The sequence below is a fragment of the Microbacterium sp. SORGH_AS_0505 genome, assembly GCF_030818715.1.
Classification (GTDB): domain Bacteria; phylum Actinomycetota; class Actinomycetes; order Actinomycetales; family Microbacteriaceae; genus Microbacterium.
This window is the reverse complement of sequence record NZ_JAUTAT010000001.1, coordinates 903714-1806764: the sequence shown is the minus strand read 5'-3', so window position 1 is coordinate 1806764 and position 903051 is coordinate 903714. Positions and strand designations below refer to the sequence as shown.

Below are 903051 nucleotides of genomic sequence, written 5' to 3'. Positions count from 1 at the left end.
ACGAGCCCGGAGGCCAGAGCTCGCTCGGTCTCGACGTCGACGAGCTGGTACTTGAACGACGACGAGCCGCTGTTGATGACGAGGACGGGGGTCATGCGCGGGTCTCCGGGGCTGCGGCATCCGCCGCGTTCTGGGCTTGGATCGCGGTGATCGCGATCGTGTTCACGATGTCCTCGACGAGCGCTCCGCGGGAGAGGTCGTTGATGGGCTTGTTGAGACCCTGCAGGACCGGCCCCATCGCGACGGCGCCCGCCGAGCGCTGCACGGCCTTGTACGTGTTGTTGCCGGTGTTCAGGTCGGGGAACACGAAGACCGTGGCACGGCCCGCGACGTCCGACCCCGGCATCTTCGTCGCGGCGACGGCGGCATCGGTCGCGGCGTCGTATTGGATGGGACCTTCGACGAGAAGCTTCGGGGCGCGCTCGCGCACGAGCGCGGTGGCCTCGCGGACCTTCTCGACGTCGGCGCCGGAGCCGGACTCCCCGGTCGAGTACGACAGCATCGCGACCCGCGGCGAGATCCCGAACTGGTCCGCCGTCGCGGCTGACGACACGGCGATGTCGGCGAGCTGCGGTGCGGTCGGGTCGGGGATCACGGCGCAGTCGCCGTAGACGAGCACACGGTCGGCGAGCGCCATCAGGAACACGCTCGAGACCACGTCCACACCCGGCTTCGTCTTGATGATCTCGAACGCGGGACGGATCGTGTGCGCCGTCGTGTGCGCCGCACCCGAGACCATGCCGTCGGCGAGCCCCAGGTGCACCATGAGCGTGCCGAAGTAGGAGACGTCCGTGACGGTGTCGGCGGCCTGGCGGAACGTTAGGCCCTTGTGAGCGCGCAGCCGCTCGTACTCCCGGGCGAACTTGTCGACGTGGACGGCGTCGAACGGGCTGAGGACCTCGGCGGCCTGGATGTCGAGACCCAGTTCGAGCGCGCGGGAGCGCACCTCGATGGGCTCACCGAGGATCGTGATGTCGGCGATCCCGCGTGCGAGGGCCGTCGCGGCGGCGCGGAGGATGCGGTCGTCGCTCCCCTCGGGCAGCACGATGCGGCGCCGCTCGCTGCGCGCCCGCTCGATGAGGCCGTACTGGAACATGAGCGGCGTGACGACACTCGAGCTCGCGAGGCCGATGCGTCGCAGCAGGTCGTCGGTGTCGACGTGCTGGTCGAACAGCGACAGGGCGGTGTCGTAGCGGCGCTGCGAGTGGGCGGCGAGGCGACCGCGTGCGCTCATGATTCCGCGGACGGTCTCATAGGTGCCCTGATCGGTCGCGAGGATCGGGAGGTTCGAGTCGAGACCGTCGATCAACCGCTCGACGTGCTCGGGCAGCTCGAAGGGTCCGTAGAGGACGATGCCCGACAGCGACGGGAAGGTGCCGGACGCGTTGGCCAGCAGCGCTGCGAGCAGCACCTCGGTGCGGTCGGCCGCCACGGCGAGGATGGCCGCCTCTTCGAGACGCGGCAGGACGTTGTTGAGCGACATCCCCGCGACGACGACGTGGAGCACCTCCCGCTCGAGCAGGGCCTCGTCACCCTTCATGAGCGTCGCGTCCAGCGATCGGGCGACGTCACGAACCGAGGGCGCCACGAGGTAGGCGTCCTCGGGGATCGCCCAGACGCCGATGTCGCCCTCGGCGGCGGGCACACGCCGCACGGCGGAGACGATGTCGTCGAGTCGGTCGGGGTCGGCGCGGTTGACGACGACCGCGAAGATGCCCGCACGCTCGTGCTTGAGCTCGGCCAGGGCGAGCGTGGCGAGGTTCCCCACCTGCTCGGGAGACAGGCCCGCGGCATCCGTCGACCGCTCACCGTCGGCGGGCTGCCCCGACAACACGACGAGGACCGGAGCCCCGAGGTTCGCGGCGATCCGCGCGTTGTAGCCGAGCTCGGCGGGGCTCCCCACGTCGGTGTAGTCGCTGCCGATGATGACGACGGCGTCGCATTGGGCTTCGACGGCCTTGTACCGCTCGACGATGCGACCGAGGGCGGCATCGGGGTCGGCGCGGACCTCGTCGTAGGTGGCGCCGATGCACTCGTCGTAGCCGAGGTCAACGCCGTCGTGGTCGAGGAGCATCTCGAGCACGTAGTCGCGCTCCTCGGTGGACCGGGCGATCGCTCGGAACACCCCGACGCGCGGCGACCGACGGCTCAGGGTGTCGAGGACACCCAGGGCGATCGTCGACTTGCCGGAGTGACCTTCGGCGGAGGTGATGTAGATGCTCTGAGCCACGCTCCCAGCCTAGGCTCGCGGCCCATGCACCGGCTGGGTGCCGCCCCATCTCGCCGAACGGCATCAGGGCAAAAGAAAGACTCTCCGCGAACCCGGCAGAGCCCGGTTACCCTTGCTACGTTTCCGTCCTGGGGGAGTTGGCCTGGGTGCCGTCTCGCGGAGAGCTGCTGCAAGTCTACCCGACGTCGGCCGCCGCCCAGCGACGCCGGGTTAGCATCGGTCCTGGCGCGCTGCTGCGCCCACCGCGTGAGGGGGACGGATGACCGACGACCAGACGACCATGACGGCGCCGGAAGGCCAGGCCCCGATGCGGGCGACGACCCGAGTCGACGCGACCGCTTTCGCGGAGACGACCGCCGCGCTCGTCGATTCGGTGTCGAAGGTCATCGACGGCAAGCCGCACGCCGTGCGCGCCGCGCTCGTCTGCCTCCTGGCCGAGGGTCATCTGCTCATCGAAGACGTTCCGGGAGTCGGCAAGACGATGCTCGCGCGGGCACTGGGCAGCTCGATCCAGGCGACCGTGCGCCGCATCCAGTTCACGCCCGACCTGCTGCCCAGCGACGTGACCGGCGTGAGCGTCTACGACCAGTCCGAGGGCCGGTTCGATTTCAAACCGGGCGCGATCTTCGCCCACATCGTCATCGCCGACGAGATCAACCGGTCATCGCCCAAGACGCAGTCCGCTCTGCTCGAGGCGATGGAGGAGCGGCAGGTCACCGTCGACGGCACGAGCCGGGGCCTGCCCGAGCCCTTCCTCGTCGTCGCGACGCAGAATCCGCTCGAGATGGAGGGCACCTACGCCCTCCCCGAAGCCCAGCGGGATCGGTTCATGATGCGCATCTCGATGGGGTATCCGGATGCTGAGAACGAAGCGCTCATGCTGCGTCAGCGCGACACCGGAAACCCGCTCGACGCCATCCGCGCCGTGACCACCGCGGACCGCGTGTCCGCGCTCATCGCGTGGGCTCGGACCGTGCACGTCTCGCCCGCCGTCGAGGAATACGCCGTCGCACTGTCGCGCGCGACGCGCGAGCACGGCGATCTGCGCCTCGGCGCCAGCCCTCGCGCGACGCTGCAGCTCGTCCGGGCGGCGAAGGTCTGGGCGGCGCTCGAAGGCCGCGAATACGTCATCCCCGACGACCTCGTGTCGCTGCTCGAGCCCGTCTTCGCCCACCGTCTGATCGCCGCGCGCGGCGCCGCGGTCTCGCGCGGACGAGGCGGAGTCGACCTGGTCGCGGCGGCTCTCGAGCAGATCGTCAGGTCGGTGCGCGTGCCGGTCGCCGCGCGCTGAGCGAACGTCCCCATGACACGGTGGCCGCTCACCCCCCGAGGCACGGGCGCGATCGTGCTCGCCTTCGCGGCGTTCATCCTCGCTCCCGCGTTCGGCGTTCCGGCGCTCCTCTTCTTCGGCGTCCTGCTGGTGGCCGCGGTCGGCCTCTCCTTCGCCTCACTGTGGCTCGGTCACCGCGCCGACGGCGTCCGCCGCTCGTTCGCGCCGCCCGTCGCCTCGGTCGGGGCCGACGTCGATGTGCGCGTGCGCATCGAGTCGCGCTCGGTCCTGCCGACGATCGTCGGCACCTGGCACGATCGACTGCCTCGCGGCGTCGAGGGCGAACCGACCGGTGTCTACCCGGCGCTGCGATCCGGTCTCGTCTCGGGCAGCCACCGTGTCGACATCTCCTACCGCGTGCGCGCCCGGCGGCGCGGTGTCCGCCCGATCGGGCCGCTCGTGGTCGAGACCACGGATCCCTTCGGCCTGTCTCGCCGCCGGCAGGAGCTCGGCGGAGCCGTTCCCCTCACGATCGCCCCGGCCGTGGTGGCGCTGGAGATGTTCGACGACTTCCCCGGAGCAGCGGGCGGAACCATGCAGTCGGTCACCGACAAGCTCGGCCAGGGCGCCGACAACCTCATTCCCCGCACCTACGCCCCCGGCGACTCGATGCGCCGCATCCACTGGCGGGCCAGCGCTCACCGCGGCGAACTCATGGTGCGGCAGGAGGAACGCGAGTCGAACCCCGAGGCGGTCATCGTCTTCGACCGAGCGGTCGCGAGATGGAGCGCAGACGCGCTGCGCTCCCCCGGCGAGGACCTCGACTTCGAGGCAGCCGTCTCGACGGTCGTCTCGGCCGCCGCGCGCTTCATCCGTGAGGGGTACAGCGTCGCGGTCATCGACGTCGACGGGACGGAGCTCTTCGACCCGATCGAGGGTGGCGACACCGCTGCGCTCGAGGCGATGACGACAGCGTTCGCCACACTCACGGCGAGCCGCGCCGGCGCCCTGACGGACCTCGCCCCGCTGTTCGCCGGGGCGACTCTGGGACCCGTCGTCGTCATCACCGGGGAGATCTATCCGGCGGATGCCGCGTCCCTGGCTCCGATCGTGGGCCACAGCAGCATGCCGGTGCTGTTCGCCCTCGCCGGGGCGGGCGACGCGCTCCGCGTGGCGCGCGAGACGGGATGGCGCGTGCACAGCCTCGAGCCCGAGGACGAACTCGAATCGCTCTGGTCCGGCGTCCCCGGGATGGAAGGGTTACGCGGCCATGTCGGATGAGCTCAGCGAGGCGACGCGCCCTCGGCACGACGGCCTGTCGACGACGGCGCTGCTGCTGGCCCTGGTGGCATCCCTCGTCCCGCTGTTCACCGTGGTCTCCGGAGGTGCGTGGGCGGCGCTCGCGTTCGTGCTCGCGGCGGTGCTCCTGGGAGCGGGTTACCTGCTGCGTCGTCTGCGGGTGAGCGCCGTGCTCGTCACCCTCATCCTCGCGGCGGTGTGGACCGCGATCATGACAGCCGTCTTCTTCTCCGACGTGGCGTGGCTGTTCGTCGTCCCGTCGGGCGAGGCGTTCGCCCGGGTGCCGCGACTGATCGAGATCGCGAGCAACGACATCGCGGTGGGGGTCGCCCCCATCGACGCGTCCGCGTCGCTGACCTTCCTCATCGTGGGCGCCGTCGGGCTGCTCGCCATCGCGCTCGATCACGTCGTCCTGACGGCACGGATGCCGCTGCTCGCCGGTGTCGCACTGATCGCCGTCTGGCTGATCCCGACGCTCGCCGTCCCCCGCCCGATCGATCTCTGGGCGTTCACCCTTCTTGCGCTCGCGCTCCTGTGGCTGCTGCGCACCGAAACGCGCGGACGCGACCGGACCCGGTCGACGGCCGCGCCGCGCGGCGGTGTCGGCGCGGTCGCGGCCGTGATCGCGGCATCCGCCGTCGTCATCGCCGTCATCGCCGCACCGGCTCTCCCCTCACCCGCCGCGCCCAGCGGCGGGCTGGGCGGCGGCACGCGAATCGACGCGTCGCTGAACCTCGGCGACGATCTCCGTCGGCCCGCCGAGGTGCCGGTGGTCACGCAGTGGAGCGCGGCGTCCGCCCCGGCCTACCTCCGCGTGGCCACGCTGACCGAGCTCGAGGGCGACTCCTGGCAGCCCGATCGGAGCCGCTCGGTGCCGCTCGACGAGTGGTCGCCCGAGGACGCCGCCGGCGACGGGATCGAGATCGCCGAGGAGCGACGCACAGTCGAGGTGCTCGACCTGTCGTCGGCCCAGTTGCCGGTGCCCGCCGACGCCGTCTCGGTCGACGGGGTGACGGGGCTCTGGCGGATCGCCCCCGCCAACGGGACGGTCGTCTCCCCTTCGACGGCCGCGCGCGGGCAGCAGTTCGAGGTCGTCAGCCGCACACCCCGGCCCACCCTCGAGCAGGCACGGGCCGCCGAGGCGAGCGGCGGACCGCAGCAGGCCCGCGACCTGCCCGCCGACACCTCACCCGAGATCGCGGAACTGGCCGCCGAGGTTACCGCCGACGCGTCGAACGACTACGACCGTCTGCTCGCGCTGCAGTCGTGGTTCCGAGGTCCCGAGTTCGACTACTCCCTCGACGCACCCGTCGAGGACGGCTTCGACGGATCGGGGATCGAAGCCGTCTCGACCTTCCTCCAGGTCCGGTCCGGGTACTGCGTGCACTTCGCGTCGGCGTTCGCGATCATGGCGCGGACCCTCGACATGCCCTCGCGGGTCGTCGTCGGCTTTTTGCCCGGTCTGCCCACCGGCGACGTCGTCGACGACCAACGCGTGTATCAGGCCACCACGGCCCAGCTGCACGCCTGGCCCGAGATCTTCTTCGACGGCATCGGCTGGGTCCCCTTCGAACCGACGAAGAGCCTCGGCGTGGCCCAGCGGTTCACCTCCGAGCAGGACACGTCGAACGAGCCCGAGCCGACGCCGACGCCGACGGCCGCCGCGGAGCCGACCCCCACCGCATCCTCGGCGCCCCGCCCCGAAGAGGACCCCACGGCGGGCACCCCGCAGGCGACGACGTTCTCGATCCTGCGGGTCCTGCCGGCTATCGGCATCCTGCTCGGCGCTCTGCTCGTGCTCGCCCTGCCCGCCCTCGTCCGCGCGGCGCTGTTCCGGAGGCGCGTGACGCAGGCCCGCCGGGGCAGCGCCGGGGCGGCGTGGCGTCTCGTCCAGGATGCGGCGATCGACCTCGGCATCCCGGTCCCCGATTCCGAATCCCCTCGGGCGTTCGGCGACCGGCTCCGGCGCGACCACGGCGCCCCGGAGGCGGCGGTGGAGCGTCTGGTGAGCGCGGTCGAACGGTCGAGCTATGCCCTGCCCGGATCGTTCGCCGACACCGACGGGACGGAGCTGACGACGGATGCCGCCGCTGTCCGCTCCGGACTGTTCGCCTCCGTGTCGGCGTCCCGACGCCTCGTCGGGCGACTGCTCCCCCGGTCCCTCGTCATCCGTCCCGGCTCGACCTTCGCCGAGGCGACGCCGCTCGGGCGCTGACATCCGGGACGCCGGGAACGACGAAGCCCCGCACCTCGAGGTGCGGGGCTTCGCTCTGGCGGAAGCGACAGGATTTGAACCTGCGAGACGAGTTACCCCGCCTACATGGATTCCAGCCATGCTCCTTCGGCCGCTCGGACACGCTTCCAACGGGAGAGCCTACCACGCAGGCTCCGCGCGCCTCGCGCACCGGTCGGGCCGGCGGCATCCATCACACGGGGCTCAGTTGAGGGCTCGCGTGCTGTCGGGGATCACACCGTCCCGGTACAGATCGGCGGCGAGGTCCTGGTAGGCGGTCAGGGCGACGCGCTGCGTGAGCGGGCCGTACGAGATCCGGGCGACGCCGAGCTTCTCGTACTCCGCCGCGCGGAGGGCACCGGGAAGGCCGATCACGCTCACGCGGCCAATGCCCTCGACGAGCCGCGCCGTCGTCTCGGCGTCGAGCTGGCCGGGCACGAAGACGACATCGGCACCCGCGTCGATGAAAGCGCGGCCGCGGGCGACGGCATCCGCGATCGATTCCTCGAGCGGGCGGTCGCCGCCGCGGACGAACGCGTCGGTCCGGGCGTTGAGGGCGAACGGGACCCCCTCCGCCTCAGCGGCCCGGACGGCGGCGGCCACCCGGGCGACGGACTCGTCGAAGGGACGGAGCCGGTCTTCCATGTTCGCCCCGGCGATGCCGACACCGATCGCGCGCCGAACGGTGTCGCCGGTGTCGGCGTACCCGTCGTCGAGGTCGGCCGACACCGGCACGTCGCCGGCGGCGGCGACGATGCGCCCGACCATGTCGAGGGTCGTCTCGAGCGGGATGCTGCCGTCGTCGTATCCGAAGGATGCGGCGATGGAGTGGCCCGCCGTGGCGATGGCGCGCGTCTCCGGCAGGGCGAGGACGGCTTTCGCGGAGATCACGTCCCACACGTTGACGACGCGGAGGATCTCGGGGGCGGCGTGGAGGTCGCGGAGGCGGCGAGCGCGGCCGTCGACGGAGAGAGTGCTCATGCCTCCACCGTGCCACGACGGCCCGGTGGAATGCACCACCGGGCCGTCGAGGAGCGATCGGACGGGCCGTCCGCTCAGCCCACGTCGCCTCTCCAGGCACCGGTCTCAGCGCCGCGGGATTCGATGAATTCCTTGAACTTCTGCAGGTCCTTCTTCACCGCATGGTCGTCGATGCCGATCGCGGCGCCGACGGTCTCGACGAAGCCCTCGGGCTTCCAGTCGAGCTGCACGGTCACTCGCGTCTCGGTGTCGCTCAAGCGGTGGAAGGTGACGACGCCGGCGTGATCTTCGTCGACGCTCTTCCACGCGACGCGTTCGTCGGGGTGCTGCTCGGTGATGTGCGCGGTGAACTCCCGCTCCGCTCCGCCGATCTTCACGTTCCATCGCGTCGTCGTCTCGTCGATCTGGGTGATCGACTGCACGTAGCTGAGGAAGTGGGGGAAGGACTCGAACTGGGTCCACTGGTTGTACGCGGTCGACACGGGCACGGTGACGTCGACGGTTTCGATGATGCTGGCCACGGTTCTCCTCTCGTCGGAATGTGCGACCCATCATCGAGCGAGCCGGCCGATCGGCAGCAGGGGCTTGCGTCTCCTGCGTCGGACCGATAGGCGGCGGGTAGGCTCGTCGGCGACTCCGCCACTCCGACGCAAGGAGCCGCACCGTGCGCACCTCTGTCCTGCCGCTGCCCGTCGCCGCGGTCGCCCTCACCCTCGCCCTCGCCGGGTGCACGGGTCAGACCACGCCCGCTCCTCCCGCGTCGTCGGCGAGCGGCGCGCCCGCCCCCTCTCCGACCGCGACGGAACCGGCCCCCTCTCCCACGACAGCGGCTCCGGCCGTGGACACCCCGCCGGAGTGCGAGACCCTGGATCTCAGCGCCGGAACGGTCGCCGGCGCCGATCTCGGACCGTGCATCCAGGCGACGCTCGTCCGCTACGACTCAGGCACCCTGACCATCGACGGCGACGAACTGGCGGGCACGGTCGTCTATCACTACGACCCCGCGTTCGAGTTCCGCGGCGATCTCGAGACCGGGGCGGGCCCTGCCGCCATCAGCTTCGTCGACGGTGTCATGCTGCTCGACGAAGGAGACGGGCCGGTCGTCGCCGATGTGGGCGCCTCCGACGCCGGATCCCAGGCCGCCGGCTCCACCGCCGAGGTGTACCGGGTCTTCTCGGACCCTGGTTTCATGGGAGACCTCATCGGGGCGGGCGAGAGCTGGTCGGTGTCCGATGCTCCGGAGAAGGTCGAGACCCCGGATGGCGGATCGGTCGACGCTTACCGTCTCGAGAGCGGCGCGGCGTACTCGTGGTACGACATCCCGATCGATTCCTACACGCTGTGGCTGACCGCCGACGGTCGCCCCGTCGCCGCCGAATCCACGACCGGCTTCCTGGGTCGCACCGCGACGGTGACGCAGCACCTCACGGGTCTCGGCGAGCCCGTCACGATCACGCCCCTGTCCTGAGACGCGTCAGCGGGCGGCGAGGGCGGTGAGCGCCTCGCCGGTCATGCGCTGCGTCGTCCACTCGTCCATCGCCTCGGCGCGGATCGAACGGTAGAACCCGACGGCCGGCGCGTTCCAGTCCAGGACCGTCCATTCGAGGCGCGGATATCCGCGCTCGAGCGCGACCGTGGCGAGCGAGGCGAGGAGTGCGGTCCCGTAACCGCGGCCGCGATCGGCCTCGTCGACGAAGAGGTCCTCCAGCCAGATCCCGTGGCGTCCGGTCCAGGTCGAGAAGGTCAGGAACCACACGGCGATGGCGCGGATCTCACCGCCCCGTTCGATCACGTGCGCGAAAGCTTTCGGGTCGTCGCCGAACAGAGACGACGTCAGGTCGGTAGTCGTCGTGCGCACGGCATCCGGTTCCCGCTCGTACGCGGCGAGCGCATGGATGGCAGCGAGGATGCCGGCCTCGTCGCCGGGCGCGGCGACGCGCAGCGCGGCACCGTCGTCGAGCGTGCGAGAGGGGAACGCAGATGCAGCGGGCATGCCACGAATGTAGTGGGGATGCCGCGGGATCGCCGCCGATCAGAGCGGCACGCTAGTCTCGATCAACCGCCCTTTGGAGCAAAGCAGGTTCACTCATGGCCAGACGCGGAGCCAACCAACCGAGCGTCGGCGGATACAACGAGGCCGTCGTGCTGGACCAGATCCGTCGATCGCACGGCTACAGCCGTGTCGAGTTGGCCGATGCGACCGGGTTGTCGGCGCAGACGGTCTCGAACATCGTGCAGCGGCTGCTGGACGCGGGCATCGTCGAAGAGGCGGGCCGCACGAGTTCTGGACGCGGCAAGCCCCGCACGACCCTGCGCCTGGTCGGCAGCAGCCGGTACGCCGTGGGGGTGCACCTCGATCCGGGGCTCATCACCGTCGTCCTGTTGTCGATCGACGGCGAGGTCATCGCACGGCACGCCCGCGCCACTCCCCTCGCTCAGGACCCGTCCGACACGGTCGAGGTCCTGACGCAGGACATCGAGATGACCCTCACCGGCTCGGGAATCGACCGGAGCCGCATCGTCGGCCTCGGCATCGCGGCCCCGGGGCCGATCGACGTCGAGCGCGGCATCGTCCTCGACCCGCCCAACCTCGCCGGGTGGGACCGCGTGCCGCTGCGCGACGCGGTGGCGGGTGCCACCGGCCTCACCGTCCTCCTCGAGAAGGATGTGACGGCTGCGGCGGTGGCGGAGAAGTGGATCGCTGCTCCGGGCGGCGCGCAGAACTTCGCATTCCTGTACGTCGGCACGGGCCTCGGCGTCGGGCTCGTCATCGGCGACGAGGTCGTCCGAGGCGGATCGGGCAACGCCGGCGAGATCGGACACATCGTCGTCGACCCCGACGGCCTGCCCTGCGCATGCGGAATGCGCGGCTGCATCGCGGTGAGCTGTGCGCCCCTCCCCCTCATCGAGGAGGCCGAGCGGCGGGGCATCATCGACGCTCAGCGCACGGGGGACGATCCGACCGAGTTGGATGCCGCGCTCACCCGACTCGTGGCACGCGCCGATGGCGGCGACGCGGTCGCACAGACTCTCCTCGCCCGCTGCAGCGAACACATGGCGCGGGCGTTGGCCGTCGTCTCGAATCTTCTCGACGTCGACCGGATCGTCCTCGGTGGGCCCTTCTGGGGACGCCTCGAGCACGTGCTCGCAGAGACGGTGCCACCTCGTCTCGACGAGCTCCGTGCGGCGAGGGGCGTCCACCCGGTCGTCGTGTCGGGGACCGCGCTCGGATCCGACGTCGGAGCGATCGGTGCGGCCTGCCTCATCCTCGACGAGGCACTCACCCCCCGGCCGACGTCGCTGCTCGTGCCGACCGCGTGATGTCATTCACGTCACAGTCGCCGCGGCGCCTTGACTCGGCTATGTCCACTGGATTGACTTACCGTGTCCGGACACGGAGTGCGGGCATCATCGTTCGGAGCGAGGGGGCCCCGTGAGAGTTCGCAACGCCGTCACATCCATCGCAGCCGCATCGGCCGCCGTCCTCCTTCTCGGCGGATGCACCGCGGACGGCGGCGACGACGCCGGTGACACCGTCACGGTCGTCTACTCCAAGACCGATTCCTTCACCGTCCTCGACGAGCTGATGCAGACGGCGAAGAAGGAGTTCGAGGCATCCCACGAAGGGATCACCGTCGAACTGCAGCCGATCACCGCGACGGACGACGACTACAAGACCCGGCTCCAGCTCTCGCTAGCCTCGCCCGACACCGCACCGGATGTCTTCTACGAGGACACGTTCGCCGTCCGCAGCGACATCGAGGCCGGGTACCTCCTGAAGCTCGACGACAAGCTCGACTCATGGGATGACTGGGAGATGTTCGACGACGCGGGTCGCACCGCGGGACAGGGCGAGGACGGCAGCACCTACGCACTGCCGCTGGGTACGGACACCCGCGTCATCTGGTACAACAAGGACGTCCTCGAGAAGGCGGGCGTCAGCACACCCTGGCAGCCCGAGAGCTGGGACGACATCCTGGCGACCGCCGCGCAGATCACGCAGAGCGACCCGGATGTCGTGCCGTTCAACATGTACGCCGGCACCGGCACCGGCGAGGGCACCGTGATGCAGAGCTTCTACGAGCTGCTCTACGGTACGGGCGACGGGACGGGCCTGTTCGACGACGACTCCGGCAAATGGGTTGTCGGCTCGCAGGGCTTCGTCGACTCGCTGACCTTCCTCCAGACGCTGTACGACGAGGGATACGCGGTCAGCCCCGACAAGGCTCTCGACCCCAACGTGTGGCAGGCGGTCTTCGGAGACTGGTTCCCCCAGGGCACCCTCGGCGCGACGGTCGAAGGCTCGTACACGCCGTCGTTCTGGGCGGAGGGCGGCGACTTCGCGTGGCCCGAGTACGCCGACACCATGGGCGTGGCGCTGTTCCCGACGCAGGACGGCCAGGAGCCCGGCGGTGTCAGCATGTCCGGCGGCTGGACGCTCGCCGCCTCCGCGCAGACCGATGTGCCCGACCTCGCGTTCGAGTTCATGACGACGGTCGTCAACAAGGAGAACGCGCTCTGGTACGCGATCAACAACGCGCAGATCGCGGTCCGGACGGACGTGGCGCAGGAGCCGACCTACCTCGAGTCGAACCCGTTCGTGAAGGCGGTGACGGATGCCGTCTCGGTCACCCATTTCCGCCCGGCCAACAGCGACTACCCGCAGGTCTCGGTCGCCGCGCAGGAGGCGACGGAGGCCGTGATCACGGGGCAGAAGTCGCCCGCCGAAGCCGCCGCCGCCTACGACGACGCCGTGCGGAAGATCGCCGGTGACGACGGAGTCGTCACCGAGTGACCGCATGACAACGACCCTCACGCGTCATCCCCATCCGGCGGCGCCCGCGCCGCGGCGCGCCCGGACGCGGGTGGGCGCTCGCGTCACGCCGACCCGGGCGCTGCCGATGCTGCCGGCCGTCGGGCTCCTCGTCGTCTTCCTCGCCGGTCCCATCGCGTGGGCGGTCGGCGGGTCACTCACCGACCGGGCCCTTACCGGCGTGAGTGCGGCGAAGCCGGAGTTCGTCGGCCTCGACAACTTCGCGAGGCTCTTCGCCGACCCGGTCCTCCCCCTCTCGGTGCTGTTGACCGTGGTCTTCGTCGTAGGGTCGGCGGTCATCGGCCAGAACGTGCTCGGACTCCTGCTGGCGGTCCTCTTCCGGGCCGGGAGCCCTGCCGTCGCGGGCACCGTCGGGGTGATCGTCGTGACCGCCTGGGTGCTCCCCGAGATCGTGGCAGCCTTCGTCGGGTACGCCTTCCTGTCGGACGACGGCACGCTCAACGGGGCGCTGTCGCTCATCGGGGTGGCCGGACCGAACTGGCTGTACGCGCTGCCGATGCTCGCGATCATCCTCGCGAACACGTGGCGAGGGACGGCGTTCTCGATGCTGATCTACCGAGCCGCCCTCGATGACGTCCCGCCCGAGGTCACCGAGTCGGCGATGATCGACGGCGCGGGGGCGTGGCAGCGGCTGCGGTTCATCACGCTCCCCATGATCACGGGCACCATCTTCACCAACCTGCTCCTGACGACGCTCCAGACGCTGTCGGTGTTCACGCTCATCTGGGTCATGACGAAGGGCGGGCCGGGCGACCTGTCCGCCACGCTCCCGGTGTTCGCCTATTCGCAGGCGTTCTCGTTCGGGGACATCGGTTACGGGAACGCCATCGCGATCGTCATGCTGGCTCTGGGCGCGGTGTTCTCGCTCGCCTACGTCCTGTCGCTGCGCCGCCGAGGGAGCGTCTCGTGAGCGTGGCGACGCCACCTCGTCGGTCCCCGCTCGCAGCCAGCATCGCGTCGCCGCGGCGCGGAGCGACGCGGTTCTGGGCGAACCTCGTCCTCGTGGTGATCGGCGTGATCTTCGCCGCGCCGCTCGCCTGGGTCGTCCTGGCCTCGATCGATTCCGCCGCGACCTACCAGGTCGCGTGGCCCGCGGAACCCACCCTCGACAACTTCACGGACGTCCTGACCCCCGAATTGACGCTGCGCCCGCTCCTGAACAGCCTGTTGCTGTCGACCGGCGCGGCAGCGGTGACGGTCGTGGCATCCGTCCTCGCCGCCTATCCGCTCTCGCGCTACCGGTCCCGCTTCAATGCTCCGTTCCTCTACTCGGTGCTGTTCGCGAGCTGCCTGCCGATCACGGCGATCATGGTCCCCGTCTACAGCCTGTTCGTGCAGATGCGGCTCATCAATCAGCCGTGGGCGGTCGCCCTGTTCCTCGCCGCGAGCGCACTGCCGATGGCACTGTGGATGACGAAGAACTTCATGGACTCGCGTCCCGGTGAGCCTCGAAGAAGCCGCGTGGGTCGATGGGGCGAGCGCCATGCGCGCGCTCCTCACTGTCGTCGTCCCGCTCATGCGCCCGGCGCTCAGCGTCGTCTTCGTCTTCGTGTTCCTGCAGGCATGGGGCAACTTCTTCGTCCCGTTCGTTCTCCTGCTGACCCCCGACTGGCAGCCCGCGGCTGTCTCCATCTACTCGTTCTTCGGCCAGTACGGCACGGTCGCCTATGGACGTCTGGCCGCGTATTCGCTGCTGTACTCGATCCCCGTACTCGGCCTCTACCTCATCGTCACCCGCGGCCTCGGGGGCTCCTTCGCCCTCTCCGGTGCCGTCAAAGGCTGACCCGAACAGCCCCTCTCCCGCCGAACCTCTCCCGAAAGACGTCCTCCATGCATCGCAACGACCGACTCGCACTGCAACGGGTCGACCGGCTCGCCGGCGACCGACTGATCCCCGCGCTCTACCGCGACACGGCTCCGCTGGACATCACGGCGGTGGGAGGTCCCGGGCGAGCCCGTGCCGTTCGCCGAGGCGGTCGCGCAGGACTATGCCCCCGTCCCGGTGGGCACCGCGTGGGGGCGGCCGTGGGGCACGGTCTGGTTCCACGTCACCGGCAGCGTTCCGGCATCCTGGCGCGACACTCCGGGAACGCGTCCCGAGATCGTCGTCGACCTCGGGTTCGACTCTTCCGGTCCCGGCTTCCAAGCCGAAGCTCTCGTCTTCCGCCCCGACGGGTCGATCGTCAAGGCCATCGAACCCCGGAACGCCGCCGTGCCGATCGACGGCGACGTGATCGACCTGTGGATCGAAGCCGCCGGCAACCCCAGCGTCGCCGGGACCTTCACCTTCGCCGCGACCCCCCTCGGCGACCGTGCCACCGCCGGCGACGAGCCGATCTACCGGCTGCGACGGCTCGATCTCGGCCTGCTCGATCAGACCGTGTGGGAGCTGCAGCAGGACATCTGGACGCTCCGCGGCCTCGTCGACGAGCTCGAGCCGGACCGCACCCGTCACGCCCGCGTGCTCGCGGCGCTCGGACGCGCCGTCGACGCGGTCGACCCCGACGACGTCGCCGGCACCGCCGCGGCGGGTCGGGCCGCGCTCCGCGCCGTGCTCGCAGCCCCGGCATCCCCGTCTTCGCATCAGCTGACCGCCGTCGGTCACGCCCACATCGACTCCGCCTGGCTCTGGCCGATCCGCGAGACGGTGCGCAAGGTGGCGCGCACCTTCTCCAACGTCCTGGACCTCATGCGCACCGAGGACGACTTCGTCTTCGCCGCGTCGTCGGCGCAGCAGTACGCCTGGATGAAGGAGCACTACCCCGAGCTGTTCGGACGGATGAAGGATGCCGTCGCCGCCGGACGCTTCGCCCCGGTCGGGGGCATGTGGGTCGAATCGGACACGAACATGCCCGGCTCCGAAGCCCTCGCGCGTCAATTCGTCGAGGGCAAGCGGTTCTTCCTCGAGGAGTTCGGCGTCGAGCCACTCGAGGTCTGGCTGCCGGACTCGTTCGGATACTCCGCCGCGCTCCCCCAGATCATCACCGCCGCCGGGTCGCGATGGTTCCTCACGCAGAAGATCTCGTGGAACGAGACGAACCGGATGCCGCACCACACCTTCCTGTGGGAGGGCATCGACGGAACCCGCGTGTTCACGCACTTCCCCCCGGTCGACACGTACAACTCCGAACTGTCGGCGGCCGAGCTCGCCCTCGCCGAACGCCAGTTCGCCGAGAAGGCGGACGCCTCGCACTCCCTCGTCCCGTTCGGGTGGGGGGACGGGGGCGGCGGTCCGACCCGCGAGATGATCGCGGCGGCGCGGCGCACCGCAGACCTCGAGGGGTCGCCGCGCGTCCGCCTCGGATCACCCTCGCAGTTCTTCAGCGACGCCGAGGCGGAGTACACGGAACCGCCGGTCTGGTCGGGTGAGCTCTACCTCGAATACCACCGGGGCACCTACAGCGCGCAGGCGCGCACGAAGCGCGGCAACCGCCGCAGCGAGCATCTCCTCCGCGCGGCCGAGCTGTGGGCGACCGTCGACACGGTCCGCACGGGTGCGCCGTACCCTGCTGGACAGCTGCGATCGCTCTGGCAGACGGTGCTGCTCCACCAGTTCCACGACATCCTGCCCGGCACCTCGATCGCCTGGGTGCACCAGGAGGCCGAGGCGACCTATGCGCGCGTCGCCGCCGAGCTGCAGGAGATCATCGACACCGCGGTGCGTTCGCTCACCGGCGAGGGCGACCGCGCACTCACGGTGAACGCCGCGCCGATGCCGCTGGCCGGAGCCCCGGCGCTGGGCGTCGCGGAGGCGGCATCCGTCCTCCCCGTCGTTCCCGAACGGGACGGCGACGGGTGGTCGTTCCGGCACGAACGGTTCCACTGGGCGATCGACGGTCGCGGGCTCGTCGTGGGCGCCGTCGACCTCACCACCGGCCAGGAGCTCATCGACCCGGCGTTCCCCGCCGGCGTGCTGCAGCTGTTCCGCGACACGCCCCGCGAGTGGGACGCCTGGAACATCGACGCCGAGGACGGCACCCTCGGGACGACCCTCGCCGATGTCGTCGAGATCGTCGCGGACGGTGCAGACCTCGTCGTGCACCGGCGGTTCGGCTCCTCGGAGCTGGAGCAGCGCTACAGCGTCGACCCGTTCTCCGGCGCACTCGAGATCGCCCTGCGGCTCGACTGGCACGAACGTCAGAAGATGCTGAAGATCGCCTTCCCCCTCCGTGTGCGCGCCGAACGGGCCGAGTCCGAGATCCAGTTCGGTCACGTCTCCCGCCCGGTGCACGCGAACACGACATGGGATGCCGCCAAGTTCGAGACCGTCGCGCACCGCTGGATCCGCGTCGTCGAGGGCGGGTACGGGGTCGCCGTCGCCAACGACTCGTCCTACGGTCACGACGTGCAGCGCGCGCCGGGCGCCGACGGTGGCGCACGGACGGTCGCCCGCGTGACGCTCGTTCGGGCTCCGCTGTTCCCCGACCCGGAGGCCGACCAGGGGGCGCACGAGTTCCGGGTCTCGCTCCTCCCGTCCGCGACGGTCGCCGACGCGATCGGCGAGGGGCTCCGCCTCAATCTGCCCCCTGTCGCCGTGCGCGGCGCGGATGAGGTCGCGCCCCTGCTGACGCTGGACGACCCGGGCGTGGTCGTCGAGGCGGTCAAGCTGGCCGACGATGGTTCCGGCGACGTGATCGTGCGACTCTACGAGGGGCTCGGGTCGTCCCGCACGGCGCGGGTGACGGCAGGGTTCGCGGTGACGGCGGTCACGCAGACCGATCTGCTCGAGCGGGAGATCGAGTCGACGGCGCTCCGCGAGACGACCGGGACGGTCCGCCTCGACCTGTCGCCGTTCCAGCTGGTCACCCTGCGCCTGGCGCGCTGACCCGTCTCACTCCAGTCCGCGGACCGGGACCCCGAGCCATTCGCCGAGGTCCCGGATCTCGGCGTGCACCATCTCGCGTTCGTCCTCGTCGAGCGGGGCGAGCTCGTGGACCGCGGCGACCACGAGCGTCTCCTTCTTCTTGTCGAGCGCTGCGTCGAGGAGCGCGACGAAACGGTCGCCGACGAGGATCGGATGCGCGAAGTAGCCGTAGACCCGCTGATGCTTGGGCTTGAACTGCTCGAGGACGAAGGTGAAGTCGAACAGCTCGGTCAGGCGCGGCCGGTCGAAGAGCATCCGGTCGTACGGGTTGAGGATCGCCGCGCGCCCGCCCGGGTCGTCGTCCAGGGCCGCGATCGCCTCGGGGTCGACGCGCCAGCGCAACGAGCTCCCCTCCACCTCGGCTTCCTCGCCGGCCGTGCCGACGCCGGACCACGGCGACTTCTGCCGCGCGATGCCGAGGGCCTGCAGGCGCCGGCCCGCGAGTGCCTCCTCGGCGTCGGACGGGCTCATCGCGGCATCCGTCGCCCCGTAGACGCGCTCGGGCAGGTCCCACACCCGCTGCCGCCCGAGGCGACCACTGATCGCGACGTCGCCGAGGTACGACATGAGTTCCAGCATCCGCGGCACCTGGTTGGCGCCGTACCAGCCGCTCTCGTTCTTCGCCTGGACCGCGCTCGTGTCGGGGATCTCCGATGCCGGCAGGGGACCGTCGCGGTCGAGGCGGCGCAGGATCTCGGCGCGGAAGGCGGCATTCGCCTCGAGATAGGCCGCCGTCGCGGCGCTCAGGCGGCGGCTCGGCATGATCGCGCGCAGAGCGGGGAGGAGGGATGCCGGGCGGAAGTGCCCGTCGTACTCGAACAGCAGCCGATCGCCCTCGACGGCCTTCGACAGCTGGCCGGGCTCGTACGCCCACCCGATCCGCGACCAGCAGATCGACTGCTCGCTGGGGGCGATGACGGCGGTCGGGTCGATCTTGATCGCGGCGATCTGCTCCGCCACCTCGACGACGTCGCCGGGACGATCCGCGTCGAGCAGCTGCGCGCGCACCGCGATGCGGCGCGCCTCGTCCCTCGTGAGCCGGTGCATGGCACGAGGCTAGCGCCGACGTCCGACGCGGGTCAGCCCGTGGGCTGCAGCGACGCGTCGACGGTGCGACGCTCGTCGAAGACGAAGCAGTCGCCCTCGAATCCGTCGGCGCCGACGTGCTCGAAGTAGCCGAGGATGCCGCCCTCGAGCTGACGCGCGTCGATTCCGTCCTCGCGGAGGACGAGCGCGGCCTTCTCGCACCGGATGCCGCCGGTGCAGAAGCTGACGACGGTCTTGCCGACGAGCTCGTCCCGGTGCGCGGCGGCGGCCTCGGGGAACTCGGTGAACTTATCGATCCGCCAGTCGAGGGCGCCCGAGAATGTGCCGTGGTCGACTTCGAACGCGTTGCGGGTGTCCAGCAGCACGACCTCGCGCCCGTCGTCGTCGACGCCGGCCTCGAGCCAGCGGTGGAGCGTCGTCGGGTCGACGGCCGGAGCCCGGCCGGCGTCAGGACGGATCGTGGGGCGATCCATCCGGATGATCTCGCGCTTGTGTTTGACGAGCATCTTGCGGAACGGCTGCTCGTCCGACCAGCTCTCCTTCGTCGTGAGCGACGCGAAGCGCCCGTCTGTGCGCAGCTCGTCCACGAACCCGCGCACATCCTCGGCAGGTCCCGCCAGGAAAAGGTTGATGCCCTCCTCCGCGAGGAGGATCGTGCCGCGGAGTCCGCGCGCCTCCGCCCGCTCGTACAACACAGGACGCAGCGACGCGGGGTCCGCGATGTGCGTGAAGAGGTAGGCGGAGATGTTCAGGACGGATGCCACCCCACCAGCGTAGAGGCGGGGCGGCATCCGCTCGGATCATTGCGCCGACCACCCGCCGTCACTGGCCAGCACCACGCCGTTGATGTTGACGCCGTCGTCCGAGAGCAGGAACGTGATCGATGCGGCGAGCTGCTCCGGGGTGGCGACGCCGGGCATCGTGCCGTGGAACGCACCGAGGCGCTGCTGGCCGTACTCCGAGACGTTCGGGGGGAAGGGGATGCCGGTGGCCACCCCGCCGGGGGCGACGGCGTTGACGCGCAGACCCTTCGGCCCGTACATGACGGCCGCGCTCTTGGTGAGCCCGACGACGGCGTGCTTGCTGGTCGTGTAGGCGTTGCCCGAGGCGCTGCCGCGGAGGGCGGCCTCGCTGGCGACATTGACGATCGAGCCGGCGCCGGCCTTCAGCATCGCGGGGAGAACCGCGCGGGTCAGCTTGAACGGGCCGGTGACGTTGACGGCGATGACGCGGTCCCACATGGCATCGGATGTCTCCCCGAGCGGCGAGAAGTCGTCGTTGATGCCGGCGACGTTGGCGAGCGCGTCGATCCGCTCTCCGGCCGCGGCGACGATGGCGTCGATGGATTCCTGGGTCGTGACGTCGCCGGCCACGGTGACGATGTCGGCATCCGGCATCGATGCGGCGAACTCGGCGAGGCGGTCTGCGGAGATGTCGGTGGCGATCACCCGGGCGCCTTCTCGGGCGAGACGGCCGGCGGTGGCCCGACCGATGCCGGATGCCGCGCCGGTCACGATCACGGTCCTACCGGCGAAACGGCCGGCCGAGGTCGGCTCGGCCCCAACGATCGATTCGCTCTGGGGGATGACACCGCCGTTCGCCTGTCGCACGAGGTCGTCGACGGCTGCCTGGGGCATGGCGCCCTGACTGAGGACGACGAGCTGTTGCAGCGGGAGTCCCCGCACGGGCGCGAGGGACTCCGCGGTTCCGCCCCCGGCGGCGATCAGCCCGCGCAGGAGCGGACCGCCTACGTCGCTGTCGAGCCAGTCGCCGATGCTCGTGGCGGCAGTGAGAACCTCGTCGGTCATGGTCGTCCCTTCGTCTGAGCGGGTTATTCCCGCCCGGGAAATGATACTCTCGGCGGCGCCACCGCAAAAGGGAGTCTCATGACCGGAACGACCCGTCGCGGTCGCGGCACGCGAGCAGGGCTCGACCGAGAGCGCATCCTGAACGCGGCACGGGACCTCGACCCGGCGACCCTCACGATGCAGCAGGTCGCCGACGCCCTCGGCGTCGACCGGAAGGCACTCAACCATCACGTGACGGACCGCGAGAGCCTCCTCGAGATGCTCGCGGTGGATGCCTTCCGTCGCCGGTTCTCGTCGTCGGAGCTCGATCTCGGCTCGACCTGGCAGGATGCGTGCCGCGGCTACGCGGGAGCACTGTCCTCGAGCCTGATGGACATCGGCGCCTGGGTCGACCATCTTCCGTTCACGACGCCGGACGACCTCGCCATCATCGACCCCGCCGAGGAGCTGGCTGCCCGGCTGCGCGCGGCGGGCTTCGGCCTCGAGACGACGAGCCGCGGCATGCACCTGCTGATGAGCATCTGCCAGGGCTTCGCGCGCGAGGTCGTGACCGCCGGCTACTCCGCGCAGGATCCGCAGGTCGCGCATCTCCGAGACGCGCTCGACGCGTCGACCGGGGGCTACCCCGTTCTGCGCGAACTCATCGACGCCGCTGTCGACAACCACGGCGAAGCGCAGTTCCGGTTCGACGTGGACGCGTTCATCGCCGGCATGGAACGCCTGCTCTGACCGCGCCCACGTGCGTCGGAGTCAGCCGACGAACGGAGCGGACGCCGCATCGAGGGCGGAGACCTCGTCGGCGGCGAGGTCGATCGTCGCGCCGGCGATGAGCGCGTCCACCTGGTCGACGCGCGACGCCGACGCGATGGGGACGGTGCCCTTCGCGCGCAGCCAGGCGAGGGCGACGGATGCCGGGGCCACGTCGTGCGCCGCGGCGACGTCATCGAGCACCGAGAGCACCGCGAGTCCTTCCGGGGTCGCGTAGGCCGCCGCCGATCCGGCACGGGGAGAGGTCTGACCCGACGCGTCGGTGGAGCGGTACTTGCCGGTGAGGAACCCGCTGGCCAGGGCCGAGTACGGGACGACCGTGAGGCCGAGCTCCTCCGCAGCGGGCTTGACGGCCCGCTCGATGGCGCGGTCGACGAGGTTGTACCGGGGCTGGGTGACGATCGGCTCCGCGACACCCTGCTCGCGGGCCAGGCGCACCCACTCCCGGGTGTTCTCGGCGGAGAAGTTCGAGATCGCCGGGTAGCGGATGAGGCCGTCGGAGACGAGCGCGCCGAACGCGGCGACGGTCTCTGCCAGCGGAGTCGCGTCGTCTTCGGCGTGCGCGTAGTAGACGTCGATCGTGTCGACGCCGAGGCGCTTCAGCGAGGCCTCGGCACCGGCCCGCACGGTGCCGGCCGACAGACCGGGGAACTCGGGGTGCTTCGACACCTTCGTCGCCACGACGACGTCCGACGGCCGCCGCGAAGCGAGCCACTCGCCGAGGATCGTCTCGCTCTCGCCGCCGGAGTTGCCCGGCGCCCATGCGCTGTAGACGTCCGCCGAGTCGATGAAGTCGCCGCCGGCGGCGGTGAACGCATCGAGGACGGCGAAGGAGGTGTCGCGGTCCGCGGTCCAGCCGAAGACGTTGCCGCCGAAAGACAGGGGGAACACGGTCAGGTCACTCGTACCGAGAGCAGTCATGGTCTCGATCCTGACACGGACACGGATGCTGCGGGCCGGGGGGAGCGGGTCAGCGCGCGACGATCTCTTCGGCGTTCGCCTGGATCCAGCTCATCAGCGGCATGACCCGTTCCATCAGTTCGACACCGCGCGGCGTGAGGGAGTATTCGACCCGCGGCGGAACCTCGGGGTACGACGTCCGTTCGACGATGCCGTCGGCGGCGAGGGTGCGGAGAGTGGTGGCGAGCATCTTCTCGCTGATGCCGTCGACGCTGCGTCGCAACTCACCCCAACGGCGGGTGCCGTCCGTCAGCGCCAGCAGCACGAGGACGCCCCACTTGCTCATGACGTGGTCGAGGACAGTTCGCGATGGACACGCCTCGCTGAAGATTCCCGGCGACTCGCGTTGCATCTGCTCGAAACTGACCGACATGACAGCAACTTACCTGAAAGTGGGTACCCCCGGCGAGGAATGCATAGACGGGTCGGCGTGGTTCGGTCCGGTGTCGCGCACTTCGCTCGATCACCCGAAAGGACTCGCCATGACCATTCTCGTCACCGCCGCCAGCGGACAGCTCGGCCACCTCGTCGTCGACGCGCTCCTCGCCCGCGGCGCCTCGCCCGACAGCATCGTCGCCGGTGCACGCACCGTGGCGAAGGCCGCAGATCTGGCCGACAAGGGCGTGCGTGTCGTGCCGCTCGACTACACCGCACCGGAATCGATCGCCGCCGCCCTCGACGGCGTCGACAGCGTTCTGCTGATCTCGGGATCTGAGCCGGGCAGCCGCGTGGCGGGGCACGTCAACGTGATCGACGCGGCCGTCCGCGCCGGAGTGACGAAGCTCGTCTACACGAGCGTTTCGCACGCCGACACCGCCGACCTCGTCCTCGCCCCCGACCACAAGGCGACCGAAGAGGCCATCGCGGCCAGCGGCATCCCCGCCGTCCTGCTCCGCAACAACTGGTACATCGAGAACTACGCCGGCGACCTCGCCGGCGCCGCTCAGACCGGCGTGTTCTCGGCGGCCGTCGGCGACGCCGCCGTGGCTGCCGCCGCGCGCGTCGACTACGCCGAGGCGGCCGCGGTCGTCCTGCTCGAGGACGGCCACATCGGCCGGACCTACGAGCTCGCAGGCCCTCGCGCGACGTACGCCGACATCGCCGCGGCGATGGGCGAGGTCCTCGGGCGCGAGGTCGTCTACGCTCCCGCGACACCCGAAGAGCTGGCGGCCCGCCTGGCATCGTTCGGCCTCGACGAGGGCACGGTCGGGTTCGTCGTGGCCCTCGACGCCGGCATCGCGAGCGGCGCGCTCGACGCCACCGAGACCGATCTGACCGACCTCATCGGCCGTCCCACCACGTCGTGGGTCGACGCCCTGCGCGTGCTCGTCCCCGCGAACTGACGGCCCCCGCAGCGTCTCCGGCCGCGGCATCCATATTCAACGGAATGGATGCCGCGGCCGCTGCGTTGTTCCGGGTATGCAGAGCTTCGGAACGCTGTCCTTCGGCCACTACGGCCCCCTCGGCGGGGGTCGCGAACTCACCGCCGGCGAGTCGCTGACGCAGGCAATCGACCTCGCTCAGGGCATGGACGAGCTCGGGGTGAACGGCGCCTACTTCCGCGTGCACCACTTCGCCCGGCAGCAGGCCTCCCCCATGCCGCTGCTCGCCGCGATCGCCGCGCGGACCTCGCACATCGAGGTCGGGACCGGCGTCATCGACATGCGCTACGAGAACCCGCTGTACCTCGCCGAAGAGGCGGCGGCGCTGGACCTCATCAGCGACGGGCGGCTCGCCCTGGGCGTGAGCCGTGGCTCACCCGAGAGCGTCGTCCGCGGCTACGAGACGTTCGGCTACACCGGGTCCCAGGACCCCCGCGGCGCCGACCTCGCCCGCGAGCACTTCGACCTGTTCCTGCGCGCGATCGACGGCGAGGGTCTCGCCGAGAGCGACCCGCACAGCCCGTTCGGCGGCGGACAGGGGCTGCAGCGCATCGAGCCGCACTCCCCCGGGCTGCGCTCGCGGGTGTGGTGGGGCGCGGGCAACCGCGACTCGGCCGAGTGGGCGGGCCGGATGGGGGTCAACCTCATGTCCTCGACACTCCTCACGTCCGCGGACGGGCGTCCGTTCGACATCCTGCAGGCAGAGCAGATCGACGCCTTCCGCACCTCGTGGCGCGAGGCCGGTCACGCCGGTACGCCGCGGGTCTCGGTGAGCCGCAGCATCTTCCCGATCACCACGGCGGAAGATGCCATGTACTTCGGCGGACGCTCCGACGGCGACCAGATCGGCATAATCGACGGGATGCGCTCGACGTTCGGCAAGACCTACGCGGGCACGCCCGATGAACTCGTCGAGCAGCTGCAGCACGACGCCGCGGTGCGGGAAGCCGACACCCTCATGCTGACCATCCCGAGCCAGCTGGGCGTCGCGTTCAACCTGCGCCTCGTGGAGTCGTTCGCACGCTACGTCGCCCCGTCGCTGGGCTGGGTGCCGACCAACGCGGTCGCCACCGCCTGAGGCCGAACCCCGGGCGGGACCGCGTCGGCTAGCGTGACCCCGTGACGATCACCCGGCGACGCATCACCCGCGGCGACGTCGACCTGTCCGTCCTCGACGCGGGCGGAGCCGGGCCCCTCCTCGTCCTTCTTCACGGCCTGGCCGGAAGCGCGGCCGAAATGGTCGCGACGGCCGAGGCGCTCACGGACTCCTTCCGTATCGTCGCCCTGGACCAGCGCGGGCACGGACGGAGCACCCGGCGACCGGGGGATCTCTCGCGCCGCGCCTTCGTCGAGGATGTCGTCGCGGTGATCGACCTGTTCTCACCACGGGACCCGGCGACGCTCGTCGGCCAGTCGATGGGCGCGCACACCGCGTTCCTGACCGCTGCGACCCACCCCGATCTCGTCGCGGACATCGTCATGCTCGAAGGTCACGCGGAAGGAGGACGCCCGGGCGAGGCCGCGGCACTCGGCAGCTTCTTCGCGTCGTGGCCGACGCCGTTCGCGGACCCCGCCGCGGCGCTCGCGTTCCTCGGCGACTCGCCCCTCTCCCGCGCCTGGATCGCCGACTTCGAGGAAACGCCCGCAGGCCTGTCGCCGCGATTCGACGCGGATGTCATGGCGGCCGTCCTGGAAGACGTGCATCGACCTCAGTGGACGGCGTGGGAGAGCCTCACCGTGCCGACGCTCGTCGTCTTCGGGAAGGACGGCATGTTCACCGCGGCGCAGCGCGACGAGTTGATCGCCCGCCGTCCGCAGACGCGTCGCGCCGACCTCTCACAGGGGAGCCACGACGCTCACCTCGACGCGACCGGCGAGTGGGTCGCGACCCTTCGCCGCCACCTCACCGGCGAGCGCTCCGGAGCGGTTCAGCCGATGAGCGGACCGCCCTCGCGCCAGTAGCCGAGAAACGACACCCGATCCTTCGGCACGTCGAGTCGCCCGGTGAGCAGGCGCCGGAGCGAGGTGACCGTGCCGGACTCCCCCGCCAGCCAGACGTAGACCTCGTCCCGCGGCAGACCCGCCGTGGCACTCGCCCACGCCGCGACAGCGCGCTCGAGTCCGCCTGCATCCTCCCGATCGATGCGTCGCACGCGGTGCGGCGCGACGACGTGCGGTGACAGCAGGTCGTCGCCGGGGGCCGCGGCATCCACCAGCACATCGGCGACGACGCCGTCGGGCAGCGCCGACAGGATGTTGCGCGCCGCGGGGTACGCGGTCTCGTCGGCGACCAGCAGCACACGACGCGCGGAACCGGGATGCCAGTGCACGCCGTACCCCGTCCAGCCCACGCGGCGGTCGGGTCCGGTCACGACGAGGCGGTCACCGGGACGAGCCGACGCCGCCCAGGCGGAGGCCGGACCCGCGGGGGTGTGCAGGTACACGTCGACGTCGATCTCGGCGACGTCCGCCCGGATGGCTGCCGGCGTGTAGGTGCGGAGGACGTTCCGATCTGACTCGTCGAGCTCCTTCCACCGGGTGTACCAGTCCGAGGGATGCGGCGTCGGCTCCTCGAGCAGGCCGAAGTCCGCGAGCCCTCCGCCCGGGAGCGGCAGCACGAGCTTGATCCGCTGGTCGAGACCCCACTCCGCGAAGTTCCGCAGCGCGTCGCCTCGCAGCGTGATCCGGATGAACCGCATGCTCAGCCTCACGGTCGCGGCGACCTCCACCTCGAAGGCGCTGTACGCCCAGGGGCGTTCGAGGACTGCGGTCATGGTCGGACCTCCGTGGTGTGGGGCGCCCGGAGCGGGACGACGAGCGGCCCTCCCGTGACGGGATCGGGGATGACGGTGTTGGCGAGGCCGAAGACGGCCGACACGTTCTCGCTCGTCACCACCTCGGCCGGTGGACCCTCCGCTATGACCCGTCCGTCGCGCATGGCGACGACGGTCGTCGCATAACGGGCCGCCTGATTGAGATCGTGCAGCACAGCGACGATCGTCCGTCCCAGCTCGTGGAGCGCCGCGAGGAGCTCGAGCAGCTCGACCTGATGAGCGACATCGAGATACGTGGTCGGTTCGTCGAGGAGGAGCACCTCGGTCTGCTGGGCGAGGACCATTGCGATCCATACCCGCTGGCGCTGGCCGCCCGACAAGGCGTCGACGGGGCGGTCCGCCAGCTGGGTCGTCCCCGTCGCGACGAGGGCGTCGACGACGGCCGCCTCGTCCGCCGGCGACCAGGGTCGCAGCATCCCCCGATGCGGGTATCGGCCCCGCGAGACGAGGTCGCGCACCGTGATCCCCTCGGGAGCGACGGCGGTCTGCGGCAGCAACCCCACCCGTCGCGCGAGTGTCTTGGCGGGAATCCGGGCGATCGACCGACCGTCGAGGACGACCTGCCCCTCCTCTGGTGCGAGCAGGCGCGCGAGGCCCCGCAGGAGCGTCGACTTGCCGCACGCGTTCGGGCCGATGATGACGGTGAACGAGCCGGGTTCGATCTGCAGGGAGAGCTGCTCGACGACAGGGGTGTCGGCGTAGGCGAACGAGGCCCGGTCGACGGCGAGGGAGGCGGGAAGGCGATCAGGCACGACGACGGATCTCCAGGACGATGACGGACAGAAGGTAGAGGCCGCCGACCGAGACGGTGACGACGCCGACCGGGAGGGGCATCGGCAACGCATGCTGCGCGACGAGGTCGGAGGCGAGGAGCACGACTGCTCCGAGGAGCGCGGACAGCCCCAGCGGCAGCGACGGTGTGCGCGCGAGGCGGCGGGCGATCTGCGGGGCCGCGAGCGCGACGAAGGCGACGGGACCGGCGACGGTCGTGGCAGCCGAGACGAGGCCCACACCCAGCAGCAGAGCCACGGCCCGCACGACGTGTGGACGGGCGCCCGTAGCGGACGCGAGGTCGTCGCCGAGCTCGAGCTGCCGCATCCGCGGAACGAGGCAGAACGCCCCCACCACGATCGGAAGGGCGGCCACGAGCGCCCCCGCGACGGGACCCGCTGCGACCCCGTTGAGCGACCCCGCGCCCCAGGCCGACGCGAACATCGCGGTCTCGAGCTCGACCTGCAGCAGCAACCACGTGTTCATCGATGCGAGCATCGCCGAGACCCCGATACCGACCACGATGATGCGGAAGCCCTGCAGACCTTCTCGCGAGGCCAGCACCTGGATCGCGATGGCCGTCAGGAGTCCGCCGACGAGCGAGCCGGCGACGAGGGCCTGCCAGCTCGCCGAGACGAGCACGAGGGTGAGCAGCATGCCGCTGAACGCGCCGCTCGAGAGCCCCAGGATGTCGGGGCTCGCGAGCGGGTTGCGGGTGACGGTCTGGAAGAGCGCGCCTGCGATACCCAGGAGCGCCCCCACCCCGACCGCCGCGATCACGCGCGTCAGCCGCCAATCGACGACCACGGTGTGTTCGATCCCTTCGCCTCCGCCCGCCAGGATCGTCGGGATCCGCTCGAGCGGCACGGGGAAGTCCCCGAGGATCAGCCCGAGCGTCGTCAGCGCGACGAGCACGACGGATGCCGCGGCTCCCACCGCGAGCACGCGGCGCCGCCCTGCGGCGGTGGGCCGAACCGGTCGCATCACCCGGCCTGAGCGGTCCATGGTGGTCGCCACCATCACAGGGCCCTCGCCGTCCGTCGACGCGCGAGCGCGATGAGGAGCGGCGCGCCGACGAAGGCGACGACGATCCCGACCGGAACCTCGGCAGGGGCGATGACGACGCGGCCGAGGACATCGGCACCGAGCACGAGGATGGGCCCGGCGAGAAGCGACATCGGCAGAACCGCCCGCTGGTCGGGCCCCACGATCCACCGCACGGCGTGCGGGATCATGAGGCCGACGAACGAGATCGGCCCGGCGATCGCCGTGGCAGCTCCCGCGAGCAGGGTGACGGCCACGATCACCCCGACCCGGATGCGGCCGACGTCCACTCCCTGGGCGCGCGCGACGTCGTCACCGAGCGCCATCGCGTTGAGTCCGGGGGCGAGGACGAGCGCGAGGAGCGCCCCCGCGGCGGCGAAAGGCGCGATGGCTGCGAGGTCCTCCAGGCCCGCACCGAGCAGGGAGCCTGCGTTCCACCCGCGCATCCGGTCGAAGGCATCGGGGTCGGTCAACGTGATCGCCGTCGTAATCCCCGAGAGGACGGCGCCGAGCGCGACGCCCGCGAGGACCAGGCGCACGGCCCCGCCCGTGCCGCTCGCACCGATCACGTAGACCGCCATCGTCACCAGCAGCGCGCCGGCGAACGCCGGCCAGACGATCTCCCCCGCACCGGACAGACCGAACAGCGATACGCCGAGAGCGACGGCGAACGCCGCCCCCGCGCCGACCCCGAGGAGCCCCGGGTCGGCGAGGGGGTTGCGCGTGAACGCCTGCATCAGCGCTCCGGCCGCCCCGAGCGCCGCGCCGGCCACGAGCCCGACGACGGTGCGCGGCACCCGCAGGTCCCAGACGACGAACGCCGTCTCGCTCGTGCCCCGGCCGGCGAGCGCATCGATCACCGCCGACGGAGCGAGCGGGTTGGCGCCGAGCGCGAGCGAGGCGATGACGGCCACGGCGAGGATCAGCGCGACGGCACCGACTCCGAGGATGCTGCGCCCCGGACGTGCGGCAGCGGTCACCGGTTCGCGGAGAGGTACCGCTCGATGTCGCCGAGGACGGCGGCAGCACCCTTCGGGCCGACTCCGGACACCCAGGTGCTCGTGTCGACCAGCGTGGCGTCGGGGAATGCGGTCGCGACGGCGGTGGGGATCGCGGAACGGTCGGCGACGTCGGCCGCCGTGACGAACACGTGGTCGGCCTTCGCGGATGCGATGTTCTCGGGCGACAGGTCCGCCTGCAGGCCGTCCTCCCACTCCTGGTCGGGGATGCTGAAGCCCACGCACTGGAGCAGGCTGCCGGCGAACGACACCGGGCCGTACAGGCTCAGCGTGGTCTCGTCGCGGGGCCGGATGAGCTGCACCGTCTGACCGGCGACGTCGTACTCGTCGCGGATGCGGGCGCACTCGTCGTCGACGCCGGTGAGGAGCTCGGCGACCTCGTCCTCGCGCCCCAGCGCCTCGCCGATGAGCGACGCGTTCTCGCGCCAGGGATCGGCCTGCGAGGCGATGAAGACGGTCGGCGCGATGGCGGTCAGCTGCTCGAAGAGCTCCGAGTGCCGGGACTCGGTGCCGAGGATCAGATCGGGCTTCAGCGCCGCGATCGCCTCGAGATCCGGCTCGGGGACGGTTCCGACGGGGGCGACGTCCTCCGCACCGAGGTACGCGGGGATCGAGGTCACATTGCCTGCGACGGCGGCACCGACCGGGGTGATGCCGACCGCCACCGCGGTGTCGAGCTCCAGGGGCTCGAGCGTCACGACACGGGCGGGCTCCTCGGGTACGTCCGTCGCGCCGCGGGCGTGCTCGACGGACCGCGTTCCAGAGGCCGCCGAGGCCCCGGCGGGCTCGGGCGCGGTGGCGGCGGTGCAGCCCGCCAGGGCGAGCGCGATCATGCCGGCGGCGGAGGCGAGGACCAGTCGTGAACGAGGGGACATGTCGGGATGAGCCTTTCCTTGGAGCTAAGTAAGGTTAGCCTAACCACAAGAGCGTCGCGGGTTGGACCACCCGGCCCGCCGCGCGAGTCAGGGTCGCGGGCGTAGTGTGGACGCATGCGGACCCGCGCGGACATCGAGTGCTGGCTCACCGACATGGACGGTGTCCTCGTCCACGAGAACACGCCGATCCCCGGCGCTGCGGAGCTCCTCGAGCAATGGCGCGACGACGGCACCCCGTTCCTCGTCCTCACCAACAACTCGATCTTCACGCCGCGCGACCTCAGCGCGAGGCTCCGCGCGTCGGGGCTCGTGGTGCCCGAGGAGTCGATCTGGACGTCGGCGATGGCCACCGCGGACTTCCTCGCCTCGCAGAAGCCGGGCGGCACGGCCTTCGTCATCGGCGAAGCCGGCCTCACGACCGCACTGCACGAGGCCGGTTTCATCATGACCGAGACGAGCCCCGACTACGTCGTCGTCGGCGAGACGCGGAACTACTCGTTCGAGGCCATCACCAAGGCGATCAGGTTCATCGGCGCCGGGTCGCGCTTCATCGCCACGAACCCCGACGCCACCGGTCCCTCCATGCAGGGCGTCCTGCCCGCGACCGGAGCGATCTCCGCGCTCATCACGAAGGCGACGGGCAAGGAGCCCTATGTCGTCGGCAAGCCCAACCCCATGATGTTCCGATCGGCGCTCAACCGCATCGGCGCCCATTCCGAGAACACCGGGATGATCGGCGACCGCATGGACACCGACGTCGTCGCGGGCATCGAGGCAGGGCTCCACACCGTGCTGGTGCTCACCGGCATCAGCGACGCCGCGGAGATCGAGCGCTACCCGTTCCGACCCGACGAGATCCTGAGCTCCGTCGCCGACCTCGTCCGCGAGGATCCCCTCGAGAGCGACTCGCCGGACGTGCAGCCCTCGCTCGGGCTCTGATCACCACCCCATCGAACCCGGAGCACCCTTGAACGGCCCGGCCACCTGAGATGTGATCCACCCGCCGTAGAACCGACCCGGTTGCGGGGTGACGACCTCGCCCGCGACCGTGCACTCGTCCATCTCCTGCGCGTAGACCGCCACGCGGTCGGCGAGCTCCTCGTAACCCGGCTCGGGGCTCGGGTAGTTCCACGCCGCGCCGGGCACAAGGCGTCCGCCGCCGTGGACGTCGAGGTACCGCGCGGCGCCCTTGAACTCGCAGAACGATGCTCCCTGCGCCCGAGTCAGTGCGCCGGGCACGAAGTCCGCGATGGGCAGGTAGTAGACCGGTGGGTGGCTCGTCTCGAGGACCCGCAGGGCCCCGGTCGTCGAGGCGATGCGCTCTCCGCCGAGGGTGATCGTCACGGTGCCCGGGACGGGTTCGACGCGAGGGGGCCGGGGATAGTCCCAGACGCTCTCCTGCCCCGGTCCGACCGGGTCGGGTGTGGGATGCCGCATGTCCTCCAGATTAAGGGCGGAATCCCACTCAGGGGGCGCCCCCGCAGGCCGAGCATCCCGCGATAATGGATCCATGACGGCCCGGCGCCCGACGGCCTACAACGCCATCTCCACGTCCTCGCGAGTGGAGATCCTCCACTTGCTGCAGACGACCCCGCAGCAGACCGTCGGCGAGCTCGTGAAGGCGACGAAGCTCCACCCCAATACGGTTCGCGAACACCTGCAGCGCCTCATCGAACGCGGATTCGTCGCGACCGAGATCGAGAAGCGGACCGTCCGGGGCCGTCCGCGCGTCCTTTACCGCGCGGTCGACGGGGTGCGCGTGTCGAGTCCCGAGCATCGGCGCAAGGTGCAGGCCGCCGTCGAACGGGGCGACCTCATGCGTCGCGTCATGCCGGATACGGCCGGATCGCTCACCGGAGAAGAGCAGCACCAACTCGACGCCCTCGTCGAACAGCTCCTGGACGGCGGGTTCGACCCGGAGATCGACGAGGACGGCCTCACGATCGACCTCACGCCCTGCGTGCACGCCGCCGACCAGGCCGACAACCGCGAGACGCTCTGCGATGTGCACCTGGGGCTGATGCAGGGTGCTCTCAGCGAGGCAGGCGGGCCGCTCGCCGTCGACGGGATGCGCTCGTCGTGCGATCCGCAGCAGTGCGTCATCCAGCTGCTCCGTCGTCGCCCCGAGGCCTGATGCCGACGCCCGGCTGACGCCGCAGCCCGCGGGAGTCAGTAACGCAGGTTGGTGCGGACGTGGTGGTAGTACAGCCACGCGTAACCGCCCCGCCAGTGCACCTTGTACCAGTGGCGTCGGGAGTCCGACACCTGCAGAGGCGTTCCCGACGGGATGGTGCCGGCGATGGCGCCCCCGGCGGAGCTGCGGTACCACGGGGTGTTCCGCACGGTGCGCACGTGAAGGTCGGAGTGGGTCACGGCCGCTCCGAACGACCCGTTGAAGTGCGAGTACACGGTTCGCGCGATGTCCCGGATGCCGGCCTTCGACGCTCCGGGGGCGCCGATGACGGTGACCACGAACCGACTCGACGAGCTGCGGACCACGGCCGAGTCCGCCTGCAGCAACCCACCCGACACCCACAACGATCCGGGCTTGGACGCCTGGTACGCAGAGGCCGGCAGCCCGTTCGGCAGTCGCGAGCGGAAGAGCTGAGTGTGCATCAGGTTGAGCATGTGCCGGGTGTGCGTGGCATTCAGCAGACGCCCCTCCTCCAGCCGCTTGAGCAGATTCGTGAGGTCGTCGGAGGTCGTGCGGTTTCCGGCGTACAGCACGTCCTGCCCGCGCAGGACCTGCCCGTATGCGGTCCGGGAGTACCCTGCGGCCGCGATCTCCCTGTTCAACTGCGACAGGCCGATCCAGTGAACGAGGTCGGTGTGGCAGGAGTTGTCGGACATCCAGATCATCTCGCGCAGGCACTCACCCACTGTGAGACCCGACCCGAGCCGCGTGGACAGCGAACCCGCACCCCGCTCGATCCGCTTGTACGTTCCCCACGCGGCGAAGAGCTTCATCATGCTGGCGGGCTCGCGGCGCGTCGCGCCGCCCATGCTCACGGTCTCGCCGAGACCGCCGACCTCGCGAACGGTCGCCGTGTACGACGAGGAGGAGTTCCGGTTCAGCGCGGACTGCAGCGAGGAGCGCAGCTTGTCCTGCCGGGTGGTGCGCACGGCGGTGCACCCCTTGCCCGTTTCGACCTCGGCGCGCAGTTGCGCCGTCGGACCGACGACGAGGACTTTGTCGCCCCGTCGCTGGAGCACCGCGGCGGAGGCATCCGACAAGCAGCGCTCGCCGCTGAAGTAAAGCGGCTGCCCCGTCGTGGCCGCGAGTGCGGTCGCGGCGGGTGAGCCGAACCCGGTCGCCTCGGCAGAGGCGGTGACCACCCCGCGGGTCGTCGTCGAGGGGTATTCGGCGGTCGCGGAGTCGGCGATGCCGGCGCGGTCGGCGCCGGCGAGCCTCGCAACGGTGAACCCCTCGCTGCGCAACGCGTTGCCGTAGGACGTGGGGAGCCCCGACGTCCCGTTCATGAAGACGATCTGCCGTGCACCGACGGCGCGCAGCGTGGCGAGTGCGCCGGGCGACGGCGGCCGCGCACCTTCGACCACGAGGAATCCGCTACCGGTGGCCGCGGCAGTCGCGGCCGCCACCGGTGCCGCAGCGAGCTGGCGCACGTCGACGAGGTAGACGGTCTCCGCGGTGGGGGTGGCCGCGACGAGTGCCTTCTGCGACAGCGACATGGTCGTCCCCGCGTCGACGCGCACCGAGGTGCGCCCGGCCGAGAGCCGGGTCACGACGGCATCCGAGACGGCAGCGCGCGAGCCCATCACGACGATCCGATCCGGCGCGAGACGAGTGATCTCCGACGCCGTCGCGGCGGGGACCGACCCGGTGTCCACGAGCAGCATCGGTCCACCGACCGAGCCCGCGACGTAGGCCGCGAGCTGCTGATCGGCAGCGCGCTGGGACGAGACGATGACGACCGTGCGCGCACCCCGGGGGTAGACCGCTTTGCTGATCCCGGCGGCGAGCGTGTACCGGGTGCTGCCGGTGAGCCGTACCGACGACGGGAGGACAGGGGTCGTCGCTTCTCCCAGTGCGGCGGCTGCTGCGGCCGAGGAATCGCGGGCGGCCGGAGGGGCGGGAGCCGGGCTGGGCGACGGCGACGGGCTCGGCGACGGCGAGGGCGAGGGTTCCGGCGTGGGCGCCGGCGTGGGCGTGGGCGTGGGCGTGGGCGTCGGGGTCGGCGACGGCTCGGTCGTCGCCGTCGACGAAGGGGATGCCGTCGGGGTCGGCGAAGGCTCGGGCACCGCACCTGCCACGGCAGGACCGGCCGTCAAGACGAGCACCGCGGTCACCCAGACCGCAGTGAAGGCTGTCGTCCGCCGCAGCATCGCGGGAACACGGGAACTGTCACCGCGAGTCATGTGGTCCACCGTAGGCGGAGGGGGCGGTGTTTTGCACGGCCCGATCCGATTCGGCGGTGAACCGTGCGTCGTACGGTCGGACCATACCCGTGGAAGGACCAAGCCCGTGGACTTTCTGGACCCGCTCATCCTGGCTCGCCTGCAGTTCGGACTGACGACGCTCTACCACTACCTGTTCGTGCCGTTGACGCTCGGCATGGCACTCACCGTCGCGATCTTCCAGACGATCTGGCACCGCACCGGCGACGTGAAGTGGCTGCACCTCACCCGCCTGTTCGGCAAGATCTTCCTCATCAACTTCGCGATGGGCGTGGTCACCGGCATCGTGCAGGAGTTCCAGTTCGGCATGAACTGGTCGGACTACTCCCGCTTCGTCGGCGACGTATTCGGCGCTCCGCTCGCCTTCGAAGGGCTCATGGCCTTCTTCTTCGAGGCGACCTTCATCGGACTGTGGATCTTCGGGTGGGACAAGCTGCCCCGCCGCATCCACCTGCTCACCATCTGGGCCACCGCGTTCGGGTCGATCCTGTCGGCCTACTTCATCCTCACCGCCAACGCGTTCATGCAGAACCCGATCGGCTACCAGCTGAATCCCGAGACCGGCCGGGCGGAACTGAAGAACTTCTTCGAGCTCCTCACCAATCCGGTGGCGCTCGCCGCCTTCCCGCACACGATCTTCTCGGCGTTCATGTTCGCCGCCGCCGTCATCATCGCCGTCGCCGCGTGGCACCTCCGCCGCGGCCAGCACGTCGAGACGATGCGGCCTGCACTCCGCTACGGCATGTGGTTCATGATCATCTCCTTCGCCGGCACCGCGGTCAGCGGCGACCAGCTGGGACTCGTCATGGTCGAGACCCAGCCCATGAAGATGGCCGCCGCCGAGGCGCTGTGGAACACCGCCTGCGGCGCCGACGCATCCTTCTCGATCTTCTCCATCGGCACCCCGGACGGCACCGCCGAGGTCTGGTCGCTCCGCGTCCCGTACCTGCTCTCGTTCCTCTCCACGCACACGCTCGACGGCTGCGTCGAGGGCCTCAACAACCTGCAGTCCGAGTACACCGCGCAGTACGGCGCCGGCATCGACTACATGCCCGAGATCTGGGTCACCTACTGGTCGTTCCGCTGGATGATGGGCTTCGGCGGCATCGCCACCCTCATCTCGGTCGCCGGCCTCTGGGTCACCCGCAGGAAGGCGACGCGTCCCGTCGCCGGGTGGATGTGGCGCGTCGCCATCTGGTCCGCACCGCTCCCGCTGTTCGGCAGCCTCGTCGGCTGGATCTTCACCGAGATGGGCCGGCAGCCCTGGATCGTCTTCGGCCTCATGCACACCTCCGACGGCGTCTCACCCAACGTCCCCGCCTGGACCGTGCTCATCTCCCTGATCGCCTTCACCGCGATCTACGCGACGCTCGCCGTCGTCGAGTTCCGCCTCATCCTGAAAGCCGCGCAGAAGGGCCCGGATCCCCTGCCCGGTCCCGATGACCCCGACCCTCGGGACCTGCCGGTCGATCAGACCCCCTCGACGGTCTACTAGGAGCACGCCATGGATCTCGCCTACCTCTGGTTCTTCATCGTCGGGGTGTTCTTCGTCGGCTACTTCGTGCTCGACGGCTTCGACTTCGGCGTCGGGATGAGCCTGCCGTTCCTCGGTCGCGACGAGGTGTCGCGCCGCCAGGTCATCAACACGATCGGTCCCGTGTGGGACCTCAACGAGACCTGGGTCATCGTCGCCGGCGCCTGCCTGTTCGCCGCCTTCCCGGAGTGGTACGCCACGCTCTTCAGCGGGTTCTATCTGCCGCTGCTGCTCATCCTGCTCGCCCTCATCCTGCGCGGGGTCTCGTTCGAGTACCGCCACCAGCGCGACGGACACGCCTGGAAACGCGGCTTCGACCGGATGATCGTGATCGGTTCTGTGGTTCCCGCCCTCCTGTGGGGCGTCGCGTTCGGCAACATCGTGCGGGGCGTCCCGATCGACGCCGACAAGAACGTCACCGGCACCCTCCTCGATCTGCTGAACCCGTACGCGCTCTGCGTCGGGATCACGACGCTCCTCCTGTTCTTCCTCCACGGCGTGTACTTCGTCGGGCTGAAGGCCGACGGTCAGGTGAAAGAAGACGCCCACCGTCTCGCCCGCCGTGCCGCCCTGCCGACGATCGTCTTCGCGGCGGCGACCGTCGTCTGGACGACGCTCATCTCGATGGAGCGCGACGCTCCCCTGGTGTCTGCGGTCATCGCGTGCGGCGTCATCGCCGCGCTCGCTCTGCTCGCCTCGGCCGTCGCGAACGTCCGCCACCGCGACGGGTGGGCCTTCGCCCTGGGAGCGGCGACCATCGTCACCGCGGTCCTGATGCTCTGGTTCGCCCTCTTCCCCTACGTCATGCCCTCCTCGACCGACCCGGCGAACTCGCTGACGATCGAGAACGCGTCGAGCACCGACTACACGCTGACGGTCATGACCTGGGCGGCGGTCATCTTCCTGCCCGGAATCCTCGCCTACCAGGCCTGGACCTACTGGGTGTTCCGCAAGCGCATCACGCGGGTGCAGATCGAGAAAGCGGATGCCGCGGCCGCTCACTGAGCACGCGGGAGGAACGCGCCATGCCAGATGAGGCCACGCCGAGGCAGCCACCGGTCGACCCGCGGCTGTGGCGGTACGCGACGGCATCCCGCTCGTTCTTCGTCGCCATCGCGCTGCTGTCACTCCTGCAGACGGCGGCGATCATCGGCTTCGCCTTCTTCACGACCCGCGCGATCGTGGATGCGATCGCCGGGGCCGATATCGCGGGGACCCTCGTCGCCCTGGCCGGTGTGGTGCTCGCCCGGTCCGTCCTGTCGCTCCTGCGCGAGCGGGTCGCGGCCCGGGCGTCCGCCCGGGTCGAGTCACAACTGAGGGAGGCGGTGCTCGACGGCGTCGCCCGGCTGGGCCCGGGTTGGACCGCGACGCGCAGCACGTCGCACCTCGCGCTCGTCGCGGGTCGGGGACTCGACGCGCTCGAACCGTACGTCGGCCGGTACCTGCCGCAGCTCGTGCAGACCGTGATCGCGACGCCGATCATCGTCGCGGTGATGTGGTCCGCCGATGCGATCTCGGGGCTCACGGTGCTCCTCACCCTCCCCCTCATCCCGATCTTCATGATCCTCATCGGCCTCGCGACGCGCTCCGTGCAGCGACGGCAGTGGGACACCCTCACCCGGCTCGCGACACGGTTCTCCGACACCGTCCAGGGGCTGTCGACGCTCACGGTGTTCGGCCGTCAGCGTCGCGCTGCCGACGCGATCGAGCGGGTCACCGACGACTACCGCCGCGAGACGATGACGGTGCTGCGCGTGTCGTTCCTCTCGGGTTTCGCGCTGGAGTTCCTCGCCTCGATCTCGGTCGCGATCGTCGCAGTTGCCATCGGGTTCCGTCTGATCGACGGCTCGCTGACGTTGAGCGTGGGCCTGTTCGTCCTCCTCCTCGCGCCCGACGCCTTCCTGCCCCTGCGGCAGGTCGGCGTGCAGTTCCACGCCTCGAGCGAGGGTGTCGCGGCGACGCGGGACGTCTTCGCCGTGCTCGACGAGGCGGCCGCGGCATCCGCTGCTCCTGCGCCGGGAGCCGCGCCGACCAGGCCGGATCACACGCTGCGAGTGCTGGACGTGCGCGTACGCGACCTGCCGCCCGTGACCCTGGACGCGCGCTCGGGAGAGATCGTGCTGATCGAGGGGCCGAGTGGGGCCGGCAAATCGAGTCTCGTGCAGGCACTCCTCGGGTTCGCGCCCACGACGGGTCGCATCGAGTTCGACGACGCCCCGGTCGCCTCCCTGGCACCGTCGTCGTGGCTCGGGTGGGCGGGCCAGCGCGCGGGTCTGGCCGCCGGCACCATCGCGCAGAACATCCGCCTCGGCGACGACGACATGCCCGCCGAAACGGTTCGCGAGGCCCTCGGGCTCGTGGGTCTCGGCGACCTCGATCCCGACCGGATGCTCGGGGTCGAGGGGGCGGGACTGTCAGGAGGTCAGGCCCAGCGCGTCGCCGTCGCCCGAGCGCTCGCCCGCCACCTGCGCGGCCACGCTCCCGTGCTCGCGCTCGACGAGCCGTCTGCCGCTCTCGACGCCGCCGCCGAGAGCCATCTGTGGCGCTCGCTGCGTCAGGTGGCGGATGCCGGGGCGCTGATCCTCCTGGTCTCGCACCGCGAGAGCGCCCGGGCCATCGCCGACCGCGTCGTGCGCCTGAGCGCGGCGGAGGTGGCCGCGTGACGACCACGAGCGAGGTGCTGCGCGACGCGATTCCGACACCGCGGCGGTTCTGGCGGGCGCTCGCGTCGGGGTTCCTGTCCGAAGCATCGGCCGTGGCGCTCCTCGCGGTGAGCGCGTGGCTGATCGTCCGCGCCTCGGAACAGCCGCTCGTCATGCACGTCACGCTGGCGGTCGTGGGCGTTCGCGCCTTCGCCCTCTCGCGGGCCTTCTTCCGCTACACCGAGCGCCTGTCGAGTCACGACGCCGTCCTCCGACAGCTCGCCCGAACGCGTACCGGCCTCGTGCGACGGCTGCTCCCGCACGCCCCCGCCGGTCTCACCTCGTCCTCCCGCGGTGACGCCTCCGCCGCGCTCGTCGACGACGTCGACGACCTGCAGGATCTGCCTCTCCGCGTGATCCTGCCGCTCGTGTCGTCCGCCACCGTGGCGGCGGGATCGGTCATCCTCGTCGCCCTCGTATGGTGGCCGGCCGCCCTCACGCTGCTGGGGTGCCTCGTCGGCGCCGCGTTCGCGGCGCTGGCGTGGGGCTGGGCGGCGGGCGCCCGTGCCGAGCGGTCGATCGCCCCTCTGCGCGCCCGGCTCCGCGACGTCGTCCTCGACCACCTCTCCCGCCTCGACGTGCTCGTCGCCTTCGGCGCGGAAGACGCCTCGCGCGCCGCGGTCCGGAAGGCGGATGCCGCCCTCCGCCGCGCCGTCCTGCGCCGGGCGGGCGCCCAGGCGGGCACGGCGGCGCTCGTCTCGCTCGCCGCGGGCGGCGCGACGGTCGCCGCCCTCCTCGTCGCCGCTCCCGCCGCGGGGGGCGGCGGCCTCTCCGGCCCGGCGCTCGGCGTGGCGGTTCTCGTCCCGATGGCGGTGTTCGAGGTGTTCACGGCCGTTCCGCTCGCCGCATCCGCATGGCGGCGCGTGCGGGCCGCGGCATCCCGTGTCGCGAAGGTCGTCCCGGCGACGGTGCCCGCCGAGATCCCGGCACAGGGAACGTCGACGGGCGAGGCCCCGTCGCTGGGCGACGGGCTCCGGCTGCGCGGCGTCGACGTCCGCTGGCCGGGCGCGACCGAGGTCGCGCTCACGGGCGTCGACCTCGACGTCCGCCCCGGCGAGCGCCTCCACATCGTCGGCGCGAGCGGCGCCGGCAAGTCGACGCTCGCCCACGCCCTCGTGAGATTCCTGGCCGTCAGCGGCGAGTACTCGATCGGCGGAAGGCCGGTGGACGAGATCGCGCCCGACGACCTGCGCCTGACCGTGGGACTGTGCGAGCAGCATCCGATGCTCTTCGACGAGGACATCCGGCAGAACCTCCTCTTCGCGCGCGACACCGCGACCGACGCGGAGCTCGAGGCCGCGCTGGGGCGAGTCGGGCTCGGCGACTGGCTCCGCGCGCGTGGCGGACTCGATGCCCGGGTCGGCGAGCGCGGCGCCCTCGTGTCGGGCGGTCAAGCCCAGCGCATCTCGCTCGCGCGGGCGCTTCTGCGCGGGTTCCCCGTCCTGATCCTGGACGAGCCGACCGCGGGGGTGGACCCTGAGGCGGCCGATGCGCTCCTCACCGATCTGCTGGAAGCCGTCGACGGGTCGCACGCGGTCGTGCTCATCTCGCACGCCGCGGTCCCGGCATCCCTCGTCGACCGCACGGTGCGGGTCGCCGGCGGACGGCTGACGAACCCCTGAGCCTCAGCCTGTCGGGGCCTCGCGCTCCGCCGCCGCGGCGATGCGGTTCGCCATGCCCGCGAAGATGAACCCGTGGAAGGGGAGGACGGCGAACCAGTAGAGCCGGCCGGCGAGCCCGGTCGGGAAGAAAACGGCCCGCTGGTCGTATCGCGAGCCCGAGCCGTCGGGCGTCGCCCGCAGCTCGAGCCAGGCGAGTCCCGGCACCTTCATCTCGGCGCGGAGCCTGAGCAGATGCCCCTCCTCGACGGCTTCGACCCGCCAGAAGTCGATCGCGTCCCCCGCAGCGACCTTGCCGCGGCTGCGACGGCCGCGCTGCAGGCCGACACCGCCCACGAGGCGATCCATCCAGCCGCGAACGGCCCAGAGGAACGGTGACGAGTACCAGCCGTTCTCCCCGCCGATCCCGACGATGACGCGCCACAGCTGCTCGGGGCTGGCCGACGTCGTCGCGGACTGCTCGTCCGTGAAGACGAGCCGGCCCGCCCACTCGGGATCGCTCGGCAGCGGGTCGCTGGGAACCGACGAGACCTCCGCGTCCTGCCAGCTGGTCTCCACGGCGTCCGCTTCGACCTTGCGAAGAGCCAGCCGCACCGACTCGCGATACGGCGTGAGTCCGCCCTCGGGGCGCGGCAGCAGGTCGTCGACGTCGTGGTCGTCCATGATGCACTCGTTCTGCAGCGATGCGATGAGCGGACGGGCGATCGAGCGCGGCACCGGCGTCACGAGGTTCACCCAGTGCGAGGCGAGACCGGGGGTCAGCACGGGCAGGGCCGCGATCGCCCGCTGGCGGAGCCCGGCCTCGACGGCGTACCCGTTCATCATCTGCCCGTAGCGCAGCACGTCCGGACCGCCGATGTCGACCGCCCGGTTGACCTCCGGATCCACGTGGGCCGCGGCGAGCAGATAGTGCAGCACGTCGCGGACGGCGATCGGCTGGATGCGGTTGCGCACCCACTTCGGCGCCGGCATGTACGGCAGCACGTCGGTCAGGTGACGGACCATCTCGAACGAGGCCGAACCCGACCCGATGACGACACCGGCCTGCAGGACGAGGGTCGGCGCACCGCTGTGTAGCAGCGTCTCGCCCACCTCGACCCGCGAGCGCAGGTGGGGGCTCAGCTCGACGCCGTCCGGGTGCAGACCCCCGAGGTACACGATCCGTCGAACGGATGCCTCTGCCGCCGCATCGGCGACGGTCTCGGCCGCGCGCAGATCCTTCGTCTCGAAGTCGTCGCCGCCACCCATCGAATGGACGAGGTAGTACAGCACGTCGGCATCGTCGACCGCCCGGGTCACGGCATCCGCGTCTTCGGCAGCGCCCTCGACGACCTCGACATCACCGCCCCACACGAAAGCCGCGAGTCGCGCCGGCGTGCGGACGAGGACCCGCACGCGGTATCCCGCCGACAGCAGCCGCGGGACGAGCCGCCCGCCGAGGTATCCGGTAGCACCGAGGACGAGTGCACGAGGCGCGGACCCGTCCGGTCGGGGCTGCGCGACGAGGGCCGGTTCACGGCCGGTGGGGGCGGAGAGCTCGCTCATGTCGCCACGATAGACCGGTCTGGTGAGGGGCCGGCCCCCGCTCAGCGGGCTGCGTTTGTCAAGAGACACGCAGCCGGATGCACGGGGACGATCCGATACGTACCGTGGAGAGATGGCCAGGTCATCCCGCCCCTCGGTACCCCCGTCCTCCGAAGCACTGACCCGCTCGGCGCCGCCTCCCCGGCTGGCGGTGGACGACGTTGTCGTCGTGGATACCAAGCGCGTTCGTACCGCGATCGGCGGAACGGTCGTCGGCAACTTCATGGAGTGGTTCGACTTCGGGATCTACGGCTACCTCGCTGTGACGATCACCGCGGTGTTCACGGCCGATCTTCCGGAGCCCTGGGGTCTGCTGGCGACTCTGTTCGGGTTCGCGATCTCCTTCCTGGTCCGACCCATCGGCGGGCTCGTCCTCGGTCCGCTCGGCGACCGCATCGGGCGCCAGAAAGTGCTGTTCTTCACGATGGCGATGATGGCACTCGCCACAGCGCTCATCGGTGTCCTCCCCACCAGCGCGCAGATCGGCTTGTGGGCCATCATCCCCCTCTACGTCCTGAAGATGATCCAGGGCTTCTCGACGGGCGGGGAGTATGCGGGAGCGACCACCTACGTGGCGGAGTTCTCCCCCGACAAGCGGCGCGGCTTCTGGTCGTCATGGCTGGACCTCGGCTCGTACGTCGGCTTCGCCGCCGGCGCGTCCGTCGTCGCCCTCACGACGATCATCACCCAGTCGATCTGGGGCGAGACCGCCATGACCGACTTCGGCTGGCGCATCCCGTTCCTCGTCGCGATCCCCCTCGGGATCGTGGCGATCTGGTTCCGCCTCAAGATCCCCGAGACCCCCGCCTACGAGAACACCGCCGGGACCGACGAGCAACCCGACCGCGACGATCCTCTCGCGCGTCACGGCATCATCGGCATCCTCCGTCACCACTGGCGCGAGGTCCTCATCGGCATCGCGATCGTGGCGGCGACCAACACCGCCGGTTACGCGCTCACGAGCTACATGCCGACGTACCTCGAGAAGGAGGTCGGTGTCTCGAATCTCGGCGCCGCGGTCGCCACCGTTCCCGTTCTCCTCGTCATGTCGGCATGTCTGCCGTTCATCGGCCGGTTGAGCGATCGAATCGGGCGCCGCCCGGTGTACATGATCGCCGCCGGGTCGACGATCATCCTCATGATCCCGGCCTTCGCGATCATGCAGATCGGCCAGGAGTGGGCTGTCTTCGTCGCCCTCGGCATGGTCGCGATCCCCGTGGCCTTCTACGTCGCCGTGTCAGCCTCGACATTGCCGGCACTGTTCCCGACGGCTTCCCGCTTCGGTGCCATGGCGATCGCGTACAACGTCTCGGTGTCGCTGTTCGGCGGCACAACGCCGCTGTTCAGCCAGGCGCTCATCGACCTGACCGGGAACACGTTCATGCCGGCGTTCTACATCATGTTCTTCGCGCTCCTCGGGGGCATCGCACTGCTGTCGATGAAGGAGACCGCGAAGCGCCCCCTGCTCGGGTCGGTACCGACGGTCGAGACACACGAAGAGGCGGTCGAGGTCGTCGCACGCCAGGACGAGGACCCGCTCATCGACACGTCGACGATGCCGATCCCCGTCCACCGATCAGAGGTGGACTCCGTACGCCCGTGAGCCGGGCGATGAGGGCAGCGGCGTGAACCCCAGTCGGGTGTAGAACGCCATCGCTCCGGTGTTCTCGGCCGAGGCGACGAGGTGGAGTCCTGTGATGCCCCGCTCTGTGAGCGCGGCGAAGAGCGTCTCGATCAGTCGTCGGCCCGCACCCCTGCCCTGCGCCTGCGGCAGCAGGTCGATGTGCAGATGGGCGGGGAAGTCGGCCGCGTACCGCTCGGGCTTCTCGCCGCGCCCGTAGGCGTAGAGCAACGTGCCGTCCTGTCGCGTCACCTCGGTCTCGGGCTTCGGCCAGCGATGCGCGAACCGAGGCCACCACTGCGTCCGGAACCACTCCTCGAATGCATCGGTGTCGGCGGTGGCCACGACGTAGCCCACCGCCGTACCGTTCTCGTCCTCGACCACGAAGGCGAGATCGGGGTGGCGTTCAGCGTAGGGCAGCGCCCAGATGTGCCCCCAGATCGCGTCGTCCTCGAAGATGCCCGTCGCGTCGCCCCCGGCATCCGCGGTCCGCAGACAGATCTCCGCGAGCGCCGACTCGTCGCCGGGACGGAACGGACGGATGCCGCCGCCCCCGCTCATCGGCGACGCCCGTTCCCGAACACCCCGCGGATGACGCTGCCGATGATCGACTGGGTCGTCTTCGACCCGAGGATCTCCTCGAGGGGGGAAGGCTCTCGCTTGCGGCTCGTGCGGGTGCTCCCGCCCGTCGTCCGGAGGATCCGCTCGTACTCCCGCTGGGCGTCGCGCTCCGCCTTCTGCTGCGCTTTGTCCGCAGCGGCCTTCTGCTTCGCGTACTCCGCGTCGGCCTTGGCCTTCTCGGTCGCCGCCTTCGCCGCATCCGCCGCGGCATCCGCGGCGGCCATCTTGGCGCCGAGGATCTCTCGCGCGGACTCCCGGTCGACGGGGGTTCCGTAGGTCGCGAGGAGAGGCGAGGCGGCGACGACGGCCTGCACGGCCGCCGCGGGCGTCGGAGACATCAGACCCTGCGGTGCACGCAGCCGGGTCCACGCGACCGGGGTGGGGGCGCCCTTCTCGTTCATGACCGTGACGATCGCTTCGCCCGTTCCGAGCTCCTGGAGGACGCGTTCGAGGTCGTATCCCGAGGTCGGGTACGTGCTCACCGTCGCGCGGAGGGCCTTCGCATCATCGGGCGTGAAGGCACGGAGCGCGTGCTGGATGCGCGAGCCGAGCTGACCGAGCACGTCCGCCGGCACATCCTTGGGGGTCTGCGTCACGAAGAAGACGCCGACGCCCTTCGAACGGATGAGCCGCACGGTCTGCACGATGGCGGCGGTGAACGCCTTCGAGGCGTCGCGGAAGAGCAGGTGCGCCTCGTCGAAGAAGAACACCAGCTTGGGCTTGTCGGCATCCCCCACCTCGGGGAGGATCTCGAAGAGCTCTGCCAGCAGGTACATGAGGAAGGTCGAGAACAGTTCGGGCTTGTCGGCGATCCCCGGCACCTCGAGGAGAGAGATGACACCCCGCCCGTCGGGTGTCGTCCGCAGGAAGTCGTGGACATCGAATTCCGGTTCACCGAAGAAGACGTCCGCGCCGCCGTCGGCGAAGGTGATGAGCTCGCGCAGGATCACGCCCGCTGTCGCGGACGACAGGCCGCCGAGGTCCTTCAGCTCGGGCTTGCCCTCATCGCTCGTCAGGTACGAGAGCACCGCCCGGAGGTCCGAGAGGTCGACGAGCGGGAGTCCGTGGGCGTCGGCGTAGTGGAAGACGAGGCCGAGACTCGACTCCTGCGTCTCGTTGAGCCCCAGGACGCGGCTGAGCAGCAGCGGACCGAACCCGGTGACGGTCGCGCGCACGGGAACCCCGGTGCCGATGCCGCCGAGGGCGAAGTACTCCGTGACGGATGCCGCCGGTTCCCACGCCTGCCCGATCGCCTCGGTGCGGGCGAGGAGCTTGGGGTTCGACTCGCCCGGCGTCGCGACGCCCGTGAGGTCGCCCTTGATGTCGGCGGCGAAGACGGGCACGCCCTTCGCCGCGAGCTGCTCGGCGAGTCCCTGCAGCGTGCGGGTCTTGCCGGTGCCGGTCGCCCCCGCGACGAGGCCGTGCCGGTTGGTCATCGCGAGCGGGATGCGAATCTGCGCTTCCCGGACGGGTTCGCCGTTGACGAGGGCGCCGAGGTCGAGGGTCGTCTCGTCGAAGGTGTAGCCCTGGACGATCCGCGCGACCTCGGAGTCGTCGAGCGGACCCGCCGCGACCGGGGACGCGGCGGCATCCGGCGCCGCGGCGTGCTCGGCGTCCGTGATCTCGGTGGGCGGCGTCTCTGCAGGCGGCGCCCCTTCGGGCGGCGTCTCTGCAGGCGGCGCCCCTCCGGGCGGCGTCTCTGCGGCCGCTGTCTCGGTGGGCGAGGCGTCCGTCTTCGATGCCTGGGCGCGGGCGGCCGCGAGGGCGGCCTGCGCACGGGCGAGTTTCAGCTCCGCCGCGGCGGCAGCGGCCTCCGCTTCGAGACGGGCGAGTTCGGCAGCGGCTTCGTCGGCGCTCATGCCGTCAGCCTAGCGAGAGGCGCCGCTCGCGTTCCCGGACGACGGGGATCGTGAGTGCCGCCGCGACGAGCAGGGTCGTGGCGACCCCGAGAACCATCGCGCCCAGGGTGTCGGTGAGCCAGTGCGCGTGCACCTGCGTGCGACTGAAAGCCATGAGCAGGGTCCAGGCGATCCCCACCACGGCCACCCACACCCGCGGGAAGAGGATGACCGCGACGGTCGCGATGACGGCGGCGTTGGCGGTGTGACCCGAGGGGAAGGACCCGTGGTCCGAGATGACGAGCATCTCCTCCGGTCGCACCCGCCCGAACAGGCCCTTGAGCAGCTGGACGAGGAGAGCACCGACGATGGATGCCGCGAGGAAGAACACCGCACCCCACGGCCGACGGGCGAGCGCGAGCAGCGCGGCGCCGACGAGCGGGATGACGTAGGTGCCGACGACCCCCGCGCCCAGGATGTTCATGAGGAACGACACGGGACGGATGCCTGGCAGGAACGTCGTCACATAGGTGTTCCACCACGCATCGAGATCGATGAGCTCGGAGTCGGTGGATTCGACGGCGATACCCGTCGCGACGGCGACCACGAGGAGGATCGCGCCGATGACCGCCAGGCGCAGGCCGATGCCGATCTCGTGTTCGTGTGTGGGCACTGTCGTCATGGGCTCATCCTGTCCGACGGCGCATCGGCGAAACTGCCCCTTGCGCGCGGGCGTCACGGTCCCCCCACGTCACGAGACGCTATGAAGGAAGCCCGACCAGGGATCCAGCAGATGCAGGCGAATAAACTCGAACCGGCGCGCCCGCGCCTCCCCACCCCGACCGACGAGGCCACCCCATGACCCCGAACGATCCTGCCGGAAAGCGGACGAGCGGTAACCCCGCGACGCAGGCACAGCTCAACCTGACCGTCAAACAGCAGCGTGAGCAGCAGAAACAGCAGAAGCTCGCCGAGTATCAGCGTCAGCTCGCCAAGCGCCGCCGCACCAAGGCCACGTGGTGGATCGTCGGCACGACCGCGGCCATCGTCGTCATCGGGCTCGTCGCAGCCTCCTACTTCCTCACCCCGCGCCCCGTCTCGATCGCCCGCGGCGACGGCGACGGTGCCGGCATCAGCGGCGTGCAGACCTTCGAACACACCGCGAACCACGTCGAGGGTGTCGTCGACTACGAGCAGACGCCGCCGGCCGGAGGCGACCACAACGCCATCTGGCTCAACTGCGGCGTGTACACGCAGCCCGTCCCGAACGAGAACGCCGTCCACGCGCTGGAACACGGCGCCATCTGGATCACCTACGACCCCGCGCAGGTCGACGCGGCCGGCATCGACGCGCTCAAGGCGGAACTCCCCCGCGATTACACCGTCCTCTCCCCCTACGAGGACATGGACACCCCCATCGCCGTCAGCGCCTGGAACGCTCAGCTGAAGGTCGACTCCCCCGACGACGAGCGCATCGGCGAGTTCATCAAGGCGTACTGGCGCAACACGAACGGCCCCGAGCCGGGTGCGGCCTGCACCGGCGCGCTGGACGCCCCCGGCAAGCAGTGATGACCGAGACCGTCGGCGACGAGCCGGGCACCGAGCGCACCCTCCCGCCGTGGTGGGTGGTGCTGCTCGTCGGCCTGGCCGTCGCCGCGGTCGCGTTCGCTATCGGACGCTTCTCGACGTTCGGGATCGCCGGCTCCACGCCCGCTGAGGGGTCCGCCGACGCCGGGTTCGCCCGCGACATGCAGGTCCACCACGCTCAGGCGGTCGACATGGCGATGACGATCTACGCCGAGACCGACGACGCGGAGCTGCGCGCTCTGTCCTACGACATCGCGACGGGCCAGTCGTCCCAGCGCGGCGAAATGCTCGACTGGCTCGTGAAGTGGGGCCTGCCGGCGTACGGCGATGAGCCGATGGCGTGGATGGCGGCATCCGGAACATCGGGCCACTCGCACGGCGGCGCGTCCGGCGCGCCGCAGACCGACGAAGAGATCCGCGATGCGATGGGCATGGCCTCCGACGAGGAGCTGAGCGACCTGCGCGCCGCGACCGGCACCGACGCGGACTGCATGTTCCTGACGCTCATGATCCGCCACCATGAGGGCGCGATCCCCATGGCCGACGCCGTTCTCGAGCTCGGCTCCGACGAGCGCGTTCAGGTCGTGGCCGAGAACATGAAGAAGGGTCAGACCTTCGAGATCGAGGCGATGACCTCGATGCAGCAGCGCCTCGGCTGCAGCTGACACGCACGAACCAGAAGAGGGGGATGCCGGTGGCCACCGGCATCCCCCTCTTCGTCCGTTCGGGTGATCAGCCCTTCGTCGCGCCGGCCAGCAGGCCGCGGACGAAGAACCGCTGCAGCGCGAAGAACACGATGAGCGGGATGAGGATCGAGATGAACGTTCCCGCCGACTGCAGGAACCACTTGTTGCCCCAGGTCCCCGACAAGGAGTTGAGGGCCTGCGTGATCGGCAGCGCGCCGGGCGACGCGAAGATCGTCGCGACGAGCAGGTCGTTCCAGACCCAGAGGAACTGGAAGATGCCGAACGAGGCGATCGCGGGAGCGGCCAGCGGCAGGATGATCCGGAAGAACACCTGACCGTGTCCGGCGCCGTCGACGCGGGCGGCCTCGATGATCTCGCCGGGGATCTCGGCGATGAAGTTGTGCAGCATGAACGTCGCCAGCGGCAGCGCGAAGATCGCGTGCGCGATCCACACGCGGGCGAAGCTGTAGTCGACCTCGTTCAGTCCGAAGCCCGGGAAGATGGGCACGTCGTTGATGCTCAGGCCGTCCGAGAACAGGCTGAGCAGCGGGACGAGCGCCATCTGCAGCGGCACGATCTGCAGGGCGAAGACGAACACGAACAGTGCGCTGCGTCCCTTGAAGTCGATCCACGCGAACGCGTACGCCGCGAGGGCCGCCATGACGATCGGGAAGACGGTCGCGGGGATCGTGATCGCGAGCGAGTTCACGAAGGCGGAGGCGAGAGTCGTCGACGTCCCGCCCGAGTTCAGCGCCTGCAGGTAGTTGTCGAGCGTGAACTCCGGGTCGGTGAACGCCGTCCACCATCCGCTGGTCTGCGTGTCGCTGCCGGGGCGGAACGAGGTCACGAACAGACCGAACGTCGGGATCGTCCAGAAGATCGCGATGATGGCGGCCGCGATCGTGGCGCCCTTCGACGTGAGCTTCTTGTGGGCGATCGCTTCGTTCTTGCGGGTGTCGCGCGCAACCTGGCGCGCGGTGCGGTTGTCGACCGGTGTGGTCGGGGCTGCGACGGTCATCAGCGGATTTCCTTCTGCTTGGCCATCGATCGGGCGTTGTAGATGATCAGCGGCAGGACGAACAGGAACAGCACGACGGCCAGCGCGGACGAGTGTCCGAAGCTCTGGAACCGCTGCTGCTGGTTGACCATCTCGAATCCGAGGACGGTCGTGTCGTCGCGGCCGCCGGTCATGACGGCGACGATGTCGTAGACCTTCAGCGACGCGATGGTCACCGTGGTGAGCACGACGATCAGCGACGAACGGATGCCGGGCACCGTGACGTTGCGGAATCGCTGCCACGCGTTGGTGCCGTCGAGCTCCGCCGCTTCCATCTGCTCGACCGGGACCGCCTTGATCGCCGCCGACAGGATGACCATCGCGAAGCCGGTCTGGGTCCAGATGAAGACCACGAGCAGCATGAGCGTGTTGATGATCGGCTTGATGGCGAGCCACTGCACGGGATCGCCGCCGAAGGCGGTCACGATCGCGTTGAGGAGACCGATCTGGTCGCCCTGGCGGGCGTCGTACATGAACTTCCAGATGATGCCCGCGCCGACGAACGAGATGGCGACGGGCATGAAGACCAGGACCTTGAGGAGCTTCTCGCCGCGTGCGCGATCGATGAAGACGGCGTAGGCCAGACCGATGGCGACCGAGATGGTGGGCGCCAGGAGAGCCCACAGCAGGGTGTTCACGATCGACGCCGTGCCGGTGGGGTTCGTGAAGACCCAGATGTAGTTCTCCAGGCCGACGAACTCGTCACCGGTCTTGTTGAAGAACGACTTGAAGATCGTGGCGATCGCCGGGTAGACGAGCCCGAGGATGAGCATGATGCTCGCGGGGGCCATGAAGAGGACGAGCTGGAACAGGTAACCGGCGCCCTGACGGGAACGGAAGTCCGCGAAGAACAGGAGCGCTCCGACGAGCAGCGCGATGGCCACGACGTAGACGACGGCGTTGGCGTACGGACGCAGCAGCAGGAAGGCGAGCACCGGGATCACCAGGCAGGCGACGAGCCGCATGATGAAGTACCCGCGACCGGGCCGGGGGGCGAACTCGATGAGGACGAGGATGATGCCCACCACGATCCCGAACACCACGAGGATGACGGGGATCTGGATGAGGGGGTTCAGCGCGCCCAGCCACAGGAAGAAGCTGTTGAGCGAGAAGCCGATGGTGATGCGCGACGACTCTTCGCTGGATGCGGTGAAGGCGAGCAGGAACGCGACGAGCGCGATGAGGACGAAGCCCGCGGCGACGACGATCTTCGTGATCGAGCGCCCCTTCGGGTCTTGAGCGTGCGTGGTGACGGCAGGTTCGGTGTCGACAGGCCTGTCGACGGTCGTCTGCGACATGCGGGTTCCCTTCTGGGTACGGCGGCGTACCCGTGCGGTGCGGACGGGAGAAGCGGGGCCGGGCTTGTGCAGCCCGACCCCGCTCGGCTCAGCCGATCGTCAGGCGACGATCAGTTCTCGTAACCGGCCTGGATGTCGGAGAGCACCGAGTCGGTGTCCTTGCCGTCGATCCAGTCGACCATGCCCTTCCAGAAGGAGCCCTGACCCACGGTGGCGGGCATCAGGTCGGAGGCGTCGAAGCGGAGGACCGTGGAGTCGTCCTGCAGCGTCGTCATCGCTTCCTTCAGGAACTCGCTCGAGGCGAGGTTGGGGTCGGCCTTCTTGTTGGCCGAGATGACGCCGCCGAGCTCGACGCGAGCGTCAGCGAACTCGGGCGATGCCATGAACTCCAGCACCTTCTGCGTCGACTCGTCGTCCGAGAAGCCCGCGACGAACTCGCCGCCGCCCTCGATCTGGAGCTCACCCTCGGTGTAGCCGGGCATGATGAACGCGTAGACGTCACCCTCGGGAGCGACCTCGGGGGTGTTGCCGTCCGCGGTCTTCACGTCGAGGAAGTTCGCCGACAGGAACGAGGCCTGGTGGGTGAGGGCGCAGTCGCCGCTCGCCACGGCCGCCGCCACGTCGCCGAACGCCGTCGCGTTGATGCTCTTCACGTCGCCGTAGCCGGCGTTGACGTAGTCCGGGTTGAGGAGGATCTCGCCGACCGCGTCGAACGCCTTCTTGATCTCGGGGTCGGTGAACTTCACGTCGCCGGCGACCCACTGGTCGTAGACGTCGGCGCCGGACTGGCGCAGGACGAGGTCCTCGACCCAGTCGGTGCCCGGCCAGCCGGACGCCGCCTCGGACGCGAAACCGGCGCACCACGCGGGCTTGCCCGTGGTCTCGACGATCTTGTCGGTGAGGGCGATCATGTCGTCCCACGTCTTCGGGACCTCGACGCCCCACTCCGCGAACTGCTTCGGCGAGTACCAGACATACCCCTTCAGGTTCGCGAGCATCGGTGCCGCGTAGAAGGTGTCGTCGAAGGTGCCGTACTTCTTCCAGTCGGGCGACCAGTTCGCGTCGACGGCCGTCTCGACCGCCTCGGGGGCCTTCAGCACCTTGCCGGTGTCGACGAGGGTCTTCAGCAGACCCGGCTGCGGGACGACCGCGATGTCGGGGGCGTCGCCACCGGTCACCTTCGTGACGATGTTGCCCTCGAACGACTTGTCGCCGACGTACTCGACGGTGATGCCGGTGTCCTTCGTGAACTGATCGAACGACTTGTTCAGGGCGTCTGCCTCGCCGCCCGTGATGCCGCCGGAGATCCGGACGGTCTTCTTGGCGTCTCCGCCGCCGTCTCCGCTGCCACCTTCCGCGCACCCTGCCAGCATCAAGGCGGCCGCGCCGAGAACGGCGACGGGGGCAAGAAGACGGTATCGCTGTGACAATGCCATGTACTTCTCCTCTTTCGGGATCATCGTCCACCCAGAGGAGCCTTGGCCGCATCCTTGGGGAACCGATTCCAGGACAACCTACTGGGGCGGGTGCCCTCCGCACAACAGCGAAATATCAAGGTTCTGCAACTGTCGTTCCGTGCGCTACGATTCGCATGGGAGCGGTACCACTGCAAAACCATGGAACCGGTTCCTTTTTCGGCATCCCACCGGCTACGCTGAGTCCTCGTTCCGCAGTGGCGTCGAGAACCTGGTCGAGGAGGACCGATGAGCACCATCGCCGACGTGGCGCGCGAAGCCGGCGTCTCGAAGGCGACGGCGAGCCGCGCGCTGACCGGCAGCGCTCAGGTCTCCGCCGCAACCCGGCAGCGTGTCCTCGACGTCGCGATGCGCCTCGGTTACGTGCCCTCCACGAGCGCCGTCAGCCTCGCCACAGGCCGCACCCGCAACGTCGGGGTGATCCTCCCCCACGTCAACCGATGGTTCTTCGCCGAAGTGCTCGAGGGCATCCAGTCGGCCCTCCTCGACCGGGGCTTCGATCTCACCCTGTACGACGCCACGCCGGGCAGCGCCGGCCGCGAGCGCGTCTTCACCGACTTCCTCGCTCGCAAGAGGTTCGACGGTCTGATCGCGGTCGGGCTCGAACCGGCGGTGAGCGAGCTCCAGGCTCTGCTGTCGCTCGGTCGCCCGGTCGTCAGCGTTATCGGCACCGAGGAGAGCACGAGCCTCGTCACCCTCGACGACGGCCACGCGGCGGCGCTGGCCACATCGCACCTCGTCGATCTCGGACACCGCCGGATCGCCTTCCTTGGAGGCACGTCCGCCTCCCACTGGCCGCACGTCGAGTCGGCGCGGTACGAGGGCTACGAACGGGTGATGCGCGAGTCCGGTCTCGGCGAGTACGTCACGAGGACGCCTGCGGAATTGTCGATGCCCGCCGGGTACGAAGCGGCGGTCGACCTCCTGAGCGACTCGTCGCAGCGGCCGACGGCGGTCGTGGGAGCGTGCGACGAGGTGGCGATCGGCGCCGTCATCGCCGCCCGACGTCTCGGCATCCTCGTCCCCTCGGATCTCAGCGTCGTCGGCATCGACGATCACGTCAACGCCGAGATGTTCGCCCTCACCACACTGCGGCAGATCCCTCGAGAGCAGGGTGAGACCGCGGTAGACCTGCTCATGCGCCACCTCGACGATCCCGCCCTCAAGCCGGTCACGGTGGCCATCCGTCCGCGTCTCGTGGTGCGCAACTCGACCGCGGCGCCGTCGGGGTCGACGCCCGCGGCCGTCCGCGACTTCTCGCGCGCCTGAGCAGGGCTCGCCCCGACGCCGTTAACGCCGGAAGGCTCCGGATGCCGCGGCATCCGGAGCCTTCCGGTGAAGGGAATCGCCTTACTTGACGGAGACCGTCGCGCCGGCGGCCTCGAGGGCCTCCTTGGCCTTGTCGGCAGCTTCCTTGTTCGCGCCCTCGAGCACGGCCTTGGGAGCACCGTCGACGACGGCCTTGGCCTCGCCGAGGCCGAGCGAGGTGAGCTCGCGGACGACCTTGATGACCTGGATCTTCTTGTCGCCGGCAGCCTCGAGGATGACGTCGAAGGAGTCCTTCTCCTCAACCTCTTCAGCAGCAGCGCCACCGCCGGCACCGGCAACGGCGACGGGGGCAGCAGCGGTGACGTCGAACTTCTCCTCGAACGCCTTCACGAACTCGCTGAGCTCGACGAGGGTGAGGCCGGCGAACTGCTCGAGCAGCTCCTCGGTGGAAAGCTTCGCCATGATGTATCTCCTAGATAGATGGGGTTTGTGTAAAAGAGCTCGCTCGTCGCTTACGCGGCGTCAGCGGTCTCCAGCTTTTCGCGAAGCGCGTCGATGGTGGCGGCAGCCTTGCCCATCGTCGCCTTCATCATGCCCGCAGCCTTCGCCAGCAGAACCTCGCGGCTCTCGAGCGAGGCGTACTTGTTGACCTCGTCGGCAGTGAGGGCGTTGCCCTCGAAGATGCCGCCCTTGATCACCAGAAGCGGGTTGGCCTTGGCGAAGTCACGCAGAGCCTTGGCAGTGGCGACGAAGTCACCGTGCACGAAAGCAACGGCCGAGGGACCCTTGAGGTCCTCGTCCAGCGCCGTGATCCCCGCGTTGTTCGCGGCGATCTTGGTCAGCGTGTTCTTCACCACGGCGTACTGCGCGTCCTGACGGATGTTGTTGCGCAGCTGCTTGAGCTGGGCAACCGTCAGACCGCGGTACTCGGTCAGCAAGACGGCGTTCGAGTCCTCGAAGTTCTTCGTGAGCTCGGCGACCGATGCATCCTTCTGCGCCATGGTCACTCCTTGATGTGTACGAGACGCCCCGCAGTGGCGGGGCATCGACCTCGACGGTCGGGCTGCATGAGAAAAGCTCCGGCGCAAGCGCACGGAGCTTTGGGCCCGGTTTCCCGGAAGTCTGTCGTACACCTGCGTGGGCCCCTGCGATGCAGAGCTTCGATCGTGTGCGCGGACGCACAGCGATGACCGACGGTCTTTGGCTTGTGCACCACTGTACGCGCCGCCTCCCCGCCCGCCAAATCGCGACAGGCACGTACGCGCGTGACGCGCGAGCGCACGCCCTCGCGAACGCGCGCGGGTCAGCGCGCGGAGAACGCGGCGTCGAAGGCTGCGGCGGACGGCTCGTACGTCGAGAGGCGGCGGACGAAAGCGAGCGCTTCGGGGGCCCCGACGAGGCGGTCCATGCCGGCGTCCTCCCATTCGACGGAGAGCGGCCCGGTGTAGCCGATGGCGTTGAGCATGCGGAATGCGTCCTCCCACGGCACGTCGCCGTGACCGGTGGAGATGAAGTCCCAGCCGCGGCGCGGGTCGGCCCAGGCGAGGTGCGATGAGAGCAGCCCGTTACGACCGTTGTCGAGGCGCTTCTTCGTGTCCTTGCAATGGACGTGGATGACGCGGTCGCGGAAGTCCCAGAGGAACGACACCGGATCGAGGTCCTGCCAAACCATGTGGCTCGGATCCCAATTCAGACCGAAGGCCTCGCGGTGACCGATGGCCTCGAGGGCGCGGTGGGTGGTCCAGTAGTCGTACGCGATCTCGGACGGGTGGACCTCGTGCGCGAATCGCACGCCGACCTCGTCGAACACGTCGAGGATGGGATTCCAGCGGGCGGCGAAGTCCTCGTACCCGGCGTCGACCATGTCCTGGGATGCCGGTGGGAACATCGCGAGGTACTTCCAGATCGAGGAACCCGTGAAGCCGGTGACGATCTTCACGCCGAGCTTCGCCGCCATCCGCGCCGTGTCCTTCATGCCCTCGGCCGCTCGCCGGCGCACACCCTCGGCGTCGCCGTCGCCCCACACTCGGTCGGAGAGGATGTCGCGGTGTCGCTGATCGATCGGGTCGTCGCACACCGCCTGCCCACCCAGGTGGTTCGCGATCGCGTGCACCTGCAGCCCGTTGCGCTCCAGGATCTCGCGCCGGCTGCGGACGTACGCGGCGTCGTTCCACCGGGACACGTCGAGGTGGTCGCCCCAGCACGCGATCTCGAGTCCGTCGTAGCCCCACTCCCCCGCGAGGCGCGCGACCTCCTCGAAGGGCAGGTCGGCCCACTGGCCGGTGAACAGGGTGATCGGTCGCACCATTGCGGATCCTTTCTCGGATGCGGGGGTCCCGCGGTCAATCGTTCGTCTGCACCCAGCGGCTCTGGTCGGCGGAACTGCGCTCCACCGCGTCGAGGACGCGCTGCACGTGCAGACCGTCGGCGAAGGACGGCCGCGGCGCGGTCCCCTCGGCGATGGCCGTCGTGAAGTCGACCACCTGGTGCGAGAACCCGTGCTCGTAGCCGAGCATGTGGCCGGTGGGCCACCACGGCGACAGGTAGGGGTGGTCGTGCTCCGTGACGAGGATGCGGCGGAATCCGAGTTCGGTCTCGGCCGCGGTCGCGTCGAAGAAGTCCAGTTCGTTGAGCCGCTCGAGGTCGAAGGACAGGGCTCCGCGGGTCCCCGACACCTCCACGCGCAGCGCGTTCTTGCGACCCGTGCGGTAGCGCGTCGCCTCGAAGGAGGCGAGGGCGCCGGAGCTCAGCCGCCCCCGTGAACAGCGCGACGTCGTCGACGGAGACGCGCCCGCGCTCGGTGCTCCTGGTGCCCGAGAGTCCGATGCCCTCCCCGAGGAGCGGACGCTCCTCGACGAGGGTCTCGACGATGCCCGAGACGCTGTCGACAGTCTGCCCCGTGATGTACTCGGCGAGATCCACCGCGTGCGCACCGATGTCGCCGAGCGACCCCGAGCCGGCCTTCGCGCGGTCGAGGCGCCAGGTCATCGGTGCCTCCGGATCCATGAGCCAGTCCTGCAGGTACTCCGCCCGCACCTGACGGACCTCGCCGATCCGACCGGCGGCGACCAGGTCGCGGGCGAACGTCGCAGCGGGCACCCGGCGGTAGGTGAAGCCCACCATGGCGCGGATGCCGCGCGCTTCGGCGCGGGCCGCGGCATCCGTCATCGCCTCGGCCTCGGCCACAGAGTTGGCCAGCGGCTTCTCGCAGAGGACGTGCTTGCCGGCGTCGAGCGCGGCGATCGCGATCTCGGCGTGGGTGTCGCCGGGGGTGACGATGTCGACGACGTCCACGTCATCGCGGGCGATCGTCGTGCGCCAGTCGGTGGACGACTCGGACCACCCCCACTTCGCCGCCGCAGCGGCGGTCGAGGCCGCGTCGCGCCCGGTCACGACGTGCATGACGGGGTCGAGAGGGAGGTCGAAGAACCTCGGCGCGACCCTCCAGCCCTGCGAGTGGGCGGCGCCCATGAAGCCGTGGCCGATCATCGCGATCCGCAGCGTGTCCGTCATGTCGGTGTCCTCTCGGAGATGGTGGGGCGCCCACGCACCGGGCGCCCCCGTCGATGATCACTCGAACGAGAGGTCGATGTACTGGTCGACGTTGTCCTTCGTGACGACCGGCGCGTCGAGGACGATCCGGTTCGGGATGCCGGGGGTGATGATGTCCCCGAGCGTCTTGTTCTGGGCGATCAGGCGTGCGAGGGCGACGCCGTCGGCCGCCTGGGTCGACGGGTAGATCACGGTCGCCTTCAGGACGGTGTCGTCAGCCTCGATGGCTTCCATCGCGGCCTTGCTGCCGGCTCCGCCCATCATGAAGAACTCGTCGCGGCCGGCCGAGTCGATGGCGGCCATGACGCCGATGCCCTGGTCGTCGTCGTGGTTCCAGATCGCGTCGATCTTCGGGTTGGCCGACAGCAGCTGGGATGCCGCCGACTCGCCGCCGGCGACCGTGAAGTCCGCGGCGACACGGGCGGAGACCTCGAGCCCGCAGTCCTCGAGCGCGTCCTTGAAGCCCTGGGAGCGATCCTGAGTGAGCGGGAGCGAGTCGATCCCGGCGATCTCGGCGACGACGGCGTCCGACTGCCCTTCGAGCTGCCCGCAGATGTAGGTGCCCGCCGAGACCCCCATGCCGTAGTTGTCTCCCAAGATCGTCGCGCGAGCGGCGAACGGGCTCGAGAACTCGCGGTCGACGTTGATGACGGGGATGCCCGCCTCCATCGCGGCGATGGCAGCCTCGGTGAGCGCGGCGCCGTCGGTCGGCAGCAGGACGATCGCGTCGACGCCGTCGTTGACGAACGTTTCGACGGCGGCGATCTGCGCGATGGGGTCGTTGGTACCCTCCGCGGTCTTCAGCTCGACGTCGTCGAAGCTGGCGGCGGCGTCGGCTGCGCCGGAGTTGATGGCGCCGAGCCATCCGTGGTCGGCGGCGGGGCCCGAGAATCCGATCGTGACCGTGTCTCCGGTCTCGGCGTTCTCCTCGGCCGAAGTCCCCTGGTCGACGACGCTGTCCTCATCGGCGCCGGTCCCCGTACAACCCGCCAGCAGGCCGATCGCGGCGGCGGCGGCGACGCCGGTCAGGACGAGGCGCGTCCGGGCGGTCATGCGTGAGCGCATGTCTTCCTCCTTGAATGTGATGCAGCTCTGGTGTGAAGCGGCCAGCGCGCCTCTCGCTTTCGAGTCCACCTTCGAGGAGGGTCAGCGCTGACGGGATGAACATAACAGAACGAATGTCGGCTTCGTCAACTTTTGTTTCCTCCTCGACAGAAGCCGCACGAGCGCATTCCCGCTTCAAGAGCGGCGTACACGTCCGAGATGCTGAGGGTCCGGTCCTGCTGACGCGCGAATCTGAGTCTCGCGCCGCTCGAAGTCGGCATGTTATGTTCACCGCGTGATCAAAGTCGACCATGCATCGTCATTACTCGCCGTCCGGGGGGTGACGAAGGCCTTCTCCGGCGTTCGTGCGCTCCGCGGCGTCGACCTCGAGGTCCGCGCCGGCGAGGTCCACTGCATCCTCGGCCAGAATGGGGCGGGCAAGTCGACGCTCATCAAGACCCTCGCGGGCGTCCATCGGCCGGACGAAGGCGAGATCCGGTGGGCAGGCGAGGTCGTCGAGATCCCGGACCCGGATGCCGGGCTCGCCCTGGGCATCGCGACGATGTATCAGGAGCTCGACGTCGTCGACGGCCTGACCATCGCGGAGAACATCTTCCTCGGTCACGAGCTGTCGCGCGCCGGGTTCACCCGACGCGGTGAAGCCGCCGCGAGGACCCGCGAGCTCCTCCGCCGGCTGGGACACGGGGGTCTCTCCCCCCACGTCGAAGTGAGCCAGCTGAGCGCCGCCAACAAACAGATCGTCGCGATGGCCCGCGCACTCTCCCACGACGTGAAGCTCATCATCATGGACGAGCCGTCGGCCGTCCTCGACACGCACGAGGTACAGAACCTGTTCGGCGTCGTCCGGGAGCTGACCGCCGCCGGGATCGCCGTCGTCTACATCACCCACCGACTCGAGGAGATCCGCCAGATCGGCGACCGCATCACCGTCCTCAAGGACGGCAGGACCACCGCGACGGGCCTACCCGTGGCCGACACCCCGACGCCCGAGCTCATTCGCTTGATGACCGGACGCGAGGTCGCGAACGTGTTTCCTGCGCACGCCCCCCTCCCCACCGACGCCCCCGTCGTCCTCGATGTGGCCGACCTCTCGTTGCGCGGCGTATTCGAGGACGTGTCCTTCCAGGTGCGCGCCGGTGAGGTGGTGGGCCTCGCGGGGCTCGTCGGGTCGGGACGCTCCGAGATCCTCGAAACCGTCTACGGCGCTCGTCGCGCGACAACCGGCACCGTGTCGGTGGCCGGCCGCCGACTGCGGCGGGGCTCGGTCGTGGACGCGGTCGCCGCGGGCGTCGGGCTCTCACCCGAGGAACGCAAGAGCCAGGGGCTCGTCCTCGACGAGCCGATCGCGATGAACGTGAGCCTCCCCTCCATCCCACGATTCGCCCGCGCAGGGTTCTTGGACTTCCGCGCGGAGCGGACCGCTGCCCGGCAGCAGATCGACGCCTTGGAGCTGCGACCGGCAGACCCCGATCGCCCGGCGCGGACGCTGTCCGGCGGCAACCAGCAGAAGATCCTGCTCGCCCGATGGCTCGTGCACGGGACCCGGGTCCTCTTGCTCGACGAACCCACACGCGGGGTCGACGTCGGTGCCCGCGCGGAGATCTATGCGCTCATTCGACGGGTCGCCGCCGAGGGCAACGCCGTCGTGATCGTCTCGAGCGAGATCGAGGAGGTGATCGGTCTGTCCGACACCGTGCTGGTCGTCGCGGAGGGCCGCATCCTCTCCACCATCCCGTCCACCCAGATCGACGAGCACGGTGTGCTCGACCTCGTCATGAAAGGAACCGCCGCGTGAGCGAGCAGACCACCGCGGGGGCGGACACTCCCCTCACCCCGACAGAGCGCACGACGACGTCCGCCGTCACCACATCGGACGCCCCGATGTGGCGCCGCATCCTCTCCGGCTCCGTCGGGCGGAACCTCGGACTGGTCCTGGCCCTGCTCGTCCTCGTGATCGTGGGGGCGGCGACGGCGCCGGACACCTTCCTCGGCCTGTCGAACGTCATGGTGATCCTCCGTCAGGCGTCGATCGTCGGGGTGATCAGCATCGGGATGACGCTCGTCATCATCGCGGGCGGGATCGACCTGTCGGTCGGCTCGGTCCTCGGCCTCGCCTCGGTGGTGGGGGCACTCGCCGCGGGTGCAGGACCTCGCCGATCAGACGCACTGGATCGTGATGGTCGTCGTCGCCCTGGCGGTCGGCATGTTCGCGGGACTGCTCAACGGCATCGTCATCGCCTACGGCAACGTGGTCGCCTTCATGGCGACCCTCGCCATGCTGGTCGGTGCTCGCGGCCTCGCCGAGATTCTCGCCGACCGCCGCACGCTGCAAGTCGGCGGGCAGCGGGAGTTCATCACCTTCATGAACCTGGACATCCTCGGCGTCGACATGCTGATCTGGATCTTCCTCGTGGTCGCCGTCCTCGGCTGGGTCCTGTTGAACCGGACGACGTTCGGGCGGCGCACGGTCGCGATCGGCGGCAATCGCGAGGCGGCGCGCCTGGCCGGCATCAACGTCAAGCGCCACGTCCTGTACCTCTACGCGCTCTCCGGCCTCTGCGCCGGCATCGCCGGTGTGATGATCCTCGGCCGCACGACGGCGGGCACGTCGGTCAACGGTCAGCTCTACGAACTGGACGCCATCGCCGCAGTCGTCGTCGGCGGAACCCTTCTGATCGGCGGCCGCGGCACGATCACGGGCACCGTGCTGGGTGTCCTGATCTTCCAGACCCTGACCAACGTCTTCATCCAGAACAACCTCACGTCGTCGGTCCAGGCCGTCGCCAAGGGCGTCATCATCGTCGTGGCGGTGCTCCTGCAGCAGCGCTTCGCACGCCCCGCCGGGCGCTCGTCCTGAGCCGTCGACCCTGGGCGTCACATGCACGGCGCCCAGGATCACCGGGGAGACAATTGACGACAGCCGGAGCCCGCCGGCAGCAGGACCTGGAAGAAGTGACCCGATGACAGACTCCCCCTCCCTCGCCAGCGGCGTCAGCGAGCTCTTCCAGCTGCTGCGCGACGGAGTGCCACGCACCCGCGCCGAGCTCGCCAAGTCGACGGGGCTCGCGCGCTCGACGATCGCTGCGCGGGTCGACGAATTGATGCGGATGGGGCTGGTCACCGCAGTCGCCGACAAGGTGTCGACCGGCGGACGTCCACCGTCCCAGTTCGCGCTCAATCCCGGCGCAAAGGTCGTCGTCGCTGCCGACCTCGGCGCCTCGCACGCGACGGTGGCGATCGCCGACCTGGCCGGGACGATCCTCGCGGAGTTCTCGGAGCGGATCGACATCGCCGACGGACCGGACACCGTCCTCTCCTGGCTCCTCGACGCGGCGCACAGGCTGCTCGCCCAGGTCGATCGAGACGGCACCGCCGTCGCCGCGATCGGCATCGGCGTCCCGGGACCCGTCGAGCACTCCAGCGGCAAGCCGTCGACCCCGCCGATCATGCCGGGGTGGGACGGGTTCGACATCCCCGGCTGGCTGCAGGCGCACATCGCTGTACCGGTCCTGGTCGACAACGACGTGAACACGATGGCCCTCGGCGAGCGCGCGACGGCCTGGCCGTCGGTCGACAACCTCCTCTTCGTCAAGATCGCGACCGGCATCGGAGCGGGTCTCATCTCTGACGGACACCTGCAGCGCGGCGCGCAGGGCGTCGCCGGCGACATCGGACACGTTCACATCGCGCGCGGCGGGGATGTGCCGTGCACGTGCGGCAATCGCGGCTGCCTCGAGGCGCTCGCCTCGGGTCCCGCGATTGCTCGAAGTCTCCGCGCGATCGGGGTCGAGGCCCACACCGTGGGCGACGTGGTCGACCTCGTCAAGCACGGCAACGTCGACGCCATCCAGGCCGTGCGCCAGGCCGGGCGCGACATCGGCGAGGTGCTCACGACGTGCGTCAGCCTCGTGAATCCGTCGGTCATCGCCATCGGCGGATCGATGGCCCGTGTCGGCGAGCACCTGATCGCCGGTGTCCGCGAGGTGGTCTACGCCCGCTCCGCCCCGCTGGCCACGGCGCATCTGTCCATCGTGCAGTCGGCGACGGGCGCCGAGGCCGGCGTGCTGGGCGCCAGCATCCTCGCCGTCGAACATGCGCTCTCGCGCGACGTGCTCGCCGCCGGTGTCGCGACCGTCTGACGGGGCGACGGCCGCGCGGCGGGTCGGGTCCGTCGTGCGGGAGGGGCGACTTAGGATCGACGGGTGACTCCCGAACTCGCTGCCCGGATCGTCGCGGACTCCCGCGACCGGGTCGCCTGGATGCGGGCTCGCTCCCGCGGGATCACCGCCACCGACGTCGCCGCCCTCACCAGCGAGCGCGCGATCGCCCGCGCGGCCGAGGCCAAGCTCAACGGTTCCGGCTTCAGCGGCAACGCGTACACGGACCACGGTCGACGCCGCGAGCCCGAGATCGCCGCCTGGGTCGCGGCGACCCACGGCATCCTCCCCTCGTCGGCCCTGTTCCACGCCGAGGTCGAGAAGCGTCACCTCGCGACCCCCGACGGGATCATGGCGGATGCCGCGGGCCGCGTCGTCCTGGCCGAGATCAAGACGACCAACAAGACCTGGAAGTCCATCCCCCGCACCTACCTCCGCCAGGTGTGGTGGCAGCAGCACGTCCTCGGCGCCGAGCGCACGCTGGTCGTGTGGGAGGAGCACCAGGACTTCGTCCCGCTGCGGGACGAGCCGCGGTGCGCGTGGATCGACCGTGACGAAGCCGAGATCGGGTCGCTCGTGCGACTCGCGACTGCTCTCATCGACGAGCTCTACCACCGCACGACGGGCAACACGCCGCCGCGCCGCGAGCAGGCCGCGCCGGTCAGCCGTCGCGAGCAGCTCCGAGAGCGCGACATCTTCCGCGCCCTCGCCCTCGCGGACTGATCAGCCCCGTGCCTGACCGGGTCCCCGGTCCCGGCGCTCACGCACACCCCGATAGTTGACAGAGATCAATCAACGACATATAGTTGACTTCTCTCAAACTTTGACCTGTGTCAACCATCTGGAGCTGTACATGACCACCACCACACCGACCCGGCGTCGGGTGCTCGCCCCGCTGTCGGGCCTCCTCCTCGGCATGTTCGTCTCGATGATCGCCTCGACCGTCGTGTCGACCTCGCTGCCCGTGATCATCCACGACCTGAACGGCGACCAGAGCGCCTACACCTGGGTCGTCACCGCCACCCTGCTCACCACGGCCATCTCGACACCGGTCTGGGGCAAGCTCGCCGACCTCATGGGCCGCAAGACGCTCTACCAGATCGCCCTCGTGATCTTCGTCCTCGCGACCGCCGCCGCCGGCTTCGCGCAGGATCCGGGCACGCTCATCGCTTTCCGCGCGGCGCAGGGCATCGGCGCCGGTGGCCTCGCCGCCCTCAGCCAGGTCCTGATGGCCGACATCATCAGCCCGCGCGAGCGCGGTCGCTACATGGGCCTGTTCGGTGCCGTCATGGCCGTCGCCACCGTCGGCGGACCCCTTCTCGGCGGTGTCATCACCGACGGCTTCGGCTGGCGCTGGAACTTCTTCGTCTCGCTTCCTATCGCCGTCGCGGCCCTCATCATGGTGCAGCGCACCATCCCCGCATCCGCTCCCTCCACCCGCCGGGCGAAGATCGACTACATCGGCATCGTCCTGCTGTCGACGGCCGTCTCGCTCCTGCTCATCTGGGTCACCAGCGCCGGTCGCGACTACGACTGGTGGAGCACGGAGACGATCCTCATGGTCGGCGGCGCAGTCCTTTCGGCGATCCTGTTCGTCATCGTCGAGCTCCGCACCTCCGAGCCGCTGGTCCCGCTGACGCTGTTCCGCGACCGCACCTTCACCCTGTCGGTCGTCGCCTCGATAGCGACCGGCATCGCGATGTTCGGCGCATCGGTCTTCCTCGGCCAGTACATGCAGATGGCGCGCGGCGCGACGCCGACCGAAGCCGGCCTCATGACGATCCCGATGATCGCGGGGCTCCTGCTGTCCTCCGTCGGCGTCGGTGCGCTCATCACCCGCTACGGGCACTGGAAGCCGTACCTCGTCGTCGGCAGCATCCTGCTGACCGCGGGCGCGGCCCTCCTGTCGACGATCCACTACGACACCGACTTCTTCCTCGTGTCGGTCTACATGTTCCTGCTCGGCGCCGGTGTCGGTATGACGATGCAGAACCTCGTCCTGGCCGTCCAGAACAGCGCCAAGCCGAGCGAGATCGGTGTCGCCAGTTCGGGCGTCACGTTCTTCCGCAGCCTGGGCGGCACGATCGGCGTCTCCCTCATGGGCGCCGCCCTCGCCTCCCGTGTCGCAGACCTGTTCACCGGCGCGCACGACCGCCTCATCGAGACCCTCACCGCGCTCGGCCCGTCCGGCGCCGCGTGGGGTGAGCAGCTCAGCTCGGGCACGCTCCCCCGCGTCTCGGAGATGCCGGAGCAGCTGCGGGTCATCGTCGAGGACATCTACGCGCAGGGCATCTCCTCCGCATTCCTCATCGCCGTGCCCTTCGGCATCCTGAGCATCCTCGCGGTGGTCTTCCTGCCGAACCGGTCGCTCAGCACGATGACCACCTCCGAGCGCCGCAACGCCTCGGAAGCGGACCTCGCGACCGTGTCGGTCCCCGCCGGCATGGACAGCATCACGGCAACCGGCACCGTGCCCGTCCCGGACGTCGACTCCGATGCCGAGGCCGAGGCCACGACCCGCCGATAACATGGAAACGATGTCCACGCAGTCGGATCGAGAGGCGCGCACCCTGGCGGTGCGCGCCCTCGAGGGCGAGTTCAGCGATCTGATCGCGCTGTTCCGCCGACGGATCATGGAGAACGCCAACAGCGTCAGTCCCGGCATGCTGCCCGGCGCCTACAAGGTCTTCACGACGATCGCCCGCCATGAGCCGATCACGCAGTCGGCCCTCGCCGAGATGCTCATCCTCGACAAGGGCCAGCTGAGCCGCACCGTGCGCGAGCTCACAGATCTGGAGCTCATCGAACGCACCCCCGACCCGACCGACGGCCGGTCGAGCCTGCTGACCGCGACCGATCACGGCCGAGCCCGGCTCGCGGCTGCTCGCGGGCCGCAGGAGGGCGCCCTGCTCCAAGCCCTCAGCGACTGGCGCGTCGAGGACATCGAGAACCTCGCGCACCTGCTGCATGCCCTCGTCGCCGGATCGCGGCCCGACGGCGGCCCCACCACGTAGGCCGCCGCTCCCCCGCTCCGGCGGCTTCTCGACCCGGTGATGCCGATGTAACACCGCCGAGACAATCTCGCGGTTGACTGGTCATCCACCGAGCACCTCCAGCGCCCGCCGTCGAGCACTGGTGAGAAGGAGCAGCCGATGCGATTCCGGCCGCTGCGATCCGCAGCCCCCACCACGAGCGAGGTGGTCGAGGTGACCGCCCCTCCCCCGGCCATGCGTGCCGTCGTCTACGACGCACCCGGCGACGCCGACGTCCTGCGCGAGGCTCAGGTCCCGGTGCCCGAGCCCGCGATGAGCGAACTCCTGGTGCGCGTCGTGGCCGCCGGGGCGAACCCCATCGACGCGAAGACCCGATCCGGCCGCGGTGTGACGGGGCAGATCCCCGAGTACCCCTCCACGCTCGGGTTCGATTTCAGCGGCGTGGTGGTCAAGAGCCCGTACGAGGCGCACCCGCTGCAGCCGGGCGAGCAGGTCTTCGGCATGGTGCCGTTCCCCCGCTCAGGTGGCACGTACGCCGAGTACGTCGTCGTCCCCAGCCTCTCCGTCGCACGCAAGCCCGCGGCGCTGTCGCACGTCGAAGCCGCCGGGGTGCCTCTCGCTGCGCTCACCGCGTGGGGTCTCGTCGTCGAGACGGCTCACGCTCATGAGGGTCAGCGCGTGCTCATCCATGCCGGATCCGGCGGCGTCGGACACTTCGCCGTGCAGCTCGCCGCCTACTTCGGCGCGCACGTCACGGCGACCGGCTCGGCGGCCAACCTCGGCTGGCTCCGGGAGCTGGGGGCATCCGTCGTCGTGGACTACTCGACCACGCGCTTCGAGGACGTCGTCGGAGAGGTGGACGTCGTGATCGACCTCGTCGGCAACGTCCACGACGACACCGGCACGCGCTCTCTCGGAGTCCTGCGGCCCGGTGGCCTCTACGTCATGGTCCCCACGGGCGCCTGGCCCGGATACGCGGATGCCGCGGCTGCCGCGGGCGTGCGCGCGACCACCTACAAGGTGGTCCCCGACGGGGCGGTGCTGGCGACGCTCGGGCGCCTGCTGGACTCACGGTCGATCCAGGTGTTCGTCGACCGCGTCTTCGACCTCGCCGACGCCGCTGCCGCGCACCGCGAGGTCGAACGCGGCCACGTGCGCGGCAAAGTCGTCCTCACGGTGGCGGACGCGTGATGCGCCGCATCCGGTTGGTCGTCCGCGGCGTCGTCCAGGGTGTCGGGTTCCGCTACTCGATGCAGCACGTCGCGCGCGGCGCCGGCGCGACGGGGTGGGTCCGGAACCTCGCGGGCGGCTCCGTCGAGGCTGAAGTGCAGGGGGATGCCGCCGCGGTCGAGTCCGTGACGGACTGGGCTGCGATCGGACCGCGCGGCGGGGTCGTCGACGATGTCGCGATGACCGAGTTGACGCCGGTGACGGACGAGGACGGGTTCGAGATCCGCCGGGACGCCTGAGAGTCAGTCCTCGAGAGGCCGCAGGATCCGGTCGAGGAACCGGCGGGTCCGCTCGTTCTTCGGGGCGGTGAAGATGTCACGAGGGTGCCCGCGTTCGACGATGACACCCTCGTCGAAGAAGACGACCTCGTCCGCGACCTGACGCGCGAACTGAAGCTCGTGCGTCACGATGACCATCGTCCACCCCTCGTCGGCGAGTTCCTTGAGGACGAGGAGCACCTCGCCGACCAGCTCGGGATCGAGCGCGCTCGTCGGCTCGTCGAAGAGCAGAAGATCGGGGGTGAGGGCGAGCGCGCGGACGATGCCGACGCGCTGCTGCTGACCGCCCGAGAGCTCGTGGGGGTACGCGTCGCGCTTCTCGGCGAGGCCGACGCGCTGCAGCAGCCGCTCCGCCCCGGCGATCGCGGCATCCTTGGCCACGCCATGGGCGTGCACCGGTCCCTCGATCACGTTCTCGAGCACCGTGAGGTGCGGGAAGAGGTTGTTCTGCTGGAACACCATCGCCGACCGGTCGCGCAGCGCCGCCCGCTGCGCTTTGGCCGCCTTGCCCTTGACCGGCTCGGCGAAGTCGTGGCGCTGTCCGTCCGAGAAGACGACGACGCCGGCGTCGGGTGCCTCGAGTCCGTTGAGGCAGCGGAGGACCGTCGTCTTGCCGGACCCGCTGGGTCCGATGAGGCAGACGACCTGCCCCGGCGAGACGGCGAAGTCGACGCCGTCGAGGACGACGTTGTCACCGAACGACTTCCGGAGCCCGGTGACGGCGAGAAGGGGTGCGTCAGTGTGCGACACGGCGGTCGAGCCTCCGTTCGATGCGGTCCTGCCCGAACGACAGGACGAGGCAGAAGAGCCAGTAGATGAACGCCGCCTCGATGTAGATGACGAGGAAGTCGAGGCTGAACGCCGCGATGTTCTGCGCGACGCGGAACATCTCGGCGACGGTGATCGAGGCGACCAGCGACGTGTCCTTCACGAGCGAGATGAACGTGTTCGACAGGGGCGGCACCGACACGCGAGCCGCCTGAGGGAGGATGATGCGCCGCAGCGCCGTCGCCCGCGAGAGCCCGACCGTGAACCCCGCCTCCCACTGGCCCTTGGGGACCGAGAGGATCGCGGCGCGGATGACCTCGGCGGCGTATCCGCCCACGTTCAATGACAGGGCGATGACCGCCGCGAGGTACGCGTCGATCAGCACCCCGATCTGGGGCAGGCCGTAGAAGATGACGAAGATCTGCACGAGGAGCGGCGTGCCCCGGATCGCCGAGATGTAGAAGCGGGCGATGCCCGAGAGCACCCGGTTGCCGGAGATCCGCATCAGCGCCGCCGCGATGGCTAGCACGAGTCCGATTGCGAACGAGATCAGCGCGAGCGGGATCGTTACGGTGATCCCGGCGCTGAACATCGGCCAGAACGAGGTCAGGATCAACTGCCATGTATCGGCGTCCACCGGCATCCTTTCGCAGAATGGGGAACGGGCTCGGCGGTCGCGTCACCGCGCCGCGCCGAGCCCGTTGGGGCTGATGTCACTCGGTGACGTCGGCTCCGAAGTACTTCTCGCTGATCTCGGCGAGGGTTCCATCTTCGCGCAGGTCGGCCAGCGCGCCGTCGATCTTCTCGATGAGCGCCTTCTTGTTCTTCGTCGTGACGACCGCGCTCTTGGCGGGGTCGGTCTCGGCCGCGATCTTCAGACCCGTCGGTCCGTCGGTCTTCTCGTAGTCGAGGAACGTCAGCTTGTCGTTGACGGTTGCCTCGACGCGGTCCTGACGCAGCAGCTCGACCGCCTGCGCCCAGCCCTCGATCGGGGTGACGTCGGCGCCGGCCTCCTCGGCGAGCTTGTAGAAGTTGCTCGTGAGCGACTGCGCGGTCTTTTTGCCCTTGAGGTCGGCGAAGCTCGAGATCGAGTCATCGCTGTCTTTGACCACGACGACGCTCGGCGAGACCGTGTAGGGCTCGCTGAAGAGGTACTTCTCCTCGCGCTCGGGGTTGATCGAGACCTGGTTCGCGATGACGTCGACGCGCCCCGCGCGTCGAGGCCGGCGAAGATGCCGTCCCACTGCGTCTCCTGGAACTCGATGTTCAGGTCGAGCTTCTTCGCGACGGCCTCGATGATCTCGACGTCGTAGCCGACGAGCTTGCCGCTTTCGTCGTGGTACGTGAAGGGCCGGTAGGTCCCCTCCGTCGCGACCGTGAGCGTGCCGCCCTTCGCGAGACCGAGGTCGTCGCCGGCGGCCTCCGTCCCGTTCGAGCTCGAGGAGCAGGCGGTCAGCGCCAAAACGGCACTGAGGGCGAGGGCTCCGAGTGCGGCGATACGACGACGGGACATGGGTCTCCTTGGTGAGGGGGAAAGGGAGGCGCGCGAAGGCTGTGGCCCGCGCGGACCTCTCAATACAACACGCATCCGTGTGGATGATTCCCGCAGGTGACAGTCTGTGTCAGCGGGATGCCGGGGGAAGGCCCGCGGCGAGCTCCGCGAAGACCTCGTCCGCGTCGTCCGAGCGCGACAGCCCTGCCGCCTGTCCCGCCCAGAGCGAGATCAACTCCGCGTCGTCCCGCGCCGCCGCGCGGAACACCCCGGTGAGCCAGTTCTGCGCGGGGAACGGGGCGATGGCATCCGCGTCCTCGATGGCACGGACCGCCCGATTCGGGATGCCGCGGGCCAGCCGCCCGCTCATCGCGCGGGTCAGGACCGTGTCGGTGTCCGCCGCAGCTCGGAGCGCGTCGCGGTGCGCGTCGGAGGCGGCCGAGGCCCGGGTGCGGAGGAACGCGCTCCCGACTTGCACTCCCGCCGCGCCGAGCGCGAACGCGGCGGCGACACCCCGGCGGTCGGCGATCCCGCCCGCGGCGAGGACCGGGACGTCCACGGCGTCGACCACCTGCGGGACGAGGGCGAAGGTGCCGACGAGCGAATCCTCTGCACGCCGCAGGAAGCTGACCCGATGCCCGGCGGCCTCCGCGCCGCTCGCGACGATCGCGTCCACTCCCCCGTCCGCCAATACGACGGCCTCGGCGACGGAGGTGGCGGTCCCCACGACACGGATGCCGCGGCGATGAGCCTCGGCGACGGTCTCGGCCGCCGGCACGCCGAACACGACGCTGAGGACGGCGGGCGCGGCATCCCACACCGCGTCGAGCTGCTCGTCGAGGGAAGGGAGGAACGCGGACGGCAGAGGCGGGTCTGCGACACCGGCCGCGGCCAGGAGCGGAGCGACCGCCGCGCGGGCCGCGGCGAGGTCGGCCTCGGCGGGGAGGATCTCGTCGCCCGTGGGGAGCCAGAGGTTCAGTGCGAACGGGCGGCACGTCGCGGCGCGCAGCGCGGTCGCCGTCTCGCGGATGCGGTCGCCCGAGTACCCGTAGAGGCCGAACGAGCCGAGACCGCCCGCGTCGCTGACGGCCGCGGTGAGCGCCACGGATGACAGGCCGCCGAACGGCCCGAGCACGATGGGCGCCTCGATGTCGAACAGCGTCTGGATGTCGCGGGCCACGCGATGACGCTACCAAGGACGGAACGACGAAGGGGCCCCACCCGGAGGTGGAGCCCCTTGCTGTCTGGACGACTCAGACGAGAGCGTTGACGTCCAGCGGGATGCCGGGACCGAACGTGGTCGAGATGGCGCCCTTCTGGATGTAACGGCCCTTCGAGCTCGACGGCTTCAGACGCACGATCTCTTCGAGTGCAGCGTTGAAGTTCTCGTTCAGCTGGTCCTCCGAGAAGGACGCCTTGCCGACGACGAAGTGCACGTTGGCGTGCTTGTCGACGCGGAACTCGATCTTTCCGCCCTTGATCTCCTCGACGGCCTTGGCCGGGTTGGGGGTCACGGTGCCGGTCTTCGGGTTCGGCATGAGGCCGCGGGGTCCGAGGACCTTTCCGAGGCGACCGACCTGGCCCATGAGCTCGGGGGTCGAGACAGCCGAGTCGAACGCGGTGTAGCCACCGGCGACCTTCTCGATGAGCTCGGCGCCACCGACCTCGTCCGCACCGGCGGCGAGAGCGGCTTCAGCGGCGGGACCGGTCGCGAACACGATGACGCGGGCGGTCTTGCCGGTGCCGTGGGGCAGGATGACCGTGCCACGGACCATCTGGTCCGCCTTGCGCGGGTCGACGGCGAGCTTCAGAGCGACCTCGACGGTCGAGTCGAACTTGGCCGAACCGGTCTCCTTGGCGAGGGCGACAGCCTGCTCGGAGGAGTAGAACGTGGAGCGGTCGATCTTGGCCGCTGCTGCTTCGTAAGCCTTGGACTTAGCCATTGTTCTGTTCCCCTCAGCTCTCGACCGTGATGCCCATGGAACGGGCGGTGCCGGCGATGATCAGCGAGGCGGCCTCGATGTCGTTGGCGTTCAGGTCGGGCATCTTCGTCTCGGCGATCTGGCGAACCTGATCCTTGGTGAGCTTCGCGACCTTGGTGGTGTGCGGGGTCGCAGAACCCTTCGCCACACCGGCGGCCTTCTTGATGAGCTCCGCGGCGGGCGGGGTCTTCAGGATGAACGTGAAGCTGCGGTCCTCGTAGACGGTGATCTCGACGGGGATGACGTTGCCGCGCTGCGACTCGGTCGCGGCGTTGTACGCCTTGCAGAACTCCATGATGTTGACGCCATGCTGACCGAGCGCGGGGCCGATCGGCGGCGCCGGGTTGGCTGCACCGGCGTTGATCTGAAGCTTGATCAGGCCGGTCACCTTCTTCTTCGGTGCCATTTCCTCTTCCTTTCACGAGCGAGGCGGATGCCTCGTTCTCCCACGGTCCCGGCGGATCCGGGTCGTGGTGATGTCTGCGCGCACGACGAAGCGGCGCACAAACCACATGAGTCTACCGCATCCGGCATCCCCCGGCATGACGAAGGCCCCGCCGGAGCGGGGCCTTCGCGTCGCGCGATGCTGCGCTTACTGCTTGGTGACCTGATCGAACGACAGCTCGACCGGCGTCTCGCGCTCGAAGAGCGAGACGAGGACGGTGAGCTTGCCGCTCTCGGGCTTGATCTCGGAGATCGATCCGGGAAGACCCGCGAACGAGCCCTCCTTGATCGTGATCGTCTCGCCGATCTCGAAGTCGACCTCGGTGATGACCGAGCGGGCCTGCGTCGCAGAGCCCTTCGTGGCGGTGGCACCCTTGGCCGGCGCGACCTCCTTGGCCTCGACGAGCGGCTTCAGCATGGTGAAGGCCTCTTCGAAACGCAGCGGGGTCGGGTTGTGGGCGTTGCCCACGAAGCCGGTGACGCCGGGCGTGTGGCGCACGACCGACCAGGTGTCCTCGTTGAGCTCCATGCGCACGAGTACGTATCCGGGGATCCGGACACGGTTGACCATCTTGCGCTGGCCGTTCTTGATCTCGACGACGTCCTCCATCGGGACCTCGACCTGGTAGATGTCGTCCTCGACCTCGAGCGTGGACTTCCGCTGCTCGATGTTGGCCTTCACCTTGCGCTCGAAACCGGCGTAGGAGTGGATGACGTACCACTTGCCCTCGAGCGAGCGGAGCTCCTGACGGAAGGCCTCGTACGGGTCGTCCGAGGTCTCGTCCTCGTCATCGCCGAGCTCGGGACCGTCGTAGGGGGCGACCTCGTCGGCCGCAGCTGCGGCGCGCTCTTCCTCTTCGTCGGCGAGCGACTCGGTGAGAACCTCGGCGGCAGCCTCGGCTTCGTCCGCCTGGTCGATCTCGAGCGCGTCGTTGACGATGCGGTCGGCTTCGGGGTCCTCGATCACGACGGCGTCCTCTCCGGTGGGCTCGTCCTCGACGGGCTCCTCGTCCTCGATGTGCAGGGCGGCGTGCTCAGCGGACTCGGCGGAACGCTCCTGACCGGCCAGGACGTTGCCCTCCTGCGCTTCGTCGTCCTCGCTGGACTGCTCCGCGGCGGTCGACCAGTCGGCGTCGTCGACATATCGTTCGGTCACGTCATTCACTTCCCTGCAGGTTCGGCTTCGATGTTCAGCGGCAACGCGGCGGGCGGTTCAGATGATCCGGGATGCCGTCCGTCACCGCGACGGATGATCGTCCGGACGTCACCTGGGGACGTCGAAGACGATGTTCGTGATCCAGGTGAAGAACAGGTCGAGCCCGTACACGATGGCCATCACGACAACGACGAATCCCAGGACCACGAGGGTGAACTTCACCAGCTCCTGCCGGGTCGGTGTCACGACCTTGCGGAGCTCGGCGATCACCTGGCGGATGAAAAGGGCGATCCGCTGGAAGAAGTTGAGCTTCTTCTCACGGGTGGCGCCGCTGCTGGCAGCGACGACCTCGCCGTTCGGCTCATCCTGGACCATTCAACCCACCTGTTGCTCGGTTCGAGTCAGCTGACGCTGACGCGCAGGGCGGACAGGAATCGAACCTGCAACCTGCGGTTTTGGAGACCGCTGCTCTGCCAATTGAGCTACCGCCCTAAGGTCTTGCGACCCGGGAATCCACATCCTGTCGGGCCCATGGGCACGGCAAAAGAATGCAGACAACTGCGTGGACCAGCATACGGCATGGCCCGGAGGGTGGCGAACGCGCGGCATCCCTCGCCGTCCGAGGGCCGCCTCGTTAGGCTTGATCGGCCGTCACCGGCATGGGGAGCACGGCATCGGATGAACGACGACTACCGAGGAGCGCGGTGACGGACAGTACTGCCGCCCAACAGTTCCAGGTCGACCTCCGCGGGGTCATCGACCTGTTGAGCCGCCACATCTATTCGAGTCCTCGGGTGTTCCTGCGCGAGCTGCTGCAGAACGCCGTCGACGCGATCGCCGCGCGCCGGGCCGTCGACGGGGGCGGCGGCCGCATCCGCATCACGCCCGTCAGCGACGGCTCGGCCGAGTTCGTGATGCGCGACGACGGGGTGGGGCTCACCGAGACCGAGGTCGCCGACCTCCTGGCCACGGTGGGACGCAGCTCCAAGCGCGACATCTTCGACCTGCCGCGCGGCGACTTCCTCGGTCAGTTCGGCATCGGGATGCTCTCGTGCTTCATGGTGTGCGACACGATCGTCATCCGCTCGCGGAGCGCGTCAGGGTCCGCTCCCGTCGAGTGGACGGGACATTCGGACGGCACCTTCACGGTCGCCTCCCGCCCCGAGGACATCCCGGTCGGCACGAGCGTGCACCTCACGCCGCGCTCGGACACGCGGGCGCTGCTCGGGACGAGCACGGTCACGGAGCTCGCCGAGACCTTCGGACGCTATCTGCCGCACACGGTCGTCGTAGACCTCCCCGGCGGCGGCGAGACGACCGTCACCGAACCCGCCCCCTTCCTCGACGGCGATCTCGAGCGACAGCTCGGCTACGGGCGTGAGCTCATCGGCGCGGAACCGCTCGATGTCATCCCGCTGCACGTCCCGGGCACGCAGACGCGCGGGGTGGCCTTCGTGCTGCCGTTCGCGCCTCCCCCGACGGCACGCCAGAGCACCCGCGTGTACCTCCGGCGGATGCTGCTGACCGAGCGCGCCGACGAGCTGCTCCCCGCCTGGGCCTTCTTCGCCCGCGCCGTCGTCGACTCCGGCTCACTGCACCCGACCGCCAGTCGCGAATCGCTCGTCGACGACGACGCGCTCGAACAGACACGCCAGGAGATCGGCGAGGCGATCCGCCGCTGGATCCTGGAGGTCGCACTGCAGGACCCCGTCCGGCTCGCGCAGTTCGTGTCCATCCACGAGGTCGCACTCAAGTCGCTCGTCCGCCACGACGACGAACTCGCCCGGTTCATCGTCCGGTGGCTCTCGGTCGAGACGACCGCGGGTCGTCTGCGCGTCGAAGAGCTCGCCCGCAGGTTCCCGACCGTGCGCTACGCCGAGACCGTCGACGAGTTCCGCCAGGTCGCCAGCATGGCCTCCGCCGGCGGTGTCCTCGTCAACGGCGGCTACCTCTACGACGCGGACCTCGTCCGCCGGATCCCCGAGCTGTTCCCCGGCGTCGAGGTCGAGCGCGTCGACGTCGTCGGCGAGATCGACCGGCTGGACCTCGCCCCTCTCGACGACCGCGCCGCGGCGACAGCCCTCGAGCAGCGAGCGAAGGCTGCGCTCGAGGACGTCGACGTCGCGGTCCGCACGTTCGACCGTTCCGACCTGCCGGGGCTGTTCGTGGCCGATCCCGAGGTGCTGCGCGCCCTCGACCGCGGCCGTGCGCGCAGCGCCGGGGGCGCGTTGTGGGGCGGCGTCCTCGACCGCGCGGCGAGCATCGTCTCGAGCGGCCGGGCCGCGGACGAGCTCGCGGCTCGGCTGTGCCTCAACTGGACGAGTCCCATGATCCGCAAGCTCGCCGCGACGCCGCCCGGCCGGGTGTTCGACCTGAGCGTGCAGCTCCTCTACGTGCAGTCGCTTCTCGCGGGGCACCACCCCCTCGACCCCTCCGATCGCACGATGATGTCGAACGCCCTTTCGGAGCTGGTCGACCGCGCCATCGACGCCGACACCCCACCCTCGACAGAAGGAGCCTCATGACCGGTTACGCGACCCGCATCCGATCCCTCTTCGACGAGATCGACAACACCCCGTGGGGTCCGCAGGAGCAGTCCCTCGTCGCGCAGGCCGTCGCGCTCGCGCAGGAGAGCGGCGACGAACGACTCGAGTACGAAGCCCGCCTGCGGCAGACCTCGAGCGCGAACATGGGCGGCGACACGGATCTCATGCTCACCTCGTTCGCGTGGTGCCTGGCGCACCACGACGCCGATCCGGAACGGTTCCCCGCCGAGGTCGAGGGCGCCGGCGACGTGCTCTGGCAGTACAAGTGGATGGCGAGCGCCCTCGGCAGCTCGCCCGAGTTCCCCACGGAGCAGATCGCCGCCGTGCTCGACGATATGGAAGCGCACTACCGGCGGGCCGGCGTCGGTCCCAGCGGGGTCCTCATGGCCCGCTTCGAGGATGCCTGGGCGGCGGGCCGCTTGGACGAAGCCGCCGACCTGCAGCGCACGCTCGAGGCGACGCCCCGCGACGACTACAGCCATTGCGACGCGTGCGTCCGCAGCCAGTTCGCCGGATTCTTCATCGAGACCGGTCGCGAGGAAGAGGCCATCCGACTCGTCGGCGAGATGATCGAGAACGGGTTCTCGTGCGGCGAGGAGCCCGAGCACGCGCTGGCTCGCATCCTCCTCCCCTACCTGCGCGCGGGGATGCTCGACGACGCACGCACCGCTCACCTGCGCAGCTACCGCCTCGCGAAGGAGAACCCGGACAACCTCGCGATCGTCGCGAAGAACGTCGTGTTCTGCGCCGTCACCGGCAACGAGGCGCGTGCCCTCGCCCTCGTCGAGCGCCACCTGTCGTGGCTCGTGCACGACGGCCTCGACGCCGACGCGCACGCCACGGCTCTCGGCGCCTTCGCGCTCGCCCTCGACGCCGTCGCCGCGGCGGGCCACCCCGGCCTCACCGTCCGCGGCTCGGACGCGGAGGCCCTCGTGCCCGTCTTCGGCGCGCATAACGGCCCGTGGCGCGTCGACGAGCTCGCCGCCGCGGCGTGGAGTGCCGCCGGCGACATCGCCGCGGCATTCGACCGCCGGAACGGCACGGACGCCCACACGCGGAACCTCGCGCGCCTGCGCGAGGTCGGCACGGAGCACTACGACGTCCCCATACGCTCGCACGACTTCTCGACGGTGGTCGCACCCGCTCCCGTCCTCACGCGGGAGGACCGCGTCGCCCGTGCCGTCGCCCTGGCGCACGCCGCGTCATCCGCCGCGATCGACCCGCTCCGCGGGCTGCTGACGGATGCCGACCCCGCCGAGGGCGTGGTCCTGTCGTCGCACCTGCTGGGCGGCCTCGTCGCCACCGACCGGATTGTCGAGGCCGAGGCGTTCCTGCCCGAGCGTCTGACGATCCTGCGCGCCGCGGGGCACGCGGCGCAGGCCGACCTCGAAGAGCGCCTCGGCCTCGTCCTGTTCGGGCACGACCTGGCAGCGGCCGGCGACACGCTCGGCGCCGAGCTGGCAGCCGCGGTGGGCGCGCCCGCGGCAGTCCAGGCGGACCTGGTCTCGACGCGCGGCGTCGCGAAGATGTACGAGGGATCGTTCGCGGAAGCCCGTGACGACGCCCGCGCAGGGGTGCGCCTGTTCCTCGAGGCAGGCGACGCGGTGCGCGCACAGGGTGCGCGACTGCTCGCGGTCGACGCCGCGGCATCCGCTTCGCTCTTCGACGAGGCCCGCGCCGACCTGGACGACCTTCTCGCGGGGTCGCTCAGCGACGGTCGTCGCGCGCGGGCTCTCGCGTCGAAGGCCCGACTGCACGGCGTGGCCGAGGAGTTCGCCGAGGGCGCCGCCGCTGCGGACGAGGCGGCACGACTCCTCCTCTCGCTCGGTGCGGACGATGTCCGCATCGCGGAATCGTTCGTGCTGGCCGGAGCGCTCCATGAGGATGCCGGGGCCGCGTCGCTCGCCGCCGGCCGCTACCGCACCGCGGTCGAGCGGTACGAGTCGGCGGGCGCTCCGACGGCCGACCCGCGTTACCGGCTGGGCCGAGCGATGATCTCCGCCGGGATGCCGGAAGAAGCCGTCGACGCGCTCCACCAGGTTCTCTCGGATGAGACCGCCGCCGAGGTGCCCGCCGGGTCGCGCGCCATCACCGTGGGGCTCCTCGCCCGGGCCTACGAGGGTGCTCGCGACTTCGGCAACGCCGTCGGCGCGTGGGGTTTCGCCGCCGACCTGCACGAGGAGGCAGGCGAAGCCGAGGGGCAGGCCTTCGCGCTCGTCGCGCAGGGCCGACATCTCGGCAACTTCGGCGAGTACGACGATTCCGTGATCGCCCTCGAGACCGCCCTCGGCCTGACCGCCGGCACCGAGGAGCAGGTCGGTCTGCACGCCGAGGCGCTCCACCTGCTCGCGCAGGCGAAGATGCAGCGCGGCGACGAGGACGCGTACGAGGTCATCGACCAAGCGCTCGCCCTCGGCCGCGCGAACGAGGCCCATTGGTACGTCGCCGACGTGCTCGACACGCGCGCCCGTCTGCTCGCGGCGCACCAGCGCACCGACGAAGCGGTGGCGACCGCGCTCCAGGCCGCGGACGGGTTCGCCCAGGCCGGCGACCCGGGCTCGGGGGCCGGGTCCGAGCTGCTGGCCGCCCGGCTTCTCGTCGGCGCCGAGCGACCGGGCGATGCCCTCCCGCTCTACCGCGCCGCCATCGAGCACGCGACGGAGAGCGAGAACGAGCCGCTCCGCCAGCAGGCGGCGCTCGAGCTCGGCGACGTCTACGAGGGTCTCGGCCGCCACGGCGAGGCTGCCGACGTCCGCGCGACGACCTCGGCCTGACGCGAAAGCGGTGAGGGGCGGCATCCGATCGGATGCCGCCCCTCGTCGCTCGTTCAGCCGATGCGGACGAGCTTCTTGTTGACGAACTCGTCGGCGGCAAGCAGCCCCAGCTCGCGACCCGTGCCGCTGCGCTTGATGCCGCCGAACGGCAGCCCGGGCTCGTCGGCGAGGACGAGGTTGACGTAGACCATGCCCGCCTCGATCCGGTCGGCGACGCGGGTCGCCTGCTCGGGGTCGGTCGTGTAGACGTAGGACCCCAGGCCGAAGGGGGTGTCGTTGGCCACGCGGATCGCCTCGTCCTCGTCGGCGACGCGGTAGACGACACCGGCGGGGCCGAACAGCTCCTCGCGGTAGACGTCCATCTCGGGGGTGACGTCCGTCAGGACCGTCGGCGCGAAGAACGCGCCGTCGCGGGTGCCACCGGTGACGATCGTCGCGCCCTGGGCCGCGGCATCCTGGATCTGCTTCTCGAGACGCTCGGCCGCGGTGACCGAGGAGAGCGGCCCGAGGACGGTGTCGGAGCTCCACGGGTCGCCGACCGAAGCGGCCGCCATCTTGGCCGTGAACGCCTCGACGAACGCGTCGTAGAGACCGTCGACGACGATGAACCGCTTCGCGCCGTTGCAGGACTGGCCGGTGTTGTCGAGGCGCGCGTCGACGGCGGCCTGCGCGACCGCGTCGAGGTCATCGGCCGACAGGACGATGAACGGGTCCGAGCCGCCGAGCTCGAGGGCGACCTTCTTGAGATTGCGTCCGGCGACCTCGGCGACAGCGGCCCCGGCGCGCTCCGAGCCGGTCACCGATGCGCCGTGCACGCGCGGGTCGGCGATCACGTCGGCGGCCTGCTCGTTCGTGAGGTACACGTTCGTGTAGACGCCGGCGGGGAAGCCCGCGTCGCGGTAGATCTCTTCGATGGCGGCAGCCGACTCGGGGCACTGCGGCGCGTGCTTGAGCAGGATCGTGTTGCCGACCGCGACGTTGGGGGCGGCGAAGCGGGCCACCTGGTAGTACGGGAAGTTCCACGGCATGACACCGAGGAGCACACCCAGCGGCGCCTTGCGGATGACGGCGGTCCCCTCCCCCTCGATCGGGATCGGCGTGTCGGCGGTGATCTCGTCGATGTGGTCGGCGTAGTACTCCGTGATGTCGGCAGCGAAGTCGACCTCGCCGAGGGCGCCGTCGATCTGCTTGCCCATCTCGCGGACGATGATCTTCGCCAGGTCTTCGCGACGCTCGCGATGCAGCTGCGCCACGCGACGCAGCAGATCGGCCCGCTCGGCGGGAGTCGAGGTCCGACCCCAGCCTCGCGCGGCCTCGTCGGCGGCCCGGAGGGCGCGCTCGACGTCGTCGGCGGATGCCGTCGGGTACGTCGCGTGGGTCTCGCCGGTGGCGGGGTCGATGACGGCGTAGTCGCTCATGATGCTCCTCAGTACTTCCGGTCAAGCCGGGATCAGGGTGTACTTCACGTTCAGGTACTCGTGGATGCCTTCGAGGCCGCCCTCGCGGCCCATGCCGGACTGCTTCACACCGCCGAAGGGCGCGGCTGCGTTCGAGACGACACCGACGTTCAGCCCCATCATCCCCGTCTCGAGGCGGTCGATCATCCGGTGGCCGCGCGCGAGGTCCTGCGTGAACACGTACGAGACGAGGCCGTACTCGGTGTCGTTCGCGAGGCGCACGGCCTCGTCCTCGTCCGAGAACGTGCTGATGGCGAGCACGGGTCCGAAGATCTCCTCGCGGAGGATCGCACTGCCGGGGACGACGCCGTCGACGACGGTCGGCTCGTAAAACGTGCCGGGTCCCTCCAGGGCGTTGCCGCCCACGAGGACGCGCGCGCCGCGCTCGACGGCGTCGCCGACGAGCTCCGCCGCCTTCGCCACCGCGCGGTCGTCGATGAGCGGACCGATCTGCACTCCGTCCTCGGTGCCGCGGCCGATGGTCATCTCGCGCACGCGGTCCGCGACCCGGCGCGAGAACTCGGCCGCCACCGACTCGTGGACGATGAAGCGGTTCGCCGCGGTGCATGCCTGGCCGATGTTGCGGAACTTCGCGAGCATCGCGCCGTCGACGGCCTTGTCGAGATCGGCATCCTCGAACACGACGAAGGGGGCGTTGCCGCCGAGCTCCATCGAGACGCGCAGGACCCCCTCGGCGGCCTGTGCGATGAGCTTCTGCCCGACCGGAGTGGATCCCGTGAACGAGAGCTTCCGCAGTCGCGGGTCGGCGATGATCGGCGCCGAGACCGCGCCCGACGATGCGGTCGTGATGACGTTGACGACACCGGCGGGGACGCCGGCCTCGGCGAGCAGCTGCACGAAGAACACAGCGTCGTCAGCGGCGTCAGTTCCGCGGGCTTCACGACGACCGTGCAGCCGGCGGCGAGCGCCGGCGCGATCTTGCGGGTCGCCATCGCGAGCGGGAAGTTCCACGGGGTGATGAAGAACGAGGGTCCGACGGGACGCTGCGAGACGACGATGCGTCCGGTCCCCTCGGGGTTCAGCCCGTACCGGCCCGAGATGCGGACGGCCTCTTCGCTGAACCAGCGGAGAAACTCACCGCCGTAGGCGACCTCGCCGCGGGACTCGGCGAGGGGCTTGCCCATCTCGAGCGTCATGAGGAGCGCGAGGTCCTCCTTGCGCTCCTGCACGAGGTCGTATGCCCGACGGAGGATCTCGCTCCGCTCGCGGGGCGCGGTCGCCGCCCACGACTCCTGCGCGGCGACGGCTGCGTCGAGGGCGCGGATGCCGTCGGCCGGGGACGCGTCCGCGATGCGGCGGATGACCGCGCCCGTCGAGGGGTCGAAAACGTCGAGGGTCTTGCCCCCCTCGGCATCCACCCACTCCCCGCCGATGAAGAGCTGGTTCGGGATGCCGGAGAGGAGGTCTGACTCGCGGGAGGTCATCGGAGGGTCTCACTTTCTGCGCGCAGCTTTCGCGCGCTGGGGGGTGCGTCGAGGGACAGGGTCTGTCCGCGGAAGTAGGCGGGAGCGACGATACGCATCACGATCATCACCACGATGCCGAGCACGATGATGCCGAGGCCGAGGAAGAACACGATGCCGATGCCGAAGATGTCCTTCCCGCTCTCTGAGTAGGCCGGGTCGGCCGAGTCGATGAGCGTCGTGACGAACAGCACGGCCAGGATGATGCCGCCCACCAGCGGGAAGAGCAACGTGAAGAACACGTTCCTCACCGAGTCGAACCACTGGTGGCGGAAGTACCAGACGCACGCGAACGCCGTGATGCCGTAGTAGAAGCAGATCATGAGGCCGAGGGTGAGGATCGTGTCCCAGAGGGCGTTCTCGCTCACCGCGCGCATCACCGCGTAGAAGACCGCCGCCACGATCGCCGACACGACCGTCGCGAACCCGGGGGTGAAGAATCGCGGGCTCACCCGGGCGAACTGTCTCGGGAGGGCGCCGTAGTGCCCCATGGCGAGGAGTGTGCGGGCCGGGCTCACGAAGGTCGACTGCAGCGACGACGCCGAGCTCGTCAGGACGGCGAGCGATACGAGGAACGCCAGCGGACCCAGGATCGGACCGGAGAGGAAGAAGAACACGTTGTCCTGGATGTCGGCGTTGCCGAGCCCCAGCTCGCCGTCACCGGTCCCGGAGTACATGAGCATCGCGACGGCCAGGAGGAGGTAGATGGTCACGATCGTGATCACGGTGATCGTCGCCGACCGCCCGGGGGTGCGCTCCGGGTCCTTCGTCTCCTCGTTCATCGTGAGGGTGACGTCCCATCCCCAGAAGATGAAGATCGACAGTGACAGGCCCGCCGCGAGCGCGCTGAACGACGACACCGCGAACGGGTTGAACCATTCCAGATCGAACGGCTGGAAATCGAACCCGCCGCCGCTCACGGCGTTCCAGATGGCGGCGACGGCGAAGAACACCAGCACGACCACTTGGAAGCCGACGAGCACGTACTGCAGCTTCTGCGTCGTCTGCATATCTCGGTAGGAGATGAAGGTCGCCCCGGCGATGAACAGCAGGCAGCCCACGATGTTCAGCCACGGGATGCCGGCGAGGTCGGCGATCGACGGGTCGCCCGTGATCTGCGACACGAGGAGGAAGAGGAAGTCGACGGCGACCCCGGCGAGGTTCGACAGGACGAGCACCGTCGCGACGATGAGCCCCCACCCCGCCATCCACCCGATCCACGGCCCGAAGGCGCGCGTCGCCCACGTGAAGGAGGTGCCCGCGTCCGGCATCCGGTTGTTCAGTTCGCGGTAGCCGAAGGCCACCAGCAGCATCGGGATGAACCCCACGAGGATGACGGCGGGGATCTGGGCTCCCACCGCCGAGGCCGTCGGGCCGATCGCGGCCGTGAACGTGTACGCCGGCGCGATGCACGAGATGCCGATGACGACGGCACCGAGCAGGCCGATGGTCCCGGGGCTGAGGCCCTTCTTCGAGAGGCCGCCGTCGGCGACGGGGGCCTTCTCTGCGGCGTGGTGGCTCATCGTCGAGCTCCTTCGGGTCAGCGGGACGAGTCGGTGGTGCGGGTACGGGGGACGACGACCATCGGCACCGGGATCTCGCTCAGGAGCTTCGCGGCGACGGATCCGAGGAAGAGACGGCGCGGCTGGGCCAGGCGGCTCGAGCCGACGAGGATCATCTCGCCCGGCAGCCAGTCGAGGTGCGCGACGGCGTCCTCGATGCTGTCGCCCTTCGCGGTCACGATGTCGGCGCGGACACCCTCGGGGATCGCGGCGAGCACGTCGGCGAGCACCTTCTCGGCGTGGGCGGCTCCGGCGAGGCGGATGACGCCCGTGTCGACGGATGCCGGCAGGTCGACCGTCACGAGCGAGACGAGTCGCAGCGAGGCTCCGGTCGCCGAGGCGAGGGCGACGGCCTCCTCGAGGAGGACGTCCGCCCCGGCGCGCGTGCCGACGGCGACGGTGAGGCGCGGGACCCCGGCATCCGTCACCCGCTTGCGGGCACCCCGCGGCACGAGGACCACCGGGACGTCGGAGGAGTGCAGGAGCTGACTCGTCGTCGAGCCGAGCCGGTGACGGCCCCGGGCTCCGCCGTCGGCGGCGCCGACGACGAGGTGCGTCGCGCCGAACTCGTCGGCGGCCTCGACGAGCCCTTCGGCGAAGGACTCCGCGTAGCGCGCGTGCTCGCGGTGCACGACGCCCGCCTGCACCGACGCGGACGCCTCGGCGAGCCACGACTCGGCCTGGCCGAGCAGGTACCGGTCGTACGAGGCGTCCGGCGGAGTGATGACGCTCCGACCCTCGCCGGGCAGGACGAGGACGATGTCGAGTTCGGATCCGGATGCCGCCGCGAGCCCGCCCGCGACGGCCACCGCATCGCGGCCCGCCTTCGTGGCGGTGTAGCCGACGACGATGCGGCTCGTCATGCCCGGCCGTCCTCGAGGATGTTCCTTGCGGCGAGGCGTCCCATGCGGATCGCGCCGTCGACGTGCTGGTAACCCGCGCCTGCGATGTCGCTGCACGCGAACTGGATCGGACCGACCGGCGTGCGGACGTCGGCGCCGTAGCGGTGCAGGCCGCCGAGGTCGAAGCTCGCCGCGTACGCGCCGCGGGTCCACTCCTCGGTGCCCCAGTCGCTCTCGTAGTAGACGACGGGGTCCTTCGCCTCGGGACCGTAGTAGTGCGCGAGCGACTCGAGGATCCGTTCCTTGCGCTCCTCGGCGCTGAGGCGGAACATGTCGTCGGCGTTCCGGTCCGACACGAAGCCGACGAGCGTGCCCCGCGGGTCGTCGTGGTTCGTGTTGTCGTAGGCCTCGTGGCAGATCTCGTACGGGCTGAACGCGGTACCCGAGAGCCCCTTCTCGCGCCAGAACGGCGTCTCGTAGACGGCGTGGACCTTGATCACGAAGCCCATCGAGATGTGCTGGTGCATCTGGTGCTGCAGGCGCGGCATCGGCGGGACGAACGAGATGCGGTTGTAGAGCACGGGCGCGACGGCGAGGACGGCACTCCGGGCGCGGACCGTCAGTCCGTCCGCGTGCGCCGTGACCCCGGCATCCGACCACTCGATGGTGCGGACGGGACGGTTCAGGAAGACGTCGTCGCCGAGACGCTCGGCGAGGAGGACGGGGACCTGCTGGAGTCCGCCGACCACGCGCTTGTCGAGGATGAAGTCTGCGTCGACGAGGTGCGAGTAGCTGCCGGCGCTCGCGGCCATGAGGAGCGACTGCAACAGCGAGAACGCGTGGGTCGGCTTCGTGAGCATGGCGGAGCCGGTCGCGAAGGCGAGGTTGCGGACCGCCTCGTCGTCGTCGGTCTGCTGGCGCAGCCACGCGTCCCACGTGATCGTGTCCCACTCGGCGGCCTTCGGGTGCGCGAACGGACGGTCGGGGTCGATCTCGGCGACCATCGCGTCGAGGCGCTGGGTGATCTCGTCGATCGTCCGCTCGGTCTCGGGGCTCACGGGGAACATCTCCCCCGTGAAGCGCGAGACGGCGCCGTCGGGGCCGACGTAGACGCTGTCGCCCTCGCGGTATCGGCTGAAGGTGTCGAGTCCGAGCTCGGCCACCGTGTCGATGAGCGCGTCCTGGTCGGGCGAGACCCACTGACCGCCGAGCTCGAGCATGGCGCCGTCGATGACGTCGGTCCAGAGCCGCCCGCCGACGCGCTCGCGAGCCTCGAGGACCGCGACCGAGAGCCCTGCCTTGCGCAGTTCGTTCGCTGCGGTGAGGCCGGCGGCACCGGCGCCCACGATGACGACGTCACGGGTTATCTCAGTCATTCACGACTCCTTCGTTGGAGGGGATGCGCTCGTTCGACGCGTGGTCGGGACGGCGACGGAGGTTGCGACGGACGAGCGGCCAGAACACGAGCAGCACGCCGGTGGCGATGAGACTCGTCCACACCTGCGCACGGCCGGACTCGGAGGTGAGCATGACCACCACGACGGCGGCGATGGCCGCGATGAGGAGGATGTTCAGCCACGGGTGCAGCCACACCTTGAGCTTCAGCTTCGCGACCTCATCGGGGGTCATCTTCTGGCGCAGCCGCATCTGCGTGAGGGCGATGAAGACGTAGACGAACAGGGCGACGAGTCCGGCCGAGTTCATGATGAAGTCGAAGATGCCCGAGCTCGGCGCGACGAAGTTGACGAGCGTCGCGATCAGGCCGCCGATGGTGGAGGCGAGCAGCGCGATGACGGGGACGCCGGTCCGCGAGCGGGTGGCGACGACCTTCGGGGCGAACCCCTTGTCGGCGAGCGCGGCGAACATGCGCGACGCCGAGTACAGGCCGGAGTTGAGTACCGAGATGACCGCCGTGAAGATGACGAGCTGCATGATGACGTCGGCGAAGGGGATGCCGAACTTCGACAACGCGATCGTGAACGGGGCGTTGGCGACGTCGGTCGGCACGGGGAGTTCGTCCCACGGGACGACCGTCACGATGACGAGGACCGATCCGACGAAGAAGAGCAGGATGCGCCAGATGATCGTGCTCGTCGCCTGCCGGATGCCCTTGGCGGGGTCGACCGATTCGGCCGAGGCCATGACGGCGATCTCGGTGCCGAAGTAGGAGAAGATCACGAGGGCTACGCCGGTGAAGGCGACGCCGATGCCGTTGGGGGCGAAGCCGCCGTGCTCCCACAAGTTGGGGACGGCGACCGTCGCGTTCGGCCAGAGCCCGAGGGCGAAGAGGATGCCGGCGCCGAGGAAGACGACGATGGCGACCACCTTGATACTGGCCAGCCAGAACTCGACCTCGCCGAAGGTGCGCACCGAGATGACGTTCGTCCCGACGAAGATCGCGATGAGGATGAGCGACCAGGCCCAGGACGGCAGCGCCGGGATCCAGGTGTGCATCGTCTCGCCGCCGAGAACGGCTTCATAGGCGAGGACGCCGACCCAGAAGTACCAGTACAGCCAGCCCACGAGGTACGCGGCCCAATCGCCGAGACCGACGCGGGCGTACTCCATGAACGAGCCGATGGCGGGACGGGATGCCGCCATCTCGCCCAGCATCCGCATCGCGAAGAAGACGAGCAGACCGCCGATGAGGTACGAGACGATCGCGGCCGGTCCGACCTCGCGGATGACGTTGCCGGACCCGACGAACAGACTGGCCCCGATGATCCCGCCGAGGGTGATCATCGTCACGTGTCGCGAGCGCAGCTTGTTCGAGCGTGCCTTCGTGACCGCCCCGAGACCCGCCGACGTCTCGGGCGAGACGGGGTTCGACCAGTTGTCCGCACCCGCCATACTCAGGCCTTCCCCAGCGCCTCGGCGACGACGTCGAGGCCCTCCGTCAGCAGCTCGTCCGAGATCGACAGGGGCGGCAGGAACCGGATGACGTTGCCGTAGGTGCCGCAGGTGAGGACGATGACGCCCGCGGCGATGCACGCCTTCGCGATCGCACCCGTGAGCGCGGCATCGGGGGCACCCGTGGTCGGGTCGACGAACTCGGCGGCGATCATGGCTCCGAGTCCGCGCACCTCGCCGATGCGGGGGTCGGATGCCGCGAGATCCCGCAGCCGCGAGGTGAGGAGCTTCTCGATCTCCTGCGCCCGCTCGATGAGGCCGTCGTTCTCGAACGCGTCCATCGCGGCGAGGGCTGCGGCACAGGCGACGGGGTTCCCGCCGTAGGTGCCGCCGAGGCCACCGGTGTGCGTGGCATCCATGATGTCGGCGCGTCCGGTGACCGCGGCCAAGGGCATTCCCCCAGCGATGCCCTTGGCCGTGGTGATCAGGTCCGGAACGATGCCGAAGTGCTCGCTCGCGAACATGGCGCCGGTCCGGGCGAAACCGGACTGCACCTCGTCGGCGATGAAGACGACGCCGTTCTCGCGGCACCACTCGACGACGGCGGAGAGGAAGCCGTCGGCCGGGACGACGAAGCCGCCCTCGCCCTGGATGGGCTCGATGATGACGGCGGCCAGGTTGTCGGCACCGACCTGCTTCTCGATCATCGAGATCGCGCGGACCGCGGCATCCGCTCCGGAGAGTCCGTCGCGGAGCGGGTACGAACCCGGCACGCGGTAGATCTCGGAGGCGAACGGACCGAAGCCGCTCTTGTAGGGCATCGACTTGGCCGTCAGCGCCATCGTGAGGTTCGTGCGGCCGTGGTAGGCGTGGTCGAAGGCGACGACGGCCTGCTTGCCGGTGAACTTGCGGGCGATCTTGACCGCGTTCTCGACGGCCTCGGCGCCGGAGTTGAAGAGGGCGCTCTTCTTGGCGTGGTCGCCGGGGGTCAGGCGGTTGAGGGTCTCGGCGACCTCGATGTAGGACTCGTAGGGCGAGATCATGAAGCAGGTGTGGGTGAGCTGCGCGGCCTGCGCGGCGATCGCCTCGACGACCTTGGGGTGGGCGTTCCCCACCGTCGTGACGGCGATGCCCGAGCCGAGGTCGATGAGCGAGTTCCCGTCGGCGTCGAGCACGACGCCTCCACCGGCGGCGACGGCCGCGATCGGAACGGTGTGACCGACACCCGCAGCGACGGCGTCCGCCTTGCGCGAGAGCAGCTCCTGCGAGCGGGGGCCGGGGATCGCGGTCTCGAGGCGGCGTTCCTGCGGAAGGGACGGTCCACCGAGGGGCGTGCTGACGGAGGCGATCGAGGTGCTCATGCGGCGAGCGTAGAGGGGTGCGTGCGTGCGGTCACTCGCCGTTGCGTCTATTCTCGCGTCAGGACTGTACGACGCGTACAGAAGGGAGGCCGCATGGTTGCTCGGGATGCCGACCCCACCCTGCGCGCCCTCCTCGGCCGCAGGGAGCTCCGGCTGCGCCTCGCGGGCGAGGAGGACGAGCTGCCGCCGGGCGCCCTCGACCGCGCGACGCGGTGGGTGCACAGCTCCGACCTCGACGACCCGACCCCGTTCCTCGCCGACGATCTCGTCCTCCTGACCACCGGCACGCAGTTCCCCGCCGGCATCCGCTACCCCTTCGACACCTATGTGCGGCGACTCGTGGATCGCGGCGTGGCCGCATTGGGATTCGGGACCGAGGTGGCTCGCGACGGCATCCCGCCGGGACTCGCCGCCGCGTGCCGACGCGCGAACCTGCCGCTGTTCGAGGTGCCGTACGACACACCCTTCATCGCCGTCGCGCGCGCCAACGCTGAGGCCGTCGCGGCGCAGGCGTACGCCCGGCGCAGTTGGGCGCTGTCCGCGCAGCGCGCGATCGCGCTCGCGGCGCTGCGGCCCGACGGGCTCGACGCGACCATCGCCGAGCTGGCGCGTCAGCTCGACACGTGGGTGGGGATGTACGACGCGGCCGGCGAGCTCGTCCGCGAGCACCCGGCGGGTAGCCTCACGGCCGACGCATCAGCTGTGCTGAGGACGGAGGTCGACGCGGTCCTGCGTCGCGGCGCCCGCGCGGGCTCGTCGCTGCGCTCCGACACCGACGCGTTCACGCTGCAGACCCTGGGGCGGGGCGGGAGCCTGCGCGGCGTCCTCGCCATCGCGGCGAGCGAGCTCGACCAGGCCGGCCGCGACGTCGTGACCGCCGTGATCGCGATGGCAGGCCTCGCGCTCGAGCAGCACCAGCGCCTCTCGCGCGCCCGCACCGCACTCCGCTCCGGGATGGTCCGGTCGCTCCTCACCGGCGACGCCGCCCTCGCCCGGCAGATCTCACGCGACGTCTGGGGGCCGTTGCCCGCCGCTCCGGTCGTGGTGGCGGTGGCGGATGCCGCGGGTCCCCGCACGCACGCTCTCATCGACGTCCTCGAGCTCCGCGCCGACGAGCGGCACGGGGCACTGCTGTACGGCACCCTCGACGACGACGTCGTGATCGTGGTCCCCGCCTCGGCCGCCGCGACGCTCGAGGAGATTCCGGCGCGCTTCGCGCTCCGACTCGGAGTCTCGGAACCGGCGGGATACGCCGACGTCGCCCGCGCGCTCGACCAGGCACGCGCCGCCCGGGGCCGCGCCGCCGCCCCCGGGATCGTGCGCTTCGAAGAGGTGCAGGCCCGCGGCATCCTCTCGGCCCTGTCGGCGGGGCAGGCGTCGACGGTCGCCGCGGCCTACCTCGACCCGCTGCGCGAGCACGATCGCGCGCACGGCGCCCGGCTCGAGGAGACCCTCCGGGCCTGGGTCGTCGCCGACGGCTCGAACGACGCCGCCGCGACCGCGCTCGGGGTCCACCGGCACACCGTCCGCACGCGCCTCGCCGCCGCAGAGCGCATCCTCGGCGTGGACCTGTCTTCGTTCGCCGCCCGCGCCGAGCTGTGGGCGGCCCTGCACCTCGGGGGGTGAGGCGGGGCGAGGGGCTGACGAACGGCGGAGATCTCCCCGGCGCGCCGGGCTCGCCGGGGTGTTCCACGGCGTGTCGCGGTGGATCTCCGCCGCTGACGCGGCCGTGCGCATCGCCGCCGAGGACTCCTCCACCCGCACGTCGATGGGTGCGTGATCCACGACCTCGGCGGGCGGACGGCATCTGCGGGCGGCTCCGCGAGAGGGTGCGGTCGTGTGCGAGGACGGCGCAGGGCTGACGACGACGGCGGAACTCCGGAGATCGGGCCTGAGTCCCTCAGCCATCGCCGCCGCGGCACGGGCGGGCGCGATCTCTCGGGTCCGCCGCGGCACCTACGCCACCCGCGGGGCGTGCGCGCCCGTGCGGGATGCCGCGCGGCACGGCGGCGTCCTCGGCTGCGTGAGTGCGGCTCGCCACCTCGGCCTGTGGACGCTCGATGGCGGCGCCGACATCCATGTGTGGATGCGGGCCGACGGTCACCGCCTTCCCCATGACGGATGCCGGCGCCTCGACCACTGGGACGCTGCACCGGCGCCCGGGCGCCTCGCACCGGCATCCGTTCCTCGCGTGCTGCGGCAGATCTGGCTGTGCCGCGGCGTCGAGGAGTTCTTCGTGGCAGTCGAGTCGGCGCTGCACCTCGGCATGCTCACGCCTGCGGGCCGCGCGTGGCTGCGCCGGACGTGCGGAGACGCGGCCCGCGCGGCCCTGGACTTCGCCGGGCCGCACTCCGAGAGCGGCCTCGAATCGCTCCTGCGCTGGCGACTGCGGGGCACCGGCGTCTCGATGCGCGCCCAGGTCGAGATCACCTCCGTCGGACGGGTCGACTTCCTCATCGGCGACCGGATCATCCTCGAGGCCGACGGCGCGGAGCACCACGCATCACCCGCGGCGCGCCACCGCGACCTGGTGCGCGACGCGAACGCGGCGGCATGGGGCTACGTCACGCTGCGGGTCGACTACGCAATGATCGTCCACGACTGGGACACCGTCGTCGCCGCCCTGCACGGGCTTCTGGACGCCGACATCCACTGCGATCGCGCCTGAGGCGAGCCGTACGGCGGAGATCCGAGCCGACACTCCGACGGACGGATGCCGTACGGCGGCGCGTCTCGAGGATCTCCGCGGCTCGACCCGAGTCTCACCGCGGCGCGCACACCGCCCCGAGGTCGGGCATGCTGGTGCGCATGAGCGACGACGATGTCACCTTCCGCGCGAGCACGCAGGACGGCACCTACCCGAGGCCCCAGCTCGTCCGAGGCGCGTGGGCCGACCTCACCGGGACCTGGGGCTTCGCCTTCGACGACGAGGATGCCGGGGCCCGGCTCGGCTGGGAGGGCACCGGCATCCGTTCGGGTCGGATCATCGTCCCCTTCCCGCCCGAATCGACCGCCTCGGGAGTCGGGGACACCGGGCCGCACCGCGTGCTCTGGTACTCCCGCGACCTCACCGACGCGGATCTGGATGCCGCCGGGCACGGTGACGGGCGCCGCCTGCTGCTGCATTTCGGCGCCGTCGACTACCGCTGCGAGGTCTGGATCGGCGGACGCTCCGTCGGGCGGCACGAGGGCGGTCACACGCCGTTCTCCTTCGACATCACCACCGCCGTCGCCGCGGGAGAGCGGACGGTCGTCGTGCGGGTCGAGGACGATCCCACCGACATCGCGCAGCCCCGCGGCAAGCAGGACTGGCTCGAGCAGCCGCATTCGATCTGGTACCACCGGACGTCCGGGATCTGGCAGCCGGTCTGGCTCGAGAGCGTGCCCGAGGTGCACGTCGCAGCCGTCCGCTGGACGACCGATCCGCGCGGGGGCACGATCACCCTCGACCTCGAGCTGTCCGCTCCGTCGGAAACCGGGATCGAGGTCGATCTGTCGTTCGAGGGGCGCACGCTCGCCAGAGGCGCGGTCACGTCCGGAGCGCGCGAGGTGACCGTGATCCTGCACGTCGCGGACCTCGCGCACGGTCAGGCGTACGAGGAACTGCTGTGGTCGCCCGAGCACCCCCGCCTCGTGGACGCGAGGATCACGGTCGGCGACGACGTCGTGGACTCGTACCTCGGCATCCGGACCGCCCACGTCGCCCGGGGCCGGTTCTGGCTGAACGACCGCCCGTACTTCGTGCGGTCGGTCCTCAATCAGGGCTACTGGCCCGACACGCATCTCGCTGCGCCGTCGGCGGAGGCGTTGCGCGACGAGGTCGAGCTGATCCGCTCGCTCGGCTTCACGGCGACACGCGTGCATCAGAAGTTCGAGGACCCCCGGTTCCTGCTCGCGGCCGACCAGCTGGGCCTGCTCGTGTGGGGCGAGGCGCCCGGCACCTACACATTCACGCAGACCGCGATCGAGCGGACGACGCGCGAGTGGCTCGAGGTCGTGCGGCGCGACGCATCCCACCCCTCGATCGTCACGTGGGTGCCGCTCAACGAGAGCTGGGGCGTGCAGCACATCGCGAGCGACCCGCGTATGCAGCACTTCGCCCGAGCGCTCGTGTCGCTGACGAAGGCGCTGGACCCGACCCGCCCCGTCGTCTCGAACGACGGCTGGGAGCAGGTCGACACCGACATCGTCGCGATCCACGACTACGAGTGGCGGCCCGAGGTGGTTCGGGAGCGTTATCGGACGGATGCCGGCATCCGGCACCTTCTCGACACCACGGGCCCCGCGGGTCGCGACCTGATCCTCAGCGGCGACGTCGCCGATGCGCCCGTGATGCTCACCGAGTTCGGCGGCATCTCGTTCGACACCGCGGCGGCCGAGGGGGCGTGGGGATACTCGTCCGCGACCTCAGCGGACGACTTCGCGGAGCGCTTCGAGGGCCTCATGGCAGCCGTCCACGCGAGCGAGGTGCTCGCCGGGTTCTGCTACACCCAGCTCACCGACACGCTGCAGGAGACGAACGGGCTGGTGACCGCCGACCGCACACCGAAGATCGCGGTCGACCGCATCCGCGCCGCCATCACCGGGGGTGCGGACGGCTGAGCGGTAGGGCGGGGCGGCCGTCAGCGGATGCAAGAGTTTCGGCGCGACACGCCGCGAGTCTGACCCTTCACCCGGCGCGTCGCGCGCGATCCATTGCATCCGCGAACGGCGGCGGCCCTAGCCCGACACGGCGGCCGGACATCTCCGACCGAGCGGATGCTGCGGCACGCCGCTCGCTCAGCGGATGCGGTCAGTCGCGGCCGTGGCGCGGCTTGCGCTCCGGGCGGTCGTCGTACGAGCGCTTCGGGCGGTCGTCGAAGGAGCGCTTGGGACGCTCGCCGCCGGGGCGGCCTCGGTCGGGGCGGATCTCGATGAGCTGGCCCGAGATGCGGGTGCCGCTCAGGCGGTCGAGCACCGACGAGTCCATCGACGTCGGGAGCTCGACGAGCGAGAAGTCGGGACGGATCGTGATCGCACCGAAGTCGTCACGGCCGAGGCCGCCCTCGTTCGCGAGCGCTCCGACGATCTGGCGCGGCTCGACGCGGTGACGACGCCCGACCGCGATGCGGTACGTCGTGAAGTCACCCTTGCCGCGGCGCTCGCGGGGGCCGTCGGCGCGTGCCGGCCGGTCCTTGCGCGTGCCGCGCTCGGCGTCGGCGGCCAGCGTCTTGGCGAGCTGATCGGCTGCCGGGTCGAGCAGCAGCGGCGTCTCACCCTGCGCCACGACGGCGAGGGCGGCGGCGACGTCCTGCTCGGGCACGTCGTGGTTGCGGACGTAGTGCGCGATGACGTCGCGGAACCCGGTGATGCGGTCCGTCTCGGCGAGCGCGGCGGTGATCGCGTCGTCGAAGCGGGCGAGACGGGTCGAGTTGATGTCTTCGGTCGTCGGCAGCTGCATCTGCGTCGGCGCCTGACGCGTCGCGCGCTCGATGTGCGCGAGCAGGTAGCGCTCGCGCGGGGTCACGAAGCTGATCGCGTCGCCCTTGCGCCCGGCGCGGCCGGTGCGGCCGATGCGGTGCACGTACGACTCGGTGTCGGTCGGGATGTCGAAGTTCACGACGTGGCTGATGCGCTCCACGTCGAGACCGCGCGCGGCGACGTCGGTTGCGACGAGGATGTCGAGCTTGCCGTCCTTGAGCTGCTGGATGCTGCGCTCGCGCTGCGGCTGCGGAATGTCGCCGTTGATCGGCGCCGCGCTGAAGCCGCGGGCGCGCAGCTTCTCGGCGAGGGTCTCGGTCTCGTTCTTCGTGCGGACGAAGATGATCATCCCGTCGAAGTCCTCGACCTCGAGGATGCGCGTGAGGGCGTCGACCTTCTGCTGGTACGACACGATCAGGTAGCGCTGCGTGATGTTCGTGTTCGTGGAGGTCTTGGTCTTGACCGTGATCTCCTCCGGGTCGCGCAGGTACTGCTGCGCGAGACGACGGATGGATGCCGGCATGGTCGCCGAGAACAGGGCGACCTGCTTCTCGGCGGGCGTCTTGGCGAGGATCTGCTCGACGTCCTCGGCGAAGCCCATCTTCAGCATCTCGTCGGCCTCGTCGAGGACGAGGTTCTTCAGCTGCGAGAGGTCGAGCGTGCCCTTCTCGAGGTGGTCCATGATGCGGCCGGGGGTGCCGACGACGATGTGCACACCGCGGCGAAGGGCCGACAGCTGCACGCCGTAGCCCTGGCCGCCGTAGACGGGGAGGACGTGAACGCCCTTCATGCGGGCGGCGTAGGACTCGAACGCCTCGCAGACCTGGAGCGCGAGCTCACGGGTCGGGGCCAGGACGAGCGCCTGCGGCGTCTTCTGCGTCAGGTCGAGGTTCTCCATGATCGGCAGCGCGAATGCGGCCGTCTTGCCGGTACCGGTCTGCGCCATGCCGACGACGTCGCGGCCGCCGAGGAGGACGGGGATGGTCGCGGCCTGGATCGCGGAGGGCGTCTCGTAACCGAGGTCCTTGATGGCGGCGAGGACGGGACCGGTCAGACCCAGCTCGTCGAAGCCGGGGAGGGCGGGGGTGTCTGCGGGTTCGGTCGGGGTCTGGGGGTCACTCACCTATCCACCGTAGTGGAGCGGGCTGTGAAGCGCCCGGGCCGGTCAGCCGGCGGCGCTGCGGTACGCTCCCGACCAGCCTTCACGGTGCGGACGTATGATTGTCCGTTGCGCCTGCCGACCGAACGGACTGCCTCGTGATCGAGATCCTCACCCCTGACCAGATCGACCGTGCCCGCACGACGGGTGGACTCGTCGGCGACATCCTGCACGGGATCAAGGAGCGCGTGAAGCCGGGGACGAACCTCCTCGAGATCGACGCGTGGGCGAAGGACATGATCCTCGGCGCGGGCGCCGAGTCCTGCTACGTCGACTACGCGCCGTCGTTCGGTCGCGGCCCGTTCGGCCACTACATCTGCACGGCCGTGAACGACGCCGTCCTCCACGGCCGGCCCCGCGACCAGCGTGTCGTCGCGGGTGATCTGCTGACCCTCGACCTCGCGATCAAGACGAGCGGCGTCGCCGCGGACGCCGCGATCAGCTTCACCGTCGGCGGCGGCGCCCACGCCGAGAACGACCCGCTCATCACCGCGACCCAGGAGGCCCTGGCCGCCGGCATCGAGGCGGCGCAGCCCGGCGCCCGGATCGGCGACATCTCGGCCGCGATCGGCGACGTCCTCACCGCGGCGGGCTACCCCGTCAACACCGAGTTCGGCGGTCACGGCATCGGCACGACGATGCACCAGGACCCGCACGTGTCGAACATCGGCCGCGCGGGCCGCGGTTACCGTCTGCGCCCGGGCCTTATGCTGGCGATCGAGCCGTGGGTCATGGTCGACACCGACGAGCTGAAGGTCGACGACGACGGCTGGACGCTCCGGAGCGCGACGGGATGCCGCACCGCGCACACCGAGCACACGGTGGCCATCCTCGAATCGGGCAACGAGATCCTCACGCGCCCCACGCGCTGACCCGCGTCGCACCTCTCGTCCGAGCGATGCCCGACGGTACGCTCGGAGGGTGACCGAACGCGCCCCCGTCTCCCGCAAACTTTCCGCCATCGCCGAGTCCGCGACCCTCAAGGTCGACGCCAAGGCCAAGGCCCTGCAGGCCGCCGGTCGCCCGGTGATCTCATACGCGGCCGGAGAGCCCGACTTCGCGACGCCGCAGTTCGTCGTGGATGCCGCGGCCGAGGCCCTGCGCGACCCCGCCAACTTCCGCTACACGCCCGCCGCCGGCCTCCCGGTCCTGCGCGAGGCGATCGCCGCGAAGACGCTCCGCGACTCGGGTCTCGAGGTCGCGCCGTCGCAGGTCATCGTCACCAACGGCGGCAAGCAGTCGGTGTACCAGGCCTTCCAGGCCGTCGTGAACCCCGGCGACGAGGTCCTCCTCCCGGCCCCCTACTGGACGACGTACCCCGAGGCGATCGCCCTCGCCGACGGCGTGCCCGTCGAGGTGTTCGCGGGCGCCGACCAGGAGTACAAGGTCACGGTCGACCAGCTCGAGGCCGCCCGCACCGACAAGACCACGGTGCTCGTGTTCGTGTCGCCGTCGAACCCGACCGGCGCCGTCTACACGCCCGACGAGACGAAGGCCATCGGCGAGTGGGCCCTCGCCCACCGCATCTGGGTGATCAGCGACGAGATCTACCAGAACCTCGTCTACGAGGGCGCGCGGGCCCAGTCCATCGTCGAGGCCGTGCCGGAGCTCGCCGGTCAGACGATTCTCGTTAACGGCGTCGCGAAGACGTACGCCATGACCGGCTGGCGCGTGGGCTGGATGGTCGGCCCCGCCGACGCCATCAAGGTCGCCGGCAACCTGCAGTCGCACCTGTCCTCCAACGTCAACAACATCGCCCAGCGCGCCGCCCTCGCCGCCCTCACCGGGCCGCAGGACGAGGCCGAGAAGATGCGGCAGGCGTTCGACCGTCGTCGCGGGCTCATCGTCTCCGAACTCGCGAAGATCCCGGGCGTCACCGTCCCGAACCCGCTCGGTGCCTTCTACGTCTACCCCGACGTGACGGGCCTGCTCGGGCGCGAATGGGACGGCGTCCGCATCGAGACCTCCCTCGAGCTGGCGGACTTCATCCTCGAGCGCGCCGAGGTCGCCGTCGTCCCGGGCGAGGCCTTCGGCCCTTCGGGCTACCTGCGCTTGTCGTACGCGCTCGGCGAGGACCAGCTGCTCGAAGGCGTCCAGCGCCTGCAGCGCCTCTTCGCCTGACGTCGAGCTCCGTCGACGTCCCACTCCGGGCCGGGAACGGGCGCGCTGTTTCCGGCCGGATCGGGACCTCGGCGCCGAGTCAGAGCTCGACGTCGAAGAACACCGGCTCGGGCTGCAGGAGCACACCGAACTCGGACTGCACGCGCTGCTGGATGAGCCGCGCGAGGGCGGCGACCTCTTCGGCCGTCGCACGTCCCCGGTTCGTGAGCGCGAGGGCGTGCTTGGTCGACAGCGATGCCTGCGACCCGGGCAGACGGAAGCCCTTGCGCATCCCCGCGTGCTCGATCAGCCAGGCGGCGCTGATCTTGACGGGAGCGGGTCCTCCGGTGCGTGGCGGGATGAACCCCTCGAACCGGTCGAGCGGGATGACGCGATCCGCCTCGAGGGCGGGGGCCATCGACCAGCGCGGCGCCTCTGCGGGGAGGGTCGCGGCGAACTGCGCCGACACGACGGGGTTCTGGAAGAACGACCCGGCACTCCACGTGTCGTGGTCGTCCTCGTCGAGCACCATGCCCTTGCGGGCGCGGATCTCGAGGACGGTCTCGCGGATCCACGCGAGCGGGACCGCGGCATCCGCGTCGAGTCCCAGCGCCGACCGCAGCTGCGCCCCGCGGACGGGAACAGCGCCGTGGCCGACCTGCGCGAGTTCGAGGGTCACCGACAGGATCACGGCGGAACGCTCGGGAACCGAGCCGTAGTGCTTCTTCAGGACCGAGGTGCGAAGGCCGAGTCCCAGATCGGATGCCGGGACCACCGACACCTCGCCGGTCGACTCGTCGATCAGCTCCACCTCGACGAGCGTCTCGACGATCTCCTGGCCGTACGCACCGATGTTCTGGATGGGAGCGGCGCCGGTCGTGCCGGGGATTCCCGCCATGGCCTCGATCCCGCTCAGTCCTGCCGCGACCGTCTGCGCCACGAGGTCGTCCCACGAGTGGCCCGCCTGCACCGTGAGGCGCACGTGACCCGGGTTCGGCGAGGGCAGCCGTTCGATCCCGGTGGATCGGACGAGGATCACCGTGCCCTCGAACTCGTCGTCGGCGAACAGCAGGTTCGAGCCGCCGCCGAGGACCAGCCACGGGTCCCCCGCCGCCCAGACATCGCGGAGCGCGTCGGCGAGTTCATCGGCCGTCGTCGCCTCGACCATCCGCTGCGGCGACCCGCCGACGCGGAGCGTCGTGAGCTGGGAGAGCGGGACGGGCGTGATCTCGGGCATCAGGATGCCGCGCGGACGCGCACCTGCGCCTTGCCGAGGACCGTGGTGCCGTCGTGGCTGACCGTCAGGTCGATCCGAACGGCGTCGCCGTCGAGCGCGCCGACCTTCGCGACGACCGTGACGTCGGCTCCGGTCTCGGCGTCGACGACGACAGGGCGCGTGAAGCGCACACCGTATTCGAGGATGCGCCCGGAGTCGCCGAGCCACTCCACGATCGTCTCGACGGCCAGACCCATCGTCAGCATGCCGTGGGCGAGGACGCCGGGCAGGCCGACGCGCTCGGCGACGGCGTCGTTGTAGTGAATGGGGTTGAAGTCGCCCGACGCTCCCGCGTACCGGACGAGCGACGCGCGCGTCAGGTGGACGGTGCGCTCGGCCACGACGGTGCCGATCTCAAGAGAGGTCATTCGTCTCCTCCGACCAGCAGGACGGACGTCGCCGTGACGACGTGGTCGCCACCGGCATCCGTGATCTCGGCCTCACTCGTCACCATCGCACCCTTGCCGAACGCACGGATGCCGGTGACCGTCAGACGCCCGGTCAGCTCGTCGCCGGCGACGATGGGCCGCGTGTAGCGGAAGCGCTGCTCGGCGTGCACGACGCGCTCGAGCACGATGCCCGAGTCCGGTTCGCTCAGCAGCTGCTGCAGGGTGATGTCCTGGATCACCATCGCGAAAGTGGGCGGCGCGACGACGTCGGCGTAGCCGAGGGCCTGGGCGGCGGCGGGGTCGTCGTGCTGCGGGTCGGTCGCGAAGACGGCGCGGGCGAACTCGCGCACCTTCTCGCGGCCGACGAGGTACGGGGCGGTCGGCGGGAAGGCTCGACCGAGCAACTCGGGATTCACAGGCACCGCACGATCCTACCGTCCGGGCCTCCTGCGGGCCCGGTCAGCGGGCGCGATGGGCGCGGACCGCTTTGACCCCGAGCTGCACCGCGATGAAGGTGAGGTAGACCGCGAAGAGGACGTTCGCCGTGAAGGGATCGACGAGGGTCGCAAGCCAGGCGCCGAGGGCCGTGGTCGTGCACGCCGCGACGCCGATGACCGCCGCCGCGACGAGGTCGACGTTGTGGCGCCGGAGGTTGCCGATCGTCCCCGAGATCGCGGTCGGGATCATCATCAGCAGCGAGGTTCCTTTGGCGACGAGGTCGCTCGTGCCGAAGAGGAACATGAGCGCCGGCACGACGATGACGCCGCCGCCGACACCGAGGAGGCCCGCCATGATCCCGGTGAAGACACCGAGCACCGCGAACCCGATGCCGGTGCCCCACGTCAAGGGGACCTCCGCCTCACGGGAGGGCACCACGATGAACAGCATCACGATCACGACGACGAGGAAGGCGATGAAGCCCCAGCGGATCGCGTTCTGGGGCAGCCGCGCCAGCAGCCAGGTGCCGATCTGAGCGCCGACGACGGCGGCCGCCGCGAGGATGATCGCGGGGATCCAGGCGACGGCGTCGACGGCGGCGTAGGAGATGACGCCCACGGCGGCGGTCGGCACGATGGCGGCGAGCGAGGTCCCCGCTGCCCGCCGCTGATCGAAGACGAGCAGCGTCAGCAGGAGCGGGACGATGACCGTGCCGCCGCCGACGCCGAACATCCCCGACATGAGCCCGGCGAGCAGGCCGATCGCGAGGGCGCTCAGGTAGTAGCGCGGCGTACGGTCGGTGGTCGGGAGCGCGGTCACGAGGGCAGATCCGACACGAAACGCATGCGACGACCCTACTCCCGCGCCGACGCGGCACCGCTCGCAGGGAGCGGCATACGATCGATTCATGTCCTCTTCACTCGTCCTCGTGGCCAACGCCGGTGACTCCTCGATCAGCACCTTCCGCGTGACGGATGCCGGGCTCGAACGCCTCGCCGTGACGCCCGGAACCACCGGGTGCTCGAACTTCGCCGTCGACGGCGACCGCGGCCTCGTGTACGCGTCGGTGAAGGCGGACGACGACAACGCGGAGGCCGGCATCCTCACCCTGGCCCTCGACCGCGAGACCGGCGCGCTGACCCCGCTCTCGCGCGTCGCGCTGCCCGGCGGCGCGATGAACTACCTCGCCCTCACCCGCGGCGGGTCGGCCCTCCTCGGTGCCGCCTACTCGGGCGGCTACGGCATCGTCTGCGCCGTCGGCGAGGGCGGTGTCGTCTCGGCGCCGACCGCCGAGGTTCGCTTCCCCCGTCTGCACTCGGTGCTCGCGAGCGGGGACGGGCGCCACGCCTACTTCGTCTCGCTCGAGACCGACCTCATCGCCCAGTACGCCCTGGGCGAAGACCTCTCCCTGTCGCCCCTCGAGCCGGCGACCGCCGAAGCCCCCACCGGGAGCGGGCCGCGGCACCTCGCGTTCAGCGACGACGAGGCGACCGTCTACGTCCTCACCGAGTTCACCGGCGAGGTGCTCCGCTACCGCCGCGACTCCGCGACCGGAACGCTCGACCTGATCGACGCGACCCCCGCTCACGATCCGTCCGAGAAGCTCCGCCACAGCGTCATCGACGAGGACCCGCGCGAGAACCACTACGTCTGGGGTGCGGACATCCACCTCACCGACGGCGTGGTGTGGGCGTCCGAGCGCACGGCGAGCACCCTTGCCGCGCTGCGCATCGACGGCGACGGCTCTCTCTCGGAGCCCGCGGGGTTCGTCTCGACCGAGACGCAGCCGCGCGGCTTCGCCGTCAGCCCGGACCGCACGCTCCTCGTCGCTGCCGGCGAGGGCTCGACGACGGTGTCCCTCTACCGCGTCGACGACGCCGACCTGCACCTGCAGGGCCGGTACGAGACCGGTCGCGGCGCGAACTGGGTGCGCTTCGCCTGACCCCGCTCAGCGCAGGAACTGCTCCGGGTCGAACTCGTCGATGGGGATGATCCGCACGCGCGGCAGCTGCGCGTCGAACGCTCCCGCGTCGTATTCGAGGTCGAAGAAGCGGATGCCGGGGATCTGAGCGAAGCCGGCGTTGCGGAACTCCTCGAAGGCCAGCACACCCACCCGGCGCGAGCCGTCGGCGAGGACGCCGAGGTCGTCGACGAAGTCGCCGTCGTGGCTGACGAGCACGACGTCGTCGCCGTGCTCCTGCAGGGCGCGGAGCGTCCGCTGGATGGCGAGGTCGACGACCTTCTCGTCGGGGTCGCCTGACAGCGGCACGGGCTGGTAGCCGAGCGCGAGGAGGGCCTGCACGAACGACATCGGCAGGTTCGTCGAGGCGTTCAGGAAGAAGAGCCCGCGCGCGTCCTGATTCCACTGGTCGGCGACGAAGGAGAGGATCCGGTCCCATCGGGGCCGCTCATCGGGCTGCGGACGCCGCCCCAGGATCGAGCCGCCGAGCGTCGCGTCGATGTTCTCACCGTCGACGAGGATCCAGGTCCTGCGATTGCCGGCCATGCCGCCTCCTCCGCGCGCGCCGTTCGAGCCGTGCCGGCGCGCCCGACTCATCCTAGGCGGCGCCCCGCCTCACCAGCGGCGGCCGAACACCCCGGCGAGAAGGGCATGACCCAGCGGCAGCAGGGAGCCGGTCATCAGCACGCCGCCGAGCACGGGATCGTCCGGGCGAAGGGTGGCACCGCCCACGAGGAGTGCGGCGAACAGCAGCCCCGACAGGGTCCGCCGTCCCAGCTGCTCCAACCGGGCGACGCGACGTTCGAGTGCCGGGTCGGGGAACGAGACGCGTCGGTCCTCGATCCGCGTGAGGAAGCCGTCGACCCGGCCGGGAAGCCGCGCGGCCGTGGTCACACCGGTGACGGCGCGCCGCAGCACGTCGGTGACGGCGTTGCGTCCCTCCTCGCGCACGAGACGCGAGGCGTACGGCTCGACGGCGTCCCAGAGGTTGAAGGCCGGGTCCAGCGCACTGCAGACACCCGAGGTGAGCGACATCGCGCGCACGATGAGGAGGAAGTTCTCCGGCAGTTGGAACGGCAGAGACCGCACGACGTCCTGGAACTCGATCGCGAACGCGCGGAACTCCCGCGGGTCCACCTCTCGAAGTTCGGCGAAGCCCATCCCGCCGAACCGCGCGAACAGCTGCGTCATCGCGCGCTCGAGCTCGGTCGTATCGGCGCTGGGCAGCAGCACTCCCACGTCGCGGATGCTCTGGACGAGCGCGACGCCGTCCCGCGCCGCGACGGCGATCATGAGACGCCGCAGTCCGTTCCGCAGGCTCGGCGGGACCTCGCCCATCATGCCGAAGTCGATGAACGTGAGCCGCCACCGCGGAGCGTCGGCACCGGCGGCATCCGTCCCCGTCAGCGGCGTCACGAAGATGTTCCCCGGATGGGGATCGGCGTGGAAGAACCCGTGCGTGAACACCTGGTCGAACATGACCGAGGCGAACACCTGGGCGACCTCTGCCGGGTCGATGCCCGCCGCAAGGAGCGCCTCGTGATCGGTGATCTTGATCGCCGTGACGTCTTCGAGGGTGAGGGTCCGGCGCGAGGTCCGCTCCCAGACGACGGCGGGGACCCCGACGCGCGGGTCGCCGGCGAAGTCCGCCGCGAAGCGCTCACCGTTGGCGGCCTCGTGCAGGTAGTCGATCTCCTCGAGGCTCGTCTCGGCGAACTCCTCGACGAGCTGGGGCGCGTCGACGCGGTCCGACACGATGCGGACGTGGCTGAGCCAGCGTCCGACTCGGCGGAGCGCGGCGAGGTCGGTGTCGACGATCCGCTGGATGCCGGGCCGCTGCACCTTGACCACGACGGCGTCGAGTCCGGTGAGCGCGGCATCCTCCTCCGCCAGGCGGGCCCGATGGGCCTGACCGAGGGATGCCGCGGCCACCGGCACCGTCTCGACGCCCGCGAACGCGCGACCGAGCGGAACCCCCAGCTGCCCTTCGGCTTCGGCGCGGATCTCGGGGAACGGAACGGCGGGGACCTCGTCCTGCAGACCTTCGAGTTCCTTCGTGATCTCGGGAGGCAGGACGTCCAGTCGCGACGACATGAACTGACCGACCTTGATCATCAGTCCACCGAGATCGATCGCGAGTGCATGGAACCGGCGTGCGATGCGCTGCATGCGCGCCGACCGTCCGCGCACGCCGATCCAACCGAGGCCGATCCGCGGCAGGAAGAGCTCGAACCACCACGTGACGACGAGCGCCCTCGCCGCGAACCGGAGGATGCGTCGATAGCGCGCCCGCGCGTCGCGGTCGTCGGGAAGGTCCTCGCCTTCCCGACGCCGTGCTGCCACGCGGATCAGCCCTGCGCGAGCAGAGCGTAGAGCCGGCGGCGAGCCTCGTCGAGGATCTCCACGGCCTCCGCCACCTGCTCCGGTGACCCGGTGCGGGCGACCTGCGCCGCTGCCTGAGCCAGCTCGACGCCGGCCTTGGGGAGAGCGGATGCGCGGTGGTGGTGCTCCTTCGTCGGCGCGGCGCTCTCCCACGGAGCGGACCCGGCCGCTTCCTCGGCGACCATGCGGCCCGCGTCGGTGAGCGAGTAGGTCTTGCGACCGCCCGCCTCCTCGGCGACGATGAGGCCCTCGTCCGCCAGCAGCTGCAGGGTGGGGTAGACCGAGCCCGCGCTGGGCTTCCACGATCCGCCGCTGCGCGAGTCGATCTCCTGGATGATCTGGTACCCGTGCATCGGCTTCTCCACGAGAAGCGCGAGGACGGCGGTGCGCACGTCTCCCCGGCTCATGCGAGAGGGCGCCGGGCGCTGATCGAAGGACGTTCGGAACTGCTCGAAGGCCTCCATGAGACCGGCGCCGAGGTTGCCGAGATCGAAGCCCTGCGGCCCCGATCCGAACCCGCGGCCGGCGCCGCCGAAGCCGCTCGAGCCGAAGCCCTGCGAACCGAATGAGCTGTTCATGATGTCTCCTTCAGGTGGTGACCGATACCCAACGATATATCGTTCACAGGCATCCGCGGCTGGGGTCAGGAAGTTCCCAGGCTCCGTGATCAGGACTTTTCACACCGGGTGACCAATCGGGGACGTCCAGGTAACGTTCGGGTAACGCTCAGGTCCGTGAACCAGGGTGGGGGACTCGTGCCCGCCCGAACGGTCACGCACGCCCTTCGAGGCGTGTCCCCGCTACACGGAACCATTACTTTCTGCATGCCTACTGACTCGACGTACACGCCCACCCGCCGCTCCATCCGCTCCACCCGAACCGAAGAACGCAGACTCCGGCGCCGCCCGGTCCTCGTCCTCTCGACGATGACCACCGCCTTCGTGATCGCCGCCAGTGCGACGGCCATGGCACCCGCCCCTCAGGCCGCACAGGCCGAGACTCCGACACCCGCGATCGCCCTCGCCTCGTTCTCGCGGACTCTCCCCGAGTCCCTGACCGACGGCGTCGCAACCTCCGCACCGGAGTCGCGAATCCAGGCGGCGCTCGAGAAGGCCCAGACGTCCGTCGCCGCGTCGAAGGACGTCACCGCCGACATCAAGGCCTCCAAGCTCGACGTCGGAACCAAGGACACGACGGTCCCCACGGACGACCTGTCGAACGCGGTCGACGAGCTCGAGACGGTCGCCGGACTTCCGCTCCTGCTCGACACCCGCGACGCGACCGAGGCCGTCGAGGCCGAGATCGCCTCGGTCGACGAGCAGACGAGCGCTCTGCGCGGTCGCCTCGACGCCGCCGTGGCCAAGGAGAAGGAGCGCCAGGCCGAGGAGAAGCGCAAGGCCGAGGCCGCCGCGAAGGCCAAGGCTGAGGCCGAGGCCGAGAAGAAGGCCGCCGAGGAGGCTGCCGCCGCCGAGGCGAACTCTTCGAGCTCCAGCTCGAGCTCGAACGCCTCTGCCCCCGTGGCGCGGGCAGCCAGCGGCACGTCCGCGGCAGCTGCGCAGGAGACGGCGCGAGGCATGCTCGGAAGCTACGGCTGGGGCGACGACCAGTTCGGATGCCTCGTCTCGCTGTGGAACAAGGAGTCCGGCTGGAACTACCAGGCGTCCAACCCCTCGAGCGGCGCCTACGGCATCCCCCAGGCCCTCCCGGGCAGCAAGATGGGCTCCGCCGGATCCGACTGGCAGACGAACCCGGCGACGCAGATCGCATGGGGCCTCGGCTACATCGACGGTCGCTACGGCAGCCCCTGCGGCGCCTGGGGCCACTCGCAGTCGGTCGGCTGGTACTGATCGCCGCCTGACGCATCGCCCCTGACACCGCGGATGCCGCGGGTCCCCGACATCACGTCGGCGGGCCCGCGGCATCCGTCGTTCCCCCTGCGATCAGGCGGTGAAGAACGCCTCGGCCACGCGGGACAGGTCGTGGAGATCGCTGACCCCGGCGAGCTCGCGCGCGGAGTGCATCGACAGGATCGGGATGCCGACGTCCACCGTCGCGATCCCCAGCCGGGTCGCCGTGATCGGACCGATGGTGGATCCGCACGGCACCGCGTTGTTCGAGACGAACTCCTGCGAGCCGACACCGGCGACGTCGCACCAGCCGTGCCAGGCCGCGGCACCCGCGCCATCGGTGGCGTAGCGCTGGTTCGCGTTGATCTTGAGGATCGGTCCCGAGCCGAGCCGGGGCTGGACCACGGGGTCGTGCTTCTCGGCGTAGTTCGGGTGCACCGCGTGACCCACGTCGCTCGAGACGCACCATGACGACGCGAGCGAGCGCAGCTGCTGTTCACGGTCGGCGCCGAGCGAGAGCTGGATCCGCTCGAGCACATCCGCGAGGAACGGCCCGGCCGCCCCGGAGCGGGTCGCGGAGCCGACCTCCTCGTGGTCGAACACCGCGAGCATGGCGATGCGGGACGCATCGAACCCGTCGGCGGCGCGTTCGAGCGCGACGACGCCGGCGTGGACGGACGCCAGGTCGTCGAGACGGCCCGAGGCGAAGAACACGTCACCCTTGCCGAACACGGCGCCGCGGGCGGCGTCCGCCGTCACGACGTCGTACCCGCGGATGCGCGACGCGTCGACACCGGCTTCGGCGGCGAGCTCGCCGAGCAGGTCGGCGGAGTCGGCGTCGCCGAGACCCCACACCGGCTGGGTCTGGCGCTGCTTGTCGAGGGCGAGGCCGTCGTTGACCTCACGGTCGAGGTGGATCGCGAGCTGCGGCAGCCGCAGGAGGGCACCGGTCGCGGCGAGGACACTCGTCCCGTCATCGAGCACGAGACGGCCGGCGAGGCGCAGCTCGCGGTCGAGCCACGAGTTCAGCAACGGACCGCCGTAGACCTCGACGCCCGCCTGCAACCAGCCGAGGCTCCCCGTCGTCGGGCGGGGCTTGAGCTTCAGGGCCGGGGAGTCGCTGTGCGCACCGAAGACGTGGACGCCGGTCGCGGCATCCGCTCCGTTCGGGACGACCCAGGCGAGGACCGCACCGTCGCGGACTACGAAGAACCGGCCGCCGGGCTGCGCGGGCCAGGCCTCGCGCTCGTCGAGCTCCTGGAAGCCCGCCTCGCGCACTCTGCGGGCGACCTCCGTCGCGGCGTGGTAGCTGGAGGGCGACGCGGCGACGAATTCGGCGAGGTCGGCGGCGTGGTCGAGCGCTGCAGAGCCGGTCACGGGCGTGGACATGGGTGTACCTCCAGAGAAGGATGCCGGGCGGGACCCTCCGATCGTAGTTCGACCGGGTCCGCGCAACCCCGTGGCTCACGGGCCCGCGCCGCGGTAGACCGGGCGCATGGCGAAGAAGGACGATGCGGTCACGCTCGAGGTCGACGGGCACGAGGTGCGGCTCTCGAGCCCCGACAAGGTCGTGTTCCCGGAGCCCGGGATCACGAAGCGCGAGCTCGCGGAGTACTACCTCGCGGTGGCCGACGGAGCGCTCCGCGGCGTCGCGGACCGACCCATGGTGCTGAAGCGCTTCGTGAAGGGGATCGACCACGAAGCCTTCTTCCAGAAGCGCGTCCCGGAGAACCGACCGGATTTCGTCTCGTCCGCGACGCTCCGCTACGCCTCGGGGACGAGCGCCGAGGAGGCCGTGATCCGGGATGCCGCGGGCCTGGTCTGGGCGGTGGGGCTCGGATGCCTCGACCTGAATCCCCACCCCGTCCGCGCCGACGACCTCGACCACCCCGATGAGCTCCGCATCGACCTCGACCCCATGCCCGGGGTGGAGTGGTCGCAGATCGTCGACGTCGCGTTCGTCGCGCGCGACCTGCTGGCCGATGTCGGACTCGTGGGGTGGCCGAAGACGTCGGGCTCGCGCGGCATCCACATCCTCGTCCGTACCGATCGGCAGCACGACTACGCGCAGGTGCGGCTGGCGGCCCAGGCGTTCGCGCGCGAGATCGAGAACCGCGCGCCGGGGCTGGCGACCGCGCACTGGTGGAAGGAGGAGCGCGGCGAGAGCGTCTTCGTCGACTTCAACCAGAATGCGAAGGACCGGACGGTCGCGTCGGCGTACTCCGTGCGGCCTCTCGCCGACGCACGCGTCTCGATGCCGGTGGAATGGGACGCGCTGCGGACGATCCGTCCGGAGGAGTTCACCGTCCGGACGGTGCCCGCCCTCTTCGCGGAGCGAGGGGACGCCCACGCCGGCATCGATGACGCTCCCGGATCACTCGCGCAGCTGCTGGCGCTCGCGGAGGAGCTCGGACCCGCCGAACGCGCACCACGCGGCGGGGACGGCTCGGGGCGGCGGCAGTCGACGATGCCGCTCATCGAGATCTCCCGCGCCGCAACGAAAGACGAGGCGCTCGGCGGGCTCGACCGGTGGCGCGAACGCCACCCCGACGTCGCTGCGCACCTCTCCCCCGCCGATGTGATGGTCGACGGCATGCGCGGGTCGAGCTCGCTCTGGTACCGCGTGCGCGTCAACCTGCAACACGTCCCCGCAGCCGAACGCCCGGCCCAGGAGCCGCTCGAGGTCGACTACGACCCGTGGACGCGCTCCGCCGGTCGGGACTTCTGAGCCTCGTCGTCGCGGCGGCGGCCGGAGCCGAGGGCGAACGTCGCTCCGAGACCGATGACGAGGAAGCCCGCGGCCGTCAGGGCCGACGCGCGGGTGCCGTCCGAGAAGGCGGTGCGCGCGGCATCCGCGATCTGCGCCTGCGACGGGTCCGCCTCGAGCCCGGCGATGGCTGCTCCGGCCGAGTCGACGACGGCCGTCACGACTTTGTCGGCGGCGGCGGACGGGACACCGGCATCGTCGAGGGATGCCGCGAGCACACCGCCGGTCGTCGTGAACAGCACCGTCCCAAGGATCGCGACGCCGAGTGCCGATCCGACCTGGCGGGCGGTGGACTGCATGCCCGAACCCTGGCCGGACTTCTCGACGGGGACGTCCTGCAGGATCACACCCGTCAGCTGGGCGGTCGCGAGTCCGACGCCGAACCCGTAGACGGCGAGGGCGGGGATGAGCCAGCCCCAGGCGGCATCCGGTCCGATGATGAACCCTGCCCACGCGATGCCGACGATCTCCGCCAGGATGCCGAGGCGCACCACGACGACGGCCGGGACCTTTCCGCTGAACGCGCCCGCGGCGCCGCTGGCGATGAACGATCCGCCGGCGAGGGCGAGGAGCAGCAGGCCGACCTGGAGCGCATCGAAGCCGAGGACGAACTGCAGCCACAGCGGCAGCGCGAGGATGAGCCCGAACTCGCCGAGCGAGACGACGAGGGCCGCGATGTTGCCGTTCCGGAACGACGAGATGCTCAGCAGCGAGAAGTCGATGAGCGGGTCCTGGCCGCGGCGGCCGCGGCGGAGCCCCCACCAGACGAACAGGACCAGCGCGATGAGCGTGATGGCGAACGCGAAGGGGATCGGCGAGACGGCCAGGGGCCAGGTCCAGCCGCCGATCGTGAGCCCGTCCTCGGCGAGCCACCAGCCGAAGGTCCGGCCCTCGATGAGGCCGAACACGAGCGAGCCGAAGAGGATCACCGACAGCAGTGCGCCGACGCCGTCGATCGAGCGCCTACGGGTCTCGCGCGACTCCGCGACGGTCAGCAGAACACCGATCACGATGATGATGCCGAGGGGGATGTTGATGCCGAAGGCCCACCGCCACGAGAACGCGGTGGTCAGCCAGCCGCCCAGGAGCGGACCGACCGCCGCCATGCCACCGATCGTCGACCCCCAGACGGCGAAGGCGATGCCGCGCTCACGGCCGCGGAACGTGGAGTTGATGAGGGACAGGGTGGTCGGGAGGATCATCGCTCCGCCGACGCCCTGCACGAAGCGCGCGAGGATCAGCAGCTCACCCGTCGGTGCGACGCTCGCGAGCACCGACGACGCGGCGAAGACCGAGACGCCGATCAGCATCACCCGCCGCCTGCCGAAACGGTCGGCGAAGGCGCCGAACAGCAGCAGGAACGAGGCGAACACGAGGGTGTAGACCTCCTGCACCCACTGGACCTCGGTCGAGCTGATCTTCAGCTCTTCGACGATCGACGGCACGGCGACGTTGACGATCGTCGAGTCGACGATGATGAGTGACACCGCGACACTGATGAAGACCAGTCCGAGCCACCGGCGGGAGTCCTTCGCCATGAGATTTACCTCGCTTTTCTAGCAATCCGACAGCGATAGTACTCCTCCGACGACGGGGTGCAACCCGTCAGATGCTCCGGAGTTCGACGGAGCGGATGCCGCCGTCCGCCACCTCGACCACCATCAGCGTGTGGTCGGGTTGCCGCCGCCGGTCGGTCGGCGAGCCGGGGTTGAGGAGGCGCATGCCACTCGGCGCCGTCGTGTCCCACGGGATGTGACTGTGGCCGAACACGAGCAGGTCGGTGCCCGGGAAGGCGGCATCCATCCGCTCCTCGCGGCGCTGCTTCTGCCCCGTTTCGTGCACGACGGCGACGCGGACGCCCTCGATCTCGCGGCGCGCGACCTCGGGCAGGACGGCGCGCAGATCGTCGCCGTCGTTGTTGCCGTACACCCCGAGGACGTCGCCGTGCTGGCGCAGGTCGTCGAGGACGGATGCCGCAACCCAGTCGCCGGCGTGGATCGTGAGATCGGCGGCATCCGCTTCGCGTCTGACCGCGTCGGGCAGGGTGCGGGCGCGGCCGGGGATATGGGTGTCGGAGATCAACAGCAGTCGCGTGGTCACCGCGGCAGGGTAGCCCAGCCCGGCGCGAGGCGACAGCCTCTGCGCGAGCAAGGTGGAGTGGGTGAGGGTGGGGGTTCTCGAAGGAAGGAACACCATGAGCACTCCCGAGCAGACCGGCGACGACGGCATCCGCCTCGACCCGAACGACGCACCCACCGAGGACACCACGGTCGGAGACACCGAGGCCGCCGACGCCGAGTTCGAGGGACGCCCCCTCGACATCCCCGCGGACGAGCCCGAGGAGACATATGCCGGCACCGACATCCAGCCCGAGTCGCAGGGCGAGGATCCGGTCGTCGTCGAGCTCGGCGAGGAGGGCGAGGGCGACCTCTCCCCCATCGACATTTGACCTCTCGAACAACGCATCGCATTCACCGATGCAACAGATCGTGCTCGACACGCCGCCCACCGACCCGGTGAGGCGGCGTGTCGCGTCGAATCCCTTGCATCCGTCGACAGGTGAGGATGCCGCGGTTCGACCTGCGTCTTCATCTCCCCGAAGATCTGTGTCAGATTCAGGTCATGGATACCGCTGCCGATGCACAGGTGCCGTTCACGTTGGCCGACGCCACGGTGCATACGCTCACGACGTGGGCGCTCGGATCGGTCATGGTCGGTGCGTACTGGGTGGCAGAGGCGTCCTCGCCAGGCGGAGGGTTCGACTATCTCGGTTGGTTCCTCGCCTTCAGCACCGTCGCCGTGTTCATCCTCTGCTGCCTCGGCTCGCCGCTGGCATGGTTGACGGCGCGAGCGTTGCGGACCGTCACCTCGACGTGGGTGCACATCGTCGCGTTCGGGGCGTTGGGCGCTGTGGCCTCGGTGCCCGTCTTTTGGGCGATGCTCCCGTGGACGTCACTGGAGGGCGAACCCGTCCTGAGTCCGCGGATGCTGGGCTTCGCCGCACTCTGCGGCATCTGCGCAGCAGCGGCGCGAGCAGTGGCGTTCCTGTCGCGTGCACGCCGTGAGCGGCGGCCACCCTGTCCGGTCGATCCGGAGGATGCGTTGCTGGACGCTCTGGATCCGGCGCGCTGACCCCCGCCCGGACATGACAAAACCCCCGGGGTGGAGCCCAGGGGTTTTGCGTAGCGGGAGCGGGGCTTGAACCCGCGACCTCACGATTATGAGTCGTGCGCTCTGACCAGCTGAGCTACCCCGCCGTGGCGCATCTGAAGGATGCTGCGAGCCCCGAGTCAGGATTGAACTGACGACCCCTTCCTTACCATGGAAGTGCTCTGCCACTGAGCTATCGGGGCGTGCTGCCCGCAAGCGGGCAACTAGAAGAGGATACCAGAGTCGCGGCACCCGTCTGTAACCGGGTCAGCCTTGCGTGTGCTCCTTCAGCCACGGCAGCGGATCGATGCGCGTGGTCCCGCCGAGCAGCACCTCGAGGTGCAGGTGGGGGCCGGTGGACTTGCCCGTGCTGCCGACCTGGCCGATGACCTGACCGGCCTCGACGGTCTCTCCGGGCGAGACGCGCAGCGAGCCGTACTCCATGTGCCCGTAGCGGGTCGAGACGAGCTGACCGTCGATGATGTGGTCGATGACGACCGTCACTCCGTAGTCGCCGCCGGCCTCGGTAGCGATGCGGACGGTTCCCGCAGCCACCGCGTGGATCTCGGCTCCCCGGCCGGGGGTGAAATCCGTGCCGTGGTGAGCACGCGAGAACTTCGAGAGGTAGGACGTCGAGCCGAACTGCGCCGAGATCGGCACGCCCACGGGGAAGGGCCACTGCACGGCGGCCGTGGCGTCGTTCACCCAGGTGCCGGCGAACGCGGTGACACCGGACTCGGCGGCGACGTCGGCCATGGATTCGATGTCGTATTCGTCGGAACGGGCGAGATCCTTCGCCGCCGTGGCGGAGCCGGCGACGTACGCCTGGATCTCAGGGGCGTCGACGTCTGTCGCGTCGCTGGCGAGCGTCATGTCGCCCCGCACTTCCTGGCCGAACGCGCCGACGGCGGCGACGGGAGTCGTGATGCCGATGGCGAGCAGTCCGACGACCCCGACGACGCTGACGGAGAAGGATGCCGCGGCGACCCGCTTGAATATGATCCGGCCACGACGGGGGCGAGCGGGCTGATCCGCCATGCGCACCCGAGTTGTCGTGGGCTGCGCCTGCTCGTCAGCCTCGGCTGCCGCACGGGCGACCTGGATCGGCGTCTCGCCCGTGAAGGAGAAGACCTTCGCGGCGAGCTCGAACTCGTCGATGCTGGGCGCCGCGTCATGCGCGGAGGAGTGAACGGAGTCCGCGGCCGGGAGGACGATGGTCTCGTCGAGGAATTCGTGAACGGGGACCTCGGGGACCGGGACGGCGGGAGCGGCCGGCCGTGACCGGCGACGCCGCGGCAGAGTGGCCGCGGCGGCCTCGGCGATCACGGTCTCCGCGATCGACGCCGGTGCCGCCTGGGCGAGCTCCGGCTCGGGCGCGACGAACGCCACGACGGGTGCCTCCGCAACCGGCTCGGCAGCGACCGCGGTGACCGCTTCGACGGCTGCGGACGCCTCGCGCGCGCGCCGCCGGCGCAGAGCGGGCGCCTCCACCGTCTGAGCGATGGCGGGGACCTCGTTCGAGACGACAGCTCCGTCAGCCTGCCGACGGTACTCCGCACGGGTCAACGGCGCGGGGCCGGACACAGCGGGTCGCCGGCTACGACGCGCTGCGGGCGCGTCGGTAGAGGAGGCATCGAAAGTCAAACGTGCGGGCTCTCGTGTCGAGCGGCCGGGGCCGCGGGCTTCAGGGGTCGATCTTCTCCGCTCGGGCAGCGAAGGTAACGATCAGATAAACACGCTACACGACGGAGGCTGGGAATGGGATGCCGGTTCACACACCGATCGTCGCCGCCAACCGTTCGAAGAGCTCGGGGCCCGCAGCGATGGTCATCTCCCGCCCGGGAGCGCCGCCGGGCGCCCCGGTGACCCGTCCGCCGGCCTCTGTGACCAGCAGCGCACCCGCGGCGTGGTCCCACGGGTGCAGTCCCCGCTCGAAGTACCCGTCCAGCCGGCCGGCTGCGACGTACGCCAGGTCGAGGGATGCGGCGCCTGCGCGGCGCAGGTCGCGCAGGAGCGGCATGACGGCGGCGACCCTCGCGAGGTCCTCCGCATGGTGCTTCGGGTCGTATCCGAAGCCTGTGGCGACGAGCCCGCCGGCTTCACCGACGCTCGACACCGTCAACCGGTGCTCTCCTCGCCATGCGCCCTCGCCTCGGATCGCGTGGAAGGTCTCGTCGATGGCGGGGTTGTGCACGACCCCGGCGAGCGCGGTCCAGGTCGGCGGCGTGGGCTCTCCCGAGACCGCTGCGATGCTGACGGCGTAGTGCGGCATCCCGTAGGCGTAGTTCACGGTGCCGTCGATGGGGTCCACGACCCACGTGATATCGGAGGTCCCCCGCTCGGCGCCGGACTCCTCGCCGAGGAACCCGTCATCGGGCCTCTCGGTCGCGAGACGGGCACGGATGAGCGCCTCGACCTCGCGGTCCGCCTCCGTCACGATGTCGGCGAGCGCCGACTTGGTCGCGGCGATCGCGACACCTTCTTCACGGCGCGTGCGGGCGAGCTCACCCGCTTCGCGAGCGATGTCGAGGGCGAGGTCGGCGAGCGCGGCGGGATTCATCCCTCCACGGTACGCCGCCCGGCGGCCGTCGCCCGCGGAACGACGAACCGCCCGCGACGCCCTCGCGGAGGGCGAGGCGTCCCGGGCGGTTCGAGGAACAGGATTCAGTAGCGCGGCGGCGGCGGAACGTCGGGCGTCCCCGGAGCCGGCGGCATGGGAGGAACCGGCTGATCGGGCTGGGCCGGCGGTGCAGGCTGCGCCGGTGGTGCAGGCTGCGCCGGTGATGCGGGCTGCGCCGGCTCGCCGGGGATCGGCGCGGGCGGCGCGGGGGGCACCTCGGCGCCCGCGCCGTAGGGCTGCTGAGCGTAGGTCGGCTGACCCGTGTAGTACGCGTTCCAATCGGGGCTGCCGTCGGGCATCACCGGGAGCGGGGTGCGACCGTCCGCGTACGTCGGCCACGCCTGGACCGGCGCTGCTGGCGCGGCATCGTGCGGGGCGTACGCCGTCTGCGGCGCATAGGCGGGTGCGCCGTAGCCCTGCGCCGCATAACCGACCGCCTGGGGACGCTCCTTCTTCGGCGCGAAGAGGGCGTTCACGAGAGGAACGAGAGCCGTGCCGACGGCAGCGAGGATCGCGACCGAGACGAGCACACGCCAGTAGATGTCGCGGAAGTCGACGAACTCGCCCAGCATCAGCGGGATCACGAGCATGAACGCGAGGATGACGATGAGGCCCATCGTGACGTAGGCCACGATGCTGGTGAACGTCGTCTGGTGACGCGTGAACGACTTCACGTAGAGACGGATGTGGAGAAGGGCCCCCTGCAGGACCAGCAGGATGACGATGTACTTGAAGAAGCGTTCGACGCCGACACCGTAGTTGTCGCCCGCATCCGGCATCCAGATCAGGAAAGCCCCGATGATGAGCGCGACGACCCACGACACGATGCTCGCGAGAGCGAACCACGCCGGTCGACGGCTGGCGAGGGATGCCTCGAGGATCGACAGCCCGGCGAAAGCGGCCAGCAGCAGGATCGTGAGGAACGCCCGTCCGACGATGCCGGCGGAGTCGCCGACGATGACCCACACGACGCACACGATCGCAGCTGCGATGAGCGCGCCGATGGCGACCCAGATCGCGGCTCTGAAGATCTTGCTCGAACTGGGGGCGGTGATCGGTTCGCTCATCCTCGACATCCCTTCGGCGGAGGCCTCCCCCCGCCCTCGCCCCCATCCTGTCAGACCGCGCGGTGCGGCAACGCGATCTCCACAGGGCTTGCCCTGGCCACCGGGGGAATGAGAAAGAGCCGCGGAATGCTCCGCGGCTCTTCGTGTGGTGGCGAGTGAGGGATTCGAACCCCCGAATGCAATGCAGTCTGATTTACAGTCAGATCCCTTTGGCCGCTTGGGTAACTCGCCAGGTGCGCACCCGCCCGGCTTTCGCAGTCGACCGGAGGCGCGATCACCGATACTACCCTCCCTGAGGGCGTGACGAAAACCGAGGCGTCAGGCGGCCGCGGCGACGCGCTCGACGAAGGATTCGAGGCGGTGTCGGGTGCCGTCGATCCGCCGATCGACGCTCGCGCGGATCTCGCTCGGCGCCAGCGGCGCGGCGATCCGCACGTTGTCATGGCAGGTCAGATCGGCGCACACGTAGGTGCCGACGCTGTCGCCGCGGTCGCCGGCATCCCCCGCCCGTCGCGCAGTGAACATCGTCACCTGGTTGCCGGGCTGCATCGTGTGGCAGATGTTGCACATCGCCGATCGGGCGTGGGCGGCGCCGTTCGCGGCCCGCAGGACGATGCCCGTGGGCTCGCCGCCGATCTCGGCGACGACGTAGCCGCGGCTGCGCGTCGTGGGGTCGCGCCAGGCGAGGAAGTCGAGGTGATCCCATTCGAGGATTGGAAAGTCGTGGGGCAGTTCGAGACGGGTGCGTTCGTCCTTCGTCGCGTTGACGAGCACGTCGCGCAACTGGTCCTCTGTCAGCGGCCGCATCAGTCCAGTCTACGAAGGAGGGGATGCCGCGGCTCCGTCGTCAGCTTCCGATCGCGAGGATGATCGACGCAGCGCCGACGAGTCCGATCCCCAGGACCGTTCCGATCGCCGGCCAGACGAACCCGCTCCGGCGGATGCCGGCGAAGACGAGACCGACGATGCCGGCGAGCATCGCGGCCGACCCACCCGCGACGAGCAAGGCGAAGGTGACGATGAGGAGCCAGCCGTACTGCTCGTCGACCGTCGCAACCAGAAGGAGGACGAGGAACGTCGGCAGGACCGACAGGACCACGATGACGACGGCGGCGATGCCCCAGGCACGCTGCGCGAGCTGAGGGGGTGCGGGCGTGCTCACGTGGTCAGAGTAGGGGCGCCGAGCCTGCGGTCATGGTCGGCGCGCGGTGATCAGCCCTGAGATTCGATCGACCGGCTCGTCGGGCGCAGCTGCACGCGGTCTCCGGGCTGGAGGACATGCTCCGGGCCCCCGGCCTGGTTGAACTGCTGCACGGTGATCGCGTCGACGCAGAACCGGTCGCCGATCCCGCGGTACGTATCGCCCGGCTGCACCGTGTAGAAGGTGGGCGTGCCGTCGACGTTCTCGACCGGCCCCTCGGCGTATTCGCCCGTGCCGGTGTCGACGATCGTCCCCCTCATTGTCACCGCGATGCGACCAGAGGAGTCGGGCGTCGACAATTCGATGCGGGCGATCCCGTCGCAGTCCTGGTGGGTGCGATACCCGCCCTTGTTCGCCTCGTTGAGCGCGGCGGCCGTCGCGGTGCCCTCGGAGAGGATGGCGAGATAGTCACCCTCGTAGATCTCGCCCGCCCCGTCGAACGCGTTCGCGGCGTCGAAGTCGCCGCTGTCGAGGCAGAACCGCTCGACGATCGCCCAGTACGAATCGTTGGACACGACGCGGTAGACCGTCGCGAGTCCCTCCGCGTTCGAGCGCTCGACGGCCCCCGTCGCACCGGGAGAGATCGACCCCCGATCCTTGCCCGGCGGAACGCCGAGGCATTTGCTCTCGGGCGGCGCCGGAGTGGTCTCGACCGGTGCGGGCTGCGTCGGCTCCGGCGTCGGCGTCGGCGTCGGCGTCGGCGTCGGCGTCGGGGACGCGATCCGTATCGGCGTGGCCGACGGGGACGGTGCTTCCGCGACCACCTCGTCGGTCGGGATCATGCCGATGACGGCCGGCGCCGCGAGCGCAAGCAACCCCACCACGGCCCCCACGGCGATTCCGACCATGATCTTCCCCCGACGATCCATGCCTCGACGCTAGCGGCCGCGCATCACGGGCGCGCAACGATGTGGATGCCGGGACCCGCGGCATCCGCTCGGTACAGCGGTACCCTCGAACGCATGGCATCAGACTCTTCGTTCGACGTGGTCAGCAAGGTGGATCGTCAGGAGGCGGACAACGCCCTCAACCAGGCGCGCAAGGAGGTCGAGCAGCGCTACGACTTCAAGGGCACCGGCGCCTCGATCGAGTGGAGCGGCGAGTCGATCCTCATCAAGGCGAACAGCGACGAGCGGGCGAAGGCCGTGCTCGATGTCTTCCAGTCGAAGCTGATCAAGCGCGGCATCTCGCTGAAGAGCCTCGAGTCCGAGGACCCGCAGCCCTCGGGCAAGGAGTTCCGGCTCGTGTCCACCCTCAAGGAGGGCATCTCCTCCGAGGACGCGAAGAAGATCACCAAGCTGATCCGCGACGAGGGCCCCAAGTCGGTCAAGGCGCAGATCCAGGGCGACGAGCTGCGCGTGCAGTCGAAGTCCCGTGACGACCTGCAGGAAGTCCAGCGGATGCTGAAGGCCGCCGACCTCGACGTCGACCTGCAGTTCATCAACTACCGGTGACGCGCGGGTGAGTACCCCCGGGGGTTGTCAAGCCCGGGCGGGCTTCGAGCCCCTCACCTAGCGTGGCAAGTCAGCACCACGAGCAAGTGAGGTCCCCGTGCCCGAGCACTACTCATCCCCCGGCACGGTCTGGGCGCGCGTCGAAGACGGCTTCCACGTCGGCAGCCGCGACGGCAACTTCCTCGGTTACATCGAGCGGCGCACCGACGGACGGTTCGCGGCCTTCGACATGCGGTCCGCCCTGATCGGCACGTTCGCAGACCTGGTGTCCGCGATGCGCACGCTCTCGTCGGCTCCGACGCCCGCTCCGGGCGCGGACGGCATCCTCACGATCCGGGAGACCCGATGACCACCGCCGACGACACCGTGTTCTCCGTCGTGTACTCCAGCACCGCCACCGCGCCGTTCAGCCACGAGGCGCTCGGTGAGCTGCTCCAGCAGTGCCGGGCGGCGAACTCGGAGCGGGGCATCACGGGCATGCTGCTCTATCGGAACGGCCGCTTCATCCAGATCCTCGAAGGTCCCGAGCAGGCCGTCCGCGAGACCATGGGCAAAATCGAGCGCGACCCGCGCCACGACCACCTGCGGGTCTTGATCGACGAGTTCATCGAGGAACGCAACTTCGCCGAGTGGACGATGGGCTTCGAGCCCATCACGATGCCCCAGGGCGACGCACCCGAGGGCTTCCGCGACACCTTCGACGACCTCGAATCGCATGGCGATCCGTCGGCCACTCTGCGCGCTGCGCGCGAGTTGAGCCTGTGGTTCCGCGTGCGCGCGAACCAGCCGAACTGACCGCACGAACGGCGGCCCGGACCCCGCCAGGGATCCGGGCCGTCGCAGTGTCAGCCGATCAGAGCGTGCTGGCGAAGGGGTCGAAGTCGACCGGCACGGCGGGCACCGGCGCGACCGTGCTGTCGATCTCGAGGTACTGGCCGGTCTCCGCCGAGTCCTGAGCCGACAGCAGCACGTCGAGGACGTGGAAGCCGAGCTCGCCGGTGGCGACGTGCGTCCGGCTCTCCGCGATCGCGCGGACCATGTCGAGGACACCGAGACCGCGGCCGACGACCGTGCCCTGCTGCTCGACGTCGATCCACTCCTGCTCGGTCTTCATCCCGTCGCGGAAGACGCCGAGCGGCTTCACGTAGCGGGTCGGACCGTCGAAGCGGTTGGGGTCGGGCAGCACGATCGAGCCCTCGGTGCCGTGGATCTCGACGACACCGTGACGCTCGAGCGCCGAGTCGAAGCTCAGCAGGTGCGTGCCGTGCTGGCCGCCCTCGAACGTCGAGAGCACCTGCACCGACGAGGGGACCTCGACGGGGAAGGTCTCACCGGCGCGGGGACCGGTGTGGATGTGACGCTCCGTGCGGAAGCGCGATCCGCGCGCCGCGACACCGGCGATGGGCCCCAGCAGGCTGACGAGAGCCGAGAAGTAGTACGGCCCCATGTCGAGGAGGGGTCCGGCACCCTTCGCGAACAGGAACGCGGGCTCCGGATGCCAGAGGTCGGGCCCCTGCGTCTGGAACGCCGTCTGCACGAACAGGGGCGTACCGATGACGCCCTCGGCGATGGCGCGCTTCGCGGACTGGAAGCCCGGGCCGAGGATCGTGTCGGGCGCCGAGCCGACGCGGACGCCGGCGGCGTCGGCATCCTTCAGCAGCTGACGGGCACCCTCGCGGTCGAGGCCCAGCGGCTTCTCGGTCCACACATGCTTGCCGGCGGCGACCGCCTGCGACGAGACCGCGATGTGCGACTCGGGGATCGTGAGGTTCACGACGAGTTCGACGTCGGGGTTGGCGAGGACGTCCTCGAGCGTGCCCCACGAGGGGACGCCGTGCTCCTCTGCCTTGGCCTTGGCGCGCTCGGGGATGATGTCGCCGATCGCGACGACCTTCACGTCGGGGAACGACGTCAGGTTCTCGAGGTAGGTCTGGCTGATGACACCGGCACCGACGATGCCGACTCCGACGGGGCCGGTCATGCGATGAACCCGCCGTCCTTCAGGAAGGCGTACGACGCGGCGATGTCCTCGAACACGTCACCGGGAGCCTTGTCGTACTCGATGACGGCGTACTGGATGTTCGTCCCGGCGTGCAGCGATGCGGCGAGCGGAACGTCACCGGTGCCGGCACGCAGCTGCTCGAGCGAGTCGGAACCGAACTCGTCGGCGCCGGGTGCCCAGGGGTTGGATGCCGGGGCGATGCCGTCCTTCACGTGCACGGCGACGAGGCGGTCGCCCAACCTCTCGACGAGGGCCGGCACGTCCTGGCCACCGGTCAGGGCCCAGAACAGGTCGAGCTCGATCTGGACGCGGTCGTCGGTCAGCTCCAGGAAGCGCTCGTAGGCGGTCTGTCCGTCGAAGGACTTCACGAACTCCTGCGCGTGGTTGTGGTAGCCGACGGACATGCCGAAGCCGGCCGCGGTCTCGACGAGACGGTTGAGGCGCTCGGCGATGTCGGCGACGCCCTCTTCGGTGAACCAGCGCTCGGCGGGGACGAACGGGTCGATGACCGTGGTCATGCCGATCTTCGCGGCAGCCTCGAAGACGACCTCGGGAGCGGGAGTGGGGATCGAGCCGTCCGGCGTCCACAGCTCGTCCGACAGCAGCGGCGCGTGACCCGTGGGAGAGGCGAGGCCGCTGGCGTCGAGGGCCGCGCGGATCTCGTCGGGGCGGCGGACGAAGTCGAACGCCTCGACGTTGCGCAGGCCGAGAGCGGCCAGCTTGTCGAGCGATCCGGACATGTCCTCGCTGAACTCTTTGGCGAGCGTGTAGAGCTGGACTGAGGCGAGCGGCAGAGCCATGGGCCTTCCTTCGTAACGTCGTTGTCGGATGCCGCGAGGCGGCGTGGCCACGACGATATCAGAATTAACCTCCAAGTGGAGGTTTTCGTTCCGCCGTCCTACTCTGTCCCCATGAGCCAGGACGAGGACGATGTGATCGGCCGCCGCGGATCGCGGCCGAAGGGCGTCGCCAGGCGTCAGGAGATCCTCGACCGTGCCATCGAGGTGTTCCGCGAGCGCGGCGCCAGCGGCACGTCGCTCCGCAAGATCGCGGAGGCCATCGGCGTGTCCCACGCGGCGCTGCTCCATTACTTCGACTCCCGCGAGCAGCTCCTGGTCGCGGTCTACGCGCACGCCGAGCAGTCCCACGACGATCCGCCCGAACTCCGGCCCGGTATCGACACGATGATCCACGCCGCCCGGAGGAACGTCGGTATACCGGGGCTCGTGACGCTCTACTCCACCCTCCTCGCCGCGTCGCTCGAGACCGAGGACGGCGTCGGCCGAGACTTCTTCACCCTGCGATTCGAGGGCCTTCGCAGATCGATCACCGAGAGCCTTCGACTGCAGCAGCAGGAGGGCCTCGTGCGCGACGACGTGCCGGCCGAGCACCTGGCGGCGCTCCTCATCGCGGCATCCGACGGTCTGCAGATCCAGTGGCTCCTCGACCCCGGCGTCGGACTCGAGTCCACGCTCCGCACGCTCGGCGCGCTGCTGCGCCCCCGGGCATGACCGCGCCGCACCTCACCCGCCGGCTCGTCGTCGTCCTCGGGTTCCTCTCGGCCGTCGGGCCGTTCGCGATCGACATGTACCTCGCGTCGCTCCCCCAGATCGCCGACCAGCTCGAGGCCGCGCCCGCCACGGTCCAACTGACCCTCACCGCGTTCCTCCTCGGGCTGGGCGTCGGGCAGCTGCTGCTCGGCCCGCTCTCGGACATGTGGGGGCGCCGCCGCGTTCTCCTCCTCGCTACGGCGGCCTTCACCCTGACGAGCGTCGCCCTGATCGCATCCCCGAACATCGAGGTGTTCATCGGCCTGCGCCTGTTGCAGGGACTGTCGGGTGCGGCTGGCGTCGTGGTCGCGCGGGCCATCGCGGTCGATCTCAGCACGGGGCGCACCGCGGTGCGCGCGCTCAGCCTCATCGCGACCGTCGGCGGACTCGGCCCCCTCATCGCTCCCCCGATCGGCGGCCTCGTCGCCTCGTTCTCGGGGTGGCGGGGCGTACTCACGGCTCTCGCCGTCATCGCCGTCCTCATGCTCGTCCTCGCCTGGCTCGTCGTCCCGGAGTCTCTCCCCCGCGAACTCCGGCACACCGGCGGCCTGCGGACCATGCGCGCCTCATTCGCCCATTTCATGAGGGACCGGGTCTACCTGGGGTACACGGGCGCCTACGTCTCCGGCTTCGCGGGCCTGTTCGCCTACGTCGCGGCATCCCCCTTCGTCGGGCAGATCATCCTGGGGATGCCGCCCCTGCTCTACGGTCTCGGATTCGCCGGCGGCGGCGCCGCACTGCTGGTCGCGAACCTGATCAACGCGACGTACGCGCCGCGGATCGGGCCGGAGCGGATGCTGGTGGTCGGCGCCTCGCTCGGCGTCGCCTCAGGGGTGGTCATGACGGTCTCGGCGGCCACCGGCATCCTGTCCGTCCCGCTCTTCCTCGCCTGCGCGTTCACGACGATGGGCGGCGCGGGGCTGACCTTCGGAAACGCGAACGCGCTGGGCCTCGCCCGCGCGACGGCGAGCAACCGCGGGGCCGGAGCAGCGCTCATGGGCGCCTGCCAGTTCGCGGTCGGTGCGCTCGTGACCCCGATCGTGGGGTTGTGGGGAGAGGAGACGGCGGTGCCGATGGCGGGCGTCATGCTGCTGGGAGCAGCGGTCAGCCTGACTCTCGGGCTCGCCTCGAACCGCGCGAGCGGCCGAGCACACCCCGCATGAGCCACCGTTCGAGGGCCAGGTAGGCCTGCTCGCGCGGGGTGGGGCGGGACAGGAAGATGTCGTGGATGCCGCCCTCGATCCGTGCGAGCGTCACCTCCCGCCCGATCCGCGTCGCGGCGCGGGCGATGTCGTCGACGACGAGGACGGAGTCGCTGCCGGTCATCTCCGCGTTCCACGCGAAGGGGTTCGTCGACTTCGTCGACAGGAGCACGATCGTCGGGCACCCGACATCCACTCCCGCCGACACCCGCCGGTGGCCTTCGACGATCGCCGCCAACCACCCGGGATGCGTCGGGAACCCGCGCTCGGGCCGCCACTCGCGTCGGTACCCGCGCACCGGGAGGGCCCCGACCTCGGTCTGGGCCCGGGTGTAGAAGCCGAGGTCGACGACCGGGTGCGCACCCATCGGGTCGACTCTCGCGCGCATCTGGACGAGCGGCGACAGCGCCTGCCGCCCCAGTGTGCCGAGCTGCAGTTCGAGCCACGGGCTGTTGAGGACGAGCGCATCGAGCCGGCCGTGATGACGGGATGCCCACAGCGCGGCGGTGAGACCTCCGGTCGAGTGCCCCATCATCACGAGGCGGCGACGCGACCGCGGACGGTCGAGCGGATGCCCCATGGCGCCCAGCGCCGCGGCGATGTCGGCGTCGTACACGTCGAGCGAGGTGACGAAGCCGGGCGTGTTCCCCGGCCGCAGACTGCGACCGTACTTGCGAAGGTCGAGGGCGTGGAACCGCGCGCCGAGGGACGCCCAGAAGCGCGCGAGCTCGACCTGGAAGAAGTAGTCCGACCAGCCGTGCAGGTAGAGGACGTCGACGTCGCGCAGCGGCCCGGTGAGGCCCGCGAGCTTCGGCGGATCGAGCCGGACGAGCGTCGCGACGACCTCGCCCTCCGAGTCGCTGCCCAGGGGCAGCGTGAGCCGCTCGAACGGACGTCCCAGGACGTCCTGCTCCCAGCCGCCGGTCATGACGCGATCACTCGCCGCGCGAGACCCGCACCATCTCATCGCGGTCGACGACCTTGATGCGCTCGCGCTCGTGCGGAGCGCCGAGGGCGACCTCGTGCTCGTCGAGTCGGTGCCACCCGTCGAGGTCGGTCCAGGCGACCTGACGCTCGGCGAGCAGCGAGATGATTGCTTCGTCGGACGCGTCCTCGGGAGTCCACCACGATGCCTGGTCGTTGATCAGGTGGCGGATGGTCTCCATCGCGTCGGACTTGGTGTGGCCGATGAGGCCGACGGGTCCGCGCTTGATCCACCCGGTCGCGTAGACGCCGGGAACGCGCTCGTTCGAGCCCTTCTTCACGACCTGACCCTCATGGTTCGGGATCACGCCGTGGCGCTTGTCGAACGGCACGTCCGGCAGCGGCGAGCCGAAGTAGCCGACGGCGCGGTAGACCTGGCCGACGGGGATCTCGCGCATCTCGCCGGTTCCCTCGACCCCGCCGGAGCCGTCGGGTCGGGTGCGCTCGGTGACGATCGACGCGACGCGACCGTCGGCATCCTTGGTGATCTCGACGGGCCGCGCCCAGAAGTGCAGGTGCAGCCGTCGGCTCGCCTCGCCGCCGGCGTTGTTGACGCTCGGCCGCTGGCGCCATGACTGCAGCACGCGGTCGATCACCATGACCTGCTTGTTCGAGGCGATCGCGGCCTTCGAGGCCTCGTCGTAATCGAAGTCCTCGTCGTAGACGACCATGTCGACGTCGTTCAGCTCGCCGAGCTCGCGGAGCTCGAGCGGCGTGAACTTCACCTGCGCCGGGCCGCGGCGGCCGAAGACGTGCACGTCCGTGACGGGCGAGCCCTTGAGTCCCTCGTACACGTTCGCCGGGATCTCGGTGGGCAGCAGGTCGTCGGCGTGCTTGGCGAGCACGCGCGCGACGTCGAGGGCGACGTTGCCGTTGCCGAGGACCGCGACGGATGCCGCATCGAGCGGCCATTCGCGCGGGAAGTCGGGGTGGCCGTCGTACCAGCTCACGAAGTCGGCGGCACCGTACGAGCCTTCTGCGTCGATGCCGGGGATGTCGAGGTCGGCGTCCTTGATCGCACCGGTCGCGAAGATGACCGCGTTGTAGTGCTTCTTGAGGTCGGCGAGGGTGATGTCGGTGCCGAAGCGGACGTTGCCGAAGATGCGGATGTCACCGCGGTCGAGGACGTCGCGAAGCGCGTTGATGATGCCCTTGATGCGCGGGTGGTCGGGGGCGACGCCGTATCGGACGAGTCCGTAGGGCGCGGGCAGGTGGTCGAACAGGTCGATCGAGACGTCGAACTTGCGCTCAGCCTTGAGGAGGATGTCCGCCGCGTAGATGCCGGCGGGTCCTGCGCCGACGATGGCCAGCCGAAGCTTGGTCATGGGTGTCCTTTCCGAGAGCCCGCGTGCGGGCGTGACGAAGAAGCGGCGAATCCGCCGGGTGATCAGCTGGAGCGGTCGACGACGACCTGGGCGAAACGGGTCAGCGCCTCGCGGACCTGCCCGTCGGGCAGAGGGGCCAGAGCAGCGACGGCGCGATCGGACCACTCGTGCGCGAGCCGACGGGTCGCCTCGGTCGCGGGGTGTTCGCGGAGCTGCGTGAGCGGGTGGTCGAGGATCGCCGGGTCCGCGCCGTCGGAGATGCGGGCGACGCCCTCGTCGATCGTGACCTTCAGCGACTGCGACGCCGGGTCGCTCGCGCGGCCGAGCAGCAGGTAGGGCATCGTCGGCACGCCTGCGCGCAGGTCGGTGCCGGGCACCTTCCCGGTCTCGGCGGCGTCCGCCGACAGGTCGATGACGTCATCGAGCAGCTGGAAGGCGACCCCGACCCGCTCACCGAACTCGCGGACGGGAGCCGCGTATTCGTCCGAGGCATCCGAGAAGATGACGCCCGTCTCGGCCGCGGCGGCGATGAGCGAACCGGTCTTGTCGCTGAGGACCTGCAGGTAGAACTCCACCGGGTCATCGCCCGGCTGCGCACCGACGGTCTCGTGCATCTGGCCGAGGACGAGGCGCTCGAACGTGTCGGCCTGCAGACGGATCGCCCGCTCCCCCACCTTCGCCATCAGCTGGCTGGCGCGCGAGAACAGCAGGTCGCCCGTGAGGATCGCGACGCTGTTGCCCCACACGGCGTGAGCGCTGGGAACGCCGCGACGACGGTCCGCCTCGTCCATGACGTCGTCGTGGTACAGCGATCCGAGGTGGGTCATCTCGAGCGCGGTGGCACCGGCGAGGACGTCGTCGGTCACCCCCGAGCCGAGCTGCGCCGTGAGGATCGCCAGCATCGGCCGCATCCGCTTCCCGCCGGCCTCGTAGAGGTAGCGGGACGTGACGTCGGCGAGCGAATCGCCGACCTTCAACTCACCGGCGAGGCGGGCTTCGACGAGGTCGAGCCCTTCTTCGACCGTGGTGAGGAGCTTCCGCATCCGCGGTCCCACGAAAATGCGTTCGGTGACGCCGAGTCGGCTCGCGATCTGCGAGCCCGGAGTACCGGGGCGGGGGGTCATACCTCCAGCGTACCCGTCGCGCTCTAGGCCCGGTCCGGGGTTGCGGGCTTGTGCGCGCGGTGCAGGGCGACGATCCCGAAGCTGAGGTCGCGCCACGCCACCTGCTCCCAGCCTGCGCCGCGCATGCGCCCGGCGAGGGCGCGCTGGTCGGGCCAGTCGCGGATCGACTCGTTGAGGTAGTCGTAGGCTGCCGCGTTCGAGCTGAAGGCGCGGGCGACGACGGGCAGGATGCGGTCGTTGTAGAAGCGGTAGAGGCCGCGCATGAGCGCTGCCGGCGGGTGCGAGAACTCGCAGATCACGAGCGTTCCGCCCGGCTTGGTGACCCGCAGCATCTCCCGCAGAGCCTTGTCGGGGTCGTTGACGTTGCGAAGGCCGAACGAGATCGTGACGGTGTCGAACTCCTCGTCGGCGAAGGGCAGCGCCGTCGCGTCCGCCTCGACGAAGGACAGATTCGGGATGCCGCCGTGCCGCCGCGTGCCTTCGGCGATCATCCCCGCCGAGAAATCACCCGCGACGACGTCGGCACCCGAGCCGGCGAGCGAGACCGAGCTCGCGCCGGTGCCGGCGGCGAGGTCGAGGATGCGCTGACCACGGCGCGGCGCCACGGCGCGCGTCGTCGCGATGCGCCACAGCTTGTCGTTCCCGAGACTCAGCACCGCGTTGGTGCGGTCGTAGGCCGGCGCGACCTCGTCGAACATGCCGCTGACGCGGGCGGGATCCTTGCCGAGGTCCGCGCGGGTGGACGGGGTGCGGGAGGGCTGGTCGGTCACGTGTCGAGCCTAATCGGGGCGGGGCGCCGCCGGGCTGAGAGGGCGGGGCCGCCGCACCGGCGCCGGATTAGGCTGGCCGGGTGACCTCGTCTGCACTCGGCATCCCGCGGCTGCGTGCCGTCACCCGCCGGATCGAACCGGTCGATGAGCCGCTCGTCTACGCCTCGCCCGACGACCCGACCGTGTGGTCTCGCCGCGGCGACCTGCTCGTCGGCGTGGGTCGTGCGGCGGAGCTCCCCGCCGGCGCGCCGGCCGCGCAGTGGTGGCGCGATGTCGCCGCCGCAGCGGAGATCGACGACAAGGTGCGGATGCCGGGGTCCGGCCTCGTCGCCTTCGGCACCCTCCCCTTCGACCCGGCGAACACCTCGGCGAGCGCTGCGCTGGCCGTGCCGCGCATGATCATCGGTCGCCGCGGCGACACGAGCTGGGTGACCCATGTCTTCGTCGAGGGCGAGCCCGAGCGCGAGGAACCCCAGGCGGTCACCCTCGGCCCGCACTGGTCGGCCACCGTCGGCCCCGGTGCGTGCACGCCCGACGGCTATCAGGGCGAGGTGCGCGCCGGTCTCGAGGCGATCGCGTCCGGCGAGGTCGCCAAGGTCGTCCTGGCCCGCGATCTGGTGGGCACCGTTCCGGCCGGGTCGGACCTGCGACGTCTGGTCCGCGCGCTCGCCTCGGCGTACCCCGACACCTGGACCTTCGCGGTGGACGGCACGATCGGGGCGAGCCCCGAGACGCTCGTGACCGTCTCGGGCGGCACCGTCACTGCTCGCGTGCTGGCCGGGACCGCCGCGCGCGGTGCCGACGCCGACGCCGACACCGCGGCATCCGTCGCCCTCGCGACGAGCCCCAAGGATCTCGACGAACACCGGTACGCCGTGCAGAGCGTGCTGACGTCGCTTCGCGAGCACACGACCGCACTGGTCGCCGAGCCCGAGCCGTTCATGCTGAAGCTCCCCAATGTCTGGCATCTGGCGACCGATGTCGAAGGCTCGCTGTCGGGGCACGCGTCCTCTCTCGACCTGGTCGAGGTGCTGCACCCGACCGCCGCTGTCGCCGGGACTCCGACACAGGCGGCGCTCGAGGTCATCCGCCGCGTCGAGCCCTTCGACCGCGGCCGTTACGCCGGACCCGTCGGGTGGATCGACGCCGCGGGCGACGGTGAATGGGCCATCGCCCTGCGCTGCGCCCAGTTCGACGTGCACACAAATGCCGGGGCTGACATCCCGCTCATCGCTCACGCCGGCGCGGGCATCGTCGCCGGAAGCGACCCCGAGACGGAGATGCTCGAGACGCGGGTGAAGTTCCGCCCGATCGTGGACGCGCTCGCCTGAGGGGCGCGGCGATCACCCCTCGCCGGCCAGCTTCGACAGCAGGCCGGCGAGCGTCCTGCGCTCAGCGGCCGTGAGTGGTGCGAGGATCTCTCGTTCGGTCGTCAGATGATCGGGCAGCACCGCGTCGAGCAGCGCGCGCCCGGCGTCGGTGAGCCGCACGAACTTGCCACGGCCGTCGTCGGGATTCGGCTCGCGGATCACGAGACCCAGCCGATCCAGGCGGTTGAGGCGCTGGGCAACCGCACTCGAGGTGATCATCGCGTCGGCGGCGAGTTCGGCGGGAGTGATCCGGAAGGGCTCCCCCTGACGAGCGAGGGTTGCGAGCACGTCGAACGTTCCGGCGTCGATGCCGTGCGAGGCGAAGGTCTCAGCGAGCCTCCCGTCGACGACGGCTGCGGCGCGGCTCAGCCGACCGATCACCGCCATCGGACTCACATCCAGACCGGGCCGGGCGGTGCGCCACTGGGCGAGGATGCGATCGACGTGGTCCATTCCTCGACCATATCGCTAAGCAGTGAGCTATATTGACTAAGTGCTTAGCAAAACCACGTCGGCCGTCGCGATAACGGCAGTCGCTCCGATCCTCTGGGGCACGACGTACCTCACGGCGACGACGCTGCTCATCGCGGACCATCCGGTCCTCACCGCGACGGTGCGCGCGCTGCCCGCCGGCATCCTGCTCCTCACCATCGGACGGCGGCTCCCTCGAGGCTCGTGGTGGTGGAAGTCGGTCGTGCTCGGCGCGCTCAACATCGGCGGCTTCTTCGCCTTCCTCTTCATCGCCGCCGACCGGTTGCCCGGAGGAGTCGCGGCGGTGGTCGGGGGCATCCAGCCCCTGCTGGTCGCGGTGCTCGCCTCTCGCCTGCTCGCCGAGAAGCTGACGGGGCGGGTCGTCGCCGCGGGGATCGCCGGGGTGACCGGCGTCGCGCTCATCGTCCTGCGGGCCGCGGGCGGGCTCGATGCGATCGGCGTCGCGGCCGCCCTGCTGGGTGCGGTGTCGATGGCGCTCGGAGTGGTGTTGACGAAAGCCTGGTCGAGCGAGCACCCGCCTCTCGTGGTCACCGCATGGCAGCTCGTCGCCGGCGGTCTCATCCTCGCCGCGCTCGTCGCAGTCTTCGAGCCTCTCCCCGAGCAGCCGCCCACGCTCACCAACATCGCCGGTTACGTCTACCTCACCCTCATCGGCACCGCGCTCGCCTACGCCCTCTGGTTCCGCGGAATCGCCGCACTGCCAGCACGGGTTCCAGCCTTCCTCGGACTCCTGAGCCCGGTCGTGGCGCTCTCGATCGGCGGCCTCATCGCGGGAGAGACCCTCACTCTGACGCAGGGCTGCGGCGTCGTGCTGGTGTTCGCCTCCGTCGCTGCCGTGATCGGCGGAGTGTCAGGACGGGGCCGGCGTCTCACGGGCATTCCCACCAACCCAGATGCTGGATCGGCTGACCTTCCCAAGTGATCACCGTGCGGCTTGCGGTTCCTCGGACAGATTGATCAGTTCCGCGATGACGCGGGGATGCGCCAGCACGCGGAAGTGCCCTCCCGTATCCAGCCGGACGTTCTTCGCGGCGCCCGGGAGCTCGCTTCCCTCGGGGATGTGCGGATCGAACTGCCCGTAGACCGACACGATGCGGCCGTTCACCTCGTGCTCCTTCGACAGGGCGACGATCGTCGCGCTCCGCGGCGAGAAGATGCGCAACGAGGGGAGGACCATCACACGGCCGTAGCGCGATCCCCCGAAGGGTGTCGCCACCGCGAGCATGCTGTCTATCCGTCGCTCGTCCGTGTCCCGGACCATGGCGCGTTTGCCGACGAGGCCGCCCTTGCTGTGCGCCAGCAGGACGCATCCGTGCAGGTCGTGCTGGGCGAGGTACTCGACCACGCTGGCCGAAGCTTCGTCGACGGGACGTCGGTTGCGCCGCAGGACGGGCAGGACGTGCACGGGATGCCCCCGCTCATGCATCGCCGTGATGAGCGGGAGCATGAACCGCCAGGTCTCGTACACGCCGGGGAGGATCACCACGGGAGTCAGGTCCCCGGTCGTGAACTCCCGCGGATCGGTGCGGCCGAGCGCGGCGTTCACCTGCCACCGGAGTGCGTAGAGGTAGTCGCGCACCCACCATGCGGCGTTGCGGAGGAGTCGCATCATCGCCGGACCCCGGGCACCGGCGGTGTCCGTGCCGCAACGAAGGCGGTGATCGCGTCGGCGGCATCCCGCGGCGCCCTGTCCTGGACGACGTGGAACCCTCCCGGGATCTCCGCGACGGCCGCATCCGGAGCGGCGGCAGCCAGCCTGCGGCACCACGCCCCTCCCGCGACGGGATCGCGCGCGCCACGGAGCACGAGCAGGGGCAGCGAGAGCAAACGCACGCGATCTTCCAGGGGGTAGGCGAGCATGTGCCGGAGCTGTCGCGTGTACCAGGGGATGCCGCAGCGGACGTAGTCGCTGAGCACGAGCCAGTTCGCCCTCGGCGTCTCACCGAAGGTGTCCAGAGCGAGCGCGCGGGCCTGCGCGAAGGCCGTCCGGTGGCGATCGTCGACGACCGGGCCCATCGCGACCACATGAGTAATGAGATCGGGACGTTGGATCGCCAGCTCGACGACCCACTGACTGCCCATCGAGTGCCCCACGGCTACGACGTCCTGGAGACCCAGACGGTCGAGCAGTCCCGCGATCGCCGCCGCCATCGCGGGGACGTCGAGGTTTTCGCCCGGCTTGGGGGTTCCTCCGAATCCGGGCAGGTCGATCGACACGACCGACTCGGTACGCGCGAGTTCGGCGTGAAGCCGACGCAGGTAGCGATGCGACATCCCGATGCCGTGCACCAGCAGGATGGTCCGCGTCGTAGCGGGGCCTCGCGAGCGCACGATGCGAAATCGCCGTCCGTCGACCGTCGCATCCTCCGCGGTCGCAGCGTCTCGACGTCTCATGCGCCCTCTTCTCCCCCGTCCTGCCGACCGGGATGCATCACGCTATCCGCGCGAGGAGGGCTGACGCCGGGGGTTGACCTATGTGAGGCGACGGGTCAGACGAACGGTGACCGTGTCGCCGATCCCCTTCCCGAGTTTCTTGCGGACCGCCGCGTTCAGGGACAGCATGTGGCCACCGGTGCCTGTCACCATCAGCCCGACATTCGGCATCTCGACGGCGTCGACGGTCAGGTCCACCCGGACAGAGCGGCCGGTGCCGAAGAACTCGGCCGAGCCCGGCATCTCGACGCAGGCCCAGGTTTCGCCCTTCACCTCCACACCGATCGGTGCGGTGAAGGTGTGGTCGAGCGCGATGGGTTCGATCATGCCCCTCAATCTACGGGGATGTCATCCCGTGCCGTTGTCGCGTCGCTAGCCTCGACCCATGACCGTCGTCCTCCTGCACGGCTGGCCCGGACTCCCCTCGGACTACGACCAGGTCGTGGCCCACCTGAGCGGGGAACAAGTCATCGTCCCCGACCTCGCGGGGTTCGGCGCGGGATTCACCGGCACGTCGCCCGCATTCGATGCGACCGCGGCGGCGCACGCCGGTCGGCTCCTCTCCCAGCTCGACGAGACCGGTGTCACCGGGGGCGTCGTCATCGGCGGATACGACATCGGCAGCCGCATCGCTCAAGCAGCCCTCCGCGCCGACCCCGACCGGTTCGACGGCGCGGTGCTGACGCCTGCCTATCCGGGGATCGGCGACCGTGCGGCATCCCCCGCCCTCGCCTCGACCTTCTGGTATCAGCACTTCCACCGCGAACCCGTGGCCGCGGCCCTGATCGACGGCGACGAGCGCGCCGTCCGGACATACCTCACCCACATCTGGGAGACGTGGCGAGCGGATGCCGCTCCTCCCCCGCACCTCGACGAGATCGTCGCGGCCTACGCGCGGCCGGGGGCGTTCGCCGCGAGCCTCGAGTGGTACACCGCCAACCGGGGATACTCAGCGGACGAGGGCCCGATCACGGTCCCGACGACGATGCTCTGGGCCGAGCACGACCCGCTCTTCCCGGTGGAATGGGCGGACAACTTGCCCCAGCACTTCTCGGACGTCCACCTCGAGGTCGTGCCGGATTCCGGCCACTTCGTACCGGTGGAACGACCGGATGCCGTCGCGAAGGCCATCCGCTCCCACCTGCGATGAACGGCTCGAGTCGATGTCGGAGGTTGGTGCGAGGGTGGAGGCATGACGGAAGCGATGGAAACCCCCGATGGTGAGGCGTATACCGCCGCCGTCGCGGGCATCGTTGCGGACGTCGCGGACGTGGGCCGCCGGATCGCTGCGGGGCAGATCGCGGAGCTTCGCGTGCTGGCCGCTGCGGGGCGGCTGGCGGACGAGCAGGGCGCACCCCGCAACGCGAGAGTCCAGGTGCACGACATGGTGCTCCGGTCGATCTCTGCGGAGGTCGCGGGGGTGATGCGGCTCACCGACCGGGCGGTTCAGCGTCGGATCGGGGAGGCGCGGACGATCATCGAGGGATTCCCCGCGTCGGTCGCCGCGTGGGAAGCCGGGCGGATCGTCCGGGGGCACGTGAAGGCGATCGTCGACGCCGGGCTGAACCTGCCCGCGAAGTTGTGGGCCGAGTTCGAAGCCATCGCCATCGAACGGTGCGAAGGCGAGACCCCGAACCGAGTCCGGGGTGAGCTCGAGATCCTTGCGCACCGGATGCACCCGCGGACGTTCGCGGAACGCCACGAGGAAGCCGCGGCGGGTCGGTGTGTGCGGCTCATGCCCGGGCGGGATGGGATGAGCGAGCTGATCGCGACCCTCCCGACGGTGATCGCGGAGGGGATTCACGACCGCCTCACCCAGCAGGCGCGGGCGATCATCGACACGCGGGACGAGCGCTCGGCTGGTTCCGATGTCGTCACGACCGACGCACGCTCGACCGACCAGGTTCGCGCCGACGTGTTCGCCGATCTGCTGCTCGCGGGCACCCCGGCACTCGATGACACGCGTGACACGACCGCCGGGCCCCTCGGCGCGATCCGCGCGCGAGTACAGGTCTTGGTGCCCGCCGCGACGTTGACCGGGGCGGATGATGGGCCGTGCGATCTCACCGGTCGGTCCCCGATCGACCCCGCGACCGCGCGAGTGCTCGCCGGGGCGACGCACGTCTGGGAGCGCCTGTTCCACGACCCCACCACCGGGGTCACCGTCGCGACCGACTCGTACCGGGTTCCGTCCGCGATGCGACGGTTCCTGCAAGCCCGGGACCAGCACTGCCGGTTCCCCGGATGCCGGGTCGCGGCCATCCGCTGCGAGGTCGACCACACCCACGACCACGCCCTCGGCGGACGAACCGAATTGTCGAACCTCGCCCACCTCTGCCAACGGCATCATTCGATGAAGCAATTCACCGCCTGGAAAGTCCGACAACTGTCGGGTGGAGTCCTGGAATGGACCTCACCCCTCGGCAGGACCTACAGAGAAGACGCACCCACACCGGCCGTCGCCTTCACCCCTGCCACCGTTACTCCCGGAGACCCGGCACCCTTCTGACGACACACCCGCAGAGCGCCATCGTGTACCAATGCGGGCGAGGCGAGATCGTCCGACCCGCCGCTCTCCCAGAGACCGCCGTGGTGCGCGATGTCGGCGCTCACGTCGCAGCGAGCCGCGCCTTCTCGGCCGCCACGTCGAAGTCCGCCGCGGGCCACTGCGGATCGATACGCTCCAGGACGTCGATCAGCAGCGCCTGCACCGCGAGCCGGGCGTACCACTTGGCGTTCGCGGGAACGACGAACCAGGGCGCCCGGTCCGCCGACGTCCGCTCGAAGAGCGTCTGGTACGCGTCCATGTACGCCGGCCACAGCTCGCGCTCGTCGACATCGCCGGGGTTGTACTTCCAGTGCTTGTCGGGGCGCTCGAGCCGCTCCGCCAGCCGCGACTTCTGCTCGTCGCCGGAGATGTGCAGCATCACTTTCACGATGTGCACACCACGATCCACGAGTCGCTTCTCGAAGTCGACGATCGCTCCATAGCGTCGCTCGATCTCGTCCGCCGGGGCGAGCTGCCGGACACGTCCGATCAGGACATCCTCGTAGTGTGATCGGTCGAAGACGCCGATGTACCCCGGCTCCGGCACCTCCTTCTCGATCCGCCACAGAAAATCGTGCGCCAGTTCCTCCGGCGTCGGCTTCTTGAACGCCTTCAGGTGCACGCCCTGCGGGTCGGTGGCGCCGATGACGTGCCGGACGATACCCCCTTTGCCTGCCGAGTCCATCGCCTGAAGGACGAGCAGAACCGACGGGGAGTCCGGCTGCGTCCGGCTCTGGGCGTACAGCCGCTCCTGCAGCTGATCGAACTGCGCCGCCGCGGCGGCCAGGTCGGCCTGGCCCGCCTTCTTGCCCTTGCCGTACCCGGGCGTCGAATCGGGATCGACGTCCGCCAATCGGAAGCCCGAGCCGACCCGCAGCAGCGTGGTCGGCGAGGTGGTCCAGTGGCCGCCGGAAGGGTGAGGCGTCGCAGTCATGCCGCTCATCCTGCCGTGCGGCGACGCGCGACGCGACGGTCTTGCGGATGCCGGCGCTATCGCTCCAGCGGGACTTCGATGATCTGCCGCCCGCCGACCGGCGACGTCAGCGCCTGATCGAGAGCACCGCGCGTGGTGACCCGCCGGTACTCCCACCCGTACGCTCTCGCGAGTTCTTCGATGCGCGCGGTCTGCGGCGTGTACTGGACCCGGTCGAACGCCGCGGACCCTGCGACTCCCGCGACCTCGAGACCGTCGAAGATGGTGCCGCCGCCGTCGTTCCCGACGACGACCTGGATGCGCGGCTCCGCTTCGGCCGACGGATGCAGGAGCGCCCCGACGTCGTGCAGGAACGCGAGGTCGCCGAGCAGGACCCGGGTGACCCCGGGCGTCGCGCCCCGCTGGGACGCCGCCGCGATGCCGAGACCCGTCGCGATGGTCCCGTCGATCCCGGCGAGACCGCGGTTCGCGTGAACGGGCACCTTCTTCCCGCCCAGGATCGCGTCGGCCACCCGCACGAGACGGGACGAGCCGAACAGCAACCGGTCATGCGGCCAGGTCGCGCGCCAGAGTGCGTCGACGAGGCCTGCCCGGTCGAGCGGTGCACGGATCGCCCCGAGTTCGGCGGAGATCGCCCCCAGCCGCTCGGCGGGGACGGCCGACGCCAGGGCATCGGCGTCAGGAGCGGCGGGACTGAGATCGACGATCTGATCGCGTGACGCACGCATCCAGGCGCCCAGCCAGTCCCGATCGCCCCTCTCTGCGGCCACGGCATCGACCGGCAGCGTCGCCCCGTTGAGGTTCAGGTTCTCCCCCGGTCCGCGCACGGCGAGGACCTCGACGTCGTCGCGGCTGAGCAGGCGGGCGACCTCGCGGCTCAGGGTGGGGTGCCCGAAGACGACGACGCGTTCGATGCGCCCGCCGAGATCGGGATCGGACAGCAGACGGCGGTAGCCGTGCACGAGGTGTCGTCCGTAGCGTGCGCCGCTGACGATCTCGGCGATGAGGGGGAACCGGCCGTCATGCGCGAGCTGTTCGGCATCCGCTCCCGCATCGGCACCTGCAACAATGACCGTCCGCGGGCCCGCCTCGAGCACGACCGGCTCGGACTCGGCGGGCTCGACTGCGGCACCCACGCCGCCGCCGCCCTGGTAGTGCGCGCCCCATTCCGCTTCGACGGTCTCCTCCGTGACGGATGTCTCGGATGCCGGAGCATCGACCGGCGCCGACGGGAGCCACGCGGGCACCTCACCGGCGAGCGGCTCGCGGAAGGGGACGTTGAGGTGCACGGGGCCGGCGACGCGGGATCCGGCGCCGACAGCGGCATCCCACCCTTCGTCGGCCGCGGCTCGGAACGCGGCGACCTCGTCGGCGTCGAAGGAATCGGCCCGTAGCTCGGCCACCGGGAGATCGGCCTCGAGCCGCACGAACCCGGAGAACATCCCGGGCTGCCGCGTGGCCTGATTCGCGCCGATACCGCGGAGCTCCGGCGGACGGTCGGCGGTGAGCAGCAGCAGTGGCACACCGGAATGGTGTGCTTCCAGGACGGCGGGGAGGAGGTTCGCGACCGCTGTACCCGACGTGCAGACGACGACGGCCGGCAACCGGTCCTCGCGACCGATCCCGAGGGCGGTGAAGCCCGCGACGCGCTCGTCGATACGGACGTGGAGGCGGACGAGCCCGCGCGCTTCGAGCTCGGCGGCGACGAGCGCGAGCGCCTGCGACCGCGACCCGGGTGAGAGGACGATGTGGCGCAACCCGCGCTCCACGAGTCGAGTGAGCAGCGCCGCCGCGGCATCGGTCGCCGGCGCGCGCCCGGGTCCGGCAGTCGTCATGTCAGGAACGCGAGCCGCGCGACTGTTCGTCCGTGTCGTCGTCCGACTGCGGATCGACGGGTCGATCGCGCGGGTCGGGAGACTCGGAGTCGAGGGCGGCCAGTTCCTCCTCGAGGCGGCGGATGCGCTCGTCCTGATCGCTCGAGGTCCCGATACGACCGAGGAAGTCGGGATCGTCGTCGGGCGCCCGGAAGGCCACGCGCTGCGACGACGCGCGAGCGCGACCGATCACGAACCAGAGGATGCCGCCGACGACGGGAAGGAGGATGACGATGAGCAGCCAGATCGGCTTGCTGACCCCGCGATGACGGGTGGGCGGCTGCAGCGCGCAGTCGACGATGCTGTAGACCCAGAAAGCGGCGAACAGCAGCGCCAGAATCAGATACACGCGCGCCATTCCTCCATCCTAGGCGCGCCGTCGCGCCCTGAGGCGGCGCGGCTGCCGCTCAGACTGGCGGCCGTAGAATGGGCGCATGCGTGCTCGGTCCGCCTTCGTCTACGCGCTGCTGCGGCTGCTCGCCTTCTTCGTCCCGTTCGGGATCATGATGCTGTTCCCCGTGCTCCGCGAGCAGTACTGGCTCGCCGCGATCTTCTCGGCGCTCATCGGCCTCAGCCTCTCGATGCTGTTCCTCCGCCGCCCGCTCGACGACGTCTCGATGGGGATCGCCGAGCACCGCGAAGCGCGCCGTCGCGCGAACAGCGATGAGGCGGTCGAAGATGCGTTCCGCGATGAGGATGCCGCGTCCGACGGCACCGTCCGCTGACCGTCAGACTGCGACGTACGCCCAGAGGATGAACCCGCTCCATGCGAGCGACGCGATCGAGCTGAGCTGGAGCGCGACGATCAGTTCGCGCGGTGTCCGGTACGTCCAGACGATGAGGGTGGCCGACAGTGTCACCAGCAGCACGAGCAGCGACAGCCACGCGACCGGGTAGACGAGGCCGAGGACCGGCACCACGGCGAACGGCACCAGCATGAACACCGTGTAGAGCACCTGCGACGCGCGCTTGCCGATGAGGACCGTCAGGGTGCGCTTGCCCGCGACGCGATCCTGGGCGATGTCGCGCAGATTGTTGGTGATCAGCACGCCGCACGCGAGGGCGCCGACGGCGATCGAGGGGACCCACGACTCCTGGGGGACCGAACCCGCCTGCACGTAGGTGGTCCCGATGGTGGCGACCGGGCCGAAGAAGACGAAGACGAACAGCTCGCCCAGGCCGAAGTACCCGTAGGGCCGTTTGCCGCCGGTGTAGAACCAGGCGGCGACGATGCAGACGACGCCGACCGCCAGCATCCACCACAACTGCGTGCGGATGACCACCGCAATGCCCACCAATGCCGCGATCGCGAAGAAGATCAGCGCGGCCGTCAGGACGGCGCGGGGCGCCACCCGACCCGACGCGGTTAGGCGCGTGGGGCCGACACGGTGGTCGTCGGTGCCGCGGATGCCGTCGCTGTAGTCGTTCGCAAAGTTCACCGCGATCTGCAGCGACACTGCGACAGCGAGGCAGCACAGCGCGAGAACCCAGTGGAACCCGGCACCGACGGCGACCGCCGCGCCCGTGCCCACCAGGATCGGACTGATCGCGAGCGGCAGGGTCCGAAGGCGCGCCGCACCGATCCAGTCGCGGGCGGTGACCGGGGCGGGCTTCGGCGGCGCGGACGACATGCGCGCCTTCGCCGGGTTGCCACGCGGCGCGGTGCGCTTGGCGGCAGGCTTGCGGGAGGTCTTTCGGGATGCGGCCACGAGCAAGGATCCTATTCCCCGCGCGACGCCGGCTCCTCGTCGTCCGCGAGCAGACGGCCCAGGAGCGCGCGATCCGGCTTTCCGGTCGAGGTCATCGGCACCTCATCGAGCACGAGCAGCTCACGCGGTCGCGCGGGTGCACCGATCGCGGCTTCCACCGCGCTCCGCAGCTCCGCGAGAAGGTCGGGTTCCGTGTGCCCCGCGAGTGCGCGGCGCGCCAGGACGACGACGGATGCCTCGCCCCACCGCTCGTCGCGCGTCGGCACGACGACCGCTCCCTCGAGCCCTCCGATCGCACGAACGGCCTGCTCGACGCGATCGAGCGAGACGTTCACGCCCCCCGACACGATGACGTTGTCGCGACGACCCGTGATGCGCAGGACCCCGTCGTCGAACGACCCGGAATCGCCGGTGCGGTACCAGCGCGCGCCGTCGGCGCCGCGGACGAACGTCTTTGCCGTCCGCTCGGGATCGCCGAGGTAGCCGTCGGCGAGGGTCGGGCCGCCGAGCTGGACCTCGCCGTCCTCGATGCGCGCCCGCACGCCCTCCAGCGGCCGCCCGTCGTAGACGCACCCTCCGCTCGTCTCGGTCGACCCGTAGGTGCGGACGATGCGCGCGCCGAGCGCGGCGGCGCGATCGGCGAGCGCGGGCGGGAGCGCCTGCCCGCCGACGAGCACCGCGTCGAACGAGGCGAAGGCGCGGGCGACTGCGGCATCCGTCTCCCCCGCCTCGACCAGGGTCTGCACCTGAGCGGGAACGAGGGACGTGTACGTCGGCACCCGGTGCCCGCCCTCACTCGCGGCCATCGCCGATGCGGCCGCCGTGAAGGTCTGCGCCGTGAACGAACCGGCCAGGATCGCCGGGTCGCGACCGGCGACGAGCGCCCGCACCATGACCTGGACGCCGGCGACGTAGGTCGCGGGGAGGGCGAGCAGCCACGACCCGCTGCCGATCCGTTCCGCCGTCGCGAGCGCCGACGAGGTCAGCGCCGACCGGCTGAGGGCAACGGACTTCGGGTACCCGGTCGATCCGCTCGTCGTGACGATGACGGCCGTGCCTGCGGGGACGTCGGTCGGGAGATCGGATGCCGCGCCGAGGGCGACCGCCGGTCCTGCGCCGAGCACCGCGGCACGGAGCGCGCGGAGCACGTCACGCGGATCCGCGGAATGGAGGCGGCTCAGCTGCATGGTGCGGACTCAGTAGTGGTACGGGTACGGCGACCAGTCCGGATCGCGCTTCTCGAGGAAGGCGTCACGCCCTTCGACGGCCTCGTCGGTCGCGTAGGCGAGACGCGTCGCCTCGCCTGCGAACACCTGCTGGCCGACCATGCCGTCGTCGATCGCGTTGAACGCGAACTTCAGCATGCGGATCGCGGTCGGGGACTTGCCGAGGATCGTCCGCGCCATCGAGATGGCCTCGCGCTCGAGCTCGGCGTGCGGGACGACGCGACTCACCGCGCCCATCTCGTAGGCGCGCTGCGCGGAGTACTCCTCGGCGAGGAAGAACACCTCGCGGGCGACCTTCTGGCCGACCTGGCGAGCCATGTACGCCGAGCCGTAGCCGGCGTCGAACGAGCCGACATCGGCGTCGGTCTGCTTGAACCTGCCGTGCTCGGCGCTCGCGATCGACAGGTCGCAGACGATGTGCAGCGAGTGCCCTCCGCCCGCAGCCCACCCCGGGATGACGGCGATGACGACCTTCGGCATGAAGCGGATGAGGCGCTGCACCTCGAGGATGTGGAGCCTGCCCGCGCGCGCCGGGTCGGGGGTCGTCGCGTCGTCGGCGGCGTACGTGTAGCCGTCGCGGCCCCGGATGCGCTGGTCGCCGCCGGAGCAGAACGCCCAGCCGCCGTCCTTCGCGCTCGGGCCGTTGCCGGTGAGCAGCACGACGCCGACCTTCGGGTCCTGCCGGGCGATGTCGAGCGCGCGGTAGAGCTCGTCGACGGTGTGCGGCCGGAAGGCGTTCCGGACCTCGGGACGATCGAACGCGATGCGGGCGATCCGTCCGTCGGTCGAGACGTGCGCGGTGATGTCGGTGTAGCCCTGGGCGCCGGGCGCCTCGGTCCACTCCGACGGGTCGAAGAGCTCGGAGACGGTCACCCGGCCAGCCTACGCGCGGGGCCCACGCGGGCTCCGATCGTGCGAAGCTTGTAGGGCGGCTCTCACCCCCGACGAGGGCTGCAGAGAGACCCCCGCATGAAGATCACGAGATCATCCGACTGGCGGGACGCTCTTCCGTTCGAGGTCCCCGTCCTCGCCGCCGACGCCGTGCCCGGCGAGCCGACGCGCTGCGTGAGCTGCCCCGCAGGCAGCGAGCCGCGGGAGCGGACCGAACTGTGGGCCGTCAAGCACCGGCATCCCAACAATCACGCGGGATTCGTGCGCTACTACTGCGCCGAGCACTCCCCCAAGACTCCGCCGCCGCCCCCGCCGTCGGTCGCCCGCCCGGGCAAGGCCCGCGGCACCGCACCGAAGCCGCGTCCCGAGCGGACCGTCGCGCCGAAGCGCCCCGCGGCGTCGCTGGACGTCGTCCGCGCCATGTGCCCGAACTGCTTCGTCGAGGTCTCCGCGACCGGCGAGTGCGGCATGTGCGGCCAGCAGGTGGCCTGAGCCCGCATCAGGGCTCGGACGGGTCGGCGTCCGTACCGTGGAGACGCCACCACTGTTCGATGTGATCCACCGCGATCGCCGGGAGCAAGCCAGACGACGTCGTGCGCAGCCCAGGTGCGTCCGACAGCCGCAGACTCTGGAACGCGAAGATCCGATCCCCTTCCACATCCAGCCGGAGGTACGGCTCGTCGCCGTCGCGCAGCTCGAGCCGCTGTCCTTCGTCGCTGGGGGTGGAGACGACGCCGTCGCACGCGGCGACGGCATCGATGAGCGGGGCCTTCTGCGCCGCGGCGGATGAGTCGAAGCGCCAGGCCGACATGCGGTAGACGAATTGATCACCCTTCGTGCTGCGTCCCGATACCGAGGCCTGGATCTGGGAAGCCGCACCCGCCGCGAACATGTGATCGGTGGGTGCGAGGTACGCGGAGACGCCGTCCCGCGCCACCTGCGGAGCGCACAGCGCGTTGACGGCCTCCGTTCCGGCGGGCGCGCAGGCGCCGTCGCCGCGTTCGAAGAGAGCGACGCCGGCGGTGTACTCGGGACCGCGTTCCACCCCCGGCATCCCGTCGAGCGATTCTTCGACCGGCAGGGCCGCATCGCCCCCGCGGGTGCAGGACGAAGCGTCCGCCTCGCCATCGACGACGACGCGCGTCGGCGCCGGCCTCGGTGACTCTTCCGACTCGAGGCTCGCCGTGGAGACGCAGCCGGTGAGGACGATGACCAGGGCGAGGACGACGGGGAGGCCACGAAGTGCACGCATCTCCGCAGTATGCCGTGTCCGAGCCCTCGCCTACCGTCGGCACCGTGACGGAACCGGTGCGGTGGTGGTGGGAGCGTCGTCAGTTCTCGCGCGGCACCGATGTCCCTTACGCCGTCGGGACGTACCGGTCCACGTGGGCCGCGTATCCGGAGCTCGTCCGGCAGTACCACCCGGACCTCAACGGCGGCATCGTCCTGTCGCAGATCCCGCCCGCCGCAGACGTACTCCTGTGCTGGGAATGCTCCGCAGGCCATCGGTTCGCTGCGACGCCGACCGAGCAACGCGAACGCCCGGGACGCGTGCGACGTCGGTCGGCCTGGTGCCCGGAGTGCTCTGCGCTCGCGGCGCCTCGCCCCGTGAGGGTCGTCGAACGCATCGACGCGGGCGCGGCTCTCGCCGCCGTGCAGCGGGCGAAGGCGGTGCGGATGCCGGTGGCCCCCGCTCCGACTCCGGTGCGCAAGCGTTCTGCTCCAGGCCTCTGCGAGAAGACCCCGGACCTCCCGGCAGGCGAGCCGTTCGTCAGCGCGTGCGCTCCCCCACCGGCATCCGCCGCCGAAGCGCGGCTACGGGCGGACCTGAGCGCCGCGATCCTGTTCAGCGAAGGGATGACGGCGGTCCGGGTTGCGCGGCCGTTCTTCCGCCACCGGGAGGTGTGGCCCGACATCCTGCTCCCCGAGCTGCGGGTCGCGGTCGAGTACGACACCCCCGGACGTCACGGCCTCGAGCACGTCGGCACACGGGAGACATCCGACCGGCGCAAGGATGCGCTGCTGCGCGCGGCAGGCTGGGAGGTCGTGCGGGTGCGCACGGGCGGACTCGAACCGCTCGGGCCGCACGACGTCGTCCTCCGGACCGCGGGGACGCGAACGGTCGGCGCGATCGTCGACGCGCTCCGCGAGATCCGGGGCGCGTTGTTGGTCGATGCCTATCTGCGGTGATGTGCGGTCGACGCCGGATCAGACCGGCTCTTCCCAACCGATCACGCGGGCGCCGCGTACCGGCACGGCGCCGGGAGCGAGGACGTGCGGGATGCCGTGGAACCACGCTCCGCTGACGCCGCGGCGGACCATCTCCTCCAGCCACGCCCGGTTCGCGGCCGGTACTTCGGTGGCCGTCGTGAACGACGCCGGATCGAACGGTGCGACCTCTGCCGGGTCGAGGGGGTCGCCCACCGCCGAGACGGTCCGGTCGAGGACCACCGTCCCGTGCGGCAGGTCGTCCGCCGGGATCGCCCAGAACTCCGCCCGCGGCAGCTCTCTGCCGCGGATCTCGCGCCACGCCCGCCAGATCGCGTGCGGGTGGACCGGGCTCAGGAACACGACCTCGGTCCACGTCCGCGCGAGCCCGGGGATCTCCGTCACCTTCAGGCGCTGCCTCTCGGGAGTGTCGTCGTACTTCGACATCGCCCGCGCGTAGCCCGCGGGGTCGATGTCCGCCAGATCGGATGCCGGGACGAGCACGTCGCCGACGAGATCGACCCGCTGGTGGAAGGCGACCCTCATGAGGCTGGCCGCACCCCGTCGAAGGGGGTCAGGGTGCGCAGCCCGCTCTCGCCCCGTTGAAGGAACAGTCGCAGCGGCCCCTCCTGCAGGAGCGGGTCTCGCGACCCATAGGGCGCGTCCGAGCAGTTGTCGGCGGTCGATCCGACGCGAACCACCTCACCCATCACGACGTCACCCTTTTCCGCCTCGGCGACGGTGACCCGGTACGCGTTCGCGTCGAATCCCAGGATGTTCATCGTTCCGTCCGATTCGACGGCATCGGTGACGATGACCACATCTGCATCACGAGCGCGCTCCTCATCGGAGGAGTACGACACCCACGAGGCACACGACTGCGAGCTGCATCCCGTGAGCGACGCCGCGGCCAGCACGAGGACGACCACCACCACCGCATGCTTCATCTCGACCCCCTCGCCCGAGAGTGTCGCACAGGCGGCATCCGTCTCACTGCGGGGAACGGATGCCGCCTGGAACCGGCTCAGCCGAGCGCGACCGCCGTCCACGACACCGGCGGCAGCGTGATCGTGAGAATGCCGTCCTCGACGCGGACCGATTCGTTCGGCCGCGGGGCGACGCGCTCGCGGTCGGCGAGGGTGTTCTTCGCGTTGATGTCGTCGTCGGTGAGCGTGTGCGTCTCGAGGACCGAGAGGTCGCCGAGCGCCGCGACGTCGACCGAGACCTCGATCGACTCGGTCGTGCTCCGGTTCACGAGGAACAGGGCGCTGCGACCGGCCTCGGCGTCGTGCGTCGCGACGGCGTCGACGAGCGGCACCTCGCCGTACACCGCCGTCGTGTGGGTCGGCGACTCGAGCTTGACGCGGAGCGCGGCGCCCTTCGCCAGACGCGAGGTGATCGAGAACGGGAAGAACGTCGTCTGACGCCATGCCGGCCCGCCCGGCTCGGTCATGATCGGCGCGATCACGTTGACGAGCTGCGCGAGCGAGGCGCTCGCCACGCGGTCAGCGTGCTTGAGGAGCGAGATCATCAGGTTGCCGAAGACGACGGCGTCGAGCACCGAGTAGGAGTCCTCGAGCAGGCGCGGCGCCACCGGCCAGTTGTCGATGCCCTGGATCTTGTCGACGCCGTGGAAACGGTCGATGTACCAGACGTTCCACTCGTCGAACGAGATGTCGATCTTCTTCGACGATCCCCGCACCGCGCCGACGTGGTCGGCGGTCGCGACGACCTTCTCGATGAAGCCGTCCATGTCGACGGCCGAGGCGAGGAAGCTGTCGACGTCGCCGTTTCTCTCCTCGTAGTACGCGTGGCACGAGATCAGGTCGACGTCGTCGTAGGTGTGCGTCAGCACGACCCGCTCCCATTCGCCGAACGTCGGCATGTGGGCGCTCGAGGACCCGCACACGACGAGCTGGATGTCGGGGTCGAGCTGCCGCATCCCCTTCGCCGCCTGCGACGCGATCTTGCCGTAGTCGTCGGCGGAGCGGTGCCCCAGCTGCCAGGGACCGTCCATCTCGTTGCCGAGGCACCACATGCGAACGCCGAACGGCTCCGTGCGACCGTTGGCGATGCGCCGGTCGCTGAGCGCGGTCCCCGAGCGGATGTTGGAGTACTCGAGCAGGTCGATCGCCTCGAGCGTCCCGCGGGTGCCGAGGTTTACCGCCATCATGAGGTCACTGCCGACCTTCTCGAGCCACGACGAGAACTCGTGCAGGCCGACCTCGTTCGTTTCCGTCGAGTGCCAGGCCAGGTCGAGCCGACGCGGACGCTCGGAGACCGGTCCGACCGAATCCTCCCAGCGGAAGCCCGACACGAAGTTGCCGCCGGGATAGCGGATCGTGTCGACCCCGAGCTCCTTGACGAGGTCGATGACGTCGGTGCGGAAGCCCTCGGCATCCGCACTCTCGTGACCGGGCTCGTAGATGCCGTCGTAGACGTGGCGGCCGAGGTGCTCGACGAAGCCACCGAAGAGCTTTCGACGGACATCGCCGATCGCGAAGGCGGGATCGACGGTGAGACGTGCGCTGGGCATAGAGATGCTTTCTGTTTCGAGGGAGGACGAGGGATACGGGGCGGTCACTTGACCGAACCGAGGGCGAGACCGCCCTGCCAGTACCGCTGCAGGAACAGGAACGACAGCAGGAGCGGGAGGACCGAGATGAAGGCGCCCGAGGTGATCAGGTTCCAGACCTGCTCGCCGCCGGCGCCCGCGTTCGACAGCGCCAACCACCGGTTGAGGCCGACCGTGACGGGCAGCAGCTGCGGGTCGGTGAGGACAGCCAGCGGCAGGAAGAAGTTGTTCCAGGTGCCGACGACCGACAGCAGCAGGACCGTGACGATCGCCGGGCGGCAGCAGCGGCACGACGATCGTGCGGAACGTGCGCCACTCCCCGGCCCCGTCGATGCGCGCCGCCTCGAGCAGTTCGTCGGGGACGGCATCCTGCGTGTAGACGCGCATGAGGTAGACGCCGAACGGGTTCAGCAGCGACGGCAGGATGACCGCCCACGGGGTGTTGATCAGGCCGTACTGGCTGAGCAGCATGAAGGTCGGGATGACGAGCGCGGTGAGCGGCACCATCACCGAGCCGAGGATCATCCCGAAGACGACCCCGCGGCCCCGGAACTGGTACTTCGCGAACCCGTATCCGGCGAGGACGGCGACGACGGTCGCACCGAGCCCGGAGACGAACGCGTACAGGAACGAGTTGCCGAGCCAGCGCCAGTAGATGCCGCCCTGGTGGGTGAACAGACCCTGGATGTTGGTGAAGAAGTCGCCCGGCTGATCGAACCAGAACGCGGAGCTCGAGAAGAGCCCGCCGGTGTCCTTCGTGGCGGCGACGAAGAGCCACCAGATCGGGATGACGAAGTAGATCGCGAGGATGATCAGCAGCACGTGCGAGCCGATGCGGCGCCGGCCGCGAGGGCGGCCCGCCGAGCGGTTCTTGCGCGAGGGGATGCCGGTGACGGTCGTGTGGGCCTCGTCCGAGACCGACGCCGTGGTGGGGAGGGCGGACATCACTTCAGTCCGTTCTGCTTGCGGGTGAGGAAGAGGAAGCCGAACGAGCCGATGAACACGAGCACGCCCAGCGAGAAGGCGATCGTCGACGCGTAGTTGAACTGGCTGTAGCTGAAGGCCAGCGCGTAGGCGTACATGTTCGGGGTGTAGTCGGCGGGCAGGGCGCCCGAAGCGATCGAGCGGAGCACCGTCGGCTCGGTGAAGAACTGCAGCGTGCCGATCAGCGCGAAGGTGATCACCATGACCATCGAGGACGAGATCATCGGCACCTTGATGCGGGTGGCGATCTGGAACCCGTTGGCGCCGTCGATGCGGGCCGCCTCGTAGACCGCGGGGTCGATCGCGCGCAGCGCCGCGTAGACCACGATCATGTAGTACCCGGCCCACTGCCACGTGACGACGTTGACGAGGCTGAAGAAGATCGAATCGCTGGAGAGGAAGTTCGGCGCCTCAAGTCCGAAGATCCCGAAGATCGTGGCGCCCGGGCCGAAGCGGGGGCTGTAGAGGAAGCTCCACATGAGTGCGCCGATGACGACCGGGATCGCGTAGGGCGCGAAGATCAGCAGACGCGACAGCTTCGACACCCACGTGGTGAGGGAGTCGAGGACGAGCGCCGCGACGATCGCGACGAGCAGCTGCGCCGGGATCATGACGAGCGCGAAGAGGATCACGCGTCCGAGTCCGCCGAGGAACAGCGGGTCGGTGAACGCCTTCACATAGTTGTCGATGCCGACGAACTTCGTCCCCGTGGCCAGCGTCGAGCTGAACAGACTCATCCCGAATGCGTAGATGAGGGGGAAGACGAGGAACGCGGCGAAGACGACGAGGAACGGCGTGATGAACAGCCAACCGACCTGCTGACGTCGCTGGATGCCGCTGCGGCGGCGCGGCGGCGCGGGCCGCTCGAGTACCTGAGTGGTCATGGTGTCGCTTCCGGGGAGGGGCGGGGGCCGGCCGAACCGGCCCCCACCGCGCGTCAATCAGTGAGCGTGAAGCCCTGTTCGGTGGCGTACTTCTCGAGCGTGGCCTGCAGGTCGTCGAGGGCGGGCGCGGCATCCTTGTTCTTGTCGACGACGACCGCGGTCACCTCCTCCTGCAACTGGTCGTAGGCGTAGTTCTGGAACGGGCTGAACGTGAAGCCCGAGTACCCGGATGCCGCCGGCAGGAAGACGTCCTTGTTGATCTGCTGCCCGCCGAAGAACGGGTACTCCAGGTCGCGGAAGTAGTCCGACTCGAGGATGGGCTTCCAGAGCGGGAAGAGCGCGGCCTTCTCGATGCCGATCTTCCACGCCTCTTCGGTGCCGAAGATCTCCTTGGCGACGGTGGCCGCCGCCTCCTTGTCATCGGCCTGGGAGGTCACGGCGAACGTCGAGCCGCCCCAGTTGATCTGCACCGGGTTCGCGGCATCCCACTGCGGCACGGGTGCTGCGCGCCATACAGCGCCCTCGTCGGACCCTTCGAGCCCCTGCAGGTAGCCGGGACCCCAGGCCGCCGCGACGTAGATCGCGTACGAGCCGTCGACGAGCTTCGTGTTGTAGTCGGCCGTGAACGCCTCGTCGACGGCGACGAGGCCCTTGTCGGCGAGGTCCTGCCAGAAGGCGAGCACGTCCTTCGAGCCCTGGTCGGCGACGTCGATGCCGATCTCCTGCGGGGAGGCGCTGTCGTAGGTGAACGGCACGGAGCCGGCCTGGGCGAAGAGCGCCTGGGTGAACGCGCGGCCGTTGGGCGGGAAGTTGGCGAGCACACCCGGCGCACCCTCGTCCTTGAGCTTCTGCGCCGCCGCGGCGAACTCGTCCCACGTGGTGGGAGCCTTGATGCCGTACTCGTCGAGGATGTCCTGGCGATAGAGCATGCCCATGGGGCCGCCGTCGACGGGGATCGCGTAGACGGCGTCGCCGCTGGAGACGTCCTTCCAGGCGCCCTCGGTGTAGTCGTCCTTCACGTCTCCCGCGCCGTACTCCGAGAGGTCGACCAGCGAGTCGCGGATGGCGAAGCTCGAGAGGACCTCGGATTCGAGCATGATGACGTCGGGCGCCCCGCTGCCGGATTCGATCGCCGTGGAGAACTTCGTGTACTCGTCGTTGCCCTGGCCCGCGTTGGTCCAGCAGATCTGAACGTCGTCGTGCTTCTCGTTGAAGAGGTCGACGACCTCCTCGAAGGAGGGGTACCAGGCCCAGACCGACACCTGGGTCGCATCCGGGTTGACGATCTTGTTGGTGCACGACTCTGCCGTGGCGCCACCACCGGAGCATCCGGTGAGGGCGGCTGCGGCGACGACGGCGACGCCGGCGCCGGCGATGACCTTGGACTTCATGAGCTGTGAGCTTCCTCTCGCGGTGTGGACACCGGTGTCGAACGGAGACGGATGCAGGTGCGTCGATGCACGGGGGTGCCGCGTTGCACTCGCTTTTACAACGTTAGAAGTAAACGTTGTAAAAGTGATGATGCCGTCGGCGACCCCGACTGTCAAGCGACGTCACGGTAACGGCGCGGACTCTCGCACGGCGAGGTGGAAGTCGGCGAGCAGGAGCTTCGGCGAGGCGTCGGGAGCCGGTGCCGCGATGCGTGCGAGGAGCGTCTCGACCGCGGTCCGCGCGATCCATTGCTGACCGGGATCGATCGTCGTGAGCGAGGGAATCGAGTACTGCGCTTCGTCCAGATCGTCGAAGCCGACCACGGTGACGTCGTCCGGCACGCGGCGGCCGCTCTCCTGCAGCACACGCATCGCGCCGAGGGCGAGCGTGTCGTTGAGCCCGAACACCGCGTCGAACTCGACCCCCCGATCGATGAGTTCGTGCATCGTCCGCGCCCCGTTCGAGCGATGCCACATGGTGGTCGAGCCGATCAGCTGCGGGTCGAAGGGGATGCCGGCGGCATCCAGCGCCTCCCGGTAGCCCTTCAGCCGGAGTCCTGCCGAACCGATCACCTCGCCGTCGTGTGCGCCCACGACGGCGATCCGTCGGCGCCCGCCCGCGATGAGGTGCTGGGTCGCCGCCCGCGCGGCTTCGACGTTCTGCATCGTGACGTGATCGACGGGGCCGTCGAACACGCGCTCGCCCAGGAGGACCATCGGGTAGGGCACCCGCAGCCTGTCCCCGTCGTCCTGGCCCATGCCCAGCGGACTGAAGATGAGACCGTCCGTGAGCTTGAGGCGAGGGCTGCGCAGCAGGTCGAACTCGCGGTCACGGTCGCCGCCGGTCTGCTCGACGAGCACCACGACGCCGCGGCGCTCGGCCTCGGCGATGACGAGACCGGCGAGCTCGGCGAAGTAGCTGAGCGCCAGGTCGGGGACGGCGAGGGCGATCGCCCCTGTGCGGCCGCTGCGAAGGTTGCGCGCGGTGAGGTTCGGGGTGTAGCCGAGCTCAGCGATCGCACGCTCGACGCGCTCGCGTGTCGCCGGGCGGACGTGCGGATGGTCGTTGATGACATTCGACACCGTCTTGATGGACACCCCGGCGATCCGTGCGACGTCGTGCAGTGTCGGCGACATGGACCCTCCCCGCGTCACTGTACAACGTTGCAAGGAAGAGGGCCGCCGCGCGGCCCGTCGCTAGGCTGGCGCGATGAGTTCATCGGCGAAGAATGCGGCGCACGGGGCGAAGAACAGTCGGACCCTGCGCACGCTCGCGCGCGTCGGCTTCGCCGCCAGCGGTGTCGTGCACATCGTCATCGGCGTCATCGCGATCTCCCTCGCCACCGGCCGAGGAGGCGGAGAGCAGGCCGACCAGTCGGGCGCCCTGCAGCAGCTGGCGTCCGCACCCGGCGGCGTCCTCCTCCTTTGGGCGGCTGCCGTGGGCCTCGTCGTGCTCGGCCTCTGGCACCTCCTCAGCGCGTTCCTCGACCGCTCCAGCGACTCCCGGCGCGATCGCGCCGTGCACATCGCGAAGAACGGCGTCAAAGGTGTCGTCTACGTCGTTCTCGGCGTCACCGCCGTCACGGTCGCCGCGGGTGGTTCGGCCGACTCGTCCGACTCGACGCGGTCGCTCACGGCAGACCTGCTCGCCACCCCCGGTGGCGTCTTCCTCGTCGTCGCGATCGGGCTGGTCCTGATCGGCGTCGCGGGCTACCTCGTGTTCAAGGGCGTCACGCGACGCTTCGAGCGCGACCTCTCGATGCCCGGTGGCACTGCCGGGCGCGCGGTCCGCATCCTCGGCACCGTCGGGTACGTGGCCCGGGGCATCGCCTTCGCGGGCGTCGGCGTCCTGTTCCTCGTCGGTGCGGTCACGAACGATCCCGAGAAGTCGAGCGGACTCGACGGTGCCCTCCGCTCGTTCGCGGAACTCCCCGCCGGCGTCATCGTGCTGAGCGTGATCGGTGCGGGCTGGATCGCCTACGGCGTCTACGCGTTCTTCCGCGCCCGCTACACCCGGCTGTGACAGCCGACCCACCCGCGGACAAGACGCGCGCCGGCGCCTGAGCAGGCCAGGATGGGGGCATGTCCCTGCCCTCGCTCGCCGACCTCCGCGCGACGGCGCGCGTGGTGTCGCTGCCTCTCCACACCCGCTTCCGCGGGATCGACGTCCGTGAGGCCCTGCTGCTCGAGGGCCCGGAGGGATGGACCGAGTTCTCGCCGTTCGCGGAGTACGACGACGCTGAGTCCGCGGCCTGGCTCGCGGCGGCGATCGAGTACGGCTGGCAGCCCACGCCTGCGGCCGTCCGCGACACGATCCCGGTGAACGCGACGGTGCCGGCCGTGCCCGCGGCATCCGTTCCGGGGGTCCTCGCCCGCTTCGACGGATGCCGCACCGCCAAGGTGAAGGTCGCCGAACCCGGTCAGGTGCTCGCCGACGACGTGGCGCGCGTGCGAACGGTCCGGGAGGCGATGGGCCCCGAGGGCCGCATCCGCGTCGACGCGAACGGCGGCTGGAACCTCGACGAGGCCGAGCACGCCGTGCACGCTCTCGCCGAGTTCGACCTCGAGTACGTCGAACAGCCGTGCGCGACGGTGGCGGAGCTCGCCGAACTGCGCGGCCGCATCCGGTACATGGACATCCCGATCGCCGCCGACGAGAGCGTCCGCAAGGCCGACGACCCGGTCGCCGTCGCACGGGCCGGCGCGGCCGACCTGCTCGTGATCAAAGCCCAGCCGCTCGGCGGGCTGCGGCGCGCGCTCTCGGTCGTCGCCGAGGCCGGACTCCCTGCCGTCGTCTCGAGCGCCCTCGACACCTCGGTCGGCCTCGCGATGGGCGTCGCCCTGGCGGCATCCCTCCCCGACCTCGACTTCGACTGCGGACTGGGGACGGCGTCGCTGCTCGCCGCCGACGTCACCGACGAGCCGCTGCGGCCGCGGGGCGGATCGCTGCCGCTGCGCCGGGTCGTCCCGGACGCGTCCCTCCTCGACGCGCACGCCGCGACGCCGGAGCGCCGGGACTGGTGGCTCGCGCGGCTCGAGCGCTGCCACGCCGTCCTCGCCGAGTCGTCGTAGCGACCGGCAGGCGAGGATCAGCCGACCAGCAGCGGAACGAGCTGCTCGAGTCGCGACTGCATGGCCCGATTGGCCTGCCGCTCGGACAGGCGCTCGAGCGCGGCCTGCACGCTGCACTGCTCCGAGACGTCCAGGAGCAGTTGCGCGGCGTCGGCGACGGGCATCCGCAGCGGGAGCGCGTGGCGTTCGCTCACTTCGCGAACGATGGTCTCGATCCGCCCGAGCATCTGCGCCCGCCAGGCCAGGAACGCCTGCGCCAGCCGAGGATCGCGAAGCGCCTGGGTGCGGACCTCGCTGAGCAGCTGGGGCTCCATCCGCTCGGCGAGCGACATCGTCGCGATCTGGCGGACGAGATCGAGCGGATCGTCGGTGCCCGAGAGCCGCTTGACGCGCACCGAGACCTCGTCGAGCTTGTCTTCGGAGAGCTGAGTGATGAGGGCGAGGAAGAGCTCGTCCTTCGACTCGAAATTGGAGTAGAACGCGCCCCGGGTGAATCCTGCACGTTCGCAGATGGTCTCGACGGATGCCGCGTCGAGGCCGACCTCGGCGAACACCTCGTGTGCGGCGTCGAGCAGGCGAGCTCGCGTGTTCTCGCGGCTTCGCGCCATCTCACACCCACCCTTCAGGATTGCGACCTGTGTGCGGGTCTACGATACACATGTGTATTGGATACAGCGCTGTATCGAAACCGTCCGACTCTGATCCAGGAGCGCCTGTGTCCACCATCCTCTTCACCCTCGGCCGATGGGCCTACCGGCACTCGTGGCGCGTGCTCATCGCCTGGATCCTGCTGCTCGGGATGATCGGCGGGGGCGTCGCTCTCTTCATGAAGGGCACCGACAACTCCTTCACGATCCCCGGCACGGAGGCTCAGCAGGGCCTCGAGCTGCTGAACCGAACCTTCCCGCAGGCCAGCGGCGCGAGCGCGCAGCTCATTGTCGTCGCCCCCGAGGGCGAGACTGTCGAGGACCAGCCGCTCCGCGGGGAGATCGACGATCTCGTGACGCGCCTGGGCGACATCGACGGCGTGACCTCCGCGACCTCGCCGTTCGACGAGATGGTCACCGGACTCGTCTCGGACGACGACCGGGCGGCGCTCGTGCAGATGCAGTTCGACGGCCAGTCCACCGAGGTGAGCGACGCCACTGTCGAGGCCGTCGAGAAGACCGCGGCCGAGTTCCACGACGCGCTCCCCCAGGGCGCGCAGTCCGCACTCGGCGGCGATCTGTTCGCCGCATCGATCCCGGCGCTGTCGATCGTCGAGGTCATCGGCGTGCTCGTCGCCCTCTTCGTCCTCATCGTGACGTTCCGCTCGTTCGCCGTCGCCTGGTTCCCGCTCGTCAGCGCGCTCATCGGCGTCGCGCTCGCGATCGCGCTCATCTTCCTCGCGACGGCCGTGACGACCATCTCGTCGACGACGCCCATGCTCGCCGTCATGCTGGGGCTTGCCGTCGGCATCGACTACGCCCTGTTCATCGTGTCGAGACACCAGGATCAGGTCCGCGGCGGCATGGACCCCGAGGAGTCCGCCGCCCGCGCGGTCGGCACGGCAGGGTCCGCCGTGGTCTTCGCCGGCGTGACGGTCATGATCGCCCTCGTCGGACTCAGCATCGCCGGCATCCCGTTCCTCTCGACGATGGGCATCGCCGCCGCCGTCGCCGTGGCGGTCGCCGTGGCGGTCGCCGTCACCCTCACCCCCGCGCTCCTCGGCTTCGCGAAGGGTCGCGTCGTCGGCTGGGGAGGCAAGACGCTGCAGCGCGGCATCCCGACCCGTCGCCGCCGCCGCGGTTCCGACGCCGACGCGGCCGACGACACCGAAGAGACGTCCGAGCCGGAGCCCGCACCCGCCGCCGGCCCCGTCGCCCCCGCACGACCCAACCGCTGGGTGATGCTGGTGACGCGGCATCCGATCATCGCCACCGTCGCCGTCGTCGTCGGACTGGGCGTCATGGCGATCCCGTCGGCCAATCTGCACCTCGCCCTGCCCAATGCCGGTGTCCAGCCGACGTCGAGCCAGGCCCGCCAGGCCTACGACCTCAACGCGGAGTACTTCGGCGCGGGGTCGAACGGTCCGCTCGTGATGACCGGCACGATCGTGACCTCGACCGACCCGCTCGGCCTCATGGACGACCTGAAGAAGGAGGTCGAGGCGATCCCCGGCGTCGAGCGCGTCGCCCTCGCCACCCCCAATGAGACAGCCGACACCGGCCTCATCCAGATCGTCCCGACCACGGCCCCCGACGACCCCGCGACCGCCGACCTCGTCCGCGAGCTGCGCTCGCACCACGACGAGTGGCAGGAGAAGTACGGCGTCGACCTCAAGGTGACGGGCTTCACCGCCGTCGGCATCGATGTGTCCGACCGTCTCGGCGCCGCACTGCTGCCCTTCGGCATCTTCGTCGTCGGCCTGTCGTTCATCCTTCTGATGATCGTGTTCCGCTCGATCTGGGTGCCGCTCAAGGCGACCCTCGGGTACCTGCTGTCGATCCTCGCCGCCTTCGGCGCGGTCGCCGCGGTGTTCGAGTGGGGCTGGCTCGCCGACCTCCTGCACGTGACGCGCACGGGTCCCGTGATCAGCTTCATGCCGATCATCCTCATGGGCGTCCTGTTCGGCCTCGCGATGGATTACGAGGTCTTCCTGGTCTCGCGCATGCGAGAGGACTTCGTGCACGCCGTCCGCGCCCGCCGGGGCCGCGCGAACCGAGAGACCGCCATCGCCGCCGTCCGCTCCGGATTCACCGCCTCGGCGCGCGTCGTGGTCGCTGCGGCCGTCATCATGTTCGCCGTCTTCGCCGCGTTCGTCCCCGAGGGTGACAGTTCGATCAAACCGATCGCCCTGGGCCTCGCCGTGGGCATCGCCGTCGACGCCTTCCTCGTCCGCATGACTCTGACCCCCGCGGTCATGGCGCTGCTGGGCGACAAGGCGTGGTGGATGCCGCGCTGGCTGGAGCGCCTGCTCCCCAAGGTCGACATCGAAGGCGAGGCGGTCGAGCACGAACGCGCCCACGCGAAGTGGCCGGAACCCCACTGGACCGGTGCGCTCGCTGCCGACGACCTCGAGGTGCGGGCCGAATCGACCGGCACGGACGTGGTCCTGTTCTCCGGCGCGAACGCCCGGGTCGCCGACGGCGGCACGCTCCTCGTCACCGCCGCCGACCCGCACGCGGCACGAGCGTTCCTGCTGACCGTCGCCGGCCGCATCGCTCCGACCTCCGGCCTGCTGCGCGTGTCGGGGCACCTGCTGCCCGGCCGCGCGGCGTGGGTGCGTGCCCACGTCTCCGTCGCCGACCTCACCGGGGCGGACGCACCGCTCGCCGACCTCCGCCGCGCTCTGGCCGGCCGCACGCGGTTCGTCGTGATCGTCGGCCTCGACACCCTCACCGGCGCTGCCCGCGATCAGGCCGCCGCACTCCTGCGCGACGCGACCAACGCGGTCTCGGCCAAGGCCGGAGCCCTGACCGTCGTCGCCTCGGCCCGAGACGCGGAATCGGCCCGCGGCATCCTCGCCGACGCCTACCGGCCGGACCCCGATCTCCTGCGGCTCGCCGTCTCCACACCCCTCACCGTCGACACCCCCACCCAGGTGACCCCCTCATGACTCTCTCCATCGAACGCGCGCAGACCCGGCGCCCCATCTCGTGGCTCACGCTCCTCGGCGTGCTCCTGCTGCCCGCCGTCATCGGCGGCCTCCTCGTGGCGGCTCTCTACAACCCCACCGAGCGGCTCGACGCACTGAACACCGCGGTCGTGAACAACGACGAGCCGGTCGAGGTGAACGGACAGACCACTCCCCTCGGGCGCCTCCTGACCGCGGGACTCGTCGAAGGCTCGGATGAGCTCGACAGCAACCTCACCTGGACGATCTCCAACACGGAGGACGCCAAGGAGGGCCTCGAAGACGGCACCTACGACGCGATCGTCACCATCCCGAAGAACTTCTCCGCAGCGGCGACCTCGACCGCTCCCGGCAAGACCCCGGAACGCGCGACGATCGAGCTGACCTCCTCGCCCGATGCCCGCATCGTCGACGACGCCATCACGAACCAGGTGACCTCGACCGCGGCATCCGTCCTCGGCCAGCAACTCACGACGGGCTACCTCGAGAACGTGTTCCTCGGCTTCACGACGCTGAATGAGCAGCTGGGCACCGCGGCCGACGGCGCCGCGCAGCTCGCCGACGGCGCGAAGGCAGCCGCCGACGGCGCCTCGAAGCTCGCCGACGGCGCCTCCAGCGCGGCCGACGGCGGGTACTCGCTCGCCGACGGCCTGCGCAAGCTGCAGAGCGGTGCGAACCAGCTGGCCGGCGGCGCCGCGGCCACCTCGCAGGGCCTCTCCGAGTGGTCGGCCGGTGCCCGACCGATCGCCGAGGGCACCCAGCAGCTCGCGGACGGCCTGACGCGGGCCGCCGACCAGACGTCGGCGATCCCGGCGATCCCCTCCGATGTCGTCGACGGCATCAAGGCCCTCACCGCGGACGGCGAGCAGAACCGCGAGGCCGTGACCGGCATCGTCGACGCCCTGTCGGCTGCGGCGTCGTCGTGCGTGCCCGCGCAGGCCGGCGCGGAGCTCTGCGACCAGCTGACGGATGCCGCGGCTGACGCGACGTCCGCTCTCCCGGCTCTGCAGGCCACGGTCGGCGACTCTAAGAAGCTCGCCGAGAACATCGACGCGCTCGCGAACTTCGGTCCGAGCCTGACCGAGGGCCTCCGCACCTCGGCCGCCGCAGCGGAGCAGCTCGCCGGTGGGATGGGCCAGCTGGCCGACGGCGCGGAGCAGCTCTCCGCGGGGGCCGGTCAGCTGTCCACGGGTGCCCGCGACCTCGCGACCGGCGCCGGTACCGCGGCGGACGGCGGCGACCAGCTCGCGGCCGGTGTGGACGCGCTCGCCAGCGGCGCCGGAGACCTCTCGACCGGCGTCGGCAAGCTCGCGACCGGTACCGACGACCTCGCCGGCGGACTGGACAAGGCCGTCGACGGCGTGCCGTCCTACACGAAGAACGAAGCCGCAGACCTCGCCTCGATCGTCGCCGATCCGGTGGTGGCCGACGGCACCGGCACCTCGCTGTTCGGCGCATCCGCCGTGCCGCTGCTCGCCACCCTCGCGCTGTGGTTCGGCGGTCTCGCGTCGTTCGTCGTCCTGCGCGCCGTGCCGCGGACCGCGCTGTCGTCGCGACGATCCTCGGCTGCCCTCGCGCTGCGCGCACTCGCACCGGGCGCCGTGATCGGCGCCCTGCAGGGCGCTCTCGTCGCCACCGTCGTCCAGCTCGCGGCCGGGTACGACGCCGAGCAGTGGTGGCCCTTCGCGGCCATGTGCGTGCTCGCCGGTGTCGCCTTCGCCGCGATCAACCACGCGCTCGTGGCCCTGTTCGGCGGCATCGGCCGCTGGGTGTCGGTCCTCGTGGGCGTCATGGCGCTGGCGACCGGGATCGTGTCCACGGTGCCGGGCACCCTGCTCGACATCGCGGGCCTCCTGCCCACGGCGCCGGCATACACGTCGATGCTGGCGGCGCTGACGGATGCCGGAGGCGGCGCGACCGCAGCCGTCGGACTCGTGCTCTGGACGCTCGTCGCGATCGCCGCCGGCATCCTCGCCGTCGCGCGTCACCGTTCCACCTCGGCCCGGGCCGTACTCACGCAGCCCGCCTGATCCCGTCCGGAGCAGGCGCGCGCACGCGCCTGCTCCTAGGTCCGGTCCTGGCCCGGTCCTGGCCCGGTCCCCCTCTCGCCGAGTCACCACTCCACTGCCGAATCACCACCCGAATGCACGCCACAGGGTGGTGATTCGGCACGTGGATGGTGATTCGGCGACGTAGCTGGACGTGGGGCGCGGGGCGCGGCCCGGGGAGCGGCGCGCGGCCGCGGGCTCAGCCGGCGAGTGTGATCGACGTCGTCATGGTGAGCTGGATGCCGCCGGGCACCTCGTTCGCGTCGAGCGCGACCGTCAGCGCGCCGATCTGTGCGAGGGACGTCAGATGCGTCCCGCCGCACGGGATCTCGACGAGACCGTCGGGCAGGTCGCAGCGCCACGAGCGGCGCCCGGCGAGCGTGTGGTCGTCGCGATGGATGGAGATGGCCCCCGCCGAGTTGGCCCAGCCCGCCAGCGTCGCCTCGATTCGCGCCTCGAGCTCCGGGAGGTCGCCGAGCGCGCTCGTGTCGAAGCCCTTCTTCCGCAGAGACTTGCCGATGCGGTAGACGTCGACCGAGCCGTACGGCGCGATGCGGGAGGTCTGGATCGCGAGCATGTCGAACGCGGGGTGACCGGCGGCATCCGTCGGAACCTCCTTCGTCCACGCATCCGCGAGGGCGGCGTCGAGGGCGAGGGATGCCAGGTGGCAGGCGGTGTGCCCGGCGGACAGCGCAGCGCGCAGCTCGGGATCGACGTACGCCTCGACGCTCTCGCCGACGGCGGGGGCAGGCCCGTCGACGACGTGCACGACGACGAACGCCCACCCCTCGGTGCCGATGCGCACCGGGAGGTCCGGCCCGATGACGAGGTCGCCCTCGTGGACTCCCCCGGTCACGGTGGTGACGACGGGGAACTCGCCGGCTGACGTTCGCAGCACGCCGACGTCGGCGGGCTGGTCGGGCCAGGCGGTGTCGACGGGGTGGAACGGGGTGCGATCGAAGACGATGCCCGTCCGCCCGTCGGCGAGTGGCACGGCATGCACGACGGTGGCCGTTCCGGTGACCTCCCCGTCGGGGTAGGTCACGACGGTGGCGGGGATCTGCGTCACGAGGCTCAGCTGGACAGGCCGCTGTAGGAATGCAGGCCCTGGAAGAACTGATTCACGATCGTGAAGTTGAAGAGCACCGCGGTGAAGCCGACGATCGACAGCCAGGCCGAGCGCGTGCCGCGCCAGCCGCGCGTCGCACGCGCGTGGATGTAGCCGGCGTAGACCACCCAGATCACGAAGGTCCACACTTCCTTCGTGTCGAAGCCCCAGTAGCGACCCCACGCGTCGTTGGCCCAGATCGCGCCGGCGATGAGGGTGAAGGTCCACAGGACGAAGCCGATGATCGCGAAGCGGTAGGCCAGGGACTCGAGCACCTCGGCGCTGGGCAGCGTGCGCAGGAACGGCAGCCGCGTGCGGGGGGCGGCATCCGTCCCCACCGCGGCCAGCGCGACGCGCTCCCGTCGGGACTGCAGCAGCTGCACGACCGACAGCGCGAACGCGAGCGCGTAGAACGCCGAGGCGAGCGAGGCGACGAACACGTGGATGACGAGCCAGACGCTCTTCAGCGGGTCGGACAGCGGCACGACCTCGACGTAGTACGCCAGCGCGGCGCCACCGAGCAGGACCACGATGAGACCGTTGATGAACGCGCCGAGGAAGCGCAGGTCGTACTTGACCAGCACGGTCAGGAACACCATCACGACGAGCATCGTGCCGGTGAGGGCGAACTCGTAGTTGTTCGACCACGGCACGCGACCGGCCGCGATACCGCGGGTGACGTCCGCTCCGACGTGGAAGAGGAACGCGATCGTCGTCAGGACGACGCCGAGCCGTGCGAAGAGGTACCGACCGCGCTGCGACGGCGCCGCCTCGAGGGCGACCTTCGCGGCAGCTTCTTCGGCGCGGATGTCCTCGATGGTCTGCCCCCCGCCGGCGGCGACAAGGGTGCGCGCCTGCGTCCGCGCGTCCTGGGCCTTGATCGCGAGCTCGGAGCGCCGAGCGAGGTCGACCGTGAAGGCGAGGAAGCCGAGCGTGTAGATCGCGATGGCGGTCCACAGCAGAAGCACGGAGATGTCATCGAACGACATTGGGGGTCCTCCGGAGGGAATGGGTGAGTTCAGTTTACGTTCGCGGCGGGCGCGGGGGCGGATGCCGGTTCGTCGCCCAGCGCGCTCTCGTGCCGCTTCGCGAGGTCGGCGACGGCGACCCCGATGGCGGGATCCTCGCCGCGTGCGAGACCCGCGTACTCGATGTGCACCTGATCGCCGGCCGGTGTCGCCTTCACCCACATGCGTCGCCGCGGGACGAACAGCGCGGTGAAGAGGCCGATCATCGCGAGGACCGCGAACACGAGCACCCACGTGGCACTCGAGTCGTTGTGGATCGACAGTGAGACGTAACGCTTCACCGACTCCGGCGCGCCCGTGCGCGTCTCGTCCTCGAACGTCACGGTGCCGCGCCCGCCCGGCAGGTCGACGGTCTGCCCCGGCGAGAGTTCCAGCGACGGCGAGTCCGCATTCCGACCGGCGATCTCGGTCATCCCGTCGGTATCGAGCGCGTAGACCGACCGCGGCGTGCCGTCGTCGATCCCGAGATCGCCCTCGTAGACGAAGAATGTCAAGCGAGGATCGAGCAGGTCGCCGTAGCGCGAGGTGAGCGCGCCGCTCGAGAGCTGCGCGACCGTGGGGTAGAAGAACCCGACGAGTCCGAGCTGCTCGCCACCGGTGTCGGGGATCTTCACGACGCCCTGCGAGGTCATCGTCGCGCTCTGCGGCAGGAAGGGAACCGACTCGCTGAAGACGACGTCGCCCTCGCCGTTTCGGACCGTGATGGTCGGTGCGTAGCCGTTGCCCATGAGGTACACGCGGTCGCCCGCCATCGTGATCGGGTGGTTCACCTCGATCACCTGGTCCTCGGCCTCCTGACCGGGGAACCGGGTGGTGACGTGGGCTTCGAAGCCGCCCGCCTGCCCCGACGGCGGCGCATAGGTCACATCGAAACGGTCGAGGGTGATGGAGTACGGCGTGAGCGCCTCGGTGTCGACGAAGCGACCCGGGTTGAAGGACGTGTATCCGAGCCCGAGCGAGTTCACGAAGCCATCGCCCTCGGTGATGACGGTCTGGCCCGTGTACGTGAAGCCGCCCCCGATGCCGACCGAGATGAGCACGCCGACGAGCGCGCCGTGGAAGAGCAGGTTGCCCGTCTCGCGCAGGTAGCCGCGCTCGGCGGACACCGAGGCCACGCCGTTCCGGTCGTACCGCTCGACGCGGTAGCGGGCGGAGCGCAGCTGCGCCTCGGCGAGATCGACGACGTGGGCTGCGTGACCCGCGGCATCCTCTCCGTCGGGGACCGCGACGGTCCGCTCCGCGTGATCGGACAGCCGCGACAGCCGTGCCGGGGTCCTCGGCGGACGCGCCCGGAGCGCCTTCCAGTGGTGCTTCGTCCGCGGCAGGACGCAGCCGATCAGCGAGATGAACAGCAGGATGTAGATCGCCGAGAACCACGCCGACGTGTAGACGTCGAAGAGCTGGAACGCGTCGAAGGTCGGGTACAGATCGGGGTTCGTGGCCCGCCACTGCGTGACGCCGTTGGGGTCGGCGCTGCGCTGCGGCATGAGCGAACCGGGGATCGCCGCGATCGCGAGGAGCAGGAGCAGCACGAGGGCCGTCCGCATGCTCGTGAGCTGACGCCATCCCCAGCGGAGCCATCCGACGACGCCCAGCGCGGGCTGGCCGCCCGAGAAGGTGGGCTCGTCATCACCGGTCTTGTCGAGGTGGTCGCTCGGCCGAAGCGGTCCGTCGACCGTCTCAGAGCCGTCAGAGGAACGTCGGGACACCGGCAACCACCCCCTGGAACGCGGACATGAGAGACGTCCAGACACCGGTGACCATCAGCACGCCGAGCGCGATCAGAAGAGCACCGCCGATGATGTTGACGACGCGGATGTGGCGGCGGACGAACGCCACCGAGCGGGTCGCCCAGCCTGCGCCGAGGGCGAGGAGGACGAACGGGATGCCGAGGCCCAGCGAGTACGCCGCGGCGAGGGCGCCCGCCCGCGCGGGGTCGGCCTGACTGTACGCCATGCTCATGATCGCGGCGAGGGTCGGACCGATGCAGGGCGCCCAGCCGACGCCCATCGCGATGCCGAGAAGCGGAGCCCCGACGAGGCCGAGGTTCTGCTTCAGCTGCGGCCGGTAGATCTTCTGCGCGAACCCGAAGACGCCGATGAACACCAGGCCGAGCGCGACGACCACGGCGCCGAGGACGCGGGTGATGAGGTCCTGGTACTCGATGAAGACGCGACCGAGGGTCCCGGCGAAGATCCCGAACATGATGAACACGACGCTGAAGCCGGCGATGAACAGCGCGACGCCGAGCAGCAGGCGCCCGCGGGGCGGAGCCTCGGTGCGTGTGAGCGTGGTCGTGCCGGTGGCCCCGGCATCCTTCGACCTCTTCGGCTCACGCGGCGCGACGGCCCCGCCGAGGAAGCCGAGGTACCCGGGGACCAGCGGCAGGACGCAGGGCGAGAGGAACGAGGCGAGACCCGCGAGCGCCGCGATCGGGATCGCGATCCAGAGCGACTCGCCCATCACGATCGACCCGGGGTTCATCCCTTCTCCGCGAGAGTGTCGTCGACGAGGTCGCGGAGGGTCGTGGCATCCGGCAGCTGGCCGAACAGGCGTGCGGCGACGCGGCCCTCGCGATCGACGACGAGCGTCGTCGGGGCGGCCTGGAGCGAGGTCCAGTCGGCGAACGCGAGCTTCAGATCGACGTCGCCGCGGGCGAGGATCGACGGGTAGGTGATCTTGTACGTCTCGTCGAACGAGGTCGCCTGCTCGGGACCGTCGTAGATGTTGACGCCGAGGAAGTGCGCACCCTCCGCCTTCGTGTCCTGGTACGTCTGCTCGAGGACGGGAGCCTCGGCCCGGCACGGACCGCACGCGGCGTACCAGAAGTTGAGGACCAGCACGTCGCCGGTGAAGTCGGTGCTCGACACCGTCTTGCCGTCGACATCGGTACCCGTGAACGAGAGGGCCTCGCCGCGCTGCGCGGCGGGGATCGTCTCGACCCGACCGTCGCTGGAGATGAAGCCCTGCGTGTTGCCTTCGCGGTACAGGTTCGCCAGGTTGTCGTTCTCACTCGAGCACGCGGCGAGCCCCGCGACGAGGGTCACGGCCGCGAGGGCGGCCAGGATGCGGCGTCTCATACGGCTCCCACGTCGACGGCGCCGGCTGTCGCGGCCGGCTCGGCGTACTCGACCTCGCGCCAGACATCGCCGTCGAGCTCGAAGCTGGTGATGCTCGACAGGTCGCACCGGCGCCGCCGCGGGTCGTGGCGGAGCGGGAGACCCGCGACCGACAGGTGCGTGATCCAGATGGGGAGCTGGTGCGAGACGATGACCGCGTCACCCGACGGCGTGCGGTTCCAGGCGTCGAGCATCGCGGCCTCCATGCGCTCGACGACCTCGAGGTAGGCCTCACCCCAGCTCGGCAGAGCGGGCGTGCGCAGGTGCCACCAGTTGAGCGGGTTGCGCAGGGCACTCCGCATCCGCTTGCCCTCGAAGACGTTGGTCGGCTCGAGGACGCGGGCGTCGATGACGGGCGTCAGTCCGAACAGCTCCGCGATGGGGGCGGCGGACTCCCGCGCCCGCTCCAAAGGCGACGACACCAGCGAGCGGACCGGACGCCCCTGCGCCTTCAGGTGCTCGGCGGCCGCACGGGCCATGCCGTGACCGTCGTCGCTCAGGTGGAAGCCCGGGAGTCGCCCGTAGAGCACGCGTCCGGGGTTGTGGACCTCCCCATGGCGCACGAGATGGAGACGGGCGGCAGGCACCCCTTCAGTCTACGTGAGGGGGTCCTATGCAGGGCCTGAGCGCAGCCTGCGAGCGGGCCTCAGCCCGCGGCATCCCCCGGCGATTCCCGACGGCTGCGGACGGCGGCGCGCACGCGGACGACGACGAACCACACCACGAGGGCCACGACCACCACGATCACGATGTTCTGGAACACGCCGGCGTACTCCTCGACGATGTGCCAGTTCTCGCCGAGGAAGAACCCCGCGAGCACGAAGATCGAGTTCCAGATGAGACTGCCCGCCGTCGTGAGCAGGCCGAACTTCCACCAGTGCATCTTCGAGACCCCCGCCGGGATCGAGATGAGGCTCCGGAACAGCGGCACCATCCGACCGAAGAAGACCGCGGCGCCCCCGTGACGCTCGAACCAGTGCACGGTCTTGGTGACGTCCTCGCCTTTCATGAGCGGCAGCTTGTCGGCGATGCGCGTCAGTCGGTCTGCTCCGAGGACCCGGCCGAGCACGTAGAGGATGTAGGCGCCGAAGACCGACCCGAAGGTGGTCCAGCCGATCGCCTCCGCGAGGGTGAACGACCCGCGCGATGCCGCGAGACCGGCCAGCGGCAGGACGACCTCGCTCGGGATCGGCGGGAACAGGTTGTCGAGGCCGACGGCGACGGCCGCTCCCGCCGGGCCGATGGTGTCCATCAGCGAGACGACCCAGTCGGCCAGCGCCGAGAGCCAGGACCCGTCTCCGGAGGAGGTGGCGGCAGTGTTCATGACGGTCATCGGGTGCTCTCTCGCGCTCGGTGATCGGATGCCCGGCCGGGCCCCCCGTCCGGCCAGCCTACGGGGCGGCAATCCGCGCAACCTGGGTGCCGCGTAGACTCTCCCCTCGTGAGTGAACGCACCCTCGTCCAGCAGCTGCAGTCCCGTGAAGACGGACCCGTCTCGGTCTCCGGATGGGTCGAGACCGTCCGCGACCAGAAGAAGGTGCAGTTCGTCATCCTGCGCGATGAGACGGGCGCTGTGCAGCTCGTCAATCCCGCGACGCGCCCCGCCGAGGACGGCAGTGAGCAGGATGCCGCGGCCCTGGCGCTCACGGACCTCATCTCGAACCTGTCGACGGGCACCTTCCTGACTGCGACCGGCGAGCTCAAGCACGACGAGCGCGTCAAGCTCGGCGGTGTCGAGATCAAGATCAGCGGCCTCGAGATCGCGGCCGCCGCCCTGCCCGAGACGCCGATCGCGGCGGACTCCGGTCTCGACAAGCGCATGGACTGGCGTTTCATCGACCTGCGCCAGCGTCGCAACAACCTGGTGTTCCGCATCCAGACGACGCTCGAGCACGCCATGCGCACCTACTGGGTCGAGCGCGACTACATCGAGGTCCACTCCCCCAAGCTCATGGCCTCCCCGTCGGAGTCCAACGCCGAGCTGTTCGAGGTCCCCTACTTCGAGGACAAGACGGCCTACCTGGCGCAGAGCCCGCAGTTCTTCAAGCAGATGGCCCAGGTCGCCGGCTTCGGCAAGATCTTCGAGATCGCCCCCGCCTTCCGCGCCGACCCGTCGTTCACCTCGCGCCACGCCACCGAATTCACCTCGATCGACGCCGAGATCAGCTGGATCGACTCGCACGAGGACGTCGCGCGCATGCAGGAGGAGCTCCTCCAGACCGCGATCCGCGCCGTCGCCGACAAGCACGGCGACGAGATCAAGGCCCTCTTCGACATCGACGTGGTCGTCCCCGAGCTCCCGTTCCCGCGCATCCCGCTCGCCGAGGCACGCGAGATCGTCGCGGCCCGCGGCTACGAGATCCCCCGCACCGACGGCGACCTCGACCCCGAGGGCGAGCGCCAGATCGCGGCGCACGTGCAGGAGACCTACGGCCATCAGTTCGTGTTCATCACCGACTACCACCCCGAGATCCGCGCGTTCTACCACATGCGCGACGAGGAGACCGGACTGACAAAGTCGTACGACCTGCTCTTCAACGGTGTCGAGATCACGACGGGCGCTCAGCGCGAGCACCGCGTCGACGTCCTCATCGAGCAGGCGAAGGAGAAGGGCCTCGACCCCGAGCACCTCGACTTCTACCTCGACTTCTTCCGCTTCGGTGCCCCGCCCCACGGCGGCTTCGGCATGGGCCTCGCGCGCGTGCTGATGCTGCTGCTCGGTCAGGACTCGATCCGCGAGGTCACCTACCTCTTCCGCGGACCGACGCGCTTGGCCCCGTAACACGGCACCCCGCACTCTCGACAACCGCTCGGCTCCGGCCGGGCGGTTGTCGTATGGTGGCTGATTCCCCGACGGAAGGAACAGCTGCATGTGGGATGGATGGGTCGACTTCGGCATCGCCGCAGTGATCGGGATCGGCGTCGCGATCCTCATCGCCGTCGTCGCGATGATCGCCCTGGCGGTCATCGCGCGCCGACGCCGGTGGGCGGGGGGTCCTCAGCCGCCAATCCCGCGCGCCGTTCCGGATGCTGCTGCTCGTGGTCGCGCTCTGGGTCGCCGTCCGGGTAGCGTTCCCCGATGACACGTGGCGCGGCATCCTCGGCCAGATCCTGACCATCCTCATCATCGCGGCGAGCGCGTGGCTCCTCGCCTCGCTCGTCGTCGTCGCGACCGACGTGGCCCTCGGGCGCTACCGGATCGACGTTCCCGACAACCGGGTGGCCCGCCGCATCCGGACCCAGACGCTGGTCGTGAGGCGCCTCGCGATCGCGATCATCGTCATCATCGGGATCGGAGCCGTCCTCCTGACGTTCGACTCCGTGCGGGCCATCGGTGCGAGCGTGCTCGCCTCGGCGGGCATCGCGTCGATCGTCGCGGGCCTGGCCGCGCAGTCGGTGCTCGCCAACGTGTTCGCGGGCCTCCAGATCGTCTTCAGCGACGCCCTGCGCGTCGATGACGTCGTGGTGGCCGACGGCGAATGGGGGCGGGTGGGAGAGATCACCCTGAGCTACGTCGTGCTCGACCTCTGGGACGACCGCCGCCTCGTCCTGCCGTGCACGTACTTCACGACGACGCCGTTCGAGAACTGGACCCGCAAAGGGTCGGAGCTGCTCGGTGCCGTCGAGATGGACCTCGACTGGAACGTGTCGCCCGTCCTCATGCGCTCGCACCTGCAGCGCGTGCTCGGGCGGACCGACCTGTGGGACGGCCGCACGGCGGTCCTGCAGGTCACGGATGCGGTCGCCGGCTACGTCCGCGTCCGCATCCTCGTCACCGCGAAGGACGCGCCGACCCTGTTCGACCTCCGCTGCCTCGTCCGCGAGGCCATGGTGACCTGGGTGCAGGAGTCGATGCCGCAGGCCGTGCCGGTCCAGCGCGTCTTGATGACGGATGCCGCGACCCCCGCCACGCGCAGTCCCGCCGACGCGGCGATTGCAGATCCCACCCCGACGGGCGACGGCCTCTTCACGGGCAGCGCCGATGCCGAGCGTCGCGCCAGCACCTTCACGAACGCGATCCCGATCCTCCGGGAGGACGATCCGCAGCCGTCGTCGTAGCGTCACCGTCCGTTCAGATCGCAGGGGCCCCTGGGTCACCGAGCGGACGTAGCGTCCCCTCGTCCCCCCGGCGTCGCGAGCCCGCGCACGCCGGAACACCCGAGAGGAACCGCATGTTTCGTCCGTCCCGGCGGCGCGCCGCCGCACTGGCTGTCGCCACGATCGCCGCTCTGTCCCTCGCCGGCTGCGCCGGCGCGACCGATGCCCAGAACGCCTCCGGCGAGGGGCCCGCTGCCGCCACCGCGAAGAGCGTGAGCGACCTCGGCGGGTTCGCGAAGTTGGAGGAGGCCGCCAAGGCCGAAGGCGCCCTCAACGTCATCGCCCTGCCGCGCGATTGGGCCAACTACGGCGAGATCATCGACCTGTTCGCGAAGCGCTACCCCGAGATCGCCATCAACGAGCAGTCGCCGGACTTCTCGAGCGCCGAGGAGATCACCGCGGCCGAGACGAACGAGGGCCTCGACACCGCCCCCGACGTGTTCGACCTCGGTCTGACGGTCGCGCTCCAGAACACCGACCGGTTCGCGCCCTACAAGGTGCAGACCTGGGACGACATCCCCGCAGAGCTCAAGGAACCGTCCGGCCTGTTCGTGGGCGACTACGGCGGGTACATGTCGGTCGGCTACGACTCGGCGAAGTTCTCCGCCCCGACGCAGCTCAGCGATCTGCTCGACGGGTCCTACCGCGGGTCGGTCGCGATCAACGGCGACCCCACGCAGGCGGGCGCCGCTTTCGCGGCCGTCGGTCTCGCCACGGTGCAGTCGGGCGGGACCCTCGACGACTTCCAGCCGGGCATCGACTTCTTCTCGAAGCTCGACAAGGCGGGCAACATGCTGAAGCTCGACGTCACGAGCGCGACGGTCGCCAGCGGAGAGACGCCGGTCGTCTTCGACTGGGACTACCTGAACGCGGCGCACACCGCTGACGTCCCTACGTGGAAGACCGTCGTCTTCGATGGCGTCGGCTACGCGGGCTACTACAACCAGGCCGTGAACGCCGATGCTCCGCACCCGGCCGCCGCACGCCTGTGGCAGGAGTTCCTCTACAGCGACGAGGTCCAGAACCTGTGGCTGAAGGGGGGCGCCCGCCCCGTCCGCATGGAGGCCATGACGAAGGCCGGCACGATCGACGCCGCGCTCGCGGCGAAGCTCCCGAAGGCCCCCGCCGACACCGTCGTCCCCACCGAGGACCAGTCGACGACGGCCGGCACGCTGCTCGGCAAGGAATGGGCGGCCGCGGTCCAGTGACCGCGCTCGCCCCGGCGGGGAGCCCGGTCACGGGCTCCCCGCTCCCCCGCTCCCGCCGCATCGGGTGGGCGTGGCTCGGCCTCGTGCCGTTCCTTGCCTACCTCGCGCTGTTCCTCCTGCTACCGACGATCCTCGCGGTCGTCACCGGCTTCCAGGACGACCGCGGCGCTTTCACGTGGGACAACGTGACGGCGCTCGTCGATCCGGTGATCACCGCGACGTTCTGGAACTCGACCTGGGTCTCCCTGCTCACCGCGGTCATCGGCGCCGTCATCGGCGCCCTCGTCTGCTTCGCGATGCTGGGGCTACCCGAGACGGGCGCCGTGCGCGCGTCGGTGGATGCCGCATCCGGCGTCCTCGCGCAGTTCGGCGGCGTCATGCTCGCCTTCGTCATGGTCGCGACCCTCGGCACCCAGGGCGTCGTCACGCGGTTCCTCGCGGAGGCGTTCGGCATCGACATCTTCGCTCAGGGTGCGTGGATCTACTCGCTGCCCGGACTCATCCCCGCCTACATCGTCTTCCAGGTGCCGCTCATGGTCATCACCTTCATGCCGGCCCTCGGCGCCCTCCGCCCGCAGTGGGCCGAGGCGCACCTGACCCTGGGCGGCACGCGAGCCGGATTCTGGCTCCACGTGGGGCTGCCGGTCCTCGCGCCGTCCTTCCTCGCGAGCTTCCTCCTGCTGTTCACGAACGCGTTCTCGTCGTACGCGACGGCGGCGGCACTCGCCAGCCAGGGGTCGTCCATCGTCCCGCTGCAGATCCGCACGGCGCTCACGAGCGAGACCGTGCTCGGGCGCGAGAACCTCGCGGGCTCGCTCGCGCTCGGGATGATCGTCGTCGTCGCGGCGGCCATGGTCGTCTACAACCTCGTGCAGCGGCGGGCGTCGAGGTGGCACGCATGAGCCGCTCCCCGCTCGCCCCCTCCCGCACGTCGCGGTGGGCCATCGGCATCCTCGTCGGCCTGGTGTTCACCGTCCCATTCGCCGCGACCCTGCTGTTCACCCTGACCGCCGCGGACGGAAGCCTCACCCTCGACCGCTGGGCGGCGCTGTTCGATCCCGCGCGCGCGGCGGCCTACCGCCCGGTCTGGGCGGGCCTGATCAACTCCCTGATCCTCGCGGTCGTGACCGTCGCGATCGTCCTCGTCGTGCTCGCCCCGACGATGGTCCTGGTCGCGCTGCGCTACCCGCGGCTGCGACGAGTGTTCGAGTTCTTCGCGCTCCTGCCGATCACGATCCCGGCGATCGTGCTGGTCGTCGGCCTCGCCCCGATCTACCTGACGATCGGCCGGTCGCTCGGCACGGGGGCGTGGACCCTCGCCTTCGCGTACGGGGTGGTCGTCCTGCCCTTCGCCTACCGCTCCATCCAGGCATCCATCGACGCCGTCGACCTGCAGACGCTCACCGAGGCGGCCCGCACACTCGGCGCCGGGTGGCCGACGGTGCTGCTGCGCGTCATCGCGCCGAACCTGCGACAGGGGCTGCTCGCGGCATCCCTCATCACCGTGGCCGTCGTCCTCGGGGAGTTCACGATCGCGTCGCTCCTGAACCGTCAGGTGCTGCAGACGGGACTCGTCCTCATCAACAAGCAGGATGCCTGGGCCTCGGCGATCTTCACGTTGCTCGCCCTCGCCTTCGCGTTCGCGCTCCTGCTCATCATCGGCCGCGCGGGACGCGTCGGCGCCGGAAGGAAGACCCCATGACCATCGACGCCACCGCTGCCGCACGGGCGCTCCCGCGGACCGCGGACAACCACCTGCTGGCCGCCGCCGGCGACGGCACCCGCGTGGAGCTCCGCGGCATCGTGAAGGACTTCGGTGCGACGCGGGTGCTCCACGGGGTCGACCTCGACATCGCCCCGGGAGAGTTCGTGTCGCTGCTGGGTCCGTCCGGATGCGGCAAGACGACGGCGCTCCGAGTGATCTCGGGCCTCGAGGACGCAACGGCCGGCGTCGTGGCGTTCGGCGGCACGGATGTCTCGCGCACGCCCACGAACAAGCGCGACATCGGCATGGTGTTCCAGGCGTACTCGCTCTTCCCGCACCTGCGCGTCGTCGACAACGTCGCGTTCGGACTCCGCCGCCGCAAGGTGGATGCCCGGACCTCGCGTCGTCGGGCCGGCGAAGCCCTCGAGCTCGTCGGTCTGGACCACCTCGCTGACCGCTACCCGCACCAGCTCTCCGGGGGTCAGCAGCAGCGGGTCGCGTTGGCCCGTGCGCTCGTGACCGAGCCCCGGGTCCTGCTCCTGGACGAGCCGCTGTCGGCCCTCGACGCCAAGGTCCGCGTGCAACTGCGCGACGAGATCCGCCGCATCCAGCTGCGCCTGGGGACGACCACCGTCTTCGTCACCCACGACCAGGAGGAGGCCCTCGCGGTCTCGGACCGGATCGCGGTGATGGATGCCGGTCGCATCGAGCAGATCGGCTCGCCCGAGGAGCTCTACCGCCGTCCCGCAACACCCCGCGTCGCCGCGTTCATCGGGCTGTCGAGCTCCGTGCCGGGGGTCGCCCGCGGCGGCACCGTCACGCTCTGGGGCACCGAGGTCCCGGCGCAGTCCGCGGTTGAGGACGGCGACGTCGACGTGCTTCTGCGCCCCGAGCACGTGCTCCTGGTGGGTGCGGGGTCCGGGGTCGGTGCAGTCGTCGAAGAGAGCACGTTCCTCGGCAGCTTCCGCCGCTCCCTCGTGCGCACCGATGACGGAACCCTGGTGCGCCTGCAGCATGCCGCCGAGGACCGTCTCGAGTTCGGGGAGCGGGTCCACATCGCCGTCGCGCCCGTGCCCGTCGTCACGACGGAGCGCGCAAGGCCGCGGTGAGGCCTCAGACCTCGACGTCGACGGCCATCCGGCCGCCGGTCACGCTGCGGATGTACCCGGCGACCTCCTGGTGCGCGGGGTGCGCCTGGTAGGCGTCGAGGGCATCGAGGTCGTCGAGGTCGATCACGAGAGCGACGTCGGCATTGCTCTCGGGCACGGCGACGTTGACGCCCACGCTGAGGGAGCGGATGACGGGCACGACGCCGACCAGCCCCTCGAGCAGACGCGCGACCTCGGCTGCGTGCGCAGCGCGCGTCTCGGCGTCGTCGGCGGCCATCTTCCACATCACGATGTGGCGGATCATGCTCGGGCGCTCTCGGTCAGGGCCGTGCGCAGGCGGTCGGCCGACACGCGCCAGTGCGCGTGCAGGTCCCCGTCGATCAAGACGACGGGGATCTTCTCCCACCACGTCGCGTAGAGCTCCGCGTCGTCGGCGATCGACAGCTCCTCGACGTCGACCTGACCCTCGGGGAGGTCCGCGACGACGGTGTCGACGATCTCGCGGGCGACGTCGCAGAGGTGGCAGTCGGGTTTGGAGATGAGGGTGAGTGCGGTCACGGCATCCATTCTCACCCGGGAATGGAGGCCGCGGACGCAACACGAAGCGCCCCGACGACCGGCGAACCGGTCGGGGGCGCTTGGTGTGCGATGCCGCTTACTTCTTGTTGCGGCGCTGGTGGCGAGTCTTGCGAAGCAGCTTGCGGTGCTTCTTCTTCGCCATGCGCTTGCGGCGCTTCTTGATGACTGAACCCACGGTAAACCTCACTAAGTCGGGGTCTGGACGCGCAGTGTGGGCGTCCGGGAACGGCAAGACGGAAAAATGCCTCGGATCAGTCTAGCCGACGTCAGCGATAGGACGTTGCAAAGCTGCTGTGACGGCGGTTTCGGGAACGCGGTAGCTGCGACCGAAGCGGACGGCGGGAAGCTCGCCGGAGTGCACCAGGCGATAGACGGTCATCTTCGACACGCGCATGAGGTCAGCGACCTCAGCGACAGTGAGAAAGCGCACATCCGAGATGTCCGACATGTCCGTCCCCTTATGAATATGCGATCCCCCGCAGATTCCTCCACATTAGGGGTTCAGCGGGACGCGTGTAAACCTGTGTGACTCGTGGGGCGGGCGAGGCTCAGCGACCGGGGAGCTTGTTGAAGACGCTCGTCACCGCGTGCTTCGCCGACGCGGCTGCTCGACCCACAACCTCGGCGGCATGAGCGGCGCTCTCGGTGAGGGCGTGCGGCGTCGCCGCATCCTCGTCGTCGACGGCGAAGAAGGGGAACAGCCAGTCGTCGACGGCGTCGAGGGGTGCCGGAGACAGGCTGTAGTACCGGTGCTGCCCGTCCTCGCGGACGGAGACGAGGGATGCCTCCCGAAGCACCTTGAGGTGTTTGGAGACCGTCGGCTGGCTCACGCCGAGCGCCGACACGATCTGGGAGACGCTCGTCCCCTTCTCCCCCGACGCCCCGCGTTCGCGGAGGAGCTGGAGGATGTCCCGACGGGTCCCGTCGGCGATCACGTCGAAGATGTCCGCCATGGCATTAGGTTAGCCCGCCCGCGCGCGGGAGTACCATGACAACGATCCGAACGAGGAAGGGGCGCTGATGACGGGCCTGGCCGTCGACGAGCGCGCCCCCCGGCGCGGACCGGCGTGGCACCGCCGCGCATTCTCCGCGATGCGCGACCTCGCCACGGCGTCGCCGTCCCGCTTCGCCGTCCTCATCTTCTCGGCGCTCATCCTGCTGTTCACGGCGATCTTCTCCTTGCCCGTGATGGCGTCGGACGGGCAGGTCACCCCGCTCCCCGACGCGCTGTTCACCGCGGTGTCGACGATCTGCGTCACGGGACTCGCGACGGTCGACATGGCGACTCACTGGTCTCCGCTCGGCCACGTCGTGGTCTTCATCGGCGTCAACGTGGGCGCCCTCGGGGTGCTCACCCTCGCCTCGATCCTCGGCCTCGTCATCTCGAAGCGATTGGGCCTGCGAGCCAAGCTCCTCGCCGCCGGCGACAGCAACCCGATGCGCGCCCACGGCGGCCCGGTCAACGAGGGCCAAGCCGTCCGGCTGGGCGAGGTCGGCCAGCTGCTGGCGACCGTCGCCCTGTCGACGCTCGTGATCGAGGCCGCCCTCGCGGTCCTCCTCTACCCGATGCTGCTCGCCAGCGGGGTCGACGCACTGACCGCCCTGTGGGAGGCCCCGTACTACGCCGCGATGGCGTTCACGAACACGGGGTTCTCACCGAACGCCGAGGGGCTCGCACCCTTCGCCCAGAACTACCTCCTGCTGAGCGTCCTCATGGTGGGCGTCTTCCTCGGCTCGATCGGGTTCCCCGTCATCTACGCCCTGTGGAAGCACCACTGGCACGTGCGCAAGTGGTCGATCCACGTGAAGCTCACGCTCATCACGACCGTCGTCCTGTTCATCGCGGGAGCGATCGCCTTCGTCATCCTCGAGTACGGGAACCCGAAGACCTTCGGCACGATGGATGCCTGGGACACCACCTTCCAGGCTCTGTTCCTCTCCGCGATGACCCGCTCGGGCGGATTCTCGATCATCGACATCGGAGAGCTGCACGAGTCGTCGATCGTCGTCGGATCCATGCTCATGTTCGTCGGCGGCGGCTCCGCCTCGACCGCCGGCGGCATCAAGGTCACGACGCTCGCGGTCCTCGCCCTCGCGGTGTGGTCCGAGGCGAAGGGACGTCCGAGCGTCTCGGCGTTCGGCCGCCGCATCCCGAGCGACGTCCAGCGCGTCGCGCTGTCCGTCGTCGCGTGGGGCGCGACGATCGTCGCCCTGTCGACCATCACCATCGCCCACCTGACCAAAGCACCCCTCGACGAGGTGCTCTTCGACGTCGTGTCGGGCTTCGCGACGGTCGGCCTGTCGACGGGGCTGACGCAGGAGCTGCCCGACCCCGCCGTCTTCGTCATGGCGCTGACGATGTTCATGGGACGCGTTGGTACAGTCACACTCGCGGCCGCCGTGGCCGCGACCAGCCGAACGCAGCACTACGCGCTGCCCGTGGAAAGGCCCATCGTTGGTTGAGCAGTTGCGCAGCGATTCGCCCGTCCTCGTCATCGGACTCGGTCGCTTCGGCGCCGCGTGCGCGGGCGAGCTCGACCGGCTCGACCGAGATGTCCTCGCGATCGACGACAGCCTCGACCTCGTGCAGAAGTGGTCGGAGCGCGTCACGCACGCCGTCCAGGCCGACGCGCGCAACATCGAGGCGCTGAAGCAGATCGGCGCGCAGGACTTCCAGGTCGCCGTCGTCGCCGTCGGCTCCTCGATCGAGGCATCCGTCCTCATCACCGCCAACCTCGTCGACCTCAAGGTCCCGCAGATCTGGGCCAAGGCGGTCTCGCAATCGCACGGCAAGATCCTCGCCCGCGTCGGAGCGAACCACGTCATCTACCCCGAGCGCGAGGCCGGCGAGCGCGTCGCGCACCTCGTGAGCGGCCGGATGCTCGACTTCATCCGGTTCGACGACGACTTCGTGCTGGCCAAGATGTACCCTCCGCGCTTCATCCGCGGCGTCGGCCTGAACGAATCCGGAGTCCGCTCGAAGTACAACGTCACCGTGGTCGGGGTGAAGAGCCCCGGCAAGCCGTTCCGGTACGCAGAAGCGACGACCGTCGTCACCAATCACGACCTCATCATCGTTTCCGGGACGAACTCCGACATCGAGCGGTTCGCCTCGCTCGACCGCTGAGCCCCGCGCCGGGGTTCGTCGTCAGATCTCCCGCTGCGCGTTCGCGAGAAGGCGCGCGAGGAGGTCGGCGAGCTCGGCCCGCTCACTCTCGCTGAACCCGCCCAGCAGCCGCTCGTCGTGGGCGAGCGCGCGGGGCATCTCCCGCTCGACGACGGCGCGCCCGGCATCCGTCAACGACAGCTGCACCGCCCGACCGTCGCGGTCGGAACGCTCGCGACGGAGGAGGCCGACCGACTCGAGCCGCGTCGTGAGCTTCGTCGTCGCCGCCCCGCTGAGCATCGTCTCGGCGGTCACCTCGCTCGCGCGGAGCGGGCGATCCATTCGGGCAAGGACGCAGAGGACGTCGAACTCGGATCGCGAGACACCGCTGTCGGCGAGCAGACGCTCGATCTGGGCCGTGGCGAGTGCGCTCGTCCGGTTGAGTCTGCCCCAGACATCGATGGGCGCGGTGTCCATCGCGGGCATCGACGCCGCCCAGGCAGCACGGATGCGGTCGATCAGGTCGGCGCGCTCGGTCACGAATCCACTGTAGCCGCGCCCGTCTAAATAGTTCACTAGTAAATCATCGGTGTACAATCGGAGGAATGACCGCCCTCGACACCGGAACCACCTCGACCACCCCCGCTCCCGAGACCACCGCTCCGCGCCTGCTCTCGCAGCCGCCCCGCCGTCTGGGCCATCGCCTTCGCCGCGATGATCGCGTTCATGGGGATCGGGCTCGTCGGCCCCATCCTCCCCACGGTCGCCGCCACGCTGCACGCCGCCCCGGTCGAGACGTCGTTCCTGTTCACGAGCTACCTCGCGGTGACCGCGTCGGCGATGTTCTTCACCAGTTGGCTGTCGACCCGCATCGGGACGCGCGCGGTGATGATCCTGGGACTCTCCGTCATCGCCCTCGCCGCCGTCGGGTGCGCTCTGTCGCCGACGATCGGCGCCCTGATCGCGTGCCGCGCCGTGTGGGGACTCGGCAATGCGCTGTTCCTCTCGACCGCGCTCGCATCGATCGTCTCGGCATCCGGTGGGCGCAGCGAGCACGCCGTCATCTTCTACGAGGCGGCGCTCGGCATCGGACTGGCCGTCGGGCCGCTCGTGGGCGGCCTGCTCGGCGAGATCGGCTGGTTCGCGGCGTTCTGGGGAACGGCATCCCTCCTCGCCGTCGGCGTCGTCGCCCTGCTCACCCTCGTCCGCGATCCGGGGCATGCCGCGCAGCGCAGCTCGGTCGGTGCGCCCTTCCGCGCCTTCGCCGACAAGGGACTGCTCGCGATCAGCGTCGTCGCCTTCCTCTACAACGCCGGCTTCTTCGTCACCCTGTCGTATACGCCGTACGCCCTCGAGCTGCCGGCGGTCGGCATCGGCCTGGTCATGATGGGCTTCGGCATCGGCCTCGCGATCGCCGGCGTGCTCATCGCTCCGCGCCTCACGAAGCGGTACTCGGTCGTCCAGGTGCTGTTCTGGTTCCTCGTCGCGTTCGCCGCGACTCACGTTGCCGCCTCGCTCAGCGCGGGCTCGCGCCCCCTGCTCGTCCTCTGCGTCGTGCTCCTGGGCGTCGAGATCGGCGCCGTCAACACGATCCTCACCGAAGCGGCGATGGAGGCGACGACCCTGCCGCGCGCCGTCGCGAGCTCGGCCTACTCCGGGTTCCGCTTCTTCGGCGGCGCCATCGGCGCACCCGTCGGCACCGCCCTCGCGGTGTACGGCGTCGGTGCCCCCTATGCGGCCGCTGCGGTGTCTGCCGCGGTCGGCGCGGCGATCCTCTTCGCCGTGCGCCGCGTCGTGGGCCGAGCCGACCACACGGCGGTGCTCACCGAGCGCACGACGGCCGAGGATCTCACGCTCGGCGACGCCTGAGCGCCGGCGTCAGACGCCGGTCGCGAGCTCCCGCGCGCGGGCCAGCGCGGCATCCGTCGCCTGCGAGAAGAGACCGTCGAGGTTCCCCGTCTGCAGGACGCCGATAGCCCGCTCGGTCGTACCCTTCGGGCTCGTGACCCGGCGGCGGAGCTCGGCGGGATCCTCACCGGATGCCGCGAGCAGCGCGGTCGCGCCGATGAAGGTCTGCTCCGCCATGAGGCGCGCATCGGCCTCGTCGAAGCCCTTGCCCCGTGCGGCCTCGGTGAGGGCCTCGACCAGCAGGAAGACATATGCAGGGCCTGACCCCGAGATGGTCGAGAGCGCATCGATCTGCGTCTCGGGCACCTCGATGACCACACCGCACGTCTCGAACAGCCGTCGCACGAGTGCGACGTGCTCCGGCGTCGCGGTCGATCCGGCAGCGAGGCCGGTGACCGCCTTGCCGACGACCGCCGGCGTGTTCGGCATCGAGCGGATGACGGGGATCCCGGGACCGACGATGGCTTCGAAGGTCTCGATCGTGACACCCGCGGCCAGGCTGACCACGATCGTCCCCGGCCGCAGCGCTCCCGCGATCTCGCGCAGCACGTCGGGGACCAGGGCGGGCTTCACGCCGATCAGGAGGATGTCGGCGGATGCCGCGGCATCCGTGTTCGCGCTCGGTTCGTCCGCCAGCGCGATGCTCGTCACCGCGTCGAGACCGTCGAGCTCGCGAGCCTTGGCGGCGGTGCGGTTGGTCACGACGACCGACGTCGCCTCTCCGGAGCGCGCGATGCCCTGGGCGATCGCACCTCCCATGGTACCTGCTCCGAGAATGGCGACGGGAGGAAGGTGGTGCGTCATGCCCCCATCCTGTCACCGACCTCACTGCACGCGCCGGACGCAAGAGGCTGGGACCCTCGGAGGGGCCCGGCCTATCATCGGGTCATGACCCTCCTCGACGGAATCTCGTCCCGCATCATCGACACGGACCGCCTGGGCGTCAACATTCTCGAGCGCGCCGGCGACGACCCCGCGACCAGCCCCGACCGGACCGTCGTCCTCCTCCACGGTGGGCTCTCGTCGGCTCTCGTGTGGCAGGAGCTCATGCAGGACCTGCCTGCGGAGTTCCGCATCGTCGCGATCGATCTTCGCGGGTTCGGCGGAACGGAGCACATGCCCGTCGACGCGAGCCGCGGCATCCGCGACCTCAGCGACGATGTCGCCGCCGTGCTGTCGCAGCTCGACATCGACACCCCGCACCTCGTCGGCTGGGACCTCGGCGGAGCGGTCGCGCTGCAGTACGCGCTCGACCACCCGGTGAGGACGATCCTGCTCGAATCGCCCGTCTCTCCCTACGGGCTCGGCGGCACGCGCCTGGACGGCACGCGGCTGACGGACGACGATGCCGGATGCGGCGCGGGCATGGCGAACGCGGAGTTCGTCCGCCGCCTCACCGCGCGGGAGTCCGGCGACGAGGCTCCCACCTCCCCCCCGCAGTGTCTTCCGCGCGTCGTTCGTGGCGGAGGATTTCACCACCGAGCACGAGGACCTCTGGATCGAGGCGATGCTGTCGACCTCGACCGCGACCGGCAACTACCCGGGCGAGGCTGTCCCCAGTCCGCACTGGCCGGGCTACGCGCCGGGCCGGTTCGGCGTGCTGAACGCCCTCGCACCGTCGCACTTCGACGTGTCCGCCATCGTCGATCTGCCGGTCAAACCCACCATCCTGTGGGTGCGCGGCGTCCTCGATCCGATCATCTCGGACACGTCCTTCTCCGACCCGAACCACCTCGGCGCGCTCGGGATCCTGCCGGACTGGCCGGGCGCCGACGTCGCTCCCGCCCAGCCGATGGTGTCGCAGACCCGCGAGGTCCTGCGCCGCTACACGGATGCCGGGGGCACCGCGACCGAGCTCGCGCTCCCCGGCGTCGGCCACACACCCCACCTGGAACGTCCTGCCGTCTTCCGTCGCGCGCTGCTGGAGCTGACGGGGTACATCGGGTCTCCGGCATCCCCCGCCCCGCCGACCGAGGCGATCATCCTCAGCTCGTCCGACTGACCGGGGCGCTCAGCGCTTCGCGTCGAAGAAGGCGCGCAGCAGGTCGGCCGACTCCCCCGCGCGCACCCCGCCGAGGACTTCGGCGCGGTGTGGCATCCGCCTGTCGCGCAGCAGGTCGTGGACCGACCCGGCCGCACCCGCCTTCTCATCCCACGCGCCGAAGACGACCCGACCGACGCGCGTCTGCAGGATCGCCCCCGCGCACATGACGCACGGCTCGAGGGTGACGACGAGGGTGCACTCCTCGAGGTTCCACGACCCGAGAGCGGATGCCGCCGCCCGCAGCGCGACGATCTCGGCGTGCGCGAGCGGATCCCCGTCGCGCTCGCGCAGATTCCGGCCTTCGCCGATGATGCGGCCCGCGCGCATGACGGCGGCGCCGACGGGCACATCGCCGTGCGCGGGGGCGGATGCCGCCAGTTCCAGCGCCCGGACCATCGCCGCATCGTCGGCGGCGGGGACGGGCAGACTCACGAGGTCAGCGTAGCCCCGGTACCCTTGGGCTCATGCGTGTGCACGTCGCCGACCACCCCCTCATCACCCACAAGCTCACGGTGCTGCGCGACAAGCGCACCACCTCGCCGGTCTTCCGCCAGTTGACGGAGGAGCTCATCACGCTCCTCGCCTACGAGGCGACCCGCGGCGTCCGCGTCGAGGAGATCGAGATCGACACCCCGGTCACCCGGACGACGGGCCTGAAGATCAGCGAGCCCCGCCCGCTGGTCGTGCCGATCCTCCGCGCCGGCCTCGGCATGCTCGAGGGCATGACGAAGCTGCTGCCGACGGCCGAGGTCGGCTTCCTCGGGATGGCCCGCAACGAGGAGACCTTCGAGCCGTACACGTACGCCGAACGCCTCCCCGACGACCTGAGCGACCGTCAGTGCTTCGTCCTCGACCCGATGCTCGCCACGGGCGGCTCGCTCGGCGCCGCGATCGACTTCCTTTTCGCCCGCGGTGCGCAGGACGTCACCGCGGTCTGCATCCTCGCGGCTCCCGAAGGACTCGCCGCGATCGAGAAGCAGGTCGGCGACCGCGACGTGACCCTCGTCCTGGGCGCTCTGGACGAACGGCTCAACGAGAAGGGCTACATCGTGCCCGGCCTCGGCGACGCGGGCGACCGTCTCTACGGCACGGTTTGAGTCGGCACGGTCCAAGGCGGCACGGTCTGAACCTCCTGCCGCACGGACGCTGACGGGCTTCCGACCAGCCGCGCGAAGGCGCTGAGCCGGGCCACTCCGTCAGGCGTCCGCGGGAGGTCGTCGAGCAGCCCGGTGCTGTAGACGACGTACGCCGTGTGCATCGCTCTCGACACGGCCACGTTGATGCGGTTCTGCAACAGCAGGAACTCGAGTCCGCGCGGTGCATCCCGTCCTGACGACGCTGCGAGTGAGACGATGACGACGGCCGCTTCCTGACCCTGGAAGCGGTCCACCGTTCCGACACGGACGCCGGGGAACCCGGCGGCGACGAGCGCTTCTTCGACCAGGACCTGCTGCGCGTTGTACGGCGTCACGACGATGACATCCTCGGGCGCGAGCGGGCGGGGCCCGCCGCCGTCGGTCCACGGGATGCCGCTCAGCTCCCGGACGATCCGCACGACCTCGTCCGCCTCCTCGGGCGACTGCGTCGCGTTGCGGGTGTGGGCGATGGGCACGGGGATCACCCCGGCCGGCACACCCTCGAGACGTCGCAGGGCGGTGTCGGGGTGCGCCTCGAGCTGCCCTTCATAGGCGAGCTGCGACACGGGCTCGGCCACCTCGGGGCGCATCCGCCGCGTGCGGGCGAGGAAATACCCACGATCGGCGGGGATCACGGCGTGGCCGTCCATGACCCATCCGAGCGCGGAGGTGTCGACCGGCTCGGGATGGGTCCCCTGGCTCACCTGCGGCAGTTGCTGCGGGTCGCCGAGGAGGAGCAGCCTTTTCGCGGCGGCCGAGACCGCGATGGTCGAGGCGAGCGAGAACTGGCCCGCCTCGTCGATCACGAGAAGATCGAGCGAGCGGCGCGCGACGCGTCCGGAATGGGTGAGGTCCCAGGCCGTGCCGCCGACCACGAAGCCGGCAGGCTGCGCATCGATGTAGGCGGCCAGCTGATTCTTCGCGATGACGGTGAAACGCTCCCGGCCCGTCGCGGGCCCCTTCGGCGCCTTGGCGACCTGTGCGGCGTCCAACCCGGCCTCGACGATCCGGTCGAGCATGTGCTCGACGACGTTGTGCGACTGGGCGACGACCCCGACACGGAATCCGCGCTCACGGACGAGCCGCGCGACGACATGGGACCCGACGTAGGTCTTGCCGGTCCCCGGGGGACCCTGCACGGCGAGGTATCCGTCGGACAGCCCGGCGAGGGCTGCGGCGATGTCGGCGACGTCGTCACCGGTGCGCGGCAACGGTGCAGGCAGACGCGGCGGACGGCGCAGCAGCAGGTCGGTCGCGGGATCCGTCGGCAGGGCCGGGGCGGAGGCCAGGACCGCGTCGGCCCACTCGTCGATGGCGGCCTGCTGGCTTCCCGCGCGCGGCGGGGCGGGCGGGGTGAGCGCGACGGGGAGTTCCTGCCACGTGAATCCCTGGTAGGCGTTCTCCGCGATCACGACGCCGTCCTCGAGAACGTCGACGACCGAGACGGACCGCGCCGCGTGGATCCAGCGCGGACTGGTCTCGATGGGGAACGGTGCCGGCAGCTCGTACAGGGCGTACGGGTTCTGACCGACCGTGATGCGCGTCCCGGGGGCGAACTCGCCGCGGATCTCGATGACGCGTCTGACCGCGGTGAGACCCTCCGGGCGGTGCCAGTCGGTGAGCACACGGCACCGATCACGATCGATCACGACCACGTCGCGCGTGTCCTCCCACACCGACACCGGTTCACGGAGGCGCAGGAAATGCGTCGCCCAGAACGTCTTCGCCTCGCGCGGGTAGTAGTCGATGGCCGCCGCCCCGAGCCGGAGTGCCTGCGCGACCGATTCGTCCTCGGCATCGTCGGCGAACCGCGAGAGCGCCTCGGCCCGCGGGGAGGGCTCGTACACGGCCTCGCCGGCATCGGGCTCCCGAGAAGGCGTCAGCTTCGCCTCGCGCGCGCGGTCGACGAGCCAGTCCCGCAGGCGCCGCGTCGACACGCAGTCGTAGCGGTTGTAGTCGGCGAGGTCGTCGAGGATGACTTGTGCAGCCGCGACATCGCCGGCATCCTGCAGGGCGCGCGCCTCGACGTAGCGGACGATCGAGTCGTCGCCGCGCTGCACGTCGCTCGAGCGGACTTCGTCGCCCATGTAGAGCGGCTCGAGCTTCTTGATGGAGTACGAGCGCGACCCCACCCGCAGCGCCCGGCGGACGATCGGATAGAGATCGACGAACACGCCGTCGCGCAGCAGACGGTCGACAGCCGCCTCGCCCACCCCGTGACGTGCCGCCATGGCGAGCAGGTGCGTGGGCTCGTACGGCGCGTAGTGGTAGATGTGCATCCCGGGATGTGCGCGCCGCCGGACGGCGACGAACTCGAGGAAGTCCTCGAGGGCGCGCTTCTCGTCGGCGAACGAATGCGCCCAGAGCGCCGAATACTGCTCCGTCTCATCGACCCAGCCGAACAGGTAGTCGATCCCCCACTGCACGGCCGCGCCCTCGGTGTAGAGCGGATCGCCTTCGAAGTCGAAGAACAGGTCGCCGTGATCCGGTCGAGGCAGTGCTCCCAGGGCTTTGGGGAAGACGACGTCGAAGGTCGGGACCGCTGGGCTCGTCTGCGCGGGGGCGTCGTCGACTCCCCCGGCGGGGCTCTCGAGCTGCAGTCGCGCCTGGGTGCGTAGTCCCGAGAAGGTGTCCCACGACATCCGCGGCGGTGCCTCGCGGGATGCCGCGAGGTCGTCGATCGTGGCGACGCCCGCCGCGCGGAGGCGGTCGCGCTGGACGGGCCGCATCCCCGCGACGAGGAGGAGGTCCCGGTGCGCGACGACCTCAAGGTCGCACGTGGCGCATCGTCCGCAGGCGATCACGCGGAGCTCGCCGCGGTCATCGCCCCAGGGGATGGGCTCTCCGGCGGCGCCGGCGGCGAGGCTCCGGTCGGCGATGAGGGCGCGGAGCCGGTCGCGGCGCAGCGAGAAGACGGGCATCAGGTCGCGGACGGCGTGGGTCGAGACCGACCCGTCGCCCAGCAGCAGTTGGACCTCGGCGGCGCGCGGCACCCCGAGTCGGTCGAGCTGGTCCACGTATGCCGCGAGCTGCATGAGGGCCGTGACGCGCGCGTGACGCGCCAGCTTGGTGTCCTGCACGACCCAGCGCGCATCGACGCCGCGCACGAGGAAGTCCGCGAAGCCGACGAACTCCTCGGTCGAGAAGGCCGCTTGATAGATCACATGGACGGCGGGGTCGGCGAGCGCCGCATCGGTCGCGGCGACGGCGGCCGCGAGGGCCGCGGCATCCGACGACCTCGTCTCGGGGATCTCGACGACCGCACCCGGATGCGCGTCTCGGTACGCCTCGTAGACCCGCCGTTCGTGCTGCGTCCCGAGCCGGCCCGCCCGCTCCAGAGTGAGGTCCTCGGGGTCCTCGACCGCCGCGATCCGGCCGAGCTTCGCGTCGATCGCCCGCAGCCAGGCGAATTCGCACTCGGCCGCGGCCTTCAGATCGCTCGCGCTCCAGACGATCCGGCCGTCGTCTTCGATGTATCGCATGATCCCCTTTCGGGAATCGACACTATCCGCGGTCTCCGACACTCTCGCCGAGCATGCCCCGACGCCACGAATCCATGCGCTGTTGGGCGAACGTCGTCCCGAGCTCGTGGCGCATCTCGGGATGCTCCGCCCAGAATCGGATGGAGGCGTAGATGAGCCACGCGTGGGCGCGGAATCCGCTGATGTTGAGATCGAGCAGGATCTCGTCGTCGGCGGCTCGGAGCTCCACGGAAGGAGTGAAGTCGCCCGTCTTCTCGTCGACGGCGGACACCGTGGGAGTGACGTGAGCGATCCGGGACCACTCGATGTCGTCGGTGTCGTCGAGGTAGTAGCGGGTCACGCCCGCCGGTCCCATCCCCACCCCGATCGGCAGCCGACCGAACGAGGCCGCCCGCCAGGTCGTGACGACCGCGAGAGTACCGGCCAGCAGCAGCACGAGAGCGAGGAGGAGCAGCGGGATCAGCCAGATGAGCGCGAAGGCGGCATCCGTGACGACGGAACGGAAGATCGCCCATCCGAAGACGACGGCGCCGAACGCACCGGCCGCCGTGAAGCAACCGCTGAGCCACGCACCCGCACCGCGCTCGCGGAAGAAATGCACCCACGAATCGCGCGGGCCGTTCCTTCGCCCGAGTGAGTGCCACCGCGTTGAGGAGTTCGGGCAGGTCGCGTTCCGCACCCGCGCGTTCGAAGTGGACGCCGAAACCGGCGGTCGCGGCCAGGAAGACGAACGTCCGCCAGGTCGCCGCGCCGATGTCGTCGGCCAGGACGGCGAAGACCGCGGCCGCCCCGCTGAGGACCACGACGAGCGAGTAGGCCACGACGGTCCAGGGACGGATGCGGGTGGGGGTGCCGACCCGCCAGTCTTCGGGCAACGGATAGGGCGGCGGGAGAACGGGAGGTCCGGCGGCGCGGGAGGGCACCAGACGATGAAAGCACAGGCTGCCGCAGGCCGACGGCCACCTGACAGACTGGAGCCGTGACCCAGGACCTTCCGTTCGAGAACCCGTACCGGCACGGCTATGCGCGCGTGGCAGCGTGCACGGTCCCGGTCGCGATCGCCGATCCGGCGACCAACGCCGAGGCGGTCCTGGAGAGCGCACGCGCCTGTCACGACGAGGGCGTCGCGGTCGCCGTGTTCCCCGAACTCTGCCTCTCGGGGTATGCCATCGAGGACCTCGTCATGCAGGACGTCGTCCTCGACGCCGTCGTCACCGCGATCGAGCGGCTGGTCGTGGCATCCATCGATCTCTCCCCCCTCCTCGTCGTCGGCGCGCCGCTGCGGATGCAGAACCGGCTCTACAACTGCGCCGTCGTGATCCACCGCGGGCGTGTGCTCGGTGTCGCACCCAAGTCGCACCTGCCCACCTACCGCGAGTTCTACGAGTCCCGTTGGTACGCACGCGGCGACGGGGCCCCCGACACCGTGACCCTCGCCGGTGAGGAGGTGCCGGTCGGCACCGACCTGCTGTTCGAGGCGACCGACGTGCCGGGACTCGTCGTCCATGCCGAGATCTGCGAGGACTTCTGGGTGCCGGTGCCGCCGTCCTCGCACGCGGCCCTCGCCGGCGCGACGGTCCTCCTCAACCTTTCGGGCAGCCCCATCACGATCGCGCGCGCCGAGGACCGCCGCATCCTCGTGCAGTCGCAGTCCTTCCGCTGCCTCGCCGCCTACGTGTACGCCGCTGCGGGTCAGGGAGAGTCGACCAACGACGTCTCATGGGACGGGCAGACGATCATCTACGAGAACGGCACACTCCTCGCCGAGACCGAGCGCTTCCCCGACGGCCCGCGGCACGCGATCGCCGACATCGACCTCGACCGGCTCCGTCAGGACCGCCTGCGGCAGGGCACGTTCGAGGACAACGCCCGCAGCGAATCCGCGTGGCCGACTCGCATCCCGTTCACGGTGGAGCCGGCGGCATCCCTCACCGGCCTCCGCCGCCCGCTCGACCGCTTCCCCTTCGTGCCGGACGACCCTGCCCGCCTCGACCTCGACTGCTACGAAGCCTTCAACATCCAGGTGTCGGGTCTCGAGCAGCGCCTGCGCGCGATCGGGCAGCCGAAACCCGTCATCGGTGTCTCGGGTGGCCTCGACTCGACGCACGCCCTGCTCGTCGTCGCCCGGGCCATGGACCGGATGGGACGGCCGAGGAGCGACATCCTCGCCTTCACGATGCCCGGCTTCGCGACCGGAGAGCACACGAAGTCGAACGCGATCGCCCTCGCCGAGGCGATCGGCGCCACGATCGAGACGATCGACATCCGCCCGATGGCGACGGAGCTGTTGACCGGGCTCGGGCATCCGTTCGCGAAGGGCGAGCCCGTCTACGACGTGACGTTCGAGAACGTGCAGGCCGGCGCCCGCACCGACTTCCTGTTCCGCCTCGCGAACCAGCGGGGCGGGATCGTCATCGGCACGTCCGACCTGTCCGAGCTCGCCCTCGGCTGGGCGACCTACGGCGTCGGCGATCACATGGCCCACTACGGCGTGAACGCGGGGGTCCCGAAGACCCTTATCCAGCACCTCATCCGCTGGGTCATCGCGCACAGCGACGAGTCGGGCGCGACCCTCACCGACCGCGCCAAGGAGGTCCTGCAGGCTGTCCTCGACACCGAGATCAGCCCCGAGCTCGTGCCGGCCGGCCAGGACGGCAAGGTCCAGTCGACCGAGAGCACGATCGGCCCCTACGCCCTGCACGACTTCACGCTCTTCCACGTCCTCCGCTACGGCTTCCGCCCGTCGAAGATCGTCTTCCTCGCCGAGCACGCCTGGGCCGAGGCGGATGCCGGGGCGTGGCCTCCCGGCTTCCCCGCCGACGAGCGGTTCGCGTACGACCGAGCGACGATCGTGCGGTGGATGCGGGTGTTCCTGAAGCGCTACTTCGGGTTCGCGCAGTTCAAGCGCAGCGCCGTCCCGAACGCGCCGAAGGTCTCGCCTGCGGGCTCGCTCTCGCCGCGCGGCGACTGGCGCGCGCCGTCCGACGGCAACGCGACGGCGTGGCTGGCGGAGCTCGACGCGGCCTTCCCCGGCGAGGAGGGCTGACTTCCGGGTGGGATGATGGTTCGGTGAAGCTCCTCGTCGCCGCTCTGGATTCCGAACTCGTCGCCTTCCCCGAGGAGCTCCCCGGTTTCGACCGGCTCGTCACCGGGCCCGGCAAGCTGCAGGCCACGTATGCCCTGACGCGCGCGCTCGACCGCGCGAGCTACGACGAGATCGTCGTCGTCGGGACCGCCGGATCGGTGGATGCCGGCACGGTGGGTGTGCACGAGGTGACCACCGCACTGCAGCACGATGTGTCGGACGTCGACGGCGTCGCAGGTCAGCACGTCTCGCTGCCGCCGACGGTGTCGATCGCAGGCCGCGAGGGCACGACCATCGCGACGGGCGACCACTTCGTCGACGACGCGCAGACCGTGGAGGCGATCCGCGCTCTCGGCGGCACGCTCGTCGACATGGAGGCCTACGCCTACATCTGGGTGGCGCAGCAGTTCGGGGTGCCGATCCGCATCCTGAAGGCGGTCTCCGACAGTGCGCAGGATGACGCGATCACCGACTGGCGTGACGCCGTCGCGATCTGCAGCGGTCAGCTGCGCGAGCGGATCACCGAGCTCTACGGCGTCTGACGCTCACGGGATCGATCAGGCGTCGCGGCGGCTGAATAGCGAACGCAGCACGAAGAACACGATCAGCGCCACGACGGCGACGATGAGGATCTTCCCGAAGAAGAAGACCACCTTGAGCGCGATGTCGACGACGATCCACGCGATGATCACGGCGGCGATGACGCCGAGGATGGTCCAGATCGTGCCCTTTTTCATGTCTTCAGCCTAAGGGCTGGGTCATGACGTCCTGCCGGACGATGCTCGGCCCTTCCGGTGTCGCCTCGACGACGAGCTGAGCGGGGATCTGCTCCTTCATCGCCTCGACGTGACTGATGACGCCCACGATCCGACCGCCGGCGCGCAATTCGTCGAGGGTGCGCATGGCGAGTTCCAGTGTCTCGGGATCGAGGGAACCGAACCCCTCGTCGATGAACAGCGTGTCGAGACGGATGCCGCCGGCCCGAGACGTGACGACTTCGGCGAGCCCGAGGGCGAGCGCGAGCGAGGCCAGGAAGGACTCGCCGCCCGAGAGCGACTGCGGTGAGCGGAGCCGCCCCGTGTGCGCGTCGAGGACCTCGATCGACAGGCCGGATGCCGCGCCCCGAGCCTGCTTCGCATCGGAGTGGCGCAGGGTGTAGCGACCCGACGACATCTCTGCCAGCCGCAGGTTCGCGGCGGCGACGATCTCTTCGAGCTCCGCGGCGAGGACGAAGGTCTCGAGGTCCATCTTCATCGTGTTGGGAGCCCTGCCCGCGACGGTGTCGGCGAGACGCGTGATCGCGGCGGCGTCCTCGGCCTGCGTCGCGACGGCACCCGCGGCAGCGTCGATGCGCGTGACGAGGTCGCGCAGGCCCGTCGCAAGGTTCACGGCGTCGGCCTCGGCGGCGATCGCTGCGGACCGGGCGTCGTCGGCCTCGGCTGCCTCGCCTGCAGCGGCCGAGACGGTCTCGGGCTCGGCCGTCTGATCGACGGTCTCGAGTTCGAGTTCGAGCGCGCGCGCTCGGGCGGCGGTGAGCGCGGCGGCGTGCTCCTCGACGCGACGCACGAGTCGATCCGTCTCGTCGGCCGGCAGGAGCGCGGCGAGGACGTCGGTCGGCGACGCGAACATGGTGCCCGCGATGCGTGCGTCCTGGTCGCCCTCCGCCGCGTCCGCCGCCTCTCGACGGGTCTGCTCGCTCCGGCGAGCGTCGAGCAACGCCGCGGCGAGCCGGCGGAGCTTCTCGTCGGCGGCGATGCGCGCGGCGACGCTCTCGTGCTCACCACGCGCCGCCTCGACGGCTCGGCCGGCTGTCTGCAGCGCCCCGTCGACCGTCGCGAGCTCCTCACGGACGGCACCTGCGCGCTCGCGCGCTGCCGCGGCCTCGCGGAGCGCGTCGGCTTCGAGCTCGTCGATCTGCTCGGCATCGCGACTCAGCTCGTCGACGCGGGAGCGCGCGGCGGCGGCGGCCGTGATCCTATCGTCGAGGTCGGCCACGGCGTCAGCCAGTTCGTCGGCATCCCGACCGCCCGCCGCGGCTGCGGCCGCCGTGACGGCTTCCCGCGCGGCGGCCGCTGCCTGGGCGGCATCCTTCTCAGCCATGGCAGCATCGTCACGCGCATTCTCCGCGGCGGCGAGGTCGTCGTCCGTCACGGGGTCGCCGTCGTGGACCGCCGGACGAGGGTGGGCCGTGGATCCGCAGACAGCGCACGGTTCGCCGTCGACGAGGGATGCCGCGAGTTCACCCGCATAGCCGCGCAGTCTCCGGCGGAGCACCTCGCCGACGTGCGCGGATGCCGCCGCGGAGAGTGCATTGGCGTCCGCATACGCCGCTTCGGCCTCGGCAGCGCGGGGGCTCAGCCGTTCGAGCGACCGTGCGGCGTCGAGTCGAGCGGCGAGATCGGTGCGCGAGGCGGCGAGATCGTCGTGTCGCCCGGCCACGGTGCGGGCTTCTGCCAGCTGGAGCGCCGCGAGCCGGCGCCGCTCGGGCACGGCCCCGAGGACGGCATCGAGGTCGCGGAGCGCCTCGTCGAGGCGGGCCAGCTCGTCGCGGCGCAGCTGCTGAGCGTCGCCCAGCGCGGCGGCATCCCGTTCCGCCTCGGCGGCGGCCTGGGCGCGTGCGATACGGGTCGTGAGTCCCTCGATCGTCGCGGGAATGTCGTCGTCGGGCGACCCCCCCGCGGCGGTCCAGGCCTCCTCCGCGTCTCGATGATCCGCCTGTGCCGCGGCCAGGGCATCAGCGGCTCGCGCGGCGTTCTCGACGGGAGCACGCAGCGCCTCGGCGGCCCGTGCCCGGTAGAGGCGCTCTCGGAGAGCGTCGATCTCGGATCTCTCGGACTCACGCGCGGCGAGGTCGGCGCGGGCTCGCTGGAGGTCGGCGAGACGCTCCGCGATCTGAACGAGCCGCCGGTGCTCCGCCGTCGCTGCCTCGGCCCGAGCCGTCGCGACTGCTCGCTCGTTGCCGCGCGCATCGACGCGGTACTCTGCTCGCGCGAGGGCTCGCTCGACGGCTTCCTTCCGTCCGAGGACGTCCGCGTCGAGAGCAGCCTCGCCGGTATCCGCTCCGTGGAGGTCGTGCGTCGAGATCTCGCGCTCGGCGACCTCGAGCAGCGCGCGTACCCGTGCGCCGTTCTCGTCGAGCCGTTTCTGCGCGTCGCGCCGGCGTTCGTCGAGAGCGTCTTTGTAGCCCTCGAAGCGCTTGGTCCCGAAGAGGGTGCGGAGCAGCTGCTGACGTTCCGCGTTGGCCGCGAGCAGGAAGCGCGAGAACTTGTTCTGTGCGAGCAGGATGACCTGCTGGAACTGCTGCGCGCTGAGCCCGAGCACCTCGTCGAGGGCGATCCCGACCTCGCGCTGCTTGGCGGCACGGCCGACCCATCGGTCGTCGATCCACTCCTCGAGCTCGGCGCGCGCCGGTTCGAGGGTCAGACCGCCGCCGCGTTTGGCGGGCCGCTCGTACTCGGGCGCGCGGGTCACCCGCCAGCGGGTGCCCCCGACGGTGAACTCGAGGCGCACCTCGGTCGGGTCGGTGAGGAAACTGTGGTCGCTGCGCAGCCGCCGGTCGCCGCCCTCGTAGCGCGGCACCGAGCCGTACAGGGCGAAGCTGACGCCGTCCAGGATGCTCGACTTGCCCGCACCCGTACGACCCGAGATCAGGAAGAGACCGTCGTCGTCGAAGGCGTCGAAGTCGACGATCTGCCGCTCGCGGAACGGACCGAACCCCGTCACCTCGAGCCGGTGGAGCTTCACGCGAGGGCCTCCTGGCGCACCCGGTCGTCGAGTACGTCGTCGATGAGATCCGCCTCGCGCTCCGTCGCCCCCTGCCCCTCGCGCACGTGGACGAGGAAGGCATCGACGAGCTCGCGGTCGGAGCGCGCGGCGCGAACGCGCTCGACATAGGTCGCCGTGTCGCCGGCGCGGACGGTCGCCGGGGCGTGCACGACCTTCGCGCAGAAGGGGAACCGCTGCTGCAGCCGACGGAGAGGATCAGCCTCGGGAAGGTCATCGGTGTACTCGACGCACACCCAGGCCTCCGCATGGTCGGCGAGCGCCTCGTCGGACAGGATCTCGGCGAACGGACCACGGAGCGTCACGAGGCGACGGGGCACCGGCAGGTCGAGCCACTCGACGGCGGCGAGGCCGTCGGCATCCAGCTCGATGAGCCACGATCCGCGCGGCTTGTCACCCTCGCCGAAGCTGTAGTGCAGGGGCGCGCCGGCGTAACGGACGCTCTCGGACAGACGCTGCCGTCCGTGGATGTGCCCGAGCGCCATGTAGTCGACACCGTCGAAGGTCGACAGCGGCACGACGTCGAGGCCGCCCTGCTGGATGTCGCGCTCGAGGTGCGGTGTCGGCTCGACGCCCGCGGCGAAGCAGTGCGCGATCGCCACCGAGCGGCCGCCCCGCTCGGCGAGATCGGCGCGGACGAGATCCATGGCACGCCCGAGGACGGCCGCCTGGGTGCGCACTCCCTCCCACCGGTGCCGCAGGAGCGCCGGCTCGAGGTAGGGGATGCCGTAGAAGTGGACGGGCCCATGGGCGTCGTCGATCGTGAGCGGAGTACCCACGGCATCCGGATCGGTCAGGACGTGGATGCCGTCGCGCAGCAGCCCTGCCTGGAACCCGAGCCGCGCCGCGGAGTCGTGGTTGCCACTCGTGACCACGACGCGCGCGCCCGCGTCTGCGATGCCGCGGAGCGCGTCGGACAGGAGCGTGTAGCAGGCGGCGGCCGGGGTTGCGGAGTCGAACACGTCACCCGCCACGATCACGAGGTCGACGCGGTGCTCACGGACCTGCGCGATCAGTCCATCCAGCACACCGCGGAGCGCATCGAGCGTGGAGTGACCGTGGAAGGTCCGCCCGATGTGCCAGTCGGAGGTGTGCAGGATACGCATGCTCACACGGTAGATCGAGGCTCCGACATCGCCGTCGAGGCGTGCCGCGCGGGCGTCACTCGGCGGTCGGTGCCATTGCTCCGCGACGGCGCAGATTGATCAGATCCATGACCGAGATGAACGTCGCGATCGCCAGGAAGAGCCCGACCGCGGCCATGCCGTAAGCGTATGCGTCGTGGAAGATCGCGAGGGATTCCAGTCCGGCATCCGATTCGCGGTAGATCGTCGCGTAGAACAGGGACAGCCCGATGGCGGTACCGACGGCGGTCCCCACGCGCTGGCCGAGCTGGCCGACCGACCCCGCGAGTCCGCCCTCACGGACCGGGATCTCGGACAGGGTGAGGGTCTGATTCGGCGAGACGACGAGACCGCCGCCGGCTCCTGCGACCAGGAGAGCGGCAGCCATGCCGTAGGCGACCGTCTCGGGCGGCATCGTGTACGCGACGATCGTGAGCGCCACGACGCTGACGAGGACGGTCAGCAGCCCGATGGTCACCAGCTGGCGACCGAACCGATTGACGAGCAATCCGCCGTAGTACGACGAGAAAGCGCTGGCGACGGCGAAGCCGATCGAGACCATGCCCGCGAAGACCGGCTCGAGGCCCACACCGATCTGGAGGAACAGGGTCCCCAGCAGGAACATCGGCGGGATCGCGGTGAAGTAGGCCACCACGACGAATGTGCCGTTGCGATACGAGGGAATGCGGAACATCCGGAACGGGATGAGGGGCTGCCGGCCGGATGCCGCGTACCGCCGCTCCCACCAGAAGAACAGCGTCGCGAACAGGACGAACGCGGTCAGCAGCCACCAGCGGTTGGGGTCGTCATCGGGTGAGCCGGTCGTGAACAGGAACGGCCACATCAACGAGATGACCGTGAACGCGAACAGGACGATGCCGACGGGATCGAGCTGCAGTCGCTTGCCGCTCGCGGCGCGGGTCTGCGGCAGCAGCCAGATGACCCCGGCGAGGACGAGGAGGCACAGCGGCACGTTGAACCAGAAGATGCCGCGCCACCCGTCGGTCTCCCCGCCGATCGCGATCATGAGACCGCCGAGGGTGGGTCCGAACGCCGTGGCGATGCCGATCGTCGCGCCGAACAGGCCGAACGCGCGGCCGCGCTCCTTGCCCGTGAACAGCTGCTGGATCGTGCCCATGACCTGCGGCATCTGGATGCCGGCCGCGATGCCCTGCACGAGTCGGGCCGCCATGAGCACTTCGATGCTCGGCGCGAGGGCGCACGCGGCGCTCGTGAGGGTGAAGAGGCTGAGGCCGACGATGAAGAGGGCCTTGCGCGACCGCTGATCGCCGAGGCGGCCGAACGGGACGAGCGCGAGACCGAAGGTGAGGATGTACCCCGAGACCACGAGCTGCAGCTGGGTCGAGGTCGCACCGAGCGACGTCTCGATCGCCGGGAGCCCGACGTTGACCTTGCTGAGGTCGAGGATCGTGAACGCCGCGACCGACACGCAGACCCAGAACGCCCGCCAGCGCTGCGAGGAGGACAGGGGGATGCTGGCTGTTACAGGCGATGTCATGACCGTCCCACGCTACCGGCAGCCCGGCGGACGAGGGCGATGTCAGGATGCCGCGGCGCGCTCCGCCTTCTTCCGATCCTGAAACTCCCGGAGGGCCTCGTAGCGGTCCGCGGACCGGGCGCGACGCTTCTCCGCCTCCTCATCGCGATCCTTCGGGGGAATCGTCGACACGAGGTCGTCGAGCAGTCGTCGCGTCGCGGCGGCGATCTCCTCGACGGCGCGCTCGAACGCCTCGGTGTTGGCCTGCGACGGTTTGTTCATCCCGCTGATCTTGCGGACGAACTGCAGGGCGGCGTCGTGGCATTCGGCATCCGTCGCCGCCGGCTCGAAGTTGTGGAGCGGAACGATGTTGCGGCACATGGCCGTCACGGTACGCCCGCGCGTCCGCGTCCACCAGGGGACTCACTCGGCGCGGCGATCCGCCTGCTCGTCCGTGAGCACATCGGGGTCGAGGCCCTGCTGGATCTCGGCGCTCTCGACGAACGGGTCGGGCGCGGCATCCGGCATCGGAGCGCCCTCACCGCGTCCGCGGTCAGCGTCGTCCTCGGCTTCCTTCTGCTCGTTCGTCACGGCACCGGAAGCGGCGACGGGAGCATCCTGCTCCGACCATCCACCCGCGGGTGCGGCATCGCTCATCCGGTCGTCGGCGTCGTGATCCATGGTCGTCTCCTCATCGTGGTCGTCTCCTCATGGTGTCCCGCGGGCGACGGCCGACCTACGGGCTTGACCGCATCGGTCCGGCACGACTACGAACGAGGAGGACGGACGAAGGGAACGGGATGTCGGGACACGATCGGGACACGGCGAGCGGACCGTTCGTGGTGACCCTCGTCGTAGATCTGCCGATCACCAAACCCGACGCGCTGGAGACGATCGCGTTCGCGTGCGACGGCGTCGTCGAGCATGCGCGCACCGCGTACCCGCGCGTCAGCCTGTCTCCCGGCGCGTGGGCGGAAGTCCAGATCCCGAAGTTCGCCGACCCCCCGCCGCTGGCGATCGACGTCTGCTCCGACGAGTCCACGGCGGTCGCTCGAGCTGCCGCCGACCGCTTGCGCGGCGCGCTCGAGAATCTAGGGTGGCGGATCCGCGATCCGAGACCCGGCGAGGCCTAGGCCGTCCGACGCTCCTTCAGCAGGGACTCGTGGCCGGGGTTCGCGTCGAACCAGTCGGCGACGTACCAGCAGACGGGGATCACGCGCCGGTCACCGCGGCGCTCGAGGTCCGACACCACACGCCGCACCAGCTCTCCCGCGTAGCCCGAGCCGCGGAACGTGGGGATCGTGTACGCACGGGTCAGCGCGATCGTCGTGCCGTCGTCGTTGTAATCGAGGATGCTGACGAGATCCTTGCCGCGGTGCAGGCTGTACCGGGCGGCATCCTTCTCGTCGGTGAAGATCAGCTCACTCATGCGTTCACGGTACGCCGGTCGCCGGGTGTCGCACGCGATCTGCGTCGGATTGAGCAATCTGTCACATTCCGTCATCCGGAGCGCGCCGGGCACGGGCGGTTTGACACATCCCGACGCGGTTCGTCATAATCGGCCACATGACTGACTTCGCACGCACTCTGTCCGCCCGGGAGGCGAACGGAACTGCCGGCATCATGATGCCGCAGCGTGCTGTCATGTGTTGCCGAATGTGTCGCTGACACGGTGATCCCCGCCGGGTCGCTCCACCGCTTCTGAACGCGGCGATCGACCCCCGAGACTCCAGCCCCCCGCCCACAACGCGGATGCCGGTTTCTCGCACATCGGCCCCTGTGAGGCCACCCGCGCAACACTCTCGAACCCGCGTCCCGCTCCGGGTTCCCCCTTCGAAGGACATCGCCATGTCGACCTCCGCTCTCCTCTCCGCCCCCGCCGCCCCCCGTCACCTCCGCGCCGTTGAGGACATCGCCACCCCGCCGGTGACGGAGCGCCCCGCTCCCAAGGGACTCCCCGCCGGCACCGCCCCCCGCGGATTCGCCCTCTACGTCGGTCTCGACGAGCTGAAGGCAGCCGCTGACGGTGTCAGCCTCTCGGTCATCGTCGACGCGCTCCGCCGCACGATCGCCGAGCTCGCCCCGTCCGCCGAGACCCACGCCACCGTCGCGCTCGCCCCCGTCGGCGCCGGCGGCCGCGACGTCGACGTCGTCCGACTCGCCCTCCACGAGCCCGCCGCGGTGGCGCGCACCAAGCCCGAGGAACCGCTCGACGAGCACGTGCCCGGTGGTGTCACGATCGACATCTCCCGTCGCCGTGTGCACATCGACGGCGAGACGGCGTCGCTCACCTTCAAGGAGTTCGAACTGCTGCAGTACCTCGTGCTGCGCGAGGGCAGCACGATCGAGCGCACCGAGCTCGTCTCCTCCCTGTGGAGCCACGCCGACGGTGACGACGCTCCCGGCGAGCGCACGATCGACGTCCACGTCCGACGCCTGCGCTCCAAGCTCGGCCGCTACGAGGACATCGTCCGCACGGTCCGCGGCATCGGCTACCGCTTCGACCGGCACGCCGACGTCGTCATCCGCTACGGCCACGGCACCCCCTCGCCCGACCGCTTCTGATCAGCCGCCTGTCGGCACCCGGACGTAGGGTGTCGGCATGAGATCGGGACTGCGTGAACGGATGCCGCATCCGTCGCCGTCCCGGCACCTGAAGCCCCTCGAGGCGGAGTACCGCCCGAAGGTCCCGACCGATGTCGCGGGCGCGATCCGGTATCAGCAGCGCGGCGCGCACGATCCCTCGCAAACGACGGCGGACGGCGTCATCTGGCGGGCGACCCGCACTCCCGAGGGCGTCGCGACGATCGCGATCCGGCCGGGACTGCGGACGGTCCGGGCCGCCGCCTGGGGACCGGGTGCGGCATGGACGTTGGACCAGCTGCCGCGCCTCTGCGGCGCGGACGACGACCCAGGCGAATTCGACGCGTCTCGGCATCCGCTCATCGCGGCGACCCACCACCGCCGGCCCGACCTGCGGATCGGGGCGACCGACCTCGTGTTCGACGCGCTCGTCAGCAGCGTCTTCGAGCAGAAGGTGACCGGGCTCCAGGCCTTCGGCGCGTGGCGCTGGATCCTGACCCACTGCGGCGACGCCGCGCCCGGCCCGACACCGCGGCCGATGTACGCGCCGCCAGCGGACTGGCGGATGATCCCGAGCTGGTCGTGGCACCGCGCCGGCCTCGAACCGCCGCAGTCGCGCACGATCGTCGACGCCGCGCGTCGCCGTGCCTCGATCGAGCGGGCGGCCGTGGCCGCGACGACCGGTGATGACCGTGATCGGGTCTTCACGAGCCTGCCGGGCGTGGGGGTCTGGACGAGCGCCGAGACGCGCATCCGCGCGTTCGGCGACCCCGACGCGGTCAGCTTCGGCGACTATCACGTCGCCCATCAGGTCGGCTACGCACTGACGGGCTCACGCGTCGACGACGACGGGATGCGGGAGCTCCTCGAGCCGTGGAAGGGACAGCGGCAGCGGGTCATCCGCCTCATCTGGGCGAGCGGCGTCGTCGAACCGCGACGCGGTCCCCGCCTCGCCCCGGAGGACCACCGGGGCCGCTGACCGTCAGATCCGCTGGAGCGCAGCGAGTGCGGCGGGCAAATGGTCGAGGACCGCGATGTGTCCGACGTCAGGGATCCGCAGCAGCGTCGCCTGAGGGATGCCGCCGGCGATCGCGGTCGCATGCGACGGCGGGATGACGCGATCGAGCTCGCCCTGCAGGACCACCACCGGGGCGACGACGTCGGCGAGCGCGAACCCCCACGGCCGGGTGAAGGCGACGTCGTCGTCGACCAATCCGTCCGACCCCCACTGTGCGGATGCCGCGACGTCCTCGCCCAGCGACGCCCATGTCTCCTCGAGCGCGCGGTAGTCCGCCTCGACGAAGCTGGTCGGATCGAACTCCTCGACGTCGAGGTGAGCCGTGCGCGACGCGATCCCCGCGGTGGCGGATCGAAGACCCGACGGATCGGCCATGCCCGAGAACCACGACGCGTCGCCGGGACGGAACGGGGCGATCGACGCAAGGGTGACGACGCCGGCGACGCGCCCGGGTGAGAGCGCGGCGACGCCGAGCGCATGGGGTCCGCCCCCGGAGGCTCCCACCGACACGACGTCCCGAAGGTCGAGGATGTCCAACACGTCGGCGACCCGTGCAGCAGCGTCACGGACGCTTCGCCCGGGCAGGCGGGGCGCTCCCCCGTACGCCGGGCGGGCGATGGAGACGACGTCGAAACCTGCGGCATCCGCCATCGCGGCCACGGGCGGCAGGACGGCACCGGTCTGCGGGGAGCCGTGATGCCACAGGAGCACCGGGCGCTCCGCACCCGGCCGGTCGACGCCGGCGTGGACGACATGGTCGGCCAGCTCCGGACGAATGAGCCTCATGCGCGTCACGGTAACCGTCTGCGGTCCGATGCGCGAGCGCCGGGCGACGGGAACCGTAGGCTGGCCGCATGGTGCAGCGACAGCGGGGACGCGGGTTCTGGATCCTCGGCACGGTTCTGCTGTTCGCCGGCGGCATCGTGTTCGGGTTGATCCTACAGAACGTATGGGTCGGCCTCGTCCTGGCGGCGGCGATCTCGATCGGGTGGCTCATCGCCTACGAGTCGCGCCGCGGGCGGAATCAGGGCATCTACGACCGCGACGACGACGGCGCCCAGCTCTGACCCGGGCGCGGGGAAGGATCCTCCCGTGAACATCGGACCACTGCGTGAGAGCGATCTGACATCAACTCCCGCCTGGACGGCCGGACACGAGCTCCGACCGGATCTGTGGCGAGGCGAGCACACCCGGGCCGTGGTCGCGGAAACCGATGGGATCGTCGCGGTCGGGTTGATGTGGACGAGCCGCGTGCACGGTGACCGCTACTGGGTGAACGTGGTGGTCGACCCCGCGCATCGCCGCCGTGGGATCGGGACGGCGATGGTGCAGCACCTCACGTCGCTCCGCGCAGCGCCGCTCGCCCTCATGACACGCGGGTATGTGGACGATCCGGGGCTCGCCTTCGCCGACGCGCTCGGCGCACGGACGATCCAGGTCGTTCCGCCTGCACAGACGACGACGGCGGCGCGGACCGCGCTGCGCGCAGGCCCGGCCGCAATCGCCGTCGGTGCCGTCGACCGCGCGGTGATCGAGGCCACCAACGCCCGGATCTACGAGTGGACGCATGCGTCGTGGAGCCCGGTCGGCCCCGCCTTCGCCGATGCGCTCAACGAGGACCTGTGGGACGAGATCGACACCGAGGCATCCTCCGTCGTGGTGGATGCGACCGGTCGGGTCCTCGCGCTCGCCCTCGTCTACCTCGACGGCGAGACCCCGTTGCTGACGGCGGAGACGACGGATGCCGCGGCCCCCGACGGCGAGCGCCTCGTCGAAGCCTGCATCCTCCGCTCGCTCGATGTCCTGTCGAGCCGTGGCGTTGTCGGCGTCGAGTTCGACGGTCACGTCAGCGACCCGCACTTCCTTCCGGTTCTCGCCCGGCTGCAGCCGACCGGCCGCTGGTTCCGCCTCGTCGAGATCCCGGTGTGATCGCCGGGCGATCCGCTCCGGTTCAGAGGGTCACGACGATCTTCCGAGCAGAGACCCCCGCGCGCTGACGATCCAGCGCCTCCTGTATCGCACCCACCCCGTCGCCGGCCACGACCGCCTCGGGCAGCGGACGGACGGTGCCGTCCGCCAGCCACTCCGGCAGCAGCCGCCCCCACAGCCGTCGTCCGACCTCGTCGTCGCGCAGGCTCGTCCCCCAGATGAAGGCGGCTCGGATGCCGGCGCGACGCGCGCGAGCGTTCAGCAGAAGCGTCCTCAGCCCCAGGCGCGAGAACACGGGCAGCATCGCCGGGAAGAGCCGGCGGCGCCCGGCGAGCTCAGCGAGCGAGACCGGCATGCTCGCCATCGCGAGCACCGAACCGCCTGTCCGGCGCAGCACCTCGAGGCATCCGGCGGTCGATGTCTCGCCGAGGGCCACGGCACCGACGACGGTGCGACCGCTGATCCCCGCCACGAGATCATCGACGGCGCCGGGGGAACCGTGGTCGACGACGACGTCGGCACCCAGCGACCGAACGAGGTCGGCGTTGCGCGGCGACGCCGTACTGACCACGTCGTATCCGGCCGCGCGGGCGAGCTGGATCGCGTTCATGCCGACGCTCGTCGACCCGCCCCACACGACGACGACCCCGCGGTCGCGAGGACGCGCGTCGGCGGGGTCGTGGATCGCCAGTCCGAGGTGGCGCGGCTGGAACAGCGCGCACGCGGCGGTGGAGACGCCGAGGGGGAGGACGGATGCCTCCACGTGCGAGATGCCGTCCGGGATCGGGGCGGTGAGATGTTCCAGGAGCGTGGTGTACTCCTGGAACGCGCCCTCGCGCCGGGAGTCGCGACCGCGGTCCGTCCCCGTCGCCAGCCCGAAGACGCGATCGCCGATGCGGAACCGCGTGACCTCGGAGCCGATGGCGACCACCTCGCCGGCGACGTCGGAGCCGAGTACCGCCGGCATACGCAGCCACCGGTAGGTGACCGATCCCGTGCCCTGTATGACCCAGTCGATCGGGTTGATCGCGACGGCGCGGACGCGCACGACGACCTCGCGTGGCGCCGGGTCGGGCGTCGGCATCCGCTCGACGGAAAGACGCGCGCGGGGCGTTGCGAGGACGGCGGCGGCGTGGTGTCGGGGCATGTCGGTTCCTCCGGTCGTGATGTCACGTGGTGTCATCACTGTACCTCGCATGACACAGGGTGTCGTCACTATGCTGTCCGGATGGCCAGATGGGCACCGGACACCCGGGAACGACTGAGAGCGGCGGCGCTCTCGCTCTTCGAGGAGCGCGGTTACGCGGCGACCACCGTGCCCGACATCGTCGACCGGGCCGGTGTGACGCGTCGCACGTTCTTCCGCCACTTCAGCGACAAGCGCGAGGTCTTCTTCGACGACGACGAGATCCCGCAGCGCGCGACCCGCATGATCGCCGAGGCGACGCGGGACGCGCAGCCGATGCAGGTAGTGATCGACGGTCTCCGGGTGCTGGCGCGCGAGCGTTTCGAGCCCCGGCGTGCCGAGATGCGCTTCGCCCGTCGGGTGATCGCGTCCGAGCCGGCGCTGCGCGAACGGGACCTGCGCAAGCAGGCGGATCTGCGGGACGCCATCCGGGAGGGCTTCCGCCGTCGCGGCGAGGACGAGGCGACGGCGGCGGCGATCGCCGGAGTCACCGTCGAAGCCCTGCAGGCAGCACTGGAGGCATGGGCATCCGAGCCCGCGGGCGCCTCTCTGACCGATCACCTCGACGAGGTGCTCCGCCGGATGCGGGCGCTGCTGCAGTCGCTCTGAGCGGTCATTAAGGTGATGCCGTGAGCACCGTCATCCCGCTCGACCTCGATGCCGATCCGGACCTGCCCGACGCGATCGCGGTGCGGGTGGTGGCCGAGATCGACGGCACGATCCACAGCCTCATCGTCGACACCGGCGGCGCGCGCAGCGGCCTCGTCGACGGTCCGCTCACGGCCGGGCTCGAGCGGCTGACACCGCAGGACCCGGGCGGCGGCGGGGTCTTCTCCCGGGCCGGGTCGACAGAGCGCGTCACCGCGCGTGAGCTGCGCATCGGCGACCTCGTGATCGAGCGGCCGGTGCTCGACCTCGAACCGAATCCCGCCGCACCCTCGCTGCTCGGGCTCGATGTGCTGCGTCGGCTGGTGGGGCTACCTCGCCTGAGCTCTACCCCACGCGGGAGCGACGGTCGGCGGCATCCTCGCTTCCGTGGCGCGCGGCCAGCCGCACGACCCAGTAGATCCCCCAGACGATCAACGCGATCATCAGGACCACTCCGAGGATGATCAGGAGATGCCAGCCGACGAGTCCACCCATGCGGCCACCCTGCCACACGACGCAGGCATGCGCACGATCGACCTTTGACGCGACACGCCCGGGCCGCTAACGTAGCAAGGCTGTGCCGACCGGCACGGCGAGAACCCGGAGGACGCCATGACCACGCAGCAGCGTGATCTGCTCCAGCGGAACGAGACCAAGGTCCCGTTCCGCTACGAGCCGTACCCTCCGGCGCGCGCCGTCTGACGCCATCACCGTCCGACGCCCCGCACCGCACAGGTCCGGGGCGTCGTCTCGTGTGGTCCTCTCCGCACGAAGGCTCCCGGGCCCTCCACGAAGGAAAGGAACCATGGAGAAGCTCTCGAACAGGCTGCTGTCGTGGGCGAGCATCATCGACGAGAAGACCGTCGAACAGGCTCGCACCTCGTCCCGCATGCCGTTCATCCACCCCCATCTGGCGCTCATGCCGGATGCGCACCTCGGCAAGGGGGCGACCGTCGGCTCGGTCATCCCGACGCTGGGGGCCATCATGCCGGCGGCCGTCGGCGTCGACATCGGATGCGGCATGATCGCCGTCCGCACGCAGTTCACCAAGGCGCAGCTCGTCTCTCGTGACCTGACGACGCTCCGGCAGCAGATCGAGCGGGCGGTCCCGCTGTCGGCGGGCCATGACAACCGGACCATCGTCCTGACCGCTGAGCCGCGCATCGCCGAGCTGGAGGAGCTCGCGGCCAAGAACGACTTCGACCCGGCGTCATACGCGGGTCACTGGCGGAACCAGCTCGGCTCGCTCGGGTCGGGCAACCACTTCATCGAGATCTCGGTTGACGAGGCCGACGCGGTCTGGATGTTCCTCCACTCCGGTTCGCGGGGCGTGGGCAACAAGATCGCCATCCACCACATCGGCGTGGCGCAGCGGCTCGCGACGCAGTGGTGGATCGACCTGCCCGATCGGGACCTCGCCTACCTGGCGGAGGGCACGGACGAGTTCTGGTCGTACATCCGGCAGCTGAGGTGGGCGCAGCACTTCGCGCTGCTGAACCGTGAGGAGATGATGGACCGGGTCGCCCGGCAGCTGTCCGAGACGATGGGCGAGGACGTGATCGAGCAGGAGCGGATCAACTGTCACCACAACTTCACCGAGCGCGAGAAGCACTTCGGCAAGGAGGTGTGGGTGTCGAGGAAGGGCGCCATCCAGGCGGACAAGGGTCGGCCCGGTCTCATCCCGGGATCGATGGGCACGGCGTCGTACGTCGTCTCGGGACTCGGCAACCCGCTCTCGCTCAACTCCTCCCCGCACGGCGCTGGTCGCGAGTACTCGCGGTCGGCGGCGCGGCGCACCTTCACGCACGAGCAGCTGCGGGAGGCCATGACGGGCATCGAGTTCCGGGACACGGACGCGTTCATCGACGAGATCCCGCAGGCCTACAAGCCGATCGACCGGGTGATGTCCGACGCCGGTGATCTCGTCGAGATCCGCCACACGCTGCGCCAGCTCGTCAACGTGAAGGGCGACTAGACCCAGGCGGCTGCGGCATCCGAAAGATGGATGCCGCAGCCGCCTCCTACTGGTCAGCCGAGCGCGTGCGCCTCCGCCCGCGACAGCGACAGACCGCCGTCGCCGAGCGACCTGTACGTGTCGCCGTCGAGCTCGAAGGCCCCCTGATCCTCGCCGACGATGAAGGCAGGCGCGTCGGGAGGGGTCTCGAGGAAGAGCAGGGTCGGTACTCCCGCGGTCAGAGAGGCGACGTTCGCAAAGACGTAGTGGACACCGTCGAGGGTCCCACCCATCTGCGCGACGTCGATGGAGTCCCCCACCTCTGCGTCACCGTCGTGGACGGCGATCACCGATGCTTCGTACACCGTGATCGCAAGGGCCCCGTCCCCGGGAACCGGCGTCTCGTCCGTGCCGGCGAAGGGGTTCAGCCTGGGGTCAACGCCGCTGTACTCCGGCATGAGGACGTCGTTGCGCGGTCCGCTGAGCTCGACCTCGACGATCAGATCGGCCTCGGACCGCAGCGCCTCCACCGACTCCTACCTCTCGTAATCGACCCCCGACGTCGCACTTTCCACGGGTGCCGCGGAGCACCCCGCAAAGAGGGTGGCGCTGGCCACGACGACCAATCCGGCCAGCGCGCGGATCGGTGGTCGCGGACGCCGGGGCCGCGGCATCCGTACAGCGAAGCCGATGGCGAGCGCCGTCGACACCGCGGCGAGTACGTACCCGAGGACGACGGGTGCCGCCACGATCGCGGCGGCACCGCCCGGCAGCCCTACTGACTGTTCCCGCATGCTCATCCCCCGATGCCGTCCGCGATGCATCGAACGTTAGCGCCGTCGGTCACCGCTGCCAACGACCCCTGATTGCTCAGCGCTCGAAGGGGTGCCCCATGAACGAGAAGGACGAGGAGTGCTAAGGCCGTCCGCAGGGTTCGGTCTCCGTTCCGCACATCAACGCATTCAGAGGCACCACGAGCTCGTGCGGCGCACCACCCACGGAGTAGCGAACAGAGATCCCCTTCCACCCACCGCCCTCAGGCCCGGTGGCCTCGAGTCCGATGACGATCTGTTGCACCCCTCCCCGTGAGCCGCACGCATAGGTGAACTGTGCCCCCTTGGCAGCGACGAAGGTCACGTCGTCTGACATCGGGGGCGGATATCCCGTTGCAGATATCACGCCGCCCGCTGGTGATGGGGCGGATAGCACGAGCGGCGTCAAATCGATGACGCTTCCCACCTTCTCAACGGGCTCGACGGCGATGATCTTCGCCTCGGCACCGTCCACCATGCACACATCAACCCCGAAGACGGTCCTCGGCTCACTCTTCGTCCACCACGAGACGCCCGTCACCCAATTCGGTTCTGGAGAGCCGGACGTGTCCTCGAGGCCGACCCTCATCGGCTGAGATTCGCTCGGGCGCACCTCGGCCGCCGTGCACCCCATGAGGGCCGCCAGCATCACGGTGCCCATCACGATGACGCCCCGCCTCATACGGCCACGACCAGCCCTCGCCACCACCGCGGCCACGGCCCCATGACGAACCGTGTGCTTGTCACCATCCTCATTTCCCCCAGACATACCGAGTGATCAGTCGGAGCGCCACGCCGCACGCGAACGCTAACGCGGGGCGCGAGGTGGCGTCTGTAGGCCGTTCGGCGGACAGAGCGGAGGTTGCGCCGCTTCCGGCGGGGCGACGCCCTTTACATCTCCTCGTGGGTTTCGGGGTCGCCGTCCCACAGCCGGCCGCGCTCGAGGGCGGAAATCGCCGCGATCTCGTCGTCGGTTAGCGAGAAGCCGAACACGTCGGCGTTCTCGGCCTGGCGGGTGGGGTCGGCGGACTTCGGGATCGGGGTGGTCCCCAGCTGCACGTGCCAGCGGAGCACGACCTGGGTGGGCGTGACGCCGTGGGCGGCGGCGGCATCCGTTACGACCTGCTCGCTCAGGAGCTCGGACCGCCGCGCGAGGGGGCTCCAGCTCTCGGTGCGGATGCCCTGCGAGGCGTGGAACGCGCGCAGGTGCGCCTGGGGGAAGTAGGGGTGCAGCTCGACCTGGTTCACCGCGGGAACGACGCCGGTCGCCTCGATGATCCGGGCGAGCATCGGCTCGGTGAAGTTCGAGACGCCGACCGATCCGACGCGTCCCTCCTTCCGCAGGTCGACCATCGCGCGGTAGGTGTCGACGTACTTGTCGACGCTCGGGTTGGGCCAGTGGATGAGGTACAGGTCGAGGCGCTCGAGCCCGAGGCGCTCGAGCGAACCCTCGGCGCTGCGACGCGTCTCGTCGTAGCCGTGGTCGCGGCCGGGGACCTTCGTCGTCACGATCAGGTCGTCGCGGATGCCGCTTCGCCGGACGGCCTCGCCGACCTCGCGCTCGTTCTCGTAGTTGACCGCCGAGTCGAGCAGCCGGTAGCCGCCCTCGATCGCCGCGACGATCGACTGCGTGCCCTCCTCACCGCGCAGGTTGTAGGTGCCGAGACCGAGCTGGGGGAACGCGGTGCCGTCGTTCAGCGAGACGGTGGGGATGGTGACCATCCCCTCACGTTACGCCCCGGTGCGCCACGGCGAGTCGCGCAGCCCTTCACGAATACGAGCGATTTCCTGAAGCGGCCCGCTGACGTTCTCGCCGATGTTTCCGGCCACCCACTTGAAGTACCGTTCAGCTTCGTTGAGCACGCCGGGAAAGAAGGTTGCCGGATCGACGACCGATGTTTCCGTGTTGATCGTGAGCAGTGTGGACCCACGAACCCGTCGGAGCAGGATGGGCGCGGGTTGCCCGGGGAAGCTCGTTTCCGCTGAACCGTCCTCGAGGAAGCTTCCGATCGCGGCGACCAAGTTCGACCAGACGCCCCCGACGCGATCCCACAGGTCCCCGGCGATCAGATCGCGGCCGTAGTGCTCCAGAGCAACGTAACCTTCGTCACCGTAGGGGTTCCGCCGGAGACGCTCCCGCCACAACGACGCCGCTCTTTCGGGCTCCTCATACACGCTCACTAGATAGGTCGGGTGGTTCTCTGTGAAGTCCTGAAGGTCCGTCACCGTGTGAGGGATGAGGATGAACGAGTTGCTCGCAACTGCCGAAGCCGACGAGTCAGAACTGATGGAGCTCATTGATCGATCCTCAACATGGGTAGAACTGGACAACACGGCCGTTCTGAATCGTCATCGTGTATTTCACTCCCTCGGCACTTCCGCTCAAGGTGAACGTCGAACCAGTTCCCTTGGACTTGCGCGTATTGGGCCACTGCTTCATAGCCACATGAACGAGTGCCTTGACATCCGCAACGCTCATGTTCGGGTTGAAGAACGTTTGCGTTGCCTTGGTAGAGCCGTCCCAATACTTGGGGTGGTGGCGCGTCAGAATGTGTCGGATTCCAGCTTTATCCAACTTGAACGTGTGCGCACCCGCTCGGAGCTGGAGCGTTGTGAAATTCTTCAGAGCATTCGTCACCGTGGACGCAGCAGCGGGTACGTACCGGACTGTCCGGCTGCCTACCTTCACCGTCACGTGAGCTGCAGCCTTGAGCGCGACGATGATGATCGGAATCCAGAACGGGTCCGCGACCACGGGATATGCGACGTCCGCACTTCGGTGATCTACGATCTGCACCAATGCGCTTCCGCGGAGTTCGTACCGCGTAGCGACCTCGGTTCCTGTCGCATCAACGGCCCACGGCGCCTCAAAGCCGCCCACGACGAAAGGCTCCGACCCGCCCTCGATGGCCTGTGTTATGTCGACGCTGCCATCCGCATTGAGTATCGCCTCCGCGCCATCCACAAGATCCAGCTCGTAGACAAACTCCTCTGGCGCGTCCGGTCCTTTGATCACCGTCAGTGCAGGCACGGAGGAGTCATCGGCGTTCACCTGCAACGCGAGATCGACTTCGTCGCCGGTCCGCACGTATGTCCCGTCGTCGAGGACCACGCCGCCGTCCGCGGACACTGGCAGCTGAAGTCCTTCCAGGGCTCCGTCGTCCACGCCCAAAACCTGTCCCAGAACGATGACCTTCGCAGAATCATCGCCAAAGACAACACCCCCGCCTCCGGTGGACTCAGCGATATCGGCGGTAATGGGTTGCTGCTCGGCTTCGAAGAGCGCGGCGTCAAGAACCTCTCGAAGCTCGTGTTCGTCATCGGGCGAAGTCGTAGACCCTGCGGCCGACACACTTGTGGACAGAACGAGGGCAGCCGCAACTGCAACCGCCGTAGCTGTGCGAGGCAGGAAAGCTCTGATCATGAGTAGAAGTCATCAGTCCCGATCCGGCTGCCTACCCGCCCGACGGGCTCCGAGCGCGACCTGTTCGGCGAGGGACGCGCGAGGCCTACGCGCGCGGCGTCTCCGACGGCGTCGCTCAGGCTGGGGGATAACCCGAAACGAGGTCTCCGGTCGGCCCCGATGTGAGGGGCGGACCCCGCCCCTAGCGTGGGTGACATGACTTCCGACACCTCCTCGCCGCCCCGACGGCTGCGGCCGCTGCGGCGCCTCGGCGCGCTCGCGCAGCTCGCCGCCGTCGCCCTGGTGGGCATCGGCATCCTGACCACCGTCCTCACCCTCTTCGGCACCGGTGTCGGACTCGCGCTCGTGTTCGGCATCGGCATCCCCCTGATGATCGCCGCCGTCTACCTCGCGTGGGCCGGCGCCTGGCTCGAGCACGAGCGCGCCGAGGGGCTGTACGGTCACGGCATCCCCTCGCTGGCGATCCGCACGAGCGGCCAGCCGGGCTTCCGCGGATTCCTCCGCACACTGTGGCTCCAGTTCATCGACGGGGCGATGTGGCGCGGCATCGGCAGCTTCGCGATCGCCGCCGTGCTCGGCTGGATCGTCATCGGCGCCACGTCCGCCGTCGTCACCGGGATCGGCCTCGCCGTCTCGCCTCTCGGCGGCGCCGCAGGCGGGCGGGTACCGGTTCTCGGCATCCCGGTCACGGGCGGCTGGGCGGTTGCCGGCGGCATCCTCGCGGTCCTCGTGAGCCTCGGCATCCTGTTCGGCATCTCGCTCCTCGACGACCTGCTCACCCGGTCGATCCTCGTCCCGTCGCGCGAGGCCGTCCTCGCCGAGCAGGCGCGGACCGCCGGGGCGCAGCGGGCCGGTGCGGTGCGGGCCAGCGAGGTCGAGCGCACCCGCATCGAACGCGACCTGCACGACGGCGTCCAGCCGCGGCTCGTCTCGGTCGGGATGACCTTGGGGCTCGCGCAGCAGAAGATCGACTCCGACCCGGTCGCGGCGAAGGCGCTGATCGATGAGGCGCACACCTCGACGAAGGCGGCCATCACCGAGCTCCGCCAGCTTGCCCGCGGCATCCACGCGTCGGTCCTCGACGACCGGGGACTGGATGCCGCCCTCTCGGCCCTCGCGGCACGGTCCCACGTCCCCGTCGCCCTCGACGTCCGTCTCGACGAACGCTGCAGCGCGACGTCGGAGGCGGCCGTCTACTTCGTCATCGCCGAGTCGCTCACGAACGCCGCCAAGCACGCCCGCGCCACCGAGGTGCGCGTCGTGGTCCGAAGCCGCGGTGACGCCGCTACCGGCCGCCTCATCTGGGCGCGCGTCGAGGACAACGGCATCGGCGGCGCACGCGTGCTGCCCGGCGGCGGTCTCGACGGGATCATGAACCGGGTACTCGCCGCCGGCGGCACCGCGACGCTCGACAGCCCGACCGGCGGGCCGACCGCTCTGGAGGTGACGGTCCCGTGCGCATCCTGATCTGCGAGGACTCGACGCTCCTTCGCGAAGGCCTGGTCCGCGTGCTCGAGGACGCCGGTCACACCGTGGTCGCCGCCCTCCCCCACGCCGACGGCATCGTCGACACGGTCATCGAGACCGCGCCGGAGCTCTGCATCCTCGACGTCCGACTGCCGCCGACGTTCACCGACGAAGGCATCCAGGCGGCGCTGACGCTGCGGGCGCAGCATCCCACCCTCCCCGTGCTGGTGCTCAGTCAGTACGTCGAGGAGCGCTACGCGAGCGACCTCATCACCGGCCAGAACGCCGCCCTCGGATACCTGCTGAAGGACCGCGTGGCCGACGTGAAGGATTTCCTCGACTCAATCGACCGGATCGCCGCGGGCGCCACGGTCCTCGACCCCGAGGTCGTCGCTCAGCTGCTGACGCGCCGGGCACGGGACGAGCGGATGTCGCGCCTCACCGACCGGGAGCGCTCCGTCCTCGCGCTCATCGCCGAGGGGAAGAGCAACGCAGCGATCGCCGCCGCCCTCTTCGTCTCGGAGGCGAGCGTCGAGAAGTACATCACCTCGCTCTTCCAGAAGCTCGGCCTCGAACAGGACGAGCACGGCAACCGACGGGTGCTCGCGGCACTCGTCCACCTCGAACACGGCACACCGCCCGCCACCGGGCATCCCGATCAGAACGGAACACTCCGATGAGCATCGACCTCACTCCCCCGCCGACGGCTCCCGCCTCGCCGGAGCAGCAACCGCCGCGACAGCCCACCCGCTCGTCCGCCCAGATCGTGTCGATCATCGCGATGAGCGTCGGCGGCCTGCTTCTCCTCGGCACGCTCGTCTCGGGCGTCGGCTCGATCGCCTGGGCGGCCACCGATCGCGGCGAGGGCGGCCGCACGGCCGACGCGGCGGGGGTCACGGGCCTGTCGCTCGACGTCTCGGCCGGCCACCTCGTGGTCGAGTACGCCGACGTCGACGAGGCGATCCTCACCGTCGACGGGAACCGCGACTGGACGCTCGAACGACGCGGCGAGACCCTCTCGCTCTCGAACTCGCGCCCGTGGTGGGCACTGCAGGTGGGCTTCGATCCGACGGAGAACCGGGCCACGCTGACCCTCCCCGCGGCGATGGCGGACGAGAAGCTGGCTGCCGACTTCGACGTCGCCGCGGGATCGATCACGGCCGACGGGACGTACGGCCGCCTCGACGTCTCGGTCGGTGCGGGTGACGCCACCGTGACGGGCACCGCCGACGATGTGTCGGTCGATGTCAGCGCGGGCGATGCCGACGTCACGATCGACGGCGCGCAGCGCGCGAACCTGACGATCGGCGCGGGTCAGATCACTGCCGACCTCCGCGGCGACTCCCTCGACGCCGTCCGTGTGGACGTCAGCGCGGGCACCCTCCTGGCATCGCTCCCCGACGAGGCCTACCGCGTGACGTCCGACGTCTCCGTCGGGACGTTCGACAACCGCCTGCAGACCTCGACGAGCGCCAGCCGCACCATCGACGCCCAGGTCTCCGCCGGCACGGCCACCCTCCGCCCCGGCGAGTAGCCGTCACGCACCGCGAGCCGACGCGAAGTGCGCTCCCGAAAGCAGGGAGCAGCACTTCGCGTCGGCTCGACGACGTGCGGGGGCGTCAGCCGACGACGGCGATCTCGTTCGGGACGTGGTCGAGCTTCACGGTCTTCGCGATCTCGTCGGTCGTCAGGTCGACGACGACGATCTCGCTGTCGGCGGGGTCGGTGACGTACGCGAAGTTACCCGCGACCTTGACCGACGGGTGAGGGTCCTGCCACTCGGCCGGGCCCTCCCACGGGTCGACGACGGACAGTGACGAGACGACCTCACCCGTGGCCGGGTCGATCGTGTGCAGCTTGCCGTCGGTACCGATCAGGACGGCCTCGTCGTCCGGGCCGCGGCCGACGCCGCGGTAGGTGTACTCGACACCCTCGGGGAGCGCGACCTTCTCGAGCGTGTTCTCGTCCGTGTCGATCAGGGTGATGTTGCGGAGGAGGTACCCCTCGGCATCCGGGTCGTCCTTGTAGTCCATGACGACGAGCGGGCTGTCCTCGGAGACGTACGCGTTGCCCATACGGCCGTACTCGTCGGGCGACGTGAGCTTCGAGATCTTTCCGTCCTTCACGACGAGGGCGCCGTTCTCGCAGCCGAACACGAGGGTCTCCTCCTTCGCAGTCCCCTCGCCGTGGACGCCGGGGCACTCGTCGTTGGCCGCGATCTCGTTGCGGTCCTCGTCGAGGACGCGGATGCCGGTGCGCCCCGACTCGTCGCCGACGGTCGTCAACAGGGTGCCGTCCTCCAGCTCGACCGAGACGCCGTGGTGCGCCGTGACGCCGGGGATGACCTCGGCCTTCGGGAGCGCATCGCTCGTCTTCGCCAGTTCGGCGGAGTCGAAGATCGTCGTGTCGCTCGTCGCGTCGTCGTACAGAACGGTCCTGCCCGCGTGCGACACGACGTGACCCGCGGCAGCGGCAGGAACGACGAGGTCGGTCAGCTCGGGCTGCTGAACGTCCAGCAGCTGGAACCCCTTCGACGTGGTCACCATCACGTGGCGGCCGTCGCCGGCCGAGTTCAGCCGGATGAAGTCCTCGGAGTCGAACTCGCCGAGGTTCCCGTAGTCGTCACCGCCGAGGACGAGCACGCCGCCCTCGTAGGCGACCGCGACGCGCGGTCCGGCCGGTGCGGTCTGCGCGGCGCTGCCGGCGGGGTCGGATGCCGGCTGCTCGGCGGACGCGCAGCCCGCGAGTATCAGGGCAGCGCCGCCCGCCAGGGCGGCGAACTGCAGGGTCTTCTTCATGGGTTTCCTTTCCAGGGAATGCCTCATGGGGTGAGGCCGTCGGCGATGCTCTGCAGGTTGCGTCGCATCATGTCGAGGTAGGTGCCGCCCGGCGAGCCCTCCGGGGCGAGCGATTCGGTGAACAGCGAGACGACGTCGACGTCGCGGCCGGCTTCGTCGGCGAGAACCCGCATGAGCCGGTCGGGCTGCGAGGAGTCGGCGAAGATCGTCGTCACGCCGGCCTCGTCGATCGCGTCGACGAGGCCCTGCAGGTCGGCGGCGCTGGGAGCGGCGAGGGTCGTGCCCCCGGGGATCGCGGCGCCGAGGATCCGCACGTCGTAGCGCCGCGCGAGGTAGCCGAAGACGTGATGGTTCGTGACGAGCGCGCGGTGCTCGGCGGGGATCGCGCCGAGGGTGTCCGCCATGTCGGCATCCAACGCGTCGAGCTCGTCGAGGTACGTCGCGGCCGCGTCGTCGACGACGGATGCCTCGACCCCGTCGATGCGCGCGAGTTCGGGCGCGAGCGCCTCGACGACCCGGGCCGTCTGCGTGGGGTCCGTCCAGAAGTGCGGGTCGACGGCATCCGTGTCGACGTAGTCGAGCGGGTCGATGTGGTCTCCCGCGACGAACGAGGCGACCCCGTCCGCGACCGCGGCGTCGACGTGGTGCTGCACGCCCTCTTCGAGCCCGAGCCCGTTGGAGACGAGGAGGTCGGCGGTGCGGATGGTCGCCGCCTCGCGGGCCGACAGCTCGAACGAGTGCGGGTCGCTGCCGCGGGGCATGAGCGTGACGACATCGACCTGGTCGCCGACGAGGTTCGCCGTGATGTCGCCGAGCAGGTCCGTCGTGACGACGACGGTCGGTCGGTCGGGACCTGCGGCGGCGCAGCCGGTCAGGGCGGCGACGGCCGCGAGCACGACCGCGGCGAGCGCCCGCCTCATCGGCCGGTCTCCGCGACGAAGGCGGGCGCGTCGGCCTCGAACGTGCGCGCGATGCGCGCGGAATCGGCGTGGTCGATCTCGAACATCACGTTCTCGGCGGGTCCGTTCAGGTAGGTGCGGTTCGCGTCGATCTGCAGGGTCACGCCCGCCGCGAGGACGGGATCTGCGAGGGATGCCGCCACGAGCGGCTCCGTGCGGGCGAGAGCCTTGCCGCTCTCGCCGTCGATCACGAGGACCTCGCCCTTCTCCGTGAGAGCGACCACGTGCTGGTCGGCATCGTCGACCGCCGCGACACGGGCGAGAGGTTCGCCGGCGTCGATCCGGGTCCACGTGCGTTCGCGGGTGTCGAGCAGCCAGAACGCGTCGCCGTCCGTGGCGCCGGCGACGGTGGGACGGCTCTCGCGTGCCGCGAACGACAGCGCGCGGGCCTGGGCGCCGTCGGGGTACGGGATCCGCTCGAAGGCGGTGCCGTCGGCATCCGTCACCGCCAGGATCGCGCCGTCGGCGCACCCGACGACCACGCCGACGTTCGTGACGATCGAGCCCGCGGGGTCGGTGCAGGGCACGGTCTCGATCTCGGCGCCCGCCGCATCGACGTGCCGGAGACGGTCGGCATCCGTCACGAGGGCGCCCGTCGGGAGGGGGACGACCATGCCGGGGCCTGCGGGAACGTCGAGGCGGAAGCGCTCTTCGATGCGTCCCTTCTTGAGCGCGTCGAGGTCGAGGAGCACGGCCTCTCCCCCGTCGAACCGGACGCCGGCGCCGAGGTCGCTCGCGACGACGGTCGGCTCGCCGTCACCGGCGAGGTCGCCGAGCACGGCCGCGGGAGCCTCGTAGTAGTGGAAGTGGTCGACGTGGTTCCACGTCCAGACGCCGCTGTCGACGACTCCGACGCCGCCGTCGCGCCCCGCATAGAGGAAGCGGCCGTCGGTCTCGAGCGAGGTCGGCGGGGTGATCTCACCGAGGGTCTCGCTCGTCTCGTCGAGGAGGTCGAGGTGGTGGATCTCACCGGCCGGGGTGACGCTCGTGAGGTGCAGCGCGGGTTCGGCGAGCTCGGCCGCGCCCGCGATGGCGCCATGGCCGTCGCCTGTCGGTTCCGGGGCGGTGGCAGGGGCCGGGGCCGACTGGCAGCCGGCGAGGGAGAGCGCGAGTACGGGCACGAGGGCGATCGGGACGCGGCGGTTCATGCGGTCCTTTCGTCGAGGGCGGGGCGGGTGGGACGGACGAGGGCGCGGATGCCGGTGGACACCGCGCCGGAGCAGATCGCCGTGAAGGCGACGGTGGCTCCCGCGGCGGTGCCGAGGTGCCACGAGAGGACGAGCCCGACGGCGACGGCAGCGGTGCCGATGAGCGCTGCGAGCGCCATGGTCGGCACGATGCGTCGTGTCCAGGCGCCGGCAGCGACCGCGGGACCGAGGAGCATGCCGACCACGAGGAGCGATCCGACCGCCTGATAGGCCGAGACGACCGCGAGGGTGACGAGCCCGACGAGCAGGATGTGCGCGAGGCGGGGCCGGAGGCCGAGCAGCTGCGCCTGTCGAGGGTCGACGGCGAGGGCGACGAAGGAGCGGTGGCCCGCGGCGGCGACCAGCAGGGTCACGACTGCCGCGAGGGCGAGGAGCACGAGGTCGCCCCGCTCGATCGCCAGGATGTCGCCGAAGAGGATGGCCGAGGCATCCGTCGCGAAGCTGCGCGAGGCCGAGATGACGATGACGCCGAGCGAGAGGCTCGCGACGAAGAGGAGGCCGATACTCGTGTCGGCCGAGAGCCGTCCGCGACGCTGGAGGGCACCGACGCCGACCGACATCGCGGCGGCGCTGACAGCGGCGCCGGCGACGGGCGGGAAGCCGGTGAGGGTGGCGATCGCGATTCCGGGGAGCATGCCGTGAGCCATCGCCTCGCCGAGGAAGGCCATTCCTCGGAGGACGACCCAGGTGCCGACGACGGCGCAGACGACGGCGACGAGGGCGCCGCCGATGAGGGCGCGCTGGACGAAGGCGACGGCGAACGGATCGAGGAGGACGGACACGGTGCCCGACTGTACACGTAATTGAGAACGGTTTTCATTTGCAATAATGGCCGGATGCCGCACCCCGAAGAGCCCGTCGTCCGCCTGCGCGGCGTCCGCGTCGACCTCGAGGGCCACCGCGCGCTCGACGGGGTCGACCTCGACGTGCACGCCCGACGACTCACCGCCGTCGTCGGCGCGAACGGGTCGGGGAAGTCGACGCTCGTCTCGGTGCTCGCCGGACTCCGCGCACCCACGTCGGGGTCGGTGCAGCGGCGCCCCGGCACCACCGTCGCCCTCGTCGCGCAGCACACCGACGGCAGCGCGCGCCTGCCGCTCACCGTGACCGACCTCGTGACGATGGGCCGGTGGCGTGAGCGCGGCGCGTTCCGCCCGCTGCGGCGCAGCGACCGGGACCGCGTCGCCGAGGCGATCGACGCGGTCGGGCTGGCGCGGCTCGCCAGGCGTCCGCTCGGCGCCCTCTCCGGCGGTCAGCGGCAGCGGGCGTTCGTCGCGCAGGCCCTCGCGCAGGACGCGGATCTGCTGCTGCTCGACGAGCCGACGAGCGGTCTCGACGACGCGTCGCGGCGGGCCGCGGCATCCGCTCTGCGCGTCGCGACGGGCAGGGGCGCGGCGGTCGTCGTCGTGACGCACGACCTCGGCGAACTCGGGGAGGTCGATGAGGTGGTGACACTGGCGGAGGGCCGGGTCGGCGCGTCTGTCATGCGTGGACGGAGCCTCGAGAACGTGAGTAGCGTTGAGGGGTGACCAACGCTCCGATCGATGCCACCACCACGTCCGCCTGGGCTGAACTCGAGTCGCTGAAAGCCGGCTTCACCCCTGATCTGCGCGGCTGGTTCGCGGCAGACCCGGAGCGCGTTGCGAAGCTGACGCACGACGTCGCCGACCTGCACGTCGACCTGTCGAAGAACCTCGTGACCGACGAGATCGTCGCCGCCCTCGTGCGCCTCGCCGAGCAGACCGGCGTCGCCGAGCGGTACGCCGCGATGCTCGCGGGCGAGCACATCAACACGACCGAGGACCGTGCGGTCCTGCACACCGCCCTCCGCCGTCCCGCCGACGCGACGCCGTCGCTGACGGTCGACGGCCAAGACATCGACACCGATGTGCAGGGGGTGCTCGACGCGATGGCGGAGTTCGCCGGGCGGGTGCGCTCGGGCGAGTTCACCGGCATCACCGGCAAGAAGGTCGAGACGGTGGTCAACATCGGCATCGGCGGGTCGGACCTCGGTCCTGTGATGATCTCGGCGGCACTCGAGCCGTATGCGGATGCCGGCATCTCAGCGCGCTTCGTCTCCAACATCGACCCGTTCGACATCGCGTCGAAGACGAAGGACCTCGACCCCGAGACGACGCTGTTCATCGTCGCCTCGAAGACCTTCACGACGCTCGAAACCCTGACGAACGCTCGTCTCGCCCGTGACTGGCTGTGGGAGGGCCTCGCGTCGGCGGGGGCGATCGACGGCAGCGACGAGCAGAAGAAGGATGCCGTCGCCCACCACTTCGTGGCCGTCTCGACCGCGCTCGACAGGGTCGCGGACTTCGGCATCGACACCGCGAACGCGTTCGGCTTCTGGGATTGGGTGGGCGGCCGGTACTCGGTCGACTCGGCGATCGGTCTGTCGCTCGTGATCGAGTTCGGACCCGACACGTTCCGCGAGCTGCTCGCCGGCTTCCACGCGGTGGACGAGCACGTGCGGACGACGCCGCTGGCCGAGAACGTGCCGGTCCTGATGGGCCTGCTGAACGTCTGGTACACGAACTTCCTCGGCGCGCAGTCGCACGCGGTGCTGCCGTATGCGCAGCAGCTGAGCCGGTTCGCCGCCTACCTGCAGCAGCTGACGATGGAGTCGAACGGCAAGTCGGTGCGGTGGGACGGCTCGCCCGTCACGACCGACACCGGCGAGGTGTTCTGGGGCGAGCCCGGCACGAACGGGCAGCACGCGTTCTACCAGCTGATCCACCAGGGCACGCGGCTGATCCCCGCGGACTTCATCGCCTTCGCGAACCCCGCCTACGCACTGACGGACGGCGACCGGGACGTGCACGGGCTGTTCCTTGCGAACTTCCTCGCGCAGACGAAGGCGCTGGCGTTCGGCAAGACGGCCGAGGAGGTCGAGGCCGAGGGCACGACCGGTGCGCTGGTCGCGGCCCGCACGTTCCCCGGCAACCGTCCGACGACGTCGATCTTCGCGCCGTCGTTGACGCCGCGGGTGCTGGGCGAGCTCGTCGCGCTGTACGAGCACATCACCTTCACGCAGGGCGTGATCTGGGGCATCAACTCGTTCGACCAGTGGGGTGTGGAGCTCGGCAAGCAGCTCGCCATGCAGATCGCGCCGGCGATCGAGGGCGACAGCGACGCGTTCGAGTCGCAGGATGCCTCGACCAAGGCGCTCCTGGAGTACTACCGCGACCACCGGGCCTGAGGCTCGTGACGCGTCTCGAGGTCGAAGTCGGTGGGTGGGAGCGCGATTGCTGCGGCCCCGAACTCGTCCGGTTCACGCCTGTGGAATGGACTGTCATCCCCGCGGCTGACGGTCCCTTCGTCGAGACGCATCACGGCCTGGAGGAGTCGGAGGGCCTGAAGGTCATCGAGGTCGCCGGCACGATCGTGGAGTTGGAGGCCAGCGATCGTGATGGTTCCCGCATACCGATCACGCGTATCCCCAGCGGACGCGCCTTGCTCGGGATGGACGAAGAAGACGCAGGCGACGTGATCGAGATGTACACCGACCGCATCGTCGACGTGTCGGACGACGATTTCATCGTGACCGTTGACGTGCAGGACTGACCGTCGGTCCTAGAACGGTGGTGGGTCGGTGGTGAACTGCGGGATGCGTCGTTCGGGCTTTACGAGGTAGATCCGGCCGGCGGGTGAGGTCCATTCGAGTGCGCCGCCGGGTTGGGCTGTGAGCTGCCAGTCGGTGTGGTGTTTGAGGGTGTGATGCCCGCGGCAGAGGGGCGCGAGGTTGGTGGCGTCGGTGTGTCCGCCGTGGTGCCAGTCGACGGTGTGGTCGATGTCGCACCGATCCGCCGGGATCCCGCAGCCGGGTGCCATGCACCGGGCGGCCCGCCACGCGACGAGCCGGCGGAGGTCCGCGGGCGGTCGGTACTGCTCGCGTCCGACGGAGAGGACGACCCCGGTTTCGGGGTGGGTGAGGACCCGCATCCACCCGGATGCCGCCCCGCACAACTCCCGGGCACGGTCCAGGGGGATGGGTCCGACGCCGTCGACCTGCGCGGCAGGGCCATCGCCGGTGAGGAGGGTCAGGGCGGGCACGGTGATCGCGACCGTCGGACGGATCCCTCGTGCGGCGTCGGGGAGGGACGATGTCTCGCCGTCGATGAGGAGGTCGCCGAACACGTCGGCACGCTTCTGGTCGATCGTGCGCTCATCGTCGAGAGTTTTCGCAATAGCGGTCAGCCGCCCGTGGATCGCGTGGGCCTCCACGGCCGGGAGGTGGGCGGTCAGCCACGCCATCCCATCCACGCCGGGCTCCACACGCACATGCCGGTGGGTGACGGCATCCGCGTGCCGTTCCGCGATGGTCACCTCACGTTCCCGGTCGACAAGACGTCGCACCGCCCGCCGGAACGGCCCCGTCGGCATCTCCTCAGCCAGAGTGAGCACCTCCGACGTCAGCTCATCCCGGACGGTCTCGAGTTGGTCGAGGCCGTCGACGATGATCGTCGCGTGCGTGTCGGTGATCGCGGCGCGGCTCATCGCCTCCCACACGGCCGGGTACCGCTTCACCAACGCGCGTCCGAGGCCCATCAACCGGCCGGCGGCGTGGTCGGTGACCCGGAGCGCCGCCGCGACCTCCAGGCGCACCGACCGTTCCACGAGCAACGACGCACCCTCATCCCGGTTCGCGGCGCGGATCGCGTCATCCCACAACTCGACGATGCACCGGTAGCGCTGCGCCGCGTGGATGGTGGCCATGTCCGCGCTCATCACGACCCAGTCCAGGGTCGTCGGGATCCCCTCGGGAACCTCGTCGATGAAGGGAGCTGAACTGGACATAGTCCCAGACTAGAGGGGGGTTCCGACATCGCTTTTCGACGCCCGGCGACCACCGGCATCCACTCTCCTCGCCTGACACGAAGGACCGAAGTCCACATATTCTCCGACCGGCGAGCGCCCCGTCGCTGACCAGGCGACCCGGTAGCGTGCAAGCATGCGCGGACGCAGACTGACCTGGACCATAGGCGGCACCGGACTGATCGCATGCGGCGTGGCGGGCATCCTGCTGAGCGCGACCCTGGGCACATCGCTGACTGACGTGCTGGCGTTCTCGGTCGACCTGCTCTGGGCGGCAGCGGTCCTCGTCTTCGCGATCGGCACCTCCTCGCACGACAGCGTCGTCGCTCGTCGTCCGCTCGGGATGATCACGCTCGCGCTCGTCGCCGTCTGCCCCCTCCTGGTGCGGGGCGTCGGCCTCTTCCAGAACCCGGACGACCCCGCGCCCCTGATCCCGTGGGAGGTCACGACGTTCGTCCCGCTCGCACTCAGCCTCATCGCCGTCGTGCAGATCGGCCGCGCGGACGTGGCGCCGAAACGCTGGCGCTGGGCTCCCGCCGTAGCCCTCGCCGTCTCGCTCGCATGCGACGCGCTGAGCATGATCATCGTCGCGGGTGCGGACCAAGCCACGGCGGTCCAGTTCGTCGGACTCTCATCCGCACTCGGCGTGATTGGATTCCTCGTCCGCACTCTCGGGCTCGGGGTCGTCGCCCTCCTCGCCGTCGCGTCGGAGCGACCGGCATCCGTTCCCGTCTTCTCGTCGCCCTCGGACCCCGCGCCGGGCGCCTGACCCTTCGCCTGCCGTCACGCGGAGATCCGCGTTCGCGAGGACGGCGAGACTGCACGTGGGGCTCGAGACCGCGGCCCCGCATCGCGGTCTCGCCGCATACGTGCAGTCTCGCCGCCCGATGGGCTCGCCCACCCGGACCGCCCGCCGCCGAGCGGAGATCCGCGTTCCCGAGGACGTTCGGAGCGCACAACCTCCGCTCGAACGCAGATCTCCGCGCGAGCGCAGCCCCGTGCGAGAACAGCATGGCCCGGCACCGTCCCCCTGGACAACCGCCGCCGAGAGCGCGACCCTGGTCGCATCCCCGGACGAAGGAGACGGCCATGTTCCAGAACGACGGCGCGTACAGCGGCTTCGCGGTCGACGACCTCGATGCGGCGCGAGCGTTCTACGCCGACACTCTCGGCCTCGAGGTGTCGACACTCGACAGCGGCTTTCTGCAGCTGCACCTCGCCTCAGGCGCGACAGTGCTCGTTTACGGCAAGCCGCACCATGAACCCGCGAGCTTCACGATCCTGAACTTCCCGGTCGACGACGTCGATGCCGCGGTCGACGACCTGAACGCGAAGGGCGTCGAGACCGCGATCTACGACGACATGCCCACCGACTCGAAGGGCGTCATGCGGGGCCACGGCCCGACCATCGCGTGGTTCCGCGACCCCGCTGGCAACGTCCTCGCCGTGCACGAGCGCTGAGAATCAGGGCTCCCAGAACCCGACCGCGCAGAGCAGCCGCGTCTCGTCGTCGGCACCCGCCGGCGGATCGATGGCGGGGGGGAACACGCCCCACTGGCGCCACTCGTCGGCGTGCGGCACGACGTTCTCGTTCAGCCCCGCGATGAGCTCGGGAGACAGGTGGAACGGGATGCCGAGATGCTTGGCGATCAGCCACGCCTGGAACGCGCGATACGTCGCCAGGTGCGCGAACCCCTCCTCGGCGGAGTAGTCGCCGTACTGGAACCGGAACACGGTCCCCGGCTCGACGCCGTCGCGCACCGCAGCCGCCGCGGTGTCATTCAGACGGCCGTAAGACGCGATCGGATCCTCGCCGAGAAGGTCGGCGTTCCGGAACTCGTCGCCGTCGGCGGGCGACTTCCCGGCGAGCACATCGGGGATCCACGCCTCGTCGTACGCGTGGGCGAAGACGATGTCGAGGAACGTGGGATCGGGAGTGGACGTCCACTCCTTCGGGGCCGGCTTCGACAGGTCGGCCGGGTCGATGCGATCGATGACGGAGCGCAGCGCGGCATCCGCTTCGAGAAACAGTTCATCGGTTCTCATGCCGACACCGTACGACCGCCCGCCGACACTGTCACGAGCCGTGCACGTGGATGCGCTCGCCCGATGCGCTGAAGATGCTCACCACCTCGGCCGGACCGTCGTCGGTGGCGCTGATGCTGTGCGGCAAGCCCGTGTCGAACTCCGCCGCCTCCCCCGCGCCGATCCGGTGCTCCTCGCCGTCGAGCATCAGCCGGATCGTGCCGCTCAGCACGTAGAACCACTCGACCCCGTCGTGCACCTTCGGCGCCGGAGCGGCGGATGCCGCGGCGTAGCGGATCTTGTAGGTCTGCACCGGCGAGTGCTCGAGGGTCAGCGGCGCGACGACCATGCCGTGCCGACGCTCGGTCGCACGGCGCACCCGCGGGTCGACGGGCTCGCCGCGCACGAGGTCATCGAGACGCAGATCGAGGACCGACACGAGCGGCAGGAGCAGTTCGAGGGATGCCTGTCGTCGCCCCGCCTCGAGACGGGACAGCGTGCTGATCGACATCCCCGCCTTCTGCGCGAGGTCGGCCAGCGTCCAGCCGCGCTGCTGGCGCGCCGCGCGCAACCGCGGCCCCACTCGGGTCAGATCCGTCGTCATGACCTCGAGTTTGCCATTTCCGCAAAGACATTTGCCGTGACGACGACCGGCGAGGCACCGTGGAGCCATGACAGACACCCTTTACGACGCCGTCATCGTGGGCAGCGGCACCGCCGGACTCAGCGCCGCGCTGATGCTCGGGCGCGCACGCCGCCGCGTGCTCGTGATCGATGCCGGCGCTCCCCGTAATCGCTTCGCCGCGCACATGCACGGCGTGCTCGGCCACGACGGGCGCTCCCCCGCCGAGCTCCTGCGCATCGGCAGGACCGAGGCGGAGGCGTACGACGTCGAGTTCCTCGACACGACCGTCACCTCGATCGACGATGCCGGCGACCACCTCGCCGTCACCTACGACGGCGGCACGCTCGCCGCACGCGGCGCTGTCCTCACGACCGGCGTCGTCGACGACCTCCCCGACGTCCCGGGCCTGCGCGAGCAGTGGGGCCGCGGCGTGATCCACTGTCCGTACTGTCACGGTTACGAGGTCGCCGGGCGCCGTCTCGGCGTGCTCGCCACCTCACCCGCGAGCCTGCATCAGATCGAGCTCGTTCGACAGTGGAGCGACGACGTCACAGCCTTCACCGCAGGTCTCGGCGAGATCGACGACACGGTCACCGCACGCCTGGCGAGCCGCGGCATCCGCCTCGTCGACAGGCCGGTCACAGAGCTTCGCGCCGAGGACGACGTGGTGTCCGCAGCGATCACGGCGGACGGCACCGCGCACCCGATCGACGCGCTGTTCACCGCGCCGACGCCGCGCCTGCACCTGGACTACGCGGCGAACCTCGACCTCGCCGTGTCGACCGAGCCCGGCGAAGGCCTCCGCGTCGACATGCGCGGCGCAACGAGCCATCCGCGCGTCTTCGCCGCCGGCAACGTCGTGACCCCGTTCGGCAACGTCCCGCTCTCGATGGGCCAGGGCTCGATGGCCGGCGCCGGCCTCAACGCGGCGCTCGTGATGGAGGACGCCGCGTCAGCCCTGCGCAGCTGAGGCGGCCGCCGCGGCGCGGGCGAGCCACGCCGGCGGTTCGCCGTACCGCTGGAACGGCACGAGCCTGCCCGCCGCGCAGTCCTCGACCAGCGTCGCGAGCCGGTCGATGCGGGTCTGCTCGCGCTTGGCGCTCTGCAGCCAGTTCGCCACGGCACGGCGGTACGACGGGGTCGCTTCGTCCCAGAACGCCCGAGCGGCCGGGTTCGCGGCGAGGGATGCCGCCTGCTCGGGCGTGAGCTCGTTCCGCTGCTCGTGCGAATAAACGCCTGTCAGATCGGGGGTCCGCCGCTCGAAGGCGGCTAGCCCGGCGGGATGCATCCGCCCCTCGGTCTGCAGCCGCTCGATGTGCGCGATGTTGACGGCGCTCCAGATCGACCGGGACTTCCGCGGCGTCCAGCGCTGGATGCGGGCGCCGTCGCCGATGCCGCGGCTGACGGAGTCGATCCAGCCGAACCGCAGCGCCTCGGGAACCGCGTCGGCCCACGTCAGACCCAGCCGCGGATCGCCCTTCCGGTAGAAGACCGTCCACACCTCGACAGCCGTCTCGTGGTGGGCTTCGAGCCAGTCGCCGAACTCCGCCGCCGAGGCGAAGAAGATCGGGTCGGATGCCGGTTCCACCATGGTCGCGACGGTACCACCGGCATCCGACGCGGTCAGCGCAGCTGCAGGCTGTTCCACGCCCCGGGCTCGTCGAACTCGCCGTAGACGACCTCGGCTCCGCTCGCGGAGACCGATCCCGCGCAGACGAGGAGTGACAGCGTCGGGTAGCCGTGGGGGCGGTTGTCGCGGATGATGGCGCGGTCGTCGGTCGGTTCCAGCGCCGTGGTGCGTTCGAGCGCGCCGAGCCATTCCGCGATCCAGTCGTCTCCCGACGGCGCCGCGAACGCGTCGTGCCAGGCGACGATGCGCGCCGTCTTCGGGTCGTCGACGTCGTCGTGCGCGATCATGTGGACGCCCGGGGCGAGATCGACTGCGCGTACCGACTCGCCGTCCCACATCGAGACGCGGGCGCGACCCGGCGTGACCGTCAGCAGGTTGAAGCCGTGCGTCGGCGGCGCGTCGGACAGCCCGCGTCCGGCCGCCGCGTCGAGCACGATGTGCCCGCGGGAGCCGGTCGCGAGCGAGTCGTCGATGAGGTCGGCCCGGTTGAGCACGACGGCGAGGCGGGATGCCGACGGGTCCGCCGCCAGCCACGCGCCGCCCGCGCGGGTGTCGCGCACGCCGATCACCCCGGGAAGGTCGGGCCACCACGGCCCGAGCGGATCCCACGCACGGGCGGGATCCTCGTCGCGGACGGCCAGGACGCGGATCGCCGCCGTGGCGTCCTCGGGAACGTGGACGATGACGGTGCACATCGTTCCGGCCTTTCGCGTCCGACCCCGTGGGAGGATCGGACCATGTTCGTCGTCGTGGGCGTCTCGGGCGGCATCGCCGCGTACAAAACGGTGCAGGTGGTCCGCGCACTGGTGACGAACGGGCACGAGGTGCACGTTGTTCCCACGGAGGACTCGCTGCGCTTCGTCGGGACCGCCACATGGGAGGCGATCAGCCGCCATCCTGTCACGACGAGCGTGCACGACGACGTCGCCGAAGTCCGCCACGTCGCCCTCGGCACGCAGGCCGATCTCGTGATCGTCGCGCCGGCGACCGCGAACACGCTCGCCAAGATGGCCGCCGGCATCTCCGACAACCTCCTCGGCGTGACCCTCCTCGCCACGACCGCGCCCGTCGTCGTCGCACCCGCCATGCATACCGCCATGTGGGACCACGCCGCGACGCAGGCCAACATCTCGACGCTCCGCTCGCGCGGCGTGCACATCGTCGGCCCTGCGGACGGCCCGCTGACCGGCGGCGACAGCGGACCCGGGCGCATGGTCGAGCCCGACGAGATCGTCGCGGCCGCCCTCGATGTCGCCGGCGCCCCGGCATCCGATCTCGCCGCCCTCCGCGTCGCGGTGTCGACCGGCGGCACGCGCGAACCCATCGACCCCGTCCGCTTCCTCGGCAACCGGTCCAGCGGAAAGCAGGGGGCGGCCGTCGCCCTCGCCGCCGCCGACCGCGGCGCGTTCGTCCACCTCGTCGCGGCTCACGTCGACGAGGGTGTGCTCGACAAGGCCCTCCACCACCCGCGGATCGCCGTCGAACGTGCGTCGACCGCCGTCGAGATGGATGCCGCGATGCGCGCCGCGAGCACCGAGGCCGACGTCGTCGTGATGGCCGCCGCGGTCGCCGACTTCTCGGTCCCCGAGGTCTCGGACGTCAAGATCCGCAAGGAGGACGGCACCGTCACCCTCGATCTCGTCGAGAACCCCGACGTGCTCATCGGGCTCGTCCAGGCGCGCCGTCCGGGTCAGACGATCGTCGGTTTCGCGGCCGAGACGGCCGCCGACGACGCGGAGCTGCGCGAACGCGGCATCCGCAAACGCGCGCGCAAAGGCGTCGATCTGCTCGCCGTGAACCGCGTCGGCTGGCAGGAGGGCTTCGAGACGGCCGAGAACCGCGTGCTCTTCGTCGACGCCACCGACGAGGTCGCATCTCAGGCTGCTGGGACCAAGCGCGTCGTCGCCGACGCCCTGTGGGACGCGGTCCTGCGCCTGCGCTGACCCTCTCGCGCTCGCGCGGAAGATAGCGGCATCCGATCCGGTTCGGGCTCCGAATCATCTGTGTGCCGCAGATACACACTCCTCTTCTCGCGCCCGTGGACGGGCATCGCAACGTCACGGACCTCCTCGTCCAGCGTGCCGAGAAGGCTCCCCACCACGCCGCGTTCGACGTCGCCATCGGCGACGGTTCGTGGAGGCAGATATCCACCGTCCGATTCCTCGGCGAGGTCCGCCGGCTCGCGAAGGGCTTCATCGCCGCGGGTGTCGCCCCCGGCGACGCTCTCGCGATCATGGCTTCGACCCGCTACGAGTGGGCCGTCACCGACCTCGCCGCCTGGTTCGCCGGTGCCGTCGTCGTGCCGGTCTACGAGACGTCGTCGCCCGTCCAGATCGCCGGTATCGTCAGTGACGCCGGCGTCGTGCTCGGCGTCGGGGGCGCCGAGGCCCAGACCCGCCGTCTCGCCGACGCCTTCGCCGAGACCGGGGCCGGACGCCTCGGCGCCTACGCGATGGACCCGGCCGACCGGGTGGCCGGCGGCATCCGGACCCTCGACGACCTGCGCTCGCGGGACGACGAGGTGACGGATGCCGACCTCGAGCGCCACCGCACGGCGGCCGACCTCGACGCACCCGCGACCATCGTCTACACCTCCGGCACGACCGGGGAGCCCAAGGGAGCCGTGCTCACGCACCGGAACTTCCTCGGCCAGGTGCTCAACATCGCCGCGGCCTACGGCGAGGTCGTCCACGAGCAGGGCAACACGATCATCTTCCTTCCGCTCGCGCACGTCCTCGCACGCGGACTGCAGCTCATCTGCCTCGCGAACGGCATGCGCATCGCGCACCTCAGCGACCCGAGCACGGTCGTCGAGACGCTGTCGGTCCTCCGGCCGACGTTCCTCGTCGTCGTCCCCCGCGTTCTGGAGCGCATCCAGGCAGCCGCCGCGCAGAAGGCCGAGGCCGCGCACCTGACCCGGCTGTGGCGCACCGCCGTGGCGACCGCCGTCTCGGGTGGACGCGCGGCCGAGCAGAGCACGGACGGGCGGGCACCGGCATCCGTTCGTCAGCGCCTGTTCGAGGCGCTGTTCTTCCGCAGGCTGCGCGCGGTCATGGGCGGACGCGTCGACTACATCCTGTCGGGCGGCGCCCGGCTCGACCCCGAGGTCTCCCTGTTCTTCCGCGGCATCGGGGTGCCCGTCATCGAGGGGTACGGCCTCACCGAGACGACCGCGCCGCTCACCGGCAACCTGCCCGGCGACATCCGTGCAGGCACGGTCGGTCGACCCCTCCCCGGCTCGACCGTCCGGATCGGCGACGACGGCGAGATCCTCGCGAAGGGGATCGGCGTCTTCTGCGGCTATCGCGACCCCGCGCACGACGCCGACGCCTTCGTCGACGGGTTCTTCCGCACCGGCGACCTCGGCCGCTTCGACGCCGAAGGGCGGCTCATCATCGACGGCCGGGTCAAGGACGTCATCGTCACCTCGACCGGCAAGACCGTCGTCCCCGCCCCGTGGGAGTTCGCCGTCGAAGCGGACCCGCTCGTCTCGCACGCCGTCATGGTCGGCGAGGGACGGTCGTACCTCACCGCGCTCATCGTCCTCGATCCCGACGAGGCCGCCCGCCAGGGCGATGCGCCCGCCGCCGGCCAACTGCGCGAGATCCCCGACGAAAGCCTGCGGGCACGGATCCAGCGGAGCATCGACGCGGCCAACGCGCTCGTCTCGCGCAGCGAGCAGGTGCGCCGCTTCACGCTCATCGCCGCCGATCTCGCCGACACGACCATCATCACGCCGACGCTCAAGATCAAGCGCCGCGTGCTCCTCGAGCGCGGCTCCGACGTCGTCGCCGCCCTCTACCGCTGACTCCCCGCCTCGAAAGGCCCCCATGTCTTCGCAGAACCGTTCCGCCCTCATCACCGTCGTCGTCGGGCTCATCGTCGGGGCGCTCGTCGCGCTCGCGGGCAGCCAGGGAGGCGCGACCGTCGGCGGCTTCCCCGTGTTCGCCCTCGCCGTCGCCGCCGCGTTCGCCGTGCAGGTGCTGGTCTACATCCCGTCGGCGATCGCCCGCACCGAGCGCTTCTTCGACGCCACCGGCAGCGCGACCTTCATCCTCGTCACACTCGGCGTGGTGCTGCTCTCCCCGTCGCCCGACGCCCGCTCACTCGCTCTGGCGGCGATGGTGATCATCTGGGCCGTCCGCCTCGGCTCGTTCCTCTTCATCCGCATCCACCGCTCCGGCAGCGACGACCGCTTCGACGACATCAAGGTCAACCCGCTGTCGTTCCTGCGCGTCTGGATCATGCAGGGTCTCTGGGTCAGCATCACCGCGGCCGCGGCATGGATCGCGATCGCGACCGAACCCGCCGACCGCGTCTCGTTCGACGTGTTCGCCGGCGTCGGCATCGCGCTCTGGATCATCGGCATGCTCTTCGAGGTCGTCGCCGACCTGCAGAAGAACGCCTTCAAGGCCGACCCCGCCAACAAGGGCCGCTTCATCCGCACGGGCTTGTGGTCCCGCTCGCGCCACCCCAACTACTTCGGCGAGATCCTCGCCTGGGTCGGCGTCGCGATCGTCGCCGCTCCCGTCTTCGACGGCTGGCAGTGGATCGGTCTGCTCTCGCCCGTGTTCGTGCTCCTGCTGCTGACCCGGGTCAGCGGCATCCCGCTCCTCGAGAAGAAGGCCGACAAGCGCTGGGGAGGCGACGCCGACTACGAGGCGTACAAGACCGCGACGCCCGTGCTCGTGCCGACGCTCGGGCGGGTCAGGGTCACCGCGCGCTGAGGCGGCTTCCGGGGACGCGGGATGCCGCGGCGCGGCATCCGTCGCGACGCATCGCGTCCCCGGAACGGGACCTCAGCCGAGCCCTGTGACCTTCGGCGCGGGCTCACCGTGCACGTGCTCGCCGAGGAAGCCGAACACCGTCTCGTACCAGACGACGGCGTGCTGGGGCTTCAGCACCCAGTGGTTCTCGTCGGGGAAGTACAGGAACCGGTGCACGGTCGACCCGTCGTCCTCGCCGAAGTGCTCGTTGAGCTCCGACCACAGCCGCAGGCTCTCGCCGATCGGCACGCGGTAATCGCGGTCGCCGTGGATGACGAGCAGCGGTGTGGAGATGTTCTCGACGTAGCGGTGCGGTGAGTTCTCCACCATCGCCTCGGGCGTGAAGATCTCCTGCCAATAGGACGACGCGTCCGTGGTCCCGGCGAACTGGTCGAGCGCCCACAGGCTCGCGTGGGTCACGATCGCGCGGAACCGGTCGGTGTGCCCGGCGACCCAGTTCGCCATGTAGCCGCCGAACGAGCCGCCCATCGCGGCTGTCTTGGTCTCGTCGATGTCCGCGCGCGCGACGACCTCGTCGGTGATCGACATGAGGTCGGTGTAGGGCTTCTCGCCCCAGCTGTTCCACCCGCGGGCGATGAACTCGAGCCCATAGCCGGTCGACAGCGCCGGGTCGGGCAGCAGCACGGCGTAGCCGCGGGCGAGCGCGAGCTGCGGACTCCAGCGCCAGCTCCAGGCGTTCCAGCTGTTCAGGGGCCCGCCGTGGATCCAGAGCAGCAGGGGAGCGGGGGATGCCGCGTCCGCGCCTTCCGGCAGCAGCAGCCAGCCGCGCACCCGCGCACCGTCCTCGGCCGTCGTCTCGACCTCGGCCATCGTGCCGGCCGGTGTCGGCAGCGGAGCCGGCGTCGCGAGAGCGGTCACGGTGCCGTCGGGGTCGATGCGGACCGGGTGCGGGGGCACCATCCACGACGAGCGAAGCGCGACGAGCGCGCCCGTCGCGCGGTCGACCGATACGTTCGAGTACGCGTGGTCGTCGGTCGTCAGCTGCACGGGCGCGCCGCCGTCGAGAGGCACGCGGAACACCGGACCGCGCCCGTCCTGGTCGGCGGTCACGATGAGCGCGGTGTCGTCGTGCGCGAAAGCGATGCTCGTCGGCCAGCGGTCCCAGCCCTTCGCGAGCCGGCGCGGCTCGGAGCCGTCGATCCCGGCGATCCAGAGCTCCTGACCAGCGGGACCGGTGGGGTCCGAAAATGCCGCCCGGCCGTACGCGATCGACCGGCCGTCGTGGCTGATCGCGGGCGACTCGAAGTACGTCGACCGCTCCTCGAACAGGGTCGTGTGCGCGCCCGAGGCGACGTCGATCGAGACGATCGCGAACCGCTCCGCGCGGCCCTGCGGCAAGCGCATCGCGGCGATGAGGGTGCGTCCGTCAGGGGTGAGCGCCGCGCCGGCGGTGTCGGCCGTCCGGCCGGGCGCGGGTGTCAGGTCGCGCGGGCGCGGAAGCGACGCGGGGTAGGGGGTCGTGGCATCCGGTTCGTCCTCCGCCGTGTCCGAGGCGGCGAGCGACCCGATCGTGTCGGCGAGCGCGTCGAGGTCGAGCGAGAGCAGGTGCGGCTCGGCGGGTCCGAGATCGTGGTCCCAGTAGCGGACCGGGTAGGTCGTGTGCAGGATCGCGGACAGCTTGCGCTTCTTCCGCTCGGCGCGCAGCTTCGCGTCGGCCTCGAACGAGTCCGCGGACGGCAGCAGATCGGCGGCGAGGACGGCGACGGATGCCGCGTCCGCGACTGCGGCGATGCCCGACACTCCCCCGGCCAGGCGCGTGATGGCGCGCGCGTCGCCGCCGTTCGCGGGTAACAGCCAGAGCTGCGCCGACTCGTCCTCGCCGTCGCCCTCCGCGTCGGGACGGGCGCTGACGAACAGCAGGTCGCCGTCCGCCGTGAACGCGGCGCCCTGCTCGCCCTTCGCCGAGCGGGTCAGACGACGGGGCGTGCCGCCGCCGGTCGCCGGGACCTCCCAGAGCGCCCGGTCGTACCCGGTCTTATCCTTATTCAGCGTCGCGACCGTGAGGACGGCTCGCGTGCCGTCGGGCGAGAGTGCGACGGCGTCGATGCGGGGCAGGGCGATGTAGTCCTCGAGCGAGGCGAAGGGGTTCTGCGGCATCCCTCCACGCTAACCGCGGACCCCGCCGCGGCGACAGGGCGCGTTCAGCGGAGGATGTCGGCCGTCGAGCAGACGGTGGCGAACTCGCCGTCGAGGTTCGTCGCCGTGATCGCTGCAAGGGTCGCCGCGGGGATGACGGTGCCGTCGGGCGCCATCCGGTCGAACGAGTGGGTCGCGTCGAGGGCGAAGTACACGTCGTAGCCGAGGTTGCCGCCCACCCGGGCGGTCGTCTCGCAGCAGTGGTTCGTCGAGATTCCGGTGACGACGATCCGCCTTATGTCATTCGCGCGCAACCACGCGTCGAGGTCAGGCGAGCCGTGGAACGACGAGTTCACGCTCTTCGTGACGAGAAGGTCCGGGATGCCGGTGACCTCGGGTTTGAGGTCGTTGCCCGCCTGGCCGGGACGCAGCGGTGAGGCATCCGAGGTCGAATCGTGCCGGACGAACACGACCGGCCACCCGCGCTCGCGCCAGCGGTCGAGGAGTGCGGCGATGTTCGCCTCGCAGTCGGGGTTGTCGCGCTCGCCCCAGTGCGCGGTGTCGTCGAACCCGCGCTGCACGTCGATCACGACGAGCGCAGCGCGGCCGAGGGCGAGGTCTCGCGGCGGGATCTGCACGCATCGAGCCTGGCACGCGGCACTCCCCCGCGACGGTCAGGGAGCGGCGGGATCCTGCCAGGTGGCGTCAGAGGTCGGACGGATGCGGCGCCAGCAGGTCGCGATGGGCGTTCACGAACTCGTCGCGCTCCTGCGACGACGGGAAGATGATGTCGACTCCGGCCCAGTACGGGACGAACGCCCAGGTCACCTCCTTGTCCGTGAGGACGGCGTACCCCTCCTCCGCCACGATCTTCAGGAAGGCCTGGTTGACGGCTTGCGGGGACGGCCACTCACTGGCCCAGTAGTAGGCGACGGCGATCCCGTCCTCGTCGACGGGCAACTTCCGCCAAGCGAAGCTGTCAACCGGTACCGACTTCGACCATCCACCGGCCATGTCCAGGACGCCGTAGTCTTCCACGATCATCCGCAGATCCGAGTGGCCTTCCCAGGGCAGATCATCGAGCAACCCGCGCAACGTCTTGGCTGCGTCGATGTCGAACGCGGCGTCCGCGGGACCGCGCGTGTGGAATCGAGCCCAACGGTCCGGGAAGAGGTCTCGAAGCAGACCGGTGGGCGGCGCGTCTCCGAAAGCGCGCGTCCAGAGCTCGTCCAGCTCCCTGCGACGAGGGCTCGATTCAGGTACTCGGAACGTGCGGTGGCGGCCTCGTGCGGATCGAACGGCGAGACGCGTGAGATGCAGAGGATTCGGGATGTACACGGTGCAGGTCCTATGACCATGATGCCTTATCGACGCACGCGGGCGGTGGCCGCGCTGGACCGCGAATGCGTGGCGTACCCGCTCTTGCTGCCCGTCACCTTCACCGAGATCTTGTCCCCGACGAGGCCGGAGGTGAGCGTCAGCGACGAGCGAGTCGCTCCCTCGATCCGAACTCCGTCGGCATACCACTGGTACGTGAGCGACGTCCCACGCGTCCAGGCGCCGGGCTGGACGGTCAACGTCTTGCCGCGAGCGGTCGCCCCGGTGATCCGCGGGGTCGACGAGGTCAGGGTGCCGTAACCGACCGCCTTCGCCGCGCTCGTGCGGGACGCAGTGGCGTAGCCCGCCTTCTTCCCTGTCACCGTGACGGTCAGCTTCGCACCACGGTCGGCTGCGACCGGCGTGTAGGACGACTTCGTGGCCGAGGCGATCGGCTTCCCGTTCCGGCGCCATTGATACGTGACGGTTGTCCCGGACGTCCAGCCGGTGGTCCTCGCGGTCACGGAGCGTCCGACGGTCGGCGCCGCGGAAAGGGTCGGTGTCGGCGTCGCGAGCACCCGCGTGAGGGCTACGTCCAGCGTCGAGATCCGGCGGTTCACACCGGTCACTTGCGTCGAGTACTTCACCGTCGTGGTTCGGGCGGCGACCTCGACCGTCGTCTTGTGCCCGCCTTCGAGCCACGCCTCGAACCGTCCGGATGAATCCGTGCGCACCGTCACGGTCTCGGTGCGACCCCTCACAGTCACGACGGCCCCCGGAACGGGAGCACCGCTCTCCCGGACCATCCCGCGCAGGGTCGCGTGGTTCGGCTGATCCGTCTCGTCCGGCATCTTCTCGTCGACCCGGACGGTCTGCCCCTCGGCGAGGGTGAACACGCGCGAGGTCCTCCAGTCACCCTCCGAAGCCAGCCACACGGGGGCCACACCGTCCGTCCAGCGGGGATGATCGTCCATCTGCAGGTGGTACCGGCCGGGGAGCAGGCCGACTATCTGGAAACGTCCCTTGGCATCGACGATGCCGGTGCCGGCCCGTGCGACGGAGTTCCTGGTCTCCGCCCACGCGATGACTCGCGCGCCCTCGAACAGTTCGGGCAGCTTCGACGAAAGGGTACCGACGATGGTCGCCGATTCGGGCGGAAGCGTGCGCGCGAGCGTCGGCCTGACACTCGTCGTCTTGCCGGCGTCGACGCGGATTCGGGTGGCGTCCGCGAGGTCGCTGCCGCCCAACCATGTCGTCGTGTAGCGGTAACGATGTTCCGACGTGCTGTCCGCGAAGCGCAGGCGGTAGTCGCCGGGCGGGAGGGCGGGGAACGTGACCGAGTCGACCTGCAGAAGATCGCGCCCACGAACCACACCGTCCGCGTCGTACAGCCAGACAGCCGAATCGGTCACGGGTTCGCCCCGCGGTCCGACCGCGGCGACGGAGATGCTTCCGCTGTTCGCCGCCGTCGCCACACTGAGCCGGTAGTCGACCGGCGTGACCTCTCCGGGCACAACGGTCACGGTCCGCGCTCCCGCGCTGGTCGATGCGCCGTCGTACCAGCCGCCCAGGATGTCGCTGCTTCCGTCCGCGCCCAAGAAGTACTCGCCGGCGTCGAGGTCGTCGAACGTCACTGTCTCAGACAGGCCACGCTCACTGAGCTGCCGCTTCGCGATGAGTTTCAGGTCGCCGTCGTAGAGCGACACGGTCCGGCCGACGATCATCTCGTCAGCGCTAACGGTCACGGACAGAGCACCCCGCGGCGAGAGGGCGATGTCGAGGGGCGTCGTCTCGCCGAGCTGAACCCGCGCGGTCGTCGACAGACGTGAGTGGCCATTGCCCGACGACGTGATCCGGTACTCACCCGACCGCAGAGCGAGGATCCGATACCGGCCGTCACCGTCCGCCTGCGCCCATCCCGCTTCGACACCCGCGCTCGTGTATGCCGTGACGTAGGCTCCCGCAACCGGTGCGCTCGTTCCTGCGGATACGACCCTGCCCTCCACGACGCCACCCCGAACGAGGTCGGCCGTGATCTCGGTCGTCTGCCGAGAACGGATCGTGATGATCCCGGCATCAGCCCGCGTTTCGCCGGCGGGCCACCAGGTCTCGACGAAATCGTGCACGCCGCGCTCGGGGCTGATGCGCAGGTGATAGTCGCCTGGCGGGAGGTCCTCGGCGTTGACGACGTTGCTGCCGGTAGGTGCGTGGATCTCCCGCTCCTCGCCCACGGGGATCAGATCGGCCCGTACCGAGGAGTATCGCCCCGTGGTCACACGCAAGGTGCCCGTGGGCTCGGCGGAGACGGACCACGTCGTGAAACCTTCCGACACGGTGAGCGACGTGGTCGCGACGACGTAATCGCCGTCAGAGGGAGAGTCGACCCTGACGTCGTACTCTCCGGGCGGCAGCATCGAGAACCGGTAGCGGCCGTCACGGTTCGTGGTCTCCCATGTACGAAGAGGCCCGTCCAGCGAGACGCTCGCCCCCGCGACCGGCTGTCCCGTCAGCGCATCGGTCACGATTCCTGTGACCCCCGGGCCGACGGCTCCGAGCTGCCACGACGTATCGATCGTGCGGCCCTCCGTGAGGGAGACGATCTGAGCCTCTCCCGCGGTCCCCACGCCCGGGTACCACCGGGCGCCGTACGCCTCGCGCGCCGGATCGTGATGCGAGGACGCGGACACCCGATAATCGCCCGCGGGCAGAGTGCTGCGGAACCTCCCGTCAACGTCAGGGGACGTGTCCGACACGCGCCCGGTGTCGACGTTCTCGAACCGGACGGTCACGTTCCGGACCGCGTCGCCGTCGACGTTGGTGAGCACCCCGGTGATACGCGTCGGCGCAATCTCGGCGGCCTGTGCGGGGAGACCGGTGAAAACGAGCGCCACGACGGCGATCAGCGCGCCGACGAACCGAAACTGAAACCGCATGCGTCCCCCAGGATGACGTGCCGAACCCCTCGACCGGCATCTGAATACTACGGGCGTGTCAAGGGTGTCCGCGGATGCCGTTTCCTCGACCACCGTGGAGGGATGCCACGCCGCTCCACCCCTGCATCGTCCGCCCCCGATCGCGCCGAGGTCGAGCGCGTCGCCGCCGAGCGATTCGGCCTGACGCACCTACGACCGGCGCAGCTCGACGCGATCGAAGCGGCAGCCGGTGGGCGCGATGTGCTCGTCGTCTGGGCGACGGGATCGGGCAAGTCCGCCGTGTATCAGGTGACCGCGGCCCTGCGGCCGGGCGTCACCATCGTGGTCTCTCCGCTGATCGCGCTGCAAGAGGACCAGCTCGCCGGTCTCGAGCACGCCCCCGATGCGCCGAAGGCCGTGGCCCTCAACTCCGGGCGGGGCGAGAAGGCCCGCGCCGAGGCGTGGCGCCGCCTGCGCGAGGGCGAGGCGACCTACGTGCTCCTCGCACCCGAGCAACTGGCAGGCGACGAGGTCGTCGCCGACCTCGCCACCCTCGACATCGCGCTCCTCGCCGTCGACGAGGCGCACTGCATCGCCTCGTGGGGGCACGACTTCCGTCCCGATTACCTCGGTCTCGGCGAGGTCGCCGAGCGCCTCGGGCGACCACCGATCCTCGCGCTGACCGCGACGGCATCCACCCCCGTCCGCGAGGAGATCGCGGCCCGCCTCGGACTCGACGACCCCTCCATCCACATCGGCGACGTCGACCGACCGTCGATCCGCCTCGGCGTCCGACGGCACGGCGACGACCGCGAGAAGCGCGCCGCCGTGGTCGACGAGGTCGCCTCGCTTCCCGTCCCGGGGCTCCTCTACACATCGACGCGGCGCTCGGCGGAGCAGTACGCCGACGACCTGACCGAGCGCGGCAAGCGGGCGCGGGCGTACCACGCCGGTCTCCCGTCGAAGGAGCGGGCGGAGGTGCACCGGCAGTTCCTCTGCGACGAGCTCGACGTCGTCGTCGCGACGAGCGCGTTCGGCATGGGCATCGACAAGGAGAACGTGCGATTCGTCATCCACGCCGACGTCCCCGAGTCGATCGACGCCTACTTCCAGGAGCTCGGCCGCGCCGGCCGCGACGGCGAGGAGGCCCACGGCACCCTGCACTACCGCGCGGAGGATCTCGCCCTGCGGCGCTACTTCGCGACGAAGAATCCGGATGCCGCCGAGCTTCGCGCCCTCATGCGGGCGATGTCGACGCGGGCGCGCCTGAAGTCCGCTCTCGCGAAGGAATCCGGGCTGTCACCGCGCCGCGTGACGGGACTTCTCACGCTGCTGATCGACACCGGCTCGGCGCGCGCGTCGAAGTCCGGGGTGTCGCTGCGGCGGAACCTCGACGAGCGTGCCGCCGTGAAGGCGGCACTCGAGCGAGTCGAGGAGCGCGAGCGGATCGAGCGCTCCCGCATCGAGACGATGCGCGAGTACGCCGAGACGCGGCGCTGCCGGCGCCAGGTGCTGCTCGGCTATTTCGGGCAAGACCTCGACGAGCCGTGCGGCAACTGCGACACCTGCGCGGCGGGAGCAGCCGACGTCGTTCGGGAGCCGGCATCCGCTTCAGACGCGGGGTTCGAGATCGACGAGAAGGTGTCGCACCGCGAATGGGGCGCCGGCACCGTCGTCTCGATCGACGACGACCGCATGCGGGTGTTCTTCGACAGCGAGGGCTACAAAGTGCTCTCGCTCGAGATCGTCGAGCGAGAGCACCTGCTCAAGGCCGGCTGACGTGCCGAGTGCAGGTTAACCCGCAGCTTCGGGCCGCTACGGCTACCGCTGGGCGCGCTGAACCTGCATTCGGCGCAGCAACCAGGCGCCAAGGTCGAGCGGACCCGAGGCCTCGGCGCCGATGGCGCAACAGCCGGCGACGAAGCCTGAACGTGCCGAGTGCAGGTCAGAACGCCGCATCAGACCCGTATGGGCCGCTCGGTGCGCACCGAACCTGCACTCGGCACAGCGGCCGACCCTCAGACCTCGATGCCGACGGCGGCCGAGCAGCGAGCGAGCTCGTCGGCCGAGAGCTCGAGGTTCCGGGCCTGGAACGAGTCGGTGATGGATGCCGGGCGGCTCGCCCCGGGGATGGGGATGACGGTCTCGCCGAGCGACAGCTCCCACGCGAGGACGACCTGCTGCGGGCTGACGCCGTGCGCCTGGCCGATCTCGGCGAACGCACTGAACCGCTCGCCGATCGAGCCGGCGCCGCCGATGCCGCCGAGCGGGCTCCACGGCAGGAAGGCGATGCCGTTCTCAGCGCAGTAGGTCAGTTCGCCGTAACTGCCGGGATGCCGCGGCGAGAACTCGTTCTGCACGCTCGTGAGGTTCCCATCGCCCAGGACCTCCTGGGCGATCTGGATCTCTTCGACGCTGGCGTTCGAGATGCCGACCGTGCGGACGAGTCCTTCGTCCTGCAGGGTCTTGAGGTTCTGCATGACCTCGCCGTAGACCATCCAGCGGTCGGGGCGGTGGTACTGATACAGGTCGATGACGTCGACCTGCAGGTTCTTCAGCGACTTCTGAACCGCGCTGCGCAGGTACTCGAGCGACCCGTCGCGGCCGAAGTCCTTCTCGGCCGTCCGGGTGATTCCGCCCTTCGTGGTGACGACGATCGACGACCGGTCGCCGTCCCAGCCGGCGAGCGCGTCGGCGACGATCCGCTCGTTGTGGCCCATCTCGTCCCAGCTGGGGGCGTAGATGTCGGCGGTGTCGATGAGCGTCACGCCCGCGTCGAGCGCCGCGCGCACCGTCGCGACGGCGTCGTCGTGCGAGGGCAGACCGTTGCCGTTCATCGAAACCGGCATCGCGCCGAGTCCGATGGCCGAGACGGTGAACGGTCCGAGTGTGCGCTGCGACATGAGTCTCCTTCGACGGGGTGGGGTGCGGCATCCACCCTGCCAGTCGACACCGCCCGGCGCGACGACCCTTGACAGATCAGCGCGCGGTCAGCTGCTCCCGCACCTGTCGGCGCAGCACCTTGCCGATCTGCGAGCGCGGCAGATCGTCGAGTTGCACGACCTTGCGGGGCACCTTGTAGGCGGCGAGGTGCGAGCGGGCGAAGTCCTTGAGGGCGGATGCCTCGAACGCCGTCCCCGGCTTCATGACGACAGCCGCGACCACGTCCTCGCCGCCGGTGGCCCGTGGGACGCCCACGACCGCGGCGGACTCGACGTCGGGGTGCAGCGTCAGGACCTGCTCGACCTCGCTCGGGCTGACGTTGAACCCGCCCGTGATGATGAGCTCCTTGACGCGGTCGACGACCGTGACGAAGCCGTCCTCCGAGACGGTGACGATGTCGCCGGTGCGCAGCCATCCGCCGTCGAGGAGGACCGCGGCGGTCTCCTCGGGGCGGCGCCAGTACCCCTGGAACACCTGCGGGCCGCGGATGAGCAGCTCGCCCGCCTCGCCGACCGGGCGATCGACGGTCGGGTCGTCGGGGTCGACGACGCGGATGAAGGTGCTCGGGAACGGCACGCCGACGGTGCCGGGGCGCCGCGTCGGGCCGATCGGGTTGCCGAGCGCGACGGGCGAGGTCTCGGTCATGCCGTAGCCCTCGACGAGCAGACCGCCCGTGACCTCCTCCCACCGCGTCACGGTGGGGACCGGCAGGCTCATGGCGCCCGAGATCGCGAAGCGGATGCTGGAGAGGTCGACGCCCTTGCGGGTGCTCGCGCGCGACAGCGCGTCGTAGATCGGCGGGACGCCCGGCAGGAATGTGGGCGGCGACTTCTTCAGCGCCCCGACGACGAGGTCGACGTCGAACTTGGGGAACAGCACGATCCGCGCGCCGATCGACACCGCGAAGGTCAGGCAGAGGGTCAGCCCGTAGGCGTGGAACATCGGCAGGACGGCGTAGAACGTCTCAGCGCCTTCCGTGAGCCCCGGCACCCACGCGCGCCCCTGCTCGGCGTTCGAGCGGAGGTTCCGGTGCGAGAGGACGGCGGCCTTCGGCATCCCGGTCGTCCCGCTCGTGAGCTGCAGGAGCGCGGTGTCGTCGAGGACGGGCCGCGCGTACTTGCGGGGCAGCCGGCGGGCGTTCGTGAACTGCGACCACCGAATGATCCCCCGCGCGGTCGGCTTCGAGGTCAGCGCCTCGCGTCGCTCGCGGAGGGCGGGGACGGGCAGGCGCAGGGCGGTGCGCGATGCCCAGGGCAGGGCGTCGGTCATGTCGACGGCGACGATCGCGGCGGGCGCGATGTCGCTCGGGAACTCGGCGACCATGTCGGCGATCTTGTCCCAGACGATCGCGACGACGGCCTCGTGCACCTCGAACTGGTGCCGCAGCTCACGGGCCGTATAGGTCGGGTTGTGCTCGACGACGATCGCGCCGATGCGCAGCGCGGCGTAGAACGCGACGATGTGCTGCGGGCAGTTCGGGAGGACGAGCGCGACGCGGTCGCCGGCGCTGACGCCGAGCTTGCGCAGGGCGTTCGCCGCGCGCGAGACCTGCTCGCCGAGTTCGGCGTAGGTGGTTTCGGCGCCGAAGAACTCGGTCGCGACCTTTGACCCGTAGCGCGCGACCGAGTGGTCGAGCAGGTCGACGAGCGTCTCGTCGACGGGGTCGATGTCTGCGGGGACGCCGGGCGCGTAAGCGGCCAGCCAGGGGCGTTCCTGCAGATCGGATGCCGGCGGTGTCGAAGTCATCGTCGTGTGTCCTCCTCGGTGTCCCGCCAGCGTAGGGCGGTTTCTCGATGGGTCTGCTGTGCGTCCGCTACGCGCGTTCGAATGCGGCGAGCCCCGCGGCGAACACCCGGATGACATCGTCGACGTGGTCGTCGTCTCCGGTCGCGAGCCACCACGCGGCGAGTCCCTCGGCCGCCGCATGCACGACGGCCACGAGCGTCGCCGTCGGCGCGGTCAGCACACCGTCGCGGGACGCGATCCACGCCTCGACGAGCCGCTCGATCTCCCCGCGGACTGCCTCGGTCTCGGCCCGTGCGGCACCGGCGAGCGCCTCGGATGAGCGGGCCATCGCGGTGAGCTCGGCGAGGCGTTCGTGACGTACGCGCTCGCGCCGCAGCTCGGCGACGAAGGTGTGGAGCGCCGCAGCGACGGCATCGCCGAGGGGGAGCGGTGCGAGCGGCTCGGCCCACAGCCGGCGCGTCAGCAGCCCGGACTCCCGCTCGAGCAGGGCGGTCACGAGATCGGCCTTCGACCCGAAGGCGTAGCTCACGACGCGGTGGGCTACGCCCGCTCGCTGCGCGACGCTGCGGAGCGACAGCGCGGCGACCCCGTCGTGCACCATCACCTCGACCGCGGCGTCTAGCAGCTGGCGTCGGCGATCGTCGACGTCGAGATAGGTCCGGCGAGGTGACGGGTCGTTCACAGTGATCTCCGAGCGTGCGGCGCGTGGTGGCATCCATACTAGTTTTATCCACCCGGACCAATTGAGGAGATCTCATGATCAGCGTGACCCCCGCCCGCTCCACCGACCTCGCTCCCGCCGCCACGATCCTCGCCGAAGCATTCGCGCAGGACCCCGTCATGGCGGCTGTCGTGCCGGGCACGCGGCGTCGGCACGAACGGCTCACCGATCTGTTCCACGGCCTGCTCGCCAGTGGGCCGTACGCGACGGGCACGGTCGATCTCGCGCGCGATGCGGACGGCACGATCCTCGGCGTCGCCGCGTGGGAGGGGCCGCACGCCGAGCGGGGGGCGCTCGCACGCCAGGCGTCGGAGCTCCCCCGCTTCGCGCGGGCGCTCGGCTGGCTCGGGATGCCGCGGGCCCTGTCCCTGCTCTCGCGCCTCGCGCGCCACCGTCCGCGCGCCCCGCACTGGTACCTCGCCGAGATCGGGGTGAGCGCCGCGGCGCGGGGCAGAGGTGTAGGCAGGGCGCTGCTGTCGGCGCAGCTCGACACCCTCGACACCACCCGACAGACCGCGTACCTCGAATCCTCCACTCCCGACAACCGTCGCCTCTACCGACGCCTCGGGTTCGAGGAGCTCAGCCCGATCGAGGGCGTGCCGGGGGCGCGGCCGGTCGCGATGCTGAGGCTGCCCGCCGCGCGATAGCGTGCTGGCATGGACCGATCGGGCGATGACCAGTGGCGTCCGCTCGTGGCCGCGCTCGCGAACGACCGCGTCCGCGAAGCGTTCGCCCGGCTGACGCTCGGCGCCAGTGCCGACGACGCTCTCGGCGGCCTGTCGCCGTCGCGGCGGCGCCACGTGGTCGAGACGATGCGGCGCGCCGGACTGGTCACGGACGACCTGCGGGCGGACGGCGGTGTGTTCGCCCGCGTCCTCGCGTCCGCACCCGCCGCGGTGAGGCCGACGGGTGTCGCCCGCTACCTCTCGCGCGAGGGACGTGTGATCGGGTACCCGTCGAATCCGGACGAACGCCGCGAACTGCTGACGCTCCTCGCCGCCCGCATCCTCGTCCCCGGCGAGGTCCTGGACGAACGCGGGATCAACGAGCGGCTCGAAGCCCTCACCGACGACGTCGCCGCCCTCCGGCGGCACCTCGTCGACCACGACCTCGTCGAACGCACGCGGTCGGGTACCGAGTACGCGCTGGTCGTCGACCCGTCCTCGTAGGAGACGCTCTGCCGGCGCCGTCAACCGCTAGGCAGACGGCCGCCTCCGGGTGTGCAGTGGTGCGGTGAACTCGCTCCCGTTCTGGCTGGTCGTCGTCGTCTTCGTCGCAGCCGCCGCCGTCGTCTGGGTCGCCGGCATCCAACTCTCGAAGACCACCGACGTGCTCGACGCGCGCTGGCACATCGGCAGCGCCTTCGGCGGGCTGATCATCCTCGCCGTCGCGACGAACCTGCCCGAGATCGCCATCACGGTCAGCGCCGCTGCGGCGGGCAACCTCGGGGTGGCGGTCGGCAACATCCTCGGTGGCATCGCACTGCAGACCGTCGTCCTCGTCGTGCTCGACGCGTTCGGCCGCCGGGGCCGCGGGGTGAAGCCGTTGACCTACCGCGCGGCATCCCTCGTGCTGGTCCTCGAAGGGCTCGTGGTGGTGGCCGTGCTCGCGGCCGTCGTGGCCGGCAGCCAGCTGCCGGAAGGACTCGTCGCCCTGCGCCTCACGCCGGACGTCGTCCTCATCACCGCGCTCTGGATCGCGGGCCTGCTGCTCGTGCAGCGCGCCGGTCGCCACCTGCCCTGGAGCGGCAGCGGAACCGTCGACAACGCGTCGCCGCACACCCCCGGACACCGCCGCTCGAAGCCGCAGCACCCCCACAAGAGCCGGCCGACATGGCTGGTCGTCACAGTCTTCCTGGTCGCCGCCGCGGCGACGCTCGGCGCCGGTGTCGTCCTCGAGCGCGCCGGCGACGCCATCGCAGAGGACATCGGGCTCTCGGGCGTCCTGTTCGGCGCCACGTTCCTCGCCCTCGCGACCTCGCTCCCCGAGATCTCCACGGGCCTGCAGGCGATCCGGCAGGGCGACGACAACCTCGCGATGAGCGACATCTTCGGCGGCAACGCGTTCCTCCCGGTGCTCTTCCTCGGCGCGACCGTCATCTCTGGGCAGGCCGTCCTGCCGCGCGCGGGCGCGACGGACATCTACCTCACCGCCCTCGCCGCCCTGCTGACCCTGGTCTACGTGGTCGGGCTCATCTTCCGTCCTCCGCGGCGGGTACTGGGGATGGGCGTCGATTCGCTGACGGTCCTCGTGCTCTACGCGGTGGGGGTCGCGGGCCTGTTCGCGGTCGCCTCGGGCTGATCCCGCCCGTTCCGTCGTGGCATCCGGGGACCGTCACGCGCTGTTCACCGGCGATTCACCCCGACGCAGGAACGCCGACGGATCCTGGAACGGATCTGCACGAGAGGACCCCCTGTGACCACTGTGGAACCCCCCACCACCCGCACGACACTCCCCCTCGCGGCGCACGCCGTCGGCAAGCGCTCCGCGGTGACCTGCCAGTTAAAGTGCGCCAACGCCTGCCTCGGCCCCGAGTGCAACGGGTCGGACAACCCGACCTTCCGCAGCATCGCCGAGATCGCGCTCTCGCGCCGCATGCTGATCGGCGCAGCCGCCGCGAGCGCGGTCGTCGTCGCCACCGACGCCTTCGGCCTCTCGAACCCAACGACCGCCTCGGCTCTGCCCGGGGGACCCGTCGAGTCGACTTGGGGCTGGGGCCACAACAGCCTGCCGTTCCAGCCGATCGCTCCCGTCCCGGCATCCGTCGACGCGCTCACGGTTCCCAAGGGCTACACGTGGTCCCCGATCATCCGCTGGGGCGACCCGCTGTTCTCGGACGCGCCGAGGTTTTCGCTCGAGGCGCAGAGCCGTGCCGCGCAGGAGCGGCAGTTCGGGTACAACTGCGACTACCTCGACATCCTCGCCGACCGCAGCGGCAAGACGGGCGTGCTCGTCAACAACCACGAGTACGTGAACCCGAACATCATGTTCCCGCCGTCGACGGATGCCGCCGAGCTCCGCCGCCGCGGCGAGGTCTACAAGGCCGCCCAGGGCATGTCGGTCGTCGAGATCAAGCGACGCCGGCGCGGCGCTCCGTGGCGCTACGTGGTCGACGGGCGACGCAACCGACGGATCACCGTCGAGACGGTGTTCGAGCTGACCGGACCCGCCGCAGGATCGGACCTCGTGAAGACGGCCGCAGACCCCGAGGGCCGATGGGTCAAGGGAACGCTGGGCAACTGCGCGGGCGGCACCACGCCGTGGGGCACGATCCTCTCGGGTGAGGAGAACTTCAACGGCTACTTCGCGTGGGCCGCCGACACCGCCGGGCAGAAGCGCTACCAGGCGAGCGCCTCGCGGACGACCTCGACCGGGTGGGAGGCGTACGACCCCCGGTTCAACTCCTTCGACCCGGGATACGTCAACGAGCCCAACCGCTTCGGCTACATCGTCGAGATCGACCCCGAGGACCCCACCTCGACGCCGAAGAAGCACACCGCGATGGGCCGCTTCAAGCACGAGGGTGCGAACGTCATCGTCGCCGAGGACCGTCGCGTCGTCGCCTACATGGGTGACGACGAGCGCAACGACTACCTCTACAAGTTCGTCTCGAAGAACCGCATCAGCTCGTCTCGCAAGAAGAACATGACGCTGCTCTCGGAGGGCGACCTGTACGTCGCACGCTTCCGCGGCGACTCCCCCGCCTCGCAGATCGACGGCTCGGGGAAGCTGCCCGCCGACGGCGCCTTCGACGGATCCGGCGAGTGGATCGCGCTCACCCGCCACGGCCGGAGCGTCGTCCCGGGCATGACGACCGAAGAGGTCCTCGTCTACACGCGCCTCGCCGCCGACAAGATGGGTGCGACGAAGATGGACCGCCCCGAGGACGTGCAGCCGAGCCTGCGCACCGGCAAGATCTACGTCGCCCTCACCAACAACTCCGACCGTGGCAAGACCTCGATGGTGGATGAGGCTAACCCACGCACGGGCAACCGGTTCGGCCACGTGCTCGAGATGACCGAGCGCCGCGGGCAGGCGGGAACCTCCTTCGGCTGGAGCATCCTGCTGCAGTGCGGCAACCCGTCCGACCCGAGCACCTACTTCGCGGGTTATCCCAAGGACAAGGTGTCGCCGATCTCGTGCCCCGACAACCTCGCGTTCGACGAGGACGGCAACCTCTGGATCTCGACCGATGGCGCCCCCAGCACCATCGGGTTCAACGACGGCCTGTTCCGGGTCCCGCTCACCGGTCGGGAGCGCGGACGCGTGCAGCAGTTCCTCGCCGTCCCCCGCGAGGCTGAGACGTGCGGGCCCGTGATCCACGCGCGCGAGAAGCTCGTGTTCGTCGCGGTGCAGCATCCCGGCGAGAACGGCACCGTCGCGGCGCCGACGTCGCTGTTCCCCGACTACGGTTCGACGCGACGCGGCGACATCCCGAACGCGCCGCGGCCGTCCGTCGTGCAGGTGTACCGGAGCTGATCGAATGCCCGCGTCAGCCCGCCGGCGGGCTGACGCGGGAGCGATCGTCCGCCGCCAACGACCCGAGCAGCCCCAACCGCTCCGCCGAGGGTGAACCGGGCTCGGCGCTGTAGATCAACAGGACACGACCGGGCTCGGCGGTGACGGCGAGCTCCTCGTACACGAGGGTGAGTTCGCCGACCGCGGGATGCCGGAAGCGCTTCTTCCCGGAACCGTGGGCCCGGACGTTGTGGGCGGCCCACAGCTTCCGGAACTCGTCGCTGCGGGTCGACAGTTCGCCGACGAGATCCTGGATGCCCTTGTCGTGCGGGTCGCGGCCGGCCTCCGCGCGGATGACGGCGACGCACATGTCCGCGAACAGATCCCAGTCCGGATAGAAGTCCCGCGCGACGGGATCGAGGAACTGGAAGCGTGCGAAGTTCGGGACGCGTCCGCCGTCACCGATGAGAGGCGAGTAGAAGGCTCGGCCGAGATCGTTGAACGCGATCAGGTCCTGACGCTGGTCGCGCACGACGGCCACCGCATCCGTGATCGACGACAGCGCCCACTCGAGGCTCGGACGGACCGGCCCCGACTTCGAGGCGCGACGACGGTGGCGCCCCGAGGCGGGAATCCCGTCGGCGTTGCGTGCGAGGTCGAGAAGGTGCGCGTGCTCGGCGTCGGAGAGTTGCAAGGCGCGGGACAGGGACTCCAGCACCGCACCGGACGCGCCCGCGATCGCTCCCCGTTCGAGCTTGGCGTAGTACTCCACGCTCACGCCGGCGAGGGCAGCGACCTCGCTACGCCGGAGCCCCTCGACCCTTCGGCCCGGTCCCGCGGAGATCCCCGCCGCATCCGGCGTCACGCGTGCCCGACGCGTCATGAGGAACTCACGGACCTCAGCTCGATTGTCCATGCCCACAGGCTAGATCGGCCGAGCCGGATCAGGGATGCCCTCTCGGTACACCTTCCGGCAGGGACTCCCGCCCGCGCCCGAGCGCGACGACGCTGAAGGACATGACCGCATCCGCTCTCACGCAACGCACCGGCTCCCGGAGGGCGCTGCCGACCCTGCTCCTGCTGCTGACCGTGTTCGGCCCGATCTCGATGGACCTCTACCTCCCGGCCCTCCCCGCGCTGACGGCGGAGCTCGACGCCGTCACCTCCGTGGCTCAGCTCACCGTCACCGCCTGCCTGATCGGGCTCGCCGCCGGCCAGCTGATCGCGGGCCCCCTCTCGGACCGGTTCGGACGCCGCGGCATCCTGCTCGTCGGCATCGCCGCGTACATCCTGATGTCGGCGGTGTGCGCGCTGAGCCCAACGGTCGAACTGCTGATCGCGGCCCGGTTCGTGCAGGGGCTGGCCGGCGGGGTCGGCATCGTCATCTCGCAGGCCGCGGGCCGCGATGTGTACACGGGCGGCGCGTTGATCCGGTTCTACGGGCGCCTGACGGTCGTCGGCGGCCTCGCCGCGATCATCGGGCCCCTCCTCGGCGGACTCCTCGACGCGGTCACGGACTGGCGCGGCCTGTTCGTCTTCCTCGCCGCGATCGGGGCGGCCATCCTGGTCGTCACGCTAAGGATGTTCCCCGAGACGCTGGCACCCGAGGAGCGGACCGCCGGCGGCTTCGCGCACACCGTCGCCGACTTCCGGACGCTCCTGCGGGACCGGGCATTCGTCGGGGCCGTCCTGAACCAGGGGTTCCTCTACGCCGCCCTGTTCGCCTACCTCGCCGGATCGACCTTCGTCCTGCAGGACGTCTACGGGCTGTCCCCGCTCGGCTACGCGCTCGCTTTCGGGCTGAACTCGGCGGGCTTCATGACCCTGGGACACCTCGCCGGGCGCTCCGCCGAGCGGTGGAGCATTCCCGGCACCCTGACCGCCGGCGTCCTGACGTCAGGTGTCGGCGCGATCGGACTCCTCGTCGCCGGCCTCACCGCCCTTCCCCTGTGGGTCGTCATCGTGTCGCTGTTCCTCCTGGCGGGCGGGGTCGCGATCTCGTCTCCCCCGGCGACGACCCTCGCCCTCGCCGACTATCCGCGGATGGCGGGCACGGCCTCATCCCTCCTCGGGATGGTGAGGTTCGGGTTCGGGGGGATCGCGGCTCCGCTGGTCGGGGTCGCCGGTGCCCTCAGCATCCTGCCGCTCGGCATCGTCACAACGGTCTCCGTCCTCCTCGCGGGCGCCTCCTTCCTGTTCCTCGCCCGCGGACGCACCGCATCGGCGGTCCGCTCCCCGCAGGTCGGGAGCGCCTCGTGATCGGCGACCCCCGCGGACGGATGCCGCGCCGCAGGGCAGCTGTCGGCTTCGGGCTGCTCGGCGTGGCCCTGCTGGGCGGCTGCGCCGCCGAACCCACTCCGCAGCCCGCGGCGACCCGACCGGACGCGCCCTCGGCCTCGGCATCCGTTCCGGCGGAGGTCGTGGGGACGCGCATCCGGTTCTCGTCCGACCGCACCACGATCGACGTCACGATCGGCGAGGACAGCCCGGCGGTGCGCGATCTTCTATCCCTCCTCCCGGCCGAGCTGTCGTTCGAGGACCTGAACAGCCGGGAGAAGATCGCCTCCCTGCCCCGCGAACTCGCCTGGCAGGGATCACCGGGCTCCGACCCGGAGGACGGCGACCTCATCTACTACTCGCCCTGGGGGAACCTCGGGTTCTACTACGACGCCTCCGGGATCGAGTACTCCGACGACACGCTCCACATCGGCACCTACGACGCCACCGAAGAACAACTGGCGCTCCTCGTGGGCGGACCCGTCACCGTCGAGATCATCGACTGACCACTGAGACAAGGAACAGAAGTCATGCGCGCAACCCTCATGTACTCCGCGGGCGACGTCCGCGTCATCGACGTACCCGAGCCCACCCTCGAAGCGCCCACGGACGCGATCATCCGCGTCACCTACGCGTGCGTCTGCGGCTCCGACCTGCACCCGTATCACGACCTCGAGGACACCCCCGAGGGACGCCGCATGGGGCACGAGGCCGTCGGCGTGGTGGAGCGGATCGGCGAGGACGTGACGACCCTCCGGGTCGGCGACACCGTCATCGTCCCCTTCGCCTGGTCCGACGGCACCTGCACGTTCTGCCACGACGGGATCACGACCTCCTGCATCCATGGGGGCTTCTTCGACGGCGCCGCATCCGCCACCCAAGCCGAGAAGCTGCGGGTGCCGTACGCCGACGGCACCGCCGTCGCCATCCCGGCCGGCACCGACGAGGCGCTCATGCCGTCGCTGCTGACGCTGTCCGACGTCTACCTCACCGGCTACCACGCGGCTATCCGCGGCGGCGTCGAGGCGGGCAAGACCGTCGCGGTGATCGGCGACGGAGCGGTGGGCCTCTCCGCCGTGCTGGCTGCGCGGCAGCTCGGCGCCGAGACCATCATCCTGATGGGCCGGCACACCGCCCGCACCGACCTCGGCCGCGAGTTCGGGGCGACACACGTCGTCGCCGAGCGCGGCGAGGACGGCGTCGCGAAGGTGCTCGAGATCACCGGCGGCGAGGGCGCCCATGTCGTCCTCGAGGCGGTCGGCCACATGCCGGCATACGAGCAGGCTTACGGCATCGTCCGCCCCGGCGGCGTCATCTCGCGCGTCGGCGTCCCCCAGTACGAGGATGCCGCGGTCGGGTTCACCTCGCTGTTCGGCAAGAACGCGACCCTCACCGGCGGGCCGGCCACCGTCCGCGCCTACCTCGAGGGCGCCATCCCCCAGGTGCTCGACGGCACCATCGAGCCGGGCAAGGTCTTCGACCGCGAGCTCCCCCTCGACGACATCGCCGAGGGCTACCGCCTGATGGATTCGAGGGAAGCGCTGAAGGTCCTCATCCGCCCCTGATCAGCGGGCGACGCCGATCGGGTCGCCGGTGCGGGCGAGGTCGGCCTCCAGCTCGCGAACGATCGGGATGACCTTCTCGCCGAACGCCTCGAGCTCCTCCTGGAAGTGCAGGAAGCCGAGCAGGAACAGGTCCACCCCGCGCTTCTTGTAGGCGATGATGCGCTCGGCGACCTGCTCGGGCGGACCGAACAGCTGGGTGCGGAAGCCGTCGTTGTACTGCACGAGGTCCTCGAACGAGGAGTCGGCCCACATCCCCTTGCGGTCCGCAGTGGATGCCCCGGCCTGCTGCACCGACTTGCGGAAGCCTTCGACGGACGCCGGATCGGCCTGCGCGATGATCTCGCGCAGTTGCTCACGTGCTTCCGCCTCAGTGTCGCGGACGATCGCGAACCCGTTCAGACCGAACCGCACGGTGCGCCCGTGCTCAGCGGCGACCCGGGTGACGTCGTCGTACTGCTCGGTGAACCCGTCGAAGTCCTTGCCGTTCGAGAAGTACCAGTCGGCATGAGCGCCGCCATTGAAGCGCGCGGCCGTCGAGTTGCCGCCCTGGAAGATGTCCGGATGCGGGCGGCCGGGCACCGGGTAGGGGCCGGGGCGCAGCGTGAAGTCGTTCACGCGATAGAAGTCGCCGTGGAACTGCACGTTCTCCTCAGTCCAGAGCTTTCGCAGCACCTCGATGAACTCGGCGGACCGGCGGTAGCGCTCGTCGTGCTCGAGCCACGGGAGGCCGAGCTTCGTGTACTCGTCCTTGAACCAGCCCGAGACGACGTTGACCGCCGCACGCCCCTTCGAGAACTGGTCGGCGGTGAGGATGAACTTCGCGAGCACCGCCGGCTCCCAGAGCCCCGGGTGGACGGCGGCGATGACCTTCAGCTTCTCGGTCGCGAGCAGCAGAGCCAGGCTGATCGACGTCGACTCGTGCTGCTGAGCAGCGCCGTAGCTCGACAGGTAGCGCACCTGGCTCAGGGCGTACTCGAACCCGACGCGCTCGGCCGTCTGAGCGAGCTTCACGTTGTAGTCGTAGTCCCAGGACGTCCGCTGCTCGATGTTCGAGACCACGAGGCCGCCGCTGACGTTGGGCACCCAGTACGCGAACTTCAGCGGCTCGTGGGACGAGGCCTGGTCGAACGAGGATGTCTGCTCGGTCATGGTGTTCTCCGTGGGCTGGCGACGCGGTCGGGCGACGCGATCGGATGGGTTCCCCGGAACCTTCCGCCCGGGCGCCGGGCAGTGTCAATCGATGTGAACGCGTGTGTCGGGGCGTGACGGTGTGTGTCGGCCCGTGACGACGGGATGCCGCGATTCGCGTCACAAGCGCGCCCCGCGCGGATTCGGCGAGTAGCAAGGGTGCGACGACCACGACCCACAGCTGAGAGGCGACGACATGACCCGGCATCCCGACCCCGCACTCCACGACGGGCTCTCGCTCGGCACCGACTACGAGACGCTCGCGGCGCGGTTCCGGCCGTTGTTCGCGCAGATCGCCGACAGCGCGGTGGACCGCGAGAACGACCGTCGACTGCCGCACGAGGAGATCCGGCTGCTCACCGATGCCGGGTTCGGCGCCGTACGTGTGCCGCGTGCGTACGGCGGGTCAGGGGCATCCCTCCCCCAGCTGATCGAGCTGCTCACCGAGCTCGCTGCCGCCGACTCCAACATCCCGCAGGCGCTGCGGGGCCACTTCGCCTACGTCGAGGACCGCCTCAACCAGCACGCGACCGTCGACCAGTCGGCCTGGCTCACGCGCTTCGTCTCGGGCGAGATCGCCGGGAACGCCTGGACCGAGATCGGCGAGGTGAAGGTCGGCGACGTCAACACGAAGGTCACCCGTCGCGGCGACGACCTCGTCGTCAACGGCACGAAGTTCTACAGCACCGGCAGCATCTTCGCCGACTGGCTCGACGTGTACGCCGAGTACGAGGGCGTCCCCGTGATCGCGATCGTGCGCGCCGATCAACCCGGCGTGACCGTCCACGACGACTGGGACGGCTTCGGGCAGCGCACGACCGGCAGCGGCACGACGATCCTCGAGGACGCCCGCGTCGATCCCGACAACATCACCGTCTTCGCCGATCGCTTCCGCTACCAGACGGCCTTCTACCAGCTCGTCCACCTCGCCACGCAGGCCGGCCTCGTCGCGGGCGCGGCGCGGGAGGTCGCGGCACACGCCCGCGCCCGCACGCGTGTCTTCAGCCATGGCTCCGCCGGAACGTGGTCGGAGGATCCGCTCGTGCAGCAGACCGTCGGGGTCGCGACCGCGCAGGGGTTCGCGGCCCGGGCAGTCGCGGTGCGGGCAGCCGAATCCGCGCAGGCCGCCTACCTCGCACGCTTCGCGGGCGACGCCGAGGCCGAGGAACGCGCCAATCAGCGCGCCGAGCTCGAGTCGGCCCAGGGACAGATCGTCCTCACGCCCCTTTCCCTCGAGGCGACGAGCACGGTCCTCAATGCGCTGAGCGCGTCCGCCGTCTCCGAGACGAAGCGCCTCGATCGGTTCTGGCGGAACGCTCGGGCCGTGTCGTCCCACAACCCGGTCATCTTCAAACAGCGCATCGTCGGGGACTGGGCGATCAACGGCACCCCGGTGCCGTACGCGTGGGCCATCGGGCAGCAGCGCACACCAAGCTCGCTCATCACAGATTGATAACAGGAATCCCTTGCCACCGTTATCTCGTCGTTATACAGTCATTGCCAGGTAGTTGTTTTGCTGTGGCAGCTACCGACATGTGATTGCAGGACACTCTTGGTGCAAAGGGACAAGGGCCGGCTGGATGCCTCTCCAGCCGGCCCTTACTGCGTGACGAGTCAGACGATGCCGCTCCGGCGACGTCGCATCGTCAGGACGATGCCAAGGGCGAGCAGAGCCGTCCCGGCGCTTCCCGCAATCCACAGCGGCGCACTCTGACCGCCGGCCGCGGCCAATTCCTCATCGCCGATCGCGGCGGCCTGGCCGCGGCCGATTGTGACCGCAGCCCAGCCGATGAGGTCTCCGGCTGCATCGACCACGGCGACGCGATGCGTCCCCGCCTCGAGGCCGCTCGGCAGGGCAAAGGTGGCGGAACCCGCGGCATCCGCCGTCGACTGTCCGAGGGACGTCGGAGTCGAGTAAATGAAGCCGTAGTACGTCTGCCCTGCCGTGAGTCCGGAGACGACGATCCGGTCACCACGGACGGATGCCTGGATCGTCCCCTCCGCCGCGGCAGGCAGGTCGTCACCGTTCGCGGCGGGCGCGCTCGGTGCGCCGCCGGTTGCGGGCGGAGTGGGCTGCGGAGCGGGGGTCGGCTGCGGGGCCGGCGTCGGCTCGGGGTCGGGCGTGGGCTCGGGGTCCGGGGTCGGCTCGGGGTCGGGCGTCGGCTCCGGATCCGGAGTGGGCTCGCTACCGCCGTTGCCGATCACAACGGAGCCGTCGGAGCGCACGGTCACCTCGGCCGCCATCGCGGCGGCGAGGTTCATCCGCTGCCAGCTCTCCTGCTCACCGACGTCGAGCGGGTTGCCCGAGTCGACCGCGGTCAGCGCGAGCACCTGACGGCGCTGTTCCGGCGTCAATCCCGGGTGAGCCGAGACGAGCAGCTCCTCCGCGCCGTCGGGCACCACGACGGGAACCCCCTTCGGGCCGGTGGCCGGGAATCCGTAGCCCAGGTGCTCCTGGTAATAGGCGAGCGCCTTGTCGGTCGTCAGGTACGGGACGTCCTTCTCGATGCAGTTCGCGAGTGTGTCACCACAGCCGCGCTCGAGGACGCCGCGCAACTCCTCGGCGGCTTCGCCCACCAACGACCGCATCGCGGGATCGGCGAGACGGAGCGCGATGATCTTCTGGCCCATCATCCGGCCGCTGATGACGTCGAGCGGGTAGTGCGCCCCCATCACGATGCGGTTGTTCCCGGCCTCGGCGGTGCGGGCCAGGATCTGCGGTGCGAGCTCGGGCAGCATCTCGGCGAGCGCCGTTCCCTGCCAGTACGCCTGCGACGTGTGGCCGGAGGGGAAGGAGCCGCTCGTGGAACCCCACGCGTCGCCGCCTTCTTTGTCTCGGTAGACGAGGTCCTTCGTCGTGTCGAGGCGGAGGTACGGCCGGTCGTAGTCGAAGAAGTTCTTCGGCGGATTGCTCGATGACGTCGAGCCGAGCTTGCCGCCTGCCTTGCTGAGGAGCCACGTGAGCTTGGGCAGCTCGCCCGCGGCCACCGCGTCGGCGTAGATCGCCCCGAGGTTCTCACCGAAGGCATCGCCCATGCTGACGGACATGTCGTCGTACTGGTCGACGATGGCCCGCTGAACCTGGGCATCGGATGCGGTCCGGTTGATCTCGCTCGTCAGCGCGTCGTTGTAGTCCATGACGGCCGCGTTGCCCGCCGGGCCGCGATCGATGCGGAGGCCGTCGAAGACGTCCATCATGCGGACCGACCAGTTGTCGGCACTGGGCGCCTTCGCGTCACCGGTCGACGCGGCGGCGTCCGACGCGTAGGTCGCCGTCTTCTGCTCCTCGGTGAAGCCGGCGGCCGCGAACGCGGGTCCGGCGGTCAGGGTGCAGGCGACGAGGACGCCGAGTCCGCCCATCGCCATCCCGGCACGAGTGCCTCGTCGTCTTGTCTGTCTCATCACGCTCACGGGCGCGCCTCGCTTCCATCGGGTGAGCCAGAATGCTTTCCTGAACGCGGGAACGGCGCGTGACGTCCGGGTGACCACGAAGCGACGAACCGCGCTCGTCGTGCGGGCACGCGACGATACAGTGGACGCCATGACCGATCGACGCCTCGCCATCGCGGCATGGGAGAGCCTCTTCCGCGCGCAGCACGAGGTTTTGGCCGAGATCTCACAGGACTTCGACGACGACGACCTCTCCAGCGCGGAGTACGACGTCCTCCTCACCGTGACCCGATGCGACGAGCACACGGCGCGACTTCGCGACGTCACCGCGAACATGCTGATCAGCCAGCCCAGCGTGTCCCGCCTCGTGGATCGGATGGTAGCTCGGGGTCTCGTCGCCAAATGCCCGGACCCCCAAGACGGTCGCGGCGCGATCCTGCGCGCCACGGAGAAGGGCGCGGCGACGTTCCGCCGCATGGCCACTGCTCATGGCCGAACGATCGCCGAGCGGATGTCGGTGCTCACCGACGACGAACTCGCCCAGCTCGAGAAGCTGACGGCGCGTCTGCGCGGAGTGTGACCGCAGACGAATCGCCCCGCATCCGACACGGGATGCGGGGCGATTCGTCAGAGCGGGAGCGCTCCGCCGATCACTGGTCGATCGGCTGCGGCTCGCTCTCGTGGGTCGCGATGGTCGGGGCCGACCCCTCAGCGACGACCTCGACCTTGCGCGGCTTGGCCTTCTCGCTCACCGGGATCGTGACGGTCAGCACGCCGTTGTTGTAGGTCGCGGTGATGGCGTCGGTGTCGATGCCCTGGCCGAGGTTCAACTGGCGCAGGAAGCTCGCGGTCTCGCGCTCGCGCGTGATCCACTTCACCCCGTCGGCAGCGCCCACCGTGCGCTCGGCGCGGATGGTAAGCAGCTGGCCGTCGACGTCGATGTCGACCGAGCCCGGGTCGATGCCCGGCAGGTCGGCATTCAGGACGTAGTGGTCGCCGTCGCGGTACAGGTCCATCGGCATCCGTCGCGGGCCGCGGCGCGTGTCGAAGAGGGTCGACGCGATGCGGTCGAGGTCACGGAACGGGTCGTAGGTTGCCATGATTCTCCCTTGGTGATGTGGTCTCAAAGTTGAGCCCTTGTGGCTCAAGTACGTTCAGATTAGCACTCTGACCCCTCGAGTGCCAACGGTTCTCGCACGGCGAACGTCTGCGCCGAGGACGGCCTTAGGCTGGCGACATGAGCGCCTCCGAGACCGCCCCCGAGCCCGCCGACCCGTTCCTCTGGCTGGAGGAGATCGACGGACCCGAGGCCCGCGCCTGGGCAGCCGAACGGACCGCCGAGACCGAGGCGGCCTTCTCGGGCGACACCCGCACCGCGCTCGAGCGCCGCCTGACCGGCATCCTTCAGGACCCCGATCGACTCGTCGTCCCGAGCCGCCACGGCGATCTCATGTACGACCTGTGGCGGGATGCCGCGAACCCCCGCGGCCTGTGGCGACGGACATCCCGCGCCGCCTTCGCAGCGGGCGAACCGACCTGGGAGGTGCTGCTCGACGTCGACGCGCTCGGCCGCGAGGAAGGCGTGGCGTGGGCGTTCGCGGGCGCGGCTCACGGACCTGCGGGCAGCGGGCGGGCGCTCGTGCGGCTGAGCCCCGACGGCGGCGACGCCACCGTCGTGCGCGAGTTCGACCTCGACGCACGTCGTTTCGTCGACGACACCCCGTTCGCCCTCGACGCCGAGAAGACGATGATCGCGTGGGTCGACCGCGACACCCTGCTCGTCGCCACCGCACTGCACGGCGGCGGCGTGACCGACTCGGGGTATCCGATCAGCGCCCGCGCCTGGCGACGGGGCGAGTCGCTCGCGGACGCGCCGCCCATCGTGACGGGTGTCGCCTCGGACGTCGGCGTGTTCGCGCACGTCGACCGCACCGGCGGTACGGCGACGCCGATCGTGGTCATCGCGCACGACTTCTTCCACTCCGAATCGTGGGTCTGGGACAGCGGCGAGCCGCGTCTGATCGCCGTGCCGCAGGACGCGAACGTCGATGTTCACGGCGACCTCGTCACCGTGCGGACCACGACCCCGTGGCGCATCGGCGAGACGACGCATCCGTCGGGCACCCTCCTCATCGGTCCACTCGAGACCGTCACGGAGGGCGACGGGTCGAACCTGCGCGTCGCCTTCGCCCCGAGCGACACGGCGGTGCTCGAAACGTGGACATGGACCCGCACGCGCCTGGTCCTGACGATCCTCGACCGCGTGCAGAGCCGGCTCGTGTCGCTCGATCCCGAGACGCTGACCGGAGTCGACATCGACCTGGGCCTCGGCGACGCCGACCTCTTCAGCGCGAGCGTCGCCACCGCCGACGACGACGAGGACGACGAGCTGTGGGTGGTCGCTCGCGGCTTCCTCACTCCCCCGACGCTCCTGGTGATCGCCCCCGGCGCCGAGCCCCGCGTCGTCGACCGCAGCCGCCCCACCTTCGACGCGTCCGGACTCGTCGCGGAGCAGCACTGGGCGACGTCGGCCGACGGCACGCGCGTGCCCTACTTCGAGGTCGGTCCGCGGGAGCGCTCCGGCACTCTCCCCGTCCTCATGAACGGCTACGGCGGGTTTGAGCACGCGCTCACCCCGGAGTATCCGACGATCGTCGGCCCCGCCTGGCTCGAGGAGGGACGCGTGTACGTCGTCGCGAACATCCGCGGCGGCGGGGAGTTCGGACCCGAGTGGCACCTGGCCGCCCTGCGCGAGAACCGCCACCGCGCATACGAGGACTTCGCCGCCGTCTCGCGCGACCTCGTCGCACGCGGCGTCTCGACCCCCGACCGCATCGCCTGCCACGGCCGCAGCAACGGCGGCCTGCTCGTCGGCAACATGCTGACCCAGTACCCCGACGACTTCGGGGCGATCGTCTGCGGCGTGCCCCTCCTCGACATGAGGCGGTACACGCGACTGTCGGCCGGTGCCAGTTGGATCGCGGAATACGGCGACCCCGACGACCCGGCCGAGTGGGAGTTCGTGAAGACCTTCTCGCCGTATCACCTCATCGAGCCCGGGCGGCGGTACCCGGCATCCCTCATCTACGCGGCCGCGAGCGACGACCGGGTCGGCCCCGTGCAGGCGCGCAAGATGGCGGCGCGGCTGGCGGACGAGACGGATGCCGAGGTGCACTACCTCGAGCCCATCGAGGGCGGTCACTCCGGGGCCATCGACGCGGCGTCGACCGCGGCGTTGCACGCGACGATCCACGCGTTCCTCGACCGCACGGTGGCGCGCGCCGACTGAGCGGCGGGGGCCCGCCCTCTACGCTGGGGGCGGGAGGTCCACCGCATGAGCACCATCGGGGCCGTCGAGGATGACCTCGCGGCGACGCTGTCCGCTGTCGCGGAGCGCGTCCGCATCGACGACGCCGCGGCCGAGCGGGTCCGCCAGCACGTCCCCGGGCTGCGCGCGGCGCTGGCCCGACGCGGATCGTCTGCCGATCTCGTCGACCTCGTGACGGCGGCGGTCGTCGCCGCGAACGGTCGCTCCCTCGACCTCAAGGTGCACGGCGAGCAGCGCGCCGCGAACCCCGTGCGCACGAGTTCGCGGTTCGCCCTCGGCGCCGCCTGCTACGCCGACAGGTACGCCGGCAACCTCGCCGGGCTCCGAGACGAGATCCCCGCGCTCCGCGACCTCGGCGTGAGCGTGCTGCACGTCCAGTCACCGTTCGCCCGCCGGGAGGACGGCACGATCGACCTCCGTCGCGGCGACCCCGGCCTCGGATCGATCGACCGCCTCTCCGACCTGGCGGGCCGGCTTCGGCTGTCGGGGATCTCGCTCGCGGTAGACGTCCCCGTTCGCGATGATCTCGCCGGGCTCGTCGACGACCTTCTCTTCCTCGCCGGGCGCGGTGTCGAGTTCTTCCTGATCCCGGATCGCGACACGGTGGACGTCATCGCCCCCGTGCTGGCGATCGGTGCACCGGGGGTCGATGTGCTCCCGGCATCCCCCGGTTCAGCTCCGCTCTGGCACGCACTCGCCACAGGCGACGCCACGCCCCTGCAACGCGCGCTCGAGGCACGTGACGGCAGTATCGACGTCGCCGCCGTGCGGGATGCGGACGCCGTGGTGTGGCGGACGGATGCCGCCGAGCTCACCGCTCGCTACACGGACGGCTCGTCGTTCGGCCGCGGCCTGCCGACGGCGGACGGCGTGGCCGGGACGACCGCGTCGCTCGCCGGGGTCGAGGCCGGCGACCCGCTCGGCGAAGCTCGCGTGGCCCTCGCGCACGCGTTCGTGCTGAGCGTGCCGGGCCTGCCCATGCTGTGGCTGGGCGACGAGGTCGGGCAGCTGAACGACCCGACGTTCCGCGACGATCCGGAGCGTCGTGACGACCCGCGATGGACGCACCGAGGTCAGAAGCCGCGCGATCGCTACGCGCAGCGGACGGATGCCGCCACCTCGGCCGGCCGCATCCACCGCGACCTCACGAAGCTCATCGCCGTCCGGCACACGACCCCGGAGTTCGACGGGTCGCGCCTGGTCGGTTTCGGGGTACCCGCGGCATCCGTCGTCGGGTACCAGCGCCCAGGGAACGGCACCGTCGTGCTGGTGCTCGCGAACGTCGGCGCAGAGCCGGCGCACGTCCCCGCGGTGACACTGTCGGGCTTCGCCCATATGGCTCTCGACCTGGTCGAGGGTGTCGAGGTCGGAATCGACGAAGGGCTCACGCTGCCCGCCTGCGGTTTCCGCTGGCTGCGCGTGAGCCCTGTCGTCTGAGTCAGGCGGAGGTCAGTCCTCGACGACCGTGACGGTGACCTCGATGTTGCCGCGCGTGGCGTTCGAGTAGGGGCACACCTGGTGTGCGGCGTCGGCGAGCGCCTGCGCCTGGTCGTGCGGGAGGTTCGGGATGACGACCTCGAGCTGGACGGCGAGACCGAAGCCACCCTCGCCGTTGGAGCCGATGCTGACGCGCGAGCCGACGCTGGTGTCCTCGAGGGTCACCTTCTGGGCGCGGGCGACGGACTGCAGGGCGCTGTGGAAGCACGCGGCGTAGCCCGCGGCGAAGAACACCTCGGGGTTCGGAGCGCCACCGGCGCCGCCCATCTCCTTGGGGACGCGCACGTCGGTGTCGACGAGGCCGTCGACGGTGCGGACGTGACCGTTACGGCCGCCTCCGGTAGCGAGTGCTTCTGCGGTGTAGAGAGCTTCCATGATGTCCTTCGGGTCAGGAGGCGATTGCCTCGTCGGTGGTACGCATGACGCGGTTCAGGTCGTGGACCACGTCGAGCAGCATCCGCGCCTTCTCCTCGTCGAGTCCGGTGCAGCGCGCGATCTCCGCGCCGACGACGGACAGCTCCGAGCGGAGCGCACGGCCGTCGTCCGTCAGCGAGACCTCCACGACGCGGTCGTCGTGAGGGCTGCGCGAACGGGAGACGATGCCGCGCGCCTCGAGGCGGCGGATGAGCGGCGAGAGGGTGCCCGAGTCGAGGAAGAGCTCTGCGCCCAACTCCTTGACCGACCGGGGCTCCTGATCGCCGAGAGCGACGATGACGAGGTACTGCGGGTACGTCAGCTTCCACGGCGCGAGCACGCGCCGATACGCCTGGCCGAAGGCGTGGCTCGCGGAGTAGACCCCGAAGCACACCATCTGCTCGATCGCTCTCATATCGATATGGTTGCACGCAATTGAGTTGTGCACAACTTAATCAAGGATGAACGATCGGCAGGATCGTTCGTAGAGTGAGCGCATGCGTCGTGTACTCGTCTTCTCGGGCGGTGCGGATTACGCCGACCCGTGGCATCCGTTCGCCGAAACCAGTGCGATCGTGGCCGAGGTGCTTCGCGAGGACGGCAGTGACGTCACGGTCGTCGACACGCTGGACGACCTCGCCGCGCGGATCGACGCTGCGGACCTGGTCGTGATCAACGCCGGCGGCGGCACCGCGCCGCATCCGCTCGACGCACGCCTCGCTGAGATCATCGCGGGGTACCGCGGACCGCTGCTCGTCCTGCACGTCGCGGCGACGTTGCTGCCGGAGCACGCGGCGTGGGAGGCGCGTCTCGGCGGACGCTGGGTGCGCGACGTGACCTTCCACCCCGAGCGCGGCCCTCTGCGCGTGCGTGCCCTCTCGGCATCCGTTGCGGATCTGGCCGACCTCGACACCGTGGACGAGGCGTACTCGGCGCTGCGGGTCTCTCCCGAAGCCGACGTTCTGCTCGTGCACGACGACGCCGACGGCGTCGCGCACCCGATCGCTTGGACGCACGAGAGCGACGGATGCCGCGCCGCCTACAGCGCGCTCGGCCACGACGCCGAGGCTTACGCGTCGCCGCTCGCTCCGGAGGTCGTCCGGCGGCTCAGTCGCTGGCTGCTCGCCTGACGGGCGGAGAATAAGAAGAGCCCCGACGAAGCGGAGCGTTTCTCAGACTGTTTCAACACAGCGTTCACCCGAAGGGACTCGAACCCCTGACCTTCTGATCTGTAGGGACGGCCCACCCGACAAGAATCGCGCGGTCCTGCATATCGTCGACGCCGATCACAATTGTGTGCGCACATTCGCGCATGGGGCCTGAACTGCGTTGCGGGCTCTGCGCAAGATGAGGCTCCCTAAACGGGCACTGCCAGTTGAGGGGCTCCGCCCGGTCGAACCCGCCGTTCTCCCCGACTGGAGAGTGAGCGGCTTCAGCCCCGGGACTGTCGTCCTGAGCAACCCTCCGCTAGGCCGAGCGTGACCCCTGAGCGGGCGACGAACGAAGATCAGCGCGCAACGAGCCTCCGAAGCGCTGTCCGGAGGCAACCCCGTCGCAGAGTTGCCCGTGGTTGGGCGGCTGGGTGCGTTTCCCAAGGGTTGACTCGGTCGCGGTTCCGAGTCGTCAGAGGTGTGGCCTATCGTTGTGAGCCACCGAACGGAGGACGCGTGGTAACAGCAAGTGATCTCGATCGTTTGCGTCGAGATGCCGCCCGGCTTCAGTCGGACATCGCCGGCAAGTCTTCAACCGTAGCGACCAAGCGCAAGAAGGCCGCGGACGCACGAAGCTCCGCATCCCGGAGCAGGTCCCAGGCGACCACCTCATCGAAACTGCGGGAGGCCGAGTCCGCCGATCGAGACGCCAATGCTGCTGAAAAGCGGAGGAGCGAACTCGAGCGCAAACTGGCGGACAAGCAGCGGAGCATCGCGACTGCTGAGGCGAAGCTTCTCAAGGCGCAGCAAGCCGATCAGAAGCGTGCCTTCGACGCACTCCGGAGTCAGAATGACGCGTCCATGCGCCAGTTCCAGCCCGCTATCCGAGCAGTGAGTGACACGACCGCCCGGCCATCCGCGCCGAAGGGTTCGATGCCAGAGGTTGACGTGTTTCTGTCTCACGCGAGCGAGGATAAGGACGACATCGCACGCCCGCTGAAGGAGGCGCTGGAAGCTCGCGGGCTGACTGTGTGGTTCGACGAGATCGAAATCAAGATCGGGCAAAGTATCCGCCAGGAGATCGAGTCGGGAATCGCCCGGGCGCGGTTCGGCGTCGTCATCCTTTCACCTGACTTCTTCAACAAGCAGTGGACACGGGCGGAGTTGGACGCGCTGTTCTCGATGAAGATGTCGACCGGCGAGAATCTGATCCTGCCTGTGTGGCATCGAGTCACGAAGGAAGAAGTGCTAGCTCACTCGCCGCTTCTGGCAGGGCTGCTTGCCGCGAACACGACCCTCCACACCGTGGACGAAATCGCGGAGCAAATCGTGGCCGTCGTCCAGTCTTAGGCGCCCGTTGGCGATCCCCACAAGGGCGATGCCCGTGGGCTGAGCCGAACCGGGCGCTGGAGACGCGAGCAAGTAGTGCGGCGAACAGCGTGGATCGCGGGATGAAGTGCACGCGCGAATGCCCGCGAGTGGTTCGTTGGTGCTCACAGCTGCACAACGACTACTCCCTCGACGAGATCCGCCACCGACGGCGGCACAGATTGATCGGCTAGGACGTCGAGGACGTACGCCGGAGCCGCGGTCCTCAACCCACGCAGGATGTGCTCAAAGTACGCGACGCCCAAGTGCCCTCGATCGGATGGATATCGATCGAAAAGCTGTTCCGAGTCGCCCTCAATCATCAGCTCCGATGCAGCAGAGAACTGCATGGCGCGCACGCTCGAGACTCGCTCGAACAGTGCCTTTGCCACATGTCGGGCACCATGCTGATTGGCTAGCAGAAGGTCCCGAAGCTCACCATCGACGAGCGCAAGATTGCGATCGTAGGCACAATCGGGCTGTTCAGCCGGATCCACTAGCGTCTCGAATGGGATGGCGTGCTCCACAGCCCATATGGCGTCGTTGTCGCTGTTCATGCCGCCGCCGACGGTGGCGAGAATGGCTGGAAGGAGCGAGACGGTGGCCATTCGACACGCTAGGCAGTCGCTATCGTCATGATCCGCTCGACCACATGTCACGGGTGCTCGGTACGCCTGGGTTCCGAGGTAAAGACCATAAACAGGTGGAACCCCGAGCTCCCGCGCTGATGCGAAGAGTTTGTCGCGTTGCGCGCTTGTGCCGTCCGGGTATGAAAAATCGATGGTCCATCGAGAGCCGACTTTCAGCCTCTTTGCCTGGACGAGCATCCCAAACGCTTCGCCGGACTCATCGACCCACCACCAAAGCCAGTCCGCGCCTGTAGTCCCTTCCTGGCGCTGGCTAAAGTCGACGAACTTCACAGTCGGATGCGCATGTTGAAGCACGATGCCGGTGATCGTGGTCTCGTGCCAAGTGCTGCCCGCATCGTCCATTGCGATCATGTGCTCTTCGGCTGCCAGCCGAGCAGCCCGGAACGCCGCAACAACATCCTCGCCCGATTCAATCTCGTCCACGTGTCGATTCTCGCGGAGCCGACCTGCCAACTGCAGCGAGACACCCGGAAAGGTCGAGGTCGGAGCGACCCGCCGGATCCCTCTACGAACATCGCGCGTTGGCGGCGCGTAGCGTGCATTGGACGATCCCGAACCTTTCGGCTGGGTATGCGACCCAATCATCTCCGCAGGCGCTGGCGGTTTCGCAAGGAGCGGAGCCACCCAGAGATCGGAGAGCAATAATCGAAACTAAGAGGCGCTCCAGCAGTCGAATTGTTCTCGATACGCTCGCGGGGTGGATGGGAACGCACTACTCGACGCTCTGCGCAATCGCGGATGGGTTTCTGCTAAAGGTAACCTTCCGGCACTTAAGATGGCACTCGCCCTCGCTGGCGTTCAGCCCGCTCCCACACAACGAGGGCAATCGCACGGCGTCTTGCGCCCGTACACGGTTGACGAAGCGCCCCCCAGCTCGATGAGTTCCGTTTACGGGCTCGACGAGCAACCGCTCCACACAGATGGAGCCCATCTCCTCAACCCGCCAGACGTGATCGCCCTATGGAGCGCGGAACCGAATACAACGCCTACATACGTTTGGGCATCATCGTCCGCCTACGTGACGACACCTGGGCACATGCGCACTGGAATCTTCACAGTGCGCTCGAAGAGCGGGAGCTTTCTCGCGTCAGCTCTCACGGGAAATCGCCTGCGCTTCGATCCTGTGTGCATGAGCCCAGCCGACGGCCTCGCGCGCCGCAGCGCGGAGTTCATCGCTTCGCTTCGCGGCGAGGCGGTCGCTCACCATTGGTCTGAACCTGACACCGTGCTGCTAATTGACAACCGTCGGTGTTTCCACGCGCGGGGCGCGGTGCAGGCGCAGGACACGGATAGACGTCTTGAGCGCGTGAGCTTTCGAGAGGGGGCAGAAGCGTGAGCGCAGTCGCACCATGGGACGCAGACGGCCTGTGGATGAAAGCTCGACTCTTTATCAACCGCGCCCTAGACCCTGAACGCGAGTTTGAGGAGTCAGCGTTCTGGGCGAGTTCAGCGCTGGAGATGCTTGGGAAGTCAGCGCTCGCGCGAGTGAGCCCTGCGCTCATCGCGAACGCGGTGGATGACGAGGGTACGAGTCTCTTGATGGCCAGCGGTCTGCTAGATGTGTCCAAGCGTTTCGTCTCGGTGCAGGCTAAGACCGTCTGGTCGAGATGCGCTCGAGCTTTCAGGCCCTTCAACTCAAAAGAGGCGGGCCTCATTGCCGAAGGCCGCAACGAGTACATACACGGAGCGCGCATCGGATACGACGCCATCCCCGAGTCCGCCTGGTGGCCACGTTACTGGGCGCAAGCGGTCATCCTATTGAGCCATGTCGAGCGGACAGTAGGCGAGTTCGTCGGCTCAGAGCGTGAGCAGGCTGTCGAGGTATATCTCACGGTCAATCGCGAACACCAGCAGCGCCGCTTGGAGGCTGCGCTTGAATCGGCGCGCGTCAGTCTCCGACTTCATACGGCGAATGCCATGACCGGTCGGCGCCTGGCCGAGTGGAATCTCTTCACACTGTCACGCTGGGGGTACAGCCAACCGACCGAATGCCCTGCTTGCGCAAGCGGCCTCGGAGAGTACGGCGGCGAGGAGATTCTGGATACCGACGTTTCCCATCACGGCGACGTGGACGACTACTGGTCGAGCGTCAGCGTCACTCATACGGTCGCGACAGAGGGCTTTCAGTGCGCGACTTGCCATCTTTCCATCGACGACTATGAGCTTCTCCAACTCATCAACGGTGTTCCACTCGATTTCGAGGCAGAAGGCGACCCTGCTGACATCGCTGACTATGAGTACGAGGAGTACAACAACGAGTAACGTGGTCGCCCGCGATCGACGTACATCCCTATGCGGGCATTGCGCAGAAGCGGAGTCACACGTGCAGCATCTCGGCTTGAACGATCAGCGATCTATCTGCCTCTGTAGCGATCGGTGAGCGCACACTGTCGATCGTGCTGTGTTCCTCGGACGCCCTGGTGAGACCGGTGCGCACAGAAGTGGGCGACCCGCTGGCACCGTGACCGGAGGGCGTCCAGCAACACCCTGCCTGTCCCTTCCGAGCAAGCCATACGTTTCCGCTAACTTGGGCACATGGAAGAGGGGGATGAGGTCAGCGTGCATGACCTTCAACCCCCAGCTCTAACCTCATCGCTAACCGCCGCTCAGGCCGAGCACGGACTTCGTCTAGCTCCTCGGAAGGTCATTCAGACCTACGACCCGGACGAATGGGAGGTCTTCATTGAAGAGTGGGCGACGGGATTGTCGCTCAATTACGTTCGAGTTCAGCGTTTCGGTGGATCAGGCGACCGCGGCGTCGATGTCGCCGGTTTTAAGACTGATCGCGGCTTCGAGGGGGAGTGGGACTGCTTCCAGGGCAAGCACTACGACAAGAGTTTGACGCCTTCGATCGCATGGCCAGAGGTGCTCAAGGTCTTCCTGCTTCCAGTGCGCACGCCTCTTTACAAGCTGCCGTCCAGCTACAGCTTCATCGCGCCTCGCGGCTTGGGGACTAGCCTGGCGCACTTGATCTCGACGCCGACGGAACTGCGCGGGAAGTTTCTCGAACAGGTCGAGTCCGGCACGGCGAAGCCTTTTAGAGAACTCGATGTCGACACTCGAAGCGCCGTATACGAGCTCGCCAGCGCGACCGACTTCTCGATGTTCGGATCGGTTGAGGTTCTTGCCCTGATAGATCAACATAGGGCGACTCCGTACTACGCAGCTCGATTCGGAGGCGGACTGCCCGCTCGCCCCGCGTCCGAAGACCCGCCGCAGGCGGTTGGCCCCGACGAGCTCGTCTACCTGACCAAGCTTGTCGACGCCTATCGGGAGCGCTACGTGACGGTCGACACCATCGCGTCTGCCGAGCTGCACGACAAGGCGCGGGCGCATCTCCGGCGACAACGGGAAAGCTTCTTCCGCGCGGAGGCGCTCCGCACGTTCGCTCGCGATCAGGTGCTACCCAACACGTTCGAAGGACTCCAGAACGAGCTGTTGGACGCCGTCATCGAGACCGCTGAGGCAGATCACTCCGACGGGCTGGAGCGTCTTCGCCACACCCTCGAGCAAGCGGTGAACGCACAGTTGAGCGCCAATGCGCTCATTCAAGTCACCGAGCCGGCTGATAGACGGGGCATCTGCCACCAGCTGGCTAACGACGACCGACTCACCTGGGTCGTCGACAAGTGACTCAACTGCTGAACAGCCCGCTTGAGATCGGTATTCGTGTCGTCGCACTGCTCACCGCGCTGTATCCCGCGCGAGCCGACCTCGCCCGAGTCGTACTCCTCGACTACGTCGTGCTTCATAGCGGTGACTTCGCGGGTGCGAGCAGCCTCCACCCGGAGATCCCGGGTCGTGCCGGCGAACTTGGGGTAAAGCGAGAGCTCATCCGTGAGGGAATAACCCTGATGGGCGCGCGGGGACTTATCGTCCGCGACCTGACGACGGCGGGAATCTACTACAGCGCCGGTGAAGATGCGCGTCCGTTCCTCGACTCGATGGATGCGGTCTACCTCACTCACCTTCGGGCGCGGTGCGCGTGGGCGGCCTCCAAGTTTGGGGCTCTCGATGACGACGAGATCAGGGCAAGGCTTGGTGCCGTGTTTGGAAGCTGGGCTGAGGAATTCGAATCGTTGAACGGACAGGATCGCCATGGTTAGTCGACTCCACCTCGTTCACCTCACTGCTGTCGGCAAGAACGTCGCTCCGGCCTCTATCGAGTTCGGCGATCGCCTCACCGTGATCCACGGCGCATCGGACACCGGGAAATCACACGTTTTTGACCTTCTGAACTATTCGTTCGGACTCGCTCAGACGATTGAGGTCCCGGACGAGGCGAAGGGCTACCAATACGTGCATCTCGGCGTTCGGACCGAGGAGGGCGAAGTCGTCACGCTGATCCGTGACCTGACTGGAGGCAAGATCGGGCTGGTCGAAGAAGATCTTCGCGAGCTTATGACCGAACCGGCCCCCGAGTACCTGGCACCGAAACACATCTCGAACGATCCGCGTAGCGTCTCACGAGTTCTTCTCTCACTTACGGATCTCGACGAAGCGGTGGTCCGAAGGAATCAAAACAACGAGACGCGCCCGCTGCAGTGGCGGGACGTCATCCGCCTCATCGCAGTCGACGAGGAGACGATTCTCACCAAGCGATCGCCCATTGAGTTCGGCCAGTACTCTGATCGCCCTGTCGAGGCCGCGATCTTCCGCATGTTCATCGAAGGCAAGGATGATTCCGGACTGACACCGATCCCCAAGGCTGCCGAGTTGAAGAAGATCTCAGCGAACAAGCTCGAGGTCCTCGATCAGGTCATCACGGAGCTTGAGCAAGAGCTGGCTGCGTCTCCGCCGGTAGATCAACTCCGCGATCAGCTTGCGCGCCTCAATGATTCGCTGATGGCCGCCAGTAGAGCACTCAACGACGTCAGTTCTGATCGCGACGAGCTCGTGCTGCGTCGCGCGGCAAACACCAAGAAGCTGGCCGGCTTCGTCGGACGCCAGGACGAACTCGGCAGCCTCGAAAGGCGATTCGGCCTGCTCCGTAGCCAGTACGAGTCAGACCTTTCTCGCCTTGACATGCTTGCTCAGGCTTCCGACGTGCTTGCGGTTGAAGACGGCGGAACCTGTCCCTTCTGTGGCGCGGAGCCCGCGCATCAGCACTGGCCGGATGCCCCGCTTGACGCGGACGAGCCGGCGACATTCGCAGCCGCCATCGCATCCGAGCAAGCCAAAGTTCTAGCGCTGCGCGCCAACCTCGACGAGACGATCAGCACTATCCAGGTCGAACGACAAGACATCGCCTCCCGTGCCGCTGCGCTCTCGGACGACAGCCTGCGGCTCACCCGCGAAATTCAACGCCTCGACAGCGAGATAAAGACGCCGGGTGGTGAGCTATCACCGCTTCTCGAGACCCGGTCTCGCGTGGAGCGAGAGATCGACAATCACGGTCGCCTCTTGAACCTCCTCGCGCTGCGGAACGCGACCGCCCAAGTCGAGAAACCGAAGACATCGACCGAAGTCCCGATCGTTGCGGCCGACCTACATCAGTTCGATGCGGTCGCACAGGAGATACTTCGGCTGTGGTCCTTCTCGGCGGACAGCTCGGTCCACTACTCCACCAGCGAGCGCGACCTGGTCGTCGACCAACACGTTCGCCGAGTGCGAGGCAAAGGAGTCCGCTCGATCCTCCGTGCTCTATTCAACGTGGCGCTCGCGGAGTATTGCCTCCGCCGTGACTACCGACACCCGGGGTTCGTCATCCTCGATTCGCCGATTGTCACGTACCGGCAGCCTGGGGATCCGGAGCTCAGCGGGGAAGACGAAACAATCAGCACCAACGTTGTCGACGCGTTCTACGCCTATCTTCAGAATCAGTTCCCTGGCCAATCGCTCATCCTCGAGAACAAGTCGCCGGTTTCGCCGCTGCCAGTCGGAAGCCGTGAGTACTTCTTCGGTGGCACAGCGACGACCAGCCAGCGGGCGGGATTCTACCCACCTCAGGTCTGATTGGCGCCAAACGCCAACTGCTTCCCCTGGGTGGGCGTGAGGGCAGATTGGTGACAGTTCGACACCGATTCGTTCATCACGCCCACAGTCGCATTGCGCAAGGGCGGTTCGTCGGACGAGCAGTAGTTCCGGTGCCCGCGGTCCGCTTGTCGGGCGGTGACTCCGCCAGGGGGAGCTGAGCACGCGGCCAGACTACTGAACCGCCAAGCGACTGAGACACTCTATGAGTGAGTCAACTTACGGTCGGCGATAGAACATTCCTCGAAGCTGCGCTGCAACTCGGCGGCGGATACGTCCTCGACTTCAGCAACTCCTCCTTCGCGCAGTTCTTCGACGCGCTCGGGATCGACATCTTCGAAGAACGCTACGCGGAGTACGGCACCTCGAAGGCGAATAGGCTTCGGGCCTTCTGGAAGCTCGGGACCGAGTTGGAAGTCTCTGCAAGCCTGACCGCTCTCGCTGACTATGTGCAAGCGAAGAGGATCGCCGAGGCCTACGACGCGGTGACGGACGACCATGAGGCGAAGATTCGCGAGATCGCGTCGAGTTTGGCTGGCACGTCGCCGCTGAGATCAACGCTCTCCGGCGCGACCACCACGGAAGCCACGGTGACTAAGAACCTCATTTCGATCGAGATTCATGAGGACATCTACGGCCACATCCAGCGGTACCTCGCCACAGACGACTATTTTCACGCCGTAGAAGAGTCGTACAAGGTCGTCCGAGAGAAGCTCCGAGAGTTGACCGGCAGTGAGCGGTCGACCGACGTGTTCAACGAGAATGCACAAAGCAACAAGCACTATTCGGCGCTGCTCGGCAAGTCAGCGCCAGCCGGCATGGCCGAGGCTGACTTCTTCCGCGGGATCGGATACCTGCACCTCGGCGTGCAGTTCCTCCGCAATGAGAAGGCGCACAGCCTCGCCACGTTCGTCGAACCCAACCTCGCGATCCACTACATCTCGCTCGCGAGCCTTGCGTACGATCTGATCACGCGGTTTCTGAGCGAGGAGACAGTCGCGGAGATCGAAGAACTTGTCAGAGCCAAGCGCAAGTCCTATAGGTCCGTTCGGGCGTTCTACGCCGACTTCGAGGATGGCAAGTGGCTTCAGGGGATCTCTCTGCCTGGGTCCGTGCAAAGCGCCTCGGCTCGCAGACTGCTGAAGGCCAGGTGGCTGGAAGAAGCTGACCTCACTAAAAGCTACGACCACAGCAACATGGTCTTTATGCGCCTCGAGTTGGTCGTCGACGAACTCACTGAGGCGGACCTCGACCTGCTCATTGATCTGCCGACGGAGGACTCCTACGGCAACGATCAGGAGGCGGGAATGTGGCCTTTCCTCGAGTTCGTTCAGCGGCGTGACCCCGGCAAGCTCTCCGAGCGGGCGAAGAAGCGACTCGCGGAATTCGCAGCACGCTGAGGGGTCGTCTCTCGTCGAGGCAAGTCAATGTCTCTGAAGCCGTCGCACCGGCCCAGCTTTCGACTCGAATAGCCCGCCCAGGCGAACGCGCGATCACGGAACGACCAACGCGCGTCAACCGGCGTCGCCCGAGCGCATATTTACGTGCTCAGATTCCCGAGCTCGCGTCCTTGCTGCTCAGTCCGTGACAGACGGACACTGGCAACGAAAGCCGCGTGTCAACAGCCAAGGCCGAACAAGCGACGGGAGTAGCCCGGAGAACAAGAAAGGCCCCGCCTAAGCGGGGCCTTTCTCAGACTGTCTCAACACAGTGTGCGCCCGAAGGGACTCGAACCCCTAACCTTCTGATCCGTAGTCAGATGCTCTATCCATTGAGCTACGGGCGCATGGCCTGTTTCCGGGCCGAGGAACAGCATACGTCACGTCGGGCCCCAATCCGAAATCGGGCCGCTACTCCAGCTCCCCCGGGTCGATCCCGGCGGGATCGGACTCGAGGATCGGCTCGGGTTCGACGCCGCCGTCGCGGAGCGCCTGCTGCTTCGCGACGCTCCGGCGGTGCGCGCGGAGCTTCGGCAGGTCGACCAGGCGCAGCGCCTGCATGCGGGCCACCCGCATCCGCTCGTAGTCGGCGTCCAGGTCGGGACGCGCCGCGGCGATCCGCAGCGACCGGTCGATGTTCTTCGACACCTCGGCCCAGGCGGCGTCGCGCGCATCGGCGATGAGCTTGCGCAGCTCTTCCTGATCTTCCGACCGGGCGCGCAGCTCCTTCGCGACGTGCAGGGACTGCTTGCGGCGGCGGCGCAGGTTGCGGACGTCGCGACTGCGGTAGTCGTGCGTGCCGCTCGAGTCGGAGTAGCGGTTGCGGGCGGCCTTGCGCTCGCGCTCGGTGCGGGCGGCATCCGCTTCGGCCTCGTCGGCGAGCGAGATCAGGATGTCGCGGGCATCCCCCAGGAAGCGATCGGAGTCGAAGTCATCGCCCTCGACGAGGATGTCGACCAGGATGCGGTTCTTCAACGCCAAACGTGTCGCCGCGGACGCGATGTAGAGCCCCTCGGCGACGACCTCTCGGGTCTTGACCCGCTCATTGTCCGTCACGCTCACCCCTCGCCTCCCAGTCTACCGAGCAAGGGGTGTCGGATGCCGGTCAGTCGAGCGACCGCAGCGCGTGCCCTGCGGGCCCGTCGCCGCGCAGCGGAGGGAACCGCCAGGCGAGCGATGCCATCCCCGTCGGGGCGATGTCGACGTGGAGCGTGTGCGGCGTCTGGATCATGCGCAGCCGCGCGTGCCACGCGCCGTCCGCATCCACGCCGGCGACGGAACGGAACGGCACCGCATCAAGGCCCCCGGCCGGAGCCGGCCACTCCCCTGCGGCCCAGTCGCCGCGACCGACGGGCAGCTCGACGTCGACGCCGTCACCGACGAAGCGGATGGTCCAGCCGTCACCGGTCTCGACGACCTCGACCCGCTCTGCACCCGGTACGGGGCCGCCGCTCGTGAAGGGTCCGGGCGGGTAGGAGGTCGCATCGACGTCGAAGGTGCCCGCGAACCCGGCACCGCTGTCGTCGGGCACGGGGAGCGCCAGCGACGACAGCCGCTCGGCGAGCGCGGCATCCGCGTCCGCGGACCCGGCACCGGCCATCGCAGGACGCAGGTGCTCGGTGATGAGGCTCAGGAGGGTCTGCATGTCGATGGTCTCGGCCGTCGTGATGATGACGGCATCCTCTTCGGGCCACACGATGATGAACTGCCCGTATGCGCCGTCGCCGCGGAACCCGTGCCTGTTCATCCAGTACTGGAAGCCGTACCCCTGCTGCCAGTCGATCGGGTCGGGGGCTCCCGGCCCGCGGTGACCCGTGTCGTTCTGCATCTGCGTCGACGTGGCGGTCGCGACCCAGTCGGGGTCGAGGATCTGCTCGCCCAGCCAGCGCCCCTTGTCGAGCATGAGCTGACCGGTCTTGGCGAGGGATTCCGTGAAGACGTGGATGCCGCTGAATCCCATCTCGACGTCGCCCAGCATCATCCACTGCGCCTCATGGATGCCGAGGGGCTCGAGCAGACGCGGGCGCAGGTAGTCGAGGATCGTGCCGCCGGTCGTCTTCGCGACGAGACGCCCGACGCCGTAGATCGTGGGCTGGTTGTAGGCGAACACGGTGCCCGGTTCGCGGTCCGGCGCGACGCGGAAGAAACCGCCCAGCAGGTCGCCGCCCACCTCGCGCGAGGCGGCCGCCGCACGGTCGAGGGTCTCGCCCTCATGGCCGCTCGACATCGAGAGGGCGTGCCGCACCAGGTAGCGGCGGTACTTGTCGTCGAGGTCGTCGGGGACGAGCTCGCCGAAGTGATCGACCATCACGTCGTCGAGCCCGAAACGCCCCTCCGCGATCGCGAGGCCCGCCGCGGCCGAGGTGAACGTCTTCGACAGCGAGTAGACGAGATGCTTCAGGTGTGGCGCGAACGGCGCCCACCACCCCTCGGCGATGACGTGTCCGTGGCGCACGACCATGAGGCTGTGCATCTCGGTGTCGGTCTGCCCGATCGCATCGAGCAGGCGGTCGACACCGGCGGCATCCACCCCCTGCTCTGACGGAGTGGACCGGGGCAGGGAGGAGGACGTCGACGTCATGCCGCCATCCTAGGGACGGCCGCTATCAGAGGGCCGAGATGCGCCAGGATGCCGCGAACGTCGCGCCGGGCGCCAGCACGAGCAGTCCCGCGTCGTAGTCGTAGGCGCTCGCGTTGAAGGCGTCGGGCGCGCACGTCATCGGCTCGACGGCGAGGCCCTTCCGGTGGCCCGGGTGGGCTGCTCCGGCCGGCTTGTCGGCGGTGTGCACCTGCACCCACGAGCACTCGGGACCCCAGGTGACCGCGACGCCGACACCCGACGGGTCGGTGACGCGGACCGTGACGGTGCCGTCGGCATCCGTCTCGATCCCGGTGAACGCGTGGTCGAGCTCGACGTCGCCGAGGACGCGCGGCGCACGACGGTCGAAGCGGTCCGGCTCGTAGTCGGTGACGGGGTGCACGGCGACGGGGCTGAGCCGGTCGGGTGTCACCTCGAGGACGGATGCCGCGGGCAGCGCGAGCGTCCACTCGTCGAGCGGCGCGGGGCCGGCCATCACGTAGGGGTGCGGGCCGGTGCCGAAGGGCGCGGGCTTCGTGCCGAGGTTGCGCGCGCGGACCGTCTGGGTGAGGCCGTCGGCGGCGAGCGCGAACGTCGTCTCGACGCGCACCCGCCACGGATAGCCGGTCTGGGGCTCGATGACGGCCGCGAGGGTCACGCTGTCATCGGAGCGCTCGACCTCGGCGAACTCGAGCCAGGCGACGAGCCCGTGGAGGGCGTGCGAGCGATTCGGCTCGGTCAGGGCGGTGACGAGTTCCTCGCCGTCGAACGTGTACGTCCCGTCGACGATGCGGTTCGGCCAGGGCGCGAGGGTGGCACCTCGGAAGTCGGGCCGCACCTGGTCGGCCTCGAACGGGACCACGAGGTCGCGACCGTCGTGGCGCAGCTCGCGGAGCGTCGCACCGACCGAGGCGATGACGGCGTCGTAGGCGCCGGAGCGCAGCGAGAACTGGACGCCCGAGAGCGGGGCGGGGGCTGAGGTCACGGGCGGAGCATCACTTTCAGGGCGGCGCGGTCATCCATCAGGCGGTAGCCGTCGGCGGCCTCGCCGAGGCCCAGCTCGCGATCGAAGACGGCCCCGGGGTCGACTGTACCGTCGAGCACGCCCGGCAGGAGACGGTCGATGTACGCGCGGACGGGAGCCACGCCGCCCGTGACGGTGACGTTCTTCTCGAACTGCTTCCGCTGGAGCGGAGCGTCGGTGTACTGCGGAGCGCCGACGCGCGACATCGTGCCGCCCGGGCGGACCGCACCGAGGGCCTGCTCGTAGGCCGGGAGGTGGCCGACTGCGTCGATGACGACGTGCGCGCCGAACCCGCCGGTGAGGTCGCGGACGGCGGCGACGCCCTCGTCGCCCCGCTCCGCGATGACGTCCGTCGCGCCGTATCGGCGGCCGAGGTCGGTGCGCGCCTCGTGGCGCCCCATCAGGATGATGCGCTCCGCGCCGAGCTGTCGCGCCGACAGGACGGCGAGCAGGCCCACCGCGCCGTCACCGATGACCACCACGTCCTTGCCGGCCGCAGCGCCGCCGGTCACGGCGGCGTGCCAGCCCGTGCCGTACACGTCGCTCAGGGTGAGGAGCCCCGGCATCCGCTCATCGTCTTCGGCGACATCCACGCGGTACAGCGTGCCGTCGGCGAAGGGGGCGCGGCGCCGTTCGGCCTGCGCGCCGCCGGCGCCCGTGGGCTTCGTGGTCCCCGCGTTCACGCACGAGGTCTGCAGACCCGCGCGGCAGAACTCGCACTCGCCGCACGAGAAGACGAACGGCACGATGACGACATCGCCCGGCTTCACGGTGCGGACGTCCGCGCCGACGTCTTCGACGACGCCGATCATCTCGTGCCCCATCGACCGGCCCGCGTCGCTCGGCTGCATGGAGTGGTACGGATGCAGGTCGCTGCCGCACACGCACGCCACGACGGTGCGGAGCACGGCGTCGGTGGGCTGTTCGATCCGGGGTTCGGGGGCGTCGACCACGCGAACGTCGCCGGGGCCGTACATGTAAGCAGCTCGCATCCTCCGATTCAACTACGGATGCCGCGCCCGCGCGCCGTGCCAGGCTGTGGGCATGAGCGCGGTCCATGATGTGGCGGTCGTCGGCGCGGGTCTCGCGGGGCTCCGCGCCGCCACCCTGCTCGCCCGCGCCGGGCGGGACGTCGTCGTGGTCGAGGCGCAGGACGAGGTGGGCGGCCGGCAGCGCACCGATCGCGTCGACGGGTTCCTGCTCGACCACGGGTTCCAGGTGATCAATCCTCGTTACGACGCGCTGGCCCGCGCGGTCGACCCCGCCGACCTCGATCTGCGCTCCTTCCCCGTCGGCGTCCGCGTCGTGCGCGGCGCCCGGTCGAACGTCCTCGCTCACCCCGTGCGCCACCCCGGGATGCTGCCCGCGACGATCGCGGGCGCGCTGTCGGGACTCGTGGCGCCGGCGGACGTCGTGGGCGCCGTGCGGTGGCTGCTGCCGGCACTCGTGCGACCGGCATCCGTCGCCCACGGCCCGGATGAGACGCTGCACGAGGCGTGGGATCGCGCCGGCCTCACGGGGCCGCTGCGGCGGTCGGTGCTCGAGCCATTCCTGACCGGGGTGCTCGCCGACGACGGCGGCGAGACCTCGGCGGCTTACGCGACGCTGATCGCGCGGTTGTTCGCGGTCGGGCGTCCCGGCGTTCCGGCGGCGGGCGTCGCCGTGCTGCCGCGACGGCTCGCCGAGCTCGCCCGCGCAGCCGGGGCGGAGATCCGACTGTCGCATCCGGTCGACGGCGTGACGGTGCGCATCGACCGGGTCGAGCTCGGCGGGGCGGAGCCCGTGGCAGCACGCGAGGTGATCGTCGCGGTCAGCGGCGAGGCCGTGTCACGGCTGACGGGCGAGCCGTCGCCGCCGATGCGCGGGCTGCAGACGTGGTGGTTCGGGACGGGAGCGGAGGCACCGGCATCCGCTCTGCTCACGGTCGACGGCGAGCGCTCCGGGCCGATCGTGAACAGCGTCGTGATGTCGCGCACCGCTCCCGAGTACGCGCCCGAGGGACGGCACCTCGTGGCCGCGAGCTGCCTGTTGCAGGATGCCGCCGACGAGGCGGCCGTGCGCGCGCAGCTCGCGCGGATGTGGGGCGGCGAGGCCGCGTCGTGGGAGCTGCTGCGGCGCGACGACATCCCGCACGCGCTCCCGGCGCTCGCGCCGCCCATGCGACATGCGTCACGGGTGCGACTGTCGGAGCGCGTGGTCGTCGCGGGCGATCACCGCGAGACGCCGTCGATCGCGGGCGCGCTCGTGTCAGGCGAGCGCGCGGCTGCGTCGGTGCTCGGTCAGGGCTGATCGCCGGTCGCGACGGGGCGGTCGGGGTGGTTCGACCACTGGCTCCACGATCCGCCGTACAGCGCGGCGTCGATGCCGGCGAGGCTGAGCGCGAACGCCGCCTGCGCGGCCGACACCCCCGAGCCGCAGCTGACGCCGACGGTCGTGTCGCCCGTGACGCCGAGCGCCTCGTAGCGTGCGCGGAGTTCCTCCGGCGAACGGAACCGGCCGTGCTCGTCGACGTTCCCGCCGGTGGGCGCGTTCACGGCGCCCGGGATGTGACCGGCGCGCGGGTCGATCGGTTCGACGTCGCCCCGGTAGCGCTCGGGCGCACGGACGTCGAACAGGATGCCGGTGGTCGGCAACGCGGCGGCCTCGTCGATGTCGAGGCGGGTCAGGTGCCCCGGGGTGAGGGCGACGTCGCCACGGGCGGCGTGCACGGGTCCGGACTCGATCGGCAGTCCGGCGTCGCGCCAGGCCTGCAGGCCGCCGTCGAGGACGCGGACGTCGGAGACACCGGCATCCGCCAGAACCCACCAGGCACGAGCGGCACCGAACGTCTGCCAGTCGTCGTAGATGACAACGGTGTCGCCCCGGTCGACGCCCCAGCGCCGCGCCGCCGTCTGCAGGTCGGCGATCTCGGGCAGCGGATGCCGGCCGTCCTCCGGCGCGCCATGGGCGGCCAGTTCGTCGTCGAGGCTCACGTAGACCGCCGTCGGGACGTGACCCGCCTCGTAGTCGCTGCGGCCGTCGGGTCGGTCGAGACGCCACCGGACGTCGAGGACCGTCAGTGGAGCGGCATCCCGGATCAGGTCGTCGAGCTCTGCGGGGGTGATCAGTCGCGCACGCGTCATGCCCCCGACTGTACGACGGACGGGCTGCGGCGGGGGGCGCTGCGGCCAGGGCACGGCCTCCCACCGTCCCCCGCCTCGAGGGGTCGCAGATGGTCGCTCTGCGCCAGGTGGGGTGACCATCCGCGACCTCTCGACGGCACCGAACACGACGATGCCGGGACCCCGATGAGGGGCCCCGGCATGTGTCAGGGGTGCGGGATCACCGCATGCGGGCGATCAGTTGCCCAGAACGCCGTCGACGAGGTCGTTCACGCTCGAGGACACGTCGCCGACCGAGTTGTCGACGTCGCTCGTGATGTCCTTCACCAGGTCACCGGTCTTCGACGAGACGTCGGTCTGGGGCGCGACGTCCGTGTCCGGCGAGACGTTCGTGTCGTTGCCCGAGCCGACGTCGTTGCCGTTGCCGACCTCGTTGCCCGAGCCGACGGGAGCGTCGACCGAGGTGTCGTTGCCCGAGCCGATGGGGGCGTCGACGCTGTTGCCCGAACCGATGGGGGCGTCGTTGCCGGAGCCGATGTCGCCGACGAAGAGGTCACCGGTGGAGACGTCGCCCAGCAGCTGGCTGTCGAGCAGCGACGAGACCGACGCCGCGAGGTCGTTGTTGGCGTTGAGGAAGTCGGTGAAGCCCTCTGCCGCCGTGGTGGTCGTGGTGGTGTCCTCGCTCTGCGCGGCGTTCGCCGGAAGAGCGAATCCCGCGGTGAGGGCGACGGCCGCGAGGCCGGTCGAGCCGAGGACGATGGTCCGCTTCAGGTTGGTACGCATGGGGTGTTTTCCTTCCTTCAGTGCGGCTTTCGCACGATGGGTTGTCCGGACACCCCCCCGAGATCGGATTGGAACGGATGCCGCCGGAGCCGCCGGCCCGAGGGCGATCAACTCGCTCCTCCCGCGTGTTTCCGGGCGACGATCGGCATCCTGAACGTTTCTTATGAGGTGCCCCGCGACCCGACGCAAACGGCATCCATGTCTCTCGAATGGCCGCCGTTCCCGTCGGGTCGAGGCGTCTCAGATGGTCGTCTCGCGAGAGGTGGGACGACCAGGTGCGACGGCTCGGCGTCGGGTCAGGAGCGCAGCGCCTCGGGCGCGACGCCGAGCAGCGCGGCGAGCGCGCGGCGGGTGAGGTCGGTGCGCGCGGGGTCGGCGCGCCAGCGCACGAGACCCTGAGCGCCGAGGCCGTCGATGATCGCGAGCAGGTGCCATGCGATCGCGTCGGCGTCGATCGCACCGAACTCGCCGCGCTCGCGGCCGCGGTCGATCTCGGCGGCGAGCGCACGCTGCCACGCGCCCATCTCGGCGCGCACCCGCACGGCGAGCTCCTCGTTGCGCGTGCCGAGCGCCCACCCCTGCACCCACACGAGGGTGACGTCGTTCGGTTCCTCACCGAAGACGGTGTCGAGCAGGATGCCGAGGCGCGTCGTCGCGGCATCCGTCACCCGCATCGCGGCGACGACGGCGGCGAGCTCCTCGGCGACGACAGCGCCGAAAGCCTCAGCCACCAGCGCGTCCATCCCGTCGGCGTGGTGCGCGACGAGGCCGGGCGCGACGCCGACCCGGGCGGCGACCGCGCGCAGGGTGACGGCGTCCAGGCCGTCGGCGAGCGCGATCTCTCGAGCGGCGAGGGCGATCTCCTCGCGACGCTCGGCGGGGCTCTTGCGGGCCCGGCGGGCAGTTGACGCCTGAGACATCGACTCGGTAGCCTCCCCTTGTTGATCAATCGATCAATAAGCTACCCGACACCCGAGGGAGACGCCATGGCCTGGCGCATGCCGAGCGAGACCGCCGCGCACGAGCGCACCTGGATGGCCTTCCCCTGTGAGGGCTTCACCCTCGGCGACACCGATTCCGGGCGCGAAGAGGGCTACGCGACCTGGACGGCCGTCGCCGCCGCGGTGGCGCGCTTCGAGCCGGTGACGATGGTCGTCGACCCGACGGAACTCGCCCGCGCGCGGCGCATGCTGCCGGGCGACGTGACCATCGTCGAGGCCCCCGTCGACGAGTTCTGGATGCGGGACCACGGCCCCACCTTCGTCGTCGACGACGAGCGGCCCGGCGTCCTCGGCGCCGTCGACTGGATCTTCAACGGCTGGGGCGCCCCCGACTGGGCGGAGTGGCAGAAGTCGGCGGCCCACGCCCGGAGGATCGCCGGCGAGGTCGGCGCCGAGCTGATCCCCTCCGACATCGTCAACGAGGGTGGCGGCATCCACGTCGACGGCGAGGGCACCGTCCTGCTTACGCAGACCGTACAGCTCGACCCGCGACGCAACCCCACCGCCGACCGTGCCCGCATCGAAGCCGAGATGGCCCGCACCCTCGGCGCGACCCACGCCGTGTGGTTGAGTCAGGGGCTCACCCGCGACTACGACGACCTCGGCACCAACGGTCACGTCGACATCGTCGCGACGATCCCCTCGCCGGGCCGCATCCTGCTCCACGATCAGCGCGATCCCGCGCACCCCGATCACGCCGTGACCGCAACGCTGCGCCGAGAGCTGGAGGCGCAGACGGATGCCGCCGGCCGCCGCTTCGACATCGTCTCCCTCCCCGCACCCGAGACCCTCACCGACGCGCACGGCCCGGTCGACTGGAGCTACGTCAACCACCTCGTCGTGAACGGCGGTGTCATCGCGTGCGGCTTCGGCGAGGAGCGCGCCGACGCGAACGCGCGGGCGATCCTCGCGGAGGCCTACCCGGGCCGCGAGGTCGTCACGGTCGATGCCCGTGGCCTGTTCGCCCGAGGGGGCGGCATCCACTGCATCACGCAGCAGCAGCCGGCGGTGACCCGATGATCGACGTCGTCGAAGCCTCGATCGCCGACCTGCGCGCGGCGCTGGAATCCGGCGAGACCACAGCGGTCGGGCTCGTCGACGCCTACCTCGCACGGATCGACGCCTACGACGGACCCGACACCGCGACCGCGCTGAACGCCGTCGTGGTGCACAACCCCGACGCGCGCGCCGAGGCCGCGGCATCCGACGCCCGTCGCGCCCGTGGCGAGACGCTCGGTCCGCTCGACGGCATCCCGTACACCGCGAAGGACAGCTACCTCGTGCGGGGGCTCACCGCCGCGGCCGGCTCCCCCGCCTTCGCCGAGCTCGTCGCCCAGCGCGACGCGTTCACGATCGAGCGACTGCGCGCCGGCGGGGCGATCTGCCTCGGCCTCACCAACATGCCGCCGATGGCCAACGGCGGGATGCAGCGCGGCGTCTACGGCCGCGCCGAGAGCCCCTACAACGCGGACTGGCTCACCGCGCCGTTCGCCAGCGGCTCGTCGAACGGGTCGGGCACGGCCACCGCCGCGAGCTTCGCCGCGTTCGGCCTGGGCGAGGAGACCTGGTCGTCGGGACGCGGTCCCGCCTCGAACAACGCGCTCTGCGCCTACACGCCCTCGCGCGGCGTCATCTCGGTGCGCGGCAACTGGCCGCTCGTCCCGACGATGGACGTCGTCGTGCCGCACACCCGCACGATGGCCGACCTGCTCGAGGTGCTCGACGTCATCGTCGCCGACGACCCCGAGACACGCGGCGACTTCTGGCGCGTGCAGCCGTGGGTCGACCTCCCCGCCGCCTCGACCGTGCGGCCTCCGTCGTACGCGGCGCTCGCGGGGGGCGCCTCGCTCGACGGGGTGCGCCTCGGCATCCCCCGCATGTACGTGAACGCCGATCCGGATGCCGGGACCGGGACGGGCATCGGCGGCCCGACCGGTCAGCGCATCGAGACCCGGGAATCGGTCCTCGAGCTCTGGCGCGCGGCGCGCGAAGACCTCGAGGCCGCCGGAGCCACCGTCGTCGAGGTCGACTTCCCCGTCGTGAGCGACTACGAGGGCGACCGGGCGGGCGCGTCGACCATCGCCGATCGCCTGCCCGAGGGATACCTGCACCGCGAGATCGTCGACCTGTCGGCGTGGGCGTGGGACGACTTCCTCGAGGCGAACGGCGATCCGGCGCTCAGCACCCTTGCGGATGTCGACGGCGCGACGATCTTCCCCCACCCGCCCGGCGCCCTGCCCGACCGCTACACCGGGTTCGACGACGACATCGCCGAGTACCCCGAGTGGGTGCGCACGCACCCCGGCGCCGGGCTCGACGACATGCCCGAGCTCGGGGCGGGCCTGCGCGCTCTCGAACGCATCCGTCGCACCGATCTCGAGGAGTGGATGGATGCCGCCGGCCTGGACGCCGTCGTGTTCCCCGCCGCCGCCGACGTGGGCGCCGCCGACATGGACGTGAACCCGGCCTCGGCAGACCTCGGGTGGCGCAACGGGGTGTGGATCGCCAACGGCAACCTCGCGATCCGGCACCTCGGCATCCCCACCGTCACCGTCCCGATGGGGACGATGACCGACACCCGGATGCCGGTGGGCCTCACCATCGCCGGCCGCGCCTACGACGATTCCGCCCTGCTGCGCCTCGGCGTAGCCTTCGAACGTCTGGGCACCCGCCGGACCGCACCCCCGCGCACACCCGCGCTCCCCCGCACCACCCCGGAGACCCGATGACCCAGCCCGCCCGCATGCACGACGTGACCGACGAGACCCGCCAGATCGTCGATCTCGTCCTCGATTACTCCCGGCAGCGCCTCCTCACCGACGACAATCCGCTCGACAAGCCGCTGCCCCCGGCAGAGCTAGCGCGCCTGGCGGGCGTGACCATCAGCGAACAGGGCATCGGCGCGCGCAAGGCGCTGGGGATCTTCGAGCACGTGCTGGCGCCGGCCTGCATCACGACCGATGACCCGCGATACCTGTCGTTCATCCCGAGCGCGCCGTCGAAGGCCGCTGCCGCGTTCGATCTCGTCGTCTCTGCGAGCGCGCTCTACGGCGGATCCTGGCTCGAAGGCGCGGGCGCCGTCCACGCCGAGAACGAGGTGCTCCGCTGGCTGGCGAACGAGTTCGGCCTGCCCGCGACCGCCGGTGGCGTGTTCGTGCAGGGCGGGACGCTCGGCAACCTGTCGGCGCTCGTCGCCGCGCGGGAGACCGCCCGGGAGCGCGGCATCCATCCCGACCGCTGGCGCGTCGTCTGCTCGGCGGAGGCCCACTCGTCGATCGCGTCGGCCGCGCGTGTCATGGACGTCGAGGTCGTCCCGGTCGCCCCGGATGCCCGGGGTGTGCTGCGCGGAGATGCGGTGCGCGCCGCGCTCGAGGAGCACGGCGACAGCGTGTTCGCCGTGGTCGCGACCGCCGGGTCGACGAACTTCGGGATCGTCGACGACATCGCGTCGGTCGCCGATGCGACCCGGGAGTTCGGCGTGTGGCTGCACGTCGACGGCGCCTACGGGCTCGCGGCCGCCCTCTCGACCGAGGCGCGGCACTACTTCTCCGGGTTGGAGCACGCCGACTCGCTCATCGTGGACCCGCACAAGTGGCTGTTCGCACCGTTCGACGCGTGCGCACTGCTCTACCGCGATCCCGAGCTCGGCCGCCGCGCGCACACGCAGCACGCCGAGTACCTCGACACCCTCACCGAGACGAGCGACTGGAGCCCGTCGGACTTCGCCGCGCACCTCACGCGCCGGGCCCGTGGCCTGCCGCTGTGGTTCTCGCTCGCGACCTACGGCGCCGAGGTCTACCGCGAGGCGATCACGTCGTCCATCACGCTCGCCGAGCGCATCGCCGCCGAGATCGAGTCGCGCGACGAGTTCGAGCTCGTGCGCCGCCCGCAGCTGAGCGTCGTCGTCTTCGAACGGCGCGGGTGGACGAAGGACGACTACACCGTTTGGTCGAATCGCCTGCTCGACGACCAGCACGCCTTCGTCACGCCGTCGAGCCACGCGGGGCGCACCAACGCCCGATTCGCGATCCTCAACCCCCGCACGACGTTCGAGGACCTCGTCGGCATTTTGGACACGATGCGCTGAGCCGGGCTTCCGGGCTCAGGCGATGACGTTGCGTCGCGTGAGCTCGGGCTCCCGCGGCGGCACCAGCCAGTTGACGGCCGCGATCCCCAGCGGCAGCGCGACAGCGAGTACGCCGAGCAGCCACCACGGGATATCGGCCAGGCTGAGCGGCTCGTACCCGGTCTGCGACTGCAGCCAGAACCCGATGGGCGGAAGGATGCCGGCGGTCGCCCCCGCGAAGGTGCCGAACCCCGCGATCACGAGGCCCTGCCACAGACCGATGCGGCGCCGGAGGCCAGGCGTGCCGCCGACCGCGGCGAGCGTCGCGTCGTCAGGGCGCCGCTCGAAGCGAGCGAGCCCGAGGGCGACGGCGCTCGCGCCGAGGACGAGGACGGTGACGGCCGCGAGCAGGGGCACGAGCCAGACGGCAGGGCTGGCAGGACCGCTTTCGCGGTAGAGGGAGATCTGGTAGTCGTCGGTCGTGAGAGCCTCTGCCAGTTCGGAGAGGTGGTCCTGCGAATTCATCTGCGACCCCTCGGGGAATGTCGCCAGGACATGGCGCGGAACCACACCCATGCCCCAGGCGCGAGCCGTCGAAGGAGCGACTGCGCTGATGATCCTCTGATGCGGCGCCGCGACCGGGATCGCCGGCGCACTGCGCTCCCATCGCGGGTCGGCCATACCGACCTCGTCGTGCCAGACGTTGCTGGGGACGCTGCGCTCGAAGTAGTCCCGGGCACTCCATGCAGCCACCTCGACGCGGCCGTCAGTGATGTACGTGTCATCGGCGACGATCACGGCCCCATCGTTGTACGCCTCGCGCTGCGCTGGAGTCAGCGCGATGCCCATGGCGGTCTCGAGGCCGTCCACGTCCACCACCGCGATGTTGTCGGTGGGATCACCGGAGTAGGAGACTCCCCGCCCGCCGTCCTCCTCGGGCGAGAGCAACGACCTGGCCGGCTTGACGAGCATCGCGTGATCCAGATCGGCCGGCAGGTCCGCGGAGGTCTCGACGTAGAACACGTCCGGCTGGGAGCTCACGACGCGCAGCTCGAGCGCTCCTGATGACGTGAACAACCGCTCAGCCTCCTTCGCGGCCTTCTCGGCGACCTGCGCGCTGAGAAGCGGGTCGTCCATGGGGCCGATGTCCGCGACGACCGTTCCCACCGGCGCGCTGTAGCCGTAGTTCCGTGCGGACTGCTCAGCACTCATCATTCCCATCGCGACGGCGAAGACGCCGACGAACACGGTGGCACCGATCGCGGCGAACGCGGGGACCGTGCGCGCGCCGTTGGCGACCGCATCCCGCGATGCCAGCCGTGCAGCGAGCCCGACGCGGGAGAGCAGGCGCGAGGCGAGCCAGAGGAGCCACCGTCCCGACACGAGGATGCCGACCTGCGCCAGAATCGGGCCGCCCACGATTCCCACGATCGGAAGCCACCGCAGCGGCGAATCCCACGGAATCGTGGTGCTGATCGCGACGGCGCCCGCAGCGATGCCCGAGACGATGGTGACCGCGATGCCGACGATGATCAGGAGGGATCCCCACAGCGGTCGCGCGGCCGTCACCTTCATCGGGCGACGCGCCCCACGCAGCGCGGAGATCGTGTCGGACCTGCCCACCGTCCGCGCCGGCATCCACGCCGATGCCGAACCGACGAGGACCGCGAAAATCAGCACCCCTACGAGCAGCAGCCAGGGCACGTGGAACCCCCAGAACGCCGTCGCGGATCCATTGGCCAGGAGCGGCATGAGGATCGCCGCGCCGGCCACGCCCACCGCGAGACCGACACCACCGGCGATGAGACCGAGGACGGCCCCCTGGAAGAGCACGATGCGGCGCAGGTCCCGGGGCTCGGCACCGACGCTGGCGGCGATCGCGAGGGCGCGCTGCTGTCGGCGCGCACTCACGGCGAAGGCCGCACCGGCGAGCATGACGACCATGTACCCCGCCGCGAGTCCGCCACCCCCGATACCCGCCGCGAGGCCGAGCTCGCGCTGCTGATCGAGCTCGGCGGTTGTCGGAATGGAGTAGTCGTCGAACGGCTGATCGAACGGAGGCGGATCCACGACGAACTCTCTCGCATAGACACCGAAACCCGCCGCGTTCAGCGCGCTCAGCAGGTCCGTGTCGATGTCGATATCCGGCAGGAACGATCGGACCGGGCTGTACCTGTCCGCGTCGAAGAACGCGAGCACGGGGTCGGCGTCGGCGGCGGTGGCGTCGTCGAAGGTTCCCGTGATGGTGAACTGCTCGCCATTGGTGAGTGTCAAGGTCCGGCCGATGGTGAGCCCCGCGCGCTCGAGCACGGCGGGGGACACCAAGACCTCACCGTCGCTCGACGGCGCCCGGCCGTCGATCAGCGCATATGCGCCCGCGAAGCGCTCGTCCGCCACGTCGCCCGCTATGGCGCGGGCACCGGCGTTTCCGGCGACCGTCTCGATACGCTCGTCGCCGAACGACAGCGGCACGATCTCCGTGCCCGGATCGAGCACACGCGCCGGGTCGGCAGTCGGATCCGGTTCCGTCGATCCGTCGGACCCGCCCCACTGCGACTCGTCGCCGTACTCGTAAGGGTCCTCCGGGTCCTGCCAGAAGCCGGCGTCGGCCGCCCAGACAGGCTCCACCCACGCCGACATCCTCCCCAGCTGCACGGTGACCCGCTCCGCGGGCGTGGCGAATGTGCTGGAGACCATCACCGCGACCCCCGCCATCCCGGCGATCGGCAACGCGATGAGCGACATGATCAGCAGCGACGACACCCACGCGCGGCGCACCTGACGCCGCGCGATGCGCGCAGACACCCGCAGACGCGCCGTGCGCGACGGCTTCGGTCGTTCGGCGCGACGCCGCGCCCCGGCATCCACTCGGGGCCGGTCCTGCACCGCGGTCATCGCGCGTCCGACAAGAGCGCGTCGGCACCGCGGCGGGCGGACTCGTCGACGATGCGGCCGTCGCGGAGGAACACGATGCGGTCCGCCCACGCCGCGTGGCGCGGCTCATGCGTGACGAGGATGCCGGCGGCCCCCTGGTCGACGCGGTGCCGGATCATCTTCATGACCGCCTCCCCCGTCACCGAGTCGAGTGCGCCGGTCGGCTCGTCGGCGAGGATCAGCCGGCGCCCGCCGACCACGGCGCGGGCGATCGCGACGCGCTGCTGCTGACCGCCCGACAGATCGTCGGGGTAGGCGTCGAGTTTGTCCTCGAGGCCGACCGAGGCGAGGGCATCCCGGCCCGCACGGCGCGCCACCCGGGCTCGGAAGCCGTCGAGCTCGAGCGGCAGCGTCACGTTCTCGACGGCCGTGAGGGTCGGGATGAGATTGAAGTCCTGGAAGACGAACCCCAGGGAGCGCCGCCGGAGCTGCGCGAGATCGCGACGTGTCGCCGTCGAGAGGTAGGTCCCCTCGACGACGACTTCGCCGCTGGTGGGCTTCTGCAACCCGCCCGCGATCGACAGGAGCGTGGATTTGCCCGAACCGGACGCTCCCATGATCGCGACGAGCTCACCCTTGTCGACCGTCAGATCGACGCCCGACAGTGCTGAGACGCTCGTCTCGCCCTCGCCGTACTGCTGCGTGACCCCCACCAGCTGCAGAACGGCGGCGCTCATCCGACGACCGCCTCGGTGTTGCTCGCCTCGGATTTGGCGGGCCTCCCCCGTTTGGGAGTCTCTGTGGACAGCTCGAGCCCCATCGTACGATGCGGATGCCGCGCGAGCCGCTGCTCGGTGTGGTCGAGCCATCGCGCCTCGGCCTCGGCGGCGAAGATCATCGAGTCCACGACGAGAGACCACGCGAGTTCTTCGGGACCGTCCGGGTTCGAACCGGCGTACTTCGCACGGTTGAGCTCCTGGAGCTGGCGCAGCGACGCGGAACGCTGTCGCTGGATGACGGCGCCGAGGTCGACGCCCGGCAGGGTCGCCGCGACGGCGAGCTTGATGGCGAGCTCGTCGCGCGTCCCCTGCGCGCGCTCGACGGGTGCGTCGAGCCAGGCCTGCACCTCGGCGGATCCGGCATCCGTGATCTGCCAGTACACGTGACCCTGCTCGTCGACGTCGCCCTTTTCGACGAGGCCGTCGCGTTCGAGCCGGTCGAGCGTGTTGTAGATCTGCCCCACGTTGAGGGGCCAGGTGGACCCGGTGCGGCGGTCGAACTCCGCGCGCAGCTGATAGCCGTAGCAGGGACCCTGATCCAGGATCGCCAGCAGGCTCTGTCGTACCGACATCGGGACTCCTCGCTGCATACCGGGTATGTGTTTTCTGAGTATATGCATACCGGGCAACATCCACACAACGCCCGCCCGTCCTACGCTGGAGGAATGGCCGACGACCGAGCCGCGAACGACGACCCCCGCCTCATTGCGGCGCGCTATCGCGTCGAAAAGGCGGCGCAGGAGAACGGCGAGGAGCCGCCGGCCGAACCGGAGCGTCACGCCGGGACGCCCACCGGCACGGAGCGCGCGATGTACGTCGAGACCGCGATCCAGCAGGCCATCCGGCGCGGCGACTTCGACGACCTCCCCGGCGCCGGCAAGCCCCTCGAAGGCCTGGGTGGCTCGCACGACCCGGACTGGTGGATCAAGCGCAAGATCCAGACCGAGCAGCTCAGCGGACTCGGTCCGCCCGCTCTGCGGCTGCGGATCGAGCACGCCGAGTTCGAGGACCGCGTCGACGCCCTCCACCGCGAGGAGGACGTCCGCGAGTACACCGCCGACTTCTCGCGCCGCGTCGTCGAGGCGCGTCGGCAGCTGCAGGGCGGGCCTCCCGTCGTCACCCCGACGCGCGACCCCGACGCCGAGGTCGCGGCGTGGCGGGAACGGCGCGCGGCGCGGGCCGCGGCATCCGATCCTCCCGCCCCACCCGAGATCAAGCGTCGGCGCTGGCGGCGGCGGTAGGGCTCAGCCGATCGCTGCGCGCCACTCGGCGAGCAGGCGCGCGATCGTGCGGGTCTCGTCCCACGGGACCTCCGGCGCCTCGGTGCGCCCCTCGCGGAGCGCACGGATCGTCGCATCCGCCTCGGCCGCCATCGGCTGCACCGTCGGCACCTCGATCTCGTCGCGCGTGCCGTCGGTCCGGATGAGGGTCGCCGCCTCCGTGCTGTCGGTGCGGCTCCCCCACGCGTTCGGGACCTCGAGCGTCGCGTCCCGCCCGACGATGCGCGTCAGACGCGGCAGGTCGTGCACGATCGCCGTGCGGATGTTCGCCGTCGCACCGCCCAGATCGATGGATGCCGCCGCGCCCACGTCGACGCCCGTCTCGCCGATCGTGCCCGCCGCCGCCTGCACGGCCAGTCCCGAGAGGTCGCGTCCCGTCCAGGCCGCGACGCCGACGACGAGCGACAGCGGGTAGCAGCCGACGTCGAGGATCGCCCCGCCCGCCGTCGCGGGGTCGAACAGCCTGCCCGTCTGGGAGCCGGCGGCGAAGCCGAGCGACGACTCGATCTCGACGAGGTCGCCGAGCGCGCCGCCGCCGACGAGCTCCCGCAGGCGGTCGGCGAACGGGCCGAAGCGGTACTTGAACGCCTCGACGAGCGGCAGTCCCGCCTCGCGGGCGGCGCGGACCGCGGCATCCGTCTCCTCCGGCGAGACGCCGAGCGGCTTCTCGCAGAGGACGGCCTTGCCTGCAGCGAGCGCCCGGTGGACGAGCTCGGTGTGCGTCGTGTGGACCGTGCCGATGTAAACCGCGTCGATGTCGTCGCGGTCGAGGATCTCGTCGTACGTGCCGACGACGGCTGCGCCGTGGGCCGCGGCGAACTCCTCCGCACGCGACACGTCGCGCGCGCCGACCGCGTGGAGGCGTCCGAACTCCGAGTCGGGGAGCGCGTGGGCGAAGTCGCCGCTGATCGCTCCGGCACCGATGATGGCCCAACGTGCGTGTGTCATCCGGCCACGCTATCGCCCGCGCCGCGGACCGAACTCAGGTTCAGCAGCGCTTCGGATGCCGGATGGGACCCGATGGCACCGTTCTCCCTGCACTCGGCACGCGCAGCGCCGTGGCGCCGCCGCCGTCAGGCCTCGAGCGCCTGCGCGATGTCGGCGAGCAGGTCGTCGATGTCCTCGATGCCGACCGACAACCGGACGACCTCGACCGGCACGGCCGCCTCGGTGCCGCGCACCGAGGCGTGCGTCATCGCGTCGGGGTAGTTCACGAGCGACTCGACGCCGCCGAGCGACTCGGCCAGCGTGAACAGCCGCAGCGACTCGGCGAAGCGGCGCGCCGCCTCGCCCGATTCGAGCGCGAGCGACACGATTCCGCCGAAGCCCGACATCTGGCGTGCGGCGAGCTCGTGCCCGGGGTGCGAGGCGAGGCCCGGGTAGTAGACCTGCGCGACCCGGTCGTGTCCCTCGAGGAAGGATGCCACGGCCAGGCCGTTCTCGCTGTGGCGCTGCATGCGCACCGCGAGCGTCTTGATGCCGCGCGTCGTGAGCCACGCGTCGAGGGGGCCGGACACGGCGCCGACCGCGAACTGGAGGAAGCCGATCTTCTCGGCGAGCGCGTCGTCGTTCAGCACGAGCGCGCCACCGACGACGTCGGAGTGGCCGCCGAGGTACTTCGTGGTCGAGTGCACGACGACGTCGGCCCCGAACGAGAGGGGGCGCTGCAGCGCGGGCGTGGCGAAGGTGTTGTCGACGACGACGAGCGCGCCGGCGGAGTGGCCGACCTCGGCGAGGCCGGCGATGTCGGTGATGCGCAGCAGCGGGTTGGACGGCGTCTCGACCCAGAGGATGCGCGGCGCCTTCTCGGCGACCGCGGAGCGGACGGCGTCGAGGTCGCTCATGTCGACGACGCGGAGCGTCACGCCCCAGTCGCCGAGCACGCGGGAGATGAGACGGAACGTTCCGCCGTAGACGTCGTTGCCGAGGAGGACCTCGTCGCCGGGGCGCAGCACGGCGCGCAGCAGCGCGTCCTCGGCGGCGAGGCCCGAGGCGAACGATAGGGCGTGCGCACCGCCCTCGATCGCGGCGAGCTGAGTCTGCAGCGCCGTTCGGGTCGGGTTGCCGCTGCGGCCGTACTCGTACCCGCCGCGAAGGCCGCCGATGCCGTCCTGGGCGTAGGTGGTCGAGAAGTGGACCGGGGGGATGACGGCGCCGGTCGCCTCGTCGGGCTCTTGACCTGCGTGGACGGCGAGGCTCGCGAAGCCGCGAGCGGAGGACTGTGCACTCATGCGAGGCTCCCGGTGGTCTCGGATTCGGTGACGATGGAGAAGCCGTGGTCGGTCATCCAGTCGTCGTCGTAGATCTTGCTGAGGTAGCCGCGGCCGTGGTCGGGCAGGATCACGACGAGGACGGCATCCGCGGGCAGGTCGCGGGCGACGCGCAGGGCCGCCACGACCGCCATGCCCGAGGATCCGCCGACGAGCAGTCCCTCCTCGCGCGCCAGGCGACGCGTCATCGCGAACGCCTCGGCGTCCCCTACCCGCTCGTACGCGTCGACGACCGTCGGGTCGAAGGTCGCGGGCATGAAGTCCTCGCCGACGCCCTCGACGAGGTAGCCGTGGATGTCCCCACCCGAGTAGATCGACCCTTCCGGGTCGGCTCCCACGACGGTGACCTGCCCGGAGGACGCCTCCTTGAGGAACCGTCCCGTGCCGCTGATCGTGCCGCCCGTGCCGACGCCGGCGACGAAGTGGGTCACCGTACCGTCGGTGTCGCGCCAGATCTCGGGGCCGGTCGTCTCGTAGTGCCCGCGCGGCCCGTTGTGGTTGGCGAACTGATTGGGCTTGAACGCGCCGGGGATGGATGCCGCGAGGCGATCCGACACGCTGTAGTAGGAGTCGGGGTGCTCGGGCGGGACACTCGTGGCCGTCATGACGACCTCGGCGCCGTACGCCTTGAGGACGGCGACCTTCTCGCCGGCGAACTTGTCGGGGACGACGAAGATCATCCGGTAGCCGCGCTGCTGCGCGATGAGAGCGAGACCGACGCCGGTGTTGCCGCTCGTCGGCTCGACGATCGTGCCACCGGGCTTCAGGTGGCCGTCGCGCTCCGCGGCATCGATGATGTTCCGCGCGATGCGGTCCTTCGCGGAGCTGCCGGGGTTGAAGTACTCGACCTTCGCGAGCACCGTGGCGGCGATGCCTTCGGTGACCGCGTTCAAGCGGACAAGCGGGGTGTTGCCGACGAGATCGGCGATGGAGCTGGCGTAACGCACGTGATTCTTCCTGACGGGATGCCGCACTCGCAGAGGTGCGGTCGCTGTGTGGGGTCGCGGAGGTCGCCGGGGAACCGGCGGTCAGCGACGACAACAGCGAAGAGTCAGCACCCGATCAGAATAGCGGACGCCCGGCATCCGCGGCGGTCGTCATCTGCCGCAACAGAAGGAAAGGTTCGGACACATGGCCCTCGCTGCCGCTGCGCGAACGTAGGTTCGTCGTATGACTTCCCCCGCACACGCCGCACCGGACGACCGGGCCGCCTCCGGGTTCTCGGAGTCGCTGTCCCCCGACGAGTTCAAAGCCGTGTTCCGCGGTCACCCGGGCGGCGTCGCCGTCATCACCGCCGACGCCGGGGACGGCCCCGTCGCACTCACGGCGACGTCGGTGTCGTCGGTCAGCGCCGACCCGCCCCTGCTCATCTTCTCGGTGTCCGCTCAGTCGTCGGCCGCGCCCGTCCTGGCCGCGGCGGAGACCGTCGTCGTCCACCTCCTCGATTCGGACGACCTCCGGGTCGCCGAGGTGGGCGCCACGAGCGGGATCGACCGCTTCGCCGAGCTCCCCTGGTCGCGCCTCGTGACGGGCGAGCCGGTGTACAACGGGGTGCGCGCATGGGTGCGGTGCGCCGTCATCGATCGGATGGATGCCGGTGGCTCCACCGTCATCGCCGCGCACGCCGTCCAGGCGAACATCGCACGCGAGTCGACCGCGCCGCTTGTTTACCACAACCGGACGTGGCACCGGCTGGGACCTGACACCGCCCTCTGATCAGGCGTCACCGCCCGGCCTCAGGCCCGGCGGGCGAGCTCCTCGAGAGCTGAGGCGATTCGCCGGATGGTCTCCGCGGTGGTCGCCGCGTCCTTCTCGTCGAGGCTGTCGATCACGGAAACGACTGCGGCGTGGTGAGCCCCGTACACCTCGTCCACGAGGTGGTTCGCGGATTCCGTCGGCAGCAGGTAGTGCGCGCGCCGGTCGGTGGGGTGCTGCTCGCGAAGGACGTAGCCCTTGCCGACGAGGCGCTCGATCACATTGGTCACCGTCGCGCTCGAGGTACCGAGCATCACGATGAGGTCTTTCGGGCTGATCTCGCGCTCTTCGCGGCGGGCCTGCACGAGATAGCGGAGCGCCGTCAGGTCGATGCCGCCGAGACCGGAGATGCGCTGCGAACGGTCGGCTTGCACCTGCTCGGCGTGACGGAGCTCCAAGATCGCACTGCTCAGCCGCCGGCCTGCCTCGGACTGGGGCTCAGCGGCGTAGAGGTGGGTGTGCTCGTGCCGGACGATGGACTGAGGCATGTCAACTCCTCGGCTCGTGAAGATTCATCGACATCATCCGACTGCCGCCCGAGCCTCGGCTGCATCCGGATACGTTCCCACGAGACGCCTGGCGTGATCTCGGGCGATCCAACCGGAGCGGCTCTTCTCGACGGTTCCTACGAACCGTCCATGGGTGTTGCCGACCCAGAAGCCCTTCTCCACTTCGTGCCACGTCGCGGTCTCCTCACTGACGTCCACGGAGCTGAACAAGTCGAGCACCTCCATCGGCTTCACCACCTTACATGTCTAAGTCTGTGACAGTTCGTGTCCTTGTCGAAATCAATGATAGACATGACTTGTGAAATCTACTAGATGTATTGTTTAGCTAGTAATTCAGGAACGGATCGATGACACCTACACCCGCACACCCCATCCCGGCGCCTTTCGCGGCGATCGGCGTCGCGCTCATCCCCGAGCCGCGCACGGGTCTGCGGGCGCGCATCCTCGATGCGCTCACGCGACAGCGCCCGCACCGCACAACGGCACGGGCCGTCGGCCACTGACCCCCACTCACCCGCACCCACACCAGGAGAACGTCATGGGAAGCCTCTACTACGGGAACGTCGAATCCCCCATCGTCATGCCCGACCGCATCCTCGCCCACCTCGCTGCCATCGCGACGACCAAGCTGCGCCGGAGCGAGAGCTTCGTCGTCTCCTGGAAGGGAACCGGCGAGGACGGCGAGGGCCGCACCACGCTGTGGTTCCAGCCCGCGATCCCGCTGCGCTTCGTCTACGAGCAGTCGGCAGCGATCGCTCTGAACCCGGCAACGCTGCGCGAGATGGCCGACCAGGCCACCTCCAACGGCGGACTCGTCCTCGACGCTGACCTCGACATCCCCGAGATCTCCGCCGCACGACCCGAGTCCCGCCGTTCGGTCGCAGCCGCATGAGCCACCCCGACCTCATCGACGAGGCGGACGCTTACGAGGACGCTCTCGCCGCGGACTTCACAGAACGATTCGGTACTCCGCCGTTGCTGGTCTGAACACCGCTTCGGCGCAAGACTCGTGCCGCCCCATCCACCGCCCCCCACGGTGTCGATGGGGCGGCATGTTTTTTTGCGAGCGGATGCCGCGCCTCAGGCGCCGGCGTCTGCCTCTCCCGCGTCCGCGGGCTCGGGGACCAAGTGGAGGCCCGCCGGCGAGTTCGCGGCGTACATGAGGGCCTCCGACCACGCGCGGTTGATGCGCGACTGACGGCTGCCGTAGTACTTGAAGACGAGCGACGCGTGCGGGTGCAGCCACACCGATGTGCGGCCCTCGCCGATGCTCTTGTCATCGCGCCAGGTGAAGTGGAACGACTCGCCACGGCGGAGCTTGTTGCCGATCACCTGCTGCAGATGCGCGAGCGTGCGGTCTTCGAAGTCCACCTTGATGGAATCCTCATAGATGAACTTGCCCACAGCGGCTCCTCGTCTCGTCATCTCGGTTTCGAGACGGCGCCCTCCCATTATGGTGTCCCCATGGGCTTGATCTACTACGGCGGCTCGGCGATGCCCATCCGCATCGACGACCGAGCGCTCGCTCATCTGAAGGTCGTGGTCGCGACCAAGCTTCGCCGTGCGGAGAGTTTCACGGTCTCCTGGTCGCACCCGGACGACTCACCGGCCGGGCGCACCACCATCTGGCTGCACCCCGCGATCCCGCTCCGGTTCGTCTTCGACGCGGCAGAACCCCCGACGCTCGACCGCGAGTGGATCGAGGAACTCGCGGCATCCGCCAGCTCCTCCGGGGGCATCCAGCTCACCGCACGCATGTTCGAGGACGACGCGAAGCGCACGACAGCGGAATGACGACGGCGGTGACGGCCTCAGCCGTCACCGCCGTTCAGCCGCTGGCACGCTGCCCCGGGGTCACCGAGGGGTGCGGTTCTCCGCGCTGATCATCCAAGCGAACTGCTCGAGGCTTTCGAGGATGCTGTGCAGGATGTCCGCGCTCGTGGGGTCCTCGTCGTCGACCTCATCGTGGACCTCGCGGCACGTGCCGATGACGGCCTCGAGACGTTCGGTGACCAGATCGATGACGTCGGCGGTCAGGACCTCGCCGTGGGGGAACTCGGGGAGGGTGGTCGTCTCGGCGACCGTGTCACTGCGGCCGTCGGGGACGGCGTGGAGCGCCCGCATCCGCTCGGCGACCGTGTCGCTGAACTCGCGCGCCGCGTCGATGATCTCGTCGAGCTGGAGGTGCGTGTCGCGGAAGTTCTTGCCGACGACGTTCCAGTGAGCCTGCTTGCCCTGGATCGCCAGTTCGAGGAGGTCGACGAGGACTGCCTGCAGGTTGTCGCTCAGCTTCTTCGAGGCGGTGAAGCCGCGCTCGGCGTTCTGCTCGTCGGTCAGCTGCGCACCCGACTTTGCGGGGCGGCGCTTGTTGCGGGTGGCGGGCTTCGTCTGCGTGGTCGTCATGGGACACACCCTTCTGTAGCGGAACGTGGTGGTTCCACGCTAGATCGGAGGCACGGGGGTCGTCAGCGGGTTGCGCGACCCCGGTACCGGTGATAATTCGGAGTCTGGATCAGGCCTGGACGCGGGCGACGGCGGCGGCCATTTCGTCGTCGGTGAGGTCGATGCCCGCATCCCGCAGTCGCTGGGCGAGCACGCTCGCGCCATCGAGCCCGTCCTGGCCGGCGAGGTCCGCGCGCGTCTGCACCACGATGCCGTCGAGCTTCTGCGTGGCATCGGCGGGATTCTGCGACATGGCGGGCTCGGACTGGATCGCTTCGCCGGGACGACCGGCATCCTGTGGATCACTCATGACGCCAGTGTGCGCGCAGGCATGCGCGGCGGTCATCCCCTTGACCGGTGCCGGAGGGGTGGATATATCTCAGTGGAGGCGAGGCCGGTCGGGGTGGATGGTCGGGCCGTTCCACAGCGGCGCGACGCCCTCGTGCTCGGTGTCCTCGAACGCGGCGACGTGTCCCTCGGCGGGCGTCTCGCGGGGTTCCGGCACGGGGATGACGGCGATGGGCACGCCGGGGGTGATGAACAGATACGCCGGGCTGGCGCTCCCTTCGCCGTCGTTGACGGCGAGCCAGTGCTGGCCATCGCGAGCACCCTCTTGGATCTCGCGGTGCACGTCCTCGAGGGTCCGGTCGCCGACGCTGTACCACTGGCCGCCGTAGGAGATGTCGATGCGGGTCATCGCGTCCTTTCGACTTCCGTCGGATTTCCGGCATCCAGCTTCCGGCCTCTCCGGCCGCGTGTCACCTTCTTGACAGGTCGCGGGGCTCGGGCTTAGGGCTGCCTCACAGAGCCGCGAGGGGCGGCCGATGAGCGATCGGCTTCGGCTTCCGGCGCCGCGAGGCACACGCGGCGAGGTGTTGGACTGCGCCGACCAGCAGCTCGTCCATCCCGCGGAACCACGCGGTTCCCGCACCGCCGTGGACCCATGTGACGTCATAGCCGCCGCGATCCGACTCTTCGACGTAGGCGAGAACGCTCGCGGCGTCCGATCGGGCGACACGCGTGTCGCAGAGTCGCCACGTCGTGGGAGACAGCGGCTCCAACGACAGGTGTGGGACGGGGTCCGCACTCATGATGCACCTCCGAGGTGACGCGAGCAGCGATCGACGATGACCGCTGCAGGGCGAGGCTTGTATGACCCTCACCATCGCTCCGCCGAGCTCGGGATCTGAGGGGCTTGACACCGCGCGGGAGCAGAGTTACCCGCGGCGAATCAAGTAGCAGACGGCGACTCTCGCAGTCAATGCCCCCATGGCGATTCCTTCGCGCACGTACGGTGATAACCGCAAGGTAAATAGGCGAACGGTCGAGACGTGAGGTGTTCGGGTCACCGATCCTCTCCCACGCTTATGACAGGCCCCGGCGATCGGGCTTATCGCCGGGGCCTCACCTTTGCAAGGGGCTCGGACCGGTCCGGTCGGCGACGTAGGTTCGCGGGAACGAGAGGAGCACTCATGACCGATGACCAGGCCGTTCCCGACTCGGAGGCCCCCGTCCCCGGTGGCGACCTGCCCGATGAAGACCCCATCGAGGCGGTGTCGCAGGCTGCGGCAGACGATGAGGCCGTCCCGATCGAGCGGGTGGAGCCAGGCGTCGACCCCGACTCCGCGGACTCGAGCAGATCACTGAACCGCACGGACGACTGACCCCGACCGCGACTCCGAAGGCCGCACCTCACAGGTGCGGCCTTCGTCGTGTCAGCTGACGGCGACGCTCTGCGCGTACTGGTTGGCGCGGGTCGCGACGTCGTCGATATAGCGGGTCAGCGGGTTGTACGTGAACACGGCATCCCGCCAAGCGGTCTCGGTCGCCAGCGGCCCCCGGCGGCAGAGGTAGCGAGCCGCCGCGAGCGCCGCGTCGTCGATCTGGTTCGGATCCCGGGTGCCGTCGGCGTTACCGTCCGCGCCCCATCGCCGCCAGGTCTCGGGAATGAACTGCAGCGGACCGACGGCACGATCCCACCGGTCGTCGCCGTCGAGGTCACCACCGTCGGTGTCTTCGATGGCCGCGACCCCCTCACCGGTCAAGCGGGGTCCGAGGATGCGGGGCGACACGAGACCGTCGTCGCCCAGCCGCGCGCCGCCGTAGGAGCCGTGCCGGGACTCCACCCACCCGATCCCGGCGAGGGTGTTCCAGGCGATCGCGCACGAGGGTTGCTCGTGCGCGACGGTGAGATCGGCTGCCGCGTAGGCGATGACGGCGCGACGCGGGATGCCGGTGGCATCCGAAACCCGCGACGCCCAAGCGCCGTCGACGAGGTCGACCGCAGGCGCGCGCGACGGGTCTGCTCCCGCGACGGCGACCGCCGGCGGCGGCGGGCTATCGGCCCACCTCGAAGACACCGGCGGTAGCGGGGTCCCCCGCGGCTCGGACGACGTGGTGGCTGGGGGCAGACAGGCAGCGAGGAGGATGACGACCGTGGCCGGTGCGACGCCGATCCCGACGGCGAGCGCCGCCGTCCGTCGCCTTGCGGCGCGCGTCGCGGAACGCGTGCGGCGTGCCGCCATGTGCGCCTCCCCGATTCGATGCCGGATCAACGCTAACCCGCCTCCGTCGGCGCGCATCGCACATGACCGCAGGCACCCTCGAGGTGACGCCTCAGATGGTCTCCACGGAACCCGTGGACACGTCGTCCGCGGGTTCGGACATGATGAACAGCCCGCCCGTCGAGTTCGCGGCGTGCGCCAGCTTCTCGAGCCACGTTCGGTTCATGGTCGGCGCGCCCGAGCCGTAGTACTTGAAGTGCAGGTCCGCGGACGGGTGGATCCAGACGGATCGCCGTCCGTCGCCGACGCTCACGTCATCACGCCACGTGAAGAAGAAGGATTCACCCCGGCGGAGCTTGTTGCCGATGACGACCTGCAAATGCGCGAGCGCCCTGTCCTCGACCTCGGTCTTCACCTGACTGCTGTAGTTGAATCGGCCCATGAGGCGGCCCTCCGGTCGAGGAGCCCTCCACCGACTGCGAACACATCGCGTGGGCGGTGCTGCGGATCCGCGGGGCGGCGCTCCTCCGTTGAAGAGCCACGTTCCTCGCTTGCACCGCCGGGCACAACCTCGGACCCGTACGCACGGCGGTCCCGATGTCGCCCCGGGCGTGTCGGGTGCGGCGCCGTCAGCGGCGGGATGCCGGGACGAGCGCCGCGCGTGCGATCCGGAACACGACGACGGCGGCCACGACCCACGGACCCAGGACGAGGAGGGGATCCAGCCAGGCGTGCTTCATGTCGACGCGGCCGCGACCGAACCGCGACGCGAGCGGGCGCCGCCCGCGTTCGCCGAACACCCCGGACTGGGTGACCGGGTCGTCAGGATGCCGCGAGAACAGGGACCTCACGTGCGCGCCGGCCGACTCGACGCGATCGCCGAAGATCAGCAGCATCCAGTGCGGGGTCTGCCCCTCGCTGTAACGCGCGTAGGCGATGCGCCGGATGACGCCCGAGAGACCGTGGAGCGGCTGCGCGGTGCCGAAGACCGGCGTGAGGCGCTGGTGCTCGATCGAGCGCTCGCGCCCGGCGCCCTCCGGCTGCTGCTCGGGGATGTCCCAGTGCGCGCCCGTCTCGATCCCCGGCTGCTCGCGCGGGAAGGCGGGGCGGTCCGCCGGATCGAGGTCCGCACCCCACCCGGGGATGCGGCGACGGAGCTCGTCAGGATCGGGGGTCTGGCCGGGCTTGTCTGCGGTGTACGGCATGGTTCCTCCTCGGGTGCCGGTCAGGCGCCGAATGTGACGACGGGCTTGACGATGCCGTCGAGTTTCGACGAGAACACGTGGTACCCCTCGGCGATGTCGTCGAGGTCGAAGCGATGGGTGATGAGGTCGCGCGGGGCGATGTGTCCCGCACGGATGTGGTCGAGCAGCCGCGGCCACTGCCGCTTCACCGGCGCCTGGTTGGCGCGGATCGTGAGTCCCTTGTTCATCGCGTCGCCGAACTTGATCGCGCTGAACAGCGGACCGTAGGCGCCCATGACCGAGACGGTGCCGCCCTTCCGGACCGCGTCGATGGCCCAGTTGAGCGCCACGGGGGAACCGCCCTGAAGCTTGAGCTTCGCGGCGGTGACGTGCTGAAGGACGTGCCCGTCAGCCTCAGCGCCGACGGCCTCGATGACCGCGTCGGCGCCGAGCCCGTCGGTCATCTTCTTCAGCGTCAGCACGATGTCGTCGACCTCGCCGAAGTGCACCGTCTCGGCGAACGCGAATTCGCGCGCCTTCTGAAGGCGGTAGTCGAGGTGGTCGACGACGATGACGCGCCCGGCACCCATCAGCCAGCTCGAGCGAGCGGCAGAGAGACCGACGGGGCCTGCACCCAGCACGACGACGGTGTCCCCCTCGACGATGTCGGCGAGCTGCGACCCGAAATAGCCCGTCGAGAACGCGTCGGTGAGCAGCAGTGCGTCCTCCGAGGCGATGTCGCCCGGGATCACCTGCGGGCCCACGTCGGCGAACGGCACGCGCACGAGCTCGGCCTGGCCGCCGTCGAACCCGCCGGTCGAGTGGGAGTACCCGTAGATCCCGCCGATCGCGGTCGCGTTGGCATTGACGTTGTGGCAGTTCGAGTACAGCCCTCGGGCGCAGAAGAAGCAGGAGCCGCAGTAGATGTTGAAGGGGACCATGACGCGGTCACCGGGCTTGAGGTTCCGCACAGACGGCCCGACCTCCTCGACCCAGCCGATGAACTCGTGCCCGAAGGTGTGCCCGACACGCGTGTCGGGCATCATGCCGTGGTACAGGTGCAGGTCGGAACCGCAGATCGACGCCAGCTCGACGCGCACGATGGCATCGTTCGGATGCGCGATCACGGGGTCGGGCTTGCGGTCGACGCGGATCTTGTACGGTCCGCGATAGGTCATCGCCTTCATCGATCCTCCTCAGGTTCCGGGCGAGCCTGCTCGGAGGAGTCCGGAGGAGGGAGGGGGTTGCGCGTGCGGAGAGGACGTGTCAGTCCCGGATGGGAGCCCCCAGCTCGAAGCGATAACCCATGCCCGCCTCGGTGAGGATGTGCCGTGGGTGCGTCGGATCCTCCTCGAGCTTGCGGCGCAGCTGCGACACGTACAGCCGGAGGTATCCGGTGTCGCTCACGTGCTCGCTCCCCCAGATGGACGTGAGGATCGTCTGCCGGGTGACGAGCTTGCCGGGGTTGCGCAGCAGGATCTCGAGCAGCTGCCATTCCGTCGGGGTCAATCGGACGCGCTCGGTGTGATCGCCCGTCGTCTTCGTGACGCTGCGGGCGGCGAGGTCGACCGAGATGGCACCGAACTCGGTGACGGGGTCGGGCTCCTGCTGCGGGGCCCGACGCGTGAGCGCGCGGATGCGCGCCAGGAGCTCATCGATCGAGAAGGGCTTCGTGACGTAGTCGTCGGCGCCGGCGTCGAGCGCGTCAACCTTGTCGGCTGCTCCGGTACGCCCCGACACGACGAGGATCGGCGCTTCGGACCAGCCGCGGATCGCGTGGATCACCTCGATGCCGTCGAGCTGCGGCATTCCGAGATCGAGGAGGAAGATGTCGGGGTGGTGATCCACCGCGGCGGAGATCGCCTGCGCGCCGTCGGCTGCCGTGAACACCTCGTAGCCACGCGCGGCGAGGGTGATGCGCAGTGCCCGGACGATCTGCGGGTCATCGTCTGCGATGAGGATCCTCACGCGTGCTCCTCCTCTTCGGCGACCGGCAACGAGACCACCATCGTCAGTCCCCCACCCGGGGTGTCCTCGGGGGTGAGCGTACCGCCCATCCCTTCGACGAATCCCTTCGAGAGAGCGAGCCCGAGCCCGAGCCCGGTGCTGTTGTCGGTGTCGCCGAGGCGCTGGAAGGGAACGAAGACGTCATCGCGCCGCTCGGCGGGAATGCCCGGACCGTGGTCGATGATCCGGATCTCGACGACCCGACCGAAGCTGCTCGTGGCAACGCGGACCTTGCGCCCCTCCGGCGAGTGCCGCAGGGCGTTCGCGAGGAGGTTCACCACGACACGCTGCAAGAGGACGGGGTCGGCGAGGACGGCGGCATCCGGTTCGAGATGGATGTCGACGGACGCGGGTCCCGCATCCAACTCCTCGAGCGCGGGGAGGATCGCGTCGGCCGGATCGATCGCGAACAGCGAGACGGCGAGCGCGCCCGCCTGCAGTCGGCTGACGTCGAGGAGGTCCGTGACGAGCGACGCGAGCATGCCGAGGGATTCGTCGGCGGTCTGCAGGAGCTCGTCGCGGTCTCGATCGCTGTAGGTCCCGCTGCGGAGGCCGCCGACGGCGGCGGTCGCGGCGGCGAGGGGGCGGCGCAGGTCGTGGCTGAGAGCGGACAGCAGCGCACTTCGCACCCGGTCGGACGCCTCGAGGGGCGCGAGCCCGCTCGCGACCTCGGCGAGGTCCTGCCGTTGCAGCGCGGCGTCGAGCTGAGAGACGATCGCGGCCAGGATGCGGCGCTCGGACGCCGGCAGGTCGTGCCCGTGCAGCTCGAGCACCGCTCGGTCACCGACCGGCATCGCGGTGTGCCGCCCGTCGCGCAACGGCTCTCCGCTCGAGGCGAGCGTCGTCTCGCCCGAGACCAGACGGACACCGGCCAGCCGGAACGCCTCTCGGGTCCACTCGACGAGCGCCTCGATCGCGCCCCCGCCGCGGAGGACGCTGCCGGCGACGGTCTGCAGGAGTTCCGCCTCGGCCGCCGCGCGTCGCGCGACCCGCGTCGTCCGGGCGGCGCGATCGACGACGACGCTCACGAGGATGCCGGTGATCACGTAGAGCGCGAGGGCGAGCACTTCGCGCGGGGATTTGACCTGCACCGTGTAGAGGGGCTCGACGAAGAAGAAGTTGAGGGTCACACCGCTCAGGACCGCAGCCCACAGCGCCGGCCACAGCCCGCCGATGAGGGCGACGACGACGACGAGCAGCTGATAGCTGAGGACGTCGCTCGTGATCGACTCGGTCGACCGGAAGGCGACGAGGAGCCACGTCAGCAGCGGGCCACCGAGGAAGGCGAGCGCGAAGCCCGCGATCCGTCGGCGCATCGACAGGGCGCCACCGAGCCGCGGCAGCGCGAACCGGCCGCCCGCGGCGGAGTGGGTGACGATGTGGACGTCGATGTCGCCGGATTCGCGGATGACGGTCGCGCCGATGCCCGGGCCGGTGACGAGGGCCGCGAGACGGCTGCGGCGGCTGACTCCGAGGACGAGCTGCGTCGCGTTGACCGACCGCGCGAACTCGACGAGGGCGGTGGGCACGTCGTCCCCGACGACCTGATGGAAGGTGCCGCCCAGCTTCTCGACGAGAGCGCGCTGCTCGGCGAGGGCGCCCGGGTCGGCGCTGCGCAGACCGTCGTTGCTCGTGACGTGCACGGCGAGCAGCTGGCCCCCCGCCGATCTCGCCGCGATGCGGGCGCCGCGGCGCAGCAGCGTCTCACCTTCGGGGCCACCCGTGAGGGTGACGACCACCCGCTCGCGCGCCTCCCACCGGCTGTCGATGCCGTGCTCGGCGCGGTAGGACGTGAGCGCCTGATCCACCTCGTCGGCGAGCCACAGGAGCGCGAGTTCGCGCAAGGCCGTGAGGTTGCCGAGGCGGAAGTAGTTCGAGAGGGCGGCATCCACCCGCTCCGCCGGGTAGACGAGCCCTCCCGCCAGCCGATCGCGGAGGGCCTGCGGGGCGAGGTCCACGACCTCCACCTGATCGGCGGTGCGGAGGACCTCGTCGGGGACCGTCTCGCGCTGCGGGGCGCCGGTGATCTGCTCGACGACGTCGTTGAGGGATTCGATGTGCTGGATGTTGACGGTCGAGATGACCGAGATACCGGCATCCAGCAGCTGCCGCACGTCCTCCCAGCGCTTCTCGTTCGTCGAACCCGGGGCATTGGTGTGGGCGAGTTCGTCGACGAGGGCGACGCCCGGGTGCCGCGCGATCACCGCGGCGAGGTCCATCTCGGTCAGCGTGACGCCGCGATGGGTGACCTCGCGACGGGGGACCTGCTCGACCCCGTCGGTCATGCGCGCCGTGGCCGCGCGACCATGGGTCTCGACGACCGCGATGACGACGTCGGTCCCCTCCCCCGCCAGGCGCCTGCCCTCTTCGAGCATCGCGTAGGTCTTGCCGACACCGGGGGCCGCGCCGAGCAGCACGCGCAAGCGCCCCCGTCCACCCACTGTCAGCCTCCTAGCCGGTCGAGGGCGAGATTGAGCTCCACGACGTTCACGGTCGGGTCGCCGAGGTACCCGAGATCGGGTCCCCGAGTGTGCTCCGCGACGAGTCCGCGGACCTCCGACGCCGGGAGCTTCCGGGCCGCGGCGACGCGCTCGACCTGGATCGAAGCGTACGCGGGGCTGATGTCGGGGTCGAGTCCGGATGCCGAGGCGGTCACCGCGTCGGCGGGAACGTCGGACTCCGCGACGCCCTCGCGCGCGGCGACGGCCTCCCTGCGCTCCCGGATGGCGGCGACGAGGTCTGCGTTCTCGGGGCCCAGGTTCGAGCCCGATGACGCTCCGGCGTCGTAGCCGTCACCGGCCGCTGAGGGCCGGGACTGGAAGTACTGCGGGAGCGCGGCACCGTCGGCATCCGTGAAGGACTGACCGATCAGCGACGAGCCGACGACCTCGCCCGAGGCGCTTCGCAGGAGGGAGCCGTTCGCCTGTGCGGGCAGGGCGACCTGTCCGACGAGGGTGATGAGCGCCGTGTAGCCGAGGCCGAGGATCACGGTCAGGACGGCCATGGCGCGGACGGCGACGAGGACGGTGCGCCCAGTGGCGCGGGAGGAACTGTTCATGACGGGGAGTCCTTGAGTCAGAAGCCGGGGATGAGGCGGACGAGGAGGTCGATCAGCCAGATGCCGAGGAAGGGGGCGACGACGCCGCCGAGACCGTAGACGGCGAGGTTGCGGCCGAGGATCGACGAAGCACCGCCCGCCCGGTAGCGCACGCCACGGAGGGCGAGCGGGATGAGGACGACGATGATGAGCGCGTTGAAGACGATCGCGGAGAGCACAGCGGATGCCGGTGAGTGCAGGCCCATGATGTTGAGCGCCCCGAGCTGTGGGAAGACACCCATGAACATCGCCGGGATGATGGCGAAGTACTTGGCGATGTCGTTCGCGATCGAGAACGTCGTGAGCGCGCCGCGCGTGATGAGCAGCTGCTTGCCGATGCGGACGATGTCGATGAGCTTGGTCGGGTCGGAGTCGAGGTCGACCATGTTGCCGGCCTCCTTCGCGGCTGATGTGCCCGAGTTCATCGCGACGCCTACGTCCGCCTGTGCGAGCGCGGGCGCGTCGTTCGTGCCGTCGCCGGTCATAGCGACGAGGTTGCCGCCCTCCTGCTCGGTGCGGATGTAGGCGAGCTTGTCCTCGGGGGTCGCCTCGGCGAGGAAGTCGTCGACACCGGCCTCCTTCGCGATCGCCGCGGCGGTCAACGGGTTGTCGCCCGTGATCATGACCGTCCGGATGCCCATGGAACGCAGCTCGGCGAAGCGCTCGCTGAGCCCGTCCTTGACGACGTCCTTCAGGTGCACGACGCCGAGCACGCGCCCGGCACCGACGGCATCCTTCGTCGCCACCACCAGCGGGGTGCCGCCCGACTGCGAGATCTGTTCGGTGCGTGCGGTCAGATCTGCCCGGATGCCGTCGGGCAAAGGCGTGACGCCCTGCTCGAGCCAGCCGATGATCGCGGAGCCGGCGCCCTTGCGGATCGATGAGCCGTCCGGCAGGTCGAGACCGCTCATGCGGGTCTGCGCGGTGAACGGGACGATGACGCCCTGGGTGTCGCCGGTCACGTCGATGCCGCGGCGGGTGGCCAGGTCGACGATCGAGCTGCCCTCGGGAGTCGGGTCGGCGAGCGACGACAGCGCCGCCGCACGGGTGAGCTCGACCTGCGCCATCCCCTCGAGCGGGACGAACTCGGACGCCTGGCGGTTGCCGTAGGTGATCGTGCCCGTCTTGTCGAGGAGCAGCGTGGTCACATCACCGGCGGCCTCGACCGCTCGGCCCGACATGGCGAGGACGTTCCGCTGCACGAGCCGGTCCATGCCGGCGATGCCGATCGCCGACAGGAGGGCGCCGATCGTCGTCGGGATGAGGCACACGAGGAGCGCGACCAGCACGGGGATGCTGACCGGTGCCGCGGCGTAGGACGCGACCGGGTTCAAGATGAGCGCCACGACCACGAAGATGATCGACAGGCTCGCCAGCAGGATGTTCAGCGCGATCTCGTTCGGTGTCTTCTGCCGTGCGGCGCCCTCGACGAGGGCGATCATCCGGTCGACGAAGGTCTCGCCGGGCTTCGACGTGATGCGCACGACGATGCGGTCCGAGAGCACCCGGGTGCCGCCCGTGACGGCGCTGCGGTCGCCGCCGGATTCGCGGATGACGGGGGCCGACTCTCCCGTGATCGCGGACTCGTCCACCGAGGCGATGCCGTGGACGACGTCACCGTCACCCGGGATGAGGTCGCCGGCCGCGACGACGACCACGTCGCCGAGGGTGAGGTCCGCCGACGAGACGTCGTCGATCGCAACGCGGTCGGCCGCGGCATCCGTCCGCTCGTCGTACCCGGTCACCCGGTGGGCCACCGTGCTCGTGCGGGTCTTGCGCAGCGTCTCGGCCTGCGCCTTGCCGCGACCCTCTGCGACGGACTCGGCGACGCCTGCGAAGAGGACCGTGAGCCACAGCCAGGCGGCGATGACCCCGGTGAACGAGACGGGGACGGGCGTGCCGCCCGAGTCGGACGGTCCGCCCGTGAAGGGCTCGACGATCGCGAGGACGGTCGTGAGGGCGGCGCCGAGCCAGACGATGAACATGACGGGGTTCCGCCACTGCGCGCGGGGGTCGAGCTTCCGGAACGCCCCCGGCAGGGCCGCGGCGATCGCGGCGCCGTCGATGCCGCGACGGGGCGCGGACGCCGTGGCGGGTTCGGGAGTGGTGAGTGTGGACATGGTCAGATCAGTCCTTCTGCCAGGGGGCCCAGCGCGAGTACGGGGAAGTAGGTGAGAGCGGTGACGATGACGATCACGCCGACGAGCAGCCCCACGAAGAGGGGGCGATGGGTCGGGAGCGTGCCCGCCGTCGCGGGTACCCGGTCCTGCGCGGCGAACGAGCCGGCGAGAGCCAGCACGAGCACGATCGGCACGAAGCGGCCGAGCAGCATCGCGACCCCGAGGGCCGTGTTGAGCCACGGTGTGTTCGCCGTGAGCCCCGCGAAGGCGGACCCGTTGTTGTTCGCCGCCGAGGTGAAGGCGTACAGAACCTCGCTGAAGCCGTGGATGCCGGGGTTCCAGATCGAGGTCGTCGTGACGTCCTCACGCACGCCGGGGATGGCGAAGCTGAGGGCCGTGCCGCCCAGGACGAGGATCGGCGTCACGAGGATGTAGATGCTCGCGAGGGTGATCTCGCGGGGGCCGATCTTCTTGCCCAGGTACTCCGGGGTGCGCCCGACGAGGAGCCCCGCGATGAAGACGGCGATGACCGCCATCACGAGGATGCCGTAGAGCCCCGACCCGACACCGCCGGGAGCGAGCTCGCCGAGCATCATGTTGAGCATCGGCATCATGCCGCCGAATGCCGTGTACGAGTCGTGCATCGAGTTGACGGCGCCGGTCGAGGTGAGCGTGCTCGTGGATCCGAAGAGGGTCGAGCCGACGATGCCGAACCGGATGTCCTTGCCTTCCATCGCCGCGCCCGCGAGCTCGGGAGCCGTGCCGCGGCCGGCGAGTTCGACCGCAGTGAGGATCACCGACGAGGCGACGAAGAGGACGCCCATCGCGCCGAGGATCGCGTAGCCCTGACGCCTGTCGCCGAGCATCGTGCCGAAGGTCCGCGGCAGCGAGAACGGGATGATCAGCATGAGGACGATCTCGAACAGGTTCGTCCAGCCCGTCGGGTTCTCGAACGGGTGCGCCGAGTTCGCGTTGAAGAAGCCGCCGCCGTTGGTGCCGAGGAGCTTGATCGCCTCCTGCGATGCGACAGGGCCGCCGGGGATGCTCTGGGTCGCACCGGCGACGGTCGTCGCGTCGCTGAAGCCGGCGACGTTCTGGATGACGCCGCCCGCGAGCAGGACGACCGCCGCGATCACCGAGAGAGGCAGGAGCAGACGGAAGGTGCCACGGGTCAGATCGACCCAGAAGTTGCCGATCGTGCCGGTGCGGCGGAAGACGAGACCGCGGACGAGGGCGACGGCGACGGCGAGACCGACGGCGGCCGACACGAAGTTCTGCACCGAGAGCGCCGCGAACTGCACCGTGTAGCCGAGGGTCAGCTCGGGCGAGTAGGACTGCCAGTTCGTGTTCGTCACGAACGAGACGGCCGTGTTGAACGACAGGGCTTCGCTCGGGGCGGGGAGCCCGAGCGACCAGGGCAGCCACTGCTGGATGCGCTGCAGGCCGTAGACGAGGAGGACACCGATCGCGGAGAACGCGAGGACGCTGCGGGCGTATGCCTGCCAGGTCTGGCCGGATGCCGGGTCGACGCCGATCACGCGGTAGAGGCCGCGCTCAGCCCGGGCATCTTTCGGCGCACCGTAGACCCAGGCCATGTAGTCGCCCAGCGGACGGTAGGCCACAGCCAGGATCAGGGCGAGAGTGGCGAGGGTGAGGACCGCGGCGAGCCACGCCATCAGAACTTCTCCGGCTTCACGAGAGCGACGAAGAGGTAGACGAGGACGGCGACGCCGAGGACGGCGGCGACGATGTCGAAGACGCTCACAGCCGATCCACCGCCTTGGCGAACAGACCGATGATCACGAACAGGGCGAGGACGCCCAGGACGTAGACGATGTCGAGCACGAGGGAGGCTCCGATTTCGAGGGACGCGGGCCCTGATCGGACCGGCACGCCGGTGGGGCGCATCCCTGATGGAACACCCCGGCGAAGACCCTTCCCGCTGTGCTCACGGAATCCATACGCCCGCGTGAGCACTCCTCACGGGATCCTCACACCGGCGGCGCCGGGCGCAGCGCGCGAATCAGCCACGCCGGCCGCGCGTACAGCCCCGGAACGGCCCGGGTCAGGCGGTGCACGAGAAGGCATCCGGCGATCGTGAGGGCCGTCATCACCGGAGCGAGCACGTCGGTGAAGACACCGGCGCCGCGAGGGAACACCGTGTTGACGACGGCGTAGACGAGCAGCAGGACGTACCAGTGCAGCAGGTAGACGGGCAGGGTGTTGCGCCCGAGCGCGGACACCCACGCGAAGCCTCGGAGCGCGGAGATCTGACGCGCGACCAGGCACCCGGCCGCGACCGCCAGCAGCCCCAGGACGAGCCGCACACCGACGATGTCGAGCAGGGAGAACTTCGCCACGACAGCCGCCCCGGCGCCGAAGCCGACGACGGCCGCGACCGCCCACCAGATCCCGGTGGAGGCCACGGCCGGCCGGACCCAGGCCGAGATCTGCACAGCCAGCACGAAGAAGACGAGGTGGTACAGCGTCTTGTCGATCTCCAGCGTCCCCGTGGTCAGCAGGCCCGAGGCGAAGACGAGACTGACGACCGTCGCGACGCCCAGCCCGATCGCCGGCGGAACGCGGACGGCGAACCACGCCAGGACGAAATGCACGATCAGCGCCCAGATGAACCATGTGGCAGGGGTGGGCAGGACGGGGATCAGGAGCAGGGCGAGCGCCGGCGGCCGGTCGGTCGCGCCGGTGAGCGGCAGATACAGGACGGCGATGACCGCGACGATCGACCAGATGACGTAGATCCAGGTCAGGTGCGAGATGCGCTCACGCAACAGCACCGCGAGCGGTCGGCGGAGGACCTTGCCTGCGAACAGACCCGCCGTGAAGAAGAACAGCGGCAAGCGGAAGGCGTCGAGCAGGCCGACGAACGGTCCCCAATGACCGGTAGCGCCGCTGCCGGCATGGTTGAAGACGGTGTGCAGGAACACCACCATGATGATGGCGATCGCCTTGGCGGCATCCACCCATTCGACTCGTGCGACGCGCGTCGCGTCCGCCTCGTCGGCCGGCGCGTGCGCCACCGTGCGTCCCCAAGATCTGTGCATTGTCCGGCTCCCCAGCCCGAAGTCAGCCGAGGAGATCGACTGCGACAGTTGTCCGCCAGCGTAGCGAGGATCGTGCCGTCGCGCTCGCGAAGCTCAGCCGAGGCGGATGCCGGCCGAATCGAGCGCGCGGACGGCGACGTCGAGCACGGCGGCACTGTGATCCAGGCGACGGTCCCGCTCGGCGATGTCGTGGTCGGCGATCATCCGGACGAACGACCGGAACTCCGCCACCATCCGGTGCGGATCCTCGTCGAGCGCGATGCGCTCGTGCGTTCCGTCCCGCAGCTGCAGCTCGACGGCCGGCACCTCGTTGGGCGGCCCGTCGAAGACCATGGTGCCGTCGGTGCCCTGGATCTTGGTCCGCGAGGGTCCGGGTGAATCCTTGGCGGCCACGCACACGGCGGTCAGATCGCCGTAGCCGAGGACCGTCACGCCCGAGGTGTCGACGCCGCGTTCCATCCGCGGCGTGTACGCCACCGTCGCGGGGGTGCCGAGGAGTCCGACCACGAGGTGCAGCGTGTAGATGCCGAGGTCCATCAGTGCACCGCCTCCCGCCGCCGGATCGAAGGCCGGTGCGATCGTCCCGGTGCGGAACGCGTCGTAGCGCGAGGAGTACTGCGAGTACTCGCACTGCACGAGCCGCAGCTCACCGAGGCGGGACAGGTTCTCGCGCATCCACTCGACGTTCGCGAGGTACTGGTTGCTGATCGCTTCGACGAGGATGAGGTCGCGCTCCGCGGCGAGAGCGCGGAGTTCCGCGAGCTCCTCGAGCCGGAGCACGAACGGCTTCTCGCAGATGACGTTCTTGCCTGCGAGCAGGGCACGACGGGCGACGTCCGCGTGCAGGGCGTTCGGCAGTGCGACCCACACCGTGTCGACACGGGCGTCGGCGAGGCATTCGTCGAGATCGGTGAAGACGAGGGGGATGCCGTGGGTCGACGCCACGTCGTCGAGGTTGGCACGGCTGGACTCGCGACCGACGATCGCCGCCACGGTCAGCCCGGGGACGCCGGAGGCGTGCGGGAGGAACTCGGCGACGATCTTTCCCGCGCCGACGACAGCGAGGTTCACGTCAGACGGCCAGCCCGATGGCGAGCAGCACCACTCCGACCAGGGGCGCACTCAGCTGGATGAGCGCCGCGCGCGCCTTCGAGCGATCCGACAGGAGCAGCACGAGGCCCGCCGCGACCATCGAGCCCGCCCCGACGAACACGAGGGTCGCGCCGACTGCCGTCGACCCGGTGGCGACGAACACGATGCCGAGGAAGACCGCGATCGCGAGGAACAGGTTGTAGAAGCCCTGATTGAAGGCGAACGGCTTCGTGACGTCGACCGTCGCGTCCGTCGTCCCGAAGGTGCGCCGCGCCGCGGGCCCGGTCCAGGCGATCGACTCGAGGAAGAAGATGTAGACGTGGATGGCGGCGCCGAGCGCCGCGAACACCAACCCGGCGATGATCATGGCGCCATCCTCTCAGACCACGCGCGAAGCGCGAGGGCGGACGTGCCGGAGCGCGATCGAACGACGCGGGGCCCGCTCCCGGCCCTTCAGCCGAACAGGGGTGCCACCGGGGTGTCGAGGTTCGCTCCACCTCGGTAGCGCGTGGCGATGTGGTTCTCGGGCAGCAGCGGTCCGCGCTCGAACAGACGCTCCCGCAGCGTCGGACCGCCTTCCAGCAACCGTCCGCGTCGCCGCAGCTCGGGCACGACGAGTTCCGCGAAGTCTCGAGCGGTGTCGAAGGAGTGGTACTGCCGGAGGTTGATGCCGTCGATGCCGTCCTCGTCGAGCCACCGCTCGATCTCGTCGGCGACGACCGTCGGTGTGCCCGCGACGAAGAAGCGGCCCTCGCGTCCCGTGGCGATCCCGTCCAGAAGCTGTCCAATCGTCGTGTCGGGTCCGGCGGTCGGCACGGAGCCTGCGGCGACGCCCACCTGCGCCAGGGCGTCGGTGACGAGTGTCTCGCGGGAGAACGCGGTCGGGTCGAACGGGAACCCGGCGTGGGCGAGGATGCCGTCGACGCTCGTGTTCTCGCGGTACGTCCGCCACTTGTCGGCCGCTTCGTTCTCGGTGCGACCGACGACGACGCCCGCCTGCACGATGAAGCGGAGGTCGTCTGCGCCGCGCCCCTGGCGGGCGGCCGCCGCCCGCATCTGCTCGACGTTGCGGATGAAGTCCGCCGTCGAGCGCCCTCCCGTGAAGACGAGCTCCGCGTGGCGTCCGGCGAACTCGATGCCGGCGGGCGATCCGGTCGCCTGGTAGAGGACGGGCGTGCGCTGCGGCGAGGGCTGGCTCAGGTGGGGACCCGCGACGCGGAAGTTCTCCCCCACGTGATCGACGTAGCGGACCTTGGACGGGTCCGTGTAGGTCCGGGTCGCGGCATCCGCGATGACCGCATCGTCGTCCCACGAGCCCTCCCACAGCTTGTAGACGACGTCGAGGAACTCGTCCGCGATCGCGTAGCGGCGATCATGCGGGATCTCATCGGCCAGCCCGAAGTTCCGGGCCGCGTTCGGCAGGTACGAGGTGACGATGTTCCACCCCACCCGTCCCCGGGTGAGGTGATCGAGAGTCGACATGCGGCGGGCGAACGAGAACGGCGGCTCGTAGCTGGTCGAGAACGTGACGCCGAAGCCCAGGCGCTCAGTCACGGCCGCCATGGCGGGGATGACGAGCAGCGGATCGTTCGAGGGGATCTGCAGCCCCTCGCGGATAGCGGTCTCGGGGCCGCCCCGGAACACGTCGTACGCACCGACGACGTCAGCGAGGAAGACCCCGTCGAATCCGCCGTGCTCGAGGATCTGCGCGAGCTCGATCCAGTACGAGATGTCGTTGATCCGGTGCCGGTTGTTCCCCGGCAACGACCACAGCCCGTGGGTGATGTGACTGACCGTGTTCATCTCGAAGAGATTGAGGATGAGCTTCTTGCGCTCCGCCATGCGGGTCCTTTCTGGAGACGTCGGGGTCTCTGCGGCGTCAGGCTTCGCCCGTGCTCCACCACCCGGGCACGGGGGTGTCGTTGAGCAGCAGGTCGCCGAGAGCGCGCGCCTTGAAGGCGAGCGGATTGTGGGATGCCAGGGTTCGAGCGTTCCGCCAGTGCCGGTCCAGCGCGAGGTCGGTGTCGACGGCGCTCGCTCCGCCGACCTCGAAGAGCAGAGTAGCCGCCTCGAGCACGGCCGGGAGGACGACGAGTTGCGCGCGAGCGGTCGCCGCCTCGACGGGGGCGATCACCTCGCGGAGCGCCTCTCCCGCGACACCGGCCGATTGGGCCGCAACCGACTCGTCGAGTCCTACGACGGCGGCGGTGAGTGCGGCATCCGCCGTGAACGACAGCGCCGACAGCCGACCGACGATCTCCTGCACGAGCGGATCCTCGCGGGCCGACGCGGCCGAGGCATGACTGTACGTTCGGGTGCGCTTCTGAACGAACGCCACGGCGTCGTCGACGATCGCCCGCCCGATGCCCGCGGCAGCCGCCAGCAGGACCAATTGAACGAACGCCCCGCCGTGCGACGGCCCGGCGACGGCGCGGCGGGCGACGGCATCCTCGTCGATGACGACCGAGCGGAAGACGGTCGTCCCGCTCCCGGTCAGGCGCTGCCCGAAGCCGCGCCAGTCGTCGATGACGTCGACGCCCTCGGCCGTCGCCGGGACGAGCGCAGCGACGAGGGCGCCCTCGTCGTCCTGCGCGGCCACCGATACGAGGTCGGCGAAGAGCGTCCCGGTGCTGTAGTACTTCGTGCCGTCCAGACGGAGCCCGTCGCCCGAAGCGGTCACCGTCGTGGACAGCGAGCCGACCTTCGCCCCCGACCGCTCGTGGGTCGCGTTGCCGATGATGGCGCCGTCGGCGACGAGGGCGAGCCTGCGCGATCGCTCGGCGGACGGCGTCGCGAGAACCGTCCGATCGACGAACGAGAAGTGCGACCGCAGCAGCTGGGCGAGGTTCGGATCGCGACGACCGAGCTCGGCGAGGAGGGCGAACAGCACCGACGGCGGCTCACCGCCTCCGCCGAACTCCTCGGGCACCGTGACCCGTGTGAACCCCGCGCGCCGGAGCAGCGCGACCTCCTCGTGCGGCAGTCTCCGCGCGAGTTCTCGGGCGACGGCATCCCGACCTACCTCGTCGAAGACGGGCGCGAAACGCGCCACGGCGTCGGTGATGCGGCTCATGCGAGCGCAGCCTCGGCGGGCCGTGGGGCCTCAGCTCCCGGCGCCTGCCACTCCGGCAGGGTCCCGGTGAGTGCCACCTGACCGAGCGCACGCGTGCGCTGGATGACCGGATTGTGCGAGGCGATCGTGCGGACGTTGCGCCAGTGCCGGTCGAGCGCGCGGCCCGTTCCGACCGCCGACGCGCCGCCGACCTCGAACAGGCGCGTCGTCGCGTCGAGGACGAGGCGGGGCACGAGCTCCTGGAGCCGGAAGACCTCGAACTGGATCTCACGCATCTCGGCCGCGGTCGCCCGACGATCGGATGCCGCCCCCAGGTCGGCGGCGACCGACAGCACCAGCCGTCGCGTCGTCGCCGCCACGACGTCGAGCTCGCCGACGACCAGCTGCACGAGCGGGTCCTCGCGAGGAAGCGTCTCGCCCGCGAATCCGAAGGTCCGCCGCCGCGGGGTGACGAAGCCGACGGTGTCGTCGAGGGCGCGTTGCGCGATGCCGGCGATCACCGCGAGCAGGGTGAGCTGAAGGATCGCCCCCAGGTGATGCCCGCGCACGTCGGCGCCCTCGGCGGGCGACACGAGGATGCCGTCCTCCCCCACCGGCGCCCGGTCGAACACCGTGGTGCCGCTTCCCGTGAGCAGCTGGCCGAATCCGTCCCAGTCGTCCGTGGATCGGACCCCCGGGTGGTGGGCCGACACCGTGACCGCGACCCGCTCGTCGCCGTCGAGGGCGGCGAGGTGGATCCAGTCCGCGTAGATGCTGCCGGTCGTGTAGTACTTCGTCCCCGACAGCAGCGGTTCGCCGCTCGACCGGTCGAGGCGGGTCTCGAGGTGCGCCGTGTCGTGCCGTTCGGACTGCGCGTTGCCCACGAAGTCCCCCGCGAGGATCCGCTCGAACCACGGCTGGGCCTGCTCGATCGGCTGCAACCGGAGCGACTCGACGAACGCGAGATGCCCGCGCCAGACATGGCCGAGGCTGGCGTCCGCCGCCGACAGCCGGATGAGACGGGCGAACTGCTCCTGCAGCGTGATCGGCGACCCCCCGGATGCCGCCGGCACCCGCCACGTGCCGAAGCCGATATCGCGCAGCTCGGCGAGCTCCGCGGTCAGCAGGCGCCGCTCGCGCTCACGCTGCGGCGCGTCCGGTGCGATGCGGGCGAGGAACTCGTCGAAGCGCCCGGTCACCGGTGCATCACCTTCCGGGCGACGGTGTTCCCCAGCAGCTGCGCGAGCTGCACCAGGACGATGAGGGCGAGGACGACGATGCCGACCGAGATCCAGTCGAAGCGCTGGTACCCGTAGTTCATGGCCAGCGACCCGAGCCCGCCACCGCCGAGCACCCCCGCGACCGCGGTCGCGTCGACGAGTGCGACGAGGATGTAGGTGAGCCCCAGCGTGAGCGGACCGAGGGCCTCGGGCACGACGATCGTGAACAGCACCCGCGCCGGGCTCGCGCCCATCGCGGCACCCGCCTCGATCGACCCCGGGCTCACGGCGACGAGGTTGGATTCCGAGACACGGGCGATCGCGACGCACGCGACGATGATGAGCGGGATCGTCTGGGGCAGGGGGCCGAGCCCCGTGCCGAAGAGGAACCGCGTGAACGGGATCAGCGCGATCGCCACGATCAGGAACGGGATCGGACGGACCACGTTGATGATGAGGTTCAGGACCGAGAAGACCACGCGGTTCTGCAGCAGATTGCCGGGCCGGCTCGCGTAGAGCAGGAGGCCGAGGAGCACTCCGATGACGGCGGCTCCCGCGAAGGCGACGACCACCATGAGTCCGGTCTCGCCGACGGCGTTCCAGAACCGGGGGAAGAACGCATCCGGGTCGAAGTCACGCATGGACGGCCTCCTTCTCGATCGTCCGGGCGTCCGTGGCCGGCAGCTCCGAGACGGTCGTCGTCTGGCGGAGACCCTCGATGGCGGCATCCACTGCGGCATCCGTTCCGAGGAGTTCCACCGTCAGGCTGCCGAACAGACGCCCCTGCAGCTCGTCGACGCCGCCGAAGACGACGTTGACGTCGACGTCGTGCTCGCGGGCGACCTGCGAGAGGAACGGGTGATTGGTGTCGCGGTCCTCGACGTGCAGTTGGACGAGGCGGCCGCGATGGACGGCGCGGATCTTCGCTAGGGCGTCCGCCGACGGGATGTGATGAAGCACCGACGACACGAATCGCCGCGTGGTGGGATGCTGCGGCGACGAGAAGACGTCGTAGATGCTGCCGTGCTCGACGACCGCACCGTCCTCCATGACCGCGACCTTGTGAGCGAGCTCGCGGACCACGTCGATCTCGTGGGTGACGAGCAGGATGGTCACGCCGTACTCCTCGTTCACCCGCCGGAGGAGGGCCAGGACCTCGCCCGTCGTCTGCGGATCGAGCGCGCTCGTCGCCTCGTCGGAGATCAGGACGTCGGGCCGGGTGGCCAGCGCGCGGGCGATGCCCACGCGTTGCTTCTGGCCACCCGACAGCTGCGACGGATACGCGAGTGCCTTGTCGGTGAGACCGACGAACCGCAGCAGCTCCTCGACGCGATCGAGGGTCTCCGCCTCGGACAGGCCCGCGAGCCGCAGGGGGTAGGCGATGTTCTTGTAGACGTTCCGCGACTCGAGCAGATTGAACTGCTGGAACACCATGCCGATCCGCTGCCGCGCCGCGTACAGCGCACGACCCTGCAGGGCCGAGATCTCGCGACCGTCGACGACCACCCGGCCGTTCGTCGGCCGCTCCAGCGCATTCACGGTGCGCAGCAGCGTCGATTTGCCGGCGCCCGAGAAGCCGACGATTCCGAAGATCTCCCCCTTCTCGACCGTCAGGCTGACGTCGCGGAGGGCGTCGACCGTGCGGCCCTTCGACCTGAAGGACTTGGAGACGTTCTCGAAGGCGATGGCGGTGCTCATGGATTCCTCATCTCGGGCCGGGTGCAGTCGCGAGTAGCCGCGGTCAGTTCTTCGCGGCCTGCTTCTCGAGGTCGGCGAGCTTGGTCCGGAGCTGCTCCACCGGCACGTCGACGAGCACCACGGAGCCCTGGTTCTCCTTCTCGTTGGCGGCCGCGACGCGCTCATCGGCGTAGACGTCCTTAAGGATCTTCCACGCGGGGTTGTCCTTGTTGTCCTCGCGGGTCGCGATGACGTTGACGTAAGGCAGGTTCTGCTCGGAGAGCGCCTTGTCGAGGAAGAGCGCGTCGTCGGAGCCGATGTTCTGGCTCGGGTCGAAGTACGACGTGCCGACGACGACCGCAGCCAGGCTCGGGTCGGTGAACTGCTGAGCGATCGACGTCGCCGGGATCTCCGCGAACTGCAGCTTCTTCGGGTTGGCGGTGATGTCCTCGACCGCCGGGAAGTCGCCCTTGTCTGCCGAGAGGGTGATGAGACCGGCGGCTTCGAGGATGTTCAGCGCGCGGCCGCCGTTGGAGGGGTCGTCGGGGATGGCGATCTTCGCACCGTCGGCGATGTCGTCGAGGGACGTGGCCGTCGCGGAGAAGATCCCCCACTGCGTGATGAGCGTCGAGAAGACGGGGGTGAGGTCCGCGCCGTTCTCGGTGTTGAAGGCGCTGAGGTACAGGATGTGCTGGAAGGCGTTGGCGTCGACCGTGCCGGCGGCGAGCTCGGTGTTCGGCAGCACCCAGTCCTCGACGTTGACCCACTCGATGTTGAGGCCCTTCTCGGCGGCGACCTCCTTGACGGCGTCTTGGAACGGGCTGTCCTCGGACACGGCGATCTTGACGCTGATCGGCTTCGCGGGGGCGTCACCGCCGGACGCGGCGGCATCGGCGGGGCGGAGCGCGGGAATCAAGAGCGCGGCTCCGCCGACGATCGCGGCGACCGCAACGATCGCGATGGCGACGGTCAAGCCGATGCGCGTGCGCTTCTTGTCACCCGCGACGGCGGCGCGAAGGTCGCTCTGCGGGGTCTGGTTCTGGTCGGACATGGGGTGGTCTCCTCGTGGTGCGTCGGGCGTGGATGTTCGCTGTGACTGCGACATTCCTAGCCCGACGCACCCTGGACGACGAGTTGCGAGACGCTCCGTGACCGGGCGTTACCTTCCTTGACGCGCACGCACGGCAAGGGTCGAAACGTGGCCCCGGATCGTGGTAGACGCGCGTGCGCGCGCTGCGACCGCTACAGGGAGAGATCGACCTCGAGCCGGTCGAGCAGGATTTCGAGGGCGGTGTCGAACTCCTCCTTGCTGTGGTCCTCGCTCAGCAGGGGACGGAGTCGCCGCACTTCAGGGGCATCGTCCAGCGAGGACGTCTGCGCCTCCCCGGTGGGGACCGGCCCGGTCTCCCCTTGCCCCGCAATGGTTCCACCGACGTCGGCGCCGCGGACGGCCGCTTCGAGCAGCAGCTGACCGATGAGGAAGCTGCTGAACCCCCGGTAGGCGCCGACGGCCTGCTCATCGCTGAAGCCCTGCGCCAGGAGCACGCGGAGGAAGATGTCGACGGCCTCGATGCTCCGCAGCGGTGGCCGGAGCCACGGAGCGGCGGGATGCCTCGTGGCGATCAGCGGGAAGGCCCGCGGATGCTCGACGGCGATGTCTCTAACCGCATGGGCGACGTTCTGCAGGAACGTCTGCCAGTGCGCCTGGGCCTCGCGCTCCATGACGACCACGAGCTCGGCCGTCAACTCATCCACGACACCCTCGAGGAGATCCTCCTTGCCGTGCACGTGGCGGTAGAGCGACATCGCCTCGACGCCCAGCTCGTTGCCCAGGGCCCGCATGGAGAGTCCTGCGGCCCCCTTGCGGTCCACGAGGCTCAGCGCGGCGTCGATGATCGCGTCGCGACTCAACCTCGACCCGATCGATCGATCAGACTGACTGCTCATGGGAGCCTCCACTCCGATCCTCCCCCGACTCGCACTCTTTTGTCTGCTTACGCCGTAAGCTTGGTGGAATGGGACGCTTGGCCTTCGGCAGCGAAACGGTCACGCTCGATGACCGTCTCCTCGGTCATCTCGAGGTCGTGATGGTGACGAAACTGCGGCGGCGTGAGCCGTTCATCCTCACCTGGACCGTTGACCCCAGCCTCGGCAGCGGGCGGGTCTCGCGCTGGGTCGGAGTGTCGACGAGCTGGGACATCCGCTACCACTCGCGCGCGATCGGGCCGCTCAACCCGGCATGGATCGACGCGCTCATGTCGACGGCGAACTCGCCGGGCGGGCTGCGGATCGTTCCCGAGCCCGATCAGGACGACGCCGCCACCGGCTGAGGCCGACGCACCCCCGCACTCAGACGAAAAGCCCCGGATATCCGGGGCTTTTCTCGTGGCGGAGACGGAGGGATTTGAACCCTCGGTCCCCGTGAGGGGACTCCACCTTAGCAGGGTGGTGCACTAGGCCTGACTATGCGACGTCTCCAGGCATCCGACCGCGAACGGCGCGAACGCACCACGCAAGCATAACGGGTACGGGACGCTGATCCGAACCGATGTCACTGCTGCGCGACGGTGCAGGTGACCTCGTTCGCCGACTGGCCCGTGATCTGGCTCGGGAGCTCGACGGTGCCGGCCTCCTCGCCGTCGTCGGGCGCATCGGTTTTGTCGGGGGTGGCCTCGCCGGTCGGCGTGCCGGTGGCCTCCGGAGTCTCAGTCGGCTTCGCGCCGCCGGGCTCGTCGGCCTCGCCGACGACCTCGACGCCGTTCCCGCCGCTGGCGGAGCCCGTGATGCGGATCGGCTTGTTCTCGGACAGGGCCGTGAACAGGACATCCGCTGCCGATGTGACCGGCAGAACGCGCTCGCCACCGGGGGCGTAGACCGTGGGGTACTGCACGAAGACGATGTCCTTGTACGGCACGTCGGCGACGGCCATCGCGATCTGGGCCATCCGCTGCGGGTTGGCGAGCGACTCGCTGAGGACCAGCTGCTTCTCGTTCACCTGGCGGACGGCGGTGTTCGCCAGGTTGAGCAGTGCGGGGTAGTCCGAGAGGACCGCGCCCGACTGCAGCTTGCGAACGAGGGAACTCATGAACTGCTGCTGGTTGGAGATGCGTCCGAGGTCCGACCCGTCGCCGATGCCGTGACGGATGCGGAGGAACTGCAGAGCCTGGGCACCGACGAGGTTCTGCTCGCCCTTCTTCAGGTGCAGACCCGTGTGACGGTCGTTGATGTCGGCGCTGAGGCAGACATCGACGCCGCCGATCGCATCGGACATGTTGATGACTCCGGTCCAACGGATGGCACCGGCGAACTGGATGTCGACGCCCGTCAGTGCCTCGACCGTGGCGACCGTGCAGCCGAGTCCGCCGTACGCGTAGGAGTTGTTGATCATCTGCGCGCTCATGGCCGAGTACGACCCGCCCTCGGGTTTCGTGCAGGAGGGGATGGGCACGATCATGTCGCGCGGGAACGAGACCACCGTCACGCGGCGGGGCGCGTCGCTGATGTGCACGAGCATCGTGACGTCGTTGCGCTCGCCCCCTTCATCGTCCGCGCAGCGCGGGAAGAGTTTGAGGTCCTGCCCTTCGCACGAGTCGGTTCCGGCGATCAGCATGTTGACGCCGCCCTCGATCTCGCCGATGTGCGGCGGGAGGGGCTTGTCGTCGTCTCCGATCGAGACACCGTTGTCGCTGAGGCTGCGCGCGGCATCCCACACGTAGAATCCGCCGATCGCCGCGGTGCTCACGAGCACGACAGCGACGACCGCAGCCAGGATCGTGAAGACCTGACGGAGCGGATGCGGCGACCTCAGCGCTCCGTGACGGGCTACGGGTTGACGGCGGAACTTCGTCGCCTTCGCGTCGTGCCTTGCGCTCACGGATCACCTTTCGGACAGTGCGGAGGGTGTGGGATTCGAACCCACGGGACATTGCTGCCCACCGGTTTTCAAGACCGGATCCTTCGGCCGCTCGGACAACCCTCCCGACCGCACCGAGTGGCACCGGTCGAACAGGCCGAGTCTAGCCGACCCCAGAACCCATTCATTCTTGCGGGATCGCCTGGGCGAGCCCTGAACGAGCCGGTCAGAGGGCCTTCAGCACCGCCGTGACGCCACCTTCGGTGACGGATGCCGTGAGCTCCGACGCCTCCGACAGCACCTCGTCGGGGCCTTGGCCCATGGCGATCGCGCGCCCGCCGTGGGCGCGCGCCCACCGGAACATGCCGATGTCGTTGCGACCGTCGCCGATGACGACGACCCGTGCCGCGTCGATGCCGAGCCAGTCGCGGACCAGCTCGAGCCCCGTGGCCTTGTCGATGCCCTGCGGGGCGATGTCGAGCCACGCCGACCAGCCGACCGCGTACGACACCTCGTTGAGGCCGATCCGCGAGACCAGGTCGACGAAGTCCTCGTCGGTGTCGTCCTCCGAGACGACGACGACGCGGGAGACGGGTTGGGCGGAGAGCTGCTCGAAGGGCACCCGGTCGGCGCGCGAGACGTTCCACTCGTCCATGTGGTCGGTGTACAGCCGTCGCCCGTCGGGCAGCTCGACCATGTACCGGGCCGAGGGCAGGTGGTCGCGCAGCAGCTGCAGCACCTCGGTCGCGTCGAATTCCTCCGTGTGGAAGCGCTCGTAGGACGCGCCGGCGTCGGCGGCGCCGACCCGCTTGAGGATCACGGCGCCGTTGGAGCAGACGACGTACTCGGGCGTGATGGCGAGGTGCTCGAGGATGTGCCGGGTGCCCTCCCACGAGCGTCCGGTCGCGAGCATCACCTCGTGCCCGAGTCCCTGCGCCTCGGCGACCGCGTCGACGACGCCGGGGCTGTAGGTCTCGTCCTCGAGGAGGATCGTGCCGTCGATGTCGAGCGCGATCAGCAGCCGCTCACGGGGGGCGGATGCGGCATCCTCGACGATCTCCTCGACGACGTCGGCGGCCTCATCGACCGAAACCGCCTCGATGCTGCCAGTGACGGGGGCGCTCTCGGACGTCACGCGACGGGCTCCGCCACCTCGAGGCCGCCCAGGTAGGGGCGGAGGACCTCGGGGATGACGACCGAGCCGTCTTCGCGTTGGTGCGTCTCGAGCAGGGCTACGATCCAGCGGGTCGTCGCGAGCGTGCCGTTCAGCGTCGCGACGGGAGCGGTGCGGCCGCCCTCGGGGCGGTGGCGGATGTCGAGACGGCGCGCCTGGTACGTCGTGCAGTTCGACGTCGAGGTGAGCTCGCGGTACGCGCCCTGCGTCGGGACCCACGCCTCGACGTCGTACTTCCGCGCGGCCGACGACCCGAGGTCGCCCGCGGCCACGTCGATCACGCGGTACGAGAGGCCGAGGTCCTGGAGCATGCGCTCCTGCATCTCGACGAGGCGCAGGTGCTCGGCTTCGGCATCCTCGGGGGTCGTGTAGACGAACATCTCGAGCTTGTTGAACTGGTGCAGGCGGATGATGCCGCGCGTGTCCTTGCCGTACGACCCGGCCTCGCGGCGGTAGCACGTCGACCACCCGGCGTAGCGCTTCGCACCCGGCTCCAGGTCGAGGATCTCGTCCATGTGGTAGCCGGCGAGGGGCACCTCGCTCGTGCCCACGAGATACAGGTCGTCGTCATCGAGGTGGTAGACCTCGTCGGCGTGCTGACCGAGGAAGCCGGTACCGCGCATGACCTCTGCGCGCACGAGGGTCGGCGGGATCATCGGGATGAAGCCCGCCTCGAGGGCGCGCTGCATGCCGAGGTTCATGAGGGCCAGCTCGAGGCGCGCCCCGATGCCGGTGAGGAAGGTGAACCGGGCGCCCGAGACCTTCGCGCCGCGCTCGGTGTCGATCGCGCCGAGCATCTCGCCGAGGGCGAGGTGGTCGCGCGGGCTCGAAGTCGAACGAGACGGGTTCGCCGTGCGTGCGAAGGGTGACGAAATCGTCCTCGCCGCCGGCCGGGACGCCGTCGATGACGATGTTCTCGATGCGCGCGAGCGCGGCGGATGCGGCATCCTCCGCCACGGTCACGGCCTGCTGCGCGGCCTTGACGCGCTCGCTCAGGTCCTTCGCCTCGGCGACCAGCGCGGCCTTCTCGTCCTTCGGGGCCTTCGCGACGCGCTTGCCGTGCGCGTTCTGCTCGGCGCGGAGCTCTTCGAAGGCGGTGATCGCGGTGCGACGCTCGCGGTCGGCGGCCAGTGCCTCGTCGACCGTGTCGGGCGACTCGCCGCGAGCCTCCTGCGAACGCTTCACGAGGGCGGGGTCGTCACGGAGGAGGGCGAGATCGATCACCCGTCGAGTCTAGTCGCGGCCTCCCCACCCCCGCCCTGGTGCGGAAGGGACGCGAGCGCAAGGGTCTCCGAGAGGCGGATGCCGAGCCCTATCCTGTACGCATGGCGACCGATCCCGGCACGACGCACCGCTCCGACGACGCGCACGACCCGGCTACCGCAGCCGAACCCGACGGGGTGATCCGCGAGCCCGAGGACGTCTCCGCCGACACACGGGACGACGAGACCGGAGAGGCACGCCGCGTCGATCGCAGCGGGTCGCCGGAGCCGATGCCCGATGTGGAGGGCCGGCCGAGCCCCAAAGCCGCCCTCGTCTACAACCCGATCAAGGTCGACGGCGACGAGCTGCGCGAGCAGGTGGCCCGTGCGGCGAAGGATGCCGGCTGGTCCGAGCCGCTCTTCTACGAGACGACGGTCGACGACCTCGGCGACGACGTCGCACGCCAGGCGCTGGCGGAAGGTGTCAACGCCGTGCTCGTCGCCGGCGGCGACGGCACGGTCCGGGCCGTCAGCGAGGCGATGACCGGCTCGAGCGTCCCTCTCACGATCGTCCCGAGCGGCACCGGAAACCTCCTCGCCCGCAACCTGCAGCTCCCCCTCGCCGACCCGGCCGCGATGATCGCGGCGACCTTCGACGGCGACACCCTCGCGATCGACGTGGGTCTCGCGCAGCTGCGGCGGCCCGACGGCGAGACGGCGGAGCACGCATTCGTCGTCATGGGCGGTATGGGCCTCGACGCCGCGATGATCGCCAACACCAACAGCGACCTCAAGAAGAAGGTCGGCTGGGTCGCCTACGTCGACGGTGCGGCCCGCTCGATCGCGCAGGCCAAGCCGTTCCCCGTCGTCTACCAGGTGCCCGGTCATCGCATCCACCGCGCCGACGTGCAGAGCGTCCTGTTCGCCAACTGCGGCTCGCTGCAAGCGGGGCTCGAACTCATCCCCGAGGCATCCATCACCGACGGCGAACTCGACGTCGCCATCCTGCAACCGCGCTCGGCCTTCGGCTGGCTGCTGGTCTGGCGCCGCCTCGCGTGGGACAACAGCGTGCTGCGCAAGTTCCGCGCCGGCCGCAAGATCCTCGCCGTGCGCACCGCCGACAACTCCGTCCGCTACTCGCGCGGCAAGGGCATCGACCTCGCCGCCGAAGAGGCGCACCCCGTGCAGCTCGACGGCGATGAGTTCGGCGAGGCGACGCGCATCGCGGTGCGCGTCGTCGCCGGCGGCCTCACCCTCGCGATCCCCCGCGGGCACTCGGTCGAGGCCGTCTGACCCGACCCGCTGAGCGATCCGGCGTCGGATTGCAAGGGGCGGAATCGCGGAGCCGCGACGGTCAGGATGAGGGGATGCCGTCCCCTTCGATCGTCTGGTTCCGCGACGACCTCCGCCTCGCCGACCATCCCGCGCTCCGCGCCGCACTCGATCGCGGCGAGCCGGTGATCGGGGTGTACGTGCTCGATGAAGAGAGCGACGGCATCCGTCCCCTCGGCGGCGCGGCTCGCTGGTGGCTGCATCACTCGCTCGCCTCCCTCGCCGAGCGACTCGCCGACCGCGGCTCGCGGCTGATCCTGCGCCGCGGCCCCGCCCACCGCGTCATCCGCGAGGTGGCGGCGGATGCCGACGCGGGCGCGGTGTTCTGGAACCGCCGGTACGGCGGCCCCGAGCGGGAGATCGACGCGGCGCTCAAGTCCGATCTGCGGGAGGGCGACGTCGAGGTCGCGTCGTTCGCGGCATCCCTCCTCTTCGAACCGTGGACGATCGCGACCGGAGCCGGCAAGCACTTCTCCGTCTACAGCCCGTTCTGGCGCGCCTGCCTCGGGCAGCCGGCGCCGCGCGCTCCCCTGCCCGAGCCCCGCGAGGTACCGGGGCCGTCGCGGTACCCGACCTCAGACGACCTCGACGACTGGGAGCTGCTGCCGACGAAGCCGGACTGGGCGCAGGGCCTCCGCGACACGTGGGAGCCGGGCGAGCCGGCGGCGCAGCGGCGACTGAAGGAGTTCCTCGAGGAGGACCTCGGACACTACGACGACGCCCGCGACCGGCCGTCCGCCGGCGCGACCTCCCTGTTGTCGCCGCGGCTGCGCTGGGGCGAGCTCAGCCCCCACACGGTGTGGCATGCCGCCGTCGAGACGCCGGGCGCCTCCGGATTCCTCTCCGAGATCGGGTGGCGCGAATTCGCCTGGCACACGCTGCACCACTTCCCGGATCTCGCGACGAAGAACCTCCGCCCCGAGTTCGACGCGTTCCCGTGGCCGCGGCTCAAGCCGACGGCGCTGCAGGCGTGGCAGAAAGGACAGACCGGCTACGCGATGGTCGACGCCGGGATGCGGGAGCTCTGGGAGACCGGGTACATGCACAACCGGGTGCGGATGATCACGGCATCCTTCCTCATCAAGAACCTGATGATCGACTGGCGCCGCGGCGAGGAATGGTTCTGGGACTGCCTGGTCGATGCCGACGGAGCGAGCAACACCTTCAACTGGCAATGGGTGGCGGGCTCCGGCGCAGACGCGGCTCCCTACTTCCGCGTCTTCAACCCCGAGTTGCAGGCCGACAAGTTCGACAAGCGCCGCGAGTACATCGGGCAGTGGGCACCGGAGTACACGGATGCCGACGGCCAGCCGCCCATGCCGATGGTCGACCTGAAGGCGACGCGGCAGAACGCGCTCGCCGCCTACGAGAAGGTCAAGCAGGCCTCACGTCAGGCGTGACACCGCACACGCGACCGCGCCGCGGATCGGAGCCCGAAGGCCCGACCCGCGGCGCGGATGCGTGGTGTCAGTGAATCGTGGTGTCAGTGAATGACGGGTGTCAGCGAGTGGTCACTCGGCGACGGGGATGGACTGCGCCTTGAGGGCGTCGACCGTCTTGGTCTGCGCGGACTCGAGCGCCTCGAGCAGCGTTCCCTGGCCGCTGGCGGCCTTCTGGAAGCCGTCCGACACGTCGGCGTACGTCTGCGTCATGGTCGGGCCCCACACGAAGTCGGGGTTGACCTCGGAGGCAGCCTGGGCGAAGACGTCGTAGATCTTCTGTCCGCCGTAGAACTCCACACCCTCCTGCAGCGAGGGGAGCTTCAGACCCTCGGTGGTGGCGGGGTAGATGTTCGCCGACTTGTTGAGAGCCGTGAGCGCCTCTTCGGACGTGTTCAGCCACAGCGCGAACTTCGCGGCCTCGTACGGGTGCTCGGTGCCCTTGAAGACGGCGACCGACGAGCCGCCCCAGTTGCCCGAGGCCTTCTCGCCTGCAGCCCACTGCGGGGAGGGAGCGACCGACCACTTGCCGGTGGTGTCAGGAGCACCGGACGAGATGGAGTTGGCGCCCCACACGGCCGAGTTCCAGCTCCAGACCTTGCCCGAGTTGTAGGCGTTGTTCCACTCCTCGGTCCAGGCCGGGTAGGTGGAGACGAGGTCCTCGTCGATCAGGTCCTGCCAGTAGTCGGCGACCTTCTTGGACTCGTCGCCCGTCAGGTTGACCTTCCACTCCTGGCCGTCGTTGGCGAACCAGTCGCCACCGGTCTGCCAGACGAGGCCGGCGAACTGGTTGATGTCGGCGGTCGAGAAGTTGGTGATGTAGCCACCGGTCTTGCGGACCTCCTTGGCGGCTTCCTTGTACTCGTCCCACGTCGTCGGAACGGCGATGTTGTTCTGCTCGAACAGGTCGGAGCGGTAGAACAGCGCCATGGGGCCCGAGTCCTGCGGGATGCCGTAGACGCCGTCGGAGCCGAGGGTGACCTGGTTCCAGGTCCACGGGATGAACTCGTCCTTCGCGGCGACGACGTCCTCGCACGCGGACAGGTCCTCGAGACCGTCCTGGACGCGGAAGCTCGACAGCGCGTCGTACTCGATCTGGCCGAGGTCGGGGGCGTTACCCGCCTCGAGCTGGCTGAAGAAGCTCGCGTACGTGCCGGAGTTGCCGTTGGGGCCCGTCTGGACCTTGACCTGGATGTCGGGGTTCTCGTCGTTCCACATCTTCGCGGCGTCCTCGATGCCCGGGATCCACGACGTGAAGTCGAGGGTGACCTTGCCGTCGGAGGGGGCGCACGCGGCGGGGTCCGCTGCCCCGTCGCCGCTGCCGCCACCGTTGCCGCCGGCGCAGCCGGCGAGGGTGAACGCAGTGAGCAGTGCGACGCCGGCGACGACTGCCTTCTTGGTGTGCTGCATGGGATTTCCAATCTGATCGTTGATCGGGTGACAGGTACTGGTATTGCAGGGATGCCGAGGGGTCCGCCCTCGGCAGGAGCTCACTTCACGGAACCGGTGCCGAGTCCGTTGCGCCAGAAGCGCTGAAGCAAGAGGAAGGCGATGATGAGCGGCACGATCGACAGGAAGGCGCCGACCAGGACGTAGGTGCGCAGCTCGGGGATCTGGTTGAGCTGCGTGTTCCACGTGTAGAGCCCGTAGGTGACGGGGAACAGGTCCTGGCTGCGGAGCATGATCAGCGGCAGGAAGAAGTTGTTCCAGATGGACACGAACTGGAAGAGGAACACCGTCACGAGAGCCGGCGCCATGAGCCGCGTCGAGACCGTGAAGAACGTTCTGACCTCACCCGAACCGTCGAGGCGCGCGGCCTCGATGAGCTCGTCGGGCACCGACGACGACGCGTAGATGCGCGCGAGGTAGACGCCGAAGGGACTCACGATGCTCGGCAGGAGGACCGCCCAGAACGTGTTGGTCAGGTTCACCTGGCTGAACAGGAGGAACAGGGGCAGTGCGAGCGCGGTCGCCGGGACGAGCACGCCACCGAGGACGATGTTGAAGAACGCCTCACGACCACGGAACCGGTACTTGCCGAGGGCATAGCCCGCCATGCCGGCGAACACGGTCGCCAGCAGAGCGCCGAGACCCGCGTACCCCAGGCTGTTGAGCAGCCAGCGGAAGTAGATCCCGTTGTTGTAGGAGATGAGGTCGCCGATGTTGGCGAACAGGTTCCAGTCGGCGAACCACAGCGGGTTGGTCGTCAGCAGCTGACCACGGTCCTTCGAGGAGGCGATGAACAGCCACCAGATCGGCACGATGAAGTACAGCGTGAAGATCCCCATGATGAGCAGGGCTGCGCCGCGCGAGAGGATTGACTCCCGCGGACCGCGGGTCTTCGGGAGGTCGGTCGCCAGGGCGCCGTTGGTACGGGTGAGGAGGCTCATTGCTCGGCCTTCCGCTGGGTGAGCTTCAAGAACGCGAACGACAGGACGCAGGTGGCGAGCGCCAGCACGACCGAGAAGGCCGCCGCGAGGTACGGGTTCGGCACCGAGCTGGTCGCGTAGATCGTCATGTTCGGCGTGAACGTGGACGAGACCGCCGTGCTGAACGAGCGGAAGACCTGCGGCTCGGCCAGCAGCTGCAGCGTGCCGATGATCGAGAACACGGCCGTGAGGATGATGGCGGGGGCCACCATCGGGATCTTGATCGACCAGGCGATGCGGATCTGCCCGGCACCGTCGAGGCGCGCGGCCTCGTAGACCTCGGCGGGGATCGCGAGGAGGGCCGAGTAGATGATGAGCATGTTGTAGCCCACGAAGACCCACGTCACGACGTTGGCGATCGACCAGAGGACCATCTCGGGCGAGAGGAAGTCGACCGAGTTCGTCAGGCCCGTGAACGGCGACAGGTTCGGCGAGTACAGGAAGCCCCACATGATCGCCGCGATGACACCGGGAACGGCGTAGGGCGCGAAGAAGGCGAGACGGAAGAACCGCTTGCCCTTGAGGACCGGCGAGTCCAGCAGCAGCGCGAACAGCAGCGCGAGGCCCAGCATGACCGGCACCTGGACGACGCCGAACAGCAGCACCCGACCGACGGACTCCCAGAATGGCGCGTTCTGGAACACCTGGATGTACTGCGTCAGTCCGCCGAACACCTCGGTGGGCTCGCCGTAGAGACCGTCGCGCTGGACGACCAGCAGCGACTGCCAGATGGCATAGCCGATCGGCAACAGATAGAAGAGGGCGAAGAGGATGCCGAACGGTCCCAGGAAGACCGCGATCGCCCCCTTGTGCGGGGTCTTGGCCCGCGGGATCCGCTTCGCGCGCGGCGGCTTGGCCGACGAACGCGTCACGAGGACTTCCGTGGCGGTCATGCAGCCGCCTCCTCTCTGATGATGCGCACCGCGCCGGCGGGCACGGTGGCGCGACCGGCGACGGGCGTGCCGGTCACGAGGTCCACGCCGTCGGAGTCGACGTGGACATCGGTCTCGCCGTGGTTGATCACGAAGAGATAGGACGCGAGCTCCCCGCGTCGGCGGACGATCTCGAGGTCGCGCGAACGGGGCTCGACGACGGCGGCCGGAGCGACTCCGGCCTCGTCGGCGAGACGCGCGACCAGGTCACGGTAGTCGGCGTCGCTGGGAACGGTGGCGAGGTACCACGCGGCACCCTCGCCCCAGTCGTTGCGGGTGAGCGCCGGCATCCCCGCGGCGGGGCCGTCGGTGAAGGATGCCTGGGCCTCGGCCGTGGTGGTGCGGGACCGCTCGGACCACAGCCGTGCCGTCGATCCGTCGCTCAGGGTCAGCGACACCTCGGGGGCGACGGGGGCGAACTCCTCGATGTGCAGACCGAGGGCCTCGCGGAGCGGACCCGCGTACCCGCCGGTGTAGACCCGGTCGTTCTCGTCGACGATGGCGGTCGAGAAGGTGACGAGTGCGGTGCCGCCGGTGGCGATCCACGCGGTCAGGACCGCGGCATCCGCTTCGGTCATGAGGTGGACGCCCGGGACGACGACCATGCGGTAGCCGGAGAGGTCCGAGCCGGGGGCCACGACGTCGACGGTGAGGCCGTTCGCGTGCAGGGCACGGTACGAGGCGTGCACCTGCTCGAGGTAGCCGAACGCCTGGCTCGGGCGGGTCTCGCTCTGGGTCGCCCACCAGGACTCCCACGAGAAGAGGAACGCGATGTCGGACTCGACGCGGGAGCCTGCGACCTCGCCGAGGCGGTCGACGATCCCGCCGAGCTCGACGACCTCGCGCCACACGGCGGAGTCGGTGCCGGCGTGGGGAAGCATCGCGGAGTGGAACTTCTCGCTCCCCTGCACCGAGGCGCGCCACTGGAAGAAGCAGACGCCGTCGGCGCCGCGTGCGACGTGGGTCAGCGAGTTGCGGATCATCTCACCGGCAGCCTTGGGCTTGTTCAGCGGCTGCCAGTTGACGGCGCCGGTCGAGTGCTCCATGAGGATCCACGGAGACCCCTGCGCGAGACCGCGCGAGAGGTCCGCGGCGAACGCGAGTTCGGACCGCGGGTCGCCGAGTCGGTGGTCGAGGTAGTGATCGTTCGCGATGACGTCCATCTCGCCCGCCCACGACCAGTAGTCGAGGTTCTCGATGTGCGCGGTCACCATGAAGTTCGTGGTGATCGCGATCTCGCTGTGGGCGCGGATGGCCTCCGCCTCGGCACGGTAGTGCGCGAGAAGGGCGTCGCTGCTGAAGCGGTGGAAGTCGAGCATCTGCCCCGGGTTGCGGCTGGACAGGGTCGCCTTGGGAGTGAGGATCTCGTCCCACTCGTAGTAGGTCTGGCTCCAGAACGCGGTGCCCCACGCTCGGTTCACGGCCTCGACGGTGCCGTAACGGGCCTGCAGCCAGACGCGGAACGCGGCGGCGCTCTCGTCGCAGTGGCAGAGCGCGTTGTGGCAGCCGAGCTCGTTCGACACGTGCCAGAGCGCGATCGCGGGGTGCGAGCCGTAGCGGGCGGCGACGGCGTCCACGAGCGCGAGGGCGGCCTGGCGGTAGACGGGCGAACTCGGGCACCACGCCTGACGCCCACCCGGGTAGCGGCGCGTGCCGTCCTCGACCACGGGGAGGATCTCGGGGTGGGCGGTCGTCAGCCAGGCGGGGGTGGAGGCGGTACCGGTGCCGAGGTTGATGCGGATGCCGGCCGCGTGCAGCCGGCCGATGATGTCGTCGAGGCGGGCGAAGTCGTACTGACCGGCACGGGGCTCGATGTGCGCCCAGCCGAAGATGTTGATCGCGACCAGGTCGACTCCGGCTTCGCGCATGAGCGCGATGTCCTCATCCCAGACGTCGGGCGTCCACTGTTCGGGGTTGTAATCACAACCGAACGCGATGCCGTCGTGCGCGAAGGGGCGGGCGGGGACCGACATGTTCTCCTCTTGGATCCTGTGAACGTGCACAGGATCAAGCGGTGTTCCTCCGCGTTGAGGCTCTGTGAACGTGTACAGAGTAGGCAGAGCGAATCCCCGATGTCAACACGGGTGGGCGCGACACCCGTTCTCCCGCGAATCGGCGGCAGAGGCGGTATCCCTGGACCTGCGACTCGCTCACCAGCGGGCGCACGGAGCGTGTGTGCGTGCACATACGATGAGCGCGTGAGCAACGACCACACGGATGTCATCGGCCGGCGCCGTCGCGCGACCGTCAAGGATGTGGCCACCGAAGCCGGGGTCTCGCGCGGAACGGTGAGCCGCGTGCTGAACGGCCAGCCCTACGTCTCGAACGAGGCGCGTGAGGCCATCGAGGCCGCGATCGCCAAGGTGGGCTTCGTCCCCAACCGTGCCGCGCGCAGCCTCGTCATGCAGAGCTCGCAAGCCATCGGCCTGATCGTCCACGAGCCCCACTCGCTCTTCGTCGAGGATCCGAACATCGGCTCGATCCTTCTCGGCGCGAATGCGGCGCTGTCCGAGGCGGACTACCAGCTGTCGTTCATGATCGCCGACACCACCCGCGACATCGAACGCCTCGCCCGATACCTGAGTGGCGGCCTGATCGACGGCGTCATCATCGTCTCGGCACGCGTGGGCGACCCGATCACCCGTGCGGTCGCCGACCTCGGCCTGCCCGCCGCTTTCGTCGGCCACCCCCGCGACATCGGCGACGCCGCCTACGTCGCGATCGACAACCGCGGGGCCGCGCGCGAGATCACGAACCGGCTCGCGGCCACGGGACGTCGGCGCATCGGGATGATCGCCTCCGCCCTCGACCGCGACTCGGGCTCGGACCGTCTCGCCGGTTTCGTCGACGCCCTCGGCAACAGATTCGACCCGCAGCTCGTCGAGCGGGTGCCCCTGTACTCCTACTCCGACGGGCAGGAGGGCATGCGTGCACTGCTCGAGCGTGCACCCGACATCGACGGCGTCTTCGCGTCGAGCGACGCCGTCGCCGCCGGAGCGATGGACGTCCTGCAGGCAGCCGGCCGTGTCGTACCGGAGGACGTCGGCATCGTCGGATTCGACGACAGCTCCTGGGCCCTCCGGTGCGATCCGCCGCTGTCGACCGTGCACCAGCCCGCCGGCGAGCTCGGTCGGGCGGCAGCGGAGTCCGTGCTGCGCCAGCTTCGCGGTGAGGACCCCGGCACGAGCGGACGCGTGCTCGAATGTCCCGTGGTCTGGCGCGACTCCGCCTGACGCCTGATGGCCTGACGCCCGACGCGTGCACATATGCGCACGTCGTGCGCTGTGCGTTGACATCGCGGATGATGCGGTGCCACTCTGTGTGCACGTTCACAGCGGATCCATCACCACCTCCGTGAACGTGCACAGTCACACCGGGCAGCGACGCCCGGCATCCCACAAGGAAGTAGGAGTCCGTGAATTCTCACGTCCCTCGACGGCGCCGTCTGGCCGCCATCACCGCCGCGGCAGCCGTCGCGACGTCGCTCTGCATCGCCACCCCCGCGCTGGCCGCTCCCTCGGCCCAGCCGATCTCCCCCGCAGCCAGCGCCACGACATCGCCGGGTACCAGCGTGTCGCTCGACCTCGGGGGCACCTGGAAGTTCGCGAAGGGCGACGACCCGTCCTACGCCGCGCCGGACTTCGACGACTCGTCCTGGCAGGACATCACCGTCCCCGGCGACGGCACCCCCTTCGACGACTACGACGGGTTCGGCTGGTACCGCCTGACCTTCACCTTGCCTCCGGATGCCGCGGGCACGAACCTCGTCGCATCGCTCGGCTTCCTCGACGACGTCGACGAGGCCTACCTCAACGGCACGCGGATCGGCGGTTCGGGCACGATGCCGCCGGCTGCCAGCAGCCAGTGGTTCGAGAAGCGTCTCTACCCCGTTCCGGCCGACGCACCGAACTTCGGCGGCGAGAACACCCTCGCGGTGCGCCTGTACGACATGAACGGCGGCGGCGGCTGGTACGAAGGACCCGTCGGGATCTACTCGAAGGATGCCGTCCGCGCGAACGTCTACGGCATCACCGGGCCCCGCGCCTCGGCCGCGCAGTCGGCCGCCGTGGCGGATGTCCTCGAGGCGCAGAAGACCGCTCTCGCGGCCGGCGATGTCGACGCGTACCTGAAGACGCTCGACAAGAGCTACTTCCACGACGGCCGGTCGAAGGACCGGCGCGCCCGCGAGCTGCGCGACTGGATGAAGGAGTCGGGCTCCCTCACCCTCACCGACAGCGAGGTCGAGGTCGTCACCGGCGAGGACGGCGCCCTCGTCGTCGACACCAACCGGACGATCACGGGCACGCGTGACGGCGAGCCGTACACCTTCCAGCCGGCATCCCAGCAGTTCCTCCACATCGACGGGACCACGCTCCGCGAGACCGGCAACGATTCCCGGTTCTTCCGCGAGACGGTGGATTCCGACCTCGAGGGTCAGCCGCGCGAGTTCGCGACCTACCTGCCCCCGTCCTACCTGAGCGAGCCGAACCGCGAATACCCGGTCGTCTATCTGCTGCACGGCATCAACGGCGGCAGCCGCGAGTGGGAACCGCGCGACATCGACGACGTCCTCGACGGCCTCTGGAAGCAGGGCCTCGCCGAATCGATCGTCATCATGCCCGACGGCGAATCGCTCTGGTATTCCGACCAGCCGAACGGCGGCACGCCGTGGCGCAGCATGTTCCTCACCGAGATGGTGCCCCTCGTCGACAAGGAGTACCGCACCCTCGAGGGCCGCGACTTCCGCGCCCTGACGGGTGTGTCGATGGGTGGCTTCGGCGCCTGGTCGCTCGGACTCTCGAACCCCGGGATGTTCTCCTCCATCGCTTCGCACATCGGTTCGCTGAGCTACTCCGGCTCCGCCCTTCCCACGCCGCTCAAGCAGGCCGGCGACATGACCGCGAAGCAGCTGAAGAAGTTCGACCTCTACTTCGACGCGTGCGAGTTCGACGAGTACCGCTTCGATGACGCCGCACGCTCGATGAACACGATCCTCACCGACAAGGGCGTGCCCCACACGTGGGCCGTCTACCCCGAGGGCCGACACAACGACGCCTGCTGGATGCCGCACCTGAAGGACTCGTTCGGCATGCACTCGACGCACTTCCGCGAGGCGGGCCTGCGCGAGGACTTCGTGAAGCCCGAGATCAGCGTCCCGGCATCCACCACCGTCAGCTTCGGATCGACCTTCGACGCTCTCGCCGGCGTGACCGCGCGCGACGCGGTCGACGGCGACCTCACCGCCGAGCTGTCGGTCCGCGGCACGGTCGACACGAAGAAGCTCGGCACGTACACCCTCCGCTACGTCGTGAAGGATGCCGCAGGCAACCGCGCTCGCGTCGACCGCACGGTCACGGTGGCGCCCGCCGCTCTGACCGTCGGCACGCCGACGGTGTCGGGTACGGCGAAGGTCGGCGCCACGCTGACGGCGAAGCCCGGCACGTGGACGAAGGGCACGGCGTTCGCGTACCAGTGGATGCGTGACGGCTCGCCGATCCGCGGTGCGGTCACCTCGACGCACCGACTGACGGCCGCCGACGCCGGAACCCGCATCTCGGTGCGCGTGACCGGCACCCAGTCCGGGTACACGACCGCGGCGAAGACCTCGGCTGCGACGGCGAAGGTCGCGAAGGGCACCCTGCGCGCGTCGACGCCGACCGTCACCGGCTCGGCCAAGGTCGGCAAGACGCTGACCGCCCGTGCCGGCGCGTGGACCGAGGGAACGCGGCTGTCGTACCAGTGGCTGAACAACGGCAGGGCGATCGCCGGCGCGACCAAGGCGTCGTACTCGGTCGCCCGGGGCGACCGTGGTGACCGCCTGTCGGTGCGCATCACGGGCAGCCTCAGCGGCTACGACACGGTGAGCCGGACCTCCGGCGCCGTGCGCATCGCCCGCTGAATCGAAGGCGGCGCGGAATGCGCCGCCCGCGGCCGGGGTTGCAGTGTTCGTTATGAGCATCGCGACCCCGGCCCTTTCCGTTCTCGACCTCGTCCCCGTCCGCACGGGGCAGACCAGCAGCCAGGCGATCGCCGCCTCGATCGCCCTCGCACAGCGCGCAGACGACCTCGGCTACCAGCGCTACTGGTTCGCGGAACACCACAACATGCCGGCCGTCGCCTCGACGACACCCCCGGTTCTCATCGCCGCGACCGCCTCGCGGACCCGCCGCATCCGGGTCGGCTCCGGCGGCGTCATGCTCCCCAACCACTCCCCCCTCGTCGTCGCCGAGCAGTTCGCGGCGCTCGAAGCCCTCGCGCCCGGTCGCATCGACCTCGGCATCGGGCGCGCGCCCGGGTCGGACCCGGTCATCACGCAGCTGCTGCGCCAGTCGGGGACCACGAGCGACGTGGAGCGCTTCCCGAACCACGTCACCGACATCCGCTCGCTGGTGTCGGCGGAGGGCGCGACGCTGCGGTTCACCTCGGGCGGCACCTACACCGTGACCGCCACACCCGCCTCGACGAGCGCGCCCGAGGTGTGGTTGCTCGGATCGAGCGACTACTCCGCCCAGCTCGCCGCCGGCATGGGCCTGCCGTACGTCTTCGCCAACCACTTCTCGGGCGACGGCCTCGAGCGCGCGCTCGACCTGTACCGCGGGCAGTTCCAGCCGTCCGAGACCCTCGCCGCACCCCGGACCTTCGTCACGGCCAACGCGGTCGTCGCAGACACCGACGACGAGGCGCGCGCCGCGGCCCTCCCGCAGGCACGCATGATGGCGCGGCTGCGCGGCGGCAAGCCGCTGACGGCCCTCGAGACGGTCGAGCAGGCAGCAGCAGCAGAGGCATCCGATTCCCTCGCCGCCCCCGTCTTCGACGCGATGATGTCGCGCTGGTTCGTCGGGACCGGGCCGGAGGTCCGCACGCGCCTCGCCGACTTCGCTGCTCGTCACGGCGTCGACGAGGTCATGGTCTCGCCCGTCGCCGGTGCGACCGAGGCGGAGCCGATGGATGCCGCGCCCTCGCGGATCCGCACGCTGGAGCTCCTCGCCGCCTGACGCAGTCGTCGCGGGCCGCGGGCCGCCCACGACGGTAACTCCTCGAAATCGAGCCCGAAAAACGGACGCAACCGGTTCCGCGAGCAGCGGGCCGCGGGTCTTTGAGGAGTTGCGGACCGGCTCAGGCCTCGGGCTCGCCCGAGACGAGACCCCGCAGCCAGTCGCGCGCCTCGACGAACACCTCGTCGGAGTACCGCTCCGGGTAGCGGACGATCGCGCGGTCGGCGCGCGGGTACGACCCGAGGTAGAGGACGCGCGGCGAGAAACGGCGCAGGCCCAGGAGGGCGTCGGCCATGCGCTCGTCCTCGATGTGTCCATCGGCGTCGATGACGAATCGGTAGCGACCGAGCTCGTCGCCGATCGGGCGCGAGGCCAGCAGCGACAGGTTGATCCCGCGGGTGGCGAACTGCTCGAGGAGCTCGAGCAGGGCACCCGGGTGATCCTCGGGGAGCTCGACGATGAGCGAGGTCTTGTCCGCCCCGGTCGGTGCGGGCGGCGGCGCAGTACGACTCACGAGCACGAAGCGCGTCACGGCGTGCGCGTTGTCGCCGATCTTCTCGGCGAGGAGCTCGAGGTCGTGGAGGGAGAGGATGCCGGGCGGCGCGATCGCGGCATCCGCGGTGATCGTGCCATCGACGATGCCGACGGCCGCCGCGACGTTGCTGGTCGCCGGGATGTGCGAGTGCTCCGGCAGCGCGCTGGTCAGCCACGTGAGGCACTGCGCGTACGCGACGGGGTGAGCGGCGATGACCGAGACGTCCTCGAGGCGGACGCCGGGCTTCGCGACCAGCACGAACTCGACGGGGACGAGGTACTCCCCCACGATCCGCAGACCCGCAACGGTGGCGAGCGCGTCCTGCGTGGTCGAGACGCCGCCGTCGACGGAGTTCTCGATCGCGATCATCGCCGCATCCGATCGGCCCTCGATCACGTCGGCGAGAGCCTCGCCGACGTTGCGGACGGGTCGCCAGTTCTGGTCGCGCGCTTCTGGGACCTGCGCGAGGGCGGCTTCGGTGAAGGTGCCTGCGGGGCCGAGGAAGCTGTACGTGCGACGGGTGGGGGAAGCCGGGGGCTCGGATGTCACGCGGACAGCCTAGTGGGCACCCCCATGAGCTCGACCGCCGGCGACACCCGCTGACGACGGCGGATGCCGCTGACCAGCACCCCCGCGACGAGCACCGCCCCGCCGACCACCTCCCCGACGCTCGGGGCCTCGCCGCGCAGCAGTGCGGCAGAGGCCATCGCGACAACGGGTGCGAGCAGGATCCACGGCACGACCGCCGCCGACGGGTTTCGGCCGAGCAGTCCGTTGAAGACGGCGTAGGCGAACAGCGTGCAGAGCCCCGCCGTGTACAGCGTCGAGATGACGGCCTGCGGACCGATGGCGGCGAGGCCCGCGCCGATCGCGGCGGGACCGTCGATCACGAACGACAGGGCGAGCGCGGGCACGGGGACCACGAGCGACGACCACACCGTCAGCGAGAGAGTCCCGCCCGCGGCCGATGCCGGTGACGACGCCCGCGCGGCGCGAGATCACATTGCCGACCGCCCACGACAGCGCGGCGGCGAGCGCGAGGCAGACGGCCAGGACGGGGGCATCCCCGCCGCGGAAGGTCGCGACGACCGCGAGGCCGACGACCCCCAGCCCCACCCCGACGATCTGCATCGCCGAGGGCCGCTCGCGCAGTGTGATCGCCGCGATCACGATCGTGAACACCGCCTGCGCCTGCATCAGGAGCGCCGCGAGGCCCGGGCTCAGCCCCAGGGCGAGCGAGGTGTAGAGCAGGGCGAACTGCCCGAGGCTCATGAACAGGCCGACTCCGACGATCACGCGCCACCCGGTCTGGGGCCTCGGCACGACGAGGACGGCGAGCGCGACCACGGCGAACCGGATCGCCGCGAACAGCAGGGGCGGGATGCCGCTCATCCCCCAGTCGATGACGACGAAGTTCAGGCCCCACAGCGAGGCGACGAGAGCGGCGAGGAGCATGTCACGGCGGGTCACGTGATCCATTCAGCCCGCGGCATCCATGAAGGACAAGCGATCATTCTTTGGGGCAAATCGGTAGCATCGCTACATGATCGATCTCGAGGCCGTCGTCTCCCTTCGCGCCGTCGCCACGGAGGGGAGCGTCGCGGCCGCCGCGACCGCCCTCGGTTTCACGCCGTCGGCCGTGTCGCAGCAGATCAAGCGGCTCGAGCGCGACACCGGCGTGGCCCTGCTGGAACGAGTCGGCCGAGGTGTCGTGCTCACGGAGTCCGCGACGCGCCTCGTGGTATCCGCGACGCCCATCCTCGCCGACCTCGAGCGCGTCCGCGCCGATCTGCACGGGGGCGGCGAGCCCGGTCGCGTCAGCGGGGAGATCCGCATCGGCGCGTTCTCCACGGTCGTGCGCGGAGTCATGGTGCCCCTCATCGCGGACCTCGGCCGGCGGCATCCGGACCTGCGGGTACCCCTGCGCGAGAGCGAGCCCTGGGAGACGATCGCCCTCGTGGCGTCCGGTCAGCGCGACCTCGGCATCGTGCACCGCTGGGGGAACGTCGCGCTCTCGATCCCCGAGCACCTCGTCGAGACCCCGCTGTTCACCGATGTCGCCGACGTGATCCTGCACCGCGATCACCCGCTCGCGGGCCGTGCCGAACTGCGCCCCGACGAGATCGGCGGTGAGCCGTGGGTCGCGACCTTCGAGTCGACCATCTGCCGTCAGTGGCTCCGGCGGCTGTTCGACGGCGTCGGCGGCGCTCCCCGCATCGTCCACGAGTCGATGGAGTTCGAGAACCACCTCGAGATCGCCCGCGCCGGCATCGCCGTCGCCCTGGTGCCCCGGCTCGGCCGGCCTCCCCTGGGCCCGGACCTCGTCGCGATCCCCACCGTGTCGCCGGAGTCCATCCGCGAGGTGTCGGCGATCCACCGCCGCACGATGTCGGACTCCCCCGCCCTGCGGACGGTCCTCGACGCGCTCACCGCACGCACGGAGTCGATGGCGACGGATGCCGGGCGGCTGCCCGCCTGAACAAGCGATGCGGATCCGCGACACGCAGGCGCTCCCGCCCGACTTCCCTGGCAGACTGGGCGGATGAGCCGCGCAGGACAGCCCGCCGAATCCTCTGACCTGATCGATGTCGACGCGCTGATCAGCGCGTACTACGACCTCTCCCCCGATCCGGCGGTCCCCGCCCAGCGGGTCGCGTTCGGCACGAGCGGCCACCGCGGCTCCTCGCTCTCGCGGAGCTTCAACGAGGTCCACATCCTCGCCACGACGCAGGCGATCGTCGACTACCGCGCGGCGCAGGGCATCTCGGGTCCCCTCTTCCTGGGGCGCGACACGCACGGCCTCTCGCTTCCGGCGGAGCACACCGCGATCGAGGTCCTCGTGGCGAACGGCGTCGACGTCCGCGTCGACAGCCGCGACTCGTGGGTGCCGACGCCGGCGCTGAGCCACGCGATCCTCACCTACAACAAGGGACGGGACGAGGCGGATGCCGGTCGTGCCGACGGCATCGTCGTCACCCCGTCGCACAACCCGCCGCGCGACGGCGGCTTCAAGTACAACCCGCCGCACGGCGGCCCGGCCGACACCGATGCCACCGGCTGGATCGCCGACCGTGCGAACGAGCTCATCGAGGCCGGCCTCGAGGGCGTCAAACGGGTCCGCCACGCCGACATCGACGACGCGACGCTCGGCGAGTACGACTTCCGCGAGGGCTACGTCGCCGACCTCGCGTCGATCATCGACGTCGAGGCGATCGCCCGCGCGGGCGTGCGGATCGGCGCCGACCCGCTCGGCGGCGCCTCGGTCGAGTACTGGGCCCTCATCGGCGAGCGCTACGGCCTCGACCTGACGGTCGTGAACCCCGAGGTCGACCCGACGTGGCGGTTCATGACGCTCGACTGGGACGAGAAGATCCGCATGGATCCGTCGTCGCCCTCGGCGATGGCCGCGCTCGTCGCCCGGCGCGACGAGTACGACATCCTGACGGGCAACGACGCCGACGCCGACCGCCACGGCATCGTGACGCCCGATGCGGGTCTCATGAACCCGAACCACTTCCTCGCCGTCGCGATCGACTACCTGTACGCGCACCGCGAGGGGTGGCCGAAGGATGCCGCGATCGGCAAGACCCTCGTCTCGTCGATGATCATCGACCGCGTCGCCGCCTCGCTCGGCCGGACCCTCCTCGAGGTCCCCGTCGGCTTCAAGTGGTTCGTCCCGGGGCTCCTCGACGGCTCCGTCGCCTTCGGCGGCGAGGAGTCCGCCGGCGCGTCGTTCCTCCGCAAGGACGGCAGCGTGTGGACGACCGACAAGGACGGCATCCTCCTCTGCCTGCTCGCGGCCGAGATCCTCGCCGTCACGGGCAAGACCCCGTCGCAGCGGTACGCCGAGCTCGAGGCCGAGTTCGGGGCATCCGCTTATCAGCGCGTGGACGCGCCTGCCTCACCCGAGCAGAAGGCGGCTCTCTCGATGCTGTCGGGCGACGCCGTCACGGCGAGCGAGCTCGCCGGCGACCCGGTGACCGCCAAGCTGTCGCACGCCCCGGGCAACGGTGCCGCGATCGGCGGCCTCAAGGTGCAGACAGAGTTCGCCTGGTTCGCGGCGCGCCCCTCGGGCACCGAGGACGTCTACAAGCTGTACGCCGAGAGTCTCAAGGGGCCGGAGCACCTCGCGCAGGTGCAGGAGGAGGCCCGCAAGGTCGTCGCGGCAGCGCTGGGTTCCTGAGGCTCGCGGCGCTGGGCTCCTGAGGCTCGCGGCGCTGGGCTCCTAGGCTCGCAGCGCTCGGTTCCTGACGTCCGGGCCGCCGGTCCCGCGCCAGTAGGCTCGGGATCATGAGTTGGCTCGTCACCGGAGGCGCCGGGTACATCGGCGCCCACATCGTCCGCGCTCTCGCCGAGGCGGGTCTCGACCCGGTCGTCCTCGACGACCTCTCGAGCGGGGACGCCTCGTTCGTGCCCGAGGGGGTGCCCTTCGTTCAGGGCACGATCCTCGACCGGGAGCTCGTCGCGAACACCCTGCGCGAGCACGGCGCCGAAGGCGTCATCCACGTCGCCGGGTTCAAGTACGCGGGCGTCTCGGTCCAGCGGCCCCTGCACACGTACGAGCAGAACGTCGAAGGGACGCGCGTCGTCCTCGCCGCGATGGCGGATGCCGGTGTCTCGAACATCGTCTTCTCCTCCAGCGCCGCCGTCTACGGGACTCCCGACGTGCCGCTCGTGACCGAGGACCTGCCGAAGCGTCCCGCCTCGCCCTACGGCGAGTCGAAGCTCATCGGCGAGTGGCTGCTCGCTGCGCAGGGCGTCGCGACGGCGGCATCCGATGCGCCCCTGCGCCACACCTCGCTCCGATACTTCAACGTCGTCGGCTCGGGCGATGCGTCGGTATGGGACAAGAGCCCGCACAACCTGTTCCCGATCGTGTTCGAGATGCTGATCGACGGCAAGACGCCGCGCATCAACGGCGACGACTACAACACCCCCGACGGCACGAACGTCCGCGACTACGTGCACGTGTCGGACATCGCCGCCGCGCACGCCGTCGCGGCGCAGCGCCTTCGTGCGGGCGAGCCGGTCGAGCCGGCGTACAACCTGGGTTCGCAGAACGGCCTGTCGGTCCGCGAGATCATGGATGCCGTCGCCCGCGTCACCGGCATCGAGTTCACCCCCGAGGTGGGCCCGCGCCGCGCCGGCGATCCCGACCGGATCGTTGCGACCGGCGAGCTCGCCGCCCGCGACCTCGACTGGAAGATGCGGTACACCCTCGACGAGATGGTGCAGAGCGGCTGGGAGGCCCGCCGCAACGCCGGCTGACCCCATCCCGTCGTACCGACCCCACCTCCTGCGCACCGCGCGGGCAGGGTGGGGTCGGTCGTTGCAGGCGGGGTCGGCGCGTCAGCCCGACGCGCGGGCGATGAGCGTCGTCGGGACGACGGTCCGCGTCGCGGGCGCGCCGTCGAGCGTCGCCGCGAGGGCGGCGACGGCGGCCTCGCCGAGGGCGTCGAAGTCCTGTCGGACGGTGGTGAGCGGCGGGCGGTAGTCGGCGGCATCCGCGACATCGTCGAACCCGATGACGGCGACGTCGTCGCGGTCGGCCTCGGCGAGCGCACGCAGCACGCCGAGCGCCATCTGGTCGTTCGCGGCGAACACGGCGTCCACCGCGGGGTCCGCTGCGAGCGCCCGACCCGCCGCGTGACCGGATGCCGCGCCCCAGTCCCCGCGCACGGGTTCGGGCACGCGCGCCCCGTCGTGCGCGGCGCGCCAGCCGCGCTCGCGCTCGTCCGCCGCGAACGAGCCGGCGGGACCGGCGACGTGCGCGACCGTGCGACGTCCGGCATCCCGCAGCCGGCGCGTAGCCGCCTCGGCGCCGCCCGCGTGATCGGACTGGACCGTGGCGAACGCACCGCCGGGCGAGTCGACGGCCACGAGTGCGAGGCCCGCGGGCGGCGTGACGCCTTCGGCGATCGCGGTCGCCTCGTTGAGCACGACGGCGCCGTCGACGCCGAGGTCGTGCAGCCGGTCGAACGCGGCACCGACGTCGGCGCGGCCCGCAAGCGCGACGAGGGTGACGGCGAGGTCTCGTCGGGCGGCGGCGGATGCCACGGCTTCGAGCATCCGCGAGTTGCCGACCGTCGACAGGGTGGCGACGATAACGCCGATCGTGCCGGAGCGCCCGGTGCGCAGAGCCCGGGCGGCGCGGTGGGGCCGGTAACCGAGGTCGGCCATGGCGGCCTCGACACGGATCCGCGTCTCGGGGTCGACCCGCGGGCTGGCGTTGACGACCCGAGAAACGGTCTGCCCCGAGACGCCCGCGGCCGCGGCCACGTCGGCCATCGAGATGCGTCGCTGCACGGCATCCTCCCCTGCCCGGACTTCGCCTCGCGAATGCGTGCTCGACTCCGGAGACTCGCGTGATGTTGACGATAACATAGCCGTTCGGCTACCGTGTTGACGTGAACACACCGGAGAACGGCACGCACGCGCCCGCCGAGACGAGTGACCTCGGCGCCGGCGTCGTCAAGCGCAGCACCCGCCTGGCCGACGGCCGCGAGCTGATCTACTTCGACGACCCGGGCACGACGCTCGGCGTCGACCGCGCCGTCGACGCCCGCGACCTCGGCGCGCGGCCCGAGACCGCCACCATGCGGCAGGACGTCCTGACGGGCGACTGGGTCTCGATCGCCGCGAACCGCCAGAACCGCGCTTTCCTGCCCCCTGCCGAACTCGACCCGCTCGCACCGCAGACCGCGACCAACCCCTCCGAGATCCCCTCGGTGTACGACGTCGCCGTCTTCGAGAACAAGTCGCCCTCGTTCGGTCCCGCCCTCGCCGAGGCCACGGACGACGTGCCCGCCGGCATCGACCCGCCGCGCGGACTCGACGACCTCGCGCACCTCGGTCTCGGTCGCACCCGCACGAGCGTCGGCCGCACCGAGGTCGTCTGCTTCTCGCCCGAGCGCACCGGGTCGTTCGGCACGCAGACCGTGACGCGCGCCCGCACCGTCATCGAGGCGTGGGCCGACCGCACCGCAGCCCTCTCGGCGCTGCCCGGCATCGAGCAGGTCTTCCCGTTCGAGAACCGCGGCGAGGCCATCGGAGTGACGCTGCAGCACCCGCACGGGCAGATCTACGCCTACCCCTACGTCACCCCGCGGACGACCCGCCTGCTCGACTCGATCGATCGGACCGCCCCCGATCTGTTCCAGCGCATCCTCGAGTTCGAGCAGGCCGGGCCCCGCGTGCTGCTGCGCGGCGAGCACTGGACCGCGTTCGTGCCGTTCGCCGCGCGCTGGCCGATCGAGATCCACATGCTCCCGCATCGCCACGTCGCCGACTTCGCGGGCCTGACCGACGAGGAGAAGAACGAGCTCGCTCCGCTCTACCTGCGTCTGCTCCGCGGCGTCGACGCGCTCTACGAGTCCGAGACGCCGTACATCGCCGCCTGGCACCAGGCGCCGGTCCACGTCGGCCGCGAGACGGTGCGCCTGAGCCTGCAGCTCACGAGCCCGCGCCGCGCCGCCGACAAGCTCAAGTTCCTCGCCGGATCCGAGGCCGCCATGGGCGCCTGGATCGGCGACGTCCCCCCGGAGGATGCCGCCGCGCGCCTCCGCACCGCCATCGAAGGAGTCACGCTGTGACCGCTGCCGCCGAGGCCCGGAGCCTCTTCGCCACCCTCACTGGATCCGAGCCGGTCGGACTCTGGTCGGCTCCCGGCCGCGTGAACCTGATCGGCGAGCACACCGACTACAACGACGGCTTCGTCTTCCCGTTCGCGACGCCGCACCGCACGCACGTCGCGCTCGGAAGACGCGCGGACGGCCGCATCCGCGTCGTCTCGACCTTCGACGAGGCACCGGTCGAGGTCGCCCTCGCCGACCTCGACGCGCTCTTCCCCGAGCGCCGCGACGAGGTCGTCGAGTGGGCCCGCTATCCGCTCGGTGTCGCGTGGGCGCTGCTGCAGGCGACCGGGACGGATGCGGCATCCGTCACCGGTGTCGACCTCGCCTTCGCCTCGGACGTCCCCGTCGGCGCAGGGCTCTCGTCGTCGGCGGCCATCGAGGGCGCGACCGGTTCGGCCCTGAACGACGTGTGGGGCCTGGGCCTCGACCGCGTCGCGCTCGCCCAGGCCGGCCGCCGCGCCGAGAACGAGGCCGTCGGGGCCCCGACCGGGATCATGGATCAGATGGCGTCGATGCTCGGTGAGACGGATGCCGGGACCTTCCTCGACTGCCGGAGCCTCGACGCCCAGGTGGTCGAACTCGGCTTCGACGCGTCGGGCCTCGAGCTCATGGTGATCGACACCCGCGTCGCCCACGCCCACTCGACCGGCGGCTACGGCGAGCGCCGAGCGGCGTGCGAGCGCGGCGCTCAGGCGATGGACGTCCCCGCCCTCCGCGACGTGAGGGTGGATCAGCTCCCCCGCGTCGAGGAGCTCGTCGACGAGCAGACCTACCGCCGCGTGCGTCACGTCGTGACCGAGAACCAGCGCGTGCTCGACACCGTCCGCACACTCCGCGAGCAGGGCCCGCGTGCCATCGGCGACCTGCTGTACGCCTCGCACGCCTCGATGCGCGACGACTTCGAGATCTCGGTGCCCGAGCTCGACCTCGCCGTCGAGACCGCCCGTGCGAACGGCGCGATCGGCGCCCGCATGACCGGCGGCGGCTTCGGCGGCTCGGCGATCGCGCTCATCGAGCGCGACGCCGTACCCGCGGTGCGCGAGGCGGTGCTCGCGGCCTTCGCCGCCGCGGGCCACACCGAGCCGCACGTCTTCACGGTCCGGCCCTCCGAGGGCGCCCGCCGCGACGGCTGAGACACCGCGGGTCGTTACGGCTGGGTAAAGCCGGGCGATCCACCCGTGCGCAGGCGGCGGGCGGAGGGCAGGATGGGGGAATGCCCTTCGAGACCTCCCCCGCCCCCGGCGCGCCCCTCCTGCAGGTCCGCGACCTCGCCGTCGAGTTCCAGACCATCGACGGCTCCGTGCGGGCGGTCGAGGGCGTCGACCTCGACCTCGCCGCCGGCGAGACCGTCGCGATCGTCGGAGAGTCCGGCTCGGGCAAGTCGACGACGGCGATGGCCGTGATCGGCCTGCTCGCCGGCAACGGTCGCGTCGCGCAGGGCAGCATCCGCCTCGACGGCCAAGAGCTCGTCGGGGCCTCCGAGTCGACGATGCGAGGCATCCGCGGCGCACAGATCGGACTCGTCCCGCAGGACCCGATGTCGAACCTCAACCCGACATCGAAGATCGGCACTCAGGTCGCCGAGACCCTGCTCGCCCACGGACTCGCGACCAGGAAGGACGTCGACCGCAAGGTCGTCGAGACCCTCGCCGCCGCGGGCCTGCCGAACGCAGAGGACCGCGCGAAGCAGTACCCGCACGAGTTCTCGGGCGGCATGCGCCAGCGCGCGCTCATCGCGATCGGGCTCGCCTGCAACCCCCGTCTGCTCATCGCCGACGAGCCCACGAGTGCGCTCGACGTGACCGTGCAGAAGACGATCCTCGACCAGCTCGGACGCATGACCACCGAGCTCGGCACCTCGGTCCTCCTCATCACGCACGACCTGGGGCTGGCCGCCGAGCGCGCCGCCCGCGTCGTCGTCATGCACCGCGGACGCATCGTCGAGCAGGGCCCGGCCCGGCAGATCCTCGAGGACCCGCAGCATCCCTACACGCAGTCCCTCGTGCAGGCGGCGCCGTCGGTCGCCGTCGCTCGGTTGCGTCCCGAGGCGTTCACCGAGCCGACTCCGGATGCCGCACCGAAGCCGGTCGACAACATCGTCGAGGTCGAGGGACTCACCAAGCTCTACAACGTCCGCGGCCAGAAGGAGGACTTCGCTGCCGTCAAGGACGTGTCGTTCTCGATCCCGCGCGGAGAGACCGTCGCGATCGTCGGCGAGTCGGGTTCCGGCAAGACGACGACTGCGCGGATGCTGCTGAAGGTCGTGGACCCCACGGAGGGCGTCATCCGCTACGACGGCACGGACGTGGCATCCCTCAAAGGACGACAGCTCCGCGAGTTCCGTCAGAAGGTGCAGCCGATCTTCCAGGACCCGTACTCGTCGCTGAACCCCATGTTCACGATCGAGCGGATCGTGCAGGAGCCGCTCGACTTCTACAACCGCGGGTCGGCGAAGGACCGCGCCGCGCGCGTGCGGAAGCTGCTCGACGACGTCGCCCTGCCCGCGTCGATGCTGCGCCGCTACCCGTCGGAGCTCTCCGGAGGCCAGCGCCAGCGCGTCGCGATCGCGCGCGCGCTCGCTCTGTCGCCGGAGCTCATCGTGTGCGACGAGCCCGTGTCGGCGCTCGACGTGCTCGTGCAGGACCAGATCCTGACCCTGCTCCGCGACCTGCAGACCGAGTACGGCCTCAGCTACCTCTTCATCTCGCACGACCTCGCCGTCGTTCGGTTGATCAGCGACTACGTCTGCGTCATGAAGGACGGCGCGCTCGTCGAGGCGGCCTCGAGCGAGGAGATCTTCACGAACCCGCGTGACCCGTACACGCGGAACCTGCTCTCCTCGATCCCCGGCAACGAACTCGACATCGCCGTCTGACCCGGGTTCCGCGCCGATACGCCCCGACGCGCGTTCCGTATTCAGTCTCGCGACGATCGGCGAGGACGTTTTCGCACGTCATCTCGTGCCCTTCGTCCCCTCTCCGCGCCGCGGAGACTGAATACGGAACACCGGCACACCCGCCCACTCGCCATCCCCGGGCAGCGAAGCGATCCCGGTGGGCCGGACAGTCGGGGAAGGGGCCCTGTCGTCCGACCCGCCGGGATCGCGGAGCGGTACCAGCGGTGTCAGCCGCGCTCCTGCAGAAGCTCAGCGCCCGCGCGTCCGCGGGTCCATGGCCTCGCGCAGCGCCTCACCGAACAGCGTGAATCCGAGCGCCGTGATGGCGATGCAGATACCGGGGAGGAACGCGAGCCACGGCGCGATCGCGAGTTCGGCCTGCGCGTAGGTGAGCATGCGGCCCCACTCCGCCGTCTCGGGGCGCCCGCCGCCGAGGCCGAGGAACGACAGCGCCGCGGCGTCGATGACGGCCGTCGCGAGCGACAGGGTGCCCTGCACGATGACGGGGCCTACCGCGTTCGGCAGGACGTGGGTCATCGTGATGCGCCCGCGACCGAGGCCCAGGGTCTGTGCCGACAGGACGTAGTCCGCCGAGCGCTGCTGCAGCATCGAGGCGCGGAGCAGGCGCGCGAAGATCGGCACCTGCGCGACACCGATGGCGATCATGACCGAGTTCTGGTTCTGACCGAGGATCGCGGCGATCGAGACGGCGAGCAGCAGGCTCGGCACCGACAGCAGGATGTCGACGAGTCGCATGATGACGTTGTCGACCCAGCCGCCGAACGTCCCGGCGATGAGGCCCAGCAGCATCCCTCCGATGAGGCCGTAGGCCGTCGAGACGACACCGATGAGGAGGGATGCCTGTGCTCCCCAGATGAGCTTCGACACCACGTCGCCGCCGAAGCGGTCGAGGCCGAGCGGGAACGCGGCGATCTCGCCGGGCCCGGGGATGTACGTCGGGGTGATCTCGCGTGCTCCGGGCAACGCCGTCTCGGGGTACGGGGCGAGCAGCGGGGCGAGGAGGGCGACCACCACGAACAGCAGCACGATGGCGAGGCCCACCCACGCGGTGGGGCTGCGCCGGAGCCGGCGGAAGACGTCGTGCCAGAAACCGCCGCGCGGGGCGCCGCCGGTGCCCGCGGTGAGGACGGCGACGGTCGAGTCGTCGGCGGCGCTGCCGCCTGCGGCGGGGGGAAGGACGGTGCTCATGAGACCCTCACTCTCGGGTCGATCAGGCTGTACGAGACGTCGACGAGCAGGTTGATGAGCGCGTAGACGATCGCGATGAAGATGATGAAGCCCTGCAGCACGGCGAAGTCGCGGTTGAAGATCGCGCTGGAGAGGAACGACCCGATACCGGGGAACGCGAAGACCGTCTCGGTGAGGATCGCCCCCGACAGCAGCAGGCCCGCCTGCAGACCGATCGTCGTGATGACCGGGAGCATGGCGTTCCGCAGGATGAATCGGTTGCGCAGCAGCGCACCGGGAACGCCCTTGGCCTTGCCCGTGCGGACGTAGTCGGCGTTCTGCACTTCGAGGACGGATGCCCGGGTGATGCGCACGATGATCGCGAGAGGGATCGTGCCGAGGGCGATGGCCGGCAGGATCAGGTGCAGGATCGCGTCCCACGCGGCGTCGAATTCGCCCGTGATCAGCCCGTCGAGCACGTAGAAGTTCGTGTAGTGGGTGGCCTCGATGCGAGGGTCCTGACGTCCGTCCGACGGGAGCCAGCCGAGCTGGACCGCGAACACGTACTTCAGGATGAAGGCCAGGAAGAACACCGGCACGACGATCCCCAGCAGGCTGAAGACGACGGCGGTGCTGTCGGCTGCCTTGCCGTGGCGGCGCGCGGCCCAATAGCCGAGCGGCACGCCGACTCCGACGGCGATGATCAGCGCCGCGACCGAGAGCTCGATGGTCGCCGGGAACCGGCGGAGGAACTCGTCGAGCACCGGCTGGCTCGTGCGCAGCGAGGTGCCGAAGTCGCCCGACAGCAGTCGCCCGATCCAGGTGAAGTACTGCTCGATCAGAGGACGGTTGAATCCGTAGAGCTCGTTGATCCGAGCGACGGCTTCGGGGGTGGCCTTCTCGCCCAGGAGCGCCTGGGCGGGACCGCCGGGGAGGGTTCGGACCCACCAGAAGAGCAGGATGCTCAGGCCGAGGAGGGTGGGGATCAGCAGCAGGAGCCTATTGCCGATGGTTCGCAGCACGGGTGTCGCTTTCGTGGAGGTCGGTGCGGGGCGGGAGGTCATCCCGCCCCGCACCGGTCAGGCAGCAGGCGCTGCCTCGATCGGCTTACTTCGTGAGGACGATCTGGCTGAACACCTCATCGTTCACGGGGCTCGCCGGGTAGCTCTCGACGCGGGAGTCGAAGGCCAGCGTGGGAGCCGGGTGGGCCAGCGGGACGCCGGGGATGAACTTCGCGACCTCTTCGTTGATCTCCGAGTAGAGCTTCGTCTGCTCGTCGAGGTCCGCGATGCCGCGGGCGTCGGTGAGGTCCTGGAAGAGCTCGGGGTTGTCGAAGCCCCACTCCGCCGACTTCTGGCCGAAGAAGACGCCGAGGAAGTTGTCGGTGTCGTTGTAGTCACCGGTCCAGCCCAGCAGGTGGATGCCGTGGTCCGTGCCGCCCGTGATGAGGTCGAGGTACTCGCCCCACTCGTTCGACTTCGGCGTGGCCTCGACGCCGACGTCCTTCAGCTGGGACGACAGAACCGTGAAGATCTGCTCGGGGTCCGGCATGTAGGGACGCGAGACGTTGACCGGGTAGTTGAAGGTCAGCTTCAGCGGGTTGGCCTCGGTGTAGCCGGCCTCGGCGAGGAGCGACTTGGCCTTCTCAGGGTCGTAGTCGTAGGTCGTGACGTCGGCGTTCCAGCCGTTGACGCTCGGCGGCATGAACTGCGTCGCCTTCTCGGTGCCCTCGGGGAGGACCTGCGAGATCAGGGCGTCCTTGTCGACCGCGTACGAGAGCGCCTCACGGACCTTCGGGTCCTGGAGTTCCTCGACCGCCTGGTTGAAGGCGAGGTACAGGATCGTGAAGGGCGGGCGGGACACCATCGTGAAGCCGGCGTCCTCGAGCGCTCCGGTGTCGGCGGGACCCACGAGGTCGTAGCCGTCGATCGAGCCGGACTCGAGAGCCTGGCGACGCGCGGTGGGGTCGTCGATCGTGCGGAAGATGATCTTGTCGATCTGGCCCTTGTCGCCCCAGTAGTCGGCGTACGAGCTCAGGGTGACCTGCTCGCCGCGGGACCACTCGTCGAACTTGTAGGGGCCGGTGCCGGCCGGGTGGCCGGTGGCGTATTCGCTGAGGGTCGGAGCCTCGGCGGTCCCGCCCACCTCGTCGGCCTTGTACTCCTCGAGCGCCTTCGGCGACTGCATCCCGAAGGCTGGCAGCGACAGCGCGGCGACGAAGCCGGCGAAGGGCTTCTTGAGGGCGATCGTGACGGACGAGTCGCCGTCGGGCGTGCACGAGTCGTACACGGCCGCGTCGGGGCTCGACGCGTAGCCCTTGAAGAGCTTGTTGTAGTAGTACCCGAGCGCCTCGCTGGCGGCCAGGCCCTCCCAGTTGTACCAACGGTCGAAGTTGACGCAGACGGCCTCGGCGTTGAACGGGGTGCCGTCGTGGAACGTCACGTCCTTCTTGAGGGCGAACGTGTAGCTCAGCGCGTCGTCGGACGTCTCCCACGACTCGGCGAGGAGAGGGGCGGGGTCGGCCGTACCGGGCTCGGTGCCCACGAGGCCTTCGAAGATCTGGCGCGAGACGCGGAACGTCTCGCCGTCCTGGGCGAAGGCGGGGTCGAGGCTCGCGGGGTCGGACGACGCCGCGAAGACGAACGTGCCGTCGACGTCCGCGGGTCCTTCCGCGTTGTCGTCGCCGCCTCGCTGACTGGCGCACGCGCTGAGCGCGAGCGCACCGATGACGAGGGCCGCGGCGCCCGCGACCACCCGCTTCCGGGAAATGGGGAGCATTGCTGTGCACCTTCCGATGGGGCTCGTCGGCGGCGCGCCAGGAGGCGGCGCTGCCGAAGGGATGCGGCTGACGCTACCGTCCACACTGCCGGTAAGCGGTTACAGCTGTATCTCGATCGTGTTTCTTCCTGCGGGCTACCGTAGTCGGATGGCCCGCTCCCGCGCCCCCCTCGACCCGCCTGTCGCCAGACTGTCCGACGGGAGGCAGGCGCGCATCATCCCCGGCCGGTTCGCCGGCGGGTGGGAATTGGTCGTCGAGACCACCCCGCAGTCGCACGTCGATCTCGACGATCCGTCGCATCTCCACTTCGAGTACGTCGCCCGTATGGGCGCCGTCATCGATCAGATGGGGATGCCGGGAGAACCCCTCACCGCGGTGCATCTCGGCGCGGGCGCCATGACCCTCCCCCGGTACGTCGAGCACACCCGACCGGGGTCGCGGCAGCAGGTCATCGAGCTCGAGCAGGCGCTCGTCGACCTCGTCCGGGAGCACCTCCCCCTGCCGCGCACGGGTCAGCTGCGCGTGCGGATCGGCGACGCCCGCGACGTCGCGGCGCGCCTCCCTCCCGGCATCGTCGGCCAGGTGGACCTCGTCGTCTCGGACGTGTTCGCCGGCGCGCAGACGCCCGCCCACATCACGAGCGTCGAGTACTACCGGATCCTCGCGGGGCTCCTCGCGCCGACCGGCATCCTGCTCGTCAACATCGCCGACGGCAGCGGGCTCGCCTTCGCCCGCAGGCAGGTCGCGACCGTCCGCTCCGTCCTCGAGCACGTCGTCGTCCTCGCCGAGGTGCGGACGCTCAAGAGCGGGCGGTTCGGGAACATCGTCATCGCGGCCTCACCCTCCGAGCTGCCGATGGAGTGGCTGCCGCGTCTGATGGCGGCCGGACCCCATCCCGCGAAGGTCGCCCACGGCGCCGAACTCGAGGCGTTCGCGCGCGATGCGCGGATCATGACGGATGCCGATTCCACCCCGTCCCCGAAACCTGCGGCATCCGTCTTCGACCGCTGAGGCCACGACGCGCGGCGCGCCCTCAGCGCATTCCGGGCGAGCCGCGGCGACACTGGAGACACACGTTGCAGGGTCGGAAGGAACAGCTGTGGGCTTCATCAAGGGATACGACCCGGAGACTCTCCGAGAGATCGTCGACCTCGACGAATGCCAGGCACGCCTCGCCGACCTCGGCGAGCAGCGGAGCCTCGCGGCGATGCTCGAGAAGGTGTGGCTGCTGAAGGTCCTCGGACGCCTCGACGACGCTCTCGTCGTCTCGGAGGAGTCCGTGCGCGTGGCCCGCATGGCCGGCACACGCAAGGACCTGCTGCGCGCCCGGATGCTGCACGCGAGCGTGCAGCAGTTCCGCGGCGCATACGCCGCCGCGATCCACGAGCTCAACACGTGCGTCGAGGAGGCCGAAGGCCAGGGCTGGTCGGCGGTCGCTGCCTTCGGATGCCAGCACCGCGGCAAGGTCCACTTCGACGCGGGCGACGACGCCGCAGCACGCGCCGACTTCAAGAAGGCGCTGTTCCTGCGGCAGGAGGCGGGCGCTCCCGAGGATCAGCTCGAGTCGACGCTGCTCGCCATCGACGCCGTCGACCGTCGCCGCAACAGCACGACGGTCGCCGGCTGAGACCTTCGACCCGAGTGTCGTACCTGCGTCCTATCGTGCTGGCATGAGCGACCTCATCGACGTGCGCCGCGAGGCCGAGACGCTGCTGCGGCAGCTGCTCGACGACTCGTGGAGCTTCGCCTTCGACAACGCCAAACGGCGCGCCGGCGCGTGCGACTACCTGCGCAAGCGCATCACCCTCTCGCGATACCTGGCCGCGCGCTACGACGCCGAGACCAACCGTCAGACGATCCTGCACGAGATCGCCCACGCGATCGCGGGCGCAGCCGCCGGGCACGGCGCGGAATGGAAGCGCATCGCGCGCTCACTCGGATACACCGGCGGCGTCACCCATCGCGGCGAGACGGCGACGGAGCTCGCTCCCTGGGTCGGCGTGTGCCCCGCCGGACACGTCGCATACCGCCACCGCAAGGCGACGCGGGCGACGTCGTGTGCGCGCTGCGCGCCGACGTTCGACGAGCGCTACCTGATCACCTGGCGGCGCCGCGAGATCACCGCTGCGACCCGGCGCGAGGCCCTCACGCCGCGCTGACCACCTCGTAGGCCTGCCACACGCCGTCACGGAGGACGGGGACCGTCTCGTCCGCGTCGTGAACCGCGGCGGCGAGCACCTCGTCGCGGCGACCGGCGTCGAGCAGTTCCTGGCCGGAGCCACTCGCCGTGAGGAGATGGCGGACCGCCGACCGGAGACCCCGGAACGCTTCGGATGCCGCCGCGGCCTCCGGCGACGAGTGATCCAGACCGATCGTCTCGAGCGCGGCGAACACCGCGCCCGCGCCGAGCTGGTCCTCGACGGAGAAGCGCAGGACCGCGGCATCCCCCGGTCCGTGCAGTTCGCCGGCGGCGACGATGCTCACGCTCGTCCGCGCCGCGCGACGGTTCTGCTCCGCGAGGACCGCCTGTGCGACGGCGGTCGCATTGCGGAGGCTCCCGAGGAAGACGGTCGCGCCCGTCTCTGCTGCGGCAGTCGCGACTGCCGCCCCGTTGCGCGACACGGCGTGGGCGGCCTCGTCGTGCGTCACCGTCTCGCCGGCGGCGACGCGTGCCGAGACCGTCGACGAGAAACGCAGGACATCGACGACGACGACCACATCGGCGGGTGCGAGACGGGTCAGCCCGTCCCGCCCCCAGTCGAAGCGCAGCTGATAGCGGGACTGATCGAACGGGCTCGCGGTCATCCCTCCAGCGTACGAGCGTCGACGACCGGCTTCAGCGACATGACGAGCCCGAGGACGTTCCGGGCCGTCCGCTGGAGTTCACCCCGCGTGATCCCTTCCTCACGGGCGAGGGAGTCGAGGATCGTCGTGTCGGCCTGCGCTTGGGGAGCGGCATCCCGTTTCACACCTCCGGGCATGAGGACGTCGACCTGTGCGCGGACGCGGTAGGCGTTGTCCTCGAGGGCGGGGAAGTCGGGATCGACGGCGTTCTCGATCCACCAGTCGGTGATGACGACGCCCTCGTAGCGCCATTCCTCGCGGAGGATGACGGTCGCGAGGTCGTAGTGATAGTGCGCCCACACGCCGTTGATCTGGTTGTACGAGGTCATGATCGCGCGGGGCGCGGCCTCGCGGACGCAGATCTCGAACCCGCGCAGGTAGATCTCGCGGAGCGCCCGCTCCGAGACGCGCGAGTCGTTGCGGGTGCGGTTGGTCTCCTGGTTGTTCGCGGCGAAGTGCTTGGGGCACGCCGACAGGCCCGTGCGCTGCACTCCGCGCACCACGGCTGCCGCGATCCGGCCGGTCACGACCGGGTCCTCGCTGAAGTACTCGAAGTTCCGCCCGCACAGCGGGTCGCGATGGATGTTCATGCCGGGGCTCAGCAGGACGTCGGAGCCCTTCCGGCGCATCTCCTCTCCGTGAAGTGCGGCGAGCTCCTCGATGAGGGCCGTGTTCCAGGTCGAGGCGAGCGCCGTCCCCGACGGGAGCAGCGACGCGTACGCCGACAGACGGATGCCGCTCGGTCCGTCCGTCGTGGTGACGGGCGACACGCCCTTCGCGCGAAGCGACTCGGAGACCCCGCCGAGCACCCCCGCGTTGCCGGGCGCGCCCAGCGGGCTGTCCATCGTGACGTCGCCCCGCGCCAGGAGCGACAGTTCCTCGTCGGTGAGCTGGGCGACGAAGTCGTCGAGGGATGCCGCGCCGCGAGCGACGGCGGCGAGGTCGATGCCCCGGTCCCCGGTCTGCGCGAACTCCGCCGGCAGCGATCCGAGAACGCGCTCGGCACGGGAGACGGTGCGGGTGGGGACGCTCTCGTGGGCGACGACGGCCGAGCCGTCGTCCGCGCGGCCCACGGTGAGCCGCTCGAACGCGTGGACGGGCGCGGCGACCTCGGTCGCGGTGCGCACGACGCGCGTTTCGGGCACCTCGAACGCGGCGACGCGCGCCGCGGAGCGGACGTCGGTTCCGACGAACACGGGGTACGCGCCCGCTTCCAGGACCCAGGCGCTCCGCGTCCCCGTCGCGCCGCCGTCGTCGTAGGAGGCGAGGTCGTCGAGCCGGACGTCGAGGTGGACGGTCTCGCTCGCGCCGGGGGCGAGCAGGCCGGTCTTGCCGAAGGCCGCGAGGTGGCGCGCGGGCTTGCCGAGGGCGCCGTCGGGCGCGCCGGTGTAGACCTGCACGACCTCCTTGCCGGGACGTGCGCCGGTGTTGGTCACGGTGACGTCGAGTCGGACCGTCTCGGCATCCGTCGTCGCCTCGGTCGCCAGCGCGAACGTCGTGTACGAGAGTCCGTGCCCGAAGGGGAAGAGCACCCGGTCGGGGGCGAAGGTCTCGAAGTAGCGATAGCCGACGAAGACGTCCTCGGCGTAGACGTTGACGTCGAGGTGGCCGAAGTTCGGCGCACTCGGATAGTCCTCGTAGGTGAGGGCGATCGTGTCGGTGAGCTTGCCGCTCGGGGTCTGCTCGCCCGACAGCACGCCCGCGACGGCGCGCGCACCCTCCATTCCGCCCTGCCACGCGAAGAGCACCGCGCCGATCCGATCGCCGTAGTCGACGACCCACGAGAGGTCCATGACATTGCCGGCATCCACGACGACGACCGTGTGGGCGAAGTGCGAGGTGACGGAGTCGAGGAGCGTCCGCTCGTCGGCCGTCAGGTAGTAGCTGCCGGGTTCGAGGATGCTGTCGCGCGCCTCGCCCGCGGCGCGTCCGATCGCGACGACGGCGGTGTCGGCACGGGAAGCCGCAGCTGCGACATCGGCGTCGGCGACGGCCATCTCGGGGAAGTGGTGCGGCCACTCGCCCCAGGTGGCGGCGAAGGCGGGGCGGTTCGCCGCCGACCAGGTCGAGTACCGCGTCGCGAGCTCGTCGTCGACCCGGACGCCCGCGTCGCGGAGACCGGCGAGGAGGTTCCAGATGTAAGGCACCTTCACGTCGCCGCCGGAGCCGTAGCCGACCGCGAACCAGTCGATCTGCACGCGCCCGAACACGGCGACCGCACGCTCACCGAGCGGCAGGGTCCCGTCGTTGGTGAGGAGGACGACGCCCTCGGTGGCCGCGACCCGCGCCGCCTCGGCCAGAGCCGGGTCGAGGGTGGGGTCGGTGTCGAGCAGCATCGAGGAGATCTGCGCGACCGACTCGACGGGGGCGAGGGTGTGCGAGCGGTCGCCGGATTCGATGGCGGGTTCGAGGGGCATAGCGGTCTTTCCGGAGGGTCGACGATGACGTCGCGGGAGTGGGAGCGCTCCCAACGTATCGAGTGCCGAAGAGGAATGCGAGAGTGGTCCGATGCGGATCCTCCTGAAGCTCGAGCTCGACTGCACCGCGGATGCCGCTTGGCGGGCCCTCCACTCGCCTCGCGCCGTCACCGAGCTCTACGGCCCTCTGCTCGACATGGCCCCGATGGCCGGCGAGCTCCCGACCTCGTTCGAGCCGGGGACCGACGTGCCGGTCGAGATCCGCGCCCTCGGCATCATCCCCGCCGGCCAGCAGCTCATCCACGCGAGCGACCGGTACACCGAGGACACGAACGGTCCGGTGCGGATCTTCCGGGACAGCGGCATCCCGCTGACCGGTGCACTCGCCGCCCTCGACGTCTGGGACCACCAGATGGCGGTGAGCCCGCTGCCGGGGGATCCCACGCGGACGCTCTGGCGCGATCGGCTCACGATCGGCGGAGCCGCGGCCCTGCCCCTGTGGCCCGTCCTGTGGGCGGCGTGGCAGTACCGCGGCATGCGCCTGCGCGCCCTGGCGCCCACCTGGTCGTACGACCCGCCGGCTGCCGAAGCCGACTGACGGACGGATGCCGCGCCTCCCCGCGCCCGTGGCAGGGAGGCGCGGCACCGGTCACTCGGCGAGCGCCTCGACGGGAGCCGTGCGCGTCGCGATCCGGGTCGGAGCGACCGCTGCCCCGAGGGTGAGTGCCGCGGTCGCGACGATCACGATCGCGACGGGGACCAGCGGGATCGCCGGGGCGACGAACGTCGGCGACAGCCACAGCGGCGGCATGGCGACGGATCCGAGGAGCGACTGCGCCGCGACCCAGCCGTACAGGATGCCGAGCGCCAGGCCGAACAGGAGCGCCGTGACGGTGACGTGCGCCGCTTCGATGAGCACCATGCGGCGGATCTGCGCGGAGGTGAGCCCGAGAGCGCGCAGGAGACCGAGCTCCCGCTTGCGCTGCACGATGCCGATCGTGAGGAGGTTCACGAGACCGACGGCGGCGATCACGGCGCTGACGGCGACGAGGCACATCATGACCGTCGAGAAGACGTCCATCATCTCGTTGAAGCTCGCATCCGGCTCACCGCCCGCCGATGCCGCTACGAGGGACTTCGCCGACTCGGCGGCGACGGCGAACATCACGACGAGCGCGACGCCCATGACCACGCCGATCGCCATGCGGCTCGACCGCTCCGGATAGCGGACCGCGTTCTCCGCGGCCAGGCGCGCGGTCACGGACCTTCCGAACAGACGCCCGGTGGCTTTCAGGAGCGGCGGCATGACTGATACCGCGCTGATCGATACGGCGGTGAAGGAGAAGAGTCCGCCGAAGAACGCGACGAGCACGCCGGCGGGGCTCAGGAGGCCGAGGAGGAGTCCACCGACCAGGAGCACGACACCGATCGCGCCGAGGACCACCGCGCCCGTCCTGCGTCCGCGCTTCGCGGCGATCTCCTCACGCGAACGCTCGACCGAGCCGCCCAGCGCCTCGAGAGGTGTCACCGCCAGCACCCGGCGAGACCCCGACCACGCGGCGATCCAGGTCGTGAGCGCGACGGCGATCGCCGGCAGGAGCAGCACGGGCTGCAGCGGCGACCACTCCGAGGTGACCCCGAGGGCGCGGTTCAGTACGGGGACGGCCACGACCACCCCGGCCGTCGTCACCACGAGGCCGAGGACCGCACCGATGGCACCCACGACGAGTCCCTGGGTCGCGACCTCGCTGCGCTGCGAGCGCGCGGTCGCGCCGATGAGACGCATGAGCGCGATGCGGCGGGTGCGCCCGGCGATGATCGTCGAGAACGTGTTGGCGGTGACGATCGCGGCGACGTAGACCGCGACGGCGAGCAGGATGCCGCTGAGCAGCGCCAGCACGACCACCATCGTGCCGGACGAGCCGTACTCCGGGTTCGACCCGAGCACGACGGCGAGATAGCCGGTCGCCGACAGGAGCACGACGCCGAACGCCGTCGAGATGGCCGAGACGAGGACCGTCGCCCCCATGCCACGCTCTCGCAGCCAGGCGAAGCGGGACGCCCGCGGGGCTTCGGGGACGATGGTGTTCACCACCGATGGGGCGATGGCGGTCATGCGGTCACCTCCGTGCTGAGCATGTGAGCGGAGATCTGCTCGGCGGTCTGACGGGGCTTGTCGGCGACGATGCGCCCGTCTCCGAGGAACAGGACGCGGTCGGCGTACGACGCGGCTACGGGGTCGTGGGTGACCATGGCGATCGACTGACCGTGCTCGCGGCTGGCGGCGGCAAGCAGCGAGAGCACCTCGCGGCCCGACCGCGAGTCGAGGTTTCCGGTGGGCTCGTCGGCGAAGACGAGGTCGGGGGCGGTCGCGAGGGCGCGCGCGATCGCGACGCGCTGCTGCTGGCCGCCCGAGAGCTGGTGCGGACGGTGGCCGAGGCGCGGGCCGAGGCCGAGGGTCGCGACGAGTCCGTCGATGCGCGCCTTCTCCTGCGAGGTGGGCCGGCGTCCGTCGAGGTCGAACGGCAGCGTGATGTTGCTGATCGCGTCGAGGGTCGGGACGAGGTTGAAGGACTGGAAGACGAAGCCGACCCGCCGGCGGCGGAGGATCGTGAGCTCGACGTCGGAGAGCCCGGTGATCTCGGTGTCGCCGATCCAGACCGAGCCGGAGGCGGGCGCGTCGAGGCCGGCCATGATGTGCATGAGCGTCGACTTGCCCGAGCCCGACGGGCCCATGATGGCGGTGAACTCGCCACGACGGATGCCGACGGTGACGTCGTCGAGCGCGCGGACGGCGTTCTCGCCGCCGCCGTAGGTCTTCGTGAGGTTCTGGACGCGGGCGGCGAGGCCCATCTCGGTGGTCGTGATCTGCATGTCTCCGACGCTACGGAGAGGCCCCGGTGCGCCGCGTCGGTCGCTCGTCGCGACCTCCTACATCGGGAGGATGATCCCGTGTGCGCCGATCAGGCGAGTCCGTGCTCGAAGGCGAAGACGACCAGCTGCACGCGGTCGCGGAGCGATAGCTTCGCGAGGATGCGCGAGACGTGCGTCTTGACCGTCGCCTCTGAGAGGAACTCCCGTGCGGCGATCTCGGCGTTCGAGAGACCCCGTGCGGCGAGGGCGAAGATCTCGCGCTCGCGGTCCGTGAGCTCACCGAACGTCGGCGGGACGGCGCGCACGGGTTCGTTCAGCTGCGCGAAGAGTTCCCGCGTCGCGGCGGCCGCGATGACCGACGAGCCCGCGTGCACCGTGCGGATCGCGGCGAGGAGGAACTCGGGATCGGCGTCCTTCAGCAGGAACCCGCTCGCCCCGCGCTGGATGGCCCGGGCCGCGGCCTCGTCGAGGTCGAAGGTCGTCAGCATGACGACCTTCGGCGGCTCGGCGTCGGCGAGCAGTGCCTCGGTCGCGGCGAGCCCGTCCATCACCGGCATCCGGATGTCCATGAGGACGACGTCGGGGCGCGTCTGGCGGACGACCTCGATCGCCTGCGCGCCGTCGGAGGCCTCGCCGACGACCTCGAGGTCGGGTTGCGAGGCGACGACCATCCGGATGCCGGCACGGAACAGGGCCTGGTCGTCGACGAGGACGACGCGGATGACGCTCACCGAGCGCTCCTCTCGAGGGGGTCGGGGTTCTCGGACGCGGATCCGGTGGGCAGCGAGGCCTCGACGGTGAAGACGCCGTCTGCGGCCGCGGCATCCAATCGACCGCCGATCAGTTGCGCGCGCTCGCGCATGCCGATCAGACCGTGGCCGCCGGTGCGCCGCTCCGCTCCCTCGGGGACGGGGGCGACCTCGTTGCGGACGCGCAGCTCGACACGATCCGGGTGCCACGCGAGCGAGACGTCGACGCCGGTGGCGGCGCCGTGGCGGAGCGCGTTCGTGAGGGCTTCCTGCAGGATGCGGTAGACCGACAGCTGCACGGATGCCGCGACCTCGCCGCGCGGCGCCGGGTCGACGTCCACCCGCAGCTCGACGCCCGCCGCGCGCACCTGGGCGTAGAGCTGCTCGAGGTCGGCGAGCGTCGGCTGCGGCCCCTCGGCCTGCGAGTGGCGGAGCTGGGTGAGCAGCAGGCGCACGTCCGAGAGGGCGGAGCGCGCAGTGGACGAGATGGTGCCGAGCGCCGCGGCCTGGGCGTCGGGATCGGATGCCGCGGCGTACCGCGCGCCGTCCGACTGGGCGATGATGACCGCGAGCGAATGCGCGACGATGTCGTGCATGTCGCGAGCGATGCGGGTGCGTTCCTGCTCGGCGACCGTCTGCTCCTCGGCGCGCGACTGCGCGGCTCGGTTGGCGCGGGCGCGCATCGCGGTGCGGACGAGGGCGCCGGCGGTCCACGAGAGACCGAGTGCGAACAGCGCCGCCAGCAGGACGAAGATCAGCGTCGGGACGTCGGAGAGCGACCCGCTTCCGAGGAACGCCCATCGGAAGAGATAGATCGTGATCGTTCCGGAGCCGACGACGACCGAGGCGAGACCGAGCCAGAACACCAGCCTCGTACCGTAGGCGGCGGTCGCGAAGAGCACCGCGAAGATCGCGATGTCGGCGAACCCGGGACCGCGGCCGAGCCCCATCTGCACGATCGCGCCACCCCAGGCGACGGCGAGGGCGAGGCCCGGCGAGAACCGGCGGAGTCCGAGTGCGCCGGAGAGGAGCAGCACGACCGGTATCGCTCCCCATCCGCCGATGTCGTACGACGAACTGGTCGACGTGCCCAGCTCATACGGAAGCGACACCAGCGCGAACAGCACCGCGACGGACGCGTCGACGGCGACCTGGTACGGGCGGAGCGAGCGGAACACCCTTGAACGCTACGCGGTCGGGGTCGGGCGAGGCATCCGTCTGGGGATGTATCCGCCCTCAGATCTATCCGTCATTCCCGCGCGGGCAGGTAGACCCGCAGGCCCTCGGGGACCGCGCGGACCCGCAGACGGAAGCCGTCCTGCCCCACCTCTTCGAGCTCGCCGTCGTGCACCCAGATGTCGGGGGCACTGCCGGCACGGACCTCTATCTCGAAGTCCTCGTCGAGGATGCGTTCGATGTCGGATGCCGGGGGCATCACGCGGAGTGCGCGCAGGATCGTGACGGTCTTCTCCCCGAACGCGAGCGACGCGATGGCCCGCGCCCGCGTCCCGCGAGCGTGGTGCACGCGGACGTCGATGACGGGCTCGTCGAGCGTCGCACGCTGCATCGTGGCGATGCGATCGGGGTCGTTGGGTCCGACGCCGGCGAACACCGACCAGACCGAGGCGCGCTTGCCGCCGCGGGCGATGTCGACCGCGTGAGCATCGTGCATCTCTCTCCAGGCGGCAACGGCGCCGCCCCACCACTTGCCCAGGCTCGTGCGACGCTCGCGCTCGGCGAGGAACTCGGGGTACGCCCCGAGCGAGACGGCGTTCAACACCGTGATCGGGTCAGCTCCGTTCACCGAGGCCTCGGCGACCGCGACGGGCCGGATGTTCGCCGCTGCATAGGCGTCGAGTCCAGCATCGACGTCGGGGATGCCGGCCGACCGGGCGAAGTGATTGAACGTGCCGTTCGGCAGGACGAGGAGGGTCAGGTCGTGGCGGCGCGCGAGGTGCGCCGCTCGCGAGACCGACCCGTCGCCGCCGAGGATCGCGAGCACGCGGGGCGGTTCCTCCTCGGCCATGGCCTCGGCCACGACGTCATCGAGAGTCTCGTCCTCGGCGAGTTCGCGGATGGTGGCCCCCGGCATCCGGCGACGCACGTCGGGAACCCGGTCGGGCCGTCCCAGCGAGGCGCCGGATCGACTGTTCGCGACGACGAGGACCTCGCGGCCGATGGGGGTGTCGCTCATGCCTCCACGCTAGGCAGGGCGAGCCGGTCCCGCCTCCTCTTGACAGCGCGCGGGCGTCAGCCGGGCGGCACGCGCCGGGGCGCGCGTGCCGGACGGGACGCGCGCGCAGGCCGGCGTCCCCGCCGAATCACCACTGACGTGCCGAATCACCACCCCGTGGCGCGCATTCGAGTGGTGACTCGGCAGTCGAGTGGTGACTCGGCGCGGGGATGCCGGGGCGCGGGCACCGGCACCGCCCGCGGGATCGGGCGCGGCACGGGCGCATGGCGCACGGGGCGCGGCACGGGCGCATGGCGCACGGGGCGCGGCACGGGATGCCGGCGGGCGTCAGGCGGGCGAGATCGGACGGTGCTCGAAGAAGGTCTGCAGCACGACCGTCGTGCGGGTGTTCACGGACGCGGCGGAACGGATGTCGCGGATCAGCCGCTCGAGGTCGCGCGGAGTCGCGACGCGGACGAACAGCATGTAGGCCGCGTCGCCCGCGATGGAGTGGCACGCCTCGATCTCGTCGAGGTGCGCGATGAGTTCGGGGGCGTTGTCGGGCTGGCCGGGGTCGAGCGGCGTGATCTCGACGAACGCCGCGAGCGGCTTGCCCGCGATCTCGGGATCGATGACGGCGCGGTAGCCGGCGATCAGCCCCCTCGCCTCGAGCCGTCGGACGCGCGCCTGCGTCGCCGACACCGACAGCCCTGCGACCGCGGAGAGCTCCGCCAGCGTCGCCCTCGCGTTGGCCGAGAGCGCAGCGATGATCGCGGAATCGGCGGGGTCGGTCTCGTCTGCGGGCACGCTCCGACGCTACCGCAGCCAGGTTGCACACGAGATCCTTACGGCCTTACGCTGAAATCACCGGAAATCTTCCCGTTAAGCGCCGGGAAACCGTCAAGAACCGATAGGAGGTCCACCATGAGCACCGTCACTACATCGACGATCATCGGAATGCCCGAGGTCGTCGAAGACGCCCGCGTGGCCGAGACCTCCGAGGCCTGGGCGCTGCTGCGGGATGCCGCGACCGCCCTGCAGGACCTGCAGACCACCGACGGCTCGGTACCCGACCCCGCCGACCACGACGCGGCCCGCGCGCACGTCGAGGCGATCACCGCCGGCATCCGTGCCCTCTCCCCCGCCTTCCCGCACGACGCCGCCTACCTCGAGGCGAGCGTCGCCGACTTCGACCGGTGGGCGTCCGACGACTTCGCGGTGCCCGATTTCCTCGACTCGCTCATGGCCTTCCAGCCGCAGCAGAACCGCATCGACGGCCTCCGACACCTCGTCGTGTTCCCGATGTACACGCAGAACGGCACCCGCGACCGCAAGGTCGAGGCCGTCCTCGTCGAGACGATCTGGCCGGAGTTCATCGCCGAGCTCGAGCAGACCTATACGAACCGTCTGTTCGTGTCCTTCCGTCTGCTCGATTTCACCCCGGGCTACGACACGAACTCGGCCGTCCTCTTCCCCGAGACGGTCGCCATGCGCGAGGTGCCGACCTTCACGTGGGGCGCGATCTTCCAGGACCGCGAGGCCGCACGCTACCGCCGCGTCGTGCGGGCGGCATCCGAGATCACCCGCCTCGAGCTGCCCGAGGCCGCCGCCCGTCTGCTCGACGACCAGCGCTTGGCAGAGAAGACGTTCGTCATGTGGGACCTCATCCACGACCGCACCCACATGCGCGGCGACCTGCCGTTCGACCCGTTCATGATCAAGCAGCGGATGCCGTTCTTCCTGTACTCGCTCGAGGAGCTGCGCTGCGACCTGACGGCGTTCCGCGAGTGCGTCGCGATCGAGAAGGACCTGTCGGCGAAGCCGACGCGGACGGATGCCGAAGGCGAGATGCTCGAGCACGCCGGCCTCGTGCAGTACGCGGTCATCTTCGACCGCATCTTCCGTTTCGCGATCACCGGCACCCGCGTCCGAAACTACGACGGGCTCGGCGGTCAGCTGCTGTTCGCCTGGCTGCACCAGCGCGGGGTCCTGCACTGGACCGACACCTCGCTCGCGTTCGAGTGGGACCGCGTCGCCGACGCCGTCATCGCGCTGAGCGACGCGATCGACCGGCTCTACTGGGAGTCGATCGACCGCCCGAAGGTGGCGCACTGGCTCGCCGCCTACGACCTCGTGCGCACGACCGTGACGCCCCACCCCGCGTCGCAGTGGGCCCGCGGGCTGTCCGACGAGATCCTCGCCGGCCCGCCCAAGGGGTACACCGACGCGGTCCTCGACGACGAATTCCCGCTGTCGATGTTCTTCGAGGCCCTCGAGAAGAAGATGCGTCCCGTCATCGCCGGCGTCGCCGGCATCCGCGCTTCCGACGCCTAGGCGTTCGGGAGCCGCTTCGGCGTCCGAGCTCTGGGGAGACTCGGGCGCCGAAGCCGTTCCGACCCATGGCATCAGTCGGCGGCGACGCCCCCTGCCGCTTCGCGCGACGATGAAGGGATGCCGGTGGCCGGGGCCGCGGCATCCGCTTCTGCCGTCTCGGGAGCGTCGCGGTACTCGGCCGAGAGCGTCCGGTACGACCGGGTGAGGAACGCGGCGAGCGCCGCGGCCACCATGATGAGTCCGCCGACGAGGAAGATCAGCGCGATCCCCCGCATTTCGCCCTCGCCGAGCAGCCAGGACCACGTCCGCTCACCCTCGTCGGTGCGCAGGTACGGGATGATCCAGAACTCCGCGATCGGCGCGATGGCGAACGAGGTGATCGGACCGGTCGACACCTCGAGCGCGGTGGCCGCTCCGAAGACGCGGCCCTGGCGTTCGAACGGGACGACCTTCTGGATGACCGTCTGCTCGGCCGACTCGATCACCGGCACGAGGGTCATGTACGCCCAGATCCCGACCGCGTAGAGCCACCACCACTCCCGCAGCGTGAAGACCGCACCGAGCAGACCCATGACGGCGACCGCGAGCAACAGGGTGCGGATGGGGTTCTTGCCCAGCCCCTTGGCCGCGACGATGCCACCGCCGATGAGGAACCCCGTCGCCGTCACCGCGAGGACGACGCCCCACATCTTCACGTCGAACAGTTCCAGACCGTACGGGTCCATCAACGCCATGTAGAGGCCGCCGATGAGGTTGTTGAAGGTCGAGAAGAGGATGAGGGCGAACAGGCCCGGCACCGCCCGGATGGCTGCAGCCGCCCCCCGGATGTCGAGGATCTTCGAGCCCGGATCGGGCGTCGGCGCGTCTTCGGGGATGCGCACGAAGAGCAGGTGGACGAGCGGCACGGCGGTGAAGGCGATCGCGACGGCGAGGGTCCAGCCCATGCCGACGAGTCCGATCGCGAGACCCGAGAGTGCGCTCGTCACGATGAAGGCGATGCCCTGCACCGTCCCGACGAGGCCGTTGGCGTTCGCGTGGCGCTCGGTCGGCACGAGGAGGGTGACCGTCGTCGACAGGGCGATGTTGCGCAGATTCTCGACGACGGCGCCGGTCAGGATGATGCCGGAGAAGAGCCAGAACCACGGTCCGCCGAGGTCGAGGATCGCGGACTCCGGCTGGGACACGTAGATCGCACCTGCCGCGAGGAAGGCCGCGAGCGTGAAGACCCCGGAGAACACCATGACGGCGCGCTTGCGGAAGCGGTCGACGAGCGTGCCGAAGACCATGCCGAAGATCGCCAGCAGCAGCATGTAAGCGCCGCCGATGATCCCCGTGGCCAGCACGGACGTGGTCTCGAGGTACACCCAGAAGGTGAGGGCGAACCACAGGAAACTCGTCGTGACGTTCGCGACGGCCGTGTTCACGAGGACGTGCAGGAACGTGCGCATCCCGCCCGGAGGAACGGTGCGCGACGACGGTGTCGCTTCACTCATGCGGCGAGGGTATCGCCGGGCTCCGACACGGGGAAGCCCACCGGCGTGAGACCTAGGCTTAGGGGGTGACGACGCTCCACGACCCGACGATCCGTTCCTTCGCCAGCGACAACTACTCCGGGGTCCACCCCGAGGTGCTCGCGGCCATCGCCGCCGCGAACGACGGCCACCAGGTCGCGTACGGCGAGGACGTGTACACCGCACGCCTGCAGGAGGTCTTCGCGCGTCACTTCGGCGAGGACGCGCAGGCGTTCCCCGTCTTCAACGGGACCGGCGCGAACGTCACCGGCCTGCAGTCGATGCTCCCCCGCTGGGGCGCTGTGGTCGCGGCATCCACCGCTCACATCAACGTCGACGAGGGCGGAGCTCCCGAGAAGGTCGCGGGCATCAAGATCCTCAACGTGCCGACCGACGACGGCAAGCTCACTCCCGAGCTCGTCGACATGGAGGCCTGGGGCTGGGGCGACGAGCACCGCGCGCAGCCGCTCGTCGTCTCGATCACGCAGTCCACCGAGCTCGGCACCCTCTACACGCCTAACGAGATCCGCGCCCTCGCCGACCACGCGCACGCCCGCGGCATGCGCCTGCACCTCGACGGCGCACGCCTGTCGAACGCGGCCGCGGCCCTCGACCTGCCGATCCGCTCCTTCACGAAGGACGCCGGCGTCGACCTCGTCAGCGCGGGAGGCACGAAGAACGGCGCGCTCGCGGCCGAAGCGATCGTCGTGCTCGACCCGGCGGCATCCCAGGGGCTCCCCTACCTGCGCAAGCTCAACATGCAGCTCTCGTCGAAGATGCGCTTCGTCTCGGCGCAGCTGATCGCACTCTACGAGGACGACCTCTACCTGCGGAACGCCCGCCACGCGAACGCGATGGCGGCGCGACTTCGCGGGGCGATCGAGGCCGGTCTGGCGGACGGTTCGATCACCGGCGTGCGTTTCAGCCAGCCGACGCAGGCGAACGGCGTCTTCGCGACGCTGCCCGACGGCGTCGCCGACCAGCTCCGCGAGTCGTTCCGCTTCTACGACTGGGATGCCTCGAAGAACGAGGTGCGTTGGATGTGCTCCTTCGACACCACGGAGGCCGACGTCGACGCGTTCGTCGCGGCGCTGTCGCGCCTCACGCGCGGCTGACGGTCGCGCGGCGGCGCGGGTCGCGCGCGGGGCTGGGTCAGCGCAGGGCGCCGACCGAGGCGAGTGCCTGCCGGACGAGGGTCGAGCGGCCGCCCTCCATCTCGGCGGCGAGGGCGTCGGACGACGCCTCCTCGGGCGACATCCAGGTGACTTCGAGGGCGTCCTGACGCGGCTCGCACGTGCCGGTCACCGGCACGACGAACGCGAGCGAGACGGCGTGCTGCCGGTCGTCGTGGAACGCGCTCACGCCGGGGATCGGGAAGTACTCCGCGACCGTGAACGGGGCGGGCTGCGGCGGCAGCAGCGGGAAGGCCATCGGGCCGAGGTCGTTCTCGAGGTGACGGAACAGCGCGTCGCGCACGGTCTCGCCGTAGCGGACGCGCCCTGACACGATGGTGCGGGAGATCTCGCCCATCGGCGTCGCGCGCAGCAGGATGCCGACGTCGGTCACCGCGCCCATGCCGTCCAGACGCACCGGCACGGCCTCGACGTACAGCATCGGCAGGCGGCGACGCGCCTCGGCGAGCTCGACGTCGCTCAGCCACGCCGGGTTGCCGGCGGAGCCCGGACGCCCCATCGACGACCCCAGCCCGCGCAGCGGATCGCGCGAGGCGCCCTCGTCGCCCTGCTCGTTCGGGTCGGGGTCGGGAGTGCGGACGGCCATGCCTCATGTATACCCGAGCGGATGCCGCGGCGCCCCGCCCGCGGTCTCCCCGCCCGCGGTTCCCTCGCCCGCGTCCCTCGCCCGAGTCGGAGGGCTGGGGCAGGATGGACGCATGGTGGCCGCCTCCCCGCTCGATCCCGACGCCGTCCTGTGGTCCGCATCCGCCGAGGAACGCGGCGACCGTCCGCTGCTGGTGCTGCTCCACGGCTACGGGTCGAACGAAGCGGACCTGTTCAGCCTGGTGCCGCACCTGCCCGACGAGTTCGTCGTGGCCGCCGTCCGCGCGCCCCTCGCGCCGCGCTTCCCGATGCCCGGATACTCCTGGTTCACGATCGACGGCGTCGAGAGTCGCAACCACGGCGAGGTCATCGCGTCGACCTCCGCCGTCTGGGAGTGGGTCGACGAGGTGCGGAGGGATGCGGCATCCGTCGGCCTTCTCGGGTTCTCGCAGGGCGGGGTCATCGCCCTGCAGATGCTGCGGATGCGACCGCAGGCCGCCGCGTTCGCGGTCAGCCTCGCCGGGTACGCCTTCCCCGAACCTGCGGACGGGGATGCCGAGCTGGCCGAGGTGCGCCCGCCGGTGTTCTGGGGCCGCGGCGCGCGCGACGAGGTGATCCCGCCGCGCTTCGTCGATCACACGGCGCAGTGGCTGCCGAGCCACACCGACCTGAGTGGGCGCGTCTATCCGAACCTCGCGCACAGCGTCTCGGCCGAGCAGCTCGGCGACGTGCGCGTGTTCCTCGAGAAGCAGCTGACGCGTCTGCGCGGCTGACGCCCTGGCATCCGCTCGGCATCGTCGCTACCATGGTCGGCGTCCTGTCCCGAGTGTGAGGAAGAGCCGTTGAAGGCTGTCGACGCGATCGCGCTGTGATCCCGCGCTGACCCGTCGACCCTCCTCGAGGACGATGCGACGGTCCGCCCGGTGATCGATTCACCGACCGGCGCGGACCGTCCCCCTTCGACCGCAGCACACCGTGTTGCCCGGCCGCACCGAGCGCTGCGGACCGGTTCGTCGACGCCGGCGTCCGCGCACCCCGAACAGGGAGGCGCACATGCCCACCACTCCTACCTCCGCGGTCACCCTCGACCGCCTCTCCTTCGCCTGGCCCGACGGCACCGTCGCGCTGAGCGACGTCACCGGAGCCTTCAGCGGCGGTCGCACCGGCCTCGTCGGCCGGAACGGGTCCGGCAAGTCCACGCTGCTGAAGCTCATCGCCGGGACTCTCGAACCGGCATCCGGATCGATCACGACGGCGGGACGGGTCGACCTGCTGCCCCAGCAGCTCACGCTCGACGTCTCGCGGCGCATCGCAGACGTGCTCGGCATCGGGTCCGTCCTCGACGCGGTGCGCGCGATCGAGCGCGGCGACGTCGACGAGCGTCACTTCGACACGGTCGGCGACGACTGGGACGTCGAGGCTCGAGCGACGGCGGCGCTCGCCGAGGTCGGGCTGCCGGACGGAGCTCTCGATCGCCGCGTCGGCGAGCTCTCGGGCGGTGAGGCGGTGCTCGCGGCGCTCATCGGCGTCCGCCTGCGCGGCGCCGAGATCGCCCTCCTCGACGAGCCGACGAACAACCTCGACCGCGACGCGCGTCGCCGTGTGCACGAGCTCGTGCGGACGTGGCGCGGGACGCTGATCGTGGTGAGTCACGACACGGCGCTGCTCGAAGAACTCGACGACACCGCGGAGCTGTACGGCTCCGAGCTGTCGGTCTTCGGCGGCCCGTACTCGGCGTGGCGGTCCTGGCTCGAGACGGAGCAGGCCGCCGCTGCACAGGCCGAGACGGCGGCGCGGCAGGTGCTACGGCGCGAGAAGCGGGACCGCCAGCAGGTCGAATCGGCGATCGCCACGCGCGATGCGCACGGCAAGAAGCTCGCCGCACGGAAGGCGGCGCCGAAGATCGTGTTGGGCGCCATGAAGCGCTCCGCGCAGGTGACGGCGGGCAGGCTCCGCGTCGAGGCGAACGAGAAGGTGGATGCCGCGCGCGCCGCCGTCGACACCGCCGGACGGCGCGTGCGAGACGACGACACGGTCCGCATCGATCTGCCCGATCCGGACGTCGGCACCGGCCGCCGAATCGCGACGATCGGCGACGGCGAGCGCTCCTGGATCATCCAGGGACCGGAGCGGGTGGCGCTGATCGGACCCAACGGCGCCGGCAAGACGACGCTGCTCGAGCGGCTCGTCGCGTCGGCGGGGGCAGCGGATCGCGTGCCGAGTGCAGGTTCAGACGACGGTGAAGGGTCGACGCCGGGGCCGGATGCGGCATCCGCCCTGCACTGGGCGCGCGAGGATGCCCGGGCAGAGGCGCACACCGGCCGGATCGGGTACTTGTCGCAGCGGGTGGACGGGCTGGCGGAGGCAGCGTCGGTGCTCGACAACATCCGGGCGGCCGCACCCGGAGTGGGCGACGTCGAGCTGCGGAACCGGCTGGCGAGGTTCCTCATCCGCGGCGACACGGTGCACCGGCCCGTCGCGGCGCTCTCGGGCGGTGAGCGGTTCCGCGTGGCGCTCGCCCGCCTGCTTCTGGCCGACCCGCCGCCGCACCTGCTGGTGCTCGACGAGCCGACGAACAACCTCGACCTCGACACGGTCGACCAGCTCGTCGAGGCCCTCTCGGCCTACCGGGGAGCGGTGCTCGTGGTCAGCCACGACGATGCGTTCCTCGCGCGGATCGGGGCGGGGCTCACGCTCGAACTCCGGGACGGACGGATGACGAAGGTCTGACCGACGGGCCGGGGCGCAAGCCCCGGCCCGATGTCGGTGGTCCGCGCGATGATGGGAGCATGGCGGACGTCCTCGAGCGGTTCAGCCCTGCGACGCAGGACTGGTTCCGCAGCGCCTTCCACGCGCCCACGGCCGCGCAGGCCGGCGCGTGGCAGGCGATCTCGGCCGGCAAGCACGCGCTGGTGGTCGCCCCGACCGGTTCCGGCAAGACACTCTCGGCGTTCCTCTGGGCACTCGACCGCATCTTCCGGGACCGCGTCGCCGACAAGCCGGCCGCCGAGGGCGAGAAGCCCGCGCGCGGCAAGAAGAAGCGAGCGGATGCCGCGCCTCCGCGCACGCGCGTCCTCTACGTCTCGCCGCTCAAGGCCCTCGGCGTCGACGTCGAGCGCAACCTCCGCTCTCCGCTGGTGGGCATCGGGCAGTCCGCCCGCAGGCTCGGGATGCCGGCGCCAGATGTGACGGTCGGGGTCCGGTCGGGTGACACGCCCTCCGCCGACCGGCGACGCCTGCTCGCCGATCCGCCGGACATCCTCATCACGACGCCCGAGTCGCTCTATCTGATGCTGACCTCGCAGGCGGCCGAGACGCTCCGCGGCATCCACACCGTCATCGTCGACGAGGTCCACGCCGTCGCGGCGACCAAGCGCGGTGCGCACCTCGCCGTCAGCCTCGAGCGGCTCGACGCCTTGCTCGACACCCCGGCGCAGCGCATCGGCCTGTCGGCGACGGTGCGTCCGATCGACGAGGTCGCCCGCTTCCTGGGCGGCGCAGCTCCCGTCGACATCGTGGCGCCGAAGGCGACGAAGGCATTCGACCTCTCCGTCGTCGTGCCGATCGACGACCTCACCAACCCGCCCCCGCCGCCTGGCGCGCCGGAAGAGGAGGATCCGGTCGCGGTCGATGCCGACGACGACGGTGGCGATGGCGGCAACTGGTACACGCCGCCGCAGTCGTCGGAGATGACCGGATCGGTCTGGCCGCACGTCGAAGAAGCGATCGTCGACCGCATCCTCGCCCACCGGTCCACGATCGTCTTCTCGAACTCGCGGCGCCTCGCCGAGCGCCTGACGGGACGGCTGAACGAGATCTACGCCGAGCGTGTCGGCATCGACGTGCCGGATCAAACGGTGCCGGCCGCCATGAGGGTCCCGGCAGCAGAGGCTCCGGGCGGCGCGAATGCGCCGTCTGGAGGAGCGGTCAGGGCGGCGCAGGCGGGAGCGTCGGCGGGCGTCGAGGCGATCCTCGCGAAGGCCCACCACGGCTCGGTGTCGAAGGAGCAGCGTGCGCAGGTCGAGGACGAGCTGAAGTCCGGGGCGCTGCGCTGCGTCGTCGCGACGAGCAGCCTCGAGCTCGGCATCGACATGGGCGCCGTCGACCTCGTGATCCAGGTCGAGGCGCCGCCCTCGGCGGCATCCGGTCTGCAACGCGTCGGCCGCGCCGGTCACCAGGTCGGCGAGGTCAGCCGCGCGGCCCTGTTCCCCAAGCACCGGGGCGACGTCCTGCACACGGCCGTCGTGACCGAGCGGATGCTCGCGGGGCAGATCGAGGCCATCTCGGTGCCGCAGAACCCGCTCGACATCCTCGCCCAGCACACGATCGCCGCCTCCGCCGTGGCCGTGCTCGACGTCGAGGGCTGGTTCGAGACCGTCAAGCGCTCGGCCCCGTTCCGCTCGCTTCCCCGCTCGGCGTACGAGGCGACCCTCGACCTGCTCGCGGGGCGGTATCCCTCCGACGCCTTCGCCGAGCTGCGGCCGCGCGTCGTGTGGGATCGGGATGCCGGGACCATCACCGGCCGGCCCGGCGCGCAGCGCATCGCGGTCACCAGCGGCGGCACGATCCCCGACCGGGGGCTGTTCGGCGTCTTCATCTCGGGCGAGGCCCGCAACGCCCGCGTCGGCGAGCTCGACGAGGAGATGGTCTACGAGTCCCGCGTGGGCGACGTGTTCACCCTCGGCACCACCAGCTGGCGAATCGTCGAGATCACCCACGACCGCGTCAACGTCCTCCCCGCCTACGGGCAGCCGGGCAAGCTCCCGTTCTGGCACGGCGACGGACTCGGCCGTCCCGCCGAGCTCGGCGAGGCGCTCGGCAAGTTCTCGCGCGAGCTGTCGACGTCGAAGCCCGAGAAGGCCACCGAACGACTCCGCGAGTCCGGCCTCGACGACAACGCCATCGGCAACCTGCTCGCCTACATCGGCGAACAGCGCGAAGCGACCGGCAGCCTGCCGACCGACAAGACGCTCACCGTGGAGCGTTCGCGCGACGAGGTCGGCGACTGGCGGGTCATCCTGCATTCCCCGTACGGCATGCACGTACACGCACCGTGGGCGCTGGCCGTCAACGCGCGGATCCGGGAACGCCTCGGTGTCGAAGGAGCCGCCGTCGCGAGTGACGACGGGATCATCGCGCGGGTGCCGGACACGGATGCCGAGCCGCCGGGAGCCGAGCTGTTCGTCTTCGACGCCGACGAGCTCGAGCAGCTCGTCACTTCGGAGGTCGGCGGGTCTGCGCTGTTCGCCTCGCGGTTCCGCGAGTGCGCCGCACGCGCGCTGCTGCTGCCGCGACTGAACCCCAACAAGCGGTCGCCGCTGTGGCAGCAGCGGCAGCGTTCCGCGCAGTTGCTCGAGGTCGCGAAGGAACACCCGACCTTCCCGATCATCCTCGAGACGCTCCGCGAGGTGCTGCAGGACGTCTACGACCTGCCTGCCCTCCTGCGCATCGCGCGGAGCATCGCCGACCGCCGCATCCGTCTCGTCGAGACGACGACCAGCTCGCCCTCGCCATACGCGCGCGACCTGCTCTTCGGATATGTCGGCGCGTTCATGTACGAGGGCGACTCGCCCCTCGCGGAGCGGCGGGCGGCCGCGCTGTCGGTCGACCCGGCCCTGCTGAGCGAACTGCTCGGCAAGATCGAGATGCGCGAGCTGCTCGACCCGGGCGTCATCGAGCAGTACGAGCGTGAGCTCCAGCGCCTCGACCCCACAAGGCGGGTGCGCGGTGTCGAGGGCGTCGCCGACCTGCTGCGGCTGCTCGGGCCCCTGTCTGTCGCCGAGGTCGCCGAGCGGCTCGAAGGCGCCGCGGCGGACCCCGACGCGCCGGCGCCCGCTGCGACCGATACGGATGCCGCCGCGCTCCTCGACGAGCTCGTCGAGACCCGCCGCGCGATCCGCGTCACGTTCGGCGGCGCGGCCCGCATCGCCGGGATCGAGGATGCGGGTCGTCTGCGCGACGCGCTCGGGGCGGCGTTGCCCGTCGGCATCCCGACCGCCTTCCTCGAACCGGTCGCCGATCCGCTCGCCGACCTCGTCGCCCGGTACGCCCGCACACACGGTCCGTTTCGGACCGCCGACGTCGCGACGCGCCTCGGCGTGGGCGGCGCCGTCGCCCGTCAGACGCTGCAGCGGCTCGAAGCTCAGGGCCGGCTCGCGAGCGGGTTCTTCCTGCCCGCGGACTCCGCCCACCCCGACGACCTCGAGTGGTGCGACAGCGAGGTGCTGCGCCGCATCCGGATGCGCTCGCTCGCCGCGATCCGCGGAAGCGTCGAGCCCGTCGAACCGCAGGCGCTGGGACGATTCCTGCCCGTCTGGCAGCACCTGACGCGTCCGCTCGAAGGCGTCGACGGGGTGCTCGCCGTCGTCGAGCAACTGGCCGGCGTGCCGCTTCCCGCGAGCGCATGGGAGTCGCTCATCCTGCCGTCGCGGGTGCGGAACTACTCCCCCGCTCTGCTCGACGAGCTGACCGCGACGGGCGAGGTGCTGTGGTCGGGACACGGCTCGCTGCCCGGGCGCGACGGGTGGATCGCACTGCACCCCGCAGACGTCGCCACCCTCACACTCCCGACGCCCGAGGACGAGCCGACGCCGTTCGAGCAGTCGATCCTCGAGGCGCTCGGAGCCGGTGGCGCGTACTTCGCGGGACAGCTGGCCGGCATGGTCGACGCGCCGAACGAGCAATCCGTCATCGACGCGCTCTGGAACCTGACCTGGTCGGGACGCGTCACGAACGACACCTTCGCCCCCGTCCGGGGACTCCTCGCCGGCGGATCGCAGGCGCACCGTGTGACGCGGCGGACGCCCCGCACCCGGATGTTCCGCGGCACGCCGATCGCGGCCGCCGCACGGCCCGCACCGCAGCGCCCCGCGATGGTCGGCGGCCGCTGGTCGCTCCTGCCTATTCCCGACGACGACGCGACCCTCCGGGCGACCGCGACGGCGGGCATGCTCCTCGAGCGCTACGGCGTCGTGACGCGCGGTTCGGTGCAGGCCGAGGGCGTGCCCGGCGGCTTCGCGCAGGTGTACCGGATCCTGGCGGGATTCGAGGATGCCGGGCACTGCCGGCGCGGCTACTTCGTCGAGAAGCTCGGCGCCGCCCAGTTCGCCACCTCCGCGACCGTCGACAGGCTCCGCGAGTTCGCGTCGGTGCCCGAGCCCGCTCCGCTCACCGCGCGGACGCTCGCCGCCACCGATCCCGCGAACCCCTATGGCGCGGCGCTGAACTGGCCGTCGATCGAGGGCGTGAACCACCGCCCGGGCCGCAAGGCCGGCGGACTGGTCGTGCTCGTCGACGGCACGCTCGTGCTGTACCTCGAGCGGGGCGGGCGCACCGCCCTCGCGTTCACCGACGACGAGGACGTCCTGGTCGCCGCCGCGCGGAGCCTCGTCGAGACCTCGCGGGCCCGCGGACTCGACACCCTCACGATCGAGCAGGTCAGCGGCGCCTTCGTCTACACGACCGCCGCCGGCCGCGCCCTCCGAGACGCCGGCTTCGTCGAATCGCCTAAGGGCCTCACCCTGCGGCGCGGCGCACGGGAGCCGCAGCGTGCCTGAGCCGGAGGCGACCCATGCCTGAGGGTGACACCGTCTTCCGCGCCGCGCGGAAGCTGCACGAGGCGCTCGCGGGCCACGAGGTCACGCGTTTCGAGGTGCGGGTGCCGCGGAGCGCCACGGTCGACCTGCGCGGCGAGACCGTGCGCGAAGTCGTGCCGCGCGGCAAGCACCTCCTGATGCGCATCGGGGCGCAGACCCTGCACTCGCACCTCAAGATGGAAGGCCGCTGGCACGTCTACCGCCCGGGTCAGAAGTGGCGCGCCCCCGCGTTCCAGGCCCGCGCGATCGTCGGGACGAGACCCGCGGATGCCGTCGGCTTCGAACTCGCGATGGTCGAGGTCCTCCCCACCGCCGACGAGGACCGCGTCGTCGGCCACCTCGGACCCGATCCGCTCGCCGCCGACTGGGATGCGGCGAAGGCCGTGGCCAACGTCGCGGCGGACGAGCGCGCAATCCATGTCGCGCTGCTCGACCAGCGGAATGTCGCCGGGTTCGGCAACGAATACGCCAACGAGCTGCTGTTCGTGCGCGGCATCCGCCCCACCGCGCTCGCAAAGGACGTCGACATTGCGGGGCTCATCGAGACGGGCGTGCGCATGATTCGCGCCAACCGGGACCGGCAGGGACGCACGTTCACCGGCGACAACCGCCCGGGCAAGCAGACCTGGGTCTACGGGCGCGGCGGTAAGCCGTGCCGGCGCTGCGGCACGCTCATCCAAGGGTCGGAGCTCGGTGCCCGCGCGACGAGCGAGCGCGTCGTGTTCTGGTGCCCCGTCTGCCAGCCGTGAGCGGCTGACGCGTCACTCCTCAGGCGGGAGACCTTCGATGCGGTACCGGCGCTCGATGCCCGCCGTCGCGCGACCCCATTCGCTCTCGGCCGCGCGCCGCTGATGCTCCCGGAACGCGTGCGCATCGGTGAAGAGCTCCTCCACCGACCACGCGCGGCCGCCCCCGAGCGGCGTTATTTCGAAGAGCAGACAACCCGGTTCCGCGCGGGTGCGAGCGATGTGCGCGTCGAGGTGGCGACGCACGGCATCCGCTTCGTCCTTCGTGGCGCAGATCATGCGTCCCGAGAGGCGTACACCGCCGATGTCGACCATCATCAGTGGCCGATGTACCGGCCCGGCCGGTGGTTCAGAGCGAGGACGAGGTTCAGCACGACGGCCCCGGCAGCGCTGAGGAGGACGTTCGGCCACGGAACGACGAGGAGGGCGAGAAGGATGACGAGGACATCGAAGACCATCATGGTCCACCCCACGCGGATGCCGGTCGCATCCTGGATGACGAGGGCTACGACATTGATGCCGCCGAGGCTCGCGCCGTGGCGGAACACGATGAGCAGACCGATGCCGGCGAGGAGGTTGCCGGCGACGGTGCCGAAGATCGGATCGATCCGTTCGACGAGGAAGAAATGCTCGATGACGACGGAGAAGCCCGACACCGCCCCGATGCACACCATGGTGCGGAGCGCGAAGTTCCACCCGCGCTTCCAGACGGCAAGGACGCCGAACGGAAGGTTCACCACTGCGAACAGCGCCCAGAACGGCCATTCGAGGGCGTAGTTCAGCAGCAGCGACAGGCCCGCCGTGCCGCCGGTGACGGCCGTGCTGAGGTGCAGCAGGAACAGGCCGAGCGAGACGGTGAACGTTCCCGTCGCGAGTCCGACGACGTCATCCAGCCAGCTGTGCGGCGCGGCCTTCTGATCGAAGACGAGCGACGGTCCGGTCTCGGGAGCGGCGGAGTCGATCGGATCTGCGGGGGCTGTCACCGAATCAGGTTACCCAGCCGCGGTCAACCCCGTGATTTCGGGCGCCGTTCGGGAATGAAATGCCTTGTGGGACGTTGTATCCGCCAAGGAGGATTCCCGTGGGCAAGAACTACATCGACATCGAGAACGACCGAGGCGAGACGCTGCGCTACCGCAAGCACGCCAACGGGCGTGGCTTGATCGCGAACGGCGCCAAGGTGCACCCGAGCGCGATCGTCGAAGCAGGCACCTACGTCGAACCCGGGGCGCAGATCGCGGCGGGAGCCCGAATCGGCCGCGGCGTGTGGATCGAACCGGATGCCGTCATCGGCCCGAACGCAGAGATCGCCCCGCACGCGCACATCGGCCCTGGAGCGGCTATCGGTGCCGGCGCGAAGATCGGCGTCCGCTGCTTCGTCGGCGCGGGAGCGCGCGTCGCCAATGAGTCGCTGATCGGCGACGACGAGAGCATTCCCGACGGCGAACGCGTCGCCACCGACCGACGCGGACTGCGGCTGGCGGCCTGACCCGCTCCTCGCAGACTCACGAAGGCCCGATTCCCCTCAGGGAGTCGGGCCTTCGTCTGTGGTCGGGGTTAGCCTCGGCGGATGACCACGCCCAGCCGATCGACCCGTGCCGTCGTCGCGGGGTTCGTCGGTGCGCTTCTGCTCGCGGGGATCTGGGTGGCGGCATCCGCTCTGCGCGAGGAGCCCGGCGACGGGATCCCGGCGGGTGCCGTCGCCGTGTCCGTCGAGCGCGTCGTCGACGGAGACACGCTCGTGACGGCGGACGGAGCGCGGGTCCGCCTGATCGGCATCGACGCTCCTGAGGTGCGCCCCGAGCCGGAATGCGGGGCGGATGCCGCGACCGCCCGGCTACGCGAGCTCGCTCCCGAGGGAGCCCGACTCTGGATGCTCGCGGACCGGGAGGACCTCGACCGGTTCGAGCGTGAACTGCGCTACCTGTGGACCGAGGGCGGCGCGTTCGTCAACGATCTCCTCGTCGCCGAGGGGCATGCCGAGACGCTCCGCATCCCGCCCAACACCCGATACGCCGATCGCTTCGCCGAGAGCGAGGCCGCCGCCCGAGCCCGCGGTACCGGACGATGGGGTGCCTGTTGAGCCGCGGCATCCCGGGGCATCCCGCGGCGCGCGGCTACGCTGACAGGCATGGCGACACGAGGCGGACCCCAGCGCGGGGGCGGTCGTCCGTCGCCGGCGAAAGCGCGTTCCGGGGGTTCGAAGCCGCCGCAGAAGCGGAAGCCCGCACCCGCGCCGCCGACGCCCGCGCCGCCGTCCGGCCCCTTCCGCCTCGGCGCGATCCCGGGGGCGACGCCGGGCAAGTGGATCGACATCTGGAAGACGCGGATGCCGCAGAATCCGCTCGAGCTCGTAACCCTCTCGGTGGTGGACCAACGGACAGCCTTGACCGATGACGACGTGGACGCCGCGATCGTCCGGCTGCCGATCGAACGCGACGGCCTGAACGTCATCCCCCTGTACGAGGAGACGACGGTCGTGGTGTGCGCCGCGGACTCCCACCTGACCGCTGCGGACGAGTTGACTGCCGACGACCTCCGCGGCGAGGTGCGGATCGTGCCTCTCGACGACGTGCTGTCGTTCGAGGTCTCAGGGACCGACGCACCACGGTTCGCGGCGCCGGCGACCACCGGCGACGCGATCGAGACCGTCGCCGCAGGCGTCGGGATCGTGCTCGTCCCCATGTCGCTCGCGCGACTGCATCACCGCAAGGACGTGGCGTTCCGTCCACTCGCGGATGCGCCGGCCTCCGCCGTCGCGCTCGCCTGGCGCGCCCAGGGTGCGAGCGAGCTGGTCGACACGTTCGTGGGGATCGTGCGCGGTCGCACGTCGAACTCGTCGCGCTGACGCACGGCGTTCGGCCTCGGACCGGGCATTTAGACTTGTCGAATGGCTCCGCTCGTCTACCTGTGCGTTCGCCCGCAGGTGGATGCCGCGGACGGCGAGTACGCGTCGTTCCACGAAGCGATGGGGGTCGGCGAGAGCGGCCTCGAGCGGTGGAACCTCGTCGACGACGCCCTACCCGCCGACGCGTTCGAACGCTGGCGCGGCTTCGTGGTCGGCGGCAGCCCGTTCAACACGACGGATGCCGATGGCTCCAAGCCTGCGGAGCAGGTGCGGATCGAGACAGGACTCAGAGCCGTCGCGCAGGCTGCGGCAGCGGGGCGGACCACCGCGCTGTTCACGTGCTTCGGCATCGGTGTCGCCTCACGTGCCCTCGGCGGCGAGGTGACGCGGGAGTACCCGGAGGGGACGGGGCCCACCGGCATCCGTCTCACCGATGCGGGTCGGGAGGACCCGCTGTTCGGCGGGCTGACCACCGAGTTCACGGCCTTGACGGCTCACAAGGAAGCCATCGAACGCCTGCCCGAGGGAGCGGTGCTCCTGGCGACGAACGACGACTGCCCCGTGCAGGCCTACCGGTTCCGTGAGCGCCTCTATGCGACGCAGTTCCACCCCGAGCCGACCGGTATCGCCTTCACGGAGCGGATGACGATCTACCGCAACCACGGCTACTTCGACGCCGACGCGTACGACACCGTCGCTGCGCGGGTGCTGGCTGCAGACCTCGACGAACCGCAGCGGCTGCTGCGACGATTCGCCGAGATCTTCTGACCGCTCAGCTGCGCGCGAGAGCCAGTTCGCCGCGACGGCCGCGTGCCCAGAGGACGAGCGGGACGACGACGACGATCGCTGCCGCGATCCACGCCGTGATGGCGATCGGGGTGGACTCGGGCTCGGTAGCGAAGCGGCCGATGCCGATCCACAGGAGCCCCCACGCCGAGGCGAGGGCCGGGGCGAGGCGCCCGCCGGTGCGGATGGCGCTCGCGGCGGCGATCAGGACCACCGCGATGATGACGGCGATGCCCCACCCGGTGGCGGCGTCGCCCCACGACCTCGGGGCGACCTCTGCGGTGAGCCAGGCCGTCGTGTTCGCGACGGTGGCGAGGGTGACCCATCCGAGGTGGAGGCCGACGGTGACGTCGGTGAAGAACGTCTCGGCGAACGTTCGCGGCGGGTTGAGGACGAGGATGCGGATGGTCCAGCCGAGGGCGACGAGCAGCGCGACGATCGTCACGACGGTGACGAGGAGCGTCGTGTACTGAGCGGCCAGCAGCCACAGCCCGTTGAGGACGGCGGTGAGGGCGATCGGGTAGCCGACCTTGCGCTGACGATCGCTGGCGCGCTGCGAGGGGAGCGCCTGCCAGATCGTGTACGCGATCATGAAGAGGTAGATGACGCTCCAGATCGAGAACGCCTGGGCCGCGGGAGCGAGCACCGTCGAGGTGGCGGAGAGAGCGCCGCCCTGCAGGTCCTGCACGGGAGTCCCGCCGAGGACACCGGCTCCGAACAGCGCGGCGATCAGCATGAACGTCACCGCCGAGATCACGACGATCTGGCGGGTGAGGTCCGACGAACGGGATGGGGTGGAGCTCATCATGACGTCACGGTACGTTCCCGGAGCGTGAGGCAGCGACCTCTTGACAGGCCTCGAGCGGGGGCTTGAAGGGATGGGGTGGGCTCCGGGCTTCGGGTCTTCGGGCTTCGAGTCTTCGGGCCTTCAGGTCTTCGGGCCTTCAGGTCTTCGGGCCTTCAGGCCTTCAGGCTTCGGGCGCTTTGTGCAGATGAGAGGTTTCTCACATCGAGCCCGACCAGTGGGCGTTGATTCAGCGAATTTCCGGGTCTGAATGTCGGAGGTTGGTGCAAGAGTGCAGGTATGACGGATGCGGCGGAAACCGCGGGTGGCGAGTCATATCTCGCCGCCATCGCGGGTGTGGTTGCGGACGTCGAAGATGTCGAGCGGCGGATGGCCGCTGTGCAGATCGCGCAGCTTCGCACGCTTGCTGCGGCCGGCCGATTGGCGGAGGCGCAGAGCGCGGACGCGAATGTCCTCCTGCACGACATGGCGCTGCGGTCGATCGCAGCAGAAGTCGCCGGGGCGATGCGGATGACCGATCGGACGGTGCAACGCCGCATCGGGGAAGCGCGGGTGACGATCGAAGGGTTCCCCGCAGCGGTCGCTGCGTGGGAAACCGGGCGGATTGTGCGCGGGCATGTGACCGCGATCGTGGATGCCGGGGTGAGTTTGCCCGCCGAGATGTGGGCGGATTTCGAAGCCGTCGCGATCGAACGGTGCGAACGTGACACTCCGAACCGAGTACGGGGCGAGTTGGAGATACTCGCACACCGGATGAACCCGCGGAGCTTCGCCGAACGACACGAAGAGGCCGCCGCAGGAAGATGCGTCCGGTTAGTGCCCGGGCGGGAGGGGATGTCGGATCTCATCGCAACCCTCCCGACGGTGATCGCCGAGGGGATCCACGATCGCCTCACCCAGCAGGCGCGGGCGATCATCGACACCCGGGCGGAACGCAGCGTGAGCTCGGAAGCCGTCGCGAGCGACGCCCGCTCGACCGATCAGGTCCGCGCCGACGTGTTCGCCGATCTCCTCCTCGCGGGCACACCCGCGCTTGATGACACGCGGGACACGACCGCCGGGCCGCTCGGCGCGATCCGCGCCCGAATTCAGGTCCTCGTGCCCGCGGCGACACTCACCGGCGCCGACCACGGTCCGTGCGATCTCGCCGGTCGCTCCCCCATCGACCCCGCGACCGCGCGGGCGCTGGCCGGATCGACGCACATCTGGGAGCGACTGTTCCACGACCCCACCACAGGGGTCACCGTCGCAACCGACTCGTACCGCGTGCCCTCCGGGATGCGACGGTTCCTGCAAGCCCGCGACCAACACTGCAGGTTCCCCGGATGCCGCGTCGCCGCGATCCGGTGCGAAGTCGATCACACGCATGATCACGCGCTCGGCGGTCGGACCGAACTGTCGAACCTCGCTCACCTGTGCCAACGGCATCATTCGATGAAGCAATTCACTGCCTGGCGGGTGCGACAACTGTCGGGTGGTGTCCTGGAATGGACCTCACCCCTCGGCAGGGCCTACAGAGAAGACGCACCCACCCCGGCCGTCGCCTTCACCCTTGCCGCAACACCACCCGGAGACCCCGCACCCTTCTGAACCGGCACAGCTGTGACCCAGGGCTGCCGTTATTCGGCACCTCTCTGGCGCGGCACCACTGTGACCCAACGCCACCGCGACTCGGCACGCTCATGACACGGCACCCTTCTGACCCGATACCGCCTGACCCGGCACCGTCCTGACCCGGCACCGTCCTGAGCCACAGCCAGCCGCCCCACACGCGAACGAGCCCGCGGCATCCAATCCCCCCGTCGCGGATTGCGTCCGCGCACGGCGCGTCGCGACAGGGGAGGCGCGTCCAGGGGAACGCGCTTACGCCCCGACGACCACCGCGGACTCCGGCGCCACGACCACCCGGTCACCCGCCGACGTCGGCTCGACGGACGCGATCCAGATGTCGCCGCCGGCCACCTCCCACGGCTCGGACGACAGGTTCACGAGCACCCGCGCCGCGCCGCGGTGCAGCACGTACCGCGGACCCGTCGGGGTGGTCTGCACCTCGGCATCCCGCCCACCGGGACCGGGATGCGTCAGCTCGGGCCGCGAGCGACGCAGCTCCGCCAGCCGGCGATACAGATCCAGCAACCGCGCGTGATCACCCTGCGACACCTCCGACCAGTCGAGCTTCGACCGCTCGAACGTCGCGGCGTCGTTGGGGTGCGGCACGACGCTCTCGTCCCAGCCCATCTTCACGAACTCCGCGATCCGGCCCTTCGCCGTCGCCTCGGCGAGTTCCGGCTCGGGGTGCGAGGTGAAGAATTGCCACGGCGTCGACGCGCCCCACTCCTCACCCATGAACAGCATCGGCGTCCCCGGCGCGGTCAGCGTCAACACCGCCGCGACCGCCAGACGGTCGGTCGACAGCGTCGCCGTCAGCCGGTCTCCCGCGGCTCGGTTGCCGATCTGATCGTGATCCTGCGCGTAGGTCACGAGACGCCAGGATGCCGCCTCGTCGGGAACGGGCTTGCCGTGATCCCGCTCGCGGAACGACGAGTACGTGCCGTTGTGGAAGAAGCCCTCCGTCCACACCTTCGGCAGCGCCTCGGGGTCGGCGAAGTCCTCGTAGTAGCCGACAGCCTCACCGGTCAGTGCGACGTGCACCGCGTGATGCCAGTCGTCGGACCACTGCGCCGTCAGGCCGTACCCGCCCGCCTCGCGCGGCAGGAACATCACCGGGTCGTTCAGGTCGCTCTCGGCGATCAGCGTCAGCGGCCGACCGACGTGAGCGCTCAGCGCGTCGGTCCGCTCCGCGATCTCCTGCAGGATGTGCACCGGCTGCTTCCCCGACTCGTGCAGCGCGTGCACGGCATCCAGCCGCAGGCCGTCGACGTGGAAGTCCCGCATCCACATCAGCGCGTTCTCGACGATGAACGACCGCACGGCCGCCTCGTCGAGGTTGAGGCTGTCGCCCCACGTGTTCCGCGACCCGTCGCGCAGGTACGGACCGTACTCGGGCAGGTAGTTGCCACTCGGTCCGAGGTGGTTGTAGACCACGTCCTGGATCACGGCGAGGCCCGCCGCGTGCGCGGCATCCACGAAGCGCTGATACGCCGCCGGACCGCCGTACGTCTCCTGCACCGCGTACCAGAGCACACCGTCGTAGCCCCAGTTGTGCGTGCCGTTGAAGGCGTTCACCGGAAGCAGCTCGATGTGCGTCACGCCGATGTCGATGAGGTGGTCGAACCGGGCGATCGCGGCATCCAGCGTCCCCTCGGGGGTGAACGTCCCGAGGTGCAGCTCGTAGATCAGCCCGCCGGCCAGCTGTCGCCCGGTCCACGCCTCATCCGACCATGCGAAGGATGCCGGGTCGAACCACGCCGACGCCTCGTGCACCCCTCGCGGCTGCCGCCGCGACCGCGGGTCGGGACGGAGGTCATCCCCGTCACCCAGCACGAAACCGTACTCGTCGCCGTCCGCCAGCTCGACGTCGGCGCGCCACCAGCCGTCTCCGGCGGCCGTCAGCGCGACGTCGTCCGCACCCGGACGACGTAGCCGCACCCGTTCGACACGCGGAGCCCAGACCTCGATCACGATGCGTTCCCCTCGATGACATCCGCCGGCGCGAGGAGCGCGACGGGATAGGTGTCCAGCAGGTCGGCGAGCCGCAGGCGACCGCCGTCGAATCGACGCCCGGTGAGCACGTCGACCGTGGGGCCCGCGTGCGTCAGCACCTCGGTGTCACCCCAGCGGCCGTGGGCGGCGAGCCCGGCCGGCAGCCGCGTCGCCACCGCGACCGCACCGCCGCGGTCGAAGGCGACCGCGTGGTCCGCGGCCTCCCCTGTGACCGTCATCGGCGTGTACCGCGTGAACAGCTCCGGGTGGTCGCGCTTCAGGCGCAGGGCGCGCGAGACGACGAGCAGCTTCGCCGCGCCCGACGCGTCGACCGGCGGCATCCATCCCTCGTCGAGACGTGCGAGCAGGCGGCGGCGTTCCGCGAAGTCGACCTCGCGGCGGTTGTCGGGGTCGACGAGCGAGTGGTCCCACAGCTCGGTGCCCTGGTAGACGTCCGGGACGCCCGGGCCTGCGAGCTGCAGCAGCTTCAGCGACAGCGAGTTCGACCGGCCGAGCGGCGTGATCTCATCGACGAAGCCCTCGACGATCGCCCGCGCGTCGCCGAAAGCGGCATCGACGAGGTCGTGCATCTTCTCCTCGAACGCCTCATCGGGGTCCGACCACGTCGTGCTGTTCCCCGCCTCACGCGACGCCTTCTCGGCGTACGCGTGCAGACGCTCGCGCGATGCGGGCCACGCGCCGACGATCGCCTGCCAGAGCAGGTTGTCGAACGGGCCGTCACCGGTCGAGGCGACCGCGCGGAGCTCGCCGAGGACCTCGGTCCACCGCTCCGGCATCTCGGCCAGCACCGACAGGCGCGTCCGGACGTCCTCGCTGCGCTTCGTGTCGTGCGTCGACAGCGACGTCATCGCCGCCGGCCATGAGGCCTGACGATGAGCGGATGCCGCATGGAACCCGTCGACGTCGACCGCGAACTCCGTCGGGTCGCCGCCCACCTCGGTGAGCGTGCCGAGCCGGGTCCAGCGGTAGAACGTCGTGTCCTCGACGCCCTTCGCCATGACGGGACCGGTCGACTGCATGAACCGTCGGGTGAACTCGCTGTCGGGGCCCGCGACCAGCCGCGCGGCGATCGTCGCAAAGACCTCAGCCAGCTCGGGACGACGCGACGACGCCAGCGCGACCGCCTCGTCGACCTCCTCGACTCCTGCGGGAAGGTAGGCGCGGTACACCGGGAACGCCGCGAGCAGCTCGGCGAGCGCGTCGAGCCACTGCTCGTCGGACGCACCGTTCCGCTCATCGGCGGGCACGAGAGCCGCGAGCCGCAGCACCTCGGCGTGCAGACCCTCGGTCGCCCACGCGAGCTTCGCCTCGTGCATCATGTCGGCGTAGTCGGCCGCCGGACCGCCGCGCAGCTGTGTGTCGAGCGCGGTGAGCCCCTGCTCGCCGGCCGGATCGACGAGCACACGGTCGAGGACCGCCATCGCGTCGTAGCCGGTCGTGCCCTCGGTCGCCCACCACGACGGCAGCTCCTCGCCGTGCTCGAGGATCTTCTCCACCAGTACGTACGCGCCACCCGTGGCATCCGCCAACAGGTCGAGGTAGCCGCCCGGATCGGCCAGGCCGTCCGGGTGGTCGACGCGCAGCCCGTCGGCGAGGCCCTCGTCGATCCACCGGACGATCTCGACGTGGCTCGCGTCGAACACGGCCGGGTCCTCGACGCGGACGCCCGCGAGCGTCGTCACGGCGAAGAAGCGACGGTAGTTGAGCTCCGCGTCGCCGCGACGCCAGAACAGCAGCTCGTAGTGCTGCGCCGCGAGGACGTTGCGGACGTCGCCCTCGCCCGTCCCGTCCGCGAGCGGGAACTCGTGATCGAAGTACCGGACGACGCCCGCCTCGGCGTCGATCGTGATCTCGCCCGCCTCGAGGGCGGCATCGAGCTCCGACCCGAGCACGGGCAGCCGCAACCGTCCGCCGAGCGCCCAGTTCACGTCGAACGCCGCGGCGTGCGGCGAGGCCTGTCCCCGGAGCAGGACGTCCCACCACCACGGGTTCTGTCGCGGATCCGACACGCCCTGATGGTTCGGCACGATGTCGATGAGGATGCCGAGCCCCGCCGCGCGGGCCGCGGCGGCGAACCGCGACAGCCCCTCAGGGCCGCCGCGCTCCGGGTCGACGACCGTCGGATCGACGACGTCGTAACCGTGGTCCGACCCGCTCGTCGCCGCCAGGATCGGCGACAGGTAGGCCCAGTCCACGCCGAGGTCCCTCAGGTAGTCGGTGAGCTCTGCCGCGGCATCCAGGTCGAATCCGGCCCGGATTTGCAGCCGGTAGGTCGAACGCGGTGTCTTCTCGGGACCGGTCATCAGTGGGGAAGCTCGGTCTGGGGCGCCTGAGCCGGGATGATGTCGATCGTTCCCGTGAGGGCCGCAAGCGATGCCGCCACCGACGGGTCGGGTTCGATGGTCTCCCCCTCGTGGTCGCGGAGGACGACGAGCGCGCGACCGCCGACGGACACGGTGCCGCCCGGGTCGACGATCGGAGCATCCGCTGCCCCGCCTGCCGTGTCGACGATGATTTCCCACTTAGGGCTCGCCGACGCCGTCGGCACCGTGAACTCGACCGTCTCGTCGCCCGCGTTGAAGAAGACGAAGAAGTGCCGGTCGTGGATCTCCTCACCACGACGGTCGCGCTCGCGGATGCCGTCGCCGTTGAGGAACACGCCGACCGCGCGGCCGAAGCCGGAGTCCCAGTCCTCGGGCTGCATCTCCGAGCCGTCGGGACGGATCCACGCGATGTCGGGGAGCGGTGCCCCCTCTTCGCGGCGCACGGGACGCCCGTCGAAGAAGCGGCGGCGACGGAACGTGGGGTGGTCGCGACGCAGCCGCGCCAGCACCGAGGTGAACTCGATGAGCGGCTGGTCGATCGAGGTCCAGTCGATCCAGGTCAGCTCGTTGTCCTGCGCGTACCCGTTGTTATTGCCGTTCTGCGTACGGCCGAGCTCGTCGCCGTGCGAGATCATCGGCACGCCCTGGCTGAGCAGCATCGTCGCGAGGAAGTTGCGCTGCTGCCGCGCCCGCACCCGCAGGACGTCGGGGTCGTCTGTAGGGCCCTCGACGCCGTGGTTGTACGAGCGGTTGTGCGATTCGCCGTCGTTGTTGTCCTCGCCGTTGGCCTCGTTGTGCTTCTCGTTGTATGAGACGAGGTCGCGCAGGGTGAACCCGTCGTGCGCGGTGACGAAGTTGATGGATGCCACCGGCCACCGCCCGTCCTGCTCGTACAGGTCCGCCGAGCCCGTGAGGCGCAGCGCGAACTCGCCGAGTGTCGACGGCTCGCCGCGCCAGAAGTCGCGGACGGTGTCGCGGTACTTGCCGTTCCACTCGGTCCACTGGGGCGGGAAGTTGCCGACCTGGTACCCACCGGGGCCGATGTCCCACGGCTCGGCGATCAACTTCACCTGGCTGACGATCGGATCCTGCTGCACGAGCTCGAAGAACGCCGACAGCCGGTCGACGTCGTAGAACTCGCGGGCGAGGGTCGAGGCCAGGTCGAAGCGGAAGCCGTCGACGTGCATCTCGAGCACCCAGTACCGGAGCGAGTCCATGATCAGCTGCAGCGTGTGCGGGTTGCCGACGTTCAGGCTGTTGCCGGTGCCGGTGTAGTCCGTGTAGTACCGCTTGTCGTCGTCCTCGAGCCGGTAGTACGCGAGGTTGTCGATGCCGCGCATCGAGAGCGTCGGGCCCATGTGGTTGCCCTCGGCGGTGTGGTTGTAGACGACGTCGAGGATGACCTCGATGCCCGCGGCGTGGAGAGCGCGGACCATCGCCTTGAACTCCTGCACCTGCTGACCCACGCCGCCGGCGGCGGAGTACGTGTTCTGCGGCGCGAAGAAGGCGATCGTGTTGTAGCCCCAGTAGTTGGAGAGGTCCTTCTCCTGGAGCGTCGAGTCGTTCACGAACTGATGCACGGGCATGAGCTCGAGCGCCGTGACGCCGATCTTCTTCAGGTGCTCGATGACGACGGGGTGCGCGATGGCGCTGTAGGTGCCGCGGATGTCCTCGGGGATGTCGGGGTGGGTCATCGTGAGGCCCTTGACGTGGGCCTCGTAGATGACGCTCTCGGCGTAGGGCGTCTTCGGCTGGCGGTCGCCCTGCCAGTCGAAGTACGGGTTCACGACGACGCCCTTCATCATGGCGGCGGCCGAGTCGTCGTCGTTCGTCGAGTCGGGATCGCCGAAGGTGTAGCTGAAGACGGACTGGTCCCACTCGATCTGGCCGTCGACCGCCTTCGCATAGGGGTCGAGGAGCAGCTTGTTCGGGTTGAACCGCTGACCGTTCTCGGGGTCGTACGGACCGTGCACGCGGTAGCCGTAGCGCTGCCCCGGCTGCACCGACGGCAGGTAGGCGTGCCAGACGAACGCGTCGACGTCGATGAGCTCGACGCGGGTCTCCTCGCCGTTCTCGTCGAACAGGCAGAGCTCGACTTTCTCAGCGCACTCGCTGAACAGGGCGAAGTTCGTCCCATTGCCGTCGAAGGTCGCTCCCAGGGGGTAAGCGGAACCGGGCCATACCTGCATGCGTACTCCTGAGATAGGTGGAAGGCCACACTATCCACGGGGTGTTTCCGGTCCCGGGCCCTTGACAGGTCAGCGCAGGGACAGCATGTCGTCGAGGTAGTCCGCGAGGGGTCGCGGCGGGCCGGTGTGGCTCCACGCGATGTGCGGCACGCCGTTCACGAGCGAGAGGATGCCCGAGCTCTCGCCGCGGTCGACGGCGTCGGCATCCATCTCGGTCCAGCCGAGGTGCAGCACCTCGCCCTCGGCGAACCCGCCCCGGGCGGCCGCGGCAGCCCGTTCCGACCGCGCCCGCTGCGCCTCGGCGGTGTACCCGCGGATCGCGTCGTGCCGCGCGCGGAGCACCTCCCCGGTCGCGAACACACGCCCGTCGCCGAGCAGCAGCGCCCCGACATGCCACGCCTCTGTCACGGGCACGATCCGGGGCGCCCGCCCGATGCCCAGGATGCGACGGTTCGCCGCCCATTCCCCCAGCCGCTCGCGCGGCGAGCCGGCCAGGCGCTCGCGTGCCGCCTGCAGCAGGCCGGTGACGGATGCCACCGTCAGACGAGGTGCGTCGGCGACACCGCTCCGGCGCCGCGGATCTGCTGGTGCAGGCGGGTCATCCGGGCGTCGAGCTCGGCGGCGGCGTCGGCGGCGTCCTTCAGCTGTCGGAGCAGATTGTCGGGGACCTGACGCTCGTACTTGTAGTAGATCTTGTGCTCCAGGCTCGCCCAGAAGTCCATCGCGATCGTGCGGAACTGCACCTCGACCGGCACGTCCACGCGCCCGGTCGAGAGGTAGACCGGCACCTCGAGGATTGCGTGCAGACTCTTGTAGCCGTTGCCCTTGGGGGTCGCGATGTAGTCCTCGACCTCGCGCACGGTGATGTCGTCCTGCGCGCTCAGCAGGTCGAACAGGCGGTACACGTCGTTCACGAAACTGCAGGTGATGCGGATGCCGGCGATGTCGGTGATGCGCGCTCGAACGGAATCGAAATCGGGATCGATGCCGCGGCGCTGGATCTTCTCGACGAGACTGTCGGGCGACTTCACGCGGCTCGAGACGTGCTCGATCGGGTTGTAGTCGTGCATCTCGTGGAACTCCTCGCGGAGGATCGAGATCTTCGTCTCGATCTCCTGCAGCCCGAACCGGTACTCCATGAGGAAACGCTGGAACTCGTCGCGCATGCTGCGGAGGGAGGAGGCGGAGACCGTGATCTGCTGCTCTTCGAGCGGAGTGGACATGAGCCGACCGTATCGGGAACCACCCAGAGCGTGCTGGGAGAGATTCCTCAATCGGGCGGAGGCGGCGCGGTCGTCGCCCGGGGCACGAGCGCCGTGGGCAGTCGCAGGTGGGTGGCGGCGGGCGCACCCCCGCCCATGAGCTCCAGCAGCATCGTGACCGCTTCGGCGCCGAGGCGCTGCATGGGCTGACGGACGGTCGTCAGCGCGGGCACCGCCTGCGAGGCATCCGGAACGTCGTCGAAACCCACGACCGAAAGATCGTCGGGCACCGACAGTCCGTGCTCGTGCGCGACGCGGATCACCGTGAGCGCCGAGACGTCGTTGGCGGCGAACACGGCGGTGGGTCGATCGGGGCGTCGCAGCAACCGCGTCGCCGCCTCGCGTGAGATGTCCTCGACGTAGCGTCCGACACCGACGAGTCCCGGATCGAACGGGATGCGGGCGTCCTCGAGCGCCCGCCGGTAGCCGCCCTCGCGCAGCATCGACGACCGCAGATCGGGACGCCCCGCGACGAAGCCGATGCGCCGGTGCCCGAGCGAGACGAGGTAGGCGACCGCGTGCCGGGCGCCGGCGAAGCTGTCGGACTCGACGGTGGGGAGATCCGCCGGTCCCGTGTGCGGATCGATCGCGACCACGGGAACCTCAGCCGTGACGTTCACGACGGTGGGCGTCACCATGATGACCCCGTCGACGAGGGTGCCGCTGAGCCGGCTGAGCGAACGCCGCTCCCACCCGTCGCTCGAGACCGCTCGCGACCCGCTGTAGGCGAGCAGGTCGAGGCGCGAGTCTCGCAGAGCCGCGCCCACCCCTTTGAGGACCTCGGCGGAGAAGGGCTCGAAATCGGCGACGAGGACGCCGACGACACCGGTCTGACGCGCCCGCATGCTGCTCGCGACGAGGCTCGACTCGTAGCCGAGTTCCTCGACGGCGGTGAGCACGCGCTGCACCGTCGCCGGCGCGACGCCGTATCGGCCGTTCACGGCTTTCGACACGGTCGCCACCGAGACGCCCGCCGCGGCGGCGACGTCGTGGATTGTGGCGCGGCTTCGCATGCTTCGAAGCGTAGCGCCATGGAAAACATTTTCGAAAACGTTTGACGCCGGCGACAACAATTCCGACACTGGGGACCGAACCCCCGGCACGCACCGCCGGGACCACCTGCACCTCGACGACCGAGCGTGCACTCAATGAGGAGATCGGTGATCACATGAGGACCAGAAGGATCATGGCGGGGCTCGCGGCAGTAGCCGCAGCGACCCTCGCGCTCAGCGCCTGTTCGGGCGACAACGGCGGCGGCAGCGGCGACGGCACCGTCGAGATGACGCTGTGGCAGAACTCGACGACCGGCCCGGGCCAGCAGTTCTGGAAGGACGCGATCGCCGCCTTCGAGAAGGAGAACGACGGCGTCACGATCACCATGCAGTCCGTCCAGAACGAGGACATGGACGGCAAGCTGCAGACCGCCCTCAACGCAGGCGACCCGCCCGACATCTTCCTGCAGCGCGGCGGCGGCAAGATGACCGCGATGGCGAACGCGGGCCAGCTGATGGACCTGACGGACCTCATCTCCGACGACATCCGCGGTGAGATCTCCGAGGGCTCCTTCGCCGCCGAGACCTACCAGGACAAGGTCTGGGCGATGCCACTGTCGGTCCTCCCGGGCGGCTTCTTCTACAGCCAGGACGCCTTCGACGCGGCAGGCATCTCCGACACCCCCACGACGATCGACGACCTGAAGAGCTCTGTCGAAGCGCTGAAGGGCACCGGCATCGCGCCCATCGCCCTCGGCGCGAAGGATGCGTGGCCCGCCGCGCACTGGTACTACTTCTTCGCCATTCGCGAGTGCAGCCCGAAGGTGATCGAAGAGACGGGCGACTCGAAGGACTTCAGCGACGAGTGCTGGACACGCGCCGCCGAGGACCTCACGGACTTCGCCGCGATCGAGCCCTTCAACGACGGCTTCCTCACCACCGCCGCACAGCAGGGCGCCGGCAGCTCGGCAGGCCTCGTCGCCAACCGCAAGGCCGCGATGGAGCTCATGGGTGCGTGGGACCCGGGCGTGATCGCCTCGCTGACGCCCGACGAGAAGCCGCTCCCCGACCTCGCCTGGTTCCCGTTCCCCGAGATCTCGGGCGGTGACGGCGAACCCGGTTCGATGATGGGTGGCGTCGACGGCTACTCATGCGCCGCACAGGCACCCAAGGAGTGCGCCGACTTCCTGAACTTCATCGCCGGCTCCGAGCAGCAGACGAAGTACTACGAGGCGTTCCAGTCGCCGCCGGTCAACTCCGTCGCGCAGGAGGCCGTGACCGAGCCCTACCTGCAGCAGATCCTCGAGGCGTACAACAGCGCCCCGTTCGTCTCGCAGTGGCTCGACACCGTCCTCGGCCAGAACGTCGGCAACGCGCTGAACGTCGCCGTCGTCGACATGCTCGCCGGAGGCAGCGACCCGCAGAAGTTCATCGCCGCCGTCAACGCCGCCGGCGCGCAGGGCTGAAATGACCGTTCGCGAGATGTCCGTCTCGGACGCCCCTGCTCTCGCGGCGCACGCCGGGGGCGGCGACTCGTCGCCCCCGGCTCGGCCGCGGTCCCGCCGCCGGCGGGGCCTCGGCTGGTCGGGGCGGTTGGAGGTCCTCCTCCTCGCCGGACCCGCCGTCGTGTTCTTCGTCGGGTTCGTGATACTGCCGGTCCTGATGGCCGCCTACTACGGCTTTTTCCGGTGGTCGGGGTTCGGGCCTGCCACCGACTTCGTCGGGCTGAAGAACTACATCACGATCTTCAGCGACCCGAACTTCCAGAGCGCTCTGCTGCACAACGCCTTCATCGTCGTCATGTCGCTCGTCCTGCAGGGGCCGATCGCGATCCTGTTGGCGCTGCTCCTCAACCGCAAGATGCGGGGACAGTCCGTCATCCGCGTCCTCATCTTCGTGCCCTACGTCATCGCCGAGGTCGTCGTCGGCACGGGGTTCAGCCTGCTGCTGTCGACGAACGGCGCCGCGAACGGCGTGCTCGAGAAGCTCGGCCTCGGCGGGCTCACACAGGACTGGCTCGCCGACCCGTCGATCGCGATCTGGACGCTCATGGCGATCCTCACCTGGAAGTACGTCGGCTTCGCCGTCATCCTCTTCCTCGCGGGACTCCAGGGGATCCCCGAGGAGCTCTACGAGGCGGCCGCCATCGACGGCGCGTCGTACTGGCAGATCCAGCGGCAGATCGCACTCCCCCTGCTCGCACCCACCCTGCGCATCTGGGCGTTCCTGTCGATCATCGGCGCCCTGCAGCTGTTCGACCTCGTCTACATCATCTGGGGCCAGTACGTCTCGTCGGTCGCCGGCACCAACACGATGGCGATCTACATGGTCGTGACCGGCCGCAACGCCGGCAACTTCGGCTACGGCAACGCGGTCGCCGTCGTCATCTTCGTCATCTCGCTCATCGTCGCGCTGATCTACCAGCGCTCCGTGCTCCGCCGCGACACCGCGGGGGCCATCACAGAGAGGGGCGTGCAGTGAGCGCCACCATGACCCTCGTCACGGCACCGCCCGCCGACGTCCGTCCGCGCCGTGCGCCGCGGGAGAAGCTGCCGTGGGGCTCCCCCGTCGTCTACTTCGTCGCGCTCGCGGTCATCGCGCTCATGCTCGGCCCGGTGATCTACATCATCATCGGAGGGTTCCGCTCGAACTCCGCGATCACGGTCGACCCAGCAGGGTTCCCCGACCCGTGGAACGTCGAGAACTACGTCGGCGTCATCACGAGCGGCCAGTTCTGGGGACAGGTCGGCAACTCGACCTTCGTCGCCCTCGCGACCACGATCGGCGCCGTCGCCCTCGGCATCGCTGCCAGCTACGTCATCGCCCGCTACAGCTTCCGCGGGCGCGGGTTCCTCTACGCACTGTTCGCGTCGGGCCTCATGTTCCCCATCACCGTCGCGATCACGCCGCTGTACATCGTGATCCGGTCGCTCGGGCTGATGAACACCCTGCCGGGCATCATCCTTCCGCAGATCGCGTTCGCCCTGCCGACGACCATCATCATCCTGGTTCCGTTCCTGCGGGCGATCCCCGACGAGATCCAGGAGGCCGCGTCCATCGACGGCTGCAGCCGTCTCGGGTTCTTCTGGCGGATGGTGCTGCCGCTGGCCGTACCCGGTGTCATCACCGTCGGCATCCTCGCCTTCATCGGCAGCTGGAACGCGTACCTGCTGCCCTTGTTCATCCTCAACAACGAGTCGCAGTTCACCCTCCCGCTGGGCGTTCAGGCGTTCTCGTCGCAGTACTCCGTCGACACGGCGCGCGTGCTGGCGTTCACCTCGCTGTCGATGCTCCCCGCACTGCTGTTCTTCAGCCTGTTCGAGCGACGCATCGTGGGCGGCCTCACCGGAGCCGTGAAGGGCTGACATGACCGATCTCTCCTCGCGGGCCTCGGCCCGCGTGCACGATCTGCTCGCGCAGATGACCCTCGAAGAGAAGGCCGCGCAGCTCGTCGGATACTGGGTGGACCAGGGCGGCGAGGTCGTCGCTCCCCTGGCCGACGAGATGGTGACGACGATGAAATACGCGGATGCCACGGCTCACGGCCTCGGCCATCTCACCCGTGTCTACGGCACGCGTCCCGTCGACCCGGTCGAGCGGGCGGCCTGGCTCTGGGAGGAGCAGCGGCGCCTGCGCGCCGAAACCCGGCTCGGGATCCCCGCGATCGTCCACGAGGAGTGCCTCACCGGCCTCGCCGCGTGGAAGGCGGCGACGTATCCGACTCCGCTCGCGTGGGGCGCATCGTTCGATCCGGAGCTGGTCGCCGAGATGGGCGCCGCGATCGGCGATTCGATGCGCGAGCTGGGCATCCACCAGGGACTCGCCCCCGTGCTCGACGTCATCCGCGACCCCCGCTGGGGACGCGTCGACGAGTGCATCGGCGAAGACCCGTACCTCGTCGGAACGGTCGGGACGGCGTACGTGCAGGGGGTCCAGTCGGCGGGGGTCGACGCGACCCTCAAGCACTTCGTCGGGTACTCCGGGTCGCAGGCGGCGCGCAACCACGCCCCCGTGCACGCCGGCCCCCGCGAAGTCGCCGACGTGCTGCTGCCGCCGTTCGAGATGGCGATCCGCGACGGCGGCGCGGCATCCGTCATGAACTCGTACGCCGAGATCGACGGCGAACCCGTCGCGGCGAGCGCGCACTACCTCGACGAGGTGCTGCGCGACCGGCTCGGCTTCTCGGGGCCGGTCGTGTCGGACTACTTCTCGGTCGCCTTCCTGCAGACCACCCACGGGGTGGCGGCGGACCTCGGTGAGGCGGCGGAGCTGGCCCTGCGCGCCGGCATCGACGTCGAGCTGCCGACGGGTGACGCGTTCGCCGCCCCGATGCTCGAGCGCATCCGCTCGGGTGGGATGGATGCCGCGCTGCTGGATGCCGCCGTGCTCCGCGTCCTGGCGCAGAAGGAGCGACTCGGTCTGCTCGACGAGACGTTCGAGACCCCGCCGGTCGAGGTCGACCTCGACGGGCCGCGTCACCGCGACCTCGCGCGCAGGCTCGCGGCCGAGTCGGTCGTGCTCGTGAGCAACGACGGGACGCTGCCGGCGGCATCCGCTCGTCGTATCGCCCTCATCGGGCCGAACGCCGACTCGGCGGAGGCGCTCATGGGCTGCTATTCGTTCGTCAACCATGTGCTCGCGCACCACCCGGGCACACCGCACGGGATCGAACTCCCGACCGTCCGCGACGCGTTCGTCGCCGAGTATCGGGATACCGAGATCGCCTACGCACGCGGCTGCGGTGTCGAGGACGGCGACGAGTCCGGCATCGGCGACGCGGTCGACGCCGCAGCGGCGGCGGAGATCGCCGTCGTGGTCGTCGGCGACCGCGCCGGACTGTTCGGCCGCGGGACCGTCGGCGAGGGCAACGACGTCGACGACCTCGAACTGCCCGGCGTGCAACGGCAGCTCGTCGAGCGCGTCGTCGCGACCGGCACCCCCGTCGTGCTCGTGATCTTGTCGGGCCGCCCGTACGCGATCGGGTGGGCCCTCGACGGCGAGCGCCCCGTCGCCGCCGCACTGCAGTCCTTCTTCCCCGGCGAGGAGGGCGCCGACCCGATCGCGGGAATCGTCTCGGGACGGCTGTCGCCGTCGGGCCGGCTCCCCGTGACCCTGCCGCGGTCGGCGGGCGCCCAGCCCTACAGCTATCTGCACCCGCGGCTGGGGGGACCGATCGATGTGACGAGCGCCGACCCGACCCCGGTGCGTCCGTTCGGGCACGGGCTGACCTACACGACGTTCGTGCACGAGGATCTGCGGGCGGCCGCATCGGTCGCCGCCGGCGACACCCTCGAGGTCTCGGTCGTTGTCCGCAACACCGGCGAGCGTGCGGGTACCGATGTCGTCCAGCTCTACGCGCACGACCCGGTCGCGAGCCTCACGCGCCCCGTCGCGCAGCTGATGGCCTACCACCGCGTCGAGCTCGAACCGGGCGAGAGCGCGCGCGTCGTGTTCGCGCTGCCGACGGCGCGCTTCGCGTTCACGGGGCGCGACGGCCGCCGCATCGTCGAGGCGGGACGGATCGACCTCTGGATCGGCTCGTCGTGCGAGGACCGCGAGAGCGTCGCCGCCGTCGAGGTGACCGGCGAGCACGTCGTCACACCCGACGACGCCCGGATCGTCCCCGTGCGCGTCGTGGCGGACGCCGAGCTCGTCAGTCCGTGACGGTGAGGATCGTGCTCACGTCGAGGGCGTCGGCCGACGGTCCCGCCGCGAGGCGGTAGTCCCCCGGTTGCACCCGCAGCGCCTCGCCGTCCCACACGGCGAGGCGCTCGACCGTGAAGCGCACCTCCGCCGTCTGCGTCTCGCCCGGCTCGACCCGCACGCGGGTGTATCCGAGCAGCAGCCGGCGCGGCGCCGCGATCGGCAGCTCCGGAGCCACGGAGTAGACCTGCACGAGCTCCTCCACGGCACGCTCCGACCGGTTCGCGAGCCGGACGCGCGCGGTGACGACCTGCTCGTCGGCGCGAGGATCGAGGGCGGGATGCCGCAGGGTGGGTGCGGGCGCCGTGACCGTTCCGGCATCCGCCTCGACGGCCTCGTAGACGACGTCGCCGTAGCCGAGCCCGTGGCCGAACGCGAAGGCGTACGGGGCGGGCTGGTGCCGGTAGGTCGCCTGTTGGCGCTGGGTGTCGTAGTCGAAGAGGTCGCCCGCCTGGTCGGGGTGCGCCGGCCAGGATTGCGCGAGGCGTCCTGAGGGCTCGCGGTCGCCGCTCAGGACGTCGAGCAGGCCGTGGCCGAGTTCCTGCCCCGCGTGACTCGACCAGACGACGGTCGCCGCGTCGGCGGCATCCGCGAGGACGTACGGAAAGCTCGAGACGATCGTCAGCACGGACCGCGGGTTGGCGGAGCGCGCCGCCTGCCACAGGTCCGTCGCCGCGTCCGGCAGCAGCAGGTGAGGACGGTCGGCGGTCTCGCGGCCGGACAGGTGCGGGTCGTTGCCCACGGCGACGAGGACGACGTCGGCCGCCGCGGCGGCGCGCGCAACCTCGTCCAGCCCGCGGCGGACCGTCTCGACCTCGAAGCGCGTGGCGTCGTCGAGGGTGACCCCCTCGGCCACGAGTAGACCCACGTCGCGGACGACGCGCACCCACCGGCCCGAGCCGAGGTGCAGCAGCGACCACGAGCCGTCCTCGTGCACGTGCCGGCGGAAGCTCTCCTGCACGACCCAGCCGCCCACCCGCTCGGCGTCGGCCCGCATGGGCCAGGCACCACCTGTGAGCAGGCGTCCGCTCGCGTGGGAACGGAGGGTCAGGATGCCGTCGCCCCAGTCCGTGACGTGGAACAGGCTCGCGTCGGTGCGGCCGGCCGCAACGGCGTCGACGACCCCCTCGAGCGCGGCGGTGACATAGCCCGACGCGGCCCGGAGCGCGACGGTGTCGGCGCCGGTCACGACCTCGACCGCGGCTGTCGGGTAGCGCTCGCGCACACCCTGCGCGATGCCGACTGCGTAGGGCGTCGTGCCGGAGTACCAGTCGGTGAGGACGACATCCGCCATCGGTCCGACGACGGCGACCGACGCGGGCTCGGCGAACGGCAGCACCCCGGCGTCGTTCCGCAGCAGCACGACCTGACGGGCGACCGCCTCGCGGGCGAGCTCGCGCGCGGCGGGCGTGTCGATCTCGTCAGGTCCGATCGCGGCGTACGGATCGTCGTCGCCGTCGAACTCACCGGTGCGGATGCGCATCTCGAGGAGTCGCAGGACCGCGGCATCCACGTCGTCGTCCGTCAGCAGCCCCTGCGCGAGCGCGCCGCGGACCGCCTCGAGGCTCGGCGTCGGGTCGGGACCGTCGTCGGTGAAGGAGTCCATGCCGCTCCGCACGAGAGCCGCGGCGCCGCGCACTTTGTCGGGCTGCGCGCGCTGGATCGAGACGAGGAAGCTCGGTGCACCGGCATCCGACACGACCGCGATCGACTCGTCGCTCCAGCTGCGGGCTTCGGCCACCAGCTCGGGCTGCGTGTGCGCCGGCACGCCGTTCACGCGGTTGTAGGCGAGCATCATGCTGCCGGCGACCTTCTGCTCGATCGCCGGGCGGAACGCCGGCAGCTCCTCTTCGTGGAGCGTGCGCGGCGACATCTCGGACGACGTCGCGGACCGGTCGGTCTCGTTGCTGTAGGCGAGGAAGTGCTTGAGCGAGGGCACCGTCTTCCAGACGCGCGGGTGGTCGCCGCGAAGCCCGCGGCTGTAGGCCGCGCCGAGCTGACCCGTGTAGTGCGGGTCCTCGGAGTACCCCTCTTCATTGCGCCCCCAGGCGGGATGCCGGAGCGTGTTGACCACGGGCGCCCACACGTTGAGGTCGACGTCCGCCCCCGAGGCGCGCTTGGCCCGGACTTCCGTCGCGACGAGCTCGCCGACTCGGGTCACGAACTCGGGGTCCCACGTCGCCGCGAGCCCCACCGGCTGCGGGAAGACCGTCGCGACGCCCACCCACGCGAGACCGTGCAGCGCCTCGCATCCGGTGTGGAACGGGCGGATACCGAGGCGCCCCACCGCTGGCATGGCCTGGTGGAGCATCGCGATGCGTTCCTCCCGCGAGAGCCGCTCGAGCAGGTCGCGCGAGCGCTCGCTCAGCGGCAGGTCGATCCGGCGAAAGGCGTCGACCGTCATCCGGCGACCTCCAGCGAGACCGTCCCGGCGCCGACGACCGACGCCGTCCGCTCGCCGACCTGCAGGCTCCACGGCGCACGCGCATCCGACGACTCCGCGACGATCCGTCCGCCCTCGCGGCGCACGCGGAACACCGTCGCCGCCGCGCCGTCGTGACCGGGGACGACCGTCTCGCCGTCGTACCCCTCGGGCAGCTCGAAGCAGCGCAGCGTCACCCCGTCGGCCCAGTCGTAGTCGGGCCGGTCCTCGCGCGCACCCCACGGCAGCACGGAGCCGGGACGCACACGCAGGGGAACCGATTCGTAGCCGTGTCGCTCGGACTGCCACGTGCGGCCGTCGACCGCGTCACCGGTGAGGAGCGAGGTCCACCGACCTTCGGGCAGGTAGTACTCGACGCTGCCGTCCTCGGCGAACACGGGGGCGACCATGAGGGAGTCGCCCAGCATGTACTGGACGTCGGCGTCGTGCGTCGACCGGTCACCGGGGAACTCGAGCACGAGCGGGCGCATCATCGGGATGCCGGCGGTGTGCGCCTCCTCCGCGATCCGGGCGAGGTACGGCATGAGGCGCAGCTTCAGCCGCGTGAACCGGCGCGTCACCTCGACCGCCTCGTCGTCGAACGCCCACGGCACCCGCACCGTGCCCGAGCCGTGCAGGCGGGAGTGCGAGGAGAGCAGACCGAACGCGAGCCAGCGCTTGAAGACACCGGCATCCGGTGTCCCCTCGAAGCCGCCGATGTCGTGGCTCCAGTATCCGAACCCGCTCATCGCGAGCGACAGGCCGCCGCGCAGGGTCTCGGCCATCGACAGGAGCGTCGAGTCGTTGTCGCCGCCCCAGTGCACCGGGAACTGCTGGCCACCCGCGGTCGCCGAGCGGGCGTAGAGGACCGCCTCGCCGACGCCGCGCTCCTCCTCGAGCACCCGGAAGACGATCTCGTTGTAGAGCTGCGGGTAGTAGTTGTGCATCCGCTGCGGGTCGGAGCCGTCGTGCCACACGACGCCCTCGGTCGGAATGCGCTCACCGAAGTCGGTCTTGAAGCTGTCCGCCCCCTGCCGCACGAGGCGGCGCAGATGCTCGGCGTACCAGTCGGCCGCCTCGGGGTTCGTGAAGTCGACGATCGCCATGCCGGCCTGCCACATGTCCCACTGCCAGACCCCGCCGTCGGTCGTCTTCAGCAGGTAGCCGCGCTCCGCGGCCTCGGCGAAGATCGCGGAGCGCTGCGCGATGTAGGGATTGATCCACAGCGAGACGTGCAGGCCGCGCTCGCGGAGCCGCGCGAGCTGTCCGTCGGGGTCGGGGAACATGCGCGGGTCCCACGTGAAGTCGGTCCACTGGAACTCCCGCATCCAGAAGCAGTCGAAGTGGAACACCGACAGCGGCAGGTCGCGCGCGGCCATCCCGTCGACGAACTCGGTGACGCTCGCCTCGTCGTAGGCGGCCGTGAAAGATGTCGTCAGCCACAGGCCGAACGACCACGCCGGCACGCGGGCGGGACGCCCGGTGAGCGCCGTGTAGCGCCGCAGCACGTCCTTCGGCTCGGGCCCGGCGATGACGTAGTAGTCGAGGGTCTCGCCGGGAACCGAGAACTGCACGCGCGAATTGATCTCGGACCCGACCTCGAACGAGACCGCGTCGGGGCTGTCGACGAAGACGCCGTAGCCCCGGCTCGTCAGGTAGAACGGCACCGACTTGTACGCCTGCTCGCTCGAGGTGCCGCCGTCGGCGTTCCACGTGTCGATCGACTGGCCGTTCTTCGTGAACGCTCCGAAGCGCTCTCCGAACCCGTAGACGCGCTCCCCCGGTTCGATCGACAGCTGCTGGTGCACCCAGGTTCCGTCGGGTCCCATCATGTGGCCGATCGACCGCGGCAGCGACGTCGTGAGCACACGGTCGCCCTGTTCGAACGCGACCCGCCAGGCGCCGTCGCGCGACACGCGGACGCGGAGGTCACCGGCATCCAGCACACCCTCGGCGTCGTCGGCCGTCACGGTCGGCGTGTATTCCTCCTCGCCCGTCACCGCGAAGTCGGGACCGCGGTGACGCCCGCCGGCATGCCGCTGCACCCGCACCTTGATGACCCCGGGGGCCGGCGCCGAGAATGTCGTCGTGATCATCGGCCGGTTGAGCGTGTCGCCGCGGTGGCGGATGGCGGCGGTCGGCGCGAAGACGGTGAGGGTGCCCGCCCCGGTGTCGACGCGCACGTCGTCCACGGCGCTCGCATAGAGGCCGGTCACTCCCGGCCGCATGAGCCAGTAGCCGTCGGTGAACTTCATGTCCTTCGCCTTTCTGTCACGACTCGCGCGTCCCCCCGGGGGATCGTCACGTGATCGTCGATCTCGTCATCCGTCAGCAGGTCGATCCAGGCTCCAGGGAGCGGGATCGTCGCGTCGCGTGCGCCGCGGTTCAGCAGGAAGAGCGCGTCGCCTCGACGGACGGCCTCGACCCCGTCGGACGGGTCGGCGAGCGCGCCGGCGACACCTGCGGCACCCAGGGCCTCGGCGACGATCGCGTCGAGCAGATCGTCCGCCAGCACGGCGCCCACGTACCAAGCGGTCCCGTTCCGCGTGACGACCGGACGCCCCGCGAGATCCCCTGAAGCGAAACTCGCCAGAACGTCGGCACCGTCGGTGCGCAGCTTCTCGCCGAGGGTGTGAGCGAGCGATGCCGCCCACCGCCCGTCAGCAGAGGCGACGGCGACGCCGTCGTCGGGGAGCCCGGCCCACTCCTCGCCGCTGACGCCGAGCATCTCGCGCAGGAGCACGGGCGAGCGACCCGTGAGGATGTGCCCGTGCTCGTCGGCGACGCCGCTGAACGGGCCGACGACGACCTGGGCGCCGCGGGCTGCGGCCTCGGTCAGGCGGGCCGCGTCGTCGGGGCGAAGGACGTACCCGTGCGGCAGGAGCACGACGTCGTAGGCGCTGAGGTCGGCACCGAACCGGACGACGTCGACGGGGATGCCGCGCCGCCACAAGGGGCGGTACCACCGACGCATCTGCTCGAGACCGTCGAAGCGGGCCGTCGGACGCGCAGGTTCGTCCGAGGCCCACCACGACGGCCAGTCGAAGAGCACCGCAGTTCGCGCGGCGACGCGGCCGCCCACCACGGGCCGAAGTCGCTCGAGCTCGCGACCCTGGCGGCAGACACCCTCGAAGACCTCCGTGTCGGCGCCGGCGTGGGGCAGCATCGCGGAGTGGAAGCGCTCGGCCCCGGCCGAGGACTGTCGCCACTGGAAGAAGCAGATGCCGTCGGCACCGCGCGCGACCGCCTGCAGGGTGTCGAGGCGCGCCCGCGCGGGCGTCTTCGGGAGGTTGTGCGGGCGCCACTGGACGGCGCTGATCGCCTGTTCCATCAGTACCCACGGCCGGCCGTCGCCGAGACCGCGCATGAGGTCCTGCACGAAGGCCATGTCGAGCGGGCTGTCGGGGTCGGCGGGGTCGGGGTACTGGTCGTCGCTCACGACGTCGACGTCGTCCGCCCACGACCAGTAGTCGACGTGCGCGAACGCGCCCATGAAGTTGGTCGTGATCGGCTGAGTGGCCCCGGCGCCCCGGATGGTGTCGCGGAGCTCTCGGTAGCAGTCGCGGAGCTCGTCGGAGGTGAACCGGCGGAAGTCGAGCGACTGCGTCGGGTTGATGAGGTACGGCGCGCGGCGCGGCGGCAGGATCTCGGCGACGTCCGCATAGCGCTGCGCCCAGAACGCGGTGCCCCACGCGCGGTTGATCTCGTCGATCGAGCCGTACCGGCGCAGCAGCCATTCGCGGAAGGCCCGCGCCGCCTCGTCGCCGTGGTCGATCTGCCCGTACTCGTTGCCGACATGCCACATCCGGACGGCCGGGTGGTTCGCGTACCGGGACGCGAGGTCTGCCGTGATCGCGCGCGCCGCCTCGCGGTACACCCGCGAGGACGGGGAGAACTGGTTGCGCGAGCCGGCGACCAGTCGCACGCCGTCACGGTCGACGGGAAGTGTCTCGGGATGCCGGACCCCGAGCCACGGCGGCGGTGAGGCCGTCGGCGTCGCGAGGTCGACGGCGATCCCGCCGGCGTGGAGCAGGTCCAGGACCTCGTCGAGCCAGGCGAACTCCCGCGCCCCGGGGGTCGGTTCGAGCTCCGCCCAGCTGAAGACGCCGACCGTGACGAGGTTCACGCCGGCGCGCTGCATGAGGGCGACGTCCTCGCGCCAGACCTCGGGCGACCACTGCTCGGGGTTGTAGTCCCCGCCGAAGAGGATGCCGCGCTCGGCCGACAGGGATGCGAAGGCCGAGGAGGAGGCAGAGGTCATGACCGGACGGGCCTTTCAGCGAATGTGGACGACAGTGTCGAAGCGCTTCAACGATCTCAACCTATACTAGCGATCACGACCGTGTCCATCGGTCGGCAGGGCAGCGTTCGAGGCGTCAGACCAGCCGATACGCTCGATCCATCCGCGGTGTCGAGGTCGACGCCGCCGGAGAAGGAGGGTCCATGACCACGATCGCCGACGTGGCTCAGGCCGCGGGGGTCTCGATCTCGACGGTGTCCTACGTGATGAGCGGCAAACGCACCATCTCGCAGGAGACGCGCGACCGCGTCGAGCAGGCGATGGCCGACCTCTCCTACAGCCCGCAGGCCAGCGCCCGTTCGCTCGCCTCACGATCGACGAGCATCTTGGGGCTCCAAGCCCCCATCCGCGCCGGCGTCGACGTCCACGTCGTCATGCAGGTCGTCGCGGGAGCTCTCAAAGAGGCGCGTCTGCACCACCACGACATTTTGCTGCTCACGAGCGACGACGCCGCCGGAGTCGAACGCGCCGCACGGGCGGGCATGGTCGACGGTGTGCTGATCCTCGACGTCGAGACGAGCGATCCGCGCGTCGGCTCGCTCGCCGACCTGAGCATCCCGAGCGTCCTCATCGGCCTTCCCGACGCAGCCGACCAGCTCATCTGCGTCGATTTCGACTTCGAGGCCGCCGGCCGCCTCGCCGCCGAGCGTCTCGCTGAACGCGGCCACCGCACCGTCACCCTCCTCGGCGCTCCGCCGCAGGTGCAGGCGCGGCACACGTCGTACTCGGACCGCCTGACACGCGGGTTCCTCGCCCGCAGCCGGGAGGTGGGGCTCACGGCGACCGTCCACCCCTGCCCCGCGGGGCCCGGTGCGACCGAGGTCGTCGACGCCGTGCTCGCGGAGTCTCCGGAGACGACGGCGTTGTTCGTGCACAACGAGGCGGCGCTGCCGTTCGTCGCGGCACGACTCATGGGTTCCGCCTCCGCCGGACTCGTCGAGATCGTCGCCCTGAGCCCTGCCGAACTGGCGCTCCACGTGCCGGGGGTCTCGGACGTCATCGATCTCCCCGCCGAAGAGCTCGGCGCGGCCGGCGCCCGCACCCTGCTCGCCGCGATCCGCGGCGAGCGGCCGCTCGGCCCTGAGCTCCTCGCGCCTCGATTCGCGCTCGCACCGACGGAACCGGCGACGGTCTGAGACATGAAGATCGACCCCGAGAATCGCGCCGTCCAAGGTCTGTCGTCGTTCCTCGAGTTCGTCGCACTCAACATCCTGTTCCTCCTGTGCTGCGTGCCGATCGTGACGATCGGAGCATCGACGAGCGCGCTCCTGGAGGTCACGCGACGCTACGCCGATGAGGAGGGGGGCCGCCCCCTGCGCGACTTCCTGCCGGCGCTGGTGCGGAACTTCCTGCCCGCAACCGGGCTCAGCCTCATCCTGCTGACAGCGAGCGTCGCGCTCGCCTTCAGCGGCGTCTTCTGGCTGTCGGCACCCGAGCCGCTCCTCACCGGCCTCGCCGCCCTCGCGTTCGCCGGAGCGGCGTACGCCGTCGCCGCGTTCATCCACGCCATGGGGCTCGTCGCCGCCTACCGGGCGCCGTTCCGGCAGACGCTGAAGAACGCCGTGCTCCTCCCCGCTGTGGAACCACTGCGTACGCTCGCCCTCCTCGTGGTCCCCGTCACCGTCGTGTGCCTCGTCATCGTCTTCCCGCCCACCATGTTCCTGGTGGCCACGATCGGGTTCTCCGTCGGCGCCTACGGCTGCGCGTTCCTCTTCCGGAGCATCTACCGGCGCCGCTCCGGCACCGCCGCCTGAGACGCAACGGGAAGGGCCCCGCCGGATCACCGACGGGGCCCTTCCTACGTGCGGGGGTGCGGTCAGTCGCCGAACTCCGCCGCGACCGCCTTGCGGGCGGCATCCTGCGATTCGGCGTTGGCCATGTCGACCTCGAGGACCTTGTCGTAACCCAGGCCCTTCGCGGTCTCCTGCATCGAGGCCAGCAGCGAATCGAACTGCGCGTCGCTCTCGGCGAAGACCATCTGCCACGAGGTCTGGACGATGGTCGCCTTGACCTGGTTGCGGAGCGTCTCGATCTCGGAGGAGTCGGTCGGCGCGGTGAAGCTCGCGCCGGCGCCGACCATGAGCTGGTCGTTGTCCCGGAGGTAGTCCATCGTCGTCGGAGCACCCATCTTCGCGGTCCAGTCGTCGGTGAGCGGGTTGCTCGTCTCCGCCTGGTAGCTCGGCCACATCTTGTAGCTGTAGGGGAAGCCGGTGTTCGGATCGGTGTCGATCGGCAGCACGGCGCTGATGTTCAGCTGCGAGGCGCCGTCGATGTAGCTGCCGCCACCCCATTCGGCCGGAACCTCGGCGTCACCCTCGAAGAAGACCTTGTGGCCCAGGTCGGTGAGCGCGGGCTCCTTGTCGGCGTTGAGCTCCCACGTGAGACCCTCGGGGCCGGCGGCGCCCTGCGTCTGGCTGTTGTTGGCGAGCGCGCCCTCGGGCGAGAAAAGCCAGTCGACGAACGCCGCGATGCGCTCGGGGTCCTCGGCCTTGGCGCCGATCGCGAACACCTGCTTGCCGCCGTAAGCCTCGGCGCCGTACGAGAAGACCTTCATGTCGTCCATCGGGGCCATCATGAAGCCGCGACCCTCGTCGACGTTCTTGTCGGTGTTGTACGCGGCCTGTCCGAGCCACGGCCAGAACGAGAAAAGCACCTGACCGTTCTGGTACTTGTTCCACAGGGTGTCGTAGTTCTGCGTCGTCGAGTCGGGGTCGAGGATGCCGAGCTCGTTCGCCTCGTGGAAGAAGCGCAGCGCGCGGACGTACTGCCCGTCCTCGTCGAGGATGCCCTCGAACTCGGAGCCGTCACCCTTGGCGAGCGCGAAGCCGACCTCGTCGAAGCCGAAGTAGGTGGTGGGCTGCTTGGCGTTGTTCAGCATGTTGCCGTCCCAGTCCTTGAACAGCGAGACCGCGTAGGTCTTCTGCCCGTTGGGGGCGGTGGGCTCGGCATCCTGCATCTTCTTCAACACCGGGAGGAGGTCTTCGAGCGTGCCGATCTCGGGGTAGCCGGCCTCCTTGAAGAGGTCCCAGCGCAGGTACGGGCCGAACGTCGGGTCCAGGCCCTCGGAGGGCTCGGTGGGCTTCAGGGAGGAGACCTGCGACGGGAAGGCGTACGTGCCGTCGGCGCCCTCGTTGATCTTGTCGACGGCGGCGTCGAAGCGGCCGACGTTCTTCATGGCCGGGTAGAAGCTCGCCGAATCGAGGAGCAGACCGCCCTCGCGGAGCTCCTCGAGGCGCTGACCCTTGTCGGTGATGATGAGGTCGCCGAGGTCGCCCGCTGTGACGCGCGTGTTGAAGAGGGTGTCGCCGCCGCCGGCGACGTTGGGGGCGATGATGTTCAGCTTCATGTTGAACTTCTTCTCGACGAGGTCGCCGAACCACCCCTCCTGCATCCCCATGTAGTTGGCGAGGCCGTCGAAGACGTCGATCGTGATGGGCTCGTCCCACGAGGTCGGGAACGCGGTGATCTCCTCGCGTTTCTCGGTGGGAGCCGGGCCGGTGCAGGCGCTCAGCAGCCCGACCGTCGCCAGAGCGGCGACGGCGCCGATGGCCTTGCGTGATAGCTTCATTGCTTTCCTCTCGGTGGTGTGACCGTGATGGTCGGGTTCAGCCCTTGACCGCGCCGAGCATGATGCCCTTGACGAAGAAGCGCTGGAACAGCGGGTAGACGAAGATGATGGGCAGGATGACGATGACCGAGATCGTCATCCGGATCGAGGTCGGCGTCTGACTCGTGGCCGCGTCGACGATCGAGCTGATGTTGCCGCCGTTCTGCATGGCCTGAGCCAGGCTGTTGGCCTGGTTGATGAACATGTAGAGCAGGTACTGCAGGGTGTAGAGGCTCTGATCGGTGATGTAGATGAGGGTGTCCTGGAAGCTGTTCCACTGCGCGACGGCCGAGAAGATGGCCACGGTCGCGAGGATCGGCGTCATGTTGGGCAGGTACACCCGGAAGAAGATCTGCAGGATGTTCGCGCCGTCCATCTCGGCGGCCTCCTGCAGTTCGCTGGGCATCGCCTCGACGTACGTCTTCACGAGGATGATGAAGAACGGCTGCACGACGAACGGCAGCACGTAGACCCAGAAGTTGTTCGTCAATCCGAGGTTCCGGATGATGATGAACACCGGGATGAGGCCCGCGCTGAAGTACATCGTGATGATGACGAAGCGGTACCAGAACCGGCGCCCCCACATCCGACTCTGGGTGAACATGAACCCGAGGAAGGCGGACGCGAGGACGGCTGCGACCGTGCCGAGGACCGTGCGGCCGACGGAGACGATCGCGGCCTGCGTGAGCCCGCCGAGCTGGAAGACCTGCTCGTAGTTGGAGAGGTGGATGCCGGTGGGCAGCCACCGGACCTGGCCGAGCGCGGCGAGGTCGTTCGAGCTGATCGAGTTGATGATCAGGTAGTAGAACGGGTAGGCGCAGACGAAGGCGAGCGCCAGGAACACCGAGTAGTTGACGATCGCGAAGACGACGCGGCCCGACAGATCGGCGTCGCGCCGCACGGCGCGGCGGCGGGTGGGAGTCGTGGTGACCATGTGCGGGCTCCTGCCTCAGACGATGGATTCGCCGCGGACGCGCTTGGCGATGCCGTTGACGGTGAACAGGAGGATGACGGAGATGAGGCTCTTGAGCATGCCGATCGCCGTCGCCATGGACAGGTTGTTGCCCGTCATGCCGATGTTGTAGACGTACAGGTCGAGGACCTGGATGTACTCCTTGTTGAAGGCGTTCTGGAAGACGAAGTACTGCTCCATGCCGTTGTTGAGCAGGTTCGCGATCGACAGGAGCAGGAGCACGAGGTAGGTCGGCATGAGCTGCGGCACCGTGATGTACCACATCTTCTGGAAGCGCCCCGCGCCGTCGATCTCGGCCGACTCGTAGAGCGACTGGTCGATGCCGGCGATCGCAGCGAGGTAGATGATCGCGCCCCAGCCGAGCCCCTTCCAGACCGACCACAGAGTCATCGTGAGCCAGACGTTCTGATCGGTGTCGAGGAACTTCACCGGCGTCGTGATGAGACCCGCGTCGCTCAGCACGCCGTTGACGAGCCCCGAGCTCGAGAAGAGCGAGAAGGCGATCATGTAGACGAGGACCCATGAGATGAAGTTCGGGAGGGTCGTCAGCGTCTGGACGGCGTTGCGGAACCAGGGCGCCCGGATCTCGTTGAGGAAGATCGCGAACGCCAGCGGCAGGACCGAGGTGGCGATGCCGAGGAAGCTGATCGCCAGCGTGTTGGCGAGGACCTGCCCGACCTGCGCGACCTGCGTCGGCGAGCTCACGAGGAGCTGGAACCACTGCAGCCCGACGAAGTCGCTGCCGGCGAGCCCGAGCGCCGGGCGGTAGTCGTACAGCGAATAGATCCAGCCGTAGAGCGGGAAGTAGGAGAAGAGGAAGACGAGCACCAGGAAAGGGACGATGCACAGGAACATCCGGAACGAGCGGCGGTTCTTGGAGACCCGGCGTTCCGCGCGCGGAGGCGTCTTCTCTTCGATCGTGGTGGCCGCAACCTCGGTGACGATCGCTTGCTGTGTCATCGGTCGCGCCGTTCGAGGCGCTCACGCGTGTGCCGGGTCATCTCACTCCTTCGTGATCGAAGCGCTTCCGCGACGGGCGTCGAACCGCTTCGATATGAAGATAACGCGCGGGGGCGGACCCGTCAAACATCCGTTCCGGTCACACGCGAACGCCGCCCCGGCCTGTCGGCGGGGCGGCGTTCGCGAGGGCAGGGCGGATCAGTCGCCGAGGCGCGTCCAGTCCGCAGCAGCGGTGAGCGGGACCAGGGACGGCCGCTCCACCGTCGTGCCGATCTCGAGACGTCGCCCCTCGGCGGAGGAGCGCAGGAGGCTCTCCATGACGTCGAGGACGTGGAGCGCGACCGCGCCGCCGGCTCGACCGGCTCCTCCGGACGAGACCGCGTCGATCAGACCGATCCCCCGGCCGGAACTCTCGTAGCCTGCCGAGGCCGGAACCGGCCGCCAGTCGTCCTCGCCGAGCGCCGCGAGGCGGACCTCGCCGTCGAACATGTTCGGATCGGGCACCGACAGCGAGCCCCGCTCGCCGTGCACCTCGATCGGCGGGGCCGCGGTTCTCACGGCGTCGAAGCTCGTGACGACGGTAGACACCGCCCCGCCCGCGTGCTCGAGCAGCCCGCTCACATGCGTGTCGACCTCGACCTGGATCCGCTCGCCGGCGCGCGGTCCCGTCGCGATGGTGCGCTCGGCGCGGGCCCGGCGGGCGGCCCCGGTGACGGCGACGACCGGTCCCAACAGGTGGACGAGGCTCGTCAGGTAGTACGGCCCCATGTCGAACAGCGGTCCCCCGCCGGGTGCGTAGTAGAACCCGGGGGCGGGATGCCACAGCTCGTGACCCGGCGACACCCACGTCGCGCTGGCCGCGACCGGCCGCCCGATCGCCCCGTCGTCGATGAGGCGACGGGCGGTCTGGATGCCGGTGCCGAGCACCGTGTCGGGCGCGGCCGAGACGTGCACGCCGGCAGCGGTCGCGGCATCCATCACCGCCTGCCCTTCTGCGACGCTCAGCGCGAGCGGCTTCTCCCCGTGGACCGATTTTCCTGCGGCGATCGCGGCGTGCGCGACCTGCGCGTGCGCGGCGGGCACGGTCAGGTTGACGACCGTCTGCACCTCGGAGTCGGCCATGAGTTCGTCGACCGTCAGCGCTCGCGCGCCGGGGATGCCGGCGGCGACCTCCGCCGTGCGATCCGGCCGCAGGTCGGCGACCGCGGCGACCCGGATCGACGAGCTCTGCGCGAACAGGTCGAGGTACTGACTCGAGATGACGCCGAGACCGACGATCCCTACGGCGTGCGGGCTGCCCACAGCAGGCCCCTTTCGACGATGGTGCGGATGTTCGGATCGGCGAGGACCTCGGGCGTGTGGCCCGGCGTCGCGACGAAGACGCGCCCCTCGCCCCACAGCCGGGTCCAGACCGCGGGACTCACGATCGGCCGGTGCCAGGGGTGGTACTCCTGCGTGGGGTGCGTCGTGGTCGCGAGGACGTCGATGAGGTCGTCGTGGAGCACCCAGTACTGCTCGGTGTGCAGCGTGAAGTCCTCGATGCCGGCCGTGATCTCGTGGTCGCGCCCGAGACCCGTGATCTGGACCGTGTAGTCGAGGTAGTTGTCGCGCTCGTCTCCCGGTCTGTCCTCGGGGTGGCGCCCGGGATGGGTCGCGAATTGACCCCCGACGAGCTGCAGGTAGTCGGAGCTGTTCCGGTACGAATCCGCGATGCCGCCGTGCCACCCGGCCAGTCCCGCCCCCGCCTCGACCGCCGCTCGCAGACCGCGGACGGCATCGTCCGAGATCGACGACATGGTCACCGCCTGCACGATGAGGTCGACCCCCGACATCCGCTCGGCGTCGGCGTAGACGTCGTTCGACTCCTCGATGGCGACCTCGAAGCCGTTCTGCTCGAGGAACGGCACGAACATGTCCGTCGCGGCGATCGGGTGGTGTCCGTCCCACCCGCCGCGGACGATGAGCGCGCGACGGGTCATCGGGCCTCCTCCGCCCGCCTCGAGGCCACGGCGTCGTAGCGCTCGCGAACCTCCGGACGGGGGTCGGATGCCGCCTCCCGGTCCATCGCGACGGCCCAAGCCGGCCACGCACCGGCCAGCACTGCCGCCGCCTGACGCGCCGCGCCCTGCGCGACGTACTCCCCGGGAGCGGGGACCGCCACGGGCACGTCGAACACCTGCGCAGCGACGGCGGCGACCGCCGCATTCCGCGCCGCACCGCCGACGAGCAAGACGCGCTCGGCGGTGACTCCGAGGCCCCGGATCGCGTCGAGACCGGTCGCGAGTCCCGCGAGCATGCCCTCGATCGCGGCCCGGGCGAGATTCTCGCGCGTCGTGTTCACGAGCGACAGCCCGTCGATCGACGCGCGCGCGGACGGCAGGTTGGGGGTGCGCTCCCCCTCGAACCACGGCACGAGCACGACGCCGCCGGCGCCGGGGTCTGCCGCCGCGGCGAGCTCGGTGAGACCGTCGTGGTCGACGCCGAGCAGACGGGCGGTCGCATCGAGCACCCGCGCGGCGTTGAGCGTGGCGACGAGCGGCAGGAACCGGCCGGTCGCGTCGGCGAAGCCCGCCGCCGTGCCGGTCGGATCGATCGTGCGGGTGTCGCTGACGGCGAAGACCGTGCCCGACGTGCCGATCGACACGACGACGTCGCCCGCCGTCGCCCCGACACCGAGAGCGGCTCCCGCGTTATCGCCCGCACCAGGGCCGACGCGGCGACCGCCGGCATCCGTCACCCACTCGAGGGGACCGAGCACCCGCGGCAGGATCGCGTCGTGGCCGAGCGCGGCCGCGAGCAGCTCGCGGTCGTACTCGCCCGACGCGGGGTCCCAATAGCCGGTGCCCGAGGCGTCCGAGCGGTCGGTGACGAGCTCGTCGAGGTCCGGGCGCTCCGGCCCGAAGCCCCGCAGGCGCCACGTCAGCCAGTCGTGCGGCAGCGCGACGGCGGCGACCCGGGCGGCGTTGCCGGGCTCCGCGTCCCGCAGCCACCGCAGCTTGGTGATCGTGAACGACGCGACCGGCACGAGTCCCGTGCGCTGCGCGAGTTCCTCGGCGCCGAATTCGATCGTGAGATCGGATGCCGCCTGCCCCGAGCGCGTGTCGTTCCACAGCAGCGCGTCGCGCACCACGGCGCCCGAGGCGTCGAGCGCGACCATGCCGTGCTGCTGACCCCCGATCGACCACGCCGCGACGTCGTCGAGGCCTCCGGCATCCGCGATCGCGCCCTGCAGGGCCGACCACCAGGCCTCGGGATCGACCGACGTTCCCTCGGGGTGCGACGCGCGACCGGAGCGGACGATCGCTCCGGTCGCGGCGTCGACGATGACGACCTTGCAGGACTGCGTCGAGGAGTCGACGCCCATCACGAGCGTCACGTCAGCGCGCGCCCAGCAGGTGCTCGGTCGCCAGCTGCTGCAGGCGCACGAAGCCGGCGCCCTTGCCGCCGAGGTAGGCACCGGCGTCGAAGTCCTCGTAGGCCGACCGGTCGGCGAGGAAGTCGTCGTAGCTCTCGCCGGGGTTCAGCGTCGGGGTCGACAGGTCGTCGACCTTCGCCGCGGCGAGCGCCTCCTGCACCTCGGGGTCGGCCCGGAACGCCTGCGCGCGCTCCTTGAGGAGGAGGTAGGTGCGCATGTTCGCGGCGGCGGATTCCCAGACGCCGGTCTCGTCCTCGGTGCGGCTCGGCTTGTAGTCGAAGTGACGCGGGCCGTCGTAGGCCGGGACCCCGCCGGGGCCACCGTTCTCGAGCAGGTCGACGAGCGAGAACGCGTTGTGCAGGTCGCCGTGACCGAACACGAGGTCCTGGTCGTACTTGATGCCGCGCTGGCCGTTGAGGTCGATGTGGAAGAGCTTGCCGTGGTACAGCGCCTGGGCGATGCCGGCGGTGAAGTTCAGGCCCGCCATCTGCTCGTGGCCGACCTCGGGGTTCACGCCGAACAGCTCGGAGCGCTCGAGCGAGTCGATGAATGCGATCGCGTGGCCGAGCGTGGGCAGCAGGATGTCGCCGCGGGGCTCGTTCGGCTTCGGCTCGATCGCGAAGCGGATGTCGTAGCCCTTGTCGGTGACGTAGTCGCCGAGCAGGTTCACGGCCTCGCGGTAGCGCTCGAGCGCCTGGCGGACGTCCTTGGCCGAGTCGTACTCGGCGCCCTCGCGGCCGCCCCACATGACGAACGTCTTGGCGCCGAGCTCGGCGCCGAGGTCGAGCTGACGGAAGACCTTGCGCAAGGCGAACCGTCGCACGTCGCGGTCGTTCGCGGTGAAGCCGCCGTCCTTGAAGACGGGTGCGCTGAAGAGGTTGGTCGTGACCATCGGGACGATCATGCCGGTCGCGTCGAGGGCGCCCTTCAGGCGGTCGATCTCGCGCTGACGATCGGCGTCGCTCGACCCGAAGGCGAACAGGTCGTCGTCGTGGAAGGTGAGACCGTATGCGCCGAGTTCGGCGAGCTTCTCGACCGCGTGGACGACGTCGAGCGGGGGACGGGTGGGGCCGCCGAACGGGTCGGTGCCGTTGTAGCCGACGGTCCACAGACCGAAGCTGAACTTGTCTGCGGGGGTGGGGGTGACCATGACGCTCCTTCGCGAGCCGGACAAAATGTTGTTGTCAGCAACGTATACCAGGCGCGCCGCGGCGACAAACCCCTTTCGGTGGCTATCGTGGGGTCTGTGACCGATCAGGGGCGAACCGTCGAATCCGTGCGGCGCGCGAACCTGGGCAGCATCCTCCGCATCGTGCACCGCGAGGGGCCGCAGTCGCGTGCCGCCCTCACCGAATCGACCGGACTCAACCGCTCGACCGTCGCCGACCTCGTCGGCACGCTCGTGTCGTTCGGTCTCGTCGCCGAGCGCGCTCCCGACCCGTCCCACCGCGTGGGACGCCCCTCCCCCGTCGTCGCCGTCGACCCCGCCGTCGTCGCGATCGCCGTCAACCCCGAGGTAGATGCGCTCGAGCTCGCCGCCGTCGGCCTCGACCGCGACATCCGCGCCGTCGTGGTCCTGCCGCAGGATCGCCTCCTCACCCCCGAACGGACCGCGGCGCTCATCGCCGAGCAGATCTCCGCGTGGCACTCCGCAGAACTCGCGGACGCCCGCATCCTGGGCGTCGGCCTGGCGGTCCCGGGGCTCGTCCGCATCGAAGACGGGCTCGTCCGCCGACGCGCCCCACCTGGGCTGGGTCGACGTGCCACTCCGGGACCTCGTCGCGGGGGCCACCGGCATCCCCGTCGTCACCGGCAACGACGCGACCCTCGGCACCATCGCCGAGCACCTGTTCGGCGCCGCGCGCGGCATCGACCACGCGGTCTACCTCAACGGCGGCGCGAGCGGCATCGGCGGCGGGATCATCGTGAACGGGATGCCGGTGGTCGGCGCCGGCGGCTACGCCGGGGAGTTCGGGCAGAACCGGCCCGGCATCGCGACCCTCGCCGACCGCCGCGCCCGCGACGGTGTGCTCGAGGACGAGGTCAGCCGCGCGCGCCTGCTGTCGGTCGTGGGACTGACCCGCGGCGACGACCGTGAGCTCGCCGACGCACTCGCAGCGCACGCCGACACCCCGTCTGTCGCGGGAGAGGTCGACCGACAGCGCCGCATCCTCGCCACCGCTCTCGCGAACGCGGTCAACGTCCTGAACCCGTCGGCGATCGTACTGGGCGGGGTTCCTCGCGGTGCTCGCGGAGCTCGACGTCGATGCGCTCCTGCAGGCCGTGCGGGCACAGGCGATGCCGGCCTGCGGGGAGGATCTGCAGATCCTGCCCGCCGCCCTCGCCGAGCATCGGTTGCTCATCGGCGCGGCCGAGGCCGTCTTCGAGGGTGTGCTCGCGAACCCGCAGGCCGTCTGAACGGTCCGCGACTGTTCGCGCGTGTGCCGAGTGCAGGTTGAGTAGCCCCGGCAGACCCCGAACACCCCCGGATGCGGGGCTGAACCTGCACTCGGCACATCACAGGCGAACCCGGCGCGTCAGTCGCCGAGGCACCAGGTGACGAACGGGATGCCGGTGACGCCGTCGCGCGTGCGGTCGGTCGCCCGCCAGCCGCGCGCGGCGTAGAAGGCCTTCGCGCGCGCGTTGCCGTCCCACACCTCGAGCTCGGCCGGGCGACCGCCGCGGATCCGGTCGAACCGCTCGTGCAGGGCCGATCCGATGCCCCGGCCGAAGAGCTCCGGCCGGACGTACAGGCTCACCAACTCGACGGTTTCCCCGAGCCGCACGTGCAGGAACCCCGTCGGCCCCTCGTCCTCAGCGACGACGGTGACCCGCCCGTCCTCGGCGACGAGCCGCCGCCACATCGGCTGCCGGTCGCGCGCCGCCTCGGCCGGGTCAAGGTGCTCGCCGTAGTACGCGGCGCGCGATGCGACGTGGATCGCGGCGATCGCCGCGGCATCCGCCACCGTCGCCATCCGAAACATCGTCAGCGCGGGCCGGGCTTCACCGACAGATCGGTGATGACGGCGTCGCGGGGCAGGTCGAGGGCGGCGAGGACGGCGGTGACGACGGATGCCGGTTGGATCCAGGCATCCGCGTCGTAGTCCCTGCCCTCCTGCGCGTGGACCTGCGCCTGCATCGGCGTGGCGGTGCGGCCGGGGTAGACGGTCGTGACGCGCACGCCGCGCTCGGCCTCCTCGCCGCGGAGCGCGTCGGCGAGCGCCTTGAGCCCGTGCTTCGACGCGGCGTACGCGGCCCACTGCGGGTGGGCGGTGAGCCCCGCGCCGGAGTTCACGAACAGCACCTGCCCGCGCGCGGCGCGCACGCGCGGCAGCAGCAGGCGCGTCAGCTCCGCCGGCGCGACGAGATTGACGGCGAGCTGGTCTCGCCACGACTGCACCGTCAGATCGGCGACGTGTCCGAGGTCGACGATGCCCGCGGCGTGCACGATCGCGTCGACCTCGTCGGGGAGATCGGATGCCGCGACCGCCGCCGCGAGCGATTCGGGCCGCGCGAGGTCGGCGACGATCGCGCCGGCGCCGGGGTGCTCGGCGACGAGGTCCTCGGCCCGCGAGGCGTCCCGCGCGACGAGGACGAGCCGGTCGCCGCGCTCGGTCAGATGCTGGGCGAGGAGCTGCCCGATGCCCGATCCGGCACCGGTGAGGACGATGGTGTGCGGCATCCCCTCATCCTGTCATCGCGGCGCGCGTCAGTCGTCGAGCAGTGCGCGGCGGGCCATCCCGGCCAGGATCCCGCCCGCCCGCTCGCCGCTGGGCGCGGCCGAGTGCGGGGTCGAGTTCAACAGCCCGAACGCGGCGAGCAGCCGGGTCTCGCGCTCGGCGTCGTCGAGGTCCGGCCGGAGCGCGGCGAGCGGCCGATCCCATTCCCGGACGTACTCGCGCTGCAGCCGGCGCACCCGCTGGTTGACGTCCGCGGGGAGGTTCGCCAGCTCGCGATCCTGCACGCGGATGACGTCGGCGTCGCTCGTGGCGAAATCGAGGTGGAAGGCGATGAGCGCGTCGAAGACCTCCCGCGGCCCGCCGCCGGACGACGTGAGCCCTCGCCCACCCTCGAGCAGTCGTTCGCTCGCATCGACCAGCAGGTCGCACAGCAGCGCCTCCTTGCTCGCGAAGTGCCGGTACAGCGCGGGGCCGCTCATCCCGACCGCATCGCCGAGGTCTCCGGTCGACACGGCCGCGAACCCGCGCTCCGCGAACAGCCGCGCCGCCGAGGTCATGAGCTCCGCGCGGCGGTTCGCCTTCTGCGTCGCCCGCCAGGTGGTCATCGCGACAGCGCCCGCCGCGCCTGCCGCAGCACCGGCTCGTCGATCATCTGCCCGCGGAACCGGAACACCCCGGGCTGCCGCGTCGCCTCGTCGAGCACGGCCTCGGCCCACTCGACTTCCTCGGGCGTCGCCGCGTACGCGCGGCGGATCACCTCGACCTGGGACGGATGGATGCAGGCGGTCGCCGCGAACCCGGAGGCCGCGGCATCCCGCGCCTCGTCCTCGAGCCCGGCGGTGTCGGCGATGTCGAGGTGGACCGCGTCGATCGCATCGATCCCGGCAGCGGCCGCGGCGATCAGCACGCGCGAGCGGGCGTAGCGCGCGACGTCGCGGTACCGGCCGTCCTCGAAGCGGCTCGAGCGCCCGCCGATCCCGGCGACGAGGTCCTCGGCGCCCCACATGAGCCCCTCGACGAGCGGATGCCGCGCCAGCTCGCCCGCGTTCTCGACACCGCGCGGCGTCTCGCACAGCGCGATGACCCGGTACCCGTCGAGCCCGTCGACCTCGGCGGTCTCCTCGGCCTTCGCGAGCATCAACCGGCGGAACCCCGTGCCCTGCAGCGCCGCCAGGTCGCGCTCGAGTTCGGGAGTGGATGCCGGATTCACGCGCACGATCACGCGCGCCGCGTCGACGTCCGCCGCGGCGAGCGCCTCGCGGGCGCCGGCTTTCTCGGCCGGCGCGACGGCGTCCTCGAGGTCGAGGATCACGGCATCGGCCACGGCGAGCGCCTTCGCGTACCGCTCGGGTCGGTCGGCAGGGCAGAACAGCAGCGCAGGGCCCAGGCTCATGCCGGCGCTCCCGGCGACATCCGCATGAGGGTCGAGCGGCGGGCAGTCGCGACGACCTGGTCGTGCTGATTGCGCATCATGTGCACGAACTCGACGACGCCCTGGCCCGGCCGCGAGCGCGATTCCCGCTTCGAGGCGACGACGGTCTCGGCGTAGAGCGTGTCGCCGTGGCGGACGGGCGCCGGGAAGCTCACCTCCGAGAAGCCGAGGTTCGCGACGATCGTCCCCTGCGTGAGCTGCGCGACCGACAGCCCGACGAGGGTCGACAGGGTGAACATGCTGTTGACCAGCCGGTCGCCGAACTCGGTCTGCTCCGACCACGCGGCGTCCAGGTGCAGCGACTGCGTGTTCATCGTGAGCGTCGTGAACAGCACGTTGTCGGCCTCGGTCACGGTACGGCCCGGGCTGTGGACGTAGACCGCGCCCTCCTCGAGCTCGTCGAAGTACAGCCCGCGCTGCACGATGCGCCGCGGGGTCTCCTCGCTCATGCGTCCTCCTCCGGGGTCGGGGTCACGACGGCCAGGGTCTGCCCGCGGCCGACGCTGTCGCCGGTCGCGACGCGCAGCGCCACGGTGCCCGCGACCTCCGCTCTCACCACATGTTCCATCTTCATCGCTTCGACGACCACCACCGCGTCACCGGCGGCGACCTCGGCCCCGTCGGCGACCGAGGTCATCACGACCACACCGGGCATGGGCGAGACGAGTTCGGGCACGGCCGACGCGTCCGCGTCGCGGCGATGGTCGAGCCGCACGCGCCGCACCTCGTACGCGCGTTCGCCCGTCGAGAACCAGACGATGTCGCCGTCGACCGCCGCGACGAGCGAGACATTCCGGTCGCCGATCCGCACGACGACCCGGTCCCCGGCAGGACGGACGGATGCCGGGGCCGCCGCGCCGTCGACGATCACCCCCTCGCCGACCAGCTCCACGGTCCGCTCCTGCCCGCCGGACACGAGCCGGTACCGGCGCGGCGCGGGCGGGCCCAGACGCCAGCCGTCCGCGCGCCGCCACGGATCGCCGGTGCGCGGGACCGCGGCATCCATCAGCACGGCGGCTTCGGCGAAGGGGGCCTCGCCGTCGGCGGCGACGAGCCCGTCGAGCTCCCGCGCGATGAGCCCCGTGTCGACATCACCGGCGGCGACCGCGGGCAGCTCGAGCAGCGCCCGCAGGAACGGGATGTTCGTCTCGAACCCGAGCACGGCGGTATCGCCGAGCGCCGCGACGAGCCGGCGCCGCGCCTCGTCGCGGGTGGCACCCGTCGCGATGACCTTCGCGAGCATCGGGTCGTAGTCGACCGAGACGTCGAGTCCGTCGGCGAGGGCACTGTCGACCCGGATGCCGGGGCCCACCGGGTGCACGACCCGCACGACGCGCCCGCCGGTCGGCAGGAAGCCCGCCGCGGGATCCTCCGCGTACACCCGCGCCTCGATGCTGTGCCCCGTGAGCACGACGTCGTCCTGCCCGAACCCGAGCGCCTCCCCCGCGGCGATCCGCAGCTGCGCCGCGACGAGGTCGATGCCGGTGACCTCCTCGGTGACGGGGTGCTCGACCTGCAGGCGGGTGTTCATCTCCATGAAGAAGAACTCGTCGGGGCGGTCCGCCGCCACGATGAACTCGACCGTCCCCGCACCTCGGTAGCCGACGCTCCGCGCGGTCTCGCACGCGGCCTGCCCGATGCGCGCGCGGGTCGCCTCGTCGAGCAGCGGCGACGGCGCCTCTTCGATGACCTTCTGGTGCCGACGCTGCAGCGAGCACTCCCGCTCGCCCAGGTGCACGACGTTGCCGTGCGCATCGGCGAGCACCTGCACCTCGATGTGCCGCGGGGTGTTGACGTAGCGCTCGAGGAACAGGGTGTCGTCGCCGAAGCTCGCGCCCGCTTCGCGCCGGGCGGCGGCGAGCGCGGCCGGGAGGGCCGCGGCATCCGTCACGACGTGCATCCCCTTGCCGCCGCCGCCCGCGGACGGCTTGATGAGCAGCGGATAGCCGACCTCGGGCGCCGCGGCGATGAGTTCGTCGTCGGCCATACCGGCTCGCGCGACGCCGGGCACCGTGGGTACGCCGCGCGCTTCGACGGCGTGCTTCGCGGCGATCTTGTCGCCCATCGTGCGGATCGCGTCGGCGCTCGGCCCGATGAACACGATCCCGGCCCGCTCGCACGCCGCCGCGAAGGCGGTGTTCTCGGACAGGAACCCGTAACCGGGGTGGATCGCCTCGGCCCCCGTCGCTCCGGCCACGGCGATCACCGCGTCGATGTCGAGGTAGCTCTGCGCGGCGGGCGCGGGCCCGAGCCGCACGGCCTCGTCGGCGAGCGCGACGTGGCGGGCACCGGCATCCGCGTCGCTGTAGACGGCGACCGAGCGGATGCCGAGCTCCCGCAGTGTGCGGATGACGCGGCAGGCGATCTCGCCGCGGTTCGCGACCAGGACGGCGGAGAACATGCGCATCACATCCGGAAGACGCCGTAGCCCGGCGCATCGAAGGGGGCCCGCAGGCAGACGTCGAGCGCGAGGCCGAGGGCGTCGCGGGTCTCGGCGGGGGCGAGGATGCCGTCGTCCCAGAGGCGCGCGGTCGAGTAGTACGGGCTGCCCTGCGCCTCGTACTGCGCACGGATCGGCGCCTGGAACGCCGCCTCGTCGTCCACCGACCACTCCTCACCGCGCGCTTCGATCTGCTCGCGGCGGACGGTGGAGAGGACGGATGCCGCCTGCGGACCGCCCATGACCGACACCCGCGCTCCCGGCCACAGCCACAGGAACCGCGGCGAGTAGGCACGGCCGCACATCGAGTACGTGCCAGCGCCGAACGACCCGCCGACGACGACGGTGAGCTTGGGCACCGAGGCGCACGCCACGGCGTTCACCATCTTCGCGCCGTGCTTGGCGATGCCGGCCGACTCGTACTCGCGGCCGACCATGAATCCGGTGATGTTCTGCAGGAACACGAGCGGGATGCCGCGTTGATCGCACAGCTCGATGAAGTGCGCACCCTTCAGCGCCGACTCCCCGAACAGGACGCCGTTGTTCGCGAGGATGCCGACGCGGTGCCCGTGCAGGCGGGCGAAGCCGGTGACGAGCGTCTCGCCGTACTCCCGTTTGAACTCGTGCCAGCTGCCCGCGTCGACGAGCCGATCGACGATCGCTCGGGCGTCGTAGGGCGTCGTGAGTTCCACGGGCACGACATCGACGAGGGTCGTCGGATCCGCCGCCGGTGCCGTCACGGGCTCGGGCTGCTCGCGAAGCGGCGCCGGAGCCGGCAGCGTCGCGACGATGTCGCGGACGATCTGCAGCGCGTGCTCGTCGTTCTCGGCGAGGTGGTCCGTGACGCCCGATACCTTCGTGTGCAGGTCGCCGCCCCCGAGGTCCTCGGCCGAGACGACCTCGCCCGTCGCCGCCTTCACGAGCGGCGGGCCGCCGAGGAAGATCGTGCCCTGATTCCGGACGATGACCGTCTCGTCGCTCATGGCCGGCACGTACGCGCCGCCGGCGGTCGACGACCCGAGGACGGCTGCGATCTGCGGGATGCCGTCTCGAGACATCCGTGCCTGGTTGTAGAAGATGCGCCCGAAATGGTCGCGGTCGGGGAAGACCTCGTCCTGCATCGGCAGGAACGCACCGCCCGAGTCGACGAGGTACACGCACGGCAGGCGGTTCTCGGTGGCGATCTCCTGCGCACGGAGGTGCTTCTTGACGGTGATCGGGTAGTACGTGCCGCCCTTCACCGTCGCGTCGTTGGCGACGACCATGACATGCCGGCCGTGGATCAGTCCGATGCCAGCGACGACACCACCCGAGGGGCAGTCGTCCTCGTACAGGTCGAGCCCGGCGAGCGCGCCGACCTCGAGGAAGGGACTGCCGACGTCGAGCAGGGTGTCGATGCGGTCTCGGGCGAGGAGTTTGCCGCGCGCCGTGTGCCGCTCGCGCGCCCGCTCGGGCCCGCCGCGTGCCGCCTCGGCGCGACGGCGCTCGAGGTCGGCGACCAGATCGGGATACGTCGTGGGGGCTGTCATCGTCGACGGCACCTCCGGAAGAGTGCGTCAGTTATCGATTGATAACTCAGACGAACGATAACACCGCCGCCGCGCCGCGGGAAGAGCCGGTCAGCCCTCCAGGATCGCGCGCAGGGCCTCGAGGTCCGCCTCGATCGCGGCGGCATCCTCGGCGAACTCCACGTCCGTGACGCCGTCGCGACGGAAGAGCGTGAAGACCACCTCGCTCCCGGCGTCGTTGCGCAGCACGCGCAGCGGATTGTGCACGACCGTCCCGTCGGGGAGGGCCACATCGTGATCGAGCACGCCCGCCTCGACCGGCCCCGGGAACGACACCTCGATGTCGCCCATCGGCGATTCCGCGAGCCAGCGACCGCCCTCGTTCCGGATGCCGCTGCTCAATCCCGCGGCCCAGCGCGGCAGGTTCGCGGGGTCACCCGCGAAGGCGATCACGTCGCGAGGCGGAGACTCGATCGTGCGAGACAGGTGATGCGCGGTCCAGGTCATGACCGGGACGCTACTCCGCCTCGGCGACACCCGCCTCGGAAGCGACGAGGATGGAGGGATGGCGACGTTCGACGATCCGGTCCTCCAGGCGATGGCGATGCGACGGTCGCTCGCGAAGGTGGGCCCGGGTGCCCCCACCGATGACGAACTGCGCGAATTGCTCGCGGCGGTCACGCCGGTGGCAGACCACAAAGCCCTCCGACCCTGGCGGCTGCTCATCCTGCGCGGTGACGACCGTACTCGCCTGGGCGATGCGCTGGACGCCGCCACCGGAACCGAGCGCGAGCCCGGCGAACGCAACGGGAAGCCGTTCCGCGCGGACCTGCTGATCGCCGTCGTCGCGAGCCCGAAGAATCACCCGGCCGTTCCCGTCTGGGAACAGCATGCGACCGCCGCCGGCGCCGCGCATCTGCTCGAGCTCGCCCTCTGGCGGGCCGGGTGGGGCGTCATGTGGCGGACGGGTCTGGTCGTGAACTCGCCCGAGGTCCGCGCACTGCACGGCGTCGCCGACCACGAACTGCTCATGGGGTGGCTCTACGTCGGCAGCGTCGACGCAGAGCTCCGCGCCAGAATCGACGACGCGCCGAGGAAGACGCTCGATCCCGAACCCTTCCTCGGCGCGCTCCCGGGCTGATCCCGGTCGGTCAGCCGCGGCGCATCGTCGCGGTCATCGGGCAGTCGAACGGATCGCGCGCGGCGAGGCCCACGCGGTTCAGGTACTCGATGACGATGGCGTACGACCGCCCGAGGCTCGTCTCGGTGTACGGAACGCCGAGCGTCGCGCAATGCTCGCGCACGATCGCGCGCGCCTTCGACAGGTGCGGACGGGGCATGTTCGGGAACAGGTGGTGCTCCACCTGGTAGTTCAGACCGCCCATGAGCCAGGTCGCCCACCAGCCGCCGCGGATGTTGCGGGAGGTGCGCACCTGCTTGCTGAAGAAGTCGAGCTTCGCGTCGGGGGCGATGACCGGCATCCCCTTGTGGTTCGGGGCGAAAGACGCACCCATGTACACACCGAAGACGGCGAGCTGCACACCGACGAAGGCGAACGCCATGCCGAGAGGCAGGAGCAGGAAGACCGGGACGAGGACCACGGCGAGGCGGACGACGATCATGCCGATCTCGAGCCAGCGCGCCTTCACGTCCTTCTCGGTGAAGAGGTACTTCAGGCCGAGGTAATGCAGATTGAGACCCTCGAGGGTCAGGAGGGGGAAGAACAACCAACCCTGGCGCTTCGTGATCTCGCGTCGCAGGCCGCGAGCCGATGCGGCATCCGTCTCGAGGAACGAGATCGTGTCGATCTCGATGTCGGGATCCTTGCCGACGCGGTTGGGATTCGCGTGGTGGCGCGTGTGCTTACCGGTCCACCAGGCGTAGCTGATGCCGACGACGCCGGCCGCGAGGATGCGTGCCAGGCGGTCGTTGGCAGGACCGGAGCTCAGGATCTGACGGTGCGCCGCCTCGTGGGCGAGGAAGGCGGCCTGCGTGAAGATGATGCCGAGGGCGCCCGCCATGAGCAGCTGGAACCAGCTATCGCCGAGGAGGATGAAGCCGGTGACCGCACCGCCGAAGGCCAGGGTCAGAGCGATGCCGACCATGAGGTAGAAGACGGACGTGCGCTGCAGCAGTCCCGTCTCGCGGACGATGCGCGAGACGTCGGTGAACGCCTTCGTCATCGGGGGGAACTGCGTTGTTCCGGAGTACGTCTGACGGACGGGACCGAGACGCGACTCGGTGATGGTGGAAGCGATAGAAGCACCTGCTCGAGATCGGGTGTCCGCCGCGGCGGAGAGGAGCGAGCAGCGTATGCCGATCACGTGAAGGCCACGCTACGGGGAGGTGCATCGCTGTGGCGGCATGCATCGGCGATGCCCACGCGACTGCCAGGGCCTGCCCAGGCTCGGGGCTAGCTCTCGCCCGATCGCGCGGACGCCGTTTCGGGGAACTTCTGCACCGGGACGATGACGACGTCGTGCATCTTCCAGTCCAGCTCACGGCACTCGGCGCTCGCCCGCTCGAGCTGGGAGAGGCGCGGCATCCGCCCCTTGCGCGGCCTGACGAAAGCCTCGACGTGGAAGAACTGGCCCTGGTCGCGGGTACGGGTGCGCACCTCGTCCACCCATCCGAGCGACGACAGGTGATCGTGGATCCGGTCGATGTCGGGATGCGGCTCCACGTCGTCGAAGGTCGTGGCACGGGTGTCCATCAGGTCGGTGATCGAGCCCTTCGTGTTCTTCACCCCGTCCCACAGGATGCTGCCCGAGATGAAGATCGCAGCCGCGGCATCCGCCCACCAGAGTCCCAGCCCGATGCCGCCGACACCGACGATCGAGCCGACCGCCGTCATCCAGTCGGCCTTGTTCATGTCGGCATCGGCGTAGAGGACCTTGTTGTGCAGCTGGCGCGCCAGCCGCATCTTCACGCGGCCGAACCAGATGGGGAGCGGGATCGTCGCCGCCATGACGGCCATCATGAACCAGCCGAGCCACACCGACTGTCCGAAGATCTCGACCGAGCCGATCGGCGGACGCTCGCCGCGGACGAGGGTCGACGCGGACTCGATCAGCAGGAACGCGCCCATGGTGAGCAGCGCGACCCCCGCCACCAGGTGAGCGACGCCCACCGAACGGAAGTATCCGTAGGGGTAGCGCGGGGTCGCCGCTCGCGACATCACCCTCACGGCGACCAGGAACGCGATCGGCGGGGCGAGCGAGAGCACGTCCTCGATCCATGCGGCGCGCATCGCCTGCGAGCTGCCGGTGACGATGCCGACGACCGGGATGGTGACGGCGAGGAAGGCGATCGTCGCCCACTCCATCCGCACGGCTCGGCGAAGCGCCTTCCGACCGGCGTCGTCGAGTCCCTGCTGCAAGGCGGTCCGCGTCATCGCCGGCCCTCCTCACGCAGGAAGACCTCGAGGTCCATGAGGAACCCGTTCTCCCCGGCGCGGGTGAGCATGACGTGCTTCTCGGTCTCGCCCGACGCACGCGTCACCTCGCGGTACACGTCGCTGACCGCGGCCTTGTCGACCCACGGCGTCGTGTCGGTGAGTCCACCCACGACGATGTCCAGCTCGCCCGCATGAAGGGCGTCGACGAGGACCTCCTCGGTCCCCTCCCGCCAGCGGACATCCGCACCGTGCCCGGCCGCGTACTCCTCGACCAGGGCGACCTCCGTCCCCGACGGCTGATCACCGAGTTCGGTCCAGGGTGGATTCTCGGTCACGCCCACTCGCAGGACACCGCCCTCCGCGATGCGCTCGAGGGTGCTGTCGGCATCGGCGGGACGGACCCCGCAGCCGACCAGACCGAGTCCGACGATGAGGGATGCGGCTGCAGCCGCTCGCACGCGACGTGACATGGGAACCTCCATCGGCACCCTATGAACGGGACGGATCCTCCCCCGCCGGGGTTGACAGCTCCCTCGGGTCGCCTCAGCCGACCCGCTGCTCCTCGATCGGCGAGGACGACGAGCGCCCGTTGACGTCGAGGTACAGCTGCCGCTCGGTGACGGACACCGTGATCACGTTGCGTCGTTCGAGAGCGGATGCCGCATCCTCGACGAAGTCGCGGTCGAAGCTGAACAGCGGGATGTCAGCCGCGCGATGGATGGTCTTGCCCGCCCACGCCTGTGCGAGCCGGTTCGGCTCCCGCTGCGTGTACACGGCCACCCGATCGGCCGCCTTGCTGCCGGCGTGGAGGCGCGCGGCATCCGGTGCACCCACCTCGATCCACGCGGTGAGCCGACCCGTCGCATCGCGCACGAGGACGGCGGGCTCGTCCGTCGCCGAGATCCCCTCGCTGAAGGCGATCCCCTCCTCGTACTCCAGGGCGTACGCGAGCACCCGCAGGAGGACGTTCGCGGCCGTCTCGGATGCGTGTCGCGCGAGACGCAGGGAAAGCTCCTCATACACGCCGCGATCGACGTCGGCGAGCTGCACGGTGAATGTGTGCATCGTGGATCCGATGGCCATCCTCCGAGCCTAGGCGGGGGATGCCGCACCCAGACGCACGGGTCATAATGGTCGCACCCCATCCGATGCACTCAGTCAGGGAGTCGTGTCATGCCCTTCCACAGCAAGGAGATGCTCGAGCAGTGGCTCGAGGAGTTCGCCGCGCTGGGCTACTCGATCAGTGATCGCGTGAAGGTCATCCCGCAGGACGGTGCCGATGGCCTCGACACCGGGCTCATCTCGCTGAACCTGCTGGACTCGATGACCCTCACCTACATCCAGCCCGAGCCGCTGGGCTCCGTCCACTGGGGCATCACGTTCGAAGCGCGCGACGTCGACCTCAAGCTGAACCCCGGGCGCACACTCGAGCTCTCGAGCGAACTCGCGATGGTGTCGATCCTCTGCACGTTCTTGCAGACCAAGTCCCTCGCCGAAGTCGAAGCGGTGGCCGGCACCGTCGAATCCGGATCGCTCGGTCTGTGATGGACGGCGACCTGCAGGCCGAACTGCGCGAACTGCAGGCGAGGGCATACGGACCCGGTGGTGGCCTCGGCGACGACCCCGTTGCGCGACGGCGTCTGAACGAGCTGGAATCTCGGGCCCGTGCCGAGCAGCGCCACCCTCGGATCGTCGACCAGGTTCCTGCGCCGACGCGCACTGCAGCGGTGAGTCCGGCGGCGCCTATGCAGCTCCCGCCGGCCCCGACGGTACCCGCCGCGGTCGCCGCCACCGCCCGAGCCGCGCAGCGCAGTGCCGCGCCCCCGTCCGGGGGCTCACGGAAACGTCGGCTCCTGACGGGCATCGCGTGGGCCGGATCGCTCGCGATGGTCGCGACCGTCGCGGTGGGCATCACCGCAGCCGCCAATGCACGGGTGAGCGGTGCGGGCGCGCCGACCACGTCCGGCGCCGCCATCACCCACGTGACGACACTCTCGCTCGACCCCGACCGCGCCTGGCCGGAAGTGCTCAGCGCTCCACCCTCGGACGGGCGCATCTACGCGGCCCTCGCCGGAATGACCCCCATCGTGGCTCAGTACGACACCGGGTACGGGGACAAGGCACAGTGCATCCAGGTCCTCCCGGACGAGGCCTGGAGCGCATCCCCCGAGGACGGCTGGTCGGGTGCCTGGTACACCAGTTGCGCTGCAGAGCCGTTCGCTCCGGCGGCGAGCGTCATCGTGTCGGACGAGACGCCGGCCGAGCTCCGCGAGCGGTTCCCGGAGGGCACCCGCCTGCAGTTCGTGCTCGGCGACGGCGTCGTCGAGGTCTACTCGGCCGACGCTCCCACCGGCGAAGCGACGGGTTGATCGAGAGGGACGGGCGTCAGGCGCGGCATCCAGCACCGCACCCGATCCCGGTAGCGGCGGAACTCTTCGCCGAATCGCGCCTCGAGGTCGCGCTCCTCGAGCGGGCGGATCGCGCCGTTCCACACCACTGATCCGCACACCGCATAGATCACGACGATCCACGACGAGAGCATCACCCCGACGGCGATGCCCTGCGTGATCCCCGCGACCGCCATCGGATTCCGGACGAACCGGTAGGGGCCGCGGATCACCAGTCGTCGCGCCGTCGCGATCGGAAGCGGAGTGCCGTCCCCGTGCGCGGACATGACGGCACCGGACCACAGCCCCGCAGCGCTGGCGGCGACGAACAGGACGGCCCCGCCGATGCGCACCCCGGCGGGAACCGGGACGTGCAGCATCCACCGCGTCTCGACCCAGACCAGCAACGCCGGAACGGCCCCGAGCGCGAGGCCCCAGAAGACGACGATCTGCCCTGCCGTCGCGCCGACATGGCGCCTCGTCGGCAGACCGGCCTTCGCGGGACGGATGCGGAAGGGTCCGACCATGAGCCAGTGCGTGGGCGCGGAACCGTGCAGGATCACGACGCAGGCGAGGACGGATGCCGCCGATGCCGCCGTCATGAGAACGGCTCCCCACCCCGCCGTCATGGTCACGAGCGCAAAGACACCGAGGAATGTCGTGACGCCGATGGTCCACGCCGTCGCGACGATCACGGCGATCCGCTGTCCGGTCGCTGCGATCGCCGATGCGACGACGAACAGCGGCACGTCCCACAGGGCCATCGCGACGGGGTCGATCGTCGCGAGCGTCGCCTCGCGGACGACGGGCACCGTGAAGACGGCGACCCACCACAGCGCTCCTGCTGCCGCCTGGAGTGCGAAGTAGGTGCGCGCGACGGCGGGGGTCAGGCGGCCTGGTAGGTGAGGCAGTCCGCCGACTCCGCTCCGGGTCCGACGCGCACCGCGGTCGCGGTGCACTCGAGCGACGAGTTGAAGACGCACTCCGACCGCTGGCACGCGCCGACGTGGCTGACGACCTTGTCGAGGCCGCCCTTCGTGCCGAGCGGGATGAAGGTCGCGCACTCGGCGTCGCCGGGAGCACCACCGATGGTGACGGCGGCGGCGTGACAGTGCGAGTGGTCGTTGTACGAACAGCCGAGGGCGTTGCACTCGGACACGCGGGGCAGGTCGTCGAGAGTCATGCTCATGAGAGCCTCCTTCAGGGGTCGTGCCTCGAGAGTACGCGCCGAACCCCGCGGTTCGGACAGCCTAAGTTCCGTCTTTCTCCCCGGTCAGATCGGGAAAGTTCGGTAAGGTGAGCCTGACCTTCGTACGGCGCCGTAGCGCTCCGCGGAAGAACTCTGCTACCACACAATCCACCGGTTTCACATCTGCTCCCGCGCAGACCCTGGGCGGTGGTACATTTCCGAGAATCTCGCCGCGGGTGGGAAACCCCGGGTCGGACCCGAAACTCGACACGGGCGTCGAGGGGACGGTTCGACGTAGGCGCGTCGGATCAGAGGGTCAGCCGGCTGGACGTCGAAACGTCGCGCCGGATGGCCGCTCGTCCCGTCCAGAGGAAGGGGAACGCGATGGCACTCGCAGCGATGTCCGCCGACCTCCCCCCTTCGCTTCTGCTGTGGCCTCAACTCGCGTTGGCCCACGTCGAAGAAGAGCTGAGCGCCGAGACACGTCCTGCGCGGTTGGTGGTGGTCGGCGCCGCGGGCTCCGGCAAGAGCCCCCTCCTCGACGAGATCGCCCTGCGGGTCACCCACGTCGAGCACACCCTCTTCGTGGACGATGCGCACCTTCTGACCGATGACCAGGTCCGCGTCCTCGACCGGCATCTCGACGACCCTGGCGCAGGACTCATCATCGGCTGCCGACCGTGGCCGTGGACTCCGGCGCTGACGGCCCTCATCCGCCGCATCGAGCAGTCCCGACCGGCCTTGGCGGTGGGACAGGTCGACACCGAGGACGTCGTCCGAGCCGTCGAGCGTGCCGGCCGGTCGATCGACACGGGGTGCATCGGAGCGATCGTCCGAATGTCGGCATCCGTTACCTGGCTCGTGCAGCAAGCACTGGCGGCCCACGGTGACGGATACTGCAGCGACCCCTCGCACGAGCGCATCATCCGTGCCGTCGGAGAGGTGATCGCTTTGCGGATCGACACACTCGAACCATCCGTCGCCGCCGTCGTCCGCCGCGCGAGTCTCGGCGGTGACGAAGACCTGCCCGCTGCGAGCGACGAGGCCGTCGCCACGGCGCTCGCCATCGGACACGCCGAAGGACTCCTCCTGCGGGGAGGTCGCCCGGTGCCCATCGTCCGCACGACCGTCACCCGGACGACGCCCGTCTCCCAGCTGATCGAGGCGATGGACACATCGGCGATTCCCTCTCTCGACGCCGAGGTGGCATCATCACTCGGCCACCACGTCGACGCCCGCCTCGCTCGGGTCCTCCAGGCTCACGCAGACCAGGCCGCCACCCACGACCTGGGTCGGGCCACCGAACTCTACGATGCCGCACTGGCAGCAGGGGCGGATCCGAACCGCATCGCGCTCCGGAAAGCGCGCATGGCGTGGGACCGAGGCGACATCGACGAGGCTGCCTCCTTGGTCGACGAGGTGGCGCTGTCGGCGACAGGCGACGATCACAGCGAAGCGCTGCGCATCCTCGGCTCCGCCTGGAGTGCGCGCGGATTCCTCCGCGCCAGCGCGATGACCTACCGCGCACAGCCCGGTGACGACTTCCTTCTGCACGCGCAGGGCGCCGTGGCCTCGTTCGGCACAGGCGACCCGGCTCCCCTGCTCGCCGCGGTCGAACGCCTGAACGCCGGAACCGGAGGCGTCCCGACGACGCTGAGGGTGGCGCACGCCAAATTGATGCGGGGTCTGGCGGCGTCGCTCAGCTGGCCGTCGGGCGGCGCGTTCGACGAACTCGTGCGCGCCAGCGAGACCTACGGGGACTCGGCGGAGGACGGCCCGGTGCCCGAACTGCCGGCAGTGATCGCCGCGATCGGGGCGATCAACCTCGGGGAACTGCAGACCGCCGCGACCCTCCTCGGTGACGCGTTGATGGACGACCACGGCGGCCCCTGGGCGCGCTCGAGGCTCCTTCTCTGGGCCGCCTGGGTCGCGGTGCACCGGCAGCATCCGGAGGAGTCGGTCGCCCGCCTGGCCGACGTCGACGCGTCGTTCCTGCCGCTCAGCAGCCGCGAGATCCTCATCCGGGATGCCGTCATGCTCGCCCATGTGCGCCGCTACGGTTCGATCGACGAGCTTCGCGCACTGTGGATGCGGGTGCGAGACGATGTCCGTCACGTCGAGCCGGACCTCTTCCTCCTCCACCCTCTGCGGGAGTTCATCGAGACAGCCCCGGTGTTCGATGACTCCGAGCGCGTCGCGCCCGCGCTCGACGCCCTGAACGGCATCCTCCACGGACTCGGTAACCCGCTGATGTGGTCGGTTCCGCTGACCTGGTCGTCCTTCCAGCGCGCACTGCTCGCGCGGGACTCGCACAGCCAGGCGCAGACGGTGCGGGCCCTCGCCACCGTCGCGCGCGAGTCGCGACTGGCGGGGGCGCTGTCGGCGGCCGCCACCGAATGGTCTCGGAACCGGGTCGACGAGGGCGCCGCGGAACGCGTCGAAGATGTGGCGTCTCGCCTGGCCGAGATGGGCCTCGGGTGGGAGGGTGCGCGACTGGCGATCGCTTTGTCGGAACGCTCCCGCGATCGCCGCACAGGTACTCGGCTTGCCGCGTTCGCGCGGACGTTGCACCCGAACGCGGCCCCGGGGACGACGAGCGACGATGTCGCGCTCGGGGACAGCGGGCTCCTGAGCGCGCGCGAGCGCGAGGTCGCCGCCCTCGTCCTCAGCGGCATGACCTATGCCGAGATCGGCGAGGCCATCTTCATGTCGCCGCGAACGGCCGAGCACCACATCGCGCGCATCCGCCGCCGCCTCGGTGCGACATCCCGCACAGACCTGATCGCCAAACTCCAGGCGATCGTCGGCACCGAAGAAGGCGGCGCGGACAGCACCGCGGGACGCTGAGGGACGGCCACGAAGGGGCGGACCCCCTCGGGCCAGTTCAGTGGGGACTGCGGCGTGAGGGGGTCCGCGAAGCCATCCGGGACGCCAGAGACGAACACGTTTGGGGACAATGCGCGTCGAGACCGTTTGGGGAACGGCCTGGCAGCCGTAGGGGGATGGCCCTCCAATGCTAAAGGAAAGCTCGCTCTTTCCGGATACAGATCCGAGAAATCTTGAGGTGAGTGACCTCACCTCACGCCGCGGGACACTCCATCGCCGACGACGCGACCTCGACCCGCTTCAACAGGGGCGTGTGGAGGAGCTCAGGTACTGCCGCGTCGGGCGGGACGTCCGGTCCGGCGATGAACCGGAAAAGTCAGGACGTGCGAGCCCCCCGGTTCGACGTCGACGCGCCGGGTGACGAGGATGCGGCCGCCGTCATCGGCGTCCACGGATGCCGACGGTGCGCCGTCGAGCGACACCCCACCCGCGTACCACCCCGGCGGCGTGACGACCGTCAGTGTCGGCGAGATATGGCCGGCGGCGACACCGTAGAAGCCACCCCCGGTGACGCTGACCGGCAGGATCGCGGCATCCCGGTTCGTCAAAGAGTTGGCGAGGGAGACCTCCACCTCGACCTCGCGGAGACCGTCGGCTCGACACACCCCCGAGCGCGTCGCGAGTCCGACCGTCAGGTAGGGGGTGAGCTTTCCGCCTGTCGCGTCGTTGAAGTACGCCGCGAAGGCGTTCGGGCCGGCGGCATCCTGCCTCGCGAGCGGACCGGCCAGAGCGGTGCCGGCGAGGACCGTCTGCTCGTCGGAATGCCGGCTCCACACCGAGATCCGTCCCTCGTCGACCGCTCCCACGAGCCCGGGGATCATTGCGGCGGGGCGGGCCCGTTCAGTGAGAGCAGTGAAGACGGCAGCCGCGGCATCCGAGAACAGACGCCCTTGTGCGTCCTGGTCGAGCGTGCGGTACGGCTCGACCAGGAGGCGATCGATGACGTTCTTCTGATCCAGGACGCCGACCGGCGTCTCGACCGGGCCGATGGCTCCGAGGATCGCCGAGAGGACGACGGGGTCCATCGAGACCACGACGTCCGGTACGGCCTCGCCCGACTTCTGCCACCACGCCGACGCGAGCTCGGCGGTCACCCGGAAGTCGGAGGTCATCGACGCGTTCTGCACGTAGCGACCGATTCCGTCGCCCAGAGAGCGCACCTCCGCGGCGGGCACCGTCGTCAGAGGGGCCGCGACCGGCGAGAACTGGGACGAGTCGCGCTGAGCCCCGAGTGACAGAACCCCGTCGCGGGCCCGCAGTTCGAGGAAAGTGCCCGTGATCCCGCCGCCGGTGCGCAGCTCTGCGGTGTTCTGGAGGACGACCAGGATGCGGCGGTCCCCCTCGGCACCGAGGATCGCGGGCACCAGGTCCGCCGCCTGCGAGGCACCGTCCGTCAGCGGCTGGAGCGCGTCGACCGCGTCGACGACACGGCCGACGCCGCCCGCCAGCTGCGGCACAAGGGCGTTCCGATCGATATCGACGAGGTCGTCCGCAACGTGGTCGCGCGACGCCGCCGCACGGGCGAGGGAGGGAGCCGCGTGTCGCAGGACGCGGACCGCGGCCTCGGCGTCGGCACCCTCGAGGTCCCGCGCCGTGTCGAGTACGGCGGGGGCGACGCCGTCCGCGACGTCGACGACCGCGGTGGCGGCTCGTCGTGCGGCGGAGAGGTTCGGCCCGATACCCGGAAGGGCCTCGGCGGCGAACCACAGCGGGTCGTCCGGGATCTCGTGCGAGATCCCGTCGACGAGCCGGTCGGCCGCAGCTTTCGCGCCCTCGATGTCACCCGAACCGACGGCCTCGGCCGCGAGCGCGGCATCGTCGCCCGCGGCATCAAGCGCCTCTGCGAGATCCCAGGCCGACCGACCGACGTGCACGGCCGCGGCCGCGGTTCCGATGAGGAGGAGTGCGCCGGCGACCAGAACGAGTCGACGGCGCCTTCTCACGATTCGACCCGGCGGCGACGACGCGAGACGAGGACGGCACCCGCGACGACCGCGGCGGTCCCCCCGACGGCAGCAGCGACAGGCCACTGGCCGCCCGTCTGCGGCAAGCCGCCGGAGACGCCGCCCGACGCGACGCCGACAGGCGTCGCACAGTCGTCGGAGTACCCCGGGTAGGCGAGCGGGACGTCGATACTGTCATCCCCGACCCGCAACTGGGCGGTCACGTCTCCGGTAGTCCAGGCCGCGGCATCGTTGCGCGGCTCCCACCCATCACCGGACCGCACCCAGCCCGGCAGAGCCTCGACGGTGCCGTCGCTCGCAACCTCGACACCGGGCCAGAGGATGCTGCCGGAGCCTTCACCCGAGGCATCCACTCGGAGCGGTACGGCGATCTCCTGCCCGTTGCCCCGGATCACGAGCTCGGCGGTCGGTGTCGACGGCGCGGCCGCGACGACCGCGGCCCGGACCGTCGACAGTGCAGCCAGAGCGGTCGACACCGTCACCGGGCCCGTCGACAGGCTGCCCGCGGACGCCGTCGCGGCGACGCGCACGATCGAGTAGCCGATCGTCGGCGCCTCATTCACGCACAGTGCCTGCACGACAGAGCCGTCGAGCCCGTCCTCGGGCGGGCTGCTCGGGACGTACGATCCGTCCGCGGCGTACGCCGACGTCGAGCCGGCTCCTGCGATGACAGCGACCACGATCGCGGCACGCCAGATGTTCCCCCACATGTCAGCCTCCCCAAAGGCATTTCGAGATCACGCCTCAGGCAGGCGCGCTCGATGTACAGGCGCCACGTTATCCCCGATCCGGCGGATGGGCCTCCCGTGTTTCTCCCGGAACCCCTAATCGGACCCCCTAGCTGTCCCCCAATTGGGGGACAAGCAGATTAGGTTTGTCCCCCTATTGGTGGACGCCCGACTCGGCTGTAGCGTTCGGATATCGCCGCCGTCGAGGCTTTGGGGAGTCGAAACGGCACACGGCGGAGCAGAGGAAGTGGCGCGAGCTTGGGGGCCGTAACCATGTCTGCCTGGGCTCTTCGTACGTCTTCGTTCGCGCAACGAACACGTACGAAGAGCCCACATACCGCGCGACGTCGGGGGCGCCGCGCGGCGGTCGCTGAGCGACCAGGGGGAGAGAGTGCGGTGACCGAGAGGGTCGGCTCACCGCGCAGACGCCGACGGGGACCGGCGTCAGTAAAAGGGGACGGCGGATCGGTTCCGCACTGGGGCACAGGTCAGGGGCCGGTCGTTAATCGGGGGGATGGAACGTTCATGGGGACAGAACGGAACACGAGTGCGCGCCGACTTCGTCGCGCACTCGGCGCAGGACAGCTCTGCGCCGCAGGCCTATCGGTGCTGCGAACGCGGCGGGGGGTCTGATGGCCATTCGCACGGTGACTTCACCGATACGGACTGATGCCCACCTCACCGATGCATCGGGCGCGTGCGACCACATCGCCGCCACGATCCATGATCGTCATCTCTTGCCGCTCGCCGTGGTCCCGGCGACGCTCGACCATTATCCGACCGCATCTCCTGCGGGAGGCATCCGGCACCTGACCCTCGTCGACGACGGGCCGATGACGTCGCGCGCGCGGCGAGCAGCGGGAGCGGATCGGCCGCGGTGGCACGGCAGCGATCTGATCGGCGGCGTCCTGGACCGCGCGAGCGCCCAGCGCTGGCGCGTGGCGGTGGTGGGTGGAACCCCCGACATGCGCGAGACACTCCACCGGCGTGTGATGGCCGGCTGGCCCGGTGTCGCACTTATCGGCCACTGGACGCCGACGCCTGAACAGGTCTCGTCTCCGGGCGCGTCCGCGGAGATTGCGGAGCAGCTCCGGCACACCGACACCGACCTCGTGATCGTCTGCGTCGATCGTGCCTCGCAGGAGCCGTGGATCGAGACGTTCGGCGAAGCCACGGGCGCACGCGTGCTGCTGGCTGCCGACACGGTGATGGATTTTCTGACAGGTCGAGTCGTGCGCGTCCCCCGGTGGGTCGGACGAGCCGGACTCGACAAGATGTGGCGGCTCATGCTCGAGCCGAAGCGATCAGCGACGCGGGGCCTCATCGAGGAACCGCAGGCCTCTCTGGCCGACCGCCGGTCCTCGGCTCATCACGATGCATGATCCGTCACCCGCACGCGGGCACGGCCGGACCTCCCCCCGTCCGTCCGTGCCCGCCTGATGGGTCGTTGAGGACCTATCCGGCGCCCGCCTGAGCGGATCCCTACGCGCACAGTCGCGCGACAGGGCCATCCGCTCGTCAGCGGAGAACGCAGGTGCTCAGCGAACGATCTCCGCCGCCGTCGCAACCGCACGCCGGGTCCCGGTCAGGAGCGCGATGACGCGACCCTGCTCCGCATCCGTGAGCGCATGGTGGACCGGGAGGACGAGCGTGCCGTCCGTCAATCGGTCGGTCCCGGGCAAGCCCTCCGGCGGAGTGAGCGAACGGTACGGCGCCTGCCGGTGCGCGGCCGGCGTGCCGCGGCGCGCGAACACCCCTGCGTCGTGGAGCGCCGCGAGCAGCTGGTCGCGCTCGAGCGGATAGACCCGCTCGACCTCGACCCAGAGGTCGAGGTCGTTGCCGGTACCCCACGCAGGATCGGCGACGAGACGGAGGCCGGGGACGCCCTGCAGCTCCCGGCGATAACGATCGGCGATCTCGCGTCGCCGACGAAGGATCGCGGGAAGCCTCATGAGCTGCACGAGACCCACCGCGGCCTGCAGATCGGTCATCCGGCAGTCCCAGCCCACTTCCACGTACTCCTCGGCCGGCGGGGGCAGGACATCGCCGCCATCCTGCGCGGCAGCGTCCTTCGCGTGCCCGCGCAGACGCCTCGCTCGCGTGGCCCACCGCGCGTGGCTCGTCGAGAGCATGCCACCCTCCCCGGTGGTGAGGAGGGAACGGTCGCTGAACGACCAGGCCGTGACCTCGGCCGTGGCTCCCACCGGCCGCGCGCGATAGGTCGATCCCGCGGCGCACGCGGCGTCCTCGATCACGATGATCCCGAGCGGATCCGTCACATCGCGGATGTCCTCCAGATCGACGGGGATTCCCGCATGATCGACGACGACGACCGCCGTCGTGACCGGAGTGAGAACGCTCTCGATGGTCGCCCCCGTGACGGTGCCGGTGTGCGGATCGACATCGGCGAAGACGGGCGTCGCACCGACGTGCCGCACGGCGTTCGCCGTGGCGATGAAGGCCAAGGACGGAACGACGACGTCGTCGCCGGGTCGCACGCCCGCCACGATCAGCGCCAGCTGCAGCGCAGCACTCCCGCTGGCGACGGCCACGGCATAGGGCGCCCTCATGACACGGGCGAACTCCTCCTCGAAGCGGGCGACCGTCAGCCCCTCTGCGATCCATCCTCCGGCGACGACGCGAGCGACCGCCTCAGCCTCCTCCGGACCGAGGCAGGGAACCATGACCTCGATGATCGACTCAGCCACGATCGTCATCCCGCACGAGGCCCGTGCCTGCAGCTCGACCGGCGACCGGGATACCGGTCGCGCGGCTCGTGGTCATGCCGCGACCCCGGCCGAGCGGCGCGCAAGCCGCAGGGGCTGCGGCACACCGTACGCAGCCAGGCTCCGGGCCGCGGCATCCAGGATCGACAGAACGCGCAAGCCCGCCGCCCCGCTCGTGCGCGGCGCGCGCTTCTCACGGATCGCCGAGGCGAATTCCGAGACCACGGCACCGAGGGCTTCCCGCTCCTCGACAGCCTGTGCGCGGATGCCTCCGATGCGGAATGTGTCGGCGGCACGACGGTCGCGCGCGGTCGCACGCGAGATCGACGAGACGTCGACCCCCGGGTCGTAGACGCTGAGACGCTGTTCCGGATCGAGGTCGTCCCAGACGAGCGTGTGGCGCGTCCCGCCGATCACCATCCGACGGGTGCGGGTGGGACTCAGCCAGTTGACGTGCACGTGCGCCATCGCTCCCCCGTCGAGGGGCATCGAAAGATGGCCGATGCACGATTTGCCGGTGTTCGTCGGATCGGATCCGTGCGCTGCCACCGAGGTCGCCTGCAGGCCGCCGGGCAGGATGAAGTCCATGATCGACAGCTCGTGAGGCGCGAGATCCCAGAACACGTCGACGTCGGGCTGTGTGAGGCCGAAGTTGATGCGCACACTGTCGATGAAGAGGATGTCGCCGAGCGCACCGCCGGCGATCAGCTCGCGCATCTTCATCACGGCCGGTGTGTAGCACTGGGTGTGGTCGGTCATCAGCACGAGGCTGCGTTCGGATGCCCGGCGCACCATCTCGGCGCCGCGTTTCTGCGTGTCGGCCAGGGGCTTCTCGACCATGACGTGCTTGCCCGCGTCGAGAGCCGCCATGGCGATCCCGTGGTGCGTGGCGGCAGGGGGTGGCGATGGCTATCGCATCGACGAGCGGATCCGCGAGCACCGACCCGACCTCTGACGTGACCGGGGCCCCTCCCACCGCATCAGCCACCCGACGCGCACGATCGATGTCGACGTCGCAGATGGCAGCGAGGTTCCACTCCCGATTGGCGCGCAGATTGCGCGCCAATTGAGGCCCCCAGTACCCCGCACCGATGACGGCGATGTTCAATTTCCTGCTCACGTGTGTCCCCCCACATTTCCCCAAGTCGTGCACGCTCCCCAAGAGCGTCCCCTCGCGGCTCACGCCGCAGCCCGGACAGCGCCGTCGCCGGTGCCGTCTCCGAGCCTTGTCATCGCGGGGGTTCGGGCCCCCGCCGCAAAGTCATCCGTCGGCGCGCGGGTCGCATCGCCAGGCGCCGATAGGTGCTGTTCGGAGCCCGGCGCGGATCGGATGGGCACGAGAACGATCGGCGCGCAGATGGGCACGAGAACGATCGGCGCACCGATACGCTCGCGGCTCGCCGCTCGTGCGACGGCTGTCTCCACTGTCCCCATTGCTCTTCCCCAGTCGCGAACACCCCGAGCAAGAGGTGCGTGCGTTAGACCGGCGCCGGCGACGATCCCATTCGTCGCCGGTGTGCACGCCTCCCCAGGCGGGCACGACCGGTGTCCCCGTCGATATGAAACCAGACCCGGGCGCTGCGCACAACACGATTCGTCACACGGATGGGGAAGGCGCGTCCCGCGGCCGATATGGGGTCGCCCGCGGTATCAGCCCCACCCGCCGAGGTACGCGGCGACATCGGGCTCGCCGGCCAGGAGCCGGACCCCCTCGACGCGTTCCGACACGTGCGGGAACAGGTCTTCCCGACCCCACCGCCCCTCTCGCGCGGACGCGCGCGACGAGCGGATGCGCAGGAGCACATCGTCGTCCTCGTCGAGGATGCTGACGGTGCCGATCCCGTCGCGCGCGATGCGCGCGAGGAGGTCGTCGAGCCGGCGATCCACGCGCACCTGCCGGACGATCTCGATGTGCAGCCGCACGCGGTCGAGGCGCCCCCGGGCGTCGACGAGGGCGGCGGCATCCACCCACTCCGATCCGGGGACGGCCGCGACGACGGAGTCGACGCTCACGAACGTGGCACCCTCGGACGCCCCAGGTGGTGCGGTCACCGCGATGTCGACGTGCGACGAGGGCAGCCCTCGCGGGCGGGTCCTGGGGACCGGGATGAGGCCCGCGAGCAGGATCGCCTCCGCGTTCCGGGTCGCACGATCGTGGTCGTCTCGGGCCCCGGCATCCGGTCCGTCGTGCCAGGCGACCGCCTCGGGAACGTGAGCGAGAAGGGCCCCGCTCAGCCACGCCCGGTACGTCCACTCCCAGTCCTCGCCGCCATAGGAGCGGAACGACTCGTCGAAGCCCCCGGTCGCGTCGAAGACGACGCGGCTGCAGGCGAGGACCGCACCGATCGTGTGCCGATAGCTCCGATCGTCGGCATCCAGGAGGTTGCGGGATCGGTCGTAGGCCTCGGCGAGCCACGCGGGCTCGGGCAGTTGGCGCCCCGTCACGACGGAACGGACGTCTGCGACCGGCGCCACCCCGGTGAGGTCGGCGTGGCGCCGCCGCCCGACCGTGACGACGTCGGGGGCGAGCCCCGGCATCCGCGTCAGCTCGCGGACGAAACCGGGCTCGGGAACGGTGTCGGCATCGAGGAAGACGAGCACGTCGCCGGTCGCGTGAGCCGCACCGAGGTTCCGCACGGCCGCGAGCCGGAACCCTTCGTCAGCGTGGCGAACGAGACGAACCCCCTCGGGAACGTCCGGTGCGACGGCCGACCCGTCGTCGGCGACGATCACTTCGAGGCGGTCCGCGGGGTGATCCTGCCCGGCGAGGCCCGCGAGGCACCTCCCGAGCTGTTCGGGCTGCTCGTAGTGGGCCACGACGACGGAGACCGACGGGGCGACATCGGGCGTGCGCCCGTCGAGGAGATCCCAGCGATTGCCCGGCAGTGCGATGCCCCCCGTCATCACGCCGCCCACCAGCGGACGTACGCGGCGGCCACGTCGTCGAGTGTCGGCGCCAGGGAAACGCCCGCTGCCAGCCGAGTGGATGCCGGATCGCGCCACGCGTCGACGAGTCGATCGGCGAGGTCGTCGGCGCTGTATCGCGCGAGCGTCCCCGGCCGCAGCTCGTCCATCTCCGCCGCGTACCGGGAGTCGACGACGAGCGGGCGCCGCCCGGCTTCGACCCAGTCGAGCATCGAGCGCGAGGCCGACACGTGTTCGTGGGCTGCGAGCGGGATGCCGGGGGCGGCGAGTTCGCGGGCGAAGGCGTCGTCGCCCAGGAATCCGGTCACCTCGACGGCGACCCCTAGTGCCGCAGCCTCTTCCCGCAACTGCTCGACGTCGGCCTCGTGCCCGCGTGAGGGTGCGCCGATGGCGCGAACGGCGACGACCTCCGGTCCGTCGCCGCGCTCCCGCAGCACCTCGGCTGCGCGGGCCGCGGCGATCACCGCGGGACGGTGCCCCTTGCCGGGGTAGATGAAACCGGCGATGAGCACGCGGAGGTCGCTGCCTCCGGTGACGGCTCCGACGGGAGGGATGCCGGTGCGCGCCCCCAGGGCGATCGCGTGCGCCTGGGCGGAGCCGGGGAGGTACTCGTCCATCAGGTGCTGCTCGTGACGACTGTTGACGACGACCCGATCCGCCGCGGCGATCATGCGCGCATAGGCAGCACGGCGTCGGTCGAACATGGTGCCGTCGGAGGGCTGCGGCACGTCGTGGAGCGTCATCGTGAGGCGGCAGCGTCCGGCCCACCGCTCGACGACGTCGGCGGCATCCTCCGGCCGGGAGCCGAACAGGCGATCCGTGGCGTGGAGATGGACGCGGGTCCCCGCCTCGACATCGTCGAGGGCGAGATCCCCGGACGCCACATCGGCGACTCGGACGACCCTCGCGTCGGGGTGCGCAGCCGTCACCGCCGCGGCGACGTCGTCGCCGTACCGGGTGACCCCGTGCCCCTCCGGACCGAGGACGAGCAGGACGGGCGGCGCAGAGATCACTCGGCATGGTTATCCGCCCGTGGGGGTGAGGTCAAGCCCCCCTCTCGGCTACCGCTTCGTTGCGTACGGTCGGGGCGTTCAGGCGCACCCATTCCACACTGGTCGGCGCGTTTCCCTCTGCTCGGCGCGATGGCGCCGGAAGGAGCCACGTGGATACGACGATGCGCATCGACCCGCCGACGGGAGCGGGATCCACCGCCGCGGTGACGATCGTCTCCGTTCCTGCGGGTCATCCGTACGTGCAGCAGGCCACCGCGGATCCTCGCGTGGCGGTGCTCGACGACCCGATCGCGCCCGGCTCGGACCCCGCGGTCTGGTGGCCGCCGGCAGCGCTTGATCCCGCCTGGATCCGCGCCTACGCCGACGAGGCATCTCTTCTCCACATCCACTTCGGCACGGAGTCGTTCCCGCCAGGGCACCTGACCGCATGCCTCGACGCGGCCCACGCCGCCGGATGGCCCGTCGCGTTCACGCTCCACGACCTCGAGCACCCGCAACTGGGCGACAGCTCCGCCTACCTCGCGCAGCTCGACGAGATCATGGCGGGCGCCGACGCCGTCACGACGCTGACGGTCGGCGCGGCCCGCGCGGTGCGCGAACGGTGGGGTCGGCACGCCACCGTCATTCCGCACCCGTCGGTCCTCCCCCGCGACGCGACCATCGAACCGGCCGTGGGTGCGGGGCGCGTCGTCGGCGTCCACCTGAAGGACCTCCGGCCCAGCGTCGACGGACCGGGCACCGTGCGGACGCTCGACGCGGCGCTCACCGCGCTCCGCGACGCAGGGCACGACGTCCGCGGCGAGGTCCGACTGCACCAGCAGGCCCGGGATGCGGATGCCGCAGCCGAGGTGCGTGCGCTGTGCGCGGCATCCGACGCCCTCGATCTCGTCGAGCACGAGCGGCTCGACGATGCCGGGCTCTTCGCGGCGTTGGCGCGACTGGACGCCTGCGTCCTGCCCTACCGGCACGGCACGCACTCGGGATGGCTCGAACTGTGCTGGGACCTCGGCGTCCCCGTCGCCGCCCCGAAGGTGGGGTTCTTCGCCGAGCAGCACGACGACGGCACGGTCGCGTCGTTCTCGCCGGGCGACGCGACGGGGCTCGCCGGCGCACTGGCCGCGCTGTGGACCGCTCCCGCGTCGCGCCCGGCGAGTCCCGCGCGGGATGCGCTGGTCGATCAGCGCCGTGGTGTGCGCTCCGTGATGGATGCCGCGATCGCCCAGCGTCATGCGGAGCTGTATCTCTCGTTGCTCGAAAGCCGCACCGCGTGAGCGCCCGCCCGCTCCGCATCGTCGTCATCGCACCGCTGCGCTTCCCCATCCGCCGCCCGCACGCCGGGGGTCTCGAATCCGCCGTCTGGGCCGAGGTCGACGCCCTCCGGCGTCGCGGCCACGAGGTCACGTTCATCGCACCGGAGGGGTCGGACTTCCTCTCGGACGCGAGCGTGTTCCGCCTGCCGCCCGTCGTGTGGCCCGAGGGCGCGCGGCCCACCGACAAGACCTGGCCCGAGAGCTACCACCGCGAGAGCGCGCCGGCGCTCGGTCGCGCCCTCGACCGGATCGCAGCGCACCCCGAGCGGTACGACGTGATCTCGAACCACTGCCTCGACGCCCTGCCGCTGCAGCGGGCGTCGCAGCTCGGCGTACCCATGGTGACGACCCTGCACACGCCGGTCGACGCACTCGCGGTCGCCGCGCACGCCGCGGCCGACGGCGGCGGTTCGCAGTTCCTGTCGGTGAGCACGCACACGAAGACGCAGTGGGATGCCGCCGGTGTCCCCTCGACGCTTCTCCCCAACGGCGTCGACCCGCGGGCGTGGCCCCTGGGTCCCGGCGGCGACGACCTCGTCTGGTTCGGGCGGATCGTTCCCGAGAAAGCTCCGCACGTCGCGGTGGAGGTGGCGCGGCGTCTCGGGCGGCGCCTCGTGATCGCGGGTCGTATTGGCGACGAGGAGTACGCCCGCGAGGTCGTGTTCCCGCGCCTCGGCGACGGTGTCGAGTACGCGGGGGAGCTCGCTCCGGCGCCGCTCGCGGACCTCGTGGGACGCAGCGGCCTCGCCCTGGCGACGCCGGCGTGGGCCGAGCCGTTCGGGCTCGTCGGCCCCGAGGCGCTCATGTGCGGAACGCCCGCCGTCGGCTTCGCCGTCGGCGGCGTCCCCGAGATCGCTGCGGCGACGATGGGCATGCAGCTGGTCGCTGCGGGCGACATCGACGCGATGACGGAGCGCGCGGCGGCGATGCTGCCGAGCGGGAGGGACGCCGCGTACCGCGCGGTCGTCCGCGAGACCGCCGAGCGCCGCTTCTCGCTCGACCTGCGCATCGACGCCCTCGAGGCGAGCTTCGCGCGACTGCTCGCGACGGAGAGCGCCGCGTGAGCGACGGCGCGCCCCGACTCGGGTGGTACGTCCACCACCACGGCCGCGGGCACCTCACCCGCCTGCTCGCGATCGCCCCGTACCTGGACGCCGCGGTCGACTGCCTCAGCAGCCTCCCTGCTCCGCCCGGTCTGCCCTCGGGGTGGACCTGGACCGTCCTCGAGCGCGACGACGACGGCGGCGATCCCGTCGACCCGACCGTGGACGGGCTGCTGCACTGGGCACCCATCGGACACGTCGGTCACCGCTCTCGACTCTCGGTCATCGCCGCTGCGGCAACCGCGCGGCGGTGGGACGGCATGGTCGTCGACACGTCCGTCGAGGTGACGCTCCTCGCCCGCCTGCTGGGGCTGCGCACCGTCGTGGTGACGCAGCCGGGCAACCGTGTCGACCGCCCTCACCTGCTCGGCTTCGCGGCAGCCGACACCGTCCTGGCACCGTGGGCGCGCGGCATCCTGTCGCCTCCGCACCTCGAGGCGCTCGGCGACAAGGTCGTGCACACGGGCGGGATCAGCCGCTTCTCGGGCCGCACTCCGCGGAGCGGGCGCACCGATGAGGTCGTCCTGCTGGCCGGCGCGGGCGGGTCCGCCGTGGGGCCGGCGGCGATCCGGGATGCCGAGAAGGCGACGGGTCGGCCGTGGCGAGTCCTCGGGGGCAGCACCTGGGCCGACGACCCCTGGGAGGCGCTGACCTCCGCGGCGATCGTCGTCTCGTACGCCGGCCAGAACGCCGTCGCCGACCTCGCCGCCGCACACGCTCCCGCGATCGTCGTCCCGCAGGATCGTCCGTTCGACGAGCAGCGCGAGACAGGACGCGCCCTTCGCCGCGCCGGCCTCGCCCAGGTCTCGGACGAATGGCCCGACGCGGCGGGGTGGCCGGAGCTCGTCGACCGCGCGTCGACCGCGAAGCCGGAATGGGAGCGCTGGGAGGTGACGGGCGCGCCGGAGCGTGCGGCCTCGGCCATCGTCGACACCGTGCGGGGCGACCGATGAGCATCGCCGTCGTCAGCATGTGCTCACTGCCGCGTGTCGAGCACCTGCGCGCGCAGTTACGGGCCCTGGCGGGCGTGCCGGACGTCCGCCGCATCGTCGTCTGGATCGGCGACGACGACCCGCCGGAGCTGGACGCCGAGACGGTCCTGAGGGTGCCTCCTGGCCCCGAGGGACTGCGACTGGCCGCCGGGCGCAACGCGGGCGCCGCCGCCGCCGAGGGCGCCGACCTGCTCGTCTTCCTCGACGCGGACTGCATCCCGGGGCCCGACCTGCTACGCCGTTACGGCGAGACGGCAGGGCGCCACCCGGGTGCCGTGCTGTGCGGACCGGTCACCTACCTCGCCGAGGGGGTCACGGCATCCGACCCCGCCGACCTGGTCGCTCACACCGCACCGCACGCGGCTCGCCCGATGCCCGCCGACGACGAGGATCGTGTCGCCGCCGACGCGGAGTACGCACTGTTCTGGTCGCTCTCGTTCGCCCTCACGCCCGAGACCTGGCGGCGCATCGGCGGATTCGACGAGGCCTACGAGGGGTATGGCGGCGAGGACACCGACTTCGCGTTCCGGATGCGGTCGCACGGAATCCCGCTCGTCTGGACGGGCGGAGCGCACGCCTACCACCAGTACCACCCGACGTCATCACCCCCGTGGCAGCACGTCGACGACATCCTCCGCAACGGCGCGCACTTCCATCGACGCTGGGACGAGTGGCCGATGACCGGGTGGCTCGAGGCCTTCGAGCGCGGCGGCGCTGTGGTGAGGGATGCCGCCGGCTGGCGGCGTGCCGACGGCATCCGTTCGTAGCCCCCGTGCGCGGTGCGACCCGACAGGTCGTATCCTTCGCTCATGGCAGACACGGGGGTGAAGACGTGGTCCCGAGGGCACCGCACCCGCGAGATGACGCGCGTGCTTCGGCCGGCCGGCTTCGAGCGCCGCGGCGACGAGTGGATCCTGGACACGTCCGAGCTCCGGTGGTGGGTCCACCTCGGCACGGCAAAGTGGGACGCCCACGAGCACGAGCTGGCCGTGGGTTCCCTGATCCTTCGGGACGGCGAGCCCGACTATGACGCCCCTCACCCCGCCACCTTCGGGCTGAGCGACCTGCCCGGTGCATCCCGCCGCCGGTATCTCGACACGGACGAGGCTGCCCGTGATCCCCTCGTACTCGATACCGAAGCGCTTCTGATCCCCCTGCTCGCGAGGCTCAGGACGATCGATTCGGTGATCGAGATGTGGCTCGCCGGGGATGTCGCGGCGGGAACCGTCTCGGACAGTCGGCCGCTGCAGGTGTGGCATGCGTGGCTCCTCGCGAAGAGCACCGACCGGTACGTGCTCGCCGATCGCGCGCTGAGGATCGCCGAGACCGTGCGGTGGACGCCCGACGCCCGGAGGACCCTGGCCGACCTGGGGATGCCGATCGATCGACCTGCGGGGCGTGCGAAGAACCTCACGGCTGTCGACCGCGTGGTGCAGCGGGCCTACGTCCGCAGGTTCAGTCCGTACGCCGACGCGGAGCGCCTGCCCCTGTGAAGGCGGGGGTCGAGCCCGCTCAGCGCCTCGGCACGTAGGTCTCGGCGGTCACGCCGGAGGCGAACGAGACGCGATCCACGAGCTCCAGATCCAGCGGCTCCTGCAGCCCCTCGAACAGCCGCGGACCGTGCCCGGCGAGGCGAGGGTGGACCACGAACGTGTACTCGTCGATGAGCCCCCAGCCCGCAAGCGTCGTCGCGAGGGTGACGCCCGCCGTGTACAGCCCGTCTCCCGACGTCGCCTTGAGCGACTCGACCTCCGTGCGCAGGTCCCCGGTGACCAGCTCGGCGTTCCAGTCCACCGAGCCCAGCGTCGACGAGACGACGTACTTCTTCGCGGCGTCGATGGTGTGCGCGAACGGTTGCATCCACTCCGGCCGCCCATCGGATGCCGGTGGACGCCAGGCATCCTCCATCATCCGGTAGACGGTGCGGCCGAACAGGAGGGCGTCGGCGCGGGCGATCTGCTCTGCGGCGTGGGCATGCGTCTGCGGATCGGGGATGCCGGCGAGGTGGTCGACGCACCCGTCGAGGGTGACGTTGATGGAGTAGCGGAGGGGGCGCACAGCGCGAGGCTACGCCCGGACCCCTGCCCCGCGCATCAGCCGATCGACCGCCGCCGTGCGCGCGTCAGAACGACTCCTCGAACCAGGGGTCGTCCTCCTCGTAGGGGTACTCGCCCATCGACGCCGGCGGATGGACGAGCCGGTCGTTGCGACTGAGGAGGTCCATGACTGCCGCCTCGTCGTCCAGGCGGACCGCGAAGCCCGTGTGCGGCGTCGTGTAGAGCTGGCTCGCGGGGCCGATGAGCATCGACGAGGTCGCCGCGCCCTCGGTGGTCGAGATGGGGACGGTGATGAGGTCCGAGGCTTTCTGCTCCGCGAGGCTCTTCGCGTACCGCATCACCGCATCCGCGATCGCGTCCGTCGTCACGACGTAGCCATCGGAGTAGTGCAGTTCGAGCATTGGTCGATAGTGCGGGCCGTTCGCGTCACGCAGATGGGGGTCGCGCCCCCGGCATCCGTCTCCTACACTGCGGCGTCTGCGGAACGGGTCATCGGTACGTGCGGAATGCGGTCCTCGACGTAGGACGCACCGCTGACGACGAACCCGAAGCGGCCGTACCAGTCCGCGAGGTGCTCCTGCGCGTCGAGGACGAACGGGCGCGAGGCGTCCTGGGCGATCGCGTGATCGATCGCGAGGCGCATGAGGTCGGCGCCGACACCTCGGCCGCGGGCGGCGGCACTCGTGACGACGCGTCCGATCCGCCACCGCGTGCCCTCATCCAGCACGCGGAGCGTTCCGAGGACCTCGCCGTCCTCCTCCGCCCACGCGAGGAGCGCGCCGGGCTCGATGTCGCGACCGTCGAGCTCCGGATAGGCGGCCTCCTGCTCGACGACGAACACGCCGACCCGCAGCCACAGGATCCGGTAGAGGGTCGTCGCCGGGATCTCGGCGAGCGGGGACAGATGGATGCCGACGGTCACCGCTTCACGCTACGCGAACCCGGCCACCACACTCACCCGGTGCTCGCAAGCCCCTGCCGCGGGCACCGCCGGAGTCGGAGCGTGGGGACATGAGCGAATCCGATGACATCCGACAGCCCCTGGACCACCTGCCCAAGAAGGAGGACCGCGACCGCGCGATCGAGATCGAGGAGCCGTCGTACCCCGGCACCGATTCCCCGCACGGCGAGTCGGCGGCATCTCCCGCGACCGCCGCGGAACCGGACGAGCCCGCCCGCCACGGCGTCGCGAAGCTCCCGCCCACCGGTCGATGACCCGGGTTCGGGGCGTCAGCCGCGCCGGATGACGCCCTGAACCTGTTCCCCCGCCCGCGATCGCAGCCACCGGGTCGCGAAGAACAGTGCGACGCCGACCACGAGCAGACCCGCGCCGAACAGCCAGACGATGCCGGACTGCTGCGTGAGCAGCAGGATGCAGGACGCGATCCCGAGGATCGGGATGACCGTCCAGACGCGGAAGTGATCGTGCTCGACCCGGTCGCGGCGCAGGACGAGAACCGACACGTTCGCGCTCAGGAAGACGAACAGCAGCAGGAGCACGACCGTCTCCGCGAGCAGACCGAGATCGCCGACGAGTGTGAGCAGCATGGCGATGAGCGTGGTCGTGAGGATCGCCACCCACGGCGTGCGGCGCTTCGGGAGCACCCGTCCGAGGACACCGGGGAGAAGCCCCTGCTCAGACATCCCGTACGTCAGACGACTCGCCATGATCATCGTGAGGATCGCTCCGTTGGCGACCGCGACGAGCGCGATCAGGCTGAAGAGCCAGGCCGGCACGCCGACTCCCGCAGCCGCCACCACGTCGAGAAGGGGACCGCTGGAGTCGACGAGGTCCTCCGGCGGCAGGGCGGTCGCGCTCGCGAGGCCTACCAGTACGTACACGACCCCCGCCGTGATGAGCTGCGGGCGCCGTCTTCCCGTGCGGACCCCCTTGCGCCGCGCGCCGGGCTGTGGCATCCGCGCCCGGTCGCGTCGCGGGATACCGACCTCAGGCGCGGTGGAAGGGGCAGCGCGCGCTGCCCGCCGGCGACCCGCTCGCGCGGACGCGACCGCCGGAGCGGGGCTTGGTCGGCATCCGGCGCTCGTTCACGTCGAGGCCCGCCGGAAGGATCGCGAGCCGCGGGTCGCTCATCGCGCTGATGGATGCCGCGAGCCCGGCGATCGCGAGCTTCTCGCCCGGGCAGCGGTGCCCCGTCGCGACGTCGGCGCCGCCGTGCGGGACGAAGGCGGCGATCGCCTCGTAGTCGTCGACGTCGACGAAGCGCTCGGGATCGAACTCGTCCGCGCGATCCCAGGAGCGCTCGTCCGTGTCGGTGCCGAGGATGTCGAGGACGATCCGCCCGCCGGCGCGGACCGTGCGCCCGTCGACCTCGATGTCCTGCGTCGCGAAGGCGGGGAGCATCGGGACGAACGGTGAGGTGCGGCGGACCTCCTGCGCGAAGGCTGTCGCAAGGGTGCCGCCTTCGAGTGATCCGCGCTCGGCGACCTCCGCCGCGATCCGCTCGCGCCATTCAGGGTGCTCCTGCAGCCGCTTCGCCGCAAAGGCCGTGAACCGCGCGACGGCGATCATCGGCCGGAAGCTGTTCTGCAGCTCGATGCCGGCGAGGCGCGCGGGAAGCAACTGCCCGTCGCGATCACGGTGCCACGCCCAGGCGTTCAGCGCCGTCCCGGGCTGCGCGTCGAGACGACCCGCGCGCACCGCCCGGACCAGCCGCTCAGCGTGACGGTCGGACCAGCGTCGGTTCGCGAACGCCAGCACGTATTCGGGCGAGTACGGCACTCCGAAGCCGTCGACGATCTGCGCCTGCCGGCGAGCCCATCTCGTCTTGGCGTCGCCGGTCCCCGGCAGCCCCGCCCAGCGCATGATCGCGCGACCCAGAGCACCGACCGCCGCGTCGTACGCCGACTGTTCGCCGCCGGCGATCCACGCGTCGACCTCGTGCCGCCACTCCCCTTCGAGGTGCGGACGCAGCCTTGCGACCTGCTCGTCCTCGTACAGCGCCGAGACGAAGGTGGCCTTGCGGTGCCGATGCTCGTCGCCGTCGAGGCTGTGCACCGAGTCGTGTCCGAAGAGGGTCTCCTGGATGAACGGCGGCATCGCGCCGTGCCGTGCCACACGCTCGTCGTCGTAGAACGCCGCCACACCCTCGGCACCGCGGACGAGCATCGCGTCGGAGAACAGCAGGCGCAAAGGTGCGGAACGCGCCCCCCGCGGAGCGCGGCTCCAGATTCGCTCACCGAACCGGTAGCCGCGGATCAGAAGCGACGCCGAGTCGTCGCGCCAGGCAGGGCGCGAGACGACGCCGAGCGTCGGGTCCGCGCTACGCTCCGCGCGGGTCGAGGGGACGGCGGTCGAGGGCTCATCGATGGTCGACATACCTCGACGCTCTCAGCGGCGGACGGCCTCTGCCCAGGGGCGTGCGCCCACGGATGCTGTGTGGTACCCGGGCTCAGTCGCACTCGTCGCGGGGGCCCGCGTAGAACCAGATCCCGGAGTCCTCGGGCGACGATACGGCCCGCTGCACGCCCAGACCGGAGACGGTCACCTGAGGCGGCGTCGGCATGAACCCGGAGCAGCCGGTGTACCCATCGGCATCCTCGGCGTTCGCTTCGAGGATGACCGTAAAGGCCCGCTGTTCCCCGGCGGGGACGGGCATGCCCTCGATCGCGAAGACCGCCGCGTCGTCGGTGTCGGTGAGCCTCGTCTGACCGTTCGGATTCACCATCGTCGGACGGACGAGGGAGACGTGCTCCTCCTGCATCCCCGGGAGGGCGACGGCCTGGGCATCGACCTCGCTCCAGCCGTCGTTGACGACGAAGAACCGGATCGCGCAGGTCATCCCGGGCTCGACCCACAGAACCGACGAGTAGAACGTCTCGTCCCACGCGAAGCCGTTGTCACCCGTGACCTCGCCCGACGCGCCCGACGGCTGGAGGCCCACCTCGGCGCCTTCGCATGCGACCGGCCGCGCGTCGTAGACGATCCGCACCGCGCCGAGCGCCGTCCATGCGGCGATCTGCCACCCGGCGACCACCACGGCGATCGCCCCGACCGCGAGCGCGGCGATCAGCAGGACACGACGACGCGGTGCCCATCGCTTCTTCTCCGGCGCCGTCCCGAGCCGCTCCGCGAGCATCGTCTCCCCCATGCGCCGATCATGGCAGGCGGATCCCTAACCTGCGAACGAATCGCCGTCCACCCCTTCCGCGATCCCGCTTCGCCACGCCACAGTGATCGTGTGCGATTCGACGACGACCTCAGCGCCTGGGTGGCGCGACAGCGCTGGTACGCGGGCAAGAGTCACGATCCGCGATTCCGCATCCTCGATGCGCAGCCGGCACCCGGTGGCGCCACGAGCTATCTCCTCATGGACGACGCCGGAGCGCTTCCCACGCTCTACAACGTGCCCCTCGCCGAGGCCGACGACGCGCCGGACGAGGAGGTCGTCACCACGACCGATGACGGGCACCGCCTGATCGACGCGACGCGGCATCCCGGATTCACGGTCGGTCTCCTCGCCCGGATGGGCGTCGACACGAGCCGCGTCACCGGCTCGCGGGTGCTGACCGGCGAGCAGTCGAACACCTCGATCGTGTACGAGGTCGACGGGTCGCCCACGATCATCCTCAAGCTCTTCCGTACCCTGCACCACGGCGAGAATCCGGACGTGACCGTCCAGCGCGTCCTCAGCGACGCGGGGTCGCCCTACGTGCCGACCTTCTATGGCAGCGCGGATGCCGAGTGGCCCGACGTCGGCCGCGAGACCGGCACCGCCCAGGGCACCCTCGGGTTCGCGCAGGAGTTCCTGCCCGGTGTCCGCGACGGCTGGGCGATCGCGCTCGACGCCGCTCGCGAGGGACGCGACTTCACAGACGCGGCGCGCGACCTGGGGGTCGCAGTCGCCGGCGTGCACGGCGCACTCGGCGACGCGCTCGAGTCGGTGGACGCCTCGCCCGAGCAGCTCGAGGCCGTCGGGCGCGCGTGGCGTCGCCGGCTGGCGATCGCCTCGGCCGAGGTTCCCGCCGTCGCCGACCGGCTCTCGGCCATCGACGCCGTCTACGCCGACGCTCTCGAGCGCCCGTGGCCGCGGTTGCAACGGATCCACGGCGACCTGCACTTGGGACAGGTGCTCGCCGTGCCGAACGGCGGCTGGCGCATCGTCGACTTCGAGGGCGAACCGCTCCGGCCGATGGCCGAGCGTGCGATCCCGGACCTGCCGCCGCGTGACGTGGCCGGCATGCTGCGGTCGTTCGACTACGCGGGCGCCGTCGGCGGAGGACCGGATGCCGCGGCGTGGGCGGCAGCGTGCCGTGAGGCATTCCTGTCGGCGTACGACGCGGCCCCGGGCGCGATAGAGCTCGACACTGCTCTGCTGCGAGCGCTCGTGCTCGACAAGGCCGTCTACGAGTCGATCTACGAGGCGCGGAACCGTCCGGACTGGCTGCCCGTACCGCTCGCCGGGATCGACGCCGCGCTCGCCTGATCGGGCGAACGCGGCGTCAGTCGGGTCAGTTCGAGGCGCCGCGGCCGGTCGCCTGCTGCAGGCGATCGATGTGCTCGGAGGCCTCGGCCTTCGTCAGGTTCGCGGGGATCTCCTCTCCGGCCTCGCGCGCGAGGGTGTCGAGGTAGCTGCGCTGCGCGCCCGTCATCGGCTCGTCGCCGGTGACCCACTCGTCGGGGTCCTTCACCGCGGTGTCACCGCTGGGGCCACCGAGCATCTCGGGCTCGTCGGCAGGGTCGTTCTCGGGGGAGCTGCTCTGATCAGTCATGACATGACGCTACGCAGGATCCCCGACATCGCACGGGGGCTTGCGCAGCGCCGCGTCAGTCCTCTTCGACCTGCGGCTGCAGGACGAGGAACCGCGCGCCATAGGCGGGCAGCGACACCGAGAAGCTCTGCAGGTCGTCGACCCGGCCGACGACCTCCCCCTGCGCCGCGTCGAAGACGTCGCTCTGCGCAGTGAGATGCTCCGACCGGACGGTGCCCTCGATCGGCTCGGGCGAGAAGTTGAGGACGGTCACCTGGAGAGGGGCGTCGGCCTCCGGCATCCCCTCGTCGAGACGGTGGACGAGCACGAGCATGCCCGCGTGCGCGACCTCGGGGATGTCGACGGCCGACGCCGTCGCGATGCCGTACTCGCGACGCAGGTCGAGGATCGCCGACAGCTTCGAGGCGAACGACTCGGGGTCCTCGAGCTGGGCGGGGAGCGGCCCGTACAGGGCGCGCCCGCGCGGCATGCCCGAGATCGAGCGGGTCGCGGCGGGGTCGACGTCGAGCAGGTCGTGCGCCCCGCGTTCGATCCAGCGGGTGTCGCCGACCCGGATCAGGTCGGCCACCTCGTCGCCGGGGAGCGTCAGCATGCCGACGAGGTCCCAGCCCGACAGGGCGAACACCCCCGGCTGCCAGGCGTTGTAAGCCGAGAGCAGCAGGTGCGCGTCGCGGATGGCGGGCACCTCCGCCTCGGTGATGTCGTCGAGGGTCGGGATGCCGCGGGTCGCCGCGATGAGCGACGTCGTCGTGCAGGCGATGCCGTTCTGCGTGAAGACGCGGTTGTAGTCACCGGCATCCACCAGCTTCTCGGTCAGCTCCGCGCGGACGACCTCGGCGAGGTCGGCGCCCGTGATGACGTCGCCGCGGAAGCCGTACTCCTCCTCGGCGTGCCGCGTCGCCCAGTGCACGAGCTCGTAGGTGAGCTCGTCGTGGTTCTGCAGGCCGTGCACGAGCTGCACCGGCGCGACCCCGAGCGCGAGCGAGGACGTGAGCGCCAGGCGCAGGAACTCGGTCTGACCGGTGGCGAGGGCGTGGTGGTAGCCCGGGCGTCCGATGAAGTCGTACGACAGGTCGGCGCCGACGGCGCCGGTGTCGCGGATGTCCTCCATCGTGAGGTTCAGCTCCTGGAAGGTGAACCCGCCGACCTTGCGGACCATGCCCGCGATGATGTGGTTCGCGGCGTGCGAGAGTGGATGACCCTCGGACCACGCCGGCAGCCCCTCGGCGCTCTTCTCGACGCCGAGGAAGCCGTTGGCGTCGAGGCGCAGCGCGCTCGTGCCGAGCTCGCCCAGGGAGTGCAGCGCGTCACCGATGACCAGTCGCATGCCCGCGAAGGTCGGGTCGAGCCAGTTGATCGAGGGCTGGCCCTGCTTGAAGTAGTGCAGGTACACCCAGCGTCGGGTCACGCCGTCGGGGCCGATCGAGGGCGCCGTCGCGCTCCAGTTCGTCTCCTTCACGCCCGGCGTGTAGAAGATCACGCGCTGCAGGGCGCCGATGATGTAGCCGTGCTCGGCGAGCGTGTGCTCGGTCGCGGGGTCGAGGTTGACGCTGTCGTAGCCCTCGGGGACGTCGGGCAGCAGGTGCCAGTCCTCGGGCGGGATCGCGACCATGTGGTAGATCCCGGGGTAGTCCTTGAAGCCCATCTCGGCGAGGCGGAAGTCCGCGCCCTTGCCGGTGTGGCCGGGCACGATGTCGTCGATGATGCTGCCGCCGTGCGTGTCGGCGACGTCGCACAGGGCACGGAACTCGTCCTCCGTGCCGAAGGTCGCGTCGATCGCCGTACTGATGCGGTCGAAGTGACCGTCGACGCTGGGCGTCTCGCCCCACCCCTCGATGCCGCCCGCGCGCTTGACGGGGCCGGTGTGGACGGCAGTGATGCCGATGCGCTCGAACACCGACCACAGCTCCTCGTCGCCGAGCGCCGAGAGGAAGGACTGCCCCGGTCGCGTGATGAGCGAGATCGGGTAGGCGGTGAACCACACGTCACTGGTCGCGATCGCGCGACGCGCGTCGGGGCGCGCATAGGCGTTCCGCCACATCGTCGGCTGACCGGACAGCTGACGGGCGAGGACGTCGGCATCCTTCAACATCGACTGCCGCACCAGCCACTCGACGTACGACGGGTTCGTGCCGTTCGCGGTGCGCGGGTCGGTGCGGATGCGTCGCACACTGCTGCCGCGCAGGTTGTCGCGCGGGCGGAGTCTGCGCGGACGGGCGGGATAGCGCTGCTCGTCGTAGCTGATCTCGGGCATCTCGAGATCGCCGTCCTCGGCCGCGGCGAGCGCCGCCAGGTCGATGGGTCCGGTGTAGAGATCCTCGGGTCGATCGTCGTCACGCGCCATGGAGTCCACGCTACGAAGTCGCGCCGGTCGGCCGGAAGGGGTGGTGCGCAGATTCTCGAACCGTTATGGGATGCCGCCGGCCGGCATCCCGCTCGTTCGTGCGCCGACGCGTCGCAGATGGTCGCCCCGTCCCTCGCAACGCGACCATCTGCGACGGCTCAGCGGCGTTATGCGCTCCGACCCGACGCGACCTGCGGCTCCCCGGCCGGAATGGGCGCAGTTCGCGTCGGCTCGACGTCGTTACAAACGCGGGTCGATCGGGTCGGACTCCAGGGCGAGCACGCCGAACACCGCCTCGTGCACACGCCAGAGCGGCTCGCCGGCGATGAAGCGGTGCAGCGATTCGATCCCGAGGGCGTACTCGCGGGCCGCGAGCGAGCGCTTGTGTCCGACGTTGCGGTCGCGCAGGCGCGAGAGGTTCGCAGGGTCGGTGTAGTCCGGCCCGTAGATGATCCGCAGGTATTCGCGCCCGCGCACCTTGATGCCCGGCTGCACGAGCCCTTTCTCGGTGCGCGTGAGGTTGGCGAACGGCTTCACGACCATGCCCTCCGCGCCCGCGCCGGTCAGCTCCTCCCACCAGTCGACGGCCGCGGTGACGGATGCCTCGTCCCCGAGGTCGATCCGTCGTCGCCGCGTCGGCGCCACGAGGTCGGGCGCAACCTCGACGAGGCGGTCGGCGATCCCGAGGTGCCAGCCGTGGTCCCGCGTCTCGAAGGTCGTCTTTCCCGCGGCCAGCACCTGGAACGGCGCGATGCGGGCGTCGGACCCGTCGCCGACGTACCGGCGGTAGGCCGCGCGGAACCCGCGCGCACCCTCGGCGCGTGCCCGGTTCCGTGAGGCGAGGGCGCTGACGTCGATCCCGGATGCCGCGGCCCGGGCGAGCACCGCACCGGCGGCATCCGTGGCCGTCTCAGCCGCAGCGGCCACCGAGGCGTAGAGGTCCCGGATGAGGTCGCCGGCCTTGAGCGACCACGGCAGGATTTCGGCATCGAGGAGGACCCACGACGAGCCGAGCTCGTCCCACAGTCCCGCGCGCTCGAGCGCCGTGCCGAGACGCGCGAGCATGTCGGCCTCGCCGTCGGGCGAGAAGAAAGGACGACCCGTTCGCGTGTGGATCGCGCCGCGCCATCCCTCGGGCGCCGAGAACCGCGCCGGGTCGCGCGCGACGAGCACGAGGGCGCGCGAGCCCATGTGCTTCTCCTCGGCGATCAGGTCGGTGACGCCGTTCGCGCGGTACGTCGCGAAGGCCTCGTCGGGGTGCTCGAGGTAGCCCTCCCGAGCCGACGTGTTCGGCGGCGACATCGTGGGCGGCAGATGGATGAGCCAACGGGGGTCGGTCGCCCACCGGCTGATCGTCTCGAGACCGCCGGCGGACTGCTCCTCCTGGATGCCGACACGGCCGTGCAGGCTCGTCTGGACGATGAGCTTGCCCTGCACGTCGGCGAGGTCGAGTACACCGGGGGCGCGTACGGGCGCGGCGGGAGCGAGCGGACGGATCGGCTCGTACCAGACCTGCTCGGCCGGCACCGAGACGACCTCGCGCTCGGGGTAGCGCATCGCCGACAGCGCCCCGCCGAAGACGCACCCGGTGTCGAGGCACGCGGTGTTGTTCACCCACTCGACCGTCGGCACCGGCGTGTGCCCGTAGAGGACGACCGCCTTGCCGCGGTAGTCCTGCGCCCACGGGTGGCGCACGGGCAGCCCGTACTCGTCGGTCTCGCCGGTCGTCTCGCCGTACAGGGCGAAGGCGCGCACACGTCCGGACGCGCGACCGTGGTACTGCTCCTTGAGCCCGGCGTGCGCCACGACGAGCCGCCCCTCGTCGAGGATCAGGTGCGACACGAGGTCGTAGCAGAACGCCTCGACCTGCTCGCGGAACTCCGCGCTCTCGCCCGCCAACTGCGCGAGCGTCTCCTCGAGTCCATGCGAGATGGTCACCTTCGCGCCGCGGAGCGCGCGGACGAGCTTGGCCTCGTGGTTCCCCGGGACGGCGAGGGCGCTCCCCGAGGCGACCATCCCCATCGCGAGGCGCAGCACGCCGACGACGTCGGGCCCGCGGTCGACGAGGTCGCCGACGAACACGACGCGACGCTCTTCGGGATGCCGCGCGTCGACCGCCCGGCCCTGCTCGTCTCGCACGAGCTCGTAGCCGAGCTCGCGGAGCAGGGTCTCGAGCTCGCTGCGGCATCCGTGCACGTCGCCGATGACATCGAATGGACCGCGTTCATCGGTGCGGTCGTTGAGGAGGCGGGTGCGTTCGATCGTGGCGTCGGCGACGTCCTCGGGGCTGCGAAGCACGTGCACCTTGCGGAAGCCCTCGCGCCCGAGGTGGCGGAGTCCGCGGCGCAGCTGGTCGTTCTGCCGCTTCACGACACCCGCTGGGATGTGACGGTCGGTGCGCGCGGCGTTGCGTTCGACCGAGACCGCCTCGGGCACGTCGAAGACGATCGCGACGGGGAGCACGTCGTGGGCCTTCGCGAGCTCGACGAGCTTGCGCCTCGCCTCGGGCTGCACGCTCGTCGCGTCGACGACGGTGAGCAGGCCTGCGTCGAGACGCTTGCCGGCGACGTACTGCAGCGCGTCGAAGGCGGCGGCGGTCACGGACTGGTCCGACTCGTCGTTGCCGACGAGGCCGCGGAAGGCGTCGCTCGAGAGCGTCTCGTACGGGCCGAAGTGCTCCCGCGCGAAGGTCGACTTGCCCGATCCGGATGCCCCGACGAGGACGACGAGCGAGAGGGCGGGGATGTCGAGGACGGTCATGCCGCGGCCTCCTTGCGGAACAGGGCGAGCTGCGTGGGGGCGCCCCGGTCGGCATCCAGATCACCGACCGGACGGAACGAGACCGCGTACCCGCGCCGAGCGGCGACCCCCTCGGCCCACTCCTGGAACTCCGTGCGCGTCCACTCGAACCGGTGGTCGTCGTGACGGAACGAGCCCGCGGGCAGGTCGGGATAGAGGACGTTGTAGTCGGCGTTGGGTGTCGTGACGACGACAGCGCCGGGCGCGGCCGAGGCGAAGACGGCGTCTTCGAGCGCTCCGAGCCGCGACGGATCGACGTGCTCGATGACCTCCATGAGCACCATCGCATCGAACCCTCGCAGGCGCTCGTCGCGGTAGACGACCGAGCCGTGGAGCAGGTCGATGCGCTCGCGTTCGGCGTCGGACGCCTCGGCTAGCCGCAGCATCCGTGCCGCCTGGTCGAGCGAGCGGGCCGACACGTCGACGCCGACGATCTTCGTGAAGGACCGGTCCTTGGCGAAGCGGGCGAGGAGGGCTCCGGGGCCGCAGCCCATGTCGACGACGCGGTGCGCGCCGACGTCCGCGAGCGCGGCGAGGACGGCCTCGGCGCGGTGCTCGCGCAGCGGTGTGGGGCAGTCCGCCGGAGCGGGCTCGTCCAGGAGCGCGCGCTGGTGCACGAGGTAGCGCCGCGTGATGAGGTCGCGCTCGGGGTGGACTGCGAGCCATCCCTCTCCGGCGCGTTCGAGCTTGCCGATCTCGTCGTCCCCGACCCAGTAGTGCTTCGCGTCGTCGAGGACGGGGAGCAGCACATAGAGCTGGCGGAGCGCCTCGGCGAGCCGGACCTCTCCCGTCAGGACGACGGAGCTGTACCGCGAGTCGCCCCACTCCCGATGCTCGTCATCGAGCGCGATGCGAGTCTGTTCGACGGACCATCCGCACGGCTCGAACAGCCGGCGCACGAGATCCTCATCACCCCGGGCCGACACGACCGGAACCTCGATCCGCAGAGGCAGAGCGGATGCCGCCAGCTCGGGGTACGAATCGCTGCGACCGGTCATCGCGGTGCGGAAGACGGTCCCGATCGCGACGGCGAGCATGCTCGAGGCGGCGTACGGGCGATCGTTGACGTAGTGACCGAGAGCCCCGGCATCCCCTCGGAACCGCTTGTTGCGGACGAGTGCGATCGGATCCACCTCGAGCATCACCGCGACGGTAGTGACCTCAGGGGTCGCCTCAGGATAGAAGACGTGGATGTCGCCGACCGGCGCCGAGAACGTCTGGACTTTGGCGGGGTGTTTGTGCACGAGGAATCCGAGCGCGGTCGCATCCTGACCGTCCGTCGGCGCATAGGTCACCGTCACGAGCATAGTCGCCTCCCCCGTCGTGGCATCCGATTCACTCTAGGGCGGCGGGGTGTGCTCGAGACGGCGCAGATGGTCGCTGTCAGGCGCGTCGCGCGACCATCTGCGACGTCTCGGCGAAGCGAGCCGACGCGAAGTGCGCGTTCGGGGCGGGAATGAGCGCAGTTCGCGTCGGGTCGGCGGCGCGGGCGGGGGTCAGACGGCGAGGAACTCCGCGACCCCCGCGAGCGCCTCGGGCTGCAGCCGGTAGTACGCCCACGTCCCGCGCTTGGAGCGAGAGAGGAAGCCGGCTTCGGTCAGCACCTTGAGGTGATGCGACACGGTCGGTTGCGAGAGGCCGATCGGCTCGATGAGGTCGCAGACGCACGCTTCCTGATCGGCCGACGACGCGACGATCGAGAGGAGTCGCAGGCGGGCCGGATCGGCGAGCGCCTTGAGGGTCGCGGCGAGACGCTCCGCCTCGCTCTGGCTGATCGGCTCCTTCACCAGCGGCGCGCAGCAGACTGCCGCATCGTTCGCCGGACGGTCGATCAGCGGGAGCACGGTCCTCATGTATCGATGCTAATCGATATTGACAGTCATCGATAGAGCGACGCATACTTTCCCTCGACATCCATCGATACCGGAGGACCGGATGACGCTGCTCGACCTCACCCCCCGCACGGCGACCGCGCCTCGGCTCGACGCCCTCCCGGTCGTCGTGATCGGCGCCGGCCCGATCGGACTCGCCGCGGCCGCCAATCTCGTCGAACGCGGGATCGACGTGGTGGTCCTCGAGGCGGGCGAGGAGCCCGCCGCCGCCGTCCGACGGTGGGGCCACATCCGCCTCTTCTCGCCCTGGCGACACCTCGTCGACCCGGCATCCCGCCGCCTGCTCGAGGCTTCGGGGTGGACCGAGCCCGACGCGGATGCCGCACCGACCGGGCGCGAGCTGGTCGATGCCTACGTCGCTCCGCTCGCCGAGCTCAAGCCGCTGCGCTCCCGTATCCGCTACGGGTCTCGGGTCCTCGCCGTCGCGCGCGAGGGCATGGATCGCACCCGCAGCGCCGGCCGCGAGACAACCCCCTTCGTCGTCCGCTACGCCACGGCCGACGGGGTCGTCGAGCTCACGGCCAGGGCCGTCATCGACGCCTCGGGAACGTTCGACTCCCCTAATCCCCTGGGCTCGACGGGCCTCGATCCGCTGGGCGCGCCGGATCTCGGCGACCGGCTCGTCCATCCCCTCCCCGATGTCCTCGGCATCGACCGGGCGCGCTTCGCGGGGCGACACACGACGGTGGTGGGCGCCGGACACTCCGCCGCGAACACGCTTCTCGCTCTCGCAACGCTCGCCGAGTCCGAACCGGGTACCCGCATCACCTGGCTGATCCGCAACGACTCCGCGGTCCGGGTCTCGTCGTCCGCTGACGACGAGCTCGGCGACCGGGCCGCGCTCGGGTCACGGCTGGACACGCTCGTGCACCGCGGCATCGTCGAGAAGATCGACGCGTTCGAGATCGCGACGGTGGAGCGCCGGGCGGGCGGTGTGAGATTGATCGGGATGCGGCGGGGCGCGGCATCCGTCCATGACACCGACCTCGTGGTCGCTGCCACCGGCTTCCGTCCCGACCTGTCGATGCTGCGCGAGATTCGGCTCGGTCTCGACGACATCGTCGAGGCTCCCGTCCGACTCGCTCCGCTCATCGATCCCAACGTGCACTCCTGCGGCACGGTGGAGCCGCACGGGTTCGACGAGCTGCGGCATCCCGAGCATGGCTTCTTCATCGTCGGCATGAAGTCCTATGGTCGCGCGCCGACCTTCCTGCTGGCGACGGGATACGAGCAGGTGCGGTCTGTCGTGGCGTGGATCGACGGCGACATGCGCTCTGCCACCCGAGTGCAGTTGACCCTGCCGGCTACGGGCGTGTGCTCGACGGATGCCGGGGGATGCTGCTGATGGCACGCACCCGGCCGATGACCGCCGCCGACTGGCCCGCCGTCGAGCGCATCCTCGCGGCGGGGATCGCGGGCGGAGAGGCGACCTTCGAGACGTCCACGCCGACCTGGGAAGCGTTCGACGCGGGCAAGGTACCGGACGCGCGCCTGGTCGCCGTCGATGCCGACGACCAGGTCGTGGGGTGGGTGGCGGCATCCCGCGTGTCCGCCCGCGACGTATACCGGGGCGTCATCGAGCACTCCGTCTACGTAGACCCCGCCGATACGGGCCGGGGTGTGGGACGCGCGCTGCTCGACGCCTTCATCGACGCCGCGGAGGCAGCCGGGTACTGGACGATCCAGGCGAGCGTCTTCCCCGAGAACGCGGCGAGCCTCCACCTTCACGCCAGCGCCGGATTCCGCACCGTCGGACGGCGCGAACGCATCGCCCGCTCCACGCTCGGCGCCCACGCCGGGCAGTGGCGCGACACCATCTTCATCGAACGCCGATCCACCCGAAACGGAAGCGACCTCCCATGACCACCACCCCCACCGTCCTCTTCGTCTGCGTCCACAACGCGGGCCGCTCCCAGATGGCTGCCGGCTACCTGCAGCACCTCGCCGGCGACCGCATCCAGGTGCTGTCGGCCGGCTCGGAGCCGAAGGACCGGATCAACCCGGTCGCGATCGACGCCATGGCGGAAGAGGGCATCGACATCACCTCGAACACCCCGAAGCTGCTGACCGTCGATGCGGTCCGCGAGTCGGACGTCGTGATCACGATGGGGTGCGGCGACGCCTGCCCGATCTTCCCCGGCAAGCGTTACGAGGACTGGGAGCTCGATGACCCGGCGGGTCGGGGCATCGACGACGTCCGCCGCATCCGCGACGACATCCGCGGTCGCGTCGAATCGCTTATCACCGACCTGACCCCGTGACGGCGCCGCTGTGGCGCCGCGCCGTCGCCGAAGCGCTCGGCACGGGGCTGCTCGTCGCAGTGATAGTCGGCTCGGGCATCACCGCTGAGCGACTGCCGGCCGATGCCGGGCTCCGCCTGCTCGAGAACTCCATCGCGACCGCGCTCGGTCTCTTCGCCATCATCGTGTTGCTCGCCCCGGTGTCGGGTGCGCACCTGAACCCGGCGGTGACTGCAGCGGATGCCATGCTGCGACGCGTGCGGGTCGGCGAGGCGCTCGCGTACGTGGCCGCACAGCTCGCCGGTGCGGTCTGCGGTGGACTCCTCGCCGGCGCCATGTTCGCACAGCCCGTCGCATTGTCGTCGACCCCGCGTGCCGAGCCGGCGACCTTCCTCGCCGAAGTCGTGGCGACGGCCGGGCTCGTGCTGCTGATCACTGGTCTCGTGCGGACGCGCGCGGCGATCGCGGTGATCGCCGCCGCCGTCGGCGCATACATCGGGGCCGCCTACTGGTTCACCAGCTCGACGTCGTTCGCGAACCCCGCGGTCACCCTCGGCCGGGTGTTCACCGACACGTTCTCCGGCATCGCGCCCGCCTCGGCCGCTGCCTTCGTCCTCGCCCAGTGCCTCGGGGCGGCCGTCGGCACAGTGCTTACCCTGGTGATCTTCCCGCGCGGCGCGTCCTCCGCCTCCCCCGCGAGCCCACGCGACCTGTCGCTCCGGCGCTGCTGAAGCAACCGGTCGGGGCGGCTGTCCAAGAAAAGCGAAAACCCCCGCATCAGCAGGGGTTTTCATGGCGGTGACGGTGGGATTTGAACCCACGGTAGGGGGTTACCCTACACAACTTTTCGAGAGTTGCACCTTCGGCCGCTCGGACACGTCACCGTCGTCCAGCTTACGACACGAGAGCGGATGCCGCGAACCGAGCCTCATCACGGCTCGCCGAGGCGTCGCAGATGGTCACTTCCCGGCCGCGAGGGCGACCATCTGCGACCTCTCGACGAACGGGCGGGCGGGGTAGCGTCGCGGTGTGATCACCACCGGAGTCGACCTCGCGGCGCAGCCGGCGCGCACGGCTGTCGCGGTCGTCGACTGGCAGGGCGGGGGCGCCCGGCTCACGACGCTCCGCCTCGGCAACACGGACGGCGACATCGTCGGGCTCGCGCAGGGCTCAGCGCGAGTCGGCGTCGACTGCGCCTTCGGCTGGCCCGACGACTTCGTCGCCTACGTCGCGGCGAATGCACGGGGCGAAGCACCCGACCCGGACCTGCGCGGCATCGAGGGACGCCGCCGGCTCGCCTACCGCGAGACCGACCGCGCCACCCACCGGATCACGGGACGCCTCCCGCTCAGCGTCTCGACCGATCGCCTGGGAGTCACCGCCATGCGGTGCACCGACCTGCTCGCCGCGTTCGCCGACGCGGGCGACGTCGTCGACCGGTCCGGCGCGACGGGACGACTCGTCGAGGTCTACCCGGCGGCATCCCTCCGTCTCTGGGGCGTCGCCGTGTCCGGATACAAGACGGATGCCGCGGCCCGCCGCGCGGCGACGGCGAACCTCCTCGCCGTAGCCCCCTGGCTCATCGTCTCCCTCGACCAGCGCGCGCTGATGGAAGCATCCGACGACGCGTTCGACGCCGTCGTCGCCGCGCTCATCACCCGCGCACACGCGCTGCGCGCGACGCACCCCATCCCGCCCGCGGCGCTCGACCGCGCCCGCCGGGAAGGCTGGATCGCCCTCCCCGCCGCTCCCCTCGACGAGCTCGACCCGACGCGAACTGTCGCTTCACTCCCGGAATAGCGACAGTTCCCGTCGGCTCGACCTCCCGAACGGCCCTGCCCCGGGCGTAACGTGAGCCTGTGAGCGCTCCGACGACATCCCCCCGGTTCGGGCTGATCGTCGCGATCGCAGCCCTCGCCTCGGCGGTCGCGTTCCTCGACGGCACTGTCGTCAACGTGGCACTCCCCGCCATCCGCGATGAGCTGGGCGGCGGCCTGTCGACGCAGCAGTGGGCGGTGGATGCCTACCTCCTCACCCTGAGCTCTCTCATCCTGTTCGCGGGGTCGGTGAGCGACGCGTTCGGTCGCGTGCTCGTCCTCCGGATCGGGCTGATCGGCTTCGGGATCGCGTCGATCGGCGTCGGTCTCGCACCCGATCCGGTCGTGCTGATCATCGCGCGCGCCCTGCAGGGCGCCGCGGGCGCGTTCCTCGTACCGAGCTCGCTCGCCCTCATCACGTCGCTGCTGAACGGACCGGCGCAGGCCCGGGCGATCGGCCAATGGACCGCGTGGACGACGGCCGCCAACCTCGCCGGCCCCCTCATCGGCGGCCTCTTCGTCGACCTGCTGTCATGGCGGTTCGCGTTCCTCGTCAACATCCTCCCGATCGTCGTGACGTTCGTCCTCCTGTCCCGCCTCGGCCACGTCGACCACCGCCGCGACGACGCGCACATCGACCTCGTGAGCGCGGCCCTGTGCACCCTGGGCCTCGGCGGTATCGTCTTCGCGCTCATCGAACAGCCGAACCTGGGGTGGGCGCATCCGGCGATCTGGATGCCGCTGGCCGCCGGCATCCTTCTGTTCGCGGCGTTCCTGCTGCGTCAGCGCACCGTGCGCTCGCCGATCCTGCCGCTCGGGATCTTCCGCGTCCGGAACTTCTGGACCGGCAACCTGGCCACCTTCTTCATCTACGCGGCACTCTCGCTGAACGGTTTCGTCGTCGGGGTCTACCTGCAGCAGGGCGCGGGGCTGAGCGCGACCTTCGCCGGGCTCGCGAGCCTGCCGACGACCGTCGCGCTGATCGCGCTCAGTTCGGTCGTGGGCGGGTGGGTGAACCGGTTCGGCCCACGCCTGTTCATGACGGTCGGCCCGCTCGTGATGGCGGTCGGCGCGCTGATGCTGCTCGCCGTCCGCGAGGACTTCGACTACTGGACTCAGGTCCTGCCGGGTCTCGTCGTCTTCGGTCTGGGGCTCGGCGTCACCGTGTCCCCCCTGACATCGACGATCCTCGGCGCGATCGGGGGCGAGCGCTCCGGCATCGCGTCGGCGACGAACAACGCCGTCTCGCGGATCGCGGGGCTCGTCGTCATCGCGATCCTCGCGGTCATCATCGGCGGTGCGCTCGACCTCGACGGGTTCCACCGCGCGGCGCTGGTCACGGCCGTCCTCATGGTGCTGGGCGGCGTGGTTTCGTTCCTCGGCATCCGCCGGCCCGCCGCCGCTGACGCCCAGCCCATCTGATTTGCACGGCTGGATCCGGGCATTCGGCATCCGTCCACTGCCACACTGGCGGTATGAGCGTCATCGAGAACTCGAAACTGACCGTCGTCGGCGCGGGCGCCGTCGGATCGAGCGTCGCCTACGCCGCCCTCATTCGCGGATCGGCCCGGCACGTCGCCCTGTACGACATCGCTGCGGAGAAGGTCGAGGCCGAGGTCCTCGACCTCGCCCACGGCGCGCAGTTCACCGGATCGAGCGACATCTCCGGCGGCTCGGACGTCTCGGTCGCCGCGGGTTCCCACGTCGTCGTCATCACCGCGGGGGCCAAGCAGAACCCCGGGCAGACCCGCACCGAGCTCGCCGGGGTGAACGCCGGCATCCTCAAGCGGATGCTGCCCGAGCTTCTCGAGGTCGCCCCGAACGCCGTCTACGTCATCGTCACGAACCCGTGCGACGTGCTCACCGTCATCGGGCAGGAGGTCACCGGGCTCCCGCCCGAGCGGATCTTCGCGTCCGGCACCGTGCTCGACACGTCCCGCCTGCGCTGGAAGCTCGCGCAGCGCGCGGGGGTGTCGACCTCGAGCGTCCACGCCTACATCGTCGGCGAGCACGGCGACACCGAGTTCCCGCACTGGTCGCGCGCGACGATCGGCACCGTCCCGATCCTCGACTGGCAGCCGCTCGACGGGCAGCCGCCCTTCACGGTCGAGGAGCTCGACCGCATCGCCGTCGATGTGCGGGACGCCGCCTACACAGTGATCCGCGGCAAGGGCGCGACGAACTACGCGATCGGCCTGTCGAGCGCCCGCATCGTCGAGGCGATCCTCGGCGACCAGCACGCGGTCATGCCCGTGTCGACCGTGCTGAGCGACTTCCAGGGCGTCGACGGCGTCGCGCTCTCGGTGCCGTCCGTCGTCAGCAGCGCGGGCGCCCGGCCGATCCTCGAGACGTCGTTCTCGGACGACGAGCTGGCGCTCTTCCACCGTTCCGCCGACGCTTTGAAGACGGTCGCCGCCTCGCTGCGCTGAAGCCCGCGGGTCGCACGACGGCGGTGATGTCGGATGCCGCGATTAGCCTGAACGCATGGCTTCACGACGACCCGCCCCGACCGCGGCCTTCCGCTGCACCGAGTGCGGGTGGACGACCGCGAAGTGGGTCGGTCGCTGCGGCGAATGCCAGCAGTGGGGCACGGTCGTCGAAGCCGCCACGCCGACCGGGATCACGGCATCCGTCACCCCGATCGCGCCGACGCGGAGCGCGCGTCGCATCACCGAGATCGACACCCGCGAGACGCCGCGACGCTCGAGCGGAGTCGGCGAGTTCGACCGCGTCCTGGGCGGCGGCATCGTCCCCGGTGCGGCGATCCTGCTCTCGGGCGAGCCGGGGGTCGGCAAGTCGACCCTCCTTCTCGAGGTCGCCGCGCAGAGCGCACGCGCCGGGCGACGCGTCCTCTATGTCAGCGCGGAGGAGTCCCTCAGCCAGGTGCGCCTACGCGCCGAACGGACCGGAGCGCTGCACGACGAGCTCTACCTCGCGAGCGAGACCGACCTGGCCACGACCCTCGGGCACATCGACGACGTGCGGCCCGACCTGCTCATCGTCGACTCGGTGCAGACCGTCTCGTCAGGGCTCATCGACGGGGCGGCGGGGCAGCCGAGTCAGGTGCGGGAGGTGGCATCCACCCTCATCCGCGTCGCGAAGGAACGCGACCTGCCCGTCGTGATCGTCGGGCACGTCACGAAGGACGGTCAGGTCGCGGGACCGCGGATCCTCGAACACCTCGTCGACGTCGTCTGCCACTTCGAAGGCGACCGGCAGACGTCGCTGCGCTTCGTGCGGGCGCTCAAGAATCGGTTCGGGGCGACCGACGAGGTGGGATGCTTCGACATGGCCGGCGACGGCATCGCCGAAGTGCCCGATCCGAGCGCGCTCTTCCTCAGCAACCGTCCCAGCGAGCCCGGCACGTGCGTGACGGTCGCGCTCGAGGGCCGGCGGGCACTGCCCGTCGAGGTGCAGGCGCTCACCCTCCACACCTCGGCGCCGAATCCGCGACGGATCGTGAGCGGTGTCGACGGCGCCCGTGTCGCGATGGTGCTGGCCGTGCTCGAGAAGCGCGCCGGCATCAAGCTGTCGGACCAGGACGTCTACGTCTCGACGGTCGGCGGGGTGCGGCTCACCGAGCCGGCCGCAGACCTCGCCATCGCCCTCGCGATCGCGAGTGCGGCGGCCGAACGGCCGAACCCCGCGAAGCTCGCGGCCATCGGCGAACTGAGCCTGTCGGGCGAGATCCGCCGGGTCACCCAGCACGATCAGCGGCGGTCCGAGGCGGCGCGACTGGGATACAAGGCCGTCATCGACGCTGGCGCCGGCACCCTGCGGGACGCGCTCGCCCAGCGATCGCGCCACCACGCTCCCCGCCCGGACGATCAGCCCGACTTCTGAGGAGGGTCAGGCGTCGAGCGCCGCGATGAGGTCCGCCGACGCCGCCTGCATGGGGTGCGGGCCGGCGATGTCGAAGAACACCGTCGTGATCTCCTCACCATAGGTGCCGAGGAAGGCGCGCAGCCAGGCGGGAGACTGCAGTCCGACACCCGGCGGAAGCGTCGCGGGCTTGTTGGCCGCGTCGCTGAACAGCAACAGGGCGACGTCGCCGGTGGCGGGGTCGCGGTACGTCCACACCTCGCCCGAGTCCCGGGGGTCGTCCCGCGCACCCGGACGCAGGAGCGGCACGACCGTCGGACCGTGCCGCAGAGCGAACGCCAGGGCAGCCATGTCCTGGGTCTGAAGAGCATCGGCGAGAGCCGTGTTCCGGAACTCCAGCGGCTTCTTCTCGCGCTTCTTTCCAGCCATCCCCTCAGCCTAAGTGGATGCCGCAGATCGCCGCGCCGGGCACCCGAACGTAAGGGGGCCCCCTCGAACTCCCCATTGGGGACTGGAGAAGTCGAGAGGGCCCATCGCTCACCGGCAACCGGGGGATCCGAAATCCTGCCTCTGGGGGGAGCAGGACTCCGTTGCTGGGGACAACGGAGGGGTGCCGCCGGGAGCTGACCCCAAGGGTACGCGTCGAGGGTTGCCGCGGAACACCCCGTATGGGCGATCGCAGATGAGAATGTTCTCAGAGAACCCGGTGCGCGAGGTGAGTCACCGGAGCGTGAACGACGCCGGCTCCGCCGAGCCGATTCCGCCGATGCTCACCGAGAGGTTGTACCAGCCGGGCAGCGCCTTCTGCCGGTCGCCGTCGCACGTGTCGACCGAGGACCGGGTGCGATCCCAGACGATCGGGCTCGCGCTCGCGACCGTTTTCCCGGCATCCAGCTGGACGACCTGATCGCTCGGCTCCGTCTGGCAGTCGGTGGAACGCCACCACGTGTCCGACCCGCTCGTGATCTCGAACGCCTGCGCGGCCGTTCCGACGTTGATGAGGCAGGGCTGGTCCGTGTCGTTGACGAGCGTGATCGAGAGCTTGGGCAACTCGCCCGTCCCGTAGGAGCCCTTGTCGACGCCGGCGGTCACCGTCACGTCGCCCGTCGTGCACGCCGGCACGTCGGTCGGCGTCGCGTCGCTGTCGCCGGATCCTTCAGCGTCGCCGTCGGCGGAGCTCGTGACCTGGGGACTCGGCGTGCCCGAGGGCGTCGGCGGAACGGAGCCGTCGGGAGTCGGTGCGGGACTGGCGGATGCCGGGGCGTCCCCGGAGGGTGAGGACGCGGCATCCGTCATCGCACGCCACGGCTGCCACACGACGAGCGCGACGATGCCCCCGACGATGAGGACCGCGAGCAGCAGCACGGCCAGCCGGCGACGGCGGTACACGGCCGGGGTCGGCCGGCGGCGGGGGGTGTGGCTGCTCACGCGTCCAGGGTATGCGCGGGGTTCGCGGACGCCCGCCCGGCGCGCCTACAACTGCTTGAGCATGCGGGTGTTGCCCAGGGTGTTGGGCTTCACGTGCGCCAGGTCCAGGAACTCCGCGACGCCCTCATCGGGGCTGCGGAGGAGCTGGGAGTAGACGTCGGGGGCGACGACCTGCTCGCCGATCTCCGAGAACCCGCGGCGGGAGAAGAACGGGACCTCGAAGGTGAGGCAGAACAGCCGACTGAGCCCGAGCGCGCGGGCGTTGTCTTCGAGGAGGTCGACGACGGCGCCGCCCACTCCCCGGTGCAGCCAGTCGTCGGCGACGATGAGGGTGCGGATCTCACCGAGGTCCTCCCACATCACGTGGAGGGCACCGCACCCGACGAGCCGGTCACCTGCTTCGGCGACGACGAACTCCTGCACGGTCTCGTACAGGGTGACGCGCTCTTTGCCGAGGAGGATGCGCCGCTGCACCCACGGCTCCAGGAGCTGCTGGATGCGGGGGACGTCGGAGGTCCGCGCGGGGCGCACGGTGTAGGTCTCGTCCGGTCCCGTCATGCGTCCCACTGTATTCGCCCCGCACCGCTTCGACGCGCGGAGCGAGGGGGCCCGTGGGCCCTACGCTGGACGCAGGGAGGGACCTCGTGAGTGTGCTCCGAGACTACGCCGCGGCCGTGTCGCAGCCGACGCTGCCGTTCGCGTCGGCGACGCCGCGCTACGACGAGGTCGTCGACGCCGACGGTGCGCTGCGTCCCGCCTGGCAGGGGCTCGCCTCGCTCGCCCTCGGGCTGACCCGCGACGAGCTGGACCGCGTCGACGGGGAGATCTCGCGGTTCCTCGCCGACGACGGCGTCTCGTACGCGCGCGCCGGCGACGACTTGCAGCCGTGGCAACTCGATCCGATGCCGTTCGTCCTGGATGCCGCGGGATGGGCGCGTCTCGACGTCGGTCTGGCCCAACGCGCCGAACTCCTGAACGCGCTCCTGGCGGACCTCTACGGACCGCAGGTGGTGATCCGCGAGCGCATCGTCCCCGCAGCGGTCATCCTCGGCCATGCCGGATTCGTGCGCGCGATGGCTCGACGAGACGGGGAGAGCCTGCCGCCCGAACTGCTGCTGTCGGCCACCGACCTGGGTCGGGATGCGGCGGGCGAGTGGCGCGTGCTCGCCGACCGCGTGCAGGCCCCGTCGGGGCTGGGCTACGCGGCCGAGAACCGACGCGTCATCTCGCAGGTGCTGCCCGACCTCCTCGATGAGGGCGCCCTGCACCGCATGGACCCCTACTTCGCGGCCCTCCGCGCGGCGCTCATCGCCGCCGCTCCCGACGAGACGACCAGCCCGCGGATCGTCGTCCTCTCCCCCGGGCCGCTGTCCGAGACGGCGTTCGATCAGGCGTTCATCGCCAACGCGCTCGGCTTCCCCCTCGTGCAGGGCAGCGACCTCGTCGTGCGCGACGGCGCGGTGTGGATGAAACCCTCCGGCTGGCCGCAGCGCGCGCCCCGGGAACGCGTCGACGTGATCCTCCGCCGAGTGGATGCCGAGTGGTGCGACCCCCTTGAACTCCGCTCCGGGTCGCGCCTCGGCATCGCGGGCCTCGCCGAAGCCGTCCGTCGCGGACGTGTGCGGGTCGTCAACGGACTCGGCGCGGGTGTGCTCGAGAATCCTGCCCTGCTCCCCTACCTCTCGGCCGTCTGCGAGCGCCTCCTCGGCGAGCAGCTGCGCCTCCCCTCGGTGCCCGCCTGGTGGCTGGGTGACGCCGACGCGCGCGCCGAGGTCCTTCCGCGGCTCACCGCCGGCGATCCGACGCTCGCAGTCGGCCTCATCGACGATCCGCGCCGCCGCCTCGCTCCCGCAGACCCGGCGGTCCTTGCGCGCCTCGACCGCGAGCCGCACCGCTTCGCCGCCGTCGAGCAGCTGCCCCTCTCGCAGGTTCCGGTGTGGGATGCCGGGGGCGCGGCATCCGCTCTGCCGGTCACCCTGCGGGGATTCGCGATCCGCTTCGGGTCGACCTATCGGCCGCTCGTCGGCGGTCTCGCCACCGTCCGCACCGCGCCCGACGCGGCCCCGCGCACGAAGGATGTGTGGGTGCTGAAGTCGGACGAGGCGGAGCCCGACCAGGGGATCGCGGACGTCGCATCTCTTCCGTCGACCCGCAGCGACCCGACGCTCGCACCGCGCGCACTGTCTGATCTCTACTGGACGGGCCGGTACGCCGAGCGCGCCGAGGATCTGCTGCGTCTCGTGATCGCCACGCAGGCCGCGCTCGACCAGCCCGGTGCGCACAGCGCCGCACGCGCGAGCGACAGCGTGCGGGTCCTGCTCGCGGCGCTGCACACGCTCGCCGGCACGCGGGCGATCGACCCCGAGGCGGAGTTCCGGTCGCTGCTGCTGGATGCCGCCCGTCCCGGCTCGGCGGCGCACTCGATCGCGCGGCTGCGCGATGCGATGGAAGGTGTCCGCGACCAGCTCTCGGGCGACACGTGGCGCGTGTTCTCGAACATCGAACGCGCGGTGCGAGCGCTGCGCACCTCGTCGCACGCGCACCGGACGGCCGAGTCGGCCGGGCGCATGCTCGCCTCGATGCTGTCGTTGTACGGCGTGACGGCGAACATGATCCGCGACCCCGGCTGGCACATGATGGAGGCGGGTCGCTACCTCGAGCGCGGCCTGCAGCTGACCACTCTGTTGTCGTCTGCGCTGTCGGTCAGCCGCAGCCCGCGCACCGACCGCGAAGTGCTGGAGTCGCTGCTGCTGTCGGCTGAGAGCGTCGTGACGCACCGCCGCCGGTACCGCGGAGCGATGCGCGCCGCGGACGTCGCGGAGCTGCTGCTGCTCGACCGTGGCAACCCGCGTTCGCTCGCCTTCTCACTGCAGACGCTGCGCGAGCACCTCGGCGCGATGCCCGCCTCGACGGGTTCCTCGCGGGCCGAGCGTCTGCTCGACCAACTCGAGACCGAGCTCGGCGAGGTGGAGGTGCTCGAGATGACCGCCGTCGTCGGCGGTCGCCGCGAGCGGCTCGTCGACGGTCTCGAGGGGGTGCGCAGCCAGCTCGAGCAGCTCTCCGACGCGATCGGCGACCTGCACTTCGAGGTAGGACCTCCGCCCGTGTCGATGACCGAGCTGTCGCTGGTCGAGCTGATGGGTGCGCGCGCATGACCCGCTATCGCGTCTGGCACCGCACGGCCTACACCTACAGCGACGCCGTGCAGGACAGCATCGGGCAGTTCCACCTGCGCCCGCGCGAGCTGCCGTGGCAACGGATCGCCGACTCCGCGGTGACGGTGGAGCCGCTCCCCGGAGACGTGTCGCCCCGCACCGACTGGTTCGGCAACTCGTCGACCTACTTCCACGTGACCGACCCGCACGAGGCGCTGACGATCGAAGCCTCGAGCGAGGTGACGGTCGCGGTGCCCGACTACGACGCCGAGGCGCTCGCGCAGCCGTGGGAGCTCGCACGGCCGCTGCAGCATCCCGAACTCCCCGGTGCCGTCGAGGCCACCGAGTACGCGCTCGAATCGGCTCGGGTCGCGCACGACGAGGCGGCCGTCGCCTACGGCGCCGAGTCGTTGACGCCGGGGCGGCCGATCGGCGAGGCCGCGACGGATCTGATGCAGCGGATCTTTCGCGACTTCGACTACGACAAGACCGCGACGACGGTGACGAGCACGGTGGGCGATGCCATGTCGAAGCGGGCGGGCGTCTGCCAGGACTTCGCGCACGTCGCCCTCGCCTGCCTGCGCGGGCACGGCATCGCCGCCCGCTACGTCTCGGGATACCTCGCGACGCAGCCGCCGCCCGGCAAGGAGCGCATCTTCGGCGCCGATGCCTCGCACGCGTGGCTCGCGGTGTGGCTGCCGGGCACCGACCAGTGGCTCGCGATCGACCCGACGAACAACCAGTGGGCGAACGATCGGTACGTGACCGTCGCGTGGGGGCGGGACTATGGCGACGTCGCACCGGTGACGGGCATCATCTTCACCGAGGCGAAGACCTCGACCCTGCGCGTGCAGGTGGATGTCGCTCCGCTCGACTAGGTTTCGGGCATGGACCACCCCGAACTGCGAGCCGCACGGGTCGGCGCGTTCGCCGCGGCATCCGCCCTGATCGATGCGGTTCGCGCCGCGGACGCCGCGATCGTCGAAGCCCTCGCGAACGGCGCGACCGTGGACGAGGTCGCAGCCGAGATGGATCTGACCTACGAGGTCGCCGAGCGGGTCGCCGCCGGAGAGGTGTCATTCTCGAGCGTCCTGCTCGCCGGGCTGGCGGAGGGCTGGGTGCCCCCGTCCGTCGACGAGAGGGTGCGGCGCGCGACTGCGTTCGCGAACCGTTCGCGGATGCAATAGTTCGGCCGCGACACGCCGCCGTCAGGCGAGCGGATGCCGCGTGTCGCCCGGCATCCATTGCATCCGCCGACAGTGGCACGGTCGTGCCCTAGCCTGCAGTCATGGGGAGCGGACGCCGCCGGCTCGTGGTCTGGATCGTGGTGATGGGAGTGGCCGCGTCGGCTCTGAGCATCGCGCTCGCGGCATCGGCGGTGACCGCGACGGTTCTCGTCGATCGGGTGCCCGGAGCCGACGCGGGCATCGCGTCCTCCGCCGCGCTGGACGCCGCCTACGCCATCATGGCGTGGACCTTCCCGGCCCTCCTCGCCGTCGTGCTCATCGGCGTCGCCGTGCCCGTGATCGCGCACCGCCGCACGCGGATGCGATAGATCGGCCGCGACACGCCGCCGCCAGGCGAGCGGATGCCGCGTGTCGCCCGGCATCTATTGCATCCGCTGACGCGCGGTCAGTTCCGCGGTTCACCCAGCGGCAGCACGCGCGAGCCGAAGTCGAGGATCGTGTAGCGGCCGCAGGCCACCCGGTCCGGGGTCTCCGCGCCGACGGGGAGCACGAACGGGACGGAGGCGGCATCCTGCACCAGGAAGGTGACCGGCCCGCGACGCTCCGCACGGTTGACGAGCCAGTCGTAGGGGCGCAGCGTGTTGTCGACCTGGATGAGCTGCGATGGGTCGGCGAGCGCCAGCTTCGGGGCGCGGACGGTCCAGAACTGCCCGGCCCCGGTCCGACCGGACTGCTCCACCCATCGGGTCACGCACGCGAGGTCGACGTCGTGCCGGCCGGCGGCTGCCACCGTGACCGGCACGGTGGCGACCCCTCCGACGGCGAGCGCGCCCACCAGCGCCCCGCTCACCGCGCGCGGCACCGAGACGGCGGGCGGGGCGACGGCGAGCACGAGGATCGGCAGAAACACCCACGGCTGCAGGTACCGGTCGGCATCCGTCCCGGCGACGATCACCAGAGCCGTCGCCGCGATCGGCGCCGCCGCGGCGATCCCGCAGACCGCGGCCACGACGGCATCGCGCCGGCGCCACGCCCGCAGCCCGATGACGACGCATGCGACGACGAGTGCGAGGACGGCCGCGAACCAGAGCGCGCCGTTCCACCGCGACATCGTCGCTCCGCTCACCTCGGCGAGGTGGGCGATCGCTCCGCCGGCTCGATCCGGGCGCAGGTAGTTGCCCCCGGCTGCGACGATGGTGCCCGCGAACGGAGCGCGCAGCAGGTACCCGACGGCCGCCGCACCGGTGATCGAAAGGAGCAGGACGAACGCGAGACGCGGGTCGATCCGACGCCGCACGACAAGGATGCCAATCGCCCCGACGGCCGGCAGGACGCACCACACGACGAACAGCGGGTTCGTGAGCGTCGAGACGGCCACGACCAGTACGGTCACCGGCGCGGTCCGCACCGGCGGCGTCCCGTCGAGCGTGCGCCGGAGCAGGCCCACGACGACCAGGGTGCCCACGACGGTCGCTGAGTAGTAGGTCGTCGTCGCGGTCAGAAGCGCGAGGTGGAACCCCGGCATCCCGTCGGGCACTTCGAGGACGATCAGCGCGACGAACGCCGCGAACGCGAGGACACTCCCCGCCACAGGGCGTGCGCCGGGTCGGAAGCGCCCGGCCACCAGCCGGATGCCGCCGTACACGGCGAGGAGGTTGACGACGGCGTTGAGCGTGAGCGTGCCGACCGTGCCGAGCCCGAGGAAGGACAGCGCGCCGTAGACCGCGGTCTCGGGCAGGAAGAGCACGGGCGACAGTGACCACTCCTGCGGTTCGCCGCGCCGCACCGAATCGGCCATGAGCGCGACGACGACCGAGTCTCCGTCGCGGTAGAGCAGCCATGAGCTCGTCGAGGCGACGACGGCCACGGCGAGGAGCGCGAGAGCGAGTGCCGCACCCCACCCGGCCGCCTCGGCGCCAGCCCGCTGCATCACCGCAGGCCGCTGCATCACCATCGGCCGCATCATCACCGCTCAGCACACCAGATTCCCCGTGGCGGCACCAGTCGGCGCGTGACGCATGCACGACCGGCGGTACCGGTGTGACTCGGCGCGAACCCGCATGCGACAGCGGTCGGGCGTCCGTCGCCGCGACCTCAGCCCAAGAACCCGCGCAGCAGCGCCTCCGACCCGGCGAGGTGCTCGAGCACCGCCGCCTCGGCGGCATCCGGCTTGCCCGCCAGGATCGCCGCGACGATCCGCTCGTGCTGCGCGTCGGAGTGCTCGATGTTGCGCGGCAGCAGCGGGAACGTGTCGAGCCACGCGTTGATGCGGGCCCGGTTCTCGACGACCAAGGGGAGCAGCGACGGGATGCCGCTGGCCTCCGCGATCGCCAGGTGCAGCAGCGAGTCGAGCCGGCGGTACTCCCCTTCTGCGGCTCCGACGGTCGCGCGGTGGCGTTCCTTGAGCGCGGAGCGGGCGGCATCCGACAGCGCCTGCGACGCCGCGGCGCGCGCGGCTCCCGCCTCGAGCACGCGGCGCAGGCCCAGGATGTCCTCGAGCTCCGCCGCGTCGACGGGTCCCGCGGGCATCGGCAACGGATCGGCGACGAACGTGCCGCCGTACCGGCCGCGCCGCCGCTCGACGTAGCCCGCGTCGGCGAGCTCGCCGATCGCCTGCCGGACGGTGTCGCGGCTGACGCCGTAGCGCTCGGCGAGGTCGCGCTCCGAGGGGAGCGACTCCCCCGGAGCGACGACGCCGAGCCGGACGGTCTGCACGAGACGCGCGACGGTGTCTTCGAGCGCGTTGCCGCCGCGCACCGGCCGGTAGACGGTGCGGCCGAGGTCGGGCGACGACGCGGCGCGGGTCACAGCGGCGTCACGTAGGCGTTGGTGATGCCGCCGTCGACGACGAACGCGTTGGCGGTGATGAACGAGGAGTCGTCCGAGGCGAGGAACGCGACGGCGGCCGCCATCTCCTCGGGTTCGGCGAAGCGGCCCATCGGCACGTGCACCAGGCGGCGCTGGGCGCGCTCGGGGTCCTTCGCGAACAGTTCCTGCAGCAGGGGCGTGTTGACCGGTCCCGGGCAGAGCGCGTTGACGCGGATGCCCTGCCGGGCGAACTGCACGCCGAGCTCGCGGGTCATGGCGAGCACGCCGCCCTTCGACGCGGTGTACGAGATCTGCGACGTCGCCGAGCCCAGCAGCGCCACGAACGACGCTGTGTTGATGATCGAGCCCTTCCCCGCGGGAACCATGTGACGCAGGGCCGCGCGCGAGCAGAGGTAGACGCTCTTGAGGTTGACGTCCTGCACCTTGTCCCACGCGGGCAGCTCGGTCGTCTCGATCGAGTCGTCGTCGGCGGGCGAGATGCCGGCGTTGTTGAACGCGATGTCGACCGAGCCGAGGTCGGCGGCGACGCCGTCGAAGAGCGCGTCGACGGATGCCTGGTCTGCGACGTTCACCTGGCGGAAGACGCCGCCCACCTCGTCGGCGGCCTTCTGCCCGGTCACGGGGTCGAGGTCGGCGATGACGACGCGGGCTCCCTCGGCGGCGAACCGCCGCGCGGTCGCGAGGCCGATGCCGCTGGCACCGCCGGTGATGATGGCGACGCGGTCGCGCAGTCGCTGGGTGAGGTCCATTCGGGGAGGTCCTTCCGGGTCAGGAGGTGGCGTAGAAGACGTTCTTTGTCTGGGTGAAGTGCTCGGCGGCGTCGGGTCCGAGTTCGCGGCCGAGGCCCGAGGCCTTCATGCCGCCGAACGGGGTCGTGTAGCGGACCGACGAGTGCGAGTTGACCGACAGCACGCCGCTCTGCACGCCTCGGGAGACGCGGATGCCGCGGCCCAGGTCGCGCGTCCAGATCGAGCCCGCGAGGCCGTAGACGGTGTCGTTGGCGAGCGAGATCGCGTCGGCCTCGTCGTCGAACGGCAGCACCGCGACGACGGGTCCGAAGACCTCCTCGGTCGCGATGCGGTCGCCGCGGCCGGCGAGGACGACCGTCGGCGCGAACCAGAACCCGTCGCCGTCGGGCGCGGAGCCGCGGAACGCGACGTCGGCCCCGTCGATGTACCCGGCGACGCGATCGCGCTGACCGGCTGAGATGAGCGGGCCCATCTCGGTCGACTCGTCGTTCGGGTCGCCGACGCGCCAGGCGGAGACGGCGGGCTCGACGAGTTCGAGGAACCGGTCGAACACCGAGCGCTCGACGAGCAGCCGGCTGCGGGCGCAGCAGTCCTGCCCCGCGTTGTCGAAGACCGAGCCGGGGACGGCCGCGGCGGCCGCCTCGAGATCGGCGTCGGCGAACACGATGTTGGCGCTCTTGCCGCCGAGTTCGAGCGTCACGGGCTTGAGCTCGCGCGCGCAGCCCGCGGCGACCTCGGTCCCGACACGCGTCGATCCGGTGAAGACGACCTTGCGCACGTCGGGATGCGTCACGAATCGCTCGCCGACGACGGGTCCGGCTCCCGGGATGACGGTGAAGACGCCGTCCGGCAGCCCCGCCTCGAGCGCGAGGTCGCCGAGGCGCATCGCGGTCAGCGGGGTCATCTCGGCGGGCTTCAGCACGACGGCGTTGCCGGCGGCGAGCGCCGGAGCGAAGCCCCACGCTGCGATCGTCATCGGGAAGTTCCACGGCACGATGATCCCGACGACCCCGTACGGCTCGTGGTAGGTCACGTCGAGTCCGCCGGCGACGGGGATCTGGCTGCCGATCAGGCGTTCCGGCGCGCCGGCGTAGTAGTTCAGCACCTGCGCGACGTGCGAGGCCTCCCACCGGGCGGACGAGATCGGATGCCCCGCCTCGAGCACCTCGAGTTGGGCGAGCTCCTCGACGTGTTCCTCGACGACGCGCGCGAAGTTCCGGAGCGCATGGGCGCGGGCGACGGGGGCGAGCTCGGCCCACGCGCGCTGCGCGCGGACGGCGCGGGCGATCGCGGCATCCGTCTCGTCGACCGACGCGAGTGCGACGTCACGGACGGCAGCGCCGGTGGCGGGGTTCAGGACCGTGAAGGCGCTCATGCGGTGACCCCCCGGTGCGCGACGGCGTAGGCGTCGGCCGCGGCGACCAGGCCGAGGAAGAGACGCCGGTCGGCGGAGTTCTCCTCGGGGTGCCACTGCACCGCCACGAGGTAGTCGTCGCCGGGCGTCTCGAACGCCTGCACGAGGCCGTCGTCGGTGCGCGCGGTCACGACGAGCCCCTCGCCGAGGCGGTCGATGCCCTGGTGGTGGTAGCTGTGGACGCCGTACGGACCGGCACCGACCAGGCCCGCGAGCTTCGTGTCGGCATCCACCTCGACGGTGTTCTCGGCGAAGACGCCGCCGCCGATCTTGTAGCGCTCGGTGCCGAGGGCCTCGGGCAGGTGCTGGTGCAGCGTGCCGCCGTAAGCGACGTTGATCAGCTGCAGGCCGCGGCAGATGCCGAAGACCGGGATGCCGTGTTCGCGGGCGCCGGCGAGCAGGGCGAGCTCCCACTCGTCGCGGTCCGCGCGGGCAGGATCCGTGAGCGGATGCCGGGGCGCACCGTACAGCTCGGGCTGCACGTCGAGCCCGCCGGTCAGGATCAGCCCGTCGAGACCGTCGAGCACGACCTCGGCGGCAGCGCGCGCGGCGGGCTGCGGGGGCAGCAGCACGGCGACGCCGCCCGACGCGGTCACGGCATCGAAGTACTGCTGCGGCAGGAAGCTCGCGCGGACGTCCCAGACGCCTTGGACGGCCCGTTCGAGGTAGGTGGTGAGCCCGATGACGGGGCGTCGGCCGCCCGCGGGATCAGAGACGTTCGAAGCCACGGATGCGCTCCCAGTCGGTCACGGCGGCGTCGTAGGCGAGGACCTCGACGCGCGCCTGGTGCAGGTAGTGGGCCACGACCTCGTCGCCGAACGCGGCGCGGGCGATCTCGGAGGCCTCGAAGAGGTCCGCCGCCTCGCGCAGCGTCGTCGGCAGGTGGTCGACGTCGGAGTCGTAGGCGTTGCCGGTGAGCGGCGCGGGCAGCGGGAGTTCGTGCTCGACGCCGTACAGGCCGCCGGCGATGATCGCCGAGATCGCGAGGTAGGGGTTCACGTCGCCGCCCGGCACGCGGTTCTCCACGCGCAGCGACGACCCCGTGCCCACCACGCGCAGCGCGCACGTGCGGTTGTCGACACCCCACGCGATGCCGGTCGGCGCGAACGATCCCTTCGCGAAGCGCTTGTAGGAGTTGATGGTCGGCGCGTAGAGCAGCGTGAATTCGCGGAGGGTCGCGAGGATGCCGGCGATCCAGTGCTCCATGAGCGGACTGAACCCGTGCTCGCCGTCGCCGGCCATGACGGCCTCTCCGTCCTCGCCGCGGACCGAGAGGTGGATGTGGCAGCTGTTGCCCTCGCGCTGGTCGAACTTCGCCATGAACGTCAGCGACTTACCGTGCGCGTCGGCGATCTCCTTGGCGCCGTTCTTGTAGATCGTGTGCTGGTCGGCCGTTTCGAGCACCTCGGCGAAGCGGAACGCGATCTCCTGCTGCCCGTCGTGGCACTCGCCCTTCACGCCCTCGCAGTACAGACCCGCGCCCTCCATGCCACGGCGGATGTCGCGCAGCAGGGGTTCCAGCCGGGTGGTCGCGAGCAGGTTGTAGTCGACGTTGTAGTCGGTGGATGCCTGGAGCCCGACGTAGCGCTTGGCCCAGGCATCCCGGAACGAGTCGTCGAAGACGATGAACTCGAGCTCCGTGCCCGAGTAGGCGACGAGTCCGCGGTCGGCGAGGCGCTGACGCTGCGCGTTCAGGATGCCGCGCGGCGACTGGACCACGGCGCCGCCGCGCACGTACTCGAGGTCGGCCATGACGAGCGCGGTCGCCGGCTGCCAGGGGATGCGGCGGAGCGTCGCCATGTCGGGACGCAGCACGAGGTCACCGTAGCCCTTGTCCCAGCCCGACATCTCGTAGCCGTCGATCGTGTTCACGTCGACGTCGACCGACAGCAGGTAGTCGCACACCTCCGCGCCGTGACCGGCGACCTCGTCGAGCCAGAACCGGCCCGCGACGCGCTTGCCGACGAGGCGCCCCTGGGCGTCGGGGAAGGCGACGATCACCGTGTCGATCTCGTCCTTCGCGATCGCGTCGGCGAGCTCGTCCACCGTCAGATTTCCGGGCATCGGTCGTCCTTCCGTCGCGCTCTATGCGGGATCGTCGTGTGCCTGTAACGAGAACGCTACATGCCAAAGGTAGACACGGCATACCAATAGACGCCACACTCTTCCGCAAGGCGTGAGCCAGCGCGCCGACCCGACCGGCGCGCTGGGCGCCGACCCGCAGCCAGGAGGTCTCATGACGAATCCGAGCACCACTCCCCCCGCGACCGGCGGCGTCCGCTACGCCCGAGCGGAGGACGGCTACTTCGAGAAACGGACCCTGAAGCGCTCCGCCGGAGTCTGGGGACTCTGGGGCCTCGCGGTCGCCGCCGTCATCTCGGGCGACTTCTCGGGGTGGAATTTCGGCATCGGCTTCGCCGGGTTCGGCGGCATGCTGATCGCCTTCGCCGTGCTCGTGCTCATGTACTACGGCCTCACCTTCTCGATCGGCGAAATGGCGGCGGCCATGCCGCACACGGGCGGCGCCTACTCGTTCTCGCGCTCGGCGATGGGGCCCTGGGGAGGGCTCGCGACGGGCCTCGCCGAGACGATCGAGTACGTCGCGACGACCGCGGTGGTGGTCTACTTCTCCGGGCAGTATGCGGATTCCGCTCTGTCGCTCCTGACCGGCGTGAGCCTGCCGCCGTGGCTGTGGTGGATCATCCTCTACGCGCTTTTCATCACCCTGAACGCTGCGGGAGCCGCTGTCTCGTTCGGCTTCGCGATCGTCGTCTCGATCATCTCGATCGGCATCATCGTCGTCTTCGGCGTGATGGCACTCGCCTCCGGAGCATTCAGCTGGGACGCCCTGTGGGACATGGCCCCGAATCCCGACGCGATCGCTTCGTCGACGTTCCTTCCCGAGGGCATCGGCGCGGTCCTGCTGGCTCTCCCGTTCGCGATGTGGTTCTTCCTCGGGATCGAGGAGCTTCCGCTCGCTGCCGAGGAGTCCCACAACCCCGCCCGCGACATCCCGCGTGCCGGACTCTGGGCACGCGGAACCCTCATCGTCACGGGCCTCATCGTGCTGTTCCTCAACACCGGCGTGCTCGGCGCCGAGGTCACCGGCGATTCGGTCGAGCCTCTCCTCGACGGCTTCACGGCGTTCCTTCCGGAACAGGCTGCGGCGATCCTGTCGCTGCTCGCCCTCGTCGGCCTGCTCGCTTCGCTGATGGGCATCATGTTCGCGTACGGACGCAACATGTACTCGCTGTCCCGGGCGGGGTACTACCCGCGCTGGCTGTCGCTGACCGGCAAGCGGCAGACCCCGTGGGTCGCGCTGACATTCGGCGCCGTGCTCGGATTCATCGCCCTCGTCATCCTCCAGGCCGCCGGTGGCGACACGAGCCCCGCCGGGGCGATCGTCCTGAACATCGCGGTGTGGGGCGCGGTGCTCGCCTACTTCCTGCAGATGGTGTCGTTCATCATCCTGCGCAAGAAGTTCCCCCACGCCGAGCGGCCCTACAAGAGCCCGTGGGGATTGTTCGGCGCCTACTCGGCCGCGATCATCGCCGCGATCGTCTTCGTCGGGCTGCTCTTCAACCCGGCCTACCTGCTGGCGATCGTCGCGATCATCATCGTGTACGTCGTGATCTTCATCGGGTTCGCCGTCTACGGCCGGAAGCGCCTCATCCTCTCGCCCGAGGAGGAGTACGCCCTCTCGGGCGGCCTGCACGGAGACCCGCAGCGCGAGGGCTACGACGCGATGGAGAAGGACGTCTTCGGCGACCATCGGTCCTGACAGAGCCGGACGGGCCGGGCGCTGCTGAGGGCGCGCCCGGTCCGTTCGCACGTTCGCCCCTGCTCGCGGCCATTCCCTGTTCGCGGATGCAATAGTTCACACCCGACACGCCGACCATCGGACGACGGATGCCGGGTGTCGCCCGGCATCCATTGCATCCGCTGACGGCCGCTCAGAGCGGACGGCGCAGGCACACGAGTCGCTGGCGCGACTCCCACGACGGGACCTCGACGAAGCCCTGCCGCGCGTACAGGGCGAGCGCGTCCACACGCCAATCCCAGACCGACAGCCGCAGGCCCGTCGCACCGGCGGCTCGGCCGCGGGCCGAGGCATCCGCCATCAGGGCGGATCCGGCACCTGACCGGCGCCCCGCGGGAGTGACCCAGAGGCGCTTGATCTCGACATCGGCGCCCGCGCGGTGCAGCACCGCCATGCCGATCGCCTCGCCGTCACGATCCGCGACGATGACGTCGGCACCGGCGAAGGATGCCGCGGCATCGCGCACCTCGGCCGCGTATCGCTCGGGCAGCTCGCCGGGTGCGGCGACACCGTGCGCGACCTTCTCGCCTTCGGTCTGGGCGTGATAGTCCGCCAGCATCGCCGAGACCGGCCCGCGATCTGCACCGTGGAGATCGGCGGGGCGAATGGAGACGGTCACCCGACCATCCTCCCGTGTTCGCGGATGCAATACTCCGCGCCCGGCACGCCGACGATCGGACCAGGGATGCCGCGTGTCGCCCGGCATCCCTTGCATCCGTCACCGCGCGCACGCGCTTGAATGGACGGATGCGCTGGACGACCCGCCCCTCGACGCCCGACGACGCGACGTGGATCGCAGAGCTCAGAGCCGTGGTCATGCGCCCGGACCTCGAGCGCCTCGGCCGGTACGACGAGCATCGCGTGCGGCAGCGGTTCCTCGACGCCTTCGATCCGGCCCGCACTCGCGTGATCGTCGTCGACGGAACGGATGCCGGTTCGATCGCCGTCCGACCCGCCGCCGACGGCACCTGGGTCGAGCACTTCTACCTCGCCGAGCGGATCCAGGGGCACGGCGTCGGCACCGAGATCCTGCGGGCGACGCTCGCGGAGTCCTACCCGACCCCGTGGCGTCTCAACGTCCTGCAGGGCAGCCCCGCCCGCCGCCTGTATGAGCGGCACGGCTTCACGCTCGACAGCGAGGACGACGTCGACGTCTTCCTGGTGCGCCACGCCTGAACGACGAAGGGGCCGGACGCCTCTCGGCATCCGACCCCTGTCGCTCTGGTCGCTTACGACCCGGCGATGATGTCCGGGCTCGCGGTGATCTCGCCCGCGGCGCCCACGCCGACCGCTTCGCGGCCTTCCTGGCGGGTCGTTTCGAAGACGAAGGCGTTGTTCTCGACGTCGACCGCGACGTGGTCGCCGGCGTTCAGCTCGCCCCGGAGGATCCGCTCGGAGAGCTGGTCCTCGACCTCGCGCTGCATGGCGCGACGCAGGGGCCGGGCGCCGAGTGTCGGGTCGAATCCGATCTCGATGAGGCGGTCCTTGGCGGCATCCGTCAGCGCGACCGTCATGTCACGGTCGAGCAGACGCTCGCTGAGGCGCTTGGTGAACAGCGTCACGATCTGGCGCAGCTCGGCCTTGTTGAGCTGCGGGAAGACGATGACGTCGTCGACGCGGTTGAGGAACTCGGGCTTGAAGTGACGCTTCAGCTCCTCGTCGACCTTGCCCTTCATCCGCTCGTAGGTCGTCTGCGAGTTGCCCTCGACCTGGAAGCCGACCGGACCACCGGCGATCGCCGACGAACCGAGGTTCGTCGTCATGATGATCACGGTGTTCTTGAAGTCGACCACGCGGCCCTGACCATCGGTCAGGCGACCCTCTTCGAGGATCTGCAGCAGCGAGTTGAAGATGTCCGGGTGGGCCTTCTCGATCTCGTCGAACAGGACCACGGAGAACGGCTTGCGGCGCACCTTCTCGGTGAGCTGGCCGCCCTCTTCGAAGCCGACGAACCCGGGAGGGGCACCGAACAGTCGCGAGACCGTGTGCTTCTCGCCGAACTCCGACATGTCGAGGGAGATCAGTGCGCCCTCGTCGTCGAAGAGGAACTCGGCGAGCGCCTTGGCGAGCTCGGTCTTTCCGACACCCGTGGGGCCGGCGAAGATGAACGAGCCCGACGGGCGGTTCGGGTCCTTGAGTCCCGCACGCTGACGGCGGATCGTGCGGGAGAGGGCCGCGATGGCCTCCTCCTGACCGATGACGCGCTGGTGCAGGGCCTTCTCCATGAAGACGAGACGGCTGGTCTCCTCCTCGGTGAGCTTGAAGACCGGGATGCCGGTGGCCTGCGCCAGGACCTCGGCGATCAGCCCCTCGTCGACGACCGCGTGCGACGCGACGTCACCCGAGCGCCACTGCTTCTCGAGGCGGAGGCGCTCGGCCAGGAGCGACTTCTCCTCGTCGCGCAGGGCGGCGGCTTTCTCGAAGTCCTGCTCCTCGCTGGCGGCTTCCTTGTCCTCGCGGACCTTGGCGATCTTGTCGTCGAATTCGCGCAGCTCCGGCGGGCTCGACAGGATCGACAGGCGCAGGCGTGCGCCGGCCTCGTCGATCAGGTCGATGGCCTTGTCGGGCAGGAAGCGGTCCGAGACGTACCGGTCGGAGAGGTTCGCCGCGGCGACGATGGCGCCGTCGGTGATCTGCACCTTGTGGTGCGCCTCGTAGCGGTCGCGCAGCCCCTTCAGGATGTTGATCGCGTGAGGGAGGCTCGGCTCCGCCACCTGGATCGGCTGGAAGCGGCGCTCCAGCGCGGCATCCTTCTCGAAGTGCTTGCGGTACTCGTCGAGCGTCGTCGCACCGATCGTCTGCAGCTCACCGCGGGCGAGCAGCGGCTTCAGGATGCTGGCGGCGTCGATCGCGCCTTCGGCGGCACCCGCACCCACGAGGGTGTGGATCTCGTCGATGAAGACGATGATGTCGCCGCGCGTGCGGATCTCCTTGGTGACCTTCTTCAGGCGCTCCTCGAAGTCACCGCGGTAGCGGGAACCGGCGATGAGCGAACCGAGGTCGAGCGAGTAGACCTGCTTGTCCTTGAGTGTCTCGGGCACCTCGCCCTTGACGATCGCCTGGGCGAGGCCCTCGACGACGGCGGTCTTGCCGACGCCGGGCTCACCGATGAGGACCGGGTTGTTCTTCGAGCGGCGCGACAGGATCTGCATCACGCGCTCGATCTCCTTCTCGCGCCCGATGACGGGGTCGAGCTTGTTGTCGCGCGCGGCCTGGGTCAGGTTGCGGCCGAACTGGTCGAGGACGGCCGAACCGCCCTGCGCCGTGGCCTGGGCCTGCTCGCCGGCACCAGCGGAGACGCCCGCGGGCTCCTTGCCCTGGTAGCCGCTGAGCAGCTGGATGACCTGCTGGCGGACCTTGTTCAGGTCGGCGCCGAGCTTGACGAGAACCTGCGCGGCGACACCCTCACCCTCGCGGATGAGACCCAGCAGGATGTGCTCGGTGCCGATGTAGTTGTGGCCCAGCTGCAGCGCTTCGCGCAGTGACAGCTCGAGCACCTTCTTGGCACGCGGCGTGAACGGGATGTGTCCCGTCGGCTGCTGCTGCCCCTGGCCGATGATGTCCTGGACCTGCTCGCGCACGGCGTCGAGCGAGATGCCGAGGCTCTCGAGGGCCTTGGCGGCGACGCCTTCGCCCTCGTGGATCAGGCCGAGGAGAATGTGCTCCGTGCCGATGTAATTGTGGTTCAGCATCTTCGCCTCTTCTTGGGCGAGCACCACCACACGACGTGCACGGTCTGTGAATCTCTCGAACATCGTCTCCACCTCCACTCGACGCACTGGCGGCGTCTTACGTAGAGGCTAACGACGGCGGGATGCCGGTATGCCCGTGTTCGCCGTGGGCATACGGGATGCCGGGGCTTGCGGCCGCGGCATCCGTGGGCATAACGTTTCTCGATAACAACGAATGTCGATATGGGGGCGGGAATGGTTTCAGGGACGGATCTGCCGACCGTGCTGCTGTGGGGTGGTGTGGGGCTCGCGGTGGTCGCAGCGATTGTGGCTCTGATGGTCTGGGACGCGCGGCGACGGAAGTCGCCGTCGATTCTGCTCGACGTCATCGCGGCGATGGCCCGCGTATGGGTCGCGATCGTGCTGCTCGGCGCCGGGCTCCTGATCATCCGCGGTTTCACCACCGCGCCGTACGACATCGCCGCGATGCCCATCTCACCGGCATGGCCGACGAGCCTGCCGTGTCAGACGAGCGGCTACGAGCCCACCGGCGCAACCGAGCTGTACTGCGCCAGCGCCGACACCGCCCACGCCACCGTCAGCGGGCTAGATGGCGGACTCCGCGCACTCCTCACTGCGGGCGACCTGCTCTCACTGCTCGTGCTCGGCGTTCCGGGACTCGTGATCGCGGTGCTGAGTCAGCGGGCCGTCGTCGGAGCCGCGTTCGCGGCGAGGACGTCCCGGTGGCTGCTCATCAGCGCGATCATCGTGCTCGTCGCAGGGACGCTCGGCCCGATGCTGACGGACATCGGGTCCGCTCTGGTCGCGCAGCAGGTGCTCCCTCCGGCGGACGCGAATGTCGCGGTCGCCGCGGGGCGGACGTTTAGCATCGCGCCACCCCTTTGGCCGCTGGGCGTCGCGCTGGGGCTCGCGGCGTTGAGCGTGATCTTCCGACAGGGTGCGCGACTCCAGCGCGAGACCGAGGGGTTGGTGTGACATGGCACGGTGGATGCTGATCATCGGGGCGGTGCTCGTCGTCATCCTGATCGTGGGGACGATCCTGGCGTTCGCGCTGGCGACAGCGAAGAAGCAGCGAGCCGGTCAGGACCCGACGACCCTGGTCCACCTCACGCGGGTCATCGCGATCATCTGGGCCGGAGTGGCCGTGATCGGGGCATTGATCGCCCTCCTCACCGCACTGCTCGCTCCGGGTGTCGCCATCACGATGCCGATCCGCGAGTTCTGGCCGCAGCTGCCCGACACGGTGCAGCTTGATTCGGACACCGTGCGGCGAGTGTCCGGCGGGTTCACCGAGGTCACCCTCACGGTCGATGGTCTTGACGCGACGTCGCGCGTCCTCTGGGCGTTGAGTCAAGCGATCACCTGGGTGATCCCCGGCTTCGTCGCACTCTTCGTCGCGGTCACCTGTTCGCGCCTCCTGTCAGGCGCCGCGTTCACCCCGGTCGTCGCCAAGATGGCCGTCACCACGGGCACGATCATTGCGCTCGGCGGCGTCACGGCGCAGGTCATGGGGGACATCGCGGGAAGCATGGCGTCGACGCAGCTCTTCGGCGCGAAGGGCGGCGGATGGGAGGGCGATTTCCCGGGTATCGACAACGTCTTCGACGCCTGGCTGCCCTCCGCCAACGTCCTCATCTCGTTCCCCATCTGGCCGATCGCGGTGGGGCTCGGCTTCGCTGTGCTCGCCGCGATCCTCCGCTACGGCTCGCGTCTGCAGCGGGACGTGAAGGGGCTCGTCTGATGGCCGCCACGACCCAGACCTCGGGCGCGCTCGATCTGATCGTTTACGGCGTCGCCGCCTCGGTCGCAGCCCTGGCCGTCGCGGCGTTCCGGATCGCCGAGATCCTCGGGCCCGACGGCCCCGCTGTGACAGTCGGAGGGGATGCGGCATCCACCTCGCTCAGACTCGCATCCGGCGCGGCGATCGACGCCGTGGTCGTCCGCGCGCCCGACCTCGGCGCGGGAGGCCGAGTCTGGATGATCGGCGCGGTCGTGCTCGCCACCGTCGCGGCGATCATCGTCTCCGCAGCGCTCATGCGGGTCGCCTTCGCGGTTCGCCGGGGTCGCGTGTTCACGGGCGGCGCGACGCGCGCGCTGACCGTGATCGCCGGCACCCTCACCGTCGCGGTGTTCGCATGGCCGATCGTCGACGGCATGGGGCGACAGCATGCGCTGCAATCGCTCGGCATCCGGTTCGAGACGCTGTCGATGCTCGACCTGCTGCCCCTGCTGCCACTCCTGCTCGCCGCCGTCGCGGCCGCCGTACTGGCTGGCGCCTTCGCACAGGGTGAGCGGCTGCAGCGCGACACCGAGGGGCTCGTGTGAGTCCCGCCGAAGAGGACGAGCTCACCGGCATCCACTGTCGGCTCGACGAACTGCTCGCGGCCCGCGGCATGACGCTGACCCGGCTGTCCGAGATCGTGGGGCTCTCGGTCGTGAACCTGTCGATCCTCAAGAACGACCGCGCCCGCGCGATCCGGTACTCGACCCTGTCGGCGATCTGCCGCGCCCTCGACTGCGAAGTCGGCGACCTGCTGGTCCGCGCGGACTGATGCCGCCTCGGTTCCGGGGACGCGATGCGTCGTCTACGCGACCCGCCTCCGGCATGTCGCGTCCCTGGAACCGACGACACCTCCACTCCCGGGACGCATCGTGTCGCTTCGAGCACGCACACGCGACAGGCCGCGTCCCCGGAGCACCTCACCTCGCGAGCGCCCGACGAACCCGCGCGACGACGCCCTCTGCCTCCCTGAACAGGTGCTCTTTCGTCACCCGGATGACGACCCACCCGGCGGCGGCGAGCGCCTCGTGCCGGTCGATGTCCCGCGCCCACTGCCGCGGATCGACGGCGTGGTGACCGCCCTCGTACTCGATCGCGACCCGCTGCCGCGGATACGCGAGGTCGAGACACGCGACCACGCGTCCACCGACGACGAGGTTCCAGTTGAGATCAGGCTCCGGAAGTCCTCCGTCGATCAACGCGAGACGGCACCAGGTCTCGGGGCGGGATGCCGACCGTTCTCGCACGAGCGGAAGCGCGAGACGCAGCCGCTCCATCCCGATCCGCCGTCCGCCTGAGATGGATGCCGCGAGGTCGTCGATCGTCGCCAATGCGGACGGATCCCCACGGAACATGGGGGTCCGCACGACCGCGTCACCCGCCGCGACCAGGTCGCGCACGTCGGGAAGCACCGCGCCGAGTGTCGCCCAGGTGCTCGCCGGGGCGAGCACCTGCACTCCCCACCGCGGGTGGCGGCACACTCGTGTCGAGGCATGAACGAGGCGGTGTCCTCGGACGCTCCCGCCGCGGGGTGTGCGGCCCGGGCCGAGTACGGCGACATCCGGCATCGCCGCGCGGAGCACGACCTGTGGAAGGGGCAGACCCCACAGGACCGCCGCCGTGACATGACTGAAGAACTGCGCTTCAGGCATGGTGGCGGCGTACGCAAGCACGGCTCGCAGGTGCGCGTCGGCGTCGTCCGCCGCCGGCGACTCGAAGTGGACGCGCACCCCGCGGAACGGCCGGTCGAGGTCGCGGGACCTCAGCCGACGAGGGGAGACACCGGCATCCTTCGCCGCTGCCACGGAGAACACGCGGCCCAGACTCGACGGCAGCGGTCTCGGTTTCATCGGCCCAGAGTCGCGGGGCATCGCAGCCTGCGGGATCGCCGTGGCCCGATCGGGGAAAGACCGCTCGCACGCTGTCGTGGGGAGAACGAGTTCCGGGGACGCGGAACGCCGCAAAGGACCGCGCGGGGCGGCAGCCGGCGTCCCCGGAACCGGACAGGCTCCCGTTCCGGGGACGTGCCCTGCCGCTCCGCCCGCGCGGACGCGGCATCTCGCGTCCCCGGAGTGCGAATCAGCGAATCGGCACCGTCTCGCTGCCGCCGGACATGCCGAAGCTCAGGGTCGCGTCGCGGTCCACGACGGCGTCGGGATCGAGCTGCATCACCGTCAGCTGCGGCGCCATGTCCATCGTGCACACGCGATCCGCATCCGGCACCGCGAAGCCGACGACGACGGATGCCGGTGACTCCACCCTCGTGTCGGCGACGACCGGCGGGCACGACGACGACCCCCAGGTGCGGAGCGCGATCGTTCGATCACCGACCCAGGCCGCCTCCGGCGAGAACTCCTCGGCTGGGCCGCCGGCGTAGGCGGCGAGATCGACATCGGCGCGCGACGCCCCGAGCGACACTCGCAGCCGAGCGCCCTCGGCCGGATCGATTCCCTGCGGCGACGCGATCTCGAGCGGCCGCGCGACCAGGTCGTCGGTGCAGGGACCGGGTTCCGATTCGCGCAACGAGACGACGACGGTCCCGCCGTCGTCGCTCACCTCGCCGACCGTCGGAAGGCACGACGAGCTCCCCCACGTGACGAGAGCGATCGTCCGTCCGCCGTCGAGCCACCCTGCGCCGACGGGCCACGCCGGCGCAGCATCGGCGGCCGAGCCCCCGGGGTCCGCTCCACCTGGCGCGGGCGTCGCACAGCCGGCCAGCGCCAGACCGGCGAGAGCGCAGCCGGCGAGCGCGATCAGAAGACGGGCGCGCATGAGGATCTCCTTCCGAGGCGTGGACACCTTCTGAGTGTCACGCGCCGCCGGATCGTCTCACTGCAGAGCGGACGTGAGCCTCGCGAGGTTGTCGAGGAGGACCGAGCGGATGGGACGCTGCTCCCACTCCTCCAGGGTCAGTTCCCGCGACATGCCGCGGTATTGGTCTTCGACGGTGCGGAGCTGCTCGACGAACTCGGCGCCCCGGACGAGCATCGTCACTTCGAGGTTGAGACCGAAGGACCGCATGTCCATGTTGCTGGAGCCGACGACGGCGACCTCATCGTCGATCGACATCGACTTGGAGTGCAGGATGTACGGCCTCTTGTACATCCAGATCTTCACGCCCGTCGCGAGGAGCTGTTCGTAGTAGCTGCGCTGCGCGTGGTACACCATCGCCTGGTCGCCCTCTTCGGAGACGAAGAGCTCGACCTCGACGCCGCGGTGGCAGGCGGTCTGGATCGCGAGCAGCAGCCCTTCGTCGGGGACGAAGTACGGGCTGACCATGACGATCTTCTTCTTCGCGCCGAAGATGAGGCTCAGGAAGAGCTTGAGGTTGTTCTCGTATTCGAACCCGGGCCCGCTCGGGACGATCTGACAGTCGAGGTCGCCGGTCCCGGCATCCGTCAGGAAGTCGGACTCGACGGCGAACACCTCGCCCGTCTCGCCATACCAATCCGAGACGAACACGGCGGAGAGGGATGCCACGACCGGGCCGTCGACGCGGACCATGAGGTCCACCCACTGCAACCCGCGACGCAGATTGGCCTTCAGGTTGTAGCTGCGGTCGGTGACGTTCTGCGAGCCGACGAATCCGACGGCCCCATCGATCACGACGAGCTTGCGGTGATTGCGGAGGTCGGGCCGCTGGTACTTGCCCTTCAGCGGCTGCACCGGGAGCATCAGGTGCCACTCGGCCCCCATGCGCTGCAGGCGCGAGATCGTCGCGTGGTAGTTCGGCTTCCACCGGTTCGCCCAGTGGTCGAGCAGGACGCGGACCGCCACCCCGCGCGCCGTCGCGCGTTCGAGCGCGGCGAAGAACCCGTCGGTCGCCCCGTCGGACTGCAGGATGTAGAACTCGACGTGGACGTATCGGGTGGCTCGGTCGATCTCGGCCGCCATCGTGTCGAGGCTGCCCTGGTAGTCCGAGATGATCTGCGCGCCGTTGTCGCCGGCCATCGGGAGCGCACCGAGCTTGCGGTTGAGCCCCACGAGCTGTTCGAACCACTCCGGCGCATCGGGGCGGAGGGTTCCGAAGTCGAGCCCTTCGCTCGCCTCGCGGAACGCGTCGTTGATCGACTCCTGCTCCTTGCGGCGCTTCCGCGGAAGGCGTGGGTTCCCGATGAGCAGGAACAGCAGGATGCCGATGATCGGGATGAAGTAGATCGCCAGGAGCCACGCCATCGCCGCCGTGGGGCGACGGTTCCGCGGGATGATGAACACCGCGATGATGCGCACCGAGATGTCGAACGCCAGGACGAGGACGATCCACCACGTCCACGTCCAGTCGACGCTGATGCTGATCACAGTTCCCCCAGAGAGTGTGGGGTCAGCCTATCCTTTGGCGGGTCGACCGGCGGTTTCGTCGCGGGGCGGCAGGCCGCGCTTGCGGCGCTCCTCCGCCTCGACTCGTGCGTAGAGCTTGCGTTCGGTGCGGTCCATGCGCAGGATGCTGCGGATCACGAAGGCGAAGAGCCCGGCGACGACGATCGTGGGGATCAGCCCCCAGATGACCGCTGTCCAGAACTCACCCATGCCTCCATCGTAATCGGCGCGAGACACCGCGCGGCCCGGCACGTTCTGCGCGCGGAGCGTTCTGCACCGGTGCCCCTCCGCGCCGCCTCTCCCCAGACGAACGACCTCACGCCCGAGGCGAGGTCCACGCGGCGAGGGTGAGGCGATGTCCTCCATCGTCACCGCCGCGGATTCCGCGCACTTCCTCGCCCTCGTCCCCCGCCTGCTCGGATTCACGCCGACCGAGAGTCTCGTCGTGGTCCCCATGACCCGAGGGCGAAGCCTCGGAGCCCTGCGGATCGACCTTCCACCGTCCGATGCCGCCCTCGACGCGGTCGCCTCCACCGTCATCGGCATGGTCTGCCGGGTGTCGGGAGCCGACGGTCTCGCCGGCGTCGTCTTCACCGCCGCATCCGCCCGGGCGGAGTTGCCCGGAGCGGACCTGGCGCTCGCGCTGGAACGATCCGCCCACGCGTGCGGGCTCCAGGTCGTCGACATCCTGACGGTCGCGGGGACGGGGTGGGGATCGCACTACGACGAGCGGATGCCGCCGGGCGGCCGCCCGCTGGTCGAACTCGAGCGCCATCTCCCTCGCCTCGACCGCGATCAGCACGAGGGTGCGGCGTTGCCGTCCGCCGACACTCCCCTGACGGCGGGCGTCGAAGCCGCCCTGCGATCGCTCGAATCCGCTCTCGCGGTGCTGTGCGGCATCCCGGTCGTCGACGGATCGTCAGAGCGCATCGACCCGGCGGCACTCGAGGCGGGGTGCGCGCTCGATGACCTCCCCGGACTGTACGAGGGATGCCTGGGCTGGGACCCCGCGAACCTCGATCCGATGCGCACGGCGATCCTCGCCTGGTGCCTGGCTCGCCCGTCGCTCCGGGATGTGGCACTGGTGCAGTGGGCGACCGATCGTCCCGGCGGCGACTCGGCGCTCGAGGCGCAGCGACGCTGGGAAGACGGGGAGGACTATCCCGCCGACCTCGCGTCGGTGATGTGGGGCGAGGGTGAGCGCCCCGACCCGCGCCGGCTCGAGACTGCGCTCGCGCTCGTGCGCCGGGTGGCGTCGAGCACGCCCGAATCCCACCGCGCGGGGAGTCTCGCCACCGCGGCCTGGCTCGCGTGGTCGCTCGGTCGATCGACGCACGCCGACCGCTACGCGGAGGCCGCGCTGCAGATCGAGCCGGAGCACGGCCTCGCCGAGATCGTGCGATCCTTCGTCGCGCACGCGCACCTCCCCGAGTGGGCGTTCCGGCGCTGACCGGGCCGCGGCATCCACCGCGGCCCGGTCGGATCGTCACCGTTCGACGATCGCGAAGCCGCCGGCCGGCAGGGTGACCGCACCGAAGCGGTCCTTCTTCGCCCGCACCTCGCGTCCACGGTCGTCGTAGACCGCGAGGTCGCCGGCACCCACCCTGACTTTCTGCGGCGAGCGCGCCGCCGAGTGGACGAGTTCGGTACGCGCACCGCCGTCGCCTTCCAGGACGAGGCGTGAGACGAACGGCCGGACGAGGATGCCGTCGAGCTGCAGGTCACCCCGCGTCGACTGGACTCGGAGCTCCTCGCTCGAGCGGGGCATCGCCTTCTGCAGGGTGTGCGGATGCATCGCCCCCGGCGTCGGCGAGATCCCCTGTCGCGGACCTGTCAGCTGCAGCGTCCCCAGTCGGGCGCGGTCGCCCGTCCAGGACGACGACGTGCGTTCGCCGACCTCCGACCAGACCACCGGCTCGATCCACCGATCGGAGGCCGCCGTCCCGACGTCGAAGACCGCGGTCTCGCCGCGGGACAGCGTCAGCTTGTCACCGGACCAGCTGGACTCACCCGTCCACGACTCCGGCGTCGAGATCTCGCCCGTCGTGCTCACGGCGTCCTCGGCTTCGATCCACGAGAGCCCCTCGCGGTCCGTGACCTCGGTCAGGGCGACGGCCTGCCGCTTGACGTCCGGATTCGCATCGAGCGCGAGGGCCGTGAGGAGTCCGTGGATCGTCGACTCCGCTCCGCTGTTGCGGTTGACGGTCCCGTCGGTCTGTAGGCCGTCGTACGTGACGCCCGTCGCCGGGTCGTACATCCGCTGCCCCGCATGGTTGGCGCCGAAGAACCACGCGGCTTGCATCGCGGCGAGGGCCTCGAAGCCGTCCGAACCGGTCGCCTCCGCGACGCCGAGCAGCGACTGCACCCGCGAGTCCGCGCCGTAGGCGATCTGCACCCGGTCGACGGGGCTCGGGTTCCACCCGTTGTCCGGCCCGCCGGCGGTGAGGAGGGTGGGCGTGAATGTGGACGCGTCCGCGATCGCGCGGGCGAGCGAGCGACCGGTCCTTCAATACGACGGATGCCGCGGCCAGCGCCGCTGGCATCTGCGAACCCCAGGCGTGCCAGATCGCCGGGGACTCCGCCCACGGCAGCACGGCATCGTACGGCCACTCCCGATCCGAGCCGTCGGACATCGCGGCGATACCCGTGGCGAGCTGACGCAGCGCCGTCGCTGCCGGTCGGTCGGAACCGGCTTCGACACGAGCCGCCAGACCGAGCACAGCCTCAGCCGAGGCATCCGCCCCGTTCGTGATGAGCCACGTCGGGACGCGCTTGCCGTCCGAGGCGGTCCACCTGCCGTACGTCGACAGGACCTGACGGTTCAGCGCATCCAGCGAGAGGTCGAAGCGGTCGTCGAGGAACGCGGCGAAAGCGGGGTCCTCGTCCTTGAAGGCGGCGTACCCCTCGCCGAGGGCCCACAGCGTCCGCGCGAGCCAGTAACTCGGACCGCTGTCGGACGGATCCGGCAGCTCGACCGGCTCGGGGGACGGGTTGAAGGTGCCGTCGGGCTGCATCCACAGGACGACGTTGCCGGCATCCGGTCCGTCGGTCGTCTGGAAGTACGCGACCGACCGCAGCAGCTCGTACGCCTTGTCGCGACTGTCGTCGTCGCCGGTCTGCTCGAAGTGGCGGATGTAGACGACCGCGGCGCGCGTGATGTCGTCGGCGTTGTAGGCGCCCTGCCCCCAGTACCCGGTCTCGGGGTCGAGGGGTCCGCCGCCGACCCGTTCGAAGGTCCCGCCGTCACGGGCATCGGCGTACGTCCACGGCATGACGAGCGCCGGCTCCTCAGCCTGGCGGTAAGTGCTGTGCCCGTCGACGTCCTGCGGCGGGGTGGCCTCGTCGAGGAGGAAGTCGAGGTGCGACAGGTTGGTGACGGGTGCGGATGCCGGGGCGGCGACGGCGGTGGTGACACCCAGCGGGACGGCGAGCGCGAGCGTGGCCAGCGCGGCGAGTCCGACGGTGCGCGCACGTCGTTGTGCGGAGGTGGACATGAGGGTCGTTCCTTTCGTTGCGGTGCCGAGTGCAGGTGCAGAGCCGTTCCGGATGCCGTCAGGGCGACCGGAGGGCGGCTGAACCTGCACTCGGCACGCGATCAGTCGGTGCGTTCGAGCAGGGCGACGCCGATCTTCGAGTCGGCCATGCCGTAGAACACGAACAGGCGACCGTCGACCTCTTCGATCGCAGTCGGGAAGACGACGTTCGGAACGATTCCGCTCCGCTCGTCGTCTGTCTCCGGGGCCAGCAGGGGCTCCGGAGTGCGGGCGACGACCTTGGAGGGGTCGTCTCGGTCGAGGATGATGGCGCCTGCCGCGTAGTTCACCTTCTGCTGCTGCGCGAACGCGCTCTCGAGGACGCCGGTCACGCCGTGATGCAGGACGAGCCAGCCCTCGGGGACGCGGCGGGGCGGCGGACCGCCGCCGATCTTCAGCGCCTCGAAGGGGAACTCCGGCCCCGCGACGAAGCGGTGCTGCTCCCACAGGGTGAGCGCCGACAGGTCCTCCCGCACGGCGGCGAGCGGGATGTAGCTGATCCAGATCGATTGCCGTTCGTCTTCGACGCCGGCCGGGACGCGGATGCCCTGACCGGGCTTCGTCTCACCGAGATCCCACATGGGGCGATGGAGGACGGCGAGCGCCTCCCGCCCGTCGGGTGCGGTGACCGGCTCGGGGAAGAACACGGTGTCCTTGTTGTGGAACAGGTTCAGGTCCATGTCGAGGTCGTCCTGGTACCGGAACAGCGCCGGTCCGAGCCGTCGCCACTCGCGAAGGTCGCTCGACACCGCGATCGCCGTGCGAGGGCCGAGGGGTCCGTAGGCGACGTACGTCATGACGTGCAGTCCGAGCGTCTCGATCCAGGTCACCCGGGGGTCTTCGACGCCGGCGTTGCCGACCCCGCGCTCCCACCCACGATCGGGTTCGAGGACCACGCCCTCGCGCTCGACCGAGGTCGGCACACCGTCTTCGATCACCACGCGAGCCAGGCCCACGCGCGACACGTTCCCGTCGGCGACGAGCCGCGGCAGCAGGTAGAGCTCCCCGTCGGGGCCGCGGCCGGAGCCGGGATTCAACACCCCCTCGACCTCGTTCGGATCGCCCTGGGCGGGGGTCATCACGACCCCCACGCGGGTGAGTCGGTAGGGCACGTGGGTCTCGGTGGTCATGGTCAACCTTTCACTCCGGATCCGAGGTCGTTGGACGTGAAGTAGCGCTGGAACACGAGGAACAGCGCCACGGCGGGGGCGGCCAGCACGACGGCGCCGGCCATCATCGCCCCGAACGGGTTCGCAGTGGATGCCGCGATGTTCGAGATGAAGTTCGCGAGAGACACCGCGAGCGGCTGCATCTCGGCATCCTTCGTGATGAGGAACGGCCACAGGAACTCGTTCCACGGGCCGATGAACGTCAGCAGCACGACCGTCAGCAGGGCCGGACGGACGAGGGGCAGCGCCACGCTCCACAGCAGCCGGAACTCGTTCGAGCCGCGTCGATGCGAGCCGCGTCGAACAGTTCCTTCGGCAGCTGCAGGAAGTACTGCCGGAAGATGACCACCGCCGTCGAGTTGATGAAGAACGGCAGGATCATGCCGAGGTAGCTGTCGGCCAGGCCGTAGTCCCGGGCGATCATGACGTAGAGCGGGATCATGAGCAGCTGGAACGGCACGACCTGCATGAGGAGGGCCAGGGCGAACGTCGCGCCCCGCCCCCGCCAGCGGAGGATCGCCAGGGCGTATCCGGCTAGGACACCGAAGACGACCGTGCCGAGGATCACCCCGCCGGTGAAGATGCCCGAGTTGGCGAGCCCCTGCAGCAGGTCGATGCGCCCGTTGATGGCTGCGTAGTTGTCGAGCGTCAGATTCGACGGGTTCGGGAACGCCCCCGCCGGCGACGGATCGACGTTCGTCTGCAGCGATCCGACGATCATGTAGAAGAACGGGAACAGGAACGCCAGCGCACCGATCGACAGCGCCGTGTACATCGCGATCTTCGAACCGAGTGCGCGTTTCATCGCTCCTCACCTCCCACGAGCTTGCGCTGCACGGCAGCGATGACCAGGACGAACACGATGAGCACGACGCCGATCGCCGCGGCGACATCCGGGTTCTGCTGCTCGATGCCGCGCTGGTACATGAGCAGCACCGGCGAGGTCGAGGCGCCGTTCGGTCCGCCGCCGCCGGTCAGGAGGTACGGCTCGGTGAAGAGGTTCGCGCCCGTGATCGTGGCGAGCAGGACGACGAGCAGCGTCGCCGGCCGCACGCTGGGCACGGTCACCGCGAAGAACTGCCGCAGCCGCCCGCCGCCGTCCATCGACACCGACTCGTACAGCTCGCGGGGCACGTTCTGCAGCGCCGCGAGGTAGAGCAGGATGTAGAACCCCAATCCCTTCCAGGTGACGAAGAACGCGATGGTCGGCATCGCGAGCGCCGAGTTCACGAGCCACGACGGCTCAGGGGCGAGCGGACCGAGCACGTTGTTGACGAGGCCGCCGCGGGCGAAGAGGAACAGCCACACCGCGACGACGGCGACGGATGCCGTGACGTAGGGCACGTAGTAGCTCACCCGGAAGAAGGTCCGCGCCTTCGTGACGCGGTCGAGGGCCGTGGCCAGCAGGATCGACAGCACGACCGTGAGCGGCACGTTGATGATCAGGAAGATGCCGACGTTGCCGAACGAGCGCCAGACCTCGGGGTCGCTGAGCGCCGTGACGTAGTTGTCGAAGCCGACGAACGGCCGGTCGACCACGGCGCCGGGGGCGGCGAAGAAGTAGTCCTGGAACGACATCCAGACGGCGAACACCACCGGGTAGGCGAAGACCACCAGGACGAAGACGATGTACGGCGCTGAGAAGAGCAGACCGTGCGGTTGCGCGCCGAGGAGGCGGTGGAGGATGCCGCGGCGAGGCGCGGCATCCTTCCCGTCCTTCTCGGGGGTGGCACCGCGGGTCGCGCCGGGATCGGACCCGGCGCGACCCGGGACGACGGCGGTCATGTCAGCCCGCCGCCAGCTTGTCGACCTCTGCCGCCGTGTCGGAGAGGAACTGATCGACCGGCGTCTCGCCGAAGATGACCGACTTCGAGTAGCCGTCGCGGAAGGCCTGCCAGATCTCCACCGACCCGATGACGTTCGGGACCTCGACCGTGCGTGCGGCCTGGTCGCCGAACTGCTCGTAGGCGGGGTTGTCGGCGAAGTAGTCCGGGTACGTGCCCGTCAGGTCCTGACGCAGCGGCATCTGGCCGGTCGCCTCGAGCCAAGCGCCGTCCTGCTCCTCGCTCGTGGCGAACTTGAGCACATCCCACGCCGTGCCCTTGCTCTTGCACGCGGTGAACATGCCGACGTTCTTCGCATCGCTGAACGTCCAGGTGTCACCGGCCGCGGTCCCGCTCTGCGTCGGAACGGGGACGGCGCCCCAGTCGATGGAGTCGCCGTACACGCTGATCGCCCAGGGACCGACGATCGCCATGGCGGCGTACCCGTCGGCGAAGGCGTCGCCCTGGTACTGCTCATTGCCGGCCAGTTGCTCCTCGTAGAGGGTGCGCCAGAAGTCGGCGACGGCCTTACCGTTGTCGTCGTCGAACGTGGCCTTCCCGTCCTCGAGCAACTGCGTACCGCCGGTCTGCGCCGCGTATAGCGGGTAGAAGTCGAACCAGGACTGGAAGAACTCGCTCGTGGGAGCGGGGTTGATCGCATACTCGGACACGCCCTTGTCCTTGAGTGTCCGGGCGGTCTCGAGGAACTCGTCGTAGGTGGACAGCTTCGGGTTCTCGGGATCGAGCCCGGCCTTCTCGAAGAGCGCCTTGTTGTAGAAGATCATCACGGGATTCGACTTCCACGGCAGCTGGTAGAAGTCGCCGTCGTCGGAGCGGTACTGGTCGGCGAGGTCGCCGCTCCTGGCCGTGATGTAGTCGTCGCCGTCCTCGAAGGTCGACAAGTCGACGAGGCCGCCCTGGCGCTGGAAGCCGGGCACCGCCGCCGGCGAGGTGTTGAAGACGAGACAGGGAGCATTGCCCGCCGTGATCGCGGCGCCGATGACCTCTTCGCTCGAGGCTCCGGCGGGGATCTCCTGGGCCTTGACCTGCTCGTCGGGGTGATCCGCGTTCCACGCCTGGACCATCTTCTTTCCCCAGCCGATCTCGGCCTCGTTGTTGGAGTACCAGATGGTGATGTCGCCGCGGCTCTCGAGGTCGCCGCCGCCACCTCCGCCGCCGCCGCCGCACGCGGTGAGGGCGAGCACACCGGCTGCGCCGGCTGCCGTGATGAGGATGCGTCGTTGCATGTCCTACTCCTTCGTTCGGTTACTCGTACTCTCTTGCTGTCGTCGGACGCGCGCCGCGCGGCCGTGGAGGTGCCGTCGAACCCCGGACGGCGAGGGTGGGATCGGGCAGGTCGATGTGCGCGGGCGGGTCTCCGGCGATCGCGGCAAGCAGGGTCCGCGCTGCCGTGACGCCCCACCCGCGGGCGTCGGTGGCGACGCTCGTGAGAGCGGGATGCACCCAGCGGCCGATCTCGGTGTCATCGAATCCGGTGATCGAGAGGTCGTCCGGCACGCGCAGCCCGCGCCGGTGGGCGACACCCATGCCGGCGACGGCCATACTGTCGTTCGCGTAGATCATCGCTGTCGGCGGGGTCGCCTCGTCCAGAAGGGATGCCGTGGCCCGCGCACCGTCGGCAGCGCTGAAGTCGGTCTCCACGACGGCGACGTCGAGGCCCGCGGCATCCGCGGCATCGAGGAACGCATCGCGGCGGTGCTGAGCGTGGAGCATTCCCGAGGGTCCCGCGACGTGGGCGACGCGGCGGTGCCCGAGCCCGGCGAGATGCTCGACGGCGAGACGGATGCCGGCACCGTCGTCCGACGAGACCGAGGCGAAGGGCGAGTCGACGTCGGGGACACCGAGGGTGACGGCGGGGATGGAGAGCCCTGCCAGGAGGGCGATGCGCGGATCTGCGACGCGGATGTCGGTGAGGATGACGCCGTCCACTCGGCGGTCTGAGGCGAGCGCCCGGTAGGTGTCGGCCTCCTGACGACCCGGGTTCGCGACGGCGAGGACGAGCGCCTGCCCCGTGACGGAGAACTCGTCCTCGAGCCCGGCGATGAAGGACGGGAAGAAGGGGTCGGCGGCGATGACGTCGGGGCTGCGGCCGATGACCAGTCCGCACGCGAATGCGCGGCCGACGCTGAGTGACCGGGCGCTCAGACTCGGCGTCCATCCGAGTTCCGCGGCGGTGTCCATGATGCGCTGCCGCGTCTCGGCGGCGACGCCGGGGCGGCCGTTGAGAGCGAACGAGACGAGTCCCTTGCTGACGCCCGCGGCCCGCGCGACATCCGCGATCGTGGGACGGGTCTCAGGGGGCATCGGTCACTCCTTCGTGGCGAACCTGATCTACTAAACCGGTTCAGGCGCCGAAAAAGCAAGACCTTGACATTCACGCCGCCGCACGCGACGCCGGATTCAGCGCGTCGGCAACTCCACCCGGACGCGCCACCGGCCGTCATCCGGGCCCGCGGCGAACGTCCCGCTCAGCACCTCCACGCGCTCGCGAAGCCGCGCGAGTCCGAAGGCAGGGCCGGGGCGCGGGTCGGACGCGGCGCGGTGAGGATCGTTGACGACGGACAGGACGACGGTGTGCGGGGTGAGCACCAGGGACAGATCGATCACCATGGCCGGCGCACCGTGCTTCACGATGTTCGTGACGGCCTCGCGTGCGGCGCGGGTGAGCGTCGTGTCGATGATGCCGGCGAGCGCAGAGTCGCCGGTGACCTCCGTGCGCACCTCATGGCCGAGGTCGCGGAGCTTCTTGGCGAGGGAGTCGATCTCCCGACGGATTCCGGGGGCGCCGGCATCCGTGACACCGTCGCCGCCGGTACGGCCATGGATCAGTTGCAGCACGCGGCGGGTGTCGGTCAACGCCTGAGCAGACGCCGAGACGATCGCGCGCTGCGAACCCGCCCGCGTCTCGGGGTCGTCCGTGCGTTCCAGGACGCGAGCATGCATGACGGTGATGGAGATCTCGTGCGCGATGACGTCGTGGAGTTCATCGGCGATGCGGGTGCGCTCCGCCAGCAGGGCCGCGTCGAGCTGGGCCTCGTGGGCATCGACCTGGGAGGCGAGCACGACGTTGCGGCGCATGACCTTGCGCAAACCACGCCCTACTGTGGCCGACAGCAACCCGATGACGAACACGGCGACGACGCCGCCGACCTCGAGGCCGGGCGGCATGGTGGCGATCGCCGCGACCCACGCGACGGCGGAGATCCCGTACGCCGTCGACAGTGTCGCACTGCAACAGAAGAAGACCACCCCGACGCTCATCGCGACCGCGGTGAGATATTCGCCGCTCTGCCCCGCCGCGACGGCGACGAATCCGGCGAGCACGAGCACACCGGCTCCCCACGCGGGTCGCCAGGCCATCGCGATGATCGCACTATTGGTCAGCAGGGGGGCGGTCACGGCGATCCAGGAGAAGGGACCTCCGGATGTCAGGTGCGCCCAGACCGCCTCGACCCCCGCCAGAAGGGGGAGCAGCACGATGGTGATGCGGGCGATGGTCGGGGGGAGGACGTACTCCCAGAGCTCGCGGTGCGCGGCGCGGGCTGCTCTGCCCGCGCCGCGCAGGCCGGCTATCGGCAGATGCCGAGCACCCGGCACAGATGCGTCCACAGGTACGCCGGCTGATTCGCGAACGGGATCCATCGGTACATTCTTTCTCTCCCCATCTCGATTTCGTGCCGGAACGATCTCCCGGCACGCCCTGGGCTCATCCTGACGGGTGGAGCCGCCGATTGCGCTCGTCCTCAAGACGCAATCGCGTGACCGCAAGACGCAAAACCCCCGCCTATGCTGATCGCATGGACCCCATCCGAGTTCTCATCGCCGACGATGAAGCTCTCGTTCGGCGGGCGCTCCAGGTCTTCCTGAACGCAGAACCGGGGATGACGGTCGTGGGAGAGGCGAGCGACGGTCCGAGCGCGGTCCGCCTGAGCCTCGAGCTGAAGCCCGACGTGATCCTGATGGACATCCGGATGCCGGGAGGGGACGGTATCCGCGCGATCGAGCAACTGGCCGTCGACCTCCCGTCGGCGCGGACCATCGCGATCACGACCTACGGGTCCGACGAGACCGTGGCGAGCGCTCTCCGGGTCGGCGCCGTCGGCTTCCTCGTGAAGGACTCCGAGCCGGAGCACATCACGGCCGCCATCCGCAGCGCGCACCATGGCGGGTTCGTCTTGTCGTCGGTCGCGGGACGCGACCTCGTCCGCCGGATCGGCACGCCGGCCGCGGGGCAACCCACGGTCACCCTGACTCCTGCAGAACAGGTCTCACGCCGAGAGCTCGACGTCCTCGAGCTGCTCGCGAAGGGGATGTCGAACGCCGAGATCGGACGCGACCTCTTCTTGTCCGAAGCGACCGTCAAATCCCATCTGCGCCGGATCATGACGAAGTGGGGCGTGCGCGACCGGGTGCAGGTCCTTCTCTACGCGGCGACCACCGGCGTCATCAGACTCCCCTGAACGCGGGGCAGCTCCTAGCTGCGCGAACGACTCCGACGCGACACGATCGCGTAGGCCGTCGCGGCCGCGACGATGCCGGCCACGGCGGTGATCCCCCACCGCAGGATCACCTCGACGTCGGTGAAGACCGCCAGGCAGATGTTGACCGCCAGCGCGACGATGAACAGGGCGGCGAATGCCGCACCGTCGGCGGCGGTCCGCTTCTTGTCAGCCATGGGTTTCCTTAGGTCGCGGACGAACGGGATCCGAGTCTCTGCCGCGCGTCGATGTGGGTGGGAACGCCTCGGAGCCTAGCTGCGGTCCGCGCGGCCTGATACGCCGCCCGAGCGCTTTCCGTCCGGGGACGGCACACGCCGTGGATCAGTTGCGTCTAAAGGCGGATGCCGATTGCGTCCCCCGCGCCGCCCTTGGGGCCTTTCGACTCAAGAACAGTGGCACGAGGCCTGGGTAGCGTCACTCCCGGCGCTGCGATCGCGGTCACGAACGCAGCGTCACTGACAACAATCAACGGATCGAGAGGAAACATCATGGGGGCAGTTCTGAGGTTCATCGCGTGGGTCATCGCGAACATCGGCCGCTGGGGCCGTGCCGTCGCCGGCCAGGTCGGTCGCATCACCGCGTGGGCACGCAACAACTGGCGTCGCGTGCTCGAGTGGATCAACGCGGGCATCTCGTTCGCGACGATCGTCGACTACATCCTGCGAATTCTCGGCATCGGCTGAGAGATGCCCTGATGGGACGGCACCACGTGCGTGCCGTCCCATCGGGACACCGCCCCCTCCGACATCGAAGGAGAGAAGACCCGTGCCGCAGCATCCCGACACCGGCATCCGCGTGAGTGGCGTCTCGAAGGCGTACGGCGCGAAGCGTGTCCTCGACGACGTCTCCTTCGACATCCCCTTCGGGACCGTCACCGGCCTGCTGGGCCCGAACGGCTCCGGCAAGTCCACCGCGATGCGCGCCATGCTCGGATTGACGATCGCCGACGCAGGATCGACCACGTTCGACGGCATCCTCTTCCGCGACCTCGCACAACCCGGCCGCACCGTCGGAGCGCTTCTCGACCCGGGTGCCCACCACCCCGGGCGCAGCGTCGAGGACACCCTCGCGACGGCCGCCATCCTGACCGGCTCACCGCGCGAGCGGGTCGGCGAACTCATCGCCACGCTCGGCCTGGCCTCTGCCGCACGTCGACGCTTCGGCGCGCTCTCCCTCGGGATGAAGCAGCGGGTCGCCCTCGCCGTCGCGCTCGTCGGTCGGCCTCGACATCTCATCCTCGACGAGCCCATGAACGGTCTCGACATCGAGACCGGCGACTGGCTGCGATCGACTCTGGTCCATCACGCGCATACGACGGGCGGCTGCGTCCTCGTCTCGACGCATCTCCTGCAGGAGCTGCAGACCTTCGCAGATCGCATCGTCGTCCTCAGCGAAGGCGCCATCCGCTACTCCGGCGAGGTCGGCGACCTCACCGCCGAGAAGAACGCGACGGCGATCGCCGTGGACCCCGACCTGCTCCGGCGCGCGCTCACCACCCGCGGCATCCCGTTCAGCGTGCGTCCCGAGGACGGGCGCTTCTCGGTGGGCATCGACCCCCGCTCCCTCAGCGAGATCTGCATCGCCGACAGCATCGTGCTCGACGAACTCGCCGAGGACCGGGAGTCGATCAGCGACCTCTACCGTCGACTGACGCGCGGCCAGTACCGAGTGGAAGGTGACGTCTTTGATCCTCGCTGACAATCTCCCGCAGACGTCCGGCCGCTTCGGCCGCAGCCTGCGGGCCGAACTGCGGAACGTCCGGACGACACGGGGGACGCGCTGGGCGTTGGGCCTCACCGCGGCGCTCTGGGTCGTCGTCGGCGTCGGTGTCGCCGTGATCGCGCTGCTCGTCGACGCCGAATCGGTGAGCATCTCCGGCGCTCTCCTCGGCATGGGGGCGGCCGTCACCGTGTTCGTCCCCATCCTGGCGATCTTCATCATGGCCGCCGACTGGCAGTCGCGAGACGTGCTGACGACGTTCGCCCTCGAGCCCCGCCGACACATCGTCTTCCTCGCCAAGGTGCTGACCGCGGTCGTCGTGTGCACCGTCCTCGTCGCCGTCGCCGCCGTCCTGGCCGTCGTGTTCACCGCGGGCCTGGCCTTCGCCGCCAGCGCGACCATCGTGTGGAACGCGGATGCCGAGAGCATCGCGGTCTTGCTCTGGAGCGCCGCCGTCGGCACCGTGTCGGGCGTCGCGTACGGCGCGGCGACGCAGCGCGTCGCGATCGCCATCGTGTTCTCGCTCGTGCAGGGATTCGTGATCGACCCGCTGCTCATGCTCATCCCGCACGGCATCGGATCGTGGTTCCGGCTGACGGCCATCACCGACGCCGGCAGCGGGACGGGCGGGATCGGTCCGGCGCTGACCGCCGGACTGCTGTGGCTGGTCGTCCCGCTCGCCATCGGATTCGCCCGCAATCAGCGGGCCGACGTGCAATGACCGGCGCCCCCTCCGAAAAGGGGTCTGGCTGGCGTCTCGGTCAAGACGCCAGCCAGGGGTGCTTCGAATCGGATCGAGATGAAGCGCGACCAGTTTACGCGCGCCGAGGTTTCGATCTCCCGAGAATCCACACAGGACGGATGTCCGCCGGGGCAATCGGTGCGGGAGTATCGGGACCATGACCGTGCACACGAGCACCCCACCCTCGGGATACCCGCCGGCGCACGGCACCCCCGGCGAACTGGCGCTGGCACCCCGCGCACTGACCTACCTCAACGTGCGCGAGGGTGCGACCACGGTCCTCGTCACGACGGTGCTCGCCGTCGCCGTCGCCTTCCTCCCGGACGCCGCGTGGCGCACGGCCCTCTGGGTGGTCGTCGGCTTCCTCGCCGTCGTCTCCCTGCTGATCGAACTGCCCTGGCTCAATCGCAAGCAGGTCGAGAACACGAGCTACACCGTGACGCCCGACTACGTCTACATCACGCGCGGCTGGCTCTGGCGGCGGACCACGGTCATCGCGACGGCCCAGATCCTGAACGTCGAGGTCGTGCAGGGGCCGCTGCTGCGCGCGTTCGACGCCGTGAGCGTGCGGTTCACCTGCATCTCCGAGGTCGAGGGCCTCGGCCCACTCGAGCCGCTCGCGGCCGAGCGCATCCGCGCGACCGTGCTGCGCGCGCAGGCGGAGCCGGCGCGGTGACCGTCCCGGCAGACGCGGTCCCCCGGCGTCTTCCGCTGCGCTACCTGCCGGCGTCCTACCTGGAGTCCTCTCCCAAACTCGTCGGCAGTCTCATCGCCGGCGCCGTCTATCTCTTCGGACCCGCCGTGTGGCCGGGCGCCTGGGCGTGGCTGGCGCTCGGCCCCCTGATCGCCGTTCTCGTGTGCGAACCGGTCTGGCGGTGGACCTTCACGCGGGTGGCGCTCACCCCGGAGCACCTGGTGGTGACGACCGGTGCGTTCACGCGACGCCAGCAGTCCCTCGCCTGGGCCGACGTCGGAACGGTCGACAGCAGGCAGTCCTGGGCCTTCGCCCGGTGGGACCTGCGCGTCGTCACCCTGTCCCAAGCCGGCGACGAGCGGACCAAGGTCCACCTGTGGGCGGTCGACGAAGACCTCCATCGCGAGGTGACGGCGCGCGCCGGGCATACGCTCGGGACGGCCGAGGATGACGGGACCACCGAGCAGCCTGCCGCGCAGACGCTCCCGACTCCCGGCATCCTGCTCTACCGGGTGCGGCTGGCGCACCTGCTGCTCGCGAGCGTCGTCTACGGCCAGTTCGCCCTCATCGGCGGCGGCGCGGCGCTGGGGGTGTCCGAGACGCTGGAGCTGTTCGGCGCCGACGCGGCGCTCGCGCGATGGTTGCCGCTCCCCCCCGTCGTCTGGGCGGTGGCGATCACCATCGGCATCGTCACGCTCGGCCTGGCGCTGACGGTGGTGCGGTACGCCTCGTTCGAGGTGCGACGGATGCCGGGCGACCGGATCGTGATCTCGTACGGCCTGTTCTCCACCCACACCCGGAGCGTCTCGCGGGCGACGACGATCGGCGTCGTGCTGCAGCGCAACATCGTGGAGACGCTGCTCGGACGTGTCCGACTATCGCTTCTGACGACGGATTCGGCCGCGCAGCTCGGCACGAACCTGCTGCTTCCGTCCCTCCCCCGCCGGGTCGTCGAACACCTGCTGCACGAGGCGTTCGACGGGGACCCGTCGACGCGACTGCTCACGGGCGACCGGGGCGCGCGCGCCGCTGGCACGGGAACCGTCGTGCTCGCCGGGCTGATCGCTGCCGCCATCCTCGCCGGCGGGGTCGCCGCGGGGCAGGGCTGGCCGCCGCTGCTCGTGCTCGCGACCGGTGCGGTCGTCGTGGCCGTCCTCTGGCCCGTCACGGTCGTCCTCTGCTCACGGCTGCGGGTCGATGCGGGTTCCGACCGGGTCGTCCTCCTCGTCAGCCATGTCGTTCAGCGGCAGACGATGCTGTCCGCCGCGGCTGTGCACATCGTGGGCACGAGTCGGCTCGCAGGGCATCCGCTCTTCGCCGACGTGTGCTTCTACGCGGGGATGCCGCGCACCTTCCGTGCGCTCCGGTTCCGCCCCGCGGAGGTCGACGCGCTGTCGGCTCGGATCGCCGCGACGCTTCCGTTGGCGAGGACGCATCGTCGTGCGCCCGCGCCCGCTCTCACTTGACGAGCGGGAAGAGGATCGTCTCGCGGATGCCGAGGCCGGTGATCGCCATGAGCAGGCGATCGATGCCCATGCCCATGCCGCCGGTGGGCGGCATGCCGTGCTCGAGTGCGCGGAGGAACTCCTCGTCGACGCGCATCGCCTCGTCGTCGCCGCGCGCGGCGAGCTTCGCCTGCTCGACGAAGCGCTCGCGCTGGATGACGGGGTCGACGAGCTCGGAGTAGCCGGTCGCGAGCTCGAAGCCGCGGACGTACAGGTCCCACTTCTCGACGACGCCGGGGATGCTGCGGTGCTCGCGCACGAGCGGCGACGTGTCGAGAGGGAAGTCCATGACGAAGGTCGGACGCTCGAGGGCGCCCTTCACGAAGTGCTCCCAGAGCTCCTCGACGAGCTTGCCGTGGGTCGCGATCTTCTCGGGGACCTCGACACCCGACTCGGCCGCGAAGGTCTGGAGCTCCTCGAACGAGGTCTCGGGCGTGATGCGGCGACCGGCGGCATCCGACAGCGACTCGTACATCGAGATGCGGTCCCACTGACCGCCGAGGTCGTACTCGGTGCCGTCGGCCCACGTGACGGTGGTCGATCCGGCCACAGCGATCGCGGCGTTCTGGATCAGCTCCTGGGTCAGATCGGCGATGCCGTTGTAGTCGCTGTAGGACTGGTACGCCTCGAGCATCGCGAACTCGGGGCTGTGCGTGGAGTCGGCGCCCTCGTTGCGGAAGTTGCGGTTGATCTCGTAGACGCGGTCGATGCCGCCGACGACGGCGCGCTTGAGGAAGAGCTCCGGTGCGATGCGAAGGTACAGCTCGGTGTCGAACGCGTTCGAGTGCGTGATGAACGGGCGTGCCGCCGCGCCGCCGTGCTGCACCTGCAGCATCGGCGTCTCGACCTCGAGGAAGCCGTGCGCGTCGAACGTGCGCCGCAGCGACGCGTTGACCTTGGCGCGGGCGACGACCGTCTCGCGCGCGGTGTCGCGGACGATCAGGTCGAGGAAGCGCGAGCGCACGCGGCTCTCCTCGCTCAGCTCCGAGTGGAGGTTCGGGAGCGGCAGCAGTGCCTTAGCGGCGATCGTCCAGTCGGTGACCATGATCGACAGCTCGCCGCGGCGGCTGGAGATGACCTGGCCGGTGACCGAGACGTGGTCGCCGAGGTCGACGAGCTCCTTCCACGCCTGCAGCGACTCGTCGCCCACCTCGGCGAGGGAGACCATCGCCTGGATGCGGCTTCCGTCGCCGGACTGCAGGGCTGCGAAGCAGAGCTTGCCGGTGTTGCGGCTGAACACGATCCGGCCGGCGACCGACGCGGTCTCGCCGGTCTCATCGCCCGCCTCGAGCGATGCGAACCGCTCGCGCAGAGCTGAGATCGTGTCGGTGACGGGCACGGACACGGGGTAGGCGCCACCCGCGGCATCCGCTCGTTCGCTCAACAGCCGTTCCCGCTTCGCGAGACGGACCGCCTTCTGCTCGATGACGTCCTCTTCGGTCGTCTCAGCGGGCGTGGGCGCGGACGCGTCGGTCATGTTCGGGGGCTCCTCGGGGATTCGACCCTTCAGTCTATCGACGGGCTCCCGGGCGGTTCCCGCGAGCGGCGCGTCAGCGGATGCAAGAGATCCACCCCGACACGCCGCCTTGCGGCATCCCACCCCGGGGTGTCGCGCACGATCCCTCGCATCCGCGAACACCCCGCGGCGCCGGGGTCAGCGGCGCGCAGTCCAGCCGGGCGGGCGGGGGTCGCCGCCCGCGGCACGCTCCGCGTCGAATGCGGCCGACCACCCCTGCGCGGCATCCTCAGCGTCGAAGCCTCCCCGCGCAACGCGGAACCCGACGTCGTCGTGCGTCATGCGCGGTCCTCCCCCGCGGCGGGTACCGGCGCGGACGCTCCAGGCGTCGTCGGCGAACCCACCGCCTCGGAACACGCGGTAGTCGTCGTAGCGCTCGGTGTCGAGGAAGTCCCAGCACCACTCCCAGACGTTGCCGAGCGTGTCGAACAGGCCGTTCAAGTTCGGGAGCTTGCCGCCGACCGGCTGCGGCGAGGTCACGCCGTCACCGGCGGTCCACGCGACCTCGGCGAGGAGGCCGTAGTGCGGGCCCGTCGAGCCCGCGCGACACGCGTACTCCCACTCCGCCTCGGTCGGCAGCCGGAAGCCGTCGCTGTCGACGTGCCACCGCACCTCCTCACCGTCGACGGCGTAGGCGGGATCGAGCCCCTCCCACTCCGACAGCGCGTTGCAGAACCGCACCGCGCGAAGCCAGCTCACCTCGACGGCGGGGCGGCGGGGGTGGGATGCCGCGACCCCGATCACCTCCGAGAGCTGCTCCTGGGTGACGGGGTAGACACCGATCTCGAAGGGCTCGAGCGCGACGGTCCAGCGCCGACGGCGACGCGCGTCGTGGAGTTCGACGCTGCCCGCGGGGACCCGGGCGAGCTCCACGTCGCTCACGGCAGCGGCGGCCCGTCGCCGAGTGCAGGTGCGGCAGCACTCAGCGCGCGGTCGATCGTCGTGTGGACGAGCGCCGACAGGTACCGGGACGGGTCCTCGACGCCGGCATCCCGCAGCAGGTCGGCTGCCTGCTGGACGATCGACGACGAGAAGGCCGTCGCCGTCGAGATCGCCTCGCCGTACGCGGCGCGATCGACGTCGGCGACCACGACCGGCTCGCATCCCATCTCTACGGCGAGCGCCTGCGCGATCGGGAGGACGGCGGCCGGTGCCGTCACCGCCGCGTACGCGTCCTTGAGTGCGCGCAGATCCGTGGAGGTGCCCGTGAAGGCGATCGCGGGATGGATGGCGACGGGGATCGCCCCCCGCGCCGCGGCCGGGGCGAGCACCTGTATGCCGTGGGCGGCATCCGTGTGCATCACGATCTGTCCCACCTGCCACGCTCCGAGTTCGGCGATGCCGGACACCAGCCCCGCCAGCTCGTCATGCGGCACGGCGAGGACCACGAGTTCACTGCGCCGGACGACCTCCTCGGCGCTGACTCGCGGCACGTCGGGAAGGATGGCATCGACACGATCATCGTCGGAACCCGAGGTGATCCCGGTCAGGGCGTGCCCCGCACCGGCGAGCGCAGCCGCGACGACGGGACCGACCCGGCCGGCGCCGATGACACCGACACCGAGACGCCCCTCGCGGGTCACCGCTCCTCCGCCGGCGGCGCGGGCGGAACCGCGGGCGACTCAGGCGACGCGGGCGGGGTGAGCGACGGAGCGACGGGCGCGGCATCCGGCCACTCCACCTCCACCGCGTTCCGCCCGGCCTCCTCGGTCGACGACGCACCCTCCGCGGATGCCTCGGCCACCGCAGCGGCCGTGATCGCGTTCCATTGGGCGTAGGCCTGCTCGTGATCGAGCGACTCGATCGTCCCCGCGACGGGTCCCATCACGGTGTGACCCGTGAGCGCGGCCAGGCCCAAGCGGCGCGCGAGCGGACCCTGCGAGATGCGCACAGACTGCAACCGCGCGAGCGGCAGGATTGTGAGCTTCGGCCAGAGGCGTCCCGTGCGCATGAGCACCGCCTGCGGCAGCACGAGGATGCCGTTGCGCCGCCAGGTGAGGGGATCGATGACGCGCGCCCGAGCCGGGGAGGTGAGGTATCCGTCCCCTTCGCGCGGCCCGTGCAGTCCCGCGTCGAGCAGCGCGGCGTCGATCGGGATCGACGGCAGGAGCAGGCGGAGGACGCGCTCGACGTCGGCCTGCGTCCCGATGGGCAGCACATCGCCCATCTGCGCGGCCGACGCATCGCTCGCCGAGCGCCCCGAGAGCTTGTTGACGCGGATCCGGTACCAGCCGCCCCACCGCCACAGCAGCGGCTGCCGGACGTCCACGGCGTGGACGCGACCCGGCGGGAGGGTCTCGGTGACCGTCGTGAGGAGACCGAACGTGATGCGCACGCCGGCCGACGACGGCGCGATCGAGTACCGGACGGTCTTGATGAACTGGCGGATCGCGTAGGTGCCGAAACCGATCGCGGCCGGGATGGACGCACCGAGGGCGGGGATGATCCAGACGGGCTGCAGCACGAGCCCGACGATCACGGCGATCACGATCGCCACGAACCAGATCGTCGACCCCGACAGCAGCCCCGCGAGGATGAGGCGCGACATCGGCACCCGCACGATCGATTCGGGTTCGGTGCCGTCGTCGTCGACGCCGTCGACGATCTCGCTGAGGCCGGCGCTCACCCGCGAGCTTAGGCGCCCGTTCGCGGCGGCGGGGCGTGCCGCGGCATCCTTCGCGCGATGTCCCGATGCGAGCCGCAGGATGTCACCGCGCACCGTCTCGGCATTGCGGGTCGACAGGTACTCGAGCTTGACGTTCGCGTCGAGGCCGGCGCCGACGACCTCGAGCTTCGCGAGCCCGACGAGGCGCGCGAGCGCCGGGCGGGTGAGGTTCACGCCCTGCACGCGGTCCAGCGGCGCCCGCCGGTGCGTGCGGAACAGCACGCCGCTGCGCACTTCGACCTCGTCGCCCGTGATCCGGAACGTGTGGAACCGCCACGCCGTCCAGAAGATCGCCAGGAGGACGACGAGCCCGACCACGACGACGACGATCGCCTGGATCGCGATGCCGTTCTCCAGGACGAAGTCCACCGGATCCTCCTCGTCCCACCGGAAGTTCTCGGGCAGGAAGAAGGCGATGATGCGGTCGCGGAGGTTCGCCACCAGGATGCCGATGATGACGATGAGCGTCAGTCCGCCGCGCAGGAGCGGCGACAGCGGATGCATCCGGTGCCACTCGCCGTCGCTCATGTCGGAGTGCACCGCGGCGGGCGGCGGCGCGGAGGCCTGCGGCGCCGGCGCGGACTGCGGGTCGAGATCGCTCACAGACCGGTCCGTCGGGTCTCAGCCACCTCGATGAGCGTGTCGCGCAGCTGCTCCGCGTCACCCTGCGGCAGCCCGGGGATCGTGACGCCGGTGGATGCCGCGGCGGTCACGAGCTTCAGCTGGGCGATCCCCAGCATCCGATCGAGCGGGCCGTGGGTGATGTCCACGAGCTGGAGGCGGCCGTACGGGACGGACACCATCCGCTGCCAGAGGATGCCGCGGCGGAAGACCAGGTCGTCCTCGCGCAGCTGGTAGCCGATCGACCGCGCCTGACGTGGTGTGACGATCAGGGCGACGAGGGCGAGCGCGAACACGATGGCGCCCGGGATGAAGGGCCAGGTCGCCTCGAACATGAGCCACAGGGTGAGGACGGCCGCGGCCGCCAGCACCATCAGCACGAGGTAGCCGACGATCTGGCCGATCACGTATTTGCGTGACAGCTGGCGCCACTCTCCGTCACCCAGCGGCAGCCGCGAGGCACCCCGGGGTTCGAGGAATCGAGGTGAAGGTCTCGTCAGTCGGAGTGGGAGAGCCCGTAGCCGGGTTCCTCGGGTCCGGGCTGGTCGTCATCATCGTCCTTCCGGATGGTGCACAGGTGTTCGGCGACGAGGGCGGCGCCGACGAGGAGCAGCCCGCCCCCCAGTGCGGCGACCACCGCACCCGTCGAGCCTAACGAGGGCGACACCGGTCGTGTGAGAACGAAGACGAGAAGTCCGCCGGCGAACCCGGCGACGAGGGCGCCGACGATGCTCGACGCTTTCGCCATCATGGCGATGCGGAGGGCACGGAACGGATCCACCGGAGCCGCCGCCCCGACCGTCGCGCGACGCACGGGGACGGCGGCGATGACCACCGCCGCGCCCAGCGCGACGAGCAGGATCGGCAGCAGCGGCGACGGAGTGAAGCTCGGCTGCCCCATGCCGGTGAGGATCTGGTCGACGAAGAAGCCGGCGATACCCGCGACCACGGCGACGGCCGCGAGGAGGAGCGGCTTCGTGCGGGTCATGCGGCGCCCCCCGGGAGCTCTGCGCGAAGGTCGAAGACCTTCCCGACGCCCGGCAGCACCGCATCCGGGTCGATGCTCAGCCACGGATCCAGCACGAAGTCGCGCTCCGCGGCGCGGGGATGCGGCAGAACGAGTGCCGGATCATCGGAACGCACGTCGCCGTAGGCGATGAGATCGAGGTCGAGGGTTCGACTCCCCCACCGTTCGCGGCGCTCCCGCCCGTGACGCCCTTCGATCGCGTGCAGGTAGCCGAGCAGGAGGGTCGGGGCCAGTCTCGTGTCGATGAGGGCCACCGTGTTCAGGTAGCGGGGGGCGTCGGCATCCGGTCCCCCGAGGGTGATCGCGACGGACTCGATCGGGTCGGCGGCGGCGACGAGGGACGTCAGGGGCAACCGGCCGAGGTCCGCGATCGCCTCGTCGATGGTCGCGCCGCGGTTGCCGAGGTTCGCGCCGAGGGCGATCACCGCGCGATGGGCAGGCCCTGCCGCGCGCGGCTCCTTCGGCGGCATCCCTTCGGCCAGACGGCGGCTCATGCGCGGGACCTCCGGACCGTCACGGCGACGTCGCCGAAGGGGACGGGGATCGGCGCGGACGGCTTGTGCACCGTGACCGCGACGGCGTCGACCAGGGACCAGCCCGACAGCACGGCCGTCGCGATGCGCTCGGCGACGGTCTCGATGAGGTCGACGGGATCGCCCGCCAGGATCGCGGCGACCCGCTCGGCGACCTCGCCGTAGTGGACGGTGTCGGTCACGTCGTCGGTGGCGGCGGCACGGGCCAGCGAGAGCGACAGGACCAGGTCGGCGACGAACTCCTGCCCGTCGCGGCGCTCGTGCTCGTATACGCCGTGGTACCCGGTGGCGCGGATGCCGGTGATCGCGATCTCGTCGGTCATCATCCTTCACCCTCCCACGCCGTCCGCACCGCGAGGGCGAGACGCGTCGCGCCGACCTCGTGCACGCGGACCGCCCAGACCCCCGCCTGGGCGGCGGAGGACGCTCGTGACCGCCGTGGCGAGGTCGAGGTCGTCCTCGCCGGTGAGGTCGATGCCCGCGCTCGACGCGGCGACCGCCAGCATCCGTTTGCGACTCGTGCCGACGAGCACGCGGTGTCCGCCGCCGACGAGCCGGTGGAGGCCCCGAACGACCTGCCAGTTCTGTTCGGGCGTCTTGCCGAAGCCGAAGCCCGGATCGATCACGATGCGGTGATCCGGGATGCCGACGGCCCGCGCCGCGGCGACGCGCTCACCGAGCTCGCCGATCACCTCCGCGACGATGTCGTCGTAGACGGCGGTCCGGTACATGTCGGCGGAGTGGCCGCGCCAGTGCTGCAGGACGATGTCCGCGTCGGTGCCGGCCACGGCCGCGAGCATGTCGGGGTCCGCGAGGCCGCCCGAGACGTCGTTCACAACGCGCGCTCCCGCCGCGACGGCGGCGACAGCCGTGCCGGCGTTCATCGTGTCGACGCTGATCGCCGCGCCTTCGGCGGCGAGCGCTTCGATCACGGGCAGGATGCGGCTCTGCTCGTCGCTCTGCGCCACGCGCGTCGCCCCCGGCCGGGTGGACTCCCCGCCGACGTCGAGCAGGTCGGCGCCGTCGGCGACGAGCGCACGACCGTGCGCGATCGCCGCATCGTGCGACGCGTATCGTCCGCCGTCGCTGAAGGAGTCCGGCGTGACGTTCACGACCCCCATGACGAGGGTCACGTCCGGCCGCCCGTCAGCAGGGCGATCGCTTCCGCGCGCTCGGCCGGCTCGGTGAACCGGCCCCGGGCGGCGACGGTGACGGTGGATGCCGAGGGCTGGCGTCCTCCGCGCATCGTGACGCACTCGTGCACGGCGTCGAGCACGACGAGGACGCCGCGGGTGTCGATCGATCCGGCGATCGCATCGGCGATCTGCTCCCCCAGGCGCTCCTGCACCTGCGGGCGGGCCGCCAGGATGTCGATCACCTTCGGCAGGGCGCCGAGTCCGACCACCTGCTCGCCGGGGAGGTACGCGACGTGCGCGTGCCCCGCGAACGGGAGGAGGTGGTGCTCGCACACCGAGCGGAATCGGATGTCGCGCAGCATGACCGCACCCGACGGGAGCGTGTCGGGGGCCGGCCCGCGACTGACCGAGATGGTGTGCGCGAGCGGCTCCGCGGCATCCTCTCCCACACCCGCGAAGAACTCCGCGTACGCGTCGGCGACGCGCTGCGGAGTCAGCTTCAGGCCGGGACGTTCCGGATCCTCACCGATGGCGACGAGCAGTTCCCGCACCAGCTCGGAGACGCGCTCGCGGTCGACCGCCATGCGCGCCGCCTCAGGCCGTCGCGGGTCGAGCCTGCCCGGTCGCGTGGCGCGCCGGCGAGGTCTCGGGAGCCGTCTGCTCGGCCTCGGCGTTCGCCGCGACCGGGACATCGGCGCGACGCGGCACCTCGACGGGCGGAAGCGTCGAGACGGGGCGCTCGCTGCTCGAGAGCCACTGCGGGCGGGGCGGGAGGCGCTTGATGTCGGTGAAGATCTCGGCGAGCTCGATGTGGTCGAGCGTCTCCTTCTCGAGGAGGGCCAGTGCAAGGCGGTCGAGGATCTCGCGGTTGGCGTTCAGCACCTCGTAGGCCTCGTTGTGCGCCTGCTCGATGAGTCCGCGGACCTGGGCGTCGACGCGCTCCGCGATCCGCTCGCTGAAATCGCGGCCGTGACCCATGTCGCGACCCATGAAGACCTCACCCGACGACGAGCCGAGCTTCACGGGACCCACTTCGGTGGTCATGCCGTACTCGGTGACCATCTTGCGGGCGATGCCGGTGGCCTTCTCGATGTCGTTCGACGCGCCCGTGGTCGGGTCGTGGAAGACGATCTCCTCGGCGACGCGGCCGCCCATCGCGTACGTCAGCTGGTCCTGCAGCTCGTTGCGGGTGACGGAGTACTTGTCGTCCAGCGGCAACACCATCGTGTAGCCGAGCGCTTTGCCGCGGGGAAGGATCGTGACCTTCGTGACGGGGTCGGTGTGGTTCATCGCTGCGGCGGCGAGGGCGTGGCCGCCCTCGTGGTACGCCGTGATCAGCTTCTCCTTGTCCTTCATGACACGCGTGCGACGCTGCGGACCGGCGATGACGCGGTCGATCGCCTCGTCGAGGGCGCGCATGTCGATGAGCTGCGCGTTCGAGCGGGCCGTCAGGAGCGCGGCCTCGTTCAGGACGTTGGCGAGGTCGGCACCGGTGAAGCCGGGCGTCTTGCGCGCGATGACGGCGAGGTCGACCGAGGGCGAGAGCGGCTTGCCGCGGCCGTGCACCTCCAGGATGCGCTGACGGCCCTTCAGGTCGGGGGCGTCGACGCCGATCTGCCGGTCGAAGCGGCCCGGGCGCAGGAGGGCGGGGTCGAGGATGTCGGGACGGTTGGTCGCGGCGATGACGAGCACCGACACCTTCGGGTCGAAGCCGTCCATCTCGACGAGCATCTGGTTGAGCGTCTGCTCGCGCTCGTCGTGACCGCCGCCCATGCCGGCGCCGCGGTGGCGACCGACGGCGTCGATCTCGTCGATGAAGATGATGGCCGGAGCGTTCTCTTTGGCTTCCTTGAAGAGGTCGCGGACGCGGCTCGCACCGACACCCACGAACATCTCGACGAAGTCCGAACCCGAGATCGAGTAGAACGGCACGCCCGCCTCGCCGGCGACGGCGCGCGCGAGCAGGGTCTTGCCTGTTCCGGGAGGGCCGTACAGCAGCACGCCCTTCGGGATGCGGGCGCCGACGGCCTGGAACTTGGCCGGGTCCTTCAGGAAGTCCTTGATCTCCTGCATCTCCTCGATGGCCTCGTCGGAGCCGGCCACGTCGGCGAAGGTGACCGTCGGGGTCTCCTTCGTCACGAGCTTCGCACGCGACTTGCCGAACTGCATGACCTTGCTGCCGCCGCCCTGGGCGCTGGAGAGCAGCCACCAGAACAGCAGACCGAGGATGAGGATCGGGAGGAGGATCGAGATGAGGCTGCCGAACCAGTTGGTCTGCGGCACGACGTCGTTGTAGCCGTCCTTCGGCGCGGCCGAGTTCACGGCCTGCACGACCGTGTCGGCACGCTCCGTGACGTAGTAGAACTGCACGTTCGTCGAACCCTCGAACGCCTCGTTCAGCGTGAGGTCGACGCGGTTGTCGCCGTCGGTGATGACGGCCTTGCTCACCGTCGACCCATCGAGGAGCGAGAGGCCCTGCTGCGTCGTGATGCTCTTCGCACCGGTGAGGTTCGAGATCAGCGTCATGCCGATGATCAAGAGCACGCCGATGAGAACCACGTAGACGAACGGGTTGCGGGAGAGCTTCTTGACGTTCATGGTGCGTTCAGGCTACCCCCGCGGCGCTATGCGGGGTCTGTGCGTTCGTTTTGGGCGTACCGCGCGGATTCAGGAGTAGACGTGGGGTGCGAGGACCGCGACGTCGCGGAGGTTCCGGTACTTCTCCGCGAAGTCCAGCCCGTAGCCGACGACGAATTCGACCGGGATGTCGAAGCCGACGTAGCGGCAGTCGATCTCGACCTTCGCCGCCTCGGGCTTGCGCAGCAGTGCGAGCACCTCGATCGATGCCGCGCCGCGCGAGGCGAAGTTCTCGAGGAGCCAGCTCAGCGTGAGGCCGGAGTCGATGATGTCCTCGACGATCAGGACGTGCTTACCCGAGATGTCGGTGTCGAGGTCCTTCCGGATCTGCACGACGCCGCTGGACTTCGTGCCGGCGCCGTAGGACGACACGGCCATCCAGTCCATCTCCATGGGGCGCTTCAGCGAGCGGGCGAAATCGGCCATGACCATGACCGCGCCCTTCAGCACGCCGACGAGCAGCAGGTCCTTACCCTCGTAGTCCGCTTCGACGCGGCGGGCGAGCTCTTCGAGCTTGGCCTGGATCTCCTCCTCGGTGACGAGGACATCGGTGAGCTGGTCGGCGATCTCGGCTGCGCGCATTGCAGAAGTCTAAAGACCGGATCCGGCGCCCGTGAACTCGATCGTGGCGCCCGCGCGGCGGGCGCGGCATCCGGGCAGGTCGATCGGCCCCTGCCCCGCCCAGTCCGTCACCAGGCGCGCCACCTCGAGTGTCTGCGTGCGGGTGAGTGAGACGTGGAACTCGCTCGCCACGACGTGCCGGATGATCCGGTGACGGAGCGCCGGCGGGTTCGCGGCGAGCGCGGCGACCGAGACGGCGATGCCCGCCTCGGCGTGCTCGACGATGTCCTCGATGGTCTCGTCGATCATCTCGTCGAACGCCTCGGCGTCCTCGCGCAACTGAGCCGCGGTGCGGACGAGCGCCTCGGCGATGCCGGGTCCGAGCTCGGCCTCGAGCATCGGCAGCACCATCTCGCGGACGCGTACCCGCGCGTACTTCGGGTCCCGGTTGTGCGGGTCGTCCCACGGCTCGAGTCCCTGCGCCGCGCACGCGTCCCGGGTGGTCGCGCGCCGCACCTCAAGCAGGGGACGCAGCACGGCGACGCCGCCCAGATCGGATGCCGCGGCCATCCCCTGCAGGCTCCCCGCACCGGATCCGCGGGCCAGGCCCAGGAGCACCGTCTCGGCCTGGTCGTCCAACGTGTGCCCGAGGACGACAGCCGCGGCACGCACGTCGTGCGCGGCATCCCGCAGCACGCGGTACCGCGCATCGCGCGCGGCGGCCTCGGGGCCGCCCTCGGTGCCGACGTCCACCCGCACGATGAGCGGATCGAGTCCCAGCGTCGCGGCGGCGCGGCCCGCGGCCGAGGCGACCTCGGCGGAGTCCGGCTGCAGGCCGTGGTCGACGGTGAGGGATGCCGCCCGCACGCCGAGCTTCGGCGCCTCGAAGCCGACCGCCGCAGCGAGCGCGAGCGAATCGGCGCCGCCCGAGAGCCCGACGATGACGACGGCGCCCTGCGGCAGGCCCGTCAGTGCGGTACGGACGGCACGGCGGACCTCGGCGACGGCGGGATGCAGGGACGGCACCGCTCCACCGTACCGACGACCGTCCAGGCGCTCGTCCGCCGACAGGCGTGCCGAGTGCAGGAGAAACCGCACCCGACCCGGCCCGAAGCCCCGTCTCAGAGCGTTTCGCCCTGCGTTGGGCACACGCACCCGCGCAAGTAGGCTTATGCCCGCATCCCACCGGACTTTCAAAGGAGCACAGGCATGGGCGCGTACGACGCCGTCATCGAGATCCCGCGCGGTAGCCGCGTGAAGTACGAGGTCGACCACGGCACAGGCCGCGTCTTCCTCGACCGCGTTCTGTTCACCCCCATGGGGTACCCCGCGAACTACGGCTTCTTCGAGAACACGCTCGGCGAGGACGGCGACCCGCTCGACGTGCTGGTCCTCCTCGACCGCGAGATCTACCCCGGTGTGCTCGCCAAGGTCCGCCCCGTCGCCGTCCTCAAGATGAGCGACGAGGCCGGCGGCGACGACAAGGTCGTCGCCGTCCTGGCGAAGGACCCGCGCTGGGCGCACATCCAGGACGTCGACGACATCGACGAGTGGACCAAGGGCGAGATCGGCCACTTCTTCGAGCGCTACAAGGACCTCGAGCCCGGCAAGTGGGTCAAGGTCGACGAGTGGGCCGGCGCTGCCGAGGCCGAGCGCCTCGTGTCCGAGGCCTTCACGCGCTTCGACGAGCACGAGGGCGAGACCCGCACGCAGGGTGAGGGCGAAGCGCCCAACAGCCTCTGAGGCTCACAACGAGAAGGTCGGATGCGGCGCGGCATCCGACCTTCGTCGTTTCACGACCGTGAGCGTCAGACGCTGATGCCGCGGGCGCGCAGGAACGGCGCCGGGTCGACGCGGATGCCGCCGCGGTAGACCTCGAAGTGCAGGTGGCAGCCGGTCGATGCGCCGGTGCTGCCGATGTAGGCGATGGTCTGGCCGGCGCGGACGTAGTCGCCGTAGCCCACCGCGTAGCCGCCGTCGATGATGTGCGCATATCCCGTGACGGTGCCGTCGCTGTGACGGACCTTGACGAAGTTGCCCCAGTCGCCGCTGTAACCGGCGAAGATGACAGTGCCGGAGGCCGCCGCGTAGATGGGCGACCCGCACGAGCTGGCGAAGTCGATGCCGCGGTGACCGCTGGCCGTGCACCCGCTCGGGGTGCAGATGCTGCCGCGGACGCCATACCAGGAGCTGATGTAGCCGTGCGCGGGGCGCACCCAGCCGGAGGGCTGGACGGAGCCGCCGGTGCTGCCGCCGCCGCCGCCACCGGACGAACCGCCGCCGCCACCGGACGAACCGCCGCCGCTGTTGTTCTTGGCCTCTTCCTCGCGTCGACGCTTCTCTTCGGCGAGGCGGCGCGCCTCTTCGATCTTGGCCCGACGAAGGGCCTCGGCGCGTGCCTTGCGGGCCGCTTCCTCGCGACGCTTGCGTTCCGCCTCGACACCGGCCTTGTAGCCGGCGACGGTCTTGGCGGTCGTGTCCTGCAGCGCCTGGAGCTGAGCCTCGAGCACCTCGCGGTGCTCGTTCTGGGCGGCGAGGGCCGCCTGGGCGGCTTCGGCGGCATCCTGCGCGGCCTGCATCTTCTGCTCGGCTTCGGCCTTGCGCTTGTCGCGCTCGTCGCGGGCGACCTGCGCCTGCGCGGCGAGGTTCTTCGCGCTGTCGCGCGCACCGATGGCGGCGGCATAGACGTCGCGGTTCGCCTCGACGAGACGGTCCATCGTGCCGAGTCGGCCCAGCAGGTCGTCGGCGGTCGCGGACGAGTCGGAGAAGAAGAGGTCGAGGGTCGCGTCGCCCTTGCCGGAGCGGTACTGCTGCGCCGCGAGCACGCCGAGCTTCGACGCGGCTTCCTTCGCCCGCGCCTCTTCGGCGTCGGCCTGCGCCTGCAACGCGTCAGCACGGGCTGCGGCGTCCTCGTACGCGATGAGGGCGTCCTGATACTCGACGCCGAGTCGCTCGGCCTCGGCCTGCTTGGCGACGACGTCGTTCTCGAGCGACGAGATGAGGTTCTGGATGCGGGTGATCTCGGAGCCCTTGGCGGACTCGTTCTTGCGGGCCTTCTCGACGTCGTCCCAGCTGGGATACGAGGTCGCGGCGAACGCGGGCAGGGCGAAGCCGATGCCGGTGGATGCCGCGGCCACACCGAGCGCGCCGAGGCCCAGGACGTTGCGACGGCTGATGCGCGACGAGAACGAACGCGCCTCGTCGGCGGTGGGCGCGCAGCCGCAGTCGGCTCCAGTCGCTTCGGGCAGGTCGGTCACTGCACACACCCTTCCCTCGGCCAGACGGCGTGCTGATCCGCCCATCACAGTAGCAACACTGGTCACATTCGTCACAGAGGAGATTGCGGCGGGCACCGTCATCCTCCCCCTCTTTCGCCGCACGGAACGGTCGGCTCGCCCTCGATTCGCACATTCGCCGGGGATCGCATATGCTTGACCCTCGGTAAGCGTGATCCCCCCGGGGTCGCTCGGCCCCATCGTTTAGCGGCCTAGGACGCCGCCCTTTCACGGCGGTAGCACGGGTTCGAATCCCGTTGGGGTCACTCCCACAATTTAATAAGCATGGCCCTGTAGCGCAGTTGGTTAGCGTGCCGCCCTGTCACGGCGGAGGTCGCGGGTTCAAGTCCCGTCAGGGTCGCTCCGAGCGACAGGCCCTTGTCTTCAGCTTCTGTTGAATTCACGGGCCTTTCGTCTAGGACATGGCACCTCGGATGCCATGCGGCTCTGTAGCTCAGTTGGTAGAGCGCACGACTGAAAATCGTGAGGTCACGGGATCGACGCCCGTCGGAGCCACACGGATCGTCGTTACAACGGTCCTAGGAACCCTCGCGAAGCTTCTATTCGCGGGGGTTTCGCCTTTCCCCCGGAAACACTGGGATCGCGGGATCATGCGGGGGCTCCTGCGGACCTTTACGCAGGTGAATCGTTGCCGGTCATGGCGGGCGCTTCACCTCCCCCAAGTTGACCTCTTGACTGAGCGAAGAACGCCGACAGCGGTCCCAAGCTCCGCCGCGCAGCAAGCCGACGCGTGTCGGCGTAAAGCTGCGTGACCATGAGAGACGAGTGCCCCAGCAGCGCTTGGACATCAGGAGCCGGGAGCCCTGCGTCGAAGAAGAACACCGCCGCTGTATGACGCAGGTCATGCCAGTGCAATTCGGGCTCCCCCGGCGCAAAAGACTTCACTCGCGCGCGGTCGCGGTGCCAGTTGAGCGCACGGCTCAGATTCTTCGAGTTGATAAACCCGCCGCGCGGCCCCGTGAACAGGTACTCGTGAACGCCCTTGCCTACTGCGGCCTCCTGGAGCACCGGCAGGAACTGATCGACGATCGGAACGGTGCGCGTCCGGCGACCCTTGGTTGGCCCGACGACGACCTCTCCCCTGAGGCCAGGCGACGCAGTGCGTACGACGCTTAGCGTGCGCTCTTCCCAGTCCACATCCGAGAGCCGAAGCCCCGCGACTTCTCCCAGGCGACAACCTGTGTACGCCATAGCAAGCACGAAGCGCCGGTAGGGACCTGACTCGGGCAACAGTTCGAGCAACCGGCTGAACTCGTCCCGCGTCAGCGCGCGCGCAGCGACATCCGATGCCTGCTGTCGGCGCCGGTCAACGCCGATGCAGGGATTTGATGCGATGAAGCCGCCCTTGACCGCGATGCGGCACAGCGCCGAGAGTGCTCCGAGCGCGTCCGCCCGGGTGGACTCGGCCCCCGACCAGCTCGCGAACGCTTCCTCGACATCGAGGGTCGAGATTGATGCAATGTCGCGATGCGCGAACCACGGCTCGACCCTTCGACGCCAGGCGTATGTGTAAGCGCGCTGTGTTCCTGGAGCGATCTTCGAGAATAGAACGACCCGATAGCGCTCCCACAGCGCCCCCACCGTCGTCGAGTCGTTATCGTTCGCGAACATAAACACACCATAGCTGATGTATTCAATCAATAACAAGTTTGTTCGCGTACAGGAACATACAGATCTGTCGGGGGACGTCTATACGCTTACCCCATGACCGCTTCGACCGCCCCCGGACCCGACGAGCCACACCTTCAGGTCGATGAGGTTGAACGCATAGATCTTGCGGACAAGCTGGACGAACTCAGTGAGCAGCTTCATCGGGCCGCCGAGCTCATGCACAACCGTGAACGGTCAACGCAACTGCATGAACGGGCTCTACACGGTGACGACCCCGATGAGTATGAACTGCTTATGCTCGACGCGAAATCGAGCGATGAGTTTCGACGTGCGCTCACGGCGCTGCGTGACTTTCGCCGCCAGTATGGCCACTGGGAGCGAGTTATAGCCGAGTACACCCTGCAGAAGATGAACTACACGCAGCGCGACGCTGCGAAATACCTTGGCGTCGGTTTGAGCACGATAAACCGATGGGCCCAGCACCCCATCCAGATCGACGAGGAGCGCTAAGGGTGCCCGTCGATCTTGAGCCAGGGATCAAGCTCACCCGCGCTCAGATAAATGCTCGGTTGGGCGGAGGGATCCAGGGCGGAATGCTCACGCCTAAGGGCGGCAAGCTGATGCTTTTGTACTCAGATCCCCTAAGTGGTGACCCCAATGGGTACTACACAGACGGCTGGGCTGACGTCGCCAGGACCCGCTACTACTACACCGGTGAAGGCCAGTCGGGTCCGCAGTTCATCGACCGCGGAGCGAACAGAATCCTGCTCGAGACGCTCACCAACGACCGGGAAGTCCATCTCTTCTACGCCGTGGGGACCGTCCCCGGCAAGCAGGAACGAATTCACGAGTACCTCGGACAGTTCACGCTCGACCCCAGCGAGCCATGGTCGCCGGTAACCACCACAGGGCGCGACAAGCAACCTCGAACGGCGGTCCTTTTCAATCTCTTGCGAATGGGTGGAGGCTACGAGAAGGACTCTGCAGCGAAGATCCACGCGGCCGCGCCCGCCAAGGAATCATCAACGACGACCGTGGAAAGGGAAGCTGCCGACGCCACTCAGTTCGCCCGCGCCGCGATCGATCCCGTGATCGTCGAACGCCGCGAGCGAATCATGGAGGACAACCTCATCAAGTGGCTTGAGGCGCGGGGTCTCAGCGCAAAGCGACTGAAGATCCGTGCCGCGGGGGAACAAACGACTCTGTTTACCGACACATGGGTTCCGGAGACGAGGACGCTTTTCGAAGTGAAGGGCGACGCGACGCGCAACGACGTGCGCATGGCCGTCGCACAGCTGCTCGACTACAGCCGGCATGTCTCCCCCGCACCAGGGCGCCGCGTCGTCGTGGTGCCGATCGAACCGAGCGCTGACCTGCGTGCTTTCGTTCGCAGCGTCGGCCTGTCGCTCGCCGTCTTCGACTCACGCGGGCTCACCTATCTGGTCGACCAGTGAGGCCAGAACCCACCGTTGTCGTAGCCGCAATCATTCATGACGGCGGTCGAATTCTTCGCACCCGCCGGCGACCCAGTATCCGAGCTGGTGGCCTGTGGGAGTTCCCCGGCGGCAAGGTTGAAGCAGGCGAGACCGCCGCGGTGGCACTCGAGCGCGAAATCCGCGAAGAACTGAATATCGGTATCCGCGCCGGCGCTGTTCTGTGCGAGACCGATACGCCAACCGCGGCCGGCGTCATTCGCCTGGTCTGCATGTGGGCGACGCTCGAGGACGCGGAGCCTGTACTGAGTACGGACCATGACCTACTCGAGTGGGTCGATCCCAGTTCCATCAGCCCCGAAGGGTGGTGCGAGCCCGATTGGTATGCGGTTGGACTGCTGCGGTCGGGTGCGACACCTGACTGATCTCCCGAAATCTTCTACACAGGATCAAGCGTGGGCGGTGCTTCGCTGATCGGCTCGAATCGGGAGCGATAGGAGCGCTCAAATCTCGCCGCCAAGGAAGCCATCAGGTTGCTCCCTATTCCACGGATCGTCAGGCCAACGACTATCGAGGCAGCACCGATCGCGACAGCGAAGACTCCCAAGGTTATTGACAGCCAGCCGGGCAGGACGGTGCTAATGGGCGGATCGATCGGCCAGGGGAAGCTAACGATCGACGCCGCCAGCACTGCAAGGGCGAGCACTGAGCCGACTCCGATGACTACGCGTCGTGCGTTTCGGCGCGCCCTCGCCGCAAATGCAGCTGATTGCGCACGTGCGCGCGCATCTCGATCGGCAATGGCGGCCGCGGCCCGAGCGTCGGACGCCGCTAATTGCTCGTCGCGCTCGGCAAGCTCGCCGTCCCGGCGCCGCACCTCCTCCTGCAGTTCGCGCGCATGCTCTTCGAGCGCATGCTTGAGCACGAAGTCAGCAGTGTCTTCGGTAAACGCGTCCGCATTGCCATCGGTGGCGGCGAGCAGGATCGACCGCGCTAGTAGCGACTGGCGGAGGAGCACATAGTCCCGCTCGGTTAGGCGCTCCCTCGACCGCAACTCGTCCAATTTTTCGACGTATCTCAGCCAGATTCTGGGCTCCGACTCGGCGATCGATAGTGCACCCATGGCCAGGAGATTGAGCGGCATATCGTCGGCAGAGCCAGACCGCCGCGCCCATAGGTAGCTTGCGACTTGCGACTCAACTAGGGCCAGCGGAACTCCACGGAGCTGATCCTCGCCGATCTTGTAGAGCTGGCGTGAACCCACCGCCAGGTTGTTGTTCGTGGTCACGAAGAGGGCTTTGCTGGACTCAAGATGATCCGAATGGCGTGCCCGACGAAGCGTAAAAATCGAAGCCAGGGAGTTTACGTCAGCGTCTAGCGCTGCGGGATTGTTGTAATGCACATTCTTGTCGAGTAGCTTTCGTAGCTCAGTCTCGTCCATGTTGTAGCGAGCTTCCCGCGGCGGACGCGAACGCACTTCGACCCCGCACGTGGCAAGACGGTCATCTAGCGTGCTGACTACCTCTTCGGCATCGCTCGCCGTCCACCCCTCACTGACCATGAACTCGACCGCTTCGCCGTAGTATCGGCTTCGGCCCGCCCTCAGCACTGCGGTGGCCGCCTGCAATATTCCGAGGATCTCGTTGCGGTTGTGCTCAAAGCAGACGAGCGCGATGCCGCATTCCTGCGCCAGCCGGGTTAGTTCCCCAGAGAACGCCGCCCTAGCCGGCCCGCACAAACCCAGGAGTCGTAGCAGCAACGTTGTGTCGAGGAAGAACTCGAGACCGTTGATCCGCCGATCGGGCGCGTCGAGATCCGCAGTCCAGATCACTCCCGACAGTAGGCTCCCCTTGGCGATCTGCTCTAGAGCGGTGCGCTCCTCTACGGACCCTTCGTTGATGACGTAGAGAACGAACTGTGCAGTGATCTGGGCGAGTTCATCGTCCACCGGCGCGTCGAGTGCGGCTGGTCCGCCTTGTATGGCCCAGATGGCTAGGGGGGCGACCTCCTGCCGAGCGAGTGACACCAGAGCAGTCGACAGAGCGTCCTCACTAAGCGTCCGATCGAACACGCGCGACGCGAACGCCGTCGCGGAACCAAGCAGGTCTGCCTGAGCGCGCTGGACGGCAAGCAGGCTGGCCGAAAGATCATACTCAGGTTTATCGATTTCGTCCCGCACGGGTCGATACACGCCGTGCTCGCGTGCTAGCGCCCCGGCCCGGGAGAGTCGACGTAGCAGCCCCTTGATCACGGTGCGCGGCACCGGCATGCCGAAGCGGGTCTGCAAATCGGACTGGATGGAACTGTCCGATAGAGGTTCCGAGTATTTCCGCGCACAATCGGCGACGAACGGGACGAGCATTTGAAGCACGTCGTGGCCTTTGCGGTCGTAGTTGACCTTCATGACGGCCATTGCAGCCAGGTAGTCGCTCACACTTACCCCAATCATGCGCGAGCCGTTTCGCTCCGCGTGACGTGATCGTATCGCTGCCGCCCTTCGCGCTGCGCGCTGCGGTTGCCCTCGGCGGCGTGATCCGTTCCGTCACTCGCGGTGCGTGGCGGGCCGGTGCGGGCGCGCGCGTCCCGCATGCGGGACTCCGCTGCGCCCCGCCCCGGCTCCGCTCATGCGTCCCGGACTGTCGGCCACGGTGGCACGATCGTCGAAGGACGCACGTGCACGTACTCGCCGGGAATCTCCGGATTCATCGTCAGGAAGATCGCCAACGCATCCTCATGCGTCCGCGCTGCGCCCATCACGCCCCCGATCAGGTGCGACGGGCGTCCGAACGAGTCACACGCGTAGATATCCCAGTCCGGCATCGGCTCCACGTCGGACCCGGCACGAATGAAGAACTTCACCATTGCTCCGCCTCTCTCACGGCGCGGCCCATCCGCGCGCGACCAACTCGCGACGCGACCGCGCCGCGAGTTCTTCCAGCGGAGCCGGCGACACAGCCGGCGCGTCCGCGCCGGCCTCCGTCTGCTGCGACTCCCACCACTCCCGCCGAAGCCGCCGCTGCACCGTCCGCGTCAGCCCCGTGAACGACCAACCCGGCCGGTACTTCGTGCGCCGCGACGCGGACACCACCTGCGACCGCGAGCCGTAACGCTGATGCACCAGGCTCGAGCAGTCCTGCGGCACACAGTCGGGCGCACATCGCATCCGGCGCGCCGCGTCACCGAGCGCGACCTGATGCCGCCACACCGCCACCGGCACACCATCGGCATCAGTGGCGACGTCTTTGAGGACGTAGTTCAGCGCCTTGGAGAGATACCAGATGGTCTTCGCGCCGTCGCCGTCCGCCCGGAACGCATCGCACTGTGCCTGCGCGCCCCACTCCACGAATGAGCCGTCGACCTTCGACACCGCCACCGCCGTGCGGGCCGCATCGCGCAACTCGATCGCCGTCGGGGCTTCGCCTCGTGCAATGCGGACGATCGCATGCACATGCAGCACGCCCCGGTCTTGCCATTCTCGGACGATGAAGTACTCCACCGACTCCCATCGGTCACGCAGCCGCCGCCGCGTCCGATCCCACAGCACCCCGGCATCCCGGTTCCACGCCACCTGCCCCGCATAGTCGTACGCCGCCAGGTCCAGCGGCACGCCCCGCAAGCTCGCGTCATCGACAGTGTGCAGCGCGCCGCAGCCGCAACGTGTAGGCGACCCCGAGCGCGGCACCCGATGCACCCGACCGAACGACGGCGCAGTGAGGGTCAGGAGGTAGAAGCGGTATTGCGCAACCGGTCCATCGAACACACCAGAGCGAGCGATCGCGGCCCAATCACCCCGATAAAGTTCCGCGCAGGACTCGCAGCGCGACTTGATCCGCGAGCCGCACCGCACCCACCCGCCCGTCGCCGTCTTGATGGGCGTCGAGCAGCCGCGTTCGAGGATCGCAGCGCGAGCCGCGCGGTCCTCCGGAGTGTGTTCCGCCATAGCGGGCCCACACCGGCAGTTCGCCTGAAAATCGTGAGGTCACGGGATCGACGCCCGTCGGAGCCACACGGACCGTCGTTACAACGGTCCTAGGAACCCTCGCGAAGCTTCTATTCGCGGGGGTTTCGCCTTTTCCCCGGTGAGAAGCCAATCTCACATCACCACCTCGGCTGCTCCGGCCGATCGTTGAGCGAGTGAATCTCCCGTTCATTGGGGCGAGCGCGGCGAGATGAGACGCCCTCGGTATTGAGCCTGGGCCGGTCTGGGGCCGGTCAACGCCCCGTGCAGTTCCCGTGGAGTGCAGCCTTCGCGGCGCACCAATTGCGCACCTGCTGGTCATCCAACTTGTCGAGGAGCTCGATGATGTGTCCCCAGAGCAATTCGCCAACGGCTCGTTGGCGAATTGAATCGAGATCTGGCCACGGCTCCGCGAAACGTCGCATGTATCGCAGATCTGCTGGCAAGAAGCCTTTCATCGTCGGAAACTCCTCGCGGAGATCCTTCGCGAGCCTCGCAAGAACTTCGAGTTCGAAGCCAAGCTAGCCGAGCCGCTCACACTCGCGGCCTGAACCGAACCTGTCACCTGTTCGTTCCTCACGCCGTCGCACAGGCCGGGACTGCGGCGACCCTGCATCGCACCGCCCCCGACCACTGAGCGTGACCTCCTAGCCGAGCTTTAAAGTTGACCCACTCACTCGAAGCGGACGCCGATAACGTCGCCATCCCAGCCGCAGCGGTCAGCAACATCGTCCAACACGGGCCGGGTGGTGACCGCGTAGTATCCGCCGCTTCCACTCACTTCGTCGCCAAGTTGTCGTACCCCAAGGCCAGGAATCTCGATCGCGGAGTCACTACCGTGTACCAGCCTCGTGCCCGTCGGCCAGACTGTCGGGTACGTGTCCCCCTGAGAGTCCGTGATGCCCACACAGCCCCCCTCCGTGATTGACACCGTGCCTTGAACGAGTGCCTCGTCGCCGGTGAGAAATCCAGCATCGGTGACGATCGCGACGGAACTGTCATCGTTCACAGTGACGCCGCCCGCGCAACCAGCGAGGGTAGTCGCGCCGATCACCAGGAGCCCTGACATGGCGATGCGCCGTCGCTTGCTCGGGTTCAGCATGTGCTCGTCCTGCAGAGCGAGACACTCATTGCCGAGAGAGCGTTGCCCATGTCGGTGAAGACACTCTTGTTCCCAAATAGCCACATGGTCCCCTTATGCACACCGAGCGCTGAGTTGCCGGAATACCAGGGACCACCGCTGTCCCCGCCGCTAGTTACGCCGGCATTGGTGGCGTAGAACCCGCACCCGAGACCCGGCCAGCAGACGTCGTTGGAGAAGATCGTGGTGCACTTGTTGCCGGTCGAGCGACCATAGTTGCACGCTGTGCCTCCGCCCGACGGATAGTACCAACCGGTGATCGTCCGCGTCGTTCCACCGCTCGACACGCGGATCAGATTGGTCACCGAGGTGGCCCGGTGGAGCTGAACGTCGAATCCTGCAGTCTCCCGCTCCTTGACGAACGGGTAGCCCGAAACTGGATTCGGGCAGTGGGCGGCCGTTAGAAACCCCTTTCGCCCGCTCCCGTCCCGGACGTTAAACGCGGAGGTGCAACCATTGGACAGGTGCGCACCGCCATTGATCTCGTCTGAGACCACTGATTCTGGAACCGTGACGATCTCAATCTGCGGACCGCTCGTGTCGGCCGCTACGTCCGCGACGTCCGCGCGTGCCCTCGAAAGGGTCGCGGACTCGTCGGGCCACGCGGCGAACACGAGCTTCTGCGCGGCAGTGTCGAGATACCCTGCCGCTCCGCCTATTCCCGCCTCTGCCTCCAGCGCTGCGTGGGCTTCCCGGAGGCTCTCACGAAGTTCGGCGGCTGTGAACCTCGCGTCAGTCCGCAGATCGATATCGAGTGGCACACCGCTAATGAGCTCGATGGCCTCGGCGCTGGGCAGACCAACGAAGGACACCCACGCGTCGTAATCCGTGGTCGGGTCAATCGCCGACCCGGCGTAGGTGACCTCGAGCTCCTCGAGCTCGGCCACGAGGTGCGAAAAACTCTCCTGCGCCTGCACGATGTTGGCCGCTCTCTCGGATGAGATGTCGTACTCGTATTGCAGTGCGTCACTCGTCGCATCAGGCACGACCGGATCCGGACTAGCAACGTTGGCGCCGGCGCTTACTGGCGCGAGCGCAAAGGAGATGGCAAGAACAGCGATAGACAAGGCGCGCGCAGAGGATCTCACGGAACTCTCTTTCGATGACGTCGTTACTGTTCGACTGAACCACCTCTGCGTGGCGGGGCACCAAGCACCGTCGGAAAAGTTCACTGCATGTTCCTCGCTAGGTCCGTACTGCGCTACTCCGGGCCGGTCGCGGGCCGGGAATCGTGAGGTCACGGGATCGACGCCCGTCGGAGCCACACGAACCGTCGTTACAACGGTTCTAGGAACCCTCGCGAAGCTTCTATTCGCGGGGGTTTCGCCTTTCCCGGGTGCCGAGCCCCCGGCCGCTCAGCGCGCGTCGACCCGCTGGCTCTCCGCGGACTGACGCGCCTCCTGGATGCCGTGCGCGACGGCCTTGCGGATGACCCAGTAGAGGACGTACGAGCCGGCGGCGAACACAGTGGCGAAGAGCACGGCGCTCGTCAGGGGATCCATGCGACCAGTGTGGTCGCCACCGACTCGCCTGTCGACCGGCGCTACTCGCAGCCGACACCGTCGCCGTCCCGGTCGAGGTGCTTCGCGTAGCCGGGGTCGCCGACGTGCACGGGAGCTGCTCCCGCCTCGCGGGCGGCGGTGCAGTTCTTGAAGTACACGTCCGCGGGCGGCGCAGGCTTCGCGGGAGCAGGAGCCGGTGCGGGCTTCGACTCCTGCGTCGGCTGGGGCTTCGGCGCCGGCGCGACGCTCGGGCTGGGCTTCGACGCGGGGTCCGCCGCGATCGCCATGGCGTCGGCGGCGTACTCCGACGTCAGCAGCGGCTCGGCCGGGCATTCCGTCAGGATCCGCTCGATGGCATCGCGTTCCGCCTGGGTCACCCAGAGCTCGTACGCGACCTTCACCGACACCTGGCGAGCGACATAGGCGCACCGGAACTCCGTGTTCTTCGGCAGCCAGGTCGCGGCGTCGCTGTCGCTTTTCTGCGCGTTCGCGGCGCCGTCGACGGCGAGAAGGTTGAGCGGATCGTTGCCAAGGGTCTCGCGCTGGTGCGCAGTGAGCTGCTGCGCACCCTTCTGCCAGGCATCCGACAACGGCACGACGTGGTCGATCTGTACGAGCGACGACTTGTCCTCGCCACGCTCGAACGCGATGCGCTCGCCCGTGAACGGATCGTCGAGGATGCCGGAGGTCACGACGCATCGACCGTCCTTCTGCACGCCGACGAGGTCGCGGGCGAGGACGTCGTCGCGCTGCCCGCAGCCGTTGCGGTCGATGTCCTTCCAGCGCTGTCCGAACTCATCGCGGTCGTAGCCCGTCTTCGGCGCGCGCCCCTTCACCTCGAGGGTCGCGAGAGCGGCGAGCGCGGTGCCCGCCTCGGCGGTCTCGGATGTGACGGTCTCGGTCGGCGTCGGCGATGCCTGCTGATCCTCGCCGACCGCGACCGTGTCGTCAGCAGCCGGGGATGTCGGCGCGAACGCGACGGGCGCCTCATCCACCGTCGTGTCCGCCCGCGGCAGGACAAGGTTCGCCATACCGGCCGACAGCAACGCGACGACGACGGAGATGATCAGAGCGCGCGTGGCGGTGGCCGGCGTCGTGAAGCGCAGGAACGTCGGGGTCTTCTTGCCGAGTGAGACTCCCGCGGTGATCGCGACGGCGACGGCGAGGGTGCAGATGATCGGCGAGATCACGATGATCGCGACGATCAGCGCCAGGACGAGGGCCGTCCATCGGAGCTTCCTGTCACGTCCCGCCTTCTCGGTCGTGGGCTGCGTGGCTGCGCGGGGCGGGGTCAGCGAGGGCATGGTGGTGCTCCTTCGAGCGAGGAAAGACCGCACGAAAGGCGCGCGAGTACTGAGCGAACTGGCCACGGATCCGTGGCAACGGGAGAAGCCGAAGCGTCGTCGGGAGGGACGGTCGGGCATCGCCGGGATCAGGCCGGAACATTCCGTCGTGATCGAACGTATCCCGCGCCGCTCAGCGTGGCGGGCGTGACCCGCAGGCGCGGCCGGAACCCGAGCGCCGGCCGGGTCGTCAGAACGTCAGCGTCTGCCCGTCCTCGGGGACGTGGACGGCCGCGGTGATCCCCTGCGCTTCCGCGACCGCACGCACGTCGGCGCGGGTCACGGTGCAGTGGTCGAGCGCCTCCATGTGGACGGCGACGACGCGGGCATCGGGCGCGAGACCGTGCACGCGCACGACGTCCTCGGCCCCCATGAGAATCGGATCGAGGCCGGGGAGGATGGCTTCTCCCGTGTTGAGGACGACGACGTCCGGCCGGTGCGCGGCGAGCGCCGCCTCGACAGCCGGGTGGTAGACGGTGTCGCCGGCGACGTACAGCGTCGGCTCCGCGGAATGCGCGATGACCACACCCATGACCTCACCGAGTCGCGGTGCCGCAGCGAGCGTCGCGTCGGAGCCGTGCTGCCCGCCCGTGCGCGTGAAGGTCACGCCGGCCAGCGTCGTCGGCTCCTCGAGGACGATCACCTGCGTGAAGCCGGCCCCGCCGATCACCGCGGCGTCCTCGGCGTGCTGGACGAGCACGGGAACCTCACGCGGCAGGAGCGCGGCGGCCGCGGCATCCCAATGGTCGGAATGGGTGTGCGTCACCACCACGATGTCCGGGTCCAGCAGGTCCGCGAGCGGAACCACGAGATCGACCAGCGGGTTGCGCCGTGCACTGGCGAAGCCGGGCTGCGAGCCCTTCGCCCCCAGCATGGGATCGACGAGGACGCGGATGCCGCCGACGTCCAGCAACAGAGTGGCGTTACGGACCTGGGTGATCTTCACTCCGGGATCGTCTCACGCGCCCCTGCCGGTGATCCGCGCGACGAACGCCGGGCGGAGCCGGCTGTTGTCGGCGATCTGCTCGGCCGTGAGTCCGGACCGGACGAGTTCCCGGACGATCGGTGTGACGCGAGCCTCGAGCTCCGAGAGGTCGTACGTCTCTCCGCGACGCGCGGGCAGTTCCGCCTCCACCTGACCCAGGAGTGCCTGCTGGTGCGCGGTCAGCCGGTCGGGCTCGGAGCCGGGGGTGCGGATCGTCCAGTCCGGGCCGGTGCTCATACCGCCGCATCCTGACACAGGTCAGACGCGGTCGATAGCCTCGTAGGATGACCCGCACGACCGCCGCCTACGCACACCGGGCCGCGGAGTACGTCGGCGTGCTCGGGTCCGTGGGCGCGATGCACCACGCGGATCGCCACCTCATCGAGGCGTGGGGAGCCGCGGCATCCGGTCGCCTCATCGACGCGGGCTGCGGCCCGGGCCACTGGACGCAGCACCTCGCGGAGCGGGGCGCCGAGATCCGCGGGATCGACCTCGTGCCGGAGTTCATCGACCACGCCCGCGCGACGCACCCGGGCGTCCGGTTCGACGTCGAGAGCATCGAGGCGATCGACGAGCCGGATGCCGCGATCGGAGGCATCCTCGCCTGGTTCTCGACGATCCACCACGAGCCCGAGGCGATCGCGGTTCCGCTCACCGAGTTCGCGCGCGTGCTGCGTCCCGGCGGGTCGCTGCTGCTGGGCTGCTTCGACGCGGACGAGACGGAGGCGTTCGACCACGCCGTCGTGCGTGCCTACCGCTGGAACACGCGCGACCTGCAGCGGGTCCTCGAGTCCGCGGGCTTCGACGTCGTCGCCGTCCACCGCCGCGCCGAGCGCGGCGCCCGAGCTGTCGCAGCGATCATCGCCGAGCGCCGGAGCTGATCAGCGCGGCTCGGTCACTCGCACGAGGCCGCAATTGAGGCATGACCACGCGACTGTGAACCGCTCGTCGTCGAGGATCTCGAAGCGCAGCGGATCGCCGCAGGTGGGGCACATGACCGCCGGACGCTCGCTCACGAAACGAGCCTAAGGTCGCCGCGGCACCCGGTTACCCTGATCGCATGCCGCAGTTGCTCAGCGCCGAACGGCGGTCGCTCCTCCTCGAGATGCTCGCCGAGTCCGGCAGCGTCCGACTCGAGCCGGCCGCCGAGGCGCTCGGCGTCTCGGCGATGACCGTCCGCCGCGACCTCGACGATCTTGTCCGCGAGGGGCTCGCGCGGCGGGTCCGCGGCGGGGCGGTCGCCGCCATCGTGCCGCAGGACTTCACCGCCCGGATCGCCGCGCGCGGCGGCGCCAAGGCCGAGATCGCACGGAAAGCGCACGACCTGCTCCCCCACGGCGGTGCCGCGGCGATGGATGCCTCGTCCACGGTCGGTGCGCTCATCTCCACCCTCGACGACAGCGACGAACTGCTCGTCGTCACGAACTCGTACGACAACCTCCGCGCAGCACAGGGGCGACCCGCCGTCGACGCGATCCTCCTCGGCGGACGCCTCGAACCCCGCACCGGCAGCTTCGTCGGTGCGCAGGCGTGCGAGAGTGCGAGCCGCTTCCACTACGACCGCTTCTTCACGAGCGCTGCCGCCCTCGATCCGTCATTCGGCACGAGCGAGACGACCCTCGAAGAAGCCGAGGTCAAGCGCGTCCTCTCGACCAACGCCGACGAGACCGTCGTCCTCGCGGACTCCTCGAAGCTCGAACGCCTCGCCGTTGCGCGCGCGCTCGCCTGGACGAACGTCGACCTGCTCGTCACCGAGCTCGACCCCGCCGACGAACGGCTCTCGGCCTTCCGGGGGCTGGTCGAGATCCGCTGAGCCTGTTAGATTGTGAAAGGTTTCACAAGATCTTTCATGTCTGAGCCTCGCAGGAGAGTCGATGTCCCCCACCACCACGGCCGCCGCCGAACTCATCGCGCGCAGCAACCGCCTCGGATCCGACCCGATGGTCACCAACTACGCGGGCGGCAACACGTCCGCGAAGGGCACCGACACCGACCCCGTCACCGGTGAGCCCGTGGAGCTCCTCTGGGTCAAGGGATCCGGCGGCGACCTCGGCACGCTGAAGCCCGAGGGCCTCGCCGTCCTCCGCCTCGACCGCATGCGCGCGCTTGTCGACGTCTACCCGGGCGTCGAACGCGAGGACGAGATGGTCGCGGCCTTCGATTACTGCCTGCACGGCAAGGGCGGCGCTGCTCCCTCGATCGACACCGCCATGCACGGGCTGGTGGATGCCGCCCACGTCGACCACCTGCACCCCGACGCCGGCATCGCCATCGCGACCGCCGCCGACGGCGAGAAGCTGACCGCCGAGATCTTCGGCGAGAAGGTGGCCTGGGTCCCGTGGCGGCGCCCCGGCTTCCAGCTCGGACTCGACATCGCGGCGATCAAGGCGGAGAACCCCGACGCGATCGGCTGCATCCTCGGCGGACACGGCATCACCGCGTGGGGCGACACCTCCGAGGAGTCCGAGCGCAACAGCCTCTGGATCGTCGAGACCGCCCAGGCCTACATCGACCAGCACGGTGCGGCCCGGCCCTTCGGCGAAATCCGCGCGGGCTTCGACGCACTGCCCGAGGCTGAGCGCCGCGCGAAGGCCGCAGCCCTCGCGCCCACGATCCGCGGCCTCGCCTCGACCGACAAGCCGATGGTCGGCCACTACACCGACAGCGACGTCGTCCTCGACTTCCTCGCCGCCGAGAAGGCTCCGGCGCTCGCGGAGCTCGGCACGAGCTGCCCCGACCACTTCCTGCGCACGAAGGTCAAGCCGCTCATCCTCGACCTGCCGGCATCCGCGTCCGTCGAGGACTCGATCGCTCGCCTCCGCGACCTGCACGAGGCCTATCGCGCCGACTACCAGGCGTACTACGACGCGCACGCGACGGCCGACTCCCCCGCGATCCGCGGCGCCGACCCGCTCATCGTCCTCGTCCCGGGCGTCGGCATGTTCAGCTACGGCGCCAACAAGCAGACTGCACGTGTCGCCGGCGAGTTCTACGTCAACGCGATCAACGTCATGCGCGGCGCCGAGGCCCTCTCGACCTACTCTCCGATCTCGGACGCCGAGAAGTTCCGCATCGAGTACTGGGCCCTCGAAGAGGCGAAGCTGCAGCGGATGCCGAAGCCCAAGACCCATCAGGGGCGCATCGCGTTCGTCACGGGGGCGGCATCCGGCATCGGCAAGGCCATCGCCACGCGGCTCGCCGCTGAGGGCGCGTGCGTCGTCGTCGCCGACCTCGACCTCGGGAGGGCGCAGGCCGCCGCGGCAGAGCTCGGCGGCACGGACGTCGCGATCGGCGTCGCCGCGAACGTGGCGGATGCCGAGGGGGTGCAGGCGGCGATCGATGCGACCGTCCTCGCGTTCGGCGGCATCGACCTGGTCGTGAATAACGCGGGCCTGTCACTGTCGAAGCCGCTGCTGGAGACCACCGAGAAGGACTGGGACCTGCAGCACGACGTCATGGCGAAGGGCTCGTTCCTCGTCGCGAAGGCTGCGGCGAAGGCGCTCATCGAGCAGAAGATGGGCGGCGACGTCATCTACATCTCGTCGAAGAACTCCGTCTTCGCCGGCCCGAACAACATCGCGTACTCCGCGACGAAGGCCGACCAGGCCCACCAGGTGCGCCTGCTGGCCGTCGAGCTCGGCGAGCACGGCGTGCGCGTCAACGGCATCAACCCCGACGGCGTCGTCCGCGGGTCGGGCATCTTCGCCGCGGGCTGGGGCGCGAACCGCGCTGCCACCTACGGCGTCGAGGAGAAGGACCTCGGCCAGTTCTACGCGAACCGCACGATCCTCAAGCGCGAAGTCGTCCCCGAGAACGTCGCCGACGCGGTCTACGTGCTGACCGGCCCCGAACTCTCGCGCACGACGGGACTCCACATCCCCGTCGACTCCGGCGTCGCCGCCGCGTTCCTGCGTTAATCCCGGCCCGCGTCGGATCACTCCAGAGGAGGATGGTTGCCATGGTGCAGCGTCAATTCCCGAAGCCGGTCGAGCTGCTCGAGCTCATGCAGTTCAAGAAGCCCGAGCTGAACGGCACGAAGCGTCGGCTGGATGCCGCGTACACGATCTCCGACCTGCGGAAGATCGCGAAGCGCCGCACCCCGAAGGCCGCGTTCGACTACACCGACGGCGCTGCGGAAGGCGAGACCTCGCTCGCGCGCGCCCGTCAGGCCTTCGAGGACGTCGAATTCCACCCCGACGTGCTCCGACCCGCTGCCGACGTCGACACCTCGGTCGAGATCCTCGGCGGCCCGTCGGCGCTCCCCTTCGGCATCGCACCGACCGGCTTCACCCGGCTCATGCAGACCGAAGGCGAGGTCGCGGGCGCCGGAGCGGCGGGGGCCGCCGGCATCCCCTTCACCCTCTCGACCCTCGGCACGACGTCGATCGAGGGCGTGAAGGCGGCGAACCCGCACGGGCGCAACTGGTTCCAGCTGTACGTCATGCGCGAGCGTGAGATCTCGTACGCGCTCGCGAAGCGCGCCGCGGAGGCCGGGTTCGACACCCTGCAGTTCACCGTCGACACCCCCGTCGCCGGTGCGCGTCTGCGCGACAAGCGCAACGGGTTCTCGATCCCGCCGCAGCTGACCCTCGGCACGATCGTCAACGCGATCCCCCGCCCCTGGTGGTGGATCGACTTCCTCACCACCCCGAAGCTCGAGTTCGCGTCGCTCTCGGCCACCGGCGGCACCGTCGGCGACCTGCTGAACGCCGCGATGGACCCGACGATCAGCTACGAAGATCTGAAGGTCATCCGCGGGATCTGGCCCGGCAAGATCGTCATCAAGGGCGTGCAGAACGTCGAGGACTCGAAGCGCCTCATCGACCACGGCGTCGACGGCATCATCCTGTCCAACCACGGCGGACGCCAGCTCGACCGCGCTCCGATCCCCTTCCACCTGCTGCCCACCGTGGTGCGCGAGGTCGGCAAGGACGCGACGATCATGGTCGACACCGGCATCATGAACGGCGCCGACATCGTCGCCGCGATGGCGCTCGGCGCGAAGTTCACCCTCATCGGCCGCGCCTACCTCTACGGACTCATGGCCGGCGGGCGGGCGGGCGTCGACAAGACGATCGAGATCCTCCGCAGCGAGATCGAGCGCACGATGAAGCTGCTCGGCGTCGCCTCGATCGCCGAGCTCGAGCCGCGGCACGTCACGCAGCTCACGCGCCTCGCGCCGATGCCCCGTTCCGACGCCTGAGTCTGCGCGTTAGCCTGGCGCGGTGAGCGCAGCGGACGAGACCGGACCCTTCTTCCACGGCACGAAGGCCGATCTGCAGATCGGCGATCTGCTGACCGCGGGACGCAACTCGAACTACCGGCCGTCGATCGTGATGAACCACATCTACTTCACGGCGCTCCGCGACCCCGCTGGGCTCGCGGCCGAGCTCGCCGCCGGCGACGGCGAGCCGCGCGTGTACCGCGTCGAGCCGACCGGTCCGTTCGAGGACGACCCGAATGTGACCGACAAGAAGTTTCCCGGCAACCCCACCCGCTCGTACCGCAGCGCCGACCCGCTCCGCGTCGTCGCCGAGGAGATCGGGTGGCCGCGCCTGCCCCCCGAGGCGCTCGCGGACTGGAAGCGCCGCATCGCCGCGATCGAGGAGTCCGGCGGCGAGATCATCAACTGATGAGCGACGTCGTCCGCTTCTGCCGCAGTCGCAGCGCCGGTCGCCGCTGCACGCGCCCCCTCGACCACCCCGGTCTGCACCGCCACCGCACGATCATGTGGACGGATGCCGCGGCCGACCCGTCCCGCTGCCCCGGGTCCGGCGAGCCGGGCTCTTCCGCCGCCACGCTCGCGGACGGGTGGCCGCACGGCCGTGCCCTGTGCCCCGCCTGCCATCGCTTCGTCCCACTCGAGGGCGGCCTGCTCGCCGAGCACGCGACCTCGGACGAGGACGAGACGGATGCCGAGGCATCCCGTCGTCGGGAATGGCTCAACACCCACGGGTGGTGACGGCCCTCGCTGCCTGGCACGCGTGCCATGCTGACGGGATGCGCATCGCCGTCACCGGTTCGTCCGGAAAACTCGGGTCCGTCGTCGTCCGCGAACTCACCGCCGCAGGACACGAAGTGATCGGCTTCGACCAGCACGGCACCCGCGGTCCGGGCTTCGTGCAGATCGACCTCACCGACCACGGACAGGTCGTCGACGCGCTCACGGGAGTCGGCGATCAGCACGACGGTATCGACGCCCTCGTCCACCTCGCCGCGATCCCCGCCCCCGGCATCCGCCCCGACGTCGCGACCTTCCACAACAACATCACGACCACCTTCAACGTGTTCTGGGCCGCGCTCCGCCTCGGGATCACGAAGATCGTCTACGCGTCGAGCGAGACGGTGCAGGGACTGCCGTTCGAGACACCGCCGCCCTACATCCCGGTCGACGAGGACTACCCGGCGCGTCCCGAATCGGTCTACTCCCTCGTGAAGCACCTCGAGGAGCAGATGGCGATCGAGCTGACGCGGTGGCACCCCGAGGCATCCATCACCGCCCTCCGTTTCTCGAACGTCATGTGGCCCGAGGACTACGCGGAGTTCCCCTCTTTCGACGCCGACGCGCGCCAGCGCAAGTGGAACCTGTGGAGCTACATCGACGCCCGCGACGGATCGCAGGCCATCGAACGCGCGCTCGAGGTCGCCGGCCCCGGCTTCGACCACTTCCTCATCGCGGCGGCGGACACCGTCATGAGCCGCCCGAACGACGAGCTGGTCGCGGAGGTGTTCCCCGGAGTCGAGCTCCGCGGCGACCTCGGAGTGAACGGCTCGCTGTTCTCGACCGCGAAGGCGCAGCGCGTGCTCGGCTATCGGCCGCAGCACTCGTGGCGCGACTCCGTGGGCTGAGCGCCCAGCCGCCCGGTCAGCCGGTGCGCAGTCGGGTCGCGCGGACGATCTGGATCGCTCCCAGGAGGATGAGGGAGATCCCCAGCCACACCCAGAGGACCAGCGCACCCCAGACCGGCGCGAACAGGATGAGGACGCCGGCGACGATGCTCAGCACCGCGAAGGCGATGGTCCACCCGCGCGACCGCGTGCCGCCGAGGGTCGTCAGCGAGACGACCCCTTCGACGATCCACAGGATGCCGACGAGTGCCCCCACGAACGTCGCCAGCGTCCCCGCGGCGAGTCCGAGGTTCGAGAAGGCGACGATGCCCGCGATGAGGAAGATCAGTCCGAGCACGATGTGCCCGACGCGCGACCAGGCGCCGGCGGACCGTGACAGGACTCCGAGGGCGATGTTCACGACGCCGGCGATCACCGCCCATGCCGCGATGATCCCGGCGACGACCATCGCGGTCTTGCCCGGCCAGACCAGGATCAGGATGCCGACCACGACGGCCAGTACGCCGCCGATCAGCAGTGCCCCGCGGATGCCGCCGACCACCGTCCGTGCCGATTGCTGCGTGCTCATCTCGCGCTCCCCTCGCCGGATGCGGTCAGGCTATCGCCGCGGCATCCCGGGCGACAAGGCACGCCGGTCGTCCGTCGTCAGCGGACCCAGAACGTTCGCCGGGGACATCCTCAGTTCGCCTCGCGCCCGCCCGGCTAGGCTGAGACGTCACCCGTGCCCGCCGCCGAGCATCGCGAGCCCCGCCATGGATCTGTCGATCATCGTTCCGACCTTCAACGAGGGTCCGAACGTCGACGAGCTGTTGCGGCGGATCGGCGACGCCCTCGAGGGACGCGTGTTCGAGGTCGTCTTCGTCGACGACTCGACCGACGACACCCCCGAGATCATCGCCGCCGCCGCGCCGCACGCCGGCTTCCCGGTGCGCCTGATCCATCGCGAGGACCCCGTCGCGGGCCTCGGCGGGGCGGTCGTCGCGGGGTTCCAGGCAGCCGGCTCGCGGTGGTGCCTCGTCATGGACGGTGACCTGCAGCATCCGCCCGAGGACATCCCGCGACTGATCGAGCGCGCCGACCGCGGCGACGTGGACGTCGTCATCGCGTCGCGCTACGCGTCGGGCGGGACCTCGAAAGGCCTCGCCGACGCGACCCGTACCGCTGTCTCGCGCGCGTCGACCGCGCTGACCAAGGCGATGTTCCCGCGCAAGCTGGCCAACTGCTCCGACCCGATGACCGGCTTCTTCCTCGTCGACACCCAGGCCGTCGACGTGGAGGCACTCCGACCCCGCGGCTTCAAGATCCTGCTCGAGGTCCTCGCCCGACGCCAGCTGCGGGTCGACGAGGTGCCCTTCGACTTCGCCTCGCGTCATGCCGGGACGTCCAAGGCGACCTTCACCCAGGGCGTGCGCTTCCTGACGCAGCTCGCGATGCTGCGCTTCGGCCGGATGTCGGCGTTCGCCCTCGTCGGCGGGTTCGGCGCCATCGCCAACCTCGTCATCATGTGGGGCCTGATCCGGTTGGGGATGGACTACGTTCCCGCCGCGATCATCGCGAGCGTCATCACGATCGTCACGAACTTCCTGCTGCTGGAGTACCTGGTCTTCGCTGACATGCGCTCCGAATCCGGGCGCATGCTCACCCGGTTCGTGAAGTCGTTCACCTTCAACGGGCTCGAAGCGATCATCCGCATCCCGGTCCTGTCGATCCTCGTCGAAGGCGCCCACATCCCGGCCGTCCTCGCGGCCGCGCTCACCCTCATCGCGGCGTTCGTGCTGCGCTTCGTCTTCCACGCCCTCGTGGTCTATGCGCCGCGCCGCGCGGCCCGCCCCGCAGCGACGACGGAGGCCGCGCCGGCCCCGGCGGGCAGGCGTACCCTGGACTGATGACCGACACGTCCGCCCAGATCACGATGTTCGGCGCCGACTGGTGCCGCGACTGCCGCCGCACGAAGGCGCAGCTCGACAGCCTCGGAGTCGATTACCGGTACGTCGACCTCGAGGCCGAGCCCGACGCCGCCGACGTCGCCCGTGAGATCTCCGGACGCACCAACATCCCCGTCGTCGTCTACCCCGACGCGAGCCACCACGTGGAGCCCAGCAACGACGACGTCGCGGCGAAGCTCCGCGAGCTGTCCCTCATCTGAGCCCATCGCGCAGCGACGATGACGACGACGTCACCGGCCACGCCGCACGAGCTCTCGCCCGGGACCCGAGCCCCACTCGATGCCGCCCTCACGCGGCTCCGCGCGGGCGCGGCCGAGTGGACCGCGCTCCCGGCCGCAGACCGACGTGATCTGCTCCGGCGCGTCCGTGTCGCCGTCGCCGATGCCGCCGACGACTGGGCGCGGATCGCCGCGGCGAGCAAGGGACTGAGCGCCCGGCATCCGCTCGCCGGAGAGGAGTGGCTGGCCGGCCCCTACGCGGCGATCGTCGCGCTCGACGCCTACGCCGACACGCTCGACGCCCTCGCCCGGGGTCGCAGCCCGCTCAGCGGCATCCGCACCGGCACCGCCCCCGGCGGCCGCACCGTCGTCCACACGTCGCCCCTGCGGTTCTCGGATCGCATCCTGCTGTCGGGCTACACGACCGAGGTCTGGTTGCAGCCGGGGATCACGTCACACGAGGCGAGGGATGCCGCAGGCCTCGGCTCGAGGCATCCGCTCCGCAGCACCGGGGTGGGGCTCGTCCTCGGAGCGGGGAACGTGACCTCGATCCCGTTCCTCGACGTCCTCTACGAACTGCTCGCCGAGGGACGCGTCGCACTGCTGAAGGTGAACCCGACGCAGGACGCCCTCGTCCCGGTGTTCGAGAGGGCGTTCGCGCCGCTCATCGAGGCCGGGTTCACCGCGGTCGCGAGCGGAGGCGGCGACGTCGGCGCCTATCTGACGAGGCACCCGGAGGTCGACCACGTGCACATCACGGGGTCGGAGACGACCTTCCGCGCCATCGTCGGGTCGGGCGAAGACCGGTTGCGCGTGCCGATCACCGCCGAGCTCGGCGGGGTGTCGCCGATCATCGTGGTGCCGGGGCGATGGTCGAAGGCCGACCTGAGGTTCCAGGCCGAGCACGTCGCCACGATGCGGCTGCACAACAGCGGGCACAACTGCATCGCCGGGCAGGTCGTCCTGCTCAGTCGCGATTGGGATCAGCGCGAGGACTTCGAACGCGAGCTGCGCCGCGCCTTCGCACGGACGCCGAAGCGCCCGGTCTGGTACCCGAACGCTACCTCTCGGTTGGAGCACGTACGCGAGGCCTATCCCGATGCGGAATGGTTCGCGGGAGGGACGCGTGCGATCACCGCGGGCGGCGGAGAGATCGAGTCGACGGAGTACTTCGCGCCCGTGCTCGGGGTCATCGACCTGCCCGGCACCGATTCGGCATTCGTCGACGCCGCCATCGACCATGCGAACGAACGGCTGACCGGCACGCTCGGGGCCAACGTCCTCGTCGACCCGGTCACCCTGCGCGAGCTGGGTGAGGGGTTCGAGGCATCCCTCGCACGCCTGCGATACGGCACGGTCGCGGTCAACGCGTGGACCGCCTTCGGATTCCTCACACCGACCGCCACGTGGGGCGCGTTCCCCGGCGGCACGGCGGACGACGCGCCGAGCGGCATCGGGATCGTCCACAACGCACTGCTGCTCGACGGCGTCGAGCGCACCGTCGTGCGCGGGCCGTTCCGCCCCTTCCCGCGCTCCCTGACGGGCGGCCGGTTCTCGGTGCTGCCGAAGCCGCCGTGGTTCGTCACCTCGCGCACCGGACGCGCCGTGTCGGAGGGCTTCGCCCGGTTCCGGATCGACGGCCGCATCGGCCCCCTCGTCGCGACGCTGCTCCGCGCCTTCGGCGCCTGAGCGTTTAGGGCCGGGACCCAGCTGCGGGTCACGCTCGGCCCGCCGGGAGCCTCGGCCGACGTGACACCTCGGTTTACATCGAGTTAACGCCGGGCGCTCGCACGACCGTTCGCCGCACGCTACAGTTGCCCTCGAGTGGATCGCGCGGCCGGGGGGTCGTGCGGAGGTTCTTGGGGGACCGCGAAGCTCATTGGGGAACTATGCATCCGCCTTGGGGGCGGATGCAGTGATCGCACATTGCTTGGGGGCATGATGCGGACACCGTCCGATGTGTGTGGGGACGCACGGTGAGCGCGGTCGAGGGATTCTCGCCCGGCCTGTCGCTGCCAGGGCTGAGCCCGCTGACGACCGTGCGCGGGTGGGCGGGCGAGGCGCCGCGGGCATCCGCCGCGCTCGTCAGCCGTCAGCAGTGGGAGCGACGCTTCCGCGTGCGACTGCGAACCAGCGACACGGCGATCGTCGCGCTGGCATGCGCGTTCGCGACGGTCCACGTCACGGCAACGGGCGCCCTCGCCCCCGCCCCGTACAGCGCGGTCGCGATCGCCATCGCGACCGGCACGCTCTGGCTCGTCGCGCTGATGCTCTTCAACACCCGCTCCGCGAGCGTCATCGGCTCGGGCGCCCTCGAGTACGCACGGGTCGCCCACGCGACCGGACTCGCGTTCGGGCTGCTCGCCATCATGTTCGTCGTCTTCGAGTGGGGTGGGATCCGGGCGCAGCTGTTCACCGCCCTTCCCCTGGGTACGCTCGCCCTGCTGATGTCGCGCTGGGGATGGCGGCGGTGGCTCGTCGCGCAGCGCGCCGAGGGGAAGTTCGCCTCCCGCACCGTCGTCGTGGGGTCGCGGGATGACGTCGAGTACGCCATCCGCACCCTCGGTCCCGCGGGCCAGCTCGGCTACCTGGTCGTCGGGGTCGCTCTCCTCGAGGGCGCCGGCGCCGGTGACTGCGTCAGCGTCGACGGTGTCGACTACCCGGTGATGCACGGTGAGGACGCCGTCCTCCGCGCGGCGGAGATCTACGGGAGCGACACCATCGTCGTCGCAAGCCAGCCCGCCGGCGATCCCACTTACGTCAAGCGACTCTCCTGGTCGCTGGAGGGCACCGCCGCCGAGCTCGTCATCTCGAGCCGGCTCGCGGACGTCGCAGGGCCACGGATGTCGCTTCGACCGGTCGAGGGGATGCCTCTCATCCACGTGAAAATCCCGACCTTCGAGGGTGCCTCCTTCTACGTCAAGCGAGCGCTGGACATCCTGGTGTCGGGCGCCGCACTCCTCGCCTTCGCGCCGGTGGCGGCCGTCATCGCTCTCGCCATCAAAACGAACGACGGCGGCCCGGTCTTCTTCCGCCAGGCCCGCGTCGGCCGCGACGGTCAGGAGTTCGCGATGCTGAAGTTCCGGACGATGCGAGTGGATGCCGAGTCGGAGCTCAGCGCCCTGCTCGCCCAGAACGAGGGTTCCGGCCCGCTCTTCAAACTGAAGCAGGACCCCCGGGTCACCCGCGTCGGACAGATCCTCCGGAAGTTCTCCCTCGACGAGGTGCCGCAGTTCTGGAACGTCCTCCGCGGCGACATGAGCGTCGTCGGCCCGCGCCCGCCGCTGCCGGCCGAGGTCACCGCCTACGACGGCACCGTCTTCCGCCGTCTGTACATCAAGCCCGGCATCACCGGGCCGTGGCAGGTCGGCGGACGGAGCGACCTCTCCTGGGAGGAGAGCGTCCGCCTCGACCTCCGCTATGTCGAGAACTGGACGGTCATGACGGACCTCGTCCTGATGTGGCGAACCGCCAAAGTCATGGTTGCACCCGAGGGAGCGTACTGATGGTCATCGAGATCCCGCGCCCGCTCGACACCGACGCAGACCGCGGTCGGCACCGGACCCGGACGCTCGACACGCAGACGCTCCGCATCGCGATGATCGGCACCCGGGGCGTCCCGGCCTGTTATGGCGGCTTCGAGACGGCGGTCGAGGAGGTCGGTCGCCGCCTCGTCGAACGCGGTCACGACGTCACGGTCTATTCGCGGGGCGAGAGCACCCGCACCTCGGAGTACCTCGGCATGAGGGTCGTCCACCTTCCCGCCGTCCCCGTGAAGCAGCTCGAGACGCTCAGTCACACCGGGCTCTCGGCCGTGCACGCCGTGTTCGGCCGGCGCACGGATGCGGCCTTCGTGTTCAACGCTGCGAACTCGCCGTTCCTCCCGCTCCTGCGTGCCCGCGGCATCCCGACCGCCCTCCACATGGACGGTCTCGAATGGAAGCGCTCGAAGTGGGGCCGGCGCGGAAAGGCTTACTACCGCTGGGCAGAGGAATTCGGCGTCCGGACGGCCGACGCCCTCATCGCGGACGCCCCGGGGATCGGCGAGTACTACGACCGCGAGTTCGGGGTCCCGACGGAGCTGATCCGTTACGGAGCGCCCCTCCTCGACGATGCGCCGACCGACGGCATCCGTGCCCTCGGCCTCACTCCCGGCGGGTACCACTTGGTCGTCGCACGTTTCGAACCCGAGAACCACGTGCTCGAGATCGTCGCCGGCTACCGAGCCAGCTCCGCGAGCGCGCCGCTCGTCGTCGTCGGCTCGGCGCCGTACGCCGCCGAGTACACGCAGCGCATCCACGCCGCGGCCGGTGACGACCCCCGCATCCGCTTCCTGGGCGGTGTGTACGACCAGGATCTGCTCGACGCGCTGTACTTCCACGCGATGTCGTACGTGCACGGTCACTCCGTCGGGGGGACGAACCCGTCGCTCCTGCGGGCCATGGGCGCCGGCACCGCGGTGCTCGCCTACGACGTCGGCTTCAACCACGAGACCCTCGACGAGCACGGCCTCTTCTTCGTGGATGCCGCCGAGGCGACCCGACACTTCAGCACGCTCGAGAACGATCCCGTCGGCGTCGTCGCGCTCGGTCTGCACGCTCGCGAACGAGCAGCCGCGGCCTTCCGGTGGGAGGACGTGACCAGCGCATACGAAGACCTGGCGAGGCGTCTCGCCCGGCGAGATTCCATGCATGCTCAGGGCCGCCGGGCTCGGCGCGGCGGGCGCCCGCATACAGTGCGGGGCACCGGATGAAGGCGCGGAACGCCCTCATCGCACCGGGTCCTGATGCGACCGGCCGCCTCGCAGCAGGGTCGGCGCGGACGTCACGTACGCCGGGACGGGTCGAGTGGGTGGCCCCGCTCCGAGGTACCGCCATCCTCCTGCTCATCCTCTGGCATGCATCGTCCATCCCGGTGCGATTCGGGTTCGACATGCCGACCTGGCTGTCCCTCCTGAACGAAACGTTCCTACCCTGGCGGATGCCGACCCTGATGTTCCTGTCCGGCCTGCTCCTGGCGGGTTCGCTCCGCAAGCCTGCGCCCGTATACCTCGTCGGGAAGGTGAAGAACCTGCTCTGGCCGTACGCCCTGTGGGCCGCTGTCTACCTGTCGCTCTTCCCGGGTGCCGGTGAGGCGATCGACGAGCCGATGTCGTGGTTCGGCGCGGGGTACCTGTGGTTCATCCTCTACCTCTTCGCGTACTACCTGGTGGCCCCGCTCGTCGTCCGTGCGCCGTGGTGGATCGCACTCCCGGCATTCGCCGTCGGCGCGATCCTCATCCCGCACCCGTCCCCCCAGAAGATCTGCTTCTTCGCGGTCTTCTTCTTCGCCGGCCACTACGCACGCACCCTCATCCCCGCCGTCCTCAACGCACCGCGTGCCTCTATCGGCGCCGTGGCCTTCGTGGCCGCGAGCTTCACTGCGGCATCGGTGACGCTGTCCGCGGTGACCGGACGGCACTTCTTCGAGTTCGCACCCGCATCGATCGTCTTCGTGCTCGCGCTCATCGCGCTCAGCGTCCGTGCCGCCCACGCGCTCGGGCGCCGGGCATCGAAGAGCGCGCTGGAGCGCGGGATCGCGTGGATCGGTCGCAATTCCGTGGTCTTCTACCTGACGCACTTCCCGCTGATGATCGTCGCGTGCGTCGTCGCCCGGCAGACCGCGGGAGCGCTCGGGCTGTGGATCGTCGGAGTCTGCTGCGCTGTCGCGCTCCTCGGCGGCATCCCCCTAACCCTGGCCAATGGTCACTGGAGTGTTTCCTGGCTGTTCCGCGCACCTCGTCTTCCCCGAGGGAGAAGTCGTCTCATCGCCACCCACCGTCCGTCCGTCGGCGGTGACGTATGAGTGCCGCCGGAACCGTGCGCGCCCGCGGCGACGCGGCGAGCGACGAGTCGCCTGACATCGACGTCGACGTCGCGCGGCGGTTGGGGACCCGACGAGGGATGCTCGCCTCGGTTGGCGGGAGCGCGATCGCGCGCTTGACGGTGATGCCCGTGAGCGCGCTCCTGGGCATCGTCGTCACTCGACTCATCCTCGACAACTACGGCGAAGCGACCTATGCGCAGTACACACTGCTGGTCGGTATCGCGGCCCTCCTGCCCTTCGCAGATCTCGGGCTGTCGGCCGCGATCCTGAATGCTGCATCCGCAGCGGGGAACCCCCGCACAGACCTCAACTTCCGGGGCGTCCTCGTCTCGTGCATCCGCCTCCTGGCGTGTTGCGCGCTCGTACTCCTGACGGTCGCCGTGGCGATCTACGCTCTCGGCTACTGGGACGCTCTGCTCGGCGACGGGTTGAGCGTGGAGTCGGGGGCCCTCGCGGCAACCCTCTGCCTCGCCATCCTCGCCCTCAATCTGCTCGTCTCCTTCGGACAGCGCATCCTGATCGCATTGGGCCTGAACACCCTGGTCGTCCTGCTGGGAGCCCTGCAGACGCCCATCGTCCTCCTCGTTCTCTGGCTGACGATCTCCGCCGGCGCCGGCGGCGGCTACATCGCCGTGGCGTCGTACGCGGGAACCTTCCTGATCAGCGTCATCGCCTTCGTCATCGCCGTTCGCCGAACGTCTCCCACGATCGGCATCGCGATTCGTCAGAGTTTCAGCCCTCGTGTGCGCGGCGAGCGCGTGCTCAACGTGGCCTGGCCGATGCTCGTGCAGATGATCGCCCTCCCCATCGCGATGTCCTCCGATCGGTTGGTGCTCAGCCACCTCGGCTCGCTCGACGACCTGACCGAATACAGCTTGACGATGCAGATGTTCGGCCCCGCACTCGGGGTGCTCACCACTGCGGGAATGTCCCTGTGGCCCGTCTTCGCACGGGCTCGCGCCACGGGGAGCTCCACACCCTTCTCACCGCACGCGATGGCGGGGATGTTCGCAGGGCTCGCTCTCATCGGCGGGATGCTGATCGTCGCTCTCTCAGGGTGGCTCGCCGAGCTGGCCTCGGGTGGGCGTATCCAACTCGGCTGGCCGATCCTCGTGGCGGGGGCGATCTTCATCGTCATCCAAGCGGTCAAGCAGCCGTACGGCATGTCGCTCACCGATCCGAGAGGGCTCGCCTTCCAGGCGGTCTGCGCGCTCGTGCTCCTGCCCGTGAACCTGGGCTTGACGATCGCTCTCACACCGAGCCTTGGCGCACCGGGGCCGCTCATCGGCTCCATCGTCGCCGTCATCGTCTGCCAGCTGGCGCCCAACATGATCCTCGTCCGGCACCGCGCGCGCCGCGCTGCAGTCGTCGGCGAGACACGAGAGACAGGAGCTCGCCATCAGTGACGTGTTGTCAGAAGAGACGCCCGTTCGCACCTCGCCCGTGAGGCTCGCCCAAGTCGGCGACTACTCCGTGTCCAACTGGGGCGACCAGCTCTACCCGGGTGTGACCGCTGATCTGCTGCGCCGTATCGGGCTCCTCTCCGAGATCACGCATTTCGCTCCCCTCGCCGGAACCACTCTGGCGGGCGAACCGATCCGCCCACTCCGCGAGATACGGCGTTCGGATGCGGCTGCTGTCCTGGTCGGCGGCGGGGACCTCGTGCGCTTCGATACGACCACCGTCGCTCTCGACCACATGGCCATACCGGAGGCGGAACGGCATGGACGCCTCCTGCGTCTGCGAGCGGCGTGGTTCGCCCGCAGACATTTCCTCGCCGGTCCCGGCGTGTGGCTCCCGGAAGACGATTGGGTTCGCGGTGCACCGACGGTCCTGGTCTCCGTAGGAGCCCGCCGGATGGCGCACGACGCTCGAGCACGAGCAGTCGTCGCTCGGCTGCGCGGCGTATGGGTGCGGACGTCGCATGCGGCACAGCAGTTCCAGGCGGCGGGGGTCGACGCCTCGCGCATCGTCCTGGCCCCCGACATGGTCTTCGCCCACCCGGCACTGTCCGATCTCAACGGTGCAGCCAGCCGAGGCCGAGAGGTCATCCGTCGCAGACTCGGCGTCGACGAGCCGCTCGTCATCTTCCATGCGGCCGCGTTCCACGGCTGGCCCGAGGCTCGGATCGAAGCTGCCTTGCGGTCGCTGGCCGGCCTCCCCGTCGCCGTCCTCTCGCTGGGTGCCTACTCCGGCGAGGACCGCGCCCTGGCCGCCGCCGCGCAGCGAACCGGCGTCGACGCCCTCATCGGCCTCGACGCGGATGAGATCGTCTCGGTACTCGCCGGGGCAGGAGTGGTCTTCACGACGAGCATGCATGCGGCGATCGTCGCGGGCTCGTTCGGCACCCCCGTGCTCACCCCCGGGGTAGCGAAGACTGCCGAGGCATTCGCCGCGTGCCCCGTTCCACCGCGCGTTGAAGGCGTCAGCGACGAGGATCTGGCAGAGACCGTGCGCGCCCGATGCGGCGAACGCGTATCGCATGACCCGACCCCCAATGCCCGCGCCGCGACGACGGCGATGACATCGATCCTCACGATGGCCGGTGTGCTGTGACCGCGCTGCGGACGGTCCTCGTGGCGCACCCCGGGGCGGAGTTGTTCGGGTCCGATCGCATGTTGCGGGAGTCCGTCGCGGGACTGCGGGAGGGCGGCACGCGAGTCGTCGTCGTCGTGCCCACCGCCGGCCCGCTGATCGACGAGCTGCGCGCTCTGGGCGCCGAGGTCGTGATCGCGCCTGGCCTCGTCCTGCGCAAGGCGCTCCTGCGGCCGTCGGGGTGGTTGCGGCTGTTCGGAGAAGGGCTGCGCGGCCTCGGCTCGGCATGGCGGCTCATCACCCGCGTGCGCCCCGACGCCGTGTACGTCAGCACCATCACCATCCCGCTGTGGCCGCTGGTCGCCTGGCTGCGCAGAGTGCCGGTCGTCAGCCACGTCCACGAGGCGGAGGCCTCGGGGAGCACCCTGGTGAATCGGGTGCTCTACGCGCCTCACATGCTGGCCCGGGAAGTACTGGTGAACAGTCGCTTCAGCCAGGCGACGATACGACACGCGCTGCCGAAGCTCGCCTCGCGCACGCACCTCGTGCTCAACGGCGTCGTCGGGCCGGAGCAGCCGGAGCCGCCCCGGGCGGACACCGATGGAGCCCTCCGCGTTCTGTACATGGGGCGCTTATCCCCTCGAAAGGGGCCTGATCTGGTCCTCTCCGCAGCTTCTCTGCTCGCCCGGGACGGCGTCCCGGTCGATGTCACGCTCGTGGGCGACACGTTCCCCGGATACGAGTGGTTCGGAGCGGAGCTGAGGCAGCAGGCGTCACGCGCGCCGCGGAGGATGTCGGTGCGCTTCGCGGGCTTCCAGCCCGACGTGTGGGGCTACGTCGCAGCCGCGGATGTCGTCGTCGTGCCCTCGCGGATCGATGAACCCTTCGGCAACACAGCCGTCGAGGCCGTCCTCGGCCTGCGCCCGGTCATCGTCGCCGACACCAGTGGTCTTCGCGAGGCCGCGGACAGCTACGCCACCGCGCGCATGGTGCCCGTCGACGAGCCTGAGGCCATCTCAGCCCAGCTGCGTGCGTTCTCGGAGTCGTGGGCGGCGGTGAAGGCGGATGTCGAGGGCAGCCGTGCTGAAGCCCTGCGACGACACTCCCCCGAGTCCTACCGCGCGAGCGTCCGCCGTCACGTCGAACGAGCGGTGCGTTCCGGCTCTCCCGCCAGCGCCACGACGGATCGACGGCGCGGCAGCACACGGTAAGTGCGCAGCCCCCGCCCCTTGGCCACATCGTTCGGCAGATGATCGACGCCGCGAAGGAACTCCCGCCCCTCCTCCTGCGCAGCGTCCCAGGAGTACGTGCTCGCGACCTTGCGGCTCGCGTGCACGACGGCGGCTGCATCGATCACACCCATGGTCAAGCCGGCGTCCTCCATGAGACGGGCCCACTGGAAGTCCAGCCCCCATCCCCAGCGCAGGTCCGCCGGGAACGGCAGCAGCAGCTTCGCGGCATCCGCACGCACCAGCGTGACCGGACCGATCTCGACGAACCTCGTGGTCCGCGCGATGCTCAGCAGACGACGCTTGGCGACCGCCCAGTTCGCATTGCTGAACCGCGTCTGGGCCGGCTGCGCGAGGGCAAGATCGAGCCGCTCGCACACTTCGATCGCCAGATCGAGGAACCCATGCGGAAGGACGACGTCGTCGTCGATGATCACGAGCCAATCCACCTCGGGCAGATCCTGGACCAGGACGTTGAGGTTCTGGAACTTGCCGGCGACGAGGTGATCAGCACCCGTATCCGCCTGCATCCCGGGCGGGACATCCCCCATGGCCCCGAGGTGGATCTTCACCTCGTGCCGGGATGCCCTCAGCTCCGTGACGGCCGCGCGGATGGGCTCCGCATTCCGGTAGATCCCCACCACGCCGACGCTGCGGCGCGGCCCGGTTCGCACCCCCCGAACGGCTCGCGCGAGCGCCTCGTCCACACCTTCGGCGATTCGACGCCCCAGACGTCTGATCCCAAACCCACTCGTGCGCATCCGACTCCCCAAGTCTGCGTATTCCCCAGGTCAGACGATACCGCTCGCCGTCACGATTCACACACTTCCGACATCTCTCGGGGAGGCGACCCCGTAGAATGCGAAGTGGAAGAAGCGTCCGCTGGGGCCGTTGGGGCGGACGGGATGCTTGGGGGGATCTGCCATGGTGGATGACGTCGTCCGTGCGGAATGCGTGCGCTCGGGTGCATCGAGGGCTGCACGGTGAGCCTCAACGACTACTTCCTCGCGCTGCGGAAGCAGTGGCTCGTCATCCTCGTGCTCGCCGCCCTGGGCGCCGCGATCGGATACGGCTACGCGCAGACGCAGACCGATGTGTACCGGGCTCAGTCGTCCGTCGTGGTCCTTCCCGCGCGCGGCGACAGCACAGCCGAGCTCGTGCAGGGGTCGAGCTACGTCCAGAGCCTCGTCAGCACCTACGCACTGGTGGCGACGTCTCCGGTCGTGCTCGAACCGGTGATCGATCGACTCGGGCTCTCGATCACGCCACGTGCCCTCGCCGGGCACGTCGCCGTGGAGACCCCCCTCGACTCCGCCGTCTTGAACATCACGGTGACCGGAGGGTCGCCCTCGGGCACTGCGAGGATCGCGAACGCGATCGCCGTCGAGCTCGCCGACGCCGTCGAAGGACTCTCCCCTCAGACCAGCACCTCCGGCCCGGCCGTCCGGATCGAGACCATCAGCCCTGCCTCAGAGTCGCGCGTCCCCATCGCTCCCAACACGCGACTGCTCATCGTCGTGGGAGCCCTCGCCGGTCTCATCGCCGGCATGGTGTACGCCTGGCTCCGGCGGCTCCTCGCGACCCGACTTCAGTCCCGCGAGGACATCGCGGCGGTCACGGAGACGCCGGTGCTCGGCGAGGTCACGGGCGTCGCACGCGGTTCGACACTGCCCGATGCCGTCCGCAGAGCGGAGACAGGTCTGGCCGCCGAGTCCATCCGCGGCGTGGCTGCGGGACTCCGCTTCGCCAACGTCGACGGCGACACAAGCGTCATCCTCGTCACCTCTGCGACGTCCAACGAGGGCAAGTCCTCCGTGGCACTCTCGACGGCCCTGATCCTCGCAGAACAGGGCCAACGGGTCCTCCTCATCGATGCCGACCTCCGGCGCGGCTCGATCGCGAGGATGACGGGGCTCGAGGGCGGCGTCGGTGTGACGACCATCCTGGTGGGCGACATAGGGTTCGGCGACGCGATCCAGCACTGGGGAACGAGCAACCTCAGCGTTCTCGCGAGCGGAACCATCCCCCCCAATCCGGGCCAGCTGCTCACCTCCGACCACCTGCGGGAGCTGGTCAAGGATGCACGTGCGCGCTTCGACGTCGTCGTGATCGACAGCCCGCCCGTCCTCGCCGTGAGCGACCCGCTGTGGCTCGCACCCGTCGTCGACGGCATCCTCGTGGTCGCCCGACACCGCTTCACGAAACGCCAGGCTCTCCGGCGCACCCTCGACGAGCTCGAATCCACGCGCACGCGGATCCTCGGCATCGTCCTCAACGGTGTCAAGCGCGTCGACTCGAGCCCGTACCACGACAACGCCTACGCGGTGTCGCAATCATCGCGGTGGCGCAAGAGCGAGCGTCTGGGCGGGAGAACGAAGGCGCGGGCGTGATCCCCCGCACGACCCTCCCGAAAACCGCCACCTTCCTTCAGAAGAAGTGGACGGCTGAACCCGTCCTGGCGGTACTCCTGTGCGTCATCATCGGGCTGAGACTCACGCTCCCCTTCAACGTTCCGGCCGGCGGGGTCCTGGGCCTCCTCCTGATACCCCTGTGGCTCCCCCTGCTGCGCCGGGCTCGACTTTTCGTCGCCCTCGCCGCACTGCTGGTCGCAGCCACCGCGACCGGGATGCTGCTCACGTGGTGGATGGCCGCAGAACGCGTCGCCCTCCCGTCCGCCGTCATCGAACGCAGCGCACTCGCTCTCGGCCTGCTCGGGGCGGTCGGAGCCCTGCTGTGGGCGCGGACGATCGTCGGACTGCCCGCCGTGGCCATCGCGTACGGGGTCGGAATGACCCTCGGCATAGCGGCCGACCTCGATGGCAGCGTCAGCTGGAGGTTCACCTTCTCGATCCCCCTGACGATCCTGCTCCTCGCCGTCGCCGCCCGCCGCGACCGATTCGTGCCGCAGCTCGTCGTGGTCGTCCTGCTCGCCGCCATCGGCGCGGTCAACGACGCACGATCCAACACGGCCATGCTCATGCTGGCCGCCGTCGTCGTGATCTGGCAGCGGATCGGGCGGGCGACGGGCACCACGCGACGTCGCGCGGGCAACATCGTCGGCGTCATCCTCTTCGGAGTGGCCGTCTTCTTCCTCGCGCAAGCCGCCATACTCGAGGGGTTCTTCGGAGAAGCGACGAAGAACCGCACGCAGGCGCAGATCGATGAGTCGGGGTCGCTCCTCCTGGGCGGACGACCGGAGATCGCGGCATCCGAGGCCCTCATCCGCCTCCACCCGCTCGGCATGGGATCAGGGATCGTCGCCTCTCCTGCGGACATCACGGCGGCGAAGTCCGCAATGTCGGCCATCGGGTACGACCCCCACAACAACTACGTCGACAGGTTCATGTTCGGCGGGGGCATCGAGGTGCATTCGATGCTCGGCGACTTCTGGCTGTGGTTCGGGCTGCCCGGCCTCGTGGCATGCGTCCTGATCGCGATCATCGCCGGGCTGGGCCTGGAGCGTGCGCTCCGAGAGGGTGCGTGCACGGCGCTGGCGATCTACCTCGCCACACGGCTCCTGTGGGACCTGGCGTTCAGCCCGGCCGTTTCGGCGATGAAGACCCTTCCCCTGGCTCTGGTCGTGCTGGCCGTACCCGTGGCTGCCGTGATCGCGCAGCGCTCGTCGAGTCGGCAGGATGCGCCACCAAGAGACCTCGCGGGGGATCGAAGAGGAAAGTGAGGGGCAAGCGCGTCGACAGCCGATGAAGGCCGAGCGACAACGCGATCGCGACGCACGCTGTGACGGGCGGCAGGAACGGCGCGGCCGCCCGCACGATCTCGCTGTTCTCGCCGAGCGCGATCCCTGCCGTCAGCAGGATCACGATCGGGGTGTGCGCGAGGTAGACCGGCAAGGTGTGCGACCCGAGCCGCACGACGAGGGCGGAGCGCTGCAGCACCTGGCTGATGGCGATGCCTGCGAGCACCCCCAGGCAGGCGAGCGCCGGATACACCCCGGGGATGCGCCCCAGGTCGAAGACGGTCACCGCCCAGGCAGACGCCGCCCAGCCGGTGAAGACGAGGCCGCGGAGAAGCCACCCGCTGCGCGAGGCGTAGGAGAACAGTGCTCGCCTTCCGACCATACCGATCAGGAAGAACACGTAGTACTTGCAGACGCCCGTCCAGCTGGGCGACGGAAGGGGCAGAACGTCGGTGAACGCGACGATGGACACGGATGCCGCGACCGGCAGCGTGACGGCTGCGGGGAGGCCGCGCAGCGCCCGGTTGAGGAGGAAGAACAGCGCCAACGCCCAGATGAACCAGAGTTCGAATCTCGGGACGAGGGGGGAGATCGCGGTGTCGAACACCTCTCGACGCAGATTGATCTCGACACCGTGGACTGTCTGCCCGAGGAGGTACGGCCCGAGCCCCAGCACCTCCCAGAGCAGGAAGACCCACACGAACAGACGGAGCTTCGAGTTCCACAGCTGCGCGAGCGGCACCGAGGCCCACTTGGCGGCGAAGAGACCGGCCAGCGTGAAGAACAGCGGCATCCGCATCGTGGCGAGGACATCGTTGAGCCAGATCCACCCCGACACATCACCTGCCACGCCGGCGAGCCATCGTGCGGAGTGGAAGAGGACCACGAGGGCGATCGCGAGACCCTTGCCGGCGTCGACCCAGTCGACACGTCCCTGCGGGAGCGTCGACTCACGTCGCCACACTGATCTCAACACGATGACCCCCATCACCGACGCAGCCCCAACCGCGCTCCACGCACCCCCGCGTAGATGAAAAGTGTCTCATGGCGAGGGGCCTGGGGCACGCCCCATGTTCTGATGAGTCTCCGTCCGCGCCCCCCTACCCGAAGGCGAACGTCGAGATGTCATCTTCCCCTGCCCTCACTCGAGCCCGATTGAGGATGACTGCTGCTGCCGTCGCGCTCAGCCTCGTCGCTGTCGGCTCCGTCGTCACCGCGACGGGAGCCGCGGCAGCGACACGAGTCACCGACTCCTTCAGCCGCACCGTTGCAACCGGCTGGGGGACGTCGACCTCCGGTGCCGCGTGGACGACGTCCTCCTCGCGCGTCACCAGCGTGCGCAACGGGGCCGCCGCGGTTCTGCAGTCGCCGGGAACGGCCACCGTTCAATCGATCCGCTCGCTTTCGGCCACGGACTCGGTCCTCAGCGCGACGCTCTGGCCCGAGAATGCGACCACCGCGGGCAATGGATCGACGATCTCGCTGGCACTCCGTTCGGACGGCAAGTACTCGTACCAGGCGCGCGTGGGCTTCGGTAGAAGCGGCGTGAACCTCTGGATCAGCCGCTTCGACGGATCGAGTAGCCGAGAGGTCGTGCTCCGCTCACTCAAGCCGATAAAGTCGCTCCCCGCGGGCACGCGCGTCCGCGCAGAGTTCTCGCTGACGGGAACGTCTCCCGTGCAGATCCGCGCGAGGATATGGGCGGACGGCTCGACGAAGCCCGCATGGCAGGCGTCCTTCGACGACACCAGCGCGCAGCGCATCGCTCGCGCAGGCTATCCCGCCATCTCGACCTACCTGTCAGCGAGTTCCCCCTCGAACACCGTGCGCATCGATGACGTCGACATCTCGGATGCCGCCTCCCCCACCCCCACGCCGACCCCGCCCCCCGCACCCCCTGCGGGGAACGGTTCCGTAGGGAGCGCCACGGTCGGCAGCACCGCCTACCCCGTGCCTGCCCGCGCGATCTTCGTCGCGCCGAGGGGCACCAAGACAGGCTCGGGAACGGTGAACGATCCGTACGGCAGCGCCGCTTACGCCGTCTCGCGGGCGCCCTCGGGTTCGACCATCGTGCTCCGCGGCGGCACCTACCGGGAGTACGTCTACGTCGGATTCAACAAGGCGCTCACGATCCAGGCCTACCCGGGCGAGGCGGTCTGGTTCGACGGCAGTTCGCCGGTGACCGGCTGGGTGAGGTCGGGCAACACCTGGGTGAAGACGGGCTGGACGCACCGATTCGATCACTCCGTCTCCTTCACGGCGGGCCGCGACGACACCTCGCGCTTCGTCGACGGCACCAATCCGCTCGCCGGGTACCCCGATCAAGTGTGGATCAACGATCAGGCTCTGAAGCAGGTCGGCTCGGCGGGCGCGGTCACCGCCGGCACGTTCTTCGTCGACGAGGGCGGCCGACGCCTGGTCATCGGCTCGGACCCGAGCGGCAAGCGCGTCGAGGCCAGCACTCTGGCGCGGGCGTTCAAGGTGCAGGGCAAGCACACCACATTGCGGGGATTCGGTGTCGAGCGGTATGCGACGACGGTCTCCATGATGGGTGCGGTGACGGCGGAGGTCGATGACATTTCGCTCGAGAACATGGTGGTGCGGGACAACGCGACCATCGGTGTGTACGCGTGGAACGACGTGAAGAACTTCCGTCGCCTCACCGTGACGGGCAACGGCCTGATGGGCCTCGGCGTGAACAAGGCAGCAGATGTCTCGCTGACGGATTCGGTCATCGCGCGCAACAACGCGCAGCGTTTCAAGCCTGCGCCCGCCGCGGGTGGTGTGAAGATCACCGAAGCAGACGGAGTGCGGGTCGACGGCAACATCGTCTCGGACAACAACGGGTCGGGTGTCTGGTTCGACGTCAACTCGCGCGACATCCGCGTGACGGGCAATACCGTCTCCGGCAACACGACCACCGGCGTCCAGATCGAGCTGAGCGAGAACGCGATCATCGCCGACAATCACCTTTCGCGGAACGTCCTCGGCGCCAAGATCATGAACAGCGGCGAGGTGGACATCTGGAACAACACCATCGACGCCTCCATCCGCGCGCTCAGCTTCGCTCAGGACGAGCGACGCCAGCCGGCATCGGGCCTGAAGTCGATCATCCCCTGGCTCCTCGACGACGTGACCGTCCGCAACAACGTCATCTCCTACGGCACCGACTCGAGCACCTGCCCGATCCTCGCGCAGGATTCCGAGCGTCGACTCATCGGTGCGGGGTTGGGAGTGGCGATGGACAGCAACGTGTACTACCGCCGAGATTCCGCGACGCCCGCCAACCTCGCGTGCTGGGCGAACGGCGCCAACGGCACCAAGAGCGTGAAGACCCTCCCCGAGCTGACGGCGTTCACGGGCAATGACAGGAATTCGGCCCTGTGGACAGGTACGCCGATCCTCTCGTCCTCGCTGACCGTCCGCAGCGATGTGCTCGCTTCGCCGCGTGCCGCACTCGCCGGATTGCCGTCGGACGTCGCCGCATCCATCGGCGTCGCAGCGGGAACGAAGCGGCCGGGCGCGTTCTCACCCGTCCTGGGCCGGTGATCGAGGTTCTTAGCCGTGCGCCGTCCGTGAGCCATACGATGTGAGCGTGGCTTTGGGGAGCGGTGCGGGCGCTGTCGTCTTCTATCCGGCGGACCGCGATCTCGACGCGTGGGCCGAGCGTCACGCCGCGGGAGCAGCGCCCGACCGGTGGCCGTACGGACTCGATCGGCTCGAGGCGCACATCGCTGGAGTCGTCTCGAAGAGCCTCCCGGCTGCGACACCGATCGCGCGGGCCGCACGCCGCGTGATCGGCGTACTACCACCGGGCCGCCGGGCCTCGAACCCCGTGGGTGTGACCTGGGACGAGAACGCCGGTGCGCTCCTGGCGACCACGACCGGACTGAGCGCGCGATACTCCGGCGTGGTCTGGGTGACGGACAGCATCACGCGGCGCGGCGGAGAGCAGTTCGCAAGCCTGCGCCGTGCACTCCGTCGGATGGACGGGCTCTGGGTCCTCTCCGACGCGCAGGTAGCGCCCCTCACCGCCTTCCTCGGCGAGGGCGCTCCTCCCGTGCACTACGTCCGCTTCGGCGTCGACCAGGACTTCTTCCGGCCCACCCCTTACCCGACACGCCCGCTCGTCGTGAGTGTCGGCGGTGACCGGGATCGCGATCCCGAGACCTTGCTCCGCGCGATGGCGACGCTCCGACGGGTTCGACCCGATGTCGAGATCGTGGTGCAGAGCAGGACGAGCATCGACCCGCCCGCCGGCGTGAGCGTCGTGCCCTACCTCACCCACGCGGAGCTGCGGAACCTCTACGCTCGAGCCTCTGTCGTCGCCATCGCCACACGGGCCAACCTGCATGTGTCGGGCATGACCGTCGGACTCGAGGCGATGGCCACCGGACGGCCTCTCGTGATCACCAGGACCCCAGGCATGGATGATTACTTCGGCGGGACCTCGGCCGCTCGAATGGTCGAGGTCGGCGACGCCGACGCCTTGGCCCGTGAGACCCTCCGGCTGCTGGACGATCCTGTGGCCGGCGCGGCCGCGGGTGAGGCGGCTAGCGCCCACGTCGCGGGTGGCTTCACGACTGCGCATCTGGCGGCTCGGGTCGCCGAGGTCATCACGCGGAGGTAGTCGCTCGCGCTCCGTGCATCCACTCTTGCGCCGCTCGTCTCCCGTCCACAGGAGGCAGGGCCGCGTGAACCTCGGCAGGAGCCCGGATGCTGGTGACTGCGGCGATGAGCGCCGACGGAAGCGCCTCCCCCGCACTCGCCTCGGGAAGGACCCAATGCCCGTGGGTTGAAAGCCACTGCGCGATCCCGGTTTCTTCGGTCGTCACGATGAGGCATCCGTTCGCCAGACCTTCGACGAGCGGAAGGCCCACTTGCTCACGCCACAGAGGGCGGCGGCGTGAGGGCAGGACGACGACTTTCACCTCGCCGAGGACATGGGCGATCTCGGTGCGAGGCGGGTCGATCAGGACCGTCACCCTCTTATCGGTCTCGGCGAGCGCGAGCGCGTCGCCCGCACCCGCCCCCCGGCCGATGATGACGAGGCGTGCGTCGGGAACTGCGGCCCGGACATCCGGCCAGGCTGACAGCACGTCGGGGAACCCCTTGCGCTCCGAAAGGTCGCCGAGGAAGAGGATGACCCGATCGCGAGGCCCTTCGACGGTGTGCACCGGGGTCGGCACAGCGTGGAACAGCGCGCGGACCGGTTGTCGGGCCGCGCGGGCGAACACGCGCGTGTACAGGGCTTCGGCTCCCGAGGTGCCGTATGCGATCCGATCCAGCCACCGCCAGAGCAGAGGTGTGAAGAGGTGGCGGAGCCGATACCGCCACCGCGCCTTGACGGGGAGGTGGCGAACGGTGACCGCCGGATCGAGGTTCTCGATCGCGTAGGTGGTCACGGCGGGTCGTTCACGGCGTCGGGCTGCGGCCCGCAGCCGCGCCGCGGCGACGAAGGCGACACTCGGGAGGGACGAGTCACCCGAGAGCGGCTCGTTCACCTCGATCACGTCGATGTCGGTCGAGAGCGCGAAGGCGACAGCTCCCCAGAAGCTCTTGCGCTGCGGCTTGGTCGACTCCGCCAGGACCGGATCGAAGTCGTACCGAGTGCGACGGTAGAGGATGGCGGGCCGCGGGCTCATGCCCGCGGCCCGCTCCAGATGAGCGCTTCTCACCACCTCGTACAGCTGTACGACACGGCTCTCGGCGGCGTCCGCTCTCACTTTCTCCGTACGCATCCGACGATCACGGAGCTGCCACGATCTGAAGATCGTCGAAGGACAGAGCGACCGGGACGTTCGCCGTGGCGCTCGGGAGGTATCCGTACACGCCCGCCGAGCCTGCACCCTGGAGTGCAGCGGTCGCATCACTCCGCTCGATCTGCCAGGTGGTCGGCGCAGTTTCGGACGCGTTCCAGATCCTCGCCGAGATCGACGTCGTCGTGGTCGTCTTCGTGTCGACCTCGAAGCGGTACGTCTGCCCGGGAGCGATCGTCAGGCCGGTGACGGCGACCGCAGCACCGACCGATGCGCTGTCACCGCGGAGGACATTGAGTTTGACGGTGCCGTCTGCAGCGATCCGCGCGCGAACCAGCCACTGCGTCGTCCCGACCCGACGGGCGATCACACCGACGTACATGCCCTCGTTGACCTTATCGACCGAGAACGTGCCGCTGACCCTCGTCGAGGTGCTGTCGATGACGGGGGTGTCTGCGAACAACGAGGTGCCCGCACCCACCGACAGAGTCCCCACACCGCCCGCCGTGGCGAAGCGGGTGGCCGCGCCGCGCGTCGTCCAGGGGCCACCGTTGTCGGACGTCCCCCAACCACCGGTCGTCGTGCGGGTGAAGGTGTCCGCGAAGAGCACCCCTGCGGGCGGAGACGCGACCGTGACCTCCTGAGTCTTGGTGTTCGTCGCGCCATCGTCATCCGTGACCGTGAGGGTGATCGTGTACGTCCCTCCCGTCGGATATGTGTGGGAGGCGGTCGATCCGGTCGCCGTGCCGCCGCCCTGATCGCCGAAGTTCCAGGCGTACGAGGCGATGGTTCCGTCGGAGTCCGATGATGTCCTGCCGTCCACGGCGACCGTCAATCCCGTAGCCGTACGTGTGAACGCTGCGATCGGGGCGACATTGGCCGCCGGCGCGTCCACCGTCACATCGTGGGTCACCGTCGCCGTCGCCCCGTCGTCGTCGGTGACCGTGAGCCGGACGGTGTAGGTCCCCGCCGCTGTGTACGTGTGGGAGGCGGAGGCGCCGGTCGCCGTGCTCCCCGCAGGATCACCGAACTGCCAGGCATACGACGCGATGCTCCCGTCGGCATCCGTCGATCCGCCACCGTTGACGTCGACCTTCAAGCCCGTCTTCGTGTGGGTGAAGGCCGCAGTGGGAGCGGAGTTCCCCGCGGGAGGAGCCACGGCATCCGGGTTCATTGCGACGATGCGATCGAAGGACACCGTCACGGGGTCGTTCGTCACGGCGGCCGGGAGGAACCCGAAGACCCCGATCCGGCCCGGCGCCTGCAGCGCGGGCGTCGCATCGGTGGCCTCGCGCTGCCATCCCGGCTCGGAGCCGGTCGCGGCCCAGACCTTCGCCTTCAGCGACGTGGGTGATGTGCCCGCGACCTCGAACATGGCGTGGTACTTCTGCCCGGGCTGGATGGCGAACGGCAGCACGAGCGACGATCCGATCGCGACCGAGTTGTTGCGCAGGATGAACAGTCGGGCGGTGCCGTCGGCGCTGATCCTCACGCGGAGCACGTAGAAGTCTGCACCGATCTGGCGCCCGGTGACGGCGACGTAGGTGCCCTCGGCGAGCTTGTCGACCGAGAACGTCGCATCGATACGTGCGCGATCCGCACTCACCGAGTTCGCGTCGGCGTACACCGTCGCGCCCTTCGGCAGGATGAGGTTTCCGCTGCCGTTCGAGACCGAGTAGCGGCTCGCTGTCGTCCGGAGCGACCACGCCCCGCCGACGTCGGCTGTGCCCCAGCCCGTCGCGGCGGTTCGCGAGAAGTCATCCGAGAACAACGGGGTCGACGCCGACGGCGCTTCGATCGTCACGGTCGCGGTCTTCGCATTAGTCGCGCCGTCATCGTCGGTCACAGTGAGCGTGATCGTGTACTCGCCGGCACGCTCGTAAGTGTGAGAGGCCGTCGCACCGTTGGCTGTGCGCCCATCGCCGAACTCCCACGCGTAGGAGGAGATCGTCCCGTCCGGGTCGGATGAGGCCGCTCCCGTGACCGATACGGACATGCCCGTCACGGTGGGAGTGAAAGCGGCCGTCGGCGGGGCGTTCACCGGTGCGGTGACGACCACGTCCAGCGATGTCGTCGCGGTCGCACCGTCGTCATCCGTGACCTTGAGGGTCACCGTGTACGACCCCGCTTGGGCGTATGTGTGGCTCGGCGACGACGAGGTGTCCGTGTGACCGTCGCCGAAGTTCCACTCGAAGGCGTCGATGGAGCCATCGGCGTCGGTCGAGCCGGACGACGAGAAGGTCGCGTCGAGACCGACCGCGCTCCAGGTCGCCCGAGCCGTCGGCGCCGCGTTGGCCACCACCGTGATGGGCACCTGCGTCGTGTGCGAGGCGCCGTCATCGTCGGTCACCGTCAGCGTGACCGTGTACTCGCCGCCGGAGGCGTAACGATGCGTCGGGTTGACCGCCGTCGATGTCTCACCGTCGCCGAACCTCCACAAGTACGACGCAATCGTGCCGTCGGGGTCCGACGACGCCGAGCCCTGGAAGGACGCGTCGAGGTGGTCGAGGGAGTACGTGAACTGCGCCGTGGGCGCGATGTTCGGCGCGGCACCGGTCGAGCCCGCAGTGAAGTGCTGCGCTGCCTCCGCGGCGCTGAGAACACGACTGTAGATAGCGGTCTCGTCGTAGCTCCCGGACAGGAACGCGGACGACGAACCCCATGTCGTGTCGCCACCGACTCGCCAGAATCCGCTGTAGTCCTGCGCCGACGTCTGCGGGTGGGTTCCCACTCGCACTCCGTCGACGTACATCGCCATGCCGCCGGATCCCTGAGAGGCGACCAGGTGATGCCACTGTCCGTTGTTGTACGTGTCGGGCGACGTGATCGTGTTCGTCTGTCCGGTCCACGTGCCGAAGACGAGCTGACCGTTGTCCTGCATGTACACGTGCCGGTCATAGCTGGATGACGTGCCCGCCTGCGCGTTGCCGAAGCCGATGATCTTGCCGCCCTGCGTCGACGTCGTCTTGAACCAGGTCTCGAGCGTGAAGGCGGTCGGATTCCCGAACTGGGCAACGGAATACACGTTCGACGAACCGGAGAGGGTGATGCCCGGGTCCGTCGTCCCCGAGATCGCGCCCGGCGTGTTCCGGGTCACCGTGCCGGCGATGGCGCCGGGATACCCCGAGATGCTGCTGTCTGCGACATCCGTCCCCGAGGTCTCGCTGTAGCGCCAGTACACGTCCGGCTGAGCCCCGTATACGAGTGCTCCGTAGGTATCCGCTGGAGCGGCAGGCACATTCAGCGTGCGGCCCGACGCGCGATAGTGCGACTGGACCTCGCTGAGTGTGAGCGGTGCTCCGTACACGGCGACATCGTCGATGGTGCCGGTCAGGTACGACGACGACGGCTGGTTCGGCCACCCGCCGACGTTGTCTCCGCCGACTCGCCAGTAGCCGTTGTACCCCTGCCCCGCCGTGGTGTCGCTGCGCTGCGCGACACGCTTGCCGTCGAGGTAGAGCTTCATCCCGTCGGAGCTCAAGCTCGCGACGATGTGATGCCACTGACCGTCGTTGTACCCCGCATTCGAGTTGACGGTCCGGACGCCGCCGGGGTGGACGCCGAACCACACCCGTCCCTCGTTGTCCATGTACACATGGCGGTCGTAGTTCCCCGAGTTCGCCGTCGCGCTGTTGCCGAAGCCGATGATCTTTCCGCCTGCGGTCGACGTCGTCTTGACCCAGGCCTCCACCGTGAACCTGTTCGGGCCCTCGACGGAGTCGGTCGTGGAGCCGAACGCTCCGTTGGAGAACGTCTTCGCCGCATCGGCGTCCGACGAGATCGCGCCTGCGGACGTCTCCACCGCGCCGTTGATCGTGAGGTCCGACGTGCCGGCCCAGTCGCTGGCGGTCGCATTGTCGGGGTCGGAGAGGCGCCAGTAGTGCGCAGCATCATCTCCGAGGACGTCCTCCGCGTAGTCGCTGAGGACGGCGTCCGACACCGTCACGGTGACCCAGCTGGACTTCGCGACGTTGCCGTTGGGGTCGGAGGCGACGACCCGGTACCGGTGGGAGCTGCCCACCGCGAGCCCGGAGTCCGTGAACGTCTGCGTCTGAGGCTTCCAGAACACGGTCGAGACGGTCTTCTCGGAGATCGGCGTCGAGGACTCGGAATCGCGGTAGACGCGATAGGTCAGCGTGGTGTCATCCCGGTCCCAGTTGGTGGGGTACTTGACGCGGACCTCTCCCGCGGCGAAGGACTTCGCGGAGAAGTTCCACGCATCCGCAGACAGGCGAGGACCCTGCTTGTTCGGCGCGATCGAGCGCACCGCGTAGCGGACGAGACCCTGCTGCCGCGTACCGTTCACACTCGGGAATTCGCCGCCGTAGATGACGTAATCCGAGTTGCCGGTGACGGTCCACACCGCCTGGCTCGTGCCGGTGAAGGTACCGGGCGTGGTCTGCGGGAACCAGTTGAGCAACTCCGGACGCGGGGTGCCCGGGTGGTCCGGGTACCCGTAGATGTCGCGCGTGTTGGTTCCACGAGCATCCGTGGTCCACGCCGTGGAGTGGTAGAAGGTCCACGGGTCGGTCTGCGGGAATCCGCCGCTGTTGCCGCAGTAGTGCTTGTGGCTGGCGGAGTAGGCGATCTTGCCGACGATGGCGATGTCGTAGGTGTCACCGTGGCAGTCCTCGATCCAGGCGATCGACCCGTCCGTCCAGTTCACGGCGAACGTGCCCTCGACGTTGCCCGAACCGCCGTAGTGCCAGCCGGACCCGTAGAACTTCGTCCCGTCGGTTGCCAGGCTCATGAACCCGGCGGCGTCGCCGGCGTTGCGCACCTGGGTGTTCGCGGGCAGGGGCAGCCCGGCACCGGAGCCGGCGTCGGCCAGGTATAGGCCGAACCCGGGGGTGTCACCGCCGCCGACCGATGTGAAGTTGCCTGAGAGCGCGACGCGGTCGCCGGCGTCGTTCACGACGATGCTCTGCACCTGGCCGTTGTCGACGGGAATCGCGAAAGGCTGGACGGTCGTCGCCGCAGCGTTCAGCTTCACGATCCGCTGCCGCGGCTGGCTCGACACCGAGGTGAAGTACCCGCCGACGAAGACACCGCTCGAGGTGGCGTAGATCGCCTTGCCGATGTTGTTGAGACCGGCCGTTCCCGACAACAGGTTGCCGCTCGGGATGTCGAGGACGGCGAAGCGCTGTCGGGTCTGGCCGTTGACCTGCGTGAACGACCCGGTCACATACAGCTTCGTCCCGTCCGGTGAGGCGGCGAGATCGTTGATCCGGTTGTTGAAGCTCGGCGCGAAGGACGTGATCAAGGCGCCTGTCGTGAGGTTGTACGCGAGGATGTTGCCGCGCGCAGTGAGGCTGGTCCCGGGGGCGGCACCCGCAGGTCGCGCGTTCGAGAACTGTCCTGCTGCGTAGACCGTGTTGCCCACAATCACCTGGGACCACACCACCCCGCCGTCGATCTGTACCGTCGGCAACGAGTCGGCCGACACCGTCTCCGGCAGGGCATCGGAAGCCGTGGCCGCGGCGTCAGCGGCCGCGGGCGGATCAGCAGCCACTGCCGCTGCGGGCACCACCCCCAGCGTGAGTCCAGCCGCGACGACAGTCGCGATCACCATCGAAAGAGCCGCACGGCCCGCAGAAATCGTCCCCACGATTTGCATCCCCTATATACGCGCCGGCAGACACGCAGAGCGCGTCATACCGCCGGGTCCCCAGAAATCCCCCCAAAGGATTTCTCGCACAACATACGCCATAAGCGGTGCTGTGCGCGAACTGTTTTTGAATCCGACCCCTACGTGTTCACCCGATGTCGCCTTCGAAGGCGATCAACGGGTCGGAGAGTGAGAGATCGACTTCGACGCGGACACCGTCGCGCCGGTCCTCCGGCAACTCGAAGACGAAGGCGCCCCGGGCGACTTCCCCCGGCGCGACCTCCGACGGGAACGCCTTCCCAGCCGGCTTGGAAACCGGGCTCGCCTGCAGATCGTCGGCGCCGGTGTAGAGAGTCACGACCGCCGCGGTGAGCTCGATCGGCTTCTTCGTTGTGTTCTCGACGTCGACCGCGATGCGCACGGCGGGGCCGCTCACCTCACCGGGCAGCACAGCTTCTCCTGTCACGCTCTCGATGGAACCGACCGACACGATCGGGCCACCGTCCACCGCGACGGGATCTGTCAGTTCCTCCGGCGGCAGCGTCTCCCGCGCATCCGCCTCCGCCGCGCCCTCATCGTTGTCGGGATCCGGCGTCGGGCTCGGACTCGATGCGGGTGGAGTCGCGGAAGCGTCCGGTGTCGGAGTCGCGTCGGGGCCGCCCGACGACGGAGATGCGGTAGCCCCCCTATCAGCGCCGGGAGCCGCCGAGACCTGGCTGCTCCCCAGCCCTCCGATCGATATCGCGATCGCGATCGCGATCACCGCGGCGCCCGCGATCGTCGCCGCGACGACGATCCAGCGACGCCGAGGTCGAGGCTCCTCCGCGAGCAGCCTCTCGAACTCCTCGCGGTCGCGCGCGAATGCTTCGTCGTCCTTCATCTCGATGACGTCCTCCCCAAAGAACGTGCCGTCCTCCCCAGGACGTGTCGCACGATGCGACAGATACTAACCGCTCGGCCCGACAATCACATCGGCTTCATGATCACCTCGCGTCGGCGATGCGCCGAGCATCGCGGGAGCCGCGCACGTACGCCCGCCACGGGGCGAGCGATCGGAGCAGCTGTGCTCGTCCGCCTCGGAGGATGACCTCGCGAGCCGATGTCGCCACCTGGGCGCGCCAGCGCCGGACCCCCTCGTCGTCGAGGAAGCGGGTGGCGAACAGCATCCGGTTCCGGATGTTGAAGTAGTAGTACGTCTCGGACTTGCTGCGGTCGCTCTGCCGACGCGACCGATGCGTCGCGCCCTCGTCGTGAACCGCCACGGCGTCGTCGACCAGCCGGAGACTCCCGCCCGCGAGCACCACCCGCCGGGAGAAATCGACATCCTCCCAGTAGAGGAAGTACTCCTCATCGAACCCGCCGGTCGCCTCCCACAAGGTCGAGGTGAGCCACAGGCACGCCCCCGTCAGCCAGTCCCACGCCTCCTCGCCACCGCGCGTCGCCCGCTTGGTGTGACCACGGGTGCGGCCGTCGACGAGCGACACGTCGGCGCCCGCGAACCAGACGGTCCCTGCGGGCGTGACGATTCGGGGGGCGCACAGGGTCAGCGGCGCGCCGACGGTCCCCTCCCGAAGCACGCTCACGGCATTCCCCTGCATGCGCGCGTCGGGATTGAGCAACAGGAAGCCCGTCGCTCCGCGCTCGATCGCCGTCGCCACCCCGAGATTCACCCCGCCCCCGAACCCCGTGTTCGCGGTGGGCTCCACAAGGACCCACTGCTCACGCTCCGCGAGCTCGCGCACCCGTTCGCGCTCCGCACCGGTCGTCGGGTTGTCGACGACCACAACGACGTCGGGGTCCGCCGCGGCGGCGGTCGCGACGAGATTCGCGGCCAGGAGCGCACTCGAGCCGTAATTGACGACCACGATGGCCCACACGTCACCGTCAGTCGACACGACGCATCTCTCGGAACCACTTGACGGCAGCGGCGCACAGGAACAGGGCGTTGACCACGAAGAGTGCGCCGTACACGAGCAGGAAAAGCGGCGAAACGCCCCACACCAGGAAGGCGAGGCACAACACCCCGAAATCCGTCGGCAACAGGAGCATCGAACGAGCGAAGGTGCCGCCCGCGCGCGCGTGCGTGGAGGGGACACCTCGAGCCGACTTCAGGAGGTCGTTGAGGATCATCCCGAAGAAGGTCGCCGTGGCGACGACCGAGAAGCCGATCGGGACGAGGAGGGCCGCCTCGCCGACGTCGGCGAATCGATGGAGCCCGACGAGCACCGCCAGATGCAGGCTCGCGATCTTGACCGCGTCGACGAAGTGGTCGAGCCACTCGCCGGCTATCGAGCCGCCGCCGCGCAGTCGAGCGACCTGGCCATCGGCGGAGTCCCAGGCGTACCCCGCCACGAGCAGCGCTGCGACGATGACTCCTGACCACCACGAGGGAGGCACCGTCGCGATCACCGCGATGCCGGCGAACGTGTGCGCCGCGCTCACCATCGTGACCTGGTTGGGGGTGAGGCCCCACCGATAGGCGACGGCGGCGAACAACCGCCCGATCCGTCGGTTCACGTACACCGAGTAGGCGGGCGCGCCCCGAGCGTGCCCCTTCTGCGCACCGCGGAGGCGAGCGAGGGTCTCGGGGAGAGTGGGCGGAATCGAATCGGTCGTGGTCATCGGCGTGCTCCTCGCAACGGCTCTCCGTAGTGGATGCGGATGTGCCCGGCGGCGCCTTCCAACGCCCCGACACCCCGCATGGTGTCCCGGCGACCCGTGGCATCCAACCGCTCCGAGCGAAGGAGCGCACCGGTCGCGGTGCGGGCGACACCCGCGGCGATGCGGGCGATGCCGGCGACGGTCGCCTTCGCGCGGACGACGGCACGCCGCCGGTGAGTGGGGGCCAGGACGAGTCCCACCCGCACACCGGCCGCGGACATGCCCCGCACGCGCCCCAGCGCGTGCGCCCGAGTCCGCCGTGTCTCGGGGAGGTGGTCGAGGACGAGTGCCTCGGCACACCACACCATGCGCGCCCCCGCCCGGTGCAGCTGGCTGGTGAACAGCGAATCCTCTCCGCCCGTGCGCCCGAATCTGTCGTCGAACCGGACCCCGGTCGCTCGCACGACGGCGAGGTCCAGCAGCAGGTTGTTCGTCGCCGCGCGCTCGATGACCGCGCCGGTGGGGATGCCGCGGGTGTGGCGACGCGCGAAGAAACCGCCCGCCTCGATCCACGGGTCGATCCCGCCGTCGACGACCGTCATCACCGGACCCGCGACCGCGTCGGCGCCGCAGTCCCTCGCCGTCTCCAGAAGGCACGCCAGCCAGTCGCTCGCCGCGGGTGATTCGTCATCGTCGATGAAGACCAGGACGTCGTGGCCGACGCTCTCGTCAATGGCTCGATTGCGAACAGCCGCGACGCCGGGTGACGTCTCGTGAACCCGGGCCACCGGGGCGTCGGCGAGAGCGGCCAGCCCCGACGCATCCGGGTCGTTGTCGATGACGAGGATGTCCACGCGGGATGCCGCGCCCACGGCCGTGGCGTGCACGATGGCGGGACCGAGGGACTGGAGAAGACGTCGCAGGTCGTCCGGTCGGCGGTACGTCGGGACGGCGACCATCACCGCCGGCGGTGTCGGATCGATCGATGAGGAGGGGGTCATCGGCCGCGCGCCACACGGAGCTTCATCAGCACCCAGCGCGGGTGCAGCACGCTGGCGGCGATCATGTTGGCCGCGAAGGCGACGGGGCGCCGGTTGAGCCACGCGAGCCCAGCCTGGCGGTATCGCAGCGCACCGGTGTCCTTCCGATACCACCGCCACCGGGTTCGCCGGTCGGGGCGGTTCGCCTCCCGCCACTCGGCGAAGGAGACGAACGCTCGCCCCTCGAGCTGGGCGTGGTTGCGGTAGACGATGTAGCGCGTCATCATCCGCTGCGCCGCGATGTGGGAGAACGACATCGACGTGTCGTGGATGCGGTAGAGCACATGGGGCTCCGCGAGGGTGCGCACCTGCCATCCGGCGGAGTAGACGAGCCGGTTGACGATCTCGAGGTCCTGCGCCGCATCGAATTCCGCGTCGTACAGTCCCGCGGCCACCACGGCGTCTCGCCGGTACATGATCGCGGGGTGCGGGATGAGGATCTCCCGCCCCTCGTCGCGCATGCGGTGGAACTCGGCATCCGTCCGCGGCCCGACCGACACACGTCCCGCGATCCGACCCGTCGGCCCGAGGTACCGTCCCTCACCGGAGACGGCTCCGAGCGAGGCATCCGACCGCAAGGCCGACAGCTGCGCGGCGAAACGGCCGGGCAGCACGAGATCGTCGTGCTCGGCGACCGCGACGAACTCGGGACAGGCCCCGAACGTCACGCCGCGGTTCAGGGCGCGCGAGACCCCGGTCGGTTCATCGTTGCGCAGCAGGACGACGCGATCGTCGCCCCGCGCGATCTCGTCCACGAGCTGTCCGCTGCCGTCTCGGGAGCCGTCGTCGACGACGATGACCTCGCCGTCCTCGGGCAGATCCGTCAGCACGCTCTCGAGCGCGGCGACCACGTAATCCGCGGCGTTGTGCACCGGCATCACGACGCGGACACCGCGCATCGCCGGTCGCACCGTACTCGTTTCCCCCACGAGCGAAGTCATTCGCGCCACCCCCAAGTAGCCGGACGTTCGCGAGCGCTGTGAGCGCCCTCCCCACGGACAGTATGACGTGCAAATCGCGCGGTGTCGTTAGTATTCCTTCACCACGCCTCTCTGGGGAGATGACGGGCGCGGTCTATCCACGGTGATGGGGGACGTGTGGAAAACATCGACGGGCGTGCGCGCGAGGGCCGGCTTCGCGTACTGATCAGCGCCTACGCGTGCGGTCCGGTGTCGGAACCGGAGGCGAGCGCCGGCTGGCAGGTCGCCGCCGCCGCGGCGCGCACCCACGACGTCTGGGTCATCACACGGCCCCGATTCCGCGAAGCCATCGAAGCGGCCCTGTCGACGGATGCCGCTCTGCGCGGACGCCTCCACGTGGCCTACCTCGATCTGCCGCCGGGCGTCGTGCGCCGCAAGCGCCGGGGGGTGGACCTGTATTGGTACTACCCCCTCTGGCAGCGCGCTCTCGGGCGGCGGGCGCGATCGTTACACGACGTCGTGCGCTTCGATGTCGCGCACCACGTGACCTTCGCGAACGATTGGATGCCGTGCGGCCTCACCGCTCTGCGAGGTGTGCCACTCGTCTGGGGGCCCGTCGGCGGCTCGAGCACGCTCCCGATCCCGCGTCTGAGCCGGTGGCTCGGTGTCAGGGGGACGCTCACCGAGCTCGTCCGGAGCCTGACGACCACCCTCTTCCGGCGCCTGTGGGCGACGCCGATCGCGAAACGCGCGTCGCTCATCGTGGCTCAGAATCCGGATGTCGCCCGCATGTTCCGTCCCCTCAACGACGCCGTCGTCGTCGAACCCAATGCCTGCTTGGAGGACCTGCCCGCCCGCGCGGCATCGTCCGTTCAGCCGCGGCACGCTGTCTTCGCGGGTCGGCTGCTCGCCTGGAAGGGAGCGGCGATCGCCATCGAGGCGCTCGCTCGTCCGCAGGCGGCGGACTGGACGCTCACGATCTTCGGCGACGGGTACGAACGCCGTCGACTCGAACGGTTGAGGAGCCGGCTCGGTCTCGACGACCGCGTCGTCTTCGCCGGTCACCGACCGCGAGCGGAGGTGCTCGATGCGATCGCGCACGCCGCGGCGTTCGTCTTCCCGTCGATGCATGATCAGGCCGGGTGGGTCGCGGCAGAGGCGAGCTCGATGGGGTGCCCGGTCGTGTGTCTGCCTCTGGGTGGCCCGCCTCTGCTCGCGGGCGACAACGCCTACATCGCCGATCTGGGGGGCGACCTCCCCGGCGCCGTCGCGCACCAGCTCGTCGCCGCGGCGGCCGCGGGCGGTCGCCCCCACGATCGGTGGTCGGCCGATCGCCTCCCGGACCTCGTCGACAGCTGGTATCGGAGGGCGTCGAGTACGACGAGCCGTCGGTCGATCCGGGTGCTCGAGACATTCGGTCCGCCGAAGGCCACCACGAACCCGTACATCGCGCAGCTCCACTCCAGCCTCATGGCGGCCCCGGGCCTCACCACCCTGACGTTCGACTATCGGACGGCACTGCTGGGGAGGTACGACGTCGTGCACGCCCATTGGCCGGAGCTGATGGTCGACGGACACAGAGCGGTCGGCCGCGCCGCGCGTCGGACGCTCGCCGCGCTCACGGTTCTGCGCTGGCGGGTGACGCGGACACCCGTCGTCCGCACCCTGCACAACGTGGAGAGACCTCAGGGGATCTCGGGGTTCGACCACGTCGTCCTGAGCGGGATCGACAGGGCGACCACGCTCGACATCGCCCTGAACGACCTCACGCCCACTCGCGGCGGCGTGCCGCAGGTGGTCATCCCGCATGGGCACTACCGCGACTGGTTCGCGGCGCAGGACTCCTCCCCCCGCATGGCCGGACGCGTCGGGTACGTCGGTCTGATCCGCCGCTACAAGGGCGTCGAGGACCTCGTCGAGGCGTTCAAGGAGTGGGATCGGGCAGGGGTGAGCCTGCACATCGCTGGGAAGCCGTCGTCGTCCGAACTCCTCGACGGCCTCCAGGCGGCAGCGGCATCCGACGACCGCATATCGATCGATGCGCGCTTCCTCGACGAGGCCGACTTCGTGACGGCGATCAGCACCTCGGAGCTCATCGTCCTGCCCTACCGGCACATGCACAACAGCGGGACCGCCCTCGCAGCCCTGTCGCTCGACAGGCCGGTGCTCGTCCCCGACAACGCCGTCAACCGTGCTCTCGCCGACGAATGCGGTCCCGGCTGGGTCCACACGTTCGAGGGCGAGATCACCGCGGGCGACATCGAGCGGGCCTGGATCGGCTCCCGCGAGCGCGGCGCGAGACCGGACCTGTCCCGTCGCGAATGGGCCGCGGCGGGTGCCCAGCACCGCCACGCGTTCAAGAGCGCCGTGGGCGGACACCGACCCCGCACCGGATCGTGACGCCCGGGCGCGTCGTGGTGTAGTGTCCAGGAATCGGGCTTTGGGGGCCCGATTCGAGTTGGGGCTCGATCTAGCTGGCTGGGGAGCTTGCTATGACTGTGCGTATCGGTTACGCCGCGGGGGCGTTCGACCTGTTCCACGTGGGACATCTGAACATCCTTCGCCACGCGAGGGAGCACTGCGACATGCTCGTCGCCGGTGTGGTCAGCGACGAGATGCTGCACGAGGTGAAGGGCGTCGACCCGTTCATCCCGACGGCGGAGCGAGCCGACATCGTGCGCGGCATCCGCTTCGTGGATCACGTCCACATCGAACGCGTGCCCGACAAGCTGGCTGTGTGGCGCGAGGTCGGTTTCACGCACTTCTTCAAGGGCGACGACTGGCGCGGCACCGAGAAGGGCAACCGCCTCGAACGCGAGTTCGCCGAGGTCGGGGTCGAGGTCGTGTACTTCCCATACACAGCGCACACCTCGAGCACCCAGTTGCGTCGTGCGCTCGAGGTCGCCTCGGCCGAGACGCTGTACGACCGCGAGCTGCGTTCCGAGTCGGCGTGACCGCGGCGCGCGACGACGGCGCGCGATCCGAGGGTGCCGACGACGTCATCGAGCTCTTCGTCGGCCAGGTCCTCGCCCTCTATCCCCTGCGGGTCATGGGCGGACCGGCCAACGGACTCGATCCTCCCCCGCTGCGGAGCATCTTCCCCCGCTCCCGCGATCCGAGAGCGTCCGTCGCGACCGAGCCGGACGGGGCGCGCGCCCGGGCGCGGACCTATGTCGTCCTCGCCGATGCGCCGGGCCACGGCATCCTCACCATCGGCGACTACCGGGTGGAGGTCGTCATCCTCCCCCTCGATGCCTCGACCCCGCCGCAGGCAACCGTCTTCCGCATCGCCTCGATCACCGGGCGGATGGTCACCGTCACCGGGTCCGTCATCGACCCGCTGATGGATGCCGCCGACTGAGCCCTGACTTTCCGAGACCTGTCCCGCCCACCGTCGTGCGGGACAGACGGCGAGAGCCGCACCCCTGTGGACGGGGTGCGGCTCTCGACCTGGATGTTGTTGCGGGTCAGCGACCGCTGCGGCGGCCGGCACCGTTCTGGCGGACGACCGAGCCGACGGTGAGCGAACCGCCACCGCTGGCGCGGCGGCCGGTGCGCCGGGCGCCGCCGGCCGGAGCGGCCTTCGGAGCGCCGTGCGAGGCGGCCTGGCCGGCCGCGCGAGCGGGCTGACCGTCGCGACGCGGGGCGTCTGCGGTACGGCGCGTGGCGTCGGAGGTGCGGCCCTGACCGCGACCGCGTCCGCCGCCCTCGCCGCGTCCGCCGCCCTGGCCGCGTCCGCCGCCCTGATCCTCGCGGGCGGCGCGCTTGCGCTGCGCATTCGCGCCCTGGCTCTGGCCCCCGCCGCGGGTGTGCGGCTGCTCGGGCGCCGGGGTGACGTGCGGGGCGATCTGGCCGACGAGCTCGACGACCGAGGCGGATGCCGCGGTCACGGTCTCGGGCGTGACGGAGATCGACGCCTTGCGCAGCAGCGAGTCGACGTCGCGACGCTGCTCCGGGAGCACGACGGTGACGACGGCTCCCTCGGCGCCGGCGCGGGCGGTGCGGCCCGAGCGGTGCAGGTACGCCTTGTGCTCCATGGGCGGGTCGACGTGGACGACGAGTTCGACGTTGTCGACGTGCACACCGCGGGCGGCGACGTCGGTCGCGACGAGCACCCGGGCGGTACCGTCCGAGAACGCGGCGAGGTTGCGGTCACGCTGCGGCTGCGAGAGGTTGCCGTGCAGGTCGACCGACGGGATGCCCTGCGAGGTCAGCTGCTTCGCGAGCTTCTTCGCGGCGTGCTTGGTGCGCAGGAACAGGATCCGGCGACCGGTGCCCGAGGCGAGGAAGCGCACGAGCTCCTTCTTCTCGTCGGAGCCGGGAACGTGGAAGACGTGGTGCGTCATCGCGGCGACGGGAGAGTGCGCCTCGTCGACCGAGTGCAGCACCTCGTTCTGCAGGAAGCGGCTCACGAGCTTGTCGACGCCGTTGTCCAGCGTCGCGCTGAACAGCATGCGCTGCGCGCCCTGCGGGGTCGCGTTCAGGATGCGGGTGACACCGGGCAGGAAGCCGAGGTCGGCCATGTGGTCGGCCTCATCGATGACGGTGATCTCGACGGCGTCGAGGCTCACGAGCTTCTGCTGCATGAGGTCCTCGAGGCGGCCGGGGCAGGCCACGACGATGTCGGCACCGCCGCGGATCGCCTCGACCTGACGGTTCTGGTTCACGCCGCCGAAGACCGTCGCGGTCTTCATCCCGTACGCGGCGGCGAGCGGTGCGAGGGTGCGGTCGATCTGGGTCGCGAGTTCGCGGGTCGGTGCGAGGACGAGGCCCAGGATGCGGCCGCGACGGCGGGTGCCGCCGGCCAGGCCCTGTCCGAGGCGGGCGACCATGGGGATCGAGAAGGCGAGGGTCTTGCCCGAGCCGGTGCGGCCGCGGCCGAGCACGTCGCGACCGGCGAGCGTGTCGGGGAGCGTGTCGATCTGGATCGGGAACGGGGTGGTCTTGCCGTCCGCGGCGAGCGCGGTGACGAGGGGAGCGGGCACGCCGAGCGTGCCGAACGTGGGTTCAGTCATGAGAGAACTAACTCGGGCGTGTTCGCCCGGATCGGTGTCCCGAGTGCGGATGCGCAGACGGGTTCGCCGTGAGAAGGAGTCGCCAGCGACGATCGGTGGATCGGCAGCGGATGATGCGTTCTACGACGCGAGGGGCACCAGGGAAGGCACCGCAACCCGTTCAGCCTATCAGTCGCCTTCCGGGGCGAGGCTCTCAGAGCTCCGCACCCGACACGGCGAACGTGTCGCACGCCGCGTGGCCGCCCTCGTAGCCGGCCATGAACCAGCGCTGTCGCTGCTCGCTCGAGCCGTGGGTCCAGCTCTCGGGGTTCACGCGTCCCGACTGCTCCTGGATGTGGTCGTCCCCGACGGCCGCCGCGGCGGAGAGCGCATCGTCGATCTGCGCCCGCGTCGGCTCGAGCAGGTAGGGCTGCCCGGCGGCATCCGTCTGCTTCGGAGCCTCTGCGGCCCAGGCTCCGGCGTAGCAGTCGGCCTGCAGTTCGGTCCGGACGGCGTTGCTGTCCTCACCCGTCCCGTCGCGCGGGTGGTCCTCGAAGACACCCGTCAGGTGCTGCACGTGGTGGCCGTACTCGTGCGCGAGCACGTACAGCTGCGCGAAGTCGCCGCCCTCGGCGCCCAACTGACCGCGCAGGATCGACCAGAACGTGGGGTCGATGTACACGGTCTCGTCGGTCGGGCAGTAGAACGGACCCGTCTGATTGGATGCCGTTCCGCACGGCGTCTGCGCCTGCTGATCGACGATCACGAGGCTCGGAGCCCGGTAGTCGCCGCCGAACTCGCCCTCCCAGTAGGAGTTGATGACCTCTTCGCCGGCGTCGAGCCGGCACGCGTCGTCGTTGTTCGCATCGCTGCCGGTCTGGCAGTTCGTCAACGCCGTCCCCGGCTCGGAACCGCCGCCGCCCGGCGCGCCCCCGAGAAGCCCGCTGAGGTCCTGCCCGGTGAAGAGCGAGAAGAGCAGCACGGCGATGCCGATCACCCCGACTCCGGCGCCACCGGCGATCATCGGGCCGCGGCCACCGCGGCGGGTCGCGCTCTTGCCCCGCACATCCGCGTTCGGGTTGAAGGTCATGCCCGGACGCTACTCCCGCCGCCGCCTCGGACGACACGGGTTGCGTCCACGCCCGGAACCGTACTCGCGCCCCGCGCGGGCCCGCGCGATCCGACACGATGGGGCCATCGGGCACAATGGAGTGCGGCGGCGCTGATCGCGTCGTCGCTCGCGGAGGAGATCACAGTGGACGCACGCGCGGACGAACCGGCACCCGGGGACTACGCGGAATCGCGCCTCATCGCGATCCCCGACGATCCGACGACGGATGCCCCCGGCTTCGCCGCGCTGCACCCCAGCCCGGAGTGGTGGCTCGCCCTCCCGGCCGGCTCGCGGCTCGTGGGTCTCGTCGTCTCGCGACCCGACATGCCGAGCGTCGTCGCGCAGCGCGAGGCGCTCGCGCAGTTCGGCGTGCCGATCGAGGGGTTCCGGCATCCCGCCCCCGACATCGGGGAGACGTGGGAGGAACGGCTCACGCGCCTGTTCGGCCGCCTGGGAGCCGGGGACGTGCTCGTCGTCACCGACGTCAAGGCGCTCGGCCGCGACGCGCACGAGGAGACCCGGACGGTCGCGGAGCTGCGCCGCCGGTCGATCATCGTGAAGGTGCTCGACCGGAGCTGAGCCGATCGCTCAGGACGTCGCGCAGATGCGGAGCGGGTCGCTCGTCGAGCCGTTCTCACGGCGCACGCTGACGTCGATGCAGAGCTGGGTGTCCGAGCCGAGCGAGACCGTGACGCTCGTCTCCCGCACGTTCGCCGCCGTGGCCTCGCCGCCGTCGAGACGGACCTGCTGCCACAGGTAAGTGTCCCCCTCCTGCGGATCGGGGTTGATCCAGCGGAACGTCGCCTTGTCGCCCGACACGGAACTCTCGCCCTCGGTCGGCGGCGCGATGAACTCCGACACGGGATCCTGCGGGATCGGCGCCGCCGAGGGCGAGGTCTCGGGAGCTGCCTCGTCGACCGGGGGCGTCAGGAGGGACGCGACGACGACGGCTCCCACCACGACGATGGCGACGACAGCGGCGGCGATCAGCCCGATCCACAGACCTCTGCGGGACGTGGCCGGAGCAGCCGTCGGCGGTGCCGTGTCCTGCGGAGATGCCGCCTGCGGGGATGCGGCCTGCGGCGCACCGGTCGTCGCGGACGGCGGAAGAGGCGCCGTCGGCGCCGTGGCAGCGGGAATGCGCTGGGGCCCCCGCACGATCGTGCCCTCGTCCGCCGCGGTGGTGACCGGGGCAGACGGCGGGATGGCCGTCGGCGGGCGCAGCATGGTCGCGTCGGAGCCGGTGTTCGTGCCCGTGTCGACGGGTGCCCAGCCCGAGGTGTCCCGGCGAGCCGTGGCATCCACCCCTGTGCCGAGCCCGCCGGCGAGAGCGGAACGCTCCCACGTGGGCCCCGCGGCGGGCGACGTGTGCGGATCGATGCTGACGATGCCGCGGACGCGGGTGAGTTCGCCGTCCTCCTCCTCGTCCTCGATGGGCGGAGCGTCGTCGAGGATGTCGATCGGGGTGACGGAGTGAGCCAGCTCGATCTGCACCTTCTGCAGAGCACGCGCGAAGGCGACGGCGGATTCGTACCTGTCGCCCGGCCGCTTCGACATGGAGCGTTCGAGCACCTGGAACAGGGACGCCGGCACGTCCGCGCGCTCGAGGCGCGCGAGCGGCTCCGACTCGATGCGGCGGATCAGGTCCGCGCCGCCGTTGCGCCCTCCGGGCACCTCGAACGGCGACCGACCCGCCAGCAGGTTGTAGACCGTCGCGCCCAGAGCCCAGACATCGGACTGCACGGTGAAGTCGGGGCTGTCGGCGAACGACTCCGGCGGGGACCACGGGATCGACATCCCGGCCGACGGATCGGTGCCCTCCGCCGTCGTCGCGATGCCGAAGTCGGTGAGCGCGGGGCGGTTGTACTCCGTGACGAGGATGTTCGCCGGCTTGATGTCGCGGTGGAGGATGCCGGCACGGTGCGCCGTCTCGACGGCTGCGGCGACCTGGATGCCGACGCGAAGCGACTCCGCGACCGAGATGGGCGCCGACCGGGCACGCACCTGCAGATTCGGCTTGGAGCAGTACTCCATGACCAGATACGAGCGGCCGTCGTCCGACACACCGGCCTGGTAGATCGTGACGATGGCGGGATGCGTCGACAGCATCGCCATGACGTTGGCCTCGGCCTGGAACTGCTCGGCGACGCCGCTGGTCATCTTGTCGGCGAGGAGGACCTTGACCGCGACCCGACGCCGCGGCAGCGCCTGCTCGTACAGGTAGACGTCGGCGAAGCCCCCGGACCCGAGGACCTGGACGTACGAGAAGCCGGGCAGTTGGGGCGGCGGCGCAGGGGCGCGCTTGGAGCTCACGGAAGGTCCTCGAAGGTGAGGGTGACGCCGTCGCCGAGATCGAGTACGTCGGCGTCGATCACCATGGTCGGCTCGTTCGGGTGGAGTCGGACGGGGTCGTGGCCGCCGCGGAGGAGGACGGTGCCGTTGGTGCTCGCGAGATCGACGGCGAGCACGTGCTCGCCCTCGGCGCGGATCTCGACGTGGTTGCGCGAGATGTCGTGCTGCGGCCCGTCGACGGCGACCAGCGTGGGCAGGTCGTTCTCGGCCGGGCGGGTGGAGCGGGGACGGCGCCCGATGATGACGGTGCGCTCCAGCTCGACGACCCGCCCGTCGGCGAGGCGGATGCGTCCGCGGGAGGGGCTGCGCGGCGGGACGTCCTCGATCGAGTCGTAGGACGTGGATGCCGCGCGCATCGCGCGGGCCTCGGCGACCGACACGGTGGCGCCGTCGTGGTCACCCAATTGCGCAGCGCCTGCCACGTCCGGCGGCAGCGGCGGCACAGGCGGCACGAAGGGCGGGAGAGCGGGCACCGCCGTCGTTCCCTTGGCCGCCGTGCGCGGGCTCGCGACCGTCGCGCCGAGCTCAGGGTCGTCGTCGATGCCGGAGACGGTCTCGGAGGGGGTCGCCGCACTGTGGGGCGCGGATCCGCCCGGGGTGGACACCGGCGATCCGCCGAGGGTGTGCAGGGGCGGCACGCCGGTGACGAGGCCGGGGGTCGCGGGCTCCGGCGCGAGCTCAGAGGCGGGTTCCTTCGCCCGGGTGCGGGGTGAGGCGATGGTCTCGCCGAGATCGGCCGGGGATTCCACCTCCGGCGAGGAGGCGGCCTCCGCCGCGGGCTCCGGCTCCGCCGCGGGCGCAGGCTTGACGGCCGGCTCAGGCTCCGGCTCGAGAACGGGCTCCGGCTCCGGCACGGGCTCGAGCGCGGGTTCGGGCTCGAGCGCGCGTTCGGGCTCGGCGGCGGGGGCAGACACCGCCGGTGCGGCGGCGGCGACGGGCGTCGGAGTATCGCCGCCCGCCAGGTCGAAGACGACCTCGGCCGCAGGGACGACTCCCGATGCGATCGGCAGCATGTCGGCATCCGTGCCCGTCCCGAGGTCGACGCTCACGCGCACGACCCCGGCGAGGAACCGTTCGGTCCAGGTGGCGACGCCGTCGCCCGAGATCGCGTCGACGCCGTCCGCGGTCTCGACGACGAGCGTGACCGGACCTCGGACGGCGACCCGGACGCCGTCGCCCTCGGCGACGGCGAGACCGAAGGGCGGGATCGCCGCGAGCGACGTCCCGAACGCGCCGGTCAGGGACTCGAGGACGGCACCGATGCCCCCGCCGTCCAGGCGACGCCAGACGCCCTCGACCGCGTGCGGGGTGACCGCCGGCGGCAGCACAGCGAGCGCGGATCCGGTCACGGCAGCACGCCACGCCTCGGCGTTGCCGTCAGGCCGGTATCGCACAGAGCGCATCAGGCGTCTCCTCCTGCCGCTGCACGCGGCCGTGTGTCCTCGTCGGCGTGCGACACGCGGCCCGCGGGCGACGTGTCGTACGCATCATCATCCTGCCCTGACACGCGGACGGCATCGACCACGACAGCCGTGATGTTGTCGCGACCGCCGTGGAGCATCGCCTCGTGAACGAGGCGGGTCGCCGCTTCGCCGGGGTCGCTCACATCTCGCAGGATGCCGCTGATGCGCTCTTCGGGAACCTCGCCCGACAGCCCGTCCGAGCAGATGAGCATGCGGTCCCCCGGTTCGGCCGCGACGAGCCAGAAGTCGGCCTCACCGCCGCTGCCGGCGCCGATCGCGCGGGTGATCTCGTTGCGCCGCGAATCGCGGCCTGCCGCTTCGCCGGTCAGCTCGCCCGCGTCGATGAGTTCCTGGACGACGGAATGATCGACGCTGATCTGCTCGAGCTCACCTTCCGCGTACCGGTAGGTGCGCGAATCGCCCACGTTGATCGTGAGCCAGTAGCCGTGCCCGCCGACCTCGGTGACCGCGACGCCGGTGAGGGTCGTGCCGGCCGCACGCCCCTCATGGCTGATCCGGAGTACGGCGGCGCGTGCCCGGGCGAGGGCGTCCCGCATCTCCTCGATGCCGACGGAGTCGCGGCCGACGAGGGTGCGGAACTCGGTGACGACGGCGGAGCTCGCTGCGGCTCCCGCGTCGTGACCGCCCATGCCGTCGGCGACGAGGAACAGCGGGTACTCCGCCAGATGCGAATCCTCGTTGACGCGCCGCCGCAGGCCCGGATGCGTCGCCGCACCGATCTCCACGTCGATCGCGATCATCGGGCGCTCTCCACCGTCAAGCTCCGGTCGCCGACCTCGAGGACGTCGCCCGACCAGATGCGCGCGGGTTCTCCGGGCGCGAGCCGTTGCGGCTGGCCGCCGCGGACGATCACGACGCCGTTGAGGGAGTGCCGATCGACGATCCAGGTTCCCGCGGCGTCGACGCCCACCTCGAAGTGGGTCTTGGACATCGAGAGCGTCTCATCGCGCACGGCGACGCTGCGACGTCCCTCCTGATGTCCGGGGCCGCGGCCGAACAGGCTCGGCTCGTAGACGTTGTGACGGGTGCCGTCATCCCAGCGGAGGATCGCGATGACCGGCGGAGCCGCGTGCTTCACCGCATCGGGCTTCCCGTCGCGGTGGGGAACCCCGGGAACGGTCGAGATGACGTCGACCGGCAGCGTCCGAGGGATGCGCCGGTTCGCCGGAGGGGATGCCGGGGCCCACGCGGGTGCCGGCAGGGCGGCACCCTGCAGCGCGGGCGCCGCGGGCGCGGGCGCGGGAGCGACGACCGGGGCGGGCGCCGCCGCGAGCACAGGCTCCGGCGACAGTGCCAGGGCAGGGGCGGGGGCAGGGGCGAGGTCGGCGGCCGGAGGGGAGGCCGGCGCCGCCTGCACCCGGTCGGGCCGTTCGACGCGGCTGACGTCGACCACGACGGCACCGGATGCGATGTCGTGCCACCCGCGTCGCCACCGCGAGGGGTCGAACAGGGGCGAGAACAGCCCGACGAGGACGCTGCCGGTCAGCCCCCAGATCAGGTTGCGCCCGAGTGCACGTCCGAAACCGAGGCCGGCGTCGTCCGCAGAGTGCGCGAGCGCGAGACCCATGAACCTCATGCCGAGCGATCCGCGTCGACCCTGGAGCGCCGTGTGGATCAGGAACCAGACGATCGCGGCGACGATGACCGCAGGGACCAGGACGAGAACCGGCACGGCGCTACCGGTGAGGACCGACGCGGTCACGACCACACCCGAGACGAGCGCGACGACGACTCCCGCGATCACGGAGTCGATGACGACGGCGAGGATGCGGTGGAGCATCGTCGCCGGGTGACGCTCGGTCATCGTCGTCGCGTCCGGACCATCGTCGAAAGACTCGCCCACAGATTCGTCCGGTCGCGTCGCAGCGACCGAAGACTCAGCCGCGCTCGCAGGCGCTGCCAGAACGTCGCTCCGCCGGCCATGCCTGCAACGATCTCGTCGACCTCGCGCCAGAACGCGTCGACGTCCTCGGGGCTGGGGTCGCCGGGACCGTAGACGTCGGCGTCGGCCTGCTGCGCGAGGGTCGCAACGCGGGCACCGTCGAACGACTCGCCGACGACGACCGCGCTCTCGGCTCGCGTGGACCCCGGCGGGACGCTGATGCGGTAGTCGACGGCGCGGTCGACGAGTTCGTCCCACCCGCCCGACACGCGATCCGCGGTGCGCTCCGCGTGCAGGCGGCGCGTACGCCGCGCGGCTTTGATCCCACCGATCACGAGGAAGGGCGACAGGAGCAGGAGGATGCCGCCCAGACCGACCGCCGTCCACAGCAGCACGGGCCCCAGCCACCCGAGACCGGAGTCGGGCTGCTCGTCCTGATCGCGCTCCTCGGCCAGTGCCGGCGGAAGCTCCGCGGGCTCCTGAGCGGGCGGCGGCGGCTGCAGCACCTGCGGCTTGGGGTTCGCTCGCGGCTTGGTGTTCTGCTGGCTCGGCTCGTTGTCCTCGTCGGGGGTCGGGTCGAACGGCACCCAGCCGACACCCTCGAACGCGATCTCCACCCACGCGTGGACGTTCTCGCCCGTCGCAGTGAAGACGCCACCGGCATCCTTCTCGTCCTGGTCGGGGTGCCAGCCCATGACGACGCGCGCCGGCATGCCGAGCTGCGTCGCCATGAGGGCCATGGCGACGGCGTACTGCTCGTCGTCGCCGATCATCTGCTCGTTCGAGACGAGCATCGAGATGCGCGCCGCACCGTGACCGGAGGGCGAGTAGACGTCGCTCGCAAGACCGTGGCTGAAGTAGCCGTCCGTCTGGAGATAGGTCTCGAGCGCCCGCGCCCGGTCGATCGGCGTCTCGGCATCCTCCGTGGCGTCCGAGGCGATCTCGCTGAGCGCCTGCGGGATGCCCGCCTGCTTGGGCATCTTCAGCGACGCAAAGGGGGTCTCCGAGAGCTGCTCATCCTTCACGACCGGGGGAACGATCGTGTCGATCGTGTACGCGTCACCCGATCGGACACCCGAGGTGGTCACGGCCGTCCCCGTGCCGTCGTTGAAGTGCGCACCACGACGGAGGTCGGTCGCGCGCGTCCCGGCGAAATCGAACTCGCGAGCGGAACCGACCGTCGGCAGCCAGACACCGGAGAGGTTCTCGATGTCGACGCGCACCTTCGTCTCGGTCCCCTCCGCCTGCGGCGACATGTTGGAGCGGATGGAAGTGAACGCACTCGACGAACCCGCACCGTCCTCGGCGACGTTGTAGACGATGCCGTCGTAGGAATCCATCGTCGCGAGGCGCACGCGGCCGTCCTCCGGGAGGCCGGTGACGGTGAACAGCGGATCGGTCGTGTAATCGCGGACGTACTTGCGCCAGGCCTGCAGCGGGCTCGCATAGTCGTGGATGTCGAAGGGCGGGACGACGAAGTCCCGCAGGATGTAACGCTGCGTGGGGGGTGCGGCGGTCGCCGCCACCGCGGCGCCTGCACCCGTCGCGAGAGCGAGGACGACGCCGCCCGAGATGAGGCGACGCAGTCGTGCGGCGCGCGAGGCATCCGCTCCCGGCGTCGCCGCTTCGACGGCGGTGCGCTCCGGGCTCCACATCGTCCGCAGCGCGAGCCAGACGACGGCGACGACGGCGAAGAGGACGCCCTGCACGATCGGGGCGACGGTCTGAGCGGTGCCGAGGAGGATCTCGCCCGCGATGTAGAGGGAGGCGGGGATCAGCGCCCACGCCGCACGCCGCAGCCGGAGCGCGAGCGATGCGGTGAGCACCGACGCGACGAGCGTCAGGAGGAACGGCACGATCAGGTGTCCGTCGCCGGGGTCCACCGGCGGCACCGTGGTGAGCAGGTCCTTCCACGAGGTCACGACGCCGACCGCGAGCTGACGCCAGGTCTCGAGCGTCGGAATGACTCCGAGGAAGGTCGTGTGCGGCAGGGCGAGCGCGCCGCCGAAGAGGAAGTACACCGCGACTGTCGCGCCCGTGAGGGTGAGGACCCCCCAGCGCCAGCGCGCCCCGACCCACGCGAGCACGAGACCCAGCAGGAGCGCACCGATCGCCGCGACCAGGTAAGACGTGCCGTCGAAGGTGGCGGCGAAGCCGATGATCGCGACCGTCAGGAGGAGGACCACGGCACCGACGTCCGCGACGACACGGCGCCAGGTCATGCCGGGCAGCAGCAGGAAGGCGAGACGGTTCACGAGAGTACCTTGCGGAGGGCGTTCGGGAGCTGGTCGAGGTGCCCGAGGGCGACGACGTCGGCGTCGCCCACGCGGCGCAGCGCGGGGGATTCGAGGCGGCTGTCCGCGATGACCGCGATGGTGCGCACTCCGAACGGCACGCGGGAGCACGCCAACCGGATCTGGCCCGCGTCGACCGTGGACCCGCAGATGAGGACGGCGACGGCGGCATCCGGGGAATGGGCGGCCAGGATGCCGGCGAGGGCGACGATCCCGCCATCGCGGGGCTTCGTCGTCTCGAGGGCGGAGAGCGAGTCGAGGAAGCGGCGACCCGTCTCGGCTCGGATCTTGCCCTCGGACGTGCGGACGTCGAGGGAGCGCGAATCGCGGAGCGCCCGGAGGCCCACCGACCCGGTGACCGAGATCGCCGTCTCGAACTCGTCGGCATCCCGGTACTCTCCGGGATGGGTCGACAGCGCGACGACGAAGTGCGACCGGCGGGTCTGCTCGTACTCGCGGACCATGAGGGTGCCGGTGCGGGCCGTGGACTTCCAGTGGACGTGCCGCAGGTCATCGCCCGGCTGATAGTCGCGGAGCGCGTGGAACGACACGTCGTCGCGGGCCAGGTGCTGGTTGGGCAGTCCCTCGAGGTCGCGCATCAGACCGAGCGAGAGCCCCTCGAGCGGGAGCGTGCGCGGGTGCACGAACAGGTCGACGGCCTGGCGCCGGTCGTGGGTGCGCTCGAACAGGCCCAGCGGGTCGCCGCGCAGCACGCTGACGGGCCCGACGGAGAGGACCGCCCGGTGGGTCGTGGGGATCGCGAACAGCTCCTCGTGCTCTTCGCCCGCCTGCAGGCGCGGCACCTGGAACACTCCCCGCCCGGACCCGACCGGGAGGACGATCTCGGAGGGCAGCAGGGCGCGCGAGGTGCGGTTCGCCAGCTTCAGCGCACCGACGGCCCGCTCCCCCACCACGACGCGGGTGCGCGTGAGGTCGAGGTCCACGTCGTACGCCGTCCGACCGAACAGGAAGCCCACGCACAGGAGCGCGAGGACGGTCGCCACGATGGCCGCGACGAACGCCTCCTGCCACCCGAGCGTGAGCGCAGCGATCCACAGAACGATCGCCACGGCGATGACCACCCAGCCGGTGACCTGGATGACGGCGGCGACGACGGAGATCCGCGCACCGGCGCGGCGCGCCCAGACCGCGGCATCCTCTCGGAACTTCTCGCCCCGCGTCGCCTGACGCGCGGCGAAGGCGGGAGCGTCCTCGACGGTGTCCGCGGGCGCGCCGGAGGGGCCGGGCGCGTCCGGCGCGGCGACCGTCTCCGGCGTCATCGTCATCAGGCCGACGCCCTCGCGAGAGGCGCCTCGACCTGCGTGAGAGCGCGCTCGATGACGGACTCCGACGTCGTGCCCGAGAACTCGGCCTCGGGGTCGAGGACGAGGCGGTGGGTCCATACCGGCGCGGCGAGCGCCTTGACGTCATCGGGGATGACGTAGTGACGGCCCTGCGATGCCGCGACGACGCGCGCGATGCGCATCATCGAGATCGCACCGCGGACCGAGACGCCGAGCTTCGTGGCATCCGACTCGCGGGTGGCCTCAACCAGCTGCGCCGCGTAGCGGGCGACGGCGGGGTCGACGTGGACGGTCGCCGCGAGGTCGGCCATGTCGGCGACGGCCTTCGTCGTGATGACGGGACTCAGCTTGCCGGACGGGTTGCGGTCGACATCGCCGGCGAGGATGCGCTCGGCAACGGCGAGCGAGGGGTAGCCGATCGACGTCTTGATCATGAAGCGGTCGAGCTGGGCCTCGGGCAGCTTGTAGGTACCCGCCTGCTCGATCGGGTTCTGCGTCGCGATGACGAGGAACGGGCGGCCCACCTCGTGCGGCACGCCGTCGACGGTGACCCGCGACTCCTCCATGACCTCGAGGAGGGCCGACTGCGTCTTCGGCGAGGCGCGGTTGATCTCGTCGGCGAGGACGATCGACGAGAAGACGGGTCCCTTGTGGAACTCGAACTTGTGGTTCTGCTGGTCGTAGATCGTGACACCGGTCACGTCGGAGGGCAGCAGGTCAGGCGTGAACTGGATGCGGGTGGACGTGCCCTGCACGCTCGCGGCGAGCGCCTTCGCGAGGCTCGTCTTTCCCGTACCGGGAGCGTCCTCGAGGAGGACGTGGCCCTCGGCGAGCATCGCGGCCAGCACGAGGCCGACCACCTCGCGCTTGCCCATCAGGGCCTGGTCGACGTTGTCGACGAGGCGCGTGAACGTGTCGCGGAACCAGGCCGCCTGTTCAGGGGTCATGCTCATTCGTTCAGTCCTTGCTCTCGAAGGTGTTCACGGCCGTGGCCAGAAGGTTTTCTCGGTGTCGACAGAGCCGCCCCAGCCTTGGATGTCGACCCAGACGTTCTGACCGTCGCGCCCCACGTGGCACGTCAGCTCCTGGCTGCCTGCGCCGTTGAAGTTGATCCGTCCGTAGCTGGAGAAAGCTCCATCGTTGTCACTCACGCACGTGACGGTCCGGGTTCCGATGTTGAGGTTCTCCCAGTGGACGTTGTAGCGGCGGCATCCGTTGACGCAGTTCCCGTCGGCGGATCCCTGTGTGACCCACACCCGCGGCTGCGGCGGCGGCGGCGCATCGACGGTCGACGCCGTCGACTGCGCGGTCGTCGTGGTGCTGCCCGCGGCGCTGGTGCGCACCTCGATGGTCCGCGTCACGCTGTAACCGAGCGCGTAGTCCTCGGTGCCGGACGCGGCGACCGTTCGCCAGCCTCGTCCATCTCCCGTGCGGATCTCGGTCGTGACCGGCCGCCCGTTGGGTCCAGGCGAGGACCAGCTCATGCGGATCGTCTGGCCGTCCCCGACGCGGTTGGCACTCGCCGACGGGTTGCCGATCTGCCCGTAGGGACGGACCTGATTGGATGCCGCTGACGCCGCACCCTCGTAGGTCGTGCCGTCGGCGGTGGCCACGGCGCGGATCTGCACCGTGTAGGCGCCGTTGTTGTTCACCGCGCCGTTGCCGATCGTGCCAGAGGTACCCGAGCCGCCACCCTGAACCCAGTCCGCTCGCCAACCGCCGCCGACGTTGTACTGGTACTGGATCTCACTCGAGGTGGCTCCGTTGGACGCACCCGGCTGCCACCGCACGGTGACCTGATTGTCCCCTTCACCCGCGGTCACGCCGGTCGGCGCTCCCGGAGGCGTGAAGGCGCGGCGCGGCGCGGAGGGAGCGCTCCACTCCGACCAGCCGGCCTTGTTGCGGGCGCGGACGCTGTAGGTGTAGTTCGTCTCCGACGTGTCGACGACGACGGCCTGGCTGGTCTGTCCCGCCGACGGCGCGAGGGTGTCGACCACGCTGCCGCCGCGGATGACGCGGAGCTCGTACCCCGAGATGGCGTCGCCGTTCTCGGCCGGCGGGTTCCACGAGACGCGCATCTGCGCGCGGTTGCCGACGGGCTCCATCCGCGCCACCGTGGGCGCGCCGGCCGTCGCCGGCGGGGCCGCGGGGATCTCCCCGGCGGACCACTGCGAGAAGTCAGACGGCTCGGGCGCACGGTTGTGCGCGCGGACGCGGACCTGGTACTCGACGCCGTTCTGCAGACCATCCCACGTGACGCGGGTCGTCGTGACGCCGGTCCGCTGCGCGACCCCGGACGGGGGCGCGGGCGAGATCTCGAGCGTGTAGCTCTCGACCGGCGAGCCCTCGGTGCGCGGCGCCGTCCAGCTGACGTCGAGGCTGCGGTCGCCGAAGGTCAGGGTCGGCGGCGCGGGCTGGTCGGGCCGCACGTCGGGTCGGGCGGTCTCAGACGGCACCGACGGCTCGGACTCGCCGACGCTGTTGGTCGCCGTCACCACGAAGTTGTACTCGACGTTGTTCGTGAGCCCGTCCAGGGTGCACGTCGTCGACGGGCAGTCGCGGGTGTACCCACCGGCCGTCGAGGTCACGGTGTACTTCTCGATCCGGCGGCCGTTGTCGACCGGGGGCGTCCAGCTGAGAACCACCGTGCGGCTCTCGACCGTCGTGACGGTGGGCTTGCCGGGCGCATCGGGGCGCCCCTGGACCGTGATGCGGATGCGGCCGTCGACACGTCGATCGGCGTCGCCCGTCGCGTCCTGCACGGTGTACCGGACGACCACGTTGCCGACGAAGTCCTTGTCCGTGGTCACGCTGACGGAGCCGCCCGACACGTCGACGGAGGTCACCGCGCCTGTCTCGATCTGCGTGCTGACGATCTCGAGAGGCTTCTCGGGGAACGGGTTGACGTCGTTCTTCAGCACGTCGATCGACACGGTTTCGCCCTGATCCGCCTGTGCCACGACGTCGTCGTTCACGGAGGGCAGCTCGCGCGTGGAGGCGGTGACCGTCACCTGGATGTTCGCATCGACGGGTTCCGTCTGACCGTCGGTGGCGCGCACCGTGAGCGAGAACCGGGTGCCCTTCTTGACGTCCGCTTGAGCGGACACCCGCAGGGTCTGCCCGTCGATCGAGGCGTCGATGCCGCCGGGGGCGTCGGACGCGAGCGAGAACTGGAGCTTGTCCATGTCGCCCGGGTCGGGATCGGAGGCCAGCTCCCGCAGACCGAGGGTCGTCGGGTCCTCACCCGGCGCCACCGAGATCGACGCGCCGGTCATGGTCGGCGGGACGTTGTCGGGCGGGAGCACCGTGATCGGGATGGAGAGGGTGGACTTGCGGCCCTCCGCGTCGTCGGGACCGTTCCCGTCGGTGACCTCGAAGGTCAGGGCATCCGAACCGAAGTAGCGCTCCGCCGAGGTGTAGGTCAGCGTCGACTCGTCCTTGACGAGGTTCGCACCGTTGCTGTGCGCGGCGGCCACCTTCTCCGCCTCGGTGATCACGACGTTCCCGCCACCGGACGCACGGACGTATTCGGACAGCGGAAGCTCGATTGTCTCACCGCTTTTGACCGTGACGGGCTCGGTCGAGATCAGGGTCGGGGGCAGGTCCTGGAACGACGGGACGTGGATGAAGGCCGCGGCGACCTGATCATCCTCGTCGGTGACGAAGTAGGTGATGAGCTGACGCTCGTCGGTGATGTCCAGACTGACCTGACCGCCGGATCCGACGCGGGCCGCCTCACCGCCGGTGCCGAGCGACACCTTCAGCGCGGAACGCGTGCCGTCGGGGTCGTCGTCGTTCGCGAGCACGTCGACCACCGCGCTGCCGTCCTCCTGCACCTGCTCCGGCAGGACGCGGTCGTCCCGCGCGATGGGGCGGGCGAGGGGAACGTCGGGATCGACCGTGACCTGCACGGACGTCGTCGCGCTGAGGCCGCGCTCGTCGGCGATCGTGTAGAGCACGCTCGTCTGCATCGGCTCGTCGGGGGCCGTGATCAGGAGCTGCTGTCCCGACACCTTCGCGCTCAGACCCGGGACGTCCGCAGCCTCGACGGCGTTCTCGGCGAAGCCGAACTTGTCGCCGTCGGGGTCCGAGTCGTTCTTCAGCACGTCGACGGCCACCGTCCGTCCCGGACGCATGGTGATCGAGTCGCGCACCGCATACGGGGCCTGGTTGGTGGTGGGAGACGGGGCGATGCCGACCTCGACGGTCGCGGTCGCCTCCTTGCCGAGGGCGTCACGCACCCGGTACTGGAATCGATCGACGCCGACGGAGTCCTCGAACGCCGTGTAGGTGAAGGAGTCCGCCTCGATCGCCGAGACCTGCCCCTTCTGCGGCGCCGACGCGAGCCCGACGAGTTCGACCGAGTCGCCGTCCGCGTCGATCCCGTTGAGGTCGATGGGCACCGTCACGGCCGAGTTGCTGAGGGTCCGGACGGTCACGTCGCGGGGACGCGGAGCGGCGTTCGCCTTGTCGTCGCGGGGCAGGATGCGGATGGTGACGTAGCCGGCATCCCGTTGACCGGTCTCGTCGACGACCTCGTAGGTCGCGTTGACCGTCTTCGCTTCGGGCCCGGCGCGGAAGCGCAACGTGTCCTCCGAGACGAACAGGTCGCCGTCGGCTTCGTCGATGAGCGGTGGGACGAGGTCCGGCGAGACGTGGATCTCGCTGTTGTTCGGGCTGTAGTCGTTGTCCATCACCGGGATGGTCACGACGTCGCCGGCGCGCACGACGACCTCGTCGTCGACGGCGATCGGCGGCCGGAGCTTCTCGGGTGCGGGCACCGGGATGACGATGATCTCGCCCTGCGCGGACTGCTCCCCGTTGGAGATCGTGTAGGTCAAGCGGACCTGCTTGTCGAGCGACGCTTGGTCGCTGACGCGCACGGTCTCGTGACCGAGGACGGCGGCGGCGACACCGGCATCCTCGTCGACCGAGACCGACTGGACGACCAGGATGCCGCCCTGCGGATCCGTGTCGTTGCCGAGCACATTGACGAGCACGTCTCCGCCGGCGGGCAGCAGTGCGACGTCGCGCACCGCGATGGGGGCGACGTCGGCATCCTCTTCGGGAAGGACGTCGATGCGGACGATGCCCGGAGCGGAGTTGGGGCCCGCGGATGCGAGGTAGGTCGCGTAGTACGTGCCGACCTTCGACGACCGGAACGTGAACGACTTGTCGGGGTAGTCGCGGCCGACCGTCCCCCCTTCGACGTCGTCCACGCGGGTCAGGCGCAGCTGCTCGCTGCCCGTGCTCGTGTCGTTCGTCAACGGGCGCACCGTGACGGGACGATCGGGACGCGTCACGACGTGATCGGCGTTCGTGACCGGCAACGTCGTGCCGAGAGGACGGATGTCGAACCGCGCCACTCCGGCAGTGCTTTCGCTTCCGTCCGAGACGGAGATCGGGACGTCCTTGCGGCCCTGGGTGCCGCCGATCGCCCGGTACGTGATCTGACCGTCCGGAGTGAACTCGGCCTCGTCGCCGCCGTCGGGGCTGACCGACTGGAGGAAGATGTCGTCGCCGTCCGGATCGACCCAGTCGCTGAGGACGTTGTACGAGACGACACCGTTCGTCTCGACCGTGATGGCCGTCTTGCGCTTCTGGACCGGCGGGGAGTTCTCGGAGAGCGGCTTCACCGTCAGCGAGACCCGGGCGCTGTCCTTGCCCCCGCGGCCGTCCGAGACCTCGTAGGTGAAGTTCGTCGTCCCGGTCGCGTCCTCGGGCATCGCGATCTGGAGGGCGGTGCCGTTGTAGATGGGGATGACCTCGCCGGTCGACGGCGGTGTGACGACCTTGGCGACGAGCACGTCGCCGTCTGCGTCGAGGTCGTTCTCGAGGACCGGGAGCACCGTGGTGCGGCCCGGACGAACGCCATAGCGGTCGTCCTCGGCCACGGGCGGCGTGTTCTGCTCGCTACGCTCGGGGAGAGTCGTCTGGATCGTCTCCTCGGTCGTCTCCTCCTCCTCTTCGCCCTCGCCCTCGGGAGGAGTGATGTCCTCCCAGTTGTCCACCTGCTGCAGCGCGTCGCTGGCCATCCACGCGCCGCCGCCGAAGACGTCGTTCAGCACGACCACGTCGCGGTTCACACGGAAGCGGAGATCGCTCTTGCCGTCGACGCCCTTGATCGTCTTGGCGAGGTCGTTCTCCTCGCCGTCGCAGTCACGGATGAATGCGCCGGTTCCGGACCACGCGCCGTAGGCGCAGCCGGCGACGTGGACCGGCTGCGCCGGGTTGCCTCCGCCGCCTTCGGCATCCTTCACGACGGCATCCCCGCCGCCGAGCGGGACACGCACCAGCTGCGTCGGGGTGGCGAGGGTGACGGAGTCGGTCACGTTGGACGGCTGCTGGAGCACCGCGTCTTTCGGAACCTCCGTCTGCAGGCCGTCGCTCGAATAGAGCACCGACGTGGTCCGGTCGAGGACGACACTCACGCCGCCGACCGCGCTGATCGCGAGCTCGTCGCCCTTATCGATCCCCTCGAGATCGCGCTCCGCCGTCTGCACGAAGCTGCCGTCCGCGCCGGGCGCGTAGGCGAAGAGCTTGCCCGTCTCGGGAGAGACGGCGTACACGATGCCCGCGGTGCTGACGGTGACGACAGCCCCCTTGCCGAGCTTGGCGATCGGGTCGCCCGATTCCTTGCCGACAGCGGCGATGGACGTGAAGGGTGCCGCGCGGAGCCCGCCGTCACCGTCGACCGTCGCGACCGTCGGTCCGCCGAGGACGGTCTTCGCACCGGATGCGAGGTCGGCGCTGTCGGACAGGACGACCCGCGCGGGGTCGATCGCCGTCGCCGTGTTCTCGGTCTGGTCCGTGACGAGGACGCGGTTGCCGGCCTGCTGGATGTCGTAGTCGGCCGACAGCGTGCGGAGACCGCCGTCGAGGATGCGCGACTCATTGTTGAAGTGCCCGACGAGCAGGCTCGTCTGCTTGGTCAGCCACACGCCGCCGTCGTTGAGGTCGACCTCGGTCGTCGGCTCACCCTCGTAGGTGAGAGCGAGGACGCTGACAGCCACGACGGCCGCGGTCACCGCACTGATCGACGCGAACGTCTTGGGGCGGGATCGCAACCAGCCGAATGACATCATGAGCGCTCTGACTCCCCCAGGCAGACATGCGTGCAGTGCCGACGGCACTCGGCAGGACAGGCCGGGTGCGTCGAGGTGTGGACGCCATTAAGGATAAATGAGTGACGAATCGAGGGCGAGCGCGTGACGTGGGGACTTCTCCCCATCTATGCTTCTTCGTCCGACGGGGCTGAGCCGCGTCAGACGGCCCCGACGTACCGGGCCAGGTGTTCGCCCGTCAGCGTCGACCGCCCCTCCGCCAGCGCCGCCGGCGTCCCCTCGAAGACGATGCGCCCGCCGTCTCGTCCCGCGCCGGGCCCGAGGTCGATGAGGTGGTCCGCGTGGGCCATGACCGCCTGATGGTGCTCGATGACGATGACGGAGTTGCCGGCATCCACCAATCGGTCGAGCAGGGCGAGCAGATTGTCGACGTCGGCGAGGTGCAGACCCGTGGTCGGCTCGTCGAGGACGTAGATCGCACCCTTCTTCGCCATGGCGATCGCGAGCTTCAGGCGCTGTCGCTCGCCACCCGACAGGGTGTTCAGCGCCTGCCCGAGGGTGATGTACCCGAGACCCACGTCGATCATCCGGGCGAGAGTCGTCTTCGCCGGTCCGGTCGTGAACCCGTGGGCTTCCTCCGCTGACATCGCGAGGACCTCGGCGATGTTCTTGCCGTCGAGCGTGTATTCCAGGACGGCGTCGCTGAACCCCGACCCGTCGCACACCTCGCAGCGCGTCTCGACGCTCTGCGTGTAGCCGAGGTTCGTGATGATGACGCCGAGCCCCTTGCAGGCGGGACACGCCCCCTCGGAGTTCGCGCTGAACAACGACGGTTTGACGCCGTTGGCCTTGGCGAACGCAGAGCGGATGCCGTCGAGCACCCCCGTGTAGGTGGCGGGGCTCGAGCGGCGCGATCCCTTGATCGGCGACTGGTCCACGACCACGACATCGTCGAAGGCGGGGACGTTCCCGTGGATGAGCGACGACTTGCCCGAACCCGCGACGCCCGTGACGACCGTGAGCACCCCGAGCGGGATGTCGACGTCGACGCCGGTGAGGTTGTGCTGCGTTGCACCCCGGACAGACAGAGATCCGGTCGCGGTGCGCGTGCTCGTCTTCAGGGCGGCGCGGTGGTCGAGGTGCCGCCCCGTCAGGGTGTCGGAGGCGCGGAGACCCGCGACATCCCCCTCGTACATGATCCGACCGCCGCGAGAACCCGCCTGCGGTCCCAGGTCGACGACGTGGTCGGCGATCGCGATGACCTCGGGCTTGTGCTCGACGACGAGGACGGTGTTGCCCTTGTCGCGCAGCAACAGGAGCAGCTCGTTCATGCGCTGGATGTCGTGTGGATGGAGTCCCGCCGTCGGCTCGTCGAAGACGTAGGTGACGTCCGTCAGCGCCGAGCCGAGGTGTCGGATCATCTTCGTGCGCTGCGCCTCGCCGCCCGAGAGGGTGCCGGAGGAGCGATCGAGTGAGAGGTAGCCGAGGCCGATGTCGATGAACGAGGCGATGACCCGCTTGAGCGACGAGAGCAGCGGACCGATGGAGGTCGGGTCGACGGGTGTCGAGCCAGGCCGAGAGATCGGTGATCTGCATCGCCGAGACCTGTGCGATGTCGACGCCACCGATCTTCGAGGAGCGCGCGCCCGCGTTCAGACGGCTGCCACCGCAGTCCGGGCACGGCAGGAACTTCACGGCACGGTCGACGAACGCACGGATGTGCGGCTGCACGGCTTCACGGTCCTTCTGAAGGAACGACTTCGTGATCTTCGGAACGAGACCCTCGTAGGTCATGTTCATGTTCTGGAGCTTCACTTTCGTGGGCTCCTTGTAGAGGAAGTCCGCGCGTTCCTCTGCCGAGTAGGCGGAGATCGGCTTCGCGGCATCCAGGAACCCGGACTCGGTGAAGATCCGCACCATCCACCCGTCCACGTTGTAGCCGGGAACGGTGATCGCTCCTTCGGAGAGGGACTTCGAGCTGTCGAACAGCTCGTCGAGGTCGACGTCGCTCACCTCGCCGAGCCCCTCGCAGCGCGGACACATGCCGCCGGTGACGGTGTCGGCACCCGGAGCGGACGGGATGTTGAACGAGAACGCCTGCGGTGATCCGATGTGCGGCTGGCCGAGCCTGCTGAAGAGCAGGCGGAGCATCGCATACGCGTCGGTCACGGTACCGACCGTCGACCGCGCGTTGGCTCCCATTCGCTCCTGGTCGACGATGATCGCGGGACTGATGTTCTCGAGTCCGTCGACGTCGGGACGGCTCAGCTGAGCCATGAACTGCTGCACGAACGTCGGGTATGTCTCGTTGATGAGACGCTGCGATTCGACGGCGATCGTCCCGAACACGAGCGACGACTTGCCCGACCCGCTCACGCCGGTGAACACCGTCAGGCGTCGCTTGGGGATCTCGACGTCGACGTCCTTGAGGTTGTTCTCCCGCGCGCCGAGGACGCGGATGACGTCGTGCGCGTCAGCGACGTGACTGTCGGATGCCACGACTCACCCCTCCGGCGTCGACCACGGCATCGGCCGCTCGTCGCGCGTCGAATCAGACGGCACCTCGGGGAGCTCCTCGCCGCCGGCGCGGATGCACAGCCAGCGGAGCTGACCAGGGCTGTCGGGGTGGGCGCGCCACGTCCGCCACACTCCCTGTCCCACGCGGACGACCGAGCCGGGCCCCACGTCGACCAGGTCGTCGTCCAGCCCCATCTGGCCGCGCCCCTCGAGGAAGACGTAGAGCTCCTCGACCTGCGAGTGAGAGTGCCAGTAGCCGGCCTCCTCACCCGGTTCGAGCGCGTTGGCGGTCAGCCCGATGTACTGCATCGCAAGTTCGTGGTCGACGACGCGCCGACCGTCGCGCGAGCGTGCCGGGACGAATCCGCCGAAGTGGTCGCGCCACCGGTCGAGCCCGCCGATCTCGGTGATCTCGTACCCTGCCATGTTCACCCTTCCGCCGCCGTCTCCACATGTTCCCGGGAACCGGACCCCTCGGACAAGGGCGACCCCGCGCGATGGCATCCGACGACGTGATCGTCGACCATCCCCGACGACTGCATGAGCGCATACATCGTCGTGGAGCCGACGAATCGGAATCCCCGCGTGCGCAGGGCCTTCGACATCGCGTCGGACTCCGTCGTCGTGGCCGGCACCTCTGCGAACGAGGCCGGACGACGATGGGATGCCGGGGCGAAGGACCACATGAAGGCGTCGAGCTCGCCCGGGGCCATGTCGGTGACGAGTCTCGCGTTGCCGATGGTGGCGAGGATCTTCGCCCGGTTGCGGATGATGCCGGCATCCCCCATGAGCCGCTCGACGTCGGACTCGTCGAAGGCGGCCACGGTCTCGGGATCGAAGCCGGCGAACACCTCGCGGAAGCGGGGTCGTTTGCGGAGGATCGTGATCCACGAGAGCCCCGCCTGGAACCCCTCGAGGCTCATCTTCTCGAAGAGGGCCCGATCGCCGTGCAGGGGCCGACCCCACTCCTCGTCGTGATACCGGCGGTACTCGGCGTCGTCGCCGACCCAGCCGCAACGAAGGAGGCCGTCGGGCCCGAGACGCATATCCACGCGCTCAGGCTATCGACGGCCCCCGACGCTCACTTCGCCGTGAGCGACTTCTCCGGCACAGGTGCCTCGCCGCGCGCCGCGAGGTCGGCGTAGTGGGCGCGCGCCTCGTCCTGTCGCTGCCGCTCGATGCCCGACGCGATGGGGGCGCGCACGTGCTCGGGAGCGAAGCCGAACGCGTCGACGAGGTCCTGCGCATGGGGGCGCAGGCGCGCGCACAGGCGGTCGATGTACTTCGACACCGCCGCACCGCGCTGGGTCGACAGTCGCCCGTTGATGAGGTGCCACGCGAGGTGCTTCTCGATGAGGTGCAGGCCGAAGAGGTCGCGCAGCCACGTGAGGACCTGACGCGTGCTCTCGTCGGCGGTCCCCTTCACCGCATCCGAGAACGCCTCCCACTGCAGCAGCTCACCGTGCGCCCGTGCCGCCTCGATGAGCTCGGCCTGGTGCTGGTTGAACAGCGCAGCGGCCTGGTCGGCCGGGAGCTTGGATGCCGGGCGCAGCGCGCCGGCGATGTCGGCGACCATCTGCTCGACGCGTCCGGCCAGCAGTTCGTGCTGCTGCTCGGCCCGCAGGCCGAGTTCGACCGAGCGGGCCGTCGATCCGAAATCGGCGACGGTCTGACCGAGGCTGCGGAGGCCCGCACCGTGGAAGACCTTGCCCGCCGTCTGGCCGACGGCGAACTTCGCGAGGGCCGCGGCATCCGCTCCCTTGAACTGCTTGGCGAAGTCGGCGAGCAGACGCTTGCCGACGAGCTGCAGGAGGACGTTGTTGTCGCCCTCGAAGGTGACGTAGACGTCGAGGTCGGAGCGGAGACCGACGAGGCGGTTCTCGGCCATGAAGCCCGATCCGCCGCAGGCCTCGCGGGCCTCCTGGATCGTGTTCAGCGCGTTCCACGTGCTGAGCGGCTTGAGCGCGGCCGCGAGGGTCTCGAGGTTCTCGCGCTCGGCGGGGGTGTCGGCCTTGCCGCCGAAGACGCCGTCGAAGGTGCGCAGCAGCTCGTCATGCGCGAAGTACTGCGCGTAGTTCTGAGCGAGGAGGGGCAGGAGGCGCCGCTGGTGCTTGCCGTAGTCGAGCAGCACGACCTCGTCGGTGCCCGCTCCCGAGTCGAACTGACGACGCTGGTTGCCGTACGTCAGCGAGATGTACAGGGAGAGCGACGAGGCGATCGTCGCGGCCCCGTCGAGCGAGACGCGACCCTGCACGAGGGCGCCGAGCATCGTGAAGAAGCGGCGACCGGTGCTCTCGATGGGGCTGGAGTACGTGCCGTCGGCGGCGACGTCCCCATAGCGGTTGAGGAGGTTCGTGCGCGGCACCCGGACGTTGTCGAAGGCGAGACGACCGTTGTCGATGCCGTTGAGCCCGCCCTTGACGCCGTCGTCCTCGCTCTGCACGCCCGGGAGCAGCTCGCCCTCGGCCGTGCGGATCGGTACGAAGAAGCAGTGCACACCATGGTTCACGCCCTTCGTGATCAGCTGCGCGAAGACGGTCGCGGCCTGTCCGTGGACGGCCGCGTTGCCGAGGTAGTCCTTCCACGCCGCGCGGAACGGGGTGTTGATGACGAACTCTTCGGTGTCGGGGTCGTACGTCGCGGTCGTGCCGATGGCGGCGACATCCGATCCGTGCCCGATCTCGGTCATGGCGAAAGCGCCGGGGAGCTTCGCATCGCGGATGTCGGGGATCCAGCGGTCGTGGTGCTCCTTCGTGCCGAGCTGGAGCACGGCCGAGCCGAAGAGTCCCCACTGCACACCGGACTTGATCTGCATGCTGGGGTCGGCGAGGACGAGCTCCTCGAAGCCCGCGAGGTTGGCACCGTTGTCCTCCTCGCCGCCGTACTCCTTCGGGAGCGCACGGGTCGAGCCGCCGTTCTTCGCGAGGAGGCGCACCTGGTCCATGACCCGCTCGCGGTGCTCGGCGACGCTCTGGCCATCGATGCGCCAGTAGGCGGGGTCCTTGATGAGTTCGCGGACGGTGAGGCGGGTCTCGCCCCACGTGCCTCGGAGCATCGCGCCGACGGCGTCGATGTCGATACGGGCTTCGTGCGCTTCGTCGGCGGTGTGCGGCGCAGTCGGAGCGCCGCCGGCGGGGGTGCGCTTGTCGGCGGCGGGAGTGGAGGAGCGGACGACGGTGTCGGTCATCACTGGCCTTTCTGAGGACGCCGGGGTACGGCGACGGGACAGGGAAGTTCGACCATCACGGTAGGAGTCCTCCAACACGACACCAAGTTGGTTGTGCTATCGCGACAAGTGGCGTCGGGGACGTGGTCCGGGCGGGTTGTACGGCGCCTACACGGGCGGCGCAAAGGCAGCTCGCTCGGGCCGGAACCGCGTCCGGTGCGTGCACGTTCACGGAGCGTGACTGACAGACTTGGGGGATGCCCGTTCTCCCCTCCGACGCGAGCGTCGTCCACCTCCGTTCCGGCGGCACCAGCGTCGTCGTCGACCTGCAGCCCGACACCGCCGCGGCCATCGTCCACTGGGGCGCGGATCTCGGCGATGCACCGCACGACACGCTCGTTTCGCTCGCGACGGCCTCGCGCCTGCAGCGTGTCTCGGGCGGGCTCGACCGCACGGTGCGGCTCGGCGTCGTCGGCACCGCGGCATCCGGCTGGGCAGGAACACCGACCCTCGAGGGCCACCGCGACGGAGAGGACGTCGGTGCCCTCTTCGCGCTGACCGACCTGCGGGCGACAGAGGACACCCTCGAACTGCACTTCACGGACAGTGAGATGGAGCTGTCGGCCCGTTACGAGCTGCGGGTCACGGCATCCGGTCTCGTGCGGGCGCGGACGACGGTGCGCAACGACGGTGCGTGCGTGTACACGGTGCAGGCCCTCCACACGACGCTGCCGCTGCCGTGGGACGCGACCGAGATCCTCGACACGACCGGACGGCACCTGCGCGAGCGCTCCGCGCAGCGCCACGAACTGACCTTCGGCACGCACGTGCGGGAGTCGCGCCGCGGCCGCCCGGGGGCGGACTTCACCCTGCTGCTGGCTGCCGGTACGCCGGGGTTCGGGTTCGAGCGCGGCACGGTCCACGGCGCCCACCTCGCCTGGAGCGGCAACTCCCGCATCTTCGCGGAGCGGATGCCGACGGGCGAATCGCTCCTCGGGGCGGGCGAGCTCTACCTGCCCGGGGAGATCCGACTCGCGCAGGGCGAGGAGATCTCCTCGCCCGAGCTGCTGGGCTCCTGGGGTGACGGGCTCGACGAGCTCGCCGTGCGGTTCCACGAGGAGTGGCGGGCACGGCCGCAGCATCCGACGCGGCCCCGGCCGATCACCCTCAATACATGGGAGGCGGTCTACTTCGACCACCGCCTGCCCAAGCTCATCGCCCTGGCCGATGCGGCCGCCGAGATCGGCGTCGAGCGCTACGTCCTCGATGACGGTTGGTTCCGCCACCGCCGCGACGACACCGCGGGCCTCGGCGACTGGTACGTCGACGACACCGTCTGGCCCGATGGCCTGCACCCCATCGCCGACCACGTCGTCGCGAAGGGGATGGAGTTCGGCCTCTGGTTCGAGCCCGAGATGGTCAACCCCGACAGCGACCTCGCCCGGTCGCACCCCGACTGGATCCTCCGCGGCCGCACCGACCTGCCACCGTCCGCGCGTCAGCAGCAGGTGCTGAACCTCGCGCACCCCGAGGCCTACGCGTACATTCGCCAGGTCATCTCGGACATCCTCGCCGCGTACCCGATCGCGTACATCAAGTGGGATCACAACCGCGACCTCGTCGACGCCGCCGCCGGTCCCGGCGGCGCTGCGAAGGTGCACGCGCAGACCCTCGCCGTCTACCGCCTCATCGACGAGCTCAAGGCCGCCCACCCGGGCCTCGAGATCGAGAGTTGCGCCTCGGGCGGCGCGCGCGTCGACCTCGGCATCCTCGACCGCACCGACCGCATCTGGACGAGCGACTGCCTCGACCCCGTCGAGCGCCTCGAGAACCAGCGCTACACCGCGCTCGTCGTGCCGCCCGAGATGATGGGCATGCACCTGACGACCCCGCACGTTCACTCCACCGGCCGCACCGTGTCGCTCACGATGAGCGGCGCCGTCGCCCTGTTCGGCCACTTCGGCATCGAGTGGGACGTCACGACGCTGTCAGAGACGGATGCCACGACCGTCGGCGCGTGGGTCGCCCTCGCCAAACGGGTGCGCCCCCTCGTCGCGACGGGCCGCCTCGTCAACGCGGACGTGGCCGACCCGGGGCTCGACGTCCGCGGCGTCGTCGCGGAGGACGCGGCATCCGCCTTCTTCACGATCACGCAGACGCAGACGCTCATCTCCTCGCCCACCGGCCGCGTGCGCCTGCCGGGACTCGACGCGGACCGCGTCTACCGTGTGCAGCTCGTCACGCCGGGCGGGATCGTCGAGACCCCCGCGCAGTCGCCGCTCGAATGGGCGCATCACGACACCGTGATGACCGGGCGTCAGCTCGCCGTCGTCGGTGTACGTCCGCCGGTGCAGAACCCTCAGCAGTCCGTCGTCGTCGAGGTCACCGCGGTCTGAGACCCGTCAGATCCGTTCGAGCTGGTCGAGGAACTCGTCGGCCATCTCGACCTGACGACGGAGCTTCTCGCGCCGTGCCGCGGCCTCGGCGCGGACGCCGTCGAGGCGGGCACGGATCTGCGGGTCGTCGGCATCCCCCGCTATCGCGTCGACGACCTCGAGGAGGTCCCGCATCTCATCGAGGGTGAAGCCCAGCGGCTTCATGCGACGGATGAGCAGGATGCGGGCGACGTCGCCCTCCGTGTAGAGGCGGAAGCCGCCCTCGGTGCGCGCCGACGGGGTGACGAGGCCGATTTCGTCGTAGTGGCGGAGGGTACGGAACGAGAGCTCGGTCCGCTCGGCGACCTCGCCGATGCGCATCGTGTCGTCGGTCATGCGGTTCCCTCCGAGTGGACAGCAAACCTCACGTTACGTTAGGTTTGATCGTGCGCGATCTGCGCGCCCCCATTCTTCCGCGCCGCCACCGGGTCTGTGCGCACCCCTCCTCGACGGAGTCATCATGACCACCACCACTCCCGTGCGCCCGCGCATCGAACCGACAGTGCTGCAGGCCCTCCGCAGCCCGCGCCTGCTGACCCGAGAGGTCCTCGCCGGACTCGTCGTCGCGCTCGCCCTCATCCCCGAGGCGATCGCGTTCTCGATCATCGCGGGCGTCGACCCCCGGGTCGGGCTCTTCTCGTCGTTCATCATGGCCGTCGCGATCGCGTTCCTCGGCGGTCGCCCCGCGATGATCACCGCGGCGACCGGCGCCGTCGCGCTCGTCATCGCGCCCGTCGTCCGTGAATACGGAATGGACTACTTCATCGCGACCGTCCTCCTCGGCGGGGCCATCCAGATCGTCCTCGGACTCGTGGGCGTCGCGAAGCTCATGCGCTTCATCCCCCGCAGCGTCATGGTCGGCTTCGTCAACGCGCTCGCGATCCTGATCTTCCTCGCGCAGCTGCCGCAGCTGTTCGGTGACGGCATCCCCTGGCTCGTCTGGCCGCTGCTGGCCGTTGGGCTGGTCATCCTCTACGCGATGCCGCGGCTCACTAAGGCCGTCCCGGCTCCCCTGGTCACCATCGTGCTGCTGACCGCGGCCGTCGTCGTCTTCGCGTGGAACGTTCCGACCGTCGGCGACCAGGGTGAACTCCCCGAAAGCCTGCCGTCCCTGTTCATCCCGAACGTGCCGCTCACGCTCGAGACGCTGCAGATCATCGGCCCGTTCGCCCTCGCGATGGCGGTCGTGGGGCTCCTCGAGTCGCTCATGACCGCCAAGCTCGTCGACGACATCACCGACACGCACTCCTCGAAGACCCGCGAATCGCTCGGCCAGGGCGCCGCGAACATCCTCTCGGGGGCGTTCGGCGGGATGGGCGGCTGCGCGATGATCGGCCAGACGATGATCAACGTGAAGGCCTCCGGCGCCCGTACCCGCATCTCGACGTTCCTCGCCGGCGTGTTCCTGCTCATCCTCGTGCTGGCGCTCGGCGACATCGTTGCGATCATCCCGATGGCGGCCCTCGTCGCCGTCATGATCATGGTCTGCATCGGCACGTTCGACTGGCACAGCATCCGCCCGGCCACGCTCCGCCGGATGCCCAAGAGCGAGACCGCCGTCATGCTCATCACGGTCGTCGCCACCGTCTGGACCCACAACCTCGCGATCGGCGTCGTCCTCGGCGTGATCGCGGCGATGATCATGTTCGCCCGGCGGGTCGCGCACTTCGTGACCGTCACGCGCACGGTGGATGCCGCGGCATCCACCGCTCACTATGCGGTCGACGGCGAGCTGTTCTTCGCTTCCAGCAACGACCTGACGACGCAGTTCTCGTACCCGGACGACCCGGCGAACGTCGTGATCGACATGTCGCGTTCGCACGTGTGGGATGCCTCGACCGTCGCCGCCCTCGACGCCATCGTGAACAAGTACGAGCGGATGGGCAGGACGGTGACGATCGTCGGGTTGAACGACACGGCATCCGCATTCCACGGCCGGCTCAGCGGAAAGCTGGGCGCCGGCGAGTGATCGGGGGTTGACGGTGGTGCGGCAGGCCTGAAGGATGCCGGGGGCGCCCCGCTTCGGAGCGTCACGACGAAGGGGTCCCATGGCAGAGCCGGCACGATTCGCGATCATCGGCACGGGCTGGCGCTCGGAGTTCTTCCTGCGCATCGCCGCGGCGGCACCGGAGCGGCTGCAGGCCGTCGGCGTGCTCGCCCGGTCCGACGCCTCGGCGGCACGGGTCGCCGGCTGGAACGTGCCGATCCACCGCTCGCTCGACGACCTGCTGGCCGCCCGGCCGGACTTCGTGATCGCGTCGGTGACGTGGCCCGCGATGCCGGGGGTGATCACCGAGCTCGTGGAGCGCGGCGTGCGCGTGCTCGCCGAGACGCCGCCCGCCCCCGACGCGGACGGCCTGCGGAAGCTGTGGCACGACGTCGGCGCGAGCCGGCTGGTGCAGGTCGCCGAGCAGTACATGCTCATGCCGGGGCACGCCGCCCGACTCGAGGTGGTCCGGTCGGGCGCTCTCGGCGCCGTCGGCGGGGTTCAGGTCTCGTCGACGCACCTGTACCACGCGAGCTCGATGATCCGGACGTTCCTGGATGCCGGCATGGCCGAGGCGATCGTGTCCGCCCGAACCTTCACCGCACCGCTCGTGGATCCGTTGACGCCGGCCGGATGGTCGAACGACCTCTCACCGAAAGAGCGGACGACGACGATCGCGACGCTCGACTTCGGCGACGGACGGATGGGCCTGTACGACTTCGTCGACAACCAGTGGTGGAACCCGATCCTGTCGCGCCGGATCGTCATCCGCGGCTCGCACGGGGAACTCACCGACGACACCGTGCGCCGCTTCGAGGGCGCCGAGGTGCTCACCTCGCCGATCACCTACCGGCGCACGGGTGTCGACCTGAACCTCGAAAACAACGACGTCGTGTCGGCTGCCTTCGAGGGACGGATCGTCTACCGGAATCCCTGGGTCGGAACGCGGCTGTCGGAGGACGACATCGCCGTCGCGTCGTTGCTCGAGCTCACCGGGCGGTGGGCCCGCGGTGACGGCGCGGAGCCGTATCCGCTGGCCGACGCCTGCCAGGACCATCTGCTGGGTCTCGCGATCGGCGAGTCGGCTCGGACGGGCGCCGATGTGCGGGTCGCCCGTGAGGTGTGGAGCTGACGGCCTCAGGCCTTGTCGTGCAGGGTGATCCGGTAGCCGTCCGGGTCGGCGAAGGTGAACGTCCGGCCGAACGGGCCGTCGATGGGCGCTGCGACGATCTCGTGGCCGTCCGCGGCGAGCGCGTCGTGGATGTCCTGGACGTCGGTCGCGCGCAGCCAGATCGCCGCGCCCATCCCGGGGTGGACCCCCGAGGCGAGATCCGTGCCGGGCACGATGTCGCGGAGCGCGAAGGCGATCGGCGCGGTGTCGAACACGACGGCGTGCGGAGGCCCGGCCGGTGAGCGGACGAGCCCGAGGTAGTGCTCGTAGAAACGTTCCGAGGCGTTGAGGTCGCTCACCTGCAGGGAGACGAAGTCGGGTCCGATGGCGGGCATGAGGCATCCTTTCGTTGTCAGTTATCTGACACTTGCCAGTGTATGTCAGAATACTGACATGGTCCACTCGGATGAGATCGATCTGCCGACGTCGCTCGGCTATCTCCTGAAGGAAGCGGCGACCGCGCTGCGGGTCGCGATGGAGGATGCGCTCCGCCCGCTGGAGCTGACCGTGACCGCCTACTCGTGCCTCGAGATCCTCGCGCAGCGTCCGGGGTCGTCGAACTCCGATCTTGCTCGAGGTGCCTTCGTGACGCGGCAGAGCATGAACGTCCTGCTGCAGACCCTGGAGCGGGAGGGCCTCGTGACGAGGCCGGCGACCCCTGCGGAGGGCCGGGTGCTGCCGGTCACCCTGACCGATGGCGGGCTGCGGCGTCGGGAGCAGGCGAGCGCCGTGGTCAAGTCGGTGGAGGATCGGATGCTGGCCGAGTTGTCTGCGCAGGAGCGCGCTCAGGCGTTCGACGTGCTCACCCGCATGACGCGGGCGCTGCGGGAGGCGTGAGCGGGGCTACGCCTTCGCGATGACGGCGACGACGGCCTCGCCGTAAGCCTCGCGCTTCTTCGCACCGATGCCGGTGATGCCGTCGAGGTCGGCGACCGACGTCGGACGGTGCTCGGCGAGGGCACGCAGGGTCGCATCGCCGAAGACGATGTACGCGGGGACGCCCTGCTCCTTCGCCTGCTCGGCACGCCACGCGCGGAGCGCCTCGAAGAGGTCGCGGTCGCCCTCGGGCAGCGCGTCGGCGGCCGACTGCTTCTTCGCGCGGGTTGATCCGCCGCCGGTGCGGCCGAGGACGTCGCGCCGCAGTGGCACGGGCTCCTCGCCGCGGAGCACCGGCATGCCCGCGTCGCCGACAGCGAGGACGCCGTACTCCCCCTGCGCGACCAGGATGCCGCGGGCCAGGAGCTGGCGGACGACCGAGCGCCAGTCCTGCTCGGACAGGTCGTTCCCGATCCCGTAGGTCGAGAGCTTGTCGTGCCCCTGCTGACGGATGCGCTCGGTCGAGCCGCCGCGGAGGATGTCGATGAGGTGCCCGGCGCCGAAGGCCTGATTGCGCTCGCGCTGCAGGCGCACGATCGTCGAGAGGAGCTTCTGCGCCGCGACGAGGCCGTCCCAGGTGTCGGGCTGGGTGAGGCAGGTGTCGCAGTTGCCACAGGCATCCGACGACTGTCCGAAGTAGCCGAGCAGGTTCTGACGGCGGCACGAGACCGTCTCGCACAGGGCGAGCATCGCGTCGAGGTGCTGACCCATGCGCATCTTGTAGGTGCGGTCGCCGGGCGACTGGTCGATGAGGCGACGCTGCTGGACGACGTCGCCGAGGCCGTAGGCCATCCATGCGACCGCGGGCTCGCCGTCGCGGCCGGCGCGACCCGTCTCCTGGTAGTAGCCCTCGACGGATTTGGGCAGGTCTATGTGGGCGACGAAGCGGACGTCGGGCTTGTCGATGCCCATGCCGAACGCGATCGTGGCGACCATGACGACACCGTCTTCGCGCAGGAACCGGGACTGGTGCCGGGCGCGGATCGAGGCGTCCAACCCCGCGTGGTACGCCAGCGCGTCGACGCCCTGCGTGCGCAGGTACTCGGCCGTCTGCTCGACCGACTTGCGGCTGAGCGCATAGACGATGCCGGCGGAACCCTCGGGCTGCGAGCGCACGAACTGCACGAGTTGACGCCGCATGTCGACCTTGGGCTCGATGCGGTACTGGATGTTCGGGCGGTCGAAGCTCGCGACGAAGTGGCGCGCGTCGGGGAGGTGCAGGCGCTCGGTGAGCTCGGTGTGCGTCGCGCGCGTCGCCGTGGCGGTGAGCGCCATGCGCGGGACGCCCGGGAAGCGCTCCGCGAGGTCCCCGAGCGCCAGGTAGTCGGGGCGGAAGTCGTGGCCCCACTGCGACACGCAGTGCGCCTCGTCGATCGCGATGACGCTGAGCTGTGCGCGTTGCAGGAGCGCGGTAGTCGCGGGGACGGACAGCCGCTCGGGGGCGACGTAGATGAGGTCGAGCTCGCCGTCGAGGAGCGCCTGCTCAACGCCCGCGCGCTCGGCCGGGGTCTGCGTGGAGTTCAGGAAGGCGGCGCGGACGCCGTTGGCGATGAGCGCATCGACCTGGTCGTGCATGAGCGCGATGAGGGGGCTGACGACGAGGCCGGTGCCAGGACGCACGAGCGCCGGCACCTGGTAGGTGATCGACTTGCCGCCGCCGGTCGGCATGAGCACGACCGCATCCCCGCCCGCGATGACGTGCGAGACGATGTCGCCCTGATCGCCGCGGAACGCCGTGTAGCCGAAGACCTCGGTGAGCACCTTGACCGGGTCGTCGCCGACGTGGTCGCGGCGCTCGAGACGGAGGACGGATGCCGGGGGTGCGGAGGTGCGCTGCTGCGGGGCCGGCTGAGCTCGTGCGGGCTGGGCACGGGCGGGCTCGGAGCGCGTGGGCTCGGCGCGCGTGGCGCGGGCGACGGACGCAGCGTAGTCGTCGTAGCGCGGGTCGGGCGGCGGCGGCGAGTCGAAGTCGTCCGGCGGCGGAACGTCGTCGGGATCCCACACGAGATCGGCGTAGGGGTCGTTCTGCCATCCGCCGTCACTCACCCGGTCAACCCTAGCCGCGGCATCCGACACGGTCTGCGGGTGTGGAGAGTCTCGGCGCCCGAGCGGGGTTGGGGAGGAGGGGTGGTCCGGGTTCGCGAGGCGGGTCGGGCTCGCGTGGCGGGTCGGGTCGGGTTCGCGAGACTGCACCCGCGCGACGAGACTGCATCCGCGCGACGAGGGTGCGGCGCGCGAGCGCAGTCTCGATGCGGACGTGCAGTCTCGGGGCGGGACGGGGGCGAGGGGCGGGACGGGCGCGAGCGGGGCGGCGGCCCGCGGCGCGGGCGAGCGGCGCGGCGGGCGCGCTGCGGCCGTGCGAGGCGGTTCGGCCGCGAGACTCCACTCGCGCGACGAGGATGCGGCGCGGGCACGCAGTCTCGATGCGGGCGTGCAGTCTCGCCGCCGGCGGGGGGCGGGGGGCGGGCGCCGTCAGCACCACTTCTCGGCGAGCGTGCCGATGACGTTCGCGTTCCGATTCGTCGCCACGCCCAGCAGTTTCGCCGCGCCCAGCGGGTCGACCGTGCCGTCCTGATAGCCGGGCTGCAGCAGCGCGTGCGCCGCGCGCCCCCGCACCACCATCCGCCCGCGACCATCGTCGCGCGCCTCGATCTCGGCGATCCGCTCCGGGGTCAACTCGTCCTTCAACAGGTAGACGTAGTGCCGGGCGAGCCCTGGATTCGCCTCGGCCAGCTCACGCGTCTGCCGAGCGACCTCGCGGAACTCCGCGGCGGAGTAGACGATCGACGGCACCTCGAAACCCCGGTCGGCGAGGAACGCGTCCTCGAGCGTGCGCTCGATCCGCTCGCGCGAGCGCATCCGCGACGCGAACCGCACGTTCCCGGTGTTGATGTGCGTCTCGACGTCCTCGAAACCCACACCCCCGACCACCCGGCGGATGTCCTCCTTCGGGAAGACGCGCTTCGCGCCGAGATTGATCGCCCGCAGGAACGCCAGGTACGTCGTCATCCGCCCAGTCTGCCCGCACCGGCCGACACCCACGAGGGAGCAGGATGAAGACATGAACGAGCTCACGCTCTGGCTCCGCGACCAACCGTCCCTCACCGGAACCCCGCCGCCGCTCGACCTCTCCGATCTCCCCGCTGACCCCCACGACCTCTTCGACGCCTGGATCCGCGCCGCCGCCGATGCCGACATCGCCGAAGTGCGTGCCGCGACGCTCGCGACGGCGGATGCCGGTGGCCGCCCGGACGCGCGGACCCTCATCCTGAAGGGTGTCAGCGCCGATGGGTGGGAGTTCGCCGGCCCGCGATCCTCTGCGAAGGGACGCCAGCTCGCCGACAACCCCGCCGCTGCGCTCAACTTCTGGTGGCAGCCCGTCATGCGCGCCGTCCGCGTCCGCGGCACCGTGCACGAGGCGACAGTCGAGGAGAGCGCTGCCGACTTCGTGGGGCGCCCCGCATCCGCCGACGCGGCGCCGTCCGACTGGGTGCTCTGGCGCCTCATCCCCGACCGCATCGAGTTCTGGCAGGGTTCAGCCGACCGCCTCCACACCCGCATCGTCTACACGCGCGACAGCGACGACTGGGGCCACGAGAGCTGAGGCCCGCGGCCGCGAGGCATTCGTCGACGGATGCCTCGGGGTCGACACGTCACCGCCACGACGTGGCGCGGCCGACCGGTCGCGCAGGATTGCCCGCGACGATCGCTCCGGGGGCGACGTCGCGAGTCACGACGGCACCGGCTGCGACGATCGCGCCGTCACCGATCGTGACGCCCTTCAGGATGATGGCGCGTGCTCCGATGAGCACGTGACGGCCAATGCTGATCGGCGCGGAGCGCACGTGGCGTCGTCCGTCCTCGAACTCGATGTCGTGGAAGTCCGTGTCCATGATCTCGACGTCCCACGACAGTTCGGCGCCCTCGTGCAGTGTGACGCCGGTTTCGACATTGATCGTGTTGCGCGCGCCGACGGCCGCTCCCAGCATCACCGTGAGCCGAGCCCCGGACCCGACGTGGATCCGCGCACGCCTGCGGATGATCGCTCCCGGACGCAGATCGTAGGTGCCACGCCCGGCCATCTTGACGCCGGGCTGCAGCTTGACCCCATGGTGCCCCCGCGCCGAGGCGCGCAGCCTGTTCATGATCTTCTTCAGTACGCGCATGATGTCCCCTCGATCGCGCGGAATCGCCCCGTCGCGATTATGACGTCGCGAGCCGATCCGCGCGAGTACGCGCACAGACCGAGCCGAAGCCTAGAGCCGCACGACCTCGGTCACCCGCACGACCGCGGCGCCCTCGTCGACGGATGCCTCCAGGTCGACCTCCGCGCGGATACGCCAATCGTGGTCGCCGGCCGGGTCGTCGATGATCTGCTCCACACGCCAGACACCCTCGGATGCCGAGGTCTCGTCGATGACGCACAGCGCGGGACTGCGCGCCGCACCGCCCGTCAGGATCTCGTCGTGGTCGTCGAAGTAGCGGTCGAGGACGTCGGGCCAGGCGGCATCCGGATCCAATTCGACCAGCGCATCGTCGTTCTGGAGCGCAGCGAGCTGCACCCGGCGGAACATCTCGTTGCGCACCAGCACGACGAACGCGCGCCGGTTCGCGATGATCGACGGCGGCGCGGGCGGAACGACCGGCGCCTCGGGATCGTCGGCGGGGTTGATGAGTGCGTTCCACTCGTCGACGAGGCTCGAGTCGACCTGGCGCACCAGCTCGCCGAGCCACTCGATCAGATCCAGCAACTCGTCGGTGCGGGCCTCGGCCGGAACCGTCTGCCGGATCGCGCGATAGGCATCGGACAGGTACCGCAGCACCAGGCCCTCGCTTCGGCCCAACTGGTAGAACGACACGAACTCGCCGAACGACATCGCCCGCTCGAACATGTCGCGGACGACCGATTTCGGCGACAGCTCGAAGTCGCGCACCCATGGCTGGCTCGACGCGAACGTCTCGTACGCCTGCGCCAGGAGCTCCGCGAGCGGCTTCGGCCACGTCACCGCCTCGAGCAGCTCCATCCGCTCGTCGTACTCGATGCCGTCGCGCTTCATCGCCGCGACCGCCTCGCCACGCGCCTTGAACTCCTGCTGCGAGAGGATCGCGCGCGGATCGTCGAGCGTCGACTCGATCACGCTCACGACATCGAGCGCGTAGTGACCGCTGCCGGTCTCGCTGTCGTCCGGGGACAGCAGCTCGATCGCGGCGAGCGCGAACGGCGACAGCGGCTGGTTCAGCGCGAAGTTCGGCTGCAGATCGACGGTGAGACGGATGCCGTCGGCATCGGCCTCGACGATGTCCGCCGCCACGAGGGTCCGGAACAGCGCGATCGCCCGGCGGGCGAGCTCGTACTGCCGCGCCTTCGGTTCGTGGTTGTCGAAGACCAGCGAGCGGACGTTCGCGAAGACGTCGCCGCCGCGACCGATGACGTTGATGAGCATCGCCGCGGTCAGCTTCAGCTGCGGCGACAGCGGCTCGGGCTCGGCGGCGACGAGGCGCTCGAACGAGCCCTCGCCCCAGTTCACGACGCCGGTCGGCGCCTTCTTGCGGACGATCTTCTTGCGCTTGGCGGCATCGTCCCCCGCCTTCGCGAGTGCGACGGCGTTCTCGATCTCCCACTCGGGCGCCATCACGACGACGCTGCCGTGCGTGTCGAAGCCGGCCCGCCCCGCGCGGCCGGCGATCTGGTGGAACTCCCGCGCCGACAGCTGGCGCATCTTCGTGCCGTCGTACTTCGACAGCGCGGTGATCAGCACCGTGCGGATAGGCACGTTGATGCCGACGCCGAGGGTGTCGGTGCCGCAGATGACGCGGAGCAGCCCGCGCTGCGCGAGCGTCTCGACCAGCCGGCGGTAGCGCGGCAGCATCCCGGCATGGTGCACGCCGATTCCCGCGCGGACGAGCCGCGACAGCGTCTTGCCGAACCCCGTCGTGAAGCGGAACCCGCCGATCGCCTCGGCGATCGCGTCGCGCTGCTCGCGCGTCGTGATCTTGACGCTCGACAGCGCCTGCGCCCGCTCGAGCGCCGCTGCCTGCGAGAAGTGGACGATGTAGACCGGCGTCTCGCGATTTTCGAGTAGCCCCTCGACCACCTCGTGCACGGGCCGCCGGGCGTAGGAGTAGTCGAGCGGCACCGGGCGCTCGACACCCGCGATGTGCGCGACGGCGCGGCCCGTGCGTCGCTCGAGGTCGCTCTTGATCGCCGAGACGTCGCCGAGGGTCGCCGACATCAGCAGGAACTGCGCTCCCGGGAGGAGCAGCAGCGGCACCTGCCACGCCCATCCGCGATCGGGGTCGCCGTAGTAGTGGAACTCGTCCATCACGACCTGGTCGATCTCGGCGTCAGGACCGAGGCGCAGCGCGACGTTCGCCAGGATCTCGGCGGTGCAGCAGATGATCGGCGCGTCGGGGTTCACCGACGAATCGCCCGTGACCATGCCCACGGCATCCGGTCCGAAGATGTCGACGAGCGCGAAGAACTTCTCGCTGACGAGGGCTTTGATCGGAGCCGTGTAGTACGTGCGGCCGCCGCGGGCGAGGGATGCCGCGTGTGCCGCGACGGCGACGAGCGACTTGCCCGTGCCGGTCGGCGTCGCGAGGATCACGTGCGACCCGGACGCGAGCTCGAGCACCGCCTCGTCCTGCGCGGGGTACAGCTCGATGCCGCGCTCGATCGTCCACTCGAGGAAGCCCTCGTAGACGGCGTCGGGGGTCGACCCCGCCGGAATGCGGTCCCGGAGCGTCGAGGTCATCCCTCGAGTCTGCCCCACCGGCGGCGAGACGGGCGTGCCCAGTGAAGGCTTGATCGGCTCCGACCGCCCGGAACGGGTGCGAGCGCGCGTCTCAACCTGCACTCGGCACGCGTCAGGGCATGTTCGCCTTCGCCGCGAGCACGCGCGCCGCCGCGGCGTCGACCTGCGCGGCGAACTGCGGGTCCGCGGTCGCCTTCGCGAGCACCGCGTCGTACATCGCCGGGAACACCGACGGATCCGCCGAGACGAGCACCACGTCGACGCCGGCGGAGATCGCCTGCACGGCGCGATCGGCGGGCGACCAGGCCGAGACGGCGACGGCTGCGGAGAGGTCGTCTGAGAACACCACACCGTCGAAGCCGACCTCGCTCCGCAGGAGCCCGACGACCTTCGGAGAGAACACGGCCGGCGTGGATCCGTCGATCCGGTCGTAGATCGCCGACGAGACCATCACCGCGCTCGGCCCCGCCTCGGTGAGCGACCGGTAGACGCCGACGTCCGGACCGTCCGGCGTCACCGTCGTGTCGACCACGTCGGCCGTGGTGTCGGTGTTCGCGGACACGTGGCCGAGGCCCGGGAAGTGCTTGAACGTGGGAAGGATGCCGGTATCCCGCATCCCTTCCGCGAAGGCGCCCGCCTTGCCTGCGACGGTCGACGCGTCGTAGCCGTACTGCCGGCCGTACCCGCCGATCGGCGGATTGTCGAAGCGCGTCGCCTTGCTCGTGACGATGTCGGCGACGGGGGCGAGGTCGAGGTTCACCCCCGCCTCGGCCAGCTCACGCCCCCACGCCTCGGCCTTCTCCTGCAGCTGATCCGACGGCAGGTCTGCCTGACGGATGCCGTACGGCATCGCCCCGAACCCCGGCCCCCGCAGCACCTGGACCTCGCCGCCCTCCTGATCGGTCGCGACCCAGAGCGGCAGGTCGCGCTCGGCGAGCGACGTGAAGCGCGACACGACGCCCGCCGTGGCCGCCACCCCGCCCGTCGACCGCCCGCTCAGGAAGACGCCGCCGGCGTACCGGTCGCGGACGGCGGCGAGGGTCGTCGGCGATGCGGCGGTCGCGGGAGTTCCGACCATGAAGAGCTGGCCGACACGCTGCTCGAGCGAGAGCGCGTCGACCGGCTCAGGGGTGGAAGAAGGTGACGCGGAGGGCGATGCGGGGGGAGCGGATGCCGAGGGTGACGCCACCGGCGACGCTGAGGCGGTCGGCGACGAGGCGGGCGGCGCAGGAGACGCCGTCGGCGACGCGGCACACCCCGCGAGGAGCGACGCGGCTATCACCGTGACGAGAGCGGACCATCTCCACGACCGACGCACAGCGACATTCTGCGCCTGCTCCGGCCGTTGTGGGCCGGGCTCGGCGTTCCGTATTCGGTCTCGTCGGCAACTCACAAGGACGCGACGCCCCGGGCTTCCGCAGGTCCACCCGTCACGGGTCGCCACCAGAGACTGAATACCGAACGGGCAAACCGCGCGCCTCAGCTGCGCCCCGGGGTGTGCAGCCTCGCGAGGTAGGCGCCCGCGCGCACGGGTGCGCCGGCGCGATCGGTGAGCGAGACGACGACCGTGACGGCGGTCGCGAGCGGGATGGTCCACGCGGCGGGCTGCGCCAGCAGCGGAGCGGCGATGCCGACCCCGCCGACCGCCGCGTGCACGAGGAACGCGAGCCCGCACGCGACCGCGCCGGTCACCATGCCCGCCACCGCGCCGCGGGCCGTCAGCCGCGACCACCAGATCGACAGCAGCAGGACGGGCGACAGAGCGGATGCCGCGAACACGAACACGGCGCCGACCGAGGCCACGAGTCCCGCCGGCTGGGTCAGCAGGGCGATCGCGAGCGGAACGAGGGCGACGAGCAGGGCGGACAGCCGGAACGAGCGGACGGACCCGCTGAACACGTCCTGGCTGATGACGCCGGCGAGCGAGACCGTGAGTCCCGCCGACGTCGCGAGGAAGGCGGCGAAGGCTCCGGCGACCACGAGGGCGGTGAGCAGTTCCCCGACGAACCCGGGGAAGACCCGTGCGGGCAGGACGAGTGCGACGGTGTCGGCGACGCCCGGTCGGGCGAGATCGGGCGCCACGATCCGCGCGAGCAGACCGATGACGCTCGAGACGGCGTAGAAGACGCTCACCATGACGATGACGAGGACCGTCGTCCGCCGCGCCGAACCGCCGGTCGGGCTCGTGTAGAACCGCACGGGGACGTGCGGCAGTCCCATCGTGCCGAGCAGGAGTGCCAGCAGCAACGAGCCCGCCGCGTAGGCGTCGAGCCCCGAGGGCCCTGCATCGGCGGGGAAGACGACGAGCGGATCGATCTCTCTCGCTCCCCCTCCGACCGCGAAGGCGATGAGGACGGCCGGCACGAGCAGGGCGGTGAGCTTCAGCCAGTACTGGAACGCCTGCACGTACGTGATCGCCCGCATCCCGCCGGCTGCGGCCGCCGCCGCGACCAGCACCGCCACGAGCACGGCGCCCACCCACGGCGGGATCTCGGCGACGACCTGCAGCGTGATCCCGGCGCCGTGCAGCTGCGGCACGATGTACAGCCATCCGATCAGGAGGCACGCGACGCTCGTCACCCGTCGCGCCCGTCTCGATTCCAGTCGCGCGTCGATGAAGTCGGGGATCGTGTACGCGCCGCTACGTCGCAGCGGTGCGGCGACGAACAGCAGGACGAGCAGGTACCCGGCCGCGTACCCGATCGGGAACCAGAAGCCCTCCGACCCGCTCAGCAGCACGAGTCCCGACAGCCCGAGGAAGGTCCCGGCCGAGAGGTACTCCCCGCTGATCGCCGAGGCGTTCCACACCGGCCTCACGGTCCGGGATGCCACGAAGAAGTCACCCGTGGTCCGCGAGACGCGCAGCCCGTAGACCCCGATGAGGGTCGTCGCGCCGACGACGAGCGCGACGGCCACGAGGTCGAGGACGGCGTTCACCGCTCGTCCTCGTCGCGGAGCGCGCGGTAGCGCCGCTCGTTGCGGTTCGCCCCGCGCACGTAGAGGATCGCGAAGCCCGCGATCGCGGGGTAGAACCCGAACGCGTGCAGCAGCCACGACAGCGGCACGCCGAACCACACGATCTCATCGAGTTCCGGGATGAGCGTGAGGGCGCCGTAGAGGACGAGCACCACCACGACGAAGCCGAACAGCGTGCCGAGCGCGAGGCGCAATTGCGACCGCCGCAGCGCCCGCGCGTATGCCGCCTCGACGTCGTCGACGGGCGCCCCCGGCAGGGCGATGCCGCGCGTGGGTGCGCCGGGCTTGCCGGCGCCCGCCGAGACGCGAACGCGGTCCGCGCTCACCGCGCCGCCGGCCTCACGCGCCGGTCCGTCCGAGCAGGGCCTCGCGCACGAGCGGCACGAACCGGCGACTGACGGGGAGCGCGGTGTCCCCGACCCACACGGCGGGTTCGGCACCCGAGAGGCGGACTTCGGTGACGGATGCCGCCCGCACGAGGAACGAGCGATGGATCCGGACGAAACCGGCATCCGCCCACCGCGTCTCGAGCTCCGAGATCGGGATGCGCACGAGGTGCCCCGCGTCGCCGTCGGTCTGCAGACGCGTGTAGTCGCCCTCCGCCCGCACCCAGCGGACGTCGCGACGGTGGACGAAGCGGACGGTTGACCCGACCGTGACGGGCAGGACCTCGTCGCCGTCCGCCGGCGGCTCTGTTACGACGATCCGGTCGACGGCGCGGCGCAGGCGATCCGCACGTACCGGCTTGAGCAGGTAGTCGAGGGCCCTCAGCTCGAACGCATCGACCGCGTGCGCATCGTCCGCGGTGACGAACACGATCGCCGGCGGCTGCGCCAGCGCTGCCAGGGCGGCGGCGAGGTCGAGGCCCGACAGCCCCGGCATGTGGATGTCGAGGAAGGCGGCGGCGACCGCGCGCTCGGTGAGCAGCCGCAGCGCCTCGGCGCCGGATGAGGCGGTGATCACCTCGCCTATCCGCTCGTCCGCGCGCAAGAGGAAGGCGAGCTCGTCGAGCGCCGGCTTCTCGTCGTCGGCGACGAGGACGTCGATCATGGCGGTCACCTCAGCCCTGCCGAATCGTGATGCGGTTGCGACTTCGGCACGCGCATCCGCACCAGGGTACCGGCGCCCGTGTTCGTCTCGACGACGAGCCCGCCCTCGGCGCCGTAGAGCTGCCGCAGCCGGGTGTCGACGTTCCGGAGTCCCACGTTCGCCGCATCGCCGGTGCGGGCCAGGAGCGCATGAAGCTCGTCGGGATCCATGCCCGCGCCATCGTCTTCGACCGTGATCTCGGTGTGGGTGGCGGCATCCTCCGACGCGATGAGGATCGTCCCGCCGCCCTCCCCCGGCTCGAGCCCGTGCCGCACGGCGTTCTCGACGAGCGGCTGCACCGAAAGGAACGGGATGACGGTGGCCAGCGTCTCGGGCGAGATCCGCAGCGTCACGGTGAGGCGGTCGCCGAAGCGCGCCCGCTCGAGTTCGAGGTACGAGTGGATGCTGCGGAGCTCCTCCGCGAGCGTGGTGAACTCGCCCTGGCGTCGGAACGAGTAGCGCGTGAAGTCGGCGAACTCCAGCACCAGCTCGCGTGCGCGCGGCGGATCGGTCGTGATGAACGAGGCGATCGCGGTCAGCGCGTTGTAGATGAAGTGCGGCGAGATCTGCTGCCGGAGCGGGCGCAGGTCGGCTTCGGCGAGCGCGGCGCGCGAGGCATCCAGCTCCCCGAGCGTCGCCTGCGCGGCGCACCACTCCGCGACCTCTCCCGCGGCGCGGACGAGGGCGGCCCGCACGGGGGCGGCGAAGGCGACGAGCACGCCCGCGACGGCGCCGTCCACGCGGATGGGCGCGCCGACGGCCTCGAGGCCATCACCGCCCTCGGCGCGGGGGAAGACGCGGCGCTTGCCGGTCTCCGCGACCTGGGCCGCGATGCGGCGGGCCGCGGCATCCAATCCCTCGGACTGGCCGTCGCGCGCGACGATCACGTCGCCGACCACCAGCACGACCGCCGCGCTGCCGAGCACGGCGCGCAGGTGGCGGGCCGCGCGCGCGACATCGGGGGTCGCGAGCCCGCCGCGCAGGTAGGGGGCTGCGAGGCTCGCCTGGTGGAGGGCGCGGTAGGTGGCCTCCTCGGCCTCGCTGCCGAGCGCTCCCGCCCCGCGCGCGTAGCGGCGGGCGAGCAGCAGCAGGGCGGAGAGCACGATGCCGCCGACCACGCCGAGCAGAGCGGCGAGGACGACGGCATCGGTCATGCGATGAGCCTAGATCGCGGGCGTCAGCAGCAGCGGGCGCCCGGGTTGCGGTCCTGGTCGTCCATCTTCTGACGCCAGAACTGCCGCTCGGTCATGGGCTCCTCGTCGGGATGCACCCGACGCTGATGCGCGACGTACGTCGCGTAGGCCGTGTCGCCCATGAGGGTCGTCATGTACCAGCGGATGCCGCGGCCCGTCCGCAGCACGAGGTCGAGCATCGCCCGCATCGGCGAGACCGCGGCATCCATCCGTGTACTCATGTCAGTGCCTGTTCGCTGCGCGCTCGTCGGCGAGGATCGGCTCCCACTGCTTCTCGAGCTCGCGCTCGGAGGCGGTGCCGATGAGCCCGGCGGGGGCGAAGCGGCGCGAGGGCACCGGCTCGTCCTCGTGGTTCTCGCCGCCGCCGCGGCGGATCGCGGCGATCGTGACGATCACCGAGGCGATGATCACGATGATGGCGAGGACGACGAACACGATCGACAGGGTGCCCTGCACGAAGGTGTTGCGGATGACGGCCTCCATGACCGCCGGCTCGCCGAGTTCGGTGTTCCCCTGTGCCAGCGCGTCGCGGTAGCGGAAGTGGTTCGACCAGTATCCGATCGCCGGGTTCGGCGAGAAGATCTTGTAGGCCGAGGCGGTGATCGTCACGACGGCCGCGAACGCGAGCGGCAGGGCCACGATCCACAGCCACCGCACGTACGTCGGGCCGCGCTTCGCGATGATCGCGAGGACCACGGCGAGCGCGATCGCGGCGAGCAGCTGGTTGGCGATGCCGAACAGCGGGAAGAACGTGTTGATACCGCCGAGCGGGTCGGTGACGCCGAGGATGAGGATCGCTCCCCAGCCGGCGACCATGATCGCGGTCGTGATCCAGACGCCGGGACGCCACGACACGTCGCGGAACTTGGGGACCCAGTGGCCGATCGAGTCCTGCAGCATGAACCGCGCGACGCGGGTTCCGGCATCCACCGCCGTGAGGATGAACAGCGCCTCGAACATGATCGCGAAGTGGTACCAGAAGGCCATCATCGCGGGGCCGCCGAGGGCCTGCTGCATGATGTGCGCGAGGCCGAGCGCGAGCGTCGGGGCACCACCGGTGCGCGAGACGATCGATTCTTCGCCGACCGCCGCCGCCGTGCTCGTGAGCATCTCGGGGGTGAGGTTCACCCCCGTGATGCCGAGCGAGTTGACGAAAGCCACGGCACCCTCCACGGTGCCCATGGTCGACGCCGCCGACGCGTTCATCGCGTAGTAGATGCCCTGGTCGATCGAGATGGCGGCGACGAGGGCCATGATCGCGACGAAGGACTCCATGATCATGCCGCCGTACCCGATGAAGCGCGTCTGGCGCTCCTTCTCGACGAGCTTGGGGGTCGTGCCCGAGGCGATGAGCGCGTGGAAGCCCGAGAGGGCACCGCACGCGATCGTCACGAACAGGAAGGGGAAGAGGGGCCCTGCGAAGACCGGCCCGGTGCCCTCGAGGGCGAAGTCGGTGACGGCGGGAACGGTGATCTCGGGGCGGACGAGGACGATCGCGCCGGCGAGCATCACGATGACGCCGATCTTCATGAACGTCGAGAGGTAGTCGCGGGGGGCGAGCAGCAGCCAGACGGGGAGGACGGCGGCGATGAAGCCGTAGATGATGATGCCCCAGGCGATGACGCTGCGGTCGAGGTGCAGGAACTCCTGGCCCCATGCGGTCTCGGCGACCCAGCCGCCGGCGACGATCGCGCCGATGAGCAGGACGAAGCCGATGATCGAGACCTCGGTGACCTTGCCGGGGCGGAGGTACCGCAGGTACAGGCCCATGAAGAGGGCGATCGGGATCGTCATCGACACCGAGAAGACGCCCCACGGGCTCTCGCCGAGCGCGTTGACGACGACGAGGGCGAGGATCGCGACGATGATCAGCATGATCAGCAGCGACGCGACGATCGCGGCGGTGCCGCCGATCTTGCCGAGCTCCTGGCGAGCCATCTGACCGATCGTGCGGCCGCCGCGGCGCATCGAGAAGAAGAGCACCGTGTAGTCCTGGACAGCACCGGCGAGCACGACGCCGACGATGATCCAGATGGTGCCGGGGAGGAAGCCCATCTGCGCCGCGAGCACAGGACCGACGAGGGGACCCGCGCCGGCGATGGCGGCGAAGTGGTGGCCGTAGAGGACGCGACGGTCGGTCGGGACGTAATCCTTCCCGTCCTGCTTGACCTCGGCGGGGGTGGCTCGACGGTCGTCGGGGCGCAGCAGGTGCTTCTCGATGACCTTCGAGTAGAACCGGTAGCCGATCAGGTACGTCGCGACCGCGGCGAACACGAACCAGATCGCGTTGACGGTCTCACCACGGACGATGGCGAGCATCGTCCAGCCGAGACCACCGGCGAGGGCGACAAGCGCCCAGACCACGATCTTCAGCGGCGTCCAGCGGCCGTCTCTGGTCTTCTGCTCCTCGGTGAGGGCGACGGGGGGAAGGGAGGGATCGGGTTCGAGCGTGGCGGCCTTGCCACGGCGCGACGGTGCAGACATGGGCGACTCCTTCGGGCGCGTCTTTGCGTACACGTCAGGGTAAGAAGACGGATGCCGCCTCCCCCGGCTCGCTCGGAGGGTGCTGCGACGAGCGGCGTCACCGGCGCGACGAACGGCGGGGTTCCCGGTTGTCCAGTCCTGGCGGCGAGGTGCGCGAGGCGCTTACGGTTGACCCACACGACAGAGGGAGTCCCCGTGGCAGACGACGCCGCACCGACGGTCACGCGCAACGACGAGAAGAACCGCTACGAGATCCACGTCGACGGGGCGGTGGCCGGCTACACCCTCTTCACCGTGGACGACGCGGGCCGCACCGTGATGCCCCACACCAAGATCGACGCCGCCTACAAGGGCCAGGGCCTCGGCTCGACCCTCGTCGCCGACGCGCTCGCCGACCTCGCCCGCCGTGGCGACGAGGTCGTCCCTCAGTGCCCGTTCGTCGCGGGCTACCTCGCGGAGCACGACGTCCCCGGCCTCACGGTCGCCTCTCCCGACGCGGAGTGAAGGATGACCCGCCTCGACGCCGACCCGACCGAGACCGTCGACGCCCCGGCATCCTGTGACGGCCCGAGGGCGCTGCTGCTGACCGCCCGCGAGGTGCCGCTCGGCGGCGTCCGCGGCATGCAGGTGCACCGTGCCCTGCCGCAGCGCGAGCTGCCGATGGTCGGCGCCTGGTGCTTCCTCGACCGATTCGGACCGCAGGTCACCACGATGCGAGTCGAGCCGCATCCGCACATCGGCCTGCAGACCGTCACGTGGCCGTTCGCCGGCGAGACCCGCCACCGCGACACCATCGGCTCGGACGTCGTCATCAAGCGCGGGCAGCTGAACATCATGACCAGCGGCGCGGGCATCGCCCACTCCGAGTACTCGATGGGCGACGAGCCCACCGTCACCGACGCCCTGCAGCTCTGGGTCGCACTGCCCGAGTCGCGCCGCCACGGCGGGCCCGACTTCGAGCGGCACACCGATCTGCCCGTCGTGGACCTGGGCGACGGCGCGGCGGCGGTCGTCGTAGTCGGCGAGCTCGCCGGCATCCACTCACCCGCGAGGATGTACACGCCGATCGTCGGCGCGGAGGTGTTCCTCCCCGCGGGAGCCCGCGTGCGGATCCCGCTGAACCCGGCGTGGGAGCACGCCCTCGTGGGTGTCGACGGCGCACCCCTCGTGCACGCCGCCGATGAGGAGTCGGTCGAGCTCGGCGACCACGATCTGCTCTACTTGGGCCTTGCGCGGGAGGTCATCGAGATCGAGGCGCCGACCGATGTCACGGTCTTCGTGCTGGGCGGCGAGCCTTTCGAGAGCGACATCGTCATGTGGTGGAACTTCGTGGGGCGCAGTCACGACGAGATCGTCGCCGCACGGGAGGAGTGGGAGGCGGACTCCCCGCGCTTCGGTCACGTCGTCACCCACGGCGACGAGCGCATCCCGGCGCCGCCGCTGCCCACCGTCCGCCTCACGAAACGCCGCCGGCGGCTCTGAGATCTCAGGTCGCCGTGTCGACCCGGACGACGAGCGAGGCCGTGTACCCCGCATCGACATCCCCGGTCATGGTCGCGAGTTGCAGCGCTCCGCCGTCGTCGCCGAAGACCATGTCCGACGCGAGCGAGAGCCGGCCGAGGTTGCTCGCCGAGTCCCCGTAGCCCGCCCGCGCGTACACGGCCGACGCCGCGGACTGCGGGAACGCCAACTGCGAGGTCGCGATCGCATTCCCCGAGTCCGTGATCGATGCGGCGTCGGGGTAGACCTCGAAGTGGATGTGCGGCCAGCGGCCCGGGTAGCAGCCGGGGAAGATCGACGTGAACGTGACCTGGCCGTCGGCATCCGTCACTTGGACACCGCGAAGCCACGAGCGGTCCTCGACGCCGCTCGTGTACATCGAGTACCGCCCCTCGGCGTCGCAGTGCCACACGTAGACGGCGACCCCCGCGAAGGGACGGTCGCCGTTCGCCATGTCGGTCAGGCGCAGCGTGAACGAGAGGGGCACACCGTCGACGGCGTCACCGCCGCCGACATCGGCGCGGATGTCGCTCCGCACGACTCCGCTGCCCTCGAGCACATCGGGCCCGTTCGAGCCGTCGCCGGGGAACGGTCCGGCCGTCTCCTCGGGGATCTCGCCGGAGGGCAGGGCGGTGGCCGCGCCGCCGGCGGTCGCCGTCGCCGAGGGGGTCGCGGCCGGCGAGGCGGCGGCCGAGCTCGGCGCCACGGACCCGCGCGGCGTGCACGCGGCGAGGAGGGCGGCTCCGGCGGCGATGCCGACGGCGCCGAGCATGCCGCGGCGGGTGAGGAGCGTGCGGATGTCGAAGGCGGCGCCCTGATCGACGACGTCGTCGTCGGGCCGGTCGAGCAACCGGCCTTCGAAAGCGGGGCCGTCGGGTGTGCGAGTCGGTTCGGGGCTGTTCACGGGGCGGTCTCCTCGGTGTCGGATCCCAGCGTGGCGGAGGGGGTGATGCGCCCTCGGTGGCAAGGCTATGGGAACACTGTGGCCGCCGCCGTTCCGCGGTTTTGCACGGCCCAGTGGTTCCGCACGCGCGGATAGCCTTGGACCCGTGACCCGGACCCTACTCTCGACGCGCGTGCTGCTGGTCTGCGCGGCACTCGGAGTGGCGACGGGCCTGCTCGGCGGGGTCGCCGGCATCCTCACGCCGTTCGTGATCGCGGCGGCTCCCTACGCGTACGGCCTCGTCCTCGGTTCCCACGTCCTGCCGGGCATCATCGCGCAGCAGGTTTTCCGGATGCCGCTGGTCGCTTTGACGACGCACGTCCTCGCCGCCCTCGTCGCGAGCGCCGTGAACCCGGCGTGGATAGGCCGGTTCCTCGCCACGGCGCTCTTGTTCGGCGCGATCCAGGAGGGCGTCGCCGCCCTCACCCGCTACCGCGCCTGGGGGCGCTGGCGCTTCTACGTCTCGGCCGTCGCCATCGGGGTCGTCGTCGCCGTGGCGGTCGCCTTCGCCGCCGACCTCACGATCCTCCCCACCTGGGCGCAGGTCGCCTACTTCGTGTTCTCGATCCTCGGGCCCGTCGCGTGGACCGCCGCCGGCCTCGGCGTGGGCTCGAGCCTGCGCCAGGCGGGTGTCGCGCGACAGCCCCTCAGGAGCAGGTAAGGGCAGGCTAACCTAGGAGTCACCCCTCCTCGTTTGGACTCTCGTGACCTCTGCCGACTCCGGCGCCACCGAAGCCCCGCTCGCCCCGGGAGCCCCGCCCGCGCTTCTGCACGTCCGGGATCTCGCGATCGTGCACGAGGGGGCGATTTCGGCATCACCGGCATCCGTCTCGTTCGATGTCGCGGCGGGCGAAGTCGTGCTCCTGCTCGGACCGAGCGGATCGGGGAAGTCCACCCTCGCCCTCGCCCTGAACGGGCTGATCCCCCAAGCCGTGCCGGCCGAGCTCACCGGCACGGTGTCGGTCGCCGGCCTCGACGCGACGACGACACCCGTGGCGACGCTCGCCTCGCGCGTGGGGATGGTCTTCCAGGACCCGGACGCGCAGCTCATCACCGGCTCGCTGCTCGACGACGTCGCCTTCGGCCCCGAGAACCTGCGGCTGCCGGTCGAGGACGTGCTGTCGCGCACCGAGGACGCGCTCCGGGTGATGGGGCTGTGGGAGAGGCGTCACGAGAACCCCGACCGCCTGTCGGGCGGAGGCAAGCAGCGCCTCGCCATCGCGAGCGCGCTCGCCCTCGGTTCCGATCTGCTCGTCCTCGACGAACCCACGGCCAACCTCGACCCGGCCGGCATCGAGGACGTCTACGACGCGCTCACCGCCGTGGTCGCCGACGGTCGATCGATCCTCCTCGTCGAGCACAACCTCGATGCCGCCGTGGGACTCGCCGACCGGGTCGTCGTCCTCGATGCCGCGGGCCGGACGGTCGCCGACGGCGCGGTCGACGAGGTTCTCCGCGAGCGCGCCGAGCAACTCCACACGATGGGTGTGTGGCTGCCCGTGTCGACCCTCGCCGCCCTCGCCCTGCGCCGTGCCGGATGGCGGATCGAGCGGATGCCGCTGACCGCCGCCGAACTCCGCGAGGCCCTCGAGCAGGTCGACGCCCCCGTACCCAGTGCAGGTTCAGATGCGCGGGGGGCGGCCGAACGGGCACCGGATCCGTCGCTGGACCTGCATCCGGCGCACCCGGCGGTCGAGGTGCGCGGGCTCACCCTCCGCCGCGGCCGGCGCGAGGTGCTGCACGACGTCGACCTGGCGGTCGCGCCAGGCGAGTTCGTCGCCGTCGTCGGAGCGAACGGGGCGGGGAAGACCAGCCTGCTGCAGGCGATCGCGGGGGTCGTCCCGCCGCCGCGAGGCACCGTCCGCGTGGCGGGAGCGGACGCCGCGCGCACCCCGCTCCGCGACCTCTCGCGGCGCATCGGGTTCGTCTTCCAGAATCCCGAGCATCAGTTCATCGCTCCCACCGTCTTCGACGAGCTGGCCCACGGCCTGCGCGGCCGTCATCTCTCCGCAGATGAGGTCCGCGAGCAGACGATGGAGGTTCTGACGCGGTTTGGCCTCGAGGACAAGGCCGGCGTCCACCCGTTCCTGCTCTCGGGCGGGCAGAAGCGCCGACTGTCCGTGGGGACGGCCCTCGTCGGCGGCGCGCCGATCCTCGCGCTCGACGAACCGACGTTCGGACAGGATCGCGCGCGCGCCGACGAACTGCTTCGCCTGCTCCGCGGTCTGAACCAGGACGGCACGACGATCCTCGTCGTCACCCACGACATGCAGCTCGTCGCCGAGTACGCGACCCGCACGATCGTCGTCGACGGCGGACGCATCGTCGCCGACGCCCCCACGCGGGACGTGTTCGCCGACGAGGCGCTGCTGCGCCGATCGGGACTGCGCACCCCGCCGCTCACGGCGGCCCTGCGCGGCGTGACGCGGCATCCGTCCCTCAGGACGATCAACCGACTCGCCGACCTCGAGGCGGCGGCCGGATGACCACCGCGATCGACCCCTACGCCGTCGCGGCGCCCGCAGGCGGGTGGCTCACGCGATTGAGTCCGCTGGCCAAGCTCGCCGGTCCGCTGCCGGCGATGCTGCTGCTCATCTTGACGCGCGACCTCGCCACCCCAGCCGTCTTCCTCGGGTCGGCGTACGTCCTCGTGCTCACGGGCGCGCGGCTCACCGGTCGCGTCGCCCTGCTGCTGTTCGTCGCGGTCCCCGTCGGCGCGGCGGTGATCGGCTTGGCGCTGTCGCTGTGGGCCGACCCGGAACGGGTCGATCAGGCAATGCCGATCCTCTCGGTCGGTGACTGGACGCTGTACCTCGGCGCGATCGAGGTGGGGCTGGCGACGGGCCTGCGGCTCGCCGCGATCCTCGCCCTGGGCTTCATCGCGGGGCTCACCACGACGGGCTCCGACCTCGTCCGCGCGCTGGTGCAGCAGCTGCGCGTGCCGTACCGCATCGGGTACACGGCACTCGCCGCGTTCCGCTTCGTGCCGCGCTTCGGCTACGAGCTCGAGGTCATCCGCCAGGCCCACCGGGTGCGCGGAGCCCACGTCGGCCGAGGTCCCCTCGCGGCGATCGCCCGCTGGTGGGGCTACATCGTGCCGCTGCTGGCGGGCGCGATCCGTCACGCCGAGCGTGTGGCGCTCGCGATGGACGCCCGCGCCTTCGGCGCCCACCCCGACCGCACCGAACGGCACCTGCTGCCCTGGCGACGGCGTGACACCGTCTTCACCGCCGTCTTCTGGATCGCCTCGGCGACCGCGCTCATCGCCCTCTTCCCGTGGACCCTGTGACGAAAGGATGGCGATGGCCCGCGCCAGCGCACTCGTGAAACCCGAGGTGCAGGAGCTCCTGCACCTCACCGTCGTGCGGACCGAGAGGATCGCTCCGCACTGGATGCGCGTCACCCTCGGCGGCGGCGAGATCGACCGATTCACCTTCCGCGGGTACGACCAGTGGTTCCGCCTGTTCCTGCCCATCGGCGGTGAGGAGGGGCTCGACCGCATCCCCGCCAAGGCGAACGGGCTGCTGGGGTACCTCCGGTTCCTGCGCATCCCCGAGGGCGTCCGCCCCGTGATGCGCAACTACACCGTGCGGGCGTACCGCGCGGCATCCGCCGACCGCGGCGCCGAGATCGACGTCGACTTCGTCCTGCACGGTGACGGGGATGCCGCGGGTCCGGCCTCGGGATGGGCCGAGCGTGCGCAACCCGGCGAGAGCGTCGTGATCATCGACGAGGGCCTCGGGTTCAACCCGGCGCGCGGAGTGGAGCGCGTCGTGCTCGTCGCCGACGAGACGGGCGCGCCGGCGGTGGCCGGCATCTGCGCCTCGCTACCGGCATCCGCCACCGGCATCGCGATCGTCGAGGCCCCGACCGCGGCGGACGTCCTGCCGATCGACGCCCCTGCCGGTGTCGAGGTCCGCTGGCTGGTGCGGGAGGCGGATGCCGCGCCCGGCCGGAGCGCTCTCGCCGAGCTCGAGCGGCTCGATCCCATGGCGGGCGCCCACTACTTCATCGTCGGCGAGCAGCACCTGCCGACCTCCGCCCGTCGTCACCTCGTCGCTCACAGCGTCGACAAGGCGGCGATCAGCTTCATCGGATACTGGCGCTCGACGACGGGACACTGACATGGGGAAGATCACCACCGCGTACCTGCTCACCTGCGCGGCAATCGGCGTCGCCTCGGGGATCGTGCTCGCGGTCGGATGGTGGGTGTCGCTGGGCGTGTTCGCCACGATCCCTTTCGCGAGCGTCGCGATCGCCGGGCTCTGGGTCATGCCCGCCGTCATCGCCTTGCGCCTGCTCAACCGACCGTTCGCGGGGCTTCTCGTCGGCGTCATCTCGGGTCTCGTCCTCGCACCGTTCTGGACGATCTCCGCGGTCGCGACCACGGTGTTCTGGTCGCTGTTCCCCGAGCTGCCCTTCTTCGTGACCCTGTACCGCCGCTGGGCGACGTGGCTCCACTACGCCGGCGGCGCGGCGGTCGGCGTCGCGTATCCGATCCTCGCCGCGCAGTCGTTCGACCTGTGGTCGATGAGCCCTCCACTCGTCGCGCTGTTCATCGCGCTCTGCGCGGTCAGCTGCCTCGTGGGGACGTGGGCCGGCATCCTCCTCGCCGACCGGTTGCGCGCGGCCGGAGTGGCCCGTCTGGCGCGACGGCGGGCGCCCCGGACCGCCTGAACGGATGCCGCAGAATGCCCCTCGTGCGCGCGTGATCACCGGTGCTACTGTGAGGCACCCTTCCCGCGAGGCCGGCACTCCCGAGGTCGCCGACCGCCCCCCGTGCGGGGGCGGTTCGCGTTTCTGAGGAGGCCCGCGTGACCACGACACCCGTTCACCTGACCCGGCCGGACGGCAAGGGTCTCGCCACCGGCACGCTCGGCCTGTGGGGGTCGACCGTCATCGGCCTCGCTTCGACCGCGCCGGTGTATTCGCTCGTCGCGACGCTCGGTTACGTCGTCCTGGCCGTGGGAGGGCAGGCGCCGATCGCGTTCGTGATCGCGTTCATCCCGATGCTGCTCATCGCCTTCGCCTACCGCGAGCTCAACAACGCCGTCCCCGATTGCGGGACGGCGTTCACATGGGCGACGAAGGCGTTCGGACCGTGGGTGGGGTGGATGGGCGGCTGGGGCGTCGCGATCGCCGGAATGATCGTGCTCGCCAACCTCGCTCAGGTCGGTTCGGTCTACTTCTGGGCTCTCCTCGGGCAGGAGTTCGAGGAGCAGAACGACTGGCGGATCATCCTGGTGGCCGTCGCCTTCATCGCGGCGATGACCTGGATCTCGTGGCGCGGCGTCGAGATCGGCGAGCGCATCCAGAACGTGCTACTCGGCATCCAGTACCTCGCCCTCATCATCTTCGTGATCGCCGCCCTCACGCAGTTCTTCACGGGGGGCGCACCGGACGCGACGCCCTTCAGCTGGGAATGGCTCAACCCGTTCGCGTTCGGCGACTGGGGCGGGTTCGTCGAGGCGATCCTGCTCGCGATCTTCATCTACTGGGGCTGGGACACGTGCCTCGCCCTCAACGAGGAGACGAAGGACCCCAAGCGCATCCCGGGGTTGGCCGCGCTGCTGACCTGCGTCCTCCTCCTCGTCACCTACGTCTCGGTGACGATCGCGGCGATGATGTACGCGGGCCTCGGCGAGGAGGGGGGTGGGCTCGGCAACCCCGAGAACGCCGACGACTTCTTCCTCGGCATCCGCGACGGTCTGCTCGGGCCGTGGGGCTGGCTGCTCGTGGTCGCCGTGCTCATCTCGGCGGTGTCGTCGACGCAGACGACGATCCTCCCGACGGCGCGCGGCACCCTCGCGATGGGCGTCTACCGGGCGCTCCCCGCCAAGTTCAAGGACGTTCACCCCGACTACCGGACGCCCTCGTTCTCGACGCTCGTCATGGGCGTCGTCGCGATTGTCTACTACGTCGTCATGACGACGATCAGCGATGCGATCCTGCAGGACACGATCCTCTCCCTCGGCCTCGCGATCGCCTTCTACTACGCCCTCACGGGGTACGCGTGCGTCTGGTACTTCCGCGCCGACCTGTTCCGCTCCGCGCGCGACTTCTTCTTCAAGGGGCTGTTCCCGCTCATCGGCGCACTCATGCTCACCTACGCGTTCGTCCAGTCGGCGATCGACATGCTCGCTCCCGACTACAGCTACTACGGCACGCTGCTCGGGATCGGCTCGACGTTCGTCGTCGGCATCGGGGCGCTCGCGCTGGGCGTGGTCCTCATGGTCGTCTGGTTCTTCTTCCCCCGGGCCAAGCGCTTCTTCCGTGGCGAGAGCCTCAACCGCGACACCCCCGTCCTCGTCCCCGACGACACCAGCTCGCTCCCCCGTTCGATCGACGGCGGCATCTGACCGCCCGAAAGGAACCTCCCGCATGCGCATCCTCATCATCGGCGCTGGCGGTGTCGGCAGTGCTGCCGCCCGCATCCTCCGCCGCCGCGACTTCTTCGAGGCCGTCGTCATCGCCGATTACGACCCGGCCCGCCCGCAGGCGCTCGTGGACGAGCTCGGCGACGAGCGCTTCGTGGCCGCGCAGGTGGATGCCTCGAGCGCGGAGTCCGTGGCATCCCTCATCCGCGAGCACTCCGCCACCCACGTGCTGAACGCCGTCGACCCCCGGTTCGTCATGCCGATCTTCGACGGCGCGTTCGCGGCCGGGGCGACGTACCTCGACATGGCCATGAGCCTGTCGCAGCGGCATCCGGAGCGCCCCTACGAGAAGGTGGGCGTGAAGCTCGGCGACGCGCAGTTCGCGAAGGAGCAGGAGTGGCAGGATGCCGGGCGCCTGGCGCTCGTCGGGATCGGCGTCGAGCCGGGCCTGTCGGACGTGTTCGCCCGCTACGCCGAGGACGAGCTGTTCGACGAGATCGACGAGCTCGGCGTCCGCGACGGGGCGAACCTCGTCGTCGCCGGCTACGACTTCGCGCCGTCGTTCTCGATCTGGACGACGATCGAGGAGTGCCTGAACCCGCCCGTGATCTACGAGGAGGGGAAGGGCTGGTACGTCACCGAGCCGTTCAGCGAGCCGGAGGTGTTCGACTTCCCCGAGGGGATCGGGCCGGTCGAATGCGTCAACGTCGAGCATGAGGAGGTGCTCCTCATGCCGCGGTGGACCAAGGCCAAGCGCGTGACATTCAAGTACGGCCTCGGCGACGAGTTCATCGAGGTGCTGCGGGTGCTCAACAAGCTCGGCCTCGACAAGACCGACCCGCTGACGGTGAAGGGGGTGCAGGTCTCGCCGCGCGACGTCGTGGCGGCGGCCCTTCCCGACCCCGCCACGATCGGCGACAGGATGAGCGGCAAGACCTGCGCGGGCGTGTGGGTGACAGGCACCGGCAAGGACGGGCAGCCGCGCTCGACGTACCTGTACCACGTGGCTGACAACGAGCAGACGATGCGCGAGGACAACTCGCAGGCCGTCGTCTGGCAGACCGCGATCAACCCCGTCATCGCGCTCGAGCTCCTCGCCCGCGGCACCTGGTCGGGCACGGGCGTGCTCGGCCCCGAGGCGTTCGACGCGAAGCCGTTCCTCGACCTGCTCGCCGCGCCGAAGCCCGAGGGCTACGGCTCGCCGTGGGGCATGCGGGAGCAGCCGCATCCCGTTCCGTCCGAGGCCTGACGCGACCGAGGTCCCGATCGGGCCGGGAAACGTCGCATCGTTTCCGGCCCGATCGGGACCTCGGGTCGTGTGGTCAGCGCTTGCCGGCGATCCGGCGCGAGACGATGTCGCGCATGATCTCGTTCGTGCCGCCGTAGATGCGGTGGACGCGAGCATCGAGGAAGGCGCGCGCGATCGGGTACTCCATGATGTAGCCGTAGCCGCCGTGCAGCTGGACGCAGGCGTCGAGCACCTCCCACTCGCGCTCGGTGGCCCAGAACTTGACCTGGGCGGCATCCTCCGCCGAGAGCTTGTTCTCGCCGTAGAGCGCGATCGCCCGGTCGATGTAGGCCCACATGACGTCGACGGTCGTGACGAGGTCGGCCATCGCGAAGCGCGTGTTCTGGAAGTCGATGATCCGCTGGCCGAACGCCTCACGGTCCTTCGTGTAGGCGATCGTCCATTCGACGCCGGCCTGCGCGGCGGCCGCGCCCGCGACACCGATCGACAGGCGCTCGAGGGGCAGGTTCATCATCAGCTGGACGAACCCCTTGCCCTCCTCACCGCCGATGAGGTTCGCATCGGGGACGAAGACGTCGGTGAAGCTGAGCTCCGCCGTGTCGTGCCCGTGGAAGCCCATCTTGTGCAGCTTCTTGCCGTGATCGAACCCGGCCATGTCGGCCTCGAGCAGCAGCAGCGAGAACGCGTCGGGACGGTTGCCCTCGCCCGTCTTGACGAAGACGACGAAGATGTCGGCTGTCGCGCCGGAGGAGATGAACGTCTTCGCACCGTTGACGATGTAGCCGCCGTCGGTCTTCTTCGCGGTGGTCGAGATGCCGCGGAGGTCGGAGCCTGCACCCGGCTCGGTCATCGCGAGGGCGCCGATGATCTCACCGGTCGCCATGCGCGGCAGCCACTTCTGCTTCTGGGCATCGGTGCCCATGTGGACGAGGTAGGGCACGGCGAGGTCGTCCTGGATGCCGAAAGCGCCGGCGAGCGAGCCCGCTCCGGCGCGGATGATCTCCTCGTTCACGACCGTGCGGAAGCGATAGTCCTGCAGCATGCCCGCGCCGCCGAACTCCTCGGGGACGCTCAGGCCGATGACGCCCGCCTCGCCCGCCGCGAGCATCGTCGCGCGGTCGATCTCGCCGGCGGCATCCCACTGTTCGCGCTTCTCGTTCGTGACATACCGCTTGACGAACTCCTTGACGACGTCGCGGAACGCTTCGTGGTCCTCTTCGTAGATGTTCCGCTCCATGCGCGGCCCCCTTCGTGTCTGTGCTTTCACACACGGCTTTCACACACGCGCGACGCTGCGCTCGTGGCGGCGTCGCCACCGTTCACTGTACGCGCGTCGTGGGATCGAATGCCAGGGCGGGCGCGACTGAGTGCCGCGCCCTCAGTCGTAGTCAGGGGCGGGCTCGAGCCCGAAGAATTCCTCGAGTGTCCGGAACCCGCCGTCCGCATAGGCGGCGGCGAGTTCTCGGCCGATGAAGCGCAGATGCCAGGGTTCGGCCGAATATCCGGTCGTGCCGGTGTGACCCTCTTCGTAGCGGACGATGAATCCGTAGCGCCACGCGTTCTCGACGATCCAGTCCGACTGCGGCGTCCCGCCGAAGCCGTCGTGGTCGCCGCACCCGGCGTCGCACGCGACCACGTCGACGGCGAGTCCCGTCTGGTGCTCGCTGTGCCCCGGGCGCGCGCTGCGCAGGTCGGCCGCCGCCTTCCCGCGGTTCGCGACATGGCGGTTGTAGGTCTCGACCTGGTTGTCGTAGGGGCGGAAACCGCTGCTGACGCCGATGTTCCCAGCACCCGCCGCGGCGAGGTCGATCGCGAGCTCTTCGAGCGCTGCGGCCGTCTGGTCGAGCAACCAGCCGCCCGCGACGATCCGCAGCTCCTGCGGCCGGGCTTGAGGTGTCGGCCAGTGGTCGATCGGGTTCAACGGATGCCGCTTGTTCGCGACCACCCAGACGCGCCCCGCCTCGTGCAGGTCGATGCAGGGCGCCGAGCCGTCGGCGACGGCAGCGCGGAAGAGCTTGGCTCCTCCGAAGGCGGCGATCACATCGCCGTCGGAGCCGGTCGCGAGCGCGGTGGTCACGGCATCCGTCTCGCAGATCGGCGTGGGCTCGTCGACGGGTTCGGCCGTGGGTTCGGTGACGGGGGAAGCCGCCGGGGACGACGCGACAGCGGCAGGATCGGATGCCGGTTCCGCGACGGCCTCGTCGGGTGCGAAGGCACGCGACAGCACGATGACGAGAGTCACCACGACGGCCGTCGCGAGCGTCAGGAGGACGAGGGCCCGGCGCTGCCGTCGACGACGGAGTACTCTTCGCCGGACGGCGCTCCTCGACTCGGACACCGGGACAGTCTGCCAGGAGATCATCGGCATCCGTGGTGTTCGAAAACTCCGCGTGTGTCGTTGACGCAGATTAGTAGATGTGTTCGAATGGGTCGATGCGATGGCAGGGACAGGACATCTCGGCGGTCGACGACGCGGCCCTGCCCGGACTCGAGTCGATGGGCGGCCTCGTCCGATCGGTCACCACGCCGGAGTTCGCCGGGATGACCTTCCACGAGGTCGTCGCGAAGTCGGCGCTCAACCACGTGCCGAGCGGGTCGGCGATGCCGTTCTCGTGGACGGTGAACCCGTATCGAGGCTGCCAACATGCATGTGCCTACTGCTTCGCTCGTCAGACGCACACGTACCTCGACCTCGATGCAGGTGCGGATTTCGATTCTCAGATCGTCGTCAAGGTGAACGTCGCAGAGGTGCTCGCGCGTGAGCTCGCCAAGCCGTCGTGGCGACACGAACCTGTCGCCCTCGGGACGAACACGGATCCGTACCAGCGCGCTGAGGGGCGCTACAAGCTGATGCCCGCCATCATCGATGCACTGACGTCCAGTGGCACACCGTTCTCGATCCTGACGAAGGGCACGCTGCTGCGCCGCGATCTTCCCTTGCTGACGGATGCCGCGACCCACGTCCCGATCCATATCGCCATGTCGATCGCAATCCCCCACGAACCGCTGCGGCAGCTCCTCGAACCGGGAGCCCCGTCGTTCCAGGCACGGCTCGACACGGTGAAGGCCGCAACGGATGCCGGCTTCTCGGTGACCGTCTTCCTCATGCCGATCGTCCCGCACCTGACCGATGGGATCGACGTCCTCGACGATGCGATCGCGCGGATCGCGGCATCCGGAGCACGTCGGGTCGTCTTCGGGGCGCTGCACCTGCGCCCGGGCGCGAAGGAGTGGTTCTGGCAATGGCTCGAGCGGGAGTGTCCGGACCTCGTGCCGGCCTACCGTGGCCTGTACCCGGGCGCCGCCGTGTCGGCGCCGAAGGGCTACCGCTCGTGGCTGTCGGCGCGCGTGCGTCCGCTGCTGCGGCGACACGGCCTGCACGGCCGACTCGAGGAAGAAGACGTCCCGCCGCGCGGGATGGGTCCGGTGCGGACCACGGGGCCGGTCATGAAGACCGCGACCCGGGAACAGGCATCCGCGATGCTGTTCTGACTCAGCCGTCGGGGATCAGGCGCTTGCCGAGGACCGAGGTCGCGTCGCGGGCATAGCCGAGGGTGTCGTAGAACTCCGCGACGGCGTCGTTCCCCTCGCGGACCATGAGCATCACCTTCGGGCAGCCGAGCGCCTCGAGTCGGCGCTCCGCCTCGGCGACCAGCATCCTTCCGATGCCCTCGCTACGGCGGTCCGGGTCGGTCGCGAGGTAGTACAGCCAACCCCGGTGGCCGTCGTAGCCGGCCATGACCGAGCCGACGACGCGATCGCCGTCGGCCGCGACGAGCAAGAGGTCGGGCCAGACGGCGCGCGCACGTGCGATGTCGCGGTGCGGATCGTTCCAGGGACGCGTCAGACCGCACGCGTGCCAGAGCGACACGACCTGCTCGACGTCGGGATCACCGAGGGGGCGGATGACAACCGGCATCCGCCCACCCTAGTGAGAACCCTCAGGCGTCGACGTTGGCGGCCTGGCGGCCCGTGATCTCCTCGAGCACGTCGTCGCCGGCGCGCGCCTCGTCGAACGGCGCGTCGATCTCGGCACGCTCCAGCATCTCGGTCATGCGACGGCGACGCTGACGCGTGATGAGGGTGACGACCGTGCCCGCGCGGCCCGCGCGACCGGTACGGCCGGAGCGGTGCGTGTACGTCTTGTACTCGTCGGGCGCGTCGGCCTGGACGACCAGGTCGATGTCGTCGACGTGGATGCCGCGGGCCGCGACATCGGTCGCGACGAGGACGTTCACCTTGCCGTCGGTCAGGCGCTGCAGGTTGCGCGTGCGCTTGGCCTGGTTCAGGTCACCGTGGAGGGCGACGGCGGCGATCCCGGCATCCTCGAACTGCTCGACGAGCATCTCGGAGTAGGCGCGCGTACGGGTGAAGACGAGCGTCTTGCCGTCGCGGTCGACCAGCGACGTGAGGATCTCGGCCTTGTCGCGGTGGTCGATCACGAGCACGCGGTGGTCGATCGTGCTGGTCTCCTGCGTCTCGCCGGCGACCTCGTAGACGGCCGGGTCGACGAGGAACTCGTCGACGAGCGCGGCGACCTCGCGGTCGAGCGTGGCCGAGAAGAGGAGCTTCTGCGCGTCGTCCTGCACGAGGCGCAGGATGCGCTGCATCGGCTCGAGGAAGCCCAGTTCGCTCATGTGGTCCGCCTCGTCGAGGACGACGATGCCGACCTCCGACAGGTCGAGCTTGCCCTGCTTCTCGAGGTCCTCGATGCGGCCGGGAGTGCCGATGACGATGTCGACGCCCTTCTTGAGCGCGCCGACCTGACGGCCCTGCGGCACGCCGCCGTAGACCTGCGTCGTGAACAGTCCCACGCTCTGCGCGAGCTCCTGCACGGTGCGGTCGATCTGCAGCGCGAGCTCGCGCGTCGGCGCGAGGATCAGGGCCTGCGGCGAACGGCCCCAGGCGCGGCGCTTGCCGGCCTGACCGCGCAGCACGCGCTCGACGAGCGGAGCGCCGAAGGCGATCGTCTTGCCCGAGCCGGTGCGGCCACGGGCGAGGACGTCACGACCGTCGAGGATCGGGCGGACCGTGGCCGCCTGGATCGGGAACGGGCTCGTGGCGCCGAGGCCCTCGAGGGTCCGGACGATGTTCTGGCCGAGGCCGAGGTCGCTGAACGAAGCCTGCTCGACGGATGCGGCATCCACCGCTTCGGCCTGGAGACGCTCGTGCACGACGTCGACGTGGTCCTGGTGCGCCTTCGACTTCTCGGCGGCTTGCCAATCCGACCGGTTCGCTCGCTCGTCGCGGCGGGGCCGGTCGTCCCGGCGGGGACGGTCGTCGCGCTGCGGGCGGTCGTTGCGGTCGAAACGCGGACGCTCGGTCCGGTCATCACGACGGGGACGGTCATCGAACGACCGAGCCGGACGCTCGTTCCGGTCGAAGCGCGGACGCTCGGTCCGGTCATCACGACGGGGACGGTCGTCGCGCTGCGGGCGGTCGTTGCGGTCGAAACGCGGACGCTCCGTCCGGTCATCACGACGCGGACGGTCATCGAACGAACGCGCGGGGCGGTCGTTGCGGTCGAAGCGCGGACGCTCGGTCCGGTCATCACGACGGGGACGGTCATCGAACGACCGAGCCGGACGGTCGTTCCGGTCGAAACGCGGACGCTCAGCGACACCGGAACGATCGAAACGCGGACGCTCGGTCCGGTCATCCCGACGCGGACGGTCGTCGAAGCTGCGCGCCGGACGCTCGCTGCGGTCGAAACGGGGGCGCTCGGTGCGGTCGTCGCGACGCGGACGGTCATCGAACGACCGAGCCGGACGCTCGTTCCGGTCGAAACGCGGCCGCTCAGCACCACCGGAACGATCGAAACGGGGACGCTCGGCGCGGTCGAAACGCGGACGCTCGCCCTCGGCGTCGCGACGGGGACGGTCGTCGAAGCCGCGGTCGCCGCGGGCGTTCGAACGGATGCCGCGGGCTTCTGCCCGGCCGGCGCGGTCCTGTTCGGTCCAGCGGCCCTTGGCGGGTGCCGACTCCTCGGCGGCGCGGAAGCCGCGGTGCTTGGGGCTCTTACTGCCGGCGGTTCCGGCGGAGGCCTGACCGGGGCGACGCTTCGCGTCCTGGTACGAGGTCTTCTTGCCGTAGCGGGGTTCGAAGTTCTGCGCGCGGCCGCCGGCCGGCTTCTTGTTCTTGGGCATGCGTGTGCTTTCTGAGTTCTCGCACGAAACAGCGCCGTGCGCGCACGCACGGTGAGACCCGGACTTCCGTCGGCCGGGGGCCATTCCAGTTACTGGTTCCGAAACCGCGGATCGGGTTTAGAGATCGGCCCCGAGGACTACACAGGATGCCCGCGCACAGCGCGGTGTCCTCCGCCGACTGCTCCACGATACCCGCCTCACCTGTGAAGCGGCCGCGCGGATACGCTGGCCGCATGGCCGCCGACCCCACCGGAACCCGCTTCACCCTCCACACCGCTGGCGTCTCCGCCGAGATCACCGAGGTGGGCGCCGCGCTCCGCGCGCTGCGCGTCGGGGAGGTCGACCTCGTCCCCGACTACCCCGACGACGTGCCGACACCCGCGGCATCCGGGATCGTCCTGGTGCCGTGGCCGAACCGCATCCGCGACGGCCGCTGGGAGGACGACGGCGAGCTCCGCCAGCTCGCGATCACCGAGCCGAAGTTCGGCAACGCGTCGCACGGGCTGCTGCGGTTCGCGCCGTACCGGGCGGAGGAGCAGACGGATGCCGCCCTCACCCTGCGCGCGGACGTGTTCCCGCAGTCGGGGTACCCGTACCACCTCGACAACCGGGTGACCTACGCGCTCGAGGAGCGCGGACTGCGCGTCACCCACGCGATCACGAATGTCGGAGCCGGCGACGCGCCCGTCGCGGTCGGAACCCATCCCTACTTCCGCATCTCCGACGTCGACACGGCCGACCTGTCGCTGCAGCTCGAGGCGCGGACGTGGTTCCGCCTCGACGAGCAGAACATCCCCATCGCCGAGGAGCTGGTCGACGAGGCGCACGACCTGAGCTCACCGCGACGCGTCGGTGACCTGTCGCTCGACGTCGCGTTCGCCGGGCTCCCCCGCCGGGGCGGTCGCATCGAGGCTCACCTCGTCGCACCTGACTCCCGGCGCCTCACGGTGTGGGCGGGCGAGGGCTTCGAGTACGTGCAGGTGTTCACGACCGATCGGTTCCCCGGGCACGACGTCGCCGTCGCGATCGAGCCGATGACGGCGCCGGCCGACGCATTCAACTCCGGACGGAGCCTCCGCCGACTCGCGCCCGGCGAGACGTGGACGCTCGAGTGGGGCGTCGACCTCACCGAGGCCGACTGACCCTCACTCCTCGCGCCGCGGCTCGTCCGCGCCCGGCTCTTCGACGTCAGGCTCCTCGACCGCGGCCGGCTCGTCCATCGGGATCTCGATGTCCGGAGCCTCCTCGATGACGAGCGCCGTGTCGACGGCCGCAGCACCCGTGACGGCGACGGATGCCGCATCCCGCCGCGCGCGCCGCGTCAGCGGAGCCTGGCTTCCCGCCGACGCACCGGCGACAGCCGGGACGACGTCGCCGCGCCTGGCGGCACGACGCTCCTTAGCACCCTCGACGAGGTTGTAGAGGGCGGGAAGGACCAGCAGCGTCAGGATCGTCGACGACACGAGGCCGCCGATGACGACGATCGCGAGCGGCTGCGAGATGAACCCGCCGTGTCCGGTGATGCCGAGCGCCATCGGCGTGAGCGCGAAGATCGTCGCCAGGGCCGTCATGAGGATGGGTCGCAGACGGCGAGCGCCACCGGCGAGCACCGCCTCGGGGGTCGACAGACCCTTCTCGCGGTACTGGTTGACGAGGTCGATGAGGACGATCGCGTTCGTCACGACGATGCCGACGAGCATCAGCACGCCGATGAGCGACGCGACACCCAGGGGCACACCCGAGACGATCTGCAGCAGGATCGCACCGGTCGCCGCGAAGGGAACCGAAATCAGCAGCAGGATCGGCTGACGCAGCGACTTGAAGGTCGCGACCATCACGATGTAGACGATCAGGATGGCGGCGAGGATGGCGAGACCCAGCTGCGCGAAGGCATCCTGCTGCTGCGTCACGACGCCGCCGACCTCCGCGTCCGCTCCCTGCGGGAGGTCGGCGCCTGCGAGCGCCGCGGTCACGGCGGCGCCCGCCGCGTTCAGGTCGTCACTCGCAGGGGTGACGGTGACGGTCGCCGTCCGCTGACCACGCTCGCTCGTGATGGACGAGGGCCCCTCGGACTGCTCGACCGTCGCGACCTCGTCGAGGCGGATGAGTCCCGACGCGCTCGCGATCTCGAGTCCGCGGAGCTTCTCGATGGTGTCGGGGATTTCGGCGGCCTTGAGGTAGACGGTCAGGGTCGAGTCGTCGATCTCGACGGTGCCGATCTGGCGCGGCTGCATCGTGTTCGCGACGAGCCCGCCGACCGCGACCTCCGACAGGCCGAGCTCCGCCGCCTTGTCGCGGTCGACGGCGACCGAGACGAAGGGGAGGGATGCCGACAGGTTCGAGTCGACCTGGTCGACGCCGTCGGCGTCCTTCAAGGCCGCGACGACCTTGTCGGTGGCGTCGCGGAGAACACCGGCATCGGGCGCCGTGATGTCGACCTCGACGTCGGTCGAGCCGAACCCGCCCTGGGCGGCCGCGACGGTGATCTCACCGGCATCCTCCACGTCGGCGACGGCCTTCTGCACGTCGGTGCGGATCTGCTCCTGGTCGGCGTCGGGGTCGGTCGTGATCGAGTAGGTGATGCCCGTTCCGCCGCCCGAGAAGGCGTCGCGGAGCGCGGAACCGGTGGAGCCGATCGAGGTCTGCACGGTGTCGACGCCGTCCACGTCGAGGAGGACCTCTTCGACGCGCTTCGCCGCGGCATCCTGCGCGTCGAGGCTCGCGGTCGCGCCGATGTCCTGGCGGACGGTGAAGGTGTTCTGACCCGAGTCGCCCAGGAAGTTGACCTTCATGAGCGGCACCGCCAGGATCGTCCCCCCCAGCACGAGGACGGCGAGGAGGATCGTGACGACCGAGTGCCGAAGCGTCCAGCGGAGCACAGGGAGGTACGACTTCTGCAGTCGGGTCGGCGGGGCGGCGGGGTCTTCGGGGTCGATGGCCCGGCCCGCGGCATCCAGAACCGGCTTGCCCGGCCGCAGGAACCAGTACGCCAGCACGGGCACGATCGTCAGCGCGACGAAGAGCGAGGCGAGCATCGCGATCGTGACGGTCAGTGCGAACGGGCGGAACAGCTCGCCCGTGAGGTCGCCGACGAAGGCGATGGGGAGGAAGACGGCGACGGTCGTGAGGGTGGATGCCGTGATCGCCGACGCCACCTCCCGGACCGCCAGGCGGATCGAGGCCAGCTTGTCGGCATCGCCGACGTAGTGCCGCTTGATGTTCTCGATGACGACGATGGAGTCGTCGACGACGCGTCCGATCGCGATCGTCAGCGCGCCGAGCGTCAGGATGTTGAGCGAGTAGCCGAACGCCTGGATGCCGATGAACGTGATGAGCACGCTCGTCGGGATCGAGATGGCGGTGACGAGCGTCGAGCGCACCGACAGCAGGAAGATCAGGATGACGACGACGGCGAACGCGAGGCCGAGCAGTCCCTCCTGAGCGAGCGCCTCGATCGACTGCTCGATGTACGGCGCCTGGTCGAAGACCACCGTGACGGTCGCGCCGTTGCCGAGGTCGTCCTTGATCGTGGACAGCGAGTCGCGGACGAGGTGCGAGACGTCGACGGTGTTGGCTGCGGGAAGCTTCGTGATCGACACGGTGAGCGCCGGCTTGCCGTCGACGCGCGAGATCGACGTCACGGGGTCTGTGTCGAGGACGACCTTCGCGACGTCGCCGATCGTGACATCTCCCGCGGCGATCTGGTCGGCGTCGGTCGGGACGAGCGGGAGATCCGAGATGCCGTCGACGGAGTCGAGCTTCGTGCCCGTCTGCACCGTGAGGGTCTGGTCGCCCTCCGAGACGGTGCCGCCGGGGAAGAGCGTGCCGTTCTGGTCGAGGGCGTCGGTGATCGCCGTCTGGGTGTAGCCGGCCTCTGCGAGCTTCTCCTGATCGGGCGTGATCGTGACGCGCGAGGTTCGACCACCGACGATCTGCGCGGCGGCGACGCCGTCGAGATCCTCGATGTCGGGGATCACGGCGTTCTCGAGTCGGTCCTGCACGGCGGTCTCGTCGCTGTAGCCGGTCACGGCGATCGAGATGACCGGCAGGTCGTCGGTCGAGAAGGCGAGAACGTTGGTGTCGAGGTCGTCGGGCAGCGAGTCGAGTCTGTTGATCGCTTGGAGGATCTTCTGCTCCGCCGTCGCGAGGTCGGTGCCGTAGGCGAAGGATGCCTGGACGATCGACGCGTTCGTCGTGCTCGTCGACGTCGTGGACTCGAGGTCGGGGACGGCCTGGATGGCCTGTTCGATCGGGGTCGACACGTCGTTGTTCACGACGTCGGGAGAGGCGCCCGGGTAGGTCGTCAGAATCGACAGCTGCGGCAGCTGGATGGGCGGGATCAGCTCCTGCTTGAGGCTCGTGAGTGCGAGGCCTCCGAAGATCGCGGCGACGATCGTGATGAGGGCGATGAGCGCACGGTTCTTGAGGCTCAGGACGGCGAGGTGAGACAACGGGGGCCTGTTTCCACGATGCAGGGGGCGGTGCGGGGACGCGCGCCAGTATTTCACGCGTGTCAGCCCCCGAGGCTGGGAACCGTCGTCAGGCGAGGATGAGCGTTCGGATGGCGGATTCGGGCGAGACCGTGGTGTCGAGGATCAGGCCTCGCCGATACCGGTCGAAGACCCTCGGGTCGATGTACGAACTCCTCGCGACCGTGGGGGTGTTGCCGAGAGCTTCGGCAGTGACCTTCACCGCGCGCACCTCGGCCCGTTTGAGGTCGCTCTTCTTCGTCGCCGGGCCGATCTGAGCGAGCGCTTCCGCTGCGGTGATGGTGCCGCGGAGAGTGCGGAAGTCCTTGGCCGTGAAGGTTCCGCCGGTCATCGACCGGACGTAGAGATTCACGTCCCGGGCGCTCAGTGCGACGCGCCGACGCCCGCGCAGGTACGCCAGGAGGGGCGAACTGGGACGCCCTCCGACGAGCAGCTCGACCGCCGCAGCGAGGTCCACGTCGTCGACTTCCATCTCCTGCCGCTGACCGCTCTTGCCGGGGAACCGCAGCGCGACGACGGTGCCGTCGACCACCGCGTCGCGACGGAGCAGCGTCGTGAGCCCGCGGCTGCCGTGCTTGACGAGGTACCGCTCAGCGCCCACGCGCGGGGCGGCGAGGTCGAGAAGACGGAAGGCTGCGGCGAGGACGCGCTCCTGATCGATGTCTTCCCGGCGGAGCGATGTGGTGACCCGTCCGCGGGCCCGCGGCAGAGCCTCGGCGAGCTGCAGGGCTCTGGCGTACTTGCCTTTATCGCGGCCGGCGGTCCACTGCGGGTGGTATCGGTACTGCACCCGCCCCGCCTCATCGACGCCGGTCGCTTGGACATGGCCGTTCGCGTCGGCGCAGATCCACACGTCCTGCCATGCCGGCGGCAGCACGAGGGCGCGCACGCGGTCGGCCTCCGCCTTCGGAAGCGGAGAACCGTCGGCATCCACATAGCGGAAGCCGGTGCCGGAACGCATCCGCCGGTATCCGAGGTCGACACCCGGCCGTACGCGCTTGAGTCGTGGCACGTCAGTGCGATCGGAGCATGTCGATGAGCTCCGCCTTTCGAGCGTGCGAGTACCCGTTGAGCCCGAGCTCCTTCGCCCTCGAGCGGAGGTCGGCCACCGTCCAGTCCTCGTAGTCGCCGGCCTGACCGCCGCGCTTGCCGACCGCCTTCCGACCGTCGCGGGCGGCAGCGTTGGAGATGCGCGCGGCCTTCTCCTTCGACGCCCCGTCGGCGCGGAGCTCCTCGTACAGTTCGGGGTCTTTCAGGCTGTTCGAGCCGCGTCCTGCCGGCATGGTGCATCCGCCTCACGTGTCGATCACGGGCAAGGATCGCCCGCGTGCGGCCACGTTATGTCACCGCATGGCCGACCTGTCAAGGCCTGTCGTCACCTGAGAGAACGCTGATAGCAATGTCTGGACGCACACCCGCGTCACCCCCGCCCCGGCGGACAACGGAGACAATCAGAGGGAGCCTCCAATGAACCTCGCACTCATCATCATCATCGTGATCGCCATCGTGCTGGCGATCGTGGGTGGCATCACGGAAGGCCTCCAGTTCCTGCTGTGGGTCGCCATCATCGTCGGTGTCATCGCCCTGATCGCCTTCTTGCTGCGAGTACTGCGCAAGAACACATGATCGTCTGACGCGCTCCCCCAGGCGTGTCAGCGGCGCTCTCCCCCAGAGCGCAACGAGGCCCCCTCCCGTTCACGGTCGAGGGGGCCTCATCATTCCCGGCATCCGTTCTCGACACTCGAGATATATCGTGTTATCTTCTGTCCAACGCGATATATCTTGACTCGCGCTCACCCGCAGGAGACAGAATGACTCTCGAAAAGTGGCTCGTGCAGCCTGGGGAGACCCGCGTCATCGACCTCGACGGCATCCGTCGACTCAAAGTGGGACTCGTCGGCGGACAGATCGACGTCGTCGCCCACGACGAGCCCGGCGTCCGCATCGAAGTGCACTCGGTCACGCAGAAGGAACTGCGCATCGAGGCGCAGAACGGGGCGATCGAGATCGATCATGCGCAGCTCCGATGGGACAACTTCCTGACCTCCTTCCGCAACTTCGGGAGCGGAGGCCCGCAGGCCGAGATCAGCATCGCCGTTCCGCGTGACATCGCCCTCACCCTCGGCGTGGTCAGTGCAAGCGCGCTCGTCGCAGGCCTCACGACCGACGCGAAGCTCAACACCGTCTCGGGCGACATCATCGTCGACGGGCTCACGGGCGACGTGACGGCGAACTCCGTCTCGGGCGATGTGCAGATGCGCGGACTCACCGGCACCCTGAACGCCAACGCCGTGTCGGGGACCATCACCGCCGCGGGCACGATCCGAACCGCCTTCGCCGACACGGTCAGCGGCGCCGTCCTCATCGACTCGAGCGGGCCGACGCAGAACGTGTCGTTCAACACCGTCAGCGGCGCGGCCACACTGCGCCTCGACGAATCGGTGGCCGCGAAGTACACCCTCCGCACCGTGAGCGGAAAGCTCAACGTCGACGGGATCGACCGCTCGCAGAGCGGGATCGGCTCTAACTACTCCGGCACGGTCGGCGAGCTCAGCGGCTCGTTCGCCGAGGTCCGCGCCAACACCGTCTCGGGCGACGTCACCGTCATCCGGCGCACCAGCGCGGCCATCGCCGACGAGGCTCCGATCCGAGAGGAGATCTGACATGCCCCCCGTCTTCTCCCACGGTGATCTGCGCATCTATCTGCTGAGCCTCCTCGATGAGGCGCCGCGCCACGGTTACGACCTCATGCAGGCACTGTCGGACCGCACCGGCGGCACCTACACGCCGAGCGCGGGAACCATCTACCCGCGCCTCTCCAAGCTCGAAGAGGAAGGACTCGTCACCAAGACCGTCGACGGGCGCAAGACCGTCTACGAGATCACGGATGCCGGTCGTGCCGAAGTGGCATCGCGCTCGGGTGACCTCGCCGGGATCGAGGCCGGGCTCGCCGACAGCGTCCGACTCATCGCCGACGAAGTGCGCGCGGGCGTCCGCGAGGCGATGCGGAGCCTGCAGGCCGACCTCGCCGCAGCCTCCCAGCCCTCCGCACGTCCGACGCCGTCCTCGACGCCCGACCCGCGCGCATCCGCTCGCGAGCAGGTGCGGCGGGCCGACGAGCTGCTGGCGGAGTTCCGCGCCGAGCTCCGTGCGGACCTTCGGAGCCACGTCGCGCGGGGCGGCGACCTGGCGGCATCCGTCATCGACGACCTCAAGGGTGCGCTCGACGAGGCGGCCGAGGCCGTGCGACGCGCAACGCGGGGCTGATCAGCCGCCGGGCCAGAGCTCCTCGGGCCAACTCTGCTTCTCACGCCACGGATCCTCGTCGTCGCGCGCCGGTTCGCCGATGGGCACGACGAGGATCGGTCGCGGCTGCCGGTGGGCCAGGCGTGCGGCGACGGACCCGGTGAAGAACTCGCGGATCGATTCGCCGATGCCGCGCTTGCGGGTTCCGACGACGATCAGCCGCGCGTCGGTGCGCTCGGCCAGATCCTTCATCGCGAGCGCGGGATCCCCCGCGAGCATCTCGAGCTGCCAGGCGATGTCCACGCCGTCCAGCGCACGCGTCGCCTCGTCGCGGAGCTGCGTCTCGAGCGCCTCGCTGGGGATCGCATCGAGGTTGATCGGCGCGGTGTGCACGTAACCGTCGGGATCCTCGTAGGAGACGAACCGCGTGACGTCGACATGAGTGACAAGGAGCGCCGCACCGTGCATCCGGGCGTACTGCGCCGCTTCTCGGAGCACACGGGACGACTGACCGGGCACGATCCCGGCGATCACCGGACGGTGAGGACGACGGACCATAGGCTGCGACTCGGCGTCGGGCATGGCGGATCACCTTTCCTGGATCCCCGCCCGCGAGGGCGGCGGGAACGCTCCGTGGTACCCTGAATGCTACTCTTCCCGGCCTCTGCCGGACTGTGACTGCGTCGGGCTGCCGGACCAAGCCCGCACTCGTGAAATGAGGGGGTTACGCATGGGGCGTGGCCGTCAAAAGGCGAAGAACACCAAGATCGCCCGTGAGCTGAAGTACGACACCTACAGCTTGAACATCAACGCGCTCGAGCGTGAGCTCGGCGCGCCCGGTGACGAGCAGTACGAGGACAAGTGGGCCGATCAGTACGCCGACGAGGACGACGAGGACGACGAGTCCGAATCTCCGTCGCCGTCGCTCGAGAAGGCCTGACCTCCTCCCTCACGCTCACCACGATCCGTGGCGCTGTTCCCACTCCTGTTCGACCGTCTTCCGTCGTGCGATCACGACGCCTGCGGGAAGCGCCAGGAGCGAGATCCCGACGAGGATCACGAGCGGCGCCGTCCATGAGTCGGTGGCATCGTGCAGGACGCCGACCCCGATCGGCATGAACATCGTCACGCCGTAACCGACGCTCTGAGCGAATGCGCTGAGGGCGACCGTCGCGTCGTGCGTCCGCGTGCGGAGTCCGACCGAGGTCAGCACGAGCGGGAACAGCAGCGGGAGCGTTCCGAGGAGCGCCACCCAGAGCCAGGGAGCGGATGCCGGGGCCACCAGCAGCCCACCCGCTCCGACCACACCCGAGGCCGAGGCCACGATGAACAGCGGCAGCACGACGCCGCGGCGCGCGACGAGTGCGGGCACCACGAGCGACGCCGGCAGCCCGATGAGGGCGAACAGCGAGAGCAGGACCCCGGCGACCTGGGTCGTGACACCCGCGGTGTCGACGAGGATCTTCGGCAGCCAGGCGAACGACGTGTAGGCGACGGCGCTCGAGGCGAAGAAGGTGATGGCGAGCGCCCACGCGGTGGGCAGCCGCCACATCCGCCCGAACACACGGGTGCTGGGAGCCTCGAGGTCCACGTCCGCCGCGGCGGCGCGGCGGGAACGGACGGCGAGCACGATCCAGGGGATCAACCCCGCCACCGCGAACACCGCCCACACCCCGAGCGACGTACGCCACCCGGCGGCGTCGGCGATGGGCACCGCGATCAGCGGGGGCAGGAACGTCGACACGGCCATGGTCGTCGTGTAGACGGTCGTGAGCAGGCCGATGCGCTCGGCGAAGTACTTCTTCACCAGCGCCGGCACGAGGACGTTGCCGACGCCGACACCCGCGAAGATCAGCGCGGACCCGAACAGCAGTCCGTAGGCATCGAGCGCGGCGGCGCGGGCGACGAGTCCGAGCCCCACGGCGCCGAGGGCGACGAGGGTCGTGCGCTCCAGGCCGAACCGGCGTTCGAAGCCGGCGGCGAGCAGACCGAACACCGCGAAGCAGAGCGGCGGCACCGTGCCGATGAGTCCCAGCACGGCGGCGGGGAGAGCGAAGTCCTCGCCGATCGCATCGAACAGCGGCGACAGCGACGCGACCGCCGATCGCAGTGAGAACGCGAGGAGGACGATGCCGACGACGGCGAGGATCCGGCCCCGTCGCACGGCGAGGGGGTCAGGTGTCGTCACCGACTCAGCCTAGGCCGCTCAGGACTCCTGGGTGCCCTCGACCCAGGCGAGGTACTCGTCGCTGACCGTACCGGTGACGTACCGACCGTCGAAGCAGCTCATGTCGAGGTCCTCGACGTCGGGAGCGCCCTCGAGGATCGCCGCCTTCAGATCGTCGATCTCCTGGTAGACGAGATAGTCGCAGCCGAGCTCCTCGGCGATCTCGGGGATCGTCCGGTTGTACGCGACGAGCTCGTGACGCGACGGCATGTTGATGCCGTAGACGTGCGGGAAGCGGATGGGGGGCGCGGCCGACGCGAACGTCACCGACTTGGCCCCGGCATCCCGAGCCATCTGGATGATCTCGCGCGACGTGGTCCCGCGGACGATCGAGTCGTCGATCAGGAGGACGTTCTTGCCCTTGAACTCGGTCGACATCGCGTTGAGCTTCTGGCGCACGCTCTTCTTGCGGATCGCCTGGCCCGGCATGATGAACGTCCGGCCGATGTAACGGTTCTTGTAAAAGCCTTCGCGGTACTCGATGCCGAGCTTGCGCGCGACCTGCATCGCGGCGGGACGAGAGGAGTCGGGGATCGGCATGACGACGTCGATCGAGCCCTCGGGGGTGTACTTCGCGATCGTGTCGGCGAGGCGCTCGCCCATCCGCAGACGGGCCTCGTAGACCGAGATGCCGTTCATGACCGAGTCGGGACGCGCGAGGTAGACGTACTCGAACGAGCACGGCACGAGCTTCGGGCTCGGGGCGACCTGCTGCGTGAAGAGGTTGCCCTCGAGATCGATGAACACGGCCTCGCCCGGCTCGACGTCGCGGACGACCTCGAAGCCGCCGTTCTCGAGGACGAGCGATTCGGACGCGACGGTCCACTCGTACCGCCCGTTCTCGGCCTTGCGGGTGCCGAGGATAAGGGGACGGATGCCGAAGGGATCACGGAAGGACAGCAACCCGTATCCGGCGATCAACGCGATCGCGGCGTAGGAGCCCTCGACGCGCTGGTGGACGCGCGTGACGGCCTCGAAGATCTGCTCGTGGTCGAGCTCGAGACCCGAAATGACCTGCTGCAGCTCGTTCGCCAGGACGTTGACGAGCAGTTCGGTGTCGGAGCTCGTGTTCAGGTGACGGCGATCGGTGCGGAAGAGCTCCTCGGTGAGCTCGCGCGTGTTCGTGAGGTTGCCGTTGTGGACGAGGACGATGCCGTACGGGGCGTTGACGTAGAACGGCTGCGCCTCCTCCTCGTTCGAGGCGGTGCCCTTCGTGGCGTAGCGGACGTGACCCAGGCCGATCGTCCCCAGGAGCGCGCGCATGTCGCGGGTGCGGAACGCCTCGCGCACCATGCCGCGGTTCTTCGCGATGTGGAAGATGCCGCTCGATTCGGCCGTCGCGATACCGGTCGAGTCCTGACCGCGGTGCTGCAGCAGCAGCAGGGCGTCGTAGACCTCTTGGTTGGCGGGCCCCTGAGCGACGACGCCGACGATTCCGCACATAGGTGTAGCTCAGTCCGTTTCTGCGTAGGAACCGACCAGGCGGACTGCGCCGCCGTCGACGCCCTTCGCGCCCTGCTCGTAGTCGCCGGCCGGCAGCGCCGAATCCGACACCGTCCCGACCTGCCAGGTGTGGATGCCCTCTGCCGAGAGGGTGGATGCCGCAGCCTCGGCGGTCTCAGGCGAGACGACCGCGAGGAAGCCGATGCCGAGGTTCCACGTGCCCTCGGTCTGCTCGAGCGACAGCCCGCCGATGTCGGCGAGCACGCGGAAGACGGGCGAGGGCGACCAGGTGGAGCGGTCGACGTCGACCCAGGTGCCCACGGGCAGCACGCGCGCGAGATTGGCCGCGATGCCGCCGCCGGTGACGTGGCTCAGGGAGTGGATCGCGCCCGGGTGCGCGTCGATCGCGCGCAGTAGCGGTGACGTGTAGAGGCGGGTGGGCTCGAGGAGCTCCTCGCCCCACGTGCGACCGAAGTCGGCGGCGTTGTCGCCGTAGCCGATCCCCGCGTTCGCGATGATGTGGCGGATGAGCGAGTAGCCGTTGGAGTGCGGCCCGCTCGAGGCGAGTGCCAGGACGACGTCGCCCGAGCGGACGCGGTCGGCGCCGAGGACGGCATCCGCTTCGACGACACCGGTCGCGGCTCCTGCGACGTCGTAGTCGTTGATGCCGAGGAGCCCCGGATGCTCGGCGGTCTCGCCGCCGACGAGCGCCGTTCCGGTGGCGGAGCAGCCGTCGGCGATGCCGCGGACGATGTCGGCGATGCGCTCGGGGAACACCTTGCCCGTCGCGATGTAGTCCGTCATGAAGAGGGGCTTCGCACCCACCACGACGATGTCGTCGACGACCATGCCGACCAGGTCCTGGCCGATCGTGTCGTGCTTGTCGATGGCCTGCGCGATGGCGACCTTCGTGCCGACGCCGTCGGTCGAGGTCGCGAGCAGCGGCTTGGTGTAGCCGAGCAGAGCGGATGCGTCGAAGAGTCCGGCGAAGCCGCCCACGCCGCCGAGGACCTCAGGGCCCTGGGTGCGACGGACGGCCGATTTCATCAACTCGACGGCGAGGTCCCCCGCCGCGGTGTCGACGCCGGCAGCGGAATAGGGATCGGTGGGAGTCGAGGCCACCCGCACAGCCTACCGGCCACCGGACCGGGTGATCCGCCATCATCGCCACGGGACGCCGACCACAGGGGCGCCATAGGATGTCGCCATGAGCGGGGCTGAGCGGCCCGAGTGGGTCGTACGGGAGGACGCGAGCACGACGGTGCTCGTCGCGCTGTACGTGCGCCAGGCGCTCGGCATCCGTGCTCCCGAGGAGCTTCCCCACCTGCGAGGAGCTCCCGCAGCGCAGCCCGTCGACGATGACGCCGCCGCCGTCCTGCAGCGGCAGTGGTTGGCGTACTGGGCCATGGCGGTCGAGCCGCAGGCGCACCCCTCTCCTGTTCCGCTCGATCTGGTCGACGGCTTCGAGACCCTCGCCGTGCTGCCCGTCGAGGGGTTCGACGAGCTGCGGGCGGCCATGGCCCCGTTGGCGGAGGATGCCGTCGCCTACGCGAACTGGGCGAGCGACCGCTACGCCGCGCAGGCTCGTTCGGGCTCGGCCAGCAGCTACCGCGCCTACGCGAGCGCGATCGCCGAACACGAGCGGCGCGTCGGACGTCGCGCGCACTCGTTCGAGCTCAACGTGCAGGTGCTCCCGCTGACGCAGCGGGGCGTGTGGTGGATCGGCTCGCTCACGATCGCTGTCACCGACGGACTGCGCGGTGATGTGGCGGCGTTCGACCCGGCGATTCAGCCGATCATCGCCGAACTCGCCTGATCAGTCGGACTCTTCGACGCGTTCCCGCTCGATGCGCACCGTGGTGCTCCGCCGTCCCAGCACGCGGTCGAAGATGAGGGCGACGAGCCCGCCGAGCGCTACGCCCGCCGGCACGCAGCCGAGCAGCAGGAAGCCGAAGACCTGGCTCTGCGAATAGGTCGCGCCCGTGCTCTCACTGATCTGACCGTCACCGAACGCGTACGTCAGGATGAGCGCAACGACGATGCCGAGTGCCGCCCCCGCTGCGAAGAACGCGGCGAACCGAGGAGTGCGCCGCAGTTGCGCGGACTCGACGTTCGTTTCGGAATGCTCGGCCATGAGTCCATTGTCCACCCCCGCCTCACGGACGCGGGTCGTCGACCATCTCCGGCTGGGCCGCGCGAGCGCTGTTGCGCTTGCGCCGCTGCACCGATCCGACCGCCAGAAGCGTCGCGAGGAGCGCCGCGACCCCCACGACGATGACGGGAACCAGGATGCCGGTGCCCCCGGCATCCGCTTCGTCACCGGCCGACGCCGCAGCCGGCTCGGCGGTGGTGCACGTCGCAGCGACGGCCAGGTCGAGCGTGCCGGAGGCTCCTGACCACAGGACCTCGCGACCCTCGGCGGTCGGCTCGGTCGCCGCGGCGACCCCGTCGAGGTTGACGGTGTCGCCCGCCTCGGAGACCGCGGCGGCTCGCAGATCGATCGTCGCCAACGGAGCCTGCGGCATCTGGTCGGCACCCTCGGGTTGTACGTCGAAGAGAAGAGATCCCCTCTCGCCGTCGAGGACGAGGGTCGGCGCCGAAAGGGTCGTCTTCACGCCGGCCGTATTCGTGTAGACGAGCGAGCCGTCGAAGCTCACGCTGCCGGCCGGGGCGACCGGCTCGAGCACGCCCTTGCCCTCCTCGAAGGTGAGGGTGCTGTCATCGGCGGTGACGGAGCCGCTCGCCTGCACGTCGGAGGCACCGGCATCCCACACGAGCTTCGCCTCGGACACGGTGCACGTGCGGGGTGCGGCCTGAGCGGAGATCGCGGTGACGGGGAGCAGAGCGGCCGCCAGAGCGATCACGAGGATCGCCGAACGCGCGTTCACCCCGAGGTGTCGTGCCTGCATGCGGTTCCTCTCCGCAGGCGATCGTACCGGCGGGCGGGGCTGCCGCGAGGTCTTCACGGGCGGAGCGGGAGGAGCCCGTCGAGGTTGGCCCGCACGCCGGACGCGCGGACGGTGCCGGCGGTGACGGCGTCGGCCCAGGCGGTCTGACCGGTGGCGAGCGCGATCCAGGTCGCGGCATCCGTCTCGATGACGTTGGGAGGGGTGCCGCGTGTGTGACGCGGGCCCTCGACCACCTGCACGGCGCCGAAGGGAGGGACGCGGACCTCGACGGAGTTGCCGGGCGCCTTCTCGACGAGCAATTGCAGCAGATAGCGGACGGCGGTGGCGAGGTCGGTGCGCGCCGCCCCGCCGGCGGCGACCGCGGCGAGCGCGTCGCGCCCGTCTCCGGTAGTGATGGTGCGGGCCATGGATGCCACCGTAACGCGCGTGCGGCGCTCGGTAGTCTGGCGGGGTGAAGATCCTGGTCCTCGGCTCGGGCGCGCGCGAGCACGCCATCATCCTCGCTCTGGTCGCCGAAGGCGCCGGGCACGAGATCTTCGCGGCCCCGGGCAACGCCGGCATCGCCGCGGACGCGACCCTCGTCGCGGACCTCGACCAGAACGACCCGGCCGCCGTCACCGCCTTCGCGAACGAGCAGCACATCGACCTCGTCGTGATCGGCCCCGAAGCCCCCCTCGTGGCGGGCGTCGCCGACGCGCTGCGCGAACGCGGCATCCCCGTCTTCGGGCCCGGCAAGGCCGCGGCGCAGATGGAGGGGTCGAAGGCGTTCGCGAAGCGGATCATGGATGCCGCCGGCGTCCCGACCGGACGCGCGGCGCGCGCGCAGACCCGCGACGAGGTCGCCGCCGCGATCGATGAGTTCGGCGCCCCCTTCGTCGTGAAGGCCGACGGGCTCGCTGCAGGCAAGGGCGTCATCGTCACGTCCGACCGCGAGGCGGCCCTCGCCCACGCCGACACCTATCTGTCGAGCGGCCCCGTGCTCGTCGAGGAGTTCCTCGCTGGCCCCGAGGTCTCGCTCTTCTTCGTGAGCGACGGCGACACCGTCCGCGCGCTCAGCCCCGCGCAGGACTTTAAGCGCGCGCTCGACGGCGACGAGGGGCCCAACACGGGCGGCATGGGCGCGTACTCGCCCCTCCCCTGGCTCGCGGATCGCTTCGGCAGCGAAGAGGCGTTCGTCGCGCAGGTGACCACTGAGGTCGCGGAGCCCGTCATCCGACAGCTGGATGCCGAGGGCACCCCGTTCATCGGGCTGCTCTACGCCGGGCTCATCCTGACCGACGCCGGCGTGAAGGTCATCGAGTTCAACGCGCGCTTCGGCGACCCCGAGACGCAGGTCGTCCTCCCCCGGCTGACGAGCCCGCTGTCACGGCTGCTGCTCGCCGCCGCGAGCGGCACGCTCGAGTCCGAGCCCGCTCCGGAGTTCTCCGCCGAGGCGGCCGTCACCGTCGTCCTGGCCAGCGAGGGATACCCCGAGCAGCCGCTCACGGGTCGCCCTCTCACGGGAACGGATGCCGCGGCATCCGTCGACGGCGTCCACCTCGCCCACGCGGCGACCACGTACGCCGATGGCGGACTCATCGCGACCGGTGGCCGCGTGCTGAACGTCGTAGCCCTCGGCGCGGACCTCGCCGACGCCCGCGGCCGGGCGTACGCCGCCCTCGAGCAGATCTCGCTCGAGGGGGCGCACTACCGCCGCGACATCGCGCTCAGCGCTTTGCAGTGACCTTCAGCGCTTCGCAGTGACCTTCTGCGCTTCGCAGTGACCTCTAGCGCTTCGCGAGGTGAGCCGGCCGGCGCAGGAACAGCACCAGCACGACGCCCACCGCGATGACGGCGGCCGGCAGCAGCATCGCCTGACCCATGGCGGTCGAGAATCCCTCGGCGACGGCGGGCGGCATCCCGCCACCTCCGCCGAAGTCGCCATTGGCTGCATCGCCCGCACCGGGCAGGTTCGCCTCGAGGCGCGCCTGCATGACGGCGGCGATCGCAGCCGACCCGATGACCGAACCGATCGTCCGCGTCGTGTTGTAGATGCCCGAGCCCGCGCCCGCCTGCTGCGGCGGGAGGTTGCGGGTCGCGGTGGTGGCCAGCGGTCCCCACATGCCGGCGTTCGCGACGCCGATGATGGCCGAGGGGATGAGCAGCAGGAGGACGGGGGCCTCGGTGTTCATCAGAAGCACGTAGCCGACGAGACCGACGACCATGAGCGACAGTCCGGGAACGAGCAGCACCCGCGGGTCGACCCGGTCGAGGATGCGGCCTGCAAAGGGTGCGAGGACCCCCGACAGCACCGCCATCGGGATGAGCAGCAGTGCCGACTCCGTCGGGGTGAGTCCGCGCGCGAGCTGCGTGAAGAACGCCATCGGCAGGGCCATGCTCGTCACGGTGAAACCGACGGCGGCGATCGCGAGGTTCGAGATCGCGAAGTTCCGGTCGCGGAACAGCGCGAGCGGCACGAGGGGTTCGCTCTTGGTGCGCGCCTGCGTCCAGACGAAGACTGCGAGCACGGCGACGCCGGCGACGATCATGACCCAGACCCACGGCGCCCACGCGTAGTGCTGGCCCTCCTGCAGTCCGAAGACGATGAGGAACAGGGCGACCGCGCTGAGGACGACGCCGAGCACGTCGAAGCGGTGCGGGTGCGTCTCGAGCTGCGGGACGAGCCGCACGGCGAGGACGAAGGCGATGATGCCGACGGGGATGTTGACGAAGAAGATCCACTCCCACCCGAAGCCGTCGACGAGCAGGCCGCCCGCGAGCGGTCCGACGAGGGTGGCGACACCGGCGGTCGCACCCCACAGGCCCATGGCCGCTCCGCGCCGCTCGGCGGGGAACGTGCGGGTGATGACGGCCATCGTCTGCGGCGTCATGAGAGCGGCGCCGAGACCCTGCGCGGCGCGTGCGAAGATCAGCATCTCGAGCGAGCCCGACAGGCCGCAGGCGAGCGAGGCGAGCGTGAAGATCGCGAGCCCGATGAGGTAGATGTTCTTCGGGCCGAACCGGTCGCCGAGGCGTCCCGTGACGAGCAGCGGAACCGCGTACGTCAGCAGGTAGGCGGACGTGACCCACACGACGTTGTCGAGGTTGCTCGTCGACGGGTCGAGCGCCGCCTTGATGGCGGGGTTCGCCACCGAGACGATCGTGGTGTCGACGAGGATCATGAAGAACCCGAGGACGAGCGCCCACAGCGCGGGCCACGGATTCGTCGGGGCGGGGGCCGCACCGGGGGTGCGGACGGTGGTCGTGCTCTCGCTCATGCGCGTGCGGATTCTCTCTGTGCCAGATAGCGGTCGGTGACGGGGATGTCGACGACACCCCAGACGGTGTCGGGACGCCGGATGAACTCGACCGCGTCGTCGAGCCAGGCGATGTCGGCGGCCAGCAGAGCGGCCTGCCGGTGGACCTCGATGAGGAACTGCGGGTGCGACCCGTGCGCGATGGCGGTCTCGCGGGCGCTCCGGTGCGCGTCGAGGGATGCCGCGAGCAGCTCGCGACGCTTCTCGAGCAGCGCGATCACCTCGGACCGATCGAGGTTGTGCGCCTCGGTGAGGGCGATGCGGAACCGCTCGGGGGTGTCGATGGATCGCAACTCGTGCCGCACCCATGCCAGAAGCGCCCGAGCCCCGGCATCCGTCAGCGTGTACGTCGTCCGCTCGGGCCGGTTCCCCTCGCGGTCACTGCCGGCCTCGGCGAGGAGATTCTGCCGTTCGAGGCGAGCGACCGTGTGGTAGATCGTGCCGTGGGTCAGGGGGATCATGCGATCCGCCCGACGCTCGCGCAGCAGACGCACCATCTCGTAGGTGTGCATGTCGTCCTCGTGCAGGAGCGCGAGGAGCATGATCGCGGTGGGGGTGAGCCGCGAGACGGCGTCCGCCATGGTGCTCCCTCCGCCGATTAGTCCATGTGGACTATACGCCTCTTCCCCGGATCATCCGGCGGCGTCGGTGGCTCGGAGGACGGCCCAGGCGTGATCGACGCCGTCGGTGATCGCCGTGATCTGGATGCCCACCATCCGACTGACCGTGATCCCCGTGATGCGCCCCGGAGCACCGCATCCCTGCGTCACGGTGATGGGTCCCTTGATCGTCACCGGCGGATCGTCTTCACCGGCCGCGGGACTCAGCGTCAGGGTGATGGTGGCGTCTCGGGGGATGCAGTCGAAGTCGAGGGTGTACTCCTGCTCCCGCACGGCGCTTGCCGCCACGTTCAGGGCGGTCCGGGGTTCGACGCCGACCGCATCGCCGTCGAACACGAGGCGGGTCGCTTCGAGCGGGCTCTCGTCGGGAACCCGATAGGACGGATCGGCAGACTCCTCGACCGATGGGGACGGGGCCGGCGACGGAGGGGGCGACGACGGTGGCTCGACGATGGACATGGACGGGGCTGGCGAGGGCACCGCGTCATCGACCCCGGTGGTCGAGACACAGCCGCTCAGACCGAGCGACAGCGCGAGGGCGGTCAGGGCGAGGAGCGGGCGGCGCATGACGACAGGGTACGCACGGGCCCGCACAGCCCGCGATAATGGCCGGGTGACGGATGCCGCGACTGCCCTGCCCGGATGGACCCACGTGTACTCGGGCAAGGTCCGGGACCTCTACCGACCCGCCGACGGCACGAACGGACGGATGCTGGTGGTCGCCAGCGACCGCGTCAGTGCGTTCGACCAGGTGCTGGACCCGGGCATCCCCCAGAAGGGCGAGCTCCTCACGCGCCTGAGCCTGTGGTGGTTCGCGCAGCTCGCGGGCGGTGACGGCGGCCGGCCGATCCCGAACCACCTGATCGAGGGCGTCGAGCCGCCCGCCGAGGTCTCCGGCCGAGCCATGGTGGTCCGCGAACTCGACATGCAGCCGATCGAGTGCGTCGTCCGCGGCTATCTCACCGGGTCGGGCTGGGCCGAGTATCAGGCCGACGGCACGGTCTGCGGCATCCCGCTCCCGTCGGGCCTGCACAACGGCGATCGCCTGCCCGAGCCGATCTACACCCCCGCCTACAAGGCACCGCTCGGCGAGCACGACGAGAACATCTCGTTCGAGCGCAGCGCCGAGCTCATCGGTGAGGCCCGTGCGGCCGCGCTGCGCGACGCGTCGCTCGAGATCTACCGCCGCGCCGCCGCCCTCGCCGAGGCGAAGGGGCTGATCCTCGCGGACACGAAGTTCGAGTTCGGCTACGACGCCGACGGCGTCCTCACCCTCGCCGACGAGGTCCTCACGAGCGACTCGTCGCGGTACTGGGATGCCGAGACCTGGCGCACCGGCTCGACGCCGGCCGAACGCATGGCGAGCTTCGACAAGCAGATCGTCCGCGACTGGCTCGCGGCGAAGTGGGACAAGCAGGGAACGCCTCCCACCGTCCCCGCCGACGTCATCGAGCAGACGGCAGCCAAGTACCACGAGCTCCTCGAGCGCCTCACCTCATGACGGCGTCGCTCCCGCACGCACAGCCCGCTCCCAGGTAGCCTGACCCCAGGCATCCCCCACCATCTGAGGAGCACGCGCATGCCCATCTGGACCCTTCACGGCGATGGACGCCGCGTCGCCCCCGGAGCCGTCGTCACCCCGAGCGAGCGTCTCGGCTGGGGCAGCACGATCGCGATCGGCGCCCAGCACGTCGTGGCAATGTTCGGCGCGACGTTCCTCGTGCCGCTGCTGACCGGCTTCCCCGTCAGCACGACGCTGCTGTTCTCGGGACTCGGGACGCTCCTGTTCCTGATCCTCACGCGCAACAAGCTGCCCAGCTACCTCGGCTCGTCGTTCGCGTTCATCGCCCCGATCACGGCCTTCGGCCCGGGCCAGGGCCAGCCGCTCGACAGCCCCGAGCAGATCGGTCAGGCGCTCGTCGGCGTCTTCGTCGCCGGCATCCTGCTCGCCGGCATCGGGTTCCTCGTGCAGGCGACGGGAACGCGCTGGCTCGAGAAGCTCATGCCGCCGGTCGTCTCGGGCGCGATCGTGGCCCTCATCGGCCTCAACCTCGCGCCGGCCGCGTGGAACAACTTCCAGACCGACGCGGTCCTCGCGACCATCACCCTGGTCGCGTGCATCCTGTTCGCGGTGCTCTTCCGCGGCATCCTCGGACGCGTCTCGATCTTCCTCGGCGTCGTCGTCGGCTACATCGCCGCGCTGATCATGGGCAAAGTCGACTTCTCGGGAGTCACCACGCTGATCGACAACGGGCAGTGGATCGGTCTGCCGACCTTCCACCTGCCGTCCTTCGGTGATCCGGTCGCCTGGGGACTCCTGCCGATGTTCCTGCCGGTCGTCCTCGTCCTCGTCGCCGAGAATGTCGGCCACGTGCGCGGTGTCGCGACGATGACCGGAGACCCCACGGTGAACAAGCGCACCGGCCGCGCCCTTCTCGCCGACGGTCTCGCGACGACCCTCGCCGGCGCGTTCGGCGGCTCGGGCACGACCACCTACGGCGAGAACATCGGCGTCATGGCGGCGACCCGCATCTACTCGACGGCGGCGTACTGGGTGGCCGGCATCATCGCCGTGCTGCTCTCGTTCTCGCCTGTCGTCGGCGCCGTGCTCTTCACGATCCCGAGCGGCGTCATCGGCGGCGTCACGACTGCGCTGTACGGTCTCATCGGGGTCATCGGCATCAAGATCTGGGTCGACAACCAGGTCGATTTCTCGCGGCCGGTCAACCAGTACACGGTCGCCGTCGCGTTCGTCATCGCGATCGCGAACTTCACGATGGACCTCGGTCAGCTGCAGTTCGGCGGCATCGTGCTCGGCACGGTCGCCGCCCTCGTGATCTACCACGCCGGCAACGCGATCGCCCGGGCGCGCAAGACGGGGGCAGACGACGGCGGTCCCATCGTCCCGATCGGTCAGCTCGGCGGCGACCCCGACTGACGGGGAACAACCTCGGGTGCGGATGCGTTCCATATTCACATGAATACGTCCGCGCTCGACCGGCTCTCTCCCGCCACCGCGATGGGGGCCGTCACGCTGCTCGTCGGCGACCTCGACGGCATGACGCGGTACTACCGCAACGTCGTCACGCTGACGGTGCTCGACGCGGCCGGTGACACCGTCACGCTGGGCCGCGCCGGACGTCCGATCGTCGTCCTACGCCACGAACCGTCGCTCCGCCACGCCCCGGCCGGCGCCGCGGGCCTGTTCCACACCGCGATCCTCTTCGAATCCCAGACGTCGCTGGCGGCCGCGCTGTTCTCGCTCGCGCAGCACGCACCCGAGTCGTTCACCGGCAGCGCCGACCACCTCGTGAGCCAGGCGTTCTACGCCACCGACCCCGAGGGCAACGGCATCGAACTCTACTGGGACCGCGAGCGCACCGAGTGGTCCTGGACCCACGGCCAGGTCGAGATGGACACCCTGTACCTCGACCCCAACGCCTTCCTCCGGGAGCATCTGACGGATGCCGCGGCCCAGGGCGCGAGCGCCGATGATGCGGCATCCGTGGGTCACGTCCACCTCTCCGTCGGCGACGTGCGGACCGCCCGAGCGTTCTACGTCGACGCGCTCGGCTTCGACGTGACGGCGGAGCTCGGCGGGTCCGCCCTGTTCGTGAGCGCGGGCGGCTACCACCACCACATGGCGATGAACGTGTGGAACTCGCGCGGTGCGGGACCGCGCATGCCGGCCCTCGGGCTCGGCCGCGTCGACCTCACCCTGCCCGATCAGGACGCGCTCGGCGAGCTCGGTGAACGCCTGAGCCATCACGGCGTGCAGGTCGCCGACGACGGTCGGACGGTCTCGTTCACCGACCCGTGGCGCAACACCCTCCACGCCGGCGTGGCGCTGTAGGCCTCAGGCGGATTCGCGCACGACCAGCTGCGTGTCGAGCAGCGTCTCGTGGGGCGGAAACCCGCCGGCAAGGAGCGTCAGCAGGACATCGGCCATGACCTCGCCCTGCTGCAGCGAGGGCTGCCGCACGGTGGTGAGCGTCGGCGAGACCGACGTGGCCACCGGCGAGTCGTCGTACCCGACGATCGCGACGTCCTCGGGGACGCGGAGTCCCGCACGAGCCAGCTCGACGAGCGTTCCCCGCGCCATGAGGTCGCTCGCCGCGAAGAGACCGTCGAACCGGGCGCCGGATTCGAGGATCCGCCGGACGGCCGCGGCGCCGGCTGCGGCCGTGAAGTCGCCGTCCTCGACCGCGACGGGCGCCAGGCCCGCGGCATCCAGCGCTTCGCGGAACCCCGTCAGACGGTCGATGCCTCCGGGCATCGTCGTCGGGCCGGTGATCGTCGCCAGCCGCGTGCGACCCTGGTCGATCAGGTGCTGCGTCGCGAGGCGGCCGCCTTCGACGTTGTCGACGTCGACGTAGTAGTCCCGTTCTCGCTCCCGGACGGGCCGGCCGCCGTAGACGACGGGCATCGCGGCGGCGATGCGGTCGATGAAGGCGTCGCTCGTGTGGTGCGAGACGATGATCGCCCCGTCGACGGCACCGCTGCGGAGGTACGCCGTCGCCTTGTCGTCCGGATCGTCGCTCGCGATGATCAGGTTGAGCACGTAGTCCGACTTCGAGACCCGCGTGTTGATGCCGCTGACGATCGCCGCGAAGAACGGGTCGCCGAAGAAGCGGGTCGTGTCCTCGGGAACGACGAGGGCGATCGCCATCGTCGCCCGGCTGGCCAGCGACCGCGCCGCACGATTGGGCACGTAGTTGAGCTCGTCGATCGCCCGGCGGACGGCGGCGAGCGCGGCAGGACTGACGGCGGTCGACCCGTTCACCACGCGCGAGACGGTGGAGCGGGACACCCCCGCCGCTGCGGCGACCTCTTCGATCGTGACCGGCGACGCGAGCGTTCCGGGCGGAGGAATCGTCACCGAGGGGCCGCTCGTCACCGGCGAGTGAAGGGTTTCGGACACGGTCACCTCGGGAAGTGCAATCAGTCGATCGCTCGGTCGGCGATGACCCGACGATACTCCAGCGCGCTGTCCTTGAACGTCCGTTCCTGGGTGTCGTAGTCGACGCGGATGAGCCCGAAGCGCTTGTCGTATCCCCAGGCCCACTCGAAGTTGTCCATGAGCGACCAGTAGAAGTACCCGCGCACGTCCACACCGGCGTCGGCCGCATCCAGGATCGCCTCGAGATGCCCCCGGAGGAACTCGACCCGGTCCTCATCGTGCACCCGGGTCTGGCCGCCCTCGTCGACGGTCTCGTCGTCGTAGGCGGCGCCGTTCTCGGTCACGAACAGGGCGGTACCGGCATCCTGCGCGTACTCGTCCCACACCCGCTCGAGAAGCGTCGTCAGCCCCGCGGGCTGCACCTCCCAGTGCATCGCCGTACGGGGAAGTCCGCGCTCGTACCAGTGGATGCCGTGGCCCGCCGGCCAGGGCGAGCCCACGACGCGGTCGGTCGGCGCATCGCCCGGCAGGGGCGGGTCTGCCGGGGCCGTGCCGCCGACGAACTCGCCGTGGTAGTAGTTCACGCCCAGCACATCCAGCCGCTGCGAGATGGTGTCGAGGTCGCCGGGGAGGACCGCCGCCTCGAAGCGGGCCACCTCGTCGGCATCGACGCCGCGGATGTCCTCGACGATGTCCGCAGGGTAGCTCCCGCGGAAGATCGGGTCGAGGAACCACCGGTTGAACTGCCCGTCGATGCGACGCGCGGCGTCCACATCCTCCGGCTTGGCCGGATCGGCCGCCTCGGCGACGGTGAGGTTCAGCGTGATGCCGAGGTTCAGCGCGGGGTCGCGGCGGCGCAGCTCCTCGACCACGAGACCGTGTCCGCGCAGCAGGTGGTGGGATGCAAGCATCCCGTCACCGATGCTGAACCGGCCGGGGGCGTGGATCCCGCCCGTGTAACTGAGGAACGACGAGCACCACGGCTCGTTCAGGGTCGTCCAATCGGTGACGCGGTCCCCGAGGGCGTCGTGCACCGTCAGCGCATACTCGGCGAACCGCTCGCTCGTCTCACGCGCCGTCCACCCACCGCGCTCCTCGAGCGCCTGCGGCAGGTCCCAGTGGTAGAGCGTGAGCCACGGGCGGATGCCGGCGGCCAAGAGCTCGTCGACGAGGCGTTCGTAGAAGTCGACGCCCTTCGGGTTGACCGCTCCCCCGTCGGGCCGCACGCGCGACCACGAGGTGGAGAAGCGGTAGGTGTCGAGGCCGAGCTCTTTCATGAGCGCCACGTCACCGCGGTAGCGGTGGTAGTGATCGCACGCGACATCCCCGTTGTCACCGCCGATGACGGCGCCCGGCACGCGGCTGAACGCATCCCAGATCGAGGCCGTGCGGCCGTCCTCGAGGGCGGCTCCCTCGATCTGGTAGGCGGCGGTCGCGGCGCCGAAGAGGAAGTCGGTCGGGAAGGGGCGCGGGGTTCGGGCGGGCACGGGGGCAGAGTACTCCTGCGAAAGGACGTTCACGGTGAGGCCGTCAGCCCTTGACCGCGCCGGCCATGATGCCGCTGACGAGCTGCTTGCCCGCGAAGACGAACAGCAGGATCAGCGGAACGGTGGCCAGGAGGACGCCCGCCAGGACGACGGAGTAGTCGACGAAGTAGTTCGCCTGCAGAAGCGACAGCGCCACCGGGAGGGTCGGGCTCTGCCGGTCGAGCACGATGAACGGCCAGAAGAACTGGTTCCACGCACCGACGAACGTGAAGAGGAAGAGCATGGCCGCGGCGGGACGCGCTGCGGTGACGCCCACCGTCCAGAAGGTGCGGATCTGACTGGCTCCGTCGACGCGCGCGGCCTCGATGAGTTCGTCGGGCACCGTCTGGCCGATGTACTGCGTCATCCAGAACACCCCGAAGGCGCTCGTCAGCGCGGGAATGATGATCGCGCCGATGGTCCCCGTCCAGCCGAGGTCCGCGAACAGGATGTACAGCGGGACGACGCCGAGCTGCATGGGGACGGCCATGGTGGCGACGACGAAGGCGAGCAGGAACTTGCTGCCACGGAAGCGCAGCTTGGCGAACGCCCATCCAGCGAGCGTCGAGAAGACGACGACCGACGCCGCGATCAGCGTCGAGCTGAAGACCGAGTTCCACAGGGCCAGCCAGAAGTTGACGGCCGGGTCGTTCATGACCGAGAGCGCGTTCGTCACGAAGTTGGCGCCGGGGATCCACGACATGTTCGGGTCGTTGATCGTGAACTGGTCGCCCGAACCGATGAGGAACGACCAGTAGTAGGGGAAGATCGCCGACACGGCGACGACTCCGAGCCCGACATAGACCCAGAAGCCGGCGCGCACGCCGCGGATGCGGGTGGTCCGCTCGCCGCGACGACGACGGGCGGCGTTCGGGATGTTCTCTTCGACGATGGCCAGGGGCGGCTCGCTGATGGTGGTCATCGCGCGGCATCCTTCCGTGCGCGTCGCGGCGCTTTCACGCCGCGGCCGCCCTCGTCGCGGACGAGGCGGCGGGTGATGAGGAGGTTCACGAGACCGATCACCACGATGATGATGAACAGGATCCACGCGAGGGCGGCGGCGCGACCGAAATTGAACTCGCCCCAGCCGATGTTGTAGAGGTACAGCGTGATCGTGAGCCACTGCTGGGCGGGTCCGCCCTCGCCGGTGTTGTCGAACATCCGAGGCTCGTCGAAGATCTGCAGACCGCCGATCGTCGAGGTGATGATCACGAAGATGAGGGTCGGGCGGAGCGAGGGCAGCGTGATGCTGACGAACTGGCGGAACGCGCCGGCGCCGTCGACCGTGGCCGCCTCGTAGTACTCGCGCGGCACCGCCTGCATGGCCGCCAAGAGGATGAGGGCGTTGTAGCCGGTCCAGCGGAAGTTCACCATGGTGGCGATCGCGACGTGGCTCCAGAACGGGTCCTTGTGCCAGGCGATGGGATCGAGGCCGACGGAGCCCAGCGCGTTGTTCACGAGGCCGTGGACGTCGCCGAACATGTTGCTGAAGATCAGCGCCACGGCGACGGGCGCCATGACGAACGGGAGCAGGACGCTCATGCGCCAGAACGTCTTGGCGCGGATGTTGCGGTCGAGCATCGCCGCGATGAAGACGGCGAGCAGCAGCTGCGGGACGGTCGAGAGCAGGAAGATGCTGAACGTGTTGCGCAGGGCGACCCAGAACTTCGGGTCGTTCAGGATCCAGGAGTACTGCTCGAAACCGACGAAGGTGCCGGAGTTGCGGATGAGATCCCATTCCTGGAACGAGATGACCGCCGTGAACCCGATCGGGAACAGACCGACGATCGCGAACAGGATGAAGAACGGCGAGATGTAGAGATAGGGCGAGACCTTCACGTCCCAGCGGCTGAGCCGCTGACGGAAGGAGAGCACACGGATCGGACGGTCCCCGGCGGTGGGCCGCTCGTCCACGGGGGTCTGTGGGCGGATGTCGGTGGTGGTCACGAGTCGTCTCCGTGGTGGTCGAGCGATGGAAAGGGATGCCGGCCGCCGCAGAGCGCGGCCGGCACCCCCGTCAGGAGTGGATCAGAAGGCCTCGACCTCGGAGACCCAGGTCTCCCACGCGGCATCCTCGGACTCGGACTTGTCGAAGACGCGGTTCACGGCGTTCTGGAGCGCGTCGTGGTACTTGAAGTAGTCCGCGCTCTTGAACGGCAGGACCGTGACGGCCTCGGCGCGGTCCGCGCCGATCTCGCCGGTCTTGGCGCCGTTGTAGTAGTCGTTGACGTAAGCCGTCAGGTCGGCGTTCTCGTACGCGTCGACCTGGCTCGGGAACGCGCCGACGTTGACGAACGCCTCGACCTGCTGCTCAGGAGCGGACAGCCAGTCGGCGAGCTTCTGCGCTTCCTTCACGTTCTTGCCGTTGGCAGGAATGGTCAGGTACGAGCCGCCCCAGTTGCCGCCACCGCCCGGGAAGGTGTTCGCGATCTTCCAGTTCTTCTGATCCGGCGCGTAGCCGGAGATGATGCCCTGCATCCAGCCGGGGCAGAGGACCGTCGCGAAGTCGTCGCCCTGGAAGGAGGCGATCCAGTCGTCGCCCCACTGCGCGGAGTAGGCCGAGTTCGGCACCGCGCGCTCGACGACGCTCTTGTAGGCGTCGGCGATCTCGGGGTTCGAGGTCGCGATGACGGAGCCGTCCGGCTTGTCGTAGGTGTACTCGATCTGGTTGACGATGCCCTGCAGGACCGAGTTGGCCGAGTCGATCATGGCCTTGCCGGATGCCTCGCGGTACTGGTCCGCCACGTCGAAGTAGTTGCTCCAGTCGCCGTCGAACAGCGCCTCGACCTCAGCGGGCTCGGACGGCAGACCGGCCGCCTCGAAGAGGTCCGACCGGTAGCAGATCGCCTGCGGACCGATGTCGGTGCCGTAGCCGATGAGGTTTCCCTCGGGGTCCGTCGCGGCCTTCTCCTTCCAGTCCAGCCAACGGCCCTTGAGGTCGTCGGGGACGGGGGCGAGCAGGTCGGAGTACTGCATGGCCTCGCTGAGCCAGTCGACCTCGACGGCCTCGATGTCGGCGAGACCGCCCTTGCCGAGCTTCTGGAAGAAGTTCTTGCGGGCGTCACCCGACTCCGCCGCCTTGTTGTGGACGATCGTGACGTTCGGGTTCTCGTCCTCGTACTTCTGGAGGAACTCGTCGGTGTAGCCGAAGTTGTTGAAGGTGGCGATGGTCAGGGTGACCTTCTCGCCTTCCGCTCCGGTGCCGCCCTGGTCGCCGCCGCCGGCGCAGCCGGCGAGGACGAGAGCGGAGGTGGCGGCGACGCCGGCGATCAGGCCGACGCGGCGCAGGGCGCGTGCGTTCACAGAACACTCCTTTGTGGTGTGGCGAGAGCGAGGTGCAGGGACCTCCCGTTTGGGAGCGCTCTCATCGAGTGATGCCGACGTTATGGGATCGCTCCCACGGCTGTCAAGGGAGCGCTCCCACGGCGGCGATCACGGTTTGGTCACGAGCGTCGACCTGCGCGGACGGTCCGCGGGCACGTCGGGCTCTAGACTGGTCGCGCACCCCTGCCCGCGACATCCCGGAGCTTTCTGATGCCCACCATCGTCGTCGACGTCATGCCCAAGGCCGAGCTCCTGGACCCGCAGGGGAAGGCCGTCGCCGGAGCGCTGCAGCGCCTCGGCCACGCCGGATTCGGCGATGTCCGGATCGGCAAGCGCTTCGAGCTCGCCGTCGAGACGGCCGACGAGCAGACCCTCGCCGCCGTCCGCACGATCGCCGAGGAGATCCTCTCGAATTCCGTGATCGAGGACGTCGTCGGTATCGAGGTCGTCGAGTGACCGTCCGCGTCGGGGTCATCACCTTCCCCGGCTCGCTCGACGACGGCGACGCCCGCCGCGCCGTCCGCCTCGCCGGCGCCGAGCCCGTCGCCCTCTGGCACGGCTCCCACGACCTCGAGGGCGTCGACGCCCTGGTCCTGCCGGGCGGCTTCAGCTACGGCGACTACCTGCGCGCCGGGGCGATCGCGGCGCTCGCGCCGATCATGTCCGAGGTGAAGGATGCCGCGGCCAAAGGGATGCCGATCCTCGGCATCTGCAACGGATTCCAGATGCTCGTCGAGGCCCACCTGCTGCCGGGCGGCCTGATCCGCAACGCGCACCAGCAGTTCATCCGCCGCGACCAGCGCCTCGTGGTCGAGAACGCCGACACCGCGTGGACGAACGAGTTCCGCCGCGGCCAGGAGATCGTCATCCCGCTGAAGAACGCGGACGGCGGCTACATCGCCTCCGACGAGACCCTCGCGCGGATCCAGGGCGAGAACCTGGTGGCGTTCCGCTACGCGGGCGTCAACCCGAACGGGTCGATCGACGACATCGCGGGGCTCACGAACGAGCAGGGCAACGTCGTCGGGCTCATGCCGCACCCGGAGCACGCGATCGAGCCCGGGTTCGGACCCGACACCGCGGCCGCGATGCGGTCGGGGGTCGATGGCCTGCGGTTCTTCACCGCGGCCGTCTCGGCCGTCGTGCACGCCGCGGCCTGACCCGGCTCAGCCGCCCAGCCTGCGGGCGAGGTGCGGTGCCGTGCGACTGTCGGGTTCTGCCGCGACGGCTTCGGGCGTCCCCTCGGCGACGACGCGGCCCCCGGCATCCCCGCCCGACGGGCCGAGGTCGATGACCCAGTCGGCCGACGCGACGACGTCCATGTCGTGCTCGACCACGACGACGGTGTCGCCCGCGTCGACGAGGGCGTGCAGCTGCGCCAACAGTCGCCGGACGTCGGCGGGGTGCAAGCCGGTGGTCGGCTCGTCGAGGAGGTAGAGCGTGTGGCCACGGCGCGCACGCTGCAGCTCGGTCGCGAGCTTGATCCGCTGCGCCTCGCCGCCGGAGAGCTCGGTCGCCGGCTGGCCGAGGCGCAGGTAGCCGAGACCGACGTCCTGCAGGGTGCGGAGGCTCCGGGATGCCGCAGGCACCCCCGCGAGGAACGTCGCCGCCTCGTCGACGGTCATCGCGAGGACGTCGGCGACGGTCTTGCCCTCGTAGGTGACTTCGAGCGTCTCGGGGTTGTAGCGCGCACCGTGGCAGGTCGGGCACCGGCCGTAGCTGCCGGGCAGGAAAAGGAGCTCGACGGTGACGTAACCCTCTCCCAGGCACGTCTCGCAGCGGCCGCCCGCGACGTTGAACGAGAACCGGCCGGGTGTGTACCCGCGTTCGCGCGCGAGGTCGGTCGCGGCGAACACCGCGCGGACGGCGTCGAACAGTCCGGTGTAGGTCGCGAGGTTCGACCGCGGGGTGCGGCCGATCGGCTTCTGGTCGACGCGGACGAGGCGGTCGACGGCCCCCAGTCCCGTGACGGCGCCTACCCGCAGGGTGTCGATGGACGCCGCCGGCAGCGTCGCCTCGGCGATGCGCTCGGACGGCTCGTCGGCATCGCCTCGGCCGTCGGCATCCGCGTCGTCGACGGCGTCGCCCCGCAGATGACGATCGACGACCTCGCGCAGGACGCGGCTGACGAGCGTGGACTTGCCCGAGCCCGAGACGCCCGTGACCGCCGTGAACACGCCGAGGGGGAACGCGACGTCGAGCCCGTCGAGGTTGTGCAGTGAGACACCCTGGAGCGAGAGGATGCCGGTGGCCTCGCGGCACTCCCGTCGCACCGATGCGTCGGCGCCGGGGAAGAGGAACGGACGCGTCGCCGACTCGGCGACGGCGGCCAGCCCCTCGACCTCGCCGGAGTAGAGGACGGCGCCGCCGGCCTCACCCGCGCCGGGACCGACGTCGATGATCCAGTCGGCGCGGCGGACGACGTCCATGTTGTGCTCGACGACGAAGACCGAGTTGCCCGAGGCGCGAAGCTGTTCGAGGACGTCGAGGAGCGGTGCGGCGTCGTCGGGGTGGAGGCCGGCCGACGGCTCGTCGAGGACGTAGACGACCCCGAACAGGCCCGAGCGCAGCTGGGTCGCCAGCCGGAGGCGCTGCATCTCACCCGGCGAGAGGGTCGTGGTGACCCGACCGAGGCCGAGGTACCCGAGACCGAGGTCGAGCAGCACCTGGATGCGGGCGACGAGGTCGGTCGTGATGGCCACGGCGACATCGGTGCGCTCGCCCGACGCGGTGGTCGGGAGGGCGGGCGCGGCATCCCGGATCTGCGTCGTCGGACGCAGGACCTCGGCGAGTTCGCGGATCGGCAGGGCGTTCAGCTCGGCGATCGAATGCCCCGCGAATGTGACGGCGAGCGCTTCTCGGCGCAGGCCCGTCCCGCCGCACACCGGGCAGACGCCGGTGCGGACGAAGCCGAGCACGCGGTTGCGCATCGACGCGCTCTGCGAGTCGGCGAGCGTGTGGAAGACGAACTTCTTCGCGCTCCAGAACGTGCCGTTGTAGGGCTTGGCGACACGGTCGCGCTGCGGAGTGATCTGCACGACGGGCTGCTCGTCGGTGAACAGGAGCCAGTCGCGGTCGGCCTGGTCGAGCTCGCGCCACGGGCGATCGACGTCGTAGCCGAGGGCGATCGTGATGTCGCGGAGGTTCTTGGCCTGCCATGCCCCCGGCCACGCCGCGATCGCGCCGTCGCGGATGCTCAGCGATGGGTCGGGCACGAGCGTGTCCTCGGTCACTGCGTGCGCGACGCCGACGCCGTGGCACTCGGGACAGGCGCCCGCCGCCGTGTTCGGCGAGAACGCATCGGAGTCGAGGCGCGTCGTGAACCCGGTCGGGAACGTGCCCGCCCGCGAGAACAGCATGCGCAGCGAGTTCGACAGCGTCGTGACCGTACCGACGCTCGACCGCGAACTCGGCGCGCCCCGCCGCTGCTGCAGGGCGACGGCGGGCGGGAGCCCCGTGATCGAATCCACATGCGGATCGTGGCCCTGCTGGATCAATCGCCGCGCGTACGGCGCGACCGACTCCAGGTAGCGGCGCTGCGCCTCGGTGAAGATCGTCCCGAAAGCCAACGAGGACTTGCCCGAGCCCGAGACGCCCGTGAAGGCGACGATCGCGTCGCGGGGAGCGTCGACGTCGACGCTGCGCAGGTTGTTCTCGTGCGCCCCGCGCACACGGACGAAGGCATCGGCGTCGCCGCGGGGGTTTTCAAGCATCGAACCAGCCTAGGTGTCCTGGTCCCGGCACGGGCCGAGGCCCTGGGCCGGACGATAGCCTCGGACGCATGGCTTCGATCAGCGTCAGCGTCCCCTCTGCCCGCCTCGCCGAGGACCTCTCCGACATCGACGGGGCCGACGTCTTCGTCTGGAAGATGGATGCCGCCTCCCCCCGCCCGCGCATCGACATCGTCGTCCCGCCGTACATGTCCGGGCAGGACCCCCTCGCCCGGCTCGAGGGTGTCGAGGTCGGACTCGTGCAGGGTCAGGCGATCGGCTACGAAGGCATCGAAGACCGCCTGCCCGCCGGTACGGTCTTCGCGAACGCCACGACCGTTCATGAGGCGGCCACCGCGGAACTCGCCGTCGCCCTGACGCTCACGGCGCAGCGCGGCATCGACCGGTTCGTCCGCGCGCAGGAGAAGGGCGACTGGTCGCCGTTCCAGGCCACCGGTCTCGCCGACCGCCGCATCCTGGTGCTCGGCTACGGCGGCGTCGGCAAGGCGATCGCCGCACGTCTCGCCCCCTTCGAGGTCGACCTGGTACCGGTCGCCTCGAGCGCGCGCGACGAGGACGGCATCCGTGTGCACAGCGTCGACGAGCTGCCGGACCTCCTCCCCGGCGTCGACATCGTCGTTACCTCGCTCCCCGGAGGCGACCAGACCCGGCACATCATCGACGACGCGTTCCTCGCCGCCCTGCCCGACGGCGCCCTCGTCGTCAACGTGGGACGGGGGTCGCTGATCGACACGGACGCCCTCGTCGCGCACATCCGGAGCCGCGGCATCCGAGCGGCCCTCGACGTCACCGACCCCGAACCGCTCCCCGCGGACCACCCGCTGTGGACGCTCGACGGCGTCGTCATCGCGCCGCACGTCGGCGGGGCGACCGATGCGATGCACCCCCGGATCGTGCGGCTGCTGCGTCGCCAGATCGGGCACCTGCTCGCGGGCGAGGAGCCCGAGAACGTCGTGATCCGGACCTGATCAGACCGTGAACACGCTGTGCACGGGGCCGCAGACGGAGCGGCCCCCGAGCGCGGTGAGCTCCATCAGCACCGACGTGCCGGCGAGGCTGTAGCCGAGCTGCTCGAGCAGCTGCTGCCCGGCGCGGAGCGTGCCACCCGTGGCGAGGACGTCGTCGACGAGCAGGACGCGCGCGCCGGAGGACAGGTCGCCCGACATCTCGATCGTCGCGCTGCCGTACTCGAGGTCGTAGCTCACCGAGCCGGCGGGACGCGGAAGCTTGCCCGCCTTGCGGATCGGGGCGAGACCGGTGCCCGAGGCGATCGCGATCGCGCCGGCGAGCAGGAAGCCGCGCGCTTCGACGCCCGCGACGACGTCGAACGAGCCGATGAACGGCTCGGCCATGGCCATCGCGATGGTGCGGAACCCCGCGGGGTCGGCCAGCAGCGGCGAGATGTCGCGGAAGAGGATGCCGGGTTCGGGGAAGTCGGGGATCGTCGCGATGAGCGCTTCGGCTCGGGCGAGTGCGTCGGGATTCACTGGGTCGAGGGTACTCGACAGCGTCTGATACCGCGTGCGCAAGCGCTTGCGCTAGGCTGGCGCGCATGACTTCGACCCCCTCCCCGACCGTCACCTCGACGCTCGCTCCGATCGGCGAGAGCCGGCCCGGCGCCGAGTGGTGGCGCACCGCCGTGATCTACCAGATCTACCCCCGCTCCTTCGCGGACGCCTCGGGCGACGGCATCGGCGACCTGCCCGGCATCACGTCGCACCTCGACGACCTCGCCTCGCTCGGCGTCGACGCCGTGTGGCTGAGCCCCTTCTTCACCTCTCCCCAGAAGGATGCCGGCTACGACGTCGCCGACTACCGTGACGTCGACCCGCTGTTCGGCACCCTCGGCGACTTCGACGACATGCTCGAGGGCGCTCACGCCCGCGGCATCCGGGTCATCATCGACCTCGTCCCGAACCACTCCTCCGACAAGCACGTCTGGTTCCAGCAGGCCCTCGCCGCCGCTCCCGGCAGCCCCGAGCGCGCGCGCTACATGTTCCGCGACGGCACGGGCGAGAACGGCGAATTGCCCCCCAACAACTGGGAGTCCGTCTTCGGCGGCCCGGCCTGGACGCGGATTGCCGACGGTCAGTGGTACCTGCACCTGTTCGACACGTCGCAGCCCGACTTCGACTGGACCAACCCCGAGGTGCGCGCCGAGTTCGAGGCGACGCTGCGCTTCTGGCTCGACCGCGGCGTCGACGGCTTCCGCGTGGACGTGGCGCACGGCCTGATCAAGGCCGACGGCCTGCCCGACTACACCCCGCCGGCCGAGGCCGACTCGATGGGCGGCGCCGAGCCCGTGCCGTACTGGGGCCAGGAGGGTGTCCACCAGGTGTGGCGGGAGTGGCACCGGGTGCTCGACGAGTACGAGGGCGACCGGGCACTCTGCGCCGAGGCGTGGCTGCCGACGGTCGACGAGACCGCCAAGTGGGTGCGCTCCGACGAGATGCACCAGGCCTTCAACTTCCCCTACGCGATGAGCGAGTGGGATGCCGCGCAGCTGCGCGAGATCATCAGCGAGTCCCTGCGCGCCTTCCCCGCCGTCGGCGCTCCGGCCACGTGGGTCCTCTCGAACCACGACGTCATCCGCCACGCGACCCGCCTCGCGATGCCCGGTCACCCCCAGGGGCACGGCGTCGGGCCCGAGACGCCCGGCAAGCCCGATCCCGCCGCGGGACTTCGTCGCGCCCGCGCGGCGACCGCGCTCATGCTCGCCCTCCCCGGCTCGTCGTACCTGTACCAGGGCGAGGAGCTCGGACTCCCCGAGGCGATGGAGCTGCCCGACGACGTCCGCGAGGACCCGACCTGGTTCCGCACGAACGGTGAGCGCTACGGACGTGACGGATGCCGCGTCCCGCTGCCCTGGACCGCCGATCAGGGCGCGTTCGGCTTCAGCGCGACGGGCGAGAGCTGGCTGCCGCAGCCTGCGGAGTGGACGGCGCTGGCCCGCGACGTGCAGGAGGACCAGCCGGACTCGACCCTCTGGCTGTACCGCACGCTGCTGGCGACCCGCCGCGCGCACGACCTCGGGTCGGGCGCGCTCGAGTGGCTGGACGGCTACGGCCAGGACGTCATCGCCTTCCGCAACGGCGACATCACCGTGATCGCGAACGTGGGCACGACCCCGGTCGCGCTGCCGAAGGGCACGCTGCTGGTCGAGAGCGACGCGTTCGAGGGGTGCGAGCTCCCGGCCGACACGACCGTGTGGATCGCCGCGGACTGACGTGACCGGCATCGACGACGTCGCCCGCGCCGCAGGCGTCTCGGCGGCGACCGTCTCTCGCGCGCTCAGCGGGCGCGGGCGCATCTCGGATGCGACCCGCGCCCGCGTGCGTGCGGCCGCGGCCGACCTCGGCTACGTGGTCTCGGCTGCGGCATCCGCTCTGGCGACGGGGCGTGCCGCGAACATCGGCGTCGTCGTCCCGCTGCTCGACCGGTGGTTCTTCGCGAACGTGCTCGACGGCATCGCGAGCCGCCTCGCACCGCAGGGCTACGACATGACGCTCTACAGCATGAGCGACGAGCGGTCCCTGCGGGACGGCGTGCTGGACGTGTCGCTGCGGCGCGGCCGGGTCGACGGGATCATCGTCCTCTCGGTGACCCTCGCCGACGACGAGGTCGACCGGCTCCTCGCGCTCGATCTGCCCGTCGTGGGCCTCGGCGCCACCACTCCCCGGCTGCCGGCGCTCCGCGTCGACGAGCTGGCCGTCGCCCGCGCCGCGACCGAGCACCTGCTGAGCCTCGGCCACCGGCGCATCGCGCACATCGGCGCAGGCTACGCGGGAGATCCGGGCCTCGACATCCCGTCGCTGCGCCGACACGGTTTCACCTCGGCGATGGCGGATGCCGGCATCCCGGACGCCCCCTTCGCCGCGGCGGACTTCACGATCGAGGGCGGACATCGCGCCGCACTCGCCCTGCTGGACGGTGCCGCCGCGCCGACGGCGATCTTCGCGGCATCCGACGAGATCGCCTTCGGCGCCATGTTCGCGGCGAGGGACCGCGGACTCGACGTGCCGAGGGATCTCTCGGTGATCGGCGTCGACGGGCACGAGATGGGCGGCTTCTTCGGCCTGACGACGATCGCCCAGTTCCCGCACGAACAGGGCGAGCGTGCCGCCGCCGCCGTCCTCGCCGCGCTCGAAGGGCGCGAGGAGCTCGGCGAACTCGCGTTCCAGCTCGTCGAGCGGACCTCGACAGCCTCTCCCGTGGAGGACTCACTGAGGTAGCGGCGGCCCCGTCCCCGTAGGCTCGACGTCATGCCTCTCGACCTCGAAGCGATCTACACCGACCTGCACCGGCACCCGGAACTGTCGTTCCAGGAGACCCGGACGGCCGGCGTCATCACACGCGAGCTCGCATCGCTCGGCCTCGACTACGAGGAGGGCGTCGGCCGCACCGGCGTCGTCACCGCGATCCACAACGGCGACGGACCCGTGATCTGGCTCCGCGCCGACATGGACGGCCTCCCGGTCCCCGAGCAGACCGGCCTCTCCTACGCGAGCACCGCCCGCGGCGTCGACCCCTCCGGGCAGGACGTCCCGGTCATGCACGCCTGCGGCCACGACATGCACGTGACCGCCCTGCTGGGCGCGCTCGAGAAACTGCAGGCGACCCGTGAGGAGTGGTCGGGCACCGTCGTCGCCGTCTTCCAGCCCGCCGAGGAGTACGGCGCAGGGGCACAGGCGATGATCGCCGACGGCGTCTTCGACCGATACCCGAAGCCCGACATCGTCCTCGGCCAGCACCTGACACCGCTTCCCGCCGGAACGATCGGCGTGCGCCCGGGAACCCAGATGGCGGCATCCGACGGCATCACCGTCACGATGCACGGCCGCGGCGGTCACGGCTCGCGTCCCCACGCGACGATCGACCCGATCGTCATGGCGGCGGCGACGGTCATGCGCCTGCAGACCGTCGTCTCGCGCGAGGTCGACCCGCGCGAGATGGCCGTCGTCACCGTCGGCTCGATCCACGCCGGCCTGAAGAACAACATCATCCCGGCCGAGGCGACCCTCGAGCTGAGCCTGCGCTACCCGAACGACGAGGCACGGGCCGACATCCTCGAACGCGTCGAGCGCGTCGTCCGCGCCGAGGCCGCGGCATCCGGTGCGGAGCAGGAACCCACGATCACGACGCTCCACACCCTGCCGCCCACCATCAACGACATCGATTCGACCGCCCGCCTGACCGCGGCGATGGACCGCGCGTTCGGCGAGGGCACCGTCGTGGATCCCGGTATGTTCACCGGGAGCGAGGACGTCTCGTGGTTCGCCCGAGAGGCCGGCGTTCCGCTCGTCTACTGGTTCTGGGGCGGCGTCGACCCGCAGCAGTACGCGGATGCCGCTGCTGCCGGTACGATCTCGCGTGACATCCCGACGAACCACTCCCCGTTCTTCGCCCCCGTCCTGCACCCGACCATCGAGCGCGGCGTCGACGCCCTGACCGTCGCCGCGCGGGAGTTCCTCACATGAGCAACGACGACTGGCTGCCCTTCGCGCCCCTCGACCCGCAAGAGCACGAGAAGCCCGAGCGTCCGGCGAACCCGAACCGGGTCCCGATGATCCTCGGCGCGGTCGCCGGCGTGCTCCTGGTCGCCGTCATCGTGGTCGTCAGCGTCTACCTGCTACGGGCGACCGAGCCGACGACGGCAGCGCCGCCGGCGCCGCCGACCTCGCAGGCCGCACCCCAGCCGGCGCCCTCGCCATCGCAGGACCCCGAGCCGTCGGAGCCCGTGGAGGAGGAGCCGCCCGCCGCGGCATCCACCATCGAGGTGAACGGGTCCGGTTTCACCGTGAAGACCGCCGACGGCACGGTCGACCACACCTGGGCCGATGACTCGGGTCCGGTGATCGCTGCGCTGACCACGGCTTTCGGCACCGCGCCGAAGGAGGAGTTCGTCAACGGCGACGCCGAGAACTGGGCGTACGACATCTACGTCTGGCCGGGGTTCCGCCTGTACGACGTCTTCCTCGGCGACGGCGGCCGTTCCCGGGGCGAGGTCCCCGCACCGACGTGGATCGCGCTGACCTCCGGGCTTCCCCAGGACGTGCAGGTCACGAACGAGTTCGGAGTGGCCGTCGGCGACAGTCTCGACCAGGCTCGCAGCAAGGGACCCTTCGACGAGTTCACCCTCACGAACGGCCGCGTGCGCCTCACCTACGGCGAGGGCCGCGGAAAGTTCTACAGCAACGGGTCGCGCGAATTCAGCGCCTTCGTCGAGTCCGATGAGTCCGGCCAGAAGGTGGCCTCGATCACCTACACGTTCCGCGCCCGCGGTCAGTGATCGGTCGGCGCCGTCGTGCGCGCATCCACCAGTCGCCGTCCGCTGACGACGCCCGGTAGCCCGCGCCCGGCGGGGGTGGCGAAGAAGAGGACCGCCCACACCAGCACGAAGACGACCGAGAGGATGCCGACGGCCGCCCCCAGCTCGCTGAGCAGGAGGTAGCCGCCGATCCCGCCGAGGAAGCGGAGTGCCCGTGCGACCGGCTCCGGAAGGCGGCCGCCTTCGTAACGCAGCTCGACGCACAGGTCGCCGACGGTGCGGCCCGTCGCGAGGACGACGACGGTCCACACGGCGATCGTCACCCATCCCGAGGCGATGTCGGCGATGACGCCGTCGGCGACCAGGTCCTCCCGGCGCAGTGCGTACTGCAGGAAGAGCTGAACCGTGGTCCCCGCGGCACCTCCGAGGATCGCCGTGCCGAGCAGGTCGCAGACGGCCCCGAGCAGGCGGCGGCCGCGCGTGACCGGGCGGGGCTCACCGGCATCCGCTGCCTTCTCGACGCCGCGCAGTCGCGCCGGGACGAGGAGGGCGACGATCGACCCGACGAGGGCGCCCAGGGTGTTGGTGAGCAGGTCACCGACGTCGAAGAGGCGGTACCCGCACGGGAACAATCCCCACACCCCGGTCAGCTGGGTGGTCTCGATGAGCAGGGACAGGAGGAACCCGACGAGAGTGGCGATGACGACACCCCGACGCCCCACGACCCGGATCAGGAACCCGAGGGGGAGGAAGAGGAGGACGTTGAAGGCGACCTGGAGGAGTCGGATGTCGGTCAGCGGCGACCCGTCGGCGAAGGCCCCCACGAGGTCGTCGATGGTCGGCGCGAGCGAGAGCACCGCCCCCGAGCAGCGGTAGTCGTCCGAGGCGGGCAGGGGAAGGAGCGTGTAGCTCCAGATGGCCAGGAAGTAGACGAGGGATGCCGCCCAGAACGCCACGCGGCCGAGACTGAGACGACCACGGCGACGGTAGCTGACGGCTACGACGGGGACGAAGAGGATGAGCCCGACGACTGCCCCGAACAGGATCGCGACGACTGCCGGGAAGACTTGTCCGCTCATCCGGCGAGTCTAGGGAATAGTCCGTGACCCGCCCGCGTTGCGGCGGGTTCGCGGGAGGCGTAATGTCGCCCGCCGTGACCAGTGACAGCCGCGACCCGAACGCGGTCCCTTCTCCCGCCGTGAAGCGCATGCTGATCGGCGAACCCCTCGACACCGAGAAGCTCGATGGGCAGTTGCTTCCGAAGAAGCGCGCGCTGCCCATCTTCGCGTCGGATGCACTGTCGTCGGTGGCCTACGCGCCGCAGGAACTCCTGATGATCCTGCTCATCGGCGGGACGGCGTTCATGGCGTTCGCGCCGCCCGTCGCCGCCGCGGTCGTCGTGCTGCTCGTCGTCGTGGTCCTCAGCTACCGCCAGCTCATCAAGGCGTATCCGTCGGGCGGCGGCGACTACGAGGTCGCCCGCACGAACCTCGGCGAGAAGGCCGGCGTCGTGGTCGGGTCGGCGCTGCTCGTCGACTACGTCCTGACCGTCGCGGTGTCGGTGTCCTCCGGCGTCGACAACATCATCTCGGCGCTCCCGTTCCTCAACGCATGGCGAGTTGAGCTCGCGGTGGGATTCGTGATCCTCCTGGTGATCGTGAACCTGCGCGGCGTGCGCGAGGCATCGCAGGCGTTCGCGATCCCCACGTACGTCTTCATCGGCTCCGTCGCCCTCATGATCGGGACCGGCCTGTTCCGCTGGGCGATCGGCGACGCGCCGGTCGCCTCGAGCGCGGAGTTCACCGTCGAGCCCGAGGCCCTGTCTCAGGTCGCGTTCATCCTGCTGCTGCTGCGCGCCTTCTCGAGCGGCTGTTCCGCCCTGACCGGAGTCGAGGCCGTCAGCAACGGCGTCCCCGCGTTCCGCAGCCCCAAGGTCAAGAACGCGCAGACGACCCTCGTGCTCATGGGCGGCATCGCGATCGTCCTGTTCGCGGGCCTCACCTCGCTCGCCCTCATCGCCGGCGTCCACTACGCCGAGAACCCCTGCAGTCTGATCGGCTTCGATTGCGCGGCCGGCCCGCAGCCGAGCCTCATGGCGCAGGTCGCGGCAGCCACCTTCGGCGGCGACTCGGTGTTCTTCTTCATCATCCAGGCCGCTACCGCCTGCGTCCTGCTGCTGGCGGCCAACACGGCGTTCAACGGCTTCCCGCTGCTCGGCTCGGTGCTCGCGCGCGACAGCTACGCACCCAAGGCGCTGAACTCGCGCGGCGACCGCCTCGTCTTCTCGAACGGGATGCTGATCCTCGGCGGTGCGGCGATCGCGATCCTCGTCGTCTTCCAAGCGAATCTGACCACCCTCATCCAGCTCTACATCATCGGCGTCTTCGTGTCGTTCTCGCTCGGCCAGATCGGCATGGTCCGGCACTGGCGTCGCGAGCTGCGACTCCTCAAGGGGAACTCGGCCGCGCGGCGGGCTGCCCTGTCGGGACTCGCCATCAACACCGTCGGGGCGGCGTTCACCGTCGCGGTCCTCGTCATCGTGACGATCACGAAGTTCACGCACGGCGCCTGGCTGGTGTTCCTGGCGATGCCGGTCCTCGCGTTCCTCATGATCGGCGTGAACCGGTACTACCGCGACGTCGAGCACGAGATCGAGATGGACGACACCGTGAGGTTCGGCGCATCGGGCGACCTCGCGATCATCCTCGTCGGCAAGCTGCAGAAGCCCGTGGCCAAGGCCATCGACTACGCCCTGGCCGCCAAGCACGAGAAGACCCTCGCCGTCCACGTCGCGGTCACGACCGACGACATCGCCGAGTTGAAGGCCGATTGGGAGTACCACCGGATGCCGGTGCCCCTGGTCGTGGTCGATTCGCCCTACCGCCACTACGGCTCGCCCCTGATCGGCTTCATCGAGAAGTACCGCGAGAAGCACGGGCCCTCCGTCGTGACCGTCTACCTGCCGCAGTACATCGTGGGCCACTGGTGGGAGACCCCGCTCCACAACCGCCGCGCCCGCCGGATCGCGCAGCAGCTCATGATGGTCCACGGCGTCACTGTGACCCTGGTGCCGTGGCTGCTCGACTCGTCCGAGATCGTCTACGGGCGCCGGTCGCGCCCGCTGCCCGGCGACGATCGCGGCGGCCGCGTCGATCAGCGTCATTACGGTTTGGTCGAGCATTCCGACAACTGACGCGCCGGGCCGTCCCACCGCGCACCGGCGTAGCCTAGAGGGGTGACTTCTCCCGCCCTGTCCGAGTCGGCCACGCTCGACGCTGCCCGGCTGCGCGAGGACTTCCCTATCCTCCAGCAAGAGGTCAACGGGCACCCGCTCGTCTACCTCGACTCCGGAGCGACGAGCCAGAAGCCCCGGCAGGTGCTGCAGGCCGAGTACGACTTCCTCACCCGCAGCAACGCGGCCGTCCACCGCGGCGCCCACACCCTCGCCGCCGAGGCGACGGATCTGTTCGAGGATGCCCGGGCTACCGTCGCGCGCTTCGTCGGCGCGCGCGAGGAGCAGCTCGTGTGGACGAGCGGCGCCACCCAGGGCCTCAACCTGGTGGCCTACTCGATCGGCAACGCGACGCTCGGGCGGGGGGCACCGGCATCCGCTCGCCTGGCTCTGCAGCCCGGCGACGAGATCGTCGCGACCGAGACCGAGCACCACGCGAACCTCATCCCGTGGCAGGAGCTCGCCGCGCGTACCGGCGCTGTGCTGCGGCACATCCCTGTGTCGGACGATGGCCGCCTCGATCTGGATGCCGCGGCGCAGATCATCGGCGAGCGCACGCGGATCGTCGCGTTCTCGCACGTGTCGAACGTCCTCGGGATCGTGAACCCGGTCGCCGAGATCGTCGCGCTCGCGCAGAAGGTCGGCGCGCTGACCGTGCTCGACGCCTGCCAGTCGGCACCGCACATGCGGCTCGACCTGCCCGCGATGGGGGTCGACCTCGCCGTCTTCAGCGGGCACAAGATGCTCGGGCCGTACGGGGTCGGCGGTCTCTACGGCCGCAGTGAGATCCTCGAGGCCATGCCGCCGTTCCTCACGGGCGGGTCGATGATCACCACCGTGACGCTCGACGAGGCCGGCTACCTGCCGCCGCCTCAGCGTTTCGAGGCGGGCACGCAGCCGATCGGACCCGCGATCGGGCTCGCGGCCGCCGTGTCGTACCTGGAGGACGCCGGCATGTCCGCCGTGCACGCACACGAGGTTCGCCTCGCCGCGCGCATGCGCGAGGGACTCGTCGACATCCCCGGCATCCGTCTGCTCGGCGACGCCGAGGGCGCGGAGCGTGTCGGCCTCTGGAGCTTCGTCGTCGACGGTGTGCACGCGCACGATGCCGGCCAGTTCCTCGACGCGCAGGGCATCGCCGTCCGCGTCGGACACCACTGCGCAGCTCCCCTGCACCGCCGGTTCGGCGTGACGGCATCCGTCCGCGCATCCGCCGCCCTGTACAACACCGACGCCGATGTCGATGCCCTGGTCGATGCCGTCAGCGGCATCCGGTCCTATTTCGGAGTGAACGAATGAACGGTCTCGACTCGCTGTATCAGGAGCTGATCCTGGACCACTCGAAGCACCCGCACGGCCAGGGCCTCTCGTCCGAGGAGGGGCGGACCGCGAGCTCGCACCAGCACAACCCGATGTGCGGCGACGACATCACCCTCCGCGTGCGCGTCGACGACGCCGGCGAGCGCATCGTCGACCTGTCGTGGGAGGGTTCGGGCTGCTCGATCTCGCAGGCGTCCGCATCGATGCTCGCGGCCCTGATCGAGGAGGACGGCGGCGACGCCGGTCTGCCGCGTGAGGACGCCGTGAAGCTCATAACTGGGTTCCGCGAGGCGCTGCGTTCGCGCGGAGCGATCCCCCTCGACGAGGAGACGTTCGCCGATGCCGCCGCGCTGTCGGGGGTCTCGAAGTTCTCGGCTCGCGTCAAGTGCGCGATGCTCGCGTGGGTCGCGCTCGAGGACGCCCTCGCCCGGGCCTGAGCCGGCGGACGAGGACGTCGCTTCGGCCAGGCGTCACGCCGCCTGCAGCACCTCGCGCTCGAGCCGAGCGTAGGACGCTTCCATGCCGTCCGCCATGCCGGTGGCGAGGATCATGTCGCGCGTCTCGCGATCGGGGTATTCGATGAGGAGCGTCAGCAGCGTCGCACCGTCCTCCTCGTAGAACTGCAGGTCGTTCGTCGTCGACGGACCCTCCATGCCGATCATCCTCTCGGTGCTGACCGAGCGGCGCGGTTCGTCGAGGAGCAGCGTCTCGCCCTCGAAGCCGAAGCGGCTCTCGGGCTTGCCGTCCTCCTCCCACACGTTCCGGTAGTGCTCGCCGACGACGCACTCCACCATCGACCACCCGTCGGGGCCCAGCATCCACTTCTTCAGCAACTCGGGGTCGTTGTGCGCCCGCCAGACGAGCTCCCGCGGACCGTCGACGAGACGCGTGATGCGGACGTGGGTGTCGTCGAGCAGTTCGACGTTCGTGCCCTCGCCCTGGAACCAGTCGCGCAGGTCGTGGAGGACCGTGTCGAGCTGGTTCATCGCCATGCGCGATCCTTCGACGGCGCCCATCGCGACGACCTGCTCGAGCGCCTCGACCGAGGTGAAGTACGTGATGTTCGAGAGCCGGGAGCCGGTGGCGGTTTCGTCGAAGGAGAAGCGCATGCGCATGGAGGGGAAGCTCGACATCGGCTCGCCGTTCTCGTCGGCGAACGCGTCGAGCACCTCGAAGCTGCGACCCTCGTCGATGGCGAGGAACTCCCATGTGCCGCGGGACTTCTCACCCTGGGGGCTGGTCATCGCGTAGTCGGCGTGACCGCCGACGGTGAAGTCGAAGGCGGTGAACGTGGCCGGCCAGCCGGGAGGACCCCAGAACCGCTCGAGCTGACGCGGCTGCGTGAACGCACGCCACAGGCGGTCGACGGGGGCGTCGACGTCAGCCGTGAGCGTCATCGTGAGGTTGTCGGTGTCGGTGGTGATGTCGGTGACGGGCATGTCTCACTCCTTCGTGGGATGGGTCAGTTCTCGGGCTCGGCGAGAAGGGCGTCGAGCCGATCGACGCGGGAGCGCCAGAGGTCTTCGTACCGTCCGAGCAGCGCCCGGGCGCGGGCGATCATGTCGGGGTCCGCTCGCACGAGGCGCTCGCGGCCCTCCGCGCGCTTGACGACGAGCTCGGCCGCCTCGAGCACGGCGACGTGCTTCTGGACGGCCGCGAACGACATGTCGTAGTCCGCGGCGAGCGTGGAGACGGACTGCTCGCGCTCGAGCGTGCGACGCAGGATGTCGCGCCGCGTCGCCGCCGCCAGGGCGTGGAAGACGCGGTCGATCCGATCATCGCTGAGCTCCGTTTGTGCAACCATTTGGTTGTACGTTAGATCAGCGGATGCCGGGCGTCAAGAGGTCTTCTTCTGCCAACCCCGGGCGGTCAGGCGAGCGAAAGGAACAGCTTTTCGAGCTCTTCGGGCGCCGTGTCCCCATCGGGATCAGTGAGGCACTCTCGCAGTGCCGTCGAGATGACGAGGAACCCGGCCCGGTCGAGCGCCTTCGACACGGCGGCGAGTTGATGCACGACATCGCGACACGAGGCATCCTCTTCGACCGCGGAGATCACGGCGGCGAGCTGCCCCTGCGCGCGCTTGAGACGATTGACGACCTTGCGCTTGGCTTCGGGGTCGCCGGTCGCCGGGTCGTCGATTCGCGCTGCGTCACTCATGTCGTCACCCTCTCGCCGCGTCGGCATCGATGATACCCCCCTGGGTATTGATCCCGCGGAATCGAAAGCGAGTGTGAGCGGCGCGAAGCGCGCTCGGTGTGCCGCGCGCTGACCGAGAGGGAATGGGCCGGTGAGAGGTTTCTCATTCTGGGTGTCGTTCATAACGGGTGGTTTCGGTGATTTTCGGGGTCTGAATGTCGGTGGTTGGTGCGAGAGTGCAGGTATGACGGAAGCGATGGAAACCCCCGATGATGAGGCGTATCCCGCTGCCATCCAGGGGATCGTCGCGGACGTTGAGGACATCGGGGTCGAGTTCGCTCGAGTGAAGATCCGTGAGCTGCGCACCCTGGCCGCCGCGGGGCGACTGGCGGACGCGCAAGGCGCACCTCGGAACGCTCGAGTCCAAGTGCACGACATGGTGCTCCGGTCGATCTCGGCCGAGGTAGCCGGGGTGATGCGGCTCACCGACCGGGCCGTGCAGCGTCGGATCGGGGAAGCGCGAACAATCGTGGAAGGATTCCCCGCTGCGGTCGCTGCGTGGGAGGCCGGGCGGATCGTGCAGGGCCACGTGAAAGCAATCGTCGACGCCGGGCTGAACCTGCCCGCGGAGATGTGGTCGGAGTTCGAGAAGGTCGCGATCGAACGCTGCGAACGCGAGACGCCGAACCGCGTCCGGGGTGAGCTCGAGATCCTCGCCCACCGGATGCACCCACGATCGTTCGCGGAACGACATGAAGAGGCTTCGGCCGGCCGGTGCGTGCGACTCATGCCCGGGCGCGATGGCATGTCGGATCTGATCGCCACTTTGCCGACCGTGATCGCGGAGGGGATCCACGACCGTCTCACCCAGCAGGCGCGGGCGGTCATCGACACCCGCGCTGAGCGCGCATCAGGCGAGAGCGCTGACGTTGTCGCGACAGATGCACGATCGACCGATCAGGTCCGGGCCGACGTGTTCGCCGACCTGCTGCTCGCAGGCTCCCCGGCGTTGGATGACACGCGTGACACGACCGCCGGGCCCCTCGGCGCGATCCGCGCGAGGGTGCAGGTTCTTGTGCCCGCCGCGACCCTCGCCGGTGCGGACGACGGGCCGTGCGATCTCGCGGGCCGATCCCCGATTGACTCCGCGACCGCCCGCCTTCTCGCCGGGGCGACGCACGTCTGGGAGCGCCTGTTCCACGACCCTGCGACCGGGGTGACCGTCGCGACCGACTCGTACCGGGTGCCCTCGGGGATGCGTCGGTTCCTGCAAGCCCGCGATCAGCACTGCCGGTTCCCCGGATGCCGGGTCGCGGCGATCCGCTGCGAGATCGACCACACCCACGACCACGCCCTCGGCGGCAAGACAGAACTGAGCAATCTCGCTCACCTGTGCCAGAGACATCATTCGATGAAACAGTTCACCGCCTGGCGGGTGCGACAACTCCAGGGTGGTGTCCTCGAATGGACCTCACCCCTCGGCAGGACCTACAGAGAAGACGCCCCCACACCGGCCGTCGCGTTCACACCCTGCCGCCCGCCCACCCGGAGACCCGGCACCCTTCTGAACCGCTGGGCGCCAGCCGCACTTCGCACTAGCTTGCGCGCGCTCACGTCGCACGCACACGCTCACGTTTTACGCGCACGCGCACGCGCACGCTCCCGCACGATTCGCCGCAGCTCGCGATGGCTACTCAGACGAGCGACGCGCACGCGACGCACATCGTCGCCTGCGGCCGAACCTCCAGCCGCGCCTCGGGAATCGGACGGCCGCAGCGTTCGCACACACCGTAGGTCCCGGCATCCACTCGCGCCAGCGCGGTTGCGACCTGCGCCAGTTCATCCCGCGTCGACGCGCGCAGCGCCGCCACCCGCTGCCACTCCCCTGACAGAGTCGACCCCTCGGGGTCGTGCTCGTCGTCCGCGGTCGCGTCGGCCCTGTCGACCCGCAGCGCGGCGTCGTCGGCATCGAGACGGGCCAACTGGTCCGTCAGCTCCCGCTCCCGCACGCGCAGCCGTTCGATCGGATCCATCCGGTCAGCGTAGGCCTACCCACCGACCCGGCGACCGTCAAGACCGTCGCGGCACCGGCATCCGACCTCCAGAGTGAGACTCAACGGAAGGAGCCCCCATGGCTGACAACGACGGCACCGAGCACGCCGACCCCGAAGAGATGCCCGACACCGAGGAACTCGAAGAGCCCAGCGTCGCGAAGGAGCCCGGCGAGGAGCCGAAGGCACCTCAGCCGCAAGGCGAGGAACCCAGCCACCACGCGGTCGGCATCGGCGTCATCGACTCCGACCCGGACGACACCGAGGAGTGAGTCGGACTATTCGCCGGCGCCCTTCAGCGAACCGGTGAGCCGGTCGTACTCCGCCGTGCTCACCACGCACGAGACGAGACGGTCGTCCTGGTACTGCCAAGTGTCCGAGGACGGCGAGTAGAACGAGTACTCGTACACGGACTCCTCGTAGGGCACCCCGATGAACTCGGCGAATGCCGCCTCGCACTCGGCGTAAGCCTTCTCCTCGACGACCTCGGCACCCGGATACTCACCCTCGGGCAGCGTGAACTCGTGGTACGCCTCGAACGTGTGCTCCTCCGCGCACGGCACCGCCGCGACACTGCTCGTCTCACTCTGCTCGTCCACCGCCAGCCCCGCGAGAGCATCGTCGAAGAAGCAGTCACCCGGTGCGATCGTGAACACATCGAGGTCGCCGCCGGCGTCGATCTGCCCCGTCTCATCCCGGGACGCACCACCGAGCAGCGCACTGAGCGACGTGGCGCACCCCGACAACATCACAACGGCAACGAGAAGGGCGACGGCAGCGCCCGAACGACGAACAGACATGGATCCCCCAGGACCAGAAAGCGATAGCGGCGGTTCAGCGTATCGGAGTCGTCACGAGACGAAACGGCCCGAGCCCGCCGCACTTCCCTCAATGGTCCCGTCCTCGAGGCCGATGACGCATCTCGCTATGCGGTCGCCGAGCGCCCAGGACTCCGCCGTCGGCAGGTAGTACCAGAAGTCGAGCGTCGAATCCTCGTACGATCCGCCGACGTAGTCAGCGAAAGCGTCGTAACAGATCTCTTCCGCGGCATCACTCACCGCGTCGTCGCCCGGGAACAGGGCCGTCGGCGACATCGCGTCGGGGAAGTGAGACATGCCCAGGTCGCCCTTGGCGTACAGCTCGTACCAGTGCGGCTCCTCGCACGGGATGAGGAGCATCGTCCACGCCCCCTCGCCGTCGTACGCACCGTACTCGTTCGGATCGTCGAAGCAGTCCCCGACCCTGAGGTACTCGAAGGCGATGTCGTTGTCGACATCCTCGGCCTCGGTCTCCGCCTCGGCCGGACGTTCCGGCGATGACGCCCCGCCCCGCACCTCGAGGATCGTTCCCGCGACGACGGCCACCACCTGAGTACACCCGGACAGCAGCGGCGCCATCGCCGCGGCGACCACGAACGCCGCGAAAACGGCACGGCGCCGCGAGTGAGCTGTCGACATGAATCCCCCAGGAGTGTGCGTCGAGCTGATGCGGTCAGCGTATCGAAGCGGGCCCCCGCAGACACGACGGGATGCCGGTGCCCCGCCGATAGGATGGGGGCGTCCCCCGGCATCCCGAGTCTTGGAGCCCAGCCGCGTGAGCACCCCAGTCGCAGACACCGTCGAGAACGCCATCGCCACGCCGGAGCGGGAGCAGCCGTACGGCGCCCTCGGCCTGAAGCCCGACGAGTACGACAAGATCCGCGAGATCCTCGGCCGCCGCCCCACCTCCGGCGAGCTGGCGATGTACTCCGTCATGTGGAGCGAGCACTGCTCCTACAAGTCCTCGAAGATCTACCTCCGTCGCTTCGGCGACAAGGTCTCGGACGAGATGAAGGAACGGCTCATGGTCGGCATGGGCCAGAACGCCGGCGTCGTCGACGTGGGCGAGGGCTGGGCCGTCACCTTCAAGGTCGAGTCCCACAACCACCCGAGCTACATCGAGCCCTTCCAGGGCGCCGCGACCGGCGTCGGCGGCATCGTCCGCGACATCATCTCGATGGGCGCGCGCCCCGTCGCGGTCATGGACCAACTCCGCTTCGGCGACATCGACGACCCCGACACGGCGCGCGTCGTGCACGGCGTCGTCAGCGGCATCAGCTTCTACGCCAACTGCCTCGGCCTCCCCAACATCGGCGGCGAGACCGTCTTCGACAAGGTCTACCAGGGCAACCCGCTCGTCAACGCGCTCGCGGTCGGTGTTCTCCGCCACGAGGACATCAAGCTCGCCAACGCCACCGGCGCCGGCAACAAGGTCGTGCTGTTCGGCGCCCGCACCGGCGGTGACGGTATCGGTGGCGCGTCGATCCTGGCATCCGACACCTTCGCCGACGGCGGCCCCACCAAGCGTCCCGCCGTGCAGGTCGGCGACCCGTTCGCCGAGAAGGTGCTCATCGAGTGCTGCCTCGAGCTGTACCAGGGCGAGCTCGTCGAGGCGATCCAGGACCTCGGCGCCGCCGGCATCTCGTGCGCGACGAGCGAGCTCGCCGCCAACGGCGGCTCGGGCATGAAGGTCGACCTCGAGAAGGTGCTGCTGCGCGACCCGTCGCTCACGCCCGAGGAGATCCTCATGAGCGAGAGCCAGGAGCGCATGATGGCGATCGTCGCTCCCGAGAAGCTCGACGCGTTCCTCGCCGTCGTCCAGAAGTGGGATGTCGAGACGAGCGTCCTCGGCGAGGTCACCGGCGACGGCCGCCTGCAGATCTTCTGGCACGGCGAGCAGATCGTCGACGTCGACCCCTCGACGGTCGCGGTCGACGGCCCCGTCTACGAGCGCCCCGTCGCTTACCCGACCTGGATCGACGCGCTCCGCGAGGACTCCGCCGCCGCCCTCGAGCGGAGCGACGATCCCGAGGTGCTGCGCGAGCAGTTCGTGAAGCTCCTCGGCAGCCCGAATCTCGCCGACACGTCCTGGGTCACCAACCAGTACGACTACTACGTCATGGGCAACACGGCCCTGAGCTTCCCCGACGACGCCGGCATGATCCGCGTCGACGAGGAGTCGGGCCTCGGCTTCGCGATAGCGACCGACTGCAACGGCCGCTACTGCCAGCTCGACCCGTACGCCGGTGCGCAGCTCGCCCTCGCCGAGGCGTACCGCAACGTCGCCGTCACGGGTGCCGAGCCCACCGCCGTCACCGACTGCCTCAATTTCGGCAGCCCCGAGAACCCCGAGGTCATGTGGCAGTTCGGGCAGACCGTCGACGGTCTCGCCGACGCCTGCTTCGAGCTCGGCGTGCCCGTCACCGGCGGGAACGTCAGCTTCTACAACCAGACCGGCGACCAGCCCATCTTCCCGACGCCCGTGGTGGGCGTGCTCGGCATCATAGACGACGTGTCGCGCCGCATCCCCAGCGGTTGGCAGGATGCCGGCGAGAACATCTACCTGCTCGGCACGACCTCGACCGAGCTCGACGGCTCGGCCTGGGCCGACACGATCCACGACCACCTCGGCGGTCGCCCGCCCAAGGTCGACCTCGCCGGCGAGAAGACCCTCGCGGGTCTGCTGCAGGCAGCCCGTGACGAGATGCTCGTCTCAAGCGCCCACGACCTGTCGGCCGGTGGCCTCGCTCAGGCTCTCGCCGAGGCGACGACGCGGTTCGGCGTCGGCGCGCGCGTGTGGCTGCGCGAGATCATGGAGCGCGACGGTGTGGATGCCGCGACCGCCCTATTCAGCGAGTCGACCGGCCGAGTCATCGTGTCGGTTCCCCGCGAGGAGGACGTGAAGTTCCGGGGCCTCTGCGAGGGGCGCGGCTACCCCGTGCTCCGCATCGGAGTGACCGACGACGCACCGGAAGGCGAGCAGGCGGCCCTCGAGATCCAGGGCGTCTTCACGCTCCCGGTCGGCGAGCTGCGCCGCGTCTCGAAGGCGACCCTCCCCGCCGCGTTCGGTGCGATCGTCGACGAGGTCCCCGCGTGAGCGACGACCCCGAATACGCCGACTTCGTCGGGCGCAAGCGCGCCCGCACCAAGGTGGTCGCGTGGACCGTCATCATCGCGATGGTCCTCGTAGGCGGCGGCGCGACCGTCCTCACGCTGCTGTTCGGCTGAGCCGACCGATGGACGCCACCGCGCCTGCCCTACCGGGTCGCGCGGTGCTGCAGCAGCGCTGGAGCGGCGCCTGCTTCCTGCACTGGCGGGTCGATCCGGCGCTGATCACACTGCACCTGCCGCCCGGGACCGAGCCCGACGTGTTCGACGGGTCGGCGTGGGTGGGCCTCATCCCGTTCGTCCTGAGCGAGTTCCGCTTCCTGCCGCTGCCCCCGGTCCCCTTCGTCGGCCGGTTCGTCGAGATCAACGTCCGAACGTACGCGAAGGATGCCGACGGTCGCCGCGGCGTCGTCTTCCAGACCCTCGAGGCCGAACACCTCCTGCCCGTCCTCGGTGCGCGCGCCGTGTTCGGCCTGCCCTACCGCTGGGCGAAAGCCGCGACGCGGACGGACGGCGATGCGATCGAGTACGCCTCGCGACGGCATCCGGGATTCGGAGATCGGGTGCGCACCCGCATCCGCGTCACGGCCGGCGACGAGATCGTCGACGACGAGCTGAGCCGCTTCCTCACGGCGCGCTGGGGCTTCCACGAGCGGCACCTCGGTCGCACGATCTGGGCTGCGAACGAGCACGAGCCGTGGCCGCTGGTCCGCGCCGAGCTCGATCGACTCGACGACGGCCTGCTGGCGGATGCCGGATTCCCGGGTCTCGCGGATCGCGCGCCTGACTCCGTGCTGGCGATGCCCGCCCGGCATCCCGGCGTCGTCACCCGCTTCTCGGGCGCACGCCTCGTGCGCTGACGCGCGTCAGGCGGGGAGCGCGTCCCGCAGCCGGGCGAGCGTCGCCCGCCAGTCGTCGAGCCCGTCCGCGTCGGCCCACAGCTCGGCGAGCTCGGACTCCCCGCCGACCTTGTCGAGTGCGGCGCGAGCGGCGGTCACCGCGGATGCCGGAGGTGCTCCCACCCGGCCGAGGAACCCTTCCACCGACTCGGTGTCCTCCTCCTCGGACAGCGCGAGGCCCGCGCCGTGAGCGACGACCGCCGCCGCGGCGACCGCGACCTCGTCGAGGCCCGAGTCCGTCTCGTCTTCGCCGAGATAGTCCCGCAGCACGTCGCTGACGACGTCCCACGAATCCGCCTCATCGAGTTCCCATGCCCAGTCCGCCGCGGTGTCGTTGCCGAACGGTTCTTCACTCCATGTGCCCATGCGGCAGAGCGTAGCGAGCGGAAGCGACATCCAGGACGGCCGATCCCTGGGAGCGCGGCCACCGGTCGCGGATAGCATGGCGGCATGCAGCTCTGGATCGTGGGGATCGGGGCCGCGCTGGCGGAGTTCTGGTGGGTCGCCCCCGCCGCTGCAGGAGCCGGCGCGGTCGGTTTCGTCGGCGTGCGGCGCGGCCGGACGACCCGTGCCCGTCGCCTCGCCCTCACCGCCGCGCAACGCGAACTGCAGCAGGCGCGCACCGACGCCATCGGCGCGCGCGCCGCGGCACGCGTCGCGCAGGCCGAGCTCAGCCGCATCGACGCCGAACGCGCCACCGGGCGCGCCCGCCCCGACGACGTCCGCGCCGCGCGTCGGGCCCTCGAAACTGCGCAGCGCGCCAAGGCCGCCGCGAGTGCGACGATCCGCGTCGCCCGCGCCCGCGTCAGCGCGGAACGAGCCGCCGTGCCCGCCCGCGGCACGGACCCGAAGCATCTCCCGCTCGCGCGTCTCATGGCCGCCCACGATGCGATCGCGGCGCGATGGATGGAGTACGAGACGGATGCCGCCCGCCGCCTCGCGTTCCCCGCGCTGAGCGACGTGCGCGTCCCCGCGACGGCCGAGTTCCTGCGCCTCGAGGGCATCGCCCGCGAGCACCGCCCGGCATCCCCCACCGCTCCTCTCACCCCCGAGCAGTTCACGGCGTACCGCTCCGCCGTCGACGACGCCGGTCGTGCTTTCGGCGTCGCCGAGCAGGAGGCCTGGCGTCTCGCCGGGCACCGCCCGAACGACGCGCCGACCGACACAGCGGCGCCGCTGTGGAGCATCATCGCGTCCGAGGCGATCGCGCGATCGGTCGACGGCATCGCGCGCGCGGCGGAGGGCGCGGCATCCGCTCTCGACGCCTACCGGTCGCGGCGCGACGGTCGTGACCGCGACCAGCCGCGCCCGTAAGGTGTAGCGAGTGGACGGATTCTGGGCCTTCGCGGGCAACTACTGGTGGCTCGTGTTCCCGCTCTTCGGGCTCGCCTCTGCCGCGAGTGGATCCTTCGCCGCGGCCTCGAAGCGCCGCCACAAGCACCGCCTCGAGATCATGAAGGCGAAGGCGGAGCTCACCGCCGCCCGCGCCGCCGCCAAGCGCGGCATCGGCTCCGCCGCGGCGGCCGAGGTAGAAGCCCCGTCGCAGTCCCTCACCGACCAGGCCGACGACCTCCGCGCCGTCCACGACGAGGTCACCCACCGCTGGCTCGACTACGAGCTCGACGTCGCGAAGCTCATCGCGTTCCCGTCGATGAGCAACGGCCGCGACCCCCTCACCGCCGGATTCCTCCGCGCCAAGAAGATCGCCGATCGCGCGCGCCCCGCCGACGGCTCCAAGCCCACCGCGGAGCAGATCGCCGAGTATCGTCGGGCCGTCACCGACTTCGAGGTCGCCTTCGACCTCGCCGAGCGCGAAGCCCGTCGCACCCGTGATTCGGGACTGACGGATGCCGAGCGCAAACGGCTGGCGACGGCATCCCGCATGCTCGCCGTCGCCACCGACGACGCCGCAACCCCTGCTGAGCGTCACCTCGCCTACCAGCGCGTCCGCGAGGAGATCGACGGGCTCATCGCCCTGTCGGACGAGGCGGTCGAGGTGCTCGAGAAGAAGGTCGCCCAGCCGATCACCGAGCGCCCGAACACCGAGCGCCGGAACGATGAAGGGGACCCGGCCGAAGCCGGATCCCCGTGACGTCGCCGACCGATCAGTCGGTGACGATCGTGTCGTAGGCGTCGGGGTTCTCGGTCAGCCACTCGTCGATGGCCTCGGCGTACTTGCCCTCGCCGTATTTGTTGACGACGGTGTCCTCGAGACTCGCGTACTGCTCGTCGTCCAGCGTGATGCCGGCGATGAGCTCAGCCGCCTCGGGGTACTCCTCCGTGAAGCCGTCGGTCGCGAGGAAGTGCAGGGCCTCGGCCTCGCCCATCGCGCCCTTCGGGTCCTCGAGGTCGTTGAGGTTGTACCGGTCGTTGGCCCAGAACGGACGCCACGAGGTCACCACGATGTCGCGCTGCGCCGCCTCGGCGCTGTCGAGCTCGGTGAGCATCGCCGCGGTCGACGAGGTCACGAGCTCGTAGGTGTCCTCGAGGCCGTACCCAGGGAGCATCGACTCCTGCGTCTGCTTCGTCAGACCCGCACCCGGCTCGATGCCGTAGATCTTCCCGCCGAAGCGGTCGGCGTTCGCCTTCAGGTCGTCGATCGAGTCGATGTCGACGTAGTCGGGCACCGCGATCGTCAGCTTCGCGCCCTCGTAGTACGCACCGAGGTCGTCGATCTTGTCGCCGTACTTGTCCATGTAGGACTTGTGGGTCAGCTCGGGCCAGGCCGACGGGTAGATGTCGACATCGCCCTGCGCGAGACCGGCGTAGAGCGGCCCTGCCTCGGTGAGCTCCTGCATCTTGACCGTGTAGCCGGCCTTCTGGAGCTGGTCCTCGAGCAGGTAGGCGGTGCTGAGACCGTCGGTCCAGGACGGCAGGTAGCCGAGGGTGATGGTACCGAGGCTGTCCTCGCCGCCCTCCTGCGCGCCGCCCGCGGCCTGATTGCCGGTGGCGCAGCCGGCGAGGGCGAGGGATGCCGCAGCCCCGATCGCGAGGATCCCGGTCAGGTGTCGCTTGTTCATGAGTGCCTTCCGTATGTGATTGCTGGTTCCGTATCGTGCAGGTCCGGGTGCAACCGGACCGTGCGGCGCGAGGCCGCACGTGTGTGGGGTCAGATCCCGCCCGTGGCGACCGGTGCGCGGCGCGGGGATGCCTGCTCACGCTCTGCCTCGGTGGCCGCATCCTGCGCAGCGTCCTGAGGATGCGACGCATCGCCGCCCTTCTGACCAGGTGTCCGGCGACGCGCGATCGCACCGAGAAGCGATCCGCGCTGGTTCTTCAGCGCACCGAGCGCTCCCGTGAGTCGGTCGAGGTAGACGGCGAGGATGACGACGCTGAGGCCCGCCTCGACGCCCTTCGCGATGTCGACCGTGGACATCGCCTGGACGATCTCCTTGCCGAGGCCGTCGGCGCCCGCGATACCGGCGATGACCGCCATCGACAGCGCGAGCATGATCAGCTGATTGATGCCCGCCATGATGCTCGGCATGGCCAGCGGGAGCTGCACACCGCGGAGGATCTGGCCGGGAGTCGCACCGAACGCGTGACCGGCTTCGACGGTTTCACTGTCCACGCCGCGGATGCCGAGCTCGGTGAGACGCACACCGGGGGGCAGTGCGAAGATCACCGTCGCGACGACGCCCGGCACGACGCCGATGCTGAAGAAGACGATCGCGGGGATCAGGTAGACGAACGCCGGCATGCTCTGCATGAGGTCGAGCACGGGGCGGAGGATCGCGCTGAACGTGTCGTTCCGAGCTGCGGCGATGCCGAGCGGCACGGCGATCACGACGGCGATGATGGCCGCCACGAGGACGAGCGCGAGGGTCTGCATCGAGGTCACCCACTGGCCGACGCCCAGGATGAGGACGAAGCCGACGACGGTGCCGATGGCGAAGCGCCACGAGCGCAGCAACCACGCGAGCGCGGCGAAGACGACGATGACGGCGACGATCGGCAGCGAGAGCAGCGCGTTCGCGAGCGCGTCGACCAACCAGCCGACGACGGCCGAGACGCCCGACAGCAGCCAGCCGAGGGTGTCGCGGATCCAGTCGACGCCGGCGTCAGCCCATTCACCGATCGGAATGCGGAAACCATCCATCAGCGCACCTCCTCCTTCTCGGCGGCGGGGCCGTCGACCGCGCCTCCGGCGAGTGCTTCGTCGATCACGGAGCCGGGCACCGGGTCGAGGATCACCGGGATCTCCGTTGTCTCGGTGGTGGAGGGTCCGAGCGCCGTGAGCAGCGTGATGCGGGGAATGACGCCGACGAGGCGGCCCTCGGCATCCGTCACCGCCAGCGGCAGCGGCGACTCGGCGGCGGGGACGAAGAGGTCCATGAGGACGTCGTCGCGGCCGACCGCCTGCGGCACGGGGCGCAGGAGCGACGAGATCGTCGTCTCGCCACGGCGGACGAGCTTGAGGGCGTCGCGGTCGCTGATCATGCCGAGGAGCTTGCGGCTGCGGTCGGTCACGTAGACGGCGGCCATGCGGGCGTCGCGCATGGTGCGCAGCGCCGTGCGGGGGCCCGCTGCCTCGGTCACCGACACCGAGCCGGGTCGTTCCATGACGTTCGCCGCCGTGAGGACGCGGGCGCGGTCGACGTCCTGCACGAACTGCTCGACGTAGTCGTTGGCGGGGTCGGTGAGGATGTCCTCGGGGGTGCCGATCTGCACGATGCGGCCATCGCGCATGACCGCGATCCGGTCGCCGAGGAACATCGCCTCGTTGAGGTCGTGCGTGATGAAGATGATCGTCTTCTGCAGCTTCTGCTGCAGGTCGAGCAGCTGCTCCTGCATCTCGCGTCGGATGAGCGGGTCGAGGGCGCTGAACGCCTCGTCCATCAGCAGGATGTCGGTGTCGGCGGCGAGCGCGCGGGCGATCCCGACGCGCTGCTGCATCCCGCCCGACAGCGCGGACGGCAGCTTGTCGCCCCAGCCCCCGAGGCCGACGAGGGCGAGGATCTCCTCGGCCTTCGCAAGGCGCTCGGCCTTGCCGACGCCCTGCAGTTCGAGCGGGTAGGCGACGTTGGCGGCGACCGTGCGGTGCGGCAGCAGGGCGAAGTGCTGGAACACCATCGCGATGCGCTCGCGACGGATGCCGCGGAGCTTCGAGGCCGGGATGCCGGTGATCGGCTCACCGTGCACGAGGACTTCTCCGCCGGATGCGTCGTGCAGACCGTTCAGCATGCGGATGATCGTGGACTTCCCCGAGCCGGACAGACCCATGATCACGAAGATCTCGCCCCGCTCGACGCGGAAGCTCGCGTCGATGACGGCGGCGGTCCCCGCGTCGCGGACCTGGTCCCGGGGTTCCCCGGCCTTCAGGCGCTTGACCGCCTGGCCGGGGTTGCGTCCGAAGACTTTGAACAGATTCTTCGCTTCGACAGCGGCAGTTGTCACGTGCTTCCCTCGGCGGGCGCGCACGCGTCCGCATCGGTAGCGTCCGGGTGGCGATCACCGGCATCCGCACGAGCGAAATGTCACTCGAGTGCAGAGCTTCGGCGACGAACATCGGGATCGTCGCCCAGACCGCCGACCATACGAGCGCTCGTCGCCGGCTCCCCAGGAAGTCGGTTCGAACGGCCGCGGACTGGTCGTCGAGGGCACTGGGCCCGCCTTCGACGGTAACGAAGTCGGTTGACATGGATCAAATCGAGCCACCCTCTTGACCATGTCGAAATGCGACGGTATTCCGCGCGCGCGGCAGTCGGAACAAGCCTCGCCGACCCTCGGGGGTGCAGAGTGGGAGGGTCCGCCCGGAATGAGGAGCACCACGCATGAGCGAGTTCGCCCGACGCATCGACGCCACGACGATCGACCACCTGCGGTCGACGGGTGCCACCAAATGGTCGGCGGAGGACGGGACGCTCGGTGCGTTCGTCGCCGAGATGGACTTCGGGATCGACCCGACGATCACGGCGGCGCTGCACCGCGCGGTGGATGCCGGGTCCTTCGGATACATGCCGCGCGGGATCAGCGCCGACCTCTCCGACGCGACCGCCGAGTTCGTGGCGCGCCGGTACGGCTGGGGGGTCGCGGCATCCGACGTCCAGCCGATCCCCGACGTGATCATGGGACTCGAGCTCGCCATGGAGCACTGCTCCGCACCGGGCTCGAAGATCATCGTCCCGACGCCGTCGTACATGCCGTTCCTCTTCGTCCCCCCGATGCGCGGGCGCGAGGTGATCGAGGTGCCGCTCGCCGTCCGCGAGGGTCGGTACGAGTTCGACCTCGACGCCCTGCAGCGGGCGTTCGACGACGGTGGCAACCTCCTGCTGCTCTGCAACCCGTACAACCCGGTGGGCCGGGTCTTCAGCCGCGCTGAGCTCCTCGCGATCTCGGAGGTGGTCGAACGCAACGGCGGCCGGGTGTTCTCGGACGAGATCTGGGCACCTCTGGTCTACGGCGGCTTCACCCACACCCCCTACGCCACGGTCTCTCACGCCGCCGCGCAGCACACCATCACCGCGATGAGCGCCTCGAAGGCCTGGAACCTGCCGGGTCTCAAATGCGCGCAGCTCGTGCTCACGAGCGACGCGGACCGCAAGGTCTGGGAGGAGATCGGCCCGTTCTCGGGTCACGGCACGAGCAATCTCGGCGCGATCGCGAACACCGTCGCGTACCGCGACGGGGACCCATGGCTGGCCGATCTGGTGCCGTACCTCGAGCACAATCGCGACACCCTGCTCGAGCTGCTTGCCGAGGAGATCCCCGACGCATGGATGCCGAAGCCCGAGGGGACGTACGTCGGGTGGATCGACTTCCGCGCCACCGGCATCGGCGATCGTCCCGCGGAATTCTTCACGCGCGAGTCGTCGGTCGTCCTCACCGAAGGAACGATGTGCGGCGTCGCCGGGACCGGCTTCGCCCGCCTGATCTTCGCAACTCCGCGGCCGATCCTCGAACAGGTCGTGCGCCGTCTCGGCGCGTCCCTTCGGGCCTGACCGCCCGCTGATCGGATCCCGCGGCCCCTGGGGGTCGCGGGATTCGTCGTATCCGGGTGTTGACACCCCCTAGGTTCAGTGGTTACCTACTGATGTAACTAACCCACTAACGAGAACGCGGAGTCGGAATGGTCGACGAAGGACGCCCGCTCTTCCTGCAGATCGCGGAGAGCGTCGAGGACTCGATCATCGACGGCACCCTGTCCGAGCAGGAACAGGCGCCGTCGACGAACGAGCTGGCGGCCTTCCACCGCATCAATCCGGCCACCGCGGCGAAGGGAATCGCGATGCTCACCGACAAAGGCGTCCTCGTGAAGCGCCGCGGCATCGGCATGTTCGTCGCCGACGGCGCTCGCGAGCTGCTGCTGACCGAACGGCGATCGGCCTTCGCCGACCGCTACCTCGACCCGCTCCTCGACGAGGCACGCAAGCTCGGCCTCGGACCCGACGACCTCGCCCGCCTCCTGGCGGAGCGCGCCCAGACCACCACCACGAAAGGAACGTCACGATGACCGCCGTCATCGAGGTGAAGAACCTCACCAAGCGTTACCGCGACACGATCGCCGTCGACGACGTCTCGTTCTCGATCGAGCGCGACGCCATCTACGGCCTGCTGGGCCGCAACGGCGCCGGCAAGACGACCGTCATGTCGATCCTCACGGCGCAGAACTTCGCCACCGCGGGCGAGGTCCGCGTCTTCGGCGAGCCGCCCTACGAGAACGCCGCCGTCCTCAGTCGCATGTGCTTCGTCCGCGAAAGCCAGAAGTATCCCGATGACGCGACGCCGACGCACGCCTTCCGCATCGCGCGACTGTTCTACCCGAACTGGAATCAGAGCGTCGCCGACCAGCTCATCCGCGAGTTCCGTCTGCCGATGAAGACCCGCATCAAGAAGCTCTCGCGCGGTCAGCTCTCGGCCGTCGGAGTGATCATCGGGATCGCAGCGCGCGCCGAGGTCACCTTCTTCGACGAGCCGTACCTGGGGCTGGATGCCGTCGCGCGCCAGATCTTCTACGACCGGCTCCTCGAGGACTACGCCGAGCATCCCCGCACGATCATCCTGTCGAGTCACCTCATCGACGAGGTCGCGAACCTCCTCGAGAAGGTCATCGTCATCGACGGGGGTCGGATCATCATGGACGAGGACACCGAGTCGATCCGCGGTCGCGCCTCGACGATCGTGGGCGACACCGCGGTCGTCGAGGAGTTCGTCGCCACTCGCGAGGTCATCCACCGCGAGAGCCTCGGACGGATCACCAGCGCCACCGTGATCGGCGCGCTGAGCGCCGAGGACCGCAGCGAGCTCGCCCTGGCCGGCCTCGACGTCCTGCCGGTCTCTCTGCAGCAGCTCATCGTGCGGCAGACGCAGAACGCCGCCAAGACGGACGAAGGAGCACTCCGATGAACCGCACACTCAACGTCGTGCGCATGCAGCTGGTCAACCGCTCCACCTTCATCTGGGTGCCGTTGATCGTCCTGGGCGGCACGGTCGCCATCAGCCTGGCCATCTTCTGGCTCCTCGCGGGCAACGTCGAGTCGACGACCATGTTCGGCGGCGGAGCGCAGGCTCCCCTCTGGTACTTCCTGGCCGTCGGCATCCAGGCGCTCACACTGAGCTTCCCGTTCGCGCAGGCGATGAGCGTGACGCGGCGCGAGTTCTACCTCGGCACTCTGCTGACGGCCGCGTTGACCTCGGTCGGCCTGGCCGTGCTCTTCGTGATCGGCGGGCTGATCGAATCGCTCACGCGCGGCTGGGGCATGAACGCCTACATGTTCCGCCTGACCTGGATCTGGTCGCAGGGACCGCTCGTCGCGGGACTGTTCTTCGCCGTCGTCGCGATGCTGTTCTTCGTCGTAGGGTTCTTCTTCGCGAATGTCTACAAGCGGTGGGGCAACCTCGTCCTGACCGTCCTGCTGATCGCACTGGCGCTGGTGTTCATCGTGATCCTGTGGATCATCGGTCGAGCGGATGCCTGGGGGCCGGTCTTCGCCTGGTTCGGGTCGCTGACCCCGATCGCTCTGACGGGCGCGTTCGTCCTCGTCATCGCGGCGTTGGCCGCGATCTCGTACGGCAGTCTCCGGCGGGCCATCGCCTGACGACGACGCCTCACGACGGCCGCGGCCGGGGATCGCATGGCGCGGTCCCCGGCCGCGATACGATGCGATCCACTCGACAGCGCGGTGGGGAGCACGATGGCACGTCTGACACCGGGTACGCAGCAGGACAGGGATGCCGCCGTCGCCGCCGCCGAAGCCGCGGCGGGACGGCTCGATCCCGAGTTCCAGGCTCGCTTCGACGACGTGTTCCCCGTCCTGCACGGCTCGTTCCTGCAGCTCTACGGCGAGCGCGAGGACGGGCGGGAGGCCCTCGCCGAGGTCATCGCCGCGGCCGCCGGGAGTTGGCGCGACCGCCCCGCCGATCTGAAGGCCCTCGACCGCAAGCGCCTCGCCGACCCGGACTGGTTCCTGTCGGAGAAGATGCTCGGCGGCGTCTGTTACGTCGACCGGTACGCGGGGTCCCTCAGCGGCATCCGGGATCGCATCCCCTACTTCCAGGAGCTGGGCCTCACCTACCTGCACCTGATGCCGCTGTTCGATTCCCCCGAGGGGAACAACGACGGCGGCTACGCGGTGTCGAGCTACCGTGCCGTCGACGATCGCCTCGGCACCATGGACGACCTCGCCGCTCTGTCGGCGGACCTGCGCGAGGCGGGCATCTCGCTCGTCGTGGACTTCATCTTCAACCACACGAGCAACGAGCACGATTGGGCGCAGAAGGCCGTCGCCGGCGTCCCCGGGTTCGAGGATTTCTACCTGATCTTCCCGGACCGGACGATGCCCGATCTCTATGAGGAGACGGTCCGCGAGATCTTCCCCGACGATCACCCCGGCGCGTTCGTGCAGCTGCCCGACGGACGCTGGATCTGGGCGACGTTCTATCACTTCCAGTGGGACCTGAACTATGCGAATCCGGCGGTCTTCCGGGCGATGGCGGGCGAGATGCTGTTCCTCGCGAACCAGGGCGTCGAGGTGCTCCGCATGGACGCCGTCGCGTTCATCTGGAAGCGGCTCGGCACCACCTGCGAATCGCTCCCTGAGGCCCATCTGCTGCTGCAGGCGTTCAACCAGGTGCTCTCGCTCGGTGCGCCGTCGGTCCTCTTCAAATCCGAGGCCATCGTCCACCCCGACGAGGTCATCACCTACATCTCACCCGGCGAATGCCAGCTCTCCTACAACCCGCTGCAGATGGCTCTCGGCTGGGAGGCGCTGGCGACCCGCGACGGACGCCTCCTGCAGAAAGCGCTCGACGAGCGGCACGCCCTTCCCGCCGGCACCGCGTGGGTGAACTACGTCCGCAGCCATGACGACATCGGCTGGACCTTCGCCGATGAGGATGCCGCGAACCTCGGCATCGACGGGTACTCGCATCGCCGGTTCCTCAACGACTTCTACGTCGGCCGGTTCCCGGGCACCTTCTCGCGCGGCGTGCCGTTCCAGGAGAATCCGAAGACCGGCGACGCCCGCGTCGCGGGAACGACCGCGTCGCTCGCCGGCGTCGAAGCGGGTGACCCGGGCGGCGAGGACCGCGTCATCCTGGCTCATGCGCTCGCGCTGTCGACCGGCGGCATCCCCCTGCTCTACCTCGGTGACGAGCTGGGACAGCTGAACGACCACTCGTATCTCGACGACCCCGCGCACGCCGGTGACAGCCGTTGGGTGCACCGTCCCGTAGCGGATGCCGCGGCCTTCGCCGCGCGCCACGACACGACCACGGTCCCGGGTCGGATCCACGCCCGGCTCACCGCGCTCATCGCGGCCCGTCAGCGCGCTCCGGAGTTGGCGGGCAACCCGCTGACGCCGTTCCATGCGCCGCATCCGTCGGTCGTGGGGTACCAGCGCATCGGGACGGCCGGCGCGGTTCTCGTGCTGGCGAATGTGGGGGACGACCCGGTGACGATCGATGCGGTCACGCTGTCGGGGTTCGAGTCTGCGGCGACCGACGTCGTCACGGATGCCGCCGTGGACCTGTCTGACGGCCTCGAGCTCACGCCGCACGGCTTCCGCTGGCTGCGAGTGCAGCGTTCACGGATGCAATAGATGCCGCGCGGCGCGCCGCGGCATCCGCCCCGTCACCGGCGTGACGCGGCTGAACTATTGCATCCGCGGACGCTGGATCCGCCGGGGGTCAGCGCTCTTCAGCCGCTTCCGTGTGGTGACGGATGACCTCGGCCACCACGAAGTTGAACCACTTCTCGGCGAACTCGGGATCGAGATCGGCCTCCTCGGCGAGACGGCGCAGGCGCGCGGTCTGCTGCTCCTCGCGGGAGGGGTCGGATGCCGGCATCCCGTGCTCCGCCTTGAGGACGCCGACCTGCTTCGTGCAGCGGAATCGCTCGGCGAGCATGAAGACGAGGGCGGCGTCGATGTTGTCGATGCTGGATCGCAGGGTCTGCAGCTGGACGTTCGGGTCGGTCATGATTCCTCCGGCGACGAGAGTACCGCGGTCGATGATGGTCAGCCGTGCAGGAAGTCCTTGCGCGACGGCTCGTGCACGGGTTCGAGCCAGAGCTTAACGACGACGCCGACGGCGGACGGCGGGGCCTCGGGCAGGGTGACGCGGAGGGCGTCGGCATCCTGCGACCACTCCGCGGGCCCGTGGCCGAGCACGGTGACCTCGGCGATCCGACGCCCCAGCAATCCGCTCGACCGCCCCCACGAGCGGATGCGGGCGACGCCGTCCTCGGGCCACCGCAGGACGGTCGCGTACACGTAGTCGCCGGTGACGTCGGTCCGGGTCGTGAAGCGCACGTCCTCCGACGTGTACGGCGCGAACGCGTCGTCGATCATCGACCCGGCGACGACCTCCGTCGGCCCCTCTCCGGGGATGAGCCACGGCCGCGACCCGAAGACCGCCTCGCCGTTGACCGTGAGCCAGTCGCCGATTCCCTCCAGCAGCTCGCGCTCGGCCGGTGCGATCGTGCCGTCGGCCTTCGGACCGATGTTCAGGAGCAGGTTGCCGTTCTTCGCCACGACGTCGACGAGCTCTCCGACGAGGTCGTCGAGGCTCTTGTAGTCGTGGTCCTCGATCCAGCCCCACGATGTCTTACCGACCGAGCTGTCGTTCTGCCACACGTCGGGACGGATGCCGGGCATCGCCCCTCGCTCGATGTCGTAGACCGCGCTCCCCTCGGCGAACGCCGTCCACTTGTAGTTGATGACGACCCCGCGGCCCCACTCCGCGGCGCGGTTGTAGTAGTACGCCGCGAGCAGGCGGAGATAGGGCTCGAAGGCGGGCTGTTCGAGCCACCAGTCGAACCACAGCACTTGCGGCCGGTACCGGTCGATGATCTCGACGGTCCGCAGCAACCAATCCTCGAGGAACTGCTCGTTCGGCGCCGTCTCCTCGCGCTGGGCAGGACCATAGAAGTCCGAGAAGCGGGCATCGCGGACGTCGGAGTCGAACCGCATCCCGCCGTTCATGAAGAACCAGTGCTCCGCCCGGTGCGACGAGGCACCTCGCACCATCCACGCGTCGTCGACGGCCGTCATCAGCTCGCCGAACACGTCGCGTCGCGGCCCCATCTGCGCTGCGCTCCAGCGGGAGCGGGCGGTGTCGTACATCGCGAAGCCGTCGTGGTGCTCGGCGACGGGTACGACGAACTGCGCGCCCGCGCGACGGAACACCTCCGCCCACTCGGCGGGGTCGAAGCGGTCCATCGTGAACGAGGGGATGAAGTCCTTGTACCCGAACCGATCGTGCGGCCCGTGGGTCGCGCGGTGGTGTTCGAACGCCCGGTCGGCCTCGAGGTACATCGTCCGCGAATACCACTCCCCCTGCGCCGGGACCGACGGGATGCCCCAGTGGATGAAGATGCCGAACTTCGCATCGCGGTACCAGAGGGGCGCCTCGTACGCGCGCAACGATTCCCACGTCGCGTCGAACGGGCCGGCGTCGATGACGGCGCGGACGGCGGCGAGCGCCGTCGAGTTGTCGCTCACGTCGACGCGGGGCGGAAGGGTTGCCGGGTCGAGGGGCTTGAGGGGAGAGTCGGCCATGCCACGATCCTGGCTTCGACCGGCCGGGGCTGCAACGCCGGGATCGTCAGGCCGGGAAGGCGAGGAGCGCCGTCGGTGACGGTGCGATTGTCCGATGCCGCACGCGGCCCGGGACCCCGGTGCGCTCGTCGATCGCGAGCGAGACGATCTCGTCCGCTTGCTGACCTGCGACCACCACAGTGTCCCGCGCGACGACGTGGTGACGCGGCCAGATCGTGCCGGACTCGGCGAGCGCGATCGGCTGCAGCGCCTCACCCGCGCCGCGCACTCTCACCGTCGCGAGGGTGTCGCTCCCCCGCAGGCCCGCATAGAGGAAGACGCCGTCACGCGACATCGCGAGCTCCGCCCCGGCATCGCCCGGGTACGCGCCCAGCTGCGCACCGCCGACGAGCCGCCACGTACCCGATGCGTCGGCGGCCAGCGCGAAGACCTCGCCGGAGTGCTCGGTCACGACGTAGAGATGCCCGCTCGGGTGTGCACGCAGGTGGCGGGGCCCCGTGCCCGCCGGCAACTCGAGCCGCTGGATCTCACGACCGCTGCGCCAGAACCGCACGAGGTCGAGGCCGGTGTCGGTCGTCGCGATCAGTCCGCCGGGGAGGGATGCCGCCTGGTGGGCGCGCGACGGACGCGTCGGAGCCACGACCTCGGACTCGTCGTCGTCGGCGTGCGGCACGAAGTCCGCGTACTCCTCGCCGACGACGGCGCGCAAGGCCCGCGCCGCCGAGGCGAGATCGGATGCCGGGGCTCCCTCGGCGACGGCCGCCCAGCGCCGCGCGGCGCCGGGGCGCCCGTCGGCGTTCAGCGCGACCCTCACGATGCCGCCGTCGCCGTAGCACGACACGATCAGCGCGTCCTCGAGCGCGAGCACGTGGCACGGGCTCTCGCCGACGGCGACCTCCGCGCCCAGCGGCACGAACGTGGTGTCACCGGTCCGACGGTACGCGCGCACGCTACCCCGGCCCTCGAGCACTGCGTAGACGACGTCGAGAGACGGATGCCGCGCGACCCACGACGGCGATTCGGCCGCGACGACATCTCGGCCGACACCGAGCGGACCGCTTGCGAGCGGCGAGTCGGGGCCACCGGCATCCAGCAGTCCGATGCCCGTAGCCGACCCGCCCATGTCGGCGGAGTACCCGCCGAGCAGGAACCGCACCGGTCAGTCGAGCAGGTCGTGGCGCACGATGACCGCGTCGCGCGCGGGGCCGACGCCGATCACCGAGATGCGCGTGCCGCTCATCTTCTCGAGCGCGAGGACGTAGTCCTGCGCGGTCTGCGGCAGGTCCTCGAACGTGCGCGCGGTGGAGATGTCCTCGTCCCAGCCGGGGAAGTTCTCGAGGATCGGCGTCGCGTGGTGGAAGTCGGTCTGGTTGACCGGCACCTCGTCGAACCGCTGCCCGTCGACGTCGTAGGCGACGCAGACGGGGATCTCCTTGAGACCGGTGAGGATGTCGAGCTTCGTGAGCACGAGGTCGGTGATGCCGTTGATCCGCGTCGCGTAGCGCGTGATCGGGGCGTCGTACCAGCCGACGCGGCGCGGCCGGCCGGTCGTGGTGCCGAACTCGAAACCGCGCGAGCGCAGGAAATCGCCGCTCTCGTCGAAGAGCTCCGTCGGGAACGGACCCGAGCCGACGCGGGTCGTGTACGCCTTCACGATTCCGACGATGCGGTCGAGGCGGTTCGGGCCGACACCCGATCCGGTCGAGGCGCCGCCCGCCGTCGCGGACGACGACGTGACGAACGGGTACGTGCCGTGGTCGATGTCGAGCATCGTGGCCTGGCCGCCCTCGAAGACGACGACGTCACCGGCATCCAGCGCGTTGCTGAGCATGAGTCCGGTGTCGGCGACCATCGGGCGCAGGCGCTCGGCGTAGGAGAGCAGATCCTCGACGACCTCGTCGACCGTGATGGCGCGGCGGTTGAAGACCTTCACCAGCAGGTGGTTCTTCTGGTCGAGAGCACCCTCGACCTTCTGCCGCAGGATGTTCTCGTCGAAGAGGTCCTGCACGCGGATGCCGGTGCGGTTGATCTTGTCGGCGTACGTCGGTCCGATGCCGCGACCGGTCGTGCCGATCATCTTCTTGCCGAGGAAGCGCTCGGTCACCTTGTCGAGCGTGCGGTGGTACTGCGTGATGATGTGCGCGCTCGCGCTGACCTTGAGCCGCGAGACGTCGAGGCCGCGGGCCTGCAGGGCGCCGAGCTCGGCGAAGAGCACCTCGAGGTCGATGACCACGCCGTTGCCGATGACGGCGTTGACGCCGGGCGACAGGATGCCGCTGGGCAGAAGGTGGAGCGCGTACTTCTCGTCGCCGATCACCACGGTGTGGCCGGCGTTGTTGCCGCCGTTGAACTTGACGACCCAGTCGGTGCGCTCGCCCAGGAGGTCGGTGGCTTTACCCTTGCCCTCGTCTCCCCATTGAACTCCGACGATCACGATGCCTGGCATGGGTCTCCCCCGTTATCGGACGGTTACACCCCATCCTATCGGGCGGGGCGACAGGGGTCGAAGGCGGCGCTGGCGCATACTCTGTCCGTCAGAGTATGGTCGCCTCATGACCCAGGAGATGCGGGAACCCACGTTCCTCATGCTGACGGCTCTCGCCGACGGCCCCAAGCATGGCTATGCCCTCATCGAGGAGGTCGACCGTGTCTCACGCGGACACGTGCGCCTCAAGGTCGCGACCCTGTACGCCGCGCTCGATCGCCTCGAGAAGGAGGGCACGATCCGCATCGCCCGCGAGGAGCGGGTGCAGGGTCGCGTGCGCCGGTACGTGGAACTCACCCCCGACGGCGTGGGCCTTCTCGCCGAGGAGGTCGCCCGGCGCGAGGTCACCGTGGCCGAAGCCCGGCGGCGCCTCGCTCTGCGCCCCGCATTCGGAGGTGCCCTGTGACCACGGTCGACGACACCCCCTGGCGCCGCGCGCTCCGCGCGTACCCCTCCTCGTGGCGCGACCGGCACGGCGAGGCCATGCTCGGGACCCTGCTCGACGAAGCCGAGGCGCAGGGACGGGACGAACCCTCGCGCGGCGAGCGCATCGCGCTGATGCGCAGCGGCCTCGCGGTCCGCATCCTGGGGTGGATGCCGCAGCCCGCCCGCGAGGCCGTCGCCACCGCATCCGCGGCCACCGGATTCGCCCTCGCCATGGTGTTCGCCGTCTTCAGCGGGTTCGGCGAACGCGTGGACTGGCGCCTGCCTCCCGAAGGACAGAATCTCGACCCGCAGGCGAGTCCGGGACTCATCGCCGCGGGCCTGTGGGCGATCGCGTTCGTCCTGATCCTCTGCGGTGCGACGCGGGCGGCGCGCATCGCCCTCACGGCCACGGCCGTGGCCGGCGTCGGGGTGTTCGTCTACGCGCAGATCGATCCGCTCGCCGGCCCCCGCGCGATCGTGACGGTGACGCTCACGGTCTTCGCGCTGCTCACCCTGCTGGCCCCGGTGCGCGCCCGCCTTGCGGCAGGCGTGACGGCGGCGGTGACGACCGGCATCCTCCTCTTCTTCCACCTCTCCTTCGAGGTGCCGCCCGGCAGCCCGTCGGATGCGATCTGGACCCGGGTCCTCACGGCGGAGTTCACCGGCTTCCTGGCGGGTGCCGTCTGGGTGCTCGCCCTCCTCACGGCGATCGTGCGCGCTCGCACCGTCGCCCGTCTCGTCGCCGCCGTCGCGGGTGTCTGGACGATCGTCTGGCTGATCCGCCTCACGATGTGGGACGTCGCGACCGGGATGCTGGGGCTCGCGGTTGTCGTCGCGGTCGGCGCCGTCGGGGTCGGGATCTTCCGCGCGGGGGCCCGATGGGGGCACGGAACCCACCCGCGGGAAGGCGCTGCCTGACACGGCTCGCAGCGCGCTAGGGTTCGGTCATGCGTACCCGAACGTGGCCGACAGTGTGGTCGGTCCTCCGGCTGATCGCGGCCGCTCTCATGATGTCCGCCGTCGTCACGCAGTTCGTGACGACGGTCCGGACCGCGATCGCGAACGATCGCGACGTCACGACGACGATCGCGAACTTCTTCAGCTTCTTCACGATCCTCTCCAACATGGTCGGGGTGCTGGCACTGCTCGCTGCGGTCATCTGGTTCTGGATGCGGCCGTCTCACGAGGAGCGCGAACCGGCCGGCGTCGCGCTCGGCCTCGCCGCGGCGACGACGTACCTCTTCATCACCGGCGTCATCTACAACCTGCTCCTCCGGGGCTTCCCGACATCCGACGACCACGTCGCCTGGGCGAACGAGATCGTGCACGTCGTCGCGCCGCTGTTCCTGCTGCTCGACCTCGTCGTCGCACCCACCCGCAGAGCCCTCCCCTGGCGCGCGGTCGTCGCGATCCTCGCCGTCCCGATCCTCTGGATCGGCTACACCCTCGTGCGCGGACCTCTCGTGATCGACCCGACGGACGGTGTGGCGTTCTGGTACCCGTACCCGTTCCTCGATCCGAACGGCGTAGCCGGCTGGGGCGGTGTCGGCGCCTACATCGTCGGGATCGCGACCGCCTTCGTGGTCATCGGCGCGCTCGTCGTCTGGGTCGGGCGCCTGCGCACGCGGTCGACGCGCGTCCCCGTCACGGCCTGACGGCGACGGAGGACTCGCGCACGATCAGGTGCGTGGGCAGCGGTGTGTCCTCGGTGAGGGCGTCGGGTTCCTCGACCGCGAGGAGGACCTTCTGCATCATCAGCTCGCCGAGCGCGCGGAAGTCCTGCCGCACCGTCGTGAGCGGCGGCGACAGGTAGGCGGCCTCGGGAACGTCGTCGAATCCGACGACCGCGACGTCGTCAGGGACGCGGAGGCCGCGCCCGCGGAGAGCCGACAGCAGACCGATCGCCATGTGGTCGTTGCCCGCGAACACGGCGTCGCCGGGCTCGAGATCCAGGCCGCGGCCGATCTCGGCTCCGCTGGCCGCCGTCCAGTCGCCGTGGATCGGCTCGACGACCGCGAGCTGGTGCGCCCCGAGCTCATCGCGCCACCCGCGGATGCGCTCGACGGCGTCGGGATTCCGGGCGGGGCCGGCGATGTGGAGGATGCGGCGGTGCCCCCGCTCCGCGAGGTGGCGTACCGCCGAACGGGCGCCGCGGTACTGATCGATCGACACGAGCTGGCGGTTCCGGCGCTGGGTCGCGGCAGCGGCGACCATCGGCACGCCGAGGTCGAGCCCGCGGACGACCTCGAGCACGCCGAGGTCGTTCACGACGATCACGATGGCGTCGACCCGCTGACGGAGCAGGCCCTCGACGACCGAGCGGATGCTGGCGGCATCCGTGTCCGCAGCGGTCACGGAGTCGACCGAGTACCGCTCGACGCGCGCCGCGACGTTGAAGTGCATCGCGACCGACGTGGGCCCGAAGTCCGCCGTGCCCGGCGTGATCAGCCCGATCGTCCGGGTGCGCTTGGTGACGAGCGCGCGGGCGGCGGGCGACGGGCTGTAGCGCAGCTGCGCCATCGCCTGCTCGACGCGGGCGCGGGTGGCCGGGCGGACGTTCGGCAGATCGTTGAGCACGCGCGACACGGTCTGGTGCGAGACGCCCGCCAGGCGCGCGACGTCGAAGATGTTGGCGGACTTCGCGCCGCGCTCGTCGCTCACGACTCGTCCTCGGGACGCGCGACGAGCGCCAGCAGGGAATCGACCGTGAGCGAATCGGCGGGGATCGTGTCGACGAGGCGTCCGCCGCGCATGATCGCGATCCGGTTCGAGACCCGCAGCACCTCTTCGAGCTCGGCCGAGATGAACAGCACCGAGAGGCCGTTGTCGGCGAGGTCGGCGACGAGCCGCTGGATCTCGACCTTCGCGCCGACGTCGATGCCGCGCGTCGGCTCGTCGAGCACCAGCACCCGCGGCGACAGCGCGAGCAGGCGGGCGAGCAGCACCTTCTGCTGGTTGCCGCCCGACAGCGTTCCTGCGGGCCGGTCCGGGTCGGCAGGGCGGATGTCGAGCGCCTCGATCCAACTCATCGCGAGCTCCCGACGGCGAGCGTTGCCGAGCCGGTGCAGAATGCCGCGATCGGCCTGCAGCGCGAGCGTGATGTTGTCCTGCACGCTGAGCTCGCCGATGATGCCCTCGGTACGGCGGTTCTCGGACGAGTAGACGACGCCCTGACCGATCGCCCGGCGTGGGGTCGGCAGGTGGGCGGGAGCACCGCGCACCTCGAGCTCGCCGGCATCCGGTCGGTCCACACCCGTGAGCGCACGCGCCAGTTCGCTCCGCCCCGAGCCGAGCAGCCCCGCGAGTCCGACGACCTCGCCCTCGCCGATCGACAGGGTCGCCTCGGTGAGGCCCGTCCCCGAGGCGAGGCCCCGTCCGGCGAGCGCGATCGGGACGGATGCCGCGGCATCCTCCCTCTGGTGGACGTCCATCTCGTCGGCCCCGCGACCCAGCATCTTCTCGACGAGATCGATGCGCAGGAGCTCGGCCGGCACGTACTCGCCGATCAGGCGCCCGCCGCGGAGGACCGTGATGCGATCGCAGATCTCGTAGACCTGGTCGAGGAAGTGCGAGACGAACAGCACCGCGACGCCGCGGGAGGTCAGCTCGCGGATGACCCGGAAGAGTTCGGCGACCTCATCCAGGTCGAGGCTCGAGGTCGGCTCGTCGAGCACGACGACGCGCGCGTCGACCGAGATCGCGCGCGCGATCGCGACGAGTTGCTGCACGGCGAGCGAATGCCGCGACAGGCGCGTGCGCGGGTCGATGTCGAGCCCGAGTCCCTCGAGGATCTCGGCCGCCCGGCGGTGGGTCTCGCGCCAGTCGATGGCGCCGAACCGACGGCTCTCGCGCCCGAGCAGGACGTTCTCGCCGACCGACAGGTTCGGGAGCAGGTCGATCTCCTGATAGACCGCGCTGATCCCGGCGGCGAGGGCATCGGCGGGCGAGGCGAAGTGCACCGGCTCTCCGCCGACGCGGATCGTCCCGGCATCCGGTCGGAGCGCACCCGTGATCGCCTTGATGAGCGTCGACTTGCCGGCGCCGTTCTCGCCCATGAGCGAGTGGACCTCGCCCGGCAGCAGCCGGAAGTCGACCGCGTCGAGCACGGTCTCGGCGCCGAAGCGGACGGTCGCGCCGGTCACGTGCACGACCGGCGCGACCGCTGCTTCGCGCGCATCCATACGGACCATCATGCCCGCGGCGAGCCTCCCCCGAGGTTCACGCCTGACATCACCGTGACGTTCGCGCCGTCCGCGCGACCAGCAGACGCTGCACGACGACGAAGACGAGCAGCAGCGCGCCGATCGTGATGCGCGTCCAGGACTGGTCGACGCCGAGGAACGAGATCGCCGTCTTGATGGTGCCGTAGACGAACACGCCGATCATCGAGCCGAGCACGAACCCGCTACCGCCCGTGAGCAGCGTGCCGCCGATCACCACCGCGGCGATGGTGTCGAGCTCGGTCCCGATGCCGTTCAGCGGGTAGGACGCCCCGGTGTACGCCGTGAAGACGACACCCGCGAGCCCCGCACACACCCCGCTGATGACGTACGCCAGCAGCTTCGTCCGCACGACCGGCAGGCCCATGAGCCGCGCCGACTGCTCGTTGCCGCCGATCGCGTAGATCGTCCGGCCGAACCGCGTGAACTGCAGAATCAGGATGCCGACGACCACCACGACGAGCGCGAGGATGCCGGTCGGGGTGATGTAGAAGCTGCCGGGGCCACCCTGCATGCGGGTCGACTGGAGCCACAGGATCGCCGGCTCCTCGACGCGGATCGAGGACAGGCTCACCATGAACGCGAGCCCGCGGGCTGCGAACATCGCCGCGAGCGATGCGATGAACGGCTGCACCCCGAAGTACTGCACGAGCACCCCGACGAACAGGCCCATGAGCGCCCCGAGGACCAGCATGACCGGGATGACGAGAGCCACCGGCATCCCCTGGCTCAGCATGCTGGCACCCAGCATCCCGGTGAACGCCATGACCGCGCCGACCGAGAGGTCGATGCCGCCGGTGAGGATGACGAAGGTCATGCCGACCGCGAGGATCAGCAGGTACGCGTTGTCGAGCAGGAGCGCCGACAGCACGCGCGGGGTGACGAAGTTTCCGAAGTAGGCCTGCGCTCCGATGAGCATCGCGATGAGGATCACGACGGCCGCGAACACGGGCACCCACGAGGCGTGCCGGCTGCGGAAGCGCTGGATCGTGTCGGCGAACCCGCCGGTGCGGCCGAGGTCTGCGGTGACGGCGCTCACGAGGCCACCTCCGCGGTGCGACGGCCGCCGCCTCGGACGGCATCGACCCCCTTCGCGAACAGCGACCGCGTCCGCGGCGACTGCACGAGGACCACGATCACCACGACGATCGCGAGGAACAGCGGGCTGACCGCCGGCGGAACGCCGAGGAAGGTGATCGTCGACTTGAGCGTCTGGATCGTGAAGACGCCGACGACGGTGCCCGCGATCGTGAACTTGCCGCCCATGAGGCTCGTGCCGCCGAGGACGACGGCGAGGATCGCGTCGAGCTCGATGTAGAGACCCGCTGCGTTGGCGTCGGCCGCCATGATGTTCGACGAATAGAGGATGCCGGCGAACCCGGCCAGCAGACCGCTCGCCGCGTACGCGCCCCAGATGATGCCGCGCGAGCGCACACCCGCGAGGCGACTGGCCTCGGGGTTGATGCCGACGGCCTCGGTGAGGACGCCGAGGGCGGTCCGGCGCTGCAGCACGGCGACGATGACGATCGCGATGACCGAGACGTAGAAGGCGAACGGCAAGCCCACGAGGTAGCCCTGCGCCATGAAGCGGTAGGGCGCGCTCGTGATGGTCGTGATGAAGCCGCCCGTGATGAGCAGGGCGACGCCGCGACCGGCGAGCATGAGGACGAGGGTCGCGATGATCGGCTGGACGCCGACGACCGCCACGAGGAAGCCGTTCCACACACCGAGCAGCAGCGCCACGAAGACGGCGAGCGCGATCGCGATGAGCACGGTCGACAGGTCCTCGGGAGCGGGCGAGGCCGAGATGTAGGTGAGCGCGACGGCACCCGAGACCGCCATGATCGCGCCGACCGAGAGGTCGATGCCGCGCGTCGCGATGACGAGCGTCATGCCCAGCGCCACCAGCATGAGCGGTGCGCTGTTGCGCAGGATGTCGATCAGCGGGCCGTACAGCTGACCGTTCTGCACCGTGATCGAGATGAAGGAGGGACGCGCGATCGTGTTGACGATCACGAGCACGAGCAGTGCCGCGATCGGCCAGACGAGGCGGTGCGCCAGGAAGCGCTTCAGGGTCGGGTTCATGCCGCTGTCTCCGGGTTGAGGCGAGACGACGTCGTCTCGCCGGACTCTTGCGCGATGAGGGCGACCAGATCGTCGACCGTCACGTCGGCGGCGTCCAGTTCGCCGATCTTAGAACGGTCGCGCAGCACCACGATGCGCTGGGCGATGCGGACCACCTCCTCGAGCTCCGAGGAGATGAAGACGACCGAGAGGCCCTCGGCCGCGAGCTCGGCGACCTTGCGCTGGATGTCGGCCTTCGCGCCGACGTCGATGCCGCGCGTGGGCTCGTCGAGGATGATCAGCTGCGGCGCCGTGGCGAGCCACCGGGCCAGCAGCACCTTCTGCTGGTTGCCGCCCGAGAGGTTGCGCACGAGCGCGTTCGGGTCGGCAGGGCGGACGCCGAGCGCCGAGATGTACTCCGAGACGATGGCGTCGCGCTCGGCCTTGCCGATGGGACGCATCGCGCCGCGCTTGGCCTGGATGCCGAGCACGATGTTCTCGGCGACGGTGAGGTCGGCGATGATCCCCTCGGCGCGACGGTCCTCGCTCGAGAAGGCGATGCGCTTGTCGATCGCGTTCCGCGGGGTCGTGATGCGCGCGGCATCCCCCCGCACCTCGTGCGTACCGGCATCGGCGCGGTCCGCGCCGTAGACGAGACGGACGAGCTCGCTGCGGCCTGAGCCCAGCAGGCCGGCGATGCCGACGACCTCGCCCTCGTAGACCTCCATGTCGACGGGTTCGATGACGTTCTTGCGACCGAGCCCCGCGACGCGGAGCACCGGCGTCGCGCCGCGGTCGATCTCGCGCTCGGACGCGCGAGACAGCGCCTCGAGCTCATCGAGCTGACGGCCGATCATCTTGGCGATGAGCTCGCCGCGCGGGAGCTCGGCCGGCAGGTACTCCCCCACCAGCTGACCGTTGCGCAGGACCGTCAGGCGATCGGAGATCTCGTAGACCTGATCGAGGAAGTGCGTGACGAAGAGGATGGCGACGCCGCGGTCGCGAAGGCCGCGCACGACCGTGAACAGCTGCTCGACTTCGCTGCGGTCGAGGCTGGAGGTCGGCTCGTCGAGGACGAGCACGCGGGCGTCGGCGACCGTCGCGCGGCTGATGGCGACGAGCTGCTGCACCGCGATGGAGTGCGACGACAGGGCCGAGCGCGGGTCGATGTCGAGCCCGAGGGCCGCGAGGTAGCGCGTCGCCTCGCGGTGGGTCGCACGCCAGTCGATGAAGCCGGCGCGCCGGACCTCGCGGCCGAGCATGACGTTCTCACCGACCGACAGGTTCGTGCAGAGGTTGACCTCCTGGTACACCGTGGAGATCCCGGATGCCTCTGCGTCGGCGGTCGAGCGGAAGACGCGCTGCTCGCCGGCGACCTCGATCGTCCCGCCGTTGATGGCGTAGACGCCCGTGAGCGCTTTGATGAGCGTCGATTTTCCGGCGCCGTTCTCGCCCATGAGGGTGTGCACCTCGCCGGCGCGGAGGGTCAGATCGACCCGGTCCAGCGCGAGCACGCCGGGGAACCGGATGGTGACGTCCCGCATCCGCACGACCTCGTCGTGCTGCGGAACGGTGGCCGGGGATTCCGGCGTGGCTGCGACATCGACCATGAGGCGCGCCTTTCCGTGATGACCGCCGGGGACCGGAATCCGGTCCCCGGCAGTGGTTCGGTGATCCGAGCGGATCGTGAGGGGTGGCGACCGATCAGTACGGGCGGGAGTCCAGGACCTCGGCGGCCTGCTCCTGCGTGAACGACTGGTCCTCGACGATCGTGCGCTTCTCGACCGTCTTGCCGTCGACGACGGACTTCACGAGCTCGGCGGCCTTCTCGCCCAGGAGCGGGTTGCACTCCACGATGAAGTTGAACTCGCCCGCGGCGAGAGCGGTCATGCCGTCCTTCACGGCGTCGATCGTGACGATCTGGATGTCCTTGCCGGGGGTCAGACCAGCCGCCTTGATGGCGTCGAGTGCACCCAGACCCATGTCGTCGTTGTGCGCGAACAGCACGTTGATGTCCTTGCCGTACTTCTGGAGGTAGCCCTCCATGACCTTCTTGCCGCCGTCGCGGGTGAAGTCACCCGTCTGCGAGTCCATCACCTTGACGTCCGTGCCCTCGATGGCCTCGTTGAAGCCCGTGGCGCGGTCGAGTGCGGCCGACGAGCCGGTCGTGCCCTCGAGGACGACGAGGTTCGCGCCCTTGCCGTCGAAGTTCTCCTTGACCCACTCGCCGGCGGTGCGACCCTCCTGCTCGAAGTCGAGGCCGACCCACGAGGCGTAGAGGTCGTCACTGGCCGAGACCGTGCGGTCTTCGAGGATGACCGGGATGCCGGCATCCTTCGCTTCCTTCAGGACGTCGTCCCATCCGTCGACCGTGATCGGGGCGATGACGATGGCGTCGACGCCTTGGTTGATGAAGTTGCGGACGGCGGAGATCTGCGCCTCCTGCTTGTTGTCCGCTGCGTTGAACGTCAGCTTGAACCCGTTCTCCTCCGAGAACGCCTTCTTCATCGACTCGGTGTTGGCTGCGCGCCACCCGGACTCGGAGCCGGTCTGCGCGAACCCGACCGTGATCAGGTCGCCGCCGCCACCGTTGCCACCCGCACCGGGTGCGCCGTTGCCCGCGCATCCGGTGACGACGAGTGCCAGTGCCCCCAGCATGGCCGCTGCTGCGAAAGCAGTCTTCTTCATCCCAAAACCTCCTTGTTCGGGTCCGGCTCACCGCCGGTGTTCCGGGCCGCCATGGCTTCCGGTTGCTCGAATGTTAGCCTTCACATTTCGCTCCGCGCTAGATTGTGAGCGGTAACATTTGCGTAACGCGGCGGATGGGTGGGGTGCCGCCTCTCGAGGTGGGGAATGGCACGTTCTCCACATGTGAGCACTCACATATGGCGCGCCGAGCCGCCGAGCGGAGATCCTCACCGACATGCCGCGGCCCGGCATCCATTCCCCCGCGTGTCGCCCGGATCTCCGCCGCACCGCCCGCGCGTAACCGCGCCGGGGGCCGGACCGCCCCCTCGATAGGATGGGGACCATGTCGAAGGTCCTTCAGTCCCTGCCCGTCGGCGAGCGCGTCGGCATCGCCTTCTCGGGGGGTCTCGACACCTCGGTCGCCGTCGCCTGGATGCGCGACAAGGGCGCCGTCCCCTTCACCTACACCGGCGACCTCGGCCAGTACGACGAGGACGACATCGCGTCGATCCCGGGTCGCGCGCTGCAGTACGGCGCCGAGGGATCCCGCCTCATCGACTGCAAGCCGATGATGGTCGAGGAGGGTCTCGTCGCCCTGTCGTGCGGCGCGTTCCACATCCGCTCGGGCGGACGCACCTACTTCAACACGACCCCGATCGGCCGGGCCGTCACCGGCACGATGCTCGTCCGCGCCATGAAGGAGGACGGCGTCGACATCTGGGGCGACGGCTCCACCTATAAAGGCAACGACATCGAGCGGTTCTACCGCTACGGCCTGCTCGCCAACCCCGCGCTGCGCATCTACAAGCCGTGGCTGGATGCCGACTTCGTCACCGAGCTCGGCGGCCGCACCGAGATGAGCGAATGGCTCGTGGCGCACGGGTTCCCGTATCGCGACTCGGTAGAGAAGGCGTACTCCACCGACGCGAACATCTGGGGCGCGACCCACGAGGCCAAGACCCTCGAGCACCTCGACGTCTCGCTCGAGATCGTCGAGCCGATCATGGGCGTCCGCTTCTGGGACCCGGCGGTCGAGATCGAGACCGAGGACGTGTCGGTCACCTTCGAGGCGGGACGCCCCGTCGCGATCAACGGCGTCGAGTACTCGGATGCCGTGGCCCTGGTCATGGCGGCGAACGAGATCGGCGGGCGCCACGGCCTCGGCATGAGCGACCAGATCGAGAACCGCATCATCGAGGCGAAGTCCCGCGGCGTCTACGAGGCGCCGGGTATGGCGCTGCTGTTCATCGCGTACGAGCGCCTGGTCAACGGCATCCTCAACGAGGACACCCTCGCCACCTACCACGAGCAGGGCCGTCGCCTCGGTCGCCTCATGTACGAGGGTCGCTGGCTCGAGCCGCAGTCCTTCATGCTGCGCGAGTCGATCCAGCGCTGGGTGGGCTCCGCGATCAGCGGCACCGTGACCCTGCGTCTGCGCCGCGGCGAGGACTACACGATTCTGAACACCGAGAGCCGCAACCTTTCGTACTCCCCCGAGAAGCTCTCGATGGAGCGCGTCGGTGACGCCGCCTTCGGTCCGACCGACCGCATCGGTCAGCTGACGATGCGCAACCTCGACATCGCCGACTCGCGCGCCCGCCTCGAGCACTTCGTGTCGCTCGGCATGATCGGCGGCGCGACCGCCGACCTGGTCGGCGAGCTCGAGCAGGGCGGCGCCGACGCCATCACCGGCAACTCCGGTGAGGTCGACGAGCTGGCGGGTGCGATCGACGAGGCGGGGGACTCGGCATCCTTCGACTTCGGTGCCGACTGAGAGGTCGCTGAATTAAGTTGCACACGATTGTGCAACTTCGTATGATCGTGGCGTGACCACGACTGCATCGCCGCGTCGTCCGAGAAAGGATGCCGCGGCGAACCGCGCGGACATCCTCGCGGCGGCAGCGGCCACCATCGCCCGAGACCCCCACGCTCCGATCGACGCCATCGCGCGCGCCGCCGGGCTCAGCCGTCGCGCGCTCTACGGGCACTTCGACGACCGCGACACGCTGCTGCGCGCCATGATCCTGGGCGGCGCCGAGCGCTTCAACGCGCTGGCCGGGGACGTCGATGACAGCGGCCCCGCGCCCGTCGCCCTCGCCCGTCTCGCCCTCGCGCTGTGGGACGGCGCCGCCGACGTGCAGTTCGCCGCGACCGTGGCCCTCGACGACTCGCACATCGAGGAGACCGCGGCGGTGCTCACCCCGGTCCGCCGGCGGGTCCTCGCGATCGTGACACGGGGACGCGACGAGGGCACGATCCGCACCGACATGCCCGCTGCGACCGTCGCGCGCCTGATCGAAGAGGCCGCGCGCACCGTCATCACCCGGCTCGACACCGCCCGGCCCGAAGCCGCATCGGTCGCCGTCCGGGCGATCCTCGGCGTCGCCGGCCTCGGCTGGCGGGAGGCCGACGAGGTGCTCGAAGGAGCCCGCGCGTGAAGATCGTGCTCGACGACGTCTCGAAGGGTCGCGCCGGCGGCATCCTTCCCGCGACGGACGCCACGTTCGCGTCGGGTCGCGTCACCCTCACCACCGCCGAGACAGAACAGCGCCCGTCGGTGCTCGGTCTCATCGCCAGCGGACGCATGCGACCCGACACCGGCACCGTCACGATCGACGGCCGCCGCAGCCCCCGCCGGCTGAGAAAGGTCGTCGCCCTCGTCGACGCCCCCGACGTCAACGACCCGGCGCCCGACGTCGCCGTCGTCGGCGTCGTCGAAGAGGAGCTCATGTTCGCCGGGCGGCGCGCCGATCCGCTCTCGGCCCGCCGTTGGCTCGACGAGCACGGCTGGCGACCGCTCGCCCGCACACCCATCGGGCAGCTCGACGCCGACGACCGCATCCGGATGCTGCTCGAACTCGCCGCCCTCCGACGCGGCATCGAGGCGCTCGTCCTCGTCTCGCCCGACCGTCACGGGGGCGATCCCCGGCACTGGCAGCGCATCGCCGAGGACTTCGCCGCACGCGGCTTCGCCGTCCTCGTCATTGCCGGCACGGCCGCCGCCACGGCCCTCGAGGCTGAGCCCCCCGCCCGCCAGGGTCGTGTCGGCCGGCCCCGCATCCGGGCGACCTCGGCCCTGCGCTCCCGGCGCCGTGCCCTCACCGACTCTTCGACCGAAGGCATCCTCTCGTGAAGATCCCCGCTCTGTTCGCGGCCGAGCTGCGCCGCCTCACCTCGACCCGCATGCGGGTCATCGCCCTCATCGCCCTGATCCTCGTGCCGGTCCTCTACGGCGGCCTGTACCTGTGGGCGAACCAGGATCCGTACGGCAACCTGTCGGAGGTGCCCGTCGCCCTCGTCGTGCAGGACGAAGGGGCCACCCTCAACGGCGCCGACCGCAACCTGGGCGACGAGGTCGCCGACTCGCTGCTCGAGGACGGCAGCTTCGACTGGCACGAAGTGGATGCCGCCGGCGCCCGACGCGGCCTCGATGACGGCTCGTTCGATTTCGCCGTCACGCTCCCCGCCGACTTCACCTCATCCGTCGCGTCCATCTCGTCGAAGGACCCTCGGCAGGCCGAGATCGACCTGACCACCAATGACGCCAACAACTACCTCGCCTCGACGATCGGCAGCCAGGCGGTCTCGCGGATCCGCACGACGGTCACGGAGAAAGTGGTCCGTGAAGCCGGGCTCACGATGCTCGACGCGCTCAACACCGTGCGGGTGAAGCTCCTCGACGCCGCCGACGGGGCCGGTCAGCTGACCGACGGACTCGCGAGCGCCGGCGACGGTGCCGATACGCTCGCCGACGGTGCCGCCACCCTCGCGAACGGGACGACGAAGCTCCGGACCGGTGCCGATTCACTCGCGACGGGCGTCGACACGCTGTCCGACGGACTCCAGTCCCTGACCTCGGGCGCTGAGCAGGTCTCGGGCGGCACGGCGAAGCTCCGGAGCATCGCCGATCGCGTCGGCTCCGCCGCGGACCGGGCCGCGTCCGCCGTCCCATCGCTCCGCGACGACCTGACGGCACGGCTGCAGGAGCAGGGACTCGACGCCACGCAGATCGCGCAGGTCCTCGACGTCGTCGACCCGATCGGCACCCGTGTCGCCGACCTCGACGCGCGCGTGCAGCAGGCCGTCGCGCAGATCGACACCCTTGACAACGGCGCCGCCCAGGTCGCCGACGGCAGCGCGAAGCTCGCGTCGGGGGCGGCCACGGCCGCGACCGGCGCCCACACCCTCGCCGACGGAGTCGCGAGCGCCGACGCCGGTGCGCACAAGCTCGACGAGGGATCCCGCACGCTGGCCTCCGGCATCCACACCCTCGACGAGGGCGCCGCGAAGCTCCGCGACGGCCTGCGGGACGGTGCGCAGCAGCTCCCCGACGACAGCGCCGACACGCGCAAGGCGCAGGCGTCGACCCTCTCGGACCCGGTCGGCATCTCCGAGGCGTCCGTCACCCAGGCGCAGAACTACGGCGCGGGCCTCGCGCCGTTCTTCGCCGCCCTCGCCGGCTGGATCGGCATCTACGCCCTGTTCCTGATCGTGAAGCCGATCTCGAAGCGCGCCGTCACGGCGCTCCGCTCCCCCATCCGCGTCACCCTCGCGGGGTGGCTCACTCCGGCCGCCCTCGGCGCGGTGCAGATGGTGTCGCTGTTCGGCGTGCTCTCGATCGCACTGGGGTTCTCGTTCACGCATCCGCTGCCGACGCTCGGCATCCTGCTGCTCGCATCGGCGACGTTCGCGGCGATCATCCTCGCCCTCAACGTCTGGCTGGGGTCGGTGGGGCAGTTCGTCGGACTCGTCCTCATGGTGCTGCAGCTCGTCACCGCGGGCGGTACGTTCCCGTGGCAGACGCTTCCGGCACCGCTGGCCGCGCTGCACCACGTCCTGCCGATGGGATACGTCGTCGACGCGATGCGGCAGGTCATGTACGGCGGGGTGGCCGGGCGCGCCTGGACGGATGCCGCGGTCCTCGCGACCTGGCTGGTCGGCGCCCTGGTGGTCGCGGTCGCGGGCGTCACGCGGATGACGTTCCGCCGGACGATGCGGGACCTGCAGCCGAGCCTGATCGGCTGAGTCAGCCGCCCGCGGCGGGCGGGGTCTCCTTCGCCTCGGCGAGTTCGTCGACGTGGAGGTTCCGGCGATCGATCGTGCCGTTGCGGTAGGCCTGTCGACCGACCATGTGCGCCGAGAGCGGCGCGGTCGCGAACTGGATGAGCAGGACGGGGACGAGGAACGCCACGACCGCCCAGGACTGCAGCTCGAGGCCGATCGCGATGGCGATCAGCAGCAGCCCGAGCACCTGCGGCTTCGTGGCTGCGTGCAGCCGCGTGGGCACGTCCCGGAACCGCATCAGGCCGATCGCGGCCGTGAGGCACAGGAGCGCGCCGACGAGGATCAGCAGCAGGGCGACGACGTGGAGGATCTCGGTCATCGGTCGACCTCCGAGTCGCGGCGCGCCACGAAGCGGGCGATCGAGACCGATCCGAAGACGCCGACGGCGGCGACGATCAGCAGCACCGGCAGGGTTCGGGTGTGGTGGTTGATGGCCATCTCGGCGCCCAGTGCGCAGATGAGGAGCGTCAGCAGCACGTCGGAGGCGACCGCGCGGTCGAGGATCGACGGACCGATGATGATGCGCCAGACGGTCATGAGTGCGGCGACACCGAAGACGGCGCAGATGAGGACGATGAGGACGGTGGTCACGAGCTCTCCTCCTTCACGCGCGTGCGGACGCCCTCGGCGCCGGCCCGCGATGCGCGGACGGCGTCGAGCTGAGCCCGCGAGCCGACCGCACGGACGAGCCGTGCCTCCCAGCGCTGCACCATCCGGCGCTGCTGCTCCACCTCGGCATCCGTCGACGCTCCGAGGACGTGCAGGTACAGGATGCGGCGGTCGCGGTCGGTCTCGAGGACGAGCGATCCCGGAATGAGGGATGCCGTGACCCCCACGTGCGCCATGATCAGGTCGTCGTCCGTCACGAGCGGCACGGCGACGACCGAGACGCCGGGCTGACGACCGGGCCGCACGACCTGCCACGCGACGACGAGCGAGCCCTTCACGACGGCACCGACGAACTGGAGCGTGAAGACGAGCAGCCACCACGGGTTGAGTCGTCCCGACAGTTCGACGGGGGGCAGGCGGAAGACGCTCGTCACGAAGACGGCGACCACGACGCCGGTGAGGAAGGCGAGCACCGTGAACTGACCCCACAGCAGCATCCAGAGCGCGACGAGCCACAGGAAGAACGGCAGCTGCCGCCAGATGCCGGTCAGCGCGCTCCGCTGGATGTCAGTTCCCACCGTTCACCTCCTCCTGCAACTGGGTGAGGCTCACGGGGTTCAGGAGCGACGCTCCCATGCTCGCGCACAGGTGGTAGAGCGGGCCGGCGAAGACGGTCAGTGCGACCGTCACGGCGACCATGCCCGTCGTCGAGGCGGTCATGATGCGCGGGATGACGCGGCGTTGCGTCTGGACGCCGGCGGCAGGGGCGTCGTCGAGGTACGAGATGCGGTCGATGACGCCGGACTCCTCGTTCGCGTCCTCCTCCTCGCGCCAGAACGAGAGGTTCCAGGCTCGCATGAGGGCGTACAGGGTGAGAAGGGACGTCAGGATGCCGGCGACGATGAGCGCGTACATGATCGGCGTGCCGACGGCGGCGGCCGCATCGAACAGCGCGTACTTGCCGATGAATCCCGAGAAGGGAGGCAGTCCGCCAAGGTTGATCGCCGGGATGAAGTAGAGAACGGCCAGCAGCGGCGCCGCGCGCATGAGCCCCTTGACCTTGAGGATCGAGGTCGATCCTGCGCGGCGCTCGACGAGCCCGACCGCGAGGAAGAGCGTCGTCTGCACCACGATGTGGTGGACCATGTAGTAGATCGTGGCGCCCAGCGACGCGGGCGTCGCGATCGCGAGCCCGAAGACCATGTATCCGATGTGGCTCACGAGCGTGAACGACAGGATGCGCTTGAGCTCGGCCTGAGCGACGGCGCCGAGGATGCCGACGATCATGGTGGCGAGCGCGACGATCAGCAGCAATTGGTTGACGTCGTTGTCGCGGAAGATCTGCGTCTCGGTGCGGATCATCGCGTAGACGCCGACCTTGGTCAGCAATCCGGCGAAGACCGCGGTGACCGGCGCCGGCGCGGTCGGGTACGAGTCGGGCAGCCAGAACGACAGCGGGAAGACCGCGGCCTTGATGCTGAAGGCGAGCAGCAGCATCAGATGCAGCACGAGCTGCACCTCGTCGGGGAGCTCCCCCATCCGGTCGGCGAGCTGCGCCATGTTGACGGTGCCGAGGGCGCCGTAGATCGCCGCGATCGCGGCGAGGAAGAGGATCGACGAGACCAGCGAGACGACGATGTAGACGACGCCGGTGCGGATGCGGGACTCGGTGGACCCCAGCGTGATGAGCACGTACGACGCGACGAGCAGGATCTCGAACCCGACGTAAAGGTTGAAGAGGTCGCCCGCGATGAACGCGTTGAAGATGCCCGCGGCGAGGATCAGGTACGACGGGTGGAAGATCGAGACCGGCGTCTCCTCATCACCGTCCGCGGCGCCCTGACCCACGGAGAAGAGGAGGACGGCCAGGAGCACGATGCTGGAGACGAGCACGAGGAGCGCGGCCAGCCGGTCGACGTACAGGACGATGCCGAACGGGATCGGCCATCCGCCGACCGAGACGGCCAGCGGCATCCCGCTGACGTCCACGTAGTACAGCAGCACGGCGGCGATGACCGCGGCGACGGTGAGGGTGACGATCGAGACGCCGACCTGCACCCGACGCCGACGCCCGAAGATCAGCGCGATGCCCGCGCCGAGGAGCGGCAGCGTGACGAGCAGGGGGACGAGGGCGGTCATCGGTGCCCTCCCGGCTTGTCGGTGGGGGCGTCGTCGCGCAGTTCGGCGATGTCCTGCGCGTGGAGGATCACGATGGGGGAGGTCTCCGTCCCGATGAAGTCGGTCGTGGCGTCGTCGTCCTCGTCGGTGATCTCGTCGTCCATCGTCTCTTCGTCGCGGGCGCCGCGCTCGCGCACCTCGCGGTCGGCCTCGTCGTCGGCGACCGTGTCGGCCTGTCCCAGCTGCCAGGAGCGGTAGATGAGCGCGAGCAGGAACGACGAGATCGCGAACGTGATGACGATGGCCGTCAGCGACAGGGCCTGCGGCAGCGGATCGCTGAACTCCTCACCCTCGCCGTCGCTGCCGAAGAAGGGCGCGACGCCGGGAGCACCCATGACGATCAAGAGGAAGAGGTTCGCAGCGTTACCCAGGAGCAGGAAGCCGATGAGGACGCGCGTGAGGCTGCGTTCCAGCATCGCGTAGACGCCGGCGGCGAAGAGCACACCCATGATGATCACGAGGACGAGCGAGACGGTCATGCGCTCACCCGCTCCCGCTGTGCCTGCGTCTGCCGGTCGACCTCGGCGCCGAGCGAACGGAGCACGTCGAGGACGAGTCCGATCACGACGAGGTACACGCCGACGTCGAAGATCGTCGAGGTCACGAACTCGACCTCGCCGAGTAGGGGGATCTCCGCCTCCCAGTACGTGCTCGTGAGGGGCGCGGCACCGAAGAACAGCGGCACGATCGCACACGACAGGGCGAGCACCATGCCCGCGCCGAGGAGTCGGCCGGCATCCGTCGGCGCGGCCGCACCCAGCTCCCACCGTCCGCCGGCGACGTAGCGCATGACGAGTGCCATACCGGCGACCAGGCCGCCGGCGAATCCGCCGCCGGGCAGGTTGTGGCCGGCGAACAGCAGGTACACCGACACGACGATGATCGAGTGGAAGAGGACGCGCACGATCACTTCGAGCAGGAGCGATCTGTTCTCGGGCTTCACCTTCAGTCCGCCCACGAGCCACGCCTGGCGGGTCGAGCCCGGCGCCGTGGAGCGGGGGCGCGGTCCGTCGGCCGTCTCGACGAGCGGACGGCGGCTGCGTCCGGAGCTCGTCGGAAGAGAGGGCAGGACGCGGCTGTCGGAGCGGTTGGTGACGAAGACGAGGGATGCCACGCCTGTCGCCGCGAGGATGAGGACCGAGAGCTCGCCCATCGTGTCCCACCCGCGCAGGTCCACGAGTGTCACGTTGACGACGTTCTTGCCGTGCCCGATCTCGTAGGCGAGGTCGGGGAACGGACCCGAGACCGGGTCGGCCACGCGGGCACCCGTCGCGATGAGGGCGACGGCCGCCATCGTGACGCCGACCCCGATGCCGATGACGGCGCGGACGACGGGGAGCACCGAGGCGTTGTGGTCGCCCAGGCGTGCCGGGATGCGGCGGAGCACGAGCGCGAACGCGATGAGGGTGACCGTCTCGACGAGGATCTGCGTGAGGGCGAGGTCGGGGGCGCCGCTGGTCGCGAACAGGAGCACCATGCCGAGACCCGTGACCGAGACGAGCACGACTCCCGTGTAGCGCTTGCGTGCGCGGATCGCGACGATGCCCGCGAGGATCATGACGGGAGCGGCGAGCAGCTGCGCCGGGCTCTGCCAGGCGTCGACGGCGATGCGCCACTCGGTCGAGGCCAGCAGGGCCGTGGCCTCGGCGGCGATGAAGACGACGAAGATCGTCCCGACGTAGAACGGCAACGAGCCGCGCTGGGTGAGCGACGTCGTCCAGACCGAGACCTTCGCGACGCCGCGCAGCGACAGGTTGTAGACGTCGTTCGCCGTGAACGGCAGCATGCGGGTTCTGAGTGGGCGGCGCTGCGTGATCCAGAACAGCAGCGCGCCGAGGGCGATCGAGCCGAGCGAGAGGAAGAGCGCGGGCTCCCACCCGTGCCAGAGAGCGAGGTGGTACTCCTTGCCGCCCTCCTCGAGCGGGATGCTGTCGGCGTAACCCGCGAGACCCGAGTCCAGCAGCGGCGCCGTGACGCCGGCGACCATGGTCAGCCCGCTGAGGACGACCGGCGCCACCAGGAAGCCGATCGGCGGGTCGGGCCACTCCGTGCGCTCGCGCGGCGCACCGGCGGCATCCTTCTTCGTCCAGAAGGCACCCCACACGAAACGGATGCCGTACGCCGCCGTCAGAGCGGAGCCGCCGAGGATCCCGATCAGGGGGATGAGGGCCGTCGCGGACGCGCCGCCCTCGAGGAACGAGGTGAGCGCCGCCTCCTTCGCGACGAAGCCGACCGTGGGCGCGACCCCCGCCATCGAGGCGATCGCGATGATCGAGAACGTCGCGAGCGTCGGCGCTTGGCGCCCCACCCCTGAGAGCTCCCCGATGTCGCGGGTGCTCAGCTGACGGTCGATGACGCCGACGATGAGGAACAGCGCCGACTTGAAGAGGGCGTGCCCGACGAGGAGGGCGAGACCGGCGAGAGCGCTGTTGCGTTCGCCGTAGCCGAGGACGACCGTGAGCATGCCGAGCTGGCTGACGGTGCCGAAGGCGAGGATGCGCTTGAGGTCCGACTCGCGCATCGCCTGGAAACCGCCGAGGAGCATCGTGAAGATCCCGAGGCCGATGACGATGGGTCGCCACGGGTCGGTATCCGCGAAGGCGGGCGCGAAGCGGGCGATCAGGTAGATGCCGGCCTTCACCATGGCGGCGGCGTGCAGGTACGCGCTCACCGGCGTCGGCGCGGCCATCGCGCCGGGGAGCCAGAAGTGGAACGGGAAGATGGCCGACTTGCTGAGGGCCCCCACGAGGAGCATGACGATCGCGGCATTCAGGGCGACGGCCTCACCGCCCTGGAAGACGGGCCCGGTCTCGATCATCGTGGTGATGCTCGTCGTGCCGTAGAGGACGACGAGCATGACGACGCCGATCAGCATGACGAGCCCGCCGAGCGTCGTCACGAGCAGGGCCTGCAGAGCGGCGCGTCGGCTCGCGCCGCGGCGGTGGTAGAAACCGATGAGCAGGTACGAGAGAACGCTCGTGACCTCCCACAGCATGATGAGCACGACGATGTCGTCGGTCAGCACGAGCCCGTACATCGCACCCGCGAAGGCGAGGAGGACCGCCGAGAACGTCGCGAGGCCCTCGCGCTTGCCGGCGAAGTACCAGCGGCAGTAGAGCATGACGAGCGCGCCGACGCCGGTGACGATGAGCGCCATGACCCAGCCGAGAACGTCCATCCGCATCGACAGCTGGACCTTGAGATCGGGAATCCAGGCGTATGTCTCGAACGGGATATCACCGTTCAGCACGCGCGGGGCCTGCAGCGCCGTGTGCACGAACGCGGCGATCGGAACGAGAGCCGCGACGAGGAAGGTGCGGGAGCCGAGCCGGGAGACGAGGGCCGGCAGCAGGAGCGGCACGAGGGCGAACGCCGCGAGGAGGATCAGCAACCTGGCCTCCTTGTGCAATCGCGGGGGTCGAGATGTCCAGTCTACCGGCTGAGGGATAGGCGGCGCCCGACCGGCTCCCAGGTCACCCCGGTACGGACGCGGTCGTGTTCCCTCGTCGGAATGTGCAGGTGAGGGTGAGGGATGCCGGCTCCCGCCCCTCGAGCATCGCGACGACCGCCTCGCCCGCCGCGCGGCCCTTCGCACCCGCGTCCTGCGCGAGCGTCGTGAGCGCGTACGGGGCCAGACCGTCCACCGCGACACCGTCGAAGCCCGTCACGCTCAGGTCCTCCGGAACCCGGAGCCCGGCTTCCTCGGCGGCACGGATCACCCCGGCCGCCAAAAGGTCGCTCTGCGCGATGATCGCGGTCGGCCGGCGACCCGAGAGCAGCACACGGCCCGCGGCGAGCCCTTCGTCGATCGAGCTCTCACGGACCGCGTACGCGGGCGCATCGGGGAAGATCTCCCAGGCCCCGAGCAGTCGATCGCGCGTGACGTCGACGGTGATCTGCGCGGGATCGTCGATGAAGCCTCGGGGGCGCGCGGCATCCTTCGCCAGCGTCACCAGCGCCACGTCCTCGTGACCGAGGGAACGCAGGTGCTCGGCAGCCGTCCGCTGCGCCTCGACGTTGTCGAGGAGCACGCGGGGGACGTCGACTCCGGCATCGCCCTCGATCACCACGACGGGGATGCCGCGACCACGGAGCACGTCGACCGACGACTGCAGGATCTCGTTGCAGCCGAGGAGGATCGCCGCGTCCAGGGGCGCGGTCGTCAGGGTGGGGCCGGACTCCGCCGGGCCCTCGTCGGTGAGCAGGAGGATGCCGGCGCCGATCGGGCTGAGAGCGTCGGTGAGTCCGTCCATCATCTCGGTGGTGACGGGGTCGCGGAACGCGACGCCGAGCCGCTCGCGGAAGAGCACCGCCACGACGCCGGCTCGACCGGTCCGCAACGACGCCGCTCGCGGGTCGGGACCGGTGTATCCGAGGGCATCGGCGGCGCGCATCACCTTCGCGCGGGTGGCGTCGGAGACCGCGACCTTGCCGCTGAAGACGACGGATGCCGTCGAGGCCGAGACTCCGGCGTGGCGCGCGACGTCGGAGATCGTCGCTCGGCGGCTGCTCATGCTCTCGATCGTAGCCGCACGGATCCGATTGTCGAATCGATTCGGAGATCCCGCTAGAGTGACCGTCATGACCCTCGAGCTCACCTCCGCGCGCCTGTGGACCTGGCGTCTCGCCGTGTTCGCGATCTTCACCGCGAGCGGCTTGAGCATCGCGACGTGGGCGTCGCGGGTGCCGTCGATCAAGGCGGCGCTCGGTATCGACAACGCCACCATCGGACTCCTGCTGCTCGGCATGGGAGCGGCGTCGATTCTGGGCCTGTCGGTCTCTTCGGTCATCGCGGCGCGTACGGGTACCCGGCGCGGGATGCTCCTGGTAATGCTCGTGCTGGCGACCGGCCTGTTCCTCATCGGGCTGGGCACGGACGTCCTTGCCGCCGTCCCCGTGGTCCTCGTCGGGCTGATGCTGTTCGGGTTCGGCAACGGCGCCCTCGACGTGCTCATGAACGTCGATGGGGCGGCGATCGAGGTCGAGGTGAAGAAGACGATCTTGCCGCTGTTCCATGCGTTCTTCAGCCTGGGCACCGTCATCGGAGCCGGGCTCGGGGCCCTCGCCGCTCGTGCGCAGATCTCGGTGTTCGCCCATGCCGCTGTGATCGCGGTGTCGATCGCGGTCATCGCCGTCGTCGCGTTCCGCTTCGTTCCGCACCGTGAGTTCGGTTCGCCAGACGCCGCACCGGCCGGGTGGCGGGCCCGCCTGATGATCGCCCTATCGGCGTGGCGTGAGCCGCGAACCTACGTGCTCGGCGTCGTGATCCTAGGAATGGCGTTCGCCGAGGGCGGCGCGAACGACTGGATGGCGCTCGGCGTGAGCGAAAACCACGACAGCACGGAGGAGCTCGGCGCCGCCGCACTCATGGTCTTCTCCGTCGCGATGACCGTGCTGCGTGTGTTCGGCGGACCTCTCGTCGACCGTTTCGGTCGAGTGGCGACGCTGCGCGTCCTCGCTGCGACGACGGTCGCAGGCATCCTGCTGTTCATCCTCGCGCCGAACCTGCCGCTCGTGTTCGTCGGGGCTGCGCTGTGGGGGGTGGGCGCCTCGCTCGGCTTCCCGCTCGGCATGTCGGCGGCGGCCGACGATCCCGAACACGCGGCAGCGCGCGTGAGCGCTGCGGCGACGATCGGCTACATCGCGTTCCTGTGCGGGCCGCCGATCCTCGGTGTGATCAGCGACCACATCGGTCTGCTGAACGCGCTGTTCATCATCGCCGCCCTCGTCGCGGCGTCCGGGTTCGCGTCCGGTGCGGCCAAGCCGCTGCCGGGAACCCGCGGCAACGGTCACTGACGCAGATCAGAACAGGCGGGGCGCCCCGGACTCGATGCCCTTCATCTCGTCGTAGTCCAGAGTGACGCAACGGATGCCGCGGTCGGTCGCGAGCACCTTCGCCTGGGGCTTGATCTCCTGGGCGGCGAACACGCCGGTCACGGGTGCGAGGTGCGGGTCGCGCCCGAGCAGCTCTAGGTAGCGCGTCAGCTGCTCCACGCCGTCGATGTCGCCGCGGCGCTTGACCTCGACGGCGATCGTGCCGCCCTCGGGGTTGCGCAGCAGAAGGTCGACCGGCCCGATGGCCGTGGGGAACTCACGTCGCACGAGCGTCAGGTTCTCGCCGATAACCCCCACCTGCTCCGCGAGCAGCCGCTGCAGGTCGGCCTCGACGCCGTCCTTCACGAGACCCGGATCCACGCCGAGCTCGTGCGATGAGTCGTGGAGCACCTCGTAGATGCGGATCGTCAGTTCGTCGCCCGTCTTGGCGTGCGTGACGCGCCACTTCTCGACGACGTCGATGTCGTCCTCGCCGGGCTCGATGATCGTCAGCGTGCACGGCGGGCTCATCCAGTTCAGCGGCTGATGCTGGATGTCGCGGTGGAACGCGACCGTGCCGTCCGCCTTGACCATGATGAGACGGGTGGCGGGGGGCAGATGCGTGTTCAGGCGACCGGTGTAGTCGACGGAGCAACGGGCGATGACGAGACGCACGGCGACGAGCCTACCCGCGGCATCCGTCCCCGTAGGCTGGTCGCATGACGACGCGCTCCCCCTGGTCCTGCATCCTCTGGGACGTGGACGGCACGATCGTCGACGCATCCGTGGGCATCCTCAGCCGCCTCGACCGCTGCCTCACCCACTTCGGGTACCCGGCGCCGACGCGCGCAGAGCTGGTCCACTGGATCGGCCCGCCCATGTACGACTCGTTCCAGAAGAACGTCGGGATGACGCCGGAACAGGCCACCGAAGCGGTCACCTATTACCGGGCTCTCGGCAAGGCCGACGGGTACACCGCAAACGTGGAGCTCTACCCGGGGGTCGGGGAGCTGATCGCGGACATCGCGGCGGCGGGCATCCCGCAGGCGACGGCGAGCTCGAAGCCCGAGGTACAGGTCGTCGCGCTCATGGAGCACTTCGGCCTGTCTGAGCACATGCAGGCGATGGCGGGTGCGACACCGGACGAGAAGACACTCGCCACGAAGGCCGACATCGTCGCCGAGTCATTGCGTCGCCTGAAGGCGGCTGGAGCGGATATCAGCCGCCCGATCCTCATCGGCGACCGCCACCACGACGTAGACGGGGCCGCCGCGAACGGCGTCCCCGTCATTTTCGTACGGTGGGGCTTCAGTTGGCCCCACGAGAGCGAGGGGGCGCAGGCGGCGGTCGACACGATGGCCGAACTCCGCCGCCTGCTCCTCACTGCTGAGGTGTGAAACCTCAGACGGGGCGAATGTTCTCCGCCTGCAGGCCCTTGGGGCCCTGGGCGATGTCGAACTCGACTCGCTGGTTCTCTTCCAGCGAGCGGTAGCCCGAAGATTCGATGGCTGAGTAGTGGGCGAAGACGTCGGCGCCGCCTTCATCGGGAGCGATGAACCCGAAGCCCTTTTCCGAGTTGAACCACTTGACGGTACCGCTGACGCTCATGAACTGCCTTACTGATTGATGCCGGCGACACGTCCGCCGGTCCTTCCCCAACCTAGCCCTCACAACCTGTACAGTCACCCCCTCCGTAGGAAGGTGACACAAACGTTGCCCGCCAGACACCCATGGAGGGACGAAATGAGGGACGGATGACACCTCTCAATACCCCCGGGGGTATTCTGGTGACCATGCGCACCATCATCATCGGTGGAGTCGCCGCAGGCATGTCCGCGGCGACCCGCCTGCGTCGACTCGACGAGGACCGTGAGATCGTCGTCTTCGAGCGAGGCCACCACGTGTCCTTCGCGAACTGCGGGCTCCCCTATTACGTCGGCGGCGTGATCGAGGACCGCTCCTCGCTGCTGCTGCAGACGCCGGCATCCCTCGCCTCCCGCTTCGCGCTGCAGGTCCACGTCCGCCACGAGGTCGTCGCGATCGACACGGCTGCGAAGACCGTGAAGGTCCGCGACCTCGAGACCGGCGACGAGCGGATCGAGCCCTTCGACGATCTCGTCCTCGGCATGGGCGCGACGACGGGCCATCCCATCCCGGGTGAGGGGATGCCGGTCATTACCCTCCGGAGCGTCGAGGACGTCGACGCGATCACCGCCGTCCTCGCCGAGGCCGCCTCGCCGCGAGCCGTCGTTGCGGGAGGCGGGTTCATCGGGATCGAGGCGGTCGAGAACCTCGTCGCCCGCGGCGCACGGGTGACCCTCGTTCAGCGGGGCCATCAGGTACTGAGCCCCCTCGACCCCGAGATGGTCTCTCCCGTCCACCGGGCACTCAGCGATGGCGGAGTGGATCTGCGCACCGGCGTGACCGTGTCGGGAATCGGTGCCCGCGTCGCCACCCTCTCCGACGGGACCGAGGTGCCCGCAGACCTGGTCGTCGACGCTCGCGGCGTGCGTCCCGACGTGCACATCGCGAGGGCCGCGGGGATCGCGCTCGGTCCGACGGGCGGCATCGCCGTCGACGACCGGCACCGCACGAACGTGCCCGATGTGTGGGCCGTCGGCGACGCCGTCGAGAAGACCGATCACCTGGACGGCACCGCGACCCTCGTCACCATGGCCGGGCTCGCGAACCGGCACGGTCGCGCGGTGGCCGACGACATCGCCGGTGCGGCGACCGTCGCCGCGACCCCTGCTCTGGGGACGACGATCGTCGGAGTCCTCGGCCTCACGGTCGGTCTCGTCGGCTGGAGCGAACGCCGACTCGTCGCGGCGGGCCGGCCGCACCGCATCGTGCACACGCACCCCTTCTCTCATGCGACCTACTACCCGGGCGCCGAGCAGATGGCCATGAAGCTGTTGATCGATCCCGACACCGACCTGATCCTCGGCGCGCAGCTCGTGGGGCGGTCAGGCGTCGACAAGCGGCTCGACGTCCTGGCCGTCGCGATGACGGCAGGGCTCACGGCATCCGCTCTCACTCAGTTGGAACTCGCCTACGCGCCGCAATACGGTTCGGCGAAGGACGCGATCAACATGGCGGGGTACGTGGCCGAGAACCTGGCGACCGGTGCCGACCGTACGATCCAGTGGCATGAGGTGGATGCCGCCCGCGCAGCCGGCGCCGTGGTCGTCGATGTGCGCACGACGGGCGAGCACGAGGCGGGATCGATCCCCGGGTCGATCCTGATCCCCCTCGACGAGCTTCGCGAGCGTCACGGCGAGCTCCCCGATGCGCCGCTCATCGTCCAATGCAAGGTGGGCCAGCGGGGCCACACGGCCAGCCGCATCCTGCAGCAGCTCGGTCACGACGTCCGCAACCTCGACGGCGGGTGGCTGACGTGGACCGACGGAGCCGAGACCGCCGGCCGCAGCTGAGCCGGCTGGACGAGAGCCCCGACAACGGAGAGCTCACGGGCAACCGCCCGAGGGATGTCAGCGAGTCCGACGAACGAGAGCGGAGACCACGGCGACGGCGGTCCCTGCGACGATGCCGACGAGCGTCTCCCCCAAACGATCGCTCAGCAGGACTCCGGCGGTGGTCGGTGCCGCGAGCTGCACCATCAGGAGCGCCAGCGGCGTGATGAACACCATCGCGATCGCATAGTTGCGGCCGACGAACAGTTCGGCGGCCGCTTGGAGGGCGACGGCGATCAGGATCACGCCGAGCGGCGGCACCCCCAGGGCGAGGATGGCTGCGGCCACCACCACTCCGAGACCCGTTCCGATGAGACGCTGCAGGCCGCGGATGATGCGCGCCTTCACGTGCGGCCCGCTGACCGCCGCGACGGCACCGACCATCGCCCAGTACCAGTGCGAGTCGAGCAAGAGGAGCCCGGCGATTCCACCGAGGAGCGTCGCGACCGCGACCGTGATGGCCATCTCCGCGGCCACGGCACCGACGGCAATGCGGTTCTTCGTCCGTGTCAGGCGCGGGATGCTCCGGGCCGAAACGGCCTCGTAGACGAACGTGATGACGATCGAGAAGACCACCGCCGCGAGGCCGACGGCGAGGACGTCCATCAGTCGGGTGACATCAGCGGGGACGGATGCCGTGGCTCCCGCGGCGAACACGATGAAGAGGGCGCCCGGCGGGTGCCATTGCGCCGAGTAGGCGAGCAGCGTGACGAGCGAGGCGACGGCCGACACCACGACGATCGCCCACGGCGCCGCCAGGCCGGCGACCGACGTCGCCGTGCCGATGAGCATCGCGGTGAGGAGGACGGCGCCGGCGGCCGCCTGCATCCTGACCCGATCGCCGATCCGGTCGGTGCGCCCGTAGAGCGACGCGAACGCTCCGAAACTCGCGTAGATGCTGAGATCGAGCCGGCCCATCGTCCAGAGGAAGAGGAGCGGGACACCCACGCTGATCGCCGCGCGGATCGCGACCGTGTGATCGCCGTCGTACGGTGCGACGCGGATGACCCCGGTCCAGATCCGGCCACGCGATGCACTCACCTGACGAGCCTACGCGCGGGGGGCTGACGCTCCAGGGGCCCGCGTAGGAGCGAACCCCGGGAGACTCCTCAGTGCACGGGGCCCCGGGCCTCCGACTCGCCGACCGGCTTCCGCACGAAGGCGGCGAGCACAACGGCCACCGAGGCGACCGCCGCGCCGACGAAGAAGGCGGTGTGCACGCCGGACGCAACAGCGCCGATCGCATCGGCCCCGGATGCCGCCGCGGCAGCGCCACCGACCGACATGAGCGTGATGAACAGAGCCGTGCCGGCCGCACCGGCGACCTGCTGCAGCGTGCTGACCGTCGCGCTGCCGTGCGAATACAGCCGCTGCGGAAGAGACCCCAGCGCCGACGTGAGCAACGGCGTGAAGACGAAGCCGAGCCCGAGGTTCAGAGCCATGTGCACCGCGATGATCCAGGCGACCGACGTGCCTTCACCGAAAGTCGTCATGCCCCACAGGGCCGCCGCCGCGACGACCATGCCCGGAAGGACCAGCGGCCGCGGTCCGAAGCGGTCGAAGAGCGATCCGACGACGGGAGCGATGATGCCCATCAGCACACCGCCGGGAAGGAGCATGAGTCCGACGGTCAGGGTGTCGAGCGCGAGGACCTGCTGCAGGTAGATGGGAAGCAGGATCAGCGACCCGAACAGCGCCGACATGACCACGATCACGAGGACGACGGCGAGGCTGAACGAGCGCGACCGGAAGGTCCGCAGGTCGAGAAGAGCGGCATCCGTCCGCTGCAGCACCAGCTGACGGACGACGAAAGCGATGAGGGATGCCGCGCCCACGACGAGCGGGATCCACACGGGAACCGGGGCGTGGCCCGACGCCGACTCGCCGATGGAACTGAGGCCGAAGATGAGACCGCCGAAGCCCAGGGCCGACAGGACGACGGAGAGGATGTCGAAACGCGCGTCCCTCGTCTCGGTCACATTGCGCACCCAGAGCGCGCCGAGGGCGATGGCGACGAGCGCGATCGGCAGGACCAGCCAGAACATCCAGCGCCAGTCCAGCGCCGAGAGGATGAGCCCCGAGACCGTGGGGCCGATCGCCGGCGCGACCGCGATCACGATGCTGATGACCCCCATCATCCGCCCGCGGTGTGTCGCCGGCACGACGTTCAGCACCGTGGTGAACAGCAACGGCATCATGATCGCGGTACCCGACGCCTGGACGATGCGGCCGACCAGCAGCATCCCGAATCCCGGCGCCAGAGCCGCGATGAGCGTGCCGATCGCGAACAGCGTCATCGCGGTGAAGAACACCTGGCGCACGGTGAAGCGCGCGAGAAGCGTTCCGGTCAGGGGGATGACGACGGCCATCGTGAGGAGGAAGCCCGTCGTCAGCCACTGCGCGGTGGCCGCCGTGATGTCGAGGTCGACCATCAGGCTCGGCAACGCGACGCCCATGATCGTCTCGTTGAGGATGACGACGAAGGCTGCGACCACGAGGAGCGCGATGACCGGTCCGGTCTTCGCGGGGGGAGCGGCGACCGTCGGGGCGGACGCCGTGTCGGGTCGGGAGTCACTGAGTGTCATGGGTTGCCTTCGATGTCGCGCGATGGGGATCGTGTCGATGATATATGACAGTGACTGCCACATTGGCGGTCAGCGCATATTTGACGATCAGTGCAACAATGAGGTCATGAACGGGTATTCCCCTACCGACGGGCCCGCCACGAAGCGGCCCGCCGAGGGACTGCGCGAGCGGCGTCGCCGCGAGACCCAGCGCGAATTGTCGGATGCCGCGATCGAGCTGTTCGAGAAGCACGGCGTGACCGGTACCACCGTCGATGAGATCGCCGAGCTCGCCGGCACATCGCCCCGCACCTTCTTCCGCTACTTCCCGACGAAGGAGGCGGCCGTCCTGCAGCCGACGGAGGACTCCGAGTCGATGCTGAAGGCGGTGAGCGCCGCCGTGGTGAGCGGAGACCCGCTGTTGCGCGCTCTCGAGAACACCTGGCTGGCGCAGATCGCCTGGTTCGACTCCCGTCCCGAAGAGCATGACCGTGCCCTCCGGGTCAGGCGGCTCGTCGGTCAGGAGCCGACGCTTCTCGCCCTCGCGCTGCGCACCGAGGCAGACCAGGTGGACGCTCTGACGGCGACCGCGACGGATGCCGCGGGGGCGGATTCCGACGCCCTCACCGCCCGCGCCGCGATCGGGATCGTCTTCCTCATCGTCCGGCTCGCCTTCGACGAGTGGGCCCGTCGCGCCGAGATCGGAACCTCAGCGAGCGTGCGGGAGATCTACCTCGAGATTCGACGCAGCACCGCGGCGATGAGCGATCAATTGGGCGACTCGGTTTCGACGTAGACGTCGAGGTTCTTCGCTACCTCGGAGAGCGACACCTCGAACGAATCGACAGACGCCCAGCTCTGAAGGGCCGAGGGACACGCCTCGTCGGACAGGAGAACGGTTCGCGTCCCCGCTTTGAGCGCGAGCAGTCCACAGCCGTGAGCTGCCGCGCTGTCCGATCCCTGCCCGAAAGAAGCAGAGCCATGTCCTCCGAAGAACACCCCGTAGGTCGTGTAACCGTCCGATGTCTCGGCCGAGTAGACCGCCGCATTGGTGTCGCGCAGCCGGGGGGGTGTCACCTTCGTCGAGGTCTGACTCCGTCAGGTCGTTTCCGAACACTGCTGCGACTTGCGGAGGTGACAAGGTGCGGCCTGGCTCGAGACCCGCGAAGGTGTCCCTCGCCTGCTTCAGCACGAAGCCCATCTCAGCCTCCACGCTGTCTTCCGCCTCTTCGGTCACCTGTCGATGAAGTTGGGACGCGACACACCCCGTGAGGACGAGGGTCACGACGGCCACCATCGACAGTGCGGGCAGAATTCCCACCCGTACAGATGTCCGGGTCATGCCGGTTCCTCCCTTTCCATCGGCGGACGACGGGGCATCACGCATCGGCCCCAGACGCATCGGCTGATGTGAGTGTGCGCGCGAGGGCTCGCACCTCGGATTCAGGCAGCAAGCCTGAGTAGAAGGCCAGCCCTTCCCGAACCGCGCTCAATGTCGTCTGGATCTGGCCCGCGCGATTGTCAAGCGCATGGTGGGTGCCGTAGAGGGTCGATGCCGGCTTGGCGCGGAACTCCGCACCCTGAATAGCCCCCAGCATCTCTTTCGAGTTCTTCCAGAACTCAACGCCGTCCCGTGTACCGACGATGTGGACGTAGCCCGCCTTCACAGGCTTGCCCACGAGGCGGCTGAAAGAATCCACGTCGTCAGCGCGCAACACGGTAGGCGCAGCCACCGCAGCGTCACGACGCGCGCGGCGGAGGGCTCGCGTGTGCAATGACAGGCGTACGCCCACGAAGAGGACGATGGCCAGCACGGCTGCTATCCCGGGCAGAATTCCCAGGAGTATCGCGTCTAGAGCAGACCCGCCCATCCGCTCCACCCCGGACCCGGTGATCAGGAAGCGAGCCAGGATCGCCAGGAGGCAGATCGCGAAGGTTGAGGCGAGAAATACTCCTAGCCGCTTGCCGGATTGCTCTGTTCTCATTGGTCGCTCGCCGTTCCAGCAGGTGGATGCCTCAGGTAGCTTGCCACTCCCGCTGGTGCGAGACCTACACCGCCCGCGCCGCGAAGAAAGGTGCCCCACCAACGACGAAACCGGTCGGGGTTCTCACCACCGACCGGCTTCGTGTCGCACTGTCTGTGCGCGAGGGGGGAGTTGAACCCCCACGCCCTTTCGGGCACTGGCACCTGAAGCCAGCGCGTCTGCCTATTCCGCCACTCGCGCGAACCCGTGTCGCCACGGGATCAACTTTCCGAGGATATCATGGCGCGAGCCCGCCGGAGAAACGGCCGCAGCTGTGTTCCCCAGACCCTGCCAGGGTCGACAACTAGCATGTGAGCACCGGTCCAGACTGCCTGAGGAGCCCCGTGGGACTACTTGACAGCTTCGAGAAGGGAATCGAGCGCGCCGTGAACGGCGCGTTCGCGAAGACCTTCCGCAGCGGTGTGCAGCCTGTCGAGATCGCCTCCGCACTGCGTGCCGAACTCGATGCGAAGGCCGCCGTCGTCTCGCGCGACCGCATCCTCGTTCCGAACACTCTCGTCGTCCGGCTCGCTCCGGCAGACCACGAGCGCATGGGCGCGCTGGGCCGCGCGCTCCACGACGAGCTCGTTCAGCTCGTCGAAGGCCATGCCAAGGCGCAGCAGTACAGCTTCGCCGGTCCGGTCTCGCTCTCGATCAACCCCGACGAGTCCCTCACGACCGGCACCGTCCGGGTCGACTCGCACTCGGCCGGCGCCGAGGACGTGTCGTGGCACGGTGTCGTCGAGATCGACGGCCAGCAGCACCGCCTCACCGCGAGCCGCACCGTCATCGGGCGCGGGACGGATGCCGACATCACGATCTCCGACGCCGGCACCAGCCGCCGGCACGTCGAGATCCTGTGGGACGGCCGCCGCGCCATGGTTCGCGACCTAGGTTCGACCAACGGCACACAGCTCAACGGTGTGAAGGTCTCGGAGGCGGCCCTCGAGCCGGACTCGGTCGTCACGATCGGGCGCACGCGCATCACGTTCCGCGTCATCGCGCAGGCATCCCGCCGCATCCCCCCGCGGCCGCAGGATCCGGCGACGCGCATGTTCGACATCGGAGGCCAGGCATGAGCGAACTGACACTCCTGCTGCTGCAGATCGGGTTCCTGATCCTGCTGTGGTTCTTCGTCTTCGCGGTGGTCTACTCGCTCCGCGCCGACCTCTTCGGGGTCAAGGTGCGGAAGATGCCCGAGCCGGTCGCCGCCGCGCCCGGACCCGTGGCGACCGCTCCGGCGAACGCCGAGACCTCGATCGTCTCGCCGATCGCGAACCGGCCGGCTGCCCCGAGCGGTCCGCAGAAGGCCACGAAGAACACGGCCTCGCGCATCGTGATCACCAGCGGACCGAAGGCCGGGCTCGAACTGCCGCTCGGCGACGAACCCCTCACGATCGGTCGCTCCAGCGAATCGGGCCTCGTCATCCGCGACGACTACACCTCGAGCCACCACGCGCGGCTCGTGCTGTGGGGCGAGCAGTGGATGGTGCAGGACCTCGACTCCACGAACGGCACCTGGCACGACGGCGAGCGCGTCGCCTCTCCCGTCCCCGTGATCGTCGGCGCCCCCATCAAGGTCGGCGCCACGACGTTCGAGCTGCGGAAGTAGCGGCCCGCACCGATGGTCTTCGAGGGGTCGAGCGCCGCCATCTCCCATACCGGGAAGGTCCGCTCCAACAACCAGGACTCGGGCTTCTCGGGCTCGAACCTGTTCGTGGTCGCGGACGGCATGGGCGGCCACGCCGGCGGCGACATCGCGTCGAGCATCGCCGTTCACCACCTGGAAGGCCTCGACCACGGGTTCCCGACCCCGGCCGAGGCGGAGCGGGAGCTCCGTGAGGCGATCGTGGATGCCGCGCACGTCCTCGTCGACACCGTCGCCGAACGTCCCGAGCTCGCCGGCATGGGAACGACGGTCAGCGCCGTCCTGATGGTCGACGACTACGCCGTCATCGCCCACATCGGCGACTCGCGCGTCTACCTGTTCCGCGATGGGGCCTTCACCCAGATCACGACGGACCACACCTTCGTCCAGCGGCTCGTCGACTCGGGTCGGATCACACCCGAAGAGGCCCGCTACCACCCGCGCCGTTCTGTCCTCATGCGCGTGCTCGGCGACATGGGCACCGACCCCGAGGTCGACGCATTCATCATGCAGACCCAGCCGGGCGACCGCTGGCTGATCTGCTCCGACGGTCTGTGCGGCGTCGTGGACGATGCGCAGACGGCGAAGGTGCTGCGCCAGGATCTCGCTCCCGGCCGCACCGCTGACATGCTCCTGAAGCTGGCGCTGGATGCCGGGGCCCCCGACAACGTCACGATCGTCCTCGTCGACGTGGGGGGCCGGCATCCTATGTACAGCGGGACGGCGACCGTCGTCGGCTCCGCGGCCACACCCAAGGGCATCGAGATCCCCGTCGCCCGGCCGGCGCGCACGGGCTGGTTCCAGACCGGACGCCAGGCGGCGAACGAGCCGAGCCACTTCGAACCGGCAGCCGAGTACCTCGAGGAGCTCATCGAGGAGGACCGTCGCCGGGGACGCCGCCGGCGCGTCTGGTGGTTCGTCGGGTTCATCGCGATCGTGGCGGTCATCGCGGCGGGCGTGTTCGCCGGATACGCCTGGACGCAGACCCGCTACTTCATCGGCGCCGACGACGACAGCGTCGTGATCTATCGCGGCATCCAACAGGACATCGGTCCGATCTCGCTGTCGACGCCGTTCGAGGACACCGACATCCTCCTCGCCGACCTCCCCGCCTATCAGCGGCAGTCGGTGGAACAGACCATCTCCGCCCGATCGCTCGCCGACGCGCAGGCGATCGTCGACAACCTCCGCCAGGGGACCCCATGACAGCCTCGGTAGAGACCGACACGACGGTCATCAAGGCACTGCGCAAACTGCGGATGCCGGCGACGCAGCGCAACCGCGAGCTCGGACTCCTCGCGTTCGCGGTCGTCGTGACGACGGTCGCGGTCATGCTCGTCCAGCTGGGCACCCGCGGCGAGATCGACCCGACGTTCCTCTCGTACTGCGGCGGGCTCGCCGGTCTGGCGCTCGCTCTCCACATCGTGACCCGCATCTGGGCACGGGACGCGGATCCGTTCGTCCTGCCCATCGCGACCCTGCTGACCGGTCTCGGCGTCGCGATGATCTACCGGCTCGACATCGCCGAGGGGCGTCTCGGCTGGGGTTCGCTGGGCTTCCGCCAGCTGGTGTGGGCCGCCATCGCGATCGCGGGGGCGATCCTCATCGTGGTCTTCCTCCGCAACTACCGCGTCCTCTTCCGCTACACGTACGTGTTCGGGCTGACGGGCATCCTGCTGCTCCTCCTGCCGTTCGTGCCGGGTCTCGGCATCAAGGCCGGCGCAGATGTCTGGGTGTCCATCGGCGGCGTCTTCTCGTTCCAGCCCGGTGAGCTCGCGAAGATCTGCCTCGCGGTCTTCTTCGCGGGGTATCTCGTCCGCACCCGCGAAGCGCTCAGCTCGGTCGGCACGAAATTCCTCGGCATCACGTGGCCGAAGGCCCGTCAGCTCGGCCCGCTGCTGATCGTCTGGGGTGTCTCGCTCGGGATCATCGTCCTGCAGCGCGACCTGGGTACCGGCATCCTCATCTTCGGCATGTTCATCGCGATGCTCTACGTCGCGACGGGCAAGGCCAGCTGGGCGATCCTCGGAGTCCTGATGGCCGCCGCCGGCGCTCTCGTCGCCTCGCGAGTCCTGCCCTACGTCGGACTGCGCTTCTCGAACTGGCTCGACGCGTTCAACCCGGACTACATCAACGGCAGCAGCTTCCAGCTCGTGTCGGGGATCTTCGGTCTCGCCCACGGCGGGCTGATCGGCACCGGCTGGGGTCTGGGGCGCCCCGACCTGACGCCGCTGGCGCACAACGACTACATCCTGCCGAGCCTCGGCGAAGAGCTGGGTCTGGTCGGTGTGTTCGCGATCCTCGCGCTCTACATGGTGTTCGTCAGCCGCGGCATCCGCATCGGCATCGCCGGTCAGGACGATTTCGGCAAGCTCCTCGCGACGGGCCTGTCGTTCACTCTGGCCCTGCAGGTGTTCATCATGGTCGGCGGCGTGACCCGCGTCATCCCGCTCACCGGTCTCACGATGCCGTTCCTCGCGGCGGGCGGATCGTCGCTCATCGCGAACTTCCTCATCATCGCGATCCTGCTTCGCATCTCCGACGCGGTTCGCTCCAGGCCCCGGGTGGTGATCGGATGACCAAGCAACTACGCCGACTGAGCGTCGTCGTGCTCCTCATGTTCCTCAGCCTCTTCGCGGCGACGAGCGTCATCCAGGTCGCTCTCGCCGGGCAGCTGAACGAGAACCCCAACAACCGCCGCACCCTGTACGACTCGTACGAGGTGCAGCGCGGGACGATCTTCGCCGGCGGTACCGCGATCGCCTCGTCGAACCCGAGCGACGACGTCTACAGCTGGATCCGCACGTACCCGGATGCCGAGATGTGGGCGCCCGTGACCGGGTTCATCAACCCCGTCCTCCGTTCCTCGACCGGTCTCGAGTACGCGATGAACGCGGCCCTCGCCGGAACGGGCAGCCGCCAGTTCCTCACCCGCTTCGACCAGATCGTAAGCGGACAGCCGCCGCGCGGGTCGAACGTGCTCCTCTCGCTCGACCCGAAGATCCAGAAGGTCGCCTACGACGCGCTCGACGGCCTCGAGGGAGCCGTCGTCGCGATGGAACCCGACACCGGCCGCATCCTGGCCATGGCCACGAGCCCCAGCTTCGACACGAACCTGCTCGCGTCGCACAACAGCTCCGCCGTCAACGCGGCCGACCAGAAGCTCGAGGCCGACCCGCTGCGACCGCTGACGAACCGCGTGACCCGCGAGACCGAGCCTCCCGGATCGACGTTCAAGCTCGTCGTCGCGTCGGCGGCGCTGTCGTCGGGCAAGTACACGCCCGATTCGGAGTTCGACAACCCAGCGACCTTCACGCTCCCCGGAACGAGCAACATCCTGCACAACTTCGACCGCGGCACCTGCGGCCCCGGCGAGAAGACGACCCTGGCGACGGCGCTGCGGCTGAGCTGCAACATCCCGATGGCCGAGCTCGCGCTCGAACTCGGCACCGACGCGATCCGCGAAGAAGCACAGAAGTTCGGCTTCAACTCGGCCTTCGAGATCCCGCTGAACGTCGCCGCCTCCAGTTACCCCGAGGGCTTCGACGCGCCGCAGACGGCGCTGAGCGGCATCGGCCAGACCGACGTCCGCGCGACCCCGCTGCAGATGGCGATGGTCGCGGCCGGCATCGCCAACGACGGCGTCGTCATGAACCCTCGCATGGTGGACCGCGTCGTCGCCCCCGACCTGACGGTGCAGGACGAACCGGCGAACACCGAGTTCGGTCGCGCCGTGAGCCCGGAAGTGGCGAAGACCATGACCGAGCTGATGACCGCCAATGTCCAAAACGGCGCGGCGTCGGGTGCGAGAATAGACGGCGTCGACGTCGCCGGGAAGACCGGAACGGCGGAGCACAATCCGGGGGACCCGTACACGCTGTGGTTCACCGGGTTCGCGCCCGCTGAAGACCCGAAGGTGGTCGTCACGGTGATGGTGGAGAACGGTGGTGGGCTCGGCCAGAACGGCACGAGCAACGGGATCGCGGCCCCGATCGCGAAGAAAGTGATTGAGGCGGTGCTGAGCGAATGAGACCGACGCAAGGTGTGAGCTTCGGCGGACGGTACGAACTGGACTCCCGGATCGCCATCGGCGGCATGGGCGAGGTCTGGGAAGCCACCGACCACGTCATCGGGCGTACCGTCGCGATCAAGATCCTCAAAGACGAGTACATGGGCGACCCCGGCTTCCTCGAGCGCTTCCGCGCCGAAGCTCGGCACGCCGCTCTCGTCAACCACGAGGGCATCGCCAGCGTCTTCGACTACGGCGAGGAGAACGGCTCCGCCTTCCTCGTGATGGAGCTCGTCCCGGGCGAGGCTCTGTCGACGATCCTCGAGCGTGAAGGCGCCCTGTCGACCGACAAGACGCTCGACATCGTCGCTCAGACCGCCTCGGCCCTCCAGGCGGCGCACGCCGCAGGCCTGGTCCACCGAGACATCAAGCCCGGCAACCTGCTGATCACCCCCGACGGCCGCGTCAAGATCACCGACTTCGGCATCGCCCGTATCGCCGACCAGGTGCCGCTGACGGCGACCGGTCAGGTCATGGGTACGGTTCAGTACCTCTCGCCCGAGCAGGCGTCAGGGCACGCGGCATCCCCCGCGACCGACATCTACTCCCTCGGCATCGTCGCGTACGAGCTGCTGGCGGGACGCCGTCCGTTCACGGGCGAGTCGCAGGTCGCGATCGCGATGGCGCAGATCAACGACACCCCGCCGCCGCTCCCCGACACCGTGTCGGAGCCCGTGCAGCGCTTCGTGATGAGCATGATCGCGAAGAAGCCCGACGAGCGTCCCGCGTCGACCTCCGCCGTCGCGCGCGCCGCGGGAGCCCTGCGCCGCGGTGACGTCGCGGGTGCTGCGGCGATCGTCCCGGCCATCGCGGGTGCCGCCTCGACGGACGCCTTCACCCAGCTGCTGACCTCCAACACGGGTTCGGATGCCACGACCCGCCTGCTGCCGTCTGCGGGTGCCGCCGCGGCCGGAGCGGGCGTCGGAACCGGCACGGCTGCACTCGCGACGGAGCAGGCCGCGTCGGAGCAGAAGCCCAAGAAGAAGCGCAGTCCCTGGACGTGGCCTCTCGTGGCCCTCATCGCGCTGCTCGCGGTCGTGCTCATCGGCACGCTCATCGCGCTCTTCGGGCCGAAGGACGACACAGCGGATCCTGGGCCGTCCAGCCCGCCGCCGAGCTCGTCCTCCCCGCCGGCATCGTCGCCTCCTCCCTCGTCGCCGCCGCCCCCCACGACCGCGGCGCCCAACCCCGCCTCGCTCGGACTCGAGGGCAAGTCGTGCGACGAGGCGACGCGCATCCTGAACGACAACGGATTCAACAACGTCCAGTGCGAAGACGGCGACCCCGCCCCCACCGACGGCCAGGTCGGTCAGGTGTACCGCGTGAACCCGACGGGCAACGTCAACACCGCGGACCAGATCACGCTGCTGCGCTACACCGACGCGGCGCAGATGGAGACGCCCGCGGCGCCGAGCATTCAGGGCGGCAACGCAGACGGCACGGTCACCGCCGGTTCCACGGTCCGCATCATGTGGGACAGCTACACCTGCCCCGCCGGCGCTCCGCAGGCGACGAGCTACACGATGACGGTCTCGGGCGGAGTGTTCAACACGAACGGCGAATCGACGGCGAGCTTCGCGATCGGGGATCGGCCGCAGGAGGTCGTCGTCGACGACAACGGCAGCCAGGCCCTGTCTGTCACGTACACGGTGACCTGCAACGGCGACAACACCGAGCGCGTCTCGGGAGACTCGGCGGAGGCCGCGGCATCCATCGTCCCGGCGCCGGAAGAGACCCCGCCGCCGGCCGACGGTGGGTCCGACGAGGGCCAGGGCTGATCGCGACGGCGTTCAGCAGGCTTTCGAACGCGGTCGGATAGGCTGTCCGGGTTCCATTCCGGGGAGTGAAGTGTCCGTTACATCACGTGTGCTGTCGGGCCGCTACCGAGTCGATGACCTCATCGGCCGGGGTGGCATGGCTTCGGTGTACCGCGGGCAGGATCTGACGCTCGGGCGACCCGTCGCGATCAAGATCCTCGAGCCCGACCTCGCTGCCGACGGCGCGTTCCGCACCCGGTTCCGCCTCGAGGCGCAGTCGGCGTCGCGCATGTCGCACCCCGCGATCGTCCGCGTCTACGACGCCGGTGAGGAGACCCGGACGGATGCCGCGGGCCGCCCGCACCCCGAGCCGTACATCGTCATGGAGCTCGTCACCGGCCACCTGCTGAAGGACATCATCAGCGAGGGACCGGTGCCCCTCGAGGACGCACTCCGGTACACCGACGGCATCCTCGAGGCGCTCGAGTACTCCCACCGCGCCGGTGTCGTTCACCGGGACATCAAGCCGGGCAACGTCATGGTGACCGATGCCGGTCAGGTGAAGGTCATGGACTTCGGCATCGCACGCGCGGTGTCGGATTCCTCCTCGACCGTGGCCGAGACGACGGCCATCATCGGCACCGCGTCGTACTTCTCGCCCGAGATGGCCAAGGGCGACCCGGTCGACGCACGCGCCGACATCTATTCGGCCGGCATCGTCCTGTACGAGCTCCTCACGGGCCAGCCGCCCTTCCGCGGCGAGAACCCGATCGCCGTCGCGTACCAGCACGTCTCGGAAGCCCCGATCCCGCCGTCCGAGGTCGTCGAGACCGTCCCGCGCTCCCTGGACGCCCTCGTCCTCCGCGCGCTGGCCAAGGATCCGTTCCAGCGTCCCCAGACGGCGGTCGCGTTCCGCGATGCCCTCGCCGCCGCGACGGGTCGCAAGGTGCCCAGCAAGCGCCGGGTCGAATCGCTCAGCAACGAGCTCTACGGTCCCGACCCGAAGCAGGCCGCCGAGACCGCACGGTCGCTCCGGCAGCTCACGAGCGACGACACCATGCGTCGGACCCAGGCCGGTCCTCCCGCCGCGTGGGTCTGGGCCGGCATCGCGATGCTGGCCGTCCTCCTCGTGTCGGTCTTCATCTGGGTCAACAGCATCCGACCCGATGAGGGGACGGTCACCCCCAACGCCCTCGTCGTGCCCGACGTCGTGACCATGACGTGGGACCGCGCCGATCAGGTGATGGGCGCGGCCAAGCTCGAGGCCCAGCAGGTCCAGGAGACGAGCGCCGATGTTCCCGAGGGAGCCGTGATCAGGACGGATCCCCTCGCGGGGACGACGGTCGCACCCGGCGACCAGGTGACGGTCTACGTCTCGAAGGGCATTGAGAAAGCCGCCCTTCCGACCCTCGCGAACCTCACGGTGCGCGAAGTCACGACCTCCCTCGAACAGGCCGGGCTGACCCTCGGCTCCATCACCCGACGGAACGACCCCCAGCTCGCCGCCGACGTCGTCATCAGCGGGTCGGTCAACGGCGCGTCGGTGGCCCCCGGGGACGAGATCCCGAAGGGCACCGCCGTGGATCTCGTCGTCGCGACGGGAACCGTCACGGTCGAGGACTTCGCCCTCAACTACACCGTCGACAAGGCGGTGGAGATCCTGAAGTCGGAGCAGTACGGCCTCAACCCGATCGTGCAGGAAGACCCCTCCTGCCCCGCGACCGATCCCCGCATGGTGAAGGTCCAGTCCGCGATCGGTGAAGTCCCCGTCGGATCCGAGATCACCCTCACGACCTGCAGCGGCTGACCGCCTCAGCCGACGGTGCGATGCGGCGACAGTCGGGCGCCCCGCTGGGCCGCCCCTGCGACGCCGATGCCTTCGAGCCATGTCCCGAGCAGGAGGTAGCCGGCCTCGGTCAGCACGCTCTCGGGGTGGAATTGCACGCCCTCGATCGGCAGCGAACGGTGGGCCAGGCCCATCACGGTGCCCGATTCGGTTCGCGCCGTCACGCTGACCTCGGCGGGGAGGGAGTCCTCGCGGACGGCGAGCGAGTGGTACCGGGTCGCAGTGAACGGCTGCGGCATCCCTGCGAGCACACCGGAGCCGTCGTGCGTCACGCGGGAGGTGCGTCCATGCATGAGGTCGGGGGCGTGCGACACCACGCCGCCGAAAGCGACCGCGATGGCCTGGTGCCCGAGACACACGCCGAGAAGCGGCGTCCGCGTGTCCGCGCAGTGTCGCACGATCCCGATCGACGCCCCCGCGTCCTCGGGCGTCCCGGGACCCGGGGAGATCAGGACGCCATCGGCCGCGTCCACGCGCGCGACGGCACCGGCGGCATCCGCCTCGACCATGTCCACCCGAGCCCCCAGCTCCACGAGGTAGCCGATGAGGGTGTGGACGAAGCTGTCGTGATTGTCGACGACGAGAACCCGGATGCCGGTGGTCACCCGCCGCCGCCGACGGTGGACTCCTCGCTCGGCCACACGGTCTGGAAGACCCACGGGAAGACGTAGAAGTACAGCAGGTACAGGATGACGGCGACGAGCACGAGGAGAATGAACACCCGCACCCACCAGGGACCGGGCAGTGCTCGCCACAGCGCGGCGTACATCAGGCGCCCACCCCGCCGGTCAACGAGGCCGGTGGACCGTCGGATGCGGGAGTGAACTCGTCGAACACGGCGTAGGCGATGATGCGCTCCAGGGAATTCAGTTTCGGGGCACAGCTCGTCAGCGTGAGGTAGCGGCCGTTGGCGGCGACGCCTTCCTGGTTCGGGACCGGCAGGAGCACCTGGACCTGACTGGGCTGGACGTACTCGAACGAGCGGAACCGGTAGGTGTACCACCCGGCTTTGGTCTGGATGACGATCGCGTCGCCGACCACCAGCTTGTCGATCGGATCGAAGGGCGCGCCCGAGGTCCAGCGGTGAGCCGCGTACGCCGTGTTGCCGACCGCACCCGGCATGGCGGTGTCGGGGTAGTGCCCGATCTCACCGCGGTCCATGATGTCGGGGCGGGTCACACCCGAGGCGATCTTGAACTGCCAATCCTTGCCGAAACGCGGGACCTTCATGATCCCGAACACCTCGGCGTGCTTCTGGTCGCCGAGGACGGGAATCGCTTCTTCCGCGGAATCGGGTTGCTGCGTGGGGCTCGGGGCGGGAGACGCCTCGGGGGTCTCCTCCGCCTCGGTCGCCCACTGATCGGCCAGCGCCTGAGCCGCGGCGTGCTGCTCGCTCTGCACGATCGCGTCGCCGATCCAGGTGTGCCACGAGACATAGAGGAGGACCACGACGCCCAGAGTGAGCAGGATCTCACCCAAGACGCTCGCGACGGTGGCGCGGGGTCGTGGGTGGGATCGACGCGTGCGTCGGGTCTGGTGCTCCGTGGGCGAGGAGTCGGTCACGATCGGAGTTTAGCCAGCGAAGGCTGAATCGGGGCTGGCAGGTAGACTTCTCGCCATGGCACGTGGAGACAAGGACGAGGACCGACTGGTCCAGCCCGAGGGCGAAGCCGCCCCCAACCCGGTCTGGTTCAAGCCGATCATGATCGGGCTGATGCTGATCGGACTCGTCTGGATCATCGTCTTCTACCTGAGCGGCCAGGCCTTCCCGATCCCGCAGATCGGTCCGTGGAACCTCGCGATCGGGTTCGGCATCGCCTTCATCGGGTTCCTGATGACCACGCGCTGGCGCTGAACCCTGGCATCCCACCGACAGGAATTACACCGGTGTGATTCATCCCCAGCCTGGGGATGAATCTGTGGATAACTCAGAGATACAGCAGGGCGGGTACCGTCGCGGTCACCGCGACCAGGCCGACGCCCACCGCGACGAGCAGTGCGGCCTGCAGCGGTTGACGCTTCTGCGCGCGCGTCCGCGCGAAGATGAACCCGATGAGCAGGCCCACGAGCCCACCACCGATGTGGGATTGCCACGAGACGCCGGACCCTACGAACGAGAACACCAGGTTGATTCCGAGCAGGATCGCGATGGGCAGGATGTTCGCGCCGACGTGCCGGCCGATGATGAGCATCGCCGTGAGGAGGCCCCAGACCGCTCCCGAGGCGCCGACGACCGCGGACCCCGGTGCGATCAGAGCAACCAGGGCCGAGCCGCCGATCGCGCTCAGCACATAGAGCGCGATGAAGCGCACCTTGCCGAGCAGCGGTTCGAGGCTGCGGCCGAGCGCCCACAGGGCCAGCATGTTCAGGGCCACGTGGAAGGGGAGTGGCGTCGAGTGCACGAAGGCGACCGTCAGCATGCGCCACGGTTCGAACGGCGCAGCGCTCCCGGGAACCGCGTACGCGGGCGCGAACGCGAGGGCGTTCGTGACCTCGCCGCCGACGACGGGGATCAGCTGCACGAGGTACATCGCGAGCGTGAAGATCATGATCGCGTAGGTGACGACAGGGCGGTCGCTGCGCATCTTGCGCGCGAAGCGCCCCGGCATCCGCTTGACCTCCGCCGACCGTGCCCCCTTCTGCTGCTCCGCCAAGCACTCCGGGCAGATGACGCCGACAGGAAGCGGCGTCTGGCACTCGGGGCAGATGGTGCGCAGGCATCGCTGGCAGAGCACGAAGCTCTGACGGTCAGGATGCCGGTAGCAGAAGTTGTCCGGGTTGGTCCGGGGGTCGGCGGAGGTCACGAAGGGATCAGGCCCCGGCGATGTCGATCGAGGAGATGACGACGGGCTCGACCGGACGGTCCTGCGCACCGGTCGGGACGGCGCTGATCTTGTCCACGACGGCACGCGACGCGTCGTCGGCGACCTCGCCGAAGATCGTGTGCTTGCCGTTGAGCCACGGAGTCGGGTCGGTCGTGATGAAGAACTGCGAGCCGTTCGTGCCCTCGGCCTTGCCGGTGATCGCATTGCGGCGCAGGCCAGCGTTCGCCATGGCGAGCAGGTAGGGCTTGCCGAAGGTCAGCTCCGGGCTGATCTCATCGTCGAAGTTGTAGCCGGGGCCGCCGATGCCCTGACCGAGCGGGTCGCCGCCCTGGATCATGAAGCCGGGGATGATGCGGTGGAAGATGACGTCGGTGTAGAGGGGACCCTCGCCGGGCTTGCCCGTGGCGGGGTGCGTCCAGGCCTGGGATCCATCGGCCAGACCCGTGAAGTTCTTGACGGTGCGCGGCGCCTGATCGCCGAACAGGTTGACGACGATGTCGCCGTGGGTGGTGTGCAGTGTCGCGACAGCGGAGTGAATCGGCATACTCATCATCCTCTCACTTGCAACCCCCCGCGCCGCCTGAATGCGTCTGGCAGTATGGACCCACTACGTCCCCGGATGAACCCCGAAAAGGGAGGGCCCCGTGAGCCTCAACCGCAAGACCAAGAAGGAACTCCGCAAGCTGCAGAAGCAGGCAGCGAACCTGTGGGAGTCGCAGCAGGTGCTCGTCGGTCAGGCCGGTGACGTCGCCCGTGAGGCGGGTCGCCAGCTCGGCAAGTACAACCACGACCACGTCGTTCCCGCTGCCAAGCACTCCTACGAGCGTTACGCCGCTCCCTACGTCGACCGCGGCGTCGAGACGGGACGCAAGGTGCTCAACGGCGCCGTCGTTCCGGCTGCCGGTGCCGTCGTGGGAACCGCACTCTCGGTGTGGGATGTCGCCAACGACCAGCGGCACCGCTTGTCGAAGGGCAAGGGCCTCGGCGGCTTCGACGCCGACTCGTTCCGCAAGAACGCCGCCAAGGCAGGCAAGAAGGCCACCAAGAAGCTGTCGGTTCCGCAGAAGAAGAAGGGGCTCGGCGCCGGTGGCGTCCTCGCCATCATCTTCGGCGTCGCCGCGACGGCCGGTGTGCTCTACGCCGCGTGGCAGACGCTTCGCGCAGACGACGAGCTGTGGGTGGCGGACGACCCGCTGCGCGCGCCGGATGCCTGAATCCACGCCCGTACCGTCGGAGCGCGTCGCTGAAGCGGCGCGCTCCCGGTCTTTGTCGGTGCAGTTCGTCGCTCGCCCCGCGGCCGGGAGCCTCGAGGAGGCCGCGGAACTTCTCGGGCTCGCGGCATCCGACATCGTGAAGACCCTCGTCGTCAAGCGCAGTGACGACACCTATCTGTTCGCCCTCATCCCCGGCGACCGGGCGATCTCCTGGCCAAAACTGCGGGCGGTGGTGGGCGTGAACAAGCTGCGTCTCCCGGAGCCCGAGCTGGCGCTCGCTGCGACCGGCTACGAACGGGGAACGATCACGCCGATCGGCAGCACGACCGCCTGGCCGGTCTACGCCGACGCGAGCATCGTCGGCAAGCGGATCGCTATGGGAGCCGGCGCGCACGGCTTCAGCCTGTTCGTCGCCGCCGATGACCTCATTCGCTCCTACGATGCCGTCGTCGCAGACATCTCGCAATCCATCGGCGAACGGCGGGTCTGACCGCTCATTACGGCACGCGGGGTACCCGACGCCAGGCGTTGTCGCCATTCCAGACGTCGACCAGCATGATGGCATGACCTCTGCTGTCTCGCGCCGTCTACTTCCCATCGTCACCGTGGTCGTCGCGGCGCTGACCTTGGTCGGCTGCGCAGGCACGTCGACGGCGGGCGGTGCGTCGGCGACGCCGTCAGCATCTCCCACGCAGACCACGTCGGCAGAGGACGCCGCCTTCACCGCTGAGATCGCGGCCAGGCTACCCGAGGCCGACATGGACACGCTCATCCCGATGGTGCACCAGCTCTGCGAAGACCTGTACGACGATGACAAGGGCTATCTGCTGGGATACGGGGTCTTCAATGACAAGATCCGTGAACAGTATGGCGACGAGGCCGTGGAGATCATCGTCCCGCCGGCCGTCGAGACCTACTGTCCCGGAGACGAGCCGAAGATGGTCGAGGCGTTCAAGAAGCAGATGGGCGAGCAGTTCCCCGACGTCGATCTCGCCGAGTCCCTCGCCATCTCCCGCGCGTTCTGCGCCGACCTCGAAAGCATGTCCATCGAGGAGTCCGTCGACCGTTTCATCACGACGGCCGAATCGTTCCTGACCAGTGAGAGCGCCTCGGCGATCATCGGGATGGCACCGACGGCGTTCTGCCCAGAGAAGACAGACGCCGTCATCGCGTACCTCAGAACGCTCTGAGCGCGAAGAGGCGCATGGTCAGGCGATGAGCCCCGCCATCCGCATCGCCGTGTCGACCAGGCCGACCCGGGTCAGGGTCGCAACCTCGCTCACGGGGAACCAGGCGGCCTCATCCGTCGAGCCCTCCTCCTCGTTCCGGAGTTCGCCGCCGACGACGTGGGCGCGGTAGACGATGCGGAGGGCCTGGATCGGTCCACTGCCGTGGAACCGGTCCTTCTCGGCGATCACCTGGGAGTCGGTGCCCAGGATCCCGTCGAGTTCCACGTGAAACCCCGTCTCCTCGAGGACCTCCCGGACCGCGGCATCCATCGGATCCTCACCGGGATCCAGCCCTCCGCCGGGCATCGTCCACGCGGGTCGCGTGGGGCTGTTCCAATGGGCGAGCAGGATGCGGTCGTCGTCGACGACGACGGCGTAGGCAGCAACGCGGATGTCCACGCGTTCACCCTAGAGGATGGGCGGTCCTGGACGTGGTGGCAGGCGACTGCCTGGGACGCAGGATCCCCAACCGTGCGTCCCAGGCTGATGTCGCGAGCGGATCCCCAAAGATCCCGCTGCCACGCGGGACTTCTGCTCATCGCTGGGCCGAAGCTGCGGGTCATCGGCGCCATCGGCGACACCTTCATCGTCGCCATCCGAACGCAAGCGCAGCGCAAGGCTCGCTCAAGATTCGCGCAAGATGCCCCGAAGGAAGAGGTGCGGAACGGGAGAAAGCCGGGATCCGTGGGGATTCCGGCTTTCTGACTGTGGAGCCTAGGAGATTCGAACTCCTGACATCCTGCTTGCAAAGCAGGCGCTCTACCAACTGAGCTAAGGCCCCCGGTGCGGTGACGGTGGGGCTACCAGGACTTGAACCTGGGACCTCTTCATTATCAGTGAAGCGCTCTAACCGCCTGAGCTATAGCCCCGTCGTTGCCGGCTCACGCCTGCAACCTCCAAGACTTTACCCGACGATGGCACTGTTTGACGAATCCGCGCGACCGGCGGCGCCCGTCGAATGCCGCCGTTCTGGTTCACTGGGCTCATGAGCACGACCATGCACGCCGAGCCGCAGGGCGCCGGCCTCGGACAACGACTGAACTGGCTGCGCGCCGGAGTCCTCGGAGCGAACGACGGCATCGTCTCCGTCGCGGCCGTCGCGGTCGGCGTCGCCGGCGCGACGACGGACCTCGGGCCGATCATCACGGCCTCCTCCGCCGCGCTCGTCGGCGGGGCCATCTCGATGGCGCTCGGCGAGTACGTCTCGGTGAGCAGTCAGCGCGACACGGAACGCGCGCTGATCGAGAAGGAGAAGCGCGAGCTCGCCGAGATGCCGGAGCAGGAGCTCGCAGAGCTGACGGAGCTGTACCGCGAGAAGGGGCTGTCCGAAGAGACGGCGCGCAAGGTGGCCGAGGAGCTCACCGCCCACGACGCGCTGGGTGCTCACCTCGACATCGAGCTCGGCATCGACCCGGACGAACTCACGAGCCCGTGGCAGGCCGCTCTCTCGTCGGCGATCGCGTTCACGCTCGGCGCTCTGCTGCCGTTCCTCGCGATCCTGCTGCCGCCCGTGGAATGGCGCGTTCCGACCACCTTCGCCGCTGTGCTCGTCGCGCTCGCGCTGACCGGAACGATCTCGGCCCGCCTGGGCGGCGCCGGCAGGCGTCGAGCCGTCACCCGGCTCGTGGTCGGCGGGGCACTCGCCCTCGCCGTCACGTGGGCGCTGGGTCTGCTGCTGGGCACCTCCGTCGTGTGACGGGATGCCGCGGCATCCGACTCAGTTCGAGGTGAAGCCGACGAGCAGTCCTCCGGTGACCTTGACCATGAGGTTGTAAATACCGGCCATGACTGCGCCCAGCACGGTCACGACGATGAGGTTGAGGATCGCGACGACAGCGGCGAACGCCATTACCTGGGGCAGGTTGATGACGGACCCGAGCGTGAACGAGTTCTCACCGTTGACCGCACCGAGCAGCGCGTCGACCTGACCGATCAGGTTCGTCGAGCTGATCACGAGGTAGATCAGCAGGGTCGAGACGACCGTGACGATCGCCAGAGCGACCGCAGCCAGGAACGACAGCTTCACGGCCGACCAGAAGTCGACGTAGACGAGACGGAGGCGGACCTGCTTGGCGGTCGTCCGGCTCGAGGACTTCTTGGCGAGTTTGTCGGCAACAGAGCTCATGCGTCACTCTCTTCGGTGGTCTCGGGAGCCGAGGCGGCTTCAGGATCGGCTGCGGCTTCGGCCAGTCCACGCTCGCCGTTTCGGGCGATGGCGAGGATCCGGTCGTCGTCGTCGGGCCGGGCGAAGACCACGCCCATCGTGTCGCGGCCCTTGGCGGGCACCTCGGCAACGGCCGAGCGTACCACCTTGCCGCTGGCAAGAACCACGAGGACCTCGTCGTCCGCGCTGACGATCAGCCCGCCGGCGAGCTCGCCGCGATCGTCGTGCAGCTTGGCGACCTTGATGCCAAGACCACCGCGGCCCTGCACGCGGTACTGATCGACGGCCGTGCGCTTGGCGTACCCGCCTTCGGTGACGACGAAGACGAATCCTTCGTCACGGACGACGGATGCCGAGAGCAGGCTGTCGCCGTCGCGGAAGGACATGCCCTTCACACCCTCGGTCGACCGGCCCATCGGGCGGAGGGACTCATCGCTCGCCGTGAAGCGCAGCGACATGCCGAGCCGCGAGACGAGCAGCAGGTCGTCGGTCGAGTCGACGAGCATCGCGCTGACGAGCTCGTCGCCGTTCTCCTCGTCCTGACCACGCAGACGGATCGCGATGATGCCGCCCTGACGGTTGGTGTCGTACTCCGTGAGGGCCGTCTTCTTGATCTTGCCGTCGCGCGTGGCGAGGACGAGGTACTCGGCCGTGGCGTAGTCGCGGATGTCGAGGATCTGCGCGACGTCCTCGCCCGGCTGCAGGGCCAGGAGGTTCGCGACGTGCTGGCCCTTCGCGTCGCGCCCGCCCTCGGGGAGCTCGTAACCCTTCGCGCGGTAGACGCGACCCTTGGTCGTGAAGAAGAGGAGCCAGTGGTGCGTGGTCGACACGAAGAAGTGCTCGACGATGTCGTCGGCGCGCAGCTGCGCGCCCTTCACTCCCTTGCCGCCACGGTGCTGCGAGCGGTAGTTGTCGCTGCGCGTGCGCTTGACGTACCCGTTGCGCGTGACGGTGACGACGATCTCCTCTTCAGGGATCAGGTCCTCCATCGACATGTCGCCGTCGTAACCGTGCAGGATGTGCGTGCGACGCTCATCCCCGAACTTCGCCACGATCTCGCCGAGTTCGTCGCCGATGATCGCGCTCTGCCGGTCGCGCGAGGCGAGGATGTCGTTGAGGTCGGCGATCTTGAGCTCGAGCTCGGTCGCCTCGTCGACGATCTTCTGGCGCTCGAGGGCCGCCAGGCGGCGCAGCTGCATCGTGAGGATCGCATCGGCCTGCGCGTCGTCGACGTCGAGGAGCGCCTTCAAGCCCTCGCGCGCCTCATCGACCGTAGGGGAGCGGCGGATGAGGGCGATGACCTCGTCGAGCGCATCGAGCGCCTTGAGGTAGCCGCGCAGGATGTGCATGCGCTTCTCGGCCTCGCGCAACCGGTACCGGGTGCGGCGGACGATGACCTCGAACTGGTGCGTCAGCCAGTAGCTGATGAAGCCGTCGATCGGCAGCGTGCGCGGCACGCCGTCGACGATCGCGAGCATGTTCGCGCCGAAGTTCTCCTGCAGCTGCGTGTGCTTGTACAGGTTGTTGAGGACGACCTTCGCGACGGCATCCCGCTTCAACACGATGACGAGTCGCTGACCCGTGCGGTCACTCGTCTCGTCGCGGATGTCGGCGATGCCGCTGAGCTTGCCCTCGCGCACGAGAGCCGTGATCTTCGCGGCGACGTTGTCGGGGTTGACCTGGTACGGGAGCTCCGTGATCACCAGGCAGGTGCGGTTCTGGATCTCCTCGACGTTCACGACGGCGCGCATCGTGATCGAGCCGCGGCCGGTGCGGTACGCCTCGCGGATGCCCTTGGTGCCGAGGATCTGCGCACCGGTGGGGAAGTCGGGCCCGGGGATGCGCTCGATCAGCGCGTCGAGGAGCTCTTCGCGGGAGGCATCCGGATTCTGCAGCGCCCACATCACACCGTCGGCCACCTCGCGCAGGTTGTGCGGCGGGATGTTCGTGGCCATACCGACGGCGATGCCGACCGACCCGTTGACCAGGAGGTTCGGGAAGCGCGAGGGGAGGACGACCGGCTCACGGGTCCGGCCGTCGTAGTTGTCCTCGAAGTCGACGGTGTCCTCGTCGATGTCGCGGACCATCTCGAGCGCGAGCTGCGCCATCTTCGTCTCGGTGTACCGCGGGGCGGCGGCGCCCATGTTGCCGGGGGAGCCGAAGTTGCCCTGACCGTCGGCGAGAGGGTAGCGCAGCGACCAGGGCTGCACGAGGCGGACGAGCGCGTCGTAGATCGCGCTGTCACCGTGCGGGTGGTACTGACCCATTACCTCGCCGACGACGCGGGCGCACTTCGAGTAGCTCTTGTCGGGACGGTAGCCGCCGTCGTACATGCCGTAGATGACACGACGGTGGACGGGCTTGAGGCCGTCCTCGACGCGCGGCAGCGCACGCCCCACGATCACGCTCATCGCGTAGTCGAGGTAGCTCCGCTGCATCTCGACCTGGAGGTCGACCTGGTCGATGTTGCCGTGCGAGTAGCCGGCAGTCGGGTCGGGACGCTCTTCGTCAGCCATGTTCTCTCAGTCTTCGTTCGTCGTCGTCGGAGTGCAGGGGCGGATGCGGCGGACTCAGATGTCCAGGAACCGCACGTCCTTGGCGTTGCGCTGGATGAATCCGCGCCGCGCCTCGACGTCCTCGCCCATCAGCACGGAGAAGATCTCGTCGGCCGCCGCGGCGTCGTCGATGGTGACCTGACGCAGCGTGCGCGTCTCGGGGTCCATCGTCGTCTCCCACAGCTCCTTGGCGTTCATCTCGCCCAGACCCTTGTAGCGCTGCACGCCGTTGTCCTTGGGGATGCGGCGGCCCGCGGATGCGCCCTCGCGCAGCAGCGCGTCGCGCTCGGCGTCGCTGTAGACGTACTCGTGAGGAGCGTTCGACCACTTGAGTCGGTACAGCGGCGGCTGCGCGAGGTACACGTAACCGGCCTCGACGAGCCCGCGCATGTAGCGGAACAGCAGCGTCAGCAGAAGCGTCGTGATGTGCTGGCCGTCGACGTCGGCATCCGCCATCAGGACGACCTTGTGGTACCGGGCCTTCTCGATGTCGAAGTCCGGTCCGATGCCCGCGCCGAACGCCTGGATCATCGCCTGGATCTCGGCGTTTCCGAGCGCCCGGTCGAGCCGCGCCTTCTCGACGTTGAGGATCTTGCCGCGCAGCGAAAGGATCGCCTGCCGCTCCGGGTCGCGACCGGAGACGGCCGACCCACCGGCGGAGTCACCCTCCACGAGGAAGATCTCGCTGATCGACGGGTCCTTGCTCGTGCAGTCCTTGAGCTTCTCCGGCATGGATGCCGACTCGAAGACGCTCTTGCGACGGGCGGTCTCGCGCGCCTTGCGCGCAGCCATACGTGCAGTCGCGGCCTCGATGGCCTTCGTGATGATGAGCTTGGCCTGCTGCGGGTTGCGGTCGAGCCAGTCCATGAGCTGGTCGCCGACGACCTTCTGGACGAAGGCCTTCGCCTCGGTGTTGCCGAGCTTGGTCTTCGTCTGCCCCTCGAACTGCGGTTCGGACAGCTTCACCGAGATGACGGCGGTGAGGCCCTCACGGATGTCCTCGCCCGCGAGGTTCTCGTCCTTGTCCTTGAGGAGGCCCTTCTCCTTCGCATAGCGGTTGATGTACATCGTCATCGCCGCGCGGAAGCCCTCTTCGTGGGTGCCGCCCTCATGGGTGTTGATCGTGTTCGCGAAGGTGAACACGTTCTCGGTGTAGCCCGAGGTCCACTGCATCGCGAGCTCGAGCGAGATGTGGCGGACCGTGTCCTCGGACTCGATCTCGATGATCTCGTCGTTGATGACCTCGGCCTTGCGGACCTTGTTGAGGTACTCGACGTAGTCGACGAGGCCGCGCTCGTAGAGGAAGTCGTCGTGGCGCTGGGCCGTCTCCGACCCGCCCTCGGGAAGATCCACGACGTCGATCGCCTCGGGCCGCTCGTCGGTCAGGGTGATGCGCAGCCCCTTGTTCAGGAACGCCGTCTGCTGGAACCGGGTGCGCAGCGTGGTGTAGTCGAAGTCCGTCGCCTCGAAGATCGACCCGTCCGGCCAGAACGTGATGGTCGTGCCAGTCTTATCGCTCTCCTCGCCCTTGGCCAGCGGGGCCTCGGGCTTGCCGCCTCCCGAGAAGGTCTGACGCCACACGTGTCCCTGACGTGCGATCTCGACCTCGAAGCGCGTCGACAGCGCGTTGACCACCGACGAGCCGACGCCGTGGAGACCACCCGACACGGCGTAACCGCCGCCGCCGAACTTGCCGCCGGCGTGGAGGACCGTGAGAACGACCTCGACGGTCGACTTGCTGGGGTCGGACGAATGCGGGTCGACGGGGATGCCGCGACCGTTGTCGACCACGCGGAGTCCGCCGTCCTCGAGGATCGTCACGTGGATCGTGTCGCAGTACCCCGCGAGAGCCTCGTCGACGGAGTTGTCGACGATTTCGTACACGAGGTGGTGGAGGCCGCGCTCACCGGTGGAACCGATGTACATGCCGGGCCGCTTGCGAACCGCTTCGAGACCCTCCAGAACCTGGATCTCTGAGGCGCCGTATTCGGCGGGAATCCGGGGCTCGGCGGGAGTTTCGGGGTCTTCGGGAACGGTGTCGGGGGTTTCTGACGTCATCGGTTTCGTGCGCTCCACATCCATCGTTCAGGCCTTCCTCCCAGTCTATCGGAAAGGGGGCGCTATGAGCGGCTGAACGGCGCTGTGAGCGCGTGAAAGCTTCTCGGAGGGTGCGGGACGTGCCTCACCCGTAGGTATCGCGAGGGCCCCGCCCTGGAACGGCTCTGGGGCCCCATTTCCATGAGGGGACGTCCGGGCCCACGAAACGGACCGATTCGACGCCGGCTTCGGGGAACCGTCGGATGAGCTCCGTCACGATCGTCGCGCGCATGAGGTGCAGGTTCTTCGCCCACGCGGTCGAATCGCACTGGACGGTGAGCACACCGTCGCTCAGCGCGACGGGATCTGCGTGACGCGCCGTCTCCTCGCCGGCGACCTCGGCCCACTTGAGGACGAGGTCCTCCTTGGCGAGTTGCACGTCCCATCCGGACTGACGCGTGAGGTCGGCGAGCAGATCGCCCATTCCCTTCGGGTCCCGCCCCGACGTGAACGGCTGGTTCTCGTCGTCGTCGTTCCGCCGCCGCTTGCGGCGCTTCTTGGCCGCGGAGGGCTCGAGACCGCGCAGGCGCAGGTAAGTGGAGACCGTCTCGGGGATGCCGCCGGCGTCAGACATCGGCATCCGCCACGATCGTTCCCGCCTCGACACGGACGGTCCGGACGCGGAGGGCCTCGGGGACGTCACCCTCGACGGCGGCGGTGACGATGACCTGTTCGAAGTCCGCGACAACCCCCGCCAGACGTGTCCGACGATCGGCGTCGAGTTCGGCGAAGACGTCGTCGAGGATGACGATCGGGTCACCGAGTCGCAACTGGTCGCGCAGGAGCTGCGCCGACGACAATCGCAGCGACAGCGCGGTCGACCACGACTCGCCGTGCGACGCGTATCCCTTCACGGGGAGCCCGCGGAGCCGGAGGAGCAGATCATCCCGGTGCGGCCCGACGAGGGTCACACCGCGCTCGAGTTCCTGCGCGCGTTTCGCGGCGAGACCGGCGCGGAAGGATGCCGCGATCGCGTCCGCTCCGATCGCCGAACCCGTCTGCGTCACGGCGGCGCCGTCGTCCTCGGGGTCGGCACCCTCCACGGTCAGCATCCATTCGAGCTGCGGATCGTGATCGGCGCCGGCGATCGCCTCGTAGGCATCGCGCATCGGCTGCGCGAGGTCCTCCGCCAGACGGAGCCGCGCCAGGATGATCTCGGTCCCGAGCGAGACGAGCTTGTCGTCCCAGACGTCGAGGGTCGTGAGCTGCTCTGCCTTGAGACTCCTGGCCCGCGCGGATTTCAGCAGGGCGGTGCGCTGCTTGAGTACGCGGTCGTAGTCGGCCAGCACACCGGTCATGCGGGGGGAGCGCTGCACGAGCAGCTGATCGGCGAACCGACGGCGCGACGACGGATCACCGCGGACGATCTGCAGGTCTTCGGGGGCGAACAGCACCACCTGCGCGTAGCGCGGGAGTTCGGAGGTCCGTACCGGCGAGCCGTTGACCCGCGCCTTGTTCGACCCGGACCGGTTGAGCTGCGCCTCGAGCTGGATGCGCCGGTCGCCGTAACCGAGCCGCGCGCGGACGAAGGCGGCATCCGCTCCGTAACGGACCATCGGCGCGTCCTGTGAGACGCGGTGCGAGCCGAGCGTCGCGAAGTAGCCGATCGCCTCGGCGAGATTCGTCTTGCCCTGACCGTTACGGCCGACGAAGACGTTCGGACCGGCGACGAGGCCCACCTCGGCCGACGCGTAGTTGCGGAAGTCGACGAGACTCAGATGCTCCACGATCACCAGCTCACCCTCCTTCGAGGCACCGACACGCCTCGAGGTGGACGGACGACGGGGTCAGCGCAGCAGCAGGTTCGGCTGCAGCAGGTATTTGAAGCTCTCGGGCGTGCCCGAGGTCTGCGGCGTGATGAGAACGGGGCTGAGCTTGTTCGCGTTCTCGCTGGAGGTGAACGTCACACGCGTGAACTCGCTCTTGACCGCGCCGAGGGCCTCGAGCAGGTACTGCGGGTTCAGACCCAGCGTGACCTCGTCACCGGCGAGCGTCGCGTCGACCGATTCGGTCGCGCGAGCCTGCTCGGTGCCTGCGGCATCCATCGACACGCCCTCGTCCGAGAACGTGAACCGCAGCGGCGCGGAGCGGTCGAGCACGAGCGAGACGCGGCGGACCGCTTCGGCGAGCTCGGCGGTGTTGACGACGGCGTAGTGCTCGGTCTGCGCGGGGAAGAGGCGCCGGACCGGGGGGAAGTTGCCCTTGATCAGGAGCGACGTGACGGTCTTGTTGCCCGCGGTGAAGGCGATGATCTCGCGATCACCCGATCCCGAGAACGACACCTGGATGTCACCGGCGTGGGCGAACGTCTTGCCGACCTCGGTCAGGGTGCGAGCGGGAACCAGCGCCGTGGTCGCCTCTTCGCGGGCGACGGCGCCGCTGTCGAAGTTGATCTCACGGAGAGCGACCCGGTAACGGTCCGTGGCGACGAGGCTGAGCTCGTTCCCGGTGACCTCGAGCTGGACGCCGGTGAGCACGGGGGTGACGTCGTCACGGGATGCCGCGAACGCGACCTGCGCGATGGCCGTCGAGAAGTCGTCGCCCGGGACGAGGCCCGAATCCCCCGAGACCTCGGGAATCGCCGGGTACTCGGCGACCGGCATGGCCGCGAGGGTGAAGCGCGCCGACCCACAGGTCAGGAGGATCTCGCCGTCGGCGTCCTGCGTGATCTGGATGGGAGCGTTCGGCAGCCGGCTGGCGATCTCGGAGAGGAGCCGGCCGTGCACGAGGATCGTGCCCGGTTCGTCGACGGTCGCGTCGATGCGGGTGCGAGCGGATGCCTCGTAGTCGAATGCGGCCAGCGACAGACCGTCGTCGGTCGCTTCGATGAGCACGCCGGCGAGGATCGGCTGGGGGTTCCGCTGCGGGAGCAGCTTCACCACGAACGACACGGCTTCGCTGAATACGTCGCGGTTGACGTGGAACTTCACGGATGCTCCCTTGACGGCGAGATGGGCCCTCTCATGCTAGTGCCCATGTCGAGCCGGTCCGGAAGCGTCTCTGCGCGGATCGAGCGGAGCCGGATCTCACCCCTCGGTGTGATCGGACCGGGTTCTCATTAGATAGTTCTCTGTCTTCTTGTTAACAGTTGTGGAAACTGTGGATAAGTCGGTGGATCCCAGTCGCCGAGCCGGAACCACATCTGTGTAACTTGTGCACGGGCTGCGGAAACTCGCGGGACAACGCGGACGTCGACGATGTCGCGTTCAGACCTTCATCCACAGGCGGCCGCCGTTCGTTCACATCTGAGGGCCGTCGCCGCACAGTTATCCACAGGCTTTCCACACTGTGGGAAACCGCATTGTGGGGGTGAGTCCGGGAGCGTGTCAAGTACGCCCGAACGCTCGGGCGTGTGCGTCCGTCAGCGGCCGGAGCGGCCCAGCTGCGACGTGATCTCCGACACCTGGTTGTAGATCGAGCGACGCTCCTTCATGAGTTCGCTGATCTTCTTGTAGGCGTACATGACCGTCGTGTGATCGCGGTTGCCGAAGAGCTGACCGATCTTCGGCAGTGACAGACTCGTCCGCTCGCGGCACAGGTACATCGCGATCTGTCGAGCGGTCGCGACCGACTGCGACCGGCTCGATCCGTAGAGGTCGTCGACTGTGAGGCGGAAGTACTGGGCCGTCGCGGAGATGATGTCGGTCGGCGAGATGACGTTGGCGTCGTCCTGGTCCACGATGTCGCGGAGCACGGTCTGCGCGAGCGAGATGTCGAGGTTCGACCGGTTGAGGCTCGCGAAAGCCGAGACGCGGATGAGCGCGCCCTCGAGCTCCCGGATGTTGCTCGAGACCTTGGTGGCGATGTACTCGAGGACCTCGTCCGGCACCTGGAGTCGCTCCGACTGGGCCTTCTTGCGCAGGATAGCGATACGGGTCTCGAGGTCGGGGGCCTGCACATCGGTGATGAGGCCCCACTCGAAGCGGCTCCGCATCCGGTCCTCGAAGCCGGTGAGGTGCCGGGGCGGGACATCGCTCGTGATCACGACCTGCTTGTCGTGGTCGTGCAGCTGGTTGAAGGTGTGGAAGAAGGCCTCCTGGGTCTCGGCGCGACCCTGGAGGAACTGGATGTCGTCGATCAGCAGGATGTCGACGTCGCGGTAGCGCGCCTGGAACGCCGACGCCCGGTTGTTGACGATCGAGTTGATGAAGTCGTTCGTGAATTCCTCGCTCGACACGTACCGCACCTTGATACCCGTGTAGAGGTTGATCGCGTAGTCGCCGATCGCGTGCAGGAGGTGGGTCTTGCCGAGTCCCGAGTCGCCGTAGATGAACAGCGGGTTGTACGCCTTGGCCGGAGCTTCCGCGACGGCGACGGCCGCGGCGTGTGCGAAGCGGTTGGACTGACCGATGACGAAGTTGTCGAAGGTGTACTTCGGGTTCAGGCGGGTGTCGTTGCGGGATGCCGGTGCCGCCTGCTCGCTGTAGTCCTCGGCGTTCGGGCGGATAGGGGCCGTGGGCGTCGGTGCGAGAGCGGACTGCACGGGGACGGGCGCGGTGAGGTGGGCGTCGCCGAGTTCGGGGTTCACCACGACGCGGAACGTGCTGGCGGCCGGTTCGGCGTCGACCTGGGCGAGGGCCTCCATGATCGGGCCGCGCAGGCGCTTGTTGAACTGGCCGGCGGTCAGATCGTTGGGCACGTCGAGATACAGGGTGCCGCTCATGACGCCCTGTGCGACGGCGAGGTTCACGAACCCGTGCAGTTGCGGAGTGACGCGGTCGTCGTGAGCGAGGACGTCGAGCACAGCGGTCCAGACGGGGACATCTGGAAGTTCGTGCTCGGACATGACCCTCCTGGGGTGTGGACAATGGTGTGTACGGGACTGTGCACAACCTGTGGATAAGTGTCCGGATCACGCTAGTCATCTGGGCAGCGCAAGGCAAAACCCACTGTAGAACCGGCCCGCGTGTCGTCGCCAGCGGCGTTCGACCACCGGTGGATAATGGCCGGTCGGTGTGACGAGTTTGGGATCTCAGGAATCTCGACGTATCCTAGGTCGGTTGACTTGCGCCTTTTCGGCGTGGGTCCCCCATGTACCTGTGTCCCCGGTCTCGAGCGTTCGGGTGACCCCGCCTTTCCGGAGTGATCTTCATGAGCAAGCGCACGTTCCAGCCCAACAACCGCCGCCGCGCCAAGAAGCACGGCTTCCGCGCCCGTATGCGCACCCGCGCCGGCCGCGCCATCCTTTCGGCTCGTCGCTCCAAGGGGCGCACCGAGCTCTCGGCCTGACGCCACACGGTGCTGGCGCGCGGGAATCGCATCACCCGCGGGGCGGACTACCGTTCCGTCGTCCGCGGAGGTTCTCGCTGTGCGGCAGCGCACACCGTGACCCATGTGGTCAGCACTTCTGAGCAGCGCCCCCCACGCTTCGGCTTCATCGTGAGCAAGCGCGTGGGGGGCGCTGTCGTGCGCAATACCGTGAGGCGGCGCCTGAAGGCGATCTGCGCGGAAGCCCTCGACGGCGTCCGTCCCGGGGCCGACGTGGTGATCCGCGTGCTGCCGTCTGCGGCATCCGCCGACTACGCGGCGCTGCGCACCGAGGTCGTGCGATGCCTCGAACGGAAGGCCGCCGCGTGAGCTCCGCACCTCTCCCCTCCTACACGCGAGGAGAAGCGGTGGTGGATGCCGCAGCACTGCCGGCATCCCTCGTCCTTCTCCCCCGCAACGCCGTGATCGGTCTCCTGCACGGATACCGCGCCACCATCTCCCAGACGTACGGCGATGTCTGCAAGTACTATCCCTCGTGTTCGGCCTATGCGCTCGGCGCGGTGCAGCAGCACGGTGTGATCAAAGGGTCGGCACTCGCAGCCGCCCGCCTCGCACGATGCCACCCGTGGGCAGCGGGCGGCATCGATGACGTCCCCGCCCACACGCACTTCCGGCACGACCTGACTTCGCACGGCTTCGTCGTGCCCCGCAGAAAGGACTGATCCTTGGTGGATCTCTTCGCCGCCGCGGCGACCCTGCCGCCCCTTCCGAACCCGACGACCCCGAAACCCGGCGGCACGGACTTCTTCAGTGTCATCCTGTGGCCGTTCAAGTTCGTCGTCGAGGCGATCCTCGTCTTCTGGCACTGGATCTTCACGTCCATCGGTTTGCAGCCGGATGCTGGTCTGACCTGGGTTTTGTCCATCATCGGTCTCGTCATCGTCGTGCGTGCCGCGCTGATCCCGCTGTTCGTGCGGCAGATCAAGAGCCAGCGCAAGATGATGGAGCTCGCGCCCGAGATGCGCAAGATCCAGGAGCGCTACCGCGGCAAGCGCGACCAGCTCTCTCGCGAGGCCATGAGCCGCGAGACCATGGCGATGTACAAGAAGCACGGCACGACGCCGTTGTCGAGCTGTCTTCCGCTCCTGGTGCAGATGCCGATCCTCCTCGGCATGTTCTACACGCTCAGCGAGGTCAAGCGGCACGCGGAGTGGGGCGTCGGTGGCACCGGCCTTCTCAATGCCACGCTGACGCGCGAGTTCTACAACGCCGAGCTCTTCGGTGTCGCGCCGCTGCACGTCAACATGATCGACGCGATCAACACGAATCAGACCGCGACGGTCGTGATCCTCGTGATCCTCGTCATCCTGATGATCCTGTCGCAGTTCTTCACGCAGCTGCAGATCATCTCGAAGAACCTGTCCCCCGAGGCCAAGACCGGCCAGGCGTACCAGATGCAGCGCATCATGCTCTACGTCCTCCCCCTCGCCTTCATCTTCTCGGGTGTCTTCTTCCCCCTCGGTGTGGTCATGTACTGGTTCACGTCGAACATCTGGACCATGGTCCAGCAGTTCATCGTCATCCGGAACCTGCCGACCCCCGGCTCCGAGGCCGCGAAGGCGCGCGAAGAGCGTCTCGCGAAGAAGGGCAAGGCGCTCGACGCCACCGGCAAGGTCATCCCGATGGCCAAGTACGAGGCCGAGCAGCAGCGTCTGCTCGAAGAGGCGGAGCGTGCGAAGGCGGCTGCGCCGAAGCGTCAACAGCCGGTAGGTAAGAACCGTGCCAAGAAGCAGGCTCAGAAGGGCAAGCAGGACAGCTCGTCCTGACGAGGACTGAAGGATTCACGATGACCACGACTGACAACACCGCCGGCGCCCGCCCCGCGCCCACCGTCGACGAGCTCGAGCAGGAAGGCGACATCGCGGCCGACTTCGTCGAGGGGATCCTCGACATCGCCGACATCGACGGCGACCTGACGCTCGACGTGCGTGCGGGCCGCGCCTACGTCTCGGTCGAGAACGAGCAGGCCGGCGCGCTGTCGCTGCTCGCCGATCCCGACACGGTGCAGGCGCTTCAGGAACTCACCCGCATCGCTGTGCAGACGAAGACGGGACGCTTCTCGCGTCTCATCCTGGACGTCGGTGGATCCCGTGACGCCCGTCGAGGCCAGCTGCAGAAGCTCGTCGAGCGAGCCCTCGAGCGCCTCGACGACGGTGCCTCGCAGGCATCGCTCCCGCCGATGTCCAGTTACGAGCGCAAGCTCGTGCACGACATCGCCGCAGAACACGGCCTGGTGTCCGAGTCCTACGGCGAAGGTGCGGACCGCCACACGGTTCTCCGCCGTGGGTGATGTTTCACGTGAAACACCCGAGGCTGAACCGGATGCCGCGGCATCCGTCTTCGGCGATCGGGTTGATCTCGCGCGTCGGTTCACCGCAGCGCTGATCGCACAGGGCGAGGAACGCGGGCTCATCGGTCCGCTCGAACTCCCCCGCATTTGGACGCGCCACATTCTGAACAGCGGCGTTGCGGCTCCGTTGTTCACCGCAGGATCTCGCGTCGGCGACATCGGATCCGGTGCGGGTCTCCCCGGCCTCGTCCTCGCGATCGCGCGGCCCGACGTGCGCTGGGTGCTCATCGAGCCGATGGAGCGGCGCATCGCCTGGTTGACCGAGCAGGCTGACGCGCTGGAGCTCGACAACGTCGAGATCGTCCGTGCGCGCGGCGAGGACTGGACGGAAGGTCCTGTTCTGAATGCGGTGACGGCGCGCGCGGTCAGTGCATTCCGTACGCTCATCCCCATCACCGCACCGCTCGTTCGGAACGGCGGGGAGTTGGTCCTGCTGAAGGGCGCGAACGCGGCGAACGAGATCGCGGCAGCAGAGAAGATCGTCCGCAAGTTCCGGTTGTCGGATGTCCGCGTCGAGCCCATCGGCGACGGCATCGTCGAGGAGCCGACACGGGTGATCCGCGCGACTGTGCGCTGACACCCGTCATGTTTCACGTGAAACAGTGCCGCGCGATTGGCACGGTCGATGTTTCACGTGAAACACCCCGCCACGCACGTTTCACGTGAAACATAGGCTCATCCGCTGACGGGGGAGGCCTCGACTACAGTGGAATAGTCCTCGACACGACAGGAGTACCAGGTGCCGGATTCGGAGAACACCACCTCTCCCGCACCCTTCTCTTTCGACGACAGTCCGATCGCCCGCGAGTTGGCGAATCTGACGTCGCGCCGGAAGGCATTGGCGGCGATCGAGGTCGAGTTCGACGGCACGACCCGCGTGCTCACCGTGTCGAACCAGAAGGGCGGCGTGGGTAAGACCACGACGACCGTGAATCTCGCCGCTGGCCTCGCATCGATCGGTGCCCGTGTGCTGGTGATCGATCTGGATCCGCAGGGAAATGCGTCGACCGCCCTCGGGATCCCTCACAGCGCTGACGTGGCCAGCATCTACGACGTGATCATCGACGATGAGCCGCTGGCGGATGTCATCCAGACCAGCCCGGAGTCCCCGAATCTGCTGTGCGCCCCCTCGACCATCAACTTGGCGGGTGCTGAGATCGAGTTGGTCTCCAAGGTCGCCCGCGAGCATCGCCTGCGAACGGCCCTGGACGCGTATCTGAGTGAGAACCATGTCGACTTCGTCTTCATCGACTGCCCTCCGTCGCTCGGACTTCTCACGATCAACGCTTTCACCGCCGCGACCGAGGTCCTGATCCCGATCCAGTGCGAGTACTACGCGCTCGAGGGCCTCAGCCAGTTGCTCGGCAGTGTCTCGATGATCCAGAAGCACCTCAACCCCGCGCTGCACCTGTCGACGATCCTGTTGACGATGTACGACGGCCGCACCCGTCTCGCGCAGCAGGTGGCAGACGAGGTGCGCGAACATTTCCCGGAACGGGTCCTGAAGACAGTCATCCCGCGATCGGTCCGCGTATCCGAGGCCCCGAGCTTCGGACAGACGGTCATCGCCTACGACGGACAATCCGCCGGCGCCGTCGCCTATCGCGAAGCCGCGGTAGAGATCGCGCGCCGCGGCAACGAGCAGAGAACAGAAGAAGGAGCCGGCTGATGGCCAAGCGAACCGGACTGGGCCGAGGCATCGGCGCCCTCATTCCCACCCAGGATTCCTCAGAAGCCCGTCCCGTGGACGTGTTCTTCCCGGGTGCATCAGTGCCGGAGGCGAAGAGCGACGGATCCGAGCAGCAGTCGATTGCCGCTACAGAGGCCGACGCGGACCTGGTCGCCGTTCCGGGAACCCGCCTCATCGAGGTCGACCCGAACGCCATCGTTCCGAACCCCCGCCAGCCGCGCACGAATTTCGATGCGGATGATCTTGCCGAGCTCGTGCACAGCGTTCGTGAGTTCGGCGTCCTGCAGCCGGTCGTGGTTCGCCGCAACGAGGACGGAGAGTACGAGCTCATCATGGGTGAGCGTCGTACCCGTGCGGCACGGGAGGCCGGCCTCACGGCGATTCCCGCCGTGCTGCGCGAGACCGAGGACGAGAACCTCCTGCGCGACGCGCTGCTCGAGAACCTCCACCGGTCACAGCTGAACCCGCTCGAAGAAGCGTCGGCGTATCAGCAACTCCTCGAGGACTTCGGGATCACCCAGGAAGAGCTCGCGACTCGGATCGGCCGCTCGCGCCCGCAGATCAGCAACACGATCCGTCTCCTGCGCCTGCCGGTGCCGGTGCAGCAACGAGTCGCGGCGGGAGTGCTGAGCGCCGGCCACGCTCGCGCGATCCTCTCGGTCGACGACGTCGACACGATGCAGCGACTCGCCGACAAGATCGTGAATGAGGACCTGTCCGTGCGCGCGGCCGAGGCTGCGGCGAAGACCATCGGGAACCGAGTCCGGCCACTGCCGAAGGCGGGGACGCGCCGTGCCCACCTCGACGACGTCGCCGAGCGGCTGGGCGACCGACTCAACACGAAGGTGAAGATCGCACTGACGGCACGGAAAGGCCAGATCACGATCGATTTCGCTACGATCCAGGATCTGAACCGAATCCTCGGTGAGCTCGGCGAAACCGAGTTCGGCACGTCCTGATTCTGTGCCCTGCGGGCCTCGCGCTCAGCGTCCGAGCGTAGGCTTGAAAAGTGAGTGATCGTCCCCATCTTCCTCGACGGGCCAGTCTCGAGGTACTCCGTGCGGAGGCATCGGATGAGCTCTCGGTCCTGGTCGAGGAACGCCTCCGCGACGGCGAGGACCCCTGGGCCTTCATGGAGGACCTGCCGACCGTCGACGAGCTCGTCGTGCTGACCCTGCGCGCCGAGAACATCGCCTCCGATGGCGGGCAGCGTCCGACCGAGGCTCGCAACTACCGCGTTCTGCGTCAGATCGCACTCGACTACCCGGCTCTGAGCGCCTCCGTGTGGCGCCTTCTCGGCAGTGAGCCGCACCGAACCTGGAATGTGTCCGTCCGCGCCTCCTGAATGTTCCACGTGAAACATTGCCGTTCACCCGAGCGGGCTACGGTCGGGACGTGTCCAGATCGATTCTGATCGCCGATCTCGATCTCCGTGGAGGGCGGGATCTGACACACGAGCGCATCGCGGCATCCCTCTTCACACGCGGTGTGCCCGCGGTCACCGCACTGGAGGATGAGCGGGTCCTCGTCCGCGTCGCCGTGGATGCCTGGGGCCGGCTCATCACCACGGATGACGGAGGGCGACTCGTGCCTGCGGATCCGTCGCCGATCATCGCCGCACTCGCGGAGGAGTGGCAAGCCGATCTGCGGCTCGAGCGAGGCTCGGTGGTGCTGGCGGCATCCGCTCGCCGACGGGGATCGGGCGACTCGTCGCGTGTCGCACCGTCGGTGGCAACGCCCTCTCGCATCCTCGTCGTGGGTGGCATCGTGCCGATCGATCCGGAGCGGCGACGGGGGCTCGCCGCGCAGCTCGAGTGCTCACTCAGCGTCGTGCCGGCAGGGGACATGCACCTGGTGCAGACGCACGGCGATGCGCACATGGACTGGCCGCCCGCGCAGCGCCCGGTCGTGAGGCTGTCCTTGGAGGGTGGGGCGCTCACCGTCGAGGTCTACAGCCGGATCGCGCTCGACGACGAGCCACCGGAAGGACGCTGGGCGATGCGCGGCATCCCGGATCTCACTGCCTCGTGGCGAGCGGATTGGCAGGGCGTCCTGACGGGAGCGGGCGAGATCGCCGACGTGCAGCGGGTGCTGGCTCGCGCCGACCTCTGGTTGAGCGCACGTCGCGGTCCCCGGGATCCGCAGGCGGCACTGGCCGAGTGGGGGACGGATGCCGCGGCGCTCGACGCGTTGCGGGATCACCCGAATGACGATGCTCTGCTCGACGCCGTCGTCGCGACCCTGAGCCTGCCGCGACAGACGGTGCAGCTCCTGCGGGGGAGTATCACCGTCGACGATCTGCCCGGTTCGCAGCACATCGAGCGCACCGGCATCCGACGAGCGGTCTGGGAACAGACCCATCCGACTCGGCCGTCCCTCTGGGCGCGGCTGGTGCGGCGGATCCGCGGTGACGCCGCCCGAAACGACGAAGGACCCGGCGACCGGGGTCGCGCGGGTCCTTCGTGAAGCGGGGGTCTCAGCCGATGTAGTCGGCGAGGTCCTGCTGGAGGGCGAACTTCGGCTTCGCACCGATGATCGTCTTCTCGACCTCACCCTTGTTGAAGACCTTCATCGCCGGGATCGACGTGATCTGGTACTGCATGGCGAGCTGCGGGTTCTCGTCGACGTTGAGCTTCAAAACCGTGATCTTCTCGGGGTTCTCGGTCTGGATCTCGTCGAGGATAGGCCCGACCATGCGACAGGGTCCGCACCACTCGGCCCAGAAGTCCACCAGCACGGGGCCTTCGGCGTCGATGACGTCCTGCTGCCAGGTGCTCTCGCTCGTTGCCTTGGCGGTCATATGTCTGTCTCCTTAGGGGTCGACACGATCGTGTCAGTGGTGAGAACGCAGCGGATGCCGCGATTGTTCCGCGGTCAGGCCGCGTCGGCCTCGGCGTCGGGGAGACCGTCGATGATCGAGGCGTCCGTCGCCGGTGCCCCGGCGTCACCGCGAGCGGCGAGGTAGTGCTCGAGGTCGAGAGCGGCGACCGTGCCGCTGCCGGCGGCGGTGACCGCCTGGCGATAGGTCGGGTCGATGACGTCACCGGCGGCGAAGACACCCGCGACCGAGGTCTTCGAGGTGCGACCGTCGACCCAGACCGTTCCGTGCTCGGTGATGTCGAGGACGTTGTGCACGAGGTGGGTCCGCGGGTCGTAGCCGATGGCGACGAACACGCCGTCCAGGGCCAGGTCGCGCTCGGAACCGTCGACGGTGTCGCGGAGGCGGACGCCGGTCACGGCATCCTCACCCAGCACGTCGATGACCTCGCTGTTCCAGACGAATTCGATCTTCTCGTTTGCCGTGGCCCGGTCCTGCATGATCTTGGAGGCGCGGAGCTCGTCGCGACGGTGGATGACGTACACCTTCGACGCGAACTTGGTGAGGAACGTCGCCTCTTCCATCGCCGAGTCGCCGCCGCCGACGACGGCGATGACCTTCTCGCGGAAGAAGAAGCCGTCGCACGTCGCGCAGTAGGAGACGCCGCGACCCGAGAGGCGGGTCTCGCCCTCGATGCCGATCTTGCGGGGAGCGGAGCCGGTGGCGAAGACGATCGCCTCGGCCTCGTGAGTCTCGCCGCGCCCGAGGGTCACGCTCTTGATGTCGCCCGAGACGTCGAGCGAGACGACGTCGTCGTAGACGACCTCGGCGCCGAACTTCTCGGCCTGCTCCTGCATCTTGGCCATGAGGTCCGGGCCCATGACACCCTCGGGGAAGCCGGGGAAGTTCTCGACCTCGGTGGTGTTCATCAGCTCACCGCCGGCCTCGACCGAACTCGCCACCACGAGCGGCGACAGGTTCGCGCGGGCTGCGTAGATGGCCGCGGTGTACCCCGCGGGGCCCGAGCCGATGATGATGACCTTGCGCACGATGAATCCCTTCTCCATCGGGGCGGAATTCCTCGCCCCGACACGTCCAACCAATGCTAGCCGCGTGGCATTCCACGTCGCCTGGGGACGCGCGTTCGTGTCAGCGGCCGGGCAGGAAGCGGCGGAGCGCACGGCCCGCCGTGGCGAGCTCGGGAGTGCGGAACGCGGCGAGGATGGCGGCGTACACAGCCAGGGTGACACCGCCGATGAGGGCGGCGCCGAGGAAGCCCGTGAGCCCGTTCGTCGTGGTCCACCCCGGGACACCGCCGGCCCAGAGGAAGACGCCGACGCCGGCCGCCGCCGCAGGAATCGCCGCGAGTGCGAACCGTATGACGGCGCGGGCGGCGCCGCTCAGGCCGAGCGGACCGATCTTGCGCCGGAGAAGCGTGATGGCAAGGGAGAACTGGACGATGTTCGCCACGGACTGCCCGAGCGCGATCGCGACGGCCAGCCAGGCGAGCGGAAGCAGGTCGGCACCGACGAGAGCGCTGGCGATCAGTGCGGACGCGACGACGAGGACCGCCTGCACGAGGGTGTAGACGAACGGGGTGCGGGTGTCCTTCAAGGCGTAGAACGTGCGCTGCAGGCCGAACTGGAACGACAGGGGGAGCAGTGCGACGAGGTAGGCGCCGAGGACTGCGGCGAAGGCGACGGCGTTGTCAGGACTGTCGGTGAAGATCCGCGACAACGGCACGATCGCCGCGACGATGGCCGCGAGGACGCCGACCATGAATATCCCGACCGTCCGGGTCAGCGACGCGAGATCCTGGGTCACCTGGTCGGTGCGACCCTCCGCGACGTGTTCGCTGAGACGTGTGTAGTACGGCGTCCCCAGGGACAGCACGATGACCGAGAACGGCAGCATGAACAGCAGCCACGCGAACTGGAGGCTCGCATTCGCGGCGCCGGTGCCGGACGCCGCGCCGACGATGTTGACCTGGAAGACGCCCGCGATCTGACCGACGACGACCATCAGGAACGTCCAGCCGGCGAGGCGACCGATGTCGCCGAGTCCGAGGCCGCGCCACCGGAAGTCGGGTCGGACGCGCAGCCCGGCGCGACGCCAGAAGAACAGCAGGATGACGGCTTGCAGGACGATCCCGGCCGTGGCGGTTCCGCCGAGCACGGCGACCATGCCGGGCGTCCAGCCGGTGACCTCGGTGTGCGGGCCGAACATCCAGATGAACGCACCGAAGCCGAGGATCGAGACGACGTTGTTCACGATCGGGGACCACGCGTACGGACCGAAGACGCGGTTCGCGTTCAGGATCTCGCCGACGAGCGCGTAGAGACCGTAGAAGAGCACCTGCGGGATGCACCAGTAGGCCAGGGCGAGCGTCAACGCCTGCTTCTCGGGTGTGAACCTGCCGCCGTAGAGGAGGATCAGCAGAGGCGCGGCGATCACCGCGATGACCGTGACGACGGCCATGACGACCATCCCCAGCGTCAGGAGCTTGGAGACGAAGGCATCGCCTCGGTCGTCGTGCGTGCGGACCGCCTTCACGATCTGAGGCACGATGACGCCCGCGAGCAGGCCCGACGAGATCAGGTTGAAAACCGTGTTCGGGAGCGCGTTGGCGACCGCGAACGCGTCCGCGGCACCGCCGGCGACGACGGGGAGTGCCGCAGCGAGGACGATGTTGCGGATCAGGCCCGTGAGCCGGGACGCCATGGTCCCGGCGGCGACGGTGGCGCTCGCGCGGCCGAGGCCGGCCATCAGGCGTCCACCGGCATCCGTCGACGACGCCGGATCGTGCGGACGACGCCGAAGACGAGGAGGACGCTGACGAGGACGGCGAGGACGACGACGGCGACCGATTCCCACTCCGCACGCACCGAGACCTGGACGGTCTCCCGTGGACCGATGTCGAGACCGGCGGGTGTCCGCAGCTGCAGGCCGACGGACGACTCCCCGCTGCCCACGAGTGCCGAGACGGGGACGGCGACACGGCTGGTCTGCTGCCCTCCGATGCTCACCTCGGTCGTGGACTCGATCACGAGGCGCGCGTCACCGGGCGTCGCGAGAAGATTCACGCGCGCCGGCCACGGCAGGTCGTTGCGCACCGTGAACACGAGCGGAGCGGACGAGCCCGCGAGAGTGATCGGACCGCCGAGGACGAGCGCCACCCCGTCGGTCCAGGTGTCGATGCGGTCGCGTTGCGCCTGGACCGCGGCATCCCATCCTTCGCGATCGTCGCGCCACGCGTTGCCGAGGAGCTGCAGCTCCGTCGCGCGTTCCGATGAGGCGAGCAGGGCGGGGTCCTCCAGCACACCGGCGATCAGCCGGAGGCCGGGCTGGGCGTCGCGGAAGTCGTCGATCATCGCGATGCGGTCTTCATCGGGAGCGATCGAGGTGAGCCGGACGGTAGCGGGCCTCTCGGCGAGCAGGCCGTCGAGGTCGGTCGTCGTCCACCCGGGCAACGCCGTCGCGGCCTGGATCGCGTCGCGGAGTTCGGACTCGGAGCGGCCGTTCGCGCGGTCCACCGTGACCAGCAATGAGCCGGCAGGGCTGCTGAGCGTCGCCCGCGCCGTGTACTCGGCGAGGGCGTTGTCGCGGGCGATGTCGTCGGCTGAGGTCGATGCCTGCTCGAGGAGGGCCGACAGGTCCCGGTCGTAGACGAGGAGATCAGCGCCGTCGGCGGTGGCGTGAGCCGCGGCATCCGTTCGGACGACGGAGCTCGGGAGCAGGGTCACCGGCGTGTCGGTCGTCCCGGTGAGGGCGCCGAGGACGGTCGCCGTCTCGGCGCCGGCCGTGCCCGTCGCCGGCCAGAAGACCGCGTCGCGGTCCGCGCCGACGTCGAGCAGCTCGTCGAGCGTGGGGACCGTGACCGCACCGGGCGTCGGCGACGGTTCCGGAGTCGCGCCTCCCGCGGCAGCCCCCGCGGCGGCGAAGTTCGCGGCATCGAGGTAGGCCGTGTACGAGGCCAGCTGCGCCGGTGATGTCGCACCCGCCCCGACCTGGGCGGCGAGGTCGGCGTCGCCGTATTGCAGGGCGAATCGGTCGTTGGGCAGCGACATCAGCTCGTCGAGCCACGAGACGGCGTCGGCGGGAGCGGCGGAGCCGAGCGCGCGGATCGATGCGGTGATCGCCGGGTCGATCGCGAGGATCGCATCGGTGCCGGCGACCGCGTTCAGCTGGCCGCGCAGATCGCCGTCGTCCGCGGTCAGCGCTCTGAGCGTGTCCGCGCTCAGTGACCCGCTCGACTGCGGGCCGGCGGTGATCGGGACGACGACGCCGACCTGCTTCGCCGGTTCGCCGGTACGCGGGACGACGACGACGGTCCGAGCCCGGATGGTCTCGTCGCCGGTGCGGTACACGACGCGCGCGGGGTAGACCCCGGGATCCTTGTCGTCGAAGATCTCGTCGTCGGTGTCAACGGAGACCGACTCGGATGCTGACTGCTCCGCTGCGATCTCGGGCACACCAGTCTCGCCGACCTCGTCGAAGGGGACCGCCGCGGCCCCGCTGTCGAGCCAGGAGCTGAGGGCGCCGCCGGTGGTCAATGGCCGGGTTCCGAGCTCGAAGGTCGCGTCGCCCGCGGCGAGGGCCTCCCTGCCCGGATTGTCGGCTGTGACGGTCAGGGTGAGGGAACCGGATGCCGGGAGGATGCCGTTGTTCGTCGGCGCGAGCACCGCGGTCGGCGGCTGCTCCTCGCCGGAGTCCTCGACGGCGGCGAAGGCGAGCGGCGCGGGGGCACTCAGGGCGATGGCGGCGGTCGCTGCCGTCGCCGCGCGGAGCCAACGGGATCGGCGCGGCGGACGTCGGCCCGGAACAGGCGAGATGAAGGTCATGAAGAGGTCGATTCCTGTGCGATCCATGACCGCACCATCGGGAGCGATTCTAGGGTCACCGCCCTGCAGAGCCCCTGATTGGGCGCGAGGGCCGGTTGAATGGACGGGTGAGCGACTCCCGGCATCCCGACCCCTCTTCGATCGTCGCGCTCCGCGCGGACCTCGCCGCGGCGGGCTACACGGCCGACGCGGTGCGGGCGGCGTGGGGTCCCCTCGCCGACGATGCGATCGGCCGCGGACTGCTCGCTCCCGCCCGCCGGGCCCTGTCCGACCGCACCGACGCGCTGGCGGTCCTGAGCCGTCTGCTGTTCCTGGGCGACCCGGCATCCGTCGCCGACGTCGACGCCGCACTCCCCACGGCGCGGGCTGCGGCCCTCGAGCGGCTGGGCCTGGTTCGCACCGACGGCGAGGCGGTCACCCCGACGGCGCTGCTGCGTCCGCAGGACTACTCGGATGCCGCGGGTTCCGGCCAGTGGTGGATCGTGAGCGATCTCGACGAGGCGGCGCTCGGCGGCGCCCTGCCGACGGGACACGTCCTGGGGGTGGGCGGTGCGTCGCTCACACTCGCCGGACTGCAGCTCGACACGCCCGCGCAGCGTGTCCTCGATCTCGGGACGGGATGCGGCATCCAGGCCCTTCGCGCCCGCCGGAGCGCGCCTCGCATCGTCGCGACGGACATCTCGCAGCGCGCGCTGCGATTCACCCTGCTCAATGCGGCCCTGAACGACGTCGACGGGGTCGAGGTGCGCCACGGCAGCCTGTTCGAACCGGTCGCCGGCGAGGAATTCGACCGCGTCGTCTCGAATCCGCCGTTCGTCATCACCCCGCGCGTCGCGGGAGTGCCCGAGTACGAGTACCGGGATGCCGGCTTCGCGGGCGACGACCTCGTCGCCGCGTTCGTGTCGGGTGTGGGCGACGTCCTCGCCCCCGGCGGGACGGCGCAACTGCTCGGCAACTGGGAGTACCGGGAGGATGCCGACGGTCTGGAGCGCGTGCGGGCGTGGGTCGCGGCATCCAGTCACCCGCTCGACGCGTGGATCGTGGAACGGGAGCGCCTCGACCCGCTCGCCTACGCGGAGCTGTGGGTGCGCGACGGCGGCACGACCCCCGGCAGCGCCGACTACGCCCGCCTCATCGACGCGTGGCTCGCCGACTTCGCCGAGCGCGGCGTGACCTCGGTCGGGTTCGGGTACCTGCTGCTTCGGCGGACGCCGATCGGGATGCCGCCCCTCGCCCGGTACGAACGGGTCACCCAGCCGGTGGGGAGCGCCCTCGGGACGCACCTGGGCGAGGCGCTCGCGGCGTGGGACCGGCTCGGGCTGCTCGACGACGACGCACTCGCCGAGACGACCGTGGTCGTCGGCTCGGACGTCACTGAGGCCCGTCACCACCGCCCGGGCGCGGAGGAGCCGTCGGTCATCGAGCTGCAGCAGGGCGGCGGTTTCGGCCGCGTGCTGAACGTCGACCCGGCGCTCGCGGCGCTCGTGGGGGCGTCCGACGGCGACCTGCCGCTCGGCGTGCTCATCGACGCGATCGCCGACCTGCTCGAGGTGGACGCCGCCGCGCTCCGCGCGGACCTGCTGCCGCGCGTGCGCGAGCTCGTGTTCACCGGGTTCCTGCGGCTGGGGTGACCGGCCGGCGCGCGGGCCGCCGGCTCCCACTCGAGCCCGAGGCGCCGCTCGGTAGGCTCGTAGGCATGCTGAACATGGCCGAGGGTCTCGCGCGCCTGGGCGCCCTCGCCGAGGCTCCCGTCTCGGCCGCGCTCGCCCGTGCGTTCGCGGATGCCGGGTACGAGCTCGCGATCGTCGGCGGACCCGTCCGCGACGCGCTCCTCGGGCGCAGGGTGAACGACCTCGACTACACGACGAACGCGCGTCCCGACGACATCCTGCGCATCGTGAAACCCCTCGCGACGGCGACGTGGGACATCGGCCGCGCCTTCGGCACGATCGGTGCGAAGGTCCGCGGCGAGCAGGTCGAGATCACGACCTACCGTGCCGACAGCTACGACGGCGCGACCCGCAAGCCCACCGTGGAGTTCGGCGACGCGCTCGAGCAGGACCTGGTCAGGCGCGATTTCACGGTCAACGCGATGGCGTTGCGGATCCCCGGCCCTTCGCTCGTGGACCCCACGGGCGGCGTCGAGGACCTCGTCGGCCAGACGCTGCGGACGCCCACCGACCCTGACGTCAGCTTCGGCGACGACCCGCTCCGCATGCTGCGCGCCGCCCGCTTCGCGAGCCAGCTCGGCATGGACGTCCACCCGGCCACCCTCGAGGCGATGACCCGCCTCGCGCCGAGCCTGTCGATCGTGAGCCCGGAACGCGTGCAGGGCGAGCTGGTGAAGCTTCTCGCGACCGACGCGCCGGACCGCGGCATCCGTCTGCTCGTCGACACCGGCCTCATGGAGCTGTTCCTGCCCGAGGTCCCGGCGCTGCGGCTCGAGGTCGACGAGCACCACCACCACAAGGACGTCTACGAGCACTCGCTCACGGTGCTCGCGCAGGCGATCGACCTCGAGAAGCAGCGGCATCCGGGCCAGGCGCCCGATGTGACGCTGCGGCTCGCGGCCCTGCTGCACGACATCGGCAAGCCGGCGACCCGCAAGCTCGAGCCCGGCGGTGCGGTCAGCTTCCACCACCACGACGTCAAGGGCGCCCGCATGGCGCGGAAGCGCCTGCAGGCGCTCAAGTTCGACGGCGCGACGACGGATGCCGTGTGTCAGCTCATCGAGCAGCACCTGCGCTTCTTCGGGTACGCCGAGGGCGCCTGGACCGATTCGGCCGTCCGCCGCTATGTGCGCGACGCGGGCGAGCAGCTCGAGCGGCTGCACATCCTGACGCGCGCCGACGTGACGACCCGGAACAAGCGCAAAGCGGGGCGACTGCGGTCGGCCTACGACGACATCGAGACGCGGATCGCGCAGCTCGCCGAGCAGGAGGAGCTCGAGGCGATGCGCCCGGCGCTCGACGGCAACCGGATCCAGGAGGTCCTCGGCATCCGCCCCGGTCGCGAGGTGGGCGAGGCGTACCGGTTCCTGCTCGACATCCGCCTCGATGAGGGCGTCGTCGAGCCGGAGGTCGCCGAGCAGCGCCTGCGCGACTGGTGGGCCGCGCGAGCCTGACTCACTCGACGTCGTCGGGCTCGAACACGGTCTCGATCGACGTCTCGAACAGACGCGCGATGCGGAACGCGAGCGGCAGGCTCGGGTCGAATCGGCCGCGTTCGATCGAGATGATCGTCTGACGCGAGACCCCGAGCTCATCCGCGAGGCGCTGCTGCGACCAACCGCGATCCTGCCGCAGCGCGGGCAGCGAGTTCTCCACCCTCAGCCCCGGCGCTGCGCGATGAGGTAGCGGATGCCGAAGCTGCCCATCGCGACGAGCAGGACGCCGATGAGGGCGATGAGTACGTCGATCCGGATGCCGGTGATGGCGAGGAACGCCGTGCCGAGCCCGACGATGAGGAGGATGTCCGAGAAAGCACCCTGCGCAGCGCGGTTGTACCAGGCGCCTTCGACGGACTCCTCGGGGCGGTCGAGGGCGCCGCGCAGGGTGCTGCGGTCGACCAGGAACACCCAGGCCAGGGCGACGAGGGCGGGGAGGGTCACGACCGTGAAGCCGATGCCCACCACGACGGGCGGGGTGGGGGCATCCCACATCACCGCGGCGATGACGCCGACCACTGCAGCGAGGACGAGGCCGACCGGCATCGCGATCGTCATCGCCGGGATGCGACTGCCGCCGCGGAGGCGTCCCCACCGGGTGCGGTCCTGATCCTGCGTCGCGTGGCTCACGGCATCCCCTCGTGTCAAGTGACCTTTACGTAAAGCAACCTTGACACAGGTTGTGGGTGACCGCAAGCGGGCCGCTCGTAGGCTGAAGCCGGGACCCCCGGGACGAGGGCGTCGGGGCGACGTGGATCGATCTCAGCGCCGGAGGCGCCGAGCCGCAGTCAGGTCGATGACGAAGAGCGCGGCTCCTTGAATGACGACGGCGAGGCCGTGTCCGCGCGCTTCCGCGGCGCTCAGGCGACCGCCGAGCGTCGGCGTCCGCACCGCGAGGTGCGCGCCGGTCGCGACGTAACCCACGTCGAGGGTGGCATTGACGAGGAGGATGCGGCGCAGCATCCGCTTCTTCGGAACCTCCGCCCGCCAGCGGGTGAACGCGGCGAGGCCGACGTCGATCGCGCCCCACATCAGCGTCTGCAGGCCGAACGCGCGGGTGCGTCGCGGCAGGGCGAGCGCGCTCCCGACGAGGACGGATACCGTACCCCACCGCGTGAGCTGATGGACGACGGTACCGGTGACGCTCTTCGCTGATGCCATGTCCCCATGATGGCGCGGTCCAGCCTCGTGCAGGGCAGGACCGCGCCCGCGGGGTCTTCAGGCGGCGCGTGATGCCGCGAGGGTGCGACCGGCGTCGACTGCCGCCTGCTCCGCGCCGGCCTTCAGCTCGGCCGCGGTGTCAGAGAACGCGTCGAGGGCGGGGTTGACCCCGACGAGGGTGAAGGGTCGGTGGACCACGGTGAGGTCGAGACCCCAGACATCCTCGAAGACGCGGCGGAGCCACCCCGTCGAGTGATCCCAGCCCTCCTTGGGGCTACCGGGCTCGTAGTTCCCGCCCAGGACGGTGACGAGCGTCGCCGCCTTGCCGCGCAGCGCCGTGCCCTGCGGGTCGATCCGCGGGTCGGTGTAGGCCACGTCGAACCAGGTCTTCACGTGCTGCGAGACGCCGTAGTTGTAAAGCGGAACGGTGAACAGCAGCGCGTCGGCGTCGATGAGCTCGTCCGCCAGCCGCGTACGCAGGGCGACGGCCTCCTGCTGGCCTGCGGTGTGCGCCTCGGCGGGGGTGAAGCCCGAGGTGACCGAGTCGCGCCAGGCCGTGGCGGGGATGGGGTCCGCGGCGACGTCGCGGCGCACGACCGTGCTCGACGGGTGAGCGGCGAGCCACTCGGCCTCGACGAGGTCGCCGAGTTCACGGCTGGCCGATGTGGCGGGGAGGATGCTGGCATCCAGGCGGAACAGGGTCATTAGCTTCTCCGATCAGAGTGACTATGAAAAACAAAGCGGCTTTGCGAACGCTAGCACACGTACGATGGAGGCATGGCCGAGACTCACGACGCGCGTCAGTGCGACGCCGCGGTCTCGCACGCATTCTCGGTCCTCGGCAAACGCTGGAACGGCATGATCCTCGACGTCCTCGGCGCGGGCGAGCTTTCGTTCTCGGGGCTGCGCCGCGCCGTCGCCGGGATCAGTGACGCCGTGCTGTCGGACCGTCTCACCGAACTCTCGGATGCCGGTCTCGTCGCGCGTCGGGTGGATCCGGGACCACCCGTGGCGGTCACCTACGCGCTCACCGAAGCGGGCTGCCGCCTCGTGCCGATCCTGACCCAGCTCGGGGAATGGGCGGACGGCAACCTCGCCCGACGCTGAGCTCGCGTGTCGCGCGTATGTGGATGCAAGGGATCCGAGGCGACGCGCCGCGGTGAGGGCCCGACGCGCGGCGTGTCGCGCGCGAACTGTTGCATCCGCTGACGCCTCGCACGCGGCCCCGGCTCGCACGCAAGCACGCCCCGCACGCGAGAACGCCCCCCGTCCGAGGGACGAGGGGCGTTCCGGCTGTGTGCGGTGATCAGCTGCAGGCTTCGCTGATCTTCTTCGAGGCGTCGGTGAAGCCCGTGATGCCGCCGGTCAGCTCGTTGGCTGCCGCCTGGAGGGCGTCGTTGTCCTTCGCGTCGACGGCGTCGCTGACCTTGACGAAGACCTTCTCGAACTCGTCCCAGGCCGATGCGTACGCCTGGTAGGCCTCGGAGACCTCGGGGTTCGTGATCTCGCCCGAGATCTCGTCGATGCGGGTGCCGATCTTCGTGAACATGTCGCGTGCACCCGACGTGTCACCCGACTGCACGGCGGACGAGAGCTCGCCGCTGGCACCGTTGACCTCGGTGTTGAGTTCGCTCAGCTCGGTCTGCAGGATCTTGCAGGCGTCGGCCGCGCTCTGGTCGCCCGCGGGCGCCTCGGCTTCGGCGGAGGGCGACTGCTCGGCGGGGGCGGAGCTGACCGGCGCCGGGTCGGTGGTGGTACCCGACTCGGCCGAACCGCAGCCGGTCAGGGCGAAGAGGGCGATCGTGGCGACGGCGAAGCCGGTCGACAGGGTGGTCTTGCGCGACATGTGAGGTCTCCTTGGTGTGCGACGAGCGGGGACACGCACCAGGACGAAGCGCCCCCCGACGATCGACCACGATAGCCGAGCCGTCGCGGACGGCTGAGCCAGTGGACCGGGATCGAGCCGTGTGCTAGTCCCGGGCCACCGCGACCGGGAGCGTTCACCCGGGGGTCACCTCCCGGACACGCCTCCTTGTTTGTATCGACGCGTGTCCTCGCCGATCGTGACCGTCATCCTGCCGGCGAAGGATGCCGGGCCCTACATCGGGACGACCGTCACGACGCTGGCCCGGCAGTTCCGGAACTCGGATCGGCTGCGGCTCGTCGTCATCGACGACGGCTCGACGGACGACACTCGCGTGCAGGTGCAGCACTTCGCCCGGGACATGCCCCACGTCGAGATCCTCTCGAACGCGCACTCGGTCGGCCTCGCCGCCGCACGCAACCAGGGACTCGAGAAAGTGGACACGGACTTCTTCTGCTTCGTCGACGGCGATGACTGGATGCACCCGGACCGCCTCGAGAGCCTCGTCGCGTCGATGCGCCGGCTGGAATGCGACTTCGTCCGCACCGATCACGTGACCGACACCGACGGTCGCCGGCGGCTCATGCGCGCCCCGTTCGCGTGGCGGGAGCGCGTGCTCGCGCCACGCGACGCCATCCTGCCGGCGGACGAGACCACGATGGTCGACTACCCCTATGCCTGGGCGGGCATGTTCCACCGCCGCGTCCTCGACGAGGGGCTCGCACACTTCGAGCCGGGCCTGTTCACGGCGGAGGACCGGCCCTGGATCTGGCGGCTGCACCTGCACGCGAGCACCTTCGCGATCGTCGACGCCCCGGCGATCCTCTACCGCCGCGGCGTAACCACGTCGCTCACGCAGATCCTCGATCGCCGACAGCTCGACTTCCTGCCCGCCTTCGCCGAAGCGATCCGCGTCGTGCAAGACGACCACGACGCGGAGCAGTTCCTCCCCAAGATCGCGACGACGACCATGTCGGTGTGCGCGTACCACCTCTTCCGCGCCCGAGCGATGGCGACCTCGGAGCGCACGGCCTTGCGCAGCGGCATCCGGGATCTGCTGCGTGCCATCCCGCCGGACCAGATCGACTCGGCACTGCAGCGCCTGTCGGACCGGCGTCGTCGCATCCTCGCCCGCCTCGTTCGCGAGGTCCGCGCCGCATGACGCAGATCTTCGTCGTGAACTCCGCGTACGGGCTGATGACGGCCGCCGCAGGAATGGATGCCGGTGCGATCCCGGTATCTGACGAGGCCCGCATCCTGGTCGCGGTGAACGCGGCGATCATCCCCGAGGTCGGCGAGGGCATCGTCGACGCCGCCCATCTCGCGACTCTCCGCGACCGGTTCGATCTCGTCATCGACCTCAATGCGCTGCTCGCCCCGGAGCGCCCGTCGCACTGGCAGGTGACCGTCGCGGAGGCGGCCGTGCTCGAGCGTCTGCTGCGGCAGGCGTGGGGGATCGACGGAGACCGCGTCGAGCTCTACCTGCAGAGTCCGCAGGTCGCGCCGTCGCGGGTGTTCATCGACGTCTTCCCGGGAGCACCGGTGTCGATCATCGGCGACGGTCTGATGACGTACTCACCGTTGCGCGACCGGTGGCCGCCCGCGGTCGCGAGACGCGTGACGGGCGTCGTGTACGCCGACACCGTCCCCGGGGTCGAGCCGCTGCTGTTCGCCGGCACGACGCGAGCCCCCGTCGGCATCGCCTCGTTCCGCGCCGTCGTGAACGACGTGGCCCGGGCGACTCTCGACCCGGCGATCGACGAGCTCGCCGACGTGCCGCGCCCCGTGCTCGTGCTCGGCCAATACCTCTCGGCCCTGAAACTCGTCTCGGCCGACGAGGAACGGCGGATGCAGCGCGACATGATCGACCGTGCACTCGCCTGGGAGCCGGGGACCATCGTCTTCAAGCCGCACCCGTCTGCTGCCCCCGCCCTCATCGACGACCTGGACGCCCATGCCGCGGAGCGCGGTGTGACGTTCCGGCCGTTCCGCGGCGACGCACCCGCCGAAGTCCTCGCGCTGCGCGTTCCGTTCGTCGGCGCCGTCGCGGGGTTCTCCACCGCGCTGCCGACCCTGCACGCGCTGGCGGGACTGCCCATCGCCTCCGTCGGCACCGAGGTGCTCCTCCACCGACTCACCCCGTTCGAGAACGGCAACCGCATCCCCGTGACCATCATCGATGCGCTCACCCGCACCGATTCGCCGTACCGGGGAGAGAGTCTGCAGCACCTCGTCGACGCGGTCGGCTATGCCATGCAGCCGGAGAACGCCGCGCCGCTGCGCCCGAGGGCCGAGGAGTTCTTCGCCGCGGCATCCCCTCAGGAGCGGGACCGGTACGTCCCCCGCGCCCGGCTCAGTTCGCTCGGACTCCCCGGCGGGCGGCGTCCGGGATTCTTCGCCCGCGCGCTCGGATCCCGCGGGGGCGCGAGCCGGGTCGCCGAAGTCGAACTGATCCTGCGCGGCGCCCGGCGCCGCAGTGCACGGGCATGGCGCGCCCTGCGAGGAGAGTGAGCATGATCGAGACGGTCGCCGTCATCCCCGCCCGCGGCGGGTCGAAGGGGGTCCCGGGCAAGAACGTCGCCCGTGTCGGCGGCATCCCCCTCGTCGCCCGGGCGGTGCGCTCGGCGCGGGCCACCGGTGTCATCGACCTCGTCGTCGTGTCGACCGACGACGACGCCATCGCCGCCGCAGCCCGTGCCGTCGGCGCACGCGTCGTCGACCGCCCCGCCGACCTGTCGGGCGACACGGCCAGCTCCGAGAGCGCCCTCCTGCACGCGCTCGACGCGCTCGCCGCCGACGGCATCGCTCCCCGCGTCACCGCGTTCCTGCAGGCGACGAGTCCCTTCCTCCCCGCAGGTCCACTCGCCGAGGCGGTCAGCGCCGTCCGCGACGGAAGGGCCGACAGCGTGTTCTCGGCGCGGGAGAGCTACGAGTTCGTGTGGCAGCGGGATGCCGACGGTGCCGCCGCCGCCATCGGTCACGACGCCGAGCATCGACCCCGGAGACAGGACCGCGAGCCCCACTTCGTCGAGACCGGGGCGTTCTACGTCTTCACGACCGCAGGGTTCCGCCGGGCGCGCCACCGCTTCTTCGGACGCACCGAGATCGTGACGGTGCCCGAGGCGACCTCGATCGAGATCGACGATCCGGCTCAGCTGCGGACCGCGCAGGCGCTCGCCCACCTCCTCGATCCGCCCGAGGCGGTCGCGGCCACCGCGCTCGTGACCGACTTCGACGGAGTGCACACCGACGACACCGCATGGGTGGATGCCGCCGGCACCGAGCACGTGCGCGTGAGCCGCTCCGACGGCATGGGCGTCGCCCTGTTGCGTCGGGCGGGTGTGCCCGTACTGATCCTCTCCACGGAGCAGAACCCCGTGGTCCGGGCGCGCGCCGAGAAGCTGCGTGTCGAGGTCATCCACGGCGTCGAGGACAAGGCATCCGTCCTGCGCCGGTGGGCGCAGGATCGGGATGTCGATCTGACGGAGACCGCCTATCTCGGCAACGACGTGAACGACCTGGCGGCGATGGCCCTCGTCGGATGGCCGGTTGCGGTGGCCGACGCGCACCCCGCGGTGATCGCGGCTGCCCGCATCGTGCTCGGCCGCTGCGGCGGTGACGGCGCCGTCCGAGAGCTTGCCGACCGCATCCTCGCGGCGCGCTGACCGCACGCATCCGACAGCCAGCCGCCCGGTGCCCGCCACACGGGGTTCATTCCCCCGTCACCGTCGCGAACCACGCTGAGGGTCAGCATCGACGAAAGGATCCGTCATGACGGTGACCATCGGAAGCCACGTACTGGGCGGCGGGCACCCCGTGTACGTCATCGCCGAGATCGGCCTGAACCACAACGGCGACGTCGCCCTCGCCAAGCGGCTCATCGACGTCGCTGCGGATGCCGGTGCGAATGCGGTGAAGTTCCAGAAGCGCACGCCCGAGATCGCCACTCCGGCGCACATGCGCGACGTCCTCCGCGAGACGCCGTGGGGCACGATGACCTACCTCGAGTACCGTCACCGGGTCGAGTTCGACCGCGACCAGTACATCGAGATCGGCGACCACGCGACCATGCGAGGGCTCGACTGGTTCGCGTCCCCGTGGGACGTCCCGAGCGTCGACTTCCTCGAGGACCTGGGCGTCGTCGCCCACAAGGTGGCCTCGGCGAGTCTCACCGACCTCGAGCTGCTCGAGGCCCTGCGGGCCACGGGCAAGCCGGTCATCCTCTCGACCGGCATGTCGACGATCGAACAGATCGACCGCGCGCTCGACGTCCTCGGTACCGACCGAACCGTGCTCATGCACGCCACCTCGACCTACCCGATGGAACCGGAGGAGGCGAACATCAAGATGATCGCCTCGCTCCGCGACCGCTACGCGGGGATCCCCGTCGGCTATTCCGGACACGAACGCGGCCTGCAGATCTCCCTCGCCGCCGTCGCGATCGGCGCCGTCGCGGTGGAGCGTCACATCACGCTCGACCGCACGATGTGGGGCTCCGACCACGCGGCATCGCTCGAGCCCACCGGTCTCGCGCATCTCGTGCGCGACATCCGCGTCATCGAGATGGCCCTCGGCGACGGCGTCAAGCGCATCTACGACGGCGAACTGGCGCCCATGGCGAAGCTGCGCCGCGTACCGGCATGACCATGAGCGCCGACCGGTCACCGGGCCTGCGCGTCGTCGCGATCGCCGACGCGGACTCCTTCGTGAAGTGGTCGGCGGCGCTCATCGACTCCGCGCCGGACGTCGACCCCCACCTGGTGCTCGTGCAGACGCCCCTCGTGGTGAGCGTCGCACAGGAGCATGCGGCTCTGGCGGGCACCGGCATCCGTCCCGAAGCGGTCACGCGTCTCGCCTACGACGCCCTCGCCGGGTGGCTGTCGGCGGATCGACCCGACGTCGTCGTGGTCGGCGGGCGCGGCCCGTTCGTGCGACTGATCATGCGGCAGATCGACCGGGTCACCCCTCGACCGGTCGTCGTCTCGGGACTTCCGGGCATGTCGATCCCCGCGCAGCGCGGAGCGGCGCTCTACCGCCGCTACAGCGACCTCATGGTGGTCCACTCGCGACGGGAACAACGCGCCTTCGCGCAACTGGCGGATCGCCTCGGCCTCGACATGCGTCCGAGTCTCGCGACCCTGCCATTCGCCCGGCCGACCCGCGGGGCGGGCGGCGGTACGGACCTCGTGTTCGCCGCGCAGGCGATCGTGCCCCACGAGCCGGCGGAACGCAGCCGGCTCGCCGGGATCCTGCGGTCGGCCGCGCTCGCCGACCCCACGCGGCGCGTGGTGGTCAAACTGCGCTCCCGGCCCGAGCTCGGCGAGGCTGAGACGCACTTCGAGCGCACCGGACTCACCGGCCTGCTCCGCGACCGGCCCGACAACCTCGTGTTCTCGCACGAGCCGATGTCGCGCGCCCTCGAGACCGCCGAGGGGCTCGTGACGATCAGCTCCACGGCGGCGATCGAGGCCATGGCCATGGGCGTTCCGATCATCGCGCTCACCACCTTCGGCGTCTCGAAGACGCACCTCAACACGGTCTTCGTCGGCAGCGGTCTGCAGGGTGAGGCGGACGACGTCATCGCGCGTCGGTTCCGGCACCCCCATACGGGGTGGCTCGCCGACAACTACTTCCACGACCCGAGCGAATCGACCTGGTGGTCGGACGTCGAGCGCCTCGTCGATCAGCGCCGGCGCGGTGTCCTCGTCCCGAGGTACGTCCCGGCGGCACGAGGGGGCGCACTCCACGACGCCTGGCAGCGCAAGGCCGTGCTCGGCGCCGAGGATCGCTCGGTTCTCGGATCGATCGCGCTCGCGGTCGGGGCGCCGCTCGTGCGGGGGATCCTCTCCACCCGCACGATGCTCGGCCGTCGCGGAGCGGAGTCGTGGTCCGACGACGGCAGCGACATCACGGTCACCCCGGCGCGCTATCAGGACCCGGTCGTCCGTCCGCGCCGGTCGGTCCTGGCCACCGTCATCGACTGAAGATCGCGTTCATCACGCCGCTCTGCAGGCCGATCCACACGACGAGGATCCCCCCGCCGATGAGAATGGTCGCCCACGGGACGGCCCTCTTCAGCCGGCGGCCGCCCGGGGCGACACCGGGCGGAGGAAGCAGCGCTTCGACGGGCGGCGTGAACGGCAGGGCGGTGCCCGGCTCCCCGCTGAGAGGGGCGGATGCCGGTGTCCCGGCGGCGGGCATCGCGAGACGGTCGTCGCGCCACCGCTCCCACTGCGCGAGTTTGTCCATCAGCGCGCCGACGACGGAGAACAGCCATCCCCACGTCCGCGGATCGAGGGTGGAGAAATCGCGCTTGCCGTAGAGGAACATCCAGTCGTCGACGATCTCGATGTCGAGCTGGGCGGCGTTGTCGATGAACCGCGCCATGATGTCAGGAGTGAACAGGTAGAGCGCGTCCTGCTCGTAGCCCTGCGGGCAGTAGAGCGAGAAGTACCTGTCGAAGTCGCCCTCGAGACTCAGGCGCTGGTGCCGGTCGAAGGACTGCGGCAGGTTCGTGCCGAGGAAGGTGTTGTTGCCCTCGGCATCCAGCACGATGTGGGGCAGTGGCGTGTGGAGGCGGATCGCGACGTAGCCCCACCGGTGGGTGGTCCGGTTCTTGCCGGACCCCGTCGTGTACCGGTAGTTGCCGAACTCGACCATGCGGGGCTGCTCGCCACGGAGGATGTCGGTCGCCGTGCGGGAGCTCCCGAGCGAGAAGATCATGCCCGGAAGGGGCGGATCGGATGCCTGGGGGAACCAGGTCATCCCGTTCGCCCGGGCGAAGTGGTCGAGGCGATACCAGCGCACGCCGCCGTTCCGATACGCCCTCACGATGAGGGCGGTCAGGCCGGCCGCGATGAGTGCGACGACGAGGATGATCGCGATCGAGCCGACACCGTTCGGAGCTGAGCCCTCGAAGAACGGGGCGAACACGAGCCGGAAGATCAGGTTGACGACGACGAGACCGAAGACTCCCACGACGCCGACGACGAGGCATCCCGCGGCCCAGCCGGCGGTCTTGGGGGCGCGACCCGACGCGAGGAGCTGCTTGCGGTATGCCCGCGCGGTGGCCCCGTCGACGGGGTCGGTCAGGGGGCGGGCGTCGAAACCGGGGGCGCTCATCGGGTCACTCCGTGTCCCTCGAGGACGGCATCGGCGGGAATCTCGACCGCATCGAGACCCGCGCGCGCCACCAGAGCGGCTGCGAGGGCGGCGCTCCCGCCGACGAGCGTCGAGTCGAGGTCGGGATCGCTCACCAGCACCCAGGCGCGGTCGTCGGGCCAGATGAGGCTCGGGCTGAGGATGTCGTCGGCGTCCTCGCCCCGCCACGGCGCGGCATCCGTCCACCCGAGATCGGCGAGTTCCGAGACCCCGCCGCGGAAGAGCACGTGGGTGCGGCCGGGCAGCTCGAGCCGCGGGCCCGCCGAGATCTCGCGGGAGAGGATGCCGTCGTGCCAGGTGCGCTTGCCCGTGACCGCGCTCCACAGGTCCTTCGCGCTGCGTCCGAGCATCTCGTTGTGCCGGTGCAGGTTCGCGTCGGACGGGTCGCCCGCCTGGTAGACGGCGCGCGACGAGCGCACCCGCATGCCGCCGAGGAGGCCGGGGTGCCCGTCCCACAGTGCGACGACACCGTCATCCGGCGCCGCCGTGTGCGAGGCCAGGACTGTGGCGATCTCGGCCACCTGGGCAGGATCGAGTTCGCCCCCGAGAGGCGGATTCACCCAGTCGCCCGCCGGGGTGACCAGCACTCCGGGCGTCTCCGTGGAACGGGTCAGGTGCTCCCAGTCCGCGAGCGGGGAGAACTCCGTCCCGTGAATTCCGGCCGCCTCGCGCCACGTCAGGGGGCGCTCCTCGATGCGCGAGAACAGCGACTCGCGTTCCGCGTCGGTCATGGCGGCGACGGCGTCGAAGGACGGCATCCGCTCGTTCGGGATCCGTTCGAGGTGGGCCGGGTGCAGGATGCGGACGTACGCCTCGAACCCGCGCGGTGCGACGTCGTGGATCGTGCCGCGGGGAGGATCGTCGAGCCGTCCGCGCAGCCAGTCGCCTGCAGAGACATCCCCGGTCCACTCCATGCGGCCACGGTACCGAAGACGCCACCCCGCGAGAGATCCTGCGCGCGGGGTGGCGTCGGGCGCCCGGTGTGTGTCAGGCGTCAGCGGTCAGCCGGCGTGGGCCGCGCGCACGTCGACGACCCACGTCACTCCGAAGCGGTCGGTGAGCATGCCGAAGCCGGCGCCCCACGGCGACGCAGCGAGCGGCTCGATGACCGTCGCGCCGTCGGCGAGGGACTCCCAGCGCGCGGCGACCTCGTCGAGGGTGTCGCCCTGCAGCGAGACGAAGAAGGCCCGGTCGGTGATCGTGGCGCCGTTCTCGCGGCGGGTCGAACCGGCCACGGCCTCGGCGCCCCGCGTCTCGCCCGGGACGTCGTACGCCATGAGCCGGAAGCCGTCCGCCGCGAGGAGGATGCCGAACACGACCTTCTCGGCGCCGGGCGCCTCGGCGGGCATGCCGACCTGCGCGTACGTCGTCACCGAGACGGTGCCGTCGAACACGCGGCCGTAGAACTCGAGCGCGGCGCGAGCGTCGCCGTGGAAGTTGAGGTGCGTGGTGGTGGAGAGGGTCATGGTGGTCCTTCGGTCGGTGGCTGTCTGCCGGGATCCACTCTTCGCCGCGTAGAGGACCGTTTCTGTCCGCTTCTCGAGCAGGATGGAGGAATGTCGTCGCCGTCGCACCGGATGCTGGATCTGCTGTCCGTCCTGCAGTCGCGCCGGGACTGGGGCGGCCAGGAGCTCGCCGACCGGCTCGGGGTGACCGTCCGGACGGTGCGCCGGGACGTCGACCGGCTGCGCGAGCTCGGCTATGCGATCACGGCGGCGAAGGGCCCGTACGGCGGATACCGGCTGAGCCCGGGCGAGGAACTCCCGCCGCTCCTCTTCGACGACCAGCAGGCGGTGGCCATCGCCGTCGCACTGCAGTCGGCATCCGGAGTCGACATCACGGATGCCGCGGCCCGAGCCCTCGCCACGATGCGGCAGGTCATGCCGTCGCACCTGCGTCACCGCATCGACGGGATCCGGTTCGAGGCGGGGGCGCCGGCCGAGCAAGTCGCGATCGCCGCGCTCGAAGCGGTGAGCGTCGCGACGCGCGAGCACCGGACGCTCCGGTTCGACTACGGCGACGACGCCGATCGCCCGGCCCGGCACGCGGAGCCGCACGCCGTCGTCGCGCGGGACGGGCGCTGGTACGTCGTCGCGTGGGACCGGGATGCCGCGGACTGGCGCATCCTCCGGCTCGACCGGCTGCGGCCCCGCCAGGGCGGCGGGGTCCCGTTCGAGCCTCGGGAGATCCCGGCGGGCGACGCGCGGACCTACCTCGCGGCGCGGTTCAAAGGATCCGAGACGACGGACCGGTGGCCGGTGACGGGCGAGATCGCCCTGCCGCTGCCCGCAGGGCGGGTCGCGCCGTGGCTCGGTGACGCCGAGCTCGCGGAGCGCCCCGACGGCACCTGCGTCGTGAGGGTCGGGTCGTGGTCGTGGGCGGGGGTGCTCGCCTGGGCACTGCGGTTCGACGTGCCGTTCGAGATCCTCGGGCCGCCGGATCTGGCCGCGGCGGCGGCCGAAGCGGGGCATCGGATGGCGGCGTCCGCGGCGGGACCGCCCGATTCCGCGGCAGGGCCGGGCATCCGCTAGACTGTTGTGGTTGTCCGCCTGCGCTCGTGCGCGGAATCAGCGGACACGTGCATCAACCCTCCTGATGCCGGGAAACGCCCGGCATCCGTTCTAGTCCGAAGGAGGTGGGTTAGTGACGCACATCCACCAGTACGAACTCATGGTCATCCTCGACCCCGAGATCGACGAGCGCCAGGTCGCTCCCAAGCTCGACGGTTTCCTCAAGGTCATCACCGCAGACGGTGGCACCATTGACAACGTCGACGTGTGGGGCAAGCGCCGTCTCGCCTACGAGATCCAGAAGAAGAACGAGGGCATCTACGCCGTCGTCAACTTCACGGGTACCAGCGAGGCCACGAAGGAGCTCGACCGTCAGCTCAAGCTGAACGAGCAGATCATGCGTACCAAGGTCCTCCGCGCCGAGGAGGCGATCGCTCAGGTCGCCGCCGAGAAGGAGCGCGCTGAGGCCAAGGCCGCCCGCAAGGCTGCGAAGGCTTAAGGCTCATGGCCGGCGAGACCATCATCACGGTCGTGGGGAACCTCACGGCAGACCCCGAGCTGCGGTACACGCAGAACGGCCTGCCCGTCGCGAACTTCACGATCGCATCGACGCCGCGCAGCTTCGACCGTCAAGCCAACGAGTGGAAGGACGGCGAAGCGCTGTTCATGCGCGCGTCGGTCTGGCGCGAGTTCGCTGAGCACGTCGCAGGCTCGCTCACCAAGGGCATGCGGGTCGTCGCGACCGGCCGCCTGAAGCAGCGCTCCTACCAGGACCGCGAAGGCAACAACCGCACGGCGATCGAGCTGGAGGTCGACGAGATCGGCCCCTCGCTCCGCTACGCAACCGCACAGGTCACCCGCGCCGCGTCCAGCGGTGGCAATGGTGGCGGCGGTGGCGGCAGCTTCGGCGGCGGTCAGCAGCAGTCGCGTCCGCAGGTTCAGGCAGACGAGCCCTGGGCGACGCCCGGGTCTTCGGCGCCCGACGCCTGGAGCGCGCCCGGGACGAGCTACGGCGACGACACCCCGTTCTGATTCGAATTCCGGATGCCGCGGGCCGCGGCATCCACATCTCTTAAGGAAGACACATGGCTGGAAAGGCAACCGGCGATCGCCGCAAGCCGCGGAAGGGCGCGAAGAACGCCGCTCCCGCGAAGGCGATCCGCGTCGGCGTCATCGACTACAAGGACGTCGCGACGCTTCGTAAGTTCATCTCGGAGCGTGGGAAGATCCGCGCCCGTCGTATCACCGGAGTCTCGGTGCAGGAGCAGCGTCTGATCGCCAAGGCGATCAAGAACGCCCGTGAAATGGCGCTCCTGCCCTACGCCGGCGCTGGCCGGTAAGGAGCACCGACATGGCAAAGCTGATTCTCACGAACGAGGTCGCCGGGCTCGGTAGCGCCGGTGACGTCATCGAGGTCAAGAACGGGTACGCCCGCAACTACCTCATCCCCCAGGGCTTCGCTGTGGCCTGGACCCGCGGTGGCGAGAAGCAGGTGGCGTCGATCCGCGCCGCCCGCGAGTCCCGCGCGATCCACGACCACGAAGAGGCTGTGGCGCTCAAGAACACGCTCGAGTCGAACACGGTCAAGCTGACCGTCAAGGCCGGCGCGGAAGGCCGCCTGTTCGGTTCGGTCAAGCCGGCCGACGTGGCCGACGCCGTCAAGGCCGCCGGTCTCGGTGACCTCGACAAGCGCAAGATCCACATCACCTCGCCGATCAAGGCCGTGGGACAGCACGAGGCGACCGTTCGCCTGCGTGACGACCTCACCGCCGCGATCACCCTGCAGGTGGTCGCCGCCAAGTAATCCTGGCGCGCGGTTCGGATGCCGCGGTTCCTCCCCTTCGGGTCGGGACCGCGGCATCCGGCGTTTGTGCCGTGAGGTGTGTGCGGATGCAAGGGATTCGAGGGGACACGCCGGGGTGATTCACCTGTCGCCGGGGCGTCGCGCCGAATCCCTTGCATCGGCGCACAGGTGGGGCGGATGCCGCGGGTGGGGCCCACGGCATCCGCCCCTTTCCTGAGGGGAGTCAGACGGTACGGCGGTGCAGGGTGAGCAGCGCTCCGGCGGCGAGCAGCGCCAGGGCGAGCGCGGGGAGCCACGTCACCGCGACTCCGCCGGTCTGTGCCAGCGTCCCGACCGGGGTGCTCGCGCTGGCCTGGGGGGCCATCGGAGCGGCGCCGGCGCCGGGGATCTGGTCGTCTGTGCCCATGCCCGGAGTGTCACCGGGGACCGTGCCCGGGTTCGCCGGGTTGGTGCCCGGGTCCGTCGGGTCGGTGGGGTCCGTGCCGGGGGTCACCGGGTCGACCGGGTCGGTCGGGTCCACAGGGTCGGTCGGGTCAACCGGGTCGGTCGGGTCCGTGCCGGGGTCGGTCACCGTGCTGTCGCCGATGATGGAGACCGCGGTGTCGCCGATGGTGACGGGGATGTCGATCGGCAGCAGGATCTGCGTACCGCTGCCGACCCCGTTCTCACCCGAGGTGACCGGGGCGCCGGGCGTGGTGCCCGTGCCAGGAGTGCCGGACGTGCCGCCGCCGACGGTGGTGCTGTCGCCGATGACGGAGACGGCGGTGTCGTTGATGGTCACCGGAAGGGTGATCGGGGCGACGACCTGGGTGCCCGAGCCGATGCCGTCGGATCCGTCGGTGGACGGGGTGCCGGTGGTGCCGGTGGCGGGTGCGGCCGGGGTGGCTGCGTCGGTGCTTTCGGTGGTGCTGTCGCCGATGATCGAGACGGCGGTGTCGTCGATGGTCACCGGGACGGTGACCGGGGCGACGACCTGGGTGCCCGAGCCGATGCCGTCGGATCCGTCGGTGGACGGGGTGCCGGTGGTGCCGGTGGCGGGTGCGGCCGGGGTGGCTGCGTCGGTGCTTTCGGTGGTGCTGTCGCCGATGATCGAGATCGCGACGTCCTCGACCGTCACGGGGACGGTGATCGGCGCGACGACCTGCGTTCCGGAGACGGCGCCGTCGGAGCCGTCGGTGGTGACCGACGGTGCGGGCGACGACGGTGCGGCCGGGGCCGCGGCATCCGTGCTCTCGGTCTTGCTGTCACCGATGACCGACACCGCGGTGTCCTTGACGGTCACCGGGGCCTTCACGGGGGCGACGACCTGCGTGCCGGACCCGATGCCGTCGGACCCGCTGGTCGACGCTGCGGGAGCCTTGGCGGGCTCCTTTGCGGGTGCGGCAGGTGCGGCATCCGTGCTCTTAGTCGAGCTGTCACCGATGACCGAGACCGCCGTGTCCTTCACGGTGACGGGGACGGAGACATTGATGATCGCCTGCGAGCCGGAGGCAGCACCGTCGGAGCCGCTGGTGGATGCAGAGCCCGAATCGCGCGACGGAGCCGGGGAGGATCCCTTGTCGCTCGAACTCGTGGACGAGTCGCCGAGCAGCGAGATCGCGGTGTCGCCGACGCTGATGGGGACGTCGACGTTGAGGAGCGCCTGGGTGCCCGAGAGCAGCCCGTCTTCTCCTGAGGTGGTCGGTTCTGCAGCCTGTGCGGCTGCCGCGCCGAAGAGGGTGATCCCCCCGGCGACAAGCGTGCCCAGCAGGGCGCGCGACAACATGGTGTTCATTTCTCTCTCCTGGAACATGACTGGGGATGGCGCGGGTGCGCCGTCACGCGGGACGTGCGGGATGCGTGCCGCGAAAACGCGCGGCGCAATCCCCGTCAGTCGGGAGAGACGTCGGTGTCGAAGAAGGGAGCGGGCAGGCCGTGCTCGTCGTTCGGCCGTCCGCGTCGCGCCCAGGCACGGTGCGCGACGGGGACGCCGAACGGAAGCAGGGCGAACAACCCGGCAGCTCCTCCAGAGGAAGTAGAAGTCAGAGAACCGGTTCCAGCCAGGGGCGCTGCGGGCGCGGGCGGGGCGGTGTCAGGCCTGGGGGATGCCGCGGGCCCACCAGCGGTCGACGATACGTCGGCGGCGGAGCCAGCCGCCACGGCCACCTGGAAGGCGTCACGCGTTGCCAGAGCGGCGGGGCTCACCCCGGCGGCGGAAGCGGGCGTCGAAGGTGCAGCGGCAGCGGTCGCGGCGGGTGTCCTGCCGGTCGCGGAAGCGTCGGCATCGGGCGCCGCCGGCGACACCGGAAGAGGGAAAGCGGGAATGACGCCGAGGCCGGGTGCGGCGGGCTCTGTCACGGGGTCGACGGCGTCCACGACCGGGGGGAGCACGGTGTCGATTACCGGGTCGATCGCGTCCACGACCGGCTCGACGACCGGGCGGACGGCATCCACGACAGGAGCCACGACACTGTCCGTGATGGGTGTCACGACGGTGCCGACGGGCCGCAGAACGGTGTCTTTGACGGGCTTCACCACCGTGTCGACGACGGGCTTCACGACCTTGTCGGTAGCGGGTGCGACCACTTTGTCGACGACCGGCTGGACGAGCTTGTCTGTGACAGGCCTTACGACCTTGTCCGTGACGGGCTTGATCGCCTTCTCGGCGACCGGCTTCACGATCTTCTCGGCGACCGGCTTCACGACCTTGTCGGCGACGGGCGTGACGACCTTCTCGATGACGGGTGCGACCGCCTTCTCGGCCACGGGCGTGACGACCTTGTCCGTGACGGGCTTCACGACCTTGTCGGTCACCGGTGCGACGGTCTGTCCGACGACTTTGGTCACCCCGCTGAGCAGTCCATCGTCTTCGCGGTCGGCGGCGTGAGCGTGCGATGCGCTCAAGACGACCGCGAAGGCCAGCCAGAGCAGTGCAACGCCGAATCCGATCGCAGCGAGGAGACCGAGTCGGACGAACGCGCGTTGCGTTGTAAGCACAGGTCACCTCCACGATGTCTCATCGGAACGCGCGCCGTGATGGCCGCGTTCTGCGGGGTGCCTGGACCACACACGGTACCCACTTCCTATGAATTTGACAAGAGCACTTCCGGCATCCTTCCGAGGGGCAGAGACACCGCGGAAACCGGCCGACTTTCTCATTTGACAAATCCGAGATTCTGCACATGGGTGGGGATAACCCTGAACCTTCAACCGGCACTTGAGGTCGGATATCTATCCACAGACTGTGGGAAAGAAAAAGCCTGGCCAGATGCCTTTTATTGGGGCTGCTTTTGTGAGATTCCACGCATTGTCCACAGGCTCTCTGCACAGGGTGTGCGGCGTTTCGCGCAGATTCTCCACATAGTTATCCACAGGCTGGTTTGCGTGTGTCCGACCCCCTCCATAACGTGTGCGAGGGCCTTCCAGCGGGCCCGGAAGAGGGGCGTGCATGTCGATCGCGGATCTGTCGGACGACCGAATCGGCGGATCCCGCGGTCCGGAACGCACCCCGCCGCACGACATGCTCGCCGAGCAGAGCACCCTGGGCGGAATGCTCCTGTCGGGAGACGCGGTCGCCGATGTCATCGAGGCGCTTCGTGGAACCGACTTCTACGTGCCCAAGCACGAGCTGATCTTCGAAGCCGTCCTCTCGCTCTACTCCCACGGTGAGCCGACCGACGTCGTCGCCGTCACCGATGAGCTGATCAAGACCGGCGATCTGCAGCGCGCCGGCGGTGCCGACTACCTGCACTCCCTCACCTCGATCGTCCCGACGGCCGCCAACGCCGCGTACTACGCCTCGATCGTCCGGGAGCGAGCGCTGCTGCGTCGCCTCGTCGAAGCCGGCACCCGCATCGTGCAGATGGGCTACAACGGCCAGGGCGAGGCCCTCGACCTCGTCAACAACGCTCAGGCCGAGATCTACTCCGTGACCGGGCAGGAGCAGTCCGAGGATTACGTTCCCCTCCAGGTCGCCGTCGACGCCGCCGTCGAGGAGATCGAAGCCGCCCGCGGGCGCGACGGTCAGATGACCGGCATCCCGACCGGCTTCGCCGCCCTCGATCAGCTCACCAACGGCCTGCACGGCGGGCAGATGGTCGTCGTCGCCGCGCGTCCCGCCATGGGTAAGTCGACGCTCGCGCTCGACTTCGCCCGCGCGGCCGCCATCAAGCACAACCGGCCGACCGTCTTCTTCTCGCTCGAGATGGGCCGCAGCGAGATCGCCATGCGCCTCATGAGCGCCGAGGGTGCCGTGCCGCTGCAGAGCATGCGAAAGGGCATGCTCGACAGCCGCGACTGGACGACGATCGCGTCGACCCGCGGGCGGATCAACGATGCGCCGCTGTACATCGACGACAGCCCGAACATGACGCTCGTCGAGATCCGCGCGAAGTGCCGCAAGCTCAAGCAGCGCGTCGGGCTCGAGATGGTCGTCATCGACTACCTCCAGCTCATGACGAGCGGTAAGCGCGTCGAGTCGCGCCAGCAGGAGGTCTCGGAGTTCTCGCGTGCGCTGAAGCTGCTCGCGAAGGAGCTGCAGGTCCCCGTCATCGCCCTGTCGCAGCTGAACCGTGGTGCCGAGCAGCGCGCCGACAAGAAGCCCGCGATCAGCGACCTGCGTGAATCAGGCTCGATCGAGCAGGACGCCGACATCGTCATCCTGCTGCACCGCGAGGCCGCCTACGAGAAGGACAGCCCCCGCGCCGGCGAAGCCGACCTCATCGTCGCCAAGCACCGAAACGGCCCGACCGACACGGTCGTCGTCGCGTTCCAGGGCCACTTCTCGCGCTTCACCGACATGGCCGTCGGGATGGACTGAGCCGACAGGTTCGCCTCGCCCGGCGATGCGTGCCTCAGCCGCGAACAAATACACACGACAAGCGCGTGGACGAACGAGCGGATGCCGGACAGGTACGGAGTGAGACCACGTCACTCCTGGAGGCATCATGACCCCTGATCCACTCGACACCATCCTCGAGCGCTCCGCACCCGCGACGAGGGCGGCTGACGCCGGCGATCTGCGGGCCATGATGGACGCGGCCCGTACCGAGGCGCGTCCGCGTCGGCATCGACGCGTCGGCATCGTTTCCGGCGCTCTCGCGCTCGCTCTCGCCGGGGGAGCGAGCTTCGCGGCGGCCTCCTCGTCGTGGGACTGGAACGCCGGGATGAACCCGAACCGCAGTCACACCTACACCTCGCCGACGTGGGGCGAGTGCGAGCTGAGGGTGGGCAACATCGTCGCGGCGAACCCGCTCCGCCAGTTCGAGCTCGATCGTGCCATCGACGACTGGTTCGCGACGGCAGACGTCGCCGCGGAGGTCGAGCCCTACATCGCCGGTCACCTCGCCGTGCTCGAGGGTGATCAGTCGGACGCAACGGATCCGCGCTCAGCCGACGCCTACTACTGGGTGGCCGTCGATGAAGCGCTCGGGGATGCGATGTCCGCAGGCCTCAGCGAGCGAGGATTCGACAACGCGAGCATCAGCACCGGCAGTGGTCAGGTGCACTGCGAGGGCGAGCAGTGGGAGTGACTCGCGCACTCGACGCGGCGCTGGCCGCGGCATCCCCCTCTCTCCTCGCCTACCTCCAGCGACGCGTCGGGTTCGACGACGCTCCGGACCTGCTCGGCGAGACGATGGTCGCGGCCTGGCGCCGGGTGGGGGACCTGCCGAGCGATCCGGAACGGGCGCGCATGTGGCTGTTCGGGATCGCCCGCGGAACACTGCTGAACCACGCCCGCGGCGAGCGGCGACGGTGGGCGCTCGCCAACAGGATCCGCCGGTCGACGGCGGCCGAGGCGACATCCCGCGCGGCCGATGACGGCGCCGAAGTGCGGGACGCGATCGCGCGACTCGACCCGGACCGGGCCGAGCTCGTCAGATTGCTGCACTGGGACGGTTTCACCCTCGTCGAAGCGGCCGAGCTTCTCGGCATCCCGTCGTCCACCGCCCGCAGTCGGTACGCGAAAGCCAAGGAGGAACTGCGAGCCTCGCTCGGCGCGATGAGTGAGGCGCCACGCTGACGCACGAACTCGCAGGGGGACGACCAGGAAAACGGAATACGCGGGGGGTCGACGCGCTTATGGTTGACCAAACACAACTTCTTCCGGCGGTCACCGCCGGCCCCCGTCGCGTGAGACCCGCCGCGCGGCATCCCCATCGGCCTTCACCCCTCCGAGGAACCGTGACCACTGCTGCCGTGTCGAGCCCGACCACCCGAAGCACCCCGGTGATGACCCACCGCCAGATCCTGTTCGTCATCTTCGGGCTCATGGCGGGCATGTTCCTCTCCGCGCTCGATCAGACCGTCGTCGGCACCGCGATCCGCACGATCGGCGACGACCTCAACGGCCTCAGCCAGCAGGCATGGGTGACGACCGCGTACCTGATCGTGTCGACGATCTCGACGCCGATCTACGGCAAGCTCTCCGACATCTTCGGGCGCCGCCCCCTCTTCATCATCGCCATCGCGATCTTCATCGTCGGCTCGGTCGCCGCCAGCTTCGCGACCTCGATGATCGAGCTCTCGGCCTTCCGAGCCATCCAGGGTCTCGGTGCGGGTGGTCTGATGTCGATGCCGCTGGCGATCATGGGCGACATCCTCGCCCCCCGCGAGCGCGCCAAGTATCAGGGCTACTTCCTCGCCGTCTTCGGCATCTCGTCGGTGATCGGCCCGCTCGTCGGCGGCCTGTTCGCCGGCTCGGGTGAGATCCTCTTCATCGCCGGCTGGCGCTGGGTCTTCCTGATCAACGTGCCGATCGGCCTCGTCGCTCTGGCCGTCGTCCTGCGGTTCCTGCACATCCCGCGGCACCCGCACGGCGCGGTGCGCATCGACTGGTTCGGTGCGGCCGCGGTCATCATCGCGCTCGTTCCGCTGCTGCTCATCGCCGAGCAGGGCCGCGAGTGGGGCTGGACCTCGCCCATCGCCATCGCCTGCTACGTCATCGGCGCGATCGGCATCGTCGCTTTCATCCTCATCGAGCGCGGCATGAAGGACGACGCGCTCATCCCGCTGAAGCTCTTCCGGTCGTCGACGTTCTCGATGGCGACCGTCATCGGCGTCTTCGTCGGCTTCGCGATGTTCGGCGCGATGCTCACGCTGCCGCTCTACCTGCAGCTCGTGCTCGGCTCGACGCCCACCGAGAGCGGCATCCAGCTGCTCCCGATGATCCTGGGGCTCATGATCTCGTCGATCGTCAGCGGTCAGATCATCGCGCGCACGGGTCACTACCGGATCTTCCCGACCATCGGCACCGCCTTCATGGTGCTGGGCTTCTTCACGCTGACCTTCGTGCGGTACGACTCGTCGTACTGGCACCTCGCCGGCGCGATGCTCCTCATCGGTCTCGGCCTCGGTCAACTCATGCAGACCCTCACGATCGCGTCGCAGAACTCCGTCGGCCCGCGCGACATCGGCGTGGCCACCTCGGGGTCGACCTTCTTCCGTCAGATCGGTGGCACGCTCGGCACGGCCGTGCTGCTGTCGCTGCTCTTCACGCTCGTGCCGCTGAATCTGCAGACCAACTTCAAGGACCAGGGCACTCTCGCCGACGCGTTGGATGCGGCCCTCGACCCGACGGTCGCCAGCGCACCGGCCAACGCCGGCATCATGTCGAAGGTCTACGACCCGTTCGTGGCGCAGCTCTCCGACGGGACCCTCGACGGTGCGCAGAAGGGTGTCGACGAGGCGAAGGCCGCGGCAGCCGACGCGGTCGCCCAGCAGGTCGCATCCGGTGCGATCCCCGCCGCCGCTCAGCAGCAGGCCACCGCCGACGCCGAGCAGCAGGCCGTCGCGCAGGCGGGGGCGAAGATCACTGAGCAGCTGCCCGTCGCGACGGTCGCGGCCGACGGCACGGTCACTCTCGACTTCACGGATGCCGCGGCCCGCCGCGCGTTCGTCGACCAGGCGGTCCCGAAGATCATCGACGGGATGTCGGGCTCGTCGGGTTCATCGTTCGACGACAGCACGATGGACGACACCTCGTTCCTCAACGGTGCGGACCCGCGCCTGACGAAGCCGCTCCTGGTGTCGTTCAACCAGTCGACGGTGAGCGTGTACTGGGTGGCGATGGGCGTCGCCCTGATCGCCTTCGTCCTCACCCTGTTCTTCCGCACTCCGCCGCTGCGCCAGAAGTCCGCTCTGCAGGAGTCCGCCGACGCCGAGCGTCAGCCCGAGCCGATCGCGCTCGGCTGAGACTCGACGCTCGGAGAGGTTCGCTCGAAGGCGGGTCACCGCGCACTCGGTAGCGCCATGATGGATCGATGGGATCGGGTGAGGGGCCGCGCTGGAACCACAACATCCACCTGCACAGGGTGGTCATGGGCGCCATCCCGCCCCGGGCGAAGTCGGCCCTCGACGTCGGTGCCGGGGATGGGATGCTCTCAGCAGAACTGCGGCGCGCGCTGCCCGACGTCGTGGGAATCGACGTCGATGGCACGGTGCTCGCTCGCGCCGCCGCCGATCACCCTGGCATCCGCTGGATCCACGGAGACGTCATGACGCATGAGTTCGGTCGAACCTTCGACGTCGTCGCCGCCCTCGCCACCGTCCACCACCTGCCGGACCTTCGAGCGGCGCTGGGCCGACTCGCCGAGCTCACCTCACCCGGTGGCGCGCTGGTGATCGTCGGCCTCGCTCGCCCGACGACCACGTGGGACCACCTGCTGTCGGTCGTGGGCGTCATCCAGCACCGATGGATGGTCTCGAAGCGAGGACTCTGGGAGCACACCGCCCGTACCACCGTGCCTGCGGAGTCGTATCGGCAGGTGCGTCGCGTCGCGAGGGACGTCCTGCCGGGCGTCCGCTGGCGTCGGCACGCCCTGTGGCGTTACTCGCTGATCTGGCGCCGGGACGCACAGTGAGCGAACCGCGCGCGCCCATGTCTCGCACCCCGTCGCCGGCGGCGCAGATCGTGATCGTGGTCGTCGCGGTGGGCGTCGGAGTCCCGGTCGGGATCGGTGCGTGGATCGGCGGCATCCTTCTCGCTGAGAACCTCGGGGTGCGGATCTCGCCGGAGCAGGTGTTCGCGTGGATCATCGCGGCTGTCGTCGGTGTCGTCCTCTGGCCCCTCTCGCTTCGGGCTGCACGGTGGGGGTTCTCGAAGGCGACCGGCGCCGCTCCCGTGGCTGCGGCAGCGTCGCGAGGCGAACGAGCCTTCCGTGTGCTCGTCGTCATCGTCGGCGCCGTCGCACTCGTGGCCCTGTGCGGCCCGCGCGAGACGGCGAGCACGGTCGCCACGGCATGGGAGGCCCTCGCGATCGGCCGGCGCGAGAGCGGTCTCGTGATCCAGCTCGCCAGCCTCGTCTTGGTCGCGATCCTCGCCACGCCTGTCGTGTTCTTCACCCACCGCGCGGCGAAGACGCTGTCGCCGGACGATCCGCGCCGGCACATGCTGCGGGAACGCGAAGCGTGGACCCTCGCCGCCGCCACCGCATGGACGGTCTCACTCGGCCTCGGCCTCGTCCTGGCCATCGCTATCCTGTTGTGGCTCTGACGGGCGGACACCAATGAAGGAGACCCCATGCGAGACCTCGTCTACTACGTCGCTGTGAGCATCGACGGCTGTATCGCGGATTCCCGCGGCGGGTACGACGCCTTCCTCATCGAGGGCGACCACAACGCCGTCATCTTCGGCGAGTACGCCGATGCGCTGCCCGGGCACGTGCAGCGAGCGGTCGGCATCCAGTCCACGAACACGACGTTCGACACGGTGATCATGGGGTGGAACACCCTGATTCCCGCACTGGATGCCGGGATCACGAGCCCGTACCCGCACCTCCGGCAGGTTGTCGCCAGCCGTCGGGAGCGCGAGGTCGATGCGGCCGTCGCCCTCACGAACGATCCGGTGGCCACCGTCCGCGCGCTGAAGCAGGAGGACGGCGCGGACATCTGGCTGTGCGGTGGAGGGGAGCTCGCCGGGGCGTTGCTGCCTGAGATCGACCGGCTCGTGCTGAAGCGCCATCCGGTGGCGCTGGGCTCCGGCATCCGGTTGTTCGGCGAGGCCGCCCCGGCGGAGTATCCCTTCACGCGGACGCGCGTGCGCGAGTTCGGCTCGGGTGTCGCGATCGAGGAATACGCGCGCCGCGACGGCTGAGCGACGTTCCGGGGACGCAACATGACGCGTGCGGATGCCGGGGGCGACACATCGCGTCCTCGGAACCCGTCGGCTACGTCCCGCGTTTGACCCCGCGCGGCCGCCAGCGCCACCACGTGAAGTGGTGGTCGCCCTGCTCCACGTCGAAGACGCGCCCGCAGATCGTGCACTCGCATTCGTAGGTCATCGACCAGCCGGGTTCGCTCGTCGAGACGATCCGGACGTGCCCTTCGTTCTGTTCGCGCTCGGGATCCCAGTGAAGTGGCCCTGGGTAGTCCTCGCACCAGCACAGGCCCTGCCCGCGGTGCTCGAGCTTCGTGAGCGCGAAGTCGACGTTCGCCGAATTGGGTCGGATCAACCCGCCCAGATCGAGCTTCTCCGTCGCCCTGCGGATGCGGGCGGCATGCGGCACGAGCGGGTCCACGAGGTCGGGGATCGCGACTGCCGAGCACCTCCCACGTCGCGTGGAGAACGCGGTCGGTCTCGCCGGAGAGGAAGTCCTCGAGCAGGGTCATGCGGGATGCCTCCGGAGCAGCTTCTCGGTCACCATCATCGCTCCGCCGAGCACGGCCGGGATGCCGCCGCCGGGGTGCACGGAGGCGCCGACTCGCCACAGCCACGGCCGGCGGAGATCGTGGTGCGCAGGGCGGTGGAACGGTCCGCTCATCCACAGCGGACGGGCGGCGCCGTAGAGGGCGCCGTGGCGCTCGCCGAAGGTGCCGAAGTACGCCGGGTCGAGGACCGCGGCATCCGTCATCGCATCGGTGAGGAGGCCGTCGAGCCCCATCGTGCGGGAGATGCGTTCGACCTCGCGCCGCACGAACGGGTGCTCGAGGCTGTACCCCGACCCGTCGGCCGGGGCGGTCAGCAGGACGGCGAGCGTGCTGCGGTCGTTCGGGTAGACCTGGCCGGCGCGGTAGAGGTTGACGAACGCCATCGTGTCGGCGGGCTCGTCGCCCGCGGCGAGGCTGCGGTGCAGGGCATCCGGCTTGGACGGCAGGATGACGCTGTGCGCCGCTATCCGCTCGGGCAGGGGCTCGCGGAGCGTGCCGTAGATCGCGACGGCCGAGCACGACAGGGCGCCCGGTGCGCGCCGCCGCCTACCGACCAGGTCATTCACCCGGTCCGCGTCGAACGCGCTCACGACGATGTCGGCCGCGAACGACCCGCTCGCCGTGGTGACCCGCCCGCGCTCGATGCGCGACACGGACTGACCCGTGCGGATGTCGACACCCGCGGCATCCGCCATGCGCTCCAGCGCGAGCGGGATCTCGTAGACGCCGCCGCGGGGGACCCACACACCGGATGCCGCCATCACGGCCGGCATGCTCGCGTAGAGCGCAGGCGTCCGCTCGGGCGGGACGCCGGCGTTGAGTGTGTGGATGGCGATGATCTCGCGGAGGCCGTCGGGCATCCACGTCAGGCTGTCGAGGTATGCCCGCGTGCTCAGCCGCGGCCCGTACACGGCGAGCAGTCGCCGCAGCGCGGGCAGTGAGCGCCGGTCGAGCGGGTCAGCGACGAGAAGCGCGGTCACGTCGTCGGCGAGGGGAGCGTGCTCGTCGCTGAACCGCTTCCACGCCGGGTACCAGCGGTGCTCGGGCGGCACGGGGAGGGTGACCTCCTCGCCCTCGTAGTAGTAGCGGCCGACCTCGGGCAGCCGCTCCAGCTCGAGGGCGCCGGGGTCCGTGCCGAGGCGGGCGCACAGCTCCTGCCACACGCCGGGGAACGTCACGAGCGAGGGGCCGGAGTCGATGCGCTCGCCGTCGACCTCGAGCCGCCTACTCTTACCGCCGACCGTCACGGCCCGCTCGAGCAGGGTCACGTCGTGTCCGGCGCGGGCCAGCAGAGCGGATGCCGCCAGCCCCCCGAGTCCTGCGCCGATGACGACGATGCGGCTCATCCGTACACCTCGAAGAACATCTTCGTCAGCTGCAGTCCGCTCGCGACCGAACCGGCGACATAGGGGAACGCGATCGACACCGGGTACAGGCGACGCCCGGTCGCGGGGGTCGGACGCACCAGCATCCATCCGACGAGGACGCCCGCGATCGCGAGGTTGACCGCTGCGACGTGGATGCTCACGAGCGCGAACAGGACGGTGGAGGCGAGCCACCAGCATCCGCTCCACACCGCGGTGCCGCGCGGGCCGAGGAGGACGGCGGTCGTCCGGATGCCGGCCTCACGGTCCTCGTCGATGTCCTGCACCGCGTCGTAGGCGTGCTTCGCGACGCTCCAGGCGAGGAGTCCGATGACGGCGGGCCACAGCGGCGGCTCGCCGAGCGCGACCGGGACGATCAGCAGGGGCAGGCCGTAGGCGGCGTTGCTGAGGGAATCGAGGAACGGCCGCTGCTTGAACCGCAGCGGCGGCGCCGAGTAGAAGACGAAGACGAGCGTGTAGAGGAGGATCAGCAGGCCGGCCGCGGGCGGGTAAGCGATGAGGAACCAGACGAGGAACGGCACGTTCGTGATCGCGACCGCCCAGACGATCAGCCGCACCTCGCGCGGCTCGATCCGGGCGCCCTCGATCGAGCCCTTCCGCGCGTTCAGCGCGTCGGTCTCCTGGTCGAAGATGTCGTTCACGCCGTAGATCAGCAGGTTGAACGGCAGCGTGAGCCACAGCAGGAGCGGGATCGCCGCGGCATCCAGCAACTGACCCGTGAGCCACATGCCCAGCACGCCGGTGCCGATCGTGTTGATCCAGAGGACCGGGCGCGAGATGTGGACCAGGCGGCCGAGCGTCGACCACGCCGAGACGCGAGGAGCCGGAGCGGGCTGATGGTCGATGGCGGGACTCCTCGGGTGGCGACGGCGCGGACGACCGTGTCCCGCGATTGTATGCGGCGACGACGAACCCCCGGCCGCTCTTGCGCGGGGGGTGCGGATTAGGAGCGCGTGGTTGCCAACCAGGGGGCGAGGATGTCGCGGGCCGTCGTCCAGGTCTGGCGTCCGTAGCGGTCGTTGTCGACGTGGCGCAGCGCGGCCTCGCCGCTGAACATGCTCACGAAGTACTGCATGCCCTGCCAGGCGGGGAACGTCTCGCCGGGGTTGCGCGAGAGGCGTCGCCCCACTGCGGCCATGGCCGACAGTGTCCCCGTCGTGCCCGCCCACTGCAGCCTGAATGTGTCGCCGCTGACCTCGGTCGCGAGTCCCGCCACCTGGCGAGCGGTGATCCGGTCGCCGGCGACCTCGACCACACGCGGGGCGTCGGCGTCGAGGGCGACCAGCGCGACGGTCCGGGCGGTGTCGTCCTTCGTCGTCACGTCGAGCACCTGGTCCGCCGACGACCAGTAGAGGACGCGCTTGCGGTCGCGGAGGATCAGCGGCGCCTGGCCGGCGAGCAGTTCGGTGAACATGCCTCCCAGCACAGACGTCGCCTGGATCGGGGCCGCGTCGAGGTCGGCGGCGAACTCGCGGCGCAGCTCGAGGTTGCGGTTCGTCCCCGGGGTGAGCCGACGGTAGTCGGCGGAGTAGTCCGACGGCAGGAAGCGCGGCACGCCCGCCGCGACGGCCGCGGCGAGCAGCGCGCGCTGCGCGTCGATGATCACGGGGCGGAGGCCGCTGACCGCCGAGACGACGACGTCGGCACCGGATGCCGCGGCCATGAGCGCATCGTGGTCCGCGTAGTCGGCGGTCACGATCTCGACCCGCGGGTCGTCGCCGAAGCGCTCGGCCGCGGTCGAGCTGCCCGGACGGGTCAGCACCCGGAGCCGGACGTCGTGGTGGAGGAGCTCGCGGGAGATGCGGCTGCCGAGGTCGCCGGTTGCGCCGGCGACGAGAACGGTGGTGGTCACGTGGTCATCCTGCGGGTGACCACGTGTTCCGGGCGAGGGGTTGCGTTCCGCTCGCCTCAGCCGGCCGGCTCGTCGAGCGCGATGCGCGCGCGGCGCGCGACATCGAGGATGCGGCCGACGTTCTCGACGGCGACCCCGGGCTCGTCGTCGCCGAGGTGCTCGAGGGTCGCGAGCTGCGAAGCGAGGAGCGCCGGCGGCATGAAGTGCTGACGCGAACGCATCCGGCGGTCCAGCTCCTCGGGCGACACGACGAGTTCGACGAAGCGAACGTCAGGCGCGGCGGCGCGGATCCGGTCGCGGTAGCGGCGGGCCAATGCGGAGCACGCGACGACGAGACCGGGCGCCTCGGCGAGGGTCTGTCCGACGATGTCGAGCCAGGGCGCGCGATCCTCGTCGTCGAGGGGGTGGCCCGCTTCCATCTTCTCGACATTGGCCTGCGGGTGCAGATCGTCGGCGTCGACGAAGTCCACGCCGAGATCGACGGCGAGAGCGGCTCCGACGGCGGTCTTGCCCGACCCGCTCGGGCCCATGACGACAATGCGGGGTGCGGTGCTCACGACGCCACCTCCACGTCGGTCAGGGTCACGACGACTTTGCTGCTCTCGGCGGAGCGCCGTGCGGTCTCGAACGCGTCGACGGCCGCGTCGGGGCGGAACTCGTGTGTGATGACGGCCTCGATCTCGGGACGACGCCGCAGGACCTCGATCGCCTCGTCGATCTCGTCGAGGAAGCGGAACGCGCCGGTGAGTGTGGCTTCTTTCGAGATGAGCGGGGCGATGTTCACGCCGACCGGCTGGTTGGGCAGCATCCCGATCTGCACGACGGTTCCGCGGCGGCGGACGGCGGCGATCGCCGACGACACGGCGGGTGCGGCTCCCGAGCACTCGAGGACGACGTCGTAGACGTCGGAGGGCACCTCGCCCTCACCCACCCGCCAGACGCCGTCGACGCCGAGCGCGCGTGCCCGCTCGAGCGGCTCGGGCAGCAGGTCGGTGATCTCGACGCTCGCCGCTCCCGCCTCCTGTGCAGCGACGACGGCGAGCAGTCCGATCGGACCCGCACCGCAGACGAGCACGCGCGCGCCGGCGAGGGAGCCGGCTCGGCCCGCGCCGTGAATGGCGACGGCCAGGGGCTCGGCGAGGACGGCGCGGCGCACGGGCAGGTCCGAGGGCAGGGTCCGGATCATGCCGGCATCCACCACCAGGTAGTCGCTCATCGCGCCCTGCGTGTGCGGTGTCGTCGCGGCGCTGCCGAGGTAGCTGCCGCCGGGGCGCAGGTGCGGCTCGACGGGCGCCGACCCCTCGGGGCCGAACCGTGCGGGGTGGACCGTCACCGGCGTCCCCGCGGACAGCAGACCGGACGGGTCGAGGTCGACCCAGCCCGACAGCTCGTGCCCGGGGATGAGGGGCTCGGTGACGACGAACGCGCCGTTGGCGCCCTCGGAGTAGTAGTGCAGGTCGGATCCGCAGATCCCGACGTATCCCACCCGGATCCGGACCTGTCCCGCGTCCGGCTCGGGGACGGGATGGTCCGCGACGGTGAGGTCGAGCTTGCCGCCGATGACGACTGCGTCCATGTGTGTCTCTCCTCGGGTCAGACGACCGCGGTCATGCCGCCGTCGACGAACAGGTTCTGGCCGTTCACGAAGTCGCTCGCCGCCGAGGCGAGGAACACGAGCGGTCCGCGCAGCTCCGCGACGTCGCCCCAGCGTCCGGCCGGGGTGCGCTGGGCGACCCAGTCCGAGAAGTCCGCGTCCGCGACGAGCGCCGCGTTCATCTCGGTGGCGAAGTATCCCGGCGAGAGCGTGTTGACCTGGATGCCGTGGCGCGCCAGATCGGCTGCCATCCCCCGGCTGAGCTGGGCGATGCCGCCCTTGCTCGCCGCGTACGGCGCGATGGTCTGACGCCCGAGCAGCGACTGGACGGAGGCGATGTTGATGATCTTGCCCGAGCCGCGCGCGATCATCCCGGGGGCCACGAAGCGCGATACGTAGAACGCACTCGACAGGTTGCTCGAGATGACGGCATCCCAGTCCGCGACGGGGAACTCCGCGAAGGGCGCCCGCCGCTGGATGCCGGCGTTGTTGACGAGGATGTCGGGGGCGCCGACTCGCTCGACGAGGTCGCCGATCGCCTCCTCGACAGCCGCGGCATCCGTGACGTCGAACAGGGCTGCCTCGGGACGGATGCCGGTGCGCTCGGCGATCGCGGCGGCGCTCCGCTCGACGGCCTCGGCATCGCGGCCGTGGACGATGACGCGGGCGCCGGCCTCGGCGAGGCCCACGGCGAGGCTCTGGCCGAGCCCCCGCGATGATCCCGTAACGAGGGCCAGGCGGCCGGTGAGGTCGAAGACGTCAGACAAGGGACACCAGGCCGAAGATGCCGAGCACGATGAGGAAGCCTACGACCGACTCGAGGGCCTGCTGCACGGTCCAGGTCTTGAGGGTCGTCTTGACGTCCATGCCCATGAGGCGACCGACGAGCCAGAAACCGGAGTCGTTGACGTGACCCGCGAAGACGGAGCCGGCGGCGGTGGCGAGGACGATACATGCGACCTGCAGGGCGTTGAATCCACCCGACAGAACGGCGGGTGCGACGAGCCCCGCGGCCGTCACGAGGGCGACGGTCGCCGAACCCTGCGCCACGCGGAGGAGGAGCGCGATCAGGTAGGCGGCGAAGATGACCGGGACGCCGATCGAGGCGAGCGAATCCGACAGCGCATCACCGATGCCCGAGGCGCGCAGGACGCCACCGAACATGCCACCCGCGCCGGTGATGAGGACGACCGAGCAGATCGGTCCGAGCGAGGACTCGACGATCTTGTCGAGCGCGCTGCCGCCGACACCGCGGCGGGTGCCGAGGACGAACAGGGCGACGAGGACGGCGATCAGCAGGGCGACCTGGCTCGTGCCGATGAGGCCGAGCGCCTGCACCCAGACGGCGGTGCCGTCGACGGCTCCCGACGAGACGAGCGCCGCAGAACCGGTGTTGAGGAGGATCAGGACCAGCGGGATCGCGATGACGCCGATGACGGTGCCGGCCTTGGGCGGGTTCGTGGGTTCGACGTCCTCGCCGAACAGACGGGGGATGGCGAGCGGGATGCGGCGGTCGATGAAGCGCGCCCAGAGGTACCCGCTGAGGTACCAGGTGGGGATCGCGACGACGAGACCGATGAGCAGGACGAGGCCGAGGTTCGCCCCGAAGGTCTCGCTCGCGGTGATGGGGCCGGGGTGCGGCGGCACGAAGACGTGCATGACCGAGAACGCGGCGGCGGCTGAGATGCCGTAGAGCAGCATGTGCTTGCCGCCGATGCGGCGCGCCACGGCGAAGATGATCGGCAGCATGACGACGAGGCCGGCGTCGAAGAACATCGGGAAGCCCATGAGGAGCGAGGCGACGCTCAGCGCGATGGCGGCGCGCTTCTCACCGAAGATCGAGACCATCTTCTCGGCCAGCACGCGGGCGCCGCCCGAGCTCTCGATGAGCGCGCCGAGCATCGCTCCGAAGCCGACGAGAAGTGCGACCGTGCCGACGGTCGAGCTGAAGCTGTCGATCAGCACCTTGCCGATGCTGCCGACGGGGATGCCGGTGGCCAGTGCCGTCAGCAGCGAGACCAGTACGAGCACGATGAACGCGTGCATGCGGACCTTGATGATGAGCAGCAGGATCAGGGCGACCGCTCCGGCCGCGATCAGAAGGAGCGGTAGCGCTCCGAGTGTTTGCGTCCACTCGTCCATGGGTGTGTTCTCCAGTGAATCGTCCCGGTGCCGGGGCCATTCCCGGCAGCGAGCCCACGGTGCCACATAAGTACTACCTTTCGCAAGCGAATGATCGTACTTTTCGCGGTAGCGTGAGCATCGCTACGAAGGACACCGATGCCCACGCCTGCCACCACCGCATCCCACGCTCACATCGTCGAGACCCTCGGCCGGAGGATCGTCGGTGGTGAGTTGCCGCCCGGAACCGGGCTGACCCTCGCCGGTCTCGAAGAGTCGTTCACCGCGTCGCGGACGGTCGTGCGCGAAGCGGTCCGGGTCCTCGAGGCGCACGGGCTGCTCACCTCGCGTCGCCGTGTCGGGCTCGTCGTCCGGCCTCAGGCGGAGTGGGACATCTTGAACGCGGACATCATCGAGTGGTCGCTCGACAGCCCCCGACGGCGCGACGTGCTGATCGAACTGACCGACCTGCGCGTCGCCGTCGAACCCGTCGCGGCCCGGTTGGCCGCGGAACGGGCGGGGGATGCCGAGCGCGACGAGCTCGTGCGGTGGGCGACGCTGCTCAGCGACCTCGGGAATCAGGGTCTCGGCGACTCGGACGAGTACCTCGACGCCGACATCGCCTACCACCGGCTTCTGCTGAGAGCCTCGGGCAACGCCCTGTTCGAGAAGCTCGGCGACCCCATCGCCGAGATCCTGCGCGGCCGATCGGTGCGAGGGCTGACGCCCGGGATGCCGCGGGTCGGCACCCTCGAGGCCCACCTCGCGACGGCTCGGGCGATCCACGACGGGCGCGGTGCCGACGCGGAGGCCTCGGCCCGGGAGCACCTGACGCTCGTCTCCGGCGAGGTCGAGGAAGTCTGACCCGCGGGCCCTTGACGCAGATACCCTAGGGGGGTACCGTATCTGTCATGAACGGGTACGACGCGAACAAGGATGACCTGCAGAAGCGACTGCGCCGGGTCGAAGGCCAGGTGCGCGGCATCGCGCGCATGGTCGACGAGGACAAGTACTGCATCGACATCCTCACGCAGGTCTCCGCCGCGACGAAGGCGCTCGAGACCGTCGCGCTCTCGCTGCTGTCCGACCACCTGAGTCACTGCGTCGCCGAGGCGAGCGCCGAGGGCGGCCAGGTCGCCGCCGAGAAGATCCGCGAGGCGAACGACGCGATCGCGCGTCTCGTCCGCTCCTGAACCCTGGAGGACACACCATGACCGACCGCATCCAGCTCGGACTGACCGACGTCTCCGCATCCGGGGCGCCCGCCGCACCGGCATCCGCCGTCAACGAAGAACTGCTCGTCACCGGTATGACCTGCGCGCACTGCGTGGCGAGCGTCCGCGAGGAGCTCTCCGAGATCGACGGTGTCGAGGCCGTGTCCGTCGACCTCGTCGCCGGCGGCACCTCGCACGTCACCGTGCACAGCGCGACCCCCCTCGACGACGACGCTCTGACCGCCGCCATCGAGGAGGCCGGATACACCCGGGTGTCCGCGTGAGCACCGACGTCGAGCTCGACATCTCGGGGATGACCTGCGCTTCGTGCGCCACCCGGATCGAGCGGAAACTCAACAAGCTCCCGGGCGTCGAGGCATCCGTCAACTACGCGACCGAGAAGGCGCGCGTCCGTGCCGAGGGCGTCGAGACGGCGCAGCTGATCGCGACCGTCGAAGCCGCAGGGTACGCCGCGGCGGTGCCGGCCCCCGAGCCCGAGGCGGCCGAGGCGGAGGACGAGACCACGCCGCTCCGCCAGCGGCTGCTGATCAGCGCGGCCCTCTCGTTGCCCGTCGCGCTGATGTCGATGATCCCGCCGCTGCAATTCGAGAACTGGCAGTGGCTCGCGCTGACCCTCGCGGCTCCGGTCGCGGTGTGGGGCGCGTGGCCGTTCCACCGTGCCGCCGCCGTCAACCTGCGCCACGGCGCGGCGACGATGGACACCCTCATCAGCCTCGGAGTCATCGCGTCGTTCGGCTGGTCGCTGTACGCCCTCTTCTTCGGCGGCGCGGGCATGCCCGGCATGACCATGACCTTCACGCTCGTCGGTGCGCCGCAGGCGGGCGGACACGAGATCTACCTCGAGGTCGCCGCGCTCGTCACGGTCTTCATCCTCACGGGCCGCTACATCGAGGCTCGCGCGAAGCGGGCGTCGTCCGAGGCGCTGCGCGCGCTGCTCGAACTCGGGGCGACGGATGCCGCAAAGCTGCAGAACGGCGTCGAGACCCGCGTGCCGGTCTCGCAGCTCGTCGTCGCTGACACGGTCGTCGTCCGCCCCGGCGAGAAGATCCCGTCGGACGGACTCGTCACCGCCGGGATGAGCAGCGTCGACGCGAGCATGCTCACGGGTGAGTCGATGCCCGTCGAGGTCGCCGAAGGGTCCCGCGTCGTCGGCGCGACGATCAACGTCGGCGGTCGACTCGAGGTGCAGATCACCCGCGTCGGCGCCGACACGGAACTGGCGCGGATGCGGCGGCTCATGGAGGAGGCGCAGACCGGCAAGGCCGAGGTGCAGCGCCTCGCCGACCGCGTCTCGGCCGTCTTCGTGCCCGTCGTGATCGTGCTCGCGCTCGCCGCCCTCGTCGGCTGGACGATCGCCGGTGCGCCGTGGGAGCTCGCCTTCACCGCTGCCGTCGCGACGCTCATCATCGCCTGCCCGTGCGCGCTCGGGCTCGCGACCCCGACCGCCCTGCTGGTGGGAACCGGGCGCGGGTCGCAGCTCGGCATCCTCATCCGTGGTCCGCAGGTGCTCGAGCAGACCCGTACCGTCGACACGATCGTGCTCGACAAGACGGGCACCGTCACGACCGGACGCATGAGCGTGACCGACGTGCTGCCTGCGAGCGTGTCCCGCGAGGAGCTTCTCTCGGTCGCGGCGGCCGTCGAATCGGGGTCGGAGCACCCCGTCGCCCGCGCGATCGTCGCCGCAGCGCCGACGGGGCGCGTCGAGTCGTTCCAGTCGCACGCCGGATTCGGTGTGCAGGGTGTCGTCGAGGGGGCGGCGGTCGTCGCCGGCCGGCCGTCGTGGCTCGCCGAGCAGTGGGCCGTTGCCGTGCCCGCCGATCTGCCCGAAGGGACGGTCGTGGCGGTCGCGCGCGACGGTGTGTACCTCGGCGCGATCATGGTCGCTGACACGGTCAAGTCGTCGAGCGGGGAAGCGATCGCGCGGTTCCGCGAGCTCGGGCTCGAGCCGATCCTGCTGACCGGCGACACCGAGTCCTCTGCAGCTCGGGTCGCCGCTGAGGTCGGGATCTCCCGCGTCGAGGCCGGCGTGACACCGGCGGGCAAGCTCGACACGATCCGCCGTCTGCAGGGCGAGGGCCGGGTCGTCGCGATGGTGGGCGACGGTGTCAACGACGCCGCGGCGCTCGCAGCCGCCGACCTCGGGATCGCGATGGGCGGCGGCACGGACGCGGCGATCGCGGCATCCGACATCACCGTCGTCTCGGGCGACCCGATCATCGTCGCCGATGCGGTGCGCCTCGCGCGGCGGACCCTGGGCGTCATCAAGGGCAACCTGTTCTGGGCGTTCGCGTACAACGTCGCCGCGATCCCGCTCGCGATGGCCGCGCTGCTGAACCCGCTCGTCGCCGCGGCGGCCATGGCGCTGTCGTCGGTGTTCGTGGTGACCAACAGCCTGCGCCTGCGCGGGTTCCAGGCGGTCGGGCGGGGCTGAGGGCGGCGCTGTGCGCGCGGTGCGGGGCGCCTCTGTACGCGGTTGCAATAGATCGCGCGCGACACGCCGAGCCGCGGCATCCTTCACCCGCGTGTCGCCTCGGATCTCTTGCATCCGCGTACATCGAAAGCGGCGGAAGGCCCAGAATCCGCCGCCCGGGGGATGTTGCCGAGGTGACGCAGGCTTACCGTCGAGGGAATGGATATGCATCAGCTGTCTCGAGCATCAGCGGGAGCGACGGCCGCCGTCATCCTCGCCTTCGCGGTCGGCCTGATCGCCGACAACGCCCTCATCGGACTCGCCGCGGGCGCAGTGTTGATCGGGCCGGGCGCGTACATCGGCCTGCGGCTGACTACCGGAAGGCCGGGTATCCCGGACTGAGGCCGCTGTCCGCGGGCCGCGATGAGCCCGGGTGTCCGTCGGCTTCGGCCGTGGGGCCGAGACCATCAGTCCGCGCACGATGAGACACAGACCTCCGCGTTCAGCACGCCGGTCAGCCCGAGCCGCCCGCCTCGGATAGGGTCCCGGAGTGTCCACAAACCCTTTCGGCGAGGTCCCCGTCCTGCCCGTAGCGATCCCGCTCGGCATCGCGCTGTTCGTCCTGTTGATCGCCGTGTTGGCGCGTCGGAACAAGCTCACGTGGGCTCGCGCCGTGACAGCCGTCGTCGTCGCGGTCTACGCCGCCGGGATCTTCGCCAACACGATCTTCCCGATCTACCTGTCGCCCGTCGACAGCGGTGAGCCGTGGACCCCGAAGCTCGCGATGGTGCCGTTCTACGACTACGAGGTCGACGACGCGCTCATGAACATCGCGGTCTTCGTGCCGCTGGGAGTTCTGTTCCCGCTCCTCATGCGTCGCTCGTCCTGGGTGAAGGTCGTGCTGACCGCCGTCTCGGTCAGTCTGGGGATCGAGCTCGCGCAGATGGTTGCGCAAGCGTTCTTCGCTGGCGGTCACATCGCCGACGTCAACGACCTGATGTGGAACACCGTGGGCGGCGTCGCCGGCTACGCGGTCTACCTGCTCGCCCTGCGCATCCCCGGCCTGTCCTCGCTCGTCCGCCTGTTCCGGTGGCATGACGACGCGGCGCCACGGACGGTGGCGAGCGCTCGTCACGCCGGAACGGCTTCCTGACGGCGCCTCATATGAAAGGCCCCACCGGCTGACCGGCAGGGCCCCTCCCATGATCGGGCTGGCTTACTTGAACACGTCCTTGACGTTCTCGCCGGCCTTCTTGAGGTTCGCTTCGCGCTGGTCGGCTTCGCCCTCACGGCGGAGTTCCTCGTCACCGCGGTGGTCGCCCAGGGCTTCCTTCGCCTTGCCGGCGATGTCCTGCGCAGCGTTCTTGATCTTGTCGTCGAGACCCATGGCACACTCCTCAGTTCGTGGGAATCCCAGAATCCGACTCGCGGCGATTCCGCTCAACCGCTTGCATTCGGCGCCGTTTGATGAAACTCATACGTTTCGCCGACGCCTCGTAGGGGCGCAGCCACACGATGCGGACGCCGGTCGGGTCTACTTTCCGCATCGACCTGCCCAGTCCTCGTCGAGTTCGGCGGCGGCGTCGGGTGACGTTCCGGCATCCTGCGGCGCACGCCGGGGCTTCACGTCACGCAGGGCCAGCGCGCCGGTGCACGGCACCGCGAGCAGGTCTCCCTCGACGAGGTCGGTGGGCAGGGCCGCCTGGTTGTAGGGCCACATGGGCGCACCGACGTCGCCCGGGACGATGTCGACCATCGCCGTCTTCGCGGTGGACGCACGACCGATGAGGCGGCAGTGCTCCCACTGGATCGGGAGGTCGTGCGTCGTGCAGTCGACGAGCGCCAGACGGCGCCCGTCCTGCGAGTCGACGAGCAGGGTCACGCAGAACACGAGGACGGTGACGTCCATGCCGATGCCGCGACGGCGGGCATCCTGCGTGTGCGGGTGGGCGAGGTCGCCGGTCATCACGCACGGCGTCCCTTCGAGCGCGGCCAGGCGCGTGAGCGACACACCCGCCACGGTCACATCGCGTACCTCCGCGACGGTGTGCTCGGGCCATGCCCGCCGTTCGATCGGATCGGGGATGCTGCGTCGCAGCGAGGGAAGGAGCGTGGTCAACGTCATGAGCACAGTCCTAAGCCCTCACCCACCACCCGGGAACAGGTCCGAACGGAACCCATACGGCCGGCCCGCGCGTCGCACCCGGCACCTAGGGTGAGGGGATGTTCACCGTCACCGAGTCCGTCACCATCGACCGCCCGGTGACCGAGGTGTTCGACTTCTTCACCGAGGGGCGCGCCCGCTGGGACGAATCTGTCATCTCCGAGGAGCTCACCTCACTGCCGCCCGTCGGCGTGGGGTCGACTCTCCACACGCGGATGCGGGCGGGCGGCCGCGAGGTCGACTTCGACTGGCGCGTCACGGCCTACGAACCCGGCGCGCGGATGACGGTCACCAGCACGAGCGGGATCATGGCCACATCCTCAGACCTGCAGTTCGCCGATGCGAACGGCGCGACCGTCGTCGCCGTGCGCATCGACGCCGAGCCGACCGGGATCATGCGTCTCGCCGAGCCGATGATCGCCGACTCGATCCGCTCGACGCTGTCGACGTCGCTGACCCGCGCGAAGCGGATGCTGGAAGGCTCCTGACCCGGCGTCATCCTCTGGGCTGACACGGATGCCTCCCCGGGCCGACGACCTGCGCGCGGTGCCTGCGTAGACAGGAAGCATGAAGCGCACACTCGCCGCCCTGTCCCTTGTCCTCGTCGCCGCCGGCGTCACGACGGCCTGCGCGCCGACCGATGGTGATGACGAGGAACGCATCGTGAGGACCGTCAGCGAAGGATCGATCATCCCCGTCGCCGACCTGGTGCCCGACGATGCGAAGCGATTCACGATCGTGTGCCCGTACGAGAGCGTGGAGGATGTCGCCACGCGTCTCGGCGTCCCGGCGAAGACCGTCCCCGACCTCTCGAAGCGCGACGATGCACAGGCGCTCATCGTCGTGACCGCGGACGGCGTCGATGCAGCCGAGTTCCCGCGTGACCGCGTCGACCTGTGCTCCACCGAGGGCGCGTGGGCGGTCTACGAGAAGACTGACACGGCCACGGCCGCCGTCGCGCGCAAGGACGACGTGTACGTCGTCACGCGCTGACCTACTTCACCAGGGGCCGCACCGTCGTGAAGCCGCCGTCAACCGGGATCACCTGACCGGTGATGCGACCGGCATCCGTCGACAGCAGCCAGTCCATGACCGTTGCGACGTCGTCGGCCGTCTGCACGCCGCCGAGCGGGTACTGCTTCTCGGCACCCTCGCGCTGCATGGGGACGCTCAGCATCCCGGCGGTCATCGGGGTGTCCGTCATCCCCGGAGCGACCGCGTTGACCCGGATGCCGCGCGCGGCATACGTGGCGGCGGCACTGCGCACGAGCGCCTCGATCCCCCCCCTTCGCGGCGGCGATCGCCTCGTGGTTCGCGACGCCGATCCGGGCGACGACCGAGCTCGCGAAGACGGCGGCGCCGGGCTGTTTGCCCGTCGCCTCGAGCCAGGCCTGCAGGATCCAGATGCTGCTCTCGAGGTTGACGCGCAAGATGTCGCGCGCTGCGTCGGCCTTCGTCCGATGCAGCGGGGTGATGAGCGTGCTGCCGACCGCGTGCGCGAGCCACGCCGGTGCGTCACCCAGCTCGGACCGGCAGCCCTCGAGCGCTGCGGCGGCACCCTCGGGCGCCGTCACGTCGGCTTCGATGTGCGCGTCCGCATCGACCGAGGCGAGGGATGCGGCATCCCGCCCCACGGCGGCGACGCGCAGACCGCGCGCCCGCAGCCGCGCGACGAGGGCGCTCCCGACGCCACCGCGGGCGCCGGTCACGAAGGCGATGTCGGTCGAGGTCATGGTGCTCTCCTTGCTCAGGTGTGCGGAACCGTGATGTCGCCGCGGCGGATCGCGTCGGCGCGCTCGCGGATGCCGGTGATCTCGTCGTCGTCCAAGCGCGACACGTTCTTCACCTGCAGCGACATGCGGTGGTTGGCGGCGAGGGGCTCCTCGTGCCGGATGAGGTAGTCCCAGTACAGGGTGGTGAAGGGGCAGGCGTCCTCGCCGATCCGTTTCGCAGGGTCGAACGGGCACGTCTTGCAGTACGGGCTCATGCGGTCGATGTACTTGCCGGTCGCGGCATACGGCTTGCTGCCCATCAGCCCGCCGTCGGCGTATTGGCTCATGCCGAGCGTGTTCGGGAGTTCCGCCCACTCGACCGCATCGACGTAGACCGCGAGGTACCAGGCGTGGATCTCCTTCGGGTCGACGCCGAGCAGCATCGCGTAGAGGCCCGTGACCATGAGGCGCTGGATGTGGTGGGCGTACCCGTTCTCGAGCGTCGTGCCGATCGCGTCCTGAAGGCACGCCATCGCCGTGTCGCCGGTCCAGTAGAAGTCGGGGAGCGGTTCGAACGCCTCGAAGGCGTTCCGCTCGAGGTAGCCGGGCATCTGCGTCCAGTAGATGCCGCGGACGTATTCACGCCACCCGAGGATCTGCCGGATGAAACCCTCCACGGCGGGCAGCGGAGCCTTCTTCTCGCGGTAGGCGGCCTCGGCCGCGGCGACGACCTCGCGCGGAGTCAGCATCTTGAGGTTCATCGACGACGACAGGTGCGCATGCCAGAGCCACGGTTCGCCCGGCCACATCGCGTCCTGCGTCTCGCCGAAGCCCGGCAGACGTTCCTCGATGAACAGGTCGAGCGCCTCGAGGGCCTGCGCGCGGGTGACCGGCCAGGCGAACGAGTCGAGCGAGCCGGGGTGGTCGGCGAACCTCTTCTCGACGAGCGCGATGACCTCGCGAGTGGTCTCGTCGGGCTCGAACCGAGCGCGCGGGGGGACCAGCCCCGGTCCCTGCTTCGGGAACGACTTGCGGTTGTCGGCGTCGTAGTTCCACGACCCGCCCACCGGCTGCCCGCGGGTCGTCATCAACACGTCGTGCTTCTTGCGCATCTCGCGGTAGAAGTACTCCATCCGCAGCGACTTCCGCCCTTCGGCGTGCGCGGCGAACTCGGCGACGGCGCTGAAGAAGTGCCGGTCCTCACGGATGTCCAACGGGATGCCGCTGTGCTCGGCCACGTCGCGCAGCGCTTCGCGCACCCGCCACTCGCCGGGCTCCGTCACGACGAGTCCCTCGGGCTTCAGCGTCGTCACGTCGGCCGCGAGCTGGTCGGCCAGCGAGTCCTTCGTCGAACGGGCGTCGAGCTTCGCGTAGTGGAGGGGGCACCCGGCATCCGTCAGCTCTGCGGCGAAGTGCCGCATGGACGCGAGGAAGACGGCGGTCCGTTGCTTCGTGCTCCAGACGTGCTCGGATTCGCCCGCGACCTCGGCCATCCAGACGGTGTCCTGATCCGGGTCGAAGCCGTCGAATGCGCTCGACTCATGATCGAGCTGATCGCCCAGCACGATGACGAGGTGTCGCAGCATGGCGCCAGCGTAGGAAGGGGGTCGGACGGTTCCCACCGCTTGTGCCGAGCGGGCGAGCGCGCTAGCGATGGGGGCTCTGCCAGGGCCTCCCTCGTCGGCGCCCAGAGGCTTATCGTCGACGGCAGGAGGTTGACACATGCACACCAGGACACTCGGACAGGGCCTGCAGGTCTCGGCGATCGGGCTCGGAGCGATGGGGATGTCGCAGAGCTACGGACCCAACCCCGGTGATCGCAGCGAGATGATCGCGGTGCTCCGCTCCGCGCTCGACGCCGGCGTCACGTTCTTCGACACCGCCGAGGTGTACGGCCCATACGTCAACGAGGAGCTCGTCGGCGAAGCCCTCGAGCCGGTGCGCGATCAGGTGGTCATCGCGACGAAGTTCGGGTGGGACATCCGGAAGGGGCAGTCGGTCGGACTCGACAGCCGTCCGGAGCAGATCCGTCGCGTCGCCGACGCGTCGTTGCGCCGGCTCCGGACCGACACGCTCGACCTCTTCTATCAGCACCGGGTCGATCCGGACGTCCCCATCGCCGACGTCGCGGGGACGATCGGCGAGCTCGTCGCCGAAGGGAAGGTGCGGCACTTCGGGCTGTCCGAGGCGTCGGCCGCGACCATCCGCGCCGCGCACGCCGTGTTCCCGGTGACCGCCGTGCAGAGCGAGTACTCGCTGTGGACCCGCGATCCCGAGGTCGAGGTCCTGCCGACCCTGGCCGAACTCGGGATCGGTTTCGTGCCCTTCAGCCCGCTCGGCAAAGGTTTCCTCACGGGGACGGTGAGCACCGACACCGCATTCGATGAGGGCGACATTCGGCGCCGCGTGCCGCGTTTCGAGGCGGAGAACCTGTCCGCGAACCAGGCATTGGTCGATCATGTGAAGGTTCTCGCCGAGGCGAAGGATGCCGCGCCCGGCCAGATCGCGCTGGCGTGGCTGCTCGCGCAGCATCCGTCGATCGTGCCGATCCCCGGCACTCGGCGCACGTCGCGCATCCGCGAGAACGCTGCCGCGACCGAGGTGGCGCTCTCCGCGGACGACCTCGCCGACCTCGCCGGCCTCGCGCAGCGGGTCGGTGTCGCCGGCGACCGCTACAACGCGACCCTCATGGAGTACGTGAACCGCTGAGCGATACCGCCCCGCGGCGCGCGGCACCGGCGCCGGCTGGCATCCTGGGTGCATGCTCGCGACCGAGGATGCCCCCGACGTCGACGTCGAGCACGTCGGACGCGACACCCACCGCACGCGGGTGACGCGCGTCGAGACCACGGTAGGCGACGGCGGACGGCCCTTCGTCCTCGTCGCCGGTGTCGGTGTCGCAGCGACGTACTTCGAGTTCCTCGCGCCCTCGCTCGCCGAGCACGGGGACGTGTTCGCGCTCGACCTGCCCGGATTCGCGGGGATGCCGCGGCCCGGCGACCAGCCCACGGCGGAGTTCTTCGCGGATCGGGTCGAAGAGGTCCTCGATCACTACGGCCTCGAGGATCCGGTGATCATCGGCCACTCGATGGGCACGCAGGTCGTCACCGAAGTCCTGATCCGACGGCCGCAGCTGCGGCACGCCGTGCTCGTGAGCCCCGTCGTCAACGACCAGGAGTCGTCGCTTCCGATCGTTGCGCTGCGGTTCGCCCAGTCCGCGACCCGCGAGACGTTCCACCTCGCGATGACCGCGCTGTCGGCATACGTCCTCTGCGGGTTCGTCTACTTCGTGCAGGTTCTGCCGCACATGCTGCGATACCGGTTGGTCGAGCGGATGCCGCGGGTCGAGGCATCCGTCCTGTTCATCCGCGGCGAGTACGACGCGACGTCACCGCGCCGGTTCCATTCGCGGCTCGTCGCCGCGGCGCGGAACGCCCGCCGCTGGGAGATCCGGGGTGCGGCCCACTCGATCATCAACGCGCACGCGGTCGGGGCGGCCGAGCTCATCGTGAAGCACGCGAACGATTCGCTGCGGCCGAAGGGACGGATGCCGGCCGAGGAGGCCGCCGTTCCGCCACCGCCCCACGCCGGCATCGGGGTCGTCTGGAGCGCGATGCTCGAACGCGCCGCCGAATGGTGGTCGGCCGCGCGCCGCGACGAGGCCGGCGTCGAACGCGCGAAGGAACGGCACGCCCGCATCCTCTGGCGCGCCTACTCCCGCGCGCGCCAGGACCCGCGCCGCGAGGTGCGCTGAGACTCAGGCCGGCCAGACGTCGAGCGCGCGTTCGCGCGCTGAGGCCACAGCCGCGGCGACCGCTCCGGTGACCACGACCTCGCCCCCCAGGGTCGAAGGGACGAGCTCCGGCGCGGGCAGGTCCAGGTCGGTCGGGAGCGACCGCCGCGCCGCGGCGACGACCTCGTGCACGCCGTCCGCGATCGCGCCCGAGACGACGACACGCTCCGGGTCGAACATGCTGCCCAGGACGCTCACGATGCGGGCGAGGGCGAGGCCCACGCGGTCCACGATCCGCAGCGCGTCGGCGTCTCCCCGGGCGGCCATCGCGAGGACCGTCCGGGCGTCGAGCTCTTCTGGCCCGACCTCCCGGAATCCCGCCGTCGCCTCACCGGAGCGGGCGAGTTCGGCGGCCCACGATGCCACCCGCGATCCGAGGCCCTCGGCGCCGCGCACGCCGTCGACGTGGTCGAATGCGACCATCTCGCCGACCCCGCCGTGATGACCGCGCAGCAGGTGTCCGTCGACGACGACCCCGGCGCCCAGGCGCGACCCGGCGAGCAGGGCGATGTAGTCCTGGCATCCCTTCGCGGCCCCGTTCGACCCCTCGGCGACCGCAGCCAGCGACGCGTCGTTCTCGATCCGCACGATCGGTGCCCACGAGAGGACGTCGACGAGGTCGGGGTTCATGCGCTCCCAGAAGCGGGTGGGATGCCGCGGCGACCGCCCCGTGCGGTCGACCGGCGCGGGCACGCCGGCGCACACCGCGAGCACGTCCGCTCGCGTGCGACCCGCAGCGGCCAGGGCCCGGTCGACGGACTCGGCCACGGCAGCGGCGCGAGCGGGGGCGTCGTCACGGTCCAGAACGAGACGCGCGTCGGCATCCGCCATCGGCTCGCCCCGGAGGTCCGCGATCGACACCGACACGTGCTCGTGTCCGGCGTCGATGCCGACGACGAGGGCGGCGTCGTCTCGCAGCGCGAACCGACGCGCCGGGCGGCCCTTGCGGTAATCCCCGGCCAGACGTGCATTCGGCAGCTCGGCGAGCAACCCGCGAGCGACGAGGGCAGCGGTCGCTTCGATGGTCGTCGACCGCGTCAACCCCGTGGACTCCATTGCGTCCGTGGCGGTGAACTCGAGTGTCTCCCACGCGAAAGCGAGCACGGCGTCCTGACTCGCCGGGCGAGTCGGAGGAGAGACGAGTGTCGACATCGGGGTCTTGACCTTTCGGGATCTGCCCTGCAATATTGCCTGCATCGGATTGATTTGGCGACTAAATATAGTCGCGAGGTTTGACCGATTCGGGATCTTTCGTCCGCAACGACGCGATCGGATACACATGTCATCGACCCATTCCCGGCTGCGCCGGGGCGCCGCGGCGCTCGCCGTCCTCTCGATCGGGGGTGCACTGCTCGCTGGTTGCTCGGCCGACGGCCGCGAGACCCTACGGTTCACCTTCAGCAAGCGCGAGGCGCTGCCGTTCATGCAGGACGTCGTGCAGAAGTACAACGCCTCGCAGGACCGCGTCACTGTCGAGATGGACACCTCGGGCGTCGACGTCGTCTCGGCCAGCTTCGTCCGAGGCAACCCGCCCGACATCATGCTCGCCAACTACAACTACGAGGTCGCCCGCTTCGTGCAGCGATGCGCGCTCAGCGACCTGAGCGGGACGGATGCCGCCGCCACGGTGCGCGAGGACCTGCAGCCGCTGATGGAGCAGTACGGCACGTGCGAGGGTCGCACGAGTGCGCTGCCGTACTCGGTGATGGCGTCGTCGGTCATCTACAACACGCAGATCTTCGAGGAGAACGGCCTCGAGGTGCCGACCACGTGGGATGAGCTCATCGCCGTCTGCGACGCGCTCGAAGAGGCCGGCGTCACGCCGTTCTACGGCACCTTCAAGGACGACTGGACCGTGGCGCAGGGCTGGTACGACTACGCGATCGGCGGGTCCGTCGACGTGATCGACTTCTTCGACCGCCTCGCCGCGCAGGGCGCCGACGTCGACAGCTCATCGGAGGTCTCCTTCGAGAAGACCTTCACCGAGCCGGTCGAGAAGGTGCTGCAGCTCGCCACCGAGTACACGAACCCCGATGCCGACAGCCGCGCATACGGCGACGGCAACCTCGCGTTCGGCGAGGGCGAGGCGGCGATGTACCTGCAGGGGCCCTGGGCTTTCAGCGAGATCGCCAAGACAGCGCCCGACGCCCCGCTCGGAACGTTCCCGCTTCCGATGACGGATGATCCCGACGACCTCGCGATCCGCGTGAACATGGACCTCGCGGCCATGATCCCCGACGCGTCGACGAAGAAGGATGCCGCCCGGGACTTCCTCGAATACCTCTACCAGCCCGAGATCATTGAGGCCTACAACGAGTCGCAGCTCGGGTTCGCACCGACGACGGATGCCGCTCCGCCGCAGGATCCGCGAATCGAGGGCATGCAGTCGTTCTACGACGAGGGTCGGCTCTACCAGGGTCCGTCGGTGCTCGTCCCGAAGACGATCCCGGTGTTCGCCTACGCGCAGGCCATGCTGTTCGGCCAGGACCCCGCGCGCACGTTCGCCACCATGGACAGTGACTGGTCGCGACTCGCGTTCCGCCAGCCCGTCCTCACCGACGAGGCCGAGGAGGCAACGCGATGACCACCACCACAGGGTCGACGACGACCCTCCTGACTCAGGGCGACCGCACCGCGAGGCGCAGTTCGAAGCGCGTCGAGCCGATCTACTACCTGTTCCTGCTGCCGACGGTGCTGCTGTTCACCCTCGCGATCACGGTTCCGGGTCTCATCGGCATCTTCTTCAGCCTCACCGACTCGATCGGGCTGGGGGAGTGGAACTTCATCGGGTTCACGAACTACATCGCCCTCTTCAGCGACCCGGCGATCCTGCAGAGCTACCTGTTCACGGCGGGCTTCGCGATCGCGACCGTGATCGTCGTCAACATCGCGGCGTTCCTGCTCGCCGTCGGGCTGACCGCCCGCATCCGCTTCAAGACGGGCCTTCGCACGATCTTCGTGATCCCCATGGTCATCTCGGGCATCATCATCGCCTACGTCTTCAACTTCCTGTTCTCGAACTCCCTGCCCACGGCGGGGTCGACCCTCGGCATCCCGTGGTTGCAGGAGAGCCTGCTCGCGAACCCCGACCTCGCGTGGATCGCCATCGTTCATCGTGACGGCGTGGCAGGCGATCCCCGGGACGCTCCTCATCTACATCGCCGGGCTGCTGTCGGTGCCGGGCGACGTGTACGAGGCGGCCGACCTCGACGGCGCATCGAAGCGCCAGCAGCTGTTGCGGATCACGCTGCCGCTGGTCGCCGGCTACGTCGTCATCAACGTGATCCTCGGGTTCAAGGGCTTCCTGAACGCCTACGACATCATCGTCGGTCTCACAGGTGGCGGGCCTGGGACGGCGACCCGCAGCGTCGCGATGACGATCATCGCGGGCTTCAACGGCGGCGACTACGCCTACCAGATGGCCAACGCGACGATCTTCTTCATCGTCGCCGTCGTGATCTCCCTCCTCCAACTCTCGCTCACGCGCGGAAGGAACCGAGTCTGATGTCCACCACGCAGCCCGCGCTCGCCTTCGAACAGGCCGATGCCGTCACCGCGACGGACCGCCCCGCCGACGCCCCGCGTCGCCGGCGCCGCGCGGTCGCCGAACGTCCCAGCTGGTCGACCACCGTCATCCTCTTCCTCTGCGCCATCACCGTCCTCCTGCCGCTGTACGTCACGATCTCGATGTCGCTGAAGACGACGGGACAGGCCGTCGACGGCAACGCGTTCTCGCTGCCAGCCCCGATCAGCTTCGACGGGTTCGTGCAGGCGTGGAACCTGACGCAGTTCCCCGTCGGCGCCGCGATCTCGTTCTTCGTCACCGCCGGCACCGTCGTCGCGACGATCATCCTCGCCGCCTTCGCCTCGTATGCGATCGTCCGCAACTGGGACCGGAAGCTCTTCCGCTACTCGTTCTTCTACCTGCTCGCGGCGATGTTCATCCCGTTCCCCGTCGTCGCGCTGCCGCAGATCCAGCTCACCGGCCGGCTCGGGCTCGACAACCCGTTCGGGGTGATCCTGCTGGCGACGATGTTCCAGCTCAGCTTCAGCGTGCTGCTGTTCACCGCGTTCCTGCGCTCGATCCCGATCGAGCTCGAGGAGAGCGCCCGCATCGACGGCGCCTCGACGTGGCAGACGTTCTGGAAGCTGATCTTCCCGCTGCTCGCGCCGATGAGTGCAACGGTCGGCATCTTCGCCTTCCTCTACGCGTGGAACGACTTCATGCTCCCGTCGCTCATCATCTCCGACCCGTCGATGCAGACCCTGCCCGTGCGGCAGAACCTGTTCCAGACGCAGTTCAGCAACAACTACAACGTCGCCTTCGCGTCGTACCTCATGGCCATGGCCCCTGCGATCCTCGCGTACCTCTTCACCCAGCGCTGGGTGATGGAGGGCGTGACGCAGGGCGCCGTCAAGGGCTGACCGACCACCGAACCCCGAAAGGACACCGTGACCTCCGACGTGCAGACCGCACCCGAGACCGCCGACCTCACCGACGCCGAGCTACCCGAGTGGTGGCGCCAGGCGGTCGTCTACCAGGTGTATCCCCGCAGCTTCGCGGATGCCGACGGTGACGGCATCGGCGACCTGCGCGGCATCCGCTCGCGGGTGCCCTACCTGAAGGAACTCGGCGTGGACGCGGTGTGGATGAGCCCGTTCTACCCGTCGGAGCTCGCCGACGGCGGGTACGACGTCGCCGACTACCGCGACGTCGATCCCCGCCTGGGGACGCTCGCCGACGCGGACGCGCTGATCGCCACGCTGCACGAGGCCGGGATCAAGGTCGTCATCGACATCGTGCCGAACCACACGTCCGACCAGCACGCGTGGTTCCAGGAGGCGCTCGCCTCGGAGCGCGGGTCGGCTGCGCGGGCGCGGTACATCTTCCGCGACGGGAAGGGCGAGAACGGCGAGGAGCCGCCGGCGGACTGGCAGTCCGTGTTCGGCGGGCCGGCCTGGGAGCCGGTCGGCGACGGCCAGTGGTACTTCCACAACTTCGCCGTCGAGCAGCCGGACCTCGACTGGTCGAACCCCGAGGTGCGTGCCGACTTCGTGCGGACCCTCCGCTTCTGGTCCGACCGGGGCGTGGACGGATTCCGCATCGACGTCGCGCACATGCTCACGAAGGACCTTCCCGACGAGCTGCCGACGCAGGCCGAGCTCGACGCGATGCCGCACGACGGGCAGCATCCGATGATCGACCGCGACGACGTGCACGAGGTCTACGCCGAGTGGCGTGCGGTCTTCAACTCGTACGACCCGCCCCGCACCGCGGTCGCCGAGGCCTGGGTCGCGCCCGCCCGCATCCCGCTGTATGCCAGCGCCGAGAGCCTCGGGCAGGCGTTCAACTTCGACCTCCTCGAGGCCGACTTCGATGCGAGCCAATTCCGACGCATCGTCACCGACAACCTCGCGCTCGCCGCGTCGTCGGGATCATCGACCACCTGGGTGCTGTCGAACCACGACGTCGTGCGCCACGCGACGCGTTACGGGCTGCCGCATCCGGCCCGGGATGCCTCGGGCCGCCCCGCGCGCAAGCACGGCAACGAATGGCTGCTCTCCGGCGGCGCCGCGTCGACCGTCGATGCCGACGCGGGGATCCGGCGGGCGCGCGCCGCGAGCCTGTTCGTCCTCGGGCTGCCGGGATCGGCGTACATCTATCAGGGCGAGGAGCTCGGCTTGCAGGAGGTCGGGGACATCCCGGAAGGCGACCGCCAGGACCCGACGTTCATCCGCAGCCCTGGCGAGGACATCGGACGGGACGGATGCCGAGTGCCGATTCCCTGGTCTGAGTCCGGGTCGTCGTTCGGCTTCGGCTCGGGGGGAGCGCACCTACCGCAGCCGGCGTGGTTCGGCGAGATGTCGGTCGAGGCGCAGGAGGGGGATCCCACGTCGACGCTGAACCTCTACCGCCGCGCGCTGCATCTGCGCGACGACCTGCAGACCGCGGAGGAACTGACCTGGCTCGAGACGGGGCGTGCCGATGTGCTCGCATTCACCCGACCGAACGGTTGGACCGTCGTGACGAACTTCGGCGACGAGTCGGCCGACCTGCCGGCGGGCGAGGTGCTGCTCGCGAGCGGAGATCTGGACGGCGGCCAGCTGCCGGGCGCGACGACGGTCTGGCTGCGGGCCGCACGCTGACGCGCGTCGGCCCGGCCCTCCGACTCCAGCGCCGAATCACCACTCAGCTGTCGAATCACCGCCGGAATGCACGACGATGGGTGGTGATTCGGCACGCGGGTGGTGATTCGGTAGGCAGGGGGACGGATGCCGGAGGGTGACAGCGTGTACCGCTTGCGGCAGCGGCTGGCCGCGGCATCCGTCGGTCACGTCGTCGTCGCGGGGGAGCTGCGTTCCGGCGCGGCGGCGGGCACCCCGCTCGCGGGTGCGCGGATCACCGCGTACGACACGCACGGCAAGCATCTGCTGACCCGGTTCGACACCGGGCAGACGATGCACACGCACCTGCGGATGCAGGGCAGCTGGACCGTGACGCGGCCGGGTCGACGCATCCCCTCGCGCGAGGATCACCGGGTGCGCGTGCGGATGCGCCTCGACGACGGGTCGACGCTGTGGGGCATCGACCTGCCGGTGGTCGAACTCGTCGCGACTGCGGACGAGGGCGCCCTGCTGGCGTACCTCGGTCCCGATCCGCTGCGGGACGACTGGGATGCCGCCGAGGCGGTGCGTCGACTGTCGTTGCAGTCCGAGCGGCCTCTGGTCGCGGCACTCCTCGACCAGCGGAACCTCGCCGGACTCGGCAATCTGTGGGTCAACGAGACCGCGTTCCTCTCCGGCGTGCATCCGTTCGCACCGGTCGGGTTGGTCGACCTGGTTCCGCTCGTCGAAAAGGCGTCGCGGATGCTGCGGATCTCGGCGACCGTGCCGGGCATGTACCAGGTGACCACCGGTTCGACCCGGAAGGGCGAGTCCCATTGGGTCGTCGGACGCGCCGGGCGCCCGTGCCTGCGCTGCGGCGCCCGGATCCTCGTGCGGGACGAGGTCGCGAACGATCCCGAGCGTCGCCGCACGTGGTGGTGTCCGCGGTGCCAGCCGGAGGCATGAGCGTGCGTGACCGCAACCCCTTCGCCCCTGTCGGCCACTCGACATAGCGTCGCGGCATGGCTTCTTCCCCCGCCCCCAAGACGTGCGCCTCGTGTGGACGTGAGATCCAGTGGCGCAAGAAGTGGGAGAAGAACTGGGACGAGGTGAAGTACTGCTCCGACGCGTGCCGGAGGCGCGGCATCCGCCCCGTCGACGAGAAGCTCACCGCGTCTATCCGCGAGCTGCTCGACGCACGCGCGGCGTCGGCGACGATCTGCCCGTCCGAGGCTGCTCGCGCCGTGGGCGGCGAGGAGTGGCGCGACCTCATGGAACCCGCACGTCGCGCCGCCCGCCGGCTCGTCGCCGCAGGCGAGGTCGAGATCACCCAGCGGGGGCAGGTCGTCGACCCGTCGACCGCGAAGGGGCCGATCCGCATCCGGAAGGCGCGCTGACGTGCAGACCTTCGTCCCGTTCGACGACCTCGCCCGCGGCATGGCGGCGCTCGACACGAAGCGGCTCGGCAAGCAGCGCGTCGAGACGTTGCAGGTGATGCGCGCGCTCACGATCCCGGGCTACGGCTGGCGACACCATCCCGCGGTGAAGATGTGGCGCGGGCACCGAGCCGCGCTCATGGTCTACCAGGACCTCACGGTGGATGAATGGGTGCGCCGCGGCTTCGCCGACACGACTCGCGCCTCGACCCTGGCGACGCTCGACGAGATCCCCGAGGACGGTGCCGAGTACCGATCCGGAACGGTGCGGATGCCGCCCTGGTTCGGCCGCGAGGACGTCCACCGCTCGCACCGCTCGAACCTGCTGCGGAAGGACCTCGAGTACTACCGCGCGCAGGGCTTCGACGACCCCGACGACCTCCCGTACGTGTGGCCGACGGCCGAGGAAGAGTGAGTCAGGCGGATGCCGCCCAGTCACGCACCTGGGCGAGGAGATCCGCTTTGCGGTCGGCATCCGCGAAGGACGCCTCGATCGAGTTCTCGGCGAGCTTCGCCAGCTCAGCCGTGTCGAAGCCGAGCGCGGCGACGGCGGCGTAGTTGTCGCCGATGTACCCGCCGAAGTACGACGGGTCGTCGGAGTTGATCGTCACGACGACGCCCGCGTCGACGAGCTCGCGCAGGGGGTGGGCGCCCAGTTCGGGCACGGCCCGAAGGCGCACGTTCGAGAGCGGGCACACCGTCAGCGCGACGCGGTGCTCAGCGAGGTGCGCCAGCAGCTCGGGGTCGTCGATCGAACGGATGCCGTGGTCCACCCGCTCGACGTGGAGCAGTCGCAGCGCCTCCCAGACGTACTCGGCCGGCGCCTCCTCGCCGGCGTGGGCGACGCGACGCAGTCCCAGCTCGGCGGCACGGCGGAAGACGCCCTCGAACAGCGACGGCGGGTAGCCGACCTCCGCGGAGTCCAGGCCGATGCCGAGCAGCTCGTGCGCACGCGGCGCGATCTCCTCGAGAAGGGCTTCGGCCGAGGCGACCGGGTGGTCGCGGACGATGCAGACGATGAGTCCGCCGGAAATGCCGAACCGCTCCCGCCCGACCTCGAGTCCCGCGCGGAGCCCGTCGATGACGACGTCGACCGCCACGCCGTTCGCGGCGTGCACCTGCGGGTCGAAGAACATCTCGACGTGATGCACCCCGTCGGCGGCGGCCCGCTCGAGGTAGGCGACGGCGAGGTCGGTGAAGTCCTGCGCGGTCCGCAGCACCGCCATGCACGCGTAGTAGAGGTCGAGGAAGGACTGCAGGTCCTCGAAGTCGTAGCGGTGCCGCAGGTCATCGACGTCCGCGAACGGAAGCGTCACGCCGTTCCGCTCGGCGAGGGCGAACGCGAGCTCGGGTTCGAGTGTGCCCTCGATGTGCAGGTGCAGCTCGGCCTTCGGGAGGGTACGCAGATCAGGGCTCGTCACGGGGAGCCATCGTACGCACCCGCCCTAGGCCGCGACCTCAGCTCGCCGTGCGCTTGCGCCCGAACAGCGCGCCGTAGATGAGGAGCACGATGATCGAGCCGCCGATGGCGAGGAGCCACGTCGACAGCGAGAAGAACTCGTTGAGGTTGACGTTGAAGATCAGTCCGCCGAGCCAACCGCCCAGCAGTGCGCCGACGATGCCGAGCAGCAGTGTGACGAACCAGCCGCCGCCCTGCTTGCCCGGCAGGATCAGCTTCGCGATGGCACCGGCGAGCAGACCGAGGATGAGGAAACCGAAAAAGCCCATGATGACTCCTTAGCGATGGTGAATCTGGGTCCGTCAGAGCGGATGCCGTCAGTCCAGTCGCTTCGGCACGTCTTGCGCTACGTCCTTGACGGGGCGGCGAAAGTGAGCGCGGGATACCCTCGAGGCATGACGATCACGGCACGTTACCGCCTCGAGCGCGCGTTGCCGTCGGCCATCGGCATCCGCGCGCTCAGCGCGCCGCAGCATCCCGGAACGAACGGCTGGGTGAGCGAGTGGGGAACCAACGCGCACGGCGAGATCGCCGGCTGCCCGCCGTCAGCGGCCTGACCCGCACCGCTCGTCGGTGCGTCCTCAGCGACCCCTGATCCCCGACGCGGAAAGCGATCCGTCATGTCCTCCTCTCCTTCTTCCCGTACAGCCCCGCACGAGATCTGGCGCGGTATCCGCCAGACCGTCCGCACCGACACCTTCGGCGGCATCCTGCTGCTCGCCGCGACCGTCGCGGCGCTCATCCTCGCCAATTCACCCGCCGCGCCCTGGTACGTCGGGCTCCGTGAGACGTCCTTCGGTCCCGAAGCCCTCCACCTCGACCTCACCGTCGCCCACTGGGCGGCCGACGGTCTGCTCGCCGTGTTCTTCTTCGTCGTCGGCCTCGAGCTCAAGGAGGAGATCGTCGCCGGGCGACTGCGCTCGCCGCGCGTCGCCGCGGTGCCGGTGATCGGAGCCCTCGGCGGCGTCATCGTCCCCGCGCTCATCTTCACAGCCTTCACCGTGACCCTGCCCGGCGACGCCGTGCGCGGCTGGGCGATCCCCACCGCGACCGACATCGCCTTCGCGATCGCCGTGTTCGCCGTCGTCGCGAAGGGCCTGCCGCCGGCGCTGCGCGTGTTCCTGCTGACCCTCGCCGTCGTCGACGACCTCTTCGCCATCACCATCATCGCGACCGTCTACACCGACGACCTGCAGCCGCTGTGGCTCGCGACGGCGATCGTCCCGCTGGTCCTGTTCGCTCTGGCGGTGCGGCGCGGCATCCGTCACTGGTGGATGCTGATGCCGCTCGCGATCGTCACGTGGGGCTTCGTGCACGCGTCGGGGGTGCACGCGACGATCGCCGGCGTGGTCCTCGCGTTCATGGTCCCGGCGACCGTGACGCCGCGTGCCCGGGTGCAGGTGGGGACGGATGCCGACGGTGCCCCGGTCCACGATGCGTTGACGGCGCACTTCGCCGACCGCTTCGGGCCGATCTCGACGCTCGTCGCCCTGCCGATCTTCGCCTTCTTCTCTGCCGGCGTCACGGTCGGCGGCTGGGAGGGGCTGACGGCGGCCTTCACCGATCCGGTGACCCTCGGCATCCTCGTCGGACTCGTCCTCGGTAAGCCGATCGGCATCCTGCTCGCGGTGTTCCTGCTCACGCGCGTTCCGGCGGTACGGCGGACATTCGAGCTGCACTGGGGCGACATGCTCGGCGTCGGTCTGCTCGCCGGTATCGGGTTCACCGTCGCGCTCCTCGTCGGCGAGCTCTCGTACGGCGTCGGATCGCTCGAGGACGATCACGCGAAGATCGGCATCCTCGCCGGGTCGGTCGTCGCCGCGATCCTCGGCGGTGCCGTCCTCGCCTGGCGCGCCCGTCGCGTGCGTCAGACTGGAACCACACCCCCGTCCTGAGGAGCCCCGTGAGCCGCACGCAGCCGACGCCCGCGACGTACCAGCGCAACGCCCTCGCGCCGAGCCTGCTCGCCGCGGCGGTCCTGTTCGTCGCGCCGGCCCTGCTCGAGAGCGACTGGTTCCTCACGGTGCGTTTCGTCGCGACGATCTTCGCGCTCATCATCGGGTGGTTCGCGTTCCAGGCGAAGCACTGGTGGTGGATGCCGGTGATGCTCGCGATCGCAGTGGTCTGGAACCCGATCTTCCCGTTCGAGTTCTCGGGCCCGATCTGGAGCGCCGCTCAGGTCGCCGCCGCGTTCGTCTTCCTCGGCGCGGGCGCGACGATCAAGGTCCGGCGCGACACCTGAATCAGCGGAGGTCGAGCACGACCTCCGGGTGGCCTTCGAACACCTCGAGAACGCGGTCGAAGTAGGTCGTCCCCGTGCCGGCGTGCAGGTCGTCGAGCTGTCGCTGGAGGTCGTCCGACCGGAACCGCCCCGGCTGTGCCAGCTTCTCCCGCAGCCAGCGGACCGTCTCGGCGACCCCTAGCGCGTCGCGGCTGTGCGCGGCATTCCGCCAGACGATCCGGACGGCGTCATCCCCGGCCAGCGCCCCGTACCCGCCGTAGAGCAGGTCGTCGAGCGCGTCGAGGCTGGCGCCGAGTTGCCAGTCCTCCCCGGTCATGAAGTGGCGGTTGAGTTCCTCGTAGAGATCCGGGATGCCGCCGATGCGGCCGCCCTCGATGACGTACTCGGCCACGCGGCTCAGGGGACCTTGTGGCCTGCCGCGGTGATGAGGCCGTACCACTCGGGTCGGGTGAGGGGGATGTCCGAACCGGCGGCGGCGTCCGCGACGCGCTGCGGGTTGGTGGTGCCGAGCACCACCTGCATGTGCGCGGGATGCCGGGTGATCCAGGCCGTGGCGATGGCGGTCGGCGTCACGTCGTACTTCGCGGCCAGGCGGTCCATCAGTCCATTCAGCTCGGGGTACTCGGGAGCGCCGAAGATGACGCCGTCGAAGAAGTTCTTCTGGAACGGCGACCACGCCTGCAGCGTGATGCGGTTGATGCGCGAGTAATCGACGAGACCGCCCCCGTCGCGGGTGATGGAATCTTCCTCTCCCGCCATGTTCGATGCGAGGCCCTGCGCGACGATCGTCGAGTGAGTGATCGACAACTGCACCTGATTGGCGACGATCGGCTGGGTCACCGCCGTCTTGAGCAGATCGATCTGCCGCGGCGTGTGGTTCGAGACGCCGAAGGCACGCACCTTGCCCGACGATTCGAGGTGGTCGAAGGCCCGCGCGACCTCCTCGGGCTCGACGAGCGCGTCGGGACGGTGGAGGAGGAGCACGTCGAGCCGATCGGTGCCGAGCGCCTGCAGCGACTCTTCGGCCGACGTGACGATGTGCTCGTACGAGTGGTCGAAGTGCCAGTCGTCGGCGACGATGCCGGTCTTGGTCTGCAGCGTGATCTCGTCGCGTTCCGCAGGGCTGAGGTTCAGAGCCTCGGCGAATCGGCGCTCGCAGCCGTGGCGGCTGCTGCCGTACAGGTCGGCGTGGTCGAAGAAGTCGACGCCGGCGTCGCGGCACGCGTCGTACAACCCGCGGATGGCCTCGTCGGACATCTCCTCGATGCGCATCATCCCGGCGACGACGTTGGGGACGTGGTGGTCGGTGGGCCCGAAGGGGACGAGGCGCATCATGCTCCGTTTCTGCGCCCGATGGGCGCTGCCGAGTGATCAGTCTGACCTGTGACGGCTCGTGCGTCGAGGAGGGTGCGTGACAGTACCGTCGAACCGGCGACGGCTGCCGGCATCGCGACGACGGCGCCGAGCGGGATGAGGAAGCAGAGCTGCGTGGCCACGCCGAAGCCGAGCACCCGCGCACGGTTGCCCTTGCGCAGGGCGCGGCGAGCCGCGGCATCCCATCCCCGTGCGGCGAGGGCCCGCGAGGTGAGCTCGTCGGCCAGGAGCCACCCCGTGAGGAAGGCGGCGACGACGGCGCCGAGGACGGTGCCGACCAGGGGGATGAGCCCGATGAGGCCGGCGACGATCGCCGCGAGCAGGCCGCGGAGGATGAGCCCGATGCTGTCGCCGATCGAGCGCCAGAATCCGTAGTCGGATTCGACCGGCGCGTCGCCGAGGTGTTCCTCGACGGAGCGCCAGATGCGCTCGTAGAAGGGATCGCCGACGAGGAGCGTCAGGGCGGTGAACGAGACGACCGCCAGGACGATCGCGCCGCCGAGGATTCCTGCGCCGATGCCGAACCGCACGAGTGACGCCGCGACGTCCGACCATCCGTCGGCGAACCCCGTGACCGCGGTGACGATGTCGCGCAGGAAGACGATGAGCGTGATGATCCCGGCGAGAAGGAGGAGGCCGACGATCGCGGCGGGGATCAGCCCGAGCGCCATCCGGCCGGGCAGGCGCCCCCAGAAGCCGAATCCGCGACCCAGATCGCCGATGCCGCGGAAGAACGACGCGACGGGATGCGTCGCGGGTGGGGGAGTCGTCATGAGCCCATCCTGCCGTGTCGGCGCGACGCCGGCTCTCGACACCGAGCGTCGTTCATCGATATACATATATCGAATATCGATAGATGGAGGCCGTTCATGATCACACTCGCCAAGGTCGGTGCGGGTTTCGTCTTCACCGTGATCGTCATCGTGCAGGTGTGGGTCGTGCCGGGCATCGCCGACGTCGTCGTGCAATGGGTGCCGGAGCTCGCTGGGCTTCGGGATGCCGGTGTGGTGCTCGCGGGCATTTTGCTGTCCTGCGTGCTGGCCGCCCTCGTCTGCGTCTGGCGGTTGCTCACCCGCGCTGACCGCGGGCGGCTCTTCGACGATGGCTCGATGCGCTGGGTCGACGGGCTGGTCGGGTGCGCGGCTGCGGCGATGATCGTGGTCGTCGTCGGCTGCGGGGTCGTCTTCGGCGCGGGTGCGGGGAGCCGGGCCGTCCTGCTGATCGCCGGCCTCGCGATGGTCGTCGGGCTCGGCGTCGCGCTCCTTCTCGGAGGGCTGCGCGAGGTTCTCAGGCAGGCGGTTCTCTTGCAGGATCAGGTCGGGGGCGGCGCGCAGGCACAGGAGACCCCGTCGCGGTAGGGGTTGCATCCCGCGCGGGACTTGGCTGGAGTGGTGCGATGACAAACGACACCACGGCTGCACCCGCCCAGGAGAAGCCCGGTCTGAAGCGCGCCGTCGGCACGTGGCTGCTGTTCGCCTTCATCGTCGGCGACACGCTCGGCGCCGGCATCTACACGCTCGTCGGCACGATGGCGACCGACGTCGGCGGCGTCATCTGGCTGCCGCTGCTGATCGCGCTCGTCGTCGCGCTGCTCACGGCCGGCACCTACGCCGAGCTCATCACGAAGTACCCGCACGCCGGAGGCGCCGCGCGCTACGTCGACAAGGCGTTCGGCATCCCGTTCCTGTCGTTCCTCGTCGGGTTCCTCATGATGGCCTCGGGCATCACGACGGCAGCCGCTCTCGCGAACGCCTTCGCCGGCGACTACTTCACCGCTCTGGTCGACATCCCGCCGATCCCCGTGGCCATCACGTTCATCGCCCTCCTCACCCTCATCAACCTGCGAGGTGTGAAGGAGTCGCTCGCCACGAACATGGTGGCCTCGATGATCGAGGTCTCGGGCCTGGTCATCGTGATCGTCGTCGCGGCGATCGTGTTCGGCAGCGGAGGCGGAGATCCGTCGCGCATCTTCGAATTCGCGCCGGACGTTCCCCCCGCTCGAGGGGGCCTTCGCGGCATCCATCGTCGCCTTCTTCTCGTTCCTCGGCTTCGAGGCCGCCGCCAACATGGCTGAAGAAGTGAAGAATCCCTCCCGGGCGTACCCACGGGCGCTGTTCGGGGCGATCCTGACCGCGGCGGTGGTCTACCTGCTGATCGCGATCGGCGCCGTCATCGTCGTCGAGCCGACCGAGCTCGCGACCTCGACCGGTCCGCTGCTCGAGGTCGTCACGGCCAGTGGGCTCGCCGTCCCGGGGTGGCTCTTCAGCCTCATCGCCCTCGTCGCGATCGCCAACGGCGCGCTCCTGTTCATGGTGATGGCGAGCCGCGTCGCCTACGGTCTGGCCGAGAACCAGCTGCTGCCGCACGCGTTCGGCAGGGTGCTCCCGAAGCGGCGTACGCCGTGGGTCGCGATCATCGTCGTCGCCGGTGTCACGATGCTCCTCACGGTCGTCGGCGACATCTCGACGCTCGCCAACACGACCGTGCTGCTCCTGCTGCTGGTCTTCCTGACGGCGAACGTGAGCGTGCTCGTGCTCAAGAAGGACAAGGTCGAGCACAAGCACTTCTCGGTCCCGCGCATCGTGCCGGTCCTCGCGATCATCGCGTCGATCGTCCTGCTCACCCAGCAGGAAGGGCCGGTCTGGCTGGCCACCGCCGGCTACGTCGTCGTCGGGACGATCCTGTTCTTCATCGCGCGCTACGGCCGACGTCGCGGCGACCGCAAGATCGCCGAGCGGACGGGCTCCATCCCCACCGTCTGACCGATCGCGAAAGGGTCAGCACTCGCTGTATAGTCAGCGTGTGCTGACCCTTTCTTCTCGCCTCGACGTCATGAACCGCTTGGGACGCGCGATGGCGGATCCGTCGCGCTCCCGCATCCTGCTGTCGCTCCTGGAGCGACCCGGATACCCCGCCGATCTCGCCCGCGACCTCGAGCTGACGCGGACCAATGTGTCCAACCACCTCGCCTGCCTGCGCGGCTGCGGCCTCATCGTCGCGACGCCCGAGGGTCGGCGCACGCGGTACGACATCGCCGATCCGCATCTGACCGCCGGGCTCGCACAGCTGCTCGACGCTGTCGTCGCGGTCGACGCCGGTGAAGAGTGCGCGATCGACGGATGCCGGTGCTGCGCGTGACGGCTGTCGCCGAGGCGTCGCGGGCCGGAGTGCTGCGTCGCCGCATCCGGTGGATCGTCGCCGCCACGATCGCGTACAACCTCATCGAGGCCGTGGTGGCGGTGACGGCGGGGACGATCGCCTCGTCCGCCGCCCTCATCGGGTTCGGGCTCGACTCGACCATCGAGGTGCTGTCGGCGGCCGCGGTGGCATGGCAGTTCACTCGACGTGACCCGGAGCGCTGGGAACGCGGGACCCTGAGGGTGATCGCCGTCGCGTTCTTCGCGCTCGCGACCTATGTCACCGTCTCGTCGGTGACGGCGCTGGTACTCCGCACCGAGCCCGAGACCTCGCCGATCGGGATCGTCCTCACGGCGGTGAGCGTGCTCGTGATGCCGTTCCTCTCGCTCGCCGAGCGCCGTGCCGGCAGGGAACTCGGCTCGGCGACGGCCGTGGCCGACTCGAAGCAGACCCTCATCTGCACCTACCTGTCGGCGGCGGTCCTCGTGGGTCTCGTGGTGAATGCCGCATTCGGCTGGTGGTGGGCGGATGCCGTCGCCGGTCTCGTCATCGCGGTATTCGCGGTGCGCGAGGGGGTCGAGGCCTGGCGCGGTGACGCGTGCGCGACCTCGGTGGGAATGCTGCTTGAGGACGAGCACGACCACCACGACTGACGCGTGCCGTCAGCTCGCCGGGTCGATGTCGACAGGCACTCGCACCGTCGCGCGCAGACCGCCGGTCGTTCGTGCCGCGAGGGTGAGCTCGCCCCCGTGAGCTCCGACGATCGCGCCGACGATCGCGAGTCCGAGTCCGTTCCGCTCGTGATCGGATCGGCGGATACGAGCGGTCCCGCGTTGGAACCGTTCGGCCAGCGTCGCGACCACGGTGGGATCAAGCCGTTCGCCGCCGTTCTCGACGATCAAGATCGCGACGTCGGATGCCTGGGGGAACCCACCTCGGTCGACGCGGGTGAGCAGCAGCCTCGATCCGACGGAGGACCCGCGCATGGCGGGTTGACCCGAGCCGCCTGCTGCGGGCGCCCGTAGGCTGGCTCGCATGAGCGACGGCGCAGGAGAGAACTGGTCCCGGAACATCCGCTACACGGCGGAGCGGTACGTCGCGCCGAGGACCGTCGACGAGCTGCGTGAGGTGGTCGCGGCATCCGATTCGGTGAAGGCCCTGGGCTCGCGTCACTCCTTCACCCGCATCGCCGACACGGGCGGGACGCTCGTGTCGACCGCCGAGCTCGATCTTCCGATCCAGGTGGATGCCGCGCAGAAGCGGGTGCGCGTCGGTGGGGGCGTCCGTTACGGCGAACTCGCGCAGGAGCTCGACCGGCAGGGGTGGGCGCTCGCGAACCTCGCGTCGCTGCCGCACATCTCGGTCGCCGGCGCCGTGAGCACGGGCACGCACGGGTCGGGCGTGGGCAACCGCTCGCTCGCCGCCGCGGTGACCGGCCTCGAACTCGTCACGTCGACCGGTGAGCTGGTGCAGCTGACCGACCGCGACGACGCCCTCGCCGGCGCGGTCGTGGGACTCGGTGCGCTCGGGATCGTGACGACCGTCGAGCTCGCGATCGAGCCGACGTACGAGGTCGCGCAGACCGTGTACGAGAACGTGCCGCTCGAGGCAGTGCGGAAGGCGTTCGACGTCATCGCGGGGTCGGCTTACAGCGTCTCGTTCTTCACGACGTTCCGCGACGACATGTACGTCGACCAGGTGTGGCGCAAGGAGCGCACGGATGCCGCGGCGACCCCGATTCCCGCGGCGCTGCGCGATCGCCAGGCGTCGGGCGCCCGGCATCCGCTCCCCGGCGTCTCGGCGGCGTCGTGCACCGTGCAGGGCGGCAAGGCGGGGCGGTGGCTCGATCGGCTGCCGCACTTCAAGCTCGAGTTCACGCCGTCGAACGGCGAGGAGCTGCAGTCCGAGTTCCTGTTGCCGTTCGGCGACGCCGTGGCTGCGTTCGACGCGGTCCGCGAGCTCTCCGAGCGCCTGAAGCCCGTGTTGCAGGTGTGCGAGGTGCGGACGATCGCCGGCGACGACCTGTGGCTCTCGCCGAGCTCGGGCCGGGACTCGGTCGCGTTCCATTTCACATGGACCGACGATGAGGCCGGGGTTGCGGAGGTACTGCCAGAGCTCGAAGCCGCGCTCGCGCCCTTCGGTGCGCGGCCGCACTGGGGCAAGGTCTTCACGCCGCGCGATCCCGCCGAGCTCTATCCGCGCTGGGCGGAGTTCGTGCAGCTGCAGCGGGCGCTGGACCCGCGCGGTGCGTTCCTGAACGACTACTTGCGGGCGCTCGGGCTGTAAGGCAGGGCGCGCTCCGTTCGCAGGTCGAGATCGTGAGAATCGGCGACGCGGGTCGCGATCGCGCGAATCAGCAGTGCTCAGAACGGCGCCGGGTCTCCGGGTGGGCTGGCGGCAGGGGTGAACGCGACGGCCGGGGTGGGTGCGTCTTCGCGGTAGATCCTGCCGAGGGGTGAGGTCCATTCGAGGACACCACCCTGGAGTTGTCGGACTTTCCAGGCGGTGAATTGCTTCATCGAGTGGTGCCGTTGGCACAGGTGGGCGAGATTGGTGAGTTCGGTCCGTCCGCCGAGGGCGTGGTCGTGGGTGTGGTCGATCTCGCAGCGGATCGCGGCGACGCGGCATCCGGGGAACCGGCAGTGCTGATCGCGGGCTTGCAGGAACCGGCGCATCCCCGACGGCACCCGGTACGAGTCCGTGGAGACGGTGACGCCAGTCGTCGGGTCGTGGAAGAGGCGTTCCCAGATGTGCGTCGATCCGGCCAGTGTGCGCGCGGTGGCCGGGTCGATAGGGGACCGGCCGGCGAGATCGCAGGGCCCATCGTTCCCGCCGGTCAACGTCGCGGCGGGAACCAAGACCTGCACGCGAGCCCGGATCGCCCCGAGGGGTCCGGCGGTTGTGTCACGCGTGTCGTCGAGCGCGGGGGTGCCTGCGAGGAGGAGGTCGGAGAACACGTCTGCCCGGACCTGATCGGTCGATCGGGCGTCGGTCGCGACAATCTCCGAGCCGGCCGAGCGTTCGTCGCGGGTATCGATGATCGCGCGTGCTTGCTGGGTGAGCCGGTCGTGGATCCCCTCCGCGATCACGGTCGGGAGGGTTGCGATCAGGTCCGACATCCCATCCCGCCCGGGCATGAGTCGCACGCACCGGCCCGCCGCTGCCTCTTCATGCCGTTCCGCGAACGATCGTGGGTGCATCCGGTGCGCGAGGATCTCGAGCTCGCCCCGGACTCGGTTCGGTGTCTGGCCGTCGCAGCGTTCGATCGCGACGGCCTCGAACTCCGCCCACATCTCGCCGGGGAGATTCAGCCCGGCGTCGACGATCGCTTTCACATGCCCCTGCACGATCCGCCCGGCTTCCCACGCGGCGACCGCCGCGGGGAATCCTTCAATCGTCACCCGCGCCTCGCCGATCCGACGCTGAACCGCCCGGTCGGTGAGCCGCATCACCCCCGCGACCTCCGCCGAGATCGACCGGAGCACCATGTCGTGCACCTGGACGCGCGCGTTGCGGGGGGCGCCCTGCGCGTCCGCCAGCCGCCCCGCGGCGGCCAGGGCGCGCAGCTCACGAATCTTCACCCGAGCGAACTCAACACCGATGTCCTCGACGTCCGCGACGATCCCCGCAATGGCGGCGAGATACGACTCACCATCGGGGGTTTCCATCGCTTCGGTCATGCCTCCACTCTCGCACCAACCTCCGACATCGACTCGAGCTGTCGCGAGCGCCACATCTCTGTCGCATCGCCCCGAACTGCACCGTCAAGATGATCTACTGATCCAAAGCGGAAGAGCTGTGGTGTGATGCTCGAAGAGCCGTCGAACCGCTTGACGCCCCGGAGAAGGACAGGGTTCACAGTGATCGAGGACGAACTGGTGCGTATGTCCACGCTGGGCTGCCCGGTAGAAATCGAGCGGGGCCGCGCCGGCGAGACCTTTTCCCGAGTGCGCGGAATCGTGGTCGGGGTAGAGGGAAATTGGCTGGCTTTGCAGGCGCTGGTCGACAGTGTCTACTTCGACGGGTACTTCCTGCTGCCGATAAGGGACATCACGGCCGTCGTCGAAGACACCGAGAACGGCTACGTCAGCTCCGCGATCGAGGCGCTCGGTCGCCCCACCGTCGACTATCACCTCCCGGCCGATGCGTCCGTGAGCTCCGTTTTGCAGACGGCGAACGCTCATTCGCGGCTGATCGCGCTCAGCATCGAAGCCGACGATGATCAGGCGCTCTTCGTCGGCAAAGTGGTGGAGCGTGGATCCGACGTCTTCTCCATGCTCCTGATCAATCGAGCGGGCGTCTGGTCCGATGAGCCCGCTGAGTTGGAGTACTCAGACGTCACGCGGATTGACTTCGGCGATCGGTACTGCGCAGCTCTTGCCCGCTTCGGTGACCCGGCGCCCCAGACGGACGACAATTCCTGAGGGAGGGACCCATGCCCCACCTCCACACCGACCCCGGCGACCACGACGCGACGGTCAGCTTCTTCATCGTGCGCACCGACGGTCCGGAGCCGCGCCTGACGTACCACCGGCATCTCAAGGTGCGGAAGCTCATGATGTTCGGCGGGCATATCGAGCGCGACGAGACGCCGTGGGCGGCGGTGCTCCGCGAGCTCGTCGAGGAATCCGGCTACCAGCCCGTGCAGGTCCGGGTGCTGCAGCCGCGCGTCCGGATCAGGCAGGTGACGGATGCCGCCGCCCACCCCGTTCCGGTGATGTCGTCCACTGCCTGCACCTCTGCCGATCCGGCTCACTTCCACACCGACCTGCTCTACGCGCTCACCACCGACGAGGAGCCCGCAGGTGCACCGGAGGACGGCGAGTCCACCGACATCCGTCTGGTCACGCGCAGCGAGCTCGACCGCATCCCTGACGAGGACATCGTCGAGATGTGGCGCGAGGCGGGACGGTTCATCCTCGACGAGATCCTCGACGCCTGGGAGCCCGTCGCGATGGACGCCTACCCCGGCACAGCGCCCCTGGTGTGAGTCCTACTCCGCGTCCGTCTCGACCTCGCCGTTCGCGATGGCGTCGGCATAGGTGCGCAGGTCGGGACCCGGCTCCCAGTCGATGAACTGGTCCTTCAGCTTGCCGGTCAGTGCCGCGAACGCCTCGTCCGATGTCATCTCGCCCGAGCCGGCGAGGTCCACGACGGCCTCCCGCAGCACTCGGTCGGCATCATCGAGGATCTTGGCGCGTGCCTCGTCGTTCCAGCGAATCTCTGAACTCTTCATGCCGGGACGGTAGCCCGGGAGCGGATGCCGGGACCCGGGGTTGCGTTCCTCCGCACGATGCGCTTGCGCCTCGTACCCCATCCCCGCACCCCTGGCAAGCGCATACCTCCGACCCGGGGCGCACCGAAAGATGGCTGCAGCGGTCGATGTTCGACTCCTCGGGCTGATCACGCCCGGTCGGGCCCCCGCGGGAGGAGTCGCCGTGAGCAGCACCACATCCCGAGGCGTCGCCGTCGTCACCGGCGGCAGCGCAGGACTCGGTCGCGCTATCGTCCGCGAACTCGCCGACCGCGGCTGGGATGTCGCCGTCCTCGCCCGCGGCCGCGACGGGGTGGATGCCGCCACCGCCGAGGTCCGCGCCAAGGGACGACGCGCACACGGCATCTCGGTCGATGTCGCGGACAACGCTGCGGTCGACGCCGCCGCATCCGAGATCGAAGCGGAACTCGGCGAGATCGACCTCTGGGTCAACAACGTCATGTCGGGGTCGATCGCCCCGTTCCTCGAGACGACTCCCGAGGACTACGAACGGGCGACGCAGGTCACCTACCTCGGCACCGTGAACGGCACCCGCGCCGCACTGACGCGGATGCGGCCGCGCAATCGCGGTCACGTCATCCAGATCGGCTCGGCTCTGGCACACCGCGGCATCCCGCTCCAGGCGGCCTACTGCGGCTCGAAGCACGCCGTGCACGGATTCACCGACTCGGTCGTGTCCGAACTCACCCATGAGGGCAGCGCGGTCGCCGTCTCGATCGTCGACATGCCGGCCCTGAACACCACGCAGTTCGGCTGGGTGAAGTCGCCCTTCTCGGAGCACCCGCAGCCGGTCCCGCCGATCTACCAGCCCGAGGTCGGAGCCCGCGCGGTCGCCGACGTCGCGGACAAGCCCCGCCGCCGCACCTGGGTGGGGGAGTCGACCGTCGGTCTCGTCCTCGGCACCCGCGTCGCCGGCCGGTTCATGGACTGGTACCTCGCCAAGAACGCCTGGGAGGGGCAGTTCGCGCCCGACAAGGGCTCGTCGACCACCCCGCCCAACCTGTACGAGCCGGTCCCCGGCGATCATGGAGCCCACGGCGCGTTCGACGACCGCGCGCGCGGCGAGAGCATCCAGACCCGCGCGCTGCGCCACCGGCGCGGGCTCTATTCCGCGGCATCCGTCGCCGGCGTCGCCGCCCTGGCCGGGGTCGTGAAGCTGCTGCGGCGCTGAGTCTCCCGGGCCGGGGAGGCCACGGGTAGCATCCGTACTCGTGCCCGCCTACTTCGAACGAACCGACGCGACCAGGTTCCAGCCGACGACGTTCACCGGGGGAGCCTGGAACGTCACCGAGCAGCACGTCGCCCCGCCGATAGGCCTCCTCGCCCATGCGATCGAGGTCGATCACGCGGCGCGCAGCCCGCAGCCGATGCAGCTCTCGCGGCTGTCGGTGGACATCCTCGGGGTGATCCCGATCGACGACGTCGAGGTGACCTGCCGCGTGCTGCGCCCGGGGCGGAGCATCGAACTCGTCGAGGCAACGCTCTCGCAGGCGGGCCGGCCCGCGCTCAGCGCGCGGGCGTGGCTCATGCACACCCGCGACACCGACCCGCTCGCGGGCACCGCCCACCCCGCGATGCCCCCGCGCGACGCGATCGGGCCCGTCGATCCGTCGTCAGCCTGGCCCGGCGAGTTCATTGCGACCGTCGGCGAGGTGCGACGCCGACAGGAGGAACCGGGTCGTGCACAGACCTGGATCCTCCCCGCCGTCCCGCTTCTCGAGGGAGAGCCGGTGTCGACGACCGCGCGGCTCGTCTCGCTCATCGACATCGCCAACGGGATCACGCCTCGCGCCGACCCGCGCGAGGTGGCCTTCCCGAACCTCGACCTCACCCTGCACCTGGTCCGCACGCCCGAATACGGATGGATCGGCTTCGACACCACTGTCACCTTCGGCGCGACCGGCCTCGGCATGACCCACACGGTCCTCCACGACGAACGCGGTGTCGTCGGATCCGTCGTCCAGTCCCTCACCGTGAGGCCGCACCGATGACCCTTCCCCTTGCAGGAAAGACCGCCCTCGTCACGGGCGTCTCGCGCCGTCGCGGCATCGGCTTCGCGGTAGCCTCCCGCCTCGCAGAGCTCGGCGCGAGCGTCTTCGTGCAGCACTGGCGGCCTCACGACCTCGACCAGCCATGGGGCGGGGACGACCTCGATGCGGTGCGCAGCGGCATCCGCTCGGCCCTCGTCGGCGACGCGAGATTCGGCGACGTCGAGGCTGATCTGACGGATGCCGGGGCGATCCCCGGCCTCATCGACGCCGCGTCCGCGCTGACCGGCCGCCTCGACATCCTCGTCTGCAATCACGCCAAGAGCGGCGACGACGGCAGCATCCTCGACATGACCGCCGACCGGCTCGACGCGTTCTGGAGCACGAACGCCCGCTCGACGCTCCTGCTCACGGCGGAGTTCGCCCGCCGCCTCGCCCCGCCGCAGTCGGGTCAGCGGCGCCCGGGCGACGCGATCGAGGGCGCGAAACCGTACGCCGAGCCGACCGGGCGCGTGTTCTGGATGACCTCGGGCCAGGGCCACGGCGCGATGTTCGGCGAGGTTGCGTATGCGACGAGCAAGGCGGCGCTCGCGGGCATCACCCGCACCGTCGCGGCCGAACTGCTCGAACTCGGCATCGTCCTCAACACCGTCAACCCCGGCCCCGTGAACACCGGCTACATGGATCCCGACACCGCCGACCGCGACACGTCGGGACTCGACGAGTGGATCCGGGCGACCCCCTTCGGCCGTGTCGGCGTGCCGGCCGATCCCGCCGCACTCATCGGCTGGCTGTCGACGGCCGAGGGCGCCTGGATCGTCGGCCAGGTCCTCACGAGCGACGGCGGATTCAGCCTCTGAGGCGACGTTTGCACGATGGGCGGGTTGGGAGCGGCCTCGCCGGTCTGCGCCGGCATCACCCGCACCGCCGGTCGTGCATCCGCCGCGGCAACCCGGCGGCTTAGAGTCTCCTCAGCGCCCGTCACCGCAGACGGGCGCGTCGAAGGAGACGCACGCATGACAACGGATGCCGCGGACGCGATCGTCGTCGGAGCGGGACTCGCGGGGCTGGTCGCCGCATCCGAACTGCTGGATGCGGGCAAGCGCGTGCTGATCGTCGAGCAGGAACCCGAGGCGAGCTTCGGTGGACAGGCGTGGTGGTCGTTCGGCGGCCTGTTCCTCGTCGACTCACCCGAGCAGCGCCGCCTCGGCGTGAAGGACTCGCTCGAGCTCGCGCGGCAGGACTGGTTCGGCTCAGCGGGCTTCGACCGCCCCGAGGACCGCTGGCCCCGGGCGTGGGCCGAGGCGTACCTGCAGTTCGCCGCCGGTGACAAGCGCGCGTGGCTGCGGGAGCGGGGCATCCGCTTCTTCCCCGTCGTGGGATGGGCCGAGCGCGGCGGCGACCGGGCGACCGCGCACGGCAACTCCGTGCCGCGGTTCCACATCACGTGGGGCACCGGTCCGGGCGTCCTCGAACCCTTCGTCCGCCGCGTGCTCGAGGGGGTCGCCACCGGCCGGGCACGCATCGCCTTCCGGCACCGTGTCGACCGGCTCGAGGTCGACGGCGGCGCGGTCGTGGGGGTGAGCGGCGCGGGTCCTCGCACCCGACTCCGCCGAGCGGGGTGCTCCGAGCAACCGGAACGAGACGGGCGAGTTCTCGTTCCGCGCCGGCGCAGTCCTCGTCTCGAGCGGCGGCATCGGCGGCAATCACGACCTCGTCCGCGCCCAGTGGCCCACCCGCATGGGACGCGCCCCCGAGACGATGCTCTCCGGCGTGCCCGCGCACGTCGACGGACGGATGCTGGGGGTCGCCGAGACCGGCGGCGCCCACCTGATCAACGGCGACCGCATGTGGCATTACGTCGAGGGCATCCAGAACCACAGCCCCGTGTGGCCGAGCCACGGCATCCGGATCCTGCCGGGGCCCTCGTCGCTGTGGCTGGATGCCACCGGTCACCGTCTGCCCACGCCGCTGTTCCCGGGGTTCGACACGATCGGCACGCTCGAGCACATCGTGCGCGGCGGTCACGATCACAGCTGGTTCGTGCTCAACCAGGCGATCCTGAAGAAGGAGTTCGCGCTGTCCGGCAGCGAGCAGAACCCCGACCTCACCGGCAAGGACGTGCGACTCCTCGCGCAGCGGCTGAAGGGCGACCGGGCGACGGCGCCCGTCGAGGCGTTCAAGGAGCGCGGGGCGGACTTCATCGTCGCCGACACGGTTCCGCAATTGCTCGAGCGGATGCGGGCGGCATCCGCTCTGCTCGACATCGATCGCGTGCGCATCGAACTCGAGGCCCGGGACCGCGAGATGGCCAACCCGTTCACGAAGGACGCGCAGGTCACCGCGGTCCGGCAGGCGCGGCGTTACCGCGGCGACAAGCTGCTGCGCGTCGCGACCCCCAGCCCGATCGCCGACCCGAAGAACGGTCCGCTCATCGCGGTGAAGATCCACATCATCACGCGCAAGAGCCTCGGCGGCATCGAGACCGACCTGTCGGGTCGTGCGCTCGCCGCCTCGGGGGAGCCGATCCCCGGCTTGTACGCAGCCGGCGAGGCGAGCGGCTTCGGCGGGGGCGGCGTGCACGGCTACCGCGCGCTCGAAGGCACGTTCCTCGGCGGCTGCATCTTCTCGGGCCGCGCCGCCGGACGCGCGATGGCGACCGCCGTGTGAGCGGGATCCCCTAGGCGGCCGCGCCGGTCGGCGGCGGCTGAATGGGGGTCGAGCCGGTGAGGGGGAGCGCGATCGACTCGGCGAGGGGACGCGCCGCGTCGCGGAGCTGGTCGAGCGCGCTGCGCGTGCGCGCCTTCACCGCGGCGAGGGGGGTCCCGGTCATCTCGGCGATCTCGGGCTGGGTGTGTCCCCCGAAATAGGCGAGCGAGACGACCTGTTCCTGCTCGTCGGGCAGCTGCCGCAGGGCACGGTGGCTGGCCGCGGTGCGGTCCGGGGTGTGCGCCCCCGCGTCCGCGGGCCGCGCGTCGCGGAGGGCGGCGACGGCAGCGCGGTGCACGATCGCGAGGATCCAGGTGAGCGCAGCGGTCCGCTTTGCGCGGAAGCGTCCCGCGTCGTGCCACACCGATACGAAGGCGCTCTGCAGCACCTGCTCGGCGAGACGCCGGTCGCCGGTGACGCGCACGGCGACGGCGAAGGCGGCCGCGGACGTCGCGTCGTAGAGACGGGTGAAGGAGGCGACATCGCCCGAGGCCGACCGGGCGATGAGTCGCCCCAGTGCGGCATCCTTCTCGGGCGCGGGTAGTTCGGACATGACTGAATGGTGCGCTTCCACAGGGGGCGCATCGAGCTCTTGCCGAGCGCGCGCGGGAGTGCTAGCAGTATCCATTCATATGAATGACTCGGCCGTCAGCGCACCGCAGCCCCGATCGCGGCACCCACCCTGGCCACCTGCATCGCGAGGGCCACGCGGTACAGCGGCGCCATCATCCAGCCGAGCCCGCTCCTGCGGCGACGGTACGTGCGCTCCCACGAGTAGTCGATATGTACCGTCGTTCCACCCGCGGCCGGCTCCAGGCGCAAGCCGATGCGCCGCGCGTTCGCCTTCGGGGCGTCGGGGTAGCGGAACGTCCACGTGACGTGGTGCGCGTCGGCATCCATCGTCCGGCTGATGGACAGCCGACGGAACGCCGGTCTGGTCTCGACGTCGTCGCGAGGCGTCGCGACCCAGTCGCCATCGGGGGCGGCGCTCACGTGGCCCACGGAGTCCTCCCACTCCGGCAGGCGCTCGGGGTCGGACACGAGCGCCCAGGTCTCGTCGACGGGTGCAGCGACGAACGACGCGGCCGACCGGGCGAGCGGATGCCGCCGCCGCACCGTCGTCACCGGCGGCAACCCCGCGGCGGCGTCCAGCCGCGCACGCAGATCGTCGGCCGTCATGTTCAGGCGGCGCAGCAGCGCCTCGATCGCCCCGCTCGGCTCGTCGAGCAGGCGGCGCAGGATGCCGGCGCTCGTTCCGTCTCCCGGTGAGGTCAGCACCCGTTCGGCCACGGGGGACCACGCCCATCCTGCGGAGGGTCCGACGGCGATGGGCCCGGGTGCGAGGCCGGCCCCCGCGGCGCCGAGCGCGGCGAGGTGAGCGGCCTCCTCCGCGGCGACGGCCTCACGGGCTGCCGCGATCGTCGCTCCCGCGGCTCGGAGGACCTGGCCGGCATCGGCCTCGTCGAGGGTGAGCGCGAGGAACAGGTGCTCGACACCGAGCTCGGTGCGGCCGGTGCGGGATGCCTCCTCCATGGCATACCGCGTGAGGCGATGTGCGTTCCCCATCGCCGTCGTCATCCTGCTCATGCTTTCCTCCGGGGTACCTCGATGGTCGGATCGATCCGCTTCGCGTACTTCTTGTGCACGGCCTGGCGGGTGACGCCCAGCGCGTCGGCCACGCCTTGCCAGGGCATGCCCGCTCGCAGGGCGGCCTCGACCTGCCGGAGTTCGAGGGTGTCGGCGAGGATGCGAAGGGAGGCGACGGCGCGGAGTCCTGCGCGCGGGTCGGTCGTGTCGCTCGCGACCTCGATCGCACTGGGAGTGTCCATGAAGCAACCTTGGTTGACAGGCCTCCGTCTTGTCAACCCGAGTTGCTCGGCGAGCGACGCCGTTGCCGCATCCGTCACGATTCGTCAAGGCATGGGGATCGTTCGCCCTGCGGTGGGAGTGTGATCCCCATGACCGTTCCCACTCTCACACTCAACGACGGACACACCATTCCCCAGCTGGGCTTCGGCGTCTTCCAGGTCGATCCCGCCGAGGCCGAGCGCATCGTCAGCGTCGCCCTCGAAGCCGGCTACCGCCACATCGACACGGCGGCGGCGTACCAGAACGAAGAGGGCGTCGGCCGGGCCATCGCGGCCTCCGGCATCCCTCGCGACGAGCTGTTCATCACCACGAAGCTGTGGAACTCCGAGCAGGGTCGCGCCACGGCTCGTCCGGCGATCGAGTCGAGCCTCGAGAAGCTCGGACTCGACCACGTCGACCTGTACCTCATCCACTGGCCGCGCCCCGACAAGGACCTCTACGTCGAGACGTGGCAGGAGTTCGAGAACTTCCAGGCCGACGGTCTGACGCGCTCTATCGGCGTCTCGAACTTCCACCAGCCGCACCTGCAGCGCCTGTTCGACGAGACCGATACGGTGCCGGCCGTCAACCAGATCGAGCTGCACCCGGCATTCGCGCAGCGCGAGCTCCGCGGCTTCCAGGAGCCGAAGGGCATCCTCACCGAATCGTGGGGGCCGCTCGGTCAGGGCAAGTACGACCTGTTCGGCGAGAAGGCCGTGGCGGATGCCGCCGAGGCACACGGCGTGAGCCCGGCTCAGGTCGTCATCCGCTGGCACCTGCAGGAAGGCCTCATCGTCTTCCCGAAGTCCGCGACGCCCGAGCGGATCCGCTCCAATTTCGACGTGTTCGGCTTCGAGCTCACCTCGGACGAGATCGCCGCGATCGGTGCCCTCGATCGCGGTCTGCGGGTGGGATCCAACCCGGAGACCGCCACGTTCTGACTCCGACAGAGTGAAAGGGCGCCGAGCCATCGGCGCCCTTTTTCTGTGCGACCCCCCTTACGACTCCCAGGGTGACCTCGATACAATCGATCGACCTCGAATCGATTCGAAATCCCGAAAGCCCGCATGGCCACCTCTCTCACGACGGGCCGCCCCTGGCGCGTCATCCTCCTTTTCACCCTGCCGCTGATGATCGGCAACGTCGTGCAGCAGCTGTACCACTTCGCCGACACGATCGTCGTCGGGCGCCTCCTGGGCGTCGACGCGCTCGCCGCCGTCGGCGCGACGGGGAGTCTGCTGTTCCTGCTGCTCGGCTTCGCGTGGGGTCTGACGTCCGGTTTCGCGATCCCCACCGCGCAGGCCTACGGAGCGATGGATGCCGACGGTGTCCGCCGCTCCGTCGCAACCGGTGCGTTCCTCAGCGGCATCACGACCATCATCCTGACCGTCGGCGCGCCCCTGATCGCCGAGCCTGCGCTCGTGGCGCTGCAGACCCCGCCCGAGCTCCTCGCCGACGCGACGATCTTCACGCAGGTCAGCTTCCTCGGCGCCGGCGCGCTGATGTTCTTCAACTTCCTGTCGGCCGTCATCCGAGCCATCGGCGACTCGCGGACGCCGCTCATCTTCCTCATCGTGTCGTGCGGTCTGAACGTCGTCCTCGTGATCGCCGCCATCGCGTGGCTCGGTCTGGGCGTCGCGGGCGCGGCCCTCGCGACCGTCATCGCCCAGGCGGTCTCGGTGCTCCTGTGCCTCGAGTTCGTGCGCCGCCGCATCCCCGAGCTGCACCTGCGGCGCGAGGACTGGCGCATCACCCGCGCCGACATCGTGGCCCACCTGCGTCTCGGCCTCCCCATGGGATTCCAGGCGTCGATCATCGCGATCGGCGCACTGACCGTGCAGGTCGCGCTCAACACGCTCGGCGGCGAGGCGATCGCCGCCTACACCGCGGCATCCCGTGTCGACGGCCTGGCGGTCGCCCTGCTGCAGTCCATGTCGCTCGCCGTCTCGATGTACGTCGCGCAGAACTACGGCGCCGGTCGCCCCGACCGCATCCGCCGCGGTGTCGTCCAGGCGACGTGGATCGCGCTCGGCGCGGCGGTGGCCCTCGGCATCCTGCTCATCTCGCTCGGCGCACCGATCGTCCGCATCTTCGTCGGCGACGGCGCGGACGAGGTCGTGCACCTCGCGGTGTCGATGCTCGTCATCAACGGGCTGAGTTACACCGCGCTCGGCGTGCTGTTCGTCACGCGCGGCGCGCTCCAGGGCCTCGGCAACGCCGTCATCCCGACGGTCACGGGCGTCGTGGAGCTCATCGCGCGCGCCGTCGCGGCGATCCTGCTCGGCGCGCTGTTCGGCTTCATCGGGGTCGCCTGGTCGAACCCGCTCGCGTGGATCTCGGCCGCCGTCATCCTCATCCCGGCGTACATCCGCGCGCACAAGATGCTCGCGACGATGCCGATGGCGCCCATGACGATCACGCCGACGACGCCGATCGCGGTCATCGGGCCGGTCGACGGTTCCATGACGGTCGAGACCGTCGTGACGCAGCCGGTGCCGCTGCCGCAGGTGTCGTCCCGGATGCGGCGCGCCCTGCGCCGTCGCCCCGGCACCACGCGTCGGCTCGCTCGCAAGCGCTGATCGGCGCCCGCGTCGAGGTCCCCTCCGGGCCGGGAATTGCCCCGCCATTCCCGGCCGGATCGGGACCTCGGCCCGCCTGCACCACCCGCGGGCCGTGACGCAAGCGATTCCGGCGAGCCGGCCGGCGGGTGCATGATCGGGGGATGACCACCGTCTTCCCCGCGCTCACCGAGATCCCCGACCCGCAGTTCGTCATGGTCGGCGACGGGTATCGCGTCGCGACGTACGAGTGGGGACCGACGGATGCCCCGACGGTCCTGCTCGTGCACGGGTTCGCCTCGAGCGCCCGCGACAACTGGGTGAACACGGGCTGGGTGCGCGACCTGCTGCGCGCGGGCTACCGCGTGCTCGCCGTCGACCAGCGCGGACACGGCGCCAGCGACAAGCCGCACGAGTCGCGGGCCTATGCGCTCCGCACGATGGTCACCGACGTCGAGGCCGTCCTCGACACCTACCTCGTCGACGAGGCGCTCTACGTCGGGTACTCGCTCGGCGCCCGCGTGGGGTGGGAGGTCGCGCGCGACCTGGAGCCCCGCATCCCGCGCGTCGTCCTCGGCGGTGTGCCCGACGGCGTGCCGCTCGGCCGCCTCGACCTCGACCAGGTTCAGGCGTACGTCGACGAGGGGACCCCGGTGACGGATGCCGTGACCCTGAACTACATCACCCTCACCGAGCGGGTGCCCGGCAACGACCTGCGCGCGCTGCTCGCGATCGCCCGCGGCATGCGCGCGACCGGCACGGTCGACCCCGATCCGGGCAACGCCCCCGCGCAGCCCGTGCTCTTCGCGACCGGGACCAAGGACGGCATCATCGAAGGTTCCCGCACGCTCGCCGCGGCGACGCCGCAGGGCCGGTTCGTCGAGATCCCGGACCGCCACCACTTCAACGCGCCCGGATCCCGCGCGTTCCGCGAGGCCGCGCTGGCCTTCCTCGCCGAGTAGGCCGCGCCGCGGCACCCGTTGCGCAGTCAGGCGTCGCGGGCCGCGGCATCCTTCCGCGCCTTCGCGCGTGCGATCAGCAGACCGGGCAGCACGGATGCCGCGAGACCGAGAGCGACGACGGCCACGGTGACCGGCCAGTCGAACCGGAAGACGGTGAGCAGGAGGATCGCGCCCACGAGGGCGCCGATGACGAGTCCTGCGATGCGTCCGATCTTCACGTGCTCAGTCTTGCAGGTAGGCCGCGCCGCGGCATCCGTCGACGTCCCGCTCCGGCCGGGAATGGCCGCGGGATACCCGGCCCGATCGGGACCTCGCGCCGCGCTACGCTCGCGGCATGACCGATCTGCCGTCGTGGGGCGTCGCCTCCGATTCGCCGACGGCGGAGCACTACCGCACGTTCGGCGCGCTCGAGGCTCGCGGCTCGTCCGCGGCGTACGAGGACTGGGCGCTCGGGGTCGCGGATGACGCCGAGATGCTCGAGCTGATCGACGAGCTCCCGCGCGCCAAGCGGCAGGCGAACCTCGTCTTCGCCGCGATGCGCGTCGTCGGCGTGCCGATCGCGTCATGGCAGGGCGCGCGCGGAGAGGCGATCGCGCGGTGGCCTCGGATCCGCGAGGTCGCGCTGACCCACGCGACCCAGACGAACGAAGCCGCGCGCTGCGCCGTGCTCCTGCCGCAGCTCGCACGCATCCCGGGCCCGCTCGCCCTGCTCGAGGTCGGAGCGTCCGCGGGACTCTGCCTCTACCCCGACCGGTACACGTACCGCTACACCGCCGACGACGGCACCGTCACGCGCATCGACCCGGTGGTTCCGACCGACGTCGTCATCGACTGCCGCATCGAGAACACCGCGCCGCCGACGCATCTGCCCGACGTGGTCTGGCGCGGCGGCATCGACCTGAACCCGCTCGACCCCGCCGATCCCGAGACGCTCGCCTGGCTCGACGCCCTCGTGTGGCCCGAGCACCATGACCGCCGCGCCCGCCTCGCGGCGGCGGCGCGAGTCGCGGCATCCGATCCCGCTCCGATCCGCGCCGGCGACCTCAACGACCTGATCGCGGATGCCGCGGCGTCCGCCCCCACCGATGCGACGCTCGTGGTCTTCCACACCGCGGTGCTCGCGTACCTGAGTCCCGAGGATCGCGAGCGCTTCCGCCGCACGATGGCGCAGACGGATGCCCTCTGGGTCTCGAACGAGGGGCTCGGCGTCTTCCCGGAGTTCGAGCGAGCGGTGCCGCCCGGGGAGCGGCACCACTTCGTGCTGGCGGTCGACGGCGAACCCGTCGCGCTCACGCACCCGCACGGCCGCACCTATCGCGCGCTCTGAGTCGTTCCGGGGACGCAATCTGCCGCCGAGCGGCATCCCACACGACACGTAGCGTCCCCGGAACCCACCCGGTGCGCGTTTCGGGGACGCGACCCGCCGCCTGTCGACATCGCACCCGACATCACGCGTCCCCGGAACCTGCTCTCGCCCCGCGACCCCGCGAGTGGCAACATCGGCAGGAGACCCGGAAGGAACCACCATGGCAGGCAAGACCAGCGAGGGCGCCGGCTTCAGCGACGCCGAGAAGGCCGCGATGAAGCAGCGGGCGGACGAGCTCAAGGCGATGAAGGGCCTGAAGGGCCTCGCGAAGATCGAGAAGGAGAACCAGGCCTGCCTCGACGCGATCGCAGCGCTCGAGGGCACCGACCGCCTCATCGCCGAGCGCGTGCACGTTATCGTCCTCGAAGAGGCGCCGCACCTGAACCCGAAGACGTTCTACGGCTTCCCGGCCTATGCGAAGGACGGCAAGGTCGTCGTCTTCTGGCAGCCTGCATCCAAGTTCAAGACCCGTTACGGCACGGTCAGCTTCGATGAGACCGCGCAGCTCGACGACGGCCCGATGTGGCCGGTCTCGTTCGCGGTGATCGAGATGACGGATGCCGTCGAGCAGCGCATCCGCGAACAGGTCAGGCGCGCGGCACCGCGAGACTGACGATCCGGTCGTCGCCGTCGCGGGGCGACCCCCGCCCGTCGGTGTTGTTGGTGAGCACGAACAGCGTGCCGTCGGGGCCGACGGTCACATCGCGGAGCCGGCCGTACTCGTCGGCGTAGAGCTCGGTCGACGTTGACGGGTCCGCCACGGGGACCGCCCGCAGCACGCGCCCGCGCAGGTTGGCGACGAGGATCGTGTCGTTCACGATGGCGATGCCGCTGGGGCTCGCGGCATCCGTCGGCCACGTCTGCACCGGATCGACGAACCCGTCACCCTCGCCGCCGGTGCCCTCGACGTACGGCCACCCGTAGTTGCCGCCCGGCTCGATGATGTTGAGCTCGTCGCGGTAGTTCCGGCCGAACTCGCTCGCGAACATCGTGCCGTCCTCGGCCCACGCGAATCCCTGCACGTTGCGGTGCCCGAGGCTGTAGACGGGGGAGGACGGATCGGGATTGTCCGACGGGATGCCGCCGTCCGGGGCGATCCGCAGGATCTTGCCCGCCAGCGAGCCGGGATCCTGAGACGCCGGCTCGTCGCTCGTGTCGCCGTTCGCGATGTAGAGCATCCCGCCGGGGCCGAACGCGATGCGGCCGCCGTTGTGATGGGTGCCCGCCGGCATCCCGTCGATGACCGACGTCCGGCCGCCGAGACCGTACGAGCCCGGCGCCCCGGTCAGCGGGTATCTCTCGACGCGATTACCGCTGCGCGCCGTCGAGTAGACGAAGAGGGAATCACCGTCGGTGGCGAGTCCCAGCAGGCCGCCTTCGGCACTGTGGGCGACGCCCGCGATCGTCCCGACGACCCGTGTCGCCCCGTCGGGGGCGACCTCGAGGATGCGGGCGGTGTCGCGCTCGCTGACGAAGACGGTGTCGCCCACCACGGCCATCGACCATGGCGCATCGAGCCCGCTCGCGACGGTCCGCGGTGTCTCGGGCGCGGGGACCGGTGTCGGGGTGGGGGTCGGCGGCGGCGTGGGGGTCGGCGGCGGCGTGGGGCTCGGCGACGCGGGCGCCGACGGGGAGGGCGACTCGGCCGCAGGGTCCTCGGCCGACGTGCACCCGCTGAGCAGGAGGGCCGCGGCGACGCCGACACCGGCGATGGAGGGGGAGGTGCGTCGTCGCGAGAGCATGCGCCCAGTCAACCGCATCCCGCCCCGCGGAGGACGGAACCAGGTGAACGACCTAAACTGGGGGCATCCCGTTCCCGTCTGTGAGAATCACGCCTGTGTCTGACGCTGCCCCCCGCGCCTTCGAGGTGCGCCACCTCCAGATGGGGCGCGCCCTTTTCGCGGCACTCGCGGCGATCATGATCACCTTCTCGGTCGATCACTCCGCCGAGGTCGGGATGTCGGTGTTCAGCGGCTTCGCCGTCGCCACCGCCCTCATCCTCATCCTCTCCGCCTGGCTCGTCTTCCCGGCGGGTGAACGCTGGCAGGCGGTGCTCCTCGGCATCCTCTCGATCGTCGCAGGCATGATCGCGACCCTTCCCGTGGTGCGGACGGTCGACGGATTCTTCACGACCGTCCTCGTCTGGGCGCTCGCGGCCGGAGCCGCAGAACTGATCATCGGCATCGTCGGACGTCGCCGGGGCGATCCCGCGGCGCGCGAGGCGGTGTTCGTCGGTAGCCTCACCCTCATCCTCGGGGTGGTGCTCGCGTTCATCCCCCGCGACTACATGCTCGAGTACTACATCGAACAGGCGCGTCGCTCGTTCACCCTCACGGGGTCGACGATCGGCGTCGGCGTCTTCGGCGGCTACGCGGCCATCGTCGCCGTGTACCTCGGGATCGCCGCGTTCTCGCCCCGCCCCGACGCGGCGGCTGCCGTCGAGACGGCCGACACGGATGCCGCTGGAGGCCGCGCATGAGCGAGAAGAACCCCACCCGCCGCGACCTGATGCGTCCCGTCCACCTGCTCGGCTTCGCCCTGCTCGCGGCGGTGTTCGCCGGCGTCGTCACCCTCGTGTCGATGGGCGTCCTGCAGGAGCAGCGCGCCGGAGCCGTCGACATGCACCTGCGCGCGTGGGCGATCGCCGGGGTCGTCGCGGGGATCACGTTCATCGCGACCCTCGTGATCATGGCGCTGTCTCTGCTCGCCGTCGACCCGGCGAAGATGGCGAAGCCCGTCACGCGCGGTCTGCTGCTCGACCCCGAGGACGAGCAGTCGAGCGGTGAGGGCGACACCGATCGCCGTCAGGCACCGCCTTCCGGGCACTGATCCGACGGAGCCGAAGCGGGACCGGGAAACCGGCCCCGCAGCCGCGTCAGCGCAGCAGGTCGACGAGCCGGTCGGCGAGCCCCGCGTAGCCAGCGGGCGTCAGCGCGAGCAGGCGCTCCTTGGCGGCATCCCCGATGTCGAGTCCGTTCACGAACTCGGCGAGCTCGGGCGCGCCGACGCGGCGGCCGCGGGTGAGGTCCTTCAGCAGGGCGTACGGGTCGGTGATCTGCGAGCGGCCCGCGACGATCTCAGCGCGGACGACGGTCTGGATCGCCTCGGCGAGCACCTCCCAGTTCGCGTCGAGGTCGGCGAGCAGCACGTCGCGCGACAGCGAGATCTCGGTGAGACCGCGCTGCAGGTTGTCGAGCGCGAGCAACGAGTGTCCGAAGGCGACGCCGATGTTGCGCTGCGTCGTCGAGTCGGTGAGGTCGCGCTGCTGACGCGACGTCACGAGCGTCGCGCCGAGCGTCGTGAACAGGCCGCCGGCGATCTCGAGGTTCGCCTCGGCGTTCTCGAACCGGATCGGGTTGATCTTGTGCGGCATCGTCGACGAGCCGGTCGCCCCGGCGACGGGGATCTGCGCGAAGAAGCCCATCGAGATGTAGGTCCACACGTCGGTGGTGAGGTTGTGCAGGATGCCGCCCGCGTGCCGCACGCGGTCGTACAGCTCGACCTGCCAGTCGTGCGACTCGATCTGCGTCGTCAGCTCGTTGAAGCCGACCCCGAGACCCTCGATGAAGCCGCGCGAGAGCGCGGGCCAGTCGACGTCGGGCTCCGCGGCGAGGTGCGCCGACCACGTCCCGGTCGCGCCCGAGAACTTCGCGAGGTACTCGCCCTGGGAGATCTGTGCGGCCACCCGCTGCAGGCGCCATGCGAAGACGGCGAGCTCCTTGCCCATCGTCGAGGGCGTCGCGGGCTGACCGTGCGTGCGCGAGAGCATGACGGCATCCCGGTGCTCTTCGGCCAACTGCGTCAGCGAGGCGATGACGGCCTGCAACTTCGGCAGCCACACGCGCTCGACGGCGCGCTGGACCGTGAGGGCGTACGAGGCGGAGTTGATGTCCTCGCTCGTGCAGGCGAAGTGCGTGAGCTCGGCGATCGCGTCGAGCCCGAGCGACGAGAGCCGGTCGCGCACGAGGTACTCGATCGCCTTGACGTCGTGACGGGTGACGGCTTCCTTCTCGGCGAGCCAGCCGATCTCCTCGGCGCCGAAGTCGCGGTACAGGGCGCGGAGGGACTCCTTCTGCGCATCCGTCAGGGCCGACGAGCCGAACAGGCCGCGGTCGGTGAGCGTGATGATCCACTCGACCTCGACCTCGACGCGGGCCCGGTTCAGTCCCGCCTCCGAGAGGTACTCGGCGAGTGGCGCGACGGCGGCGGCGTAGCGGCCGTCGAGCGGGCTCAGGGACATCGAAGGCAGGGAGGACACGCGACTCCGTTCGGTGGGGGGTGCGCTCACCGGCGAAGCGCGGGTTCGAGCTGCCGGAACAGCGCCCGGCTGGCGCTCTCGATCATACCGAGCACCTCGTCGAACATCGCAGGGCCCCCGTAGTAGGGGTCCGGGACGTCGAGCGCTCCGTCGCCGCGCGCGTCGAAACTCAGCAGGAGGGCGAGCTTGTCGACGTCGGCAGGACTGCGTGCCCACTCCGAGAGGATCCGCTCATGCGAACGGTCGAGCGCGATGACGAGGTCGTTGCGGTCGAAGTCCTCGCGCGAGAACTGCTTCGCGCGGTGGCGGGTGCCGTCGTAGCCGCGACGGTCGAGGGCGTCGAGAGTGCGGCTGTCCGCTCTCTCCCCGACGTGCCACTCGCCCGTACCGGCGCTCGTCGACACGACGAGGTCGCCGAGGCCCGCCTGGTCCGCGAACCACCGGAAGACGACCTCCGCCATCGGGGAGCGGCAGATGTTCCCGGTGCACACGAAAACCACGCGGAAAGCATCATCGGGCGCGGGCACCTCTCCATTGTGCTGATCGAGAGGCCTTCTGCACAGACCGGGCGGTGGCCGCGGCATCCACGTCCTTTGCCGAAACCGAAGTGACGACGGATGCCGCGGGTCACCCTCGACGCATGTCAGATGTCGTCGCGCCGTCCCCGTATCTCTGGGGCGCTCCACTCGAGGAGCGCCTCGCCGCCCTGGATCAAGCGCTCGCACTGCTGCAGATAGCCGAGGCTCAGGCACTCCAGCTCCTCGACCAGGTCCGCCGTCTGGCGCCTGTCGTCGATTGGAGCGCGACCGCCGCGGACGCCTTCCGGGCGGCGGTCTCGGCCTGGGAGGACGAGATCGCACGCCTGACGGCGTCGATCCCGTCGGTGATCGACCAGACGCGGAGCGACCGCCAGTGGATGCAGGCGGTGGGGTGAGTGAGCGGCATCGAGATCCGGAGCGGACGCGTCGTCGCTGTGGACACGGCCACGCTGCGCGACGCTGCCGCCCGCGCCGATCTGGCGGTCGCCGACGCGGAGAGTCTGCGCGCGGCCCTGGCGAAGGTCGATCATCTGCTCGGCGTGACGATGATCGGAGGCACCGCGGCGCACCCGGTCACCGCCGCGACGACCGTCTGCGAGCAGGGCGAGATGCTCGTCACGGCGCTTCGCAACACCGCCACGGCGTACGAGCTCGTCGAGCTGCAGGCTCGGCAGGCCGCCGCGGCAGCAGGTGACCCGGGCGATCGACGCGAGGCGGTGCTCCTGGCCCGCAGGATCGAGCAGCTCGAGGCTTCGTCTCCGGCGGCCGCCGCCCTCGCGGACCAGGCGGTCGCCGACGCTCCGAACCCCTTCGCGACGGTCGCGGGTGAGCTGTTCTGGCCGAGCATCTTCCTCGGCACGCTCGGCGCTGCCGCGGTGGGTCTGTACAGCGTGGGGACGCTTGCGATCCGAGCCGCGGGAAAGGGGGCAATCCCCGACGGCAGCACGCTCGTGGGGGCCCCGAGGACCCCGACGGTCCGGCTGATGAACGTGAGAGAGGGCACGGCGCCCGACTCGATGTCGGGTCTCGCGCGGCGGCAGCCGTCCACGGAGCGTCCCGGAGACATCCGCGTCGAGCGTTACACGATGCCCGGCGGCAGTCAGCGGTTCGCGCTCTACGTCTCGGGGACGCGGACCAAGGGCGACATCGGGACGTTCGGCATGGCGACGAATGTGCCGCTGTACTTCGGGGTCGCGTCGTCGTCGTACGAGGCCACGCGCATCGCACTCGAAAGGGCCGGGGCGAAGCCGGGGGACTCCGTGATGGTCAGCGGTCACTCGCAGGGGGCGATGATCGCGAGCCGCATCGCGCTCGAAGAGGAGTACGACGTGCCGATGCTGGTCGGCTTCGGGAACCCGGTGCAGGCGGACGTGGGAGCGGACACCCTGCAGATCGACTTCCGCCACAGCGACGACGTCGTCCCCCTTCTGGCCGCCGGAGGACACGACGCCTCGATCGGTGCGACGGGGAGCATGGTCGTCGAACGGAACATCAACCCCTGGCCGTGGCTCGACTCCCACCAGATGGATGCCTACACCGAGACCGCCGAGATGCTCGACGCCTCGTCCGATCCGCGAATGGATGCCGTCCGGCAACGCCTGGCCGAGTTCGGGCAGGCCGAATCGGTCGAGGTCTTCGTCTACGACACCGAGGAGGGCGTCACGCCTTCGTCTGCGGACGCAGGATGATCCCGAAGATGAAGTTGATGATCGAGATGAGCAGGGCCGCGACGACGCCCAGCCAGAACGACTCCACCGACAGCCCCCAGCCCCACCACTCGGTGAACCACCCCGTGAGCCAGAACAGGAACCCGTTGATGACGAGGGAGATGAGACCGAGCGTCAGGATGTAGAGCGGGAAGGCGAGGATCTTCAGGATCGTGCCGATCACGGTGTTGACGATCGCGAACACCGCAGCGACCGCCAACAACGAGAGCACGAGCTGGAGTGTCTCTCCGGGTGCGAACGGCGTGACCTCGACGCGCAGCGGCTCGATGAGCGTGACGACCCAGATGGCGAATGCGTTGATCACGACGCGGATGATGAAGCGCATGCCCGCAGTCTCCCACGCAGGTCGCCGCCCCGCTCGTAGACTCGTCGCGTGACCGACATCCCCATCCGGGTTCGACCTGAGATCGCCGCCCTCCCTTCGTACAAGCAGGGCAAGCAGGCCGGCGCCACCGCCTACAAGCTCTCCAGCAACGAGAACCCGTTCGATCCGCTCCCCGGCGTCGTGGCCGCTGTGCGAAATGCGGTCGCGTTCAACCGATACCCCGACGCGCTCGCCGGTCGACTTCGGGCCCGGCTCGCCGAGCGGTTCGGTGTGACCGACGACCGCATCCACATCGCCGCCGGGTCGGTGTCGATCCTCTATCAGCTCGCTCAGGCCGCGGCATCCGTCGGCGACGAGATCGTCCTGCCCTGGCGCTCCTTCGAGGCGTACCCCGGCATCGTGACGGTCACGGGCGCAACGCCCGTCATGGTCCCGCTGAACGATGCCGCCGCCGTCGACCTGCCCGCGCTCGCCGCGGCCGTCACCGAGCGCACCCGCGCGATCTTCGTCTGCACGCCCAACAACCCCACGGGCGCCGTCGTGACCCAGGCCGACTTCGACGCGTTCGTCGCGGCCGTCCCCTCCGACGTGCTGATCGTCCTCGACGAGGCGTACGTCGAGTTCGTGACGGATGCCGCCGCGGTCAAGGGCGAGCAGGTCATCGCTGCCGGGCACGACAACGTCGTGATCCTCCGCACCTTCTCGAAGGCCTACGGGCTCGCGGGCCTGCGCATCGGCTACGCCGTCGGGCACCCCCGCATCCTCGATGCCGCCCGCAGCGCCGGCATCCCCCTGTCCGTCACCGCCCAAGCCGAAGCCGCCGCCCTCGCCAGCCTCGACGCCGAGGACGAGCTGCGCGAGCGCGTCGCCGTCGTCGCCGAGCGGCGCGACCGCCTCATCGTGCGGCTCCGCGAGATCGGCTGGGACGTGCCGACCGCGCAGGGGAACTTCGTCTGGCTGCCCGCGGGGGAGCGCTCGCTCGACGTCGCCGCGGCGTTCGAGGCCGCCGATCTCGTCGTCCGGCCGTTCGCCGGTGATGGCGTCCGTGTGTCGGTGGGCGAGGACGAGTCGATCGACCGCGTGGTCGAGGTCGCGGCATCCGTCCGTCCCTGATCGGATCTCAGACGACAGCGTCCCCGGAGCCCTGAGGAGGGCGTTCCGGGGACGCGTCGTGTCGGTGCGAGGCGGTTCCGGCGACGTCTGGCGTCCCCGGAACCGGGCTGCGACTCAGCGCGAGGACTTCTCCTTGGGCCCCCGCACGAAGAGTGTCTCGGTCTGCTCGAGCTCCATGCCCTTCGTCTCGGGCACGCGCCAGGCGACGTACACGAACGACAGAGCCGCGAACAGGGCGTACATGCCGTACGTGAGCGGCAGGGACCAGCCCGACATCGCGGGGAACGACACCGTGATGAGGAAGTTGGCGACCCACTGCGCGGCGGCGGCGACACCGAGAGCCTTGCCGCGGATGCGGCTGGGGAAGATCTCGCCGAGGAGCACCCAGACGAGCGGACCCCACGAGGCGCCGAAGCCGACGACGAAGAGGTTGGCGGCGACCAGGGCGATCGGACCCCACGCGCCGGGCAGCGACACCTCGCCGTCGACGGTCACCGCGAAGGCGAAGGCCAGCGCCATCGTCGCGAGAGACAGGGTCATCAGCACCGAGCCCGTGAGCAAGATCGGCTTGCGACCGACGCGGTCCACGAGCCAGATCGCGATGAGGGTGACGACGACGTTGGTGACCGAGGTGATGACACTGATGAGCAGCGAGTTGCTCTCGTCGAACCCGACGGCCTTCCAGAGCGTGGTCGAGTAGTAGAAGATCACGTTGATGCCGACGAACTGCTGGAACGTCGACAGGATGATGCCGACCCACACGATGCCCTGGAGGCCCAGAACGGGTCCGCGCAGCGACGCGCCCTTACTCTTGCGGTCGTTCTCGATGGCGGAGCGGATGTCGTTGACGGACTTGTCGAGGTCCGCGGGGGGAACGAGCCGCGAGAAGATCTCACGGGCTTCGTCGTTGCGGCCCTTGGCGAGCAGGTAGCGCGGCGACTCCGGCATCGTGAACGCGAGGATGCCGTACACGGCCGCCGGGATGACACCGACGAGGAACATCCAGCGCCAGGCTTCGAGTCCGAGCCAGAGCTGCTCCGCGGCGCCGCCGGCGCTGTTCGCGAGGACCGCGTCCGAGAGGAGCGCGGCGAAGATGCCGAGCGTGATCGCGAGCTGCTGCAGCGAGGCGAGGCTGCCGCGGATCTGGCGCGGTGCGATCTCGGCGATGTAGGCGGGGGCGACGACCGAAGCGATGCCGATGCCGATGCCGCCGACGACGCGCCACACGATGAGGTCGGGGACGCTGAAGGTCAGCCCGGATCCGATCGACGAGACCAGGAACATGACGGCGCCGAGCATCATCGTCTTGAGGCGGCCCCAGCGGTCCGAGAGCCCGCCGGCGATGATCGCGCCGACCGCGCAGCCGAGGAGTGCGACGGCCACGACGAACCCGGTGAGCACCTTGTCGAGCTCGAAGTTGCCCTCGATCGCGTCGACCGCGCCGTTGATGACCGACGAGTCGAACCCGAAGAGGAAGCCACCCACTGCCGCGGCGATCGACAGCCCGATCGCTCGTCGTCCGTATGGGCTCTTGATCGAGAAGGCGTCTGCGGGAATCGTGCCGGTAGTGCTCATGAGGGACGAGGGTACCCCCGGTCTCGTGCGACCGACTCGCCCTTGCGCCCGCGACGAAAACCGATACTGACGCGGCGTCACACCGCGGTGAACCCGAGCTTCTCGGCGCCGCGGGCGATCCACGGATGCCGCGCGAAGGCATCCCACACGACGGTCGACCCGAGCGCCGCAGCACCGAGCACGGCCGTGGCGCCCTTGTTCAGGCCGTAGCGCGGCCCGGCGTACCAGGGCTGGTCGCCCTCCAGGTTGACGCCGTCGGTCGCGCCCCATTCGTTCCAGGCGCCCGGGTGCTCGTCGCGCAGCACGCGGAGCGCAGGCGCCACCTCTTCGGGGGCGAGGGCGAGCGCACCGAACAGCGACACCGGCGGGATCGTGCCGTCCCAGCGCGGCTCGTGGCCTGCGGGACGCGCGCCGTTGACGACGTAGCCGCCCGGGCCCTCCCCGGCGGCGGGTCCCCAGAGGCCGGAGGCGAACGTCTTCGACCGTGCAGCCTGATCGGCGCACCACGCCTTGTTCGCGAGCGTCGCCTCGCGCGCGTTCGCCCACCAGTCACGGCCGTCGCGGTCCCGCACGCGCTGGAGCGGGTAGAACGCGAGCGGGAAGTGGTAGACGAACAGGGTGCCGGCCCGCTCGTACACGCACTCGTGCCCGCCGTACTCGCCGACGGGCTTGTCGAAGCCGTCCCACAGCGCCTGCGCGCGCTCGGCGGTGACACCGGGGTGGCCCGCGGCGAGCAGGTACATCGGCAGCTGCTCGGCCGTCATGTCCCACTGACTCACGAATCCGTCACCGTCGGCGCCGTCCGCGTAGTCGTCGGTGGCCGATGCGACCCACGCCATGCGCACGAGGGTGCGCCCGGAGTCGTCGACGGTCGTGATCCAGTCCCAGTCGATGCGCTCCAGCATCCGGTCGACTGCGGCCGTCACGTCGGGGTCGTCGAGGAAGGATGCCGCGACCACCGCGCCGCACAGGGCGAGGGTCGTGTCGATCGTCGAGTACTCCGACCGACCTTGGCGCTCGCCGGTGGCGGCGTCGACGAAGTGCGCGAGGAAGCCGTTCTTCTCCGGCACCGTCTGCTCGAGGGTCCGGACGGTGCCGCGCACCCGGTCGAGCACCTCGCCGCGGTCGAGGATGCCGCGGTCCACCCCCACGCACCAGGCGGCGAGGGCGAAGCCGGTCGCGGCTACCGTGGCGACATCGGGCAGGTCGTCTTTGTCGAGGACGAGCCCGGTGCCGGCCCCCGACGGCGTGGAGAAGCGCCAGAGCCACCGGATGGAGGCATCCACCTCCTCCTCGGTGAGGTCGCGGATGTCGGCCGGGAGGGTGTCGACGGCGGGGAAGGTCATGCGGCGGACCTCTTCTCGAACGGGTTGGGGATGGCGTCCAGCAGCTGCCGTGTGTAGGCGGCCTGCGGGTTGTCGATGACCCGCTCGGCGGGCCCGGACTCGATGAGCTCGCCGTCCTTGAGGACGAGCGCGTGATTCGCGAGGCTCTTCGCCGAGAGCAGGTCGTGGGTGATGTACAGCATCCCGACGCCGTGATCGGCGACGAGCGACTGCAGCACCTCGAGGATCTCGGCGCGGATCGACACGTCGAGACTCGCGATGGGCTCGTCGGCGATGATCAGCCTCGGCTCGGCCGCGAGGGCGCGGGCGATGACGACGCGCTGGCGCTGGCCGCCCGAGAGCTCGTGCGGCAGGCGGCCGATGAAGCGCCCGGCGGGGGTGAGGCCGACCGTCTCGAGCAGGCTCGCCGAGCGCTCGATCGCCTCGCGGCGCCCGACGTGCAGGAAGTTCACGAGAGGCCGGGCGAGCGAGTAGCCGACGGTCAGCGTCGGGTTGAGTGCGGCGTAGGGGTCCTGGAACACGTACTGCACGTTCCGCCGATACTCCCGCGCGATCTTGCCGCGCAGCTTCGCGATGTCGTGCATCGATCCGTCGGCCTTCGCGGCGTACCGGACCGAGCCCGACGAGGGCACGTCGATGCGGGTGAGGATGCGGGCGATCGTCGACTTGCCCGAACCGGACTGGCCGACCAGCGCCGTCACCTCTCCCTCGCGGAGCGTGAATGACACGTCCTTCACGGCGTCGACGTGCTCGGTCTTCATCCCCTGCCGCTTCGCGAACCGTCGGCCCAGATCGTCGATCTCGAGCACCGTCCGCCCCTGGACCGGCGCTTCCTGCGACACATCGGCGGGCTCGTCCAGTTCGGCGCCGGTGTAGCCGGCGACGTCCTCGCCGAGCAGTTCCGCATAGGACCCGACGAGGTGGATGGAGTACGGATGCCGCGGGCCGGGGCTCACGGCATCCGTCGCCGCGATGTCCTCGACGATCTCGCCCTCGTACATGACCGCGACGCGGTCCGAGAAGTCGAGCAGCGTGCCCATGTCGTGCGTGATGAGCACGGCGCCGAAGCGCTCCCGTTCCTGCAGCTCGCGGATCTTGTCGAGGATCGACTTCTGCACGACGACGTCGAGGCCGGTGGTCGGCTCGTCGAACAGCACGAGCTGCGGCTGCAGCGCGAGGGCGAGGGCGAGGTTGACGCGCTGCCGCATGCCGCCAGAGAGCTCGTGCGGGTACATCGCGAGGAAGCGCGTGTCGACACTGACGAGGTCGAACAGCTCCTCGCAGCGCTCGCGGATCTGCTGATCGGTGAGGTCGGTGTGCTCGTGCATGACGTCCTCGAACATGCGCCGCACCCGGACGACCGGGTTGAGCGAGTTCATGCTCGACTGGAACACCGTCGACACGTACGACCAGCGGTACGGTCGCAGGTCGTCGCCCGACAGGTCGGTGACGTCCCGATCACCCCAGCGGATCGTCCCGCTCGTGATTCGTCCGGGGCTGCGCAACAGCTTGAGCACCGCCTGCGCGAAGGTGGTCTTGCCCGAGCCGGACTCGCCTGCGAGCCCCACGAACTCGCCCGGCGCGACCTGGAGCGACGCGTTCTTGACGGCGTCGACGACCGCGCCGACCTTGGGTCGGTACTGCACCGACAGGTTTTCGACCGAGAGCACGGATGCCGCAGTGTCCATCAGTTCTCCTCCTCTTCACGCAGGTGGGGGTTGCTCAGCATGTCGACGCCGAAGTTCACGAACGTCAGCGACGTCATGAGGAGCGCGAGCATGACGCCGGGGGCCACGAGCCAGACCCACAGGCCCTGCACGAGGGCGCCGTTGGCGTTGGCCTGGGCGAGCATCTGGCCCCAGCTGACGGTGTTCGGATCGCCGAAGCCCATGAACGACAGCCCGGCTTCGGCCGCGATGGCGGCGGTCGCCGCTCCGATGAACCCCGAGACGATCAGGGACGACATGTTCGGCATGATCTCCCGGAACACGATGCGCAGCATCCCGTCACCGCCGAACCGGGCTGCCGTGACGTAGTCGCGGTTGCGCATCGAGATGATGAGCGCGCGCATCTCTCGGGATGCCCCGGCCCAGCTCGTGATCGCGACGACGAACACCAGCAGGGCGAGGCCCCGGGTCTCGCTGTACGCGACGATGACCATCATCAGCGGCAGGACCGGGATGACCAGGGCCAGGTTCGTCGCGAACGACAGCACGTCGTCGAGCGCGCTCCCCTCGCGATACCCCGCCAGCAGACCGACGACGATCGCGATGACGATGGTCGCGAGTCCGCCGAGGACACCGATGGCGAACGAGAGCCTCGTGCCGTGGACGAGCTGCGTGCCGATGTCGTAGCCGAGGGTGTTCGTGCCCAGCCAGTGGGCCGCGCTCGGATCCTGCGACGGGGCGAACGACGCATCGGTGGGGCTGTACGGCGTCAGGATGTCGGCGAGGATCGCGACGAGCGCGAAGACGGCGAGCATCACGATGCCGACTCGCGCCTTCCGGCTCGACCAGATCACCTGGTACCAGCGCGGCGGCCGGACGACGGCGACGACCTCCTTGGTCGACGCATCCGCGTCGGTGACGCGTCGCCGGAAGGTCCGCACGGGTTCGGTGCGGTCGGGCAGCACGCCGCCCGCCGGCTGCGGTATCGATGCCGGCTGCGGGAGGGGGGTCTCTTCAGGAGCCATGTTCGTCACCCGACTTTCAGACCGACGCCTTGCGGGCGCGGGGGTCGATGAGCGGATAGATGAGGTCGACGATGAAGTTCGCCGTGAGGACGATCACGATCGTCGCGAGGAGGATCGCCTGCATGAGCGGGAAGTCGCGGTTGCTCGTCGCCTCGCCCATGAGCCGCCCCATGCCGGGGTAGTCGAAGACGGTCTCGATGAGGATCGACCCGCCCATGAGCACGCCGAGCGAGAGCGCGAACCCGGTGATCACCGGCAGCAGAGCGTTCCGGGCGGCGTAGCCGAGCGCGAGCGTCCGCTCCTTGAGACCGGCCGCCGACGCGAGGCGGATGTAGTCCTCGCCGAGCACCTGCACCATCGTGTTGCGCATCGACAGGATGAAGCCGATCGGGGCGGTGATCATGAGCGTCAGCGCGGGGAGGAAGCCGTGGGCGATGACGTCGGCGATGTGCTCGGGGGTGCCCGGGTCCGTGTAGCCGTACCCACCGGTCGCAGGGAACCAGCCCAGCGTGTAGGCGAACAGGAACACGACGATGAGGGCGATCCATACGGACTGCAGGTTGCCGACGAACGTCGATCCGACCGAGATGGTCGCGTCGAAGCGGCTGTTGCGCCGCCAGGCGGCGATCGCGCCGAAGAGCGTTCCGATCACGAACGCCAGGATCTGTGTGAGACCCACCAGCACGAGCGTCCAGGGGAGCGCTTTGCCGAGCACTTCGATGACCGGCGCGGGGAAGTAGGTGAACGAGATGCCGAGGTCCCCGGCCGCCAGCTGCTGGAGGTACTGCCAGTAGGCGATGAACACGTTGTCGTCGCCGTAGCCGAGCATGGTCCGGATGGCGGCGACCTGAGCGGGGTCGACTTCGCCGCGACCGGTGAGCTGGGTCACCATGATCTCCGCCGGGTCGCCGGGCTGCAGCCGCGGGATGATGAAGTTCAGCGTGATCGCCGCCCACAGCGTGAGCAGGAAGTAGCCCGTCTTGCGTGCGTAGTACACCACGGCTCAGTCCTCCCCGGTGCCGGCGGATGCGTCCGCACCATCGGTGGGGCGGAGCTCCGACGCGAGGCGGATCAGCTGGTCGACCGGGTACGGATCCTCCTCGCTCGGCCATCCGACAGCGTTCTCGGTCCGGTAGATCAGTCGACTCGGTGCGTACTGCAGCGCGATGTAGGGGAACTCCGTCATGAACACGTCGATGACGCGCTCCTCGATCTCCTTCGCGCGGGCGGGGTCCGTGACGTTGGCCCACTCGTCGATGAGCGCATCGATCTCGGGGTTGGAGTAGCGCGCACGGTTGAGGAGCAGCTCCTTGTCATGCGAGATCTGCGATGACTGCAGGCGCGCGCCGAGATCCCGCGACCGCTGGCATCCGCCTCCGACGAAGTCGACGACCATGTCGAAGTCACCGGAACGCTGCATCCCGTCGACCGCGTTCGGGTCGGTGGTGACCATCTTCACCTGGACGCCGACGTCCTTGGCGTTGCGGACCACGACATCGGCCATCGCGATGATGTCCATCCAGCCGGCCTGGACGCTGAAGATGAACGACAGCGGCTTGCCCTCGTCGTCGACCCGCCACCCGTCGGCGTTCTTCTCGTAGCCGGCGGCGTCGAGGAGTTCATTGGCCGTGTCGGGGTCGTAGGGGATCGTCTCCTTGCCGCGCCACTTCTCGGGGATGTCCTGCTCCTGGTAGGGGAGGAGGAGCATCGACTGGCTGGCGGGCTCCATGATCCCGTACGTCGCGCGCTCCGTGATCGCCTCGCGATCGATCGCGTAGGCGAACCCCTCACGGAACTTCGGGTCGTTCAGCACGGGCCGCTCGTTGTTGATCGCGAGCACGGTGGTCGCGTCCGGCGGGTAGAAGAAATGCGCGTTCTCGGGGTCGGGGGCGACCACCGAACGGTTCGGGTTGGGGATGTCGCCGCGGTAGAGGTCGAGCGCGCCGCCGCGGAGCTTCAGCGCACCGGAGTTGGCGTCGTACTGCCCCTCCATGGAGATCCGCTGGATCTTCACCTCGTCGGCGTTCCAATAGTCCGGGTTGCGCTCGAGGATGAGGCGTCGACCGTTGTAGTCCTTCGGGACGAAGGGGCCGGTCGCGACGCCGGCGGTGTCGACGAAGAGCGTCGGGTCGCCCTGCTCGGCGTAGATGTGCTCGGGCAGGATCTTCATCGTCGAGAGGATGCCGTCGGTCTTGGGTACGGCCGCTCCGGTGAACTGGATCTCGACCGTGTGGTCATCGAGTGCCCGCACGTTCTCGGCGGGAGCGCCGAAGTACTCGCCCCAGATGCCCGCCCGGTCCGCCGCGGGGAACTCCTTGCCGACCATGAACGTGTAGACGACGTCGTCGGCGGTGAACGGCTCGCCATCGCTCCACTGCACGCCGTCGCGGAGCGTCAGGACCATGCGGTCCGGTGTCGGCCACTCGTACGAGGTGGCGAGCCACGGGATCGCCTCGCAGGTGAACCGGTCGCGGATCATCAGCGGCTCGAACAGCCACGTCTGCACGGTGGCGTTCGGGGACAGCCAGTTGTAGTTCAAGATGCCCTGCACCGACCCGGCTGCCTCGGACGGCATCCGGATCTCGGCGATCATGCCCTCTTCGGCGGCCGGCGCCGGCGTCAGGCCGATGTTCGCGCAGGCGGACGTCGCCAGCAGCGCGGACACGAGGGCGGCGCTCGCCGCCATCCTCGTTCTCGTGCGCGTTCTCATCGGAACCTCCTCGTTCCTCGGGGTGGGGCGCGCGGCGCCCGGGTCTCAGTCCGTCGTGGTGTCGACACCCGCCGACGCGGCGCAGCCGCAGGACTCGCGGATCACGAGTCGCGTGGGCAGCACCGTCCGCGGCTCGAGGTCGTCGCCGAGGGCGCCGGCAGCGGCGTGCGCGCCCAGGTCGGCGACCGGCTGGTGGACCGTGGTCAGTCGGGGCGAGGCGATCTCGGCGAGGGACTGGTCGTCGAACCCGGTGATCGCCACATCCTGAGGGATGCGGTGGCCGAGTCCGGGCAGTGTCGCCAACAGGCCGATGGCGAGCTCGTCGTTGGCGCAGACGAGCGCATCGGGCAGCCCGCTCTCGTGCACCTGGCGGGCCGCCAGAGCGCCGCTGCGGACGTCGAGGCCGTAACGCAGCGGTGCGCCGGCTTCGTCGAGTCCCGCGTCGCGGAGTGCGTCGCGGAATCCGTCATAGCGGAGGGTCGTGTCGGGGGAGCCGTCCGGTTCGCCGACGAACCACAGCCGGCGGTGTCCATGGGTCTCGATGAGGTGGTGGGTCAGCTCAGCCGCCGCGCTGCGGCCGTCGGTCAGGACCGCGGGCGCCTCGGCGCTCTCGCCGGCGACGACCACGACGCGTCCGGCCGCGGCGAGTCGGCTGATCTCGGCATCCGGGATCGTCCCGCCCGCGACGATGAGTCCGTCCGTGCGCTCGGCGAGTTGACGGACGGATGCCACGGCGTCGGGACGCAGGTGCGTCCCGAGCACGTTGATCGCGACACCGCGCTCGACGGCGACCGATTCCGCGCCCTCGATGAGCGCGGCGAAGTACGGGCCCCCGAGACCCGGCAGGACGATCCCCAGCGTGTTCGTGCGCTGGTACGAGAGCGCACGGCCGAGGGAGGAGGGCGTGTAACCGAGGCGGTCGATCGCCTCGCGCACGCGTTCCTTCGTCTCGCCGGTGACGCGGGGGTCGTCGTGCGTGACGCGCGAGACCGTCGCGACCGAGACGCCCACCTCGCGGGCGATGTCGCGGATCGTCGGTCGCGATCCTGTGCGCGACCGGGGTGCGCGTGCGTCGGTCATGTCCCTCCGTCACCTCCTCGTGAGTCCGGGGTCCGGCGATGTAACCGGATACATCGAGAGACTGTAGCGGTGGTAACCGGTTACATCAACCCCTCACGACGACAGGCGTCGGTACGCGTCGCCGAGCCAGCGGTCGTACGCGGCCCACGGTTCACCGATCCGCTCACGCACCTCGTCGACGTGGGCGAGCAGACGGCCGGTGAGGGTGAACCATTCGCCGCCTTCCCGCAGCTCGCCGAACTCGATGTGCCGCGCGTGCTCGACGCGGCGGTCGCCCGGCTCGAAGGCCAGCAGCTCGTCGTGCATGATCGCGGCGAGTCGGCGCCGAGGCGTCGCAGAGGTCCCGATCTTCACCCGGTCCCGGTACCGCAGGTAGTAGACGACGTCGATGCGAGGGCGCGGGAGGTCGGCGTCCGGAGCATCGCCCAACCGCCACCCGCACCGGGCGCACACCCACGCGTCCTCGAGACGCTCCCCGCATCCGCCGCCGCACACGCGGCACGGCGAGGGGAGCGATGTGGGCACGACGTCATCCTGATCGACGGTTCCGACATCCGTGCCCGTCCGGCGGGAGGGACCCCGGCGCGAGCCGCGGGGGGAAAGCGGGTCGACGACCGGGGCTCCCGGATGCGTCACCGTGGTGCATTGGCGAACGCGATCCCGCGCGGACACCCGGGGCTGGGTTGCCGGTGACGATACGCGAAAGCGGGTCGAGACAGAAGGCATTCGATGATCCGGCTGGAGCGGGGTCTCCCCCAGACCCCAGCCGGATCGTCGCGCTGTAGCGTGGCCCGCACGCGGGAACGCCTGGAGCCCCCAGAAACCAGTCCGAGTGCGGGCTAACCAGCTCCCCAACTGTTGGTCTACAGCGATCCGAATGTACCGCCGCCTCGGTCGCCATTTGTCCCCCTTTCGGGGGACAAGCCCGATGTGCTAAAAACTTCTTTCCGCTCATCGCTGGGGAAGGATGGAGGGGTGTCCACGCTGATCGTCGTCGCCCACCCCGACCCCACCTCCCTCACCCGCGATGTCGCGGCACGACTCGCCGCTGCCCTCCCCACGGGCCAGGTCGAGATCGCCGATCTGGCTGCAGAGGGGTTCGATCCTCGGTTCACCCTCGCCGACCGGCACTCGTTCCTCGTGGGGGGCGACTACCCCGAGGACGTCGCGGCCGAGATCGCGCGTGTGGAGCGCGCTGACCACCTCGTCCTCGTCTTCCCGGTCTTCTGGTGGTCGATGCCGGCCGTCCTGAAGGGGTGGATCGACCGCGTGTTCGTCAACGGCTGGGCGTTCGGCGTCGGCGAGGGCGAGGGGATCAGGCCAGGGCTCGGCCGCCTCTCCGCGCACATGATCCCGATCGCGGGATCGGATGCGGCACTGTACGAGCGGCGTGGGTACGACGCGTCCATCGCGACGCAGATCGGCACGGGGATCTTCGACTACTGCGGCATCCGTCGCGGTCTGACGGAGTTCCTCTACGACGCCGACAGCGGCGCTGCGGTTGCCGACGTCGACGGTGTGGTCGAGCGGATCGCGGCTGCTGTCCGCGGCTGACCGACCCGCGGCATCCGCTCAGCGGAGCGCGTCGACCACCTCGCTGCATGGCTGGATGTAACCGGATACATCAGGTACTCTCCCCGAGGTAACCGGTTACATGACCTGCAACGTCGCAGAGAGGAACGAGCCATGGCGTCATCGACGCTCGCCGACCGACTCGATCGCATCGTGCTCTACCAGGCGTATCCGCAGAGCTTCGCGGATGCCGACGGTGACGGGATCGGCGACCTCGATGGTCTCGCGGGGCGCCTCGATCACCTGTCCTGGCTCGGCGTGGACGCCGTCTGGGTGAATCCCTGCTTCGTGTCGCCCATGCGGGACGCGGGCTACGACGTCGCCGATTGCGACCACGTCGATCCACGCTACGGCGGCGACGCCGCGCTCGACCGACTGGTCGCCGCGGCCGACCGCCAGGGAATCGCCGTCATCCTCGATCTCGTTGCAGGCCACACGTCGGATGAGCACCCCTGGTTCCGTGCCGCCATCGCCGACCCGACCGATCATCGGTACGTCTTCTCCGACCGCGAGGCCGACGGCTTCGAGCCTGTCCCCGGGCCCCGCGGCGGCTTCTACAAACCGAACTTCTTCGCCTTCCAGCCCGCGCTGAACTTCGGCTACGCCAGGACCCACCCGGACGAGCCGTGGCGTCAGTCCGTCGACGCCGAGGGGCCGCGTCGCAACCGCGACGCCCTCGTCGACATCATCCGCCGCTGGTACGACCGCGGCGTGCAGGGGTTCCGCGTCGACATGGCGGCCTCGCTCGTCAAGGACGACCCCGGCCACGTCGAGACCGCGAAGCTGTGGAACGAGGTCCGGGCGCGGCTCGACGAGAGCCACCCGGGCCGCATCCTGCTCTCGGAATGGGGCGATCCCGCACGGGCGATCCCGGCGGGCTTCCACAGCGACTTCTTCCTGCAGTTCGGCGGGGACACCGATGGCCGGCCGCTGAAGTCCCTGTTCAACGACAACGCCGGCACGGTCCACGAGGCATGGGACCAGTCCGAGGTGTGGGCGGGAGCGGACGGCACCGGCGATGCTGCGGACTTCGTCGCCGCGTGGCGCGAGGCCGCCGGCGCGATCGACCGCGACGGCCGGGGCGGCGTCGTCGGGCTCCCGACGGCGAACCACGACTTCACGCGTCTGGTCAGCGGGCCGCGCGATGCCGAACAGGCCCGCGCGGCGCTCCTTCTCGTGCTCACGTGGCCGGCGATGCCCTCGATCTACTACGGCGACGAGATCGGCATGCGATACGTGCCCGGGCTCGCGTCGCACGAGGGATCGTCGCTCGGCCCCCGCTACGAGCGCGCCGGCTCGCGGACGCCGATGCAATGGGGCGACATGGGCGACGGCATCCATCCGTCGCGGTACCTCCCCGAGGACCCCGACCCCGACCGTCCGACGGTCGCGGCGCAGCGGGACGATCCCGGCTCGCTCCTGACGTTCGTCCGCGCCGCGATCGCGCTGCGGCGGGAGGACCCGCGGCTCTCCGCCCGCGCGCCCGTCGAGGTCCGGACGACGGGCTACCCCTTCACATACGTGCGCGGCGGCTCCCTGCTCATCGCCCTGAACCCCTCGCGCACGCCGCGGACGGTCCCGGATGCCGGTGGCCGCCTCGTCCACGGATACGCCGCGCACCTCGATGGCGACACCCTTCACCTCGACGCGTTCGGCTGCGCCGTCGTCGAGCTCGACCACACCACGGCCGCGGCACCCGCGGCATCCGATGAAAGGACCCCCGCATGACGACGCACACCGGACCGACGACCGACGCGCCCGAGGGATTCCTCTGGGGTGCCGCGACGGCCGCGCACCAGATCGAGGGCGGCAACGTCAACACCGCGCACTGGGAGTTCGAGCACGCCGCCGACACGACCGTCGAGGAGCCCTCGGGCGACGCGTGCGACTCGTACCACCGCTACCCCGAGGACATCCGCCTGCTCGCCGAGGCGGGCCTGGGCACCTACCGCTTCTCGATCGAGTGGGCGCGGATCGAACCCGAGAAGGGAGTGATCTCGCGGGCGCAGCTGGACCACTACCGCCGCATGATCGACACGTGTCGGGATGCCGGCATCACCCCGTTCGTGACGCTGCACCACTTCACGGTGCCGCGCTGGCAGGGCCGCGACGGTGGCTGGTATGCCGACGACGTCGTCGACCGGTTCCGCCGCTACACCGAGACGGCGACGCGCATCCTCGACGACGTCGAGCACGTGGTGACGATCAACGAGCCCAACATGATGGTCAACCAGACCGAGGCGAAGATCGACACCGAGCAGGGCGTCAACTTCCCGGGGCCCTCGCCGCACGTCGCCCAGGTGATCGCCGAGGCCCACCACGCGTCGCGGGAGGTGCTGTCGGGCCTTGGCCACGTGAAGAGCGGGTGGTCCGTCGCGAACCAGGTGTACCAGGCGGTGCCCGGGTACGAGACGGAGCGCGACGAGTGGGGCTACTGGCGCGAGGACTACTACCTCGAGCAGGCGCGCGACGACGACTTCATCGGCGTGCAGTCCTACCTGCGGACGATCATCGGTCCCGACGGCCCGGTGCCCTTCCCCGATGACGTCGAGCGCACGCTCACGGGCTGGGAGTACTACCCCGAGGCGCTCGGGCACGCGCTGCGCCACACCCACGAGGTGACCGGCGGCATCCCCATGATCGTCACCGAGAACGGGATGGCGACGGCCGACGACAGTCGGCGCATCGACTACACGACCGGCGCCCTCCAGGGCGTGTCGGCGGCGCTCCGCGACGGCCTCGACGTGCGCGGCTACCTGCACTGGTCACTGCTCGACAACTACGAGTGGGGTTCGTACCGCCCGACGTTCGGGCTCATCCACGTCGACCACGAGACCTTCGTGCGGACGCCCAAGCCGAGCCTCGCCTGGCTCGGCGACCTCGCGCGGCGCGGGGTGATCCCCGCGACCTGACGCGCCGGAGGGATGCCGCGGCATCCCTCCTCGGGAATCGTCATCTCCTCGCGAACCGACACGCGAACGGGCGCGGATCCCGCAGGACCCGCGCCCGGACGAACGCCGTCGGCGTCCGCGTCAGTCGTCGATCTCGCTCGCGATGACCGAGCCGGAGGCGTCGAGGGTGATGTCGACGACCTGACGGTCGCCGGTGAGCACCGACACGTCGAACGGCGAGCGGTTGTCGTCGTCGGCGTCGATCTCGAGGATGCGGCCCGGCTGCTCGGCCAGGGCGGCATCCACCATGGCCGTGAGCGTGGCTGCATCGAGCACGTTCCTCGGAGCCCGGTCGTCCGCCTCAGCGGCCTCGGTCTCATGAACCGCGGCGGTGCCGTCTGCGGTGATGCGCACCTCGGTCTCGGAGCCGTCGCCCGCGGTCAGGGTGACGTCCCACGTGCCGTCGCGGTTGGCGTCGATCGCGGTCGGCTCGCCGTCCGCGACGCCCTTGGCGGCATCGACCAGCGCAGACAACTCGCCCGCGTTCCCCGCGCCGAAATCGGCTGCCGGGGCGACCTGCGCGTCGTCGTCCGTGCGCTCGGTCGTGGCCGCGACGTCGTCCGACGCGGTCTGCGAACGCTGACTCGAAGAGAGGCTGTCGAAGCCGTCGTCATCGCGGTCATCGGCGACGGCCGCGCCGATCGCGACGCCGCCGCCCACGAGAAGCAGGGCGCCGAGGGTGGCACCGCCGGCGATCATCGCGGTGCGGCCGCGACGCTTCGAGGGTGCGGCGGCAGGGGCCTCGGCCTGGGCTTCGGCGATGGGGGCGGTGGGCTGGTCGGGGGCGGTGGTGTTCTCGCTCATGAGGACAGCCTGCCGAGCGGGCACTGAAGCAGACCTGAAGCGACCTGAAGCCGTCTTCAGGATGCCGGGGTGAGAGGATCGTGTGATGTCCGAGAGCCTCTCCTCCGCAGCCTTCCCGCTCGACCGCGACGCCGCCGACCGGATGTGGGATGACTACCGCGCGGCCCACCCCGCCGCCGCCACGGCCGGCGCGGAGTACACCGTCGAGCACTTCGGCGACAGCCCGCGGCTCGCGGATCAGCTGCTCGACGCCGTGCTGAACGGTCCGAAGCGCGCGACCTCCGAGCTGGTCGCCGAATTCTCCGAGCACGGCGACGCCCTGCCGAGGATCGGTTCGCACTGGATCGCGTGCGACGGCACCGGAGCGCCGCGGATCATCATCCGGAGCACCGAACTCCGCGTCGGTCCGTTCGCGAGCGTCGACGCGGGGTTCGCGTTCGACGAGGGTGAGGACGATCGCTCGCTCGAGAGCTGGCAGCGCGAGCACCGCCGCTACTTCACGCGGGTCGCGGCCGCCCGCGGTGCGGAGTGGTCGGAGGACGACGAGATCGTGTTCGAGCGCTTCGCCGTGGTCTGGCCGCCCGAGCACGCCGACTGAGACCAGCCTGTCGCCCTCAGTCCGCGACCGGCAGGCGGACCGTGAAGCGCGCGCCGCCCAGCGGCGAATCGCCGATCGAGACGGTGCCGCCCGACGCCCGCACCACGCCTGCGACGATCGCGAGCCCCAGGCCGCTGCCCCCGGCATCCCTCGCCCGTCCTTCGTCGAGGCGAACGAAGCGTTCGAACACCCGCTCTCGCTCCGAGGCCGGGATGCCGCTGCCGTCGTCGTCGACCGTCATCACCGCGTCGGCGCCGTCGCGGGCGACTCCCACGGCGATCCGGGATGCCGCGTGCCGGGCCGCGTTGTCGGCCAGGTTCCGGGCGATGCGGCCGAGAAGGCGTTCGTCCCCCGTGACCTGCACCGCAGTGATCGCGGAGCCGTCGACCGTGACTCCGGCGGCGCGCAGACGCGCCACCTCGGCGAGGGCGAGGTCATCGAGGTCGACGGTCCCTCGGCGGTGCGGCGCCTGCTCGTCGAGCCGCGTGAGCACCAGCAGGCCCTCCACGAGGTCCTGCATCCGCGCGCCCTCCTCGGTCACCACCTCGGCGAGGTCGTCGAGGGTCGTCGCCTCGGGATGGGCGCGGGCGAGCTCGGCATGCTGGCGCATGGTCGCGAGCGGGGAGCGCAGCTCGTGCGAGGCGTCCGACACGAACCGCCGCTGCGCCGTCGCGGACGCGTCGAGTCGGTCGAGCATGCGGTCATGGTGACGGCCAGCGCCGCGATCTCGTCGCCTGAGGACGGTTCAGGGACGCGGCGGTCGAGTCGATCGGCGGTGATGTCGTCGACCTCGCGACGGATGCGGCCGACCGGACGCAGGGCGCGCCCGACGACCCACCAGGTGACGGCCGCGACGACGAGGACGACGAGAAGAGTGGATGCCGCCAGCAGCCAGCCCGCCGTGGCGAGTGTCGCCTCGTCGCCGTCGACGGGGACGGCGAGGACGACGCGGGCATCGTCGTCCGCCTCGTCGACGACGATGAGGACGGGGTCGCCGTCGTAGGTCACGACCTCGCCGTCGCGATCCGCGGGCAGGGTGCCCTCCTCCGCGTCCTCGGAGGCCGCGACCACACGACCCGACTCGTCGACCACCTGCACGATGTCGTCGTCGAGGTCGGCGATGCCGGCCGTGCCCGAGTCGTCGATGCGGGTCGCGAGCTCGGCGGCGCGCGTCTCGGCGGCGCGCGTGGTCGCGTCCCTCACCTCCGAACTCAGCACGGCGCTGAAGCCGATCGATGCCAGCATCATGACGATCGCGACGATGATCGTCGCAGCGGCGGTGATGCGCGCCCGCAGCGTGCGGAGCACCGGCATCCGTCCCTTCGTGGACATGGGGTCAGCCACCGTCGGCCGCCAGTCGGTAGCCGGCACCGCGCACCGTCTCGATCGCGTTCCGGTCGAACGGGCGGTCCACCTTGCGGCGCAGGTGCCCGACGTACACCTCGACGATGTTCGGGTCGCCGTCGAAGTCGTCGTCCCAGACGCCGGCGATCAGGTCGCGCTTGGAGACGACCTGCCCCTTGTGGCGGATGAGGTGCAGGAGCACGGCGAATTCGCGCGAGGTCAGGTCGATCGCGGTGGTGCCGCGCCGGACGCGCCGCGCGGCCGGGTCGACGTGCAGGTCGCCGGCCTCGAGGGCGACGGGGCGCTCGACACCGCCGCGGCGGATGAGCGCCCGCAGCCGTGCGACCAGCACGGGGTACGAGAAGGGCTTCGTGACGTAGTCGTCAGCGCCCGCATCGAGCGCGTCGACCTGATCCCACTCGCCGTCCTTGGCGGTGAGCATCAGGACCGGGGTCCAGTTCTCCTCGGCCCGCAACGCCTCGCAGACCTTCCATCCGCTCATGCCCGGCATCATGAGGTCGAGCACGATCGCGTCGTACCGCGTTTCGCGGGCGCGCCACAGGCCGTCGATGCCGTTGTGCGCGACGTCGACGGCGAAGCCCTCGGCCTCGAGCCCGCGCCGCACGCCGTCGGCCAGGCGCACCTCGTCATCGACCACCAGAACACGCATGCGCCCAGTGTGGCGTGCGAACGCTGAAGCAGGGCTGAAGCGGGCCGATCAGCCGCGTCCGGGAGGGCCTGCCGAGTCGCGCCAGACGACACGGCTGACGGGGCGTGTGTCTACCTCGGCGTGCGCACCGCGGATGGTCGCGATCAGCCCGGTCATCGCGTTCCGGCCGATCCGCTCGAGGTCGACCTCCACCGACGTGAGCGGGGGAAGGAGGAAGGGAGCGAGGGCGGTGTCGTCCCAGCCGGTGACGCTGATGTCCTCGGGGATGCGCCATCCACGGCGGCTGGCGGCGCTGATGACACCGGCCGCCACGAGGTCGTTGGCGGCGATGACGGCGAGCGGCGGTGCGTCGTCGGGAAGAGCCTCGACGGCCGCGACCCCGGACTCGCCCGACCAATCGCCGTCGTGGACGCCGAGCGAGTCCAGTGCCAGGCGCTCGATCGTCTCGAGGTAGGCGCCGCGCCGCGACCGGGCGGACGCGAAGTTCTGCGCGCCGGCGACGTGCAGGAATCGGCGGTGGCCGAGCTCGGCGAGCCGCTCGATGATGGTGACGATGGCCGAGCCGTCGGCGAGTTCGCCGATGCCGCGCATCTGGTCGTCGAGCTCGGCGGCTACGGTGACGGCGGTGCCGGGAGGAAGTCTCTCGACCACCTCGGCGTCGACGGGCGCGAACGACAGCACACCCTCGACCTGCCCCCATTCGACCAGGTCCAGCAGTCGGTCGGCCCGCGACGCGGCCCCGCCGTCGTAGCTCATGACGTCGACCGAGAAGCCCGCGTCGTGCGCGACGTCGGTCGCTCCCGAGAGCATCCGCGCCGGGTTGAATGCGACGGTGGGCAGGAGGACGGCCAGCCGTCCGGTGCGCCGCGTCCGCATCGACCGGGCGACGAGGTTGGGGCGGTACCCGAGCTCGTCGATCGCGGCGCTGACGCGCTCGCGGGTGGAGGGCTTCAGTCCCTCGCCGTGGAACCGCAGGAACCGAGACACCGTCTGATGCGACACCCCGGCGACCCGCGCGACCTCGAGGATCGTGGGGCGCTTCGTGCCGCTCGCGGCGTCGTCGGTCATGGGTCGATGTTGACAGAGAAGATGAACGTTCACTAACTTCGAGGACGAAAGGTGAACGTTCACCTTCATCTCGAGGAGGAGAGCGGATGCCTCAGCACGACACCCGATCGCGGGTCGCCATCATCGGCACCGGCGCCATCGCGCACGCGCACGCCGAGGCGCTCGGCCAGCTCGCCGACGCCGTGGAGATCGTCGCCGTCGCCGACGTCGACCCGCAGAAGGCGCGCGAGTTCGCCGCGAGGTTCGGCGCGACCCGCTTCTACACGGATGCCGCCGAGCTCCTCGACACCGAGACCCTGGACCTCGTCCACGTTTGCACGCCGCCCCAGTCGCACGTCCCGCTCGCCCTTCTCGCGCAGCGAGCCGGAGTCCCGTCCCTGGTCGAGAAGCCGATCGCGCTCAGCCTGGAGGAGGTCGATCGCCTCGTGGCCTCCGAGGAGGCCACCGGCGTGCCGGTCCTCACGGTGTTCCAGCATCGCTATGGAGCGGCCGCGCAGCGGCTGCGGCGCCTCGCCGACTCGGGCGCCCTGGGCCGCCCGCAGGTGGCGACCTGCGAGACCCTCTGGTACCGGCCGGACGAGTACTTCGATGTGCCGTGGCGAGGGCGGTGGGAGGTGGAAGGCGGCGGCCCGACGATGGGCCACGGCATCCATCAGTTCGACCTGCTCCTGTCCGTGCTCGGGCCCTGGTCCCGCGTGAGCGCCTTCGCGGCACGCCAGTCCCGTCCGACCGATACCGAGGACGTTTCGATCGCCCTCGCCGAGTTCGAGGGCGGCGCGCTGGCGACGGTCGTCAACTCGGTCGTCTCGCCGCGCGAGACCTCCCGGCTGCGGTTCGACTACGAGTTCGCGACCGTCGAGGTCGAGCACCTCTACGGCTACACCGACCGCGATTGGACCTTCACTCCCGCGGCGGGTCACGAGGAGCTCGCGGACCTGTGGAACGCCGACTCCGACGTCGTCAGCGGGCACCGCCTGCAGATCGAGGCCGTTCTGGCGGCTCTCGCGGCCGGAGAGAGCCCGGGCGTCGGCATCCACGACTCGCGGCGCACCCTCGAGTTCGCCGCGGCCGTCTACGCCTCCGCCTTCCGGGGCGTGCCGGTCCGCGCCGGCGAGATCGATTCCGACGATGCGTTCGCCCGCAGCATGGACGGCGGCATGGTGCCGTGGGCCCGAGTGAAGGAGGCCACCCGATGACCGAGTCCGCCCTGACCCTCGTCGAAGAGGACGGCGTCGTCAGCGTCCTCGACGGCGACATCGAGCTGCTGCGGTACACCTTCGTGCCCACCACGCCGCAGCTCGAGTCGCCGAAGCCCTTCGTCAGCCCGCTGCGCACCCGCGCCGGCCGCGTCGTCAGTCTGTTCCGCCCTCACGACCACGTCTGGCACAAGGGCATCGCGTGGTCGCTGCCCGTGGTCGACGACGAGAATTTCTGGGGCGGTCCGACGTTCGTCCCCGGCCGCTTCTACGTCCAGCTGCCGAACGACGGGTCGCAGGAGCATCGCGAGAACGTGGCCGCCGAGGTCGAGGACGGCGCAGCGGTATTCGCCCACCGACTCGACTGGATCACCGAGGGCGGCACGCGCATGTTCGAGGAGCGCCGCGAGCTGACGGCGCGCGTCGTGACCGACGACGCCTGGGTGCTGACGTTCGAGACCGCGATGACCAACGTGACCGAGGCGACGATCTCGATCGGCTCGCCGACGACCCGGGGCCGGGAGAATGCGGGGTACGGCGGCCTGTTCTGGCGCGGTCCGCGGTCGTTCACCGGCGGCGTGGCCATCAGCCCCGAGGGTTCCGGCTCGGGAGGCGACATGCGCGGTCAGCGTCACGAGTGGATGGCCTACGCCGGTGCGCACGACGAGATCGACGCATCGTCGGTGCTCGCCTTCGTCGACGATCGTGACAACCCCCGGCATCCGCCCCAGTGGTTCGTCCGCACCGAGGAGTTCGCCTGCATCAACCCCGCCCCGTTCTTCAGCGAGGAGCTGGCGGTCGAACCGGGCGAGACGGTGCGTTTCCGCTACGCGGTGACGATCGCGGATGCCGAGGCCCCAGACGCGGCGCACCTCGCCGACCTCGCTCGCAAGGTCCTGACCGCATCTCGAGCAACGAGGTCGGCGTGACCGCGACGACCTTCCCCGGCGGGACGTCGGTCACGTTCCTCGACGTGTACGACGACGCGGCTCCCGACGGCATCCCCGGCGGGAGCCCACACCTGCACCTCGCGTCGACGGAGTGCTACGTCGTGCTCGAAGGGTCGGGCGAGCTGCACACGCTCGACCTCGCCGGCGCCCGCGAGATCCCCTTGCAGGCCGGATCCGTCGTCTGGTTCACCCCGGGGACGATCCACCGCGCCGTCAACCGCGGCGGCCTCCGCGTCCTCGTGATCATGAGCAACGCGGGGCTCCCCGAGGCCGGCGATGCCGTGATGACCTTCCCCGCCGACGTCGTCGCGGACCCGGCGCGGTACCGCGCGGCGGCCGCCCTCCCGGCGGCGTCGGCGGAGGAGCGCGCCCACGCCGCCGCCCGCCGGCGCGATCTCGCGGTCACCGGCTACCTGGACCTGCGCCGCGCTCTCGAGCAGGGGGATGCCGGTCCGCTGCGCGCGTTCCATGCCGCCGCCGCCGCGATCGTCCGCCCGCGCGCATCGTCGTGGCAGGACATCGTGGCCGCCGGGCCTGCCGCGCTGTCCGACCTCTCCCTCGCGCACGTCGCCGCGCTCGCGACAGGTTCCGCGGATCATCTCGCCGAGGCGGCGGTGCGGCAGGTGACGCTCGACGACGAGCGCGGGTTCGGCATGTGCGGCCGGCTCCGCGCGCTCGACGCGCGATCCTGAGCCCGGCCTTGTCCCGAACGCACGGCGAATCGCGGCATCCGTTGTCGACCTCATGCAGAACCGGCCATGCGTGGGGGGTTAGCGTGGGAGGGTGACCCCCTCGTTCGAGGCTCCGGCCGAAGCATCCGACGTCGTCCGCGTCCTCGCCGCCGACGGTTCGTACGCGCCCAGTGAGGCGGCCGAGCGCTACCTCCCCCTCATCGACGCGCTGACCGACGCAGAGCTCGAGACGTTCTACCGCGACATGGTCGTGGTGCGCGCCTTCGACCGGCAGGCGACGAACCTGCAGCGCCAGGGGCAGCTCGCCCTGTGGCCGCCGTCCTTCGGGCAGGAGGCTGCGCAGGTCGGCTCGGTGCGCGCGGCCCGCGCGCACGACCACGTCTTCCCGTCGTACCGCGAGCATGTCGTCGTCACGACGCGCGGCGTCGACCCGATCGACATCATCCGACTGATGCGCGGTCTCACGCACGGCGGCTGGAATCCGGCCGAGCACCAGAACACGCACATCTACACGCTCGTCCTCGGCGCGCAGACCCTGCACGCGACGGGCCTCGGCATGGGCCTCGTCTTCGACGGCCGCACCGGCACGGGCGACCCCGAGAAGGACGAGGCGGTCGTCGTCTACTACGGTGACGGCGCCTCCAGTCAGGGCGACGTCCACGAGGCGATGGTCTTCGCCGCCAGCTATCAGACCCCGCAGGTCTTCTTCTTGCAGAACAACCACTGGGCGATCTCCGTGCCCGTGTCGACTCAGTCCCGCGTGCCCCTCGCTCGCCGCGGCGAGGGCTACGGCATCCCGTCGGTGCGGGTGGACGGCAACGACGTCCTCGCCAGCTACGCCGTCAGCAAGCTCGCCCTCGACGAGGCGCGCGCCGGCGGCGGCCCCCGCGCGATCGAGGCGCTCACGTATCGGATGGGCGCCCACACGACGAGCGACGACCCCACGAAGTACCGCACGAGCGACGAAGAGCAGTCGTGGGCGCAGCGGGACCCGATCGCGCGCATGCGGGCCTTCCTGCAGAATCGGGGCGCCTCGGCATCCTTCTTCGACGAGGTGGATGCCGCGGCCGCCGCCTACGCCGACGACGTGCGCGTGCGCACCAACGCGCTCGGCGACATCCCCACGGGCGTCATGTTCGACCACGTCTACGGCGACGTCCACCCGCTCGTGCAGGAGCAGCAGCGCTGGCTCGCCGAGTACGAGGCATCCTTCGAGGAGGGGAACGCGTGAGCGACATCCAGACCCTGCCCTTCGCGAAGGCGCTGAACGCGGGCCTTCGTGCGGCGATGACCGCGGACGACCACGTGCTGCTGATGGGCGAGGACATCGGTCCGCTCGGCGGCGTGTTCCGCGTGACCGAGGGCCTGCACGCGGAGTTCGGCTCGCAGCGCGTGCTCGACACCCCCTTGGCGGAATCGGGCATCGTCGGCACCGCGATCGGTCTCACGATGGCCGGGTTCCGGCCCGTGATCGAGATCCAGTTCGACGGCTTCGTCTTCCCCGCGTTCGACCAGATCACGACGCAGCTCGCGAAGCTCACGAACCGTCACGAGGGCCAGGCGAACTTCCCCGTCGTCATCCGGATCCCCTACGGCGGGCACATCGGCGCCGTCGAGCACCACCAGGAGAGCCCCGAGGCGTACTTCGCGCACACCCCTGGCCTGCGGGTGGTCTCGCCGTCGACGCCGAACGACGCGTACTGGATGATCCAGGACGCGATCGCCTCGCCCGATCCGGTGATCTTCCTCGAGCCCAAGGCGAAGTACTGGATGAAGGGCGAGGTCGATGTCGCCGAGCGGGCCCTGCCGCTGCACGCGTCGCGGGTCGTCCGCAAGGGCACCGATGTGACCCTCGTCGGTCACGGCGCCATGGTCACGACCCTGCTGCAGGCGGCCGCGCTCGCGGAGGGCGAGGGAACCTCGTGCGAGGTCATCGACATCCGCTCCCTCGCGCCGATCGACTACGAGCCGATCCTCGAGTCCGTCCGCCGCACCGGCCGCATGGTCTACGCGCAGGAGGCGCCCGGCAACGTGTCGGTCGGCTCCGAGGTCGCCGCGACCGTCATGGAGCGCGCGTTCTACGCGCTCGAGGCGCCAGTGCTCCGCGTGTCGGGCTTCGACGTCCCGTTCCCGCCCGCGAAGCTCGAGGGTCAGTACCTCCCCGACGCCGACCGCATCCTCGAGGCCGTCGACCGCGCCCTCGCCTACTGACCCCCGACGATGCCCCCTACCCGCGACCCCCGCACGTCCGCGAGACTGCACGTGTACATCGAGACTGCGGCGTGAGCCCGCTGTCTCGGCGTGCGGCTGCAGTCTCGCGGGGATGGAGATGACATGAGCACGCAGACCTTCCACCTGCCGGACGTCGGCGAGGGCCTCACCGAGGCCGAGATCGTGCAGTGGCGTGTGGCGCCCGGCGATACCGTCGACGTCAACGACGTCCTCGTCGAGATCGAGACGGCCAAGTCGCTCGTCGAGCTGCCGTCCCCGTTCAGCGGGACGGTCGGCGACATCCTCGCCACCGAGGGCACGACCGTCGAGGTCGGCGCGGCCATCATCACGATCGCGGGTGGTGAGGGGCAGCCGGATGCCGACATCGGCCGCTCCGAGCACGGTGAGAAGCCCGCCGAGGAGCCCGGTGGCTCGGTGCTCGTCGGCTACGGCACCGGTGGCGAGGTCAAGTCGCGTCGCCGCAAGCCGGCCGAGAAGCCCGTGACTCGTGCCGTGGGCGTCGTCGCGAAGCCCCCGATCCGCAAGCTCGCGCGCGACCTCGGCGTCGACCTGGCCGACGTGTCGCCGAGCGGCACCGCCGGCGAGGTCACCCGCGAGGACGTCGTCCGCCACGCCGAGCAGGCCTCGGTCTTCCGCAACATCGCGACCCCCGACCTCCCCGAGGAGCGCGAGCTCTCGATTCCCGTGGCGGCACCCGCGGCATCCGCTCCGGCTCCTGCAGCACCCCAGGCTGATGCCCGCGAAGAGGCCATCACGGTGAAGGGCGTGCGCAAGGCGACGGCCAACGCGATGACCTCGAGCGCGTACACGGCGCCGCACGTGTCGGTGTGGACCGACGTCGACGCGACCCGCACGATGGAGCTCGTCAAGCGGCTGAAAGCCTCGCCGGACTTCGCCGACGTGAAGATCTCGCCGCTGCTGATCTTCTCGCGGGCCGTCATCTGGGCTCTCCGCCGCACGCCGATGATCAATGCCGCGTGGGTCGAGACCGAGAACGGCGCCGAGATCCGCGTGCGTCACTACGTGAACCTCGGCATCGCCGCGGCGACCCCCCGCGGCCTGCTCGTCCCCAACATCAAGGACGCACAGGACCTCAACATGCGCGGTCTCGCGCGTGCGCTGGAGAAGCTGACCGCCACCGCGCGTGACGGCAAGACGACGCCGGCTGACCAGCAGGGCGGCACGTTCACGATCACGAACATCGGTGTCTTCGGGATGGATGCCGGGACCCCGATCATCAATCCGGGTGAGTCCGGCATCATCGCCATGGGCACGATCCGGCAGAAGCCGTGGGTCGTCGACGGCGAGGTGCGCCCCCGCTTCGTGACGACCGTGTCGGGGTCGTTCGATCACCGCGTCATCGACGGCGACGGCATCAGCCGGTTCATCGCCGACGTCGCGTCGGTGCTCGAGGAGCCGGCGCTCCTGCTCGACTGAGGGGTCAGGCGCGGTCGGTGCCGGCCTTCTCGTGGAACCAGTCGCCGAGTGCGTCGGCCGATTCGCGCGTCGACTCGTCGTCGCTCGCCGTCTGGATCGCAGCCACGGCCTCGCCGGATCCGTCTCCGGGAGTCGTCGGCTCGTAGCCCATCGACCACGTCGAGTACTTGCGTTCGGTCGCCTGCTCGTCGAGAAGGACGCGGACGTCCATGTGACGGGGATCGCGGCCGATGCGCTCCAGGAGCGCTCGGACGGCGGCATCCGGTCCTTCGAGGATCTGGATGAAATCGGGGTGGGTGTAGACGAGCATCCCCGTGATGCCGTCCCGCGAGTTGTTCGCCCGACTCTCGGTGAGGAGCTCGACCAGGCGCGCGTGGTCGAAGGGCTCGGTCGCGCGGCTCGCGTAAGCGATGAAGGTCAACTGCTCGGTCATCCTCATAATCCCCTCGGGCGTGCCGGGAGGAGATGCCGCCCGGTTTCGATGACAGTAACACCGGGTGAGAAGCCCATCCGCCTCTTGCGCAACCCCTTGGAAGATGTCGGTGAGGCCCGGCACATTCGGCAAATGGACGCCGACGAGCAGCAGCAGATCACGACGGACTTCGACGGTGCGGTCAACATGACGGCCGCTCAGATCGAGAAATGGCTCGACACGGACGAGTCGAAGGCGGTGGGCCAGAAGTCCGGGGGAGGAGAGTCCACCGGGCATGCCTCCGGGCGCCGGATCGTGAAGATCCTCCGCAAGAAGAAGGACGAGCTGACGGGCGCGGACTACGCGCACATGAAGAAGGTCCACGGTTACGTCGCCCGGCACTCGACGCAGCGTCCGAAAGGCGATGTGACGGACACGGATTGGCGCTACTCGCTGATGAACTGGGGCCACGACCCGAAGAAGTGATGGTGATGAGTCCGCTGAGGATCGACGCTTGAGTTTGAGAACCGTTATCAACAGCACGTAGACTCGCCGTCATGACCTCTCGTGTGCCCGCACTCGTCGCTCTCGCGGCCGGATCCGTCCTCGTTCTCGCCGGCTGCGCCACCGCGACCCCCGGCGCCTCTGCCAGCGACAGCGCGACCCTGAATGTCGTCGCGTCCACGAACGTCTACGGGTCACTCGCGGCCGCGATCGGCGGCGACGACGTCGAGGTCACGTCGATCATCGACTCTCTCTCTCAGGACCCGCACTCGTACGAGGCGTCCGCGCGCGACCAGCTCACGGTGTCGCAAGCCGACCTCGTGATCGAGAACGGCGCCGGGTACGACGCGTTCCTCGACGGACTCATCGAGGCGAGCGGTACGAAAGCTCCGGTCATCACGGCGGTCGAGTACTCGCACGACTACCCCGGCAACGAGGGACATTCCGACGACGCGCACGCCGAGGGCGACGGACACGGCCATGCCGAAGAGGGTGATCACGCGGGGCATGATCACATCGAGGGGTTCAATGAGCACGTCTGGTACGACCCGCACACCGTTGAGCACGTCGTCGAGGACATCGCCCACGAACTCGGTGAACTGGATGCCGCCAAGGCCGACACCTTCGAGGCCAACGCCAAGAAGCTCATCGACGGCATCGCAGGGCTCGAGACCTCCCTCGAGAAGATCTCGGCCGCTCACGCGGGCGAGAAGATCTTCGTGACCGAGCCCGTACCGCTGTACCTCACGGCTGCGGCCGGGCTCGAGAACGCGACGCCCGAGGCGTTCAGCGAAGCGGTGGAAGAGGGCCAGGACGTGCCGCCTGCCACTCTGCTCGAAGCGACGAAGATCCTCGACTCCGGCGAGGTCCGAACCGTCATCGTCAATGCCCAGACCGGCGGCGCCGAGACCACCGAGGTGACGAAGCTGGCCGAGAAGAACGACATCCCCGTTCTGAAGTTCACCGAGATCCTCCCGGAGGGTCTGACCTACGTCGAATGGATGCAGAAGAACATCGACGACCTGGCGGGTACGCTGACCCGGTGACCCCGGACGCACCAGCCCCCCTCGAGATCCGGGGTGCCGCACTGCGGCGCGGCGGTCGCGAACTGTGGAGCGGTCTCGATCTGACGGTCGAGCCGGGCGAGCTCATCGCGGTCCTCGGACCCAGCGGTTCCGGCAAGACCACGCTGCTGCGTGCGATCCTCGGACTCGAAGACCTCAGCGAGGGGTCCGTCGAGGTCGACGGAAAGCGCGTCCGCCGCGCGGGCAACCGGGGAATCGGCTACCTGCCGCAGACCCGCCCGCTGCCGCGGGACACCGCTCTTCGGGGGCGCGATCTCGTCGCCCTCGGGGTCAACGGCCACCGGTTCGGACCCCCGATCCCTCGCCGGAAGGACCGTCAGCGGGTCGACGAGCTCATCACCCAGATCGGGGCGACGGAGTTCGCCGATCGGCCCGTCGGCATCCTCTCCGGCGGTGAGCAGCAGCGACTGCGCGTGGGGCAGGCCCTCGCCGACGACCCGCGACTGCTGCTGTGCGACGAGCCGCTCACGAGCCTCGACCTCGCCAACCAGCAGGCGGTCGTCGGACTCATCGATAAGCATCGGCGCAGCGGAGCCGCGGTCCTGCTCGTCACCCACGACATCAACCCGCTGCTCGGCAAGGTCGACCGGATCCTCTACATCGCGAACGGCCGCTTCACCCTCGGAAAGCCGAAGGACGTGCTGACCTCTCCCGTCCTCACCGACCTCTACGGCGCTCCGGTCTTCGTGCTGCGAGCCGGCGACCGGTTGGTCGTGGTCGGGGCGCCCGACGCCGAGGCATCCCACCACCATCACGAGGACCACGCATGAACTGGGACGACATCGCGAACGCCATGTTCGGCGGTGTGCCGGTCTACGGTCAGATCCTCGCGCTCGTGCAGAACTCGGTGTGGGCGGGTGCGATCCTCGGCCTCGTCGGCGGGCTCATCGGCGTCTTCGTGCTGCAGCGCGACATGGCCTTCGCGGTGCACGGCATCAGCGAGCTGTCGTTCGCCGGTGCGGCGGCGGCGCTCCTGATCGGCGCGGACGTCGTCACCGGGTCGATCGTCGGATCGATGGTCGCCGCGGCCCTGATCGGCTGGCTCGGCTCGCGGGCGCGCGACCGCAACTCGATCATCGGTGTGCTCATGCCGTTCGGTCTGGGCCTCGGCATCCTCTTCCTCGCCCTCTACGACGGACGGAGCGCCAACCGCTTCAGCCTGCTGACGGGGCAGATCGTGTCGGTGCAGTCCGATCAGCTCACCTGGCTGATCGCCATCTCCGCCGTCGTACTGGTGGCGCTGCTGCTCATCTGGCGTCCCCTGCGATTCGACTCGCTCGATCCGCAGTCCGCGGCGGCGCGCGGCGTCCCGACCGGGCTGATCTCGCTCGCCTTCATGCTGCTGCTGGGTCTCGCGGTCGCCGTCGCCGTGCACATCATCGGCGCGCTCCTCGTCCTCGCCTTGCTCGTGACTCCGGCCGCCGCCGCGGCGCGTATCGCGCACGGGCCCGTCGCGGTCCCGCTGCTCGCGGCCCTCTTCGGCGTCGTCTCCGCAGTCGGCGGCATCCTGCTCGCCGTCGCCGGCACCCTGCCGGTGAGCCCCTACATCACGACGATCTCGTTCGTCATCTATCTCGTCTGCCGCGTCTTCGGCGATCGCCGGGGGCGGGTGCAGCGGACGGATGCCTCCCGAGGCACCCAGCCCGTCGCTAGGGCGCGAGCGTAGAATCCGCGCATGGCCCAGCGCAACACCTGGCAGCGCGAGCGCGTCCGCTCGGCGCTGTCCGACGCCCCGGGATTCGTGAGCGCCCAGGATCTGCACGCCGCACTCCGCGACGAGAACACGGGGATCGGCCTCGCGACCGTCTACCGGGCTCTCGCGACCCTCGCCGCCAGCGGTGAGGCGGACCAGCTGCAGTCTCCCGAGGGCGAGGCGATCTACCGGGCGTGCGCCAGCACCGGACATCACCATCACCTGATCTGCCGGGTGTGCGGCAAGGCCGTCGAGATCGAGGCCACCGAGGTCGAGACCTGGGCGAAGCGCACGGCGGCGGCGAACGGCTTCACCGACGCCGAGCACGTCGTCGACATCTTCGGTACGTGCGCCGAGTGCAGCGCCCGGATCGCGCGGGGCGACGACCGGCCCGAGGCTCGTGCGGACTGAGGTCCGCCCCGCGGCATCCCGAACGTCGTCGACCCCCGTACGGGGGTCGGCTGCGCGCGGTGCGCTCTGGCTGGGGCTCGGTTTCATCGGCGTTCTGGCGCTCATCGGCGTGGCGCTGTGGAGCCCATCACCCGAGCTCCCGACTCGCGCGCAGGACGGCCTGACCCTCGCCCTCAGCGTCCTCATCGAGTCGCTGCCGTTCGTGATGCTCGGCGTGATCCTCTCGATCGTCGTGCAGGTGTGGGTGCCGCCGGGGGTCATCGAACGCTGGATGCCGCGGAACCCCTGGGGCCGCCGCGCCGTCCTCTCCCTCCTGGGCATGCTGATCCCGGTCTGCGAGTGCGGCAACGTCCCCTTCGCCCGCGGGCTCATGATGCGCGGGTTCTCGGTCGCCGAGACGCTGACCTTCCTGGTCGCGGCGCCCATCGTGAACCCGATCGTCATCATCACGACCCACCAGGCCTTCGGCTTCGACGACGGCATCCTCGTCGCGCGCCTGCTCGGCGGGTACCTCATCGCGAACGTCATCGGATGGCTGTACAGTCGGCATCCCGATCAGGACTCCCTCATCACCGATCGCTTCCGCGACGCGTGCCTGGCCGAGCAGGGCGTCACGGGCGACCGCGGTCGGCGCAGCCTCGCGCAGTTCGTCGTCGAGCTGCGCGCCGTCATGCCCGCTCTCATCATCGGTTCGGCCGTCGCGGGTGCGGTGCAGGTCGTCGTGCCGCGCGATGTGCTGCTGTCGATCGGGTCGAACCCTGCCCTCTCGATCGCCGCGATGATCATGCTCGCGATGATCGTGTCGATCTGCTCCAACGTCGACTCGTTCTTCGCGCTCTCGTTCGCCTCGACGTTCACCCCGGGCGCCATCGTCGCATTCCTCCTCGTGGGTCCCCTCGTCGACGTGAAGATGCTCGCGCTCCTGCGCACCACCTTCCGCACCCGGGTCCTCGGCGTCCTGGTCGCCGCGGTCGTCCTCGCGGCGGCCGCGATCGGAGGGGCGGTGAACCTCCTTGCGTGACACCGTGTGGTTCCGGATGCTGGGCGTCGGCGCGGTCGCACTGATCTCGGCCCTGACGATCGCCCTCGCGGTGACCGGCCGGCTCGGGCTCTACATCAACCCCGAGTCGTCGTGGTTCGCGGTCTCGATGGCTGCCCTCGCGCTCGTCGGGTGCGCGATCAGCTTCGTCCTGCCGCTCGGCGCGGCGGAGGATCACGGGCACGACCACGGCGACGCGCCCGCCGACCACGACCACCACGATCACGACGAGCGTTCGCCGCGCACGCCCCGCCAGGTCGTCGGCACCGCGGCGACGGTTGCGGGAGGGGCGCTCGCGCTCGGTCTCGCGGGAACGATGCTGGTCGTCCCGCCGGCCACGCTGTCGGCGGAGCTGGCGGCATCCCGCACCACCGGCTCGGCACCGCTGTTCCAGAACGCCGACACCGTCGCGCTCGCGATCACCGGCGACACGGCCTCGTTCGGCATCGGCGACTGGGCGAGCGTGTTCGCGACGGCGACCGACCCCGAGGTGTTCGACGGCACCGAGATCTCGCTGACCGGCTTCGTCGCTCCCGGCCAGCAGGGCTTCGCCCTGACGCGGCTCATCATCACCCACTGCGTCATCGACGCGCAGCCGGCGAGCCTTCCGGTCGCCACCGACGACATCCCCCGCAAGGGCCAGTGGGTGACCGTGACGGGGACCATCCGCGACGTCGACGGTCAGCTGCAGGTGACGGCGGCCTCCGTCGAGCAGATCGACGAGCCCAAGGACCCGTATGAGTTCTGACAGCCGGCGCGCTCAGCGCCAGCGTCGGCAGGCCCGCGGGTTCTCGGTACGTGTGATCGCGGTCGTCGCGGTCCTCGCGCTCGTGGCGCTCGCCGCCGGCGTCATCACGACCCTGCAGGGTCCTCGGATCACCTCGGTCCAGGCCGACACGGCCGCCGCCGTCTCCTCCCCCGGTTCCCGCGTGATCTTCGAGACGACGCAGTCGCTCCAGAAGGTGGATGCCGCACAGGTCACCATCACGCCGGCGGCGCCGTTCAGCGTCGACACCTCGGGGCGGAGTGTCGGCATCCGCTTCACGGATCCGCTCTGGGACGAGACGACGTACACGATCCGCATCGACCGGTTGGCGGGTCTCGGGGGCGGCCCGGCCTCGACCGTCGAGGAGTCGTTCGCCACGCCGAAGCTGCACTCGTACGTCCTGCAGCGCAGCGAGGGCGGCGACAAGATCTACCGCGTCGACCTCGACGGCAACACGGAGCCCGTGTTCGAGCACGAGCACATCGAGGACTTCCGCGCGACGGCCGCGCACCTCGTCGTATCCACCCTCGAAGACGGGGTGTCGCACCTCATCGTCACGCGCACCGACGGCTCCCAGCCGAAGGAGCTCACCCTGCCCGGTGAGGGCGTCGTGACGAACCTGCAGAGCGCAGAACGCGGCAACACGATCGGTTACACCTTCACGGATGCCGACATCTCGGCATCCGGGGGACGCGAGAGCCTGCTCTTCACGGGCTCGACCGCGGACCCGGGCGCGGGGCCCGCCGAGATCTCGGTGACCGGGGCCGACAAGCGGGTCGAGGACTGGCGGTTCGTCCCCGGGACCGACACGATCCTCATGCTCACCTTCGACGGCGCGCTCAGCCTCGTGTCGTCGGCGGGGGCGCCTCCCGTGGAGCTCGGGAATGCGATCGGGATCGACGACATCGCCGGGACGACGGCCTACATCGAGCGCGTCGACGGACCGGCGATCGTCGACCTCGCCTCGGCGAAGGAGAACCCGCTCCCCCCGACGGCGGGGGAGCTCGGTCAGACCGGCTCGGTCCTGGCGATGTCCGACGGGTCGACCCTTCGCGCCCTCACCCCGTTCGACGGGCTGAACCCGCTCGGCACGAACATCATGCGGGTGGATGCCGACGGCAAGGCGAGCGTGGTCGCGAAGGTCGATCCCGCCGACGGACTCCTCCAGACGTGCGTGTCGCCGAGCGGCCGGTACGCGGCTCTCGTCATCGCACCGAACGTGGTCGACAACCCGTACGACGGTTACACGCTGCCGCTGCCGACGACGCTCGAGACGCGCATTTACGCCCTCGACGGGACGCAGGTCACCGTCATGGAGGGGTTCGACGTCGCCTGGTGCCGGAAGGCCCCCTCGCTGTGACCGCCCTCGTCGCCGCGACCCGCGAAGCCCTGGCGGGACTCCCGGCCGATGTCGCGCCGACCCTGCTCGGTGGCGAGCTGCACGTGACGACCGCGACCGGCTTCGTCGCCCTGCGGATCACCGAGGTGGAGGCGTACCACGGCCGCGGGACGGGGCCGCAGGCCGACCCCGGCTCGCACGCGCGGATGGGGCCGACCGCCCGCAATGCGACGATGTGGGGCGAACCCGGCCATCTGTACGTGTACCTGAGCCACGGCATCCATTCGTGCGTCAATGTCGTGTGCGGTCCCGAGGGTGTCGCGGGCGGAATCCTGCTGCGCGGCGGAGAGGTCGTCGACGGAGCGGATGCCGCGCACGCCCGCCGGCCCGCGGCGCGCACCGCGCGCGACCTGGCCCGCGGACCCGGCCGCCTCGGCGATGCGGTGGGGCTGCGGAATCCCGTGCACGACGGCATCGACGCGGTCACGGGGGAGGAGCAGGCTGGCGCGAGCGCGCGGCTGTTCCTGCGCGCCGATCCGCTGGTCGAGATCGCGACGGGACCGCGGGTCGGCGTCGCAGGGATCGCCGGGACCGACGCGTTCCCGTGGCGCTTCTGGATCCCGGGCGACCCGTCGGTGTCGGCGTTCCGCTGGGGGAGAGGGGCGCGCGAGGCCGCGGGCTAAGGTCGCGATGCCGGGAACACTCGCTCACCTCGGCGTGTTCCAGTGAGGGTGGGATGCCGCATCCCGCCCGACCCCGTGAGGTGACCCATGACCGAGACGTCCGCTGCAGACCGGCTCGAGGCCGCCCTCGCGTCGCTCGACCCGTCCGCGCGCGTGCAGGCCGCGATGACGGCGGGCACCCACCCGCGCTCGGAGTACATCCCGGTGCTCGTGGCGCAGTGCCGCATCGAGCCGCAGTTCCTCGTGCGCGAGATGCTGACCTGGGCGTTGACCCGACACGACGCCGATGAGGTCATCGACCGGCTCCTCGTCGAACTCGGCTCACGCGGGGCCCAGATCCGGGCGCAGGCGTTGCACACGATGTCGAAGATCGGCGGTCCGCGCGTGTGGCCGGCGATCACCGCCGACCTGCTGAAGGATGCCGACGACGCGGTCGCGCGCGTGGCCTGGCGGACGGCAGCACGGCACGTGCCGGCAGCCGAGGCATCCGCTCTCGCGACGACCCTGGCGACGCAGTTCGCCCGCGGCGAGGACGACACCCAGCGGAGCCTGAGCGAGGCCTTCGCGACGCTGGGCGAGCCGGCGCGTCCGCAGGTCGATTGGGCACTCGCGACGGGAGGCCCGTACACGCGCGCCCACGCCGCCGTGACGGCGCGACTGATGGATGACCCGGAGGCGACGTACGACGAAGCCGTGGCTGCGGCGCAGGCATCTGAAGTCGGCCGCTAGCATGACGAGGTGCCCCAGGTATCCGTCATCCGCGCCTCAGACATCGACGCGGCGGTCGGCGGCGGGAGCCGTCAGTACCTGACGGGAACCCTGGCACGCGCTCAAGCGCTGGCGCATATCGAAGACGCTGAGCTCGAAGCGGGGATCTCGGACTACGACGTGGATACCGTCGACCAGCCGCATATGCATCCCCGCGCGCGGGAGTATCAGTTGGTCCTGCGCGGTCGTCTGCTCATCCGCGAACTCGCTACGGGAGTCGTCCACGATCTTCGGGCCGGCGACTTCTACGTGATCGAGCGAAACACCGCGTATGCGCAGAAGGTCTACGCGCATACGCGCGTGTTCTTCTTCAAGAATCCGGCGGGCAACGACAAAGTTGCCGTGGAGCTCGACGCCGCCGCAGAGGAGTGGGTGGCGGAAGGGTGGCCAGAGTGACGGTCACGACGGTAGGGGAGTCGACCACGGCCCGCACGTATGCGCGGTTTCGGCTGCGGCGGTTCTTCTCCCGCGGATGGCGAGTCTTCGCGGCGGTGTTCACCGTGGGATACGCGGGTCTGCAAGCGGCGGTGTTCCTCATCGACGGGCTCGATCCGCTCCGCTTCCCGGTTGTCGCATCGATCTTCGGTGTCGCTCTCGTTGCCGCGATCATCGCCGGGCTGATCGCGCAGGCACGGCTCCGCAGTGTGACCGTTGCGGTGGATGCCGGACACAGCGTCACGGTCGTGGTGGGCGACTTCATGGACAACCTCGATAAGTACCCGCGCGCATCCTTCGTCCTGGGAATCAACGACCGCGCGGCGGTGGAGGGTCTCGCGGAGGACTCGCTGCACTTCGCAGTCCTCGATCGCTTCTCCCGCGGTGGCGCGCGCGAAAGGCAGGAGTCGCTCGATGACGCCCTGCTCGAGCAACGACTCATCCCCCGACGTCAGCGCGGTCGGGTGGAGTGGGATCGGCGGACCGTGCTTCCCCACGGGACAGTCGTCATGCAGCCCGTCGGGACGTTCGGTAGCGCGGGTGCGCGATCGGCGTTCCTCGTCGTCAACTCGTCGCGGGGCCGAACCGACTACCGCGGGACCGGCGCTAGCCGCAGCGCCGCCGACCAGGTGTGGGCGTTCCACGAGCACGCCGGCGTCTTCACCGACGAGATCTTGTTCTCACTCGTAGGAACTGGTCGCTCGCGCGACCTGAGCAAGATGCACTCTGCGCTGCGGATAATCGATCGCTACTTCGAGGGCCTCGCCCACGATCGTCCCGTCCGGATCGCGCGGGTCGTGATCTCAATCCTCCCCTCGGTCGTGCGATCTGGTGAAGTCGACCTCGACGTCCTCCACCGGTACATGTCCGCGAAAGTCGCAGCCGAGCGCACGTCGGCCACCGCGGCATCCGCCTGAGTCACGGCGAGGCGACACGCCCGGCCGTGCTAGACTGACTCTTCGTCTGCGCGCACTCCAGCACGCAGTTCGCATCCCACCCTCAGAAGACGGCCCAACAGCCGTGTCCGGGAGCGGGGTGCAGACAAGGGATCTTGGGTGGCACCGTCCGGTGTCACGGTACTAAGGAGAATCACTATGGCAGCAGTGTGCCAGGTGACTGGAGCTGTTCCCGGCTTCGGTCACAACATCTCGCACTCGCACCGCCGGACGAAGCGCCGCTTCGACCCGAACGTGCAGAAGAAGACCTATTTCGTTCCTTCGCTTGGTCGCAAGATCACGCTGAACGTCTCGGCTAAGGGCATCAAGGTCATCGACGCCCGCGGCATCGAGTCGGTCGTTAAGGACCTCCTCGCGAAGGGTGTGAAGCTCTAATGGCGAAGAAGGCTCAGGACGTCCGTCCGATCATCAAGCTGCGTTCGACCGCCGGCACGGGGTACACCTACGTGACGCGCAAGAACCGCCGCAACAACCCCGACCGCATCGTGCTCAAGAAGTACGACCCGGTGATCCGCAAGCACGTCGAATTCCGAGAGGAGCGCTGATCACATGGCGAAGAAGAGCAAGATCGCGCGCAACAACCAGCGCGAGGTCATCGTCGCCCGCTACGCCGAGAAGCGTGCCGAGCTGAAGAAGACCCTCGTGGACCCGAACGCGACCGACGAGGCCCGCGAGGCCGCCCGCGTCGGCCTGCAGAAGCTTCCCCGCAACGCATCGCCGGTCCGCCTGCGCAACCGCGACGCCATCGACGGACGCCCCCGCGGCCACCTGTCGAAGTTCGGCATCTCGCGTGTCCGCTTCCGCGAGATGGCGCACCGTGGCGAGCTGCCCGGCGTGACCAAGTCGAGCTGGTAAGCACCACCTCCGCACGAAGCCCCCGTCTCCGGACGGGGGCTTCGTCGTTTCCGGGGGCTCAGTCGGCCTTCATGACTGACATCACCAAACCCGCCGTCCTCTTCGTCTGCGTCCACAACGCCGGCCGCTCGCAGATGGCCGCAGGATACCTCCGCGCGATCGCCGGGGACCGCATCGACGTGTTCTCCGCGGGCAGTGAGTCCGACAACGCCGTGAACCCTAACGCCGTCGCCGTGATGGCGGAGGAGGGCATCGACCTCGCCAGGGCCGTGCCGCGGATCCTGACCACCGACGCCGTCCGCCGAGCCGACGTGGTGATCACGATGGGCTGCGGCGACGCCTGCCCGATCTTCCCAGGCGAGTGCTACGAGGATTGGCAGCTCACCGACCCCGCCGGCCAGTCCATCGAGATCGTCCGAGAGGTCCGTGATGATATCCGCGGGCGGATCGAGGAACTCGTCGGCAGCCTGGTCTAGGCTTCCGCGCACTCCATGTCGCCGGGGCTGACGGTGAGTCGCCCTCAGTCGCGGCCTGATCCACCTTCTTCCATCCAGTCGCTTACTCGCGCGCTCTCGTCACTCAGGTCGCCTGCATCTGGCGGCGTGAATGCGATCGATTCGGCTAGCACTGCAACCGCGGCGGCGCGCGCCTTTTCCTGATGCGACGCGTCCTGGAACCGGTGGGCGTCGGCGTTTCGCTGGATTGCCAGATGAGTGTCGATGTCGCCCAGGCGCTGTGCGATCACGGAGGCGAGTCCATCACGGAGCTCTTCGAGATTGGTGTTGTGGATCTCAAGCCGACGGTCGGACACTCGCAGTTCCGCGGTCGAGTACCCGTGCGCGGACAGTTGCGCCCGGGTCTCGTTGCCTTCAATGGCGGCTATCTCATCCGGCTCCACCCTGCGGGTGAAGACGGCTTCGACGGTGTACCGGTCGGGTGCATTGGCGGTCATCAGCTCCGACGGGAGGGTGGTGACCAGGATCGACCGGAGGCCCAACAATGCGGGGCTACTGCCCGCGCTCTTCACTTGTGCATTCATGAACCGACGTTACGCCTCCGGCCTGGGCGTCGCACAGGAACCGGCGGCTGCCCCAGCCTGTCGCTGGAGCGGGGACCTCGCCAGGCGCGCACTGGGGGTTGCGTTGGCCTCAGAAGACGAGGTCCCCTCTCAAGCGGTCGTGCAGAAAAACAGGATCCCCTCACAATCACCCCCCAGGTGAGTGCAAGGGGATCCACCCATCTCCAAGACACGAGGATCAAAAGATCTGCGGTGCTGGCGGGGCTTCTCCAACCAGGCGGGCCCCCCGACCGCCCTCATCGCTGACACTGTCACGGATGGCCGCGTACCGATAGGGGGGTAGCCGGATACCACCCGGCCGGACACTTCGGGGGCGTTGGTCAGATGACGTCGGCGGCCGCTTCGGCGCGATGGTCATCCGGCGGCTCGGACACGAGGTAGAGCCCGCTGGTCGCGTCGGCAAGGCGCGCGAGCTTGCCCAACCACGCCCTGTTGATGGTCGGCGCGCGGCTACCGCGGTACGTGAAGCTGAGCTTCGAGTCGGAGTGGATCCAGACCGCTCGTCGGCCGTCATCCATGCTGAGGTCCTCGCGCCAGGTGAAGAAGAACGGCTCGCCACGTTTCAACTTGTTCCCGATCACGATCTGCAAATGCGCGAGCGCGCGATCTTCGATGTCGGTCTTCGCGTTGGTGCTGTAGTTGAAGCGCCCCATGGTGGTGACCTTCCCTTAACCGGACGCATCCCATCAGACACACTGCTGAGCAGTGCTGCGGATCCAACATGCTGGTGCCCCACTCTGCAGGTTCCTCGCGTCACGCCGATCGGGCGAGGGGTTGCGCGCCACACGACAATGTGATGGTCGGCGGCTGGCAGATCGAGATGTACGACTGATCCGGCGAGGTGGTTCCAGATGCCTGTGATGCCGGCGGCGCGTGCGATCGTGCTGTGGCTCGACTCGATAGTCTTGCGGCACATGGCGAACGGCTTCCCGCCGGTACGGCAGGCCACCCGGCTGCACGCGCCGTTCCGTTCGGTTCGGTTCAGATGGGGTAGACGTGCACGGCAGGCAGTTAGCGGCTCGCTGCGCTGATTCGCCCCGCGGCGGTCTGCGGTTCAGATCGGTGAGGGAATGACGGTCAGCGAAACCGTCGCGAACGGGACGGCGTCGCTCGTCGTCTTCGCCGCGGCGCTCGTCGTCACGATGGCGGGGTCGTGGGTGCCCTCGTTCTGGTACGACGAGGCCGCCACACTGCAGCTCGCACGGCTGCCGCTGCCGGAGTTCTTCGGCTTCGTGATGCAGCGGGATGCCGTCCACGGGCTGTACGCGTTCATCATGCACGGGTGGATCCAGGTCTTCGGAGAATCCGAGTTCTCGGTTCGGTTCCCCTCTGCGCTCGCCGTCGCGGTCGGGGCGACCGGTGTGTTCCATCTCGGCCGTCGGTGGTTCGGGGTGGCCCCCGGCATCCTGGCGGTGGTGGTCTTCGTCGTCCTCCCGAGGATGACGAAGCAGGGCATCGAGGCGCGGTCGTATGCGATGGCTACCGCCCTGCTGGTCGTCGCCGCTGTGCTCGTCGCGCGGGCGCGTGAGCGCCGTGGCTGGGCGCCGTGGATCGCTGTCACGGCGGCTGCCACGGCGTCGGTGTGGATGTTCGCGTATGGCCTGTTCGTGCTTCCCTCGCTCGCGCTGCTCGCGGACGACCCCACCCTTGCGAGGCGCACGCGGGTCCTCCGGGCTTCGGCCGCGCTGGTCGTTCCCGGATTGCTCGCTGTGCCCCTCGTGCTCACGATGATTCCGCAACGCGGTCAGGTGGCGTGGTTGTCCGGGCAGGACGTCAACCTCTACACCGTGCTGATAGAGCCGATGTTCGGCTCGGCGTTCTGGATGGTGATCGGGTTGGCGCTGCTGGTCGCGGTGGCGGTGCGAGCGGGGTGGCGGGTCACGCTGTCGCGCCCCGTGGTATCGCTCCTCGTCTGGCTGTTGCTGCCCGGCACCGTGCTCGTGACGCTGTCGCTCGCGGGGACGCCGGTGTTCACTCCGCGCTACCTGACCGTCTCTGCGCCTGCACTCGCGCTCTTGGTCGGCTCGCTTCTGGGGGGCGCACGTCGCCGGACCCTCGTCGCTGCGAGCGTCCTCATCTGCATGCTCACGGTGCCGCATTACGTCGCATCGCGGTTGCCGATGGCGAAACCCGGGGGGCATCGACCTTCGCGCCGCGGCATCCTTCATCGCGTCGCACGCCCGACCGGGCGACGCCATCCTGCTGGAGGCTGCAGGCCCGGCGGGAACCCGGCCACGCGTCGCCATCGCCGCCTTCGCAGGCCTCCGGGACATCGCGTTCGCATCGAGCTACGTCGGAACCGGCACCTACTCAGACTCCCTCGTCGATCCGAAGTTCACTGAGGTTCCCGGCGATGCCGACATCTGGGTCGTCACGAGAGATGGGTCGACGTTCGCGCAGCAACTGGCCGAGAACGGATACGCTCCGGCATCCGTTCGAGACGTCGGTGGTCTGACGGTGGGCGAGTGGCGCCGGGATGACGCGCGCTGAGCGGAAGGTCAGAACGGCAGGTCGCGTGACCCCGGCGGGGCGATGAGGATGCCGGTGATCTTGCCGGAACCGTTGTAGGCGACGCGTCCAATCCACTCGCCGGCCTCATGCTGGAGGGTCACCTGCACGATCGCTCCCGTGCTCAGATGCCGGTTGGCGAGCTTGGCCAGCGGTGTGCTGCCGTCGGCCGTCCGCACCGTCGCCTCGACACACGCGTCGAGGCGACCGGATTCGCCCCGGACCTCATCCCACACGCCCATCAGCTTGCGTTTGGTCAGCGCGCGGCCGCAGGTATACGTCATGTGCGCCCGCACCGCCTCGTAGTCGCCGGCGTCCAGGTGCGCGAACACCTCGCTGGTCCGATCCGTCAGGTCTATCCCCGGTGCTGCCATCGTTTCCCCCTCGCCCTTGGCGCCGAATCGCTTGAAGGCCGCCTGTCGGCTGACCCCGAGCGCATCACCGATCTCCTGCCACGAGACGTCGTGAGAACGCGCCGTGGAAACCACCTCCTGCAAGCGCTCGCGCGAACGTCGCACCAACTCGTCGGCGTGACGGATGCCCCGAACCTCACCACCCGAATCGGGAGGGGCGCCTGCTCCGGCGGCCTCCACGAGTGAGGCGAGCTCGGCAAGCGACATGCCGCTCGTGGATGATCCCGCCATGGGGCGAGCGTGCGAGCGAAGATCGTGAGTGTCAACCAAAGGGTGACATCACGCAATGCGACGGCGTGACACACTCACGCTGGCGGGCTGGTTGGCTCGATTCGATTGAGAGGATCATCGATGGCGGATGACGCCGGTTCCGATGACGAGCGCTGGCTCACCATCAACGGGCGGCGGTGGCGGCGCACCGATCCGTCCTTGCCCGCAGACCTCGTGGCGGCGCTGACCTCCCACCTCGGGCGCGGTCGATCAGGTGTGCGCCGCGCGCAGGGCGATCCCGACGCCACGTCAGCGTCACGCCGACGAGTCGACCTCGCCAAGCACGGGCTCGGCGAGCGGGGCCCGTACTGGTGGGACGAGCCGAAGGACGAGCGCCTCCGCAGAGCGAGGCAGGCGCTCGCCGAGTTGGAGGAACTCGAGGACTGAGAAGCTCAGCCAGAAAGAGATTTCGATAGGCGGTTTCGGTGCCTGCGATCCCTCTTCTTTCGTTATCTGAACGCGCGCACTCTCGGATCAGACGGGTCCCCGTCGTGAGAACCCTTCGCGACGGGGAGGTAGTCGAAGGGTGAGTGGCCCGTCACCAGCGCCGGGACACCGATCATCGGGAGATTCTCTGCGATACCGATCGATTCGAGCTCGGTGAGTATCACTCTCACGGCGCGGATAACAACGTGGCCCCGTGCTCGTGGGTGATCAGCAGCGAGACGATCAGTAGTTCACGACTCGTCACGGAAGTCGGAGATCGTGCGTCTCTCGAGGCGCGGTTCATCGAAGACAACGTCGCAGCCTTCGCTCTGGGGCGACTGGGCCTCGAATCCAACCTCGAGCGGCTTGTGCGCGCTGGGGAGCGAGAATGCGCGGATCAGCTCCCACCGTTCGCCGTCCAAGGACGCATGGAAGGCAAAGACTGTCCCCTTCCGAGACACGCGCAGGTGCACGTGATCACCATCGACGGTGAAGGCGTTGGCGTCGTCGGACACGCGATTGTTGACGACGCTGACGATCATGCCCTGCCCGCGTGGGGAGAACTCGAAGCAGAGCTTCGCCCACGTCTCACGATCGTGGCGCAGGAAAAGTACGCCGGCATCGAATGTGCCCGCGAAGCGCACGCGGACCCGCGCGCTGAGCTGGAAGTCGCCGGCGGGAGCGTCGGTGAGAAGTGTTGCGGCGTTGTGCAGCGTCGAAGAGGTGACCTGGCCGCCGTCGTTGCCGCCTGGGTCGGTGAAGATGTCCGTGCCCGGAATGCTGGATACACGGATGCTGCCCGAGACAGGATCTACCGACCAGCGGTCGTCGGGGAACGGCCGAAATGGGGTCTCGATGGTGGGGATGTATACCGTCATGCGATCACAGTATCGAAAAACCGTGCACATGCACGGTTTACAGGGCCATGGTCACCACTGCCTGGAAAGCAGCGCCTTCCGTGGTGCGCACCCGAGCAATGCGGCAGGGCCCAGCATGAAGACTGCTGAGAGGCATGCCGGAAACACCGGGGACGGCCTACGGTGCCTCCGCGATGAGAGTCGCCCAGGCGCCGGCCAAGGTGTCGTCGTTTGACTGGATTTCGACGGAGACGGCTTCCGCTGCGGTATCGAATGTGAGCCCGGTCACCTCGCCGGGGCTCTCACAACCTTCCGCCCTCGCCACCATTCCGCTTGAAGAACCGATGGCTTTGAAGGTGACGCTGGCCTCCGCCGGGGTGCAGTCATACCGGAGCGTGTAACAGACCCCTCGATCGGCTTCGCCCTGCGACATGTTGAGGCGATATGCACTGTTTTCGCCGCCCTGCGAGCGCGCGCGCTACCTCGCCGGTCACCTTCCCGGGCACCTCCTAGTCGGGGTCGACGATCTTGCACGCCACGAACGGAGAGTCATCGACGCCCGCCTCGGTGATCGATGGGCTTGGAGAGGGCGAGCGCTCAAGACCGACTGTCGAGATGCAACCGGACATCAGTAACGCCGCCGATATGAGTACGAGGAAGCTCGGTGCGCGCCGCACCATGAAGCCTAGAGCCGGCCGGAAAGGATCGTTTTCGGCGGGTTCCGGTTGCGTAGCCTTCGAACATGAACAAGCCACTTCTGATTCAAGTCGCGGTTCTGTTCCCGTTGGTCGGAGTGGCGTCCATTCTGTTCGCGCTGGGGCGGTGGATCCCGGCCGTCGCCGCGTCAGTTGCGGTGATCGCTGCTTCGATATGGGTGAGACGAGCAGTCGTGGATATTCACGTGGATGAGGCCCTCGCCGCGCCTGAGCAGGATGTAGATACAGCCGACCAAGGCGAGCACGAGGGCGAGTCGCGGCTCGACCGATAACGATCGTTTCTGGCGCCCGGTGCTACCTATCACTGAGGACGCGCCGCAAACGCGTACCGAAGCACGTAAGAAGATCTCATGCCGCAGGGACTCTGGGTATCGTCGTCGCATGCGCCCACCGTTCATGAAGACCCCGGAGCAACTCGGATCTCTCGACGGGCAGCAGTACCTGGTGCTTCGCCCAAATTCAGAGGTGGCGGATCGCTATGCGACGGAGCAGAACGACGCGTTGGCTCTGGCTGGACTCCCGCACCCGCACACGGGGCACGTGACGCTTCGAGGTTTCTACGAGCCAACACGCCGTGGCGAGCTCACGGCGCTGGTCCGCAGTTGGGCTTCCCAGCAACAGCCGATCGAAATCATCGGCGACGCCGTCGATTCATTCCCTGAGCCGTGGCAGATCCTTATCCTTCGACTTGCTCGCACTCACTCTCTCGTCGCCGCCTACGCAACCTTGACCGACCTGTTAGATCAGACCGATTTCCACCGCCTCGGTGAGCTGCCTCTCGATGACTGGACTTTCCACATGTCCGTGGCCTACGGCAAGACACTGTCGAGTGAGGACTGGAAGGCGATCGAGTCCGCACGAGTTCAGGAGTTCAGGCATCCAGTTCGCGAGACTGTCAACGAGATAGAGCTCGTCTCGTACGCAAACGGCGAGGAGCACAGCGAGGTCATCCAACTCGGCATTTGAGGTGCGGTGCGCCCTCGCACCGATCGCCCCAACACCACCCGCCGAAAACGATCGTTTAGGGCGCACGGCCGGGCAGGACCTCGCAAGAGGCCAACACGCCGCGAATCGACCCGCCGAAAACCCCCGCCGAAACCTTCCCGCGCCGAAACTCCCCGCGAACGTTTTCGGCGGGGGCCTGTGGGCCCACCTAGACACCGTCCAACGCATCGGCGCCCGGGGCTACGCTCGAACGGTCGGAGGGAGCACCGTGCCGCTGGATCCGTTCTTCCGCGAGCGCCTGCGCACGCATCGCCGGTATCTCGCGAAGAAGGCGTGGACCGACCTGACCGCGCGGTTCCGACCGGCGCCGCCGGCAGCGCCGGCATCCGCTTCGGCGAAGAAGACGACGCCGCTCACCCCGCGCGAGCGGCACCGTCGCGCGGCGCTCAACTGGGACCGCATGGAGCTGCGCAGCGCCGGCATCCCCGGTCCCGACATGGAGACCACCGAGGTCACGGTGCCGGTCGAGGGGTACCCCGACGTCCGCATCCGCATCTACCGCCCCGCCTCCGCTTCGACTCCGGCACCTGCGTGCCTCGTGATCGGCGGCGGTGCGTTCCGCATCGGGGGCATCGACTATCCGACGGCGGATGCCTCGTGTCGCCGCCGCGCCGATCGGTCCGGGGTCGTGCTCGTCACCGTCGGGTACTCGCTCGCCCCCGAACAGCGCTATCCGACGCAGATCGAGCAGGTTCACGCCGCGTGGGTGTGGCTGCACGCGCACGCGCAGGAGCTCGGGATCGACCCGGACCGGATCGGCCTGAACGGTGCCTCGGCCGGCGGATGCCTCGCGGCATCCCTCACCCTCCTCAACCGCGACCGCGGCACACCCCAGGCGACGCTGCAGATCCTCGAGGTTCCGGTCACCGACCTCACCGGCCGGTGGATCGACCTGCGCGCGACGTACGCCTTGGGCGTGCCCGCGTTCATCGCGCTGCGCGAGCTGCGCTCGGTCGCGAGCACCTACCTCGGCGACCGGTCGCGGGCGCGCGAGCAGTACGCGTCGCCGATGCGGGCCGCCTCGCACGCGGGGCTTCCGCCCGCCGTCGTGCTCACGGCGGAGTACGACCCGCTCCGCCGCGACGGCGCCACCTACGCGGCGAAGCTGCGGGACGCCGGCGTCGACGCGAGCGCGACCCGCTACCTCGGCGTGACGCACGACACCCCTCTCTATGTGGGCGCGCTCCCGGCCGCACGCCGCTGGGAGGACGACGTCGTCGCCGCGCTCCGCCGGATCTGAGGCGGATGCCGCGGCAACAACCGCGGAGATTCATCCCCCGTCCGGTCCGTGAGCTGAATGAACGCCCGCGTCGCGCCGGATCTCCGCGGTTGTAGCCGCCCTCCGCCGCATCTGACGCGCTGGTAGCGTGCGCGACGTGCATCCCCCGATCGAGCCCCACGCCTCCGGAATGCTGGACCGCCCGGACGGTGCCCGCCTGCACTGGGAGGTCTCGGGCTCCGACACCGGCCGCGGCGCGTTGTACCTGCACGGCGGTCCAGGCGGCGGCCTCGGCAAGGGCGGCTACCGGCGCGTGTTCGACCCCGAGCGCTACCGCATCGTCGGCTTAGACCAGCGCGGATGCGGCGCGAGCACGCCCTGGGCGATCGACGACCTCGCTCACCTCGACGACAACACAACCCCCGCGCTCATCGCCGACATCGAGGCGCTCAGAGAGCACCTCGGCATCGACCGCTGGCTCGTCTACGGCGTCTCGTGGGGATCCACCCTCGCCCTGGCGTACGCGCAGGCGCACCCCGAGCGGGTGAGCGAGATCATCCTTCTCGCCGTCACCGCCGGGGCCCGCGACGAGATCGAGTGGATCACCGACGGGGTCGGGCGTATCTTCCCCGAGGCTCGTGACCGCCTCGGCGACCTCGTGCCCGACGGTGAGCGCGTCGTCGACGCCTACGACCGCATGCTGCGCGACCCCGACCCCGCCGTCCGCACCCGGGCCGCCGATGCGTGGGACGCGTGGGAATCCGCCCACATCGCCCTCTCCCCATGGGCGGGGACCGGGCCGCTGCATGAGGATCCGCGGATGCGCGAGAACTTCGCCACCCTCGTGACGCACTACTGGGCGCAGGACTGCTTCCTCGACGTGCCGATCCTCGACCGGATGGACCGGCTGACCGGCATCCCGGGCGTCCTCGTCCACGGCCGGCGCGACGTCAGCGGACCGGCGCTCACGCCGTGGCTGCTGCACAGGGCGTGGCCCGGCAGCCGGTTGCACATCCTCGAGGAGGAGGGGCACGGCGGCCCGGCCTCGGCGCAACTCGCCTGCGACGCCGCCGACGAGTTCGCCCGCGGGCGACGCTGAGCGCACATCGGTCCCGAAAAGCAACCCCCTCCGCGGAATTCCGCGGAATCCGGCCGAAACGGCCACATTCGCCTCAAAAGTCACATCCGACACGCGACACGCCGACCAATTGGGCCGCAGATGACTCAAAATCCGCGGAATTCCGCGGTCCGTGGGTATATTCGGGACCGGTCGCAACGACCAGCCGGCGGTCACCCCGTCGGTCCGAGTAACTGAAGACGGCGATCCGCCGTCTGGAGGAGCACCATGGCCATCACCAAGACCGAACTCGTCGCCAGCATCGCCAGCGCCACCGGCGAGAGCCAGGCCACCGTCTCGCGCGTCGTCGACGGCCTGTTCTCGTCCGTCTCCGAGGCTGTCGCCAAGGGCGAGAAGGTCTCGATCCCGGGCTGGATCGCGTTCGAGCAGGTCGAGACGTCCGCTCGCACCGGCCGCAACCCGCAGACGGGTGCCGAGATCAACATCCCCGCCGGCAAGCGCGTCAAGGTCAGCGCCGGCTCGAAGCTGAAGGCTGCCGTCAAGTAAGACGCTGCAGTCGTACGAAGGGGGATGCCGAGAGGCATCCCCCTTCGGCGTTCCCCCACCTGCCCGCGCGTAGGCTTGCAGGGTGAATCCGCGCGCTCTCCGCTTCGCCGGGCCGGCGATCCTCGCGGGCGCGGGTCTCGTCGCGCTCCTGCTGGGGCTGGCCTACGGTGGCGGCGCTGCGCCCCTCGTGATCGGCGACCCCGGCCCGGTCGTCCGCTGGCTGCTCCCGGTCGCCGAGCTGACGGTCAACCTGTCGGCGGCGCTCCTCGTCGGGTCGCTCGTCCTGGCGCTCTTCTCGCTGGTCGCGGGGTCGAAGGAGTTCGACTTCGCCCTGGATGCCGCTTCTGCCGGCGCGGCGATCCTCACCGTCGCCAGCGCTCTCACCGGCTATCTGACGTTCCTGAAGGTCCTCGGCGCCACCCCGAGCGCCGACGCGGCGTTCGGCGAGCAGCTCGGCCGCTTCCTCGTCGACACCGACCCGGGGCGGGCCTGGCTGATGACGACGGTCGCCGGCGCGGTGCTCACCGTCCTGGCGTTCGCCGTGCGCGGCTGGCTGGCGACGCTGCTCGTGGCCCTCCTCGCGATCGCGTCCATGGTGCCGATGGCGACGGCCGGCCACACCGGCAGCGAAGCGAACCACAACATCGCGGTGACCTCGCTCGCACTGCACATCATCGCCGCCGCGGCCTGGCTCGGCGGTCTGATGATGCTCCTGCTCCTGCGTCCGCTCTTCTCGAGCGACCGCCTCGCCACGGTCCTGCAGCGATACTCGAGCATCGCCCTCGCCGCCTTCGTCGTCGTGACCCTGTCGGGCATCGCGCGGGCGACCGTCGGCATCCTGTCGTTCCAGAACCTCTTCTCGGCGTACGGCGCCCTCTTGATGGTGAAGGTCGTCGCCCTCCTGGCGATGGGGGTGCTGGGGGCGTTCTACCGCCGCCGGTTGATCGCCGGCATCCGCGATACGGCCATCGCAGCACGCTTCTGGACGCTCGTCGTCCTCGAGGTCGTCTTCATGGGCATCGCCTCCGGCGCCGCCGTCGCCCTCTCGCTCACGCCGCCGCCGGTCGACACCACGCTGCCGCTCGACCAGACCCCGGCCGAAGTGCTGACGGGGTCGCCCCTGCCGCCGGAGCTCACCGTCGGTCGCTTCTTCACGACGTGGGACGTCGACCTCGTCTGGGCTTTCGCCGCCGGGTTCGGTCTGTTCTTCTACCTCGCGGGTGTGCGCCGTCTCCGCCGACGGGGCGACACCTGGCCCCTGGGACGCACGGTCCTCTGGGTCGCGGGTCTGCTGCTTCTGGTCTACGTCACGTGCGGTCCGGTGAATGCCTACCAGGACTACCTCTTCAGCATGCACATGACGGCGCACATGCTGCTGTCGATGGCGATCCCGATGTGCCTCGTGTTCGGTGCGCCCGTCACGCTGGCGTCGCGGGCCATCCGCAAGCGCGACGACGGGACGCGCGGCGGTCGCGAGTGGATCCTCTGGGCGGTCCACAGCCCGTACGCCAAGGTCATCACGCATCCGCTCGTGGCCGCGGCGCTGTTCATCGTGTCGCTGTGGGCCTTCTACTACACGGACCTGTTCCGGTGGACGCTGTACGAGCACCTCGGGCATGAGTGGATGGTGGTGCACTTCCTGACAGTCGGGTACCTCTTCGTGCTGTCGCTCGCGGGCATCGACCCGGTTCCCTACCGACTGCCGCACGCCGGTCGCCTGCTGACGCTCATCGGCATCATGGCGATGCACGCCTTCTTCGGCATCGCGATCATGATGGCGTCGGGACTCTTCGTGGCGGAATGGTTCGGGTCCATGGGGCGCACCTGGGGCCTCGACCCGCTCGCGGACCAGTACACGGGCGGCGGCATCGCCTGGTCGATCGGCGAGATCCCGACCCTCATCCTGGCGATCGTCGTCGCGGTGCAGTGGAGCCGGTCCGACGAGCGACGCCAGCGCAGCACCGACCGCCACGCCGACCGGTCCGGGGATGCCGAGCTCGAGGCCTACAACGCCCGCCTCGCGGCGATCGCCGAGCGCGATGCCCGGCGGGAAGCCGCGCGCTGAGCCCGGTCAGTCGGCGGCTGAGACCGCGATCGACGCCGTCCCGTCGGGGAGGATCGTGATCTTGCCGGTGAGGAAGAACGGGACGAGCTCCTCCACGTCGTAGACGGAACCGTCGAAGATCGACCGGATCTGCACGTCGATCTTGGCGACGGCCTGGGTGCGCGTGATCGCCCAGCCGGCGCCGTCGGGTTCGAGAGTCACGACGGGGTTCTCTTCGATCTTCCACGTGGGCGGCTCGACGATCCGGTTGCGCACGTAGTAGCCGAACGGGCACCCGGTCGGCTGCAGGACCTTCTGCGTCGCGCACTGCGCCAAGAAGTCGTCCACCTCCTGCTGCACCACCCCGAGGAACTTGTCGGTCGGTTCGGCCTGGAACGACACGGGGATCTCGGCGAGAGGGGTGTCGGAGAGGACCGCGACCCCGGGACTCGACGTCGCCGCGGTGTCGACCGTGATCGAGTACAGCCCGGGTGAGAAGGCGAGCAGGGGAATCGGTTCCAGCGGGTCGGCGTCGGCGCCGTCGGGTGAGACCTGTCGCTTGTCGACCGAGAAGCCGTTCACCTCGAACTGCATCGAGCCGCGCACCTCGAGCTCGATGACGGCGAGGGGACTCTCCGCGAAGCGCCAGCGGGGGAGGAGCGCGCCGTCGTCGTCGCGTTCCACGTCGAAGGTCGTCGTGCCGGAGTGGCCGCCGACGCGGTAGGTGACGGTGACGGTGGTCGTGCCGTCGGCATCCGTCGTCTCCGAGACCGGCTCGACGTCCGTCAGACGGGTGAGGGCGCTGCCGCGCAGGAGTGCGCCGCTCGCGTCTGCGGGGAGCTTCGCGGCGGCGAGCTGGCTCGACGACGCGGAGACGCCCGGGAGCAGGAGAGCATCGGTCGCGCGACCGTCGGCGAGCAGGTGCAGGTAGTCGAGGAC

At 69.9% G+C, this 903051-nt stretch carries 852 protein-coding genes, 15 tRNA genes, 1 other RNA gene and 20 pseudogenes (2 of these 888 running past the window's edge); 399 read left to right on the top strand and 489 right to left on the bottom strand.

All coding sequences use genetic code 11. From position 1 onward, the window contains the following. The 3 genes from QE428_RS08860 to ffs form a co-directional block, all read right to left on the bottom strand. A protein-coding gene (locus QE428_RS08860; protein WP_307468226.1) for an acetate/propionate family kinase crosses the window boundary here: on the bottom strand, positions 1 to 95 show its beginning. It extends 1129 nt beyond the left edge of the window; 95 of the gene's 1224 nt are visible here — the first part of the coding sequence; its start codon is at positions 93 to 95; the stop codon falls past the left edge of the window. Continuing rightward, on the bottom strand, positions 92 to 2230 hold the full coding sequence (pta, locus tag QE428_RS08855; RefSeq protein ID WP_307468224.1) for a phosphate acetyltransferase: 2139 nt from the start codon (positions 2228 to 2230) through the stop codon (positions 92 to 94). The genes QE428_RS08860 and pta overlap by 4 nt, the downstream gene beginning before the upstream one ends. Positions 2231 to 2302: 72 nt before the next feature. Beyond that, positions 2303 to 2399, bottom strand: an RNA gene (ffs, locus tag QE428_RS08850) — signal recognition particle sRNA small type. 90 nt (positions 2400 to 2489) lie between these two features. On the opposite strand from ffs, the gene QE428_RS08845 reads away from it, so the two are divergent. From QE428_RS08845 to QE428_RS08835, 3 genes are read left to right on the top strand one after another with little or no spacing between them, the layout of a single operon-like run. Continuing rightward, positions 2490 to 3521 carry a MoxR family ATPase gene (locus tag QE428_RS08845; RefSeq protein ID WP_205803003.1) on the top strand — a complete coding sequence of 344 codons (1032 nt, stop codon included), beginning with the start codon at positions 2490 to 2492 and terminating at the stop codon, positions 3519 to 3521. A gap of 12 nt (positions 3522 to 3533) precedes the next feature. Further along, the gene (locus tag QE428_RS08840) at positions 3534 to 4781 is read left to right on the top strand and encodes a DUF58 domain-containing protein (RefSeq protein WP_307468219.1); all 1248 of its coding nucleotides are present in this window, start codon (positions 3534 to 3536) and stop codon (positions 4779 to 4781) included. Further along, positions 4771 to 7014: a DUF3488 and transglutaminase-like domain-containing protein gene (locus QE428_RS08835; RefSeq protein WP_307468216.1), complete on the top strand. Its 2244-nt coding sequence runs from the start codon at positions 4771 to 4773 to the stop codon at positions 7012 to 7014. Before QE428_RS08840 ends, QE428_RS08835 begins: the two co-directional genes overlap by 11 nt. A 56-nt stretch (positions 7015 to 7070) precedes the next feature. On the opposite strand, the gene QE428_RS08830 is transcribed toward QE428_RS08835, so the two are convergent. The 3 genes from QE428_RS08830 to QE428_RS08820 form a co-directional block, all read right to left on the bottom strand. After that, positions 7071 to 7162, bottom strand: a tRNA-Ser gene (locus tag QE428_RS08830). A 74-nt stretch (positions 7163 to 7236) separates the two neighbouring features. After that, on the bottom strand, positions 7237 to 8013 hold the full coding sequence (locus QE428_RS08825) for an isocitrate lyase/phosphoenolpyruvate mutase family protein (protein ID WP_307468214.1): 777 nt from the start codon (positions 8011 to 8013) through the stop codon (positions 7237 to 7239). 74 nt (positions 8014 to 8087) lie between these two features. Continuing rightward, positions 8088 to 8534 (bottom strand): SRPBCC family protein, encoded by a 447-nt coding sequence (locus QE428_RS08820; RefSeq protein WP_307468211.1) that lies wholly within the window; start codon positions 8532 to 8534, stop codon positions 8088 to 8090. 143 nt (positions 8535 to 8677) lie between these two features. Here QE428_RS08820 and QE428_RS08815 point away from each other — a divergent pair, with 143 nt between their 5' ends. Next, the gene (locus tag QE428_RS08815) at positions 8678 to 9481 is read left to right on the top strand and encodes a hypothetical protein (RefSeq protein ID WP_091351982.1); all 804 of its coding nucleotides are present in this window, start codon (positions 8678 to 8680) and stop codon (positions 9479 to 9481) included. A 6-nt stretch (positions 9482 to 9487) separates the two neighbouring features. Here the strand turns inward: QE428_RS08815 and QE428_RS08810 are convergent, their stop codons facing one another. Next, entirely contained in the window at positions 9488 to 10006 is a 519-nt protein-coding gene (locus QE428_RS08810; RefSeq protein WP_307468207.1) for a GNAT family N-acetyltransferase, read from the bottom strand. A 95-nt stretch (positions 10007 to 10101) separates the two neighbouring features. Between QE428_RS08810 and QE428_RS08805 the strand changes: the two genes are divergently transcribed. From QE428_RS08805 to QE428_RS08785, 5 genes and pseudogenes are all read left to right on the top strand, one after another. Next, positions 10102 to 11334, top strand: coding sequence for an ROK family transcriptional regulator (locus QE428_RS08805; RefSeq protein WP_231916542.1), 1233 nt, complete (start codon positions 10102 to 10104; stop codon positions 11332 to 11334). Between the two features lie 112 nt (positions 11335 to 11446). Further along, positions 11447 to 12808, top strand: a complete 1362-nt coding sequence (locus QE428_RS08800) for an extracellular solute-binding protein (RefSeq protein ID WP_307468204.1) — start codon at positions 11447 to 11449, stop codon at positions 12806 to 12808. 4 nt (positions 12809 to 12812) lie between these two features. Next, positions 12813 to 13757 (top strand): carbohydrate ABC transporter permease, encoded by a 945-nt coding sequence (locus QE428_RS08795; protein ID WP_307468202.1) that lies wholly within the window; start codon positions 12813 to 12815, stop codon positions 13755 to 13757. After that, positions 13754 to 14630, top strand: a pseudogene (locus tag QE428_RS08790) (carbohydrate ABC transporter permease). The gene QE428_RS08795 and the pseudogene QE428_RS08790 overlap by 4 nt, the downstream one beginning before the upstream one ends. A 47-nt stretch (positions 14631 to 14677) precedes the next feature. Further along, a pseudogene (locus QE428_RS08785) lies at positions 14678 to 17672 on the top strand (alpha-mannosidase). Positions 17673 to 17678: 6 nt separating this feature from the next. On the opposite strand, the gene QE428_RS08780 reads toward QE428_RS08785, so the two are convergent. Genes QE428_RS08780 through QE428_RS08770 form a run of 3 tightly spaced genes read right to left on the bottom strand, consistent with a single transcriptional unit; the run spans position 17679 to position 20566 of the window. Further along, positions 17679 to 18758 carry a DNA glycosylase AlkZ-like family protein gene (locus QE428_RS08780; RefSeq protein ID WP_307468200.1) on the bottom strand — a complete coding sequence of 360 codons (1080 nt, stop codon included), beginning with the start codon at positions 18756 to 18758 and terminating at the stop codon, positions 17679 to 17681. A gap of 32 nt (positions 18759 to 18790) precedes the next feature. Next, entirely contained in the window at positions 18791 to 19522 is a 732-nt protein-coding gene (locus QE428_RS08775) for a sulfurtransferase (RefSeq protein WP_307468198.1), read from the bottom strand. 36 nt (positions 19523 to 19558) lie between these two features. Next, positions 19559 to 20566 carry an SDR family NAD(P)-dependent oxidoreductase gene (locus QE428_RS08770; RefSeq protein ID WP_091351966.1) on the bottom strand — a complete coding sequence of 336 codons (1008 nt, stop codon included), beginning with the start codon at positions 20564 to 20566 and terminating at the stop codon, positions 19559 to 19561. Between the two features lie 78 nt (positions 20567 to 20644). Here QE428_RS08770 and QE428_RS08765 point away from each other — a divergent pair, with 78 nt between their 5' ends. After that, on the top strand, positions 20645 to 21295 hold the full coding sequence (locus tag QE428_RS08765; protein ID WP_133398409.1) for a TetR/AcrR family transcriptional regulator C-terminal domain-containing protein: 651 nt from the start codon (positions 20645 to 20647) through the stop codon (positions 21293 to 21295). A gap of 21 nt (positions 21296 to 21316) precedes the next feature. Here the strand turns inward: QE428_RS08765 and QE428_RS08760 are convergent, their stop codons facing one another. Then, positions 21317 to 22255 (bottom strand): aldo/keto reductase, encoded by a 939-nt coding sequence (locus tag QE428_RS08760; RefSeq protein ID WP_091351962.1) that lies wholly within the window; start codon positions 22253 to 22255, stop codon positions 21317 to 21319. Between the two features lie 49 nt (positions 22256 to 22304). Then, the gene (locus tag QE428_RS08755; RefSeq protein ID WP_307468194.1) at positions 22305 to 22667 is read right to left on the bottom strand and encodes a helix-turn-helix domain-containing protein; all 363 of its coding nucleotides are present in this window, start codon (positions 22665 to 22667) and stop codon (positions 22305 to 22307) included. Positions 22668 to 22776: 109 nt separating this feature from the next. Here QE428_RS08755 and QE428_RS08750 point away from each other — a divergent pair, with 109 nt between their 5' ends. The 3 genes from QE428_RS08750 (at position 22777) to QE428_RS08740 (ending at position 25638) form a co-directional block, all read left to right on the top strand. Beyond that, the gene (locus QE428_RS08750; protein ID WP_307468190.1) at positions 22777 to 23637 is read left to right on the top strand and encodes an SDR family oxidoreductase; all 861 of its coding nucleotides are present in this window, start codon (positions 22777 to 22779) and stop codon (positions 23635 to 23637) included. 76 nt (positions 23638 to 23713) lie between these two features. Beyond that, on the top strand, positions 23714 to 24754 hold the full coding sequence (locus tag QE428_RS08745; protein ID WP_091351955.1) for an LLM class flavin-dependent oxidoreductase: 1041 nt from the start codon (positions 23714 to 23716) through the stop codon (positions 24752 to 24754). A 41-nt stretch (positions 24755 to 24795) separates the two neighbouring features. After that, a complete protein-coding gene (locus QE428_RS08740; protein WP_091351953.1) occupies positions 24796 to 25638 on the top strand; it encodes an alpha/beta fold hydrolase in 843 nt (280 codons plus the stop codon). On the opposite strand, the gene QE428_RS08735 is transcribed toward QE428_RS08740, so the two are convergent. Genes QE428_RS08735 through QE428_RS08715 form a run of 5 tightly spaced genes read right to left on the bottom strand, consistent with a single transcriptional unit; the run spans position 25605 to position 30219 of the window. After that, positions 25605 to 26450: a siderophore-interacting protein gene (locus QE428_RS08735; RefSeq protein WP_307468187.1), complete on the bottom strand. Its 846-nt coding sequence runs from the start codon at positions 26448 to 26450 to the stop codon at positions 25605 to 25607. The two genes, QE428_RS08740 and QE428_RS08735, sit on opposite strands and share 34 nt — an antisense overlap. After that, positions 26447 to 27262, bottom strand: coding sequence for an ABC transporter ATP-binding protein (locus QE428_RS08730; RefSeq protein WP_307468183.1), 816 nt, complete (start codon positions 27260 to 27262; stop codon positions 26447 to 26449). Before QE428_RS08730 ends, QE428_RS08735 begins: the two co-directional genes overlap by 4 nt. Further along, a complete protein-coding gene (locus QE428_RS08725; protein ID WP_307468180.1) occupies positions 27255 to 28301 on the bottom strand; it encodes an iron chelate uptake ABC transporter family permease subunit in 1047 nt (348 codons plus the stop codon). Before QE428_RS08725 ends, QE428_RS08730 begins: the two co-directional genes overlap by 8 nt. Beyond that, a complete protein-coding gene (locus QE428_RS08720) occupies positions 28301 to 29305 on the bottom strand; it encodes an iron ABC transporter permease (protein ID WP_307468177.1) in 1005 nt (334 codons plus the stop codon). Before QE428_RS08720 ends, QE428_RS08725 begins: the two co-directional genes overlap by 1 nt. Next, a complete protein-coding gene (locus tag QE428_RS08715; protein WP_307468173.1) occupies positions 29302 to 30219 on the bottom strand; it encodes an iron-siderophore ABC transporter substrate-binding protein in 918 nt (305 codons plus the stop codon). Before QE428_RS08715 ends, QE428_RS08720 begins: the two co-directional genes overlap by 4 nt. Positions 30220 to 30333: 114 nt before the next feature. Here QE428_RS08715 and QE428_RS08710 point away from each other — a divergent pair, with 114 nt between their 5' ends. Continuing rightward, positions 30334 to 31158 carry an HAD-IIA family hydrolase gene (locus QE428_RS08710; protein WP_307468170.1) on the top strand — a complete coding sequence of 275 codons (825 nt, stop codon included), beginning with the start codon at positions 30334 to 30336 and terminating at the stop codon, positions 31156 to 31158. On the opposite strand, the gene QE428_RS08705 is transcribed toward QE428_RS08710, so the two are convergent. After that, positions 31159 to 31656, bottom strand: coding sequence for a DUF427 domain-containing protein (locus QE428_RS08705; protein WP_307468169.1), 498 nt, complete (start codon positions 31654 to 31656; stop codon positions 31159 to 31161). A gap of 73 nt (positions 31657 to 31729) precedes the next feature. Here QE428_RS08705 and QE428_RS08700 point away from each other — a divergent pair, with 73 nt between their 5' ends. Continuing rightward, entirely contained in the window at positions 31730 to 32353 is a 624-nt protein-coding gene (locus QE428_RS08700; protein WP_307468166.1) for a metalloregulator ArsR/SmtB family transcription factor, read from the top strand. Positions 32354 to 32388: 35 nt separating this feature from the next. Here the strand turns inward: QE428_RS08700 and QE428_RS08695 are convergent, their stop codons facing one another. Next, positions 32389 to 34596: a serine hydrolase gene (locus QE428_RS08695; protein WP_307468165.1), complete on the bottom strand. Its 2208-nt coding sequence runs from the start codon at positions 34594 to 34596 to the stop codon at positions 32389 to 32391. Between the two features lie 106 nt (positions 34597 to 34702). On the opposite strand from QE428_RS08695, the gene QE428_RS08690 reads away from it, so the two are divergent. The 4 genes from QE428_RS08690 to cydC are packed head-to-tail and all read left to right on the top strand — an operon-like array spanning position 34703 to position 40493. Continuing rightward, positions 34703 to 36130 carry a cytochrome ubiquinol oxidase subunit I gene (locus QE428_RS08690; protein ID WP_307468160.1) on the top strand — a complete coding sequence of 476 codons (1428 nt, stop codon included), beginning with the start codon at positions 34703 to 34705 and terminating at the stop codon, positions 36128 to 36130. A 9-nt stretch (positions 36131 to 36139) separates the two neighbouring features. Further along, positions 36140 to 37174: a cytochrome d ubiquinol oxidase subunit II gene (cydB, locus tag QE428_RS08685; protein WP_307468157.1), complete on the top strand. Its 1035-nt coding sequence runs from the start codon at positions 36140 to 36142 to the stop codon at positions 37172 to 37174. Between the two features lie 20 nt (positions 37175 to 37194). Beyond that, on the top strand, positions 37195 to 38832 hold the full coding sequence (cydD, locus tag QE428_RS08680) for a thiol reductant ABC exporter subunit CydD (protein ID WP_307468154.1): 1638 nt from the start codon (positions 37195 to 37197) through the stop codon (positions 38830 to 38832). Then, positions 38829 to 40493, top strand: coding sequence for a thiol reductant ABC exporter subunit CydC (gene cydC / locus QE428_RS08675; RefSeq protein WP_307468151.1), 1665 nt, complete (start codon positions 38829 to 38831; stop codon positions 40491 to 40493). The genes cydD and cydC overlap by 4 nt, the downstream gene beginning before the upstream one ends. A gap of 3 nt (positions 40494 to 40496) precedes the next feature. On the opposite strand, the gene QE428_RS08670 is transcribed toward cydC, so the two are convergent. Further along, positions 40497 to 42035, bottom strand: coding sequence for an SDR family oxidoreductase (locus QE428_RS08670; RefSeq protein WP_307468148.1), 1539 nt, complete (start codon positions 42033 to 42035; stop codon positions 40497 to 40499). A 190-nt stretch (positions 42036 to 42225) separates the two neighbouring features. Between QE428_RS08670 and QE428_RS08665 the strand changes: the two genes are divergently transcribed. Beyond that, complete coding sequence (locus QE428_RS08665; protein ID WP_373457718.1) at positions 42226 to 43677, top strand: MFS transporter; 1452 nt, start codon at positions 42226 to 42228, stop codon at positions 43675 to 43677. Here the strand turns inward: QE428_RS08665 and QE428_RS08660 are convergent. From QE428_RS08660 to QE428_RS08650, 3 genes are read right to left on the bottom strand one after another with little or no spacing between them, the layout of a single operon-like run. After that, positions 43651 to 44256 carry a GNAT family N-acetyltransferase gene (locus QE428_RS08660; RefSeq protein WP_307468140.1) on the bottom strand — a complete coding sequence of 202 codons (606 nt, stop codon included), beginning with the start codon at positions 44254 to 44256 and terminating at the stop codon, positions 43651 to 43653. The genes QE428_RS08665 and QE428_RS08660 overlap by 27 nt on opposite strands. Then, complete coding sequence (locus tag QE428_RS08655) at positions 44253 to 46175, bottom strand: helicase HerA-like domain-containing protein (RefSeq protein WP_307468139.1); 1923 nt, start codon at positions 46173 to 46175, stop codon at positions 44253 to 44255. Before QE428_RS08655 ends, QE428_RS08660 begins: the two co-directional genes overlap by 4 nt. Before the next feature lie 4 nt (positions 46176 to 46179). Then, complete coding sequence (locus QE428_RS08650) at positions 46180 to 46836, bottom strand: phosphatase PAP2 family protein (protein WP_133398426.1); 657 nt, start codon at positions 46834 to 46836, stop codon at positions 46180 to 46182. Between the two features lie 176 nt (positions 46837 to 47012). Between QE428_RS08650 and QE428_RS08645 the strand changes: the two genes are divergently transcribed. Together QE428_RS08645 and QE428_RS08640 are read left to right on the top strand one after the other, a co-directional pair. Next, complete coding sequence (locus QE428_RS08645; RefSeq protein WP_133398427.1) at positions 47013 to 47723, top strand: DUF3105 domain-containing protein; 711 nt, start codon at positions 47013 to 47015, stop codon at positions 47721 to 47723. Continuing rightward, a complete protein-coding gene (locus QE428_RS08640; RefSeq protein WP_307468128.1) occupies positions 47720 to 48406 on the top strand; it encodes a DUF305 domain-containing protein in 687 nt (228 codons plus the stop codon). Before QE428_RS08645 ends, QE428_RS08640 begins: the two co-directional genes overlap by 4 nt. 67 nt (positions 48407 to 48473) lie before the next feature. Here the strand turns inward: QE428_RS08640 and QE428_RS08635 are convergent, their stop codons facing one another. From QE428_RS08635 to QE428_RS08625, 3 genes are all read right to left on the bottom strand, one after another. Beyond that, on the bottom strand, positions 48474 to 49445 hold the full coding sequence (locus QE428_RS08635) for a carbohydrate ABC transporter permease (protein ID WP_307468125.1): 972 nt from the start codon (positions 49443 to 49445) through the stop codon (positions 48474 to 48476). Continuing rightward, positions 49445 to 50782, bottom strand: a complete 1338-nt coding sequence (locus QE428_RS08630) for a carbohydrate ABC transporter permease (RefSeq protein WP_133398429.1) — start codon at positions 50780 to 50782, stop codon at positions 49445 to 49447. Before QE428_RS08630 ends, QE428_RS08635 begins: the two co-directional genes overlap by 1 nt. A gap of 110 nt (positions 50783 to 50892) precedes the next feature. After that, positions 50893 to 52218 carry an ABC transporter substrate-binding protein gene (locus tag QE428_RS08625; protein ID WP_172824639.1) on the bottom strand — a complete coding sequence of 442 codons (1326 nt, stop codon included), beginning with the start codon at positions 52216 to 52218 and terminating at the stop codon, positions 50893 to 50895. A gap of 267 nt (positions 52219 to 52485) precedes the next feature. Here QE428_RS08625 and QE428_RS08620 point away from each other — a divergent pair, with 267 nt between their 5' ends. Continuing rightward, a complete protein-coding gene (locus QE428_RS08620) occupies positions 52486 to 53526 on the top strand; it encodes a LacI family DNA-binding transcriptional regulator (protein WP_307468118.1) in 1041 nt (346 codons plus the stop codon). Positions 53527 to 53607: 81 nt separating this feature from the next. Here QE428_RS08620 and rplL read toward each other — a convergent pair whose 3' ends face one another. From rplL to QE428_RS08595, 5 genes and pseudogenes are all read right to left on the bottom strand, one after another. Continuing rightward, a complete protein-coding gene (gene rplL, locus QE428_RS08615) occupies positions 53608 to 53988 on the bottom strand; it encodes a 50S ribosomal protein L7/L12 (protein WP_018186979.1) in 381 nt (126 codons plus the stop codon). 50 nt (positions 53989 to 54038) lie between these two features. Further along, on the bottom strand, positions 54039 to 54527 hold the full coding sequence (rplJ, locus tag QE428_RS08610; RefSeq protein ID WP_091351904.1) for a 50S ribosomal protein L10: 489 nt from the start codon (positions 54525 to 54527) through the stop codon (positions 54039 to 54041). Positions 54528 to 54829: 302 nt separating this feature from the next. Beyond that, positions 54830 to 55834, bottom strand: coding sequence for a sugar phosphate isomerase/epimerase (locus tag QE428_RS08605; protein ID WP_307468112.1), 1005 nt, complete (start codon positions 55832 to 55834; stop codon positions 54830 to 54832). A 34-nt stretch (positions 55835 to 55868) separates the two neighbouring features. After that, positions 55869 to 57015 (bottom strand): annotated as a pseudogene (locus tag QE428_RS08600) (Gfo/Idh/MocA family protein). 81 nt (positions 57016 to 57096) lie between these two features. Beyond that, complete coding sequence (locus tag QE428_RS08595) at positions 57097 to 58143, bottom strand: substrate-binding domain-containing protein (RefSeq protein ID WP_091351898.1); 1047 nt, start codon at positions 58141 to 58143, stop codon at positions 57097 to 57099. A 319-nt stretch (positions 58144 to 58462) separates the two neighbouring features. Here QE428_RS08595 and QE428_RS08590 point away from each other — a divergent pair, with 319 nt between their 5' ends. The 8 genes from QE428_RS08590 to QE428_RS08555 all read left to right on the top strand — a co-directional run bounded on the left by QE428_RS08590 (position 58463) and on the right by QE428_RS08555 (position 66762). Beyond that, positions 58463 to 59938 (top strand): sugar ABC transporter ATP-binding protein, encoded by a 1476-nt coding sequence (locus QE428_RS08590; RefSeq protein WP_091351896.1) that lies wholly within the window; start codon positions 58463 to 58465, stop codon positions 59936 to 59938. Between the two features lie 345 nt (positions 59939 to 60283). Beyond that, positions 60284 to 61000, top strand: a complete 717-nt coding sequence (locus QE428_RS08585; RefSeq protein ID WP_307468109.1) for an ABC transporter permease — start codon at positions 60284 to 60286, stop codon at positions 60998 to 61000. Positions 61001 to 61103: 103 nt separating this feature from the next. Beyond that, the gene (locus tag QE428_RS08580) at positions 61104 to 62282 is read left to right on the top strand and encodes an ROK family transcriptional regulator (protein WP_307468106.1); all 1179 of its coding nucleotides are present in this window, start codon (positions 61104 to 61106) and stop codon (positions 62280 to 62282) included. A gap of 63 nt (positions 62283 to 62345) precedes the next feature. After that, positions 62346 to 63023 carry a YqaJ viral recombinase family protein gene (locus tag QE428_RS08575; RefSeq protein ID WP_307468104.1) on the top strand — a complete coding sequence of 226 codons (678 nt, stop codon included), beginning with the start codon at positions 62346 to 62348 and terminating at the stop codon, positions 63021 to 63023. Between the two features lie 130 nt (positions 63024 to 63153). Next, entirely contained in the window at positions 63154 to 64827 is a 1674-nt protein-coding gene (locus QE428_RS08570; protein WP_307468098.1) for an MDR family MFS transporter, read from the top strand. A 10-nt stretch (positions 64828 to 64837) separates the two neighbouring features. Next, positions 64838 to 65314, top strand: coding sequence for a MarR family winged helix-turn-helix transcriptional regulator (locus tag QE428_RS08565; protein WP_307468096.1), 477 nt, complete (start codon positions 64838 to 64840; stop codon positions 65312 to 65314). A gap of 138 nt (positions 65315 to 65452) precedes the next feature. Further along, positions 65453 to 66484 carry an NADP-dependent oxidoreductase gene (locus QE428_RS08560; protein ID WP_091351885.1) on the top strand — a complete coding sequence of 344 codons (1032 nt, stop codon included), beginning with the start codon at positions 65453 to 65455 and terminating at the stop codon, positions 66482 to 66484. Beyond that, positions 66484 to 66762: an acylphosphatase gene (locus tag QE428_RS08555; protein WP_307470691.1), complete on the top strand. Its 279-nt coding sequence runs from the start codon at positions 66484 to 66486 to the stop codon at positions 66760 to 66762. The genes QE428_RS08560 and QE428_RS08555 overlap by 1 nt, the downstream gene beginning before the upstream one ends. Before the next feature lie 3 nt (positions 66763 to 66765). Here QE428_RS08555 and QE428_RS08550 read toward each other — a convergent pair whose 3' ends face one another. The 9 genes and pseudogenes from QE428_RS08550 to QE428_RS08510 all read right to left on the bottom strand — a co-directional run bounded on the left by QE428_RS08550 (position 66766) and on the right by QE428_RS08510 (position 73135). Next, positions 66766 to 67551: an amino acid ABC transporter ATP-binding protein gene (locus QE428_RS08550; protein WP_307468093.1), complete on the bottom strand. Its 786-nt coding sequence runs from the start codon at positions 67549 to 67551 to the stop codon at positions 66766 to 66768. Then, entirely contained in the window at positions 67538 to 68212 is a 675-nt protein-coding gene (locus tag QE428_RS08545) for an amino acid ABC transporter permease (RefSeq protein ID WP_307468089.1), read from the bottom strand. Before QE428_RS08545 ends, QE428_RS08550 begins: the two co-directional genes overlap by 14 nt. A gap of 70 nt (positions 68213 to 68282) precedes the next feature. After that, positions 68283 to 69082: pseudogene (locus QE428_RS08540) on the bottom strand (amino acid ABC transporter substrate-binding protein). Between the two features lie 109 nt (positions 69083 to 69191). Further along, positions 69192 to 70241, bottom strand: coding sequence for a nitronate monooxygenase family protein (locus QE428_RS08535; RefSeq protein WP_307468086.1), 1050 nt, complete (start codon positions 70239 to 70241; stop codon positions 69192 to 69194). 73 nt (positions 70242 to 70314) lie between these two features. Continuing rightward, the gene (gene rplA / locus QE428_RS08530) at positions 70315 to 71004 is read right to left on the bottom strand and encodes a 50S ribosomal protein L1 (RefSeq protein WP_018186961.1); all 690 of its coding nucleotides are present in this window, start codon (positions 71002 to 71004) and stop codon (positions 70315 to 70317) included. A 13-nt stretch (positions 71005 to 71017) separates the two neighbouring features. Beyond that, the gene (rplK, locus tag QE428_RS08525) at positions 71018 to 71449 is read right to left on the bottom strand and encodes a 50S ribosomal protein L11 (RefSeq protein WP_018186960.1); all 432 of its coding nucleotides are present in this window, start codon (positions 71447 to 71449) and stop codon (positions 71018 to 71020) included. A gap of 186 nt (positions 71450 to 71635) precedes the next feature. Further along, positions 71636 to 72643 carry a transcription termination/antitermination protein NusG gene (gene nusG, locus QE428_RS08520; RefSeq protein WP_091351874.1) on the bottom strand — a complete coding sequence of 336 codons (1008 nt, stop codon included), beginning with the start codon at positions 72641 to 72643 and terminating at the stop codon, positions 71636 to 71638. Positions 72644 to 72751: 108 nt separating this feature from the next. Then, a complete protein-coding gene (secE, locus tag QE428_RS08515) occupies positions 72752 to 73018 on the bottom strand; it encodes a preprotein translocase subunit SecE (protein ID WP_065571373.1) in 267 nt (88 codons plus the stop codon). Positions 73019 to 73062: 44 nt separating this feature from the next. Beyond that, positions 73063 to 73135, bottom strand: a tRNA-Trp gene (locus tag QE428_RS08510). 212 nt (positions 73136 to 73347) lie between these two features. Here QE428_RS08510 and QE428_RS08505 point away from each other — a divergent pair. Together QE428_RS08505 and QE428_RS08500 are read left to right on the top strand one after the other, a co-directional pair. Further along, a complete protein-coding gene (locus tag QE428_RS08505) occupies positions 73348 to 75168 on the top strand; it encodes an HSP90 family protein (RefSeq protein ID WP_307468077.1) in 1821 nt (606 codons plus the stop codon). Beyond that, the gene (locus QE428_RS08500; RefSeq protein ID WP_307468074.1) at positions 75165 to 77963 is read left to right on the top strand and encodes a hypothetical protein; all 2799 of its coding nucleotides are present in this window, start codon (positions 75165 to 75167) and stop codon (positions 77961 to 77963) included. Before QE428_RS08505 ends, QE428_RS08500 begins: the two co-directional genes overlap by 4 nt. 53 nt (positions 77964 to 78016) lie before the next feature. On the opposite strand, the gene QE428_RS08495 is transcribed toward QE428_RS08500, so the two are convergent. From QE428_RS08495 to gabT, 7 genes and pseudogenes are all read right to left on the bottom strand, one after another. After that, positions 78017 to 79381, bottom strand: coding sequence for an NAD-dependent succinate-semialdehyde dehydrogenase (locus QE428_RS08495; protein WP_133398438.1), 1365 nt, complete (start codon positions 79379 to 79381; stop codon positions 78017 to 78019). Between the two features lie 21 nt (positions 79382 to 79402). After that, positions 79403 to 80865 (bottom strand): annotated as a pseudogene (locus tag QE428_RS08490) (NAD-dependent succinate-semialdehyde dehydrogenase). Beyond that, positions 80862 to 82427, bottom strand: coding sequence for an APC family permease (locus tag QE428_RS08485; RefSeq protein ID WP_307468067.1), 1566 nt, complete (start codon positions 82425 to 82427; stop codon positions 80862 to 80864). Before QE428_RS08485 ends, QE428_RS08490 begins: the two are co-directional and overlap by 4 nt. 17 nt (positions 82428 to 82444) lie before the next feature. After that, a complete protein-coding gene (locus tag QE428_RS08480; protein ID WP_307468065.1) occupies positions 82445 to 83329 on the bottom strand; it encodes a universal stress protein in 885 nt (294 codons plus the stop codon). After that, positions 83326 to 84684, bottom strand: a complete 1359-nt coding sequence (locus QE428_RS08475; RefSeq protein WP_307468062.1) for an NAD(P)/FAD-dependent oxidoreductase — start codon at positions 84682 to 84684, stop codon at positions 83326 to 83328. The genes QE428_RS08480 and QE428_RS08475 overlap by 4 nt, the downstream gene beginning before the upstream one ends. Beyond that, positions 84677 to 86158, bottom strand: coding sequence for an amino acid permease (locus QE428_RS08470; RefSeq protein WP_307468060.1), 1482 nt, complete (start codon positions 86156 to 86158; stop codon positions 84677 to 84679). The genes QE428_RS08475 and QE428_RS08470 overlap by 8 nt, the downstream gene beginning before the upstream one ends. 2 nt (positions 86159 to 86160) lie before the next feature. After that, positions 86161 to 87519 carry a 4-aminobutyrate--2-oxoglutarate transaminase gene (gabT, locus tag QE428_RS08465; RefSeq protein WP_307468058.1) on the bottom strand — a complete coding sequence of 453 codons (1359 nt, stop codon included), beginning with the start codon at positions 87517 to 87519 and terminating at the stop codon, positions 86161 to 86163. Positions 87520 to 87612: 93 nt separating this feature from the next. Between gabT and QE428_RS08460 the strand changes: the two genes are divergently transcribed. The 3 genes from QE428_RS08460 to QE428_RS08450 all read left to right on the top strand — a co-directional run bounded on the left by QE428_RS08460 (position 87613) and on the right by QE428_RS08450 (position 92121). Then, positions 87613 to 89145, top strand: a complete 1533-nt coding sequence (locus tag QE428_RS08460) for a PucR family transcriptional regulator (protein WP_307468055.1) — start codon at positions 87613 to 87615, stop codon at positions 89143 to 89145. 211 nt (positions 89146 to 89356) lie between these two features. Next, complete coding sequence (locus QE428_RS08455) at positions 89357 to 90187, top strand: endonuclease domain-containing protein (RefSeq protein ID WP_307468052.1); 831 nt, start codon at positions 89357 to 89359, stop codon at positions 90185 to 90187. 140 nt (positions 90188 to 90327) lie between these two features. Further along, positions 90328 to 92121, top strand: coding sequence for a glycoside hydrolase family 2 protein (locus QE428_RS08450; protein WP_307468049.1), 1794 nt, complete (start codon positions 90328 to 90330; stop codon positions 92119 to 92121). 190 nt (positions 92122 to 92311) lie between these two features. On the opposite strand, the gene QE428_RS08445 is transcribed toward QE428_RS08450, so the two are convergent. Continuing rightward, positions 92312 to 94102 (bottom strand): DEAD/DEAH box helicase, encoded by a 1791-nt coding sequence (locus QE428_RS08445; RefSeq protein WP_307468046.1) that lies wholly within the window; start codon positions 94100 to 94102, stop codon positions 92312 to 92314. 134 nt (positions 94103 to 94236) lie between these two features. Here QE428_RS08445 and map point away from each other — a divergent pair, with 134 nt between their 5' ends. Both map and QE428_RS08435 read left to right on the top strand, forming a co-directional pair. Next, a complete protein-coding gene (gene map / locus QE428_RS08440) occupies positions 94237 to 95010 on the top strand; it encodes a type I methionyl aminopeptidase (protein ID WP_020098103.1) in 774 nt (257 codons plus the stop codon). Positions 95011 to 95059: 49 nt separating this feature from the next. Further along, positions 95060 to 96259 carry a pyridoxal phosphate-dependent aminotransferase gene (locus tag QE428_RS08435; protein WP_307468042.1) on the top strand — a complete coding sequence of 400 codons (1200 nt, stop codon included), beginning with the start codon at positions 95060 to 95062 and terminating at the stop codon, positions 96257 to 96259. A gap of 79 nt (positions 96260 to 96338) precedes the next feature. On the opposite strand, the gene QE428_RS08430 is transcribed toward QE428_RS08435, so the two are convergent. Genes QE428_RS08430 through QE428_RS08415 form a run of 4 tightly spaced genes read right to left on the bottom strand, consistent with a single transcriptional unit; the run spans position 96339 to position 99160 of the window. Next, positions 96339 to 97475 (bottom strand): UDP-N-acetylmuramate dehydrogenase, encoded by a 1137-nt coding sequence (locus QE428_RS08430; RefSeq protein WP_307468038.1) that lies wholly within the window; start codon positions 97473 to 97475, stop codon positions 96339 to 96341. Beyond that, a complete protein-coding gene (locus tag QE428_RS08425; RefSeq protein WP_091351833.1) occupies positions 97475 to 97882 on the bottom strand; it encodes a MaoC/PaaZ C-terminal domain-containing protein in 408 nt (135 codons plus the stop codon). Before QE428_RS08425 ends, QE428_RS08430 begins: the two co-directional genes overlap by 1 nt. Continuing rightward, entirely contained in the window at positions 97879 to 98325 is a 447-nt protein-coding gene (locus QE428_RS08420) for a MaoC family dehydratase N-terminal domain-containing protein (protein ID WP_165971285.1), read from the bottom strand. The genes QE428_RS08425 and QE428_RS08420 overlap by 4 nt, the downstream gene beginning before the upstream one ends. Positions 98326 to 98362: 37 nt before the next feature. Continuing rightward, positions 98363 to 99160 (bottom strand): sulfite exporter TauE/SafE family protein, encoded by a 798-nt coding sequence (locus QE428_RS08415; protein ID WP_091351829.1) that lies wholly within the window; start codon positions 99158 to 99160, stop codon positions 98363 to 98365. Between the two features lie 88 nt (positions 99161 to 99248). On the opposite strand from QE428_RS08415, the gene QE428_RS08410 reads away from it, so the two are divergent. Continuing rightward, a complete protein-coding gene (locus QE428_RS08410; RefSeq protein ID WP_091351827.1) occupies positions 99249 to 100283 on the top strand; it encodes a beta-propeller fold lactonase family protein in 1035 nt (344 codons plus the stop codon). Between the two features lie 6 nt (positions 100284 to 100289). On the opposite strand, the gene QE428_RS08405 is transcribed toward QE428_RS08410, so the two are convergent. The 3 genes from QE428_RS08405 to QE428_RS08395 all read right to left on the bottom strand — a co-directional run bounded on the left by QE428_RS08405 (position 100290) and on the right by QE428_RS08395 (position 103261). Further along, positions 100290 to 100847, bottom strand: a complete 558-nt coding sequence (locus QE428_RS08405) for an NYN domain-containing protein (protein ID WP_091351825.1) — start codon at positions 100845 to 100847, stop codon at positions 100290 to 100292. Positions 100848 to 100916: 69 nt separating this feature from the next. After that, a complete protein-coding gene (locus QE428_RS08400) occupies positions 100917 to 102644 on the bottom strand; it encodes an AarF/ABC1/UbiB kinase family protein (protein ID WP_091351824.1) in 1728 nt (575 codons plus the stop codon). A gap of 5 nt (positions 102645 to 102649) precedes the next feature. Then, a complete protein-coding gene (locus QE428_RS08395) occupies positions 102650 to 103261 on the bottom strand; it encodes a PadR family transcriptional regulator (protein ID WP_091351823.1) in 612 nt (203 codons plus the stop codon). A 246-nt stretch (positions 103262 to 103507) separates the two neighbouring features. Here QE428_RS08395 and QE428_RS08390 point away from each other — a divergent pair, with 246 nt between their 5' ends. Beyond that, positions 103508 to 104530, top strand: coding sequence for a lytic transglycosylase domain-containing protein (locus tag QE428_RS08390; RefSeq protein WP_091351822.1), 1023 nt, complete (start codon positions 103508 to 103510; stop codon positions 104528 to 104530). Between the two features lie 93 nt (positions 104531 to 104623). Here QE428_RS08390 and QE428_RS08385 read toward each other — a convergent pair whose 3' ends face one another. Continuing rightward, complete coding sequence (locus QE428_RS08385) at positions 104624 to 105919, bottom strand: M18 family aminopeptidase (RefSeq protein WP_307468022.1); 1296 nt, start codon at positions 105917 to 105919, stop codon at positions 104624 to 104626. Between the two features lie 106 nt (positions 105920 to 106025). Here QE428_RS08385 and ligD point away from each other — a divergent pair, with 106 nt between their 5' ends. Continuing rightward, entirely contained in the window at positions 106026 to 107258 is a 1233-nt protein-coding gene (gene ligD, locus QE428_RS08380; RefSeq protein WP_307468019.1) for a non-homologous end-joining DNA ligase, read from the top strand. On the opposite strand, the gene QE428_RS08375 is transcribed toward ligD, so the two are convergent. Continuing rightward, on the bottom strand, positions 107219 to 108835 hold the full coding sequence (locus QE428_RS08375; protein WP_307468016.1) for a DHA2 family efflux MFS transporter permease subunit: 1617 nt from the start codon (positions 108833 to 108835) through the stop codon (positions 107219 to 107221). The two genes, ligD and QE428_RS08375, sit on opposite strands and share 40 nt — an antisense overlap. Positions 108836 to 108902: 67 nt before the next feature. Next, a complete protein-coding gene (locus tag QE428_RS08370; RefSeq protein WP_307468014.1) occupies positions 108903 to 109397 on the bottom strand; it encodes a metallophosphoesterase in 495 nt (164 codons plus the stop codon). A gap of 94 nt (positions 109398 to 109491) precedes the next feature. Between QE428_RS08370 and QE428_RS08365 the strand changes: the two genes are divergently transcribed. Both QE428_RS08365 and QE428_RS08360 read left to right on the top strand, forming a co-directional pair. After that, positions 109492 to 109746 (top strand): hypothetical protein, encoded by a 255-nt coding sequence (locus QE428_RS08365; RefSeq protein WP_307468011.1) that lies wholly within the window; start codon positions 109492 to 109494, stop codon positions 109744 to 109746. A 173-nt stretch (positions 109747 to 109919) separates the two neighbouring features. After that, a complete protein-coding gene (locus QE428_RS08360; protein WP_307468007.1) occupies positions 109920 to 110429 on the top strand; it encodes a hypothetical protein in 510 nt (169 codons plus the stop codon). A 51-nt stretch (positions 110430 to 110480) separates the two neighbouring features. On the opposite strand, the gene QE428_RS08355 is transcribed toward QE428_RS08360, so the two are convergent. From QE428_RS08355 to QE428_RS08315, 9 genes are all read right to left on the bottom strand, one after another. Next, positions 110481 to 110554 (bottom strand) — tRNA-Met (locus QE428_RS08355). Positions 110555 to 110578: 24 nt separating this feature from the next. Then, positions 110579 to 110650 (bottom strand) — tRNA-Thr (locus QE428_RS08350). A gap of 64 nt (positions 110651 to 110714) precedes the next feature. Continuing rightward, entirely contained in the window at positions 110715 to 112031 is a 1317-nt protein-coding gene (locus QE428_RS08345) for a M23 family metallopeptidase (protein ID WP_307468006.1), read from the bottom strand. A 187-nt stretch (positions 112032 to 112218) separates the two neighbouring features. Beyond that, positions 112219 to 113007 carry an inositol monophosphatase family protein gene (locus tag QE428_RS08340; RefSeq protein ID WP_307468004.1) on the bottom strand — a complete coding sequence of 263 codons (789 nt, stop codon included), beginning with the start codon at positions 113005 to 113007 and terminating at the stop codon, positions 112219 to 112221. A 104-nt stretch (positions 113008 to 113111) separates the two neighbouring features. Further along, entirely contained in the window at positions 113112 to 114134 is a 1023-nt protein-coding gene (locus tag QE428_RS08335) for a hypothetical protein (protein WP_307468003.1), read from the bottom strand. A gap of 146 nt (positions 114135 to 114280) precedes the next feature. Continuing rightward, positions 114281 to 114365 (bottom strand) — tRNA-Tyr (locus tag QE428_RS08330). Positions 114366 to 114452: 87 nt separating this feature from the next. Next, positions 114453 to 114941, bottom strand: coding sequence for an FBP domain-containing protein (locus QE428_RS08325; protein ID WP_091351810.1), 489 nt, complete (start codon positions 114939 to 114941; stop codon positions 114453 to 114455). A gap of 40 nt (positions 114942 to 114981) precedes the next feature. Next, complete coding sequence (locus QE428_RS08320) at positions 114982 to 115296, bottom strand: hypothetical protein (protein ID WP_133398535.1); 315 nt, start codon at positions 115294 to 115296, stop codon at positions 114982 to 114984. Positions 115297 to 115346: 50 nt separating this feature from the next. Continuing rightward, a complete protein-coding gene (locus tag QE428_RS08315; protein WP_307467996.1) occupies positions 115347 to 116204 on the bottom strand; it encodes a LysM domain-containing protein in 858 nt (285 codons plus the stop codon). 93 nt (positions 116205 to 116297) lie between these two features. On the opposite strand from QE428_RS08315, the gene QE428_RS08310 reads away from it, so the two are divergent. From QE428_RS08310 to QE428_RS08300, 3 genes are all read left to right on the top strand, one after another. Further along, positions 116298 to 116789, top strand: coding sequence for a YajQ family cyclic di-GMP-binding protein (locus tag QE428_RS08310; protein WP_028497481.1), 492 nt, complete (start codon positions 116298 to 116300; stop codon positions 116787 to 116789). Positions 116790 to 116886: 97 nt separating this feature from the next. Further along, a complete protein-coding gene (locus tag QE428_RS08305; protein ID WP_307467992.1) occupies positions 116887 to 117138 on the top strand; it encodes a hypothetical protein in 252 nt (83 codons plus the stop codon). Next, the gene (locus QE428_RS08300; RefSeq protein ID WP_307467990.1) at positions 117135 to 117584 is read left to right on the top strand and encodes a BLUF domain-containing protein; all 450 of its coding nucleotides are present in this window, start codon (positions 117135 to 117137) and stop codon (positions 117582 to 117584) included. Before QE428_RS08305 ends, QE428_RS08300 begins: the two co-directional genes overlap by 4 nt. A 58-nt stretch (positions 117585 to 117642) precedes the next feature. On the opposite strand, the gene QE428_RS08295 is transcribed toward QE428_RS08300, so the two are convergent. Further along, positions 117643 to 118770, bottom strand: a complete 1128-nt coding sequence (locus QE428_RS08295) for a Gfo/Idh/MocA family protein (protein ID WP_307467988.1) — start codon at positions 118768 to 118770, stop codon at positions 117643 to 117645. Beyond that, entirely contained in the window at positions 118767 to 119591 is an 825-nt protein-coding gene (locus QE428_RS08290) for a sugar phosphate isomerase/epimerase (protein WP_091351804.1), read from the bottom strand. Before QE428_RS08290 ends, QE428_RS08295 begins: the two co-directional genes overlap by 4 nt. 111 nt (positions 119592 to 119702) lie before the next feature. Here QE428_RS08290 and QE428_RS08285 point away from each other — a divergent pair, with 111 nt between their 5' ends. Both QE428_RS08285 and QE428_RS08280 read left to right on the top strand, forming a co-directional pair. Beyond that, positions 119703 to 120302 carry a TetR/AcrR family transcriptional regulator gene (locus QE428_RS08285; RefSeq protein WP_307467983.1) on the top strand — a complete coding sequence of 200 codons (600 nt, stop codon included), beginning with the start codon at positions 119703 to 119705 and terminating at the stop codon, positions 120300 to 120302. Further along, positions 120299 to 121504, top strand: a complete 1206-nt coding sequence (locus QE428_RS08280) for a multidrug effflux MFS transporter (RefSeq protein WP_307467982.1) — start codon at positions 120299 to 120301, stop codon at positions 121502 to 121504. Before QE428_RS08285 ends, QE428_RS08280 begins: the two co-directional genes overlap by 4 nt. On the opposite strand, the gene QE428_RS08275 is transcribed toward QE428_RS08280, so the two are convergent. The 4 genes from QE428_RS08275 to QE428_RS08260 form a co-directional block, all read right to left on the bottom strand. Further along, positions 121446 to 122471: an alpha/beta hydrolase gene (locus QE428_RS08275; RefSeq protein WP_307467979.1), complete on the bottom strand. Its 1026-nt coding sequence runs from the start codon at positions 122469 to 122471 to the stop codon at positions 121446 to 121448. The two genes, QE428_RS08280 and QE428_RS08275, sit on opposite strands and share 59 nt — an antisense overlap. A 7-nt stretch (positions 122472 to 122478) precedes the next feature. Beyond that, complete coding sequence (locus QE428_RS08270; protein WP_133398542.1) at positions 122479 to 123852, bottom strand: FAD-dependent oxidoreductase; 1374 nt, start codon at positions 123850 to 123852, stop codon at positions 122479 to 122481. Between the two features lie 62 nt (positions 123853 to 123914). Then, positions 123915 to 124976: a polyprenyl synthetase family protein gene (locus QE428_RS08265; RefSeq protein WP_091351799.1), complete on the bottom strand. Its 1062-nt coding sequence runs from the start codon at positions 124974 to 124976 to the stop codon at positions 123915 to 123917. A gap of 23 nt (positions 124977 to 124999) precedes the next feature. Further along, positions 125000 to 125746 carry a demethylmenaquinone methyltransferase gene (locus QE428_RS08260; protein ID WP_091351798.1) on the bottom strand — a complete coding sequence of 249 codons (747 nt, stop codon included), beginning with the start codon at positions 125744 to 125746 and terminating at the stop codon, positions 125000 to 125002. 80 nt (positions 125747 to 125826) lie between these two features. Here QE428_RS08260 and QE428_RS08255 point away from each other — a divergent pair, with 80 nt between their 5' ends. Further along, the gene (locus tag QE428_RS08255; RefSeq protein ID WP_307467975.1) at positions 125827 to 127077 is read left to right on the top strand and encodes an isochorismate synthase MenF; all 1251 of its coding nucleotides are present in this window, start codon (positions 125827 to 125829) and stop codon (positions 127075 to 127077) included. Between the two features lie 12 nt (positions 127078 to 127089). Here QE428_RS08255 and QE428_RS08250 read toward each other — a convergent pair whose 3' ends face one another. Next, positions 127090 to 127569: a MarR family winged helix-turn-helix transcriptional regulator gene (locus QE428_RS08250; RefSeq protein WP_307467972.1), complete on the bottom strand. Its 480-nt coding sequence runs from the start codon at positions 127567 to 127569 to the stop codon at positions 127090 to 127092. 40 nt (positions 127570 to 127609) lie between these two features. Between QE428_RS08250 and QE428_RS08245 the strand changes: the two genes are divergently transcribed. Then, positions 127610 to 128530, top strand: a complete 921-nt coding sequence (locus QE428_RS08245; protein WP_307467969.1) for an EamA family transporter — start codon at positions 127610 to 127612, stop codon at positions 128528 to 128530. Here QE428_RS08245 and QE428_RS08240 read toward each other — a convergent pair whose 3' ends face one another. The 3 genes from QE428_RS08240 to QE428_RS08230 form a co-directional block, all read right to left on the bottom strand. Then, complete coding sequence (locus QE428_RS08240) at positions 128531 to 129220, bottom strand: triacylglycerol lipase (protein WP_307467967.1); 690 nt, start codon at positions 129218 to 129220, stop codon at positions 128531 to 128533. It lies immediately after the preceding gene. Further along, positions 129217 to 130002 carry an alpha/beta fold hydrolase gene (locus tag QE428_RS08235; protein ID WP_307467964.1) on the bottom strand — a complete coding sequence of 262 codons (786 nt, stop codon included), beginning with the start codon at positions 130000 to 130002 and terminating at the stop codon, positions 129217 to 129219. Before QE428_RS08235 ends, QE428_RS08240 begins: the two co-directional genes overlap by 4 nt. Positions 130003 to 130080: 78 nt before the next feature. Continuing rightward, on the bottom strand, positions 130081 to 130368 hold the full coding sequence (locus QE428_RS08230) for a DUF1905 domain-containing protein (RefSeq protein WP_133398548.1): 288 nt from the start codon (positions 130366 to 130368) through the stop codon (positions 130081 to 130083). Between the two features lie 58 nt (positions 130369 to 130426). Between QE428_RS08230 and QE428_RS08225 the strand changes: the two genes are divergently transcribed. Then, positions 130427 to 131191: an alpha/beta fold hydrolase gene (locus tag QE428_RS08225; RefSeq protein ID WP_307467961.1), complete on the top strand. Its 765-nt coding sequence runs from the start codon at positions 130427 to 130429 to the stop codon at positions 131189 to 131191. Positions 131192 to 131233: 42 nt separating this feature from the next. Next, positions 131234 to 132550: an HNH endonuclease signature motif containing protein gene (locus tag QE428_RS08220; protein WP_307467958.1), complete on the top strand. Its 1317-nt coding sequence runs from the start codon at positions 131234 to 131236 to the stop codon at positions 132548 to 132550. 100 nt (positions 132551 to 132650) lie between these two features. Here the strand turns inward: QE428_RS08220 and QE428_RS08215 are convergent, their stop codons facing one another. The 3 genes from QE428_RS08215 to QE428_RS08205 are packed head-to-tail and all read right to left on the bottom strand — an operon-like array spanning position 132651 to position 135755. Continuing rightward, complete coding sequence (locus tag QE428_RS08215; RefSeq protein WP_307467954.1) at positions 132651 to 133523, bottom strand: PPK2 family polyphosphate kinase; 873 nt, start codon at positions 133521 to 133523, stop codon at positions 132651 to 132653. Positions 133524 to 133579: 56 nt separating this feature from the next. Beyond that, on the bottom strand, positions 133580 to 135358 hold the full coding sequence (gene menD / locus QE428_RS08210) for a 2-succinyl-5-enolpyruvyl-6-hydroxy-3-cyclohexene-1-carboxylic-acid synthase (RefSeq protein ID WP_307467951.1): 1779 nt from the start codon (positions 135356 to 135358) through the stop codon (positions 133580 to 133582). Position 135359: 1 nt separating this feature from the next. Further along, positions 135360 to 135755, bottom strand: a complete 396-nt coding sequence (locus tag QE428_RS08205; RefSeq protein ID WP_133398552.1) for a PLD nuclease N-terminal domain-containing protein — start codon at positions 135753 to 135755, stop codon at positions 135360 to 135362. Positions 135756 to 135831: 76 nt separating this feature from the next. Between QE428_RS08205 and QE428_RS08200 the strand changes: the two genes are divergently transcribed. Then, positions 135832 to 136122 (top strand): DUF4229 domain-containing protein, encoded by a 291-nt coding sequence (locus tag QE428_RS08200; protein ID WP_307467946.1) that lies wholly within the window; start codon positions 135832 to 135834, stop codon positions 136120 to 136122. Positions 136123 to 136125: 3 nt separating this feature from the next. Here the strand turns inward: QE428_RS08200 and QE428_RS08195 are convergent, their stop codons facing one another. The 3 genes from QE428_RS08195 to QE428_RS08185 are packed head-to-tail and all read right to left on the bottom strand — an operon-like array spanning position 136126 to position 139205. Next, complete coding sequence (locus tag QE428_RS08195; RefSeq protein ID WP_307467944.1) at positions 136126 to 137106, bottom strand: 1,4-dihydroxy-2-naphthoate polyprenyltransferase; 981 nt, start codon at positions 137104 to 137106, stop codon at positions 136126 to 136128. Between the two features lie 11 nt (positions 137107 to 137117). After that, entirely contained in the window at positions 137118 to 138293 is a 1176-nt protein-coding gene (locus tag QE428_RS08190) for an AMP-binding protein (protein WP_307467941.1), read from the bottom strand. A gap of 9 nt (positions 138294 to 138302) precedes the next feature. Continuing rightward, the gene (locus tag QE428_RS08185) at positions 138303 to 139205 is read right to left on the bottom strand and encodes a 1,4-dihydroxy-2-naphthoyl-CoA synthase (RefSeq protein ID WP_307467939.1); all 903 of its coding nucleotides are present in this window, start codon (positions 139203 to 139205) and stop codon (positions 138303 to 138305) included. Between the two features lie 96 nt (positions 139206 to 139301). On the opposite strand from QE428_RS08185, the gene QE428_RS08180 reads away from it, so the two are divergent. Beyond that, a complete protein-coding gene (locus QE428_RS08180) occupies positions 139302 to 139715 on the top strand; it encodes a glucose-6-phosphate dehydrogenase (RefSeq protein ID WP_307467936.1) in 414 nt (137 codons plus the stop codon). A 7-nt stretch (positions 139716 to 139722) separates the two neighbouring features. Here the strand turns inward: QE428_RS08180 and QE428_RS08175 are convergent, their stop codons facing one another. After that, positions 139723 to 140475, bottom strand: coding sequence for a hypothetical protein (locus QE428_RS08175; RefSeq protein WP_307467934.1), 753 nt, complete (start codon positions 140473 to 140475; stop codon positions 139723 to 139725). Between the two features lie 44 nt (positions 140476 to 140519). Here QE428_RS08175 and QE428_RS08170 point away from each other — a divergent pair, with 44 nt between their 5' ends. Then, the gene (locus QE428_RS08170) at positions 140520 to 141413 is read left to right on the top strand and encodes a zinc-ribbon domain-containing protein (protein WP_307467931.1); all 894 of its coding nucleotides are present in this window, start codon (positions 140520 to 140522) and stop codon (positions 141411 to 141413) included. 18 nt (positions 141414 to 141431) lie between these two features. On the opposite strand, the gene QE428_RS08165 is transcribed toward QE428_RS08170, so the two are convergent. From QE428_RS08165 to QE428_RS08135, 7 genes and pseudogenes are all read right to left on the bottom strand, one after another. Next, entirely contained in the window at positions 141432 to 141977 is a 546-nt protein-coding gene (locus QE428_RS08165; protein ID WP_091351781.1) for a hypothetical protein, read from the bottom strand. Continuing rightward, the gene (locus QE428_RS08160) at positions 141974 to 142480 is read right to left on the bottom strand and encodes a hypothetical protein (protein WP_231916536.1); all 507 of its coding nucleotides are present in this window, start codon (positions 142478 to 142480) and stop codon (positions 141974 to 141976) included. The genes QE428_RS08165 and QE428_RS08160 overlap by 4 nt, the downstream gene beginning before the upstream one ends. Then, entirely contained in the window at positions 142456 to 143967 is a 1512-nt protein-coding gene (locus tag QE428_RS08155; RefSeq protein WP_307470688.1) for an alpha-N-arabinofuranosidase, read from the bottom strand. Before QE428_RS08155 ends, QE428_RS08160 begins: the two co-directional genes overlap by 25 nt. Positions 143968 to 144345: 378 nt before the next feature. After that, positions 144346 to 144531 (bottom strand): annotated as a pseudogene (locus QE428_RS14700) (carbohydrate ABC transporter permease); the annotation flags it as partial. Positions 144532 to 144950: 419 nt separating this feature from the next. Then, the gene (locus QE428_RS08145) at positions 144951 to 145874 is read right to left on the bottom strand and encodes a carbohydrate ABC transporter permease (protein WP_091351778.1); all 924 of its coding nucleotides are present in this window, start codon (positions 145872 to 145874) and stop codon (positions 144951 to 144953) included. A 53-nt stretch (positions 145875 to 145927) separates the two neighbouring features. After that, complete coding sequence (locus QE428_RS08140) at positions 145928 to 147265, bottom strand: ABC transporter substrate-binding protein (RefSeq protein ID WP_091351777.1); 1338 nt, start codon at positions 147263 to 147265, stop codon at positions 145928 to 145930. 162 nt (positions 147266 to 147427) lie between these two features. Then, positions 147428 to 148441, bottom strand: a complete 1014-nt coding sequence (locus QE428_RS08135) for a LacI family DNA-binding transcriptional regulator (protein WP_091351776.1) — start codon at positions 148439 to 148441, stop codon at positions 147428 to 147430. Positions 148442 to 148514: 73 nt separating this feature from the next. On the opposite strand from QE428_RS08135, the gene QE428_RS08130 reads away from it, so the two are divergent. Next, complete coding sequence (locus tag QE428_RS08130) at positions 148515 to 149327, top strand: DUF1206 domain-containing protein (RefSeq protein WP_091351775.1); 813 nt, start codon at positions 148515 to 148517, stop codon at positions 149325 to 149327. A gap of 59 nt (positions 149328 to 149386) precedes the next feature. After that, entirely contained in the window at positions 149387 to 150376 is a 990-nt protein-coding gene (locus QE428_RS08125) for an o-succinylbenzoate synthase (protein WP_091351774.1), read from the top strand. 17 nt (positions 150377 to 150393) lie between these two features. Here QE428_RS08125 and QE428_RS08120 read toward each other — a convergent pair whose 3' ends face one another. Then, positions 150394 to 150984 carry a TetR/AcrR family transcriptional regulator gene (locus QE428_RS08120; RefSeq protein ID WP_091351773.1) on the bottom strand — a complete coding sequence of 197 codons (591 nt, stop codon included), beginning with the start codon at positions 150982 to 150984 and terminating at the stop codon, positions 150394 to 150396. Positions 150985 to 151091: 107 nt separating this feature from the next. Here QE428_RS08120 and QE428_RS08115 point away from each other — a divergent pair, with 107 nt between their 5' ends. Both QE428_RS08115 and QE428_RS08110 read left to right on the top strand, forming a co-directional pair. Beyond that, positions 151092 to 153974 carry an efflux RND transporter permease subunit gene (locus QE428_RS08115; RefSeq protein WP_091351772.1) on the top strand — a complete coding sequence of 961 codons (2883 nt, stop codon included), beginning with the start codon at positions 151092 to 151094 and terminating at the stop codon, positions 153972 to 153974. After that, complete coding sequence (locus QE428_RS08110) at positions 153971 to 156022, top strand: YhgE/Pip domain-containing protein (RefSeq protein WP_307467911.1); 2052 nt, start codon at positions 153971 to 153973, stop codon at positions 156020 to 156022. Before QE428_RS08115 ends, QE428_RS08110 begins: the two co-directional genes overlap by 4 nt. Positions 156023 to 156239: 217 nt before the next feature. On the opposite strand, the gene QE428_RS08105 is transcribed toward QE428_RS08110, so the two are convergent. Genes QE428_RS08105 through QE428_RS08075 form a run of 7 tightly spaced genes read right to left on the bottom strand, consistent with a single transcriptional unit; the run spans position 156240 to position 162628 of the window. Then, positions 156240 to 157109: a metal-dependent hydrolase gene (locus QE428_RS08105; RefSeq protein WP_307467907.1), complete on the bottom strand. Its 870-nt coding sequence runs from the start codon at positions 157107 to 157109 to the stop codon at positions 156240 to 156242. A gap of 5 nt (positions 157110 to 157114) precedes the next feature. Then, positions 157115 to 158137, bottom strand: a complete 1023-nt coding sequence (ccsB, locus tag QE428_RS08100) for a c-type cytochrome biogenesis protein CcsB (RefSeq protein WP_091351769.1) — start codon at positions 158135 to 158137, stop codon at positions 157115 to 157117. A 29-nt stretch (positions 158138 to 158166) separates the two neighbouring features. After that, positions 158167 to 159885 (bottom strand): cytochrome c biogenesis protein ResB, encoded by a 1719-nt coding sequence (locus tag QE428_RS08095; RefSeq protein WP_307467904.1) that lies wholly within the window; start codon positions 159883 to 159885, stop codon positions 158167 to 158169. Further along, positions 159866 to 160660 (bottom strand): cytochrome c biogenesis CcdA family protein, encoded by a 795-nt coding sequence (locus QE428_RS08090; RefSeq protein WP_091351767.1) that lies wholly within the window; start codon positions 160658 to 160660, stop codon positions 159866 to 159868. Before QE428_RS08090 ends, QE428_RS08095 begins: the two co-directional genes overlap by 20 nt. Next, complete coding sequence (locus QE428_RS08085) at positions 160657 to 161256, bottom strand: TlpA disulfide reductase family protein (RefSeq protein WP_307467900.1); 600 nt, start codon at positions 161254 to 161256, stop codon at positions 160657 to 160659. Before QE428_RS08085 ends, QE428_RS08090 begins: the two co-directional genes overlap by 4 nt. After that, entirely contained in the window at positions 161253 to 161882 is a 630-nt protein-coding gene (locus QE428_RS08080; RefSeq protein WP_091351765.1) for a histidine phosphatase family protein, read from the bottom strand. The genes QE428_RS08085 and QE428_RS08080 overlap by 4 nt, the downstream gene beginning before the upstream one ends. A 59-nt stretch (positions 161883 to 161941) precedes the next feature. Further along, a complete protein-coding gene (locus QE428_RS08075) occupies positions 161942 to 162628 on the bottom strand; it encodes a DedA family protein (protein ID WP_091351764.1) in 687 nt (228 codons plus the stop codon). 108 nt (positions 162629 to 162736) lie between these two features. Between QE428_RS08075 and aspS the strand changes: the two genes are divergently transcribed. From aspS to QE428_RS08040, 7 genes are all read left to right on the top strand, one after another. Continuing rightward, the gene (gene aspS, locus QE428_RS08070) at positions 162737 to 164077 is read left to right on the top strand and encodes an aspartate--tRNA(Asn) ligase (protein WP_091351763.1); all 1341 of its coding nucleotides are present in this window, start codon (positions 162737 to 162739) and stop codon (positions 164075 to 164077) included. Between the two features lie 88 nt (positions 164078 to 164165). Next, positions 164166 to 164378: an MYXO-CTERM sorting domain-containing protein gene (locus tag QE428_RS08065; RefSeq protein ID WP_307467893.1), complete on the top strand. Its 213-nt coding sequence runs from the start codon at positions 164166 to 164168 to the stop codon at positions 164376 to 164378. Beyond that, positions 164335 to 165354 (top strand): mechanosensitive ion channel family protein, encoded by a 1020-nt coding sequence (locus tag QE428_RS08060; protein ID WP_307467889.1) that lies wholly within the window; start codon positions 164335 to 164337, stop codon positions 165352 to 165354. Before QE428_RS08065 ends, QE428_RS08060 begins: the two co-directional genes overlap by 44 nt. 113 nt (positions 165355 to 165467) lie before the next feature. Continuing rightward, a complete protein-coding gene (locus tag QE428_RS08055) occupies positions 165468 to 166601 on the top strand; it encodes an ABC transporter substrate-binding protein (protein WP_307467886.1) in 1134 nt (377 codons plus the stop codon). Beyond that, on the top strand, positions 166580 to 167503 hold the full coding sequence (locus QE428_RS08050; RefSeq protein ID WP_373457704.1) for an ABC transporter permease: 924 nt from the start codon (positions 166580 to 166582) through the stop codon (positions 167501 to 167503). Before QE428_RS08055 ends, QE428_RS08050 begins: the two co-directional genes overlap by 22 nt. Then, positions 167500 to 168303, top strand: coding sequence for an ABC transporter permease (locus tag QE428_RS08045; protein ID WP_091351759.1), 804 nt, complete (start codon positions 167500 to 167502; stop codon positions 168301 to 168303). Before QE428_RS08050 ends, QE428_RS08045 begins: the two co-directional genes overlap by 4 nt. Beyond that, positions 168300 to 169415, top strand: a complete 1116-nt coding sequence (locus tag QE428_RS08040; RefSeq protein WP_091351758.1) for an ABC transporter ATP-binding protein — start codon at positions 168300 to 168302, stop codon at positions 169413 to 169415. The genes QE428_RS08045 and QE428_RS08040 overlap by 4 nt, the downstream gene beginning before the upstream one ends. Positions 169416 to 169419: 4 nt before the next feature. Here QE428_RS08040 and QE428_RS08035 read toward each other — a convergent pair whose 3' ends face one another. From QE428_RS08035 to QE428_RS08015, 5 genes are all read right to left on the bottom strand, one after another. Continuing rightward, entirely contained in the window at positions 169420 to 169719 is a 300-nt protein-coding gene (locus QE428_RS08035) for a Dabb family protein (RefSeq protein WP_091351757.1), read from the bottom strand. After that, positions 169716 to 169973 carry a glutaredoxin family protein gene (locus QE428_RS08030; protein ID WP_133398575.1) on the bottom strand — a complete coding sequence of 86 codons (258 nt, stop codon included), beginning with the start codon at positions 169971 to 169973 and terminating at the stop codon, positions 169716 to 169718. The genes QE428_RS08035 and QE428_RS08030 overlap by 4 nt, the downstream gene beginning before the upstream one ends. A gap of 97 nt (positions 169974 to 170070) precedes the next feature. Then, positions 170071 to 170169 carry a 30S ribosomal protein bS22 gene (locus tag QE428_RS08025; protein ID WP_003792170.1) on the bottom strand — a complete coding sequence of 33 codons (99 nt, stop codon included), beginning with the start codon at positions 170167 to 170169 and terminating at the stop codon, positions 170071 to 170073. Between the two features lie 81 nt (positions 170170 to 170250). After that, positions 170251 to 170442, bottom strand: coding sequence for a helix-turn-helix domain-containing protein (locus QE428_RS08020; RefSeq protein WP_018186843.1), 192 nt, complete (start codon positions 170440 to 170442; stop codon positions 170251 to 170253). Positions 170443 to 170542: 100 nt separating this feature from the next. Further along, positions 170543 to 170947 (bottom strand): helix-turn-helix transcriptional regulator, encoded by a 405-nt coding sequence (locus QE428_RS08015; RefSeq protein WP_091351756.1) that lies wholly within the window; start codon positions 170945 to 170947, stop codon positions 170543 to 170545. Positions 170948 to 171014: 67 nt separating this feature from the next. Here QE428_RS08015 and QE428_RS08010 point away from each other — a divergent pair, with 67 nt between their 5' ends. Together QE428_RS08010 and QE428_RS08005 are read left to right on the top strand one after the other, a co-directional pair. Next, entirely contained in the window at positions 171015 to 172457 is a 1443-nt protein-coding gene (locus QE428_RS08010; protein WP_091351755.1) for a TrkH family potassium uptake protein, read from the top strand. Beyond that, positions 172450 to 173121: a TrkA family potassium uptake protein gene (locus QE428_RS08005; RefSeq protein WP_036310225.1), complete on the top strand. Its 672-nt coding sequence runs from the start codon at positions 172450 to 172452 to the stop codon at positions 173119 to 173121. Before QE428_RS08010 ends, QE428_RS08005 begins: the two co-directional genes overlap by 8 nt. 21 nt (positions 173122 to 173142) lie before the next feature. Here the strand turns inward: QE428_RS08005 and QE428_RS08000 are convergent, their stop codons facing one another. Beyond that, positions 173143 to 173640 (bottom strand): MarR family winged helix-turn-helix transcriptional regulator, encoded by a 498-nt coding sequence (locus QE428_RS08000; RefSeq protein ID WP_091351754.1) that lies wholly within the window; start codon positions 173638 to 173640, stop codon positions 173143 to 173145. A gap of 174 nt (positions 173641 to 173814) precedes the next feature. Between QE428_RS08000 and QE428_RS07995 the strand changes: the two genes are divergently transcribed. After that, entirely contained in the window at positions 173815 to 174969 is a 1155-nt protein-coding gene (locus QE428_RS07995; protein ID WP_307467867.1) for an MFS transporter, read from the top strand. A 9-nt stretch (positions 174970 to 174978) separates the two neighbouring features. On the opposite strand, the gene proC is transcribed toward QE428_RS07995, so the two are convergent. Beyond that, positions 174979 to 175812 (bottom strand): pyrroline-5-carboxylate reductase, encoded by an 834-nt coding sequence (gene proC / locus QE428_RS07990; RefSeq protein WP_307467862.1) that lies wholly within the window; start codon positions 175810 to 175812, stop codon positions 174979 to 174981. An 84-nt stretch (positions 175813 to 175896) separates the two neighbouring features. Between proC and QE428_RS07985 the strand changes: the two are divergent. Then, positions 175897 to 176649, top strand: a pseudogene (locus tag QE428_RS07985) (alpha/beta fold hydrolase); the annotation flags it as partial. A 370-nt stretch (positions 176650 to 177019) separates the two neighbouring features. Here the strand turns inward: QE428_RS07985 and QE428_RS07980 are convergent. Then, positions 177020 to 177448 carry a nucleoside deaminase gene (locus QE428_RS07980; protein WP_091359379.1) on the bottom strand — a complete coding sequence of 143 codons (429 nt, stop codon included), beginning with the start codon at positions 177446 to 177448 and terminating at the stop codon, positions 177020 to 177022. 68 nt (positions 177449 to 177516) lie between these two features. Between QE428_RS07980 and upp the strand changes: the two genes are divergently transcribed. Beyond that, complete coding sequence (gene upp / locus QE428_RS07975; protein ID WP_091351750.1) at positions 177517 to 178149, top strand: uracil phosphoribosyltransferase; 633 nt, start codon at positions 177517 to 177519, stop codon at positions 178147 to 178149. Here upp and QE428_RS07970 read toward each other — a convergent pair. Further along, entirely contained in the window at positions 178134 to 181670 is a 3537-nt protein-coding gene (locus QE428_RS07970) for a TM0106 family RecB-like putative nuclease (RefSeq protein ID WP_307467857.1), read from the bottom strand. The two genes, upp and QE428_RS07970, sit on opposite strands and share 16 nt — an antisense overlap. Before the next feature lie 22 nt (positions 181671 to 181692). Further along, positions 181693 to 182271 (bottom strand): hypothetical protein, encoded by a 579-nt coding sequence (locus QE428_RS07965; protein WP_307467855.1) that lies wholly within the window; start codon positions 182269 to 182271, stop codon positions 181693 to 181695. Between the two features lie 378 nt (positions 182272 to 182649). Between QE428_RS07965 and QE428_RS07960 the strand changes: the two genes are divergently transcribed. Beyond that, positions 182650 to 184716 (top strand): NAD(+) synthase, encoded by a 2067-nt coding sequence (locus QE428_RS07960; protein ID WP_307467852.1) that lies wholly within the window; start codon positions 182650 to 182652, stop codon positions 184714 to 184716. Between the two features lie 23 nt (positions 184717 to 184739). Beyond that, complete coding sequence (locus QE428_RS07955) at positions 184740 to 185297, top strand: nucleosidase (protein ID WP_133398582.1); 558 nt, start codon at positions 184740 to 184742, stop codon at positions 185295 to 185297. A 15-nt stretch (positions 185298 to 185312) separates the two neighbouring features. Here the strand turns inward: QE428_RS07955 and QE428_RS07950 are convergent, their stop codons facing one another. Genes QE428_RS07950 through QE428_RS07925 form a run of 6 tightly spaced genes read right to left on the bottom strand, consistent with a single transcriptional unit; the run spans position 185313 to position 191841 of the window. Further along, positions 185313 to 185492, bottom strand: a complete 180-nt coding sequence (locus tag QE428_RS07950) for a hypothetical protein (RefSeq protein WP_091351746.1) — start codon at positions 185490 to 185492, stop codon at positions 185313 to 185315. Positions 185493 to 185496: 4 nt separating this feature from the next. After that, entirely contained in the window at positions 185497 to 188499 is a 3003-nt protein-coding gene (locus QE428_RS07945) for an AAA family ATPase (protein WP_307467847.1), read from the bottom strand. Continuing rightward, the gene (locus tag QE428_RS07940) at positions 188496 to 189644 is read right to left on the bottom strand and encodes an exonuclease SbcCD subunit D (protein ID WP_307467844.1); all 1149 of its coding nucleotides are present in this window, start codon (positions 189642 to 189644) and stop codon (positions 188496 to 188498) included. Before QE428_RS07940 ends, QE428_RS07945 begins: the two co-directional genes overlap by 4 nt. Positions 189645 to 189699: 55 nt before the next feature. After that, entirely contained in the window at positions 189700 to 191181 is a 1482-nt protein-coding gene (locus QE428_RS07935) for an MFS transporter (protein WP_172824632.1), read from the bottom strand. A gap of 42 nt (positions 191182 to 191223) precedes the next feature. After that, positions 191224 to 191541, bottom strand: coding sequence for a DUF2277 domain-containing protein (locus QE428_RS07930; RefSeq protein ID WP_091351743.1), 318 nt, complete (start codon positions 191539 to 191541; stop codon positions 191224 to 191226). Positions 191542 to 191583: 42 nt separating this feature from the next. Beyond that, complete coding sequence (locus QE428_RS07925; protein ID WP_091351742.1) at positions 191584 to 191841, bottom strand: hypothetical protein; 258 nt, start codon at positions 191839 to 191841, stop codon at positions 191584 to 191586. Between the two features lie 119 nt (positions 191842 to 191960). On the opposite strand from QE428_RS07925, the gene QE428_RS07920 reads away from it, so the two are divergent. Then, complete coding sequence (locus tag QE428_RS07920) at positions 191961 to 192293, top strand: hypothetical protein (protein WP_091351741.1); 333 nt, start codon at positions 191961 to 191963, stop codon at positions 192291 to 192293. On the opposite strand, the gene QE428_RS07915 is transcribed toward QE428_RS07920, so the two are convergent. After that, positions 192290 to 192589: a GNAT family N-acetyltransferase gene (locus QE428_RS07915; RefSeq protein ID WP_018186822.1), complete on the bottom strand. Its 300-nt coding sequence runs from the start codon at positions 192587 to 192589 to the stop codon at positions 192290 to 192292. The two genes, QE428_RS07920 and QE428_RS07915, sit on opposite strands and share 4 nt — an antisense overlap. A gap of 419 nt (positions 192590 to 193008) precedes the next feature. Between QE428_RS07915 and QE428_RS07910 the strand changes: the two genes are divergently transcribed. Both QE428_RS07910 and QE428_RS07905 read left to right on the top strand, forming a co-directional pair. After that, positions 193009 to 193725, top strand: coding sequence for a winged helix-turn-helix domain-containing protein (locus tag QE428_RS07910; protein WP_091351740.1), 717 nt, complete (start codon positions 193009 to 193011; stop codon positions 193723 to 193725). A gap of 37 nt (positions 193726 to 193762) precedes the next feature. Then, complete coding sequence (locus QE428_RS07905) at positions 193763 to 194722, top strand: DNA-3-methyladenine glycosylase (protein ID WP_231916534.1); 960 nt, start codon at positions 193763 to 193765, stop codon at positions 194720 to 194722. A gap of 3 nt (positions 194723 to 194725) precedes the next feature. Here QE428_RS07905 and QE428_RS07900 read toward each other — a convergent pair whose 3' ends face one another. Next, positions 194726 to 195547: an alpha/beta hydrolase gene (locus QE428_RS07900; RefSeq protein ID WP_091351738.1), complete on the bottom strand. Its 822-nt coding sequence runs from the start codon at positions 195545 to 195547 to the stop codon at positions 194726 to 194728. 68 nt (positions 195548 to 195615) lie between these two features. Here QE428_RS07900 and QE428_RS07895 point away from each other — a divergent pair, with 68 nt between their 5' ends. After that, complete coding sequence (locus QE428_RS07895) at positions 195616 to 195828, top strand: hypothetical protein (RefSeq protein ID WP_091351737.1); 213 nt, start codon at positions 195616 to 195618, stop codon at positions 195826 to 195828. A gap of 25 nt (positions 195829 to 195853) precedes the next feature. Continuing rightward, on the top strand, positions 195854 to 196690 hold the full coding sequence (locus QE428_RS07890; protein WP_307467818.1) for a GNAT family N-acetyltransferase: 837 nt from the start codon (positions 195854 to 195856) through the stop codon (positions 196688 to 196690). Positions 196691 to 196712: 22 nt separating this feature from the next. On the opposite strand, the gene QE428_RS07885 is transcribed toward QE428_RS07890, so the two are convergent. Further along, entirely contained in the window at positions 196713 to 197837 is a 1125-nt protein-coding gene (locus tag QE428_RS07885; protein WP_307467816.1) for a zinc-binding alcohol dehydrogenase family protein, read from the bottom strand. A gap of 81 nt (positions 197838 to 197918) precedes the next feature. Between QE428_RS07885 and QE428_RS07880 the strand changes: the two genes are divergently transcribed. The 3 genes from QE428_RS07880 to QE428_RS07870 all read left to right on the top strand — a co-directional run bounded on the left by QE428_RS07880 (position 197919) and on the right by QE428_RS07870 (position 200499). Then, a complete protein-coding gene (locus QE428_RS07880) occupies positions 197919 to 198485 on the top strand; it encodes a TetR family transcriptional regulator (RefSeq protein WP_091351734.1) in 567 nt (188 codons plus the stop codon). A 20-nt stretch (positions 198486 to 198505) separates the two neighbouring features. After that, positions 198506 to 198988, top strand: a complete 483-nt coding sequence (locus tag QE428_RS07875) for a retroviral-like aspartic protease family protein (RefSeq protein WP_231916532.1) — start codon at positions 198506 to 198508, stop codon at positions 198986 to 198988. Positions 198989 to 199329: 341 nt separating this feature from the next. Then, positions 199330 to 200499 (top strand): RtcB family protein, encoded by a 1170-nt coding sequence (locus QE428_RS07870; RefSeq protein ID WP_307467812.1) that lies wholly within the window; start codon positions 199330 to 199332, stop codon positions 200497 to 200499. A 53-nt stretch (positions 200500 to 200552) separates the two neighbouring features. Here the strand turns inward: QE428_RS07870 and QE428_RS07865 are convergent, their stop codons facing one another. From QE428_RS07865 to QE428_RS07845, 5 genes are all read right to left on the bottom strand, one after another. Next, the gene (locus tag QE428_RS07865) at positions 200553 to 201008 is read right to left on the bottom strand and encodes a hypothetical protein (RefSeq protein ID WP_307467811.1); all 456 of its coding nucleotides are present in this window, start codon (positions 201006 to 201008) and stop codon (positions 200553 to 200555) included. Positions 201009 to 201393: 385 nt separating this feature from the next. Beyond that, positions 201394 to 202008, bottom strand: a complete 615-nt coding sequence (locus tag QE428_RS07860) for a hypothetical protein (protein ID WP_307467808.1) — start codon at positions 202006 to 202008, stop codon at positions 201394 to 201396. Positions 202009 to 202181: 173 nt separating this feature from the next. Next, positions 202182 to 203012 (bottom strand): aldo/keto reductase, encoded by an 831-nt coding sequence (locus QE428_RS07855; RefSeq protein WP_307467806.1) that lies wholly within the window; start codon positions 203010 to 203012, stop codon positions 202182 to 202184. Between the two features lie 9 nt (positions 203013 to 203021). After that, the gene (locus tag QE428_RS07850; RefSeq protein WP_307467803.1) at positions 203022 to 203588 is read right to left on the bottom strand and encodes a hypothetical protein; all 567 of its coding nucleotides are present in this window, start codon (positions 203586 to 203588) and stop codon (positions 203022 to 203024) included. Positions 203589 to 203598: 10 nt separating this feature from the next. Continuing rightward, positions 203599 to 204714, bottom strand: coding sequence for a hypothetical protein (locus QE428_RS07845; protein WP_307467800.1), 1116 nt, complete (start codon positions 204712 to 204714; stop codon positions 203599 to 203601). A gap of 195 nt (positions 204715 to 204909) precedes the next feature. On the opposite strand from QE428_RS07845, the gene QE428_RS07840 reads away from it, so the two are divergent. The 3 genes from QE428_RS07840 to QE428_RS07830 are packed head-to-tail and all read left to right on the top strand — an operon-like array spanning position 204910 to position 207715. Beyond that, entirely contained in the window at positions 204910 to 206181 is a 1272-nt protein-coding gene (locus QE428_RS07840; protein WP_307467797.1) for a histidine kinase, read from the top strand. Next, a complete protein-coding gene (locus QE428_RS07835) occupies positions 206169 to 206861 on the top strand; it encodes a response regulator transcription factor (RefSeq protein ID WP_307467793.1) in 693 nt (230 codons plus the stop codon). The genes QE428_RS07840 and QE428_RS07835 overlap by 13 nt, the downstream gene beginning before the upstream one ends. Beyond that, entirely contained in the window at positions 206858 to 207715 is an 858-nt protein-coding gene (locus QE428_RS07830) for a hypothetical protein (protein ID WP_307467790.1), read from the top strand. The genes QE428_RS07835 and QE428_RS07830 overlap by 4 nt, the downstream gene beginning before the upstream one ends. A gap of 85 nt (positions 207716 to 207800) precedes the next feature. Here the strand turns inward: QE428_RS07830 and aztD are convergent, their stop codons facing one another. The 4 genes from aztD to aztB are packed head-to-tail and all read right to left on the bottom strand — an operon-like array spanning position 207801 to position 211928. Next, on the bottom strand, positions 207801 to 208979 hold the full coding sequence (gene aztD, locus QE428_RS07825; protein ID WP_307467787.1) for a zinc metallochaperone AztD: 1179 nt from the start codon (positions 208977 to 208979) through the stop codon (positions 207801 to 207803). 23 nt (positions 208980 to 209002) lie between these two features. Continuing rightward, positions 209003 to 209899, bottom strand: coding sequence for a metal ABC transporter substrate-binding protein (locus QE428_RS07820; protein WP_307467784.1), 897 nt, complete (start codon positions 209897 to 209899; stop codon positions 209003 to 209005). Then, the gene (locus QE428_RS07815; protein ID WP_307467782.1) at positions 209896 to 211086 is read right to left on the bottom strand and encodes a hypothetical protein; all 1191 of its coding nucleotides are present in this window, start codon (positions 211084 to 211086) and stop codon (positions 209896 to 209898) included. The genes QE428_RS07820 and QE428_RS07815 overlap by 4 nt, the downstream gene beginning before the upstream one ends. Further along, positions 211083 to 211928: a zinc ABC transporter permease AztB gene (aztB, locus tag QE428_RS07810; protein ID WP_307467779.1), complete on the bottom strand. Its 846-nt coding sequence runs from the start codon at positions 211926 to 211928 to the stop codon at positions 211083 to 211085. Before aztB ends, QE428_RS07815 begins: the two co-directional genes overlap by 4 nt. A 54-nt stretch (positions 211929 to 211982) precedes the next feature. On the opposite strand from aztB, the gene aztA reads away from it, so the two are divergent. From aztA to QE428_RS07795, 3 genes are read left to right on the top strand one after another with little or no spacing between them, the layout of a single operon-like run. After that, positions 211983 to 212675, top strand: coding sequence for a zinc ABC transporter ATP-binding protein AztA (gene aztA / locus QE428_RS07805; protein ID WP_307467776.1), 693 nt, complete (start codon positions 211983 to 211985; stop codon positions 212673 to 212675). After that, entirely contained in the window at positions 212672 to 214354 is a 1683-nt protein-coding gene (gene pgi, locus QE428_RS07800; protein ID WP_307467773.1) for a glucose-6-phosphate isomerase, read from the top strand. Before aztA ends, pgi begins: the two co-directional genes overlap by 4 nt. A gap of 5 nt (positions 214355 to 214359) precedes the next feature. Continuing rightward, positions 214360 to 214719, top strand: a complete 360-nt coding sequence (locus tag QE428_RS07795; protein WP_307467770.1) for a hypothetical protein — start codon at positions 214360 to 214362, stop codon at positions 214717 to 214719. 9 nt (positions 214720 to 214728) lie between these two features. Here the strand turns inward: QE428_RS07795 and QE428_RS07790 are convergent, their stop codons facing one another. Next, entirely contained in the window at positions 214729 to 215952 is a 1224-nt protein-coding gene (locus QE428_RS07790; RefSeq protein WP_307467766.1) for an HNH endonuclease signature motif containing protein, read from the bottom strand. 154 nt (positions 215953 to 216106) lie between these two features. Between QE428_RS07790 and QE428_RS07785 the strand changes: the two genes are divergently transcribed. Together QE428_RS07785 and QE428_RS07780 are read left to right on the top strand one after the other, a co-directional pair. After that, positions 216107 to 216739 carry a hypothetical protein gene (locus QE428_RS07785; protein WP_307467763.1) on the top strand — a complete coding sequence of 211 codons (633 nt, stop codon included), beginning with the start codon at positions 216107 to 216109 and terminating at the stop codon, positions 216737 to 216739. A gap of 320 nt (positions 216740 to 217059) precedes the next feature. Then, positions 217060 to 217431, top strand: coding sequence for a VOC family protein (locus QE428_RS07780; RefSeq protein WP_091351716.1), 372 nt, complete (start codon positions 217060 to 217062; stop codon positions 217429 to 217431). A gap of 3 nt (positions 217432 to 217434) precedes the next feature. On the opposite strand, the gene QE428_RS07775 is transcribed toward QE428_RS07780, so the two are convergent. Then, entirely contained in the window at positions 217435 to 218016 is a 582-nt protein-coding gene (locus QE428_RS07775) for a hypothetical protein (RefSeq protein WP_307467758.1), read from the bottom strand. A gap of 31 nt (positions 218017 to 218047) precedes the next feature. Continuing rightward, positions 218048 to 218599, bottom strand: a complete 552-nt coding sequence (locus tag QE428_RS07770) for a helix-turn-helix domain-containing protein (protein ID WP_091351714.1) — start codon at positions 218597 to 218599, stop codon at positions 218048 to 218050. Between the two features lie 67 nt (positions 218600 to 218666). Between QE428_RS07770 and QE428_RS07765 the strand changes: the two genes are divergently transcribed. Continuing rightward, a complete protein-coding gene (locus QE428_RS07765; protein ID WP_307467752.1) occupies positions 218667 to 219590 on the top strand; it encodes an NAD(P)/FAD-dependent oxidoreductase in 924 nt (307 codons plus the stop codon). Here the strand turns inward: QE428_RS07765 and QE428_RS07760 are convergent. Together QE428_RS07760 and QE428_RS07755 are read right to left on the bottom strand one after the other, a co-directional pair. Beyond that, entirely contained in the window at positions 219573 to 220268 is a 696-nt protein-coding gene (locus QE428_RS07760; RefSeq protein WP_307467749.1) for a YdeI family protein, read from the bottom strand. The two genes, QE428_RS07765 and QE428_RS07760, sit on opposite strands and share 18 nt — an antisense overlap. Next, positions 220244 to 220945, bottom strand: a complete 702-nt coding sequence (locus QE428_RS07755) for an NRDE family protein (RefSeq protein WP_307467746.1) — start codon at positions 220943 to 220945, stop codon at positions 220244 to 220246. Before QE428_RS07755 ends, QE428_RS07760 begins: the two co-directional genes overlap by 25 nt. Positions 220946 to 220987: 42 nt before the next feature. Here QE428_RS07755 and coaBC point away from each other — a divergent pair, with 42 nt between their 5' ends. The 3 genes from coaBC (at position 220988) to QE428_RS07740 (ending at position 224977) form a co-directional block, all read left to right on the top strand. Further along, positions 220988 to 222193, top strand: coding sequence for a bifunctional phosphopantothenoylcysteine decarboxylase/phosphopantothenate--cysteine ligase CoaBC (gene coaBC, locus QE428_RS07750; protein ID WP_091351712.1), 1206 nt, complete (start codon positions 220988 to 220990; stop codon positions 222191 to 222193). A gap of 95 nt (positions 222194 to 222288) precedes the next feature. Beyond that, on the top strand, positions 222289 to 224058 hold the full coding sequence (locus QE428_RS07745) for a long-chain fatty acid--CoA ligase (RefSeq protein ID WP_307467740.1): 1770 nt from the start codon (positions 222289 to 222291) through the stop codon (positions 224056 to 224058). Positions 224059 to 224080: 22 nt separating this feature from the next. Continuing rightward, positions 224081 to 224977 (top strand): DUF1295 domain-containing protein, encoded by an 897-nt coding sequence (locus QE428_RS07740; protein WP_091351710.1) that lies wholly within the window; start codon positions 224081 to 224083, stop codon positions 224975 to 224977. Positions 224978 to 225049: 72 nt separating this feature from the next. On the opposite strand, the gene QE428_RS07735 is transcribed toward QE428_RS07740, so the two are convergent. The 4 genes from QE428_RS07735 to QE428_RS07720 form a co-directional block, all read right to left on the bottom strand. Further along, positions 225050 to 227134: an alpha/beta fold hydrolase gene (locus QE428_RS07735; RefSeq protein ID WP_307467736.1), complete on the bottom strand. Its 2085-nt coding sequence runs from the start codon at positions 227132 to 227134 to the stop codon at positions 225050 to 225052. A gap of 44 nt (positions 227135 to 227178) precedes the next feature. After that, complete coding sequence (locus tag QE428_RS07730; RefSeq protein ID WP_307467733.1) at positions 227179 to 227751, bottom strand: cysteine hydrolase family protein; 573 nt, start codon at positions 227749 to 227751, stop codon at positions 227179 to 227181. A gap of 67 nt (positions 227752 to 227818) precedes the next feature. Beyond that, a complete protein-coding gene (locus QE428_RS07725; RefSeq protein WP_307467730.1) occupies positions 227819 to 228157 on the bottom strand; it encodes a hypothetical protein in 339 nt (112 codons plus the stop codon). 320 nt (positions 228158 to 228477) lie between these two features. After that, positions 228478 to 231363 (bottom strand): carboxypeptidase regulatory-like domain-containing protein, encoded by a 2886-nt coding sequence (locus QE428_RS07720; RefSeq protein WP_307467727.1) that lies wholly within the window; start codon positions 231361 to 231363, stop codon positions 228478 to 228480. A gap of 102 nt (positions 231364 to 231465) precedes the next feature. Here QE428_RS07720 and QE428_RS07715 point away from each other — a divergent pair, with 102 nt between their 5' ends. Continuing rightward, positions 231466 to 233121 (top strand): ATP-dependent DNA helicase RecQ, encoded by a 1656-nt coding sequence (locus QE428_RS07715; RefSeq protein WP_307467724.1) that lies wholly within the window; start codon positions 231466 to 231468, stop codon positions 233119 to 233121. A 239-nt stretch (positions 233122 to 233360) separates the two neighbouring features. Here QE428_RS07715 and QE428_RS07710 read toward each other — a convergent pair whose 3' ends face one another. From QE428_RS07710 to QE428_RS07700, 3 genes are all read right to left on the bottom strand, one after another. Continuing rightward, a complete protein-coding gene (locus tag QE428_RS07710) occupies positions 233361 to 234245 on the bottom strand; it encodes an aldo/keto reductase (protein WP_307467722.1) in 885 nt (294 codons plus the stop codon). A gap of 76 nt (positions 234246 to 234321) precedes the next feature. Beyond that, positions 234322 to 236031: a long-chain-fatty-acid--CoA ligase gene (locus tag QE428_RS07705; RefSeq protein ID WP_307467719.1), complete on the bottom strand. Its 1710-nt coding sequence runs from the start codon at positions 236029 to 236031 to the stop codon at positions 234322 to 234324. Between the two features lie 67 nt (positions 236032 to 236098). Continuing rightward, positions 236099 to 236713 carry a TetR/AcrR family transcriptional regulator gene (locus tag QE428_RS07700; RefSeq protein WP_091351702.1) on the bottom strand — a complete coding sequence of 205 codons (615 nt, stop codon included), beginning with the start codon at positions 236711 to 236713 and terminating at the stop codon, positions 236099 to 236101. 74 nt (positions 236714 to 236787) lie between these two features. Between QE428_RS07700 and QE428_RS07695 the strand changes: the two genes are divergently transcribed. The 4 genes from QE428_RS07695 (at position 236788) to QE428_RS07680 (ending at position 241231) form a co-directional block, all read left to right on the top strand. Further along, positions 236788 to 237399, top strand: a complete 612-nt coding sequence (locus tag QE428_RS07695) for an N-acetyltransferase (RefSeq protein ID WP_091351701.1) — start codon at positions 236788 to 236790, stop codon at positions 237397 to 237399. A 9-nt stretch (positions 237400 to 237408) separates the two neighbouring features. After that, on the top strand, positions 237409 to 237921 hold the full coding sequence (locus tag QE428_RS07690; RefSeq protein ID WP_307467714.1) for a DUF2087 domain-containing protein: 513 nt from the start codon (positions 237409 to 237411) through the stop codon (positions 237919 to 237921). Positions 237922 to 237985: 64 nt separating this feature from the next. Next, positions 237986 to 239053: a sodium:calcium antiporter gene (locus QE428_RS07685; protein ID WP_307467711.1), complete on the top strand. Its 1068-nt coding sequence runs from the start codon at positions 237986 to 237988 to the stop codon at positions 239051 to 239053. Positions 239054 to 239176: 123 nt separating this feature from the next. Next, a complete protein-coding gene (locus tag QE428_RS07680; protein WP_373457717.1) occupies positions 239177 to 241231 on the top strand; it encodes a PhoX family phosphatase in 2055 nt (684 codons plus the stop codon). Between the two features lie 13 nt (positions 241232 to 241244). On the opposite strand, the gene QE428_RS07675 is transcribed toward QE428_RS07680, so the two are convergent. Next, positions 241245 to 242126 (bottom strand): helix-turn-helix transcriptional regulator, encoded by an 882-nt coding sequence (locus QE428_RS07675; RefSeq protein ID WP_091351697.1) that lies wholly within the window; start codon positions 242124 to 242126, stop codon positions 241245 to 241247. Between the two features lie 101 nt (positions 242127 to 242227). On the opposite strand from QE428_RS07675, the gene QE428_RS07670 reads away from it, so the two are divergent. Genes QE428_RS07670 through QE428_RS07660 form a run of 3 tightly spaced genes read left to right on the top strand, consistent with a single transcriptional unit; the run spans position 242228 to position 245052 of the window. Next, positions 242228 to 243469 (top strand): multidrug effflux MFS transporter, encoded by a 1242-nt coding sequence (locus tag QE428_RS07670; protein ID WP_018185501.1) that lies wholly within the window; start codon positions 242228 to 242230, stop codon positions 243467 to 243469. Further along, on the top strand, positions 243466 to 243993 hold the full coding sequence (locus tag QE428_RS07665) for a cyclophilin-like fold protein (RefSeq protein ID WP_018185502.1): 528 nt from the start codon (positions 243466 to 243468) through the stop codon (positions 243991 to 243993). The genes QE428_RS07670 and QE428_RS07665 overlap by 4 nt, the downstream gene beginning before the upstream one ends. Before the next feature lie 24 nt (positions 243994 to 244017). Further along, positions 244018 to 245052: a zinc-binding dehydrogenase gene (locus QE428_RS07660; protein WP_307467694.1), complete on the top strand. Its 1035-nt coding sequence runs from the start codon at positions 244018 to 244020 to the stop codon at positions 245050 to 245052. Here the strand turns inward: QE428_RS07660 and sfnG are convergent, their stop codons facing one another. Then, positions 245053 to 246201 carry a dimethylsulfone monooxygenase SfnG gene (gene sfnG, locus QE428_RS07655; RefSeq protein WP_091351695.1) on the bottom strand — a complete coding sequence of 383 codons (1149 nt, stop codon included), beginning with the start codon at positions 246199 to 246201 and terminating at the stop codon, positions 245053 to 245055. 235 nt (positions 246202 to 246436) lie between these two features. On the opposite strand from sfnG, the gene QE428_RS07650 reads away from it, so the two are divergent. Then, positions 246437 to 247693 (top strand): acyl-CoA dehydrogenase family protein, encoded by a 1257-nt coding sequence (locus QE428_RS07650; RefSeq protein WP_307467688.1) that lies wholly within the window; start codon positions 246437 to 246439, stop codon positions 247691 to 247693. A 161-nt stretch (positions 247694 to 247854) separates the two neighbouring features. On the opposite strand, the gene QE428_RS07645 is transcribed toward QE428_RS07650, so the two are convergent. Then, positions 247855 to 249606 carry a phosphatase PAP2 family protein gene (locus QE428_RS07645; RefSeq protein WP_307467685.1) on the bottom strand — a complete coding sequence of 584 codons (1752 nt, stop codon included), beginning with the start codon at positions 249604 to 249606 and terminating at the stop codon, positions 247855 to 247857. 175 nt (positions 249607 to 249781) lie between these two features. On the opposite strand from QE428_RS07645, the gene QE428_RS07640 reads away from it, so the two are divergent. Further along, positions 249782 to 250210 carry a MarR family winged helix-turn-helix transcriptional regulator gene (locus tag QE428_RS07640; protein WP_091359351.1) on the top strand — a complete coding sequence of 143 codons (429 nt, stop codon included), beginning with the start codon at positions 249782 to 249784 and terminating at the stop codon, positions 250208 to 250210. Positions 250211 to 250280: 70 nt separating this feature from the next. Here QE428_RS07640 and QE428_RS07635 read toward each other — a convergent pair whose 3' ends face one another. Then, a complete protein-coding gene (locus QE428_RS07635; RefSeq protein WP_133398627.1) occupies positions 250281 to 250730 on the bottom strand; it encodes an Hsp20/alpha crystallin family protein in 450 nt (149 codons plus the stop codon). Between the two features lie 137 nt (positions 250731 to 250867). On the opposite strand from QE428_RS07635, the gene QE428_RS07630 reads away from it, so the two are divergent. Together QE428_RS07630 and QE428_RS07625 are read left to right on the top strand one after the other, a co-directional pair. Then, positions 250868 to 252919 (top strand): prolyl oligopeptidase family protein, encoded by a 2052-nt coding sequence (locus QE428_RS07630; RefSeq protein ID WP_307467678.1) that lies wholly within the window; start codon positions 250868 to 250870, stop codon positions 252917 to 252919. 45 nt (positions 252920 to 252964) lie between these two features. Next, entirely contained in the window at positions 252965 to 254395 is a 1431-nt protein-coding gene (locus QE428_RS07625; RefSeq protein WP_307467677.1) for a DUF3459 domain-containing protein, read from the top strand. Positions 254396 to 254407: 12 nt separating this feature from the next. Here the strand turns inward: QE428_RS07625 and QE428_RS07620 are convergent, their stop codons facing one another. Together QE428_RS07620 and QE428_RS07615 are read right to left on the bottom strand one after the other, a co-directional pair. Then, complete coding sequence (locus QE428_RS07620) at positions 254408 to 254830, bottom strand: organic hydroperoxide resistance protein (protein ID WP_020097977.1); 423 nt, start codon at positions 254828 to 254830, stop codon at positions 254408 to 254410. Positions 254831 to 254843: 13 nt separating this feature from the next. Next, entirely contained in the window at positions 254844 to 255266 is a 423-nt protein-coding gene (locus tag QE428_RS07615) for a MarR family winged helix-turn-helix transcriptional regulator (protein ID WP_020097976.1), read from the bottom strand. A 100-nt stretch (positions 255267 to 255366) separates the two neighbouring features. On the opposite strand from QE428_RS07615, the gene QE428_RS07610 reads away from it, so the two are divergent. Together QE428_RS07610 and QE428_RS07605 are read left to right on the top strand one after the other, a co-directional pair. Beyond that, positions 255367 to 255999 carry a ThuA domain-containing protein gene (locus QE428_RS07610; RefSeq protein WP_307467673.1) on the top strand — a complete coding sequence of 211 codons (633 nt, stop codon included), beginning with the start codon at positions 255367 to 255369 and terminating at the stop codon, positions 255997 to 255999. A gap of 537 nt (positions 256000 to 256536) precedes the next feature. Continuing rightward, the gene (locus tag QE428_RS07605; protein WP_307467670.1) at positions 256537 to 257370 is read left to right on the top strand and encodes a toll/interleukin-1 receptor domain-containing protein; all 834 of its coding nucleotides are present in this window, start codon (positions 256537 to 256539) and stop codon (positions 257368 to 257370) included. Positions 257371 to 257513: 143 nt separating this feature from the next. On the opposite strand, the gene QE428_RS07600 is transcribed toward QE428_RS07605, so the two are convergent. Continuing rightward, positions 257514 to 258461 (bottom strand): hypothetical protein, encoded by a 948-nt coding sequence (locus QE428_RS07600; protein ID WP_307467667.1) that lies wholly within the window; start codon positions 258459 to 258461, stop codon positions 257514 to 257516. 909 nt (positions 258462 to 259370) lie between these two features. Here QE428_RS07600 and QE428_RS07595 point away from each other — a divergent pair. The 5 genes from QE428_RS07595 (at position 259371) to QE428_RS07575 (ending at position 265411) form a co-directional block, all read left to right on the top strand. Continuing rightward, the gene (locus QE428_RS07595; protein ID WP_307467663.1) at positions 259371 to 260300 is read left to right on the top strand and encodes a hypothetical protein; all 930 of its coding nucleotides are present in this window, start codon (positions 259371 to 259373) and stop codon (positions 260298 to 260300) included. Between the two features lie 273 nt (positions 260301 to 260573). Continuing rightward, a complete protein-coding gene (locus tag QE428_RS07590) occupies positions 260574 to 261671 on the top strand; it encodes an ABC-three component system protein (RefSeq protein WP_307467661.1) in 1098 nt (365 codons plus the stop codon). Next, positions 261668 to 262144 (top strand): ABC-three component system middle component 2, encoded by a 477-nt coding sequence (locus QE428_RS07585; RefSeq protein WP_307467658.1) that lies wholly within the window; start codon positions 261668 to 261670, stop codon positions 262142 to 262144. The genes QE428_RS07590 and QE428_RS07585 overlap by 4 nt, the downstream gene beginning before the upstream one ends. After that, positions 262137 to 263993 carry an ATP-binding protein gene (locus QE428_RS07580; RefSeq protein WP_307467656.1) on the top strand — a complete coding sequence of 619 codons (1857 nt, stop codon included), beginning with the start codon at positions 262137 to 262139 and terminating at the stop codon, positions 263991 to 263993. The genes QE428_RS07585 and QE428_RS07580 overlap by 8 nt, the downstream gene beginning before the upstream one ends. A 227-nt stretch (positions 263994 to 264220) precedes the next feature. Next, on the top strand, positions 264221 to 265411 hold the full coding sequence (locus tag QE428_RS07575; RefSeq protein ID WP_307467653.1) for a TIGR02391 family protein: 1191 nt from the start codon (positions 264221 to 264223) through the stop codon (positions 265409 to 265411). 313 nt (positions 265412 to 265724) lie between these two features. Here QE428_RS07575 and QE428_RS07570 read toward each other — a convergent pair. The 5 genes from QE428_RS07570 to QE428_RS07550 form a co-directional block, all read right to left on the bottom strand. Further along, positions 265725 to 265797 (bottom strand) — tRNA-Arg (locus QE428_RS07570). 64 nt (positions 265798 to 265861) lie between these two features. Next, entirely contained in the window at positions 265862 to 266506 is a 645-nt protein-coding gene (locus tag QE428_RS07565; RefSeq protein WP_307467649.1) for an asparagine synthase, read from the bottom strand. A gap of 49 nt (positions 266507 to 266555) precedes the next feature. Beyond that, a complete protein-coding gene (locus QE428_RS07560; RefSeq protein ID WP_307467646.1) occupies positions 266556 to 268031 on the bottom strand; it encodes a serine hydrolase in 1476 nt (491 codons plus the stop codon). Positions 268032 to 268056: 25 nt separating this feature from the next. After that, complete coding sequence (locus QE428_RS07555; RefSeq protein ID WP_307467643.1) at positions 268057 to 269013, bottom strand: aldose 1-epimerase family protein; 957 nt, start codon at positions 269011 to 269013, stop codon at positions 268057 to 268059. After that, the gene (locus QE428_RS07550; protein ID WP_307467640.1) at positions 269010 to 270044 is read right to left on the bottom strand and encodes a zinc-binding dehydrogenase; all 1035 of its coding nucleotides are present in this window, start codon (positions 270042 to 270044) and stop codon (positions 269010 to 269012) included. Before QE428_RS07550 ends, QE428_RS07555 begins: the two co-directional genes overlap by 4 nt. A 52-nt stretch (positions 270045 to 270096) precedes the next feature. On the opposite strand from QE428_RS07550, the gene QE428_RS07545 reads away from it, so the two are divergent. After that, positions 270097 to 271341 carry an NAD(P)/FAD-dependent oxidoreductase gene (locus tag QE428_RS07545; RefSeq protein WP_307467637.1) on the top strand — a complete coding sequence of 415 codons (1245 nt, stop codon included), beginning with the start codon at positions 270097 to 270099 and terminating at the stop codon, positions 271339 to 271341. On the opposite strand, the gene QE428_RS07540 is transcribed toward QE428_RS07545, so the two are convergent. The 3 genes from QE428_RS07540 to QE428_RS07530 form a co-directional block, all read right to left on the bottom strand. Further along, positions 271332 to 272174: a sulfurtransferase gene (locus tag QE428_RS07540; protein ID WP_307467635.1), complete on the bottom strand. Its 843-nt coding sequence runs from the start codon at positions 272172 to 272174 to the stop codon at positions 271332 to 271334. The genes QE428_RS07545 and QE428_RS07540 overlap by 10 nt on opposite strands. Positions 272175 to 272390: 216 nt before the next feature. Continuing rightward, positions 272391 to 272936 (bottom strand): hypothetical protein, encoded by a 546-nt coding sequence (locus tag QE428_RS07535; RefSeq protein ID WP_307467632.1) that lies wholly within the window; start codon positions 272934 to 272936, stop codon positions 272391 to 272393. Between the two features lie 296 nt (positions 272937 to 273232). Next, on the bottom strand, positions 273233 to 273856 hold the full coding sequence (locus tag QE428_RS07530) for a TetR/AcrR family transcriptional regulator (protein WP_307467630.1): 624 nt from the start codon (positions 273854 to 273856) through the stop codon (positions 273233 to 273235). A 66-nt stretch (positions 273857 to 273922) separates the two neighbouring features. Between QE428_RS07530 and QE428_RS07525 the strand changes: the two genes are divergently transcribed. From QE428_RS07525 to QE428_RS07515, 3 genes are read left to right on the top strand one after another with little or no spacing between them, the layout of a single operon-like run. Next, positions 273923 to 274957 (top strand): agmatine/peptidylarginine deiminase, encoded by a 1035-nt coding sequence (locus QE428_RS07525; RefSeq protein WP_307467627.1) that lies wholly within the window; start codon positions 273923 to 273925, stop codon positions 274955 to 274957. After that, positions 274954 to 276666 (top strand): amidase, encoded by a 1713-nt coding sequence (locus tag QE428_RS07520; protein WP_307467622.1) that lies wholly within the window; start codon positions 274954 to 274956, stop codon positions 276664 to 276666. Before QE428_RS07525 ends, QE428_RS07520 begins: the two co-directional genes overlap by 4 nt. Beyond that, positions 276663 to 278024: an aminotransferase class V-fold PLP-dependent enzyme gene (locus QE428_RS07515; RefSeq protein ID WP_133398641.1), complete on the top strand. Its 1362-nt coding sequence runs from the start codon at positions 276663 to 276665 to the stop codon at positions 278022 to 278024. The genes QE428_RS07520 and QE428_RS07515 overlap by 4 nt, the downstream gene beginning before the upstream one ends. A gap of 15 nt (positions 278025 to 278039) precedes the next feature. Here QE428_RS07515 and QE428_RS07510 read toward each other — a convergent pair whose 3' ends face one another. From QE428_RS07510 to QE428_RS07500, 3 genes are read right to left on the bottom strand one after another with little or no spacing between them, the layout of a single operon-like run. Beyond that, entirely contained in the window at positions 278040 to 280898 is a 2859-nt protein-coding gene (locus tag QE428_RS07510; protein ID WP_307467618.1) for an FtsX-like permease family protein, read from the bottom strand. Continuing rightward, entirely contained in the window at positions 280895 to 281614 is a 720-nt protein-coding gene (locus QE428_RS07505; protein WP_091351672.1) for an ABC transporter ATP-binding protein, read from the bottom strand. Before QE428_RS07505 ends, QE428_RS07510 begins: the two co-directional genes overlap by 4 nt. After that, entirely contained in the window at positions 281611 to 282228 is a 618-nt protein-coding gene (locus tag QE428_RS07500; RefSeq protein WP_307467614.1) for a PadR family transcriptional regulator, read from the bottom strand. Before QE428_RS07500 ends, QE428_RS07505 begins: the two co-directional genes overlap by 4 nt. A 93-nt stretch (positions 282229 to 282321) precedes the next feature. Here QE428_RS07500 and QE428_RS07495 point away from each other — a divergent pair, with 93 nt between their 5' ends. Next, on the top strand, positions 282322 to 282897 hold the full coding sequence (locus QE428_RS07495; RefSeq protein ID WP_307467611.1) for a DUF1992 domain-containing protein: 576 nt from the start codon (positions 282322 to 282324) through the stop codon (positions 282895 to 282897). A gap of 3 nt (positions 282898 to 282900) precedes the next feature. On the opposite strand, the gene QE428_RS07490 is transcribed toward QE428_RS07495, so the two are convergent. From QE428_RS07490 to QE428_RS07480, 3 genes are all read right to left on the bottom strand, one after another. After that, the gene (locus QE428_RS07490; RefSeq protein WP_307467609.1) at positions 282901 to 283884 is read right to left on the bottom strand and encodes a Gfo/Idh/MocA family protein; all 984 of its coding nucleotides are present in this window, start codon (positions 283882 to 283884) and stop codon (positions 282901 to 282903) included. Positions 283885 to 284009: 125 nt separating this feature from the next. Beyond that, positions 284010 to 285167 carry a cystathionine gamma-synthase gene (locus QE428_RS07485; protein ID WP_307467606.1) on the bottom strand — a complete coding sequence of 386 codons (1158 nt, stop codon included), beginning with the start codon at positions 285165 to 285167 and terminating at the stop codon, positions 284010 to 284012. Continuing rightward, positions 285164 to 286153 (bottom strand): pyridoxal-phosphate dependent enzyme, encoded by a 990-nt coding sequence (locus tag QE428_RS07480; protein ID WP_307467603.1) that lies wholly within the window; start codon positions 286151 to 286153, stop codon positions 285164 to 285166. The genes QE428_RS07485 and QE428_RS07480 overlap by 4 nt, the downstream gene beginning before the upstream one ends. A 223-nt stretch (positions 286154 to 286376) precedes the next feature. On the opposite strand from QE428_RS07480, the gene QE428_RS07475 reads away from it, so the two are divergent. Continuing rightward, positions 286377 to 286922 carry a flavin reductase family protein gene (locus QE428_RS07475; RefSeq protein WP_091351666.1) on the top strand — a complete coding sequence of 182 codons (546 nt, stop codon included), beginning with the start codon at positions 286377 to 286379 and terminating at the stop codon, positions 286920 to 286922. Between the two features lie 20 nt (positions 286923 to 286942). On the opposite strand, the gene QE428_RS07470 is transcribed toward QE428_RS07475, so the two are convergent. Further along, a complete protein-coding gene (locus QE428_RS07470) occupies positions 286943 to 287449 on the bottom strand; it encodes a MarR family winged helix-turn-helix transcriptional regulator (protein ID WP_091351665.1) in 507 nt (168 codons plus the stop codon). A 33-nt stretch (positions 287450 to 287482) separates the two neighbouring features. After that, positions 287483 to 287707: a hypothetical protein gene (locus QE428_RS07465; protein ID WP_091351664.1), complete on the bottom strand. Its 225-nt coding sequence runs from the start codon at positions 287705 to 287707 to the stop codon at positions 287483 to 287485. 110 nt (positions 287708 to 287817) lie between these two features. Here QE428_RS07465 and QE428_RS07460 point away from each other — a divergent pair, with 110 nt between their 5' ends. Together QE428_RS07460 and QE428_RS07455 are read left to right on the top strand one after the other, a co-directional pair. After that, positions 287818 to 287973, top strand: coding sequence for a hypothetical protein (locus QE428_RS07460; RefSeq protein ID WP_157681053.1), 156 nt, complete (start codon positions 287818 to 287820; stop codon positions 287971 to 287973). Positions 287974 to 288008: 35 nt separating this feature from the next. After that, positions 288009 to 288362: a hypothetical protein gene (locus tag QE428_RS07455; protein WP_307467600.1), complete on the top strand. Its 354-nt coding sequence runs from the start codon at positions 288009 to 288011 to the stop codon at positions 288360 to 288362. 188 nt (positions 288363 to 288550) lie between these two features. Here QE428_RS07455 and QE428_RS07450 read toward each other — a convergent pair whose 3' ends face one another. Further along, positions 288551 to 288874 carry an ATP-dependent DNA ligase gene (locus QE428_RS07450; protein WP_065571547.1) on the bottom strand — a complete coding sequence of 108 codons (324 nt, stop codon included), beginning with the start codon at positions 288872 to 288874 and terminating at the stop codon, positions 288551 to 288553. Between the two features lie 60 nt (positions 288875 to 288934). Here QE428_RS07450 and QE428_RS07445 point away from each other — a divergent pair, with 60 nt between their 5' ends. Then, on the top strand, positions 288935 to 289264 hold the full coding sequence (locus tag QE428_RS07445) for a hypothetical protein (RefSeq protein WP_133398648.1): 330 nt from the start codon (positions 288935 to 288937) through the stop codon (positions 289262 to 289264). Positions 289265 to 289324: 60 nt separating this feature from the next. Here QE428_RS07445 and QE428_RS07440 read toward each other — a convergent pair whose 3' ends face one another. From QE428_RS07440 to QE428_RS07425, 4 genes are all read right to left on the bottom strand, one after another. Continuing rightward, the gene (locus QE428_RS07440; RefSeq protein ID WP_065571549.1) at positions 289325 to 289873 is read right to left on the bottom strand and encodes a Dps family protein; all 549 of its coding nucleotides are present in this window, start codon (positions 289871 to 289873) and stop codon (positions 289325 to 289327) included. Between the two features lie 109 nt (positions 289874 to 289982). Further along, entirely contained in the window at positions 289983 to 290222 is a 240-nt protein-coding gene (locus QE428_RS07435; protein WP_133398650.1) for a hypothetical protein, read from the bottom strand. A gap of 69 nt (positions 290223 to 290291) precedes the next feature. Beyond that, the gene (locus QE428_RS07430) at positions 290292 to 290609 is read right to left on the bottom strand and encodes a hypothetical protein (protein ID WP_091351660.1); all 318 of its coding nucleotides are present in this window, start codon (positions 290607 to 290609) and stop codon (positions 290292 to 290294) included. 103 nt (positions 290610 to 290712) lie between these two features. Beyond that, positions 290713 to 291003, bottom strand: coding sequence for a hypothetical protein (locus QE428_RS07425; protein WP_091351659.1), 291 nt, complete (start codon positions 291001 to 291003; stop codon positions 290713 to 290715). 381 nt (positions 291004 to 291384) lie between these two features. Between QE428_RS07425 and QE428_RS07420 the strand changes: the two genes are divergently transcribed. Then, complete coding sequence (locus QE428_RS07420; RefSeq protein ID WP_307467590.1) at positions 291385 to 291576, top strand: hypothetical protein; 192 nt, start codon at positions 291385 to 291387, stop codon at positions 291574 to 291576. A gap of 51 nt (positions 291577 to 291627) precedes the next feature. On the opposite strand, the gene QE428_RS07415 is transcribed toward QE428_RS07420, so the two are convergent. The 21 genes from QE428_RS07415 to QE428_RS07315 all read right to left on the bottom strand — a co-directional run bounded on the left by QE428_RS07415 (position 291628) and on the right by QE428_RS07315 (position 312874). Then, complete coding sequence (locus QE428_RS07415; protein ID WP_091351657.1) at positions 291628 to 292437, bottom strand: lytic transglycosylase domain-containing protein; 810 nt, start codon at positions 292435 to 292437, stop codon at positions 291628 to 291630. A 91-nt stretch (positions 292438 to 292528) separates the two neighbouring features. Next, positions 292529 to 292858, bottom strand: a complete 330-nt coding sequence (locus QE428_RS07410) for an ATP-dependent DNA ligase (protein ID WP_091351656.1) — start codon at positions 292856 to 292858, stop codon at positions 292529 to 292531. Between the two features lie 187 nt (positions 292859 to 293045). Continuing rightward, positions 293046 to 293621 carry a hypothetical protein gene (locus tag QE428_RS07405; RefSeq protein WP_307467585.1) on the bottom strand — a complete coding sequence of 192 codons (576 nt, stop codon included), beginning with the start codon at positions 293619 to 293621 and terminating at the stop codon, positions 293046 to 293048. A 20-nt stretch (positions 293622 to 293641) separates the two neighbouring features. Next, entirely contained in the window at positions 293642 to 294787 is a 1146-nt protein-coding gene (locus QE428_RS07400) for a zinc-dependent alcohol dehydrogenase (RefSeq protein ID WP_091351654.1), read from the bottom strand. Positions 294788 to 294866: 79 nt separating this feature from the next. Continuing rightward, positions 294867 to 295568, bottom strand: a complete 702-nt coding sequence (locus QE428_RS07395) for a response regulator (RefSeq protein WP_091351653.1) — start codon at positions 295566 to 295568, stop codon at positions 294867 to 294869. Continuing rightward, positions 295565 to 298048, bottom strand: coding sequence for a DUF4118 domain-containing protein (locus tag QE428_RS07390; RefSeq protein WP_307467579.1), 2484 nt, complete (start codon positions 298046 to 298048; stop codon positions 295565 to 295567). The genes QE428_RS07395 and QE428_RS07390 overlap by 4 nt, the downstream gene beginning before the upstream one ends. Before the next feature lie 2 nt (positions 298049 to 298050). Beyond that, positions 298051 to 298665, bottom strand: coding sequence for a K(+)-transporting ATPase subunit C (gene kdpC, locus QE428_RS07385; RefSeq protein WP_307467576.1), 615 nt, complete (start codon positions 298663 to 298665; stop codon positions 298051 to 298053). A gap of 17 nt (positions 298666 to 298682) precedes the next feature. Then, a complete protein-coding gene (gene kdpB / locus QE428_RS07380) occupies positions 298683 to 300824 on the bottom strand; it encodes a potassium-transporting ATPase subunit KdpB (protein WP_307467573.1) in 2142 nt (713 codons plus the stop codon). A gap of 2 nt (positions 300825 to 300826) precedes the next feature. After that, a complete protein-coding gene (gene kdpA, locus QE428_RS07375; RefSeq protein ID WP_307467571.1) occupies positions 300827 to 302500 on the bottom strand; it encodes a potassium-transporting ATPase subunit KdpA in 1674 nt (557 codons plus the stop codon). Further along, positions 302500 to 302589: a K(+)-transporting ATPase subunit F gene (gene kdpF, locus QE428_RS07370; RefSeq protein WP_091351648.1), complete on the bottom strand. Its 90-nt coding sequence runs from the start codon at positions 302587 to 302589 to the stop codon at positions 302500 to 302502. The genes kdpA and kdpF overlap by 1 nt, the downstream gene beginning before the upstream one ends. Further along, positions 302586 to 302732, bottom strand: coding sequence for a hypothetical protein (locus QE428_RS07365; protein WP_165971305.1), 147 nt, complete (start codon positions 302730 to 302732; stop codon positions 302586 to 302588). The genes kdpF and QE428_RS07365 overlap by 4 nt, the downstream gene beginning before the upstream one ends. A gap of 83 nt (positions 302733 to 302815) precedes the next feature. Beyond that, positions 302816 to 303862, bottom strand: a complete 1047-nt coding sequence (locus QE428_RS07360) for an acyltransferase family protein (protein WP_307467566.1) — start codon at positions 303860 to 303862, stop codon at positions 302816 to 302818. A gap of 117 nt (positions 303863 to 303979) precedes the next feature. Then, positions 303980 to 304957, bottom strand: a complete 978-nt coding sequence (locus tag QE428_RS07355; RefSeq protein WP_307467563.1) for a Gfo/Idh/MocA family protein — start codon at positions 304955 to 304957, stop codon at positions 303980 to 303982. A gap of 1 nt (position 304958) precedes the next feature. Continuing rightward, positions 304959 to 305345: a DUF1304 domain-containing protein gene (locus tag QE428_RS07350; RefSeq protein ID WP_091351645.1), complete on the bottom strand. Its 387-nt coding sequence runs from the start codon at positions 305343 to 305345 to the stop codon at positions 304959 to 304961. A gap of 86 nt (positions 305346 to 305431) precedes the next feature. Further along, the gene (locus tag QE428_RS07345; protein ID WP_307467558.1) at positions 305432 to 306820 is read right to left on the bottom strand and encodes an NtaA/DmoA family FMN-dependent monooxygenase; all 1389 of its coding nucleotides are present in this window, start codon (positions 306818 to 306820) and stop codon (positions 305432 to 305434) included. Positions 306821 to 306857: 37 nt separating this feature from the next. Next, positions 306858 to 308051 carry an acyl-CoA dehydrogenase family protein gene (locus QE428_RS07340; protein WP_091351643.1) on the bottom strand — a complete coding sequence of 398 codons (1194 nt, stop codon included), beginning with the start codon at positions 308049 to 308051 and terminating at the stop codon, positions 306858 to 306860. Continuing rightward, a complete protein-coding gene (locus tag QE428_RS07335) occupies positions 308048 to 309229 on the bottom strand; it encodes a hypothetical protein (protein ID WP_307467555.1) in 1182 nt (393 codons plus the stop codon). Before QE428_RS07335 ends, QE428_RS07340 begins: the two co-directional genes overlap by 4 nt. Beyond that, complete coding sequence (locus QE428_RS07330) at positions 309226 to 309891, bottom strand: methionine ABC transporter permease (RefSeq protein WP_091351641.1); 666 nt, start codon at positions 309889 to 309891, stop codon at positions 309226 to 309228. Before QE428_RS07330 ends, QE428_RS07335 begins: the two co-directional genes overlap by 4 nt. Then, a complete protein-coding gene (locus QE428_RS07325) occupies positions 309884 to 310948 on the bottom strand; it encodes a methionine ABC transporter ATP-binding protein (RefSeq protein ID WP_307467550.1) in 1065 nt (354 codons plus the stop codon). The genes QE428_RS07330 and QE428_RS07325 overlap by 8 nt, the downstream gene beginning before the upstream one ends. A 43-nt stretch (positions 310949 to 310991) precedes the next feature. Continuing rightward, positions 310992 to 311978, bottom strand: coding sequence for a MetQ/NlpA family ABC transporter substrate-binding protein (locus QE428_RS07320; RefSeq protein WP_091351639.1), 987 nt, complete (start codon positions 311976 to 311978; stop codon positions 310992 to 310994). Positions 311979 to 312169: 191 nt separating this feature from the next. Next, positions 312170 to 312874 carry a TetR family transcriptional regulator gene (locus QE428_RS07315; RefSeq protein WP_091359339.1) on the bottom strand — a complete coding sequence of 235 codons (705 nt, stop codon included), beginning with the start codon at positions 312872 to 312874 and terminating at the stop codon, positions 312170 to 312172. A 68-nt stretch (positions 312875 to 312942) separates the two neighbouring features. On the opposite strand from QE428_RS07315, the gene QE428_RS07310 reads away from it, so the two are divergent. After that, on the top strand, positions 312943 to 313257 hold the full coding sequence (locus QE428_RS07310; RefSeq protein WP_091351638.1) for a hypothetical protein: 315 nt from the start codon (positions 312943 to 312945) through the stop codon (positions 313255 to 313257). 56 nt (positions 313258 to 313313) lie between these two features. On the opposite strand, the gene QE428_RS07305 is transcribed toward QE428_RS07310, so the two are convergent. From QE428_RS07305 to serS, 5 genes and pseudogenes are all read right to left on the bottom strand, one after another. Further along, positions 313314 to 313405 (bottom strand) — tRNA-Ser (locus tag QE428_RS07305). A gap of 73 nt (positions 313406 to 313478) precedes the next feature. After that, positions 313479 to 314801, bottom strand: a complete 1323-nt coding sequence (locus QE428_RS07300) for an LCP family protein (protein WP_091351637.1) — start codon at positions 314799 to 314801, stop codon at positions 313479 to 313481. Between the two features lie 20 nt (positions 314802 to 314821). Next, a tRNA-Ser gene (locus QE428_RS07295) sits at positions 314822 to 314906 on the bottom strand. A 100-nt stretch (positions 314907 to 315006) separates the two neighbouring features. Beyond that, on the bottom strand, positions 315007 to 315915 hold the full coding sequence (locus QE428_RS07290; RefSeq protein ID WP_307467541.1) for an HAD-IIB family hydrolase: 909 nt from the start codon (positions 315913 to 315915) through the stop codon (positions 315007 to 315009). Further along, positions 315912 to 317178: pseudogene (gene serS / locus QE428_RS07285) on the bottom strand (serine--tRNA ligase). The gene QE428_RS07290 and the pseudogene serS overlap by 4 nt, the downstream one beginning before the upstream one ends. A gap of 101 nt (positions 317179 to 317279) precedes the next feature. Between serS and QE428_RS07280 the strand changes: the two are divergent. Next, positions 317280 to 318449 carry a diacylglycerol kinase family protein gene (locus QE428_RS07280; protein ID WP_133398671.1) on the top strand — a complete coding sequence of 390 codons (1170 nt, stop codon included), beginning with the start codon at positions 317280 to 317282 and terminating at the stop codon, positions 318447 to 318449. A 74-nt stretch (positions 318450 to 318523) separates the two neighbouring features. After that, on the top strand, positions 318524 to 319888 hold the full coding sequence (locus QE428_RS07275; protein WP_307467536.1) for a deoxyribodipyrimidine photo-lyase: 1365 nt from the start codon (positions 318524 to 318526) through the stop codon (positions 319886 to 319888). Between the two features lie 111 nt (positions 319889 to 319999). On the opposite strand, the gene QE428_RS07270 is transcribed toward QE428_RS07275, so the two are convergent. The 4 genes from QE428_RS07270 to QE428_RS07255 form a co-directional block, all read right to left on the bottom strand. Beyond that, complete coding sequence (locus tag QE428_RS07270) at positions 320000 to 321337, bottom strand: ABC transporter substrate-binding protein (RefSeq protein ID WP_091359325.1); 1338 nt, start codon at positions 321335 to 321337, stop codon at positions 320000 to 320002. An 80-nt stretch (positions 321338 to 321417) separates the two neighbouring features. Continuing rightward, positions 321418 to 322317, bottom strand: coding sequence for a carbohydrate ABC transporter permease (locus QE428_RS07265; RefSeq protein ID WP_307467529.1), 900 nt, complete (start codon positions 322315 to 322317; stop codon positions 321418 to 321420). Further along, positions 322314 to 323249, bottom strand: coding sequence for a carbohydrate ABC transporter permease (locus QE428_RS07260; RefSeq protein WP_091359318.1), 936 nt, complete (start codon positions 323247 to 323249; stop codon positions 322314 to 322316). Before QE428_RS07260 ends, QE428_RS07265 begins: the two co-directional genes overlap by 4 nt. Further along, on the bottom strand, positions 323246 to 325261 hold the full coding sequence (locus QE428_RS07255; protein ID WP_307467525.1) for a beta-galactosidase: 2016 nt from the start codon (positions 325259 to 325261) through the stop codon (positions 323246 to 323248). The genes QE428_RS07260 and QE428_RS07255 overlap by 4 nt, the downstream gene beginning before the upstream one ends. A 225-nt stretch (positions 325262 to 325486) precedes the next feature. Between QE428_RS07255 and QE428_RS07250 the strand changes: the two genes are divergently transcribed. From QE428_RS07250 to QE428_RS07240, 3 genes are all read left to right on the top strand, one after another. Next, complete coding sequence (locus tag QE428_RS07250) at positions 325487 to 326521, top strand: LacI family DNA-binding transcriptional regulator (protein WP_307467522.1); 1035 nt, start codon at positions 325487 to 325489, stop codon at positions 326519 to 326521. A 182-nt stretch (positions 326522 to 326703) separates the two neighbouring features. Continuing rightward, positions 326704 to 329187 carry an alpha/beta hydrolase-fold protein gene (locus QE428_RS07245; RefSeq protein WP_307467519.1) on the top strand — a complete coding sequence of 828 codons (2484 nt, stop codon included), beginning with the start codon at positions 326704 to 326706 and terminating at the stop codon, positions 329185 to 329187. A 52-nt stretch (positions 329188 to 329239) separates the two neighbouring features. Next, positions 329240 to 330283: an LLM class flavin-dependent oxidoreductase gene (locus QE428_RS07240; RefSeq protein ID WP_307467516.1), complete on the top strand. Its 1044-nt coding sequence runs from the start codon at positions 329240 to 329242 to the stop codon at positions 330281 to 330283. 121 nt (positions 330284 to 330404) lie between these two features. Here the strand turns inward: QE428_RS07240 and pheA are convergent, their stop codons facing one another. The 3 genes and pseudogenes from pheA to QE428_RS07225 all read right to left on the bottom strand — a co-directional run. Next, entirely contained in the window at positions 330405 to 331367 is a 963-nt protein-coding gene (pheA, locus tag QE428_RS07235) for a prephenate dehydratase (protein ID WP_091359300.1), read from the bottom strand. Beyond that, positions 331364 to 331741, bottom strand: a complete 378-nt coding sequence (locus tag QE428_RS07230; RefSeq protein WP_307467512.1) for an EamA family transporter — start codon at positions 331739 to 331741, stop codon at positions 331364 to 331366. The genes pheA and QE428_RS07230 overlap by 4 nt, the downstream gene beginning before the upstream one ends. A gap of 217 nt (positions 331742 to 331958) precedes the next feature. Further along, positions 331959 to 332273 (bottom strand): annotated as a pseudogene (locus tag QE428_RS07225) (EamA family transporter); the annotation flags it as partial. Between the two features lie 88 nt (positions 332274 to 332361). Between QE428_RS07225 and QE428_RS07220 the strand changes: the two are divergent. The 3 genes from QE428_RS07220 to galE all read left to right on the top strand — a co-directional run bounded on the left by QE428_RS07220 (position 332362) and on the right by galE (position 336086). Next, a complete protein-coding gene (locus QE428_RS07220) occupies positions 332362 to 333297 on the top strand; it encodes a LysR family transcriptional regulator (RefSeq protein WP_133398681.1) in 936 nt (311 codons plus the stop codon). Positions 333298 to 333360: 63 nt separating this feature from the next. Beyond that, positions 333361 to 335001: a phosphoglucomutase (alpha-D-glucose-1,6-bisphosphate-dependent) gene (pgm, locus tag QE428_RS07215; protein WP_091359293.1), complete on the top strand. Its 1641-nt coding sequence runs from the start codon at positions 333361 to 333363 to the stop codon at positions 334999 to 335001. Between the two features lie 107 nt (positions 335002 to 335108). Continuing rightward, positions 335109 to 336086 (top strand): UDP-glucose 4-epimerase GalE, encoded by a 978-nt coding sequence (galE, locus tag QE428_RS07210; RefSeq protein WP_307467506.1) that lies wholly within the window; start codon positions 335109 to 335111, stop codon positions 336084 to 336086. A gap of 81 nt (positions 336087 to 336167) precedes the next feature. On the opposite strand, the gene QE428_RS07205 is transcribed toward galE, so the two are convergent. Next, positions 336168 to 337106 carry a LacI family DNA-binding transcriptional regulator gene (locus tag QE428_RS07205; protein ID WP_307470681.1) on the bottom strand — a complete coding sequence of 313 codons (939 nt, stop codon included), beginning with the start codon at positions 337104 to 337106 and terminating at the stop codon, positions 336168 to 336170. 119 nt (positions 337107 to 337225) lie between these two features. Between QE428_RS07205 and galT the strand changes: the two genes are divergently transcribed. The 3 genes from galT (at position 337226) to QE428_RS07190 (ending at position 341327) form a co-directional block, all read left to right on the top strand. Continuing rightward, positions 337226 to 338410, top strand: a complete 1185-nt coding sequence (gene galT, locus QE428_RS07200) for a galactose-1-phosphate uridylyltransferase (protein WP_307467503.1) — start codon at positions 337226 to 337228, stop codon at positions 338408 to 338410. Beyond that, positions 338407 to 339585 (top strand): galactokinase, encoded by a 1179-nt coding sequence (gene galK, locus QE428_RS07195; RefSeq protein WP_307467499.1) that lies wholly within the window; start codon positions 338407 to 338409, stop codon positions 339583 to 339585. The genes galT and galK overlap by 4 nt, the downstream gene beginning before the upstream one ends. 80 nt (positions 339586 to 339665) lie before the next feature. Beyond that, positions 339666 to 341327, top strand: coding sequence for an ABC transporter ATP-binding protein (locus QE428_RS07190; RefSeq protein WP_091359276.1), 1662 nt, complete (start codon positions 339666 to 339668; stop codon positions 341325 to 341327). A 270-nt stretch (positions 341328 to 341597) separates the two neighbouring features. Here the strand turns inward: QE428_RS07190 and QE428_RS07185 are convergent, their stop codons facing one another. The 3 genes from QE428_RS07185 to QE428_RS07175 all read right to left on the bottom strand — a co-directional run bounded on the left by QE428_RS07185 (position 341598) and on the right by QE428_RS07175 (position 345314). Continuing rightward, positions 341598 to 342557: an ABC transporter permease gene (locus QE428_RS07185; protein ID WP_091359274.1), complete on the bottom strand. Its 960-nt coding sequence runs from the start codon at positions 342555 to 342557 to the stop codon at positions 341598 to 341600. Further along, positions 342554 to 343558, bottom strand: coding sequence for an ABC transporter permease (locus QE428_RS07180; RefSeq protein WP_133398686.1), 1005 nt, complete (start codon positions 343556 to 343558; stop codon positions 342554 to 342556). The genes QE428_RS07185 and QE428_RS07180 overlap by 4 nt, the downstream gene beginning before the upstream one ends. A gap of 85 nt (positions 343559 to 343643) precedes the next feature. Beyond that, positions 343644 to 345314, bottom strand: a complete 1671-nt coding sequence (locus tag QE428_RS07175; protein ID WP_165971307.1) for an ABC transporter substrate-binding protein — start codon at positions 345312 to 345314, stop codon at positions 343644 to 343646. A gap of 148 nt (positions 345315 to 345462) precedes the next feature. Between QE428_RS07175 and QE428_RS07170 the strand changes: the two genes are divergently transcribed. From QE428_RS07170 to QE428_RS07160, 3 genes are all read left to right on the top strand, one after another. Next, positions 345463 to 346326 (top strand): spermidine synthase, encoded by an 864-nt coding sequence (locus tag QE428_RS07170; RefSeq protein ID WP_091359266.1) that lies wholly within the window; start codon positions 345463 to 345465, stop codon positions 346324 to 346326. Between the two features lie 88 nt (positions 346327 to 346414). Next, entirely contained in the window at positions 346415 to 346942 is a 528-nt protein-coding gene (locus tag QE428_RS07165; protein ID WP_091359263.1) for a hypothetical protein, read from the top strand. A 43-nt stretch (positions 346943 to 346985) separates the two neighbouring features. Continuing rightward, the gene (locus tag QE428_RS07160) at positions 346986 to 347474 is read left to right on the top strand and encodes a SprT-like domain-containing protein (RefSeq protein ID WP_091359260.1); all 489 of its coding nucleotides are present in this window, start codon (positions 346986 to 346988) and stop codon (positions 347472 to 347474) included. Here QE428_RS07160 and QE428_RS07155 read toward each other — a convergent pair. Together QE428_RS07155 and QE428_RS07150 are read right to left on the bottom strand one after the other, a co-directional pair. Next, a complete protein-coding gene (locus QE428_RS07155; protein ID WP_091359256.1) occupies positions 347461 to 348120 on the bottom strand; it encodes a 2-phosphosulfolactate phosphatase in 660 nt (219 codons plus the stop codon). The two genes, QE428_RS07160 and QE428_RS07155, sit on opposite strands and share 14 nt — an antisense overlap. Then, positions 348117 to 350576, bottom strand: coding sequence for a glycoside hydrolase family 3 protein (locus QE428_RS07150; RefSeq protein ID WP_307467485.1), 2460 nt, complete (start codon positions 350574 to 350576; stop codon positions 348117 to 348119). Before QE428_RS07150 ends, QE428_RS07155 begins: the two co-directional genes overlap by 4 nt. Positions 350577 to 350667: 91 nt before the next feature. Between QE428_RS07150 and QE428_RS07145 the strand changes: the two genes are divergently transcribed. Further along, complete coding sequence (locus QE428_RS07145; protein ID WP_091359250.1) at positions 350668 to 351174, top strand: hypothetical protein; 507 nt, start codon at positions 350668 to 350670, stop codon at positions 351172 to 351174. 51 nt (positions 351175 to 351225) lie between these two features. Here QE428_RS07145 and QE428_RS07140 read toward each other — a convergent pair whose 3' ends face one another. From QE428_RS07140 to QE428_RS07115, 6 genes are all read right to left on the bottom strand, one after another. Continuing rightward, positions 351226 to 352692, bottom strand: a complete 1467-nt coding sequence (locus tag QE428_RS07140) for an ABC transporter permease (protein WP_307467481.1) — start codon at positions 352690 to 352692, stop codon at positions 351226 to 351228. Beyond that, a complete protein-coding gene (locus QE428_RS07135; protein WP_091359243.1) occupies positions 352689 to 353450 on the bottom strand; it encodes an ABC transporter ATP-binding protein in 762 nt (253 codons plus the stop codon). The genes QE428_RS07140 and QE428_RS07135 overlap by 4 nt, the downstream gene beginning before the upstream one ends. An 89-nt stretch (positions 353451 to 353539) precedes the next feature. Continuing rightward, on the bottom strand, positions 353540 to 354181 hold the full coding sequence (locus QE428_RS07130; RefSeq protein WP_133398690.1) for a response regulator transcription factor: 642 nt from the start codon (positions 354179 to 354181) through the stop codon (positions 353540 to 353542). After that, on the bottom strand, positions 354178 to 355377 hold the full coding sequence (locus QE428_RS07125; RefSeq protein WP_307467476.1) for a sensor histidine kinase: 1200 nt from the start codon (positions 355375 to 355377) through the stop codon (positions 354178 to 354180). The genes QE428_RS07130 and QE428_RS07125 overlap by 4 nt, the downstream gene beginning before the upstream one ends. Before the next feature lie 71 nt (positions 355378 to 355448). Beyond that, the gene (locus QE428_RS07120; RefSeq protein ID WP_307467471.1) at positions 355449 to 356393 is read right to left on the bottom strand and encodes a diacylglycerol kinase family protein; all 945 of its coding nucleotides are present in this window, start codon (positions 356391 to 356393) and stop codon (positions 355449 to 355451) included. A gap of 327 nt (positions 356394 to 356720) precedes the next feature. Further along, complete coding sequence (locus QE428_RS07115) at positions 356721 to 357179, bottom strand: Lrp/AsnC family transcriptional regulator (RefSeq protein ID WP_091359232.1); 459 nt, start codon at positions 357177 to 357179, stop codon at positions 356721 to 356723. Positions 357180 to 357296: 117 nt separating this feature from the next. Between QE428_RS07115 and QE428_RS07110 the strand changes: the two genes are divergently transcribed. Further along, positions 357297 to 358706: a DUF6421 family protein gene (locus QE428_RS07110; RefSeq protein ID WP_307467466.1), complete on the top strand. Its 1410-nt coding sequence runs from the start codon at positions 357297 to 357299 to the stop codon at positions 358704 to 358706. Positions 358707 to 358777: 71 nt separating this feature from the next. Here the strand turns inward: QE428_RS07110 and QE428_RS07105 are convergent, their stop codons facing one another. After that, the gene (locus QE428_RS07105; RefSeq protein WP_307467463.1) at positions 358778 to 360199 is read right to left on the bottom strand and encodes an MFS transporter; all 1422 of its coding nucleotides are present in this window, start codon (positions 360197 to 360199) and stop codon (positions 358778 to 358780) included. 65 nt (positions 360200 to 360264) lie between these two features. Here QE428_RS07105 and QE428_RS07100 point away from each other — a divergent pair, with 65 nt between their 5' ends. Beyond that, positions 360265 to 361332: a low specificity L-threonine aldolase gene (locus QE428_RS07100; protein ID WP_133398695.1), complete on the top strand. Its 1068-nt coding sequence runs from the start codon at positions 360265 to 360267 to the stop codon at positions 361330 to 361332. A gap of 37 nt (positions 361333 to 361369) precedes the next feature. Here QE428_RS07100 and QE428_RS07095 read toward each other — a convergent pair whose 3' ends face one another. Beyond that, positions 361370 to 361996 carry an NUDIX hydrolase family protein gene (locus QE428_RS07095; protein WP_091359221.1) on the bottom strand — a complete coding sequence of 209 codons (627 nt, stop codon included), beginning with the start codon at positions 361994 to 361996 and terminating at the stop codon, positions 361370 to 361372. Between the two features lie 112 nt (positions 361997 to 362108). On the opposite strand from QE428_RS07095, the gene QE428_RS07090 reads away from it, so the two are divergent. The 4 genes from QE428_RS07090 (at position 362109) to QE428_RS07075 (ending at position 370339) form a co-directional block, all read left to right on the top strand. Beyond that, entirely contained in the window at positions 362109 to 362768 is a 660-nt protein-coding gene (locus QE428_RS07090; protein WP_307467456.1) for an alpha/beta hydrolase, read from the top strand. Between the two features lie 280 nt (positions 362769 to 363048). Beyond that, positions 363049 to 364725, top strand: a complete 1677-nt coding sequence (locus tag QE428_RS07085; RefSeq protein WP_307467453.1) for an ABC-F family ATP-binding cassette domain-containing protein — start codon at positions 363049 to 363051, stop codon at positions 364723 to 364725. A 59-nt stretch (positions 364726 to 364784) separates the two neighbouring features. Then, positions 364785 to 369551 (top strand): ATP-dependent helicase, encoded by a 4767-nt coding sequence (locus tag QE428_RS07080; RefSeq protein ID WP_307467450.1) that lies wholly within the window; start codon positions 364785 to 364787, stop codon positions 369549 to 369551. A gap of 14 nt (positions 369552 to 369565) precedes the next feature. Beyond that, positions 369566 to 370339 carry a DNA-formamidopyrimidine glycosylase family protein gene (locus tag QE428_RS07075; protein WP_307467447.1) on the top strand — a complete coding sequence of 258 codons (774 nt, stop codon included), beginning with the start codon at positions 369566 to 369568 and terminating at the stop codon, positions 370337 to 370339. Between the two features lie 12 nt (positions 370340 to 370351). On the opposite strand, the gene QE428_RS07070 is transcribed toward QE428_RS07075, so the two are convergent. Both QE428_RS07070 and QE428_RS07065 read right to left on the bottom strand, forming a co-directional pair. Next, on the bottom strand, positions 370352 to 370654 hold the full coding sequence (locus tag QE428_RS07070) for a putative quinol monooxygenase (protein WP_231916526.1): 303 nt from the start codon (positions 370652 to 370654) through the stop codon (positions 370352 to 370354). Continuing rightward, positions 370654 to 371319 carry a YitT family protein gene (locus QE428_RS07065; RefSeq protein ID WP_231916525.1) on the bottom strand — a complete coding sequence of 222 codons (666 nt, stop codon included), beginning with the start codon at positions 371317 to 371319 and terminating at the stop codon, positions 370654 to 370656. The genes QE428_RS07070 and QE428_RS07065 overlap by 1 nt, the downstream gene beginning before the upstream one ends. Before the next feature lie 98 nt (positions 371320 to 371417). On the opposite strand from QE428_RS07065, the gene QE428_RS07060 reads away from it, so the two are divergent. From QE428_RS07060 to QE428_RS07045, 4 genes are all read left to right on the top strand, one after another. Further along, positions 371418 to 371825 (top strand): transferase, encoded by a 408-nt coding sequence (locus QE428_RS07060; protein ID WP_091359210.1) that lies wholly within the window; start codon positions 371418 to 371420, stop codon positions 371823 to 371825. Positions 371826 to 371906: 81 nt separating this feature from the next. Next, on the top strand, positions 371907 to 372419 hold the full coding sequence (locus QE428_RS07055; protein ID WP_307467441.1) for a thermonuclease family protein: 513 nt from the start codon (positions 371907 to 371909) through the stop codon (positions 372417 to 372419). A gap of 48 nt (positions 372420 to 372467) precedes the next feature. Further along, the gene (locus QE428_RS07050) at positions 372468 to 373184 is read left to right on the top strand and encodes a LysR family substrate-binding domain-containing protein (RefSeq protein WP_307467438.1); all 717 of its coding nucleotides are present in this window, start codon (positions 372468 to 372470) and stop codon (positions 373182 to 373184) included. A 42-nt stretch (positions 373185 to 373226) separates the two neighbouring features. Next, positions 373227 to 373952 carry a GMP synthase gene (locus QE428_RS07045; protein ID WP_091359199.1) on the top strand — a complete coding sequence of 242 codons (726 nt, stop codon included), beginning with the start codon at positions 373227 to 373229 and terminating at the stop codon, positions 373950 to 373952. A 4-nt stretch (positions 373953 to 373956) separates the two neighbouring features. Here the strand turns inward: QE428_RS07045 and QE428_RS07040 are convergent, their stop codons facing one another. After that, positions 373957 to 374775, bottom strand: coding sequence for a tryptophan-rich sensory protein (locus tag QE428_RS07040; RefSeq protein WP_307470678.1), 819 nt, complete (start codon positions 374773 to 374775; stop codon positions 373957 to 373959). Positions 374776 to 375054: 279 nt separating this feature from the next. Between QE428_RS07040 and QE428_RS07035 the strand changes: the two genes are divergently transcribed. After that, positions 375055 to 376365 (top strand): HNH endonuclease signature motif containing protein, encoded by a 1311-nt coding sequence (locus QE428_RS07035; protein ID WP_307467430.1) that lies wholly within the window; start codon positions 375055 to 375057, stop codon positions 376363 to 376365. A gap of 273 nt (positions 376366 to 376638) precedes the next feature. On the opposite strand, the gene treZ is transcribed toward QE428_RS07035, so the two are convergent. From treZ to QE428_RS07005, 6 genes are all read right to left on the bottom strand, one after another. Beyond that, complete coding sequence (gene treZ, locus QE428_RS07030; protein ID WP_307467428.1) at positions 376639 to 378357, bottom strand: malto-oligosyltrehalose trehalohydrolase; 1719 nt, start codon at positions 378355 to 378357, stop codon at positions 376639 to 376641. Further along, complete coding sequence (gene treY / locus QE428_RS07025) at positions 378354 to 380702, bottom strand: malto-oligosyltrehalose synthase (protein WP_307467424.1); 2349 nt, start codon at positions 380700 to 380702, stop codon at positions 378354 to 378356. Before treY ends, treZ begins: the two co-directional genes overlap by 4 nt. Further along, positions 380702 to 382912 carry a glycogen debranching protein GlgX gene (gene glgX, locus QE428_RS07020; protein WP_307467421.1) on the bottom strand — a complete coding sequence of 737 codons (2211 nt, stop codon included), beginning with the start codon at positions 382910 to 382912 and terminating at the stop codon, positions 380702 to 380704. The genes treY and glgX overlap by 1 nt, the downstream gene beginning before the upstream one ends. Before the next feature lie 69 nt (positions 382913 to 382981). Beyond that, positions 382982 to 383449: a glutaminase gene (locus tag QE428_RS07015; RefSeq protein WP_231916524.1), complete on the bottom strand. Its 468-nt coding sequence runs from the start codon at positions 383447 to 383449 to the stop codon at positions 382982 to 382984. Positions 383450 to 383451: 2 nt separating this feature from the next. Continuing rightward, positions 383452 to 384135 (bottom strand): GTP pyrophosphokinase family protein, encoded by a 684-nt coding sequence (locus QE428_RS07010; protein ID WP_307467417.1) that lies wholly within the window; start codon positions 384133 to 384135, stop codon positions 383452 to 383454. 47 nt (positions 384136 to 384182) lie between these two features. Next, a complete protein-coding gene (locus QE428_RS07005) occupies positions 384183 to 385244 on the bottom strand; it encodes a LacI family DNA-binding transcriptional regulator (protein WP_373457703.1) in 1062 nt (353 codons plus the stop codon). 116 nt (positions 385245 to 385360) lie between these two features. On the opposite strand from QE428_RS07005, the gene QE428_RS07000 reads away from it, so the two are divergent. Genes QE428_RS07000 through QE428_RS06985 form a run of 4 tightly spaced genes read left to right on the top strand, consistent with a single transcriptional unit; the run spans position 385361 to position 390830 of the window. Then, a complete protein-coding gene (locus tag QE428_RS07000) occupies positions 385361 to 386632 on the top strand; it encodes an ABC transporter substrate-binding protein (protein WP_091359171.1) in 1272 nt (423 codons plus the stop codon). A 16-nt stretch (positions 386633 to 386648) separates the two neighbouring features. Next, positions 386649 to 387647 (top strand): carbohydrate ABC transporter permease, encoded by a 999-nt coding sequence (locus QE428_RS06995; RefSeq protein ID WP_307467413.1) that lies wholly within the window; start codon positions 386649 to 386651, stop codon positions 387645 to 387647. 8 nt (positions 387648 to 387655) lie between these two features. Then, positions 387656 to 388531: a carbohydrate ABC transporter permease gene (locus QE428_RS06990; protein WP_307470675.1), complete on the top strand. Its 876-nt coding sequence runs from the start codon at positions 387656 to 387658 to the stop codon at positions 388529 to 388531. A 1-nt stretch (position 388532) separates the two neighbouring features. Further along, positions 388533 to 390830: a glycoside hydrolase family 3 N-terminal domain-containing protein gene (locus tag QE428_RS06985; protein ID WP_307467410.1), complete on the top strand. Its 2298-nt coding sequence runs from the start codon at positions 388533 to 388535 to the stop codon at positions 390828 to 390830. Here QE428_RS06985 and QE428_RS06980 read toward each other — a convergent pair. From QE428_RS06980 to QE428_RS06970, 3 genes are read right to left on the bottom strand one after another with little or no spacing between them, the layout of a single operon-like run. Continuing rightward, the gene (locus tag QE428_RS06980; RefSeq protein ID WP_307467407.1) at positions 390820 to 393273 is read right to left on the bottom strand and encodes a glycoside hydrolase family 3 C-terminal domain-containing protein; all 2454 of its coding nucleotides are present in this window, start codon (positions 393271 to 393273) and stop codon (positions 390820 to 390822) included. The two genes, QE428_RS06985 and QE428_RS06980, sit on opposite strands and share 11 nt — an antisense overlap. Next, on the bottom strand, positions 393270 to 395546 hold the full coding sequence (yicI, locus tag QE428_RS06975) for an alpha-xylosidase (protein ID WP_307467405.1): 2277 nt from the start codon (positions 395544 to 395546) through the stop codon (positions 393270 to 393272). The genes QE428_RS06980 and yicI overlap by 4 nt, the downstream gene beginning before the upstream one ends. Then, entirely contained in the window at positions 395543 to 397552 is a 2010-nt protein-coding gene (locus QE428_RS06970; protein ID WP_307467402.1) for a beta-galactosidase, read from the bottom strand. Before QE428_RS06970 ends, yicI begins: the two co-directional genes overlap by 4 nt. 182 nt (positions 397553 to 397734) lie before the next feature. On the opposite strand from QE428_RS06970, the gene QE428_RS06965 reads away from it, so the two are divergent. Together QE428_RS06965 and QE428_RS06960 are read left to right on the top strand one after the other, a co-directional pair. Continuing rightward, positions 397735 to 398727 carry a LacI family DNA-binding transcriptional regulator gene (locus QE428_RS06965; RefSeq protein ID WP_307467399.1) on the top strand — a complete coding sequence of 331 codons (993 nt, stop codon included), beginning with the start codon at positions 397735 to 397737 and terminating at the stop codon, positions 398725 to 398727. A gap of 3 nt (positions 398728 to 398730) precedes the next feature. Continuing rightward, complete coding sequence (locus QE428_RS06960; RefSeq protein WP_307467396.1) at positions 398731 to 399345, top strand: YesL family protein; 615 nt, start codon at positions 398731 to 398733, stop codon at positions 399343 to 399345. A gap of 62 nt (positions 399346 to 399407) precedes the next feature. Here the strand turns inward: QE428_RS06960 and QE428_RS06955 are convergent, their stop codons facing one another. The 7 genes from QE428_RS06955 to xylA all read right to left on the bottom strand — a co-directional run bounded on the left by QE428_RS06955 (position 399408) and on the right by xylA (position 407696). Further along, positions 399408 to 401159, bottom strand: coding sequence for an extracellular solute-binding protein (locus QE428_RS06955; protein WP_307467393.1), 1752 nt, complete (start codon positions 401157 to 401159; stop codon positions 399408 to 399410). A 37-nt stretch (positions 401160 to 401196) separates the two neighbouring features. Next, complete coding sequence (locus QE428_RS06950; protein WP_091359133.1) at positions 401197 to 402132, bottom strand: carbohydrate ABC transporter permease; 936 nt, start codon at positions 402130 to 402132, stop codon at positions 401197 to 401199. A 15-nt stretch (positions 402133 to 402147) separates the two neighbouring features. Further along, the gene (locus QE428_RS06945) at positions 402148 to 403131 is read right to left on the bottom strand and encodes a sugar ABC transporter permease (protein WP_091359131.1); all 984 of its coding nucleotides are present in this window, start codon (positions 403129 to 403131) and stop codon (positions 402148 to 402150) included. A 198-nt stretch (positions 403132 to 403329) separates the two neighbouring features. Next, entirely contained in the window at positions 403330 to 404433 is a 1104-nt protein-coding gene (locus QE428_RS06940; RefSeq protein WP_133398713.1) for a Gfo/Idh/MocA family protein, read from the bottom strand. Further along, positions 404412 to 405110, bottom strand: coding sequence for a ThuA domain-containing protein (locus QE428_RS06935; RefSeq protein WP_133398714.1), 699 nt, complete (start codon positions 405108 to 405110; stop codon positions 404412 to 404414). The genes QE428_RS06940 and QE428_RS06935 overlap by 22 nt, the downstream gene beginning before the upstream one ends. Next, on the bottom strand, positions 405107 to 406507 hold the full coding sequence (locus tag QE428_RS06930) for a xylulokinase (protein WP_307467389.1): 1401 nt from the start codon (positions 406505 to 406507) through the stop codon (positions 405107 to 405109). Before QE428_RS06930 ends, QE428_RS06935 begins: the two co-directional genes overlap by 4 nt. Position 406508: 1 nt before the next feature. After that, entirely contained in the window at positions 406509 to 407696 is a 1188-nt protein-coding gene (xylA, locus tag QE428_RS06925) for a xylose isomerase (RefSeq protein ID WP_307467386.1), read from the bottom strand. A gap of 87 nt (positions 407697 to 407783) precedes the next feature. On the opposite strand from xylA, the pseudogene QE428_RS06920 reads away from it, so the two are divergent. Further along, positions 407784 to 408964 (top strand): annotated as a pseudogene (locus QE428_RS06920) (ROK family protein). 119 nt (positions 408965 to 409083) lie between these two features. Here the strand turns inward: QE428_RS06920 and QE428_RS06915 are convergent. The 8 genes from QE428_RS06915 to QE428_RS06880 all read right to left on the bottom strand — a co-directional run bounded on the left by QE428_RS06915 (position 409084) and on the right by QE428_RS06880 (position 416113). Continuing rightward, positions 409084 to 409521, bottom strand: coding sequence for an N-acetyltransferase (locus tag QE428_RS06915; protein WP_307467383.1), 438 nt, complete (start codon positions 409519 to 409521; stop codon positions 409084 to 409086). An 11-nt stretch (positions 409522 to 409532) separates the two neighbouring features. Further along, the gene (locus QE428_RS06910; protein ID WP_307467380.1) at positions 409533 to 410228 is read right to left on the bottom strand and encodes an SDR family oxidoreductase; all 696 of its coding nucleotides are present in this window, start codon (positions 410226 to 410228) and stop codon (positions 409533 to 409535) included. A gap of 27 nt (positions 410229 to 410255) precedes the next feature. Continuing rightward, complete coding sequence (locus tag QE428_RS06905) at positions 410256 to 410831, bottom strand: TetR/AcrR family transcriptional regulator (protein WP_133398718.1); 576 nt, start codon at positions 410829 to 410831, stop codon at positions 410256 to 410258. Further along, on the bottom strand, positions 410828 to 411619 hold the full coding sequence (locus tag QE428_RS06900) for a CoA ester lyase (protein ID WP_307467375.1): 792 nt from the start codon (positions 411617 to 411619) through the stop codon (positions 410828 to 410830). The genes QE428_RS06905 and QE428_RS06900 overlap by 4 nt, the downstream gene beginning before the upstream one ends. Further along, on the bottom strand, positions 411616 to 412107 hold the full coding sequence (locus QE428_RS06895) for a MaoC family dehydratase (protein WP_307467372.1): 492 nt from the start codon (positions 412105 to 412107) through the stop codon (positions 411616 to 411618). The genes QE428_RS06900 and QE428_RS06895 overlap by 4 nt, the downstream gene beginning before the upstream one ends. Continuing rightward, positions 412104 to 414065, bottom strand: a complete 1962-nt coding sequence (locus QE428_RS06890; protein WP_307467369.1) for an acetyl-CoA carboxylase biotin carboxylase subunit — start codon at positions 414063 to 414065, stop codon at positions 412104 to 412106. The genes QE428_RS06895 and QE428_RS06890 overlap by 4 nt, the downstream gene beginning before the upstream one ends. Continuing rightward, entirely contained in the window at positions 414065 to 415627 is a 1563-nt protein-coding gene (locus QE428_RS06885) for a carboxyl transferase domain-containing protein (protein WP_307467367.1), read from the bottom strand. Before QE428_RS06885 ends, QE428_RS06890 begins: the two co-directional genes overlap by 1 nt. 90 nt (positions 415628 to 415717) lie before the next feature. After that, positions 415718 to 416113, bottom strand: coding sequence for a polyketide cyclase (locus tag QE428_RS06880; protein ID WP_091359095.1), 396 nt, complete (start codon positions 416111 to 416113; stop codon positions 415718 to 415720). Positions 416114 to 416171: 58 nt separating this feature from the next. On the opposite strand from QE428_RS06880, the gene QE428_RS06875 reads away from it, so the two are divergent. After that, positions 416172 to 416747, top strand: a complete 576-nt coding sequence (locus QE428_RS06875) for a nitroreductase family protein (RefSeq protein WP_307467361.1) — start codon at positions 416172 to 416174, stop codon at positions 416745 to 416747. A gap of 10 nt (positions 416748 to 416757) precedes the next feature. On the opposite strand, the gene QE428_RS06870 is transcribed toward QE428_RS06875, so the two are convergent. The 4 genes from QE428_RS06870 to QE428_RS06855 form a co-directional block, all read right to left on the bottom strand. Continuing rightward, positions 416758 to 417864 carry an acyl-CoA desaturase gene (locus QE428_RS06870; RefSeq protein ID WP_133399346.1) on the bottom strand — a complete coding sequence of 369 codons (1107 nt, stop codon included), beginning with the start codon at positions 417862 to 417864 and terminating at the stop codon, positions 416758 to 416760. A gap of 155 nt (positions 417865 to 418019) precedes the next feature. Next, entirely contained in the window at positions 418020 to 419000 is a 981-nt protein-coding gene (locus tag QE428_RS06865) for a cation diffusion facilitator family transporter (protein WP_307467359.1), read from the bottom strand. Then, positions 418997 to 419485, bottom strand: coding sequence for a transporter substrate-binding domain-containing protein (locus tag QE428_RS06860; RefSeq protein ID WP_307467356.1), 489 nt, complete (start codon positions 419483 to 419485; stop codon positions 418997 to 418999). Before QE428_RS06860 ends, QE428_RS06865 begins: the two co-directional genes overlap by 4 nt. A gap of 61 nt (positions 419486 to 419546) precedes the next feature. Next, a complete protein-coding gene (locus tag QE428_RS06855; RefSeq protein WP_307467353.1) occupies positions 419547 to 420086 on the bottom strand; it encodes a YaeQ family protein in 540 nt (179 codons plus the stop codon). Positions 420087 to 420176: 90 nt separating this feature from the next. Here QE428_RS06855 and QE428_RS06850 point away from each other — a divergent pair, with 90 nt between their 5' ends. Both QE428_RS06850 and QE428_RS06845 read left to right on the top strand, forming a co-directional pair. Beyond that, positions 420177 to 420548, top strand: coding sequence for a hypothetical protein (locus QE428_RS06850; protein ID WP_307467350.1), 372 nt, complete (start codon positions 420177 to 420179; stop codon positions 420546 to 420548). Then, the gene (locus QE428_RS06845; RefSeq protein ID WP_307467347.1) at positions 420545 to 421372 is read left to right on the top strand and encodes a hypothetical protein; all 828 of its coding nucleotides are present in this window, start codon (positions 420545 to 420547) and stop codon (positions 421370 to 421372) included. Before QE428_RS06850 ends, QE428_RS06845 begins: the two co-directional genes overlap by 4 nt. Here QE428_RS06845 and QE428_RS06840 read toward each other — a convergent pair. Then, complete coding sequence (locus tag QE428_RS06840; protein ID WP_307467344.1) at positions 421333 to 422349, bottom strand: isoprenylcysteine carboxylmethyltransferase family protein; 1017 nt, start codon at positions 422347 to 422349, stop codon at positions 421333 to 421335. The genes QE428_RS06845 and QE428_RS06840 overlap by 40 nt on opposite strands. Next, on the bottom strand, positions 422277 to 422579 hold the full coding sequence (locus QE428_RS06835) for a DUF1540 domain-containing protein (RefSeq protein ID WP_091359073.1): 303 nt from the start codon (positions 422577 to 422579) through the stop codon (positions 422277 to 422279). The genes QE428_RS06840 and QE428_RS06835 overlap by 73 nt, the downstream gene beginning before the upstream one ends. Before the next feature lie 384 nt (positions 422580 to 422963). Between QE428_RS06835 and QE428_RS06830 the strand changes: the two genes are divergently transcribed. Continuing rightward, the gene (locus tag QE428_RS06830) at positions 422964 to 425426 is read left to right on the top strand and encodes a helix-turn-helix transcriptional regulator (protein WP_307467336.1); all 2463 of its coding nucleotides are present in this window, start codon (positions 422964 to 422966) and stop codon (positions 425424 to 425426) included. A 302-nt stretch (positions 425427 to 425728) separates the two neighbouring features. Here QE428_RS06830 and QE428_RS06825 read toward each other — a convergent pair whose 3' ends face one another. Both QE428_RS06825 and QE428_RS06820 read right to left on the bottom strand, forming a co-directional pair. After that, on the bottom strand, positions 425729 to 427408 hold the full coding sequence (locus QE428_RS06825) for a DUF4012 domain-containing protein (protein ID WP_307467333.1): 1680 nt from the start codon (positions 427406 to 427408) through the stop codon (positions 425729 to 425731). Continuing rightward, entirely contained in the window at positions 427405 to 428139 is a 735-nt protein-coding gene (locus QE428_RS06820; protein WP_091359061.1) for an LPXTG cell wall anchor domain-containing protein, read from the bottom strand. Before QE428_RS06820 ends, QE428_RS06825 begins: the two co-directional genes overlap by 4 nt. 755 nt (positions 428140 to 428894) lie before the next feature. Between QE428_RS06820 and QE428_RS06815 the strand changes: the two genes are divergently transcribed. Continuing rightward, the gene (locus tag QE428_RS06815; RefSeq protein ID WP_231916522.1) at positions 428895 to 429539 is read left to right on the top strand and encodes a WecB/TagA/CpsF family glycosyltransferase; all 645 of its coding nucleotides are present in this window, start codon (positions 428895 to 428897) and stop codon (positions 429537 to 429539) included. A gap of 156 nt (positions 429540 to 429695) precedes the next feature. On the opposite strand, the gene QE428_RS06810 is transcribed toward QE428_RS06815, so the two are convergent. The 4 genes and pseudogenes from QE428_RS06810 to QE428_RS06795 form a co-directional block, all read right to left on the bottom strand. After that, positions 429696 to 430874 (bottom strand): DegT/DnrJ/EryC1/StrS aminotransferase family protein, encoded by a 1179-nt coding sequence (locus QE428_RS06810; RefSeq protein WP_133398732.1) that lies wholly within the window; start codon positions 430872 to 430874, stop codon positions 429696 to 429698. Between the two features lie 63 nt (positions 430875 to 430937). Continuing rightward, positions 430938 to 432003: pseudogene (locus QE428_RS06805) on the bottom strand (Gfo/Idh/MocA family protein). 530 nt (positions 432004 to 432533) lie between these two features. Further along, positions 432534 to 433787: a glycosyltransferase gene (locus QE428_RS06800; RefSeq protein ID WP_307467321.1), complete on the bottom strand. Its 1254-nt coding sequence runs from the start codon at positions 433785 to 433787 to the stop codon at positions 432534 to 432536. Then, a complete protein-coding gene (locus QE428_RS06795; protein WP_307467319.1) occupies positions 433787 to 434821 on the bottom strand; it encodes a hypothetical protein in 1035 nt (344 codons plus the stop codon). The genes QE428_RS06800 and QE428_RS06795 overlap by 1 nt, the downstream gene beginning before the upstream one ends. A 149-nt stretch (positions 434822 to 434970) precedes the next feature. Here QE428_RS06795 and QE428_RS06790 point away from each other — a divergent pair, with 149 nt between their 5' ends. From QE428_RS06790 to QE428_RS06770, 5 genes are read left to right on the top strand one after another with little or no spacing between them, the layout of a single operon-like run. After that, complete coding sequence (locus tag QE428_RS06790; protein WP_307467316.1) at positions 434971 to 436092, top strand: hypothetical protein; 1122 nt, start codon at positions 434971 to 434973, stop codon at positions 436090 to 436092. Further along, the gene (locus QE428_RS06785) at positions 436089 to 437195 is read left to right on the top strand and encodes a glycosyltransferase (RefSeq protein WP_307467310.1); all 1107 of its coding nucleotides are present in this window, start codon (positions 436089 to 436091) and stop codon (positions 437193 to 437195) included. The genes QE428_RS06790 and QE428_RS06785 overlap by 4 nt, the downstream gene beginning before the upstream one ends. Next, positions 437192 to 438187 carry a glycosyltransferase gene (locus QE428_RS06780; protein ID WP_307467307.1) on the top strand — a complete coding sequence of 332 codons (996 nt, stop codon included), beginning with the start codon at positions 437192 to 437194 and terminating at the stop codon, positions 438185 to 438187. The genes QE428_RS06785 and QE428_RS06780 overlap by 4 nt, the downstream gene beginning before the upstream one ends. Further along, complete coding sequence (locus QE428_RS06775; protein ID WP_307467304.1) at positions 438184 to 438993, top strand: galactosyltransferase-related protein; 810 nt, start codon at positions 438184 to 438186, stop codon at positions 438991 to 438993. Before QE428_RS06780 ends, QE428_RS06775 begins: the two co-directional genes overlap by 4 nt. A 42-nt stretch (positions 438994 to 439035) precedes the next feature. Beyond that, positions 439036 to 439719: a hypothetical protein gene (locus tag QE428_RS06770; RefSeq protein WP_133398738.1), complete on the top strand. Its 684-nt coding sequence runs from the start codon at positions 439036 to 439038 to the stop codon at positions 439717 to 439719. A gap of 19 nt (positions 439720 to 439738) precedes the next feature. Here the strand turns inward: QE428_RS06770 and QE428_RS06765 are convergent, their stop codons facing one another. The 3 genes from QE428_RS06765 to QE428_RS06755 all read right to left on the bottom strand — a co-directional run bounded on the left by QE428_RS06765 (position 439739) and on the right by QE428_RS06755 (position 441205). Then, entirely contained in the window at positions 439739 to 440284 is a 546-nt protein-coding gene (locus QE428_RS06765) for a dihydrofolate reductase family protein (protein ID WP_133398739.1), read from the bottom strand. Between the two features lie 64 nt (positions 440285 to 440348). Further along, positions 440349 to 440684 (bottom strand): hypothetical protein, encoded by a 336-nt coding sequence (locus tag QE428_RS06760; RefSeq protein ID WP_307467298.1) that lies wholly within the window; start codon positions 440682 to 440684, stop codon positions 440349 to 440351. A gap of 62 nt (positions 440685 to 440746) precedes the next feature. Continuing rightward, positions 440747 to 441205, bottom strand: coding sequence for a GNAT family N-acetyltransferase (locus tag QE428_RS06755; protein ID WP_133398742.1), 459 nt, complete (start codon positions 441203 to 441205; stop codon positions 440747 to 440749). An 89-nt stretch (positions 441206 to 441294) separates the two neighbouring features. Here QE428_RS06755 and QE428_RS06750 point away from each other — a divergent pair, with 89 nt between their 5' ends. After that, positions 441295 to 441498 (top strand): hypothetical protein, encoded by a 204-nt coding sequence (locus tag QE428_RS06750; protein WP_091359906.1) that lies wholly within the window; start codon positions 441295 to 441297, stop codon positions 441496 to 441498. Between the two features lie 15 nt (positions 441499 to 441513). Here the strand turns inward: QE428_RS06750 and QE428_RS06745 are convergent. From QE428_RS06745 to QE428_RS06735, 3 genes and pseudogenes are all read right to left on the bottom strand, one after another. After that, positions 441514 to 442143 (bottom strand): annotated as a pseudogene (locus tag QE428_RS06745) (APC family permease); the annotation flags it as partial. An 88-nt stretch (positions 442144 to 442231) separates the two neighbouring features. After that, positions 442232 to 443620, bottom strand: coding sequence for a cytochrome P450 (locus QE428_RS06740; protein WP_307467289.1), 1389 nt, complete (start codon positions 443618 to 443620; stop codon positions 442232 to 442234). Between the two features lie 73 nt (positions 443621 to 443693). Beyond that, positions 443694 to 444392 (bottom strand): hypothetical protein, encoded by a 699-nt coding sequence (locus QE428_RS06735; protein WP_307467286.1) that lies wholly within the window; start codon positions 444390 to 444392, stop codon positions 443694 to 443696. 90 nt (positions 444393 to 444482) lie between these two features. On the opposite strand from QE428_RS06735, the gene QE428_RS06730 reads away from it, so the two are divergent. Next, positions 444483 to 445727, top strand: a complete 1245-nt coding sequence (locus QE428_RS06730) for a phosphotransferase (protein WP_307467283.1) — start codon at positions 444483 to 444485, stop codon at positions 445725 to 445727. Between the two features lie 25 nt (positions 445728 to 445752). Here QE428_RS06730 and QE428_RS06725 read toward each other — a convergent pair whose 3' ends face one another. The 5 genes from QE428_RS06725 to QE428_RS06705 all read right to left on the bottom strand — a co-directional run bounded on the left by QE428_RS06725 (position 445753) and on the right by QE428_RS06705 (position 453009). Continuing rightward, on the bottom strand, positions 445753 to 446013 hold the full coding sequence (locus QE428_RS06725; RefSeq protein ID WP_091359005.1) for a DUF3072 domain-containing protein: 261 nt from the start codon (positions 446011 to 446013) through the stop codon (positions 445753 to 445755). A gap of 55 nt (positions 446014 to 446068) precedes the next feature. Beyond that, positions 446069 to 448357 carry a maltose alpha-D-glucosyltransferase gene (treS, locus tag QE428_RS06720; RefSeq protein ID WP_307467280.1) on the bottom strand — a complete coding sequence of 763 codons (2289 nt, stop codon included), beginning with the start codon at positions 448355 to 448357 and terminating at the stop codon, positions 446069 to 446071. Between the two features lie 240 nt (positions 448358 to 448597). Further along, on the bottom strand, positions 448598 to 451117 hold the full coding sequence (locus tag QE428_RS06715) for a polynucleotide kinase-phosphatase (RefSeq protein WP_307467277.1): 2520 nt from the start codon (positions 451115 to 451117) through the stop codon (positions 448598 to 448600). After that, on the bottom strand, positions 451114 to 452463 hold the full coding sequence (locus tag QE428_RS06710; protein ID WP_307467275.1) for a 3' terminal RNA ribose 2'-O-methyltransferase Hen1: 1350 nt from the start codon (positions 452461 to 452463) through the stop codon (positions 451114 to 451116). Before QE428_RS06710 ends, QE428_RS06715 begins: the two co-directional genes overlap by 4 nt. Before the next feature lie 189 nt (positions 452464 to 452652). Beyond that, positions 452653 to 453009 (bottom strand): metalloregulator ArsR/SmtB family transcription factor, encoded by a 357-nt coding sequence (locus tag QE428_RS06705; RefSeq protein WP_091358989.1) that lies wholly within the window; start codon positions 453007 to 453009, stop codon positions 452653 to 452655. A 19-nt stretch (positions 453010 to 453028) separates the two neighbouring features. On the opposite strand from QE428_RS06705, the gene QE428_RS06700 reads away from it, so the two are divergent. Genes QE428_RS06700 through QE428_RS06685 form a run of 4 tightly spaced genes read left to right on the top strand, consistent with a single transcriptional unit; the run spans position 453029 to position 456019 of the window. Next, a complete protein-coding gene (locus tag QE428_RS06700) occupies positions 453029 to 454393 on the top strand; it encodes an FAD-dependent oxidoreductase (protein ID WP_373457702.1) in 1365 nt (454 codons plus the stop codon). Further along, positions 454393 to 454911, top strand: coding sequence for a GNAT family N-acetyltransferase (locus tag QE428_RS06695; RefSeq protein ID WP_307467267.1), 519 nt, complete (start codon positions 454393 to 454395; stop codon positions 454909 to 454911). The genes QE428_RS06700 and QE428_RS06695 overlap by 1 nt, the downstream gene beginning before the upstream one ends. Next, positions 454908 to 455309, top strand: coding sequence for an arsenate reductase ArsC (locus QE428_RS06690; protein WP_091358983.1), 402 nt, complete (start codon positions 454908 to 454910; stop codon positions 455307 to 455309). Before QE428_RS06695 ends, QE428_RS06690 begins: the two co-directional genes overlap by 4 nt. Then, positions 455306 to 456019 (top strand): aquaporin, encoded by a 714-nt coding sequence (locus tag QE428_RS06685; protein WP_307467263.1) that lies wholly within the window; start codon positions 455306 to 455308, stop codon positions 456017 to 456019. Before QE428_RS06690 ends, QE428_RS06685 begins: the two co-directional genes overlap by 4 nt. A 62-nt stretch (positions 456020 to 456081) precedes the next feature. On the opposite strand, the gene QE428_RS06680 is transcribed toward QE428_RS06685, so the two are convergent. Next, positions 456082 to 456172 (bottom strand) — tRNA-Ser (locus tag QE428_RS06680). A gap of 145 nt (positions 456173 to 456317) precedes the next feature. On the opposite strand from QE428_RS06680, the gene QE428_RS06675 reads away from it, so the two are divergent. The 4 genes from QE428_RS06675 to radA are packed head-to-tail and all read left to right on the top strand — an operon-like array spanning position 456318 to position 460948. Then, the gene (locus tag QE428_RS06675) at positions 456318 to 457088 is read left to right on the top strand and encodes a DUF429 domain-containing protein (RefSeq protein WP_307467260.1); all 771 of its coding nucleotides are present in this window, start codon (positions 456318 to 456320) and stop codon (positions 457086 to 457088) included. A 59-nt stretch (positions 457089 to 457147) separates the two neighbouring features. Next, complete coding sequence (locus QE428_RS06670; protein ID WP_307467257.1) at positions 457148 to 458527, top strand: MFS transporter; 1380 nt, start codon at positions 457148 to 457150, stop codon at positions 458525 to 458527. 53 nt (positions 458528 to 458580) lie between these two features. Then, the gene (locus QE428_RS06665; protein WP_133398754.1) at positions 458581 to 459534 is read left to right on the top strand and encodes an L-lactate dehydrogenase; all 954 of its coding nucleotides are present in this window, start codon (positions 458581 to 458583) and stop codon (positions 459532 to 459534) included. A 55-nt stretch (positions 459535 to 459589) separates the two neighbouring features. After that, positions 459590 to 460948 carry a DNA repair protein RadA gene (gene radA / locus QE428_RS06660; RefSeq protein ID WP_307467252.1) on the top strand — a complete coding sequence of 453 codons (1359 nt, stop codon included), beginning with the start codon at positions 459590 to 459592 and terminating at the stop codon, positions 460946 to 460948. 6 nt (positions 460949 to 460954) lie between these two features. On the opposite strand, the gene QE428_RS06655 is transcribed toward radA, so the two are convergent. The 3 genes from QE428_RS06655 to QE428_RS06645 form a co-directional block, all read right to left on the bottom strand. Further along, a complete protein-coding gene (locus QE428_RS06655; protein ID WP_307467250.1) occupies positions 460955 to 461356 on the bottom strand; it encodes a dehydrogenase in 402 nt (133 codons plus the stop codon). Between the two features lie 291 nt (positions 461357 to 461647). Continuing rightward, positions 461648 to 462355 (bottom strand): hypothetical protein, encoded by a 708-nt coding sequence (locus QE428_RS06650; protein WP_307467247.1) that lies wholly within the window; start codon positions 462353 to 462355, stop codon positions 461648 to 461650. A 45-nt stretch (positions 462356 to 462400) separates the two neighbouring features. Beyond that, complete coding sequence (locus tag QE428_RS06645; protein ID WP_091358863.1) at positions 462401 to 462913, bottom strand: amino-acid N-acetyltransferase; 513 nt, start codon at positions 462911 to 462913, stop codon at positions 462401 to 462403. A gap of 86 nt (positions 462914 to 462999) precedes the next feature. On the opposite strand from QE428_RS06645, the gene QE428_RS06640 reads away from it, so the two are divergent. The 4 genes from QE428_RS06640 to QE428_RS06625 all read left to right on the top strand — a co-directional run bounded on the left by QE428_RS06640 (position 463000) and on the right by QE428_RS06625 (position 467065). Then, positions 463000 to 465510 (top strand): circularly permuted type 2 ATP-grasp protein, encoded by a 2511-nt coding sequence (locus tag QE428_RS06640; RefSeq protein WP_307467243.1) that lies wholly within the window; start codon positions 463000 to 463002, stop codon positions 465508 to 465510. Beyond that, complete coding sequence (locus QE428_RS06635) at positions 465507 to 466388, top strand: transglutaminase family protein (protein WP_307467238.1); 882 nt, start codon at positions 465507 to 465509, stop codon at positions 466386 to 466388. The genes QE428_RS06640 and QE428_RS06635 overlap by 4 nt, the downstream gene beginning before the upstream one ends. Before the next feature lie 9 nt (positions 466389 to 466397). After that, on the top strand, positions 466398 to 466697 hold the full coding sequence (locus QE428_RS06630) for a hypothetical protein (protein WP_307467235.1): 300 nt from the start codon (positions 466398 to 466400) through the stop codon (positions 466695 to 466697). 101 nt (positions 466698 to 466798) lie between these two features. Continuing rightward, on the top strand, positions 466799 to 467065 hold the full coding sequence (locus QE428_RS06625; RefSeq protein ID WP_307467233.1) for a hypothetical protein: 267 nt from the start codon (positions 466799 to 466801) through the stop codon (positions 467063 to 467065). Positions 467066 to 467142: 77 nt separating this feature from the next. On the opposite strand, the gene QE428_RS06620 is transcribed toward QE428_RS06625, so the two are convergent. The 6 genes from QE428_RS06620 to QE428_RS06595 all read right to left on the bottom strand — a co-directional run bounded on the left by QE428_RS06620 (position 467143) and on the right by QE428_RS06595 (position 473753). Continuing rightward, the gene (locus QE428_RS06620) at positions 467143 to 468651 is read right to left on the bottom strand and encodes a hypothetical protein (RefSeq protein ID WP_307467230.1); all 1509 of its coding nucleotides are present in this window, start codon (positions 468649 to 468651) and stop codon (positions 467143 to 467145) included. Between the two features lie 140 nt (positions 468652 to 468791). Continuing rightward, a complete protein-coding gene (locus QE428_RS06615; RefSeq protein WP_307467227.1) occupies positions 468792 to 469505 on the bottom strand; it encodes a FadR/GntR family transcriptional regulator in 714 nt (237 codons plus the stop codon). Further along, positions 469502 to 470275: a 3-oxoacyl-ACP reductase gene (locus QE428_RS06610; protein WP_020097807.1), complete on the bottom strand. Its 774-nt coding sequence runs from the start codon at positions 470273 to 470275 to the stop codon at positions 469502 to 469504. Before QE428_RS06610 ends, QE428_RS06615 begins: the two co-directional genes overlap by 4 nt. 19 nt (positions 470276 to 470294) lie before the next feature. Further along, positions 470295 to 471650 carry an aldehyde dehydrogenase gene (locus QE428_RS06605; RefSeq protein ID WP_307467223.1) on the bottom strand — a complete coding sequence of 452 codons (1356 nt, stop codon included), beginning with the start codon at positions 471648 to 471650 and terminating at the stop codon, positions 470295 to 470297. Beyond that, positions 471647 to 472417 (bottom strand): gamma-glutamyl-gamma-aminobutyrate hydrolase family protein, encoded by a 771-nt coding sequence (locus QE428_RS06600; RefSeq protein ID WP_307467220.1) that lies wholly within the window; start codon positions 472415 to 472417, stop codon positions 471647 to 471649. Before QE428_RS06600 ends, QE428_RS06605 begins: the two co-directional genes overlap by 4 nt. Next, complete coding sequence (locus QE428_RS06595) at positions 472398 to 473753, bottom strand: glutamine synthetase family protein (RefSeq protein WP_307467218.1); 1356 nt, start codon at positions 473751 to 473753, stop codon at positions 472398 to 472400. Before QE428_RS06595 ends, QE428_RS06600 begins: the two co-directional genes overlap by 20 nt. 172 nt (positions 473754 to 473925) lie before the next feature. On the opposite strand from QE428_RS06595, the gene QE428_RS06590 reads away from it, so the two are divergent. Then, positions 473926 to 475470, top strand: a complete 1545-nt coding sequence (locus tag QE428_RS06590; RefSeq protein WP_307467215.1) for an amino acid permease — start codon at positions 473926 to 473928, stop codon at positions 475468 to 475470. A 172-nt stretch (positions 475471 to 475642) separates the two neighbouring features. Here the strand turns inward: QE428_RS06590 and QE428_RS06585 are convergent, their stop codons facing one another. Then, on the bottom strand, positions 475643 to 476128 hold the full coding sequence (locus tag QE428_RS06585; protein WP_307467213.1) for a GNAT family N-acetyltransferase: 486 nt from the start codon (positions 476126 to 476128) through the stop codon (positions 475643 to 475645). 128 nt (positions 476129 to 476256) lie between these two features. On the opposite strand from QE428_RS06585, the gene QE428_RS06580 reads away from it, so the two are divergent. After that, positions 476257 to 476685 carry a GNAT family N-acetyltransferase gene (locus QE428_RS06580; protein WP_307467211.1) on the top strand — a complete coding sequence of 143 codons (429 nt, stop codon included), beginning with the start codon at positions 476257 to 476259 and terminating at the stop codon, positions 476683 to 476685. Positions 476686 to 476738: 53 nt separating this feature from the next. Here the strand turns inward: QE428_RS06580 and QE428_RS06575 are convergent, their stop codons facing one another. Next, positions 476739 to 479264 (bottom strand): ATP-dependent Clp protease ATP-binding subunit, encoded by a 2526-nt coding sequence (locus QE428_RS06575; protein WP_091359890.1) that lies wholly within the window; start codon positions 479262 to 479264, stop codon positions 476739 to 476741. Positions 479265 to 479435: 171 nt separating this feature from the next. Here QE428_RS06575 and QE428_RS06570 point away from each other — a divergent pair, with 171 nt between their 5' ends. Genes QE428_RS06570 through QE428_RS06555 form a run of 4 tightly spaced genes read left to right on the top strand, consistent with a single transcriptional unit; the run spans position 479436 to position 481753 of the window. Continuing rightward, positions 479436 to 480176, top strand: coding sequence for a hypothetical protein (locus QE428_RS06570; RefSeq protein WP_307467206.1), 741 nt, complete (start codon positions 479436 to 479438; stop codon positions 480174 to 480176). A gap of 1 nt (position 480177) precedes the next feature. Beyond that, the gene (locus QE428_RS06565) at positions 480178 to 480942 is read left to right on the top strand and encodes a hypothetical protein (RefSeq protein ID WP_307467203.1); all 765 of its coding nucleotides are present in this window, start codon (positions 480178 to 480180) and stop codon (positions 480940 to 480942) included. Then, entirely contained in the window at positions 480942 to 481526 is a 585-nt protein-coding gene (locus QE428_RS06560) for a hypothetical protein (protein WP_307467200.1), read from the top strand. The genes QE428_RS06565 and QE428_RS06560 overlap by 1 nt, the downstream gene beginning before the upstream one ends. Further along, complete coding sequence (locus tag QE428_RS06555; protein ID WP_307467196.1) at positions 481523 to 481753, top strand: helix-turn-helix transcriptional regulator; 231 nt, start codon at positions 481523 to 481525, stop codon at positions 481751 to 481753. The genes QE428_RS06560 and QE428_RS06555 overlap by 4 nt, the downstream gene beginning before the upstream one ends. Before the next feature lie 148 nt (positions 481754 to 481901). Here QE428_RS06555 and QE428_RS06550 read toward each other — a convergent pair whose 3' ends face one another. The 4 genes from QE428_RS06550 to QE428_RS06535 all read right to left on the bottom strand — a co-directional run bounded on the left by QE428_RS06550 (position 481902) and on the right by QE428_RS06535 (position 485508). Continuing rightward, a complete protein-coding gene (locus QE428_RS06550; protein WP_307467193.1) occupies positions 481902 to 482795 on the bottom strand; it encodes an endonuclease domain-containing protein in 894 nt (297 codons plus the stop codon). A gap of 265 nt (positions 482796 to 483060) precedes the next feature. Then, on the bottom strand, positions 483061 to 483780 hold the full coding sequence (locus QE428_RS06545; RefSeq protein WP_307467190.1) for a hypothetical protein: 720 nt from the start codon (positions 483778 to 483780) through the stop codon (positions 483061 to 483063). Between the two features lie 30 nt (positions 483781 to 483810). Beyond that, the gene (gene cls, locus QE428_RS06540; protein WP_091358796.1) at positions 483811 to 485280 is read right to left on the bottom strand and encodes a cardiolipin synthase; all 1470 of its coding nucleotides are present in this window, start codon (positions 485278 to 485280) and stop codon (positions 483811 to 483813) included. 27 nt (positions 485281 to 485307) lie between these two features. Then, positions 485308 to 485508, bottom strand: a complete 201-nt coding sequence (locus QE428_RS06535) for a hypothetical protein (RefSeq protein WP_133398765.1) — start codon at positions 485506 to 485508, stop codon at positions 485308 to 485310. A gap of 145 nt (positions 485509 to 485653) precedes the next feature. Between QE428_RS06535 and QE428_RS06530 the strand changes: the two genes are divergently transcribed. After that, a complete protein-coding gene (locus QE428_RS06530; protein ID WP_307467186.1) occupies positions 485654 to 486748 on the top strand; it encodes a DUF4192 family protein in 1095 nt (364 codons plus the stop codon). 36 nt (positions 486749 to 486784) lie between these two features. Here QE428_RS06530 and QE428_RS06525 read toward each other — a convergent pair whose 3' ends face one another. The 8 genes and pseudogenes from QE428_RS06525 to QE428_RS06490 form a co-directional block, all read right to left on the bottom strand. Beyond that, complete coding sequence (locus tag QE428_RS06525; RefSeq protein WP_307467184.1) at positions 486785 to 487351, bottom strand: hypothetical protein; 567 nt, start codon at positions 487349 to 487351, stop codon at positions 486785 to 486787. Then, positions 487305 to 488792 carry a hypothetical protein gene (locus tag QE428_RS06520; RefSeq protein ID WP_307467181.1) on the bottom strand — a complete coding sequence of 496 codons (1488 nt, stop codon included), beginning with the start codon at positions 488790 to 488792 and terminating at the stop codon, positions 487305 to 487307. Before QE428_RS06520 ends, QE428_RS06525 begins: the two co-directional genes overlap by 47 nt. 101 nt (positions 488793 to 488893) lie before the next feature. Then, complete coding sequence (locus QE428_RS06515; RefSeq protein ID WP_091358784.1) at positions 488894 to 489961, bottom strand: glycosidase; 1068 nt, start codon at positions 489959 to 489961, stop codon at positions 488894 to 488896. 2 nt (positions 489962 to 489963) lie between these two features. Then, positions 489964 to 490805, bottom strand: a pseudogene (locus QE428_RS06510) (carbohydrate ABC transporter permease). Beyond that, complete coding sequence (locus QE428_RS06505; RefSeq protein ID WP_091358776.1) at positions 490802 to 491785, bottom strand: carbohydrate ABC transporter permease; 984 nt, start codon at positions 491783 to 491785, stop codon at positions 490802 to 490804. Before QE428_RS06505 ends, QE428_RS06510 begins: the two are co-directional and overlap by 4 nt. 1 nt (position 491786) lies before the next feature. After that, a complete protein-coding gene (locus tag QE428_RS06500; protein WP_307467172.1) occupies positions 491787 to 493070 on the bottom strand; it encodes an extracellular solute-binding protein in 1284 nt (427 codons plus the stop codon). Positions 493071 to 493089: 19 nt separating this feature from the next. After that, positions 493090 to 494148, bottom strand: a complete 1059-nt coding sequence (locus tag QE428_RS06495) for a LacI family DNA-binding transcriptional regulator (protein ID WP_307467169.1) — start codon at positions 494146 to 494148, stop codon at positions 493090 to 493092. Between the two features lie 96 nt (positions 494149 to 494244). Continuing rightward, positions 494245 to 495486 (bottom strand): sensor histidine kinase, encoded by a 1242-nt coding sequence (locus QE428_RS06490; RefSeq protein WP_307467166.1) that lies wholly within the window; start codon positions 495484 to 495486, stop codon positions 494245 to 494247. A gap of 155 nt (positions 495487 to 495641) precedes the next feature. On the opposite strand from QE428_RS06490, the gene QE428_RS06485 reads away from it, so the two are divergent. Next, positions 495642 to 496304: a response regulator transcription factor gene (locus QE428_RS06485; protein ID WP_091358766.1), complete on the top strand. Its 663-nt coding sequence runs from the start codon at positions 495642 to 495644 to the stop codon at positions 496302 to 496304. Positions 496305 to 496318: 14 nt separating this feature from the next. Here the strand turns inward: QE428_RS06485 and QE428_RS06480 are convergent, their stop codons facing one another. Next, on the bottom strand, positions 496319 to 496519 hold the full coding sequence (locus QE428_RS06480) for a hypothetical protein (RefSeq protein WP_091358764.1): 201 nt from the start codon (positions 496517 to 496519) through the stop codon (positions 496319 to 496321). A gap of 312 nt (positions 496520 to 496831) precedes the next feature. Here QE428_RS06480 and QE428_RS06475 point away from each other — a divergent pair, with 312 nt between their 5' ends. From QE428_RS06475 to QE428_RS06455, 5 genes are all read left to right on the top strand, one after another. Then, positions 496832 to 497026, top strand: a complete 195-nt coding sequence (locus QE428_RS06475; protein WP_018185747.1) for an aureocin A53 family class IId bacteriocin — start codon at positions 496832 to 496834, stop codon at positions 497024 to 497026. Between the two features lie 82 nt (positions 497027 to 497108). Next, on the top strand, positions 497109 to 498041 hold the full coding sequence (locus QE428_RS06470) for an ATP-binding cassette domain-containing protein (protein ID WP_307467161.1): 933 nt from the start codon (positions 497109 to 497111) through the stop codon (positions 498039 to 498041). Then, a complete protein-coding gene (locus tag QE428_RS06465; RefSeq protein WP_307467159.1) occupies positions 498019 to 498783 on the top strand; it encodes an ABC transporter permease in 765 nt (254 codons plus the stop codon). The genes QE428_RS06470 and QE428_RS06465 overlap by 23 nt, the downstream gene beginning before the upstream one ends. Positions 498784 to 498961: 178 nt before the next feature. Continuing rightward, a complete protein-coding gene (locus QE428_RS06460) occupies positions 498962 to 499480 on the top strand; it encodes a PH domain-containing protein (RefSeq protein WP_307467156.1) in 519 nt (172 codons plus the stop codon). Continuing rightward, positions 499477 to 500964: a PH domain-containing protein gene (locus QE428_RS06455; protein ID WP_307467153.1), complete on the top strand. Its 1488-nt coding sequence runs from the start codon at positions 499477 to 499479 to the stop codon at positions 500962 to 500964. The genes QE428_RS06460 and QE428_RS06455 overlap by 4 nt, the downstream gene beginning before the upstream one ends. Here QE428_RS06455 and lysS read toward each other — a convergent pair. The 13 genes and pseudogenes from lysS to tilS all read right to left on the bottom strand — a co-directional run bounded on the left by lysS (position 500957) and on the right by tilS (position 512725). Further along, positions 500957 to 502480 (bottom strand): lysine--tRNA ligase, encoded by a 1524-nt coding sequence (gene lysS, locus QE428_RS06450; protein ID WP_307467150.1) that lies wholly within the window; start codon positions 502478 to 502480, stop codon positions 500957 to 500959. The genes QE428_RS06455 and lysS overlap by 8 nt on opposite strands. Positions 502481 to 502657: 177 nt before the next feature. Then, positions 502658 to 503401 (bottom strand): formylglycine-generating enzyme family protein, encoded by a 744-nt coding sequence (locus QE428_RS06445; RefSeq protein ID WP_133398775.1) that lies wholly within the window; start codon positions 503399 to 503401, stop codon positions 502658 to 502660. Then, positions 503398 to 504102 carry a DUF2520 domain-containing protein gene (locus QE428_RS06440; RefSeq protein ID WP_307467147.1) on the bottom strand — a complete coding sequence of 235 codons (705 nt, stop codon included), beginning with the start codon at positions 504100 to 504102 and terminating at the stop codon, positions 503398 to 503400. The genes QE428_RS06445 and QE428_RS06440 overlap by 4 nt, the downstream gene beginning before the upstream one ends. After that, the gene (locus QE428_RS06435) at positions 504099 to 505787 is read right to left on the bottom strand and encodes a PH domain-containing protein (RefSeq protein ID WP_307467145.1); all 1689 of its coding nucleotides are present in this window, start codon (positions 505785 to 505787) and stop codon (positions 504099 to 504101) included. The genes QE428_RS06440 and QE428_RS06435 overlap by 4 nt, the downstream gene beginning before the upstream one ends. After that, complete coding sequence (locus QE428_RS06430) at positions 505784 to 506212, bottom strand: PH domain-containing protein (RefSeq protein ID WP_307467142.1); 429 nt, start codon at positions 506210 to 506212, stop codon at positions 505784 to 505786. Before QE428_RS06430 ends, QE428_RS06435 begins: the two co-directional genes overlap by 4 nt. Before the next feature lie 89 nt (positions 506213 to 506301). Beyond that, a complete protein-coding gene (locus QE428_RS06425) occupies positions 506302 to 506793 on the bottom strand; it encodes a DUF3180 domain-containing protein (protein ID WP_091358734.1) in 492 nt (163 codons plus the stop codon). Continuing rightward, on the bottom strand, positions 506790 to 507326 hold the full coding sequence (gene folK, locus QE428_RS06420; RefSeq protein WP_373457701.1) for a 2-amino-4-hydroxy-6-hydroxymethyldihydropteridine diphosphokinase: 537 nt from the start codon (positions 507324 to 507326) through the stop codon (positions 506790 to 506792). The genes QE428_RS06425 and folK overlap by 4 nt, the downstream gene beginning before the upstream one ends. Beyond that, positions 507323 to 507691 (bottom strand): dihydroneopterin aldolase, encoded by a 369-nt coding sequence (folB, locus tag QE428_RS06415; RefSeq protein WP_172824707.1) that lies wholly within the window; start codon positions 507689 to 507691, stop codon positions 507323 to 507325. Before folB ends, folK begins: the two co-directional genes overlap by 4 nt. Beyond that, a pseudogene (gene folP / locus QE428_RS06410) lies at positions 507688 to 508498 on the bottom strand (dihydropteroate synthase). The gene folB and the pseudogene folP overlap by 4 nt, the downstream one beginning before the upstream one ends. Then, positions 508495 to 509085 (bottom strand): GTP cyclohydrolase I, encoded by a 591-nt coding sequence (gene folE / locus QE428_RS06405; protein ID WP_091358723.1) that lies wholly within the window; start codon positions 509083 to 509085, stop codon positions 508495 to 508497. The pseudogene folP and the gene folE overlap by 4 nt, the downstream one beginning before the upstream one ends. A gap of 10 nt (positions 509086 to 509095) precedes the next feature. Next, the gene (gene ftsH / locus QE428_RS06400) at positions 509096 to 511099 is read right to left on the bottom strand and encodes an ATP-dependent zinc metalloprotease FtsH (RefSeq protein ID WP_091358720.1); all 2004 of its coding nucleotides are present in this window, start codon (positions 511097 to 511099) and stop codon (positions 509096 to 509098) included. A 69-nt stretch (positions 511100 to 511168) separates the two neighbouring features. Beyond that, positions 511169 to 511720, bottom strand: a complete 552-nt coding sequence (gene hpt / locus QE428_RS06395; RefSeq protein ID WP_018185762.1) for a hypoxanthine phosphoribosyltransferase — start codon at positions 511718 to 511720, stop codon at positions 511169 to 511171. 9 nt (positions 511721 to 511729) lie between these two features. Continuing rightward, on the bottom strand, positions 511730 to 512725 hold the full coding sequence (tilS, locus tag QE428_RS06390) for a tRNA lysidine(34) synthetase TilS (RefSeq protein ID WP_307467127.1): 996 nt from the start codon (positions 512723 to 512725) through the stop codon (positions 511730 to 511732). A gap of 183 nt (positions 512726 to 512908) precedes the next feature. On the opposite strand from tilS, the gene QE428_RS06385 reads away from it, so the two are divergent. Beyond that, a complete protein-coding gene (locus tag QE428_RS06385; RefSeq protein ID WP_018185764.1) occupies positions 512909 to 513442 on the top strand; it encodes an inorganic diphosphatase in 534 nt (177 codons plus the stop codon). Positions 513443 to 513507: 65 nt separating this feature from the next. On the opposite strand, the gene QE428_RS06380 is transcribed toward QE428_RS06385, so the two are convergent. Then, positions 513508 to 514956 carry a peptidoglycan DD-metalloendopeptidase family protein gene (locus QE428_RS06380; protein WP_307467124.1) on the bottom strand — a complete coding sequence of 483 codons (1449 nt, stop codon included), beginning with the start codon at positions 514954 to 514956 and terminating at the stop codon, positions 513508 to 513510. A 211-nt stretch (positions 514957 to 515167) separates the two neighbouring features. Here QE428_RS06380 and QE428_RS06375 point away from each other — a divergent pair. The 3 genes from QE428_RS06375 (at position 515168) to QE428_RS06365 (ending at position 515490) form a co-directional block, all read left to right on the top strand. Beyond that, positions 515168 to 515240: transfer RNA gene (locus tag QE428_RS06375), tRNA-Glu, on the top strand. A 21-nt stretch (positions 515241 to 515261) separates the two neighbouring features. After that, positions 515262 to 515335 (top strand) — tRNA-Asp (locus QE428_RS06370). 82 nt (positions 515336 to 515417) lie between these two features. After that, positions 515418 to 515490: transfer RNA gene (locus tag QE428_RS06365), tRNA-Phe, on the top strand. A gap of 117 nt (positions 515491 to 515607) precedes the next feature. Here the strand turns inward: QE428_RS06365 and QE428_RS06360 are convergent. Then, positions 515608 to 516642: a site-specific integrase gene (locus QE428_RS06360; protein WP_307467121.1), complete on the bottom strand. Its 1035-nt coding sequence runs from the start codon at positions 516640 to 516642 to the stop codon at positions 515608 to 515610. Positions 516643 to 516699: 57 nt separating this feature from the next. On the opposite strand from QE428_RS06360, the gene QE428_RS06355 reads away from it, so the two are divergent. Genes QE428_RS06355 through QE428_RS06345 form a run of 3 tightly spaced genes read left to right on the top strand, consistent with a single transcriptional unit; the run spans position 516700 to position 518464 of the window. Next, the gene (locus QE428_RS06355; RefSeq protein ID WP_307467118.1) at positions 516700 to 517116 is read left to right on the top strand and encodes a hypothetical protein; all 417 of its coding nucleotides are present in this window, start codon (positions 516700 to 516702) and stop codon (positions 517114 to 517116) included. A 2-nt stretch (positions 517117 to 517118) separates the two neighbouring features. Further along, positions 517119 to 518060: a hypothetical protein gene (locus QE428_RS06350; RefSeq protein WP_307467116.1), complete on the top strand. Its 942-nt coding sequence runs from the start codon at positions 517119 to 517121 to the stop codon at positions 518058 to 518060. Beyond that, positions 518057 to 518464: a (deoxy)nucleoside triphosphate pyrophosphohydrolase gene (locus QE428_RS06345; protein ID WP_307467114.1), complete on the top strand. Its 408-nt coding sequence runs from the start codon at positions 518057 to 518059 to the stop codon at positions 518462 to 518464. Before QE428_RS06350 ends, QE428_RS06345 begins: the two co-directional genes overlap by 4 nt. A 14-nt stretch (positions 518465 to 518478) precedes the next feature. Here the strand turns inward: QE428_RS06345 and QE428_RS06340 are convergent, their stop codons facing one another. The 10 genes and pseudogenes from QE428_RS06340 to QE428_RS06295 all read right to left on the bottom strand — a co-directional run bounded on the left by QE428_RS06340 (position 518479) and on the right by QE428_RS06295 (position 527205). Next, positions 518479 to 520473, bottom strand: coding sequence for a hypothetical protein (locus QE428_RS06340; RefSeq protein ID WP_307467112.1), 1995 nt, complete (start codon positions 520471 to 520473; stop codon positions 518479 to 518481). A 188-nt stretch (positions 520474 to 520661) separates the two neighbouring features. Then, positions 520662 to 520901, bottom strand: a complete 240-nt coding sequence (locus QE428_RS06335) for a hypothetical protein (protein WP_307467109.1) — start codon at positions 520899 to 520901, stop codon at positions 520662 to 520664. Positions 520902 to 520914: 13 nt separating this feature from the next. Further along, complete coding sequence (locus QE428_RS06330; protein ID WP_307467106.1) at positions 520915 to 521979, bottom strand: replication initiator; 1065 nt, start codon at positions 521977 to 521979, stop codon at positions 520915 to 520917. 272 nt (positions 521980 to 522251) lie between these two features. Beyond that, positions 522252 to 522491: pseudogene (locus QE428_RS06325) on the bottom strand (DUF1016 N-terminal domain-containing protein); the annotation flags it as partial. A gap of 179 nt (positions 522492 to 522670) precedes the next feature. Further along, the gene (locus QE428_RS06320; protein ID WP_307467103.1) at positions 522671 to 523099 is read right to left on the bottom strand and encodes a hypothetical protein; all 429 of its coding nucleotides are present in this window, start codon (positions 523097 to 523099) and stop codon (positions 522671 to 522673) included. Beyond that, a complete protein-coding gene (locus QE428_RS06315) occupies positions 523093 to 524226 on the bottom strand; it encodes a S1 family peptidase (RefSeq protein ID WP_307467100.1) in 1134 nt (377 codons plus the stop codon). The genes QE428_RS06320 and QE428_RS06315 overlap by 7 nt, the downstream gene beginning before the upstream one ends. Before the next feature lie 267 nt (positions 524227 to 524493). Beyond that, entirely contained in the window at positions 524494 to 524640 is a 147-nt protein-coding gene (locus tag QE428_RS06310; RefSeq protein WP_307467097.1) for a hypothetical protein, read from the bottom strand. Positions 524641 to 524681: 41 nt separating this feature from the next. Beyond that, positions 524682 to 525944 (bottom strand): DUF1524 domain-containing protein, encoded by a 1263-nt coding sequence (locus tag QE428_RS06305; protein WP_307467095.1) that lies wholly within the window; start codon positions 525942 to 525944, stop codon positions 524682 to 524684. A 229-nt stretch (positions 525945 to 526173) separates the two neighbouring features. Next, positions 526174 to 526929: an MBL fold metallo-hydrolase gene (locus QE428_RS06300; RefSeq protein WP_307467092.1), complete on the bottom strand. Its 756-nt coding sequence runs from the start codon at positions 526927 to 526929 to the stop codon at positions 526174 to 526176. Positions 526930 to 526941: 12 nt separating this feature from the next. Continuing rightward, entirely contained in the window at positions 526942 to 527205 is a 264-nt protein-coding gene (locus QE428_RS06295) for a hypothetical protein (protein WP_307467089.1), read from the bottom strand. A 47-nt stretch (positions 527206 to 527252) separates the two neighbouring features. On the opposite strand from QE428_RS06295, the gene QE428_RS06290 reads away from it, so the two are divergent. Then, positions 527253 to 527849 (top strand): class I SAM-dependent methyltransferase, encoded by a 597-nt coding sequence (locus tag QE428_RS06290; RefSeq protein WP_307467086.1) that lies wholly within the window; start codon positions 527253 to 527255, stop codon positions 527847 to 527849. Here QE428_RS06290 and QE428_RS06285 read toward each other — a convergent pair whose 3' ends face one another. After that, positions 527850 to 527984: a hypothetical protein gene (locus QE428_RS06285; RefSeq protein ID WP_262981985.1), complete on the bottom strand. Its 135-nt coding sequence runs from the start codon at positions 527982 to 527984 to the stop codon at positions 527850 to 527852. Positions 527985 to 528028: 44 nt separating this feature from the next. Here QE428_RS06285 and QE428_RS06280 point away from each other — a divergent pair, with 44 nt between their 5' ends. The 6 genes from QE428_RS06280 (at position 528029) to QE428_RS06255 (ending at position 533817) form a co-directional block, all read left to right on the top strand. Continuing rightward, complete coding sequence (locus QE428_RS06280) at positions 528029 to 528781, top strand: DeoR/GlpR family DNA-binding transcription regulator (RefSeq protein ID WP_307467083.1); 753 nt, start codon at positions 528029 to 528031, stop codon at positions 528779 to 528781. A 61-nt stretch (positions 528782 to 528842) separates the two neighbouring features. Beyond that, positions 528843 to 530885, top strand: coding sequence for a bifunctional aldolase/short-chain dehydrogenase (locus QE428_RS06275; RefSeq protein ID WP_307467080.1), 2043 nt, complete (start codon positions 528843 to 528845; stop codon positions 530883 to 530885). Between the two features lie 41 nt (positions 530886 to 530926). Continuing rightward, positions 530927 to 532171, top strand: a complete 1245-nt coding sequence (locus QE428_RS06270; RefSeq protein WP_307467077.1) for an alpha-hydroxy acid oxidase — start codon at positions 530927 to 530929, stop codon at positions 532169 to 532171. A 22-nt stretch (positions 532172 to 532193) separates the two neighbouring features. Continuing rightward, entirely contained in the window at positions 532194 to 532601 is a 408-nt protein-coding gene (arr, locus tag QE428_RS06265) for an NAD(+)--rifampin ADP-ribosyltransferase (RefSeq protein WP_307467074.1), read from the top strand. Beyond that, positions 532601 to 532930, top strand: a complete 330-nt coding sequence (locus QE428_RS06260; protein ID WP_133398792.1) for a hypothetical protein — start codon at positions 532601 to 532603, stop codon at positions 532928 to 532930. The genes arr and QE428_RS06260 overlap by 1 nt, the downstream gene beginning before the upstream one ends. Before the next feature lie 38 nt (positions 532931 to 532968). Then, positions 532969 to 533817 (top strand): NAD(P)-dependent oxidoreductase, encoded by an 849-nt coding sequence (locus tag QE428_RS06255; protein ID WP_307470669.1) that lies wholly within the window; start codon positions 532969 to 532971, stop codon positions 533815 to 533817. 16 nt (positions 533818 to 533833) lie between these two features. Here the strand turns inward: QE428_RS06255 and QE428_RS06250 are convergent, their stop codons facing one another. Next, a complete protein-coding gene (locus QE428_RS06250; protein ID WP_307467071.1) occupies positions 533834 to 534385 on the bottom strand; it encodes an HdeD family acid-resistance protein in 552 nt (183 codons plus the stop codon). Positions 534386 to 534569: 184 nt separating this feature from the next. On the opposite strand from QE428_RS06250, the gene QE428_RS06245 reads away from it, so the two are divergent. The 9 genes from QE428_RS06245 to QE428_RS06205 all read left to right on the top strand — a co-directional run bounded on the left by QE428_RS06245 (position 534570) and on the right by QE428_RS06205 (position 545592). Continuing rightward, positions 534570 to 535703 (top strand): glycosyltransferase family 2 protein, encoded by a 1134-nt coding sequence (locus QE428_RS06245; protein ID WP_307467067.1) that lies wholly within the window; start codon positions 534570 to 534572, stop codon positions 535701 to 535703. After that, positions 535703 to 535963: a glutaredoxin domain-containing protein gene (locus QE428_RS06240; RefSeq protein WP_091358667.1), complete on the top strand. Its 261-nt coding sequence runs from the start codon at positions 535703 to 535705 to the stop codon at positions 535961 to 535963. The genes QE428_RS06245 and QE428_RS06240 overlap by 1 nt, the downstream gene beginning before the upstream one ends. A gap of 18 nt (positions 535964 to 535981) precedes the next feature. Next, a complete protein-coding gene (locus QE428_RS06235) occupies positions 535982 to 537670 on the top strand; it encodes an aldehyde dehydrogenase family protein (RefSeq protein WP_307467063.1) in 1689 nt (562 codons plus the stop codon). A 287-nt stretch (positions 537671 to 537957) separates the two neighbouring features. Further along, positions 537958 to 539487 (top strand): sugar transferase, encoded by a 1530-nt coding sequence (locus tag QE428_RS06230; protein ID WP_307467060.1) that lies wholly within the window; start codon positions 537958 to 537960, stop codon positions 539485 to 539487. Beyond that, positions 539487 to 540734, top strand: coding sequence for a DUF1972 domain-containing protein (locus QE428_RS06225; protein ID WP_307467058.1), 1248 nt, complete (start codon positions 539487 to 539489; stop codon positions 540732 to 540734). Before QE428_RS06230 ends, QE428_RS06225 begins: the two co-directional genes overlap by 1 nt. After that, positions 540731 to 541825: an acyltransferase gene (locus tag QE428_RS06220; protein WP_307467053.1), complete on the top strand. Its 1095-nt coding sequence runs from the start codon at positions 540731 to 540733 to the stop codon at positions 541823 to 541825. Before QE428_RS06225 ends, QE428_RS06220 begins: the two co-directional genes overlap by 4 nt. Further along, complete coding sequence (locus QE428_RS06215; RefSeq protein WP_307467050.1) at positions 541822 to 543252, top strand: lipopolysaccharide biosynthesis protein; 1431 nt, start codon at positions 541822 to 541824, stop codon at positions 543250 to 543252. The genes QE428_RS06220 and QE428_RS06215 overlap by 4 nt, the downstream gene beginning before the upstream one ends. A gap of 37 nt (positions 543253 to 543289) precedes the next feature. Further along, entirely contained in the window at positions 543290 to 544402 is a 1113-nt protein-coding gene (locus QE428_RS06210) for a polysaccharide pyruvyl transferase family protein (RefSeq protein WP_307467048.1), read from the top strand. After that, on the top strand, positions 544399 to 545592 hold the full coding sequence (locus QE428_RS06205; protein ID WP_307467045.1) for a glycosyltransferase family 4 protein: 1194 nt from the start codon (positions 544399 to 544401) through the stop codon (positions 545590 to 545592). The genes QE428_RS06210 and QE428_RS06205 overlap by 4 nt, the downstream gene beginning before the upstream one ends. On the opposite strand, the gene QE428_RS06200 is transcribed toward QE428_RS06205, so the two are convergent. Further along, complete coding sequence (locus QE428_RS06200) at positions 545517 to 546251, bottom strand: hypothetical protein (protein WP_307467042.1); 735 nt, start codon at positions 546249 to 546251, stop codon at positions 545517 to 545519. The two genes, QE428_RS06205 and QE428_RS06200, sit on opposite strands and share 76 nt — an antisense overlap. A 342-nt stretch (positions 546252 to 546593) precedes the next feature. Between QE428_RS06200 and QE428_RS06195 the strand changes: the two genes are divergently transcribed. Continuing rightward, on the top strand, positions 546594 to 548000 hold the full coding sequence (locus QE428_RS06195) for a polysaccharide biosynthesis tyrosine autokinase (protein WP_307467039.1): 1407 nt from the start codon (positions 546594 to 546596) through the stop codon (positions 547998 to 548000). 1143 nt (positions 548001 to 549143) lie between these two features. Here the strand turns inward: QE428_RS06195 and QE428_RS06190 are convergent. Then, the gene (locus QE428_RS06190) at positions 549144 to 550295 is read right to left on the bottom strand and encodes an acyltransferase family protein (protein ID WP_307470666.1); all 1152 of its coding nucleotides are present in this window, start codon (positions 550293 to 550295) and stop codon (positions 549144 to 549146) included. Positions 550296 to 550468: 173 nt separating this feature from the next. Between QE428_RS06190 and QE428_RS06185 the strand changes: the two genes are divergently transcribed. Both QE428_RS06185 and QE428_RS06180 read left to right on the top strand, forming a co-directional pair. Continuing rightward, the gene (locus QE428_RS06185) at positions 550469 to 552856 is read left to right on the top strand and encodes a right-handed parallel beta-helix repeat-containing protein (RefSeq protein ID WP_307467034.1); all 2388 of its coding nucleotides are present in this window, start codon (positions 550469 to 550471) and stop codon (positions 552854 to 552856) included. Between the two features lie 46 nt (positions 552857 to 552902). Then, positions 552903 to 553937 carry a glycosyltransferase family 4 protein gene (locus QE428_RS06180; protein ID WP_307467030.1) on the top strand — a complete coding sequence of 345 codons (1035 nt, stop codon included), beginning with the start codon at positions 552903 to 552905 and terminating at the stop codon, positions 553935 to 553937. Here QE428_RS06180 and QE428_RS06175 read toward each other — a convergent pair. The 7 genes from QE428_RS06175 to QE428_RS06145 form a co-directional block, all read right to left on the bottom strand. Beyond that, positions 553924 to 554952, bottom strand: a complete 1029-nt coding sequence (locus tag QE428_RS06175; protein WP_307467027.1) for a glycosyltransferase — start codon at positions 554950 to 554952, stop codon at positions 553924 to 553926. The genes QE428_RS06180 and QE428_RS06175 overlap by 14 nt on opposite strands. Before the next feature lie 103 nt (positions 554953 to 555055). Continuing rightward, a complete protein-coding gene (locus tag QE428_RS06170; protein ID WP_307467024.1) occupies positions 555056 to 560638 on the bottom strand; it encodes a PKD domain-containing protein in 5583 nt (1860 codons plus the stop codon). A 184-nt stretch (positions 560639 to 560822) separates the two neighbouring features. Next, positions 560823 to 561554, bottom strand: a complete 732-nt coding sequence (locus QE428_RS06165; RefSeq protein ID WP_307467021.1) for a DUF4352 domain-containing protein — start codon at positions 561552 to 561554, stop codon at positions 560823 to 560825. 103 nt (positions 561555 to 561657) lie between these two features. Further along, positions 561658 to 562569: a glycosyltransferase family 2 protein gene (locus QE428_RS06160; RefSeq protein WP_307467018.1), complete on the bottom strand. Its 912-nt coding sequence runs from the start codon at positions 562567 to 562569 to the stop codon at positions 561658 to 561660. Beyond that, a complete protein-coding gene (locus tag QE428_RS06155) occupies positions 562559 to 563296 on the bottom strand; it encodes a CDP-alcohol phosphatidyltransferase family protein (RefSeq protein ID WP_307467016.1) in 738 nt (245 codons plus the stop codon). The genes QE428_RS06160 and QE428_RS06155 overlap by 11 nt, the downstream gene beginning before the upstream one ends. Further along, positions 563293 to 564276, bottom strand: coding sequence for a glycosyltransferase family 2 protein (locus QE428_RS06150; protein ID WP_307467014.1), 984 nt, complete (start codon positions 564274 to 564276; stop codon positions 563293 to 563295). The genes QE428_RS06155 and QE428_RS06150 overlap by 4 nt, the downstream gene beginning before the upstream one ends. Further along, positions 564273 to 565214 carry a glycosyltransferase family 2 protein gene (locus QE428_RS06145; RefSeq protein WP_307467011.1) on the bottom strand — a complete coding sequence of 314 codons (942 nt, stop codon included), beginning with the start codon at positions 565212 to 565214 and terminating at the stop codon, positions 564273 to 564275. Before QE428_RS06145 ends, QE428_RS06150 begins: the two co-directional genes overlap by 4 nt. A gap of 198 nt (positions 565215 to 565412) precedes the next feature. On the opposite strand from QE428_RS06145, the gene QE428_RS06140 reads away from it, so the two are divergent. The 3 genes from QE428_RS06140 (at position 565413) to QE428_RS06130 (ending at position 568596) form a co-directional block, all read left to right on the top strand. Then, entirely contained in the window at positions 565413 to 567635 is a 2223-nt protein-coding gene (locus tag QE428_RS06140; protein WP_307467008.1) for a glycosyltransferase, read from the top strand. A 92-nt stretch (positions 567636 to 567727) separates the two neighbouring features. Beyond that, on the top strand, positions 567728 to 568189 hold the full coding sequence (locus tag QE428_RS06135; RefSeq protein WP_307467005.1) for an adenylyltransferase/cytidyltransferase family protein: 462 nt from the start codon (positions 567728 to 567730) through the stop codon (positions 568187 to 568189). Beyond that, positions 568186 to 568596, top strand: a complete 411-nt coding sequence (locus tag QE428_RS06130; protein ID WP_307467002.1) for a hypothetical protein — start codon at positions 568186 to 568188, stop codon at positions 568594 to 568596. Before QE428_RS06135 ends, QE428_RS06130 begins: the two co-directional genes overlap by 4 nt. Before the next feature lie 106 nt (positions 568597 to 568702). Here QE428_RS06130 and QE428_RS06125 read toward each other — a convergent pair whose 3' ends face one another. After that, positions 568703 to 570250, bottom strand: a complete 1548-nt coding sequence (locus QE428_RS06125) for a DEAD/DEAH box helicase (RefSeq protein ID WP_307466999.1) — start codon at positions 570248 to 570250, stop codon at positions 568703 to 568705. 193 nt (positions 570251 to 570443) lie between these two features. Continuing rightward, positions 570444 to 571319 carry a neutral zinc metallopeptidase gene (locus QE428_RS06120; protein WP_307466996.1) on the bottom strand — a complete coding sequence of 292 codons (876 nt, stop codon included), beginning with the start codon at positions 571317 to 571319 and terminating at the stop codon, positions 570444 to 570446. Positions 571320 to 571484: 165 nt separating this feature from the next. Between QE428_RS06120 and QE428_RS06115 the strand changes: the two genes are divergently transcribed. Then, on the top strand, positions 571485 to 571919 hold the full coding sequence (locus QE428_RS06115) for a dehydrogenase (protein ID WP_307466993.1): 435 nt from the start codon (positions 571485 to 571487) through the stop codon (positions 571917 to 571919). Between the two features lie 9 nt (positions 571920 to 571928). On the opposite strand, the gene QE428_RS06110 is transcribed toward QE428_RS06115, so the two are convergent. The 12 genes and pseudogenes from QE428_RS06110 to QE428_RS06055 form a co-directional block, all read right to left on the bottom strand. Then, a complete protein-coding gene (locus QE428_RS06110; RefSeq protein WP_307466988.1) occupies positions 571929 to 573653 on the bottom strand; it encodes a serine/threonine-protein kinase in 1725 nt (574 codons plus the stop codon). Beyond that, positions 573650 to 575095 (bottom strand): FHA domain-containing protein, encoded by a 1446-nt coding sequence (locus tag QE428_RS06105; protein ID WP_307466985.1) that lies wholly within the window; start codon positions 575093 to 575095, stop codon positions 573650 to 573652. The genes QE428_RS06110 and QE428_RS06105 overlap by 4 nt, the downstream gene beginning before the upstream one ends. After that, on the bottom strand, positions 575095 to 575916 hold the full coding sequence (locus QE428_RS06100; protein WP_307466982.1) for a PP2C family serine/threonine-protein phosphatase: 822 nt from the start codon (positions 575914 to 575916) through the stop codon (positions 575095 to 575097). Before QE428_RS06100 ends, QE428_RS06105 begins: the two co-directional genes overlap by 1 nt. After that, a complete protein-coding gene (locus QE428_RS06095; protein WP_307466979.1) occupies positions 575913 to 576980 on the bottom strand; it encodes an RDD family protein in 1068 nt (355 codons plus the stop codon). Before QE428_RS06095 ends, QE428_RS06100 begins: the two co-directional genes overlap by 4 nt. Next, positions 576977 to 579313 carry a transglutaminase domain-containing protein gene (locus QE428_RS06090; RefSeq protein ID WP_091358581.1) on the bottom strand — a complete coding sequence of 779 codons (2337 nt, stop codon included), beginning with the start codon at positions 579311 to 579313 and terminating at the stop codon, positions 576977 to 576979. Before QE428_RS06090 ends, QE428_RS06095 begins: the two co-directional genes overlap by 4 nt. Then, the gene (locus QE428_RS06085; protein ID WP_307466974.1) at positions 579310 to 580638 is read right to left on the bottom strand and encodes a DUF58 domain-containing protein; all 1329 of its coding nucleotides are present in this window, start codon (positions 580636 to 580638) and stop codon (positions 579310 to 579312) included. Before QE428_RS06085 ends, QE428_RS06090 begins: the two co-directional genes overlap by 4 nt. Next, positions 580638 to 581609 (bottom strand): MoxR family ATPase, encoded by a 972-nt coding sequence (locus QE428_RS06080; protein WP_091358576.1) that lies wholly within the window; start codon positions 581607 to 581609, stop codon positions 580638 to 580640. Before QE428_RS06080 ends, QE428_RS06085 begins: the two co-directional genes overlap by 1 nt. Positions 581610 to 581636: 27 nt before the next feature. Then, a complete protein-coding gene (locus tag QE428_RS06075) occupies positions 581637 to 587741 on the bottom strand; it encodes an Ig-like domain-containing protein (protein WP_307466970.1) in 6105 nt (2034 codons plus the stop codon). A 179-nt stretch (positions 587742 to 587920) separates the two neighbouring features. Continuing rightward, positions 587921 to 590219: pseudogene (locus tag QE428_RS06070) on the bottom strand (ATP-binding cassette domain-containing protein). Between the two features lie 3 nt (positions 590220 to 590222). Then, a complete protein-coding gene (locus QE428_RS06065; RefSeq protein ID WP_307466967.1) occupies positions 590223 to 590663 on the bottom strand; it encodes a cupin domain-containing protein in 441 nt (146 codons plus the stop codon). Between the two features lie 2 nt (positions 590664 to 590665). Next, complete coding sequence (locus QE428_RS06060) at positions 590666 to 591283, bottom strand: DNA-3-methyladenine glycosylase I (protein ID WP_307470662.1); 618 nt, start codon at positions 591281 to 591283, stop codon at positions 590666 to 590668. Positions 591284 to 591318: 35 nt separating this feature from the next. Continuing rightward, entirely contained in the window at positions 591319 to 593424 is a 2106-nt protein-coding gene (locus QE428_RS06055; protein ID WP_307466964.1) for an acyl-CoA dehydrogenase, read from the bottom strand. 236 nt (positions 593425 to 593660) lie between these two features. Between QE428_RS06055 and QE428_RS06050 the strand changes: the two genes are divergently transcribed. Next, entirely contained in the window at positions 593661 to 595799 is a 2139-nt protein-coding gene (locus QE428_RS06050) for an alpha-galactosidase (protein ID WP_307466963.1), read from the top strand. 6 nt (positions 595800 to 595805) lie between these two features. Here the strand turns inward: QE428_RS06050 and QE428_RS06045 are convergent, their stop codons facing one another. After that, positions 595806 to 596174, bottom strand: a complete 369-nt coding sequence (locus QE428_RS06045; RefSeq protein ID WP_307466960.1) for a MerR family transcriptional regulator — start codon at positions 596172 to 596174, stop codon at positions 595806 to 595808. A gap of 124 nt (positions 596175 to 596298) precedes the next feature. Between QE428_RS06045 and QE428_RS06040 the strand changes: the two genes are divergently transcribed. Next, positions 596299 to 597807 (top strand): SulP family inorganic anion transporter, encoded by a 1509-nt coding sequence (locus QE428_RS06040; RefSeq protein ID WP_307466958.1) that lies wholly within the window; start codon positions 596299 to 596301, stop codon positions 597805 to 597807. Between the two features lie 79 nt (positions 597808 to 597886). Next, on the top strand, positions 597887 to 598957 hold the full coding sequence (locus tag QE428_RS06035; RefSeq protein WP_307466955.1) for a Gfo/Idh/MocA family protein: 1071 nt from the start codon (positions 597887 to 597889) through the stop codon (positions 598955 to 598957). A 5-nt stretch (positions 598958 to 598962) separates the two neighbouring features. Here QE428_RS06035 and QE428_RS06030 read toward each other — a convergent pair whose 3' ends face one another. After that, positions 598963 to 599331: a VOC family protein gene (locus tag QE428_RS06030; protein ID WP_307466952.1), complete on the bottom strand. Its 369-nt coding sequence runs from the start codon at positions 599329 to 599331 to the stop codon at positions 598963 to 598965. A 58-nt stretch (positions 599332 to 599389) separates the two neighbouring features. Here QE428_RS06030 and QE428_RS06025 point away from each other — a divergent pair, with 58 nt between their 5' ends. Then, positions 599390 to 599833, top strand: coding sequence for a MarR family winged helix-turn-helix transcriptional regulator (locus QE428_RS06025; protein WP_133398829.1), 444 nt, complete (start codon positions 599390 to 599392; stop codon positions 599831 to 599833). A 6-nt stretch (positions 599834 to 599839) separates the two neighbouring features. Here the strand turns inward: QE428_RS06025 and recQ are convergent, their stop codons facing one another. Both recQ and QE428_RS06015 read right to left on the bottom strand, forming a co-directional pair. Further along, positions 599840 to 601918 carry a DNA helicase RecQ gene (gene recQ / locus QE428_RS06020; protein ID WP_307466949.1) on the bottom strand — a complete coding sequence of 693 codons (2079 nt, stop codon included), beginning with the start codon at positions 601916 to 601918 and terminating at the stop codon, positions 599840 to 599842. A gap of 426 nt (positions 601919 to 602344) precedes the next feature. Then, positions 602345 to 602881 (bottom strand): DUF1697 domain-containing protein, encoded by a 537-nt coding sequence (locus QE428_RS06015; protein WP_307466948.1) that lies wholly within the window; start codon positions 602879 to 602881, stop codon positions 602345 to 602347. 52 nt (positions 602882 to 602933) lie between these two features. On the opposite strand from QE428_RS06015, the gene QE428_RS06010 reads away from it, so the two are divergent. After that, the gene (locus QE428_RS06010) at positions 602934 to 603476 is read left to right on the top strand and encodes a pyridoxal 5'-phosphate synthase (protein WP_307466944.1); all 543 of its coding nucleotides are present in this window, start codon (positions 602934 to 602936) and stop codon (positions 603474 to 603476) included. Between the two features lie 49 nt (positions 603477 to 603525). Here the strand turns inward: QE428_RS06010 and QE428_RS06005 are convergent, their stop codons facing one another. From QE428_RS06005 to QE428_RS05965, 9 genes are all read right to left on the bottom strand, one after another. Then, positions 603526 to 604038 (bottom strand): DapH/DapD/GlmU-related protein, encoded by a 513-nt coding sequence (locus tag QE428_RS06005; protein ID WP_307466939.1) that lies wholly within the window; start codon positions 604036 to 604038, stop codon positions 603526 to 603528. 90 nt (positions 604039 to 604128) lie between these two features. Beyond that, complete coding sequence (locus QE428_RS06000; RefSeq protein ID WP_307466936.1) at positions 604129 to 606627, bottom strand: RNA helicase; 2499 nt, start codon at positions 606625 to 606627, stop codon at positions 604129 to 604131. Positions 606628 to 606739: 112 nt separating this feature from the next. Next, entirely contained in the window at positions 606740 to 607906 is a 1167-nt protein-coding gene (locus tag QE428_RS05995; protein ID WP_373457716.1) for a glycoside hydrolase family 3 N-terminal domain-containing protein, read from the bottom strand. A gap of 200 nt (positions 607907 to 608106) precedes the next feature. Then, positions 608107 to 609564 carry a cation acetate symporter gene (locus QE428_RS05990; RefSeq protein WP_307466932.1) on the bottom strand — a complete coding sequence of 486 codons (1458 nt, stop codon included), beginning with the start codon at positions 609562 to 609564 and terminating at the stop codon, positions 608107 to 608109. Next, positions 609561 to 609929, bottom strand: a complete 369-nt coding sequence (locus QE428_RS05985) for a heavy metal transporter (protein ID WP_091358504.1) — start codon at positions 609927 to 609929, stop codon at positions 609561 to 609563. Before QE428_RS05985 ends, QE428_RS05990 begins: the two co-directional genes overlap by 4 nt. A 13-nt stretch (positions 609930 to 609942) precedes the next feature. Then, a complete protein-coding gene (locus tag QE428_RS05980; protein ID WP_307466929.1) occupies positions 609943 to 610653 on the bottom strand; it encodes a LytTR family DNA-binding domain-containing protein in 711 nt (236 codons plus the stop codon). 5 nt (positions 610654 to 610658) lie between these two features. Next, positions 610659 to 611846 carry a sensor histidine kinase gene (locus tag QE428_RS05975; RefSeq protein ID WP_307466926.1) on the bottom strand — a complete coding sequence of 396 codons (1188 nt, stop codon included), beginning with the start codon at positions 611844 to 611846 and terminating at the stop codon, positions 610659 to 610661. 23 nt (positions 611847 to 611869) lie between these two features. Then, complete coding sequence (locus QE428_RS05970) at positions 611870 to 612106, bottom strand: YbdD/YjiX family protein (RefSeq protein WP_231916510.1); 237 nt, start codon at positions 612104 to 612106, stop codon at positions 611870 to 611872. A gap of 1 nt (position 612107) precedes the next feature. After that, positions 612108 to 614369: a carbon starvation CstA family protein gene (locus QE428_RS05965; protein ID WP_307466922.1), complete on the bottom strand. Its 2262-nt coding sequence runs from the start codon at positions 614367 to 614369 to the stop codon at positions 612108 to 612110. A 195-nt stretch (positions 614370 to 614564) separates the two neighbouring features. On the opposite strand from QE428_RS05965, the gene QE428_RS05960 reads away from it, so the two are divergent. Together QE428_RS05960 and QE428_RS05955 are read left to right on the top strand one after the other, a co-directional pair. Then, positions 614565 to 614873 (top strand): GNAT family N-acetyltransferase, encoded by a 309-nt coding sequence (locus QE428_RS05960; protein ID WP_307466917.1) that lies wholly within the window; start codon positions 614565 to 614567, stop codon positions 614871 to 614873. A 3-nt stretch (positions 614874 to 614876) separates the two neighbouring features. Then, a complete protein-coding gene (locus QE428_RS05955; RefSeq protein WP_307466913.1) occupies positions 614877 to 615851 on the top strand; it encodes a pirin family protein in 975 nt (324 codons plus the stop codon). 4 nt (positions 615852 to 615855) lie between these two features. Here the strand turns inward: QE428_RS05955 and QE428_RS05950 are convergent, their stop codons facing one another. Next, on the bottom strand, positions 615856 to 616773 hold the full coding sequence (locus QE428_RS05950; RefSeq protein WP_307466911.1) for an intradiol ring-cleavage dioxygenase: 918 nt from the start codon (positions 616771 to 616773) through the stop codon (positions 615856 to 615858). Between the two features lie 145 nt (positions 616774 to 616918). Here QE428_RS05950 and QE428_RS05945 point away from each other — a divergent pair, with 145 nt between their 5' ends. From QE428_RS05945 to QE428_RS05915, 7 genes are all read left to right on the top strand, one after another. Next, positions 616919 to 617473 carry an ECF transporter S component gene (locus QE428_RS05945; protein ID WP_307466908.1) on the top strand — a complete coding sequence of 185 codons (555 nt, stop codon included), beginning with the start codon at positions 616919 to 616921 and terminating at the stop codon, positions 617471 to 617473. A gap of 43 nt (positions 617474 to 617516) precedes the next feature. Then, a complete protein-coding gene (locus tag QE428_RS05940) occupies positions 617517 to 619298 on the top strand; it encodes an ABC transporter ATP-binding protein (protein WP_307466905.1) in 1782 nt (593 codons plus the stop codon). Further along, entirely contained in the window at positions 619295 to 620101 is an 807-nt protein-coding gene (locus QE428_RS05935) for an energy-coupling factor transporter transmembrane protein EcfT (RefSeq protein WP_307466901.1), read from the top strand. Before QE428_RS05940 ends, QE428_RS05935 begins: the two co-directional genes overlap by 4 nt. Before the next feature lie 13 nt (positions 620102 to 620114). Beyond that, positions 620115 to 620936, top strand: coding sequence for a siderophore-interacting protein (locus tag QE428_RS05930; RefSeq protein ID WP_307466898.1), 822 nt, complete (start codon positions 620115 to 620117; stop codon positions 620934 to 620936). Position 620937: 1 nt separating this feature from the next. Continuing rightward, positions 620938 to 621489 (top strand): ECF transporter S component, encoded by a 552-nt coding sequence (locus QE428_RS05925; RefSeq protein ID WP_307466895.1) that lies wholly within the window; start codon positions 620938 to 620940, stop codon positions 621487 to 621489. 137 nt (positions 621490 to 621626) lie between these two features. Next, on the top strand, positions 621627 to 623171 hold the full coding sequence (locus QE428_RS05920) for an APC family permease (protein WP_133398846.1): 1545 nt from the start codon (positions 621627 to 621629) through the stop codon (positions 623169 to 623171). A 22-nt stretch (positions 623172 to 623193) separates the two neighbouring features. Next, positions 623194 to 624438, top strand: a complete 1245-nt coding sequence (locus QE428_RS05915; RefSeq protein WP_133398847.1) for a saccharopine dehydrogenase family protein — start codon at positions 623194 to 623196, stop codon at positions 624436 to 624438. 73 nt (positions 624439 to 624511) lie between these two features. Here QE428_RS05915 and QE428_RS05910 read toward each other — a convergent pair whose 3' ends face one another. Further along, complete coding sequence (locus tag QE428_RS05910; RefSeq protein ID WP_307466889.1) at positions 624512 to 625675, bottom strand: acyl-CoA dehydrogenase family protein; 1164 nt, start codon at positions 625673 to 625675, stop codon at positions 624512 to 624514. A 141-nt stretch (positions 625676 to 625816) separates the two neighbouring features. Next, positions 625817 to 626776: a M15 family metallopeptidase gene (locus QE428_RS05905; protein ID WP_307466886.1), complete on the bottom strand. Its 960-nt coding sequence runs from the start codon at positions 626774 to 626776 to the stop codon at positions 625817 to 625819. Positions 626777 to 626871: 95 nt separating this feature from the next. On the opposite strand from QE428_RS05905, the gene QE428_RS05900 reads away from it, so the two are divergent. Next, complete coding sequence (locus QE428_RS05900) at positions 626872 to 627930, top strand: Rv2578c family radical SAM protein (protein WP_307466883.1); 1059 nt, start codon at positions 626872 to 626874, stop codon at positions 627928 to 627930. Between the two features lies 1 nt (position 627931). On the opposite strand, the gene QE428_RS05895 is transcribed toward QE428_RS05900, so the two are convergent. Both QE428_RS05895 and QE428_RS05890 read right to left on the bottom strand, forming a co-directional pair. Then, positions 627932 to 628357, bottom strand: a complete 426-nt coding sequence (locus QE428_RS05895; RefSeq protein ID WP_307466880.1) for a GNAT family acetyltransferase — start codon at positions 628355 to 628357, stop codon at positions 627932 to 627934. A 22-nt stretch (positions 628358 to 628379) separates the two neighbouring features. Further along, positions 628380 to 630584, bottom strand: coding sequence for a DEAD/DEAH box helicase (locus QE428_RS05890; protein WP_307466877.1), 2205 nt, complete (start codon positions 630582 to 630584; stop codon positions 628380 to 628382). A gap of 233 nt (positions 630585 to 630817) precedes the next feature. On the opposite strand from QE428_RS05890, the gene QE428_RS05885 reads away from it, so the two are divergent. Then, a complete protein-coding gene (locus QE428_RS05885; RefSeq protein ID WP_307466874.1) occupies positions 630818 to 631726 on the top strand; it encodes an aldose 1-epimerase family protein in 909 nt (302 codons plus the stop codon). Positions 631727 to 631729: 3 nt separating this feature from the next. On the opposite strand, the gene QE428_RS05880 is transcribed toward QE428_RS05885, so the two are convergent. The 3 genes from QE428_RS05880 to QE428_RS05870 all read right to left on the bottom strand — a co-directional run bounded on the left by QE428_RS05880 (position 631730) and on the right by QE428_RS05870 (position 636357). After that, entirely contained in the window at positions 631730 to 635035 is a 3306-nt protein-coding gene (locus QE428_RS05880; RefSeq protein WP_307466871.1) for an efflux RND transporter permease subunit, read from the bottom strand. Between the two features lie 88 nt (positions 635036 to 635123). Beyond that, positions 635124 to 636086 carry a DNA topoisomerase IB gene (locus QE428_RS05875; protein WP_307466868.1) on the bottom strand — a complete coding sequence of 321 codons (963 nt, stop codon included), beginning with the start codon at positions 636084 to 636086 and terminating at the stop codon, positions 635124 to 635126. Between the two features lies 1 nt (position 636087). After that, the gene (locus QE428_RS05870) at positions 636088 to 636357 is read right to left on the bottom strand and encodes a Rho termination factor N-terminal domain-containing protein (protein WP_307466866.1); all 270 of its coding nucleotides are present in this window, start codon (positions 636355 to 636357) and stop codon (positions 636088 to 636090) included. 184 nt (positions 636358 to 636541) lie between these two features. Here QE428_RS05870 and QE428_RS05865 point away from each other — a divergent pair, with 184 nt between their 5' ends. From QE428_RS05865 to QE428_RS05855, 3 genes are all read left to right on the top strand, one after another. Further along, a complete protein-coding gene (locus tag QE428_RS05865; protein ID WP_164499361.1) occupies positions 636542 to 636700 on the top strand; it encodes a hypothetical protein in 159 nt (52 codons plus the stop codon). A 185-nt stretch (positions 636701 to 636885) separates the two neighbouring features. Next, on the top strand, positions 636886 to 637737 hold the full coding sequence (locus tag QE428_RS05860; RefSeq protein WP_307466857.1) for a DUF4097 family beta strand repeat-containing protein: 852 nt from the start codon (positions 636886 to 636888) through the stop codon (positions 637735 to 637737). 1 nt (position 637738) lies between these two features. Then, positions 637739 to 638341, top strand: a complete 603-nt coding sequence (locus tag QE428_RS05855; protein ID WP_307466855.1) for a PadR family transcriptional regulator — start codon at positions 637739 to 637741, stop codon at positions 638339 to 638341. Here the strand turns inward: QE428_RS05855 and QE428_RS05850 are convergent, their stop codons facing one another. Beyond that, on the bottom strand, positions 638342 to 638902 hold the full coding sequence (locus tag QE428_RS05850) for a universal stress protein (protein WP_307466853.1): 561 nt from the start codon (positions 638900 to 638902) through the stop codon (positions 638342 to 638344). It lies immediately after the preceding gene. 148 nt (positions 638903 to 639050) lie between these two features. Here QE428_RS05850 and QE428_RS05845 point away from each other — a divergent pair, with 148 nt between their 5' ends. After that, positions 639051 to 639260 (top strand): DUF3073 family protein, encoded by a 210-nt coding sequence (locus QE428_RS05845; protein ID WP_091358414.1) that lies wholly within the window; start codon positions 639051 to 639053, stop codon positions 639258 to 639260. A gap of 15 nt (positions 639261 to 639275) precedes the next feature. Here the strand turns inward: QE428_RS05845 and QE428_RS05840 are convergent, their stop codons facing one another. Genes QE428_RS05840 through purM form a run of 3 tightly spaced genes read right to left on the bottom strand, consistent with a single transcriptional unit; the run spans position 639276 to position 643118 of the window. After that, the gene (locus QE428_RS05840; protein ID WP_307466848.1) at positions 639276 to 640508 is read right to left on the bottom strand and encodes an MFS transporter; all 1233 of its coding nucleotides are present in this window, start codon (positions 640506 to 640508) and stop codon (positions 639276 to 639278) included. An 18-nt stretch (positions 640509 to 640526) separates the two neighbouring features. Further along, positions 640527 to 641990: an amidophosphoribosyltransferase gene (gene purF, locus QE428_RS05835; protein WP_307466846.1), complete on the bottom strand. Its 1464-nt coding sequence runs from the start codon at positions 641988 to 641990 to the stop codon at positions 640527 to 640529. A gap of 9 nt (positions 641991 to 641999) precedes the next feature. Beyond that, complete coding sequence (gene purM, locus QE428_RS05830) at positions 642000 to 643118, bottom strand: phosphoribosylformylglycinamidine cyclo-ligase (protein ID WP_307466841.1); 1119 nt, start codon at positions 643116 to 643118, stop codon at positions 642000 to 642002. A 79-nt stretch (positions 643119 to 643197) separates the two neighbouring features. Between purM and QE428_RS05825 the strand changes: the two genes are divergently transcribed. Continuing rightward, positions 643198 to 643806: a zinc-binding alcohol dehydrogenase gene (locus QE428_RS05825; RefSeq protein ID WP_091358398.1), complete on the top strand. Its 609-nt coding sequence runs from the start codon at positions 643198 to 643200 to the stop codon at positions 643804 to 643806. Here the strand turns inward: QE428_RS05825 and QE428_RS05820 are convergent, their stop codons facing one another. The 3 genes from QE428_RS05820 to QE428_RS05810 are packed head-to-tail and all read right to left on the bottom strand — an operon-like array spanning position 643807 to position 645306. After that, positions 643807 to 644124, bottom strand: a complete 318-nt coding sequence (locus QE428_RS05820) for a potassium transporter Trk (RefSeq protein ID WP_091358394.1) — start codon at positions 644122 to 644124, stop codon at positions 643807 to 643809. Positions 644125 to 644146: 22 nt separating this feature from the next. Continuing rightward, complete coding sequence (locus QE428_RS05815) at positions 644147 to 644899, bottom strand: HtaA domain-containing protein (protein ID WP_307466836.1); 753 nt, start codon at positions 644897 to 644899, stop codon at positions 644147 to 644149. Between the two features lie 53 nt (positions 644900 to 644952). Beyond that, positions 644953 to 645306 carry a sterol carrier family protein gene (locus QE428_RS05810; protein WP_307466833.1) on the bottom strand — a complete coding sequence of 118 codons (354 nt, stop codon included), beginning with the start codon at positions 645304 to 645306 and terminating at the stop codon, positions 644953 to 644955. A gap of 44 nt (positions 645307 to 645350) precedes the next feature. Between QE428_RS05810 and purD the strand changes: the two genes are divergently transcribed. Next, a complete protein-coding gene (gene purD, locus QE428_RS05805) occupies positions 645351 to 646622 on the top strand; it encodes a phosphoribosylamine--glycine ligase (protein WP_307466830.1) in 1272 nt (423 codons plus the stop codon). A gap of 43 nt (positions 646623 to 646665) precedes the next feature. On the opposite strand, the gene QE428_RS05800 is transcribed toward purD, so the two are convergent. From QE428_RS05800 to QE428_RS05790, 3 genes are read right to left on the bottom strand one after another with little or no spacing between them, the layout of a single operon-like run. Beyond that, positions 646666 to 648156, bottom strand: a complete 1491-nt coding sequence (locus QE428_RS05800; protein WP_307466827.1) for an MFS transporter — start codon at positions 648154 to 648156, stop codon at positions 646666 to 646668. Then, positions 648153 to 648776: a PadR family transcriptional regulator gene (locus QE428_RS05795; RefSeq protein ID WP_307466825.1), complete on the bottom strand. Its 624-nt coding sequence runs from the start codon at positions 648774 to 648776 to the stop codon at positions 648153 to 648155. The genes QE428_RS05800 and QE428_RS05795 overlap by 4 nt, the downstream gene beginning before the upstream one ends. Before the next feature lie 51 nt (positions 648777 to 648827). Next, a complete protein-coding gene (locus QE428_RS05790; RefSeq protein ID WP_307466822.1) occupies positions 648828 to 649382 on the bottom strand; it encodes a hypothetical protein in 555 nt (184 codons plus the stop codon). On the opposite strand from QE428_RS05790, the gene QE428_RS05785 reads away from it, so the two are divergent. From QE428_RS05785 to QE428_RS05775, 3 genes are all read left to right on the top strand, one after another. Then, on the top strand, positions 649381 to 650316 hold the full coding sequence (locus tag QE428_RS05785) for a phosphoribosylaminoimidazolesuccinocarboxamide synthase (RefSeq protein ID WP_307466819.1): 936 nt from the start codon (positions 649381 to 649383) through the stop codon (positions 650314 to 650316). The genes QE428_RS05790 and QE428_RS05785 overlap by 2 nt on opposite strands. A 78-nt stretch (positions 650317 to 650394) precedes the next feature. Next, positions 650395 to 651753 carry a uracil-xanthine permease family protein gene (locus tag QE428_RS05780; protein ID WP_091358367.1) on the top strand — a complete coding sequence of 453 codons (1359 nt, stop codon included), beginning with the start codon at positions 650395 to 650397 and terminating at the stop codon, positions 651751 to 651753. A 39-nt stretch (positions 651754 to 651792) separates the two neighbouring features. Next, a complete protein-coding gene (locus QE428_RS05775) occupies positions 651793 to 652668 on the top strand; it encodes a VOC family protein (RefSeq protein ID WP_307466814.1) in 876 nt (291 codons plus the stop codon). A 3-nt stretch (positions 652669 to 652671) separates the two neighbouring features. Here QE428_RS05775 and QE428_RS05770 read toward each other — a convergent pair whose 3' ends face one another. From QE428_RS05770 to QE428_RS05750, 5 genes are all read right to left on the bottom strand, one after another. Next, the gene (locus tag QE428_RS05770) at positions 652672 to 653694 is read right to left on the bottom strand and encodes a LacI family DNA-binding transcriptional regulator (RefSeq protein WP_231916506.1); all 1023 of its coding nucleotides are present in this window, start codon (positions 653692 to 653694) and stop codon (positions 652672 to 652674) included. A 62-nt stretch (positions 653695 to 653756) separates the two neighbouring features. Beyond that, entirely contained in the window at positions 653757 to 655202 is a 1446-nt protein-coding gene (locus tag QE428_RS05765) for a GH1 family beta-glucosidase (RefSeq protein ID WP_307466810.1), read from the bottom strand. A gap of 43 nt (positions 655203 to 655245) precedes the next feature. Beyond that, positions 655246 to 656163 (bottom strand): carbohydrate ABC transporter permease, encoded by a 918-nt coding sequence (locus tag QE428_RS05760; protein ID WP_091358358.1) that lies wholly within the window; start codon positions 656161 to 656163, stop codon positions 655246 to 655248. Continuing rightward, entirely contained in the window at positions 656160 to 657188 is a 1029-nt protein-coding gene (locus QE428_RS05755) for a carbohydrate ABC transporter permease (protein ID WP_091358355.1), read from the bottom strand. Before QE428_RS05755 ends, QE428_RS05760 begins: the two co-directional genes overlap by 4 nt. A gap of 81 nt (positions 657189 to 657269) precedes the next feature. After that, the gene (locus tag QE428_RS05750; RefSeq protein WP_307466806.1) at positions 657270 to 658544 is read right to left on the bottom strand and encodes an ABC transporter substrate-binding protein; all 1275 of its coding nucleotides are present in this window, start codon (positions 658542 to 658544) and stop codon (positions 657270 to 657272) included. Positions 658545 to 658775: 231 nt separating this feature from the next. On the opposite strand from QE428_RS05750, the gene purS reads away from it, so the two are divergent. Continuing rightward, positions 658776 to 659021, top strand: coding sequence for a phosphoribosylformylglycinamidine synthase subunit PurS (gene purS / locus QE428_RS05745; protein WP_307466803.1), 246 nt, complete (start codon positions 658776 to 658778; stop codon positions 659019 to 659021). Next, positions 659018 to 659725 carry a phosphoribosylformylglycinamidine synthase subunit PurQ gene (gene purQ, locus QE428_RS05740; RefSeq protein WP_091358346.1) on the top strand — a complete coding sequence of 236 codons (708 nt, stop codon included), beginning with the start codon at positions 659018 to 659020 and terminating at the stop codon, positions 659723 to 659725. The genes purS and purQ overlap by 4 nt, the downstream gene beginning before the upstream one ends. 6 nt (positions 659726 to 659731) lie before the next feature. Here the strand turns inward: purQ and QE428_RS05735 are convergent, their stop codons facing one another. After that, positions 659732 to 662278, bottom strand: coding sequence for an excinuclease ABC subunit UvrA (locus tag QE428_RS05735; protein WP_307466798.1), 2547 nt, complete (start codon positions 662276 to 662278; stop codon positions 659732 to 659734). Between the two features lie 68 nt (positions 662279 to 662346). Between QE428_RS05735 and QE428_RS05730 the strand changes: the two genes are divergently transcribed. Next, positions 662347 to 663264 carry a 2-hydroxyacid dehydrogenase gene (locus QE428_RS05730; RefSeq protein WP_091358339.1) on the top strand — a complete coding sequence of 306 codons (918 nt, stop codon included), beginning with the start codon at positions 662347 to 662349 and terminating at the stop codon, positions 663262 to 663264. Here the strand turns inward: QE428_RS05730 and QE428_RS05725 are convergent, their stop codons facing one another. Continuing rightward, on the bottom strand, positions 663265 to 663783 hold the full coding sequence (locus QE428_RS05725; RefSeq protein ID WP_307466792.1) for an adenine phosphoribosyltransferase: 519 nt from the start codon (positions 663781 to 663783) through the stop codon (positions 663265 to 663267). Positions 663784 to 663848: 65 nt separating this feature from the next. Between QE428_RS05725 and QE428_RS05720 the strand changes: the two genes are divergently transcribed. The 4 genes from QE428_RS05720 to QE428_RS05705 are packed head-to-tail and all read left to right on the top strand — an operon-like array spanning position 663849 to position 668585. After that, a complete protein-coding gene (locus tag QE428_RS05720) occupies positions 663849 to 665522 on the top strand; it encodes an alpha-amylase family glycosyl hydrolase (protein ID WP_307466790.1) in 1674 nt (557 codons plus the stop codon). A gap of 1 nt (position 665523) precedes the next feature. Further along, positions 665524 to 666528: a LacI family DNA-binding transcriptional regulator gene (locus tag QE428_RS05715; RefSeq protein ID WP_307466787.1), complete on the top strand. Its 1005-nt coding sequence runs from the start codon at positions 665524 to 665526 to the stop codon at positions 666526 to 666528. A gap of 30 nt (positions 666529 to 666558) precedes the next feature. Further along, the gene (locus tag QE428_RS05710) at positions 666559 to 667773 is read left to right on the top strand and encodes an amidohydrolase (RefSeq protein ID WP_307466784.1); all 1215 of its coding nucleotides are present in this window, start codon (positions 666559 to 666561) and stop codon (positions 667771 to 667773) included. Beyond that, positions 667770 to 668585: a hypothetical protein gene (locus tag QE428_RS05705; protein WP_307466781.1), complete on the top strand. Its 816-nt coding sequence runs from the start codon at positions 667770 to 667772 to the stop codon at positions 668583 to 668585. The genes QE428_RS05710 and QE428_RS05705 overlap by 4 nt, the downstream gene beginning before the upstream one ends. Here the strand turns inward: QE428_RS05705 and QE428_RS05700 are convergent. Next, entirely contained in the window at positions 668579 to 669643 is a 1065-nt protein-coding gene (locus QE428_RS05700; RefSeq protein ID WP_307466778.1) for a VanZ family protein, read from the bottom strand. The two genes, QE428_RS05705 and QE428_RS05700, sit on opposite strands and share 7 nt — an antisense overlap. 62 nt (positions 669644 to 669705) lie before the next feature. Here QE428_RS05700 and QE428_RS05695 point away from each other — a divergent pair, with 62 nt between their 5' ends. The 3 genes from QE428_RS05695 to sufU are packed head-to-tail and all read left to right on the top strand — an operon-like array spanning position 669706 to position 673553. Continuing rightward, entirely contained in the window at positions 669706 to 671757 is a 2052-nt protein-coding gene (locus QE428_RS05695) for an APC family permease (protein WP_307470655.1), read from the top strand. A 42-nt stretch (positions 671758 to 671799) separates the two neighbouring features. After that, positions 671800 to 673095, top strand: coding sequence for a SufS family cysteine desulfurase (locus QE428_RS05690; protein ID WP_307466776.1), 1296 nt, complete (start codon positions 671800 to 671802; stop codon positions 673093 to 673095). After that, a complete protein-coding gene (sufU, locus tag QE428_RS05685) occupies positions 673092 to 673553 on the top strand; it encodes a Fe-S cluster assembly sulfur transfer protein SufU (protein ID WP_091358312.1) in 462 nt (153 codons plus the stop codon). Before QE428_RS05690 ends, sufU begins: the two co-directional genes overlap by 4 nt. A gap of 33 nt (positions 673554 to 673586) precedes the next feature. Here the strand turns inward: sufU and QE428_RS05680 are convergent, their stop codons facing one another. The 3 genes from QE428_RS05680 to QE428_RS05670 all read right to left on the bottom strand — a co-directional run bounded on the left by QE428_RS05680 (position 673587) and on the right by QE428_RS05670 (position 675273). Continuing rightward, positions 673587 to 674555, bottom strand: a complete 969-nt coding sequence (locus tag QE428_RS05680; RefSeq protein WP_307466774.1) for an SRPBCC family protein — start codon at positions 674553 to 674555, stop codon at positions 673587 to 673589. A 23-nt stretch (positions 674556 to 674578) separates the two neighbouring features. After that, positions 674579 to 674920, bottom strand: coding sequence for a helix-turn-helix transcriptional regulator (locus tag QE428_RS05675; protein WP_307466771.1), 342 nt, complete (start codon positions 674918 to 674920; stop codon positions 674579 to 674581). Between the two features lie 65 nt (positions 674921 to 674985). Next, positions 674986 to 675273, bottom strand: coding sequence for a metal-sensitive transcriptional regulator (locus QE428_RS05670; RefSeq protein WP_133398877.1), 288 nt, complete (start codon positions 675271 to 675273; stop codon positions 674986 to 674988). 223 nt (positions 675274 to 675496) lie between these two features. Between QE428_RS05670 and QE428_RS05665 the strand changes: the two are divergent. Further along, positions 675497 to 676820: pseudogene (locus QE428_RS05665) on the top strand (DUF222 domain-containing protein). A 126-nt stretch (positions 676821 to 676946) separates the two neighbouring features. Here QE428_RS05665 and QE428_RS05660 read toward each other — a convergent pair. Continuing rightward, positions 676947 to 677285 carry a TraR/DksA C4-type zinc finger protein gene (locus tag QE428_RS05660; protein WP_307466765.1) on the bottom strand — a complete coding sequence of 113 codons (339 nt, stop codon included), beginning with the start codon at positions 677283 to 677285 and terminating at the stop codon, positions 676947 to 676949. Between the two features lie 98 nt (positions 677286 to 677383). Between QE428_RS05660 and QE428_RS05655 the strand changes: the two genes are divergently transcribed. Further along, complete coding sequence (locus tag QE428_RS05655) at positions 677384 to 677575, top strand: hypothetical protein (RefSeq protein WP_133398878.1); 192 nt, start codon at positions 677384 to 677386, stop codon at positions 677573 to 677575. 6 nt (positions 677576 to 677581) lie between these two features. Here QE428_RS05655 and QE428_RS05650 read toward each other — a convergent pair whose 3' ends face one another. Both QE428_RS05650 and QE428_RS05645 read right to left on the bottom strand, forming a co-directional pair. Further along, entirely contained in the window at positions 677582 to 678103 is a 522-nt protein-coding gene (locus tag QE428_RS05650) for a septum formation family protein (RefSeq protein ID WP_307466759.1), read from the bottom strand. A 51-nt stretch (positions 678104 to 678154) separates the two neighbouring features. Further along, on the bottom strand, positions 678155 to 678760 hold the full coding sequence (locus QE428_RS05645; protein ID WP_133398879.1) for a septum formation family protein: 606 nt from the start codon (positions 678758 to 678760) through the stop codon (positions 678155 to 678157). A gap of 136 nt (positions 678761 to 678896) precedes the next feature. Between QE428_RS05645 and purL the strand changes: the two genes are divergently transcribed. Genes purL through QE428_RS05630 form a run of 3 tightly spaced genes read left to right on the top strand, consistent with a single transcriptional unit; the run spans position 678897 to position 682089 of the window. Then, the gene (purL, locus tag QE428_RS05640) at positions 678897 to 681218 is read left to right on the top strand and encodes a phosphoribosylformylglycinamidine synthase subunit PurL (RefSeq protein ID WP_307466753.1); all 2322 of its coding nucleotides are present in this window, start codon (positions 678897 to 678899) and stop codon (positions 681216 to 681218) included. Continuing rightward, entirely contained in the window at positions 681215 to 681349 is a 135-nt protein-coding gene (locus QE428_RS05635; RefSeq protein ID WP_269457017.1) for a hypothetical protein, read from the top strand. Before purL ends, QE428_RS05635 begins: the two co-directional genes overlap by 4 nt. An 8-nt stretch (positions 681350 to 681357) precedes the next feature. Further along, complete coding sequence (locus QE428_RS05630) at positions 681358 to 682089, top strand: YqjF family protein (protein ID WP_307466747.1); 732 nt, start codon at positions 681358 to 681360, stop codon at positions 682087 to 682089. Between the two features lie 6 nt (positions 682090 to 682095). Here the strand turns inward: QE428_RS05630 and QE428_RS05625 are convergent, their stop codons facing one another. Beyond that, a complete protein-coding gene (locus QE428_RS05625; RefSeq protein WP_231916505.1) occupies positions 682096 to 682494 on the bottom strand; it encodes a DUF4259 domain-containing protein in 399 nt (132 codons plus the stop codon). Between the two features lie 84 nt (positions 682495 to 682578). Between QE428_RS05625 and QE428_RS05620 the strand changes: the two genes are divergently transcribed. Together QE428_RS05620 and QE428_RS05615 are read left to right on the top strand one after the other, a co-directional pair. Further along, positions 682579 to 683442 (top strand): hypothetical protein, encoded by an 864-nt coding sequence (locus QE428_RS05620; protein ID WP_307466742.1) that lies wholly within the window; start codon positions 682579 to 682581, stop codon positions 683440 to 683442. A gap of 10 nt (positions 683443 to 683452) precedes the next feature. Next, on the top strand, positions 683453 to 684220 hold the full coding sequence (locus tag QE428_RS05615) for a hypothetical protein (RefSeq protein ID WP_307466739.1): 768 nt from the start codon (positions 683453 to 683455) through the stop codon (positions 684218 to 684220). A 13-nt stretch (positions 684221 to 684233) separates the two neighbouring features. On the opposite strand, the gene QE428_RS05610 is transcribed toward QE428_RS05615, so the two are convergent. From QE428_RS05610 to QE428_RS05600, 3 genes are all read right to left on the bottom strand, one after another. Then, positions 684234 to 685148 (bottom strand): glycine betaine ABC transporter substrate-binding protein, encoded by a 915-nt coding sequence (locus tag QE428_RS05610; protein ID WP_307466736.1) that lies wholly within the window; start codon positions 685146 to 685148, stop codon positions 684234 to 684236. A gap of 89 nt (positions 685149 to 685237) precedes the next feature. After that, the gene (locus QE428_RS05605; RefSeq protein WP_307466731.1) at positions 685238 to 686227 is read right to left on the bottom strand and encodes a proline/glycine betaine ABC transporter permease; all 990 of its coding nucleotides are present in this window, start codon (positions 686225 to 686227) and stop codon (positions 685238 to 685240) included. Continuing rightward, positions 686227 to 687525: a glycine betaine/L-proline ABC transporter ATP-binding protein gene (locus QE428_RS05600; RefSeq protein ID WP_307466728.1), complete on the bottom strand. Its 1299-nt coding sequence runs from the start codon at positions 687523 to 687525 to the stop codon at positions 686227 to 686229. The genes QE428_RS05605 and QE428_RS05600 overlap by 1 nt, the downstream gene beginning before the upstream one ends. Before the next feature lie 377 nt (positions 687526 to 687902). Here QE428_RS05600 and QE428_RS05595 point away from each other — a divergent pair, with 377 nt between their 5' ends. From QE428_RS05595 to QE428_RS05575, 5 genes are all read left to right on the top strand, one after another. Beyond that, positions 687903 to 689069 carry a MalY/PatB family protein gene (locus tag QE428_RS05595; RefSeq protein ID WP_307466725.1) on the top strand — a complete coding sequence of 389 codons (1167 nt, stop codon included), beginning with the start codon at positions 687903 to 687905 and terminating at the stop codon, positions 689067 to 689069. Between the two features lie 128 nt (positions 689070 to 689197). After that, complete coding sequence (locus QE428_RS05590) at positions 689198 to 689581, top strand: GntR family transcriptional regulator (protein WP_133398888.1); 384 nt, start codon at positions 689198 to 689200, stop codon at positions 689579 to 689581. Then, a complete protein-coding gene (locus QE428_RS05585) occupies positions 689578 to 690474 on the top strand; it encodes an ABC transporter ATP-binding protein (protein ID WP_307466718.1) in 897 nt (298 codons plus the stop codon). The genes QE428_RS05590 and QE428_RS05585 overlap by 4 nt, the downstream gene beginning before the upstream one ends. After that, a complete protein-coding gene (locus tag QE428_RS05580; RefSeq protein WP_133398890.1) occupies positions 690471 to 691166 on the top strand; it encodes a hypothetical protein in 696 nt (231 codons plus the stop codon). Before QE428_RS05585 ends, QE428_RS05580 begins: the two co-directional genes overlap by 4 nt. A gap of 96 nt (positions 691167 to 691262) precedes the next feature. Beyond that, the gene (locus QE428_RS05575) at positions 691263 to 693167 is read left to right on the top strand and encodes an amylosucrase (protein WP_307466710.1); all 1905 of its coding nucleotides are present in this window, start codon (positions 691263 to 691265) and stop codon (positions 693165 to 693167) included. An 88-nt stretch (positions 693168 to 693255) separates the two neighbouring features. On the opposite strand, the gene QE428_RS05570 is transcribed toward QE428_RS05575, so the two are convergent. From QE428_RS05570 to QE428_RS05555, 4 genes are read right to left on the bottom strand one after another with little or no spacing between them, the layout of a single operon-like run. Further along, complete coding sequence (locus QE428_RS05570; protein WP_018187867.1) at positions 693256 to 693546, bottom strand: chorismate mutase; 291 nt, start codon at positions 693544 to 693546, stop codon at positions 693256 to 693258. 38 nt (positions 693547 to 693584) lie between these two features. Next, positions 693585 to 695126 (bottom strand): alpha-L-fucosidase, encoded by a 1542-nt coding sequence (locus QE428_RS05565; protein WP_307466707.1) that lies wholly within the window; start codon positions 695124 to 695126, stop codon positions 693585 to 693587. Positions 695127 to 695172: 46 nt separating this feature from the next. Further along, positions 695173 to 696282, bottom strand: a complete 1110-nt coding sequence (locus QE428_RS05560) for a beta-propeller fold lactonase family protein (RefSeq protein ID WP_307466704.1) — start codon at positions 696280 to 696282, stop codon at positions 695173 to 695175. 3 nt (positions 696283 to 696285) lie between these two features. Then, positions 696286 to 697572: an adenylosuccinate synthase gene (locus tag QE428_RS05555; RefSeq protein WP_091358222.1), complete on the bottom strand. Its 1287-nt coding sequence runs from the start codon at positions 697570 to 697572 to the stop codon at positions 696286 to 696288. A gap of 106 nt (positions 697573 to 697678) precedes the next feature. Between QE428_RS05555 and QE428_RS05550 the strand changes: the two genes are divergently transcribed. From QE428_RS05550 to QE428_RS05540, 3 genes are read left to right on the top strand one after another with little or no spacing between them, the layout of a single operon-like run. After that, positions 697679 to 698017, top strand: a complete 339-nt coding sequence (locus tag QE428_RS05550) for a PadR family transcriptional regulator (protein WP_307466701.1) — start codon at positions 697679 to 697681, stop codon at positions 698015 to 698017. After that, complete coding sequence (locus QE428_RS05545) at positions 698014 to 698955, top strand: hypothetical protein (RefSeq protein ID WP_307466699.1); 942 nt, start codon at positions 698014 to 698016, stop codon at positions 698953 to 698955. Before QE428_RS05550 ends, QE428_RS05545 begins: the two co-directional genes overlap by 4 nt. 29 nt (positions 698956 to 698984) lie before the next feature. Then, positions 698985 to 699692 (top strand): Pr6Pr family membrane protein, encoded by a 708-nt coding sequence (locus tag QE428_RS05540; RefSeq protein WP_307466696.1) that lies wholly within the window; start codon positions 698985 to 698987, stop codon positions 699690 to 699692. Here the strand turns inward: QE428_RS05540 and QE428_RS05535 are convergent. The 6 genes from QE428_RS05535 to QE428_RS05510 all read right to left on the bottom strand — a co-directional run bounded on the left by QE428_RS05535 (position 699682) and on the right by QE428_RS05510 (position 707009). After that, a complete protein-coding gene (locus QE428_RS05535; RefSeq protein ID WP_091358212.1) occupies positions 699682 to 700698 on the bottom strand; it encodes a LacI family DNA-binding transcriptional regulator in 1017 nt (338 codons plus the stop codon). The two genes, QE428_RS05540 and QE428_RS05535, sit on opposite strands and share 11 nt — an antisense overlap. After that, entirely contained in the window at positions 700695 to 702218 is a 1524-nt protein-coding gene (locus tag QE428_RS05530) for a sugar ABC transporter ATP-binding protein (RefSeq protein ID WP_307470652.1), read from the bottom strand. Before QE428_RS05530 ends, QE428_RS05535 begins: the two co-directional genes overlap by 4 nt. A 49-nt stretch (positions 702219 to 702267) precedes the next feature. After that, on the bottom strand, positions 702268 to 703296 hold the full coding sequence (locus tag QE428_RS05525; protein ID WP_307466692.1) for a sugar ABC transporter permease YjfF: 1029 nt from the start codon (positions 703294 to 703296) through the stop codon (positions 702268 to 702270). After that, a complete protein-coding gene (locus QE428_RS05520) occupies positions 703293 to 704342 on the bottom strand; it encodes an ABC transporter permease (protein ID WP_091358200.1) in 1050 nt (349 codons plus the stop codon). The genes QE428_RS05525 and QE428_RS05520 overlap by 4 nt, the downstream gene beginning before the upstream one ends. Then, positions 704339 to 705931, bottom strand: a complete 1593-nt coding sequence (locus QE428_RS05515; RefSeq protein WP_307466689.1) for a sugar ABC transporter ATP-binding protein — start codon at positions 705929 to 705931, stop codon at positions 704339 to 704341. Before QE428_RS05515 ends, QE428_RS05520 begins: the two co-directional genes overlap by 4 nt. Before the next feature lie 94 nt (positions 705932 to 706025). Further along, complete coding sequence (locus QE428_RS05510) at positions 706026 to 707009, bottom strand: ABC transporter substrate-binding protein (RefSeq protein ID WP_133398899.1); 984 nt, start codon at positions 707007 to 707009, stop codon at positions 706026 to 706028. 343 nt (positions 707010 to 707352) lie between these two features. Here QE428_RS05510 and argG point away from each other — a divergent pair, with 343 nt between their 5' ends. From argG to QE428_RS05490, 4 genes are read left to right on the top strand one after another with little or no spacing between them, the layout of a single operon-like run. Continuing rightward, entirely contained in the window at positions 707353 to 708783 is a 1431-nt protein-coding gene (gene argG / locus QE428_RS05505; RefSeq protein ID WP_307466684.1) for an argininosuccinate synthase, read from the top strand. A gap of 52 nt (positions 708784 to 708835) precedes the next feature. Further along, positions 708836 to 709447: a TetR/AcrR family transcriptional regulator gene (locus QE428_RS05500; RefSeq protein ID WP_091358186.1), complete on the top strand. Its 612-nt coding sequence runs from the start codon at positions 708836 to 708838 to the stop codon at positions 709445 to 709447. Continuing rightward, positions 709444 to 710142: a hypothetical protein gene (locus tag QE428_RS05495; protein WP_307466681.1), complete on the top strand. Its 699-nt coding sequence runs from the start codon at positions 709444 to 709446 to the stop codon at positions 710140 to 710142. Before QE428_RS05500 ends, QE428_RS05495 begins: the two co-directional genes overlap by 4 nt. Next, the gene (locus QE428_RS05490) at positions 710139 to 712034 is read left to right on the top strand and encodes a YhgE/Pip domain-containing protein (protein WP_307466678.1); all 1896 of its coding nucleotides are present in this window, start codon (positions 710139 to 710141) and stop codon (positions 712032 to 712034) included. Before QE428_RS05495 ends, QE428_RS05490 begins: the two co-directional genes overlap by 4 nt. 1 nt (position 712035) lies before the next feature. Here the strand turns inward: QE428_RS05490 and mnhG are convergent, their stop codons facing one another. From mnhG to QE428_RS05455, 7 genes are all read right to left on the bottom strand, one after another. Beyond that, positions 712036 to 712392 carry a monovalent cation/H(+) antiporter subunit G gene (mnhG, locus tag QE428_RS05485; protein ID WP_307466674.1) on the bottom strand — a complete coding sequence of 119 codons (357 nt, stop codon included), beginning with the start codon at positions 712390 to 712392 and terminating at the stop codon, positions 712036 to 712038. Further along, positions 712389 to 712610 (bottom strand): monovalent cation/H+ antiporter complex subunit F, encoded by a 222-nt coding sequence (locus tag QE428_RS05480; RefSeq protein ID WP_373457715.1) that lies wholly within the window; start codon positions 712608 to 712610, stop codon positions 712389 to 712391. Before QE428_RS05480 ends, mnhG begins: the two co-directional genes overlap by 4 nt. Before the next feature lie 50 nt (positions 712611 to 712660). Next, positions 712661 to 713260: a Na+/H+ antiporter subunit E gene (locus tag QE428_RS05475; RefSeq protein WP_307466668.1), complete on the bottom strand. Its 600-nt coding sequence runs from the start codon at positions 713258 to 713260 to the stop codon at positions 712661 to 712663. Further along, positions 713250 to 714821, bottom strand: coding sequence for a Na+/H+ antiporter subunit D (locus QE428_RS05470; protein ID WP_133398903.1), 1572 nt, complete (start codon positions 714819 to 714821; stop codon positions 713250 to 713252). The genes QE428_RS05475 and QE428_RS05470 overlap by 11 nt, the downstream gene beginning before the upstream one ends. Continuing rightward, the gene (locus QE428_RS05465) at positions 714818 to 715339 is read right to left on the bottom strand and encodes a Na(+)/H(+) antiporter subunit C (protein ID WP_091358158.1); all 522 of its coding nucleotides are present in this window, start codon (positions 715337 to 715339) and stop codon (positions 714818 to 714820) included. The genes QE428_RS05470 and QE428_RS05465 overlap by 4 nt, the downstream gene beginning before the upstream one ends. Next, positions 715336 to 718251 carry a Na+/H+ antiporter subunit A gene (locus tag QE428_RS05460; RefSeq protein ID WP_091358154.1) on the bottom strand — a complete coding sequence of 972 codons (2916 nt, stop codon included), beginning with the start codon at positions 718249 to 718251 and terminating at the stop codon, positions 715336 to 715338. Before QE428_RS05460 ends, QE428_RS05465 begins: the two co-directional genes overlap by 4 nt. Before the next feature lie 82 nt (positions 718252 to 718333). Further along, the gene (locus QE428_RS05455) at positions 718334 to 719374 is read right to left on the bottom strand and encodes a LacI family DNA-binding transcriptional regulator (protein WP_307466655.1); all 1041 of its coding nucleotides are present in this window, start codon (positions 719372 to 719374) and stop codon (positions 718334 to 718336) included. A gap of 67 nt (positions 719375 to 719441) precedes the next feature. On the opposite strand from QE428_RS05455, the gene QE428_RS05450 reads away from it, so the two are divergent. Next, entirely contained in the window at positions 719442 to 720656 is a 1215-nt protein-coding gene (locus tag QE428_RS05450) for an MFS transporter (protein WP_307466652.1), read from the top strand. A 6-nt stretch (positions 720657 to 720662) separates the two neighbouring features. Here the strand turns inward: QE428_RS05450 and nucS are convergent, their stop codons facing one another. Continuing rightward, complete coding sequence (nucS, locus tag QE428_RS05445; protein ID WP_091358148.1) at positions 720663 to 721349, bottom strand: endonuclease NucS; 687 nt, start codon at positions 721347 to 721349, stop codon at positions 720663 to 720665. A gap of 44 nt (positions 721350 to 721393) precedes the next feature. On the opposite strand from nucS, the gene QE428_RS05440 reads away from it, so the two are divergent. Continuing rightward, complete coding sequence (locus QE428_RS05440) at positions 721394 to 722071, top strand: HAD hydrolase-like protein (protein ID WP_133398907.1); 678 nt, start codon at positions 721394 to 721396, stop codon at positions 722069 to 722071. 4 nt (positions 722072 to 722075) lie between these two features. Here the strand turns inward: QE428_RS05440 and QE428_RS05435 are convergent, their stop codons facing one another. Then, positions 722076 to 722282, bottom strand: a complete 207-nt coding sequence (locus QE428_RS05435; protein ID WP_018187833.1) for a cold-shock protein — start codon at positions 722280 to 722282, stop codon at positions 722076 to 722078. A gap of 185 nt (positions 722283 to 722467) precedes the next feature. On the opposite strand from QE428_RS05435, the gene QE428_RS05430 reads away from it, so the two are divergent. Next, positions 722468 to 724108: an FAD-dependent oxidoreductase gene (locus tag QE428_RS05430; protein WP_307466644.1), complete on the top strand. Its 1641-nt coding sequence runs from the start codon at positions 722468 to 722470 to the stop codon at positions 724106 to 724108. A gap of 57 nt (positions 724109 to 724165) precedes the next feature. Here QE428_RS05430 and QE428_RS05425 read toward each other — a convergent pair whose 3' ends face one another. Next, positions 724166 to 725188 carry an FUSC family protein gene (locus QE428_RS05425; protein ID WP_307466641.1) on the bottom strand — a complete coding sequence of 341 codons (1023 nt, stop codon included), beginning with the start codon at positions 725186 to 725188 and terminating at the stop codon, positions 724166 to 724168. A 68-nt stretch (positions 725189 to 725256) separates the two neighbouring features. Continuing rightward, positions 725257 to 726732 (bottom strand): DHA2 family efflux MFS transporter permease subunit, encoded by a 1476-nt coding sequence (locus tag QE428_RS05420; RefSeq protein WP_307466639.1) that lies wholly within the window; start codon positions 726730 to 726732, stop codon positions 725257 to 725259. A gap of 106 nt (positions 726733 to 726838) precedes the next feature. On the opposite strand from QE428_RS05420, the gene QE428_RS05415 reads away from it, so the two are divergent. Next, the gene (locus QE428_RS05415) at positions 726839 to 727507 is read left to right on the top strand and encodes a TetR family transcriptional regulator (protein ID WP_307466637.1); all 669 of its coding nucleotides are present in this window, start codon (positions 726839 to 726841) and stop codon (positions 727505 to 727507) included. A 583-nt stretch (positions 727508 to 728090) separates the two neighbouring features. Here the strand turns inward: QE428_RS05415 and QE428_RS05410 are convergent. Together QE428_RS05410 and QE428_RS05405 are read right to left on the bottom strand one after the other, a co-directional pair. Beyond that, on the bottom strand, positions 728091 to 728696 hold the full coding sequence (locus tag QE428_RS05410; protein WP_307466634.1) for a hypothetical protein: 606 nt from the start codon (positions 728694 to 728696) through the stop codon (positions 728091 to 728093). Between the two features lie 156 nt (positions 728697 to 728852). Further along, positions 728853 to 728936, bottom strand: a tRNA-Leu gene (locus QE428_RS05405). A gap of 143 nt (positions 728937 to 729079) precedes the next feature. Between QE428_RS05405 and QE428_RS05400 the strand changes: the two genes are divergently transcribed. From QE428_RS05400 to pknB, 7 genes are all read left to right on the top strand, one after another. After that, entirely contained in the window at positions 729080 to 729814 is a 735-nt protein-coding gene (locus QE428_RS05400) for a DUF3662 and FHA domain-containing protein (RefSeq protein WP_307466631.1), read from the top strand. Next, on the top strand, positions 729811 to 730347 hold the full coding sequence (locus QE428_RS05395) for an FHA domain-containing protein (RefSeq protein ID WP_091358104.1): 537 nt from the start codon (positions 729811 to 729813) through the stop codon (positions 730345 to 730347). Before QE428_RS05400 ends, QE428_RS05395 begins: the two co-directional genes overlap by 4 nt. 12 nt (positions 730348 to 730359) lie before the next feature. Continuing rightward, on the top strand, positions 730360 to 731589 hold the full coding sequence (locus QE428_RS05390; protein ID WP_091358101.1) for a PP2C family serine/threonine-protein phosphatase: 1230 nt from the start codon (positions 730360 to 730362) through the stop codon (positions 731587 to 731589). After that, positions 731586 to 732962 carry an FtsW/RodA/SpoVE family cell cycle protein gene (locus QE428_RS05385; RefSeq protein ID WP_133398913.1) on the top strand — a complete coding sequence of 459 codons (1377 nt, stop codon included), beginning with the start codon at positions 731586 to 731588 and terminating at the stop codon, positions 732960 to 732962. The genes QE428_RS05390 and QE428_RS05385 overlap by 4 nt, the downstream gene beginning before the upstream one ends. Continuing rightward, a complete protein-coding gene (locus QE428_RS05380; RefSeq protein ID WP_091358096.1) occupies positions 732959 to 734413 on the top strand; it encodes a penicillin-binding protein 2 in 1455 nt (484 codons plus the stop codon). Before QE428_RS05385 ends, QE428_RS05380 begins: the two co-directional genes overlap by 4 nt. Next, a complete protein-coding gene (locus QE428_RS05375) occupies positions 734410 to 736230 on the top strand; it encodes a protein kinase (protein WP_307466621.1) in 1821 nt (606 codons plus the stop codon). Before QE428_RS05380 ends, QE428_RS05375 begins: the two co-directional genes overlap by 4 nt. Before the next feature lie 88 nt (positions 736231 to 736318). Then, positions 736319 to 738016: a Stk1 family PASTA domain-containing Ser/Thr kinase gene (gene pknB, locus QE428_RS05370; RefSeq protein ID WP_172824739.1), complete on the top strand. Its 1698-nt coding sequence runs from the start codon at positions 736319 to 736321 to the stop codon at positions 738014 to 738016. A 5-nt stretch (positions 738017 to 738021) separates the two neighbouring features. Here pknB and QE428_RS05365 read toward each other — a convergent pair whose 3' ends face one another. The 3 genes from QE428_RS05365 to QE428_RS05355 are packed head-to-tail and all read right to left on the bottom strand — an operon-like array spanning position 738022 to position 739618. Beyond that, a complete protein-coding gene (locus tag QE428_RS05365; protein ID WP_133398915.1) occupies positions 738022 to 738660 on the bottom strand; it encodes an aminodeoxychorismate/anthranilate synthase component II in 639 nt (212 codons plus the stop codon). After that, positions 738657 to 738824 (bottom strand): hypothetical protein, encoded by a 168-nt coding sequence (locus QE428_RS05360; protein ID WP_165971317.1) that lies wholly within the window; start codon positions 738822 to 738824, stop codon positions 738657 to 738659. The genes QE428_RS05365 and QE428_RS05360 overlap by 4 nt, the downstream gene beginning before the upstream one ends. Further along, positions 738824 to 739618: a class E sortase gene (locus QE428_RS05355; RefSeq protein ID WP_307466615.1), complete on the bottom strand. Its 795-nt coding sequence runs from the start codon at positions 739616 to 739618 to the stop codon at positions 738824 to 738826. Before QE428_RS05355 ends, QE428_RS05360 begins: the two co-directional genes overlap by 1 nt. A gap of 55 nt (positions 739619 to 739673) precedes the next feature. Between QE428_RS05355 and QE428_RS05350 the strand changes: the two genes are divergently transcribed. Further along, positions 739674 to 739910, top strand: coding sequence for a cell division protein CrgA (locus tag QE428_RS05350; RefSeq protein ID WP_091358079.1), 237 nt, complete (start codon positions 739674 to 739676; stop codon positions 739908 to 739910). Positions 739911 to 739983: 73 nt separating this feature from the next. On the opposite strand, the gene QE428_RS05345 is transcribed toward QE428_RS05350, so the two are convergent. Next, entirely contained in the window at positions 739984 to 740859 is an 876-nt protein-coding gene (locus tag QE428_RS05345) for a rhomboid family intramembrane serine protease (protein ID WP_231916500.1), read from the bottom strand. A 7-nt stretch (positions 740860 to 740866) separates the two neighbouring features. Continuing rightward, positions 740867 to 741424, bottom strand: a complete 558-nt coding sequence (locus QE428_RS05340; RefSeq protein ID WP_307466611.1) for a peptidylprolyl isomerase — start codon at positions 741422 to 741424, stop codon at positions 740867 to 740869. A 100-nt stretch (positions 741425 to 741524) separates the two neighbouring features. Between QE428_RS05340 and QE428_RS05335 the strand changes: the two genes are divergently transcribed. From QE428_RS05335 to QE428_RS05325, 3 genes are all read left to right on the top strand, one after another. Beyond that, positions 741525 to 742094: a DNA helicase gene (locus QE428_RS05335; protein ID WP_091358064.1), complete on the top strand. Its 570-nt coding sequence runs from the start codon at positions 741525 to 741527 to the stop codon at positions 742092 to 742094. Further along, complete coding sequence (locus QE428_RS05330) at positions 742087 to 742584, top strand: aminoacyl-tRNA deacylase (RefSeq protein ID WP_307466607.1); 498 nt, start codon at positions 742087 to 742089, stop codon at positions 742582 to 742584. The genes QE428_RS05335 and QE428_RS05330 overlap by 8 nt, the downstream gene beginning before the upstream one ends. Before the next feature lie 73 nt (positions 742585 to 742657). Continuing rightward, complete coding sequence (locus QE428_RS05325) at positions 742658 to 743284, top strand: hypothetical protein (protein ID WP_307466605.1); 627 nt, start codon at positions 742658 to 742660, stop codon at positions 743282 to 743284. Positions 743285 to 743302: 18 nt separating this feature from the next. Here QE428_RS05325 and QE428_RS05320 read toward each other — a convergent pair whose 3' ends face one another. From QE428_RS05320 to QE428_RS05310, 3 genes are all read right to left on the bottom strand, one after another. Then, complete coding sequence (locus QE428_RS05320; protein WP_307466603.1) at positions 743303 to 743722, bottom strand: NUDIX hydrolase; 420 nt, start codon at positions 743720 to 743722, stop codon at positions 743303 to 743305. A gap of 309 nt (positions 743723 to 744031) precedes the next feature. Then, positions 744032 to 744104, bottom strand: a tRNA-Ala gene (locus tag QE428_RS05315). Between the two features lie 14 nt (positions 744105 to 744118). Beyond that, positions 744119 to 744192: transfer RNA gene (locus tag QE428_RS05310), tRNA-Ile, on the bottom strand. 116 nt (positions 744193 to 744308) lie between these two features. Here QE428_RS05310 and QE428_RS05305 point away from each other — a divergent pair. Then, positions 744309 to 745019 (top strand): VIT family protein, encoded by a 711-nt coding sequence (locus QE428_RS05305; RefSeq protein WP_307466601.1) that lies wholly within the window; start codon positions 744309 to 744311, stop codon positions 745017 to 745019. Between the two features lie 21 nt (positions 745020 to 745040). Here QE428_RS05305 and QE428_RS05300 read toward each other — a convergent pair whose 3' ends face one another. The 7 genes from QE428_RS05300 to dnaA all read right to left on the bottom strand — a co-directional run bounded on the left by QE428_RS05300 (position 745041) and on the right by dnaA (position 754925). After that, a complete protein-coding gene (locus QE428_RS05300; protein WP_091358050.1) occupies positions 745041 to 745448 on the bottom strand; it encodes a DUF3566 domain-containing protein in 408 nt (135 codons plus the stop codon). Further along, positions 745445 to 748003, bottom strand: coding sequence for a DNA gyrase subunit A (gene gyrA / locus QE428_RS05295; RefSeq protein WP_091358048.1), 2559 nt, complete (start codon positions 748001 to 748003; stop codon positions 745445 to 745447). The genes QE428_RS05300 and gyrA overlap by 4 nt, the downstream gene beginning before the upstream one ends. Before the next feature lie 54 nt (positions 748004 to 748057). Beyond that, positions 748058 to 750100 carry a DNA topoisomerase (ATP-hydrolyzing) subunit B gene (gene gyrB, locus QE428_RS05290; protein WP_133398922.1) on the bottom strand — a complete coding sequence of 681 codons (2043 nt, stop codon included), beginning with the start codon at positions 750098 to 750100 and terminating at the stop codon, positions 748058 to 748060. A 124-nt stretch (positions 750101 to 750224) separates the two neighbouring features. Continuing rightward, the gene (locus tag QE428_RS05285) at positions 750225 to 750719 is read right to left on the bottom strand and encodes a DUF721 domain-containing protein (RefSeq protein ID WP_091358045.1); all 495 of its coding nucleotides are present in this window, start codon (positions 750717 to 750719) and stop codon (positions 750225 to 750227) included. After that, a complete protein-coding gene (recF, locus tag QE428_RS05280; protein ID WP_133398923.1) occupies positions 750706 to 751872 on the bottom strand; it encodes a DNA replication/repair protein RecF in 1167 nt (388 codons plus the stop codon). Before recF ends, QE428_RS05285 begins: the two co-directional genes overlap by 14 nt. Before the next feature lie 54 nt (positions 751873 to 751926). Then, complete coding sequence (dnaN, locus tag QE428_RS05275; protein ID WP_091358040.1) at positions 751927 to 753069, bottom strand: DNA polymerase III subunit beta; 1143 nt, start codon at positions 753067 to 753069, stop codon at positions 751927 to 751929. Positions 753070 to 753500: 431 nt separating this feature from the next. Beyond that, complete coding sequence (gene dnaA, locus QE428_RS05270) at positions 753501 to 754925, bottom strand: chromosomal replication initiator protein DnaA (RefSeq protein ID WP_091358037.1); 1425 nt, start codon at positions 754923 to 754925, stop codon at positions 753501 to 753503. A gap of 305 nt (positions 754926 to 755230) precedes the next feature. Between dnaA and rpmH the strand changes: the two genes are divergently transcribed. From rpmH to QE428_RS05220, 10 genes are all read left to right on the top strand, one after another. Then, positions 755231 to 755368, top strand: a complete 138-nt coding sequence (rpmH, locus tag QE428_RS05265) for a 50S ribosomal protein L34 (RefSeq protein WP_064002918.1) — start codon at positions 755231 to 755233, stop codon at positions 755366 to 755368. A gap of 9 nt (positions 755369 to 755377) precedes the next feature. Continuing rightward, entirely contained in the window at positions 755378 to 755716 is a 339-nt protein-coding gene (gene rnpA, locus QE428_RS05260; protein WP_091358033.1) for a ribonuclease P protein component, read from the top strand. A 38-nt stretch (positions 755717 to 755754) separates the two neighbouring features. Further along, positions 755755 to 756069, top strand: a complete 315-nt coding sequence (gene yidD, locus QE428_RS05255) for a membrane protein insertion efficiency factor YidD (RefSeq protein ID WP_231916615.1) — start codon at positions 755755 to 755757, stop codon at positions 756067 to 756069. 6 nt (positions 756070 to 756075) lie between these two features. Then, complete coding sequence (gene yidC, locus QE428_RS05250; RefSeq protein ID WP_133399368.1) at positions 756076 to 757173, top strand: membrane protein insertase YidC; 1098 nt, start codon at positions 756076 to 756078, stop codon at positions 757171 to 757173. Positions 757174 to 757193: 20 nt separating this feature from the next. Beyond that, the gene (locus QE428_RS05245; RefSeq protein WP_091358024.1) at positions 757194 to 757697 is read left to right on the top strand and encodes a R3H domain-containing nucleic acid-binding protein; all 504 of its coding nucleotides are present in this window, start codon (positions 757194 to 757196) and stop codon (positions 757695 to 757697) included. After that, on the top strand, positions 757690 to 758334 hold the full coding sequence (gene rsmG / locus QE428_RS05240) for a 16S rRNA (guanine(527)-N(7))-methyltransferase RsmG (RefSeq protein ID WP_307466590.1): 645 nt from the start codon (positions 757690 to 757692) through the stop codon (positions 758332 to 758334). Before QE428_RS05245 ends, rsmG begins: the two co-directional genes overlap by 8 nt. Positions 758335 to 758496: 162 nt before the next feature. Continuing rightward, positions 758497 to 759426 carry a ParA family protein gene (locus QE428_RS05235; protein ID WP_307466588.1) on the top strand — a complete coding sequence of 310 codons (930 nt, stop codon included), beginning with the start codon at positions 758497 to 758499 and terminating at the stop codon, positions 759424 to 759426. Next, positions 759426 to 760406, top strand: coding sequence for a ParB/RepB/Spo0J family partition protein (locus QE428_RS05230; protein ID WP_091358015.1), 981 nt, complete (start codon positions 759426 to 759428; stop codon positions 760404 to 760406). Before QE428_RS05235 ends, QE428_RS05230 begins: the two co-directional genes overlap by 1 nt. 50 nt (positions 760407 to 760456) lie before the next feature. Further along, positions 760457 to 760792 (top strand): tryptophan synthase subunit alpha, encoded by a 336-nt coding sequence (locus tag QE428_RS05225; protein ID WP_133398929.1) that lies wholly within the window; start codon positions 760457 to 760459, stop codon positions 760790 to 760792. Between the two features lie 50 nt (positions 760793 to 760842). Next, positions 760843 to 761913 carry a hypothetical protein gene (locus QE428_RS05220; protein ID WP_307466580.1) on the top strand — a complete coding sequence of 357 codons (1071 nt, stop codon included), beginning with the start codon at positions 760843 to 760845 and terminating at the stop codon, positions 761911 to 761913. A gap of 10 nt (positions 761914 to 761923) precedes the next feature. Here the strand turns inward: QE428_RS05220 and trxA are convergent, their stop codons facing one another. The 4 genes from trxA to QE428_RS05200 form a co-directional block, all read right to left on the bottom strand. Continuing rightward, the gene (trxA, locus tag QE428_RS05215) at positions 761924 to 762247 is read right to left on the bottom strand and encodes a thioredoxin (RefSeq protein ID WP_018187790.1); all 324 of its coding nucleotides are present in this window, start codon (positions 762245 to 762247) and stop codon (positions 761924 to 761926) included. 74 nt (positions 762248 to 762321) lie between these two features. Then, positions 762322 to 763314, bottom strand: coding sequence for a thioredoxin-disulfide reductase (gene trxB / locus QE428_RS05210; protein WP_307470647.1), 993 nt, complete (start codon positions 763312 to 763314; stop codon positions 762322 to 762324). A gap of 100 nt (positions 763315 to 763414) precedes the next feature. Next, positions 763415 to 765031, bottom strand: coding sequence for a murein biosynthesis integral membrane protein MurJ (gene murJ, locus QE428_RS05205; protein WP_307466576.1), 1617 nt, complete (start codon positions 765029 to 765031; stop codon positions 763415 to 763417). Continuing rightward, positions 765031 to 767133 (bottom strand): DUF6049 family protein, encoded by a 2103-nt coding sequence (locus QE428_RS05200; protein WP_307466573.1) that lies wholly within the window; start codon positions 767131 to 767133, stop codon positions 765031 to 765033. The genes murJ and QE428_RS05200 overlap by 1 nt, the downstream gene beginning before the upstream one ends. A gap of 80 nt (positions 767134 to 767213) precedes the next feature. On the opposite strand from QE428_RS05200, the gene QE428_RS05195 reads away from it, so the two are divergent. Next, positions 767214 to 768737: a methyltransferase gene (locus QE428_RS05195; protein WP_307466570.1), complete on the top strand. Its 1524-nt coding sequence runs from the start codon at positions 767214 to 767216 to the stop codon at positions 768735 to 768737. A gap of 65 nt (positions 768738 to 768802) precedes the next feature. Further along, on the top strand, positions 768803 to 770230 hold the full coding sequence (locus QE428_RS05190) for a CCA tRNA nucleotidyltransferase (RefSeq protein WP_307466567.1): 1428 nt from the start codon (positions 768803 to 768805) through the stop codon (positions 770228 to 770230). Position 770231: 1 nt separating this feature from the next. Here QE428_RS05190 and QE428_RS05185 read toward each other — a convergent pair whose 3' ends face one another. From QE428_RS05185 to QE428_RS05170, 4 genes are all read right to left on the bottom strand, one after another. Next, a complete protein-coding gene (locus QE428_RS05185; protein ID WP_091357989.1) occupies positions 770232 to 770432 on the bottom strand; it encodes a helix-turn-helix transcriptional regulator in 201 nt (66 codons plus the stop codon). A 2-nt stretch (positions 770433 to 770434) separates the two neighbouring features. After that, complete coding sequence (locus QE428_RS05180; protein ID WP_307466563.1) at positions 770435 to 770902, bottom strand: hypothetical protein; 468 nt, start codon at positions 770900 to 770902, stop codon at positions 770435 to 770437. A 132-nt stretch (positions 770903 to 771034) separates the two neighbouring features. After that, complete coding sequence (locus QE428_RS05175; RefSeq protein ID WP_307466560.1) at positions 771035 to 771433, bottom strand: hypothetical protein; 399 nt, start codon at positions 771431 to 771433, stop codon at positions 771035 to 771037. A gap of 57 nt (positions 771434 to 771490) precedes the next feature. Beyond that, on the bottom strand, positions 771491 to 772138 hold the full coding sequence (locus tag QE428_RS05170; RefSeq protein WP_307466558.1) for an FMN-dependent NADH-azoreductase: 648 nt from the start codon (positions 772136 to 772138) through the stop codon (positions 771491 to 771493). 72 nt (positions 772139 to 772210) lie between these two features. Between QE428_RS05170 and QE428_RS05165 the strand changes: the two genes are divergently transcribed. Further along, positions 772211 to 772540, top strand: a complete 330-nt coding sequence (locus tag QE428_RS05165; protein ID WP_091357976.1) for a helix-turn-helix domain-containing protein — start codon at positions 772211 to 772213, stop codon at positions 772538 to 772540. 199 nt (positions 772541 to 772739) lie between these two features. Here QE428_RS05165 and QE428_RS05160 read toward each other — a convergent pair whose 3' ends face one another. Further along, entirely contained in the window at positions 772740 to 773279 is a 540-nt protein-coding gene (locus QE428_RS05160) for a hypothetical protein (protein WP_091357973.1), read from the bottom strand. A 202-nt stretch (positions 773280 to 773481) separates the two neighbouring features. Between QE428_RS05160 and QE428_RS05155 the strand changes: the two genes are divergently transcribed. The 5 genes from QE428_RS05155 to QE428_RS05135 all read left to right on the top strand — a co-directional run bounded on the left by QE428_RS05155 (position 773482) and on the right by QE428_RS05135 (position 779281). Next, positions 773482 to 774459 carry a glycosyltransferase family 2 protein gene (locus QE428_RS05155; protein ID WP_307466548.1) on the top strand — a complete coding sequence of 326 codons (978 nt, stop codon included), beginning with the start codon at positions 773482 to 773484 and terminating at the stop codon, positions 774457 to 774459. Beyond that, positions 774456 to 775808, top strand: coding sequence for a polysialyltransferase family glycosyltransferase (locus QE428_RS05150; protein WP_307466544.1), 1353 nt, complete (start codon positions 774456 to 774458; stop codon positions 775806 to 775808). Before QE428_RS05155 ends, QE428_RS05150 begins: the two co-directional genes overlap by 4 nt. A 2-nt stretch (positions 775809 to 775810) precedes the next feature. Beyond that, positions 775811 to 776962 (top strand): acylneuraminate cytidylyltransferase, encoded by a 1152-nt coding sequence (locus QE428_RS05145; RefSeq protein WP_307466542.1) that lies wholly within the window; start codon positions 775811 to 775813, stop codon positions 776960 to 776962. A gap of 106 nt (positions 776963 to 777068) precedes the next feature. Further along, the gene (locus QE428_RS05140; RefSeq protein ID WP_307466539.1) at positions 777069 to 777941 is read left to right on the top strand and encodes an N-acetylneuraminate synthase family protein; all 873 of its coding nucleotides are present in this window, start codon (positions 777069 to 777071) and stop codon (positions 777939 to 777941) included. Next, the gene (locus tag QE428_RS05135; RefSeq protein ID WP_307466536.1) at positions 777938 to 779281 is read left to right on the top strand and encodes a DUF6716 putative glycosyltransferase; all 1344 of its coding nucleotides are present in this window, start codon (positions 777938 to 777940) and stop codon (positions 779279 to 779281) included. Before QE428_RS05140 ends, QE428_RS05135 begins: the two co-directional genes overlap by 4 nt. Here QE428_RS05135 and QE428_RS05130 read toward each other — a convergent pair. From QE428_RS05130 to QE428_RS05120, 3 genes are all read right to left on the bottom strand, one after another. Then, entirely contained in the window at positions 779271 to 780419 is a 1149-nt protein-coding gene (locus QE428_RS05130; protein ID WP_307466533.1) for a hypothetical protein, read from the bottom strand. The two genes, QE428_RS05135 and QE428_RS05130, sit on opposite strands and share 11 nt — an antisense overlap. Then, entirely contained in the window at positions 780416 to 781372 is a 957-nt protein-coding gene (locus tag QE428_RS05125) for a hypothetical protein (protein WP_307466530.1), read from the bottom strand. The genes QE428_RS05130 and QE428_RS05125 overlap by 4 nt, the downstream gene beginning before the upstream one ends. A gap of 87 nt (positions 781373 to 781459) precedes the next feature. Beyond that, positions 781460 to 781924, bottom strand: coding sequence for a VOC family protein (locus tag QE428_RS05120; RefSeq protein WP_307466527.1), 465 nt, complete (start codon positions 781922 to 781924; stop codon positions 781460 to 781462). A 90-nt stretch (positions 781925 to 782014) separates the two neighbouring features. Here QE428_RS05120 and QE428_RS05115 point away from each other — a divergent pair, with 90 nt between their 5' ends. From QE428_RS05115 to rplI, 5 genes are all read left to right on the top strand, one after another. Then, positions 782015 to 782989, top strand: a complete 975-nt coding sequence (locus QE428_RS05115) for a YafY family protein (protein WP_307466524.1) — start codon at positions 782015 to 782017, stop codon at positions 782987 to 782989. Positions 782990 to 783101: 112 nt separating this feature from the next. Then, positions 783102 to 783467, top strand: a complete 366-nt coding sequence (gene rpsF, locus QE428_RS05110) for a 30S ribosomal protein S6 (protein ID WP_262981988.1) — start codon at positions 783102 to 783104, stop codon at positions 783465 to 783467. 5 nt (positions 783468 to 783472) lie between these two features. Then, on the top strand, positions 783473 to 784000 hold the full coding sequence (locus QE428_RS05105; protein WP_018187767.1) for a single-stranded DNA-binding protein: 528 nt from the start codon (positions 783473 to 783475) through the stop codon (positions 783998 to 784000). 53 nt (positions 784001 to 784053) lie between these two features. After that, positions 784054 to 784308, top strand: coding sequence for a 30S ribosomal protein S18 (rpsR, locus tag QE428_RS05100; protein WP_005054609.1), 255 nt, complete (start codon positions 784054 to 784056; stop codon positions 784306 to 784308). A gap of 11 nt (positions 784309 to 784319) precedes the next feature. Next, positions 784320 to 784772 carry a 50S ribosomal protein L9 gene (rplI, locus tag QE428_RS05095; RefSeq protein WP_307466520.1) on the top strand — a complete coding sequence of 151 codons (453 nt, stop codon included), beginning with the start codon at positions 784320 to 784322 and terminating at the stop codon, positions 784770 to 784772. A gap of 223 nt (positions 784773 to 784995) precedes the next feature. Here rplI and QE428_RS05090 read toward each other — a convergent pair whose 3' ends face one another. Together QE428_RS05090 and QE428_RS05085 are read right to left on the bottom strand one after the other, a co-directional pair. Beyond that, positions 784996 to 786546: a hypothetical protein gene (locus tag QE428_RS05090; RefSeq protein WP_307466517.1), complete on the bottom strand. Its 1551-nt coding sequence runs from the start codon at positions 786544 to 786546 to the stop codon at positions 784996 to 784998. A 95-nt stretch (positions 786547 to 786641) separates the two neighbouring features. Then, positions 786642 to 787748, bottom strand: a complete 1107-nt coding sequence (locus QE428_RS05085) for a hypothetical protein (RefSeq protein ID WP_307466515.1) — start codon at positions 787746 to 787748, stop codon at positions 786642 to 786644. A 451-nt stretch (positions 787749 to 788199) separates the two neighbouring features. Here QE428_RS05085 and dnaB point away from each other — a divergent pair, with 451 nt between their 5' ends. The 7 genes from dnaB (at position 788200) to QE428_RS05050 (ending at position 794844) form a co-directional block, all read left to right on the top strand. Next, complete coding sequence (gene dnaB / locus QE428_RS05080; protein WP_065572052.1) at positions 788200 to 789570, top strand: replicative DNA helicase; 1371 nt, start codon at positions 788200 to 788202, stop codon at positions 789568 to 789570. Positions 789571 to 789697: 127 nt separating this feature from the next. Next, on the top strand, positions 789698 to 790282 hold the full coding sequence (locus QE428_RS05075; RefSeq protein ID WP_307463755.1) for a hypothetical protein: 585 nt from the start codon (positions 789698 to 789700) through the stop codon (positions 790280 to 790282). Further along, positions 790279 to 790773 (top strand): RNA polymerase sigma factor, encoded by a 495-nt coding sequence (locus QE428_RS05070; RefSeq protein WP_307463753.1) that lies wholly within the window; start codon positions 790279 to 790281, stop codon positions 790771 to 790773. Before QE428_RS05075 ends, QE428_RS05070 begins: the two co-directional genes overlap by 4 nt. Before the next feature lie 209 nt (positions 790774 to 790982). Then, positions 790983 to 792944, top strand: coding sequence for an MDR family MFS transporter (locus QE428_RS05065; RefSeq protein ID WP_307470645.1), 1962 nt, complete (start codon positions 790983 to 790985; stop codon positions 792942 to 792944). 68 nt (positions 792945 to 793012) lie between these two features. Further along, positions 793013 to 793612 (top strand): trans-aconitate 2-methyltransferase, encoded by a 600-nt coding sequence (locus QE428_RS05060; RefSeq protein ID WP_307463750.1) that lies wholly within the window; start codon positions 793013 to 793015, stop codon positions 793610 to 793612. Positions 793613 to 793629: 17 nt separating this feature from the next. Then, a complete protein-coding gene (locus QE428_RS05055) occupies positions 793630 to 794244 on the top strand; it encodes a hypothetical protein (RefSeq protein ID WP_307463748.1) in 615 nt (204 codons plus the stop codon). A gap of 27 nt (positions 794245 to 794271) precedes the next feature. Further along, positions 794272 to 794844: a dihydrofolate reductase family protein gene (locus QE428_RS05050; RefSeq protein ID WP_307463746.1), complete on the top strand. Its 573-nt coding sequence runs from the start codon at positions 794272 to 794274 to the stop codon at positions 794842 to 794844. A 73-nt stretch (positions 794845 to 794917) separates the two neighbouring features. On the opposite strand, the gene QE428_RS05045 is transcribed toward QE428_RS05050, so the two are convergent. The 8 genes from QE428_RS05045 to QE428_RS05010 all read right to left on the bottom strand — a co-directional run bounded on the left by QE428_RS05045 (position 794918) and on the right by QE428_RS05010 (position 802371). Then, a complete protein-coding gene (locus QE428_RS05045; RefSeq protein WP_307463744.1) occupies positions 794918 to 795268 on the bottom strand; it encodes a hypothetical protein in 351 nt (116 codons plus the stop codon). An 87-nt stretch (positions 795269 to 795355) separates the two neighbouring features. Further along, complete coding sequence (locus QE428_RS05040; protein ID WP_307463741.1) at positions 795356 to 796744, bottom strand: NAD(P)/FAD-dependent oxidoreductase; 1389 nt, start codon at positions 796742 to 796744, stop codon at positions 795356 to 795358. Next, positions 796741 to 797628, bottom strand: coding sequence for a UbiA family prenyltransferase (locus tag QE428_RS05035; RefSeq protein WP_307470642.1), 888 nt, complete (start codon positions 797626 to 797628; stop codon positions 796741 to 796743). The genes QE428_RS05040 and QE428_RS05035 overlap by 4 nt, the downstream gene beginning before the upstream one ends. A 98-nt stretch (positions 797629 to 797726) precedes the next feature. Next, positions 797727 to 798635, bottom strand: a complete 909-nt coding sequence (locus QE428_RS05030; RefSeq protein ID WP_307463738.1) for an NmrA family NAD(P)-binding protein — start codon at positions 798633 to 798635, stop codon at positions 797727 to 797729. Positions 798636 to 798691: 56 nt separating this feature from the next. Continuing rightward, positions 798692 to 799192, bottom strand: coding sequence for a gluconokinase (locus QE428_RS05025; protein ID WP_091357920.1), 501 nt, complete (start codon positions 799190 to 799192; stop codon positions 798692 to 798694). Beyond that, complete coding sequence (locus QE428_RS05020) at positions 799189 to 800211, bottom strand: zinc-binding dehydrogenase (protein ID WP_307463735.1); 1023 nt, start codon at positions 800209 to 800211, stop codon at positions 799189 to 799191. The genes QE428_RS05025 and QE428_RS05020 overlap by 4 nt, the downstream gene beginning before the upstream one ends. Before the next feature lie 17 nt (positions 800212 to 800228). Then, positions 800229 to 800996, bottom strand: coding sequence for an SDR family oxidoreductase (locus QE428_RS05015; RefSeq protein WP_307463732.1), 768 nt, complete (start codon positions 800994 to 800996; stop codon positions 800229 to 800231). Then, a complete protein-coding gene (locus tag QE428_RS05010) occupies positions 800989 to 802371 on the bottom strand; it encodes a GntP family permease (protein ID WP_133398959.1) in 1383 nt (460 codons plus the stop codon). Before QE428_RS05010 ends, QE428_RS05015 begins: the two co-directional genes overlap by 8 nt. A gap of 138 nt (positions 802372 to 802509) precedes the next feature. On the opposite strand from QE428_RS05010, the gene QE428_RS05005 reads away from it, so the two are divergent. The 6 genes from QE428_RS05005 (at position 802510) to QE428_RS04980 (ending at position 807151) form a co-directional block, all read left to right on the top strand. Then, positions 802510 to 803214, top strand: a complete 705-nt coding sequence (locus QE428_RS05005; protein ID WP_091357907.1) for a FadR/GntR family transcriptional regulator — start codon at positions 802510 to 802512, stop codon at positions 803212 to 803214. Positions 803215 to 803261: 47 nt separating this feature from the next. Beyond that, a complete protein-coding gene (locus QE428_RS05000; protein WP_091357904.1) occupies positions 803262 to 803543 on the top strand; it encodes a metal-sensitive transcriptional regulator in 282 nt (93 codons plus the stop codon). A 17-nt stretch (positions 803544 to 803560) separates the two neighbouring features. Continuing rightward, a complete protein-coding gene (locus tag QE428_RS04995; RefSeq protein ID WP_091357901.1) occupies positions 803561 to 803848 on the top strand; it encodes a heavy-metal-associated domain-containing protein in 288 nt (95 codons plus the stop codon). 29 nt (positions 803849 to 803877) lie between these two features. Then, positions 803878 to 806019, top strand: a complete 2142-nt coding sequence (locus tag QE428_RS04990) for a heavy metal translocating P-type ATPase (RefSeq protein ID WP_373457714.1) — start codon at positions 803878 to 803880, stop codon at positions 806017 to 806019. A 198-nt stretch (positions 806020 to 806217) separates the two neighbouring features. Further along, the gene (locus QE428_RS04985) at positions 806218 to 806400 is read left to right on the top strand and encodes a hypothetical protein (RefSeq protein ID WP_133398960.1); all 183 of its coding nucleotides are present in this window, start codon (positions 806218 to 806220) and stop codon (positions 806398 to 806400) included. A gap of 148 nt (positions 806401 to 806548) precedes the next feature. Further along, complete coding sequence (locus tag QE428_RS04980; protein WP_307463716.1) at positions 806549 to 807151, top strand: VanZ family protein; 603 nt, start codon at positions 806549 to 806551, stop codon at positions 807149 to 807151. 63 nt (positions 807152 to 807214) lie between these two features. Here QE428_RS04980 and QE428_RS04975 read toward each other — a convergent pair whose 3' ends face one another. Then, complete coding sequence (locus QE428_RS04975; RefSeq protein ID WP_091357894.1) at positions 807215 to 807385, bottom strand: CsbD family protein; 171 nt, start codon at positions 807383 to 807385, stop codon at positions 807215 to 807217. Between the two features lie 147 nt (positions 807386 to 807532). Further along, the gene (locus QE428_RS04970; protein ID WP_307463713.1) at positions 807533 to 808123 is read right to left on the bottom strand and encodes a hypothetical protein; all 591 of its coding nucleotides are present in this window, start codon (positions 808121 to 808123) and stop codon (positions 807533 to 807535) included. Between the two features lie 98 nt (positions 808124 to 808221). On the opposite strand from QE428_RS04970, the gene QE428_RS04965 reads away from it, so the two are divergent. Both QE428_RS04965 and QE428_RS04960 read left to right on the top strand, forming a co-directional pair. Then, positions 808222 to 808650, top strand: a complete 429-nt coding sequence (locus QE428_RS04965) for an SRPBCC family protein (RefSeq protein WP_307463710.1) — start codon at positions 808222 to 808224, stop codon at positions 808648 to 808650. 79 nt (positions 808651 to 808729) lie between these two features. Next, positions 808730 to 809155 (top strand): hypothetical protein, encoded by a 426-nt coding sequence (locus QE428_RS04960; RefSeq protein ID WP_307463706.1) that lies wholly within the window; start codon positions 808730 to 808732, stop codon positions 809153 to 809155. Position 809156: 1 nt separating this feature from the next. On the opposite strand, the gene QE428_RS04955 is transcribed toward QE428_RS04960, so the two are convergent. The 3 genes and pseudogenes from QE428_RS04955 to QE428_RS04945 form a co-directional block, all read right to left on the bottom strand. After that, complete coding sequence (locus QE428_RS04955) at positions 809157 to 809429, bottom strand: SDR family oxidoreductase (protein ID WP_307463704.1); 273 nt, start codon at positions 809427 to 809429, stop codon at positions 809157 to 809159. A gap of 79 nt (positions 809430 to 809508) precedes the next feature. Next, positions 809509 to 809895: pseudogene (locus tag QE428_RS04950) on the bottom strand (SDR family NAD(P)-dependent oxidoreductase); the annotation flags it as partial. Positions 809896 to 809909: 14 nt separating this feature from the next. Further along, positions 809910 to 811460, bottom strand: coding sequence for a cryptochrome/photolyase family protein (locus tag QE428_RS04945; protein WP_307463701.1), 1551 nt, complete (start codon positions 811458 to 811460; stop codon positions 809910 to 809912). A 136-nt stretch (positions 811461 to 811596) separates the two neighbouring features. Between QE428_RS04945 and QE428_RS04940 the strand changes: the two genes are divergently transcribed. Further along, positions 811597 to 812583 carry an aldo/keto reductase gene (locus QE428_RS04940; RefSeq protein WP_307463698.1) on the top strand — a complete coding sequence of 329 codons (987 nt, stop codon included), beginning with the start codon at positions 811597 to 811599 and terminating at the stop codon, positions 812581 to 812583. Positions 812584 to 812635: 52 nt separating this feature from the next. Further along, on the top strand, positions 812636 to 813628 hold the full coding sequence (locus QE428_RS04935) for an alpha/beta fold hydrolase (protein WP_307463695.1): 993 nt from the start codon (positions 812636 to 812638) through the stop codon (positions 813626 to 813628). 3 nt (positions 813629 to 813631) lie between these two features. On the opposite strand, the gene QE428_RS04930 is transcribed toward QE428_RS04935, so the two are convergent. Further along, on the bottom strand, positions 813632 to 814771 hold the full coding sequence (locus tag QE428_RS04930; RefSeq protein ID WP_307463693.1) for an ROK family protein: 1140 nt from the start codon (positions 814769 to 814771) through the stop codon (positions 813632 to 813634). A gap of 175 nt (positions 814772 to 814946) precedes the next feature. Here QE428_RS04930 and QE428_RS04925 point away from each other — a divergent pair, with 175 nt between their 5' ends. The 7 genes and pseudogenes from QE428_RS04925 (at position 814947) to QE428_RS04895 (ending at position 821623) form a co-directional block, all read left to right on the top strand. Next, on the top strand, positions 814947 to 816251 hold the full coding sequence (locus QE428_RS04925; protein WP_307463690.1) for an ABC transporter substrate-binding protein: 1305 nt from the start codon (positions 814947 to 814949) through the stop codon (positions 816249 to 816251). Beyond that, positions 816248 to 817172, top strand: a pseudogene (locus QE428_RS04920) (carbohydrate ABC transporter permease). Before QE428_RS04925 ends, QE428_RS04920 begins: the two are co-directional and overlap by 4 nt. After that, complete coding sequence (locus QE428_RS04915) at positions 817172 to 818092, top strand: carbohydrate ABC transporter permease (protein WP_091357857.1); 921 nt, start codon at positions 817172 to 817174, stop codon at positions 818090 to 818092. Before QE428_RS04920 ends, QE428_RS04915 begins: the two are co-directional and overlap by 1 nt. A 27-nt stretch (positions 818093 to 818119) precedes the next feature. Continuing rightward, positions 818120 to 819814 (top strand): glycoside hydrolase family 13 protein, encoded by a 1695-nt coding sequence (locus tag QE428_RS04910; protein ID WP_373457700.1) that lies wholly within the window; start codon positions 818120 to 818122, stop codon positions 819812 to 819814. A 126-nt stretch (positions 819815 to 819940) separates the two neighbouring features. Then, on the top strand, positions 819941 to 820738 hold the full coding sequence (locus QE428_RS04905; RefSeq protein ID WP_307463687.1) for an Fpg/Nei family DNA glycosylase: 798 nt from the start codon (positions 819941 to 819943) through the stop codon (positions 820736 to 820738). 56 nt (positions 820739 to 820794) lie between these two features. Next, positions 820795 to 821169, top strand: coding sequence for a DUF2256 and DUF3253 domain-containing protein (locus QE428_RS04900; protein WP_133398972.1), 375 nt, complete (start codon positions 820795 to 820797; stop codon positions 821167 to 821169). Position 821170: 1 nt separating this feature from the next. Then, on the top strand, positions 821171 to 821623 hold the full coding sequence (locus QE428_RS04895) for an MSMEG_6728 family protein (protein ID WP_091357840.1): 453 nt from the start codon (positions 821171 to 821173) through the stop codon (positions 821621 to 821623). A 1-nt stretch (position 821624) separates the two neighbouring features. On the opposite strand, the gene QE428_RS04890 is transcribed toward QE428_RS04895, so the two are convergent. Then, positions 821625 to 822629, bottom strand: coding sequence for an adenosine deaminase (locus QE428_RS04890; protein WP_307463677.1), 1005 nt, complete (start codon positions 822627 to 822629; stop codon positions 821625 to 821627). A gap of 37 nt (positions 822630 to 822666) precedes the next feature. After that, entirely contained in the window at positions 822667 to 822936 is a 270-nt protein-coding gene (locus QE428_RS04885) for a GlsB/YeaQ/YmgE family stress response membrane protein (protein WP_091357834.1), read from the bottom strand. Positions 822937 to 823062: 126 nt separating this feature from the next. Here QE428_RS04885 and QE428_RS04880 point away from each other — a divergent pair, with 126 nt between their 5' ends. The 3 genes from QE428_RS04880 to QE428_RS04870 all read left to right on the top strand — a co-directional run bounded on the left by QE428_RS04880 (position 823063) and on the right by QE428_RS04870 (position 824909). Then, on the top strand, positions 823063 to 823224 hold the full coding sequence (locus tag QE428_RS04880) for a hypothetical protein (protein ID WP_157681101.1): 162 nt from the start codon (positions 823063 to 823065) through the stop codon (positions 823222 to 823224). Between the two features lie 63 nt (positions 823225 to 823287). Beyond that, a complete protein-coding gene (gene nhaA / locus QE428_RS04875; protein ID WP_307463670.1) occupies positions 823288 to 824562 on the top strand; it encodes a Na+/H+ antiporter NhaA in 1275 nt (424 codons plus the stop codon). 8 nt (positions 824563 to 824570) lie between these two features. Then, a complete protein-coding gene (locus QE428_RS04870; RefSeq protein WP_307463666.1) occupies positions 824571 to 824909 on the top strand; it encodes a DUF6804 family protein in 339 nt (112 codons plus the stop codon). Position 824910: 1 nt separating this feature from the next. Here QE428_RS04870 and QE428_RS04865 read toward each other — a convergent pair whose 3' ends face one another. Genes QE428_RS04865 through QE428_RS04855 form a run of 3 tightly spaced genes read right to left on the bottom strand, consistent with a single transcriptional unit; the run spans position 824911 to position 827056 of the window. After that, the gene (locus tag QE428_RS04865) at positions 824911 to 825300 is read right to left on the bottom strand and encodes a ribonuclease inhibitor (protein WP_307463664.1); all 390 of its coding nucleotides are present in this window, start codon (positions 825298 to 825300) and stop codon (positions 824911 to 824913) included. Between the two features lie 5 nt (positions 825301 to 825305). Further along, on the bottom strand, positions 825306 to 826241 hold the full coding sequence (locus tag QE428_RS04860) for an aldo/keto reductase family oxidoreductase (protein ID WP_307470637.1): 936 nt from the start codon (positions 826239 to 826241) through the stop codon (positions 825306 to 825308). Beyond that, a complete protein-coding gene (locus QE428_RS04855; protein ID WP_307463662.1) occupies positions 826241 to 827056 on the bottom strand; it encodes an EI24 domain-containing protein in 816 nt (271 codons plus the stop codon). Before QE428_RS04855 ends, QE428_RS04860 begins: the two co-directional genes overlap by 1 nt. Positions 827057 to 827152: 96 nt before the next feature. On the opposite strand from QE428_RS04855, the gene QE428_RS04850 reads away from it, so the two are divergent. From QE428_RS04850 to QE428_RS04830, 5 genes are read left to right on the top strand one after another with little or no spacing between them, the layout of a single operon-like run. Then, entirely contained in the window at positions 827153 to 827641 is a 489-nt protein-coding gene (locus QE428_RS04850; RefSeq protein WP_091357818.1) for a DUF2975 domain-containing protein, read from the top strand. A gap of 38 nt (positions 827642 to 827679) precedes the next feature. Next, the gene (locus QE428_RS04845) at positions 827680 to 828357 is read left to right on the top strand and encodes an APC family permease (RefSeq protein ID WP_307463658.1); all 678 of its coding nucleotides are present in this window, start codon (positions 827680 to 827682) and stop codon (positions 828355 to 828357) included. Next, positions 828239 to 829045 carry an APC family permease gene (locus tag QE428_RS04840; protein WP_307470634.1) on the top strand — a complete coding sequence of 269 codons (807 nt, stop codon included), beginning with the start codon at positions 828239 to 828241 and terminating at the stop codon, positions 829043 to 829045. Before QE428_RS04845 ends, QE428_RS04840 begins: the two co-directional genes overlap by 119 nt. Before the next feature lie 40 nt (positions 829046 to 829085). Continuing rightward, a complete protein-coding gene (locus QE428_RS04835) occupies positions 829086 to 829421 on the top strand; it encodes a helix-turn-helix transcriptional regulator (RefSeq protein ID WP_091357811.1) in 336 nt (111 codons plus the stop codon). After that, positions 829403 to 830074, top strand: a complete 672-nt coding sequence (locus QE428_RS04830; protein WP_307463655.1) for a cation diffusion facilitator family transporter — start codon at positions 829403 to 829405, stop codon at positions 830072 to 830074. Before QE428_RS04835 ends, QE428_RS04830 begins: the two co-directional genes overlap by 19 nt. A gap of 9 nt (positions 830075 to 830083) precedes the next feature. Here QE428_RS04830 and QE428_RS04825 read toward each other — a convergent pair whose 3' ends face one another. Then, positions 830084 to 830407, bottom strand: coding sequence for an ATP-binding protein (locus QE428_RS04825; RefSeq protein WP_307463653.1), 324 nt, complete (start codon positions 830405 to 830407; stop codon positions 830084 to 830086). A gap of 49 nt (positions 830408 to 830456) precedes the next feature. Between QE428_RS04825 and QE428_RS04820 the strand changes: the two genes are divergently transcribed. Beyond that, positions 830457 to 831707: an FAD-binding protein gene (locus QE428_RS04820; protein WP_307463651.1), complete on the top strand. Its 1251-nt coding sequence runs from the start codon at positions 830457 to 830459 to the stop codon at positions 831705 to 831707. Positions 831708 to 831784: 77 nt separating this feature from the next. Here QE428_RS04820 and QE428_RS04815 read toward each other — a convergent pair whose 3' ends face one another. After that, positions 831785 to 833101 (bottom strand): HNH endonuclease signature motif containing protein, encoded by a 1317-nt coding sequence (locus QE428_RS04815; protein ID WP_307463649.1) that lies wholly within the window; start codon positions 833099 to 833101, stop codon positions 831785 to 831787. A 180-nt stretch (positions 833102 to 833281) separates the two neighbouring features. Between QE428_RS04815 and QE428_RS04810 the strand changes: the two genes are divergently transcribed. Beyond that, on the top strand, positions 833282 to 833845 hold the full coding sequence (locus QE428_RS04810; protein WP_307463647.1) for a hypothetical protein: 564 nt from the start codon (positions 833282 to 833284) through the stop codon (positions 833843 to 833845). An 11-nt stretch (positions 833846 to 833856) separates the two neighbouring features. Continuing rightward, entirely contained in the window at positions 833857 to 834411 is a 555-nt protein-coding gene (locus QE428_RS04805) for an NUDIX domain-containing protein (RefSeq protein WP_307463644.1), read from the top strand. 3 nt (positions 834412 to 834414) lie between these two features. Here the strand turns inward: QE428_RS04805 and QE428_RS04800 are convergent, their stop codons facing one another. Next, on the bottom strand, positions 834415 to 834657 hold the full coding sequence (locus QE428_RS04800; RefSeq protein ID WP_307463641.1) for a hypothetical protein: 243 nt from the start codon (positions 834655 to 834657) through the stop codon (positions 834415 to 834417). A 202-nt stretch (positions 834658 to 834859) separates the two neighbouring features. Between QE428_RS04800 and QE428_RS04795 the strand changes: the two genes are divergently transcribed. The 4 genes and pseudogenes from QE428_RS04795 to QE428_RS04780 all read left to right on the top strand — a co-directional run bounded on the left by QE428_RS04795 (position 834860) and on the right by QE428_RS04780 (position 839354). Further along, positions 834860 to 835867, top strand: coding sequence for an SDR family oxidoreductase (locus QE428_RS04795; protein ID WP_307463638.1), 1008 nt, complete (start codon positions 834860 to 834862; stop codon positions 835865 to 835867). 40 nt (positions 835868 to 835907) lie between these two features. Continuing rightward, positions 835908 to 836687 carry a thioesterase family protein gene (locus QE428_RS04790; protein ID WP_307463635.1) on the top strand — a complete coding sequence of 260 codons (780 nt, stop codon included), beginning with the start codon at positions 835908 to 835910 and terminating at the stop codon, positions 836685 to 836687. Then, on the top strand, positions 836684 to 837544 hold the full coding sequence (locus QE428_RS04785; RefSeq protein WP_307463633.1) for an SDR family oxidoreductase: 861 nt from the start codon (positions 836684 to 836686) through the stop codon (positions 837542 to 837544). Before QE428_RS04790 ends, QE428_RS04785 begins: the two co-directional genes overlap by 4 nt. 156 nt (positions 837545 to 837700) lie before the next feature. Beyond that, positions 837701 to 839354, top strand: a pseudogene (locus tag QE428_RS04780) (FAD-binding dehydrogenase). 10 nt (positions 839355 to 839364) lie between these two features. On the opposite strand, the gene QE428_RS04775 reads toward QE428_RS04780, so the two are convergent. The 3 genes from QE428_RS04775 to QE428_RS04765 all read right to left on the bottom strand — a co-directional run bounded on the left by QE428_RS04775 (position 839365) and on the right by QE428_RS04765 (position 841222). Further along, positions 839365 to 839946: a sigma-70 family RNA polymerase sigma factor gene (locus QE428_RS04775; RefSeq protein WP_307463630.1), complete on the bottom strand. Its 582-nt coding sequence runs from the start codon at positions 839944 to 839946 to the stop codon at positions 839365 to 839367. Between the two features lie 95 nt (positions 839947 to 840041). Continuing rightward, positions 840042 to 840971 carry an SRPBCC family protein gene (locus QE428_RS04770; protein ID WP_307463627.1) on the bottom strand — a complete coding sequence of 310 codons (930 nt, stop codon included), beginning with the start codon at positions 840969 to 840971 and terminating at the stop codon, positions 840042 to 840044. 5 nt (positions 840972 to 840976) lie between these two features. After that, positions 840977 to 841222, bottom strand: a complete 246-nt coding sequence (locus QE428_RS04765) for a hypothetical protein (protein WP_307463625.1) — start codon at positions 841220 to 841222, stop codon at positions 840977 to 840979. A 129-nt stretch (positions 841223 to 841351) separates the two neighbouring features. Between QE428_RS04765 and QE428_RS04760 the strand changes: the two genes are divergently transcribed. From QE428_RS04760 to QE428_RS04750, 3 genes are all read left to right on the top strand, one after another. Next, positions 841352 to 842182 carry an aldo/keto reductase gene (locus QE428_RS04760; protein WP_307463620.1) on the top strand — a complete coding sequence of 277 codons (831 nt, stop codon included), beginning with the start codon at positions 841352 to 841354 and terminating at the stop codon, positions 842180 to 842182. A gap of 126 nt (positions 842183 to 842308) precedes the next feature. After that, positions 842309 to 843820 (top strand): MATE family efflux transporter, encoded by a 1512-nt coding sequence (locus tag QE428_RS04755; protein ID WP_091357775.1) that lies wholly within the window; start codon positions 842309 to 842311, stop codon positions 843818 to 843820. Positions 843821 to 843963: 143 nt separating this feature from the next. After that, positions 843964 to 844761, top strand: a complete 798-nt coding sequence (locus QE428_RS04750) for an alpha/beta fold hydrolase (RefSeq protein WP_133398987.1) — start codon at positions 843964 to 843966, stop codon at positions 844759 to 844761. A gap of 26 nt (positions 844762 to 844787) precedes the next feature. Here the strand turns inward: QE428_RS04750 and QE428_RS04745 are convergent, their stop codons facing one another. Then, positions 844788 to 844979, bottom strand: a complete 192-nt coding sequence (locus QE428_RS04745; RefSeq protein ID WP_307463615.1) for a hypothetical protein — start codon at positions 844977 to 844979, stop codon at positions 844788 to 844790. 116 nt (positions 844980 to 845095) lie between these two features. Here QE428_RS04745 and QE428_RS04740 point away from each other — a divergent pair, with 116 nt between their 5' ends. Beyond that, a complete protein-coding gene (locus QE428_RS04740) occupies positions 845096 to 846088 on the top strand; it encodes a DUF2332 domain-containing protein (protein WP_307463613.1) in 993 nt (330 codons plus the stop codon). Between the two features lie 199 nt (positions 846089 to 846287). Beyond that, the gene (locus QE428_RS04735) at positions 846288 to 846740 is read left to right on the top strand and encodes a hypothetical protein (RefSeq protein ID WP_307463610.1); all 453 of its coding nucleotides are present in this window, start codon (positions 846288 to 846290) and stop codon (positions 846738 to 846740) included. Here the strand turns inward: QE428_RS04735 and QE428_RS04730 are convergent. After that, complete coding sequence (locus QE428_RS04730; RefSeq protein WP_307463607.1) at positions 846715 to 847869, bottom strand: sorbosone dehydrogenase family protein; 1155 nt, start codon at positions 847867 to 847869, stop codon at positions 846715 to 846717. The genes QE428_RS04735 and QE428_RS04730 overlap by 26 nt on opposite strands. A gap of 95 nt (positions 847870 to 847964) precedes the next feature. Between QE428_RS04730 and QE428_RS04725 the strand changes: the two genes are divergently transcribed. Next, a complete protein-coding gene (locus QE428_RS04725; protein ID WP_307463605.1) occupies positions 847965 to 848606 on the top strand; it encodes an acyl-CoA synthetase in 642 nt (213 codons plus the stop codon). Next, complete coding sequence (locus QE428_RS04720; RefSeq protein WP_091357752.1) at positions 848603 to 848956, top strand: hypothetical protein; 354 nt, start codon at positions 848603 to 848605, stop codon at positions 848954 to 848956. Before QE428_RS04725 ends, QE428_RS04720 begins: the two co-directional genes overlap by 4 nt. A gap of 46 nt (positions 848957 to 849002) precedes the next feature. On the opposite strand, the gene purB is transcribed toward QE428_RS04720, so the two are convergent. Continuing rightward, complete coding sequence (gene purB / locus QE428_RS04715; RefSeq protein ID WP_307463603.1) at positions 849003 to 850385, bottom strand: adenylosuccinate lyase; 1383 nt, start codon at positions 850383 to 850385, stop codon at positions 849003 to 849005. 26 nt (positions 850386 to 850411) lie between these two features. After that, positions 850412 to 850885, bottom strand: a complete 474-nt coding sequence (locus QE428_RS04710) for a low molecular weight protein-tyrosine-phosphatase (RefSeq protein ID WP_091357744.1) — start codon at positions 850883 to 850885, stop codon at positions 850412 to 850414. 140 nt (positions 850886 to 851025) lie between these two features. Between QE428_RS04710 and QE428_RS04705 the strand changes: the two genes are divergently transcribed. Together QE428_RS04705 and QE428_RS04700 are read left to right on the top strand one after the other, a co-directional pair. Beyond that, entirely contained in the window at positions 851026 to 851319 is a 294-nt protein-coding gene (locus tag QE428_RS04705) for a hypothetical protein (protein ID WP_091357741.1), read from the top strand. Continuing rightward, complete coding sequence (locus QE428_RS04700; protein ID WP_307463599.1) at positions 851320 to 852612, top strand: hypothetical protein; 1293 nt, start codon at positions 851320 to 851322, stop codon at positions 852610 to 852612. Here QE428_RS04700 and QE428_RS04695 read toward each other — a convergent pair. Continuing rightward, positions 852584 to 852976, bottom strand: a complete 393-nt coding sequence (locus QE428_RS04695; RefSeq protein WP_133398995.1) for a phage holin family protein — start codon at positions 852974 to 852976, stop codon at positions 852584 to 852586. The genes QE428_RS04700 and QE428_RS04695 overlap by 29 nt on opposite strands. A 48-nt stretch (positions 852977 to 853024) precedes the next feature. Here QE428_RS04695 and QE428_RS04690 point away from each other — a divergent pair, with 48 nt between their 5' ends. Then, on the top strand, positions 853025 to 854089 hold the full coding sequence (locus QE428_RS04690; RefSeq protein WP_307463596.1) for a histidinol-phosphate transaminase: 1065 nt from the start codon (positions 853025 to 853027) through the stop codon (positions 854087 to 854089). Positions 854090 to 854203: 114 nt separating this feature from the next. Here QE428_RS04690 and QE428_RS04685 read toward each other — a convergent pair whose 3' ends face one another. The 8 genes from QE428_RS04685 to QE428_RS04650 all read right to left on the bottom strand — a co-directional run bounded on the left by QE428_RS04685 (position 854204) and on the right by QE428_RS04650 (position 864017). Continuing rightward, entirely contained in the window at positions 854204 to 855664 is a 1461-nt protein-coding gene (locus QE428_RS04685) for a sugar porter family MFS transporter (protein ID WP_133398997.1), read from the bottom strand. Positions 855665 to 855741: 77 nt separating this feature from the next. Next, entirely contained in the window at positions 855742 to 857010 is a 1269-nt protein-coding gene (locus QE428_RS04680) for a glucoamylase family protein (RefSeq protein WP_307463592.1), read from the bottom strand. Next, entirely contained in the window at positions 857007 to 858698 is a 1692-nt protein-coding gene (locus tag QE428_RS04675) for an ABC transporter ATP-binding protein (protein WP_307463589.1), read from the bottom strand. The genes QE428_RS04680 and QE428_RS04675 overlap by 4 nt, the downstream gene beginning before the upstream one ends. Beyond that, positions 858698 to 859702: an ABC transporter permease gene (locus QE428_RS04670; protein ID WP_307463586.1), complete on the bottom strand. Its 1005-nt coding sequence runs from the start codon at positions 859700 to 859702 to the stop codon at positions 858698 to 858700. Before QE428_RS04670 ends, QE428_RS04675 begins: the two co-directional genes overlap by 1 nt. 16 nt (positions 859703 to 859718) lie before the next feature. Continuing rightward, the gene (locus tag QE428_RS04665; RefSeq protein WP_091357714.1) at positions 859719 to 860702 is read right to left on the bottom strand and encodes an ABC transporter permease; all 984 of its coding nucleotides are present in this window, start codon (positions 860700 to 860702) and stop codon (positions 859719 to 859721) included. 3 nt (positions 860703 to 860705) lie between these two features. Beyond that, positions 860706 to 862412, bottom strand: a complete 1707-nt coding sequence (locus QE428_RS04660) for an ABC transporter substrate-binding protein (protein ID WP_307463582.1) — start codon at positions 862410 to 862412, stop codon at positions 860706 to 860708. 45 nt (positions 862413 to 862457) lie between these two features. Further along, positions 862458 to 863492 (bottom strand): LacI family DNA-binding transcriptional regulator, encoded by a 1035-nt coding sequence (locus QE428_RS04655; protein ID WP_307463579.1) that lies wholly within the window; start codon positions 863490 to 863492, stop codon positions 862458 to 862460. Positions 863493 to 863585: 93 nt separating this feature from the next. Further along, positions 863586 to 864017 (bottom strand): GIY-YIG nuclease family protein, encoded by a 432-nt coding sequence (locus tag QE428_RS04650; protein WP_307463577.1) that lies wholly within the window; start codon positions 864015 to 864017, stop codon positions 863586 to 863588. 450 nt (positions 864018 to 864467) lie between these two features. On the opposite strand from QE428_RS04650, the gene QE428_RS04645 reads away from it, so the two are divergent. From QE428_RS04645 to QE428_RS04635, 3 genes are all read left to right on the top strand, one after another. Next, on the top strand, positions 864468 to 865046 hold the full coding sequence (locus tag QE428_RS04645) for an NAD(P)H-dependent oxidoreductase (RefSeq protein ID WP_307463574.1): 579 nt from the start codon (positions 864468 to 864470) through the stop codon (positions 865044 to 865046). Between the two features lie 132 nt (positions 865047 to 865178). Then, positions 865179 to 866792: an alpha-amylase family glycosyl hydrolase gene (locus QE428_RS04640; protein WP_307463572.1), complete on the top strand. Its 1614-nt coding sequence runs from the start codon at positions 865179 to 865181 to the stop codon at positions 866790 to 866792. Beyond that, positions 866789 to 867976: a glycoside hydrolase family 1 protein gene (locus QE428_RS04635; RefSeq protein WP_307463569.1), complete on the top strand. Its 1188-nt coding sequence runs from the start codon at positions 866789 to 866791 to the stop codon at positions 867974 to 867976. Before QE428_RS04640 ends, QE428_RS04635 begins: the two co-directional genes overlap by 4 nt. A 120-nt stretch (positions 867977 to 868096) precedes the next feature. Here the strand turns inward: QE428_RS04635 and QE428_RS04630 are convergent, their stop codons facing one another. Further along, complete coding sequence (locus QE428_RS04630) at positions 868097 to 868819, bottom strand: PepSY domain-containing protein (protein ID WP_307463567.1); 723 nt, start codon at positions 868817 to 868819, stop codon at positions 868097 to 868099. A gap of 85 nt (positions 868820 to 868904) precedes the next feature. Between QE428_RS04630 and QE428_RS04625 the strand changes: the two genes are divergently transcribed. Further along, positions 868905 to 869417 carry an ASCH domain-containing protein gene (locus QE428_RS04625; RefSeq protein WP_091357694.1) on the top strand — a complete coding sequence of 171 codons (513 nt, stop codon included), beginning with the start codon at positions 868905 to 868907 and terminating at the stop codon, positions 869415 to 869417. 16 nt (positions 869418 to 869433) lie between these two features. On the opposite strand, the gene QE428_RS04620 is transcribed toward QE428_RS04625, so the two are convergent. The 4 genes from QE428_RS04620 to QE428_RS04605 are packed head-to-tail and all read right to left on the bottom strand — an operon-like array spanning position 869434 to position 872499. Beyond that, positions 869434 to 870027, bottom strand: a complete 594-nt coding sequence (locus QE428_RS04620) for an ATP-binding protein (RefSeq protein WP_307463563.1) — start codon at positions 870025 to 870027, stop codon at positions 869434 to 869436. After that, positions 869955 to 870749, bottom strand: a complete 795-nt coding sequence (locus QE428_RS04615; RefSeq protein ID WP_307463561.1) for a HAMP domain-containing protein — start codon at positions 870747 to 870749, stop codon at positions 869955 to 869957. The genes QE428_RS04620 and QE428_RS04615 overlap by 73 nt, the downstream gene beginning before the upstream one ends. Positions 870750 to 870753: 4 nt before the next feature. Next, positions 870754 to 871431 carry a response regulator transcription factor gene (locus tag QE428_RS04610; protein WP_307463559.1) on the bottom strand — a complete coding sequence of 226 codons (678 nt, stop codon included), beginning with the start codon at positions 871429 to 871431 and terminating at the stop codon, positions 870754 to 870756. 48 nt (positions 871432 to 871479) lie between these two features. Then, entirely contained in the window at positions 871480 to 872499 is a 1020-nt protein-coding gene (locus QE428_RS04605; RefSeq protein WP_091357684.1) for a LacI family DNA-binding transcriptional regulator, read from the bottom strand. A gap of 86 nt (positions 872500 to 872585) precedes the next feature. On the opposite strand from QE428_RS04605, the gene QE428_RS04600 reads away from it, so the two are divergent. The 6 genes from QE428_RS04600 to QE428_RS04575 all read left to right on the top strand — a co-directional run bounded on the left by QE428_RS04600 (position 872586) and on the right by QE428_RS04575 (position 879006). Further along, on the top strand, positions 872586 to 873695 hold the full coding sequence (locus QE428_RS04600) for a Gfo/Idh/MocA family protein (RefSeq protein ID WP_307463556.1): 1110 nt from the start codon (positions 872586 to 872588) through the stop codon (positions 873693 to 873695). Then, positions 873692 to 874624, top strand: coding sequence for a PmoA family protein (locus QE428_RS04595; RefSeq protein WP_307463552.1), 933 nt, complete (start codon positions 873692 to 873694; stop codon positions 874622 to 874624). Before QE428_RS04600 ends, QE428_RS04595 begins: the two co-directional genes overlap by 4 nt. Then, complete coding sequence (locus QE428_RS04590; protein WP_307463549.1) at positions 874621 to 875337, top strand: cupin domain-containing protein; 717 nt, start codon at positions 874621 to 874623, stop codon at positions 875335 to 875337. The genes QE428_RS04595 and QE428_RS04590 overlap by 4 nt, the downstream gene beginning before the upstream one ends. Positions 875338 to 875428: 91 nt before the next feature. Continuing rightward, complete coding sequence (locus QE428_RS04585) at positions 875429 to 876568, top strand: thiamine pyrophosphate-dependent dehydrogenase E1 component subunit alpha (protein WP_307463547.1); 1140 nt, start codon at positions 875429 to 875431, stop codon at positions 876566 to 876568. A 56-nt stretch (positions 876569 to 876624) separates the two neighbouring features. After that, a complete protein-coding gene (locus QE428_RS04580) occupies positions 876625 to 877548 on the top strand; it encodes an alpha-ketoacid dehydrogenase subunit beta (RefSeq protein ID WP_373457713.1) in 924 nt (307 codons plus the stop codon). A 123-nt stretch (positions 877549 to 877671) separates the two neighbouring features. Beyond that, on the top strand, positions 877672 to 879006 hold the full coding sequence (locus tag QE428_RS04575; RefSeq protein WP_091357665.1) for a dihydrolipoamide acetyltransferase family protein: 1335 nt from the start codon (positions 877672 to 877674) through the stop codon (positions 879004 to 879006). Between the two features lie 4 nt (positions 879007 to 879010). On the opposite strand, the gene QE428_RS04570 is transcribed toward QE428_RS04575, so the two are convergent. Beyond that, positions 879011 to 879439: a BLUF domain-containing protein gene (locus QE428_RS04570; protein ID WP_307463541.1), complete on the bottom strand. Its 429-nt coding sequence runs from the start codon at positions 879437 to 879439 to the stop codon at positions 879011 to 879013. Between the two features lie 132 nt (positions 879440 to 879571). Here QE428_RS04570 and QE428_RS04565 point away from each other — a divergent pair, with 132 nt between their 5' ends. From QE428_RS04565 to QE428_RS04490, 16 genes are all read left to right on the top strand, one after another. Then, positions 879572 to 879904, top strand: coding sequence for a DUF3140 domain-containing protein (locus QE428_RS04565; protein ID WP_091357658.1), 333 nt, complete (start codon positions 879572 to 879574; stop codon positions 879902 to 879904). Positions 879905 to 879975: 71 nt separating this feature from the next. After that, positions 879976 to 880968 (top strand): metal ABC transporter solute-binding protein, Zn/Mn family, encoded by a 993-nt coding sequence (locus QE428_RS04560; protein ID WP_307463536.1) that lies wholly within the window; start codon positions 879976 to 879978, stop codon positions 880966 to 880968. After that, positions 880920 to 881777: a metal ABC transporter ATP-binding protein gene (locus QE428_RS04555; protein WP_373457699.1), complete on the top strand. Its 858-nt coding sequence runs from the start codon at positions 880920 to 880922 to the stop codon at positions 881775 to 881777. The genes QE428_RS04560 and QE428_RS04555 overlap by 49 nt, the downstream gene beginning before the upstream one ends. Further along, positions 881774 to 882673: a metal ABC transporter permease gene (locus QE428_RS04550; RefSeq protein ID WP_091357649.1), complete on the top strand. Its 900-nt coding sequence runs from the start codon at positions 881774 to 881776 to the stop codon at positions 882671 to 882673. The genes QE428_RS04555 and QE428_RS04550 overlap by 4 nt, the downstream gene beginning before the upstream one ends. 9 nt (positions 882674 to 882682) lie before the next feature. Then, positions 882683 to 883111 (top strand): Fur family transcriptional regulator, encoded by a 429-nt coding sequence (locus QE428_RS04545; RefSeq protein ID WP_091357646.1) that lies wholly within the window; start codon positions 882683 to 882685, stop codon positions 883109 to 883111. Continuing rightward, complete coding sequence (locus tag QE428_RS04540) at positions 883101 to 884132, top strand: permease (protein ID WP_091357643.1); 1032 nt, start codon at positions 883101 to 883103, stop codon at positions 884130 to 884132. Before QE428_RS04545 ends, QE428_RS04540 begins: the two co-directional genes overlap by 11 nt. Before the next feature lie 4 nt (positions 884133 to 884136). Continuing rightward, positions 884137 to 884898 (top strand): TIGR03943 family protein, encoded by a 762-nt coding sequence (locus tag QE428_RS04535; protein ID WP_091359812.1) that lies wholly within the window; start codon positions 884137 to 884139, stop codon positions 884896 to 884898. Then, positions 884888 to 886276, top strand: a complete 1389-nt coding sequence (locus QE428_RS04530) for a hypothetical protein (protein ID WP_091357639.1) — start codon at positions 884888 to 884890, stop codon at positions 886274 to 886276. The genes QE428_RS04535 and QE428_RS04530 overlap by 11 nt, the downstream gene beginning before the upstream one ends. Beyond that, complete coding sequence (locus tag QE428_RS04525) at positions 886273 to 886938, top strand: DNA-3-methyladenine glycosylase (protein ID WP_091359809.1); 666 nt, start codon at positions 886273 to 886275, stop codon at positions 886936 to 886938. Before QE428_RS04530 ends, QE428_RS04525 begins: the two co-directional genes overlap by 4 nt. Before the next feature lie 87 nt (positions 886939 to 887025). Continuing rightward, positions 887026 to 887667, top strand: coding sequence for a HEAT repeat domain-containing protein (locus tag QE428_RS04520; RefSeq protein ID WP_307463522.1), 642 nt, complete (start codon positions 887026 to 887028; stop codon positions 887665 to 887667). Positions 887668 to 887676: 9 nt separating this feature from the next. Then, on the top strand, positions 887677 to 888102 hold the full coding sequence (locus QE428_RS04515; protein WP_307463518.1) for a cupin domain-containing protein: 426 nt from the start codon (positions 887677 to 887679) through the stop codon (positions 888100 to 888102). After that, complete coding sequence (locus QE428_RS04510) at positions 888099 to 889058, top strand: hypothetical protein (protein ID WP_091357627.1); 960 nt, start codon at positions 888099 to 888101, stop codon at positions 889056 to 889058. The genes QE428_RS04515 and QE428_RS04510 overlap by 4 nt, the downstream gene beginning before the upstream one ends. A 177-nt stretch (positions 889059 to 889235) precedes the next feature. Then, positions 889236 to 889472, top strand: a complete 237-nt coding sequence (gene rpmB / locus QE428_RS04505) for a 50S ribosomal protein L28 (protein ID WP_018187658.1) — start codon at positions 889236 to 889238, stop codon at positions 889470 to 889472. Beyond that, the gene (gene rpmG, locus QE428_RS04500) at positions 889472 to 889642 is read left to right on the top strand and encodes a 50S ribosomal protein L33 (RefSeq protein ID WP_005051772.1); all 171 of its coding nucleotides are present in this window, start codon (positions 889472 to 889474) and stop codon (positions 889640 to 889642) included. The genes rpmB and rpmG overlap by 1 nt, the downstream gene beginning before the upstream one ends. A 4-nt stretch (positions 889643 to 889646) precedes the next feature. Beyond that, on the top strand, positions 889647 to 889952 hold the full coding sequence (gene rpsN / locus QE428_RS04495; protein ID WP_018187657.1) for a 30S ribosomal protein S14: 306 nt from the start codon (positions 889647 to 889649) through the stop codon (positions 889950 to 889952). Positions 889953 to 890023: 71 nt separating this feature from the next. Next, complete coding sequence (locus QE428_RS04490) at positions 890024 to 890428, top strand: arsenate reductase ArsC (protein ID WP_307463510.1); 405 nt, start codon at positions 890024 to 890026, stop codon at positions 890426 to 890428. A 44-nt stretch (positions 890429 to 890472) separates the two neighbouring features. Here the strand turns inward: QE428_RS04490 and QE428_RS04485 are convergent, their stop codons facing one another. Next, positions 890473 to 890991, bottom strand: a complete 519-nt coding sequence (locus QE428_RS04485) for a hypothetical protein (protein WP_307463508.1) — start codon at positions 890989 to 890991, stop codon at positions 890473 to 890475. A 359-nt stretch (positions 890992 to 891350) separates the two neighbouring features. Next, positions 891351 to 891683: an ATP-dependent DNA ligase gene (locus QE428_RS04480; RefSeq protein ID WP_307463505.1), complete on the bottom strand. Its 333-nt coding sequence runs from the start codon at positions 891681 to 891683 to the stop codon at positions 891351 to 891353. A gap of 417 nt (positions 891684 to 892100) precedes the next feature. Between QE428_RS04480 and QE428_RS04475 the strand changes: the two genes are divergently transcribed. Further along, complete coding sequence (locus QE428_RS04475; protein WP_307463502.1) at positions 892101 to 893372, top strand: glycosyltransferase family 39 protein; 1272 nt, start codon at positions 892101 to 892103, stop codon at positions 893370 to 893372. A gap of 156 nt (positions 893373 to 893528) precedes the next feature. Here the strand turns inward: QE428_RS04475 and QE428_RS04470 are convergent, their stop codons facing one another. After that, a complete protein-coding gene (locus QE428_RS04470) occupies positions 893529 to 894131 on the bottom strand; it encodes a hypothetical protein (protein ID WP_307463499.1) in 603 nt (200 codons plus the stop codon). Positions 894132 to 894302: 171 nt separating this feature from the next. Between QE428_RS04470 and QE428_RS04465 the strand changes: the two genes are divergently transcribed. Further along, positions 894303 to 894608, top strand: a complete 306-nt coding sequence (locus QE428_RS04465) for a hypothetical protein (RefSeq protein WP_018187649.1) — start codon at positions 894303 to 894305, stop codon at positions 894606 to 894608. A gap of 290 nt (positions 894609 to 894898) precedes the next feature. Here the strand turns inward: QE428_RS04465 and QE428_RS04460 are convergent, their stop codons facing one another. Beyond that, positions 894899 to 895525, bottom strand: a complete 627-nt coding sequence (locus QE428_RS04460) for a DUF1349 domain-containing protein (RefSeq protein WP_018187647.1) — start codon at positions 895523 to 895525, stop codon at positions 894899 to 894901. 721 nt (positions 895526 to 896246) lie between these two features. Between QE428_RS04460 and QE428_RS04455 the strand changes: the two genes are divergently transcribed. From QE428_RS04455 to QE428_RS04430, 6 genes are all read left to right on the top strand, one after another. Next, positions 896247 to 896492 (top strand): hypothetical protein, encoded by a 246-nt coding sequence (locus QE428_RS04455; RefSeq protein ID WP_307463492.1) that lies wholly within the window; start codon positions 896247 to 896249, stop codon positions 896490 to 896492. 109 nt (positions 896493 to 896601) lie between these two features. Beyond that, positions 896602 to 897186, top strand: a complete 585-nt coding sequence (locus QE428_RS04450; RefSeq protein WP_196323010.1) for a 2'-5' RNA ligase family protein — start codon at positions 896602 to 896604, stop codon at positions 897184 to 897186. 247 nt (positions 897187 to 897433) lie between these two features. Next, positions 897434 to 898465 (top strand): alpha/beta hydrolase, encoded by a 1032-nt coding sequence (locus QE428_RS04445; RefSeq protein WP_307463486.1) that lies wholly within the window; start codon positions 897434 to 897436, stop codon positions 898463 to 898465. Between the two features lie 127 nt (positions 898466 to 898592). Next, positions 898593 to 899543 (top strand): prolyl aminopeptidase, encoded by a 951-nt coding sequence (gene pip, locus QE428_RS04440; RefSeq protein ID WP_307463483.1) that lies wholly within the window; start codon positions 898593 to 898595, stop codon positions 899541 to 899543. A 246-nt stretch (positions 899544 to 899789) separates the two neighbouring features. Next, positions 899790 to 900068 carry an HU family DNA-binding protein gene (locus QE428_RS04435; protein WP_064002669.1) on the top strand — a complete coding sequence of 93 codons (279 nt, stop codon included), beginning with the start codon at positions 899790 to 899792 and terminating at the stop codon, positions 900066 to 900068. 82 nt (positions 900069 to 900150) lie between these two features. After that, a complete protein-coding gene (locus QE428_RS04430) occupies positions 900151 to 902133 on the top strand; it encodes a cytochrome c oxidase assembly protein (protein ID WP_091357557.1) in 1983 nt (660 codons plus the stop codon). Positions 902134 to 902139: 6 nt separating this feature from the next. Here QE428_RS04430 and QE428_RS04425 read toward each other — a convergent pair whose 3' ends face one another. Then, positions 902140 to 903051: the 3' portion of a hypothetical protein gene (locus QE428_RS04425; protein WP_091357554.1), read on the bottom strand. The gene runs 213 nt beyond the window's last position; 912 of the gene's 1125 nt are visible here — the last part of the coding sequence; its start codon lies beyond the right edge, outside the window — the gene reads right to left on this strand; it ends in the stop codon at positions 902140 to 902142.

What these genes read in the sequence shown, in the direction of transcription:
- QE428_RS08845 (WP_205803003.1), top strand. Translation starts at nt 2,490, where the DNA reads ATGACCGACGACCAGACGACCATGACGGCGCCGGAAGGCCAGGCCCCG.
- QE428_RS08840 (WP_307468219.1), top strand. Translation starts at nt 3,534, where the DNA reads ATGACACGGTGGCCGCTCACCCCCCGAGGCACGGGCGCGATCGTGCTC.
- QE428_RS08835 (WP_307468216.1), top strand. Translation starts at nt 4,771, where the DNA reads ATGTCGGATGAGCTCAGCGAGGCGACGCGCCCTCGGCACGACGGCCTG.
- QE428_RS08825 (WP_307468214.1), bottom strand. Translation starts at nt 8,013, where the DNA reads ATGAGCACTCTCTCCGTCGACGGCCGCGCTCGCCGCCTCCGCGACCTC.
- QE428_RS08810 (WP_307468207.1), bottom strand. Translation starts at nt 10,006, where the DNA reads ATGCCCGCTGCATCTGCGTTCCCCTCTCGCACGCTCGACGACGGTGCC.
- QE428_RS08805 (WP_231916542.1), top strand. Translation starts at nt 10,102, where the DNA reads ATGGCCAGACGCGGAGCCAACCAACCGAGCGTCGGCGGATACAACGAG.
- QE428_RS08795 (WP_307468202.1), top strand. Translation starts at nt 12,813, where the DNA reads ATGACAACGACCCTCACGCGTCATCCCCATCCGGCGGCGCCCGCGCCG.
- QE428_RS08780 (WP_307468200.1), bottom strand. Translation starts at nt 18,758, where the DNA reads ATGCACCGGCTCACGAGGGACGAGGCGCGCCGCATCGCGGTGCGCGCG.
- QE428_RS08770 (WP_091351966.1), bottom strand. Translation starts at nt 20,566, where the DNA reads ATGACCGACGAGGTTCTCACTGCCGCCACGAGCATCGGCGACTGGCTC.
- QE428_RS08765 (WP_133398409.1), top strand. Translation starts at nt 20,645, where the DNA reads ATGACCGGAACGACCCGTCGCGGTCGCGGCACGCGAGCAGGGCTCGAC.
- QE428_RS08760 (WP_091351962.1), bottom strand. Translation starts at nt 22,255, where the DNA reads ATGACTGCTCTCGGTACGAGTGACCTGACCGTGTTCCCCCTGTCTTTC.
- QE428_RS08755 (WP_307468194.1), bottom strand. Translation starts at nt 22,667, where the DNA reads ATGTCGGTCAGTTTCGAGCAGATGCAACGCGAGTCGCCGGGAATCTTC.
- QE428_RS08750 (WP_307468190.1), top strand. Translation starts at nt 22,777, where the DNA reads ATGACCATTCTCGTCACCGCCGCCAGCGGACAGCTCGGCCACCTCGTC.
- QE428_RS08745 (WP_091351955.1), top strand. Translation starts at nt 23,714, where the DNA reads ATGCAGAGCTTCGGAACGCTGTCCTTCGGCCACTACGGCCCCCTCGGC.
- QE428_RS08735 (WP_307468187.1), bottom strand. Translation starts at nt 26,450, where the DNA reads ATGACCGCAGTCCTCGAACGCCCCTGGGCGTACAGCGCCTTCGAGGTG.
- QE428_RS08725 (WP_307468180.1), bottom strand. Translation starts at nt 28,301, where the DNA reads ATGGTGGCGACCACCATGGACCGCTCAGGCCGGGTGATGCGACCGGTT.
- QE428_RS08715 (WP_307468173.1), bottom strand. Translation starts at nt 30,219, where the DNA reads ATGTCCCCTCGTTCACGACTGGTCCTCGCCTCCGCCGCCGGCATGATC.
- QE428_RS08710 (WP_307468170.1), top strand. Translation starts at nt 30,334, where the DNA reads ATGCGGACCCGCGCGGACATCGAGTGCTGGCTCACCGACATGGACGGT.
- QE428_RS08705 (WP_307468169.1), bottom strand. Translation starts at nt 31,656, where the DNA reads ATGCGGCATCCCACACCCGACCCGGTCGGACCGGGGCAGGAGAGCGTC.
- QE428_RS08700 (WP_307468166.1), top strand. Translation starts at nt 31,730, where the DNA reads ATGACGGCCCGGCGCCCGACGGCCTACAACGCCATCTCCACGTCCTCG.
- QE428_RS08695 (WP_307468165.1), bottom strand. Translation starts at nt 34,596, where the DNA reads ATGACTCGCGGTGACAGTTCCCGTGTTCCCGCGATGCTGCGGCGGACG.
- cydB (WP_307468157.1), top strand. Translation starts at nt 36,140, where the DNA reads ATGGATCTCGCCTACCTCTGGTTCTTCATCGTCGGGGTGTTCTTCGTC.
- cydD (WP_307468154.1), top strand. Translation starts at nt 37,195, where the DNA reads ATGCCAGATGAGGCCACGCCGAGGCAGCCACCGGTCGACCCGCGGCTG.
- QE428_RS08670 (WP_307468148.1), bottom strand. Translation starts at nt 42,035, where the DNA reads ATGAGCGAGCTCTCCGCCCCCACCGGCCGTGAACCGGCCCTCGTCGCG.
- QE428_RS08660 (WP_307468140.1), bottom strand. Translation starts at nt 44,256, where the DNA reads ATGAGCGGGGGCGGCGGCATCCGTCCGTTCCGTCCCGGCGACGAGTCG.
- QE428_RS08655 (WP_307468139.1), bottom strand. Translation starts at nt 46,175, where the DNA reads ATGAGCGCCGACGAAGCCGCTGCCGAACTCGCCCGTCTCGAAGCGGAG.
- QE428_RS08650 (WP_133398426.1), bottom strand. Translation starts at nt 46,836, where the DNA reads ATGACGACAGTGCCCACACACGAACACGAGATCGGCATCGGCCTGCGC.
- QE428_RS08645 (WP_133398427.1), top strand. Translation starts at nt 47,013, where the DNA reads ATGACCCCGAACGATCCTGCCGGAAAGCGGACGAGCGGTAACCCCGCG.
- QE428_RS08635 (WP_307468125.1), bottom strand. Translation starts at nt 49,445, where the DNA reads ATGACCGTCGCAGCCCCGACCACACCGGTCGACAACCGCACCGCGCGC.
- QE428_RS08630 (WP_133398429.1), bottom strand. Translation starts at nt 50,782, where the DNA reads ATGTCGCAGACGACCGTCGACAGGCCTGTCGACACCGAACCTGCCGTC.
- QE428_RS08625 (WP_172824639.1), bottom strand. Translation starts at nt 52,218, where the DNA reads ATGGCATTGTCACAGCGATACCGTCTTCTTGCCCCCGTCGCCGTTCTC.
- QE428_RS08620 (WP_307468118.1), top strand. Translation starts at nt 52,486, where the DNA reads ATGAGCACCATCGCCGACGTGGCGCGCGAAGCCGGCGTCTCGAAGGCG.
- rplL (WP_018186979.1), bottom strand. Translation starts at nt 53,988, where the DNA reads ATGGCGAAGCTTTCCACCGAGGAGCTGCTCGAGCAGTTCGCCGGCCTC.
- rplJ (WP_091351904.1), bottom strand. Translation starts at nt 54,527, where the DNA reads ATGGCGCAGAAGGATGCATCGGTCGCCGAGCTCACGAAGAACTTCGAG.
- QE428_RS08605 (WP_307468112.1), bottom strand. Translation starts at nt 55,834, where the DNA reads ATGGTGCGACCGATCACCCTGTTCACCGGCCAGTGGGCCGACCTGCCC.
- QE428_RS08595 (WP_091351898.1), bottom strand. Translation starts at nt 58,143, where the DNA reads ATGCGCTCACGCATGACCGCCCGGACGCGCCTCGTCCTGACCGGCGTC.
- QE428_RS08580 (WP_307468106.1), top strand. Translation starts at nt 61,104, where the DNA reads ATGACAGACTCCCCCTCCCTCGCCAGCGGCGTCAGCGAGCTCTTCCAG.
- QE428_RS08570 (WP_307468098.1), top strand. Translation starts at nt 63,154, where the DNA reads ATGACCACCACCACACCGACCCGGCGTCGGGTGCTCGCCCCGCTGTCG.
- QE428_RS08565 (WP_307468096.1), top strand. Translation starts at nt 64,838, where the DNA reads ATGTCCACGCAGTCGGATCGAGAGGCGCGCACCCTGGCGGTGCGCGCC.
- QE428_RS08560 (WP_091351885.1), top strand. Translation starts at nt 65,453, where the DNA reads ATGCGATTCCGGCCGCTGCGATCCGCAGCCCCCACCACGAGCGAGGTG.
- QE428_RS08555 (WP_307470691.1), top strand. Translation starts at nt 66,484, where the DNA reads ATGCGCCGCATCCGGTTGGTCGTCCGCGGCGTCGTCCAGGGTGTCGGG.
- QE428_RS08545 (WP_307468089.1), bottom strand. Translation starts at nt 68,212, where the DNA reads ATGCCGGTGGACGCCGATACATGGCAGTTGATCCTGACCTCGTTCTGG.
- rplA (WP_018186961.1), bottom strand. Translation starts at nt 71,004, where the DNA reads ATGGCTAAGTCCAAGGCTTACGAAGCAGCAGCGGCCAAGATCGACCGC.
- rplK (WP_018186960.1), bottom strand. Translation starts at nt 71,449, where the DNA reads ATGGCACCGAAGAAGAAGGTGACCGGCCTGATCAAGCTTCAGATCAAC.
- secE (WP_065571373.1), bottom strand. Translation starts at nt 73,018, where the DNA reads ATGGTCCAGGATGAGCCGAACGGCGAGGTCGTCGCTGCCAGCAGCGGC.
- QE428_RS08500 (WP_307468074.1), top strand. Translation starts at nt 75,165, where the DNA reads ATGACCGGTTACGCGACCCGCATCCGATCCCTCTTCGACGAGATCGAC.
- QE428_RS08495 (WP_133398438.1), bottom strand. Translation starts at nt 79,381, where the DNA reads ATGAGCGACTACGCCGTCATCGACCCCGCCACCGGCGAGACCCACGCG.
- QE428_RS08485 (WP_307468067.1), bottom strand. Translation starts at nt 82,427, where the DNA reads ATGAGCCACCACGCCGCAGAGAAGGCCCCCGTCGCCGACGGCGGCCTC.
- QE428_RS08480 (WP_307468065.1), bottom strand. Translation starts at nt 83,329, where the DNA reads ATGACGAGCCGCATCGTCGTCGGCTACACCGCCACGAAGGCGGGCCGC.
- QE428_RS08475 (WP_307468062.1), bottom strand. Translation starts at nt 84,684, where the DNA reads ATGACTGAGATAACCCGTGACGTCGTCATCGTGGGCGCCGGTGCCGCC.
- QE428_RS08470 (WP_307468060.1), bottom strand. Translation starts at nt 86,158, where the DNA reads ATGGCGGGTGCGGACAACTGGTCGAACCCCGTCTCGCCCGAGACGTCG.
- gabT (WP_307468058.1), bottom strand. Translation starts at nt 87,519, where the DNA reads ATGAGCACCTCGATCGCCTCCGTCAGCACGCCCCTCGGTGGACCGTCC.
- QE428_RS08460 (WP_307468055.1), top strand. Translation starts at nt 87,613, where the DNA reads ATGGTTGCTCGGGATGCCGACCCCACCCTGCGCGCCCTCCTCGGCCGC.
- QE428_RS08450 (WP_307468049.1), top strand. Translation starts at nt 90,328, where the DNA reads ATGAGCGACGACGATGTCACCTTCCGCGCGAGCACGCAGGACGGCACC.
- QE428_RS08430 (WP_307468038.1), bottom strand. Translation starts at nt 97,475, where the DNA reads ATGCCCGAGATCACGCCCGTCCCGCTCTCCCAGCTCACGACGCTCCGC.
- QE428_RS08425 (WP_091351833.1), bottom strand. Translation starts at nt 97,882, where the DNA reads ATGACCTCTCTTGAGATCGGCACCGTCGTGGCCGAGCGCACCGTCCAC.
- QE428_RS08410 (WP_091351827.1), top strand. Translation starts at nt 99,249, where the DNA reads ATGTCCTCTTCACTCGTCCTCGTGGCCAACGCCGGTGACTCCTCGATC.
- QE428_RS08405 (WP_091351825.1), bottom strand. Translation starts at nt 100,847, where the DNA reads ATGGCCGGCAATCGCAGGACCTGGATCCTCGTCGACGGTGAGAACATC.
- QE428_RS08395 (WP_091351823.1), bottom strand. Translation starts at nt 103,261, where the DNA reads ATGAACAGCTCATTCGGTTCGCAGGGCTTCGGCTCGAGCGGCTTCGGC.
- QE428_RS08390 (WP_091351822.1), top strand. Translation starts at nt 103,508, where the DNA reads ATGCCTACTGACTCGACGTACACGCCCACCCGCCGCTCCATCCGCTCC.
- QE428_RS08385 (WP_307468022.1), bottom strand. Translation starts at nt 105,919, where the DNA reads ATGTCCACGCCCGTGACCGGCTCTGCAGCGCTCGACCACGCCGCCGAC.
- ligD (WP_307468019.1), top strand. Translation starts at nt 106,026, where the DNA reads ATGGCGAAGAAGGACGATGCGGTCACGCTCGAGGTCGACGGGCACGAG.
- QE428_RS08375 (WP_307468016.1), bottom strand. Translation starts at nt 108,835, where the DNA reads ATGGCGAAGGACTCCCGCCGGTGGCTCGGACTGGTCTTCATCAGTGTC.
- QE428_RS08365 (WP_307468011.1), top strand. Translation starts at nt 109,492, where the DNA reads ATGAGCACTCCCGAGCAGACCGGCGACGACGGCATCCGCCTCGACCCG.
- QE428_RS08360 (WP_307468007.1), top strand. Translation starts at nt 109,920, where the DNA reads ATGGATACCGCTGCCGATGCACAGGTGCCGTTCACGTTGGCCGACGCC.
- QE428_RS08340 (WP_307468004.1), bottom strand. Translation starts at nt 113,007, where the DNA reads ATGAATCCCGCCGCGCTCGCCGACCTCGCCCTCGACATCGCTCGCGAA.
- QE428_RS08335 (WP_307468003.1), bottom strand. Translation starts at nt 114,134, where the DNA reads ATGAGCGAACCGATCACCGCCCCCAGTTCGAGCAAGATCTTCAGAGCC.
- QE428_RS08325 (WP_091351810.1), bottom strand. Translation starts at nt 114,941, where the DNA reads ATGCGGCCGCTGACAGAGGACCAGTTGCGCGACGTGCTCGTCAACGCG.
- QE428_RS08315 (WP_307467996.1), bottom strand. Translation starts at nt 116,204, where the DNA reads ATGGATCGTCGGGGGAAGATCATGGTCGGAATCGCCGTGGGGGCCGTG.
- QE428_RS08310 (WP_028497481.1), top strand. Translation starts at nt 116,298, where the DNA reads ATGGCATCAGACTCTTCGTTCGACGTGGTCAGCAAGGTGGATCGTCAG.
- QE428_RS08300 (WP_307467990.1), top strand. Translation starts at nt 117,135, where the DNA reads ATGACCACCGCCGACGACACCGTGTTCTCCGTCGTGTACTCCAGCACC.
- QE428_RS08295 (WP_307467988.1), bottom strand. Translation starts at nt 118,770, where the DNA reads ATGACCGGCCCCGTCGGAGTCGGCATCGTCGGTGCCGGTGTCATCAGC.
- QE428_RS08290 (WP_091351804.1), bottom strand. Translation starts at nt 119,591, where the DNA reads ATGGCTCTGCCGCTCGCCTCAGTCCAGCTCTACACGCTCGCCAAAGAG.
- QE428_RS08285 (WP_307467983.1), top strand. Translation starts at nt 119,703, where the DNA reads ATGAGCCAGGACGAGGACGATGTGATCGGCCGCCGCGGATCGCGGCCG.
- QE428_RS08280 (WP_307467982.1), top strand. Translation starts at nt 120,299, where the DNA reads ATGACCGCGCCGCACCTCACCCGCCGGCTCGTCGTCGTCCTCGGGTTC.
- QE428_RS08275 (WP_307467979.1), bottom strand. Translation starts at nt 122,471, where the DNA reads ATGACCGGCGGCTGGGAGCAGGACGTCCTGGGACGTCCGTTCGAGCGG.
- QE428_RS08270 (WP_133398542.1), bottom strand. Translation starts at nt 123,852, where the DNA reads ATGACCAAGCTTCGGCTGGCCATCGTCGGCGCAGGACCCGCCGGCATC.
- QE428_RS08265 (WP_091351799.1), bottom strand. Translation starts at nt 124,976, where the DNA reads ATGACCCCCCGCCCCGGTACTCCGGGCTCGCAGATCGCGAGCCGACTC.
- QE428_RS08250 (WP_307467972.1), bottom strand. Translation starts at nt 127,569, where the DNA reads ATGGACCACGTCGATCGCATCCTCGCCCAGTGGCGCACCGCCCGGCCC.
- QE428_RS08240 (WP_307467967.1), bottom strand. Translation starts at nt 129,220, where the DNA reads ATGATGCGACTCCTCCGCAACGCCGCATGGTGGGTGCGCGACTACCTC.
- QE428_RS08235 (WP_307467964.1), bottom strand. Translation starts at nt 130,002, where the DNA reads ATGAGACGTCGAGACGCTGCGACCGCGGAGGATGCGACGGTCGACGGA.
- QE428_RS08230 (WP_133398548.1), bottom strand. Translation starts at nt 130,368, where the DNA reads ATGATCGAACCCATCGCGCTCGACCACACCTTCACCGCACCGATCGGT.
- QE428_RS08225 (WP_307467961.1), top strand. Translation starts at nt 130,427, where the DNA reads ATGACCGTCGTCCTCCTGCACGGCTGGCCCGGACTCCCCTCGGACTAC.
- QE428_RS08220 (WP_307467958.1), top strand. Translation starts at nt 131,234, where the DNA reads ATGACGGAAGCGATGGAAACCCCCGATGGTGAGGCGTATACCGCCGCC.
- QE428_RS08215 (WP_307467954.1), bottom strand. Translation starts at nt 133,523, where the DNA reads ATGACTGCGACGCCTCACCCTTCCGGCGGCCACTGGACCACCTCGCCG.
- menD (WP_307467951.1), bottom strand. Translation starts at nt 135,358, where the DNA reads ATGACGACTGCCGGACCCGGGCGCGCGCCGGCGACCGATGCCGCGGCG.
- QE428_RS08205 (WP_133398552.1), bottom strand. Translation starts at nt 135,755, where the DNA reads ATGGCGCGCGTGTATCTGATTCTGGCGCTGCTGTTCGCCGCTTTCTGG.
- QE428_RS08200 (WP_307467946.1), top strand. Translation starts at nt 135,832, where the DNA reads ATGCGTGCTCGGTCCGCCTTCGTCTACGCGCTGCTGCGGCTGCTCGCC.
- QE428_RS08190 (WP_307467941.1), bottom strand. Translation starts at nt 138,293, where the DNA reads ATGCAGCTGAGCCGCCTCCATTCCGCGGATCCGCGTGACGTGCTCCGC.
- QE428_RS08180 (WP_307467936.1), top strand. Translation starts at nt 139,302, where the DNA reads ATGAAGATCACGAGATCATCCGACTGGCGGGACGCTCTTCCGTTCGAG.
- QE428_RS08175 (WP_307467934.1), bottom strand. Translation starts at nt 140,475, where the DNA reads ATGCGTGCACTTCGTGGCCTCCCCGTCGTCCTCGCCCTGGTCATCGTC.
- QE428_RS08165 (WP_091351781.1), bottom strand. Translation starts at nt 141,977, where the DNA reads ATGAGGGTCGCCTTCCACCAGCGGGTCGATCTCGTCGGCGACGTGCTC.
- QE428_RS08155 (WP_307470688.1), bottom strand. Translation starts at nt 143,967, where the DNA reads ATGCCCAGCGCACGTCTCACCGTCGATCCCGCCTTCGCGATCGGCGAT.
- QE428_RS08145 (WP_091351778.1), bottom strand. Translation starts at nt 145,874, where the DNA reads ATGACCACTCAGGTACTCGAGCGGCCCGCGCCGCCGCGCCGCCGCAGC.
- QE428_RS08140 (WP_091351777.1), bottom strand. Translation starts at nt 147,265, where the DNA reads ATGAAGTCCAAGGTCATCGCCGGCGCCGGCGTCGCCGTCGTCGCCGCA.
- QE428_RS08135 (WP_091351776.1), bottom strand. Translation starts at nt 148,441, where the DNA reads ATGTCGCCGACACTGCACGACGTCGCACGGATCGCCGGGGTGTCCATC.
- QE428_RS08130 (WP_091351775.1), top strand. Translation starts at nt 148,515, where the DNA reads ATGAGTTCATCGGCGAAGAATGCGGCGCACGGGGCGAAGAACAGTCGG.
- QE428_RS08125 (WP_091351774.1), top strand. Translation starts at nt 149,387, where the DNA reads ATGTCCCTGCCCTCGCTCGCCGACCTCCGCGCGACGGCGCGCGTGGTG.
- QE428_RS08120 (WP_091351773.1), bottom strand. Translation starts at nt 150,984, where the DNA reads ATGGCGCGAAGCCGCGAGAACACGCGAGCTCGCCTGCTCGACGCCGCA.
- QE428_RS08110 (WP_307467911.1), top strand. Translation starts at nt 153,971, where the DNA reads ATGACTCTCTCCATCGAACGCGCGCAGACCCGGCGCCCCATCTCGTGG.
- ccsB (WP_091351769.1), bottom strand. Translation starts at nt 158,137, where the DNA reads ATGTCGTTCGATGACATCTCCGTGCTTCTGCTGTGGACCGCCATCGCG.
- QE428_RS08090 (WP_091351767.1), bottom strand. Translation starts at nt 160,660, where the DNA reads ATGAACCCCGGGTCGATCGTGATGGGCGAGTCGCTCTGGATCGCGATC.
- QE428_RS08085 (WP_307467900.1), bottom strand. Translation starts at nt 161,256, where the DNA reads ATGAGACGCCGCATCCTGGCCGCCCTCGCGGCCGTGACCCTCGTCGCG.
- QE428_RS08075 (WP_091351764.1), bottom strand. Translation starts at nt 162,628, where the DNA reads ATGACCGTCATGAACACTGCCGCCACCTCCTCCGGAGACGGGTCCTGG.
- QE428_RS08065 (WP_307467893.1), top strand. Translation starts at nt 164,166, where the DNA reads ATGTGGGATGGATGGGTCGACTTCGGCATCGCCGCAGTGATCGGGATC.
- QE428_RS08055 (WP_307467886.1), top strand. Translation starts at nt 165,468, where the DNA reads ATGTTTCGTCCGTCCCGGCGGCGCGCCGCCGCACTGGCTGTCGCCACG.
- QE428_RS08050 (WP_373457704.1), top strand. Translation starts at nt 166,580, where the DNA reads ATGGGCGGCCGCGGTCCAGTGACCGCGCTCGCCCCGGCGGGGAGCCCG.
- QE428_RS08045 (WP_091351759.1), top strand. Translation starts at nt 167,500, where the DNA reads ATGAGCCGCTCCCCGCTCGCCCCCTCCCGCACGTCGCGGTGGGCCATC.
- QE428_RS08040 (WP_091351758.1), top strand. Translation starts at nt 168,300, where the DNA reads ATGACCATCGACGCCACCGCTGCCGCACGGGCGCTCCCGCGGACCGCG.
- QE428_RS08035 (WP_091351757.1), bottom strand. Translation starts at nt 169,719, where the DNA reads ATGATCCGCCACATCGTGATGTGGAAGATGGCCGCCGACGACGCCGAG.
- QE428_RS08020 (WP_018186843.1), bottom strand. Translation starts at nt 170,442, where the DNA reads ATGTCGGACATCTCGGATGTGCGCTTTCTCACTGTCGCTGAGGTCGCT.
- QE428_RS08015 (WP_091351756.1), bottom strand. Translation starts at nt 170,947, where the DNA reads ATGGCGGACATCTTCGACGTGATCGCCGACGGGACCCGTCGGGACATC.
- QE428_RS08010 (WP_091351755.1), top strand. Translation starts at nt 171,015, where the DNA reads ATGACGGGCCTGGCCGTCGACGAGCGCGCCCCCCGGCGCGGACCGGCG.
- QE428_RS07995 (WP_307467867.1), top strand. Translation starts at nt 173,815, where the DNA reads ATGATCGCGTTCATGGGGATCGGGCTCGTCGGCCCCATCCTCCCCACG.
- proC (WP_307467862.1), bottom strand. Translation starts at nt 175,812, where the DNA reads ATGACGCACCACCTTCCTCCCGTCGCCATTCTCGGAGCAGGTACCATG.
- QE428_RS07980 (WP_091359379.1), bottom strand. Translation starts at nt 177,448, where the DNA reads ATGGTCCGGGCGCTGGAACTGGCGGCATCCGCCCCCGCGCACGGCGAT.
- upp (WP_091351750.1), top strand. Translation starts at nt 177,517, where the DNA reads ATGCGTGTGCACGTCGCCGACCACCCCCTCATCACCCACAAGCTCACG.
- QE428_RS07970 (WP_307467857.1), bottom strand. Translation starts at nt 181,670, where the DNA reads ATGCGATACATCGAAGACGACGGCCGGATCGTCTGGAGCGCGAGCGAT.
- QE428_RS07950 (WP_091351746.1), bottom strand. Translation starts at nt 185,492, where the DNA reads ATGAAAAAGGGCACGATCTGGACCATCCTCGGCGTCATCGCCGCCGTG.
- QE428_RS07940 (WP_307467844.1), bottom strand. Translation starts at nt 189,644, where the DNA reads ATGCGTATCCTGCACACCTCCGACTGGCACATCGGGCGGACCTTCCAC.
- QE428_RS07935 (WP_172824632.1), bottom strand. Translation starts at nt 191,181, where the DNA reads ATGACATCGCCTGTAACAGCCAGCATCCCCCTGTCCTCCTCGCAGCGC.
- QE428_RS07930 (WP_091351743.1), bottom strand. Translation starts at nt 191,541, where the DNA reads ATGTGCCGCAACATCGTTCCGCTCCACAACTTCGAGCCGGCGGCGACG.
- QE428_RS07925 (WP_091351742.1), bottom strand. Translation starts at nt 191,841, where the DNA reads ATGGATCACGACGCCGACGACCGGATGAGCGATGCCGCACCCGCGGGT.
- QE428_RS07920 (WP_091351741.1), top strand. Translation starts at nt 191,961, where the DNA reads ATGTCGGGACACGATCGGGACACGGCGAGCGGACCGTTCGTGGTGACC.
- QE428_RS07915 (WP_018186822.1), bottom strand. Translation starts at nt 192,589, where the DNA reads ATGAGTGAGCTGATCTTCACCGACGAGAAGGATGCCGCCCGGTACAGC.
- QE428_RS07910 (WP_091351740.1), top strand. Translation starts at nt 193,009, where the DNA reads ATGTCGACCTCCGCTCTCCTCTCCGCCCCCGCCGCCCCCCGTCACCTC.
- QE428_RS07905 (WP_231916534.1), top strand. Translation starts at nt 193,763, where the DNA reads ATGAGATCGGGACTGCGTGAACGGATGCCGCATCCGTCGCCGTCCCGG.
- QE428_RS07900 (WP_091351738.1), bottom strand. Translation starts at nt 195,547, where the DNA reads ATGAGGCTCATTCGTCCGGAGCTGGCCGACCATGTCGTCCACGCCGGC.
- QE428_RS07895 (WP_091351737.1), top strand. Translation starts at nt 195,616, where the DNA reads ATGGTGCAGCGACAGCGGGGACGCGGGTTCTGGATCCTCGGCACGGTT.
- QE428_RS07885 (WP_307467816.1), bottom strand. Translation starts at nt 197,837, where the DNA reads ATGCCCCGACACCACGCCGCCGCCGTCCTCGCAACGCCCCGCGCGCGT.
- QE428_RS07880 (WP_091351734.1), top strand. Translation starts at nt 197,919, where the DNA reads ATGGCCAGATGGGCACCGGACACCCGGGAACGACTGAGAGCGGCGGCG.
- QE428_RS07870 (WP_307467812.1), top strand. Translation starts at nt 199,330, where the DNA reads ATGGAGAAGCTCTCGAACAGGCTGCTGTCGTGGGCGAGCATCATCGAC.
- QE428_RS07855 (WP_307467806.1), bottom strand. Translation starts at nt 203,012, where the DNA reads ATGGTCACCATCCCCACCGTCTCGCTGAACGACGGCACCGCGTTCCCC.
- QE428_RS07850 (WP_307467803.1), bottom strand. Translation starts at nt 203,588, where the DNA reads ATGAGCTCCATCAGTTCTGACTCGTCGGCTTCGGCAGTTGCGAGCAAC.
- QE428_RS07845 (WP_307467800.1), bottom strand. Translation starts at nt 204,714, where the DNA reads ATGATCAGAGCTTTCCTGCCTCGCACAGCTACGGCGGTTGCAGTTGCG.
- QE428_RS07840 (WP_307467797.1), top strand. Translation starts at nt 204,910, where the DNA reads ATGACTTCCGACACCTCCTCGCCGCCCCGACGGCTGCGGCCGCTGCGG.
- QE428_RS07830 (WP_307467790.1), top strand. Translation starts at nt 206,858, where the DNA reads ATGAGCATCGACCTCACTCCCCCGCCGACGGCTCCCGCCTCGCCGGAG.
- aztD (WP_307467787.1), bottom strand. Translation starts at nt 208,979, where the DNA reads ATGAAGAAGACCCTGCAGTTCGCCGCCCTGGCGGGCGGCGCTGCCCTG.
- QE428_RS07820 (WP_307467784.1), bottom strand. Translation starts at nt 209,899, where the DNA reads ATGAGGCGGGCGCTCGCCGCGGTCGTGCTCGCGGCCGTCGCCGCCCTG.
- QE428_RS07815 (WP_307467782.1), bottom strand. Translation starts at nt 211,086, where the DNA reads ATGAACCGCCGCGTCCCGATCGCCCTCGTGCCCGTACTCGCGCTCTCC.
- aztA (WP_307467776.1), top strand. Translation starts at nt 211,983, where the DNA reads ATGCCGCACCCCGAAGAGCCCGTCGTCCGCCTGCGCGGCGTCCGCGTC.
- QE428_RS07790 (WP_307467766.1), bottom strand. Translation starts at nt 215,952, where the DNA reads ATGTCCAGTTCAGCTCCCTTCATCGACGAGGTTCCCGAGGGGATCCCG.
- QE428_RS07785 (WP_307467763.1), top strand. Translation starts at nt 216,107, where the DNA reads ATGCGCGGACGCAGACTGACCTGGACCATAGGCGGCACCGGACTGATC.
- QE428_RS07780 (WP_091351716.1), top strand. Translation starts at nt 217,060, where the DNA reads ATGTTCCAGAACGACGGCGCGTACAGCGGCTTCGCGGTCGACGACCTC.
- QE428_RS07775 (WP_307467758.1), bottom strand. Translation starts at nt 218,016, where the DNA reads ATGAGAACCGATGAACTGTTTCTCGAAGCGGATGCCGCGCTGCGCTCC.
- QE428_RS07770 (WP_091351714.1), bottom strand. Translation starts at nt 218,599, where the DNA reads ATGACGACGGATCTGACCCGAGTGGGGCCGCGGTTGCGCGCGGCGCGC.
- QE428_RS07765 (WP_307467752.1), top strand. Translation starts at nt 218,667, where the DNA reads ATGACAGACACCCTTTACGACGCCGTCATCGTGGGCAGCGGCACCGCC.
- QE428_RS07755 (WP_307467746.1), bottom strand. Translation starts at nt 220,945, where the DNA reads ATGTGCACCGTCATCGTCCACGTTCCCGAGGACGCCACGGCGGCGATC.
- coaBC (WP_091351712.1), top strand. Translation starts at nt 220,988, where the DNA reads ATGTTCGTCGTCGTGGGCGTCTCGGGCGGCATCGCCGCGTACAAAACG.
- QE428_RS07740 (WP_091351710.1), top strand. Translation starts at nt 224,081, where the DNA reads ATGTCTTCGCAGAACCGTTCCGCCCTCATCACCGTCGTCGTCGGGCTC.
- QE428_RS07735 (WP_307467736.1), bottom strand. Translation starts at nt 227,134, where the DNA reads ATGCCGCAGAACCCCTTCGCCTCGCTCGAGGACTACATCGCCCTGCCC.
- QE428_RS07725 (WP_307467730.1), bottom strand. Translation starts at nt 228,157, where the DNA reads ATGATCGTGGAAGACTACGGCGTCCTGGACATGGCCGGTGGATGGTCG.
- QE428_RS07720 (WP_307467727.1), bottom strand. Translation starts at nt 231,363, where the DNA reads ATGCGGTTTCAGTTTCGGTTCGTCGGCGCGCTGATCGCCGTCGTGGCG.
- QE428_RS07715 (WP_307467724.1), top strand. Translation starts at nt 231,466, where the DNA reads ATGCCACGCCGCTCCACCCCTGCATCGTCCGCCCCCGATCGCGCCGAG.
- QE428_RS07710 (WP_307467722.1), bottom strand. Translation starts at nt 234,245, where the DNA reads ATGTCGCAGCGCACACTCGGACCGTTCACCGTCTCGGCCATCGGACTC.
- QE428_RS07705 (WP_307467719.1), bottom strand. Translation starts at nt 236,031, where the DNA reads ATGACTTCGACACCGCCGGCATCCGATCTGCAGGAACGCCCCTGGCTG.
- QE428_RS07695 (WP_091351701.1), top strand. Translation starts at nt 236,788, where the DNA reads ATGATCAGCGTGACCCCCGCCCGCTCCACCGACCTCGCTCCCGCCGCC.
- QE428_RS07690 (WP_307467714.1), top strand. Translation starts at nt 237,409, where the DNA reads ATGGACCGATCGGGCGATGACCAGTGGCGTCCGCTCGTGGCCGCGCTC.
- QE428_RS07675 (WP_091351697.1), bottom strand. Translation starts at nt 242,126, where the DNA reads ATGGACAATCGAGCTGAGGTCCGTGAGTTCCTCATGACGCGTCGGGCA.
- QE428_RS07670 (WP_018185501.1), top strand. Translation starts at nt 242,228, where the DNA reads ATGACCGCATCCGCTCTCACGCAACGCACCGGCTCCCGGAGGGCGCTG.
- QE428_RS07660 (WP_307467694.1), top strand. Translation starts at nt 244,018, where the DNA reads ATGCGCGCAACCCTCATGTACTCCGCGGGCGACGTCCGCGTCATCGAC.
- sfnG (WP_091351695.1), bottom strand. Translation starts at nt 246,201, where the DNA reads ATGACCGAGCAGACATCCTCGTTCGACCAGGCCTCGTCCCACGAGCCG.
- QE428_RS07650 (WP_307467688.1), top strand. Translation starts at nt 246,437, where the DNA reads ATGACCCGGCATCCCGACCCCGCACTCCACGACGGGCTCTCGCTCGGC.
- QE428_RS07645 (WP_307467685.1), bottom strand. Translation starts at nt 249,606, where the DNA reads ATGGCGATGGGCGGACTCGGCGTCCTCGTCGCCTGCACCCTGACCGCC.
- QE428_RS07640 (WP_091359351.1), top strand. Translation starts at nt 249,782, where the DNA reads ATGACCGATCGACGCCTCGCCATCGCGGCATGGGAGAGCCTCTTCCGC.
- QE428_RS07635 (WP_133398627.1), bottom strand. Translation starts at nt 250,730, where the DNA reads ATGGCAACCTACGACCCGTTCCGTGACCTCGACCGCATCGCGTCGACC.
- QE428_RS07630 (WP_307467678.1), top strand. Translation starts at nt 250,868, where the DNA reads ATGAGCGCCTCCGAGACCGCCCCCGAGCCCGCCGACCCGTTCCTCTGG.
- QE428_RS07625 (WP_307467677.1), top strand. Translation starts at nt 252,965, where the DNA reads ATGAGCACCATCGGGGCCGTCGAGGATGACCTCGCGGCGACGCTGTCC.
- QE428_RS07620 (WP_020097977.1), bottom strand. Translation starts at nt 254,830, where the DNA reads ATGGAAGCTCTCTACACCGCAGAAGCACTCGCTACCGGAGGCGGCCGT.
- QE428_RS07615 (WP_020097976.1), bottom strand. Translation starts at nt 255,266, where the DNA reads ATGGTGTGCTTCGGGGTCTACTCCGCGAGCCACGCCTTCGGCCAGGCG.
- QE428_RS07610 (WP_307467673.1), top strand. Translation starts at nt 255,367, where the DNA reads ATGCGTCGTGTACTCGTCTTCTCGGGCGGTGCGGATTACGCCGACCCG.
- QE428_RS07590 (WP_307467661.1), top strand. Translation starts at nt 260,574, where the DNA reads ATGGAAGAGGGGGATGAGGTCAGCGTGCATGACCTTCAACCCCCAGCT.
- QE428_RS07580 (WP_307467656.1), top strand. Translation starts at nt 262,137, where the DNA reads ATGGTTAGTCGACTCCACCTCGTTCACCTCACTGCTGTCGGCAAGAAC.
- QE428_RS07560 (WP_307467646.1), bottom strand. Translation starts at nt 268,031, where the DNA reads ATGACGTCGACGTCCTCCTCCCTGCCCCGGTCCACTCCGTCAGAGCAG.
- QE428_RS07550 (WP_307467640.1), bottom strand. Translation starts at nt 270,044, where the DNA reads ATGCGAGCTGCTTACATGTACGGCCCCGGCGACGTTCGCGTGGTCGAC.
- QE428_RS07545 (WP_307467637.1), top strand. Translation starts at nt 270,097, where the DNA reads ATGAGCGCGGTCCATGATGTGGCGGTCGTCGGCGCGGGTCTCGCGGGG.
- QE428_RS07540 (WP_307467635.1), bottom strand. Translation starts at nt 272,174, where the DNA reads ATGACGCGTGCGCGACTGATCACCCCCGCAGAGCTCGACGACCTGATC.
- QE428_RS07535 (WP_307467632.1), bottom strand. Translation starts at nt 272,936, where the DNA reads ATGCGTACCAACCTGAAGCGGACCATCGTCCTCGGCTCGACCGGCCTC.
- QE428_RS07530 (WP_307467630.1), bottom strand. Translation starts at nt 273,856, where the DNA reads ATGTCTCAGGCGTCAACTGCCCGCCGGGCCCGCAAGAGCCCCGCCGAG.
- QE428_RS07525 (WP_307467627.1), top strand. Translation starts at nt 273,923, where the DNA reads ATGGCCTGGCGCATGCCGAGCGAGACCGCCGCGCACGAGCGCACCTGG.
- QE428_RS07520 (WP_307467622.1), top strand. Translation starts at nt 274,954, where the DNA reads ATGATCGACGTCGTCGAAGCCTCGATCGCCGACCTGCGCGCGGCGCTG.
- QE428_RS07515 (WP_133398641.1), top strand. Translation starts at nt 276,663, where the DNA reads ATGACCCAGCCCGCCCGCATGCACGACGTGACCGACGAGACCCGCCAG.
- QE428_RS07510 (WP_307467618.1), bottom strand. Translation starts at nt 280,898, where the DNA reads ATGACCGCGGTGCAGGACCGGCCCCGAGTGGATGCCGGGGCGCGGCGT.
- QE428_RS07505 (WP_091351672.1), bottom strand. Translation starts at nt 281,614, where the DNA reads ATGAGCGCCGCCGTTCTGCAGCTGGTGGGGGTCACGCAGCAGTACGGC.
- QE428_RS07500 (WP_307467614.1), bottom strand. Translation starts at nt 282,228, where the DNA reads ATGTCGGTACGACAGAGCCTGCTGGCGATCCTGGATCAGGGTCCCTGC.
- QE428_RS07495 (WP_307467611.1), top strand. Translation starts at nt 282,322, where the DNA reads ATGGCCGACGACCGAGCCGCGAACGACGACCCCCGCCTCATTGCGGCG.
- QE428_RS07490 (WP_307467609.1), bottom strand. Translation starts at nt 283,884, where the DNA reads ATGACACACGCACGTTGGGCCATCATCGGTGCCGGAGCGATCAGCGGC.
- QE428_RS07485 (WP_307467606.1), bottom strand. Translation starts at nt 285,167, where the DNA reads ATGAGTGCACAGTCCTCCGCTCGCGGCTTCGCGAGCCTCGCCGTCCAC.
- QE428_RS07475 (WP_091351666.1), top strand. Translation starts at nt 286,377, where the DNA reads ATGACTTCCCCCGCACACGCCGCACCGGACGACCGGGCCGCCTCCGGG.
- QE428_RS07470 (WP_091351665.1), bottom strand. Translation starts at nt 287,449, where the DNA reads ATGCCTCAGTCCATCGTCCGGCACGAGCACACCCACCTCTACGCCGCT.
- QE428_RS07460 (WP_157681053.1), top strand. Translation starts at nt 287,818, where the DNA reads ATGACACCTACACCCGCACACCCCATCCCGGCGCCTTTCGCGGCGATC.
- QE428_RS07455 (WP_307467600.1), top strand. Translation starts at nt 288,009, where the DNA reads ATGGGAAGCCTCTACTACGGGAACGTCGAATCCCCCATCGTCATGCCC.
- QE428_RS07445 (WP_133398648.1), top strand. Translation starts at nt 288,935, where the DNA reads ATGGGCTTGATCTACTACGGCGGCTCGGCGATGCCCATCCGCATCGAC.
- QE428_RS07440 (WP_065571549.1), bottom strand. Translation starts at nt 289,873, where the DNA reads ATGACGACCACGCAGACGAAGCCCGCCACCCGCAACAAGCGCCGCCCC.
- QE428_RS07435 (WP_133398650.1), bottom strand. Translation starts at nt 290,222, where the DNA reads ATGAGTGATCCACAGGATGCCGGTCGTCCCGGCGAAGCGATCCAGTCC.
- QE428_RS07430 (WP_091351660.1), bottom strand. Translation starts at nt 290,609, where the DNA reads ATGACCCGCATCGACATCTCCTACGGCGGCCAGTGGTACAGCGTCGGC.
- QE428_RS07425 (WP_091351659.1), bottom strand. Translation starts at nt 291,003, where the DNA reads ATGAGTGCGGACCCCGTCCCACACCTGTCGTTGGAGCCGCTGTCTCCC.
- QE428_RS07420 (WP_307467590.1), top strand. Translation starts at nt 291,385, where the DNA reads ATGACCGATGACCAGGCCGTTCCCGACTCGGAGGCCCCCGTCCCCGGT.
- QE428_RS07415 (WP_091351657.1), bottom strand. Translation starts at nt 292,437, where the DNA reads ATGGCGGCACGCCGCACGCGTTCCGCGACGCGCGCCGCAAGGCGACGG.
- QE428_RS07410 (WP_091351656.1), bottom strand. Translation starts at nt 292,858, where the DNA reads ATGGGCCGATTCAACTACAGCAGTCAGGTGAAGACCGAGGTCGAGGAC.
- QE428_RS07405 (WP_307467585.1), bottom strand. Translation starts at nt 293,621, where the DNA reads ATGCCGTACACCGCAGACAAGCCCGGCCAGACCCCCGATCCTGACGAG.
- QE428_RS07400 (WP_091351654.1), bottom strand. Translation starts at nt 294,787, where the DNA reads ATGAAGGCGATGACCTATCGCGGACCGTACAAGATCCGCGTCGACCGC.
- kdpC (WP_307467576.1), bottom strand. Translation starts at nt 298,665, where the DNA reads ATGAACAGTTCCTCCCGCGCCACTGGGCGCACCGTCCTCGTCGCCGTC.
- kdpB (WP_307467573.1), bottom strand. Translation starts at nt 300,824, where the DNA reads ATGTCCACACTCACCACTCCCGAACCCGCCACGGCGTCCGCGCCCCGT.
- kdpA (WP_307467571.1), bottom strand. Translation starts at nt 302,500, where the DNA reads ATGGCGTGGCTCGCCGCGGTCCTCACCCTCGCCACTCTCGCCCTGATC.
- QE428_RS07365 (WP_165971305.1), bottom strand. Translation starts at nt 302,732, where the DNA reads ATGCGCCCCACCGGCGTGCCGGTCCGATCAGGGCCCGCGTCCCTCGAA.
- QE428_RS07350 (WP_091351645.1), bottom strand. Translation starts at nt 305,345, where the DNA reads ATGATCATCGCCGGGTTGGTGTTCGCGGCGCTCGGCGCCGCCATCCAC.
- QE428_RS07345 (WP_307467558.1), bottom strand. Translation starts at nt 306,820, where the DNA reads ATGGCGGAGCGCAAGAAGCTCATCCTCAATCTCTTCGAGATGAACACG.
- QE428_RS07340 (WP_091351643.1), bottom strand. Translation starts at nt 308,051, where the DNA reads ATGAGCCGCATCACCGACGCCGTGGCGCGTTTCGCGCCCGTCTTCGAC.
- QE428_RS07330 (WP_091351641.1), bottom strand. Translation starts at nt 309,891, where the DNA reads ATGCGTGACTTCGACCCGGATGCGTTCTTCCCCCGGTTCTGGAACGCC.
- QE428_RS07325 (WP_307467550.1), bottom strand. Translation starts at nt 310,948, where the DNA reads ATGAGCACCGCCATCGCCTTCGAGAACGTCTCCAAGTCCTTCAGGTCG.
- QE428_RS07320 (WP_091351639.1), bottom strand. Translation starts at nt 311,978, where the DNA reads ATGTCCGACCAGAACCAGACCCCGCAGAGCGACCTTCGCGCCGCCGTC.
- QE428_RS07315 (WP_091359339.1), bottom strand. Translation starts at nt 312,874, where the DNA reads ATGAGCAGTCAGTCTGATCGATCGATCGGGTCGAGGTTGAGTCGCGAC.
- QE428_RS07310 (WP_091351638.1), top strand. Translation starts at nt 312,943, where the DNA reads ATGGGACGCTTGGCCTTCGGCAGCGAAACGGTCACGCTCGATGACCGT.
- QE428_RS07280 (WP_133398671.1), top strand. Translation starts at nt 317,280, where the DNA reads ATGGCGACCGATCCCGGCACGACGCACCGCTCCGACGACGCGCACGAC.
- QE428_RS07275 (WP_307467536.1), top strand. Translation starts at nt 318,524, where the DNA reads ATGCCGTCCCCTTCGATCGTCTGGTTCCGCGACGACCTCCGCCTCGCC.
- QE428_RS07270 (WP_091359325.1), bottom strand. Translation starts at nt 321,337, where the DNA reads ATGCAGCACACCAAGAAGGCAGTCGTCGCCGGCGTCGCACTGCTCACT.
- QE428_RS07265 (WP_307467529.1), bottom strand. Translation starts at nt 322,317, where the DNA reads ATGAGCCTCCTCACCCGTACCAACGGCGCCCTGGCGACCGACCTCCCG.
- QE428_RS07260 (WP_091359318.1), bottom strand. Translation starts at nt 323,249, where the DNA reads ATGACCGCCACGGAAGTCCTCGTGACGCGTTCGTCGGCCAAGCCGCCG.
- QE428_RS07255 (WP_307467525.1), bottom strand. Translation starts at nt 325,261, where the DNA reads ATGTCGGTCCCCGCCCGCCCCTTCGCGCACGACGGCATCGCGTTCGGT.
- QE428_RS07240 (WP_307467516.1), top strand. Translation starts at nt 329,240, where the DNA reads ATGAGCATCGCGACCCCGGCCCTTTCCGTTCTCGACCTCGTCCCCGTC.
- QE428_RS07220 (WP_133398681.1), top strand. Translation starts at nt 332,362, where the DNA reads ATGATCGATCTCGAGGCCGTCGTCTCCCTTCGCGCCGTCGCCACGGAG.
- pgm (WP_091359293.1), top strand. Translation starts at nt 333,361, where the DNA reads ATGAGCCGCGCAGGACAGCCCGCCGAATCCTCTGACCTGATCGATGTC.
- galE (WP_307467506.1), top strand. Translation starts at nt 335,109, where the DNA reads ATGAGTTGGCTCGTCACCGGAGGCGCCGGGTACATCGGCGCCCACATC.
- QE428_RS07205 (WP_307470681.1), bottom strand. Translation starts at nt 337,106, where the DNA reads ATGGCCGACGTGGCCGCGGCCGCGGGCGTCTCGGGGCAGACCGTTTCT.
- QE428_RS07190 (WP_091359276.1), top strand. Translation starts at nt 339,666, where the DNA reads ATGCCCTTCGAGACCTCCCCCGCCCCCGGCGCGCCCCTCCTGCAGGTC.
- QE428_RS07185 (WP_091359274.1), bottom strand. Translation starts at nt 342,557, where the DNA reads ATGAGCACCGTCCTTCCCCCCGCCGCAGGCGGCAGCGCCGCCGACGAC.
- QE428_RS07175 (WP_165971307.1), bottom strand. Translation starts at nt 345,314, where the DNA reads ATGCTCCCCATTTCCCGGAAGCGGGTGGTCGCGGGCGCCGCGGCCCTC.
- QE428_RS07170 (WP_091359266.1), top strand. Translation starts at nt 345,463, where the DNA reads ATGGCCCGCTCCCGCGCCCCCCTCGACCCGCCTGTCGCCAGACTGTCC.
- QE428_RS07160 (WP_091359260.1), top strand. Translation starts at nt 346,986, where the DNA reads ATGAGCGACCTCATCGACGTGCGCCGCGAGGCCGAGACGCTGCTGCGG.
- QE428_RS07155 (WP_091359256.1), bottom strand. Translation starts at nt 348,120, where the DNA reads ATGACCGCGAGCCCGTTCGATCAGTCCCGCTATCAGCTGCGCTTCGAC.
- QE428_RS07150 (WP_307467485.1), bottom strand. Translation starts at nt 350,576, where the DNA reads ATGCCCCTCGAACCCGCCATCGAATCCGGCGACCGCTCGCACACCCTC.
- QE428_RS07145 (WP_091359250.1), top strand. Translation starts at nt 350,668, where the DNA reads ATGCGGATCCTCCTGAAGCTCGAGCTCGACTGCACCGCGGATGCCGCT.
- QE428_RS07140 (WP_307467481.1), bottom strand. Translation starts at nt 352,692, where the DNA reads ATGACCGCCATCGCCCCATCGGTGGTGAACACCATCGTCCCCGAAGCC.
- QE428_RS07135 (WP_091359243.1), bottom strand. Translation starts at nt 353,450, where the DNA reads ATGCAGATCACGACCACCGAGATGGGCCTCGCCGCCCGCGTCCAGAAC.
- QE428_RS07120 (WP_307467471.1), bottom strand. Translation starts at nt 356,393, where the DNA reads ATGAGCGACACCCCCATCGGCCGCGAGGTCCTCGTCGTCGCGAACAGT.
- QE428_RS07110 (WP_307467466.1), top strand. Translation starts at nt 357,297, where the DNA reads ATGAGCACCGTCACTACATCGACGATCATCGGAATGCCCGAGGTCGTC.
- QE428_RS07105 (WP_307467463.1), bottom strand. Translation starts at nt 360,199, where the DNA reads ATGAGTGAAGCGACACCGTCGTCGCGCACCGTTCCTCCGGGCGGGATG.
- QE428_RS07095 (WP_091359221.1), bottom strand. Translation starts at nt 361,996, where the DNA reads ATGGCCGTCCGCACTCCCGACCCCGACCCGAACGAGCAGGGCGACGAG.
- QE428_RS07090 (WP_307467456.1), top strand. Translation starts at nt 362,109, where the DNA reads ATGGTGGCCGCCTCCCCGCTCGATCCCGACGCCGTCCTGTGGTCCGCA.
- QE428_RS07085 (WP_307467453.1), top strand. Translation starts at nt 363,049, where the DNA reads ATGCCCACCACTCCTACCTCCGCGGTCACCCTCGACCGCCTCTCCTTC.
- QE428_RS07080 (WP_307467450.1), top strand. Translation starts at nt 364,785, where the DNA reads ATGGCGGACGTCCTCGAGCGGTTCAGCCCTGCGACGCAGGACTGGTTC.
- QE428_RS07075 (WP_307467447.1), top strand. Translation starts at nt 369,566, where the DNA reads ATGCCTGAGGGTGACACCGTCTTCCGCGCCGCGCGGAAGCTGCACGAG.
- QE428_RS07070 (WP_231916526.1), bottom strand. Translation starts at nt 370,654, where the DNA reads ATGATGGTCGACATCGGCGGTGTACGCCTCTCGGGACGCATGATCTGC.
- QE428_RS07055 (WP_307467441.1), top strand. Translation starts at nt 371,907, where the DNA reads ATGACCACGCCCAGCCGATCGACCCGTGCCGTCGTCGCGGGGTTCGTC.
- QE428_RS07050 (WP_307467438.1), top strand. Translation starts at nt 372,468, where the DNA reads ATGGCGACACGAGGCGGACCCCAGCGCGGGGGCGGTCGTCCGTCGCCG.
- QE428_RS07045 (WP_091359199.1), top strand. Translation starts at nt 373,227, where the DNA reads ATGGCTCCGCTCGTCTACCTGTGCGTTCGCCCGCAGGTGGATGCCGCG.
- QE428_RS07040 (WP_307470678.1), bottom strand. Translation starts at nt 374,775, where the DNA reads ATGAGCTCCACCCCATCCCGTTCGTCGGACCTCACCCGCCAGATCGTC.
- QE428_RS07035 (WP_307467430.1), top strand. Translation starts at nt 375,055, where the DNA reads ATGACGGATGCGGCGGAAACCGCGGGTGGCGAGTCATATCTCGCCGCC.
- treY (WP_307467424.1), bottom strand. Translation starts at nt 380,702, where the DNA reads ATGACCGGTCCCGAGAAGACACCGCGTTCGACCTACCGGCTGCAAATC.
- glgX (WP_307467421.1), bottom strand. Translation starts at nt 382,912, where the DNA reads ATGCAGGTATGGCCCGGTTCCGCTTACCCCCTGGGAGCGACCTTCGAC.
- QE428_RS07010 (WP_307467417.1), bottom strand. Translation starts at nt 384,135, where the DNA reads ATGTCCACTCCGCTCGAAGAGCAGCAGATCACGGTCTCCGCCTCCTCC.
- QE428_RS07000 (WP_091359171.1), top strand. Translation starts at nt 385,361, where the DNA reads ATGGCGGGGCTCGCGGCAGTAGCCGCAGCGACCCTCGCGCTCAGCGCC.
- QE428_RS06995 (WP_307467413.1), top strand. Translation starts at nt 386,649, where the DNA reads ATGTCCGTCTCGGACGCCCCTGCTCTCGCGGCGCACGCCGGGGGCGGC.
- QE428_RS06990 (WP_307470675.1), top strand. Translation starts at nt 387,656, where the DNA reads ATGACCCTCGTCACGGCACCGCCCGCCGACGTCCGTCCGCGCCGTGCG.
- QE428_RS06985 (WP_307467410.1), top strand. Translation starts at nt 388,533, where the DNA reads ATGACCGATCTCTCCTCGCGGGCCTCGGCCCGCGTGCACGATCTGCTC.
- QE428_RS06980 (WP_307467407.1), bottom strand. Translation starts at nt 393,273, where the DNA reads ATGACGGTCGACGCCTTTCGCCGGATCGACCTGCCGCTGAGCGAGCGC.
- yicI (WP_307467405.1), bottom strand. Translation starts at nt 395,546, where the DNA reads ATGAAGTTCACCGACGGCTACTGGCTCATGCGGCCGGGAGTGACCGGC.
- QE428_RS06970 (WP_307467402.1), bottom strand. Translation starts at nt 397,552, where the DNA reads ATGACCTCTGCCTCCTCCTCGGCCTTCGCATCCCTGTCGGCCGAGCGC.
- QE428_RS06965 (WP_307467399.1), top strand. Translation starts at nt 397,735, where the DNA reads ATGACCACGATCGCCGACGTGGCTCAGGCCGCGGGGGTCTCGATCTCG.
- QE428_RS06960 (WP_307467396.1), top strand. Translation starts at nt 398,731, where the DNA reads ATGAAGATCGACCCCGAGAATCGCGCCGTCCAAGGTCTGTCGTCGTTC.
- QE428_RS06955 (WP_307467393.1), bottom strand. Translation starts at nt 401,159, where the DNA reads ATGAAGCTATCACGCAAGGCCATCGGCGCCGTCGCCGCTCTGGCGACG.
- QE428_RS06950 (WP_091359133.1), bottom strand. Translation starts at nt 402,132, where the DNA reads ATGGTCACCACGACTCCCACCCGCCGCCGCGCCGTGCGGCGCGACGCC.
- QE428_RS06945 (WP_091359131.1), bottom strand. Translation starts at nt 403,131, where the DNA reads ATGACACAGCAAGCGATCGTCACCGAGGTTGCGGCCACCACGATCGAA.
- QE428_RS06935 (WP_133398714.1), bottom strand. Translation starts at nt 405,110, where the DNA reads ATGACCCGTCGCGCGCTCATCGTCCGCGGCGGGTGGGACGGACACCAC.
- xylA (WP_307467386.1), bottom strand. Translation starts at nt 407,696, where the DNA reads ATGGTCACCCCCACCCCCGCAGACAAGTTCAGCTTCGGTCTGTGGACC.
- QE428_RS06915 (WP_307467383.1), bottom strand. Translation starts at nt 409,521, where the DNA reads ATGGCGACGGTGGCGGATGCCGCGGCGATCGCCGCGATCCACGTCGCA.
- QE428_RS06910 (WP_307467380.1), bottom strand. Translation starts at nt 410,228, where the DNA reads ATGCCGCACACCATCGTCCTCACCGGTGCCGGATCGGGCATCGGGCAG.
- QE428_RS06905 (WP_133398718.1), bottom strand. Translation starts at nt 410,831, where the DNA reads ATGACCACCTGGCGGGCGACGCAGAAGGCGAACCGCCGCGCGGAGCTC.
- QE428_RS06900 (WP_307467375.1), bottom strand. Translation starts at nt 411,619, where the DNA reads ATGAGCCTGGGCCCTGCGCTGCTGTTCTGCCCTGCCGACCGACCCGAG.
- QE428_RS06895 (WP_307467372.1), bottom strand. Translation starts at nt 412,107, where the DNA reads ATGAGCGAGGAGACCCCGCGGCGCATCGTGCAGCGCGGGCTGTACTTC.
- QE428_RS06890 (WP_307467369.1), bottom strand. Translation starts at nt 414,065, where the DNA reads ATGCGCATGTTCTCCGCCGTCCTGGTCGCGAACCGCGGCGAGATCGCC.
- QE428_RS06885 (WP_307467367.1), bottom strand. Translation starts at nt 415,627, where the DNA reads ATGACAGCCCCCACGACGTATCCCGATCTGGTCGCCGACCTCGAGCGC.
- QE428_RS06880 (WP_091359095.1), bottom strand. Translation starts at nt 416,113, where the DNA reads ATGACCTGGACCGCGCATCACCTGTCTCGCACGATCGAGTCTCCGCCT.
- QE428_RS06875 (WP_307467361.1), top strand. Translation starts at nt 416,172, where the DNA reads ATGGCGACGTTCGACGATCCGGTCCTCCAGGCGATGGCGATGCGACGG.
- QE428_RS06865 (WP_307467359.1), bottom strand. Translation starts at nt 419,000, where the DNA reads ATGACGCGGACCGCCTTGCAGCAGGGACTCGACGACGCCGGTCGGAAG.
- QE428_RS06860 (WP_307467356.1), bottom strand. Translation starts at nt 419,485, where the DNA reads ATGGAGGTTCCCATGTCACGTCGCGTGCGAGCGGCTGCAGCCGCATCC.
- QE428_RS06855 (WP_307467353.1), bottom strand. Translation starts at nt 420,086, where the DNA reads ATGGCCATCGGATCCACGATGCACACATTCACCGTGCAGCTCGCCGAC.
- QE428_RS06850 (WP_307467350.1), top strand. Translation starts at nt 420,177, where the DNA reads ATGCCCTTCCACAGCAAGGAGATGCTCGAGCAGTGGCTCGAGGAGTTC.
- QE428_RS06835 (WP_091359073.1), bottom strand. Translation starts at nt 422,579, where the DNA reads ATGAGCATGACTCTCGACGACCTGCCCCGCGTGTCCGAGTGCAACGCC.
- QE428_RS06830 (WP_307467336.1), top strand. Translation starts at nt 422,964, where the DNA reads ATGGCACTCGCAGCGATGTCCGCCGACCTCCCCCCTTCGCTTCTGCTG.
- QE428_RS06820 (WP_091359061.1), bottom strand. Translation starts at nt 428,139, where the DNA reads ATGTGGGGGAACATCTGGCGTGCCGCGATCGTGGTCGCTGTCATCGCA.
- QE428_RS06810 (WP_133398732.1), bottom strand. Translation starts at nt 430,874, where the DNA reads ATGACGATCGTGGCTGAGTCGATCATCGAGGTCATGGTTCCCTGCCTC.
- QE428_RS06800 (WP_307467321.1), bottom strand. Translation starts at nt 433,787, where the DNA reads ATGACGGGGGGCATCGCACTGCCGGGCAATCGCTGGGATCTCCTCGAC.
- QE428_RS06775 (WP_307467304.1), top strand. Translation starts at nt 438,184, where the DNA reads ATGAGCATCGCCGTCGTCAGCATGTGCTCACTGCCGCGTGTCGAGCAC.
- QE428_RS06770 (WP_133398738.1), top strand. Translation starts at nt 439,036, where the DNA reads ATGGCAGACACGGGGGTGAAGACGTGGTCCCGAGGGCACCGCACCCGC.
- QE428_RS06760 (WP_307467298.1), bottom strand. Translation starts at nt 440,684, where the DNA reads ATGCTCGAACTGCACTACTCCGATGGCTACGTCGTGACGACGGACGCG.
- QE428_RS06750 (WP_091359906.1), top strand. Translation starts at nt 441,295, where the DNA reads ATGAGCGAATCCGATGACATCCGACAGCCCCTGGACCACCTGCCCAAG.
- QE428_RS06740 (WP_307467289.1), bottom strand. Translation starts at nt 443,620, where the DNA reads ATGTCGACCATCGATGAGCCCTCGACCGCCGTCCCCTCGACCCGCGCG.
- QE428_RS06735 (WP_307467286.1), bottom strand. Translation starts at nt 444,392, where the DNA reads ATGGGGGAGACGATGCTCGCGGAGCGGCTCGGGACGGCGCCGGAGAAG.
- QE428_RS06725 (WP_091359005.1), bottom strand. Translation starts at nt 446,013, where the DNA reads ATGACTGATCAGAGCAGCTCCCCCGAGAACGACCCTGCCGACGAGCCC.
- treS (WP_307467280.1), bottom strand. Translation starts at nt 448,357, where the DNA reads ATGGCGCGTGACGACGATCGACCCGAGGATCTCTACACCGGACCCATC.
- QE428_RS06715 (WP_307467277.1), bottom strand. Translation starts at nt 451,117, where the DNA reads ATGACCGTCCTCGACATCCCCGCCCTCTCGCTCGTCGTCCTCGTCGGG.
- QE428_RS06710 (WP_307467275.1), bottom strand. Translation starts at nt 452,463, where the DNA reads ATGCTCGTGACGGTGACCTATGCGCCGACGGACGGTCAGGATGCGACC.
- QE428_RS06705 (WP_091358989.1), bottom strand. Translation starts at nt 453,009, where the DNA reads ATGAGGACCGTGCTCCCGCTGATCGACCGTCCGGCGAACGATGCGGCA.
- QE428_RS06695 (WP_307467267.1), top strand. Translation starts at nt 454,393, where the DNA reads ATGGCACGCACCCGGCCGATGACCGCCGCCGACTGGCCCGCCGTCGAG.
- QE428_RS06690 (WP_091358983.1), top strand. Translation starts at nt 454,908, where the DNA reads ATGACCACCACCCCCACCGTCCTCTTCGTCTGCGTCCACAACGCGGGC.
- QE428_RS06665 (WP_133398754.1), top strand. Translation starts at nt 458,581, where the DNA reads ATGAGCGTCATCGAGAACTCGAAACTGACCGTCGTCGGCGCGGGCGCC.
- radA (WP_307467252.1), top strand. Translation starts at nt 459,590, where the DNA reads ATGGCTTCACGACGACCCGCCCCGACCGCGGCCTTCCGCTGCACCGAG.
- QE428_RS06655 (WP_307467250.1), bottom strand. Translation starts at nt 461,356, where the DNA reads ATGGCTGGAAAGAAGCGCGAGAAGAAGCCGCTGGAGTTCCGGAACACG.
- QE428_RS06645 (WP_091358863.1), bottom strand. Translation starts at nt 462,913, where the DNA reads ATGACGGGACCGGACGAGACCTACACCGTGCGCCCCGCGCGGACCTCC.
- QE428_RS06635 (WP_307467238.1), top strand. Translation starts at nt 465,507, where the DNA reads ATGACCCGCTATCGCGTCTGGCACCGCACGGCCTACACCTACAGCGAC.
- QE428_RS06630 (WP_307467235.1), top strand. Translation starts at nt 466,398, where the DNA reads ATGGACCACCCCGAACTGCGAGCCGCACGGGTCGGCGCGTTCGCCGCG.
- QE428_RS06625 (WP_307467233.1), top strand. Translation starts at nt 466,799, where the DNA reads ATGGGGAGCGGACGCCGCCGGCTCGTGGTCTGGATCGTGGTGATGGGA.
- QE428_RS06620 (WP_307467230.1), bottom strand. Translation starts at nt 468,651, where the DNA reads ATGGTGATGCAGCGGCCTGCGGTGATGCAGCGGGCTGGCGCCGAGGCG.
- QE428_RS06610 (WP_020097807.1), bottom strand. Translation starts at nt 470,275, where the DNA reads ATGGACCTCACCCAGCGACTGCGCGACCGCGTCGCCATCATCACCGGC.
- QE428_RS06605 (WP_307467223.1), bottom strand. Translation starts at nt 471,650, where the DNA reads ATGAGCGCCTTCACGGTCCTGAACCCCGCCACCGGCGCTGCCGTCCGT.
- QE428_RS06595 (WP_307467218.1), bottom strand. Translation starts at nt 473,753, where the DNA reads ATGCCCGGAAATCTGACGGTGGACGAGCTCGCCGACGCGATCGCGAAG.
- QE428_RS06590 (WP_307467215.1), top strand. Translation starts at nt 473,926, where the DNA reads ATGACGAATCCGAGCACCACTCCCCCCGCGACCGGCGGCGTCCGCTAC.
- QE428_RS06580 (WP_307467211.1), top strand. Translation starts at nt 476,257, where the DNA reads ATGCGCTGGACGACCCGCCCCTCGACGCCCGACGACGCGACGTGGATC.
- QE428_RS06575 (WP_091359890.1), bottom strand. Translation starts at nt 479,264, where the DNA reads ATGTTCGAGAGATTCACAGACCGTGCACGTCGTGTGGTGGTGCTCGCC.
- QE428_RS06570 (WP_307467206.1), top strand. Translation starts at nt 479,436, where the DNA reads ATGGTTTCAGGGACGGATCTGCCGACCGTGCTGCTGTGGGGTGGTGTG.
- QE428_RS06565 (WP_307467203.1), top strand. Translation starts at nt 480,178, where the DNA reads ATGGCACGGTGGATGCTGATCATCGGGGCGGTGCTCGTCGTCATCCTG.
- QE428_RS06560 (WP_307467200.1), top strand. Translation starts at nt 480,942, where the DNA reads ATGGCCGCCACGACCCAGACCTCGGGCGCGCTCGATCTGATCGTTTAC.
- QE428_RS06535 (WP_133398765.1), bottom strand. Translation starts at nt 485,508, where the DNA reads ATGGGTGAGTTCTGGACAGCGGTCATCTGGGGGCTGATCCCCACGATC.
- QE428_RS06530 (WP_307467186.1), top strand. Translation starts at nt 485,654, where the DNA reads ATGTCCTCCATCGTCACCGCCGCGGATTCCGCGCACTTCCTCGCCCTC.
- QE428_RS06520 (WP_307467181.1), bottom strand. Translation starts at nt 488,792, where the DNA reads ATGTCCACCTCCGCACAACGACGTGCGCGCACCGTCGGACTCGCCGCG.
- QE428_RS06515 (WP_091358784.1), bottom strand. Translation starts at nt 489,961, where the DNA reads ATGACCACCGAGACCCACGTGCCCTACCGACTCACCCGCGTGGGGGTC.
- QE428_RS06505 (WP_091358776.1), bottom strand. Translation starts at nt 491,785, where the DNA reads ATGACCGCCGTCGTCCCGGGTCGCGCCGGGTCCGATCCCGGCGCGACC.
- QE428_RS06500 (WP_307467172.1), bottom strand. Translation starts at nt 493,070, where the DNA reads ATGCAACGACGCATCCTCATCACGGCAGCCGGCGCAGCCGGTGTGCTC.
- QE428_RS06495 (WP_307467169.1), bottom strand. Translation starts at nt 494,148, where the DNA reads ATGCCCCCTGAGACCCGTCCCACGATCGCGGATGTCGCGCGGGCCGCG.
- QE428_RS06490 (WP_307467166.1), bottom strand. Translation starts at nt 495,486, where the DNA reads ATGGATCCCGTTCGCGAATCAGCCGGCGTACCTGTGGACGCATCTGTG.
- QE428_RS06485 (WP_091358766.1), top strand. Translation starts at nt 495,642, where the DNA reads ATGGACCCCATCCGAGTTCTCATCGCCGACGATGAAGCTCTCGTTCGG.
- QE428_RS06480 (WP_091358764.1), bottom strand. Translation starts at nt 496,519, where the DNA reads ATGGCTGACAAGAAGCGGACCGCCGCCGACGGTGCGGCATTCGCCGCC.
- QE428_RS06475 (WP_018185747.1), top strand. Translation starts at nt 496,832, where the DNA reads ATGGGGGCAGTTCTGAGGTTCATCGCGTGGGTCATCGCGAACATCGGC.
- QE428_RS06460 (WP_307467156.1), top strand. Translation starts at nt 498,962, where the DNA reads ATGACCGTGCACACGAGCACCCCACCCTCGGGATACCCGCCGGCGCAC.
- lysS (WP_307467150.1), bottom strand. Translation starts at nt 502,480, where the DNA reads ATGACCGACGCGTCCGCGCCCACGCCCGCTGAGACGACCGAAGAGGAC.
- QE428_RS06425 (WP_091358734.1), bottom strand. Translation starts at nt 506,793, where the DNA reads ATGACCCGCACGAAGCCGCTCCTCCTCGCGGCCGTCGCCGTGGTCGCG.
- folK (WP_373457701.1), bottom strand. Translation starts at nt 507,326, where the DNA reads ATGAGCCGCCGTCTGGCCGAAGGGATGCCGCCGAAGGAGCCGCGCGCG.
- folB (WP_172824707.1), bottom strand. Translation starts at nt 507,691, where the DNA reads ATGATGACCGACGAGATCGCGATCACCGGCATCCGCGCCACCGGGTAC.
- folE (WP_091358723.1), bottom strand. Translation starts at nt 509,085, where the DNA reads ATGGCGGTCGACCGCGAGCGCGTCTCCGAGCTGGTGCGGGAACTGCTC.
- ftsH (WP_091358720.1), bottom strand. Translation starts at nt 511,099, where the DNA reads ATGAACGTCAAGAAGCTCTCCCGCAACCCGTTCGTCTACGTGGTTCTC.
- hpt (WP_018185762.1), bottom strand. Translation starts at nt 511,720, where the DNA reads ATGCGCGCAGCCGAGATCGCCGACCAGCTCACCGATGTCCTCGTCACC.
- QE428_RS06385 (WP_018185764.1), top strand. Translation starts at nt 512,909, where the DNA reads ATGGGCGCGTACGACGCCGTCATCGAGATCCCGCGCGGTAGCCGCGTG.
- QE428_RS06355 (WP_307467118.1), top strand. Translation starts at nt 516,700, where the DNA reads ATGACCGCTTCGACCGCCCCCGGACCCGACGAGCCACACCTTCAGGTC.
- QE428_RS06335 (WP_307467109.1), bottom strand. Translation starts at nt 520,901, where the DNA reads ATGGTGAAGTTCTTCATTCGTGCCGGGTCCGACGTGGAGCCGATGCCG.
- QE428_RS06330 (WP_307467106.1), bottom strand. Translation starts at nt 521,979, where the DNA reads ATGGCGGAACACACTCCGGAGGACCGCGCGGCTCGCGCTGCGATCCTC.
- QE428_RS06320 (WP_307467103.1), bottom strand. Translation starts at nt 523,099, where the DNA reads ATGCTGAACCCGAGCAAGCGACGGCGCATCGCCATGTCAGGGCTCCTG.
- QE428_RS06310 (WP_307467097.1), bottom strand. Translation starts at nt 524,640, where the DNA reads ATGGATCCCCTGACGAGCGCCGTGCTCTTCGCCACTGTGTTCGCCGCC.
- QE428_RS06305 (WP_307467095.1), bottom strand. Translation starts at nt 525,944, where the DNA reads ATGCCCTCGCTGACCCCGCCCCGCGCAGCCACGCAGCCCACGACCGAG.
- QE428_RS06295 (WP_307467089.1), bottom strand. Translation starts at nt 527,205, where the DNA reads ATGAGCACCGGCCCGGACTGGACGATCCGCACCCCCGGCTCCGAGCCC.
- QE428_RS06290 (WP_307467086.1), top strand. Translation starts at nt 527,253, where the DNA reads ATGACCCGCACGACCGCCGCCTACGCACACCGGGCCGCGGAGTACGTC.
- QE428_RS06280 (WP_307467083.1), top strand. Translation starts at nt 528,029, where the DNA reads ATGCCGCAGTTGCTCAGCGCCGAACGGCGGTCGCTCCTCCTCGAGATG.
- QE428_RS06275 (WP_307467080.1), top strand. Translation starts at nt 528,843, where the DNA reads ATGTCCCCCACCACCACGGCCGCCGCCGAACTCATCGCGCGCAGCAAC.
- QE428_RS06270 (WP_307467077.1), top strand. Translation starts at nt 530,927, where the DNA reads ATGGTGCAGCGTCAATTCCCGAAGCCGGTCGAGCTGCTCGAGCTCATG.
- QE428_RS06260 (WP_133398792.1), top strand. Translation starts at nt 532,601, where the DNA reads ATGAGCGACGTCGTCCGCTTCTGCCGCAGTCGCAGCGCCGGTCGCCGC.
- QE428_RS06255 (WP_307470669.1), top strand. Translation starts at nt 532,969, where the DNA reads ATGCGCATCGCCGTCACCGGTTCGTCCGGAAAACTCGGGTCCGTCGTC.
- QE428_RS06250 (WP_307467071.1), bottom strand. Translation starts at nt 534,385, where the DNA reads ATGAGCACGCAGCAATCGGCACGGACGGTGGTCGGCGGCATCCGCGGG.
- QE428_RS06245 (WP_307467067.1), top strand. Translation starts at nt 534,570, where the DNA reads ATGGATCTGTCGATCATCGTTCCGACCTTCAACGAGGGTCCGAACGTC.
- QE428_RS06240 (WP_091358667.1), top strand. Translation starts at nt 535,703, where the DNA reads ATGACCGACACGTCCGCCCAGATCACGATGTTCGGCGCCGACTGGTGC.
- QE428_RS06235 (WP_307467063.1), top strand. Translation starts at nt 535,982, where the DNA reads ATGACGACGACGTCACCGGCCACGCCGCACGAGCTCTCGCCCGGGACC.
- QE428_RS06225 (WP_307467058.1), top strand. Translation starts at nt 539,487, where the DNA reads ATGGTCATCGAGATCCCGCGCCCGCTCGACACCGACGCAGACCGCGGT.
- QE428_RS06220 (WP_307467053.1), top strand. Translation starts at nt 540,731, where the DNA reads ATGAAGGCGCGGAACGCCCTCATCGCACCGGGTCCTGATGCGACCGGC.
- QE428_RS06215 (WP_307467050.1), top strand. Translation starts at nt 541,822, where the DNA reads ATGAGTGCCGCCGGAACCGTGCGCGCCCGCGGCGACGCGGCGAGCGAC.
- QE428_RS06190 (WP_307470666.1), bottom strand. Translation starts at nt 550,295, where the DNA reads ATGGGGGTCATCGTGTTGAGATCAGTGTGGCGACGTGAGTCGACGCTC.
- QE428_RS06185 (WP_307467034.1), top strand. Translation starts at nt 550,469, where the DNA reads ATGACTGCTGCTGCCGTCGCGCTCAGCCTCGTCGCTGTCGGCTCCGTC.
- QE428_RS06175 (WP_307467027.1), bottom strand. Translation starts at nt 554,952, where the DNA reads ATGAGCCCGCGGCCCGCCATCCTCTACCGTCGCACTCGGTACGACTTC.
- QE428_RS06170 (WP_307467024.1), bottom strand. Translation starts at nt 560,638, where the DNA reads ATGGTGATCGCGACTGTCGTCGCGGCTGGACTCACGCTGGGGGTGGTG.
- QE428_RS06165 (WP_307467021.1), bottom strand. Translation starts at nt 561,554, where the DNA reads ATGAAGGACGACGAAGCATTCGCGCGCGACCGCGAGGAGTTCGAGAGG.
- QE428_RS06155 (WP_307467016.1), bottom strand. Translation starts at nt 563,296, where the DNA reads ATGACCACGACCGATTCGATTCCGCCCACTCTCCCCGAGACCCTCGCT.
- QE428_RS06150 (WP_307467014.1), bottom strand. Translation starts at nt 564,276, where the DNA reads ATGACCCCCTCCTCATCGATCGATCCGACACCGCCGGCGGTGATGGTC.
- QE428_RS06145 (WP_307467011.1), bottom strand. Translation starts at nt 565,214, where the DNA reads ATGCGCGGTGTCCGCGTCGTGATGCCGGTGCACAACGCCGCGGATTAC.
- QE428_RS06135 (WP_307467005.1), top strand. Translation starts at nt 567,728, where the DNA reads ATGACTGTGCGTATCGGTTACGCCGCGGGGGCGTTCGACCTGTTCCAC.
- QE428_RS06125 (WP_307466999.1), bottom strand. Translation starts at nt 570,250, where the DNA reads ATGACTGAACCCACGTTCGGCACGCTCGGCGTGCCCGCTCCCCTCGTC.
- QE428_RS06120 (WP_307466996.1), bottom strand. Translation starts at nt 571,319, where the DNA reads ATGACCTTCAACCCGAACGCGGATGTGCGGGGCAAGAGCGCGACCCGC.
- QE428_RS06105 (WP_307466985.1), bottom strand. Translation starts at nt 575,095, where the DNA reads ATGCGCTCTGTGCGATACCGGCCTGACGGCAACGCCGAGGCGTGGCGT.
- QE428_RS06100 (WP_307466982.1), bottom strand. Translation starts at nt 575,916, where the DNA reads ATGATCGCGATCGACGTGGAGATCGGTGCGGCGACGCATCCGGGCCTG.
- QE428_RS06095 (WP_307466979.1), bottom strand. Translation starts at nt 576,980, where the DNA reads ATGACCGAGCGTCACCCGGCGACGATGCTCCACCGCATCCTCGCCGTC.
- QE428_RS06085 (WP_307466974.1), bottom strand. Translation starts at nt 580,638, where the DNA reads ATGACGATGACGCCGGAGACGGTCGCCGCGCCGGACGCGCCCGGCCCC.
- QE428_RS06080 (WP_091358576.1), bottom strand. Translation starts at nt 581,609, where the DNA reads ATGAGCATGACCCCTGAACAGGCGGCCTGGTTCCGCGACACGTTCACG.
- QE428_RS06075 (WP_307466970.1), bottom strand. Translation starts at nt 587,741, where the DNA reads ATGATGTCATTCGGCTGGTTGCGATCCCGCCCCAAGACGTTCGCGTCG.
- QE428_RS06065 (WP_307466967.1), bottom strand. Translation starts at nt 590,663, where the DNA reads ATGGCAGGGTACGAGATCACCGAGATCGGCGGGCTCGACCGGTGGCGC.
- QE428_RS06060 (WP_307470662.1), bottom strand. Translation starts at nt 591,283, where the DNA reads ATGCGTCTCGGGCCCGACGGCCTCCTTCGTTGCGGCTGGGTCGGCGAC.
- QE428_RS06055 (WP_307466964.1), bottom strand. Translation starts at nt 593,424, where the DNA reads ATGACCGACACCGTCGTCCGCTCCTCCACTCCCGCCGCCGACAAGCGC.
- QE428_RS06050 (WP_307466963.1), top strand. Translation starts at nt 593,661, where the DNA reads ATGCCCGTTCTCCCCTCCGACGCGAGCGTCGTCCACCTCCGTTCCGGC.
- QE428_RS06045 (WP_307466960.1), bottom strand. Translation starts at nt 596,174, where the DNA reads ATGACCGACGACACGATGCGCATCGGCGAGGTCGCCGAGCGGACCGAG.
- QE428_RS06040 (WP_307466958.1), top strand. Translation starts at nt 596,299, where the DNA reads ATGACCACCACCACTCCCGTGCGCCCGCGCATCGAACCGACAGTGCTG.
- QE428_RS06035 (WP_307466955.1), top strand. Translation starts at nt 597,887, where the DNA reads ATGGCAGAGCCGGCACGATTCGCGATCATCGGCACGGGCTGGCGCTCG.
- QE428_RS06030 (WP_307466952.1), bottom strand. Translation starts at nt 599,331, where the DNA reads ATGCCCGCCATCGGACCCGACTTCGTCTCCCTGCAGGTGAGCGACCTC.
- QE428_RS06025 (WP_133398829.1), top strand. Translation starts at nt 599,390, where the DNA reads ATGGTCCACTCGGATGAGATCGATCTGCCGACGTCGCTCGGCTATCTC.
- QE428_RS06015 (WP_307466948.1), bottom strand. Translation starts at nt 602,881, where the DNA reads ATGACGACGTACCTGGCGTTCCTGCGGGCGATCAATCTCGGCGCGAAG.
- QE428_RS06010 (WP_307466944.1), top strand. Translation starts at nt 602,934, where the DNA reads ATGAACGAGCTCACGCTCTGGCTCCGCGACCAACCGTCCCTCACCGGA.
- QE428_RS06005 (WP_307466939.1), bottom strand. Translation starts at nt 604,038, where the DNA reads ATGCGCGTACTGAAGAAGATCATGAACAGGCTGCGCGCCTCGGCGCGG.
- QE428_RS06000 (WP_307466936.1), bottom strand. Translation starts at nt 606,627, where the DNA reads ATGACCTCGACGCTCCGGGACCGCATTCCGGCGGGGTCGACCCCCGAC.
- QE428_RS05980 (WP_307466929.1), bottom strand. Translation starts at nt 610,653, where the DNA reads ATGATCGACGTCCTCGTCGCCGACGACGAGAAGCCGGCGCTCGACGAG.
- QE428_RS05975 (WP_307466926.1), bottom strand. Translation starts at nt 611,846, where the DNA reads ATGACCGATGCCGTCGTCCTCGCCGCTCTGCTCGGCGTGGTCGGCGGC.
- QE428_RS05970 (WP_231916510.1), bottom strand. Translation starts at nt 612,106, where the DNA reads ATGAGTACACGGATGGATGCCGCGGTCTCGCCGATGCGGGCGATGCTC.
- QE428_RS05965 (WP_307466922.1), bottom strand. Translation starts at nt 614,369, where the DNA reads ATGTCTGCACCGTCGCGCCGTGGCAAGGCCGCCACGCTCGAACCCGAT.
- QE428_RS05955 (WP_307466913.1), top strand. Translation starts at nt 614,877, where the DNA reads ATGACCCGCCTCGACGCCGACCCGACCGAGACCGTCGACGCCCCGGCA.
- QE428_RS05935 (WP_307466901.1), top strand. Translation starts at nt 619,295, where the DNA reads ATGACCACCGCGATCGACCCCTACGCCGTCGCGGCGCCCGCAGGCGGG.
- QE428_RS05930 (WP_307466898.1), top strand. Translation starts at nt 620,115, where the DNA reads ATGGCCCGCGCCAGCGCACTCGTGAAACCCGAGGTGCAGGAGCTCCTG.
- QE428_RS05925 (WP_307466895.1), top strand. Translation starts at nt 620,938, where the DNA reads ATGGGGAAGATCACCACCGCGTACCTGCTCACCTGCGCGGCAATCGGC.
- QE428_RS05915 (WP_133398847.1), top strand. Translation starts at nt 623,194, where the DNA reads ATGCGCATCCTCATCATCGGCGCTGGCGGTGTCGGCAGTGCTGCCGCC.
- QE428_RS05910 (WP_307466889.1), bottom strand. Translation starts at nt 625,675, where the DNA reads ATGGAGCGGAACATCTACGAAGAGGACCACGAAGCGTTCCGCGACGTC.
- QE428_RS05900 (WP_307466883.1), top strand. Translation starts at nt 626,872, where the DNA reads ATGCGATGGCAGGGACAGGACATCTCGGCGGTCGACGACGCGGCCCTG.
- QE428_RS05895 (WP_307466880.1), bottom strand. Translation starts at nt 628,357, where the DNA reads ATGCCGGTTGTCATCCGCCCCCTCGGTGATCCCGACGTCGAGCAGGTC.
- QE428_RS05890 (WP_307466877.1), bottom strand. Translation starts at nt 630,584, where the DNA reads ATGCCCAAGAACAAGAAGCCGGCCGGCGGCCGCGCGCAGAACTTCGAA.
- QE428_RS05885 (WP_307466874.1), top strand. Translation starts at nt 630,818, where the DNA reads ATGGCCGCCGACCCCACCGGAACCCGCTTCACCCTCCACACCGCTGGC.
- QE428_RS05870 (WP_307466866.1), bottom strand. Translation starts at nt 636,357, where the DNA reads ATGCCGGCAGGACGCGGCTCGAACAGCCTGAAAGACCCCGAACTGTAC.
- QE428_RS05865 (WP_164499361.1), top strand. Translation starts at nt 636,542, where the DNA reads ATGAACCTCGCACTCATCATCATCATCGTGATCGCCATCGTGCTGGCG.
- QE428_RS05860 (WP_307466857.1), top strand. Translation starts at nt 636,886, where the DNA reads ATGACTCTCGAAAAGTGGCTCGTGCAGCCTGGGGAGACCCGCGTCATC.
- QE428_RS05855 (WP_307466855.1), top strand. Translation starts at nt 637,739, where the DNA reads ATGCCCCCCGTCTTCTCCCACGGTGATCTGCGCATCTATCTGCTGAGC.
- QE428_RS05850 (WP_307466853.1), bottom strand. Translation starts at nt 638,902, where the DNA reads ATGCCCGACGCCGAGTCGCAGCCTATGGTCCGTCGTCCTCACCGTCCG.
- QE428_RS05845 (WP_091358414.1), top strand. Translation starts at nt 639,051, where the DNA reads ATGGGGCGTGGCCGTCAAAAGGCGAAGAACACCAAGATCGCCCGTGAG.
- purF (WP_307466846.1), bottom strand. Translation starts at nt 641,990, where the DNA reads ATGTGCGGAATCGTCGGCGTCGTCGCTCAGGGGCCCGCCAACCAAGAG.
- QE428_RS05825 (WP_091358398.1), top strand. Translation starts at nt 643,198, where the DNA reads ATGAGCGGGGCTGAGCGGCCCGAGTGGGTCGTACGGGAGGACGCGAGC.
- QE428_RS05820 (WP_091358394.1), bottom strand. Translation starts at nt 644,124, where the DNA reads ATGGCCGAGCATTCCGAAACGAACGTCGAGTCCGCGCAACTGCGGCGC.
- QE428_RS05815 (WP_307466836.1), bottom strand. Translation starts at nt 644,899, where the DNA reads ATGCAGGCACGACACCTCGGGGTGAACGCGCGTTCGGCGATCCTCGTG.
- QE428_RS05810 (WP_307466833.1), bottom strand. Translation starts at nt 645,306, where the DNA reads ATGGCCCGCACCATCACTACCGGAGACGGGCGCGACGCGCTCGCCGCG.
- QE428_RS05800 (WP_307466827.1), bottom strand. Translation starts at nt 648,156, where the DNA reads ATGAGCGAGAGCACGACCACCGTCCGCACCCCCGGTGCGGCCCCCGCC.
- QE428_RS05795 (WP_307466825.1), bottom strand. Translation starts at nt 648,776, where the DNA reads ATGGCGGACGCCGTCTCGCGGCTCACCCCCACCGCGATCATGCTCCTC.
- QE428_RS05785 (WP_307466819.1), top strand. Translation starts at nt 649,381, where the DNA reads ATGACGACAGGGTACGCACGGGCCCGCACAGCCCGCGATAATGGCCGG.
- QE428_RS05790 (WP_307466822.1), bottom strand. Translation starts at nt 649,382, where the DNA reads ATGCGCCGCCCGCTCCTCGCCCTGACCGCCCTCGCGCTGTCGCTCGGT.
- QE428_RS05780 (WP_091358367.1), top strand. Translation starts at nt 650,395, where the DNA reads ATGCCCATCTGGACCCTTCACGGCGATGGACGCCGCGTCGCCCCCGGA.
- QE428_RS05775 (WP_307466814.1), top strand. Translation starts at nt 651,793, where the DNA reads ATGAATACGTCCGCGCTCGACCGGCTCTCTCCCGCCACCGCGATGGGG.
- QE428_RS05760 (WP_091358358.1), bottom strand. Translation starts at nt 656,163, where the DNA reads ATGACCACCATCAGCGAGCCGCCCCTGGCCATCGTCGAAGAGAACATC.
- purS (WP_307466803.1), top strand. Translation starts at nt 658,776, where the DNA reads ATGCCCACCATCGTCGTCGACGTCATGCCCAAGGCCGAGCTCCTGGAC.
- QE428_RS05735 (WP_307466798.1), bottom strand. Translation starts at nt 662,278, where the DNA reads ATGCTTGAAAACCCCCGCGGCGACGCCGATGCCTTCGTCCGTGTGCGC.
- QE428_RS05730 (WP_091358339.1), top strand. Translation starts at nt 662,347, where the DNA reads ATGGCTTCGATCAGCGTCAGCGTCCCCTCTGCCCGCCTCGCCGAGGAC.
- QE428_RS05720 (WP_307466790.1), top strand. Translation starts at nt 663,849, where the DNA reads ATGACTTCGACCCCCTCCCCGACCGTCACCTCGACGCTCGCTCCGATC.
- QE428_RS05710 (WP_307466784.1), top strand. Translation starts at nt 666,559, where the DNA reads ATGCCTCTCGACCTCGAAGCGATCTACACCGACCTGCACCGGCACCCG.
- QE428_RS05705 (WP_307466781.1), top strand. Translation starts at nt 667,770, where the DNA reads ATGAGCAACGACGACTGGCTGCCCTTCGCGCCCCTCGACCCGCAAGAG.
- QE428_RS05700 (WP_307466778.1), bottom strand. Translation starts at nt 669,643, where the DNA reads ATGAGCGGACAAGTCTTCCCGGCAGTCGTCGCGATCCTGTTCGGGGCA.
- QE428_RS05695 (WP_307470655.1), top strand. Translation starts at nt 669,706, where the DNA reads ATGTCGCCCGCCGTGACCAGTGACAGCCGCGACCCGAACGCGGTCCCT.
- sufU (WP_091358312.1), top strand. Translation starts at nt 673,092, where the DNA reads ATGAACGGTCTCGACTCGCTGTATCAGGAGCTGATCCTGGACCACTCG.
- QE428_RS05680 (WP_307466774.1), bottom strand. Translation starts at nt 674,555, where the DNA reads ATGCCCGTCACCGACATCACCACCGACACCGACAACCTCACGATGACG.
- QE428_RS05675 (WP_307466771.1), bottom strand. Translation starts at nt 674,920, where the DNA reads ATGGTTGCACAAACGGAGCTCAGCGATGATCGGATCGACCGCGTCTTC.
- QE428_RS05670 (WP_133398877.1), bottom strand. Translation starts at nt 675,273, where the DNA reads ATGAGTGACGCAGCGCGAATCGACGACCCGGCGACCGGCGACCCCGAA.
- QE428_RS05660 (WP_307466765.1), bottom strand. Translation starts at nt 677,285, where the DNA reads ATGGATCCGATCGAACGGCTGCGCGTGCGGGAGCGGGAGCTGACGGAC.
- QE428_RS05655 (WP_133398878.1), top strand. Translation starts at nt 677,384, where the DNA reads ATGGCTGACAACGACGGCACCGAGCACGCCGACCCCGAAGAGATGCCC.
- QE428_RS05650 (WP_307466759.1), bottom strand. Translation starts at nt 678,103, where the DNA reads ATGTCTGTTCGTCGTTCGGGCGCTGCCGTCGCCCTTCTCGTTGCCGTT.
- QE428_RS05645 (WP_133398879.1), bottom strand. Translation starts at nt 678,760, where the DNA reads ATGTCGACAGCTCACTCGCGGCGCCGTGCCGTTTTCGCGGCGTTCGTG.
- QE428_RS05630 (WP_307466747.1), top strand. Translation starts at nt 681,358, where the DNA reads ATGGACGCCACCGCGCCTGCCCTACCGGGTCGCGCGGTGCTGCAGCAG.
- QE428_RS05625 (WP_231916505.1), bottom strand. Translation starts at nt 682,494, where the DNA reads ATGGGCACATGGAGTGAAGAACCGTTCGGCAACGACACCGCGGCGGAC.
- QE428_RS05620 (WP_307466742.1), top strand. Translation starts at nt 682,579, where the DNA reads ATGCAGCTCTGGATCGTGGGGATCGGGGCCGCGCTGGCGGAGTTCTGG.
- QE428_RS05610 (WP_307466736.1), bottom strand. Translation starts at nt 685,148, where the DNA reads ATGAACAAGCGACACCTGACCGGGATCCTCGCGATCGGGGCTGCGGCA.
- QE428_RS05605 (WP_307466731.1), bottom strand. Translation starts at nt 686,227, where the DNA reads ATGGATGGTTTCCGCATTCCGATCGGTGAATGGGCTGACGCCGGCGTC.
- QE428_RS05595 (WP_307466725.1), top strand. Translation starts at nt 687,903, where the DNA reads ATGAGCGAGTTCGCCCGACGCATCGACGCCACGACGATCGACCACCTG.
- QE428_RS05590 (WP_133398888.1), top strand. Translation starts at nt 689,198, where the DNA reads ATGGTCGACGAAGGACGCCCGCTCTTCCTGCAGATCGCGGAGAGCGTC.
- QE428_RS05585 (WP_307466718.1), top strand. Translation starts at nt 689,578, where the DNA reads ATGACCGCCGTCATCGAGGTGAAGAACCTCACCAAGCGTTACCGCGAC.
- QE428_RS05580 (WP_133398890.1), top strand. Translation starts at nt 690,471, where the DNA reads ATGAACCGCACACTCAACGTCGTGCGCATGCAGCTGGTCAACCGCTCC.
- QE428_RS05575 (WP_307466710.1), top strand. Translation starts at nt 691,263, where the DNA reads ATGGCACGTCTGACACCGGGTACGCAGCAGGACAGGGATGCCGCCGTC.
- QE428_RS05570 (WP_018187867.1), bottom strand. Translation starts at nt 693,546, where the DNA reads ATGACCGACCCGAACGTCCAGCTGCAGACCCTGCGATCCAGCATCGAC.
- QE428_RS05565 (WP_307466707.1), bottom strand. Translation starts at nt 695,126, where the DNA reads ATGGCCGACTCTCCCCTCAAGCCCCTCGACCCGGCAACCCTTCCGCCC.
- QE428_RS05555 (WP_091358222.1), bottom strand. Translation starts at nt 697,572, where the DNA reads ATGCCAGGCATCGTGATCGTCGGAGTTCAATGGGGAGACGAGGGCAAG.
- QE428_RS05550 (WP_307466701.1), top strand. Translation starts at nt 697,679, where the DNA reads ATGACCCAGGAGATGCGGGAACCCACGTTCCTCATGCTGACGGCTCTC.
- QE428_RS05540 (WP_307466696.1), top strand. Translation starts at nt 698,985, where the DNA reads ATGCGTACCCGAACGTGGCCGACAGTGTGGTCGGTCCTCCGGCTGATC.
- QE428_RS05530 (WP_307470652.1), bottom strand. Translation starts at nt 702,218, where the DNA reads ATGGATGCGCGCGAAGCAGCGGTCGCGCCGGTCGTGCACGTGACCGGC.
- QE428_RS05520 (WP_091358200.1), bottom strand. Translation starts at nt 704,342, where the DNA reads ATGAACCCGACCCTGAAGCGCTTCCTGGCGCACCGCCTCGTCTGGCCG.
- QE428_RS05515 (WP_307466689.1), bottom strand. Translation starts at nt 705,931, where the DNA reads ATGGTCGATGTCGCAGCCACGCCGGAATCCCCGGCCACCGTTCCGCAG.
- QE428_RS05510 (WP_133398899.1), bottom strand. Translation starts at nt 707,009, where the DNA reads ATGAAGAAGACTGCTTTCGCAGCAGCGGCCATGCTGGGGGCACTGGCA.
- argG (WP_307466684.1), top strand. Translation starts at nt 707,353, where the DNA reads ATGTCGAAGGTCCTTCAGTCCCTGCCCGTCGGCGAGCGCGTCGGCATC.
- mnhG (WP_307466674.1), bottom strand. Translation starts at nt 712,392, where the DNA reads ATGACCGAGATCCTCCACGTCGTCGCCCTGCTGCTGATCCTCGTCGGC.
- QE428_RS05480 (WP_373457715.1), bottom strand. Translation starts at nt 712,610, where the DNA reads ATGACCGTCTGGCGCATCATCATCGGTCCGTCGATCCTCGACCGCGCG.
- QE428_RS05470 (WP_133398903.1), bottom strand. Translation starts at nt 714,821, where the DNA reads ATGACCGCCCTCGTCCCCCTGCTCGTCACGCTGCCGCTCCTCGGCGCG.
- QE428_RS05465 (WP_091358158.1), bottom strand. Translation starts at nt 715,339, where the DNA reads ATGACCGTCTCGCTCGTCCTCGTGATCATCATGGGTGTGCTCTTCGCC.
- QE428_RS05455 (WP_307466655.1), bottom strand. Translation starts at nt 719,374, where the DNA reads ATGAGCAGCCGCCGAGCGACGATCTCCGACGTCGCGCGCCACGCCGGA.
- QE428_RS05450 (WP_307466652.1), top strand. Translation starts at nt 719,442, where the DNA reads ATGACCCTCGAGCTCACCTCCGCGCGCCTGTGGACCTGGCGTCTCGCC.
- QE428_RS05440 (WP_133398907.1), top strand. Translation starts at nt 721,394, where the DNA reads ATGACGACGCGCTCCCCCTGGTCCTGCATCCTCTGGGACGTGGACGGC.
- QE428_RS05435 (WP_018187833.1), bottom strand. Translation starts at nt 722,282, where the DNA reads ATGAGCGTCAGCGGTACCGTCAAGTGGTTCAACTCGGAAAAGGGCTTC.
- QE428_RS05430 (WP_307466644.1), top strand. Translation starts at nt 722,468, where the DNA reads ATGCGCACCATCATCATCGGTGGAGTCGCCGCAGGCATGTCCGCGGCG.
- QE428_RS05420 (WP_307466639.1), bottom strand. Translation starts at nt 726,732, where the DNA reads ATGACACTCAGTGACTCCCGACCCGACACGGCGTCCGCCCCGACGGTC.
- QE428_RS05415 (WP_307466637.1), top strand. Translation starts at nt 726,839, where the DNA reads ATGAACGGGTATTCCCCTACCGACGGGCCCGCCACGAAGCGGCCCGCC.
- QE428_RS05410 (WP_307466634.1), bottom strand. Translation starts at nt 728,696, where the DNA reads ATGAGAACAGAGCAATCCGGCAAGCGGCTAGGAGTATTTCTCGCCTCA.
- QE428_RS05395 (WP_091358104.1), top strand. Translation starts at nt 729,811, where the DNA reads ATGAGCGAACTGACACTCCTGCTGCTGCAGATCGGGTTCCTGATCCTG.
- QE428_RS05390 (WP_091358101.1), top strand. Translation starts at nt 730,360, where the DNA reads ATGGTCTTCGAGGGGTCGAGCGCCGCCATCTCCCATACCGGGAAGGTC.
- QE428_RS05385 (WP_133398913.1), top strand. Translation starts at nt 731,586, where the DNA reads ATGACAGCCTCGGTAGAGACCGACACGACGGTCATCAAGGCACTGCGC.
- QE428_RS05380 (WP_091358096.1), top strand. Translation starts at nt 732,959, where the DNA reads ATGACCAAGCAACTACGCCGACTGAGCGTCGTCGTGCTCCTCATGTTC.
- QE428_RS05375 (WP_307466621.1), top strand. Translation starts at nt 734,410, where the DNA reads ATGAGACCGACGCAAGGTGTGAGCTTCGGCGGACGGTACGAACTGGAC.
- QE428_RS05360 (WP_165971317.1), bottom strand. Translation starts at nt 738,824, where the DNA reads ATGTACGCCGCGCTGTGGCGAGCACTGCCCGGTCCCTGGTGGGTGCGG.
- QE428_RS05350 (WP_091358079.1), top strand. Translation starts at nt 739,674, where the DNA reads ATGGCACGTGGAGACAAGGACGAGGACCGACTGGTCCAGCCCGAGGGC.
- QE428_RS05340 (WP_307466611.1), bottom strand. Translation starts at nt 741,424, where the DNA reads ATGCCGATTCACTCCGCTGTCGCGACACTGCACACCACCCACGGCGAC.
- QE428_RS05330 (WP_307466607.1), top strand. Translation starts at nt 742,087, where the DNA reads ATGCCTGAATCCACGCCCGTACCGTCGGAGCGCGTCGCTGAAGCGGCG.
- QE428_RS05325 (WP_307466605.1), top strand. Translation starts at nt 742,658, where the DNA reads ATGACCTCTGCTGTCTCGCGCCGTCTACTTCCCATCGTCACCGTGGTC.
- QE428_RS05305 (WP_307466601.1), top strand. Translation starts at nt 744,309, where the DNA reads ATGAGCACGACCATGCACGCCGAGCCGCAGGGCGCCGGCCTCGGACAA.
- QE428_RS05300 (WP_091358050.1), bottom strand. Translation starts at nt 745,448, where the DNA reads ATGAGCTCTGTTGCCGACAAACTCGCCAAGAAGTCCTCGAGCCGGACG.
- gyrA (WP_091358048.1), bottom strand. Translation starts at nt 748,003, where the DNA reads ATGGCTGACGAAGAGCGTCCCGACCCGACTGCCGGCTACTCGCACGGC.
- gyrB (WP_133398922.1), bottom strand. Translation starts at nt 750,100, where the DNA reads ATGACGTCAGAAACCCCCGACACCGTTCCCGAAGACCCCGAAACTCCC.
- QE428_RS05285 (WP_091358045.1), bottom strand. Translation starts at nt 750,719, where the DNA reads ATGCCGATGTCTGACGCCGGCGGCATCCCCGAGACGGTCTCCACTTAC.
- dnaA (WP_091358037.1), bottom strand. Translation starts at nt 754,925, where the DNA reads ATGTCCGAGCACGAACTTCCAGATGTCCCCGTCTGGACCGCTGTGCTC.
- rpmH (WP_064002918.1), top strand. Translation starts at nt 755,231, where the DNA reads ATGAGCAAGCGCACGTTCCAGCCCAACAACCGCCGCCGCGCCAAGAAG.
- QE428_RS05245 (WP_091358024.1), top strand. Translation starts at nt 757,194, where the DNA reads ATGACCACGACTGACAACACCGCCGGCGCCCGCCCCGCGCCCACCGTC.
- QE428_RS05230 (WP_091358015.1), top strand. Translation starts at nt 759,426, where the DNA reads ATGGCCAAGCGAACCGGACTGGGCCGAGGCATCGGCGCCCTCATTCCC.
- trxA (WP_018187790.1), bottom strand. Translation starts at nt 762,247, where the DNA reads ATGACCGCCAAGGCAACGAGCGAGAGCACCTGGCAGCAGGACGTCATC.
- murJ (WP_307466576.1), bottom strand. Translation starts at nt 765,031, where the DNA reads ATGGCCGGCCTCGGCCGCGCGAGCGCCACCGTCGCCGCCGGGACCATG.
- QE428_RS05200 (WP_307466573.1), bottom strand. Translation starts at nt 767,133, where the DNA reads ATGGATCGCACAGGAATCGACCTCTTCATGACCTTCATCTCGCCTGTT.
- QE428_RS05190 (WP_307466567.1), top strand. Translation starts at nt 768,803, where the DNA reads ATGCTGAACATGGCCGAGGGTCTCGCGCGCCTGGGCGCCCTCGCCGAG.
- QE428_RS05175 (WP_307466560.1), bottom strand. Translation starts at nt 771,433, where the DNA reads ATGGCATCAGCGAAGAGCGTCACCGGTACCGTCGTCCATCAGCTCACG.
- QE428_RS05170 (WP_307466558.1), bottom strand. Translation starts at nt 772,138, where the DNA reads ATGACCCTGTTCCGCCTGGATGCCAGCATCCTCCCCGCCACATCGGCC.
- QE428_RS05165 (WP_091357976.1), top strand. Translation starts at nt 772,211, where the DNA reads ATGGCCGAGACTCACGACGCGCGTCAGTGCGACGCCGCGGTCTCGCAC.
- QE428_RS05160 (WP_091357973.1), bottom strand. Translation starts at nt 773,279, where the DNA reads ATGTCGCGCAAGACCACCCTGTCGACCGGCTTCGCCGTCGCCACGATC.
- QE428_RS05150 (WP_307466544.1), top strand. Translation starts at nt 774,456, where the DNA reads ATGACGCAGATCTTCGTCGTGAACTCCGCGTACGGGCTGATGACGGCC.
- QE428_RS05145 (WP_307466542.1), top strand. Translation starts at nt 775,811, where the DNA reads ATGATCGAGACGGTCGCCGTCATCCCCGCCCGCGGCGGGTCGAAGGGG.
- QE428_RS05140 (WP_307466539.1), top strand. Translation starts at nt 777,069, where the DNA reads ATGACGGTGACCATCGGAAGCCACGTACTGGGCGGCGGGCACCCCGTG.
- QE428_RS05135 (WP_307466536.1), top strand. Translation starts at nt 777,938, where the DNA reads ATGACCATGAGCGCCGACCGGTCACCGGGCCTGCGCGTCGTCGCGATC.
- QE428_RS05130 (WP_307466533.1), bottom strand. Translation starts at nt 780,419, where the DNA reads ATGAGCGCCCCCGGTTTCGACGCCCGCCCCCTGACCGACCCCGTCGAC.
- QE428_RS05125 (WP_307466530.1), bottom strand. Translation starts at nt 781,372, where the DNA reads ATGGAGTGGACCGGGGATGTCTCTGCAGGCGACTGGCTGCGCGGACGG.
- QE428_RS05120 (WP_307466527.1), bottom strand. Translation starts at nt 781,924, where the DNA reads ATGACCCTCTCCACCACCACGCACCTCAACTTCCACGGCGACGCTCGC.
- QE428_RS05115 (WP_307466524.1), top strand. Translation starts at nt 782,015, where the DNA reads ATGTCGTCGCCGTCGCACCGGATGCTGGATCTGCTGTCCGTCCTGCAG.
- QE428_RS05105 (WP_018187767.1), top strand. Translation starts at nt 783,473, where the DNA reads ATGGCCGGCGAGACCATCATCACGGTCGTGGGGAACCTCACGGCAGAC.
- rpsR (WP_005054609.1), top strand. Translation starts at nt 784,054, where the DNA reads ATGGCTGGAAAGGCAACCGGCGATCGCCGCAAGCCGCGGAAGGGCGCG.
- rplI (WP_307466520.1), top strand. Translation starts at nt 784,320, where the DNA reads ATGGCAAAGCTGATTCTCACGAACGAGGTCGCCGGGCTCGGTAGCGCC.
- QE428_RS05090 (WP_307466517.1), bottom strand. Translation starts at nt 786,546, where the DNA reads ATGAACACCATGTTGTCGCGCGCCCTGCTGGGCACGCTTGTCGCCGGG.
- dnaB (WP_065572052.1), top strand. Translation starts at nt 788,200, where the DNA reads ATGTCGATCGCGGATCTGTCGGACGACCGAATCGGCGGATCCCGCGGT.
- QE428_RS05075 (WP_307463755.1), top strand. Translation starts at nt 789,698, where the DNA reads ATGACCCCTGATCCACTCGACACCATCCTCGAGCGCTCCGCACCCGCG.
- QE428_RS05065 (WP_307470645.1), top strand. Translation starts at nt 790,983, where the DNA reads ATGACCCACCGCCAGATCCTGTTCGTCATCTTCGGGCTCATGGCGGGC.
- QE428_RS05060 (WP_307463750.1), top strand. Translation starts at nt 793,013, where the DNA reads ATGGGATCGGGTGAGGGGCCGCGCTGGAACCACAACATCCACCTGCAC.
- QE428_RS05055 (WP_307463748.1), top strand. Translation starts at nt 793,630, where the DNA reads ATGTCTCGCACCCCGTCGCCGGCGGCGCAGATCGTGATCGTGGTCGTC.
- QE428_RS05050 (WP_307463746.1), top strand. Translation starts at nt 794,272, where the DNA reads ATGCGAGACCTCGTCTACTACGTCGCTGTGAGCATCGACGGCTGTATC.
- QE428_RS05040 (WP_307463741.1), bottom strand. Translation starts at nt 796,744, where the DNA reads ATGAGCCGCATCGTCGTCATCGGCGCAGGACTCGGGGGGCTGGCGGCA.
- QE428_RS05020 (WP_307463735.1), bottom strand. Translation starts at nt 800,211, where the DNA reads ATGGACGCAGTCGTCATCGGCGGCAAGCTCGACCTCACCGTCGCGGAC.
- QE428_RS05010 (WP_133398959.1), bottom strand. Translation starts at nt 802,371, where the DNA reads ATGGACGAGTGGACGCAAACACTCGGAGCGCTACCGCTCCTTCTGATC.
- QE428_RS05005 (WP_091357907.1), top strand. Translation starts at nt 802,510, where the DNA reads ATGCCCACGCCTGCCACCACCGCATCCCACGCTCACATCGTCGAGACC.
- QE428_RS05000 (WP_091357904.1), top strand. Translation starts at nt 803,262, where the DNA reads ATGAACGGGTACGACGCGAACAAGGATGACCTGCAGAAGCGACTGCGC.
- QE428_RS04995 (WP_091357901.1), top strand. Translation starts at nt 803,561, where the DNA reads ATGACCGACCGCATCCAGCTCGGACTGACCGACGTCTCCGCATCCGGG.
- QE428_RS04990 (WP_373457714.1), top strand. Translation starts at nt 803,878, where the DNA reads ATGACCTGCGCTTCGTGCGCCACCCGGATCGAGCGGAAACTCAACAAG.
- QE428_RS04985 (WP_133398960.1), top strand. Translation starts at nt 806,218, where the DNA reads ATGGATATGCATCAGCTGTCTCGAGCATCAGCGGGAGCGACGGCCGCC.
- QE428_RS04975 (WP_091357894.1), bottom strand. Translation starts at nt 807,385, where the DNA reads ATGGGTCTCGACGACAAGATCAAGAACGCTGCGCAGGACATCGCCGGC.
- QE428_RS04970 (WP_307463713.1), bottom strand. Translation starts at nt 808,123, where the DNA reads ATGACGTTGACCACGCTCCTTCCCTCGCTGCGACGCAGCATCCCCGAT.
- QE428_RS04965 (WP_307463710.1), top strand. Translation starts at nt 808,222, where the DNA reads ATGTTCACCGTCACCGAGTCCGTCACCATCGACCGCCCGGTGACCGAG.
- QE428_RS04960 (WP_307463706.1), top strand. Translation starts at nt 808,730, where the DNA reads ATGAAGCGCACACTCGCCGCCCTGTCCCTTGTCCTCGTCGCCGCCGGC.
- QE428_RS04945 (WP_307463701.1), bottom strand. Translation starts at nt 811,460, where the DNA reads ATGCTGCGACACCTCGTCATCGTGCTGGGCGATCAGCTCGATCATGAG.
- QE428_RS04940 (WP_307463698.1), top strand. Translation starts at nt 811,597, where the DNA reads ATGCACACCAGGACACTCGGACAGGGCCTGCAGGTCTCGGCGATCGGG.
- QE428_RS04935 (WP_307463695.1), top strand. Translation starts at nt 812,636, where the DNA reads ATGCTCGCGACCGAGGATGCCCCCGACGTCGACGTCGAGCACGTCGGA.
- QE428_RS04925 (WP_307463690.1), top strand. Translation starts at nt 814,947, where the DNA reads ATGTCATCGACCCATTCCCGGCTGCGCCGGGGCGCCGCGGCGCTCGCC.
- QE428_RS04915 (WP_091357857.1), top strand. Translation starts at nt 817,172, where the DNA reads ATGTCCACCACGCAGCCCGCGCTCGCCTTCGAACAGGCCGATGCCGTC.
- QE428_RS04905 (WP_307463687.1), top strand. Translation starts at nt 819,941, where the DNA reads ATGCCGGAGGGTGACAGCGTGTACCGCTTGCGGCAGCGGCTGGCCGCG.
- QE428_RS04900 (WP_133398972.1), top strand. Translation starts at nt 820,795, where the DNA reads ATGGCTTCTTCCCCCGCCCCCAAGACGTGCGCCTCGTGTGGACGTGAG.
- QE428_RS04885 (WP_091357834.1), bottom strand. Translation starts at nt 822,936, where the DNA reads ATGGGCTTTTTCGGTTTCCTCATCCTCGGTCTGCTCGCCGGTGCCATC.
- QE428_RS04880 (WP_157681101.1), top strand. Translation starts at nt 823,063, where the DNA reads ATGACGATCACGGCACGTTACCGCCTCGAGCGCGCGTTGCCGTCGGCC.
- nhaA (WP_307463670.1), top strand. Translation starts at nt 823,288, where the DNA reads ATGTCCTCCTCTCCTTCTTCCCGTACAGCCCCGCACGAGATCTGGCGC.
- QE428_RS04860 (WP_307470637.1), bottom strand. Translation starts at nt 826,241, where the DNA reads ATGCGCCTCGTCCCCTTCGGGCCCACCGACCACCACGTCCCCAACGTC.
- QE428_RS04855 (WP_307463662.1), bottom strand. Translation starts at nt 827,056, where the DNA reads ATGACGACTCCCCCACCCGCGACGCATCCCGTCGCGTCGTTCTTCCGC.
- QE428_RS04850 (WP_091357818.1), top strand. Translation starts at nt 827,153, where the DNA reads ATGATCACACTCGCCAAGGTCGGTGCGGGTTTCGTCTTCACCGTGATC.
- QE428_RS04845 (WP_307463658.1), top strand. Translation starts at nt 827,680, where the DNA reads ATGACAAACGACACCACGGCTGCACCCGCCCAGGAGAAGCCCGGTCTG.
- QE428_RS04830 (WP_307463655.1), top strand. Translation starts at nt 829,403, where the DNA reads ATGCCGGTGCTGCGCGTGACGGCTGTCGCCGAGGCGTCGCGGGCCGGA.
- QE428_RS04825 (WP_307463653.1), bottom strand. Translation starts at nt 830,407, where the DNA reads ATGCGCGGGTCCTCCGTCGGATCGAGGCTGCTGCTCACCCGCGTCGAC.
- QE428_RS04820 (WP_307463651.1), top strand. Translation starts at nt 830,457, where the DNA reads ATGAGCGACGGCGCAGGAGAGAACTGGTCCCGGAACATCCGCTACACG.
- QE428_RS04815 (WP_307463649.1), bottom strand. Translation starts at nt 833,101, where the DNA reads ATGACCGAAGCGATGGAAACCCCCGATGGTGAGTCGTATCTCGCCGCC.
- QE428_RS04805 (WP_307463644.1), top strand. Translation starts at nt 833,857, where the DNA reads ATGCCCCACCTCCACACCGACCCCGGCGACCACGACGCGACGGTCAGC.
- QE428_RS04800 (WP_307463641.1), bottom strand. Translation starts at nt 834,657, where the DNA reads ATGAAGAGTTCAGAGATTCGCTGGAACGACGAGGCACGCGCCAAGATC.
- QE428_RS04785 (WP_307463633.1), top strand. Translation starts at nt 836,684, where the DNA reads ATGACCCTTCCCCTTGCAGGAAAGACCGCCCTCGTCACGGGCGTCTCG.
- QE428_RS04775 (WP_307463630.1), bottom strand. Translation starts at nt 839,946, where the DNA reads ATGTCCGAACTACCCGCGCCCGAGAAGGATGCCGCACTGGGGCGACTC.
- QE428_RS04770 (WP_307463627.1), bottom strand. Translation starts at nt 840,971, where the DNA reads ATGACGACGGCGATGGGGAACGCACATCGCCTCACGCGGTATGCCATG.
- QE428_RS04765 (WP_307463625.1), bottom strand. Translation starts at nt 841,222, where the DNA reads ATGGACACTCCCAGTGCGATCGAGGTCGCGAGCGACACGACCGACCCG.
- QE428_RS04760 (WP_307463620.1), top strand. Translation starts at nt 841,352, where the DNA reads ATGACCGTTCCCACTCTCACACTCAACGACGGACACACCATTCCCCAG.
- QE428_RS04755 (WP_091357775.1), top strand. Translation starts at nt 842,309, where the DNA reads ATGGCCACCTCTCTCACGACGGGCCGCCCCTGGCGCGTCATCCTCCTT.
- QE428_RS04750 (WP_133398987.1), top strand. Translation starts at nt 843,964, where the DNA reads ATGACCACCGTCTTCCCCGCGCTCACCGAGATCCCCGACCCGCAGTTC.
- QE428_RS04740 (WP_307463613.1), top strand. Translation starts at nt 845,096, where the DNA reads ATGACCGATCTGCCGTCGTGGGGCGTCGCCTCCGATTCGCCGACGGCG.
- QE428_RS04735 (WP_307463610.1), top strand. Translation starts at nt 846,288, where the DNA reads ATGGCAGGCAAGACCAGCGAGGGCGCCGGCTTCAGCGACGCCGAGAAG.
- QE428_RS04730 (WP_307463607.1), bottom strand. Translation starts at nt 847,869, where the DNA reads ATGCTCTCGCGACGACGCACCTCCCCCTCCATCGCCGGTGTCGGCGTC.
- QE428_RS04720 (WP_091357752.1), top strand. Translation starts at nt 848,603, where the DNA reads ATGAGCGAGAAGAACCCCACCCGCCGCGACCTGATGCGTCCCGTCCAC.
- QE428_RS04705 (WP_091357741.1), top strand. Translation starts at nt 851,026, where the DNA reads ATGTCAGATGTCGTCGCGCCGTCCCCGTATCTCTGGGGCGCTCCACTC.
- QE428_RS04695 (WP_133398995.1), bottom strand. Translation starts at nt 852,976, where the DNA reads ATGCGCTTCATCATCCGCGTCGTGATCAACGCATTCGCCATCTGGGTC.
- QE428_RS04685 (WP_133398997.1), bottom strand. Translation starts at nt 855,664, where the DNA reads ATGAGCACTACCGGCACGATTCCCGCAGACGCCTTCTCGATCAAGAGC.
- QE428_RS04680 (WP_307463592.1), bottom strand. Translation starts at nt 857,010, where the DNA reads ATGACCTTCCCCGCCGTCGACACCCTCCCGGCCGACATCCGCGACCTC.
- QE428_RS04675 (WP_307463589.1), bottom strand. Translation starts at nt 858,698, where the DNA reads ATGGACACTGCGGCATCCGTGCTCTCGGTCGAAAACCTGTCGGTGCAG.
- QE428_RS04670 (WP_307463586.1), bottom strand. Translation starts at nt 859,702, where the DNA reads ATGGCTCCTGAAGAGACCCCCCTCCCGCAGCCGGCATCGATACCGCAG.
- QE428_RS04660 (WP_307463582.1), bottom strand. Translation starts at nt 862,412, where the DNA reads ATGAGAACGCGCACGAGAACGAGGATGGCGGCGAGCGCCGCCCTCGTG.
- QE428_RS04655 (WP_307463579.1), bottom strand. Translation starts at nt 863,492, where the DNA reads ATGACCGACGCACGCGCACCCCGGTCGCGCACAGGATCGCGACCGACG.
- QE428_RS04640 (WP_307463572.1), top strand. Translation starts at nt 865,179, where the DNA reads ATGGCGTCATCGACGCTCGCCGACCGACTCGATCGCATCGTGCTCTAC.
- QE428_RS04635 (WP_307463569.1), top strand. Translation starts at nt 866,789, where the DNA reads ATGACGACGCACACCGGACCGACGACCGACGCGCCCGAGGGATTCCTC.
- QE428_RS04630 (WP_307463567.1), bottom strand. Translation starts at nt 868,819, where the DNA reads ATGAGCGAGAACACCACCGCCCCCGACCAGCCCACCGCCCCCATCGCC.
- QE428_RS04625 (WP_091357694.1), top strand. Translation starts at nt 868,905, where the DNA reads ATGTCCGAGAGCCTCTCCTCCGCAGCCTTCCCGCTCGACCGCGACGCC.
- QE428_RS04620 (WP_307463563.1), bottom strand. Translation starts at nt 870,027, where the DNA reads ATGCGCCAGCATGCCGAGCTCGCCCGCGCCCATCCCGAGGCGACGACC.
- QE428_RS04615 (WP_307463561.1), bottom strand. Translation starts at nt 870,749, where the DNA reads ATGTCCACGAAGGGACGGATGCCGGTGCTCCGCACGCTGCGGGCGCGC.
- QE428_RS04610 (WP_307463559.1), bottom strand. Translation starts at nt 871,431, where the DNA reads ATGCGTGTTCTGGTGGTCGATGACGAGGTGCGCCTGGCCGACGGCGTG.
- QE428_RS04605 (WP_091357684.1), bottom strand. Translation starts at nt 872,499, where the DNA reads ATGACCGACGACGCCGCGAGCGGCACGAAGCGCCCCACGATCCTCGAG.
- QE428_RS04600 (WP_307463556.1), top strand. Translation starts at nt 872,586, where the DNA reads ATGCCTCAGCACGACACCCGATCGCGGGTCGCCATCATCGGCACCGGC.
- QE428_RS04595 (WP_307463552.1), top strand. Translation starts at nt 873,692, where the DNA reads ATGACCGAGTCCGCCCTGACCCTCGTCGAAGAGGACGGCGTCGTCAGC.
- QE428_RS04580 (WP_373457713.1), top strand. Translation starts at nt 876,625, where the DNA reads ATGACCGCGGACGACCACGTGCTGCTGATGGGCGAGGACATCGGTCCG.
- QE428_RS04575 (WP_091357665.1), top strand. Translation starts at nt 877,672, where the DNA reads ATGAGCACGCAGACCTTCCACCTGCCGGACGTCGGCGAGGGCCTCACC.
- QE428_RS04570 (WP_307463541.1), bottom strand. Translation starts at nt 879,439, where the DNA reads ATGACCGAGCAGTTGACCTTCATCGCTTACGCGAGCCGCGCGACCGAG.
- QE428_RS04565 (WP_091357658.1), top strand. Translation starts at nt 879,572, where the DNA reads ATGGACGCCGACGAGCAGCAGCAGATCACGACGGACTTCGACGGTGCG.
- QE428_RS04560 (WP_307463536.1), top strand. Translation starts at nt 879,976, where the DNA reads ATGACCTCTCGTGTGCCCGCACTCGTCGCTCTCGCGGCCGGATCCGTC.
- QE428_RS04555 (WP_373457699.1), top strand. Translation starts at nt 880,920, where the DNA reads ATGGATGCAGAAGAACATCGACGACCTGGCGGGTACGCTGACCCGGTG.
- QE428_RS04550 (WP_091357649.1), top strand. Translation starts at nt 881,774, where the DNA reads ATGAACTGGGACGACATCGCGAACGCCATGTTCGGCGGTGTGCCGGTC.
- QE428_RS04545 (WP_091357646.1), top strand. Translation starts at nt 882,683, where the DNA reads ATGGCCCAGCGCAACACCTGGCAGCGCGAGCGCGTCCGCTCGGCGCTG.
- QE428_RS04530 (WP_091357639.1), top strand. Translation starts at nt 884,888, where the DNA reads ATGAGTTCTGACAGCCGGCGCGCTCAGCGCCAGCGTCGGCAGGCCCGC.
- QE428_RS04520 (WP_307463522.1), top strand. Translation starts at nt 887,026, where the DNA reads ATGACCGAGACGTCCGCTGCAGACCGGCTCGAGGCCGCCCTCGCGTCG.
- rpmB (WP_018187658.1), top strand. Translation starts at nt 889,236, where the DNA reads ATGGCAGCAGTGTGCCAGGTGACTGGAGCTGTTCCCGGCTTCGGTCAC.
- rpmG (WP_005051772.1), top strand. Translation starts at nt 889,472, where the DNA reads ATGGCGAAGAAGGCTCAGGACGTCCGTCCGATCATCAAGCTGCGTTCG.
- rpsN (WP_018187657.1), top strand. Translation starts at nt 889,647, where the DNA reads ATGGCGAAGAAGAGCAAGATCGCGCGCAACAACCAGCGCGAGGTCATC.
- QE428_RS04490 (WP_307463510.1), top strand. Translation starts at nt 890,024, where the DNA reads ATGACTGACATCACCAAACCCGCCGTCCTCTTCGTCTGCGTCCACAAC.
- QE428_RS04485 (WP_307463508.1), bottom strand. Translation starts at nt 890,991, where the DNA reads ATGAATGCACAAGTGAAGAGCGCGGGCAGTAGCCCCGCATTGTTGGGC.
- QE428_RS04480 (WP_307463505.1), bottom strand. Translation starts at nt 891,683, where the DNA reads ATGGGGCGCTTCAACTACAGCACCAACGCGAAGACCGACATCGAAGAT.
- QE428_RS04475 (WP_307463502.1), top strand. Translation starts at nt 892,101, where the DNA reads ATGACGGTCAGCGAAACCGTCGCGAACGGGACGGCGTCGCTCGTCGTC.
- QE428_RS04465 (WP_018187649.1), top strand. Translation starts at nt 894,303, where the DNA reads ATGGCGGATGACGCCGGTTCCGATGACGAGCGCTGGCTCACCATCAAC.
- QE428_RS04460 (WP_018187647.1), bottom strand. Translation starts at nt 895,525, where the DNA reads ATGACGGTATACATCCCCACCATCGAGACCCCATTTCGGCCGTTCCCC.
- QE428_RS04455 (WP_307463492.1), top strand. Translation starts at nt 896,247, where the DNA reads ATGAACAAGCCACTTCTGATTCAAGTCGCGGTTCTGTTCCCGTTGGTC.
- QE428_RS04450 (WP_196323010.1), top strand. Translation starts at nt 896,602, where the DNA reads ATGCGCCCACCGTTCATGAAGACCCCGGAGCAACTCGGATCTCTCGAC.
- QE428_RS04435 (WP_064002669.1), top strand. Translation starts at nt 899,790, where the DNA reads ATGGCCATCACCAAGACCGAACTCGTCGCCAGCATCGCCAGCGCCACC.